The sequence below is a fragment of the Serratia sp. 1D1416 genome (assembly GCF_003641105.1).
Classification (GTDB): Bacteria; Pseudomonadota; Gammaproteobacteria; order Enterobacterales; family Enterobacteriaceae; genus Serratia; species Serratia ficaria.
In genome coordinates this window covers 282,668-1,199,038 of sequence record NZ_CP032738.1, presented here as the reverse complement: position 1 = coordinate 1,199,038, position 916,371 = coordinate 282,668, and the positions used below count along the sequence as shown (strand labels likewise).

The 916,371-nt window shown below is 60.1% G+C and carries 835 protein-coding genes, 11 tRNA genes, 7 rRNA genes, 2 other RNA genes, 20 pseudogenes and 2 riboswitches (1 of these 877 running past the window's edge); of the genes and pseudogenes, 519 read left to right on the top strand and 356 right to left on the bottom strand.

Features of this window, described 5'->3' with window-relative positions; translation table 11 throughout:
* Positions 1-480 precede the first annotated feature (480 nt).
* The 5 genes from glgB (at position 481) to glgP (ending at position 10,104) form a co-directional block, all read left to right on the top strand.
* Complete coding sequence (glgB, locus tag D7I37_RS05805) at positions 481-2,667, top strand: 1,4-alpha-glucan branching enzyme (protein ID WP_129543438.1); 2,187 nt, start codon at positions 481-483, stop codon at positions 2,665-2,667.
* On the top strand, positions 2,664-4,646 hold the full coding sequence (gene glgX, locus D7I37_RS05800; RefSeq protein ID WP_095099701.1) for a glycogen debranching protein GlgX: 1,983 nt from the start codon (positions 2,664-2,666) through the stop codon (positions 4,644-4,646). Before glgB ends, glgX begins: the two co-directional genes overlap by 4 nt.
* A 15-nt stretch (positions 4,647-4,661) precedes the next feature.
* Positions 4,662-5,939, top strand: a complete 1,278-nt coding sequence (glgC, locus tag D7I37_RS05795) for a glucose-1-phosphate adenylyltransferase (RefSeq protein ID WP_061800620.1) — start codon at positions 4,662-4,664, stop codon at positions 5,937-5,939.
* A 134-nt stretch (positions 5,940-6,073) separates the two neighbouring features.
* The gene (gene glgA, locus D7I37_RS05790) at positions 6,074-7,507 is read left to right on the top strand and encodes a glycogen synthase GlgA (protein ID WP_061800622.1); all 1,434 of its coding nucleotides are present in this window, start codon (positions 6,074-6,076) and stop codon (positions 7,505-7,507) included.
* 149 nt (positions 7,508-7,656) lie between these two features.
* Entirely contained in the window at positions 7,657-10,104 is a 2,448-nt protein-coding gene (gene glgP / locus D7I37_RS05785) for a glycogen phosphorylase (protein ID WP_095099699.1), read from the top strand.
* Positions 10,105-10,936: 832 nt separating this feature from the next.
* Here the strand turns inward: glgP and glpD are convergent.
* The 5 genes from glpD to malT form a co-directional block, all read right to left on the bottom strand.
* Positions 10,937-12,445 (bottom strand): glycerol-3-phosphate dehydrogenase, encoded by a 1,509-nt coding sequence (gene glpD / locus D7I37_RS05775; RefSeq protein ID WP_061799011.1) that lies wholly within the window; start codon positions 12,443-12,445, stop codon positions 10,937-10,939.
* Between the two features lie 267 nt (positions 12,446-12,712).
* Complete coding sequence (locus D7I37_RS05770) at positions 12,713-13,471, bottom strand: DeoR/GlpR family transcriptional regulator (protein ID WP_004930797.1); 759 nt, start codon at positions 13,469-13,471, stop codon at positions 12,713-12,715.
* Between the two features lie 53 nt (positions 13,472-13,524).
* Complete coding sequence (gene glpG, locus D7I37_RS05765) at positions 13,525-14,361, bottom strand: rhomboid family intramembrane serine protease GlpG (RefSeq protein ID WP_061799009.1); 837 nt, start codon at positions 14,359-14,361, stop codon at positions 13,525-13,527.
* 167 nt (positions 14,362-14,528) lie between these two features.
* Positions 14,529-14,855, bottom strand: coding sequence for a thiosulfate sulfurtransferase GlpE (gene glpE, locus D7I37_RS05760; RefSeq protein ID WP_061799007.1), 327 nt, complete (start codon positions 14,853-14,855; stop codon positions 14,529-14,531).
* 83 nt (positions 14,856-14,938) lie between these two features.
* On the bottom strand, positions 14,939-17,653 hold the full coding sequence (gene malT, locus D7I37_RS05755) for an HTH-type transcriptional regulator MalT (RefSeq protein WP_129543436.1): 2,715 nt from the start codon (positions 17,651-17,653) through the stop codon (positions 14,939-14,941).
* A 507-nt stretch (positions 17,654-18,160) separates the two neighbouring features.
* Here malT and malP point away from each other — a divergent pair.
* Both malP and malQ read left to right on the top strand, forming a co-directional pair.
* Positions 18,161-20,566: a maltodextrin phosphorylase gene (malP, locus tag D7I37_RS05745; RefSeq protein ID WP_129543435.1), complete on the top strand. Its 2,406-nt coding sequence runs from the start codon at positions 18,161-18,163 to the stop codon at positions 20,564-20,566.
* Between the two features lie 9 nt (positions 20,567-20,575).
* Positions 20,576-22,666, top strand: coding sequence for a 4-alpha-glucanotransferase (gene malQ, locus D7I37_RS05740; protein ID WP_129543434.1), 2,091 nt, complete (start codon positions 20,576-20,578; stop codon positions 22,664-22,666).
* 113 nt (positions 22,667-22,779) lie between these two features.
* Here malQ and nfuA read toward each other — a convergent pair whose 3' ends face one another.
* A complete protein-coding gene (gene nfuA, locus D7I37_RS05735; RefSeq protein ID WP_061798998.1) occupies positions 22,780-23,355 on the bottom strand; it encodes a Fe-S biogenesis protein NfuA in 576 nt (191 codons plus the stop codon).
* Positions 23,356-23,413: 58 nt separating this feature from the next.
* Positions 23,414-24,097: a DNA utilization protein GntX gene (gntX, locus tag D7I37_RS05730; protein WP_061798996.1), complete on the bottom strand. Its 684-nt coding sequence runs from the start codon at positions 24,095-24,097 to the stop codon at positions 23,414-23,416.
* 40 nt (positions 24,098-24,137) lie between these two features.
* On the opposite strand from gntX, the gene bioH reads away from it, so the two are divergent.
* Both bioH and D7I37_RS05720 read left to right on the top strand, forming a co-directional pair.
* Positions 24,138-24,908 (top strand): pimeloyl-ACP methyl ester esterase BioH, encoded by a 771-nt coding sequence (bioH, locus tag D7I37_RS05725; protein WP_061798994.1) that lies wholly within the window; start codon positions 24,138-24,140, stop codon positions 24,906-24,908.
* A 268-nt stretch (positions 24,909-25,176) separates the two neighbouring features.
* A complete protein-coding gene (locus D7I37_RS05720; protein WP_061798992.1) occupies positions 25,177-25,461 on the top strand; it encodes a YdgH/BhsA/McbA-like domain containing protein in 285 nt (94 codons plus the stop codon).
* 43 nt (positions 25,462-25,504) lie between these two features.
* On the opposite strand, the gene D7I37_RS05715 is transcribed toward D7I37_RS05720, so the two are convergent.
* The 5 genes from D7I37_RS05715 to greB form a co-directional block, all read right to left on the bottom strand.
* Positions 25,505-25,744 carry a FeoC-like transcriptional regulator gene (locus D7I37_RS05715; protein WP_061798990.1) on the bottom strand — a complete coding sequence of 80 codons (240 nt, stop codon included), beginning with the start codon at positions 25,742-25,744 and terminating at the stop codon, positions 25,505-25,507.
* On the bottom strand, positions 25,744-28,059 hold the full coding sequence (gene feoB / locus D7I37_RS05710) for a Fe(2+) transporter permease subunit FeoB (protein WP_129543433.1): 2,316 nt from the start codon (positions 28,057-28,059) through the stop codon (positions 25,744-25,746). The genes D7I37_RS05715 and feoB overlap by 1 nt, the downstream gene beginning before the upstream one ends.
* A 66-nt stretch (positions 28,060-28,125) precedes the next feature.
* Positions 28,126-28,350: a ferrous iron transporter A gene (gene feoA / locus D7I37_RS05705; protein WP_061798985.1), complete on the bottom strand. Its 225-nt coding sequence runs from the start codon at positions 28,348-28,350 to the stop codon at positions 28,126-28,128.
* A gap of 608 nt (positions 28,351-28,958) precedes the next feature.
* On the bottom strand, positions 28,959-31,289 hold the full coding sequence (locus tag D7I37_RS05700; RefSeq protein ID WP_095099683.1) for a Tex family protein: 2,331 nt from the start codon (positions 31,287-31,289) through the stop codon (positions 28,959-28,961).
* Between the two features lie 102 nt (positions 31,290-31,391).
* The gene (gene greB, locus D7I37_RS05695; protein ID WP_061798982.1) at positions 31,392-31,865 is read right to left on the bottom strand and encodes a transcription elongation factor GreB; all 474 of its coding nucleotides are present in this window, start codon (positions 31,863-31,865) and stop codon (positions 31,392-31,394) included.
* 230 nt (positions 31,866-32,095) lie between these two features.
* On the opposite strand from greB, the gene cbpA reads away from it, so the two are divergent.
* From cbpA to envZ, 4 genes are all read left to right on the top strand, one after another.
* Positions 32,096-33,046 carry a curved DNA-binding protein gene (gene cbpA / locus D7I37_RS05690; protein ID WP_061798979.1) on the top strand — a complete coding sequence of 317 codons (951 nt, stop codon included), beginning with the start codon at positions 32,096-32,098 and terminating at the stop codon, positions 33,044-33,046.
* A 2-nt stretch (positions 33,047-33,048) separates the two neighbouring features.
* The gene (locus D7I37_RS05685) at positions 33,049-33,363 is read left to right on the top strand and encodes a chaperone modulator CbpM (RefSeq protein WP_061798977.1); all 315 of its coding nucleotides are present in this window, start codon (positions 33,049-33,051) and stop codon (positions 33,361-33,363) included.
* Between the two features lie 310 nt (positions 33,364-33,673).
* On the top strand, positions 33,674-34,393 hold the full coding sequence (gene ompR, locus D7I37_RS05680) for a two-component system response regulator OmpR (protein ID WP_004709363.1): 720 nt from the start codon (positions 33,674-33,676) through the stop codon (positions 34,391-34,393).
* Positions 34,390-35,760, top strand: coding sequence for a two-component system sensor histidine kinase EnvZ (gene envZ / locus D7I37_RS05675; protein WP_061798975.1), 1,371 nt, complete (start codon positions 34,390-34,392; stop codon positions 35,758-35,760). The genes ompR and envZ overlap by 4 nt, the downstream gene beginning before the upstream one ends.
* Before the next feature lie 22 nt (positions 35,761-35,782).
* Here envZ and D7I37_RS05670 read toward each other — a convergent pair whose 3' ends face one another.
* The 7 genes from D7I37_RS05670 to D7I37_RS05640 all read right to left on the bottom strand — a co-directional run bounded on the left by D7I37_RS05670 (position 35,783) and on the right by D7I37_RS05640 (position 42,680).
* The gene (locus D7I37_RS05670; RefSeq protein WP_061798973.1) at positions 35,783-36,262 is read right to left on the bottom strand and encodes a type II toxin-antitoxin system VapC family toxin; all 480 of its coding nucleotides are present in this window, start codon (positions 36,260-36,262) and stop codon (positions 35,783-35,785) included.
* Entirely contained in the window at positions 36,259-36,522 is a 264-nt protein-coding gene (locus D7I37_RS05665) for a hypothetical protein (protein ID WP_061798971.1), read from the bottom strand. The genes D7I37_RS05670 and D7I37_RS05665 overlap by 4 nt, the downstream gene beginning before the upstream one ends.
* A gap of 125 nt (positions 36,523-36,647) precedes the next feature.
* On the bottom strand, positions 36,648-38,267 hold the full coding sequence (pckA, locus tag D7I37_RS05660) for a phosphoenolpyruvate carboxykinase (ATP) (protein ID WP_095099672.1): 1,620 nt from the start codon (positions 38,265-38,267) through the stop codon (positions 36,648-36,650).
* 196 nt (positions 38,268-38,463) lie between these two features.
* Positions 38,464-39,342, bottom strand: coding sequence for an Hsp33 family molecular chaperone HslO (hslO, locus tag D7I37_RS05655; protein ID WP_061798966.1), 879 nt, complete (start codon positions 39,340-39,342; stop codon positions 38,464-38,466).
* 25 nt (positions 39,343-39,367) lie between these two features.
* Positions 39,368-39,775: a ribosome-associated heat shock protein Hsp15 gene (gene hslR / locus D7I37_RS05650; protein WP_061798964.1), complete on the bottom strand. Its 408-nt coding sequence runs from the start codon at positions 39,773-39,775 to the stop codon at positions 39,368-39,370.
* On the bottom strand, positions 39,772-40,452 hold the full coding sequence (gene yrfG / locus D7I37_RS05645; protein ID WP_129543432.1) for a GMP/IMP nucleotidase: 681 nt from the start codon (positions 40,450-40,452) through the stop codon (positions 39,772-39,774). Before yrfG ends, hslR begins: the two co-directional genes overlap by 4 nt.
* Positions 40,453-40,547: 95 nt before the next feature.
* Positions 40,548-42,680 carry an intracellular growth attenuator family protein gene (locus D7I37_RS05640; protein WP_061798959.1) on the bottom strand — a complete coding sequence of 711 codons (2,133 nt, stop codon included), beginning with the start codon at positions 42,678-42,680 and terminating at the stop codon, positions 40,548-40,550.
* 457 nt (positions 42,681-43,137) lie between these two features.
* On the opposite strand from D7I37_RS05640, the gene nudE reads away from it, so the two are divergent.
* Positions 43,138-43,692, top strand: coding sequence for an ADP compounds hydrolase NudE (gene nudE, locus D7I37_RS05635; protein ID WP_095099664.1), 555 nt, complete (start codon positions 43,138-43,140; stop codon positions 43,690-43,692).
* A 53-nt stretch (positions 43,693-43,745) separates the two neighbouring features.
* Here the strand turns inward: nudE and mrcA are convergent, their stop codons facing one another.
* The gene (gene mrcA, locus D7I37_RS05630; protein ID WP_095099660.1) at positions 43,746-46,304 is read right to left on the bottom strand and encodes a peptidoglycan glycosyltransferase/peptidoglycan DD-transpeptidase MrcA; all 2,559 of its coding nucleotides are present in this window, start codon (positions 46,302-46,304) and stop codon (positions 43,746-43,748) included.
* Between the two features lie 122 nt (positions 46,305-46,426).
* Between mrcA and pilM the strand changes: the two genes are divergently transcribed.
* From pilM to trpS, 12 genes are all read left to right on the top strand, one after another.
* Positions 46,427-47,269 carry a pilus assembly protein PilM gene (pilM, locus tag D7I37_RS05625; protein WP_129543431.1) on the top strand — a complete coding sequence of 281 codons (843 nt, stop codon included), beginning with the start codon at positions 46,427-46,429 and terminating at the stop codon, positions 47,267-47,269.
* Positions 47,269-47,805 carry a PilN domain-containing protein gene (locus tag D7I37_RS05620; protein WP_129543430.1) on the top strand — a complete coding sequence of 179 codons (537 nt, stop codon included), beginning with the start codon at positions 47,269-47,271 and terminating at the stop codon, positions 47,803-47,805. Before pilM ends, D7I37_RS05620 begins: the two co-directional genes overlap by 1 nt.
* Positions 47,798-48,307: a hypothetical protein gene (locus tag D7I37_RS05615; protein WP_129543429.1), complete on the top strand. Its 510-nt coding sequence runs from the start codon at positions 47,798-47,800 to the stop codon at positions 48,305-48,307. Before D7I37_RS05620 ends, D7I37_RS05615 begins: the two co-directional genes overlap by 8 nt.
* Positions 48,300-48,647, top strand: a complete 348-nt coding sequence (locus D7I37_RS05610) for a DNA utilization family protein (RefSeq protein WP_129543428.1) — start codon at positions 48,300-48,302, stop codon at positions 48,645-48,647. Before D7I37_RS05615 ends, D7I37_RS05610 begins: the two co-directional genes overlap by 8 nt.
* Positions 48,648-48,656: 9 nt before the next feature.
* Complete coding sequence (gene hofQ / locus D7I37_RS05605; protein ID WP_129543427.1) at positions 48,657-49,901, top strand: DNA uptake porin HofQ; 1,245 nt, start codon at positions 48,657-48,659, stop codon at positions 49,899-49,901.
* Positions 49,902-50,251: 350 nt separating this feature from the next.
* Positions 50,252-50,773, top strand: a complete 522-nt coding sequence (gene aroK / locus D7I37_RS05600) for a shikimate kinase AroK (protein WP_004391482.1) — start codon at positions 50,252-50,254, stop codon at positions 50,771-50,773.
* Positions 50,774-50,870: 97 nt separating this feature from the next.
* On the top strand, positions 50,871-51,968 hold the full coding sequence (aroB, locus tag D7I37_RS05595; RefSeq protein ID WP_061798949.1) for a 3-dehydroquinate synthase: 1,098 nt from the start codon (positions 50,871-50,873) through the stop codon (positions 51,966-51,968).
* 158 nt (positions 51,969-52,126) lie between these two features.
* On the top strand, positions 52,127-53,128 hold the full coding sequence (locus D7I37_RS05590; protein ID WP_061798948.1) for an SPOR domain-containing protein: 1,002 nt from the start codon (positions 52,127-52,129) through the stop codon (positions 53,126-53,128).
* A gap of 84 nt (positions 53,129-53,212) precedes the next feature.
* Positions 53,213-54,025: an adenine-specific DNA-methyltransferase gene (dam, locus tag D7I37_RS05585; protein ID WP_061798947.1), complete on the top strand. Its 813-nt coding sequence runs from the start codon at positions 53,213-53,215 to the stop codon at positions 54,023-54,025.
* A gap of 45 nt (positions 54,026-54,070) precedes the next feature.
* Positions 54,071-54,748, top strand: a complete 678-nt coding sequence (gene rpe, locus D7I37_RS05580; protein WP_095099638.1) for a ribulose-phosphate 3-epimerase — start codon at positions 54,071-54,073, stop codon at positions 54,746-54,748.
* Positions 54,741-55,439, top strand: coding sequence for a phosphoglycolate phosphatase (locus D7I37_RS05575; protein ID WP_061798944.1), 699 nt, complete (start codon positions 54,741-54,743; stop codon positions 55,437-55,439). Before rpe ends, D7I37_RS05575 begins: the two co-directional genes overlap by 8 nt.
* Before the next feature lie 2 nt (positions 55,440-55,441).
* Positions 55,442-56,449 carry a tryptophan--tRNA ligase gene (trpS, locus tag D7I37_RS05570; RefSeq protein WP_129543426.1) on the top strand — a complete coding sequence of 336 codons (1,008 nt, stop codon included), beginning with the start codon at positions 55,442-55,444 and terminating at the stop codon, positions 56,447-56,449.
* A gap of 51 nt (positions 56,450-56,500) precedes the next feature.
* On the opposite strand, the gene cysG is transcribed toward trpS, so the two are convergent.
* From cysG to nirB, 3 genes are read right to left on the bottom strand one after another with little or no spacing between them, the layout of a single operon-like run.
* Positions 56,501-57,904, bottom strand: coding sequence for a siroheme synthase CysG (gene cysG, locus D7I37_RS05565; RefSeq protein ID WP_095099633.1), 1,404 nt, complete (start codon positions 57,902-57,904; stop codon positions 56,501-56,503).
* 26 nt (positions 57,905-57,930) lie between these two features.
* A complete protein-coding gene (gene nirD / locus D7I37_RS05560) occupies positions 57,931-58,257 on the bottom strand; it encodes a nitrite reductase small subunit NirD (protein WP_061798940.1) in 327 nt (108 codons plus the stop codon).
* A complete protein-coding gene (gene nirB / locus D7I37_RS05555) occupies positions 58,254-60,803 on the bottom strand; it encodes a nitrite reductase large subunit NirB (RefSeq protein WP_129543425.1) in 2,550 nt (849 codons plus the stop codon). The genes nirD and nirB overlap by 4 nt, the downstream gene beginning before the upstream one ends.
* Positions 60,804-61,106: 303 nt before the next feature.
* Here nirB and D7I37_RS05550 point away from each other — a divergent pair, with 303 nt between their 5' ends.
* Positions 61,107-62,375 (top strand): cytosine deaminase, encoded by a 1,269-nt coding sequence (locus D7I37_RS05550; protein ID WP_272914397.1) that lies wholly within the window; start codon positions 61,107-61,109, stop codon positions 62,373-62,375.
* A gap of 59 nt (positions 62,376-62,434) precedes the next feature.
* Here D7I37_RS05550 and tsgA read toward each other — a convergent pair whose 3' ends face one another.
* The 4 genes from tsgA to D7I37_RS05530 form a co-directional block, all read right to left on the bottom strand.
* The gene (tsgA, locus tag D7I37_RS05545; RefSeq protein WP_061798935.1) at positions 62,435-63,619 is read right to left on the bottom strand and encodes an MFS transporter TsgA; all 1,185 of its coding nucleotides are present in this window, start codon (positions 63,617-63,619) and stop codon (positions 62,435-62,437) included.
* 190 nt (positions 63,620-63,809) lie between these two features.
* Positions 63,810-64,790 (bottom strand): LacI family DNA-binding transcriptional regulator, encoded by a 981-nt coding sequence (locus tag D7I37_RS05540; RefSeq protein WP_095100304.1) that lies wholly within the window; start codon positions 64,788-64,790, stop codon positions 63,810-63,812.
* Between the two features lie 67 nt (positions 64,791-64,857).
* On the bottom strand, positions 64,858-66,168 hold the full coding sequence (locus D7I37_RS05535) for a 6-phospho-beta-glucosidase (protein WP_061798934.1): 1,311 nt from the start codon (positions 66,166-66,168) through the stop codon (positions 64,858-64,860).
* Positions 66,165-66,503 carry a PTS lactose/cellobiose transporter subunit IIA gene (locus tag D7I37_RS05530; RefSeq protein WP_061798932.1) on the bottom strand — a complete coding sequence of 113 codons (339 nt, stop codon included), beginning with the start codon at positions 66,501-66,503 and terminating at the stop codon, positions 66,165-66,167. Before D7I37_RS05530 ends, D7I37_RS05535 begins: the two co-directional genes overlap by 4 nt.
* Before the next feature lie 352 nt (positions 66,504-66,855).
* On the opposite strand from D7I37_RS05530, the gene ppiA reads away from it, so the two are divergent.
* From ppiA to D7I37_RS05500, 6 genes are all read left to right on the top strand, one after another.
* Positions 66,856-67,425 (top strand): peptidylprolyl isomerase A, encoded by a 570-nt coding sequence (gene ppiA, locus D7I37_RS05525; protein WP_061798930.1) that lies wholly within the window; start codon positions 66,856-66,858, stop codon positions 67,423-67,425.
* Positions 67,426-67,584: 159 nt separating this feature from the next.
* Positions 67,585-69,270, top strand: coding sequence for a sensor histidine kinase (locus D7I37_RS05520; protein ID WP_095099611.1), 1,686 nt, complete (start codon positions 67,585-67,587; stop codon positions 69,268-69,270).
* On the top strand, positions 69,270-69,995 hold the full coding sequence (gene btsR, locus D7I37_RS05515) for a two-component system response regulator BtsR (protein ID WP_061798925.1): 726 nt from the start codon (positions 69,270-69,272) through the stop codon (positions 69,993-69,995). The genes D7I37_RS05520 and btsR overlap by 1 nt, the downstream gene beginning before the upstream one ends.
* Positions 69,996-70,147: 152 nt before the next feature.
* Complete coding sequence (locus D7I37_RS05510; protein WP_061798923.1) at positions 70,148-71,674, top strand: helicase HerA-like domain-containing protein; 1,527 nt, start codon at positions 70,148-70,150, stop codon at positions 71,672-71,674.
* 72 nt (positions 71,675-71,746) lie between these two features.
* Entirely contained in the window at positions 71,747-72,322 is a 576-nt protein-coding gene (locus tag D7I37_RS05505) for an aminodeoxychorismate synthase component II (RefSeq protein WP_095099604.1), read from the top strand.
* A gap of 131 nt (positions 72,323-72,453) precedes the next feature.
* Entirely contained in the window at positions 72,454-73,671 is a 1,218-nt protein-coding gene (locus D7I37_RS05500) for an aspartate aminotransferase family protein (RefSeq protein ID WP_061798920.1), read from the top strand.
* A 40-nt stretch (positions 73,672-73,711) separates the two neighbouring features.
* Here D7I37_RS05500 and D7I37_RS05495 read toward each other — a convergent pair whose 3' ends face one another.
* Together D7I37_RS05495 and crp are read right to left on the bottom strand one after the other, a co-directional pair.
* Positions 73,712-75,790 (bottom strand): YccS/YhfK family putative transporter, encoded by a 2,079-nt coding sequence (locus tag D7I37_RS05495; RefSeq protein WP_129543423.1) that lies wholly within the window; start codon positions 75,788-75,790, stop codon positions 73,712-73,714.
* 51 nt (positions 75,791-75,841) lie between these two features.
* Positions 75,842-76,474: a cAMP-activated global transcriptional regulator CRP gene (gene crp / locus D7I37_RS05490; protein ID WP_004090925.1), complete on the bottom strand. Its 633-nt coding sequence runs from the start codon at positions 76,472-76,474 to the stop codon at positions 75,842-75,844.
* A gap of 380 nt (positions 76,475-76,854) precedes the next feature.
* On the opposite strand from crp, the gene D7I37_RS05485 reads away from it, so the two are divergent.
* Positions 76,855-77,262, top strand: coding sequence for an OsmC family protein (locus D7I37_RS05485; RefSeq protein WP_061798916.1), 408 nt, complete (start codon positions 76,855-76,857; stop codon positions 77,260-77,262).
* Between the two features lie 39 nt (positions 77,263-77,301).
* Here D7I37_RS05485 and D7I37_RS05480 read toward each other — a convergent pair whose 3' ends face one another.
* The 3 genes from D7I37_RS05480 to D7I37_RS05470 form a co-directional block, all read right to left on the bottom strand.
* Positions 77,302-78,171 (bottom strand): phosphoribulokinase, encoded by an 870-nt coding sequence (locus tag D7I37_RS05480; RefSeq protein WP_061798915.1) that lies wholly within the window; start codon positions 78,169-78,171, stop codon positions 77,302-77,304.
* 157 nt (positions 78,172-78,328) lie between these two features.
* The gene (locus tag D7I37_RS05475; RefSeq protein WP_129543422.1) at positions 78,329-78,562 is read right to left on the bottom strand and encodes a YheU family protein; all 234 of its coding nucleotides are present in this window, start codon (positions 78,560-78,562) and stop codon (positions 78,329-78,331) included.
* Positions 78,559-79,539: a hydrolase gene (locus tag D7I37_RS05470; RefSeq protein WP_061798903.1), complete on the bottom strand. Its 981-nt coding sequence runs from the start codon at positions 79,537-79,539 to the stop codon at positions 78,559-78,561. Before D7I37_RS05470 ends, D7I37_RS05475 begins: the two co-directional genes overlap by 4 nt.
* A gap of 119 nt (positions 79,540-79,658) precedes the next feature.
* On the opposite strand from D7I37_RS05470, the gene D7I37_RS05465 reads away from it, so the two are divergent.
* Together D7I37_RS05465 and D7I37_RS05460 are read left to right on the top strand one after the other, a co-directional pair.
* Positions 79,659-80,261 (top strand): LysE family translocator, encoded by a 603-nt coding sequence (locus D7I37_RS05465; RefSeq protein WP_061798901.1) that lies wholly within the window; start codon positions 79,659-79,661, stop codon positions 80,259-80,261.
* Between the two features lie 9 nt (positions 80,262-80,270).
* Positions 80,271-81,053: a PhzF family phenazine biosynthesis protein gene (locus D7I37_RS05460; RefSeq protein ID WP_061798899.1), complete on the top strand. Its 783-nt coding sequence runs from the start codon at positions 80,271-80,273 to the stop codon at positions 81,051-81,053.
* Here D7I37_RS05460 and D7I37_RS05455 read toward each other — a convergent pair whose 3' ends face one another.
* Entirely contained in the window at positions 81,054-82,034 is a 981-nt protein-coding gene (locus tag D7I37_RS05455) for a LacI family DNA-binding transcriptional regulator (RefSeq protein ID WP_061798897.1), read from the bottom strand.
* A 243-nt stretch (positions 82,035-82,277) separates the two neighbouring features.
* On the opposite strand from D7I37_RS05455, the gene D7I37_RS05450 reads away from it, so the two are divergent.
* The 9 genes from D7I37_RS05450 to tauD all read left to right on the top strand — a co-directional run bounded on the left by D7I37_RS05450 (position 82,278) and on the right by tauD (position 91,293).
* Positions 82,278-83,189 (top strand): GNAT family N-acetyltransferase, encoded by a 912-nt coding sequence (locus tag D7I37_RS05450; RefSeq protein WP_129543421.1) that lies wholly within the window; start codon positions 82,278-82,280, stop codon positions 83,187-83,189.
* A 31-nt stretch (positions 83,190-83,220) separates the two neighbouring features.
* On the top strand, positions 83,221-84,480 hold the full coding sequence (locus tag D7I37_RS05445) for an MFS transporter (RefSeq protein ID WP_061798893.1): 1,260 nt from the start codon (positions 83,221-83,223) through the stop codon (positions 84,478-84,480).
* Positions 84,473-85,552, top strand: a complete 1,080-nt coding sequence (locus D7I37_RS05440) for a Gfo/Idh/MocA family protein (RefSeq protein WP_129543420.1) — start codon at positions 84,473-84,475, stop codon at positions 85,550-85,552. Before D7I37_RS05445 ends, D7I37_RS05440 begins: the two co-directional genes overlap by 8 nt.
* The gene (locus D7I37_RS05435; protein ID WP_129543419.1) at positions 85,549-86,613 is read left to right on the top strand and encodes a sugar phosphate isomerase/epimerase; all 1,065 of its coding nucleotides are present in this window, start codon (positions 85,549-85,551) and stop codon (positions 86,611-86,613) included. Before D7I37_RS05440 ends, D7I37_RS05435 begins: the two co-directional genes overlap by 4 nt.
* The gene (locus D7I37_RS05430) at positions 86,610-87,746 is read left to right on the top strand and encodes a Gfo/Idh/MocA family protein (RefSeq protein WP_095099594.1); all 1,137 of its coding nucleotides are present in this window, start codon (positions 86,610-86,612) and stop codon (positions 87,744-87,746) included. The genes D7I37_RS05435 and D7I37_RS05430 overlap by 4 nt, the downstream gene beginning before the upstream one ends.
* A gap of 93 nt (positions 87,747-87,839) precedes the next feature.
* A complete protein-coding gene (gene tauA / locus D7I37_RS05425; protein WP_061798885.1) occupies positions 87,840-88,835 on the top strand; it encodes a taurine ABC transporter substrate-binding protein in 996 nt (331 codons plus the stop codon).
* A gap of 9 nt (positions 88,836-88,844) precedes the next feature.
* The gene (gene tauB, locus D7I37_RS05420; RefSeq protein WP_061798883.1) at positions 88,845-89,612 is read left to right on the top strand and encodes a taurine ABC transporter ATP-binding subunit; all 768 of its coding nucleotides are present in this window, start codon (positions 88,845-88,847) and stop codon (positions 89,610-89,612) included.
* Positions 89,609-90,448: a taurine ABC transporter permease TauC gene (gene tauC, locus D7I37_RS05415; RefSeq protein ID WP_061798881.1), complete on the top strand. Its 840-nt coding sequence runs from the start codon at positions 89,609-89,611 to the stop codon at positions 90,446-90,448. Before tauB ends, tauC begins: the two co-directional genes overlap by 4 nt.
* Positions 90,445-91,293 carry a taurine dioxygenase gene (gene tauD / locus D7I37_RS05410; RefSeq protein ID WP_061798879.1) on the top strand — a complete coding sequence of 283 codons (849 nt, stop codon included), beginning with the start codon at positions 90,445-90,447 and terminating at the stop codon, positions 91,291-91,293. Before tauC ends, tauD begins: the two co-directional genes overlap by 4 nt.
* Positions 91,294-91,296: 3 nt before the next feature.
* Here the strand turns inward: tauD and D7I37_RS05405 are convergent, their stop codons facing one another.
* Complete coding sequence (locus D7I37_RS05405; RefSeq protein ID WP_095099581.1) at positions 91,297-93,210, bottom strand: ABC transporter ATP-binding protein; 1,914 nt, start codon at positions 93,208-93,210, stop codon at positions 91,297-91,299.
* A gap of 129 nt (positions 93,211-93,339) precedes the next feature.
* Here D7I37_RS05405 and kefG point away from each other — a divergent pair, with 129 nt between their 5' ends.
* The 4 genes from kefG to slyD all read left to right on the top strand — a co-directional run bounded on the left by kefG (position 93,340) and on the right by slyD (position 96,618).
* Entirely contained in the window at positions 93,340-93,891 is a 552-nt protein-coding gene (gene kefG / locus D7I37_RS05400; RefSeq protein WP_061799013.1) for a glutathione-regulated potassium-efflux system ancillary protein KefG, read from the top strand.
* Positions 93,892-93,893: 2 nt separating this feature from the next.
* Positions 93,894-95,702: a glutathione-regulated potassium-efflux system protein KefB gene (kefB, locus tag D7I37_RS05395; RefSeq protein WP_061798875.1), complete on the top strand. Its 1,809-nt coding sequence runs from the start codon at positions 93,894-93,896 to the stop codon at positions 95,700-95,702.
* A 14-nt stretch (positions 95,703-95,716) separates the two neighbouring features.
* Positions 95,717-95,920, top strand: coding sequence for a YheV family putative zinc ribbon protein (locus D7I37_RS05390; protein WP_061798873.1), 204 nt, complete (start codon positions 95,717-95,719; stop codon positions 95,918-95,920).
* Positions 95,921-96,045: 125 nt separating this feature from the next.
* Entirely contained in the window at positions 96,046-96,618 is a 573-nt protein-coding gene (gene slyD, locus D7I37_RS05385; protein WP_129543418.1) for a peptidylprolyl isomerase, read from the top strand.
* 57 nt (positions 96,619-96,675) lie between these two features.
* Here slyD and D7I37_RS05380 read toward each other — a convergent pair whose 3' ends face one another.
* Entirely contained in the window at positions 96,676-96,903 is a 228-nt protein-coding gene (locus tag D7I37_RS05380; protein WP_061798869.1) for a SlyX family protein, read from the bottom strand.
* A gap of 357 nt (positions 96,904-97,260) precedes the next feature.
* On the opposite strand from D7I37_RS05380, the gene fkpA reads away from it, so the two are divergent.
* The 42 genes from fkpA to D7I37_RS05170 all read left to right on the top strand — a co-directional run bounded on the left by fkpA (position 97,261) and on the right by D7I37_RS05170 (position 120,977).
* Positions 97,261-98,085, top strand: coding sequence for an FKBP-type peptidyl-prolyl cis-trans isomerase (gene fkpA / locus D7I37_RS05375; RefSeq protein ID WP_061798867.1), 825 nt, complete (start codon positions 97,261-97,263; stop codon positions 98,083-98,085).
* 387 nt (positions 98,086-98,472) lie between these two features.
* On the top strand, positions 98,473-99,195 hold the full coding sequence (locus D7I37_RS05370) for a transcriptional regulator (protein ID WP_061798865.1): 723 nt from the start codon (positions 98,473-98,475) through the stop codon (positions 99,193-99,195).
* Complete coding sequence (tusD, locus tag D7I37_RS05365; protein WP_129543417.1) at positions 99,195-99,584, top strand: sulfurtransferase complex subunit TusD; 390 nt, start codon at positions 99,195-99,197, stop codon at positions 99,582-99,584. The genes D7I37_RS05370 and tusD overlap by 1 nt, the downstream gene beginning before the upstream one ends.
* Positions 99,585-99,591: 7 nt before the next feature.
* Entirely contained in the window at positions 99,592-99,951 is a 360-nt protein-coding gene (gene tusC, locus D7I37_RS05360) for a sulfurtransferase complex subunit TusC (protein WP_061798860.1), read from the top strand.
* Between the two features lie 9 nt (positions 99,952-99,960).
* The gene (gene tusB / locus D7I37_RS05355) at positions 99,961-100,248 is read left to right on the top strand and encodes a sulfurtransferase complex subunit TusB (RefSeq protein ID WP_061798859.1); all 288 of its coding nucleotides are present in this window, start codon (positions 99,961-99,963) and stop codon (positions 100,246-100,248) included.
* Between the two features lie 143 nt (positions 100,249-100,391).
* Positions 100,392-100,766: a 30S ribosomal protein S12 gene (gene rpsL, locus D7I37_RS05350; protein WP_004930426.1), complete on the top strand. Its 375-nt coding sequence runs from the start codon at positions 100,392-100,394 to the stop codon at positions 100,764-100,766.
* Between the two features lie 96 nt (positions 100,767-100,862).
* A complete protein-coding gene (rpsG, locus tag D7I37_RS05345; protein WP_061798857.1) occupies positions 100,863-101,333 on the top strand; it encodes a 30S ribosomal protein S7 in 471 nt (156 codons plus the stop codon).
* 93 nt (positions 101,334-101,426) lie between these two features.
* A complete protein-coding gene (gene fusA, locus D7I37_RS05340; protein ID WP_061798855.1) occupies positions 101,427-103,541 on the top strand; it encodes an elongation factor G in 2,115 nt (704 codons plus the stop codon).
* Positions 103,542-103,611: 70 nt separating this feature from the next.
* Positions 103,612-104,796, top strand: a complete 1,185-nt coding sequence (gene tuf / locus D7I37_RS05335) for an elongation factor Tu (RefSeq protein WP_095099556.1) — start codon at positions 103,612-103,614, stop codon at positions 104,794-104,796.
* 133 nt (positions 104,797-104,929) lie between these two features.
* Complete coding sequence (bfd, locus tag D7I37_RS05330; protein WP_071919937.1) at positions 104,930-105,124, top strand: bacterioferritin-associated ferredoxin; 195 nt, start codon at positions 104,930-104,932, stop codon at positions 105,122-105,124.
* 74 nt (positions 105,125-105,198) lie between these two features.
* Positions 105,199-105,678 carry a bacterioferritin gene (bfr, locus tag D7I37_RS05325; RefSeq protein WP_061800456.1) on the top strand — a complete coding sequence of 160 codons (480 nt, stop codon included), beginning with the start codon at positions 105,199-105,201 and terminating at the stop codon, positions 105,676-105,678.
* A gap of 395 nt (positions 105,679-106,073) precedes the next feature.
* Positions 106,074-106,385, top strand: a complete 312-nt coding sequence (gene rpsJ, locus D7I37_RS05320; protein WP_001181005.1) for a 30S ribosomal protein S10 — start codon at positions 106,074-106,076, stop codon at positions 106,383-106,385.
* A gap of 32 nt (positions 106,386-106,417) precedes the next feature.
* Positions 106,418-107,047 (top strand): 50S ribosomal protein L3, encoded by a 630-nt coding sequence (rplC, locus tag D7I37_RS05315; protein WP_095099548.1) that lies wholly within the window; start codon positions 106,418-106,420, stop codon positions 107,045-107,047.
* 10 nt (positions 107,048-107,057) lie between these two features.
* Positions 107,058-107,663: a 50S ribosomal protein L4 gene (gene rplD, locus D7I37_RS05310; protein ID WP_004929779.1), complete on the top strand. Its 606-nt coding sequence runs from the start codon at positions 107,058-107,060 to the stop codon at positions 107,661-107,663.
* Positions 107,660-107,962 (top strand): 50S ribosomal protein L23, encoded by a 303-nt coding sequence (gene rplW, locus D7I37_RS05305; protein ID WP_004951179.1) that lies wholly within the window; start codon positions 107,660-107,662, stop codon positions 107,960-107,962. The genes rplD and rplW overlap by 4 nt, the downstream gene beginning before the upstream one ends.
* A gap of 18 nt (positions 107,963-107,980) precedes the next feature.
* Positions 107,981-108,805 carry a 50S ribosomal protein L2 gene (rplB, locus tag D7I37_RS05300; protein WP_073970394.1) on the top strand — a complete coding sequence of 275 codons (825 nt, stop codon included), beginning with the start codon at positions 107,981-107,983 and terminating at the stop codon, positions 108,803-108,805.
* Between the two features lie 14 nt (positions 108,806-108,819).
* Positions 108,820-109,098 carry a 30S ribosomal protein S19 gene (gene rpsS, locus D7I37_RS05295; RefSeq protein ID WP_004929772.1) on the top strand — a complete coding sequence of 93 codons (279 nt, stop codon included), beginning with the start codon at positions 108,820-108,822 and terminating at the stop codon, positions 109,096-109,098.
* Between the two features lie 14 nt (positions 109,099-109,112).
* Complete coding sequence (gene rplV, locus D7I37_RS05290) at positions 109,113-109,445, top strand: 50S ribosomal protein L22 (protein ID WP_002223844.1); 333 nt, start codon at positions 109,113-109,115, stop codon at positions 109,443-109,445.
* A 17-nt stretch (positions 109,446-109,462) separates the two neighbouring features.
* On the top strand, positions 109,463-110,161 hold the full coding sequence (rpsC, locus tag D7I37_RS05285; RefSeq protein ID WP_004956187.1) for a 30S ribosomal protein S3: 699 nt from the start codon (positions 109,463-109,465) through the stop codon (positions 110,159-110,161).
* 12 nt (positions 110,162-110,173) lie between these two features.
* Positions 110,174-110,584 (top strand): 50S ribosomal protein L16, encoded by a 411-nt coding sequence (gene rplP, locus D7I37_RS05280; RefSeq protein WP_004951171.1) that lies wholly within the window; start codon positions 110,174-110,176, stop codon positions 110,582-110,584.
* Positions 110,584-110,775, top strand: a complete 192-nt coding sequence (rpmC, locus tag D7I37_RS05275) for a 50S ribosomal protein L29 (protein ID WP_004956182.1) — start codon at positions 110,584-110,586, stop codon at positions 110,773-110,775. The genes rplP and rpmC overlap by 1 nt, the downstream gene beginning before the upstream one ends.
* A complete protein-coding gene (gene rpsQ / locus D7I37_RS05270) occupies positions 110,776-111,030 on the top strand; it encodes a 30S ribosomal protein S17 (protein ID WP_061800460.1) in 255 nt (84 codons plus the stop codon).
* A 171-nt stretch (positions 111,031-111,201) separates the two neighbouring features.
* The gene (gene rplN / locus D7I37_RS05265; RefSeq protein ID WP_000613954.1) at positions 111,202-111,573 is read left to right on the top strand and encodes a 50S ribosomal protein L14; all 372 of its coding nucleotides are present in this window, start codon (positions 111,202-111,204) and stop codon (positions 111,571-111,573) included.
* A gap of 10 nt (positions 111,574-111,583) precedes the next feature.
* Positions 111,584-111,898 (top strand): 50S ribosomal protein L24, encoded by a 315-nt coding sequence (rplX, locus tag D7I37_RS05260; RefSeq protein WP_061800463.1) that lies wholly within the window; start codon positions 111,584-111,586, stop codon positions 111,896-111,898.
* Between the two features lie 14 nt (positions 111,899-111,912).
* Positions 111,913-112,452, top strand: coding sequence for a 50S ribosomal protein L5 (gene rplE / locus D7I37_RS05255; RefSeq protein WP_061800465.1), 540 nt, complete (start codon positions 111,913-111,915; stop codon positions 112,450-112,452).
* A 13-nt stretch (positions 112,453-112,465) separates the two neighbouring features.
* On the top strand, positions 112,466-112,771 hold the full coding sequence (gene rpsN / locus D7I37_RS05250; protein ID WP_037425862.1) for a 30S ribosomal protein S14: 306 nt from the start codon (positions 112,466-112,468) through the stop codon (positions 112,769-112,771).
* A gap of 30 nt (positions 112,772-112,801) precedes the next feature.
* A complete protein-coding gene (rpsH, locus tag D7I37_RS05245) occupies positions 112,802-113,194 on the top strand; it encodes a 30S ribosomal protein S8 (RefSeq protein WP_061800468.1) in 393 nt (130 codons plus the stop codon).
* A 14-nt stretch (positions 113,195-113,208) separates the two neighbouring features.
* Positions 113,209-113,742, top strand: a complete 534-nt coding sequence (rplF, locus tag D7I37_RS05240; RefSeq protein WP_020837235.1) for a 50S ribosomal protein L6 — start codon at positions 113,209-113,211, stop codon at positions 113,740-113,742.
* A gap of 9 nt (positions 113,743-113,751) precedes the next feature.
* The gene (gene rplR, locus D7I37_RS05235) at positions 113,752-114,105 is read left to right on the top strand and encodes a 50S ribosomal protein L18 (RefSeq protein ID WP_021182221.1); all 354 of its coding nucleotides are present in this window, start codon (positions 113,752-113,754) and stop codon (positions 114,103-114,105) included.
* A 14-nt stretch (positions 114,106-114,119) separates the two neighbouring features.
* The gene (gene rpsE, locus D7I37_RS05230) at positions 114,120-114,620 is read left to right on the top strand and encodes a 30S ribosomal protein S5 (RefSeq protein WP_004956164.1); all 501 of its coding nucleotides are present in this window, start codon (positions 114,120-114,122) and stop codon (positions 114,618-114,620) included.
* Between the two features lie 6 nt (positions 114,621-114,626).
* Positions 114,627-114,806, top strand: a complete 180-nt coding sequence (rpmD, locus tag D7I37_RS05225) for a 50S ribosomal protein L30 (protein ID WP_073970395.1) — start codon at positions 114,627-114,629, stop codon at positions 114,804-114,806.
* 3 nt (positions 114,807-114,809) lie between these two features.
* Positions 114,810-115,244, top strand: a complete 435-nt coding sequence (gene rplO / locus D7I37_RS05220; protein ID WP_061800470.1) for a 50S ribosomal protein L15 — start codon at positions 114,810-114,812, stop codon at positions 115,242-115,244.
* A gap of 7 nt (positions 115,245-115,251) precedes the next feature.
* Complete coding sequence (gene secY / locus D7I37_RS05215) at positions 115,252-116,583, top strand: preprotein translocase subunit SecY (protein ID WP_004929740.1); 1,332 nt, start codon at positions 115,252-115,254, stop codon at positions 116,581-116,583.
* Between the two features lie 33 nt (positions 116,584-116,616).
* A complete protein-coding gene (gene rpmJ / locus D7I37_RS05210; protein WP_002227352.1) occupies positions 116,617-116,733 on the top strand; it encodes a 50S ribosomal protein L36 in 117 nt (38 codons plus the stop codon).
* A 146-nt stretch (positions 116,734-116,879) separates the two neighbouring features.
* The gene (gene rpsM / locus D7I37_RS05205) at positions 116,880-117,236 is read left to right on the top strand and encodes a 30S ribosomal protein S13 (protein WP_061800472.1); all 357 of its coding nucleotides are present in this window, start codon (positions 116,880-116,882) and stop codon (positions 117,234-117,236) included.
* 16 nt (positions 117,237-117,252) lie between these two features.
* Positions 117,253-117,642, top strand: a complete 390-nt coding sequence (gene rpsK / locus D7I37_RS05200; RefSeq protein ID WP_004956154.1) for a 30S ribosomal protein S11 — start codon at positions 117,253-117,255, stop codon at positions 117,640-117,642.
* Between the two features lie 33 nt (positions 117,643-117,675).
* A complete protein-coding gene (rpsD, locus tag D7I37_RS05195; protein ID WP_061800475.1) occupies positions 117,676-118,296 on the top strand; it encodes a 30S ribosomal protein S4 in 621 nt (206 codons plus the stop codon).
* A gap of 25 nt (positions 118,297-118,321) precedes the next feature.
* Entirely contained in the window at positions 118,322-119,311 is a 990-nt protein-coding gene (gene rpoA, locus D7I37_RS05190) for a DNA-directed RNA polymerase subunit alpha (protein ID WP_002919219.1), read from the top strand.
* 40 nt (positions 119,312-119,351) lie between these two features.
* Positions 119,352-119,741: a 50S ribosomal protein L17 gene (rplQ, locus tag D7I37_RS05185; protein WP_004929726.1), complete on the top strand. Its 390-nt coding sequence runs from the start codon at positions 119,352-119,354 to the stop codon at positions 119,739-119,741.
* A gap of 148 nt (positions 119,742-119,889) precedes the next feature.
* Entirely contained in the window at positions 119,890-120,264 is a 375-nt protein-coding gene (locus tag D7I37_RS05180; RefSeq protein WP_061800476.1) for a DUF1992 domain-containing protein, read from the top strand.
* The gene (gene zntR, locus D7I37_RS05175; protein WP_061800478.1) at positions 120,264-120,695 is read left to right on the top strand and encodes a Zn(2+)-responsive transcriptional regulator; all 432 of its coding nucleotides are present in this window, start codon (positions 120,264-120,266) and stop codon (positions 120,693-120,695) included. Before D7I37_RS05180 ends, zntR begins: the two co-directional genes overlap by 1 nt.
* 75 nt (positions 120,696-120,770) lie before the next feature.
* Positions 120,771-120,977, top strand: a complete 207-nt coding sequence (locus tag D7I37_RS05170; RefSeq protein WP_061800480.1) for an alternative ribosome-rescue factor A — start codon at positions 120,771-120,773, stop codon at positions 120,975-120,977.
* Between the two features lie 57 nt (positions 120,978-121,034).
* Here the strand turns inward: D7I37_RS05170 and mscL are convergent, their stop codons facing one another.
* The 5 genes from mscL to def all read right to left on the bottom strand — a co-directional run bounded on the left by mscL (position 121,035) and on the right by def (position 125,838).
* Entirely contained in the window at positions 121,035-121,451 is a 417-nt protein-coding gene (mscL, locus tag D7I37_RS05165; protein WP_061800483.1) for a large-conductance mechanosensitive channel protein MscL, read from the bottom strand.
* A 139-nt stretch (positions 121,452-121,590) separates the two neighbouring features.
* Positions 121,591-122,967, bottom strand: coding sequence for a Trk system potassium transporter TrkA (gene trkA / locus D7I37_RS05160; protein WP_061800485.1), 1,377 nt, complete (start codon positions 122,965-122,967; stop codon positions 121,591-121,593).
* A 55-nt stretch (positions 122,968-123,022) separates the two neighbouring features.
* Entirely contained in the window at positions 123,023-124,294 is a 1,272-nt protein-coding gene (gene rsmB / locus D7I37_RS05155; RefSeq protein ID WP_129543416.1) for a 16S rRNA (cytosine(967)-C(5))-methyltransferase RsmB, read from the bottom strand.
* Between the two features lie 72 nt (positions 124,295-124,366).
* Positions 124,367-125,311 (bottom strand): methionyl-tRNA formyltransferase, encoded by a 945-nt coding sequence (gene fmt, locus D7I37_RS05150; RefSeq protein WP_061800487.1) that lies wholly within the window; start codon positions 125,309-125,311, stop codon positions 124,367-124,369.
* Between the two features lie 17 nt (positions 125,312-125,328).
* Positions 125,329-125,838 carry a peptide deformylase gene (gene def, locus D7I37_RS05145; protein WP_061800488.1) on the bottom strand — a complete coding sequence of 170 codons (510 nt, stop codon included), beginning with the start codon at positions 125,836-125,838 and terminating at the stop codon, positions 125,329-125,331.
* Positions 125,839-125,971: 133 nt separating this feature from the next.
* Here def and dprA point away from each other — a divergent pair, with 133 nt between their 5' ends.
* The 5 genes from dprA to aroE are packed head-to-tail and all read left to right on the top strand — an operon-like array spanning position 125,972 to position 129,515.
* A complete protein-coding gene (dprA, locus tag D7I37_RS05140) occupies positions 125,972-127,093 on the top strand; it encodes a DNA-protecting protein DprA (protein ID WP_129543415.1) in 1,122 nt (373 codons plus the stop codon).
* Positions 127,065-127,538: a DUF494 family protein Smg gene (gene smg, locus D7I37_RS05135; RefSeq protein ID WP_061800491.1), complete on the top strand. Its 474-nt coding sequence runs from the start codon at positions 127,065-127,067 to the stop codon at positions 127,536-127,538. Before dprA ends, smg begins: the two co-directional genes overlap by 29 nt.
* 25 nt (positions 127,539-127,563) lie before the next feature.
* A complete protein-coding gene (locus D7I37_RS05130) occupies positions 127,564-128,109 on the top strand; it encodes a type I DNA topoisomerase (protein ID WP_061800492.1) in 546 nt (181 codons plus the stop codon).
* A gap of 7 nt (positions 128,110-128,116) precedes the next feature.
* On the top strand, positions 128,117-128,686 hold the full coding sequence (gene tsaC / locus D7I37_RS05125; RefSeq protein WP_061800493.1) for an L-threonylcarbamoyladenylate synthase type 1 TsaC: 570 nt from the start codon (positions 128,117-128,119) through the stop codon (positions 128,684-128,686).
* 10 nt (positions 128,687-128,696) lie between these two features.
* Positions 128,697-129,515, top strand: a complete 819-nt coding sequence (aroE, locus tag D7I37_RS05120) for a shikimate dehydrogenase (RefSeq protein WP_061800494.1) — start codon at positions 128,697-128,699, stop codon at positions 129,513-129,515.
* Between the two features lie 34 nt (positions 129,516-129,549).
* Here aroE and D7I37_RS05115 read toward each other — a convergent pair whose 3' ends face one another.
* Positions 129,550-130,092 carry a gamma carbonic anhydrase family protein gene (locus D7I37_RS05115; RefSeq protein ID WP_129543414.1) on the bottom strand — a complete coding sequence of 181 codons (543 nt, stop codon included), beginning with the start codon at positions 130,090-130,092 and terminating at the stop codon, positions 129,550-129,552.
* A 519-nt stretch (positions 130,093-130,611) separates the two neighbouring features.
* Between D7I37_RS05115 and D7I37_RS05110 the strand changes: the two genes are divergently transcribed.
* The 10 genes from D7I37_RS05110 (at position 130,612) to aceK (ending at position 142,458) form a co-directional block, all read left to right on the top strand.
* A 16S ribosomal RNA gene (locus tag D7I37_RS05110) occupies positions 130,612-132,153 on the top strand.
* 143 nt (positions 132,154-132,296) lie between these two features.
* A tRNA-Glu gene (locus D7I37_RS05105) sits at positions 132,297-132,372 on the top strand.
* A gap of 248 nt (positions 132,373-132,620) precedes the next feature.
* Positions 132,621-135,528 (top strand): 23S ribosomal RNA (locus D7I37_RS05100).
* Between the two features lie 102 nt (positions 135,529-135,630).
* Positions 135,631-135,746: ribosomal RNA gene (gene rrf / locus D7I37_RS05095) — 5S ribosomal RNA — on the top strand.
* Positions 135,747-135,759: 13 nt separating this feature from the next.
* Positions 135,760-135,835: transfer RNA gene (locus D7I37_RS05090), tRNA-Thr, on the top strand.
* A gap of 51 nt (positions 135,836-135,886) precedes the next feature.
* Positions 135,887-136,002: ribosomal RNA gene (rrf, locus tag D7I37_RS05085) — 5S ribosomal RNA — on the top strand.
* Together the 16S, 23S and 5S rRNA genes with 2 tRNA genes alongside form the textbook arrangement of a ribosomal RNA operon.
* A gap of 363 nt (positions 136,003-136,365) precedes the next feature.
* Positions 136,366-137,295 carry a homoserine O-succinyltransferase gene (metA, locus tag D7I37_RS05080; protein WP_095099539.1) on the top strand — a complete coding sequence of 310 codons (930 nt, stop codon included), beginning with the start codon at positions 136,366-136,368 and terminating at the stop codon, positions 137,293-137,295.
* 385 nt (positions 137,296-137,680) lie between these two features.
* A complete protein-coding gene (aceB, locus tag D7I37_RS05075) occupies positions 137,681-139,279 on the top strand; it encodes a malate synthase A (RefSeq protein WP_095099534.1) in 1,599 nt (532 codons plus the stop codon).
* 47 nt (positions 139,280-139,326) lie between these two features.
* Positions 139,327-140,634, top strand: coding sequence for an isocitrate lyase (gene aceA / locus D7I37_RS05070; protein WP_061799231.1), 1,308 nt, complete (start codon positions 139,327-139,329; stop codon positions 140,632-140,634).
* Positions 140,635-140,703: 69 nt separating this feature from the next.
* Positions 140,704-142,458 (top strand): bifunctional isocitrate dehydrogenase kinase/phosphatase, encoded by a 1,755-nt coding sequence (gene aceK / locus D7I37_RS05065; RefSeq protein WP_061799229.1) that lies wholly within the window; start codon positions 140,704-140,706, stop codon positions 142,456-142,458.
* A 10-nt stretch (positions 142,459-142,468) separates the two neighbouring features.
* On the opposite strand, the gene D7I37_RS05060 is transcribed toward aceK, so the two are convergent.
* The 5 genes from D7I37_RS05060 to iclR all read right to left on the bottom strand — a co-directional run bounded on the left by D7I37_RS05060 (position 142,469) and on the right by iclR (position 148,037).
* Positions 142,469-143,110, bottom strand: coding sequence for a bifunctional 4-hydroxy-2-oxoglutarate aldolase/2-dehydro-3-deoxy-phosphogluconate aldolase (locus D7I37_RS05060; RefSeq protein WP_061799228.1), 642 nt, complete (start codon positions 143,108-143,110; stop codon positions 142,469-142,471).
* A gap of 54 nt (positions 143,111-143,164) precedes the next feature.
* Complete coding sequence (gene edd, locus D7I37_RS05055; RefSeq protein ID WP_129543413.1) at positions 143,165-144,979, bottom strand: phosphogluconate dehydratase; 1,815 nt, start codon at positions 144,977-144,979, stop codon at positions 143,165-143,167.
* 107 nt (positions 144,980-145,086) lie between these two features.
* Positions 145,087-146,424 (bottom strand): gluconate transporter, encoded by a 1,338-nt coding sequence (gntU, locus tag D7I37_RS05050; protein WP_129543412.1) that lies wholly within the window; start codon positions 146,422-146,424, stop codon positions 145,087-145,089.
* Positions 146,421-146,960, bottom strand: coding sequence for a gluconokinase (gntK, locus tag D7I37_RS05045; RefSeq protein WP_061799225.1), 540 nt, complete (start codon positions 146,958-146,960; stop codon positions 146,421-146,423). Before gntK ends, gntU begins: the two co-directional genes overlap by 4 nt.
* A gap of 246 nt (positions 146,961-147,206) precedes the next feature.
* Positions 147,207-148,037, bottom strand: coding sequence for a glyoxylate bypass operon transcriptional repressor IclR (iclR, locus tag D7I37_RS05040; RefSeq protein ID WP_061799224.1), 831 nt, complete (start codon positions 148,035-148,037; stop codon positions 147,207-147,209).
* A 338-nt stretch (positions 148,038-148,375) separates the two neighbouring features.
* On the opposite strand from iclR, the gene metH reads away from it, so the two are divergent.
* Positions 148,376-152,056, top strand: a complete 3,681-nt coding sequence (gene metH / locus D7I37_RS05035; RefSeq protein WP_129543411.1) for a methionine synthase — start codon at positions 148,376-148,378, stop codon at positions 152,054-152,056.
* 38 nt (positions 152,057-152,094) lie between these two features.
* On the opposite strand, the gene D7I37_RS05030 is transcribed toward metH, so the two are convergent.
* The gene (locus tag D7I37_RS05030; RefSeq protein ID WP_061799222.1) at positions 152,095-152,805 is read right to left on the bottom strand and encodes a UTRA domain-containing protein; all 711 of its coding nucleotides are present in this window, start codon (positions 152,803-152,805) and stop codon (positions 152,095-152,097) included.
* Positions 152,806-152,999: 194 nt separating this feature from the next.
* Here D7I37_RS05030 and D7I37_RS05025 point away from each other — a divergent pair, with 194 nt between their 5' ends.
* From D7I37_RS05025 to D7I37_RS05005, 5 genes are read left to right on the top strand one after another with little or no spacing between them, the layout of a single operon-like run.
* The gene (locus tag D7I37_RS05025; protein WP_061799220.1) at positions 153,000-154,061 is read left to right on the top strand and encodes an ABC transporter substrate-binding protein; all 1,062 of its coding nucleotides are present in this window, start codon (positions 153,000-153,002) and stop codon (positions 154,059-154,061) included.
* Positions 154,062-154,072: 11 nt separating this feature from the next.
* Entirely contained in the window at positions 154,073-154,882 is an 810-nt protein-coding gene (locus D7I37_RS05020; RefSeq protein ID WP_129543410.1) for an alkaline phosphatase family protein, read from the top strand.
* Positions 154,879-155,718 (top strand): ABC transporter permease subunit, encoded by an 840-nt coding sequence (locus D7I37_RS05015; protein WP_061799217.1) that lies wholly within the window; start codon positions 154,879-154,881, stop codon positions 155,716-155,718. The genes D7I37_RS05020 and D7I37_RS05015 overlap by 4 nt, the downstream gene beginning before the upstream one ends.
* Positions 155,719-155,735: 17 nt before the next feature.
* Entirely contained in the window at positions 155,736-156,521 is a 786-nt protein-coding gene (locus tag D7I37_RS05010; RefSeq protein ID WP_061799216.1) for an ABC transporter permease, read from the top strand.
* Between the two features lie 4 nt (positions 156,522-156,525).
* Positions 156,526-157,518 carry an ABC transporter ATP-binding protein gene (locus D7I37_RS05005; RefSeq protein ID WP_061799215.1) on the top strand — a complete coding sequence of 331 codons (993 nt, stop codon included), beginning with the start codon at positions 156,526-156,528 and terminating at the stop codon, positions 157,516-157,518.
* Here D7I37_RS05005 and D7I37_RS26965 read toward each other — a convergent pair.
* On the bottom strand, positions 157,496-157,666 hold the full coding sequence (locus tag D7I37_RS26965; protein ID WP_157079242.1) for a hypothetical protein: 171 nt from the start codon (positions 157,664-157,666) through the stop codon (positions 157,496-157,498). The two genes, D7I37_RS05005 and D7I37_RS26965, sit on opposite strands and share 23 nt — an antisense overlap.
* Between D7I37_RS26965 and D7I37_RS05000 the strand changes: the two genes are divergently transcribed.
* Entirely contained in the window at positions 157,649-159,298 is a 1,650-nt protein-coding gene (locus tag D7I37_RS05000; RefSeq protein WP_061799214.1) for a Na/Pi cotransporter family protein, read from the top strand. The genes D7I37_RS26965 and D7I37_RS05000 overlap by 18 nt on opposite strands.
* Before the next feature lie 36 nt (positions 159,299-159,334).
* Here the strand turns inward: D7I37_RS05000 and panS are convergent, their stop codons facing one another.
* The 3 genes from panS to D7I37_RS04985 form a co-directional block, all read right to left on the bottom strand.
* The gene (gene panS, locus D7I37_RS04995) at positions 159,335-160,252 is read right to left on the bottom strand and encodes a ketopantoate/pantoate/pantothenate transporter PanS (protein ID WP_061799213.1); all 918 of its coding nucleotides are present in this window, start codon (positions 160,250-160,252) and stop codon (positions 159,335-159,337) included.
* A 158-nt stretch (positions 160,253-160,410) separates the two neighbouring features.
* Complete coding sequence (gene lysC, locus D7I37_RS04990; protein ID WP_061799211.1) at positions 160,411-161,778, bottom strand: lysine-sensitive aspartokinase 3; 1,368 nt, start codon at positions 161,776-161,778, stop codon at positions 160,411-160,413.
* A gap of 109 nt (positions 161,779-161,887) precedes the next feature.
* A riboswitch (Lysine riboswitch) is annotated at positions 161,888-162,080 on the bottom strand.
* A 52-nt stretch (positions 162,081-162,132) separates the two neighbouring features.
* Complete coding sequence (locus D7I37_RS04985) at positions 162,133-163,941, bottom strand: sodium:proton antiporter (protein WP_129543409.1); 1,809 nt, start codon at positions 163,939-163,941, stop codon at positions 162,133-162,135.
* A 229-nt stretch (positions 163,942-164,170) separates the two neighbouring features.
* Between D7I37_RS04985 and pgi the strand changes: the two genes are divergently transcribed.
* On the top strand, positions 164,171-165,817 hold the full coding sequence (gene pgi / locus D7I37_RS04980) for a glucose-6-phosphate isomerase (RefSeq protein ID WP_095099511.1): 1,647 nt from the start codon (positions 164,171-164,173) through the stop codon (positions 165,815-165,817).
* A gap of 63 nt (positions 165,818-165,880) precedes the next feature.
* Here the strand turns inward: pgi and D7I37_RS04975 are convergent, their stop codons facing one another.
* Positions 165,881-167,317 carry a capsule assembly Wzi family protein gene (locus D7I37_RS04975; RefSeq protein ID WP_061799206.1) on the bottom strand — a complete coding sequence of 479 codons (1,437 nt, stop codon included), beginning with the start codon at positions 167,315-167,317 and terminating at the stop codon, positions 165,881-165,883.
* Positions 167,318-167,540: 223 nt separating this feature from the next.
* Between D7I37_RS04975 and psiE the strand changes: the two genes are divergently transcribed.
* Complete coding sequence (gene psiE / locus D7I37_RS04970; protein ID WP_061799205.1) at positions 167,541-167,948, top strand: phosphate-starvation-inducible protein PsiE; 408 nt, start codon at positions 167,541-167,543, stop codon at positions 167,946-167,948.
* A 99-nt stretch (positions 167,949-168,047) separates the two neighbouring features.
* Here the strand turns inward: psiE and malG are convergent, their stop codons facing one another.
* From malG to malE, 3 genes are read right to left on the bottom strand one after another with little or no spacing between them, the layout of a single operon-like run.
* Positions 168,048-168,938, bottom strand: a complete 891-nt coding sequence (gene malG / locus D7I37_RS04965) for a maltose ABC transporter permease MalG (RefSeq protein ID WP_061799204.1) — start codon at positions 168,936-168,938, stop codon at positions 168,048-168,050.
* Between the two features lie 11 nt (positions 168,939-168,949).
* Positions 168,950-170,527 (bottom strand): maltose ABC transporter permease MalF, encoded by a 1,578-nt coding sequence (malF, locus tag D7I37_RS04960; protein WP_129543408.1) that lies wholly within the window; start codon positions 170,525-170,527, stop codon positions 168,950-168,952.
* A gap of 57 nt (positions 170,528-170,584) precedes the next feature.
* Complete coding sequence (gene malE / locus D7I37_RS04955) at positions 170,585-171,778, bottom strand: maltose/maltodextrin ABC transporter substrate-binding protein MalE (RefSeq protein ID WP_061799201.1); 1,194 nt, start codon at positions 171,776-171,778, stop codon at positions 170,585-170,587.
* 358 nt (positions 171,779-172,136) lie between these two features.
* Between malE and D7I37_RS27665 the strand changes: the two genes are divergently transcribed.
* From D7I37_RS27665 to malM, 4 genes are all read left to right on the top strand, one after another.
* Positions 172,137-173,108, top strand: a complete 972-nt coding sequence (locus tag D7I37_RS27665) for an alpha-amylase family glycosyl hydrolase (RefSeq protein WP_095099504.1) — start codon at positions 172,137-172,139, stop codon at positions 173,106-173,108.
* Positions 173,101-174,210 carry a maltose/maltodextrin ABC transporter ATP-binding protein MalK gene (gene malK, locus D7I37_RS04945; protein WP_061799198.1) on the top strand — a complete coding sequence of 370 codons (1,110 nt, stop codon included), beginning with the start codon at positions 173,101-173,103 and terminating at the stop codon, positions 174,208-174,210. The genes D7I37_RS27665 and malK overlap by 8 nt, the downstream gene beginning before the upstream one ends.
* 29 nt (positions 174,211-174,239) lie before the next feature.
* Entirely contained in the window at positions 174,240-175,532 is a 1,293-nt protein-coding gene (locus D7I37_RS04940; RefSeq protein ID WP_145957259.1) for a maltoporin, read from the top strand.
* 97 nt (positions 175,533-175,629) lie between these two features.
* Positions 175,630-176,541: a maltose operon protein MalM gene (gene malM / locus D7I37_RS04935; RefSeq protein ID WP_061799195.1), complete on the top strand. Its 912-nt coding sequence runs from the start codon at positions 175,630-175,632 to the stop codon at positions 176,539-176,541.
* 55 nt (positions 176,542-176,596) lie between these two features.
* Here malM and D7I37_RS04930 read toward each other — a convergent pair whose 3' ends face one another.
* Entirely contained in the window at positions 176,597-176,767 is a 171-nt protein-coding gene (locus D7I37_RS04930) for a hypothetical protein (RefSeq protein WP_237648783.1), read from the bottom strand.
* 209 nt (positions 176,768-176,976) lie between these two features.
* On the opposite strand from D7I37_RS04930, the gene ubiC reads away from it, so the two are divergent.
* Entirely contained in the window at positions 176,977-177,492 is a 516-nt protein-coding gene (gene ubiC / locus D7I37_RS04925; RefSeq protein ID WP_129543407.1) for a chorismate lyase, read from the top strand.
* 17 nt (positions 177,493-177,509) lie between these two features.
* On the top strand, positions 177,510-178,382 hold the full coding sequence (gene ubiA, locus D7I37_RS04920; protein ID WP_061799192.1) for a 4-hydroxybenzoate octaprenyltransferase: 873 nt from the start codon (positions 177,510-177,512) through the stop codon (positions 178,380-178,382).
* Between the two features lie 60 nt (positions 178,383-178,442).
* On the opposite strand, the gene plsB is transcribed toward ubiA, so the two are convergent.
* Entirely contained in the window at positions 178,443-180,908 is a 2,466-nt protein-coding gene (plsB, locus tag D7I37_RS04915; protein ID WP_061799191.1) for a glycerol-3-phosphate 1-O-acyltransferase PlsB, read from the bottom strand.
* A 149-nt stretch (positions 180,909-181,057) separates the two neighbouring features.
* Here plsB and D7I37_RS04910 point away from each other — a divergent pair, with 149 nt between their 5' ends.
* From D7I37_RS04910 to D7I37_RS04895, 4 genes are all read left to right on the top strand, one after another.
* Complete coding sequence (locus tag D7I37_RS04910; protein WP_061799189.1) at positions 181,058-181,426, top strand: diacylglycerol kinase; 369 nt, start codon at positions 181,058-181,060, stop codon at positions 181,424-181,426.
* Between the two features lie 100 nt (positions 181,427-181,526).
* A complete protein-coding gene (gene lexA / locus D7I37_RS04905; protein ID WP_061799187.1) occupies positions 181,527-182,135 on the top strand; it encodes a transcriptional repressor LexA in 609 nt (202 codons plus the stop codon).
* Positions 182,136-182,288: 153 nt separating this feature from the next.
* Positions 182,289-183,635 (top strand): MATE family efflux transporter DinF, encoded by a 1,347-nt coding sequence (dinF, locus tag D7I37_RS04900; protein WP_061799185.1) that lies wholly within the window; start codon positions 182,289-182,291, stop codon positions 183,633-183,635.
* Positions 183,636-183,951: 316 nt separating this feature from the next.
* Positions 183,952-184,161 carry a CsbD family protein gene (locus tag D7I37_RS04895; RefSeq protein WP_061799184.1) on the top strand — a complete coding sequence of 70 codons (210 nt, stop codon included), beginning with the start codon at positions 183,952-183,954 and terminating at the stop codon, positions 184,159-184,161.
* A 103-nt stretch (positions 184,162-184,264) separates the two neighbouring features.
* Here the strand turns inward: D7I37_RS04895 and zur are convergent, their stop codons facing one another.
* From zur to D7I37_RS04805, 18 genes are all read right to left on the bottom strand, one after another.
* On the bottom strand, positions 184,265-184,777 hold the full coding sequence (zur, locus tag D7I37_RS04890) for a zinc uptake transcriptional repressor Zur (protein WP_061799183.1): 513 nt from the start codon (positions 184,775-184,777) through the stop codon (positions 184,265-184,267).
* Between the two features lie 417 nt (positions 184,778-185,194).
* The gene (locus tag D7I37_RS04885) at positions 185,195-185,440 is read right to left on the bottom strand and encodes a pyocin activator PrtN family protein (protein WP_004957876.1); all 246 of its coding nucleotides are present in this window, start codon (positions 185,438-185,440) and stop codon (positions 185,195-185,197) included.
* Positions 185,441-185,445: 5 nt separating this feature from the next.
* The gene (locus tag D7I37_RS04880) at positions 185,446-185,766 is read right to left on the bottom strand and encodes a hypothetical protein (RefSeq protein WP_207205554.1); all 321 of its coding nucleotides are present in this window, start codon (positions 185,764-185,766) and stop codon (positions 185,446-185,448) included.
* The gene (locus tag D7I37_RS04875; RefSeq protein ID WP_129543406.1) at positions 185,763-185,984 is read right to left on the bottom strand and encodes a hypothetical protein; all 222 of its coding nucleotides are present in this window, start codon (positions 185,982-185,984) and stop codon (positions 185,763-185,765) included. Before D7I37_RS04875 ends, D7I37_RS04880 begins: the two co-directional genes overlap by 4 nt.
* 402 nt (positions 185,985-186,386) lie before the next feature.
* Positions 186,387-186,737: a hypothetical protein gene (locus D7I37_RS04870; RefSeq protein ID WP_129543405.1), complete on the bottom strand. Its 351-nt coding sequence runs from the start codon at positions 186,735-186,737 to the stop codon at positions 186,387-186,389.
* Positions 186,737-187,489: an ORF6N domain-containing protein gene (locus D7I37_RS04865; protein ID WP_129543404.1), complete on the bottom strand. Its 753-nt coding sequence runs from the start codon at positions 187,487-187,489 to the stop codon at positions 186,737-186,739. The genes D7I37_RS04870 and D7I37_RS04865 overlap by 1 nt, the downstream gene beginning before the upstream one ends.
* Entirely contained in the window at positions 187,486-187,770 is a 285-nt protein-coding gene (locus tag D7I37_RS04860) for a hypothetical protein (RefSeq protein ID WP_129543403.1), read from the bottom strand. The genes D7I37_RS04865 and D7I37_RS04860 overlap by 4 nt, the downstream gene beginning before the upstream one ends.
* Before the next feature lie 2 nt (positions 187,771-187,772).
* On the bottom strand, positions 187,773-188,078 hold the full coding sequence (locus tag D7I37_RS04855) for an ANR family transcriptional regulator (RefSeq protein WP_129543402.1): 306 nt from the start codon (positions 188,076-188,078) through the stop codon (positions 187,773-187,775).
* A 74-nt stretch (positions 188,079-188,152) separates the two neighbouring features.
* Entirely contained in the window at positions 188,153-188,980 is an 828-nt protein-coding gene (locus D7I37_RS04850) for an SPFH domain-containing protein (RefSeq protein ID WP_129543401.1), read from the bottom strand.
* Positions 188,977-189,165, bottom strand: coding sequence for a hypothetical protein (locus D7I37_RS04845; protein WP_129543400.1), 189 nt, complete (start codon positions 189,163-189,165; stop codon positions 188,977-188,979). Before D7I37_RS04845 ends, D7I37_RS04850 begins: the two co-directional genes overlap by 4 nt.
* Positions 189,162-189,530, bottom strand: a complete 369-nt coding sequence (locus D7I37_RS04840) for a hypothetical protein (protein WP_129543399.1) — start codon at positions 189,528-189,530, stop codon at positions 189,162-189,164. Before D7I37_RS04840 ends, D7I37_RS04845 begins: the two co-directional genes overlap by 4 nt.
* A gap of 15 nt (positions 189,531-189,545) precedes the next feature.
* Positions 189,546-189,902 (bottom strand): S24 family peptidase, encoded by a 357-nt coding sequence (locus D7I37_RS04835; RefSeq protein ID WP_129543398.1) that lies wholly within the window; start codon positions 189,900-189,902, stop codon positions 189,546-189,548.
* Between the two features lie 83 nt (positions 189,903-189,985).
* Complete coding sequence (locus D7I37_RS04830; protein ID WP_129543397.1) at positions 189,986-190,360, bottom strand: hypothetical protein; 375 nt, start codon at positions 190,358-190,360, stop codon at positions 189,986-189,988.
* A complete protein-coding gene (locus tag D7I37_RS04825; protein WP_129543396.1) occupies positions 190,338-190,526 on the bottom strand; it encodes an ogr/Delta-like zinc finger family protein in 189 nt (62 codons plus the stop codon). The genes D7I37_RS04830 and D7I37_RS04825 overlap by 23 nt, the downstream gene beginning before the upstream one ends.
* Positions 190,523-190,735, bottom strand: coding sequence for a hypothetical protein (locus D7I37_RS04820; RefSeq protein ID WP_129543395.1), 213 nt, complete (start codon positions 190,733-190,735; stop codon positions 190,523-190,525). Before D7I37_RS04820 ends, D7I37_RS04825 begins: the two co-directional genes overlap by 4 nt.
* The gene (locus tag D7I37_RS04815) at positions 190,725-191,045 is read right to left on the bottom strand and encodes a hypothetical protein (RefSeq protein ID WP_129543394.1); all 321 of its coding nucleotides are present in this window, start codon (positions 191,043-191,045) and stop codon (positions 190,725-190,727) included. The genes D7I37_RS04820 and D7I37_RS04815 overlap by 11 nt, the downstream gene beginning before the upstream one ends.
* 73 nt (positions 191,046-191,118) lie before the next feature.
* On the bottom strand, positions 191,119-191,436 hold the full coding sequence (locus D7I37_RS04810; RefSeq protein WP_129543393.1) for a hypothetical protein: 318 nt from the start codon (positions 191,434-191,436) through the stop codon (positions 191,119-191,121).
* A 294-nt stretch (positions 191,437-191,730) separates the two neighbouring features.
* Positions 191,731-192,339, bottom strand: coding sequence for a helix-turn-helix domain-containing protein (locus D7I37_RS04805; RefSeq protein WP_129543392.1), 609 nt, complete (start codon positions 192,337-192,339; stop codon positions 191,731-191,733).
* Positions 192,340-192,468: 129 nt separating this feature from the next.
* On the opposite strand from D7I37_RS04805, the gene D7I37_RS04800 reads away from it, so the two are divergent.
* The 8 genes and pseudogenes from D7I37_RS04800 to D7I37_RS04765 all read left to right on the top strand — a co-directional run bounded on the left by D7I37_RS04800 (position 192,469) and on the right by D7I37_RS04765 (position 198,353).
* Positions 192,469-192,717, top strand: a complete 249-nt coding sequence (locus D7I37_RS04800) for a helix-turn-helix domain-containing protein (protein WP_129543391.1) — start codon at positions 192,469-192,471, stop codon at positions 192,715-192,717.
* Positions 192,704-193,069 (top strand): hypothetical protein, encoded by a 366-nt coding sequence (locus D7I37_RS04795; RefSeq protein WP_242502860.1) that lies wholly within the window; start codon positions 192,704-192,706, stop codon positions 193,067-193,069. Before D7I37_RS04800 ends, D7I37_RS04795 begins: the two co-directional genes overlap by 14 nt.
* Before the next feature lie 247 nt (positions 193,070-193,316).
* The gene (locus D7I37_RS04790) at positions 193,317-193,862 is read left to right on the top strand and encodes a replication/maintenance protein RepL (RefSeq protein ID WP_129543390.1); all 546 of its coding nucleotides are present in this window, start codon (positions 193,317-193,319) and stop codon (positions 193,860-193,862) included.
* 37 nt (positions 193,863-193,899) lie between these two features.
* Positions 193,900-195,359, top strand: a pseudogene (locus tag D7I37_RS04785) (DEAD/DEAH box helicase family protein).
* A complete protein-coding gene (locus tag D7I37_RS04780) occupies positions 195,356-196,321 on the top strand; it encodes a toprim domain-containing protein (protein ID WP_129543389.1) in 966 nt (321 codons plus the stop codon). The pseudogene D7I37_RS04785 and the gene D7I37_RS04780 overlap by 4 nt, the downstream one beginning before the upstream one ends.
* Positions 196,321-197,103 carry an antitermination protein gene (locus D7I37_RS04775; RefSeq protein ID WP_129543388.1) on the top strand — a complete coding sequence of 261 codons (783 nt, stop codon included), beginning with the start codon at positions 196,321-196,323 and terminating at the stop codon, positions 197,101-197,103. The genes D7I37_RS04780 and D7I37_RS04775 overlap by 1 nt, the downstream gene beginning before the upstream one ends.
* A 360-nt stretch (positions 197,104-197,463) precedes the next feature.
* Positions 197,464-197,538: transfer RNA gene (locus D7I37_RS04770), tRNA-Gly, on the top strand.
* Between the two features lie 101 nt (positions 197,539-197,639).
* Positions 197,640-198,353 (top strand): protein mom, encoded by a 714-nt coding sequence (locus D7I37_RS04765; protein ID WP_129543387.1) that lies wholly within the window; start codon positions 197,640-197,642, stop codon positions 198,351-198,353.
* Positions 198,354-198,379: 26 nt separating this feature from the next.
* Here D7I37_RS04765 and D7I37_RS04760 read toward each other — a convergent pair whose 3' ends face one another.
* Positions 198,380-198,739, bottom strand: a complete 360-nt coding sequence (locus D7I37_RS04760) for a helix-turn-helix transcriptional regulator (protein WP_105230658.1) — start codon at positions 198,737-198,739, stop codon at positions 198,380-198,382.
* A 64-nt stretch (positions 198,740-198,803) separates the two neighbouring features.
* Positions 198,804-199,064: a type II toxin-antitoxin system RelE/ParE family toxin gene (locus D7I37_RS04755; RefSeq protein WP_129543386.1), complete on the bottom strand. Its 261-nt coding sequence runs from the start codon at positions 199,062-199,064 to the stop codon at positions 198,804-198,806.
* A 166-nt stretch (positions 199,065-199,230) separates the two neighbouring features.
* On the opposite strand from D7I37_RS04755, the gene D7I37_RS04750 reads away from it, so the two are divergent.
* The 30 genes from D7I37_RS04750 (at position 199,231) to D7I37_RS04610 (ending at position 222,940) form a co-directional block, all read left to right on the top strand.
* On the top strand, positions 199,231-199,578 hold the full coding sequence (locus D7I37_RS04750; RefSeq protein ID WP_129543385.1) for a phage holin, lambda family: 348 nt from the start codon (positions 199,231-199,233) through the stop codon (positions 199,576-199,578).
* A complete protein-coding gene (locus D7I37_RS04745; protein WP_129543384.1) occupies positions 199,565-199,999 on the top strand; it encodes a lysozyme in 435 nt (144 codons plus the stop codon). The genes D7I37_RS04750 and D7I37_RS04745 overlap by 14 nt, the downstream gene beginning before the upstream one ends.
* Positions 199,996-200,442 (top strand): lysis protein, encoded by a 447-nt coding sequence (locus D7I37_RS04740; RefSeq protein WP_129543383.1) that lies wholly within the window; start codon positions 199,996-199,998, stop codon positions 200,440-200,442. Before D7I37_RS04745 ends, D7I37_RS04740 begins: the two co-directional genes overlap by 4 nt.
* 107 nt (positions 200,443-200,549) lie before the next feature.
* Positions 200,550-200,903 carry a DUF6694 family lipoprotein gene (locus D7I37_RS04735; protein ID WP_054306641.1) on the top strand — a complete coding sequence of 118 codons (354 nt, stop codon included), beginning with the start codon at positions 200,550-200,552 and terminating at the stop codon, positions 200,901-200,903.
* Positions 200,904-200,975: 72 nt separating this feature from the next.
* Entirely contained in the window at positions 200,976-201,257 is a 282-nt protein-coding gene (locus D7I37_RS04730; RefSeq protein ID WP_129543382.1) for a hypothetical protein, read from the top strand.
* A gap of 196 nt (positions 201,258-201,453) precedes the next feature.
* Complete coding sequence (locus D7I37_RS04725) at positions 201,454-201,948, top strand: DUF1441 family protein (RefSeq protein ID WP_129543381.1); 495 nt, start codon at positions 201,454-201,456, stop codon at positions 201,946-201,948.
* Entirely contained in the window at positions 201,948-204,065 is a 2,118-nt protein-coding gene (locus D7I37_RS04720) for a phage terminase large subunit family protein (protein WP_129543380.1), read from the top strand. Before D7I37_RS04725 ends, D7I37_RS04720 begins: the two co-directional genes overlap by 1 nt.
* Positions 204,062-204,277, top strand: a complete 216-nt coding sequence (locus D7I37_RS04715) for a hypothetical protein (protein WP_054306639.1) — start codon at positions 204,062-204,064, stop codon at positions 204,275-204,277. Before D7I37_RS04720 ends, D7I37_RS04715 begins: the two co-directional genes overlap by 4 nt.
* 7 nt (positions 204,278-204,284) lie before the next feature.
* Positions 204,285-205,796 carry a phage portal protein gene (locus tag D7I37_RS04710; protein WP_129543379.1) on the top strand — a complete coding sequence of 504 codons (1,512 nt, stop codon included), beginning with the start codon at positions 204,285-204,287 and terminating at the stop codon, positions 205,794-205,796.
* Positions 205,750-207,837 carry a ClpP-like prohead protease/major capsid protein fusion protein gene (locus D7I37_RS04705; protein ID WP_129543378.1) on the top strand — a complete coding sequence of 696 codons (2,088 nt, stop codon included), beginning with the start codon at positions 205,750-205,752 and terminating at the stop codon, positions 207,835-207,837. The genes D7I37_RS04710 and D7I37_RS04705 overlap by 47 nt, the downstream gene beginning before the upstream one ends.
* A 78-nt stretch (positions 207,838-207,915) precedes the next feature.
* Positions 207,916-208,266: a DUF2190 family protein gene (locus D7I37_RS04700; protein WP_054306636.1), complete on the top strand. Its 351-nt coding sequence runs from the start codon at positions 207,916-207,918 to the stop codon at positions 208,264-208,266.
* Complete coding sequence (locus D7I37_RS04695; RefSeq protein ID WP_054306635.1) at positions 208,267-208,626, top strand: head-tail joining protein; 360 nt, start codon at positions 208,267-208,269, stop codon at positions 208,624-208,626.
* Between the two features lie 2 nt (positions 208,627-208,628).
* A complete protein-coding gene (locus D7I37_RS04690; RefSeq protein WP_054306634.1) occupies positions 208,629-209,300 on the top strand; it encodes a hypothetical protein in 672 nt (223 codons plus the stop codon).
* Positions 209,301-209,840 carry a hypothetical protein gene (locus D7I37_RS04685; RefSeq protein WP_232238924.1) on the top strand — a complete coding sequence of 180 codons (540 nt, stop codon included), beginning with the start codon at positions 209,301-209,303 and terminating at the stop codon, positions 209,838-209,840.
* Positions 209,840-210,457, top strand: a complete 618-nt coding sequence (locus D7I37_RS04680) for a phage baseplate assembly protein V (protein WP_129544747.1) — start codon at positions 209,840-209,842, stop codon at positions 210,455-210,457. Before D7I37_RS04685 ends, D7I37_RS04680 begins: the two co-directional genes overlap by 1 nt.
* A gap of 37 nt (positions 210,458-210,494) precedes the next feature.
* Positions 210,495-210,854 carry a GPW/gp25 family protein gene (locus D7I37_RS04675; protein WP_033638731.1) on the top strand — a complete coding sequence of 120 codons (360 nt, stop codon included), beginning with the start codon at positions 210,495-210,497 and terminating at the stop codon, positions 210,852-210,854.
* Positions 210,829-211,746, top strand: coding sequence for a baseplate J/gp47 family protein (locus D7I37_RS04670; protein WP_054306632.1), 918 nt, complete (start codon positions 210,829-210,831; stop codon positions 211,744-211,746). The genes D7I37_RS04675 and D7I37_RS04670 overlap by 26 nt, the downstream gene beginning before the upstream one ends.
* Positions 211,733-212,269 carry a phage tail protein I gene (locus tag D7I37_RS04665; protein WP_082394670.1) on the top strand — a complete coding sequence of 179 codons (537 nt, stop codon included), beginning with the start codon at positions 211,733-211,735 and terminating at the stop codon, positions 212,267-212,269. Before D7I37_RS04670 ends, D7I37_RS04665 begins: the two co-directional genes overlap by 14 nt.
* Before the next feature lie 4 nt (positions 212,270-212,273).
* Complete coding sequence (locus tag D7I37_RS04660; RefSeq protein ID WP_129543377.1) at positions 212,274-213,419, top strand: phage tail protein; 1,146 nt, start codon at positions 212,274-212,276, stop codon at positions 213,417-213,419.
* A complete protein-coding gene (locus tag D7I37_RS04655) occupies positions 213,419-214,000 on the top strand; it encodes a tail fiber assembly protein (RefSeq protein WP_129543376.1) in 582 nt (193 codons plus the stop codon). Before D7I37_RS04660 ends, D7I37_RS04655 begins: the two co-directional genes overlap by 1 nt.
* A gap of 39 nt (positions 214,001-214,039) precedes the next feature.
* Entirely contained in the window at positions 214,040-215,566 is a 1,527-nt protein-coding gene (locus tag D7I37_RS04650; protein WP_129543375.1) for a phage tail sheath C-terminal domain-containing protein, read from the top strand.
* Entirely contained in the window at positions 215,563-216,069 is a 507-nt protein-coding gene (locus D7I37_RS04645; protein WP_129543374.1) for a phage major tail tube protein, read from the top strand. Before D7I37_RS04650 ends, D7I37_RS04645 begins: the two co-directional genes overlap by 4 nt.
* 57 nt (positions 216,070-216,126) lie before the next feature.
* On the top strand, positions 216,127-216,426 hold the full coding sequence (locus tag D7I37_RS04640) for a phage tail assembly protein (protein WP_054306626.1): 300 nt from the start codon (positions 216,127-216,129) through the stop codon (positions 216,424-216,426).
* Positions 216,427-216,529: 103 nt separating this feature from the next.
* Positions 216,530-218,155, top strand: coding sequence for a hypothetical protein (locus tag D7I37_RS04635; protein ID WP_129543373.1), 1,626 nt, complete (start codon positions 216,530-216,532; stop codon positions 218,153-218,155).
* Positions 218,152-218,628, top strand: coding sequence for a phage tail protein (locus tag D7I37_RS04630; RefSeq protein ID WP_033637992.1), 477 nt, complete (start codon positions 218,152-218,154; stop codon positions 218,626-218,628). The genes D7I37_RS04635 and D7I37_RS04630 overlap by 4 nt, the downstream gene beginning before the upstream one ends.
* The gene (locus tag D7I37_RS04625) at positions 218,603-218,818 is read left to right on the top strand and encodes a tail protein X (protein WP_054306623.1); all 216 of its coding nucleotides are present in this window, start codon (positions 218,603-218,605) and stop codon (positions 218,816-218,818) included. The genes D7I37_RS04630 and D7I37_RS04625 overlap by 26 nt, the downstream gene beginning before the upstream one ends.
* Position 218,819: 1 nt before the next feature.
* Positions 218,820-219,947, top strand: a complete 1,128-nt coding sequence (locus D7I37_RS04620) for a contractile injection system protein, VgrG/Pvc8 family (protein ID WP_129543372.1) — start codon at positions 218,820-218,822, stop codon at positions 219,945-219,947.
* A 14-nt stretch (positions 219,948-219,961) separates the two neighbouring features.
* Positions 219,962-221,050: a hypothetical protein gene (locus D7I37_RS26960; protein WP_165283068.1), complete on the top strand. Its 1,089-nt coding sequence runs from the start codon at positions 219,962-219,964 to the stop codon at positions 221,048-221,050.
* Complete coding sequence (locus D7I37_RS04615) at positions 220,948-222,129, top strand: sialate O-acetylesterase (RefSeq protein ID WP_165283087.1); 1,182 nt, start codon at positions 220,948-220,950, stop codon at positions 222,127-222,129. The genes D7I37_RS26960 and D7I37_RS04615 overlap by 103 nt, the downstream gene beginning before the upstream one ends.
* A gap of 13 nt (positions 222,130-222,142) precedes the next feature.
* Positions 222,143-222,940, top strand: coding sequence for a hypothetical protein (locus tag D7I37_RS04610; RefSeq protein ID WP_129543370.1), 798 nt, complete (start codon positions 222,143-222,145; stop codon positions 222,938-222,940).
* Positions 222,941-222,974: 34 nt separating this feature from the next.
* On the opposite strand, the gene D7I37_RS26955 is transcribed toward D7I37_RS04610, so the two are convergent.
* The 4 genes from D7I37_RS26955 to D7I37_RS04595 all read right to left on the bottom strand — a co-directional run bounded on the left by D7I37_RS26955 (position 222,975) and on the right by D7I37_RS04595 (position 225,755).
* Positions 222,975-223,133, bottom strand: a complete 159-nt coding sequence (locus D7I37_RS26955; RefSeq protein WP_165283086.1) for a hypothetical protein — start codon at positions 223,131-223,133, stop codon at positions 222,975-222,977.
* Between the two features lie 435 nt (positions 223,134-223,568).
* Complete coding sequence (locus D7I37_RS04605) at positions 223,569-223,958, bottom strand: hypothetical protein (RefSeq protein ID WP_129543369.1); 390 nt, start codon at positions 223,956-223,958, stop codon at positions 223,569-223,571.
* Between the two features lie 10 nt (positions 223,959-223,968).
* The gene (locus D7I37_RS04600; RefSeq protein WP_129543368.1) at positions 223,969-224,436 is read right to left on the bottom strand and encodes a Panacea domain-containing protein; all 468 of its coding nucleotides are present in this window, start codon (positions 224,434-224,436) and stop codon (positions 223,969-223,971) included.
* A gap of 227 nt (positions 224,437-224,663) precedes the next feature.
* The gene (locus tag D7I37_RS04595) at positions 224,664-225,755 is read right to left on the bottom strand and encodes a site-specific integrase (RefSeq protein WP_129543367.1); all 1,092 of its coding nucleotides are present in this window, start codon (positions 225,753-225,755) and stop codon (positions 224,664-224,666) included.
* 89 nt (positions 225,756-225,844) lie between these two features.
* Here D7I37_RS04595 and dusA point away from each other — a divergent pair, with 89 nt between their 5' ends.
* Together dusA and pspG are read left to right on the top strand one after the other, a co-directional pair.
* Positions 225,845-226,894 (top strand): tRNA dihydrouridine(20/20a) synthase DusA, encoded by a 1,050-nt coding sequence (gene dusA / locus D7I37_RS04590; protein ID WP_256369327.1) that lies wholly within the window; start codon positions 225,845-225,847, stop codon positions 226,892-226,894.
* Between the two features lie 156 nt (positions 226,895-227,050).
* Complete coding sequence (gene pspG, locus D7I37_RS04585) at positions 227,051-227,269, top strand: envelope stress response protein PspG (protein ID WP_061799180.1); 219 nt, start codon at positions 227,051-227,053, stop codon at positions 227,267-227,269.
* 300 nt (positions 227,270-227,569) lie between these two features.
* On the opposite strand, the gene D7I37_RS04580 is transcribed toward pspG, so the two are convergent.
* Positions 227,570-228,553: a quinone oxidoreductase gene (locus D7I37_RS04580; RefSeq protein WP_061799179.1), complete on the bottom strand. Its 984-nt coding sequence runs from the start codon at positions 228,551-228,553 to the stop codon at positions 227,570-227,572.
* A gap of 180 nt (positions 228,554-228,733) precedes the next feature.
* Between D7I37_RS04580 and dnaB the strand changes: the two genes are divergently transcribed.
* Together dnaB and alr are read left to right on the top strand one after the other, a co-directional pair.
* On the top strand, positions 228,734-230,158 hold the full coding sequence (dnaB, locus tag D7I37_RS04575) for a replicative DNA helicase (protein WP_061799178.1): 1,425 nt from the start codon (positions 228,734-228,736) through the stop codon (positions 230,156-230,158).
* Between the two features lie 17 nt (positions 230,159-230,175).
* Positions 230,176-231,255, top strand: a complete 1,080-nt coding sequence (gene alr, locus D7I37_RS04570; RefSeq protein WP_095099495.1) for an alanine racemase — start codon at positions 230,176-230,178, stop codon at positions 231,253-231,255.
* A gap of 44 nt (positions 231,256-231,299) precedes the next feature.
* On the opposite strand, the gene D7I37_RS04565 is transcribed toward alr, so the two are convergent.
* Complete coding sequence (locus D7I37_RS04565) at positions 231,300-232,067, bottom strand: transporter substrate-binding domain-containing protein (protein ID WP_061799176.1); 768 nt, start codon at positions 232,065-232,067, stop codon at positions 231,300-231,302.
* Between the two features lie 215 nt (positions 232,068-232,282).
* On the opposite strand from D7I37_RS04565, the gene D7I37_RS04560 reads away from it, so the two are divergent.
* The 5 genes from D7I37_RS04560 to maa all read left to right on the top strand — a co-directional run bounded on the left by D7I37_RS04560 (position 232,283) and on the right by maa (position 235,613).
* Complete coding sequence (locus tag D7I37_RS04560) at positions 232,283-232,750, top strand: Lrp/AsnC family transcriptional regulator (RefSeq protein ID WP_061799174.1); 468 nt, start codon at positions 232,283-232,285, stop codon at positions 232,748-232,750.
* Between the two features lie 82 nt (positions 232,751-232,832).
* The gene (locus D7I37_RS04555; RefSeq protein ID WP_129543365.1) at positions 232,833-234,026 is read left to right on the top strand and encodes an amino acid aminotransferase; all 1,194 of its coding nucleotides are present in this window, start codon (positions 232,833-232,835) and stop codon (positions 234,024-234,026) included.
* A gap of 126 nt (positions 234,027-234,152) precedes the next feature.
* Entirely contained in the window at positions 234,153-234,569 is a 417-nt protein-coding gene (locus D7I37_RS04550; RefSeq protein ID WP_061799172.1) for a secondary thiamine-phosphate synthase enzyme YjbQ, read from the top strand.
* A gap of 4 nt (positions 234,570-234,573) precedes the next feature.
* Entirely contained in the window at positions 234,574-234,927 is a 354-nt protein-coding gene (locus tag D7I37_RS04545; protein ID WP_061799170.1) for an MmcQ/YjbR family DNA-binding protein, read from the top strand.
* 128 nt (positions 234,928-235,055) lie between these two features.
* On the top strand, positions 235,056-235,613 hold the full coding sequence (gene maa, locus D7I37_RS04540) for a maltose O-acetyltransferase (protein WP_129543364.1): 558 nt from the start codon (positions 235,056-235,058) through the stop codon (positions 235,611-235,613).
* 33 nt (positions 235,614-235,646) lie between these two features.
* Here maa and D7I37_RS04535 read toward each other — a convergent pair whose 3' ends face one another.
* Entirely contained in the window at positions 235,647-236,699 is a 1,053-nt protein-coding gene (locus D7I37_RS04535; RefSeq protein WP_095099489.1) for an NAD(P)-dependent alcohol dehydrogenase, read from the bottom strand.
* Between the two features lie 227 nt (positions 236,700-236,926).
* The gene (uvrA, locus tag D7I37_RS04530) at positions 236,927-239,755 is read right to left on the bottom strand and encodes an excinuclease ABC subunit UvrA (protein WP_129543363.1); all 2,829 of its coding nucleotides are present in this window, start codon (positions 239,753-239,755) and stop codon (positions 236,927-236,929) included.
* Positions 239,756-240,033: 278 nt separating this feature from the next.
* Between uvrA and ssb1 the strand changes: the two genes are divergently transcribed.
* Positions 240,034-240,570: a single-stranded DNA-binding protein SSB1 gene (gene ssb1, locus D7I37_RS04525; RefSeq protein ID WP_061799165.1), complete on the top strand. Its 537-nt coding sequence runs from the start codon at positions 240,034-240,036 to the stop codon at positions 240,568-240,570.
* Positions 240,571-240,617: 47 nt separating this feature from the next.
* On the opposite strand, the gene D7I37_RS04520 is transcribed toward ssb1, so the two are convergent.
* The gene (locus D7I37_RS04520; protein ID WP_129543362.1) at positions 240,618-241,313 is read right to left on the bottom strand and encodes a class I SAM-dependent methyltransferase; all 696 of its coding nucleotides are present in this window, start codon (positions 241,311-241,313) and stop codon (positions 240,618-240,620) included.
* Positions 241,294-241,704, bottom strand: coding sequence for a DUF1360 domain-containing protein (locus D7I37_RS04515; RefSeq protein WP_174524369.1), 411 nt, complete (start codon positions 241,702-241,704; stop codon positions 241,294-241,296). The genes D7I37_RS04520 and D7I37_RS04515 overlap by 20 nt, the downstream gene beginning before the upstream one ends.
* 155 nt (positions 241,705-241,859) lie before the next feature.
* Between D7I37_RS04515 and D7I37_RS04510 the strand changes: the two genes are divergently transcribed.
* Positions 241,860-242,330, top strand: coding sequence for an Rrf2 family transcriptional regulator (locus D7I37_RS04510; RefSeq protein ID WP_095099484.1), 471 nt, complete (start codon positions 241,860-241,862; stop codon positions 242,328-242,330).
* A gap of 48 nt (positions 242,331-242,378) precedes the next feature.
* On the opposite strand, the gene D7I37_RS04505 is transcribed toward D7I37_RS04510, so the two are convergent.
* Positions 242,379-243,128 (bottom strand): 3-oxoacyl-ACP reductase family protein, encoded by a 750-nt coding sequence (locus D7I37_RS04505; protein WP_129543361.1) that lies wholly within the window; start codon positions 243,126-243,128, stop codon positions 242,379-242,381.
* 128 nt (positions 243,129-243,256) lie between these two features.
* Here D7I37_RS04505 and D7I37_RS04500 point away from each other — a divergent pair, with 128 nt between their 5' ends.
* Positions 243,257-244,174, top strand: coding sequence for a LysR family transcriptional regulator (locus D7I37_RS04500; RefSeq protein ID WP_129543360.1), 918 nt, complete (start codon positions 243,257-243,259; stop codon positions 244,172-244,174).
* A gap of 55 nt (positions 244,175-244,229) precedes the next feature.
* On the opposite strand, the gene D7I37_RS04495 is transcribed toward D7I37_RS04500, so the two are convergent.
* Positions 244,230-244,490 carry a YdgH/BhsA/McbA-like domain containing protein gene (locus tag D7I37_RS04495; protein ID WP_061799158.1) on the bottom strand — a complete coding sequence of 87 codons (261 nt, stop codon included), beginning with the start codon at positions 244,488-244,490 and terminating at the stop codon, positions 244,230-244,232.
* A gap of 197 nt (positions 244,491-244,687) precedes the next feature.
* On the opposite strand from D7I37_RS04495, the gene D7I37_RS04490 reads away from it, so the two are divergent.
* The 5 genes from D7I37_RS04490 (at position 244,688) to D7I37_RS04470 (ending at position 249,802) form a co-directional block, all read left to right on the top strand.
* Positions 244,688-245,131: a lipocalin-like domain-containing protein gene (locus tag D7I37_RS04490; RefSeq protein ID WP_061799157.1), complete on the top strand. Its 444-nt coding sequence runs from the start codon at positions 244,688-244,690 to the stop codon at positions 245,129-245,131.
* Positions 245,128-245,796, top strand: coding sequence for a glutathione S-transferase family protein (locus D7I37_RS04485; protein WP_129543359.1), 669 nt, complete (start codon positions 245,128-245,130; stop codon positions 245,794-245,796). Before D7I37_RS04490 ends, D7I37_RS04485 begins: the two co-directional genes overlap by 4 nt.
* Before the next feature lie 47 nt (positions 245,797-245,843).
* Complete coding sequence (locus D7I37_RS04480) at positions 245,844-246,251, top strand: VOC family protein (protein WP_061799155.1); 408 nt, start codon at positions 245,844-245,846, stop codon at positions 246,249-246,251.
* A gap of 350 nt (positions 246,252-246,601) precedes the next feature.
* Positions 246,602-247,963, top strand: a complete 1,362-nt coding sequence (locus tag D7I37_RS04475) for an NCS2 family permease (protein ID WP_095099471.1) — start codon at positions 246,602-246,604, stop codon at positions 247,961-247,963.
* Between the two features lie 189 nt (positions 247,964-248,152).
* The gene (locus D7I37_RS04470; protein WP_061799152.1) at positions 248,153-249,802 is read left to right on the top strand and encodes a Na+/H+ antiporter; all 1,650 of its coding nucleotides are present in this window, start codon (positions 248,153-248,155) and stop codon (positions 249,800-249,802) included.
* Positions 249,803-249,832: 30 nt separating this feature from the next.
* On the opposite strand, the pseudogene D7I37_RS04465 reads toward D7I37_RS04470, so the two are convergent.
* Positions 249,833-250,719 (bottom strand): annotated as a pseudogene (locus tag D7I37_RS04465) (LysR substrate-binding domain-containing protein).
* A 139-nt stretch (positions 250,720-250,858) separates the two neighbouring features.
* On the opposite strand from D7I37_RS04465, the gene D7I37_RS04460 reads away from it, so the two are divergent.
* From D7I37_RS04460 to D7I37_RS04445, 4 genes are all read left to right on the top strand, one after another.
* Positions 250,859-251,281 (top strand): CidA/LrgA family protein, encoded by a 423-nt coding sequence (locus tag D7I37_RS04460; RefSeq protein ID WP_129543358.1) that lies wholly within the window; start codon positions 250,859-250,861, stop codon positions 251,279-251,281.
* Entirely contained in the window at positions 251,274-251,963 is a 690-nt protein-coding gene (locus D7I37_RS04455; protein WP_061799148.1) for an LrgB family protein, read from the top strand. Before D7I37_RS04460 ends, D7I37_RS04455 begins: the two co-directional genes overlap by 8 nt.
* Positions 251,964-252,560: 597 nt before the next feature.
* A complete protein-coding gene (locus D7I37_RS27620; RefSeq protein WP_129543357.1) occupies positions 252,561-259,883 on the top strand; it encodes a non-ribosomal peptide synthetase in 7,323 nt (2,440 codons plus the stop codon).
* Positions 259,829-270,415, top strand: a complete 10,587-nt coding sequence (locus tag D7I37_RS04445; RefSeq protein WP_129543356.1) for a non-ribosomal peptide synthetase — start codon at positions 259,829-259,831, stop codon at positions 270,413-270,415. The genes D7I37_RS27620 and D7I37_RS04445 overlap by 55 nt, the downstream gene beginning before the upstream one ends.
* 45 nt (positions 270,416-270,460) lie before the next feature.
* On the opposite strand, the gene D7I37_RS04440 is transcribed toward D7I37_RS04445, so the two are convergent.
* Both D7I37_RS04440 and lpxP read right to left on the bottom strand, forming a co-directional pair.
* Positions 270,461-271,156, bottom strand: coding sequence for a CTP synthase (locus D7I37_RS04440; RefSeq protein WP_129544746.1), 696 nt, complete (start codon positions 271,154-271,156; stop codon positions 270,461-270,463).
* A 121-nt stretch (positions 271,157-271,277) separates the two neighbouring features.
* A complete protein-coding gene (lpxP, locus tag D7I37_RS04435; protein WP_061800682.1) occupies positions 271,278-272,198 on the bottom strand; it encodes a kdo(2)-lipid IV(A) palmitoleoyltransferase in 921 nt (306 codons plus the stop codon).
* 481 nt (positions 272,199-272,679) lie between these two features.
* Here lpxP and D7I37_RS04430 point away from each other — a divergent pair, with 481 nt between their 5' ends.
* On the top strand, positions 272,680-273,009 hold the full coding sequence (locus tag D7I37_RS04430; RefSeq protein ID WP_061800684.1) for a hypothetical protein: 330 nt from the start codon (positions 272,680-272,682) through the stop codon (positions 273,007-273,009).
* Positions 273,010-273,135: 126 nt separating this feature from the next.
* Here the strand turns inward: D7I37_RS04430 and fis are convergent, their stop codons facing one another.
* The 11 genes from fis to D7I37_RS04375 form a co-directional block, all read right to left on the bottom strand.
* The gene (gene fis, locus D7I37_RS04425; RefSeq protein WP_000462905.1) at positions 273,136-273,432 is read right to left on the bottom strand and encodes a DNA-binding transcriptional regulator Fis; all 297 of its coding nucleotides are present in this window, start codon (positions 273,430-273,432) and stop codon (positions 273,136-273,138) included.
* A gap of 21 nt (positions 273,433-273,453) precedes the next feature.
* Entirely contained in the window at positions 273,454-274,419 is a 966-nt protein-coding gene (dusB, locus tag D7I37_RS04420) for a tRNA dihydrouridine synthase DusB (RefSeq protein WP_061800686.1), read from the bottom strand.
* A gap of 384 nt (positions 274,420-274,803) precedes the next feature.
* The gene (gene prmA, locus D7I37_RS04415; protein ID WP_061800687.1) at positions 274,804-275,685 is read right to left on the bottom strand and encodes a 50S ribosomal protein L11 methyltransferase; all 882 of its coding nucleotides are present in this window, start codon (positions 275,683-275,685) and stop codon (positions 274,804-274,806) included.
* 11 nt (positions 275,686-275,696) lie between these two features.
* The gene (gene panF / locus D7I37_RS04410) at positions 275,697-277,142 is read right to left on the bottom strand and encodes a sodium/pantothenate symporter (RefSeq protein ID WP_061800689.1); all 1,446 of its coding nucleotides are present in this window, start codon (positions 277,140-277,142) and stop codon (positions 275,697-275,699) included.
* The gene (locus tag D7I37_RS04405) at positions 277,132-277,374 is read right to left on the bottom strand and encodes a YhdT family protein (protein WP_073970405.1); all 243 of its coding nucleotides are present in this window, start codon (positions 277,372-277,374) and stop codon (positions 277,132-277,134) included. Before D7I37_RS04405 ends, panF begins: the two co-directional genes overlap by 11 nt.
* Positions 277,375-277,614: 240 nt before the next feature.
* Positions 277,615-278,964 (bottom strand): acetyl-CoA carboxylase biotin carboxylase subunit, encoded by a 1,350-nt coding sequence (accC, locus tag D7I37_RS04400; RefSeq protein ID WP_061797032.1) that lies wholly within the window; start codon positions 278,962-278,964, stop codon positions 277,615-277,617.
* 11 nt (positions 278,965-278,975) lie between these two features.
* The gene (gene accB / locus D7I37_RS04395; RefSeq protein ID WP_061797033.1) at positions 278,976-279,443 is read right to left on the bottom strand and encodes an acetyl-CoA carboxylase biotin carboxyl carrier protein; all 468 of its coding nucleotides are present in this window, start codon (positions 279,441-279,443) and stop codon (positions 278,976-278,978) included.
* Between the two features lie 32 nt (positions 279,444-279,475).
* A complete protein-coding gene (gene aroQ / locus D7I37_RS04390) occupies positions 279,476-279,928 on the bottom strand; it encodes a type II 3-dehydroquinate dehydratase (RefSeq protein WP_061797034.1) in 453 nt (150 codons plus the stop codon).
* A 286-nt stretch (positions 279,929-280,214) separates the two neighbouring features.
* On the bottom strand, positions 280,215-280,814 hold the full coding sequence (gene msrQ / locus D7I37_RS04385; RefSeq protein WP_061797035.1) for a protein-methionine-sulfoxide reductase heme-binding subunit MsrQ: 600 nt from the start codon (positions 280,812-280,814) through the stop codon (positions 280,215-280,217).
* Positions 280,815-281,816, bottom strand: a complete 1,002-nt coding sequence (gene msrP, locus D7I37_RS04380) for a protein-methionine-sulfoxide reductase catalytic subunit MsrP (RefSeq protein WP_061797098.1) — start codon at positions 281,814-281,816, stop codon at positions 280,815-280,817.
* A 124-nt stretch (positions 281,817-281,940) separates the two neighbouring features.
* Positions 281,941-282,918, bottom strand: coding sequence for an MDR family oxidoreductase (locus tag D7I37_RS04375; RefSeq protein ID WP_129543355.1), 978 nt, complete (start codon positions 282,916-282,918; stop codon positions 281,941-281,943).
* Between the two features lie 289 nt (positions 282,919-283,207).
* On the opposite strand from D7I37_RS04375, the gene csrD reads away from it, so the two are divergent.
* The 13 genes from csrD (at position 283,208) to D7I37_RS04305 (ending at position 308,387) form a co-directional block, all read left to right on the top strand.
* Positions 283,208-285,139 carry an RNase E specificity factor CsrD gene (gene csrD / locus D7I37_RS04370; RefSeq protein WP_129543354.1) on the top strand — a complete coding sequence of 644 codons (1,932 nt, stop codon included), beginning with the start codon at positions 283,208-283,210 and terminating at the stop codon, positions 285,137-285,139.
* Between the two features lie 414 nt (positions 285,140-285,553).
* Positions 285,554-286,597 (top strand): rod shape-determining protein MreB, encoded by a 1,044-nt coding sequence (gene mreB, locus D7I37_RS04365; protein ID WP_003855260.1) that lies wholly within the window; start codon positions 285,554-285,556, stop codon positions 286,595-286,597.
* Between the two features lie 94 nt (positions 286,598-286,691).
* On the top strand, positions 286,692-287,705 hold the full coding sequence (gene mreC / locus D7I37_RS04360) for a rod shape-determining protein MreC (RefSeq protein WP_061797039.1): 1,014 nt from the start codon (positions 286,692-286,694) through the stop codon (positions 287,703-287,705).
* Entirely contained in the window at positions 287,702-288,190 is a 489-nt protein-coding gene (mreD, locus tag D7I37_RS04355) for a rod shape-determining protein MreD (protein ID WP_061797040.1), read from the top strand. Before mreC ends, mreD begins: the two co-directional genes overlap by 4 nt.
* A gap of 10 nt (positions 288,191-288,200) precedes the next feature.
* Positions 288,201-288,791: a nucleoside triphosphate pyrophosphatase gene (locus D7I37_RS04350; protein WP_095099451.1), complete on the top strand. Its 591-nt coding sequence runs from the start codon at positions 288,201-288,203 to the stop codon at positions 288,789-288,791.
* A gap of 38 nt (positions 288,792-288,829) precedes the next feature.
* Positions 288,830-290,299 (top strand): ribonuclease G, encoded by a 1,470-nt coding sequence (rng, locus tag D7I37_RS04345; RefSeq protein ID WP_061797043.1) that lies wholly within the window; start codon positions 288,830-288,832, stop codon positions 290,297-290,299.
* Positions 290,300-290,388: 89 nt separating this feature from the next.
* Positions 290,389-294,201: an AsmA2 domain-containing protein YhdP gene (yhdP, locus tag D7I37_RS04340; protein ID WP_095099448.1), complete on the top strand. Its 3,813-nt coding sequence runs from the start codon at positions 290,389-290,391 to the stop codon at positions 294,199-294,201.
* Positions 294,198-295,058: a deaminated glutathione amidase gene (nit1, locus tag D7I37_RS04335; RefSeq protein ID WP_061797045.1), complete on the top strand. Its 861-nt coding sequence runs from the start codon at positions 294,198-294,200 to the stop codon at positions 295,056-295,058. The genes yhdP and nit1 overlap by 4 nt, the downstream gene beginning before the upstream one ends.
* A gap of 7 nt (positions 295,059-295,065) precedes the next feature.
* The gene (tldD, locus tag D7I37_RS04330) at positions 295,066-296,511 is read left to right on the top strand and encodes a metalloprotease TldD (protein WP_061797047.1); all 1,446 of its coding nucleotides are present in this window, start codon (positions 295,066-295,068) and stop codon (positions 296,509-296,511) included.
* 269 nt (positions 296,512-296,780) lie between these two features.
* Positions 296,781-298,454: a ShlB/FhaC/HecB family hemolysin secretion/activation protein gene (locus D7I37_RS04325; RefSeq protein WP_129543353.1), complete on the top strand. Its 1,674-nt coding sequence runs from the start codon at positions 296,781-296,783 to the stop codon at positions 298,452-298,454.
* 26 nt (positions 298,455-298,480) lie between these two features.
* Entirely contained in the window at positions 298,481-304,846 is a 6,366-nt protein-coding gene (locus tag D7I37_RS04320; protein ID WP_242502857.1) for a filamentous hemagglutinin N-terminal domain-containing protein, read from the top strand.
* Positions 304,843-308,124: a hemagglutinin repeat-containing protein gene (locus D7I37_RS04315; protein WP_242502855.1), complete on the top strand. Its 3,282-nt coding sequence runs from the start codon at positions 304,843-304,845 to the stop codon at positions 308,122-308,124. Before D7I37_RS04320 ends, D7I37_RS04315 begins: the two co-directional genes overlap by 4 nt.
* Positions 308,121-308,387 (top strand): hypothetical protein, encoded by a 267-nt coding sequence (locus D7I37_RS04305; protein WP_129543352.1) that lies wholly within the window; start codon positions 308,121-308,123, stop codon positions 308,385-308,387. Before D7I37_RS04315 ends, D7I37_RS04305 begins: the two co-directional genes overlap by 4 nt.
* 462 nt (positions 308,388-308,849) lie before the next feature.
* On the opposite strand, the gene aaeR is transcribed toward D7I37_RS04305, so the two are convergent.
* Positions 308,850-309,761, bottom strand: a complete 912-nt coding sequence (gene aaeR / locus D7I37_RS04295) for an HTH-type transcriptional activator AaeR (protein ID WP_061797051.1) — start codon at positions 309,759-309,761, stop codon at positions 308,850-308,852.
* Between the two features lie 307 nt (positions 309,762-310,068).
* Here aaeR and aaeX point away from each other — a divergent pair, with 307 nt between their 5' ends.
* The 5 genes from aaeX (at position 310,069) to D7I37_RS04270 (ending at position 314,244) form a co-directional block, all read left to right on the top strand.
* Positions 310,069-310,272 (top strand): p-hydroxybenzoic acid efflux pump operon protein AaeX, encoded by a 204-nt coding sequence (aaeX, locus tag D7I37_RS04290; protein WP_004948617.1) that lies wholly within the window; start codon positions 310,069-310,071, stop codon positions 310,270-310,272.
* A 7-nt stretch (positions 310,273-310,279) separates the two neighbouring features.
* The gene (gene aaeA / locus D7I37_RS04285; RefSeq protein ID WP_061797052.1) at positions 310,280-311,215 is read left to right on the top strand and encodes a p-hydroxybenzoic acid efflux pump subunit AaeA; all 936 of its coding nucleotides are present in this window, start codon (positions 310,280-310,282) and stop codon (positions 311,213-311,215) included.
* A complete protein-coding gene (gene aaeB / locus D7I37_RS04280) occupies positions 311,215-313,182 on the top strand; it encodes a p-hydroxybenzoic acid efflux pump subunit AaeB (RefSeq protein ID WP_061797053.1) in 1,968 nt (655 codons plus the stop codon). The genes aaeA and aaeB overlap by 1 nt, the downstream gene beginning before the upstream one ends.
* Positions 313,183-313,474: 292 nt before the next feature.
* Positions 313,475-313,939: a ribonuclease domain-containing protein gene (locus D7I37_RS04275; RefSeq protein WP_095099442.1), complete on the top strand. Its 465-nt coding sequence runs from the start codon at positions 313,475-313,477 to the stop codon at positions 313,937-313,939.
* Between the two features lie 5 nt (positions 313,940-313,944).
* Entirely contained in the window at positions 313,945-314,244 is a 300-nt protein-coding gene (locus D7I37_RS04270; RefSeq protein ID WP_061797099.1) for a barstar family protein, read from the top strand.
* A gap of 30 nt (positions 314,245-314,274) precedes the next feature.
* Here the strand turns inward: D7I37_RS04270 and yjgA are convergent, their stop codons facing one another.
* On the bottom strand, positions 314,275-314,823 hold the full coding sequence (gene yjgA, locus D7I37_RS04265) for a ribosome biogenesis factor YjgA (protein ID WP_061797057.1): 549 nt from the start codon (positions 314,821-314,823) through the stop codon (positions 314,275-314,277).
* A 177-nt stretch (positions 314,824-315,000) separates the two neighbouring features.
* Between yjgA and pmbA the strand changes: the two genes are divergently transcribed.
* Both pmbA and cybC read left to right on the top strand, forming a co-directional pair.
* A complete protein-coding gene (gene pmbA, locus D7I37_RS04260) occupies positions 315,001-316,341 on the top strand; it encodes a metalloprotease PmbA (RefSeq protein ID WP_061797059.1) in 1,341 nt (446 codons plus the stop codon).
* Positions 316,342-316,478: 137 nt separating this feature from the next.
* Positions 316,479-316,865, top strand: coding sequence for a cytochrome b562 (gene cybC, locus D7I37_RS04255; protein WP_095099436.1), 387 nt, complete (start codon positions 316,479-316,481; stop codon positions 316,863-316,865).
* 14 nt (positions 316,866-316,879) lie between these two features.
* Here cybC and D7I37_RS04250 read toward each other — a convergent pair whose 3' ends face one another.
* A complete protein-coding gene (locus D7I37_RS04250) occupies positions 316,880-317,662 on the bottom strand; it encodes a helix-turn-helix domain-containing protein (protein WP_061797063.1) in 783 nt (260 codons plus the stop codon).
* 116 nt (positions 317,663-317,778) lie between these two features.
* On the opposite strand from D7I37_RS04250, the gene D7I37_RS04245 reads away from it, so the two are divergent.
* Complete coding sequence (locus D7I37_RS04245) at positions 317,779-318,567, top strand: sulfite exporter TauE/SafE family protein (RefSeq protein WP_129543351.1); 789 nt, start codon at positions 317,779-317,781, stop codon at positions 318,565-318,567.
* 38 nt (positions 318,568-318,605) lie between these two features.
* On the opposite strand, the gene rnk is transcribed toward D7I37_RS04245, so the two are convergent.
* Positions 318,606-319,016, bottom strand: coding sequence for a nucleoside diphosphate kinase regulator (rnk, locus tag D7I37_RS04240; RefSeq protein ID WP_061797065.1), 411 nt, complete (start codon positions 319,014-319,016; stop codon positions 318,606-318,608).
* Between the two features lie 424 nt (positions 319,017-319,440).
* Here rnk and D7I37_RS04235 point away from each other — a divergent pair, with 424 nt between their 5' ends.
* The 12 genes from D7I37_RS04235 to D7I37_RS04180 all read left to right on the top strand — a co-directional run bounded on the left by D7I37_RS04235 (position 319,441) and on the right by D7I37_RS04180 (position 329,826).
* Entirely contained in the window at positions 319,441-319,794 is a 354-nt protein-coding gene (locus D7I37_RS04235; RefSeq protein ID WP_061797066.1) for a glycine dehydrogenase, read from the top strand.
* Between the two features lie 29 nt (positions 319,795-319,823).
* Complete coding sequence (locus D7I37_RS04230) at positions 319,824-320,189, top strand: glycine-rich SFCGS family protein (protein WP_095099433.1); 366 nt, start codon at positions 319,824-319,826, stop codon at positions 320,187-320,189.
* Entirely contained in the window at positions 320,189-320,485 is a 297-nt protein-coding gene (locus D7I37_RS04225) for a DUF4312 family protein (protein ID WP_061797070.1), read from the top strand. The genes D7I37_RS04230 and D7I37_RS04225 overlap by 1 nt, the downstream gene beginning before the upstream one ends.
* Positions 320,486-320,515: 30 nt before the next feature.
* The gene (locus D7I37_RS04220) at positions 320,516-321,292 is read left to right on the top strand and encodes a DUF4311 domain-containing protein (protein WP_061797072.1); all 777 of its coding nucleotides are present in this window, start codon (positions 320,516-320,518) and stop codon (positions 321,290-321,292) included.
* An 11-nt stretch (positions 321,293-321,303) separates the two neighbouring features.
* Positions 321,304-321,954, top strand: coding sequence for a DUF4310 family protein (locus D7I37_RS04215; RefSeq protein ID WP_061797102.1), 651 nt, complete (start codon positions 321,304-321,306; stop codon positions 321,952-321,954).
* A 65-nt stretch (positions 321,955-322,019) separates the two neighbouring features.
* Positions 322,020-323,159, top strand: a complete 1,140-nt coding sequence (locus D7I37_RS04210) for an amidohydrolase/deacetylase family metallohydrolase (protein ID WP_061797074.1) — start codon at positions 322,020-322,022, stop codon at positions 323,157-323,159.
* The gene (locus tag D7I37_RS04205; protein ID WP_129543350.1) at positions 323,143-324,261 is read left to right on the top strand and encodes a DgaE family pyridoxal phosphate-dependent ammonia lyase; all 1,119 of its coding nucleotides are present in this window, start codon (positions 323,143-323,145) and stop codon (positions 324,259-324,261) included. The genes D7I37_RS04210 and D7I37_RS04205 overlap by 17 nt, the downstream gene beginning before the upstream one ends.
* Complete coding sequence (locus tag D7I37_RS04200; protein ID WP_061797078.1) at positions 324,258-324,998, top strand: KDGP aldolase family protein; 741 nt, start codon at positions 324,258-324,260, stop codon at positions 324,996-324,998. Before D7I37_RS04205 ends, D7I37_RS04200 begins: the two co-directional genes overlap by 4 nt.
* A gap of 92 nt (positions 324,999-325,090) precedes the next feature.
* Entirely contained in the window at positions 325,091-326,305 is a 1,215-nt protein-coding gene (locus D7I37_RS04195) for a lactonase family protein (RefSeq protein ID WP_129543349.1), read from the top strand.
* A gap of 51 nt (positions 326,306-326,356) precedes the next feature.
* Positions 326,357-328,273, top strand: a complete 1,917-nt coding sequence (locus D7I37_RS04190; RefSeq protein WP_061797080.1) for a transcription antiterminator — start codon at positions 326,357-326,359, stop codon at positions 328,271-328,273.
* Between the two features lie 62 nt (positions 328,274-328,335).
* Positions 328,336-329,409, top strand: a complete 1,074-nt coding sequence (locus tag D7I37_RS04185; protein WP_242502802.1) for a hypothetical protein — start codon at positions 328,336-328,338, stop codon at positions 329,407-329,409.
* A gap of 21 nt (positions 329,410-329,430) precedes the next feature.
* Positions 329,431-329,826 carry a hypothetical protein gene (locus D7I37_RS04180; RefSeq protein ID WP_095099419.1) on the top strand — a complete coding sequence of 132 codons (396 nt, stop codon included), beginning with the start codon at positions 329,431-329,433 and terminating at the stop codon, positions 329,824-329,826.
* Between the two features lie 82 nt (positions 329,827-329,908).
* On the opposite strand, the pseudogene D7I37_RS04175 reads toward D7I37_RS04180, so the two are convergent.
* The 14 genes and pseudogenes from D7I37_RS04175 to D7I37_RS26950 all read right to left on the bottom strand — a co-directional run bounded on the left by D7I37_RS04175 (position 329,909) and on the right by D7I37_RS26950 (position 339,112).
* Positions 329,909-330,336, bottom strand: a pseudogene (locus tag D7I37_RS04175) (type II toxin-antitoxin system HigA family antitoxin).
* Positions 330,333-330,560 (bottom strand): annotated as a pseudogene (locus D7I37_RS04170) (type II toxin-antitoxin system HigB family toxin); the annotation flags it as partial. The pseudogenes D7I37_RS04170 and D7I37_RS04175, both read right to left, overlap by 4 nt.
* A 206-nt stretch (positions 330,561-330,766) precedes the next feature.
* The gene (gene npr / locus D7I37_RS04165; protein WP_061797082.1) at positions 330,767-331,039 is read right to left on the bottom strand and encodes a PTS phosphocarrier protein NPr; all 273 of its coding nucleotides are present in this window, start codon (positions 331,037-331,039) and stop codon (positions 330,767-330,769) included.
* Positions 331,036-331,890, bottom strand: coding sequence for an RNase adapter RapZ (gene rapZ, locus D7I37_RS04160; RefSeq protein WP_061797083.1), 855 nt, complete (start codon positions 331,888-331,890; stop codon positions 331,036-331,038). The genes npr and rapZ overlap by 4 nt, the downstream gene beginning before the upstream one ends.
* A 131-nt stretch (positions 331,891-332,021) precedes the next feature.
* Positions 332,022-332,483 carry a PTS IIA-like nitrogen regulatory protein PtsN gene (gene ptsN, locus D7I37_RS04155; RefSeq protein ID WP_095099411.1) on the bottom strand — a complete coding sequence of 154 codons (462 nt, stop codon included), beginning with the start codon at positions 332,481-332,483 and terminating at the stop codon, positions 332,022-332,024.
* A gap of 159 nt (positions 332,484-332,642) precedes the next feature.
* Positions 332,643-332,930: a ribosome hibernation promoting factor gene (gene hpf, locus D7I37_RS04150; protein WP_129543348.1), complete on the bottom strand. Its 288-nt coding sequence runs from the start codon at positions 332,928-332,930 to the stop codon at positions 332,643-332,645.
* Positions 332,931-332,953: 23 nt separating this feature from the next.
* Positions 332,954-334,387, bottom strand: coding sequence for an RNA polymerase factor sigma-54 (rpoN, locus tag D7I37_RS04145; RefSeq protein WP_061797084.1), 1,434 nt, complete (start codon positions 334,385-334,387; stop codon positions 332,954-332,956).
* A gap of 50 nt (positions 334,388-334,437) precedes the next feature.
* Entirely contained in the window at positions 334,438-335,163 is a 726-nt protein-coding gene (gene lptB / locus D7I37_RS04140) for an LPS export ABC transporter ATP-binding protein (RefSeq protein ID WP_129543347.1), read from the bottom strand.
* 6 nt (positions 335,164-335,169) lie between these two features.
* The gene (gene lptA / locus D7I37_RS04135) at positions 335,170-335,709 is read right to left on the bottom strand and encodes a lipopolysaccharide ABC transporter substrate-binding protein LptA (protein ID WP_129543346.1); all 540 of its coding nucleotides are present in this window, start codon (positions 335,707-335,709) and stop codon (positions 335,170-335,172) included.
* Positions 335,678-336,256, bottom strand: a complete 579-nt coding sequence (lptC, locus tag D7I37_RS04130; RefSeq protein WP_061797089.1) for an LPS export ABC transporter periplasmic protein LptC — start codon at positions 336,254-336,256, stop codon at positions 335,678-335,680. The genes lptA and lptC overlap by 32 nt, the downstream gene beginning before the upstream one ends.
* Entirely contained in the window at positions 336,253-336,807 is a 555-nt protein-coding gene (kdsC, locus tag D7I37_RS04125; RefSeq protein WP_129543345.1) for a 3-deoxy-manno-octulosonate-8-phosphatase KdsC, read from the bottom strand. The genes lptC and kdsC overlap by 4 nt, the downstream gene beginning before the upstream one ends.
* A gap of 17 nt (positions 336,808-336,824) precedes the next feature.
* Positions 336,825-337,811, bottom strand: coding sequence for an arabinose-5-phosphate isomerase KdsD (gene kdsD / locus D7I37_RS04120; protein ID WP_061797105.1), 987 nt, complete (start codon positions 337,809-337,811; stop codon positions 336,825-336,827).
* Positions 337,812-337,827: 16 nt separating this feature from the next.
* The gene (locus tag D7I37_RS04115; protein WP_061797091.1) at positions 337,828-338,805 is read right to left on the bottom strand and encodes a calcium/sodium antiporter; all 978 of its coding nucleotides are present in this window, start codon (positions 338,803-338,805) and stop codon (positions 337,828-337,830) included.
* A gap of 19 nt (positions 338,806-338,824) precedes the next feature.
* Positions 338,825-339,112: a hypothetical protein gene (locus D7I37_RS26950; RefSeq protein WP_165283085.1), complete on the bottom strand. Its 288-nt coding sequence runs from the start codon at positions 339,110-339,112 to the stop codon at positions 338,825-338,827.
* A 42-nt stretch (positions 339,113-339,154) separates the two neighbouring features.
* Between D7I37_RS26950 and mlaF the strand changes: the two genes are divergently transcribed.
* From mlaF to murA, 7 genes are all read left to right on the top strand, one after another.
* Positions 339,155-339,970 (top strand): phospholipid ABC transporter ATP-binding protein MlaF, encoded by an 816-nt coding sequence (gene mlaF / locus D7I37_RS04105; protein WP_061797092.1) that lies wholly within the window; start codon positions 339,155-339,157, stop codon positions 339,968-339,970.
* Positions 339,971-339,974: 4 nt separating this feature from the next.
* Positions 339,975-340,757: a lipid asymmetry maintenance ABC transporter permease subunit MlaE gene (gene mlaE, locus D7I37_RS04100; protein WP_061797094.1), complete on the top strand. Its 783-nt coding sequence runs from the start codon at positions 339,975-339,977 to the stop codon at positions 340,755-340,757.
* 4 nt (positions 340,758-340,761) lie between these two features.
* Entirely contained in the window at positions 340,762-341,313 is a 552-nt protein-coding gene (gene mlaD / locus D7I37_RS04095) for an outer membrane lipid asymmetry maintenance protein MlaD (RefSeq protein ID WP_061797095.1), read from the top strand.
* A 14-nt stretch (positions 341,314-341,327) separates the two neighbouring features.
* A complete protein-coding gene (mlaC, locus tag D7I37_RS04090; protein WP_129543344.1) occupies positions 341,328-341,957 on the top strand; it encodes a phospholipid-binding protein MlaC in 630 nt (209 codons plus the stop codon).
* Complete coding sequence (gene mlaB, locus D7I37_RS04085; RefSeq protein ID WP_061797106.1) at positions 341,957-342,259, top strand: lipid asymmetry maintenance protein MlaB; 303 nt, start codon at positions 341,957-341,959, stop codon at positions 342,257-342,259. The genes mlaC and mlaB overlap by 1 nt, the downstream gene beginning before the upstream one ends.
* 140 nt (positions 342,260-342,399) lie before the next feature.
* Complete coding sequence (ibaG, locus tag D7I37_RS04080; RefSeq protein ID WP_061797107.1) at positions 342,400-342,654, top strand: BolA family iron metabolism protein IbaG; 255 nt, start codon at positions 342,400-342,402, stop codon at positions 342,652-342,654.
* Between the two features lie 55 nt (positions 342,655-342,709).
* A complete protein-coding gene (gene murA, locus D7I37_RS04075) occupies positions 342,710-343,969 on the top strand; it encodes a UDP-N-acetylglucosamine 1-carboxyvinyltransferase (protein WP_061797108.1) in 1,260 nt (419 codons plus the stop codon).
* Positions 343,970-344,044: 75 nt separating this feature from the next.
* Here the strand turns inward: murA and D7I37_RS04070 are convergent, their stop codons facing one another.
* From D7I37_RS04070 to zapG, 5 genes are all read right to left on the bottom strand, one after another.
* Positions 344,045-347,365 (bottom strand): GLUG motif-containing protein, encoded by a 3,321-nt coding sequence (locus D7I37_RS04070; protein WP_129543343.1) that lies wholly within the window; start codon positions 347,363-347,365, stop codon positions 344,045-344,047.
* A 63-nt stretch (positions 347,366-347,428) separates the two neighbouring features.
* Positions 347,429-348,883: a ShlB/FhaC/HecB family hemolysin secretion/activation protein gene (locus D7I37_RS04065; RefSeq protein ID WP_242502800.1), complete on the bottom strand. Its 1,455-nt coding sequence runs from the start codon at positions 348,881-348,883 to the stop codon at positions 347,429-347,431.
* 678 nt (positions 348,884-349,561) lie between these two features.
* Entirely contained in the window at positions 349,562-350,620 is a 1,059-nt protein-coding gene (degS, locus tag D7I37_RS04060; protein WP_061797110.1) for an outer membrane-stress sensor serine endopeptidase DegS, read from the bottom strand.
* 89 nt (positions 350,621-350,709) lie between these two features.
* Positions 350,710-352,080, bottom strand: a complete 1,371-nt coding sequence (gene degQ / locus D7I37_RS04055) for a serine endoprotease DegQ (protein WP_129543342.1) — start codon at positions 352,078-352,080, stop codon at positions 350,710-350,712.
* A gap of 175 nt (positions 352,081-352,255) precedes the next feature.
* A complete protein-coding gene (gene zapG, locus D7I37_RS04050; RefSeq protein WP_061797112.1) occupies positions 352,256-352,657 on the bottom strand; it encodes a Z-ring associated protein ZapG in 402 nt (133 codons plus the stop codon).
* Positions 352,658-352,952: 295 nt separating this feature from the next.
* On the opposite strand from zapG, the gene zapE reads away from it, so the two are divergent.
* The 5 genes from zapE to sspB all read left to right on the top strand — a co-directional run bounded on the left by zapE (position 352,953) and on the right by sspB (position 356,658).
* On the top strand, positions 352,953-354,080 hold the full coding sequence (gene zapE, locus D7I37_RS04045; RefSeq protein ID WP_061797113.1) for a cell division protein ZapE: 1,128 nt from the start codon (positions 352,953-352,955) through the stop codon (positions 354,078-354,080).
* A 264-nt stretch (positions 354,081-354,344) separates the two neighbouring features.
* The gene (gene rplM, locus D7I37_RS04040) at positions 354,345-354,773 is read left to right on the top strand and encodes a 50S ribosomal protein L13 (protein WP_061797115.1); all 429 of its coding nucleotides are present in this window, start codon (positions 354,345-354,347) and stop codon (positions 354,771-354,773) included.
* A 15-nt stretch (positions 354,774-354,788) separates the two neighbouring features.
* Positions 354,789-355,181 (top strand): 30S ribosomal protein S9, encoded by a 393-nt coding sequence (gene rpsI, locus D7I37_RS04035; protein ID WP_004937080.1) that lies wholly within the window; start codon positions 354,789-354,791, stop codon positions 355,179-355,181.
* A gap of 332 nt (positions 355,182-355,513) precedes the next feature.
* Entirely contained in the window at positions 355,514-356,155 is a 642-nt protein-coding gene (sspA, locus tag D7I37_RS04030) for a stringent starvation protein SspA (RefSeq protein ID WP_061797116.1), read from the top strand.
* 5 nt (positions 356,156-356,160) lie between these two features.
* Positions 356,161-356,658 carry a ClpXP protease specificity-enhancing factor gene (sspB, locus tag D7I37_RS04025; RefSeq protein ID WP_061797118.1) on the top strand — a complete coding sequence of 166 codons (498 nt, stop codon included), beginning with the start codon at positions 356,161-356,163 and terminating at the stop codon, positions 356,656-356,658.
* Positions 356,659-356,723: 65 nt separating this feature from the next.
* Here sspB and D7I37_RS04020 read toward each other — a convergent pair whose 3' ends face one another.
* The 3 genes from D7I37_RS04020 to gltB form a co-directional block, all read right to left on the bottom strand.
* A complete protein-coding gene (locus D7I37_RS04020; protein WP_061797120.1) occupies positions 356,724-357,203 on the bottom strand; it encodes a hypothetical protein in 480 nt (159 codons plus the stop codon).
* Between the two features lie 168 nt (positions 357,204-357,371).
* The gene (locus D7I37_RS04015; RefSeq protein ID WP_061797123.1) at positions 357,372-358,790 is read right to left on the bottom strand and encodes a glutamate synthase small subunit; all 1,419 of its coding nucleotides are present in this window, start codon (positions 358,788-358,790) and stop codon (positions 357,372-357,374) included.
* 14 nt (positions 358,791-358,804) lie between these two features.
* Entirely contained in the window at positions 358,805-363,265 is a 4,461-nt protein-coding gene (gene gltB, locus D7I37_RS04010; RefSeq protein ID WP_061797125.1) for a glutamate synthase large subunit, read from the bottom strand.
* Between the two features lie 779 nt (positions 363,266-364,044).
* Between gltB and D7I37_RS04005 the strand changes: the two are divergent.
* The 4 genes and pseudogenes from D7I37_RS04005 to mtgA form a co-directional block, all read left to right on the top strand.
* Positions 364,045-364,287: pseudogene (locus tag D7I37_RS04005) on the top strand (hypothetical protein); the annotation flags it as partial.
* A 104-nt stretch (positions 364,288-364,391) separates the two neighbouring features.
* Complete coding sequence (gene arcB, locus D7I37_RS04000; protein ID WP_129543341.1) at positions 364,392-366,731, top strand: aerobic respiration two-component sensor histidine kinase ArcB; 2,340 nt, start codon at positions 364,392-364,394, stop codon at positions 366,729-366,731.
* A gap of 237 nt (positions 366,732-366,968) precedes the next feature.
* A complete protein-coding gene (gene elbB / locus D7I37_RS03995; protein ID WP_061797132.1) occupies positions 366,969-367,622 on the top strand; it encodes an isoprenoid biosynthesis glyoxalase ElbB in 654 nt (217 codons plus the stop codon).
* Positions 367,619-368,350 (top strand): monofunctional biosynthetic peptidoglycan transglycosylase, encoded by a 732-nt coding sequence (mtgA, locus tag D7I37_RS03990; protein ID WP_061797134.1) that lies wholly within the window; start codon positions 367,619-367,621, stop codon positions 368,348-368,350. Before elbB ends, mtgA begins: the two co-directional genes overlap by 4 nt.
* 39 nt (positions 368,351-368,389) lie before the next feature.
* On the opposite strand, the gene dolP is transcribed toward mtgA, so the two are convergent.
* Genes dolP through D7I37_RS03970 form a run of 4 tightly spaced genes read right to left on the bottom strand, consistent with a single transcriptional unit; the run spans position 368,390 to position 372,018 of the window.
* On the bottom strand, positions 368,390-368,965 hold the full coding sequence (dolP, locus tag D7I37_RS03985; RefSeq protein ID WP_061797136.1) for a division/outer membrane stress-associated lipid-binding lipoprotein: 576 nt from the start codon (positions 368,963-368,965) through the stop codon (positions 368,390-368,392).
* A 9-nt stretch (positions 368,966-368,974) separates the two neighbouring features.
* Entirely contained in the window at positions 368,975-369,565 is a 591-nt protein-coding gene (gene diaA, locus D7I37_RS03980; protein WP_061797139.1) for a DnaA initiator-associating protein DiaA, read from the bottom strand.
* Between the two features lie 51 nt (positions 369,566-369,616).
* Complete coding sequence (locus D7I37_RS03975) at positions 369,617-369,970, bottom strand: YraN family protein (protein ID WP_095099380.1); 354 nt, start codon at positions 369,968-369,970, stop codon at positions 369,617-369,619.
* Positions 369,967-372,018 carry a penicillin-binding protein activator gene (locus D7I37_RS03970; RefSeq protein ID WP_095099377.1) on the bottom strand — a complete coding sequence of 684 codons (2,052 nt, stop codon included), beginning with the start codon at positions 372,016-372,018 and terminating at the stop codon, positions 369,967-369,969. Before D7I37_RS03970 ends, D7I37_RS03975 begins: the two co-directional genes overlap by 4 nt.
* 62 nt (positions 372,019-372,080) lie before the next feature.
* Between D7I37_RS03970 and rsmI the strand changes: the two genes are divergently transcribed.
* From rsmI to D7I37_RS03950, 4 genes are all read left to right on the top strand, one after another.
* Entirely contained in the window at positions 372,081-372,944 is an 864-nt protein-coding gene (gene rsmI / locus D7I37_RS03965) for a 16S rRNA (cytidine(1402)-2'-O)-methyltransferase (protein WP_061797145.1), read from the top strand.
* A 41-nt stretch (positions 372,945-372,985) separates the two neighbouring features.
* Positions 372,986-373,363, top strand: an RNA gene (rnpB, locus tag D7I37_RS03960) — RNase P RNA component class A.
* A gap of 346 nt (positions 373,364-373,709) precedes the next feature.
* Positions 373,710-374,270, top strand: a complete 561-nt coding sequence (locus D7I37_RS03955) for a recombinase family protein (RefSeq protein WP_129543340.1) — start codon at positions 373,710-373,712, stop codon at positions 374,268-374,270.
* A gap of 489 nt (positions 374,271-374,759) precedes the next feature.
* Complete coding sequence (locus D7I37_RS03950) at positions 374,760-375,929, top strand: DUF6602 domain-containing protein (protein ID WP_129543339.1); 1,170 nt, start codon at positions 374,760-374,762, stop codon at positions 375,927-375,929.
* A gap of 170 nt (positions 375,930-376,099) precedes the next feature.
* On the opposite strand, the gene D7I37_RS03945 is transcribed toward D7I37_RS03950, so the two are convergent.
* From D7I37_RS03945 to D7I37_RS03930, 4 genes are all read right to left on the bottom strand, one after another.
* A complete protein-coding gene (locus D7I37_RS03945; RefSeq protein ID WP_129543338.1) occupies positions 376,100-377,128 on the bottom strand; it encodes a hypothetical protein in 1,029 nt (342 codons plus the stop codon).
* Between the two features lie 128 nt (positions 377,129-377,256).
* Positions 377,257-377,697 (bottom strand): hypothetical protein, encoded by a 441-nt coding sequence (locus D7I37_RS03940; protein WP_242502797.1) that lies wholly within the window; start codon positions 377,695-377,697, stop codon positions 377,257-377,259.
* A 33-nt stretch (positions 377,698-377,730) separates the two neighbouring features.
* A complete protein-coding gene (locus D7I37_RS03935; RefSeq protein ID WP_129543337.1) occupies positions 377,731-378,561 on the bottom strand; it encodes an abortive infection family protein in 831 nt (276 codons plus the stop codon).
* 353 nt (positions 378,562-378,914) lie between these two features.
* Positions 378,915-379,616: a pirin family protein gene (locus D7I37_RS03930; RefSeq protein ID WP_129543336.1), complete on the bottom strand. Its 702-nt coding sequence runs from the start codon at positions 379,614-379,616 to the stop codon at positions 378,915-378,917.
* Positions 379,617-379,800: 184 nt separating this feature from the next.
* Here D7I37_RS03930 and D7I37_RS03925 point away from each other — a divergent pair, with 184 nt between their 5' ends.
* Complete coding sequence (locus D7I37_RS03925; protein ID WP_061797148.1) at positions 379,801-380,706, top strand: LysR family transcriptional regulator; 906 nt, start codon at positions 379,801-379,803, stop codon at positions 380,704-380,706.
* 39 nt (positions 380,707-380,745) lie between these two features.
* On the opposite strand, the gene D7I37_RS03920 is transcribed toward D7I37_RS03925, so the two are convergent.
* The 11 genes from D7I37_RS03920 to D7I37_RS03870 all read right to left on the bottom strand — a co-directional run bounded on the left by D7I37_RS03920 (position 380,746) and on the right by D7I37_RS03870 (position 388,269).
* Positions 380,746-381,732: a glutathione S-transferase family protein gene (locus D7I37_RS03920; protein WP_095099371.1), complete on the bottom strand. Its 987-nt coding sequence runs from the start codon at positions 381,730-381,732 to the stop codon at positions 380,746-380,748.
* An 83-nt stretch (positions 381,733-381,815) separates the two neighbouring features.
* Positions 381,816-382,211, bottom strand: coding sequence for a DoxX family protein (locus tag D7I37_RS03915; protein WP_061797151.1), 396 nt, complete (start codon positions 382,209-382,211; stop codon positions 381,816-381,818).
* Between the two features lie 294 nt (positions 382,212-382,505).
* A complete protein-coding gene (locus D7I37_RS03910; RefSeq protein WP_129543335.1) occupies positions 382,506-382,793 on the bottom strand; it encodes a YqjK-like family protein in 288 nt (95 codons plus the stop codon).
* Positions 382,790-383,191, bottom strand: a complete 402-nt coding sequence (locus tag D7I37_RS03905; protein WP_129543334.1) for a phage holin family protein — start codon at positions 383,189-383,191, stop codon at positions 382,790-382,792. The genes D7I37_RS03910 and D7I37_RS03905 overlap by 4 nt, the downstream gene beginning before the upstream one ends.
* Positions 383,192-383,193: 2 nt before the next feature.
* Positions 383,194-383,499: a YqjD family protein gene (locus D7I37_RS03900; protein ID WP_061797155.1), complete on the bottom strand. Its 306-nt coding sequence runs from the start codon at positions 383,497-383,499 to the stop codon at positions 383,194-383,196.
* Positions 383,500-383,664: 165 nt separating this feature from the next.
* Complete coding sequence (locus D7I37_RS03895) at positions 383,665-384,036, bottom strand: DUF1090 domain-containing protein (RefSeq protein ID WP_061797157.1); 372 nt, start codon at positions 384,034-384,036, stop codon at positions 383,665-383,667.
* A 220-nt stretch (positions 384,037-384,256) separates the two neighbouring features.
* The gene (gene mzrA, locus D7I37_RS03890) at positions 384,257-384,628 is read right to left on the bottom strand and encodes an EnvZ/OmpR regulon moderator MzrA (RefSeq protein ID WP_061797159.1); all 372 of its coding nucleotides are present in this window, start codon (positions 384,626-384,628) and stop codon (positions 384,257-384,259) included.
* The gene (locus D7I37_RS03885; protein ID WP_061797160.1) at positions 384,628-385,308 is read right to left on the bottom strand and encodes a DedA family protein; all 681 of its coding nucleotides are present in this window, start codon (positions 385,306-385,308) and stop codon (positions 384,628-384,630) included. Before D7I37_RS03885 ends, mzrA begins: the two co-directional genes overlap by 1 nt.
* A gap of 134 nt (positions 385,309-385,442) precedes the next feature.
* Positions 385,443-385,889, bottom strand: coding sequence for a hypothetical protein (locus D7I37_RS03880; RefSeq protein ID WP_073970291.1), 447 nt, complete (start codon positions 385,887-385,889; stop codon positions 385,443-385,445).
* Between the two features lie 186 nt (positions 385,890-386,075).
* Positions 386,076-386,852, bottom strand: a complete 777-nt coding sequence (gene exuR, locus D7I37_RS03875) for a transcriptional regulator ExuR (RefSeq protein ID WP_095099359.1) — start codon at positions 386,850-386,852, stop codon at positions 386,076-386,078.
* Positions 386,853-386,970: 118 nt separating this feature from the next.
* The gene (locus D7I37_RS03870) at positions 386,971-388,269 is read right to left on the bottom strand and encodes an MFS transporter (RefSeq protein WP_061797163.1); all 1,299 of its coding nucleotides are present in this window, start codon (positions 388,267-388,269) and stop codon (positions 386,971-386,973) included.
* 307 nt (positions 388,270-388,576) lie between these two features.
* Between D7I37_RS03870 and uxaC the strand changes: the two genes are divergently transcribed.
* The 3 genes from uxaC to D7I37_RS03855 all read left to right on the top strand — a co-directional run bounded on the left by uxaC (position 388,577) and on the right by D7I37_RS03855 (position 392,134).
* Positions 388,577-389,989 carry a glucuronate isomerase gene (gene uxaC, locus D7I37_RS03865; protein WP_061797164.1) on the top strand — a complete coding sequence of 471 codons (1,413 nt, stop codon included), beginning with the start codon at positions 388,577-388,579 and terminating at the stop codon, positions 389,987-389,989.
* Between the two features lie 20 nt (positions 389,990-390,009).
* Positions 390,010-391,500 (top strand): UxaA family hydrolase, encoded by a 1,491-nt coding sequence (locus tag D7I37_RS03860; RefSeq protein ID WP_095099356.1) that lies wholly within the window; start codon positions 390,010-390,012, stop codon positions 391,498-391,500.
* A 73-nt stretch (positions 391,501-391,573) separates the two neighbouring features.
* On the top strand, positions 391,574-392,134 hold the full coding sequence (locus tag D7I37_RS03855; RefSeq protein WP_061797166.1) for a YgjV family protein: 561 nt from the start codon (positions 391,574-391,576) through the stop codon (positions 392,132-392,134).
* Positions 392,135-392,137: 3 nt separating this feature from the next.
* Here the strand turns inward: D7I37_RS03855 and sstT are convergent, their stop codons facing one another.
* The 7 genes from sstT to D7I37_RS03820 all read right to left on the bottom strand — a co-directional run bounded on the left by sstT (position 392,138) and on the right by D7I37_RS03820 (position 397,898).
* Positions 392,138-393,373, bottom strand: a complete 1,236-nt coding sequence (sstT, locus tag D7I37_RS03850) for a serine/threonine transporter SstT (protein ID WP_061797168.1) — start codon at positions 393,371-393,373, stop codon at positions 392,138-392,140.
* Positions 393,374-393,642: 269 nt separating this feature from the next.
* Positions 393,643-394,614 (bottom strand): TerC family protein, encoded by a 972-nt coding sequence (locus D7I37_RS03845; RefSeq protein WP_115939816.1) that lies wholly within the window; start codon positions 394,612-394,614, stop codon positions 393,643-393,645.
* 384 nt (positions 394,615-394,998) lie between these two features.
* Positions 394,999-395,730 (bottom strand): glutamine amidotransferase, encoded by a 732-nt coding sequence (locus D7I37_RS03840; protein WP_129543333.1) that lies wholly within the window; start codon positions 395,728-395,730, stop codon positions 394,999-395,001.
* A gap of 1 nt (position 395,731) precedes the next feature.
* Complete coding sequence (locus tag D7I37_RS03835; RefSeq protein WP_061797171.1) at positions 395,732-396,712, bottom strand: Gfo/Idh/MocA family protein; 981 nt, start codon at positions 396,710-396,712, stop codon at positions 395,732-395,734.
* A 52-nt stretch (positions 396,713-396,764) separates the two neighbouring features.
* Positions 396,765-397,277 carry a M48 family metallopeptidase gene (locus D7I37_RS03830; protein ID WP_061797173.1) on the bottom strand — a complete coding sequence of 171 codons (513 nt, stop codon included), beginning with the start codon at positions 397,275-397,277 and terminating at the stop codon, positions 396,765-396,767.
* On the bottom strand, positions 397,270-397,593 hold the full coding sequence (locus D7I37_RS03825; RefSeq protein WP_015379150.1) for a HigA family addiction module antitoxin: 324 nt from the start codon (positions 397,591-397,593) through the stop codon (positions 397,270-397,272). Before D7I37_RS03825 ends, D7I37_RS03830 begins: the two co-directional genes overlap by 8 nt.
* A gap of 14 nt (positions 397,594-397,607) precedes the next feature.
* The gene (locus D7I37_RS03820; protein WP_061797174.1) at positions 397,608-397,898 is read right to left on the bottom strand and encodes a type II toxin-antitoxin system RelE/ParE family toxin; all 291 of its coding nucleotides are present in this window, start codon (positions 397,896-397,898) and stop codon (positions 397,608-397,610) included.
* A 230-nt stretch (positions 397,899-398,128) separates the two neighbouring features.
* Here D7I37_RS03820 and rlmG point away from each other — a divergent pair, with 230 nt between their 5' ends.
* Positions 398,129-399,268, top strand: a complete 1,140-nt coding sequence (gene rlmG / locus D7I37_RS03815; protein WP_095099344.1) for a 23S rRNA (guanine(1835)-N(2))-methyltransferase RlmG — start codon at positions 398,129-398,131, stop codon at positions 399,266-399,268.
* 30 nt (positions 399,269-399,298) lie between these two features.
* Here the strand turns inward: rlmG and D7I37_RS03810 are convergent, their stop codons facing one another.
* Together D7I37_RS03810 and D7I37_RS03805 are read right to left on the bottom strand one after the other, a co-directional pair.
* Positions 399,299-401,320 carry an NADPH-dependent 2,4-dienoyl-CoA reductase gene (locus D7I37_RS03810; protein WP_129543332.1) on the bottom strand — a complete coding sequence of 674 codons (2,022 nt, stop codon included), beginning with the start codon at positions 401,318-401,320 and terminating at the stop codon, positions 399,299-399,301.
* 296 nt (positions 401,321-401,616) lie between these two features.
* Positions 401,617-403,098 (bottom strand): PLP-dependent aminotransferase family protein, encoded by a 1,482-nt coding sequence (locus D7I37_RS03805; protein ID WP_061797178.1) that lies wholly within the window; start codon positions 403,096-403,098, stop codon positions 401,617-401,619.
* 122 nt (positions 403,099-403,220) lie between these two features.
* On the opposite strand from D7I37_RS03805, the gene D7I37_RS03800 reads away from it, so the two are divergent.
* From D7I37_RS03800 to D7I37_RS03790, 3 genes are read left to right on the top strand one after another with little or no spacing between them, the layout of a single operon-like run.
* Positions 403,221-404,483, top strand: coding sequence for a 4-aminobutyrate--2-oxoglutarate transaminase (locus D7I37_RS03800; RefSeq protein ID WP_095099337.1), 1,263 nt, complete (start codon positions 403,221-403,223; stop codon positions 404,481-404,483).
* Positions 404,484-404,495: 12 nt separating this feature from the next.
* A complete protein-coding gene (locus tag D7I37_RS03795) occupies positions 404,496-405,950 on the top strand; it encodes an NAD-dependent succinate-semialdehyde dehydrogenase (protein ID WP_061797181.1) in 1,455 nt (484 codons plus the stop codon).
* A 58-nt stretch (positions 405,951-406,008) separates the two neighbouring features.
* The gene (locus tag D7I37_RS03790; RefSeq protein ID WP_061797182.1) at positions 406,009-407,253 is read left to right on the top strand and encodes an amino acid permease; all 1,245 of its coding nucleotides are present in this window, start codon (positions 406,009-406,011) and stop codon (positions 407,251-407,253) included.
* A 73-nt stretch (positions 407,254-407,326) separates the two neighbouring features.
* Here the strand turns inward: D7I37_RS03790 and yfcF are convergent, their stop codons facing one another.
* Positions 407,327-407,962, bottom strand: coding sequence for a glutathione transferase (gene yfcF / locus D7I37_RS03785; protein ID WP_061797184.1), 636 nt, complete (start codon positions 407,960-407,962; stop codon positions 407,327-407,329).
* A 169-nt stretch (positions 407,963-408,131) separates the two neighbouring features.
* Between yfcF and D7I37_RS03780 the strand changes: the two genes are divergently transcribed.
* From D7I37_RS03780 to D7I37_RS03755, 6 genes are all read left to right on the top strand, one after another.
* Positions 408,132-408,848, top strand: a complete 717-nt coding sequence (locus D7I37_RS03780) for an HPP family protein (RefSeq protein ID WP_129543331.1) — start codon at positions 408,132-408,134, stop codon at positions 408,846-408,848.
* Positions 408,849-409,056: 208 nt separating this feature from the next.
* Positions 409,057-409,500, top strand: a complete 444-nt coding sequence (locus D7I37_RS27230; protein ID WP_242502795.1) for a hypothetical protein — start codon at positions 409,057-409,059, stop codon at positions 409,498-409,500.
* A complete protein-coding gene (locus tag D7I37_RS03770; RefSeq protein WP_129543330.1) occupies positions 409,463-409,684 on the top strand; it encodes a hypothetical protein in 222 nt (73 codons plus the stop codon). Before D7I37_RS27230 ends, D7I37_RS03770 begins: the two co-directional genes overlap by 38 nt.
* A 348-nt stretch (positions 409,685-410,032) precedes the next feature.
* Entirely contained in the window at positions 410,033-410,371 is a 339-nt protein-coding gene (locus D7I37_RS03765) for a TonB family protein (RefSeq protein WP_165283084.1), read from the top strand.
* 438 nt (positions 410,372-410,809) lie between these two features.
* Entirely contained in the window at positions 410,810-411,445 is a 636-nt protein-coding gene (locus tag D7I37_RS03760) for a hypothetical protein (protein ID WP_129543328.1), read from the top strand.
* Complete coding sequence (locus tag D7I37_RS03755) at positions 411,417-411,626, top strand: hypothetical protein (protein WP_129543327.1); 210 nt, start codon at positions 411,417-411,419, stop codon at positions 411,624-411,626. The genes D7I37_RS03760 and D7I37_RS03755 overlap by 29 nt, the downstream gene beginning before the upstream one ends.
* 361 nt (positions 411,627-411,987) lie before the next feature.
* Here the strand turns inward: D7I37_RS03755 and D7I37_RS03745 are convergent.
* A tRNA-Ile gene (locus D7I37_RS03745) sits at positions 411,988-412,063 on the bottom strand.
* Between the two features lie 148 nt (positions 412,064-412,211).
* On the opposite strand from D7I37_RS03745, the gene mug reads away from it, so the two are divergent.
* Entirely contained in the window at positions 412,212-412,700 is a 489-nt protein-coding gene (gene mug / locus D7I37_RS03740) for a G/U mismatch-specific DNA glycosylase (protein WP_095099329.1), read from the top strand.
* Positions 412,701-412,773: 73 nt separating this feature from the next.
* Here the strand turns inward: mug and rpoD are convergent, their stop codons facing one another.
* From rpoD to rpsU, 3 genes are all read right to left on the bottom strand, one after another.
* Positions 412,774-414,612, bottom strand: a complete 1,839-nt coding sequence (rpoD, locus tag D7I37_RS03735) for an RNA polymerase sigma factor RpoD (RefSeq protein WP_061797192.1) — start codon at positions 414,610-414,612, stop codon at positions 412,774-412,776.
* 157 nt (positions 414,613-414,769) lie between these two features.
* Positions 414,770-416,518 (bottom strand): DNA primase, encoded by a 1,749-nt coding sequence (dnaG, locus tag D7I37_RS03730; protein ID WP_061797193.1) that lies wholly within the window; start codon positions 416,516-416,518, stop codon positions 414,770-414,772.
* 136 nt (positions 416,519-416,654) lie between these two features.
* Positions 416,655-416,870 (bottom strand): 30S ribosomal protein S21, encoded by a 216-nt coding sequence (gene rpsU, locus D7I37_RS03725; protein WP_001144069.1) that lies wholly within the window; start codon positions 416,868-416,870, stop codon positions 416,655-416,657.
* Between the two features lie 325 nt (positions 416,871-417,195).
* Here rpsU and tsaD point away from each other — a divergent pair, with 325 nt between their 5' ends.
* Positions 417,196-418,209 (top strand): tRNA (adenosine(37)-N6)-threonylcarbamoyltransferase complex transferase subunit TsaD, encoded by a 1,014-nt coding sequence (tsaD, locus tag D7I37_RS03720; RefSeq protein WP_061797195.1) that lies wholly within the window; start codon positions 417,196-417,198, stop codon positions 418,207-418,209.
* An 88-nt stretch (positions 418,210-418,297) separates the two neighbouring features.
* Here tsaD and plsY read toward each other — a convergent pair whose 3' ends face one another.
* Positions 418,298-418,936, bottom strand: a complete 639-nt coding sequence (gene plsY, locus D7I37_RS03715; protein ID WP_061797197.1) for a glycerol-3-phosphate 1-O-acyltransferase PlsY — start codon at positions 418,934-418,936, stop codon at positions 418,298-418,300.
* A 107-nt stretch (positions 418,937-419,043) separates the two neighbouring features.
* Between plsY and folB the strand changes: the two genes are divergently transcribed.
* Together folB and bacA are read left to right on the top strand one after the other, a co-directional pair.
* Positions 419,044-419,403: a bifunctional dihydroneopterin aldolase/7,8-dihydroneopterin epimerase gene (folB, locus tag D7I37_RS03710; RefSeq protein ID WP_061797199.1), complete on the top strand. Its 360-nt coding sequence runs from the start codon at positions 419,044-419,046 to the stop codon at positions 419,401-419,403.
* A gap of 132 nt (positions 419,404-419,535) precedes the next feature.
* Positions 419,536-420,360, top strand: coding sequence for an undecaprenyl-diphosphate phosphatase (gene bacA / locus D7I37_RS03705; RefSeq protein WP_061797201.1), 825 nt, complete (start codon positions 419,536-419,538; stop codon positions 420,358-420,360).
* A gap of 40 nt (positions 420,361-420,400) precedes the next feature.
* On the opposite strand, the gene D7I37_RS03700 is transcribed toward bacA, so the two are convergent.
* Complete coding sequence (locus tag D7I37_RS03700; RefSeq protein ID WP_061797203.1) at positions 420,401-421,645, bottom strand: multifunctional CCA addition/repair protein; 1,245 nt, start codon at positions 421,643-421,645, stop codon at positions 420,401-420,403.
* Between the two features lie 122 nt (positions 421,646-421,767).
* Positions 421,768-422,388: a TIGR04211 family SH3 domain-containing protein gene (locus tag D7I37_RS03695; RefSeq protein WP_061797205.1), complete on the bottom strand. Its 621-nt coding sequence runs from the start codon at positions 422,386-422,388 to the stop codon at positions 421,768-421,770.
* Between the two features lie 278 nt (positions 422,389-422,666).
* Between D7I37_RS03695 and D7I37_RS03690 the strand changes: the two genes are divergently transcribed.
* From D7I37_RS03690 to yjeH, 4 genes are all read left to right on the top strand, one after another.
* Complete coding sequence (locus D7I37_RS03690; RefSeq protein ID WP_129543326.1) at positions 422,667-423,974, top strand: inorganic triphosphatase; 1,308 nt, start codon at positions 422,667-422,669, stop codon at positions 423,972-423,974.
* Positions 423,975-424,020: 46 nt separating this feature from the next.
* Positions 424,021-426,858, top strand: a complete 2,838-nt coding sequence (glnE, locus tag D7I37_RS03685) for a bifunctional [glutamate--ammonia ligase]-adenylyl-L-tyrosine phosphorylase/[glutamate--ammonia-ligase] adenylyltransferase (protein WP_129543325.1) — start codon at positions 424,021-424,023, stop codon at positions 426,856-426,858.
* A gap of 76 nt (positions 426,859-426,934) precedes the next feature.
* Positions 426,935-428,365: a bifunctional D-glycero-beta-D-manno-heptose-7-phosphate kinase/D-glycero-beta-D-manno-heptose 1-phosphate adenylyltransferase HldE gene (hldE, locus tag D7I37_RS03680; protein ID WP_061797212.1), complete on the top strand. Its 1,431-nt coding sequence runs from the start codon at positions 426,935-426,937 to the stop codon at positions 428,363-428,365.
* A gap of 25 nt (positions 428,366-428,390) precedes the next feature.
* Positions 428,391-429,644, top strand: coding sequence for an L-methionine/branched-chain amino acid transporter (gene yjeH, locus D7I37_RS03675; protein WP_061797213.1), 1,254 nt, complete (start codon positions 428,391-428,393; stop codon positions 429,642-429,644).
* Positions 429,645-429,670: 26 nt separating this feature from the next.
* On the opposite strand, the gene D7I37_RS03670 is transcribed toward yjeH, so the two are convergent.
* Complete coding sequence (locus D7I37_RS03670) at positions 429,671-429,946, bottom strand: accessory factor UbiK family protein (RefSeq protein WP_061797214.1); 276 nt, start codon at positions 429,944-429,946, stop codon at positions 429,671-429,673.
* Between the two features lie 147 nt (positions 429,947-430,093).
* Positions 430,094-430,255: riboswitch (FMN riboswitch) on the top strand.
* Between the two features lie 109 nt (positions 430,256-430,364).
* Between D7I37_RS03670 and ribB the strand changes: the two genes are divergently transcribed.
* A complete protein-coding gene (ribB, locus tag D7I37_RS03665; RefSeq protein WP_061797216.1) occupies positions 430,365-431,018 on the top strand; it encodes a 3,4-dihydroxy-2-butanone-4-phosphate synthase in 654 nt (217 codons plus the stop codon).
* A gap of 114 nt (positions 431,019-431,132) precedes the next feature.
* Here the strand turns inward: ribB and zupT are convergent, their stop codons facing one another.
* Positions 431,133-431,900, bottom strand: coding sequence for a zinc transporter ZupT (gene zupT / locus D7I37_RS03660; protein ID WP_061797217.1), 768 nt, complete (start codon positions 431,898-431,900; stop codon positions 431,133-431,135).
* Positions 431,901-432,107: 207 nt separating this feature from the next.
* On the opposite strand from zupT, the gene ygiD reads away from it, so the two are divergent.
* Positions 432,108-432,890, top strand: a complete 783-nt coding sequence (gene ygiD, locus D7I37_RS03655) for a 4,5-DOPA dioxygenase extradiol (protein WP_129543324.1) — start codon at positions 432,108-432,110, stop codon at positions 432,888-432,890.
* A gap of 48 nt (positions 432,891-432,938) precedes the next feature.
* On the opposite strand, the gene D7I37_RS03650 is transcribed toward ygiD, so the two are convergent.
* On the bottom strand, positions 432,939-434,099 hold the full coding sequence (locus D7I37_RS03650) for a glutathionylspermidine synthase family protein (protein ID WP_061797219.1): 1,161 nt from the start codon (positions 434,097-434,099) through the stop codon (positions 432,939-432,941).
* Between the two features lie 3 nt (positions 434,100-434,102).
* Positions 434,103-434,765, bottom strand: a complete 663-nt coding sequence (locus D7I37_RS03645) for a DUF1190 family protein (protein WP_061797221.1) — start codon at positions 434,763-434,765, stop codon at positions 434,103-434,105.
* Between the two features lie 326 nt (positions 434,766-435,091).
* Here D7I37_RS03645 and dhaK point away from each other — a divergent pair, with 326 nt between their 5' ends.
* From dhaK to dhaM, 3 genes are read left to right on the top strand one after another with little or no spacing between them, the layout of a single operon-like run.
* A complete protein-coding gene (gene dhaK / locus D7I37_RS03640; RefSeq protein ID WP_129543323.1) occupies positions 435,092-436,162 on the top strand; it encodes a dihydroxyacetone kinase subunit DhaK in 1,071 nt (356 codons plus the stop codon).
* 9 nt (positions 436,163-436,171) lie between these two features.
* Positions 436,172-436,804 (top strand): dihydroxyacetone kinase subunit DhaL, encoded by a 633-nt coding sequence (gene dhaL / locus D7I37_RS03635; protein WP_061797223.1) that lies wholly within the window; start codon positions 436,172-436,174, stop codon positions 436,802-436,804.
* 11 nt (positions 436,805-436,815) lie between these two features.
* Positions 436,816-438,249, top strand: a complete 1,434-nt coding sequence (gene dhaM, locus D7I37_RS03630) for a dihydroxyacetone kinase phosphoryl donor subunit DhaM (RefSeq protein ID WP_129543322.1) — start codon at positions 436,816-436,818, stop codon at positions 438,247-438,249.
* Between the two features lie 4 nt (positions 438,250-438,253).
* Here dhaM and dhaR read toward each other — a convergent pair whose 3' ends face one another.
* Both dhaR and tolC read right to left on the bottom strand, forming a co-directional pair.
* The gene (gene dhaR / locus D7I37_RS03625) at positions 438,254-440,203 is read right to left on the bottom strand and encodes a dihydroxyacetone kinase operon transcriptional regulator DhaR (protein ID WP_129543321.1); all 1,950 of its coding nucleotides are present in this window, start codon (positions 440,201-440,203) and stop codon (positions 438,254-438,256) included.
* Between the two features lie 153 nt (positions 440,204-440,356).
* Positions 440,357-441,874: an outer membrane channel protein TolC gene (gene tolC / locus D7I37_RS03620; RefSeq protein WP_129543320.1), complete on the bottom strand. Its 1,518-nt coding sequence runs from the start codon at positions 441,872-441,874 to the stop codon at positions 440,357-440,359.
* 283 nt (positions 441,875-442,157) lie between these two features.
* Here tolC and nudF point away from each other — a divergent pair, with 283 nt between their 5' ends.
* The 6 genes from nudF to D7I37_RS03590 all read left to right on the top strand — a co-directional run bounded on the left by nudF (position 442,158) and on the right by D7I37_RS03590 (position 447,574).
* Positions 442,158-442,790, top strand: coding sequence for an ADP-ribose diphosphatase (gene nudF, locus D7I37_RS03615; RefSeq protein WP_061797228.1), 633 nt, complete (start codon positions 442,158-442,160; stop codon positions 442,788-442,790).
* A complete protein-coding gene (locus D7I37_RS03610) occupies positions 442,790-443,215 on the top strand; it encodes a DUF1249 family protein (RefSeq protein ID WP_061797230.1) in 426 nt (141 codons plus the stop codon). Before nudF ends, D7I37_RS03610 begins: the two co-directional genes overlap by 1 nt.
* 27 nt (positions 443,216-443,242) lie before the next feature.
* The gene (cpdA, locus tag D7I37_RS03605) at positions 443,243-444,070 is read left to right on the top strand and encodes a 3',5'-cyclic-AMP phosphodiesterase (RefSeq protein ID WP_061797233.1); all 828 of its coding nucleotides are present in this window, start codon (positions 443,243-443,245) and stop codon (positions 444,068-444,070) included.
* On the top strand, positions 444,070-444,651 hold the full coding sequence (yqiA, locus tag D7I37_RS03600) for an esterase YqiA (RefSeq protein ID WP_061797235.1): 582 nt from the start codon (positions 444,070-444,072) through the stop codon (positions 444,649-444,651). Before cpdA ends, yqiA begins: the two co-directional genes overlap by 1 nt.
* A 47-nt stretch (positions 444,652-444,698) precedes the next feature.
* Positions 444,699-446,594, top strand: a complete 1,896-nt coding sequence (gene parE, locus D7I37_RS03595) for a DNA topoisomerase IV subunit B (protein WP_095099286.1) — start codon at positions 444,699-444,701, stop codon at positions 446,592-446,594.
* 83 nt (positions 446,595-446,677) lie between these two features.
* Positions 446,678-447,574 (top strand): LysR substrate-binding domain-containing protein, encoded by an 897-nt coding sequence (locus tag D7I37_RS03590; RefSeq protein ID WP_129543319.1) that lies wholly within the window; start codon positions 446,678-446,680, stop codon positions 447,572-447,574.
* A gap of 5 nt (positions 447,575-447,579) precedes the next feature.
* Here D7I37_RS03590 and D7I37_RS03585 read toward each other — a convergent pair whose 3' ends face one another.
* Entirely contained in the window at positions 447,580-447,888 is a 309-nt protein-coding gene (locus D7I37_RS03585; RefSeq protein ID WP_061797241.1) for a putative quinol monooxygenase, read from the bottom strand.
* A gap of 33 nt (positions 447,889-447,921) precedes the next feature.
* Positions 447,922-448,503: an NAD(P)H-dependent oxidoreductase gene (locus D7I37_RS03580; RefSeq protein ID WP_061797243.1), complete on the bottom strand. Its 582-nt coding sequence runs from the start codon at positions 448,501-448,503 to the stop codon at positions 447,922-447,924.
* A 325-nt stretch (positions 448,504-448,828) separates the two neighbouring features.
* On the opposite strand from D7I37_RS03580, the gene parC reads away from it, so the two are divergent.
* The 3 genes from parC to ftsP all read left to right on the top strand — a co-directional run bounded on the left by parC (position 448,829) and on the right by ftsP (position 453,634).
* Positions 448,829-451,105, top strand: a complete 2,277-nt coding sequence (gene parC / locus D7I37_RS03575) for a DNA topoisomerase IV subunit A (protein WP_061797246.1) — start codon at positions 448,829-448,831, stop codon at positions 451,103-451,105.
* A 244-nt stretch (positions 451,106-451,349) separates the two neighbouring features.
* Positions 451,350-452,084 (top strand): 1-acylglycerol-3-phosphate O-acyltransferase, encoded by a 735-nt coding sequence (locus tag D7I37_RS03570; protein ID WP_095099283.1) that lies wholly within the window; start codon positions 451,350-451,352, stop codon positions 452,082-452,084.
* A gap of 134 nt (positions 452,085-452,218) precedes the next feature.
* On the top strand, positions 452,219-453,634 hold the full coding sequence (gene ftsP, locus D7I37_RS03565; protein ID WP_129543318.1) for a cell division protein FtsP: 1,416 nt from the start codon (positions 452,219-452,221) through the stop codon (positions 453,632-453,634).
* 29 nt (positions 453,635-453,663) lie between these two features.
* Here the strand turns inward: ftsP and D7I37_RS03560 are convergent, their stop codons facing one another.
* Positions 453,664-454,530 (bottom strand): PfkB family carbohydrate kinase, encoded by an 867-nt coding sequence (locus tag D7I37_RS03560; protein ID WP_129543317.1) that lies wholly within the window; start codon positions 454,528-454,530, stop codon positions 453,664-453,666.
* Positions 454,531-454,800: 270 nt separating this feature from the next.
* Between D7I37_RS03560 and D7I37_RS03555 the strand changes: the two genes are divergently transcribed.
* Positions 454,801-455,535, top strand: a complete 735-nt coding sequence (locus D7I37_RS03555; RefSeq protein WP_129543316.1) for a GntR family transcriptional regulator — start codon at positions 454,801-454,803, stop codon at positions 455,533-455,535.
* A gap of 80 nt (positions 455,536-455,615) precedes the next feature.
* Positions 455,616-457,781, top strand: coding sequence for a YgiQ family radical SAM protein (locus tag D7I37_RS03550; protein WP_061797256.1), 2,166 nt, complete (start codon positions 455,616-455,618; stop codon positions 457,779-457,781).
* A 43-nt stretch (positions 457,782-457,824) separates the two neighbouring features.
* Here D7I37_RS03550 and D7I37_RS03545 read toward each other — a convergent pair whose 3' ends face one another.
* Positions 457,825-458,430, bottom strand: a complete 606-nt coding sequence (locus tag D7I37_RS03545) for a transglycosylase SLT domain-containing protein (protein ID WP_061797257.1) — start codon at positions 458,428-458,430, stop codon at positions 457,825-457,827.
* Between the two features lie 280 nt (positions 458,431-458,710).
* On the opposite strand from D7I37_RS03545, the gene D7I37_RS03540 reads away from it, so the two are divergent.
* The 4 genes from D7I37_RS03540 (at position 458,711) to D7I37_RS03525 (ending at position 462,153) form a co-directional block, all read left to right on the top strand.
* The gene (locus D7I37_RS03540) at positions 458,711-459,022 is read left to right on the top strand and encodes a PTS sugar transporter subunit IIB (RefSeq protein ID WP_061797258.1); all 312 of its coding nucleotides are present in this window, start codon (positions 458,711-458,713) and stop codon (positions 459,020-459,022) included.
* An 85-nt stretch (positions 459,023-459,107) separates the two neighbouring features.
* Positions 459,108-460,427, top strand: coding sequence for a PTS sugar transporter subunit IIC (locus D7I37_RS03535; RefSeq protein ID WP_061797259.1), 1,320 nt, complete (start codon positions 459,108-459,110; stop codon positions 460,425-460,427).
* On the top strand, positions 460,424-460,753 hold the full coding sequence (locus D7I37_RS03530; protein ID WP_061797260.1) for a PTS lactose/cellobiose transporter subunit IIA: 330 nt from the start codon (positions 460,424-460,426) through the stop codon (positions 460,751-460,753). Before D7I37_RS03535 ends, D7I37_RS03530 begins: the two co-directional genes overlap by 4 nt.
* The gene (locus tag D7I37_RS03525; RefSeq protein WP_061797262.1) at positions 460,750-462,153 is read left to right on the top strand and encodes a GH1 family beta-glucosidase; all 1,404 of its coding nucleotides are present in this window, start codon (positions 460,750-460,752) and stop codon (positions 462,151-462,153) included. The genes D7I37_RS03530 and D7I37_RS03525 overlap by 4 nt, the downstream gene beginning before the upstream one ends.
* Before the next feature lie 45 nt (positions 462,154-462,198).
* Here the strand turns inward: D7I37_RS03525 and dkgA are convergent, their stop codons facing one another.
* Complete coding sequence (dkgA, locus tag D7I37_RS03520; protein WP_061797263.1) at positions 462,199-463,023, bottom strand: 2,5-didehydrogluconate reductase DkgA; 825 nt, start codon at positions 463,021-463,023, stop codon at positions 462,199-462,201.
* Positions 463,024-463,309: 286 nt separating this feature from the next.
* Positions 463,310-464,473, bottom strand: a complete 1,164-nt coding sequence (yqhD, locus tag D7I37_RS03515) for an alcohol dehydrogenase (protein WP_129543315.1) — start codon at positions 464,471-464,473, stop codon at positions 463,310-463,312.
* A gap of 224 nt (positions 464,474-464,697) precedes the next feature.
* Between yqhD and D7I37_RS03510 the strand changes: the two genes are divergently transcribed.
* Complete coding sequence (locus D7I37_RS03510) at positions 464,698-465,585, top strand: AraC family transcriptional regulator (protein WP_242502914.1); 888 nt, start codon at positions 464,698-464,700, stop codon at positions 465,583-465,585.
* 4 nt (positions 465,586-465,589) lie between these two features.
* Here the strand turns inward: D7I37_RS03510 and D7I37_RS03505 are convergent, their stop codons facing one another.
* On the bottom strand, positions 465,590-466,618 hold the full coding sequence (locus tag D7I37_RS03505) for an NAD(P)-dependent alcohol dehydrogenase (protein ID WP_061797266.1): 1,029 nt from the start codon (positions 466,616-466,618) through the stop codon (positions 465,590-465,592).
* Positions 466,619-466,726: 108 nt separating this feature from the next.
* On the opposite strand from D7I37_RS03505, the gene D7I37_RS03500 reads away from it, so the two are divergent.
* Complete coding sequence (locus tag D7I37_RS03500) at positions 466,727-467,647, top strand: LysR family transcriptional regulator (RefSeq protein WP_061797268.1); 921 nt, start codon at positions 466,727-466,729, stop codon at positions 467,645-467,647.
* A 9-nt stretch (positions 467,648-467,656) separates the two neighbouring features.
* Here the strand turns inward: D7I37_RS03500 and D7I37_RS03495 are convergent, their stop codons facing one another.
* The 5 genes from D7I37_RS03495 to D7I37_RS03475 form a co-directional block, all read right to left on the bottom strand.
* Positions 467,657-468,319 carry a DedA family protein gene (locus tag D7I37_RS03495; RefSeq protein WP_061797269.1) on the bottom strand — a complete coding sequence of 221 codons (663 nt, stop codon included), beginning with the start codon at positions 468,317-468,319 and terminating at the stop codon, positions 467,657-467,659.
* 145 nt (positions 468,320-468,464) lie between these two features.
* Positions 468,465-469,661 carry a cystathionine beta-lyase gene (metC, locus tag D7I37_RS03490; protein WP_061797272.1) on the bottom strand — a complete coding sequence of 399 codons (1,197 nt, stop codon included), beginning with the start codon at positions 469,659-469,661 and terminating at the stop codon, positions 468,465-468,467.
* A 209-nt stretch (positions 469,662-469,870) separates the two neighbouring features.
* Complete coding sequence (locus D7I37_RS03485) at positions 469,871-471,160, bottom strand: TRAP transporter large permease (RefSeq protein ID WP_061797275.1); 1,290 nt, start codon at positions 471,158-471,160, stop codon at positions 469,871-469,873.
* Positions 471,161-471,173: 13 nt separating this feature from the next.
* Positions 471,174-471,683: a TRAP transporter small permease gene (locus D7I37_RS03480; RefSeq protein WP_095099263.1), complete on the bottom strand. Its 510-nt coding sequence runs from the start codon at positions 471,681-471,683 to the stop codon at positions 471,174-471,176.
* A 60-nt stretch (positions 471,684-471,743) separates the two neighbouring features.
* On the bottom strand, positions 471,744-472,721 hold the full coding sequence (locus D7I37_RS03475) for a TRAP transporter substrate-binding protein (protein WP_129543313.1): 978 nt from the start codon (positions 472,719-472,721) through the stop codon (positions 471,744-471,746).
* A gap of 367 nt (positions 472,722-473,088) precedes the next feature.
* Here D7I37_RS03475 and exbB point away from each other — a divergent pair, with 367 nt between their 5' ends.
* Both exbB and exbD read left to right on the top strand, forming a co-directional pair.
* Entirely contained in the window at positions 473,089-474,060 is a 972-nt protein-coding gene (exbB, locus tag D7I37_RS03470; RefSeq protein ID WP_073970292.1) for a tol-pal system-associated acyl-CoA thioesterase, read from the top strand.
* A 3-nt stretch (positions 474,061-474,063) separates the two neighbouring features.
* Positions 474,064-474,486: a TonB system transport protein ExbD gene (gene exbD / locus D7I37_RS03465; RefSeq protein WP_061797282.1), complete on the top strand. Its 423-nt coding sequence runs from the start codon at positions 474,064-474,066 to the stop codon at positions 474,484-474,486.
* A gap of 54 nt (positions 474,487-474,540) precedes the next feature.
* Here exbD and D7I37_RS03460 read toward each other — a convergent pair whose 3' ends face one another.
* The 8 genes from D7I37_RS03460 to D7I37_RS03425 form a co-directional block, all read right to left on the bottom strand.
* Positions 474,541-475,584, bottom strand: coding sequence for a LacI family DNA-binding transcriptional regulator (locus tag D7I37_RS03460; protein WP_061797283.1), 1,044 nt, complete (start codon positions 475,582-475,584; stop codon positions 474,541-474,543).
* 21 nt (positions 475,585-475,605) lie between these two features.
* Positions 475,606-477,015 carry a sucrose-6-phosphate hydrolase gene (locus tag D7I37_RS03455; RefSeq protein WP_129544740.1) on the bottom strand — a complete coding sequence of 470 codons (1,410 nt, stop codon included), beginning with the start codon at positions 477,013-477,015 and terminating at the stop codon, positions 475,606-475,608.
* Complete coding sequence (locus D7I37_RS03450) at positions 477,015-478,385, bottom strand: sucrose-specific PTS transporter subunit IIBC (RefSeq protein WP_061797285.1); 1,371 nt, start codon at positions 478,383-478,385, stop codon at positions 477,015-477,017. Before D7I37_RS03450 ends, D7I37_RS03455 begins: the two co-directional genes overlap by 1 nt.
* A gap of 64 nt (positions 478,386-478,449) precedes the next feature.
* Positions 478,450-479,859 (bottom strand): carbohydrate porin, encoded by a 1,410-nt coding sequence (locus D7I37_RS03445; RefSeq protein ID WP_061797287.1) that lies wholly within the window; start codon positions 479,857-479,859, stop codon positions 478,450-478,452.
* Between the two features lie 194 nt (positions 479,860-480,053).
* Entirely contained in the window at positions 480,054-480,980 is a 927-nt protein-coding gene (locus D7I37_RS03440) for an aminoimidazole riboside kinase (RefSeq protein ID WP_129543312.1), read from the bottom strand.
* A 180-nt stretch (positions 480,981-481,160) separates the two neighbouring features.
* Complete coding sequence (gene abgT / locus D7I37_RS03435; RefSeq protein WP_129543311.1) at positions 481,161-482,687, bottom strand: p-aminobenzoyl-glutamate transporter; 1,527 nt, start codon at positions 482,685-482,687, stop codon at positions 481,161-481,163.
* Positions 482,688-482,780: 93 nt separating this feature from the next.
* Positions 482,781-484,232, bottom strand: a complete 1,452-nt coding sequence (locus D7I37_RS03430) for a M20 family metallopeptidase (RefSeq protein WP_129543310.1) — start codon at positions 484,230-484,232, stop codon at positions 482,781-482,783.
* On the bottom strand, positions 484,229-485,545 hold the full coding sequence (locus tag D7I37_RS03425) for a M20 family metallo-hydrolase (protein WP_061797291.1): 1,317 nt from the start codon (positions 485,543-485,545) through the stop codon (positions 484,229-484,231). Before D7I37_RS03425 ends, D7I37_RS03430 begins: the two co-directional genes overlap by 4 nt.
* A gap of 271 nt (positions 485,546-485,816) precedes the next feature.
* On the opposite strand from D7I37_RS03425, the gene D7I37_RS03420 reads away from it, so the two are divergent.
* A complete protein-coding gene (locus tag D7I37_RS03420) occupies positions 485,817-486,713 on the top strand; it encodes a LysR family transcriptional regulator (RefSeq protein ID WP_095100286.1) in 897 nt (298 codons plus the stop codon).
* 28 nt (positions 486,714-486,741) lie between these two features.
* Here D7I37_RS03420 and D7I37_RS03415 read toward each other — a convergent pair whose 3' ends face one another.
* The 9 genes from D7I37_RS03415 to D7I37_RS03375 form a co-directional block, all read right to left on the bottom strand.
* Entirely contained in the window at positions 486,742-488,871 is a 2,130-nt protein-coding gene (locus tag D7I37_RS03415; protein ID WP_129543309.1) for a TonB-dependent siderophore receptor, read from the bottom strand.
* A gap of 161 nt (positions 488,872-489,032) precedes the next feature.
* A complete protein-coding gene (locus tag D7I37_RS03410) occupies positions 489,033-490,169 on the bottom strand; it encodes an ABC transporter substrate-binding protein (protein WP_061797295.1) in 1,137 nt (378 codons plus the stop codon).
* A gap of 86 nt (positions 490,170-490,255) precedes the next feature.
* Positions 490,256-492,403: a phosphocholine-specific phospholipase C gene (locus tag D7I37_RS03405; RefSeq protein ID WP_061797297.1), complete on the bottom strand. Its 2,148-nt coding sequence runs from the start codon at positions 492,401-492,403 to the stop codon at positions 490,256-490,258.
* 121 nt (positions 492,404-492,524) lie between these two features.
* Positions 492,525-493,367 carry an NADPH-dependent 7-cyano-7-deazaguanine reductase QueF gene (gene queF / locus D7I37_RS03400; RefSeq protein WP_061797298.1) on the bottom strand — a complete coding sequence of 281 codons (843 nt, stop codon included), beginning with the start codon at positions 493,365-493,367 and terminating at the stop codon, positions 492,525-492,527.
* The gene (locus D7I37_RS03395; RefSeq protein ID WP_061797299.1) at positions 493,345-494,241 is read right to left on the bottom strand and encodes a queuosine precursor transporter; all 897 of its coding nucleotides are present in this window, start codon (positions 494,239-494,241) and stop codon (positions 493,345-493,347) included. The genes queF (D7I37_RS03400) and D7I37_RS03395 overlap by 23 nt, the downstream gene beginning before the upstream one ends.
* Complete coding sequence (locus D7I37_RS03390; protein WP_061797300.1) at positions 494,242-494,856, bottom strand: helix-turn-helix transcriptional regulator; 615 nt, start codon at positions 494,854-494,856, stop codon at positions 494,242-494,244. It lies immediately after the preceding gene.
* A 503-nt stretch (positions 494,857-495,359) separates the two neighbouring features.
* Entirely contained in the window at positions 495,360-496,652 is a 1,293-nt protein-coding gene (locus D7I37_RS03385) for a cytosine permease (RefSeq protein ID WP_061797301.1), read from the bottom strand.
* A 20-nt stretch (positions 496,653-496,672) separates the two neighbouring features.
* Complete coding sequence (locus tag D7I37_RS03380) at positions 496,673-497,362, bottom strand: PAS and helix-turn-helix domain-containing protein (protein ID WP_129543308.1); 690 nt, start codon at positions 497,360-497,362, stop codon at positions 496,673-496,675.
* Positions 497,363-497,389: 27 nt separating this feature from the next.
* Entirely contained in the window at positions 497,390-497,800 is a 411-nt protein-coding gene (locus tag D7I37_RS03375; RefSeq protein ID WP_061797306.1) for a GNAT family N-acetyltransferase, read from the bottom strand.
* Between the two features lie 656 nt (positions 497,801-498,456).
* Here D7I37_RS03375 and D7I37_RS03370 point away from each other — a divergent pair.
* Positions 498,457-498,939 (top strand): type VI secretion system tube protein Hcp, encoded by a 483-nt coding sequence (locus D7I37_RS03370; RefSeq protein ID WP_061797307.1) that lies wholly within the window; start codon positions 498,457-498,459, stop codon positions 498,937-498,939.
* A gap of 61 nt (positions 498,940-499,000) precedes the next feature.
* Positions 499,001-499,891 carry a hypothetical protein gene (locus D7I37_RS03365; protein ID WP_129543307.1) on the top strand — a complete coding sequence of 297 codons (891 nt, stop codon included), beginning with the start codon at positions 499,001-499,003 and terminating at the stop codon, positions 499,889-499,891.
* Positions 499,892-499,981: 90 nt separating this feature from the next.
* On the opposite strand, the gene D7I37_RS03360 is transcribed toward D7I37_RS03365, so the two are convergent.
* Positions 499,982-500,905 carry an alpha/beta hydrolase gene (locus D7I37_RS03360; RefSeq protein WP_242502793.1) on the bottom strand — a complete coding sequence of 308 codons (924 nt, stop codon included), beginning with the start codon at positions 500,903-500,905 and terminating at the stop codon, positions 499,982-499,984.
* Positions 500,906-501,084: 179 nt separating this feature from the next.
* On the opposite strand from D7I37_RS03360, the gene D7I37_RS03355 reads away from it, so the two are divergent.
* The 8 genes and pseudogenes from D7I37_RS03355 (at position 501,085) to D7I37_RS03325 (ending at position 506,292) form a co-directional block, all read left to right on the top strand.
* Positions 501,085-502,869: a glycoside hydrolase family 3 protein gene (locus D7I37_RS03355; protein WP_129543306.1), complete on the top strand. Its 1,785-nt coding sequence runs from the start codon at positions 501,085-501,087 to the stop codon at positions 502,867-502,869.
* A 65-nt stretch (positions 502,870-502,934) separates the two neighbouring features.
* Positions 502,935-503,165, top strand: coding sequence for a hypothetical protein (locus D7I37_RS03350; protein WP_129543305.1), 231 nt, complete (start codon positions 502,935-502,937; stop codon positions 503,163-503,165).
* 410 nt (positions 503,166-503,575) lie between these two features.
* Complete coding sequence (locus tag D7I37_RS03345; protein WP_095099239.1) at positions 503,576-503,905, top strand: hypothetical protein; 330 nt, start codon at positions 503,576-503,578, stop codon at positions 503,903-503,905.
* Between the two features lie 27 nt (positions 503,906-503,932).
* Positions 503,933-504,103 carry a hypothetical protein gene (locus D7I37_RS26945; protein ID WP_165283083.1) on the top strand — a complete coding sequence of 57 codons (171 nt, stop codon included), beginning with the start codon at positions 503,933-503,935 and terminating at the stop codon, positions 504,101-504,103.
* Between the two features lie 50 nt (positions 504,104-504,153).
* Positions 504,154-504,309 (top strand): hypothetical protein, encoded by a 156-nt coding sequence (locus D7I37_RS26940; protein ID WP_165283082.1) that lies wholly within the window; start codon positions 504,154-504,156, stop codon positions 504,307-504,309.
* 161 nt (positions 504,310-504,470) lie between these two features.
* Positions 504,471-504,581, top strand: a pseudogene (locus D7I37_RS03340) (IS6 family transposase); the annotation flags it as partial.
* Positions 504,582-504,641: 60 nt separating this feature from the next.
* Positions 504,642-504,905 (top strand): annotated as a pseudogene (locus D7I37_RS27225) (transposase); the annotation flags it as partial.
* A gap of 595 nt (positions 504,906-505,500) precedes the next feature.
* A complete protein-coding gene (locus tag D7I37_RS03325; protein WP_129543304.1) occupies positions 505,501-506,292 on the top strand; it encodes an ATP-binding cassette domain-containing protein in 792 nt (263 codons plus the stop codon).
* A 110-nt stretch (positions 506,293-506,402) separates the two neighbouring features.
* Here D7I37_RS03325 and D7I37_RS03320 read toward each other — a convergent pair.
* Positions 506,403-506,478, bottom strand: a tRNA-Phe gene (locus D7I37_RS03320).
* 700 nt (positions 506,479-507,178) lie between these two features.
* On the opposite strand from D7I37_RS03320, the gene speF reads away from it, so the two are divergent.
* Both speF and D7I37_RS03310 read left to right on the top strand, forming a co-directional pair.
* A complete protein-coding gene (gene speF / locus D7I37_RS03315) occupies positions 507,179-509,344 on the top strand; it encodes an ornithine decarboxylase SpeF (protein WP_061798549.1) in 2,166 nt (721 codons plus the stop codon).
* Between the two features lie 106 nt (positions 509,345-509,450).
* Positions 509,451-510,566 (top strand): GGDEF domain-containing protein, encoded by a 1,116-nt coding sequence (locus D7I37_RS03310; RefSeq protein WP_129543303.1) that lies wholly within the window; start codon positions 509,451-509,453, stop codon positions 510,564-510,566.
* 45 nt (positions 510,567-510,611) lie between these two features.
* Here the strand turns inward: D7I37_RS03310 and mltC are convergent, their stop codons facing one another.
* The 3 genes from mltC to mutY all read right to left on the bottom strand — a co-directional run bounded on the left by mltC (position 510,612) and on the right by mutY (position 513,121).
* A complete protein-coding gene (mltC, locus tag D7I37_RS03305) occupies positions 510,612-511,688 on the bottom strand; it encodes a membrane-bound lytic murein transglycosylase MltC (RefSeq protein ID WP_129543302.1) in 1,077 nt (358 codons plus the stop codon).
* A gap of 63 nt (positions 511,689-511,751) precedes the next feature.
* Positions 511,752-512,024, bottom strand: a complete 273-nt coding sequence (locus D7I37_RS03300; protein ID WP_061798555.1) for an oxidative damage protection protein — start codon at positions 512,022-512,024, stop codon at positions 511,752-511,754.
* Positions 512,021-513,121 carry an A/G-specific adenine glycosylase gene (gene mutY, locus D7I37_RS03295; protein ID WP_370671122.1) on the bottom strand — a complete coding sequence of 367 codons (1,101 nt, stop codon included), beginning with the start codon at positions 513,119-513,121 and terminating at the stop codon, positions 512,021-512,023. The genes D7I37_RS03300 and mutY overlap by 4 nt, the downstream gene beginning before the upstream one ends.
* 176 nt (positions 513,122-513,297) lie before the next feature.
* Between mutY and trmB the strand changes: the two genes are divergently transcribed.
* The 6 genes from trmB to D7I37_RS03265 all read left to right on the top strand — a co-directional run bounded on the left by trmB (position 513,298) and on the right by D7I37_RS03265 (position 516,755).
* On the top strand, positions 513,298-514,017 hold the full coding sequence (trmB, locus tag D7I37_RS03290) for a tRNA (guanosine(46)-N7)-methyltransferase TrmB (protein WP_061798558.1): 720 nt from the start codon (positions 513,298-513,300) through the stop codon (positions 514,015-514,017).
* Positions 514,017-514,343, top strand: coding sequence for a YggL family protein (locus tag D7I37_RS03285; RefSeq protein WP_061798560.1), 327 nt, complete (start codon positions 514,017-514,019; stop codon positions 514,341-514,343). Before trmB ends, D7I37_RS03285 begins: the two co-directional genes overlap by 1 nt.
* Before the next feature lie 170 nt (positions 514,344-514,513).
* A complete protein-coding gene (gene glsB / locus D7I37_RS03280; protein WP_061798696.1) occupies positions 514,514-515,437 on the top strand; it encodes a glutaminase B in 924 nt (307 codons plus the stop codon).
* A 30-nt stretch (positions 515,438-515,467) separates the two neighbouring features.
* Entirely contained in the window at positions 515,468-516,184 is a 717-nt protein-coding gene (locus D7I37_RS03275; RefSeq protein WP_061798562.1) for a DUF2884 domain-containing protein, read from the top strand.
* Positions 516,185-516,280: 96 nt separating this feature from the next.
* Positions 516,281-516,523, top strand: a complete 243-nt coding sequence (locus D7I37_RS03270; RefSeq protein ID WP_061798564.1) for a DUF4160 domain-containing protein — start codon at positions 516,281-516,283, stop codon at positions 516,521-516,523.
* Positions 516,507-516,755, top strand: coding sequence for a DUF2442 domain-containing protein (locus tag D7I37_RS03265; protein ID WP_061798567.1), 249 nt, complete (start codon positions 516,507-516,509; stop codon positions 516,753-516,755). The genes D7I37_RS03270 and D7I37_RS03265 overlap by 17 nt, the downstream gene beginning before the upstream one ends.
* Positions 516,756-516,795: 40 nt before the next feature.
* On the opposite strand, the gene hemW is transcribed toward D7I37_RS03265, so the two are convergent.
* From hemW to D7I37_RS03235, 6 genes are read right to left on the bottom strand one after another with little or no spacing between them, the layout of a single operon-like run.
* Positions 516,796-517,935 (bottom strand): radical SAM family heme chaperone HemW, encoded by a 1,140-nt coding sequence (gene hemW / locus D7I37_RS03260; RefSeq protein WP_129543301.1) that lies wholly within the window; start codon positions 517,933-517,935, stop codon positions 516,796-516,798.
* Complete coding sequence (locus D7I37_RS03255; protein ID WP_061798571.1) at positions 517,928-518,521, bottom strand: XTP/dITP diphosphatase; 594 nt, start codon at positions 518,519-518,521, stop codon at positions 517,928-517,930. The genes hemW and D7I37_RS03255 overlap by 8 nt, the downstream gene beginning before the upstream one ends.
* A 17-nt stretch (positions 518,522-518,538) precedes the next feature.
* Entirely contained in the window at positions 518,539-518,829 is a 291-nt protein-coding gene (gene yggU, locus D7I37_RS03250) for a DUF167 family protein YggU (RefSeq protein ID WP_061798572.1), read from the bottom strand.
* Entirely contained in the window at positions 518,826-519,380 is a 555-nt protein-coding gene (locus tag D7I37_RS03245) for a YggT family protein (RefSeq protein WP_033635944.1), read from the bottom strand. The genes yggU and D7I37_RS03245 overlap by 4 nt, the downstream gene beginning before the upstream one ends.
* Positions 519,381-519,411: 31 nt before the next feature.
* The gene (gene proC, locus D7I37_RS03240; RefSeq protein ID WP_061798574.1) at positions 519,412-520,233 is read right to left on the bottom strand and encodes a pyrroline-5-carboxylate reductase; all 822 of its coding nucleotides are present in this window, start codon (positions 520,231-520,233) and stop codon (positions 519,412-519,414) included.
* Positions 520,234-520,251: 18 nt separating this feature from the next.
* Positions 520,252-520,959 carry a YggS family pyridoxal phosphate-dependent enzyme gene (locus D7I37_RS03235; protein WP_061798576.1) on the bottom strand — a complete coding sequence of 236 codons (708 nt, stop codon included), beginning with the start codon at positions 520,957-520,959 and terminating at the stop codon, positions 520,252-520,254.
* Between the two features lie 20 nt (positions 520,960-520,979).
* On the opposite strand from D7I37_RS03235, the gene D7I37_RS03230 reads away from it, so the two are divergent.
* Positions 520,980-522,035, top strand: coding sequence for a type IV pilus twitching motility protein PilT (locus tag D7I37_RS03230; protein WP_129543300.1), 1,056 nt, complete (start codon positions 520,980-520,982; stop codon positions 522,033-522,035).
* On the opposite strand, the gene ruvX is transcribed toward D7I37_RS03230, so the two are convergent.
* The 6 genes from ruvX to D7I37_RS03200 form a co-directional block, all read right to left on the bottom strand.
* Positions 521,998-522,420, bottom strand: coding sequence for a Holliday junction resolvase RuvX (gene ruvX, locus D7I37_RS03225; RefSeq protein ID WP_061798578.1), 423 nt, complete (start codon positions 522,418-522,420; stop codon positions 521,998-522,000). The two genes, D7I37_RS03230 and ruvX, sit on opposite strands and share 38 nt — an antisense overlap.
* On the bottom strand, positions 522,420-522,983 hold the full coding sequence (locus D7I37_RS03220; RefSeq protein ID WP_061798700.1) for a YqgE/AlgH family protein: 564 nt from the start codon (positions 522,981-522,983) through the stop codon (positions 522,420-522,422). The genes ruvX and D7I37_RS03220 overlap by 1 nt, the downstream gene beginning before the upstream one ends.
* Positions 522,984-523,138: 155 nt before the next feature.
* On the bottom strand, positions 523,139-524,089 hold the full coding sequence (gene gshB, locus D7I37_RS03215) for a glutathione synthase (protein WP_061798580.1): 951 nt from the start codon (positions 524,087-524,089) through the stop codon (positions 523,139-523,141).
* A 10-nt stretch (positions 524,090-524,099) separates the two neighbouring features.
* On the bottom strand, positions 524,100-524,831 hold the full coding sequence (rsmE, locus tag D7I37_RS03210; protein ID WP_129543299.1) for a 16S rRNA (uracil(1498)-N(3))-methyltransferase: 732 nt from the start codon (positions 524,829-524,831) through the stop codon (positions 524,100-524,102).
* Between the two features lie 73 nt (positions 524,832-524,904).
* Positions 524,905-525,600, bottom strand: coding sequence for a deoxyribonuclease I (gene endA, locus D7I37_RS03205; RefSeq protein WP_129543298.1), 696 nt, complete (start codon positions 525,598-525,600; stop codon positions 524,905-524,907).
* A 101-nt stretch (positions 525,601-525,701) separates the two neighbouring features.
* Positions 525,702-526,214 carry a SprT family zinc-dependent metalloprotease gene (locus tag D7I37_RS03200; RefSeq protein ID WP_061798585.1) on the bottom strand — a complete coding sequence of 171 codons (513 nt, stop codon included), beginning with the start codon at positions 526,212-526,214 and terminating at the stop codon, positions 525,702-525,704.
* Positions 526,215-526,574: 360 nt separating this feature from the next.
* Between D7I37_RS03200 and fumA the strand changes: the two genes are divergently transcribed.
* Together fumA and D7I37_RS03190 are read left to right on the top strand one after the other, a co-directional pair.
* Positions 526,575-528,221: a class I fumarate hydratase FumA gene (gene fumA / locus D7I37_RS03195; protein ID WP_061798586.1), complete on the top strand. Its 1,647-nt coding sequence runs from the start codon at positions 526,575-526,577 to the stop codon at positions 528,219-528,221.
* 158 nt (positions 528,222-528,379) lie between these two features.
* The gene (locus D7I37_RS03190; RefSeq protein ID WP_061798588.1) at positions 528,380-529,246 is read left to right on the top strand and encodes a helix-turn-helix domain-containing protein; all 867 of its coding nucleotides are present in this window, start codon (positions 528,380-528,382) and stop codon (positions 529,244-529,246) included.
* Here D7I37_RS03190 and D7I37_RS03185 read toward each other — a convergent pair.
* Both D7I37_RS03185 and D7I37_RS03180 read right to left on the bottom strand, forming a co-directional pair.
* The gene (locus tag D7I37_RS03185) at positions 529,170-530,222 is read right to left on the bottom strand and encodes an XdhC family protein (RefSeq protein WP_061798590.1); all 1,053 of its coding nucleotides are present in this window, start codon (positions 530,220-530,222) and stop codon (positions 529,170-529,172) included. The genes D7I37_RS03190 and D7I37_RS03185 overlap by 77 nt on opposite strands.
* Positions 530,223-530,230: 8 nt before the next feature.
* A complete protein-coding gene (locus D7I37_RS03180) occupies positions 530,231-530,815 on the bottom strand; it encodes an NTP transferase domain-containing protein (protein WP_061798592.1) in 585 nt (194 codons plus the stop codon).
* A 200-nt stretch (positions 530,816-531,015) separates the two neighbouring features.
* On the opposite strand from D7I37_RS03180, the gene D7I37_RS03175 reads away from it, so the two are divergent.
* Genes D7I37_RS03175 through D7I37_RS03165 form a run of 3 tightly spaced genes read left to right on the top strand, consistent with a single transcriptional unit; the run spans position 531,016 to position 535,588 of the window.
* Complete coding sequence (locus D7I37_RS03175) at positions 531,016-533,805, top strand: xanthine dehydrogenase family protein molybdopterin-binding subunit (protein ID WP_129543297.1); 2,790 nt, start codon at positions 531,016-531,018, stop codon at positions 533,803-533,805.
* The gene (locus D7I37_RS03170) at positions 533,802-534,356 is read left to right on the top strand and encodes a (2Fe-2S)-binding protein (RefSeq protein ID WP_061798595.1); all 555 of its coding nucleotides are present in this window, start codon (positions 533,802-533,804) and stop codon (positions 534,354-534,356) included. The genes D7I37_RS03175 and D7I37_RS03170 overlap by 4 nt, the downstream gene beginning before the upstream one ends.
* Entirely contained in the window at positions 534,353-535,588 is a 1,236-nt protein-coding gene (locus tag D7I37_RS03165; RefSeq protein WP_095099179.1) for a cytochrome c, read from the top strand. Before D7I37_RS03170 ends, D7I37_RS03165 begins: the two co-directional genes overlap by 4 nt.
* Positions 535,589-535,632: 44 nt before the next feature.
* On the opposite strand, the gene D7I37_RS03160 is transcribed toward D7I37_RS03165, so the two are convergent.
* The 3 genes from D7I37_RS03160 to D7I37_RS03150 all read right to left on the bottom strand — a co-directional run bounded on the left by D7I37_RS03160 (position 535,633) and on the right by D7I37_RS03150 (position 539,568).
* Positions 535,633-536,583, bottom strand: coding sequence for a family 43 glycosylhydrolase (locus D7I37_RS03160; protein ID WP_129543296.1), 951 nt, complete (start codon positions 536,581-536,583; stop codon positions 535,633-535,635).
* Between the two features lie 10 nt (positions 536,584-536,593).
* Positions 536,594-537,994, bottom strand: a complete 1,401-nt coding sequence (locus D7I37_RS03155) for a glycoside-pentoside-hexuronide (GPH):cation symporter (RefSeq protein WP_061798601.1) — start codon at positions 537,992-537,994, stop codon at positions 536,594-536,596.
* 197 nt (positions 537,995-538,191) lie between these two features.
* Positions 538,192-539,568 carry an amino acid permease gene (locus tag D7I37_RS03150; protein WP_061798602.1) on the bottom strand — a complete coding sequence of 459 codons (1,377 nt, stop codon included), beginning with the start codon at positions 539,566-539,568 and terminating at the stop codon, positions 538,192-538,194.
* A 632-nt stretch (positions 539,569-540,200) separates the two neighbouring features.
* On the opposite strand from D7I37_RS03150, the gene pdhR reads away from it, so the two are divergent.
* The 6 genes from pdhR (at position 540,201) to yacL (ending at position 551,093) form a co-directional block, all read left to right on the top strand.
* Positions 540,201-540,965 carry a pyruvate dehydrogenase complex transcriptional repressor PdhR gene (pdhR, locus tag D7I37_RS03145; RefSeq protein ID WP_004937490.1) on the top strand — a complete coding sequence of 255 codons (765 nt, stop codon included), beginning with the start codon at positions 540,201-540,203 and terminating at the stop codon, positions 540,963-540,965.
* A gap of 165 nt (positions 540,966-541,130) precedes the next feature.
* Positions 541,131-543,794, top strand: a complete 2,664-nt coding sequence (gene aceE, locus D7I37_RS03140; protein ID WP_061798604.1) for a pyruvate dehydrogenase (acetyl-transferring), homodimeric type — start codon at positions 541,131-541,133, stop codon at positions 543,792-543,794.
* A gap of 13 nt (positions 543,795-543,807) precedes the next feature.
* A complete protein-coding gene (gene aceF, locus D7I37_RS03135; RefSeq protein ID WP_061798606.1) occupies positions 543,808-545,685 on the top strand; it encodes a pyruvate dehydrogenase complex dihydrolipoyllysine-residue acetyltransferase in 1,878 nt (625 codons plus the stop codon).
* 234 nt (positions 545,686-545,919) lie between these two features.
* Positions 545,920-547,344: a dihydrolipoyl dehydrogenase gene (gene lpdA / locus D7I37_RS03130; protein WP_061798702.1), complete on the top strand. Its 1,425-nt coding sequence runs from the start codon at positions 545,920-545,922 to the stop codon at positions 547,342-547,344.
* A gap of 584 nt (positions 547,345-547,928) precedes the next feature.
* Positions 547,929-550,526: a bifunctional aconitate hydratase 2/2-methylisocitrate dehydratase gene (gene acnB, locus D7I37_RS03125; protein ID WP_061798608.1), complete on the top strand. Its 2,598-nt coding sequence runs from the start codon at positions 547,929-547,931 to the stop codon at positions 550,524-550,526.
* Positions 550,527-550,730: 204 nt separating this feature from the next.
* Positions 550,731-551,093 carry a protein YacL gene (gene yacL, locus D7I37_RS03120; RefSeq protein ID WP_061798610.1) on the top strand — a complete coding sequence of 121 codons (363 nt, stop codon included), beginning with the start codon at positions 550,731-550,733 and terminating at the stop codon, positions 551,091-551,093.
* Between the two features lie 34 nt (positions 551,094-551,127).
* Here the strand turns inward: yacL and speD are convergent, their stop codons facing one another.
* The 3 genes from speD to D7I37_RS03105 form a co-directional block, all read right to left on the bottom strand.
* Positions 551,128-551,922 carry an adenosylmethionine decarboxylase gene (gene speD / locus D7I37_RS03115; protein WP_061798612.1) on the bottom strand — a complete coding sequence of 265 codons (795 nt, stop codon included), beginning with the start codon at positions 551,920-551,922 and terminating at the stop codon, positions 551,128-551,130.
* Positions 551,923-552,030: 108 nt separating this feature from the next.
* Entirely contained in the window at positions 552,031-552,891 is an 861-nt protein-coding gene (speE, locus tag D7I37_RS03110; RefSeq protein ID WP_061798614.1) for a polyamine aminopropyltransferase, read from the bottom strand.
* A gap of 125 nt (positions 552,892-553,016) precedes the next feature.
* Entirely contained in the window at positions 553,017-553,364 is a 348-nt protein-coding gene (locus D7I37_RS03105; protein WP_061798704.1) for a YacC family pilotin-like protein, read from the bottom strand.
* 171 nt (positions 553,365-553,535) lie between these two features.
* Between D7I37_RS03105 and cueO the strand changes: the two genes are divergently transcribed.
* On the top strand, positions 553,536-555,164 hold the full coding sequence (cueO, locus tag D7I37_RS03100; RefSeq protein WP_061798616.1) for a multicopper oxidase CueO: 1,629 nt from the start codon (positions 553,536-553,538) through the stop codon (positions 555,162-555,164).
* A gap of 99 nt (positions 555,165-555,263) precedes the next feature.
* Positions 555,264-555,800, top strand: coding sequence for a hypoxanthine phosphoribosyltransferase (gene hpt / locus D7I37_RS03095; protein ID WP_071827054.1), 537 nt, complete (start codon positions 555,264-555,266; stop codon positions 555,798-555,800).
* Between the two features lie 37 nt (positions 555,801-555,837).
* Here hpt and can read toward each other — a convergent pair whose 3' ends face one another.
* Positions 555,838-556,494, bottom strand: a complete 657-nt coding sequence (gene can, locus D7I37_RS03090; RefSeq protein WP_061798618.1) for a carbonate dehydratase — start codon at positions 556,492-556,494, stop codon at positions 555,838-555,840.
* Between the two features lie 190 nt (positions 556,495-556,684).
* Between can and D7I37_RS03085 the strand changes: the two genes are divergently transcribed.
* The 3 genes from D7I37_RS03085 (at position 556,685) to D7I37_RS03075 (ending at position 559,844) form a co-directional block, all read left to right on the top strand.
* Entirely contained in the window at positions 556,685-557,608 is a 924-nt protein-coding gene (locus D7I37_RS03085) for an ABC transporter ATP-binding protein (RefSeq protein ID WP_129543295.1), read from the top strand.
* Entirely contained in the window at positions 557,605-558,375 is a 771-nt protein-coding gene (locus D7I37_RS03080) for an ABC transporter permease (RefSeq protein WP_061798622.1), read from the top strand. Before D7I37_RS03085 ends, D7I37_RS03080 begins: the two co-directional genes overlap by 4 nt.
* Positions 558,376-558,563: 188 nt before the next feature.
* Positions 558,564-559,844 carry a polysaccharide deacetylase family protein gene (locus D7I37_RS03075; protein ID WP_061798624.1) on the top strand — a complete coding sequence of 427 codons (1,281 nt, stop codon included), beginning with the start codon at positions 558,564-558,566 and terminating at the stop codon, positions 559,842-559,844.
* Between the two features lie 150 nt (positions 559,845-559,994).
* On the opposite strand, the gene panD is transcribed toward D7I37_RS03075, so the two are convergent.
* From panD to panB, 3 genes are all read right to left on the bottom strand, one after another.
* Complete coding sequence (panD, locus tag D7I37_RS03070) at positions 559,995-560,375, bottom strand: aspartate 1-decarboxylase (protein WP_004937544.1); 381 nt, start codon at positions 560,373-560,375, stop codon at positions 559,995-559,997.
* A 194-nt stretch (positions 560,376-560,569) separates the two neighbouring features.
* A complete protein-coding gene (gene panC, locus D7I37_RS03065; protein WP_061798626.1) occupies positions 560,570-561,424 on the bottom strand; it encodes a pantoate--beta-alanine ligase in 855 nt (284 codons plus the stop codon).
* A 23-nt stretch (positions 561,425-561,447) separates the two neighbouring features.
* A complete protein-coding gene (gene panB / locus D7I37_RS03060) occupies positions 561,448-562,242 on the bottom strand; it encodes a 3-methyl-2-oxobutanoate hydroxymethyltransferase (RefSeq protein ID WP_165283080.1) in 795 nt (264 codons plus the stop codon).
* Between the two features lie 169 nt (positions 562,243-562,411).
* On the opposite strand from panB, the gene qseB reads away from it, so the two are divergent.
* Both qseB and qseC read left to right on the top strand, forming a co-directional pair.
* A complete protein-coding gene (gene qseB, locus D7I37_RS03055; protein WP_061798629.1) occupies positions 562,412-563,074 on the top strand; it encodes a quorum sensing response regulator transcription factor QseB in 663 nt (220 codons plus the stop codon).
* Positions 563,071-564,429, top strand: coding sequence for a quorum sensing histidine kinase QseC (qseC, locus tag D7I37_RS03050; protein WP_061798631.1), 1,359 nt, complete (start codon positions 563,071-563,073; stop codon positions 564,427-564,429). The genes qseB and qseC overlap by 4 nt, the downstream gene beginning before the upstream one ends.
* Before the next feature lie 15 nt (positions 564,430-564,444).
* On the opposite strand, the gene folK is transcribed toward qseC, so the two are convergent.
* From folK to thpR, 6 genes are all read right to left on the bottom strand, one after another.
* Positions 564,445-564,939 (bottom strand): 2-amino-4-hydroxy-6-hydroxymethyldihydropteridine diphosphokinase, encoded by a 495-nt coding sequence (gene folK / locus D7I37_RS03045; protein WP_061798633.1) that lies wholly within the window; start codon positions 564,937-564,939, stop codon positions 564,445-564,447.
* The gene (pcnB, locus tag D7I37_RS03040; protein WP_370671123.1) at positions 564,939-566,378 is read right to left on the bottom strand and encodes a PcnB family polynucleotide adenylyltransferase; all 1,440 of its coding nucleotides are present in this window, start codon (positions 566,376-566,378) and stop codon (positions 564,939-564,941) included. Before pcnB ends, folK begins: the two co-directional genes overlap by 1 nt.
* 169 nt (positions 566,379-566,547) lie before the next feature.
* Positions 566,548-567,459: a tRNA glutamyl-Q(34) synthetase GluQRS gene (gene gluQRS, locus D7I37_RS03035; protein WP_061798638.1), complete on the bottom strand. Its 912-nt coding sequence runs from the start codon at positions 567,457-567,459 to the stop codon at positions 566,548-566,550.
* Between the two features lie 263 nt (positions 567,460-567,722).
* Positions 567,723-568,178, bottom strand: a complete 456-nt coding sequence (dksA, locus tag D7I37_RS03030) for an RNA polymerase-binding protein DksA (RefSeq protein WP_061798640.1) — start codon at positions 568,176-568,178, stop codon at positions 567,723-567,725.
* A 182-nt stretch (positions 568,179-568,360) separates the two neighbouring features.
* Positions 568,361-569,068 (bottom strand): DNA/RNA nuclease SfsA, encoded by a 708-nt coding sequence (sfsA, locus tag D7I37_RS03020; protein ID WP_061798641.1) that lies wholly within the window; start codon positions 569,066-569,068, stop codon positions 568,361-568,363.
* A complete protein-coding gene (gene thpR / locus D7I37_RS03015; RefSeq protein WP_061798642.1) occupies positions 569,065-569,607 on the bottom strand; it encodes an RNA 2',3'-cyclic phosphodiesterase in 543 nt (180 codons plus the stop codon). Before thpR ends, sfsA begins: the two co-directional genes overlap by 4 nt.
* A 180-nt stretch (positions 569,608-569,787) precedes the next feature.
* Here thpR and hrpB point away from each other — a divergent pair, with 180 nt between their 5' ends.
* The 7 genes from hrpB to D7I37_RS02980 all read left to right on the top strand — a co-directional run bounded on the left by hrpB (position 569,788) and on the right by D7I37_RS02980 (position 581,482).
* Positions 569,788-572,226: an ATP-dependent helicase HrpB gene (gene hrpB / locus D7I37_RS03010; protein WP_207205552.1), complete on the top strand. Its 2,439-nt coding sequence runs from the start codon at positions 569,788-569,790 to the stop codon at positions 572,224-572,226.
* A gap of 106 nt (positions 572,227-572,332) precedes the next feature.
* Positions 572,333-574,834, top strand: a complete 2,502-nt coding sequence (mrcB, locus tag D7I37_RS03005; RefSeq protein ID WP_095099171.1) for a bifunctional glycosyl transferase/transpeptidase — start codon at positions 572,333-572,335, stop codon at positions 574,832-574,834.
* 250 nt (positions 574,835-575,084) lie between these two features.
* Complete coding sequence (gene fhuA / locus D7I37_RS03000; protein ID WP_129543293.1) at positions 575,085-577,286, top strand: ferrichrome porin FhuA; 2,202 nt, start codon at positions 575,085-575,087, stop codon at positions 577,284-577,286.
* 47 nt (positions 577,287-577,333) lie between these two features.
* The gene (gene fhuC, locus D7I37_RS02995; RefSeq protein ID WP_129543292.1) at positions 577,334-578,131 is read left to right on the top strand and encodes a Fe3+-hydroxamate ABC transporter ATP-binding protein FhuC; all 798 of its coding nucleotides are present in this window, start codon (positions 577,334-577,336) and stop codon (positions 578,129-578,131) included.
* The gene (gene fhuD, locus D7I37_RS02990) at positions 578,131-579,039 is read left to right on the top strand and encodes a Fe(3+)-hydroxamate ABC transporter substrate-binding protein FhuD (protein ID WP_061798649.1); all 909 of its coding nucleotides are present in this window, start codon (positions 578,131-578,133) and stop codon (positions 579,037-579,039) included. Before fhuC ends, fhuD begins: the two co-directional genes overlap by 1 nt.
* Positions 579,036-581,024, top strand: a complete 1,989-nt coding sequence (gene fhuB, locus D7I37_RS02985) for a Fe(3+)-hydroxamate ABC transporter permease FhuB (protein WP_061798651.1) — start codon at positions 579,036-579,038, stop codon at positions 581,022-581,024. Before fhuD ends, fhuB begins: the two co-directional genes overlap by 4 nt.
* Positions 581,025-581,329: 305 nt before the next feature.
* Entirely contained in the window at positions 581,330-581,482 is a 153-nt protein-coding gene (locus tag D7I37_RS02980; protein WP_165283131.1) for a Hok/Gef family protein, read from the top strand.
* A 120-nt stretch (positions 581,483-581,602) separates the two neighbouring features.
* Here D7I37_RS02980 and metK read toward each other — a convergent pair whose 3' ends face one another.
* Positions 581,603-582,757, bottom strand: coding sequence for a methionine adenosyltransferase (gene metK, locus D7I37_RS02975; RefSeq protein WP_061798653.1), 1,155 nt, complete (start codon positions 582,755-582,757; stop codon positions 581,603-581,605).
* 876 nt (positions 582,758-583,633) lie between these two features.
* On the opposite strand from metK, the gene speA reads away from it, so the two are divergent.
* From speA to rluF, 3 genes are all read left to right on the top strand, one after another.
* Positions 583,634-585,622, top strand: a complete 1,989-nt coding sequence (speA, locus tag D7I37_RS02960; RefSeq protein ID WP_371415247.1) for a biosynthetic arginine decarboxylase — start codon at positions 583,634-583,636, stop codon at positions 585,620-585,622.
* Between the two features lie 250 nt (positions 585,623-585,872).
* Entirely contained in the window at positions 585,873-586,793 is a 921-nt protein-coding gene (gene speB, locus D7I37_RS02950; RefSeq protein WP_061798667.1) for an agmatinase, read from the top strand.
* 220 nt (positions 586,794-587,013) lie between these two features.
* The gene (gene rluF / locus D7I37_RS02945) at positions 587,014-587,880 is read left to right on the top strand and encodes a 23S rRNA pseudouridine(2604) synthase RluF (protein WP_061798669.1); all 867 of its coding nucleotides are present in this window, start codon (positions 587,014-587,016) and stop codon (positions 587,878-587,880) included.
* A gap of 33 nt (positions 587,881-587,913) precedes the next feature.
* Here the strand turns inward: rluF and D7I37_RS02940 are convergent, their stop codons facing one another.
* The gene (locus D7I37_RS02940) at positions 587,914-589,149 is read right to left on the bottom strand and encodes an MFS transporter (RefSeq protein WP_129543289.1); all 1,236 of its coding nucleotides are present in this window, start codon (positions 589,147-589,149) and stop codon (positions 587,914-587,916) included.
* 396 nt (positions 589,150-589,545) lie between these two features.
* Between D7I37_RS02940 and D7I37_RS02935 the strand changes: the two genes are divergently transcribed.
* The 14 genes from D7I37_RS02935 (at position 589,546) to D7I37_RS02870 (ending at position 602,506) form a co-directional block, all read left to right on the top strand.
* On the top strand, positions 589,546-589,863 hold the full coding sequence (locus tag D7I37_RS02935; protein WP_061798670.1) for a non-heme iron oxygenase ferredoxin subunit: 318 nt from the start codon (positions 589,546-589,548) through the stop codon (positions 589,861-589,863).
* Positions 589,864-589,865: 2 nt separating this feature from the next.
* Positions 589,866-590,174: a recombinase-like helix-turn-helix domain-containing protein gene (locus D7I37_RS02930; RefSeq protein ID WP_061798671.1), complete on the top strand. Its 309-nt coding sequence runs from the start codon at positions 589,866-589,868 to the stop codon at positions 590,172-590,174.
* A gap of 19 nt (positions 590,175-590,193) precedes the next feature.
* Entirely contained in the window at positions 590,194-591,237 is a 1,044-nt protein-coding gene (locus D7I37_RS02925) for an aromatic ring-hydroxylating dioxygenase subunit alpha (RefSeq protein ID WP_095099160.1), read from the top strand.
* Positions 591,234-591,989, top strand: coding sequence for an SDR family oxidoreductase (locus tag D7I37_RS02920; protein WP_061798675.1), 756 nt, complete (start codon positions 591,234-591,236; stop codon positions 591,987-591,989). Before D7I37_RS02925 ends, D7I37_RS02920 begins: the two co-directional genes overlap by 4 nt.
* Positions 591,990-592,015: 26 nt before the next feature.
* The gene (locus D7I37_RS02915) at positions 592,016-592,810 is read left to right on the top strand and encodes an IclR family transcriptional regulator (protein WP_061798677.1); all 795 of its coding nucleotides are present in this window, start codon (positions 592,016-592,018) and stop codon (positions 592,808-592,810) included.
* A gap of 110 nt (positions 592,811-592,920) precedes the next feature.
* Positions 592,921-593,862, top strand: coding sequence for a VOC family protein (locus D7I37_RS02910; RefSeq protein WP_061798679.1), 942 nt, complete (start codon positions 592,921-592,923; stop codon positions 593,860-593,862).
* The gene (locus D7I37_RS02905) at positions 593,859-595,070 is read left to right on the top strand and encodes an NAD(P)/FAD-dependent oxidoreductase (RefSeq protein ID WP_061798681.1); all 1,212 of its coding nucleotides are present in this window, start codon (positions 593,859-593,861) and stop codon (positions 595,068-595,070) included. Before D7I37_RS02910 ends, D7I37_RS02905 begins: the two co-directional genes overlap by 4 nt.
* 22 nt (positions 595,071-595,092) lie before the next feature.
* On the top strand, positions 595,093-596,355 hold the full coding sequence (locus tag D7I37_RS02900; RefSeq protein ID WP_061798683.1) for an MFS transporter: 1,263 nt from the start codon (positions 595,093-595,095) through the stop codon (positions 596,353-596,355).
* A gap of 30 nt (positions 596,356-596,385) precedes the next feature.
* Positions 596,386-596,910, top strand: a complete 525-nt coding sequence (locus tag D7I37_RS02895; RefSeq protein ID WP_061798684.1) for a cupin domain-containing protein — start codon at positions 596,386-596,388, stop codon at positions 596,908-596,910.
* A complete protein-coding gene (locus tag D7I37_RS02890; protein ID WP_095099157.1) occupies positions 596,910-597,728 on the top strand; it encodes an alpha/beta fold hydrolase in 819 nt (272 codons plus the stop codon). The genes D7I37_RS02895 and D7I37_RS02890 overlap by 1 nt, the downstream gene beginning before the upstream one ends.
* Positions 597,725-598,519 (top strand): SDR family oxidoreductase, encoded by a 795-nt coding sequence (locus D7I37_RS02885; protein WP_061798687.1) that lies wholly within the window; start codon positions 597,725-597,727, stop codon positions 598,517-598,519. Before D7I37_RS02890 ends, D7I37_RS02885 begins: the two co-directional genes overlap by 4 nt.
* 15 nt (positions 598,520-598,534) lie before the next feature.
* Positions 598,535-599,329, top strand: a complete 795-nt coding sequence (locus tag D7I37_RS02880) for an aspartate dehydrogenase (protein ID WP_061798689.1) — start codon at positions 598,535-598,537, stop codon at positions 599,327-599,329.
* A gap of 16 nt (positions 599,330-599,345) precedes the next feature.
* On the top strand, positions 599,346-600,815 hold the full coding sequence (locus D7I37_RS02875; RefSeq protein ID WP_061798690.1) for an aldehyde dehydrogenase: 1,470 nt from the start codon (positions 599,346-599,348) through the stop codon (positions 600,813-600,815).
* 50 nt (positions 600,816-600,865) lie between these two features.
* Complete coding sequence (locus D7I37_RS02870; protein WP_061798692.1) at positions 600,866-602,506, top strand: thiamine pyrophosphate-binding protein; 1,641 nt, start codon at positions 600,866-600,868, stop codon at positions 602,504-602,506.
* Positions 602,507-602,547: 41 nt separating this feature from the next.
* Here D7I37_RS02870 and D7I37_RS02865 read toward each other — a convergent pair whose 3' ends face one another.
* Positions 602,548-603,300 (bottom strand): M48 family metallopeptidase, encoded by a 753-nt coding sequence (locus D7I37_RS02865; RefSeq protein WP_061798694.1) that lies wholly within the window; start codon positions 603,298-603,300, stop codon positions 602,548-602,550.
* Between the two features lie 238 nt (positions 603,301-603,538).
* Here D7I37_RS02865 and tkt point away from each other — a divergent pair, with 238 nt between their 5' ends.
* Complete coding sequence (tkt, locus tag D7I37_RS02860) at positions 603,539-605,533, top strand: transketolase (protein WP_129543288.1); 1,995 nt, start codon at positions 603,539-603,541, stop codon at positions 605,531-605,533.
* A 50-nt stretch (positions 605,534-605,583) separates the two neighbouring features.
* Here the strand turns inward: tkt and brnQ are convergent, their stop codons facing one another.
* Complete coding sequence (gene brnQ / locus D7I37_RS02855; RefSeq protein ID WP_129543287.1) at positions 605,584-606,903, bottom strand: branched-chain amino acid transport system II carrier protein; 1,320 nt, start codon at positions 606,901-606,903, stop codon at positions 605,584-605,586.
* 299 nt (positions 606,904-607,202) lie between these two features.
* On the opposite strand from brnQ, the gene D7I37_RS02850 reads away from it, so the two are divergent.
* The 6 genes and pseudogenes from D7I37_RS02850 to fbaA all read left to right on the top strand — a co-directional run bounded on the left by D7I37_RS02850 (position 607,203) and on the right by fbaA (position 615,011).
* Positions 607,203-608,291 (top strand): ABC transporter substrate-binding protein, encoded by a 1,089-nt coding sequence (locus tag D7I37_RS02850; RefSeq protein ID WP_061797009.1) that lies wholly within the window; start codon positions 607,203-607,205, stop codon positions 608,289-608,291.
* Between the two features lie 81 nt (positions 608,292-608,372).
* Positions 608,373-610,141 (top strand): annotated as a pseudogene (locus D7I37_RS02845) (ABC transporter permease).
* Positions 610,134-611,204, top strand: coding sequence for an ABC transporter ATP-binding protein (locus D7I37_RS02840; protein WP_061797007.1), 1,071 nt, complete (start codon positions 610,134-610,136; stop codon positions 611,202-611,204). Before D7I37_RS02845 ends, D7I37_RS02840 begins: the two are co-directional and overlap by 8 nt.
* Before the next feature lie 400 nt (positions 611,205-611,604).
* A complete protein-coding gene (epd, locus tag D7I37_RS02835) occupies positions 611,605-612,621 on the top strand; it encodes an erythrose-4-phosphate dehydrogenase (RefSeq protein WP_061797005.1) in 1,017 nt (338 codons plus the stop codon).
* A gap of 31 nt (positions 612,622-612,652) precedes the next feature.
* A complete protein-coding gene (gene pgk, locus D7I37_RS02830; RefSeq protein ID WP_061797004.1) occupies positions 612,653-613,816 on the top strand; it encodes a phosphoglycerate kinase in 1,164 nt (387 codons plus the stop codon).
* 115 nt (positions 613,817-613,931) lie between these two features.
* On the top strand, positions 613,932-615,011 hold the full coding sequence (gene fbaA, locus D7I37_RS02825) for a class II fructose-bisphosphate aldolase (protein WP_061797003.1): 1,080 nt from the start codon (positions 613,932-613,934) through the stop codon (positions 615,009-615,011).
* A gap of 56 nt (positions 615,012-615,067) precedes the next feature.
* Here the strand turns inward: fbaA and D7I37_RS02820 are convergent, their stop codons facing one another.
* Positions 615,068-615,736, bottom strand: a complete 669-nt coding sequence (locus D7I37_RS02820; protein ID WP_061797002.1) for a DUF1345 domain-containing protein — start codon at positions 615,734-615,736, stop codon at positions 615,068-615,070.
* A gap of 203 nt (positions 615,737-615,939) precedes the next feature.
* On the opposite strand from D7I37_RS02820, the gene mscS reads away from it, so the two are divergent.
* Positions 615,940-616,806: a small-conductance mechanosensitive channel MscS gene (gene mscS / locus D7I37_RS02815; RefSeq protein WP_061797001.1), complete on the top strand. Its 867-nt coding sequence runs from the start codon at positions 615,940-615,942 to the stop codon at positions 616,804-616,806.
* 26 nt (positions 616,807-616,832) lie between these two features.
* Here mscS and D7I37_RS02810 read toward each other — a convergent pair whose 3' ends face one another.
* Complete coding sequence (locus tag D7I37_RS02810; RefSeq protein WP_061796999.1) at positions 616,833-618,212, bottom strand: aromatic acid/H+ symport family MFS transporter; 1,380 nt, start codon at positions 618,210-618,212, stop codon at positions 616,833-616,835.
* A 293-nt stretch (positions 618,213-618,505) separates the two neighbouring features.
* On the opposite strand from D7I37_RS02810, the gene argO reads away from it, so the two are divergent.
* Both argO and D7I37_RS02800 read left to right on the top strand, forming a co-directional pair.
* The gene (gene argO, locus D7I37_RS02805) at positions 618,506-619,123 is read left to right on the top strand and encodes an arginine exporter ArgO (protein ID WP_095099138.1); all 618 of its coding nucleotides are present in this window, start codon (positions 618,506-618,508) and stop codon (positions 619,121-619,123) included.
* Between the two features lie 120 nt (positions 619,124-619,243).
* Positions 619,244-619,975 (top strand): oxidative stress defense protein, encoded by a 732-nt coding sequence (locus D7I37_RS02800; protein WP_073970286.1) that lies wholly within the window; start codon positions 619,244-619,246, stop codon positions 619,973-619,975.
* Between the two features lie 49 nt (positions 619,976-620,024).
* Here D7I37_RS02800 and D7I37_RS02795 read toward each other — a convergent pair whose 3' ends face one another.
* Positions 620,025-620,918 carry a LysR family transcriptional regulator ArgP gene (locus D7I37_RS02795; protein ID WP_061796995.1) on the bottom strand — a complete coding sequence of 298 codons (894 nt, stop codon included), beginning with the start codon at positions 620,916-620,918 and terminating at the stop codon, positions 620,025-620,027.
* Positions 620,919-621,123: 205 nt separating this feature from the next.
* Here D7I37_RS02795 and rpiA point away from each other — a divergent pair, with 205 nt between their 5' ends.
* Both rpiA and serA read left to right on the top strand, forming a co-directional pair.
* Entirely contained in the window at positions 621,124-621,780 is a 657-nt protein-coding gene (gene rpiA, locus D7I37_RS02790) for a ribose-5-phosphate isomerase RpiA (protein ID WP_129543286.1), read from the top strand.
* A 303-nt stretch (positions 621,781-622,083) separates the two neighbouring features.
* Positions 622,084-623,322: a phosphoglycerate dehydrogenase gene (serA, locus tag D7I37_RS02785; RefSeq protein WP_061796993.1), complete on the top strand. Its 1,239-nt coding sequence runs from the start codon at positions 622,084-622,086 to the stop codon at positions 623,320-623,322.
* Between the two features lie 52 nt (positions 623,323-623,374).
* On the opposite strand, the gene D7I37_RS02780 is transcribed toward serA, so the two are convergent.
* From D7I37_RS02780 to zapA, 3 genes are all read right to left on the bottom strand, one after another.
* Positions 623,375-623,983, bottom strand: a complete 609-nt coding sequence (locus D7I37_RS02780; RefSeq protein WP_095099135.1) for a 5-formyltetrahydrofolate cyclo-ligase — start codon at positions 623,981-623,983, stop codon at positions 623,375-623,377.
* 54 nt (positions 623,984-624,037) lie between these two features.
* A non-coding RNA gene (gene ssrS, locus D7I37_RS02775) (6S RNA) lies at positions 624,038-624,220 on the bottom strand.
* Positions 624,221-624,262: 42 nt separating this feature from the next.
* On the bottom strand, positions 624,263-624,592 hold the full coding sequence (zapA, locus tag D7I37_RS02770; RefSeq protein WP_061797030.1) for a cell division protein ZapA: 330 nt from the start codon (positions 624,590-624,592) through the stop codon (positions 624,263-624,265).
* A gap of 320 nt (positions 624,593-624,912) precedes the next feature.
* Here zapA and D7I37_RS02765 point away from each other — a divergent pair, with 320 nt between their 5' ends.
* The 9 genes from D7I37_RS02765 to D7I37_RS02725 all read left to right on the top strand — a co-directional run bounded on the left by D7I37_RS02765 (position 624,913) and on the right by D7I37_RS02725 (position 636,803).
* Positions 624,913-625,491 (top strand): YecA family protein, encoded by a 579-nt coding sequence (locus D7I37_RS02765; RefSeq protein ID WP_061797028.1) that lies wholly within the window; start codon positions 624,913-624,915, stop codon positions 625,489-625,491.
* A gap of 58 nt (positions 625,492-625,549) precedes the next feature.
* Positions 625,550-626,863 carry a Xaa-Pro aminopeptidase gene (gene pepP, locus D7I37_RS02760; protein WP_129543285.1) on the top strand — a complete coding sequence of 438 codons (1,314 nt, stop codon included), beginning with the start codon at positions 625,550-625,552 and terminating at the stop codon, positions 626,861-626,863.
* 4 nt (positions 626,864-626,867) lie between these two features.
* Positions 626,868-628,046: a 2-octaprenyl-6-methoxyphenyl hydroxylase gene (gene ubiH, locus D7I37_RS02755; protein ID WP_061796989.1), complete on the top strand. Its 1,179-nt coding sequence runs from the start codon at positions 626,868-626,870 to the stop codon at positions 628,044-628,046.
* 80 nt (positions 628,047-628,126) lie between these two features.
* A complete protein-coding gene (ubiI, locus tag D7I37_RS02750; RefSeq protein WP_095099129.1) occupies positions 628,127-629,329 on the top strand; it encodes an FAD-dependent 2-octaprenylphenol hydroxylase in 1,203 nt (400 codons plus the stop codon).
* Between the two features lie 493 nt (positions 629,330-629,822).
* Positions 629,823-630,920, top strand: coding sequence for a glycine cleavage system aminomethyltransferase GcvT (gene gcvT, locus D7I37_RS02745; protein WP_061796986.1), 1,098 nt, complete (start codon positions 629,823-629,825; stop codon positions 630,918-630,920).
* Positions 630,921-631,014: 94 nt separating this feature from the next.
* A complete protein-coding gene (gcvH, locus tag D7I37_RS02740; protein WP_061796985.1) occupies positions 631,015-631,401 on the top strand; it encodes a glycine cleavage system protein GcvH in 387 nt (128 codons plus the stop codon).
* A gap of 100 nt (positions 631,402-631,501) precedes the next feature.
* Positions 631,502-634,381: an aminomethyl-transferring glycine dehydrogenase gene (gcvP, locus tag D7I37_RS02735; protein ID WP_061796984.1), complete on the top strand. Its 2,880-nt coding sequence runs from the start codon at positions 631,502-631,504 to the stop codon at positions 634,379-634,381.
* A gap of 121 nt (positions 634,382-634,502) precedes the next feature.
* A complete protein-coding gene (locus tag D7I37_RS02730; RefSeq protein WP_061800785.1) occupies positions 634,503-635,507 on the top strand; it encodes an IS110 family transposase in 1,005 nt (334 codons plus the stop codon).
* 330 nt (positions 635,508-635,837) lie between these two features.
* Complete coding sequence (locus tag D7I37_RS02725) at positions 635,838-636,803, top strand: zinc-binding alcohol dehydrogenase family protein (protein WP_095099126.1); 966 nt, start codon at positions 635,838-635,840, stop codon at positions 636,801-636,803.
* Here the strand turns inward: D7I37_RS02725 and D7I37_RS02720 are convergent.
* On the bottom strand, positions 636,800-637,330 hold the full coding sequence (locus tag D7I37_RS02720; protein WP_129543284.1) for a GNAT family N-acetyltransferase: 531 nt from the start codon (positions 637,328-637,330) through the stop codon (positions 636,800-636,802). The two genes, D7I37_RS02725 and D7I37_RS02720, sit on opposite strands and share 4 nt — an antisense overlap.
* A gap of 104 nt (positions 637,331-637,434) precedes the next feature.
* On the opposite strand from D7I37_RS02720, the gene D7I37_RS02715 reads away from it, so the two are divergent.
* The 3 genes from D7I37_RS02715 to D7I37_RS02705 all read left to right on the top strand — a co-directional run bounded on the left by D7I37_RS02715 (position 637,435) and on the right by D7I37_RS02705 (position 638,862).
* A complete protein-coding gene (locus tag D7I37_RS02715; protein ID WP_095099121.1) occupies positions 637,435-638,181 on the top strand; it encodes an SDR family oxidoreductase in 747 nt (248 codons plus the stop codon).
* 77 nt (positions 638,182-638,258) lie between these two features.
* Entirely contained in the window at positions 638,259-638,582 is a 324-nt protein-coding gene (locus D7I37_RS02710) for a BrnT family toxin (protein WP_073970285.1), read from the top strand.
* Positions 638,545-638,862, top strand: coding sequence for a BrnA antitoxin family protein (locus D7I37_RS02705; protein ID WP_129543283.1), 318 nt, complete (start codon positions 638,545-638,547; stop codon positions 638,860-638,862). Before D7I37_RS02710 ends, D7I37_RS02705 begins: the two co-directional genes overlap by 38 nt.
* Before the next feature lie 75 nt (positions 638,863-638,937).
* Here D7I37_RS02705 and D7I37_RS02700 read toward each other — a convergent pair whose 3' ends face one another.
* Positions 638,938-639,672 (bottom strand): GntR family transcriptional regulator, encoded by a 735-nt coding sequence (locus D7I37_RS02700; protein ID WP_174524351.1) that lies wholly within the window; start codon positions 639,670-639,672, stop codon positions 638,938-638,940.
* 72 nt (positions 639,673-639,744) lie between these two features.
* On the opposite strand from D7I37_RS02700, the gene D7I37_RS02695 reads away from it, so the two are divergent.
* The 4 genes and pseudogenes from D7I37_RS02695 to D7I37_RS02680 all read left to right on the top strand — a co-directional run bounded on the left by D7I37_RS02695 (position 639,745) and on the right by D7I37_RS02680 (position 643,829).
* On the top strand, positions 639,745-640,458 hold the full coding sequence (locus tag D7I37_RS02695; protein WP_061796973.1) for a DUF2848 domain-containing protein: 714 nt from the start codon (positions 639,745-639,747) through the stop codon (positions 640,456-640,458).
* On the top strand, positions 640,458-641,807 hold the full coding sequence (locus D7I37_RS02690) for an amidase (protein ID WP_129543282.1): 1,350 nt from the start codon (positions 640,458-640,460) through the stop codon (positions 641,805-641,807). The genes D7I37_RS02695 and D7I37_RS02690 overlap by 1 nt, the downstream gene beginning before the upstream one ends.
* A gap of 50 nt (positions 641,808-641,857) precedes the next feature.
* Complete coding sequence (locus D7I37_RS02685) at positions 641,858-642,511, top strand: DUF4286 family protein (RefSeq protein WP_061796970.1); 654 nt, start codon at positions 641,858-641,860, stop codon at positions 642,509-642,511.
* Positions 642,508-643,829 (top strand): annotated as a pseudogene (locus D7I37_RS02680) (MFS transporter). Before D7I37_RS02685 ends, D7I37_RS02680 begins: the two are co-directional and overlap by 4 nt.
* A gap of 39 nt (positions 643,830-643,868) precedes the next feature.
* Here D7I37_RS02680 and D7I37_RS02675 read toward each other — a convergent pair.
* Entirely contained in the window at positions 643,869-644,477 is a 609-nt protein-coding gene (locus D7I37_RS02675) for an HD family hydrolase (RefSeq protein ID WP_061796951.1), read from the bottom strand.
* A 183-nt stretch (positions 644,478-644,660) separates the two neighbouring features.
* On the opposite strand from D7I37_RS02675, the gene D7I37_RS02670 reads away from it, so the two are divergent.
* Both D7I37_RS02670 and D7I37_RS02665 read left to right on the top strand, forming a co-directional pair.
* A complete protein-coding gene (locus D7I37_RS02670) occupies positions 644,661-645,335 on the top strand; it encodes a hemolysin III family protein (protein WP_061796950.1) in 675 nt (224 codons plus the stop codon).
* A gap of 25 nt (positions 645,336-645,360) precedes the next feature.
* A pseudogene (locus D7I37_RS02665) lies at positions 645,361-645,528 on the top strand (DUF2165 family protein); the annotation flags it as partial.
* A 35-nt stretch (positions 645,529-645,563) separates the two neighbouring features.
* On the opposite strand, the gene ygfZ reads toward D7I37_RS02665, so the two are convergent.
* Entirely contained in the window at positions 645,564-646,556 is a 993-nt protein-coding gene (gene ygfZ, locus D7I37_RS02660; protein WP_061796947.1) for a tRNA-modifying protein YgfZ, read from the bottom strand.
* Between the two features lie 323 nt (positions 646,557-646,879).
* On the opposite strand from ygfZ, the gene sdhE reads away from it, so the two are divergent.
* The 5 genes and pseudogenes from sdhE to creD all read left to right on the top strand — a co-directional run bounded on the left by sdhE (position 646,880) and on the right by creD (position 651,097).
* Entirely contained in the window at positions 646,880-647,146 is a 267-nt protein-coding gene (sdhE, locus tag D7I37_RS02655; RefSeq protein WP_061796946.1) for an FAD assembly factor SdhE, read from the top strand.
* Positions 647,127-647,549 (top strand): protein YgfX, encoded by a 423-nt coding sequence (locus D7I37_RS02650; protein WP_061796944.1) that lies wholly within the window; start codon positions 647,127-647,129, stop codon positions 647,547-647,549. The genes sdhE and D7I37_RS02650 overlap by 20 nt, the downstream gene beginning before the upstream one ends.
* On the top strand, positions 647,549-648,244 hold the full coding sequence (gene creB / locus D7I37_RS02645) for a two-component system response regulator CreB (protein ID WP_061796942.1): 696 nt from the start codon (positions 647,549-647,551) through the stop codon (positions 648,242-648,244). The genes D7I37_RS02650 and creB overlap by 1 nt, the downstream gene beginning before the upstream one ends.
* Positions 648,241-649,659 carry a two-component system sensor histidine kinase CreC gene (gene creC / locus D7I37_RS02640; RefSeq protein WP_095099103.1) on the top strand — a complete coding sequence of 473 codons (1,419 nt, stop codon included), beginning with the start codon at positions 648,241-648,243 and terminating at the stop codon, positions 649,657-649,659. The genes creB and creC overlap by 4 nt, the downstream gene beginning before the upstream one ends.
* Before the next feature lie 80 nt (positions 649,660-649,739).
* Positions 649,740-651,097, top strand: a pseudogene (gene creD / locus D7I37_RS02635) (cell envelope integrity protein CreD).
* A gap of 37 nt (positions 651,098-651,134) precedes the next feature.
* On the opposite strand, the gene fldB reads toward creD, so the two are convergent.
* Positions 651,135-651,653 (bottom strand): flavodoxin FldB, encoded by a 519-nt coding sequence (gene fldB / locus D7I37_RS02630; RefSeq protein WP_061796935.1) that lies wholly within the window; start codon positions 651,651-651,653, stop codon positions 651,135-651,137.
* A 106-nt stretch (positions 651,654-651,759) separates the two neighbouring features.
* Between fldB and xerD the strand changes: the two genes are divergently transcribed.
* The 7 genes from xerD to D7I37_RS02595 all read left to right on the top strand — a co-directional run bounded on the left by xerD (position 651,760) and on the right by D7I37_RS02595 (position 658,670).
* Positions 651,760-652,659 (top strand): site-specific tyrosine recombinase XerD, encoded by a 900-nt coding sequence (xerD, locus tag D7I37_RS02625; RefSeq protein WP_095100284.1) that lies wholly within the window; start codon positions 651,760-651,762, stop codon positions 652,657-652,659.
* Positions 652,660-652,687: 28 nt separating this feature from the next.
* Entirely contained in the window at positions 652,688-653,404 is a 717-nt protein-coding gene (gene dsbC, locus D7I37_RS02620) for a bifunctional protein-disulfide isomerase/oxidoreductase DsbC (protein ID WP_061796933.1), read from the top strand.
* Between the two features lie 6 nt (positions 653,405-653,410).
* Positions 653,411-655,144, top strand: a complete 1,734-nt coding sequence (recJ, locus tag D7I37_RS02615) for a single-stranded-DNA-specific exonuclease RecJ (protein ID WP_095099097.1) — start codon at positions 653,411-653,413, stop codon at positions 655,142-655,144.
* Between the two features lie 167 nt (positions 655,145-655,311).
* Positions 655,312-656,410 (top strand): peptide chain release factor 2 gene (gene prfB, locus D7I37_RS02610; RefSeq protein ID WP_115939790.1). Its coding sequence is split into 2 segments (ribosomal slippage): positions 655,312-655,386 and positions 655,388-656,410, totalling 1,098 coding nucleotides; the frame shifts between segments, so codons are not numbered across the junction.
* A gap of 9 nt (positions 656,411-656,419) precedes the next feature.
* Positions 656,420-657,937 (top strand): lysine--tRNA ligase, encoded by a 1,518-nt coding sequence (lysS, locus tag D7I37_RS02605; RefSeq protein ID WP_061796927.1) that lies wholly within the window; start codon positions 656,420-656,422, stop codon positions 657,935-657,937.
* Positions 657,938-658,095: 158 nt separating this feature from the next.
* Positions 658,096-658,169: transfer RNA gene (locus D7I37_RS02600), tRNA-Gly, on the top strand.
* Positions 658,170-658,472: 303 nt separating this feature from the next.
* Positions 658,473-658,670, top strand: a complete 198-nt coding sequence (locus tag D7I37_RS02595; RefSeq protein WP_129543281.1) for a transposase — start codon at positions 658,473-658,475, stop codon at positions 658,668-658,670.
* Between the two features lie 90 nt (positions 658,671-658,760).
* On the opposite strand, the gene D7I37_RS02590 is transcribed toward D7I37_RS02595, so the two are convergent.
* Entirely contained in the window at positions 658,761-659,534 is a 774-nt protein-coding gene (locus D7I37_RS02590) for a GntR family transcriptional regulator (RefSeq protein ID WP_129543280.1), read from the bottom strand.
* Between the two features lie 77 nt (positions 659,535-659,611).
* Between D7I37_RS02590 and D7I37_RS02585 the strand changes: the two genes are divergently transcribed.
* The 14 genes and pseudogenes from D7I37_RS02585 (at position 659,612) to D7I37_RS02525 (ending at position 675,561) form a co-directional block, all read left to right on the top strand.
* Complete coding sequence (locus tag D7I37_RS02585) at positions 659,612-660,928, top strand: M20 family metallopeptidase (RefSeq protein ID WP_129543279.1); 1,317 nt, start codon at positions 659,612-659,614, stop codon at positions 660,926-660,928.
* Between the two features lie 2 nt (positions 660,929-660,930).
* Positions 660,931-662,526: an ABC transporter substrate-binding protein gene (locus D7I37_RS02580; protein ID WP_129543278.1), complete on the top strand. Its 1,596-nt coding sequence runs from the start codon at positions 660,931-660,933 to the stop codon at positions 662,524-662,526.
* Between the two features lie 15 nt (positions 662,527-662,541).
* Entirely contained in the window at positions 662,542-663,489 is a 948-nt protein-coding gene (locus D7I37_RS02575; protein WP_129543277.1) for an ABC transporter permease, read from the top strand.
* A complete protein-coding gene (locus D7I37_RS02570) occupies positions 663,482-664,309 on the top strand; it encodes an ABC transporter permease (RefSeq protein ID WP_129543276.1) in 828 nt (275 codons plus the stop codon). The genes D7I37_RS02575 and D7I37_RS02570 overlap by 8 nt, the downstream gene beginning before the upstream one ends.
* The gene (nikE, locus tag D7I37_RS02565; protein ID WP_129543275.1) at positions 664,309-665,943 is read left to right on the top strand and encodes an ABC transporter ATP-binding protein; all 1,635 of its coding nucleotides are present in this window, start codon (positions 664,309-664,311) and stop codon (positions 665,941-665,943) included. Before D7I37_RS02570 ends, nikE begins: the two co-directional genes overlap by 1 nt.
* A 17-nt stretch (positions 665,944-665,960) precedes the next feature.
* Positions 665,961-667,184, top strand: a complete 1,224-nt coding sequence (locus tag D7I37_RS02560; RefSeq protein WP_129543274.1) for a M20 family metallopeptidase — start codon at positions 665,961-665,963, stop codon at positions 667,182-667,184.
* Positions 667,185-667,198: 14 nt separating this feature from the next.
* Positions 667,199-668,314 carry a Xaa-Pro peptidase family protein gene (locus D7I37_RS02555; RefSeq protein ID WP_129543273.1) on the top strand — a complete coding sequence of 372 codons (1,116 nt, stop codon included), beginning with the start codon at positions 667,199-667,201 and terminating at the stop codon, positions 668,312-668,314.
* 828 nt (positions 668,315-669,142) lie between these two features.
* Positions 669,143-669,617 (top strand): annotated as a pseudogene (locus D7I37_RS02550) (aldehyde dehydrogenase family protein); the annotation flags it as partial.
* Positions 669,618-670,037: 420 nt separating this feature from the next.
* Positions 670,038-671,531: a cytosine permease gene (locus tag D7I37_RS02545; RefSeq protein ID WP_129543272.1), complete on the top strand. Its 1,494-nt coding sequence runs from the start codon at positions 670,038-670,040 to the stop codon at positions 671,529-671,531.
* Positions 671,531-672,673 carry a nitrilase-related carbon-nitrogen hydrolase gene (locus D7I37_RS02540; RefSeq protein WP_371415246.1) on the top strand — a complete coding sequence of 381 codons (1,143 nt, stop codon included), beginning with the start codon at positions 671,531-671,533 and terminating at the stop codon, positions 672,671-672,673. The genes D7I37_RS02545 and D7I37_RS02540 overlap by 1 nt, the downstream gene beginning before the upstream one ends.
* Positions 672,580-673,236 carry a nitrilase-related carbon-nitrogen hydrolase gene (locus D7I37_RS27660; protein ID WP_371415245.1) on the top strand — a complete coding sequence of 219 codons (657 nt, stop codon included), beginning with the start codon at positions 672,580-672,582 and terminating at the stop codon, positions 673,234-673,236. The genes D7I37_RS02540 and D7I37_RS27660 overlap by 94 nt, the downstream gene beginning before the upstream one ends.
* A 42-nt stretch (positions 673,237-673,278) precedes the next feature.
* On the top strand, positions 673,279-674,439 hold the full coding sequence (locus D7I37_RS02535; RefSeq protein ID WP_129543271.1) for a transporter substrate-binding domain-containing protein: 1,161 nt from the start codon (positions 673,279-673,281) through the stop codon (positions 674,437-674,439).
* Positions 674,436-675,044, top strand: coding sequence for an ANTAR domain-containing response regulator (locus tag D7I37_RS02530; RefSeq protein ID WP_129543270.1), 609 nt, complete (start codon positions 674,436-674,438; stop codon positions 675,042-675,044). The genes D7I37_RS02535 and D7I37_RS02530 overlap by 4 nt, the downstream gene beginning before the upstream one ends.
* Before the next feature lie 256 nt (positions 675,045-675,300).
* Positions 675,301-675,561 (top strand): helix-turn-helix domain-containing protein, encoded by a 261-nt coding sequence (locus D7I37_RS02525; protein ID WP_129543269.1) that lies wholly within the window; start codon positions 675,301-675,303, stop codon positions 675,559-675,561.
* 85 nt (positions 675,562-675,646) lie between these two features.
* Here D7I37_RS02525 and D7I37_RS02520 read toward each other — a convergent pair.
* Together D7I37_RS02520 and D7I37_RS27655 are read right to left on the bottom strand one after the other, a co-directional pair.
* A pseudogene (locus tag D7I37_RS02520) lies at positions 675,647-676,019 on the bottom strand (DUF1989 domain-containing protein); the annotation flags it as partial.
* Between the two features lie 7 nt (positions 676,020-676,026).
* A pseudogene (locus D7I37_RS27655) lies at positions 676,027-676,152 on the bottom strand (MurR/RpiR family transcriptional regulator); the annotation flags it as partial.
* A 55-nt stretch (positions 676,153-676,207) separates the two neighbouring features.
* Here D7I37_RS27655 and D7I37_RS02510 point away from each other — a divergent pair.
* Complete coding sequence (locus tag D7I37_RS02510; RefSeq protein ID WP_129543268.1) at positions 676,208-676,531, top strand: hypothetical protein; 324 nt, start codon at positions 676,208-676,210, stop codon at positions 676,529-676,531.
* 204 nt (positions 676,532-676,735) lie between these two features.
* Here D7I37_RS02510 and D7I37_RS27650 read toward each other — a convergent pair whose 3' ends face one another.
* The 12 genes and pseudogenes from D7I37_RS27650 to D7I37_RS02450 all read right to left on the bottom strand — a co-directional run bounded on the left by D7I37_RS27650 (position 676,736) and on the right by D7I37_RS02450 (position 684,380).
* Entirely contained in the window at positions 676,736-676,960 is a 225-nt protein-coding gene (locus tag D7I37_RS27650; protein ID WP_129543267.1) for a biofilm development regulator YmgB/AriR family protein, read from the bottom strand.
* Positions 676,961-677,090: 130 nt separating this feature from the next.
* Complete coding sequence (locus D7I37_RS02500; RefSeq protein WP_129543266.1) at positions 677,091-678,008, bottom strand: LysR family transcriptional regulator; 918 nt, start codon at positions 678,006-678,008, stop codon at positions 677,091-677,093.
* Positions 678,009-678,144: 136 nt separating this feature from the next.
* A complete protein-coding gene (locus tag D7I37_RS02495; protein WP_129543265.1) occupies positions 678,145-678,726 on the bottom strand; it encodes a DUF924 family protein in 582 nt (193 codons plus the stop codon).
* Between the two features lie 5 nt (positions 678,727-678,731).
* On the bottom strand, positions 678,732-680,501 hold the full coding sequence (locus D7I37_RS02490; protein ID WP_129543264.1) for a monovalent cation:proton antiporter-2 (CPA2) family protein: 1,770 nt from the start codon (positions 680,499-680,501) through the stop codon (positions 678,732-678,734).
* Positions 680,494-680,763, bottom strand: a complete 270-nt coding sequence (locus D7I37_RS02485; protein ID WP_129543263.1) for a hypothetical protein — start codon at positions 680,761-680,763, stop codon at positions 680,494-680,496. Before D7I37_RS02485 ends, D7I37_RS02490 begins: the two co-directional genes overlap by 8 nt.
* 67 nt (positions 680,764-680,830) lie before the next feature.
* Positions 680,831-681,589 carry a type 1 glutamine amidotransferase domain-containing protein gene (locus D7I37_RS02480; protein WP_129543262.1) on the bottom strand — a complete coding sequence of 253 codons (759 nt, stop codon included), beginning with the start codon at positions 681,587-681,589 and terminating at the stop codon, positions 680,831-680,833.
* 111 nt (positions 681,590-681,700) lie between these two features.
* Positions 681,701-682,474 (bottom strand): SDR family oxidoreductase, encoded by a 774-nt coding sequence (locus tag D7I37_RS02475; RefSeq protein WP_129543261.1) that lies wholly within the window; start codon positions 682,472-682,474, stop codon positions 681,701-681,703.
* Positions 682,475-682,955: 481 nt separating this feature from the next.
* Positions 682,956-683,188 (bottom strand): annotated as a pseudogene (locus D7I37_RS02470) (DUF2895 family protein); the annotation flags it as partial.
* Between the two features lie 71 nt (positions 683,189-683,259).
* Positions 683,260-683,400: pseudogene (locus D7I37_RS02465) on the bottom strand (DUF3487 family protein); the annotation flags it as partial.
* 10 nt (positions 683,401-683,410) lie between these two features.
* Positions 683,411-683,707: a TIGR03745 family integrating conjugative element membrane protein gene (locus D7I37_RS02460; protein WP_242502913.1), complete on the bottom strand. Its 297-nt coding sequence runs from the start codon at positions 683,705-683,707 to the stop codon at positions 683,411-683,413.
* Between the two features lie 86 nt (positions 683,708-683,793).
* Positions 683,794-684,027 carry a TIGR03758 family integrating conjugative element protein gene (locus D7I37_RS02455; RefSeq protein WP_129543258.1) on the bottom strand — a complete coding sequence of 78 codons (234 nt, stop codon included), beginning with the start codon at positions 684,025-684,027 and terminating at the stop codon, positions 683,794-683,796.
* Complete coding sequence (locus D7I37_RS02450; protein ID WP_129543257.1) at positions 684,024-684,380, bottom strand: RAQPRD family integrative conjugative element protein; 357 nt, start codon at positions 684,378-684,380, stop codon at positions 684,024-684,026. The genes D7I37_RS02455 and D7I37_RS02450 overlap by 4 nt, the downstream gene beginning before the upstream one ends.
* Positions 684,381-684,656: 276 nt before the next feature.
* On the opposite strand from D7I37_RS02450, the gene D7I37_RS02445 reads away from it, so the two are divergent.
* Both D7I37_RS02445 and D7I37_RS02440 read left to right on the top strand, forming a co-directional pair.
* Positions 684,657-685,025, top strand: a complete 369-nt coding sequence (locus tag D7I37_RS02445; protein ID WP_129543256.1) for a helix-turn-helix transcriptional regulator — start codon at positions 684,657-684,659, stop codon at positions 685,023-685,025.
* Positions 685,022-686,311 carry a type II toxin-antitoxin system HipA family toxin gene (locus D7I37_RS02440; RefSeq protein WP_129543255.1) on the top strand — a complete coding sequence of 430 codons (1,290 nt, stop codon included), beginning with the start codon at positions 685,022-685,024 and terminating at the stop codon, positions 686,309-686,311. Before D7I37_RS02445 ends, D7I37_RS02440 begins: the two co-directional genes overlap by 4 nt.
* A gap of 59 nt (positions 686,312-686,370) precedes the next feature.
* Here the strand turns inward: D7I37_RS02440 and csrA are convergent.
* Both csrA and murR read right to left on the bottom strand, forming a co-directional pair.
* Positions 686,371-686,567 (bottom strand): annotated as a pseudogene (csrA, locus tag D7I37_RS02435) (carbon storage regulator CsrA).
* A 436-nt stretch (positions 686,568-687,003) separates the two neighbouring features.
* Entirely contained in the window at positions 687,004-687,861 is an 858-nt protein-coding gene (gene murR, locus D7I37_RS02425) for an HTH-type transcriptional regulator MurR (RefSeq protein WP_129543253.1), read from the bottom strand.
* A 203-nt stretch (positions 687,862-688,064) separates the two neighbouring features.
* Between murR and D7I37_RS02420 the strand changes: the two genes are divergently transcribed.
* The 6 genes from D7I37_RS02420 (at position 688,065) to D7I37_RS02395 (ending at position 696,464) form a co-directional block, all read left to right on the top strand.
* On the top strand, positions 688,065-689,150 hold the full coding sequence (locus D7I37_RS02420) for a porin (RefSeq protein WP_129543252.1): 1,086 nt from the start codon (positions 688,065-688,067) through the stop codon (positions 689,148-689,150).
* Between the two features lie 24 nt (positions 689,151-689,174).
* Positions 689,175-689,765: a DUF2057 family protein gene (locus D7I37_RS02415; RefSeq protein WP_129543251.1), complete on the top strand. Its 591-nt coding sequence runs from the start codon at positions 689,175-689,177 to the stop codon at positions 689,763-689,765.
* A 13-nt stretch (positions 689,766-689,778) separates the two neighbouring features.
* Complete coding sequence (gene murQ, locus D7I37_RS02410; RefSeq protein WP_129543250.1) at positions 689,779-690,681, top strand: N-acetylmuramic acid 6-phosphate etherase; 903 nt, start codon at positions 689,779-689,781, stop codon at positions 690,679-690,681.
* Positions 690,681-692,111, top strand: a complete 1,431-nt coding sequence (gene murP / locus D7I37_RS02405) for a PTS N-acetylmuramic acid transporter subunit IIBC (RefSeq protein ID WP_129543249.1) — start codon at positions 690,681-690,683, stop codon at positions 692,109-692,111. The genes murQ and murP overlap by 1 nt, the downstream gene beginning before the upstream one ends.
* A gap of 1,385 nt (positions 692,112-693,496) precedes the next feature.
* Positions 693,497-694,912, top strand: a complete 1,416-nt coding sequence (tnaA, locus tag D7I37_RS02400; RefSeq protein WP_129543248.1) for a tryptophanase — start codon at positions 693,497-693,499, stop codon at positions 694,910-694,912.
* Positions 694,913-695,024: 112 nt separating this feature from the next.
* Positions 695,025-696,464: a radical SAM protein gene (locus tag D7I37_RS02395; RefSeq protein WP_129543247.1), complete on the top strand. Its 1,440-nt coding sequence runs from the start codon at positions 695,025-695,027 to the stop codon at positions 696,462-696,464.
* 241 nt (positions 696,465-696,705) lie between these two features.
* On the opposite strand, the gene D7I37_RS02390 is transcribed toward D7I37_RS02395, so the two are convergent.
* From D7I37_RS02390 to D7I37_RS02375, 4 genes are all read right to left on the bottom strand, one after another.
* Positions 696,706-698,697: a carbohydrate-binding protein gene (locus D7I37_RS02390; protein WP_129543246.1), complete on the bottom strand. Its 1,992-nt coding sequence runs from the start codon at positions 698,695-698,697 to the stop codon at positions 696,706-696,708.
* A 630-nt stretch (positions 698,698-699,327) separates the two neighbouring features.
* Positions 699,328-700,584 carry a cysteine desulfurase-like protein gene (locus D7I37_RS02385; protein WP_129543245.1) on the bottom strand — a complete coding sequence of 419 codons (1,257 nt, stop codon included), beginning with the start codon at positions 700,582-700,584 and terminating at the stop codon, positions 699,328-699,330.
* On the bottom strand, positions 700,581-701,195 hold the full coding sequence (locus tag D7I37_RS02380) for a 2OG-Fe dioxygenase family protein (protein ID WP_231922093.1): 615 nt from the start codon (positions 701,193-701,195) through the stop codon (positions 700,581-700,583). The genes D7I37_RS02385 and D7I37_RS02380 overlap by 4 nt, the downstream gene beginning before the upstream one ends.
* 272 nt (positions 701,196-701,467) lie before the next feature.
* Entirely contained in the window at positions 701,468-701,872 is a 405-nt protein-coding gene (locus D7I37_RS02375; protein ID WP_061796912.1) for a helix-turn-helix domain-containing protein, read from the bottom strand.
* An 86-nt stretch (positions 701,873-701,958) separates the two neighbouring features.
* On the opposite strand from D7I37_RS02375, the gene D7I37_RS02370 reads away from it, so the two are divergent.
* From D7I37_RS02370 to D7I37_RS02360, 3 genes are all read left to right on the top strand, one after another.
* Positions 701,959-702,900 (top strand): aromatic alcohol reductase, encoded by a 942-nt coding sequence (locus D7I37_RS02370; protein WP_129543244.1) that lies wholly within the window; start codon positions 701,959-701,961, stop codon positions 702,898-702,900.
* A gap of 174 nt (positions 702,901-703,074) precedes the next feature.
* Positions 703,075-703,545: a hypothetical protein gene (locus tag D7I37_RS02365; RefSeq protein ID WP_061796907.1), complete on the top strand. Its 471-nt coding sequence runs from the start codon at positions 703,075-703,077 to the stop codon at positions 703,543-703,545.
* Between the two features lie 3 nt (positions 703,546-703,548).
* Entirely contained in the window at positions 703,549-704,157 is a 609-nt protein-coding gene (locus D7I37_RS02360) for an OmpA family protein (protein WP_095099082.1), read from the top strand.
* 24 nt (positions 704,158-704,181) lie between these two features.
* On the opposite strand, the gene D7I37_RS02355 is transcribed toward D7I37_RS02360, so the two are convergent.
* Positions 704,182-704,751 (bottom strand): HdeD family acid-resistance protein, encoded by a 570-nt coding sequence (locus D7I37_RS02355; RefSeq protein WP_129543243.1) that lies wholly within the window; start codon positions 704,749-704,751, stop codon positions 704,182-704,184.
* Positions 704,752-704,902: 151 nt separating this feature from the next.
* Here D7I37_RS02355 and actS point away from each other — a divergent pair, with 151 nt between their 5' ends.
* Positions 704,903-705,658, top strand: coding sequence for an amidase activator ActS (gene actS / locus D7I37_RS02350; protein WP_095099080.1), 756 nt, complete (start codon positions 704,903-704,905; stop codon positions 705,656-705,658).
* 51 nt (positions 705,659-705,709) lie between these two features.
* On the opposite strand, the gene D7I37_RS02345 is transcribed toward actS, so the two are convergent.
* Genes D7I37_RS02345 through D7I37_RS02335 form a run of 3 tightly spaced genes read right to left on the bottom strand, consistent with a single transcriptional unit; the run spans position 705,710 to position 709,324 of the window.
* Positions 705,710-707,098, bottom strand: coding sequence for a c-type cytochrome (locus D7I37_RS02345; protein ID WP_061796899.1), 1,389 nt, complete (start codon positions 707,096-707,098; stop codon positions 705,710-705,712).
* On the bottom strand, positions 707,095-708,750 hold the full coding sequence (locus D7I37_RS02340; protein ID WP_129543242.1) for a GMC family oxidoreductase: 1,656 nt from the start codon (positions 708,748-708,750) through the stop codon (positions 707,095-707,097). Before D7I37_RS02340 ends, D7I37_RS02345 begins: the two co-directional genes overlap by 4 nt.
* 10 nt (positions 708,751-708,760) lie before the next feature.
* Complete coding sequence (locus tag D7I37_RS02335; protein WP_061796895.1) at positions 708,761-709,324, bottom strand: sorbitol dehydrogenase family protein; 564 nt, start codon at positions 709,322-709,324, stop codon at positions 708,761-708,763.
* Positions 709,325-709,689: 365 nt separating this feature from the next.
* Between D7I37_RS02335 and D7I37_RS02330 the strand changes: the two genes are divergently transcribed.
* Entirely contained in the window at positions 709,690-711,450 is a 1,761-nt protein-coding gene (locus tag D7I37_RS02330; RefSeq protein WP_061796892.1) for an ABC transporter ATP-binding protein/permease, read from the top strand.
* A 37-nt stretch (positions 711,451-711,487) separates the two neighbouring features.
* Here D7I37_RS02330 and D7I37_RS02325 read toward each other — a convergent pair whose 3' ends face one another.
* Complete coding sequence (locus D7I37_RS02325) at positions 711,488-711,877, bottom strand: tautomerase family protein (RefSeq protein ID WP_061796890.1); 390 nt, start codon at positions 711,875-711,877, stop codon at positions 711,488-711,490.
* 127 nt (positions 711,878-712,004) lie between these two features.
* Between D7I37_RS02325 and D7I37_RS02320 the strand changes: the two genes are divergently transcribed.
* Complete coding sequence (locus tag D7I37_RS02320; RefSeq protein ID WP_129543241.1) at positions 712,005-712,943, top strand: LysR family transcriptional regulator; 939 nt, start codon at positions 712,005-712,007, stop codon at positions 712,941-712,943.
* Here D7I37_RS02320 and betI read toward each other — a convergent pair.
* Entirely contained in the window at positions 712,901-713,524 is a 624-nt protein-coding gene (gene betI, locus D7I37_RS02315; protein ID WP_061796887.1) for a transcriptional regulator BetI, read from the bottom strand. The two genes, D7I37_RS02320 and betI, sit on opposite strands and share 43 nt — an antisense overlap.
* Before the next feature lie 158 nt (positions 713,525-713,682).
* Between betI and D7I37_RS02310 the strand changes: the two genes are divergently transcribed.
* Entirely contained in the window at positions 713,683-715,227 is a 1,545-nt protein-coding gene (locus tag D7I37_RS02310; RefSeq protein WP_129543240.1) for a BCCT family transporter, read from the top strand.
* A 6-nt stretch (positions 715,228-715,233) separates the two neighbouring features.
* On the opposite strand, the gene D7I37_RS02305 is transcribed toward D7I37_RS02310, so the two are convergent.
* Positions 715,234-715,665, bottom strand: a complete 432-nt coding sequence (locus D7I37_RS02305; RefSeq protein WP_061796883.1) for a VOC family protein — start codon at positions 715,663-715,665, stop codon at positions 715,234-715,236.
* A 603-nt stretch (positions 715,666-716,268) separates the two neighbouring features.
* On the opposite strand from D7I37_RS02305, the gene D7I37_RS02300 reads away from it, so the two are divergent.
* A complete protein-coding gene (locus D7I37_RS02300) occupies positions 716,269-717,534 on the top strand; it encodes an MFS transporter (protein WP_242502752.1) in 1,266 nt (421 codons plus the stop codon).
* Positions 717,535-717,571: 37 nt separating this feature from the next.
* Positions 717,572-718,381 carry a MoaF C-terminal domain-containing protein gene (locus D7I37_RS02295; RefSeq protein ID WP_095099065.1) on the top strand — a complete coding sequence of 270 codons (810 nt, stop codon included), beginning with the start codon at positions 717,572-717,574 and terminating at the stop codon, positions 718,379-718,381.
* Here D7I37_RS02295 and lldD read toward each other — a convergent pair whose 3' ends face one another.
* The 3 genes from lldD to D7I37_RS02280 form a co-directional block, all read right to left on the bottom strand.
* Positions 718,382-719,521: an FMN-dependent L-lactate dehydrogenase LldD gene (gene lldD, locus D7I37_RS02290; RefSeq protein ID WP_061796875.1), complete on the bottom strand. Its 1,140-nt coding sequence runs from the start codon at positions 719,519-719,521 to the stop codon at positions 718,382-718,384. It lies immediately after the preceding gene.
* A 33-nt stretch (positions 719,522-719,554) separates the two neighbouring features.
* A complete protein-coding gene (locus D7I37_RS02285) occupies positions 719,555-721,138 on the bottom strand; it encodes an L-lactate permease (RefSeq protein WP_095099062.1) in 1,584 nt (527 codons plus the stop codon).
* A 332-nt stretch (positions 721,139-721,470) separates the two neighbouring features.
* The gene (locus D7I37_RS02280) at positions 721,471-722,391 is read right to left on the bottom strand and encodes a LysR family transcriptional regulator (RefSeq protein ID WP_061797022.1); all 921 of its coding nucleotides are present in this window, start codon (positions 722,389-722,391) and stop codon (positions 721,471-721,473) included.
* A gap of 437 nt (positions 722,392-722,828) precedes the next feature.
* Between D7I37_RS02280 and D7I37_RS02275 the strand changes: the two genes are divergently transcribed.
* The 17 genes from D7I37_RS02275 (at position 722,829) to D7I37_RS02195 (ending at position 741,638) form a co-directional block, all read left to right on the top strand.
* On the top strand, positions 722,829-723,035 hold the full coding sequence (locus tag D7I37_RS02275; protein ID WP_061796871.1) for a DUF4762 family protein: 207 nt from the start codon (positions 722,829-722,831) through the stop codon (positions 723,033-723,035).
* Positions 723,036-723,195: 160 nt separating this feature from the next.
* Positions 723,196-723,861: a DsbA family protein gene (locus D7I37_RS02270; RefSeq protein WP_129543239.1), complete on the top strand. Its 666-nt coding sequence runs from the start codon at positions 723,196-723,198 to the stop codon at positions 723,859-723,861.
* Positions 723,861-724,817 carry an ABC transporter gene (locus D7I37_RS02265; protein ID WP_129543238.1) on the top strand — a complete coding sequence of 319 codons (957 nt, stop codon included), beginning with the start codon at positions 723,861-723,863 and terminating at the stop codon, positions 724,815-724,817. The genes D7I37_RS02270 and D7I37_RS02265 overlap by 1 nt, the downstream gene beginning before the upstream one ends.
* A gap of 19 nt (positions 724,818-724,836) precedes the next feature.
* Positions 724,837-726,969 carry an ATP-binding cassette domain-containing protein gene (locus D7I37_RS02260; protein ID WP_129543237.1) on the top strand — a complete coding sequence of 711 codons (2,133 nt, stop codon included), beginning with the start codon at positions 724,837-724,839 and terminating at the stop codon, positions 726,967-726,969.
* Positions 726,970-727,044: 75 nt separating this feature from the next.
* A complete protein-coding gene (locus tag D7I37_RS02255; protein ID WP_165283078.1) occupies positions 727,045-728,136 on the top strand; it encodes an efflux RND transporter periplasmic adaptor subunit in 1,092 nt (363 codons plus the stop codon).
* Positions 728,126-730,081 (top strand): ABC transporter permease, encoded by a 1,956-nt coding sequence (locus tag D7I37_RS02250; protein WP_061796864.1) that lies wholly within the window; start codon positions 728,126-728,128, stop codon positions 730,079-730,081. The genes D7I37_RS02255 and D7I37_RS02250 overlap by 11 nt, the downstream gene beginning before the upstream one ends.
* Entirely contained in the window at positions 730,078-731,472 is a 1,395-nt protein-coding gene (locus D7I37_RS02245) for an efflux transporter outer membrane subunit (protein WP_129543236.1), read from the top strand. Before D7I37_RS02250 ends, D7I37_RS02245 begins: the two co-directional genes overlap by 4 nt.
* Entirely contained in the window at positions 731,465-732,739 is a 1,275-nt protein-coding gene (locus D7I37_RS02240) for a beta-ketoacyl synthase (RefSeq protein WP_129543235.1), read from the top strand. The genes D7I37_RS02245 and D7I37_RS02240 overlap by 8 nt, the downstream gene beginning before the upstream one ends.
* A 2-nt stretch (positions 732,740-732,741) precedes the next feature.
* Positions 732,742-732,984 carry an acyl carrier protein gene (locus tag D7I37_RS02235; RefSeq protein ID WP_061796858.1) on the top strand — a complete coding sequence of 81 codons (243 nt, stop codon included), beginning with the start codon at positions 732,742-732,744 and terminating at the stop codon, positions 732,982-732,984.
* Between the two features lie 470 nt (positions 732,985-733,454).
* Complete coding sequence (locus D7I37_RS02230; RefSeq protein WP_061796856.1) at positions 733,455-734,003, top strand: tyrosine-type DNA invertase; 549 nt, start codon at positions 733,455-733,457, stop codon at positions 734,001-734,003.
* 483 nt (positions 734,004-734,486) lie between these two features.
* On the top strand, positions 734,487-735,002 hold the full coding sequence (locus D7I37_RS02225) for a fimbrial protein (protein WP_061796854.1): 516 nt from the start codon (positions 734,487-734,489) through the stop codon (positions 735,000-735,002).
* Between the two features lie 94 nt (positions 735,003-735,096).
* Positions 735,097-735,774, top strand: a complete 678-nt coding sequence (locus D7I37_RS02220) for a molecular chaperone (RefSeq protein WP_061796852.1) — start codon at positions 735,097-735,099, stop codon at positions 735,772-735,774.
* Positions 735,775-735,876: 102 nt separating this feature from the next.
* A complete protein-coding gene (locus D7I37_RS02215; RefSeq protein WP_061796850.1) occupies positions 735,877-738,426 on the top strand; it encodes a fimbria/pilus outer membrane usher protein in 2,550 nt (849 codons plus the stop codon).
* A gap of 10 nt (positions 738,427-738,436) precedes the next feature.
* Positions 738,437-739,489, top strand: coding sequence for a fimbrial protein (locus tag D7I37_RS02210; RefSeq protein ID WP_083950359.1), 1,053 nt, complete (start codon positions 738,437-738,439; stop codon positions 739,487-739,489).
* Between the two features lie 51 nt (positions 739,490-739,540).
* Positions 739,541-740,062, top strand: coding sequence for a fimbrial protein (locus tag D7I37_RS02205; protein WP_061796848.1), 522 nt, complete (start codon positions 739,541-739,543; stop codon positions 740,060-740,062).
* 120 nt (positions 740,063-740,182) lie between these two features.
* Positions 740,183-740,887 (top strand): response regulator transcription factor, encoded by a 705-nt coding sequence (locus tag D7I37_RS02200; RefSeq protein ID WP_061796846.1) that lies wholly within the window; start codon positions 740,183-740,185, stop codon positions 740,885-740,887.
* A 55-nt stretch (positions 740,888-740,942) separates the two neighbouring features.
* Entirely contained in the window at positions 740,943-741,638 is a 696-nt protein-coding gene (locus D7I37_RS02195; protein WP_061796844.1) for a LuxR C-terminal-related transcriptional regulator, read from the top strand.
* A gap of 79 nt (positions 741,639-741,717) precedes the next feature.
* Here D7I37_RS02195 and D7I37_RS02190 read toward each other — a convergent pair whose 3' ends face one another.
* Complete coding sequence (locus D7I37_RS02190; RefSeq protein WP_129543234.1) at positions 741,718-742,269, bottom strand: tyrosine-type DNA invertase; 552 nt, start codon at positions 742,267-742,269, stop codon at positions 741,718-741,720.
* Between the two features lie 381 nt (positions 742,270-742,650).
* Here D7I37_RS02190 and D7I37_RS02185 point away from each other — a divergent pair, with 381 nt between their 5' ends.
* From D7I37_RS02185 to D7I37_RS26935, 3 genes are all read left to right on the top strand, one after another.
* The gene (locus D7I37_RS02185) at positions 742,651-744,303 is read left to right on the top strand and encodes a multidrug ABC transporter permease/ATP-binding protein (RefSeq protein WP_129543233.1); all 1,653 of its coding nucleotides are present in this window, start codon (positions 742,651-742,653) and stop codon (positions 744,301-744,303) included.
* A gap of 395 nt (positions 744,304-744,698) precedes the next feature.
* Positions 744,699-744,815, top strand: coding sequence for a YmiA family putative membrane protein (locus tag D7I37_RS02180; protein ID WP_073970288.1), 117 nt, complete (start codon positions 744,699-744,701; stop codon positions 744,813-744,815).
* An 11-nt stretch (positions 744,816-744,826) separates the two neighbouring features.
* Entirely contained in the window at positions 744,827-744,982 is a 156-nt protein-coding gene (locus D7I37_RS26935; protein ID WP_165283077.1) for a hypothetical protein, read from the top strand.
* Here the strand turns inward: D7I37_RS26935 and D7I37_RS02175 are convergent.
* On the bottom strand, positions 744,979-746,199 hold the full coding sequence (locus D7I37_RS02175; RefSeq protein WP_061796840.1) for an MFS transporter: 1,221 nt from the start codon (positions 746,197-746,199) through the stop codon (positions 744,979-744,981). The genes D7I37_RS26935 and D7I37_RS02175 overlap by 4 nt on opposite strands.
* Positions 746,200-746,475: 276 nt before the next feature.
* On the bottom strand, positions 746,476-748,209 hold the full coding sequence (locus D7I37_RS02170) for an ABC transporter ATP-binding protein/permease (RefSeq protein WP_061796837.1): 1,734 nt from the start codon (positions 748,207-748,209) through the stop codon (positions 746,476-746,478).
* 172 nt (positions 748,210-748,381) lie between these two features.
* Here D7I37_RS02170 and D7I37_RS02165 point away from each other — a divergent pair, with 172 nt between their 5' ends.
* On the top strand, positions 748,382-749,089 hold the full coding sequence (locus tag D7I37_RS02165; RefSeq protein ID WP_061796835.1) for a hypothetical protein: 708 nt from the start codon (positions 748,382-748,384) through the stop codon (positions 749,087-749,089).
* A 37-nt stretch (positions 749,090-749,126) separates the two neighbouring features.
* Here D7I37_RS02165 and D7I37_RS02160 read toward each other — a convergent pair whose 3' ends face one another.
* Together D7I37_RS02160 and D7I37_RS02155 are read right to left on the bottom strand one after the other, a co-directional pair.
* On the bottom strand, positions 749,127-749,777 hold the full coding sequence (locus D7I37_RS02160) for a DsbA family protein (protein WP_129543232.1): 651 nt from the start codon (positions 749,775-749,777) through the stop codon (positions 749,127-749,129).
* 77 nt (positions 749,778-749,854) lie between these two features.
* Positions 749,855-750,739: an MBL fold metallo-hydrolase gene (locus D7I37_RS02155; RefSeq protein ID WP_129543231.1), complete on the bottom strand. Its 885-nt coding sequence runs from the start codon at positions 750,737-750,739 to the stop codon at positions 749,855-749,857.
* A 109-nt stretch (positions 750,740-750,848) separates the two neighbouring features.
* Between D7I37_RS02155 and D7I37_RS02150 the strand changes: the two genes are divergently transcribed.
* Complete coding sequence (locus D7I37_RS02150) at positions 750,849-751,757, top strand: LysR family transcriptional regulator (RefSeq protein WP_061796832.1); 909 nt, start codon at positions 750,849-750,851, stop codon at positions 751,755-751,757.
* Positions 751,758-752,075: 318 nt separating this feature from the next.
* Positions 752,076-753,230 carry an MFS transporter gene (locus D7I37_RS02145; RefSeq protein ID WP_061796830.1) on the top strand — a complete coding sequence of 385 codons (1,155 nt, stop codon included), beginning with the start codon at positions 752,076-752,078 and terminating at the stop codon, positions 753,228-753,230.
* Here the strand turns inward: D7I37_RS02145 and D7I37_RS02140 are convergent.
* On the bottom strand, positions 753,220-754,143 hold the full coding sequence (locus D7I37_RS02140) for a LysR family transcriptional regulator (RefSeq protein ID WP_061796828.1): 924 nt from the start codon (positions 754,141-754,143) through the stop codon (positions 753,220-753,222). The two genes, D7I37_RS02145 and D7I37_RS02140, sit on opposite strands and share 11 nt — an antisense overlap.
* A 133-nt stretch (positions 754,144-754,276) precedes the next feature.
* Between D7I37_RS02140 and lysA the strand changes: the two genes are divergently transcribed.
* Positions 754,277-755,539 (top strand): diaminopimelate decarboxylase, encoded by a 1,263-nt coding sequence (gene lysA, locus D7I37_RS02135; RefSeq protein ID WP_129543230.1) that lies wholly within the window; start codon positions 754,277-754,279, stop codon positions 755,537-755,539.
* Positions 755,540-755,567: 28 nt separating this feature from the next.
* Here lysA and D7I37_RS02130 read toward each other — a convergent pair whose 3' ends face one another.
* The 4 genes from D7I37_RS02130 to galR all read right to left on the bottom strand — a co-directional run bounded on the left by D7I37_RS02130 (position 755,568) and on the right by galR (position 758,528).
* Complete coding sequence (locus tag D7I37_RS02130; protein WP_061796825.1) at positions 755,568-755,870, bottom strand: helix-turn-helix domain-containing protein; 303 nt, start codon at positions 755,868-755,870, stop codon at positions 755,568-755,570.
* A gap of 5 nt (positions 755,871-755,875) precedes the next feature.
* Positions 755,876-756,220: a type II toxin-antitoxin system RelE/ParE family toxin gene (locus tag D7I37_RS02125; RefSeq protein ID WP_095099029.1), complete on the bottom strand. Its 345-nt coding sequence runs from the start codon at positions 756,218-756,220 to the stop codon at positions 755,876-755,878.
* A gap of 139 nt (positions 756,221-756,359) precedes the next feature.
* Complete coding sequence (locus D7I37_RS02120) at positions 756,360-757,370, bottom strand: LacI family DNA-binding transcriptional regulator (RefSeq protein WP_129543229.1); 1,011 nt, start codon at positions 757,368-757,370, stop codon at positions 756,360-756,362.
* 138 nt (positions 757,371-757,508) lie between these two features.
* Complete coding sequence (gene galR / locus D7I37_RS02115; protein WP_061796819.1) at positions 757,509-758,528, bottom strand: HTH-type transcriptional regulator GalR; 1,020 nt, start codon at positions 758,526-758,528, stop codon at positions 757,509-757,511.
* A 221-nt stretch (positions 758,529-758,749) separates the two neighbouring features.
* On the opposite strand from galR, the gene D7I37_RS02110 reads away from it, so the two are divergent.
* Positions 758,750-761,017, top strand: a complete 2,268-nt coding sequence (locus D7I37_RS02110; RefSeq protein WP_129543228.1) for a molybdopterin guanine dinucleotide-containing S/N-oxide reductase — start codon at positions 758,750-758,752, stop codon at positions 761,015-761,017.
* Here the strand turns inward: D7I37_RS02110 and D7I37_RS02105 are convergent.
* The 4 genes from D7I37_RS02105 to D7I37_RS02090 all read right to left on the bottom strand — a co-directional run bounded on the left by D7I37_RS02105 (position 761,002) and on the right by D7I37_RS02090 (position 765,562).
* Positions 761,002-761,553 (bottom strand): hypothetical protein, encoded by a 552-nt coding sequence (locus D7I37_RS02105; protein WP_129543227.1) that lies wholly within the window; start codon positions 761,551-761,553, stop codon positions 761,002-761,004. The two genes, D7I37_RS02110 and D7I37_RS02105, sit on opposite strands and share 16 nt — an antisense overlap.
* A complete protein-coding gene (locus D7I37_RS02100; RefSeq protein WP_129543226.1) occupies positions 761,550-764,003 on the bottom strand; it encodes a fimbria/pilus outer membrane usher protein in 2,454 nt (817 codons plus the stop codon). The genes D7I37_RS02105 and D7I37_RS02100 overlap by 4 nt, the downstream gene beginning before the upstream one ends.
* Positions 764,004-764,017: 14 nt before the next feature.
* Positions 764,018-764,728 (bottom strand): fimbria/pilus periplasmic chaperone, encoded by a 711-nt coding sequence (locus D7I37_RS02095; RefSeq protein WP_061796814.1) that lies wholly within the window; start codon positions 764,726-764,728, stop codon positions 764,018-764,020.
* A 144-nt stretch (positions 764,729-764,872) separates the two neighbouring features.
* On the bottom strand, positions 764,873-765,562 hold the full coding sequence (locus D7I37_RS02090) for a hypothetical protein (RefSeq protein ID WP_129543225.1): 690 nt from the start codon (positions 765,560-765,562) through the stop codon (positions 764,873-764,875).
* Between the two features lie 698 nt (positions 765,563-766,260).
* Here D7I37_RS02090 and aas point away from each other — a divergent pair.
* Both aas and lplT read left to right on the top strand, forming a co-directional pair.
* Positions 766,261-768,414 (top strand): bifunctional acyl-ACP--phospholipid O-acyltransferase/long-chain-fatty-acid--ACP ligase, encoded by a 2,154-nt coding sequence (gene aas / locus D7I37_RS02085; RefSeq protein WP_129543224.1) that lies wholly within the window; start codon positions 766,261-766,263, stop codon positions 768,412-768,414.
* Positions 768,414-769,597: pseudogene (gene lplT, locus D7I37_RS02080) on the top strand (lysophospholipid transporter LplT). The gene aas and the pseudogene lplT overlap by 1 nt, the downstream one beginning before the upstream one ends.
* A 33-nt stretch (positions 769,598-769,630) precedes the next feature.
* Here lplT and D7I37_RS02075 read toward each other — a convergent pair.
* The 4 genes from D7I37_RS02075 to mutH all read right to left on the bottom strand — a co-directional run bounded on the left by D7I37_RS02075 (position 769,631) and on the right by mutH (position 772,754).
* Positions 769,631-770,671, bottom strand: a complete 1,041-nt coding sequence (locus tag D7I37_RS02075) for an NADP(H)-dependent aldo-keto reductase (protein ID WP_061796807.1) — start codon at positions 770,669-770,671, stop codon at positions 769,631-769,633.
* A gap of 207 nt (positions 770,672-770,878) precedes the next feature.
* Entirely contained in the window at positions 770,879-771,097 is a 219-nt protein-coding gene (locus D7I37_RS02070; protein WP_061796804.1) for a YgdI/YgdR family lipoprotein, read from the bottom strand.
* A 159-nt stretch (positions 771,098-771,256) separates the two neighbouring features.
* On the bottom strand, positions 771,257-771,973 hold the full coding sequence (locus D7I37_RS02065; RefSeq protein ID WP_061796802.1) for a TerC family protein: 717 nt from the start codon (positions 771,971-771,973) through the stop codon (positions 771,257-771,259).
* A gap of 94 nt (positions 771,974-772,067) precedes the next feature.
* Complete coding sequence (gene mutH / locus D7I37_RS02060; RefSeq protein WP_061796800.1) at positions 772,068-772,754, bottom strand: DNA mismatch repair endonuclease MutH; 687 nt, start codon at positions 772,752-772,754, stop codon at positions 772,068-772,070.
* Positions 772,755-773,450: 696 nt separating this feature from the next.
* On the opposite strand from mutH, the gene rppH reads away from it, so the two are divergent.
* From rppH to recD, 12 genes and pseudogenes are all read left to right on the top strand, one after another.
* Positions 773,451-773,978, top strand: a complete 528-nt coding sequence (gene rppH / locus D7I37_RS02050; protein WP_061796798.1) for an RNA pyrophosphohydrolase — start codon at positions 773,451-773,453, stop codon at positions 773,976-773,978.
* Positions 773,979-773,990: 12 nt separating this feature from the next.
* Positions 773,991-776,237: a phosphoenolpyruvate--protein phosphotransferase gene (gene ptsP / locus D7I37_RS02045; protein WP_061796796.1), complete on the top strand. Its 2,247-nt coding sequence runs from the start codon at positions 773,991-773,993 to the stop codon at positions 776,235-776,237.
* 165 nt (positions 776,238-776,402) lie between these two features.
* Entirely contained in the window at positions 776,403-777,275 is an 873-nt protein-coding gene (lgt, locus tag D7I37_RS02040) for a prolipoprotein diacylglyceryl transferase (protein WP_129543222.1), read from the top strand.
* Positions 777,276-777,282: 7 nt separating this feature from the next.
* Positions 777,283-778,077, top strand: coding sequence for a thymidylate synthase (gene thyA / locus D7I37_RS02035; RefSeq protein WP_061796792.1), 795 nt, complete (start codon positions 777,283-777,285; stop codon positions 778,075-778,077).
* Between the two features lie 178 nt (positions 778,078-778,255).
* Positions 778,256-778,765 carry a prepilin peptidase-dependent protein gene (locus tag D7I37_RS02030; protein ID WP_061796790.1) on the top strand — a complete coding sequence of 170 codons (510 nt, stop codon included), beginning with the start codon at positions 778,256-778,258 and terminating at the stop codon, positions 778,763-778,765.
* Positions 778,753-779,331 (top strand): prepilin peptidase-dependent protein, encoded by a 579-nt coding sequence (locus tag D7I37_RS02025; RefSeq protein ID WP_061796788.1) that lies wholly within the window; start codon positions 778,753-778,755, stop codon positions 779,329-779,331. The genes D7I37_RS02030 and D7I37_RS02025 overlap by 13 nt, the downstream gene beginning before the upstream one ends.
* A complete protein-coding gene (locus tag D7I37_RS02020) occupies positions 779,328-779,774 on the top strand; it encodes a YgdB family protein (protein ID WP_095099011.1) in 447 nt (148 codons plus the stop codon). The genes D7I37_RS02025 and D7I37_RS02020 overlap by 4 nt, the downstream gene beginning before the upstream one ends.
* Positions 779,764-780,120 carry a prepilin-type N-terminal cleavage/methylation domain-containing protein gene (locus tag D7I37_RS02015; protein WP_061796784.1) on the top strand — a complete coding sequence of 119 codons (357 nt, stop codon included), beginning with the start codon at positions 779,764-779,766 and terminating at the stop codon, positions 780,118-780,120. Before D7I37_RS02020 ends, D7I37_RS02015 begins: the two co-directional genes overlap by 11 nt.
* 32 nt (positions 780,121-780,152) lie before the next feature.
* Positions 780,153-783,523 (top strand): annotated as a pseudogene (recC, locus tag D7I37_RS02010) (exodeoxyribonuclease V subunit gamma).
* Positions 783,524-783,853: 330 nt separating this feature from the next.
* Entirely contained in the window at positions 783,854-786,742 is a 2,889-nt protein-coding gene (gene ptrA / locus D7I37_RS02005; RefSeq protein ID WP_129543221.1) for a pitrilysin, read from the top strand.
* Positions 786,739-790,287 (top strand): exodeoxyribonuclease V subunit beta, encoded by a 3,549-nt coding sequence (recB, locus tag D7I37_RS02000; RefSeq protein ID WP_129543220.1) that lies wholly within the window; start codon positions 786,739-786,741, stop codon positions 790,285-790,287. Before ptrA ends, recB begins: the two co-directional genes overlap by 4 nt.
* A complete protein-coding gene (gene recD, locus D7I37_RS01995) occupies positions 790,284-792,134 on the top strand; it encodes an exodeoxyribonuclease V subunit alpha (RefSeq protein WP_129543219.1) in 1,851 nt (616 codons plus the stop codon). Before recB ends, recD begins: the two co-directional genes overlap by 4 nt.
* Before the next feature lie 37 nt (positions 792,135-792,171).
* On the opposite strand, the gene argA is transcribed toward recD, so the two are convergent.
* Positions 792,172-793,497 carry an amino-acid N-acetyltransferase gene (gene argA, locus D7I37_RS01990; protein ID WP_061796773.1) on the bottom strand — a complete coding sequence of 442 codons (1,326 nt, stop codon included), beginning with the start codon at positions 793,495-793,497 and terminating at the stop codon, positions 792,172-792,174.
* 240 nt (positions 793,498-793,737) lie between these two features.
* Here argA and amiC point away from each other — a divergent pair, with 240 nt between their 5' ends.
* Entirely contained in the window at positions 793,738-794,991 is a 1,254-nt protein-coding gene (gene amiC / locus D7I37_RS01985; RefSeq protein WP_129543218.1) for an N-acetylmuramoyl-L-alanine amidase AmiC, read from the top strand.
* 90 nt (positions 794,992-795,081) lie between these two features.
* Here the strand turns inward: amiC and D7I37_RS01980 are convergent.
* The 3 genes from D7I37_RS01980 to D7I37_RS01970 form a co-directional block, all read right to left on the bottom strand.
* Positions 795,082-795,158 (bottom strand) — tRNA-Met (locus D7I37_RS01980).
* A gap of 63 nt (positions 795,159-795,221) precedes the next feature.
* Positions 795,222-795,298 (bottom strand) — tRNA-Met (locus D7I37_RS01975).
* 62 nt (positions 795,299-795,360) lie between these two features.
* Positions 795,361-795,437, bottom strand: a tRNA-Met gene (locus tag D7I37_RS01970).
* Positions 795,438-795,653: 216 nt separating this feature from the next.
* Between D7I37_RS01970 and mltA the strand changes: the two genes are divergently transcribed.
* Both mltA and tcdA read left to right on the top strand, forming a co-directional pair.
* The gene (gene mltA / locus D7I37_RS01965; protein ID WP_061796767.1) at positions 795,654-796,790 is read left to right on the top strand and encodes a murein transglycosylase A; all 1,137 of its coding nucleotides are present in this window, start codon (positions 795,654-795,656) and stop codon (positions 796,788-796,790) included.
* A gap of 86 nt (positions 796,791-796,876) precedes the next feature.
* Positions 796,877-797,683, top strand: coding sequence for a tRNA cyclic N6-threonylcarbamoyladenosine(37) synthase TcdA (gene tcdA, locus D7I37_RS01960; protein ID WP_129543217.1), 807 nt, complete (start codon positions 796,877-796,879; stop codon positions 797,681-797,683).
* Here tcdA and csdE read toward each other — a convergent pair.
* Entirely contained in the window at positions 797,674-798,108 is a 435-nt protein-coding gene (gene csdE, locus D7I37_RS01955; protein ID WP_061796763.1) for a cysteine desulfurase sulfur acceptor subunit CsdE, read from the bottom strand. The genes tcdA and csdE overlap by 10 nt on opposite strands.
* 19 nt (positions 798,109-798,127) lie before the next feature.
* Positions 798,128-799,333 carry a cysteine desulfurase CsdA gene (gene csdA, locus D7I37_RS01950; protein WP_129543216.1) on the bottom strand — a complete coding sequence of 402 codons (1,206 nt, stop codon included), beginning with the start codon at positions 799,331-799,333 and terminating at the stop codon, positions 798,128-798,130.
* A gap of 195 nt (positions 799,334-799,528) precedes the next feature.
* Between csdA and D7I37_RS01945 the strand changes: the two genes are divergently transcribed.
* The 4 genes from D7I37_RS01945 (at position 799,529) to rlmM (ending at position 802,597) form a co-directional block, all read left to right on the top strand.
* Complete coding sequence (locus D7I37_RS01945) at positions 799,529-799,753, top strand: YgdI/YgdR family lipoprotein (protein WP_061796759.1); 225 nt, start codon at positions 799,529-799,531, stop codon at positions 799,751-799,753.
* Positions 799,754-800,136: 383 nt separating this feature from the next.
* Complete coding sequence (locus tag D7I37_RS01940) at positions 800,137-801,054, top strand: transcriptional regulator GcvA (protein ID WP_061796757.1); 918 nt, start codon at positions 800,137-800,139, stop codon at positions 801,052-801,054.
* 51 nt (positions 801,055-801,105) lie between these two features.
* Positions 801,106-801,501 carry a DUF423 domain-containing protein gene (locus D7I37_RS01935; RefSeq protein WP_095098996.1) on the top strand — a complete coding sequence of 132 codons (396 nt, stop codon included), beginning with the start codon at positions 801,106-801,108 and terminating at the stop codon, positions 801,499-801,501.
* Complete coding sequence (gene rlmM / locus D7I37_RS01930) at positions 801,494-802,597, top strand: 23S rRNA (cytidine(2498)-2'-O)-methyltransferase RlmM (protein ID WP_095098993.1); 1,104 nt, start codon at positions 801,494-801,496, stop codon at positions 802,595-802,597. Before D7I37_RS01935 ends, rlmM begins: the two co-directional genes overlap by 8 nt.
* Before the next feature lie 32 nt (positions 802,598-802,629).
* Here rlmM and xni read toward each other — a convergent pair whose 3' ends face one another.
* The 3 genes from xni to queF (D7I37_RS01915) form a co-directional block, all read right to left on the bottom strand.
* A complete protein-coding gene (gene xni, locus D7I37_RS01925; protein WP_061796752.1) occupies positions 802,630-803,388 on the bottom strand; it encodes a flap endonuclease Xni in 759 nt (252 codons plus the stop codon).
* Positions 803,389-803,443: 55 nt separating this feature from the next.
* On the bottom strand, positions 803,444-804,808 hold the full coding sequence (gene ppnN / locus D7I37_RS01920) for a nucleotide 5'-monophosphate nucleosidase PpnN (RefSeq protein WP_061796751.1): 1,365 nt from the start codon (positions 804,806-804,808) through the stop codon (positions 803,444-803,446).
* A 172-nt stretch (positions 804,809-804,980) separates the two neighbouring features.
* Positions 804,981-805,826, bottom strand: a complete 846-nt coding sequence (gene queF / locus D7I37_RS01915) for an NADPH-dependent 7-cyano-7-deazaguanine reductase QueF (RefSeq protein WP_061796749.1) — start codon at positions 805,824-805,826, stop codon at positions 804,981-804,983.
* A 63-nt stretch (positions 805,827-805,889) separates the two neighbouring features.
* Between queF (D7I37_RS01915) and syd the strand changes: the two genes are divergently transcribed.
* On the top strand, positions 805,890-806,441 hold the full coding sequence (syd, locus tag D7I37_RS01910; protein WP_061796746.1) for a SecY-interacting protein: 552 nt from the start codon (positions 805,890-805,892) through the stop codon (positions 806,439-806,441).
* 595 nt (positions 806,442-807,036) lie between these two features.
* On the opposite strand, the gene D7I37_RS01905 is transcribed toward syd, so the two are convergent.
* Entirely contained in the window at positions 807,037-808,275 is a 1,239-nt protein-coding gene (locus D7I37_RS01905; RefSeq protein WP_129543215.1) for an MFS transporter, read from the bottom strand.
* A 177-nt stretch (positions 808,276-808,452) separates the two neighbouring features.
* On the opposite strand from D7I37_RS01905, the gene D7I37_RS01900 reads away from it, so the two are divergent.
* The 6 genes from D7I37_RS01900 (at position 808,453) to D7I37_RS01880 (ending at position 818,580) form a co-directional block, all read left to right on the top strand.
* The gene (locus D7I37_RS01900) at positions 808,453-808,779 is read left to right on the top strand and encodes a YqcC family protein (protein ID WP_061797016.1); all 327 of its coding nucleotides are present in this window, start codon (positions 808,453-808,455) and stop codon (positions 808,777-808,779) included.
* 132 nt (positions 808,780-808,911) lie between these two features.
* Positions 808,912-814,866: an alpha-2-macroglobulin gene (locus D7I37_RS01895; protein ID WP_129543214.1), complete on the top strand. Its 5,955-nt coding sequence runs from the start codon at positions 808,912-808,914 to the stop codon at positions 814,864-814,866.
* A gap of 49 nt (positions 814,867-814,915) precedes the next feature.
* On the top strand, positions 814,916-817,087 hold the full coding sequence (gene pbpC, locus D7I37_RS01890; protein WP_242502751.1) for a penicillin-binding protein 1C: 2,172 nt from the start codon (positions 814,916-814,918) through the stop codon (positions 817,085-817,087).
* Positions 816,979-817,263: a hypothetical protein gene (locus D7I37_RS27220; RefSeq protein WP_242502912.1), complete on the top strand. Its 285-nt coding sequence runs from the start codon at positions 816,979-816,981 to the stop codon at positions 817,261-817,263. Before pbpC ends, D7I37_RS27220 begins: the two co-directional genes overlap by 109 nt.
* Before the next feature lie 60 nt (positions 817,264-817,323).
* Positions 817,324-818,097, top strand: a complete 774-nt coding sequence (gene truC / locus D7I37_RS01885; RefSeq protein WP_370671114.1) for a tRNA pseudouridine(65) synthase TruC — start codon at positions 817,324-817,326, stop codon at positions 818,095-818,097.
* A 33-nt stretch (positions 818,098-818,130) separates the two neighbouring features.
* Positions 818,131-818,580, top strand: coding sequence for a flavodoxin (locus D7I37_RS01880; RefSeq protein ID WP_061796738.1), 450 nt, complete (start codon positions 818,131-818,133; stop codon positions 818,578-818,580).
* 27 nt (positions 818,581-818,607) lie between these two features.
* On the opposite strand, the gene D7I37_RS01875 is transcribed toward D7I37_RS01880, so the two are convergent.
* From D7I37_RS01875 to map, 4 genes are all read right to left on the bottom strand, one after another.
* Positions 818,608-818,997, bottom strand: coding sequence for a DUF3461 family protein (locus D7I37_RS01875; RefSeq protein WP_006318690.1), 390 nt, complete (start codon positions 818,995-818,997; stop codon positions 818,608-818,610).
* Between the two features lie 165 nt (positions 818,998-819,162).
* Positions 819,163-819,987, bottom strand: coding sequence for a 2,3,4,5-tetrahydropyridine-2,6-dicarboxylate N-succinyltransferase (dapD, locus tag D7I37_RS01870; protein ID WP_129543213.1), 825 nt, complete (start codon positions 819,985-819,987; stop codon positions 819,163-819,165).
* Positions 819,988-820,029: 42 nt separating this feature from the next.
* A complete protein-coding gene (gene glnD, locus D7I37_RS01865; protein ID WP_061797013.1) occupies positions 820,030-822,696 on the bottom strand; it encodes a bifunctional uridylyltransferase/uridylyl-removing protein GlnD in 2,667 nt (888 codons plus the stop codon).
* A 75-nt stretch (positions 822,697-822,771) separates the two neighbouring features.
* A complete protein-coding gene (map, locus tag D7I37_RS01860) occupies positions 822,772-823,566 on the bottom strand; it encodes a type I methionyl aminopeptidase (RefSeq protein ID WP_061796735.1) in 795 nt (264 codons plus the stop codon).
* A gap of 345 nt (positions 823,567-823,911) precedes the next feature.
* Between map and rpsB the strand changes: the two genes are divergently transcribed.
* The 22 genes from rpsB to D7I37_RS01755 all read left to right on the top strand — a co-directional run bounded on the left by rpsB (position 823,912) and on the right by D7I37_RS01755 (position 848,049).
* Positions 823,912-824,637 carry a 30S ribosomal protein S2 gene (rpsB, locus tag D7I37_RS01855; protein ID WP_061796733.1) on the top strand — a complete coding sequence of 242 codons (726 nt, stop codon included), beginning with the start codon at positions 823,912-823,914 and terminating at the stop codon, positions 824,635-824,637.
* Between the two features lie 128 nt (positions 824,638-824,765).
* Entirely contained in the window at positions 824,766-825,617 is an 852-nt protein-coding gene (tsf, locus tag D7I37_RS01850; protein ID WP_061796731.1) for a translation elongation factor Ts, read from the top strand.
* Between the two features lie 148 nt (positions 825,618-825,765).
* Positions 825,766-826,491, top strand: a complete 726-nt coding sequence (pyrH, locus tag D7I37_RS01845) for a UMP kinase (protein ID WP_004931940.1) — start codon at positions 825,766-825,768, stop codon at positions 826,489-826,491.
* A gap of 109 nt (positions 826,492-826,600) precedes the next feature.
* Positions 826,601-827,158, top strand: a complete 558-nt coding sequence (gene frr / locus D7I37_RS01840; protein WP_061796730.1) for a ribosome recycling factor — start codon at positions 826,601-826,603, stop codon at positions 827,156-827,158.
* 156 nt (positions 827,159-827,314) lie between these two features.
* A complete protein-coding gene (gene ispC / locus D7I37_RS01835) occupies positions 827,315-828,511 on the top strand; it encodes a 1-deoxy-D-xylulose-5-phosphate reductoisomerase (protein WP_061796728.1) in 1,197 nt (398 codons plus the stop codon).
* A gap of 110 nt (positions 828,512-828,621) precedes the next feature.
* Positions 828,622-828,819, top strand: coding sequence for a hypothetical protein (locus D7I37_RS26930; RefSeq protein ID WP_165283076.1), 198 nt, complete (start codon positions 828,622-828,624; stop codon positions 828,817-828,819).
* On the top strand, positions 828,791-829,549 hold the full coding sequence (ispU, locus tag D7I37_RS01830; RefSeq protein WP_061796727.1) for a (2E,6E)-farnesyl-diphosphate-specific ditrans,polycis-undecaprenyl-diphosphate synthase: 759 nt from the start codon (positions 828,791-828,793) through the stop codon (positions 829,547-829,549). Before D7I37_RS26930 ends, ispU begins: the two co-directional genes overlap by 29 nt.
* Positions 829,550-829,558: 9 nt before the next feature.
* Positions 829,559-830,407, top strand: a complete 849-nt coding sequence (gene cdsA / locus D7I37_RS01825; RefSeq protein ID WP_061796725.1) for a phosphatidate cytidylyltransferase — start codon at positions 829,559-829,561, stop codon at positions 830,405-830,407.
* Positions 830,408-830,435: 28 nt separating this feature from the next.
* Positions 830,436-831,791 carry a sigma E protease regulator RseP gene (rseP, locus tag D7I37_RS01820; RefSeq protein WP_095098976.1) on the top strand — a complete coding sequence of 452 codons (1,356 nt, stop codon included), beginning with the start codon at positions 830,436-830,438 and terminating at the stop codon, positions 831,789-831,791.
* A 35-nt stretch (positions 831,792-831,826) separates the two neighbouring features.
* On the top strand, positions 831,827-834,253 hold the full coding sequence (bamA, locus tag D7I37_RS01815; RefSeq protein ID WP_061796721.1) for an outer membrane protein assembly factor BamA: 2,427 nt from the start codon (positions 831,827-831,829) through the stop codon (positions 834,251-834,253).
* A 157-nt stretch (positions 834,254-834,410) separates the two neighbouring features.
* Positions 834,411-834,908: a molecular chaperone Skp gene (gene skp / locus D7I37_RS01810; protein ID WP_061797012.1), complete on the top strand. Its 498-nt coding sequence runs from the start codon at positions 834,411-834,413 to the stop codon at positions 834,906-834,908.
* Between the two features lie 3 nt (positions 834,909-834,911).
* Complete coding sequence (gene lpxD / locus D7I37_RS01805) at positions 834,912-835,934, top strand: UDP-3-O-(3-hydroxymyristoyl)glucosamine N-acyltransferase (protein ID WP_129543212.1); 1,023 nt, start codon at positions 834,912-834,914, stop codon at positions 835,932-835,934.
* 160 nt (positions 835,935-836,094) lie between these two features.
* On the top strand, positions 836,095-836,550 hold the full coding sequence (gene fabZ, locus D7I37_RS01800; RefSeq protein ID WP_021179919.1) for a 3-hydroxyacyl-ACP dehydratase FabZ: 456 nt from the start codon (positions 836,095-836,097) through the stop codon (positions 836,548-836,550).
* Between the two features lie 3 nt (positions 836,551-836,553).
* Positions 836,554-837,342, top strand: coding sequence for an acyl-ACP--UDP-N-acetylglucosamine O-acyltransferase (gene lpxA / locus D7I37_RS01795; RefSeq protein ID WP_061796717.1), 789 nt, complete (start codon positions 836,554-836,556; stop codon positions 837,340-837,342).
* A gap of 3 nt (positions 837,343-837,345) precedes the next feature.
* Positions 837,346-838,494 (top strand): lipid-A-disaccharide synthase, encoded by a 1,149-nt coding sequence (lpxB, locus tag D7I37_RS01790; protein WP_129543211.1) that lies wholly within the window; start codon positions 837,346-837,348, stop codon positions 838,492-838,494.
* The gene (gene rnhB, locus D7I37_RS01785) at positions 838,491-839,084 is read left to right on the top strand and encodes a ribonuclease HII (protein ID WP_061796713.1); all 594 of its coding nucleotides are present in this window, start codon (positions 838,491-838,493) and stop codon (positions 839,082-839,084) included. Before lpxB ends, rnhB begins: the two co-directional genes overlap by 4 nt.
* An 87-nt stretch (positions 839,085-839,171) precedes the next feature.
* Positions 839,172-842,660, top strand: a complete 3,489-nt coding sequence (dnaE, locus tag D7I37_RS01780) for a DNA polymerase III subunit alpha (protein WP_129543210.1) — start codon at positions 839,172-839,174, stop codon at positions 842,658-842,660.
* A gap of 12 nt (positions 842,661-842,672) precedes the next feature.
* Positions 842,673-843,632 carry an acetyl-CoA carboxylase carboxyl transferase subunit alpha gene (accA, locus tag D7I37_RS01775; RefSeq protein WP_061796709.1) on the top strand — a complete coding sequence of 320 codons (960 nt, stop codon included), beginning with the start codon at positions 842,673-842,675 and terminating at the stop codon, positions 843,630-843,632.
* 111 nt (positions 843,633-843,743) lie between these two features.
* Positions 843,744-845,888: a lysine decarboxylase LdcC gene (locus D7I37_RS01770; protein ID WP_061796707.1), complete on the top strand. Its 2,145-nt coding sequence runs from the start codon at positions 843,744-843,746 to the stop codon at positions 845,886-845,888.
* 97 nt (positions 845,889-845,985) lie between these two features.
* Positions 845,986-846,375 carry a VOC family protein gene (locus D7I37_RS01765; protein WP_061796705.1) on the top strand — a complete coding sequence of 130 codons (390 nt, stop codon included), beginning with the start codon at positions 845,986-845,988 and terminating at the stop codon, positions 846,373-846,375.
* 40 nt (positions 846,376-846,415) lie between these two features.
* Positions 846,416-847,735 carry a tRNA lysidine(34) synthetase TilS gene (gene tilS, locus D7I37_RS01760; RefSeq protein ID WP_061796704.1) on the top strand — a complete coding sequence of 440 codons (1,320 nt, stop codon included), beginning with the start codon at positions 846,416-846,418 and terminating at the stop codon, positions 847,733-847,735.
* Positions 847,735-848,049 (top strand): cytochrome c, encoded by a 315-nt coding sequence (locus D7I37_RS01755; RefSeq protein WP_129544733.1) that lies wholly within the window; start codon positions 847,735-847,737, stop codon positions 848,047-848,049. Before tilS ends, D7I37_RS01755 begins: the two co-directional genes overlap by 1 nt.
* Positions 848,050-848,100: 51 nt before the next feature.
* Here D7I37_RS01755 and rof read toward each other — a convergent pair whose 3' ends face one another.
* Both rof and D7I37_RS01745 read right to left on the bottom strand, forming a co-directional pair.
* Complete coding sequence (gene rof / locus D7I37_RS01750) at positions 848,101-848,364, bottom strand: Rho-binding antiterminator (protein ID WP_061796701.1); 264 nt, start codon at positions 848,362-848,364, stop codon at positions 848,101-848,103.
* Positions 848,351-848,551: a YaeP family protein gene (locus D7I37_RS01745; protein ID WP_073970287.1), complete on the bottom strand. Its 201-nt coding sequence runs from the start codon at positions 848,549-848,551 to the stop codon at positions 848,351-848,353. The genes rof and D7I37_RS01745 overlap by 14 nt, the downstream gene beginning before the upstream one ends.
* A 215-nt stretch (positions 848,552-848,766) precedes the next feature.
* Here D7I37_RS01745 and D7I37_RS01740 point away from each other — a divergent pair, with 215 nt between their 5' ends.
* From D7I37_RS01740 to nlpE, 3 genes are read left to right on the top strand one after another with little or no spacing between them, the layout of a single operon-like run.
* Positions 848,767-849,315 (top strand): YaeQ family protein, encoded by a 549-nt coding sequence (locus D7I37_RS01740; RefSeq protein ID WP_061796699.1) that lies wholly within the window; start codon positions 848,767-848,769, stop codon positions 849,313-849,315.
* Positions 849,316-849,318: 3 nt separating this feature from the next.
* On the top strand, positions 849,319-849,732 hold the full coding sequence (arfB, locus tag D7I37_RS01735; RefSeq protein WP_061796698.1) for an alternative ribosome rescue aminoacyl-tRNA hydrolase ArfB: 414 nt from the start codon (positions 849,319-849,321) through the stop codon (positions 849,730-849,732).
* Positions 849,733-849,762: 30 nt separating this feature from the next.
* Entirely contained in the window at positions 849,763-850,446 is a 684-nt protein-coding gene (gene nlpE / locus D7I37_RS01730) for an envelope stress response activation lipoprotein NlpE (protein ID WP_061796697.1), read from the top strand.
* Between the two features lie 46 nt (positions 850,447-850,492).
* Here nlpE and proS read toward each other — a convergent pair whose 3' ends face one another.
* The 6 genes from proS to metN all read right to left on the bottom strand — a co-directional run bounded on the left by proS (position 850,493) and on the right by metN (position 856,166).
* Positions 850,493-852,211: a proline--tRNA ligase gene (gene proS / locus D7I37_RS01725; RefSeq protein WP_129543209.1), complete on the bottom strand. Its 1,719-nt coding sequence runs from the start codon at positions 852,209-852,211 to the stop codon at positions 850,493-850,495.
* A 120-nt stretch (positions 852,212-852,331) separates the two neighbouring features.
* On the bottom strand, positions 852,332-853,039 hold the full coding sequence (gene tsaA, locus D7I37_RS01720) for a tRNA (N6-threonylcarbamoyladenosine(37)-N6)-methyltransferase TrmO (RefSeq protein ID WP_129543208.1): 708 nt from the start codon (positions 853,037-853,039) through the stop codon (positions 852,332-852,334).
* The gene (rcsF, locus tag D7I37_RS01715) at positions 853,036-853,440 is read right to left on the bottom strand and encodes an Rcs stress response system protein RcsF (protein ID WP_061796693.1); all 405 of its coding nucleotides are present in this window, start codon (positions 853,438-853,440) and stop codon (positions 853,036-853,038) included. The genes tsaA and rcsF overlap by 4 nt, the downstream gene beginning before the upstream one ends.
* Positions 853,441-853,554: 114 nt before the next feature.
* A complete protein-coding gene (locus tag D7I37_RS01710) occupies positions 853,555-854,370 on the bottom strand; it encodes a MetQ/NlpA family lipoprotein (RefSeq protein ID WP_095098956.1) in 816 nt (271 codons plus the stop codon).
* Positions 854,371-854,488: 118 nt separating this feature from the next.
* On the bottom strand, positions 854,489-855,142 hold the full coding sequence (locus D7I37_RS01705; RefSeq protein ID WP_049198242.1) for a methionine ABC transporter permease MetI: 654 nt from the start codon (positions 855,140-855,142) through the stop codon (positions 854,489-854,491).
* The gene (gene metN, locus D7I37_RS01700) at positions 855,135-856,166 is read right to left on the bottom strand and encodes a methionine ABC transporter ATP-binding protein MetN (RefSeq protein ID WP_061796691.1); all 1,032 of its coding nucleotides are present in this window, start codon (positions 856,164-856,166) and stop codon (positions 855,135-855,137) included. Before metN ends, D7I37_RS01705 begins: the two co-directional genes overlap by 8 nt.
* Positions 856,167-856,353: 187 nt before the next feature.
* On the opposite strand from metN, the gene gmhB reads away from it, so the two are divergent.
* The 7 genes from gmhB to D7I37_RS01660 all read left to right on the top strand — a co-directional run bounded on the left by gmhB (position 856,354) and on the right by D7I37_RS01660 (position 864,076).
* Complete coding sequence (gene gmhB / locus D7I37_RS01695; protein WP_129543207.1) at positions 856,354-856,917, top strand: D-glycero-beta-D-manno-heptose 1,7-bisphosphate 7-phosphatase; 564 nt, start codon at positions 856,354-856,356, stop codon at positions 856,915-856,917.
* Between the two features lie 391 nt (positions 856,918-857,308).
* A 16S ribosomal RNA gene (locus D7I37_RS01685) occupies positions 857,309-858,850 on the top strand.
* A gap of 75 nt (positions 858,851-858,925) precedes the next feature.
* Positions 858,926-859,002 (top strand) — tRNA-Ile (locus D7I37_RS01680).
* Positions 859,003-859,113: 111 nt separating this feature from the next.
* Positions 859,114-859,189 (top strand) — tRNA-Ala (locus D7I37_RS01675).
* 207 nt (positions 859,190-859,396) lie between these two features.
* A 23S ribosomal RNA gene (locus tag D7I37_RS01670) occupies positions 859,397-862,301 on the top strand.
* A 103-nt stretch (positions 862,302-862,404) separates the two neighbouring features.
* Positions 862,405-862,520, top strand: a 5S ribosomal RNA gene (rrf, locus tag D7I37_RS01665).
* A 251-nt stretch (positions 862,521-862,771) separates the two neighbouring features.
* The gene (locus D7I37_RS01660) at positions 862,772-864,076 is read left to right on the top strand and encodes an MFS family transporter (RefSeq protein ID WP_061800377.1); all 1,305 of its coding nucleotides are present in this window, start codon (positions 862,772-862,774) and stop codon (positions 864,074-864,076) included.
* Between the two features lie 137 nt (positions 864,077-864,213).
* On the opposite strand, the gene pssA is transcribed toward D7I37_RS01660, so the two are convergent.
* From pssA to trxC, 4 genes are all read right to left on the bottom strand, one after another.
* Positions 864,214-865,569: a CDP-diacylglycerol--serine O-phosphatidyltransferase gene (pssA, locus tag D7I37_RS01655; protein WP_061800379.1), complete on the bottom strand. Its 1,356-nt coding sequence runs from the start codon at positions 865,567-865,569 to the stop codon at positions 864,214-864,216.
* A 153-nt stretch (positions 865,570-865,722) separates the two neighbouring features.
* Positions 865,723-868,371 carry a bifunctional acetate--CoA ligase family protein/GNAT family N-acetyltransferase gene (locus D7I37_RS01650; RefSeq protein WP_129543205.1) on the bottom strand — a complete coding sequence of 883 codons (2,649 nt, stop codon included), beginning with the start codon at positions 868,369-868,371 and terminating at the stop codon, positions 865,723-865,725.
* Between the two features lie 43 nt (positions 868,372-868,414).
* Positions 868,415-869,110, bottom strand: coding sequence for a tRNA-uridine aminocarboxypropyltransferase (locus tag D7I37_RS01645; RefSeq protein ID WP_061800381.1), 696 nt, complete (start codon positions 869,108-869,110; stop codon positions 868,415-868,417).
* A gap of 74 nt (positions 869,111-869,184) precedes the next feature.
* Complete coding sequence (gene trxC / locus D7I37_RS01640) at positions 869,185-869,604, bottom strand: thioredoxin TrxC (protein WP_061800382.1); 420 nt, start codon at positions 869,602-869,604, stop codon at positions 869,185-869,187.
* 205 nt (positions 869,605-869,809) lie between these two features.
* Here trxC and D7I37_RS01635 point away from each other — a divergent pair, with 205 nt between their 5' ends.
* Positions 869,810-870,898, top strand: a complete 1,089-nt coding sequence (locus D7I37_RS01635) for a tRNA/rRNA methyltransferase (RefSeq protein WP_061800384.1) — start codon at positions 869,810-869,812, stop codon at positions 870,896-870,898.
* Between the two features lie 53 nt (positions 870,899-870,951).
* On the opposite strand, the gene emrB is transcribed toward D7I37_RS01635, so the two are convergent.
* The 7 genes from emrB to D7I37_RS01600 form a co-directional block, all read right to left on the bottom strand.
* Positions 870,952-872,487 carry a multidrug efflux MFS transporter permease subunit EmrB gene (gene emrB, locus D7I37_RS01630; RefSeq protein ID WP_061800386.1) on the bottom strand — a complete coding sequence of 512 codons (1,536 nt, stop codon included), beginning with the start codon at positions 872,485-872,487 and terminating at the stop codon, positions 870,952-870,954.
* A 17-nt stretch (positions 872,488-872,504) separates the two neighbouring features.
* Entirely contained in the window at positions 872,505-873,677 is a 1,173-nt protein-coding gene (gene emrA / locus D7I37_RS01625; RefSeq protein WP_061800388.1) for a multidrug efflux MFS transporter periplasmic adaptor subunit EmrA, read from the bottom strand.
* Between the two features lie 25 nt (positions 873,678-873,702).
* Positions 873,703-875,154, bottom strand: a complete 1,452-nt coding sequence (locus D7I37_RS01620; RefSeq protein ID WP_061800390.1) for an efflux transporter outer membrane subunit — start codon at positions 875,152-875,154, stop codon at positions 873,703-873,705.
* 28 nt (positions 875,155-875,182) lie between these two features.
* Positions 875,183-875,701 (bottom strand): transcriptional repressor MprA, encoded by a 519-nt coding sequence (mprA, locus tag D7I37_RS01615; protein ID WP_061800392.1) that lies wholly within the window; start codon positions 875,699-875,701, stop codon positions 875,183-875,185.
* 174 nt (positions 875,702-875,875) lie between these two features.
* Positions 875,876-876,217 carry an L-valine transporter subunit YgaH gene (gene ygaH / locus D7I37_RS01610; protein ID WP_129543204.1) on the bottom strand — a complete coding sequence of 114 codons (342 nt, stop codon included), beginning with the start codon at positions 876,215-876,217 and terminating at the stop codon, positions 875,876-875,878.
* On the bottom strand, positions 876,207-876,953 hold the full coding sequence (locus D7I37_RS01605) for an AzlC family ABC transporter permease (RefSeq protein WP_061800396.1): 747 nt from the start codon (positions 876,951-876,953) through the stop codon (positions 876,207-876,209). Before D7I37_RS01605 ends, ygaH begins: the two co-directional genes overlap by 11 nt.
* 123 nt (positions 876,954-877,076) lie before the next feature.
* Complete coding sequence (locus tag D7I37_RS01600) at positions 877,077-878,276, bottom strand: MFS transporter (protein WP_129543203.1); 1,200 nt, start codon at positions 878,274-878,276, stop codon at positions 877,077-877,079.
* A gap of 103 nt (positions 878,277-878,379) precedes the next feature.
* Here D7I37_RS01600 and D7I37_RS01595 point away from each other — a divergent pair, with 103 nt between their 5' ends.
* Complete coding sequence (locus D7I37_RS01595) at positions 878,380-879,258, top strand: LysR family transcriptional regulator (protein WP_061800400.1); 879 nt, start codon at positions 878,380-878,382, stop codon at positions 879,256-879,258.
* A gap of 31 nt (positions 879,259-879,289) precedes the next feature.
* Here the strand turns inward: D7I37_RS01595 and proX (D7I37_RS01590) are convergent, their stop codons facing one another.
* The 6 genes from proX (D7I37_RS01590) to D7I37_RS01565 all read right to left on the bottom strand — a co-directional run bounded on the left by proX (D7I37_RS01590) (position 879,290) and on the right by D7I37_RS01565 (position 886,397).
* Positions 879,290-880,291, bottom strand: coding sequence for a glycine betaine/L-proline ABC transporter substrate-binding protein ProX (gene proX, locus D7I37_RS01590; protein ID WP_061800401.1), 1,002 nt, complete (start codon positions 880,289-880,291; stop codon positions 879,290-879,292).
* A 33-nt stretch (positions 880,292-880,324) separates the two neighbouring features.
* On the bottom strand, positions 880,325-881,320 hold the full coding sequence (proX, locus tag D7I37_RS01585; RefSeq protein ID WP_129543202.1) for a glycine betaine/L-proline ABC transporter substrate-binding protein ProX: 996 nt from the start codon (positions 881,318-881,320) through the stop codon (positions 880,325-880,327).
* 63 nt (positions 881,321-881,383) lie between these two features.
* Positions 881,384-882,493: a glycine betaine/L-proline ABC transporter permease ProW gene (gene proW / locus D7I37_RS01580; protein ID WP_061800404.1), complete on the bottom strand. Its 1,110-nt coding sequence runs from the start codon at positions 882,491-882,493 to the stop codon at positions 881,384-881,386.
* Complete coding sequence (gene proV, locus D7I37_RS01575; RefSeq protein WP_061800406.1) at positions 882,486-883,688, bottom strand: glycine betaine/L-proline ABC transporter ATP-binding protein ProV; 1,203 nt, start codon at positions 883,686-883,688, stop codon at positions 882,486-882,488. Before proV ends, proW begins: the two co-directional genes overlap by 8 nt.
* A gap of 406 nt (positions 883,689-884,094) precedes the next feature.
* The gene (locus D7I37_RS01570; protein WP_061800408.1) at positions 884,095-884,781 is read right to left on the bottom strand and encodes a response regulator; all 687 of its coding nucleotides are present in this window, start codon (positions 884,779-884,781) and stop codon (positions 884,095-884,097) included.
* A 17-nt stretch (positions 884,782-884,798) separates the two neighbouring features.
* Positions 884,799-886,397 carry a sensor histidine kinase gene (locus tag D7I37_RS01565; RefSeq protein ID WP_061800410.1) on the bottom strand — a complete coding sequence of 533 codons (1,599 nt, stop codon included), beginning with the start codon at positions 886,395-886,397 and terminating at the stop codon, positions 884,799-884,801.
* A gap of 326 nt (positions 886,398-886,723) precedes the next feature.
* Here D7I37_RS01565 and D7I37_RS01560 point away from each other — a divergent pair, with 326 nt between their 5' ends.
* On the top strand, positions 886,724-888,079 hold the full coding sequence (locus D7I37_RS01560) for a 2-hydroxycarboxylate transporter family protein (RefSeq protein WP_061800412.1): 1,356 nt from the start codon (positions 886,724-886,726) through the stop codon (positions 888,077-888,079).
* 79 nt (positions 888,080-888,158) lie between these two features.
* On the opposite strand, the gene D7I37_RS01555 is transcribed toward D7I37_RS01560, so the two are convergent.
* Positions 888,159-889,130 (bottom strand): patatin-like phospholipase family protein, encoded by a 972-nt coding sequence (locus D7I37_RS01555; RefSeq protein WP_129543201.1) that lies wholly within the window; start codon positions 889,128-889,130, stop codon positions 888,159-888,161.
* Positions 889,131-889,341: 211 nt separating this feature from the next.
* Between D7I37_RS01555 and D7I37_RS01550 the strand changes: the two genes are divergently transcribed.
* Entirely contained in the window at positions 889,342-890,286 is a 945-nt protein-coding gene (locus D7I37_RS01550) for an MBL fold metallo-hydrolase (RefSeq protein WP_129543200.1), read from the top strand.
* A 27-nt stretch (positions 890,287-890,313) separates the two neighbouring features.
* On the opposite strand, the gene D7I37_RS01545 is transcribed toward D7I37_RS01550, so the two are convergent.
* Positions 890,314-891,207: a LysR family transcriptional regulator gene (locus D7I37_RS01545; RefSeq protein ID WP_129543199.1), complete on the bottom strand. Its 894-nt coding sequence runs from the start codon at positions 891,205-891,207 to the stop codon at positions 890,314-890,316.
* Positions 891,208-891,312: 105 nt separating this feature from the next.
* Between D7I37_RS01545 and D7I37_RS01540 the strand changes: the two genes are divergently transcribed.
* Both D7I37_RS01540 and D7I37_RS01535 read left to right on the top strand, forming a co-directional pair.
* A complete protein-coding gene (locus D7I37_RS01540) occupies positions 891,313-892,053 on the top strand; it encodes an SDR family oxidoreductase (protein ID WP_061800188.1) in 741 nt (246 codons plus the stop codon).
* 59 nt (positions 892,054-892,112) lie between these two features.
* Positions 892,113-892,322: a DUF1289 domain-containing protein gene (locus D7I37_RS01535; RefSeq protein ID WP_073970383.1), complete on the top strand. Its 210-nt coding sequence runs from the start codon at positions 892,113-892,115 to the stop codon at positions 892,320-892,322.
* Between the two features lie 70 nt (positions 892,323-892,392).
* On the opposite strand, the gene nrdF is transcribed toward D7I37_RS01535, so the two are convergent.
* The 5 genes from nrdF to D7I37_RS01510 form a co-directional block, all read right to left on the bottom strand.
* Complete coding sequence (nrdF, locus tag D7I37_RS01530) at positions 892,393-893,364, bottom strand: class 1b ribonucleoside-diphosphate reductase subunit beta (protein WP_129543198.1); 972 nt, start codon at positions 893,362-893,364, stop codon at positions 892,393-892,395.
* 8 nt (positions 893,365-893,372) lie between these two features.
* Positions 893,373-895,517 (bottom strand): class 1b ribonucleoside-diphosphate reductase subunit alpha, encoded by a 2,145-nt coding sequence (gene nrdE, locus D7I37_RS01525; protein ID WP_073970380.1) that lies wholly within the window; start codon positions 895,515-895,517, stop codon positions 893,373-893,375.
* The gene (gene nrdI / locus D7I37_RS01520; RefSeq protein WP_061800191.1) at positions 895,499-895,903 is read right to left on the bottom strand and encodes a class Ib ribonucleoside-diphosphate reductase assembly flavoprotein NrdI; all 405 of its coding nucleotides are present in this window, start codon (positions 895,901-895,903) and stop codon (positions 895,499-895,501) included. Before nrdI ends, nrdE begins: the two co-directional genes overlap by 19 nt.
* Before the next feature lie 8 nt (positions 895,904-895,911).
* On the bottom strand, positions 895,912-896,142 hold the full coding sequence (nrdH, locus tag D7I37_RS01515; RefSeq protein WP_061800192.1) for a glutaredoxin-like protein NrdH: 231 nt from the start codon (positions 896,140-896,142) through the stop codon (positions 895,912-895,914).
* A 283-nt stretch (positions 896,143-896,425) separates the two neighbouring features.
* On the bottom strand, positions 896,426-896,857 hold the full coding sequence (locus D7I37_RS01510; RefSeq protein WP_061800193.1) for a carboxymuconolactone decarboxylase family protein: 432 nt from the start codon (positions 896,855-896,857) through the stop codon (positions 896,426-896,428).
* Between the two features lie 96 nt (positions 896,858-896,953).
* Here D7I37_RS01510 and D7I37_RS01505 point away from each other — a divergent pair.
* Positions 896,954-898,386: pseudogene (locus D7I37_RS01505) on the top strand (PLP-dependent aminotransferase family protein).
* A gap of 63 nt (positions 898,387-898,449) precedes the next feature.
* Here the strand turns inward: D7I37_RS01505 and D7I37_RS01500 are convergent.
* Positions 898,450-898,758: a YqjD family protein gene (locus D7I37_RS01500; protein WP_095098923.1), complete on the bottom strand. Its 309-nt coding sequence runs from the start codon at positions 898,756-898,758 to the stop codon at positions 898,450-898,452.
* Positions 898,759-898,986: 228 nt separating this feature from the next.
* On the opposite strand from D7I37_RS01500, the gene asr reads away from it, so the two are divergent.
* Positions 898,987-899,295 (top strand): acid resistance repetitive basic protein Asr, encoded by a 309-nt coding sequence (gene asr, locus D7I37_RS01495; protein ID WP_061800197.1) that lies wholly within the window; start codon positions 898,987-898,989, stop codon positions 899,293-899,295.
* A gap of 194 nt (positions 899,296-899,489) precedes the next feature.
* Here the strand turns inward: asr and D7I37_RS01490 are convergent, their stop codons facing one another.
* On the bottom strand, positions 899,490-899,870 hold the full coding sequence (locus tag D7I37_RS01490; protein ID WP_061800198.1) for a DUF4440 domain-containing protein: 381 nt from the start codon (positions 899,868-899,870) through the stop codon (positions 899,490-899,492).
* Positions 899,870-901,249, bottom strand: a complete 1,380-nt coding sequence (locus D7I37_RS01485) for an MFS transporter (protein WP_061800199.1) — start codon at positions 901,247-901,249, stop codon at positions 899,870-899,872. Before D7I37_RS01485 ends, D7I37_RS01490 begins: the two co-directional genes overlap by 1 nt.
* A 106-nt stretch (positions 901,250-901,355) precedes the next feature.
* Here D7I37_RS01485 and D7I37_RS01480 point away from each other — a divergent pair, with 106 nt between their 5' ends.
* The 3 genes from D7I37_RS01480 to D7I37_RS01470 all read left to right on the top strand — a co-directional run bounded on the left by D7I37_RS01480 (position 901,356) and on the right by D7I37_RS01470 (position 904,013).
* Positions 901,356-902,252: a LysR family transcriptional regulator gene (locus tag D7I37_RS01480; RefSeq protein WP_061800200.1), complete on the top strand. Its 897-nt coding sequence runs from the start codon at positions 901,356-901,358 to the stop codon at positions 902,250-902,252.
* Between the two features lie 135 nt (positions 902,253-902,387).
* Positions 902,388-903,572, top strand: a complete 1,185-nt coding sequence (locus D7I37_RS01475; protein ID WP_129543196.1) for an MFS transporter — start codon at positions 902,388-902,390, stop codon at positions 903,570-903,572.
* Between the two features lie 102 nt (positions 903,573-903,674).
* Positions 903,675-904,013 (top strand): DUF2002 family protein, encoded by a 339-nt coding sequence (locus D7I37_RS01470; protein WP_061800203.1) that lies wholly within the window; start codon positions 903,675-903,677, stop codon positions 904,011-904,013.
* Between the two features lie 27 nt (positions 904,014-904,040).
* Here the strand turns inward: D7I37_RS01470 and D7I37_RS01465 are convergent, their stop codons facing one another.
* Positions 904,041-904,487 carry a DUF1198 family protein gene (locus D7I37_RS01465; protein ID WP_061800204.1) on the bottom strand — a complete coding sequence of 149 codons (447 nt, stop codon included), beginning with the start codon at positions 904,485-904,487 and terminating at the stop codon, positions 904,041-904,043.
* Positions 904,488-904,553: 66 nt separating this feature from the next.
* Positions 904,554-904,925: an MbeD/MobD family mobilization/exclusion protein gene (locus tag D7I37_RS01460; protein ID WP_129543195.1), complete on the bottom strand. Its 372-nt coding sequence runs from the start codon at positions 904,923-904,925 to the stop codon at positions 904,554-904,556.
* A 188-nt stretch (positions 904,926-905,113) separates the two neighbouring features.
* Here D7I37_RS01460 and smrA point away from each other — a divergent pair, with 188 nt between their 5' ends.
* Positions 905,114-905,686, top strand: a complete 573-nt coding sequence (gene smrA, locus D7I37_RS01455) for a DNA endonuclease SmrA (RefSeq protein ID WP_129543194.1) — start codon at positions 905,114-905,116, stop codon at positions 905,684-905,686.
* Here smrA and D7I37_RS01450 read toward each other — a convergent pair.
* Together D7I37_RS01450 and D7I37_RS01445 are read right to left on the bottom strand one after the other, a co-directional pair.
* Positions 905,683-906,069, bottom strand: coding sequence for a VOC family protein (locus D7I37_RS01450; protein ID WP_061800208.1), 387 nt, complete (start codon positions 906,067-906,069; stop codon positions 905,683-905,685). The two genes, smrA and D7I37_RS01450, sit on opposite strands and share 4 nt — an antisense overlap.
* 108 nt (positions 906,070-906,177) lie before the next feature.
* Complete coding sequence (locus tag D7I37_RS01445) at positions 906,178-906,591, bottom strand: DoxX family protein (protein ID WP_061800209.1); 414 nt, start codon at positions 906,589-906,591, stop codon at positions 906,178-906,180.
* 315 nt (positions 906,592-906,906) lie between these two features.
* On the opposite strand from D7I37_RS01445, the gene D7I37_RS01440 reads away from it, so the two are divergent.
* Positions 906,907-907,185: a GNAT family N-acetyltransferase gene (locus D7I37_RS01440; RefSeq protein WP_061800238.1), complete on the top strand. Its 279-nt coding sequence runs from the start codon at positions 906,907-906,909 to the stop codon at positions 907,183-907,185.
* A gap of 64 nt (positions 907,186-907,249) precedes the next feature.
* Here D7I37_RS01440 and D7I37_RS01435 read toward each other — a convergent pair whose 3' ends face one another.
* On the bottom strand, positions 907,250-907,984 hold the full coding sequence (locus D7I37_RS01435; protein WP_061800210.1) for a bifunctional 2-polyprenyl-6-hydroxyphenol methylase/3-demethylubiquinol 3-O-methyltransferase UbiG: 735 nt from the start codon (positions 907,982-907,984) through the stop codon (positions 907,250-907,252).
* 261 nt (positions 907,985-908,245) lie between these two features.
* Entirely contained in the window at positions 908,246-910,870 is a 2,625-nt protein-coding gene (locus D7I37_RS01430) for a DUF4214 domain-containing protein (RefSeq protein WP_129543193.1), read from the bottom strand.
* A 954-nt stretch (positions 910,871-911,824) separates the two neighbouring features.
* Here D7I37_RS01430 and D7I37_RS01425 point away from each other — a divergent pair.
* Complete coding sequence (locus D7I37_RS01425) at positions 911,825-912,277, top strand: GNAT family N-acetyltransferase (RefSeq protein WP_095098909.1); 453 nt, start codon at positions 911,825-911,827, stop codon at positions 912,275-912,277.
* Between the two features lie 47 nt (positions 912,278-912,324).
* Here the strand turns inward: D7I37_RS01425 and D7I37_RS01420 are convergent, their stop codons facing one another.
* Complete coding sequence (locus tag D7I37_RS01420) at positions 912,325-913,521, bottom strand: DUF3300 domain-containing protein (RefSeq protein ID WP_129543192.1); 1,197 nt, start codon at positions 913,519-913,521, stop codon at positions 912,325-912,327.
* Between the two features lie 228 nt (positions 913,522-913,749).
* Positions 913,750-916,371, bottom strand: the 3' portion of a protein-coding gene (locus D7I37_RS01415) for an efflux RND transporter permease subunit (protein WP_129543191.1). It continues 489 nt past the right edge of the window; only the last 2,622 of its 3,111 coding nucleotides appear in the window; the start codon falls outside the window, past its right edge — the gene reads right to left on this strand; the stop codon is at positions 913,750-913,752.

The window sequence follows — 916,371 nt, the reverse complement described above, 5'->3', positions numbered from 1 at the left end:
GGCATAGACATTCACTATTTTTGCACTCTGCTGTAATCTAAATTTACTTGGGCTGGCCTCTTTCAGCCCCCTAAAGCCCTATTTTTCACCTTTTTGTCGCTCATGCCGCGCTATGGACAAAGTGGCTGAAAGCAGGGCTTCGCCTACCGGTAACCCGCATTTTTCCCCGTCGGCGACAGCGCAAAGACGCCGTCAGGCTGGCAGTTTTCTTAATGAAGAATTTTCCTTGGCAATGCTGCGCTGCTTTTAACGGACATTGGCTATGCTTAAAGCACTGGCGGATAAATTTTCACCAGCGCTGATAGCCCCTTAAAAATAAGCATAAAGAGCGAAATTCAGGTCGGGAAGTCAAAGATTGGTCAATAACCGACCGCAATCACGCTTTAGATACCGAATGAATTGCATGATAACCAAAACGGCCATGGATCAATCAACCGGCCGATTCTTATAGATCATGCTGTTAATCTAAGGAAGAAGACTATGCCTGTACTTCCCGATCGTGACGTGATTGATCAGCTTATCTCCGGCCATTACGCCGACCCCTTCGCTCTGCTTGGCATGCATGCGGCCGATAACGGCCTGCAGGTGCGCGCGCTGCTGCCGGACGCCACCGAGGTGTGGCTGGTGGATCAACAGACCGGCCGCCGGCTGGTGCAGCTACGCTGCGATGACCCGCGCGGCTTCTTCAGCGCCGCGGTGCCGCGCCGCAAAACGCCTTTCCGCTATCAGCTGCAGGTCAGCTGGCGCGATCACCAACAGATCGTCGAAGATCCCTACCGTTTTGGCCCCTTATTGCAGGATATCGACAGCTGGCTGCTGGCGGAGGGCACCCATTTGCGCCCCTATGAGCGGCTGGGCGCCCATCTGGCGACGCTGGACGGCGTCGACGGCGTCAGCTTTGCGGTCTGGGCGCCCAACGCCCAACGCGTTTCGGTGGTGGGGGAGTTCAATTTCTGGGACGGCCGCCGCCATCCGATGCGCCGCCGCCGTGAAAACGGCATCTGGGAGCTGTTCTTGCCCGGCGTGCAGGCCGGCCAGCTGTACAAGTATGAAATCATCGACTGCTACGGCAACACCCAGCTGAAGGCCGACCCTTACGCTTTCGAGGCGCAGATGCGCCCGGATACCGCCTCGTTGGTGGCGCCGTTGCCGGAGGTGGTCGAACAGACGCCGGAACGTCGGCGCGCCAATGATTTCGATCGGCCGATTTCCATCTACGAGGTGCATCTCGGCTCGTGGCGGCGCCATACCGACGATCACTTCTGGCTCAGCTACGGCGAGCTGGCGGCGCAGCTGATCGCCTACGTCAAGGACATGGGCTTCACCCATATCGAGCTGCTGCCGATCAACGAACACCCGTTCGACGGCAGCTGGGGCTACCAGCCGCTGGGGCTGTATGCGCCGACCCGGCGCTTCGGCACCCCGGCCGACTTCAAAGCCTTCGTGGCGGCGGCGCACCAGGCCGGCATCAACGTGATCCTCGACTGGGTGCCGGGGCATTTTCCCAGCGACGCCTATGGGCTGGCGAACTTCGACGGCACCGCGCTGTACGAGTACGCCGATCCGCGCGAGGGTTTCCACCAGGACTGGAACACGCTGATCTACAACTATGGCCGCCATGAGGTGCGCAACTACCTGGCGGGCAATGCGCTGTATTGGCTGGAGCGCTTTGGCATCGATGCGCTGCGGGTCGATGCGGTGGCCTCGATGATCTACCGCGACTACAGCCGCGCCGACGGCGAATGGGTGCCGAACTACTACGGCGGCAACGAGAATCTGGAGGCCATCTCCTTCCTGCGCTACACCAATCAGACCCTCGGCAAAGAGCGGCCCGGCGCGGTGACGCTGGCGGAGGAATCCACCGATTATCCCGGCGTGACGCTGCCGCCGGACGCCAACGGACTGGGTTTCCACTACAAATGGAACCTGGGCTGGATGCACGACACCCTCAACTACATGAAATGCGATCCGGTGCACCGCAAATATCACCATAACCAGATGACCTTCGGCATGCTGTACGCCTACACCGAGAACTTTGTGCTGCCGATCTCGCACGATGAAGTGGTGCACGGCAAGAAGTCGATTCTCGATCGCATGCCCGGCGACGCCTGGCAAAAGTTCGCCAACCTGCGCGCCTACTACGGCTTTATGTGGGCGCACCCCGGCAAGAAGCTGCTGTTTATGGGCTGCGAGTTCGCCCAGGGGCGCGAGTGGAATTTCGATACCAGCCTCGACTGGCACCTGCTGGAAGGGCTGGACAACTGGCATAACGGCGTGCAAAGGCTGGTGCGCGATCTGAACCGCTGCTATCAGCAGCAGGCGCCGCTGTATGAGCGGGATTACCGCCCCGACGGCTTCGAGTGGCTGGTGGTCGACGATCACGACAATTCGGTGTTCGCCTTCGCCCGCTACGACTCGCAGGGCAATGAGCTGATCGCCGTCAGCAACTTTACGCCGGTGCCGCGTCATCACTATCGCATCGGCATCTCCCGTTCCGGCGGCTATCGGGAGATCCTCAACACCGATTCGCATCACTATCACGGCAGCAACGCCGGCAATCAGGGGAGGGTCGAGTCCGAGCAGGTCGGCAGCCACGGCCGCGAATACTCCATCAGCGTGACGGTGCCGCCGCTGGCGACCATCTACCTGCTGCGGGAGGCGCAATGACGGAGCTGAAGCCCGGCCTCGCCGCGCCGCTGGGGGCGCATTACGACGGCAACGGCGTCAACTTTAGCCTGTATTCCGCCTGCGCGGAGCGGGTGGAGCTGTGCCTGTTCGACGGCCAACGGCGCGAAGTGCGGCTGCCGCTGCCGGCGCGCAGCGGCGACGTTTGGCACGGCTACCTGCCGGGAGGCAAACCGGGCCAGCGCTACGGTTATCGGGTTCATGGCCCGTTTGATCCGGCGCGGGGCCTGCGCTGCAACCCCGAAAAACTGCTGCTGGATCCCGCCGCGCGCGCGGTCGAAGGGCCGGTGGCGGACCATCCGCAGCTGCACGGCGGTTACGACCGGCCGGACGCGCACGACAGCGCGGAGCTGATGCCGAAGTGCGTGGTGGTCGACGAGCGCTATGACTGGCAGGACGATCGCCCGCCCGCGACCCCCTGGGGGCAAACGGTGATCTACGAGGCGCACGTGCGCGGCCTGACGCTGCTGCATCCGGACATCCCGCCGGCGCTGCGCGGCAGCTTCGCCGCCCTCGGCCATCCGGTGATGATCGCCTATTTCAAACGCCTCGGCATCACCGCGCTGGAGCTGTTGCCGGTGCAGCAGCACACCTCTGAACCGCGCCTGCAGCGGCTCGGGCTGATCAACTACTGGGGCTATAACGTGCTGGCGCCCTATGCGCCGGATAACCGCTACGCCAGCCTGCGCACCGGGAGCACGCCGCTGGGTGAGTTTCGCGACGCGGTCAAGGCGCTGCATAAGGCCGGCATCGAGGTGATCCTCGACGTGGTGTTCAACCACAGCGCCGAGCTGGATCTCGATGGGCCGACGCTGTCGCTGCGCGGCATCGACAACCCGGGCTATTACTGGCTGACGCCCGACGGGGACTACGTCAACGATACCGGCTGCGGCAATACGCTGCGGCTGGATAGCCCGCAGGGCGTTGCCTGGGTGATGGACTGCCTGCGCTTCTGGGTAAAAGAGTGCCACGTCGACGGCTTCCGCTTCGATTTGGGCAGCGTGCTCGGCCGCACGCCGGCGTTCGATCGCGAGGCGCCGCTGTTCCAGGCGATGCTGGCGGACGACCTGCTGTCGCGCTGCAAGCTGATCGCCGAGCCCTGGGACATCGGCCCCGGCGGCTATCAGGTGGGGGCGTTTCCCGGCCGCTTCGCCGAATGGAACGACCGTTATCGGGACGATATGCGCGGCTTCTGGCTGCAGGGGGAAGTCTCGCTCGGCCAGTTCGCCCGGCGTTTCGCCGCCTCCAGCGACCTGTTCAACCAACGCGGGCGGGCGCCTTACGCCGCCATCAACATGCTGACCGCGCACGACGGCTTCACCCTGCAGGACCTGGTCAGTTTCAATCAAAAACACAACCAGCCGAACGGCGAAGGCAACCGCGACGGCAGCGAACGCAATTTCAGCAACAACCACGGCGTTGAAGGCCCGACGGCCGACGACGCCATCGTGCAACGCCGCAGGGCCAGCCAGCGGGCGCTGCTCGCCACGCTGTTACTGTCCCAGGGAACGCCGATGCTGCTGGCCGGCGACGAACATGGACATAGCCAGCAGGGGAACAACAATGCCTATTGTCAGGACAACGCCACCACCTGGCTCGACTGGGCCACGGCGGACGACTCCCTTACCGCTTACGCCGCCGCGCTGATTCGCCTGCGCCGGCAGATCCCCGCGCTGCGGCAGGACCGCTGGTGGCAGGACGGCGACGGCAGCGTGCGGTGGCTGAATGCGCAGGGGCAGCCGCCCGATGCGCAGCAGTGGGAGCAGGGCGATCTGCAGCTGCAGATCCTTCTTTCGCAACGCTGGCTGCTGGTGATTAACGCCACGCCGCAGGCGGCGGAGATGAGGTTGCCCGACGGCGACTGGCAGGTTGTCGCCCCCTTTATTCAGGAAGACTCGCGGGCGGTTTTACCCGCCTGGCACCAGGCCGCGCACTCGCTTTGCGTGCTGGTACGGAAATAATAAAAGGAGTCAGCTATGGTTAGGTTTGAAAATAACGACCCCCTGATGTTGGCGCGCCAACTGCCGATCAAGTCCGTTGCCCTGATCCTGGCCGGCGGCCGCGGTTCGCGCCTGAAAGATTTAACCTCAACCCGCGCCAAGCCTGCCGTACACTTTGGCGGCAAGTTCCGCATCATCGATTTCGCCCTGTCCAACTGCCTGAACTCGGGTATCCGCCGCATCGGCGTGATCACGCAATACCAGTCGCACACCCTGGTGCAGCACATCCAACGCGGCTGGTCGTTCCTCAACGAAGAAATGAATGAGTTCGTCGACCTGCTGCCGGCCCAGCAGCGCCTCAGCACCGAGCATTGGTACAAGGGCACGGCGGATGCGGTGTACCAGAACCTGGACATCATCCGCCGCTACGAGGCCGAGTACGTGGTGATCCTGGCGGGCGACCACATCTACAAGATGGATTACTCGCGCATGCTGATCGACCACGTCGAAAAGGGCGCGCAGTGCACCGTCGCCTGCCTGCCGGTGCCGCGCAACGAGGCCAGCGAATTCGGCGTGATGAACGTGGACGAAAACGACCTGATCCTCGAGTTCCTGGAAAAGCCCGCCAATCCGCCGGCGATGCCGGGCAACCCGGACATGTCGCTGGCCAGCATGGGCATCTACATTTTCAACGCCGATTACCTGTTCAGGCTGTTGGAAGAGGATATGTCGACCCCCGGCTCCACCCACGACTTCGGCAAGGATCTGCTGCCGAAAATCACCGCCCAGAAGGCGGCGTGGGCGCACCCGTTCACCCTGTCCTGCGTCACGTCCAACCCCGACCTGCCGCCGTACTGGCGCGACGTGGGCACGCTGGAAGCCTATTGGCGCGCCAACCTCGATCTGGCCTCGGTGACGCCGGAGCTGGACATGTATGACCGCGCCTGGCCGATCCGCACCCATATGGAGCCGCTGCCGCCGGCCAAGTTCGTGCAGGACCGTTCCGGCAGCCACGGCATGACCATGAACTCGCTGGTGTCCGGCGGCTGCATCGTCTCCGGTTCGGTGGTGGTGCATTCGGTGCTGTTCCCGCGGGTGCGGGTGAACTCGTTCTGCACCATCGACTCTACCGTATTGCTGCCGGACGTGAACGTCGGCCGCTCTTGCCGCCTGCGGCGCTGCATCATCGACCGCGCCTGCCATATCCCCGAGGGCATGGTGATCGGTGAAAACGCCGACGAAGACAGCAAGCGTTTTTATCGTTCGGAAGGCGGCATTGTGCTGGTGACGCGCGAAATGTTGTCAAAGTTGTGAGTTAACCTGGGCGGCAGAACGATAACCTGCCGCCGGATGAACGTTTCGCTGGCTTGCGCAACGCGGGATTAACACGGCGGCAAGCCTGCCTTATTTCTTATCCAGAGGCCTTTGGCCGACTTTCAGGAGTGATAATGCAGGTTTTACACGTATGTTCTGAAATGTTCCCCCTGCTGAAAACGGGTGGGCTCGCAGACGTGGTGGGTGCCTTGCCGGCGGCGCAAATTGCCGAAGGCGCCGACGTTCGGGTGTTATTGCCCGCTTTTCCTGACGTACGCAACGGCATACCCGACACCGTGCCGGTGGCGGAAATCGATTCGTTCGCCGGCCGGGTCGGCCTGCGCTACGGCAGCTATCACGGCGTGGGGGTGTATCTGATCGACGCCCCCTGGCTGTATGACCGGCCGGGCAGCCCGTACCACGATCAATCGATGTACGCCTACGCCGACAACCACCGCCGCTTTGCGCTGCTGGGCTGGATGGCCTGCGAGCTGGCCAAGGGGCTGGATCGTTACTGGCGGCCGCAGGTGGTGCACGCCCACGACTGGCACGCCGGGCTGGCCTGCGCCTACCTGGCGGCCAACGGCCACCCGGCGCGTTCGGTGTTCACCGTGCACAACCTGGCCTATCAGGGGCTGTTCTCGGCCCATCACGTCGCCGAGCTGTGGCTGCCGCCGTCGTTCTACAACCTCTACGGGCTGGAGTTTTACGGCCAGATGTCGTTCCTCAAGGCGGGGCTGTTCTATGCCGATCACGTCACCGCCGTCAGCCCGACCTATGCCCGCGAGATCACCCGGCCGGAGTTCGGTTACGGCATGGAGGGGCTGTTGCAGGAACGCCAGCGCCAGGGGCGGCTGAGCGGCATTCTCAACGGCGTGGACGACAAGATTTGGGACCCGGCCCAGGATCCGCGGCTGACCGCGCGCTACGACGCCGACGATTTGAAAAACAAGGTGAAAAACAAGCTGCACCTGCAGAAAGCGATGGGGCTGAAGGTGGACGAATCGCTGCCGGTGTTTGCGGTAGTGAGCCGCCTGACCAGCCAAAAAGGATTGGATCTGGTGCTGGAGGCGCTGCCGGCGCTGCTGGAGCAGGGCGGCCAACTGGCGTTGCTGGGGGCCGGCGACGCGGTGCTGCAGCAGGCGTTTCTGGCCGCCGCCGCCGACTATCCGGAGCAGGTCGGGGTGCAGATCGGTTACCACGAAGCGTTCTCGCACCGCATCATCGGCGGCGCCGACGTGATCCTGGTGCCGAGCCGCTTTGAGCCCTGCGGCCTGACCCAGCTCTACGGTTTGAAATACGGCACGCTGCCGCTGGTGCGGCGCACCGGCGGGCTGGCGGATACGGTGGTGGACTGCGCGCTGGAGAACCTGGCCGACGGCACCGCCAGCGGATTTGTGTTTGACGATTGTGACGCCACCGCCCTGGGTAACGCTATCCGGCGCGCGATGGTGCTGTGGAGCAGGCCTAAACACTGGCGTCACGTCCAGCGCCACGCCATGGGCGTGGACTTTGGCTGGCAGATAGCGGCAAAGGCTTATCTGTCACTTTATTCCCGTCATATTTGACGCTGCCTCGGTGTTGGCTGCACTCACTTACCCGAATCACTTACTGAAGTAAGTTCATCGGGATAAGTTCCCTTGCCGCCTTGATGCAGCGCCAATTATTTTGGGTATATCAACGCTTGTTGTAACCACGCACTTGGGATCGAAAAGCTATGACTTCACCGATTAGTTACACCTCACCCACGGTCAGTGTTGAAGCGCTGAAACACTCCATCGCCTACAAGCTGATGTTCATCGTCGGCAAGGACCCGGCCATCGCCAATCAGCATGACTGGCTGAACGCCGTGCTGTTCGCGGTGCGCGACCGCATGGTGGAGCGCTGGCTGCGTTCCAACCGCGCCCAGCTGTCACAGGATGTGCGGCAGGTGTATTACCTGTCGATGGAATTTCTGATTGGCCGCACCCTGTCGAACGCGCTGTTGTCGATGGGCATTTATCAGGATATCGACGACGCGCTGAACGAGATGGGGCTGAGCCTGGCCGAGCTGCTGGAAGAGGAGAACGATCCCGGCCTCGGCAACGGCGGCCTGGGCCGATTGGCCGCCTGCTTCCTCGATTCGCTGGCCACGCTGGCGCTGCCGGGGCGCGGTTATGGCATTCGCTACGAATACGGCATGTTCAAGCAGAACATCGTCAACGGCCAGCAGATGGAATCGCCGGATTATTGGCTGGAGTACGGCAACCCCTGGGAGTTTCCGCGCCATAACACCCGCTACAAGGTGCGCTTCGGCGGCCGGGTGCAGCTGGAGGGCGCCAAGGCGCGCTGGCTGGAAACCGAGGAGGTGGTGGCCATCGCTTACGATCAGGTGATCCCCGGCTTCGACACCGACGCGACCAATACCCTGCGGCTGTGGAGCGCGCAGGCCAGTAACGAAATCAACCTGGGCAAATTCAATCAGGGCGACTACTTTGCGGCGGTTGAGGATAAAAACCACTCGGAAAACGTATCGCGCGTGCTGTACCCGGACGACTCGACCTATTCCGGGCGCGAGCTGCGGCTGCGGCAGGAGTATTTCCTGGTGTCGGCCACGGTGCAGGATATCCTCAACCGCCACTGGACGATGCACAAGACCTTCGACAACCTGGCGGACAAGATCGCCATTCACCTCAATGACACGCACCCGGTGCTGTCGATTCCGGAGCTGATGCACCGGCTGATCGACGAACACAAGTTCAGCTGGCTCGACGCCTGGGCGGTGGTGGAGCAGGTGTTCTCTTACACCAACCACACGCTGATGAGCGAGGCGCTGGAGACCTGGCCGCTGGACATGATCGGCCGCATTTTGCCGCGTCACCTGCAGCTGATTTTCGAGATCAACGACCACTTCCTCAAGCAGGTGCAGGAGGTGGCGCCGGGCGACAACGATCTGCTGGCGCGGGTGTCGATCATCGACGAAACCAACGGCCGGCGGGTGCGCATGGCGTGGCTGGCGGTAGTGGCCAGCCACAAGGTCAACGGTGTGTCCGCCCTGCATTCCGAGCTGATGGTGCAGTCGCTGTTCGCCGACTTCGCCCGGCTGTTCCCCAATCGTTTCTGCAATAAAACCAACGGCGTAACGCCGCGCCGCTGGCTGGGGCTGGCCAACCGGCCGCTGGCGGCGGTGCTGGACGACAGCATCGGCCAGACCTGGCGCACCGATCTCAGCCAGCTGAGCGAAATCAAGGCCAACGTCGACTACCCGAGCTTCCTGCAGGCGGTGCAGGCCGCCAAGCGGCAGAACAAGGAGCGGCTGGCGGCCTATATCGCCAAGACGCTCAACGTGGTGGTCAATCCGGACGCGCTGTTCGACGTGCAGATCAAGCGCATCCACGAGTACAAGCGACAGCTGCTCAACGTGCTGCACGTGATCACGCTGTACAACCGCCTGCTGCAGGAGCCGGAAATCGAACGGGTGCCGCGGGTGGTGATCTTCGCCGGCAAGGCGGCCTCGGCATACTACGCCGCCAAGCAGATCATTCGGTTGATCAACGACGTGGCCAAGGTGATCAATAACGATCCGCGGGTGCATACCCAGCTGAAGGTGGTGTTTATTCCCAACTACGGCGTCAGCCTGGCGCAGATCATCATTCCGGCGGCGGATCTCTCCGAACAGATCTCGCTGGCGGGCACCGAGGCTTCCGGCACCAGCAATATGAAGTTCGCCCTGAACGGCGCGCTGACCATCGGCACGCTGGACGGCGCCAACGTCGAGATGCTGGAACACGTGGGGGAGGAGAACATCTTTATCTTCGGCAACACCGCCGAACAGGTGGAGGCGCTGCGCCGCAACGGTTACAACCCGCATCTTTACTATGAGCAGGATCCGGAGCTGCATCAGGCGCTGACCCAAATCGCCACCGGGGCGTTCAGCCCGGAAGAACCGAAGCGCTACAGCAACCTGTTCGACTCGCTGGTGAACCTGGGCGATCACTACCAGCTGCTGGCGGACTACCGCAGCTATGTGGACACGCAGGACAAGGTGGATGAGGTGTACCGCAATCAGGATGACTGGACGCGGCGGGCGGTGCTGAACATCGCCAACATGGGCTACTTCTCTTCCGACCGCACCATTCAGGAATACGCGGACGAAATCTGGCACATCAAGCCGATCAAGCTGTAATAAAAAAGGCCGCGCAAGCGGTAATGCTTGTCAGTTAGCGTTTTCTGCAGGCGTCCGTGAAATTTTCGGTCGATAAAGGGGAGATGCGCCATGAGGATCACGCGCCTCGACCGAGCAAGGGACCGTGGGCGCGGTCCCTTGCAACCCGCGCCTTCGGCCTATCAGACGGTTGGCTGTGCCAACGTTACTCGGCCCATCCTTGGGCCTCGCCCCTTCGGGGCCGCTGCAAGCAGCGTTCAAATCTGTTCCTGACAGATTTGTCCTCCCTCCGTCCCGTCGCATCACGGCCGGCTACGACAGGCGTCCCTGCCTGTCTCGCCTGAAACCGCCGTCCTTGGCGGTTTCGCCTATGCGCCGCTCCTGCGTTCGGCGTCTTCAAGGGCGCCTAACATCGTGCTCATCCCATCATTTTCACTGTCTTCCATAACGCAATATCAAACGGAGGGGACAAGTTGCCCGGTGGCTGCAGATTCGGGTGTTGACCTTGGGCGCGCATCGCCGGCTGCCGAGCAAGACGGCGTTGTCAGGGGCAACCGGCCAGGGAAGGCCGGTTGAGGCGAGACTAACAGGGACGTTTGTCGTAGCCGACCCGCCCGACAACGCAGGCGCGGCGAGGGTATCCGCGCAGCGGACAGACGGTGTTAAGCGAAGGCGCGGGTGGAGGGGCCGCGCCTTCGGCCCCTCCAATTGCCGTACATTGCGGTAGCAGAGAAATGCAGGGTATTTACGGCAATTCCGCCTGCACGGAGCGTACAGAAATTGGATAAAAAAATGCCAGTCAGGCTTAACTGACTGGCATTACGCGCAAGCGGCCTTTTCCTTATGCGTTGGCTCAGGAAGCCAGCGACAGCGCTTTCGCTTTCGCGTGTTGCGCCAGCCAGGCCTTCACCCGCGCCTGCTGCGCGTCGTCCAGCCACATGCCCAGCTTGGTGCGGCGCCAGATGGCGTCGTCCAGCTCCACCACCCACTCTTTCTCGATCAGGTAGCGCAGCTCGGCTTCGTACAGGCCGTGGCCGAACTCTTCACCCAAATCGCTGAGGGCGTTGGCGCCGGCCAGGATCAGCTCGCTGTGGCTGCCGTAGGTGCGGGCATAGCGGCGCGCCAGGGATTCCGGCAACCAGCCGTGCTCGCGGCGCAGCCTGGCGGCGTAGGCGTCGCGATCGCCACCGATGTCGCCGCCGGGCAGCGAACCGTTTTTGGTCCACGCCGGGCCGCAGCCAGGGTAGTAGTGCGCCAGCTTCTCCATCGCGTGCTCAGCCAGCTTGCGGTAGGTGGTCAGCTTGCCGCCGAACACCGACAGCAGCGGCGCCTTGCCCTGCTCGTCGTGCACGTCCAGGGTGTAATCGCGGGTCACCGCCTGCGGCGAATCGGACTCGTCGTCACACAGCGGACGCACGCCGGAGTAGGTCCAGACGATATCGTCGCGGCCCAGCTGCTTCTTGAAGTGATCGTTGTACACCTTCAGCAGGTAGTTGATTTCGTTCTCGTCGATCTTCACATCTTTCGGATCGCCGTGGTATTCCACGTCGGTGGTGCCGATGATGGAGAACTCGTCGTTCCACGGGATCACGAACACGATGCGGTGGTCTTCGTTCTGCAGAATGTAGGACTGCGGCTGGTCATGCACGCGCGGCACCACGATGTGGCTGCCTTTGATCAGGCGGATGCCGTAAGGCGATTTCAGCTTCAGGCCGTCGTCGAAGAAATTCTTCACCCATGGGCCGGTGGCGTTCACCAGGCCCTTGGCGCGCCAGGTGAAGGTTTTGCCGCTGTCGATATCGACCGCTTCCACCATCCACAGGCCGTTTTCACGCCATGCGCGGGTGACTTTGGTGCGGGTGCGCACTTCGCCGCCGCGTTTTTCCACTTCCTGCGCGTTCAGCACCACCAGGCGAGCGTCGTCGACCCAGCAGTCAGAATATTCGAAACCGCGCTTCAGTTCAGGCTTCAGCACCGATTCTGGTCCAAAGCGCAAACTCTTGCTGCCCGGCAGGCTGGTGCGTTTGCCCAGGTGATCGTACAGGAACAGGCCGATGCGGATCATCCAGGCCGGACGCAGGTGCGGCTGATGCGGCAGGCGGAAACGCATCGGGAACGCGATGTGCGGCGCCAACTTCAGCAGCACTTCGCGTTCGGCCAGCGCTTCGCTCACCAGACGGAATTCATAGTGTTCCAGGTAGCGCAGGCCGCCGTGGATCAGTTTGGAACTGGCGGAAGACGTAGCACAGGCCAAGTCTTGCGCTTCCAGTAGCAGTACCGATAGCCCGCGCCCGGCAGCATCCGCCGCGATGCCGGCACCGTTGATGCCGCCACCGATAACGATCAAGTCTTTGGTTTCCACGTCATCTTCCTCCAGATGTTCGAAATAGCTCTTTCATGTTCGTTTTCGCTCATGATTGTAATCAAAAACCAACAAACAAGCCAAGACTTAACCAAACAAAAACATTTAGGCGTGATAGAGCTAACAGTTTGCCGGTAGTAGTTATACAAAAAGGAGGGATATGGACGCGGGCGAGTGCGGGTTCAGCAGGCTGAACCCAGCGAAAAAGCAGGCGTTAAACGGGCGCGGCGGGCGGCGCCCCGGGGGAGTGAACGCGTTGGGGCCGGCTCAGCACAGCTCCAGCTGCACGTCGTACTGTTCGATGATTTTCATCACGCTGGGCGGCGGCAGTTGGTCGGTGAACAGGTAGTCGATCAGGTTCATGTTGCCCAGGTTGACCATGGCGTTGCGGCCGAATTTGGAGTGGTCGGTCACCAGCATGACGCAGCGGGAATTTTCGATAATTGCGCGTTTGGTGCGCACTTCGTGATAGTCGAATTCGAGCAGCGAGCCGTCCATGTCGATGCCGCTGATGCCGAGAATGCCGTAATCGAGCCGGAACTGGGAGATGAAATCCAGCGTGGCTTCACCCATGATGCCGCCGTCGCGGGTGCGCACTTCACCGCCGGCCAGGATCAGACGGAAGTCTTCCTTGGCGGTCAGCAGGGTGGCGACGTTCAGGTTGTTGGTCACCACGCGCAGATTCTTGTGGTTCATCAATGCGTGGGCCACCGCTTCCGGCGTGGTACCGATATCGATAAACAGCGTGGCGCCGTCCGGGATCTGGCTGGCGACGCGCTGGGCGATGCGGGCTTTCTCTTCCGACCACATTACCTTGCGATCGTTATAGGCGGCGTTGACCGAGCTGGAGGGCAGCGCGGCGCCGCCGTGGTGGCGCTGGATCTTGTTCTGATCGGCCAGGTCATTCAAATCGCGGCGAATGGTTTGCGGGCTGACGTCAAAATGTTCCACCAGCTCTTCGGTACTGACATAACCCTGCAGGCGCACCAGCTCGATAATTGCGTCATGACGCTGTGTTTGCTTCACGATAATCCCCTAAAACGCCCGGTATACCCTGCGGTGGGCATAGGTCCTGGCTGTTATTGTTCGTTGTGCGCGCGATGACGCGTGTCCCAAAATGCCATCAATAACCCTAACACTAAACCGGCCACGTGTGCCGCGTTGGCGATCGACATTCCTAAAATATCGAAATATCCGGCCACCAGCCACAGCACCGAAAACACCATCAGGCCGCGCGGCAGCATCAGGCCGCGCTCCGGCGCGCGTTCGCCCGAGAGCCACGCGTAGCCCATCAGCGCGTAGACCACGCCGGACAGGCCGCCGAACAGCGCGCCGCTGAACAGCGATTGCGCCCAGCCGCTGAAAAACGCCGACACCACCGCCAGCACGAACAGCTTGCCGGCGCCGAGGCGTTTTTCCATCGGGCCGCCGAGGTACCACCACCACAGCAGGTTGAAGACGATGTGCAGCAGCGAGAAGTGCAGAAACGCATGGCTGACCCAGCGCCACAGCTGCAGGTATTGGCTGCTGTCCTGCGGCCATGACAGCCAGTACATCACCACGTCGTCGCCGAGCAGCTGCATCAGGATATACACCGCAATGCACAGCGCCATCACGCTCAGCGTCAGCGGCCCGGCCTTGCTGCGCAAGGTGTGCAGATAGGATTCGCTCTGGTAGTGCAGGCCGGCGTCGGTATGGCCGGTCTGCCAGCTGGCGGCCTGGTAGCGGCGGTTAAGCGGATCGACCAAAAACTGCTGCAGCTCATGTTGCACCTGCTCCAGCCGGCTGTCGTCCGCCAGCCAGATTTCGGCCGCCTCGCCGCTGTTGCGCAGCTCAAGCCGGATGCCCTGGGTCGCCATATAGTCGACAAAGGCCAGCGCCAGGCGCGGGTTGGATACGGCGATTACTCTAACCATTGCTCTTCCGTCTAAGTGAATGATTTTAGCCGCCGCTTTGGCGTCGACGGCCCAGACGGCCGATTATAGCGTCGAAATCCTGAGCGCAAACAAGGGATCGGTGAAAAACAGTAAAAACGCCGGCCGACGGCGAAGAAAAGCAACCCGCCGGCGATCGGCGGGCCAAATTAGGCGGAGGTTTCAACGTCCTGCGGGTACTGGCGCGCCCAGGCCTCGAAGCCGCCGTCGATGCTGTATACCGCGTCAAACCCTTGATGCAACAGGTATTGCGCCGCGCTGCGGCTGCTGTTGCCGTGGTAGCACATCACCATCACCGGGCGATCGAAATCGTTCTGCTGCATGAACGCCGGCAGGCTGGCGTTGGTGAGGTGGAAGGCGCCCGGCGTATGCCCGGCTTCAAAACTTTGCGGATCGCGGATGTCGACCAGGGCGGCGCTGCCGTCTTGCCAACGGCTGTGCGCCTGCTCAACGTTGATCGCTTCAAACTGTTCCATACTGCTGACTGCCTCGTAGATTGGGGGACGCCGGTATTGTAACCAACTCTGCGGCAATTAAGACCAGAGCAAGGTTGTGGTTTTTAGGCGCCGTACCCCATCATTTTCAGCAATTGCTGCGCCTGCTGCACCGCTTCCTGTCGATGGGCGACCCCCAGCTTCTGGTACAGATTGCGGATATGGGTTTTGATGGTGGTGGCCGCCACGTCCAGCTCGCCGGCGATCTGGTCATTGCTGTAGCCGGAATAGATCAGCCCCAGCACCTGCCATTCGCGCTGGGTCAGCGGGCTGGTGCGAATAAGCTCCGGCACCTGCGGGTGAGTCAGCAGCTTATCGACGAAGTTCTCGTCAAAATGGGCGAATTTATGCCGGTGATGCTGGTTGATGTCGCGCAGAATGCGCTGGGCGCGATGCTGCTCCAGCTCCGGCAGCGTATTGAGCTGGATCAGCTGGCGCAGCTGCTGCGCCATCGCCTCGCCCTCGATAACGAAGTGGCTGATAAAACCGGTGCGATTCGCCAGCGACAGCGCCTCGATCAGCGCCTGCTGCGCTTCGCCTTTGCGATCCTGTTGCCAGTACAGCTGGTTGCTGAGCAGCAGGTTGCGGTTGAGATCGCTCATCAACCGCAGCCGGCGGGCGTTGTCGTTCAGTTCGTCCAGCACCACTCCGGCCTCGTCATGCTGGCCGAGCAGGATTTGCACCCGGGCGATATTGCGCCATTGGCCCTGGGTAAAATGGTTGTCCGCCATGCCGGGCTTTTCGGTCTGCCGCAGCCATTGGGCGGCGGCGGCGGCGTCGCCGGTCATCTGCCAGTGGATCACCCGCGATTTGTCGGTATTGGTCAGCCAGTCGCGGTGGTATTGCGCGCCGTGCAACAGCGCTTCGCAGCGCTGCAGATGGGCGTTGGCGTTGTCCAGATCGCCGCGCGCCAGCGAACACTTGGCCAGCATGGCGATGCACTGCAGCTGCTGCTGCGGCTGGTAGTTGGCGAGGATCTTCAGGCCGGCGCGCGCGGCGTCTTCGGCTTCGTCCAGCCGCGACCACGACCACAGGATCTGCGCGCGGATGCGCAGCAGGAACTCGTGCATCGGCAGCTGCTCCAGGTGCTGCTCGCGCACCAGCTCGAACGCCTTGTCCTGGGTTTCGTAGGCCGCCTGCAGAAAGCCCTGGGCGATCAGGATCTCGCTCTGCTGCAGCAGCGCCCACAGCCCGTAGTGGTAAGTCTGGTGGCGGCGCGCCATCTGTTCGGTCTGCTGCATCATCGGCAGCGCGCGCGCCAGCTCGCCTTTGCAGTGATGCACTTCGCCGGTCACCGAGGTGGCGACGATGCGGCTGTAATAGCTGGACAGCGGCAGGAACTTCAGCGCTTCGGTCGCCAGACGCTCGGCTTCTTCCGGCTTGCCGGCGTTGATCGCCACCTGGGCGCGCAGGGCGTCGAATTCGGCGTGCAGCGTCTGATCGACTTCAACCTTCTGCTCGCGCATCGTTCGTTCGGCGCGCTCGAGCAGGGTATTCACTTCGCCGTAGCGGTGCTGGCTCTGCGCCAGCCAGGCCTGCAGCAGCGCCAGCTTGGGATTTAGGATCAGGCACTCATACGGCAGGGCGTTGAGGCACTCTTCCAGCAGGGCCAGCTCGCTGTGGTGGAACAGCGACCAGGCGTGCTGTTGCAGGATGTCGCGCAGCATGCTGACGTCGCTGGCCGCCAGCGCATGGTGGATGGCCTCGGTCGGATAGCCCAGCGCCAGCCAGCCTTCGGCGGCGGCGCGATGCAGCCCCGGCAGCTCCAGCGCCAGCTCCCACTGGCAGCGTTGGCGCAGGAAGGTGGCGAACAGCGGGTGGAAACAGAACCATTCGCCGGTGTCGTCCATGCGGTGGATAAACAGCCCCTGGCGCTCCAGCTCTTCCAGCCGCTGCTGGCCGTTGTCTTCGCCGGTCAGGCGGACGATCAGCGCGTCGTTCATCGAACGCAGCACCGAGCAGCGCAGCAGGAAGGCGCGCGCCTCGGCGTCGACGCGATCCAGCACCTCGTCCACCAGGTAGTCCGACAGATGGCTGGCGTTCAGCCCCGCCAGCCGCTTGGCCGACAGCTGGGCGGAAGAGGCGGACTGACGGGCCGACAGCGCAATCAGCTGCAGGGCGGTGGCCCAGCCTTCGACCTCATCGCACAGGCGGCTGCTGTCGTGCTGCTCCAGCGGCGCGGCCAGCCGGCAATCGAAGAACTGCTTGGCTTCCTGGTGATTGAACGCCAACTGCTGCGTGCCCATTTCCAGCAGCTGATCGCGCACCCGCAGGTTGGCGATGCCGAGCGGCGGTAGGGTGCGCGACAGCAGGAGCAGCGTCAGGTTTTCCGGCTGATGGCGCAGGAAAAATCGCATCGCTTCGTGGATGGCGTCGTTGGTGATCAGATGGTAGTCGTCAATCACCAGGTACAGCGGCTGGTGCCAGTCGGACAGTTCGATAAACAGCTGGGCGAACAGCGCCGACAGGCTGGCGTACTGATGCTTCTGGCTCAGCGCCTCGCTCTTCACGCAGTGGCCGCCGCTGGCCTGCTGCAGCGCGGCGATCAGATAGCTGGCGAAGCGTTCCGGCTGGTTGTCGCTTTCGTCCAGCGAATACCAGCCGAGGTCGGTTTTCCCGGCCGCCCACTGGGCGACCAGCGTGGTTTTTCCGTATCCCGCCGGGCAATTGACCAGTGTCAGGCGATAGTTGCCCGCGCTGGCCAGCTTGGCCAACAGGCGATCGCGGATCACGGTATTTTGCAGCCGTACCGGGCGGCTCAGTTTTGATGGGATCAGCATAGTATTCCAGGGTAAAAATCGCGGTTCCCGCCGCCTAAGGCCAGCCCGAAGGAGTTCATATCATCGCGACTCCCGCCGGGATCGGAGTGGAGCTAATTATTTTATGGCTCGTAATTAATAGCCCTCCTAACTTCTGACAACGTTAAACGTATTGCAACAAGCTTCCGCATTGGCTTGGAGTTAAATTGCTATCGATCACACTTTTTTACGTTTAGCGCCGGCTCGCCGCGCTATCGCCCGGGATCGCATTTCCCGCCATGGACAAAACTTCAGCAGTGCGAATAACTGTGCTAACGTCAGGAACAGCGTTCTCAGTGCTCGCCGCGCCCGGCGGTGGGCTTTTTTGCATCGGTGCAAGGGAGTCAAAAAGTGCCTGAGATCACAATTCCAGCTACGCCCCAATCCTCCTCCCCAGCTAATCCTCAGGCGGGATGATGCCGTCCGGGTTTCTCCCCGGCACGATAACGGCAATTTGACGACCCACTTACTGGATAGAGAGTTTTTCTTATGTCACAGCCTACGCTCAAGAAGGATGCTTTTCTGGCGGCACTGACCCGTCAGTGGCAACGGTTCGGCCTCAGTTCCGCACAACAGATGACCCGGCACCAATGGTGGGAAGCGGTAAGCCGCGCGCTGGCCGAACAGCTGGCCGCGCAGCCGGCGCCGCGCAACGACGCCAGGCCGCTGCGCCATGTGAACTACATCTCGATGGAGTTTCTGATCGGCCGCCTGACGGCGAACAACCTGATCAACCTGGGCTGGTACGACACCGTTGAACAGGCGCTGGCGGAGCAGGACGTCAAGCTGGCGGACCTGCTGGAGCAGGAAACCGACCCGGCGTTGGGCAACGGCGGGCTGGGGCGTTTGGCGGCCTGTTTCCTCGATTCGATGGCGACGGTGGAGCAGCCGGCCACCGGCTACGGGCTGAACTATCAGTATGGGCTGTTCCGCCAATCGTTCAGCGGCGGCCAGCAGCAGGAGGCGCCGGACAACTGGCAGCGCGAAAGCTACCCCTGGTTCCGTCACAACGCCGCGCTGGCGGTGGACGTGGGCATCGGCGGCAAGCTGGAAAAACAGGCCGACGGCCGCGAGCTGTGGCGCCCGGCGTTCACCCTGCGCGGCGAAGCCTGGGATCTGCCGGTGCTGGGCTTTCGCAACGGCGTGACCCAGCCGCTGCGCCTGTGGCAGGCGACTCACCGGCAGCCGTTTGATCTCGGCGATTTCAACGACGGCAAGTTCCTGCAGGCTGAGAAGCAGGGCGTCGAGGCCGCCAGGTTGACCAAGGTGCTGTATCCGAACGATAACCATCAGGCCGGCAAACGCCTGCGCCTGATGCAGCAGTATTTCCAGTGCGCCTGCTCGGTGGCGGATATCCTGCGCAAGCATCATCAGGCCGGGCGCAGGATTGAAGACCTGCCGAAGTACGAAGTGATCCAGCTGAACGACACCCACCCGACCATCGCCATTCCGGAAATGCTGCGCATCCTGCTGGATGAGCATCAGCTGGACTGGGACGCGGCCTGGGCTGTCACCAGCAACACCTTCGCCTACACCAACCATACCCTGATGCCGGAAGCGCTGGAGTGCTGGGACGAGAAGCTGGTGCGCAGCCTGTTGCCGCGCCATTTCTCGATCATCAAACAGATTAACGCCAACTTCAAAAAGTTGGTGGAGCGGCACTGGCCGGGCGACGAGGCGGTATGGGCCAAGCTGGCGGTGCACTACGACAAGCAGGTGCGCATGGCCAACCTGTGCGTGGTCAGCGGTTTCGCGGTCAACGGCGTGGCGCAGCTGCACTCGGATCTGGTGGTGAAGGATCTGTTCCCGGAATATCACCGGCTGTGGCCGAACAAATTCCATAACGTCACCAACGGCATCACGCCGCGCCGCTGGCTTAAGCAGTGCAACTCGGCGCTGTCCGGCCTGATCGACCAAACCCTGAAGGTGGAGTGGGCCAACGATCTCGACGCGCTGAAAGGGCTGGAGAAATACGCCGACGACGCGGCTTTCCGCCAGCGCTACCGGCAGATCAAGCGCGACAACAAGGTGGCGCTGGCCAACTACGTGCACGGCGTAATGGGGCTGACGCTCAACCCGGACGCCATCTTCGACGTGCAGATCAAACGCCTGCACGAATACAAACGCCAGCACCTGAACCTGCTGCATATTCTGTCGCTGTATCGCCAACTGCGCGACAACCCGAACCTCGACATCGTGCCGCGCGTATTCCTGTTCGGCGCCAAGGCGGCGCCGGGCTACTACCTGGCGAAGAACATCATTTACGCCATCAATCAGGCGGCGGAGAAAATCAATAACGATCCGCTGGTGAGGGATCGGCTGAAGGTGGCGTTTATCCCCGACTACCGGGTGTCCGTGGCCGAATTGATGATCCCGGCGGCGGATATTTCCGAGCAGATCTCCACCGCAGGCAAAGAGGCCTCCGGCACCGGCAACATGAAGCTGGCGCTGAACGGCGCGCTGACCGTCGGCACGCTGGACGGCGCCAACGTCGAGATTGCCGAACAGGTGGGCGAAGACAACATCTTCATCTTCGGCAACACCGTCGAACAGGTGAAGGCGCTGCTGGCGCAGGGGTATGACCCGCTCAGCTACCGCAAGAAAGACAAGCACCTGAAAGCGATCCTGGACGAGCTGGCGAGCGGCGCTTTCAGCCACGGCGACAAGCACGCGTTCGACATGATGCTGCACAGCCTGCTGGAAGGCGGCGACCCGTACCTGGTGCTGGCCGACTTCGCTTCGTACTGCCAGGCGCAACGCCGGGTAGACGAGCTGTATCGCAACCAGGACGAATGGACGCGCCGCACCATCCTCAACACCGCGCGCGTCGGCATGTTCAGTTCGGATCGTTCGATTCGCGACTACCAGCAGCGCATTTGGCAAGCCAAACGTTAAGGAGAGCGAATGGATCGCAAGCGTATCGATCAGGCGGCCGCGCAGGCGGGTATCGCTGCCGACTACATCAATGCCCACGGCAAGCCGCAGGCGAGCCCGCTGGACACCAAGCGCAAGCTGCTGGCGGCGATGGGCCGCGACGGCGCGACGGCGGCAATGCCGTCGACGCCGTTGCCGCCGGTAAAGGTGTTTTATCAGGGGGCGCCGATGGCGCTGCCGCTGGGCGGTGAGGGCGAATATTTGTGGACGCTGCAGCAGGAAGACGGCGGGCGCCGGCAGGGGAAAGCCCACGCGCGCAAAACCCTGACGCTGCCCGGTGACCTGCCGGCGGGCTATCACCAGTTGACGCTAAGCCAGGGGCAGCGGCAGTGGCCGTGCCGGCTGATCGTCGCGCCCAAACGCTGCTTTGAACCGGACGCGCTGCTGACCGGCAAAAAGCTGTGGGGCGCCTGCGTCCAGCTCTATACGCTGCGTTCCGACCGCAACTGGGGCATCGGCGATTTCGGCGACCTGCGGCTGATGGTGGAGCAGGTCGGCGAACGCGGCGGCGCCTTTGTCGGCCTGAACCCGATCCATGCGCTGTATCCGGCTAACCCGGAAAGCGCCAGCCCGTACAGCCCGTCATCGCGCCGCTGGCTGAACCTGGTGTATATCGACGTCGACGCGGTGGAGGATTTCCGGCATAGCCAGGCCGCCCAGCAGTGGTGGCGCAAGCCGGCGACGCAAAAGCGGCTGGCCAAGGCGCGCGCCGCCGATTGGGTGGACTACGGCGCGGTAACGCAGCTGAAGCTGGCGGCGCTGACGCTGGCGTTCCCGGTTTTCCAGGCGCGCAAAGCGGGCGACCCGCAGCGCCAGGCGTTTGAGCAATTCGTTGCCGAAGGCGGCGACAGCCTGTACCGGCAGGCGGTCTTCGATGCGCTGCATGCCCATCTGGCGGCGCAGGACAGCAGCCTGTGGGGCTGGCCGGCCTGGCCGGAACGGTACCGTCAGGGCGATGGGGCCGCGGTGCAGCAGTTTTGCCGGGAGCATCGGGATCAGGTGCGCTTCTACCTGTGGCTGCAGTGGCTGGCGGCCAGCCAGTTCGCCGAGTGTTTCAGCCAAAGCCGGCAGCAGCAGATGCCGATTGGCCTGTACCGCGATTTGGCGGTCGGGGTGGCGGAAGGCGGCGCGGAAACCTGGTGCGATCGCGAGCTGTACTGCCTGAAGGCCTCGGTCGGCGCGCCGCCGGACATCTTGGGGCCGCTGGGACAAAACTGGGGGCTGCCGCCGATGGATCCGCACGTGATGGCGGCGCGCGGCTACCAGCCGTTTATCGACCTGCTGCGCGCCAACATGACCAGCTGCGGCGCGCTGCGCATCGATCACGTGATGGCGTTGCTGCGCCTGTGGTGGATCCCCTACGGTGAAACGGCGGACCACGGCGCCTACGTCAAATATCCGGTGGATGACCTGCTGGCGGTGCTGGCGCTGGAAAGCCAGCGGCACCGTTGCATGGTGATCGGCGAGGATCTCGGCACCGTGCCGGTGGAGATCGTCGGCAAGCTGCGCGACAGCGGCGTTTATTCTTACAAGGTGTTGTATTTCGAGCGCGACGCGGAGAACCGTTTCCGTGCGCCGCAGGCTTACCCGGTGCAGGCGATGGCGACCATTACCACCCATGACCTGCCGACGCTGCGCGGCTATTGGCAAAGCGGCGATCTGACGCTCGGCAACCAGCTGGGGCTGTACCCGGATGCCGAGATCCTGCAGGCGCTGTTCGCCGATCGCGAGCGCGCCAAGCAGGGGCTGCTGGACGGGCTGCATCATTACGGCTGCGTGCCGCAAAAGGTGGGCAAGAAGGCGGCGCTGCTCGGCATGAGCCCGCTGCTCAACCGGGGGCTGCAACGCTACGTCGCCGACAGCGCCAGCGCCTTGCTCGGCCTGCAGCCGGAAGACTGGCTGGACATGGCCGGCCCGGTCAACATTCCCGGCACCAGCGATCAGTACCCGAACTGGCGGCGCAAGCTGACCCATACGCTGGAGGAGATGTTCGCCGATCCGCGGATCAATCGCCTGCTGAAGGATTTGGACAAGCGGCGACGCAAGGTGTCGGTGGGGTGACGACGAGGTGTCGCGGTATCAAGGCGCAGGATAACAACCCGGGCCCTATCCAAACGATGGGGCCCGAATTCATTGGAGTTGCCGCCTAGCTGCAACTTCAAGTAAGAAGGGGATCAGTAGTAAGAGTGCTCGCCGCGCTGGTGCTCGGTCAGATCGCGCACGCCTTTCAGCTCCGGGAACTTCTGCAGCAGCTCTTTCTCGATCCCTTCTTTCAGCGTCACGTCGACCATGGAGCAGCCGTTGCAACCGCCGCCGAACTGCAGAATAGCCAGGTTGTCGTCGGTGATCTCCATCAGCGTCACGCGGCCGCCGTGGCCGGCCAGCTGCGGGTTGATCTGCGATTGCAGCACGTATTCGACACGCTCCATCAGCGGCGCGTTGTCGTCTACCTTGCGCATTTTGGCGTTAGGCGCCTTCAGCGTCAGTTGCGAACCCAGCTGATCGGTCACGAAGTCGATTTCGGCGTCGTCCAGATACGGCGCGCTCAGCTCATCGACATAGGCGGACAGCTTTTCGAACTTCAGCTCGGTGTCTGTCGCTTCTACCGCATCCGGCGGGCAATAAGAGACACCGCATTCGGCCGTCGGCGTGCCCGGGTTGATCACGAACACGCGGATTTGGGTGCCTTCTTCTTGATTTGCCAGCAGTTTGGCAAAGTGTTCCTGTGCAGCATCTGTTATACGAATCATAGCATTAGCTCAATAATTGACTTCTATAGTCGGTTATAATACGCCCATTGCCGTGGCACTACAACGTGCGGCAGACGCACCATATCTGTAGCGACGCGGCGCCTTGCCGATGCAACAGCGCAGCGATTTCCGCCACGGTGCTGCCGGTCGTCACCACATCATCCAGCAGCGCGATATGTCGGCCGGCGACGGCTTCGTCACAGGCAAACGCATTGCGCAGATTGCGCCGCCGCGCGCCGGCGCTCAGCCGCTGCTGCAGGGCGGTTTTGCGCACCCGCCGCAGCGCCGCCGGGCGGTAGGCGCAGCCCAGCCAGCGCGCCAGCGGCCTGGCCAACAGATCGCTCTGATTATAGCCGCGCCGCCAGCAGCGTTTAGCCTGTAAGGGTACCGCTAAAATCAGGTCGGGTCTGTTCAGATACTGCTCTCTGCGCGCCTGCAGCCAGCTCAGCAGGATCAGGCGCGCCAGCGTCGGCGCCAGTTCGGGCGCCTGCTGGAATTTGAACCTTTTCACCAGTTGGCTGAGCGGGGCAATATAGTCGCCGGCGGACACCAGGCGTTGCCAGAGCGGCGGCCGTTGCAGGCAGCGGCCGCAGGGCAGCAGGGTGCTGCCGGCGGGCAGACCGCAGCGCGGGCAGCAGCGGGGTCTGGCCGGCAAATGGCGCAGGCAGCAGCTGCAGATGCCGTGGCGGATAAACACTAAGGGTTGTCGGCATAGCCAACAGCGGCTGCGGATTGCTAGCATAGGGGCCCGGTAACGGATGAATTTCAAAGGACATTAACCGATGACAGCGTTGTACTGGCAAACAGTGGGCGAAGGCGAGCGCGATCTTGTGCTGCTGCACGGCTGGGGTTTGAATGCCGAAGTGTGGGGTTGCATGCTGGAGCGGCTGACGCCGCATTTTCGCCTGCACCTGGTCGATCTGCCGGGCTATGGGCGCAGCCAGGGGTTTGGCGCCATGTCGCTCGAACAGATGGCGGAGACGGTGCTCGCCGCCGCGCCGCCGCAGGCCTGGTGGCTTGGCTGGTCGCTCGGCGGGCTGGTGGCCAGCCAGATTGCGCTGACGCGGCCGCAGCGGGCGAGCGGGTTAATCACCGTCGCCTCTTCACCGTGCTTTGCCGCCCGCGACGACTGGCCGGGGATCCGCCCTGAGGTGTTGAGCGGCTTTCAGCATCAGCTGAGTCAGGATTTCCAGCGCACCGTCGAGCGCTTTTTGGCCCTGCAGACGCTGGGCACCGAAAGCGCCCGTCAGGATGCCCGCCAGCTGAAAGCGGTGGTGCTCAACCAGCCCACGCCGACGGTCGAGGTATTGAACGGCGGCCTGGAGATCTTGCGCACCGCCGATCTGCGCCGGCCGATGGCGGATCTGAACCTGCCGCTGTTGCGCGTTTACGGCTATCTGGACGGGCTGGTGCCGCGCAAGGTCGCCGGGCTGCTCGACGCCGCCTGGCCGCGTTCAACCGCAGAAATCCTCGCCAAAGCCGCCCATGCGCCTTTCATTTCTCACCCTGACGCGTTTGCGTCGATTATCGAAACGTTCATCACAGCGCATTGAATATTGATGAGAAAAGCACGATAGGGCGCTAAAAAAAGCGCCCCCCGGGTGGATAAAAGACAAAGCTGTTCGATACTTAGTGAGTCAATGCGTTGGCTGCAAAGTGAAAAAGCCGCGTGCGCTTTTTTCACTTTGGCGTTTCGTCTCTGGGCAAGGGGTCTCGTCAGGGAAAGCAACGAGACCTGAGGATGTCACGGCAGCCTGCTTTAGCGCACATTATTCTTGACGGCTTTCATAACGTATAAATTATCCATTGAGAGGTAGAGTCATGAAATCATTGAAGATGATAGTTGCAGCGTTGGTGGTGGGTACCTTGTCTTTCAGTTCCATGGCGGCAACCCTGCTGACCAAGGAAGATCTGGATAAGAATCCGGGTAAATACGAGAAAATCGGCACGGTCACCACGACCGCGGAAACCACGTCGCCGATGGACGCCAAAGAAGAGCTGTCCAAGCTGGCGGATGAAAAGGGCGGGCAATACTACGTGATCCTGGCCGGCCGTGAGCACGGCAAGTTCAGCGCCATCGCCGAAGTGTACAAAGACAAGCAATAATTATTGATTGGCGAGGGGCGCTCAACGCGCAGCGCCCCTGATTTCAGGCTTTCAGCCGATAGGTTACCGTACCGCATCCCCGGCCCTGCGGGCAGCTTTTGCAACTGCCGCTCAGGCAGGCGCCGTCCTCCTGTTCGATACGCTCCACTTTTCCCATCGCCGTTAAACGCTCCAGCATCGCCTGCACCAGCGGCAGAGGCGTCGCCAGCAGGCGGCTGAGCTGCTGCGGCTGCGCGCTGCCGTGCAGCGCCAGCGCGTCGCGCACCTGCAGCAGGCCGGCCATCAGTGGCAGCTTCCTTGCGGGCCCTGGCAGCAGGCGGCCGGCGTGGCGTTGCCCAGCCGCACTCTCACCCGGCTGCGCGCCCGGCGCAGGCCGAACAGGATCAGCAGGTTGATCAGCACCACCGTCAGGATCGCCGCCAGGCTGTACCGCGGGTGTTGGCTGAAGGTGGCCGTCTGGTAGAACAGCGTCGCCAGCGAATAGGCGATGTTCAGCCCCCAGAGAATGGAGAAGGTCATCCAGCCGCGGCTCGACTCACGGGCGATGGCGCCCATCACCGAGACGCAGGGCACATACAGCAGCACAAAAATCAGGTAGCTGTAGGCGGAGATCCCGGAGCCGAATTTGCTGCTCATCACGCCCATGGAGCTGGCGCCCATTTCGCCGTCGCCCTTGCTGGCCTCGATCGGGTTGGAGAGCACGCTCAGGCTGAAGGTGTCTTTCAGCCCCTGCCAGGTGTCATGCAGCGCGCCGCCCAGCTGGCCCAGCAGGTTAAAGCCGGCGGCGTCGAACGGCTGATTGTTGATCTGTTCTGCGGTGTACAGGGTGTTCAGGGTGCCGACCACCACCTCTTTGGCCATGGCGCCGGTCACCAGGCCGACGGTGGCCTGCCAGTTATCGCCGTGCACGCCCATCGGCTGCAGCAGCGGGGTCAGCACCTTCGAGACCGAGGCCAGCGCGGAGTCGTTGATGTTGTCGACCGGCTGGCCGCTGAACGAGAAGCTGTTCAGGCCGCCGATGAAGATGCTGGCGATCACGATCACCTTGCCGGCGCGCAGCACGAAGCCTTTCAGCCGCTGCCAGGTTTGCAGCAGCAGGCTTTTCAGGTGCGGCACGTGGTAGACCGGCAGCTCCATGACGAACGGCGAGGCTTCGCCGCGCATAATGGTGTATTTCAGCACCAGGCCGGTGAGGATCGCCACCACGATGCCGAGCATGTACAGCGAGAACACCACGCCCGCGCCGTCCTGGCCGAAGAAGGCGGCGGCGAAGACCGCGAAGATCGCCAGGCGAGCGCCGCACGACATGAAGGGCGCCATCATGATGGTGATCAGCCGCTCGCGCTGGGCATCCAGGGTGCGGGCGCCCATGATCGACGGCACGTTGCAGCCGAAGCCGACAATCAGGGGCACGAAGGATTTGCCCGGCAGGCCGAGCGCCTGCATCAGCCGGTCCATGACGAACGCCGCGCGCGCCATATAGCCCGAGTCTTCCAGAAACGACAGGAACAAATACATCATGCCGATCTGCGGCACCAGCGGCAGCACGGTGTTGATGCCGCCGCCGACCCCCTGCGCCAGGAAGATGGTCAGCCATTCGGGGAAATGCAAGGTATAGCCCAGCCACTGAATGCCCTGAATGAATATCGCCGCCGAGCCGATGTCGAAGATCGGCTGCAGCGCGCCGCCGATGTTGATCGCCAGCAGGAACATCAGGTACATCACCAGCAAAAAGATCGGCACCCCCAGCCAGCGATTGAGGATCACCTTATCCAGCAGTTCGGTCAGGCGGTTCGGCAGCGCCTGCTGCGAGTTGCTGACGGCGTCGCACAGGAGGGCGATCGACTGATAACGCGCATCGGCGATCACCAGCGCCGGATCTTCCTGCCGCTGCCGTTGCAGCGCCTGCCGGGCCGCCGGCAGCAGCGCGGTGGCGGGGCCGGCCAGGCTGTGGCTGTAGATATCGCCCTCCAGCATCTGCAGCGCCAGCCAGCGGCGTTGCTCCGTCGGCAGGCGCTGCGGCATGGCGTCGCTCAGCGTGGCGACCTCTTCCAGCAGCAGCGGCGGGTAGTTCACCAGCGCCTTCAGCTCATTGAAACCGTGGTTGTCGATCATCTGCTTCAGCACGCCGATGCCGTCGGCCTTGGTGGAAACCATCGGCACCACCGGGCAGCCGAGGCGCGCCGACAGCGCGGCGATGTCGATCTCGATGCGCTGGCTCCTGGCGATATCCAGCATGTTCAGCGCGACGATGCAGGGAATGCCCAGCTCCAGCAGCTGCAGCGTCAGATAAAGATTGCGCTCCAGGTTGGCGGCGTCGACCACGTTGATCAGCAGATCGGCGTCGCCGCTGAGGATGTAGTGGCAGGCGATCTGTTCGTCGAGCGAGGTTTGCTCCGAGATGGTGGTCAGGGAATAGGTGCCCGGCAGATCGACCAGCCGCACCTCAGACTGCGGCGTGGTGAAGTGGCCTTCCTTGCGCTCCACCGTGACGCCCGCCCAGTTGCCGACCCGTTGGCGCGCCCCGGTCAGCTGGTTGAACAGCGTGGTTTTGCCGGAGTTCGGATTGCCTATTAAGCCGATGGTGAGTTTTTTCATAATCCCACGTGATAGTAGTCAATGGAAACAGCGCCGACGCAGCGGTGCGCCGGCAAAGGGTCGGGCTCAGGCCTGGCCGTCGAGCAGCAGCAGGGCCAGATCTTTCCGGCGCAGCACCAGGCTGACGCGGCGAGTTTTTATTTCTATCGGGTCGCCGAGCGGGGCGACGCGCACCACCTCGAATGAGGAGCCGGGCAGCATGCCGAGCGATAACAGTTTCTGGCGATAGGCCGGGCCAATTTCGCTGGAGAAGCCGGCAATCTTATAAGCGTGTTTAGGCAGAAGATGCATATTGTTAACCTTCCGGGAGCCGATGAGAGTCGGGCTGATGATTATTGAGCGTGGCCGGTGAGCGCGCTGGGCCCGCGGCGTCATTCATCCATTAAGGTTATGCGGTAAATAAAGAAGGCAATAGTAGTGAGAATCATTATCGCATTCAATATAAAAAGTAAGGGTATTGGTAACCAATTATTATGACAATCACATGTGGGCGTGGCGTTGTCTTGTTGAGCACCGTTTTACCACCGGCGCTGGCGCGCTACAAATGAGAATGGCGAGTTAAATCAGTTACGTGATTGTAATTAATTTTTCCCATTTGAAAACGCCGGCGACAGTTTCATCGCTTTTTTATCAGCGCCAAGGGCAATTCAATAACATTCCACTCTTTGAATGCGAGCGGTAACCATTTGTGTTTCGCCCATAAATCACCAAATGAAAACGGCGTGTTAATGGCGGTGTTAATAAGTGGCTGGCGCGAAGCGTTTATCGGTTGGCAACAGGAGAGGTTTATCGCCCCGAGCGCGGTAATAAAAAAATGCCGGTTTATTGAGATGGGTCAAAAAAAGCCGCCGGATAATTATCCGGCAAGGGCGGAGCAGGCTCCGCCCTGAATAACCCGGTTAGCGTTTTTTACCGAACGCCGCCGCCAGAGCGTCGCCCATGGCGCTGTTGCCGGCCGGCGCGCTGGCGCGCGGCTTGGCCTTGTTGGCCGGCGACCGGTTGGCGTTATCGCGCGCCGGCGCCGATGCGTTGCCGCCGCGGCGCGGCGAGCCTTCGCCCGGCTGCTCATCCAGACGCATGCTCAGCGCGATGCGCTTACGCTGCAGGTCGACTTCCATCACCTTCACTTTGACGATGTCGCCGGCTTTCACCACGCTGTGCGGATCTTCGACAAACTTGTCCGCCAGCGAAGAAATGTGCACCAGGCCGTCCTGATGCACGCCGATATCCACAAAGGCGCCGAAGTTGGTGACGTTGGTGACCGACCCCTCCAGGATCATCCCCGGCTGCAGATCGTTAAGCGTTTCAACGCCTTCGGCAAAGGTGGCGGTCTTGAATTCCGGGCGCGGATCGCGGCCCGGTTTCTCCAGCTCTTTCAGGATGTCGGTGACCGTCGGCATACCGAACTTTTCGTCGATAAAATCGCTGGCCTTCAGGCTGCGCACCGCCGCCGAATTGCCCATTAAATCCTGCAGCGCCTGCTGGGTGGCGGCCAGAATGCGTTCCACCACCGGGTAGGTTTCCGGGTGAACGGTGGAGGCGTCCAGCGGGTTGTCGCCGTGGTTGATGCGCAGGAAGCCGGCGCACTGTTCGAAGGCTTTCGGCCCCAGGCGGCTGACTTTCAGCAGCTGCTCGCGGTTGCTGAAGCGGCCGTTTTCATCGCGCCAGTTGACGATGTTCTGCGCCATCATGCGCGTCAGGCCGGCCACGCGGGTCAGCAGCGGCACCGAGGCGGTATTCAGATCGACGCCGACGGCGTTCACGCAGTCTTCCACCACCGAATCCAGCTTCTTGGCCAGCTGGCTTTGGCTGACGTCGTGCTGGTATTGGCCGACGCCGATGGATTTCGGCTCGATCTTCACCAGCTCAGCCAGCGGATCCTGCAGGCGGCGGGCGATGGATACCGCGCCGCGCAGCGAGACGTCGAGATTGGGGAATTCCAGCGCCGCCAGTTCGGAGGCGGAATACACCGAGGCGCCCGCTTCGCTGACGATCACTTTCTGCGCCTTGACCTCGCTGAACTGTTTTTGCAGATCGAGGTAGAAACGCTCGGTCTCGCGTGAGGCGGTGCCGTTGCCGATGGCGACCAGCTCTACCTGATGTTTGATGCACAGCGCCGCGACGATGGCGGCGGCTTTGGCCGCCTGGCCGGTATGCGGGTAGACGGTGTCGGTAGCCACCAGCTTGCCGGTGGCGTCCACCACGGCGACCTTCACCCCGGTGCGCAGGCCCGGGTCCAGGCCCATGGTGGCGCGCATGCCGGCCGGCGCGGCCATCAGCAGATCCTGCATGTTGCGGGCGAAGACGTTGATCGCTTCGTCTTCCGCGCGCTCACGCACCGTGCCCATCAGCTCGGTTTCCAGGTGCAGCAGCACCTTGATGCGCCAGGTCCAGTTGACCACCGCTTTGCGCCAGGCGTCGGCCGGGGCGTTGTTCAGGCGCAGGTCGAGGTGGTTGATGATGATCTGTTCCGCCTGGCTTTCGCGCGGCGCTTCTTCAAACTGCGGATCGGCATTCAGCGCCAGCTGCAGTACGCCCTCGTTGCGGCCGCGGAACATCGCCAGCGCGCGGTGCGAAGGCACCTGGGCGATAGGTTCGTGATGATCGAAATAGTCGCGGAATTTGGCGCCTTCCTGTTCTTTGCCTTCCACCACCTTGGACACCAGATGGGCGTTTTTCCACAGGTAGTTGCGCACCTTGGCCAGCAGGGCGGCGTCTTCGGCAAAGCGTTCCATCAGGATATAGCGCGCGCCGTCGAGGGCGGCTTTCACGTCCGCCACGCCGTTATCGGCGTTAACGTAGCTTTCGGCCAGCAGCTCCGGCTGCTGCTGAGGATCCTGCCACAGGGTATCCGCCAACGGCTCCAGGCCGGCTTCGATGGCAGCCTGCCCGCGGGTGCGGCGCTTCGGTTTGTACGGCAGGTAAAGATCTTCGAGCTCGGTTTTGCTCAGCGTGGCGTTGATCGCCCCCGCCAGCGGCTCGGTCAGCTTGCCCTGTTCGTCGATCGATTTCAGGATGGTCTGACGGCGGTCTTCGAGTTCACGCAGATAGCCCAGGCGGGTTTCCAGCTGGCGCAGTTGGGTGTCGTCCAGGCCCCCGGTGACTTCCTTACGATAGCGTGCAATAAAGGGCACGGTATTACCTTCATCCAGCAGACGGATGGCGGAGTCAACTTGCTCCGGCCGGGCCTGCAGTTCTGTTGCGATAATGCGGCTCAGTGGGTCATTCATAAGTCTGGTATCTGTGTTGGGAACGGTGAATAAACAGGGGACAGTTATACGGATTGCGCGCGGAAAATGCCAGTGGAGCGGCCGTTCGGAAAAAACCGAATCTTACTTCGGGTATTCGATCGCGTTGACGTACCACAGCGCCTCGCCCAGCGGGGTGTTGACGGTGGCGGTGTCGCCCACCTGTTTTTTCAGCAGGGCCCGGGCCATCGGCGCATCGATGGAGATGTAGTCCCGCCGGCCAAAAATCTCGTCATAGCCGACGATGCGGAAACGTTTGATATCGCCGTCGTCGTTTTCCACCTCGACCCAGGCGCCGAAGAACACCTTGCCTTCCTGCTGGGGGGAGTAGTCGACGATCTTCAACTGCTCCAGACATTTGGTCAGATAGCGCACGCGGCGGTCGATCTCGCGCAGCCGCTTCTTGTTGTACTGGTAGTCGGCGTTTTCGCTTCTGTCGCCCAGGCTGGCGGCCCAGGTCACTTTCTTGGTCACCTCGGGGCGCTCTTCGCGCCAGAGGTAATCCAGCTCCTGCTTGAGCTTGTCGTACCCTTCGCGGGTTATCAGTTGAGTTCTCATCGTGGCTTATCTTTATTGGGTCACCGGCACAGTGTACGTGAATGGAGAAGGCTTTAAAAATGGCGCGCGGGCCTGCGCCTTGCCGCACGGTTTTTATTCAGTTTGCGCAGCTTTTAACGATCGGGAGTATGCTTAGCGATAGCGGAAAAGGAATGTGACGAAAGGAGGATATCTGGCGAGAGAGACAAGAAATTTTGGCGCACAACCCATCAAATTGAAGGTATTACCGCATGGAATTTAAAGATTATTACGCGACGATGGGCGTCGAACCCACCGCCGATCTGAAAACCATCAAAACCGCCTACCGTCGGCTGGCGCGCAAGTACCACCCCGACGTGAGCACCGAAGACGATGCCGAGAGCAAGTTCAAGCAGCTTGCCGAAGCGTACGAGGTGCTGAAGGACGAGGAGCGCCGCGCCGAGTACGATCAGATCCGGCTGCATCGCAACGATCCGAACTTTGGCCGCCAGGCGCACGGCGATCGCGGCGGCTATCAGCAAAGCGCCGCTTGGCAGGGCGACGGCGGGCAGGACTTCTCCGACTTCTTCGAGAGCATGTTCGGCGGCCGCTCCGCGGCGGGGCATCGCGCCTCTTCGCACGGCGGGCATGGCTTCCGCGGCCAGGACCTCGAGATGGAAGTGCCGGTGTTCCTCGAAGAGACGCTGCATGGCCAAAGCCGCGAGATCTCCTATCAACTGCCGGTTTACGACGAACTGGGCCGCCAGGTCAGCGAAGCGGGCAAGACGCTGAATGTGAAAATCCCGGCGGGCGTGGTCGATGGCGAACGCATTCGCCTCAAGGGCCAGGGCGTCGCCGGCGTCGGCGGCGGCCAGAACGGCGATCTGTATCTGATTATCCGCATCGCGCCGCATCCGCTGTTTGAGGTCGACGGCCATAATCTGCATATCGTGGTGCCGCTGGCGCCGTGGGAAGCGGCGTTGGGCGCCAGCATCGAAGTGCCGACGCTGAGCGGCAAGATTGCGCTGACCATTCCTCCCGGCAGCCAGAGCGGCAAGCGGCTGCGGGCCAAGGGCAAGGGGCTGGTCGGCAAGAAAGAGACGGGCGATTTGTACGCCATTCTCAAGGTGGTGATGCCGCCGAAGCCGGACGAAAAAACCAGCGCCCTGTGGCGCGAGCTGGCGGGCCAGGCCGCATTCAATCCGCGGACGGAATGGGAGTGAACATGATGAACAAAGAGATCACTTTTACCCTGGTGGAGCTGTGCCAGCGGGTGGACCTGTCGCAGGACGAACTGATCGAGATAGTCGAGCTGGGCGTGATTGTGCCATTGCAGCCGGAACAGCCGAGCTGGGAATTTGACTACCCGGCGCTGAGCCACCTGCGACGCGCGCGCCGGCTGCGCGCCGAGCTGGACCTGGATTGGCCGGGGATCGCCATGGCGCTGACGCTGCTCGATCGGGTCGATGACCTGCAGAAAGAGAACCGGCAGCTGCGCCGCCAACTCGAGCGTTTTCTGCAGACGCCTGAGGCCCGGTAATCCTTCCCCGAGCGCCACCGCGCAAAATTGCCTGCCGGTGGCGTTTTTATTTATTGCGGCTGGGGTACACTGCGCAACCGGCCGCGAAGGGCGAATTGGCGAGAATTGGGCGGTTATCCCACATTTGGCCGATAAACGGCGGAATTTTGACGAACCCGCGTCGACATTTGCTCAAAATTGTTGATAAATGGGCAAAAGAATAAGCTTTGTAACAATTTCGTCTAGAATATATACCATTAAACGCTGTCCGAATTGACAGGGTTTTTTAACAATATTCGAGTCAGGCAATAAAGCCTTTGGGAGTAAGACAATGCAAGAGAATCATAAGATTCTGGTCGTCGATGACGATATGCGCCTGCGCGCGCTTTTAGAGCGTTATTTAACCGAACAGGGCTTTCAGGTTCGCAGCGTCGCCAACGCTGAGCAAATGGATCGCTTGCTGACCCGTGAATCCTTCCACCTGATGGTGCTGGACCTGATGCTGCCGGGCGAAGACGGCCTGTCGATCTGCCGCCGTCTGCGCAGCCAGAGCAACCCTATGCCGATCATTATGGTGACGGCCAAAGGCGAAGAAGTTGACCGTATCGTCGGCCTGGAAATCGGCGCCGACGACTACATCCCAAAACCGTTCAACCCGCGTGAACTGCTGGCCCGCATCCGCGCGGTGCTGCGCCGGCAGGCCAACGAGCTGCCGGGCGCCCCTTCGCAGGAAGAGGCGGTGATTGCCTTCGGCAAATTCAAACTGAACCTCGGCACCCGCGAAATGTTCCGTGAAGACGAACCGATGCCGTTGACCAGCGGTGAGTTTGCGGTGCTGAAAGCGCTGGTCAGCCACCCGCGCGAGCCGCTGTCCCGCGATAAGCTGATGAACCTGGCGCGCGGCCGCGAATACAGCGCGATGGAGCGCTCCATCGACGTGCAGATTTCCCGCCTGCGCCGCATGGTTGAAGAAGATCCCGCGCATCCGCGCTACATCCAGACCGTCTGGGGTCTCGGCTACGTCTTCGTCCCGGACGGCAGCAAGGCATGAGGCGATTGCGCTTTTCACCGCGTAGCTCGTTTGCCCGAACCCTGTTGTTGATCGTCACCCTGCTGTTTGTCAGCCTGGTGACGACCTATCTGGTGGTGCTGAACTTCGCCATCCTGCCCAGCCTGCAGCAGTTCAACAAGGTATTGGCTTACGAAGTGCGTATGCTGATGACCGACCGGCTGCAGCTGGAGGATGGCACGCTGCTGGAGGTGCCGCCGGCGTTCCGCCGCGAAATCTACCGCGAGTTGGGGATATCCCTTTACACCAACTCGGCGGCGGAGGAGAGCGGCCTGCGCTGGGCGCAGCATTATCAGTTCCTCAGCCAGCAGATGGCGCAGCAGCTCGGCGGGCCGACCGACGTGCGGGTGGAAGTGAACAAGAACTCCCCGGTGGTGTGGCTGAAAACCTGGCTGCAGCCCGATATCTGGGTGCGCGTGCCGCTGACCGAAATCCATCAGGGCGATTTCTCGCCGCTGTTCCGCTATACCCTGGCGATTATGCTGCTGGCGATAGGCGGCGCCTGGCTGTTTATCCGCATTCAAAACCGGCCGCTGGTGGAGCTGGAGCATGCCGCCCTGCAGGTGGGCAAGGGCATTATTCCGCCGCCGCTGCGCGAATACGGCGCCTCCGAGGTGCGTTCGGTCACCCGGGCGTTCAACCAGATGGCGTCGGGCGTCAAGCAGTTGGCCGATGACCGCACGCTGTTGATGGCCGGGGTCAGCCACGATCTGCGCACCCCGCTGACGCGCATCCGCCTGGCGACCGAAATGATGAGCGCCGAAGACGGCTATCTGGCCGAGTCGATCAATAAAGATATTGAAGAGTGCAACGCCATCATCGAGCAGTTTATCGACTATTTGCGCACTGGCCAGGAAATGCCGACCGAAATCAGCGACCTCAACGCCATTCTCGGCGAAGTGGTGGCGGCCGAAAGCGGCTATGAGCGAGTGATTGAAACCGCCATGTCGCCGGGCGAGCTGATGATGAACGTGCACCCGCTGTCGATCAAGCGCGCGGCGGTGAACATGGTGGTCAATGCGGCGCGCTACGGCAATGGCTGGATCAAGGTCAGCAGCGGGCGCGAACTGCAGCGCGGTTGGTTCCAGGTTGAAGACGACGGCCCGGGCATCAAGCCGGAAGAGCTGAAACACCTGCTGCAGCCCTTCGTGCGCGGCGACAGCGCGCGCAGCACCAGCGGCACCGGGCTGGGCCTGGCGATCGTGCAGCGTATTATCGACGCGCACGACGGCGCGCTGGACATCGGCACCAGCGAACGCGGCGGGTTGCTGATCCGCGCCTATATCCCGTTGCCGATGGAGAAAAAAGAGTCGACCAACGGGCAGCCGCCGCTGAAGGACAACGCGTAATCTTGCCGTATCGGGGCCGCGGTCAGGACTTCCTGCTCATCACGTAGTATTCCGCCGCATCCTCATGCAGCCGACGGCCGGCCGGCGCCTGCCAGGGATCGATTAACTCGATGCCGCAGTGGAGAAAGTTTTTGCTGTTGCGGGTGGCCAGGGCGGCGCCGTAGTGCAGGCAGGTGGCGGCGATTTGGGCATCCGGTACGCTCATCAGCTTGCCCTGCAGCCGGTTTCTTGCCGTCAACTCCGCGTATTGCATCGCGCACAGCCCGTCAAACGGCAGAATTTGCCCTTCGAACTTCAGCTGGATGGCGTCCGCCAATTTGAGCTTCAGATCCCGCTGACGCTTGCCGTCAGGCATGCAGGCGGCGCCGTTGAACAGCTCGGCAATGACAATGGCGCTCAGGTAGAGCTCGTCATTGTCCTTTTCGTTTAACCAGTTTATGACGTTGTAGTGTGGGCTGGGGCGCAGCGTTTCTGACATGACGTTGGTGTCGAGAATAATCATGCGTTGTCATCTTCATCATCAAAGCTGACTATGCGAGGCGGCACGGCGTCTCGCGGCGGAATGTCCAGCTCGACGCCGCCAAATTCGGCGAAGTGCTGATGCATCCAGGTACCCAACCCGTAGCGCGGTGGCTTTTTCACCAGCGCCTGTTTCAGGATCGTGCGCGCTTCCTCTTCCATCGAATGGCCATTTTTCGCTGCCGAAATGCGCAGCAGCTCTTTTATCTCATCGTCCAGATTCCTGACGGTTATAGTAGCCATTGAAACCTCCTTTGCTAGCAATGATTGCATTGCTTTATTTTCTCGCTTTGCTGGTTGCAAAGCAATCAGTGAAAATAAAAAAGGCGCGGGATCCGCGCCTTGGCTGAAGGGGTAACGCTAGCGAATCACAGCTTCGGGCCGGCGCTGACCAGCGCGGCGCCCGCAGGGGTATCGGTGTATTTGTCGAAGTTGGTGATGAAGCGCTCGGCCAGATCCTGCGCTTTTTCCTGCCACAGCTCGGCGCTGGCGTAGGTGGCGCGCGGGTCGAGAATATCCGGGTTTACGCCCGGCAGGGCGGTCGGCATCGCCAAATCGAAAATCGGCAGGGTGACGGTTTCCGCTTTATCGATTTCACCGCTCAGGATGGCGTCGATGATGCCGCGGGTATCCTTGATCGAGATGCGCTTGCCGGTGCCGTTCCAGCCGGTGTTCACCAGGTAAGCCTGGGCGCCGGCGGCCTGCATGCGTTTCACCAGCACTTCGGCGTACTGCGTCGGGTGCAGCGACAGGAAGGCGGCGCCGAAGCAGGCGGAGAAGGTTGGCGTCGGTTCGGTTACGCCGCGTTCGGTGCCGGCCAGCTTGGCGGTGAAGCCGGACAGGAAGTGGTACTGGGTCTGATTGGCGGTCAGGCGCGACACCGGCGGCAGCACGCCGAAGGCGTCGGCGGTCAGGAAGATCACCTTGGTGGCGTGACCCGCCTTGGAAACCGGCTTGACGATATTCTGGATGTGGTAGATCGGGTAGGAAACCCGGGTGTTCTCGGTTTTCGAACCGTCGTTGAAATCGATGCTGCCGTCGGCCAAGACGGTGACGTTTTCCAGCAGCGCATCGCGTTTGATGGCGTGATAGATATCCGGTTCGGCTTCTTCAGACAGCTTGATGGTCTTGGCGTAGCAGCCGCCTTCGAAGTTGAACACGCCGTCGTCGTCCCAGCCGTGTTCGTCGTCGCCGATCAGCTGGCGTTTCGGATCGGTGGACAGGGTGGTCTTGCCGGTGCCGGACAGGCCGAAGAACACCGCCACGTCGCCTTTCTCGCCGACGTTGGCCGAGCAGTGCATCGAGGCGATGCCCTGCAGCGGCAGCAGGTAGTTCATGATGGAGAACATGCCCTTTTTCATCTCGCCGCCGTACCAGGTGCCGCCGATCAGCTGCATGCGCTCGCTCAGGTTGAAGGCGACGAAGTTTTCCGAGTTCAGGCCCTGCTGCTGCCAGTTCGGGTTGGTGCATTTGGCGCCGTTCATCACCACGAAGTCCGGTTCGAAGTCCTGCAGCTCTTCGTCGCTTGGGCGGATGAACATGTTTTTCACGAAGTGCGCCTGCCAGGCCACCTCGGTGATGAAGCGCACCTTCAGGCGGGAGTCGGCGTTGGCGCCGCAGAAGGTATCCACGACGAACAGGCGCTTGCCGGAGAGCTGCTCGGTGACCAGGTGTTTCAGATCGGCCCACACTTCCGGGCTGAGGGGTTTGTTGTCGTTTTTGCCTTTGCCCTGATCGGCCCACCACAGGGTGTTGCGGGTGACGTCGTCGCGGACGATGTATTTATCTTTCGGAGAACGGCCGGTAAAGATGCCGGTATCGACGGAGACTGCACCCAGCTTGGTGACGACCCCACGCTCAAAACCTTCCAGAGATGGGTCTGTTTCTTCCTTAAACAGCAGTTCATAGCTCGGGTTGTGAACGATTTCGCTTACGTCGTGAATGCCGTAGGCGGCCAGATCCTGAGGGGTTATACCTTTAACGCGCATGTTACTACTCCTTGGTCACAGAATTTCTGGCGGCAATTGTAGGGATTCAGTGGGGCGTAACCGCGATGGGTATCAAATATTTAACGTTTTAAGCGGTATTTCGTTACGATCTGAGAGATAGCACACGGAAAAAAGCAAACGTGCAAACGGCGGACGCTGGCGGACGCAGGGCGCGTCCGCCAATAGAGGGTGCTACTTAGTGCAACTGGTCGCTTTCGCCGGTGTTACCCGTGTACAGCGCGGCGACGTCCATCGGGTCAAAGACATAGTGATTGCCGCAGTAGTCGCAGTGCATGTCGATATTGCCGTCCTGCTCCAGCATTTCCGCCACTTCTTCGGCCGGCAGCGTCAGCAGCGCATCGGCGCAGCGCTGGCGCGAACAGGTGCAGCGGAACAGCACGTCCTGCGGTTCGTACAGGGTGACTTCTTCCTGATGGTACAGGCGATACAGCACCTCGTTGGCCGGCAGGCCGAACAGCTCTTCGCTCTTCACCGTGTTGGTCAGTTGCACCAGATGGTCGAAATCGTCGGCGTTGCCGTCCTGCGCCGGCAGAACCTGCAGCAGCATGCCGGCCGCGGCCGCTTTGCCCTCCGCTTCGCCGGTGCGGATGAACAGGCGGGTCGGCAGCTGTTCCGACTGACGGAAGTAGGCTTCCAGGCAGGCGGCCAGGGTTTCCCCTTCCAGGCCGACCACGCCCTGATAGCGTTCGCCTTCCGCCGGCGCAATGGTGATGACCATCACGCCGTTGCCGATCATCTGGTGCAGGGTGCTGTCGTCGGCGATGGGCGCCTGGACGCGCGCCACGCCGCGCATTTCCTGGCGGTTGTTGCCGTTGACCACCGCCAGCTTCAGCGGGCCGTCGCCCTGCAGCTGCACGGTGATGTCGCCTTCGAACTTCAGGGTCGCGGTCAGCAGGCTGGTGGCCACCAGCAGTTCGCCCAGCAGCTTTTGCACCGGCGCCGGGTAGTCGTGGTTGTTCAGTACCTGCTGATAGGTTTCGCTGACGGTAACCAGCTCACCGCGCACCGCGTAGTTTTCGAACAGGTAACGGTGCAATTGGTCATGGTTGGACATAATTTTCTCTCTTTACGGCGAGGGGTTATTCCGACTCGCCAAATTTAAATTTTATCAGGTCGCGCCGCTCTTTCTTATCCGGACGGCGGTCCGGATGCGGCATGGTCAGCGCATTCATCTTGCGCGCCAGCGCCAGCCTTTCGCGGTTGGCGATGCTGGCCTCGGTTTCCTGGTACAGCTGCTGCGCCTCGCCGGCGCCGCGCCGCTGGCTGGTGAGCGCCAGCACCTTCACCGTGCGCTCTTCGTTGCCCTGGCGCAGTTTGATCTCGGCGTTGAGCTCGACGAGTTTGCTCGGCTTGCCGCGCTGTCCGTTGTAGTGCACCTTGCCGCCGTCAATCATCTCCCGCGCCAGCGCGCGGGTCTTGTAAAACCGCGCCGCCCACAGCCACTTGTCCAGCCGGACTGCATCGTCGCGCGCTTCTTTCTCTTTCATGCTGCCCCCCTGGCCAGCGCCGGTATCAACAGGCGGTAATCGCGCATCGACGGATGGTGCCGGAAGGTTTTCTCCGCCGTGCTGGAGTCCGGATTCTGCACGCCCAGGCAATAACGAATGCCGAAGGTGCGGGCGGCGTCGAGGATCGGCTCGCCGTCGTCGACAAACAGCGTGCGCTGCGGATCAAAGCCGGTGCGTTGCTGTACCGCCTGCCACAGGCGCTGATCTTCTTTCGGATAACCAAATGTGTGGGTGGAAAGCAATAAATCAAGGTGCCGATCCAAACCGGTGTGCTCAATTTTTACCGCCAGGCTGTGCGGATGGGCGTTGGTCAGCAAAATGGTCTGCAGGCCGGCGTCGCGCAGCGCCTGTAAAAACGGCCCGGTATCCTCACGCAGCCGTGCGCGGCTGCCCACTTCGCTGGTCATGCGGTAAATATCCAGATCCAGCCGCTCGCTCCAGTAATCGAAGCAGTACCAGTTCATGGTGTGCTGCACCGCCAGATATTCCCGCTGAATGATATCACGCGCGTGTTCGAACGGGATGGCGCGCCTTTCGCTCAGCGCCTGCGGCACCAGACGGAGCCAGAAATGGCTGTCGAACTCCAGGTCCAGCAGGGTGCCGTCCATATCCAGCAGGACGGTATCAATTTGCTGCCAGTCAAACTCGGGAACCATAAAAACTCCATGGGCGGACCGGCGGCGGTCCGCAGATGAGAATAATAGCGTTAGCGTAGCACAAGCGGGGGGCGGGCCGGAGGGCGAAGCGCGGCTCAGGCCATCGGCCGCAGCGACATGGTATCGAGCTGCGGGTTGAAGCAGCTTTCGTAATAGCGCTGGATATCGGCGATGCGATGCCGGTTGATGCGCCGGCGCTGCACCAGCCGCCAGACGTTGTAACCGAGGCTGACGACCACCGCCAGCAGCAGCAGGCTGGTGCCGAGATAGCGCCACAGGGTGATCATGTCCGGCTCGCTGTGCAGCGCCACGTGGCGGGTGCCGTTGGCGTCGACGCTGATGCCGGTGATCACGCCCTGCGCCTGGAACGGGGTGTGCAGCAGCATGCTGGCAAGGCGCTGCAGCTCGTTCCACTGGTCGAGCGCGTTGTATTCATTCAACGGCACCGACGGCTGCGGATGGCTCACCAACTGCCGGCCCTCGTCGCTGCTGATCAGGAAACCGCCGGGCGGCGGGCTGTTGAGCGCCGCTGCGGCCTGACGGGTTTCGTTGTAAACGAATGAAGAGGCGGCGACCTTGGTCAGGCTTTCCAGCGATTCGGCGCTTACCGGGCGCAGCAACACGTTCACCCCCTGCAGCGCACCGGATTTGGCGCGCTTCACCAGGCTACCCCAGTTTTTGGCGTTGCCCAGATTCACCAGGGCATTTTTCAGCCGTACGCAGTCGTTGTCTTTCTGGCACAGATCCTGGGTTTTCAGCACGATATCCGCGAAGTCATCCAGCAGTATCATGCCGGATTTTTCAATCGCGCTGGCCAACTGCGGGTTGATTTTCTGATCCGCGCCGTCCGGGTGCAGCTGGGTGTTTACCGTCGCCAGCAGCGCGGTGGCCTTGTCGATGACCTCAGACTCCGGCTGCGGCAGCGGGGTGGCGTTGTTCCAGTAGATGCCCGAGCAATCGAACGGCATAAAGCCGGAAGCGCCGCCGCCGCCGGCCTGCGGCGGCACGTAGCACATGCCGTTGCCGCGCACGTTCAGCGTATCGCCGATGCGCAGCGGCATGGCTTCCAGCGCCTGCACGCTGGTCACTTCCACCTTTTGCGCGCCTTGCAGCCACGCCACGCTCAGCGTTAACGGCAGGCTGAGCGGGATGTAGGTCAGCAGCAACAGCAGCACCAGCGTCGAACTGGCCGCCAGCACCGCATTGCGCCCCCATTGCTGCAGCGGGAAGTTTTTCACCTCATCGTGCAGCGAGAGGAAACGTCCCTGCCGCACCACCTGGCGGTTCAGATAGATGTCCACATCGGTGGACTTGCCCAGGTCCCGAGTCAGGTAGGGCTGCCAGTGCGGCGGGTAGATCAGGTCGATGATGCCGAGCGAAATATTGCTGATTTGCCCCTGGTTGGATTCGCCGAACAGCCCCCAGCGTTTTGGCGTGCCGCGCAGGCAATGCACCTCTTTCAGCTCGCGAGCCGCCGGCCGGCGGAACAGGCTCCAGCTGCCCCAGGCGATCATCAGCACCGCGACGAAGATCATCCAGGGAATGACCAGCACCGGGCTGATCAGGCTGAAGAACAGCAGCAGCAGGGCGGTGGAGATGATGGCGGCTTCACGGATGCCGTTGGGGCGCGTCAAAGCGTGTTCTTCCGGCGTTTCCTTGCGGATGTTCACCAGCTCGACGTGCTCGCTTTCCTCTTTGCGAATGGAGGCGTTTTTGGTTGGCGCCGCCGTCACCACCGGCGGCTGCGGCCGATCGTGGATGTGATCTTTCAGCGAATGTCCGTTGAGGGAGATAACCAGCGGCAGCGTCTGGGTTCTGATCACTTCCACATGGTTGTCGGCCGTGATGTACTGCTCCCAAAACGGCGGCAGATGCACCTCTTCGGCGTCGAGATAATAACGCCATTTGTTGGGTTCATCGCTGGCCAGCCCGTAACGGGTGATGGCGTGGGTAACGGGATAGACGTTGTCGCTTTGCGGGGTCAGCGCCAGCTTGGCCGACGGCAGCGCAGGGTTGCCGGGCAACAGCTTGTTGCCGAGTTTATTCTGCTGTTTGAGGTAGTACTCGACGGCCGCGCGCTCTTCAGCGGTCAACTTGCGGTGGGTGGGTTTAATAAACGGCAGCGTGCGCGCCAGCAATGGCTGGCTGCGGGCTTTGAACCAGAGATACAGGCCGGCGGCAATCAGGCAGGCAAGCACTAAGGCCAATATCAACACTATTGTGCTCATGCTATCCCCATCATATAACCGTGAATCTCGCCAACCCGATGAAAAACTGCATATTATACGGAGTAACCCGCCAGGAGGCACCCAGAACTCGTGAGGGAAGAACAGATACTCGCTCTGGATCTCATTCTTTCGCAACGCCACGCGATTTTATCACCAGCCCTTGCCTGCGCGATAGTAGCAACCGGCATCGGATGTCGATATCGGCATTATCCTATTTTATTCGGCTCTGTTTGCTGAATTGGTACGGAAAATCGGCGGGCGCTGGCTACGCTTGTTAAAAAAAAGTAAATTACTGCTTGTGCTCGTTGCGGCTAAGGTTCTCATTAACGCACAATGTGATCAAGATCGAATTTGGTCAGCGTTTGAGCGCCGACGCGCTGCGCCAATCATTATTCCGGCTATCCCTCTCCGTGCCTGATATTGCCGCCGGCCGACGGGTAACCCATTTGAGGCAATCATGGATAAACACCTGCAAAAACCTAAAATTCTGAAAGTGGAAACGGTCGCGCGTTCGCGTTTATTTAACGTAGAGTCGGTCGATCTGGAATTCAGTAACGGTGTACGGCGGGTGTATGAGCGCATGCGGCCTTCGGAGCGGGAAGCGGTGATGATCGTGCCGGTGATTGGCGACGACCTGCTGTTGATCCGCGAGTACGCGGTCGGCACCGAATCCTATGAGCTGGGCTTTCCCAAAGGGTTGATCGATCCCGGCGAAGGGGTGCTGGAAGCGGCCAACCGCGAGCTGATGGAAGAAGTGGGATACGGCGCCAAACGCTTTGATTTCCTCAGCAAGCTGACCATGGCGCCGTCGTATTTTTCCAGCAAGATGAATATTGTGCTGGCGCACGATCTCTATCCGCAGAGCCTGGAAGGGGATGAGCCGGAGCCGCTGCCGCAGGTGCGCTGGCCGATTGCCGACATGATGGCGCTGCTGGCGGAGCCGGATTTCCGCGAGGCGCGCAACGTGAGCGCGCTGTTCCTCACCGAGGCGTTTTTACGCGGCTCGCGCTGAGCGGCAGCGCTTGCCGAATAAAACAAGGGCCAGATTTCTCTGGCCCTTGTTGATCAGAACAGCTCGTGGCTTTCGCCGCCGGGGTCCGTCAGCGTGGTGCCGGTATCGCGCGACGGGTAGTCCTTCGGTTGAGTGCCTTCGATGAAGTACTCGGAGCGGCTGCCGCCGCCGCCGCCGGAGAGCTTGCCGCTGCTCTTGTCGATGGTGACGCTGACGATGCCCGGAGGCGGGGTGACTTTCTGCTCCGGAATGCCTTCCAGCGCGCTTTTCATGAAATCATCCCATGCCGGCTGCGCACTCTTGGCGCCGCCTTCACCGCCGGAAATTTGATCCGGAATGGCCCCTGACACCGTAGAACGGCCCAGATCGCGGCGATGGTCATCGAAACCAATCCACACCGAGGTGACGGTATCCGGACCATAGCCGGAGAACCAGGCGTCTTTCGAACTGTTGGTGGTGCCGGTTTTGCCGCCGATATCGCGGCGCTTCAGATCGCGGCCCGCACGCCAGGCGGTGCCCATCCAGCCCGGTTCGCCGTAAATGTTGCTGTTCAGCGCATCGTGGATCAGGAACGCCAGCGGCGTGCTGATGACGTGCGGCGCATACTGCTGATCGCCGTCCTGCTGCACCTGAGCCGGGGTCACTTGCTGCAGTTGCGGCATCGGCACGTTGCCGTTATTGCCTTCCTGCGAGGTGGCGACGTTCTCGACGTTATCGTCGGAAAGCTCCGCCGCACGGTGGGTATCGCCGTAAATCACCGGCAGGTTGCAGCTGCTGCAGACGATCTTCGGCTTGGTTTCAAATACCGTATTGCCGTTATCGTCTTCGATTTTAGAGATGAAGTACGGATCCACCAGGTAGCCGCCGTTGGCCAACACCGCGTAACCGCGCACCAGCTGCATCGGCGTGAAGGAGGCGGAGCCCAGCGCCAGCGACTCGGTATGCACGATATTCTGCGCCGGGAAGCCGAAGCGCTGCAGGTACTCCGCCGCGTAGTCGACGCCCATTGCACGCATGGCGCGCACCATCACCACGTTCTTCGACTGGCCCAGCCCCTGACGCAGGCGAATCGGCCCGTCATAGGTCGGCGGCGAGTTTTTCGGCCGCCAGTCGGTGCCGGCGCCGGCGTCCCAGCGGGTGATCGGCAGGTCGTTCAGAATGGTGGCCAGCGTCAGGCCCTTGTCCATGGCGGCGGTGTACAGGAAGGGCTTGATGTTCGAACCGACCTGACGCAGCGCCTGGGTGACGCGGTTGAATTTGCTCTGGTTGAAGTCAAAACCGCCGACCAGCGCTTTGACCGCGCCGTCGTTCGGGTTGATCGACACCAGCGCGGAGTTGACGTCCGGCACCTGCGACAGCCCCCAGGCGTCGTTGACCTTACGCACCCACACCTGCTGGCCGGCCTGCACCACGTCGGTGACGCGCTTCGGCGTCGGCCCTTGCTGGGTGTCTGACTTGTAAGGACGGGCCCAGCGCATGCTGGCCATCGGCAGCGCGATATTGCTGCCGTCCGCCAACATCGCCGTGGCCTCTTCGGCATTGGCGGCGGTGATCACCGCCGGTGCCAACGGGCCGTAGTTCGGCAGGTTTTTCAGCGAGTCGACAATCTGTTTTTGATCCCAGGCCGCTTCACCGACTTTCCACAGCACGTTGGACGGGCCGCGGTAGCCGTGGCGCATGTCGTAGGCCAGCACGTTGTTGCGCACCGATTCCTGCGCCGCCTGCTGCAGCCGCTTGGTGACGGTGGTATAGACCTTGTAACCGTCGGTATAGGCGTTGTCGCCGTAGCGCTTGATCATCTCCTGACGCACCATCTCGGAGAGATAAGGGGCGGAGAAGCTGATTTCCGGCGCATGGTAGTTGGCCACCAGATCTTCGGCGCGCGCCTGATCGTACTGTGCCTGGGTGATGTAGTGTTCATCCAGCATGCGCGACAGCACCACGTTGCGACGGGCGACGGCGCGATCGTGCGAGTAGAGCGGGTTGAAGGTGGACGGCGCCTTCGGCAGACCGGCGATGGTCGCCATTTCGCTCAGGGTGAGCTGGCTGACGTCTTTGCCGAAGTAAACCTGCGCGGCGGCGCCCACGCCGTAGGCGCGGTAACCCAGATAGATCTTGTTCAGATACAGTTCAAGGATCTCGTCCTTGGACAGCATCTGCTCGATGCGCACCGCCAGGAAAGCTTCCTTGATTTTGCGCATCAGGGTGCGTTCCGGGCTCAAGAAGAAGTTTCGCGCCAGCTGTTGGGTAATGGTACTCGCCCCCTGGGACGCGTGGCCGGAGACCAGCGCGATAGAGGCGGCGCGGAAGATGCCGACCGGATCGACGCCGTGATGCTCATAGAAGCGGCTGTCTTCGGTGGCGATAAACGCATGCACCATCACCGGCGGGATCTGATTGAGCTTCAGCGGAATGCGGCGCTTCTCGCCGTATTGGGCGATCAGCTCGCCATCGGCGCTGTAAACCTGCATCGGTATCTGCAGCCGCACGTCTTTCAGCGTTGCGACGTCAGGCAGCTGTGGCTCGACATACTTGTACAAGCCAAAAATCGAGGCTGCTCCCAGCACGATGCAACATACTGCAAGGATTAGTAAATACTTTACGAACTTCACCTGAGATTTCCCATTTTCATGTCATTTGGGCAGTTTATAAACAACCGCGCGGTAGTATAAAGGCAAGCCTGCAACATGGATATGTTCTTTTATCATCTGATGTTATGGAGGCTTGGCGAAATATGTTCTCTCAATCATGGCAGGTGGGGCTGGATATACAAAACAACGGCGTGCGCGCCCTGGCGGCTCAGCGCCGCCGCAATGGGTGGCAGCTGCGCCACTGGTGGCAACATCGGCTGCCGCAGGCGGTGCTGCGCGACGGCTGCCTGGAACCTTCCGAATCCCTCATTCAGGCGCTGCGGCAATGGCGCGTCCAGTTACCAAGACATATTTCCTTACGCATTGCCCTGCCCGCGCAACGGGTTTTGCAGCAGCGCATGCCGCAGCCGGACGCGCGGCTGAAAGAGCCGGAGCGCGACGATTATATCAGCCGTCACGGGCTGAAGCAGTTCCCGCTCGCCGGGCAAACGCTGGTGCTCGATTACCGCGCCGCGCCGCCGGATGCGGCGGCATTGCTGCTGACCGCCGCGCGCAGGCTGGAATTGCAACAGTGGCTGCACTGCCTGCGCCAGGCCGATCTGCAGCCGCAGGCGGTCGACATTACGCCCTGCGCGCTGCGGGTGATGGCCACCGCCGCCGGATTGCCCGCCGCCGCGGGATTGTTGCACCGTCTGGAGCACGAATGGCTGTGGGTGGCGCCCGGCGGTGGCGCGTTCGCTTATGGCGTGCTGTCGGCCGGCGAGCCCGATGGCCTGATGCAGGCGCTGCGGGCGCTGCAAGCAGCAGGGGCGCCCCGCGCCGATCTGCCGGTCTGCTACAGTAGCGTGCTGGATGATGCGCCTCCGCCCGGCTGCCTTGCCTGGTCGCCGCTCAGCGCCTTTCGCCAGCTGCGGCCGCCGCTGCCCGCGCAGCCGGCGGCGTTTGTGCTGGCCGGCGGTTTGGCGCTGCGGCAGGAGGATACGTGATGTATCAGGTCAATCTGCTGCCCTGGCGGGGCCAGCGTCAGCGCCGACGCGGTTTTTTTTGGCTGCGCATGTTGGCGCTGCAGCTGGCGTTGGTGCTGCTGACCGTGGCGCTGGTCTTCAGCTTGCTGCACGGCCGCCAGGCGCAGCGGCAAACTCGCCTCGAAGCGCGCGCCGATCGGTTGGCGGCGCTGACGCAACGCTACCAGCAGGGGCAGCGCCAGCTGGCGCAGCTGGAGCGGCAAAGCGCCAGAGCGGAGCAGCGGGCGCGCAATCGGCAGCATAACCGGCGCTATCTGCAGCTGTTGCAGCAGCTTTCCGCCGCCGTGCCGCCGCCGCTGTGGCTGATCTCGCTGGACGGCAACCTGCAGGAAGGGCTCCAGCTGCGCGGCCTGAGCCGGCATCACGCGGCGATCGCCCAATTTGAGCAGCGGCTGGCGGCGCTGCCGCTGTTGCGCCAGCATCGGCTGGCGGAGGTGGCGCAGCGCCAGGATGGTCTGTTCACCTTCACGCTGACGGCGTGGGGGCGCGATGGATAGCGCCTTTTCTCTCTGGCTGTGGCGCTGGCTGAGTCTGCCGGGCTGGCAGGTTTTGGCGACGCAGTGGCTCGCGCTGAGCCTGCTGGCGCTGGTTGCCGCCGGTTGGCTGCTGCGGGATGAAGGGCAACAGCGGGAACGCGCCTCCGCACAGCGGCAACGCCTTGAACAGCAAATTGAACAGCGCGAGCGGCAGCTGGCGCAGATGCCAACGCAGGAAGCGATGCGTGTGCGCTTGCGGCAGGCGATACACCCGTCTGTCGGGCAGGCGGGGCTGACGGAGGCGCTGCGGCCGACCGACGCCACGCTGCTGCGCTGGCAGCGGCTGGAAAAACCGCCGCGACAGCTCCTGAGTGTGCGCATCGGCTATGCCGGGTTATTGACGCTGTTGACGGCATTGCCCGCCGGCTTGCGCATTGAGCGGCTAAGCATTGAAACGCCGCCGCAGGGCATGAGAGTACGCCTCACGCTGCAAGACGACGCCGAAGAGTACGCCGATGAATAAACGGCGATGGCTGGGGATATGGCTGCTGCTGCCGTGGGTACTGGCGGCGCAGCCGCGCAATCCCTTTATCCCGCTGCCGTTGCCTGACTGCCCGATGGCGGCGGAGTCCCCGGGCGACTGGCGGTTGCTGGGCATTATCGGGCAGCCGGCCTTGCGCTATGGCTGGGTCGTCACGCCGGCGGGGCAATGGTTGCGCCTGCGGCCGCAGCAGACGTTGCTGGCCGGGCGCTGGCGGGTAGCGTGGATAGCGGCTGATGCGCTGACGCTGGCGGCGCTGCCGACGGATCCGGATTGCCCGGCCGCCGGCGACGACGTGCGGCTGATGCTGAACACACCATAGGGAAACAGAATGAAAGGATGCCACTGGCTGGGAATGTCGCTGTGGAGCCTGGCGGCAGCCGCGGCTCCCGCGCAGGATAACCCGCCCATTTCACTGGCGTTTCAGGAGGCGCCGGTCGCGGTGATCCTGCAGGCGTTGGCCGATTACCGTCAGCTGAATGTGATCGTCGCCGCGGGAGTGAGCGGCACTCTGACGCTGCGGTTAGATAACGTCCCCTGGCCGCAGGCGCTGGCGCTGGTATTGCGCATGGGCAAACTGTCGATGACGCGGGAGGGCAATGTGCTGCTGGTCTCTCCCGAGCCTGACGCGCAGGAACAACAGCAGCGCCAGCAGGCTCTGGCGTTGCGGCAGCCGCTGCACAGCCTGACGCTGGCGCTGAAAAACGCCGACGCCGCCGAGGTTGCCGAAACCCTGAACGCGCAGCGCGGCGCGTTGCCCGACGAACGCGGCAGCGTGGTGGCCGACAGGCGCACCAACGCGTTATTGATCCGCGATACCGCGTCGGGATTGGCGTTGCTCAAAAAGCGGGTGGCGGAGATGGACAGGCCGCTGGCGCAGGTGCAGCTGGCGGCGCATATCGTGACCATCAACAGCGAAAGCCTGCGCGATCTTGGCGTGCGCTGGGGGCTGGCGCCGGAGGGGCGGCCGGCGCAGCCGCTGCGGCTGGATAACTTCAGCGTCGATTTGCCGCTGGAGCGCAGCGCGGTGAACGCCGGCTTTCACCTGGCGCGCCTTGGCGGGCGCCTGTTGAGCCTGGAACTGAGCGCGCTGGAGCAGGAAAATCAGGTGGAAATCATCGCCAGCCCGCGCCTGCTGACGGCGCATTTGCAAACCGCGAGCATCAAGCAGGGAACGGAAATTCCTTACGAAGTCTCGAGCGGCGCCAGCGGCGCTACCTCGGTGGAGTTCAGGGAAGCGGTGCTGGGCATGGAGGTGACGCCGAAGGTGTTGCCCGACGGCCGCATTACCCTGACGCTGCACATCAGCCAAAATATGCCGGGGCGCTCGGTCAGTCGGGGGGCGGGAGAAGCGCTGACCATCGATAAGCAGGAGATAAAGACCCAGATCACGGTAAAAGACGGTGAAACCATCGTGTTGGGGGGGATTTTTCAACGGCATAGCGGGCGGGGCGCCGACAAGGTGCCCGGCATCGGCGACGTGCCGCTGCTGGGATCGTTGTTCAAACAGAGCAGCAAACAGCATAAAAGACGCGAGCTGGTGATATTCATCACTCCGACATTGATTAAGGCATGAACAGCCGGCTGTCGCCTTTGCCGTAAATCGCCTAAAGTTGATGTGCAGATACACTTTTTTGTCTCCTTGGGGGCATCTGCGTTTGACGCTGCGGCCGAATTAGCTTACAAGGGTTACCGAATTGAGCACCGAGGTTTTTTTGTTAGCGCCAAGACGCCGTTAAAAACGTATGGTTTCCCTCCTGCGGCGTGGATTGCGATTTATTCGGTTGCCAAACTACCAAGAGTGTTGAGATAATTTTTCGTCTGATCTCGCACTATCGTTCATGAGGTTTCAGTTTAGGTCCCGCCGCTGATTTGATTGGCGGGGCGGGTTAACATTAACGAATTGTCTTAGTAATACCGAAAAACATGGCAGAGAAACGCAATATCTTTCTGGTTGGGCCTATGGGTGCCGGCAAAAGCACTATTGGCCGTCAGTTAGCTCAGCAACTCAATATGGAGTTCTTCGACTCCGATCAAGAAATTGAGCGACGTACCGGAGCTGACGTGGGCTGGGTATTCGACGTGGAAGGTGAAGAAGGTTTCCGCGATCGTGAAGAAAAAGTCATTAATGAACTGACGGAAAAGCAAGGGATTGTGCTGGCTACCGGTGGCGGTTCGGTGAAGTCGCGCGAAACGCGCAACCGTCTGTCGGCGCGTGGCGTCGTGGTCTATCTGGAAACCACTATCGAGAAGCAATTGGCCCGTACCCAGCGCGACAAAAAGCGTCCGCTGCTGCAGGTTGATTCTCCTCCGCGTGAGGTCCTGGAAGCCCTGGCGAAAGAACGCAATCCGTTGTACGAAGAAATTGCAGATGTGACTATCCGCACCGACGATCAAAGCGCTAAAGTGGTTGCCAACCAGATCATCAACATGCTGGAAAGCAACTGATTGCGGTTTCCGTGTTGGCCACGGGCAAATGCGGAAAGACTGATTGTGTTCCCCGCAGCAGCGGGGATAAACCGCCACATTGAGAACTGAGCGCGACATGGAGAGAATTACCGTAACGCTTGGGGAGCGCAGCTACCCGATTACCATAGCCGCCGGATTGTTTAACGATCCGGCTTCTTTTATGCCGCTGAAAGCCGGTGAGCAGGTGATGCTGGTCACTAACCAGACGCTGGCGCCGATCTATCTGGACCGCGTCCGGAAGGTGCTGGAGCAGGGCGGCGTGATGGTGGATCAGGTGATACTGCCTGATGGCGAACAGTACAAATCCCTTGCCGTACTCGAGCAGGTGTTCTCAGCGCTGCTGGAAAAGCCTCACGGCCGCGATACGACCCTGATCGCGCTCGGCGGCGGCGTTGTCGGTGATCTTACCGGCTTTGCCGCGGCCTGCTATCAGCGCGGCGTGCGCTTCATTCAGGTTCCCACCACGCTGCTGTCGCAGGTGGACTCCTCCGTTGGCGGCAAAACCGCCGTCAATCACCCGCTCGGCAAAAACATGATCGGCGCGTTCTATCAGCCCGCCTCGGTGGTGGTCGATCTGGACTGTCTGCAGACCCTGCCGGCGCGTGAACTCTCCTCTGGCCTGGCTGAAGTGATCAAGTACGGGATCATTCTCGACCGCGACTTCTTCGTCTGGCTGGAAAACAATATCGATGCGTTGGTGGCGCTGGATATGCAGGCTCTGGCCTACTGCATCCGCCGCTGCTGCGAGCTGAAGGCCGAGGTGGTGGCCGCCGACGAACGCGAAAGCGGTCTGCGCGCGTTGCTTAACCTGGGTCATACATACGGCCATGCGATCGAAGCTGAAATGGGCTATGGTGTATGGCTGCACGGCGAAGCCGTGGCGGCCGGCATGGTGATGGCGGCGGAAACCGCGCGCCGTCTCGGCCAGTTCTCGGCCGACGACATCGCGCGCATCAAAGCGCTGCTGCTGCGCGCCGGCCTGCCGGTCTGCGGGCCGCAGGAAATGACGCCGGAGTCCTATCTGCCGCACATGATGCGCGACAAGAAAGTGCTGGCGGGCGAGCTGCGGTTGGTGCTGCCGACCGCCATCGGTCAGGCGGAAGTCCGCGGCGGCGTGGGGCATGAGCTGGTGTTGGCGTCGATCGCCGCCTGCCTGCCCGTGCAGAACGCCTAACCAAATCGGACGAAGTAACAGTGGCTTAGCCGCCGTTTACATCTATATTAATAATGAGCAAAGCATGACGGGTGTCGCTTTGCCATCATCGGGTTAATCTGCCCGTGCCACGGTAGGTCTACGGTGGTGGGCTTTTGCCTCTAGTTGGAGGGTTTCAGATGGATGAGTTTAAACCGGAAGACGATCTCAGACCTGATAGCAGCGATCGTCGTCCTGCGCGCTCGCGCAAGCCGGCTGCGGCGCCGCGTTTTGCCGTGTCGCGTCAGCATTTGATGATTGGCATCGGCATTTTGGTGCTGCTGCTGCTGATTATCGGCATCGGCTCGGCGCTGAAGGCGCCTACCAAGCATGAAGCGGCGCAGGAAGGCGCGCAAAACGGCGCGGCCAGAGACATCAACCTGTCCGGCTCTTCGTCGCTGACCACCAATAACAACGGTGTGGCGGGCGGCACTACGGATACCAACGACAATAACGGCGTGAGCACCGCGCCTCAGCCGCAACAGCCGCAAAACGTCAGCGTTCCGCCGATCTCCGGCACGCCGACGCAGGCGCAGCCACAGCCTCAGCAGGGCGGCGCGCAGCAGCGTGTCGATCTGCCGGGCAACATGGCGGATGCGCTGTCTTCGCAGCAGGGTCAGGTTGACGCGGCGACTCAGGGCATGACCGGCGCGGCCTCGACATTGCCGACCGCACCGGCCACGGTGATGAACGGCGCAGCGGCGAAAGAAGCCACGCGTCCGATTCAGGGCACCGCGCCGCAGCAGCACAAGACGCCGGCCAAAAAACCGGCGGCGACGCAGCACAAGGCGCCGACCACGGTGTATACGCCGCCGTCTACGCCGTCCTCTTCCGCCAAGGCGGGAGCGGTCAGCAGCAGCGGCAGCGCCGTGCAGTCCGCACCGGCCAGCCACTATACCCTGCAGCTGAGCAGCGCTTCGCGTTCCGATACGCTGAACGCCTACGCCAAACAGCAGAAGCTGCAGAACTACCTGGTGTACGCCACCAAGCGCGACGGCAAACCCTGGTATGTGCTGGTAAGCGGCAACTACGCCTCCTCTGCGGAAGCGAAGCGCGCCATTGCTACGCTGCCGGCGGATGTTCAGGCGAAAAAACCATGGGTCCGACCTGTACGTCAAGTGCAGCAAGATCTTAAAAAATAAATCATTTAAATTTGTGCGCTGATGTGCTGTCTGAAACAGAGTACAATCCGCCGCTCTGAATTGTATAAGTAGCTAACTGACGGCATGAAGAAAAACCGCGCTTTTTTAAAATGGGCTGGTGGAAAATACCCGCTGGTGGACGAGATTCGTCGTCATCTGCCAGCGGGCGACTGCTTAATCGAGCCCTTCGTGGGTGCGGGTTCAGTCTTCCTGAACACGGAATACGACGCCTATATTCTCGCCGACATCAACAGCGATCTTATCAACCTGTATAACATCGTTAAGCTGCGCACGGACGACTTCGTGCGCGATGCCCGCATTCTTTTCACCGATGAATTCAATAACTCAGACCAGTTTTACCTGCTGCGCGAAGAGTTCAATACTAGCGCCGACGCCTATCGCCGCGCGCTGCTGTTTCTGTACCTGAACCGCCACTGCTACAACGGCCTGTGCCGCTACAACCTGCGCGGCGAGTTCAACGTGCCCTTCGGCCGTTACAAGAAACCGTATTTCCCGGAAGAAGAGCTGTACTGGTTTGCTGAAAAATCCCGCAACGCCACTTTCGTCTGCGAGCATTACCGCGATACCATGGCCAAGGCGACGCGCGGCACGGTGGTGTATTGCGATCCGCCTTATGCGCCGCTGTCGGCGACGGCGAATTTTACCGCCTACCACACCAACAGCTTCAGCATTGCCGACCAGCAGAGCCTGGCGCTGATGGCGCACCAGCTTTCGGTGGAAAGCCAGGTGCCGGTGTTGATTTCCAACCACGACACCGAGCTGACGCGCGATTGGTATCAGCACGCTTCGCTGTACGTGGTGAAGGCGCGTCGCACCATCAGCCGCAACATTCTTGGCCGCAGCAAAGTGAACGAGCTTTTGGCGCTGTATCGCTGAGCCGGGATTGCCCCGGCGTATTTACCCTACGTTTGGAGATAGCGGATGAAAAAGTTTTTGATTGCCCCGTCCATTCTGTCGGCAGATTTTGCCCGGTTAGGTGAAGACACCGCCAACGTGTTGGCCGCCGGCGGCGACGTGGTGCACTTCGACGTGATGGACAACCACTACGTTCCCAACCTGACCATCGGCCCGATGGTGTGCGAAGCGCTGCGCAACTATGGCATTACCGCGCCGATCGACGTGCATCTGATGGTGAAACCGGTGGACCGCATCGTGCCGGACTTCGCCAAGGCCGGTGCGAACTACATCTCTTTCCATCCCGAAGCCTCCGAACACGTAGACCGCACCATACAACTGATCAAAGAGCACGGCTGCAAGGCCGGCCTGGTGTTCAACCCGGCTACGCCGCTGAGCTACCTCGATTACGTGATGGATAAAATCGACGTGATCCTGCTGATGTCGGTTAACCCGGGCTTCGGCGGCCAGTCGTTTATCCACGGCACGCTGGACAAGCTGCGTCAGGTGCGCAAGCTGATCGATGAAAGCGGCCGCGACATCCGGCTGGAAGTCGACGGCGGGGTGAAGGTGGATAACATCGCCGAGATCGCCGCCGCGGGCGCCGATATGTTCGTCGCCGGCTCGGCCATCTTCGGCAAACCGGACTACCGCAAGGTGATCGATGAAATGCGCGGCGAGCTGGCGAAGGTGACCCATGGCTGATTTCGGCGCGATCCGCGGCCTGGCTTTCGATCTGGACGGCACGCTGGTGGACAGCGCGCCGGGTCTGGCGGCCGCCATCGACCTGGCGCTGGCTGAAATGGGCCTGCCGCAGGCGGGCGAAGCCCGAGTCGGCACCTGGATCGGCAACGGCGCCGACGTGCTGGTGCAGCGCGCGCTGCGCTGGGCCGAGGTGGACGCCGCGCCGGAACACTGCAGCCGACTGCGTGCGCGTTTCGATCATTTCTATGCGCAAACCGTCGACGGCGGCAGCCGCCTGTTCCCGCAGGTGCAAGAGACGCTGGCTCGCCTGGCCGCGCAGGGCTATCCGATGGCGCTGGTGACCAACAAGCCGACGCCGTTTGTCGCGCCGTTGCTGGCCGCGCTCGGCATCGGCCGGCATTTCTCGCTGGTGATCGGCGGCGATGACGTGACGGAAAAGAAACCGCATCCGGCGCCGCTGTATCTGGTGCTCGGCAAGCTTGGCCTGCGCGCCAATGAGCTGCTGTTCATTGGCGATTCGCGCAATGATATTCAGGCCGCGCAGGCGGCCGGCTGCCCCAGCGTCGGCTTTACCTACGGTTATAACTACGGCGAGTCGATCGCCCTGAGCCACCCCGACCGCGTGTTGGAGCGCTTCGCCGATTTGTTGCCCGCTCTTGGGCTGTCATCTTTAGAGAATCAGGAAATTTAAACATGAGTAAGCCCATCGTATTTAGCGGCGCGCAGCCGTCCGGCGAACTGACCATCGGCAACTACATGGGTGCGCTGCGTCAGTGGGTTCAGATGCAGGACGACTACGACTGCATCTATTGCATCGTCGATCTGCACGCCATCACCGTGCGTCAGGACGCGGAAAAGCTGCGCAAGGCCACGCTGGATACGCTGGCGCTGTACCTGGCCTGCGGCATCGATCCGGAAAAAAGCACCATCTTCGTGCAGTCGCACGTGCCGGAACATACCCAACTGAGCTGGGTGCTGAACTGCTATACCTACTTCGGCGAGCTGAGCCGCATGACCCAGTTCAAGGATAAATCCGCGCGCTACGCGGAGAACATCAACGCCGGCCTGTTCAGCTACCCGGTGCTGATGGCGGCGGACATCCTGCTGTATCAGACCAACCAGGTGCCGGTCGGCGAAGACCAAAAGCAGCATCTGGAGCTGAGCCGCGACGTGGGCCAGCGTTTCAATGCGCTGTACGGCGAGGTGTTCAAGGTGCCTGAGCCGTTCATTCCCAAGTCCGGCGCGCGCGTGATGTCGTTGCAGGAACCGACCAAGAAGATGTCCAAGTCGGACGACAACCGCAACAACGTGATTGGCCTGCTGGAAGATCCGAAAGCGGTCACCAAGAAGATCAAGCGTGCGATGACCGACTCCGAAGAGCCGCCGGTGGTGCGCTACGACGTGGTCAACAAGGCGGGCGTCTCCAACCTGCTGGATATCCTCGCCGGCGTGACCGGCAAGAGCATCGCGCAGCTGGAAGCCGAGTTTGCAGGCCAGATGTACGGCCACCTGAAGGGCGCGGTGGCCGAAGCCGTGTCCGGCATGCTGGGCGAGCTGCAGGAGCGTTACCATCGCTTCCGCAACGACGAAGCCTACCTGCAGCAGGTGATGCGCGACGGCGCCGCCAAGGCGCGCGCGCGCGCGCAGGAAACCCTGGCGAAGGTCTATCAGGCCGTCGGTTTTGTGTCGCCGCCGCAATAATGGCGGACAAGCGAAAAAAGCGGCCAATGGCCGCTTTTTTTTAACTCTGCCTCAGGCTTGCCGGGCGAGATTTTCCGCCGTTTCCTCGCCGGAAAACCAGTTGAGCTTGCGCCGCAGGCCGACCACGCTGCCGACGATGATTAAACTCGGGCTGGCGGCCCGCTGCGCCAGAGCGGCCAACTGACGCAGTTCCCCCTCGATCACCCTCTGGCGGCATGACGTGCCGTTTTCCACCAGCGCCACCGGCGTGGTGGCCGCCAGACCGTGGGCGATCAGCTGGCGCTGGATTTCCGCCGCCTGCGACAGCCCCATATAGAACACCAGCGTTTGCTGCCCGGCGGCCAGCGGCGCCCAGTCCAGCCCGCCGTCGGCCCGGGCGTGGCCGGTGACCAGCCGCACGCTTTGCGCGTGGTCGCGGTGGGTGAGCGGGATGCCGCCGTAGGCCGCACAGCCGGAGGCGGCGGTGATGCCCGGCACCACCGAGAACGGAACACCGGCGTCCGCCAGCGTTTCCAGCTCTTCGCCGCCGCGGCCGAAGATAAAGGGATCGCCGCCTTTCAGCCGCACCACGCGCCTGCCTTGCAGCGCCTGCTGCAGCAGGATTTGGTTGATCTGCTCCTGCGGCACGCAGTGGTGGCCGGCGCGTTTGCCGACGAAGATGCGTTCGGCGTCGCGGCGCACCAGCGCCATGACGTCGTCCGACACCAGCCTGTCGTAAACCACCACGTCGGCCTGCTGGATCTGCTGCAGGCCCTTCAGCGTCAACAGGCCGGCGTCGCCGGGGCCGGCGCCGACCAGCACCACTTCGCCCCGATCTGCCGGCTGCTCGCTGAACAGCCGTTCCAACTGGCGTTCGGCCTGCGCATCGTCGTTGTTGGCCAGCGACTGCGCCAGGCGATGGTGGGCGAACAGCCGCTCCCAGAAGCGCCGACGCGCACCGGCGCCGGCAAAGCGCCGTTTTACCCGCTGGCGCAGCGCGCCGCCCAGCTGCGCCAGCTTGCCGAGGTGCTGCGGCAACGCCGCTTCCAGCTTCTCGCGCAGCAGGCGGGCCAGCACCGGCGCTTTACCGCCGGACGAGACCGCCACCATGATCGGCGAGCGGTCGATGATCGACGGCATGATAAAGCTGGCGCGCTTCGGATCATCCACCACGTTGCAGAACACCCGCTGCCGGTTGGCGCACTGATACACCCGCGCGTTGACCTCCAGCCGATCGGTCGCGGCGATCGCCAGCCATTTTTCCGCCAGCAACGCCGGGGTGAATTCGCCCTCGACCAGCGTCAGTCGGCCCTCATCGGCCCACCGCCGGAACTGCGGGCTGAACTCGCAGGCATTGACGGTCAGCGCCGCCCCGGCGTCGAGCAGCAGGCGCGCCTTGCGTTCGGCGACTTCGCCGCCGCCGACCAACAGGCAGGCCTTGTGTTGCAACCGGCAAAAAATCGGCAGGTAATCCATCGGCGATCCTCGGAACGTTGTGGGGGTCAGGCGGCTATCTGCACCAGGCCGTCGACCACCCGGCTGGTGAAACTCGCGATGGAATGCGCGCCGTCTTCCAGGCAGTGACCGTCGTTCAGGCGAAAATGCTGTTTCTTCAGCGGGCTGGCGATCCACAGCTCGCCCTGATGTTCGGCGATCAGGCCGCGAGACAAGACGCTGGCCTGGGCGAAGGGGTCGATATTGCTGATGGCGAACACCCGCTCATCGGCATAGGGGCGGAACACCGCCACCTGGCGATCGCCAATCAGGGCGCACACGCCGGTGCCGGGCAGGATATCGGCGACGGGACAAACGGTAATCCACTGGCTCATGCGGGGTTCTCCTCGGTGTCGAGCAGGGTAACGGGAATGCGCTCGTCAGGGCGCGCCGGGCGATGCTGCTCGCGCTCGGTCACCACCTGGACGTTCGGGTCGCGCAGCGGGCTGTTGATAAAGTGGGCGAAACGCCGCTGCGTTTCCGGGTGTTCGAGGGTCTCTCGCCACTCGCAGACCACCGCGTCGCGCAGGCGGGCGATCTCGGTCTCCAGCTGGTCGTTGATGCCGAGCTTGTCGTCGACGATCACCTTGCGCAGGTAATCGATGCCGCCTTCCAGGCTTTCCAGCCACACCGAGGTGCGCTGCAGCTTATCGGCGGTGCGGATATAGAACATCATAAAGCGGTCGAGGTAGCGCACCAGCGTGTCGCCGTCGAGGTCGGCGGCCAGCAGATCGGCGTGGCGCGGTTTCATGCCACCGTTGCCGCAGACGTACAGGTTCCAGCCGTTCTCGGTGGCGATGATGCCGACGTCCTTGCCCTGCGCCTCGGCGCATTCGCGGGTGCAGCCCGAGACGCCGAACTTCATTTTGTGCGGGGTGCGGATGCCTTTGTAGCGGTGCTCCAGCGTGACGCCGAAGCCGACGCTGTCGCCGACGCCGTAGCGGCACCAGGTGCTGCCCACGCAGGTTTTCGCCATGCGCAGCGCCTTGGCGTAGGCGTGGCCGGTTTCGAAGCCGGCGGCCAGCAGCCTGCTCCAGATGGCCGGCAGGTCGTCTTTTTGCGCGCCGAACATGCCGATGCGCTGCGAGCCGGTCATCTTGGTGTAGAGGTTGTACTCTTTGGCGATGCGGCCGATGGCCAGCAACCCGTCCGGGGTGATTTCGCCGCCGGCCGAACGCGGGATCACCGAGTAGGTGCCGTCTTTCTGGATGTTGCCGAGGAAGTTGTCGTTGGTGTCCTGCAGCGGAGTATGCTGCGGCTTCAGGATATACTCGTTCCAACATGAGGCCAGCAGCGAGCCGACGGTCGGCTTGCACACTTCGCAGCCGTAGCCCTGGCCGTATTTGGCCAGCAGTTGGTCGAAGGACTTGATGCCCTCGACGCGGATCAGGTGATACAGCTCCTGGCGCGAGTAGGCGAAGTGTTCGCACAGGTGGTGGTTGACCTCGATGCCCTGTTTGCTCAATTCGGCGTTCAGCACCTGGGTGATCAGCGGAATGCAGCCGCCGCAGCCGGTGCCGGCCTTGGTTTCGGCCTTGAGCGCCGCCACCGTGTGGCAGCCCATGTTGACCGCCTTGATGATGTCGCCTTTGCTGACGTCGAAGCAGGAGCAAATCTGCGCGCTTTCCGGCAGCGAGTCCACGCCGATCGCCGGCTTGCTGCCGGCGTGCGCCGGCAGGATCAGCCCATCCGGGTTCTCCGGCAGCGCGATGCCGTTCAACGCCAGCTGCAGCAGGTTGCCGTAGTCGCTGGTATCGCCCACCAGCACCGCGCCGAGCAGGGTTTTGCTGTCGGCGCTGACCCAGATGCGTTTATAGACTTCTTTGCTTTCATCCAGATACACGTAGCTGCGCGCGCCTTCGGTGCGGCCGTGGGCATCGCCGATGCCGCCTACGTCAACGCCCAGCAGCTTCAGCTTGGCGCTCATGTCCGCGCCCCGGAAAGCGTTTTCTCGGCCCAGCAGATGGTCGGCCGCCACCTGCGCCATTTTGTAGCCGGGCGCCACCAGGCCGAAGGTGCGCTCGCGCCAGGAGGCGCATTCGCCGATGGCGTAAACGTCCGGATCCGAGGTCTGGCAGCTGTCGTTGATGACAATGCCGCCGCGGCGAGCGGTGGCCAGCCCGCACTGGTGCGCCAGTTTGTCCTGGGCGCGGATGCCGGTGGAGAACACGATGAAGTCGACTTCCAGCGCGCTGCCGTCGGCGAACTGCATGGTTTTGCGCGCGGTGGTGCCGCCGTTGACGATCTCTTGGGTATTTTTACCGGTATGCACCTTAACGCCCATGCGCTCGATCTTGCGGCGCAGCTGGTCGCCGCCCATCGGATCGAGCTGCTCGGCCATCAGCACCGGGGCGAATTCGATCACGTGGGTTTCCACCCCCAGGCTTTTCAGCGCGCCGGCGGCTTCCAACCCCAGCAGACCGCCGCCGACCACCGCGCCGCGTTTGCTGCGGCGCGCGCAGGCTTCGATGGCGTTCAGATCTTCGATGGTGCGGTAAACGAAGCAGTCCTGGCTGTCCGAGCCTTTAATCGGCGGGATCCACGGATAGGAACCGGTGGCCATGATCATCTTGTCGTAGTAGAGAGTGCGCCCGGTGTTGGAATGAATGACTTTCTCACCGCGGTTGATGGTAATGGCGCGTTCGCCGACCAGCACCTTCACGCCCTGTTTTTCGTAAAAGCCTTCGCGCACCAGCGACAGCTCTTCGGCGGTGTGGTGGGAGAAGTACGAAGACAGGTGAACGCGGTCGTAGGCGATGCGCGGCTCTTCACAGAACACCGTGATCTCGAACTGGTCCCGGTCTGCTTTCTCCAGCAGATTTTCGATAAACCGGTGGCCGACCATGCCGTTGCCGATGACGGCAAGTTTGACTCTGCTCATTATTGCCTCAAAATTCTGATTTCCTGGGCTTACCTTATTCCTCCCGGCGGGCAATTTATTGATGCAAATCAAGCCGACCCCCATATACCCCTTATGTGGTATGCCAATGATTTTTCTATCTATTTGTTAAGTTGCGGATTTTATTCACCTTTAGCTGAAACGTGACAGTGACCGGATCATTTGCCTCTCGGGGAGTAGGGCGCGGGCGCACTCTCGCAATCGGCTTTTGTCAGCCCAATCCGCTGGCAGTATGATGAAGAAAACCAGCCGCAACAGCAGAGGTGAAGGGTGGCCAAGAGTCCATTGAAGTTTATCGACAACCTGCGTTTGAGCGGGCATGAAGGGCTGTGGCAGCTTGCCATCGAACAGGGGCGCATCGCTCATATCGTGCCGCAGCCGGAAGGGCAGGAATGGCGCACTGACGCGCTGGACGCGCAGGGCGGGCTGGCGCTGCCGGCCTTTGTCGAGCCGCATATCCACCTGGACACCACCCAGACCGCCGGTCAGCCGGCCTGGAATCAGTCCGGCACGCTGTTTGAAGGCATCGAACGCTGGGCCGAGCGCAAGGCGTCGCTGACCCACGAGGACGTCAAGCAGCGCGCCTGGCAGACGCTGAAGTGGCAGATAGCCAACGGCGTGCAATACGTGCGCACCCACGTGGACGTTTCCGATCCCACCCTGACCGCGCTGCGCGCCATGCTGGAGGTGAAGCGGGAGGCGGCGCCCTGGGTGACGCTGCAGATCGTCGCCTTCCCGCAGGAGGGCATTTTGTCCTATCCCGACGGTGAAGCGCTGCTGGAAGAGGCGTTGCGGCTCGGCGCCGACGTGGTGGGGGCCATTCCGCACTTCGAGTTTACCCGCGAGTATGGCGTGGAATCGCTGCACAAGGCGTTCGCGCTGGCGCAGAAGTACGATCGGCTGGTGGACGTGCACTGCGACGAGATTGACGACGAACAGTCGCGCTTTGTCGAAACGGTGGCGGCGCTGGCGCTGAAGCTGGAGATGGGGGCCAAAGTGACCGCCAGCCACACCACGGCGATGCACTCTTACAACGGCGCCTACGCTTCGCGGCTGTTCCGCCTGCTGAAGATGTCCGGCATCAACTTTGTCGCCAACCCGCTGGTGAACATTCACCTGCAGGGGCGCTTCGACAGCTATCCGAAACGGCGCGGCATCACGCGGGTGAAGGAGATGCTGGAGGCGGAGATCAACGTCTGCTTCGGCCACGACGACGTGTTCGATCCCTGGTACCCGTTGGGCACCGCCAACATGCTGCAGGTGCTGCATATGGGGCTGCACGTCTGCCAGCTGATGGGCTATGGCCAAATCGACGACGGGCTGAAGCTGATCACCAGCCACAGCGCGCGCACCCTGCACCTGAGCGATTACGGTCTGGCGGCGGGCAACAGCGCCAACCTGGTGATCCTGCCGGCGGAAAGCGGTTTTGATGCGGTGCGGCGGCAAACGCCGGTGCGCTATTCGATCCGGCAGGGGGCGATCATCGCCGAAACCCAACCGGCGGAAACCACGCTGTATCTGCAGCAGGATGAGAAAGTGGATTTCAGGCGCTAAGCGCCGCGACATAAAAAAGGGCGCCTCAGGGGCGCCCTTGTTGCATCACAGTCGGCCGATCAATGCGTAACGTGGCCGTGGCTGCGGTGCTTGGTCACGAAGCCCAGCAGCAAGCACATCACGAACACCGCCAGGTACAGGCCGTTGGCGGTGGTCAGCGCGGCGTGCGCGCCGCCTTTAGCGACGATCGGGCCGGTGACCACGAAGGTCAGCATGGTGCCGATGGTACCGCAGGTCAGGATGAAGTTGACCAGCTTCGGCGAAGACACCTTGGTCTGCAGCGAGCCCAGGGTGATCAGGGTGGTGTAGATGGCGCTGGAGACGAAGCCCAGCGCCATGATGTAGTAGCCCAGATGCTGCGGGTTATCGGTGCTGACGAACAGGTACATCGCGCCGGTAGCCAACGCGGCCAGCACGGTGACGATGCGCTGCAGGTCGAAGAAGCGCAGGATAAAGCTGAACACCCACATGCCGACCATGTACGAGGTCCAGAAGTCGCTCACCAGCTTGCCGGCCTGGCTGATGTCCATGCCGAACGACTTGGTGGCGTATTCCGGCACCCACTGAATGAAGCCCAGCTGGCCGAGGATGTAGCACAGCGCGGCGACCGACAGGAACAGCACGCCGATGCCCCATTTTTCTTTGGCGACGGGCTGGCCGGCATCGGCGCCTTTTTTGCCCAGCACCGGGAACTCGGAGCACAGGGTCAGTACGAAGATGCCGACGTACAGCAGGCCGATGCAGGCGTAGACCCAGTACCAGCCGATGTGGCGCGCCAGCAGCATGGCGGCGACGATCGGGAAGATCATGCCGGCCATGCTGAAGAAGGAGTCGGTGAACAACAGGCGCGAACCGCGCTGGCGGCCGGCATACATATGGGTGATCAGGAAGGTGCCGATCGACATGGTGATGCCGCTGACCACGCCGAGAATAAACATGCACAGCGAGAACATGGTCAGGCTTTTGCCGAGCATCAGTCCGGCCACCGCCAGCACCATCAGCACAAAGCCGAAGATCAGCTGGCGCTTCAGCGGGATGATTTCCATCAGCCAGGCGTTGAGGAAAATCGAAATCAAAATGCCGGCGTTGAGAAAGGTAAAGGTATTGCTCATGCTGGAAACCGGCAGATTAAAGTACTCTGCAATGTTTCCCATCACCATCCCTGTGACGATCACTAAAGCACCGGTCAGCGCATAAGAAAAGAAGCTGATCCAGGTAAGCCGTATGCGGTTACTGTCATTCATTGTATAGGCCTGATTATGTCTGTTAGAAGTGTTAAAACTGGCATAAGGCCGCTGGCTTTTCCTGGCAAAGCAGAAAAAAGTCCCGATCAGGCCACCAGGGAGCGGATCCTAGCACAGACCACGGGAGTTTTTGTGATGGCTGTCGATTTTTTGATGCAATCAATGAATAGTTGTGAATTGTTTTTGTGATCTATTTGCGCACCGTCACGATCGAATCGCGGCTGACGATCGCCGGCTCGAAGCGATGCGCCGGGGTGGCCGGGTCGATCAGGCGCCGCGCCGCGTACTGCGCCATTTCGCCGATCGGAAAGTGCACGCTGGTCAGCGCCGGGCGGACAAAGGGCGCGCGCTCGCCGCTGTCGTAGCAGATCAGCGAGATGTCCTGCGGCACCCGCAGCTGATGCTCATTGATCGCCAGCAGCGCGCCGATGGCCATTTCTTCGTTGCAGCAATAAATGGCGGTCGGGGCGGTTTCCTGCAGCAGCAGCCGATCGGCGCAGCGATAGCCGCTCTCCAGATCGTAAACGCCTTCCAGGCAGGCCAGCGGCTTGATGCGCGCCGCCTGCATCGCCTCCTCAAAACCCTGCAGCCGCAGCCGGCTGGAAGGGCGTTCGCGCGGGCCGCTGATGCAGGCGATGCGCCGGTGGCCGGCGTCGAGCAGCCGTTGCGTCGCCATGCGGCTGGCGTGCGGATGGTCGAAAGTCACGCAGCGATCTTCCAGGCCGGGCACCAGACGATCGAGCAACACAAAGTGACGTTGCTCGGCGGCCAGTTGGCGCAATTGGTTGTCGCTGAGAAAACGCACGTGCAGGATCACGCCGTCGCAGCGCAGGCTGAACAGCCGCTGGATAGCCTGCCATTCGTTCTCGGCGCTGTTGCGGCCCTGGGTGACCAGCAGCTGTTTGCCGTGGGATTCGGCTTCGGTTTGCACAAAGTCCATCAGCGCGCCGAAGAAGCCGCCGCGGTAGGAGGTGGTGACCAGGCCCAGCGTATTGCTGTGGCTGGAGGCCAGCGCCCGGGCGGCCGGATTCGGGGTATAACCGAGCTGGGCGACCGCGCGTTCAACCTTCTCGCGGGTCGGCGCCTTGACGTTGCTGTCGCCATTCACCACGCGTGACACGGTGGCGCGGGATACGCCCGCCAATGCTGCGACATCTTCCAGTGTCACCATCATCCGACTCCTGATTACGACAAAAATGGGTTCGGCGAACCGAACCCCGGCATGCTGCCCCTAACGGCTATCGGTTAAACTGCGGTAGGTAAGGCTGGTTTACCGTCAGCACCTCCTCCAGCAGCGGCTGCGCCACGTTGGCGTTGGCCACCAGCGGATTGGTGATCAGCGCCAGCAGGCCGCTGCGGCGATCGCCGTGCACCGCGGCCTCGATGGTCAGACGCTCGTAGGCTTTCACCTGTTGGGTCAGCGCATGCATCGCATCCGGCAGTTGGCCGAAGGTCAGCGGGTGCGCGCCCTGCGCGTCGACGATACAGTTGATTTCTATCACAGCGTCGTCCGGCAAACCACGAATAGCGCCACGATTTGCGGTATTGACCACCAACTGCGCGCCGAGATTATTATGGATGGCGCGGATAAGCTCCAGCGCCACTTCCGAATAATACGAGCCGCCGCGGAAGCCGAGCTGCTCCGGCTTGCTGTCCAGATGCGGATCGGCGTACAGCTCGAACAGTTCCTTTTCCACCCGCATCACCTGCTCGGCGCGGGTGCCGCGCTCGGCGGCGGCGGCCACTTCTTCGGCCAGCATCTCTTTCGTCTGGTAGAAATAGCGGTGATACGGGCAAGGAATGGCGCCGACCGCCCGCAGGAAGTCCGGTTGCCACGGCTCTTCCTTGATGTTGTTCATGGTCAGGGCCGCGCCGTCGCACAGCATGTCGATCACCTCGCCGGTGACGTCGCGGCCGTGTTGCGTCACCCGATGCACCCATACCATATGGTTCAGGCCGGCGAACTGCAGCTGCACGTCCTCATAGGGGGTTTGCAGCATGTTGGCGATCATGTGATGCATGCTGATCGGCACGTTGCACAGGCCGATGATCTTCGCCTTGGTGTAGCGAGAAACCGCTTCGGTCACGATGCCGGCCGGGTTGGTGAAGTTGATGATCCAGGCGTCCGGCGCCAGTTTTTCCACCCGGCGGGCGATGTCCAGCATCACCGGGATGGTGCGCAGCGCCTTGGCGAAGCCGCCGACGCCGGTGGTCTCCTGGCCGATCAGATGGTATTTCAGCCCCAGCCGTTCGTCGGCGGCGCGCGCCGGCAGCTGCCCGACGCGAAATTGCGTCAGCACGAAGCCGGCGTCGCGGATCGCTTCGTCCAGCGCGAAGTGCACGCTGACCTTCACCTGCTCCAGGCCGTGGCGCGCCAGCATGCGGCGGGTCAGGGCGGCGATGATCTCCACCTTGCCGCGGCCCGGCTCTACGTCCACCAGCGCCAGTTCGGTCACCGGCAGCTCTTCGATACGCTGGATCAGGCCGTCGACCAGTTCGGGGGTATAGCTGCTGCCGCCGCCGATTACGGCGATTTTCAATGAGCTCATGCGCGGGTCTCCATCTGTGCCTGGCGGCGGTAAAGTTCGATCATGTCGCCGGCCAGATCCTGGATCACCATGGCGTTCATCAGGTGGTCTTGCGCATGTACGGTGATCAGCGTGATCGCCAGCTTGCCGCAGCCCTCATCCAGGCCGATCAGTTCGGTCTGGATCAGGTGCGCCTTTTTCACCCAGGCCTTGGACTCGGCCATCTGTTCGGCCGCGGCGGAAAAATCTCCGGCGCGCGCCTGCTGCAGCGCCATCAGCGCACTGCTGCGCGCGCTGCCGGAGAACACCAGCAGTTCCATGATGGTGCTTTCAAAATCGGCGCTGATTTCAGTCATCAATTCACTCACATTATTTCTCCAGTCATTGCGCGGCGAAGCCGCCGGCGGATGGTCTTCGCATCGGCGCTCAAAAATGAGAGCGCTCTCATTTATCTAGAATAACCGCAATGGCGCAGCAAAACGGGAGTTGCGTCGCAAAACGCGTCGAAGGAGGGAAAAGGGCAAAAAATGCGTGATGCAGTTGGCAAAAAGGCCACCGGCGATCATACTTTCGGCAGTAAAATTCAGGGCCAGCTAAGATATGTCCCACAATTGCGTAAATATAGGTAAATGGCTGGTACTTGCCGATGCAGCTCTTTAGAATCAAAGCGCTTTTCCGTAGTTTGTCTCTCAGAGAAAGGACCCGTTAATGTTCAAACGTACTTTAGTGACCTTCGTTGCGCTGTGTTCCCTGACAGCAATGGCGCCCGCAGCCTTAGCCGCCGGCGAAACCCATGTCATGCTGACCACCTCGGCAGGGAATATCGAATTGGCGCTCGACGGTCAGAAGGCGCCGGTATCCAGCCAGAACTTCGTCGACTACGTGAACAGCGGCTACTACAACAACACCATTTTCCATCGCGTGATCCCGGGCTTTATGGTGCAGGGCGGCGGCTTTACCGCCGACATGCAGCAAAAGTCCACCAAGGCGCCGATCAAGAACGAAGCCGATAACGGCCTGCGCAACCTGCGCGGCACCATCTCCATGGCGCGCACCGCCGACAAAGACAGCGCCACCAGCCAGTTCTTCCTGAACGTGGCGGACAACGCCTTCCTGGATCACGGCCAGCGCGACTTCGGTTACGCGGTGTTCGGCAAAGTGGTGAAGGGCATGGATGTGGTAGACAAAATTTCTCAGGTGCCGACCGGCAACGTCGGCCCGTATCAGAATGTGCCGACCAAACCGGTGGTCATTCTGTCCGCCAAGGTACTGCCGTAAGATTGACGGCCGATCCCGCCGGGATCGGCCGTTCGCTCCCGGCCCCGAACCTTCCGAAGCCTTGCCTGCATCACTGTTTTCTTCCCCTTCGCATGTTCTAATCGGCAGACTATAACCAGACCGGAAATCCGGCGTTGTTTCTCTGGATGAGTTGCTGCCATGTATGAATTTAACCAGGTGTTGCTGCTGTTGCAGCAGACGTGCGTCTATCTTGTCATCGCTTATTTGCTGAGCAAGACGCCGCTGTTCATTCCGCTGATGCAGGTGACCATTCGCCTGCCGCACAAGCTGCTGTGCTACGTGATCTTCTCGGTGTTTTGCATCATGGGCACCTATTTCGGCCTGCATATTCAGGATTCGATCGCCAACACCCGGGCGATAGGCGCGGTGCTGGGCGGCCTGCTGGGCGGGCCGTCGGTGGGCTTTTTGGTGGGGCTGACCGGCGGCTTGCACCGCTATACCCTGGGCGGCATGACCGACGTGGCCTGCGCGATTTCGACGGTATCGGAAGGGTTGGTCGGCGGCATCGTGCACAGCATCGCCATGCGCCGCGGCCGCATCGAACTGTTGTTTAATCCGCTGTTCGTCGCCGGGGTGGCGCTGGTGGCCGAAGTGCTGCAGATGGCGATTATCCTGACGGTGGCGCGCCCTTACCAGGAAGCGCTGCGGCTGGTGGAGCACATCGCGCTGCCGATGATGATCGCCAACACCGTCGGCGCGGCGATGTTTATGCAGATCCTGCTGGACCGGCGCGCGATGTTCGAGAAATACACCAGCGCCTTCTCCTCCAAGGCGCTCAAGATAGCAGAACGCACCGAGGGCATTTTGCGCCAGGGGTTCGACCAGGAAAACAGCATGAAGGTCGCCCGGGTTATCTATCAGGAGCTGGGCATCGGCGCGGTGGCGATCACCGATCGCGACAAGCTGCTGGCGTTTATCGGCATCGGCGACGACCATCACCTGCCGGGCACGCCGATCGCCTCGGTGCATTCGCATCGCGCCATCGACAACAACGAAGTGGTGTACGCCGACGGCAACCAGCTTTCCTACTGCTGCTCGATCAATCCCGGCTGCAAGCTGGGATCGACGCTGGTGATCCCGCTGCGCGGCGAAAACCAGCGGGTGATCGGCACCATCAAGCTGTACGAACCCAAGAGCCGGCTGTTCAGCACCATCAACCGCACGCTGGGCGAAGGCATCGCCAGCCTGCTGTCGGCGCAGATCATGGCCGGGCAGTACGAGCGCCACAAACAGCTGCTGGCGCAGTCGGAAATCAAGCTGCTGCACGCCCAGGTCAATCCGCATTTCCTGTTCAACGCGCTGAATACCCTGGTGGCGGTGATCCGCCGCGACGGCGACCGTGCCTGCGAGCTGGTGCAGTATCTGTCGACCTTCTTCCGCAAAAACCTGAAGCGTTCGGACGATGAGGTCAGCCTGGCGGACGAGCTCGAACATGTGAACGCCTACCTGCAGATCGAGAAGGCGCGCTTTGCCGATCGTCTGGAGATTGCGGTGTCGCTGCCGGAAGAGCTGCTGGCGGTGCGTCTGCCGGCGTTTTCGCTGCAGCCGATCGTCGAGAACGCCATCAAGCACGGCACCTCGCACCTGTTGGGCGTCGGGCGGATCGATATCGGCGCGCGGCGCGAAGGTGACCGCTTGCTGCTGCAGGTGACCGACAACGCCGGGTTGTTCCAGGCGAAGCCCAACCGCAGCGGGCTGGGCATGAACCTGGTGGACAAGCGCATTCGGGTACGCTACGGCGAAGGCTACGGCGTGCGGGTGGATTGCCGGCCGGACGCCTTTACGCGCATTACGCTCAACGTACCCATGGCGAGGGCCGCCTGATGTTAAACGCACTGATTGTCGACGACGAACCCTCCGCGCGCGATAACCTGCGGCACCTGCTGGAGGCCGAGGAAGAAATCAGCATCATCGGCGAGTGCGCCAATGCGATAGAGGCCATCAGCCAAATCCATCGTCTGCAGCCGGACGTGGTGTTCCTGGATATCCAGATGCCGCGCATCAGCGGGCTGGAGATGGTCGGCATGCTGGATCCCAACCGCATGCCGCACATCGTATTTCTGACCGCCTATGACGAATATGCGGTGCAGGCGTTTGAAGAGCACGCGTTTGATTATCTGCTGAAGCCGGCGGAGCCCAAACGGCTGAGCAAAACCTTGCAGCGCCTGCGGCAGCGCAGCGCGCCGCAGGATATCGCGACGCTGGAACAGAGCGCCGGCTACTTGAAATACATTCCCTGCACCGGTCACAGCCGCATCTACCTGCTGCGTTTCGACGAAGTGCTGGCGATCCGTTCCCGCACCAGCGGGGTGTTCGTGGTGCGTAACGACGGCATGGAGTGCTTTACCGAACTGACGCTGCGTACGCTGGAAAGCCGCACGCCGCTGGTGCGTTGCCACCGGCAGTATTTGGTCAATCTGGAGCAGGTACGCGAGATCCGCTTCGAAGAGGGCGGCGCGGCGGAGATGATCATGCCGGCCGGCGACCCGGTGCCGGTCAGCCGGCGCTACCTGAAGGCGCTGAAGGAGCAGCTGGGGCTACGCGGGTGAGCGTGATCTTAGGGCGATTCTGAAAATATTGGCTTAATGGGGCGTCCTGATGGCGCCCTTTTTGTTTGTTCTTGACGGGGTTACGCCGCGCTTATAGCTTTATTGCATCAACAGGCGCTTTTCGCGCCGCGGCAGCGTCAAAGGAAAAGAAAATGAGTGAAGCACGGATTATCGCCAAGGCGATGAAGGACGGGAAACCGGTACAGGATCTGGTCATCTTGCCGGCTTTGGCGAACCGCCATGGCTTGATTACCGGGGCGACCGGCACCGGCAAGACGGTGACGCTGCAGAAAATGGCCGAGCAGTTCTCGCGTATCGGCGTGCCGGTGTTTCTGTCTGACGTGAAGGGCGACCTGTCCGGCATCGGCACCGAGGGCGTGCCTTCCGAGAAGCTGCAGGCGCGGCTGACGGCGATTGGCGTCAGCGACTGGCAACCGCAGGCCTGCACCCTCATCCCCTGGGATATTTACGGCGAGAAAGGCCACCCGATCCGCGCCACCGTGTCCGATTTGGGGCCGCTGCTGCTGGGCCGTCTGCTGGACCTGAACGAAGTGCAAAGCGGCGTGCTGCAGCTGGTGTTCAAAATCGCCGACGACAACGCGCTGCTGCTGCTGGACATGAAAGATCTGCGCGCCATGGTGCAGTACGTCGGCGACAACGCCAAACGGTTCCAGACCCAGTACGGCAACATCTCTTCGGCCTCGGTCGGCGCTATCCAGCGCGGGCTGCTGACGCTGGAAGAGCAGGGCGCCAACCAGTTCTTCGGCGAACCGATGCTGGACATCAACGACCTGATGAAAACCGACGCCAACGGCCACGGCGTCATCAACCTGCTGGCGGCGGACAAGCTGATTAACCAACCGAAGCTGTATTCGGTATTCCTGCTGTGGTTGCTGGCCGAACTGTTCGAGCATCTGCCGGAAGTGGGCGATCCGGAGCAGCCGAAGCTGGTGTTCTTCTTCGACGAGGCCCACCTGCTGTTCAACGACGCGCCGCCGGCGCTGCTGACCAAGATCGAGCAGGTGGTGCGCCTGATCCGCTCCAAGGGCGTGGGCATCTACTTTGTCACCCAGAACCCGCTGGATATCCCGGACAGCGTGCTGGGCCAGCTGGGCAACCGCGTGCAGCACGCGCTGCGCGCCTTCACGCCGCGCGACCAGAAAGCGGTGAAGGCGGCGGCGCAAACCATGCGCGCCAACCCGGCTTTCGACGCCGAAACGGCGATCACCGAGCTGGGCGTGGGCGAAGCGCTGGTGTCGTTCCTGGACGAAAAGGGCCGGCCCAACGTGGTGGAGCGGGCGATGGTGATCGCGCCGGAGTCCAAGATGGGCATGCTGGGCGCCGACGGCCTGAACAGCGCGATCAACAAATCGCCGCTGTATGGCCGCTATGAGGCTATGGTCGACCGCGAATCGGCCTACGAGAAGCTGTCTTCGGAGGGTTTCGCCACCGTCGGCGCGCCGCAGCCGGGCCAGCCGGCTCAGCAACCGCAGGCGCAGCAGCAGGCGGGCGGCGGCCTGATGGGCGGCCTGAACGAAATCCTGTTCGGCTCCACCGGCCCGCGCGGCGGCAAGCGCGACGGCATCGTCCAGACCGCGGCCAAGAGCATGGCGCGCGACCTCGGCCGGCAGATCCTGCGCGGCGTGCTGGGCTCCATCATGGGCGGCCGTAAAAAGTAAGCCGAAATTATCGTCGGCAGCAGCAGGCTAAACCAGTAAACTGTCGCAGCGCTTTTTTCTGCTGGACCTAACATGCTGCTGTTGATCGATAACTACGACTCCTTTACCTATAACCTTTACCAGTACTTCTGCGAATTGGGCGCCGAGGTGTTGGTGAAGCGCAACGATGCGCTGCAGCTGGCCGATATCGAGCGGCTGGCGCCGCAGCGCCTGGTGATTTCACCCGGTCCCTGCACCCCGAACGAAGCCGGCATCTCGCTGGACGCCATCCGTCACTTTGCCGGCAAGTTGCCGATCCTCGGCGTTTGTCTGGGGCATCAGGCGCTGGGCCAGGCGTTTGGCGCCGAAGTGGTGCGCGCCCGCGAGGTGATGCACGGCAAGACCTCGGCGATCCGCCACTGCGATGGCGGGGTGTTTCGCGGGCTGAACAATCCGCTCACCGTGACCCGCTACCATTCGCTGGTGCTGAAGGCCGATACGCTGCCGGACTGCTTCGAGGTGACCGCCTGGAGCGAACGCGACGGCGAGCGCGATGAGATCATGGGCATCCGCCATCGCCGGCTGGCGCTGGAGGGGGTGCAGTTCCATCCGGAGAGTATCCTCAGCGAACAGGGGCATCGGCTGCTGGATAATTTCCTTAAAAGTTAATCCATTGACATTTTTTTTGCCCCAAAGGCGATTTGCGTTTGCCCTTTATTGGTTTTTTATGCATATTTTGTGATTATATTTTCACTCAATCATCAAAATAACGCTGAAAGACCTTCAGGGTGGGCCCGATAATGACCGAAAAATCCGCAGTAAGCCGCAGTACGTTTGATCAGGTTATCCTGCCTGTTTATGCACCCGCGCAGTTTGTTCCGGTGCGCGGCAAGGGCAGCCGGGTGTGGGATCAGCAGGGGAAAGAGTACATCGATTTCTCCGGCGGCATCGCGGTGACGGCGTTGGGCCATTGCCACCCGGCGCTGGTGGCGGCGCTGAAACAGCAGGGCGAAACCCTGTGGCATACCAGCAACGTTTTCACCAACGAACCGGCGCTGCGCCTGGCGAGCAAGCTGATCGCCGCCACCTTCGCCGATCGGGTGTTTTTCGCCAACTCCGGCGCCGAGGCCAACGAAGCGGCCTTCAAGCTGGCGCGCCACTACGCCATCACCCGCCACAGCCCGTACAAAACCAAAATCATCGCTTTCCATAACGCGTTCCACGGCCGCACGCTGTTCACCGTTTCGGTGGGCGGGCAGGCCAAGTATTCCGACGGTTTCGGGCCAAAGCCCGCCGATATCGTGCATGTGCCGTTCAACGATCTGGCGGCGGTGAAAGCGGTGATGGACGACCATACCTGCGCGGTGGTGATGGAGCCGATTCAGGGCGAAGGCGGCATCACGCCGGTGAACGCCGAATTCCTTAACGGGGTGCGCGCGCTGTGCGACCAGCATCAGGCGCTGCTGGTGTTTGACGAGGTGCAAAGCGGCATGGGCCGCAGCGGCAAGCTGTTCGCCTATATGCATTATGGCGTGACGCCGGACATTCTCACCACCGCCAAAGCGCTGGGCGGCGGCTTCCCGGTCAGCGCCATGCTGACCACCGAAGAGATCGCCTCGGTGATGCAGGTGGGCACCCACGGCACCACCTACGGCGGCAACCCGCTGGCCTGCGCGGTGGCGGAAGCGGCGCTGGACGTGATCAATACGCCGGAGGTGCTGAGCGGCGTTGAACAACGCCATGGCCTGTATGTCGACGCCTTGCGGAAGATTGGCGAAAAATACCGAATTTTCACCGACATTCGCGGCATGGGGCTGCTGATCGGCGCGGAGCTGACGCCGCAGTATCAGGGGCGGGCGCGGGATTTCCTCACCGCCGCCGCCGCGCGCGGGCTGATGATCCTCAACGCCGGGCCGAACGTGATCCGTTTTGCGCCGTCGCTGGTGGTGGAGCCGCAGGATATCGAGGCGGGCATGGCGCTGTTTGAACAGGCGGTGCAGGACGTGATCAACGCCTGAACCCGGCGTGCGACGATTGGGGCGCGGCCATGCCGCGCCCTTATTGATCGCGCAGCTTGCGTTTCAGCCAGATGCCGTGGTGCGGGCGCTGGCTCCAGGCCAGCGACGAAATGGTGTGCATCACGCTCAGGTGCGACAGGATGCGCCGCAGGTGGCGTTCCATCTCGGTGACCGGCATGTCGGGATGCAGATCCGGCGGCTGCATGATGCCGCTGTTGCTGCTGCTCGGCCCGTCGTATTCCAGCCGCTGCTGGCAGCTTTGCAGCGCGATTTCACAGGTTTGCAGGTACTCTCCCGCCAGCGTTGGCGTCAGCATGTAGTGCTCGCGCGCCAGGATGGTCATGGCGTTGAGGTGTTCGACGATAAACTGGCTGTGGGTGACCCACAGCCGCATATCCGCCAGATAATCCGAAGCGAATCCCGGTTCCTGCATCGCCTGATTCAGCGAGGTGAACAGCGCATTATGCGCCTGATTGACCTGCATGCGCGCATAGGCCAGCGCGGCGGGATCCGGCTCCCGTTCTTCCAGCATCAGCCGCAGCGCGCGCTGATCGTTTTCCAGCGCCTGGTGCGCGTTTTTGCGCAGCAGGCCGCTTTGCCACTGCGGCCACAGCCAGATGGTGCCGCCGAAGACCAGCACGCAGCCAATCAGCGTATCGACCAGGCGCGGCACCAGGAAATGGGAGCCGTTCAGCGCCAGCAGCTGTAGGGTGTACACCGCGGTAACCGTGAAGCCGATGACCGCCAGCCCGTAGTTTTTCCGCGAAACCAGGTAGGCCAGCAGCGTGATCGCCAACATGATGCTCAGGGTTTCGGCCTCCGGCAGCTGCAGCCGCAGCAGGCCGGCGGCGATCATCAGCCCGGCCAGGGTGCCGAGCGCACGGTGCTGGATCCGCACCCGGGTGGCATTGTAGCCGTTCTGGCTCACCAGCATGATGGTCAACAGGATCCAGTAAGGCTTGGGCAGGTTGAACATCATCCCCAGGCTGCTGCCGAGCGCCAGCGTGACGCCCAGCCGCGCGGCGTTGCGCAGGGCGTTGGACCTGAACGACAGGTAGCTGGCCAGCGCCGGCCAGAACGGCAGGCGGCTCTGATTGGCCATCAGATCGCGACGGTACAGCGGGCGCTGGGTGCGCAGCAGGCGGGCGATGCGGCTGAAATGGTAATAGCAGAACTGGCCGACCGGGTTGTCGGCATGCTGCGCCGCCACCTTCTCCAACGCCGCCAGTTCATGGGTCATATTGAAGCGCTGCGAATGCTGATGATAGAGGATATCGTGCGCCACCACGCGCAGCCGGCCGGCGATCACCTGGGCGTTGCGGCGGATAATCGCTTCGGCCTGGCTTTGCTCCACCAGTTTTTGCACCTCTTCCGGCTGATGCAGGCTGACGGTAATGTGCTCCTGCAGATCCAGCGCCACCTGGAAGGTGCGCAGCAGGCGTTTTTGCTCCAGATTGCTGGCGTGCGGCAGGAAGTTGAGCTGCTGATACAGCAGGCCGATCAGATCCATCACCTTTTGCTGGCGCACCAGCAGCGGCGGCAGCGCGGTTTGCGGATCGGTGTGCTGGGTCAGCAGCGAATATTTGGCCTCGCAGTAGTCCGCCAGCTCCAGATACAGCTGGCTCAAAGACTCGCGCATCGGCTGCTCTTTCCACAGCTTGAACCAGAACCAGGTGAACAGGCCGTACCAGGCGGTGCCGATGACGTACAGCAGCGGCGCCTGCCAGATCGGCACCGTACCGGCCATGCTGAGGGAAAAAATGGCGGCCACCAGCGCCGCCGGCAGCAGCCGGGCGTGCAGCGGGCTGATTTCCCCGCTGACGCCGAGCAGCAGCGCCAGGCCGAGCATCAGCGCCGGCAGCGGCACCTGCCACAGCAGCGCCTGTTGCAACAGCAGGCTGCTGAGCGCGAACAGCGAACCGCCGACGATCAGACGTTTAAAGAAGCGTTTATGGGGCGTGTCCAGCCCGGCGATGTTGCAGCAGGCGGGAACCAGCGAAAACAGCAGGCCGAGCTGCAGCTGGCCAATCAGCAGGCCGAGCAGTACCGGCAGGCACAGCACCAGCGTTTGCCGCAGTGCGTAGTTGACTTCGGGGTGGTAGATCAGGCGGCGCCACATCGCAGGCTGCAGATAAAAAAACGGCGCATCGCTGCGCCGTTTTTTCAGTGATTAACGCGTGCCGTAGACGACAATGGTTTTGCCGTGGGCGGAGATCAGGTTTTGGTCTTCCAGCATTTTCAGAATACGGCCAACGGTTTCGCGTGAGCAGCCGACGATCTGGCCGATTTCTTGACGGGTGATCTTGATCTGCATGCCGTCCGGGTGGGTCATGGCATCAGGCTGTTTCGCCAGGTTCAGCAGGGTTTGCGCGATGCGGCCGGTAACGTCCAGGAAGGCGAGGTTGCCCACTTTCTCGGAGGTGACCTGCAGGCGGCTTGCCATCTGGGCGGACAGGCGCATCAGGATGTCTGGGTTAACCTGGATCAGCTGACGGAATTTCTTATAGGAAATTTCAGCCACTTCACAGGCGGTCTTCGCCCGAACCCAGGCGCTGCGCTCCTGACCTTCTTCAAACAATCCGAGCTCGCCGATGAAATCCCCCTGGTTGAGGTAGGACAGGATCATCTCTTTACCTTCTTCATCCTTGATCAGCACCGCTACGGAGCCTTTCACGATGTAGTAAAGCGTTTCGGCCTTTTCACCTTGGTGAATCAGCGTACTCTTCGATGGATATTTGTGGATATGGCAATGAGACAGGAACCATTCGAGAGTAGGGTCTGTTTGCGGTTTGCCGAGAACCATTCGCTGTTATCCTCTGTTGTTATCGCTGCCTTGTGTCACAGGGGTCAGAGTTCCCTGTAAAACGTGCCTGTAGCCGTTGTCTGAGCGAGGGCTATCGGCAGGTTTTGAGGCGTGTCATAAATATACGCTGTCGCTCTAGCATATTAACTTGCCGGGAGAGCTGCAAGCTACATTCTATTAACATACCGGTAAAGGAGCCTTTCCCTGGGCGTTTCCCTGAAATCAGTGTCCCGGAAAGATTTATTGCGGCTCTGTTTGTAGCACAGAGTAAGGCGGGTGTCTTGTGTTGTCTCGCTTCAGCATGATTAGCATCAGGTTCCGTTGCCTGTTTCTATGCGAAAGCGTACCCTGATTTTAAGAAATCAACCGGAGTGACCAGTATGCAGGCAAGAGTCAAGTGGGTGGAAGGGTTAACGTTTCTGGGTGAATCGGCGTCAGGCCATCAGGTGCTGATGGACGGCAACGCCGGCGACAAGGCGCCCAGCCCGATGGAAATGGTGCTGATGTCGGTGGGCGGCTGCAGCGCGATCGACGTGGTGTCGATCCTGCAAAAAGGCCGCAACGACGTGCGCGACTGCGAAGTCAAACTGACCTCCGAACGCCGCGAAGAAGCGCCGCGCCTGTTTACCCGTATCAACCTGCATTTCATCGTGACCGGCCAGCATCTGACCGACAAGATCGTTGAGCGGGCGGTCAACCTGTCGGCCGAGAAGTATTGTTCGGTCGCGCTGATGCTGAACAAGGCCGCCAGCGTGACCCACAGCTTCGAGATCCGCAGCCCGGAATAACCGGTTAACGGGCGCGGCCAGCGCTGCGCCCGTGCGCTATCATTCGATCTTCTTGCCTTCCAGCAGCCGTTGCACCAGCGGCGCCATAATCAGCTCCATCGCCAGCCCCATTTTGCCGCCCGGCACCACCAGCGTGTTGATGTGCGAGATGAACGAGCCCTGCAGCATCGCCAGCAGGTAGGGGAAATCAATCTGATCCAGCCCGCGGAAGTGGATCACCACGAAGCTTTCATCCAGCGAGGGGATCGCCTTGGCGGCGAACGGGTTGGAGGTGTCCACCGTCGGCACGCGCTGGAAGTTGATGTGGGTGCGCGAGAACTGCGGCGTAATGTAGTTGATGTAGTCTTCCATCGAACGCACGACAGAGTCCATCACCGCCTCGCGGGAATGGCCGCGCTCGCCGGTATCGCGGATCAGCTTCTGGATCCATTCCAGGTTGACTATCGGCACCACCCCGACCAGCAGGTCGACATGGTTGGCCACGTCGTTGTGTTCGGTGACCACGCCGCCGTGCAGGCCCTCGTAAAACAGCACGTCGGTCGGCGCCGGCAGCGGCTCCCAGGGGGTGAAGGTGCCGGGCACCTGATTGTAGGGCACCGCCTCGTCATAGGTGTGCAGGTACTTGCGCGAGCGGCCGGTGCCGTTTTTGCCGTACTCGATAAAGCTCTGCTGCAGCAGGCCGAAATCGTTGGCCTCGGGGCCGAAGTAGCTGATATGCCGCCCCAGGTCGCGCGCCTTGCGGATCGCCGCGTCCATTTCCGGCCGGGTATAGCGGTGGAAGCTGTCGCCTTCGAGCTCCGCGGCGCGAATGTTGAGCTGCTGGAAAATCTTGCGGAACGCCACGCTGGTGGTGGTGGTGCCGGCGCCGCTGGAGCCGGTCACCGCGATAACGGGATGTTTGGCAGACATGATGGTTGTCACTCCGTGTTAAATGCGCCGGCGTCAGATTCAGATAATGGTTATGGGTTTGTTTGACGCCCTTTCGCCGGGGGCAAAATCTCGCGCGCTGGTTTGCAATGGCCCATTGTTACCTGATTTTTTCCGTCAGTCATAGAACCGATAACCACTAAATTTCTTCCTGCCCGGCGCGTAGCTGCCCGCGCGGCATGATGTTGACGGTTTCATGCAGCTCCGACCACATCAGCACCACTTCGCCGCTTTTCAGCTGGCGGCGCACGTCTTCCACCTTCTGTTCCAGCGAGCGTTCATATTCGCCGTAGTCGGTGCCTTCCCGCAGCACAAAGGATTCGATCAGGCTGTTCAGGGTGTCGGTTGCCAATTCTTTCCAGGGGATAATCACGTCGGGATGTCCAGATAAGGGGATAGCCAGGATGGAATGCGATATTCCAGCCACATTTGCGGTTTTTTCAGCGTGCCGCCAACGAAGCCGACGTGGCCGCCAAACTCGGTCAGCTGGTATTCGATGTTGCGCGGCAGGTTGGCGACTTCGGGGATCACTTCATCGGTCATGAAGGGATCGTCCTTCGCATGGATGATCAGCAGCGGCGTTTGGATCGCCGGCAGCAACGGCAGCGCGCTGCAGCGCCGGTAATAATCGGTGGCGTCGCTGAAGCCGTGGATGCGCGAGGTGATGGCGTCGTCGAACTCGCGGATGCGCCGCAGGCGATTGAGCTGCGGCAGCCTGAGCGGCAGGGTGTCCGGATAGTGCAGCAGCTTGCGGGTGGCGTTTTGCTTCAGCTGCCCCAGCAGATAGCGCTGATAAACGCGGGAAAATCCCTGATCCATGCGGAACGAACAGGGTTCCAGCATCAGCGGCGCCGATACCACCACCGCCGCCTGCAGCAGGCTGTCGGCGCCCTGCTGGGCCAGATAACAGGCCAGCATGTTGCCGCCGAGCGAGACGCCCACCGCGGCGGTCGGCGCCGTACCGTAAGTGGCGCGCAGCCACTGCAGGAAGAAGCGGGCGTCTTCGGTTTCACCGGAATGGTAGATGCGCTGCTTGCGATTGGGCACGCCGCTGCAGCCGCGAAAATGCATCACCACGCCGAGCCAGCCTTTTTCGCGCCAGGCGTTGAGCAGGCCGTGTGCGTACGGGCTGTAGAAGTTGCCTTCCAGGCCGTGGAACAGCACCACGCGCGGTTTGTCGCCGGCCAGCGCGGGGTCCTCGCTCCAGGCGAGATCGACAAAATCGCCGTCGGGCAATTCCAGCCGCTGCCAGTGCGGTTTCAACAACACGCGGCGGCGCACCAGCCGCGGCAATAGCGTTTGCAGGTGCGGATTGCTGGCCCCGCTCAGGGGGCGAAAAGATTCATGCATAACCTGAATAAAAATCTTGTTGGCGGCTATTGTGAGATCAATAGCGCACTGTTAGCTTCAATACCATGAATTGACAATAATACTGCAAAAAAGCGACCTGGGTGAGGAGCACCCGCCTCATGGAACTGAGTTTATTTCTTTCGATGTTAGGCTTCCTGTGGGTAGCCGCCATCACGCCTGGCCCCAATAATATGTTACTGACCACCTCCGGCGCCAATTTCGGCTTTATGCGCTCGCTGTGGCTGATGATCGGCATCATGCTCGGCATGCAAAGCATCCTGCTGCTGGTGGCGTTCGGCGTCGGCAGCCTGATCCTGGTTTACCCGTCGCTGCACCTGATCCTGAAAATTCTCGGTAGCCTGTATCTGCTGTGGCTGGCGTGGAAAGTCGCCACCGCCGCCTATGAAAAGCTGGAGACCGACGTGGCGCCGCCCAAACCGGTGCGTTTGTATCAGGGCTGGCTGCTGCAGTTCCTCAACCCCAAGGCCTGGCTGATGGCGCTGGGCGCGGTGGCGAGCTTCAGCCTGGCGGGCGACGAGTATAACCATTCCATCGCGGCGATTGCGTTGGGCATTCTGGTGGTGAATATTATCGCCGGCATTATCTGGCTGGGATTCGGCACGGTGATCGGCCGCCTGCTGCGCAGCAAGAAAGCCTGGATTATCTTCAACGTTTCCATGGGGTTGTTGACCGCAGCCTGCGTGTTGCTGATCTGGCACTGAGGACATGTTATGACGGAAAACTATTTCCACGTCGTCGCCTTTACCGGTGACGGCCTGCGCGGCAATCCGGCCGGCGTTTGCCTGTTGCCGCAGCCGCTGCCGGCGGCGCGGATGCAGGCCATCGCCAACGAAATCGGCCTGCCGGAAACCAGTTTCGTCTGGGATGACGGCGACATGACGGCGATCCGCTGGTTCACCCCCGAGCGTGAAGTGGACCTGTGCGGGCACGGCACGCTGGCGGCCGCGCACGTGATGTTCAGCGCGGTCAATCCGGCGCTGCAGGATATCCGTTTCCGCTCGGCCGGCGGCGAGCTGTACGTCAAGCGCGACGCGCAGGACGGCGAGCGCCTGGTGCTCGATTTCCCGTCGCGGCCGCCGCAGAAGGTCGCGGAGCCCGCCGGGCTGGCGGCGCTGCTGGGCGCCAGGCCGCAGGAAGTGTGGCAGGCCAACGCGCTGCTGGCGGTGTTGGGGAATGAGGCGCAGCTGCGGGCGTTGCAGCCGGATATCCCGGCGTTGATCGCGTTGGCCGGCCGCGCGGTGATCGTCAGCGCGCCGGGCGAGGACGTGGACTTCGTCTCGCGCTATTTCACCCTGGACGGCGGCGAAGATCCGGTAACCGGCTCAGCGCACTGCACGCTGCTGCCTTACTGGACGGCGCGTCTTGGCCGCCACCGGCTGCACGCGCGGCAGATCTCGGCGCGCGGCGGCGAGTTGTTCTGCGAGCAGAAGGGCGATCGCACGCTGATCGGCGGCTATGCGCAGACATTTTTACGCGGTGAAATCAGCCTGTAATCAGGCCGAACCGCGTCGCACCAGCCGCCAGTCGAGCACGTCATTGCTCGGCGGCTGCTGCGGGTTTTTAATTTTCTCCAGCAGCAACTGCACGCTGCGCACGCCAAACTGGTGCATCGGCTGTTCGACGGTGGTCAGCGGCGGGGTGGTGACGGCGCCGAACGGCACGCCGTCGAAGCCCATTACCGCCACCTCAGCCGGGATCGCCAACCCCTGCCGGTGCAGGGTGCTCATCGCGCCGCCGGCGATCACGTCGGAGATGGCGAACACCGCATCCGGCCGCGGTTGCGCGTCCAGCAGCCGGCTCATCGCCAGCGCGCCGGCGGCATATTCCAGCCCTTCAACGTATTCCACCCGGCAATAGTCCAGCCCCAGTTCGGCCAGCGCCTGTCGGTAACCCTGTTCCCGCTGCTGTGAATAGAGGTAACGCATATCGCTGTTGATCAGCGCAATGCGCCGTCGGCCCTGCGCCGCCAGATAGCGCACGCCGGCCATCGCCGCCTGGTGGTTGTCGATGGTGACCGACGAGGCGCGAAAGTGGGGATCGCCTTCGCCGCACTGCACCCAGGGGAAATCGCCGATCATGGCGGTCAGGCCGGGCAGGCAGCTGACGGCGTCCATGGTGATCACGCCGTCCACCACTTTGCCGCTCAGCAGGCTGAGGTAGGCGGATTCGCGCGTCGGGTTGGATTCGGAGTTGCACAGCAGAATGTGGTAGCCGTGGCGTTCGGCTTCTTCTTCGATGCCGCGCACCACCAGCGAACAAAAGGGGTTGGTGATGCTGGAGACCAGCACCAGCAGCATGCGGCTGCGTGCGGTGCGCAGCTGGCGCGCCAGCAGGTTGGGCTGATAGTCGCATTCGCGGATCGCCGCCAGCACCCTGTCGCGGGTGGCCGGTTTGACGATTTGCTGGCCGTTCAACACCCTCGAGACGGTTGCGGCGGAGACGCCGGCGAGTTTCGCCACCTTTTCTATCGACATGGTTTGCTGTTCCTTCTGCCCATTTGCCCCGCACAATATGCCGAAGTGCGGGAGCCTGTCCGCGCCCGGCCACCGGATTGTGACGGCGGTTACAAATTCATCTTATCAATGCCTTTCTCTACATTAATCAGGTTGCCGAAAAAAAGAAATCGATTACATTTTGCTCATGGTGAAAATGAAATCGATTACATTTCATGATTTCGCGTTATTTCGCCGGCTTCCTAAACGAAAAAGAGGTGGCGGATGCAACTTTCATTAGCGCAACAGGGCGATCGCCAGGAGATTGCACGGCTGATTCAGCAATCGACCAACGCCTGGTATCGGCGTCACGGCATGGGCGACATTTTCCCCGCCGAGCCGGACGGCTGCGGGCTGTTCGTCGACGTATATCGCCGGCTGGATCCCGACCGGCACTGGATAGTGCGCGATGAACAGGGGGTGCTGTGCGGCTCCTGCTTTTTCCACCCGCGCGCTACGCATCTCGGGCTGGGCATCATGAATGTGCATCCCGATTATTTCGGCCGCGGCATCGCCGCGCAGTTGATTGTCAAGGCCGACGAGCTGGCGGGCGATTTGCCTATCCGGCTGTTGTCCAGCGCGCTGAACCTCGACTCCTACGCGCTGTATCACCGCGCCGGCTTTACCCCTTATGCGATGTATCAGGATATGGCGATCCCGGTGCCGGCCGAGGGATTTCCCGCTCTGCGGCTGACGCGCGGCCGGGTGCGCGCCGCCCGGCCGGACGATCTGGCCGGCATCCTGCAGTTGGAACGAGAGCTGTTGGGCATCGAACGGCGGCGAGACATCGACGACTTCCTCAATGACGCCGGCGGACTGTGGCGCACTGCGGTGTGGGAGCTGGACGGCGGCATCGGCGGTTACCTGGCCTCGGTGGCGCACCCGGCTTTGCGCATGCTGGGGCCGGGCTGCAGCCACAGCGAAGAGATCGCGCTGGAGCTGATCGGCTGGATGCTGGATCGGCATCACCGCGGCGAAACGCCGGTGGTGCTGGTGCCGGCCCGGCGTTCCGCCCTCAGCCAGGTGCTGCTGCAGTGGGGCGGGCGGATTTGCGAATTGCATGTGGCGCAGGTGAAAGGCCATGCGCAGCAACCCGGCGGTGTGGTTATGCCGTCCTTCCTGCCGGAAAGCGGTTAGACAACATTACAACAATACCGAGGGGGGAATTATGCAAACTGACAGCGCGGCCCTGGGGGCCAAAAGCGTCGAATTCAAATGGGTAGTGCCGCGGTTGGCGCTGATGATGTTCCTGCAGTTCTTTGTCTGGGGCGCCTGGTACGTCACGCTCGGCGTGGTGATGGGCAAGTACGGGCTGGCGGCGATCATCGGCGACGCCTATTCCACCGGCCCGATCGCCTCGATCCTGTCGCCGTTCGTGCTGGGCATGGTGGTGGACCGCTTCTTCGCCTCGCAGAAGGTGCTGGGCGTCCTGCACTTGATTGGCGCCGGGCTGCTGTGGCTGATGCCGGGTTTCTTCAGCAGCGGGCAGAGCGGCCTGCTGTGGGTCATCTTCGGCTACATGCTGTGCTATATGCCGACCATCGCCCTCAGCAACAACGTGGCGTTTTACAGCCTGAGCAACAGCGAGAAGGCCTTCCCGGTGGTGCGGGCGTTCGGCACCTTCGGCTGGATCGTCGCCGGCCTGATCGTCGGCGCCGGCGGGCTGTCCGACAGCACCGGCATTTTCACGCTGGCGGCGGCGGCTTCGCTGGTGCTGGCCATTTACAGCTTTACCCTGCCGCATACCCCGGCGCCGGAGCGCGGCAAGCCGGTAAAAATGCGCGACCTGCTGTGCGCCGATGCGTTCGCCATGCTGAAACAGCGGCATTTCCTGGTGTTCATCATCTGCGCCACGCTGATTTCCATTCCGCTGGCGGCCTATTACGCCTATGCCGCGCCCTTCGTGGCGGCCACCGGCTTCAGCAACGTCGGCGGCGTGATGTCGCTGGGGCAGATGTCCGAGCTGTTCTTTATGCTGCTGATCCCCTTCCTGTTCGCCCGGCTGGGCATCAAGGCGATGTTGCTGATCGGCATGCTGTCCTGGTTCCTGCGCTACGTGATGTTCGCGTTGGGCATCACCGAGGAGCTGCGCTGGATGATTTACCTCGGCATCATCCTGCACGGCATGTGTTACGACTTCTTCTTTGTGATCGGTTTTATCTACACCGACAAGGTGGCGGGCGATAAGGTCAAGGGACAGGCGCAGAGCCTGCTGGTGCTGTTCACCTACGGACTGGGCATGCTGATCGGCTCGCAGATCAGCGGCGCGCTGTTCAACCGCCTGGTGACGGCGGAAGGGGCGGCGGCGTTGCCGCAGTGGCAGAGCTTCTGGTGGTATCCGGCGGTCGGCGCGCTGGTTATCGCCGCGCTGTTCTTCTTTACCTTCAACTACCGGGAAACCCCGCAGGGGGAGAAGCGAGATGGCTGATTTACGCGTACTGGTGGTGGGCTGCGGCAATATGGGGGCTTCGCACGCCGAAGCTTACCACGGCATGGCGGGCGTCGAGATTTGCGGGCTGGTGGCGCGCGGCGATACCCGGCGCCGGCTCAATGCCCGGCTGGGCGGCGGCTACCCGGAGTTCAGCGACTTCGCGCAGGCGCTGGCGGTTACGCGCCCGGATGCGGTCTGTCTGACCACCTGGCCTGACACCCACGAACCCTATGCGCTGGCGGCGCTGGCCGCCGGCTGCCATCTGTTTATTGAAAAGCCGCTCGCCACCACCGTGGCCGGGGCGGAGCGGGTGATCGCCGCCGCGCGCGCCGCCGGCAGGCAGGTGGTGGTCGGGTATATCCTGCGGCATCACCCGTCGTGGCGGCAGTTTGTCGAGCTGGCGCGCGGCCTGGGCAAGCCGCTGGTGATGCGCATGAACCTCAACCAGCAGAGCCACGGCGCGATGTGGGACGTGCATCGCAACCTGATGCAGTCGCTGTCGCCGATCGTCGACTGCGGCGTGCATTACCTCGACGTCATGTGCCAGATGACCGAGTCGGAACCGATCGGCGTCAGCGCCATCGGCGCGCGGCTGAGCGATGCGCTGCCGCCGGAGATGTACAACTACGGCCAGCTGCAGGTGCGCTTCGCCGACGGCTCGGTCGGTTGGTACGAAGCGGGCTGGGGGCCGATGATCAGCGAAACCGCTTTTTTTGTGAAAGACGTCATCGGCCCGCTGGGGGCGGTTTCGATCGTGGCGCGGCAGGCGGCGGGAGCGTCGGATAACGTCGACGCCCATACCCGCACCGAATCGCTGCGCATCCATTACGCGCAGCTCGACGGCGCCAATAGGTTCGTTCGCCCGGACCGCTGGATCGACTGTCAGGACGAACCGGATCATCTGGCGCTGTGCCTGAGCGAGCAACGTTACTTTTTGCAGGCGATACGCGAAGGGCTGGATCTTGGCCGCCACTGGCAGGATGCGGTGAACAGCCTGCGGGTGGTATTGGCGGCGGATGAAGCGGTGCGCGGCCAGAAAACGGTAACCTTAGGGAGAAAAGGATCATGAAGACCATTCAGGGGCCGGGACTGTTTCTGGCGCAGTTTATCGGCGCGCAGGCGCCGTTTGATACGTTGGACGGGCTGGCCGACTGGGCCGCCGGGCTGGGGTTCAAAAGCCTGCAGATCCCGACCGGCACGCCGTCCATTTTTGACCTGGAGCGGGCGGCGCATTGCCAGGAATATTGCGACGAGGTGCGCGAACGGCTGGCGCGGCGCGGCCTGGCGATTTCCGAACTGTCCACGCATCTGCAGGGGCAGCTGGTGGCGGTGCATCCGGCTTACGATGCGGCCTTCGACGGCTTCGCTCCGCCGCCGCTGCGCGGCAACCCGCAGGCGCGGCAGGCATGGGCGACCGAGCAGTTGCTGATGGCGGCGCAGGCGTCGCGGCGGCTCGGACTGACGGCGCACGTGACCTTTTCCGGCGCGCTGGCCTGGCCTTACTTCTATCCCTGGCCGCCGCACAACGCCCTGTTGCTGGAGGAGGCCTTCAGCCAGCTGGCGCAGCGCTGGCGGCCGATCCTCGACGCCTTCGACGATGCCGGCGTCGATCTCTGCTATGAGCTGCATCCGGGGGAAGACCTGCACGACGGCGTGACCTTCGAGCGCTTCCTGCGCCAGGTCGGCAATCACCCGCGCTGCCACATTTTGTACGACCCCAGCCATCTGCATTTGCAACAGATGGACTACCTCGGGTTTATCGATCTGTATCACTCGCGCATCCGGGCGTTTCACGTTAAAGACGCCGAGTATCGGCTCAGCGCCCGCAGCGGCGTCTATGGCGGCTATCAGCCATGGCTGGAAAGGCCGGGACGTTTTCGTTCGCTCGGCGACGGGCAGATAGACTTCCCGGCGATTTTCAGCAAGCTGGCGCAGTACGACTTCCCCGGCTGGGCCACGCTGGAATGGGAGTGCTGCCTGAAGTCGCCGGAGGTTGGCGCGCGGGAAGGGGCCGAGTTCATCGCCCGCCATATCATTCCGGTCGCCGGCCGGGCGTTTGATGATTTCGCCGCCGGCGGCGGCGAAGCCAGACAGATTAAAAAGATGCTGGGCATCGGAGAGCAGCCATGAGATTACGCTTGGGCATGGTCGGGGGCGGCGAAGGGGCGTTTATCGGCGCGGTGCATCGGTTGGCGGCGCGGATGGACGACGAGTTTGAGCTGGTGGCCGGGGCCTTCTCCTCCGACGCCGAAAACTGCCGCCGCACCGGCGAACGGCTGCACCTCGATCCGCAGCGCTGTTACCGCGACTTCAGCCGGATGGCGCAGGCGGAAGCGGCCCGCGCCGACGGCATCGATGCGGTGGCGATCGTGACCCCTAACTACCTGCATGCGCCGGTGGCGAGCGCCTTCCTCAACGCCGGCATCGACGTCATCTGCGACAAACCGTTGTGCAACAGCTACGCCGAGGCGCTGCAGCTGGCCGAGACGGTGCGGCGCAGTGGGCGGCAGCTCATTCTGACCCATAACTACAGCGCCTATCCGCTGGTGCGCGAGGCGCGCAGCCGGGTGCTGGCCGGTGAGCTGGGAGAGCTGCGCTTTATCGAGGTGGAGTATCTGCAGGAGTGGCTGGCGCAGCCGCTGGAGCTGACCGACAACAAGCAGGCCGGTTGGCGCGCTCAGCCGGAGAAGGCCGGCGCCGGCTGCATCGGCGACGTGGGTACCCACGCCTGGCAGCTGGCGCAGTTTGTCAGCGGCCTGCTGCCGCAGGCGATCAGCGCCGAACTCAGCACCTTTATTGCGGGCCGCCGGTTGGATGACGACGTGCGGGTGCAAATGCGTTACGCCAACGGCGCCAAAGGCCGCCTGTGGGCCAGCCAGGTGGCCTGCGGGCACGAAAATGGCCTGCGGCTGCGGGTATACGGCAGCGAGGGCAGCCTGGCGTTTTGCCAGGAGCAGCCGAACCAGCTGTGGGTGCGCCCGCGGGACGCGCCGGCCTACTGCATTACCCGCGCGTCGTCTTTCCAGTATGCGGAGAACCGCCAGCTGGCGCGGGTGCCTGCGGGCCACCCCGAAGGGTATCTGGAGGGCTTCGGCCAGATCTACCGCGAGGCCGCGCGCCGGCTGCGTGAAGGGCCGCAGGCTGCGCCGCTGCTGCCGGGGATTGAAGCCGGGGTGCAGGGCATGGCGTTTATCGACGCGGCCCAGCGCAGCAGCCTCGCCGGTGGAGAGTGGATCGATATAGAAGAATTCATATTTCATTAAGTAATAAAGAAGACTTTTTTATTCTTTTATCGCCCGCCACCGCTCGGATAAAACTGTCAGCAACTGAACAGACTTTTATCAACGGAGCGGAACATGGCGGGCAAACTCTTTTCCTTACGCAGCGCGGCGCTGCTGGTGTTGTCGCTCAGCGCGGCCAGCGCCTACGCGGTGGACGTGACCGTGGCGTACCAGACCTCGGCGGAGCCCGCCAAGGTGGCGCAGGCGGAAAACAGCTTCGCCAAAAGATCCGGCGCCACCGTCGACTGGCGCAAATTCGACAGCGGCTCCAGCGTGCTGCGCGCGCTGGCTTCCGGTGACGTGCAGATCGGCAACATCGGCTCCAGCCCGTTGGCGGTCGCCGCCAGCCAGAAGCTCCCCATCGAAGTGTTTCTCATCGCCTCGCAGCTCGGCAGCTCCGAGGCGCTGGTGGTGAAGAACGACATCAAGAGCCCGAAAGATCTGATCGGCAAGCGCATCGCGGTGCCGTTCATCTCCACCACCCATTACAGCCTGCTGGCCTCGCTCAAGCACTGGGGCATCAAACCCGAACAGGTGAAAATCCTTAACCTGCAGCCGCCGGCCATCGCCGCCGCCTGGCAGCGCGGCGATATCGACGGCGCGTACGTCTGGGCGCCGGTCGTTAACGAGCTGGCCAAGCAGGGCAAGGTGCTGACCGACTCCGAACAGGTGGGGCAATGGGGTTCGCCGACGCTGGACGTGTGGGTGGTGCGCAAAGACTTCGCCGATAAGCATCCCGAAGTGGTGACCGCCTTCGCCGCCAGCGCCCTGCAGGCGCAAAAAGCCTATCTGGCGGAGCCGGAAAAATGGTTGAAGGATCAGGGCAACCTCAGCACCCTGGCGCGCCTGAGCGGCGTGCCCGAGGCGCAGGTGCCGGAACTGGTGAAGGGCAACCGCTATCTGCCGGTGGCGGATCAGATAACCCAGCTTGGCCAGCCGGTGGACAAGGCCATTCGCGACACCGCCGAATTCCTTAAACAGCAGGGCAAAATCCCGCAGGTCGACGGCGATTACAGCGCCTATGTGACCGACCGCTTTGTGAAACAGGTGCAGGCTGCGCCGCAGTCGTAAGGAAGCCGGATGCTAAACGTTAACCATCTTTCGGCAGAGTATCAGGGGCGTCCCGCGCTGCGCGACGTCTCGTTCCAGATAGCCCCCGGGCAGCTGGTGGTGGTGCTCGGCCCGTCGGGCTGCGGCAAAACCACGCTGCTGAATTTGATCGCCGGGTTTATTGAGCCATCAGCCGGCAGCATCCGGCTGGATGGAACGCCGGTTAACGGCCCGGGGGCCGAACGGGGCGTGGTGTTCCAGCATGAGGGTTTACTGCCGTGGCGCAACGTGGCGGATAACGTCGAATTCGGCTTGCAGCTGGCCGGCGTGGGCAAAGCGCAGCGCCGCCAGGTAGCGCAGCAGATGCTGCAGCGCGTGGGGCTGGCCGGCTACGAACAACACTTTATCTGGCAGCTCTCCGGCGGCATGCGCCAGCGCGTCGGCATCGCCCGCGCGCTGGCGGCCGATCCGCGCCTGCTGCTGCTGGACGAACCCTTCGGCGCGCTGGACGCCTTCACCCGCGAACAGATGCAGGAGCTGTTGCTGACCATCTGGCGCGACACCGGCAAGCAGGTGTTGCTGATCACCCACGACATCGAAGAGGCGGTATTCCTCGCCAGCGAGCTGCTGCTGCTTTCGCCGGGGCCGGGGCAGGTAGTGGAGCGGTTGGCGCTGAACTTCGGCCGGCGCTACGCCGACGGCGAACCCTGCCGTGCGATCAAGTCCGATCCTGAATTTATCGCGCAGCGCGAATACGTGCTGGGCAAAGTCTTCCAACAGCGCGAGGCATTGCCATGAGCCTGCATTCTACCCTGAAGCGCGCGGCGCAGCAGCCGCAGGCCGGGACCGCGCGCCGTTTCAGCCTGCCGCGCAACGTTTGGCTGAGCGGTGCCACCCTGCTGACGGTGCTGGCCATCTGGTGGGGCGTGACCGCGCTGAACCTGATCAGCCCGCTGTTTTTACCGGCGCCGCAGCAGGTGTTGCATCAATTAATCACTATCGCCAGCCCGCAGGGCTTTATGGACGCCACCCTGTGGCAGCATTTGGCGGCCAGCCTGGGGCGCATTCTGGTGGCGCTGCTGGCGGCGGTGATCGTCGGCGTTCCGGTGGGCATCGCCATGGGGCTGAACGACAGGGTGCGCGGCATTCTCGACCCGCTGATTGAAATTTACCGCCCGGTGCCGCCGCTGGCCTATCTGCCGTTGATGGTGATCTGGTTCGGCATTGGCGAAACATCGAAAATACTGTTGATTTATCTGGCCATTTTCGCGCCGGTGACGCTTTCCGCGGTAGCGGGGGTGCGCAGCGTGGCGCAGGTGCGAGTGCGCGCGGCGCGCGCGCTGGGCGCCAACCGCTGGCAGCTGTTGCGTTTCGTGGTGCTGCCGAGCGCGCTGCCGGAGATCCTGACCGGCATCCGTATCGGGCTGGGCGTCGGCTGGTCGACGCTGGTGGCCGCCGAACTGATCGCCGCCACGCGCGGCCTGGGATTTATGGTGCAATCCGCCGGTGAGTTTCTGGCGACCGACGTGGTGCTGGCCGGCATCGGCGTGATTGCGATTATTGCATTTGGGCTGGAGCTGGGGCTGCGCGCCCTGCAGCGCCGATTGACCCCCTGGCATGGAGTACAGCAATGAACGAACGTCTGAGTATCACCCCGCTGGGGCCTTATATCGGCGCGCTGGTGGATAATGTGGCGCTGGCGCGGCCATTGGGCGACGGCCAGTTCGAGCAGCTGTACCATGCGCTGCTGAAGCACCAGGTGCTGTTCTTCCGCAATCAGCCGATCACGCCGCTGCAGCAGCGCGATCTGGCCGGCCGCTTCGGCGATCTGCATATTCACCCGGTTTACCCGCACGCCACCGACGTGGAAGAGATCATCGTGCTGGACACCCACGACGACAACCCGCCGGATAACGACAACTGGCACACCGACGTGACCTTTATCGAAAATCCGCCGCAGGGGGCGATCCTGGCGGCCAAAACGCTGCCCGCCACCGGCGGCGACACGCTGTGGGCCAGCGGCATCGCCGCGTACGAGGCGCTGTCCGCCCCCTTCAGAACGCTGTTGGCCGGATTGCGGGCCGAGCACGACTTCACCAAGTCGTTCCCGGAACACAAGCACCGCGGCAGTGAAGAAGAGCTTCAGCGCTGGCGGCTGGCGGTGCAGAAGAACCCGCCGCTGCTGCATCCGGTGGTGCGTACCCATCCGGTCAGCGGGCGGCAGGCGCTGTTCGTCAACGAAGGTTTCACCACGCGGATTGTCGATCTGGCGCCGAAGGAGAGCGATGCGCTGCTCAATTTCCTGTTCGCCCATATCACCAAACCGGAGTTTCAGGTGCGCTGGCGCTGGCAGGAGAATGACGTGGCGATCTGGGATAACCGCGTGACGCAGCATTACGCCAACGCGGATTACCTGCCGCAGCGGCGCATTATGCACCGTGCGACTATCTTGGGGGACAAACCTTTTTACAAGGCGTAACGCTTAGGACTCAAACGCCTGCGTTAACTGTTCCAGCTGTTCCTGCGCGTCCAGCCAGGTCATTTCCGTCTCTTCCAGCGCGGATTTGGCCTGGCTTTGTTGTTGCAGGCATTCGGTCAGCTCGGCCTTGCGGCCGATGTCGTACAGCGCCGAATCCGCCAGCTTCTCCTCTATCGCCGCCAGTTCGGCGCCCAGTTTTTCCATCTGCTGTTCCAGCTTGGCGATCTGCTTGCGCAGCGGCTGGGTCTGGGTGCGGAATTCGGCCTCGCGCCGTTTCTGATCTTTGCGCGCCTGCGCGCTGTTGCCGTTGTTTTCCTTCTCCGGCGCATCCTGCTGGCTCTCCTGACGTTGCAGCTCGATCAGCCATTGCTGGTAGTCGTCCAGGTCACCCTCGAACGCCTCCACCTGGCCGTCGTGCACCAGGTACAGATCGTCGGTGGTGGAACGCAGCAGGTGACGGTCGTGCGAGACCACCACCAGCGCGCCTTCGAAGTCGATCAGCGCTTCGGTCAGCGCCTGGCGCATATCGAGATCCAGGTGGTTGGTCGGTTCGTCGAGCAGCAGCAGGTTAGGGCGCTGCCAGACGATCAACGCCAGCACCAGCCGGGCTTTTTCGCCGCCGGAAAAGCGTTCGGTCTGCTCGGTGACCTTGTCGCCCTGGAAGCCGAAGCCGCCCAGGTAATCGCGCAGCTGCTGTTCCAGCACCCGGGGGGCGATGCGGCTCAGGTGCTGCAGCGGCGACTCGTCTGCGCGCAGGAACTCCAGCTGATGCTGGGCGAAGTAGCCCAGCTTGATGCCCTTCGCCAGGCCAATCTCGCCGCTCAGCGGTTCCAGCGTGCCGGCCAGCAGCTTGATCAGCGTCGACTTGCCAGCGCCGTTGCGGCCGAGCAGGCCGATGCGCGAGCCGGGCACCAGGTTGAGCTTGATCGACTTCAGGATCACCTTGTCGCCATAGCCGGCGCTGACCTTCTCCATGCGCAGCAGCGGATTCGGCAGGCTCTCCGGCGCGCGGAAGCTGAAGGTGAACGGGTTGTCGACGTGGGCCGGGGCGATCAGCTCCATGCGCTCCAGCATCTTGATGCGGCTCTGCGCCTGTTTGGCCTTGGTGGCCTGGGCGCGGAAGCGGTCGATGTAGCTCTGCAGATGCGCCACTTTCTCCTGCTGGTGCTGATACAGCGACTGTTGCTGCGCCAGCTTGGTGGCGCGCTGGCGCTCGAACGAGGAGTAGTTGCCGGTGTATTCGTTCATCGCCTGCTGCTCGATATGCAGGATCTTGTCGACGATCGGATCGAGGAAGTCGCGGTCGTGCGAGATCAGCACCAGCGTGCCCGGGTAGTTTTTCAGCCAGCGTTCCAGCCAGATCACAGCATCGAGATCCAGGTGGTTGGTCGGTTCGTCGAGCAGCAGCAGGTCCGAGCGGCACACCAGCGCCTGCGCCAGGTTGAGACGCATGCGCCAGCCGCCCGAGAAGGCGCGCACCGGGCTTTGCAGCTGCTCATTGGAGAAGCCGAGGCCGTGCAGCAGGCTGGCGGCGCGGGCGCGGATGGTCCAGGCGTCGATGGCGTCCAGCTTGCCGTGCAGCGTGGCGATGGCGTGGCCGTCGTTTTGCTCGTTCGCCAGCTGCAACTCGGCTTCCAGCTGGCGGAACTCGCGGTCGCCGTCGATAACATACTCGATCGCCGGCACCTCCAGCGCCGGCGTCTCCTGGTTGACCCAGGCCAGCGCCCAGTTGCCGGGGAAGGTATAGCTGCCGCCGTCCGCGGCGATTTCGCCCTTCAGCAGCGCCAGCAGCGTCGATTTGCCGCAGCCGTTCTTGCCCACCAGGCCGACCTTCTGACCTGGATTAACCGTCGCCGTGGCGTTGTCCAGCAGGACGCGGGTGCCGCGTCGGATTTGTAGCGAGGAGAATACAATCATAAAGCGCCGTATGTTCAGAGTATGTTAAATTATCATTAAGGTAACAGCGCCGATTGAGCGCGCTGTTTTTGTCTTTGCGCTGCATGGTAACGGAAAACCGCTACCCTGACGACGCTTTGGAGGGGAATGATGTCGCAGCCGCCCAAGGTCCTGCTGCTGTATGCCCATCCGGAATCCCATGACTCGGTGGCTAACCGGGTTTTGCTTCGACCGGCGCAGCAGTTGGAACATGTCACCGTGCACGATTTATACGCGCACTATCCTGACTTTTTTATCGATATTCACCACGAACAACAGCTGCTGCGTGACCATCAGGTCATTGTTTTTCAACATCCTCTTTATACTTACAGCTGCCCGGCGCTGCTGAAAGAGTGGCTGGATCGCGTGCTGTCGCGCGGCTTCGCCAGCGGCGTGGGCGGCAATGCGCTGGCGGGCAAGTATTGGCGCTCGGTGATCACCACCGGCGAACCGGAGGGCGCCTACCGCACCGGCGGTTATAACCGTTATCCGATGGAGGATATCCTGCGCCCGTTCGAACTGACCGCTGCCATGTGCCACATGCACTGGCTGACGCCGATCCTGGTGTACTGGGCGCGCCGGCAAAAGCCGGAGGTGCTGAAAAGCCATGCCGACGCCTATGGCGACTGGCTGCGTAACCCGCTGCCGCACGGAGGGCGCTAATCATGGAAGGCTCGACCTTACTCACCGCCATTCTGTTGTTTCTGTTCGCCGCCGTGGTGACGGTGCCGATCGCCCGGCGGCTGGGTATCGGCGCGGTGCTGGGCTACCTGATCGCCGGTATCGCCATCGGCCCCTGGGGATTGGGTTTCATTCGCGACGTCGATGAAATTCTGCACTTCTCCGAACTCGGGGTGGTATTCCTGATGTTCATCATCGGGCTGGAGCTGAACCCCAGCAAGCTGTGGGAACTGCGCCGCTCGATCTTCGGCGTCGGCGCCGGCCAGGTGTTGCTCAGCGCAGCGGTGCTGGGCGGGTTGCTGTATCTGACGCAGTTCGCCTGGCAGGCGGCGGTGATCGGCGGTATCGGCCTGGCGATGTCTTCCACCGCCATGGCGCTGCAGCTGATGCGCGAGAAGGGCATGAACCGCAACGAAGGCGGCCAGCTGGGCTTCTCGGTATTGCTGTTCCAGGATATGGCGGTGATCCCGGCCCTGGCGCTGATCCCTATTCTGGCGGGCGCCGGCGGCAGCAGCGACGACTGGGCGAAGATAGCGCTCAAGGTGGCGGCGTTCGGCGGCATGTTGATCGGCGGCCGCTTCCTGCTGCGGCCGCTGTTTCGCTATATCGCCGCTTCCGGCGTGCGCGAGATCTTCACCGCCGCCGCACTGCTGGTGGTATTGGGCGCGGCGCTGTTTATGGACGCGCTCGGCCTGTCGATGGCGCTTGGCACCTTCATTGCCGGCGTATTGCTGGCGGAGAGCGAGTATCGCCACGAGCTGGAGATTTCGATTGAGCCGTTCAAAGGCCTGCTGCTGGGGCTGTTCTTTATCTCGGTGGGCATGGCGCTGAATATCGGCGTACTCTATACCCATCTGGCCGAAGTGCTGATTGGCGTGCTGCTGCTGGTGGCCATCAAGTCCGGGGTGCTCTATACGCTGTCGCGCATTTTCGGCCTGCGCAGCTCGGTGCGTTTGCAGTTTGCCGGCGTGCTCAGCCAGGGCGGCGAGTTCGCTTTCGTGCTGTTCTCGGCGGCGGGTGCGCAGAAGGTGCTGCAGCCTGACCAGCTTTCCCTGCTGTTGGTGGTGGTGACGCTGTCGATGATGACCACGCCGCTGCTGATGCAGATTATCGACCGCATTCTGGCGCGCCGTTACAACGCCAAAGACGAAGACGAAGAAACGCCTTACGTCGAAGATGACGATCCGCAGGTGATCATCGTCGGTTTCGGGCGCTTTGGCCAGGTGATAGGCCGCCTGCTGATGGCCAACAAAATGCGCATTACCGTGCTGGAGCGCGACGTTAGCGCCGTCGGCGTGCTGCGGCGCTATGGCTACAAGGTGTACTACGGCGACGCCACCGAGCTGGAGCTGCTGCGCGCGGCGGGGGCCGAGAAGGCCAGGTCGATCGTGATCACCTGCAACGAGCCGGAAGATACCCTGGAGATCGTGCGTTTGTGCCAGCAGCACTTCCCGAATCTGAGCATTCTGGCGCGCGCGCGCGGTCGCGTTGAGGCGCATGAGCTGCTGCAGGCCGGGGTGAAGCAGTTCAGCCGCGAAACCTTCTCCAGCGCGCTGGAGCTGGGGCGCAAGGCGCTGATGGAGCTGGGCATGCATCCGCATCAGGCCTATCGCGCCCAGCAGCATTTCCGCCGGCTGGACATGCGCATGCTGCGCGAACTGATGCCCCCGCATCAGGGCGACGTGGCGCAAATTTCCCGCGTGAAAGAGGCGCGGCGCGAACTGGAAGAACTTTTCCATCGCGAAATGCAAAAAGAGAGTCGCCAGTTCGACGGCTGGGACGAATACGAATAAGCGGGAGCACAGAGATGTCTGTAACACGTAAAAGGTTTATCGCCGGCGCGGTATGCCCGAGCTGTAACGCTATGGATACGTTGGCGGTTTGGCGCGAAGATCAGGTCGAAGTGGTGGAGTGCGTCAAGTGCGGTCACCATCAGCGGCAGACCGAAAAGCAGGTGGAAAAACACGTTCGGCCGCAGGAACAGGTGATCGGTATTTTCCATCCGGAGTAGCGTTATCCGGCGCGTTTTTTTATGCTGAAGGGTACAGCGGGGCAGATTTCCGATACAATCTGTCCGGAAAAGGCGCGGCTCTGGTTTGCAGGCTCGCGTCCAAGTATCCAACGGTAGGAGATATCATGAAAGTAGCAAAAGACTTGGTGGTCAGCCTGGCTTACCAAGTACGTACAGAAGACGGTGTTTTGGTTGATGAGTCTCCGGTGAGTGCACCGCTGGACTATCTGCACGGGCATGGTTCTCTGATCGCAGGTCTGGAAAAAGCGCTCGAAGGCCACGAAGCCGGCGATCGCTTTGACGTGAACGTTGGCGCTAACGATGCGTACGGCAACTACGACGAAAACCTGGTGCAGCGCGTTCCTAAAGACGTCTTCATGGGCGTTGACGAACTGCAGGTTGGCATGCGTTTCCTGGCTGATACCGATCAGGGCCCGGTTCCGGTTGAAATCACCGAAGTTGACGGCGACCACGTGGTGGTCGATGGCAACCACATGCTGGCCGGCCAGAACCTGAACTTCAACGTGGAAGTTGTCGCGATCCGCGAAGCGACCGCAGAAGAGCTGGCGCACGGTCACGTACACGGCGAGCACGATCATCACCACGAACACGGCGACGGCTGCTGCGGCGGCCACGATCATGACCACGACCACGGCCAGAAAGGCGGTTGCGGTAACGGCGGTTGCGGCTGCCACTAAGCGCGGCGCAGTAACTGCAAAAAAGGGCGGCCATCGGCTGCCCTTTTTTATCGGCGCTCAGTAGTGCGGCGGCGGCGTTTCTTCCGACTGCGAGGCGATCATCGAGGTTTGGGTCGAACGCAGCTTGTCGGTCAGCATGCGCAGGTGTTCGCGCATCTTCAACATCTCCATTTGATGCTGAACTACGGTCTGGTTGAGCTCTTCGATGGTGAGCTCCTGAAAAGCCTGACGGCTCTCCAGCTCTTCAAGCCGCTGTAGCAGGCTTTGGGTGTCGGCGTTGTGCATGAGGCTACCTCTGACGCGGTTAAATCCTGATTCCGGCGCTATGTTAACAGCTGCCGCCGGGTTTGCCTGCGCTATTTGATCGAGCGGGGAACAAGGCGCGGATAAACTGTGTAAAGCGCTGAAAAGTCACGCGCCGGGCGCGGCGGTTTTTGCTGGCGTTGTCGGATGAGCGGCAAGAAAAATCTGATTTATCATACGGGTAGCACGTTTAAGGAAACTTCTCCGTAAAGCAGGAGTCACACTTTGACTCGATTGGTTACCTGTGCGACTGTTTTGTTTGCTTTCAGGCAGCTATAGTAGCCCGGTTATCTTACTTAATGATTGTTTGGGGCACCGCTTCAGACACTGGAGAAATGGATGAAATCTTTGTTTAAAGTCACGCTTCTGGCAACCACCATGGCTTTTGCTCTGAATGCGACCCAGGTCATGGCCGCCGATGCCGCCAAGCCAGCTGACGCTGCAGCCGCTGCGCCAAGCACCGGAAAATTCAAGAACGATGACGAGCAAGCGGCTTACGCGCTGGGCGCTTCTCTGGGCCGTTACATGGACAACTCTCTGAAAGAGCAAGAGAAGTTGGGCATCAAACTGGACAAGGATCAGCTGATTTCCGGCGTTCAGGATGCGTTCGCCAACAAGAGCAAGCTGAACGACGCGGACATCGAAAAGACCCTGCAGGGTTTCGAAGCGCGCGTGAAGGCTTCCGCTCAGGCGAAGATGGAGCAGGACGCCAAAGACAACGAAGCCAAAGGCGCCAAGTATCGTGACACCTTCGCCAAAGAAAAAGGCGTGAAGAAAACCGAATCCGGCCTGCTGTATCAGGTAGAGAAACCTGGTGCCGGTGAAGCGCCGAAAGACAGTGATACCGTGGTGGTCAACTACAAAGGCACCCTGACCGACGGCACCGAGTTCGACAACTCGTACACCCGCGGCGAGCCGCTGTCATTCCGTCTGGACGGCGTGATCCCGGGCTGGACCGAAGGCCTGAAACACATCAAGAAAGGCGGCAAGATCAAGCTGGTCATCCCACCGGCGCTGGCCTACGGTAAAACCGGCGTTCCGGGCATCCCGGCTAACTCTACCCTGGTGTTCGACGTTGAACTGCTGGACGTGAAAGCGGCGCCGAAAGCCGACGCCAAGGCTGAGAAGCCCGCTGCCGCTGCGGCAGACGCCAAAGCGAAATAAGGCCGAGCTTTTGCCTGCCACCGCCGCGAATGCCCTTCGCGGCGGTTTTCATTTCCGCCCACCGCAGCCCCCTTCCCATTGATCGCTTGACGCCTGCCGGGCATCGGGCTTAACGTCAATACCACGCGCAAACGCAAGGACTTTACTCTGGCAGTTTTGCTAGACTAATAATCCGGACTTATGAGTCATGCGCCTGCCCCTTAGGGCGTGTACCTAAAACTGCTCCCGGCCATCTTGGCCCGCGGAGGCTCGCCGTGCCGTTTCATGCTGATAACCGCCTGTTATCCTGCGGGATGCCTGACGGCGTGCCGCCTGCGGAAAAAAGCCTGCCCGAGCTGTTTTAGCTGCGCCCCCTGGCACAGGCGATCTATGAGGGTGGTATTTTCGATGTCTAATTCGCTTTTATCCAGCGAAGCCAGCGAACTTGATTTGCTGAATGAACGTCCGTTTAGCCAGACGGATCATGAAATCCTGAAGTCGTATGAAGCGGTGGTCGACGGCCTGGCGATGCTGATTGGCGGCCACTGCGAGATAGTGCTGCACGCGCTGGAAGATTTGAACTGCTCGGCGGTGCGCATCGCCAACGGCGAACATACCGGGCGCAAGATAGGCTCGCCGATCACCGACCTGGCGTTGCGCATGCTGCACGACATGGCCGGCGACGACAGCAGCGTGTCGAAGGCCTATTTCACTCGCGCCAAAAGCGGCGTGCTGATGAAGTCGGTGACCATCGCCATCCGCAACCGCGAGCAGCGGGTGATCGGCCTGCTGTGCATCAACATGAACCTCGATGTGCCGTTCTCCCAAATCATGCAGACCTTTATGCCGCCGGAAACGCAGGAGGTGCCTTCTTCGGTGAATTTCGCCTCCTCCGTAGACGATCTGGTGGCGCAAACGCTGGAGTTCACCATCGAAGAGGTGAATGCCGATCGCAACGTTTCCAACAACGCCAAAAATCGGCAGGTGGTGCTCAATCTCTATGAGAAGGGCATCTTCGATATCAAGGATGCGATCAACCAGGTGGCCGATCGTCTGAACATCTCCAAGCACACCGTCTATCTGTACATTCGCCAGTTCAAAAGCGGCGATCTGCTGGGAAGCGACCGTTGATGCTCGATTACTGTTTGCTGGTCACCGGGCCGGCCTACGGCACCCAGCAGGCCAGCAGCGCCTATCAGTTCGCGCAGGCGCTGTTGACCAGGGGGCACCGGCTCTCCAGCGTATTTTTCTATCGCGAAGGGGTGCTGAACGCCAACCGGTTGACCGCCCCCGCCGGCGACGAGTTCGACTTGGTGCGCGGCTGGGTGCAACTGGCGCAGCAGCATGGCGTTGCGCTCAATGTCTGCGTGGCCGCGGCGCTGCGACGCGGCGTGACCGACGAGCAGGAGGCGGCCCAGCTGGGGCTGGCCGGTGCCAACCTGCAGCCCGGTTTCACCCTGAGCGGGCTGGGCTCGTTGGCCGAGGCCTCGCTGCGCTGCGATCGCCTGATGCAGTTCTGAGGACATGATGAAACGAGTCGCTTTTGTGTTTACCCACGGGCCGCACGGCAACGCCGGCGGCAGGGAAGGGCTGGACGCCTTGCTCGCCACCTCGGCGTTAAGTGAAGATCTGGGCGTGTTTTTTATCGGCGACGGCGTGTTGCAGCTGCTGCCCGGCCAGCAGCCGGAAAAAATTCTGGCGCGCAATTACATCGCCACCTTTGGCGTGCTGCCGCTGTATGACGTCGAGCAATGCTATCTGTGCCAGGCTTCGCTGCAGGAGCGCGGCCTGAGCCAGGTGAAGGATTGGGTGCTGGACGCCGAGGTGCTGGCGCCGGACGAATTGCGCCGCGCGCTGGCCGGTTTTGATGCGGTGATGACCTTTTAGGAATTTTTGATGCTGTATACCCTGAGCCATGCTCCCTCGCAATGCGATTTACCCGCGCTGCTGCGCCTGACGGCGGAAGGCGACGCCCTGCTGTTGCTGCAGGACGGCGTGCTGGCAGGCCTGGCCGGCGGCGCGCATCTTGAATTGCTGCTCAGCGCCCCCATATCCCTGTATGCGCTGCAGGACGACCTGGAAGCCAGAGGGCTGGCTGGTCATTTTTCACACAAGATAGCCGTCGTCGGCTATAATCACTTCGTTGAATTAACCGAAAAACATCGCAGCCAAATGGCCTGGTGATGAGAGTGATGTTGTATATTTCTTGACACCTCTACTGGTCAGCCATAAAATTCTGCGTCCTCGTACTTTGCCAGTAGTGCATACGAGGGGATTTATCACATGTTTACGAAGCTAGTACGAAGCAAAAACCAGGAGCTTTTTTAATGGCAACAATTAATCAGCTGGTTCGCAAACCACGCTCTGTGAAGGCTGCTAAAAGCAACGTTCCAGCGCTGGAAGCTTGCCCGCAGAAACGTGGCGTATGTACCCGCGTATATACCACCACCCCGAAAAAACCAAACTCCGCACTGCGTAAAGTTTGCCGTGTGCGTTTGACCAACGGTTTCGAAGTGACTTCCTACATCGGTGGTGAAGGTCACAACCTGCAGGAACACTCCGTGATCCTGATCCGTGGCGGTCGTGTTAAAGACCTGCCAGGTGTGCGTTACCACACCGTCCGTGGTGCACTTGACTGCTCCGGTGTTAAAGACCGTAAGCAAGCTCGTTCCAAGTACGGCGTGAAGAAGCCAAAGGCTTAATGGTTCTCCGTTAAGTAAGGCCAAACATTTTCACTTTAATGTCAAAATAAACTCGTAGAGTTTTGGACAATCCTGAATTAACAACGGAGTATTTCCATGCCACGTCGTCGCGTAATCGGCCAACGTAAAATCCTGCCAGATCCTAAGTTCGGATCCGAGCTGTTGGCCAAATTTGTAAATATCCTGATGGTAGACGGTAAAAAATCTACTGCAGAAGCAATCGTCTATACCGCGCTGGAGACCCTGGCTCAGCGTTCTGGTAAAGAGCACCTGGAAGCTTTCGAAGTAGCTCTCGACAACGTTCGCCCGACTGTAGAAGTTAAGTCTCGCCGCGTTGGTGGTTCTACTTATCAGGTACCAGTTGAAGTCCGCCCGGTCCGTCGTAATGCTCTGGCAATGCGTTGGATCGTTGATGCTGCACGTAAACGCGGTGATAAATCCATGGCTCTGCGCCTGGCGAACGAGCTGTCTGACGCAGCAGAGAACAAAGGTTCTGCTGTTAAGAAGCGTGAAGACGTTCACCGTATGGCCGAAGCCAACAAGGCGTTCGCCCACTACCGCTGGTAATTGCCACGCAGTAGTTATGCTAACCAAGCGGGCGCGTCAAGCCAACCCGCTTGGGTTAACCGAACTTGAACGCCCTAGGAATAGAGGAATCAAATGGCTCGTACAACACCCATTGAGCGCTATCGTAACATCGGTATCAGTGCTCACATCGACGCCGGTAAAACCACCACTACCGAACGTATTCTGTTCTACACCGGTGTAAACCACAAAATCGGTGAAGTTCATGACGGCGCTGCCACCATGGACTGGATGGAACAGGAGCAGGAGCGTGGTATTACCATCACTTCTGCAGCGACTACTGCCTTCTGGTCTGGTATGGCCAAGCAGTTTGAACCGCACCGCGTAAACATCATCGACACCCCGGGACACGTTGACTTCACCATCGAAGTAGAACGTTCCATGCGTGTTCTTGATGGTGCGGTAATGGTTTACTGTGCTGTTGGTGGTGTTCAGCCACAGTCTGAAACTGTATGGCGTCAGGCTAACAAATACAAAGTTCCACGCATCGCGTTCGTTAACAAAATGGACCGCATGGGTGCCAACTTCCTGAAAGTTGTTGGTCAGATCAAATCTCGTCTGGGCGCTAACCCGGTTCCACTGCAGCTGGCTATCGGCGCAGAAGAGAAATTCACCGGCGTTATCGACCTGGTGAAAATGAAAGCCATCAACTGGAACGAAGCTGATGCAGGCGTGACCTTCGAATACGAAGAGATCCCGGCTGACATGCAAGAGCTGGCCGCAGAATGGCGCCAGAACCTGGTTGAATCGGCAGCTGAAGCTTCTGATGAACTGATGGACAAGTACTTGGGCGGCGAAGAGCTGACCGAGGAAGAAATCAAGACCTCTCTGCGTCAGCGCGTGCTGAACAACGAAATCATCTTGGTTACCTGTGGTTCCGCCTTTAAAAACAAAGGCGTGCAGGCAATGCTGGATGCGGTAATTGATTACCTGCCATCCCCGGTTGACGTACCTGCGATCAACGGCATCCTGGACGACGGTAAAGATACCCCGGCTGAGCGTCACGCTAGCGATGATGAGCCATTTGCTGCACTGGCCTTCAAAATTGCTACCGACCCGTTCGTGGGTAACCTGACCTTCTTCCGCGTGTACTCCGGTATCGTTAACTCCGGCGACACCGTGCTGAACTCCGTTAAGGCGGCGCGTGAGCGTCTGGGCCGTATCGTTCAGATGCACGCTAACAAGCGTGAAGAGATCAAAGAAGTTCGCGCAGGCGACATCGCTGCGGCTATCGGTCTGAAAGACGTGACTACCGGTGACACCCTGTGTGATCCAAACCACGTGATCATTCTGGAGCGCATGGAATTCCCTGAGCCGGTGATCTCCGTTGCAGTTGAACCAAAAACCAAAGCTGACCAGGAAAAAATGGGTCTGGCTCTGGGCCGTCTGGCGAAGGAAGACCCATCATTCCGCGTATGGACTGACGAAGAATCAGGTCAGACCATCATCGCAGGTATGGGTGAGCTTCACCTGGACATCCTGGTTGACCGCATGAAGCGTGAATTCAACGTAGAAGCTAACGTGGGTAAACCTCAGGTTGCTTACCGTGAAGCGATTCGCGCCAAAGTTACCGATATCGAAGGTAAACACGCCAAGCAGTCTGGTGGTCGTGGTCAGTATGGTCATGTTGTTATCGACATGTACCCACTGGAGCCGGGCTCAAATGCGAAAGGCTACGAGTTCGTCAATGACATCAAAGGCGGTGTGATCCCAACGGAATACATCCCTGCCATTGATAAAGGCCTCCAGGAGCAGATGAAGTCTGGTCCACTGGCCGGTTACCCGGTAGTTGATCTCGGTGTGCGTCTGCATTTCGGTTCTTTCCACGATGTTGACTCCTCCGAATTGGCGTTTAAACTGGCCGCGTCTATCGCCTTTAAAGATGGCTTTAAGAAAGCGAAACCTGTTTTGCTTGAGCCGATCATGAAGGTTGAAGTTGAAACGCCGGAAGAGAACACTGGTGACGTCATCGGTGACCTTAGCCGTCGTCGTGGTCAACTGAAAGGTCAGGAATCCAACGCTACCGGCGTTCAGATTCACGCTGAAGTTCCGTTGTCCGAGATGTTCGGCTACGCAACTCAACTGCGTTCTCTGACCAAAGGCCGTGCTTCTTACTCCATGGAGTTCCTGAAGTACGATGATGCGCCGAACAACGTCGCTCAGGCCGTTATTGAAGCCCGTGGTAAATAAGCTTTCGGGTTTAACACATTGATCAGTGCTCTCTCCATGAGGGGGGAGCATAAGAGTAAGGAATATAGCCGTGTCTAAAGAAAAATTTGAACGTTCCAAACCGCACGTTAACGTTGGTACTATCGGCCACGTTGACCACGGTAAAACTACCCTGACTGCAGCGATCACCACCGTTCTGGCTAAAACCTACGGCGGTTCTGCACGTGCTTTCGACCAGATCGATAACGCGCCAGAAGAAAAAGCTCGTGGTATCACCATCAACACTTCCCACGTTGAGTATGACACCCCGACTCGCCACTACGCGCACGTTGACTGCCCAGGGCACGCCGACTACGTTAAAAACATGATCACCGGTGCTGCTCAGATGGACGGCGCTATCCTGGTTGTTGCTGCGACTGACGGCCCAATGCCTCAGACCCGTGAGCACATCCTGCTGGGTCGTCAGGTTGGCGTTCCTTTCATCATCGTATTCATGAACAAATGCGACATGGTTGATGATGAAGAGCTGCTGGAACTGGTAGAAATGGAAGTTCGCGAACTGCTGTCCGCTTACGACTTCCCTGGCGATGACCTGCCGGTAGTTCGCGGTTCCGCGCTGAAAGCGCTGGAAGGCGAAGCCGAGTGGGAAGCTAAAATCATCGAGCTGGCTGGCCACCTGGATACTTACATCCCAGAACCAGAGCGCGCTATCGACAAGCCGTTCCTGCTGCCAATCGAAGACGTATTCTCCATCTCCGGTCGTGGTACCGTGGTTACCGGTCGTGTTGAGCGCGGTATCATCAAAGTTGGCGAAGAAGTTGAAATCGTTGGTATCAAAGACACCGTTAAGTCTACTTGTACCGGCGTTGAAATGTTCCGCAAACTGCTGGACGAAGGCCGTGCCGGTGAGAACGTAGGTGTTCTGCTGCGTGGTATCAAGCGTGAAGACATCGAACGTGGTCAGGTTCTGGCTAAACCAGGTTCCATCAAGCCACACACCAAATTCGACTCAGAAGTTTACATCCTGAGCAAAGAAGAAGGTGGTCGTCACACTCCATTCTTCAAAGGCTACCGTCCACAGTTCTACTTCCGTACTACTGACGTGACCGGTACCATCGAACTGCCAGAAGGCGTTGAGATGGTAATGCCTGGCGACAACGTGAACATGGTTGTTACCCTGATTCACCCAATCGCGATGGACGACGGTCTGCGTTTCGCAATCCGTGAAGGCGGCCGTACTGTAGGCGCTGGTGTTGTTGCTAAAGTTATCGCTTAATCGCGTATAATTTTTCGACACAATAAAGAGGGCACTTCGGTGCCCTTTTTTTATGCAATTCGTATAAATCTTAATTGAAATAAAAAGCATTCTTATTTAGACTCAGAATATTGGTTAAGAAGTGAGTCTCTCTATGTATGTATGTCTGTGTAATGCCGTGACTGACAAAGCGATCCGCAAGGCCGTGCGTCAGCACAATCCTCATACCATGAAGCAGCTGCGTGAATTAGTGCCGATTGGTACCGACTGTGGAAAATGCATTCGTCAGGCAAGACAAATTATGGTGGAGGAACGCGGAACCATTATTCCGATGCACGAAGTTGCCTAACAAAAGGTAGGGTTATTTTTTGACTCTTGGCCTACAGGTTCTACACTTTTAGAACCGGTCAGGAGGATTTACCTATGAAAGGCGATAAAAAGATCATTGCTCACCTCAACAAGCTGCTTGGAAACGAGCTGGTTGCCATCAATCAATATTTCCTGCACGCCCGCATGTTCAAGAATTGGGGTTTAATGCGCCTCAACGACAAGGAATATCACGAGTCGATCGACGAAATGAAACATGCCGATCGCTACATCGAGCGCATTCTGTTTCTGGAAGGTCTGCCTAATCTGCAGGACCTCGGCAAGCTGAACATCGGCGAGGACATCGAAGAGATGCTGCGCTCCGATCTGGCTTTGGAGCTCGACGGCGCCAAGAACCTGCGCGAAGGTATCGCCTATGCTGATTCCATTCACGATTACGTCAGCCGCGACCTGATGATAGAAATCCTGGCCGATGAGGAAGAGCACATCGACTGGCTGGAAACCGAACTGGATCTGATTGCGCGGCTGGGTATCCAAAATTACGCCCAGGCCCAGATCCTGGAACGCAAAGACTGACATTATCGCTTTTACCTACGCCGATGACTCTTCTGCCGGCGGCCGCATGGCATGTGCGGCGGGGCAGGGGAGCCCCGCCCGCATCGCTCCGTGCATAAACCATTCCTTTTCGCGCGTTCTGCCGCGTTGAATTCCCCTCTTCATTAAAAGTGGCGATATCCTGAGCATATTTCCAACTGCGGCTTGCTTCCTGGCTCATTTTGCGTATAATGCGCGGGCTTACCTAATCTTGGTAAGCCTGATTTTAGCGAATCAGTCGATTGGCAGGCCGTTTTTGCCTTTCGAACAATACTCCCGATATGGGGGTTATATGTTGACGATTACACTCCCCCATCAATCGAAATGGGTGTGAGGAGTAATTATTTACGTTTATAAATAATTGGAGCTCTGGTCTCATGCAGAACCAAAGAATCCGTATCCGCCTGAAAGCGTTTGATCATCGTCTGATCGATCAATCAACCGCGGAAATCGTCGAGACTGCTAAGCGCACTGGTGCGCAAGTCCGTGGTCCGATCCCGCTGCCAACTCGCAAAGAGCGCTTTACCGTTCTGATCTCTCCGCACGTTAACAAAGACGCGCGCGATCAGTACGAGATTCGCACTCACAAGCGTCTGGTTGACATCGTTGAGCCAACCGAGAAAACCGTTGATGCTCTGATGCGTCTGGATCTGGCTGCCGGTGTAGACGTGCAGATCAGCCTGGGTTAATCAGGTCATTGAGCGATTGAGAGGTTGAAACAATGATTGGTTTAGTCGGTAAAAAAGTGGGCATGACTCGTATCTTCACTGAAGATGGCGTTTCTATCCCAGTAACCGTGATTGAAATTGAAGCGAACCGCGTGACTCAGGTTAAAGACCTGGCGAACGACGGATACCGTGCCATTCAGGTCACTACCGGTAGCAAAAAAGCTAACCGTGTGACCAAACCGGAAGCGGGTCATTTCGCTAAAGCTGGCGTTGAAGCTGGCCGTGGTCTGTGGGAATTCCGCCTTGAAGAAGGTCAAGAGTTCGCTGCAGGTCAAGAAATCAGCGTAGAAATCTTCGCTGACGTTAAAAAAGTCGATGTTACCGGTACTTCTAAAGGTAAAGGTTTTGCTGGCACTGTAAAGCGCTGGAACTTCCGTACCCAAGACGCTACCCACGGTAACTCCTTGTCTCACCGCGTTCCGGGTTCTATCGGTCAGAACCAGACTCCGGGCAAAGTGTTCAAAGGCAAGAAAATGGCTGGCCACCTGGGTGACGAGCGTGTAACCGTTCAAAGCCTGGACGTAGTACGTGTTGACGCTGAGCGCAACCTGCTGCTGGTTAAGGGTGCTGTACCGGGCGCAACCGGTGGCAACCTGATCGTTAAACCAGCTGTGAAGGCGTAAGGGGATAGCAATGGAATTAGTATTGAAAGACGCGCAAAGCGCGCTGACTGTTTCCGAAACTACCTTCGGTCGTGATTTCAACGAAGCGCTGGTACACCAGGTTGTTGTTGCTTATGCAGCAGGTGCCCGTCAAGGTACCCGTGCTCAGAAGACCCGTGCTGAAGTGACTGGTTCCGGCAAAAAGCCATGGCGTCAGAAAGGTACCGGCCGTGCGCGTTCAGGTTCTGTAAAGAGCCCGATCTGGCGTTCCGGTGGTGTGACCTTCGCTGCCAAGCCACAGGACCACAGTCAGAAAGTAAACAAAAAGATGTACCGCGGCGCGCTGAAAAGCATCCTGTCCGAACTGGTACGTCAAGATCGTCTGATCGTTGTCGAGAAGTTCTCTGTAGAAGCGCCTAAAACTAAGCTGCTGGCACAGAAACTGAAAGATATGGCTCTGGAAGACGTGCTGATCGTGACCGGTGAACTGGATGAGAATCTGTTCCTGGCAGCTCGCAACCTGTACAAGGTTGACGTGCGCGATGTAGCAGGTATCGATCCGGTTAGCCTGATCGCCTTCGACAAAGTGGTTATGACTGCTGATGCTGTGAAGCAAGTTGAGGAGATGCTGGCATGATCCGTGAAGAACGTTTGCTGAAAGTGCTGCGTGCACCGCACGTATCTGAAAAAGCATCCGCTGCGATGGAAAAAAGCAACACCATCGTACTCAAAGTTGCCAAAGACGCGACCAAAGCAGAAATCAAAGCTGCAGTGCAGAAACTGTTTGAAGTCGAAGTCGAAGACGTGAACACCCTGGTAGTTAAAGGGAAAGTGAAACGTCACGGTCAGCGTGTTGGTCGTCGTAGCGACTGGAAAAAAGCTTACGTCACCCTGAAAGAAGGCCAGAATCTGGACTTCATCGGCGGCGCAGAGTAAGTCGGAGGAGTAAGAACAATGGCAATTGTTAAATGTAAACCTACATCTCCGGGTCGTCGCCACGTTGTTAAAGTGGTTAACCCTGAGCTGCACAAGGGTAAACCTTATGCCCCGCTGCTGGAAAAACTGAGCAAAAGCGGTGGTCGTAACAACAATGGCCGTATCACCACCCGTCATATCGGTGGTGGCCACAAGCAACATTATCGTCTGGTTGACTTCAAGCGCAACAAAGACGGTATCCCTGCTGTGGTTGAGCGTCTGGAGTACGATCCGAACCGTTCCGCGAACATCGCGCTGGTTCTGTACAAAGACGGCGAACGCCGTTACATCCTGGCGCCGAAAGGCCTGAAAGCTGGTGACCAGATTCAATCTGGCGTTGATGCTGCAATCAAAACGGGTAACACCCTGCCGATGCGTAACATCCCAGTTGGTTCAACGGTTCACAACGTAGAAATGAAACCAGGTAAAGGCGGCCAGATGGCTCGTTCAGCCGGTGCCTACGTTCAGATCGTTGCTCGTGATGGTTCCTACGTAACTCTGCGTCTGCGCTCAGGCGAAATGCGTAAAGTTCCAGTTGATTGCCGCGCCACCCTGGGTGAAGTCGGTAACGCTGAACATATGCTTCGCGTTCTGGGTAAAGCAGGTGCTGCACGTTGGCGTGGTGTTCGTCCTACCGTTCGCGGTACGGCGATGAACCCGGTAGATCACCCGCACGGTGGTGGTGAAGGTCGTAACTTTGGTAAGCACCCGGTAACTCCGTGGGGCGTTCAGACCAAAGGTAAGAAGACCCGTAGCAACAAGCGTACTGATAAGTTCATCGTACGTCGCCGTAGCAAAAAATAATTAGAGGATAAGCCATGCCACGTTCTCTCAAGAAAGGTCCTTTTATTGACCTGCACTTGCTGAAGAAGGTAGAGAAAGCGGTGGAAAGCGGTGACAAGAAGCCTTTGCGCACTTGGTCCCGTCGTTCAACGATCTTTCCTAACATGATCGGTTTGACCATCGCTGTCCATAATGGTCGTCAGCACGTACCAGTGTTCGTTTCCGATGAAATGGTCGGTCACAAACTGGGTGAATTCGCGCCGACTCGTACTTATCGCGGCCATGCGGCTGATAAAAAAGCTAAAAAGCGCTAAGGTAGGAGGAAGAGATGGAAACTATCGCTAAACATCGCCACGCTCGTTCTTCTGCTCAGAAGGTTCGCCTTGTTGCAGACCTGATCCGCGGTAAGAAAGTGTCGCAAGCTCTGGAAACTCTGACCTACACCAACAAGAAAGCTGCTGGTCTGGTTAAGAAAGTGCTGGAGTCTGCCATTGCTAACGCAGAACACAACGATGGCGCTGACATCGATGATCTGAAAGTCACGAAAATCTTCGTAGACGAAGGCCCAAGCATGAAGCGCATTATGCCGCGTGCGAAAGGTCGTGCAGATCGCATCCTGAAGCGCACCAGCCACATTACTGTGGTTGTGTCCGATCGCTGAGACTCTGGAGACTAGCAATGGGTCAGAAAGTACATCCTAATGGTATTCGCCTGGGTATTGTCAAACCTTGGAACTCTACTTGGTATGCGAATACCAAAGAATTCGCTGACAACCTGGACAGCGACTTTAAAGTTCGTCAATTCCTGACTAAGGAACTGGCGAAAGCTTCCGTTTCTCGCATCGTTATCGAGCGTCCTGCGAAGAGCATCCGTGTGACTATTCACACTGCTCGTCCAGGCATCGTTATCGGCAAGAAAGGTGAAGATGTCGAAAAACTGCGTAAGGTCGTAGCGGATATCGCTGGCGTTCCTGCACAGATTAACATCGCCGAAGTCCGTAAACCGGAACTCGACGCTAAATTGGTTGCTGACAGCATCACTTCCCAGCTGGAACGTCGCGTTATGTTCCGTCGTGCTATGAAGCGTGCTGTACAGAACGCAATGCGTCTTGGCGCTAAAGGTATCAAAGTTGAAGTAAGCGGCCGTCTTGGCGGTGCTGAAATCGCGCGTACCGAATGGTACCGTGAAGGTCGTGTTCCGTTGCACACACTGCGTGCGGACATCGATTACAACACATCTGAAGCGCACACCACTTATGGTGTAATCGGCGTTAAGGTATGGATCTTCAAAGGTGAGATCCTGGGTGGTATGGCTGCAGTTGAACAACCGGAACCGGCTGCTCAACCTAAAAAGCAGCAGCGTAAAGGCCGCAAGTAAGGAGAGTCGCTGATGTTACAACCAAAGCGTACAAAATTCCGTAAGATGCACAAGGGCCGCAACCGTGGTCTGGCGCAGGGTACGGATGTTAGCTTCGGCACTTTCGGTCTGAAAGCTGTTGGCCGTGGCCGTCTGACTGCTCGTCAAATCGAAGCAGCTCGTCGTGCAATGACTCGTGCAGTTAAGCGTCAAGGTAAGATCTGGATCCGTGTATTCCCGGACAAACCGATCACCGAGAAGCCGCTGGAAGTGCGTATGGGTAAAGGTAAGGGTAACGTGGAGTATTGGGTTGCCCTGATCCAGCCTGGTAAGGTCCTGTACGAAATGGACGGCGTGCCAGAAGAGGTTGCCCGCGAGGCATTCAAACTGGCAGCAGCGAAACTGCCGATCAAAACCACCTTTGTAACTAAGACGGTGATGTAATGAAAGCACAAGAGCTGCGTGAAAAAAGCGTTGAAGAGCTGAACACTGAGCTGCTCAACCTGCTGCGTGAGCAATTCAACTTGCGCATGCAGGCGGCCAGTGGCCAACTGCAACAAACTCACCTGTTGAAACAAGTGCGTCGTGACGTCGCACGCGTTAAGACTTTACTGACTGAAAAGGCGGGTGTGTAAATGACTGATATTATCCGTACTCTGCAGGGTCGTGTTATTAGTGACAAAATGGAGAAATCCCTGGTTGTCGCTATCGAGCGCACGGTGAAGCACCCGATCTACGGGAAATTCATCAAGCGTACGACCAAGCTGCACGTACATGACGAGAACAACGAATGTGGTATCGGCGACGTGGTGGAAATCCGCGAATGCCGCCCACTGTCCAAGACTAAGTCCTGGACGTTGGTTCGCGTTGTAGAGAAAGCGATTCTGTAATAGAGTAGCTGGCTCTCACCTAATAAACGGCTCAGAAAATGAGCCGTTTATTTTTTCTACCCATACTCTGGAAGCGGTGTTATAATGCTGCGCCCTCGGTTATGGGGCTTTTCAACGACCTGAAAATTACTTAGGTCTTAAAGTAGTAGTTGACATTAGCGGAGCACTAAAATGATCCAAGAACAGACTATGCTGAACGTCGCCGACAACTCCGGTGCACGTCGCGTAATGTGTATCAAGGTTCTAGGTGGCTCGCACCGTCGCTACGCAGGCGTCGGCGACATCATCAAAATTACCATCAAGGAAGCAATTCCTCGCGGTAAGGTGAAGAAAGGCGATGTGCTGAAGGCGGTAGTGGTGCGCACCAAGAAGGGTGTACGTCGCCCGGACGGTTCTGTCATTCGCTTCGATGGTAATGCATGCGTTATTTTAAACAATAACAGCGAGCAGCCTATCGGTACGCGTATTTTTGGGCCGGTAACTCGTGAACTGCGTAATGAGAAGTTCATGAAAATTATCTCTCTGGCACCAGAAGTACTCTAAGGAGCGAACCATGGCAGCGAAAATCCGTCGTGATGACGAAGTTATCGTGCTTACCGGGAAAGACAAAGGTAAACGCGGTAAAGTAAAAAATGTCCTGTCTGCTGGCAAGGTCATTGTTGAAGGTATCAACCTGGTTAAGAAACATCAGAAGCCGGTTCCGGCCCTGAACCAACCAGGCGGCATTGTTGAAAAAGAAGCTGCAATTCAGGTTTCTAACATTGCTCTCTTCAACGCGGCTACCGGTAAGGCTGACCGTGTAGGCTTTAGATTCGAAGACGGCAAAAAAGTCCGTTTCTTCAAGTCTAACAGCGAAACTATCAAGTAATTTGGAGTAATACGATGGCGAAACTGCATGATTACTACAAAGACGAGGTAGTCAAACAACTGATGTCTCAGTTTGATTACAACTCTGTCATGCAAGTCCCTCGGGTCGAGAAGATCACCCTGAACATGGGTGTTGGTGAAGCGATCGCTGACAAGAAACTGCTGGATAACGCAGCAGCTGACCTGACAGCAATCTCCGGTCAAAAACCGCTGATCACCAAAGCCCGCAAATCTGTTGCAGGCTTCAAAATCCGCCAGGGCTATCCGATCGGCTGTAAAGTAACTCTGCGTGGCGAACGCATGTGGGAGTTCTTTGAGCGTCTGATTTCCATTGCTGTTCCACGTATCCGTGACTTCCGTGGCCTGTCCGCCAAGTCATTCGATGGCCGTGGTAACTACAGCATGGGTGTGCGCGAGCAAATCATCTTCCCAGAAATCGACTACGACAAAGTCGATCGCGTTCGTGGTTTGGATATTACCATTACCACTACTGCGAAATCTGATGATGAAGGCCGCGCGCTGTTGGCTGCTTTTAACTTCCCGTTCCGCAAGTAAGGCAGGGTTACTGATGGCTAAGCAATCAATGAAAGCACGCGAAGTCGTTCGCGTGAAACTGGCTGACAAGTACCGCGCTAAACGCGAGGAATTGAAAGCTATCATTTCTGGTGTGAACTCTTCCGACGAAGATCGTTGGGATGCTGTTCTCAAGCTGCAAACTCTGCCGCGTGATTCCAGCCCGTCTCGTCAGCGTAAACGCTGCCGCCAAACTGGCCGTCCACATGGTTATGTGGGCAAATTCGGGTTGAGCCGTATCAAGCTACGTGAAGCCGCTATGCGCGGTGAAGTACCAGGCTTGAAAAAGGCTAGCTGGTAATTACCAATTGAATCACGGGAGTAAAGACAGATGAGCATGCAAGATCCGATCGCGGATATGCTGACCCGTATCCGTAACGGTCAAGCCGCGAACAAAGTTGCGGTCACCATGCCTTCCTCCAAGCTGAAATTGGCAATCGCCAACGTGCTGAAGGAAGAAGGTTTTATTGAAGATTTCAAAATCGAAGGCGACGCCAAGCCTGTTCTGGAACTGGTACTGAAGTACTTCCAGGGCAAGGCAGTGGTAGAAAGCATTCAGCGTATCAGCCGTCCAGGTCTGCGAATCTATAAGAAAAAAGATGAGCTGCCAAAAGTTATGGCCGGTTTGGGTATCGCTGTTATTTCTACCTCTAAAGGTGTTATGACCGATCGTGCAGCTCGCCAGGCTGGTCTTGGTGGCGAGATTATCTGCTACGTAGCTTAATTCGGGAGGAAAGAATGTCTCGTGTTGCAAAAGCACCCGTCGTCATTCCTGCCGGCGTAGAGGTAAAACTCAACGGTCAGGTTATTTCGATTAAGGGTAAGAACGGCGAGCTGACTCGTACTGTCCACGACGCCGTTGAAGTGAAGCAAGAAGCTAACGCACTGACTTTCGCCCCGCGCGAAGGTTTTGCTAACGCCTGGGCCCAAGCGGGTACTACGCGCGCTCTGCTGAACGCAATGGTAGTTGGTGTTACCGAAGGCTTCACCAAGAAGCTTCAACTGGTAGGTGTTGGTTATCGTGCTGCCGTAAAAGGCAACGTGGTGAATTTAGCCCTGGGCTTCTCTCACCCTGTCGATCACCAGCTGCCAGCAGGTATTACTGCTGAATGCCCAAGCCAAACTGAAATCGTGCTGAAAGGCGCTGATAAGCAGGTTATTGGCCAGGTTGCTGCAGATCTGCGTGCCTACCGCCGTCCTGAGCCTTACAAAGGCAAGGGTGTCCGTTACGCCGACGAAGTCGTGCGTACCAAAGAGGCTAAGAAGAAGTAAGGTAACACTATGGATAAGAAATCTGCTCGTATCCGTCGTGCGACCCGCGCACGCCGTAAGCTCAAAGAACTGGGTGCAACCCGCCTGGTGGTACATCGTACCCCGCGTCACATTTACGCACAGGTAATTGCTCCAAACGGTTCTGAAGTTCTGGTAGCCGCTTCTACTTTAGAAAAAGCTATCACTGAGCAACTGAAGTATTCCGGTAACAAAGACGCAGCAGCAGCAGTGGGCAAAGCCCTGGCTGAGCGCGCGTTGGAAAAAGGGATTGCGAAAGTATCCTTTGACCGTTCCGGTTTCCAATATCATGGTCGAGTCCAGGCACTGGCAGATGCTGCCCGTGAAGCTGGCCTTCAGTTCTAAGGAAGAGGTTTAAGATGGCTCACATCGAAAAACAAGCTGGCGAACTGCAGGAAAAGCTGATCGCGGTAAACCGCGTATCCAAAACCGTAAAAGGTGGCCGTATTTTCAGCTTTACCGCACTGACTGTAGTTGGTGATGGTAACGGTCGCGTAGGTTTTGGCTACGGCAAAGCTCGCGAAGTTCCAGCAGCGATCCAGAAAGCGATGGAAAAAGCCCGTCGCAACATGATGAACGTCGCGCTGAACAGCGGCACCCTGCAGCACCCTGTTAAAGGTGCTCATACGGGTTCCCGTGTGTTCATGCAGCCGGCTTCCGAAGGTACCGGTATTATCGCCGGTGGTGCAATGCGCGCCGTCCTGGAAGTCGCTGGGGTGCACAACGTATTGGCTAAAGCTTATGGTTCCACCAACCCGATCAACGTGGTTCGTGCAACTATCGATGCTTTGGCAAATATGAAGTCCCCTGAAATGGTCGCTGCCAAGCGTGGTAAATCCGTTGCAGACATTCTGGGGTAATTGACCATGGCTAAGACTATCAAAGTAACACAAGTTCGCAGCTCCATTGGCCGTCTGCCGAAGCATAAAGCTACACTGCTCGGTCTGGGTCTGCGTCGTATTGGTCACACCGTAGAGCGCGAGGATACTCCTGCTGTTCGCGGTATGGTCAACCTGGTTTCCTACATGGTTAAAGTTGAGGAGTAACAGATGCGTTTAAATACTCTGTCTCCGGCTGAAGGTGCCAAGCATGCGCCGAAGCGTGTAGGTCGTGGTATTGGTTCTGGCCTGGGTAAAACCGGCGGCCGTGGTCACAAAGGTCAGAACTCACGTTCTGGCGGTGGCGTACGTCGCGGGTTTGAAGGTGGTCAGATGCCTTTATATCGTCGTTTGCCGAAATTCGGCTTCACCTCTCGCAAAGCTATGATCACGGCAGAAGTTCGTCTGTCTGAGCTGGCTCTGATCGAAGGCGACGTAATCGACCTGAACGCGCTGAAAGCCGCTAACGTAGTTGGTATCCAGATCGAATTCGTGAAAGTTATGCTTTCTGGCGAAATCGCTCGTCCGGTTACCCTGCGTGGTCTGCGTGTCACCAAAGGCGCTCGTGCTGCTATCGAGGCTGCTGGCGGTAAAATTGAGGAATAAGTAGCAGATGGCTAAGCAACCAGGATTAGATTTTCAAAGTGCTAAAGGCGGGCTCGGCGAGCTGAAGCGCAGACTTTTGTTTGTCATCGGCGCGCTGATTGTCTTCCGTATCGGCTCTTTTATTCCGATTCCTGGTATCGATGCCACTGTGCTTGCCAAATTGCTTGAGCAGCAGAGAGGCACTATCATTGAAATGTTTAACATGTTCTCTGGTGGTGCCCTCAGCCGTGCTTCTATCTTTGCCCTGGGGATCATGCCGTATATTTCGGCGTCGATCATCATCCAGCTGTTAACGGTGGTTCATCCGGCGTTGGCAGAAATCAAGAAAGAAGGGGAGGCTGGCCGTCGCAAGATTAGCCAGTACACCCGTTACGGTACGCTGGTATTGGCCATATTCCAGTCGATCGGTATTGCTACCGGTCTGCCGAATATGCCTGGTATGCAGGGCCTGGTGTTAAACCCAGGCTTTGCATTCTACTTTACTGCGGTTGTGAGCCTGGTGACCGGGACGATGTTCCTGATGTGGCTGGGCGAGCAGATTACTGAGCGTGGTATCGGCAACGGTATCTCAATCATTATCTTCGCGGGTATCGTAGCGGGACTTCCGCCGGCAGTGGCCCATACTATCGAGCAAGCCCGGCAAGGCGACCTGCACTTCCTCCTGTTGCTGTTGGTTGCAGTATTGGTGTTTGCAGTAACCTTCTTCGTTGTTTTCATCGAACGTGGTCAACGTCGTATCGTCGTTAACTATGCGAAACGTCAACAAGGTCGTCGTGTTTACGCAGCACAGAGCACACACTTACCGTTGAAAGTGAACATGGCAGGGGTTATCCCGGCAATCTTCGCTTCCAGCATTATTCTGTTCCCGGCCACGATCGCATCATGGTTTGGGGGCGGTACCGGTTGGAACTGGCTGACAACGATTTCGCTGTATTTGCAGCCAGGGCAACCGCTTTATGTGTTACTCTATGCGTCTGCAATCATCTTCTTCTGTTTCTTCTACACGGCGTTGGTTTTCAACCCGCGTGAGACAGCAGATAACCTGAAGAAGTCCGGTGCCTTCGTACCAGGAATTCGTCCGGGAGAGCAAACGGCGAAGTACATCGATAAAGTAATGACGCGTTTAACCCTGGTGGGCGCGATGTACATTACTTTCATCTGCCTGATCCCGGAGTTCATGCGTGATGCAATGAAAGTACCATTCTACTTTGGTGGTACCTCGCTACTGATCGTGGTTGTCGTCATCATGGACTTTATGGCTCAAGTGCAAACTCTGATGATGTCAAGTCAGTACGAGTCTGCATTGAAGAAAGCAAATCTGAAAGGCTATAACCGCTAGTCAGATTCGTTTGAGAAGTTACGGAGAGTAAAAATGAAAGTTCGTGCTTCCGTCAAGAAATTATGTCGTAACTGCAAAATCGTTAAGCGTAACGGTGTCGTTCGTGTGATTTGCAGCGCCGAGCCGAAGCATAAACAGCGTCAAGGCTGATTATCTCGCATATTTTTCTTGCAAAGTTGGGTTGAGCTGGCTAGATTAGCCAGCCAATCTTTTGTATGTAGCTGCAACATTATTTGAGTATCCTGAAAACGGGCTTTTCAGAATGGTGTTGCCGTATAAAATAGTAGGAGTGCATAGTGGCCCGTATAGCAGGCATTAACATTCCTGATCATAAACATACCGTTATCGCCTTAACCGCGATCTTCGGCATCGGTAAAACCCGTTCACAGTCTATCTGTGCATCTACGGGCATTGCTGAAAATGTTAAGATCAGTGAGCTGTCTGAAGAGCAAATTGAACAGCTGCGTGAAGCAGTCGCCAAATTCACCGTAGAAGGTGATTTGCGTCGTGAAGTTACCCTGAGCATCAAGCGTCTGATGGATCTTGGTACATATCGTGGTTTGCGCCATCGTCGTGGTCTGCCAGTTCGCGGTCAGCGTACTAAGACCAACGCACGTACCCGTAAGGGTCCGCGTAAACCGATCAAGAAATAATCGGGGTGATTGAATAATGGCAAAGGCACCTGTTCGTACACGCAAGCGTGTAAGAAAGCAAGTCTCTGACGGCGTGGCTCATATCCATGCTTCTTTCAACAACACCATTGTTACTATTACCGATCGTCAGGGTAATGCTTTGGGTTGGGCAACTGCCGGTGGTTCCGGTTTCCGTGGTTCTCGTAAGTCAACTCCGTTTGCAGCTCAGGTTGCAGCCGAACGTTGTGCTGAAGCAGTAAAAGAATACGGTATCAAGAACCTGGAAGTTATGGTTAAAGGACCTGGTCCTGGTCGTGAGTCTACTATCCGCGCTCTGAACGCGGCTGGTTTCCGCATCACTAATATTACTGATGTGACTCCGATCCCTCATAACGGTTGTCGTCCGCCGAAAAAGCGCCGCGTATAACGCCGCCGCTTTTCGGATTGTTGGAGAAAGAAAATGGCAAGATATTTGGGTCCTAAGCTCAAGCTTAGCCGCCGTGAGGGCACAGACCTGTTCCTGAAGTCTGGCGTTCGCGCGATCGATTCAAAATGCAAAATTGAGCAACCGCCTGGTCAACACGGTGCGCGTAAACCGCGTCTGTCTGACTATGGTGTACAGTTACGTGAGAAGCAGAAAGTTCGCCGTATGTACGGTGTTCTGGAGCGTCAATTCCGTAACTATTACAAAGAAGCAGCACGCCTGAAGGGCAACACCGGTGCAAACCTGTTGCAACTGCTGGAAGGTCGTCTGGACAACGTTGTTTACCGTATGGGCTTCGGCGCTACTCGTGCAGAGTCACGTCAGCTGGTTAGCCACAAAGCAATTATGGTAAACGGTCGCGTTGTTAACATCGCTTCTTATCAGGTATCTCCGAATGACGTAGTCAGCATCCGCGAGAAGGCTAAAAAGCAGTCTCGTGTTAAAGCTTCTCTGGAGCTGGCTGAGCAGCGTGAAAAGCCGACTTGGCTGGAAGTTGATGCTGCTAAGATGGAAGGCGTGTTCAAGCGTATGCCTGAACGTACCGATCTGTCTGCGGACATTAACGAACACCTGATCGTCGAGCTTTACTCCAAGTAAAGCTTAGTACCAAAGAGAGGACACAATGCAGGGTTCTGTGACAGAGTTTCTAAAACCGCGCCTGGTAGATATCGAGCAAGTCAGTTCGACGCACGCCAAGGTGACCCTTGAGCCTTTAGAGCGTGGCTTTGGCCATACTCTTGGCAACGCACTGCGCCGTATTCTGCTTTCATCTATGCCGGGTTGCGCGGTGACCGAGGTTGAGATTGATGGTGTACTGCATGAGTACAGCACCAAAGAAGGCGTACAGGAAGATATCCTGGAGATCCTGCTCAACCTGAAAGGGCTGGCGGTGAGAGTTCAAGGCAAAGACGAAGTTATTCTTACCCTGAATAAATCTGGCATTGGCCCTGTGACCGCTGCCGACATCACCCATGATGGTGATGTCGAAATCGTCAAGCCTCAGCATGTGATCTGCCACCTGACCGATGAGAACGCTGCTATCAGCATGCGTATCAAAGTTCAGCGCGGTCGTGGTTATGTGCCGGCTTCTGCCCGAATTCATTCGGAAGAAGATGAGCGCCCGATCGGTCGTCTGTTGGTTGACGCCTGCTATAGCCCTGTAGAGCGTATTGCCTACAATGTTGAAGCAGCGCGTGTAGAACAGCGTACTGACCTGGACAAGCTGGTAATCGAGATGGAAACCAATGGCACGATCGATCCTGAAGAGGCGATCCGCCGTGCGGCTACCATTCTGGCTGAACAACTTGAAGCTTTCGTTGACCTGCGTGACGTGCGTCAACCGGAAGTTAAAGAAGAGAAACCAGAGTTCGATCCGATCCTGCTGCGCCCTGTTGACGATCTGGAATTGACTGTCCGCTCTGCTAACTGCCTCAAGGCAGAAGCTATCCACTACATCGGTGATCTGGTACAGCGTACCGAGGTTGAGTTGCTGAAAACGCCGAACCTGGGTAAAAAATCTCTTACCGAGATTAAAGACGTGCTGGCCTCACGTGGTCTGTCTCTGGGCATGCGCCTGGAAAACTGGCCGCCGGCAAGCATTGCTGACGAGTAACCGGATCACAGGTTAAGGTTTTACTGAGAAGGATAAGGTCATGCGCCATCGTAAGAGTGGTCGTCAACTGAACCGTAACAGCAGCCATCGCCAGGCTATGTTCCGTAACATGGCCGGCTCTTTGGTTCGTCATGAGATCATCAAGACGACCCTGCCAAAAGCGAAAGAGCTGCGTCGCGTTGTTGAGCCGCTGATTACTCTTGCCAAGACCGACAGCGTAGCTAATCGTCGTCTGGCATTCGCCCGTACTCGTGATAACGAGATCGTGGCAAAACTGTTTAACGAGCTGGGCCCGCGTTTCGCGAGCCGTGCCGGTGGTTACACTCGCATTCTGAAGTGTGGCTTCCGCGCAGGCGACAACGCGCCGATGGCATACATCGAGCTGGTTGATCGTGCTGAGTCTCAAGCAGAAGTGGCAACTGCAGAGTAATCTGTAGACGCGTAAAAAAACCGGGCTTGCCCGGTTTTTTTACGTCCAAAGCCAGCCAAACGTGCTGTCTTTTCCCCGCCAGTCTTAAGATCCCCATCCCTATCCGCTATGCTATGGCTATTAATCAGGCTAACTGGGGCGGCATGCCATGTGGTTACTCGATCAATGGGCGGAACGTCATATTCACCAAGCCCAGGAAAAGGGCGAGTTTGATAATTTGCCGGGTCAGGGCCAGCCGCTGGCGCTGGATGATGACAGTGCGGTGCCCGCCGAGCTGCGCGCCGGCTTTCGCCTGCTGAAGAATGCCGGCTATGTGCCGCCGGAGTTGCAGGCTCGCAAAGAGGCGTTAACCTTGGCCAAATTGCTGCAAGAGATCGGCAGTGAGCATCCGGACTATGCCGAGCTCGGTAAGCGCATGGCGCTCCTCGAATACCGTTTGCATCAGGCGGGAATGAGCACCGACTTCCTGCATGGAGAATATCAGCGTGCGTTGGATGGCAAATTTACCCGGGAGGAAAAGTGATGTTCAAAATCGGCCAATTGGCCAAGCTGGCTGATGTGACGCCGGATACCGTGCGCTACTACGAGAAGCAGGGCATGATGGATCATAACGTCCGTACCGAAGGCGGCTATCGGCTCTATAGCGATCAGGATCTGCAGCGCCTGCGGTTTATCCGCTATGCTAAACAGCTGGGCTTTACGCTGGAAACGATCGCCGAGCTGCTGTCGATCCGCGTCGATCCTGAACATCATACCTGCCAGGAGTCGAAGTCGATTGTCGACGCGCGCCTCAGTGAAGTGCAAAGCAAGCTGGCTGAATTGAGCCGGATGCGGGACTCATTGCAAAGATTGAGCGATGCCTGCTGCGGCACGGCCCACACCAGCAACTATTGCTCTATTCTGGAAGCGCTGGAACAGGGCGCCAGTGACGAAAAATGTAAAAAAGGCGGCTGATGCCGCTTTAATTTTTATGCGGCCGGCAGTATTATCGCCAGGCGTTATAACCATACCTTTAACAGGAGCATTACCATGACAAAGTATCGTCATACCAAAGGCCAGATTCAGGATAACGCCATTGAGGCGCTGTTGCATGACCCGTTATTCCGCCAGCGGGTAGAAAAGAACGTCAAAGGGAAAGGCAGCTACCGGCGTAAAGACAAACACGCTAAAGGCGGCAGCTGGGAGGCCAGTGGTAAACGATCAGGCGATAATTTACCACTGGCCTTCTGGTTTTAAGACATTAAAAAAGCCATCTTGATAAGATGGCTTTTTATTTGAATGGCCTAATCCGTTTTACAGTTTTGGCTGTTGCTGTTGGCTCAGCAAATCACGAATTTCAGTCAGCAGCTTCTCTTCTGCAGTCGGTGCCGGAGGGGCTGCCGGCTCTTCCGCCTGTTTGCGACGCATTTTGTTCATCAGCTTAATTGCCAGGAAAATAGCGAAGGCAACAATAACGAAATCAAAAACGGTCTGGATGAACGAACCGTAGTTCATTACCACTGCCGGTACGGTGCCCTGAGCTTCACGTAATACCAGGTGGAACTGTTTGAAATCAACGCCGCCGATCAATAAACCCAGCGGCGGCATGATGATATCGGCAACGAATGACGATACGATCTTACCGAATGCCGCACCGATAATCACACCCACCGCCAGATCGACCACGTTGCCACGCATGGCAAATTCGCGGAACTCTTTTAACATACTCATAGAACGCACCCCTTGCAGAATTAATAACTCAAGTTTAACAAAGCAATTTCCCTTTGCCATAAAAGGAGAGAAAAGTTTTATCTCTTTCCACGGCAGAGAACAACCTCGCAATTATAGACTATCCATGCCGGCATTTGTTCTACAGGAAGAATGGGCTCGGCTGGAACAGCCGCTCAACGTCCGGTACGAATTTTTTGTCGGTAATAAACATGATGACGTGATCGCCCTGTTCAATTTTGCTGTTGCCGTTGGCGATGATAACGTCGTCGCCGCGCACGATCGCACCGATGGTGGTACCCGGCGGCAGTTTGATATCTTCGACGATGCGGCCGACCACTTTCGAGGTGCTTTCATCACCGTGAGCAATGGCCTCAATCGCTTCGGCCACGCCGCGGCGCAGTGAAGAAACGCTGACGATATCCGCCTTGCGCACGTGGCCCAATAAAGCCGAAATCGTCGCCTGCTGCGGTGAAATGGCAATATCGATCACGCTGCCCTGCACCAGGTCGACATAGGCGCGGCGCTGGATCAGCACCATCACTTTCTTGGCGCCCATGCGCTTGGCCAGCATCGCCGACATGATGTTGGCTTCATCGTCGTTGGTGATGGCGATAAACACGTCCACCTGTTCGACGTGCTCTTCCGCCAGCAGTTCCTGATCGGAAGCGTCGCCATAGAATACGATGGTATCGTGCAGCTGCTCGGCCAGTTCGGCGGCGCGCTGCTGATTACGCTCAATCAGCTTCACGTTGTAAGATTTTTCCAACCGCTGGGCCAGGCCGGCGCCGACGTTGCCGCCGCCGACGATCATGATGCGCTTATAGGGTTTTTCCAGCCGCTGCAGTTCGCTCATTACCGCGCGGATATGCTGCGAAGCGGCGACGAAGAACACTTCGTCACCGGCCTCGATAATGGTTGAACCCTGCGGGCGAATCGGCCGATCCTGGCGGAAAATAGCGGCGACGCGGGTATCGATGTGCGGCATATGCTCGCGCATGGAGGACAGCGCATTGCCGACCAGCGGGCCGCCGTAATAGGCCTTGACCGCCGCGATGCTGACCTTGCCTTCGGCAAAGTTCACCACCTGCAGCGCCCCCGGGTATTCGATCAGCTTGTAGATGTAATCGATAACCAGCTGTTCCGGCGAGATCAGGTGATCAATCGGCACCGCTTCGGGCTGGAACAGCTTTTCCGACTCGCGAATATATTCCGGCGCGCGAATGCGGGCGATGCGGTTGGGGGTATTAAACAGAGAATAGGCGATCTGGCAGGCGACCATATTGGTTTCGTCAGAGTTGGTGACGGCAACCAGCATGTCGGCGTCTTCTGCGCCGGCTTCGCGCAGTACGCGCGGGTGAGAGCCGTGTCCCTGAACCACCCGCAGGTCAAATTTGTCCTGCAGCTGCCGCAGGCGGCCGGAGTCGGTATCCACCACGGTGATATCGTTATTTTCGCCCACCAGGTTTTCCGCCAGCGTGCCGCCAACCTGACCTGCACCAAGAATAATTATTTTCATTTGGTTCTCTGCTTCACACCGAAAGACTCAGGGCGCGGGAGCACGCCCTGAAGCATTACATTTTAATCAGCTTAGCGTAAAAGAAGCCATCGCCATCCTCAGGATGAGGAAGGTTCTGCCGGGCCGGCTCAACCAGCCTGGCATCGGCATGGCTTTGCAGGAAGGCGGCAATCTGCTCGCTGTTCTCTTCAGGCAGTATGGAACAGGTCGCATAAACCATCACGCCGCCGGATTTCAGATGCGGCCACACCGCCTGCAGAATTTCCGCCTGCAGGGCGGCCAGTTCGGCGATGTCGCGATCGCGGCGCAGCCACTTGATGTCGGGGTGGCGGCGGATCACGCCGGTGGCAGAGCAGGGAGCGTCCAGCAGAATGCGATCGAACTGCTTATCGCCGCACCACTGTTGCGGCGTGCGGCCATCGCCCAGTCTGACTTCGGCATGCAGACGCAGGCGCTGCAGGTTTTCGTTGACCCGCGCCAATCGCTGTTCGTCGATATCGACGGCCATCACGTGCGCCTTGGGCGCGGCTTCCAGAATATGGGTGGTTTTACCTCCCGGCGCCGCGCACAAATCGAGGATCTGTTCGCCATCCTGCGGATCCAGCAGGGGGATACAGCCCTGCGCCGAAGCATCCTGCACGGTAACCCAACCTTCGGCAAAGCCCGGCAGACTGGTTACGGCGCACGGCGCCAGCAGGCGCAGCGCGTCAATATACTCGGGGTGCGGTTCGGCGGCGATACCGGCCTGGGCCATCAGCTGCAGGTAGCCCTCGCGGGTATGATGCAGACGGTTGACGCGCAGCCACATCGGCGGCTTTTGGTTATTGGCGTCGACCAGCTGTTCCCACTGCGCAGGGTAAGCTTGCTGAATGCGTTTCAACAGCCAGCTCGGGTGCAGATAGCGGCTGTCGTTATTGGCGGCACGCTGCAGCAGCTCTTCCTGCTGGCGTTGGAATTGGCGCAATACGCCATTGATCAGCCCTTTTAGCTGCGGCCGCTTCAGCGCGACGGCGCCTTCTACGGTTTCCGCCAGCACTGCGTGCGGCGGAATACGGGTATACAGCAGCTGGTACAGCCCGACCATCAGCAAATAGTGCAGGGTGCGCTGTTTGCCGGTCATCGGCTTGGCCATCAGCTGTTGAATGCACCACTCAAGCTGGGGCAGCACGCGCAGGGTGCCGAAGCACAGCTCCTGCAGCAGCGCGCGATCCTTTTCGCTGATAGCGTTTTGCAGTGCCGGCAGGACAGTGCTGAGCGACTGACCCTGATCCAGCACCTGGCCGATGGCTTTGGCAGCGAGGCTTCGGAGATTGTAATTGTTTTTCATAGGCTAAAGCTGACCACTATCGGCATTAAGAAAGAAACGGCCCGGCGTTTAACGGCCGGGCAGTGGAGGGGGTTACAGCCGATTGCCCGGGGTAAACCATTCTCGACGTGAATTCAGTAAATCCTGCGCCGACATCGGTTTTTTGCCCGCCGGCTGCAGCTGGGTCAGGTTAAGAACGCCGTCGGCGGTCGCCACCTGAATGCCCTGCCTGTCGGCGTGCACCACGGTGCCCGGCTCGGCATCGGTGGTTACCGCCAACACCTTGGCCTGCCACACCTTCACCGGCTGATCGTCGATGACGAAGTAGCTGACCGGCCAGGGGTTGAAGGCGCGAATGCAGCGCTCCAGTTGGGCGGCGGACAGGCTCCAGTCCAGGCGCGCCTCTTCCTTGCTCAGCTTCTCGGCGTAGGTCACCAGCGATTCATCCTGCACTTCGCGCTTGGCGCTGCCGTCCGCCATCTGCCGCAGCGTGGTCAACATGCCCTGCGGGCCGAGCTGCGCCAGTTTGTCGTACAGGCTGGCGCTGGTATCGTCGGCTTCAATCGGGCAGGCGACCTTGTGCATCATGTCGCCGGTATCCAGCCCCACATCCATCTGCATGATGGTGACGCCGGTTTCACCGTCGCCGGCCCAAAGCGAACGCTGGATCGGCGCCGCGCCGCGCCAGCGCGGCAGCAGAGAACCGTGCACGTTAATGCAGCCCAGGCGCGGCATGTCCAACACCGCTTTCGGCAGGATCAGGCCGTAGGCCACCACCACCATCACGTCGGCGTTAAGATCGGCAACCAACCGCTGGTTCTCTTCCGGCCGCAATGACTTGGGCTGAAATACCGGCAGTTGATGCTGCTCCGCCAATAGTTTGACCGGGCTTGGCGTCAGCTTGTTGCCGCGGCCGGCCGGCCGATCGGGCTGGGTGAATACGCCGACAATCTGGTGCCCGGATGACAACAGCGCGTCAAGATGACGCGCTGCGAAGTCTGGCGTTCCGGCGAAAATAATCCGTAAAGAGTCAGACACGTTGATTTCCTGATCGGTTAGGCGCGGGCGTTAAGCTTGGCCATTTTTTCCAGTTTCTGACGGATACGCTGACGCTTGAGCGGCGACAGGTAATCGACGAACAGCTTGCCTACCAGGTGGTCCATCTCGTGCTGGATGCAGATCGCCAACAGATCGTCCGCTTCCAGCTCGAAAGGTTTGCCGTCGCGATCCAGCGCGCGGATCTTCACGTTGGCGGCGCGCGGAACCAGAGCGCGCTGTTCGGGAATGGAAAGGCAGCCTTCTTCGATGCCGGTTTCGCCGCTTTTTTCCAGCAGCTCCGGGTTGATCAGCACCAGGCGCTGATCGCGGTTCTCGGAAACGTCAATCACGATAATGCGCTGATGGATGTCCACCTGAGTCGCAGCCAGGCCAATGCCTTCCTCTGCGTACATGGTTTCAAACATATCATCCACGATGCGCTGGATATCTGCATTGACTTCTTTTACCGGCGCAGCAACTTTGCGCAGCCGGTCGTCTGGGAAATGTAATACCTGCAAGACTGACATATATCTTTAGATCTGTATCCGAGTGATAAACGAGGTTTAGCTTCTATTCTAGACATTTCTCGGCCTGATTGACAGCATTGCGCACCAATTGCTCGAATGGGTCATACCACCGCTTTTTGCGAGGGAACAGGCGATGCGGCCAGAAGAAATCAGCTTACGGATGCGCGGAGTGGCGGGGCTTGGCGCCGCATCGGCCAGCCGAATGATACGGCAATTAGCGGCGGCCGGCGGCCAGCCCCGCAGGCTGCTGCGCGAGCTGGGCCTGAATGACCGGCAGCGGGCGCAGTTTCTGCAGGCGGATCCCCAGTATCTGGCCGCTACGCTGCGTTGGCTGGAACAGACGGGCTGTCGGATGCTGAGCTATGGCGAGGCCGGCTATCCTGAACGGCTGAGCCATATCGACGATGCGCCGTTATGGTTATTGGTGCAGGGCAACCCCCAGGCGCTGCTGCAGCCGCAAATCGCCATGGTCGGCAGCCGCCGGTTCAGCCACTACGGCGAGCGCTGGGCCCGTTACTTCGCCGGCGAGCTGACGCACTGCGGCTTTACGGTCACCAGCGGGTTGGCCATCGGTATTGACGGTATTTGCCATCGCGCCGCCCTGGAGGCCGAAGGCTGCACGGTGGCGGTATTGGGCAGCGGGCTGGCCAACGTCTATCCGCGCCGGCATCGGCGGCTCGCCGAACAGATTGTCGATCAGGGCGGGGCGGTGATTTCCGAGCATTTGGTTACCGATTTGCCGCTGGCCGATCATTTTCCGCGCCGTAACCGCATTATCAGCGGGCTGAGCCTGGGCGTACTGGTGGTTGAGGCCTCGTTGCGCAGCGGCACCCTGATCACCGCCCGCTATGCCCTGGAGCAGGGGCGGGAGGTTTTCGCTTTGCCCGGTGCGCTGGGCAACCCGATGAGCGAAGGCACGCACTGGCTGATTCAGCAGGGGGCTTATCTGGTCACCGGCCCGAAAGACATCGCTGAACAGCTGGGAAGCGGTCTGAATTGGCTGCCACTGGACGAAAATACAACTATTTGTGCGTCTGAGGCCGAAGTTGAATTGCCATTTGCCGATGTGTTGGCTAACGTAGGAGATGAGGTGACACCTGTTGACGTCGTCGCTGAACGTGCCGGCCAACCTGTGCCAGAGGTGGTAATCAAGTTACTCGATCTGGAGTTAGCAGGGTGGATCGCAGCTGTACCCGGCGGCTATGTCCGTATAAGGAGGGCAGGCCATGTTCGACGTACTCATGTACTTGTTTGAAACTTATATCCACAATGAACCAGAGATGCGCGTCGATCAGGATCAGCTGACCGATGATCTCGCTGAGGCGGGGTTTCATCGGGATGATATCTACAACGCGTTGAATTGGCTTGAAAAACTTGCTGACCTGCAGGAAGGCGAAAATGCGCCTTACTTTATGGATGCCGATCCGCTGGCGATGCGGATCTACACCGAAGAGGAAGGCATGCGTTTGGATGCCGGTTGCCGTGGTTTCCTCCTGTTCCTGGAACAGATTCAGGTATTGAACCTCGAAACCCGTGAAATGGTTATCGATCGTGTTATGGCTTTGGATAACACGGAATTCGATCTCGAAGATCTGAAATGGGTGGTGTTGATGGTGCTGTTTAATATCCCCGGATATGAAAGCGCTTATCAACAAATGGAAGAACTGTTGTTTGAAGTAAACGAAGGTTATCTGCACTGAGCCGGTAACACGCATAGAAGAAGTTATGACAAAAACAGCGATTTTTGCCGCGAGGCAAAATGAACCCTGTCCAGAATGCGGGGCCGAGCTGGTGATCCGCAGCGGTCGCCACGGCCCCTTTCTTGGCTGTTCCCGTTACCCCGAATGCCAGCATATTCGGCCGCTTAAAGCGCAGGCCGATGGCCACATCGTCAAGGTGCTGGAGGGGCAGCAATGCCCGAAGTGTCAGGCGACGCTGGCGCTGCGCCAGGGGCGTTACGGCATGTTCATCGGCTGCAGCAATTACCCGGAATGCGATCATACCGAAGCGATTGATAAACCGGATGAAACCACCATCACCTGTCCGCAATGCGGCCAGGGCAAGCTGTTGCAGCGCAAGTCGCGCTACGGCAAGGTATTTCATTCCTGCGATCGCTACCCGGAATGTCAGTTCGCCCTTAATTTCAAACCTGTCGCCGGCGAGTGCGCCTACTGCCACTATCCGCTGCTGATGGAGAAGCGTACGGCAAAAGGCCCGACCCTTTGCTGTGCCAGTAAACTGTGCGGAAAACCCGTCGCAACCACAGAATAATCACACCATGAGCTCAGAACTTACCTCCGCCCTCGCGTCTATTATCGACGCTCTGAATAATCAACAGGTGATCGCTTATCCTACCGAGGCCGTATTCGGCCTGGGATGCGATCCCGACAGCGAGCAGGCGGTCAATGCGCTGCTGGCCTTGAAGCAACGGCCGTGGGAGAAGGGGTTGATCCTGATCGCCGCAGACTATGCGCAGCTAGCGCCTTATATAGATGACAGTGCGCTGAATGAACGGCAACGCGCCGCGATATTCTCCAGCTGGCCAGGCCCGGTGACCTGGGTAATCCCTGCACGGCCGGAAACGCCGCGGCTGCTGACCGGGCGTTTCAGCTCGCTGGCGGTGCGCGTCAGCGACCATCCGCTGGTGCAGCAGCTGTGCCGGCAGTACGGCAAGCCACTGGTGTCGACCAGCGCCAATCTCAGTGGGCAGGAACCTTGCCGCAACGCGGATGAAGTGACGCAGCAGTTTGGCGCCGCGTTCCCGGTATTGGCCGGCAGCGTTGGCGGCCGCCTTAACCCTTCAGAAATCAGAGATGCCCTGACCGGCGAACAGATCCGCCAGGGCTAGAGGTATGTGTATGGAGAAGTTTGCGGTATTCGGCAACCCTATCGGCCACAGCAAGTCGCCGCGAATTCATGCGCTGTTCGCTGCGCAGACCGGGATTGATCATCCGTATGGTGCGGTGTTGGCGCCGTTGGAGGGGTTCGAAACCAGCCTGCAGGCGTTTATCGCTGCCGGCGGTCAGGGCGCGAACGTAACCGTGCCCTTTAAAGAACAGGCCTATGCAGCGGCAACGGAGCTGAGCGAACGCGCCTCGTCTGCCGGGGCGGTGAACACGCTTAAACGGTTGCCGAACGGGGGGCTGTTGGGGGATAACACCGACGGTATCGGCTTGCTGACCGATCTGGAACGTCAGCAGTTGATCCGGCCCAAGGATCGTATTTTGCTGGTGGGCGCCGGCGGCGCGGCGCGCGGCGTGATTTTGCCGCTGCTGTCCTTTGGCTGTGAGTTGACGATCGCCAACCGGACGTTCAGCCGGGCGCAAGATCTGGCGCAGGCGTTCAGCCATCTTGGCGGGATCTCGGCATTGCCGTTGGATCAGCTTGGGCAACGGTCCTTCGATCTGGTGATCAACGCCACGGCTTCCGGCATCAACGGCGAGGTCCCCGCGTTGCCGAACGGCGTGGTTAACCGCCATACCCGTTGCTACGACATGTTCTATCAACGGGGGCCAACGCCCTTCCTGGCCTGGGCGCAACAGCAGGGGGCAACCGACTATGCCGATGGTTTGGGGATGCTGGTGGGGCAGGCGGCCCATGCGTTTCTGCTTTGGCATGGCGTAATGCCGGAGATCGAACCGGTGCTGCGTCAGCTGCGCAGCGAACTGGCGGCATAAACGGGGCCCGTTCCCGTCAGGGAACGGGAGCTTGTCAGATATCTTCCGACAGGTATTCGTCTTTCCAGCGCACATAGTTAGTTGAAGAGTAGACAAGCCCTTCCAGCTCGGCGGCGGTTAACGGGCGAACCTGGCGTGCCGGGCTGCCCATATAGAGATAGCCGCTGACCAGTCGTTTACCCGGCGCCACCAGGCTACCGGCGCCAATCATCACATCGTCTTCTATTACCGCACCGTCCAGCAGGATCGATCCCATACCTACCAGTACCCGGTTGCCGATGGCGCAGCCGTGCAGCATGGCCTTGTGGCCCACGGTCACGTCTTCTCCAATCAGCAAGGGGTAGCCTTCGGGATTATGTTCGGATTTGTGGGTCACGTGCAGCACGCTGCCGTCCTGGATATTGCTGCGCGCGCCGATCTTTACCGCATTCACGTCGCCACGAATGGCGACCAGCGGCCAAACGCTGACGTCATCGGCCAGCTCAATGTTGCCGATCACCACGCTGGAGGGATCGATCATGACGCGTTGACCGAGTTTGGGAGAGTAATGAAGATAAGAGCGTACTGCATCGGACATGGTGATAGCCTCACGTCGGGATCATATTTACCGGCAATACTAGACGCTGCTGATGGAATTACAACCAGTCACAGCGGCGGATCCTGTGAAAAACGGCCCCGATCGCGCAAGATCCACCCGAAAGGACTGAAAAGTGTGCAAACGGAAAGAAAAGATCAAAAAAGGGGTTGTGCAAAAAACTCGGATCCCTATAATGCGCCTCCATCGACCGGGCACAACGGCAAGTGATTCGCTTCACGAGGCGGCCAGGAAGAAAGAGAAAAAATCCTGAAAATTAGGGTTGACTCTGAAAGAGGAAAGCGTAATATACGCCACCTCGAGTTAGCAAGCCAACGCGGCTAACTCACTGCTCTTTAACAATTTATCAGACAATCTGTGTGGGCACTCCACAAGACGATATCCAGTACCTTCGGGTACGAAAAAATATCAAGTCTTGAAGAGTGACTAGCTTGTAAAAAAGCAATTTTTGAAGCAGTAACCTTTGAGCATCGCTTCACGAGTTGAAGCAAATCAAGCTTTTAATTGAAGAGTTTGATCATGGCTCAGATTGAACGCTGGCGGCAGGCCTAACACATGCAAGTCGAGCGGTAGCACAGGAGAGCTTGCTCTCTGGGTGACGAGCGGCGGACGGGTGAGTAATGTCTGGGAAACTGCCTGATGGAGGGGGATAACTACTGGAAACGGTAGCTAATACCGCATAACGTCTACGGACCAAAGTGGGGGACCTTCGGGCCTCACGCCATCAGATGTGCCCAGATGGGATTAGCTAGTAGGTGGGGTAATGGCTCACCTAGGCGACGATCCCTAGCTGGTCTGAGAGGATGACCAGCCACACTGGAACTGAGACACGGTCCAGACTCCTACGGGAGGCAGCAGTGGGGAATATTGCACAATGGGCGCAAGCCTGATGCAGCCATGCCGCGTGTGTGAAGAAGGCCTTCGGGTTGTAAAGCACTTTCAGCGAGGAGGAAGGGCGATGTCTTAATACGGCATCGCATTGACGTTACTCGCAGAAGAAGCACCGGCTAACTCCGTGCCAGCAGCCGCGGTAATACGGAGGGTGCAAGCGTTAATCGGAATTACTGGGCGTAAAGCGCACGCAGGCGGTTTGTTAAGTCAGATGTGAAATCCCCGCGCTTAACGTGGGAACTGCATTTGAAACTGGCAAGCTAGAGTCTCGTAGAGGGGGGTAGAATTCCAGGTGTAGCGGTGAAATGCGTAGAGATCTGGAGGAATACCGGTGGCGAAGGCGGCCCCCTGGACGAAGACTGACGCTCAGGTGCGAAAGCGTGGGGAGCAAACAGGATTAGATACCCTGGTAGTCCACGCTGTAAACGATGTCGATTTGGAGGTTGTGCCCTTGAGGCGTGGCTTCCGGAGCTAACGCGTTAAATCGACCGCCTGGGGAGTACGGCCGCAAGGTTAAAACTCAAATGAATTGACGGGGGCCCGCACAAGCGGTGGAGCATGTGGTTTAATTCGATGCAACGCGAAGAACCTTACCTACTCTTGACATCCAGAGAACTTTCCAGAGATGGATTGGTGCCTTCGGGAACTCTGAGACAGGTGCTGCATGGCTGTCGTCAGCTCGTGTTGTGAAATGTTGGGTTAAGTCCCGCAACGAGCGCAACCCTTATCCTTTGTTGCCAGCGATTCGGTCGGGAACTCAAAGGAGACTGCCGGTGATAAACCGGAGGAAGGTGGGGATGACGTCAAGTCATCATGGCCCTTACGAGTAGGGCTACACACGTGCTACAATGGCGTATACAAAGAGAAGCGAACTCGCGAGAGCAAGCGGACCTCATAAAGTACGTCGTAGTCCGGATTGGAGTCTGCAACTCGACTCCATGAAGTCGGAATCGCTAGTAATCGTAGATCAGAATGCTACGGTGAATACGTTCCCGGGCCTTGTACACACCGCCCGTCACACCATGGGAGTGGGTTGCAAAAGAAGTAGGTAGCTTAACCTTCGGGAGGGCGCTTACCACTTTGTGATTCATGACTGGGGTGAAGTCGTAACAAGGTAACCGTAGGGGAACCTGCGGTTGGATCACCTCCTTACCTAATGATATCGATTCGCGTGAAGTGCTCACACAGATTGTCTGATGAAAAAGTAACGAGCAATGCGCACCTGTTGATGTAATGAGTCTCTGACTCATGCTGATGCGAACCGATTAAAACGTTCAGTTTAATCGGATTTTCGTGTCCCCATCGTCTAGAGGCCTAGGACACTGCCCTTTCACGGCTGTAACAGGGGTTCGAATCCCCTTGGGGACGCCATTCCGATAATGAGTGAAAGACATTATCACCGGTTATTCGTAACCGAAAAAATCTTAAAGATGACTCTTGCGAGTCGTGTTTAAGATATTGCTCTTTAACAATCTGGAACAAGCTGAAAATTGAAACATGACGGCTGAAACTTGTCCCTCCGTAGAAATATTGGGATGAGGAGTAACCTGTCATAGAGTCTCTCAAATGTTTGCAATGCGAAGTGTCGATTATTCATAAAAGACGCCTTCGGGTTGTGAGGTTAAGTGACTAAGCGTACACGGTGGATGCCTAGGCAGTCAGAGGCGATGAAGGGCGTGCTAATCTGCGAAAAGCGTCGGTAAGGTGATATGAACCGTTATAACCGGCGATACCCGAATGGGGAAACCCAGTGCAATTCGTTGCACTATCGTTAAGTGAATACATAGCTTAACGAGGCGAACCGGGGGAACTGAAACATCTAAGTACCCCGAGGAAAAGAAATCAACCGAGATTCCCCCAGTAGCGGCGAGCGAACGGGGAACAGCCCAGAACCTGAATCAGTTCTTGCGTTAGTGGAAGCGTCTGGAAAGTCGCGCAGCAAAGGGTGATAGCCCCGTACACTAAAACGCATTAACTGTGAGTTCGATGAGTAGGGCGGGACACGTGACATCCTGTCTGAATATGGGGGGACCATCCTCCAAGGCTAAATACTCCTGACTGACCGATAGTGAACCAGTACCGTGAGGGAAAGGCGAAAAGAACCCCGGCGAGGGGAGTGAAATAGAACCTGAAACCGTGTACGTACAAGCAGTGGGAGCACCTTCGTGGTGTGACTGCGTACCTTTTGTATAATGGGTCAGCGACTTATATTTTGTAGCAAGGTTAACCGTATAGGGGAGCCGTAGGGAAACCGAGTCTTAACTGGGCGAATAGTTGCAAGGTATAGACCCGAAACCCGGTGATCTAGCCATGGGCAGGTTGAAGGTTGGGTAACACTAACTGGAGGACCGAACCGACTAATGTTGAAAAATTAGCGGATGACTTGTGGCTGGGGGTGAAAGGCCAATCAAACCGGGAGATAGCTGGTTCTCCCCGAAAGCTATTTAGGTAGCGCCTCGTGAACTCATCTTCGGGGGTAGAGCACTGTTTCGGCTAGGGGGCCATCCCGGCTTACCAAACCGATGCAAACTCCGAATACCGAAGAATGTTATCACGGGAGACACACGGCGGGTGCTAACGTCCGTCGTGAAGAGGGAAACAACCCAGACCGCCAGCTAAGGTCCCAAAGTCATGGTTAAGTGGGAAACGATGTGGGAAGGCATAGACAGCCAGGATGTTGGCTTAGAAGCAGCCATCATTTAAAGAAAGCGTAATAGCTCACTGGTCGAGTCGGCCTGCGCGGAAGATGTAACGGGGCTAAACCATGCACCGAAGCTGCGGCAGCGACGCTTAGGCGTTGTTGGGTAGGGGAGCGTTCTGTAAGCCGTTGAAGGTGGCCTGTGAGGGTTGCTGGAGGTATCAGAAGTGCGAATGCTGACATAAGTAACGATAAAGCGGGTGAAAAGCCCGCTCGCCGGAAGACCAAGGGTTCCTGTCCAACGTTAATCGGGGCAGGGTGAGTCGACCCCTAAGGCGAGGCTGAAAAGCGTAGTCGATGGGAAACAGGTTAATATTCCTGTACTCGGTGTTACTGCGAAGGGGGGACGGAGAAGGCTAGGCTAGCCGGGCGACGGTTGTCCCGGTTTAAGCGTGTAGGGGGGTGTTCCCGGTAAATCCGGAACGCTGTCAACCCTGAGGCGTGATGACGATGCACTACGGTGCAGAAGTAGTTGATGCCAAGCTTCCAGGAAAAGCCTCTAAGCATCAGGTAACACAGAATCGTACCCCAAACCGACACAGGTGGTCAGGTAGAGAATACCAAGGCGCTTGAGAGAACTCGGGTGAAGGAACTAGGCAAAATGGTGCCGTAACTTCGGGAGAAGGCACGCTGGCGCGTAGGTGAAGTCCCTTGCGGATGGAGCTGAAGCCAGTCGCAGATACCAGCTGGCTGCAACTGTTTAATAAAAACACAGCACTGTGCAAACACGAAAGTGGACGTATACGGTGTGACGCCTGCCCGGTGCTGGAAGGTTAATTGATGGGGTCAGCCGCAAGGCGAAGCTCTTGATCGAAGCCCCAGTAAACGGCGGCCGTAACTATAACGGTCCTAAGGTAGCGAAATTCCTTGTCGGGTAAGTTCCGACCTGCACGAATGGCGTAATGATGGCCAGGCTGTCTCCACCCGAGACTCAGTGAAATTGAACTCGCTGTGAAGATGCAGTGTACCCGCGGCAAGACGGAAAGACCCCGTGAACCTTTACTATAGCTTGACACTGAACATTGAGCCTTGATGTGTAGGATAGGTGGGAGGCTTTGAAGCGTGGACGCCAGTCTGCGTGGAGCCAACCTTGAAATACCACCCTTTAATGTTTGATGTTCTAACTCGGCCCCATAATCTGGGGTGAGGACAGTGTCTGGTGGGTAGTTTGACTGGGGCGGTCTCCTCCCAAAGAGTAACGGAGGAGCACGAAGGTTAGCTAATCACGGTCGGACATCGTGAGGTTAGTGCAAAGGCATAAGCTAGCTTGACTGCGAGAGTGACGGCTCGAGCAGGTACGAAAGTAGGTCTTAGTGATCCGGTGGTTCTGAATGGAAGGGCCATCGCTCAACGGATAAAAGGTACTCCGGGGATAACAGGCTGATACCGCCCAAGAGTTCATATCGACGGCGGTGTTTGGCACCTCGATGTCGGCTCATCACATCCTGGGGCTGAAGTAGGTCCCAAGGGTATGGCTGTTCGCCATTTAAAGTGGTACGCGAGCTGGGTTTAGAACGTCGTGAGACAGTTCGGTCCCTATCTGCCGTGGGCGTTGGAAGATTGAGAGGGGTTGCTCCTAGTACGAGAGGACCGGAGTGAACGCACCACTGGTGTTCGGGTTGTCATGCCAATGGCACTGCCCGGTAGCTAAGTGCGGAAAAGATAAGCGCTGAAAGCATCTAAGCGCGAAACTTGCCTCGAGATGAGTCTTCCCTGGGCCTTTAAGGCCCCTGAAGGAACGTTTAAGACTAAGACGTTGATAGGCTGGGTGTGTAAGTGCAGCGATGCATTGAGCTAACCAGTACTAATGATCCGTGAGGCTTAACCTTACAACACCGAAGGTGTTTTAGAGAGACGAATAATTTTCAGCGAAGTTCTTAGATTGGTTCTGGTGGTTACGCGAGTAACGGCCAAGAATGAAACAGAATTTGCCTGGCGGCAATAGCGCGGTGGTCCCACCTGACCCCATGCCGAACTCAGAAGTGAAACGCCGTAGCGCCGATGGTAGTGTGGGGTCTCCCCATGCGAGAGTAGGACACTGCCAGGCATCAAATTAGTGTGCTGATATGGCTCAGTTGGTAGAGCGCACCCTTGGTAAGGGTGAGGTCCCCAGTTCGACTCTGGGTATCAGCACCACTTTATTTAAAGTGGGTTTAGAAGTTCGGCAAAAAGAATCAAAAGAATTTGCTTGGCGGCAATAGCGCGGTGGTCCCACCTGACCCCATGCCGAACTCAGAAGTGAAACGCCGTAGCGCCGATGGTAGTGTGGGGTCTCCCCATGCGAGAGTAGGACACTGCCAAGCATCAAACAAAGTACAAAGCCTCATGCGAAAGCATGGGGCTTTTTACTTTGTCTGTTATTCAGTGCGCTGCTCGAGCATGGGCATGCGACCCATCCGTCGGGAACGGATGGGAACGCCGCTGGCGGCGGCCCTGCAGGGGTGAGTCTCAGGATGAGACGAATATTGCAGGACACTGCCAAGCATCAATTAAGCCAAGAGGCCACCCGCAAGGGTGGCCTTTTTGCTTTGCGCCTGCCAACCGCGCGCTCTGGTGCAATGAAACATTTTCACCTTCCCGTTGAAGACTCGACATCCGGTTAAAAAAACGCTATCTTCGGGCATCTAGAAGTCTAAACGTATAAACGGATGTGTGAGGATTAAGCAATGCCGATTCGTGTGCCTGATGAGTTACCTGCAGTCAGTTTCTTGCGCAATGAGAATGTCTTTGTCATGACATCCTCTCGGGCAAAAACACAGGAAATCAGGCCGTTGAAAGTGCTGATCCTCAACCTGATGCCAAAGAAGATCGAGACGGAAAATCAGTTTCTGCGTCTGCTCTCCAATTCCCCGCTGCAGATTGATATCCAGCTGCTGCGCATCGACAGCCGCGAGTCGAAGAACACGCCGGCCGAGCATCTGAACAACTTCTACTGCGATTTTGAAGACATTCAGGAGGAGAACTTCGACGGCCTGATCGTTACCGGCGCCCCTCTGGGGCTGGTCGATTTCTGCGACGTCGCCTATTGGCCGCAGATTGAACGCGTCATCGACTGGGCCAAAAACCACGTCACCTCCACGCTGTTCGTTTGTTGGGCGGTACAGGCGGCGCTGAACATCCTGTACGGCATTCCCAAGATGACGCGCGAAGAGAAGCTGTCCGGCGTTTATCAGCATCAGACGCTGCAGCAGCATGCGTTGCTGACGCGCGGTTTTGATGAAACCTTTCTGGCGCCGCATTCGCGCTATGCGGATTTCCCGACCGAAATTATCCGCCGCTATACCGACCTGGATATTCTGGCCGAGTCCGAGCAAACCGGCGCTTACCTGTTCGCCAGCAAGGACAAGCGCCTGGCGTTTGTAACCGGTCACCCGGAGTACGACGCACTGACCCTGGCGGGCGAGTATTGTCGCGATTACGCTGCCGGCCTTAACCCCGGTGTACCGCTCAACTACTTCCCCGACGACAACCCCGAACTCCCCCCGAAAGCTTCCTGGCGCAGCCATGGCCACCTGTTGTTTTCCAACTGGCTCAACTATTACGTCTACCAGATCACGCCATTCGATCTGCGCCGCATGAACCCCACTCTCGAGTAACCTTGTTCCCTGGCCGGCGGCTGAATCGAGGCCGCCGCGCCGCTATGCCCTCTTCAGGATCCTTCCCGCGCTTTCGATCTTTTGCCAAAACTCGTTTCACAACAACGCATTAACTACCTCCTCCTTGGTTATTGGAACCGGTTTCCTTACCGTTTTTTCATGTTATTAAAGCTAACAAATTGATAAATATAGGTTAATAAAATATTTTCCAATAAAATGGAAATCGTTTTTGATTTTTGTTTTTAGTTGAGTATTCTAGATCTATCGGGATGTGATCTGACCAGTTGAGGATCGTTTCATTCGCCCTGATCCACAGTGATTTCTGATGAAAAGGCGCCGGTCGCGGCGGTAATCGCGGCGCGCAACGAGAGGAAGGAGCAAGGCCATGACGCAACAGACAGTAGGCACGGAGTTAACGTTTACGCAGGGTTTCACCGCTGCAGAGCGGCAGGTGTTAACGGATGACGCGGTCGAATTCCTGGCGGAGCTGGTAGGGAAGTTTACGCCACGCCGCAACGAACTCTTGGCGGCGCGCGCCAGCGCGCAGCACAAGATCGACCAGGGTGCACTGCCTGATTTCATTTCGGAAACGGCTTCCATTCGTGATTCAGAGTGGAAGATCCGCGGCATACCGCAAGACCTGCGTGACCGCCGGGTGGAGATCACCGGGCCGGTAGAACGCAAGATGGTGATCAACGCCCTGAACGCCAATGTGAAGGTGTTTATGGCGGACTTCGAAGATTCTCTGGCGCCAAGCTGGGACAAAGTGATCGAGGGTCAAATCAACCTGCATGATGCGGTCAACGGCACTATCTCCTACACCAATGAAGCCGGCAAAATTTACCAGCTGAAGCCGAACCCGGCGGTGTTGATCGCCCGGGTGCGCGGCCTGCACCTGCCGGAAAAGCACGTGCTGTGGCGGGGCGAAGCCATCCCCGGCGGCCTGTTCGACTTCGCGCTGTACTTCTTCCACAACTACCGTCAATTGCTGGCCAACGGCAGCGGCCCTTACTTCTACCTGCCGAAGACCCAATCCTGGCAAGAGGCGGCCTGGTGGGGTGACGTGTTCAGCTTTACCGAAGATCGTTTCGATCTGCCGCGCGGCACCATCAAGGCCACGGTGCTGATCGAAACGCTGCCCGCGGTATTCCAGATGGACGAGATCCTTTATCACCTGCGCGATCATATCGTCGGGCTGAACTGCGGCCGCTGGGATTACATCTTCAGCTATATCAAGACGCTGAAAAACCACGGCGATCGGGTATTGCCGGATCGTCAGTCGGTGACCATGGAAAAATCTTTCCTCAGCGCCTATTCACGCCTGCTGATCAGGACCTGCCACAAACGCGGCGCCTTCGCCATGGGCGGCATGGCGGCGTTTATTCCGAGCAAAGACGCAGAGAAAAACGCCTGGGTGCTGAACAAGGTGCGGGCCGACAAAGAGCTGGAGGCCAATAACGGCCACGACGGCACCTGGGTGGCGCATCCGGGGCTGGCGGATACCGTGATGGAGGTGTTCAGCGGCGTGTTGGGCAACCGCCAGAACCAGCTGGAAGTGCTGCGCGAAAGCGACGCGCCGATCAGCGCCGCCCAGCTGCTGGAGCCCTGCGAAGGCGAACGCAGCGAAGCGGGCATGCGCGCCAATATCCGCGTGGCGGTGCAATACATCGAAGCCTGGATCTCCGGCAACGGCTGCGTGCCGATTTACGGCCTGATGGAGGATGCGGCGACGGCGGAAATTTCCCGCACCTCAATCTGGCAGTGGATCCACCACGAGAAAAGCCTGAGCGACGGCCGCCCGGTAACCAAGGCGCTGTTCCGCCAGATGCTGCAAGAAGAGATGTTGGTGGTGCGTGAAGAAGTGGGGGAAGCGCGCTTTAACGCCGGCCGGTTTGAAGAGGCGGCGCGCCTGATGGAGCGCATCACCACGCAAGACGAATTAATCGATTTCCTGACCTTACCCGGCTATGAACTGCTGGCCTGAACCCTTTCCTGACCTTTAACCCTACATGACTGAAAAGGATAAAAATTATGTCTACCTCTCGCAGCCAACAGATTCAGCAGCTGGAACAGGAATGGAAATCGGCCCGCTGGGAAGGCATCACCCGCCCTTACAGCGCCGAAGAGGTGATCAACCTGCGCGGCTCGGTGAACCCGGTTTGCACGCTGGCGCAGAACGGCGCCGCCAAACTGTGGGCATTGCTGAACGGCAAGGCGCGCAAAGGCTACGTCAACTGTCTGGGCGCCCTGACCGGCGGCCAGGCGCTGCAGCAGGCCAAGGCCGGCGTCGAGGCTATCTACCTCTCCGGGTGGCAGGTGGCGGCGGACGCCAACAGCGCGGCCGCGATGTATCCGGATCAGTCGCTGTATCCGGTAGACTCGGTGCCAAAGGTGGTGGAGCGCATCAACAATACCTTCCGCCGCGCCGATCAGATCCAGTGGGCCAACAAGATTGAGCCGGGCAGCAAAGGCTACACCGATTTCTTCCTGCCGATCGTGGCGGATGCCGAAGCCGGCTTCGGCGGCGTGTTGAACGCCTTCGAACTGATGAAGGCGATGATTGAAGCGGGCGCCGCCGGGGTGCACTTCGAAGACCAACTGGCGGCGGTGAAAAAGTGCGGCCACATGGGCGGCAAGGTGCTGGTGCCGACGCAGGAAGCGGTGCAGAAGCTGGTTGCCGCCCGCCTGGCGGCCGACGTGCTCGGCGTGCCGACGCTGGTGATCGCCCGCACCGACGCCGATGCGGCTGACCTGCTGACGTCCGACTGCGACCCGTACGACAGCGCCTTCGTGACCGGCGATCGCACCGCCGAAGGTTTCTTCCGCACCCATGCCGGCATCGAGCAGGCGATCAGCCGCGGTCTGGCCTACGCCCCTTACGCCGACATGGTGTGGTGCGAAACCTCTACGCCGGATCTGGCGGCGGCCCAGCGCTTTGCCGACGCCATCCACGCCGAATTCCCGGGCAAGCTGCTGGCTTACAACTGCTCGCCGTCGTTCAACTGGAAGAAGAACCTGGACGACCAGACCATCGCCCGCTTCCAGCAGGCGCTGTCGGATATGGGCTACAAATACCAGTTCATTACCCTGGCGGGCATCCACAGCATGTGGTTCAACATGTTCGACCTGGCGCACGCCTACGCGCAGGGCGAGGGCATGAAGCACTACGTCGAGAAAGTCCAGCAGCCGGAATTCGCCGCCGTCGAGCGCGGTTACACCTTCGCCTCGCACCAGCAGGAAGTGGGCACCGGCTACTTCGATAAGGTCACCACCGTCATCCAGGGCGGCGCCTCCTCGGTCACCGCGCTGACCGGTTCGACGGAAGAGCAGCAGTTCTGAAGCGGCAACGCTGACAAGGTCTAACCCGGAGCCTGCGTTTGCAGGCTCTGTTTTCTGGCGAGGGTAAAGATGGCGGCAAAACTGGAGTTATTGATCGCACAGACGATCCTGCAGGGCTTCGATGCGCAGTACGGCCGCTTTCTCGAGGTGACCGCCGGCGCGCAGCAGCGCTTCGAGCAGGCGGACTGGCCGGCGGTGCAGCAGGCGATGAAAAAGCGCATCCATCTGTACGACCATCACGTCGGCCTGGTGGTGGAACAGCTGAAGTGCATCACCGGGCAGCAGGTTTTCGACGCCGGCTTTCCCAGCCGGGTGAAGGCGGTCTATACCGACCTGCTGCCGGACTACCCGCGTTTCGAGATTGCCGAAAGCTTCTTCAATTCGGTTTACTGCCGGCTGTTCCGCCATCGCGAGCTGACGCCGGAAAAGCTGTTCGTGTTCAGTTCGCAGCCTGAGCGGCGCTTTCGCGACATTCCGCGCCCGCTGGCGCGCGATTTCACCGCCGAGGGCGACCTGCCCGCCATGCTGCGCAGCCTGCTGACCGATCTGCCCTTGCGCCTGCCGTGGGAGGATCTGGCGCGCGATATCCGTTACATCACGCAGGCGCTGCAGCAAACCTTCAGCGCCCGGCAGCTGGCCGGGGCGACCTTCCAAATCGCCAACGAACTGTTTTACCGCAACAAGGCCGCCTGGCTGGTCGGCAAGCTGCGGTTGACGGACGGCGTCTACCCGTTTCTGTTGCCGATCCACCACAGCGATTCGGGCGCGCTGTTTATCGATACCTGCCTGACCAGCAAGGCCGAGGCCAGCATCGTGTTCGGCTTCGCCCGCTCCTATTTTATGGTTTACGCCCCGCTGCCGGCGGCGATGGTCGAATGGCTGCGCGAGATCCTGCCGGGCAAGACCACCGCCGAGCTGTATATGGCGATCGGCTGCCAGAAGCACGGCAAAACCGAGTGTTACCGCGAATATCTGACGTTTATGGCCCGGTCGCAGGAGCAGTTCATCATCGCGCCGGGGGTCAAGGGCATGGTGATGCTGGTGTTTACCCTGCCGTCGTTCGATCGGGTGTTCAAGGTGATCAAAGACGAGTTCGCGCCGCAAAAAGAGGTCACCCAGGCGCAGGTGATGGCCTGCTATCAGCTGGTCAAGGAGCACGACCGCGTCGGCCGCATGGCGGATACTCAGGAATACGAAAATTTCGTGGTCGACAAGGCGCGCATCAGCCCGGAGCTGTTGGCCGAGCTGCAGCGCGAGGTGCCGGGCAAGCTGGAAGATCTCGGCGACCGTATCCTGATCAGGCACCTGTATATGGAACGGCGCATGACGCCGCTGAACCTGTACCTGGAGCAGGCCAACGAACAACAGCTGCACGACGCGATCGAAGAGTACGGCAACGCCATCAAGCAGCTGGCGGCCGCCAATATCTTCCCCGGCGACATGCTGTTCAAGAACTTTGGCGTCACCCGCCATGGGCGGGTGGTGTTCTACGATTACGACGAAATTTGCTATATGACCGAGGTGAATTTCCGCGATATTCCGCCGCCGCGTTACCCGGAAGATGAGCTGGCCAGCGAGCCCTGGTACAGCATTTCACCGAACGACGTGTTCCCGGAGGAGTTTCGCCATTTCCTGTGCGGCGACCGGCGCATTCGCCAGGTATTTGAAGAGATGCACAGCGATCTGTTCGAGGCGGACTACTGGCGCGGCCTGCAGCAGCGCATCCGCGAAGGGCATGTGGAGGACGTATTCGCCTACCGCAAGAAACGGCGGTTCAGCCAGCGCAGCGGGGCGGCATTGCCGGCCACCTCCGCCGCGCTGTAACCCGGGGCTGTCAGGCGACGGCACCCGCCACGGCGGCGCGCGCCAGTTCGGTGATGCGCGCGTAGTCGCCGCTTTCCAACGCATCCGCCGGCACCAGCCAGGAACCGCCGATGCACAGCACGCTGTTCAGCGCCAGGTAGCTGCGGTAGTTGTCAGGGGAAATGCCGCCGGTCGGGCAGAAGCGCACCTGCGGGAACGGGCCGCCAATCGCCTGCAGCGCCTTCACGCCGCCGTTGGCCTCCGCCGGGAAGAACTTGAACTCGCGTAACCCATGGTCCATGCCGAGCATCAGTTCGGAAACGGTGCTGATGCCCGGAATCAAAGGAATTGAACCGGCGGTCGCCGCCTGCAGCAGATCGGCGGTCAGGCCCGGGCTGATGGCGAACTGCGCACCGGCCTCGGTCACTGCCTGCAGCTGCTGCGGGTTGATCACCGTACCGGCGCCGATGATGGCGTCAGGCACCTCTTTGGCGATGGCGCGGATGGCCTCCATGGCGCAGGCGGTGCGCAGCGTCACTTCCAGCACCCGCACGCCGCCGGCGACCAGGGCTTTCGCCAACGGCACGGCGTGTTCCAGCTTGTTGATCACGATGACCGGCACCACAGGGCCCGCGGTCATGATTTGCTCAGCGCTTGTCTTCCAATTGTTCATTATGACGTTCTCCGGTTATGGCCGCCGCCACCGGGCTGCGCGGCCATGCTGTCGTTAGAATTTGATGCAGCAGGCGCCCTGTTCGGCGCCGGAAAGCTGGCTGCGCAAGGCGCCGAACAGCTCGCGGCCGCAGCCGATGTGTTCGGCGCTCAGGTCCGGCTGGCACGGCGCGCGCTGCGCCAGCGTCTCGGCATCGACCAGCAGCTCCAGTTCGCCGCTGCGGCCGTTGACGCGGATCGGGTCGCCGTTTTGCACCTTCGCCAGCACGCCGCCGGTATAGGCCTCCGGCGTCACGTGGATGGCGGAAGGCACCTTGCCGGAGGCGCCGGACAGGCGGCCGTCGGTCACCAGCGCCACCTTGAAGCCGCGGTCCATCAGTACCCCCAGCGGCGGCATCAGCTTGTGCAGTTCCGGCATGCCGTTGGCCTGCGGCCCCTGGAAGCGCACCACCACCACGCAGTCGCGATCCAGCTTGCCGGCTTCGAAGGCCGGCACGATGTCGTGCTGGCTTTCGAATACCACCGCCGGCGCTTCGATAATCTGGTTATCGGCGGGCACCGCCGAGGTTTTCATCACCGCACGGCCCAAATTGCCGGCCAGCACCTTGGTGCCGCCGTGGTGTTCGAACGGCCGCTCGACGCTGGCGATAACCCCGGCGTCGAGCGAGGTTGCCACGCCTTCGCGCCAGGCCAGCCGGCCGTTATCCAGCCAGGGCTCCTGGGTGTAGCGCTGCAGGCCGAAACCGGCCACGGTGTGCACGTCTTCATGCAGCAGGCCGTGCTGGAGCAGTTCGCGCACCACCAACGCCACGCCGCCGGCGGCCTGGAACTGGTTGATGTCGGCCGGGCCGTTGGGGTAGATGCGGCACAGCAGCGGCACCGCGTCCGACAGCTCGGAGAAGTCGTCCCAGTTGATGATGATGCCGGCCGCGCGCGCCATCGCCACCATATGCATGGTCAGGTTGGTGGAGCCGCCGGTGGCCAGCAGCGAAACGATGCCGTTGACCACCACTTTCTCGTCCACCAGTTGGCCGATCGGCAGATAGTTGCCGGCGGTTTCGGTCAGGCGGGTCACCTGACGGGCGGCGGCGTCGGTCAGCGCATCGCGCAGCGGGGTATCCGGGTGCACGAAGGAGGCGCCCGGCAGATGCAGGCCCATCACTTCCATCACCATCTGGTTGGTGTTGGCGGTGCCGTAGAAGGTGCAGGTGCCGATGCCGTGATAGGAGGCGGCTTCGGCCTCCAGCAGCGCCAGGCGGTCGGCCTTGCCTTCGGCGTACAGCTGGCGCACGCGCACTTTTTCCTTGTTCGGCAGGCCGCTGCTCATCGGGCCGGCCGGCACAAACAGCGAAGGCAGATGGCCGAAGGACAGGGCGGACATCACCAATCCCGGCACGATTTTGTCGCAGATGCCGAGGAACAGCGCGCCGTCGAACATATTGTGCGACAGGCCGACCGCGGCCGACATGGCGATGACATCGCGGCTCATCAGCGACAGCTCCATGCCGTCCTGGCCCTGGGTCACGCCGTCGCACATCGCCGGCACTCCGCCGGCCACCTGGCCGACCGCGCCGACGGCCTTCAGCGCCTGTTTCAGCCGCTGCGGATAGTGCTCGTAAGGCTGGTGGGCCGACAGCATGTCGTTATAGGCGGTAATGATGGCGATATCGCTGCGCACCATGTTTTTCAGCGCGGCCTTGTCATCCGGCTGGCAGGCGGCGAAGCCGTGCGCCAGGTTGCCGCAGGCCAGCTGCGCGCGGTGCACGGTCTGGGAACGCGCCGCGTCGATGCGCGCCAGATAAGCGGCGCGGTGGGGTTTGGAGCGGTCGATGATGCGCTGTGTGACACGGGCCAGGGTTGAATTAATCATGCCTTCCTCACATTGCTGTTGTTATAGACGCCGCCTGTGGCGGTGCCCCCGGTGGTGAAATGCAGCCCTGGTGAGCCATGGCCGGGGGCGGATTATGTCGTTATGGTTTAGAACATCGTGAACGCAATCATGCCGATAATGCCGCCTACGCTGCCCAGCAGGGTTTCCATCACCGTCCAGGTTTTCAGCGTTTGCAGTTCGTTGGCGCCGGTGAATTTGCCGAACAGCCAGAAGCCGGCGTCGTTGACGTGGCTCAACACGATCGAACCGCCGGCGATGCAGATGGCCAGCGCGGCCAGCTGCCCGCCGCCGAGTCCGAGCTGGCTGGTCACCGGCAGCACCAGGCCGACGGTGGTCAGGCAGGCGACGGTGGCCGAGCCCTGAATGACCCGCACCATGGCGGAGAGGGCAAACGCGGCCACGGCGATCGGCAGGCCGGTGCCTATCATGGCGTCACCCAGCGCCGGGCCGACGCCCGAGTCCACCAGGATCTGCTTGAACACGCCGCCTGCGCCGGTCATCAGCAGGATGATGCCGGCCGGTTGCACCGCGGCGGAACAGATGGCCAGCGTTTGTTCGTTGGTCATGCCGCGCGGTTTCGCCAGGCCGTAAATCACGATCAGGCAGGCCAGCAGAATGGCGGTGAACGGGTGGCCGATAAACTCCAGCCACTGCTGCAGCTGCGAGCCGGGCGTCACCAGGCGCGCGCCGATGGTCTTCATGCCGACCAGCACCAGCGGGCACAGCACCAGCGCCAGGCTGAAGCCGAACGACGGCAGGTTGCCCTTGCCGAGCGTCGGCTCGTTTTCATCGGCCGGCATTGGCCAGTTGACGTAGCGGCTGATGAAGCTGCCGTACAATGGGCCGGCAATCAGCATGCCGACCACCGCGGCCACCAGGCCGATGGCGATCATCCAGCCGAAGTCGGCCTTCATTTGCGACGCCAGCAGCATCGGCACCGGCCCCGGCAGCAGGAAGGAGGCGGCCGCCGCCACGCCGGCGAACAGCGGAATGGCCAGCTTGACGATATTGCCGTCGGTGCGGCGCGCCACGGCGAATACGATGCCGATCAGCAGCACCACCGCCACGTCGAAGAACAGCGGCAGGGCGCAGATCAGGCCGGCGATGCCGAGCGCATAGTGCGCCTTGCTTTGCCCGAATCGTTTCAGCAATTGCGCCGCAATTTGATCGAGCGCACCGACCTCATGCAGTATCTTGCCGAACATCGCCCCCAGCGCCACCACGATGGCCAGGAAGCCCAGCGTGTCGCCCATGCCTTTCTGCATGGTGTCGGCGATGCGATCCAGCGGCATGCCGGAGAAGATGCCGGCGGCGATGGACACCAGCATCAGCGCGACGAAGGCGTGCATGCGCGCCTTCATCACCAGGAATAACAGCAGTAAAACCGAGCCGACTGCGGTACCGACCAGTGTGAGCGTACTCACGCGCACACGTCCTGCGGCAGGAAGCTCTGGATATGCTGCACGGTATCGGCAATCACGCCTGCCAGCGGCTGGTTGATGTCGATGGCCATCACGTCGCTTTCGTCAATGCCCGGCTGCTCCAGGGCGGCAAACTGGGTGACCAGCATCTGCGGCTTGAAGAAGTGGCCGTTGCGCGCCGCCAGGCGGGCCTCGATCACCGGGAAATCACCGTGCAGGTAGATGAACGACAGGTTGCCGTTGCCGGCGCGCAGGCGGTCGCGGTAATGCTTTTTCAGCGCCGAGCAGACGATGATCGACACGCCGTGGGTGCGCTGCATGGCGAAGGCGGCGTCGTTGAGCGCGGCCAGCCACGGGGCGCGGTCATCGTCGTTCAGCGGTTCGCCGGCGGCCATTTTCAGGATGTTGCTGCGCGGGTGCAGGAAGTCGCCGTCGAGGAATCCGGCGGAGAGTTGGCGGGCCGCCGCGGCGGCCACGGCGGATTTGCCGCTGCCGGAAACGCCCATGATGACGTAGATTCGGTTTTGATTATTGGTCATGGCTTAGCTCCAAAACGACAGATGGCGTTACCTTGCGTAGGTTGTTACCGGTAACATGTTATCGGTAACATTGTCGAAGGAAGTTTCGCCGGTTGCAATGGGCTTTAGCGATGAGGATCGTTAACTGTGATCGGCTTCAAGTTTTTATCCGATGGAGGAAACAGGAACCCGATGGTCTGTTACATGCTGACAACAGCGAGGGAAAACCGGCGGGGCGCGGCGACGGCGCCCCGAAGGCGGGGAATGTCAGCGTACGCCGCCGTATTCCAGGCTGATTTCTTTCGCCGCGTGGATCACCAGCGCACCCAGTTCAATCACGCGGTTATCGGTAATGCGCGACACCGGGCCGGAGATGGAGATGGCGGCGAAGGCTTCGCGGTGTTCGTCGAAGATGCAGGCCGCTACGCAGCGCAGGCCGAGCGCGTGCTCTTCATCGTCAAAGGAAAAGCCCTGTTTGCGGATCTGCGACAGACCCTCTTTCAGGTTGTGCGGCGTCAGGGTGTGCTGGGTATAAGTTTGCATGCCCTTTTTGTGCAGCAGCTTGGTCACCAGGTCGTCCGGCAGGGTGGCGAGAAACGCCTTGCCGGCGCCCGAGGCGTGCATCGGCAGCTTGCCGCCGATCGGTGCCGACATGCGCATCAGCGCGGTGCACTGCACCTGATCGATGATGATCGCCTGGTGTTCGGCCTGATCCAGCACCGCCAGGTTGACCGTTTCGCCGGACTCTTCCATCAGGCGGCGCAGCGTCGGGTGCACCATCGCCAGCAGGTTGCGGCTCTGCAGGAAACTGCTGCCGACCACAAAGGCGTGCGAGCCGATGGTCCACAGGCCGAGATCGCCGACCTGGCGCACGAATCCCTGCTGTTGCATGGTGGTGAGCAGCCGGTGGGTGGTGGAGTTGGGCAGCCCGGCCTGCTGGGCCAGATCGGTCAGCGCCACGTTGCCCTGGGCCTCGGCGATGTATTCCAGCAGCTTCAGGCCGCGGGTCAGCGACTGTACCTGACCGGTCGCCGCGCTGGCGGCCGGGGCGGCGGCGCGGGGCTTCTTGCCGCGTTTGGCGGGAGCGGGGGTGGCCATGGTGTGCTTCCTCTTTCCGTATGATGGAATTCATTTTCGTTTTTTACCGATGAATTGCAAGCCGTCCGTCATCTCATCGGAGGTGTTGCCGGGCAACCTGAAAAACTCTCAATCGCCGTGCGCCACTTTGCCCCTGCAAGCTGTGCTAGGATGACCGATACCCGTCGTCTTTCAAGCCGCAGCGTTGTTGCCTGCGCTGGTTCACCCCAGTCACTTACCTTGAGTAAGCTCCGGGGGATGAACAAGCTGGGCGCCTAGCTGCAACTTGAAATCCACAGGGTATGCAACATTTTAGCGATGGTGAAAGAGTGTGGCTTAAAAGATAAAGGGGATCATGGGTGACAAATCGAGTAGAACAACTGCGCCGGCAGTTAGCGCAGCGCATTTTGGTGCTGGACGGCGGCATGGGCACCATGATCCAGAGCTACCGGCTGGAAGAAAGCGACTTTCGCGGTGAACGTTTTGCCGACTGGCAGAGCGATCTGAAGGGCAATAACGACCTGTTGGTGCTGACCAAGCCGGAGGTGATCACCGCCATTCACTATGGCTACCTGGAAGCCGGCGCCGATATTCTCGAAACCAACACCTTCAACTCCACCACCATCGCCATGGCCGACTACCATATGGAGTCGCTGTCCGCCGAGATAAACTATCAGGCCGCCTGCCTGGCGCGCGCCTGCGCCGACGAATGGACCGCGCGCACGCCCGAAAAACCGCGCTACGTCGCCGGGGTGCTGGGGCCGACCAACCGCACCGCTTCAATCTCGCCGAACGTCAACGACCCGGCGTTCCGCAACGTTTCGTTCGATGAGCTGGTGGCGGCCTACCGCGAATCGACGCGCGCGCTGGTGGAGGGCGGGGTCGATCTGATCATGATCGAAACCATCTTCGACACCCTGAACGCCAAGGCCGCCGCCTTTGCGGTGGAAACCGAATTCGAAGCGCTGGGGGTGGCGCTGCCGATCATGATTTCCGGCACCATCACCGACGCTTCCGGCCGCACCCTGTCCGGCCAGACCACCGAAGCCTTCTACAACTCGCTGCGCCACGTGAAGCCGCTGACCTTCGGCCTGAACTGCGCGCTGGGGCCGGACGAGCTGCGCCAGTACGTCGCCGAGCTGTCGCGCATCTCGGAAAGTTACGTTACCGCTCACCCCAACGCCGGTTTGCCGAACGCCTTCGGCGAATACGATCTGGATGCGCAAGAGATGGCGAAGCAGGTCGGCGAATGGGCGCACGCCGGCTTCCTCAACATCATCGGCGGCTGCTGCGGCACCACGCCGGAACACATCGCCGCGATGGCTAAAGCGGTCGAGGGCGTGCCGCCGCGCCAGCTGCCGGAGATCCCGGTAGCCTGTCGGCTGGCGGGCCTGGAACCGTTGAACATCGACGCCAAGACCCTGTTCGTCAACGTCGGCGAGCGCACCAACGTCACCGGCTCGGCGCGTTTCAAGCGGCTGATCAAAGAAGAAAAATACAACGAAGCGCTCGACGTGGCGCGCCAGCAGGTAGAGAGCGGCGCGCAGATCATCGATATCAACATGGATGAGGGGATGCTCGACGCCGAAGCGGCGATGGTGCGTTTCCTCAACCTGATCGCCGGCGAGCCGGACATCGCCCGGGTGCCGATCATGATCGACTCCTCCAAATGGTCGGTGATCGAAAAGGGGCTGAAGTGCATTCAGGGCAAGGGCATCGTCAACTCGATCTCGATGAAAGAGGGTGAAGAGGCCTTTATCCACCACGCCAGACTGGTGCGCCGCTATGGCGCCGCGGTGGTGGTGATGGCGTTTGACGAAGTCGGCCAGGCGGATACCCGCGAGCGCAAGTTCGAGATCTGCCGCCGCGCCTATAAAATCTTGACCGAGCGCGTCGGCTTCCCGCCGGAAGACATTATTTTCGACCCGAACATTTTCGCCGTCGCCACCGGTATCGAAGAGCACAACAACTACGCCGTCGACTTTATCGAAGCCTGCGCCGACATCAAGACCCATCTGCCGCACGCGATGATTTCCGGCGGCGTGTCCAACGTGTCGTTCTCGTTCCGCGGCAACGATCCGGTGCGCGAGGCGATCCATGCGGTATTCCTGTATCACGCGATCCGCAACGGCATGGACATGGGCATCGTCAACGCCGGGCAGCTGGCTATCTACGACGACCTGTCCGCCGAACTGCGCGACGCGGTGGAGGACGTGATCCTCAACCGCCGCGACGACGGCACCGAGCGCCTGCTGGAGCTGGCGGAAAAATACCGCGGCAGCAAAGACAACGACGCGGCGGTGCAGCAGGCCGAATGGCGCGGCTGGCCGGTGGAGAAACGGCTGGAATATTCGCTGGTGAAAGGCATCACCGAGTTTATCGAGCTGGATACCGAAGAGGCCCGGCAGAATGCCGATCGCCCGATCGAAGTGATCGAAGGGCCGCTGATGGCCGGCATGAACGTGGTCGGCGATCTGTTCGGCGAGGGCAAGATGTTCCTGCCGCAGGTGGTGAAGTCCGCCCGGGTGATGAAGCAGGCGGTGGCCTATCTGGAGCCGTACATCGAGGCCAGCAAGCAGAAGGGCTCCACCGCCGGCAAAATCCTGCTGGCGACGGTGAAGGGCGACGTGCATGACATCGGCAAGAATATCGTCGGCGTGGTGCTGCAGTGCAACAACTATGAAATCGTCGATCTGGGCGTGATGGTGCCGACGGAGAAAATCCTCAGGACCGCGCGCGAAGAGCAGGTGGACATCATCGGCCTGTCCGGGCTTATCACTCCGTCGCTGGATGAAATGGTCAACGTGGCCAAAGAGATGGAGCGTCAGGGCTTTACCCTGCCGTTGCTGATCGGCGGCGCCACCACCTCCAAGGCGCATACCGCGGTGAAGATCGAGCAGAACTACAGCGGCTCCACCACCTATGTGCAGAACGCCTCGCGCACCGTGGGCGTGGTGTCGGCGCTGCTGTCCGCCACCCAGCGCGACGATTTTGTGGCGCGTACCCGCAAAGAATACGAAACCGTGCGCATTCAGCATGCGCGCAAAAAGCCGCGCACGCCGCCGGTCAGCCTGCAGAAGGCGCGCGACAACGCCATGGCGCTGGACTGGGAAAGCTACCGGCCGCCGGTGCCGCAGCAGCTTGGGGTGCATGCGGTGGAGGCCGATATCGGCACCCTGCGCCGCTACATCGACTGGACGCCGTTCTTCATGACCTGGTCGCTGGCGGGCAAGTACCCGCGCATTCTGGAAGATGAGGTGGTGGGGGAAGAGGCCAAACGGCTGTTCGCCGACGCCAACCAGATGCTGGACATGCTGGCCGCCAACCGCAGCCTCAACCCGCGCGGCGTGTACGGCCTGTTCCCGGCCAACCGGGTCGGCGACGACGTGGAAGTGTATCGCGACGAAAATCGCGACGAGGTGCTGGCGGTCAGCCGCCATTTGCGTCAGCAAACGGAAAAAACCGACTTCCCGAACTACTGCCTGGCGGACTTCGTGGCGCCGAAAAGCAGCGGCAAAGCCGACTACTTCGGCGCCTTCGCCGTCACCGGCGGGCTGGAGGAAGACGAGCTGGCGGCGGCTTACGACGCGCAGCACGATGATTACAACAAGATCATGGTCAAGGCGCTGTCGGACCGCCTGGCCGAAGCCTTCGCCGAGTATCTGCACGAGCGGGTGCGCAAGCTGCACTGGGGGTTCGCCGCCGACGAGAACCTGAGCAACGACGAGCTGATCCGCGAGAATTATCAGGGCATCCGCCCGGCGCCGGGGTATCCGGCCTGCCCGGAGCACACCGAAAAAGCGGAGATCTGGCGCCTGCTGGACGTTAACCGCCATACCGGCATGGTGCTGACCGAGTCCTTCGCCATGTGGCCGGGGGCGGCGGTGTCCGGCTGGTACTTCAGCCATCCGGAGAGCAAGTATTTTGCGGTGGCGCAGATCCAGCGCGATCAGGTGGAGGACTATGCGGCGCGCAAAGGCATGAGCGTCGGCGAGGTCGAACGCTGGCTGGCACCCAACCTCGGCTACGACGCCGACTGACTCTCTCCCTCAAGGGCGCAGCGATGCGCCCTTGTCATTTACCGGGCTTCGACGTCAATGTGCAGCGCGTCGTAGCGCCAGTACTCCAGGTCGCAGTCAATCACCCGATCGTGCTGATCGCGGTTCACCCGGGTAATGAACAGCGCCGGGCTGCCGTAGGTGACCTTCAGCATGGCGGCGGCCTGCTGCGGCAGCAGGGTGGGCAGCATGTCGAAGCGCACCCGGCCATAGCGAATGTCGTAGCGTTCGGCGTACAGCCCGGTCAGCGACTGGGTCAGATCCTCACTCAGGATGCCGGCGAAGTAGGCCGGGTTCAGATAGTGCTCGCAATACAGCACTGCGCGGCCGTCGATGTAGCGCAGCCGGCGGATGCGGTAAATTTTCGCGCCTTCCGGCAGCTCCAGCCGGCGCGCCAGGGCGGCGTTCGCCGTCACGCGGCCGCTGTCGATCACTTCGGTATGAGCGTCGCGCCCCTGCTGCTGCGCCATGGCGTGGAAGTGGCTGCGCTGCAGCGGGTTGTAGATCAGGCGCGGCGGCGAGATAAACCAGCCGCGGCGCATCTGCCGGTAGATCACGCCCTGCGCCTCCAGTTGGCCGAGCGCTTCCTGCAGGGTGATGCGGGTGGTGGAGAACTGTTCGCTCAGGGCGCGCTCGGAGGGCAGCTTGCCGTCGGCGCTGAACTCGCCTCCGGCGATACGGGCGGTCAGCGTCCGGCAGATCGCCGCCACCGTGGTCGGTACATCATTCATGCAACAGGTGCCCCATTTCAGTGCGTTTCGCCTTGGTTAAGGTAGACCAGCAGAACGATTTACGGGACGCAAAATGCGATAAAGCCGCTGCTTTTTTAGGCTGACATATAATTATCACATTCGTCCGTTAGATTGGCTTGGTTCTTGCTGGACTAGTCCAGCGCCCCCATACCCTACCACCCGGAGCATCAGTTATGAAACGTTTGTGCGCTTCTGTGTTAAGCAGTGCCATGCTACTGACCAGCCAGATGAGCTGGGCCGCAGATACCGATCTGGCGGCGCTGGAGCAGGCGGCCAAGAAGGAAGGCGAGGTCAACAGCGTCGGCATGCCGGACAGCTGGGCCAACTGGAAAGGCACCTGGCAGGATCTGCTGAGCAAATATGGCCTGAAGCATGTCGATACCGACATGAGCTCGGCGCAGGAAATCGCCAAGTTCGATGCGGAGAAGGGCAACGCCACCGCGGATATCGGCGACGTGGGCGCGGCCTTCGGCCCCGTCGCGGTGCAGAAGGGGGTGACGCAGCCGTACAAGCCGTCCACCTGGGATCAGGTGCCGGACTGGGCGAAGGACAAAGACGGCCACTGGGCGCTGGCCTACACCGGCACCATCGCCTTCATTATCAATAAGCAGCAGGTCAAAGACATTCCGCGCAGCTGGGCCGACCTGCTGAAAGGCAGCTATCAGGTCACCATCGGCGACGTCGGCACCGCTTCGCAGGCGGCCAGCGGCGTATTGGCGGCCACCTACGCCATGGGCGGCAACGAGAAGGATCTGAAGCCGGGCCTGGCGTTCTTCGGCAAGCTGGCCAAGGCCGGGCGCCTGAGCCTGAGCAACCCGGTGATCGCCTCGCTGGAAAAAGGCGAAGTGCAGGTAGGCGTGGTGTGGGACTTCAACGGCCTCAACTACCGCGACCAGATCGACAAGACCCGTTTCGAGGTGCTGATCCCGTCGGACGGCTCCATCACCTCCGGCTATACCACCCTCATCAACAAATACGCCAAACACCCGAACGCCGCCAAGCTGGCGCGCGAGTACATCTTCTCCGACGCCGGCCAAATCAACCTGGCGCGCGGTTACGCCCGCCCGATCCGCGCCGATCACCTGACCCTGCCGGACGACGTCAAAGCCAGGCTGCTGCCGGCCGAGCAGTACCGGAATGCCCACCCGATCGCCGATCCGGCGGCCTGGGAGCAGAGCGCCAAAACGCTGCCGCGCCAGTGGCAGGAAAACGTCATCATGTATATGCAGCAGTGAGTTGAGCCATCATGAAAACGATCCTCGTGCTGCTGGACGGCCTCAACTATCAGGTGGCGCACGACGTCATGGGGTATCTGCAGGCCGAATGCGCGGCGGGCCGCGGACGGTTGTATCAGCTGGAGTGCGAGCTGCCCTCGCTCTCCCGGCCGCTGTATGAATGCATCCTCACCGGCGTAACGCCGGTGGCGAGCGGCGTGGTGCACAACCAGGTATCGCGCCTGTCGCATCAGCAAAGCGTGTTTCACTACGCGCGCGCCGCCGGACTGACCACCGCCGCCGCCGCCTACCATTGGTTCAGCGAGCTGTATAACCGCACGCCGTTTGACGCCGCGCGCGATCGCCATACCGACGACGCCGAGCTGCCGATCCAGCACGGCCATTTTTATTACCACGACGGCTACCCGGATTCGCACCTGTTCGACGACGCCGAAAGCCTGCGCCGTCGCCATCAGCCGGATTTCCTGCTGATCCACCCGATGAACATCGACGACGCCGGCCACCGTTTCGGCCTGTCGTCACCGCAGTACCGCAACGCGGCGCGCCACGCCGACGGCGCGCTGTCGCGCTATCTGCCCGACTGGTTGGCCGCCGGGTATCAGGTGATGGTCACCGCCGACCACGGCATGAACGACGACCGCAGCCACGGCGGGGTGTTGCCGGAAGAGCGGCGGGTGCCGCTGTTCCTGTTCGGCGCGGCGTTCAGCCAGAACGACGCCGATCCGCAGCAGACCGAGCTGTGCGGTACCCTGTGCGATCTGCTGCAGGTGGCGCACGACAAACCGCGCTGCCGGGCCTTGTTGGCGCAGGGTGAAAGATGAAAGCCAAAGGGATCGCCGCGCTGTGCCTGCTGCCGTTTATCCTGCTGTTCGGCGCCTTCCAAATCGCGCCGCTGGCGTGGATCGCCGTCAGCAGCTTTTTCAGCGAAACTCACGGCTGGGGCTGGGGCAACTACGTTGACGTGCTGACCTCGCCGTTCTATCTGCAGGCGTTTCAGTTCTCGCTGGAGATCTCGATTTGGTCCAGCGTCTACGGCTTGCTGATCGCCCTAGTGGGCAGTTACTCACTTCGCCAGCTGGGCCAGACGCGGTTTCATGATTTCGTGATGTCCTTTACCAACATGACCAGCAACTTTGCCGGCGTGCCGCTGGCGTTCGCCTTCGTCATTCTGCTGGGGCTGAACGGCTGCCTGACGCTGCTGCTGCGCAAATACGGCCTGATGGAGAGCTTCAACCTGTATTCGAAAAGCGGCCTGATCGTGCTCTATACCTATTTCCAAATCCCGCTGGGCGTATTGCTGCTGTACCCGGCGTTCGACGCGCTGCGCGAGGACTGGCGCGAGTCGGCTTCGCTGCTCGGCGCCAGCCCCTGGCGCTACTGGCGGCATATCGGCCTGCCGGTGCTGGCGCCGGCGCTGATGGGCACCTTCGTGATCCTGTTGGCCAATGCGCTGGGCGCTTACGCCACGGTGTATGCCCTGACCACCGGCAATTTCAACGTGATCCCGATACGCATTTCGGCGCTGGTGGCCGGCGACATATCCCTCGATCCGAATTTGGCCAGCGCGCTGGCGATGCTGCTGGTGGTGATGATGGCGTTCATTACCCTGATCCACCAATGGCTGCTGCGCAGGAGTTACCTCAATGCGCGTTCTTGATATGACGGAGGGCGAAGATGTCGCGTGTTGAACGCCTTTACCATCGCTGCGTGACCGGCCTGCTGCTGTTGATCCTGCTGTTGCCGCTGGCGGCGACCCTGATTTACGCGCTGGCCACCCAGTGGGGCGCCACCATTTTGCCGGACGGCTTTACCCTGAAGTGGCTGCTGGCGCTGTGGAGCGACCCGCGTTTCCTGCTGGCGCTGGGGCATTCGCTGTTGGTCTGTTTCGGCACGCTGCTGCTGGCGGTGGCGGTGATTTTGCCGACGATGTTTGTGATTGCTTACTACTTCCCGAGGCTGGACGCGGTGATGAACGTGCTGATCCTGCTGCCGTTCGCCGTGCCGCCGGTGGTCTCGGCGGTCGGGCTGATGCAGCTGTACGCCGCCGACCCGCTGCCGCTGCTGGGCACCCCCTGGATCCTGATGGGCTGCTACTTCACCATCGCGCTGCCGTTTATCTACCGCGCCATCAGCAATAACCTGCAGGCGTTCAACCTGCGCGACCTGATGGACGCCGCGCACCTGCTCGGCGCCAGCACCTGGCAGGCGGCGCTGCTGGTGGTGCTGCCGAACCTGCGCAAGGGCGGGATGATTGCGGTGCTGCTGTCGTTCTCGTTCCTGATCGGCGAGTTCGTGTTCGCCAACCTGCTGGTGGGCAGCCGCTATGAGACGCTGCAGGTTTACCTGTTCAACATGCGCAACGGCAGCGGCCATTTCACCAGCGCGCTGGTCATTTCCTATTTCGCCGTGGTGCTGTTAGTCACCTGGCTGGCGAACCTGCTGAATAAAAACAAGGGCTAACCCGATGGCTTATCTCAACGTTACCCGTTTGAACAAACACTATGGCCAGACCCAGGTGTTCCAGGATATCGATTTCACCGCCGAAGAGGGCGAGTTCGTCACCCTGTTGGGGCCGAGCGGCTGCGGCAAGTCGACGCTGCTGCGCTGTCTGGCGGGCCTGACGCCGGTCGACAGCGGGCAAATTCTGCTGCAGGGCCAGGATCTGGTGCCGTTGGCGCCGCAAAAGCGCGGCATCGGCATGGTGTTCCAAAGCTATGCGCTGTTTCCCAACATGACGGTGGAAGGCAACGTGGCCTTCGGCCTGAAGATGCAGAAGCTGGCGGCGGCGCAGACTCGCCAGCGGGTGCAGGAGGTGCTGGCGCTGGTGGAGCTCACCGAACTGGCCGGGCGCTACCCGCACCAGCTGTCCGGCGGCCAGTGCCAACGGGTGGCGCTGGCGCGATCGCTGGTGACCCGCCCGCGCCTGCTGCTGCTCGACGAGCCGCTGTCGGCGCTGGACGCGCGCATCCGCAAGCACCTGCGCGAACAAATCCGCCGCATCCAGCGCGAGCTGAACCTGACGGCGATCTTCGTCACCCACGATCAGGAAGAGGCGCTGACGCTGTCGGACCGCATCGTGCTGATGAATAAGGGCCAGATCGTGCAGAGCGGCGATGCGGAAACCCTGTATACCCAGCCGGCCGACGCCTTCGCCGCCGGGTTTATCGGCAACCACAACCTGCTCAGCGCCGAACAGGCCGCGCTTTTGACCGGCGGCCGTTACCACGGTAAGGTAGCCGTTCGTCCGGAGTCCATTGGCTTGCTGCCTGCCGGGCAGGGGATCGCCGCGGTGATCCTCAACCACAGCCTGTTGGGCAACGTGGTGCGCTATCGCGTTCAGGCGCAGGGCGTAGAGCTGCTGGTGGACGTGCTGAACCGTTCGGTGGCTGATTTGCGCGCCGACGGCAGCGAAATTGGACTACACTTGGAAACTGTTACATTACGGGAAGTTGCATGACATTTTCAGGCTGATAAACGGTTTTTTCCCGCTTCAGCGCCGCTCTGCCGCCCGTGCCGCTGTCCTGTTCTTTTAACGCCTGGCAGGCAGGATAAGCCACCGTGCCGGGCGTTAATGGAGCGTTCTTTCCGTGTTGACCCTTCTTCACCTGCTTTCGTCCGTTGCGCTGTTGGTGTGGGGCACCCACATCGTGCGCACCGGCATCATGCGGGTCTATGGCGCCAATCTGCGCCGCGTATTGAGCGACAGCGTCGAGAAAAAACCGCTGGCGTTCGTCTCCGGCATCGGCGTGACCGCGCTGGTGCAAAGCAGCAACGCCACCGCGCTGCTGGTGACCTCGTTCGTCGCGCAGGGGCTGGTGGGGCTGGCGCCGGCGCTGGTGATCATGCTCGGCGCCGACGTCGGCACCGCGCTGATGGCGCGGGTGCTGACCTTCGATCTGTCCTGGCTGTCGCCGCTGCTGATTTTGGTCGGCGTATTCCTGTTCCTCAGCCGCAAGCAAACCCGGGTGGGCCAGATGGGGCGCGTGTGCATCGGCCTTGGGCTGATCGTGCTGGCGCTGGAGCTGATCGTCGCCGCCGCCACGCCAATCACCCAGGCGGCCGGCGTTAAGGTTCTATTCTCGTCGCTGACCGGCGACGTGATGCTCGACGCCCTGACCGGCGCGCTGTTCGCCATCGTCAGCTATTCCAGCCTGGCTGCGGTGCTGCTGACCGCCACCCTGACCGCCTCCGGCGTGATCTCGCTGAAGGTGGCGTTGTGCCTGGTGATCGGCGCCAATCTCGGCAGCGGCCTGCTGGCGGTGATCAACACCAGCGGGCAAAACGCCTCAGGCCGCCGGGTGGCGCTCGGCAGCCTGCTGTTCAAACTGATCGGCTGCGTGCTGGTGCTGCCGTTCGTCTCTTATCTGGCGGACGCGATGAGCCGGCTGCCCGGCGGCAACGAAGAGCTGGTGATCTACTTCCACGTGTTCTACAACCTGATCCGCTGTCTGGTGCTGATCCCGCTGGCCGGGCCGATGGCGCGCCTGTGCGAAACGCTGATCGCCGACGTGGCGGCCGACGATCCGCGCCTGCGCCCGCGGCACCTGGACGCCAGCGCGCTGGATACGCCGACGCTGGCGCTGGCCAACGCGGCGCGCGAAACCCTGCGCATGGGCGATGTGGTGGAGCATATGATGATCCTGCATCGCGAAGTGCTGCACGGCAAGCAGGGGCAGGATAAAGAGGTGCGCCGGCTGGACGATGACGTCGACGTGCTGTACACCGCCATCAAGCTGTATCTGGCGCAGATCCAGAAGGAGGATCTGGGCGAGGAAGATTCCCGCCGCTGGGCGGAGATTATCGAGATGGCGCTCAACCTGGAGCAGGCGGGCGACATTATCGAACGCATGGCCGGCGACGTGGGGGCGAAATCGCACGCGGCGCGGCGGGCCTTCTCTGCCGAAGGGCTGGCGGAGCTGGATGCGCTGCATGAGCGTCTGATCGGCAATTTGCGGCTGGGTCTGTCGGTGTTCCTGTCCGGCGACCTCACCAGCGCCAAGCGGCTGCGTCGCTCCAAGCACCGTTTCCGCATCCTGGACCGCCGTTACGCGCATGCGCACGTCGACCGCCTGCATCAGCAGAACGTGCAGAGCATCGAAACCAGCTCGCTGCATCTGGGGTTGTTGGGAGACATGAAACGCCTGAACTCGCTGTTCTGCGCGGTGGCTTACAACGTGCTGGATCAGGATGAGAGGGACGACGATCGCGACTGGGAAGACACCCCGAGCACGCTGTAATGACGGGGCGCAGCCGTTTGCGCCCCGGTGAGAGGGTTATTTCTTCTTGATCGGCCGGCCGGACCAGTAACCCGCCAGCAGCGAGCCGGACAGGTTGTGCCAGACCGAGAACAGGGCGCCCGGCAGCGCGGCCAGCGGCGAGAAGTAAATCTTGCCCAGGGTGGCCGCCAGACCGGAGTTCTGCATGCCGACCTCGATCGCCAACGTGCGGCAGGTGGATTCGTCGAAGCCGAACAGCTTGCCGCCCCAATAGCCGCTCAGCAGCCCGATGGCGTTGTGCAGGATCACCGCGATGATCACCACCAGGCCGACCGAGGCGATATGGCTCTGGCTGCCCGCCACCACCGCGCTGATGATCGCCAGAATGCAGACCATCGACAGCGCCGGCAGCAGCGGTTCAACCCGCTTGACGGCTTTGGTGAAGGCGTGATGGACGATCAGGCCAAGGCCGATCGGGATCACCACGATCTGCAGAATGCTCAGCAGCATGCCCATGATATCGACGCTGATTTTGGCGTCGACGTACAGGCGGGTCAGCAGCGGGGTGGCGAATACGCCCACCAGGGTGGATACCGCCGAGATGGTGACCGACAGCGCCACGTCGCCCTTGGCCAGATAGATCATCACGTTGGAGGCGGTGCCGCTGGCCACGCTGCCGACCAGCACCATGCCGGCGGAAAGATCCGGCGGCATGCGGAACAGCATCGCCAGGATCCAGGCCGCCAGCGGCATGATCAGATAGTGCAGGAAGATCCCGGCGGCCACCGGCCCGGGGCGCGACAGCACCCGTTTGAAGTCATCCAACCGCAGCGTGACGCCCATGGCGAACATGATCAGCATCAGCAGCGGGCTGACGTAGGGGCCGATGCCGGTAAAGGTGGTCGGCGTGTAATAGGCGGCGACGGACAGCAGTATCGCCCACAGAGGGAATAAGCGCGTGAGTTTTGCCAGCATTGACGTGGGATTCCTTAGCCAAATTAAGAACGATGGTTGTGTTTGTGTTTGTGGTTGTGTTTGTGGTTGCGTTTTTGCGGGAAATCCCTGCGCGTTATATACCGTTTATTGTTGGCGCAGGGGCGCGGCAAGCCGCGCCCGCTGGAAAAGATAATAACTTATTCGAACAGGTTGTGGTGCAGGGTGCGCACCACCTGCTCGGCGTCGTCGCCCGGCACCAGGAAGCACAGGTTGTAGCTGCTGGCGCCGTAGCAGATCATGCGGATGTTGAACGGGTCGAGCACGCCGAACACCTCTTTGCCCACGCCGCAGGCCTGGGACAATTTGTTGCCGATGATCGCCACCAGCGCCAGGTTTTCTTCCACTTCCACCCGGCACAGCGACGACAGCTCGGTCAGCAGCGAGGTGGTCAGCAGGCTGCCGCCGGTGGAGGTGGAGCCGGTGGTGTCCATGGTCAGCGCCACGCTGACTTCCGAGGTGGTGATCAGGTCAACGGAGATGTTATGGCGCGCCAGAATGCTGAACACTTCGGCCAGGAAACCGCGCGCATGCAGCATGTTCAGGCTGTGCAGGGTCAGCAGGGTTTGCCTGCGGCGCAGCGCCAGCGCGCGGAACAGCGGCGGGTTTTCGGTGGTGTTGCACACCAGCGTGCCGCCGGCGGCCGGATCCTTGCTGGAGCCGACGAATACCGGAATATCGCTGCGCACCGCCGGCAGCAGGGTGGCCGGGTGCAGCACTTTGGCGCCGAAGGTGGCCATTTCGGCCGCTTCTTCAAAGGTTATCTTGTCGATGCGCTTGGCCGCCGGCACCACGCGCGGGTCGGTGGTGTAAATGCCCGGCACGTCGGTCCAGATATCCACCCGGCCGGCGTGCAGCGCTTCGCCCAGCAGCGCGGCGGTGTAGTCGCTGCCGCCGCGGCCCAGGGTGGTGGTGCGGCCTTTCGGTTCGCAGCCGATAAAGCCCTGGGTGACCACCAGGGCTTCCTGCAGACGCGGCTTCAGCAGCGTCTGGGTCAGCTCGCTCAGCGCGGCGCTGTCCGGCACCGCCCGGCCGAAGTGATCGTCGGTGCGCATCACTTTGCGCACGTCGAACCATTCCGCCGGCACTTGACGCGCGCGCAGCACCTCGACGAACAGCAGGGTGGACATCAGTTCCCCATGGCTGACCAGTTCGTCGGTCAGCGCGGTGGAGTTGGCCAGCGCCGCGGCCTCCGACAGCATGGCGATATTTTCCAGCATGCGGTCGATTTCTTCGCGGATCACCTCCGGCGCGTTCAGGCGCTCGAGGATGGCGTACTGGATGCGGCGGATTTCATCGAGCCGGTAGCTGCGCTTGTCGGCATCGCAGCCTTCGGCCAGCGCCACCAGCAGGTTGGTGACGCCGGCGGAGGCGGACAGCACCACCAGGCGCACCTGCGGGTTGGAGAGCACCACGTCGGCGCTGCGGTTCATGGCTTCAAAATCGGCAACGCTGGTGCCGCCGAACTTGGCCACCAGGGTAGAATGTTGGGGTACTGCTAGGGTCATGTAAAACCTCGTGTCAGGGATGCCGTCTTCAGAGGGCACTTTATTTCATAGCCTTGGCACAAGGGGAGAGCGGTAAACAGGGAGCAGGCGTAGAGGTTAAAGCTACGGTACACCCAGAAGCGCCCCACCTTGCCAACCGCCCCACGGGGCGGTTCTGGTGACAACCCAGGGGATTCAGCCCCTGTAGCCGATACGATGATCGCCGCGCATCATCCTACCTCGGCGTCGCTCCCCCTCCTGTGTCGTCGTCGGAATACGGCTCCTCTGACACTCTACCTGGGCGACGCGCCTCTTCTGGCTTGCGCACCGGGTGCGCAAGTAGGCTGTTAGGAATAGCCGGTTATCGCCTTTCTGTCAACGGGCAGACGCTGAGGGATTTTCATCTTGCACCAATGCGATCAGCGTGCAGGGCATGGCCGGCGCCGATCCGGCGCCGATCGGCTGCAGCGAACCGTCTTCGCGTTGGCAGAACAGCGGGATCACCCCCTGATGCTTTTCCAGATATTCCAGCCAGCCAAAGTTCTCGTTCAGCTTGGTCGCCTTGATGGCGGCGCCTTTGGCGATCAGGCTGCTCAACCGGCCGTAGGTGGCCTCCTGGTTGAACAGGATCTCGTGCCGGCGGAAGCGCGAGCTTTCGCCGCTGTTGCCGCGGCCTTTCAACGGCGCGCCGGAGCGGATGGCGAACACGTGATCCTCACCGAAAATATGCCCGAAGTGATAGACCGCCAGCGCGTTCTGATGGCGGTTGGGCGACAGCGCCAGCACCTGGGCGGTGTCGCTCAGGTCGAGGTAGTTTTCGGCATGTTCGGAGTAGGCGTGGCCGTAATAGGCCGGGATGCCTTCCATGCGCGCCTGCCGGTAGTATTCCCAACTGCTGTCGGTGACGATCACCGGGATATTCATTTTCATCAGCGCCTGCGCCAGCATGCGCGCCACGCCGTTGGCGCCGACGATCAGCACGCCGCGCGGCTTTTGCTGCTGCACCCGCAGCCAGCGGGCCATCATGCCGCTGGTCAGGCTCTGCAGCACCACGGTGCCGATGATGATGGCGAACACCACCGTCACCAGCCGGTCGGCGCCCTGATAGCCGCTGCGCTGCAGCGTCAGCGCGAACAGCGAACTGACCGCGGCGGCGACGATGCCGCGCGGCGCGATCCAGCACAGCAGCAGCCGATCGCGCCAGTGCAGGGAGGAGCGCCAGGTCGACACCGCGATGCACAGCGGACGGGCGATAAACTGCACCGCCAGCAACAGCCCCAGCAGCGGCCAGCCCATGTGCCACAGCGCGTTGATGTCCAGCCGCGCCGCCAAAATGATAAACAGCGCCGAAATGAGGATCGCCGACAGCTCTTCCTTGAACGCCAGAATATCGCTGGTGTCCACGTCGCGCATGTTGGCCAGCCAGATGCCCATCACCGTGACGGTCAGCAGGCCGGATTCATCGGCGATGGCGTTGGAGACGCCGAAGGCGGTCAGCATGATCGCCAATACCGCCAGGTTTTGCAGATAGCGCGGCAGCCAGACGCGGCGCAGCGCCAGCCCCAGCAGATAACCGAACAGCGCGCCGGCGATCAGGCCGACGGCGGCGGTGGTGCCCAGCGTCCAGAACAGGTGGGTATAGGATTCCGCATTCTGTTTGAGCACGATAAATTCGAACACCAGCAGGGTGAAGATGGCGCCGACCGGGTCAATGACGATCTCTTCCCAGCGCAGCACCTGGTTGATGTTGGCGTTTGGCCGCACCACGCGCATCAGCGGGGCGATCACCGTGGGCCCGGTCACCACCGTCACCGCGCCGATCAGCGCCGCCAGCTCCGGCGGGAAATCCAGCAGCCACCAACTGGCGACGCTGATGACCAGAAAGGTCACCAGCATGCCGATGCTCACCAGGTTGCGCACCACGCCGCCGAGGCCGCGTATTTCCTCGACCCGCAGCGTCAGCGCGCCCTCAAACAGAATGATCGCCACCGACAGCGACACCAGCGGAAACAGCAGATCGCCGAACAGCAGGTCCGGCTGCACCAGGTGCGCCGCCGGCCCGAGCACGATGCCGAACAGCAGCAGCGGCAAAATGGCCGGCAGCCGCAGCAGCCAGGCCAGCCACTGCGCCAGCAGCGAACTGAGGCCGATGACCACCAACATTAACGGGGCAGATAATTCCATAGAGGAGATCCCTTTCAAATACGGTATGAACGACAAAATGGCACATTCCAGTGACAATTCTGCAGCCCTGATAACAGGCTGTCAGCCAAAAGTATAGGGGAAAAGCTGAAACGATGCGGCACGCGTTGACAGTTAGCGCCTATCGCAAGAAAAGAGATCATAATCACAGTCGAACAGGCTACAATCGGACAACCACGTCACCTTTATTCTCAAGCCTAAGAGTGTTGCTATGAAAAATATCAATCCTAGTCAAACCGCTGCTTGGCAAGCCCTGCAGCAACATTTTGCACAGATGAAAGACGTCCGCATCGCCGATCTGTTTGCGCAGGACAGTGAGCGTTTCACCAAGTTTTCCGCCACCTTCGACGACCAGATGCTGGTGGATTACTCCAAAAACCGCATCACTGAAGAAACCCTGGAAAAACTGCAGGCGCTGGCGAAAGAGACCGATCTGCAAGGCGCGATCAAGTCGATGTTCGCCGGCGAGAAAATCAACCGCACCGAAGACCGCGCGGTGCTGCACGTTGCCCTGCGCAACCGCAGCAACAGCCCGATCGTCGTCGACGGCAAAGACGTGATGCCGGAAGTGAACGCGGTGCTGGCAAAAATCAAACAGTTCTGCGGCCGGGTGATCGGCGGCGATTGGAAAGGCTACACCGGCAAGCCAATCACCGACGTGGTGAACATCGGCATCGGCGGTTCGGACCTCGGCCCTTATATGGTCACCGAAGCGCTGCGCCCGTATAAAAACCACCTGAACATGCATTTCGTCTCCAACGTCGACGGCACCCATATCGCCGAGACGCTGAAACCGCTGAACCCGGAAACCACGCTGTTCCTGGTGGCGTCCAAGACCTTCACCACCCAGGAAACCATGACCAACGCCCACAGCGCGCGCGACTGGTTCCTGAACAGCGCCGCCGACCCGCAGCACGTGGCGAAACACTTCGCCGCGCTGTCGACCAACGGCAAGGCGGTGGCCGAGTTCGGCATCGATACCGACAACATGTTCGAGTTCTGGGACTGGGTTGGCGGCCGTTACTCCCTGTGGTCGGCGATCGGCCTGTCGATCGCGCTGTCCGTGGGCTACGACAATTTCGAACGGCTGCTGAGCGGCGCGCATGCGATGGATCAGCACTTCGCGAACACCCCGGCGGAGAAAAACCTGCCGGTGCTGCTGGCGTTGATCGGCATCTGGTACAACAACTTCTTCGGCGCCGAAACCGAAGCCATCCTGCCTTACGATCAGTACCTGCACCGCTTTGCCGCTTACTTCCAGCAGGGCAACATGGAATCCAACGGCAAATACGTCGATCGCAACGGCAACCCGGTCGATTACCAGACCGGCCCCATCATCTGGGGCGAACCGGGCACCAACGGCCAGCACGCGTTCTATCAGCTGATTCACCAGGGCACCAAGCTGGTTCCCTGCGACTTTATCGCCCCGGCGGTCAGCCATAATCCGCTGAGCGACCATCACGCCAAGCTGCTGTCGAACTTCTTCGCGCAAACCGAAGCGCTGGCGTTCGGTAAATCGCTGGAGGTGGTGGAGGCCGAATTCGCCGCGCAGGGCAAGACGCCGGAAGAGGTCAAGCACGTGGCGCCGTTCAAGGTGTTCGAAGGCAACCGCCCGACCAACTCCATCCTGCTGCGTGAAATCACCCCGTTCAGCCTGGGCAGCCTGATCGCGCTGTACGAGCACAAAATCTTTACCCAGGGCGCAATCCTGAACATCTTCACCTTCGACCAGTGGGGCGTGGAGCTGGGCAAACAGCTGGCCAACCGCATCCTGCCCGAGCTGGCGGGCGGCGAGAAAGTCAGCAGCCACGACAGCTCAACCAATGCGCTGATCAACCGCTTCAAGGAATGGCGCTAATCGCCGCCTGAATTGAAGCCAATAAAAAACCCGCCGCGGCGGGTTTTTTTAGCTCTGCAGATTTTACAGATCGATCGGCACTTCGAAGCTGACGCCGGCGCCCACGTCGTCCGCCGTGCTGGCGTCGCTGTTGGTGTACCACAGGCTGGTATCGAATTTGACCGCGGAAGGGAAGGTGTAGCCCCAGCCGAGCTGAACGCCTTTCAGCGTGTCGGATTTCGGGAACGCCTGGTTGATGGACTGATTGACCGGGTTCACCTTGGCGTACACCAGACGGGTGCTCCAGCGCTGGCTGTCATCCAGCACCAGCTCTACGCGGCCGGACAACATCTGGCCGTCGCCGCCCATGGCGTGGCCCAGCGGGTAACCCTGCTGGTAGTAACCACCCTTATAGGTGTAGTGGTTATACACGTAATTTTTGCGGTTACGGTCGGCGCGGGTGTCCGCCCCTTCAATCGACCAGTTAATGGTGGATGAACCCCACTCCGGGTGACCTTCCAGGCCCAGAAGATAGGTGTTTTTCGACGGCAGCATACCGGCTTCGTCTTCACCCACCAACTGGCCGTACAGGCTGACCGGCATGCCGATCAGCGGCTGCATTTTCAGCTTGAAATCGAAGCCGGCGAGCTGGTTGCCCGGATCGTTGCCCTGGCCGGAATCATCGTTGTCTTTACCGGTTGCCGCATCCCAGAAAGAACTCCAGGATTGCGGACGGCCTTCACCGCCCCATTGCATGATGCGCGAGGCGCCCAGTTCGAGGAAGTCGGTCGGCATCATGGTAAAGCGGCCGCCGATCAGTTTGGTGTGAGGTACTGCGGTATATTGCGACAGCTGGCCGGCGGTCAGCTGGTACTGCCAGCGGCCAATCCACGACAGCCATGGCGTTTCGAACGGCGACTGGTCGGCGCGCTGCAGCAGGAAGCCGGTGACCGGGCGCGCGGCGTCGGAGCGGATCAGGCTGCCGTCATAGCCAGGGCCCCACCATTGGGAAACTTCACCGAAGGACAGCCACTGGTTCCAGATCTTCACCGCACCGTAGGAACCCTGCATATTGAATTTGGAGCCGTCGCTGACGCGCTGATCGCCTTCGACCGACCCCTGCAGACGCACGTCCCAGAATTCGCCGTTGGCGCCGGCGCCGATGGTCAGGCGATCGTCGGCGTATTCATTCTGACCGAAACCCTGCGGAGTGCCGGGCTTGTCGGTGGAAGCGTAACCGCTGACGCGGATATTGGCTTTTAACGCATCAACGCGGCGTTGCACGCGATCGATGACGTTCTTTTCGGTATTGGTCACCGGTTTGGCCTGGGCGATGACCGAGCTGATTTCTTCCTGGCTCAGCGGCCAGGTGGACAGGCTGACGTTAATCACGCCGCGGTCGGACAGCCACGCGAGATCGTTGCGCAGATCGTTGTCAGGGGTCACCAGACCGGCGGCATGGCCGGTTAATGCACAGGTAAACAGGCCCGCCGCGACCAGTCCGTTAAGTTTAGCGCGCATAAAGAATTCCCTTGTTAATTCGAGGTTATTGGTTTTATGTAAAGATCTATGTCCCATCATAGTTGACATTTCAATTTGCTACAAATATATCCACCAGAAATATCTTAATGTAACCAGTTGAATTGAATTAGGTTTAAAGTGCTTCCGCAGGGCGGGCAAATTTTAAGATAATGCCTATGCCAGGATTTATGGGTAATTTCAGCGCTATTTATGAGGGGGTTTTATGGCGAAAACATCGCGTTCGATAATGATTGCAAAGGGACTGCAGCGGGTGCTGAACGTTGGCCTGCTGCTGTTGGCGGCTATCCTGGTGATTTTTCTGGTTAAGGAAACCATTCACCTGGCGAAAGTATTATTTGTCAACAGCGAGGAGTCATCCTCCTACCTGCTGATTGAAGGCATCGTGATTTACTTCCTGTACTTCGAGTTTATCGCCTTGATCGTAAAGTATTTTGAGTCGGGTTATCATTTCCCGCTGCGCTATTTCATTTATATCGGCATTACCGCGATTATTCGTTTGATCATAGTGGATCATAAAAATCCCTTTGATACCTTAATTTATGCCGGCGCGATATTGTTGCTGGTGGTGACGCTCTACCTGGCCAACACCGACCGACTAAAGCGCGAGTAACTGCCCGTTATCTGCGTGGTTGGATGCCATAAAAATGGCGGCCCCTGGGGCCGCCGAAGACACAGGCAAGTACATCAAGCGCATTGCAGTGGCACAAATTTAGCCTTTCACCCCGCCGGCCGTCAGGCCGCCCACCAGCCAGCGCTGCGCCAGCAGGAACACGGCGGTAATCGGGATGGCCGACAGCACCGCCGCGGCGGCGAAGTCGCCCCACAGATAGTTCTGCGGATTGAGATATTGCTGCATGCCGACCGCCAGCGTGTAGCTGTTCACGTCGCGCAGCAGCAGCGAGGCCACCGGCACTTCGGTGATGGCGGCGATAAACGACAGAATGAACACCACCGCCAGAATCGGCACCGACAGCGGCAGCAGCACCAGGCGGAAGGCCTGCCAGGGGCTGGCGCCATCCAGCGCCGCCGCTTCCTCCAGCGAATTATCGATGGTCTCGAAGTAGCCTTTGATGGTCCAGACGTGCAGCGCAATGCCGCCCATGTAGGCGAAGATCACCCCGCCGTGGGTGTTCAGGCCGATAAACGGCAGGTACTGGCCCAGCCGATCGAACAGGGCGTACAGCGCCACCAGCGACAGCACCGCCGGGAACATCTGGAAAATCAGCATGCTTTTCAGCAGCGTGCTTTTGCCGCGAAAGCGCATGCGGGCAAAGGCGTAGGCGCAGGTGGTGGACAGGGTGACGATGCCGATGGCGGTGATCACCGCGATCTTGATCGAGTTCCACAGCCACAGCAGCACCGGGAACGGCGGCGGCGTCACGCTGCCGTCGGCGTGGGTAACGCTGAGGCCGAGCGCCAGCCGCCAGTGATCCCAGGAAATCTGCTCGGGTATCAGGCTGCCGGTGGCGAAGTTGCCGGAGCGCAGCGAGATGGCCACCACCATCAGCAGCGGGAACATGATCAGGGCGATAAAGCTCAGCATCAGAATATGGGTGATCCACAGGCGCAGGCGCTGGGATTTGGGTTGAACCATGGCCATTATTATTCTCCCTAATCAAAGTTCATCTTGCTGGCTTTCAGATTCAGAATCGCCAGCGCGCCCACCAGCAGGAAAATCAGCGTGGCGATGGCGGCCGCCAGGCCGAAGTCTTGCCCGCCGCCGCCTTCGAAGGCGATGCGGTAGGTGTAGCTGACCAGCAGGTCGGTAGAGCCGGCCGGCGTGGTGGTGCCGATCATGTCCGGGCCGCCGTTGGTCAACAGCTGGATCAGCACGAAGTTGTTAAAGTTGAAGGCGAAGCTGGCGATCATCAGCGGCGTCAACGGCTTGATCAGCAGCGGGAAGGTAATGCGGAAGAAGTTCTGCAGCGGGCTGGCGCCGTCCATCGCCGAAGCCTCGTACAGATCGTCGGGTATCGCTTTCAGCAACCCCATGCACAGGATCATCATGTACGGGTAGCCCAGCCAGGTGTTGACGATCAGAATCATGCTCTTGGCGGTGATCGGATCGCTGAACCAGGCCGGTTTGATGCCGAACAGGTGGCTGAGCATCATGTTGATCTCGCCGAAGCTTTGGTTGAACAACCCCTTGAAGATCAGAATCGAAATAAACGACGGTACCGCATAGGGCAGGATCAACAGCACGCGATACGCCGCCTTGCCTTTCAGCGCTTCCCACTGCACCACGCAGGCCAGCACCATGCCGACCGCCACGGTGAGGATCACGGTCATCACCGAGAACAGGATGGTCCAGATGAAGATTGAAATGAACGGTTTTTTGATGCCCTCATCCTGCAGCACCCGCAGGAAGTTTTTCCAGCCGGTGGTGACGGTATAGCCCGGGCTGAGGGTTTCCTGCCCCCAGTTGCCGTCGGCGTTGACCGCCTGATAGAAGCCGATTTCGGCGTTTGGCCGATACGTCACCCGGGTCTGATTATTGGTCAGCGCGCCATCGTCTTTGTTCAGCGCATACAGCGGGCTGGTGCCGGAGAACTGGCGCAGGGAACTCATGCGCAGCTCGCCGCCGTCGGGCAATTGGGCGACCAGTTGGTTCAGCGCCTGACGATTCTGCGTGATCACCCGCAGCGTGGCGCGTTCGCCCGCCGGCTCGGCGCTTTCCGCCGCCAGCTTCAGGGTCTGCGGCGCCGCGGGGTCGAAGCGGAAAGGTTCGGAGATAAGCCGCTCGCCGCTGTCCGGATGGGTCAGCTGCAGTCGCCACTGTTGGTTGTCCGCCGGATACAGGCCGAAGCTGAAGGTTTTCCCGGTCTGGAACTGGCGCTGCATCAGCACCGACTGCGCGCGTTCGAAGGTCAGCTGGTTGGTGCTGCTGTAGTTGGTAAAGGCGATGGCGATGGTGCAAATCAGCGGGAACAGGACAAACAGCCCCATGCCGGCGACGCCCGGATACACATAGCGCCAGGCGTAGGCGCGGCGGTTGGCGAAGACGTACAGCCCGGCGCTGACCAGGATCAGCGTCATGATGGCGAACAGATATTCACCCTGTGCATACATCAACACAATCAGATAGCAGGTGATCAGGCTTAACAGGCCGATAACCAGCCATTTCAACCCCTCACTCTGCCACCACTTCGACTTTTTTCGCGCAGCCGAGCCGGCGTGAGCTAATTGCATAGGGCGTTCCTTTCTGTGGAGCGACAGCGGGGCACCGTGGCGCCCCGCACGGCGTCGTTACTTGGTGATGCGGGTCTGCACGTCATCCAGCGCGGCTTTCACCGTCTGGCGGCCGCTGACGGCGTTGATCACCGCACTGCGTTCGGCGTACCAGAAGGCGCTCATCTGCGGAATGTTCGGCATGATTTCGCCGTTTTGCGAGTTCTGCATGGTGGCGGCGATCTTCGGATCTTTCGCCAGCACCTCCTGGTAGGACTTCAGCGCCACGGCGCCCAACGGTTTGTCTTTGTTGACGTCCGCCAGGCCTTCGTTGGTCAGCAGATAGTTTTCCAGGAATTCGGTCGCCAGCTCCTTGTTCGGGCTGGCGGCGTTGATGCCGGCGGTCAGCACGCCGACGAAGGGTTTGGACGGCTTGCCTTTAAAGGTCGGCAGCAGGGTCACGCCGTAGTTGATCTTGCTTTGCTCGATGTTGCTCCAGGCCCAGGGACCGTTGATGGTCATGGCGGTCTGGCCCTTGTTGAACGCCGCTTCGGCGATCGAGTAATCGGTGTCGGCGTTGACGTGCTTGTTCTTCACCAGATCGACGATGAACTGCAGGCCGGCCTGCGAGCCGGCATTGGCCACGCCGACGTCCTTGATGTTGTACTTGCCGTTCTCATACTTGAAGGCGTAACCGCCGTCGGCGGCGATGATCGGCCAGGTGAAGTAGGGTTCCTGCAGGTTCCACATGATGGCGCTCTTGCCGCTGGCGCGCAGCTGCTTGTCCAACGCCGGGATCTCTTCCCAGGTCTTCGGCGCCTGCTTGATCAGGTCCTTGTTATAAATCAGCGACAGCGCTTCAACGGCGATCGGGTAGCCGATCAGCTTGCCGTCATAGCGCACCGCGTCCCAGGTGAACGGGAACAGTTTGTCCTGGAAGGCCTTGGACGGGTGGATTTCGGCCAGCAAGCCGGATTGCGCATAGCCGCCGAAGCGGTCATGGGCCCAGAAGATGATGTCCGGGCCGTCGCCGGTGGCGGCCACCTGCGGGTATTTTTCTTCCAGCTTGTCCGGATGCTCGATGGTGACCTTGATGCCGGTGTCTTTCTCGAACTTTTTGCCGACCTCGGCCAGGCCGTTATAGCCCTTGTCGCCGTTGATCCAGATAACCAGTTTGCCTTCCTCGATCTTGGCGAAGGCGGAAGAAGAGAGCACCAGGGTGGTCAGAGCCGAAAGCACCAGCGTGCGGGCGGTGGTAATGCTGCGAGTCATAATCCGGTCCTTTTTATTGTGGGCACATAAATCGAGGAGAGCAGTTTCGCGGTAATAGTGGGTCACAAAGCGACACATTCTCATCCTCCCCCCGTCTACGCCCCATGCCGACGTAGTGTGATCCAGTTAACATTGCGCTCTATTCTGTGGCGTCAGGCACAAAATGGGGGGACGATTTTTGCCAGGTTGATCACAGATTTGCCTTAAGCGGGGAACTTCTCAGCGCCGCGGTCGTTCTCTCATCCTCCCGTCTCCTCCCCCATGAAAAATCCTGTTACGGATGATTACCCTTTCCGGCAACTCCCGCACTATCGGCCACATTGATTTTCAACGCCACGCGCAGCAGGGAACCTGATTTATGTCGCCAACGCCTATCGTCGCTCAGCCCACCCTGTACCGGATCCATCCGGTCAGTTTCCGCGATGGAAACGGCGACGGCGTGGGCGACGTGCACGGCATGCTGGCGGCGTTGCCCTACCTTAACGCGCTGTCGATCGATGGCCTGCTGCTGCCGCAGGCGCTGCCGCCGGAGGCCAGCGCCGCGGTGGCGGCGCAAGGGTTGGCGCTGTGGTATTGCGACGGCGGCAGCTACGTTCGCCACGCCGTCGCGCCGCAGCAGTATGCCCGCAGCCCGCTGGCGCTGGACGTGGTGCCGTTCAGCGTGGAAAAACTGGTGGCGGTGCTGCACGCTCGCCGCGCTACCCTGGCGGACAGCCTGTGGAGCACCGGCGACGCCGATCAGCCGCGGGTGGTCAGCCATTGGGGGCAGGGCGATCTGCGCTCCGCCGACGCTTTTTTGACGCTGCTGGCGATGCTGCCGGCGCCGATCTGCCTGTATCAGGGCGAGGAGCTGGGATTGCCGCACGCCGCCGGGCTGCAGGACCCGCGGGGCGCGCAGACGCGCATGCCGTGGCATGAGGCCCCCGAACAGGTGACCGCCGGTGAAATTGACTGGTATCAGCAGGTGGCTATCGAGCACCGCGCGCTGGCCATCAGCCGCCAGCAGCACGACAGCCACTCCACCTTGCGTTACTGCCAGTCGCTGCTGGCGTTGCGTCGCTCACCGCTGATCCAGCGCGGCGAACTGAACGCGGTCAGCCAGCGAAATGGCGTGGTTCGCTTACTTATTACCCATCAGGATCAATGCCTTGAAGCGCTGATTAACCTGCAGCCTTATACTCAGGCGGCCGCGCCGTCTGAGGCGACCTTGCCATTGGCATGGCAGCACGGCGCGCAGCAAGAGGGTCATCAATGGGTTTTGGCGGGCTTTGCGTCCGCCATTTTTACACGAAATGTTAACTGCGAAAGCAGGGGAGTAACGCATGGCTAGCGTCACACTGCGCGGCGTTTATAAGGCCTTCGGCGAGGCTGTGATTTCCAAAGACGTCAATCTGACCATCGATGACGGCGAGTTTGTGGTGTTTGTCGGGCCCTCGGGCTGCGGCAAATCGACGCTGCTGCGCATGATCGCCGGGCTGGAGGACATCACCTCCGGCGAGCTGCTGATCGGCGAAAAACGCATGAACGACGTGCCGCCTTCCGAGCGCGGCATCGGCATGGTGTTCCAGTCCTACGCGCTGTATCCGCACCTGTCGGTGGCGGACAACATGTCGTTCGGCCTCAAATTGGCCGGCGCGAAGAAGGCCGATATCGCCCAGCGGGTGAACCAGGTGTCGGAGGTGCTGCAGCTGGCGCACCTGCTCGATCGGCGGCCGAAGGCGCTGTCCGGCGGGCAGCGTCAGCGCGTGGCGATCGGCCGCACGCTGGTGGCCGAACCGGACGTGTTCCTGCTCGACGAGCCGTTGTCCAACCTCGACGCCGCGCTGCGGGTGCAGATGCGCATCGAGATCTCCCGCCTGCACAAGCGCCTGCAGCGCACCATGATCTACGTGACCCACGATCAGGTCGAAGCGATGACGCTGGCCGACAAGATCGTGGTGCTTGACGCCGGGCGCGTGGCCCAGGTCGGCAAGCCGCTGGAGCTGTACCACTATCCGGCCAATCGCTTCGTCGCCGGGTTCATCGGCTCGCCGAAAATGAATTTCCTGCCGGTCAAGGTGACCGCCGCAGAGCCACAACGGGTGCAGGTCGAACTGCCGAACCGCCAGCTGGTGTGGCTGCCGGTGGAAGGCGCCGAGGTTCAGCCCGGCACCAATCTGTCTTTGGGCATCCGCCCGGAGCATCTGCTGCCCGGCGACGCTTCCGAAGTTCGTCTGACCGGTGATGTACAGGTGGTCGAGCAGCTCGGCAACGAGACGCAAATCCACATCCAAATCCCGGCAATCCGTCAAAACCTGGTGTACCGCCAGAACGACGTGGTGCTGGTAGAAGAAGGTGCAACATTCGCCATCGGCCTGCCGCCTCACCGCTGCCATCTGTTCCGTGAAGACGGTACGGCATGTAAACGGCTGCACCAGGAGCCGGGCGTTTAAAGCATCACAGTCTGTATAACAGGAGAATAATGATGACTACTCTGCGCAAACTTCCTCTGGCACTGGCAATCGCCGCCGGTGTGCTGACCACCCAGGCCATGGCCGTCGATTTTAAAGGCTATGCCCGTTCCGGCATCGGCTGGACCGGCAGCGGCGGTGAGCAACAGTGCTTCCAGGCCACCGGGGCCTCGAGCAAATACCGTCTCGGCAACGAATGCGAAACCTACGCCGAACTGAAACTGGGGCAGGAAGTGTGGAAGGAGGGCGACAAGAGCTTCTACTTCGATACCAACCTGGCCTACTCCGTTTCGCAGCGTTCCGACTGGGAAGACGTGACGCCGGGCTTCCGCGAAGTGAACGTGCAGGGTAAAAACCTGATCGACTGGCTGCCGGGCTCCACCATGTGGGCCGGTAAGCGCTTCTATCAGCGTCATGACGTCCATATGATCGACTTCTACTACTGGGATATTTCCGGCCCGGGCGCCGGCCTGGAAAACATCGATCTGGGCTTCGGCAAGCTGTCCGCCGCGGTGACCCGCAACTCCGAATCCGGCGGTTCTTACGGTTACCTGGATAACGAGTGGGATCAGCGCCCAACCGTCAACGACACCTTCGACGTGCGTCTGGCCGGCCTGGAGCTGAACCCGGGCGGCACCCTGGAGCTGGGCGTGGACTACGGCCGCGCCAACGTGCAGGACGGTTACAGCCTGGCCGACGGCGCCAGCAAAGACGGCTGGATGTTCACCGCAGAACATACCCAAAGCATCCTGAGCGGCTACAACAAGTTCGTGCTGCAGTACGCCACCGACTCCATGACCTCGCAGAACAACGGCCGCAACCAGGGCGCGACCATCGACAACAACGGCAAGATGATCCGCGTGCTGGATCACGGCGCCATCGACTTCAACGATAAATGGGCGCTGATGTACGTCGGCATGTTCCAGGACATCGATCGCGACAACGACAACGGCACCACCTGGTACACCCTGGGCGTGCGGCCGATGTACAAATGGACGCCGATCATGAGCACCCTGCTGGAAGCCGGCTACGACAACGTCAAGTCCCAGCGCACCGGCGATCGCAACGGCCAGTACAAAGTGACCCTGGCGCAACAATGGCAGGCGGGCAACAGCATCTGGTCGCGTCCGGCCATCCGCGTGTTCGCCACCTACGCCAAGTGGGACGAGAAATGGGGCTACGCCACCAACAGCGATACCGGTTACGCCACCGGCACCGCCTATAACGACACCAGCATGCACACCTTCAGCCGCGGCAATGACGATGAAGTCACCTTCGGCGCCCAGATGGAAATCTGGTGGTAATGACAGGACGGGGAGAGCCGCGTGCTTTCCCCAACATGTATTCGCCGACGCCGGCTCTCTTGCCTGACCTGCGTCGGCGCCGATAGAGGGTATAACAATGAAAAAAAATCTGCTGTCGCTCTGCCTGTCGCTGGCGCTGAGCCTGGGTGCGCCGCTGGCGGCCTATGCCGATACGCCGGCCAACGTCTCCGTCGCGCCGGCCATCAGCGCCGCCACGCTGCAAAGTCTGCCGTGGCAACCGCTGCAACCGCCGGTCACGCAGGAGGTGAAACTCGATAACGTCAGCCCGCAGATCAACCAGGGCGACATTCAGGGGGCCATCGCCGCCTATACGCTGCCGGCCGATCGCGGATCGCTGGAAGTCACGCTGAGCAGCATCAGCAAGAATAATTCGATTTATGCGCCGAGCGTACTGGTGCTGGATGAACACCTGCGGCCGGCGGCCTATTACCCGAGCAGCTACTTCCCGTATCAGCCGCCGGGCGCGATGTCTTCCGATCGGCTGGAGGGCACGCTGAAGCTGACCCCGGCGCTGGGGCAAAAGCAGATTTACCTGTTGGTGTACACCACCCGCCAGGATTTGGCCAAAACCACCCAGCTGACCAACCCGGCCAAGGCCTATGCCGCCGGCGTGGGCAACGCGGTGCCGGATATCCCGGACCCGGTCGCCAGCCACGGCACCGGCGGCACGCTCAGGCTGAAAGTGACCGCCGAGCAGGGCAGCGGCAACGTGATGATCGGCATGCTGCAACCGGCGCCGACCGCGACGCCGGTGGTGGTGGGGTCAACCGCGCCTGTCGCAACGGCGGCTGCGGCTCCGGCGCCCGCGCCGGCCAAACCGGCGGAGCCGATGCTCAACGACACGGAAAGCTATTTCAATAACGGCATCAAACAGGCGGTGAAGGCGGGGGATATCGATAAAGCGCTGAAGCTGATGAATGAGGCCGAGAAACTGGGTTCCACCACAGCGCGTAAAACCTTTATCAGCAGCGTTAAAGGCAAGGGGTAGTACCCGACGCTGCCGATGCTGGCTCTATGACTGGTGCGCTTCGGCGCACCTTTTTTCATCCGCGGGCCAGGGTTTCGCCGCTCGGCGTCAGCAGGCGGGCGTTATCCACCCGCCGCTCCGGCATGCCGCGCGTCATCGCCCCCTCCAGCGCCACATCCGCATAATATTCCCCGCCAGTGACCAGCTGCGGCACCGGCAGCGAAGGCGAAACTTTGCCGAGGATCACGGAATCACCGCCGTAACGGCTCCCGAAGGTAGAGAAAACCGCGGGCAAAAAAGATGACAGCCCGGGCATTTTTTATCGCGGTTCACCCTATTCTGACCCCACGAATCAGCCTGCCGCTTTTGCATTTCTGCGTTACAATGGAGGCCTGTTAACGGTTTGTATCGTCTGGCGCGGCACGCAGCGTGCGGCCTCAGGCGTGGAGTAGAGCAATGTCTGGCAATAGGGATTCGATCCTGCCGCCGCTTGAGTGGTTATCCGATCGGCATTCGCCGCCGCCCGCCGCCGTGAGCGACTGGCTGATGGAATTAGGCTCCATGACCCGTCGTTTTGAACGTCATTGCGCGCGGGTGCACGTTGAACCGCAGCGCGAATGCTTCGTGAGCCGCGACGAGCTGGGGGAAGAGGCGGAGCATCTGCCCGCAAGCCCGCGTTACTGGCTGCGCGAAATCGTGCTGCTGGGCGATAAGCGGCCCTGGCTGCTGGGGCGCACGGTGATCCCGCAGGAAACCCTGACCGGCCCCGACCTGGCGCTGGTGGACCTGGGCACGCTGCCGCTGGGGCGTTATCTGTTCAGCAGCGGCGAACTGACCCGCGATTACATTCACATCGGCCGGCAGGATGCGCTGTGGGCGCGGCGTTCTCGTCTGCGGCTGGCGGGCAAACCGCTGCTGCTGACCGAGCTGTTTTTACCGGCTTCACCGCTGTATGCGGCGGATCCCGCTTAAAGAGGAGAGGAAAGACCTTGGAGGGAAGCGTGACTCAAAGCAAATGGCGGGCTTACAGCCATCTGATGCGCATCGATAAGCCGATCGGCAGCCTGCTGCTACTGTGGCCGACGCTGTGGGCGCTGTGGCTGGCCGGGCAGGGCGTGCCGCCGCTGTCGATCCTGCTGGTGTTCGTGCTCGGCGTGTTCCTGATGCGCGCCGCCGGCTGCGTGGTGAACGACTACGCCGACCGCGCGGTCGACGGCCACGTGAAGCGCACCGCCGGGCGGCCGATGCCGAGCGGCCGGGTGAGCGAGAAAGAGGCCAAGGTGCTGTTCGTGGTGCTGGTGCTGATCTCGTTTGGTCTGGTGCTGACGCTGAATGCCATGGCCATCTGGCTGTCGCTGGCGGCGCTGGCGCTGGCGTGGGTTTATCCGTTTATGAAGCGGGTGACCAACCTGCCGCAGTTCGTGCTGGGCGCCGCCTTCGGCTGGGGCATTCCCATGGCCTACGCCGCGGTCAGCGAAGCGCTGCCGCTGAGCTGCTGGCTGCTGCTGCTGGCCAACATTTGCTGGACGGTGGCTTACGACACGCTGTATGCGATGGTGGACCGCGATGACGACCTGAAAATCGGCGTTAAATCCACCGCCATCCTGTTTGGCCGCTACGACAAGCTGATCGTCGGGTTGCTGCAGTTCGCCACCCTGCTGCTGCTGCTGTGGGTCGGGTATCTGGCGCAGCTGGGCGGGGCGTTTTACTGGTCGCTGCTGCTGGCGGGCGCGCTGTTCATCCATCAGCAAAAGCAGGTCGCCACCCGCGAGCGCGAAGCCTGCTTCAGGGCGTTTCTGCACAATAACTACGTCGGGCTGGTGGTGTTTATCGGCATCGCGCTGAGTTATTTGCCGGCTTAAGCGCCGCGAGCAATAAAAAAGGCACCCGAGGGTGCCTTTTGCATTTCCGGTTCGCGCGGATCAGCCTTCTTTCTCTTCCTCTGCGGTCGCCTCTGGCAGCGCATTGGTTTCCGCCGGCATGCTGACGCTCTCGATGGTCAGCTTGATCTCCGGGGTGATCAGATCGCTCAGCATGCTGTACACCTCGAGGGTGTGCTCGCGGATGGCATCGCCGATGTCGTTGATGTAGCCCTCTTCACGCAGCGTCGCCACCAGGGTGGAGAACACCGCCTTGTCGAAGAACTCCGGCGCGTTGATGCCGTGCAGCACCGACAGGCGCTGCGCCATGATGCGGCTCTCTTTCTCCAGCGCGCCGCGGTTGATGCTCGGGTTGGCGCTGAGGATCGACATGGTGATGGCGTAGCGTTGCAGGGTTTCGCGCACGCCGGCGGCCAGCAGCTGCAGCGGACGGATGCGCGCCGGGTTCAGCACCAGATCCTCGCCTTTGCCGCAGATCAGCTGTTGGCGGATCATTTCGCCGATCAGCGGCTGCAGCACCTGTTCCAGCTGTTCCTTGTCGTTATGCAGGAACAGCTCGGCTTTCAGCATCGGGTAAATCAGACCGATCTGCCGCAGCAGCTCGGCGCGCGACACCTTGCGGTGGTGCATCACGATGGTGGCGATCAGGGAAGGCAGCACCAGCAGGTGATGGATATTGTTGCGGTAATAGGTCATCAGCACCGCCTGCTCGCGCGGCAGGATGATGATATCGCCGATGTTGTCCTTCTCCACCTCGAACTTGTTCATGTTCAACGCGTGATCCAGCAGCTCATCCGGCGTCTGGGTCGGCACCGTGACGTCGTGCGCGTAAGGCACGTTGCGCATCAGTTGCAGGTAGCACTCGAGCTGTTCGAGCAGCTGCTCGCGGGTCAGCGAACGCTGGCGCGAGGCCAGCAGCGCGGTGGAGCACAGATTCATGGCGTTGGCCGCGGCGGCGTTGTTGATGCGCACCATGATTTTGGCCGCCAGATCGTTGACCGTCGGCGTCAGCCAGCTTGGGCGCTGGGCTTCGATCGGGTCGATCGATTCGCGCCACTGCGGCACGTGCTGGTTCAGATAGGCGGTCAGCGGCAGCGGATCGCCGAAGTTGACGTAGCCCTGGCCCAGGTTGCGCAGCTTGCGCAGGCCGCGCAGCATCTGCAGCAGGCTCTCTTTTTCCTTGGTGGCGCCGCGCAGCTCTTTGGCGTAGGTGCCCACTTCCATCACGTGCTCGTAGCCGATGTAGATAGGCACCAGGGTGATGGGACGGGTGCCGCCGCGCAGCATCGCCTGGATGGTCATCGACAGGGTGCCGGTCTTCGGTTCCAGCAGGCGCCCGGTGCGCGAGCGGCCGCCTTCGACGAAGTATTCCACCGAGTAGCCGCGGGTGAACAGTTCGCCGAGGTACTCGCGGAATACCGTGGAGTACAGCTTGTTGCCCTTGAAGGTGCGGCGAATGAAGAACGCGCCCAGGCGGCGGAAGATCGGCCCGGCCGGCCAGAAGTTGAGGTTGATGCCGGCCGCGATGTGCGGCGGCACCAGGCCCTGGTGATACAGCACGTAGGACAGCAGCAGGTAGTCCATGTGGCTGCGGTGGCAGGGCACGTAGACGATTTCGTGGCCGTCCTGCGCCAGCTGGCGCACGCGTTCGGCGTTGGTGACGTTGATGCCCTGATACAGCCGGTTCCAGGTCCAGCTCAGCACGCGGTCGGAGAGGCGCACGGTCTCGTAGGAGAAGTCGGCGGCGATCTCTTCCATCAGCGCGATGGCGTTCTGCTGGGCTTTTTCGTGGGAAATCTTCTTGCTGCGCGCCTCGTCCTCGACCGCTTTTTCGATCGCCTTGGACGCCAGCAGCTTGTTGAACAGATCCTGACGCGCCGGCAGGCTTGGGCCGACCGCGGCCAGGCGCTGGCGCGAGAAGTGCATGCGCGCCACGCGCGCCAGCTTCTGCGCGATGATTTTATCCGTGCCGTGTTCGGAGGCCATGCGGCGCAGCGAGACGGTATTGGAGAAGCGCACGAAGCTGTCGCGGCCGAGCCACAGCACGGCGAAGAATTTCTGCACGCCGTTCAGCAGGCGCAGATGCGGCGTGCCTTGCCCTTCGCGGCCCGGCGAGCGGCCAAACATCACCGAGACCGGCAGCATCTGGATGTCGAGATCCGGATTGTTGCGGTGCAGGTCCAGGTAGTCGTGGAACAGCTTTACCGACTCTTCCTTCGGCGTGTAGTAGCGGAACACGCGCGGGCCGTCGTGAATGAACACGTGGCTCGGCAGCACCGTGCCGTCAATTTCCAGCGGGTTGAGGGGGTCGGGCAGATCCTGCGCCAGGCACTGAGTGCGCAGCGTCAGCAAATCCGCCTTGGAATTATAAGGCAAAACATACAAAATCGGCCGTGAGGGATCCAACCCTAATTCCGTGACCGGATCTGAAGGGATAACCTTACTTCTTACCAACAATTTGAGTGGTAAATTCAATAATTTATAATAAATTTTACGCCAACCTGACATAACAACGTGAAGCCTCTTGTTAGCAATGCGCCGCAAGCATACCAGAAACCGGGTAGCAGATCTGTGGTGTTGGAAAACCGAGAGCCGATAACGCTGGCTGATCTAGACTCTTTTTATTATGACTTACCTCTGAGAAAGGCACCGAAAACATGGCGAACCAAGCAACCGGCCTGACCCGTATTATTAAAGCCGCCGGCTATTCTTATAAAGGACTTTCCGCCGCCTGGCAGCACGAGGCGGCGTTCCGCCAGGAGCTGGTGGCGACCCTGCTGGCCATCATACTGGCGATCTGGCTGGATGTGGGTGCGATAGCGCGCATTTTGTTGATCGGATCGGTGGCGCTGGTGATGATCGTCGAGATCCTGAACAGCGCGATCGAGGCGGTGGTCGACCGCATCGGCAGCGAGCATCATGAGCTCTCCGGCCGGGCGAAGGACATGGGGTCGGCGGCGGTGTCGCTGGCGATCCTGCTGGCGCTGTTCGTCTGGGGCTCGGTGCTGTGGCAACACTTCCTTTGAGCGGGGCGCTAATCCCTGATTTTTATTCATTCTTCGGTTCCCAATCCGCGCTTACCTGTATATACTCACAGCAAGACTGTATAAACAAACAGGGGGCGGAATGAAAGCACTAACTACCAGACAGCAAGAGGTCTATGATCTGATTCGCGATCATATTTCGCAGACGGGCATGCCGCCGACGCGTGCCGAGATCGCTATGCGTCTGGGGTTCCGCTCGCCAAATGCCGCCGAAGAACACCTGAAGGCGCTGGCGCGCAAAGGGGTGATCGAGATCGTCTCCGGCGCGTCACGCGGCATCCGCCTGCTGATGGAAGATGAAGAAGGCCTGCCGCTGATCGGCCGGGTGGCCGCCGGCGAGCCGCTGCTGGCGCAACAGCATATCGAAGGCCACTACAAGGTGGATCCTTCGCTGTTCAAACCGAACGCGGATTTCCTGCTGCGGGTCAACGGCATGTCGATGCGCGACATCGGCATTCTGGACGGCGATCTGCTGGCGGTGCACAAGACTCAGGACGTGCGCAACGGCCAGGTGGTGGTGGCGCGCATTGAGGACGAAGTCACGGTCAAACGCCTGAAAAAACACGGCAACGTGGTTGAACTGCTGCCGGAAAACAGCGAATTCCAACCGATCGTGGTCGATCTGCGTCAGCAGAATTTCACCATCGAAGGCCTGGCGGTCGGCGTGATCCGCAACGGCGACTGGATTTAACCGCCGCGCCCGAACGGTCGTCCCCCGATTTAAATCGCCCCTGCTTTGGGGCGATGTCATTTCTGATTCAATATCGTGCCCAATCGCTTTCAATGCGCAGCCGACACGCCTGCAGCTTGGTAAGATGAAGGGTATCCACGGGAACATTTCACCATGCGCCTGATCTCCGCCTTTTCCGCCTTCACCAGCGACACCGATAAAGCCCTGTGGCGTCTCGCCCTGCCGATGATTTTTTCCAATATTACCGTGCCGCTGCTCGGGCTGGTGGATACCGCGGTGATCGGCCATCTCGATAGCCCGACCTATCTCGGCGGCGTGGCGATCGGCGCCATGGCCACCAGCTTCCTGTTTATGCTGTTGCTGTTCCTGCGCATGAGCACCACCGGCTTGGCCGCACAGGCGCTGGGGGCGCAGAACCCGCAGGCGCTGGCGCGCGCCTTTATGCAGCCGCTGCTGTTGGCGGTGCTGGCCGGGCTGGCCATTGTGCTGTTGCGCCAGCCGCTGATTGATGCGGCGCTGGGGATCGTCGGCGGCGACGCCGAGGTACTGCGGCAGGCGCGGCTGTTTCTTGAGATCCGTTGGCTGAGCGCCCCGGCGGCGCTGGCCAATATGGTGATCCTCGGCTGGCTGCTCGGCGTGCAGTACGTGCGCGCGCCGGTGATCCTGTTGATCGTCGGCAACCTGCTGAACATCGTGCTGGATATCTGGCTGGTGATGGGGCTGGGCTGGAACGTGCAGGGGGCGGCGACGGCGACCGCCATCGCCGAATACGCCACGCTGCTGCTCGGGCTATGGCTGTCGTGGCGCGTGATGCGGCTGCGCGGCATTTCACCGCCGATGCTGCAGCAGGCCTGGCGCGGCAACCTGCGGCGCCTGCTGGCGCTAAACCGCGACATTATGCTGCGCTCGCTGTTGCTGCAGCTGTGCTTCGCCTCTCTGACCATTTTTGGCGCGCGCCTTGGCAGCGAAGTGGTGGCGGTGAATGCGGTGCTGATGAACCTGCTCACCTTTACCGCCTATGCGCTGGACGGTTTCGCTTACGCGGTGGAGGCGCATTCGGGCCACGCCTACGGCGCCCGCGACGACCGCCAGCTGAGGAGGATATGGCGCGCCGCCTGCCGTCAGGCCTGCCTGGTGGCCCTGGCCTTTGGCGCGGCTTACGCCGTTGCCGGCCAGCAGATCGTGGCGGCGCTGACCTCGCTGCCGGAGCTGCGCGCGTTGGCCAATCACTATCTGCCGTGGCAGGTGGCGCTGCCGTTGGTCGGCGTATGGTGCTACCTGCTGGACGGCATGTTTATCGGCGCCACCCGCGGCGCGGAAATGCGCAACAGCATGGCGGTGGCGGCGGCAGGTTATGGGCTCACCTTGTTCAGCGTGCCGCTGCTGGGCAACCATGGGCTGTGGCTGGCACTGGCGGTCTTTCTCTCGCTGCGCGGCCTCTCTCTGGGTTGGATCTGGCATCGCCACCGGGTGCGAGGCAGCTGGTTTTCAGCGACATAGTCGATGCTGAATGACGCAAAATCATTAATTTTATTTATGTTTTAATTCATATTTGGTTACATGTTTTCGTTGCCGAACTTAACCCGTTAGCAGGCTGTTTTTCGGCGTTTTTTACTGTTATACGAAGTTTAAATGGATTTAGATTCTGCTTATTTTTATTTGTCGCTATCTGATTCTATACTTAATCATGTGGCTGGCGACGTGAGCAGGGGAGCGGCGCCCCTTTGATTAGCGCATATAAACCATAAAAATTACTGAGTAATGCGCCCGGCCAGCAGGATCTGAAACTGATTCACCACAGGTTAACGGAGAGACTATGAACAAAGATCAAGCCGACGGTAACTGGAAGCAGTTTAAAGGGAAAGTGAAGGAACAATGGGGCAAGCTGACCGATGACGATCTGGCGGTTATCGAAGGGAAACGCGAACAGCTTGTCGGCAAAATCCAGGAGCGCTATGGCTACCAGAAAGAGGCGGCCGAGAAAGAAGTGAAGTCCTGGGAAGATCACAACAAGTATCGCTGGTAGCGCGACGGGCCGCTGCGGATTGCGGCCGGAAGCTGCCATTGATGGCCTGGCGTTTCCCCCCTTGGCGCCATGGCCGCAGGTACAGGGAGGTACCTGATCCCGCCTATTTCTTCTTGATGGCGATGCTGTGATCGTGTTCGCCGCAATCATGCTTGCTGTCGCAGGCCTCAACCTCAACGCAGCCGGCGCACAGGCCGTGGGCTTCCACCACGCTGTGGCGCAGCGCGAACCCTGACTCTTGCGCCAATTTTTGCAGCGTATCTTCTACGCCTTCGGTGGTGCGTTCGGTCACCTGCCCGCAGCGATCGCAAATAAACAGCGCGGAGGTATGCATCGGCTGTTCAAAATGGTGGCACAACACATAGCTGTTGGCGGATTCCACCCGGTGGATAAACCCTTGCTCGAGCAGGAAATCCAGCGCGCGGTAGACCGTTGGCGGCTTGGCCTGCGGTTCGACGACGCGCAGCAGGTCGAGCAGGTCGTAAGCGCTGATGGCACCGGGCTGCTGCGCCATCAGGCGCAACACTTCCAGCCGTTGCGGCGTCAATCGCACATTGCGTTGCTGGCAGAGCTGTTCAGCCTGCGCCAGCAGCTTTTCCTGGGTGGTTGAGTTCATCGCAAATATCCCGGTACGTAAAAAAGCGATTTTAACATGATTACGGCGAATCGCCGAGAGTTGGCCCCTTTTCCCCTGACTACGGCGCACCAGAAGGCAAATATCGCGGCGTGAACGGTCATAAATGAGAGGCATATCACAACTTTTTTCCGCCTGTGGGCGGCGGCGGCCGGTGCGGGGGTTTTCCCAACGGCGACGATTGTCGTTATAATAGCCGTTTGCGGCACTACGCCGTTCGTTGAACCCAGACAGACTCAGGTAGCCAGTAACCCAGCATGACGAAAGACAACCACGCCCCAACCTACGCCGCCAATCGTTTTTCCATCGCGCCGATGCTCGATGGGATTGATACACTATAAAAATCAATAAAATAAAAGTTTATGGGGTGCTATAGGTGACCCGGCACCCCGCGCCGAATTATGAATTAACCTGCTTGAACTCCTCCCTCGCGGCCGCCGTGCGTTGATCAAGATAGTCTGCTAAATCCTTCACATGCACCAGGCGCGGGGCTTTGTTCGAGTCTGCCGCCCGGAAACTCGGGATAGGCAGCTTGCCAGCGTTCGCACGCTTGTTGGCTAATTCGATTGAGATACCGAGGTATTTCTCCGCGATTTTCTCCAGAGGAATATCTGAGGTCTCAAACTCAGCCATCAGCAAAAACATTCTGTTCACTGGATACCCTCCACTGAAATATGATTCTCACACACACGGATATAAATGGCGTCATAGACAAACGTGATAAACGCCGTGAAGAACTTTCGCCATTCGCTATCTGCATAACCCGTAACCTTGTCAACAATGGCCTCCATCGGGCTTGCTGGCATTCGTGGTCGGCGCACGTCGTACAGACGTTCAAAATTTTCAACAAGCTCTGGCGTTTTCAGGCTTTCTTCAATGCATTGCCCGAACCGTGGATCAGCCGCAAGCGCTATGATGATGTGATGCGGTAGATTTCCACCGGCTGCCGTATAGGTGTTTTCTGTGTTCATCGCGCCATCTCCCGCAGAACAACCTTGTACGCTTTCAGCGCCACCGCCGAACGGCCAGAGAGCACTGTCTTACGGATAAACACACCGCTGTGCCGGGCGCTGACACTGGTCAGGAACAGCGCTGTATCAACGACGCGGTTATGCCGGCGGAACTCAAACACCGTGCTGGTCAGTGTGATGCTGGCGGTAGCTCCGTGGTCTTGATAATCGATTTTCATAAATCACTCCATTCAATATCTTTTCCCGTTCTGCGAAAGTGATCGGCTCGCTTTAGGTAAAGGAGGTGGCGGCACAGCTCGCAACAATCAGCCGAATTTGCTGGGTTCATAATGGCTTTGTACGTTCGCAGCGTATAAACCCCACACTGGCACCTGACAACCCAGCGCCCCTTACGCTCGGCAGATAGGCCGAGGACGGTTAGGCGCCCAAATGTTCTGCCGATGACAGATTCCGCCGCTTTTTGCGCTTGCGGGTTCAGCCTGGCAATGTCGCTACTGGCAGAGGGGTATCGCTATCGGCGGTCTGAATGCGTTTGTTGGGTATCCATGACACACCTTTGCTAACCACTTGCGCGGCCACTCTATCAACTGGGCGCCTTGCAGCTATGTCCTTTGCGTTTTTCATTTTTCTTTTTTTCCTTTAGCCAAAGTTGAACCCATGTCGTTGACCATGCTTTCCCAGAACTCCCAGCCGGATTTCGTCAGCTCCGAACCGTTGAGGCTTTTGGTCAGCAGCAAGATCGCCAACTGTTCCCAATTCGAGTAATTCTTCTGTATCGCTTCAAGGTAATAGGCATCTACCAGGTCACGGACGCCGGCGGCACCGCCCAAGATATTTATGTGAATCTTCTGCGGCCCTGCCTGCACGGTGAAGAATTCCCCGCCGTTCTGTTGCTTTACGCGGTCGTATACGGCAGCGGCGTATTGATTCGCCAGCCCATTTAGACGGAAGTTCTTTGTGATTACTGACATTACTTATCCTCCCAGCCGATCGCCTGGAACAACCCCATGCGCGGGTGATAAAAGCGTGCTCCGCGCGGCTCTGCTTCTGACATCATTTGTCGAAAAGCCCGCATGAATGGTTCAAGAGCGACGATAGCGCGGCGGGACAACAGACCGTCGGGTGTCATGAATTCGTGGGTATCGGTTGGGATACGATACGCATTAACGAGGTTGCGGCATTTCGCGTCAGTCATCCCGCTCTTGGCGACAATCTGGCGGTATCCGACATAGCCGGCGCGCATATTGCCCTTTTTGATGTTTTCCACGGTTTCCGATACTGATTCGATCTTCTCTTCGACGTGGTTCAACCGGCGCTCCTGTTCAACGTTGGCAAGAGCCATGGCCGCAATGATTTCGTTCTGGGTTTTTGGCTGTACTTGGCGTTGACGAAAGTACGAATTAACAAGGTCCCTTTGAACCTGCCATGCCAGATCATCGGTCAACGATTTCGCCAGCATTAAATAGCCGGACTCAGTCAGGAAGGTGACGTTCCCACGAGCCATTGAGGAAAGTGGATAAAATTTGTCCCGACGAATTTCGTCGGTGCTAACGGTGAAGTAATCCTCACCCTCAATGAAGCGTTCGCGATTTTCACGATAAACACGGCTGGCTGTGCCATCTGGGCGACCGTGAGCATCATCGATCATTGAAAAAGTCACTACACGAAGTCCGTGGTATTCGACCACTGGCAACTGAGTGTTTTGGATGGTAATGGTGTTCATAGCCCGTGCTCCTTCATTGCTTTGGTGAGTGCTTTCTTCAACTTTTTTGCCTGGCAGACGTCCAGATACATCAGCGTTAACGGCTTACTCGCCCATACTTCACCGGTATCGGGATCGTGCCGTACGCTATCCGGGTGTTTCTCTAAGTAGGATTTCACCATCGGTAGAGACAGAAACTGCTCAAGCGTCAGTGGCTGCACCTGTCGGCGGTTATGCGTGACACGAGACTCTTTGCTAACCGAGGTAACGCCAAACGAATACGGTGTGTTGTGGCAACCCATAGCTATACCTCCTCGCTGGTGGTGTTCATGTGGGCTTCGAGCTTCGCCGCCAGCTCTTTCTTGGCCGCTTTGGTTTCTGCCGCCATCTTCAGGCGTTGGCTGGTTTCTACGCTCAATTGCTCCAGCCGTTCTTCCAGGCTATGGCGCTTTTCACACAGATCGGAGCGCGTGGCCGCCCACTGCTGGTTAACAGGTTTAACCGCTAATGATTCAGCGATGCGCCAGAACGTGGATGCCTGGGAAAACTCTTCAGCCTTTTCGTGCTGAATGGCTCGCTTGGCTGCTTCGCTGTACGGAATTTTCATCATTTGGACTCTCTCGTTCCTTTACTTGATGGCGCATGCCACGGTTGAGCGACACGCGCCTTTATCGGCTTGGCGGTTTACTTCACCTGGATGAACGGCGTGCCGGCGCCGCTGGTCATGTATTGAGGCAGCGTGCCATTCCACTTGTTGATCGCTTCCAGCTGCATGACTTCCGGGTTTTGGCGCAGTGCGTCGCCACGGATGCGGATCGATTTGGCTTCGGCTTCCGCCAGCTTCAATTTCGCGTCAGCCTGACCATCAGCTTCGGCGCGCAGCATATTTGCCTCGGCCTCGCGCTGCTTCACTTCCTGCTCGCGCTGCAGCGTTTTCTGGTTGGCGGTCACCTTGGCGTTAATGCTGTCGATTACCGTCGGCGGGTATTCTGGTTTTCCCACCCATGACAGGCTGACGACCTGAATGCCGATCGGCCCCATATCGTCCTGCAGTTCCTTGAGTGCGTTGGTGAGCAGGTCGGCCTTGCCGCCGTCGATGAAACGGTCGGTGCTCATGCGGCTAGCCAGGCGGTTTAGCGAATCGGCGATTTTCTGGCGCAGGTCGGTGTCGGTAATGTCGTCAACGCCTTTGCGATAGGTCTGGAAAATGGTTGTCACCTTGGTTGGATCAACCTTGTAGGCGACGCCAATGTGGTAGCCGATTGTCGTGCCATCGCTCATCTGGAAATTGAAGGCGTCTTCGTAGGTCTTCATCTGCTTGAAGGTAGGGAAGATGTAAACCTCGGTATTCCAGCCAGTCCAGTAGCGGCCAACGCCAACAACTTCACCGACACCTTTGTCGTCGCCCAGCTTGTTCACCTTGATGCCAACGTTACCCGGCTCAACGCGATCGCAACCAACGAGGCCAACAGCGGACAGGGCGATGATTGAGGCCATAATTACTTTTTTCATTTTTTATCCTTAATGGAGAACAGACCCTTATAAATGGCGTACAGGCATGGCGGGGTCAGAAATGCCAATGCCAACCCGGAGATAACGGCGACCGTGTCTTTCATGGATATGAGCGCCGGAACAAACAGGCCGTAAACGCTGGCTGCAATCACCAGCGATAGAACGATTCGGAAATAAAGGCTCATTGCGCTACCACCTGCAGCAGCTGGCTGTTCGGGTTCTGCAGCTTGTAGGCCACTGCATCAATCATCATGTCCCCCAGGGCGGTGACACCCAGCGGCGTCAGTTTCCCGGTGTGACTGAGCATCGCGTCATATGACGACGTAATGCTTTGTTCGCCGTTTTCCTTCCCGAACTCGGCGCGGAGCATGGTTTCGATAAACTCTTTCATCAGCATTTCGATGCTCTGCTGAGAAATATCCACGCGCACAGCCTTCTTCTTTTTCTGCCCGACAATCACATCAGCCCACTTACCGCCATAATGGCGACGGCAAAAGTCGATATATGCAAGGGCGATGCGGGTGCGATATAAGTCGATTTTATTTGTCATAATGTTCACCACCGATTAATGCGATTTTATTTGCTGGCTTGCGATAACTCGGCCAATAATGGAGAGGCGATCTGCATCTTTGGCGTCAATCTCAAAATTCATGTAATGTTTGTTGGCCGGCAAAACCAAAACCGCATCGGGCAAAAACTGAAGACGTTTAATCATAAAGGTGCCATTAAGGAAAAAGGCGAAAATTCCATCTTCTAAGTAGTTGCGAATGGATGTGTCAATCATCACTTTTTCGCCAATGCTGATTACCCCATGCATGGTATCGTCAGGCATATCACAAACCACTTTATTGCCGGTGTATTCACGCCACACGCCTGGTATGGTGGTGGCTGCTACATTTTTTTCTTTCGTTACTGAAAGCATGATAATTAACCTTCTGACTTGCTCAGGCCGAGTGTTACCCCAGCCTGAAGGCTGCAATTTAAACTTTGTTTATTGGTGGCTGGTTAATACGGTCGGCGCTTTATTAATTCATCGTGTTTTGCTGTCCACTCGTCATATTCACGCTGCCATTTTTCTTTTTCTCGCTTGCGAGCAATAATTTTTCGAATGCGCCTTTCACAACGATAATGGGCCTGCAAGTAAGCAACCGTTAATTCACCCCGACTGAAGATGATTACGCCGTTCTCTTCTCTTTGATAACCACCCTCATGAGTGGAGATACCAGCTCTGTCAAAAGTTTTTTGCGCCATAAAATGAGCAAGATTGCTAATAGCAGCGCTACGGCTAAATAGTTTTTTTGTACGCCCGTGACGTGTCACAACATAAACGGGGACAGATTTAAGGGCGAATGCTTCGTCAATTTTGCTGACCGGTTTCATCTACTGACTCCTTGCTCGTTATGATCCGATGAACAGACTCATGGGTAGAGAACGTCACAGCGCACACATGGTTTTGGCACTGGTGATAACGCTCTTTAACCGAATTACTCACGTATCTGCTTGTGCGTACATGGGCCACACAGCCGCATTTTGGACAATGCATCATGCTGGTTCACCTCCCGGCTGCGTGATGACAAAACCCGCACGCTTTGCCATCTCGATAAACGTGCTGAAGCTGGCGGTGATTTCATCCGGGTTATATGGACGAGCCGCTTTCAGTTCGCCATCCTCAACATAAACGGTCAGCCGTCCGGTATAGCCAGGGATAACCTGTAGACGAATTTCGTTCATTATTACTTGGTTATTATTCGACATGAACAACCCCTTGCATCATTACGCCACACTCTGGCATACCATGTTTTTCCACTATGCGCTTATGCACAAATGCATAAGACCCTGTTTCCTTGTCTGAATAGCAGCAAATATAATTCCCGTTTTTCTCGCCGATTTCAGGAACTGGTTCTTTACACATAATTCCATAGGCGCGCTTTACTTTATGCATGCAGAGTTTCCACACCCATGAAGTCGGGCTGTCTTTAATCGTTCGTTGCGCATCAACCAGGTCTTCGCGATTGATAAGGGTTAATGATTTTGACGTTTTGTTATTTGTCGTGGTATTGTTCATATCAGCCTCACTAATTTTCATTGTTTGTGTGGTCAGGCTCTGGATACTGATTGGCGTCTACGCCAGAGCCGAACTAATTACTGTTCGTTAAAGATATAATCGAAGCTTTTGCACTAGGGTTTCTATCAACAATCTCTTTTGCCTCGCTATTTAGGGATTCATAGTTGTCTGCAAAGTCAACAAGGAAAAAGTATTTTTCGATCTTTTTATAAATAGCGAACTCAACATCTTCTACATACCTAGTTATCATCTGGTAATTCACGCCATCGTTATGCGCGCCAGCGGGGTATGAATATGACCAGCTTGATCCCTCGGCCTTCAGCTTCTCTTTTATGCAAAAAGATTTTGCTGGTGCGCTCAATTGTTCCGTGGTTAATAAATTTCCGCTCACATCATTTACTCCGTTGCTTGCTGATGATGCAAAGATACGGCAGTAGAAAATAACAGTCAATCGCTAAAGCGATTTTATTTTGTGATTTTATTTTATTCCCTTTTAAATTAGCAAGATATGTGAACGATAAAGTGATTTTAGCAAAATGCTATTGCCATAGCGATAGCGATAAGCCATAATTACTGTGCATTCATACAGTATTTATGGCTGAGTAGGGAGGGGAGGCGATATGGTTGAAATGTTTATCAGGGTTGCGCCCGGCGTGTATCAGAAGTGTGGGGCGCAAGCTGGTGGTCATCGCTGCTTGATTATTCGTGAAAGGAAGACAACAACGCCTAAGACTTCGGTTTCTTTACCAATTTCAAGTAAAGGAACGCGAGGATCATCAACGGATAGGTAGCCGAACTTCCCACCTTGGACAAAGTTATACACGGAGTAAGAGCCATTGGATTTCGCATAAACCAAGTCGCCATCGCTAGCTGTTTCTGCGCTATCTACGACGATGTAGGTGTTTGCTGGAACCATGCTGCATCCAGTATTGCTGGATACGTAGTAGGCTCTGCTTGTGTCTGCTGCAAGTTTTATAGGGATAAACAACTCCTCACCGGTTGGTGATGAACCGTTATAAACCGCAACTCTAAACTGATCCTGGCTTAAGCTTTCGCTCTTTGGTGGTGAGCTTTTTTTACCATCATCTGCGCGCATCTCCCCTTTTCCGGTCGTCAGCCATTCAGGCCTTATACCAAGAACATTGGCTATCTCTACTGTTTTTCTGGAGCTATTGGCCTGCCCTGAGACTAATTTCCATACGCTTGATTGCGCCATTCCTACAGCTTTCGCTAAGGAACCCTGCGTGTGTCCTGCCATTTTCATTGCATAGTTAAGGCGTTCTGAAAAGCTCATAAATCCTCCGTGGCGTTTCGCTGAAGTTTATCGCTTTAGCGATAAAAATACAATAATCGCCAAGGCGATTGACTGAACTCCGTTTGTCTCATAAAATCACTTTAGCGATTAAAAAGGAGGTTGTTTTTGATGAGCAAAGAAGAGAGTCCAAACCAAGGGATTTTAAAGGCCTTGTCGGTGGTGGGGAGCCAGAAGCTATTGGCTTTGAAAATCGGATGTGCGCAATCAACGGTAAGTGATTGGCTGAATGGTAAAAAAAGAGTCTCCCCCCAATATGTCCCGGTAATTGTCAAGGCGGCTAATGGCGAGGTTATGGCTCACCAATTACGTCCAGACCTACCAGATCTTTTCCCGGATCCAACTGATGCCGAAGCCTAATCAGCATGCCAAAACCATCATGCCGGCGGTGTACTGCCAGGCGGATGAGGCGTGGATTCAGGAACAGTTACTGCGGTTTTCTCCGTCGGCAAGGCATCGAATCGTTGCTCTGTATGCGGATGTTTATCAGGAAGCATGGGACAGCGAGCCAGTATCGTTCCGGCAAGAGAACCGGGCACGGAATGAGGCAAACACCCGGCTGCGGCGATTTGTGACTCACCATGCTCAGGCGGCTGCAGGATTGACGGAAAAACCGCCTTTGTCCAGGGCACTAGCCCAGCATGGCGGCGCTGGTGGTCATGGCGGCCACAGCGCGCAGAGAGTCGCGGTAGGGATGCAGGATGAACAGTAATGCCGATCTGGGGAATGTGTTCCTGGCAAGTGAAACGGAGGTGATGTTTGCACAAGGTCAAAACCGGGAAAGGTCAACGGCAGATCGAGTCTACGAGTACTCACGCGTAAGACAACAAAAGGGGCGACATAGGATATGTAGGAAAAACAGTAGGTTAGGTGGCTAAAAAATCCCACTCAATGGGACGCCACGTCCCACCTGAAGGACAGTCTTTAAAATCAATAAGTTAGGTAATGCGAGGTCGTAATTGAAAAATCCAGAGGTAGCGAAGCGAATTGACGAGCTCGAAATCCCGAAGGGGAAGGGGCACGGCTTCCTACAGGCTTATGGCGCTGGCCTTGACCTCATCGCGAATCTGGCTGAGGCGGGGCACACAAGCGCGATTCGATTGTATGTACACCTTGTGAAAATCATGGATCGTAACTCTGGCGCAGCGATGACCGATATCAGTTCGATTATTGCCGACACCGGATTATCACGCAGCGCAGTATATCGCGCAATCGAGATCCTCAAAAAAACAGGGCATTTGCGCAACCGCATCAAGAAGGTCTACGAGATCAACCCTGAAGGGTTTTGGGGCGGTTATGTGCGAGGCAAGAAAAACGCGCTGTTCATGTCAGATGAGGTTGCCCTGACTAAGGGAGTTCGGTTCCGCCTTAACCCTGGCAGCCAAAAAGCGGAGTCATTCACCATTCCGGCAACATTCGAACCGGTGAAAGAGAGCAAAGAACCACAACGGGAGACTTTGGCGAGTGATACCGATGTGGCCTCTGCAGGAGAAAACAATGCTTAACCTGAAACCTAAAGCCAAGCAAGTCACCGGCCTGAAGATGCTGAGCCGAGACTGGAATAACTATCGCACATTCCTGTTATCCGCACCAGTTGGATACGGGAAAACCTTTCTGTCGGCATACCTGGTGGACAAGATGATTCAGCAGGGCAAACGCACAATGTTTGTGGCGCCATACCTCACACTGGTGAAACAGACTGCAGCTCGTTTCGTACAGTACGGTTTGCCGGAAGAAGAGATCAGTTACGTCTGGCGAGATTATCAGCCACACGACCCGCGACGTCTGATCCAGATTGCCAGCGCCGACACGCTGATCCGCCGGGAGTTCCCCGACGGCATCGACCTGCTGATCATCGACGAAGCCCACATGAAGCGTCGCGCACTGCTCGACATCATCCGGGACTCAGGCATCAAGGTTATCGGGCTGTCTGGCACGCCGTTTGCGCCGTGGATGGGTAAATATTTTGAGCGCTTTATCAAGCCCACCACCATGAAGGAGCTGATCAGCATCGGTGACTTGAGCAAGTATGAATTTTTTGCCCCAACAAAGCCTGACATGGCTGGCGTTAAAACTGGAAATCTGTCGGCATTCGGTAACGACTACAACGAAGACCAGGTCGCGGAAATCATGTGCGGCGCTGACCTTGTCGGCGATGTCGTAAAAAACTGGCTGCAGAATGGCGAGGATCGTCCGACCATCTGTTTCTGCGTTAACAAATCACACGCCAATTACATCACGATGGAGTTTCTGCGCGTCGGGGTGAATGCTGAAATCATGGTTGCAGAGACGCCGGCAGAAGAGCGCCAAATGACCATTCACCGCTTCGAGCAGGGGGCCACAAAGATTATCGTCAATGTCGGTGTGCTGGTGGCCGGTTTCGATAGCGACGTACGCTGCATCATCTACGCCCGCCCGACGAAATCAGAAATCCGCTGGCTGCAATGTCTTGGCCGCGGGCTGCGCACTGCGCCCGGGAAAGACCACTGTCTTATTTTCGACCACTCCGGCAGCGTTCACCGCCTGGGTTATCCCGATGACATTGAGTATGACGACCTGATCGGCAAGAACGACGGCATGAAGGCGGCTCCGCAACCCTCCAAGCAGGAAAAGGCCGAGAAGCTGCCGAAGGAATGCCCACAGTGCCACTACATGAAGCGCGCCGGCGTCTACATCTGCCCCAAGTGTGGTTTTAAGCCGTTGATGGGGAGGATGTGGAAACGGACGACAGTCGAGGGTTAAAGCGTCTGGGGCGCAAGACCAAAGTCTACAGCAAAAACGAAAAGCAGGCATGGTGGAGCCAGATCAAATACTACCAGCATCAGCGCGTCCTGAAGGGAAAGCCACTTTCTGATGGCTGGGCCGCACATACCTTCAAAGACAAATTTGGCGAATGGCCGCGTGGGCTGAGTGATTTCCCGATGGAAACCAGCCCCGAGGTGTGGAACTTCATTAAGTCGAAATTCATCGCCTATAGCAAAACGAACGGGAGCACCCAATGAGGACCACAGAGGCGGTGAAAGGCCGCTGGGCTGACGTGTTCGAGTTCTATGGCTTACCGCCGATTACCGGGAAAAACCATTTCAAAGGCGAGTGCCCTGTATGTGGGCGCAAGGGGCGTTATCGTTGTGATGACAAGGATGGTGCCGGAACATGGATATGCGTATGCGGATCGGGGGATGGCTGGAAACTACTCACACTGACCCAACAAAAAGACTTCGCCACGATGGCCGGGGAAATCGATGTGCTGATCGGCAACGAATACCGGCCAGATGGCAACAGCACGGAACAACCAAAACAAAGAGAGAGCCAAAAGGTCAGGGAGAGCGTCGTAGCGAAATTTGGCTCGCTGGTGGCTTTACGTGGCACGAGTGCCGAACTGTATCTGAATGGGAGGGGCATCAATAAACTGCCCGCTGACTGGATCAGGTTCAACGACAAGGAGAAAACACCCTACGGCATCAAGCAAGCTATTTGGGCGCTGGCGACAGATGACAAGGCCAAGCCGTGCTACCTGCACCGCACGTTTCTTGACGGTGCCAATAAGGCGAACATACCGACGCAAAAGCGCATGCTTTCCCTTCAGGATGAAAGTTATCTCGATTATGCAGGGTCAGTGGCGATCCGCATGCATCCGGTAGCGTCAACGCTGGGGATCGCCGAGGGGATAGAGACGGCTCTGTCCTGCCATCAAATTTATAACTGCAACACCTGGGCGGTTCTCAATTCATCGTTGATGAAGCGATTCCGGGCACCTGCTGGGGTGAAGCATCTGATTATCTTTGCAGACTGTGACGACAACGGCGCCGGGCAGGCTGCTGCGTTTGAGTGTGGTCACCGCAATATCTTGTCAAAAAACGACGTTCAGCGCGTCAGTATTCGCTGGCCGGAAAAGGGCGACTTTAATGACATGTTGATGAATGGCGCCAAGGTTTATGAATGGCCGTTGAGGAGGGCAGCATAATGAAACTTGAATCAGCACTGAAGCATTTCAGCGCTCAGGGATTGGTGATAACAGACAGCCCAAACGGCACATCGAAGGATCGCGTCACCGGTACTGATGTGATGGCAGCGCTGGGATTGGCGGAATCAAAAGCCCGTTTTGGCATGGCTGCATTTCTTGGGAAGACTGGTATCAGCCAGGAAGACAAGGAACGGGCGATCATTGAGTTAGCACAATACGCAAAGCAAAAAGCGCCAAAGCACGTCGGTAAGGTTGCTGGGCGCCGGCTTGCCAAGTGTATGGAGATTTTGGCCGTATTCGCCTATGAGGAATACTCACACTCTGCCGGCACTGGCGTGACGTGTCACGATTGCAATGGTAATGGCTTGATAGCTGTCACGCGTGACGTTGTGAAGTATCCGGGATACATCGGTGCAGATGGTGAAGAGAAAATCGCCCCGGTTGTAGAAACGCAAGTTGTCCGGGAATTATGCACGTCATGCAATGGCAAAGGGGTTCGCCATAAGCGCTGCCGCAATTGCAAAGGCACCGGAAAGGCGCTCGACAAAGAGGCGACGAAAGCAAGCGGCGCGCCAGTAGTCAAAGATTGTGAGCGCTGTGGCGGAAAAGGTTTCAGTCGGACGCCGTCATCTACGGCTTACAAGGCGATTACAGCGTTGCTTCCAGAACTGACCCAATCGTCTTGGTCGCGCAACTGGAAGCCATTCTATGAGGTGCTGGTGGACAAATGCCGCAGGGAAGAGGATAGAGCGGCGGCGGAATTTAGCAAAGTAACGAAGTAGGGCGAGATCGGCACGGATGCCGACCACTTTTAGAAAGGTGTTGCATTTTGCATAAACTTGGCGTAAATTCCTTCAATAGTGGGAAGTCGCGTACGTGACACACTAAATAAATTTCAAAGCCCTGCCAGAAATGGTGGGGTTTTTGCGTTTTATGGGGTTAACCCTATAGGCAATGACATTCCATGACGCCGGAACCAGCGAGCGATCATGCCTCGGTAGTGTATGGGATATAGGGGAGTGTCATTGCCTGTGTGGTGAAGAACAAGATGGCAGTGCTGATGAATCGGGGACATCAAAACCTTTGAGCCGGGTCTAATGGGGACGGCAGAAACGCGACTTCAGCCACCGCACAATCATATTGCGTCTGTAGTTCAGTAGGTAGAATAACAGCCTTCCAAGCTGATGACGTCGGTTCGAATCCGGCCAGACGCTCCAAATTTTGCTCAAGAGGGTAGCCCGGCACGCTGTGAACATGCCGGGCAATATGCACCCGGACGGCGGTCACGAGTACACCGGTTTATTGGAGTACCGCGACATTGAAAAATCATGCAAAGGGTGTTGTGTCACGCGCCAGCGGAAAGCCTACGCCCATTACCCACGCTGGCGAAACTGTCGGCTATGGGTGTGACGATCTGCACGTTGCAACAATCCCCGTTTGGCTGGCCCGTCTGGTGATCAGCCACTTTCACTACAGCAAGCGCGTAGTGAACAATTCCTATCTGCATCTTGGCATATATGACGGCCGGGAGCTGGTGGGCGTTATGCAATGGGGCTACGCGATGAACCCGAGCAGCGGGGCGCGCGTCGTGACCGGCACTGGAAACCGCGAATACATGGAACTCAATCGGTTGTGGGTACACGACCGGATGCCGAAAAATACTGAGTCGCGTGCAATTAGTTACGCACTGAAAACTATCAGGCTGTTATATCCTGCGGTTGAGTGGGTGCAGACGTTTGCAGACGAGCGATGTGGCCGGTTCGGTGTCGTGTACCAAGCGAGCAATTTTGATTACATCGGTAGTCATCAAACGACGTTCTACGAACTGGATGGCGAGTGGTATCACAAGATCGCCATGACCACGAAAGGGCGAAAAGCTGGTGGGCGTGGTAGTTACTTGCAGAAGAACGCACACCGCGCTACCGCTCACACGTTTAACCAGTTCAGGTATATCCGCTTTTTAAACAAGCGGGCGCGGCGGCGGCTTAACACGAAGCTGTTTAGCCCGAAGCCTTACCCAAAGCCAGAATAAAGAAAAGGCCCGATGAGGGCCTTTGTTCATTGTGTCATCTGCTCCGGCCGGCAATCGTATAACGCAGCCAGTTTTTCGCGGGTTTTTTTCTGCGGTTTTGAATCAACAGATTCCCACTGCGAAACGGCTGATTGTGTGGTGCCGAGCCGTTCTGCTACCTCATATTGAGATAGCCCGCGGTGAATACGCCAGGCGGCAATCAGGCTGACGTCCTGGTCAACCATGATTGATACGACATCATGAGGGATCACTTCGTCGTCGTTGTCGCCGGCGCGGTATGGAACGTCCGCCCAATCATTACTGATGAGGCGTTCATATTCATCGATTGGCAGTACAACATACTGCGGTTTTCCTGCCACATCGTTAATGTATTGAGGTTTTGACATATTTCATCCGGGTTGCTAAGAGTCGCGGTTAATGTCGCCGAGGAAACTGGCGGGTTTCCCCGCCTTAGTAGGTTGTCGATGTTCTGCGCTTTACTTCCTGAATCGTGCAGATAACCGGTTCGCCATTTTCAATCTGGAAGATAACTCGGTAATCCCCGACCCTCATACGGTACTGGCTGTCGCTGCCTTTAAGCTTTTTGATATCAAGCTCAACCGCTGGGAAGGTGGTTAACTTACCGACCTTTTCCTTAATGGCTTTTCGGTATCTTGTGTCTATCGAAATCAACTGTTTGGTTGCTTTCTTCGTCCACTGAACCGTGACCATGTTTCCTCGCTTGTTAAAGAGCATATCCGCTTGGGATGATTAGATAATAAGTCAATTAACTAATCTTGTCAATAAATAACTAATTATTTATCTAATGGCTGCCGATGGCGGCCTTTTTTGTTTCTATCACCCGGAGACCGGGACAAGCCCCGGCAAGGGGGAGGTTATGAAAATGCCAAACAGTCCCCATAGTTGGGCGGACATCAGTGAAATTCTCGCCGCCTGGTGGCGCGGTGATGTACCGATTGGCGGCGTCATTATGGCTGTCGTCATGGCAGTTCTTCGGATGGCATACGCTGGCAGTAGCTGGAAGGAAACCATATTCGAAGGGCTGATGTGTGGCGCTCTGGCGCTAACGACCTATTCAGCTCTGGATTACTTCGACGTGCCGAAGGCGCTCACCGTTGGTATTGGTGGCTTCATAGGATTCGTCGGTGTGAAAAAACTCAGCTCGTTCCTGTCAGGGTACGTAGGTAATCGCTTTGGTGGAGGCAATCAGAATGCAGACAAGTAATAACGGACGCTCATTCATCAAGGGCTTCGAGTCCCTTGAGTTGAAAGCCTATCCAGACCCGGGCACTGGCGGCTCCCCGTGGACAGTCGGCTGGGGCCATACGCACGGCGTAAAGCCTGACGATGAAATCACCCAGCAGCAGGCCGAGCAGTTTCTCTCTGATGATTTGGCCGTGTTTGAGCTGACGGTCAGCAGCGCGATTAAGTTCCCGATGACGCAGAACCAGTTCGACGCGATGGTATCGCTGGCATTCAACATTGGCGGCTCTGCTTTTGCTGGTTCAACACTGGTGAAGAAATTCAACGCCGGCGATGTGCAAGGTGCAGCGGATGAGTTCCCCAAATGGCGCAACTCGGCAGGTAAAGTCATGCCTGGGCTGGTGAAACGCCGTGCTGCAGAGCGTGAGATGTTTTTGTCATGAACTGGCCGCTACCGCACTGGCAGGCGGCAATCGTCGCTCTGGTGCTCGGCTTGTTAACGTATTTCTCGCTTAACAACATTGCGCTGCGCCACGAGCGGGACAAGCTGCAGTCTGCTAACAGTCAGCTATCCGGCCAACTCGACTGGCAGAACAAAACCCAGCAGGCAGTCGCGGCAATTGACGAGAGCAGAACGAGAGAACTGAACGATGCGAAACGCAAAATTGATGATCTGCAGCGTGCTGTTGACGATGGCAGTAAGCGGTTGCGCATCGCCGCAACGTGCAAACACGCCGCCACCTCCGGCGTGGCTGATGCAACCGCCGCCGAGCTCACTACAGACGCTCGACAAAATTATTTCCGTCTCAGACGTCAACTAGAGACAACTGATAAGCAGATTCTTGGCCTGCAGGACTACATCAGGGATGTTTGTCTGTCGCCGTAGCGGCATTACAGATGGCACTCACCGAGCGCCATCGATAATGCATCTGCTGCATTACAGATAATGGCAAGCCTGTTACATTACGCAATATCGAATGAGCAGGAGGCGAAATGAAACGCTATTTATTACCGATAATCGTCGTACTATCACTTGTAGGTTGTGACCAGGCACCGAAGTTTGATGGTTCCAGCAAGGGAGCGCTGTTGTATTCAGGTGAAAATATTTCCGCTTCATTGTCTGATGAGAAGAAAGCGGAGTTAAAGCAGGCCACGTTGGATATTTCGCGGTACACCGATGTTGTTACTAGCGTGGACATCGGACCAGGGCGCGAAGCGGAAAAAGAAGCGGAGAACATGTACCTAAAGATTATGGACGGTAAAACAGTCGATGAAGTGATTGCTGAGTCCAAAAGGTTGAAAGAGAAAACCGAGCAGAAGATAGCGGAAGCCACTTCAAAGCACTGAGCTAAGCCCACCAATTGGTGGGTTTTTTGTTGCTCAAAATCCATTAACTAAGGCCTCACCATGCATAGACCTATGACGCATGAAATAATTATTGAGAAAGGCATCACAGGGCGAGCACGTGGCCGGCGTCAGTTGCTGACAGGTAAGCCTGTGCTGCAGGTTGAGGTTGTGCTGGAAAAGAAAACCATTACTGCAGGAACGCAGGTTACAGCGCGCCAATATGAAACAGCCTGGCGAGACGCAACACTTTCAGAAGCGTTTCAGGTAGAGCATGGCGTCGGATTCATAGAAAAGCCTGCCGATATCGAAACCCCACTCGTTAAGCCGTCTCCACCTCCGGCGCCACCCCGGTGAAAATGACTTGATAAATGATAATGATTCCCATTTTTGCGGGTCCCTTTCGCGGTTTTGAACACCGAGGGGGCGGCGACACGCGGGAAACGGCTAGTTTTTTGCATTTTATTGACATCATCATCATGTGCTCACGTAATTGTTTTCACTTGAAATTATTTTTTCAAGATGTCGAATCGTATAAAAAGTGTTCATCATCATGGATAAAGAATTGGAGAACGTCAGGCTGAACCTGAATCAGCTGGCGGCAATTACGGGATCACATCGGCAAACCATCGCTGCACGCCTGAAAAACGTCGAACCTGCCCCCGGCAGTAATGCCAAGCTGAAGCTTTACACGCTGCCGGATGTGCTGGCTGAACTGGTGAAGTCTGCGCCGGTGGCTGACGTTGACGAAATGCTACCGCCTGACCGAAAAGCCTGGTTCCAGTCGGAACGCGAGCGGCTCAAGTTTGAACAGGAAACCAATGAACTGATCCCTGCAGAAGACGTTGCCCGTGAATTCTCTGCGATGGCAAAGGCGATGGTTCAGGTGCTGGAAACATTACCGGATATCTTGGAGCGTGATTGCGCGCTGCCGCCGTCTGCCGTTTCTCGTGTGCAGTCTATTATCGATGACCTGCGCGATCAGATAGCGCTGAAGGTTATGAACGCTGATACAGAGATTGAGGAGGAAATGCCCGAGGAGGAGTAATGGTCGCACAGGCATCAGCCGCAGAAACCCGGCGGAATATGGCCGGTATTATTCAGGCTCCGCGCCGCATGCCGGTTGCCGAAGCTGTTGAAAAGTTTATGCGGGTGCCTATGGGCGCGGGCAACTCTGTTAAGTGGGACCCGAGCGTGGCGCCGTATGTGATTGAGCCGATGAACTGCCTGGCGTCACGTGAATACGACGCGGTGGTGTTTGTTGGCCCGGCGCGTACGGGTAAAACGATCGGCCTGATTGATGGCTGGATTGTTTACAACATCGTGTGCGATCCCTCCGATATGCTGGTCGTACAAATTTCGGAAGAGAAAGCGCGGGAACACTCCAAAAAGCGCCTGGCGCGCACGTTCCGCGTGAGTCCAGACGTGGCTGAGCGTCTCAGCCCCCGGCGCAATGATAACAACGTTCACGACCGGACCTTTCTGGCGGGGAACTATCTGAAGCTTGGCTGGCCATCGGTCAATATCATGTCCTCGTCGGACTACAAATGCACCGCGCTGACAGATTATGACCGCATGCCGGAAGATATCGACGGCGAGGGCGACGGGTTCACGCTGGCGTCAAAACGTACCACAACGTTTATGAGTGCCGGCATGACGCTGGTAGAGAGTTCACCAGGTCGCGATATTCTGGATTCAAAATGGCGCCGCCGCTCAGAGCATGAGGCCCCGCCAACCACCGGCATCCTTTCCTTGTTCAACCGCGGCGATCGCCGCAAATGGTATTGGCAGTGTCCGCACTGCGGCGAATATTTCCAGCCGATCATGGAAGTGATGACCGGATACAGGGAAATCCCTGATCCGGTCAAGGCCAGCGAATCTGCGCATATGTGTTGCCCTCACTGCAGCGGCACGATAACGGCAGATATGAAACGCACCTTGAACCAGTCTGGTGTGTGGTTGCGTGAAGGGGAGTCGATTGACGCCGAAGGCAACCGGACAGGCGATCCGCGCCGCTCCCGTATTGCGTCATTCTGGATGGAGGGGCCGGCGGCGGCATATCAGACCTGGTCACAGCTCGTCTACAAGCTGCTGACCGCTGAGCAGGATTACGAAACAACGGGATCAGAGGAAACGCTCAAGGCGGTCATCAATACCGACTGGGGCCGGCCGTATTTGCCGCGTTCTGCCTCTGAACAGCGCCGCAGTGACGAACTGCTGGCGCGCGTGGAGGATTACGGTAAACGCCTGGTGCCACCAAAGGTCAGATTCCTGATCGCGGCGGTTGATGTGCAGGGCGGCAAGAATCGCCGCTTTGTGGTCCAGATTGTCGGCTATGGCGAAAACGGCGAGCGGTGGCTGGTGGACCGGTACAACATCAAGCAGTCGATGCGGTGTGATCCTGATACGGGTGAAGCGTTGCCGATCCATCCGGGGGCATACCCGGAGGACTGGAACTTGCTGATCACTGACGTGCTCGATAAAACGTACCGGCTGCAAAGCAATCAGGACAAGCGTATGCCAATCCTCGCCATGGCCGTAGACAGCGGCGGCGAAGATGGCGTGACCGACAACGCGTATAAATTCTGGCGTCAGTGCCGCCGCGATGGCGTGCATAAGCGGGTGTATCTCATCAAAGGGGACAGCACCCGGCGTCAGAAAACCATTACAAAAATCCACCCGGACAACACAGACCGAAGCGACCGCCGCGCAGCTGCGCGCGGAGACGTCCCTGTCTACCTGTTGCAGACCGACACGCTGAAAGACCAGCTCAGTAACGCGCTGATTCGTGAAGCGCCAGGCGCTGGGTATATTCACTTCCCGAATTGGTTGGGGGAATGGTTTTTTGACGAACTGACCTACGAAGAGCGTGGATCAGATGGCAAGTGGCGTAAGCCAGGGAAGGGCAATAACGAAGCCTTTGACCTGTTTTGCTATGTGCATGCCGTCGTGATGTTGCGCCGTTACGAGCGTATCAAGTGGGATGAGCCGCCAGCCTGGGCTGAATCACAAGATACGAACCCCAATATTTTCAACGAGAACTCATCAAGGGAGGTCGTGTTGACGAAGAAAAAAACCAAGGCGGAACCGAAACAGGCTGCGCCTCAGCATACCTCTAGCGGATGGATGAACGGTGGCGGTACGGGGGGAGGAGGCTGGTTATGACGAAACAGGAAATCCGGGACATGGTGGTGCGTGTCAGGGGGTTCTACACGGACTCGCTCGACGGTAAATCCGTGTCCTTTACCGGCGTCAACGGCCGCACCATCACAAACCACGATCCGGCGGCGATGCGTGCAGAGCTGGAATATTGGGAAGGGCGGCTACGAAAGGCGTCCTGTCGTGGCGGTGGGTATAAGCTCGCTAACTTCGTGTAGGTAACCCATGGGATTTATAGAAAAGACACTCGGCGTTGTGGCGCCAGGGTGGGCCTTGTCTCGCGCCAAAAATCGTTATCAGCTGCGGGCGTATGAAGCGGCCAACGTGTCACGACTGCAAAAAGCCAAGCGCGAGGGGCGTTCTGCTGATTCGGCCGTATTCGCGGCCGGTGTGTCGTTGCGTGAGCAGGCGCGCTGGCTGGACGAAAACCACGACATTGTGATCGGCATCCTCGACAAACTGGAAGAACGAGTCGTCGGGGCGCAGGGTATTCAGGTCGAGCCGCAGCCGTTACGGAAGGATGGCACGCTGCATGAGGAATGCGCGGAGCTGTTGGCTAAGCACTGGTCCGAATGGTCCGTCCGGCCAGAAGTCACCGGCATGTTTACGCGCGCCGAGGTTGAACGGCTAATCCTGCGCTCAGCATTGCGTGACGGCGAAGTGTTCTCGCAACTGGTGCGGGGGCCGGTATCAGGGCTGAAGCATGCCACAAGCATCCAGCTGTCGCTGGAATGTCTGGAGGCGGACTTTGTACCGATGAACTTGGGAAGCCTTGGCAGCGGGAATGTTCAGCAGGGCATTGAGGTTAATGCCTGGGGCCGGCCGGTGGCTTACAACGTGTATAAGGCACATCCAGCCAGCACGCTGCGTATGTCTACGGCGACCAAGCGGGTGCCGGCTGAAAACATGTTGCACCTGGCAATGCGCAAGCGGCTGCACCAGCTGCGCGGGATCAGTCTGCTACACGGCGTGATTACCCGCCTGGCTGATATCAAGGATTACGAAGAGTCGGAACGTGTTGCGGCGCGTATCGCTGCGGCGCTGAGCTTCTATATCAAGCGTGGCGATGGTGCGGCAGGCGACGATGGGGAGTTTTCGGAGCCAGGCACGGCGCGTAACTTTGACATTGCGCCGGGCATGATCTTCGACGAACTGCGCCCCGGTGAGGATTTGGGGATGGTTGAGTCAAACCGGCCCAATGTGCACCTGTCTGAATACCGTAACGGTCAGCTCCGCGCCGTTGCCGGCGGTACGCGCAGCGGTTACTCCAGTATTTCCCGTGACTATAACGGCAGTTATTCCAGCCAGCGCCAGGAGCTGGTGGAAGGGTTCGAGGGCTACAACGTCCTGCAGAACTGGTTTGTCGGTCAATACAGCCGCCCGGTTTACCGTGCCTGGGTAGATATGTTGCGTCTGTCGAAAATCCGCCTTCCCGATGATGTGGATATGTCCTCGCTGTACAACGCGCTCTATCTGGGGCCGGTAATGCCGTGGATTGATCCGGTGAAAGAGGCTGAATCGTGGAAAACCATCGTGCGCGGTGGGGCTGGCACCGAGGCCGAATGGGTACGCGCGCGCGGCAAGTCACCGCAGGAGATTAAACGCCAGCGTGTACGTGAAGTTGAATTTAACCGCGATCACGGTCTGGTGCTGGACTCTGACGCAGCCAACGACTCAGGAGCGAAAGCGAATGAAACAAAAAAATCCGGGGTGGATGACCCCGAAAGCAAGTCTTAGCGGTATCGACGCGGTGAATACCGAAACCTGGTATGAAATCCGTGCCGCGCTGGGCCGTCCGGGGCAGGTAGAAATCTATCTCTATGAAGAGATCGGCCGCTGGGGTATTTCGGCGCAATCATTTATTAACGACTGCCGCGACGCCGGCGTGTTCGAGGCCACAAACGTTGAGCTGCACATCCACAGCCCCGGCGGGGATGTGATGCACGGGTTCGCCATTTACAACACGCTGCAGCGGCTGACCGGGCAGGTCGATATCTATATCGACGGCCTGGCGGCGAGTATGGCTTCGGTTATCGCCTGCCTGCCGAATGCCACGGTACATATGCCCTCCAATGCCTGGATCATGATACACAAACCGTGGGGCGGCATGGCCGGGGATTCTGACGAAATGCGCGATTATGCCAATTTCCTCGATCGTAACGAGGAGATGATGCTGGCGGCGTATATGTCGAAAACCGGTCTGTCGCGGGAAGAAATCGCGGCATTACTGAAGGCCGAAACCTGGATGGATGGTGCGGAGGCGGTTGCTAAAGGCTTCGCTGATGTGCTGGAAGAACCACTCGATGCAGCCGCATCGCTCAATCAAAACAAACTGAAGGATTATCACAATATGCCACAAGCAGCTAATCACCTCTTCGGCGCACGTGCGCAGACCTCGGCACCTAACGCGCAAAATTCACAGAACCCGGCTCCGGTCTCTCAGCCGGCGCCTGCTCCATCCACGCCGGTCGCACAGGCTCCACAAATCGATGTGGCGGCGCTGGCGGCGCAGCTGCAGCAGACGCTGCAGGCCAACAACACCGCACGCATCACGGATGTGAGTGCTGTCTTTGACGGTTTTCCTCAGTTGGCCGCGCTGCGCACCGAGTGCATCAACGACATGAGCTGCGATGCGAACATGGCGAAAGATCGTCTGCTGGCTAAGCTGGCGGAAGGCACCACGCCGAGCATTGGCGCCAGTGCCGCGCATATCCATGCCGGCAACGGTAACCTGGTCGGTGATTCGGTCCGCGCCTCGGTAATGAGCCGTGCCGGTCATGCGCAGGCGGAAAAAGACAACCCATATCAGGGGATGACGCTGCGTGAACTGGCGCGCGCCTCGCTGGCTGATCGCGGCATTGGTGTTGCCGGCATGTCTGGTCAGGGTGTGGTCGGTCTGGCATTCACCCATTCAAGTTCCGACTTTGGCAACATCCTGATGGATGTGGCCCATAAATCTGCGCTGTTAGGGTGGGAAGAGGCGAATGAAACCTTTGACCGCTGGACGCGTAAAGGCACGCTGACCGACTTTAAAACCGCGCACCGCGTTGGCCTGGGCGCGCTGGACAAGTTGCGTGAAGTGAAGCCGGGTGCGGAATACAAATACATTACGGTCGGTGATAAAGGGGAGCCTATCGCCCTGGCAACCTATGGCGAACTGTTCAGCATTGACCGCCAGACCATCATTAACGATGACATGGACATGTTGACGCGTATTCCTGCGATGATGGGCGGCGCTGCGCGTTACACCGTCGGTGAGCTGGTCTGGGCGGTGCTGACCAGCAACCAGAAAATGAGCGACGGGAAAGCCCTGTTCAGTGCGGATCACAATAACCTGGTGAACCAGCCTCTCACTATTGACGGACTGGATAAGGCCCGCCAGGCGATGCTGCTGCAGACCAACGGCAAGCGTAAGCTTAACATTCGTCCGGCTTATATGCTGACGCCGGTGGCGCTGGAGTCGAAAGCCAATCAGCTGATCCGCTCTGCCAGCGTGCCTGGCGCCGATGCCAACAGCGGCATCAACAACCCGATCCAGAACTTTGTGGAAGTTATCTCCGAAGCGCGTCTGGATGATAACAGCGCGGAAGCATGGTATCTGACGGCAGCACAGGGCAAGGACACGATCGAAGTGGCGTATCTGGATGGCATTGATACACCGTATCTGGAGCAGCAGCAGGGCTTCACCATTGACGGTGCGGCATTCAAGGTACGCATTGACGCCGGCGTCGCGCCGATGGATTGGCGCGGTCTGGTGAAGTCTACCGGCAAAGCCTGATAAACCGCCCGATAACGGCGGTTTTTTTATGTCCGTGGGTGGCGTCGCCACCCATTTTACTTTCTGGAGAAAATCATTATGGCAAAGAATTTACAGCAGGATGGCACCACGCTGGATTACGAGAACACGTCGGCAACACTGATTGAGTCCGGTCAGCCGGTGGCTGTTGGTGGCATTGTCGGTGTTGCACATGCCGATATCCCCGCAGGGGCGTGGGGCGTGCTGCATACCGTCGGGGTGTTTGTTCTGCCAAAGGTAGCGGATGAAACCTGGGCGGTGGGTGACAAGGTTTACCTGGATGCCACTGGCGCGCTGACAGCAAAAGCTACCGACGGCGCAGAAGCTGCTGCAGCGTTCCCACTGGCCGGCTCGGCATGGAGCGCCGGCGAGGCCGGACAGGAAGAAGCCCCGGTGCGGCTGGGTTTCTAAATGAACCGGTTCACGGAACGGATGCAGCGTGCTGATCGTCGTGTGGACCGCTATTTCGCCGAAGACCCCTCGGTGGTTTTAGTCATTGAGGGGCAAGCCCGTCCGGTCGTCGCAATTTTTGAAAGCCCGGATGATATGGCCCTGGTGCAGGGCGGCGGTGAAATTCAGGATCATGCGCCAGCTATCAGCGTGTATACGGCTGACATTGTTGGACTTGAAAAAAAATGCCAGGCGTTGATCGGCGGGGCCAGCTATTGGGTGACGCATATTGGTGCTGATGAAGCGGGCAGAACGCGCGTGAAGCTTGCCAGAGGCGTCCCTGGGAAAGAGGTGGACCCCATTAACACATGGAGTAAGTAACGATGGCCAGGACTACGCGGTTACGCCGTGATCTCCCGATCGATATCGACACCATGGTTCTGCGTGACATTGCCCTGGCCGTCGGGGCAACGCACAAGCAGTACATGACCGCGTATTCCCGCGCATTGAAGCGAACCGCCGCCACCATGCGCAAACGGGCCATGGCGGATATCAAGGATGGGCTGGCGCCGCGCAGTATGGCAATGGTGAGAAAGCGCCTGCTTTCCTTTCGTGTTTCTCGCGGCTCGTTGCTGGATGAAGGGCGCTTGTGGTTCGGTCTGAATGCAATCAAGGTCAAGGACCTGAAGGGGCGTATTAACGGACGTATGCGTCCGCATCATACCCGCCGTGACCCGAAAACCGGGCGTTATGCTCCGTCGCGCCGGCGGGCAAACTCCGTGGGCTTTGAACCGCGCGGCAACCTGTTGTCAGCCAAAACGTTTGAGAATGGCGAGGTCGGACGGAGCAAACGAGAAGGACGCCGGACGGTGCTGATCCGCGACCCGGCGACGCGGCGTACCCGCGAAGCCGAAGTCGATATTTATGCGCCGATGCTGGATTACATCGAAGACAACGCGTTTGCGGATGTTGTTGAAATATTTCTGCATCACTTTGAAACCGATATCCGGGGCAGGGTAAAGGCGCGGGTTAATGTGAACAGCTGGAGGAAGTAAGTGGCCAAGCCTATTTTAATGCCGACCTATCACGACGCGGTCATTGAAGCGCTGCGGTCGTTGTCGTGGGTAAACAATGCCGACGACTACCCGGAACAGGCAACGCAGCTCACCACGCCGGCCGTGTTCTTTTCGATCATGGGCTGGGAACAGTCGCCAAGCAGTGACGGGCAGCTCAATGTTGAGTTTGAATGTGATTTGTTTGTGGTGATCGACAAGGCCAGCAACACCATTGATAAACCCCAAATTTTCGCCCGATCGGCGGCGGCGGATATCAGCCAGTGGATCAACGGACAAACCTTCGGGCTTGAAGGGCTGCAGCCGGCTGCGTTTATCAGCGCGGGGCCGGACAGCTTCGATCCTGCAATGGATGATTATATCGTCTGGCGCATCACGTATAGCCAGTCTGCGGCCATGGGGGAAGACCCGTTCGAATCGGTTGCCGGTCCGCTGCGTGAAGTCTGGCTGGGTGCGGCGCCGGAAATTGGTGCTGCGCACATTAATGATTACCGGCTTATCTACAAGCGCAAGGAGGAATGATGTCACAGGATATGGGGGACCTTGCCCGGCGCGTGGCCAACATGATCCGCCGTGGTGTCGTTCAGTCGGTGAAGCACGGCCCGCAGCCGCAATGCCGGGTAGAAATCGGCGACATTACCACGACCTGGTTGCCGGTCTGCCAGCCGTCATCCAGCGCCAACAGGGCTGACTCTAACCCGATTGCCGTAGGGGATGCCGTTACCGTCATCAGCGAAGCCGGCGACCTGAATAACGGCCGGGTGTTCCCCGGCTGGAACACGGGGAAAATGCCGGTCCCGGACGGGAGCGAGAGCGAGCATGTCACCCGATACAGTGACGGCACACAAATCCGTTATGACCGCGATGCCCATGCCCTGAAAATCATTATTGCCGAGGGCGGCACGTATGAGATTGAGGGTAAGGGGACGCTGCGCGGCCCGGTGGAGATCACCGACACTCTGACGGTTCAGGGTGTCACGCAGATCAATGCCAACACCGGCATTAACGGGGACTTGTCCGTCAGCGGCCAGATATCGGATGGCAAGAGCACGCTGGATCGGGTGAGGGAGGTTTATAACAACCACGCTCACCCAGGAGACAGCGGCGGCACGACAGGCGAGCCAAACAGCAAGATGTGACCCGCGATTGTGCGGGTTTTTTATTATGGGGGTAATCATGCACGGTGTTAATGCCGGCAACGGCAAGCGGCTCTCCGGCACTGAGCATTTACGGCAATCCGTCATTGACATACTCACCACGCCGATCGGCTCGCGTGTGCTGCGCCGTGACTACGGGAGCGAGCTGGTTGATCTGGTCGATAACCCGCAGGACGAAAGCAACCGCGTCCGTATTATTGCGGCGACGGCCGGCGCCCTGGCTCGCTGGGAGCCACGCATTCGTGTGTCATCGGTGCAGGTGGCGTTTGTTACCCACGGTCATTTTGACCTCACCATCGTTGGCACGGACATAGAGAGCAGCCAGCCGATCACGTTGACGGAGATAAGCATTAATGGCGACGAATTCAGCAACAATTAACCTTTCCGAGCTGCCGGTGCCGGATGCGGTGAAAGTCCCGGACGCCGGCCTGATTTTTGAAGGATGGTTAAACCGTCTGCGCGGGCTGGACCCGGTCTATGATGCGCTGCTACCTTCCGATCCGGTGTACAAACAGGGCGAAGTTCTGGCCTATCACTCCACGCTGTTACGCGTGGCGATGAATGACTCCATCCGCGCCGTGCTGCTGGCCAGCGCAAAAGGCGCAGACCTTGACCAGATTGGCGCAAACTTTGACGTGGCGCGGCTGCTGATAAATCCGGGCGATCCGAATGCAGTGCCGCCGGTTGAGCCGGTTTATGAAGATGATGACGCGTTCCGCACGCGCATCCAGTTGGCCTGGTCACGACTCAGCACCGCCGGCGCCGAGAACGCCTATACCTTCTTTGCCGCTTCTGCAGACCCCTCTATTCTGGATGTTCGCGCCTATGGGCCGTTGGATCATGGCAGGCGCGGCGAAGTAGATATTTACGTGCTTTCCCGTGATAACGACGGTATCCCCACGGCGGAGGTGTTGGAAAAGGTCAATCAGGCCGTTAATGCGAAGGACGTCCGGCCCATGACCGACTTTGTCACCGTGAAGCCGGCGGCAATGGTGAAGTTCGTGGTAACGGCAGATATTTACATCCCCTCCGGCCCGGATATCGACACGGTGATGAGTGCATCACGGCGGGCGCTGGAAACCTACCTCGAACAGACACACCGGATCGGCAGCCGCGTATCACGTTCGGGGATTGACCGGGCGCTGCATCAGCCGGGTGTGGTCACTGTTAAGCTGGCCTCGCCGGTCGATGATCTGCTGATGGATATCGGTCAGGCGCCGCTTTGCACGGAAATCACGCTGAAAAAGGTGATCGTCAATGTCGATGCATAAAACGTTATTGCCGCCTAATGCGCTGCCCGCCGAACGGGCGCTGGAAGAGGCAACCACGACAGAGGTGCTGTCGATCCCCGACCTCATCCGCGCCGTAAAGAACCCCGACACGTGCCCGGCGGAGCTGCTCCCATGGCTGGCATGGGAATACAGCGTAGATACCTGGTTGCCTGAGTGGAGCGAGGAACAAAAGCGCGCAGCCATACGGAGCGCTACCTATATTCACCGGCACCGGGGGACGCGTGGTGCGATAGAGACGGCGCTGGAAGGTCTGCCCTTCACCTACCAGTTAACCGAGTGGTTTGAACAGACGCCGCGCGGGGAGCCGTACACGTTTTCGCTGGTGGTTGAGCAAGCCGGGAACCCGGTGAACGAGCAGCATATTCAGGATTTTAAGAACGCGGTGATGCGCAGTAAAAACCTGCGTTCGTGGTTCGACATGTCCTTTCAAAATGCCACACAAGGCACCGCATACTCGGCCTCCTACATGGTGACGTCCGAGATAACCAGTTACGGGAGTTAACTTAATGAGTGGTCTTATTCTGACGACTGCCGGCGCGGCGGCGATCGAGGCCGCTTACCAGGCGGGAACCGTCGTAAAAATTACGCTGGCGGCGTTTGGTGACGGTGGCGGTAAACCAATAACCCCGAATCCCGGCGCGACGGCATTGGTGAACAAGTTCGGCGATGCCCCCTTTACCGGTGGGGCATCAACGGAAGGAATGATTAGCGGTCAGACCGTTATCGAAGCGAGGAAGTATCCCGGCAAAGTTCTGCGAGAAGTGGGGCTGCTCAGTGCTGACGGTGTGCTGGTGGCGTACGGCGATTACCCGGACACGGTATTGCCGGCGGACGGTGCGCCGGTGATGAAAGAGATCATCATTAACTTCGTGATGACGCTGACGCATGCTGAGAGTGTGGTGATTGAGGTCGATCCCAATGTCTCCGCGTTAACCATTTCAGAGGCAGATAAGCGATATGTGAAAAAATCCGGTGACGTTATGTCCGGAAAATTACATGTCCAAAATAATATTGCTGTCGATGGCGAAGTGAGTATCGGTGGAGCACTTGGCGCAAACACGCTATCCATTGCCAAAACGGCACAAATTGGATCGTTGACGTTCAGTGATGACGTTTATGTCGGTTCAGCCCCGTTGATGCCAGTAGGGGCGCCAATCTCCTGGCCGTTAAGCTCACCGCCCCCCGGTTATGCATTCCTGTTAGGCCAGGGATTTGATAAGGCCATTTACCCGCGCCTTGCGCAAGCCTATCCGTCCGGCGTGCTGCCGGATATGCGCGGTAATACGATTAAGGGCAAACCGGACGGTCGCGAGCTGCTGACCTTTGAGGCCGACGGCAACAAATATCACGGACATGGACTGGAGATTGACGGCACTGACCTGGGCACCAGGCAGACTACGCCGGGCGGCGCTTATCAGTTGAAATTACGCTCATACCGCTCTAACACCTCTCTGGACGGCGGCGAAAGTTCACGCCACAGCATCGACCAGGAAAGAGGCTTCGCTGACTTTGGCTTGATTGAACCGCTGCCTTCTCATACGCACGATGTTCCGATAGGTTGGCACAGCCACGGCGGCCGCATAAACCCGGACGGCAACCCGGAAACCACCGTCAAAAACATTGCATTTAACTATATCGTGAGGCTTGCATAATGAGCACAGACTTTGAGTTTTCTGCCCAGCCGCGCTGGATGTGGATTTACAATTTCGATGAAAATAACGTTTTTACTGGCACCCTGAATTTTTATGTCGCGCCACACACAGGGCTACCAGCCAACTGCACGACAACGAAGTGCGCGCCGAAAACCGGCCAGGCTGGCGTCTGGAATGATGGGCAATGGCAATATGTTAATGATTACCGAGGCTCACCGTACTGGGATGCGCAGGCGAATAAACACATCATGTTTGAGGTCGGCCCTTTGCCTGACGGTTGTACGTTTACGCCGCCGAACACACCGTATGACACGTGGGACGGTGAGAAATGGGTAACGGACGAAGCCAAGGCGCAGAGCGAGCAGCTTCAAATTGCAAAGAATGAACTGGCGCAACGTAGCGCTGAAGCCGCTGAAGCCATTGCACCGCTACAGGACGCGGTAGAGTTCGGCGACGCGACAGACGCTGAGCAGGAATCACTGACAGAGTGGAAAAAATACCGGTTGGCGCTAAGCCGCATCGATGTTAATCAGGCGCCGGATATCTCCTGGCCAACCCGACCAACCCCAATTAAACAATGACCCGCCATCGAGCGGGTTTTTTTATGCCTGGAGGATACTATGGCCGAATTGCACGGCGTAGAAACAATTGAACTGACAAGCGGGACGGTTGCCGTTACCACGATCCAGACTGCGGTTATCGGCCTGGTCGGTACGGCCCCGGATGCATCACCGGGAACCAAGGCGCAGGCTGTCACCGGGACTGCGCTGCTGGATAATGAACTGACGTTTGCGGCCTCGCAGCCGGGGCGGGCAGGTAACCAGCTCCGCGTTACCGCTGCTGCGGCGCCGGCCGGCGGAAAAACCAGTGCTACCTATGCGCGAGGCGTGCTGGACATTCTGCTGGCCAGCGATGCCGACGGCAAACTCACCGCCACCGCGCAAGAGGTGTCCGACGCTGTTCTGGCACTGACTGACAGCTTGGTCACCGTATTACCGGGCGCCGACACCGGCAAGGTCAGCCCGTTTAGCGTGGTGCTGTCCGGCGGGCAGGATGAACCCTTTCCCCTCAACACACCGGTAGCCGTCGTTGGCGGTACGCAGATGCGGGCGCTGGGCAGTGCAGGGACTATCCCTCCGGCCGTGCAGGAGATTGCCGACCAGACCAACGCGCTGATCGTCATTGTGCGCGTTGAAGATAATGAACAGCCGGTCACTGTCTCTACCGAGGAAAAAGAGCCGCTCACCGCCGAGGATGAACAGCGCCTGCTGTCTGACCAGATTTTCAATATCGATATCCGCGCGAATATCCTGGCGGGGATCAACGCCTGGTCATCCAGTGAATCGGTCAACGGTTATCGCCCTCGCATCTTGATTGCGCCGGGGTTCAGTGAAGATGACGGTATCGGCAAAGGGCTGGAAACGGCAGCCGAAAAACTCCGCGCGGTGGCGTATCTGGACTGCGCCTCGATGGCAACGTTGCCGGAAGTTGTGCAGCGCCGGCAGATGTACGGTGGCCGCGTTGAACTGCTGCGGCCTCGGGTGCAAAAAGTGAATGCCAGCGGCGAGCTGGAGTTCCGGCCGTATTCCGCCTTTGCAGCTGGCCTGCGGGCGCGCATCGATCTGGAGAAAGGCTGGTGGTGGAGCAAGTCCAATCAGGACATCAACAGCATTCTCGGCCTTGAGCAGGTTGACGAGTTTATTCTCGGCGATCCGAACTGTGAAGCGAACCTGCTGAACATGCAGAACGTCAGCACCATCATCCGCCGCACGGGGTACAAGCATTGGGGCAACCGCCTGTGCATCGATCACCCTCAGTGGCGTTTCGAGTCGGTCCGCCGCACTGCAGACGTTATCGAAGACAGTATCCAGAACACGGTCATGATTTATAACGACCGGCCGCTGGATAAAGAGACGGCTGATGACATTCTTGGCACGGTGAACGCATACCTGCGCCAGCTTGTTGGCCTGGGTGCCATCTTTGGCGGTACTGCGTGGCTGGACGAAGAACTGAACACGGCGGAATCCCTGGCCGCTGGTGTGCTGTATATCAACTATGACTTCGGGCCGAAGTCGCCGACCGAGCGCATCACCATGCGTGTGCGCATCAATAATGATTACGCCGTTGAGGAGATGACCGCACAATGAGCGCAAAAAATACGTTACGGGCATGGACCATTTTTGCCGGTGGCTTTCGCGTCGCCGGCGCGCATGAGTTTACGCCGCCGGAGCTGTCCATCGTCACCTCGCAACTGCGCACCGGCGCCCAGGATGCACCGACCCCGCTGGATGATGGCATGGAGGCGCTGACGTGCTCCATCAAGTTCTGGGGTATTGATACCGACGTGCTGAGCCGTTTTGGTTTTATTTCTGGTCAGCGTCCGCGTTTTATGGCGTATCAGGGCTACCTGAGCAACGGCCGGGCGGTCGGCACAATCGAAGAGATTGAAGGGTTTGTCTCAAAGATCACGCCGGATGCGCGGGGCAATGAAAACATGGGGGAAACGGCGATCACGGTTGAGATTGCGATGAGCTATTACAAGCAGACGCGCGACGGTATGGAGCTGTTTGAAATCGACACCGAGCGTTTTATCCGCCGTGTGAACGGCGTGGATCAGCTGGGCGGCCTGCGCAGCAAAATCCGCATCTAATCCCCACTCAACAACCATTAAGCGGCCTTTGTGCCGCTTTTTTATTGGAGCAATACCATGAATTACCCAGGCAGCAACGTAGAAATCAAACTGTACTCCCCGCTGACGCTGGCCGATGGCAGCAAGCTTGAAAAAGTCACGATGCGCGAACCGCTGGTGCGTGACCGCATCGAGTATGTCAAACGTCCGGGGAGCGATGCAGAAAAGGAAATTGGCATGCTGGCCGATCTGTGCGGCATGAATGTTGAGGACGTCTATCAACTGACTGCGGCTGACTATTACCAGCTTGAGGCGGCCTGGAACAATTTTTTGCTGCCTCCTGGGGAGCGTCAGAAGGCGACATCCGACAAGCCTTGAGGCTGGTTGGCCGCACCCTGAATTACAGCATGGGGGACTGGCTCTCCATGCCGTTTTCCGCCTTTTACGACTTTGTTAAAGACGAATATGAGCGGGTGAGTAAATGAGCAGCATAAGTCAAAAATTGAAAGCCGTCATAACGTTTGGCGGCAACATCGACGGCAGCTGGGGCCGCTCGACGGACGGGCTTAACAAAGGGCTGAAAACCGTCGAGAAACAATCTGAACACCTCGCCAAGCAGCAAAAGGCGCTGGCGGATCGGATGAAGCAAACCAAGCTGGCGGGCAAGGATGTCAGCGCCCTGAAGCGCGATTACGACACTGTGACGCGTTCTATCAAACGGACGGAGCAGGAGCAGGAATCGCTGAACCGCAGCCTGCAGCGTGCTGAACGTTTTCGTCGGGCGGGCGCCGTGGGGCGTGGCTTTATTGGCCGGGCAGGCCGGACGCTTGGCGCCGGGTTGGGGATTGCTGCCGCTGGCGGGTTAATCGGGGCGGGGATCGGTGCGGTTATGTCTCCTGTTCGTTCTAATGCGGAAACCGCCGAGTCATACGGCATTGCCCGAAGCTACGGTGTGAACATCGATACGTTCAATGCCTGGCAGAGCCTCGGTAAGCAGATGGGGCTGAACGGGGAGAACTTCGGAGACCTGTTTGAAGAGTACCGCAATAAGGTCTCGGATTTTAAGAAAGACCCGACGAAAGGCGCTATCGCAGAGAACTTCCCGCTGCTGGGGTTCAAGGCCGGCGATATGTACGGCAAAAGCAATGAAGACCAGGTGTCGAGCATTTTTGAACGCCTGCTGAAACTGGATAACGAACAGCTGGCGGCAGGGTACGCGGACTCCATCTTCGGCGGTGAAGCCAACAAAATCCTGACCTACATGCGCCTGACCGGCAAAAGTTATCGCGACCTGATGAACGAACAGAAGCGATACAACCTGGTGACCCGTGACGGCGCGGAAGGGGCGATGCGCAGCAACATCGCGTTCAGCAACTTGCGGACGGTCTGGAGCAGCGCTGTGGACCAGATCGCCGGCAAGCTGGGCGGCGACCTGGCTCCGATGGTCACGAAACTGGCCGATGAGCTGTCCGACTGGTTCAAAAACGGTGGTATTGAGGTGATTGCTACGACCATCCGCAACTCCTGGATACCTGCGCTGATTAAGTTCGGAAACGGATTGATCACTTTTAGCAGAGTGGCCGTAAACATTGCGAAGTGGCTGGGGCAGTTTGTGCCGGACGAGGCCGACAACAAAAAAAGCGTGTTGCGCTCGCTGGCTTATAACGGCTCAACGGAACTAGCCAGGCAGACGGCCGACCGTTATGGGTTGGGGGAGTGGTTTGATCAGCAGGTTGCCGCTAATCCGAACCTGGCTAAACAAGCCATTGCTGCGAACACGGAAACCAAAACATTCGGATTTCGGGACGATAAAGAGTTCGATAAGCGTATTAATACGCTGTATGAGAACACCGTTGGGAATGAAGAGGGTGATCCAGTTGTTGCAGCATTCACCCAGATGATGAAAAAAGCCGGCTTGCTTGACAGTAAGGAGGATAAGCCGACTGTCACCGATAACCGCCGGAATAATATTTATATGACCGTCAACGGTTCACCGGGGCAGGACGCCAAGAGCATCGCCGATAACGCGGTAACGCAGATCGGCAAACTGGACGTATTCAACGGGAACAATGCGATGTATGACGCACCGGGAGGCTGGAGCGGATGAGCGATATAGACATCATCGGAACGATAACCGGTGCGTACAGCTACAACGCGCCGAACGGGCGCCCGGCAGAAAATGCCAAAATCATGATGATGCTGGGCGACTTTGAATTCTCCATCGATACGGCAGCCTATAACCAGCTGACGCGGGAGGCGCGCTGGCGCTGGCAGGAGCAGGAGCGGATCGGCAAACAGGACCTGCTGCAGTACACGGGCAAGGAAGCCCGCAGCGTCAAATTGGACGGTGAGGCCCACGCCTTTTTCCGCAACGGGGTCACGTCCATCGATGCACTGTACGATCTCGCCGACAAGGCGCAGCCCCAGCAGCTGGTCAGTGGCGCCGGGGATGTGCTGGGCTGGTGGGTGATTACGGACTTTACCGATACCACGCCGGCATTCCTGCCTGGTGGTTCTCCGCGAAAGAAAACCTACTCGATCACGATAAAACATTATGCCGACGACATACATAACCCATGAAGGCGATGTGCTGGATGCCATCTGCGCCAGGCATTACGGTCTGGCAAATCTCCCTCAGACGCTGACGGAAGTGCTGGATGCCAACAGGGAACTGGCCGCGCTGGGGGCGATATACCCTTCCGGCTTAATCATTACGCTGCCTGATATCGAAACGCAGGTTGCAGAGTCAACGGTTCAACTGTGGGATTGATATGGAAAACGTGCAGAGAGAAGAATATCGGCCGGAGTTCAGCCTCACGGCGGAAGGGCGGGATATTACTGCGCTGATGCGTGAGAACCTGGTGGAAATCAGGCTGACGGATAATGGTGGCGCCACGGCAAAGGCTGACGAACTGCAGATCACCATTTTGTCGGAAACCATGGCGCTCCCTAACAAGGGCGCTCGCCTGCGGCTAGGGCTGGGGTTTAACGGGGTATTGCAGGACAAGGGATGGTTTGTTGTCAGCGGTATTTCCAGCAGCGGCCCGCCGCGCAAAATCGTTATTTATGCCACGGCAGCGCCGATGAACGCCCAGCGCCAGCCCGGTGACGTGCTGAACCAGAAAAGTCGCAGCTGGGACGACGTGAACCTGGGCGACATTGTGAAGACTGTCGCCAGTGACAACGGGTTGATCCCCAAAGTGGCCGGCTCACTGGCAGATATCGCGGTCGGGCACCTCGATCAGGTCAATGAATCGGATGCAGCGTTAATGACTCGGCTGGCCAGTCGTTTTAATGCGATCAGTAAGCCGTCCGGCGGCTATTGGCTGTTTCTCCAGCAGGGGGAATCGTTAAGCGTCGGCGGGAAGCCGCTGGCCAGCGTAACGATTTTAAAGGAAGAGGTGTCGGAGTGGAGTTATACCGATGGCCAGCAGCGCGGCGCAACGACTGGACCCGGTAAAAAAGGTGAGGGCGGGAAGAAGGGCAAAATCAGTGTTTCGTACTTTGACCCGGAAGACGGGCGAACGAAAACGCAATCACTCGAACATGATGGTCCGTCACAATCCCACCCATTCACCCAGCCGACCAAAACCGCCGCCAACCACAGCGCGCAATCCAGAAAAACGCAGGTAAGCCGCAATGAGCGCCGCATGACGCTCAGCGGGCCGTGCCGGCCGGCACATATTCCACTGACGGCAGAGAGCCGGGTTATTACCCAGGGCTTCGGCACGGTGGAGGATCGGAGCTGGTTAATCGAATCGTTGGTGTTTTCTCTCACCTCCCAGGGAATGTCGTTCGCGTTCAATTTGGCGACGGATATCAAGCCGCCAAAAGGGAAGGGCGGGAAAAAATCGGGGAAAAAGAAAGATGATGGTATTGGCTATTTTGATAAAACATAACGGGAGTCTGCAGCATGGTTAGCAGGTTAAAGCAAAAGGTGGTCAGTGACCCCATCGGTGTCGATAAGGAAATGAAAATATCGGAACTTCCTTCGGCTGAGAATTCGTTAATTGATGACCTTCTTGTTATTTCTCAAAGCGACGGTGATGGTTTGTTGCGAACCAAAAAAATATTAATGTCATTACTTATTAAGTCGCTGGTTTCTGATCGCTCCGGTAATCTCGTCAGTCTTGTAGACGGTTTTAAACTTTTTGCCGACAAGTCTGTTTTGGACGGATTGACGGAAAGGGCTGAGGATGCCGCAGGAAGGGCGGAGAATACTGCTGACGCCAACACGTATTACATCACCCCTGATGATCCTGATGGAACGATTGCCGGCCTTGCCGGTACGCCTTTCGGGAAAAGCTTCCGCGTCGGCCAGGGGGAAGGGAAAGGTTTTAAATATTATATGAACCTGAATGGCACCGCACTGGAGTTTGCAAGTGCAGCCGGTGCCAGTGATGTTGAGAATGCCATTGACTTTGCGAGAAAATCATTATCACAGAGTGGTGAGGTAGATAAGCGCACGCAGGGGTATGGCGTTGAAAAAAAGGTCTATGACACAGAGGGTGTATTAGTCGGGGGCGGTTTTTTTGCTGCGAACGGTGTGTCACCGATTAACTATACAGAAAATGGTGACGTCAATATTACCGGCGTACAGTTTAAAAATCTTGGCAACCATCATGAATATGATTGGGCGCAGACAGATAAAAAGAACGTGCCGTATATCGGCGGTTCGAAAATGGGCGGTGTCATCATTGGCCGGGTTGAGATTGTTGAAATTCCGGGGCCACCAGGCGTTGTGTTTGTCGATAAAGGTTATGTCCCTTATGCCTGTGATCCAGGGTATGAAACCGATCTGGATATTCCCGTGATTGGCTCTACCCCCCGAAGCCTGATATTCCACCGGTGCCGTTCCGGCCGTATGACTACATGGGGGTGCGCAGTGAGGGGCAGTCGTTGTCTCTTGGTGCCGCGAACCCCAACGATGACCCACAGCCTGTCAGCACAGAACAGCGCTATGGGAACAAGGGATTCAGCACCAATAACAACAGCGGGATGACCGACACGGACACACTGGTGCCACTGGTGGAAAAGCGTTACCAACCGTCAGAGGGAACCTGGCCGGCGGCGGAAACCCCTGTTACCGGCGCGACGCATAAGCTGGTGGAAATGATCCAGGCAGAAACAGGGCTACCCTTTGACCATCAGGCCAGCGCCTATATCGGTTCTGCGCCCGGCACTGGCGGTCAGCCTATCAAGAACCTGATTAAAGGCACTGCAGCCTATAGCCGCATGATCGCCCACGTTACCAACAGTCTACGCCTGGCCGCTGACGAAGGAAGAACGTTTGCTGAACTGGCAGTTGTGTGGATGCAGGGCGAATCAGATTATCGCGATCAGACGTCGCGCGCTGACTATCTCGCTATTTACCTGCAGTACATCGCCGATTCGCTGGCGGACAAAAAGGCGATCACCGGCCAGCTGTTTGATCCCATTTTTATCAGCTACCAACTCAGCACGCACCGTGCGTACCGTCGCCGGGACCCGCTGATCGCATTGGCACTGCGTGACGCCGCGATGTTGGGTAAAACGGAAATCGCGTATCCCGGTTACATCGGTGATTACTACGCATCAGACCACATCCACGGCATGCCCGAGACGTACTACATGTTCTCCCAGTATACGGGCCGCATGATTTACAAAAAGCGGCGTGACATGCTGCAGGGCGTTACGCGCATGCATCGTCTGGACGTGATCGATGAAATCCGCCAGGGCATCTTCACTATGCTCTATTTCAACGTACCGACCCCGCCACTGGTTTTCGATACAGACTGGGTGGCGCCGGCGGAAAACATGGGGTTCTACATCCGGGATAAGGGATCGCTTGATGTCATCGACATTATTACTGCTGTCGATATTGCCGGTCATGACCGTGTGCGGATCACGACCTCACGGCCACTGCGCGATAGCGAAATCGTCACTTACGGATGGGGCAAGGCAGGTGATCCGCTGACGAACGGCAGAACGACGGGGCCGCGCGGCAACCTGCGCGATAGCGAAGGGGATTTACCGGGCGAAAGCTACACAGACAGCGCAGGTGTTTTGCGCAAACTGCACAACTGGTGCGTAATTTTTTAAGTAAGGTAACGAAATGACAACGATTATTCGCAATCTGGATATGGAAATTAAGAACCCAACATTACCACCGCTGTTTGAGCCGTTTGCCACGGTGTCGGGCCTGATGGCTGGATGGCGTTTTGGGGATGGTTTCTCCGATCTGTCTGGTAACGGACACACGTTAAAGGCTGTCGGTACGCCAGTATTTAACACGTTCTTTGTGACTGGCGATAAAGACAACGGCTTTATTACCGATGTACCGGACGGACTGCAGCGCACCATGATTGCGGTGTACCGCCAGGCTGCTGATGTGAATACGTTCGGTTACCCCGTAGGGAACATTGTGCAGTCGGCCTCGGCAAACGGGGAAGGCATTGCCATTACGGATGTATCAGTGGACGCACTTCGCCGGCGTTCATTGAGTATTGGCGGTAAAGCTTATAATGAAAAACTGTATGGTACGGCGGCGGGGCCTTCTGAGGCGACTTCAAGCCGTAACAACTTTGTATTTACTGCTGTCACTGTTGATGGCGCAGGTAACCAGGGCGGCTTATATGTACCTTCTGCCAGCGCTGACATTATCCCGGCAACACTCGCCGAAGGCGCGAATCTGGCCGAACGTTCGGTGACGGAAAAGGAGGCGGAAAGCTTCTATCGCATTATCACCTGGCGCAATCCAAACTTACCACCGGTGCCACCTTCAAGTCCCAATACAGGACTGGCTGTTGCTGAAGTGTTGATTTATGACCGGGTGTTATCTTTGGATGAGCTGAAGGTTCAATACGGCCGTTCTCAGCGTTACTTCAAAAACACGTATGGTGTGGTCGTTTAGTGATGGGCGCCGGGAGATATCTCCCGGCTATTAGTCATTTTCGATGCCAGTCCCACTCTGCATGCACCCAGATGGCTAACATCACGAAGTTATAGATGAACATGACCTCGGGCCAGCGGGTGAACCCAGAGATAAGGGAAAGCGCAGACACAGCGGCGCCGAGTCGAACGAATGCTTTTATGAAGGTATTCATGCTGTTCCTGCCGTTAATAAAAAGCCCATGCGGTGCAGGCATGGGCGCAGTGAGGGGATTCCCTGGTGCTGTTGTAGTTGGTATGTGCTCAATGATTACACGATTTGTATGTAAAATAACAATTGGTTGTATAGATCGGTTTTTAGGTATCGATCGTTTAAATCGATCAAGTTGTATAGATGAGTGTATTGCAGGCAAAAAAAAGCCCGGACACGACACCGGGGCTATCAGGTAGGTATATGCGGGCTATAGCTGCCCTTGCTAAAAAGCATAGACGGGTATGATAAACCGTCAATACAGCCATCAACTGATCACTGCGAGGACTTGAAAGTTTAAACGCTGACCCTATCTAGGATCTGCTGCCCCATCGCCGGCCTCGTAGTGTTCGTGTGGGTTGAACATCGGCAGGGGCAGCATCTCAACAAGGAAGTGGAGCTATTCTTTTGGGGTTTTTGAGGCAGGGAAAAGACCTCTAATTACACCAAGGAAAGCAGCAAAAACATTAAGCGTAACTGCAGAAGTAATTGCTATTAGCACGTTATCTGAGAATAGTTCTTTGTCGAACCTAAACTTAAATGCGGCATAAATCGCTAACAGCCAGCACCACCCATAGAGGCTCTTACGAGCAACTTTATAGGCTTTGTCTCCAAATTTAACTCTTAGGGCCCTGTCAGCCTGTCGGTCTAAAACGTCTTCGTTGATAAGCGATGGGTGCTTTTGAGATTTAGGCTCAGGGCTTATCGGGGAAGAAGAGTCGGGAACCCAGTCCGGTATATCCTCTGGCCTGGGTTTTCCCTTTCCAATATCATCTATTGATGCAGACATTAAGCTAGCCCTACTGAATCCGTTCTTTCATTAGGTCATTAGATATCACTGAACCTTCTTCTCTGGTCTCACTCCAAGCCGTTCCTGGCTGATGTGTGAGGTAAGAAAGCTGTGTTGCTCTAAGGGAGCCGTAAACGCTGCAAATTTTATCTAGAAGCTCGTTCGTTCTTTGATCGCTTGCTGGAACAGTTGGAGTTACCACACTCTGTGTCCACCCATTGCTCTCAAGGTTGCTTATTAATGCATTGATACTATTGTATTTATAATGCTTTACTTCATGATAAAGCGATGGGATTACGGGACCATATGGCCACTTCGCAAAGAAGTCATCTACAAGTGGTTCATTGTAAATCTTCAGATGCCAAGATTGGGCATAAAACATGAGCTTCTGTAGTTTCATAGGGTCCAAATCAGGTAGTTGTCCCCTCATCGCCCTCTCAATGAAGGCGTTAGCAACAGCAATGGTTGGGTATGCCATCTGAGCCTCCTTTGGTATTTATTTAGACAAAATAAACCTAATCCAAAAGCTGGTACTCTCGGATAAAGGCTGTATGAATTTACAGTTATTCTTGTTAAGAACAATGATATCACAGTGCGTGCTTAAATGCAGAACTTAAAAATTATTAAAATCACATAGTTACGATAATGATTGTTTTTATTAACATGGATTTTTGATATGTCAACCACTTTGTAAAGAGGTTGCTCTTACTTACCCCTGGCTGCCTGCAGTTGGTCAAATTTCTCATGCAGCGATTTCGGGTATAGCTCTGTGTATACCTGCCAGAGAATGTTCAGGTTCTTATGCCCCGTCACTTGCGCTACTTCTTCTATACTAAACCCCGCCTCAAATAAACGGCTCGCAGCCTCGCGCCGCATATCGTGATATCTCAAATCTTTTATACCCAGCTTATTTCTGACGGCTTGGAAGCCAGAGCTAACTGATTTTGAGTTGTAAGGGAATATCAGGTCACCTTTCTTCGGTTGTGCCTGCAGTATCGTCCATGCGTCGCCGAGCAACGGAACGATCATGTGATTGCCGGTTTTCTTGCGGGGGTCTTTTCTGTCGCGAACCAGAACTGCGCGCTGTTCGTTGTTTACGTCGTCCCAGCGCAGTCGGCAAACCTCGCCGATTCGCATGCACGAAAGGATAGAAAAATTGAGAATGTCAACGTATGGGATAATTGCCTGTCGCTTCTGCGATCGTTTCGCCAGCTCCCCAAGAAGCCTATCCAGCTCATCGGATGCCGGCCGGCGATTGCGTCGCTTTGATTTACCTACTAAGCCCATGTTTAGCGCCAACGGCCTGGCATCAGCAGCAGGGTTACGCGCGTAGTCTATGCCGTATATTGGTTTTGCGCTTGATAGCACTGATGATAGATAGCTGAGGTCGTGTGCCACTGTTGCGGGTCCGGCTCCGGCGGCCGCTCTGTCACGGCAATGTTCAATAATGTGGTGTTCCTGCAGGTCATGCAATTTTACGTTTGCTATATCGCAATCAACCAGCATATTCAGGACGTAAGTTTTTGTTCTCCCTGCGCGGCCACCTAGTGCCGGATCGTTGATGTACTTCCTGAGCAGCTCACCAACCGTAATTTCATCTGATTTTTCTTCCCCCGGCACCCCTTCGGCTTCAATCTTGGCTACCCTTCCGGCACCCCACGTTTTCGCGAGCTGGTGGCGCCCGAATGTCTGGCTCTCCCTGTAGATGTATTTGCCGCCTTGCTTTACGCCAACAGTGCAGCGATAGCGCATTGTCCCGTCGGCGCGCTGTCGCTTTTCTATGCTATAGTATGCCATCGATAATCCTTTGTCTGTTCCGGGTCCCCATTTGAATGGGGTGCTGTATGGGGTGCTGACAAAGTGAAAATATACTATTTGGTTACCGAATGCACCAGAATAAAACAGAATTGAATGTAGGCGCAGCGGGCGCCACACCCGATATAGCGCGTGAACTCCCGCCGCACCGCTTTTCCATCGCGCCGATGCTCGACTGGACCGACCGTCATTGCCGTTACTTCCACCGCCTGCTGACCAAGGAAACGCTGCTGTACACCGAGATGGTGACCACCGGCGCGATTATCCACGGCAAGGGCGACTACCTGGCTTACAGCGAAGAAGAGCATCCGGTGGCGCTGCAGCTGGGCGGCAGCGATCCGGCGGCGCTGGCGCACTGCGCCAAATTGGCTGAACAGCGCGGCTATGACGAGATCAACCTCAACGTCGGCTGCCCGTCCGACCGGGTGCAGAACGGCATGTTCGGCGCCTGCCTGATGGGCCAGGCGACGCTGGTCGCCGACTGCATCAAGGCGATGCGCGATGCGGTGTCGATCCCGGTCACGGTCAAGACGCGCATCGGCATCGACGAGCAGGACAGCTATGAGTTCCTGTGCGATTTCATTGCCACCGTCGCCGGCCGCGGCGAATGCGACATGTTCACCATCCATGCGCGCAAGGCCTGGCTCTCTGGCCTCAGCCCGAAAGAGAACCGCGAAGTGCCGCCGCTGGACTACCCGCGGGTGTACCGGCTGAAGCGCGACTTCCCGGCGCTGACCATCGCCATCAACGGCGGCGTGAAGACGCTGGAAGAGGCGCGGCAGCACCTGCAGCACCTGGACGGCGTGATGATGGGCCGCGAGGCTTACCAGAACCCGGGCATTTTGGCGCGGGTCGACAGCGAACTGTTCGGCGCGCGGAGCGAAGTGCAGGACAGCGTGGCGATTATCGAATCGCTGTACCCGTACATCGAGCGCGAGCTGTCCAACGGCACCTATCTGGGCCATATCACCCGCCATATCCTCGGCCTGTTCCAGGGCGTGCCGGGCGCGCGCCAGTGGCGTCGCCACCTGAGCGAGAACGCCCACAAGCCGGGTGCCGACGTGCGGGTAGTGGAAGCGGCGCTGGATCTGGTGCGCCTGCCGCGTACCGAGGTGGCATAACCCCTAAAGAATTTGACTAACAGTTAGTCTTTCTCGCCAGGCATTCAGCGTCTTGCTGTATGCCTATCCAAATATTTCAATGAGTTATATTTTACGCCGTTCTGGCACGCTTCTTGTAATAACTCAGCAGATACGTTGCGTTGCGAAGGAGCAATCATGTTAGAACTCTTCTTTCTCGTTGGCTTTGTGGTGATGCTGATGGTGACCGGCATTTCGCTGCTGGGCGTGTTGGCCGCGCTGTTGGCGGCGGCGGCCTTCATGCTGCTTGGCGGGCTGTTCGCTATGGTTTTCAAGCTGCTGCCCTGGCTGATCCTGGCGGTGGTGGGCGTGTGGATCTACCGTTCGATGCAGAAGTCCCCGATCAGGCGCTACTGATTTTTGTCTAACAATCAGACAGTCACGATGAAATTCAGGTAACGGCGGCATGACTAATGCGGCGGCGATCACAGCTTGGCAGTTTTAACCGCGCGGGTGGCACATAAAGCGTGTTTTTTGCGTTGGGGGGCTGTTAGGATAATCGCCGATGCAGTGATGCGACCGATTTCATCACCGCGAGAGACAATCCAATAATAGCGTTGCCGAAGCAACCCCCTGTCTCTGGCGGACTCTGCTCTACCCCTACAAAGCGCAGTAACAGAAAGGGCTCCTTACGGAGCCCTTTTCTTTTGGCGGCAATCAGGGGATCAACAGGCTGGAGCCGCTGGTGCTGCGGCTTTCCAGCACCTGGTGCGCGCGTTGCGCGTCGGCCAGCGCGAATTTCTGCTGTTCCTTCACTTCCACCTTGATGGCGCCGCTGCCGATCAGCGAGAACAGCTCATTGCTGGCGTACTGCAGCTCGGCGCGGTTGGTGATATAGCCGTTGAGGGAAGGACGGGTGACGTACAGCGAGCCTTTCTGGTTCAACAGCGCCAGATCGACGCCGGTCACCGGGCCGGAGGCGTTGCCGAAGCTGACCATCAGGCCGCGGCGCTTGAGGCTGTTGAGCGAGGCCTGCCAGGTGCTTTTCCCTACCGAGTCGTACACCACGCCGACTTTCTCGCCCTGCGTCAGCTCGGCCACTCGCTGGGCGATATCTTCCTTATGGTAGTTGATGGTCGCCCAGGCGCCGGCCTGTTTGGCGAGCGCGGCCTTTTCGTCCGAGCCGACGCTGCCGATCAAGCGGGCGCCGAGCGCCTTGGCCCACTGGCAGGCGATCAGCCCGACGCCGCCGGCCGCGGCATGGAACAGGAACACTTCGCCCGGCTGCACTTCGTGAGTCTGGCGCAGCAGATAGTGCACCGTCAGCCCTTTCAGGAAGGCGGCGGCGCCCTGCTCAAAGCTCAGGTTGTGCGGCAAGAGCGCCACTTTTTCCTCCGGCACGTTGTGGATCTCGCTGTAGGCGCCGAGCGCCGACTGGGCGTACACCACCCGGTCGCCCGGTTTTACCGCGCTGACGCCGGCGCCGACCTTGACCACCACGCCGGCGGCCTCGGTGCCCAGCCCGCTCGGCAGGCTGGCGGGGGCGTACAGGCCGCTGCGCACGTAGGTGTCGATGTAGTTGATGCCGATCGCCTTATTCTCGACCTGCACCTCGCCGGCTGCCGGATCGCGCGGCGTGAAATCAACGTATTGCAGCACTTCCGGCCCGCCGGTGGCGGAGAATTGAATGCGCTTTGCCATGTCGTTACCTCGTTGGAGTGTCTGATTTCACCCTATTCTTTTTAGTATCGGAGATCCAGTTCGCCCGCGCCGGGTTCAATACCTTTTTTGCATCGGTTATGCCGCGGGAATCACGAATAAAAATCACGTATACTCTCGCGTCAGGATCCTTCATTCGCAACCGGATAAAGAATACGCTTCATGGCAGGAAAAAAACCAACCAACAGAACCAACGCTGACGAAGCCAGAGAACGGCCACGAGATCGCCAGATGGAAGGGCTGAAGATGCCGCCGCATTCGCTGGAGGCCGAGCAGTCGGTGTTGGGCGGTTTGATGCTGGACAACGAACGCTGGGATAACGTGGCCGAACGCGTGGTCGCCAACGACTTCTTCAGCCGTCCGCACCGCCTGATCTTTACCGAGATGCAGCGGCTGCTGGAAATGAGCAAGCCCATAGATCTGATCACCCTGTCCGAATCGCTGGAGCAGAAGGGCGAGCTGGATTCGGTCGGCGGCTTCGCCTATCTGGCCGAGCTGTCGAAAAACACCCCGAGCGCCGCCAACATCGGCGCCTATGCCGACATCGTGCGCGAACGCGCGGTGGTGCGCGAGATGATCTCGGTGGCCAACGAGATCGCCGACGCCGGTTACGATCCGCAGGGGCGCAGCAGCGAAGACTTGCTCGATCTGGCGGAGTCGCGGGTTTTCCAGATTGCCGAAAACCGCGCCAGCAAGGACGAAGGCCCGAAGGGCATCGAACGCATCCTGGAAGACACCGTTTCGCGCATCGAACAGCTGTATCAGCAGCCGCACGACGGCGTGACGGGGGTGGATACCGGCTATCAGGACCTCAACAAGAAAACCGCCGGCCTGCAAAAATCCGACCTGATCATCGTCGCCGCCCGCCCGTCGATGGGTAAAACCACCTTCGCCATGAACCTGTGCGAACATGCGGCGATGACGCAGGAAAAGCCGGTGCTGATCTTCAGCCTCGAGATGCCCGGCAACCAGATCATGATGCGTATGCTGGCGTCGCTGTCGCGCGTCGATCAGACGCGCATCCGTACCGGCCAGCTCGATGACGAGGACTGGGCGCGTATTTCCAGCACCATGGGCATCCTGCTGGAGAAGCGCAACATGTACATCGACGACTCCTCCGGCCTGACGCCAACCGAAGTGCGTTCCCGCGCGCGCCGCATTTTCCGCGAACACGACGGCCTCAGCCTGATCATGATCGACTACCTGCAGCTGATGCGCGTGCCGGCCTTGTCCGACAACCGTACGCTGGAGATCGCCGAAATTTCCCGTTCGCTGAAGGCGCTGGCGAAAGAGCTGCAGGTGCCGGTGGTGGCGCTGTCGCAGCTGAACCGTAGCCTGGAGCAGCGCGCCGATAAGCGCCCGGTCAACTCCGACCTGCGTGAGTCCGGCTCGATCGAGCAGGACGCCGACCTGATCATGTTCATCTACCGTGACGAGGTTTATCACGAGAACAGCGATCTGAAAGGCATCGCTGAAATTATTTTGGGTAAGCAGCGTAATGGCCCGATCGGCACCGTGCGCCTTACCTTTAACGGCCAGTGGTCGCGCTTCGACAACTACGCGGGGCCGCAATACGATGACGAATAACCCGTTAAGGAACTGAAATGAAAGCGGCAACCGCTGTAATCGACCGCCGCGCTCTGCGACACAATCTGCAACAGGTGCGCCGCCAGGCGCCGCAAAGCCGCCTGATTGCCGTTGTGAAAGCAAACGCTTATGGACACGGCCTGCTGGAAACGGCCCATACCCTGCAAGACGCCGACTGCTACGGCGTGGCGCGCATCGGCGAAGCGCTGATGCTGCGCTCCGGCGGCATCGTCAAACCGATCCTGCTGCTGGAAGGCTTCTTCTCCGCCGAGGACCTGCCGGTGCTGGTGGCGAACAACATCGACACCGCGGTGCACAGCATCGAACAGCTGGAAGCGCTGGAGCGGGCCGAACTGGCGCGCCCGGTGCCGGTGTGGATGAAGCTGGATACCGGCATGCATCGCCTGGGCGTGCGCCCCGAGCAGGCGGAGGCGTTTTACCGGCGCCTGTGCGCCTGCCGCAACGTGGCGCAGCCGGTCAACATCATGAGCCACTTCAGCCGCGCCGACGAGCCGGAGTCTGACGCTACCCTGAAACAAATCGCCTGCTTCGAACAGTTTGCCCGCGGCAAGCCGGGGCAGCGCTCGATCGCCGCTTCCGGCGGCACCCTGCTGTGGCCGGACGCGCATAACGAGTGGGTGCGTCCGGGTATTATTCTGTATGGCGTTTCGCCGCTGGAGAGCGCCAGCGGCAGCCAGTACCGGCTGCAGCCTGCGATGACGCTGAAGTCCAGCCTGATTGCGGTGCGCGAGCACCAGGCCGGCGAGTCGGTCGGTTACGGCGGCACCTGGGTGAGCCAGCGCGACACCCGATTGGGGGTGGTGGCGATGGGCTATGGCGACGGCTATCCGCGCAGCGCGCCAACCGGCACGCCGGTGTGGCTGAACGGGCGCGAAGTGCCGATCGTCGGGCGGGTGTCGATGGACATGATCTCGGTCGATCTCGGGCCGGACGCCGGCGACAAGGTCGGCGATGAGGCGGTGCTGTGGGGCAGAGAGCTGCCGGTCGAGCGCATCGCCGCCTGTACCGGCATCAGCGCCTACGAACTGATCACCAAGCTGACGCAGCGCGTGGCGATGGAATACATCGGCGATTGAGCCGCCGCCGGGGCCGGTTTGCGCCGGCCCCGCTCATCACGGCGTCACTTGTTCGCCGCCAGCCATTTATCGATAATTTTCTGATACTCGCCGGTCGCCTTGGCCAGGTGCAGCCACTGATCCACATACAGTTTCCAGCTCAAATCGTCGCGCGGCAGCATGTAGGCCTTCTCGCCGTATTGCATCGGCTTCTTGGGGTTGACCGCGCACAGCTTCGGATAACGTTTCTGCTGATACAGCGCCTCGGAGGCGTCGGTGATCATCACGTCCGCCTTGCGGTCCACCAGCTGTTGGAAAATACCGACGTTATCGTGGGTCAGCGTCAGCTTGGCTTTCGGCAGATAGGCGTGCACAAAGGCTTCGTTGGTGCCGCCCGCCGGCTCCAGCAGGCGCACCGACGGCCTGTTGATCTGCTCGATAGTGCGGTATTTCTTCACGTCGGTGCAGCGCACCAGCGGGATCTTGCCGTCGGTATCCAGCTTGTCGGCGAAGAACACCTGCTTTTGCCGCTCCAGCGTTACCGAGATGCCGCCCATGGCGATGTCGCACTTGCCGGAGACGAAGTCCGGGGTCAGGGTTTTCCAGCTGGTTTTCACCCACTTCACCTTGGCGCCCAGGCTTTTGGCCAGCGATTCGGCCATGTCGATATCGATGCCCCGGTAGCTGCCGTCCTCCTGCAGGAAGGTGTAGGGCTTGTAGTCGCCGGTGGTGCAGACTTCCAGCGTTTTTTGCTGCACCACCTTGTCCAGATGGGATTGGGCGCTGGCGCTCCCGGCGGCGACCAGCAGAGCGAGAGGGAGTAGCTTTTTCATCAGGCTTCCTTTTTATACATTCGTGGTTTTATGCGTTACTTAGCCGTTAATTGTTGTTTGCTTGCATGAATTACCCGTCTTTTATGCCATTAACCGGCGAAAATGCCCGGCGTTGCTGCTGTACGCGGCGTAAGCGCCACGGTGTGATGCCGGCAACGGCAAAAAAACTGATAGGCTGTAACGTCAACATTTATTAACACAGTTTACAGGTGGCTATGTACAACATTGACGATTTTGATATGAAAATCCTGACGCTGTTACAGGCCAACGGCCGTCTGACCAATCAGGAGCTGAGCGAGCTGGTGGGGTTGTCGGCTTCGCAATGTTCGCGGCGGCGCATCAGCCTGGAGCAGGCGCAGCTGATCCGCGGCTACCATGCGCGCCTGGCGCCGGAAGCGGTCGGGCTGGGCCTGGTGGGGCTGATCGAGGTCAGCCTGATCACCCACGCGCAGGAGCAGATCGACAGTTTTCATCAGATGCTGGAAGAGGTGGACGCGGTCCTTGACGCCTACAAAACCACCGGCGACGCCGACTACCTGCTGAAGGTGGCGGTGGCGGATCTGCCGGCGCTGAGCGATTTCATCAGCCAGACGCTGTCGCAGCACAAAAGCGTGGCGCATATCAAAACGGCGGTGGTGCTGAACAGGATCAAGGAAAACGGTTTGTTGCCGGTGGCGAGATAAAGCTAAAACCGCAGGCGGTTTTGCGTCTATATTAGGAACGTAACGCTGTGCCCAAACCACCCTAATCCAGGAGAATAACCCCGTGTTCCAGAACGTTGACGCCTATGCCGGCGATCCTATTCTGTCGCTGATGGAAAAATTCAAAAAAGACCCGCGTGCGCACAAGGTGAACCTGAGTATCGGTCTGTACTACAACGAGCAGGGCGTCATCCCGCAGATGCGGGCGGTCGCCGCGGCGGAAGCGCAGCTGAACAGCGTCGAGCACGGCGCGTCGGTGTATCTGCCGATGGAAGGCCTGCAGCCTTACCGCACCGCCATCCAGCAGCTGCTGTTCGGCGCGCAGCACCCGATGCTGCAGCAGGGGCGCATCGCCACCATTCAGACCGTCGGCGGCTCCGGCGCGTTGAAAGTGGGCGCCGACTTCCTGAAAAGCTATTTCCCGGATTCGCAGGTGTGGGTCAGCGACCCGACCTGGGAAAACCACGTCGCCATCTTCGGCGGCGCCGGCTTCAAGGTGAACACCTACCCGTACTTCGACGCCGAAAGCCTGGGCGTGAAGTTCGACGCCATGCTGAGCGCCTTGCGGCAGCTGCCGCAGCACAGCATTGCGCTGCTGCACCCGTGCTGCCACAACCCGACCGGCTCCGATCTGACCGCCGCCCAATGGGACGAGGTGGTCAAGGTGATTGCCGATCGCGCGCTGATCCCGTTCCTCGACATCGCCTATCAGGGCTTTGGCGGCGGCATGGATCAGGACGCCTACGCCATTCGCGCCATCGCCGCGGCGGGCCTGCCGTGCCTGGTGAGCAACTCGTTCTCGAAAATCTTCTCGCTGTACGGCGAGCGCGTCGGCGGCCTGTCGGTGGTGTGCGAAAGCGAAGAGGCGGCCGGCCGCGTGCTGGGCCAGCTGAAGGCGACCGTGCGCCGCAACTACTCCAGCCCGCCGAACTTCGGCGCGCAGGTGGTGGCCAAGGTGTTGAACGACGCGCAGCTGAAAGCCCAGTGGCTGGACGAAGTGGAAAACATGCGCACCCGCATCCTCGAAATGCGCAAAACGCTGGTGGAGGCGTTGAAAAGCGCGCTGCCGCAGCGCAACTTCGACTACCTGCTGGAACAGCGCGGCATGTTTAGCTACACCGGCTTCAGCGCGGCGCAGGTCGATCGCCTGCGCGATGAGTTTGGCGTCTATCTGATCCACAGCGGCCGCATGTGCGTCGCCGGCCTGAACCACAACAACGTGCACCAGGTGGCCGAGGCATTTGCCGCAGTGCAGTAAAGCCTGTTAGGGTTAACCGAAGTTCGCAAAGGAGCGATAGCGATATCGCTCCTTTTTTGTTGTCGGTTTGCCGCCGCAGTTGCCGCAAACCGGATAGAGAATATACTGATTGAGGGGCGCTCACTCATGTGGCATCAGCAAACGCTTATCCTCAGCGCTAAAGCGCGTGGTTTTCATCTGGTTACCGAAGAGATAGTCGACCAGTTAACCCACTTACACCGCCTGCAAACCGGCCTGCTGCATCTGTTGTTGCAGCATACCTCGGCCTCGCTGACGCTCAACGAGAACTGCGATCCCACGGTGCGAGCCGATATGGAGCAGCATTTCCTGCGTCAGGTGCCGGAAAACGCACCCTATCAGCATGACTACGAAGGGCCGGACGACATGCCGGCGCACATCAAATCCTCGTTGCTGGGCGCGACCTTGACGCTGCCGGTTAGCCACGGGCGGCTGATGCTGGGCACATGGCAGGGCATTTGGCTGGGGGAGCACCGCATCCACGGCGGATCACGCCGTATTGTGGCCACGTTACAGGGGGAGTAACCCGATGAATAACACAGCATTGCTGGAATACTGCATGGCGAAGCCGGGCGCGCAACAGAGCGACCAGAACCAGTGGCAGGCCAGCCAGATCAAGGTTGGCGACGTGATGTTCGCCATGGTGTGCGAAGTGCAGGGGCGGCCGGCGCTGGCGGTAAAGTCCAGCCCGGAGCTGGCGGAAAGCCTGCGCGAGCATCACCCGGAGATCGTCGCCTGCGCCGGCCTGAACAAAGCGCACTGGAATACGGTGTTTCTCGACGGCAATCTGCCGAATTCGCAGTTTTATACCCTGATAGACAGTTCCTACCAGCTGGTGCTGGCAGGGTTGCCCGAACATGTGCGCCAGGAGCTGCGCGCCTGATCCCATTTCCTCTGTTTGCCGCTGAAATTGTGATCGCCGATCGGTATTGGGAACGTTCCCGTTTTATTGGCTCAGCGAAAAAGTTAGGCTGATGCACGGATAATCGGCCTGAAAAAAGGATGCCGCGAATGAGCATGAGCGAAGAAAAACGCAGGATGATTGCCGGCGAGCTGTATGACGCCGGGGACGAGCTGCTGCGCAGCGAACGCCAGCGGGCGCGCCAGCTGGTGCACCATTACAACCACTCGTCGCCGGAAGAGGGCGAGCAGCGCAAACGCTGGCTGGGGGAGCTGCTGGGCCGGTATCAGGGCGGCACTGTCGAACCGACCTTCCGCTGCGACTACGGCTACAACATTTATCTGGGCAAGAACTTCTACGCCAATTTCGACTGCGTGATCCTCGACGTGTGCGAAGTGCATATCGGCGATAACTGCCTGCTGGCGCCGGGGGTGCATATCTACACCGCCACCCATCCGCTGGACGCCGAGACCCGCGTCGGCGGGGCGGAATTCGGCAAGCCGGTGAGGATTGGCGATAACGTGTGGATCGGCGGCCGGGCGGTGATCAACCCGGGGGTGACGCTGGGGGATAACGTGGTGGTGGCGTCCGGAGCGGTGGTGACCAAAGACGTGCCGGCCAACTGCGTGGTGGGCGGCAACCCGGCGCGGGTCATCAAGCAGCTGTAAAAAAACGGGCGCCGCAGCGGGCGCCCGTTGGCGTTACGCCCGCAGGGAGTCGATATCCACCACGAAGCGGTATTTCACGTCGCTTTTCAGCATGCGTTCATAGGCCTGGTTGATCTGCTGCATCGGGATCAGCTCGATGTCCGAGGTGATGCCGTGCTGGCCGCAGAAGTCCAGCATCTCCTGGGTTTCCGCAATGCCGCCGATCAGCGAGCCGGCGATGCGGCGGCGCTTCATGATCAGGTTGAACACCTGCGGCGACGGATGGTCGTGCTCCGGCGCGCCGACCAGCGTCAGGGTGCCGTCGCGGCGCAGCAGGTTGAGGAACGGATTGAGGTCGTGCTGGGCCGCCACCGTATTGAGGATGAAGTCGAAGCTGTTGGCGTGCTGCGCCATCTCTTCCTGATTGCGGGAAATCACCACCTCATGGGCGCCCAGGCGCTTGGCGTCTTCGATTTTCGACGGCGAAGTGGTGAACAGCACCACGTGCGCGCCCATCGCCCGCGCCAGCTTGACCCCCATGTGCCCCAGCCCGCCCAGGCCGACGATACCGACCTTTTTCCCCGGGCCCGCGCCCCACTGGCGCAGCGGCGAATAGGTGGTGATGCCGGCGCACAGCAGCGGCGCGACGCCGGCCGGATCGAGGTTGGCCGGCACCCGCAGCACGAAGTCCTGGTCCACCACCATATCGGTGGAGTAGCCGCCGTAGGTCACGGCGCCGGTCTGGCGATCCTGGCCGTTATAGGTGCCGGTAAAGCCGTTTTCGCAGTATTGCTCCAGCCCTTCCTCGCAGCTCGGACAGCTGCGGCACGAATCCACCATGCAGCCCACGCCGACCAAATCGCCGACCTGATAAGCCGAGACATGGCTGCCGACGGCGCTGACGCGGCCGACAATTTCATGGCCAGGCACCACCGGGTAGAGGGTATTGCTCCATTCGTTGCGGGCCTGATGCAGGTCCGAGTGGCAGACGCCGCAGAACAACACCTTGATTTGCACATCGTGGTCGCGCAGGGCGCGCGGCTGATAATCGAAAGGCACCAGCGCAGACTTCGCGTCATGCGCGGCATAGGCATGCGTAATGTTCATGGTCACTCCAGTCATCTGTGGATGGGGGATAAGGCATCGCCGGCAGCAGAATGCCGGTGAGACGCGGCCTGAATAATGCCGGCGGCCGCCGAGGGAACATTGATGATAAAAGGAGCGAGCGGGGAGGGAAATGCCTGAAAATGTCGAAATCTTGCCTGTTTCTGTTCAATGTGCGCGAAATCGGCAAGCGGGCGGGCCGCCGGAGAGACGGCCCGCCGCGCAGGGGGTTACTTGTTCAGCAGCGGCTTGAGGAAGCGCGCGGTATGCGAAGCTTCGCAGTCGGCCACGGTTTCCGGCGTGCCGGAGACCAGGATCTCACCGCCGCCGCTGCCGCCTTCCGGCCCCAGATCGACGATCCAGTCCGCGGTTTTGATCACGTCGAGGTTGTGCTCAATCACCACGATGGTGTTGCCCTGGTCGCGCAGCTGATGCAGCACCGCCAGCAGCTGCTGGATATCGGCGAAGTGCAGGCCGGTGGTCGGCTCGTCGAGGATGTACAGCGTCTGGCCGGTACCGCGTTTTGACAGCTCGCGCGCCAGCTTGACGCGCTGCGCCTCGCCGCCGGACAGCGTGGTGGCCGACTGGCCGAGACGAATGTACGACAGCCCGACGTCTATCAGGGTTTGCAGCTTGCGCGCCAGCGCCGGCACCGCGTCGAAGAAGTCGCGCGCCTCTTCGATGGTCATCTCCAGCACTTCGTGGATGCTCTTGCCCTTGTACTTCACTTCCAGCGTTTCGCGGTTATAGCGCTTGCCCTTGCACTGGTCGCACGGCACGTAGATGTCCGGCAGGAAGTGCATTTCCACTTTGATCACCCCGTCGCCCTGGCAGGCTTCGCAGCGGCCGCCCTTGACGTTGAAGCTGAAGCGGCCCGGGTTGTAGCCGCGGCTGCGCGATTCCGGCACGCCGGCGAACAGCTCGCGCACCGGGGTGAAGATGCCGGTGTAGGTGGCCGGGTTGGAGCGCGGCGTACGGCCGATCGGGCTCTGATCGATGTCGATCACCTTGTCGAAGTGTTCCAGGCCGGTGACTTCGCGGAACGGCGCCGGCTCGGCGATGGTGGCGCCGTTGAGCTGGCGCTGGGCGATCGGGAACAGCGTATCGTTGATCAGCGTCGATTTGCCGGAGCCGGATACCCCGGTGATGCAGGTAAACAGGCCGACCGGCAGCGTCAGCGTCACGTCTTTCAGGTTGTTGCCGCGCGCGCCGCTCAGCTTCAGCACCTTGGTCGGATCGGCCGGCACCCGCCGCGCGGGAATGGCGATTTCGCGCTTGCCGCTGAGGAACTGGCCGGTCAGCGAGTCCGGCTGCGCCATGATGTCTTCCACCGTGCCTTCCGCCACCACCTGGCCGCCGTGCACGCCGGCGCCGGGGCCGATGTCGATCACGTGGTCGGCGGCGCGAATGGCGTCTTCGTCATGTTCCACCACGATCACCGTGTTGCCCAGGTTGCGCAGGTGGATCAGGGTTTCCAGCAGGCGTTCGTTGTCGCGCTGGTGCAGGCCGATCGACGGCTCATCCAGCACGTACATCACGCCCACCAGGCCGGCGCCGATCTGGCTGGCCAAACGGATGCGCTGCGCTTCGCCGCCGGACAGGGTTTCCGCCGAACGCGACAGCGACAGGTAGTTCAGGCCGACGTTCACCAGGAACTTCAGGCGATCGCCAATCTCTTTCAGCACTTTTTCGGCAATTTTGGCGCGCTGGCCGCTGAGCTTCATGTTCTGGAAGAAGCTCATTGCGTGGCCGATGCTCAGATCGGAGATTTCCGGCAGCGTGGTGTCTTCGACGAACACGTTGCGCGCCTCTTCGCGCAGGCGGGTGCCGTGGCACGAGGCGCAGGGGCGGTTGCTGATGAACTTGGCCAGCTCTTCGCGCACCGCGCTGGATTCGGTCTCCTTGTAGCGGCGCTCCATGTTGTGCAGCACGCCTTCGAACGGATGGCGGCGCACCGTGGTGTCGCCGCGATCGTTGATGTATTTGAATTCGATCGACTCCTTGCCGGAGCCGCTCAGCACCGCCTTCTGCACGTTGGCGCTCAGGCTGTTGAACGGCGCCTCGACGTCGAACTGGTAGTGCTCCGCCAGCGAGCGCAGCATCTGGAAGTAATAGAAGTTGCGGCGATCCCAGCCGCGGATCGCGCCGCCGGCCAGCGACAGCTCGGGGTTCTGCACCACGCGCTCCGGATCGAAGAACTGCTGCACGCCCAGGCCGTCACAGGTTGGGCAGGCGCCGGCCGGGTTGTTGAACGAAAACAGGCGCGGCTCGAGTTCACGCATGCTGTAGCCGCAGATCGGGCAGGCGAAGTTGGCGGAGAACAGCAGCTCCTCGGCCTTTTCGTCGTCCATATCGGCCACCACGGCGGTGCCGCCGGACAGCTCCAGCGCGGTCTCGAAGGATTCCGCCAGGCGCTGCGCCATGTCTTCGCGCACCTTGAAGCGGTCGACCACCACTTCGATGGTGTGTTTCTTCTGCAGCTCCAGCTTCGGCGGATCGGACAGATCGCACACTTCGCCGTCGATGCGCGCGCGGATATAGCCCTGGGTGGCCAGGTTTTCCAGCGTCTTGGTGTGTTCGCCCTTGCGGTCTTTCACCACCGGCGCCAGCAGCATCAGGCGCTTGCCTTCCGGCTGGCTGAGCACGTTGTCGACCATCTGGCTGACGGTCTGCGCCGCCAGCGGCACGTGGTGATCCGGGCAGCGCGGCTCGCCGACGCGGGCGAACAGCAGGCGCAGGTAGTCGTGGATCTCGGTGATGGTGCCGACCGTGGACCGCGGGTTATGCGAGGTGGATTTCTGCTCGATGGAGATCGCCGGCGACAGACCTTCGATGTGGTCGACGTCCGGTTTTTCCATCAGCGAAAGGAACTGGCGTGCATAGGCGGAGAGCGACTCGACGTAGCGGCGCTGCCCTTCGGCATACAGCGTATCAAAAGCCAGCGAGGACTTGCCTGAACCGGACAGGCCGGTGACGACGATCAGCTTGTCACGCGGGATAATCAGGTTGATGTTTTTGAGATTATGGGTTCGAGCACCACGAACTTCGATATTGTCCATTTACACTTCCCGTCTTGATGATACACCGTGCCTGCCAGGGGATTTTTGCGGGCGATTTTGTGACCGAACGCGCAAAAAACCGGCACAGCCAGGTCGAAACGCATAATTATGACACAAAAAAACCTGAATGAATATCCAGTATACGAATGCAACAAGGTCGATCGAAAGGCCAATTCTGGAATACAATACGCACTAATCAACACGGGTGTGGTTTCGGACTCAGCGTGTTAAACTTACTCGTTTATACTGTGTAAAAATCAATCATCAGGAGAGTGCTCATGGCCAGCAGAGGCGTAAACAAAGTAATTCTGGTCGGGAATCTGGGCCAGGACCCGGAAGTCCGTTACATGCCGAACGGCGGCGCAGTGGCCAACATGACCCTGGCGACCTCCGAAAGCTGGCGTGACAAGGCGACGGGCGAGCAGAAAGAAAAAACCGAGTGGCACCGCGTCGTGCTGTTCGGCAAGCTGGCCGAAGTGGCGGGTGAATATCTGCGTAAAGGTTCTCAGGTGTACATCGAAGGTTCCCTGCAAACCCGCAAATGGACCGATCAGGCCGGCGTAGAAAAATACACCACCGAAGTGGTGGTTAACGTTGGCGGCACCATGCAGATGCTGGGCGGCCGTCAGGGCGGCGGCGCACCTGCGGGCGGCGGCCAGGCTTCCGGCGGCCAGGGCGGTTGGGGCCAGCCTCAGCAGCCGCAGGGCGGCAACCAGTTCAGCGGCGGCCAGCAGGCTCGCCCAGCGCAAAGCAGCGCGCCGGCGGCCAGCAGCAACGAACCGCCAATGGACTTCGACGACGATATTCCGTTCTAAGGTTCGCCTGGAAAATATCGCGAAGACCCCGCTCAGGCGGGGTTTTTTTATGCCGGTTTGCGAGCCGCCCAGGCATGGATCAGCAACGACTGGAAGAAGCGCTGCGGCGCAGAGAAACCGGCCTCGGCGATCAGCCGCTCGGTGTGCGCCGGCGGCAACAGCAGCAAGCGCTGCTGCAGCTGGGTCCTGAGCTCGTCCGCCGTGCGCGGAATTTGGCCGGCGAGAGCCTGCATGGCGGCCCAGCTGGCCAGGTGCTGGTCGAAATCCGCCGCCGCCATATCGCCGGCGATTTCGGCGACCACCATGCGGCCTGCGGGTTTTAACCGCGCCGCCGTCTGGCGATACAGGCCGCCGCGTTCGCCATCAAGAATAAAGTGGGTTACCAGCAGGCACAGCGCGGCGTCGTAATCGGCCGTGCCCGGCAGATCCTGCAGATAGCCCGCCGCCAACGCGCAGCGATCGCCAATCCCCGCCCGTCGCAGCTTACTGGCGCACACCCGCAGCATATCGGCGGAGGGATCGACGCCGGTGAAACGCCAGCCCGGGTACTGGCCGGCCAAATGGACGATCTCGGTGCCGGTTCCCACGCCGATGCACAGGATGTGCGCATCGGCGGGCAAATCCTTCAGCAGCAGCGCAATCAAAAAGTGAAGATTGTCGCTAATCGCACTGAAGCGCGCGTTGCCGGCGTCATACTGGCGGGAAAACTCGCCGTTGAAAATGTCATTGGTGTTCTGGTTCATGTGCGCCTCGTCGCGACTCATGCGGGTTCAACATCTGCTGCGCCTCGTGCTTCATCACATGAGTGCGAACGGCCGCCTGAAACGCTTTAAACAGCAGGCCGTTAATGAAGGTGGTGACGGTGAGCACGATAAAGGCGGTCATCACCCAGTCGACCGCGCCGATGCCGCTGTGCAGCAACGCGGGGCGGTAAACCAGCATCCCGGCTATCACCACCCAGTGGCTCATGCAGTAAAAGCATTTGAACAAATGGCCCAGCAGGGCGTTTTTGCGCGCCGCCCAGGCCCGCAGCGCCGCGAAGAGTTCGGTTTGGGTCAGCGTCATGGAAATGCTGGCCGACGCCAGCGCGATCATCAGGCATACCGAGAGATCTGAAGCCAGTGCGGATGTCATCGTTTATTCCTTATATAAGTCATGGTGCATGCGTTTTCAGCGCGCAAGACAGCGCCGGTTCTCTCATGTAACTTATAAAAGCACGTGATATTCGCCGTTGTCAATCTCTTGTATCATTGTAAGATACGTGATTATGCCTGGAAGAAGGAAGGGGAATGCGTCAGGACAACAAACTTTCGCGCATGCTGCACGTATTGCTGCATATGGCGCGCCACGAGGGGGTCTATACCTCGGAACAGATCGCCGCGATGCTGGGCACCAACAGCGCCGTAGTCAGGCGCACCCTGGCCGGCCTGCGCGACGCCGGTTTCGTTACGTCGGAGAAAGGCCACCACGGCGGCTGGCGCATCGCCGGCGATCTGCGGAATATCAGCCTGCTGGATATCTATCGCGCGGTGGGCGTTAAGCAGCTGTTCGCCATCGGCGACGGGGAGGAGCACCCGGAGTGCGCGGTCGAGGCGGCGGTGAATCAGGCGCTGGGCAACGTGCTGGATGAGGCCGAACGGGCGCTGCTGGCGCGCTTTGCCGACATCAGCCTGGCAGACCTGAAGGATAGGTTCGATCGCCACTTCCCGGCAGGGCCGGATGCCGATACGGCGGCCTGCCTCGACGGCGCCAACGCGTAATCCGCCGCTAAAAAAGCCCCTTGCGGGGCTGTTTGCACTGCAGACCGGTCACGCCGAGAAGCCGCCGTCGATGCTCAGGCTGGCGCCGGTGATGTAGCCCGCCTGCGGTCCCGCCAGGTAGGCGACGAAGCTGGCGATTTCCTCGTCTTTGCCGTAGCGGCCGATGGCCATCAGCTGTTTCAGCTGTTCGGCAAAATCGCCTTCGTCCGGGTTCATCTCGGTATCCACCGGGCCGGGCTGCACGTTGTTGACGGTGATGCCGCGCGGGCCGAGATCGCGCGCCATGCCCTTGGTCAGGCCGACCAGCGCCGACTTGCTCATCGCATACACCGCCGCGCCGCCAAAGGGCACGCGCTCGGCGTTGGTGCTGCCGATGTGGATGATGCGGCCGCCGTCGTTCATATGGCGCGCCGCTTCCTGGCTGGCGACGAACACGCTGCGCACGTTAACCGCCAGCATGCGGTCCAGATCCGCCAACGCCAGTTCCTCGGTGCCGCCCAGCGTGAACACCCCGGCGTTATTTACCAGAATATCCAGCTTGCCGAAGCTGGCCGCCGCCTGGCGCACCGCCTGCTGTAGCGCCGCCGCATCGGCGCTGTCGGCCTTGATGGCGAGCGCTTTACCGCCGGCGGCGGTGATTTCGCTCGCCAGCGCGTTGGCCCGATCGGCGGAGGCGGCGTAGGTAAAGGCGACGGCGGCGCCTTCGCGCGCCAGCCGTTTGACGATGGCGGCGCCGATGCCGCGTGAGCCGCCCTGAACGAATGCGACTTTGCCCTGCAGAGGAAGCGTTGCTGACATGATGTTTCTCCAGAGTGGATGAGGTTAAAAAATCTACCGAACCAGTATCGGAGAAACGGCCGCAGGCCACTAGCCGTAAAGAGCTATAATCAGCTTAAACCAAAGGTTTTAAATCAGGGGAAGAAAACATGCTGGGTCATCTGGAATGCTTCGTCAGCAGCGCGGAAAACGGCAGCTTCTCCGCCGCCGGCCGCAAGCTGGGCATCAGCCCGGCGGCGGTGGGCAAGAATGTCACCAAGCTGGAGACGCTGGTTGGCGTGCGGCTGTTTCAACGCAACACCCGCAAGCTGATCCTCACCGAGGCCGGCGAGCGCTTTTTGCAGGAGGTGAGCGGGGGATTGCAGACCATCCAGTGCGCGCTGAAAGGGCTGAGCAGCGGCGGCGGCGTGGCGGCCGGCACGCTGAAGATCAGCATGGGCACTGCTTTCGGCCTGCATTTCGTGTTGCCGATGCTGCCGGATTTTTTGGCGCGCTACCCGGCGATCGTCCCCGACTGGCATTTCGACAATCGCCAGGTGGATCTGATTGGCGATCATTTCGACGCGGCAATAGGCGGCGGCATCGAGCTGGCGCAGGGCATGATCGCGCGCGAACTGGCGCCGGCCCACGGGGTGCTGGTGGCTTCGGCGCAGTATCTGCGCAACCGACCGCCGCTGCAGCAGCCGGAACAGCTGGCGGAGCATGCGGGCATTTTCATCCGTTCGCCGCAAACCGGCCGCGTGCGCAACCTGCCGCTGCGCAACGCGCAAAACGAACAGCGGGCGCCGGCGATGGCGATGAAGATGACGGTGAACGAGCCGGACGCGGCGGCGCGGGCGGCGGAAATGGGGCTGGGCATCGCGCTGATCGGCATGCCGAACGCGCTGCCTTACCTGGAGAGCGGCCGATTGGTGCGGGTGTTGCCGGGCTGGTATGTCGATCGCGGCAGCGTATACCTCTATTTCCCCACCACCAAATTCCTGCCGACCAAAACCCGGGCGTTTGTCGATCACATCACCGAACAGTTTCGCCTGCAGCGGCTGGCGACGCGCTTCGACGCCCGCTGAAACGAGAAAAGCCCCTGGCGGGGCTTCTTTCTTCCGTCAACTGGCTGGTTGACGATCAGTTGAAGATTTCTGCGGTGCCGTACAGTTTGTTCTGGCCGCCGGCGGCGACGATGCGGTAGGCGTTGGCGCCGGAAGCGGCGGCCTTGCCGGCCAGTTCATTTTCCAGCGCGCTCAGGTTGGCGGCGCCGCTAACGGAGATCACGCCGATTTTCTGGGCGCCGGCGGCAGGCTGGCTGGCTGGGGTGTCCGCGGCGACGCTGGCGAAAGACGCGGTGGTCAGCAGCAGGGCGGTAGCAAAAATTTTGATGTTTTTCATGATTCGTTCCTCAGGGTATTTATTCGGTGAGAGTCCGTTGTCTCTCGATGTATTAAATGATAGTTGCCGATGCCTAAAGAAAAAATCGGAGAGTTTTGAGTATATCGATCAAATAAATTGACTGATATTTGTGCGGCTGGCGTGGTGCAAAAATCGCCGCTACCCTTTAAACAACACCCCCTGCAGGAGGAAGCCTGATGTCAATCAACGCGTTTATCGGCAGCTGGTCGCTGGTGTCTTCCGTGTTTAAAGGCGAAGACGGCAGGATAAATTACCCCTTGGGCGAGCAGGTGCTGGGCCGCATCAACTACGAGGCCAACGGCACCATGGCGGCGCAGCTGTATAGCGCCACCCGGCCGCGCTTCGCCGCCGACGATTTGGCGCTGGGCAGCGAACGGGAAATCCACGCCGCCTTTATCAATATGATTTGTTATTTTGGCCGCTATCAGGTGGACGAGAGCGACCAGCGGGTGGTGCATCAGGTCGAGGGCAGCTCGTTCCCCAACTGGATCGGCAGCCGACAGGTGCGCTTCTACAGTTTCATCGGCGATCGGCTTATGCTGCGCACCGTGCCGCTGCAAATCGGCAACGGCGTGCAGGTTGGCGAGCTGGTGTGGCAACGGCTAGGGACCTCTTCATGATCATCGTTCATCATCTGAATAACTCGCGTTCGCAGCGCATCCTGTGGTTTTTGGAAGAGCTGGGGGTGCCTTACCAGGTACAGCGCTATCAGCGCGATCCGCAAACCATGCTGGCGCCGCCGGCGCTGAAAAACATCCATCCGCTGGGCAAATCGCCGGTGATCGTCGACGGCGATCTGACGCTGGCGGAGTCCGGCGCCATCATCGAGTACCTGCAGGAAGCCTATGATGCGCAGGGGCTGTTCATCCCCACCGACTACCACGCTCGTCAGCAATACCGCTACTGGCTGCACTACGCCGAAGGTTCGCTGATGCCGCTGCTGGTGATGAAGCTGGTGTTCAGCCGGCTGGGCCAGCCGTCGATCCCCTGGCTGCTGCGGCCGGTGGCCGGCGCGATCGGCAAGGGCGTGCAGCGCGAGTACCTCGACAAGCAGATTGCGCCGCATTGCGAATACCTCGAGCAGCACCTGAATAAAGGCACCTGGTTTGTCGGCAACGAATTCAGCGCGGCGGATATTCAGATGAGCTTTCCGCTGGAGGCGATGGCGGCGCGCGGCGCGCTGGACGATTGCCCGAAGCTGCGCGGCTACCTGCAGCGCATTCATGCCCGTCCCGCTTACCAGCGGGCGCTGGAGCAGGGCGGTCCGTACGCGCTGCTGAGCTAGCGCGATGGGCTATACTCGATGAGGTCACCCTTCATTGGAGGTAGCCCATGGCTACGCAAATTTTTGTGAACCTGCCGGTTGGCGATCTGCCCGCGTCCATGGCATTTTTTAGCCGGCTGGGCTTCGGCTTTAACGCGCAGTTTACCGACGACACCGCCGCTTGCATGGTGGTCAGCGACAGCATTTACGTGATGCTGCTAACCCACGACAAGTTCAAAATGTTCACGCCGAACCCGATCGGCGACGCCAGAAAGGCCACCGAGGTATTGGTCTGCCTGTCGCAGCCCAGCAGAGCGGCGGTGGACGAGCTGGTGCGCAAGGCGATCGCCGCCGGCGGCAACACCTACAACCAGCCGCAGGATTACGGTTTCATGTATGGCCACGGCTTCCAGGATCCGGACGGTCACATCTGGGAGCTGATGTATATGGATGAAAACGCCCCGCAGGCGCAGTAACCCGGCCGCCCCCGGCCGCGGGGGCGTTCCCATCGGATTTACCTATGTGACAAACCCCGCTTTTTCGATAATGATTGATCCCGGCGCCTTTCTGCATACTTTGCCGCGATCTTTAGTTGATTCGACGGTAGAGAAGGCCGGATAATCGTTTGCCTTGAATAAACCACCATAAATCACCCGCATCACGCGCTGCGAGTTAAACGTTTGCCTTTTTGCGCGCCGCCGGTTGGCCGCGCCGCTGAAGGGCAGGGAAGCGAACGTGACGGAAACGATTCCGTGGCGACCAGGCGCGGGCGGGATTACAGGCCTGTTGCAACGGGCCGATAATGAAACACAGGGGACAGCAACATATGTCGAATTCTCAAGCGAATAACGCCGTAAAACCAAAAGGCGGGCTTGATGGCTACTTTAATATTTCCGCGCGCGGCAGCACCGTGCGTCAGGAGGTGGTGGCGGGGCTGACCACCTTCCTGGCGATGGTTTACTCGGTGATCGTGGTGCCGAGCATGCTGGGCAAGGCGGGGTTCCCGCCGGCGGCGGTGTTCGTCTCCACTTGCCTGGTGGCCGGGCTGGGGTCGCTGCTGATGGGGCTGTGGGCCAACCTGCCGATGGCCATCGGCTGCGCTATCTCACTGACCGCCTTCACCGCCTTCAGCCTGGTGCTGGGCCAGCACATCAGCATTCCGGTGGCGCTGGGCGCGGTATTCCTGATGGGCGTGCTGTTCACCGTCATTTCGGTCACCGGCATCCGCGCCTGGATCCTGCGTAACCTGCCGATGGGCGTGGCGCACGGCACCGGCATCGGCATCGGCCTGTTCCTGCTGTTGATCGCCGCCAACGGCGTCGGCCTGGTGGTGAAGAACCCGCTGGACGGCCTGCCGGTGGCGCTGGGCGCCTTTACCTCCTTCCCGGTGGTGATGACGCTGCTCGGGCTGGCGGTGATTTTCGGCCTGGAGAAGCTGCGGGTGCCGGGCGGCATCCTGTTGGTGATCATCGCCATTTCGGTGATTGGCCTGATCTTCGATCCGGCGGTGAAATACCAGGGGCTGTTCGCCATGCCAAGCCTGGCGGACGCCAACGGCAACTCGTTGATTTTCAGCCTGGACATCATGGGCGCGCTGCAGCCGGTGGTCTTGCCGAGCGTGCTGGCGCTGGTGATGACCGCGGTCTTTGACGCCACCGGCACCATCCGCGCGGTGGCCGGCCAGGCCAACCTGCTGGATAAAGACGGCCAGATCATCAACGGCGGCAAGGCGCTGACCTCAGACTCCCTGAGCAGCGTCTTTTCCGGCCTGGTGGGCGCCGCGCCCGCCGCGGTGTACATCGAATCCGCCGCCGGCACCGCCGCGGGCGGCAAGACCGGCTTGACCGCCACCGTGGTCGGCCTGCTGTTCCTGTTGATCCTGTTCCTGTCGCCGCTGGCCTACCTGGTGCCGGTCTACGCTACCGCGCCGGCGCTGATGTACGTCGGCCTGCTGATGCTGAGCAACGTCACCAAGCTGGACTTCAACGACTTCGTCGACGCCATGGCCGGCCTGCTGTGCGCGGTGTTTATCGTGCTGACCTGCAACATCGTCACCGGCATCATGCTGGGCTTCAGCTCGCTGGTTATCGGCCGCATCTTCTCCGGCGAATGGCGCAAGCTGAATATCGGCACCGTGCTGATCGCACTGGCTCTGGTGGCGTTTTACGCCGGCGGCTGGGCCATCTAATCGCGCGTTCTCTTCCCCTGCCCGCGCGGGCGGGGGAAGCTCGCCCCGCCGTTCCCCTTCGGATAAGTCTCCTTCTGTTCTGCGTGGCGTTTTGAAAGGCACAACAAGCTTTAACCGCCGTAAAAAAAGTGATCTACTATTCGGTGCATACTCAGAGATGCAGTCTGAACCCGAGAGTCTAAGGAAAGCATGGAAATCTTTTTTACAATCCTCATTTTGATCCTGGTGGTCTCCCTGTCCGGGGTGGTGACACGCATGTTGCCGTTCCAGGTGCCGCTGCCGTTAATGCAAATCGCCATCGGGGCGCTGTTGGCCTGGCCGCATTTCGGGCTGCACGTCGACTTTGATCCCGAACTGTTCCTGGTGCTGTTCATACCGCCGCTGCTGTTCGCCGACGGCTGGAAAACGCCGACGCGCGAGTTTTTGCACCATGGGCGAGAAATTCTCGGCCTGGCGCTGGTGCTGGTGTTGATCACCGTCGTCGGCGTCGGCTACCTGATTTACGCCATGGTGCCGGGCATTCCGCTGGTGGCGGCCTTTGCGCTGGCGGCGGTGCTGTCGCCGACCGACGCCGTGGCGCTGTCCGGCATCGTCGGCAAAGGGCGCATTCCCAAGCAGATTATGGGCGTGCTCGAGGGCGAGGCGCTGATGAACGACGCGTCCGGCCTGGTGTCGTTGAAGTTCGCCATCGCGGTGGCGATGGGCACCATGGTGTTCACCGTCGGCGGCGCCACCCTCGAATTCCTCAAGGTGGCGATCGGCGGCCTGTTGGCCGGCGTGGCGGTTACCTGGCTCTACAGTAAATCGCTGCGGGTGATGAGCCGCTGGAGCGGTGACGACCCGGCCACCCAGATTGTCTTCCTGCTGCTGCTGCCGTTCGCCTCGTATCTGATCGCCGAACATATCGGCGTCTCGGGCATCCTGGCGGCGGTGGCCGCGGGCATGACCATCAGCCAGTCCGGCGTGATCCGCAACGCGCCGCTGGCGATGCGCCTGCGCGCCAACAGCGTCTGGGCGATGCTGGAGTTTGTGTTCAACGGCATGGTGTTCATCATGTTGGGGCTGCAGCTGCCGGGCATTCTGGAGACGTCAATCCTGCAGGCCGAGCTGGACCCGACCATCCAGACCTGGTACCTGTTCGCCGACGTTGCGACCATCTACGCCGCGTTGCTGGTGCTGCGTTTCACCTGGCTGTGGCTGATGAAAAACGCCAGCAAGCGCTTTATGAAAAAGCGTCCGCTGCAGTTTGGCGATTACAGCACCCGCGAACTGTGGGTCGCCTCTTTCGCCGGGGTGCGCGGGGCGATTACCCTGGCCGGCGTGCTGTCGATACCGCTGCTGCTGAGCGACGGCAGCGCCTTCCCGGCGCGTTATCAGCTGGTGTTTATCGCCGCCGGGGTGATACTGCTGTCGCTGATCGTCGGCGTGCTGGCGCTGCCGCTGTTGCTGCGCGGGGTACAGGTGGCGGACAAGAGCGCCAGCAAGAGCGAAGAGCGCATGGCGATCGCCATGGCCGCCGAAGTGGCGATCGAGAGCGTGAACAAGATGGAAGAGCGCCTGGCCGCCGACACCGAGGAAAACCTCGATCCGCAGGTGCTGAAAGAGATCAGTTCCCGGGTGGTGGGCACGCTGCGGCGGCGCATCACCTCCAAGGACGATATCGAGAATGCGCTGGCGCTGGAGAACCTCGAGCGGCGTTTCCGTCTGACGGCGCTGCGCGCCGAACGCGGCGAGCTGTATCACCTGCGCGCCACGCAGAAAATCAGCAACGAGACGCTGCAGAAGCTGCTGCACGATCTCGACCTGCTGGAAGCGTTGCTGATAGAACGCGAAGGGTAATGAAACACGGGGCCGCAGACGCGGCCCCGATTATTTCACCGGCGGCCAGTAGTCGCGGCAGCAAGCGATCCAGGCCTGTGCGCCGTGCGAAAGGTAGCTGCCCTGGCGCCAGATCAGCCCGACCTTCCACTCCATGCGCGGCTCCAGCGGCAGCCAAATCAGGCTTTCCTTGTCCAGCCACTGGCACACCGGCTCCGGCAGGGTGGCGATGCCGACCCCGGCCTGCACCATCGAGGCGAGAAAATCCCACTGCCCGCTGCGCACCGCGATCTGCGGTTCAAAACCGGCCTGGCGAAAAGCCTTCATCAGCATTTTGTACAGCGCGAAATCCTCGTTGTAAATCAGGATCGGCCAGTGGGCCAGCTCGGCGATATCGATGCCGGTGCGGTTGAGCCAGTGCGGCGTGCGCGGCGCCACCACGCACATCGGGTGCCCCAGCAGCGGCAGAAAGGTCAGCGGCTGATCCGAATCGACGGGCAGCACGGTCATCGCCAAATCCAGCTCGCCGGACATCACCGCCTGCTCGACCGACAGCCCGCCCAGCTCGGAAATTTTCAGTTCGATGCCGGGTAGGTCTGGCGGAAGCGGCGGATCAGATCGGCTATCTGGCGGCCGACCATCGGCGGAATGCCCAGCCGCAGCACGCCTTTTTTCACCGAGCTGATGTCTTCCAGCTCGGCCTCCAGCTGGCGGAACTCGTCGAGGATCGCCAGCCCGCGCTGGTACACCGCCTGACCGCTGTCGGTCAGGTGCAGCTTGCGTCCTTCGCGGATCAGCAGCGTGCATTCCAGCTCTTCCTCCAGATGGCGCAGCATCTTGCTGATGGTCGGCTGGGTGACGAACAGTTTCTCCGCCGCGCGGGTAAAGCTTTGCTGGCGCACCACTTCGACGAAGTAGCGCAGGGTGCGAACGTCCACGTTGGGGTTCTCCTCAGGGCGATACCGGCGGGAAACTATTCCCTGACGGCATGATGCCGATAATTTTAATTCATTTCAGGCAGGGTTACCCGGCTGCGTATACTGTAAGCCGTAAATTATTTGCTCGAGGTTATCTTCCATGTCACTGGCGTTACGCCGTGCCGCGCCATCCCTGCTGACCCGCCTGCAGGTGCCGATCCAGGTTGCTTTGTATGCGGTGCTGTTCCTGATTGCCGACCGTCTGGTTCAACAATTTCACCTGCCGCTGCCCGCCAATATTGTCGGCATGCTGATGCTGCTGGCGCTGATCCTGTTGCGCATTCTGCCGCTGAACTGGGTCAAGGCCGGTTCGCGCTGGCTGCTGGCCGAAATGCTGTTGTTTTTCGTGCCGGCGGTGGTGGCGGTGGTCAACTATGCCCAGCTGCTGATGGTCGAGGGCTGGAAGATTTTTCTGGTGATTGGGATCAGTACCACGCTGACGCTGGGCGCCACCGGACTGGTGGTGGATCGGGTCTACCGGCTGGAAGTGTGGCTGCAGCGGCGGAAACAGCGCCATGAATGACTTTATCCTCAGCCTGGCCTGTTTCCTGGCGACGCTGGCGCTGTACTTCGCCAACAAGCGGCTCTATCGCCGCCGCCGCACCCTGCTGCTGATGCCGCTGGTGCTCACGCCGATGATCCTGGTGCTGCTGCTGGTGGTGACCCACATCTCCTATCGGGACTACATCGGCGAAACCCATTGGCTGCTGTGGCTATTGGGGCCGGCGACCATCGCTTTTGCGGTGCCGGTATACGAAAACCTGCATATTATTCGCCGCCACTGGCTGTCGCTGACCGCCGGCGTCGTGACGGCGGTGCTGGTGGCGGTGTACAGCTCGGTGTGGCTGGCGCGGCTGCTGACGTTGCCGGAAGAGGTGCAGCGCAGCCTGGCGGTGCGCTCGATCACCACGCCCTTTGCGCTGGAGGCCGCCAAACAGATGGGCGGACAGCCGGATCTGGTGGCGCTGTTCGTGGTGATCACCGGGGTGTTCGGCATGGCGGTGGGGGATATGCTGTTCCTGCGGCTGGCGGTGCGCAGCCGTCTGGCGAAGGGGGCCGGGTTGGGGGCCTCGTCCCACGGCGCCGGTACCGCGAAGGCCTATGAGCTCGGGCAGCAGGAAGGGGTGGTTTCCAGCCTGGTGATGATGCTGGCGGGGATCATCACGGTGATCGCCGCGCCGCTGATTGGCCAATGGATGTGGTAACGCCGGGCGCGGTTGCATGAAATTTCGCCAATGGGAACGGTGCCGACCGCCGTTGGCGAGAAAAAGCGAAAAAACTTTTCAGCACGATTTTGTCCATCATTAGAACAAAATGCGATAGATAAAACGGCGTTAAACTCTTCTGCGCATTTCTCGTCCAGTCGCGCTTATTTAAATATAAATAATTACCGCGCTAATCATAAAGCGCAACTTATTGATATAAAGAAATTCTCATCGTTAAATTTTCTGCACATTAACTGTGGTAAATAATATCAAATAGTATAAATCCAAATGCAATGATTGTATTGTCATGGATAATGCGCCGGAAAGTCATCTCCAGGTAATATCGGGGAAACAAAACGGTCATTTATTGCTCGCAGCACCTTTCGCCAAAAAAAATATCCTCTCCTATACTTCATTCCTCAGGAAAACGAGGCAGGCAGGGGGTTCTCAAGATTAGCTATTACGTCATTTCTTAGTTGGGGGGCGACCCAACTTTCTCATGTTTTTTATTCTGACTTAACCTGTCGGGCGGCCAGGCTTTGCCTAAAACCGGGCGGTTATTTTCATTAACTTAATGAAGACGTGCTAGAGAATATTATGAACAAACAAACGGGTGTAAAAGGCGAAGAGTCTCAGGCGCAGCATTCTGCTATTGTCGAAAAAAATGAGTTGCATGAAATAACCACCGCCCAGCGCGAGCTTTGGCTGGGGGAAAACATCTCCAAAGACCTGTCGTTCAATATTTGGGGGTATGGGCGGGTCGACGGGCCGCTCGACGTTAGGCTGTTGCGGCAAGCCATCGACGCCATTGTCGAAGAAACGCCGGCCCTGCAGGCGCATTTTGTGGAAAGAGACGGTGAGCTTTACCAATACCGCGCGCCACGCACCCATGAGCCCTTGTTCAGCCTCGATCTCAGCCACGACCCCGACCCCGAACAGGCCGCCAACCGCTGGATGATCGAAGACGCGGCGCTGCCGCGGCGGGCGACAGGCGAAGAACCCTTTAGTTTTTATTTGATTACGCTCGCCCCGCAGCGCTATGTGCTCTATCGTCGCTTCCACCACATGATGACCGACGGCCGCAGCGCCGAGGAGGTGATGCGGCGCATTGCGGCCTACTACAACGCCCTGGCTTCCGGCGGCGACATTCCGGAATTCGCCAACTGCAATTTCTCCCTGCTTTACGAAAATGACCTCAAATACCGCGGCTCTTCGCGCTTCGCCTCGGACCAGGCCTTTTGGCGGGAATACACCGCCGCCGCGCCGCAGAGCCTGTCGCGCCAGGCGATACTGACCCCGGGCGCCGCCATGCAGCACAGCACGCAGCTGCTGGAAAAAGCGGCCTTGGATCGGCTGCAGAGCCGCGCAGAAATTATCGGCGTCCACCGTGCGCATATTTTGGCCGCCGCCGTCGCACTATGTTTCTACAGTTTGACCGGTAGCGAATATCTTAATTTCAGCATGCCGGTGACCGGCACGCGCGAAAGAAACAGTATTGGTATGACCTCCAACGTAGTCCCTTTAATTATTCAGGTTAATCCGCAGCAGGGCCTGACGGAATTTATTCAACAGGTTGCGGCTGAAATAGCAAAAGTGGTGCGCCATCAATTATACCGCGGTGAGGATATTCGCCGTGACAATGGCGCAACGGATCACGCCTGGTTTGGCCCTTCAATTAATATCGTTTCTTTCGACCATGGCGATCCTTTCTGGGGATGCCGCACCCGTTGGTACTACGGCGGGAATATCCCGGCCGGTGATTTACAGATTATGCTGTACGAAGATCGGCAGGCGGACGAGCTGGACGTGACGTTTTCCGACGCCGCCTATGCAAATTCATTAGGCGATCTGAATGTTTTGCAGCGACGTTTCCAGTTTATTTTACGCGCGTTGAGCGCATCAACCGCGGGCACCGTAGCGGCGCTGGATCAACAGGTGGCGGCGCTGGCGGAGGCCGACGCCAGCGGCAGTTTTTACGCCAACCGCCGCCAGCCGCCGGCCGGCGGCATTATTCGCTGGGATCGCCCGGCGCAGGCGTTGCAGCGCATGGTCAGCTCGCTGAGCCATGGCGCGGGCATCGGCTGCCAGGCGAAAATTCTGCTGGCGGACCGCGCACTGGGGCTGGCGGCGCTGCAGGCGCTGAGCGCCGAGTGGGCGGCCGCGCCCGGCACCCTGCTGCGGATCGACGCCGACGGCTGGGACATCGCCGCCGACCCTGGGGTGGTGCGGGCCGGGCCATTCCTGCGCGCCGACGGCACGCGCCTGCCGGGCGATGCGCTGGCTCAGGCCTGCGGTCTGTCTGTCGGCGCGGTTCTGCCGCTGTTGAGCGATGCCGAAGCGCTGCAGCTTGGCGCGGCGTATGGCGCCAGCGCCGGCAACGCGGCATTCTGGCAGCCGCGCCTGACGCGCTTTTATCCGGCGCCGTTCCCGCCGGGGCCTGGGCGCCAGGCGAGTCGGCCGGCGCGCTGGCAGGCGACGGCGTGGCAGCGGCTGGAACAGATATCCGGCGAGCAGGTGCTGGCCGCGGCGACCCTTTATCTGGCGCGCATGTGCAACGAAACCGATTTTCAGCTTGGCTGGATTGTCGCGGACGAACGTGACTGGGGGCGTTGGTCTTCTCTGCGCGCGCGGGCGCTGCCGCTGCAGGTTTCTATCGATAACGGCCACAACTTCCAGCAGGCGCTGGACGCGCTGCAGCAGGAATATACGCAGCTGCGCGCCCACGCGGTTTATCACCCCGCGCTGCTGACGCGCGATGCGGAGCTGCGCGCCCCGATGGCCTGGCCTGCGGCGGTGTCGATCGTCAGCCGGCGGGCGGAGCAGGGGCTGCGGCCTGAAGACGAGGGCGTCGCCGCCATCATGGCGTCCGGTTCGCGCGCGGTGCTGCAGATCTGCAAGACCGACGGCGCTTTCCGCTGGGTGTACGACGCCGCCTCGGTGGCCGATGAACAAATGCTGCGCGCCACCCAGCACCTGCTGATGCTGCTCAATGACGCGGTCAAAGCGGGCGCCCACCGTCGCACCGTCGGCGAGCTCAGCCTGGTCTCCGCCGAAGAGCGCGAACTGCTGCTCAACGGCCTCAATCACCGCGTCGTTCCGCACCCGCCTGCGCTCTGCCTGCATCAGCAGTTCGAAGCCCAGGTGAAGCGCACGCCGAACGCCACGGCGCTGGTGCACGGCGCCGAGCGCCTGAGCTATGCCGAACTGAACGACCGGGCTAATCGCTGGGCGCATCGCCTGATGCGGCAAGGCGTGCAGCCGGACAGCCTGGTGGCGCTGTGCGCCGAACGCGGCCTGCCGATGTTGGTCGGCCTGCTGGGGATCCTTAAGGCCGGCGGCGCTTACGTGCCGCTGGATCCGGCCTACGGCGGGGAGCGCTTGCAGTATATCCTGGCGGACTCCGCGCCGGTGCTGCTGCTGGCGGACGCCGCGGGCCGTCAGGCGCTGGGCGACAGCGCGCTGCCGGTGCTGGCTCTGGAACAGCTGCCCGCGGAGGAAAGCGGCGATCCGCAAACCGCCGGGGTGGGGCCGTCGCATTTGGCGTATGTGATCTACACCTCCGGCTCGACCGGCAAACCCAAAGGGGTGATGGTCGAGCATCGCCAGGTGGCGCGGCTGTTCAGCGCCACGGACAGCTGGTTCAACTTTACCGCCGCCGACAAATGGTGCCTGTTCCACTCGTTCGCCTTTGATTTCTCGGTCTGGGAGATTTGGGGCGCCTTGCTGCACGGCGGGCAGCTGTTCATCGTGCCGCAGGACATCGCCCGCTCGGCGCCGGATTTTTATCGCTTCGTCTGCCGCAGCGGCATTACGGTATTGAACCAAACGCCCAGCGCGTTCAAAGCCTTTATCCAGGCGCAGGCCCACAGCGACGAGCGGCAACGGCTGCGCTACGTCGTGTTTGGCGGCGAAATGCTGAAGCCTTCCGATCTGGCGCCGTGGTTCGCCCGCAATGCGGAGCGGCAGCCGCAGTTGATCAACATGTACGGCATTACCGAGACCACGGTACACGTCACCTATCGCCCGCTGTCGGCGCAGGACGCGGCGATCACCGCCAGCCCGATCGGCCGGCGCATTCCCGATTTGCGGCTCTACCTGCTGGGCGCCGACGGCCAACCGGTGCCGATGGGGGCGATCGGCGAGCTGTACGTCGGCGGTGAAGGCGTGGCGCGCGGCTACCTGAATCGGCCGGAGCTGACGGCGGAACGCTTCCTCGAGGATCCTTTCAACCGGGCCCCGGGCGCGCGCATGTACCGCGCCGGCGATCTGGCGCGCTATCTGCCGGATGGCGACCTCGAGTATCTGGGGCGCAACGATCAGCAGGTGAAGATCCGCGGTTTCCGCATCGAGTGTGGCGAGGTGGAGGCGCAGCTGAGCGCCGATCCGCGGGTACGGAGCGTTGCGGTCGACGCGATTGACGACGGCGACGGCGGCAAGCGGCTGGTGGCCTGGGTGGTGCCGGCTATGGATGCCGATCGCGGCGCGCTGGCGGCCGGGTTGCGCCAGCATCTGCAGGCGCGCCTGCCGGATTATATGGTGCCGGTGGCCTATGTGTGGCTGGAGGCGTTGCCGCTGACCGGCAACGGAAAACTGGACAAACGCGCCCTGCCGGCGCCGCAGATCGGCGCCTGCGCGCGCGAAGCCTACGTTGCGCCACAGGGCGAGACGGAAACGCTGCTGGCGGGGATTTGGCGCGAACTGCTGGGCGTGGAGCGCGTTGGCCGTTACGACAGCTTCTTCGAGCTGGGCGGGCACTCGCTGATGGCGGTGCGGCTGGCCAACCGGGTGCAGCAGGCGGGATGGCTGCTGCCGCTGCGGGCGTTGTTCGCCGAGCCGGTGTTGCACCTGCTGGCGCAGGCGCTGGAGGCGGCGCCCACGCAGGCGCTGCCGCCGATCGAGGCGACGGCCCGCGATGCGGCGCTGCCGCTGTCGTTCGCCCAGCAGCGCCTGTGGTTCCTGACCCAGCTGGAAGGCATGAGCGAAACCTATCACATCCCGCTGGCGCTGCGCCTGCGCGGGCGGCTGGACCGGCAGGCGCTGCAGCAGAGCCTGGACGCGCTCTATGCTCGCCACGAAGCGCTGCGCAGCCGGTTCGTCAGCCAGAACGATCGGCCGCAGGTGCATATCCTGCCGGCCGAGGGGCTGCCGCTGGCATTCCACGATCTGCGCCGTCAGCCCGAGCGCGCCGGGCCGCTGTGCCGGCAGGCGGCCACCGAACCGTTCGATCTGGCGCAGGGCCCGCTGGTGCGCGCCACGCTGATCCGCCTGGCGGAGGAAGAGCATCTGTTCCTGCTCACCTGCCACCACATCGTTTCCGACGGCTGGTCGACCGGCATTCTGCTGCGCGAATTGGGCGCCCTGTACGGCGCCTTCCGCCACGGCGAAGCCGATCCGCTGCCGCCGCTGGCGCTGCAATACCCGGACTACACCGCCTGGCAGCGCCGCCACCTGACGCCGGAACGGCTGTCGGCGCAGGCGCAATACTGGCGCGAAACCCTGAGCGGCGCGCCGGCGCTGTTGACGCTGCCGACCGACCGGCCGCGCCCGACGGTGCAGTCGTTCAGCGGCGCGGAGGTGCCGGTCGTCATCGACGCCGAGCTGACGCAGGCGCTGCGGCAGTTCGGCCGGCAGCACGGCGCCACGCTGTTCATGACGGTGCTGGCGGCCTGGAGCCTGGTGCTGGCGCGCATGGCCGGGCAGCGGGAGCTGGTGATCGGCACGCCGGAGGCCAACCGCAGCCGGCTGGAAACCGAGCCGCTGGTCGGCTTCTTCGTCAGTACGCTGGCGCTGCGCATCGATCTTCAGGACGATCCGAGCCTGCCGACGCTGATCGAACGGATCCGCCGCACGGTGCTGACGGCGCAGGAAAACCGCGACCTGCCGTTCGAGCAGGTGGTGGAGCAGGTGAATCCGCCGCGCCACCTGGGCTATACCCCGCTGTTCCAGGCGATGCTGGCCTGGCAGGACGGTTCGGTGCGCGATATCGCGCTGCCCGGTCTGCAGGCGGAGCCGGCCGGACTGGAATACGGCGCGGCGAAGTTCGATCTGACGCTCGATCTGGCCGATACCGGCGAGCACGTCAGCGGCACGCTGAACTTCGCCACCGCGCTGTTCGATCGCGCCACCGCCGAACGCTACGGCGTTTACCTGCTGCAGGCGCTGCGGGCCATGACGCTGGATAACCAGCAGCCGGTATCCCATATCGATTTGCTGCCGATGGCCGAGCGCGAGCATCTGCTGCACGGCTGGAACGACACCGGCCGGGATTACCCGCTGCACCAGACGCTGCAGGCGCTGTTCGAGCAGCAGGTGCAGCGCACCCCGGAGGCGGTGGCGGTGGTCTGCGGCGGGGAAAGTCTGAGCTACGCCCAGCTGAACGCCCGCGCCAACCGGCTGGCGCATCGGCTTATCGCCTGCGGCGTGGGGCCGGACAGCCGGGTGGCGGTGTGCGCCGAGCGCAGCCTGGCGATGGTCACCGCGCTGTTTGGCATCCTCAAGGCCGGCGGCGCCTACGTGCCGCTGGATCCGTCCTACCCGGGCGAGCGCCTGCAGTACATCCTGCAGGATGCCGAGCCGCTGCTGCTGCTGGCGGACGCCGCCGGGCGGGCGGCGCTGGCGGCGCACGAGGTGCCGCAGCTGGCGCTGGACGAGGCGCTGCCAGGCCAATTGAGCGGCGACAACCCGCAGCCGCGGGCGCAGTCGTCGCACCTGGCGTACGTGATTTACACCTCGGGGTCGACCGGCAAGCCGAAGGGGGCGATGAACGAACACTGCGGGGTGGTCAACCGGCTGCTGTGGATGCAGGAGGCCTACGGCCTGACGGCGCAGGACCGGGTGCTGCAAAAAACGCCGTTCGGCTTCGACGTGTCGGTGTGGGAGTTCTTCTGGCCGCTGATGGTCGGGGCGCAGCTGGTGATGGCGAAGCCGGAGGGGCACAAGGATCCGGACTACCTGAGCCGGGCGATAGCCGAGCACGGCATCACCACGCTGCACTTCGTGCCCTCGATGCTGCAAAGCTTCCTGGCGGACGAGCGGGCGGCGGCGCGCTGCCAACAGGTGCGGCGGGTAATGTGCAGCGGGGAAGCGCTGCCGGCGACGCTGGTGGCGGCGTTCTACCGGCGGCTGCCGCAGGTGGAGCTGCATAACCTGTACGGGCCGACCGAGGCGGCGGTAGACGTCACCGCCTGGCGCTGCGCCCGCGAGCCGGGGCTGGCGTCGGTGCCGATCGGCCGGCCGATCGCCAACACGCGGATTTACCTGCTGGACGAACGCGGGCAACCGGTGCCGCTGGGGGCGGTGGGCGAGCTGCATATCGGCGGGGTGCAGGTGGCGCGCGGCTACCTGAACCGGCCGGAGCTGACGGCGGAGCGCTTCCTGCGCGATCCGTTCAACCCGGGCGGGCGGATGTACCGCACCGGCGACGTGGCGCGCTATCTGGCGGACGGCGCTATCGAGTACCTGGGGCGCAACGATCAGCAGGTGAAAATCCGCGGCTTCCGCATCGAATGCGGCGAGATAGAAGCGGCGCTGGCGGCGCACCCGGCGGTGCGTGAAGCGGTGGTGGATGCGCGCGAGACGGGCGGCGACAAGCGGCTGGTGGCCTGGGTGGTGCCGGCGGCGGGCGTGGCGGAGGAGGGTCTTGCGGGGACGCTGCGTCAGCATCTGAGCGCGGCGCTGCCGGACTACATGGTGCCGGCGGCCTGGGTGGTGGTGGCGGCGTTGCCGCTGTCGCCGAACGGCAAGCTGGACCGGCGGGCGCTGCCGGAGCCGCAGGGAGCGCAGAGCCAGGCGGCCTACGCGGCGCCGCAGGGCGAGCGCGAAATGCTGCTGGCGGAGATCTGGCGCGAGCTGCTGGGGTGGAGCGGGTGGGGCGGCACGACAACTTCTTCGAGCTGGGCGGCCATTCGCTGCTGGCGGTGAAGCTGATGGCGCAGCTGCGCCGCGCCGGCCTGGCCGCCGGGGTGCAGACGCTGTTTACCGCACCGACGCTGTCGGCGCTGGCGCAGGCGGTGGTCGCACAGGGTGAAATCAGCGTGCCGGAAAACCGCATTGATGCAGACACCGCGAACATTACGCCGGAGATGTTGCCGCTGGCGACGCTGAGCCAGCAGGACATCGACGCGGTGGTGGCGCAGGTGCCCGGCGGCGTGGCCAACGTGCAGGATATTTACGCGCTGTCGCCGCTGCAGGAAGGGATCCTGTTCCACCATTTGTTGGCGGAACAGGGCGACCCGTACCAGCTGTCGGCGGTGCTGCGTTTCGACAGCCGCGCGCGGCTGGACGCCTGGCTGGCGGCGATGCGCCAGGTGATCGCGCGGCATGACATTTTGCGCACCGCGTTCATCACGCAGGGCGTTTCCTCACCGGTGCAGGTGGTGTGGCGCCAAGTGGAGCTGGCGCTGAGCGAGCTGAGTTTCGATCCTGCCGCGGGACCGGTCCGCGAGCAGCTGGCGGCCAGCTTTGATCCGCAACGGCAGCGGCCGGATCTGAGCCGCGCGCCGCTGCTGAACTTCAGGGTGGCGCAGGAGGAAGACGGCGGCTGGTGCGCATTGCAGCAGTGGCACCACCTGATTGGCGATCACTCGACCCTGGCCTTTATGGAGCAGGAAGTGAGCGCGATCCTGGCCGGGCGCGGGGCGCAGCTGGCGGCGGCGCAGCCGTTCCGCAATGCGGTGGCGCAGGCGCGGCTGGGCGTCAGCGAAGCCGAGCATGAGCGCTTCTTCCGCGAGATGCTGGCGGATATCAACGAGCCGGTGCTGCCGTTTGGCCTGAGCGACGTGCACGGCGAAGGGCATCAGATGGTCAGCCGTTATCAGGCTCTGCCGTCGGCGTTGAACCTGCGGCTGCGGCGGCAGGCCCGGCGCCTGGGCGTGAGCCTGGCCAGCCTGTGCCATCTGGCCTGGGCGCAGGTGCTGGCGCGCGCCAGCGGACGCGACGCGGTGGTGTTCGGCACCGTGTTGCTGGGGCGTTTGCAGGGGGGCGAAGGCGCCGAGCGGGCGCTGGGGTTGTTTATCAATACCCTGCCGTTGCGTCTGGATATCGATCGGCGCGGCGTCGCGGCGGCGGCGCGCGAGGCGCACGCCCGGTTGAGCGGGTTGCTGGCCCACGAGCATGCGCCGTTGGCGCTGGCGCAGCGCTGCAGCGGCGTCAGCCCGGGCGCGCCGTTGTTCAGCGCCTTGCTTAACTATCGCCATAACAACGGTGAAGCGGCGGTGCTGCCGGAAGGCGTCAGCCTGCTGAGCGCCGAGGAGCGCACCAACTATCCGTTCGTGCTGTCGGTGGAGGACGGCGGCGACTCGCTGGGCATGACCGCGCAGGTCACCGAGGCGGTCAGCGCGGAACGGGTCTGCGGCTATATGACGCAGGCGCTGGCTTCGCTGGCGGAGGCGTTGGAGCAGGCGCCGGACACGCCGGTGTGCAGCCTGGCCGTGATACCGGACGCGGAGCGCGAACTGCTGGTGAATGGCTGGAACGACACCGGCCGGGACTACCCGCTGCACCAGACGCTGCAGGCGCTGTTCGAGCAGCAGGTGCAGCGCACCCCGGAGGCGGTGGCGGTGGTCTGCGGCGGGGAAAGCCTGAGCTACGCCCAGCTGAACGCCCGCGCCAACCGGCTGGCGCATCGGCTTATCGCCTGCGGCGTGGGGCCGGACAGCCGGGTGGCGGTGTGCGCCGAGCGCAGCCTGGCGATGGTCACCGCGCTGTTTGGCATCCTCAAGGCCGGCGGCGCCTACGTGCCGCTGGATCCGTCCTACCCGGGCGAGCGCCTGCAGTACATCCTGCAGGATGCCGAGCCGCTGCTGCTGCTGGCGGACGCCGCCGGGCGGGCGGCGCTGGCGGCGCACGAGGTGCCGCAGCTGGCGCTGGACGAGGCGCTGCCAGGCCAATTGAGCGGCGACAACCCGCAGCCGCGGGCGCAGTCGTCGCACCTGGCGTACGTGATTTACACCTCGGGGTCGACCGGCAAGCCGAAGGGGGCGATGAACGAACACCGCGGGGTGGTCAACCGGCTGCTGTGGATGCAGGAGGCCTACGGCCTGACGGCGCAGGACCGGGTGCTGCAAAAAACGCCGTTCGGCTTCGACGTGTCGGTGTGGGAGTTCTTCTGGCCGCTGATGGTCGGGGCGCAGCTGGTGATGGCGAAGCCGGAGGGGCACAAGGATCCGGACTACCTGAGCCGGGCGATAGCCGAGCACGGCATCACCACGCTGCACTTCGTGCCCTCGATGCTGCAAAGCTTCCTGGCGGACGAGCGGGCGGCGGCGCGCTGCCAACAGGTGCGGCGGGTAATGTGCAGCGGGGAAGCGCTGCCGGCGACGCTGGTGGCGGCGTTCTACCGGCGGCTGCCGCAGGTGGAGCTGCATAACCTGTACGGGCCGACCGAGGCGGCGGTGGACGTCACCGCCTGGCGCTGCGCCCGCGAGCCGGGGCTGGCGTCGGTGCCGATCGGCCGACCGATCGCCAACACGCGGATTTACCTGCTGGACGAACGCGGGCAACCGGTGCCGCTGGGGGCGGTGGGCGAGCTGCATATCGGCGGGGTGCAGGTGGCGCGCGGCTACCTGAACCGGCCGGAGCTGACGGCGGAGCGCTTCCTGCGCGATCCGTTCAACCCGGGCGGGCGGATGTACCGCACCGGCGACGTGGCGCGCTATCTGGCGGACGGCGCTATCGAGTACCTGGGGCGCAACGATCAGCAGGTGAAAATCCGCGGCTTCCGCATCGAATGCGGCGAGATAGAAGCGGCGCTGGCGGCGCACCCGGCGGTGCGTGAAGCGGTGGTGGATGCGCGCGAGACGGGCGGCGACAAGCGGCTGGTGGCCTGGGTGGTGCCGGCGGCGGGCGTGGCGGAGGAGGGTCTTGCGGGGACGCTGCGTCAGCATCTGAGCGCGGCGTTGCCGGACTACATGGTGCCGGCGGCCTGGGTGGTGGTGGCGGCGTTGCCGCTGTCGCCGAACGGCAAGCTGGACCGGCGGGCGCTGCCGGAGCCGCAGGGAGCGCAGAGCCAGGCGGCCTACGCGGCGCCGCAGGGCGAGCGCGAAACGCTGCTGGCGGAGATCTGGCGCGAGCTGCTGGGGGTGGAGCGGGTGGGGCGGCACGACAACTTCTTCGAGCTGGGCGGCCATTCGCTGCTGGCGGTACGCCTGACCAACCGTCTGCAACAGGCGGGGCTGCAGCTGCAACTGCAGGCGCTGTTTGCCGGCCCGACCTTGCACCTGCTGGCGCAGCAGCTGCGATCGGCGGCGGGCGAGACGCTGCCGCCGATCGAGGCGACGGCCCGCGATGCGGCGCTGCCGCTGTCGTTCGCCCAGCAGCGCCTGTGGTTCCTGACCCAGATGGAAGGCATGAGCGAAACCTACCATATCCCGCTGGCGCTGCGCCTGAACGGCGATCTGGACCTGTCCGCCTGGCGCCGCAGCCTGGACGCGCTCTATGCGCGCCATGAGGCATTGCGCAGCCGGTTCGCGACTCTGGACGATCGGCCGCAGGCGCACATTCTGCCGGCCGACGGCCTGCCGCTGACGCTGCACGATCTGCGCGGCCAGCAGGATGCGCAGAGCCGCGCACGGCAGCTGGCGCAACAGCAGGCGGATGCGCCTTTCGATCTGAGCGCCGGCCCGCTGGTGCGCGCCACGCTGATCCGTCTGGCGGAGGAAGAGCATCTGTTCCTGCTCACCTGCCACCACATCGTTTCCGACGGCTGGTCGACCGGCATTCTGCTGCGCGAGCTGGGCGCCCTGTACGGCGCCTTCCGCCACGGCGAAGCCGATCCGCTGCCGCCGCTGGCGCTGCAATACCCGGACTACGCCGCCTGGCAGCGCCGCCACCTGACGCCGGAACGGCTGTCGGCGCAGGCGCAATACTGGCGCGAAACCCTGAGCGGCGCGCCGGCGCTGTTGACGCTGCCGACCGACCGGCCGCGCCCGACGGTGCAGTCGTTCAGCGGCGCGGAGGTGCCGGTCGTCATCGACGCCGAGCTGACGCAGGCGCTGCGGCAGTTCGGCCGGCAGCACGGCGCCACGCTGTTCATGACGGTGCTGGCGGCCTGGAGCCTGGTGCTGGCGCGCATGGCCGGGCAGCGGGAGCTGGTGATCGGCACGCCGGAGGCCAACCGCAGCCGGCTGGAAACCGAGCCGCTGGTCGGCTTCTTCGTCAGTACGCTGGCGCTGCGCATCGATCTTCAGGACGATCCGAGCCTGCCGACGCTGATCGAACGGATCCGCCGTACGGTGCTGGCGGCGCAGGAAAACCGCGACCTGCCGTTCGAGCAGGTGGTGGAGCAGGTGAATCCGCCGCGCCACCTGGGCTATACCCCGCTGTTCCAGGCGATGCTGGCCTGGCAGGACGGTTCGGTGCGCGATATCGCGCTGCCCGGCCTGCGGGCGGAAAGCGCGAATCTGGGTTATCAGACCGCCAAGTACGATTTGACGCTCGATCTGGCGGAGGTCGGCGGGCAGGTCAACGGCACGCTGAACTTCGCCACCGCGCTGTTCGATCGCACCACCGCCGAACGCTATGGCGCTTATCTGCTGCAGGCGCTGCGGGCCATGGCGCAGGGCGGCTCCCTGCCGGTTTCGGAGATCGATCTGCTGCCGGCCGCGGAGCGCGAACTGCTGCTGCATGGCTGGAACCAGACCGCCGAAGCCTATCCGGCGCAGAGCAGCGTGCACGGCCTGTTTGAACGGCAGGTGCGGCAGGATCCGGCTGCCGTCGCGCTGGTGAGCGACGACGGCAGCCTGAGCTACGCCCAGCTCAATGCCCGCGCCAACCGGTTGGCGCATCGGCTGATTGCGCAGGGCGTGCGCCCCGGCGATCGGGTGGCGACCTGCGTGGAACGCAGCGCCGCGCTTATCCTCGCTCAGCTGGCGATCCTCAAGGCGGGGGCGGCGTATGTACCGGTCGATCCGCAGTTGCCTGCCGTGCGGCAGGCGTGGATCCTCGACGACAGCGGCGCGATGTTGATCCTGTGCGATCGCGATCTCGACGGCGCAATCGCCGGCGAGGTGCAGCGCCTGCGTATCGATCGGCCGCTGGAGGGCGCGGCCACCGATCCGGGGTTGCCTGTCGCCAGCGACCGGCCGGCTTATGTCATGTACACCTCGGGGTCTACCGGCACCCCTAAAGGCGTGGTGGTGGCGCACCGGGGCATCGTCCGCCTGGCGGTCAACAATCGCTTCGCCGCCTTCGCGCGCGGCGATCGCCTCGCCTTCGCCGCCAACCCGGCGTTCGACGCCTCTACCCTGGAGACGTGGGGGGCGCTGCTGAACGGCGCCAGCCTGGCGGTGATTACGCCGGAGGTGCTGACGGATGCCGACGCGCTGGCGGCGGCGCTGGTGCGGCAGCAGGTCAACGTGCTGTTCCTCACCACCTCGTTGTTTAACCAATACGCCCACAGCATCGCCGGCACGCTGGCGCAGTTGAAGTACCTGATCAGCGGCGGCGAAGCGGCGGATCCGCATGCCTATGCCCGCCTGCTGAAGGAAGGGGGACCGGTGCAGCTGGTGAATGCCTACGGGCCGACCGAGGGCACCGTCATCGCCACGGCGGCGGCGATTACCCGGGTAGAGCAATGGCAGCGTCTGCCGATCGGCCGGCCTGCCGGCAACACCCGGATCTACCTGTTGGATCCGCATCAACGGCCGGTGCCGCTGGGGGCGACCGGCGAGCTGTATATCGGCGGCGCCGGGGTGGCGCTGGGCTATCTCAACCGCGCCGATCTGACCGCCGAGCGCTTCCTGGCGGATCCGTTCGCCCCGGGCGGACGCATGTATCGCACCGGCGACCTGGCGCGCTATCTGCCGGACGGCAACATCGATTATCTGGGGCGCAACGACCGGCAGGTGAAAATCCGCGGTTTCCGCATCGAATGCGCTGAAATCGAAGCGCGGCTGGCCGGCCATGCTGCGGTGCGCGAGGCGGTGGTCGACGTATGCGGCGAAGGGGACGACAAGCGCCTGGTGGCCTGGCTGGTGCCGGAGGCCGCAGCGGAGCGCACGACATTGGCGACCACGCTGCGGCAGTATCTGGCGGGCATGCTGCCGGAGTTTATGCTGCCTGCGGCCTATGTGCCGCTGGAGGCGCTGCCGCTGACGCCAAACGGCAAGCTGGATCGGCGGGCGTTGCCGGCGCCGGAGGAAGCGGCCTATGCGCGTGAAGCCTACGCCGAGCCTGAAGGCGAGCTGGAGACGCTGCTGGCCGGGATCTGGCGCGAGCTGTTGGGCATTGAGCGCGTTGGCCGTCACGACAACTTCTTCGAGCTGGGCGGCCATTCGCTGCTGGCGGTGAGGCTGATGGCGCAGCTGCGGCGCGCCGGGCTGAGCGCCGGGGTGCAAACGCTGTTCACCGCCCCGACCTTGTCGACGCTGGCGCAGACGTTGGGCGCGCAGCGGGAGGTGAGCGTACCGGCCAACCGCATTGATGCCGACGGCGAACGCATTACCCCGGAAATGCTGCCGCTGGCGACGCTGAGCCAGCAGGACATCGACGCGGTGGTGGCGCAGGTGCCGGGCGGCGTGGCCAACGTACAGGATATTTACGCGCTGTCGCCGCTGCAGGAAGGGATCCTGTTCCACCATTTGTTGGCGGAGCAGGGCGACCCGTACCAGCTGTCGGCGGTGTTGCGTTTCGACAGCCGCGCGCGGCTGGATGCCTGGCTGGCGGCGATGCAACGGGTGATCGACCGCCACGACATCCTGCGCACCGCCTTTATCGGCGAGGGGGTTTCATCGCCGGTGCAGGTGGTGTGGCGCCGCGCGGAGCTGGCGCTGAGCGAACTGCGGCTGAACCCGGCGGCGGGCGAGATTGGCGCGCAGCTGACGGCGTTGTTCGACCCGCGCCGTATCCGGCCGGACCTGACGCGCGCGCCGCTGCTGAACTTCGTGACCTCGCCGCAGGCCGACGGCAGCTGGTGCGTGCTGCAGCAGTGGCACCATCTGATCGGCGATCACTCGACCCTGGCGGTGATGCAGGAGGAGGTCAACCTTATCCTGGCGGGCCGCGGGGATGAACTGGCCGCCGCACCGCCGTTCCGCAATGCGGTGGCGCAGGCGCTGCTGGGGGTCAGCAAGGCCGAGCATGAGCAGTTCTTCCGCGGCATGTTGGTGGATATCGAGGAGCCGGCGCTGCCGTTTGGCCTGAGCGACGTGCACGGCGAAGGGCTGGACGTTTCGACGGCGCAGCTGGCGCTGCCGCCGGCGCTCAACCTGCAGCTGCGGCGGCAGGCGAGGCGGCTGGGCGTGAGCCTGGCCAGCCTGTGCCATCTGGCCTGGGCGCAGGTGCTGGCGCGCACCAGCGGGCGCGATGAGGTGGTGTTCGGCACCGTGCTGCTGGGCCGCCTGCAGGCCGGCGAGGGCGCCGAACGGGCGCTGGGGCTGTTCATCAACACGCTGCCGCTGCGCCTGGACGTCGATGACGCCGGCGTGGAAACGGCGGTGCGGCAGGCGCACATTCGGCTGAGCGGGCTGCTGGCCCACGAACATGCGCCCCTGGCGCTGGCGCAGCGCTGCAGCGGCGTGGCGGCCGGAACGCCGCTGTTCAGCGCCTTGCTGAACTACCGCCATAACGACGGAGAGGACGCGGCATTGCCGGCCGGGGTGACGCTGCTGGACGCGCAGGAACGTACCAACTACCCGTTCGTGCTGTCGGTGGAAGACGGCGGCGATTCGCTGGGGCTGACCGTGCAGGTCAGGCAGCCGATCGCGGCGCAGCGGGTATGCGGCTATATGGCGCAGGCGCTGACCTCGTTGGCGGCCGCGCTGGAGCAATCGCCGCAGACGCCGGTGTGCGAACTTGAGGTGGTGCCGGATGAAGAGTATGCGCTGCAGCTGCACGGCTGGAACGCCACGGCGGAAGACTACCCGGCGCAAGCCTGCGCGCACCAGCTGTTCGAACAGCAGGCGGAGCAGACGCCGCAGGCCGTGGCGCTGATCCACGACCAACGGCAGTTGAGCTACGCGCAACTGAATGCCCGCGCCAACCGGCTGGCGCACCGGCTGATCGAGCGCGGCGTTCTGCCGGGCGACCGGGTGGTGGCGCGGCTGGCGCGCGGTATCGAGCTGGTCTGCGCCCAGCTGGCGATCATGAAGGCCGGCGCGGTGTATGTGCCGGTCGATCCGCAGCTGCCGGCGGCGCGGCAGGCCTGGATCATCAACGACAGCGGCGCGCGCCTGATGGTGGCGGAAACCGCCGGCGATGAGGGCGTTCCGCAGCTGTCGGCCAGGGATGCCGAGGGCAATGCGCACAACCCGTCGCTGCCGCTGTCGAGCACCGCCACGGCGTACATCATGTACACCTCGGGCTCGACCGGCCTGCCGAAAGGCGTCATGACCCCGCATCAGGGGATCACCCGGCTGGTGCGCCATAACCGCTACGCCGCCTTTGACGCCGCAGATCGCGTGGCCTTTGCCGCCAACCCGGCGTTCGACGCCAGCACGCTGGAGGTGTGGGCCGCGCTGTTGAACGGCGGCGCGCTGGTGGTGATGGCGCCGGAGGTGGTGATGGATGCCGAATTGCTGGCCACCGCGCTGCAGCGCCAGCGCATCACTACGCTGTTCCTGACCACGGCGCTGTTCAATCAGTACGTGCAGAGCATCGCCGCAACGCTGGCGCAGCTGAAATACCTGATCAGCGGCGGAGAGAAAGAGGATCCGGGCGCTTACGCGCGGCTGCTGCAGGAGCGCGGGCCGGTGCGGCTGATCCATGCCTATGGGCCGACGGAGACCACCACCTTCGCCACCACGGCACAGATCGAACACGCCGAAGGCTGCGTGCGCCTGCCGATTGGCAAACCGGTCGGCAATACCCGCGCTTATCTGTTGGATGGCCGCGGGCGACCGGTGCCGATTGGCGCGGTCGGCGAGTTGCACATCGGCGGCGTCGGGGTGGCGCTGGGCTACCTGAACCGGCCGGCGCTGACGGCGGAGCGCTTCCTGAGCGATCCCTTTAACCCGATCGGCGGCAGCCGCATGTATCGCACCGGCGATCTGGCGCGCTATCTGCCGGATGGCAATATCGAATACCAGGGGCGCAACGATCAGCAGGTCAAGCTTCGCGGTTTCCGCATTGAGCCGGGCGAAATAGAAGTGCAGCTGGCGGCGAGCCCCTGGGTGCGGGAGGCGGCGGTGCAGGTCTGCTCGGCGGCGCATAACCCGCGGCTGGTGGCCTGGATTGTGCCGGCGGCGGATGCCGACCGCGCGGCGCTGCCCGGGCAACTGCGGTCGCACCTGAGCGATCGGCTGCCGGATTACATGGTGCCTTCGGCCTACGTTTGGCTGGAGGCGATGCCGCTGACCGCCAACGGCAAGCTGGACCGGCGCGCGTTGCCGGAGCCGGAAACCGCGGCCGGCGTCGCGCGGGAATACGCGCCGCCGCAGGGCGCGGGCGAAACGGCGCTGGCGCAGCTGTGGCGCGAGCTGCTTGAGGTGGAGCGGGTAGGGCGGCACGATAACTTCTTCGAGCTTGGCGGCCATTCGCTGCTGGCGGTGCGCCTGTCCAGCCGGATGCGGCAACTGGGCGTCAACGTGCCGGTGCAGGCGGTATTCAACCATCCGATACTGGCCGAGCTGGCCGCGCGGATCGACCGCCGCAGCGAAGATGCCGCGCCGCGCAAGGCGGTGCCGGCCCGCAGCGGCGGCAGCCGACATCCGCTGTTCTTCGTGCCGACCGGGTTTGGCGACCATTCCTACGTGTTTGAACTGGCGAAGGAAATTGACGAAGAGTTCCCGGTGTACGCCGTGCCGTGGCCGGCGGTGGAGGAGAAGCCGGCCACCATGCACGAGATGGCCGCCAGCGCCGTGGCGCTGATCCGCGAGGTGCAGCCGCAGGGGCCGTATCATCTGGCGGGTTACTCTTCCGGCGGCGTATTGGCCTACGCCATCGCCGAGCAGCTGCAATCGGCGGGGGAACCGATCGCCTTCCTGGGGCTGATCGATACCCTGCGGCCGGTGGACGCGATGCACAGCCCGGTACAGCTGTTGCTGAACTGGGTGGAGTCGACGCTGGAAACGCCGGATCCCCGGCTCTGCCGGCAGCTTGCCGAGCTGCCGTTGCCGGAGGCGATAGCGGTGGTGCAACGGGCGGGGATCAAAACGCAGCACCCGAAAGTGGCCGACGAGGCGGCGCTGTGGCAGCAGCGTCATCATTACGCCAAGCTGGTGGAGGCGACCCAGGTGCAGCCGGCGTCTCTGAAGCTGCACCTGTTCAAGGCGAAACAGGAACAGGTTTCCGCTCATTCGCAAAATGAACAGTTCAGAGAATACTGGCAGAAGATCAAACAGGCGGGGTATTGCCGTGAAGACGCGTCCGCGCTGGGTTGGGACATGCTGTTGTCGCCTTCGGCGGTCAGCGTGCGCCAGGTCAGCGGCGACCATGTGTCGATGATGGAGCATCCGGATCACCGGCGCGAGCTGGGCCAGCACTTCAACCTGGTGCTGCACGGCCTCGGGCGGGCGTAACCCGGCGCCGGCAGGATGAAAAAGCCCTCGTTCGAGGGCTTTTTTTTAGCGACTGGCGGCGGTGCGGATCAGCTCGACCACCAGCGGCGACAGCGCATTGCGCAGCGCGGCGCGCTCCGACTGGAACAGCGTGGCGACGTAGAAAGGGTGATCCGGCAGCTCGACGGCGCGCACCTCGCCCTCGAGATCGTGAGCGCTGACGATCAGCGGGTAACGCTGCAAATCGGCGACAAACTCCGGGTTGACGCCGAAGTTGCAATGATAGCCTTCGACCGTGTCCAGGCGCCCGTAGGTGCGGGCGGCGCGGGTGTTCGGCTGGAAAAGGACGCCGCCGGATTTCTCCACCAGCGAGCAGCTCAAGGGCGCAATCACCAGCCGGCCGCCGCTGTCGGTTTCCGCATGGCCGGCGTCGTGCCAGCCCATCACGTTGCGGGCGTATTCGACCACCGCATACTGGAACCCGCCGCAGGAGCCGAGAAACGGCACCCGCTGCTCGCGCGCATGGCGGATCGCCATAAAGGCGCCGGCATCATGGTTATACGGGCTGCCGGGCACCACCCAGATGGCGTCGTAGCCTTGCAGTGCCGACGGCGAGGTGAGGGTTTCTGTGGGCAGCCAGTGGGATTGAATGTCGATGTCGAGATGGGCGGCGGTCAGTTGCAAGGCCACGGGGATGGCCTGATGGGCGATGGCCTGCGGTTTGTAGTCACCGACCAGCGCAATGCGGACTTGATCTTTCATCATTTCCTTTTCCTGTGCGGGTAAAACGGGAGGTTACAGCAAAGCGAAGGAGCGATCCGCAGATTTTTTAAACGCGGCGCACAAAAAAGCCCGGCGTTGGCCGGGCTCGAAAATGCAGGGGTCAGTACAGCGAAGGGGCGCCGACCGGCCGGGTTTTGAAGCGGCGATGCAACCACATGTACTGCTCCGGCGCGCGCATGATCTCTTTCTCCACCACCTTGTTCATGTAGGCGGCGGCGGCCAGCTCATCGGCGATCGGGTAATCTTCCAGCGCCGGCTGGATCAGCAGATCGTAACCGCGGCCTTTTTCGCGGCGGATCAGCACCACCGGCACCAGCGCCGGCTTGGCCATGCGCGCCAGCATAAAGGTGCCGCTGGTGGTGGCGGCCTCATCCACGGCGAACAGCGGGGCGAACACGCTGCCGCGCGGGCCGTAATCCTGATCCGGGGCGAACCATACCGCTTCACCGCGCTTCAGCGCATGCACCATGCCGCGCAGATCCTTGCGATCGAGCATCGCCTTGTTGGAACGCATGCGCCCTTTGGTCTGCGCCCATTCCATCGCCTTGTTGTTGTGCGGGCGATACATCGCCATCATCGGCTGGCACAGGCCCATGGCCCGGCCGCCCAGCTCCAGCGACATGAAGTGCACGCCAATCACCAGCACGCCGCGCTGGTTTTGCTGCGCCATTTTCAGGTGGTTGATGCCGGTCACGTTGAACCAGCGCTTGACGCGTTTATCCGACCAGAACCAGGCCATGCCGGTTTCCAGCAGGCCCATGCCCAGCGATTCGAAGTTGCCCACCACTTTGCGCTCGCGCTGCGCTTCATCCATATCCGGGAAACACAGTTCCAGGTTGCGGCGCGTGATGGAAACCCGGCGCTTCAGAAAGCGCATAGAGGTGCGGCCCATCCATACGCCGAGGCGATGCAACAGCGGATAGGGGAGTTGGACCAGTAAAAACAGAAAGGCCAGGCCGAACCAGGTCAACCAGTAGCGGGGGTGCAGCAGGGCCGATTGAAATTTTTGCGGACGCTTCATATAAACTCATTTATGCATTAGGGGGTAGCAACCTGTAACGCATAAAGGATCCACTCGATAGCGATACAACTACTCAGACACCCGGGTACGACTATGGTTTAGTCAGATTCCGTAATTGACCAAATCTTTACATTCGAAGGGCGGTTTGCGCTGATATCAGGCTTCGGAGGGATAGCTGTTGGCCAGCGAAGGCGGCTCTCGGAATGTCTATTCTATCACAGAATACGGGGTCCGGCGGAAGAGGGGCATACGAATATTCTCATTCGCATCTTGCCGGGGGGAAGAGTGGCGCCGTCTGGTCGGCGGGGCGGGATGGCGGCGAGGCGCGAACCTGACCAGCATAAAGGCGTGGGTTTTAGACAAACAAGCAAGTTTTGTATCGCGCTTTGGCGTTTTAGGCCTATTCTTAAATCGCGCAATGGGAAACTTATGCCATCTTGTTTCATGCTCAATAGCATGTATCTGACAAAAAGAGGGAATTATGAAGAAAGCGATTTTTGCCCTGTCCGCCCTGCTGCTGGCCGCGCCGGCGTTTGCCGCAACCACCGCCGCCCAGGCCGGCAACGAAGTCGTCGCTGAGGCGCACAAGGGCGCAGATACCGCCAAAGAAAAACTGCACCAGACGCAGGATCAGGGCGAGGAGCTGAAGCTCAAGGCCAAGCATGCCGCGGAAGGTAAAAGCGACACCGCAGGCAGCAAGGTGACCGAAGGCTCGCAAAAGGCCTGGCACAGCACCAAGCAAGGCACCGAGAAAGCCTGGGACAAAACCAAGCAGGGGGCGGAAAGCCTCAAGAACAAGGTTAGCGAGTAATGCGTTAACGCCATACCATATCAAGAGGGCCGGGCTTCCGGCTTTTTTTCGGCCGCCGTCCGCAAAAAGAAAAAGGCGCTTATCAAATGAGATAAAGCGCCTTTTCAACACGTTGACTGACTAGTATCAGTTCATGCCGTATTTTTTCAATTTCTTACGCAGCGTACCGCGGTTGATGCCCATCATCAGGGCTGCACGGGTCTGGTTGCCACGGGTGTATTGCATCACCATGTCCAACAGTGGCTGTTCAACTTCAGCCAGTACCAGCTCATACAGGTCATTCACGTCCTGACCGTTCAGTTGAGCAAAATAGTTCTTCAGTGCTTGTTTAACCGAGTCACGCAGAGGCTTTTGGGTCACCTGATCCTGTGAGTTTACGGTAGAAACGGTCAGTACGTCAGAATTTACGCGTTGTTCGAACATAGTTCTGTCAGCTCTTTTTTGTTACGCAAGATTTTCGAAATATGCCTCCAACGCCTCCAGCTGTTCGCTGGCATCCTCTATGGCGTTGAATGTGCGCCGAAACTGGTCATTCGGGGCGTGCTCCTGGAGATACCAGGACACGTGCTTACGTGCAATTCGGAATCCCTTGCCTTGGCCGTAAAAGCCGTGCAATTCCCGAATATGCCCTATCAACAAGCGCTTCACTTCGCCAAGCGGCATCGGTGGCAGCAGCTCCCCAGTGTCCAGATAATGCTGGATTTCCCGGAAGATCCAGGGTCTCCCCTGAGCAGCGCGGCCTATCATCAGGGCATCGGCCCCGGTGTAGTCGAGCACTGCTCTGGCTTTATGCGGGTCAGTAATGTCGCCATTCGCGATAATCGGAATGGAAACATTCTGCTTAACTGCCCGAATGCTGTCGTACTCCGCGTCGCCGTTGAACAGGCAGGCGCGGGTTCGGCCATGAATAGTCAGGGCCTGTATACCACAGTCTTCGGCCAGTTGGGCAATCTCTACACAGTTACGGTGTTCCGGCGCCCAGCCGGTGCGGATCTTAAGCGTTACCGGCACATCCACCGCGTTAACCACCGCGTGGAGGATCTGTTTAACCAGATCCGGGTGCTGCAACAGCGCAGACCCTGCAAGCTTCCGGTTCACTTTCTTGGCCGGGCAACCCATATTGATGTCGATGATCTGTGCGCCGCTGGCCACGTTAATGCGCGCCGCGGCGGCCATATCATCCGGATCGCATCCGGCAATCTGCACGGAACGGATCCCGGGTTCATCGCTATGCACCATACGCAGACGCGACTTATCCGTTCGCCACACCTCCGGGTTGGAGGAGAGCATTTCGGATACAGCCATCCCAGCACCCATTGCATGACATAAGGTTCTGAACGGGCGATCTGTAATACCGGCCATCGGGGCCGCAATCAGGCAATTAGTAAGCTGGTGGTGTCCAATGCGCATAGACAAAGAGTAACCATACTGTGTCCGCAAGGGCGCGTATATTACGCATTTTTGCGTTGAGATGAAAGGCCAAACTTTGACCAATTGACCGTAATCGCACAAGAAAAATGCGCTTTGCGGAGACCCATAAAAATATTATATATATTTAACAATAAGTTGACGAAAAGTGCTTATTTTCTGCGCGCTAAAATATTCGCCGTTGCGCAGGATATTATCTGTATTCGATGGTCATTTTTACCCTGATAGCCTGGATTGTCGGCCTTTTGTCAGGGCAATCCGTCGCTGGAGGGTAAAAAGTTGCATAAAATTTTGTTTCGCCTGCGCGGCAAAAAAAATCCACCGGCCGGCCTGACCGATGGATTTCCCGCTGCCGCGCCGCGCGGATTACTTGCGGCGGCCGGTGATGCGGCACCATTCTTCGCGTTCGGCGACCGGATCGAGCACAAACTTGTCTTCGTAGGCTTCCGCCACGCTCGCCGCCTGGCTGGCCAGCACGCCGGACAGGCCCAAATGGCCGCCGGATTTCGGCAGGCAGCCGATCAGCGGCGCCAGCTCGCGCAGCGGGCCGGCCAGGATATTGGCCACCACCACGTCCGCCAGCAGTTCCGCCGGCTGGTCCTGCGGCAGATACAGCTCCAGACGCTCTGAAACGCCGTTACGCTGCGCGTTGTCGCGGCTGGCCTGAATGGCCTGGGGATCGATGTCGATGCCGATAGCGCGCGCGGCGCCGAGCTTCAGCGCGGCTATCGCCAGGATGCCGGAGCCGCAGCCGAAGTCGATGACGGTTTTGCCGGCCAGGTCGAGGCCGTCCAGCCACTGCAGGCAGAGCGCGGTGGTCGGGTGGGTACCGGTGCCGAACGCCAGGCCCGGATCGAGCATCACGTTGACCGCCTGCGGATCGGGCACGTCGCGCCAGCTCGGGCAGATCCACAGGCGCTCGCCGAAGCGCATCGGGTGGAAGTTGTCCATCCACTCGCGCTCCCAGTCCTTGTCTTCCAGCTGTTCAATCTTGTGGCGGAAACCGGCGCCCAGCAGCGGGTGCTGTTCCAGCATCGCCACCACCCCGGCCATGTCGGTTTCGGCGTCGTACAGGCCGATCACATCGGTGTCGCCCCACAGCAGGGTTTCGCCCGGCAGCGGTTCGAACACCGGGTTATCGTGGGTGTCCTGAAAGGTCACCGACACCGCGCCGCTTTCCACCAGCGCGTCGCTCAGGTCTTCCGCCTGGCTGCCGGTGGCGTTCAGTTTAAGTTGGATCCAAGGCATAGCAATTCTCTTCAAGAGGGTAATGATGACGTCATGCGGCGTTTTTCGCCGACGACGTTACCGATATAAAACGCCAGCAGGCTGAGCAGCAGCGAAGGCACGATAGGGTGCAATCCCGCCGGCTGCAGGCTGAAGCTGGCCAATAGCGTATAGCATACCGCACCCGACACCATCGAGCTAAGCGCTCCCTGCGCGTTGGCGCGTTCCCAATACAGCCCCAGCACCAGCGGCCACAGGAATACCGCCTCCAGCCCGCCGAAGGCCAGCAGGTTCAGCCAGATGATCATTTCCGGCGGCCGCCAGGCCGCCAGCAGCACCAGCAGGCCGAGGATCAGGGTGGTCAGGCTGGAGAAGCGCTTGATCATCCGCTCGTTTTGCATGTGCTGCGGCCGTACGCCCAGGAACAGATCCTTGATGATGGTCGCCGAAGATTGCAGCAGCTGCGCGTTGATGGTCGACATGATCGCCGCCATCGGCGCCGCCAGGAAGATGCCGGCGGCGTAAGGCGGCAGCACGGTGACCATCAGCGTCGGGATCACCTGATCGGGGATCTTCAGGTCCGGCAGCACCGCGCGGCCCAGCGCGCCGGCCAGGTGCATGCCGAACATCAGCACCGCCACCACCGCGGTGCCGAGGATGATGCCGCGGTGCACCGCCTTGCTGTCTTTATAGGAGATGCAGCGCACCGCGGTGTGCGGCAGGCCGATCACCCCGAAGCACACCAGGATCCAGAACGAGGCCATAAACGGCAGGCTGAGGATCTGGTCGCCGCCCTGCGGCGACACCAGCGCCGGGTCGATCTGCTGCAGCTTGTCCACCGCGCTGTGCAACCCGCCGGCGGCGTGGATCACCGCCACCAGCAGCAATAGGGTGCCGACCAGCATCACCAGGCCCTGCATGGCGTCGTTCAGCACGCTGGCGCGGAAGCCGCCGAAGGCGGTGTAGAGCGCGATGCTGATGCCGAAAATCAGCAGGCCGGTGTCGTAGGGGATGCCGGCGGCGGTTTCCAGCAGGCGGGCGCCGCCGATAAACTGCACCGTCATGGCGCCGAGGAACGCCACCAGCAGGCTGAGGCTGGCCAGCCATACCAGCAGGCGGCTCCGGTAGCGGCCGTACAGCATGTCGTTGAGGGTGATGGCGTTATAGCGCCGCGCCAGAATGGCGAACTTCTTGCCCAGTACGCCGAGCGACAGCCACACCGCCGGCAGCTGGATCATCGCCAGCAGCACCCAGCCCAGGCCGTATTTGTAGGCGGCGCCGGGGCCGCCGATAAACGAGCTGGCGCTGATATAGGTGGCGGTCAGGGTCATCGCCAGCACAAAGCCGCCCATCGAACGGTTGCCGAGGAAGTATTCGCTGAGAAAGTTGCCGCTTTGGCGGCGGCTGTAGGCGTAGGCCGACAGGCCGAACACCAGCAGCAGGTAGGCGATCAGCGGGAGGATCACTTCAGTTTGCATCGCCGTCCTCCAGCGAAATGTCGCGGAACACGCCGCGCACCATCAGCCAGCACAGGCCGATAAACAGCAGCGGCACCAGCAGGCAGGCCATTTCGAACCAGTGCGGCAGGCCGGTGACGCCGGATGCGCTGTCCGGCAGATAGGCCGCCAGCGACCAGGCCAGCAGGTAAAGCAGCGTCAGGCCCAGCGCCCAGCGCGCTTCGCGGTGGGCTTGAATAAAACGTGTGTCCATCCGTTTCTCCAATATACCCGTCATACTTGAAGCTGCCTCTGTGTTGGCTGCGCTCACTTACCCGAATCACTTACTCCAGTAAGCTCATCGGGATGCGCTCCCTTGCCGCCTTGATGCAACTCCAATTATTTTGGGTATACAACTATATATGGATTTGATCATCCCTTGAGTGACCCAAAGCAGTAAAGAAAAAGGCCGGTGATTAACCGGCCTTCCGTCAGGCAATGCGCGCAGCCCGCCTTAGGTTTCCTGCAGACCCAACTTCTTCTCCAGATAGTGGATGTTGGTGCCACCGTGCTGGAAGTTTTCGTCGTTCATGATCTTCTGCTGCAGTTCAACGTTGGTTTTGATGCCGTCGATGATCAGCTCAGCCAGGGCGTTCTTCATGCGGGCAATCGCCACGTCGCGGTTTTCGCCGAAGGTGATCAGTTTGCCGATCATGGAGTCATAGTACGGCGGTACGGTATAACCGGCGTAAATATGAGATTCCCAACGCACGCCGAAACCGCCTGGCGCGTGGAAGCGGGTGATCTTGCCCGGGCTCGGCAGGAAGGTATTCGGATCTTCGGCGTTGATGCGGCATTCCACCGCGTGGCCGTGGATCTTCACCTCTTCCTGTTTGATCGACAGCGGCTGACCGGCAGCGATGCGCAGCTGCTCTTTGATCAGATCCACGCCGGTGATCATTTCGGTAACCGGGTGTTCAACCTGAATACGGGTGTTCATTTCGATGAAATAGAACTCGCCGTTTTCATACAGGAACTCGAAGGTGCCTGCGCCGCGGTAGCCGATTTCCACACAGGCTTTCGAACAGCGTTCACCGATGTAACGGCGCATTTCGCTGGTGATGCCCGGTGCCGGCGCCTCTTCGACCACTTTCTGGTGGCGACGCTGCATGGAGCAGTCGCGCTCGGCCAGATAGATGGCGTTGCCCTGGCCGTCGGCCAATACCTGAATTTCGATATGGCGCGGGTTTTCCAGGTATTTTTCCATGTAAACCATGTCGTTGTTGAAAGCCGCTTTGGCTTCCGCTTTCGTCATGTTGATGGACTGTTCGAGGTCTTTGTCGCTGCGCACGACGCGCATGCCGCGGCCGCCGCCGCCGCCGGACGCCTTGATGATCACCGGGTAGCCGATGCGCTTGGCGAAGGCACGGTTTTTATCCATGTCGTCGGTCAGCGGGCCGTCGGAGCCGGGCACGCAAGGTACGCCGGCTTTCTTCATGGCGTTGATCGCGGAAACCTTGTCGCCCATCAGGCGGATGGTTTCGGCGCGCGGGCCGATGAAGATAAAGCCGGAGCGTTCAACCTGCTCGGCGAAGTCGGCGTTCTCGGACAGGAAGCCGTAACCCGGGTGGATCGCCACTGCGCCGGTGATTTCCGCCGCGGAGATGATGGCCGGGATGTTCAGGTAGCTTTTTACCGATGGCGCCGGACCGATGCACACGGTCTCGTCGGCCAGCAGTACGTGTTTCAGATCGCGATCGGCCATAGAGTGGACCGCAACGGTCTTGATGCCCAATTCTTTACAGGCACGCAAAATGCGAAGCGCGATCTCGCCGCGGTTGGCGATAACAATTTTATCAAGCATGGGGCGCCTCGTTATTCGATGACGACCAGTGGCTCGTCATATTCAACCGGCTGGCCGTTTTCCACCAGAATGGCTTTAACAACGCCGGATTTGTCCGCTTCGATCTGGTTCATCATTTTCATTGCTTCAACGATGCACAGAGTGTCGCCGGCGTTCACTTTCTGGCCAACTTCCACGAAGGCTTTCGCATCCGGGCTTGGCGTGCGGTAGAAGGTGCCTACCATTGGGGAACGAACAACGTGGCCACTCATGGCCGCAGGCGCCGCTGGGGCTTCCGCCGCAGGCGCGCTGGCGACTGCGGTGGCCAGGGCTGGCTGCTGTGGTGCCGGCATGGCGTAGGCCTGCTGCATCATTGGGTAAGCCTGCGCCGGTGCGGCACGGCTGATGCGAACCGACTCTTCGCCTTCAGAGATTTCCAGTTCAGAAATGCCTGATTCTTCAACCAGTTCGATCAGTTTCTTGATTTTACGAATATCCATGAGTGTGATTCCGTACTCTTTTTGTGTAGCTATTAGTGGGTTTTTGACAGACGGTTAACCGCTGCCTGCAAAGCAAATGTGTAGCCATCCGCGCCGAGGCCGCAGATCACGCCTACCGCTACGTCCGAGAGGTAAGAGTGATGGCGGAAAGGCTCGCGGGCGTGCACGTTGGACAGGTGGATCTCGATAAACGGGATCTGCACCGCCAACAACGCATCGCGCAGCGCCACGCTGGTGTGCGTGAACGCCGCCGGGTTGATCAGAATGAAGTCCGTGTTGCCGCGCGCCTGATGAATGCGATCGATCAGCCGGTGCTCGGCGTTGGACTGCAGATGGCTCAGGGTAATATCCAGTGCGGACGCCTGGTTTTCCAATCCGTTAACAATCTCTGTCAGCGTCGTGCTGCCGTACTTCTCCGGCTCACGCGTCCCCAGCAGATTCAGATTGGGGCCGTTCAGAAGCAAAATGTGAAACTTATCCGCCATTGTGCTGGTATCTCCGGCAATAAAACCATCATCGTAGAAAATAACCCGATGTCACCGATTTGTCACCTGTTAAGGGGCAAATTCACCCTGAGAACGGTAACAAGGTCGGGCATTATAACGATATCGTAGCAATTCGCAGCTAAATACTGGTCTTATCAGCGAAGATATTCAACCCCAAATCGATGGGCGGGGGAAACCGTTACTGGAATATGAGGGGTAGAACACAGAAAAGTTCCCGCCTGCGGCGCGCGATTGTTACCGTCAATAACCCGCGCCGTGGCGAGGTTTACCGCCACCAGCCGCGGAATTTCTTGTAGCGCAGCGCCAGCAGCGCCACCGCCAGCAGCGCGTAGATGAAAGGCTGCGGCGAAAAGGTCTTTACCGACCACAGATAGTGGATCGGCGCGAGGATCGCCGCCAGATAGACGAAGTTATGCCATGTCTGCCATTTGGCGCCCATTTTGCGCATCGCCCAGCGCGTTGACGTGGCGGCCAGCGCCAGCAGGATAAACCAGCTGACGATGCCCAGCGTCAGATAAGGCCGGGTGACCAGTTCGCGCCCCAGCAGGCCGATATTGCTCAGGCCCAGCTCCAGCGTGGAGTAGCTTATCAGATGCAAGGTTCCCCAGGCAAAGCACCACAGCCCGAGCAACCGGCGGCAGCGGATCAGCAGCGGCTGGCGGGCATAGCGCGCCAACGGGGCGATAGCCAGGGTGGCCAACAGCAGCTTCAGCGTCATCCTGCCGGTAAAATGCTGGATATCCTTGGCCGGATCGGCGCTGAGCCAGCCCTGATCGACCGCCAGCACCAGCCAGAGAAACGGCAGCAACGCCGCCAGGTAAATCGCGGCCTTCAGCCAGGTGATGTGGGTCGGGGTCAAGCGCACTTAAAAATTCTCCCGCAGGTCCATGCCGCGATACAGCGAGGCCACCTGTTCGGCATAGCCGTTGAACAGCAGCGTCGGCTGACGTTTGACGTCCAGAATGCCGCCGGAGCCGATAAACCGCTCGCTGGCCTGCGACCAGCGCGGGTGATCGACGTGCGGATTCACGTTGGCGTAAAAACCGTACTCGTTCGGCGCCGATTGGTTCCAGGTGGTGGGCGGTTGATCGCGCACCAGGCGGATGTGTACGATCGACTTGATGCCCTTGAAACCGTATTTCCACGGCGCGATCAGCCGCAGCGGCGCGCCGTTCTGCGGCGGCAGGGTTTTGCCGTAGACCCCGACGGTCAGCAGCGCCAGCGGGTGCATCGCTTCGTCCAGCCGCAGCCCTTCGACATAGGGATATTTCAGGCCGCCGCCGATGAAGCGGTCCTTCTGGCCCGGCATCTGCTCCGGATCGTACAGCGTCTGGAAGGCGACGTAGCGGGCGTTGCCGTTCGGCTCGGCCAGCCTGATCAGCTTGCCCAGCTCAAAGCCGATCCAGGGCACCACCATCGACCAGGCCTCGACGCAGCGCATGCGGTAGATGCGCTGTTCCAGCGGAAAACGCCGCATTAAATCGTCGATGTCCAGGGTGATGGGTTTGGCCACCTCGCCGTCGATGCGCACCTTCCAGCCTTCGGTCTTCAGCCCGCCGGCGTTGGCGGCCGGATCGGCCTTGTCGAGGCCGAACTCGTAGAAGTTGTTGTAACCGGCCACCTTGTCCTCCGGCGTCAGCGCCAGCGGAGCCTGCCAGGCCGCAGGCCGGCTGAATTCCAGCGCCTTGCCCGGCGGCGCCTTGGGGCGGTCGTTGCCTTTGAACCATGACAACAGGTCCGCCCGGGCGTTGACGGGCAGGGCCAGCGACGCGGCGGTAATGCCCAGCGCCTGCAGCACTTTGCGCCGCTGATGAAACACGCTTTCCGGCGTGACATCGGCTTCGGTCAATTTGGGGGATTTATTCATGGTCATTTTCTCCGCGATTTATCCTGTAAGCATGGCGCGAAAGCGGGCCGGATGCGAGAGGCGGCGGGAAAATATGAAATTTCGCAGAGCGGGGCCGTGTCCCCCCGTCGCCGGGGGGCGGGCATCAGCGGATTTTCACCAGGGTGCGGCCGGTGACCTGGTTGTTCAGCAGCGCGGCGGCGGTGGCCGGCGCCTGTTCCAGCGCGATTTCATGGGTGGCTTGCTGATAGAAGCTGTCCGGCAGGATGCCGGCCAGGCGTTCCCAGGCGGTCTGGCGGCGGTGCAGCGGCGTATGCACCGAGTCCACGCCCTGCAGGCGCACGTTGCGCAGGATAAACGGCATCACGGTGGTGGGCAGCTGATAACCGCCGGCCAGGCCGCAGGCGGCGACGGTGCCGTTGTAGTTCATCTGCGCCAGCACCCGCGCCAGCAGTTTGTCGCCGACGGTATCCACCGCGCCGGCCCACAGCTGCTTCTCCAGCGGGCGCGGCGTTTCGATGTAGCCGTCGCGCGACATCACCTCTTTGGCGCCGAGCGCTTTCAGGTAGTCGGTGTTGCTGTCGCGGCCGCTGATGGCGGTCACCCGGTAGCCCAGCGCCGCCAGCAGCGCGATCGCCGTGCTGCCTACGCCGCCGCTGGCGCCGGTCACCAGGATATCGCCGTCGTCCGGATGCACGCCGCCTTCTTCCAGCGCCATCACGCACAGCATGGCGGTAAACCCGGCGGTGCCGATGATCATCGCCTTGCGCTCATCCAGGCCGTTCGGCAGCGGCACCAGCCATTCGCCGGATACCCGCGCCTGTTCGGCCAGGCCGCCCCAGTGGTGTTCGCCCACGCCCCAGCCGGTCAGCACCACGCTTTGGCCCTCTTTGAAGCGATCGTCCCGGCTGTGGCGCACGGTGCCGGCGAAGTCGATGCCCGGCACCATCGGGAAGTTGCGGACGATTTTTCCCTTGCCGGTGATCGCCAACGCATCCTTGTAGTTAAGGCTGGACCAGTTGACGTCGACGGTGACGTCGCCGTCGGGCAGCTGGTCGCTGCCGATATCCTTTATATGAGCCAGAGTTTGATCGTCTTGTTGTTCCAATAACAGTGCACGCATGTCACTCTTCCTCTCTTTGCATTTTGCTATAAATGGCCGAATCAGATTTATTTGACTATATGCATAATAAGCAAGCCGGGCCCTGATTAAGGACAAAAATGATGCTTTCAGGTTTTCTTCATCGGCAATGCTTGTTAGCTTGTTCTGCACTTGCCGGCGACGGGCCTGAGAAATAACCGCCGTTTCAAATAAAAATCAGGGCATTGCGTTGCGTTCATTTGAGCAGGTTCGGGGCCTTTATTCATCAAAGGGTGAACAGTTACTTAACCATAGCGGACAAGGCACAGGGATGCGATTTACCACCAAACTCTCTGCATTGATCACCCTGCTGGTGGCGTTGGCGATGTTTTTGATGCTGATGGGGTGCTCATATAGCTTCTTCCATGTCACTCAGGAGCGGTTGGATCGCCGCTTCGATTCGCTGGTGGCGTCGCTCGATCAGGCGATGCTGCGCGAGCCGCCGCAGGAGCAGGAGCAGTGGCTGCCGCTGGTGATGCGCCCGCTCGGCATCGTGGCGGTCAGCGTGGACAGCGGCCAAAGCAATGTTCTCAGCTATAAGCTGCCGACGGCGAAGGTGCCCTGGGACGCGCTGAACGGCTATCGCCAGGTGTCGCGGCCGATGCTGCAACACCCGGGCAGCGTCCTTAACATCACCTATCTTGACCCCTTAGCCGGCGACATGCGCACCTTGCGTTCCACCGCCGCCGTAACGCTGTCGATCATCGTGATGGTGGTGATCCTGCTGTTCAGCCTGCGCTGGCTGCGCGAACAGGCCGACGGCGAAGATCGCCTGGAGCGCCGCGCGCGGCGCATTCTCAACGGCGAGCGCGAAAACGTCATGCAGGGCGACGTGCGCGAATGGCCGGCCAACGTCAGCGGCGCGCTCGATCGCCTGCTGGCGGACCTGGCGGAAGCGCGCGAAGAGCGCAGCCGGGTCGATACGCTGATCCGCGCCTTCGCCGCCCAGGACGCCAAAACCGGCCTGAACAATCGATTGTTCTTCGATAACCAATTGACCACCCAGCTGGAAGAAGAAGGCTCGCACGGCATCGTGATGATGGTGCGGCTGCCCGATTTCGACACCCTGCGCGATACCCACGGCAGCGCGGCGGTGCAGGAGCTGATGTATTCGCTGGTCAACCTGCTTTCCACCTTTGTGATGCGCTACCCGGCGGCGCTGCTGGCGCGCTATTTCCACAGCGACTTCACCGTGCTGCTGCCGCATCGCACCCTGAAGGAGGCGGACGGCATCGCCGCGCAGCTGGTTCACGCCATCGATGCGCTGCCCTCCACCGCGCTGATCGACCGCGACGCCTTCCTGCACATCGGCATCGTGGCGTACCGCAGCGGCCAGACCACCGAACAGGTGATCGACCATGCGGAGCAGGCGACGCGCCACGCTTCCTTGCAGGGGGAAAACGGCTGGTATGTTTACGACAGCCAGGTGCCGGAAAAGGGGCGCGGCAGCGTCAAGTGGCGCACCTTGCTGGAACAGGTGCTGGCGCGCGGCGGCCCGCGGCTGTATCAGAAACCGGCGGTCACCGTGGAGGGGGAGGTTCATCACCGCGAAATCATGAGCCGCATTTATGATGGCACTCAGGAGTTGCTGCCTTCGGAATATATGCCGCTGGTGCAGCAGCTTGGGCTGGCGGAGAGTTACGACCGCCAGAAAGTCAGCCGGATCCTGCCTTTGCTGACGCTGTGGCCCGCAGAGACGCTGGCGTTTACGCTGTGCGTGGATTCATTATTGCAGCGCACTTTCCAGCGCTGGCTGCGCGATACGCTGCTGCAGTGCGAAAAAAGTCATCGGCGGCGAATTCTGATTGAACTTGCAGAGGCAGATGTGTGTCAACATATCGACCGTTTGCGCCCGGTGCTGAGATTGCTGTCAGGACTGGGCTGTCGTCTTGCCGTTTCCCAGGCGGGTTTAACCGTGGTCAGTACGTCCTATATCAAATCGCTGCAGGTGGAGATCGTCAAGCTCCATCCGGGGTTGGTGCGGAGTATCGACAAGCGGGACGAGAATCAGCTGTTCGTTCAGAGCCTGGCCGGCGCCTGCGAAGGCACCAGCGCGCAGGTGTTCGCCGCCAGCGTGCGCACGCGCAACGAATGGCAGACGCTGAAAGAACGCGGGATCCGCGGCGGACAGGGCGACTTTTTCGCACCGCCGGAGCCGATAGACCTCGGGCGTAAAAAATATTCACGTCGTTATCGTGTTTAACCTGAATGCCGGGCAAAAATTGACGTAGAATGAGCGCCAATCCATCTGGGCTTTTTTTATCCGTCATTTTGGGATTACCCCCCAAACTGCCTGCGACAACGACGCCTATTTGAGATAGGCTCTTGTCAGCCTCTTCCTGTCGGACGTTGGTAGGTGCTTACCACCAGCGGCAATCAGGGAATATGTTAGATTTTATGAGCTGTGTTACGCCGTTTCGTGCGCTGACAGGGTGGTAAACTGAGCCTTTGTTCAGGGAATTCAGGCCTCATCCAATTTCCGTGCATTCGAGCAGAAACAATACAGACTATTTTTCACCGAAGTAGAACGTTTTTGCGCCTTGTCGCTGCTTCGTGTGGTTGGTAAAGTAGGCGGATTTTATTTTCCGCCCCCAGCTTGCAGGATTATCCTTTAGTTATGTTTAAGAAATTTCGTGGCATGTTTTCCAATGACTTGTCCATCGACTTGGGTACCGCCAATACCCTGATTTATGTTAAAGGGCAAGGCATTGTACTGAATGAACCGTCGGTGGTTGCCATTCGCCAAGATCGTGCCGGTTCTCCGAAGAGCGTTGCGGCCGTGGGCCACGACGCCAAACAGATGCTGGGGCGCACCCCTGGCAATATCGCGGCTATTCGCCCGATGAAAGACGGCGTGATCGCCGACTTCTTCGTGACCGAAAAAATGCTGCAGCACTTTATCAAACAGGTTCACAGCAACAGTTTCATGCGCCCAAGCCCGCGCGTGCTGGTCTGTGTGCCGGTCGGCGCAACCCAGGTTGAACGCCGCGCTATCCGCGAATCCGCCCAAGGGGCAGGCGCGCGCGAAGTGTTTCTGATTGAAGAGCCGATGGCTGCGGCGATCGGCGCGGGCCTGCCGGTGTCTGAAGCGACCGGTTCCATGGTGGTGGATATCGGCGGCGGCACCACTGAAGTGGCGGTGATCTCGCTCAACGGCGTGGTCTACTCCTCTTCCGTGCGCATCGGCGGCGATCGCTTCGATGAAGCCATCATCAATTATGTGCGCCGTAACTACGGTTCACTGATCGGTGAAGCCACCGCCGAGCGCATCAAGCATGAAATCGGCTCGGCTTACCCGGGCGACGAAGTGCGCGAGATCGAAGTCCGCGGCCGTAACCTGGCCGAAGGCGTACCGCGCGGCTTTACCCTGAACTCCAATGAAATCCTCGAAGCCCTGCAGGAGCCGTTGACCGGCATCGTCAGCGCGGTGATGGTGGCGCTGGAGCAGTGCCCGCCGGAGCTGGCTTCCGACATTTCCGAACGCGGCATGGTATTGACCGGCGGCGGCGCGCTGCTGCGCAACCTCGATCGCCTGCTGATGGAAGAAACCGGCATTCCGGTCGTGGTGGCAGAAGATCCGTTGACCTGCGTGGCGCGCGGCGGCGGCAAGGCGTTGGAAATGATCGACATGCATGGCGGCGATTTGTTCAGCGAAGAATAGTCAGCCCCTGGAAGGAGGAATCGTATCGGATGAATGCGCAAAGCGAGAATCGGGTACGGTTCCTCTTTCTGTTGTCGAGGAACTCGCATAATTTATGAAGCCGATTTTTAGCAGGGGGCCTTCCCTGCAACTGCGACTTTTTTTGGCGGTGATCGCGGCCATTGGCCTGATCGTTGCCGACAGCCGGCTCGGTACGTTCGTGAAGATACGCAACTACATGGACACCGCCGTCAGTCCTTTCTATTTTTTGGCCAATGGGCCGCGTAAAGTTTTGGACAGCGTGTCGGATACGCTGGCCACCCGCCAACAGCTGGAGCTGGAAAACCGCGCTCTGCGGCAGGAACTGCTGCTGAAAAACAGCGATGTCCTTCTTCTTGGCCAATTCAAGCAGGAAAACGCCCGCCTGCGCGAACTGCTCGGCTCGCCGCTGCGCCAGGATGAGCACAAGATGGTCACCCAGGTGATCTCCACCGGCTCCGATCCCTACAGCGATCAGGTGGTGATCGACAAAGGCTCGGACAACGGCGTGTACGAAGGCCAGCCGGTGATCAGCGACAAGGGCGTGGTCGGCCAGGTGGTGGCGGTGGCCAAGGTCACCAGCCGGGTGCTGCTGATTTGCGACGCCTCGCACGCGCTGCCGATCCAGGTGCTGCGCAACGATATCCGGGTGATCGCCGCGGGCAGCGGCTGCGCCGACGATTTGCAGCTCGAGCATCTGCCGAACAACACCGATATCCGCGTGGGCGACGTGCTGGTCACCTCCGGCCTGGGCGGCCGCTTCCCGGAGGGTTATCCGGTGGCGGTGGTGTCTTCGGTCAAGGTGGACAACCAGCGCGCTTATACCGTGATCCAGGCGCGGCCGACCGCCGGGCTGCAACGCCTGCGCTATCTGCTGCTGCTGTGGGGCGCGGACCGCAACGGCGATATGCCGCTGCCGCCGGACGAAGTGCATCGGGTGGCCAATGAGCGCCTGATGCAGATGATGCCGCAGGTGCTGCCGCCGGCCGACGCCGTAGGGCCGCAGCTGCCATTGCCGGCGCCGGCGACCGGCGCCGTATCGCCGCAGGCCGCCGCGCCGGCCCAGCCGACTGCGGGAGTCGCCCAATGAATCGCTACCGCAGCCACGGGCGCTGGATCATCTGGCTGTCATTCCTGGTCGCGCTGGTGCTGCAGATCATGCCGTGGCCGGAACAGATCTACATGTTCCGCCCCTCCTGGCTGGCGCTGATCCTGATTTACTGGGTGATGGCGCTGCCGCACCGCGTCAACGTCGGCACCGGCTTCGTGCTCGGGCTGATCATGGACCTGATCCTCGGCTCCACGCTCGGCGTGCGCGCGCTGGGGCTGGGCATCATCGCCTATCTGGTGGCGTTCAAATTCCAGCTGTTCCGCAATATGGCGCTGTGGCAACAGGCGCTGATCGTGGTGCTGCTGTCGCTGGCGATGGACGTGGTGGTGTTCTGGGCTGAGTTTTTAGTGATCAACGTCTCTTTCCGCCCGGAGGTGTTCTGGAGTAGTGTGGTAAACGGCATTCTGTGGCCGTGGTTGTTCCTGCTGATGCGCAAGATTCGCCGTCAGTTCGCCGTACAGTAAGGGTATATCAATGAATTCGACTGCGCTTTATCTGGCCTCCGGCTCTCCGCGTCGACGCGAACTGTTGACCCTGCTGGGCGCGTCGTTTGACATTTTGCTGACGCATACCGAAGAGCAGCGCCAAGAGGGCGAAGCCGCCGAAGCCTACGTGCGCCGCCTGGCGCAGGACAAGGCCAAAGCGGGCGTCGCGCTGGCGCCGCAGGAACGGCCGGTGCTGGGCGCCGATACCATCGTGGTGCTCAACGGGCGGGTGCTGGAGAAGCCGCGCGATGAAGCGCATGCGGCGGAAATGCTGGCGATGCTGTCGGGCAGGCAGCATCAGGTGATGACCGCGGTGGCGATCGCCGATCGCCATGACGTGCTGTGCCAGCTGGTGGTGACCGACGTGACGTTCCGCAACCTGTCCCAACGGGACATTCGCGACTATATTGCAACGGGCGAGCCGATGGATAAAGCGGGCGCCTACGGAATTCAAGGAAAGGGTGGTTGTTTCGTCAGAACGATAACCGGGAGTTATCACGCGGTGATGGGCCTGCCGCTGGTCGAAACACATGAGCTGCTCAGTAATTTTGTCGCATTACGTGATGTAAGAACCGGTTGATGGGCGCTGCCATTATCGACCGGCTCTGAGGAGAAGGCATGACAGCTGAGCTACTGGTTAATATCACACCGTCTGAAACGCGGGTTGCCTATATCGACGGCGGCATCCTGCAAGAGATCCATATCGAACGCGAATCCAAACGCGGCATCGTCGGCAATATATACAAGGGGCGCGTCAGCCGCGTCTTGCCGGGCATGCAGGCGGCGTTCGTCGATATCGGCCTGGACAAGGCCGCCTTCCTGCATGCCTCCGACATCATGCCGCATACCGAATGCGTGGCCGGCGATGAGCAAAAGAACTTCCACGTGCGCGACATCGCCGAACTGGTGCGCCAGGGGCAGGACCTGATGGTGCAGGTGGTGAAGGATCCGCTCGGCACCAAGGGCGCGCGCCTGACCACCGACATCACCCTGCCTTCGCGTTACCTGGTGTTTATGCCGGGCGCGGCGCACGTCGGGGTATCGCAGCGCATTGAAAGCGAAGCCGAGCGCGAGCGCCTGAAGAACACCGTCGCCGCTTACTGCGACGAACTGGGCGGGTTCATCATCCGCACCGCGGCGGAAGGCATCGGCGAAGAAGAGCTGGCGCAGGACGCCGCCTTCCTCAAGCGCCTGTGGACCAAGGTGATGGAGCGTAAAAAACGCAACCAAACCAAATATAAGCTGTATGGCGAGCTGGCGCTGGCGCAGCGCATCCTGCGCGACTTCGCCGGCGCGGCGCTGGATCGCATCCGCGTCGATTCGCGGCTGACCCACGATCTGTTGGTGGAGTTCACCGGCGAATACATTCCGGACATCACCAGCAAGCTGGAGCTGTACACCGGCAGCCAGCCGATTTTCGATCTTTACGACGTGGAAAACGAGATCCAGCGTGCGCTGGAGCGCAAGGTGGAGCTGAAATCCGGCGGTTACCTGATCATCGATCAAACCGAAGCGATGACCACCGTCGATATCAATACCGGCGCCTTCGTCGGCCACCGCAACCTCGACGAAACCATTTTCAACACCAATATCGAGGCGACCCAGGCCATCGCCCGCCAGCTGCGGCTGCGCAACCTGGGCGGCATTATCATCATCGACTTTATCGATATGAATAACGAGGAGCATCGCCGCCGGGTGCTGCACTCGCTGGAGCAGGCGCTGAGTAAAGATCGGGTAAAAACCACGATCAACGGCTTCTCTCAGCTAGGCTTAGTGGAAATGACGCGTAAACGGACGCGGGAAAGCATTGAACATGTGCTGTGCCGCGATTGTCCTACCTGCAATGGACGCGGCACCGTGAAAACGGTGGAAACCGTGTGCTACGAAATCCTGCGCGAAATCGTGCGCGTGCATCATGCCTACGATTCCGATCGTTTCCTGGTGTACGCCTCGGCGGCGGTCGGCGAAGCGCTGAAGAGCGAAGAGTCGCATGCGCTGGCGGAAGTGGAGATCTTCGTGGGCAAACAGGTGAAGGTGCAGATCGAACCCTTGTACAGCCAGGAGCAGTTCGACGTCGTCATGATGTAACCCGTCCGACATCGGTAAGGGTCCGGCGTACCGGGCCCGTCAGTGCATAGATATTCCCGTTGCCAGGCAGCGGAAGCAAGGAGAACTGCGTGAGGCGACTGCCTGGGATCCTGTTAGCAACAGGCGCCACTCTGATAGTTATTGTGGCGTTGCTGATCAGCGGGCTGCGCCTGGTGCTGCCTAAACTGAACGATTACCGCCCCCAGCTGCTGGCGAAGGCGGAAAGCCTCTCCGGCGTGCCCGTTCAGGTCGATTTCATGCAGGGCAGTTGGGAAACCTTCGGCCCGCGGCTTGAAATGCGCAACGTGCGCGCCGCGCTGCCGAAGAGCAATCTGCATATCGAACGCGTGACGCTGGCGCTGGACGTGTGGCAATCGCTGCTGCACTGGCGTTGGCAGTTTCGCGATCTCACCTTTTACCAATTCCAACTCGATCTGAACGCTACGCTCGGCGGTGACGACCACCAGGGCAGCGCCATTGAGCCGGGCAGGATCAGCGACCTGCTGCTGCGCCAGCTGGATCATTTCGACCTGCGCGACAGCCGCATCTCGTTCCTGACGCCCGCCGGCGCGCGCGCCGAATTTGAAATCCCGCAGCTGACCTGGCTTAACCGCCGCGATCGCCACCGCGCCGAAGGGCAGCTCGGGCTGTCGACGCTGAACGGCCAGCACGGCGTGGTGCAGCTGCGCATGGATCTGCGCGATAACCGGGGGCTATTGGATACCGGCACGGTCTATCTGCAGGCCGACAACATCGACATGAAACCCTGGTTCACCCGCTGGCTGCGCGCCAATACCGGGCTGGAAAGCGCCGACTTCAGCCTGGCGGCCTGGCTGCAGGTGCAAAACGGCGAGATAGCCGGCGGCCATGCGCTGTTGAAGCAGGGCGCGGCCAACTGGGGCGAAGGGGCCGCGCAGCATCGGCTGGACGTGGATAACCTGGCGCTGTCGGCGCGGCGGCAGGGGACCGGCTGGCAAATAGACGTGCCGCAGCTGCGGTTGAGCACCGATGGGCAAGCCTGGCCGCAGGGCATGCTCTCGGCGCTGTGGCTGCCGGAAAACACCGAATTTATGGGGCCGGGCCAGAATGAAGAGCTGCGGGTGCGCGCCACGGATATTCAGCTCGAACGTCTGTCTGCGCTGCTGCCGACCTTCTCGTTCCTCAGCCCGGCGCTGCTGGAGCGCTGGAACGATCTGCAGCCGCAGGGGAAACTCGAGGCGCTGGCGCTGGACATCCCGCTGAAACAGCCGGAAAAGACCCGCTTCCAGGCCCTGTGGCAAGACGTCAGCTGGCAGCGCTGGCAGTTGCTGCCGGGCGTCGATCGCTTTTCCGGCGCGCTGAGCGGCGGGGTGGAGGATGGCCGGCTGACGCTGGGCCTCGACGGCAGCACGCTGCCCTATGGCGATATGTTCCGTGCGCCGCTGGAAGTCAGCAGCGCGCGCGGCGCGCTGAGCTGGCGTTATAACGACCAGGGCTGGGAACTGGCGAGCAAGGGGCTGGACGTCAAGGCCAAATCGCTGTGGGTCAACGGCGACTTCAGCTACCGTCAGCCGGCCAAGGGCGACCCCTGGCTGAGCATCCTGGCGGGCATCCGCCTGTATGACGGCGCGCAAGCCTGGCGCTACTTCCCGGAACCGCTGATGGGCAAACACCTGGTGGACTACCTCAGCGGCGCCATTCAGGGCGGCCAGGTGGATAACGCCACGTTGATCTACTCCGGCGATCCAAAGCATTTCCCGTACCGCAAAAAAGAGGGCCAGTTTGAGGTGTTCGTTCCGCTGCGCCATGCGACCTTCCAGTTCCAGCCGGGCTGGCCGGCGCTGACCGACCTGGCGATCGACCTCGACTTCGCCAACGAAGGGCTGTGGATGCATGCGCCGCAGACCCGGCTGGGCAAGGTCGACGGCAAAAACGTCAGCGCGGCGATCCCGGACTACCTGAAGGAGCGGCTGCTGATAGACGCCGAGGTGGCGGGCGCCGGTTCCGAGGTTCACGACTACTTCAAACAGACGCCGCTGCATGATTCGCTCGGCGCGGCGCTGGACGAGCTGCAGATCGGCGGCGATGTCAGTGGGCGCTTACATCTCGATATCCCCCTGAACGGCGAGCAGGTGCGCGCCACCGGTGAAGTGGCGTTGAACAACAACTCACTGTTGGTTAAACCGATCGGCAGCGAGCTGCAGAAGCTGAACGGCAAGTTCCGCTTCGACAACGGCAATCTGCAGAGCGATACCCTGTCGGGCAACTGGTTCGGGCAGCCGATCGCGGTGAACTTCAATACTCAGGAAGGCGAGCGCGACTACAAGGTCAACGTGGGCCTGAAAGCCGACTGGCAGCCGGCCAAATTCCCCGGTCTGCCGCAGGCCGTGGCCGACCAGCTCGGCGGCAGCGCCCCCTGGCAGAGCCAGGTCGCCATCGTGCTGCCGCATCAGGGCTCGGCCAGTTATGATATCGGCGTCGATGCGGACCTAAAGAAAGTGAGCAGTCACTTACCACCACCGCTGGATAAACCGGCCGGTGAAGCGCTGCCGCTGAGCGTCAAGGTCAAAGGCGGCCTGAACGGTTTCATGCTGACCGGCAACGCAGGCAAGCAAAATCATTTCAACAGTGAATGGCTGTTTGCCAAAAAGCAGGTGACGCTGGCGCGCGCCGCATGGCAAACCGCCGGCAACGGCACGCCGCCGCTGCCGGCCAGCCAGTCGCTGACCCTCAATCTGCCGCCGCTGGACGGCGAGAAGTGGCTGGCGCTGCTGGCGCCGGCGCTGAAGCAGGGCGGCGGTTCCGGCCAGGTGGGCGGCTTCAGCTTCCCGACCACCGTGGCGCTGAACACGCCGCAGCTGCTGTTGGGCGGCCAGGCCTGGCATAATCTGAAGCTGTCGGCCGAAAAGCAGCTCGGCGGCACGCGGGTGAGCGCCAAGGGCGATGAAGTGGACGGCAGCCTGCGGGTGGCGGACCGCGGCCCGTGGCGCGCCGATATCAACTATCTCTATTACAATCCGCAGTTCGCCGACGGCAAGAGCGCGCCGGCGGCGGCCAGCCCGCAGGGGCCGGCGGACAAGGTCTCTTTCCGCGACTGGCCTTCGCTGATGCTGCGCTGCCGGTCATGCTGGGTGCTGGGGCAAAACCTCGGCAAGGTCGAGGCCGATCTGGCCAACAAGGGCGATACCCTGACGCTGGAACATGGCCTGATCGACACCGGCAAGGGGCGCATGACCGCCAGCGGCCTGTGGAAGCAGAACGCGCAGGAGGAGCGCAGCTCGCTGAAAGGCAAGCTGCTGGGCGGCAAGATTGACGAAACCGCCGCCTTCTTCGGCATCACCACGCCGCTGAAGGGCGCGCCTTATGATGTGGACTTCGATCTGTACTGGCGCGGCGCGCCGTGGCAGCCGCAGATCAACAGCCTCAGCGGCGCGCTGCAGGTGAAAATGGGCAAAGGCGAGATCGACAGCATCGGCGGCGGCCGCGCCGGGCAGTTGCTGCGGCTGGTGAGTTTCGACGCCCTGCTGCGCAAGCTGCAGTTTGATTTCAGCGATACCTTCGGCAAAGGCTTTTACTTTGACTCCATCCGCAGCACCGCATGGCTGAAAGATGGCATAATGCATACCGATAACCTGTTGGTTGACGGATTGGCGGCGGATATCGCCATGAGCGGCCAGATCGATCTGGCGCGCCGGCGGATCGACATGGAAGCGGTGGTGGCGCCGGAAATTTCGGCCACCGTCGGCGTGGCCACGGCGTTTGTCATCAACCCGATCGTCGGCGCGGCGGTGTTTGCCGCCTCGCAGGTGCTGGGGCCGCTGTGGAACAAGATTTCGCTGATTCGTTACCATATCAGCGGCGATCTGGACCAGCCGAAGATCAACGAGGTCCTGCGTAAGCCAAAGGAGGATAAGGCGTCATGAGAAATGCTAACGTTGCGTTGTTACAGCTGTGCAGCGGCGATCGGGTGCGCGATAACCTGGCCCAGATTGAACAGCAGATCAAGCAGCTCAATGCCGGGGTAAAACTGGTCATGACGCCGGAGAACGCGCTGCTGTTCGCCAACTCCGCCGCTTACCGCGAACACGCGGAAACTCAGGGCGACGGCCCGCTGCAGAACGCGGTGCGCGAGATGGCGCGCCGCTATGGCGTGTGGCTGCTGGTCGGCTCGATGCCGTTGGTCAGCCGGGAAAATCCGGCGCTGATCACCACCAGCAGCCTGCTGTTCGACGATCGGGGCGAGATCCGCGCGCGCTACGACAAGCTGCATATGTTCGATGTGGACATTCGCGACAGCCACGGCCATTACCGCGAGTCGGACACTTATCAGCACGGGCAACACCTGACGGTGGTGGACACGCCGGTCGGGCGGTTGGGCATGACGATATGCTACGATCTGCGTTTCCCGGCGCTGTTCCAGGCGCTGCGGGCGCAGGGCGCCGAGCTGATCTCGGTGCCGGCGGCCTTTACCCGGGTCACCGGCGAGGCGCACTGGGAGATCTTGCTGCGCGCCAGAGCGATTGAAAACCAGTGCATGATCCTGGCGCCGGCGCAGGTGGGCCGCCATGGGCCGACGCGCCGCACCTGGGGCCATACGCTGGCCGTCGACGGCTGGGGCAAGGTGCTGGCCGAAAACGCCGACGCGGTGGCGGCGCTGAAGGTGCGCGTGGACAGCGCCGGCCTGCAGACCGTCCGCGAGCAGATGCCGGTGCTGCGGCACAACAGATTCCAGACGTCGCTGATTGCGCCGTCTGACCCGATATCCTCCAATGAAGAGTGAAAAAATTATGAGCCTGACGTTTGTCAGTGAGCAGTTACTCGCTGCGAATAAGCTGAGTCATCAAGACCTGCACAGGGTGTTGGGTCAACTGGCAGAACGCCGCCTCGATTATGCCGACCTCTATTTTCAGTCCAGCTATCACGAAGCCTGGGTGATTGAGGACGGCATCATCAAGGATGGTTCCTACAATATCGATCAGGGGGTTGGGGTGCGCGCGGTCAGCGGCGAGAAGACCGGTTTCGCCTATGCCGATCAGATCACCCTGAACGCGCTGCAGCAAAGCGCCCAGGCGGCGCGCAGCATCGTGCGCGACAGCGGTAACGGCCGGGCGCATACCCTGGGCGAAATCAGCCATCAGGCGCTGTACCCGCTGCTCGACCCGCTGCAGAGCCTGCCGCGCGAAGAGAAAATCGCCCTGCTGCACCGTGTTGACAAGGTTGCCCGTGAGGCCGATAAACGGGTGCAGGAAGTCAGCGCCAGCATCACCGGCGTCTACGAACAGATACTGGTCGCGGCCACCGACGGCACGCTGGCGGCGGACGTGCGCCCGCTGGTGCGCCTGTCCGTCAGCGTGCTGGTGGAGCAGGACGGCAAGCGCGAACGCGGCGCCAGCGGCGGCGGCGGCCGTTTCGGCTATGACTATTTTCTGGAAAGCGTCGACGGCGAAGTGCGCGCCGACGCCTACGCCAAAGAAGCGGTGCGCATGGCGTTGGTCAACCTGAGCGCCGTGGCGGCGCCGGCCGGCAACATGCCGGTGGTGCTGGGCGCGGGCTGGCCGGGCGTGCTGCTGCATGAGGCGGTGGGGCACGGTCTGGAAGGCGACTTCAACCGGCGCGGCACCTCGGTGTTCAGCGGGCAGATGGGTCAGCTGGTGGCCTCCGAGCTGTGCACGGTGGTGGACGACGGCACCCTGCAGGGGCGCCGCGGTTCGCTGGCCATCGACGACGAAGGCGTGCCGGGCCAATACAACGTGCTGATCGAAAACGGCATTTTGAAAGGCTACATGCAGGATAAGCTCAACGCGCGCCTGATGGGCGTGCCGCCGACCGGCAACGGCCGCCGCGAGTCTTACGCGCATCTGCCGATGCCGCGCATGACCAATACCTACCTGCTGGCGGGCAAATCGACGCCGGAAGAGATCATCGCCAGCGTGGAGTACGGCCTGTATGCGCCGAACTTTGGCGGCGGGCAGGTGGACATCACCTCCGGCAAGTTCGTGTTCTCCACCACCGAAGCCTATCTGATCGAGAACGGCCGCATCACCAAACCGGTGAAGGGCGCCACCCTGATCGGCTCCGGCATCGAGGCGATGCAGCAGATTTCCATGGTCGGCAACGATCTGGCGCTGGACAAGGGCGTGGGCGTCTGCGGCAAAGAAGGGCAGAGTCTGCCGGTGGGCGTCGGCCAGCCGACCCTGAAGCTGGACACCCTGACCGTCGGCGGCACGGCGTAAGCCTTTTCTGGGGCCGGTTCACGGCCCCAATAAATCCTTTTTTTGTGGCGCTTATCGCATTAGCAATAATTAAGACGGATTCGCTGATTTTTCCTATTAGAGAAAACCAATAAGTCATTTTTATGTGTAAAAACCGAATTTATGGGGATTTGGTCTAGGAACTTTCTTGTTTGGTTAGTCTGACTAATGTTTAACCGATAATTTATACCTTGTTACCTGTCTCACGTAGCCTTTAGAATGCCGAAAAATCATACGGACGGCCATTCTGAATGGATTCAGTAACTCGGCGGCTTTCAACCGCTTTACTCTGCATTTTCTTTTCCTCTGCTACCGGCGCAAACCTGCTTAGCCCGGCGGATCGCGACAGTATTCAACAACAACAGCGTGAATTGCTCGAGCAAAATCAGCAACAGCGGCAGGAACTGCAACGCAGCCTGACGCCGACCTTGCCCGCACCTGCGGAATCAAACGCCAGCTCTGGCGGCCCCTGCTTCACCATCACCCGCCTTCGGCTGGAAGGTGCGGATCACCTGCCGGCCGGCGCGCGGCAGGAGTTAACCCAAGCCTACCTGCAACGCTGCCTGGATCTGGGCCAAATCCAAACGCTGGTACAGCGGATCTCCGATTGGTATATCAGCCGTGGCTATATCACCAGCCGCGCATTTCTGACCGAGCAGGATTTGTCGCGTGGCGAGCTACGGCTGCTGGTGCTGGAAGGCAAGCTGGAAAAGATCCTGCTGGAACAGCACGACGATAGCATGCTGAAAATGGCCTTCCCCGGCCTGCAGGGCAAGATCCTTAATCTGCGCGATATCGAGCAGGGTATGGAGCAGATCAACCGCCTGCGGCGGCAGCCGGTACAGATTGAAATTCTGCCCGCCAGCAGGCCGGGTTATTCGGTGGTCAATTTGAGCGCCAAACCCGAATTTCCGCTGATGCCGGGACTGGGGTTTGATAATAGCGGCCAGAAGAGCACCGGTACCGGTCAAATCAACGGTTCGTTGACCGGCAATAATTTGTTGGGCGTGGCGGACCAGTGGTCGGTTTCCGGCGCGCGCAGCAGCGACTTTTCCAAGGATCACAATGCACGCAGCGTGCAGGCCGGCGTCAGCCTGCCTTATGGCTATTGGCTGCTGGATTATAATTATGCCTACAGCGACTACCTGACCACTATCAATAATCAGGGTTTTGACTGGCGATCCAGCGGCGACAGCCAGACTCACCGATTGAGCCTGTCGCGGGTGCTGTTTCGTGACGGTGAAATGAAAACCGGCCTGTCTCTGGGGTTGGCGCACCGCATTAACCGTAACGCTCTCAACGATATCCGGCTGGAAAGCAGCAGCCGCAAGCTGACCAGCATCACGCTGGGACTTGGCCATAGCCAGAAATTCCTGGGCGGCTTCGCCACGTTAAACCCGGCTTACAGCCGCGGCGTGCCTTGGCTGGGAGCCGAAGACGACAGCGGTAAAACCAAGCAGGCGCCACGTGCCGAGTTCCACAAGCTTTCGCTTTCCGGCAGTTACTACCTGCCGCTGACGCAGGACTGGACTTACCTCTCTAGCCTGTACGGCCAGTGGACACCCCAGCGTTTGTACGGCAGCGAGCGCCTGACGATTGGCGGCGAGAGCTCGGTGCGCGGCTTCAAAGAGCAGTATCTTTCCGGCGACAAGGGCGGCTACTGGCGCAATGAACTAAACCGGACGCTGGTGACGCTGCCGTACCTGGGCAGTATCAATGCCCTGGCCGCGTTGGACGGCGGCTGGTTGCATCACGACGCGCTGGACGCCAACGCTTCCGGCACGCTGTGGGGCGGTGCCATCGGGCTGAGCAGCCGCCACCGCTATTTCGGCAGCCAGCTGACCGTCGGCTGGCCGCTGGCTTACCCGGATTGGCTGAAGCCGGATCGGGTGTCGGTGCATTACCGGGTCAATATCGTACTTTAACCTTAACGTACAGGAAGGTTTCAGGGATGAAACATAAAAATAATCAACCGCTTAATGCCTGTCAGCGCCTGTTGAGCTACACCCTGTGCGGCCTGTTGGCCGGCCAGCCTCTGCTGCCGGTTTTTGCCGCCGGCGTTAACGTCGCCGAAGGCAATACCCGCGTCGATCAGGCTGCCAACGGCGTACCGGTGGTCGATATCGCCACGCCAAACCAGGCCGGCATTTCTCATAATAAATACAACGATTTCAACGTCGGCAAAGAAGGCGTGATCCTCAATAACGCCACCGGTCGGCTCAACCAGAGCCAACTGGGCGGCCTGATCCAGAATAACCCCAATCTGCAGGCCGGCAAGGCGGCCCAGGGCATCATTAACGAAGTGGTGGCCCCCAATCCTTCACAGTTGCAAGGCTACCTGGAAGTGGCGGGCCAGCAGGCCAGCGTGATGGTGGCCAACCCCTATGGCATCACCTGCGACGGCTGCGGTTTTATCAATACCCCCAACGTGACGCTGACCACCGGCAAACCGGTGCTGGGTGCCGACGGCAAGCTGCAGGCGCTGGAAGTGACCCAGGGGGCGATCACCGTTCAAGGCAAAGGGCTGGACGCCAGCCAGAGCGATAAATTCGCCCTGATCGCTCGCGCCACCGAGATCAACGCAAAGCTGCATGCTAAAGACGCCCGCATCACGCTCGGTGCCAACCGGGTAGACGCGGCAGGCAACGCCACGCCGATCGCCGGTCACGGCGCCGCACCCAGGGTGGCGATTGACACCGGGGCGCTCGGCGGCATGTATGCCAACCGTATCCATCTGGTGTCCAGCGAACAGGGCGTGGGGGTTAACCTCGGCAACCTTAACGCTCGTGAGGGGGATATCAAACTCGACGCCAGTGGCAAGCTGACGTTGCACAATTCGTTGGCGCAGGGCGCGTTGAGCGCGAATGCGGCCGACATGGCGCTGAGCGGCAGCCACCTGGCCGGGCAGGCGATGGCCTTGAGCAGCGGAGGCAATATCGCGCTGGAGCAGGCCACGCTGAGCGCGGCAGGCGATATGACGCTTAACGCTGCCGGCAAACTGCAGGCCGACGGCAGCACGCTGCTGGCCGGTGCCGATCAGCAACAACGGGCCACCGCCGCGCAAACGCTGAAGGTGAGAGCCGGGGAGCAGCAATGGAATAACAGCCGCCTCACGGCCGGGGCGATAACGGCGCAGGCGCAACGTGGCCTGCAACTGGACGGGACATCAACGCTCACCGGGCTGAAGCAGCTGGATCTGCGGGCCGACGCGTTGACGCTGGCGGGTAAGGTTGCCTCAGGCGGCGATCTGAAACTGAACGCCGCCAGCCTCAAAGGTGAAGCGGCCAGCCGGCTAAGCGCCGAAGGCGATATCGGGCTGACGCTCGGCGGCGATGGCGACTGGCAGGGAATATTGACCGCCGGGCGTGACCTGCAACTGCAGGCCAACAACTTGAATAACCAGGGCCAGCTGGCCGCCAATCGCGACAGCCGGGTTCAGGTGCAGCAACTGACCAACGCCGGATTGATGCAGGCGCAGGGGGTGCAGCACCTCACCGGCAGGCGGTTGGATAACAACGGCAAACTGCAGGCGGGCGGCCCGTTGACGATCAACGCCGACGATGTGAACAATCAGGGGTTGATCGGTTCTCAACAACGGCTTGATTTTACGGTGAAAAACGGCCTGAACGTCGACGGTTCGCTGTATGCCGGCGGCCCGCTGACGGTACAGGCGGGCGAGTTTTTACTGGCCGGTAGCGCTACCGGCAAACAGGGCGTAGCAGTTTATGGCGGCACGCTGAAAACCGCGCAGGGTTCTTCGCTGCTCAGTGATGGCGACATCGCGCTCCAGGGGAATGACGTGCGGCTCGGCGGGTTGCTTTCTGCGGAGCGCCAGCTGACGATCGACAGCCAACGGCTGATTGCCGCTGCGAGCGGACAAACCCAGGCCAAACAGGGGATGTCTCTGAAAGCCGCCGAGGGCGCGCAACTTGCCGGAGTGTTCAGCACGCTGGGGGATCTGAAGGTCAGTGGCGCTACGGTGGACAATACCGGGGAAATCGGCGCGCGCAACCTCGATTGGCGCGGGAATTATTTGAACCAACGCGGGCAGTTGCACGCCAGTGAGCAATTGACGCTGGCCGTAAATCGTCTTGACCAGCAGGGTGAATTGCTGGCTGGCAAGCAACTGACTCTGCGCGGCGAACGGCTGGCAAACAGCGGGTCAATAGGTGCTGCGGCGCTGGATCTGGCCTTCACGCAGTCGGTAGACAACCTGGGCGAGCTGGTGGCGGACAACGCGCTGACGCTGGCTACCCCGCGGCTGAATAACGCCGGACGGATTGCGGCCACCGACGTCGCAATCAATACCCGCGCTCTGGGCAACGGTGGGTTGCTGCAGGCCAAAGGCAAGGCGGATGTCACCGCCAATGAGCTGCAGAACCGCCTGTCGGGCAGGATCCTGGCCGGCGGTGCGCTGGCGCTGCAAGCTGGGCAACTGAACAACGCCGGCAAGCTGCAGGGGCAGGCTATCGATATCGCCGCGCAGCGCTGGGACAACGCCGGCAGCGCGCTGGGGATTGACGGGCTGACAGCGCGAGCCGGCCTGCTGGATAACCGGGGGCAGGTATTGAGCCGCGGGGCATTGGCGTTGAACGCCGGCGTGCTGGACAACGGCGGTAAGGTATTGACGGAAGGCGCGCTGAGGCTGAAGGCCGACAGCATCGATAACCGGGGAGAAGTGCAGGGCGACAGCGCGCAGATCGAAGCCGACGCATTGCGCAGCAGCGGCAACCTGATCGGCGTGAAAAAGCTGGCGCTGCAACTGCAACAGGATCTGCATAACCTTGCCGGTGGCCAGTTGCTGAGCGGCGGTGAACTCAAGGTCGCGGCGTCAGGGATCAATAACGCCGGGCTTTGGCAGGGCGATCGCATACTGTTGTCGGCGCGGCAGCTGGATCATACGGGCACCTTGCAGGCGAAACGGTTGATCCGCGCGGATCTGAGCGGCGATCTCAATGCCGGTGCGGGCAGCAAAATCGTTTCTAATGGCGAAGCGGCGCTGACGGCGTTGGCGTTGAACAATCGGGGCAGCTGGCAGGCCGCCGCATTGCGCCTGAAAGGCGACAATCTGAACAACGGCGGCGTGCTGACCGGCGTTAACCGGCTTGATGCCGAGATCGCCGGTGCAGCAGTGCAGCAGGCCTCGGGGCAGATGCTGAGCGACGGCGAACTGCGGCTGAGCGCGGAACGCATCGAGAATCAGGGCCTGATGCAGGCGGGGGAGCTGCGGCTCACTGCGGTGCAATTGGACAACGGCGGCAGGCTGCTGGGGAAAAACAGCCTCAACGCTGAGCTGAGTGGGGCGTTCAATAACCTGGCTGGCGGCAACGTGCGCAGCCAAAATGCGCTGCAACTGACGGCGGCGGAGCTGAACAACGCCGGCGAGATGCAGGGGGATGGCCGCAGCGAGCTGCGGCTGGATCGCCAGTTGATCAATCCGGGCAAACTGATCGTCGGCGGCGCGCTGGATCTGCAGGCGCCAACGCTGAATAACGCCGGCTGGCTGCAGGCGGGTAGCCTGATCCTCAACGGATCGCAGCTTGATAACAGCGGTACACTGCTCGCCGCCGGCGATAACCAACTGACGCTCAACCACCTGAATAATCGGGGAACGCTGCAGGGCGGCAATCTGCAACTGAGGGCGGGCAACCTGGACAATGCCGGTACGCTGCTGGCGACGCGCCAGCTGGCGATCGAAGCGCGGCAGATGGATAACCGAGCGGGTGGCAAGCTGTACAGCGCCGGTGATGCGGTGCTGGCAGCCGGCCTGTTGAATCAGTACGGCCAACTGGTGGCGCTGGGCAACATCGCGCTGACGCTGAAAGAGGCCTTTACCCAGCAAGGTACCCTGGCGGCGGGCAATGCGCTGAGCCTTGAAGCCGACGGCGATATCCTGCTGCAAGGGACCCTTCAGGGGCAAAGCCTGAACGTGCGCAGCCGCGGGCTGCTGACTAACGCCGGCACGGTGCGCGGCGGTGGCGGAGAGGTGCGTCTCGAGGCTGAGAGCATCAAACAAAACGAGGGCGCCAGCCTGCAATCGGGCGGGCGAGTGCAACTGCTCAGCCGCAGCGACATTACCAACAACGGTTTTATCGGTACCGCCGGCGATCTGCTGCTGATTGCCGCCAATCAGCTGTTTAACAGCGGCATGCTATACGGCGGCGGCAATATGCAACTGCTGGCGGATCGCATCGTCAACCAGCGCGGCGATATTTTGGCGGGCAACAGCCTGTGGATGCAGAAAGATGCCGACGGCAATGCCAACCGCGAAATCGTCAATACTTCCGGCACCGTCGAGACCGAAAACGGCGATATCCAGATCAAAACCGCGCACCTGCTTAACCAACGTGATGGCCTCAAGGCCTCGGTTACGCAGGAAGATCTGACGCAGAAGTACGATTGGCTTAACGGCGCTACCGCCAGCATTCCGCTGAGTTTCTTTAACGACGACGAGTACGGCTACTACACCGTCACCACCTGGCATCAGTTGGCGGGGAACGACGCGCGGGAAATCACCAAGGTGTATACCTACGCCTCGCCGTATGCCGCCACCCGTGAGGTAGCGCTGTCGGTCAGCAAAGTGACGGTCAGCAGCGAGGGCGGCGCGGCGCGCATTGCCGCCGGCCGCAATATGGCGGTGAATGCCGCGACCCTGGATAACCTGGCCAGCGATATTCTGGCCACCGGAGATATTGCGCTCTCCGGCGGCACACTGAATAACCAGTCCTGGGCGGCGGGTACGGAAACGCGTTATCAAACTTATACCTATCAAAAACCCGAGCTGCCGGGCTCGGATCGCCCACCTCGGGTATCAGGGGTTTCCCCGATCAACGACTATTCGAAAGGGAAAATCGACGATAAGCATATTCACTACAAGGCCAGCGGCGAGGTGCGAACCGAACGCACCGACGACGGCGTTTACCGTTCGGTGATCCAGGCCGGCGGTGCGGTTAACGCCAGCTTTACCGACACTATCAGCAACACGGCGATAACGCCGAACGCCGGCAGCGTGAGCCATACGATCGTCCGGCCTAAGCTCGACAGCCTGCAACAACCGGACGCCGTCGACGGCATACAACAGCAAGGGCTGGCGGGCGAGCAGGGTATCGCCGTCGGCGGCCCGGCGTGGCGCGACAGCCTGCAGAGTGCATTGGGTTCGCTGGGCAACAACGCCGCCGAACTGGCGGATTACCCGCTGCCGAATGGCGGCAATGGCCGCTTTGTTCCGACCGAGGATCCGAGCAGCCCGTATCTGATCGCCACCAACCCCAAACTGGATGGTCTGGGGCAGCTGGACAGCGGCCTGTTCAACGATTTGTACGCCATGCTGGGCCAGCAACCCGGCGCTGCGCCGCGTGAAAATGACCGCCGCTTCACGAACGAAACGCAGTTTATCGGTTCGGCCTATTTCCTCGATCGTCTCAAACTGAATCCGGACTACGACTACCGCTTCCTGGGCGATGCGGCGTTCGATACCCGTTACATCAGCAACGCCCTGCTGACCCAGACCGGCAAGCGCTATATCAACGGCGTCGGCTCCGATCTGCAGCAGATGCAACGGCTTATCGACAACGCCGCCCAGGCGCGGAGCGGCCTGAATTTGCAGTTCGGGATCGGCCTGACGCCGCAGCAGGTGGCACAGCTGGGCAACAGCATCGTCTGGTGGGAGAAGGTGACGGTCAATGGCCAAACGGTGCTGGCACCGAAGCTGTACCTGGCCAAAAAAGACCTGGCCCCGCTCAGTGGCAGCGTGATTGCAGGCAACCGCGTTAATCTGAACGCCGGCAGCATCGGCAACGCCGGCAGTACGTTGCAGGGCGGCGAGCGGCTGAACGTTACCAGCCAGAGCGGCATCAGCAATATCAATCGCGGGCTGATCGCCGCCGCGGGCGAGCTGAAGCTCAACGCCATCGGTGATATCAACAATATCGGTTCCACCATCAGCGGCCGGCAGGTGGCGCTGGAAAGCCTCGACGGCAGCATCATCAACAAAACCCAGACCCGGCAATGGGATGCCAAAGGTTCGCTGGGCGGCGAGTCCCTGGCCCTGTCGCGCACTGAGATCGGCGATATCGCCGCCATCGGTGCCGAAGACGGGCTGAGCATGCAGGCCGGGCGGAACATCGATATTACCGGCGCGAAAGTGACCTCCGGCGGCGGGATGAACCTGCAAGCGGGTGGCGACGTTAATCTCATCGCCAACAACACCTATACCGCCGATAGCGCGGACGGCGGCCGCTGGGGGGCGGGCTTAAAGAAAGCGAAGCCCGCGGCAGCCAGGCCGGTGAGATCAGCGCAGGCGGGGCGCTGGGCGTGAACGCCGGGCGGGATCTTAACCTGACCGCCAGCCAGATCGGCAGCAAGGGGGATGCCGCATTGAGCGCCGGTCGCGACATCAATCTGCACACCGCCGAACGGAGCCAGCGCCAGAAAACCGACGGCGGCGAGCGCATCGGCAGTGGCGCCACCCGCAGCGCCCTCACCAGCGGTGGCGATGTGCAGTTGCAGGCCGGACGCGACCTGAACTCGCAGGCGGCGGCGATAGTGGCGGATAACCATGTCGGGCTGAACGCCGGGCGTGACCTTAACCTCGACGCGCAGCAAAGTCGGGAGTATCAGGCGAGCCACGGCGGCGGCAAGCGGCAGGTGAACGAATCTTTCCGCCGGCAAGGCACTGAAATCGCCAGCGGCGGCGATACGCACATGCAGGCCGGGCGCGACGCGACCCTCAACGCCGCACAGGTGCAGGCAGGCGGCGACGTTTCGGTCAACGCCGGGCGCGATATCGCGCTCAACAGCGCCACCGAAAGCGACTACAGCTTCTTCGAGGAAAGCAACACCAAGAAAGGCTTGCTGTCCAAAACCACCACCCATACGGTGAAAGAAGACTATGCCACCCGCGAGAAAGGCAGCTTGCTCAGCGGCAATAACGTCTCGCTGAACGCCGGCAATGACCTGAAGGTGCAGGGCTCGACGGTCGTGGGCGACGGCAAGGTCAACCTGCAGGCGGGCCATGACGTCGAGATCGTGGCGGCCACCGAACAGCAGTCCAGCTACCGGCTGAACGAGAAGAAAACCAGCGGCATGTTCAGCGGCGGCGGCATCGGCGTCACCTTCGGCAGCACCTCGTCGCGCCATCAGCTGAACGAAGAGGGCACCACCCAAAGCCAGAGCGTCAGCACCATTGGTTCGACCGGCGGCGACGTGAATATCATTGCGGGCGGCAAGGTGCATATCGGCGGTGCGGATGTGATTGCGGATAAGAATCTGAGCCTGGTGGCGGACAGTGTGCAAATCGATCCGGGTAAGGATATCCGCCGCCGTGATGAAACCTTCGAGCAAAAGCAGAGCGGTTTGAGCCTTGCCTTGTCCGGCACGGTAGGCAGTGCGGTTAACGGCGCGGTGACGACTGCCCAGCAGGCGAAGAAGGAAACCGATGGCCGACTGGCGGCGTTGCAGGGTACCAAAGCGGCCTTGTCCGGCGTACAGGCGCTGCAGGCGGGGCAACTGGCCGAAGCCGGGAACAGCGATACCCAAGAGGGCAGCATGGTGGGCGTCAGCGTTTCGCTTGGCGCGCAGAAATCGTCGTCAAAACAGCATCAGGAGCAAACCAGCGTCACCGGTTCAACGCTCAGTGCGGGCAATAATCTGCGGGTGGTCGCTACCGGGAAAGGGAGCGGCGCCAACAGCGGCGATATCGCGATAGTCGGCAGCCGGCTGAAGGCCGGTGGAGACACAACGCTGAGCGCCGAGCGCGATTTGCTGCTGCTGGGCGCCGCCAACACGCAGAAAACGCAGGGCAGCAACAAGAGCAGCGGGGGGAATGTCGGTATCAGCATCGGTGCCGGCCGGCAAATCGGGCTGAGCGTATTCGCCAATGCCAACAAGAGCCAGGGCAGTGAGCATGGCGACGGCACCTTCTGGAGCGAAACAACGGTCGACAGTGGCGGCACATTATCGATGCGCAGCGGCCGGGATACTGCATTGGCAGGCGCGCAGGCCAGCGGTGAAACGGTGAAGGTGGATGCCGGACGCAATCTGACCTTGCAGAGCCAACAAGACAGCGATCGCTATGATGCGCAACAGAGCGGCGTCAGCGGCGGCGTCAGCGTGGCAATCATTGGCGGCGGCGGCTCCGCCAACCTGAGCATGAGCCGTGACAAACTGCACAGCAATTACGCCAGCGTCCAGGAGCAGAGCGGGCTGTTTGCCGGCCGGGGCGGCTATGATGTTAAGGTAGGCAAGCATACGCAGTTGGACGGCGCGGTGATAGCCAGTACCGCGCCAGCGGATAAAAACCGTCTTGACACCGGCACGCTGGGCTTCAGGGATATCCATAACCAGGCGGACTTCAAGGCCGAACATCAGGGCGGCAGTCTCAGCAGCGGTGGCCCGGTGGGGTCGAACTTGCTGACTCACCTTGCGGGCGCAGCGCTCTCCGGGGCGGGTAACAAGGGGCAGGCGGAAGGCACCACGCAGGCGGCGGTGTCGGGCGGTAGCGTGGTCATTAGGGACAGGGCGAATCAGCAGCAGGATGTTAATCAGCTGAGCCGGGATACCGACAACGCCAACGGCAGCATCGGGCCAATTTTCGACAAGGAGAAAGAGCAGAACCGGTTGAAGCAGGCGCAGCTTATCGGTGAGATAGGCGGGCAGGCGATGGATGTTATCCGCACGCAGGGCGACATCGCTGGGTTGCAGGCGGCGAAAGCGAAGTATCCGGGGCTGGATGCGAAAGCGCTGCGCGACACGCCGGAATACCAAACGGAGATGCAGAAATACGGTACCGGCAGCGACCTGCAGAAGGCGGCGCAGGCGGTGACCGGTGCGCTGCAGGGGCTGGCGGGCAACAATCTGGCGGGTGCGTTGGCGGGCGGTGCGGCGCCGTATCTGGCGACGGCAATCAAGGCGCGGGTCGGAGAAGCGAACCCGGCAGCCAACGCGATGGCGCATGCGGTGCTGGGTGCGATAGCGGCGGAGTTGAACCACCAGTCGGGTATCGCCGGTACGGTGGGGGCCGGCGGCGGCGAACTGGCGGCGCGGGTGATAGCCGGGGAGCTGTTCCCGGGACGCAAGGTCGCCGAGCTGAGTGAAAGCGAGAAACAGCAGGTCAGCATTCTGAGCCAGCTGGCGGCAGGGCTGGCGGGTGGCGTGGCGACAGGGAATACAGCCGGTGCGGTGGCGGGCGCTCAGGCCGGGAAGAATGCGGTGGAGAATAATGCGCTGGGAAAATGCAGCCCGCTAACGTGTAAGTCGATAGTGGATCCGTTAGAAGGTGGCGGCGGCGTTATTGGCGGTGGGGGTAGAGGCGGGGCATATAACCCGACAGGTAAAGGGGGAAGTCCAATGAATACAATTGGATCTAATACCCCAACAGTTATCAATGAGCGCACCTATTCTGCTCATGCGGTTGATCGTATGCAGGGTAGAGGTATTCCGCCATCCGCAGTAGAGAACACAATTAAATCAGGTGTTCAATATCCTACAAAAGCTGGAACAATTGGCTACTATGATTCGGTAAATAATTTACGAGTGATCGTTAATTCAAAATCGGGTGATGTCGTGACAGTAATTCCAGGAGCACCTACAAAATGAGTGATGCGATGAAGTATGAAAAAGTTAGATCCATTTTACTTCATGAATGGGATCCTATTGGTGTAGGTGAGCTAGATGGTGCACAGGATGAATATGATTCTTATGTACAGCCAGTATGTGAAATGATCGAGCAAGGTAAAAGTGAGATAGATATTTATAATTACCTTTGTTGGGTTGTAAATGACTATATGTGCCTTGATATCGATGAAGAAACTAATGTCAGAGTTGCATCTAAGTTATTGAAATTATCAAACCATCATTGATAATCCCCGGCCAACTGGCCGGGGTTATAACTTCTAAGCCCCGAAAACTTCATCTTCCCGCCGCCGCAACCGGATTACACCGGATGCAGCGGTGAGTTCCAGTTGTTCCGAGTTAGTGATCTCAGACTCGGTGAGCCAGCTTCCACCGATGATCGGCTAGCTGTTCTCCCGCACCCAATCAGTCCCCAGACCCGAGCGGTGCTGGCTGGCGTCACACAGCGCTTCCCAGGTAGCAGCATCGGCGACGGGGGGATCCAGACCATCGGGTTGAAGCGTTAGCTGGAAGGGGGCGCAAGAAACGTATGGCGTCGGCAGCGTGGCGCTGGCGGTGCCTGCGTGGCAATCATTGGCGGCGGCGGCTCCACCAGCCTGAGCATGAGCCGTGATAAACTGCACAGCAATTACGCCAGCGTACAGGAACAGAGCGGGTTGGTTGCCGTGGCTGAGACTGCCCTACGGCGCTCAGCGGTAGCCCTGGTACACCGCCGCGACGCGCTCGAAATACTCGGTCAGGTAGTTGATGCACACCTGCACCTTCAGCGGCAGCTTGTCTTTTTCGGTATAGAGCGCGTAGATCGGTCGCGGATCCGAATGGTAGCTTTTGAACAGGATCTCGATCTCGCCGCGCTTGATCTCTTCGATCACCCACATCAGCGGGGCGTAGGCGATGCCGGCGCCGTTCTTCAGCCAGCGGATCATGGTCTGGGAGTCGTTGGTGACGAAGCGCCCCTGCGGTGAAATACGCGTGGTGATGCCCTCCGGCGCGATCAGCTCGAACTCGCTGTCGGGGCGCACGCTGTATTCCAGCCAGGAGAAGTTGACCATGTCGCTCGGCTTTTGCGGCGTGCCGTGCTGGCTGAGGTAACTTTTGGCGGCGCACACCACCATCGGCATCGAGCCTAAGCGGCGCGAGAACAGGCTGGAATCCCGCAGCTCGCCGGTGCGGATCACCAGATCCAGCCCGTCGGCGATCAGATCCGGCGCCGGGATGCCGGTCACCAGGTTCACCGTCAGGCCGGGGTATTCTTTCAGCATTTCGGCGGTCATGTTCGCCAGCACGTTCTGCGCCATGGTGGACGAACTGCCGATGCGCAGCGTGCCGGTGGGCGTATTGTTGAACGCGAACAGCTGCTCGTGCACTTCGCTCACTTCCTGCAGCATGCGGCGGCAGCCCTGGTAGTAAATTTTGCCGGCTTCGGTCAGGCCGATGCTGCGCGTGCTGCGGTTGAGCAGCTTGACCTGCAGTTCATTTTCCAGTTTCGACACCGTTTGGCTGATCGATGAAACGCTCATGTCCAGCTGGCGCGCGGCCGCGGTAAACGACCCGAACTCAACCACTTTGGCGAATACCGACATCCGTTTTAATCTTTCCATTGTTCACTCTGGCTTAAAAGTGATTTAGATCACAGATTGTTGATGAGTTGATAGTAAGCACGCTAATATAACGTGGTCGGGTGGAAAGACCTTACCAACGCGCGCGATCGATCGGCAACGCCATTCTGGCCGATCCCTCCGGCGCCCTCGCAGTCCCTGTCGCGGATATATGCCCCAGAGTTTAACCTTTTTTCAGGTTCCTGGCCTGTCTGGTCAAGATTTGTGGTGCGCGTCCGCTAAAATGTAAAGAGAATGTGAATGGGAAGAAAGGTTGTCGCCCGGTGCAGTGAATAATAAGGAAAAAGTGATGAGTTTGCTTCCGGTTATGGTCATCTTCGGACTGTCGTTTCCGCCGGTGTTTTTCGAGCTGCTGGTTTCGCTGGCGTTGTTCTTTTTGCTGCGACGCCTGCTGCAGCCCACCGGGATATACGATTTTGTCTGGCATCCGGCGCTGTTCAATACCGCGCTGTATTGCTGCTTGTTTTATCTGATTTCACGTCTTTTTGTTTGAGGTCGCTGTGAAAAATTTTTCAATAAAAATAACCCGAATCGCGATCACTTTGATTCTCGTGCTGCTGGCGATCGTCGCCATCTTCAAGGCCTGGGTGTTCTATACCGAATCGCCGTGGACGCGTGACGCCAAATTCACCGCCGACGTGGTGGCGATAGCGCCGGACGTCAGCGGCCTGCTGACCGACGTGCCGGTGGTGGATAACCAGCTGGTGACGAAAGGGCAGATACTGTTCGTGGTCGACCGGCCGCGCTATGAGCAGGCGCTGGCGGAAGCCACCGCCGACGTGGCCTATTACCGGACCCTGGCGGCGGAGAAGAAGCGCGAGGCGGGCCGCCGCGTGCGGCTGGGCGTGCAGGCGATGTCGCAGGAGGAGATAGACCAGGCCAACAACGTGTTGCAGACCGTGCAGCACCAGCTGGCGAAAGCCGTGGCGGCGCGTGAACTGGCGCAGCTGGACCTGCAGCGCACCACGGTGCGCGCGCCGGCCGACGGTTGGGTCACCAACCTGAACGTCCACGCCGGTGAATACATCACCCGCGGCTCCGTTGCCGTGGCGCTGGTGAAGAAAAACACCTTCTACGTGCTGGCCTACCTGGAAGAAACCAAGCTGAACGGTCTGAACAAGGGCGACCGTGCGGAGATCACCCCGCTGGGCAGCAACCGCATCATGCACGGCACCGTCGACAGCGTGGCGGCGGCGGTGAACAACAGCAGCAGCACCGTCAACAGCAAGGGGCTGGCGTCGATCGACAGCAACCTGGAGTGGGTGCGTCTGGCGCAGCGCGTGCCGGTTAAAATTATGCTGGACGACAAGGATCAGCAGCACCCGTACCCGGCCGGCACCACCGCCACCGTGGTGATCACCGGTAAAAACGACCGCAGCGCCGACAGCGGCTCGCCCTTTGTGCGTTTGATGCATCGGTTGCGTGAGTTCGGCTAATGAATAGCCCAACCTTTATCCGGCTGAGGTTCGCCTTCAAACTCAGCTTCGCGATTGTGTTTGCGCTGTTTGTCGGTTTCCACCTGAACCTGGAAACGCCGCGCTGGTCGGCGATGACCGCCGCCATCGTCGCCGCCGGCCCGGCCTTCGCCGCCGGCGGCGAACCTTTCTCCGGCGCGATCCGCCACCGCGGCTGGCTGCGCATCATCGGCACCTTTATCGGCTGCTTCGTCGGCCTGGTGATTATCGTCACCACCGCCCGCGCGCCGGTGGTGATGCTGTTGCTGTGCTGCATCTGGGCCGGTTTCTGCACCTGGCTGTCTTCGCTGATCAAGGTGGAGAACTCCTACGCCTGGGGGTTGGCCGGCTATACCGCGCTGATCATCATCGTCACCGTCGCCACCAGCGAATCCCACCTGCTGGAAGCGCCGCAGTTCGCCATCGAACGCTGCAGCGAAATCGTGCTGGGGATCGTCAGCGCGGTGCTGGCGGACCTGCTGTTCTCGCCGCGGTCGATCAAACAGGATATCGATCGGGCGGTGGACCGGCTGTTGGTGGATCAATACCGGCTGATGCAGATGTGCGTCAGCAACGCCGATAAAGAAGACATCGACCGCGCCTGGAGCAACCTGGTGAAGAGCACCACCGCGCTCAACGGCATGCGCAGCAACCTGATGATGGAGTCCTCGCGCTGGCAGAAGGTCAACCGTCGGGTGCGGGCGCTGCACACCCTGTCGCTGACGCTGATTACCCAGGCCTGCGAAACCTATCTGATCTTGCTGAATCATCCGGATGCATTGAAGGAAAACATCCGCGAGCTGCTGCTGGTGCCGGCGGAAACGCCGCCGGAGATCCACAAGCGCATGAAGCTGCTGCGGCAGGTGCTGACCACCAACCGCACCGACGAAACCTTGCCGACGGTGACCTCCTGGGTCGGTGCGGCGACGCGCTACCTGCTGCTGTCGAAAGGCGTGCGCACCAACGGCAGCATCAGCGCGGTGGAAGAAGACGTGCTGAGCGGCGAAGCGGTGGTCAAGCCGACCTCGGCGGAAGGGCATCACGCGATGATCAACGGTCTGCGCACCTTCGTGGCGACGTCGGTCGGCTGCCTGCTGTGGCTGTGGACCGGCTGGACCTCCGGCAGCGGTTTTATGGTGATCATCGCGGTGATCACCTCGCTGGCGATGCGCACCCCGGCGCCGCGCATGGTGGCGATGGACTTCGTGCTGGGGATGTTGGCGGCGATCCCGGTCGGTTCGCTGTTCTTTATGGTGATCCTGCCGGCGACCCAGCAGAGCATCCTGCTGCTGTGTCTCAGCCTCGGCCTGCTGGCGTTCTTCATCGGCATCGAGGTGCAGAAGCGGCGGCTGGGCTCGCTGGGGCTGCTGGCGGGGACCATCAATATCCTGGTGCTGAGCAACCCGATGGAATTCAACGTCACCCAGTTCCTCGACGGGGCGCTTGGCCAGTTCCTCGGCAGCTGCGTCGGGCTGATGGTGCTGCTGTTGATCCGCGACAACTCGCGCGAACGCACCGGCCGCACCTTGCTCAACCAGTTCGTCAGCAGCGCGGTCTCGGCGCTGACCACCAAGGCGGCGCGCCGTCGGCAGAACCATTTGCCGGCGCTGTATCAGCAGCTTAATCAGTTGCTGATGATGTTCCCCAACGACATCGCCAAATACCGGCTGGCGCTGAACCTGATCATTGCCCACCAGCGCATGCAGCGCGCGGAGATCCCGGCCAGCGAAGAGCTGTCGGCGTTTCACCGGCAGATCCGCAACACCGCCGACCACGTGGTGTCGGCGAAGAACGACGTCAAGCGCGCCTACTATTACGATCGGCTGCTGGGCGAAATGAACGAATATCAGCAGAAGCTGGTGGACAACCAGGCGCCGCTCGCCGTCACCGGGCCGGTCAAACGCCTGGCCGACATGCTGCACCGCTATCGCCACGCCTTGATCGATTGATGCGCTAACCTCCCGTCAGGCGCCGTTCGGCGCCGTCCGCGACTATACTGAGATCGGTATCCGGCGCTGAAAGCCGGCCGCAAGCATTGGGCCGCTTTCAGGGATACTCTGAGTGTCAGAACCGCGGGAAAATGGCATGATTAGCATGAACGGGGGGCAAAGATGCCGGCAGCCGACGACCCTGCAGCGAAAACGTTACGCGCCAGTCATCTTTGTTTCATCCTTTTCATCTATACACCTAACTAGCGCTGGGGGCTGCTGCGCCTCTGGCGGCAATAATTCAGGGAAAGCAATGAACAAGCGGATTCTCGTGGCGATCGTCATCGCCGTTGTGATAGCCGGATTCAGCGCGCTGCGCGGCACCGATCGGGCGATCGGCGTCAACGCGCCGGCGGCGACGCAGGGGCAGCAACAGCAGCAGGGCATCGATCGCCTGACGCAGCAGCAGAGGGTGGTCAGCTACCTGCAGCAACATCAGCGGCTGCCGGATTATTACCTCACCAAAAAGCAGGCGCGTGAGCAGGGCTGGGATCCGCGCGACGGCAATCTGTGCTCGGTGCTGCCGGGCAGGGCGATTGGCGGCGATCGGTTCTCCAACCGTGAAGGGCGATTGCCCGGCGCCCGTAATCGGGTATGGCGCGAGGCGGACATCAATTATCAGTGCGGCCGGCGCGGCGCCGATCGCCTGCTGTATTCCAGCGACGGTCTGATTTTTGTCACGCGTGACCATTATAAAAACTTCATTCGGGTGGAGTGATCTTGATGGCAAAAGTAGAGTTCGATTTTGAGCAGATCCAGGATGTGCCGACCTTCTACCGCGACTTTGCGCGCAAGTTCGCGCTGGGCGAGGAGTTTGGCGCCAATCTGGACGCGCTGTGGGACGTGGTGACCGGCGACATCGGCCTGCCGGTGGAAATAGAATTCACCCACCTCAACGCCCGCAGCAAACGTCGTTTTGGCGCGATTATCCTGCTGTTTGAAGAGGCGGAGGAAGAGCTGGAAGGCAGCCTGCGTTTCAACATTCACGAAAGCAGCGGCGAACCGGCGCATCACCGGGGATGAAGCGGCTTCATCCCCGGGTGACGGCGGCGATCATTCGGCCGTCTCGGCCAGATCGCGCAGGTACTGGAAGATTTGGCGGTAGGCTTTAGGCGGCTTGTTGGCGGCCTTCTCTTTCTGCGCGTTACGCACCAGCGCGCGCAGCTGCTGGCGATCGGCTTCCGGATACAGATCCAGGACAGACGGGATCGCATCATCACCTTCTTCCACCAGGCGGTCGCGCAGCGCTTCCAGCTTGTGGAACAGCGAAACCTGTTGGTTGTGGCGGTTTTTCAGCTTGTCGAGCGCGGTTTGGATCGGCTCTACGTCGCGGGCGCGCAGCATTTTGCCAATCAGCTGCAGCTGACGGCGGCGGCCTTCTTTCTTGATCTTCTGCGCCAGCTCGATGGCGGTGCGCAGATCTTCGTCCAGCGGAATGCGTTCCAACGCGTTTTTGCCCAGATCGACCAGCTCGGCCCCCAGGTCTTTCAGCGCTTCGGCATCACGTTTAATCTCACTTTTACTGACCCAGATAATCTCGTCATCGTCCTCGTTTTCATGCTCCGGGACATCGTCGAGCCAATCTTCAGGCTGTTTGTTCATGGTAGGCTCCGTCAAAAAGAGGCTAATCCTAACAGGTTGCCGGCTTTATGCGAAATTCAACGCGGTTCCTGTTAGACTCAAAGGCATAAATCTCATGATTTTTGCGCGTGACTCCGCGCGCAACCACGCCGCCACGGCACTTTTCTCAACGATTTTCTGATTAATTATGGCAGATTGATGAAAGTAGTCACTCAAGTTGCAGAACAGCGCAAGGCGCTGGAACAGGCCGTTTCACAGGCTTTGGAACTGGCGCGCGCCGGCTCCGATGCGGCAGAAGTCGCCGTCACCAAATCCACCGGCATCAGCGTCAGCACCCGCTTCGGCGAAGTGGAAAACGTCGAATTCAACAGCGACGGCGCGTTGGGCATTACCGTCTATCACCAGCAGCGCAAGGGCAGCGCGTCGTCCACCGATCTCAGCCCGGACGCCATCGCCCGCACCGTGCAGGCGGCGCTGGATATCGCCCGCTATACCTCACCGGATCCCCACGCCGGCCCGGCGGAAAAGGACCTGCTGGCGTTCGAGGCGCCGGATCTGGACCTGTTCCACCCGACCGAGCTGGACGCCGAGCGCGGCATCGAGCTGGCGGCGCGCGCCGAGCAGGCTTCCCTGGCGGCGGATAAACGCATCACCAACACCGAAGGCGGCAGCTTTAACAGCCACTACGGCATCAAGGTGTTCGGCAACAGCCACGGCATGCTGCAAAGCTATTGCTCCAGCCGCCACTCGCTGTCCAGCTGCGTGATCGCCGAGCATGACGGCGACATGGAGCGTGATTACGCCTACACCATCGGCCGCGCGATGGGCGACCTGCAGAGCCCGGAATGGGTAGGTCAGGAGTGCGCCCGCCGCACGCTGGCGCGCCTGGCGCCGCGCAAACTGTCGACCATGAAGGCGCCGGTGCTGTTCGCTTCGGAAGTGGCTACCGGGCTGTTCGGCCATCTGGTGGGCGCCATCAGCGGCAGCAGCGTATACCGCAAGTCGACCTTCCTGCTGGATTCACTCGGCCGGCAGATCCTGCCGGATTGGCTGACCGTCGAAGAGCACCCGCACCTGTTGAAAGGGCTGGCGTCGACGCCGTTCGACAGCGAAGGCGTGCGCACCCAAAGGCGCGACATCGTCAAAGACGGCGTGCTGCAAACCTGGCTGATGACCAGCTATTCGGCGCGCAAGTTGGGCATGCACAGCACCGGCCACGCCGGCGGCATCCATAACTGGCGGATCGCCGGGCAGGGCGCCGACTTCGCCGGCATGCTGAAACAGCTTGGTACCGGCCTGGTGGTGACCGAACTGATGGGCCAGGGCGTCAGCGGCGTGACCGGCGACTACTCGCGCGGCGCCGCCGGTTTTTGGGTAGAGAACGGCGAGATCCAGTATCCGGTCAGCGAGATCACCATCGCCGGCAACCTGAAAGACATGCTGCGCAATATCGTCAGCATCGGCAGCGATATCGAGACCCGCAGCAATATCCAATGCGGCTCGGTGCTGTTGCCGGAAATGAAAATCGCCGGCCAGTAATCGCCAATCCTCCTGTGCGGCCGGCGTTCGCCCGGCCGCTTCTTAACCTTGCTTACAAATCTCCGGTTTCGGTTTTTGCCGCGCTTGCCTATGTTAACCATGAGTTAAATAAAACAATAACTGGAAGGTGAGCGAATATGCAGAACAAACTGAAGGCGCTGGTGGCGTTGGCGTTGCTGGCCGCCAGCTCGTTGGCGGCCGCCGCCGATCTGGCCGACGATATGGACACCATCGCCGCCAATTACAAAACGGCGCTGGGCACCGATTCAACCGATACTCTCAAGCAAAGCCTGCAAAACATGCGCGCCGCTGCGCTGGACGCCAAACGGGGTACCCCGCCGAAGCTGGAAGACAAGGCCGCCGACAGCCCGGAAATGAAAGACTTCCGCCATGGGCTGGATCAGCTGATCGGTCAGATCGACCAGTCGCTGGCTCTAGCCAATCAGGGCAAGCTGGCCGAGGCCAAGCAGGTGGCGCAAGGCTTCAAGCAAACCCGCGACGCCAACCACAAGAAATTCCGCTAAGCCGGACCCGGCCCTCATCCGTCGCGCCGTTCCTCCGCCAGATAGGAGGACGGCGCCCGCCCCAGCACGCGGCGAAACATGGTAGAAAACGCCGCGCTGCTTTCGTAGCCCATTTCCATCGCCACCTGGGTAACGCTTCTGCCCGCCGCCAGCTGCGCCAGCGCCAGCACGACGCGGGCGCGTTGCCGCCATTGCGAGAATGACATGCCGGTTTCGCTGCGGAACAGACGGCTGAAGCTGCGCAGGCTCATGTACAGACGATCCGCCCAGGCCTGCGGGCTGGCCTGGGCTTCCGGCTGTTGCAAAAACTGCTGGCACAGCGCGCTCAGCCGCCGATCGGCGGGCAGGGGGATATGCAACGGCAGCGGTTGCAGCCCTGCCAGTTCGTGCAGCAGCAGCGCGGCCAGGGCGCCGTCTCTGCCCTGCCGCTGATATTCCAGCGGCATCTCCACCGCGGCGATCAGCAGCTGGCGCATCAGCGGGCTGATGCCGACCACCTGGCACAGCGGCGAGGCGGCGGCGGGCAGCGCGTCCGGTTCGATATACAGGCTGCGGGTGCTTACCCCCACCATCTTCACCGCATGCGGCATCTGCGGCGGCAGCCACACCGCATGCTGTGGCGGCACCAGCCAGTTGCCCTGGCGGGTAAACACCTGCATGACGCCGGTAGCGCCGTACAGCAGCTGAGCGCGCCGGTGGCTGTGCAGCGGCAGCTGAAAGCCCGGCGGGTAGTCGGTGCCGATGGCGATCAGCGGGCGTTGAATGTGATCGACGTTATCAATGTGGGCGTTGCGCATGCCGTGGTCCGATCGGATTGGCCGAAACGCAATGATAGTTGGCCTGTCATCGCATGCAAGCCAGCTGCGGTCGTTTTATCCTGCCGTTCGACCTTTCGCTCGGGAGTTTCAATGCCATGACGGATATCTTACTCGTGCTGTTTGCCGGGTTTTTCACCGGCGTTACCACCATTATGTTCGGTTTTGGCGGCGGTTTCGTGGTGGTGCCCTTCGTTTACCACCTGATTTCAGCCTCGGGCGAACAGCCCGGTCAGGCGATGCATATTGCGGTGGCCACCTCGGCGGCGGTGATGATCCTCAATGCGGGATACGCCACGCTCACCCATTGGCGCAGCGGCAACCTGCAGCCGGAGACCGTCACGCCGCTGATCTTTTATATCGGCATCGGCGCGGCGTTTGGCGCCCTGGTTTCCAGCCTGCTGGCGGATGAGGCGATCCGCCTGCTGTTCGTGATCTATATGGCGGCGAGCATCGCCGATTGCCTGCTGCGCCGGGGTTTTCTGGTCAAGCCGGCGCGGGCCGAACTTTCCGCGGCGACGCGCTGGGTCGGCGGGCCGCTGATCGGGATGGTCGCCACCCTGCTGGGCGTGGGCGGCAGCGTGATGACCGTGCCGCTGCTGCGCCGGCATGGCTATGACATGAAGCACTGCGTCAGCGCGGCCAATCCGCTGTCGCTGCCGGTCGCGGTGGTCGGCGCGCTGATGTACGTGGCGCTGGGCTGGCGTGAGATGGCGGGGCCGCAGTATCTCGGCTACGTCAACCTGGGCATTCTTGGGCTGCTGGTGGCGGCGGGCATGGCGGGGATTGTCTTTGCCAGGCGCTGGTTGCCCAGGGTCGATGATGCGTTGCACGCCAAAATTTACGTGCTGTTGCTGATTGCGGTCACCCTCGCCATCAGCCTGTAGAAACAGAAAGGGCGGCCAGACGCCGCCCCGATCGCCGCTTAGCGGTGGTATTCACCGGCCGCTTCCGGCTGGTACAGCAATTCCAGCACTTCAATCTGCGCTTCCTCGCCGTTCGGCAGCTGCCAGGTGATTTGCTTGCCGACGTGCATGCCCAGCAGCGCGGCGCCCAGCGGCGCCATCACCGACAGCTGATCGTGGCTGTCCTTCAGCGAGGCCGGGTAAACCAGGGTGCGCACGTGTTCTTCCGCGGTGTGCAGATCGCGAAAGCGCACGCGGCTGTTCATGGTCACCACGTTGGCCGGGATCTTTTCCGGCGGCAAGATTTCGGCGCGATCCAGTTCGTCGTTCAGCGCGGCGGCGACGTCGGTGTTGGCAAAGGCCGGTTGTTCCAATAGCGCATCCAGGCGTTCCGCATCCAGCTCATTAACAGTAATGGTTGGTTTGGTCATTCCACTCTCCAGTCAAATCAAAGGGCGCCAGCCTGCGCGCCCATAAATTCGGAAAAACAACACAAAAGCAACACCCCCGCGCCAGAGGAGCGGGGGTGTGGGTAATGTCGGTTTGTCTGACTGATAGTAGGCGGTTAGGGCGTGAAAAGAAAGAGATCCCGATCACGAAGCTTTTCACCGCCGCAGGCCCAACTGGAAACAGTTCGTCAGGCTATCTTTTTGTAATCTAATTAACTTATCTGCCGACCCGGCGTTTTGCGAAATGGATCCCTGCGCGTCATTCGATTTCCACTTCGAACTGGAAAAAAACGGAGTACACAGAAAATCTTCCCGGGGTTAGGGTAAAGACATCAAAGAAAGCGGGTTATTCAGGTGATGCGCTTTGCGGCTTACAGATTAATGTTGGATCTAGGGGTACTGAAAAGTGAATGATGGATCTGCTTCGTTAAAACAAACTGAAGGATCGGATATCGGCGCAGCCGGGGCGATCACCGCTCAGGTGTTGGCGGATATTACTGCGATGTTGAACGCGGAAAATATTTATACCAATGAGGTGCAGCAGCAGATGCTGGAGTCGCATATTCGCGCCATGGTGTTGCGTTCAATCACCGGCGAGCCGCTGCCGGAAGTGGATAAATCCCTGTTTGACGAGATCTCTGCCGAGTCGATGCAAATGGCGCAGCGGGTAGTGAATCAGTTTACCACCTTGCCAATCGAAGAAGCCTATTTGCTGTCGGTGCATTTCGAAGTGGCGAAAGATAATAACCAAAGCGTTTAACGAATTAACTTTAATCAGGAGAAAATACCATGGGTCAAATTACCGTAGTGATCGGCGATCGTCTGGGCAAAGGTCAGAAAGTTGGCCAGGGCATTGAAAACGCAGGCGGAAAGGCGATTGTCATCCCCGGCGTCGCGGCGGACATGAAGCTGGGCGACGTGATGAAAGCGGAAAACGCGCAGCTGGGCATCTCCTTCTGCGGCAGCGGTGGCGCCGGTGCAATTACCGCGCAAACCAAACATGGCTACAAGGCGAAATACGGCATGCGTTCTGTTGAAGAGGGCGTAACGGCTATTAACGAAGGCTGTAATGTGCTGGGTTTCGGCTTTATGGATAAAGAAGAGCTGGGCCAGAAACTGGTGGAAGCCTACATCAAAAAACACGGCAATCCGTAATGAAAGAGCAATATACCACATCGGTAAAGGTGGAGGGCAAGGGCGACAGCAAAGCGAAAGCTTTTGCTTCCGCCTTGGCGAATGTGCAGGGCGCGGTATTAAAGTCCACCAACAATATTCTGCTGCGCATAGAACCGCAGGACGTCAGCGTATTGAAAGCCGAAGAGAAAATAACTAAAGAGAAATTTCTTTTCTTCTTTTTGCCGCGTGAAAGAAAAAGCTATGCCGTTTCTCTGGAAATAACCGTGAGCGTGACAATCATCAATACTGAAAAGGTTGTCTTCGTCACGAAATAAAAACGTTAGCATAAATGAAAGGGTATACTGATGTTTTTAATCATCTTATTTAAGTCGCTTATTATCGGCGGCCTGGTGGGGGTCGGCGTAGGGGCCGGCGCCGCGCGCATGTTCCATGCCCCGACCACCCAGGGCATGGGGGCGTTCCGCACCCTGGGCGAGCTGAACTCTTGCGAAGGCGATCCGGCTTCCCACTTCTCGTTCGGTCTGGGCTTCTTCTTCAACGCCTGGGCGTCTTCCGTGGCGGCAGGCTCCTTCACGCAGGACGTTGACCACCGCATCATCCCGCACTGGGGCGCGGCGGCGCTGATGGTCAAAAACCGCAATCTGGCGCAGACGCTGCACGATCCGAAAAAAATGGCTATCGCCTGCGGCATCATCGGCATGCTGGTGGTGGCCTTCCTCAACACCACCGCCTCGGCGGTACCCGCTGCGCTGCAGGTAACGGCGATCAAGGTGCTGGTGCCGGCGGCCAACCTGCTGGTCAATACCGTGATGCCGGTGATCTTCTGGCTGGCGGCGATCGACGCCGGGCGCCGCTCCGGTTTCTGGGGCACCATCTTCGGCGGCCTGGCGCAGCTGATCATGGGCAACGCCGTACCGGGCCTGGTGCTGGGCATCCTGATCGGTAAAGGCGTGGAAGAGAGCGGCTGGAACAAGATCACCAAGATCATGATGGCGGTGATCGTGCTGCTGTTCGTGCTGAGCGGCTTCTTCCGCGGCTTCGACATGAAAGTCCTCGAGTCCTTCAGCCTCGGCGTGCCGGGCTGGCTGGACGCCATTCACAATACCCTGAGCGGTAAATAAGGAGCGGGATGATGGAAGAACAAACCCAAAAAGGCTTCTGGTACGCCGACTGGTCATTCCCGATTTTCGTCGGCCTGCTCTCGTCCGGCGTGTTCGCCGGGACGCACATGTATTACCTGTACGGCATCGGCGCCTTTAACGAAGTGGCCTTCGTTTCCATGCTGCGGGCCGGGATGGACACCGGCGTGTACGGCGCGGTGGCGGCGTTCGGCGCCAGCTTCCTGTTCGCGCGCATCATCGAAGGCTCGCTGGTGGGCATCCTGGACATCGGCGGCGCGATCCAGACCGGCGTCGGGCTGGGCGTGCCGGCGCTGTTGCTGGGCGCGGGGATCATCTTCCCGGTGGCCAACTTCGCCGCTTCGCTGGTGACCGGGCTGGTTATCGGCGTGGCGATCGGTTACGTGATCATCCTGGCGCGCAAGTTCACCATCAATCAAAGCAACTCCACCTATGGGGCGGACGTGATGATGGGTGCCGGCAACTCGTCCGGCCGCTTCCTCGGCCCGTTGATCATCCTGTCGGCGATGACCGCCTCCATTCCGATCGGCATCGGTTCACTGCTCGGCGCGCTGCTGTTCTATATCTGGGGCAAGCCGATCACCGGCGGCGCCATCCTCGGCGCGATGCTGCTGGGCGCGATTTTCCCGGTCGCCATTTCGTAACAACCGGCCCCCTCGGGCGGGTAAACGGCAGAGGGGGCCGGCGTGTAGCAGAAGGAGTAGGCAGTATGTATGACTTAGTAATCAGAGGCGCCAGGCTGGCGGACGATACGCTGATCGATCTGGCGGTCAAGGACGGCAAGATTGCTTCCGTCGGCCGGCTGGCGGCGGACGTCAGCGCCCGGCGCCAGCTGGATCTGGCGGGCAATTGCCGCCTGAGCGCCGGTTGGATCGACTCCCACGTGCACTGTTATCCCTCTTCGCCGATTTACCATGACGAACCGGATTGGGTCGGCGTCGCCGGCGGCGTCACCAGCGTGGTCGATGCCGGCAGCACCGGCGCCGACGATGTCGATGAATTCTATGCCCTGACGCGCAGCGCCAAAACCAACGTTTTCGCCTTCCTGAACATCTCGCGCATCGGCCTGCTGCGGCAGAACGAACTGGCCGACCTGGCGGACATCGATAAGCAGGCGGTGAGCCAGGCCATTAACGGCCACCCCGGCTTTATTATCGGCATCAAGGCGCGCATGAGCAGCAGCGTGGTCGGCCAGAACGGCACCCGGCCGCTGGTGTTGGCCAAGGAGATCCAGCAGGAGAACAACCGGCTGCCGCTGATGGTGCATATCGGCAACAACCCGCCGGATCTGGACGAGATCGCCGATTTGCTGACGCGCGGCGACATCATCACCCATTGCTACAACGGCAAGCCGAACCGCATCCTGACCCCGGCGGGCACGCTGCGCGAGTCCATCCAGCGCGCGCTGCAGCGCGGCGTGCTGCTCGACGTGGGCCATGGCACCGCCAGCTTCAGCTTCGAAGTGGCCCGCCAGGCCATCAGGCTGGGCATTTTGCCGCACACCATCAGCTCCGACATTTACTGCCGCAACCGCATGGCCGGGCCGGTGCACAGCCTGGCGACGGTGATGTCCAAGTTCTTCGGCGTCGGCCTGTCGCTGCCGCAGGTGATCGCCTGCGTGACGGAAAACGCCGCGTCGGCGCTGCGTCTGGCCACCAAGGGCCGCCTCGAGCCGGGTTACGACGCCGATTTCACCCTGTTTGAGCTCCGCGATACGCCGCAGGTGTTCGCCGATTCGGAAGGGCAAACGGCCGACGGCGAACAGTTGCTGGTTCCGCTGGCCGCGGTGGTGGCCGGGGACATCTTATTAACCGAACAAGGGAAAGCCGCTCATGTCTTCAGTCTATGAAAAATATAATTTAAAGCAGGTCATCAACACCTCCGGCCGCATGACCATGCTCGGCGTTTCCACGCCGCGCCAGGAGGTGATCGACGCCGTGGACTACGGCCTGAACCACTACTTTGAAATCAAGGATCTGGTCAACAAGACCGGCGCCTACATCGCCAATCTGCTGAACGTGGAGGATGCGGTGATCGTTTCCTGCGCCTCGGCGGGCATCGCGCAGTCGGTGGCGGCGCTGATCGTCAAAGACGACGCCAACCTGCTGGTAAACCTGCATTCGGCGCCGATCGCCGTGCCGCGTGAGGTCGTGCTGCCGCGCGGCCACAACGTCAACTTCGGCGCGCCGGTCGACACCATGGTGGCGCTGGGCGGCGGCAAGGTGGTAGAGGCGGGCTACGCCAACGAATGTTCGGCGGAACAGATTGAAGCCTGCATCACGCCGCAGACCGCCGCGATCCTGTACATCAAATCTCACCACTGCGTGCAGAAAAGCATTCTCTCGGTCGAACAGGCGGTCGTGGTGGCGCGCAAACACAACCTGCCGCTGATCGTCGACGCCGCGGCGGAAGAAGATTTGCTGTGCTACTACCAGATGGGCGCCGATTTGGTGATCTACAGCGGCGCCAAGGCCATCGAGGGCCCGACCAGCGGCCTGGTTATCGGCAAGAAAGAGTACGTGGAGTGGGTGAAGCTGCAGTCCGGCGGCATCGGCCGGGCGATGAAAGTGGGCAAAGAGGGCATTCTCGGCCTGACGCAGGCGATTGAAAGCTATCTGACGCTTGAAAAAACCACCGGCGAGCAGATGGTGGCGCGCATGCAGGCGTTTATCGACAACCTGAACACCCTGACCGGCGTCAGCGCCAAAACCGTCTGGGACAGCGCCGGCCGCGACATCGCCCGTGCGGAAATCAGCTTTGACGAAGCGGTGCTGGGGCGCTCGACCTACGATATCGTGCAGGCGCTGAAAGCCGGCGATATCGCCATTTACTTCCGCGGCTACAAGGCCAACGAAGGCAAGATCGAAGTCGACGTGCGCAGCGTCGACGAACAACAGCTGATGACCGTCTTTAGCTGTATTAAAAACCTGTTCACGGAGAAACAAGCATGAAGCTGCAGCCTAATTACTATCGCGACCGCGTTTGCCTGAACGTGCTGGCCGGCTCCAAAGCCAATGCGCAGGATATCTACGCCGCGGCGGAAGGGCATGTGCTGGTGGGCGTGCTCTCCAAAAATTACCCGGACGTCGACAGCGCGGTGACGGACATGCTGCGCTACGCGCGACTGATTGAAAACGCGCTGTCGGTCGGCCTGGGCGCCGGCGATCCGCGCCAGTCGGCGATGGTCAGCCTGATTTCCCAACAGGTTCAGCCGCAGCACGTGAATCAGGTGTTCACCGGCGTCGGCGCCAGCCGCGCGCTGCTGGGCCAGAACGACAGCGTGGTCAACGGCCTGGTGTCGCCTACCGGCCGCGTCGGTTGGGTGAAGATCTCCACCGGCCCGCTGAGCGCCGCGGCGCCGGACGGCGTGGTGCCGGTGGAAACCGCCATCGCGCTGCTGAAAGACATGGGCGGCAGCTCAATCAAGTATTTCCCGATGGGCGGGCTGAAGTGCAAAGACGAGTATCAGTATGTGGCCAGGGCCTGCGCCGAACACGACTTTATGCTGGAACCGACCGGCGGCATCGATCTGGAGAATTTCGAACCGATCCTCGAGATCGCGCTGGAGGCCGGCGTGAAGCGGGTGATCCCGCACATCTACAGTTCGATCATCGACGCCGCCAGCGGCGACACCCGCCCGCAGGACGTGAAAACCCTGTTGGCGATGACCAAAAAACTGGTCGGCTAACGTGCGCCAATGGATGGCGTAAGGCAGGGAGGCTAACGGTTTTGTTCCCACGGGCGCGGCTTGCCGCGCCGCTATCTATGATAAGGATAACTATGCGAAACTGGCAGTCTCCTACCTTAAGCACCGCGTTGTCCCTGGCGCTGTCGGCCATGTTCAGCTCGGCGCTGCACGCTGAGGATGCAATGCGCTCCACGTCATCTCATTTTGCCTATATCGGCACCTACAATCCCAACGGCGAAGGCGTTTACCGGGTACGGGTCGACCCGGCCAGCGGCGCGCTGAGCGCGCCTGTGCTGGTCAGCAAAGCGCCGAACCCGGCGCAGCTGACGCTGGACGCCGGCGGCAAAACGCTGTACGTCGCCAGCGAAGTGGCCGATTTCAACGGCGGCAAACACGGCGGCATCACCGCCTATCGCGTCAACCCGAGCGACGGCGGCCTGACGCAGCTCAACCAGGTAGACTCGCAGGGCGCCGGGCCGGTGTATCTATCGCTGACGCCGGACGGCGGCCATTTGCTGGTGGCTAACTACGTCAGCGGCAGCGTGGCGGCGTTTCCGGTGGAACAAGACGGCAGCCTGGGCGGCGCCAGTTCGGTGCAGCAGCAGCAGGGGCCGGCGGGCGCGGGCGAACCGGCTGCGGCGGTGGAAGGCAGCTTCGCCATCAGCGATCACAACGGCCCGCACGCGCATATGATCGCCAGCGATCCGAGCGGCAAGTTTGTCTTCTCTACCGATCTGGGATTGGATCGCATCTACCAGTGGCGGTTTGACGCCGCCAGCGGCAAGTTGACGCCGAACGATCCGCCTTGGATCGCCGCGTCTTCCGCCGGGGCCGGGCCGCGGCATTTCGTGTTCCACCCGGACGGCAAAACCTTGCTGCTGGTGAATGAAGAGGCTTCGACGCTGACCAGCTACCGTTTTGACGGCCAAAAAGGTACTCTGAAACAGCTGCGCGCCGTTTCTACGCTGCCCGCCGATTATAAGGGTACCAGCTTCGCTGCGGGGCTGGCGCTGAGCCAGGACGGCGGCAATCTGTATGTCGCCAATCGGCTGCATAACAGCATTGCTCAGTTCGGCGTCGGCGCGGAAGGCGAACTGACGCCGGTGGCGGAAACCTGGACGCGCGGCGACTACCCGCGTTCACTGACCCTGAGCCCGGACGGGCGTTATCTGTATGCGCTGAATCAGCGCAGCGATAACGTCACCCGTTTCAGCGTAGATCCGGCCAGCGGCAAGCTCAGCTTTGCGGCTGGCTATACGCCGATCGGCAGCCCTTCACAAATGGCGTTCTTGCCGGTGGCGAAGTAACCCGTTGCCCGCCTGACTTTTCGGGCGGGCACCCTGATTAACGGAAACAGAATGGTACGATTCCCTTACCCGCGTTTGGCCTCTTTGTTTGATGCTCTGCAGTCCGAAACCTTGCCGCAGGACGAGCTGGCCAAGCGTTTCGCCGTCTCCACCCGCACGGTGCGGGCGGACATCACCGCGCTGAACGATATTCTGGAAAAATATGGCGCGCGCTTCGTGCACAGCCGCGGAGCCGGTTATCGCCTGCAGGTGGACGACGCCGCGCTGTTCAGCGCCCTGCAGCATCAGGAACGCCGCAAGCACGCCACCCCGCGCAGCGCGCAGGAACGGGTGCATTATCTGTTGGTACGCTTTTTGACCTCAGCCTTTTCCCTGAAGCTGGAAGATCTGGCCGATGAATGGTTTGTCAGCCGCGGGACGCTGCAAAACGACATGGCTGAGGTGAGGGAGCGTTTGGCGCATTATCAGCTGACCATCGAAACCAAACCGCGTTACGGCATGAAGCTGTTCGGTTCTGAGATGGCGATCCGCGCCTGCCTGACCGATCTGCTGTTCCAGCTGCATCTGGCCGACGCCGAAAATCCGCTGCTCAATAACGACATCCTGCTGCAGCCGCAGGTAGCCGCCTTCGCCGGGCTGCTGCACCCGCTGCTGTCGCAGTACGCCATTCGTCTGACCGATGAGGGCGAGCAATATCTGATCTTCTACTGCGCGGTGGCGCTGCGGCGCATCGGCGACGGCTATCCGCTGCCGGACTTCGACGTGGAGGACGGCGACGACGCGGTGCGCAAGGTCTCCACCTGGCTGGCCGGCGAGTTGCGCAAGGCATCCGGCAAGGAAATTTCGATGGCCGAAGAGGCCTATCTGCGGGTGAATATTGCCGCGCGGCGGGTGCAGGAGGTGCAGCCCACCGAGATCAACGCCGATGACGAAGAGGCGCTGGTGGACTACATCCTGTCTTACATCAACGCGCACTATAACTACAACCTGCAGGGCGACAAACAGCTGCGGGCCGACCTGCTCACCCACATCAAAACCATGATTACCCGGGTGAAATACCAAATCAACATACCCAACCCGCTGCTGGCCAACATCAAACAGCATTATCCGATGGCCTACGACGTCACGCTGGCGGCGGTCGCCAGCTGGGGGAAATACACCCCTTATACCCTGAGCGAAAACGAGATCGGCTACCTGGTGCTGCATATCGGCGTGGGCCTGGAGCGGCATTACAATATCGGCTACGAGCGTCATCCGCAGGTGATGCTGGTGTGCGACACCGGCAACTCCACGGTGCGGATGATCCAGGCGCAGATCGCCCGCAAATACCCGCAGCTGGTGATGACGCGCATCGTTTCGCTGCGCGATTACGAGATGCTGAACCACATCGACGAAGACTTCGTCATTTCCAACGCCCGCATCGGCGAAAAGAACAAGCCGGTGGTGGTGATGTCGCCGTTTCCGACCGAGTACCAGCTGGAGCAGCTGGGCAAGCTGGTGCTGGTGGATCGCACCAAGCCCTATATGCTGGAAAAGTTTTTCGACGCCGGCCACTTTATGGTGATCAACCAGCCGCTGACCCAGGCGGAGCTGTTCAGCACGGTGTGCGGCCAGCTGGAGCGGGAAGGCTATGTCGGCGAGGATTTCTATCCTTCGGTGGTCGAACGCGAGGCGATAGTTTCAACCCTGCTGGGCGAGGGCATCGCGCTGCCGCATTCGCTGGGATTGCTGGCGAAGAAGACCGTGGTGGTGACGCTGCTGGCGCCGCAGGGCGTAGCGTGGGGCGAGGGCGAAATCGCCCACGTGATCTTCCTGCTGGCGATCAGCAAAAGCGACTATGAAGAGGCGATGGCGATCTACGAGCTGTTCGTCACCTTCGTGCGCGAACGCTCGATGAGCCGGCTGCTGGGCAGCGACAGCTTCGACAGCTTCAAGGCGGTGGCGCTGGACTGCCTGAGCAGGATTTAGCGGCGATGGTTTGTGGTTCGATGCTGTTTGCAGTAACTTGATGGGCGCATTGACGGACAATAATGGATTTTTATTTTTTAATGACAGGAGTCATTCAGATGATATTCCCCTCTCGCCAACGTATTGAACCTGGGTATTGCGTTGTTGATACTCCGGGTTCTCTGGCTTCCCAAGGAAACATGTTGTTTCGCAATCCACGTAGCGAAGCCGCCCGTTATTTTATGCAGATTAATGCCGATACTCCGTGGGTTAAACCGGGACAAATACTGCTTGTCGCCGATCCCAATAACTCTCAGCAGGAGGCATCGTTACAGCAATTGCGCCTGGCCAAGGGAAAGGTCAATCACGCAATGGACGCTGTCAGCACCGATCAGGCAGATTTTCTTCAGCGTCATTATGCCACCATTGCAACCATACTGAATGGCAGTAGCACTGGGTTGGGCATTGCGAGTGATGCTGGTAAGCAATACTTCACTCGTATCGATGAGATTCTTAAAAAGATCGAAATGAGCTACCAGAACCAGTTCCGTACCCAAGGTACGCTAATCGGCCAACAATTTTTTGTTGAAAGACAGCGGCTGTTTAATGAATTGAAGGTTCTGTTGGATAAACCGATAATTAGCCGGCTGGCGCGTAAGATTCTGAATTTGCATCCGTATGAGAGCATCAAAAGTGCGTTGAATTTGTCGAGTCGCTCAATCGTTCATGAGTGGTCAACGGTGGGGATAGGGGCTATAAAAGGCTACTCGACTTATCTTGACGGTGCCGGTAAGGCGGTAAGGTTTATGAAAGGAGCAGGATGGATAGGATTGGCAGCGGCCGGAGTTAGCACGTCTAACGATATTTATCACGCCTGTACTAGCGGACGCGAAAATGAATGTACTCGAGTCGCATTGAAAGGGTATGGCGGCTTCTTTGGTGGAGCTGGGTTAGGTATTGCCGGTGGGGTTGCCGGGACGGCGGCGGCAGGTGGTCTCTGTGTCGCGTTGGGTATTATTAGTGCTCCGATGGCCGGTAGTGCGGGATTAGCATGTGCTATTGTTGGTTCGACGATTGGCGGCGTTTCTGGCGGTTTGCTAGGTAGCTCTGGAGGGGAGAAATTTGGTGACTCCATGGCTGACTTATTGCTCAAGTAACTGGATTATGAGATTTTTTCTATGCTGATGACCGTAGGCGCAGTGATGTTTTTTATATCGACGTTTATTATTATTTTCAGCGTGATTTATTTTGGCCTAAATAAAAGAAAATACGAAAGCGTTGTTAAGCAGTATCAGTCACAAGGCTGGCCACTGAATCCCTCGTATCAGTTTTTTAGCAATCTTGGGTATTTTGGCAGTTTTTTTATAACCGCTCATTTTAAAAAATTGCTTGCGGGGACACCGATAAAAACTGGCAAACGCGTTTGGCTACCCAAAGCCCATTATGAATTTCTACAATCGTTGCCTGGCGTAGAAACGAGATGGCTAATCCACTACTACTACATCAATTTCGTCTGGATGTTGTTGATAGTCATTTCAATGTTGGTTGGGGGCGTGGCTGAGATCACGGCATAAACCAAGATTGAAATTTTAAACAAAATAACCTCGATAGCGCCTTATGGCTCTGCCTGAGCAGGATTTAGCGGCGATGGTTCGGTCAGCGGGCTTCCGGCAGGAAAATGGCCGGAGGCAGATTAAAGCGCTTGGCCAGCGCCATGATATGGGGAATGGTGAGAGACCGCTTTCCGTTCAGGATTTGGCTGACCAGCGATTTTTGCCTATCTCGTTTTCAAAATCGCGCTGACTCAGTTGGTGTTGCTCCATCAGCACGCTCAACGCGGCGACGCCCTGCGGCAGCTGCCGCTGCCGCTGCCGCAGATTAAATTCGGCAAAGTCGGGGCCGCTCTCTTCAAACTCGGCAATTTTTGCCGCCAACAGGTCAACCAGCGGATTATGTTCGTCGGTTTCAAGCAGGTGCTCAACCAATTCAAGCGCCTGCCGATAGTCCTGTTGCGAGGTGCTGCCCCGCAGCAACGGGACGGCGCGCAGCAGCTCCTGAGTGGCCTTGATGGCATCTGAAATCATTCCTGGTTCCTTCGGTACAGCTGCATCAGCTTGTGGTACCCAGCGTGGCAGACAATGTGTTTAACAAAGATTTTCTGGGTATCGAAACTGGCAAAAAACAGCATCCTCAGATTGTTGCCCCCGATATCAATGACCCACCATTTAGCTCTATATTTCATGCGGTCCAGACTGGGAAAAAGGGCTTTTAAATCGTCCGGCGTGTTGAAGCTGCCTCGCCGCAGCGTTTCTCATTATTTTCTGCGCTGCGGCTGGCGAGATGTCAGATTATTTGTACGGTCTGCTGGGGACTATAACCGGGCGAGTTTTCTGGGGAACAAAACGAGTGAATTTGCACCAGGTTGTTGCAAAATTTGGAAGAGGATGCGCAATTGTGCCGATGAAGCTTTTGAAAGCTGAACGCGCCAGGGCGGCGCGCTCAGGTTTTTTCGGATCAGTCTTCGTCAAAGCCGGAGTTGAACAGCTCGACCACCGCGGCCAGCGCTTTCACTTCGTCGGGGCCGTTGGCTTCGACTTCGATTTGCCGCCCCTGAGCGGAGTCGAGCATCAGCAACGCAATCACGCTGCTGGCTTCGGCCTCGGTGCCGCTGTCGTTGCGCAGCATCACCTCGGCGTCAAAGCTCTGCACCAGTTCAAACAGCTTCATCGCCGGGCGGGCGTGCATGCCCAGCTTGTTTTTGATTTCAACCGTTTGTTTGACCGTCATTGTTTGCGTTTTTCCAGCGTGCGGTGGCGCGATTGCACGTTCTTGCCGCGCGAGCGGAAGTAATCGGCCAGCTGCTCCGCCACGTAGACCGAGCGGTGCTTGCCGCCGGTACAGCCGATCGCCACCGTCAGGTAGCTGCGGTTGTTGGTCTCGAGCATCGGCAGCCACTGTTCCAGGTAGCTGCGCGTCTGGTAGATGAAGTTGTGCACTTCGGTATGGCGATCGAGGAACGAGGCTACCGGCTTGTCCAGGCCGGTCATCGGGCGCAGCTTGGGATCCCAGTGCGGGTTCGGCAGGAAGCGCACGTCAAACACGTAGTCGGCGTCGATCGGGATGCCGTGCTTGAAGCCGAAGGACTCGAACACCATGGTCAGCTCGCGCTCGCGTTTGCCCAGCAGGCGGGTACGCAGCATTTCGGCCAGTTCATGCACCGACATTTCCGAGGTGTCGATGATCAGATCGGCCCGTGAACGCAGCGGTTCGAGCAGATCGCTTTCTTCATCGATCGCGCTTTCCAGCGACAGGTTCTTGCTGGAGAGCGGATGCAGGCGGCGGGTATCACTGTAGCGGCGGATCAGCGTATTGCGGTCGGCGTCGAGGAACAGCAGCTGCGGCGAAAAACTCTCGGGCAGCTGGGTCATCGCGTACTCGAACACTTCCGGCGATTCCGGCATGTTGCGCACGTCGATGCTCACCGCGGCGGAGCTGTTGCGTTCCGCCAGCGTATTGGCAAGCTGCGGCAGCAGCACCACGGGCAGGTTATCAACGCAGTAAAAACCCATGTCTTCCAGCGCCCGCAAGGCGACGGATTTCCCTGAACCGGAACGGCCGCTGACAATCATCAGCACCATGTGGCAACTCCCCCTGGCAACTCGGCGGCGTTGGTCGCCGCCGTTAGACTCTTTATTATCCCGGCCTAAGCCGGGATCCATCATGGTGAAACAGTATCGCTATCCTGGCTGGAAGTCACGTCAGCCGGGCGTTACTCGGTGATGATTTGGTAAAGCTCTTCGTCACTCTGCGCCGCGCGCAGGCGGCGGCATACGGTTTTGTCGGCCAGGCGCTTGGCGACCAGCGACAGGGTATGCAAATGGGTCTTGCACTGATCGGCCGGCACCAGCAGGGCGAACAGCAGATCGACCGGCTGGTTGTCGATGGCGTCGAAGGCGATAGGTTGGTCGAGACGGATAAACACGCCAACGGCCCGCAGTGTGTCCTCTTCCAGTTTTCCATGGGGAATGGCGATACCGTTGCCGATACCGGTGCTGCCCATGCGCTCCCGGGTGAGAACCGCGTCAAACACCACCTGCGAAGGCAGGTTGAGCTGAGTGGCCGCCAGTTCGCTGATAATTTCCAAAGCCCGTTTCTTGCTGGTGCAGTGTACCGAGCTTCTGGTGCACTCGATGTTTAACACCGAGCTGAGTTGCATATATTCGTTGTTCATCTCATCTTCACTTAAAACCGCGCCGCGGGTGAACCCGACAAGGCGGTTTTTCGCCTGTTTTAACCCTGATTACCGTTTCGGCGCGTTACCCATACAGGTAACGCGCCGATAGCTGAGGCTGCGGTTGAGCAGCGCCCTGACGGGAAGAGGGTCAGAGTGTCAGTGTTGCTTCAGTTTGTCTTTATGTTTGTTCAATTGGCGCGCCAGTTTGTCGATCAGCATGTCAATTGCGGCATACATATTCTCGTCTTCCGAGGTGGCGTGCAACTCGCCTCCATTCACGTGCACCGTTGCTTCCGCAATTTGCTGCACTTTTTCCACACTTAAAACAACATACACCTGATTGATGCGATCAAAATACTGTTCGAGTTTGGCGAACTTGTTGTTCACGAACTCGCGCAACGGATCGGTGATTTCGATGTGGTGTCCGGTAATGTTGAGCTGCATAGTGTCTTCCTTCTCAATAGAGGTCAAACCAACTGTTTACGCTGGTTCGACGGCGGGATGGACAAAGACTCTCGGTACTTGGCGACGGTGCGCCGCGCCACGATGATCCCCTGATCGGAAAGCAGGGTGGCCAGCTTGCTGTCGCTGAGCGGTTTGGCGGGGTTTTCCGCCGCAATCAATTTCTTCACCAACGCCCGGATCGCCGTCGAGGAGGCTTCGCCGCCGCTGTCGGTGTTCACATGGCTGGAGAAGAAATATTTTAATTCGAAAATACCGCGCGGGCTGTGCAGAAACTTCTGCGTGGTGACGCGCGAAATTGTCGATTCATGCATCTCCACGGCCTGGGCGATATCCGCCAGCACCATGGGTTTCATAAATTCTTCGCCCTGTTCAAAGAAAGCCTGCTGCTGGCTGACGATGCAGCGGGTGACCTTCAACAGGGTCTCGTTGCGGCTTTCCAGGCTTTTAATCAGCCATTTGGCTTCCTGCAGGTTGCTGCGGATAAACTGGCCGTCGGCTTCGCTGCGCGCGCTGTTGCCCAACGCGGCGTACTGCTGATTGATCTTCAGACGGGGAATGCTGTCGGCGTTGAGCTCAACCGTCCATTTATCCTGCGCCTTGCGCACCAGCACGTCCGGAATGACGTATTCCGACTCGCCGGTGTTGATCGACTGCCCCGGGCGCGGGTCGAGCGACTGAATCAGCAGCATCGCTTCTTTCAGTGTATCTTCTTTTAGCCGGGTTGATCGCATCAGGCTGCGAAAGTCGTGATTGGCCAGCAGATCCAGGTGCTCGCTGATGATCAGCCGCGCCTCGGCCAGATACGGCGTGTCTTTGGCGTATTGGGAAAGCTGCACCAGCAGGCAGTCGCGCAGATCGCGCGCGGCGACGCCGACCGGATCAAAACGCTGCACGCGCTTCAGTACCGCCTCGACCTCGTCCATGGTCACATTCTCGTCACCCATGCTCTCCAGAATGTCTTCCAGCGGCACGGTGAGGTAGCCGGTGTCGTCGACCGCATCGACGATCGAAGTGGCGATGGCGGCGTCGGTATCGGAGAACGGCGTCAGGTCCACCTGCCACATCAGATAATCCTGCAGCGTCTGGGTGGTTTCGCCCTGATACACCGGCAGTTCGTCATCGCTGTAATCGGTGCCGGTGCCCGACGGCGTGCCGGCGGTGTAGATTTCGTCCCAGGTGGCGTCCAGCGGCAGCTCTTCGGGCATGTCCTTCTGTTCCAGCGCCTCGCGGGTATCCAGGCCTTCGGTGTCGGTGGCCTCTTTGGCGTCGATTTCGTCGTGCAGATCGGTTTGCTCAAGCAGGGGGTTGCTCTCTAACGCCAGCTGTATCTCTTGCTGAAGCTCAAGCGTGGACAACTGCAGCAGGCGAATGGCCTGCTGGAGCTGCGGGGTCATGGCCAGCTGTTGGCTGAGCCTGAGTTGCAAACCTTGCTTCATAATCTTCTGTCTACTTCCGTTAACCGTCGTCCTTCAGGACGCGCTGGCACTCAGAGGCGGAATTCTTCGCCCAGATAAACGCGTTTCACCTGCTCATCGGCCAGAATAGCATCCGGCGTGCCGTGGGCAATCAGTTTGCCCTGGCTGACGATGTAGGCGCGTTCACACACGTCCAGCGTTTCGCGCACGTTGTGGTCGGTGATCAGCACGCCCAGGCCGCTGTCACGCAGGTGCTCGATGATTTTCTTGATGTCGATAACGGAAATCGGGTCAACCCCGGCGAAGGGTTCATCCAGCAGGATGAATTTCGGGTTGGCCGCCAGCGCGCGGGCGATCTCGACGCGGCGGCGTTCACCGCCGGACAGCGCCTGGCCCAGGCTGTCGCGCAGGTGGGTGATGTGAAACTCTTCCATCAGCTCTTTGGCGCGGTCTTCGCGCTGTTCGCCGGACAGATCGTCGCGGATCTCCAGCACCGCCATCAGGTTGTCATACACGCTCAGGCGGCGGAAGATCGACGCTTCCTGCGGCAGATAGCCGATACCGCGGCGCGCACGAGCGTGCAGCGGCAACAGGCTGATGTCTTCTTCGTCGATCACGATGCGCCCGGCGTCGCGCTGAACGATGCCGACCACCATGTAAAAGGTGGTGGTTTTGCCGGCGCCGTTCGGCCCCAGCAGGCCGACGATCTCGCCGGATTTCACTTTCAGGCTGACGTCTTCAACGACTTTGCGGCCCTTGTAGGCTTTCGCCAGGTTTTCTGCGATGAGTGTAGCCATAAGTGATTAGTTACTCTTCTTTTGCCCGTTTTTGTCTTGCAACTGCGACGGTACCAGAACCGTAGTCACGCGTTTGCCTTTATCGCTGAACGCCTGCATTTGCTGCTGTTGCACCAGATAGGTGATGCGGTCGCCTTTCACGTTGCTGTCGAGCTGTTCCAGATAGGCGTTGCCCGTCAGGGTCACCAGCTGCGTCGCCACGTCGTAGCGCACTTTCTGCGCGTGGCCTTTCACCGGCTTGCCGCTGTCCTGCATCTGGTAGAAGGTTACCGGGTTGCCGAAGGCTTCAATATAGGTTTTATTCTGATCCCCGCCCGGCCGGGTGACCACCACCTTGTCCGCGCGAATGTCGATGGTGCCCTGCTTGATCACCACGTTGTCGGTAAAGGTGCTGACGTTGCTTTGCATGTCCAGCGATTGCTTCAGCGAGTTGATGCTAACCGGTTGGTTAGAATCGGATTTCAGCGCCAGTGCCGGGGCGCTGGCGGCCAAAACTAAGCTGCCGATCAACAGATTACGGAGTGGTTTTTTGGTTCTGAATTTCATAGTTGGTCTTAACCTTATCAATCAGCTCGGCGGTCTTGGCCCGCAGGTTCCCACGCATTTTCATGCCGTTAGAGGTGAAGTTCGTCCCGTAGAGCGTGACTTCGTCATCGGAGGACACGTCCTGGGTCACCAGGTTCACCTGAGCATTGTCCGTTTTAATTTTTTCCAGCTGCGAGGTGGTGGTCAGGCTGTTCACCTCGACGTGGCCGTAAAGATACAGCATGCGGTCTTTAGTCAGTTTGGCGCGATCGGCGCGCACTGACCAGGTCGCCACCGCATTTTCATCAAACAGCGTCATCACCGGTTGGGTAAACCAGCTCAGCTCGTCTGCGGTGTAATAGTTCACGTCTTCCGCCACCAGCTTGTAGCTCAGCTTGCCGGCCGGATTGTACACCACGGTGACCGTATGCTGGCTCTGATACGTCGGCGACCGATCGTTGATCGGCGCCGGAACGCTGTCATCGCTGAAATCCGTCATGTTCCAACCGATCAACGCCAGCGCGATCACCGCCAGCAGGATGGTGATCCAAAGTTTGGTTTTGCTCATATCGACAGCCCTTTGGCGTCCTCCAGCTTATTCTGAGCCAAAAGAATAATGTCGCACAGTTCGCGCACCGCGCCGCGGCCGCCGGCAATGCGGGTAACGTAATGGGCCCGCGGCGTCAGCAATGGATGCGCGTCCGCCACCGCGACCGCCAGACCCACCTGCGCCATCACCGGCCAGTCGATCAGATCGTCGCCGATGTAGGCCACCTGATCCGCCGTCAGCGACAGTGTATCCAACAGTTCGCGGAAGGCCAAAAGCTTATCGGACTGCCCCTGATACAGATGGGTGATGCCGAGGGTCTTCGCCCGGTCTTCCAGCAGCCTGGCGGAGCGGCCGGTGATGATCGCCACCTCGATGTCCGAGGTCTTCAGGCAGCGGATGCCGTAGCCGTCGCGCACGTTGAAGGCTTTTAACTCTTCGCCGTTGTTGCCCATGAAAATCAGGCCGTCGGACAGCACGCCGTCGACGTCGCAAATCAGCAGGCGGATTTTACCGGCACGCGCCATCACGTCTTGCTCTACCGGCCCGTAGCAGGTTTTTACCGTACTCATTCCGTTCTATTCCTTAATTAAACGACGCCGGCGCGCAGCATGTCATGCATATGTACCACACCCAGCAACTGGTCGCCATCGGCAACCAGCAGCGCGGTGATGTGGCGTTGCTGCATCAGGTTCAGCGCGTCGACCGCCAGCATGCTCGGGCGCACCCGCACGCCGCCGAGCGTCATGACGTCGGCGATCTTGGCGTCGTTGAGATTGATGCCCATATCGAACACCCGGCGCAGGTCGCCGTCGGTGAAGATGCCGGCGATTTTCATCAGATCGTTGCAGATGACCGTCATGCCCAGATTTTTGCGGGTGATTTCCAACAGCGCGTCGCGCAGCGAAGCGTCGGCGCTGACGTGCGGGATTTCATCGCCGCCGTGCATGATGTCGCTCACCCGCAGCAGCAGCCGGCGGCCGAGCGCGCCGCCCGGATGCGACAGCGCGAAATCTTCCGGGGTGAAGCCGCGCGCTTTCAGCAGCGCCACGGCCAGCGCATCGCCCATCACCAGCGTGGCGGTGGTGCTGGTGGTCGGCGCCAGACCCAGCGGGCAGGCCTCCTGCGGCACCTTGATGCACAGGTGGATATCCGCCGCCTTGCCCAGCGAGCTTTCCGGGTTGTTGGTCATGCAGATAAGCGGGATCTGCTGGCGTTTCAGCACCGGGATCAGCGCCTGGATCTCATTGGACTCGCCGGAGTTGGAAATGGCGAGCACGATGTCCTGTGCGGTGACCATGCCGAGATCGCCGTGGCTGGCTTCCGCCGGGTGAACGAAGAATGAGGGGGTACCGGTGCTGGCGAAGGTGGCGGCGATCTTGCAGCCGATGTGGCCGGACTTGCCCATGCCCATCACCACCACTTTGCCGCCGCAGGCGGCGATGGCTTCGCAGGCGCGGGTAAAATTCGCATCGATATGGCCGTCGAGCTGAGCCAGCCCTTCGCGCTCGATCTGGAGCACTTCTTTGCCGGCCTGTTGAAAATCGAAGCCAGGTTGCAACTGTATGTTCGACATGCTCATTCCCGTCGGTTTAGCCGAAAGTATTGAAAGGGTTAAAGAACAGCACCGCAAGATACGCAATAAAGCCACATAATAACAGAGCGCCCGCCAGATGGCCGATGCGATGCTTGCGGCCGATGCACAGGGCGCTGAGCAGAATGCTGACCGCCAGCATCACCCAGTAATCGCGCTGGAACGCGGCGGCGTCAACGCTGCCCGGCGACAGCAGGGCGGGGACGCCCAGCACGATCACCGTGTTGAAAATATTGGAGCCGATGATATTACCAATCGCCATATCATCCTCGCCCTTTAGTGCGCCGGCGATGGTGGTGGCCAGTTCGGGCAGGCTGGTGCCGATGGCGATGACGGTCAGCCCGACCACCAGTTCGCTGATGCCGAAGTAGTGCGCGATCACCGTGGCGTTATCGACCACCATTTTGGACGACAGCGGCAGAATGATGAACGCCAGCACCAGCCACAGCACCGCCACGGTGTTGCTGCTGTCCTGCGGCAGTTCGGCTAGCTGCTCGACGGTCAGGCTGTCGCTGCCTTCGCGCTGCGCCAGCCGGGCGATTTTCAGCATCAGCAGAATGAACCCGGCGGCGGCGGCCAGCAGCAGCACGCCGTCCAGCCGGCTCAGGGTGCCGTCCATCAGCACGAAACCGCACAATACTGTGACCGCCAACATCAGCGGCAGTTCGCGGCGCAGCACTTCCGAACGCGCCGCCAGCGGATGGATCAGCGCGGCGACCCCGAGGATCAATAAAATATTGGCGATGTTGGAACCCAATACGTTCCCCACGGCCATGTCTATTTGCCCGTTCAGCGCGGCGGTGGTCGAGACGATCAGCTCCGGCAGCGAGGTGCCGATGCCGACGATGGTCATGCCGATAATCAGCGGCGGCACGCCGAGCGAGCGGGAAATCACCGCAGCACCGTAAACTAAACGGTCGGCGCCATATACCAGTAAAAATAAACCAACGATTAATAATGCTATAGCGAGAAACATGCAGGGTCCTTTGTGGGTATCATCCCGGTTCGTTGGTTAAAAGCCGCTCTTCGGCTATCTTGCTTTGCCCTCCGTTGCGCAGACTGAAGCCGCAGCAACGGGTTTTCCCGGCTAATATATGAACACTTTCGCTTTTTTTCGTTATGGCGCTAATTTTGAACGGGTGGCGCATAAAAGTAAAACCAATGGCATCATTGGTAGCGAAATGGCGGTAAGTTTTTGTAAAGATGAGACGCATTGCGCCCGTTGCTTTAACATCGCGGGTAAATTTGTACCCAAACGAAGCTGGCGTTGCCGCTTCAAGCAAGCAGGGCCTGGCAAAAAATGAGCCGTAAAGGATCTAGATAACATGCACCAGAAGGCAGAGAATCTGGTCGAAGTGCGCGATATGAGCTTCTCACGCGGCGATCGACTGATATTCGAAGACATCAACCTGACGGTTCCCCGCGGCAAGGTAACGGCGATCATGGGGCCGTCCGGCATCGGCAAGACCACGCTGCTGCGCCTGATCGGCGGCCAGCTGGCGCCGGACCGCGGCGAGATCTGGTTTGATGGCGACAATATTCCCGCGTTGTCCCGCCATCAGCTGTATGACGCGCGCAAGAAAATGAGCATGCTGTTTCAGTCGGGCGCGTTGTTCACCGATTTGACGGTGTTCGAAAACGTGGCGTATCCGCTGCGCGAACACAGCAAGCTGCCGGAACCGATCCTGCGCAGCACGGTGCTGATGAAGCTGGAAGCGGTGGGGTTGCGCGGCGCGGCCGAGCTGATGCCCAACGAACTGTCCGGCGGCATGGCGCGGCGTGCGGCGCTGGCGCGGGCGATCGCGCTGGATCCGGAATTGATCATGTTCGACGAACCCTTCGTCGGCCAGGATCCCATCACCATGGGCGTGCTGGTGAAGCTGATCGACGAGCTGAACCATGCGCTGGGCATTACCTGCATCGTGGTGTCGCATGACGTGCCGGAGGTGCTGAGCATCGCCGACTACGCGTATATCGTCGCCGACCACCGGGTGATCGCCGAGGGCACGGCGCAGCAATTACAGAACAATCCTGATGCGCGGGTGCGCCAGTTTCTGGATGGTATTGCCGATGGGCCGGTGCCGTTCCGTTATCCGGCCGGTGATTATCAGGCCGAACTGCTAGGCTTAGGGAGTAAATAAGCTCATGTTATTACGGGCGTTAGCGTCGATAGGACGCCGTGGCATCAACACCAGCGCCAGCTTCGGCCGGGCCGGGCTGATGCTGTTCAACGCGCTGGTCGGGCGGCCTGAACCGCGCAAGCAGTGGCCGCTGCTGCTGAAACAGCTGCACAGCGTCGGCGTGCAGTCGCTGCTGATTATCATGGTGTCCGGCCTGTTTATCGGCATGGTGCTGGGGCTGCAGGGGTATCTGGTGCTCACCACCTACAGCGCCGAGGCCAGCCTGGGCATGATGGTGGCGCTGTCGCTGCTGCGTGAGCTGGGGCCGGTGGTGACCGCGCTGCTGTTCGCCGGCCGGGCCGGTTCCGCGCTCACCGCCGAAATCGGCCTGATGAAGGCGACCGAACAAATCTCCAGCCTGGAAATGATGGCGGTCGATCCGCTGCGGCGCATCGTGGCGCCGCGCTTCTGGGCCGGTTTGATCAGCATGCCGCTGTTGACGATCATCTTCGTCGCGGTCGGCATTTGGGGCGGTTCGGTGGTCGGCGTGGACTGGAAGGGCATCGACAGCGGCTTCTTCTGGTCGGCGATGCAGGGCGCCGTGGAGTGGAAAAAAGATCTGCTCAACTGCCTGATCAAGAGCGTGGTATTCGCCATTACCGTGACCTGGATTGCTATCTTCAACGGGTATGACGCCGTACCGACCTCCGAGGGGATTAGCCGGGCAACGACCCGTACCGTGGTACATTCGTCACTGGCGGTGTTGGGATTGGATTTCGTGCTGACAGCACTGATGTTTGGGAATTGATTCGATGCAAACGAAGAAGAGTGAAATCTGGGTGGGGGCATTTATGCTGATTGCGCTGTGCGCCATCGTGTTTATCTGCCTGCAAGTGGCGAACATTAAGTCGATCGGCAACGAACCGACCTACCGCATCTATGCGACTTTCGATAACATCGGCGGCCTGAAGGCGCGCTCGCCGGTGAAAATCGGCGGCGTGGTGATTGGCCGCGTGGCCGACATTTCGCTCGATCCGAAAACCTATACGCCGCGCGTGGCGCTGGACATCCAGGATAAATACAACCAGATCCCGGACACCAGCTCGCTGGCGATCCGCACCTCCGGCCTGCTGGGGGAGCAGTATCTGGCGCTCAACGTGGGCTTTGAAGATCCGGATATGGGCACCACCATTCTGAAAGACGGCGGCACCATTCAGGACACCAAGTCTGCCATGGTTCTGGAAGATCTGATCGGCCAGTTCCTGTATAAAAGCGGCGGCCAGGACAACGCCAAACCGGGAGACGCGGCCGCCGAGCCGGCTGCCGGCGCCGCTGCACCGCAACCCGCCGTACCCAGTCATTAAAAGAGGAAACCTGCATGTTTAAACGTTTATTGATGGTGGCCCTGCTGGTGGTCGCGCCGCTGGCGAATGCGGCCGATCAAACTAACCCGTACAGCCTGATGCAAGACGCGGCTCAGAAGACCTTTACCCGTCTGAAAACCGAACAGCCGAAAATCAAGCAGGATCCCAACTACCTGCGCGCCATCGTCCATCAGGAGCTGATGCCGTTCGTACAGGTCAAATACGCCGGTGCGCTGGTGCTGGGCCGCTATTACAAAGAGGCGACCCCGGCGCAGCGCGAAGCCTATTTCACCGCCTTCCAGTCTTACCTGGAGCAGGCCTACGGCCAGGCGCTGGCGATGTACCACGGCCAGACCTACCAGATTGCGCCTGAGCAGCCGCTGGGCGACGCCAACATCGTGGCGATCCGCGTGACCATCATCGACAACGGCGGGCGCCCGCCGGTGCGTCTGGACTTCCAGTGGCGCAAAAACAGCAAAACCGGCTACTGGCAGGCGTATGACATGATCGCCGAAGGCGTCAGCATGATCACCACCAAGCAGAACGAGTGGGCTTCCACCCTGCGTACCCAGGGCATCGACGGCCTGACCAAGCAGCTGCAGTCCGCTGCGGCGCAGCCAATCACCCTGGATCAGAAAAACTGATGTCGGCGGCGCTCAGCTTTGAATCGCAGCAGCAAACGCTGATTTTACGCGGTGAGCTGGATCGGGAAACGCTGCTGCCGCTGTGGCGGCAGCGGGACGCGTTGCTGGCGGATAAAACCGCGATCGACGTGGCGCAGCTGCAGCGCGTCGACTCTTCCGGGCTGGCGCTGCTGCTGCATCTGCGTGAACAACAGCGCCAGCGCGGCGTGGAGCTAAAAATTTCCGGCGCCACCGATCGGCTGAAAACGCTGGTCGCGCTCTATAATCTGCAAGCCATAATGCCTGTCGATACCGCTGGTTAGCCCTGTTTTCCGCTGCCGCAACGCGAAGCCTCGATACAAAGCCCCTGTTGAACAGGGGCTTTTTCTTTAGTTTAAGAAAACGTCGTATTCCACTAAGATACTAGGCTGTTTATGATCCTTTAGCTGCAGAACTGGATACTATGGAAACCAACGAGATTAAAGACGTGCTGATGCAGGCATTGGCACTGGACGAAGCGCACGTGACGGGCGACGGCAGCCACTTCCAGGTGATCGTGGTCGGCGAACTGTTTGCCGCCATGAGCCGCGTCAAAAAGCAACAGACGGTCTATGCGCCGCTGATGGAATACATTGCCGACAACCGCATTCACGCCTTGTCGATCAAAGCGTACACCCCTGAAGAGTGGCAGCGAGACCGCAAACTCAACGGATTTTAAGGCTGTTTGCCCCCTGGGGCGGGCAGCTTCAGATTAGATAACAGAGAGTAGTCAAATGGATAAATTTCGTGTGCAGGGTCGGACCCGCCTGAGCGGTGAAGTGTCTATTTCCGGGGCTAAAAACGCCGCCCTGCCGATCCTGTTCGCCGCGCTGTTGGCGGAAGAGCCGGTCGAGCTGCAGAATGTCCCCAAGCTGAAGGACATCGATACCACCATTAAGCTACTCAGCCAGTTGGGCGCCAAGATCGAACGCAACGGCTCGGTGTTTGTCGACGCCAGCGGCGTGAACGAGTTCTGCGCGCCGTACGACCTGGTGAAAACCATGCGCGCCTCCATCTGGGCGCTGGGGCCGCTGGTGGCGCGTTTCGGCCGCGGCCAGGTTTCTCTGCCGGGCGGCTGCGCGATCGGCGCGCGCCCGGTCGATCTGCACATTACCGGTCTGGAGCAGCTGGGCGCCGAAATCAAACTGGAAGAAGGCTACGTCAAGGCTTCCGTCGAAGGCCGCCTGAAGGGCGCGCATATCGTGATGGACAAGGTGAGCGTCGGCGCTACCGTGACCATCATGAGCGCCGCCACCCTGGCGACCGGCGTGACCGTGATCGAGAACGCCGCGCGTGAGCCGGAGATTGTCGATACCGCCAACTTCCTCAACACGCTGGGCGCTAAAATCACCGGCGCCGGCAGCGACAAAATCACCATCGAAGGCGTCGAACGTCTGGGCGGCGGCGTGTACCGCGTGCTGCCTGACCGTATCGAAACCGGCACCTTCCTGATCGCCGCCGCGGTTTCCGGCGGCAAAGTGCTGTGCCGCGATACCCGTCCGGACACGCTGGATGCGGTGCTGGCCAAGCTGCGCGAGGCCGGGGCGGATATCGAAGTGGGCGAAGACTGGATCAGCCTGGACATGCACGGCAAACGTCCGAAGGCGGTCACCGTGCGCACTGCGCCGCACCCGGGCTTCCCGACCGATATGCAGGCCCAGTTCAGCCTGTTGAACCTGGTGGCGGAAGGCACCGGCGTGATCACCGAAACCATTTTCGAAAACCGCTTTATGCACGTGCCGGAGCTGATCCGCATGGGCGCGCACGCGGAGATCGAGAGCAACACGGTGATTTGCCACGGCGTTGAGCAGCTCTCCGGCGCTCAGGTGATGGCGACCGATCTGCGCGCTTCCGCCAGCCTGGTGATCGCCGGCTGTATCGCCGACGGCGTGACCGTGGTTGATCGCATCTATCATATCGATCGCGGTTATGATCGTATCGAAGACAAGCTGCGCGCCATGGGGGCGAACATCGAGCGAGTGAAGGGCGAGTAAGCGTTGACCGCCGGCGCATCAGCGCCGGCGGTAGATGGAACCGGCTTCCGGAACGGGAAGCCGTTTTAACGCTGATTACTCGATAGCGCCGTCGAAATTTAGCCCCGCCTTCGGCAGGCTCGCCGAGACGCCGGAAACGCTGTTGTTCCGCAGATAACCCATCACGTTTATCCCGACCAGGCTGCCCACCCACTGCCCGTCAAACTGCTTCGGCATCACCGAACCGCTGAACGAAGAGTCGTAGATTTTGCCGGTGTTGAAACCGACTAATCCGCCGCGCATCGAGGCTTCCGCGCTGCTGATTTTGCCCGAGGCGGACGCGTGCCTGATGAGGCCGTCATTTTTGCCTGCGATGCCGCCGACGTTGCTGCCGGCTTTACCGGTGACGTTACCGGAGGCGCTCGCCTGTAGGATATCGCCGGAGGCGCCGTAGGCGTGTATGCCCACCAGGCCGCCAACGCGGCTGACATCCCCGCCTTCAACGTCGCCGGAGGCCTGCACCTGCGAGAGTGCGCCCTGGTTATAGCCCACCAGGCCGCCGACGTCACTGTTGTAGCCGCCTTTGACACGGGCACTGGACTGCGAGTTGCTGATATTGCCGTACTCGTTGTTGCCCACCAGGCCGCCTACCCGGCTGTTGGCCGCGGCGCTGACGCTGCCGGCGGTTTTGGCGTTGCTGATGCGCCCCCCTCGGTGGTTGCCGACCAGGCCGCCGGCCATGGCGTCGTCGCCGGCGGCGACGCGGGTATCCGCGCTGACCCGCTCGAGCGTTCCGCCGTTATTTTCACCGATCAACCCGCCCAACGCCTGGCTGAAGGCGCCGACCACGCTGCCGCGCACGTCGGCGTTGCTGACGACGACGGCGCCGTTGCGGCCAATCAGTCCGCCGGCGCGGCTGGCTTTACCGGCACGCACCTCGGTATCTGCGCTGACGTTGCTCAGGCTGCCGTAGTTATCGCCGATCAGCCCGCCGACCAGGCTGTTGTCTCCCCCGCTGACTTTGCCGCCGGCGGAGGCGTTAGCGATTTTGCCCGCCTTGTTCAGGCCGACCAACCCGCCGACGTTGGCATTGTCGCCGCCGGTGACCGCGTTTTTCGCCTGAACGTTTTTAAGCTCCGAGGCCGTCTCATTGATGCCGATTAAGCCGCCGACGTTGCGGCTGCCGGTGTCCAGCACGTCGCCGTTAGCCTGGACGTCGCGCAGCGCGCCTTCGTTGCGCCCAACCAATCCGCCGATGGCCTTGCTGCCGTTGCCGGTGACGTAACCCACGGCGGCCGAATTGCTGATGTCGCCCTGGTTAAGGCCGACCAGGCCGCCCGTCAGGCTGCCGCGGTTGCCGGCCACGGCGGCGTTCGACAGCGCATGGGTGATGCGGCCGGTATTCAGCCCCGCCAGCCCGCCGATATTCACCGCGTTGCCTGATGCGCCGACCGTGCCCTGGCTGGTTGAGTTGGCGATAACCGCGGCATTTCTGCCGACCAGGCCACCAACGCCGCCGTTGCCGTCGGTGTCGAGCACGTTGCTGAATACGTTGACGTTCGCCTGGCTGTTGTCTATCCGGCCGGCGTTGCCAAAGTTGACGCCCACCAGGCCGCCGACAAAGCGGGAATTGCTGCCGTTGACTCTGCCGCTGACCAGCACGTTGGACAAGGTGCCCATATTGGCCCCGACCAGCCCGCCGAGATCGCCGCTGCCGCTAACGTTGACGTTGGTTGCTTTGACGTTCTGGATGGTCCCCGCGTTGTATCCCGCCAGGGTGCCGGAAAACTGCGAGCGCCCGTTGGTGATGACCGTTATCGAGTCCAGATTCAGGTTGCTGATTTTACCGGTCGAAGCGCCGAACAGGCCAACATAAGGCCCGTTGCCGCCGATGGTCAGCCCTTGCAGCGTATTGCCCAACCCCTCGAAGGTGCCGGAAAACGCGCCATTGCCGCCAATCGCATTGATTCTGCTTCTGTCGTTAATGTTGTTGCCTAATACATAGCGGGCGTTTAAATCCTTGTTGATATCGAGCAACTGGGCCAGATTCTGCACCACTTTGTAACTTTCGCCATTGAGGCTGAACGAGGCTCCGTTGCCGGATAGCTGGACTGACGCGGCGTTATTCAGCGTATAGCCGGTCTTATGATTCAGCGCCAGGCCGGCGCCTGCGCCGGTGGCCTTCAGCGGAGCATTGATGTTGATCCCGGCGCGTTCGGCCGTCAGCGACAGCTTGTTGGCGCTCTGCCAGGCGACCGGCGCGGAAATGGCGACGTTACCCTGGGTGCTGACCAGCTCAACGTTGCTGTTGGTCAGCGCGGTCGACAGGGTGTCGGCCTTGAGGGTGGCGCCATCGCCGACGTTAACGTCGGTGGCGGTCAGTTTCCAATTGCCGGTCTTGCCGGCGGTCGCCCGGGTGGTTATCTGCGTCGCCGTCTGCACCGCCACGCGTGCGCCGCGGGTTTCAATCACGCCGCCATCGCCGGCATTGGCGCTGGCGTCCAGTCGCCCGGCGACGTTCACCACGCCGCGTTCGCCGCCATCCAGCACGATGCGGCCCGCCTGATTGTTCAGCGTGGTCGCTTCGATGGCGCCCCGGTTGTTCACCACGGTTTGCAGCATGTCGCCGGCCGTTCTGGCGGTCATCAGCACCTGGCCGCCATCGGCTTTCAGCAGGCCACCGTTTTGCACCAGCGCCTTGGCGGCGGCGCCGTCAATTTTCAGGTTTAATAAATTATCGCCGTCGAAGTTCAGGGTAATGTCATCACCCGCGCCCAGCGCGATGCTGCCCATCTGCGCCAGGATCACCCCCTGGTTATTGACCTGGGCGCCGAGGAGGGCAATGCTGCCTGCCTGGGCGGCATTCAGAACGCCCTCGTTGCGAACTTCCGCCTGCGATGTGCCGACGAAGCGGTTTTTGCCGGCCAGGAAGTCGACGTTGCTGATGTCGCGCGTAGAAGCCACCAGCCCGCCGACGTTCACCTGGGCGGTCTTGCCGAAAATAACGCCGTTAGGGTTGACGATGAAAACTTTACCGTTGGCGTCTATTTTCCCCTGAATATCGCTGCCGTTAACGCCCATCACGCGGTTCAGCGCCACCGAGCCGCGGCCCGGCTGTTTGAAGGTCAGGCTTTCATCCCGGCCGACATTGAAAGCGTCCCATTGGGTAATCAGCTTGTCGCTCTGCTGATTGACCGTCATGCTCTGGCCGTTGGTGGTGATGCTGCCCTGGCCGGCGACGATATTTTGCCCGGTCGGCAAGGCGTGGGCCGGTTCCAGCGCCGTCAGACCCAGCAGCGACAGCGCCACCGCCAGGCGGCGTTTGGCGCTGCCCTTGCCGCAGCGGCTGCAGTGTTCGCTGACGACGTTCCAGCATTCCTGAGCCGGGTTCCATACCAGTGCGTAAATTTTATTCATGAAATGATTTCCTTTTTATCATGCGTGCTGCTTTCCAGGCAGCGGGTCTTTATCATCAGACGCTCAGAAATATCTGGCAGCCTGAAGCCAAATGCGGGGGGACTTTTCCGTGTTGCCGCCGGGGCCCGATTGGGCCAGCGGCCATGCCGCCGTCAGGGAGAGTTGGTGGTTGGCGCCGCCCCAGGCCAGCGCCGAACCGGCGGCCGACATATGCAGAGTGTTTTTTTCTGGCGTCCAGGGCTGCCGGTTGAGGCGCGCCTGGCCCTGATCGACAAAGGCGCTCAGCTGCCACCCGGGATGCAGGGCATAGCGCAGTTCCAGGCTGGCTTGCCAACCCAGATCGCCGTTGCCGCTGCCTGGCGCATAGGCGCGCACGCCGTAAGGGCCGCCAACGTTGAATTTTTCCGAGGCGTCGAGGTTGCCCGGCGACCACTGCGCGTTCAGCTGACCATAGAGCTGGACGCGGTCGTTTAGAGTTTGCAGGCGCAGCGCGCTGAGCATCAGCTTGCTGAACTGGCCCGCGGTCTCTGCGGTGAGCCTGTCCCATCGGCGAGCGTAGGGGTCGTCAATCCGCAGGTGCCCGAAGGCGTAAGCCAGCGAGGCCGCGCTTTGCCCCCCGCCATGCCAGCGGTCCTGCGCATTGAGGCTGATTTCCGCCGTCCAGAGCGCGATGCGCTTCCGGCTGCGGCTATCGAACAGATCGATGTCGTCCTGCAGCGTTTTATCTTCGAACTGCAGCTGCGCATTGAGATTCAGCGCGCGGCTGCGCAGCAGCGGTTGGGCAACGAAAATGCTGTTGATGGCGGCGTTGCCGTGCGCCTGCAGCTCGCTAAAGTCTTTCCCCAGCCGATAGCGCATCGATGAATGGGCAACGCCCGGCCGGGTGGACCAGGGGCCGACGGGAAGTTGGTACGAAACGCGGTAATAGCGCTGGCGCTTATCGCTGCTCAGCAGGCGCAGATCCAGCCTGTCGCCCAGCCGCAGTGGGCTATTGACGCTGAGCGCGCCGCCGCCGCGATACTCGCCGGTATAGCTGTCGCCGTAGTTGTCGGCCTGCAACGAGCCGTTGACCCACGGCCCGGGCGTCGCGTCTATTTGCCAGTCGGTGGTGCCGGGCCGCTCGCCCGGCAGCAGGGTGCTATTCACTTTCACGCCGGGAGTATCGCTTAATAACAGCAGGCTGCGTTCAAGCCGAGCGCCGGTTACCGGCATGCCGCTTTTCAGTGCGGACAGGGGCTGCAGCAATACGCCGTCGCCCGCGTGCGAACGGTTATTCAGCCGGATTTGCCCATAACGGCCTTCGAGCACGTCAATATGCACCCGGCCATCGACGATTTCCTGCTTGGGCAAATAAGCGGTCGTCAACACGTACCCCCGTTGACGATAATAAGAAGTGACGCGCTGGGCCGCTTGTTTTAGCTGGGGCAGGGTTAATTCCCTGCCATTCAAGTCGCGCAGCAGCGGCAATATCTTTTCGGAAGGAATACTGTGGTTGCCGCTGATAATAAACTTCGTCACCCGAACTCGCGGCGAGCCGTCGTCTAATGGCGCGATCGGCGCCGCATTGGCCGAGGGGGCCGAGAGTTGCACCGGCGGCGGCAGGCTGGGGCGCTCGTTTTCAAGATCCCTGATAGCTTGGCCGGCGCCGGGCAGCGCTGCCTGGCTCAGCGGCGAGAACAGTAAAAGCAGCGCTAGGCCGTGGTAGGTCGAAAGCGGCCGATATCGCCGGGATGAAATGGCAGGCGTGCGGGGAGGGCGATTAATCCATAATATATGGTCGTTGTTATATTTAATTGTATTCACGAAAAGAATTCCATTCTTAGATTAAAGCGTTAATTAATCTATATCCCTGGACGCACCATTAGCCTGGTGCGCTCAATCATTATTGAGGTTATGGCGATGCCGAGTTGATGTCGTGCAGTATACAGAGGAAATAAAAGGAGTGTGTTTTTTTTTGCTGTTAAATAACGCGTTCTTTTAAATAAAATATCACATCATTGTCGTAACTAATTCATTTTTAATATTCTTGGTTTTTTATTTATATATTTTTATTATTCAATCGTAATGAAATTATGAAATAGAACAGTATTATTATTTTTTTATATTGATGACGATCAGGGGCTGCGTCAGCGGGATGGGCGGGGACGAGGGCGGCAGGCACCGCCCAAGCGTGGTCAGCGGCGCCTGAGGCCGCCGCTAATTATTGTCTTCCGGGAACTCACCCACCGTCATCTTCAGCGTGATGCGTTTGCCTTCGCGCAGCACCACCACCGGAATTTCCGTTCCTGGCCGGATTTCCGCCACCTGGTCCATGGTTTCCAGCACCGAGACAGCAGGCTTGTTGTCCACGTTGATGATGATGTCGTTGATCTGGAAGCCGGCGTTGCCCGCCGGGCCATTTGGCGTGATCTCGGTGACGATGATGCCCTGCAGGCGATCGATACCGGAATTGGAGGAGCGCAGCGGGATGATTTCCTTGCCCTGGATGCCGAAGTAACCGCGAATGACGCGGCCGTCGCGGATCAGCTTGTCCATGATCTTGGTGGCCAGCTCGATCGGGATGGCGAAACCGAGGCCTTCCGGCGTTTCGCCGTCGGTGATTTTGTCGTAGGTCAGGGTGTTGATGCCGATCAGTTCGCCCAGCGAGTTGACCAGCGCGCCGCCGGAGTTGCCGCGGTTGATCGAGGCGTCGGTCTGCAGGAAGGTCTGGCGGCCGGTGGTGCTCATACTGATGCGGCCGGTGGCGCTGAGAATGCCCTGGGTGACGGTCTGCCCCAGGTTGTAGGGGTTGCCGATCGCCAGCACGACGTCGCCCACGTGGGCGATGCGGGCGTTGTTGATAGGGATAACCGGCAGGTTGCCGGGATCGATCTTCAGCACCGCCAGATCGGTGAGGCCGTCGGAGCCGACCAGCAGCGCTTCGTAACGGCGGCCATCCTGCAGCACCACGGTGATTTGTTGCGCGTCCTTGATCACGTGGCGGTTGGTGATGATATAGCCGCGTTCGTTCATGATCACGCCGGAACCGAGCGACAGCACGTTGGTGGCGCCGTTCAGGTTGCGATTATAGATGTTCACCACCGCCGGCGCGGCGCGGCGCACCGCTTTGTTGTAGCTCACCGGGGTCTCGTCGCGGGTATTCTCAAGCTTTTCTGTAAACAGACTATTGGAAGAACGCAGCACGGGCAGCACGGCCAGCAGCAGACCGGCAACGATGAGACCAATAATGACAGAACGCAAGAGCTTAGCAAACATGGAGTTTTAGTGGGTGAGGTTAACGATGTTCGGAGGATAGCATGAGTTAACCGGGCGCAGTATGTTACCGGGCCCGGTTTTTAAACAAATTAACGCAACAGCAGATAAATGGTTTCGGAGCCGCGTACCACATTCAGCGCCATGACCGGAGGTTTGGCTTCCAGCACCTTGCGCAGCGCGGTGATGCTGTCGACGCGTTGGCGGTTGACGCCGATGATCACATCGCCTTTCTGCAGGCCGATCTGCGCCGCCGTCGAGCCTTTGTCGACGTTATCCACCTTCACGCCCTTATCGCCGCTCGGCAACGCGCCGTTGCTGAGCGAAACCCCCTGCAGCGCGGGCGACAGCGTTTCCGCGTTGGTTGAGCCGCTGTCGCTGTTGTCCAGCGTCACCGAGACCTCCTGCGGTTTGCCGTCGCGCAGCAGGCCGATCTTGACGGTTTTGCCCGGCGCGGTGGTGCCGATCTTGGCGCGCAGTTCGGCGAAGCTGCTGACCGGCTTGCCGTCGACGGAAACCAGGATGTCGCCGGCCTTGATGCCGGCCTTGGCGGCGGCGGATTTCGGCAGCACTTCGCTGACGAAGGCGCCGCGTTGGGCGTCGGTATTGAAGGCTTTGGCCATGTCAGGCGTCATTTCGCTGCCTTTGATGCCCAACAGGCCGCGCTTCACCTGGCCGAATTCGATCAGTTGCTGGCTGAGGTTTTTCGCCATGTTGCTCGGAATGGCGAAGCCGATGCCGACGTTGCCGCCGCTCGGCGCCAGAATGGCGGTGTTGATGCCGATCAGCTCGCCGTTGAGGTTGACCAGCGCGCCGCCGGAGTTGCCGCGGTTGATCGAGGCGTCGGTCTGGATGAAGTTCTCCAGCCCTTCGAGGTTCAGGCCGCTGCGCCCCAGCGCCGAGACGATGCCGGAGGTGGCGGTCTGGCCGAGGCCGAACGGGTTGCCGACGGCCACCGCGAAGTCGCCGACGCGCAGTTGATCGGAGTCGGCCATTTTGATGGCGGTCAGGTTTTTGACGTCGCTGAGCTGCAGCAGTGCGATGTCGGATTGCTCATCGCGGCCGACCAGCTTGGCGTCCAGCTCGCGGCCGTCGTTCAGCAGCACGCGGATCTTGTCGGCGTTGTTGATGACGTGGTTGTTGGTCAGCACATAGCCCTTGGCGGCGTCGATGATCACGCCGGATCCCAGGCCTTCAAACGGCCGAGACCCCTGTTGCTGCCCGGGGAAATCGGGGCCGAAGAAGCGCTTTAGTTCCTCTGGCAGCTGCTGGCGCTGTACCTGGGTCCCTTCAACGTGCACGCTGACCACGGCGGGCAAGACTTTTTCCAGCATCGGCGCCAGGCTCGGCAGCGGCTGCCCCTGAACGGCGACGGGCAGGGCCGCGCTGGCGACCGGTACGGAGCTGAGCGTCAGACCAATGCTCATTGCCAATGCACTAAGAATTAACGACTTTTTCTTCATTGATAATAACTCTCTCGATACCTGCCGATGAAAATTGGATGATAAGGCAACATCCCTATCATAGTGAAGGGTAAGACCGTGAATTTGCGTGAAAAGTTCAGTAAAGGCCGTGCGGGAGAGGAAAGGGGCCGGGCAAGCCGGGGTACCCGTGGGCGAGCCCACGGGTGGGGGGATATCAGTCGCGGCGCGCCGTCTGGCCGCGCAGCAGGCCGGATGCACCTTCCGAGTAATCGCGCGGCATTTCCACCGGCGCCTGATCGTTGTCCGCTTCCGCTTCGGTCAGGCGATAGCGGAACGGGTTGTCCTGGATAGGCAGGTCCGGCAGCAGGTTATTGGAGCTCTTCGCCATGTGCTGATACAGCTGGCGATAATCGCGCGCCATGTTGTCCAGCAGCTCGGCGCTGCGGGCAAAGTGACCGACCAGTTCCTGACGGTACTCTTCCAGCTCGGTTTTGCTTTTGTCCAACTCGTTCTGCAAAACTTGTTGTTGACGTAATTTACGGTTACCAAATCGCATCGCTACCGCACCAATGACGATACCGACCACCAAACCAATCAGCGCATACTCCCAGGTCATGATGACTCCTATTTTGACTTCGTTGTTCCGCAGGGATTTTTCACTTAATAATATCCACTATAACCGTTAACCTTGTCCGAGTGGAATCCTGATGCGCTTTTACCTAGTGTTTGCAGGGTTTTTCAGCGTTGCCCGGAGCGGGCATTTGTGGCGATAACGGTGCGAAGCAGCATCAACTTGCCGCCAAAATTGGCTAAATAATTTCTTATGCCCAATAGATTTCGAGCTGTAACAAGGCGACGACCGAGCGGCTTGAAAGATGCAGGGGATAGCGTTCTTAGGGAACATCGAACAGATGCAGGCACAATCACCGTTATCACGTTACCAGCGGCTGCTTGCTGCGGGGGAATATCAGGCCGATGAGGTTCAATGCCAGGCCGTCACTCAGCTGGACCGCATTTATCAGGCGCTGCAGCAGGCGCCGGCCGCGAGCGCGCCAACCGGCGGGCTGCGCGGCAAGCTCGGCCGTTTGCTGGGCAAAGGCGCCGAGCCGGCCCGGCAGCGCCCGGTGCAGGGGCTGTACATGTGGGGCGGCGTCGGGCGCGGCAAAACCTGGCTGATGGACATGTTTTTCCACAGCCTGCCGGGCGATCGCAAGCTGCGGCTGCATTTCCACCGCTTCATGCTGCGGGTGCACGAAGAGCTGACCGCCCTGCAGGGCCAGGAAAATCCGCTGGAAACCATTGCCGACGGCTTCAAGGCGCAAACCGACGTACTGTGCTTCGACGAGTTCTTCGTCTCCGACATCACCGACGCCATGCTGCTGGCCACGCTGCTGCAGGCGCTGTTCGCCCGCGGCATTACGCTGGTGGCCACCTCCAATATTCCGCCGGACGATCTGTACCGCAACGGCCTGCAGCGCGCGCGCTTCCTGCCGGCTATCGAGCTGATCAACCAATACTGCGACGTGATGAACGTCGACGCCGGCATCGACTACCGCCTGCGTACCCTGACGCAGGCGCATCTGTACCTGACGCCGCTCAATGAGCAAACGCGGGAAACCCTGGACCGGATGTTCGTCAAGCTGGCGGGCAAGCCGGGCGAAGAGGCGCCGGTGCTGCAGGTCAACCACCGGCCGCTGCAGGCGATCCGCGCGGTGGACGGCGTGCTGGCGGTGGATTTCCACACCCTGTGCGAAGAGGCGCGCAGCCAGCTGGACTATATTGCGCTGTCGCGCCTGTATCACAGCGTGATGCTGTATGATGTGCAGGTGATGGGGCCGCTGAAAGAGAACACCGCGCGCCGCTTCCTGGCGCTGGTGGATGAATTCTACGAACGCCACGTCAAGCTGGTGATCGCCGCCGAGGCGCCGATGTTCGAGATCTACCAGGGCGAGCGGCTGAAGTTTGAGTATCAGCGCTGCCTGTCGCGCCTGCAGGAGATGCAGAGCGAAGAGTACCTCAGGCTGCCGCACTTGCCCTGAGGGGCGCGGCGCGATCGCCGGTGACGCGCTGCCGGCGATAAATTGCTTTTCCATTCAAAAACCGTTCGATCTTTGCGAGCGACTTCTCTATAATCTTGCGACCCCACGTTACAACAAAGTTTTTTTTCCCAAAAACTTTATAGTGCCGGCAATGGCTATTCGAAGGGGTAGGTTTGCTGGACTTGTATGGTCGTGTGAGCCTCAACTGTTTTCGAGCGTTTGGGTGTTCACCAACGTGTAACTAATTATTGGGTAAGCTTTCTAATGAAAACTTTTACAGCTAAACCAGAAACCGTAAAACGCGACTGGTACGTTGTTGATGCAGATGGTAAAACTTTAGGCCGTCTCGCTACTGAACTGGCTCGTCGCCTGCGCGGCAAGCATAAAGCGGAATACACCCCGCACGTGGATACCGGTGATTACATCATCGTTCTGAACGCAGAAAAAGTTGCTGTAACCGGCAACAAGCGTACAGACAAAGTGTACTACCACCACACCGGCCACATCGGTGGTATCAAGCAAGCGACCTTTGAAGAGATGATTGCCCGCCGTCCTGAGCGCGTGATTGAAATCGCGGTTAAAGGCATGCTGCCAAAGGGCCCGCTGGGTCGTGCTATGTTCCGTAAACTGAAAGTTTACGCGGGCACCGAGCACAATCACGCGGCACAGCAACCGCAAGTTCTGGACATTTAATCGGGATTAATGGCAATGGCTGAAAATCAATACTACGGCACTGGTCGCCGCAAAAGCTCCGCCGCTCGCGTCTTCATCAAGCCGGGCAACGGTAACATCGTTATCAACCAGCGCAGCCTGGAACAGTACTTCGGTCGCGAAACTGCCCGCATGGTAGTTCGTCAGCCGCTGGAACTGGTCGACATGGTTGGCAAACTGGATCTGTACATCACCGTTAAAGGTGGTGGTATCTCCGGTCAAGCTGGCGCTATCCGTCACGGTATCACCCGTGCACTGATGGAATACGACGAGACTCTGCGTTCTGAACTGCGTAAAGCCGGCTTCGTCACTCGTGACGCTCGTCAGGTTGAACGTAAGAAAGTCGGCCTGCGTAAAGCACGTCGCCGTCCGCAGTTCTCCAAGCGTTAATTTCTACTGCTTCGGCAGTGCGATTTACGCAAAAAACCCGGTGCTTCACCGGGTTTTTTTATGCCTCAAAATCCGCGCGTCTCCACTAAAATCTGTGGCATATCAGACAATTCAACATGAAATCGCCGCAGGATCCCCACAAAACAAGCAAAATCTGGTAAACTATCATCCACTTTTGCGCCTGTTCGCCGTGCAGTTGTCGTCAGTTTACCTTCCAGGCCGGTTTTTATGACCCAGGTTGATTGCGAGCTGCCGGCCGCGGCAAGATCATTCAGGATAGCAGCCTGTCAGTTGGCTATTCGCAGTATTTTCTAGATAACTTGGAGGTTTTCATGGCTGTCGCTGCCAACAAACGTTCGGTAATGACGCTGTTTTCTGGCCCGACCGACATTTTTAGCCATCAAGTACGCATCGTACTGGCGGAGAAAGGTGTCAGCGTCGAGATTGAGCAGGTCGAGCTGGATAACCTGCCGCAGGATCTGATTGACCTCAATCCTTACCAAACGGTGCCTACGCTGGTCGATCGCGAGCTGACCCTGTATGAATCCCGCATCATCATGGAATACCTTGATGAGCGTTTCCCGCATCCGCCGCTGATGCCGGTTTACCCGGTCGCGCGCGGTGAAAGCCGCCTGATGATGCTGCGTATCGAGAAAAACTGGTACTCGCTGATGTACAAAATCGAGCAGAGCAGCGGCCAGGAAGCGGAATCCGCACGCCGTCAGCTGCGTGAAGAGCTGTTGGCGATCGCGCCGATCTTCGGCCAGACGCCGTACTTCATGAGCGAAGAGTTCAGCCTGGTGGATTGCTACCTGGCGCCGCTGCTGTGGCGTTTGCCGCAGCTGGGCATCGAGCTGAGCGGCGCGGGCTCCAAGGAGCTGAAAGGCTACATGACCCGCGTATTCGAACGCGACGCGTTCCTGGCCTCCCTGACCGAAGCCGAGCGCGAAATGCGCCTGCAGACCCGGGGCTAAGCGTTATGGACATGTCTCAGATGACTCCGCGCCGTCCGTACCTGCTGCGGGCCTTCTATGACTGGCTGCTTGATAACCAGCTGACGCCGCATCTGGTGGTGGACGTCACGCGTCCCGACGTGCAGGTGCCGATGGAGTTCGCCCGCGACGGCCAGATCGTGCTGAACATCGCGCCGCGCGCGGTCGGCAATCTGGAGCTGGGCAACGAAGACGTGCATTTCAACGCGCGCTTCGGCGGCGTGCCGCGTCAGGTTTCGGTGCCGATGGCCGCCGTGCTGGCGATTTACGCGCGCGAGAATGGCGCAGGCACCATGTTCGAACCGGAAGCCGCCTATGAGGCCGAGGGCACCTTCGAGGGGTTGGACAGCGAAACCATCCCTTCCGAAAGCCTGATGTCGGTGATTGACGGCGACCGCCCGGACGTCAGCGACGACCAGGATCCGGATGACGAGCCGCCACAGCCGCCGCGCGGGGGGCGCCCGGCGTTGCGCGTCGTGAAATAACGCTGCCGCAGCAAACGAAAAAGGTACCGCATGCGGTACCTTTTTTATTGCCTGTCATTTGCTAATCAGCCCTTCAACGCCGCCATGCAGGCATCGCGCGGGGCGCCGAGATCGCCGACGCGCACGGTCGAGAGCGCATGCGTGGCGCGTTGCCTGAAGCTGGTGATGGCGGTATCGCCCTGGACTTCGGGCGGCGCGGTGCAAATGTCATTGATCGGCAGGTTGTTGCCCTGGTTGAGCGCGTGCAGCACCGCCGCCGGGTTGTAGACCAGCGCCGAAGACAGGGCCGATTTGATGCCGCTGGTGAAGCCGGCGTTGCCGCCGTTGGCCAGCTTGGGCGCCAGCGCAATCCAGCCGTCGTCGCCCAGCCTGATGCTGTCTTCCACCGCGTGCAGCTGGCCCGCCTTGGCCAATTGCGCCACCACCGGCGCGGCGCCGCGCGCCTCGATGTTGTAGCCGACCTCCTGCGCATCCGGCGCCATGGCCGAGGAACTGAAGCTGACGGCCAGCAAGGTGCCGGCCAGCAAGGAAACGGAGCATTTCATGTTAGCTATCCTTATCAAGATGTCAGGCGCCGCCGCGCCGCCGAATGATGCTAACTGAATACTATAGCGCGTCGAGTGGGTTATGGCGGGAGAGGTTGTTACCAGGCGTGGCGGGGCGGAAAAGGCAGAGGCCCGGCGAACCGGGCCTCTGAGGCAGGAGAGCGGCGATTACACTTCCAGGTAGTTCATGATGCCGTCGGCGGCCTTGCGGCCCTCGGCAATCGCCGTCACCACCAGATCCGAACCGCGCACCGCATCGCCGCCGGCGAAGATTTTCGGGTTGCTGGTCTGGAAGGCGTTGTCGGTGCTTTCCGGGGCCAGAATGCGCCCCTGCTTGTCGAGCTGCACGTCGTGCGCCGCCAGCCAGTCCATCCGGTGCGGACGGAAACCGAAGGCCATCACCACCGCGTCGGCGTCGATCACGTGCTCGGAGCCCGGCACCTGTTCCGCCGCCTGGCGGCCGTTGGCGTCCGGGGCGCCCAGCTGGGTGCGCACCATTCTGACGCCGGCTACGCGGCCGGCGCTGTTCAGCTCGATGCTCAACGGCTGCAGGTTGAACTTGAACTCCACGCCTTCCTCGCGGGCGTTTTTCACCTCGCGTTTGGAACCCGGCATGTTGGCTTCGTCGCGGCGATAGGCGCAGGTAACCTGCGTCGCGCCCTGACGGATCGAAGTGCGCACGCAGTCCATCGCGGTATCGCCGCCGCCCAGCACCACCACGCGTTTGCCTTCCATGCTGACGTACGGCTCGTGCTGCTCGGCTTCATAGCCCATCAGCTGCTTGGTGTTGGCGATCAGGAACGGCAGCGCGTCGTAAACGCCCGGCGCGTCTTCGTTCTCCAGCCCGCCGCGCATCGACTGATAGGTGCCGACGCCCAGGAACACCGCATCGAACTCGTCCAGCAGCGTTTCCATCGCCACGTCCTTGCCCACTTCGGTATTCAGCCGGAACTCGATGCCCATCTCGCTGAAGATGCCGCGGCGCTTGATCATCACCTCTTTTTCCAGCTTGAAGGCCGGAATGCCGAAGGTCAGCAGGCCGCCGATCTCCGGATGACGATCGTACACCACCGCCTTGACGCCGTTGCGGGTCAGCACGTCGGCGCAGGCCAGCCCGGCCGGGCCGGCGCCGACGATCGCCACGCGCTTGCCGGTCGGCTGTACGTGCGACATATCCGGCTTCCAGCCCATTTCGATGGCCTTATCGCTGATATAACGCTCGATGTTGCCGATGGTCACCGCACCGAACTCATCGTTCAGGGTGCAGGAACCCTCGCACAGGCGATCCTGCGGGCAGACGCGGCCGCACACTTCCGGCAGGCTGTTGGTCTGGTGCGCCAGATCCGCCGCCTCCATGATGCGGCCTTCGTTCGCCAGCTTCAGCCAGTTCGGGATGTAGTTGTGAACCGGGCATTTCCATTCGCAATAAGGGTTGCCGCAGGACAGACAGCGGTCTGCCTGCGCTTTCGCCTGGGTTTCCGAAAACGGTTCGTAAATCTCTACAAACTCAATTTTACGGATCTTCAGCGGTTTCTTTGGCGGATCAACACGCTGCAGGTCGATAAATTGATAAACATTCTGACTCATTAATGACCTACCTCTTACTGCGCCTGAACCCGCAGCTCGGCTGCGGAACGACTACGGTGACCCAACAATGCTTTGACATCGCTGGACTTCGGCTTGACCAGAGCGAACTTCGGCGCCCATTCCGGCCAGTTGGCCAGGATCTCTTCCGCGCGGGAAGAACCGGTCGCCTGCACGTGCTCGGTAATCAGGCCGCGCAGGTGCTCTTCGTGAATGGCCAGTTGGTCAACGTCCAGCACTTCCACCAGTTCCGGGTTGACGCGCTTGCGGAACTCGCCGTCTTCGTCCAGCACGTAGGCGAAGCCGCCGGTCATGCCCGCACCGAAGTTGATGCCGGTTTTACCCAACACGCAGACGATGCCGCCGGTCATGTATTCACAGCCGTTGTCGCCAATGCCTTCCACCACGGTGATGGCGCCGGAGTTGCGCACCGCGAAGCGTTCGCCCGCGCGGCCAGCGGCGAACAGCTTGCCGCCGGTGGCGCCGTACAGGCAGGTGTTGCCGATGATGCTGGCTTCGTGGCTGCGGAACGCGGAACCGATCGGCGGACGCACCGCGATGCTGCCGCCGGCCATGCCTTTGCCGACGTAGTCGTTGGCGTCGCCGGTCAGGGTCAGCTCAACGCCGCCGGCGTTCCACACGCCGAAGCTTTGCCCGGCGGTGCCGGAGAAGTGCGCCTTGATCGGATCGGCCGCCATGCCCTGATCGCCATGTGCGGTAGCGATGGCGCCAGACAGCATTGCGCCCACCGAACGATCGGTGTTGCGGATATCGAAGTAGAAGGTTTTGCTGTGCTTCGCTTCGATATGCGGTTCCGCCTGCGCCAGCAGCTCTTTGTTCAGCAGGCCCTTGTCGAACGGCGGGTTGCTGCTTTCGGTGCAGTACAGCGCCTTGCCCGGATGCGGGGTGGCGGTTTTCAGCATCGGCGACAGATCCAGCTTGTTCTGCTTGGCCGAGATGCCGTCCAGTTCGGTCAGGAACTCGGTGCGGCCAATCAAGTCGACCAGTTGACTGACGCCCAGCTGCGCCATGATCTCGCGGGTTTCGCGCGCGATGAACTGGAAGTAGTGGGTCACGCGCTCCGGCAGGCCGTGGTAGTGATCGCGGCGCAGCTTGTCGTCCTGGGTCGCCACACCGGTCGCGCAGTTGTTCAGGTGGCAGATGCGCAGGTATTTGCAGCCCAGCGCCACCATTGGGCCGGTGCCGAAGCCGAAGCTTTCCGCGCCGAGGATCGCCGCCTTGACGATGTCCACGCCGGTTTTCAGGCCGCCGTCCACCTGCAGGCGGATCTTGTGGCGCAGGCCGTTGGCCACCAGCGCCTGCTGGGTTTCCACCAGGCCCAGCTCCCACGGACAGCCGGCGTATTTCACCGAAGACAGCGGGCTGGCGCCGGTGCCGCCGTCGTAGCCGGCGATGGTGATCAGGTCGGCATAGGCTTTCGCCACGCCGGTGGCGATGGTGCCGACGCCCGGTTCGGACACCAGTTTCACCGAGATCACCGCCTTCGGATTGACCTGTTTCAGGTCGAAGATCAGCTGAGCCAGGTCCTCGATCGAATAGATGTCATGATGCGGCGGCGGGGAGATCAGGGTCACGCCCGGCACCGAGTAACGCAGCTTGGCGATATACGGGGTGACTTTATCGCCCGGCAGCTGGCCGCCTTCGCCCGGTTTGGCGCCCTGCGCCACCTTAATCTGGATCACGTCGGCGTTGACCAGGTAGGCCGGCGTCACGCCGAAGCGGCCGGAGGCCACCTGCTTGATGCGCGACACCTTGTTGGTGCCGTAACGCGCCGGGTCTTCGCCGCCTTCGCCGGAGTTGGAGAAGCCGCCGAGGCTGTTCATGGCGATGGCCAGCGACTCGTGCGCTTCCGGGCTCAGCGCGCCGATCGACATCGCCGCGGTGTCGAAGCGTTTGAACAGCGATTCCGCCGGCTCAACCTGATCGACCGGGATCGGCGTGCCCTGCGGCGTGATGGCCAGCAGGTCGCGCAGCATGGCGACCGGACGCTCGTTCACCAGCTTGGCGTAGGCCTGATAGTCGCTGTATTCGCCGCTGTGCACCGCTTTTTGCAGCGTGCTGACCACGTCCGGGTTATAGGCGTGGTATTCGCCGCCGTGGACGAACTTCAGCAGGCCGCCCTGTTCCAGCGGTTTGCGTTTCAGCCAGGCGCGTTTGGACAGGTTCTGCAGATCCTGCTGGAAGTCGCCGAAGCTGGCGCCGCCGATGCGGCTGATCACGCCCTGGAAGCACAGCTCGGACAGGGAGCGGTGCAGGCCGACCGCTTCGAACAGCTTGGAGCAGCGGTACGAGGCGATGGTCGAAATGCCCATTTTGGACATGATCTTGTACAGGCCCTTGTTGATGCCGTTACGGTAGTTCAGCATCACCTCGCGGTACTGTTTGTCGATCGCCTGGCTGTCGACCAGCTTGGCCAGCGTTTCGTAGGCCAGGTACGGGTAGATGGCGGTGGCGCCGAAACCGAGCAGCACGGCGAAGTGGTGCGGGTCGCGGGCGCTGGCGGTTTCAACGATGATGTTGGCGTCGCAGCGCAGGCTTTTTTCCACCAGACGCGTCTGGATGGCGCCGACCGCCATGGGGGCAGGCACCGGCAAACGGTTGGGGGCGATGGCGCGGTCGGAAAGCACCAGCAGCACGGCGCCGTCGCGCACCTTGCGCTCCGCTTCGTCGCACAGCGCGCGAATGGTCTGCTCCAGATCCTGCTCAGCCGGATCGAAGGTCAGATCCAGAGTGTCGGCGCGGTAGTATTCGCCTTCCAGCGTGGTCAGCTGCTTGAAATCGGAGTACAGCAGGATCGGCGATTTGAAACTCAGGCGGTGCGCCTGGCCTTCGGCTTCGCAGAACACGTTCATTTCGCGGCCGATGCTGGTCGCCAGCGACATCACGTGCGCTTCGCGCAGCGGATCGATCGGCGGGTTGGTCACCTGCGCGAACTGCTGGCGGAAGTAGTCATAGACGATGCGCGGGCGGCTGGAGAGCACGGCGAACGGGGTATCGTCACCCATCGAGCCGGTTGCCTCCTGGCCGATCTCGCCCAGCACGCGGATCACCTGATCCAGCTCTTCGCTGCTGTAGCCGAACTGTTTCTGGTAGGTTTCGAGCTGCGCGTCGTCCAGTTCGCGGCTGCCCACCTGATCGGCCGGCAGGTCTTCGAACGGCACCAGACGCTTGACGTTCTTTTCCATCCACTCTTTATACGGGTGGCGGCTTTTCAGATCGTTGTCGGTTTCGGCCGAGTGCAGAATGCGGCCGCTGCGGGTGTCGATCACCATCAGTTCGCCGGGGCCGACGCGGCCCTTTTCCACCACTTCATCCGGCTGGTAATCCCAGATGCCGACCTCAGAGGCGCAGGTGATCAGCTTGTCTTTGGTTATCACATAGCGCGCCGGGCGCAGGCCGTTGCGGTCGAGGTTACAGGCGGCGTAGCGGCCGTCGGACATCACGATGCCGGCCGGGCCGTCCCACGGCTCCATGTGCATCGAGTTGAAGTCGAAGAAGGCGCGCAGGTCGGTGTCCATGTCCGGGTTGTTCTGCCAGGCCGGCGGCACCAGCAGGCGCATGGCGCGGATCAGGTCCATACCGCCCGCCAGCAGCAGCTCCAGCATGTTGTCCAGCGAGCTGGAGTCGGAGCCGGTTTCGTTGACGAACGGCGCGGCGGCCTGCAGGTCAGGGATCAGCGGCGTCTGGAATTTATAGGTGCGGGCGCGAGCCCACTGGCGGTTGCCGGTGATGGTGTTGATTTCGCCGTTGTGCGCCAGGTAGCGGAACGGCTGCGCCAGCGGCCAGCGCGGCACGGTATTGGTGGAAAAACGCTGGTGGAACAGGCAGATGGCCGATTCCAGACGCAGGTCCGCCAGGTCGAGATAAAAGCGCGGCAGATCCGCAGGCATGCACAGGCCTTTATAGATCGTCACCAGGTTGGAGAAGCTGCAGACGTAGAAGCTGTCGTCCTGGACGCGTTTTTCGATGCGGCGGCGCGCCACGAACAGGCGGCGTTCCATATCGCGCGGGCGCCAGCCGGCCGGGGCGTTAACGAAAATCTGTTCGATGCGCGGCAGGGAAGAAAGCGCGATCTCACCCAGCACGTCCGGGTTGGTCGGCACTTCGCGCCAGCCGACGATCGACAGCGTTTCGTTTTGCAGCTCTTCTTCTACAATGCGGCGGCTGGCGCGCGCTTCCTCTTCGTTCTGGCTGAGGAACATCATGCCGACCGCGTAGTTTTTGGCTAAACGCCAGCCGCGCTCTTCCGCCACCATGCGGAAAAAGCGATCGGGCTTTTGCAATAACAGGCCGCAACCGTCGCCCGTCTTGCCGTCAGCAAGAATTGCGCCACGGTGCTGCATGCGGGCCAGCGCGTGAATGGCGGTACGCACCACCTTATGGCTAGGTTCGCCTTCTATGTGGGCGATCAGGCCGAAACCACAGTTGTCCCTCTCATGGGATTTATCGTACAACATATCAGTGAACCTCCCCAGGCTCTGCGTGACTCTCACAACCTACTGCGAGGGGGCTTCCCAACTTCAGGCAGAAGTCCAATCAGCAAGTTAACCCCGCCAATCTGCTTTTCCGCCCTCCGTTAATGGCCTCTCGTGACGGTTCTCACAAGTGGTATATGACTTGTTTTAAGAGGGAGTCTTAAATTACTGCATAAATATGACGAGACGTTTGCCCGTCCAGAAAGCTTCCAGCGGACTTCCAACTTAGCGAGAAAGAATACGCAGGTCAAATATAGGCTTAAGATAGATTTTTATTGAATTAATCCGACTTATTTATTTGATAATTAATGTTTTTTACGCGAATTTACGCTTGCGGCGAGATGCGTCGGGCCCGGAAAAAATGTGAGCTGTCTCACTATAGTGCAACCGTTGAATCTCTGCACCATGCTAGTGCGGGTGGGAATGCCAGAGTTTTATTCTATTAAATATAAGTTTGTTGATGTTTGTAACTATTTTTAATCGTATTGTCATACCGGCGTTAACGGTTGCGCGAGAATTAGAAAAATTCATCGTGGCCTTGGTGATTTTATTTGCATTTATAATGAATAGTTATGCCTGGCGGCGCCTTGCGGGGAAAGCGTTGATCTCCGTCATCGCGGGAAAAGCCGTTTCTTATTAGCATCACGGGCTTTGAACGCAGAGAAACGCCAAGATTATGCCGTTGCCGCAATTAGTCAATATGTTTGGCGCCGATTTCCAGCGCCGCCATGGTGAAAAGATCCATAAGCCCAGCCTGCAGCCGACAGGGATATGAGGCGTGGCTGGGGCTGCAGACGGCGCACGATAAAACGCTGAACCGCATCAATCGCGGCCATAATTTCTCCTGTTACCGGCAGGCCGCCCAGCAGGCCCGCCGGTCGACGCCGTTGGCACCATTATGGTGCGAGAGCCGCTGGAACGGCATGCAGGCGGTGGGCGGCTACCTGCAGCAGCATGGCGGGCAGGGCAGCGCGCTGGATGAAAAGTGGCGTTATCGGCCCTGAACCCCGCGTTGATTTGCAATCTTTGCCACACTTCGACGTTTGCCGCCTTATCTCACCGGTGTTTTACGGTATGATTCAAAAGATTGTGTCTGATGGGAGCCGCTATGAAGCAAATCCGGGTATTGGCCCAGTATTACGTTGATCTAATGGTGAAACTGGGGCTGGTGCGTTTCTCGCTGCTGCTGGCTTCGGCGCTGGTGGTGCTGGCGATGGTGGTGCAGATGGCGGTGACCATGCTGCTGCGCGGCGAAGTGGAAAGCATCGACGTGGTGCGCTCGATCTTCTTCGGCCTGCTGATCACCCCCTGGGCGGTTTACTTTCTGTCGGTGGTGGTCGAACAGCTGGAGGAATCGCGCCAGCGGCTGGCGCGGCTGGTGGACAAGCTGGAAGAGATGCGCCACCGCGACCTGGAATTGAACCAGCAGCTCAAGAACAACATCAGCCAACTGAACCAGGAGATCGCCGACCGCATCAAAGCGGAAGAAGAGCGTCTGCAGGTGATGGAAAAGCTGACGGAAGAAATGGAACAGCGCGAGCTGGCGCAGATTGAGCTGGGCCAACAGTCGGCGCTGCTGCGTTCCTTCCTCGACGCCTCGCCCGACCTGGTGTATTACCGCAACGAAGACAAAGAATTTTCCGGCTGCAACCGGGCGATGGAGCTGCTGACCGGCAAAAGCGAAAAGCAGCTGATCGGCCTGACGCCGTACGACGTCTACGGCCAGGAGATCGCCGAGAAGGTGATCGAGACCGACGAAAAAGTGTTCCGCCACAACGTCTCGCTGACCTACGAGCAATGGCTGGTGTATCCGGACGGCCGCAAGGCCTGTTTCGAACTGCGCAAAGTGCCGTTTTATGATCGGGTGGGCAAGCGTCACGGGCTGATGGGCTTCGGGCGCGATATAACCGAGCGTAAGCGCTACCAGGACGCGCTGGAGAACGCCAGCAGGGACAAGACCACCTTCATCTCAACGATCAGCCACGAGCTGCGTACGCCGCTTAACGGCATCGTTGGCCTCAGCCGCATCCTGCTCGATACCGAACTGAACGACGAACAGCTGAAATACCTGAAAACCATCCACGTCAGCGCCATCACCCTCGGCAACATCTTCAACGACATTATCGAAATGGACAAGCTCGAGCGGCGCAAGGTGCAGCTGGATAACCAGCCGGTGGATTTCACCGGCTTCCTGGCGGACCTGGAAAACCTCTCCGGCCTGCTGGCGCAGCCGAAAGGGCTGCAGTTTGTCATGGAGCCGCAGCCGCCGCTGCCGCAGCAGATCATCACCGACGGCACGCGCCTGCGGCAGATCCTGTGGAATCTGATCGGCAACGCGGTGAAGTTCACCCAGCAGGGGCAGATCCTGGTGCGGGTGCGGCGCGAAGCGCAGGAGAAGCTGGTGTTCGAGGTGGAAGACTCGGGCATGGGCATTCCGCAGGACGAGCAGGACAAGATTTTCGCCATGTATTATCAGGTGAAGGATCAGCACGGCGGCCGCCCGGCGACCGGCACCGGCATCGGGCTGGCGGTGTCCAAACGGCTGGCGCAGAGCATGGGCGGCGACATCAGCGTCCACAGCGTGCAGGGGCAGGGATCCTGCTTCACGCTGACCATCAAGGCGCCGGCGGTGCAGGAGGCCGTCAGCGAGGTGCAGACGGAGGAGGAGCTGCCGTTGCCGGCGCTGCATATCCTGCTGGTGGAAGACATCGAACTGAACGTGATCGTGGCGTGCTCGGTGCTGGAGAAGCTGGGCAACAGCGTGGAGGTGGCGATGAACGGCCACGACGCGCTGGCGATGTTCGATCCGGACGAGTTCGACCTGGTGCTGCTGGACATTCAGCTGCCGGACATGACCGGGCTGGACATCGCCCGGGCGCTGCGCGAACGCTATGCCGGGCAGGCGCTGCCGCCGCTGGTGGCGTTGACCGCCAACGTCCTGAAAGACAAAAAGGAATACCTCGATGCGGGCATGGACGACGTGCTGAGCAAGCCGCTGTCGGTGCCGGCGCTGACCCGGGTTATCAAACACTATTGGGATCATCAACCTTCTCATACTTCAAAGAAAACGGAGCACAAGGCGATGCAGATTAATGAGTCGTTACTCGATACCGCAATGCTGGAACAGTATATGGATTTGGTCGGGCCGCAGCTGATCCACCAGAGCCTGGAGATGTTCGAGCAGATGATGCCGGGTTATTTGGCGGTGCTGGAGTCCAACATGACGGCGCGCGATCAGAAGGGCATCACCGAGGAAGGGCACAAGATCAAGGGCGCCGCCGGCTCGGTCGGCCTGCGCCATCTGCAGCAGTTGGCGCAGCAGATCCAGACGCCGACGTTGCCGGCCTGGTGGGATAACGTGCAGGACTGGGTGGACGAGCTGAAGCAGGAATGGCGTAACGACGTGCAGGTCTTGCGTGCATGGGTGGAGAACGCTGAAAAAAAATGACCCCGACCTAAGCCGGGGTGCGCGAATATTGCGCCAACACCAGGGAAATTGTGAACCTGCGTATTGGTTTCAGTGTTCTGGTCGAGCAGGTTGTAGATAATTCCTAAACATCATACAGCCAACAACATAGCAAATGTAAGCGCTCTTGTTAGAAGATTCATTAAAATGTGTGATGTAGATTAGTGTTTGTCAACTCCGAGCACTAACCGGTTGACAGTAGCAACGGGAGTCAGAACGATGAAAAAGGTAGGTGTGGTGCTCAGCGGCTGCGGGGTTTATGACGGCGCGGAGATCCATGAAGCGGTGCTGACGCTGCTGGCGCTGGATCGCGCCGGCGCCCAGGCGGTGTGTTTTGCGCCGGATAAGCCCCAACTTCATGTTATTAATCACTTATCCGGCGATGAAATGCCGGAGCGACGCAACGTGCTGGTAGAGTCCGCTCGCCTCGCCAGAGGGCAGGTTCAACCGCTTGCGCAGGCCGACGCCGCGCAGCTGGACGCGCTGATCGTTCCCGGCGGCTTTGGCGCGGCCAAGAACCTCAGCAACTTCGCCGCCGCCGGCGCCGAATGTCAGGTTGATGAAGATTTGGCTAGGCTGACGCAGCAAATGCATAAGGCGAATAAACCAATTGGTTTTATGTGCATCGCTCCGGCGCTGCTGCCGAAGCTGCTGGACCGCCAGGTGCGGCTGACCATCGGCAACGATCCGGATCTGGGTGAAGTGATCGACGCGATGGGGGGCGAGCCGGTGATTTGCCCGGTAGACGACATCGTGGTGGATATCGAGCATAAGGTGGTGACTACGCCGGCTTATATGCTGGCGCAGTCGATCGCCGAGGCGGCCGGCGGCATCGATAAACTGGTGTCACGCGTGCTGGATCTGACCGAATGAGAAAATCCGCCGGCAAGTCGCTGCTTTCCCGCCCCTGGTTTTGGCTGAAGCGCGGCGTCATCGCGCTTATCGGCCTGTGGCTGTTGGGCATACTGGCCTTCGCGTTTCTGCCGGTGCCGTTTTCCGCGGTGATGGCGGAGCGGCAGATTGGCGCCTGGCTGAGCGGCGATTTCGGCTATGTCGCGCACTCCGACTGGGTGCCGATGAGCGACATCTCGCCGCAGATGGCGCTGGCGGTGATGGCGGCGGAAGATCAAAAATTCCCCGAACACTGGGGTTTTGACCTGGCGGCGATCGAAAAGGCGTTCAGCCACAACGAGCGGCGGCCGACGCGCATCCGCGGCGCCTCGACGCTGTCGCAGCAAACCGCCAAGAACCTGTTCCTGTGGGACGGCCGCAGCTGGCTGCGCAAAGGGCTGGAGGCCGGGTTGACGTCGGGCATCGAACTGGTGTGGACCAAAAGGCGCATTCTCACGGTGTATCTGAATATCGTCGAGTTAGGCGACGGCGTATTCGGCGTGGAAGAGGCGTCGCAGCGCTATTTCCACAAGCCGGCCAAGCGCCTGACCGCCTCTGAAGCGGCGCTGCTGGCGGCGGTATTGCCGAACCCGCACCGGTTCCGGGCGGATGCGCCGTCCGGCTATGTGATCCAGCGGCAGCAGTGGATTATGCGCCAGATGCGTCAGCTGGGCGGGGAAGGATTTCTGCGCGAGAACAAACTGGATTAACCGGCCGGGGGCGGCATGGCGCAGCCCCCGGCCCGGCGATTACTTCACGTAGGTAAAGGCGGTGGTGACGTGCTTCACGCCGCTGACCTGGCTGGCGATCTGCGCGGCCGACTGGCCTTCCTGTTGGGTCACCAGGCCCAGCAGGAACACCTCGCCGTTCTCGGTAGTGACCTTCACGTTGGACGATTTCACCGTATCGCTGGTGAGCAGCTGCGAACGCACCTTGGTGGTGATCCAGGTATCGGACGAGGCGGTGCTCAGGCTGACCGGCGTTCCCTGACGGATCTCGTTATACACTTCGGTGGCGCCTTCCACGCCCATGGCGATCTGTTTGGCGCGGGCGGTGAGGTCGGCGCTCGGCGACTGGCCGGTCAGCAACACTTTACCCTGATAGGCGGTCGCGACCACCCGGGTGTCTTTCTTCAGCTGTTGATCTTTGCTCAGGGCGTTTTCTACCCGGGCTTCCAATGTGCCGTCGTCCACCTGGGTGCCTACGCTGCGCGGATCGGTGGCGGTTTTAGTGGCGACGGCCGCGCTGCCGACGACGACGCCGGCGATACAGCCTTGTAACAGCAGGGCGCTGCACAGCACTGCAAATGTGGCTTTTAGCTTCATCTCGGTTCCTTAATCGTCCTGGTGGGGAAACAACGTATTATCTATCAAATCGCAAAGGCAGTTTACGGTCAGCATATGCATTTCCTGAATGCGTGCGCTGCGGTGCGATGGAATACGGATCTCGACATCCTGTTGGCCGAGCAAACCGGCCAGCTCCCCGCCGTCGTAGCCGGTGAGCGCAACAATCGTCATGTCACGCGTGACCGCCGCTTCGACCGCCTTCACAATATCACGGCTGTTGCCGCGGGTGGAAATCGCCAGCAATACGTCGCCGGTATGCCCGAGCGCGCGTACCTGCTTGGCGTAGACTTCATCGTGCAGCCGATCGTTGCTGATCGCCGTCAGCACCACGTTGTCGGCGTTGAGGGCAATCGCCGGCAGGCTTGGGCGTTCGGTTTCAAAGCGGTTGATCATGCTCGCGGCGAAATGCTGCGCGTTGGCCGCCGAGGTGCCGTTGCCGCAGCACAGGATCTTGTTGCCGTTGAGTAAGGATTGAACCAGCGTCATCGCTGCGCGGGAGATGGCGTCAGGCAGAGCCTCCGCCGCCGCGATCTGGGTTTGGATGCTTTCGGTAAAACAGGCTTTAATTCTATCCAGCACGTTGTATTAATCCACTAAGTCAAAGGGCCGGTCTGCACCGGTAAACCACGATTAATCCGCATTGAAGGCGTTGGGTATCCATTCTAACTGGCTACCGGTAAAGGCCAAAACATCAAAACGGCAAGATGATGTGTCAAAGCTGGCTCCGCGCCCCGCCAGCCAGACGGCGGCGGCGTGCAGCAGCCGCTGTTGTTTGCGGTAGGTGACGCTGGCGGCCGCGCCGCCGAAGGCGTCATTGCGGCGATAGCGCACCTCGACGAACACCCAGGTTTGGCCATCGCGCATGATGAGATCCAGCTCGCCGCCGCGCAGCGCGACGTTGGCCGCGCAAAAGGTGAGCCCGGCGCGTTCCAGATGGCGGCGGGCCAATGACTCATAGCCCGCCCCCGTGGCGCGTTGACTCAAGAGACGGGAACAACCCGGCCCTGACGGTACTGCAGCCAAGGCAGCTTGCGGTTGATCACGCAGCTTGGGGAGGCGGTGAGCACGCCGGTGGTGCCGGAAACCTGGAAGCCGGGCAGCTGGCGCATTTCAGCAAAGTGATTGGCCAATGTCCAGGCGTCCATCCCCATGGCGTACAGGCGAACCAGCGAATAGTCGCTGCGGAAGCGGGAGCTGGCCTGCTGCAACAGCTGCGGATTGGCGCCGGCCAGCAGCGGGATATCGCTGAACTGCAGGCCTTCCATCTCCAGACGGAAGTCCGGGCCGGCTCCGGCCTGGTAGCTGCGCGAGCTGGCGTACATCGCCGGCTTGCCGCGCGAGTTGGTGGCCATGTCGATCATCGGCTTGATCAGCGTCAGCTGGGATTGGGTGGCGACGATATACACCGCATCGACGCTGCCGCCCGAGGCGGCCGGCGCATCGCTCGGCGGCGCCGGAATGGTCAGCCCGGCGATGGTCACGCTTTGCGGTGCCGGCGCGGTGGAAATTGGCGTGCCGGACATGCGGATGCCGCCGCTGTTCACCATTTGGCGCAGTTCGCCGGCGGAGCCGATATCCTGGCGCAGCACGGTCTGGCCGCCCAGCGACTGCCACTCCTGATTAAAGGCATTGGCGACGCGGGTGCCGAAGGCGCCGCGCGGCACCAGCAGCAGCGGCTGACGCTTTTGCTGCTCCCAGATATGGCGCGCGGCGTCACGCGCTTCGTCTTCCGGCGACAGGGCGAAGTAACAGATATTCGGGTTGTCCTTCGGCGTTTCCGGCTGGTTGAGCGCCAGCACGTTCAGCGTGGTGTTGCTGCCGGCCAGCTGGTCGACGTTTTCTTTCAGCAGCGGGCCGACCACCAGGGTGGCGCCGTCCTGCTGCGCCTGGCTCAGCAGCGCGGCCAGCGGCTGGCTGGAGGTGTCGTACACCTTCACCTGCGCGTTGGCGGCCTGCGGCGGGGTAATCGGCGCGCTGGACGGGGCGGCAGGCTGCGCAGCGGCCACTGCGGGCCGATCGGCCGGCTGTGCCGAGGTGCTGACCGCGCCGTTGGCGTTGATGTCGCCGGCGGTGGCTGCGGTCTGCTCGGCCGGCGCCGCCTGATCCGGACTGTTGGTCGGTTGCTGCGGCTGCGACGGAGCCGGCGCTGGCGCGGAGACGCCGTTTTTCGCGGCTTCAAACCCCTGCTGGATAGCCTCGGCGAACACCTTCGCCTGGCCGTTCAGCGGCAGCAGCAGGGCGATTTTCGAGGTGGAGGCCTGGGTGAAGTTCAGCACCTGGTTCAGCTGGGTCGGCAGGGTTTTGGCCGCCGGGTTCTGCGGGTAGCGGTTTTGCCAGTCCTTGATGCCGGCCTTCAGCAGATCCGGATCCTGCTTGTTGTCCTGATAGACCCGCAGCAGGTCCAGCCAGCCTTGCAGCACGTTCTCGTTGGCGTTGATCACCAGGCTGGTCATGTCCTGCGGCGTCAGCTGCAGCAGCGCCTGCCAGGTTTGGTCCAGGTTGTTCTGGTGCGCTTTATCGTTCAGCAGCGGCTCTTGCGCGATATAGGCGCGGATCAGCGGCAGCGAGGCTTTGCCCTGGTTGGCGGCGATCTGCGCCTGATAGAAGCGCACCAGCTGGTTGGTCGACAGCTCGCCGCTGTCCAAATGGCCCAGGGTGCTGCGGGCGCTGACGTAGCTCTTGTTGGCCACCTGCAGTTCGGCGGTCAACAGCTGGCGTTCCGCCTGTTGCGCGCCGTTGAGGTTTTTCGGCAATTGGTTCAGCTGCTCACCGGCCTGCGGCAGCTTTCCTTCACGCATCAGCGCGCGAATAGCAAGTAATTGCCAGTCAGCCTTGTTATCATCGCTGCTTTGCTGCAGCTGCTGCAGATAGTAATCGGAGCTGGCGCTCGCTTCGTCCTGTATATTGGCGGGCGGCGTTTGCGGGGCCCGACTTGGACAGCCTGCCAGGAAAAGGGCTGCCGCGATAACTGCGGTGAGTCGGACAGGCTTGGAGCGCCCTGCTTTGGTACGAACGAATGTTGAGGAAAGCATACTGTATCCAGTGATGTTTTTTTCAAGATGCTCAATATTAAATCGGCAACCCGGATGAAACAATGAATCAACACCAACAATCAGTCATTTCTGCATCAACGCTGTATGTGGTGCCCACTCCAATCGGCAATTTGGGCGATATTACCCACCGCGCGTTAGAGGTACTGAAAAGCGTTGATCTGATTGCGGCGGAAGATACGCGCCATACCGGGTTGCTGTTGCAACACTTTGCGATTAGCGCGCGGCTGTTTGCGCTGCATGACCATAACGAACAACAAAAGGCCGATCAACTGCTGGCGAAGCTGCAGGAAGGCCAGAGCATCGCGCTGGTTTCCGACGCCGGCACGCCGCTGATCAACGATCCCGGCTATCACCTGGTGCGCCGCTGCCGCGAAGCCGGCATCCGCGTGGTGCCGCTGCCGGGCGCCTGTGCGGCGACTACCGCCCTGTGCGCCGCCGGCGTCGCCTCGGACCGCTTCTGCTACGAAGGGTTCCTGCCGGCCAAAACCAAGGGCCGCAAGGATACGCTGATGGCGCTGGCAGAGGAACCTCGCACGCTGATTTTCTATGAATCCACCCATCGCCTGCTGGAAAGTTTGCAGGACATGGTCACCGTCTGGGGGCCGCAGCGCTACGTGGTGCTGGCGCGCGAACTGACCAAAACCTGGGAATCCATCTACGGCGCGCCGGTGGGCGAACTGTTGGCCTGGGTGCTGGAAGACGAGGTGCGCCGCCGCGGTGAAATGGTGTTGATCGTCGAAGGCCACAAGGCGCAGGAGGATGCGTTGCCGCTCGAGGCGCTGCGCACGCTGGCGCTGCTGCAGAAAGAGCTGCCGTTGAAAAAAGCGGCGGCGCTGGCGGCGGAGATCCACGGCGTGAAGAAAAATGCGCTGTACAAGCACGCATTAGAGCAACAACAGCAGTAAAGCGGTTGACCTGTCGCGACGGCGACGCTACTATCCGCGCCGGAGTTGACCAGACAGTCGCCGCTTCATTGCCGTCCTCTTCGGGGAGACAGATGGAGGGGAGGAAAGTCCGGGCTCCATAGGGCAGGGTGCCAGGTAACGCCTGGGAGGCGCAAGCCTACGACTAGTGCAACAGAGAGCAAACCGCCGATGGCCCGCGCAAGCGGGATCAGGTAAGGGTGAAAGGGTGCGGTAAGAGCGCACCGCGCGGCTGGCAACAGTTCGTGGCACGGTAAACTCCACCCGGAGCAAGGCCAAATAGGGGTTCACATGGTACGGCCCGTACTGAACCCGGGTAGGCTGCTTGAGCCAGTGAGCGATTGCTGGCCTAGAGGAATGACTGTCCACGACAGAACCCGGCTTACCGGTCAACTCCACTCCTCTTTAAAAACAATGGGTTGGTGTGTCCCGTCTGCATTTCACGTAAAAGTGAGATACAAGATGAGACACACCAGCGCTTGTGCCATTCCAAATACTATCCTCCGTGGCAAGAACTACTACCTTCACTTCCGCTTATCCGCGTTGACCCCACACCGACTTTTCCAACTTAAATGGCAAATAATCAAGATGAAGATGGCTTTGATATCTGTAGTCTCAAAACCATCTCCTTTTGATACTGACAAACCAGCATATGAAACAGGGATTTTTAATGTCTCAAAAGGTTGATTTGGTTATTTTGATATAATACAATTATGAGACTTACTTTTAAGACAAGGAATTTCTTATATGTCATCCGTTATCGGTTATGTCCGTGTATCCACTCACGATCAAACTATAGAGAACCAAAAGCAGCAGATTACTGATAGCGGGAAGCTGGTCAATAAATGGTTCATGGATGAAGCAGTCTCAGGATCGATAAAGGCTTCTGAACGTAAAGGCTTTGCTTCACTGCTCAACTACATACGAGAAGGTGACACATTGGTTGTTACTGGTATCGACCGTTTAGGCCGTAATACGATAGATGTTCTGCAAACCGTTGAGATGTTGCAGGCGAAAGGCGTGAAGGTTATCAGCCTGAGGGAGGAGTTTGACCTGTCTACGTCCGTTGGTAAGGCGATGCTAACGATGATGGCTGGGTTAGCATCTCTGGAGAAAGATCTCATAGCAGAACGCCGTACAGCGGGTATTAAGCGTGCTCAGAGTGAAGGTGTCCACTGTGGTAGACCAATCAAGGCCACTAGCGAACAAGTCATGGTACTGCAAGCACAAGGGTTGTCACCTAAGCAGATTATGGCAGAGTTGAACATCAGTAAGGCAACTTACTATCGGCTGAAAGCAACCGCATAACCCCCTATGATATTTCCCAAATATTAGCATCGTTCATGAGGGCTGGGTTAAGACTGCTAAGCAACACTTCTAATGTGCGGGATGATTTTTAGATAATAGGTTCACCGCTTTTTACGTGTATTAGCTCAGACTTTACCTGACATTTCCGTGGACAGAACACAATCTTATCTGACAATCGGCTTTGAGCGAAGAGCAGAGGTTGGATTAGATTGATTACGGGAAACTACAAAATGGCTGCTGGATTCCGGGATAATTACAATACAACCGGTAACGTTCACGCTTTCATTCGTTTATTTAACCTCATGTTTTTAATGGCTAAATTATTTATTTCACCTTTAAACATAGCAACACTAAAAATATTTTTTAGTGGAATTTAAATATAATTAGCAATTAAAATCTCTCGCAAAATATGACTGTTAGCGCTAGAGTATAAACAAAGTACAGTCAACATTCATCACTTTTTTAACTGTCAACCTATAAGGGGTAGATATGGATATACGTAAAATATTTGAAGCTATAAGTTTGGAGTTGTCAGCAAAGTTCCTAAAAACAATGCAAATAAAACATAATGGTGGAAAGGGAGATCACAGAGAGGATGCTTTCGTGGATTTTCTTAAAGAATACCTCCCAAACAAATATGGTATAGGTCGGGGTGAAGTTATTTCACCTGAAAATGAAATTAGTGGTGAATTGGATGTTGTTATTTTTGATAAAGATCATTGCCCTCTTTTTTTAAAATCGGAATCGCACTCTTTATACCCAAGGGAAAGCGTATTTGGGGCTATCAGCATGAAGTCTCACCTTGATAGCGAGGAGTTGAAGGATGCATATAAAAACATTGCCAGTTTAAAACAAATCATGTCTACACAGAGTTTTTCTAACTCACTATCGCCGGGAATGGTTACTGGGTTGAACCCTGTAGTTCCTGTCACTGCAATATTTGCCTATGCGGCAAATAGAAGTCTTGAAGCTATTGCTAAACAAGTTAACGACTTAGATAAAAATCTGGGTAACATCAACTTAAGACCAGATTTTGTTGTTGTTCTCGGGCTAGGTATTGTAGGCCCTAACGGTCGGATAAGGGATGAGTTTAATAAATATAACCTGCCGCACGATCATAATAGCCTATCATTGTTAAGAGCAACTGGTAGACATACACTTCTACGCTTTTATATGCAACTACTTGATGAGTTAAACTCAATAACTCAGCCTAACCTTGATCTTCATTCGTATTTCGATATGCCATCTAGAGTAGGAAAATACAAGGTAAGGAAACATGACAAGTTAATTATTAAATTTAATGATAAGAAGGAAGCTTCTGTTAAACGGCTTACGCTTGCAGCTATTGATAGAATTGTTATGAACTCAAAAATGGTTACACTTGAACAGCACTATATAAACCACTTGGGTGTGCTACCACAAGGCGTAGAGAATATATATAACCTGTCCAGTAATGTATATGAATACAATCCTATGAACAAACCGGCATTAAAATTACTGCTGGATGAAAACGGACGTTATGTTAATGATGTAAATACCTTTCAACCACTTAATATTGAGATAGACGGAAATAATTATGCCATTGATGCAAACAGTATTAATGAAAGTGACTTTGAAGAAAATCCTGATTTCACAGTTAACGAGCTGATGTCACATTGAGGATTTACGATAGTAAGTAATATAATTGCTTACTCACTATACGCCAGATTTTATTATTTCGGACGTTACCAACATCGACTTTTGGCGCAGAGCTGCCTGTCAGATTGGTTTTGGCTCTGTGCCATAGCTGTGTCAGGCCAAGTCTGAGCTAATACATTTTACGCATGTAGTTACTTTTCCTCCTCCTTAGGGGCAGATTTTAATACAGGTGTTGTTGTTTTCCCTTTACGTATGCCAAGACTTAATCCTGATGGCAGTTTCTCGAGAGCAATCAATGTCCCACTGTCTACAATGATCCTTTTGTCATCCAAAACTGTATAAGTGGGATACCATCGAAGAGACTCTTGATCCCATTCATATGTTAGCTGTCGTGGTGGATTACCTCTAGCTCTCAACGTTCCAATTAACTGTTTTGCTTGTGCAGCGGCTTCTGGGAGGGCGTCATGAGCTGCATAGAGAAGCTTCACATTTTTTCCCCTAAACAGGAAAGAAACCTGACAGCCATCTTGATATGAGCTGATGTCGAGCAATGGATTCTTTCTATCAGCTAACTTTGTGAGTAACTTACGAACCCACTCATGAAGTGCTATATAGGTACGTTTGCCAGCTTCAGAAGCAATTGATGTTGTGAATGGATTCCATACTATCGCCAGAAAACCAATGCCAATTCTGATCAGTTCCTGTGTGACTTCCGCTGTGTTATGTGAAAGCTCTACGTATTTTATTTGTATTGGGGCACTGTTGGTAACCTGTTCTAACCACTTCGAATCAACTTCTCTTGGATCAGTTGCAAATTCAATCCAAGCATTATCTGGTATCTCTGGAAGTTCCTCGGGGGATGGCTCGAATTTACGAGTGTCGATACCTAATTGATTGAATTCTAAAACATCTCCACCAGCATAGAACCCTAAAATAGCAACAACGAATTTTGAGCCATTTTCATGTACGAAGTTTGCACTTTCAATAGTTTGCCCTTTTGGTCTCCCCGGATCATGGTTATGCAAGAGGATGAAGGGATTTCTATTGATTTTTGCCACAAGCTCAGTAGGGTCTGCTGGCACTATGAGTTCACCATCATCACCTCTAGCGTCTGTCCAAAGCACTGCAGGTACAAGTTTTCCATAAATACCTTTTGAGTGACGCTCAATGGCGCTGTTTACCCAATCACGAGCACTTTCTGTTTCCAACAGATTAGGCATAAGCAAATTTCCCCGTACATTGCATTTTGATGATTAAGGCGCTAAAGGTTATGGTTGTTTAAATTTCAACAATTAACTAGCAAAATGTATGATATTTCAGTTTTCACACGATTGATAAGCAGCCAGTTCTATCCCACTCTTTTTTCTTCAAAATGGCAGTGAAAACATTGCCAGCAAGTTCTTGATTGTATGCCATATTCAGGTTCAGCTTCGTAAAATTGTGAACGCATATGAACCGCTTTCCCTAAACCTTCGAAACACTTAGGACAAAAGGCAATATCATCACCTGCTTTCCAATAAACACCTGAATTAAAGGAGAAAGCAGCTTTATCTTTTAACTGATCTTCAAGTTGCTTATTCTTTTGCTCTGAAGCAAAGAGCAAAGCTTGCGTTGTTATCACTTCCATTTTGGCGCTAGCTAGTTCACTCATCAACTCGACAAGCTCAAGTTTGAGTGTCGCCTTATCAAGATCCTCGCTATCATTTGCAAGCTTTTTCGCTATCCCTACAGCTTTATCAATGATGCCAACAGCCGCTGCTGTACTAGCTAACACACTAACACCGCTCATTTTTATTCTCCGAAGTATCTAGTCACTAAGCCGCTATTTGTTTTCAAGTTCAAGTTTATCCAGCATATACCCAGCGATGATTCCTGCCATTTCAATTGCAGCTTTTGCTTCTGTCTCGGTTATTGATGGAACCCATGGTCTTCCATGTCCAGTACCTTGCTTATTCCTTAACCGATTTATCCCTATCGCTGAGTGATACAATCCCCGCTCCATGCTTCTTTGAGGAGCCTCAGAAGATTTATACTCTTCTTCCGGGGTTGCTAGACCGAGTGCAATGAATGCTTGTCCCATAAGCGCTTGAAAGTTGGATTGTTGTGGGTAAGAGCCATACTTTTGAGTTAAAACATGGGCTGCGGTTGCTTCTAGAAGGTCTTTGCTAGTCCCTGATAGTAATGCGGCATCTTCAGCCCCCTTTCTTGCTCTGTTCGAATAGGTGCGAAGAGCATCCGTTAACGCTCGCCCGTGTAACGAATCCAAGCTCTGGGTTTGTATGCTCCCATCTATTGCTAAGATTAAACCTTCTACTTTGAAGGCTTCGATAGCGCCTTTGATAGCATCTTGTCCAACATAATTGGGTGAATGTTCACGAAAGCCACCCAAAACTTTGACTTTGGTGAAGATGGTTTCGAAAAGCTTCTCACCGGCCATAAGATCGTGCTCTAAAGCCCAATAAAGTACAGCCCGAACTCGCTTCGCTTTCCCGACTGTTTGCCCTTGAGACTTAGGATCAGCTATTGCAAGCCCTGCTCGAGCTATTGCGAATTCTAAATCCGAATGGCTTGGCTCCCTTCGATTATCTGCCTGTGCATCGTCTATCATTTTGGTAATGGCGGCTATGGTCATTTCAGTCAAAGGTACTTTCATTACTTTTCTTCCTTGCGTAACCATCCTGTAAACCGGGCGGGGGAATATTAGAGGCTGTTAATGATACTAACTTTATCCCCTAGCACTGCGATCAACAACCAGTAGTCCATAACAAATTACTCCCCATAAGTGAGTGTTCCGCGTTATGAGAGAGAAAAAGTTTAGGTATTAATAACACAGCCAAAGCTGATAAAATGGGATACAAACCGAGATACATATGAATGTTTAACCGCATGTAAATGCAGCGGGAATCAGCCTTTTGGATTTGGCTAGTTGCCTTACCGGTCAACTCCCTCTATAAAGAAAACCCCGCGCAACGCACGTTGCGCGGGGTTTTTTGTTTCCGGCGGCGTTTACACCGGCAGGTCGATCAACAGCGCGCGCAGCGGCGTCTCGGCGCGGAGGGTCAGGCGATGTTCCTCGTGGATGAACGCGCCGTCGCCGCAGGTCAGGCGCTGCCCGTCGTGGCGTTCGCCGTTGGCGGCGAGGGTGCCGTGGATCGACTGCAGATAGGCGCGCGGCCCGTTCAGCGTAAAGGTATGCTGCTCGCCCGGCTGCAGGTCCAGATGATGGATCCACACCTGCTGGCGCAGCTGCAGGCTGCCCTGCGCCCCGTCCGGCGAGGCCAGCAGCAGGTTGCCCTCCGCCGGCAGCGTCAGGCGCTGCACCCGTTCGTTGCTGCGTTCCGGGCAGGCGTCCAGCCACAGCTGCAGGCGGATCAACGGCGTATCGCCGCTGACGTTCTGTTCGCTGTAGCTCAGGCCCGGCTGCGTGGCCAGCAGCAGCGCTTCGCCGGCTTTGACGCGCGCCGTGCTGCCGTCGCTGTCGCGGTATTCCGCTTCCCCCTGCAGGATCAGGTTGAGGATATCCACGCTGGGGTAGGTGCGCGGCTGGAACGCGGCGCCCGGCGCCAGCACTTCCTGATTCAGCACCCGCAGCGAGGCGTAGCCCATCAGCTTGGGATCGAAGTAGTGGCCAAAGGAAAAGGTGTAGCGAGCCTGCAGCCAACCAAAGTCAGCTTGCCCGCATTGTTGTGCTGTTCTGCATGTAATCATGGCAATCGGCTCTCTAAATTCATTCTTCCCTGCATCTTTCTGGCCGCGGCGTCGGCCTCTCTCGATTGCCGCTTTGCCGCCGCCCGAAATCTATTGGGTATATTAAGATGGTAAGCATCTGGACGCCGGATTGTTAGCCAGTTAATCTGGTCGGCATATTCAAATTTCCTGACAGAGGGATTCGATGGCCAGAGATCGGGCGTTAACGCTTGAAGCGTTAAGGGTTATGGATGCGATCGACCGACGCGGCAGCTTTGCTGCGGCCGCCGATGAGCTGGGGCGGGTGCCCTCGGCGCTCAGCTACACCATGCAAAAATTGGAAGAAGAATTGGACGTGGTGTTGTTCGACCGTTCCGGCCATCGAACCAAGTTCACCAACGTGGGGCGCATGCTGCTGGAGCGCGGCCGGGTGCTGCTGGAGGCGGCGGATAAGCTGACCACCGACGCCGAGGCGCTGGCGCGCGGCTGGGAAACCCACCTGACCATCGTCAGCGAGGCGCTGTCGCCGCCGAGCAGGCTGTTCCCGCTGATAGACAAACTGGCGCTGAAGGCCAATACCCAGGTGTCGATTTTCACCGAAGTGCTGGCCGGCGCCTGGGAGCGTCTGGAGCAGGGGCGGGCCGACATCGTGATCGCGCCGGACATGCATTTTCGCGCGTCATCGGAGATCAACACCCGCAAGCTGTACAAGGTGATGAGCGTCTACGTGGCCGCGCCGGATCACCCGATCCATCTGGAGCCGGAGCCGTTGTCCGAGGTGACGCGCGTGAAGTACCGCGGCATCGCCGTGGCGGACACCGCCCGCGAGCGGCCGGTGTTGACCGTGCAGCTGCTCGACAAGCAGCAGCGTCTGACGGTCAGCACCATCGAAGACAAACGCCTGGCGCTGCTGGCCGGGTTGGGGGTGGCGACCATGCCGTACCCGATGGTGGAAAAAGACATCGAAGCCGGGCGGCTGCGGGTGGTGGGGCCGGAATACAGCCGCGAGGCCGATATCATCATGGCCTGGCGGCGCGACAGCATGGGGGAAGCCAAAGCCTGGTTCCTGCGTGAAATTCCGCGGCTGTTCGCCCAGCAGGAGCGCCAATAACCGCATGATCCCCTTGCCGTTGCGGCAAGGGGATATCCGCTAGCGGAAGCGCAGATCGCGGCCGTGCGGCTCATCCAGATCCTGCGCCGGCCCGATGGAAATAATGCCGTGCGGGTTGATGGTGGCGTGGCTGCGGTAGTAGTGGTTGCGGATATGCGGCAGGCTGACCGTCTCGGCGATGCCCGGCATCTGGTAGATGTCGCGCAGGAAGCCGTACAGGTTGAGATAGTCGCTGATGCGGTGTTGGTCGCACTTGAAGTGGGTGACGTACACCGGATCGAAGCGCACCAGCGTGGTCCACAGCCGCAGGTCGGCCTCGGTCAGGCGGTCGCCGGTCAGATAACGATGTTGCCCCAGGATCTGCTCCAGCCGCTCCAGCGCGGTGAATACCCCGTTGACCGCCTCGTCGTAGGCCGCCTGACTGGTGGCGAAACCGGCCTTGTACACCCCATTGTTCACCCGATCGTAGATCCAGCCGTTCAGCTCATCTATCTTGCCGCGCAGTTCGGTCGGATAGTAATCGCCGGCGCGGGCGCCCGCGCCGTCGAAGGCGCTGTTGAACATGCGGATGATATCGGCGGACTCGTTGCTGACGATGGTCTGTTGCCGTTTGTCCCACAGCACCGGCACGGTGACGCGCCCGGTGTAATGGCGATCGGCGCGCAGGTAGAGCTGGTAAAGGAAGTCTGAGTTATACAATCGGTCGCCGGTCGCCTCGGGAAAATCTTTGCCGAAGGCCCAGCCGTTTTCCAGCATCAGCGGATGCACCACCGAGACCGGAACGATCTGTTCCAGCCCTTTCAGCTGGCGCAGCAGCAGGGTGCGGTGCGCCCAGGGGCAGGCGAGGGAAACGTACAGGTGATAACGGTCCGGTTCGGCGTTAAAACCGCCGGCGCCGTGTTCGCCCGGCTGGCCGTCGGCGGTCACCCAATTGCGGAACTGGGCGGTTGAGCGTTTGAAACGGCCGCCGGTAGATTGGGTGTCATACCAGATGTCTTGCCAAACGCCATCGACGAGTTGTCCCATGGGAGTCTCCTTGGTGTGCGAGTTGAAAAGCAACAGGGTCCGGCAAGCCGGACCCTGAGCGCTAAACCTGAGTACAGTTTAGATTACCACTTCTTGTTCAGAATGCGGTCGATGCTGAAGCCGCCCGGGCCGGCTACCGCCAGCACGATGAAGCCGCCGGCGATGGTCAAGTTTTTCATGAACATCAAAGGGTTGACTTCGTTGGTAAAGTCGGTGTGGAACAGCAGCGCGGTCAGGATGGTGAAACCGGCGGTGAACAGCGCCACGGTGCGGGTCAGGAAGCCGAACAGGATCGCCAGACCGCCGCCGAACTCCAGCAGGATGGTCAGCGGCAGCAAGAAGCCAGGCACGCCCATCGATTGCATGTATTGTTGGGTGCCGGCATAGGCGTCACCCATTTTGCCGTAACCCGCCACGATAAACAGGATTGGCATCAAAATACGGGCAACCAGCAAACCTGCATCTTCTAATTTTTTCATCATCTACTCCAAAGTGGTGTGGTGCGCCTGTCCGGCGTTTGTCATGTCGAGGGGCGGTGTGCCGGGTATCTGGCCCGGCTTTGCCCGTGTCGTATTGATGGAGTGAATGTTAAGCGGGAAGTGCTCGGTTTGTTAGCAAGTAAAACTGTCGTAATTTTTCAAAAAATCTGAATCTTTAGCCTGCTAACAAATTGCCGATAATCAGCAGGTTGCCCGGCCCCCGTCGGCGGAACCTGTGAATTTGAGAAAAACCGGGGGCATAGCAACGAGAGAATTGAAGGAACTGCGGCGGCGTTACTTGGCGGAAAACGTCTTTTTGAACAAGCGAATAGCGCTCCAGGCGCCAAAGGCGCGGCGCGACCAGCGGATCATCTTGCTGGGGTGGCGAATGCCGTACAGCGCCATGACGCTGGAACCGAGCACCAGATAACGGCGCAGGCCGAACACCGCTTGCCAGCCGCGGTCGATGCGCTCGGTCTTTTCCAGCCACAGGGTTTTATTCTCGGCCAGATCCAGCCGCTGCTGCTGGATCTGCCGAATCAGCCTCGCTTTTTTCCATTCCAGATAGCGGCTGCGGCTCATTGATCGCCCTCCAGCTCGGCGCGGTCGATTTCCAGCTGTTTGCGCGTGGCGCCCAGCAGGGTGGTGCGACGGGCTTTGACCAGCGTCCAGAGGGTGCCGACCGCGGCCAGGAACAGCAGCACGCCGGTGGTGGCGCCCAGCGCCATCAGGCGATAGACCGGATCGATGGCCCAGAAGATCAGGATCAGCAGGCTCATCAGGCCGAAGGCGGTGAACAACAGGGTCATGCCGGCCATGATCAGCAGCTGGATGAGGTTGGCTTTCTCCTCTTCCAGCTCGACCACCGCCAAACGGACCCGGGTTTCGACCATGCCGACCAGCAGGGTGATGATGCGCTGGCCGATATCCAGGACCCCTTTGGCGGGGCCCTGAGCGCGAACTTGCGGTTGGTCAGCCATAATCAGCGGCGCGCGAGCAGAACGCCCAGCACTACGCCCACCGCAGCGCCGATGCCGATGCCGGTCCACGGATTATCACGCACGTAATCATCCGCCTGGCCGGCGATCTGCCTGGTCTGCGAAGCCAGCTTGTCCCCGGCGTCGCTCAGGCGGGCGCGGGTGTCTTTCAACCTGTCTTGTGCCTTTGAGCGCAGCTTTTCCAGCTCGGCTTTCGGCTTGTCGGTGGAAGAGTTCAGCACTTCTTCCAGCGTGTCGGCTAAGGACCTCAGTTCAGCGCGTAAGTTTTCTGCATTTGAATCATGTGCCATGTGATTAATTCCTTAACGTTAATTGCGACAGACTTTCAACATAGCGGATTTTTTCGCCGGAGCAAAGGGCTGATGGCTAGTCGATAAAACCAGTCATCGGTTTTATATATAGCAAAAATCCCGTGTGATGCGGCTCTCGGCGATAAATCCGCTGGTGTAAAAAAATTATTCCGCCTGAGCCTGTTTCAGATCGGCCTGCGCTTCCGCCAGCTTTTGCTGTTTCTTGGCGACCTTTTCCAGGTTGCCGGTTTGCTGGGCGGCTTTCAGCTCTTGCTGACGTTCAGCAACCTTGCTTTGTTTTTCTTCGATTTTTTTCTGGCGATCGGCCTGCAGGCCCGCTTCGGTGCAGTTGCTCCGCACTTCGCTCAGCGCCTTTTTCAGCCCGGCCACGCGGTGGGTGTTGCCGTGCTGGGTGGCGTAGTCGATTTGCTGTTGGATGTCCTGTGCCTTGGCGGCGCAGCCGCCCTCCGCCGCAAACGACAGGGCCGGTAATGCGCATAAGGGGAGAGCCAGTAACAGTGAGTGGCGTAATTTCATGGGTCGGTTCCTTGTTAGTGGGATGCATTGGCACGCATCCGCCTTTCCTGACTGCCGCCGTCGGCAGTGCGACAGGGGACTGCCGGGCCGACTGACGCTAACCTTCAGCATAGTCGTGAAACCTGCAGATCCCCAAAGAATCAGCCGAAATCCGCGATTGACTGATCAATTATCGAACAAAAAGCGCAAGTGAAAGGAAACCCCTTCAGATGAAGGGGTATTATCCCAGATTGAGCGGGGAACGTGCAAATTCGCGTACCCAATGCGAGGGCACGGGGGCCTCGCTCAGCGCGATGCTGTAGCCGGGGGGAAGGATCGTCTGCAGCGCTTCGCGCGCCAGCAGCTGCTGTTCCGGCGAATCCAGGCGGATCACCAGGCCGTCGCCTTCCGGCGTGATGCTCTTGATGCGAATGCCGCGCGCGTCCAGGCGCTGGTAGACGTAAAAACCGTCCGGCAGCGACAGGCCTTGCTGATTGGCGCGGATGCGCAGCTCGCTCTCGGTGCGCACCATGCAGGGCACCAGCAGCGTGGCCAGCGCCAGCAGGGCGAGGGCGATCAACAGAACGTATTGCCAGCGCGGACGCTTCGTCATCACGCCCCTTTCTCCGGATTCTGGCTGTCCGCGCGCTTTTTGCGCCACAGCACAATCAGCGAGCCGACCAGCCCGACCACCAGCAGCACCAACGGCAGCAGCATCAGGCAGAACATCAGCTGGTCTTCATATTTGCGGAACACCGGGGTTTTGCCCAGCGCGAAGCCCAGCGAAGTCAGGATCAGCACCCACAGCAGGCCGCTCATCCAGTTGAAGAACTGGAAGCGCGCGTTGCTCAGGCCGGACAGGCCGGCGATGGTCGGCAACAGGGTGCGCACGAAGGCCAGGAAGCGGCCGACCAACAGCGCGGAAAGCCCGTGGCGGTGGAACAGCTGATGGGCGCGCTGGTGGTAGTGGGCCGGCAGGTGCGACAGCCAACCCTGCACCGTGCGCGTGTTGCCGAGCCACTTGCCCTGTATGTAACTGACCCAGCACCCCAGGCTGGCGGCGACGGTGAGGATCAGGATGGTCAGCGGAAAATTCATGGTGCCTTTGGCGATCAGCACGCCCACCAGGATCAGCAGGCTGTCGCCCGGCAGGAAGGCCGCCGGCAGCAGGCCGTTTTCTAAAAACAGGATCATAAACAGCAGGATATACAGCGTCCACACCAGCGAAGGGTTCGCCAACGTTTCAAAATCCTGCTGCCATAAGGCATGTATCAGTTCTTTAATGATGTCCATCCGGTGTTCCTAAAACGTCATTGTTTGTTTTTTCAGCGGCGGAGCGGACGTGGCCTGGAAGCGCGCGGCGATCCTGAGTGCTGATAACGATGAAACGGCGTTGCTTTTAAGGGTTCTAATCGGTGCGACACCGGTCATATGTGGTAAGTCAGCGTGCCACGGTACTGCATGTTACTTTCTTTCCAGCCGCCCTGCCTGCTCTGTTGAGGTGAGGAGTGCAGCGTCCAGTCGACCTGAGAAAGTCGGTTTGGCGCCGGGGCGTCCTGGCGGGGAGTGCGGATTCGGTGGCCCAGTTCCGCAGCCAGGGTATAGGCCGGAACTAACTGGGCGGAGGCAAGCAGCGAGCCGGGGAAAGAGTGCGCCCTGGGCAGCAGCAGCGGCAATTTGCCGGGAACCTTGCGGCCTGCTTCAGCCGGCGATCGATAAACCTGATCATAGGGGGAAAGCACCGGATCCGCCAGCGAAGGCAGGCTGCTCAGTGCGCTCGGGGTAGGCTTGGGTGACGCCAGACATAGCTTTTGGCCGGAGACCGAACCGGTCCAGCAACAAAGAGCAATAAGCATGGCAAACAACCAGCGCATGTATTCGCGTTCCGCCCCCGCAGCAATGGGTAAAAAAGTGGGCTAACTCTACCAAAATAGCACGATTGGCAACAGGGAAATCTATGTTGCCGGAGGTGAAATATTACACGGCAAACGGCCGTTCCGGCATCGATTCAGCGGATTTTACATTACCTGACATAACCCGACGGTTTTTGACCGCCTGGGTCATTTATGTTCGCCGCCGATCCCGTCCAGATGCACCACCGGATTCTCGGCGAACAGGTAGCGATCGGCATTGTATTCGAAGTCATCGCTGGTGGCGTTGAACAGCATCTGCTTGGTGTTCTCGAGGTGTTGCCACATCGCCAGTTTGGCGGCGTAGGGGTCCTTGCGCATCAGCGCCTTGAGGATCTGATCGTGATCGTCGCACCAGCTGGCGATCGAACGCTCGTCGATATGCTCGTGCAGTTTTATCCAGTAGGGGTTGTTCACCCGCTGCACCCACATTTTCTCCACGATGGTGGCCATGGCGGTATTCTGGGTGGCCAGCGCCACCTGCACGTGGAATTTCAGATCCCACTGCGAGTCGCGGAAGCGGTCTTCCTTGCGGGCGTGCTCCTGGATCTCCATCAGCTGCACGATATCCTGCTTGGTCACCTGGGTGGCGGCGAATTCGGCGATGTTGCTCTCGATCAGCTGGCGCGCCTGCAGCAGCTCGAAGGGCCCGGCGGTCGCGAATTCAATGCTGTCGCCCGGCACCACCAGGTGCTTTTGCTGGTTGGATACCACGTGGATCCCGGAGCCCTTGCGCACGTCGACGTAGCCTTCCACTTCCAGCATGATGATGGCTTCGCGCACCACGGTGCGGCTGACGTTCATCTCCTCGGCGATGTATCGCTCGGCCGGCAGCTTGTCGCCTACCGGGTAGCGGCCGCTTTCGATGCGTTGTTTTAGCTCGGCGGCCAGTTGCTGATACAGGCGTCGGGTTTCAGTGAATTCCATAGTGAATGCTCTATAGGGTGCGGTGGGAAGGGGCACAGGGCCAACAGATTTGTTATACCACTTATTCGGCGGTGCTGCCAGTGGCTGAAGGGGCCCGGCGCGGCGGCCGGGCGGGGGATCAGCTGCGCGCCGGGGCCGGCTGCAGCGCGGCTTCGTCCGGCTGGGCGGCGGGGCGGTTTTGCAGCACCGTCCAGATAACGATCGCGCCGAGAATATCGAACACCGACAGCGCGGCGAACAGCGGGCTGAAGCCCAGGGTGTCGGCCAGCGCGCCGACCACCAGGGCGAACAGGGTGCTCGCCGTCCAGGCCGCCATGCCGGTCAGGCCGTTGGCGGTCGCCACTTCGTTGCGGCCGAACACGTCTGAAGACAGCGTGATCAGCGCGCCGGACAGCGCCTGGTGGGCGAATCCGCCGACGCACAGCAGCGCGATGGCGGCGTAAGGGCTGGTGAACAGGCCAATCATGCCGGGGCCGATCATCAGCACCGCCCCCATCGTCACCACCAGCTTGCGCGAGACGATCAGGTTGACCTTGAAATATTTCTGGAACAGCGGCGGCAGGTAGCCGCCGACGATGCAGCCGAGATCGGCGAACAGCATCGGCATCCAGGCGAACATGGCGATCTCTTTCAGGTTAAAGCCGTAGGCTTTGAACATGAACAGCGGGATCCAGGCGTTGAAGGTACCCCAGGCCGGTTCAGCCAGAAAGCGCGGCAGCGCGATGCCCCAGAACTGGCGGTTGCGCAGGATCTGCCAGGCGGACATTTTTTTGGCATTGCTGGTTTGATGCTGCGCCTCCTGGCCCGCCAGAATGTAATCGCGCTCCTCGTCGCTCAGCTTCTGCTGATCTTTCGGATGCTTGTAGAAAATCAGCCAGCAGATGGCCCAGATCAGGCTCAGCACGCCGGTGATGATGAACGCCATCTCCCAGCTGTGCGCCACTATCGCCCATACCACCAGCGGCGGGGCGATCATGCCGCCGATCGACGAACCGACGTTGAAATACCCCACGGCGATCGACCGTTCCCTGGCGGGGAACCACTCGCTGCTGGCCTTCAGCCCGGCGGGGATCATCGCCGCTTCGGCCATGCCGACCGCGCCGCGCGCCAGCGCCAGCCCGCCCCAGCTGTTGGCCAGCGCGGTGCCCATGCAGAATATCGCCCACAGAATGGCGAACATCGCGTAGCCGACCTTGGTGCCGAGCACGTCCAGCACGTAGCCCGCCACCGGCTGCATCACCGTATAACAGGCTGAGTAGGCGGCGACGATATAGGAATACTGCTGCGTGGTGATATGCAGGGTGCCTTCCAGCGTCGGCGCCGCGACGGCGATGGCGTTGCGCGTCAGGTAGCCCAACACGGTGCCGACGGTCACCAGCCCAATCATGTACCAGCGTAAGCCTTTAATTTTACGCATGCGAAATGTCTCCCAGTCTTGAATATGCGCGGCCGAAGGTACGGCGGAGTGGCGAGACAATAACTTGTCATACAGATTTAAAAGTTGAGTGACATCACAAAAGCCATTTTTCAATTGGGTAATAATATTCACGGCGCGATACTGCGTTATTGGCGTGGCTTTGCCGAAAAAACGACCGTTACTGCGGTTGGAGGCGCCTGTTTATGACGGCGACGGCAAAATTTTGCTGGACGCCCGGTTGAATTGGTGTGATAACTTTTGCGCATTGACCCCGGTACCGAACGGCAAGCAAGGTGAGGAGCCTGATATGGCGACGTTTTTAAGCGAAGACTTTCTGCTGGACAGCGAATTTGCCCGGCGCTTGTATCACGATTACGCGGCGGACCAGCCGATCTTTGACTATCACTGCCATTTGCCGCCGGAACAGATCGCCGAAAACACCCGTTTCAGCAACCTGTACGATATCTGGCTGAAGGGCGATCACTATAAATGGCGCGCGATGCGCACCAACGGCGTGGCCGAACGCCTGTGCACCGGCGATGCCGGCGATCGCGAGAAATTCGACGCCTGGGCCGCCACCGTGCCGCATACCATCGGCAATCCGCTGTACCACTGGACCCATCTGGAGCTGCGCCGGCCGTTCGGCATCACCGGCACGCTGCTTTCTCCGGCGACGGCGGACGACATCTGGCAACGCGGCAACGCGCTGCTGGCGCAGGACGATTTCCGCGCGCGCGGCATCATGCAGCAGATGAAGGTGAAAATGGTCGGCACCACCGACGATCCGATCGACGATCTGCGTCATCACCGGGCGATTGCCGAAGATCGGAGTTTCGACATCAGGGTGCTGCCGAGCTGGCGGCCGGACAAGGCGTTCAATATCGACGCGCCGGGCTTCAACGATTATCTGCAGCGGCTGGAAGCGGCGGCGGACCTCAGCATCGGCCGCTTCGGCGCGCTGTGCGACGCATTGAAAAAACGCATGGACCACTTCGCCGCGCACGGCTGCAAGGTGGCCGACCACGCGCTGGACGTGGTGGTGTATGGCGAAGCCGACGAAGCGGCGCTGGACGCGATCCTCAGCCGCCGCCTGAGCGGCACGCTGCCGACGCCGGCGCAGAGCGCGCAGTTCAAAAGCGCGGTGCTGCTGTTTTTGGCCGGCGAATACCGGCGCCGGGAATGGGTGCAGCAGTACCACATCGGCGCGCTGCGCAACAACAACAGCCGCATGCTGGCCAGCGTAGGGCCGGATATCGGTTTCGATTCGATCAACGACCGGCCGCTGGCGGAGCCGCTGTCGCGTCTGCTGGACGCCCAGGCGCGCCAGGGCGGCCTGCCGAAAACCATCCTCTACTGCCTCAACCCGCGCGACAACGAAGTGATCGGCACCATGGTCGGCAACTTCCAGGGGGAAGGCACGCCGGGCAAGATGCAGTTTGGCTCCGGCTGGTGGTTCAACGATCAGAAAGACGGCATGCAGCGCCAGATGACGCAGCTGGCGCAGCTCGGCCTGCTGAGCCGCTTCGTCGGCATGCTGACCGACAGCCGCAGCTTTTTGTCCTATACGCGCCATGAGTATTTCCGCCGCATTCTCTGCCAGATGATCGGCCGCTGGGTGGCCGACGGCGAAGCGCCGGCCGACATCGCGCTGCTCGGCGAAATGGTGAAAAACATCTGCTTCGACAATGCCAAAAACTATTTCGCCATTGAACTGGCGTAGCCGCTGCCCAAGGTTGGTTTATGCAAAGCATCGTAAAAATTCATTCACAAGATAATGTGGCGGTAGCGCTGCGCGATCTGGCGGCCGGCGAGTCGCTGACGCTGGCCGAGCTGGCGATCCGGCTGCCGCAGCCGGTGGCGCGAGGGCACAAGTTTGCGCTGCGGCCGATCGCCGAAGGCGAGGATATCATCAAGTACGGTCTGCCTATCGGCCATGCGCTGACGGCCATTGCGCCGGGCGAACACATTCATTCGCAGAACGCCAAAACCAACCTGAGCGATCTGGACAACTATCAGTATCAGCCGCAGTTTCCTGCGCTGCCGCCGCAGGCGGCGGATCGCGAGGTGCAGCTGTACCGGCGCGCCAACGGCGAGGTGGGCATCCGCAACGAACTGTGGATTGTGCCGACCGTCGGCTGCGTCAACGGCATCGCCCGCCAGATCCAGCAACGTTTCCTGAAGGAAACGCAGGAAGCGGCGGGGATCGACGGCGTGCATCTGTTCAGCCACCCGTTTGGCTGTTCGCAGCTGGGGCAGGATCATGAAAATACCCGTACCATGCTGCAAAATATGGTGCGCCACCCCAACGCCGGCGCGGTGCTGGTGATTGGCCTGGGCTGTGAGAACAACCAGGTGGACGCCTTCCGCGCTACGCTGGGGATGGAGGACGAGCAGCGGGTGCGCTTTATGGTCTGCCAGCAGCAGGACGACGAGGTCGAGGCCGGGCTGGCGTTGCTGCATGCGCTGTACCGGGAGATGCGCGACGATCGGCGCGTGGCGGGAACGCTGAGCGAGCTGAAGTTCGGCCTGGAATGCGGCGGCTCCGACGGCCTGTCCGGCATCACCGCCAACCCGCTGCTGGGGCGTTTTTCCGACTATGTGATCGCCAACGGCGGCACTACGGTACTGACCGAGGTGCCCGAAATGTTCGGCGCCGAACGCATTTTGATGAGCCGTTGCCGCGATCGGGCGACCTTCGACAAAACCGTCAGCATGGTCAACGACTTCAAGCGGTATTTTATCGCTCACCAGCAGCCGATTTACGAGAACCCTTCGCCGGGCAACAAGGCCGGCGGCATCACCACGCTCGAAGAGAAGTCGCTCGGCTGCACCCAGAAGGCGGGGCAGAGCCAGGTGGTGGACGTGCTGAAATACGGCGAGCGGCTGCGTCGGCCGGGGCTGAATCTGCTTAGCGCACCGGGCAACGATGCGGTGGCGACCAGCGCGCTGGCCGGCGCCGGCTGCCATATGGTGCTGTTCAGCACCGGGCGCGGCACGCCGTATGGCGGCTTCGTGCCGACGGTCAAGCTGGCCACCAACAGCGAACTGGCGGCGAAAAAGCCGCACTGGATCGATTTCGACGCCGGCAGCCTGATCCACGGCACGCCGATGGACAGCCTGCTGACGCAGTTCGTCGACCTGATCGTCGCGATCGCCAACGGCCGGCCGGCCTGCAATGAAGCGAACGATTTCCGTGAGTTGGCGATTTTTAAAAGCGGGGTGACATTGTAAAGCCGCCGCGGCGGGAGTAACATAAAACGGCGTTTCACTTTCTATGTTGCCCTCTCCCGCTGCAGGATCCTTCATGACGTTTTATTGGTTTGCTCAGGCCGTTGGCGTGCTGGCTTTTTTGGTTGGCATCACCAGCTTTTTCAACCGCGATGACCAGCGCTTCAAGCTGCAGCTGTCGGGCTACAGCCTGATCATCGGCATCCATTTCTTCCTGATGGGCGCCAGCGCCGCCGGCAGCAGCGCGTTGCTCAGCGCCTGCCGCAATCTGGTTTCCATGCGCACCCGCAGCCTGTGGGTGATGTGGCTGTTTATCGGCCTGACGCTGACTATCGGCCTGACGCGCTTTCAGCACGCCATCGAACTGCTGCCGATCTTCGGCACCTCAATCAGCACCTACGCGCTGTTCCGCACCCGCGGCCTGACCACCCGCTGCGTGATGTGGTGCTCCACCGCCTGCTGGGTGACGCATAATGTTTGGCTGGGGTCGATCGGCGGCTCGCTGATTGAGGGCAGCTTCCTGCTCATGAACGGCTTCAATATCATTCGCTTCCGCCGCCTGCAGCTGCGCGGCATCGACCCTTTTGCGGTCGAAAAAAAGGCGCCCCCCGAGGAGCGCCTTGCGGAACAGCGTTAGTGATTAACGCACTTTCAGCGGATCTTCATTCGCCAGGCGCTGATCTTCCGCCTGGCAGGCCGCGGCGGTAAACAGCACGTCGGTGGAGGAGTTGAGGGCGGTTTCCGCCGAATCCTGCAGCACGCCGATGATAAAGCCGACCGCCACCACCTGCATCGCCACGTCGTTTGGAATGCCGAACATGTTGCACGCCAGCGGGATCAGCAGCAGCGAACCGCCGGCCACGCCGGAGGCGCCACAGGCGCAGAGCGCGGCCACCACGCTCAACAGCAGGGCGGTCGGCACGTCGACCGCGATGCCCAGGGTGTGCACCGCCGCCAGGGTCAGTACGGTGATGGTGATCGCCGCGCCGGCCATATTGATGGTGGCGCCCAGCGGAATGGATACCGAATAGGTGTCTTCGTTCAGGTTCAGCTTCCTGCACAGCTCCATGTTCACCGGAATGTTGGCGGCCGAGCTGCGGGTGAAGAAGGCGGTCACGCCGCTTTCGCGCAGGCAGGCGAACACCAGCGGATAGGGGTTGCGGCGGATCTTCCAGTAAACGATCAGCGGGTTCAGCACCAGCGCCACCAACAGCATGCAGCCGATCAGTACCATCAGCAGCTGGGCATAGCCCCACAGCGCGCCAAAACCGGTCTCCGCCAGCGTCGAGGCCACCAGGCCGAAAATGCCCAGCGGCGCGCAACGGATCACCGCGCGCACCACCAGGGTGACCGCATTCGACATGTCGTTGATCAGCGCTTTGGTGGTGTCGGAAGCGTGGCGCAGCGCCAGCCCCAACCCGACGGCCCAGGCCAGGATACCGATATAGTTGGCGTTGATCAGCGCGTGGAACGGGTTGGCCACCACGCTCATCAGCAGGCCTTTCAGCACCTCCACGATGCCGCCGGGCGGGTTGACGTCGGCGTTGCCGGTCACCAGCGCCAGATTGGAAGGGAAGATAAAGCTGACGCCGACCGCCACCAGCGCCGCGGCGAAGGTACCCAGCAGGTAGAGGAACAGGATCGGGCGGATATTGGTCTTTTGGCCGTGTTTATGGTTGGCTATCGAGGCCATCACCAAAATCAGCACCAGCACCGGCGCCACCGCTTTCAGCGCGCCGACGAACAGGGCGCCGAGCAGCCCCACCGCCGATGCCGCCGCCGGCGAGATCAGCGCCAGGATAATGCCGGCCACCAGGCCGACCATGATTTGTTTGACCAGGCTGCCCTGTATGATCCTTTGTAGTAATTTTTGCATGATGCGTTGTCTTCCCGATGATGTTGCGTACAGACTTTTTCACCTCGGCGCGAACGTCGCCGGGCGTCTTTATGTGCATCTGTAACCAAGTGTGTTTGCCGAATCAGTATTCAGCAATTGGATGGGTATGGAAAGGGGGCAAGGGGAAATTCTGAGCGCGGATCAACTCTTGATAACACACTGGTTACATTTGTGTGATCGCAATAACATTTGGCGTTTCGGGCGAATTGCCAAACAATCACGGGGCGGCTAGCGCCCCGGATAACAGATTATGGCGATTTCTTCGCCAGTCGATCGTTGCGACGGTTAACCCAGGCGTTGATCGCCAGCGTCAGCGTCAGAATGCCGGCCACTACGCCCAGCGATATGCCGATCGGGATATGGAAGAAGTCGATAATCAGCATCTTGATGCCGATAAACACCAGGATCACCGACAGACCGTACTTCAGCATCGAGAAACGCTCCGCCACGCTGGCCAGCAAGAAGTACATGGCGCGCAGCCCCATGATGGCGAACAGGTTGGAGGTCAGCACGATAAACGGATCGGTGGTGACGGCGAAGATAGCCGGAATGCTGTCGACCGCGAAGATCACGTCGCTCAGCTCCACCAGGATCAGCACCAGCACCAGCGGGGTGGCGAACAGGATGCCGTTGCGGCGCACGAAGAAGCGCTCGCCCTCCAGGTTGTCGGTCATGCGCAGGTGGCTGCGCAGCCATTTCACCAGCGGCTTGTCGCCAATCGCCGAATCATCTTCCTTCGCCAGCGCCATCTTGATGCCGGTAAACAGCAGGAAGGCGCCGAACAGGTACAGCAGCCACTGGAATTGGGACACCAACCAGCTGCCGGCGAAGATCATGATGGTGCGCAGCACGATAGCGCCCAATACGCCGAAGATCAGCACCCGCCGTTGCAGATTGGCCGGTACGGCGAAATAGCTGAACAGCATCAGCCAGACGAATACGTTATCGACCGCCAGCGCTTTTTCGATCAGATAACCGGTCAGGAAGGCCAGCGCCTGGGTGTCGGCGACGGCGCGGCCGGCGGTTTCGTTCAGGTAGTACCAGAAAGCGAAGTTGAACAGCAGGGAGAGGCTGACCCACACCAGCGACCAGCTGGCGGCCTGCTTCAGCGTCATGGTGTGCGCGCCTTTACGGCCCTGCAGCAATAAATCGATTGCGAGCATCACGATTATGACGGCGGCGAAGCTGCCCCATAACCAAGGTGTGCCAACGGTATTCATCATCAGAGATATCCTTCAAAAACAAAAACGGCCAACGTCGGAAGACGCTAGCCGCTCTGTGAACGCTGCAAGCAAACCTCGCCTTCCGGCAAGGTCTCACTTACAACGTTGATGAAGGTTTGGGTAAACCTGTGACATCAGGTTGCCCGGTAACCGGATGCTTGCGCATCGTAATGACGATTGACCGGCAAGATACCCTTCGTCTTTCAAACCGCCGCCGCGTTGGCTGCCCTCTGTCACCCCAGTCACTTAGTCAGTCCAAGCTTCCGGGGACTCCTTCGGTTGCCGCCTTGCCGCACCTTGAAATCCATTGGGTATAAAAGTTACTCCCCTTTGCAGAGCAGAAAGTAATGCAAAATGTGTCGGCGGTCAACGTTTATCGCGCTAGCCGGCGAGGGCTTTTTGCGCCCCCAGGCTGACGACGAAGCCCTGCAGCAGCAGGCGGCTGAACGGGGTATCGCTAACCTGTTGCTGCTGCAGCCGATACGCTTCCCGCTGTTCGGGGTGCAGCTCGCCGAGCCAGTCCAGATACTGATGCATCACCGCGCCGTTGAATTCCGGATGAAACTGAGTGGTCAGCGCGCGATCGCCATAGCGCAGGATCTGACAGGCGTCCTGCCGAGAGCGGGCCAGCGGCTCTGCGCCGGCGGGCGGCGTCAGCACGCTCTGCGCGTGGATCAGATTGGCCTTGAAGTGCGGCGGCAGGAAGGCAAGCCGCCGATCGTTGGCCGCCGCGGGCAGCAGTTCAATTTCCAGCGTGCCGGCCTCCATGCCCTGCGGGTGATAACCGACTTCGCCGCCGAGCGCATAGGCCAGCAGCTGGTGGCCATAGCACACGCCAAACAGCGGCAGCGCGATCGACATCGCCTGCCGCAGCCAGTCGGCGGCCCGTTCGCTCCACGGCAGATGCTCGGTCACCATCGCCGGCGAACCGGTGATCACCACGCCGCAATACTCCGTCGGCGGCAGCGGCAGTTCGCCGGACGGCAGGTGCACGATGTGCACGCGTTCGGCGCTGATATTCCCCTGTTGCAGGAACATGCCTTCAAAATTGGCCTGTTCCCGGCGAATGACGTCCGGCGCATCGCCGGTCTGCATCAACAGTAGCGGCTTCATCTCATTCTCCGTCGGCAGGGAACACCACGCCGGTCTGGCGGCGGATTTCGGTCAGCAGCCGGGCGACGATCAGCGAATTTTCCAGCCCCGGATGCTCCACCTGGTTTTTTTCCACCAGATCGGCGAAAGCCTCCGCCTCATACAGCATGGTGTTGATGTGCTGCGGCTGGGTCAGATCCTGGCGCTGGCCGCCGCGCGGGGTCAGCGCCACGCCCTGGCATTCGGATATCTTGTCGATGGTCAGCGTGCCTTCCTCTCCCTGGATCTCGCTCGGGATGTGCGAATCGCTGACCTTGGAGTGGGAAAGGGTAACGTCGAAATCGCCGTAGTTCAGGCAGACGGTGCCGTGGGCGTCAACGCCGGTGTCGAGCAGCGTCGCGCTGGCGATCGCCGACTGCGGCGCGCCGAACAGCGCCACGGCGCTGGCCAGGCAGTAGTAGCCGATGTCCATGATCGACCCGTTGGAGAACTGCGGGTTGAAGGTATTGGGGTTTTCACCGGCCAGATAGCGCGGGTAACGGGACGAGTACTGGCAATAGTTGATGAAGGCTTTGCGCAGCGGGCCGACTTTCGGCAGCGCCTGCCGCAAGCTCAGGAAATTCGGCAGATAGGCGCTTTTGAACGCCTCAAACAGCACCACCTGGTTTTCACGGGCGCAGGCCACCAGCCGTTCGGCTTCGCGCAGGTTGGACACCAGCGGCTTTTCGCAAATCACGTGCTTTTTATGCTGCAGGAACAGCAGCGATTGCGGGCAGTGCAGGGAATTGGGGCTGGCGATATACACCGCGTCTATGGCGTCGGACTGGGCCATCGCCTCCAGGGAATCAAAAAACAGATCGACGTGGTAGTTGGCGCCAAACGCCTGCGCCTGTTCCAGCCTGCGCGAATAGACCGCGCTCAGCTTCAGTTTGCCGCTTTCATGGGCGGCATCGATAAAACGTTCGGTAATCCAGTTGGTGCCGACGACGGCAAAGCGAATCATGACCAGCTCCGGTGCCCAAGCCTAAAAATTCAGATTATCACGCTCCAACTCGTTATGCATACAGCTTGCCGAACAGCGAGAGGTGGGTCAAATACAGCCGGGTATCGAACTCCAGCTGATGGTAGTTCGGCTCCATGTGGCAGCACAGGCTGTAGAACGCCTTGTTGTGATCTTTTTCCTTCAGGTGCGCCAGCTCGTGCACCACGATCATGCGCAGAAAGGGTTCGGGCGCCACTTTGAACACCGTCGCCACGCGGATTTCCGCCTTGGCCTTCAGCTTGCCGCCCTGCACGCGCGAAATGGCGGTATGCATGCCCAGCGCGTGTTTCATCACCTGGATCTTGCCGTCGTAGGCCACCTTGCTCAGCGGCTGCGCATTGCGCAGGTACTGGTTTTTCAGATCGACGGTAAACTGATACAGCGACTTGTCGGTGGTGCAGTCATGCACCTGCGGGTAGCGCTGCAGCAGCACGTCGCCCAGCCGTTGCTGGTGGATAAGCTGTTGCACCTGGCTTTGCAGATGCGTTGGGTAGCCTTGCAGGTAAGCGAGCTCGATGTCATGCATGAGTGATATTGCGTCCCAGTATTTCTTTGATTGGCCGAAGCCGCACACGCTGCGCATCGGCCTGTCTGGCCTCCCAGCGATCGTGCGCCGCCTGCAGGTTCAGCCAAAAGTCGGCGGTCGTTTCGAACAGATCGGCAAACAGGTTGGCCTCGGCAACGCTCATGCGCCGATGCCCATTGCACAGGCGGTTAACGGTGGCGCGGGTAACGCCCAGTACCTTCGCCAGTTCTTCCTGGCCGATGCCCAACGGCGTTAAATACTCTTCCTGCAGCACTTCCCCCACCGTGGTGGGTTCGCGAGTCGTGGTTTCCAACATGGGGTCCCCCTCGTTCAGGTATCTTGGTGAGGATCGAGGTAAATTCTTTCAGCGGCATCATGCCGCCACTGGAACATCAGCCGCCAGTGCATATTAACGCGCAGACTTGACCATCCCTGAAACGGCCCCGACAGCCGCTTGTAATAGTTGCCCGTGGGGTGATGCAAATCGCGCTCTTGCTGCGCGGCCGCCAACATATCGAGCTTTCTGGCCAACTGCCGTTCGAGCATACCGGGAATCAGACGGCTGCGCATGCCTTCCAGATAGAACTGCTCCAGATAGCGATCGCGGAAAGATTTAATCATGCTTCCCCCTTCCATAGGGATTGGCAGTGTAACATTTAAAGTTACACCCCGTCAGGTTAAAAAAACGTCGACATGGACGTGCGGGCAAGGAAGGTTAATGTTGTTAAAGGGGAAAAGGGGCATGGGTTTTCAGATACGCGGCACAATACGCAATTTATCCGAAAAAACATTTTACTGACGGGCGTTTTTAGGGGATAAACAGCCCAAATTTTTATCAGTCAGGAGGGGCGATGAGCCAACTCGATCTGGGAACACAGCAACTTGAGCTGGAACGTTATCCCCAACAGGAAGAAGCCACCCAGTTGCAGGCGTGGGAAGCGGCGGATGAGTATCTGCTGCAACAGCTTGAAAACGTAGATATCGGCGGCCGCCCGGTGCTGATTTTCAACGACAATTTCGGCACCCTGGCCTGCGCATTGCACGCCCATCGGCCGTACAGCATCAGCGATTCCTACATGAGCCAGCTGGCGACGCGCCACAATCTGAAGCTCAACGAACGGGATCCCGAGCAGGTGCATCTGCTGGACAGCCTGGCCGAGCTGCCTGCGGCGCCGGCGGTGGTGCTGATCCGCATCCCCAAGGCGTTGGCGTTGCTGGAACAGCAACTGCGCGCACTGCGTGACGTGGTGACCCCGGATACGCTGATCGTCGCCGGCGCCAAGGCGCGCGACGTGCATACCTCGACCCTGCAGCTGTTCGAAAAGGTCCTGGGCCCAACCCGCACCAGCCTGGCGTGGAAAAAGGCGCGGCTGATTTACTGCCAGGCGGCGGACATCGTGCCGCCGGCGGCACCGGACACCACCAACTGGACGCTGGACGGCAGCGATTGGCTTATCCACAACCACGCCAACGTATTTTCGCGCGGCAGCCTGGATATCGGCGCTCGGTTGTTTATGGAGCATTTGCCGCACGGCCTGAACGGCCATATTGTCGATCTGGGCTGCGGCAACGGCGTGATTGGCCTGGTCGCGCTGCAGCAGAACCCGGAGGCGCAGGTGACCTTCGTCGATGAATCCTACATGGCGGTGGCTTCCAGCGAGCTGAACGTGGAGCACAACCTGCCGCAGGAGCTGGACCGCTGCCAGTTCGAGGTGAACAACTCGCTGGCGGGCATCGAGCGCGAAAGCGTGCAGGCGGTGCTGTGCAACCCGCCGTTCCACCAGCAGCACGCCATTACCGACCATACCGCCTGGCAGATGTTCTGCGACGCCAAGCGTTGCCTGCAGGTGGGCGGCGAACTGCGCATCGTCGGCAACCGCCATCTGGATTACCACCAGAAGCTGAAGCGTTTGTTCGGCAACTGCACCCTGGTGGCGTCCAACAAGAAGTTCGTGATACTGAAAGCGGTGAAATCCGGCGCGCGGCGCTGAGTGAACGAGGGGCGCAACGCGCCCCTTTTTTTATAGCGCCATCGCCAGCCGCGTGCCCTGATCGATGGCGCGGCGGGCGTCCAGCTCGGCGGCCACGTCTGCGCCGCCGATCAGATGCACGGTTTTCCCCATCGCCAGCAGCGGCTGCTGCAGCTCGCGGCGCGGCTCCTGCCCGGCGCAGATAATCACCGTATCCACCGGCAAGCAGCTTTGCCGATCGGCGCGGGAAATATGCAGGCCCTCATCGTCGATGCGCCGATAGCTTACGGCGTTGAGCATTTTGACGCCGCGCATCGCCAGGCTGGCGCGGTGGATCCACCCGGTGGTTTTCCCCAGGCCTTCGCCGACTTTGCTGGTTTTGCGCTGCAGCAGATAGATCTGGCGCGCCGCCCGTGGCGCCTGCGGCCCCTGAGGCGCCAGCCCGCCGCGCTGCTCCAGGCTGCCGTCGATGCCCCATTCGCGGTTGAATTCCGCCTGATCCAGGCTGCTGGAGACGCCGTGCTGGCTGAGGTATTCGGCGGTGTCGAAGCCGATGCCGCCGGCGCCGATGATCGCCACCCGCAGGCCGACCGGCTTCTTGTCGCGCAGCACGTCGAGGTAGGTCAGCACCTTGGCGTGGCCGATGCCGGGGATGTCCGGGGTGCGCGGCACGATGCCGCAGGCCAGGATCACCTCGTCGAATTCGCTTAACTCCGCCGCTTCGACCCGTTTGCCCAGCCTGACTTCGACCTCGCGCAGTACCAGCTGGCGGCGGAAGTAGCGCAGGGTTTCGTGAAATTCTTCCTTGCCGGGGATCTGTTTGGCGATATTGAACTGGCCGCCGATTTGCTCCGCGGCATCGAACAGCGTCACCCGGTGGCCGCGGCCGGCGGCGGTGGTGGCGAAGGCCAGCCCGGCCGGCCCGGCGCCGATCACCGCCAGCCTTTTCGGCCGCTCCGCCGGCGTCAGCGGCATCTCGGTTTCGCGGCAGGCGCGCGGGTTCACCAGGCAGGAGGTGAGTTTGCCTTCAAAAATCTGGTCGAGGCAGGCCTGATTGCAGCCGATGCAGGTGTTGATCTCGTCGGCGCGCCCCTCGGCGGCTTTCTGCACGAAGGCGGCGTCGGCGAGGAACGGGCGCGCCATCGACACCATATCGGCGCAGCCGTCCGCCAGCACCTGCTCGGCCACCGCCGGGTCGTTGATGCGGTTGGTGGTGATCAGCGGAATGCCGACCTTGCCCATCAGTTTGCGGGTTACCCAGCTGAAGCCGGCGCGCGGCACCATGGTGGCGATGGTCGGGATGCGCGCCTCGTGCCAGCCGATGCCGGTGTTGATAATGGTGGCGCCCGCCCGCTCAATCGCCAGCGCCAGCTGCTCTATCTCTTGCCAGCTGGAGCCGTCTTCCACCAGATCGAGCATCGACAAGCGGTAGATCAGAATAAATTCGCCGCCGGTCGCCTGGCGCACCGCCCGGACTATCTCGACGGCAAAGCGCATGCGGTTGCTGAAGCTGCCGCCCCATGCGTCGTCGCGCTGGTTGGTGCGCGCCGCCAGAAACTGGTTGATCAAATAGCCTTCGGAACCCATCACCTCGACCCCGTCGTAGCCGGCCTGCTGCGCCAGCGCCGCGCAGCGGGCGAAGTCGGCGATGGTTTGCTCAATCTCCGCCTCGCTCAGCGCCGCGGGGGCGAAGGGGTTGATCGGCGCCTGCAGCGCGGAAGGCGCCACCGGCTGCGGCTGATAGCTGTAGCGCCCGGCGTGCAGGATCTGCAGCGCAATCTTGCCGCCGGCCCGATGGACGGCGTCGGTCACCGTGCGATGGTGATCCACCTGCTCCTCGCGACTGAGGGTCGAGCCGCCGCGATACACCACGCCTTTTTCATTGGGGGCGATGCCGCCGGTGACGATCAGGGCCACGCCGGCGGCCGCGCGTTCGGCATAGAAGGCCGCCATGCGCTCGGGGCCATCGGGCAGCTCTTCCAGGCCGGTATGCATCGATCCCATCAGCACCCGGTTTTTCAGGGTGGTGAAGCCGAGATCCAGCGGCGCCAGCAGGTGGGGGTAATTGCTCATTGCACTCTCCATCGGGTGAAATCGGGGCCCGTTGTTATAATTATGTGAACACAAGTGGTCGGATGAGATAAATCTAGCCGTTGTCGTGCCGCTTGGGAATCTGCGTTGCGCCGAATGTGATAGACGTCATGAATCTCTGGTCATGTTTGCATAATGAACAACGGATCGGTCAGCGTTTGTCCGTTGCAAATACCTTCTCTCTGCGGAGCCACTACCGAAAATGAACGCTCACGCCTGCTGATATCATGCCCCACGCTGAGCATACCGCTGCCTGGTCGGGCGCAGCAGCCGGAAAGTCAGGGAGTTGCTTCCGGCGCTTCGATGCACGCCAGCAGCTGGGTAAAGGCGGCGGCCATTTGCTCTTCCGGCACGCAGGCGAAGCCCATCAGCAGGCCGCGCCGTCGGCTGGGCAGCATGTAGTAGCGCGACAGCGGCCGCACCAGAACGCCGCGCGCGCTGGCGGCGGCGGCGATAGCCACGTCGTCGGTTTCGTCCGGCAGATTGAGGATCAGATGCAGCCCGGCGTTGTTGTTGAACTCGCTCAGCGCCTGTTTGCCCAGATGCTGTTCGATGAGATGGGTGAGAAAGGCGCGCCGCCGCGCGTACAGCAGCCGCATGCGGCGGATATGCGCGGTGTAATGGCCTTGCTGAATGAACTCCGCCAGCGCGGTCTGGATCAGCAGATGGCCACCGCGATACAGCTCGGCGTGGGCGGTCTTCAGCGCCTGCGCCAACGGCTGGGGCAGCACCACGTAACCGAGCCGCAGCGCCGGATACAGCGTTTTGCTGAAGGTGCCGATATAGATCACCGGCGCATCGGCTTCCAGCCCCTGCAGCGCCGGGATCGGCTGGCCGGAGAAACGGAACTCGCTGTCGTAGTCGTCCTCGACGATCCAGCCGCCGGCGTTGCGCGCCAGCGCCAGCAGCCGCTGGCGGCGCGCCAGGCTCATCACCGAACCCAGCGGATACTGGTGCGACGGGGTGACGAAAATCAGCCGCGGCGGGTTGGTCGGCTGCTCCGGCGGCACCAGGCCGGCCTCATCCACCGCCAGCGGGCAGATGTTCAGCGCATTCATCCGCAGAATATTGCGGATCCCCCAGTAGCCGGGCTCTTCGATCCAGGCGTCGTCTCCCGGGTTGCACAGCATGCGCGTCACCAGGTCTATCGCCTGATGAATGCCCTCGGTAATCAATATTTGTTCCGGCGAGCAGCGCACCGAGCGCGCCACCCGCAGGTAATCCACCAGCGCGTGCTGCAGCTCGGGGCTGCCGCCCTGGTTGCTGTAGGTCAGCCGCTGGGGCGTCGGCCGGCGGCTGATACGCGCCTGGATCTTGCTGAACAACGGGTGCGGGAAGGCGTTGACGTCCGGCACGCCGGGAATGAATGCCCCCCACTGTTTGGGGCTGGCGCTGGCGTGGTGCAGCAGCGCGGCGCCGCGATCCGACAGCTCGATGCCCCTCTGCTGCCCGTCGCTGCCGACGGGCACGCTGCTGGTGGATAAACAGCTGTCCGGCACGGTTTCGGCGACGAATGTTCCGCTTCCCTGGCGCGCCAAAACATAGCCTTCCGCCAGCAGTTGTTCATAAACGGTTAAAACCGTGTTGCGCGACAGGCTGAGCTCCTGCGCCAAATCGCGCGAGGCCGGCAGGCGGCTGGAGGGCGGCAGGCTGCCGTCGAGAATGCTGGTGCGGATCGCGTTGTAAAGCCGTTTGTGCAGCTTGTCGTCGGGCTGTTCGCCGAGGCGCTGCAGCAGCAGATCACCACTCAGTGAGCGCAATTGGATCCCTCAATTATTCGTAACTGGCACTCGATTATAGGGCCACATCCTGTGTAAATAAACGTCATTGTTTCACGAATGTGAACAAAACGTCTGACAAGCCCCCGATCGGAGATAACAGCATGAACAACGCAGAATTGAACCAACGCCGTCAGGACGCTACTCCGCGCGGAGTCGGCGTGATGTGTGGTTTTTACGCCGAGCGTGCAGAAAACGCCACGCTGTGGGATGTGGAAGGCAATGAAGTTATCGATTTTGCCTCGGGTATCGCGGTACTGAATACCGGGCACCGCCACCCGAAGGTGATCGCGGCGATTGAAAAACAGCTGCAGGCCTTTACCCATACCGCTTACCAGATAGTCCCTTACGAAAGCTATGTCTCGCTGGCGGAGCGCATCAACCAGCGCGCGCCGATCGCCGGCCCGTGTAAAACCGCGTTCTTCACCACCGGTGCGGAAGCGGTGGAGAACGCGGTCAAAATCGCCCGCGCCCATACCGGCCGCCCCGGCCTGATCACCTTCGGCGGCGGTTTCCACGGCCGCACCTACATGACCATGGCGCTGACCGGCAAAGTGGCCCCTTACAAACTGGGCTTCGGGCCGTTCCCGGGCTCGGTGTTCCACGGCCAGTACCCGAACGCGCTGTACGGCGTGAGCACCGAAGACGCGATGAACAGCCTGGAGCGCATCTTTAAAGCGGATATCGATCCCAAACAGGTGGCGGCGATCGTGCTGGAGCCGGTGCAGGGCGAGGGCGGCTTCAACGTGGCCCCGGCCGATTTCATGCAGGCGCTGCGCGCGCTGTGCGATCGGCACGGCATGTTGCTGATTGCCGACGAAGTGCAGACCGGCTTCGCCCGCACCGGCAAGCTGTTCGCCATGGAACATTACGGCGTCAAACCGGATCTGATCACCATGGCTAAAAGCCTGGCGGGCGGCATGCCGCTGTCGGCGGTGGCCGGCCGCGCGGAAGTGATGGACGCCCCGGCGCCGGGCGGGCTGGGCGGCACCTATGCCGGTAACCCGCTGGCGGTGGCCGCGGCGCACGCGGTGCTGGACGTGATTGAAGAAGAGCAGCTGTGCCAGCGTGCGCAGCGTCTGGGCCAGCATCTGGTGGAGGTGCTGCAGCAGGCGCGCAAAACCAGCCCGGCGATCGCCGATATCCGCGCCCAGGGTTCGATGGTGGCGGTCGAATTCAACGATCCCGCCGGCAAACCTTCGGCGGAGATTACCCGCCAGGTTCAGCAGAAGGCGCTGGAAGAAGGGCTGTTGCTGCTGAGCTGCGGGGTGAACGGCAACGTGATCCGCTTCCTGTACCCGCTGACCATTCCTGAAGACCAGTTCACCAAGGCGTTGGGCATTCTGTCCCGCGCGCTGGCTCAATAAGGAGTGCGCGCGATGAAACTGAATAATCCCGAACTGCTGCGCAGCCAGTGCCTGATCAACGGCGAGTGGTGCGACGCGCTGAGCGGCAAACGCGAAGCGGTGATCAACCCGGCCACCGGCGCCGAACTGGCCAGCATTCCGCTGGTGAGCGAAGAAGAAACTCAGCAGGCGATCAACGCGGCGCAGCTGGCGCAGCAGAGTTGGAAGCAGCTGACCGCCAGGCAGCGCGCCGCCTTGCTGTTGGCCTGGGCCGACCAGGTGCTGGCCGCCCAGGAAGACCTGGCACAGCTGATGACCGCCGAGCAGGGTAAATCGCTGGCGGAAGCGCGCGGCGAAGTGGCCTACGCCGCCTCGTTCATCACCTGGTTCGCCGAGGAAGCCAAGCGGGTCGACGGCGCGGTGCTGCAGGCGCCGCAGGCTTCGCAGCGGCTGGTGGTGGTGAAGCAGCCGATCGGCGTGTGCGCGGCCATTACCCCGTGGAACTTCCCGGCGGCGATGATTACCCGCAAGGTGGCGCCGGCGCTGGCGGCAGGCTGCGCCATCATCGTCAAACCGGCCGAGCAAACCCCTTTGACCGCGCTGGCGCTGGCCAGGCTGGCGCAGGACGCCGGCATCCCGCCGGGCGTACTGCAGGTGGTGACCGGCGAAGCGGCGCAGGTAGGCAAGGTGCTGTGCGACAGCCCGGTGGTGCGCAAGCTGAGCTTTACCGGCTCGACCGAGGTTGGCCGCATCCTGATGGCGCAGTGCGCGCCGAGCATCAAGAAGCTGTCGCTGGAGCTGGGCGGCAACGCGCCGGTGATCGTGTTCGACGACGCCAATCTGGACGCGGCGGTGGCGGGCATCATGGCCTCGAAATTCCGCAACAGCGGCCAGACCTGCGTTTGCGCCAACCGCATCTACGTGCAGGACGGCATCTACGACCGCCTGGCGGAGAAGCTGGTGGCGGCGGTCGAACAGCTGAAGGTCGGCGACGGCAGCCACGAGGGCACCACCCAGGGGCCGCTGATCGACGGCGACGCGGTGGAGAAGGTGCAGAGCCACATCGACGATGCCTTGATCAAGGGCGCGCAGATCGCCACCGGCGGTCAACCGCACGCGCTGGGCGGCACGTTCTTCCAGCCGACGGTGGTGACCGGCGTCACCCAGAAGATGCGCTTCGCCAAAGAGGAGACCTTCGGCCCGGTGGCGCCGCTGTTCCGCTTCCATGACGAAGCGGAGGCCATCGCCATGGCCAACGACACCGAATTCGGCCTGGCCGCCTATCTGTTCACGCAAAACGCCTCGCGCCAGTGGCGCGTGCCGGAAGCGCTGGAGTACGGCATGGTCGGCATCAATACCGGACTGATTTCCAACGAAGTCGCGCCGTTCGGCGGCGTGAAACAGTCAGGGCTCGGGCGTGAAGGATCGCGCTACGGGATTGAAGAATATCTGGAGCTGAAATACCTGTGTATCGATGTGAGCTGTTAACCACCGGGAAATTAACCTGCCCCGGTGGCCGCAGCCGCCGGGCGATAAAGGATGATGCATGTCTTCTGATAACACCTATGTTTCTCCGGCGCTTGCCGCCGGGGTGCGAGCACCTGCACCCGCCAAATCGCTGAGTTTTCTCGAAGGGGTGGCGATGATCGTCGGCACCAACATCGGCGCCGGCGTGCTGTCCATCGCCTACGCCTCCAGCAAGGCCGGCTTTTTGCCGCTGTTGTTCTGGCTGGTGCTGGTCGGCGGGCTGACCACCATCACCATGCTGTACGTCGCCGAATCCACGCTGCGCACCCGCGCTCACCTGCAGCTTAGCGGGCTGGCGAAGCGCTACGTCGGCGGCGTGGGCGCCTGGCTGATGTTCGCTTCGGTGTGCGTCAACAGCATCGGCGCGCTGACCGCCTACATGACCGGCAGCGGCAAGCTGCTGCAGTCGCTGTTCGGCATTTCGCCGGCGCTCGGCAGCCTGCTGTTTTTCGTGCCGGCGGCGGGGGTGCTGTATCTCGGGCTGAAGGCGATTGGCCGCGGCGAGAAGTTCATCAGCATCGGCATGGTGGTGATGCTGACCGCGCTGGTGGCGGCGACGCTGCTGAAAGACACCACCCAGATGCGCAACCTGCTGGACGGCGACTGGCGCTTTATGGTGCCGGTGTTCAACGTGGTGGTGTTCTGCTTCTCTGCGCAGTACATCGTGCCGGAAATGGCGCGCGGCTTTTCCGACAAACCGGAGCAGCTGCCGAAGGCGATTATGGTCGGCATGGCGGTGACCTTTGTGCTGCTGGCGGCGGTGCCGATGTCGGTGATCGCGCTCAGCGGGCTGGACGATATCTCCGACGTGGCGACCATCTCCTGGGGCCAGGCGCTGGGGCAGTGGGCGTTCTTCTCCGCCAACATCTTCGCGCTGTGCGCGATGCTGACCTCTTATTGGGGATTGGGCGGCAGCTTCCTGACCAATATCTTCGACAAGTTCCGGTTGGGCAACGACGAGCAGCCGCTGCGCCGCTTCGGCGTGCTGTTGCTGGTGGTGGTGCCGCCGTTCGTATTGGCCTACAGCGGGCTGGTGTCGTTCGTTAACGCGCTGTACTTCGCCGGGGTGTTCAGCGGGGTGATCCTGTCGATCATGCCGATGCTGATCCTGCGCGGCGCGCGCAAGCACGGCGACCAAACCCCGCGCTGGCAGTGCAGTTGGATCACCCACCCGTTGCTGCAGGCCAGTATCGTGCTGCTGTACCTGGCCAGCGCGGTGTACGCCATCGCTTCGTTGTTAGGCTATTTGCCCGCCGGATGGTGAGCCGTCTTCCCTCAAGCAGTGATGTTGTTTCTCAGCGTTGAGAACGGCGGCGTCGTGGCCGCCGGTTTTTTTATCAGCCGCGCATTTTCTCCGGCAGCGCCAACCAGGCCTGCACCGAGGGACGCTGCCACTGCTTTTGCGCATAGTGGCGAATGCGTTCCGGCACCTCGTCGCCGTGCATCACCAGCCGGTTGAGCATCAGCGCCAGATCGGTATCGGCGATGCACCACTCCCTGAACAGATCATCCTGCCCGTGACTCAGCAGCCTCTCGGCGGCGGCGATCAGCTTGCGGGCGGCCTCCTGCGCGGCGGCGGACAGCGGTGGAAATTTAGCGCCGCCGAAGATGGCTTCGGTCGGGCGTTCGGCGCGGATCGCCAGCAGATCGCTGCGCAGCCAGGCCTGGATTTCGCGCGCCTTGGCGCGTTGCTTGACGTCGCGCGGGTAGACCGCATGGGCCGGATGAATGTCCTCCAGGTATTCGGTGATTGCCGAAGATTCGGAAAGCTGAAACTCACCCATCACCAGCGTTGGCACCCGACGTGACAACGACAGCGACGCATAGGCGGCGCTCTGGTTTTCTGCCTGCGCCAAATCTATCGGTTTCACGCTGAAGGGAATGTTCTTTTCCGTCAACGCGACGAACGCGGACATGGCATAAGGGCTGAAAAATTGGCTGTCGGCATACAGCTCGACAATCGGTTGAGACATCGGCTTTTCCTCAAGGCTAGGGTCGGAACATTGATAATTGCCGAGGGGTGGCTAAAGATCAATCTGTTAGGACAAAGTTCATGGCTGCGGCAGCGCCCGCAGCGTTATTCCATCGCTGATGATGTGATATCTTTGTTGCCAACAAGTGAATTTGGCCGTGCCGGGTAATATGAAAACGCAGTGGATAGAAAAGGTAAAAGTGGGATGTGCGCGCCTGTGGCCACACCCGTTGGCGGTGGGTAAAAGAGAGATTGCGCTTTCCAGCATCGGGGCGGGTCTGGGGTTGATGATTGCCGGCTGGATCAGCCATTTTATTCTGGGCGAGGTGAACCTGTGGTTTATCGCCCCGATGGGCGCTTCGGCGGTACTGCTGTTTGGCGTGCCGAACAGCCCGCTGGCGCAGCCCTGGTCGATCGTCGGCGGCAATACGCTGGCGGCGGCGGTGGGGGTCAGCAGCGGCTTGCTGGTCGCCGATCCCGGGTTAGCCTGCGGGCTGGCTGCCTGCCTGGCGATTGGCCTGATGTTCAAGCTGCGCTGCCTGCATCCGCCCGGCGGCGCGGTGGCCCTGACCGCCATCCTCGGCGGGCCGGGCATCCACCAGATGGGCTATCAGTTCGTGCTTTACCCGGTGTTGCTCAACTCGGTGCTGCTGGCGGCGCTGGCGATACTGTTCAACAACCTGGCCGGGCGGCGTTACCCGCACCCGCTGGCGCCGGCGGAGGCCAAGCCGGCCAGCCTGCCGATCGACGCCGTGTCGATCACCCGCGCCGATCTGCATCAGGCGCTGATGCAGGGCGAGCTGTTCGATATCGATGAGGACGATCTGCAGGAAATCCTGCTGCGCGCCGAACAGCTGGCGCACCGGCGGCAAAACCCGGGTGGATGAAATGCCTCTGAGCGCTGCGCTGGGAGGCTCGGCGGCGGCGCCTCATGTTTGAAGTGGATCGCGTGGAAATGTCGTCAGAACGCGACGAGCCAGGCCCGGCAGGGGGGCTGGTAGTAGTCTTAAGGAGCGGAATTTTAGGGAAACTGAACGGTTTGTTTCTTTGAGTCGTTCAGCCGTTGATAAGCAAGAGCCAATGCGGAAGTTGGTCATGATTGTCATCAACGACTTTTATTCAAAACTTGATGAGGGCAGCAAGAGCGCTGTTGCAGGTGAGATTAACCGTGCGGAAGGGTTTATCGCGGGCCGTAGTGTGACGCAATTTTTCATTGCCAATAAAATAGCCTCAACCATCATACGCAAGGCGAGCTACGGCCTCGTCTACAAGCGGTTTATCAAGTACAGCACGACTGCCATTCTGAACGTGGTTATGTTCCAAGGGATGATTGAGGAAGCCGCGCTCGCTTCCAGGCGTATGCAGGTGAAATTCCCCAAAACGTTTTACAAGATAAGGGGGATGAATCTGGATATGGCATATTTTCTCGTTGAGAGCTTTTTAGAGCCATATCTCATCTACATCAATAATTCTCCTAATCAGTTTTGCGCAGGTGTTAACCATGAGCTGGCTAAAATCCTTTCTTGTGAAGTTCGTTAAATTTGTTGGCCGGCAAACTGCTGACCTGGCGGAGTCCATAGTCATTGGCCTGTTCTCTATAGCGGCATTTGTTGCATTGTTTTGGTTTGACGAGTGGTGGAAATCAATCGCTATGGCTATCGCGATCTTCTTTGCCGGCTTCTTGGTTAGCTTGGCGATTGGGTGGTTGCGAGGTGAGAAATGAAAGAAAATGGTGGCAGGCTGCTGCTATTTTTCTGCTACTGACTCCAGAAAGTAAAAGACCACCTCCTGAGTGAACTGACCCCATAAAGTTGGACGGTTTATATTAGGCGGCTAATATCGAAATCCTTCTACGTTTAATAATTGATTGATAAAAAACAATAACTGTACATCCATGCAGTATTCTGTAGTTATACAACTGCGGAATACAACTGTCAATCACCTTATTTATTTGGTTATGTTCTATTTTGTTACGTTATTTCGCAATGATGGTATATTCACTGTTCGTGTATTTTGGTAATTTAAGTGAGGAACTATCTCATTGTGTAACCAATGTATGGAGTAAATGAAAATGACTAAATCCGTAGCAAGGCCAATGTTACTTTTAATGTTGCCGTTAATACTCGCAGCTTGCTCTAACAGTAACGAAACAACCAATTTTTCGTCTAAGACAGGCATCCATCAACTAACTGAGGAGCCCAAGCCAGAAACCGGTTTAGTCAAGGTTAAATTTGATATTGATGTAAACGGACAGGTCCAAAATGCTCGTGTTGTCGAGTCAGAACCAAAGGGTGTTTTTGACAGCGAAGTGCTAAAAGCGATGTCTAAGTGGCGATATGAAAAAAATAGCCCTATGAAGGATCGTGTTGTTAGTGTCCGTTTAAATAGTAACGGTCAGGAAGTGAATTAAACCACATAAGTAGACCGGGCATTGAGTCCTTGGAGATGTCAGCATTCTTAAATTAGTGACTAGTCATTAAGGTTTTGTGCTGTTCGGACCCTATGCATGCATTAGGTGCATGAATTTGCATAATGATCCGGTGTGAGTTTTACCCCCGCAGCGCCAGCACTGGCGCGGATCGCGCCGGATCATGCGCTTGCATGAAAAGCGACACATGAAGCGGGCAGGCGAGGTGGGGAAAGCATTGCGCGCAAGCGGTGTTAACCCCTTTTTATAATCGCAGCCAGCGGCCTATCACGACGATTAACCATGACAGCCAAGGATTCACTCAGTTTTAGAATATGACGGCGTGGCGCTCTTAGGAGCTATATGGGCGCGGTGCTGTTGTGTTGAATTTTTGGGCAAAATTGGTATATGGTACGGGCTTGGAACTGATAAGGGGCTTTTATGGATGCTAAAGCTGTAGCGCAAGGAATTCTTGAGGGCGTTGAGTCCTTACCAAAAGGCATTGGTTATAGCGTTCGCCGTACATGGCAAGGTGCGGGGTTAGGGAGTGGAGAGTTCAAGCGCCGTAATGAACTTGAAACGGAAAGATTCATTAAGGTTATTCGCGCTGGTTATGGCATCGAAGCCCCTTTGCGTGAGCTAATAACCGTCATCATTCGCGACTGTTATCAACGGATGGATGTTCAAACGCAAACAGCATTAGGACAGAAATTAAACCTTGCTGAAGGTTATGCTGCGGGCCGTATGGGGACTCAGTTCATTCTGGTACAACAGATCACGCACCATATTTTGAAAAAAGTTATCAGTAGTACGCTTTTCAGATGGGTTTTTAAAGGTATTACCGTTGCAGGGTTGAACATTATTCTCCTGCAAGGAATTATCGAACAAGCCGCCGTGTCTTCGCGCCGATTATGCGAAAAGTACCCCTCGACGTACCACAAGCTCACCCCGCGAAATTTGGACATGATCTATTTTCTTGCGGAGGAGTATCTTGAACCGTTTGTTGCTTACTCCAGCAAATCGAAAATGTTCTGTGAAGGAGTGAATCATGAGCTATCTAAAGTCTTGGGGCAGTAAGCTCGGTAAAGGATTGTCTCACGTTGTGGAGGCGATTTTTAGCGGGATATTTTCTGTTGCGGCTTTTGGGTCGCTGTTCTGGTTTGATGAGTGGTGGCAGCGAATTTTAAGCGCTGGCATTTTCCTGTTATTGGTGTTTGCAACTATTGCATTATGTGGTCTAGCTCGAGGCGAAAGATAAAATTAAGCCGCCAAATAACTGGTGGCTTTTGTTTATTCGCCTGGTAATTCATACGGCGCGAATCTAATCACCTCCTCCCCGATCCACTCGTTCACCTCTTTCATTCGTTCCTGTAGGTGCAGTGCCGCCGCATCCGGTTGGTGCCAGTGTGGAAGGACAACAACAGGTTATGTGGATGTGACCAGCTCAGAGATACAAGCCCGCGAAATGCGGGTTTTTTCATACCTGAATTATGTCGCGCCAAATAGGATAAAGGGGGTGTGTAGTTTTTTTGGGGGACGAAAAGGGGACATCGAAGCAGTGACAAACAAAAAAGCCACCTTGATAGGTGGCTTAATTATATGATTTTAAAACTAAAATTTGGTGGCCCCTGCTGGGTTTGAACCAGCGACCAAGCGATTATGAGTCGCCTGCTCTAACCACTGAGCTAAGGGGCCAAGCGGCGAGATTATACGGTAATCCCTCGGCGCAGGTCTACTGTTACCCGCCCGTATGTTGCTTTTCTGCGCAGTTCTAGCCTGTTGTAATTGCTGGCGGATTTTGCGATAACCGCTATAAATCCCCTTAAATGGACTCGCGATACTCATGGAACTTCTGGCGCCCCATCTGCGGGTGGTGTTTTGCGGCATCAATCCCGGCCTCTCCTCCGCCCATCAGGGCTATCCCTTCGCCAACGGCAGCAACCGCTTCTGGAAGGTGGTTCATCAGGCCGGCTTTACCCGCAGCCAGCTGGCGCCTGAGCAGTGGCGCCGGCTGCAGGACGACGGCTGCGGCATCACCGCGCTGGTGGCGCGCCCAACGGTGGCCGCCAGCGAGCTGTCGCGCGACGAGCTGCGCGGCGGCGGCGAGGCGTTGAAGGAAAAAATTCTGCGTTACCAGCCGCGGGCGTTGGCCATTCTCGGCAAACAGGCGTTCAGCAGCGCCTTCGGGGTGAAAAATGCGCCCTGGGGCAGGCAGGAGATGATGCTGGGAAAAACCGAGGTCTGGGTATTGCCTAACCCCAGCGGATTGAACCGCGCCACGCTGGAGCAGCTTACCGCCAGCTATCGCGAGCTGTTTCTGGCTCTGGAGTGAGATGCGGCGATTAATAGCAGGCAATAAAAAACCCCGGCGTGCCGGGGTTTTTGTTGTTGGCTGACGGCCGGACTTAGTCGTCCAGGAAGCTGCGCAGCACTTCAGAACGGCTAGGGTGGCGCAATTTACGCAACGCTTTCGCTTCGATCTGACGAATACGCTCGCGGGTAACGTCGAACTGTTTGCCCACTTCTTCCAGCGTGTGGTCGGTGTTCATGTCGATGCCGAAACGCATGCGCAGCACTTTGGCTTCACGCGCGGTCAGCCCGGCCAGCACGTCGTGCGTAGCGGAACGCAGGCTTTCCGAGGTGGCGGAATCCAGCGGCAGCTCGAGGGTGGTGTCCTCGATGAAATCGCCCAGATGCGAATCTTCATCATCACCGATCGGCGTTTCCATGGAGATCGGCTCTTTGGCGATCTTCAGCACTTTGCGGATTTTGTCTTCCGGCATCAGCATGCGCTCAGCCAGTTCTTCCGGCGTCGGCTCGCGGCCCATCTCTTGCAGCATCTGGCGCGAGATACGGTTGAGCTTGTTGATGGTCTCAATCATATGCACCGGAATACGGATGGTGCGCGCCTGGTCGGCGATGGAGCGGGTGATAGCCTGACGGATCCACCAGGTGGCGTAGGTCGAGAACTTATAACCGCGACGGTATTCAAACTTGTCTACCGCTTTCATCAGGCCGATGTTGCCCTCCTGGATCAGATCCAGGAACTGCAGGCCGCGGTTGGTGTATTTCTTGGCGATCGAAATAACCAGACGCAGGTTGGCCTCAACCATTTCTTTCTTCGCGCGGCGGGCTTTCGCTTCACCGATCGACATGCGGCGGTTGATGTCTTTCACCTGCTCGATGGTCAGGCCGGTTTCTTCTTCGATCTGACGCAGTTTCTGCAGGCTGCGCTGCACGTCTTCCGCAACGTCTTTCAGCTTCTCTGACCATGGCTTGGCCATGGCCAGCGCCGCTTCGAACCAGGAATCGCTGGTTTCGTTGCCGGCGAACAGGGTGACGAAGTTTTTCTTCGGCATTTTGCACTGTTCGACGCACAGCTTCATGATGATGCGTTCCTGGGTGCGAACGCGGTCCATCATGGTGCGCATGCTGTTGACCAGGAAGTCGAACTGCTTCGGCACCAGGCGGAACTGCTTGAACACGTCAGACAGCTTCAGGATTTCTTCTGCTGCGCTGGCGTGGCTGCGGCCGTTCTTTTTGATCACCAAACGGGTCGCTTCGTACTGATCGCGCAGGTCGGTGAATTTCTGGCGCGCCAGCTCCGGATCGATGCTGTTGTCGTCTTCAGCGTCGTCGTCGTCGTCGTCTTCTTCTTCGTCGTCGTCCTGTTCTTCGGTCGACAGTTCAGAACCGACGTGGGTGGCGGTAGGGGCGATGTCCTCTTCCGCGTTCGGATCGACGAAACCGGTGATCAGGTCAGACAGGCGCGCTTCGCCCGCTTCAACGCGATCGTACTGCTCCAGCAGGTAGGTAATGGCTTCCGGGTATTCCGCGACGGAGCACTGCACCTGATTGATGCCGTCTTCGATGCGTTTGGCGATGTCGATTTCGCCTTCGCGCGTCAGCAGTTCAACGGTACCCATTTCGCGCATGTACATGCGCACCGGGTCGGTGGTGCGGCCGATTTCAGATTCCACGCTGGACAGCACCTGAGCGGCGGCTTCTTCCGCGTCTTCATCGGTGCTGTTCGAGTTTTCAGCGAGCAACAGGTCATCGGCGTCCGGTGCTTCTTCCATCACCTGGATGCCCATGTCGTTAATCATCTGGATGATGTCTTCGATCTGATCGGAGTCGACGATATCTTCCGGCAGATGGTCATTGACCTCAGCATAGGTCAGATAGCCTTGCTCCTTACCGCGTTGGACAAGAAGTTTAAGCTGTGACTGCGGGTTTTGCTCCATAAGACGGTATCCACACTTCAGAGTATTTGGGTTGGTGTCGGTCGGCGAAACCGCCAACAATAGCATTTGGGGCGTTTTTGTTGTTGCCGCGGCCCACTGTGGCGGCATATTGCAGGGCTCTGCCCTCGCATTTATCGGCACTTAAGCCGTTTGGTATTCAGTTTTTCTTCGCTAAAACCTGGTTGAGCGAACGGACTTCTTCACGTTCTTCCGGGCTTAGGCCGTGCGTCCTGGCCTGCGCGATCAGCGTTTCCAGCCGTTGCTCGAGCACCGAGTCATACAGGCTGGCTAACGTATCCAAAAAGGTCTGTTCGACCATATCCTCAACGATCATATGGTTCCATGTCGCCAAGGTTTCAAGCTGCTGGCTGAATTTGTTGTCGCGGTACAGCTCCAGCAACTGCCCGGTGGTCAGCCCCGGCTGCGCCAAACAGGTCTGCACCAGTTCAACGAACAGCGGCAACCCCGCCTGTTTGGTCTGCTCCAGCCCCTCGAGCGAAGGGATAAGTGTAGCCAACTGCGGGTTTTGCACCAGTAACCCTATCAGTATACGCATGGTTGTGCGTTTTAGCTGGGGCGCCTGATAGGTATTCGCATTTTCAGCCTGCTTGGGCATCAGCTTGTCGAGCTGGCTGTCGTCCAGCAAACCCAGCTTGCTGCCGAGCTGCTGGCGCAGGTACAAGCGCAACGTTTCGCCCGGCACCTGAGTAATCAGCGGCAGCGCCAGCGTGCTCAGCTTGGCGCGCCCGTCCGGGCTGCTCAAATCCACCTGCGGCATCAGCGTTTCGAACAGGAAAGTGGAAAGCGGCTGCGCCTGCTCCATCCGTTGTTCGAAAACCGCTTTGCCCTCTTTGCGCACCAGGGTGTCCGGATCTTCGCCGTCGGGCAAAAACATGAACCGCAGCTGCCGCCCGTCGTTCAGGTAGGGCAGTGCGGTCTCCAGCGCGCGCCAGGCCGCTTCACGGCCGGCGCGGTCGCCGTCGTAACAGCAGATGACGTTATCGGTGGCGCGGAACAGCAGCTGAATATGTTCAGCCGTCGTCGAGGTTCCGAGCGAGGCGACGGCATAATCGATGCCGTATTGCGCCAACGCCACCACGTCCATATAGCCTTCCACCACCAGCAATCGCTGCAGGTTAGGGTGGCTCTGCTGTGCTTCATACAGGCCGTACAATTGGCGGCCCTTGTGGAATACTTCGGTTTCCGGCGAGTTCAGGTACTTCGGCATGCCGTCGCCCAGCACGCGCCCGCCAAAGGCGATCACCCGCCCGCGCTTATCGCGGATAGGGAACATCACGCGCTCGCGGAAACGATCGTAGGTGCGTCCTTGATCGTTAGTCACCAGCATGCCGGCATCGTTCAATGCGCGGCGCGAGTCGGCGTCGCGCCCAAAACGCTTCAGTGCGTTATCCCATCCGGCCGGGGCAAAGCCGATGGCGAAATGGCGGATAACGTCGTCGCTCAACCCGCGCTGCTGCAGGTAGCTGCGCGCCGGCGTGCCGGTGGGCTGATGCAGTGACTGTTGATAGAACGCGCTGAGCTGTTCCATCAGTTGATACAGGCTCTGCCGCTGATGACGTTCGATTTGGGTCGGTCCGGTGCCTGCCTCGTAAGGCACTTCCAGCCCGTGCATGGTCGCCAGCTCTTCGATGGTTTCGACAAACTCGAGCCTGTCGTAATTCATCAGAAAGTCGACGGCGTTGCCGTGCGCACCACAACCAAAACAGTGATAAAACTGCTTGTCGCCATTAACGGTAAATGAAGGCGTCTTTTCGTGGTGGAACGGACAGCACGCGTGATAGTTCTTGCCCTGCTTCTTGAGCTTCACCCGCGCGTCGATCAGATCGACGATGTCGGTGCGAGCCAGCAAGTCATTGATAAATACGCGCGGAATTCGTCCAGCCATAAGCCCTTACTTCACTAGCCTATAAACGAGAACAAGCCGCGCATTCCTTTCGGAAAGCACGGCCTTCGTATGCAACTACTCGGTCTGCGCGATTTTTAAAATCAGAAATTCACGCGGCGGGGTTGCCCCCGAAGAATTAATACAGACGAGTGCGGCGTGCGTTTTCGCGAGCCAGTTTCTTCGCGTGACGTTTCACAGCGGAAGCTTTAGCGCGTTTACGTTCGGTAGTCGGTTTTTCATAGAACTCACGACGACGAACTTCAGCTAAAACGCCTGCTTTCTCGCAAGAGCGTTTGAAACGACGCAGAGCAACGTCAAATGGCTCGTTTTCACGTACTTTAATTACCGGCATGTGCCTCTCACCTCAATAAAATTCGGTTTGCTGCTGGCCAAGCGCCAGCCTTTTCAAAATGGTGCGGAATTTTACTTCAACGGATGCTGCTTTGTAAAGCACCACAGCAAATTGAAACCTGCGCCGCCCTGGTAAAACGTGCGCAATTTTGCATCGGGCGCTGATTATAGACTAATCAGAAAAAAATGCTCGTTTTTAATCAAATCGGCATTTACCGCAGGAATCATCGACATAGCGGCGAGGTGGCGGCAAGATGCGCGGCGCTGGCGGAAAATGATGCCGATTGTGATAAACTGACGGCCGCACGTGAATGATGGGAAATGTAATGCGAGTACTGGGTATAGAAACCTCCTGCGATGAAACCGGAATTGCAGTGTATGACGATCAAGCCGGTTTGTTGGCCAACCAATTATACAGCCAGGTGAAGCTGCATGCCGACTACGGCGGCGTGGTGCCGGAACTGGCCTCCCGCGATCACGTGCGCAAAACCGTGCCGCTGATTCAGGCGGCGCTGAAGGAAGCCAACCTGAGCGCGGCCGATATCGACGGCGTGGCCTATACCGCCGGGCCGGGCCTGGTGGGGGCGTTGCTGGTCGGCGCCACCGTGGGCCGCGCGCTGGCGTTCGCCTGGAACGTGCCCGCCGTGCCGGTGCACCATATGGAAGGCCACCTGCTGGCGCCGATGCTGGAAGACAACCCGCCGGCCTTCCCGTTTGTCGCGCTGCTGGTTTCCGGCGGTCATACCCAGTTGATCAGCGTCACCGGCATCGGTGAGTATGCGCTGCTGGGCGAATCGATCGACGACGCCGCCGGTGAAGCTTTCGACAAAACCGCCAAGCTGCTCGGGCTGGATTACCCCGGCGGGCCGATGCTGTCGAAGATGGCGCAGCAGGGCGTGGCGGGGCGTTTCACCTTCCCGCGGCCGATGACCGATCGGCCGGGGCTGGATTTCAGTTTCTCCGGGCTGAAAACCTTCGCGGCCAACACCATTCGTTCCAACGGCGGCGACGATCAAACCCGCGCCGACATCGCGCGCGCGTTCGAAGATGCGGTGGTGGATACGCTGGCGATCAAGTGCAAGCGCGCACTGGATCAAACCGGCTTCAAACGGCTGGTGATGGCGGGCGGCGTCAGCGCCAACCGCACGCTGCGGGCCAGGCTGGCGGAGATGATGCAAAAACGCGGCGGGGAGGTGTTCTACGCTCGCCCGGAATTCTGTACCGACAACGGCGCGATGATCGCCTACGCCGGCCTGGTGCGGCTGCAAAGCGGCGCCAACCCCGAGCTGAGCGTTTCGGTGCGGCCGCGCTGGCCGCTGGCGGAGCTGCCTGCGGTATAAGCGCAGAGGCGCCTTGCCAGGCTCCCTGCTCGCGCAGCGCACCGATCGATAGATAAAGAAAAGGCCGGAAATTTCCGGCCTTTTACTTCTAGGGTTCTTTCTTTTCTTCCGCTTCGGCCGCATCGGCCTTCTTCTTGCGGAACTTGCCCCAGATTTTCCCTTCCTGGCCGCGCCACAGGCGCTGGATGTTATCGTGATGCCGCATCAGGATCAGGCAGGAGAGCATCGCCACCGGGAAGGTGAACTGCGGTTTGAACCACCAGACGTAGAACGGGGCGATCAGCGCGCTCACGATGGCGCCCAGCGAAGAATAGCCGCTGAGCAACACCGTCAACAGCCAGGTGCCGGTCATCAGGCCGGTCAGATCCCAGCCGATCGGCGCGATGGCGCCAAAGGCCGTCGCCACGCCCTTGCCGCCGCGGAAGTGGAAGAACACCGGGTAGATATGCCCCAGGCAGGCGGCGATCGCCGTCAGGCCCAGATACAGCGGCGGCACCTCCAGCTTATAGGCCAGCCAGACCGGCAGCATTCCTTTCAGGATATCGAAAACCAGCACCGCCGCCGCCGCCAGGCGGCCGCCGATGCGCAGGACGTTGGTCGCTCCTGGATTCCCTGAGCCATGTTCACGCGGATCGGGCAGCCTGGCGATCCGGCAAACCAGGATCGCGCTGGAAATTGAGCCACACAGATACGCGAAGATAATCATGCCAAGCGCGGTAGCACTCATAACGCGGTTCCGTTTAATAATGGTCGTTTTACTCGCAACATCTATGGATAATACGCATATTCCGCTGGAAGTGGTATCCGGCAAGGCCAAAAACAGAGAATGACGTGATGGATATCGTATTTATTGAAGAGCTTACCGTAATTACCACCATTGGCGTTTATGATTGGGAACAAAGCATTCGCCAGAAGCTGGTGTTCGATATCGAAATGGGCTGGGATAACCGTACCGCCGCCGCCAGCGACGACGTCGACGACTGTCTGAGTTACGCCGACATCAGCGAAGCCATCATCCAGCACGTCGAACCGAACCGCTTCGCGCTGGTGGAGCGCGTGGCGGAGGAAATATCCGAAATTTTGCTCCAGCGCTTCAATTCCCCCTGGGTCCGTATTAAGGTCAGCAAACCGGGCGCTGTAGCACATGCCAATCGGGTCGGCGTCATCATTGAGCGTGGCACCCGTCCTGCGTGATTTTTATGTCATCTGCATGCAACGAAAGGCCGTTAACCTGGTCTTAACCTGAGAATTGTTTTAGCGGCACTGTATTTAGCACTGCCGCTTTTTTATGTTTATAGCCGTAAATTTATGGGGTGATCGAAGCACATGGCGGACATGCATTCACTGTTTATCGCGTTTGTTCTTGGGGTGGTCGAAGGGTTAACGGAGTTCTTGCCGGTGTCTTCCACCGGGCACATGATTATCGTCGGCGAGTGGCTGGGCTTCACCGGCGACAAGGCCAAAACCTTTGAAGTCATCATTCAGCTGGGATCGATTCTGGCGGTGGTGGTGATGTTCTGGCGCCGCCTGTTCGGCCTGATCGGCATCCACTTTGGCGGCAAGCCGGTGGAGCACGAAGGCAAGACCGCGGGCCGTTTGAAACTGGGCCATATTCTGCTGGCGATGATCCCGGCGGTGGTGTTGGGCCTGGTGTTCCACGACGTGATCAAGTCGCTGTTCGCACCGAAAAACGTGATGTACGCACTGGTGGTCGGCGGTTTCCTGCTGCTGGCGGCGGAATGGCTGAAGCCGAAAAAACCGAGTGCGGAAGGGTTGGATGACATTACCTACCGCCAGGCGTTCATGATCGGCTGCTTCCAGTGTCTGGCGCTGTGGCCGGGCTTCTCCCGCTCAGGCTCCACCATCGCCGGCGGCATGCTGGTGGGCGTGAACCGTTACGCGGCCTCCGAGTTCTCCTTCATTCTGGCGGTGCCGATGATGATCGGCGCCAGCGGCCTGGATCTGTACAAGAGCCTGCACTTCCTGACGATGGGTGACTTGCCGATGTTCGCCGTCGGTTTCGCCACCGCCTTCGTGGTGGCTCTGATTGCGATCAAGACCTTCCTGACGCTGATCAAACGCATCTCGTTCGTGCCGTTCGCCATCTATCGCTTTATCGTCGCCGCCGTGGTTTACATGGTCTTCATGTAAGCGGCGATGCCAATAAAAAACCCCGCGGCGCGGGGTTTTTTTATGCCTGATCGGGCAGAATATCCTGAGTGCGCTTCCAGTCGCTCAGCGCCTGCTGGCGGCGGCGTTTGAGCTCGTCGCGGATCGCCAGGCCCTGCAGCCCGCTGGCCACCACCTCTTTAATCGACACCGCATTGGCCACCCGATAGGCCTGGCGCAAATAGTCGCCCTGCGGATACGGGTTATTCTCGAAGCCGGTGCGGCCGCGCGCGTCCGCTTCGCTGGTCAGGATCATCTGCTCCAGCCGCTGCGGTTTGCGCCACACGTCCACGGCGTCAAACAGCTTCAGCAGGGTTTCCGGCCGCAGCTTGTTCACCGTATGGATCAGGTCGTGATATTCGGCCACCAGCCTGGCCAGATCGCGCACCGGGTTGGGCACCCGCAGCCGTTGGCACAGGGCTTCGACCAGCCGCACGCCGGCCGGCCCATGGCCGTGATGGTGCGGCCAAAACTCTTTCGGCGTCAATCCCTTGCCCAGATCGTGACACAGCGCGGAGAAGCGCACGTCTACCTCCGGGCTGAGCCGAGCGGCGATCGCCAGCGTCATCAGGGTGTGGACGCCGGTGTCGATCTCCGGGTGCCACTTGGCGGGCGCCGGCACGCCGAACAGGGCATCGATTTCCGGGAACAGCACCGCCAGCGCGCCGCAGTCGCGCAGCACCTGGAAATACACCTGCGGGCTTTGGCTTTGCAGCGCCTTCTCGGTTTCTTTCCACACCCGTTCGGCGGTCAGCGCCGCCAGCTCGCCGCTGTGCGCCATGCGGCGCATCAGCGCCAGGGTTTCCCCGGCGATGCTGAACCCCAGATGGGCGAAGCGGGCGGCGAAGCGCGCCACGCGCAGCACGCGCAAAGGATCTTCGCCAAAGGCGTCGGAGACGTGGCGCAGCACCCGCGCCTGCAGATCGGCCACGCCCTGATACGGGTCGATCAACTCGCCTTCGGCGGAGCGGGCGATGGCGTTGATGGTCAGGTCGCGCCGCAGCAGGTCTTCCTCCAGGGTAACGTCCGGCGCGGCGTAGCAGGTAAAGCCGGTGTAACCCTGGCCGGATTTGCGTTCGGTGCGCGCCAGCGCGTATTCCTCATGGGTTTCAGGATTGAGGAATACCGGGAAGTCTTTACCGACCTGCTGATAACCCATCGCCAGCAGCTCCGCCGGCGTGGCGCCGACCACCACCCAGTCGCGGTCGAACACCGGAATATCGAGCAGGCCGTCGCGGACGGCGCCGCCGACCAGGTAAATCTGCACTGTTAACTCCTGAATTTGTTTTGGGGCTTTGTCTATCAGATTACATGAATTGGCGACGGGATGTCGGCGCCAATAAAAAGGGCGCCCACAGGCGCCCGAATTCAAACTGAACGATACTGAAATCAGTTCATCCAGCGGTTGCTGTTCTTGCGACGCGGGATCAGGTGCGGCAGCAGCAGACCCAGCAGCAGGCCGACGCCGGCCACGCCGCCGCCGTACATGAACCACTGCAGGATAATGGTGCGCTGCTTGTCGTCGAGCTGCAGATTGACCGCGCTAACCTTCTTCTGCGCGACCACCAGCTGGTTTTTCAGCTCCTGATTTTCCTGCTGCAGGCCGCTGATGGTGCTGTCGCTGCCCGCCACTTTTTGCTGCATTTCAGCGGTGCGCTGGTTCCAGCTGTTGTCGATGTTGGCCAGTTTGTCGGTCAGGGTTTTCACCTGCTGTTCCAGCTCCGGCACGCGGGTGCGCAGGCTTGGCGTTTGGCTCAGCTGATCGAGGGGGATCCAGGTGGTGCGGCCTTTCGGATCGCGGATCTGGCCGTAATGGGTCGCGTCATTTACGCTCAACAGGGTGACTTCTTCACCGGCGTTCAGGGTGCCGACAATGCGGTACTGATTGCCCGGGCCGCTATGGACATAAGTGCTCAATTCATCGGAGATATAGCGTTTATCTTCGGCATGTGCGCCCCAAGAGATGCTGAAGCTCAGCACGGCAAGGCAAATCAGGCGTAATTTCTGCATTAGTTCATCGTTTCTGTGTGAATTTATGGAACGATAGTAGAGCGTTCAGTCTGACGACGCAACGCTAAAACCGGAATGAGAACTATCTTACTGTGGCAGATTCCGTGAGTTGCGCAGCGTTTTATAACGTAACAGGTTTTTTCTGCAGTTAGCAGGGTTAAGGGGCCGGGAATCGCGGTAAGATAACGGCAACAGTGCGTCATCGAGCGGCATGCGGCAGGCCAAGGCCGTGCGGCACCGCCAGACGTGAATGCGTAACCTATTGGTGTAAAAGACTTATGACCGTTGAAATAGAACTGAAATTTATTGCCACTTCGGAGGCGGTCGCCGCATTGCCGCAGCAGTTGGCGGCCTGGCCGAACCAGCATTCCGCGCCGCAGAAGCTGACCAACATTTACTTCGAAACCGCCGACAATTTCCTGCGCAGTCAGGATATGGGCCTGCGCATTCGCGGGTTCGACGACAGCTACGAAATGACCATCAAAACCGCCGGCAAGGTGGTGGGCGGCCTGCATCAGCGGCCGGAGTACAACGTCGCCATCGCCGCGCCGGAGCTGGCGCTGGAACGGTTCCCTGCCGACATCTGGCCAGAGGGCTGCGACCTCGCGGCGCTGCAACAGGCGCTGCAGCCGCTGTTCCGTACCGATTTCGCGCGGGAGAAGTGGGTGGTCACTTACGGCGAAAGCGAGATTGAGGTTGGCCTCGATCAGGGGGAGGTGCGCGCGGGTGAATTGAGCGAGGCACTGTGCGAGATTGAGCTCGAGCTCCAGCAGGGCAACACCGGCGATCTGCTGGCGCTGGCCAATGCGCTGGCCGAGCACGGCGGTCTGCGCCAGGGCAGCTTGAGCAAGGCGGCGCGCGGTTACCACCTGGCGCAGGGCGATGCCGCGCGTGAGCGCCGTCCGCTGAGCGTGCTGAAACCGGCGGCCAAATCCAGCGTCGAGCAGGGCATGATCGCCAGCTTCGAACTGGCGCTCAGCCATTGGCAATACCACGAAGAGCTGTGGCTGCGCGGCGACGCCCAGGCGCGCCGTTCGGTGATGGAGGCGATTGCGCTGATCCGTCAGGCGCTGGTTGTCTTCGGCGGCCTGGTGCCGCGCAAGGCCAGCGCCGATCTGCGCGCCCGCCTGACCGCGCTCGAACCGCTGTTGGTGGATAAAACCACCCAACCTCAGGTGCTGTGCTACAGCGCAGAGTACCTGCAGTGTAAGTTGGCGCTCACATCTTGGCTGGTGACCGGCGCCTGGCGCCCATTCATCGATGCCAAGGCGCAGGCCAGGCTCGATGGCTCCTTCAAACGTTTTTGCGACATCATGCTGGGGCGCAGCGCCGCCGAGCTGAAAGAGGCGTTCAACCGCACGCTGAACGACGATGAATACCAGGAACAGCTGCCGCGCCTGACGCGTCAGGTGTCGGCGCTTATCCTGCTGGCCGGGGCCTACCCCGACGAACAGACCGGGCCATATATCGACAGCTGGCGCGAGCTGCAGCTGGCGTTGGCCGAACGCCGCCAGGGCTGGTATGAAGCCAGCCGCAAGCAGGCCTTATCGCATGCGCCATTCTGGTTAAACGGCGCGCTTCGTTAATCGAGCCGGCCTGCCAGGCTGCAGGCCGCAGAACGGGTCATACACTATGTCGCCACTCTCAGCAGCGTTACAGGCTCAGGCACAGCAGGTTGTGCAGCGTTTTCGGGAAGTTCGGGGCGCGGAGTGCGCCTTCAGCGAACAGGAACAATGGGTGCTGGCGTCGAGCGATTTCGTCAGCGACGCGCTGCTCGGCCAGCCGGAGTGGCTGGCGACGCTGCGCAAGCAGCCGCCGACGCCCGGCGAGTGGCAGCACTACGCCGCCTGGCTGCAGGACTCTCTGGAAGAGGTGCGCGACGAAGCCGGGCTGATGCGCGCATTGCGCCTGTTCCGCCGCGAGACGCTGGTGCGCATCGCCTGGGCGCAGGCGCTGGGCCAGTGCACCACCGAAGAAACGTTGCTGCAGCTGAGCGGGCTGGCTGAAACGCTGATCGTCAGCGCGCGCGACTGGCTGTACCAGACCTGCTGCCGCGAGTGGGGCACGCCGTGCAACGCCGAGGGCGCGCCGCAGCCGCTGCTGATCCTCGGCATGGGCAAGCTGGGCGGCGGCGAGCTGAACTTTTCGTCGGACATCGATCTGATCTTCGCCTACCCGGAAAACGGCCAAACCCAGGGCGGGCGGCGCCAGTTGGATAACGCCCAGTTCTTCACCCGGCTTGGCCAGCGGCTGATCAAGGCGCTGGATCAGCAGACCATCGACGGTTTCGTTTACCGGGTGGATATGCGCCTGCGGCCGTTCGGCGACAGCGGGCCGCTGGTGATGAGCTTCGCCGCGCTGGAGGATTATTATCAGGAGCAGGGGCGCGACTGGGAACGCTACGCCATGGTGAAGGCGCGGCTGATGGGCGGTGCGGAAGACGCCTACAGCCAGGAGCTGCGCAAGACCCTGCGGCCGTTCGTGTTCCGCCGCTATATCGACTTCAGCGTGATCCAGTCGCTGCGCAACATGAAGGGCATGATTGCCCGCGAGGTGCGGCGGCGCGGGCTGAAAGACAACATCAAGCTGGGCGCCGGCGGCATCCGCGAAATCGAATTCATCACCCAGGTATTCCAACTGATCCGCGGCGGGCGCGAGCCGGCGCTGCAGGGGCGTTCGCTGTTGCCGACGCTGCAGGCGGTGGGCGAACTGGGGCTGCTGGAAGCCGGGCAGGTGCAGGCGCTGAGCGCCGGCTATCTGTTCCTGCGCCGGCTGGAGAACCTGCTGCAGGCGATCGCCGATCAGCAGACCCAGACGCTGCCGCAGGACGCGCTGGATCAGGCGCGATTGGCCCAGGGCATGGGGATGGCGGATTGGCCAGCGCTGCTGGCGGCGCTGGAGGCGCATATGCAGGCGGTCAGAGCGGTGTTTAACGACCTGATCGGCGACGATACCCCCGACGTGGGCGAAGATCCCGATTACCAGCATTATCACAGCCTGTGGCAGGATGCGCTGGAGGAAAACGAACTGGCGCCGCTGACGCCGCACCTGGACGAAGAGGCGCGGCGGCAAATGTTGCGCACCATCGCCGATTTTCGTCACGACGTCGACAAACGCACCATCGGCCCGCGCGGCCGCGACGTGCTCGATCAGCTGATGCCGCGCCTGCTGGCGGAGGTGTGCCCGCAGCAGGATGCGCCGACGGCGCTGCTGCGGCTGACGCAGCTGCTGCTGAGCATCGTCACCCGCACCACCTACCTCGAGCTGCTGGTGGAGTACCATGCGGCGCTCAGCCATTTGATCCGCCTGTGCGCCGCCTCGCCGATGGTCGCCAACCAGCTGTCGCGCTACCCGCTGCTGCTGGACGAGCTGCTGGATCCGGCCACCCTGTATCAGCCGGTGGCGCCGGACGCCTACCGCAGCGAGCTGCGTCAGTACCTGCTGCGGGTGCCGGAAGACGACGAAGAGCAAAAGCTGGAGGCGCTGCGCCAGTTCAAGCAGGCGCAGCAGTTGCGCATTGCCGCGGCGGATATCGCCGAGGCGCTGCCGGTAATGAAAGTGAGCGATCACCTCACCTATCTGGCGGAGGCGATCATCGACGCGGTGGTGCAGCAGGCCTGGGGCGACATGGTGGCCCGTTACGGCCAGCCGACCCACCTGCAGGAGCGTGAAGGGCGCGGTTTTGCGGTGATCGGCTACGGCAAGCTGGGCGGCTGGGAGCTGGGGTACAGTTCCGATCTCGATCTGGTGTTCCTGCTGGACTGCCCGCCGGAGGTGATGACCGACGGCGAGCGCTGCATCGACGGCCGCCAGTTCTATCTGCGCCTGGCGCAACGGGTGATGCACCTGTTCAGCACCCGCACCTCGTCCGGCATTCTGTACGAAGTGGACGCTCGCCTGCGGCCTTCCGGCGCCGCCGGCATGCTGGTCAGCACCGTGGAGGCGTTTGCCGATTATCAGCAGAACGAAGCCTGGACCTGGGAGCACCAGGCCCTGGTGCGCGCGCGCATCGTACACGGCGACCCGGCGCTGCATCAGCAGTTTGACGCCATTCGCCGCGAGATCCTGTGCAAAGCGCGCGAGCCGGAAACGCTGCGGCGCGAAGTGCGCGAGATGCGCGAGAAGATGCGCAGCCACCTGGGCAGCAAGCAACGCGATCTGTTTGATATCAAAGCCGATGAAGGCGGTATCACCGATATCGAATTTATCGCCCAATATCTGGTCTTAGGCTATGCGAGCGCCGAACCGCGCCTGACGCGCTGGTCGGATAACGTGCGCATCTTCGAGCTGATGGCCAACTACGACATCATGCCGGAAGAAGAAGCGCGCGCGCTGACCCAGGCCTACGTCACCATGCGCGACGCGATCCACCACCTGGCGCTGCAGGAGCATTCCGGCAAGGTCGGCGGCGGGCTGTTCGCCGCCGAACGCGAGCAGGTGCGCGCCAGCTGGAGCAAATGGCTGGGCTAATACGTTTTGCAGGTATTCCGGAGGTCTGTGGTAATATCTGCGCCACTAAAATTTTGTTCTTTTTTGGAGTTATCGGATGAAAGTTACGCTGCCTGATTTTCGCCGCGCCGGTGTACTGGTGGTAGGCGACGTCATGTTGGATCGCTATTGGTATGGGCCGACCAGCCGTATTTCACCGGAAGCCCCGGTGCCGGTGGTCAAGGTCGATACCATCGAAGAGCGTCCCGGCGGCGCGGCTAACGTGGCGATGAACATTGCCGCACTGGGCGCCAATTCCCGCCTGGTGGGTCTGACCGGCATCGACGATGCGGCGCGGGCGCTGAGCGCCAAGCTGAACGAAGTCAACGTGCGCTGCGACTTCGTTTCGGTGCCGACCCATCCGACCATCACCAAGCTGCGCGTGCTGTCGCGCAACCAGCAGCTGATCCGTCTGGACTTCGAAGAAGGTTTCTCCAACGTCGACCCGCAGCCGATGTTTGAGCGCATCCAGCAGGCGCTGCCGCAGATTGGCGCGCTGGTGCTTTCCGACTACGCCAAGGGCGCGCTGAGCCAGGTACAGGGCATGATCCAACTGGCGCGCGCCGCCAAGGTGCCGGTGCTGATCGATCCGAAAGGCTCTGATTTTGAACGCTATCGCGGCGCTACGCTGCTGACGCCGAACCTGTCCGAATTCGAGGCGGTGGTAGGCCACTGCAAGGATGAGGCCGAACTGGTCGAACGCGGCATGAAGCTGGTGGCGGATTTTGAGCTGTCCGCGCTGCTGGTGACCCGTTCCGAGCACGGCATGACGCTGCTGCAGCCGGGCATGGCGCCGCTGCACCTGCCGACGCAGGCGCAGGAAGTGTTTGACGTGACCGGCGCCGGCGATACCGTGATCGGCGTGCTGGCCGCCGCCCTGGCCGCCGGCAACAGCCTGGAAGAGTCCTGTTTCCTGGCCAACGCCGCCGCCGGCGTGGTGGTGGGCAAGCTGGGGACGTCGACCGTTTCGCCGATCGAACTGGAAAACGCGGTGCGCGGCCGCGCCGAAACCGGCTTTGGCGTAATGAACGAAGCCCAGCTGAAAAACGCCGTGGCGCAGGCGCGCCAGCGCGGTGAAAAAGTGGTGATGACCAACGGCATCTTCGACATCCTGCACGCCGGCCACGTGTCCTATCTGGCCAATGCCCGCAAGCTGGGCGATCGGCTGATCGTGGCGGTCAACAGCGATGCCTCCACCAAGCGCCTGAAGGGCGAAACCCGCCCGGTCAACGCGCTGGAAAACCGCATGATCGTGCTGGGCGCGCTGGAAGCGGTGGATTGGGTGGTGCCGTTCGAAGAAGACACGCCGCAGCGCCTGATCGCCGACGTCCTGCCGGACCTGCTGGTGAAGGGCGGTGATTACAAGCCGGAAGACATCGCCGGCAGCAAGGAAGTGTGGGCCAACGGCGGCGAGGTCAAAGTGTTGAACTTTGAAGATGGCCTGTCGACCACCAATATCATCAAGGCAATCAAAGACGGGCGCGGTTAACGCCCGCTAAAAACGGCGGTGGCCAGTGGGCGGACTGAAGCAGGATTTAGGTTTGGCGCAGGGCGTTGGGCTGTTGTCCACCTCGCTGCTGGGTACCGGGGTCTTCGCCGTACCGGCGTTGGCGGCGCAGGTGGCGCAAGGCGATAGCCTGTGGGCCTGGCCGCTGTTGATCGCGCTGGTATTCCCGATCGCCATCGCCTTTGCCGCACTGGGGCGCCGTTTCCCCAGCGCCGGCGGGGCCGCGCATTTCGTCGGTTTGGCCTTTGGCCCAAGGCTGGCGAAGGTGACCGCCTGGCTGTTTTTGTCGGTGATCCCGGTTGGGTTGCCCGCCGCGCTGCAGATTGCCGCCGGTTTCTGGCAGGCGGCGTTCGGCTGGAGCGCCAACGGCCTGCTGGTGGTGCAGGTGGCCACGCTGGTCGCCATCTGGCTGCTGGGCACGCGCAGCGCCGGTTCCAGCGCCAATATTCAAACGCTGATCGCCGTTTTGGTGGTGGCGTTGGTGGCCGCCATCTGGTGGCGGGGCGAAATATCACCCGCGCAGATCCCCTGGCCCGCCCTTGACGATATCTCCCCTCCCAATCTGTTCCATGCGCTGGCGGTGATGTTTTGGTGCTTCGTCGGGCTGGAGGCCTTCGCCCATCTGGCGACCGAGTTCCGTAACCCCGGGCGTGATTTCCCGCGGGCGCTGCTGATCGGCATGCTGGTCGCCGGCGCGGTGTACTGGGGCTGTACCGTGGCGGTATTGCATTTTCACGCCTACGGCGAGCACCGGGCCGCCGCGGCGTCGCTGCCGGGCATTGTGGTGCAGCTGTTTGGCCGGCATGCGCTGTGGATCGCCTGCGTTATCGGCTATCTGGCCTGTTTCGCCAGCGTGAATATTTATACCCAAAGTTTCGCCCGGCTGGTGTGGTCACAGGCGCAGGACAAACCGTCCAGCGCCTTGGCGCGGCTTTCCGCCGGCCAGGTGCCGCTCAACGCGCTAAGCGCGGTGGTGGGGTGCTGCCTGCTGTTCACCCTGGTGATTTACACGCTGAGGCTGCCGCTGGATCTGCTGCTGGTCTACGCCAATGGCATCTTCGTGCTGATTTATCTGCTGTGCATGCTGGCGGGCTGTCGGATATTGCAGGGGCGCGCGCGGCTGATGGCGGCGACGGGGTCGCTGCTGTGTCTGCTGCTGCTGGTGATTATCGGCTGGAAAAGCCTGTATGCGGTGGGCATGTTCACCGGGATTTGGCTGGCGCTGCGTTACTGGCCACGGGCGGCGGCCAACGAGCGGTAAGGGCGCGGCGAGGCGCCCCGACGATATTATTCTTCTTCCTGCTTGGCGGCCGGCGCGGCGTTCAGCTTGCCTTCCAGCTCGGTCATGCGCTGTTCCAGCAGCGCCAGTTTCTCGCGGGTGCGCAGCAGCACCTGGGTCTGCACGTCGAACTCTTCGCGGTTGACCAAATCCAGACGGGTCAGCTGCGATTGCAGCACCTGGCGGATTTTTTTCTCAACGTCTTCCCCGAATTCACGGACGCCTTTAGGCATGGATTCATGAACCTGGCGTGCGATCTGTTCAATTTTTTTCGGGTCAATCATGGCGTATCCCTTTCAGAGTTTTTAATAGCTGCCGCCTAGTGTAATGCGAGTTGCCCGCCGGATAAACTATTAACCGCATTCATCGCGCCTGTCTGAATTGTGCTTTTGCCAATTGCCCCATTTAATCATTAGCGTTATAGTCAATCTGCTTATTCTCAGGGCGGGGTGCAAGTCCCCACCGGCGGTAAATCACCTTCTACGGTGAAAGCCCGCGAGCGCTCAGCCTGTTCGTTACGGACCGGTTAGAGGTCAGCAGATCCGGTGTAATTCCGGGGCCGACGGTTATAGTCCGGATGGGAGAGAGTAACGGTATCTGCCGGGTTTGTGCCCGCTTGCGTTATTTTTTTAGCTACTGCTAGCTACTCCTCAAGATCGCCCTGGTTCTGGTAATCCATAATTTTTAATGAGGTTTTTTACCATGAATCAGACGCTACTTTCAGATTTCGGCACGCCGGTAGAACGCGTTGAACGCGCTCTGGACGCATTGCGCAACGGGCGCGGCGTGATGGTGCTCGATGACGAAAACCGTGAAAACGAAGGTGACATGATCTTCGCCGCAGAAACCATGACCGTTGAGCAGATGGCGCTGACCATTCGCCACGGCAGCGGTATCGTGTGCCTGTGCATCACCGAAGACCGCCGTCAGCAGCTTGAGCTGCCGATGATGGTGACCAACAACTCCAGCCAGTTCCAGACCGCCTTCACCGTGACCATCGAAGCGGCGCAGGGCGTGACCACCGGGGTTTCCGCTTCCGACCGCCTGACCACCATCCGCGCGGCCATTGCCGATAACGCCAAGCCGAGCGATCTGAATCGCCCGGGCCACGTGTTCCCGCTGCGCGCGCAGCCGGGCGGCGTGCTGAGCCGCCGCGGCCACACCGAAGCGACCATCGATCTGGTGGCGATGGCCGGTTTCAAACCCGCCGGCGTACTGTGCGAACTGACCAACGACGATGGCAGCATGGCGCATGCGCCGGAAGTGATCGCGTTCGCCAAACAGCACGAGATGGTGGTGTTGACCATCGAAGACCTGGTGGCTTACCGCCAGTCTCACGAGCAGAAAGCCAGCTGATCCGGCCCGAGCCTTCGATGATGAAAAAGCCGCGCAATGCGGCTTTTTTTATGGTTTTAACGCGGTGGAACCGTGCTTGACAGGCGCACCCCCGGCGGCCGAGCTAGCGGTGGCTCAACCGATACCGCCGCTTTGCAGCAGCGTCAGGCTGAACCCCATGACCGCCATCCCGCACAGCACGCCGTAGCTGGGGTTATTGTGCGGATCTATCTCTTTCGCCAGCGGCATCAGCTCATCCACCGACAGCGCCACCATGATGCCGGCTACCGCCGCCATGATTGAAGCCATCACCACCGGTGAAATCATCGGGCCGAGCAGCAAGAATGCCAGCACGCCGCCCAGGATCTCCGCCATGCCGGAAATGCCGGACCACAGCAGCGCCTTGGTCTTCGAACCGGTGGCGGCATACACCGGGCCGGCGACCGCCAGCCCTTCAGGAATATTATGGATGGCCACCGCCAGCGCAATGCCCATCCCCAGCTCCAGATCGGCGCTGGCGGTGACGAAGGTCGCGATGCCTTCGGGAAAGTTGTGCAGGCTGATGCCCAGCGTCAGCAACAGCGCGGTGCGCTTCAGATTGTGCGGCTGCAGCGGCTGTTGCAGCAGGTCTTGCGGATGCTGGTGCGGCAGCAGGCGATCCAGCGCGAAGTAGCCCAGCAGGCCGAGCATGAACATGCCGTAACCCAGCATCGGCGACATGCCGGCGGTATGCAGCGCCGCAGGCAGCATTTCCATCAGTGAAATCAGCAGCATAATGCCGGCGGCAAAGCCGAGGGCAAAGGCCAGCATTCGGTTGGACGGCTTCTGGCCGATGATGCCGAACAGGGCGCCGACAAAAGTTGCGCCACCGGCCAGCAGGGTCAGGATCAGCGGTACCGACATTGTGGCCTCCTCTATGCTAATGATAATTATTTATTTTCCGATACTAACAGAGTAAGAGCATAAATCGAGTGGATTTGGCTGATTGTTCCCATTGCCCGAACCGTTCAAATTTATTGAAGATCATCATCAGGGTTATCCGGCTGCGTCGGCCTGGCAAAGGGCGTAATGTAATCCTCAGAACCCGTGATGATTAACCAAGGAAATCCCATGAACACCTCTCGCATGCCGGCGCTGTTTCTCGGCCACGGCAGCCCAATGAACGTGCTGGAAGAAAACCGCTATACCCTGGCATGGCGTGCGCTGGGGGAGACATTGCCGCGTCCGAAGGCGATAGTGGCGGTTTCCGCCCACTGGTACACCCGCGGCACTGCGGTGACCGCGATGGAGCAGCCAAAGACCATTCACGATTTCGGCGGTTTCCCGCAGGCGCTGTTCGACACCCGCTATCCGGCGCCGGGTTCGCCCGAGCTGGCGGCGCAGCTGCAGCAGCTGTTGGCGCCGGCCAAGGTCACTGCGGACCTCGGCGAGTGGGGGTTGGATCACGGCACCTGGGGCGTGTTGATCAAGATGTACCCTGAAGCGGACATTCCGGTGGTGCAGCTGAGCATAGACGGTACCCAGCCGGCAGCCTATCACTATGAACTGGGCCGCAAGCTGGCCGCGCTGCGCGAGCAGGGCGTGATGATCGTCGCCAGCGGCAACGTGGTGCATAACCTGCGGATGGTGAAGTGGCAGGGAGACACCAGCCCTTACCCCTGGGCGGAGTCCTTCAACCGCTTTGTGCGCGATAATCTGGCTTACCGGGGCGATAATCATCCGCTGGTGAATTTTATGCAGCACGAAGGCGCGGCGCTGTCCAACCCGACGCCGGAACACTATCTGCCGTTGCTGTATGTGCTCGGCAGCTGGGACGGCCAGGAAACGGTGAGCGTGCCGATCGACGGCATGGAAATGGGAGCCCTCAGCATGCTGTCGGTGCAGGTCGGGTAAATAAAAAACGCCAGTCAGAGACTGGCGTTTTTACTGGCGGAGCGCGGATCAGCCCAGGATGATATGCGGATAAAAACGCGACAGATCCTGGGTGATCAGCTCGCGATCTTCACGCAGGCCAATGCCGCAGGGCTGATCGTTGACCAGCCAGCTGCCGATCAGCGTATAGCTGCCTTCAAACTGCGGCAGCGCGTGGAACTGCTGCACGATCATGCCTTCTTCACCGTAGGGGCCGTCGACGCGCGCCACTTCCTGACCGTTTTCGACGATCTGGATATTGGCGCCTTCGCGTGAGAACAGCGGCTTGGTGACGTAATGATCCAGCGGCGGATGATCGTCTTCGGCGAAGTAGGCCGGCAGCAGGTTGGGATGGTTCGGGAACATCTCCCACAGCAGCGGCAGCAGCGCCTTGTTGGAGACGATGCTTTTCCAGGCCGGTTCCAGCCAGCGTACGCCGGCGTCTTCCAGCTTGGTCGAGAACATCTCGCGCAGCATAAACTCCCAGGGATACAGCTTGAACAGGTTGCCGATCACCTGATCCTGCAGATCGGTGAACTGGCCCTTTTCGCCGAGGCCAATCTCTTCCATAAACAGGAACTCGGTCGGCAGGCCGGCCTCCAGCGCGCAGTCCTGCAGATATTGCACGGTGCCGCGATCTTCTTCGCTGTCCTGGCAGCAGGCCAGATGCAGCAGGCCGAAACCGTGCTGCGCTTTCAGCTCGGCGAAGCGCTCGATCAGCTTCTCCTGCAGGCTGTTGTATTGATCCGATTCGGGATCCAGCTTGCCGGCGTTGATTTGGTCTTCCAGCCACAGCCATTGGAAGAAGGCCGCTTCGTACAGCGAGGTCGGCGTATCGGCGTTGTTTTCCAGCAGCTTTGGCGGGTTGACGCCGTCATAGGCCAGATCGAGACGCGAATACAGCGAAGGCTGGTTGGTGCGCCACGCGCTGCGCACGAACTCCCAGGTGTGTTTCGGAATGCGGAATTTGGCCATCAGTTCGTCGCTGTTGACCACTTTCTCCACGACCTGCAGGCACATCCGGTGCAGTTCGGCGGTGGCGCTTTCGATCTCTTCAATCTGCGCCAGCGTGAACTGGTAATAGGCGTCTTCGCACCAGTAGGGTTCGCCGTACATGGTGTGGAATTTGAAGCCGAATTCAGTGGCTTTTTCGCGCCAGTCCGGGCGCTCGGTAATTGCAACGCGCTTCATGCATCAACCGCCCATGCTGCGAGAGCTGGAGGTGGCGCTGCTGCGCTGCATGCTGGTCTGCTTGGCCACGGTTTCACCGAAGCCGCCGCGGGTTACGGTGTTGGTGACCGCAGGTTTTGGCGCCATGGCGGTTTTCGGCACCGTCATGGTGCGGCCGCCGGCGGTGGCCGGGCCGTAGCTTTTACCGCTGGCGTCGACGAACTTGCCGTTAGCCGGGCTGGCGGCGTTTTTGGAGGTGAACAGCGGCTGCTGGGCAAAGCCGGAACCGCCCATCATGCGGCCCATCATGTAGCCGGCCATCAGCGGCATCCAGAAACTGCCGCTGCTTTGCGATTCCGCCGCCATGCCCGCCTGCGCCGGGGCTGGCGTCTGGGTGCACTGCGCTTCGCCGAACTCGGCGACGCAGTCTTCGCGGGTGGCGTATTTAGGCGCGGTTTTTTCGGCTTCTTTCAGCGCGTTGTTGTAGGCGGTGGTGCACTGCTCGCTCATCGACGGATTCGAGCGCGAACAGTCGTCGGCATTCTGATACATGGAGACGGTTTCGTCGCTCTTCTCGCAGCCGGCCAGCATAAAGACAGCGCTGATCGCCAAAGCCACGGGCGCCACAGGGTAGCTGCGCCAGGATTTGCGGAACGTCTCTTGGTTGATGTTTTTTGTCCGTTTCATCGTTATCAATCCCATCATGCGGGCTGTTTTCGCCCTTTCCCAGTAGTGGCGCTAAGGATAGGGGAAACATGGTCAAAATTAAAGCTGAAACGCCCACAGAATCCACTCTTTACGCAGCTATACGTTAGGGTGTGCGCCAGCTCGCTTTAGCGACGAAAAAACCGGCGCTATAGTTTCATCATGAAACGTCTGCCGTGCGGTTATGTTCCAAAATGAAACGAATATCCTGCCGCTCGCCAGACGGCTTTCAGGGCCTATAGTCAGACCTGATACGACCCGGCCAAAGCCCGGCGGGTTGCGCTCCTTGAGCTACAGAGGAACTAACCGTGAAAAAACTGATTAACCAGGTTGAGTCGGTGCTGGACGAGCAGCTGCAGGGGTTGGCGGAAGCGCACCCCGAGCTGTTGGTGCATCGGGAGCCGGCGTTCGTGACCCGCGCCGATGCGCCGGTGGCGGGCAAGGTGGCGATCCTGTCCGGCGGCGGCAGCGGCCATGAGCCGATGCACTGCGGATTCGTCGGTGAAGGCATGCTCGACGGCGCCTGCCCGGGAGAGATTTTCACCTCGCCGACGCCGGACAAAATGTATGAGTGCGGCCAGGCGATCGACGGCGGCGCCGGCGTGCTGCTGCTGATCAAGAACTACACCGGCGACGTGCTGAATTTCGAAACCGCGACCGAGCTGCTGCACGACAGCGGGGTGCCGGTGGCGACGGTGCTGGTGGACGACGACGTGGCGGTCAAGGACAGCCTGTTCACCGCCGGCCGGCGCGGGGTGGCGAATACCGTGCTGATGGAAAAACTGCTCGGCGCCGCAGCGGCGCGCGGCGACGATTTGGACGCGCTGGTGACGCTGGGCCACAGCATCAACAATCATGGCCATTCGATCGGCATCGCGCTGGGCGCCTGCACCGTGCCGGCCGCCGGCAAGCCGTCGTTTACCCTGGCGGAAAACGAGATGGAGTTCGGCGTCGGCATTCACGGCGAGCCGGGCATTGCGCGGCGTCCGTTCACCACGCTCAACGCGGCGGTGGACGACATGTTCCATACGCTGATCGATCACGGCCATTACCAGCGCGCGATCCGCGTCTGGGACCGCCTGCAGGGCGAATGGCGCGATGAAGCGCAGACCAAGCAGCCGCTGACCCGCGGCGACCGGGCGATCGCGCTGGTGAACAATCTGGGCGCCACGCCGCTGTCCGAGCTGTACGGCGTTTACCACCGTTTGGCGGAGCGCTGCGCCGAGGCGGGCATCATCGTGGAGCGCAATCTGGTGGGGGCCTACTGCACCTCGCTGGACATGCAGGGCATGTCGATAACCCTGCTCAAGGTGGACGACGACCTGTTGTCCTTGTGGGATGCGCCGGTGAAAACGCCCGCGCTGCGTTGGGGTTGCTGAGGAGGGAGCATGGCGTTAACCAAACAACAGGTGGTCGACTGGCTGCTGCGCTGCGGCGAGGTGTTTACCCGGCAGCGGGACTTTCTGACCCAGCTGGACACCGAGATCGGCGACGCCGATCACGGCCTGAACATGAACCGCGGTTTCAACAAGGTGGTGGAAAAGCTGCCGTCGGTGGCGGATAAGGACATAGGTTTTATCCTGAAAAACACCGGCATGACGCTGCTGTCGAGCGTAGGCGGCGCCAGCGGCCCGCTGTTCGGCACTTTCTTCATCCGCGCGGCGCAGGCGGCGAACGCCAAGCAAAGCCTGGACCTGGCGGAGCTGCACCAGCTGATGCAAGAGGGCGTCGAAGGCGTGGTGATGCGCGGCAAGGCGGAGCCGGGCGACAAGACCCTGTGCGACGTCTGGTGGCCGGTGGTGGAGAGCCTCGGCCAGTCCGCCCGGCAGCAGCTGGCGGTGCCGGATGCGCTGCGGCGGGCGGCCGAGCGCGCCGAACAGGCGGTGGAGGGCACCATCACCATGCAGGCGCGCAAGGGCCGGGCCAGTTATCTGGGCGAACGCAGCATCGGTCATCAGGATCCGGGCGCCACTTCGGTGATGCTGATGATCAAAACGCTGGCAGAGGTCGCCGGCCAATAGCAGGAGGCGAGATGATCAATATCGTAGTGGTCTCACACAGCGCGCTGCTGGCGCGCGGGGTTGAACAGCTGGCGCAGCAGATGATGCGCGGCGACGGCTGCCGGCTGGCGCTGGCGGCGGGGGTGGACGATGAGGAACACCCGATCGGCACCGATGCCGTCAAGGTGATGGCGGCGATTGAGTCGGTGGCCGACGGCGCCGCCGGCATCCTGGTGCTGATGGATCTGGGCAGCGCGCTGCTCAGCGCGGAAACCGCGATCGATCTGCTGGATCCCGAACTGGCCGCTCGCGTGCGGCTGTGCGCCGCACCGCTGGTGGAGGGAACGCTGGCGGCGGTGGTCGCCGCCAATTCCGGCGCGGCGCTGGAACAGGTGGCGACGGAGGCGCAGGGCGCGCTGCAGGCCAAGCAGGCCCAGCTTGGCGAAGCTTCACCGGCGGCGAAAAGCGTGATTCTGCCGCTGACGCAGGGCAAAAGCGTCAGTTGGACGGTGCAAAATCCGCATGGGCTGCACGCGCGCCCGGCGGCGCGGTTGGCGGCGGCGCTAGCGCCGTTCGACGCCGAGCTGGTGTTGGAAAAGCAGGGGCAGTGCGTCGATCCGCGCAGCCTCAACCAGCTGGCGCTGCTGCAGGTGCGCCACGGCGACACCGTTCGCCTGATCGCCGCCGGCCCGCAGGCTGATCGGGCGTTGGCGACGTTCAAGACGCTGGCGGAACAGCACTTTGGTGAAACGGTATCCGAAGCGCAGCAGCCTTCGCTGCACGGCATTCCGGTGGCGGAAAGCCTCACCAGCGGCCCGGTGTTTCAGGCGCACAGCTTCTGGCCGACGATCGTCGAACGGCGAATTGGCGCGGACGAAGTGCTGAATGAACAGCAGCGGCTGCGCGAGGCGCTGCAGCATACGCTGAGCGATCTGAACCGGCTGGCGGAGCGCACCGGCACACTGATCGGCAAACCGCAGGCGGCGATCTTCGGCGCGCACAGCATGCTGTTGGACGATCCCGATCTGCAGCAGGCGGCCTATACCCGCATCGCCCAGCGCCAATGCAGCGCCGAGCAGGCGTGGCGCCAGGAGCTGGAGGCGATCGCCGAAGACTATCGCGCCCTGGACGATGACTACATGCGGGCGCGTGAGCTGGACGTGCGCGACATGCTGCGCCGCACCCTGAGCCACTTGCGCGGGCAGCCGCTGCCGCCGATCGCGCTCAGCGAACCCTCGATTCTGGTGATGGATGAGCTGATGCCTTCCGACGTGGTGATGCTCGATCGCCGGCTGGTGCTCGGCATCTGCCTGAGCGGCGGCCATGCGTTATCGCACAGCGCCATTTTGGCCAAGGCGATGGGCATCCCGATGGTGGTCGGCATGCACGATTGCATGAGCAAAACCCGCAGCGGCCAGAAAGCGATGCTGGACGCCGCGTGCGGCGTGCTGCAGCTCAGCCACTGAGGGCTCAGGCGCGCAGCTTGAACTGGCGGATATCAAGCTGATGCCGCTTTATTTTCCGCCACAGCGTGGTGCGGCCGATGCCCAACAGCTGCGCCATTTCATGCAGTTGCCCGCGGCTGACGTTGGCCGCGAGCAGGATCGCCTGCCGCTCCTGCTCCTCCAGGCTCAGCAGCGGCATGGCGGGGGGCGGATCGCTTTCCAGCAGCGGCTGCTGGCCGAGCAGATGCGCCGGCAAATCCGCCAGCTGGATATGGTGGCCGTGACAAATCATCGCCGCGCGCTCCACCACGCCCTTCAGCTCCAGATCGTTGCCCGGCCACAGGTACAGCGCAAGCTGGGCCGTCACTTCGTCATCCACCCTGAAACGGCATTGGAAATGCTGCTCCAGCGCGCGCAGATGATGCTTCACCACTAGCGCGATGTCGCTCAGCCGTTGGCGCAGCGGCGGAATTTGGATTTCGAACGCCTGCAGGCTGTAAAACAGCTGGCGGCGGAAGCGGTTCTGCTGCACCAGCAGCGGCAGGTTGGCGGCGCTGCCGGCGATCACCCGCACATCGACCGGGATCACCCGGCTGGAGTTGAGGCGGATCACCACGCCGGTCTTCAGCACCTGCAGCAGCGCGGACTGCATCTCCGCCGGCAGGTATTCTATCTGTTCCAGATACAGCGTGCCGCCGTTGGCCAGCTCGAACTTGCTGAGCTGGCCGGCCTCTTCTTCGCTGGCGTCGCTGCCCAGCAGTGCGCGCAGCCCCCGGCCCTCCGGCAGCAGCTGGCAGTTGAGGGCGATATAGGGGCCGGCGGCGCGTTCGCTGGCGTTGTGGATCGCCTGGCTGAGCAGCTCTTTGCCGACGCCTTCTTCGCCGCACAGCAGGATCGGATGCTGGCCCTTCGCCGCCTGCTGGCCATAGCGGATCAGCCGGCGCATCTCCAGCGAGGCGGAGGGCATCTGCTCGAAGCTGTGGCTGACGCGCCCCAACTGGCTGCTGACGTACCGGTGCAAAGGCTCCAGCGGGTGCAGCAGGGCGATGAAGCTGCAGCGTTCGCCGTCGAAGACCGGCTTCAGGGTCAGCAGGGCGGCGATAAACTGCCGTTGGCTTTCGAAGGTGACCTCTACGTGCTGCAGCGGCTGGCGTTGGGCAATGGCGCGTTTCAGCAGGGCGGGCAGCGTCAGCAACTGCGTCAGCGGTTTGCCCTGACACTGCTGTTCATCCAGCTTCAGCAGGCCGGCGGCGCGCTGGTTGATGTATTGCAGGTAACCGCGGTGGTCCCAGGCCATTACGCCGTCGTCGACGCCATCCAGCAGGCCGTAAAGCTGATTCAGATGGCGGTTGGATTCCGCCAGCAACCCGTCGGCGTTCAGCGAATTGCCGATCTCGCGGGCGAGCGCCAGCGTCAGCGACAGGTCGCCGGCGGCGCCGTCGGCCAGCAGGCAGCCCAGCGCAATCGCGCCGCGCTGACGCCCGCTGTTGTCGTAGACCGGGGTGGCGCAAAACGCCCAGCCGTGCAGCGCTCGCCGCACGTGTTCGTCACCGCTGACCCGCACCGGGTGGCCCTCCGCCGCGGCCAGCGCCGGCGCATTGGTGCCGATGTGGCCTTCGGCCCAGTAGGCGCCGGGGGCGAACCCCAGCTGCAGCAGCCCTTGCCGCGTTTGGGCATCTCCGCACTCCCACAGCATGCAGCCGCTTTCATCGAGGATCATCAACAGGCAGCGGCGCGGCTCCATATATTCGCAGGCGTCTTCCAGCGCCGCCTGGCCGAGGGTCAGCAGGTCGTTTTTACGCTGGCAGATCGAATCGAAGGTGGCGCCCAGCGCCCGGTGCGGGGGGGACCAGACCGCGGGTTGCATCAGGTTGCGGCAGCGCAGCCAGGAGGCGTAAATCGCCGGCGCGGGGCGTTCCTGCGGCGGCAGCGCGCCGTCGGCAGTCAGTCGCCGCCAGCTTGCAGCATTGTTCATCGGATCTCACCTAAACGGAGAAAAACCATGGGACAGATGATACCACCGCAGGCGGGGAGTCTGGCTGTGAGGTGGCGGGCAGAACCGGTGACGCAGGCAAAAAAAAACGGGGCGCGGCGAAGGCCGAACCCCGTGTTCATCAGGCGGCGGGCATCAGTTGCGGAAAGGGTTGCCGCTGTTGCGCGTTGGCTGAGTGGCAGCGGCGGGCGCCGGCGCCGAGGCGCGGGTGGCGGCCGGCGCGGCGGTTTGCTGCATCGGCGCATTGTCCTGATAACCGTCAGCATAGGCATCCTGCGTGCGGTTCTGCGGCGCTACGGCATCCGGTGAGGTGGAAATCGGTTTGCCCAGCGCGCCGTTCAGCGTCAGCAGATCGTTCTGGTTCAGCGTGCCGAGTGCGGACTTGATGTTCAGCTGGTTGATCAGGTAGGTGTAACGCGCGTCGGACAGCTGACGTTTGGCGTTATACAGCGTGGTGGTGGCGTCCAGCACGTCGACGATGGTGCGGGTGCCGACCTGGTAGCCGGCCTCCATGGCGTCCAGAGAGCTCTGGGCGGAAACCACCGCCTGTTTGTAGGCGTTGATGCTGCTGATCGAGGCGTTGACGTTGTTGAACGACGAACGCACGGTCTGCACGACGCTGCGGTGCGAGCTTTCCAGCTGTTCGCTGGCGCCGACGAAGTTGTACTGCGCCTGTTTTACCTGCGAGTTGGTCGCGCCGCCGCTGTAGATCGGCAGGTTGAAGCTGATGCCAACCTTGTTCTGGCCCGCGTCGGAATCACCGTAACGCTGAGCATTAGCGGGGCCGGTAGTGCCAGAACCGTTGTATCTGGTATTGCTGACGCCGGTGGATGCGCTGACGTCTACCGTTGGCATATAGCCGGTCTGCGCCGAGCGGATCTGCTCACGCGCCAGGTCCTGGCTCAGGCGCGCGGACAGCAGGCTCAGGTTGCGCGCTTCGGCCTCTTTCAGCAGGTTGTTCACCGCTTCCGGCCGCTGGGTGGTGAAGCGATCGGTGTTCAGCGAGGCCAGTTCAGGATAGAACGCGCCGGTCACCTGACGCAGCGATTCCAGGGCGTTGTCCAGATCGTTGCGGGCGGAGACTTCGGCCGCCAGCACGGTATCGTAGTTGGAGCGGGCGTTCTGCACGTCGGTGATCGCCACCAGGCCCACGTTGAAGCGCTGGGTGGTTTGATCCAGGGTGCGGTACACCGCGTCTTTCTGCGCCTGGGTGTAAGACAGCGTGTCAATCGCCTTCAGCACGTTGAAGTAGGCGGTGGCGGTGTTAAGGATCAGCGTCTGTTCCGAGGTCTGGAAGGTGACGTCGGAGATACCGGCGGTCTTCTCCTGCAGCGTCAGCGCGCGCCATTTCGACATGTCGAAAATGGTCTGGGTCAGCGCCAGCGATCCGCTGGTGACGTCGCTGTTAACGCCATTGCTGTCACGATAGCCGTTGGTGTAATCGTAACCGGCGGTCAAACCCAATTGCGGCAGCAGCGGGCTGCGCGCTTCGTTGATTTTTTCGAATGCGGCGTCGCGGTCAGCAGCAGTTTTGCGCAGGTCCGGGTTACTTTCCCTGGCCTGTTTGTAGACCTGCAGCAGGTTCTCTGCCTGGCTCATTGCACTGAAGCCGCCCAGGCTCAGTCCGATAAGAAGGGGGAGCAGTTTCTTCATTTGCATTCCTTGTTGTGCAGCAATATTGCTATGTTAGCGCTGACGATAGACGAAATAGTTGCCGATTCTAGCAGAGTCTGCAGTACGCATCAGGTGGCTGAATGTGCCATCCGGCGTAACTTTTACCTTTCAGGCCGCCCATTTGCCGCCGTTCAACTGGCCGCGCAGACCGCACCTGATATTATGGCTGACAATCTATCATAAAGCTGCGGCAGATCGTCCGGCCGTTTCTGTCATCAAAACTGTTTATTTTATCGGCATACTCATGCAGGAGAATTCGCTTATGAGCCGTTCACAGCCGTCGCCGGTTACTTTCGATAAAAAAGATGTAGAAATTATTGCACGTGAGACGCTGTACCGTGGTTTTTTTTCACTCAATTTATACCGTTTCCGCCATCGCCTGTTCAACGGCGACATGAGCCCCGAGATAAAACGCGAGATTTTCGAGCGCGGGCATGCGGCGGTGCTGTTACCCTATGACCCGGTGCGCGACCAGGTGGTGCTGATTGAACAACTGCGCATCGCCGCGGTCGATACCAGTAATTCCCCCTGGCTGCTGGAAATGGTGGCGGGTATGATCGAAACCGGCGAGAGCGTCGAAGACGTGTGCCGCCGAGAAGCCGAAGAAGAAGCCGGCGTGGCGGTCGGCCGCTGCAAGCCGGTGTTGAGCTATCTGGCCAGCCCGGGGGGCACCAGCGAGCGCCTGTCGATCATGGTCGGCGAGGTCGACGCCGCCACCGCCGAGGGCATCCATGGACTGGAGGAAGAAAATGAAGACATCCGCGTCCACGTGGTCAGCCGCGAACAGGCTTATCGCTGGGTTGAAGAAGGCGCGATCGATAACGCCGCATCGGTGATTGCATTGCAATGGCTGGCGTTGCACCATGAATCGCTAAGAAAAGAGTGGGCCAACTAATGAAACAACGCTATACCCCTGATTTCCCCGAAATGATGCGGTTGTGCGAAACCAACTTCGCGCAATTGCGCCGCTTGCTGCCGCGCAACGACGAAGTGGGTGAAACGGCGACTTATCAGGTGAATGGCGCCCACTATCGTCTGACCCTCGTCGAGTCTACGCGCTATACCTCGCTGGTGGAGATCGAACAGACCTTTCCCGCCGTCAGCTACTGGAGCCTGCCGGCCATGACGGTGCGGCTGTATCATGACGCCATGGTTGCGGAAGTGTGTTCCACTCAGCAGATCTATCGCTTTAAAGCGCGTTATGATTATCCTAATAAAAAGTTGCATCAACGCGACGAAAAGCATCAAATTAACCAGTTTCTTGCTGATTGGTTGCGCTACTGCTTGGCGCATGGAGCGATGGCGGTTCCGGTTTGTTAGACAGACTGAAATAACAAAGGACACCATTTGGAAAGCCTGTTTAGACTGCCCGTGGCGAGTGGGAACACGGTCAGGATCCTACAAATAACAGATACCCACCTTTTTGCCGGCGAAAATGAGACCCTGCTCGGCATCAATACCTATCGCAGCTACCATGCGGTGCTGGACGCCGTCCAGGCGCAGCGGCGCGAGGTCGATCTCATCGTCGCCACCGGCGATTTGGCGCAGGACCATTCACAGGCTGCGTATCGGCACTTTGCCGAGGGTATCGCCAGGTTGCCGGCGCCCTGCGTCTGGCTGCCGGGCAATCACGATTTCCAGCCGGCGATGGTCGACGCGCTGGCCGCCGCCGGCATCGCGCCCTCCAAGCACGTGCTGCTGGGCGATAAATGGCAGGTGCTGCTGCTCGACAGCCAGGTGTTCGGCGTGCCGCACGGCGAACTGAGCGAGTATCAGCTCGAGTGGATGGAGCGCTGCCTGCAGGCCCACCCAGAGCGTTATACTCTGCTGCTGCTGCACCATCACCCGTTGCCTTCCGGCTGTACCTGGCTCGATCAGCACAGCCTGCGCAACCCGCACATGCTGGGGGCGATCCTGCTGCGCTATCCCAAGGTGAATACCCTGGTCTGCGGGCATATTCACCAGGATCTGGACCTCGAATGGCAGGGCCGCCGCCTGTTGGCGACGCCGTCCACCTGCGTGCAATTCAAGCCGCACTGCACTAATTTTACCATCGACGAGGTTTCTCCCGGCTGGCGTTACCTCGACCTGCTGCCGGACGGCCGGGTCGAAACGCAGGTATTCCGGCTGGAGAACGACGATTTCCGCCCCGACATGGATTCGGATGGGTACTGATGTCTACGCTACTTTATCTGCACGGTTTCAACAGTTCGCCGCAGTCGGCCAAGGCGACCGCCTTCAAGGCCTGGCTGGCCGAGCATCATCCGACTATCGAGATGCTGGTGCCGCAGCTGCCGGCATTCCCGGCGGAAGCCGCCGAAATGTTGGAAAATCTGGTGATGGAACGCGCCGGGCAGACGCTGGGCGTGGTCGGCTCTTCGCTGGGCGGCTACTACGCCACCTGGCTTTCGCAGTGTTTTTCACTGCCGGCAGTAGTGGTTAACCCTGCGGTGAAGCCGTTTGAGCTGCTGATTGACTACCTTGGCGAAAACGAGAACCCCTACACCGGCCAGCAATATGTGTTAGAGTCACGTCACGTTTACGATCTGAAAGTGATGCAGATCGATCCCTTGGAGTCGCCGGATTTAATCTGGTTGCTGCAACAAACGGGCGATGAAATTCTCGATTACGGACAGGCGGTGGCCTATTACACCGCGTGCCGGCAAACGGTGGAGTCGGGTGGAAACCACGCCTTCGTCGGTTTCGAGCACTACTTCCCCCAGATTGTGGATTTTTTAGGGCTAAACGCCGTCTGAGCAGACGGTTCCGGCACCTTCCTTTAACCACGAAAAAATAATCAACGATGACTCAATCCAGCTATAACGCTGATGCCATTGAAGTACTCAGCGGTCTAGAACCAGTGCGCCGTCGTCCCGGCATGTATACCGACACGACGCGTCCAAACCACCTCGGACAAGAGGTGATCGATAACAGCGTCGATGAAGCCCTGGCCGGCCACGCCAAGCGCATCGACGTGATTCTGCACGCCGATCAGTCGCTGGAAGTGATCGACGACGGTCGCGGCATGCCGGTGGATATCCACCCGGAAGAGGGCGTGCCTGCGGTTGAGCTGATCCTGTGCCGGCTGCACGCCGGCGGCAAATTCTCGAATAAAAACTACCAGTTCTCCGGCGGCCTGCACGGCGTGGGGATTTCGGTGGTCAACGCCCTGTCGACGCGGGTCGAGGTCAGCGTGCGCCGCGACGGCAACGTCTACGGCATCGCCTTCGAAAACGGCGACAAGGTGCAGGACCTGACGGTGACCGGCACCTGCGGCAAACGCAATACCGGCACCAGCGTCCACTTCTGGCCCGACGGGCAGTTCTTCGACAGCCCGCGCTTCTCGGTTTCGCGCCTGAGCCACCTGCTGAAAGCCAAAGCGGTGCTGTGCCCCGGCGTCGAGATCTACTTTATCGACAAGGTGAACAACACCGAGCAGCGCTGGTGCTATCAGGACGGCCTGACCGATTACCTGATGGAAGCGGTCAACGGCCTGATCACCCTGCCGGAGGCGCCGTTCGTCGGCAACTTCGCCGGCGACACCGAGGCGGTGGACTGGGCGCTGCTGTGGCTGCCGGAAGGCGGCGAGCTGCTGACCGAAAGCTACGTCAACCTGATCCCGACCATGCAGGGCGGCACCCACGTCAACGGCCTGCGCCAGGGGTTGCTGGACGCGATGCGCGAGTTCTGCGAATTCCGCAACATTCTGCCGCGCGGCGTGAAGCTGTCGGCGGAGGATATCTGGGACCGCTGCGCCTACGTGCTGTCGGTGAAGATGCAGGATCCGCAGTTCGCCGGCCAGACCAAAGAACGCCTGTCGTCGCGCCAATGCGCGGCCTTCGTTTCCGGCGTGGTTAAAGACGCCTTCAGCCTGTGGCTGAACCAGAACGTCCAGGCGGCGGAACAGCTGGCCGAGTTGGCGATCTCCAGCGCCCAGCGCCGTCTGCGCGCCGCCAAGAAGGTGGTGCGCAAGAAGCTGACCAGCGGGCCGGCGCTGCCGGGCAAGCTGGCGGACTGCACCTCGCAGGATCTGAGCATGACCGAACTGTTCCTGGTGGAAGGGGACTCGGCGGGCGGCTCGGCCAAGCAGGCGCGCGATCGCGAATATCAGGCGATCATGCCGCTGAAAGGCAAAATCCTGAACACCTGGGAGGTCTCCTCCGACGAAGTGCTGGCCTCGCAGGAGGTGCACGACATTTCCGTGGCGATCGGCATCGATCCGGACAGCGAAGATCTCAGCCAACTGCGCTACGGCAAAATCTGCATCCTGGCGGATGCCGACTCCGACGGTCTGCACATCGCCACGCTGCTGTGCGCGCTGTTCGTGCGTCATTTCCGTTCGCTGGTGAAAGGCGGCCACGTGTATGTGGCGATGCCGCCGCTGTATCGCATCGATCTCGGCAAAGAGGTGTTCTACGCGCTGGATGAAGAAGAAAAAGCCGGCGTGCTGGAACAGCTGAAGCGCAAAAAGGGCAAGCCTAACGTTCAGCGCTTTAAAGGTCTGGGTGAGATGAACCCGCTGCAGCTGCGCGAAACCACGCTGGATCCGAATACTCGCCGTCTGGTGCAGTTGACGGTGAGCGACGACGACGTGGATCAAACGCTGGCGGTGATGGACATGCTGCTGGCCAAGAAGCGTTCGGAAGACCGCCGCAACTGGCTGCAGGATAAGGGCGACATGGCCGAACTGTCGGTCTGAGCCGTTCCCGGGCCCGGTTTCCCGATCGGGCCCGCTTCCCGCAGGGCGTTGCATGCGGCGCCCGATAACCATGGGCGGAATGCATGAAGATCACCCTCGAAGAATTGCTGGCGTTCACCTCGGTGGTCGACAGCGGCTCCATCACCTCCGCAGCCGAGCTGCTCGGCCAAACCACCTCCGGCATCAGCCGCGCGCTCAGCCGTCTGGAAAAGAAGCTCGACACCACGCTGATGCGCCGCACCACGCGCCGGCTCGAGCTGACCGAAGAGGGGCAGAGCTTCCTCAATCACGCCCGCGAGATTATCCGTTCGGTGGAGAACGCCGAAGAGCAGATGGCGTTGCGCCGGCTGATCCCGGCCGGGCGGCTGCGGGTCAACGCCGCCGCGCCTTTTATGGAACACGTGATCGTGCCGCTGGTGGCGGGCTTTCGCCAGAGCTTTCCGCAGATTGAGCTGGAGCTGAATACCGACAATCTGATCATCGATCTGCTGGAGAAACGCACCGATATCGCCATCCGCATCGGCGCGCTGCGCGATTCGACCATCCACGCCCGGCTGCTGGGATCGAGCTGGTTGCGCATTCTCGCCAGCCCGGGCTACCTGGCGCGGCACGGCACGCCGCACAGCGTGGATGAGCTGCATCAGCACAGCCTGCTGGGGTTCACCCAACCGGAATCGCTGAATCAGTGGCCGCTGCGGACCCGGCAGGCGCAGCATTTCACCATCGAACCGACCCTGTCCGCCTCCAGCGGCGAGACGCTGCGGCAGCTGGCGCTGCGAGACGCGGGGATCGTGCAGTTGGCGGATTTCATGACGCGCGACGATCGGCAAAACGGGCGGCTGGTGCCGCTGCTGGAACGGGATACGCTGGACGTGCGCCAGCCGATCAATGCGGTGTATTACCGCAACACCCAGCTGGCGGCGCGTATTACCTGCTTTTTGGACTACGTCAGCGCGCACATCGACGCGCAGACGCTGTAGGCCGATTACAGTGCGTTATCCAGCACGTAGATGGTGGTGTCCAGCACGCTGTCTTTGATGACGTCACGGTGCTTGAGCATGTGATCGATCTGCAGGTGTTTTTCCAGGTGCGCCTGGCTTTGCCATTTTTCCAGCATGAACACCGAATCCGGCGACAGCTTCTGCCACGGCGCCTGGGTATGGCTGTCGACCATCGGCGTGTATTCGCCGCAGCCGTCTTCCGCCAACACCAGCGGCACCAGTTTCTCGATCGCTTTCAGTACCGTTTCACGCTGGCCCGGTTTGGTTTTGATTTCTGCAATTACGGTGATCATCACTACCTCATTGATTAACGTGCCTAATGTGATTTAAGCAAAAATTTCCGTCAGGTGCGCGCGATAACGTGCGATATCGCCGTCGATATCCGGTTGTTTAATCACGTCGTTACAGATAAAGGTCGGCAGCGCTTCCATACCCAGGAACTGATTCGCCTTGTGGAAATGCAGGTAAACGCCGTCGACGCCCACGCCGTGGAAGAACTGGTCGGGGTCGGTAAAGGCTTCCAGCGGGGCGTTCCAGGTCAGGCTCAGCATGTATTTCTTGCCCTGGATCAGGCCGCCCGAGCCGTATTTCTTGCTGGCGTCGGAGCGGGTGCGACCGTCGCTGGCGTACAGGCTGCCGTGCCCGGCGGTGAACACCTCATCGAGGTATTTTTTCAGGATCCACGGCTCACCCATCCACCAGCCCGGCATCTGGTAGACCACCACGTCGGCCCACAGGTATTTCTGCACCTCGGCCTCGATGTCATAGCCGTCGTCGACTACGGTAACCTGCACATCGTGCTGCACGTCGCGCAGGAAGCTTTCCGCCACGTCGCTCAGGGTTTGGTTGAGTTCGCCATTTGAATGGCCGAATTGTTTTTTAGCATTGATAATCAGGATATTGCTCATCTTTCGCGGCTCCTGTCAGAGTTAAGATATGTCATGTTCTCCGCGTTAACGGGCGGAAAACATTGCGCTGAAAGAGAGTGTAATCGTTAGCCAAGCAGGTAAAAATGCGATCCAGCGCACAACAGTGTTGACTGTGAGTCAATAAAAGCGCCGTCAGGCGGCGAAATGTTGCATAAACTTAGCGGCTGAATCGGCTTCAGCCGGCGATCCTTGCGCCAGCTGTGACAGCCACCCCGCAGATGGGTTACTATCGCGGGCAGAATCGACAAGCTATGCCCATTGTCGTCCAGGGATTGCCAAGCCACGGTCTGAGGATAATTGAGTAATGAGTGATCTGACTCATGACGGTGTAGAGCGTTTACCGCTGCACACATTCACTGAAAACGCCTATCTGAACTATTCCATGTACGTCATCATGGATCGGGCGTTGCCGTACATTGGCGACGGTTTGAAGCCGGTACAACGCCGCATCATCTACGCCATGTCTGAGCTGGGGCTGAACAACAGCGCCAAATTCAAAAAATCCGCCCGTACCGTGGGCGACGTGCTGGGTAAATACCACCCGCACGGCGACAGCGCCTGTTACGAAGCCATGGTGCTGATGGCTCAGCCGTTCTCGTATCGCTATCCGCTGGTAGACGGCCAGGGGAACTGGGGGGCGCCGGACGATCCCAAGTCGTTCGCCGCCATGCGTTATACCGAATCGCGCCTGTCGAAATATGCGGAAGTGCTGCTGGCCGAGCTGGGCCAGGGCACCGTCGACTGGGTGCCTAACTTCGACGGCACCCTGCAGGAGCCGAAGATGTTGCCGGCGCGCCTGCCGAACATCCTGCTTAACGGCACCACCGGCATCGCCGTCGGCATGGCCACCGACATTCCGCCGCACAACGTGCGCGAAGTGGCCGCCGCCGCCGTGGCCCTGATCGACAAACCGGGCAGCTCGCTCGACGATCTGCTCGAGTTCGTGCAGGGGCCGGATTTCCCGACCGAAGCCGAAATCATCACCCCGCGCGACGAAATTCGCAAAATTTACCAGAACGGCCGCGGCTCGGTGCGCATGCGCGCCGTGTGGAAGAAGGAAGACGGCAGCGCGGTGATCACCGCCTTGCCGCACCAGGTTTCCGGCGCCAAGGTGCTGGAGCAAATCGCCAGCCAGATGCGCGCCAAGAAGCTGCCGATGGTCGAGGATCTGCGCGATGAATCCGATCACGAGAACCCGACGCGCCTGGTGATCGTGCCGCGCTCCAACCGCATCGATCTGGAGCAGGTGATGAACCACCTGTTCGCCACCACCGATCTGGAGCGCAGCTACCGCGTCAACATGAACATGATCGGCCTGGACAACCGCCCGCAGGTGAAAGGGCTGGTGGAAATCCTCACCGAATGGCTGGCCTACCGCCGCGATACGGTGCGCCGCCGCCTCAACTATCGCCTCGAGAAGGTGCTGAAACGCCTGCACATCCTCGAAGGCTTGCTGGTGGCGTTCCTCAATATCGATGAAGTGATCCACATCATCCGCAGCGAGGACGAGCCCAAGCCGGTGCTGATGCAGCGCTTCGGCATCTCCGATACCCAGGCGGAAGCGATCCTCGAGCTGAAGCTGCGCCATTTGGCCAAGCTGGAAGAGTTCAAAATCCGCGGCGAGCAGGATGAGCTGGCCAAGGAGCGCGATCAGCTGCAGGCGCTGCTGGCGTCCGAACGCAAGCTGAACACGCTGATCAAAAAAGAGATCCAGGCCGATGCGCAGGCCTATGGCGATGACCGCCGCTCGCCGATTACCGAGCGCGAAGAAGCCAAGGCGATGAGCGAGCACGATTTCGTGCCGTCGGAGCCGGTAACCATCGTGCTGTCCGAGATGGGATGGGTGCGCAGCGCCAAGGGGCACGATATCGATCCGAGCGGCCTGAGCTACAAGGCCGGCGACAGCTTCCGCAGCGCGGCGCGCGGCAAGAGCAATCAGCCGGTGGTGTTTATCGACTCCACCGGGCGCAGCTATGCGCTGGATCCGCTGACGCTGCCTTCGGCGCGCGGGCAGGGCGAGCCGCTGACCGGCAAGCTGACGCCGCCGCCGGGCGCCACCATTGAGCAGGTGCTGATGGCGGCGGACGATCAGAAGCTGCTGATGGCCTCCGACGCCGGCTACGGTTTCGTCTGCACCTTTAACGATCTGGTGGCGCGCAACCGCGCCGGCAAGGTGATGATCACCCTGCCGGATAACGCCAGGGCGCTGCCGCCGATGGAAATCCACGGCGAAGACGATATGCTGCTGTCGATCACCGCCGCCGGGCGCATGCTGATGTTCCCGGTCGCCGATCTGCCGCAGCTGTCGAAGGGCAAGGGCAACAAGATTGTCTCCATACCGGCGGCGCAGGCCGCAGCCGGGGAAGACAAGCTGGCCTGGCTGTTCGTGCTGCCGCCGCAGACTTCCGTCACCCTGCACGTCGGCAAACGCAAGCTGACGCTGCGGCCGGAGGACCTGCAAAAGTTCCGCGCCGAGCGGGGCCGCAAAGGGACCCAGCTGCCGCGTGGCCTGCAGCGCATCGATCGCGTCGAAGTGGATGCGCCGCCGCGCGCCGCGGCCGCGGGCGACAGCGAAGAGTAAGCGCTGCGGTAAGATAATCAGACGGGGCGCAGCCATGCTGCGCCCGCTTTATTTCCCGCGTCGGCGGTTATTTTCAAATAATTAACATTTACCCGCATAAAATTATTGTGCGCATCGTCGGCTGGCGGGAAAATAGCGAAAAATGCAGGCGCCATTTCCGCTTTCGCGCCCTGCAGTCAAATAATGAGTAAAGGAATCTGCGCAGCGAATCAGGCTGCGTCGGCAGTGTGCTAATGAGGTTGTTATGTTATTGATTTTACGTGCCGTTCTCGCCACTCTCTATTGTATTCTGGTGTGTATTTTCGGCTCTGTGTACTGCTTGTTCAGCCCGCGCGATCCCCGCCATGTGGCAACTTTCGGTCATCTGTTTGGCCGCCTGTCCGGGTTATTCGGTTTGAAAGTGGAAATCCGGGTGCCGGCCGATGCGGCTAAAAACGGCAACTGCATTTATATCGCTAACCACCAAAATAATTACGATATGGTCACGGCGGCCAAAATAGTGCAGCCGCGCACCGTCACCGTGGGTAAAAAAAGCCTGCTGTGGGTTCCCTTCTTTGGCCCGCTGTATTGGCTGACCGGTAATCTGCTGATTGATCGGGATAATCGCGCCAAGGCGCACGGCACCATCGCCCAGGTGGCGGAGCAATTTAACAAGCGGGACATTTCTATCTGGATGTTCCCGGAAGGCACGCGCAGCCGCGGCCGCGGGCTGATGCCGTTTAAAACCGGCGCCTTCCATGCGGCCATCGCCGCCGGCGTGCCGATTGTGCCGATCTGCGTCTCCACCACCAGCGGTAAAATTAATCTTAACCGTTGGAATAACGGCCATGCGATCGTTGAAATGCTCGAGCCGATCGACGTCAGCCAATACGGCAAAGAAAATGTGCGTGAGCTGGCGGCCCATTGTCATACGTTGATGCTGGCGAAAATCGCCCAACTGGACGAAGAAGTCGCCCGGCGCAACGCGGCCGGAAAATAATATTCCCAACCGGCTTCAAAGAATGAAATTTTAAACGGCGCCTGACGCCGTTAACGCCCGGGCTCCTGCTAATCTTGCTTACCAGGGGCCCGGGTTTTGCACACGGTTTAGTTATTGCTTTTCATGGAGAAAATATGTCACTCAGTCGACGTCAGTTTATACAGGCATCGGGCCTGGCGCTGTGCGCGGGAGCCGTGCCGCTGAGGGCTGAGGCGAGCGGAACGCAGACCCCTTTACCTATCCCGCCGCTGTTGGAATCCCGCCGTGGCCAGCCGCTGTTTTTAACCCTGCAGCGCGCTCATTGGGCGTTTATGGAAAACCGCAAGGCGTCGGTATGGGGCATTAACGGCATGTACCTTGGGCCGACGGTGCGGGTTTACAGCGGCGACGACGTCAAACTGATCTACAGCAACCGCCTGCCGGAGCCGGTGGCGATGACCGTCAGCGGTCTCCAACTGCCGGGCACCCTGATGGGCGGCGCGCCGCGCATGATGTCGCCCAATGTCGACTGGTCGCCGGTGTTGCCGATCCGCCAGGCTGCGGCCACCTGCTGGTATCACGCCAATACGCCGAACCGCATGGCGCCGCACGTCTACAATGGCCTGACCGGGCTGTGGCTGGTGGAGGACGAGGTCAGCAAGGCGTTGCCGCTGCCCAATCACTACGGCGTCGACGATTTCCCGCTGATCATCCAGGACAAACGCTTCGACAACTTCGGCACGCCGGAATACGACCCGCCGTCACAGGGCGGATTCGTCGGCGATACGCTGCTGGTCAACGGCGCGCAAAATCCGTATGTGGAAGTGTCGCGCGGCTGGGTGCGCCTGCGCCTGCTCAACGCCTCCAACTCGCGGCGCTATATCCTGCAGCTCAGCGATGGCCGGCCGTTCAACGTGATCGCCAGCGATCAGGGCTTCCTGCCTGCGCCGGTGGCGGTGCAGCAGCTGTCTCTGGCGCCGGGTGAACGCCGCGAAGTGCTGATCGACATGTCGAAAGGCGACGAGGTGAGCATCACCGCCGGCGAAGCGGCGGGCATCATGGATCGCCTGCGCGGCCTGTTCGAGCCTTCGAGCATTCTGGTCTCTACCCAGGTGCTGACGCTGCGGCCGACCGGATTGCTGCCGCTGGTGACCGACAACCTGCCGATGCGTCTGCTGGCGGACCAGCTGTTGGACGGCAGCGCCAGCCGTACCCGCGATTTCCGCCTGGGCGACAGCGTGGCCGGCATCAACGGCGCCATCTGGGATATGAATCGTATCGATGTGCAGGCTCAGCAGGGCAGCTGGGAACGCTGGAACGTTCACGCGGATACGCCGCAGTCGTTCCATATTCAGGGGGTGCAGTTCCTGATTAAGCGGGTGAACGGCGCGCAGCCGATGGCGGAAGATCGCGGTTGGAAGGATACCGTTTGGATCGATGGCGACGTCGAGCTGCTGGTGTATTTCAATCAGCCGACCTCGGAACACTTCCCGTTCCTCTATTACAGCCAGACGCTGGAAATGGCGGACCGCGGCACCGCCGGTCAGCTGATGGTGCAACCGGCGCCGTAAGGCATGCCTGCGGCGCCGCGCCAGGGCCGTCAGGCCGCGTTGAAGCGCCGCTGCAGCTGTCGCCAGTCCGGCGGATTGGCGGCGCCGGCGCTCGCCACCACGCAGGCGGCTACGCGGTTGGCCAGGTCGACCGCCTGCGGCAGCGGCCAGCCGGCGGACAGCCCGGCCAGCAGGCCGGCGCAGTGGGCATCGCCCGCGCCAACAACGTCAACTTCTTCAACGGCATAGGCCGCGATGTGCTGCGGCCCGCTCTGGCCGTCGCAAATCCATACGCCGTCGCGGCCTAAGCGACAAATCAACGTCAGGTTATGGGCCGCGGCGAAACGCTGCGCGGCGTCAATGGCATCGCCGGCGCCGCACAGCCTGGCCGTTTCATCGCGATTCAGCGTCAGCAGGGTGTGGCTGTCGCTGAGCATGGCGAAAAAGTCCTCGTCGAGCAGGCCGACATGCATGCCGGGATCGAGCAGGCGCCGCTGGTCGAACGGCAGCCGCGTCAGCCATTCACGCAACGCCTCGCCATTTTCCCCCGCCAGCTGCTCGCCGCTGAGGTAAATCAGCGTATCTTCGGTCAGCGGCAGCATGGCCAGCTGGGCCTTGTTCCACCGCGTTTCGCAGCCGGGTTCGCCGGGCTCGCCGTTCGATTGGCGCCAGCCGTTATCCATCAGGCCATGGCGCAGCAGCACCGGCAGGCCCAACCGCGCCATTTCGGCTTCGATCGTCGCGCCCCATTCGCCGTTGCCGACCGGCATGCCGTTGACCACCGGCGCCTCCAGCCGGCGCAGCGCCCGCGCCACGTTAAAGGCGCGGCCGCCGATGCGCCGCTCCTGCGTCGGCGTGACTTCGCCGACGGCGCCGCCCAGCACCAGCACCGGTTTTATCGCTAAAAACTCACTCATCGCTTTCCTCCGCTAGCGGCCATGATGACGGCGCAGCCGCCCGGAGTCGAGCGGCGGAATGCCGTCGGCGCATCGGGCGCTGAATAAAACAGCAACCCAATCCGCGGTTCGCCTGGCGGAAAGTGGTCGAACCAACCAAAATGATCACGGGTCCTGAGAACGGCGAACGGGATGAGGCGGCGTAAAAGTTAGAGGCGCGTCGCTATCGCCGTCAGGCAAATAGGATACAAGCAAAGCTGGCAGAGGAACGCGGCAAAGAGGGGGGACGTCATGCACGAATTTATCACCTGGCTGTGTCGGCAGCTGGCGCAGGAGGCGGCGGCGCCGCGCTATATGCAGCTGGCGGCGGCGATCGAAATGGCCATCAGGCAACGGACGCTGGCGGCGGGGGATTTTCTGCCGCCGGAGCGGCTGATGGCGGAGGGGCTGGCGCTGTCCAGAGTGACCGTCAGCAAGGCGATGAAGATGCTGGAGGGCAAATCGCTTATTTTGCGCCAGCGGGGCGTGGGTACGCGGGTGGCGATGCACATCGGCTATTCGTGCAACCAGGACGGCAGCGCGACCGCCCAGATGCTGCGCAACGGCAGCAGCGTCAGCAACCAGTGGCTGCTGCGCACCCGCATGACGGCCCCGGCCGAGGTGGCGAAAGCGCTGGCGCTGGAGGGCAGCGCCACGGTGGTTAAGCTGCGGCGTCTGCGATTGATGGACGGCAGCCCGGTATCGCTGGAGACCACCTATATTCCCCCGCGTTTTCTGCCCGATCCTGAGCGGCTCGAGCACTCCCTGCACGCGCTGTGGCAAGCGCGCGGCATCGTGCCGGAAGGCAAGCATTTCCTGCTGAAAGCGGTGGCCTGCAACAGCGAAATGGCCAACCTGCTCAATGTGCACAGCGGCACGCCGCTGCTGCGCATTATCCAGACCAGCCGCAATGCCCAGGGCGAGGTGCTGGCGTTCAGCGAAACCCTGTGCCGCAGCGACGTTTACGAATTTGAAGTGAACAGTTAGTTAAATAACCATGCTCTTTTTGCTACTAGTGCGTATAATCGCCGCCCGGCGATTAATTAACCTGTGAAAAGAGCACCAGAATGAGCACCACCAGCCTGATCCAACCTGACCGTGAACTGTTTTCCTACAAGCCCTATTGGGCCGAATGTTTTGGCCCCGCGCCGTTTTTGCCGATGTCGCGCGAAGAGATGGATCAACTGGGCTGGGACAGCTGCGATGTGATCATTATCAGCGGTGACGCCTATGTCGATCACCCGAGCTTCGGCATGGCGATCATCGGCCGCATGCTGGAGGCGCAGGGCTTCCGCGTCGGCATCATCGCGCAGCCGGACTGGAGCAACAAAGAAGACTTCATGCGTTTGGGCAAACCGAACCTGTTCTTCGGCATCACCGCCGGCAATATGGATTCGATGATCAACCGCTACACCGCGGACCGCAAACTGCGCCACGACGACGCCTACACCGCCGGCAACGTCGGCGGCAAGCGCCCGGACCGCGCCACCCTGGTGTACAGCCAGCGCTGCAAGGAAGCCTACAAAGACGTGCCGATCGTGCTGGGCGGCATCGAAGCCAGCCTGCGCCGCATCGCCCACTACGACTACTGGTCGGATACCGTGCGCCGCTCGGTGCTGGTGGATTCCAAAGCCGATATGCTGATTTACGGCAACGGCGAGCGCCCGCTGGTGGAAGTGGCGCATCGCCTGGCCGCCGGCGAGAAAATCACCGACATCCATGATATTCGCAACACCGCGGTGATGCGTAAAGAAGCGCTGCCGGGCTGGAGCGGCGTGGACTCCACCCGTTTGGACAAACCGGGCCGCATCGAGCCGATCCCGAATCCGTACGGTGACGATCTGCCGTGCGCCGACGGCGCCAAGCCGGAGCCGGAAGCCAAGCCGGTGACCGTACGCGCCGCCAAGCCGAAGCCGTGGGAAAAAACCTACGTGCTGCTGCCGTCGTTCGAAAAGGTGAAGGGCGACAAGGTGCTGTATGCGCACACCTCGCGCATCCTGCACCATGAAACCAACCCGGGCTGCGCGCGCGCGCTGATGCAGAAGCACGGCGACCGCTATGTGTGGATCAACCCGCCGGCCATCCCGCTGACCACGCCGGAAATGGACAGCGTGTTCGCCCTGCCGTACCAGCGCATTCCGCACCCGTCCTACGGCAAGGAAACCATTCCGGCCTATGACATGATTCGCTTCTCGGTGAATATCATGCGCGGCTGCTACGGCGGCTGTTCGTTCTGTTCGATCACCGAGCACGAAGGGCGCATTATCCAGAGCCGTTCGGAAGATTCGATCATTCGCGAAATCGAAGAGATCCGCGACAAGGTGCCGGGCTTTACCGGCGTGATCTCCGATCTGGGCGGCCCGACCGCCAATATGTACATGCTGCGCTGCACCAATCCGCGCGCCGAGCAGACCTGCCGCCGCGCATCATGCGTCTACCCGGAAATCTGCACCTACATGGACACCAACCACGAACCGACCATCAAGCTGTACCGCCGGGCGCGTTCGCTGGAAGGCATCAAAAAAATCCTGATCGCCTCCGGGGTGCGTTACGATCTGGCGGTGGAAGATCCGCGTTACATCAAAGAGCTGGCGACCCACCACGTCGGCGGCTACCTGAAGATTGCGCCGGAGCACACCGAAGAAGGCCCACTGTCGAAGATGATGAAGCCGGGCATGGGCAGCTACGATCGTTTCAAGCAGCTGTTTGACCACTATTCGAAGCTGGCGGGCAAAGAGCAGTACCTGATCCCGTACTTCATTTCTTCGCACCCGGGCACCCGCGACGAGGATATGGTCAACCTGGCGCTGTGGCTGAAGAAGAACCGTTTCCGCCTCGATCAGGTGCAGAACTTCTATCCGTCGCCGATGGCCAACTCTACCACCATGTATTACAGCGGCAAAAACCCGCTGAGCCGCGTGGGGTACAAGAGCGAAGACGTGGTGGTGCCGCGCGGCGATCGCCAGCGCCGCCTGCACAAGGCGCTGCTGCGCTATCACGATCCGGCCAACTGGGCGATGATCCGCACCGCGCTGGAAGAGATGGGCATGAAGCACCTGATCGGCAGCCGCCGCGAGTGCCTGGTGCCGGCGCCGAGCATCGACGAGCAGCGCGAAGCGCAACGCCTGCAGCGCCGCACCCGCCCGGCGCTGACCAAGCATACCGACATCACGCGACAGCGCACGCCGTCTAACCGGCCGCCGCGCAAGCCGATTCGCAGCGGCAAGCCGTAAAGCAAAAGGAGAACCCCCGGGTTCTCCTTTTTGTTTCGCCGGATCACAATTGCTCGTAGGCGGTTTCCACTTTCATCAGATGGCGCGGCGCCTGCGGCGCGGGATGATATTTGCGCACGTGCCAGTTGAAGGCGTCCGGCGACAGGGTGTTAATTATCGAAATGGCTTGCTGACGATTGCTGGAGAATGTCCGCAGCAGCGCACCGGTGCCGTTCACGTAGGCGATGATGGTGGCGTAACGCAGAGTGACGGGATCGTCGATCCCTTTAAGCTGCTGTTTTTGCAATACGGCCAGATAGGCGGCGCCGAGATCGATATTGGTATCGGGATCCAGCAGATCGTCCTCGTCCGGACAGCCGCGTTTCCCTTTGTAGCGATAGGCGTCACAGCCGGCGGTATCGGCTTTCAGCTGCATTAAACCGATAGCGTTAGACTGGCTCACCGCGGATGGGTTAAAGCCGGATTCCACCTTGATCATCGCGGTGATGAGCCTGGCGTCGATATCATATTCATCGGCGGCGTCTTCGATCGCCTCGTCGTAGGCATGGGGATCGTAGCTGACGCGCTGCTTCTTGCCGGCGCAACCGGCCAATACCAGCATGGCGCAAAGCATGCCCAGGCGTGACCACTGTGATAGGGAAAATTTCATGGTGCTCCGTGCGTCTATTTTTGACTGAGTTAACCGGCGGTTAGGGTCTTGGATGCCATCATCATAGCGTCAGCGGGCACAAAGATCTTTAGTAAAAAAAGCAGCGGTGTCGGCCCTTTTCGCAGAATGAATTTGCCGACAATAACGATTCTGGATCTTCCTCACAGAACCCATTCAAACTCTGTAACCGGTTACTGAAACCGGTTGCTGTTTTTTCATTTTTGCCATCATACTCATTTCTCAACTTAATCATTTGCATCAATTGGCCACAGGAGATCGGATGAAAAAGATATTTCTTTGCTGTGCCGCCGGCATGTCGACCAGCATGGTAGTGAATAAAATGAAAAAGTCTGCCGAACAGCAGGGGATCGAGGTAGATATTATCGCCGTCGGCATCGAAGAGTTTGAAACCACGCTGGCCAATTACCAATGTTGCCTGCTGGGGCCGCAAATTAAATATAAGTTGGCGGACTTTAAAGCCATCGCCGATCGGGAAAATAAACCCATCGCGGTAATTGACAGCATGGATTACGGCATGATGCGCGGCGACAAAATTCTTGCCGAAGCCCTGGCGATGATCGCGCAGCATTAATTTCTTTCGCAGCCGCCGCGCCTGGCCGCAGGCCGGGGCGAACTGCCTAACGCCCGTTTACTCAGAACGTCCCGGGGGTTGAACCATGAGTATCAGCCAGGCCGCATTCAGCTTTATTGAAAACCGCATCAGCCCGATAGCCGGCAGGTTATCCACCCAACGGCATATTATGGCGATCCGCGACGGTTTTATTTCCGCCATGCCATTTATGATTGTCGGGTCATTCTTGCTGGTATTCGCCTACCCGCCTTTTTCCGCCGACAGCGGCTGGAGAATAGCGCAATGGTGGCTGGGGGCGGCGGAAAAACATCAGGTCGCGATCCTTACTCCGTTTAATATGACCATGGGGATAATGTCGATCTATATTACCGCCGCCATTGCCTATAATCTGGCGCAGAGTTATAAGCTCGAGCCATTTATGGCGGCGATGCTGGCGCTGATGTCCTTTCTGCTGGTCGCCGCGCCGCAGACGGAGAAGGTGTTGCCGACCGCCGCGCTCGGCGGCGTCGGGATCTTCACCGCCATTCTGGTGGCTGTCTACACCACCGAACTGATCCGTTTCCTCAAGGTGCGCAACATCGGCATCTCGCTGCCCGAGCAGGTGCCGGCCAAGATCAAGCAGTCGTTTGACCTGCTGATCCCGATCCTGGCGGTGGTGATCACGCTGTATCCGCTCAGCCTGCTGGTGCAGCATCAATTCGCGCTGCTGCTGCCGCAGGCGATCATGGCGCTGTTTCAGCCGCTGATCTCCGCCGCCGACTCGCTGCCGGCGATCCTGCTGGCGGTGCTGATCGGCCACCTGCTGTGGTTTGCCGGCATTCACGGCGCGGTGATCGTTTCCGGCATGCTGCAGGCCTTCTGGCTGACCAACCTGGGCATCAATCAGGAGGCGCTGGCCGCCGGGCAAACGCTGCCGCACATCTTTATGGAGGCGTTCTGGACCTTCTTCATCGTCATCGGCGGCTCGGGCGCCACCTTCGGGCTGGTGCTGCTGTACCTGCGCAGCCGCTCGGCGCACCTACGTTCGATCGGCAAGCTGAGCCTGGTGCCCAGCTGCTTCAACATCAACGAACCGGTGATCTTCGGCACGCCGATCGTGATGAACCCGACCTTCTTCATTCCCTTTATCACCGCGCCGATCGTCAATTCGATCATCGCCTATGCGGCGGTGAAGCTGGATCTGATCGGCAAGGTGATCTCGGTGGTGCCCTGGACCGCGCCTGCGCCGATCGGCGCCGCCTGGGCCACCGGCTGGGATTTCCGCGCGGCGATCCTGGTGCTGGTGTTGGCCGCGGTATCGGCGCTGATCTACTACCCGTTCTTCAAAGTGTACGAACAGCAGCTGCTGGCGCAGGAAACCGGCGAGACGGAAGACGTCACGCCAACCGAAGGAGCAACCGAATGATGGATATGGAATCGGCGGTGATGGAGCTGATCATCAACGCCGGCGAGGCGCGCAGCTGCGCCATGCAGGCGCTGTACGCGGCGCGAAAATACCAGTGGGAGCAGGTGGACATTCTGCTGGCGGAATCGCAACGGGCCTCGAAGCGCGCGCACGCCACCCAAACCGAGCTGATCGGTTTTGACGAAGGCGAGGGCAAGCTGCCGGTGAACCTGATTATGGTGCACGCGCAGGACCACATCATGAACGCCATGCTGGCGCGCGACCTGGTGGAGGAACTGGTGAGAATTTATCGATTGCTGGAGCAAAATGGGGTGCAGAGCCAATGAGCGTATTTCCGAAAGATTTTCTCTGGGGGGCGGCGACCGCGGCTTACCAGGTCGAGGGCGCGCACGACGCCGACGGCAAGGGGCTGTCCAACTGGGACCTGTTCTCGCACCTGCCCGGCACCACCTATCAGGGCACCAACGGCGACGTGGCGGTCGACCATTATCATCGCTTCAAAGAAGACGTGGCGCTGATGGCGGAGCTGGGCATGCAGACCTACCGCTTTTCCATCTCCTGGCCGCGGGTGCTGCCGCAGGGGCGCGGGGAAGTGAACGAGGCCGGGATCGCTTTTTACAGCGGCCTGATCGACGAGCTGCTGAAGCACAACATCAGGCCGATGATCACCCTGTATCACTGGGATCTGCCGCAGGCGTTGCAGGAAGCGTTCGGCGGCTGGGGATCGCGCGAGATAGTCGAGGCCTTCGACGAATATGCGCGCCTGTGCTATCAGCGCTTCGGCGATCGGGTCGATCTCTGGTCGACCTTCAATGAAACCGTGGTGTTCATCGGCATGGGCTACTTTACCGGCGCGCACCCGCCGAGCCTGACGGATCCGCAACAGGGCATTCAGGCCTGCCATCATGTCTTCCTGGCCAACGCCCGCGCGGTAAAGAGCTTCCGCGAAATGGGGATCCGCGGGCAGATCGGCTTCGTCAACGTGATGCAGCCGCACGATCCGATCAGCGATTCGCCGCAGGATCGCCGCGCCTGCGAGATAGCCGAGGGGATCTTCACCCACTGGCTGTACGATCCGGTGCTGAAGGGCGAGTATCCGGCGGAGCTGCTGGCGATGGCGCAGCAGGCGTTCGGCGTGCCGCAGTTCGCGCCGGGGGACGAGGCGCTGCTGAAGGACAACATCGTCGATTTTATCGGACTGAACTACTACAAGCGCGAGATGGTGGCGCATAACGACGATGTGAACGGTTACGCCATCAATACCAGCGGGCAGAAGGGCAGCGGGCGCGAGCTGGGCTTCAAGGGGCTGTTCAAACTGGTGCGCAATCCGCACGGCGTTTACACCGACTGGGATTGGGAGATTTATCCGCAGGGGCTGACCGACGCCATCGGCCGCATCGTCAAACGTTACGGCAATATCCCCATTTACATCACCGAGAACGGGCTGGGCGCCAAGGATCCGATCGTCGATGGCGAAGTGCGCGATCAACCGCGCATCGATTATTTGCGCGATCACATTCAGGCGATCGGCGCGGCTATCGAGCAGGGCGCCGACGTGCGCGGCTATTATCCGTGGTCGTTTATCGATCTGCTGTCCTGGCTCAACGGTTATCAGAAACAGTACGGTTTCGTGTACGTCGATCACGCCAATAATCTGGCGCGCAGGAAAAAGCAGAGCTTCGGCTGGTATCAGCGGGTGATCGCCAGCAACGGCGAGCGTCTGTAGCGGAGCATGAAATGGCCCTCTCCCGGCGGGAGAGGGCGCGGGGCCTTACAGCGAATCCGGATCCGGCCCCAGACGATTGCCGACGTCCAGTTTGGCGATCTCGCCCAGTTCGTCCTTATCCAGTTTGAAATCAAACACCTCGAAGTTTTCGCGGATGCGCGACGGCGTGACCGATTTCGGGATCACGATCAGGCCGCTGTCCAGATGCCAGCGCACCACGATCTGCGCCGGGGTTTTCTCGTATTTTTCCGCCAGTTCCTTGATCACTTCCTGATCGAAGACCCCTTCGCCGCCCTGCGCCAGCGGGCTCCAGGACTCGGTGGCGATGTGATGGGTGGCGTTCCAGGCCCGCAGCTGGCGCTGCTGCAGCAGCGGATGCAGCTCGATCTGGTTGATCACCGGCGCGACGTTGGTTTCATCCAGCAGGCGCTGCAGGTGCGGGGTATGGAAATTGCACACCCCGATGCTTTTGACCAACCCTTGCTCGCGCAGTTTGATCAGCGCTCGCCAGGCGTCGACGTATTGATCCTGCTGCGGTCTTGGCCAGTGGATCAGATACAGATCGACGTAATCCAGCTTCAGCTTTTCCAGGCTGCTTTCCAGCGCCGCCTGCGGATCGCCCTGATCGTCGTTCCACAGCTTGGTGGTGACGAACAGCTCGTCGCGCGGGATCGCGGTGGACTGCAGCGCGGCGCCGACCCCTTCCTCGTTTTTGTAGATGGCGGCGGTATCGATGGAGCGGTAACCCACTTCCAGCGCCTTGGTCACCGCACGGGTGGTCTCTTCAATACTCGCCTGCCAAACGCCGAGACCCAACTGCGGCATCAGATTACCATCGTGGAGTTTGATGATGGGTTGTTGCGTTGTCATGCGCATCTCCTTGTGAACTGATTGCCGGTGCTACTGGCACCGAAACGGCTATAGATAAATTCTAGTTGGCAAACCGCGCGGTTGCTGAGTTTGCTAACCCGAGTTCCGCGGTCGCGGGAGAGAGAGTCCAGACGGCGCCTCCCATGCATTGATTAACCAGATGATGTTTTGCGGTTCGATCGGCAGCGCAGATAAAGCGCCGAACTGCGCCCGGTGATCGGCCGGACGCAGGATGCAGAAACGGTAAGCAGAAACTAAAGCCTAGCAGGAAATCGCCGGTTTGCGATTAACGCGCCGCTTCATAAATGCGTTGGCTCACTTCCAGGGTGATGTCCTGACGTTCGCCCAGCGCGGTCATGCCGTGCTGATGCAGCTTGTCGAGCAGCGCCGGAATGCTGCTGCCATCGAGCTGATAATCGGCCATGCGGGTCGGCACGCCCATTCGCTCGAAGAACGCGCGGGTGGCGGCGATCGCGCCGTCGATGCGGCTCTCTTCGCCACCGTCGCGCAGGCCCCAGACGCGGTCGGCGTACTGCAGCAGCTTTTCGCGTTTCTGCGCTTTTTTCTCGTTCAACAGCGCCGGCAGCACGATCGCCAGCGTCTGCGCATGATCCAGATCGTGCATGGCGGTCAGCTCATGCCCCAACATGTGGGTCGCCCAGTCCTGCGGCACGCCGGCGCCGATCAGGCCGTTCAACGCCATGGTGGCGCTCCACATCACGTTGGCGCGCACCCCGTAGTTCTCCGGCTCGGCCAGCGCGCGCGGGCCGTCTTCCAGCAGCGTCAGCAGCAGGCCTTCGGCGAAGCGGTCCTGCACCTTGGCGTCGACCGGGTAGGTCAGATACTGCTCCAGCGTGTGCACGAAGGCGTCGACCACGCCGTTGGCGATCTGGCGCGGCGGCAGCGAGTAGGTCACCACCGGATCCAGCACCGCAAACAGCGGCTGCACGTGCGGGGAGAAGAAATGCTGCTTGTCGCCGCTGCTCTTGCGGGTGATCACCGCGCCGCTGTTGGACTCGGAGCCGGTGGCCGGCAGCGTCAGCACGCAGCCCATCGGCACCGCGTCGACGATCTGGCCGCCAACGGTTTTCAGGATATGCCAGGCATCGGCGTCTGCGGTGTAGCGCGCGGCGGCGGCGATGAACTTGGTGCCGTCAACCACCGACCCGCCGCCGACCGCCAGCAGGAAATCGATATTTTCCGCCCGCACCACCTCGACCGCCTTCATCAGCGTTTCGAAGGTCGGGTTCGGTTCGATGCCGGAGAACTCCTGCACATTGCGCCCGGCCAGCGCGCGGTACACCTGATCCAGCACGCCGTTTTTCTTCACGCTGCCGCCGCCGTAGGTAATCAGAATGCGCGCATCCGCCGGGATCTGTTGGGCGACTTCGGCAATCTGATCCTTGCCGAACAGGATTTTGGTTGGGGTATGCAGAATAAAGTTTTGCATGATCGGTTTCTCTCTCGGTGTCAGGGCTGCGCCGGCGGCGCAAAAATAACTGGAGTGTATTGTCAGTAACTTAGGCCGAACTCACAATGCTCATTCCTGTCGGTGTCTTGCCTATTTCTACAAGTGTCTGTAGAAATGGAGGTGTTTAAATTATTATTTATGCCGAATCGTTCTGACTGTAAGAGGGTGTTTCCGTGATTGAAATCGATGAACCGCGCAGCCGCATGGCGCGCCAGGCGATGCGCTTTGCCAGCGGTAACGGCTATGCGCCTTCGCCGGTGCCGCGGGTGAAGATCCTGTACGTCGACCATCACTGTCAGCGGCAGCCGGTGATGTACGAACCGGGGATCGTGATTATTTTCCAGGGGCATAAGGTCGGTTACTGCGGCGAGCGGGTGTTTCAGTACGATCCGCGCAACTACCTGCTGATGACGGTGCCGTTGCCGTTTGAATGCGAGACTTTCGCCAGCCCGGAACTGCCGCTGGTGGGGTTGGCGGTGAACATCGATACCCAGATGCTGCAGGACCTGCTGATCGACATCGGCGACGACGATTACCTGATGAAACCGCGGGCGGACAGCAACGGGGTGAACCTGGCCGAGCTGACGGAAGAGCTGCTGTGCGCCACCGAACGCCTGCTGGACGTGATGGCCAAGCCGCTCGACGCGCGGGTGCTGGGGCCGCAGATCGTGCGTGAAATGCTTTACCATGTGCTGCGCGGCGCCTGCGGCGCGTCGCTGCAGGAACTGGTCAATCGCCATACCCATTTCAGCCAGATAGCCAAAGCGCTGCGGCGGATAGAAAACCAGTACGCCGACAGCCTCAACGTCGAACAGCTGGCCAACGAGGTCAACATGAGCGTGTCGGCGTTTCATCATAACTTCAAGGCGGTGACCAACACCTCGCCGCTGCAGTACGTAAAATCCTACCGCCTGCACAAGGCGCGTTTGCTGATGGTGCACGACGGCCTCAAGGCCAGCACCGCGGCGATCCGCGTCGGCTACGAGAGCGCGTCGCAGTTCAGCCGCGAATTCAAACGCTTCTTCGGCGTGACGCCGAGCGATGAGATTGCCCGGCTGCGCGACGCCAACCCGCTGCTGCTGGAAGGCTAATCCCTCAGGGGGTCAGGACAATCTTGCCGAACGCCCCGCGGTCGAGATGATCGAGCGCCTGCTGCAGCTGGTCGAAGCGGTAAACCCGATCGATGACCGGCTGCAGCCCGATGACGTCCACCGCGCGCACCAGATCCTCCAGCGCGCGGCGGTGGCCGACGCCAATGCCCTGAATGATCGGCGATTTCAGCAGCAGCGGCCCGGCGGGGGCGGAAACTTCGAAGCCCTCCAGCGCGCCGATCACCGAGATGCGGCCATGCACCGCCACGGCGCGCACCGAGTGGCCGAGATTGGGGCCGCCGACGGTGTCGATCACATGGTCGATGCCGCGATCCTGCGTCAGTCGATACACGGCTTCCACCCAGTCGCCATTCAGGCGATTAATGCCGTGATCGGCGCCCAGCGCTTTGGCGCGCGCCAGCTTTTCATCGCTGCCGGAGGTCACGAACACCTCAGCGCCCTGCGCCTTGGCTATCTGCAGCGCAAACAGCGCCACGCCGCCGGTGCCCTGCACCAACACCGAGTCGCCGGCGCTCAGCCGCCCCTGTTCCACCAGGGCGAACCAGGCGGTCAGCCCGGCGCACGGCAGGGTGCTGGCCTGTACCTCGTCCAGCGAGTTCGGCGCCGCCGCCAGCCAGTCTTCATGCACCACCACGTATTCCGCCAGCATGCCCTGATAGAAGCCGCCCAGGGTGCGGTAGGGCGGCGTGCGCGCATCGCCGTAGGGTTTTTGCCGCCCGTCTATCCAGCCGGGGCTGAAGGTTGAAATGACCCGATCGCCGGGCAGGAAACGGCTAACGCCGGCGCCGATCGCATCGATTTCGCCGGCCATATCGGAGGCGGGAGTGAAAGGCTGCGGCAGCGTCAGCCCCATGCCGGTTTCGATCACCAGCTTATCGCGGTAGTTGAGCGCCACCGCCTTCACTTTAACCCTGACCTCGTGCGGCCCAGGCTGCGGGATGGCGCTGGCGGTCAGCTGCAGGTGTTCACGCCCCAGGGCGTCCATTGTCCAGCGTTGCATAGTTTCGGCCATGTTTGACTCCAAAATTGGCGGTTAACAGACCCGTCGATATTATCGTTGATTCCAGTTCGCCAGTGGCGATAAGATTTCTCAAGATTGTTTCTTTAAGGGCTACAAACCATGACCGACCGATTGAACGGCATTTCGGTATTCGTCACCGCGGTGGAGGCGGGCAGCTTTGCGCTGGCCGCCGGCCGGCTGCACCTGTCGCGCTCGGCGGTGGGGAAAACCATCGCCCGGCTGGAACAGCGGTTGGACGTGCGTCTGTTCCACCGCACCACCCGCAGCCAGAGCCTGACCGACGACGGCGCATTGTTTTACGAGCGCTGCCTGCGGGCGCTGGAGGAGATACGCACCGCGGAGACGCTGCTGGAATCGGGCAAGCAGCAGGTCGGCGGCCGGTTGCGGGTCTCGATGCCGGTGCTGTTTGGCCGCATGTGCATCGCGCCGCTGCTGACCGAACTGACGCGCGAACATCCGGGGCTGGAGCTGGAGCTGTCGTTCAGCGATCGCATCGTGGATTTGATTGAAGACGGTTTCGATCTGGCGATCCGCAACGGGGCGTTGGCCAGCAACGGCGGGCTGGTGGCGCGGCGCATCGGCGATCACCGCATGACGCTGTGCGCCTCGCCGGATTATCTGCGGCGCTGCGGCGAGCCCCACAGCCTCGAACAGCTGGCCCGGCACGATGCGGTGACCTACATGCGCGCCGGGGCGGTGCGCCAGTGGTCGATCCTGGAGGCCGACGGCAAGGTGCGGGAGGTGATGCCGAACAAGCGGCTGCAAATGGATGACCTGCAGGCGATAGCCGACGCGGCGGCGGCGGGGTTCGGCATCGCCTGGCTGCCGTGCTGGCTGGTGCGCGACCGGTTGTTGAAAGGAGAACTGGTGCGGCTGATGCGCGATCGGCCGGGGGCGTCTTTCGAGGCGCATGCGGTGTGGCCGCAGACGCCCCACCTGCCGCTGAAGGTGCGGCTGGCGGTGGATACGCTGGTGAGCAAGCTGCCCCCCAGCCTGGCGTTGGTCGAAAAAGCGCTGTAGCGCAGGGACTCAGGACGAGGCGGCGCGCTTTTTACGCCAGATAACCAACATGGCGCCCAGCAGGCCGATAAACAGCAGCAGCAGCGGCAGGATCATCAATCCGGTCATGACCTGGCTCTCGTAGCGTTTCACCAGAGGGATCTGGCTGAAGGCATAGCCCAGGCCAACCAGCGCGCTGACCCACACCACCGCGCTCAGCCAGTTAAACAGCTGGAAGCGGGTGCTGTTCAGGCCGGAGATGCCGGCCATGGTCGGCAGCAGGGTGCGGACGAAGCCGAGGAACCTGCCGATCACCAGCGCCATCAGCCCGTGGCGGTTGAACAGGTTGTGCGCGCGTTGGTGGTATTGTGCGGGCAGCTGCAGCAGCCAGCCTTTGACCAGGCCGGTGTGGCCCAGCCAGCGGCCCTGCAGGTAGCTCAGCCAGCAGCCGAGGCCGGCGGCGGCGGTCAGAATGAGCAGGGTGGGGGCAAAGCCCATCACGCCTTTGGCGATCAGCGCGCCGGACAGCAGCAGCAGGCTGTCGCCGGGCAGGAACGAGGCTGGCAGCAGTCCGTTTTCCAAAAACAGGGTGGTGAAAAGCACCGCATAAACCACCCAAATCACGCTGGGATCGGCGAGGGCAATGAAGTCCTGCTGCCAAAGCGCATGAACAATCTCTCGTAATACATCCATTTTATGTCCTGTTGCATGCCGGTTGCGCCCGGGGTCAAGTTCTCCAGGATGCGGAAGTTACCGTATCTGACAGTTACCGGGTTAGTGTACCGCTAATAGCTTAAGCCGACATTAAACGAGACGAATAAAATTAGCGAACCCGGCGTCAGCGCGCGTTGGCGATGCGGTCGAAACCGGCCGCCAAATCGGCGATCAGATCCTCGACGTTTTCCAGGCCGATATGCAGGCGCACCAGGGTGCCGGAGAAATCGACGCCGCCCGCCGGGCGGATCGCCTCCAGCTCTTCCGGCTGATTGGCGAGGATCAGCGACTCGTAGCCGCCCCAGGAATAGGCCATGCTGAAGTGGCTGAAGTTGTCCAGATAGTCGGCCAGCTGCGCCTCGTTCAGCCGCTCTTTCAGCACGAAGGAGAACAGGCCGTTGCAGCCGCTGAAGTCGCGGCGATAGAACTCATGGCCTTTGCAGCCGGGCAGCGCCGGGTGATTGATCACCGCCACCTCCGGCCGGGTAGCCAGCCAGTTGGCGACCTCGAGGCTGCCGCGCTCATGCTGCTTCAGCCGCACCCCCAGCGTGCGCAGGCCGCGGCTCGCCATATAGGCGGTATCCGCGTCCACCATTTGCCCCATCAGATAGGAATATTCGCGCAGTTGCTCCCAGCAGCGCCGATTGGCGACCGCGGTGCCGAGCATGTAATCGGAATGGCCGATAATGTATTTGGTGCCGGCCTGGATGGAAATGTCGATATCAAAGTCCAGCGCTTTGAACAGCACCCCCGCCGCCCAGGTGTTGTCGATCATGATAACCACCTCGGGGGCCACGGCGCGGATGGCCTGCACCATGGCGGGAATATCCTGCACTTCCATGGTGATCGAGCCGGGAGACTCGAGGAACACCACCCGGGTGTTGGGCTGGATCAGCTCGGCGATGCCGGCGCCGATCAGCGGATCGAAATAGGTGGTGGTCACGTTCATGCGGCCGAGAATATGGCTGCAGAAGTCCTGGGTCGGTTCATAAACCGAGCCGGTCATCAGCAGGTGGTCGCCGGCGCCGACGAACGACAGGATGGCGTTGGATACCGCCGCCGCGCCGCACGGATAAAGCACGCAGCCGGCGCCGCCCTCCAGCTCGACCATCGCGTCCTGCAGGGCGAAGTGGGTCAGGGTGCCGCGGCGGCCATAGAACAGCTCGCCGTGGGCGCGCTGGGCGGTGGCGTGCTTTTTGGCCGCCACGGATTCAAACACCAGCGAAGAAGCGCGTTGGGTCACGGGGTTGACGGAGCCCTGGGTGTAGCGTTTGCCGCGGCCGGCGCCGATCAGCGTGGTTTCGATGTTTTTTGACGTCATGGTACCTGGCTCACCTCTGGTTGCTCTGCACTGCCCGTTTGCGATAGCCCTTACGTTAGCATGACGGCTTATAGCCATCCAGACGTTTTAACCTCCAGATACAGAAACGGCTATAATTATCTGCCACAGCGCCTTTCTTCGCGCCATCCTTCTGCCGCACGGCGATAAAAAAGCCCGTTTGTCGGCACCGGGGCGATATCGACCGCGCGTCAGCCGTATACGCCGGTCACCTTCGGCAGCCACAGCGAAATGGCCGGGATGTAGGTGATCAGCATCAGCACCAGCAACAGCAGGCAGTAAAACGGCACCATCGCCCTCACCACTTGCTCGATCTTCTGTTTGCTGACCGCGCTGGCGACGAACAGCACCGAGCCGACCGGCGGGGTGATCAATCCGATGCCCAGGTTGATCAGCATGATCATGCCGAAATGCACCGGATCTATCCCCAGCGACGTGACGACCGGCAGCAGCACCGGCGTCAGGATCAGAATGATCGGCGCCATGTCCATCAGGGTGCCGATCAGCAACAGCAGCACGTTGATGCACATCAAAATGACGTACTTGTTGTCGGAAATGCCGGTGAAGAAGTCGGTGATGATCTGCGGCAGCTGCATAAAGGTCATTACGGCGCCGAAGCCGGCGGCAAAGGCGATCAGCACCATCACGATGGTGACGGTCTTGATGGTGCGAAACAGCAGGATGTGCAGCTGGCTCCATTTAAAATCGCGATAGATGAACATGGTGACGAAGAACGCCCACAAACAGGCGATGGCGGCGGATTCTGCGGCGGTGAAGACGCCGGACAAAATGCCGCCGAGGATAATGAAAATAGTGAACAGGCCCCAGAACGCGTTAACGAAAATTTTCAGCGCCTGACGAAAGGGCACCCGTTCGCCTTTCGGGTAATGGCGTTGGTGGGCGAAGCCGATGCACAGCACGATCAGGCACAGCCCGAGCAGCAGCCCCGGAAAGATGCCGGCGATAAACATCGAGGAGATGGTCACCGTACCGCCGGTCGCCAGCGAGTAAATCACCGAGTTATGGCTGGGCGGCGTCAATATCGCCTGTACCGAGCCGCTGGCGGTCACCGCCGCGGAGAAATCGCGCGGGTAGCCCTTTTCCTCCATCTCCGGGATCATGACCGAACCGATGGAGGCGGTATCGGCGATGGAGGAGCCGGAAATGGCGCCGAAAAAGGTGGAGGCGACGATATTGACCAGCGACAGCCCGCCGCGGATAAAACCGACGAAGATATAGGCGAAGTTGACCAGCCGCCGGGCGATGCCGCCTTCGGCCATAATGGCGCCGGCCAGGATGAAGAAGGGAATGGTCAGCAGCGAAAACTTGTTGATGCCGTTGGTGACCTGGATGATCACCGCCTCCAGCGGCAGGTCGATCCACCAGGCGCCGATGAAGGCGCTCAGTCCGACGGCGAAGGCCACGGGGAAACCCAGCATCAGCAACAGCAGCATGCTGCCGATCAAAATCAATGCGTCCATGGTGCGGCTCCGGTTAGTGGGTGTTGCCGAGCATCACCAGCGGACGGTGGGTCTGTTCGCCCCACACCATCCGCTCGATGACAAACAGCAGGGTGATGACGGCGCCGATCGGAATGGGCAGGTAGGTTTCCCCATAGGTCACCGCCGGCAGCGAGGCTAACGGCTGTTGCCACATGTCGCGGCACAGGCTGTAGCTGGCGAAGAAAATCAGCAGGCAGGTGGCGCACATCAGCAGATCGCTGAGTAAGCGAAACAGCCGCTGCCCACCCGGCGGCAAGCGATCCGTCACCATCGACACGCAGATATGCGCGCCGGCGCGCAGCCCCACCGAAGCGCCGATAAAGGTAAAAATCACCATGCAAATAATCGCCACCGGCTCCGGCCAGGAGAGGGCGCTGTTCAACGCATAGCGGGCAAAAATGCCGATCGGGATGATGATCACCATGATCAGCAACGCCAGGCCGGCGATCAGCATGGAGAGCAGATACAGCAAGTCCATGGTTCCAGAATAGAGGCGTGACATAAGCGTTTACCTGATGCTGTGTCGCGCAGCGGTGAAAGGCGCCGCCGCGCAAAGGGCCGTTTACTCCACGGCGGCGATGCGTTTAAGCAGGTCCTCATGGCCCTTGCCGTATTGTTCGCGCACCGGCTGGGTGGCCTGAATAAAGTCATTGCGATCGATAGGCTGGAAGTGCACGCCGCTGGTTTTCATCTTGTCCAGCGACTGCTGGTTGTAGCTGGCCCACAGCGTGCGCTCTTCGGCCTGCGCCTCTTTGCCCAACTTCAGCAGCAGCTGTTGATCGGCGGCGGAGAGCTTGTCCCAGCGGGCTTTGGAGAACAGCATCATTTCCGGTTGGATAAAGTGGCCGGTCAGGGTGTAGTACTTGGCGACCGGCAGATAATTATGAGCGACGAAGGTTGGCGGGTTGTTTTCGGTGCCGTCCACCACGCCGGTCTGCATGCCGCTGAACACTTCGCTGACCCCCATCGCCACCGGATTGGCCCCCATGGCTTTCAGGGTCGCCAGCGAGATCGCGCTGTTTTGCACCCGGATCTTCATGCCTTGCAAATCTTCCGGCTTGTTGATCGGCCGCTTGGTGATCATGTTGCGCACCCCGGCGTCGGTCCAGCCGAGGAACACCATGCGCGCCTTGGGATCGGCGGTCAGGCGCGCGGCGATTTCCTGGCCGATGGCGCCGTCCAGCACCTTATGCATATGCTGCTCGTCGCGGAAGATATAGGGCAGGGTCAGCACGCCGGTTTCCGGCGCAATGGTGGTCACCGGCGCCAGAGAGACGCGGATCATGTCGATGGCGCCAATTTGCACCTGCTGCAGCGTTTGGTCCTCATCCCCCAGCACGCCGCCGGCAAAAACCTTGATCTCCAGCCGGCCGTCGGTGGCCTGCTTCAGCTTATCGCCCATATGCTGCAACGCGACCACCGTGGGGTAGCCGGCGGGCTGCACCTCCGCCACCTTAATCACCTGCCCCAGCGCGGCGGCGGAAGCCATCAGCGTGGAACAGGCCAGCGAGAGTGCGAGCAACGGCCGTTTTATTTTCATTTGGGTAACTCCTGCGGGTGAAGGATTGTCGTGCGCCCTTGGCTTGGCGCCAGAGGAGATGTGGAAGCCGTGGCGCGCCCAGAAACGGTTGTCTCAGCATAGATAAAATGGCGGCGCGGCATCGGTCCGCGTGTTGATTGAATGAAGGTCGTCACATTATCAAAACAATGTTTTAATAATTTATAAAACTGCATCACAAAATTAAAACATGGTTTCGTCGTCGGCGCGGCGACGGGCGACGGATCTTGGCGGATTGGCAGTTATTTGGTAAATAATAATGAGAACCACTATCAATCCCTGATTGGTTTGATATGATCGCACGCTGAACTATTCCTTAATTTCGATCGGTAACGGGTGGAGGCACAGCGTGAAAACGGCTGGCAAGAATTTAAATCAAGGATCGTTCGGCCAGGGCCGGGCGCAATGGGGCAAGGCGTTCGGCCGCAGCCTGATCGCTTCAATGGTATTGGTGGTGGGTCTGGCGGGCGGCGCACAGGCGGCGCCGGCGGCCAATCCTGCCGTTACCGAAAGCGTTGCGCCGGGTTCCGCGCCCGCCGCCGCAGCGCCTGAGAACCTCACCCCGCCGAACCCGGCGCCAACCCTCCAGCCGCCGGAAACCCGCGGCATGGATCTGTCCGTCTGGGGCATGTACCAGCACGCCGACATCGTGGTGAAAGCGGTGATGATCGGCCTGGTGCTGGCGTCTATCGTCACCTGGACCATTCTGTTTTCCAAGGGCAGCGAACTGTTTCGCGCCAAGCGCCGTCTGCGCCGCGAACAGCTGGCGCTGGCCGACGCGCGCTCGCTGGATGAGGCGTCCGAACTGGCGCAGAACTTCGCCGAAGAGAGCATCAGCGCAGTGTTGCTGAACGACGCGCAAAACGAGCTGGAGCTGTCGGCGGGATCCAACGACAACAACGGCATCAAGGAACGCACCGGTTTCCGCCTCGAACGCCGCGTGGCGGCCTACAGCCGCAACATGGGCCGCGGCAACGGCTTCCTGGCCACCATCGGCGCCATCTCGCCGTTCGTCGGCCTGTTCGGCACCGTTTGGGGCATCATGAACAGCTTTATCGGCATCGCCCACTCGCAGACCACCAACCTGGCGGTGGTGGCGCCCGGCATCGCGGAAGCGCTGCTGGCGACCGCGCTGGGCCTGGTTGCGGCTATCCCTGCGGTGGTTATCTACAACATCTTCGCTCGCGTCATCGGCGGCCATCGCGCGCAGGTTGGCGACGTGGCGGCGCAGGTGATGCTGCTGCAGGGCCGCGATCTGGACCTGGCGGCGACGGCGGAAGCCAAACGCTCGCAGCACGCACACCAACTGCGGGTGGGGTGATTTATGGCGATGCGCTTAAATGAAGATCTGGACGACAGCGGCGAACTGCATGAAATCAACGTGACGCCGTTTATCGACGTTATGCTGGTGCTGTTGATCATCTTTATGGTGGCCGCGCCGCTGGCAACGGTAGATATTCGCGTCGATCTGCCGGCCTCCTCCGCCAAGCCGCAGCCGCGGCCGGAGAAGCCGGTATTCCTGTCGGTGAAAGCCGACAAGCAGCTGTATGTCGGCGACCAGCCGGTCAATGCCGAGCAGCTGACGTCGGTGCTGGATCAACGCACCCAGGCGAATAAAGAGACCACCATCTTCTTCCAGGCCGACAAGAGCGTGGACTATGAAACGCTGATGAGCGTGATGGACACCCTGCGCAAGGCCGGCTACCTGAAAGTGGGGCTGGTGGGCATGGAAGGCGCCGCCAGATAGCGGGCCGGTCGCATTGAAAAGGGCGCTCAGGCACCCTTTTTTTATTGCCGGGGATCAGCGGCTGTTCAGCAGCGCCTTCGAACCGGCATGGCGCCAGTGAATGCTGCCGGGCAGATAGAGCGCGCTCTGCTCCAGCGGCCGTTCGTCGATCAGGGCGCTGACCATGTCGAAGCTGTGCTGAGCCAGCGCGCGGCAGTCCTGCGCCACAGTGTCGATCTTGAGCGTCATGCAGTCGAACAGGTAGTGGTCGTCGAAGCTGCACAGGTGAATGTCGCTGTCCATCAGCTGATGCTGGTTAAGGTAGCGCAGCACCCCTTCCAGCAGGCCGCAGGCGGCGGTGAACAGCGCCTTTGGCGGCCGCCCCAGCTGCGCGCACAGCTGGGCGAACATCTCGTAGCCCGAGCTGGGGTGGTAGTTGCCGTTGATGATCCACTCCGGCTTGCCGTTCACCCCGGCGCGCTCCAGGCCGAGCTGGTAGCCGGCCAGGCGATCGCGGGTCGGCGAAATGCGCGGCTGGCCGCCGAGAAAATAAAATTCGTCCGGGTGCTGGCGCGCCACGTTTTCCACCAGCGCGGCGGTCGAGCTCAGCGAGTCGGTGATTACCAGCGGCAGCGACGAACCGGCGATCAGGCGGTCCATCTGCACCACCGGCAGCCCGGCGTTGATCTTCTGGTATTCCGCATCGTTGAGCTGGCTGGAGGCGACGATCAGGCCGTCGACCTGGCGCTGCACCAGGCTGTTCACCGCCATCATCTCCTGCGCCGGATTCTCGTCGGTGCAGGCGATCAGCAGCTGCAGCCCGGCCTCGCGGCACAGGGTTTCCAGCTCGCGTGAAATCACCGCAAACCCGTAGTTGGTGACTTCCGGCACCACCAACCCCAGCGTATGGCTGCGATTGGAACGCAGCGAGCGGGCGTGGAAGCTGGGCTGATAATGGTGTTCATTGGCCAGCGCCAGAATGCGATCGCGGGTGTCGTCAGACACCCGGTATTCCTTGCTGCGGCCGTTGAGCACCAGGCTGGCGGTCGATTTCGATACCCCAGCCAGCGCGGCGATATCACTGATGGTTATGCGTTTATTTTTTTTCACTGACGGCATCTGAGTTCATCGGGGGATGCGTCATTCTAGCATGCATGGCGTCAGCGGCCAGTGTTCCAGCGCCAGAGCGCCGTCACCGCTCATGCGCAGCAGCGGCTCGGGCCCCGGGAAATAGCGCGCGCTCATTACCGCCGCGCCGCGGTTGATAAAAATCTCCACGCTGGAACGGTCGAACAGCAACTGCAGATGCGTGACTTCGCCGCGCCAGTAGCGGTGTTCCGGCTGGCCGCTGCGCAGGTTGCGGCGCGTCAGGCGCAGCAGCTCGCCGTCCCAATGCAACGTCATCGCCTCGCCAAAGGCGGCGCTGAAGGCGCCCTGCGGCGTCAGCTGCAGCTCCGCGCTGTCCAGAACGCAGGCGGGGGCGTCATCGGCGCGGCCCCGCCACCGGGTCGCCGCGCCGCGCAGCCGCCGCAGCTCACGCGCCGGCAGCTGGCAGAGTTCGCCGTCGCGCAGCGACAGCTCACGCGGGCAGGTCATGCAGTGGAGCCAGCCGTATTGCCGCGTCGGGTGCGCATCCTCATCTTGCTCCGGCACGCCCAGCCAGCCGAACAGCAGGCGGCGGCCGTCTTCCGCCAGCGCGGTTTGCGGCGCATAGAATTCGAAGCCGGCGTCCAGCTCCCGGAACGCGCCGTGGCTGAAGGCGGCCCGATGATAATCCAGCTCGCCGATCAGGTAACCGGCCTGATAGACGTTGAGGTAACGTTCGGCCTGTTTCGCCAGCCCCTGCGGGCAGCAGATCAGCACCTGCGCACCGTCCAGCGCAAACAGGTCCGGGCATTCCCACATGTAGCCGAACTCACCGATGCCGTTCAGCCCGGAACCGGCGATCTCGCCCAGCAACCGCCAGCTGCGCAGGTCGGCGGAGCTCAGCAGCAATACCTTGCCGCGATCCTGCAAATCGCGGGCGCCGAGCACCATGTACCAGCTATCCTGGTGGCGCCAGACTTTCGGATCGCGCACATGGCCGCTGTAACCGGCCGGCAGCGGCAGCACCGGGCCGAGCTTGGCGAACTCGCCCTGGCCGCTGTCCTGTGCCAGGCACTGGTAGGCGGTGCGCGAACCGTCGGGATATTTCACGTTGCCGGTATACACCAGCGTTAGCTTGCCGTCCGCCACCACCGCCGAACCGGAGTAGCAGCCGTGGCTGTCGTAGCAGGCGCCGGGCGCCAGCGCGACAGGCTGATGCTGCCAGTGCAGCAGATCGGTCGACTGCCAGTGGCCCCAGCATTTGTTGCGGTGATCGCAACCCAGCGGGTTCCACTGATAGAACAGGTGGTAGACGCCGTCATGCTGAATAAATCCGTTGGGGTCGTTCAGCAGGCCGACGCTCGGCGCCAGGTGCCAGGCCGGCCGGTGCGGATCGCGCAGCGCCCGCGGCATGCCGCTCATCAGCGCCCTGGCGGCCTGTTTGATCAAGCTCAGTTCGTCCATCATGCCGCCTCAGTTTTGTATTTCAGCAGCAGCGAGAGAACAAAGGCGCTGCCGAAGGCGATAACCAATCCAATGATATAGCTTAACAGCGAACCGGCCTGCACGATCGCCATGCCGGGGATCGCCGTCAGCCCGACGGCGTTCATGCCGACGTGATTGGCCACCACCCAGGCGCCGCCGAGCGCGCCGCCCGCCAGCGCCGCCAGGAAGGGTTTGACGAAGCGCAGGTTGATGCCGAACAGCGCCGCCTCGGTAATGCCGAGCATGGCCGAGAAAGCCGAGGGCACCGCGATGGCCTTGATTTTGGCGTCGCGGGTTTTGAAGTACACCGCCAGGCAGGCGCCGCCCTGGGCGATGTTGGCCATCGACCAGATCGGCAACAGGAAGTTGACGCCGATGTTCGGATTGCCGAGCAGCCCGGCTTCAACGGCGTGGAAGCTGTGGTGGACGCCGGTAATGACGATGGCGGAGTACAGGCCGCCGAACAACAGCCCGGCGAACCAGCCGGCGTGGGCGATCAGGGTGCTGAGCACCAGCGAGATGCCGTCGCCCAGCGCGCGGCCGGCCGGGCCGATGAACAGCATGGCGACAAAGCCGGAGATCACCACCGTCAGGAACGGCGTCAGGATCAGGTCCAGCGCGTTGGGGATCACCTTGCGCAGCCGTTTCTCCAGCAGGCTCATAAACCACACCGTCAGCAGCACCGGGAACACCGTGCCCTGGTAGCCGATCATGGCGATTTCCAGGCCAAAGAAATCCATGGTGTGGAAGCCGCCGGCGACGCCCCAGGCGTTGGTCAGCGCCGGGTGGGTCAGGATGCCGCCGAGCGTGGCGCCGAGATAAGGATTGCCGCCGAACTCGCGCGCGGCGGTGAAGCCTATCAGGATCGGCAGGATAATGAACGCCGCCGAGCTGAACATATCCAGCATCACGAACAGCGCGCTGTTGGCGTCCGCCCAGCCGTAGGTCTTCACCATGCCGAGCAGGCCCATCAGCAGGCCGGAGGCGACGATGGCCGGGATGATCGGCACAAAGATGTTCGACAGCAGGCGGGCGATGCGCTGCAGCGGGTTGAGCTTTTTCGCCGCGATGTCGGCGGCTTCGGACTTGCTGGATTCGCTGATGCCCGCCGCCTTGATGAATTCCGCATGCACCTTGTTCACCAGCCCGGTGCCGAAGATCACCTGGATCTGCCCGGCATTGCTGAAGCAGCCTTTCACCCCGTCCAGCTTGTCGATCGCCGCCTTGTCCATTTTGCCGTCGTCCATCAGCACCAGGCGCAGGCGCGTGGCGCAGTGGGCGGCGCTGGCGATGTTCTCTTTGCCGCCGAGCAGCGACAGCAGCGCGTTGGCGGTTGCGGTTATGTCCATTTTGTCCCCTTATAAATAAAAAATGCCGCCGCGCTGTTTTGCGGCGGAAATCCGTCAATTGGCGTCAGAAGAAATACTTGAATCTGGCGCGCACGCCGTAGCGCTGATCGTTGTCGCCGTTGGCGATTTTGTTCCCCGCATTGGCTTCCAGCATCGAGACGTAGGCGCCCAGATACAGATTGAAGTTCTTCATATTCATGATGTTAGGTATCTGGTACGACGTATGAACGGTATGGATGTCGTATTTGCCCGGTTCGCTGAGCGGATTGTTGATGTCGGCGGCGATCCCGGCGGTATTGAACTCTTTGATGTTGTTGTGGGCATAGATATAGCCCAGCTCGAAGCGCCGCCACAGCACATTGATGCCGGCGGTGAAATCCTGCTCGCCGGCGGCGTCCAGATAGGCGGTGCTCAGGTTGGCCACCACGCCGTTATCCGGATTGGCGGCGGTGTTGTTCCAGCTCAGCGTCATGCCGTAGCCGTTGCGCTTGGACTGATCGACAAACTGCCCCTGGCTGTCCCGATAGCCGTAAGCGTTGTTGACCACGTTGCTTTCCATCGCCACGGCGGCGCTGAGCCGGTCTTTTTTCCAGGCGATCACCGGGCGCAGGTAGGCGACATTTTTCTTATTGTCCAGGCTGTTGCCGTGGTAGCTGTTGTCTTGGAACAGCGAGGTGCCGTCCTCCACCAGCGTATTCAATTCGAAGTAGAAATCGCCGGCGTATTTGCTCAGCATCAGGTTGCCGCCGCTGCTGCTGCGGCCGCGTCCTTCTTTCATCATGTAGATGTAGCCGAAGCCGTCGGCGTACAAATCGTTGGCGGTATTGCCGGAGTACTGGATGAAGGTGTCCTGATTGAGCGGGAACATGTCGTAGGCTTCGAACCGGCCGATCTTGGTCTGCCAGTTTTTTTCGTTGCCGAAGAAGAAGGCGGCGTCATCGAGGTTCATTTTGCCGGTCATGTCCGCCAGCGGCTGCACGCTGAAGCCGGAAAAATTGCCGTCCTGATTGCGGCGGTAGCCGTCTACGCCCACCAGGATGCGGCCGTTGATGTCCCAGCGCTCTTTGTCGCCGGGCTTCCAGTCCTTATGATCGCTGCCTTTCAGCGAAGTCAGCTGGCCGCTGCGGCTGGCGCCGTCCAGGTTGAATTCGACGTCGCCGTACAGCTTAAGATCGTTGAAACCGTTGAGTTTCAGGCTGCCGGCGGGCGCGGCCTGCGTTTCCAGCGTTGCGGCGCGCTGCGCCACCTGCGCGGTTTGGCGTTCGGTGTTCGCCGTGCGTTGTTCCAGCCGTTGCGCCCGGCTTTCCGCCGCGGTGGCGCGCGTCTCCGCCTGCGCGGCCCGCCGTTCGGCCTGCGCCAACCGCTGCTCCAGCGCGTTGAGGCGCGCTTCGATGCCGTCGCTGCCAGAGGCCGCCGAGGCGGATGCGGAGATGAGAAGCCCTGTCGTTACAGCCAAATAGCTCAGTTTTTTCATGATTATCTATCATCCGGGAAGGGTTGTTATTATTGTTTGCTAAATTGCTAAACCGGTTTTTCATGGCGAAAGATAAGGGAGTTGAACCGCGGCTGGCAATCAAGTTTGCTAACCCGATTCAGCTATTGTGATCGAGCGCGCAAATTGACGGGGAAAAGCAAGGGCGGCGAGCCGCTGGGCCCGCCGTCGGTCGATTACCGAATGAAGGCGGCCAGCTGCTCGGCACGGGGCAGCGCGGTCATGGCGCCTTTAGCGGTGGTGGCCAGCGCGCCGCAGGCCTGCGCCTGGGCGATCACCGCCGGCCACTGCGCCTCCTGCGGCAGGCCGCCGAGGCGCGACAGCGCCGCCAGCAGCCCGGCGACAAAGGCGTCGCCGGCGCCGGTGGTGTCGACCGGCACGATCGAGGGGGCGCGGAAGTGCCGGAGCTGCTGGCGATCGTGTACGCAGACGCCTTCACCGCCCAGGGTGACCAGCAACAGCCGCAACGGATAGCGGTGCATCATCCAGCGAATGGCGCTGTCCAGCTCTTCGATGTTGCTGATAAAGCTCAATTCTTCGCGCGAAATCTTCACCACGTCCGCCAGCAGCAGCGCTTTTTGCAGGCAGGGGCGCAGCGCCTCCGGCTGGCGCCAGACGTCTTCGCGAATGTTCGGATCGAAGCTGACCCAGCCGCCGGCCGCCCTGATATTTTCCATTGCCGCGAAGGCGGCGCTGCGGCTGGGTTCCTGCGCCAGGGCGATGGAGCAAAGGTGCAGCCACTCGCCGCTTCTGAAGACCGGTAAATCCTCCGGCTGCAGGAACAGGTCGGCGCTGGGGGTGACCATGAAGGTGAACGAGCGTTCGCCCTGCCGATCGAGATCCACCACCACGGTGGAGGTGTGATGCTCGGGATCCTGGATCATATGCCGGATGTCGACCCGTTCTTCGCTCAGCACCTGCTGCAGAAAGGCGCCGAAGCTGTCCCGGCCCACCCGGCCGATGAAGGCGCTGTCGCCGCCCAGGCGGGCGATGCCGACCGCCACGTTAGCCGGGGCGCCGCCGGGGCATTTAAGGTAGCCGTTTGAATTTTCTGGAACCAGATCGACCACTGCGTCGCCCAGCACCCATACGCGATTGACCATGTTTAATCCCTGTTTTCACCGATGTCTGATGGGTGGCTAAAATAGAAGAACCGGTTTAGCAAAGCAATGAAATAATGCGTCAGGCAGTGTGGGAAGTGAGGGAGATCAACCTTTCTGCGGGGCATGGCGGGGGGGAAGGAGCCCGCCACGCGGGCTGTTGCGGGGCGGGCTGGCGGGGCGTTAGCCCATCTTCGGGTATACGCCCGGGCCGATCGGCAGGCCAAGCGCGTACCATGCCAGCAGCAGCAAAATCCACACGCTGAAGAACACCAGCGGGTAGGGCAGGATCAGCACGTAGTAAGTACCGAGCTGCGCATCCTTGCGGTAGCGCTGCAGGAAGCCGAGAAACAGCGGCAGGAAAGGCGACATCGGCGCCAGCGGCAGCACGGCGGAGTCGGCGATGCGGAAGATCATCTGGGCGAACGCCGGGTGGAAGCCGAGCAGCATAAACATCGGCACGAAGATCGGCGCCAGAATCGACCAGATCGCCGAACCGCTGGCGATGAACATGCACAGAAAGGCGGAGAGGAACATCAGGCCGAGAAACGCCGGCGCGCCGCTCATGCCGGCCGCCTCCAGCATGTCGGTCAGGCCGACGGCCATAAATTTGCCCATGTTGCTCCAGTTGAAGAACGCCACGAACTGCGACAGCGGAAACACCATCACGATAAAGCCCGCCATGCTTTTCATCGGTTCGATCAGGTGGTTGGGGATATCGTCCGGCCGACGGATCTGCCTGGTGACCACGCCGTAGGTGATGGCGACGGTGAAGAAAAACAGGATGATGATCGGCACGATGCCCTTGATGAACGGCGATGGGATCACCGAGCCGGTTTGCGGATCGCGCAGCGGCGCGGCCTCCGGCACCACCAGGGCGGCGATGACGGCGATAAACACCAGCGCGGCGATGCCGCTCATCATCAGCCCGCGGTTCTGCAGCGGGGTCAGCGCTGCGATTTTGTCCTCGGCTCCGCCCTGCCATTTCGGCAGCCGCGGCTCGATGAACTTGTCGGTCAGCAGTGCGCCGGCGAGGGTCAGCACGATCACCGAGGTGGCCATAAAGTACCAGTTGTCGATCACGCTGACGTGAACCGCGCCGTCCACCGCCTTGGTGGCCTCGGTGCTGATGCCGGACAGCAGCACGTCGGTGGTGACGATCAACAGGTTGGCGGTAAAGCCGGAGGCGACCCCGGCGATGGCCGCCAGCAGCCCGGCGATCGGGTGGCGGCCGACCGCCAGAAACATCAGCGCGCCGAGCGGCGGCATCACCACCAGCGCGGCGTCTGACGAAATATGGCTGAAGAAGGCGATAAACAGCACCATATAGCTGGCGTAGCGGGCGCTGACGCGCGAGGCCATCTTGTACATCAGCGCCTGCAGCAGCCCGACCTTTTCCGCCAAACCGGCGCCGATCACCAGCGCCAGGATGGCGCCCAGCGGGGCAAAGCTGCTGAAGTTATGGATGATGTTGGGAAATATCCACTGCATGCCCGCCACGCTCATCAGGTTGTTCACCTTGATCAGTTCGCCGGTGGCCGGGTTTTTCACCGCCATGTCGAGCCAGGAGAACAGCGCGGTGGCCAGCATCAGCACCGCGATTAAGTAGACGAACAGCAGAAACGGGTTGGGAATTTTATTGCCGATGCGCTCGACCCAGTAAAAAAGGCGTCCGGGGCTTTTATTGGCTGTCGTTGTGACCTCACTCATTGTATTACCCTCTGTGTTTGTTCTGTCGTGTGATTATTATTATTTGATTTATTTATAGTTATATTTAGCGGCCCGGTTGCCCGGGCCTGACCTTCATTTCAACGGAGAGGGTTTCACCCCCTGCGGGATCGGGCAGCTGTACGGCTGTTCGGCGCGCTGGCGTTCGAACTCGCTGCGGCAGCGCGCCAGCAGGGCGCTGTCGCTCAGCAGATCGACGGCGGTGGCCGCCATCACCTTGCCCGCCAGGCACATGCCCTTGTGGGCGATGCCGGTGCGGCCCTGCGCCACCAGCTGCCAGGTGTGCAGCGGGGTGCCGAGGGCGAAGCAGGGGCTGAAGCATTGGGCGGTCGGCGCCACCCAGCTGACGTCGCCGACGTCGGTGGAGCCGTACAGCAGATCGTCCGATTCCACGTAGGGCGCCACCTGGTCCATCAGCACCTTATCCCCCAACTGCTGCACCCATTCGCGCCCGGCCGCGCCGCCGGTGCGGGCGATATTCAGCTTGGCGTTGCGCAGATCGTCGCGGCTCAGCGTTTGACGGATCTCCGCGGCGAAGCGGCGCTCGGCGTCGCTGTACGCAGGCAGCCCGAAATCACGCAGGTTTTGATACATCGCCCGCTCCAGGCTGCGGTTCGGCACGTAGTTGGAGCAGGCCTTGTCGAAGCGCACCGCCATCTGGGTGTCGGTCATCAGCGCCGCGCCTTTGGCGACGTCGATCACCCGGCGGTAAATATCCTGCGCCTGGTCGAGCTGCGGGGCGCGGATCAGGTACAGCACCTCGGCGTCGGCCTGCACCACGTTGGGAGAGCTGCCGCCGGTATGGGTGACCGCATAGTGCAGCCGCGCTTCTTGCACGATGTGCTCGCGCAGGAAGTTGGCGCCGGTGTTCATCAGCGTTACCGCGTCCAGCGCGCTGCGGCCGAGGTGCGGCGAGTTGGCGGCGTGGGCGGCGACGCCCTTGAACTGAAACGCCGCCTGAATGTTGGCCAGCGTGCTGGTATTGAACATGCCGCTGAAGCCTTCCGGGTGCCAGGTGAGCGCGGCGTCGACGTCGTCGAATAGCCCTTCGCGCACCATAAAGGTTTTGCCGGAGCCGCCTTCTTCGCCCGGGCAGCCGTAGAAGCGCAGGGTGCCGGTCAGCCGGTTCTGCTGCATCCAGGCCTTGGCGGCGAAGGCGCCCGCCAGCGCGGCGGTGCCCAGCAGATTGTGGCCGCAGCCGTGGCCGTTGCCGTTTTCCACCAGCGGCTGCGGGGTGGCGCAACCGGCCTGTTGGCTCAGCCCGGCCAGCGCGTCGTACTCACCCAGCAGCGCGATCACCGGGTGGCCGCTGCCGTAGCTGGCGATAAACGCCGTGTCGATATCGCCCACGCCGCGTTCAACCGCGAAGCCTTCCTGTTCCAGCGCATCGGCCAGCAGATGGGCGGAGTAGGTTTCGCTAAAGCGCGTTTCCGGGTGGTCCCAAATATCGTCGCTCAGCGCGCTGAAGCGGGGCTGGTGCCGGTCAATGTAGTCGTTGATAAATGCCTGCGGCTCTGAATGGTTCATGCTTTACTCCCGAATGTCGGCAGGTTCAGCGCCAGCGACGCCAGCGTTTTCACCGCCACCGGCATCACCTGCTCGTTGAAGTCGAACTTCTCGTTATGGTGCCCGGCGCTCAGTTCGGTGCCGAAAATCACGTATGAGGCCTGGCCGCCGCGGGATTTCACCCGCTCCATCATGTAGGTGGCGTCCTCGGAACCGGCGGCCTGTTCGCGGCGATCGACCACCGAGCTCAGTTCGGCTATCTGCTGCGCCTGGCGGCGGATGTAGTCCACCCACGGTTGGGTCGGTTTGCTGCTCTGCGCCGCGCCCATCAGCGCGATGTCGCAGGCGACGCCGTGCATTTTTGCCGCGCCTTCGATGGCGTTCAGCGCCTGCTGATAAACGAACGCATTGATCTCATTGGTGGCGCCGCGCGTTTCCACTTTCATCAACGCCCGATCGGCGATCACGTTGCGGCCGGTGCCGGCCTGCAGCACGCCGACGTTGATGCGCGAGCTGCCCTCGCTGTGGCGGGGGATGGCGTACAGCCCCAGCGTGGCCTGCGCCGCCGCCAGCAGGGCGTTGCGGCCGTCTTCCGGTTTGGCGCCGGCATGGGCGGCGACGCCGCGGAAGGTGACGTCCAGCTTGCTGGTGGCCATAAAGCTGTCGCTGCCGCACACCAGCTCACCGGCCGGCACGCCGGTGCCGATATGCACCGCGGTAAAGAAATCGACGTCGTCCACCACGCCGGCCTCCACCATCGACTTCGCTCCGCGGGTGCCTTCCTCCGCCGGCTGGAAGATCAGTTTGACGGTGCCGCCAAGTTGGGACTCCAGACGTTTGAAGACGTGCGCCAGCCCCAGGCCGATGGTGGTGTGGCCGTCGTGACCGCATGCATGCATCATGCCGCTGTTGCAGGAGGCGAAGCCCTCGCGGAACGGCAGGTGCTCGGGATCCTGCAGCTCGTTGAGGTCGAGCGCGTCCATATCGACGCGATAGGCGATCGTCGGACCGGGGCGGCCGGTATCCAGCGTGGCGACGATGCCGGCGAAGCCGCCGGAAAAGTGCGGCAGCCATTTTTCCAACGCCCCCTGCTCGAGGGCGCGCCGTTCCTGCGCCTGCAGCGCCTCGGCCGGGGGCAGCCCCATGCGCGCCTCGGCCTTGATCACTTCGCGCCCCAGCTGCAGGCGGTAGCCCAGCCGATCCAGCTCTTCCGCCACCAGGGTGGCGGTGCGGAACTCAAACCAGCCTGACTCGGCGTGGCGATGGAAGTCGCGGCGCCAGGCCTGCAGCTGCGGGTACAGGTCGGTTACCAACATCGAAAGCGTAGTCGTCATTGTGATATCTCTTCGGTTATCGCGCGCTGGATGGCTCCAGGCAGCAGTCATGCTCTGAACTGAACTCAGACGGTGAATCTATGGCAAAGAAAAAGGCTTATTTGGTTACTAAATGCCGCGAATGGCGCTTATCGGCGCAGAAGATGCGCTTAATTAAGCGAAATAAGAATTTGGTTATTTATTGTGTTTTTTCGAATGTACACAATGGAATCCGGCTAAATAAGATGCCAATATCTTGCTATTGATAAACAACGGTTATCACCTTTCGCCTATGCCAGCCTCGATAAAATTGCACCAATTGCGTGCGTTCGTGGACGTCAGCCGCCAGGGCAGCATCCGCGCCGCCAGCCGCACCTCGCGCCTTTCCCAGCCTGCGCTGACCAAGGCCATTCAGGAGCTGGAAGAGGTGCTGGGCGCCAAGCTGTTTATTCGCCGCAGCCAGGGCGTGGTGCTGACCGACTGCGGTGATAACTTTTTCCAACACGCCAGCCTGATCCTCGAAGAGCTGCGGGTGGCGCAGGAAGATATTCAGCAGCGGCTGGGGCTGGCGGGCGGCACGGTGAATATCGGCGTCGGCGGCAGCATTGCGCGCACCGTGATGCCGCAGGTGATCACCCAGTTCCACCGCGAATATCCCAACGTGAAGGTGCGCATCGTCGAGGGGCAGCTGGTGTCGATGATCCCGGAGCTGCGCCAGGGCGAGCTGGATTTTACCGTCAATACTTACTATCCCAGCAGCCTGGACAACGAGCTGCAGTACGAACGGCTGATGGAGAAAGAGTATCGGGTGGTGGTGCGCAAAGGGCACCCGATGGAGGGGGCGACGTCGCTGAAACAGCTGCAGCACTGCGACTGGACCATGCCGACGCCGAAAGGCAGTTATTACCGGCTGTTGCACGATCTGTTCGGGGACCTGGGCATGGCGCCGTCGATCAGCGTCACCTGCGAAACCTTCATGGCCTGCACCAGCCTGGTGGCGCAGAGCGATTTTGTCAGCATCCTGTCGGTAGACGTGATCTCGGATCCGATACTGGGCAAGCATCTGGTGCCGCTCGAGCTGGAGGAGAACCTGCCGCAGGCGACGTTTTATCTGATCCAGCGCAAGGACACCACGCTGACGCCGATGGGCGCGCACCTGGCGCGCCTGTTCCGTTTGCACTGTCGGTGACACCGCGGCCCCCGGCGGGGCAGCGGTGTCAGAACGCGACCGATCCCTGCACGAAGAAGGTGCGCGGCTCGCCGACGTATTTGCCGAAGTTGTTGTCGTTGGAACGGGTGAAGTAGCGCTGATCGAACAGGTTTTTCACCCCCGCGCCCAGCGTCAGGTTCGACAGCTGCGGCCCGAAGTTATACTCCCCGCGCATATTCCACACCATATAGCCGGCGATGTCGCCGAACTGGCCGTCGGCGCTTTCCTGGGTGATGTACTCCGGCCCGCTGCCCGGCGAGCGCTGTTTTGACTGCGCGTAGCCGTCCAGATTCCACACCCAGCTGCCGGTGGCGTAGCGGGTGCCGACGGTATACACCTGGCGTGAATAGAACGGCAGGTCCTTGCCGGCGAAGTCGCCCTTGTCGGTGCTGGCCTTGGTGTAGGTGTAGCTGGTGTAGACGCTTACGCCGTCCAGCGCGCGGTTCAGCTCGCTGAGATCGTAACTGAGCGCCAGCTCGAGGCCCTTGTGCTTGGTGGCGCCCAGGTTGGTCCAGCCCACATCGTTGCTGATGTACTGCAGCTGATTGTCGAAGTCGATGTAAAACAGCGTGGCTTCGGCTTTGACGACGGTGTCGTCATAGCGGGTGCCGAACTCGTAGGTATGGGCTTTTTCCGCCGTCAGTCCCGGCGCCGGCTGGTTGCCGTTGCCGCCCTTGGTCAGCTGGAAGTACTGCATGCTGCCGAATGAGGTGTCGGCGTTGGCGAACAGCTTCCAGGCGTCGGACAGGTGGTACATGACGTTCAGCGACGGCAGCGGTTCGCTGTAGCTCTTCTCGCGGCTGATGTTGTTGAACGCGTCGTCGACGTGGGTGCGGATGCTTTCATAGCGCAGGCCCGGGGTCACCGTCCAGTTGCCGACGTTGATGGTGTCGTCGATATAGAAGGCGTTGGCCGCGGTGCCGCCCGAAGTATGCTGATAATAATCCGGCGTGTCGGGCGTGGAGCCGATGTCCGCCGGGTCGTACCAGGCGGAGCGCGAGGCCTTTTCATCCATGGTTTCGTTCAGGTAGCGATAGCCGAGGGTGATTTCGTGCGCCATATCCCAGAAGCGGAACAGCTGCGAATAGCTGGGTTCGATAGCCCAGGTGGAGTAATGGCGCGGATAGGAAACCATGCGCTTCATGCCGGCGTTGTTGCCGGTGCCTTCCGACTCGATGCTGCTGCCGCGGTAGCTGTCGGTGAAGTAGGTCAGCAGCTCAAACTGTTTGTCGTCTTCCTGATGCTTGTATTTGAACGACATGTCCTTGCGGCGCCCTTCGAACTGATCCCAGGGGCGGGTGGACTGGAACGGATCCTGCGCGTATTGCGCCGCGCTGAGGCCGCCCGGCATGCCGGATTTGGCGTCGTAATAGTGGAAGTTGGCCTGCAGCTCATCGCGCTCGGTAAACGCATAGCGCGTTTTCAGCATGAAGTCGTCGATGTCGGTGTTGTCGTTGTTATCGCGGTAGCCCTGGCCGTGCAGGCCGGAGTAAAGCAGCTCGGCGCCGAAGCCGTTGTCTGCGGTGCCGCCCAGCGAGGTGCTGGTGAGGGTCTTCAGGCCGCCGTGGCTGGCGCCCTGGGTCTGTACGCTGGCGGTGCCGCCGAATGCTTGCGGAATGTCGCGGGTGACGAAGTTGATCACGCCGCCGACGTTTTGCGGCCCGTAGCGCACCGCGCCGCCGCCGCGCACCACGTCAACCGACTGCAGGTTGCCGATCGACAGCGGCGCCATCGACAGCTGCGGTTGGCCGTAAGGCGCGACCGCCAGCGGCACGCCGTCCATCAGGATGGTGGAGCGCGGCGACAGGCGCGAAGTCAGGCCGCGTACGCCGACGTTGAGCGAGATGTCGCTGCCGCCGGTGCCGTTGCTGTCGCGCACCTGTACGCCGGGCACGCCGCGCAGGCTGTCGGCGACGGTTTGGTCGCCCTGTTCGTGCATCTGCTGTTGGGTCACGATGGAGCGCGCGCCGGGGTGGTTGAGCAGCACCGAACTGGTATCCGGATTGTCCAACCAGTTGCCGACCACGGTAACGGTGTCGGCGGATGCGTCATTTTGAGATTTGTTATCAGCAGCAAGGACAGGCAACGCGACGGCGACGGAAGCCGCCAGCAGCGAAAGCCGAAAAAGAATTGACATAATAATGCCTTAAAAGTTTCAAACCCGGATGTGTTTTTTGGAAATGACAATCTTAATGATAATTATTGGCAAGTAAATAGCGTTGTCGCGGGATAATTAAACGGGTAACTGCACGGCGGAAAAGGGACTTCAGGGCCCGGCTGGCGAGCCCTGAGGAGACATTACTGCGGGGTGATCCAGAATACGCCGCTGTAATCCAGCGCGGTGAATTTCTGGTGGACCATTTCAATATCCGCTTGCGGATCAACGTCTTTAAATAAGTCCGGGTGCAGGAATTTGGCGATCGCCTCTACCGCAATAAAATTCAGCGGGGTGTCGTAAAACTGATGATAAATCGCCATCACGCGCTTCTCTTTTACCGCTTTCAATACGTTAAGGCCGGTGCGGTTCATCAGCACCGCCAGCTTTCGGTGGCTGGTGGCCAGATCGGTGGCGTAACCCAGCGGCACCGCCAGCGTGCCGCGATGGCCGCGGCTCCAGTCGGCGCCGGTCAGCAGGTAGAAGTCCGGGTTGCTGCCGATCACCTGTTCGACGTTCACTTCGCCGCCCATGTCCGGGAACAGCGTGCTGCCGATATTGTTGCCGCCGGCGGTATCGATAAATTGCCCGAAGCTGCCCTTGCCGAAGGTGTTGCAGCACTGTTCGCCTTTAATGCCGGCGCTGCGCTCGATAAACACGCTGGGGCGTTGCTCCGGCTTCAGCGTGGCCACCCGCTGGCGCACCAGCGCGAGCCGTTGCTGATAAAGCCGGATAAAGGCGTCGGCATTTTGCCGTTCGTCAAATACCTGGCCCAACAGCCGCATGCTGGCGACGGTGTTGGTCAACGGCTGCTGGCGGAAATCGATAATCAGCACCGGGATGCCGATTTTTTCCAGCTGGCTCAGTACGCCGCTGTCTTTCAGCTTGGTCAGCAGCCCGATGTCGAAAATGATCAGGTCCGGCTTGCGCACCACGGCGCTTTCTACGCTGAAATCGCTGGTGTAAGGATTGTCGAAGGTCGGGATCTGCATCACCTGCGGCACCTTCTTCGCGTAGGCCGCCACCAGGTCCGGCGCTTTCACCTTCAGCGAGTTATCCCAGGCGATGATGTTTTTCAGCGGTTCCTGCGGATGCAGGATGTTGAGCGCCAGCAGCGCGCGGGCGTCGGCCAGGATCACCCGTTTGGCCGGTTGCGGCAGGGTGACCTGGCGGCCGGCGACGTCGGTGACGACGATCGGCGCGGCCTGAGCGGCGCAGGCCAGCAGCAGGGCGCAGGCGGCCAGCCAGCGGCGGGCGTGGGCAATGAGAACAGCGGGCATGGGGATCCTTGGCAACGGGGCGTTGAATAAAGTGGCTAATGATAATCCATAACCTTTCGCTTTTTGAACACCCGGATGCGGATATCTTATTCCTTGCCCATCAGCGGATCGCTGATGCTGTGCGCGCCGTTCTCCAGACGGCCCGCCAGCCGGCGCAGCCAACCGCCCGGCGCATGCAGCGAAAGGTCGTACCAACCGCCGCTGCCCCTGGCGTCAAAGGTTTGGCGATGGCTGCCCCCCGCCGGCAGTTCGATTTGCCAGGGGCCTTGCCGGGTGTACGGGCAGCGGTCTACGGTGACCGTTATCGCTTCGGCGGCCGGGTTGCTCAGCAGCAGCTGCAGGCTGGTCGCGGCCGGGCTCAGGCGCACCTCCGGCTGCGGTTGGCTTAGGCTGCCGCGCAGCGTGCGGTGGAAGCCGTTGGGGCCGAGCAGCCACAGATGGTATTTATCCGCCGTCGACCAGTTATCGCTGACCGCCTTGCCGGCCTCGACGGTGTAGCGACGCGGGATCTGCTGCAGGTCCAGCGAGTCGTAGACGTGAAACACCGCGCCCTGTTCGCCGCTATTGAGCAAGTTCAGCGTCAGCCATTGCATCGCCGGGTAGGCGGTAGCCTCGACGTGCAGCCGGTAGGGCAGCGCGCGCGAAGGGCGCGCCAGGCGGGCCTGGTGCGGCAGCCGCCGGCTGTCCGGCGGCGGCAGCGGCACCTGAGGCAGTTTTTCCTGGCGCAGGCGCAGGCCATCGGCGGCGTGACGGCTGGTGAACGGCAAGCCGGGCAAGGGCTCGCCGTTCGGATCGACAAAATTGAACGCCGAGGTGAGATCGCCGCACACCGCGCGCCGCCAGGCGCTGATGTTCGGCTCGTGCACCTGAAAGCGTTTCTCCAGAAATTGCAGCACCGAGGTGTGATCGAACACCTGCGAATTGACCCAGCCGCCGCGGCTCCAGGGCGACAGCACCAGCATCGGCACCCGCGGCCCGGGGCCGTAAATGCGCCCGTCCGGCGGCGGCTGATCCTGCGAGCCCGGCGGCGCCGGGTGCTGGAAGATTTCGCTTTCGAACGGCACCGTCGATTTGCCGGCGAAGCTGCCGTCCTCGCGCAGCGAAGGGGCAGAGGGCGAGGGCATATGGTCGAAGAAACCGTCGTTTTCGTCGTAGTTCACCAGCAACACGGTTTTGCTCCACACCTCGGGCTGTTCGGTCAGCGCATTGAGGATCTCCTGGGTGAACCAACCGCCCTGCACCGGGCTGGAGGGATCGGGGTGCTCGGAGTACGCCGCCGGCGCGATGATCCAGCTGACCTGCGGCAGTTTGCCCTGGCGCACGTCGGCGCGGAATCCGGCCAGCATCGCGTCCGGATCGTTGCCGCTCGCCGCCGGCAGGGTATTGCCGTTGCCCTTGTACAGCGGCGCCGCTTCGTTAAGCGCATCGCTATAGGGCACGAAGGCGGTGAAATCCTTCGGCGGCCACGCCGGGTTGCCGACCTTGATGCTGGCGGCGCGGTACTGGCGAAAGCCCGCCAGCGGGTTGTCGGTGAAGTTGTCCGGCAGAAACTGATAGACCTTCCAGCTGACGCCGCTCGCTTCCAGGCGTTCCGGATAGGTTTTCCACTGATAGCCGATGTCCGCCGGGCCGGCGCTGTCCCATTCGTTGACCACCACCGCGACGTCGGCGGCGGACGGGCCGTTGGTGCCGGTCCAGTGGAACAGGCGGTTGGTGTTGGTGCCGGCGTGAATTGAACAGTGGTAGGCGTCGCACAGGGTGAAGGCGTTGGCCAGAGCGAACTGGAACGGCAGCTCTGGCTGGCGGTAATAGCCCATCGAGGTCGGCGTCTTGTGGGTGGGCCAGGCGCTCATCCGGCCGTGGTCCCAGGCCGCCTGCTCATCCACCCACGAGTGCGGCGTGCCGGTGACGCGCTGTGCGTTGCCGCGTTTGCCGTTCAGATGGTAGGGCAGCACCAGCCGATCGGCCCCCTGCTGCAGCCAGACGGCGCGATCGCCGGGCAACGGGATGGTAAAGCGATCGCTGAAGCCGCGCACGCCGGGCAGCGTGCCGAAGTAGTGATCGAATGAGCGGTTTTCCTGCATCAGGATCACGACGTGCTCAACATCCCTGAGGGTGCCGGTGCGGTTATTGGCGGGAATGGCCAGCGCTTTGCGAATCGAGGCGGGCAGCAATGAAAACGCCGATCCGATGGCGGCAGCCCGCAGTATTTCCCTGCGTGAAAAATCAGGCATGCGTCGTTAAATCTCCGGAAGTATGCTTTGAAGATAGTCGTTAACGACGTTAATGGCGAAAAATAACAAAGAGATGAATCAGCGGAAAATAATGCTCCCTCACGGGAGCATCGCGGGGCATTTACTGTCTGATCAGGCGGCCGAGGGTGGGCGCCGTTTCGAAGTCGCTGCGGAACGGGTTGATGTCCAGGCCGCCGCGGCGGGTGTAGCGTGCGAAGACGCTGAGCTTTTCCGGCCGGCAGCTTTGCTTGAGGTCGTTGAAAATGCGTTCGACGCACTGCTCGTGGAACTCGTTATGCTGGCGGAAAGAGATCAGATAACGCAGCAGGCGCTCGCGATCGATTTTTCTGCCTTCGTAATGAATGACCACGCTGCCCCAGTCCGGCTGATTGGTGACCAGACAGTTGGATTTCAACAGGTTGGAGGACAGGGTTTCCGTGACCCATTCCCCCTGGTCGGCGGCTGCGCCATCCAGATATTCCGGTTTGAAGGCGAAGTCGTCCACGGCGATGTCCAAATCGTCGATATTCACGCCCGGCAGGCGGTCGATCTGCGCTGAGTAGCCGTCCAGCCCGGGATAGAGCTTAACCCCGACCTGGCCGTTGGCCGCCTGCGACAGGTCTTGGCGCATCGCGGCGCTGACCTGCTCCACGCTGTCGAAGCGCGTCTGGTTAAAACTGTTGAGGTACAGCTTGAACGATTTGGATTCGATCAGGTTGGTGGAGGAGTGAGGCAGGGTGAATTCGCCAATGCCCACCACCGGCTTGCCCTTGGCGTTGAGCCAGGAAAGTTCGAAGGCGGTCCACAGATCGAAACCGCCGAACGGCAGGTTATTTTCATCCACGCCGATCAGATCCCGGCCGCGCGCGCGCGGCAAGGCTTCGAGCAACTCGGGAGCATATTGATCCGGATAATCGGAGTTGGCGCCAAGATGGGTGATTTTATCTTGTTTTTTGATATGCATATTCGTTGCTCCTTGCGAGATCGGTATTGATATAGCGGTTAAACAGGCTGCGGGCGGCGTAAATCGGCCCCACGCCCACCAGCGCGTAGACCACTTTGATCATGAACTGCGACAGGATCATGGTTTTGATGATGTCCCAGCTCAGGACGTTGTAGAACGCCAGGGTGCAGAACACCACGCTGTCGATGGCCGAAGCCACCACGGTGCTGGTGATCACCCGCACGAACAGGTAACGGGAATTGGTCAGTTCCTTGATTTTGCACAGCAGGTAGGAATTGACGTTCTCGGAGATCAAATAGGCGGCGGATGACGCCACCAGCACCGCCATGATGCTGTGCACGATGCCGTTATAGGTTTCGCTGTATTCCCACTGCGGAATGGCCGGCACCAGCGTGGTGACCCAGACGCCCAGCACGAAGATCAGGTTGGCCATAAACGAGATGATAATGGTGCGCCTGGCCAGCCGCAGCCCATAAAACTCGTTCAGGATATCCACCAGGATGAACGTGAGCGGGTAAATGAAAATGGCCGGGGGCGTGATGAGGTTCAGCACCGGAATTTGCACCGGTTTGACGCCGCACAGGGTGGAGAAGATATAAATCACGCTGAGCGCCACGGTAATGATCAGGTAAGCGTACCAGGAGCGTTCATGGCGATCGCTCAGCTCATAGGCGGTTTGCTGCTGATTGTTGCCGTAGAGTTTGCGGTACAGCGCCTGCAGCTCATGCCGGCTCAGATCTTCCGATATTTCACTGTCGGCCAGTTCGTTCAGCCCCATGGTGATGGTTTTGCCGGTGGCCAGTACCATGACATTGGCCGCGATGGTGCCATGCCGGGTAAAGCCCAACAGCTTGAACTTTTGATTAGGTTCCATTTATAGCCTTTCTCCAACGATATAACCCAGGAATTGCACGGTATCCTGAGGGAATTTATCCATGCCGCTATATTCTTTGTCGTTAACCACAAAGAAGCCGTTTTTTCCCGAGTGATACAATAAAGGAGAATCGCAAACCAGCACCGGCGGGCGTTTGATAATAATGATCTCGCCAGGAATAAATGAACCTTTAATTTCGGTCTCTATTTTCATTGCCAACATATTCGACTCATCGCCGAAAAAATAAGTCAAAGGAAACTCTGTCACCAGCTGCCCGATCTTGCGCTGCGCCACGGCTAAATAGGCGGACTGCGGGATCACCGGAATGGCGGAGGGATTTTTATTGCCTTCGGTCGACAGCGTTTCGTTGAGCAGCTCCAGCTTTTCCAGATCGTAGTCTTCGATCTCTTCGCAGGAAACGCCGAAGAAGTCTGAAATTCGGTTGACGGTGGCCTGCTGTACGTTGTTGACCCGGCCGTCGAGAATTTTATAAATGGTGGTGCGGGTCAGGCCGCTGCGATTAGAGAAGGAAGCCTTGGTCTCACCCCGGGTGCGCATCAGATATTCGATATTCTTGATGATGTTGATTTTGCGCTGTGCGTTGGTGGTCTTCATTAGCATTCCTTACAATAATTACGCTGGCCTCACTATATCTTACAGGCTGGCATTGTCCAGACCAAACATGCAGGTTTTAAGGGGTAACTGGCTGATTACCCTTTGGAATTAGCTTTTTCCACGGGCGGGAGCCCACCCGCCGGATACCTGATGCCCGATGCCCGGGATACAGTAAAATGATAAATCAATTCAAATCAACCGATTAGCCACCAACCGTAAAAAAGTAAACACAAAAGGGGTTTTTATGTTTACTTTTATGTTGACCGGAGCGGTTTTTGTGAGCTAATGTTCTTCCATACTGAAGTTTTTCTTGATGATCAAAACACTAACAACCGATCATTTACCGGCTTCTATAATAAAAAACCCAGAGGGGGGCGTTTCCATACTCCGGGTATCAAGGATATTTTGCTACTGACACCAGGGAATCCCTTCTTTAATGGCCGTTTGCTTTGGCAAACGGCCCGTTCGTTTCTTACGCCAGCCTGGTCGGCGTAACCGCAAGATCAGAGCGTGGCGGCCGGCTTTTGCGCCCGGCTGAACGCCAGCTTGAACGCCCAGTAGAGCAGGCTGGCGGCCAGCAGCGAGTTGATGGTCGGCACGCCCCATTCGGTCACCAGCCCGACCACGCCGCCGATGATGCTGGCGACGATCGCCGCCCAGCCGATGGTCGGGGTTTGGTCCGGTAGCTGGCCGGCGCGGCGGCTGTCATCCAGGACTTTGCGGTGGCTGCGCAGCAGGTAATAGTCCACCAGCATGATGCCGATAATCGGTGGGAACACGACGCCGAGCACCGTCAGGAAATCCACGAAGCGATCCAGAATGCCCAACACCGACAGCGTGGTGCCCAGAATGCCGATCGCCAGCGTGGTGTAGGTGTATTTCAGCCTCTTGCCGGTGATGCCTTCCACCGCGTTGACGATGCCGAGCGACGAAGAATAGAGGTTGAGATCGTTAACCCGCAGGGTGGAGAACACCACCACCAGCAGGCCGGCGCCGCCGGCGGCCTGTGACATGATGGTCACCACGTCGGCGGTGCCCAGCGTTTTGGCGATCAGGATCGCCAGGCCGTTGACCACGAACTCGCCGGCGACGATGGTGAAGATCGTCACGCCGAGCACGTGCTTGCCGTTTTTCGAATAGCGCGTCAGATCGGGCGTCATCAGGCTGGCGACGATGGCGCCGCCCACCACGATGGTGATGCCGGCGCTGATGGTCAGCGGTTCCCCCGGCGGTGCCAACTGAATGATTTCCTGCAGATTATGGCCGGACAGCGCGGTGACGGAGATAAAGGCCACCAGCATGATGAACATCGGCACCGCGATGCGCGCGGCGATGCGCAGCGCCTTGAAGCCGAACGCCACCAGGATGGTCAACAGGGTGCCGGACAGGCCGGCGGCCAGGCCGAAACCCAGCCGGTTGCCGAGGGCGAAGTCGAGCGATTTGGCGAAGATGGCGTTCTGGATACCGAACCAGCCCAGCAGGCTGACGGCCACCACCACCCCGATCAACACCGACCCCAGGCGACCGAAGCCGCACCAGCGCGCCAGCAGGCTGCCGGAAATCCCCTCGCGCATGCCGGCCAGACCCAGGCCGTAGGTCACCACGCCAAATATCAGGCTGCCGATGAAAATGGCGCTGAAGGCGTCGCCCAGCGTCATGGAGTTGCCGAGCACCGCGCCGAGCATAAACTGATCGAGGGCGGTCAGCATGCCCATATGCACGATGGCCACGCTTAAAAATGACACTCTTTTATCCTGCGGCACCCGGGTGAGCGGATAATCTTCAATCTTAATCACGGTAAGGTATTCCTTGCGGTTTAAATAAACTGGATGCCCTTGGCTATCAGGCGATCGGGAATATAATTGTCCAGGTTGGCGTATTTGCAAAACTCTTCAAATTGCTGCTGCGTGTGGACATTGGCTTTTTGATAGATGTTATATATCCGATTTTCTATGGTCTTATTACTGACGTTATATATCTTTGCGATCTCTTTAACGGTGAATCGTTGCAGCATTAAAAATATAACGTCGAGTTCGGCGCGGGTGAATAATTCATTATTCACTTCGGTGGTCAATACGCTGGGTTTTTGCTGATTGATGTATTTCAGCGGCGACAGGCTGTTCATCGGTTTGGCGTTCCAGATCACGCCGATCACCTGTTTGTCATCGTTGTAGACCGGCAGCTTTTCGCTGATAAACGGCGTCAGGCTGTCTTTGCCGTACCAATAGTGGGTTTCTATCACCGTAACCCGATCGCGCGACGCCTCGGTCATTTTGTCATGTTCGATAAAATCGGCGGCGCATTCTGCCCAGTCGGCGGGAAATTGGTGATCGAACTTGCCGGCAACGTCAAAATTCAGCGGCGTATCGGTATAGAGGTAGGCGGCCCGATTCATGTAGATGTGGCGAGACTGCGGGTCTTTGATGCCCCAGGGTTCGCTCAGGTGCTCCATCATGGTAATGAGGCCCTTAAAATAACATTCATTATTTTTATGGGAGGAATCCATGCCAACCTCTGATTGGTGTAGACTGCTTTACAGGTCTTTAGCCAGATAGTGACGCGTATGCCGGTGCGCATAGCCCCCCAGCTCGCCATATAGCCGGTAACCCAGTTTTTCGTAAAAGCCTCGGGCCTGAAAGTCGAAGGTGTCGACATAGGCCATATGGCAGCCTCGCTTGCGGGCTTCCTCTTCGGCCTGCAGCATCAGCTGGCGGCCATAGCCGCTGTTGCGGTGTGAGTCGCCAACCCAGAGATATTGCACTTCAAGGCCCCCCCACCAGGTGCGGGCGACCAGGCCGGCGACGATGCGCTGCCGGTCATCGGTAACGGTCAAAAATAGCGGATGAATGTCGACGGGCTGGGTTTTATCGTTATGAGCCCAGAGGCTGTCGATAACGAATGCTTCATCTTGCGGGTTGGGTTGGTCGGTCACGTTGATATTCATTTTTTAATATAATACCCTGATTTAATAATTCAATTTCGAATCAAATGGATACGCCCCAATGGGGTTTACTATCATTTTTCTTAATGTATTACAAGGGTGGTTTTCACCCTTTCGCCGACGATGCGCCGCGGCTTATAGTTAAGCTGACAGAGTGGAAATAGCGGAATACTCGGAAATAAATAGCTGTAGATGCCGTTCGCTCAGTCTTTTCCTACTTTGCGCCTCACCAGGGCCCCTCAGGAAAAAAGCAGTATCCAGGCTCCACCGGCCAGAGCAAGCCCACTTGCCGACGGGGAGCCTGATTTTTTTCCGCCTGTAGTGCAATGCCTGCGCCAGGTTGGCCTCTGCCGTTCTGGTTATCATGTATTGCCTCCTTATTCGTTCAGCGCGGTGATTCACGGTCTGCTGACCTGAATGCCGTGCCGCATAGCACCTTGTCGCTGCGAACCATTATTGCCTCAATAAACTTTATCTTCATTTAAATACAATGAGTTAATGACAACGCCATGTCAGTTAATTCGTTGAGTCAGCATGAAGACAGTGATTAAGAATATTCCTAATTATGGTTATTCCAGACGGTGAACGTTGACTGGATAAGCCCATTACCTACTTTTATTAATTGAAGTTTATTAATCATACTGCGAAAGGGAATAACAATGGCAATTGATATGTTTTTGAAAGTAGAGGGAATTAGCGGCGAATCGAAAGACTCAAACCACAAGAGCTGGATCGATGTGCTGTCGTTTTCCTGGGGCGCCAGCCAGCCGGGAAATATGGGCGTCGGCGGTGGTGGCGGTACGGGTAAAGTCAGGTATGAAGATTTGCAAGTTTTTGCTTTTATTGATAAATCAACCCCAGCCATTCTCAAGTATTGTTCCAGCGGTAAACATATCGCCAAAGTCGATCTGTCAATTTGTAAAGCGGGCGGCGGCCAGGTGGAATATGCTCACATTCAGCTGGAAGATGTATTAGTGACATCGGCGCAATTCACCGGCGTAGACAACGGCGGCGAAGTCAACGTGGTTTATACCTTCCAGGCCAGCAAAGTGAAGCTTCAGTATTGGGAGCAAGCCTCACAGGGGAATAAAGGTGCTGAATCCACCGCAGGCTGGGATATTAAACAGAATAAAGAAGTATAACGGACTTACTCATGACTGTGCGTGAAATACGCCGATAGCCGGCAAGATAAAGGGGAGTGATGTGGCAAAGAATCCCGTGACGCCGCTCGATACCATTAGCGGCAAGAGTATCCTGCCGTCCAATGACGTAAAGATACTTATTGAACTGATAAACAACTCGGACGAGGACAATATCAATTCTATTTTCCTGGCCAGCGATAAAGATGAGCAAAATGCCATCTTCTATCTGCAGGAATTGACCCAGCCTCCGAAGGGGGATGAGGAGATGAGGCTGACCGCAAGGCGGGTAAACCTGAAAGACGAGAGCCAGGCCGGGCTGAAAAAAATCGCCAACAACTTCTCGCCCTATCCATTGAACTATAGCTGGATGAATCACAGCTACGTCAATAAGCTCCGCTACAACATTTACGACAGTGACCTGGCCAGAAAGCTTAACATCGGCGCCTCGATGTTTACCGGCGGCTCGGCATTCGGCACGGTAGTCTCCTGGGCTAGCAGCAGCAGCGCGTTGGCGAGGGGCGCCAGCACCGGTAGCCTGGCGCTGGCGATTGCCGCGTTGGGGGCCATCACTTCTATGGGATCGTCGCAGGTCACCAAAAATAAAGATCTGTTGGCAAAAATTCGGCAAATCTCTACCGCCAGAATGGATGGAATCGAATTTATGGTCGATGTGCAAAAAGCGGTGAACAATGATGCGGAAAAAAAAGCCAAGCTGCTGCGCGCGATAGATGACAGGACCGGCAGAGACTTGCAGGCCAATGAGCGGCTGCACAGCGTGGTTAACAAGCTAGCCGCACAGGGCGTGAAGGATTTCACTTACCTGATTTCGCCGGCTGTGGCGGTGAGAAACGAGGCGACCTATTATGTCGGCCTAACCCTGGGGCAGGGCGGTGAAATACGACTGACGAAACAGGACCTCACCATTCTGTACGAGGGGTCGTTATCCGTTTGATCGCCGCCAAAAGGTTCGCGGTATGATGAACAATAAGCCGTCCGCAATCAGGAGGCTTGTTGTTCATCATGCGGTGAATAAACCCGACGTTCACTCGCCTTTCGCCACGCTGTCCAGAGCCGGCGTTATTGCCGCGCCGAACATGGCGCCATGCCCCAGCGCCGGCCATTCACGGTAGTTCACCCGCCAACCGCGCAGCGTCGCCAGCCGATTAGCCAATTGTTGCGTTGCATCCGCAGGCAGCGCGCTGTGGCGCATGGTGGGGGGCGCCGCCGGGGTGCCGCTTTTTCTCTCCGCGCCTCCGGTCCATAAACGCAGACGGACGGGCAACGCCGGGCGTTGCGCAAGGAAGCGCTGCGCCTCCTGCAGAATGAAACCCTGTCCCCACCACAGCGAGGGTTCTACGGCGATATAGCTCTGAAATGCGCCTGGCCGGGTGAAAAGCGCGTGCAAAGCGAAGAGCCCGCCAAACGAGTGCCCCCACAGCGTCTGCCGCCGAGGATCTAGCGCCACCTGCGCGGCAACTGCGGGTTTGATCCGATCTTCTATCAACCCCAAGAATGCGTCCGCTCCTCCGCCTTTGGGCTCTTCGCTGCCTGACGGCGTCGCCGGCGTGTAATCGTAGCTGCGCGCTTTGGCGTCGATGCGCAGATCGTTGTCATAGCCGATCATCACCAATACCGGCGGCTGTTTTTGCCTGGCCAGCCCGGCCAACAAGCCGGCATTCAACTCCATCAGCACCGCATTGCCATCGAGAAAATAGATCACCGGATAGCCGGCCGGCGGCGGCGCGGCCTGGGGTTGCGCGATACGCACCCGGTAGTGGCGCTGTCCGTCGGCGGAGGTGAAGCGCAGATCGCTGAAGCGATAGTCCGGCGACCCGGTGTCGGCGACGGTGGTGCCGACTTTTTGCGCGAGATCGGGCCTGGCCAGCGCGGGTATGGCGGGCGTGAGCGTGATGGCAAGCGCGACAAGCTTGGCGATAAAAGATTGGTAAGACAATGGCATGCGCATTCAGTTATCCGAAAAATGAGCATGCTAGCATCTCATAAGCCGCCGCGCGCAGGGAGAAAATTTTAGCGTTGAACGCGGTCGCGCGTTGTCTGACCCCTGACACCGACAAAATGGCATTGATGGCGGTTGTTTTAGCGGTAGGGTGATTTACCCGTTTTCAACCGTAAAGGAGAGTAGAAATGGACGTTAAACACAAGCTCGGCACCATGACGCTGGAAGAGAAAATCGGTCAAAAGCTCATGCTGGACTTTCGCTACTGGGATCCCCAGGGGCAAAGCAATCAGGATATGGTGAAGCCGGATGACGACATCGGCCGGATCATCAGCGACAACCATATTGGCGGCGTGATCCTGTTCGCCAATAACCTTAAGGACAAGGCGCAGATTAAGGCGCTGACCGCCTGGTACGCCTCAATGCAAACCTGCGGAAATATTCGCTTGTTTATCGGCACGGATAACGAGGGCGGAAACGTTTTCCGCCTGCCGCGTGAAGATTACGCCTCGTTCCCGGGCAATATGGCCCTGGCGGCGGCCATTGAGGGCGGGGCGGACCTGCGGCTCGCCGCGGAGCAAGGGCGCCGGATGGCGCATGACATGCTTTCGGTGCACATCAATACCAATTTTGCGCCGGTGGTCGACGTGAACAGCAATCCGTTCAACCCGGTGATCAACGTGCGCGGTTTCAGCGACGATGCGGGCACGGTGGCCAGATTGGCGGAGCAGGTGACCGCCGGCATGCATCACCAGGGGCTGATTACCGCCTATAAACATTTCCCGGGGCACGGCAGCACGTCGACGGACTCCCACAGCGCGTTGCCGCGCGTCGCTCGTTCGCGGGAAGAGGCTTTCGCTATCGATATCGCCCCTTATCAGCGCGCCATCGCCAGCCACCGCGCGCCGGATATGATCATGACGGCGCATATTCAGTACCCTTCGCTGGATGACAGCCTGGTGCGCACCCGCAGCGGGGAAGAGATTACGGTGCCTGCGACCATGTCCCGGCAGATCCAGACCACCCTGCTGCGCGACCAGTTGCGCTTTACCGGCGTGACCATTTCGGACGCGCTGGACATGGGCGCCATTGCCGACCATTTCAGCCAGGGCGACGCGCTTGAGCGGGTGTTCGCCGCCGGGGTGGATATCGCGCTGATGCCCATCAGCCTTTCAGCCCCCGCGCAAAGCGGACGGTTGGCTGAATTAATCTCCGCCATTGCGGATAAAGTCAGAGCCGGGGTTATTCGTGAAACGGATATCGACAGCTCCGTCGAACGCATCCTGCGCCTGAAGCAGCGTTATCATTTGTGGGGCCACGGCAAAGGCAGGCCGTTTCTTCAGGCGCCTGATTGCGCGCAGCCGGAAAAACAGATCGCGGATAGGGCCATTACCCTGGTGGTGAATCAGCACGCCGCGCTGCCGCTGACGGACAAAACGCAACGTTATTTCATCCTGACGCCGTGGGGGGAGCAGGCCAAGGGCATAGCGGCCGTGATGGCGCAGGCGGGTTACCGCAAGGTGGTGGCGGCCAAGGAAACGGAGCTGACCGAGGCCGAAATCAGGGAGCGTATCGCCAACTGCGACGTCTTCCTGTTCGGCACGCTTTCGACCCGCTTTACCCCGGCGGAAACGGATGGCGTCGCGAGCGGCCCGGCGGGCGACGCCAGCCCGTATCTCGGCTGGCTGGAGCATGCCGCCGGCCTGGGGAAAAAGCGGGTGCACCTGTCGCTGCGTGCGCCTTACGACATCGTCAGCTACCGCGACAAGGTGGATGCCGCCGTAGCCGTCTATTCCTATTACGGGTATGACAACGGCGTCTGGCGCGGGCATGCCATGATCTCTCTGGCTGAGGTGCTGATGGGGAAACGGCTGCCGCGAGGGAAACTGCCGGTCAATGTTTGGCATGACTACGATGTGAGTACCCATACCGGCACCGTCGCTTACCCGCGCGGATTCGGGCTGAGTTGGTAATCGGCTGCCGCGGGGAGTTTGATAAAAGACGCCCCGCGGTTACCCTATGGGCCGACAGGCATGCTGTGGCTAAGGAGAAAGGTACGCGGATTTTGCTGCTGATAGGCGCGGCATGGCTGATGGTTGGCTGTGAGCGCCAACATCAGCCCGTAGCCGAGAAAACGCCGGCGCAGGAGTGGGCGCAGCAGGCGATACAGACGCAGCGCTGGCAGCTGCGGAGCTTTGTTCCGGTCGAAAAGGGCGAGGCGAATTGCGATAGGCTGCGGCGTTTGTTAACGACAGCCCCTCTGCTGTAATCAGCTTCAGAGGGCCGGCATGTTTATCTTGAGGTTTATACATTGGCCACCAGGGGATGGTGGCCTTTTTATTGCTGCTGACAAGTGAAGATACTAAAGACGATTTTATCTATTTTGGTGCTTAGCTTATGCGGTAATACAAAGTAAAAAACCACAGTTATAATAATGTTTTTTTCGGGCGATAATTTAATTCATTATACCAATTAATGAATTTTATCAAGGTGGATATTCAATGTCATTTAAAATCATGACATTGTGATTTTATTTTCTTTTTTCTCGCAATAAAACGCTTACTGTTTATTGACAGTTTTTTAGACTTTGTCCTATACCTTTTCTACCGGCAAGGCGCGATGGGCCGGTGATATTTTGCCGTAACACTTAAATTTAATCTATGACTCTGGAGAAAACATATGGCTAGCGACTTAGGTGGATTCAGCAGTTTATTAGGTGGCCTGGTAAAAGGCGTTGTGGGTGGCGCTCTCGGTGTTATTGAGACCGCAACGGGCGTTATTTCTGGGGTAGCCGGTGCAATTTCCGATATCGCCGGTGGCCTGATTGACAAAATCGGCGGCGTTACTGATACCGTGGACAAAGTGGTTGACGGTACCACATCGGGGCACCTGGATACCGATGGTTTGATCGCGGCACTGCAACATTCAACGGATGCCGCTCAGACGCAGGCCCAGGCCGTTGAAGTCAACGGCGTCAGTCATCATGCCGGCGTTGATATTGTCGGTTGATCTGCACTATCGCCACGGCAGGATGCTGTGGCTTATCTTTTTCCTTCCTTTCCCACTTCGCTTAAAGATTACGCCGGCAGCCGCTATGACGAAACTCAGCAAGGCCATTACAGCATGGCCGCGATGGACGCGTTGGGTATTTTGACTCACGAGAAAAGTAAACTTAAGCCCGGTAACGACCAGCTTCCCGTTGATTAACACACCCCCTGTGTTAGCAATGTCTTTATAAGCAACATGAAGATACCCTCATGAAGAAGCGTTTTTCTGACGAACGGCTCATCAGTATTCTCTGCGAAGCCGAAGCCGAAGCCGAAGCCGAGGAGTCAGGCTTTCAGATGACATGTATTCTGGGCAGCAATGCAATGTTGGCTAACTTGTCTACGCTAGTGCAACAGATTCGATAAATTTCACTCAATCACTTAACGTGACAAGGATTTATTAAATGAATTTGCCTCTGCTGTGCGAGCCGCCAGCCCCCTCAATTATAAGAGAGTCACATCGGGGTACTGTTGCAAATAGTCGGTGATGATAAACTTATCATCACCTTTTGCTGACGGAGCAGCCCATGAATCCATTCAAAGGCCGGCATTTTCAGCGTGACATCATTCTGTGGGCGATACGATGGTACTGTAAATACGGCATCAGTTACCGTGAGCTGCAGGAGATGCTGGCTGATGGATAATGAGCCATAACTGATATCGCTGGCGCAGTGGGGTGAAGAACTGGGTATGTTGCAGAAATTATTAAACCGGATAAGCCGATACAAAATACCTTTATCGAATGTTTTAACCGGACGTACCGGACAGCGATGCTGGATTTTTATCTGTTCGGGACGCTGAGTGAAGTTCGGTAGATTACGGATCGCTGGTTGGCAGAATACAACGGCCAGCGCCCTCATGAATCCCTGAATAACCTGTCGCCGAAAGAATACCGGTGGATGGCAGAAAAATCGAAACTTTCAAAAGTGCGTGGAACTAAAACAGATGTGTTTACAATGTAATTGTATTTTTTGGAAAAAATAAAATTACATTTTGGAAAGATAACCTCACCACGCCCACCCCGCTAAAAACATCATTTGTTTATTCATTGTTTAATATTTGCATGCTTAATTTAAAGTGTTGGTTATTTTTGTTAAAGTCAAGGATTGTGATTGGGTATCAGCTAACTGCCAGTCTGTACAACCGGCGCTGCTGAATGGTCAGTGAATTTGCCAATTAAAAGAGTCAATTGATTGCCAAACCCTGACATTTGACACCAGGAACAGAAACTCAGGAGTAACGCGATTGAATAGGGTTATGCTTGACAAAAAGCTAAAACTTTTCAGATTCTATAAGAGCGAGTGAAAAATGAAAAACATATTGAGTAAGCGAATGCCGTATATGCTGATTTTCACGCTGTGTTCCGTTGCGGGTTGTGTTGGCGTTTATGATGAGCCCCGGATTCCGACTGACTCTCAGATGATTTATAAGATAGATAAAGGTCGTCTAAAGAAAGATCGCAGAATGGAGAAAATTAAGAAACAGGGATGTATCAATAATAGCGTTGACTGCGGGAATATTTCCGGCTAATAACTATTGTTGTTTCCAGGAGATAAAATGGCAAGTTCATCTTATGTTCATATAAGCCAGCACTGGATGAACCTTAATATTGATGCTGTTAATGCAGGAGTACACAAAGCCCGCTATGAAATGCTGTTTACCGGCGGTAGTACGCTAACCGCCAGTCTCGGGCAGATACTCATCTTATGGCTGCAGGGGGGGCTGGCCATCGACGGACAGATGACTCCGGGAATGTTTGTGGCTTTTATGACCTACCGCACCCTGTTTGCCGCACGGGTTGCCAATCTGCTCAATATGGCTTTGCAGTTGCGAATGCTCTCCCTGCATAAGTCTCGCGTGGCGGATGTGGCTCTGACTGAGCCGGAAACCACAGTGAATGGTTCTGTCAGACCACTGGTTCAGAGTGGCACACCGGTAACATTGACTGTGCGGGGGCTAACGTTCCGGTATGATGCATTGTCTCCCCCGCTGTTCAGTGAACTGTCGCTCAGTGTAGCCGCCGGAGAAAGCGTGGCCATCACGGGACTGTCTGGCCAAGGGAAAACCACCCTGTTGAAAATACTCACCGGATTATTGAAACCCTCAGATGGGGAGGTACTGGTGAATGGCATAAGTATTGCCACCTCGCCGGAAAGCTGGCGGGCCAGTATCGCCTGTGTGCTGCAGGATGATACTCTCTTTGCCGGTTCTGTAGCGGAAAATATCTGTGCCTCAGACTCTGTGCAGGATACTCGCCATATGGAGGAATATGCGCAACGAGCCTGTATTCATGATGATATTCTGAAAATGCCGATGGGATACAGACGCTGGTCAGCGAACTGGATTTGAAGATTATGGGACAATCGACGCCGGATTGAACAACGCTTCAGCCTTGGCCCGCAGGGAGAGTCCGCGGCTCAGAAAGCAAAAAACCCGCCATGGGCGGGTTCTTCTAAATATGGTGCCCGGACTCGGAATCGAACCAAGGACACGGGGATTTTCAATCCCCTGCTCTACCGACTGAGCTATCCGGGCAACGGGGCGCATTAAACCGTATTGGCCGGATGGCGTCAATCGCTTTCTGTCACAAAGCGGATCGGTTGCTCTATTTTCATGCAGCAGGGCGAGCGCAAGGCGGTATCCTGCGCGGGCACGGGGCGGTAGACATGCAAAATAAAGGTGTGTTTATAGCGCTTCGCTTTTACCGCTGTTTGTTTTTATTCATTAAATAACAATAGGTTGGGTTTTTCTTTCGCGCTATAAATCAACAAGATTGTCACTTGAACCTCATAAAAAAACGTGCAATCATTGCGCAAATTTTTAGCACCCCATGTCCCCAACGGTGTTTCCGCTCCTTTAAGTCAGAGGGTTACTGGCATGACTGGTTTTGTTGCACAAGCGCTGCCGCGCACCAGACATCTGATGATGCCATTATTCCACCGTTGCCTCTCCCGAACGCAGCCCGAACGCACACGCCTGCCGACCATGCGGTAAGGTCAGCCGATGCTCGCTGTTAGGCATTATTAAAAATAGAGCTGCGGCTCTGATTTTACTGATGTCTATCGGACGCTGCCGATACCAGTTCCCGATAGCCGCCTGATTGCCTTGCGATCATGGGCCGGTCACGCTTGCGCATTAAGCTGCAACCCGGGCATCACTTTGCCGGGATAACGTTGTTATCTCATCACCGTGCCTGTGGCACAGCCTCATCCTTAACAGTTTGAGAGTCAGCATTATGAAAGAATTGAAAATAGCAACAAGCGCCAGCCTGGTCGCCACCATTGAAACCCTGCGTCAGATCGTGCGGGTGGAGCAGACGGACTACACCGACGTGGCGGCGGTAGTGGTGTCGGTAGCCGATGTGAACGCCGGCATTCTGGCGCGGTTGAAGGCCACCGGTTTCGACATCCCGACCTTTGTTGCTGTTGAAGGGGACGACTCTCTCTCCCCGGACTACCTGCCGTTTATCAGCGGCGTGTTCGCGTTGCTGGCCGGCGCCAGCAAGCCGTTTTACATGGCCCAACTGGAGGCCGCCGCAGACGCCTACGAGCAGGCGCTGCTGCCGCCGTTCTTCAAGACGCTGAAAACCTACGTGGAAATGGAAAACGCCACCTTTGCCTGCCCGGGGCACCAGGGCGGCGAATTCTTCCGCAAGCACCCGGCCGGCAGGAAGTTTTTTGAGTTTTACGGCGAAACCGTTTTTCGTTCCGATATGTGCAACGCCGACGTCAAGCTGGGCGACCTGTTGATCCACGAAGGATCGGCCAAGGATGCGCAAAAGCATGCGGCGCGGGTATTCAATGCTGACAAAACCTACTTCGTGCTCAACGGAACGTCCGCTGCCAACAAGGTGGTGACCAACGCGCTGCTGACCCGCGGCGATCTGGTATTGTTCGATCGCAACAACCATAAGTCCAACCACCACGGCGCGCTGATCCAGGCCGGGGCGACGCCGGTCTATCTGGAAACCGCGCGCAACCCGTTCGGCTTTATCGGCGGCGTAGACTCGCGCTGTTTCGATGAGCGCTATCTGCGTGAGCAGATCCGCGAGGTGGCGCCGGAGAAGGCCAACGCCCAGCGGCCGTTCCGTTTGGCGATCATCCAGCTCGGCACTTACGACGGCACTATCTATAACGCGCGTCAGGTGATCGACACCATCGGCCACCTGTGCGATTACATCCTGTTCGACTCCGCCTGGGTGGGTTACGAAGGCTTTATCCCGATGCTGAAAGAGTGCTCGCCGCTGCTGCTGGAGCTGGACGAACACGATCCGGGCATCTTCGTCACCCAGTCGGTGCACAAGCAGCAGGCCGGTTTCTCGCAAACTTCGCAGATCCACAAGAAAGACGACCATATCAAGGGGCAAAAGCGCCACTGCAATCATAAGCACCTGAACAACGCCTTTATGCTGCATGCCTCGACCAGCCCGTTTTATCCGCTGTTCGCCGCGCTGGACGTCAACGCCAAGATGCACGCCGGCGCCGCCGGCCGCCGCATGTGGATGGACTGCGTGAAGCTCGGCATCGAGACGCGCAAGCAACTGCTCAAGCGCTGCTCGCAGCTGAAACCCTTTATTCCGCTGCAGGTGGCGGGGCGGGATTGGCAGGATTACGATACCGATCTGATCGCCGACGACTCCCGTTTCTTCAACTTTGTGCCGGGCGAAAAGTGGCACGGTTTCGAAGGCTATGCGCAGGATCAGTACCTGGTGGATCCCTGCAAGCTGTTGCTGACCACGCCGGGCATCGACGCGGCCACCGGCCAATACACCGAATTCGGCGTGCCGGCGACTATCCTGGCCAACTTCCTGCGCGAGAACGGCATTGTGCCGGAGAAGTGCGATCTGAACTCGATCCTGTTCCTGCTGACCCCGGCGGAAAACCCGGCCAAGCTGGAACAGCTGGTGGAGATGCTGGTGCAGTTCGAGCGTTACGTGGAGGAGGACGCCCCGCTGAGCCTGGTGCTGCCGACGGTCTACCGCAAGAATGAACAGCGCTACCGCGGTTACAGCATTCGTCAGCTGTGCCAGGAGATGCACGACCTGTACGTCAGCTTCGACGTCAAGCAGCTGCAGAAAGAGATGTTCCGCCAGGACCATTTCCCGCCGGTGGAGATGAACCCGCAGGACGCCAACGTCGAGTTTATCCGCGACAACGTCGAGCTGGTGCCTATCGGCCAGGCGGCGGGGCGCATCGCGGCGGAGGGTGCGCTGCCGTACCCGCCGGGCGTGCTGTGCGTGGTGCCGGGGGAAGTGTGGGGCGGCGCGGTGCAGCGCTACTTCCTGGCGCTGGAAGAGGGCATCAACCGCCTGCCGGGCTTTTCGCCGGAGCTGCAGGGGGTGTATATCGAGAAAAAAGATCACGGCTGGAAGCGCATCTTCGGCTATATGATCAAGCAATAACGCCGGGCGGCCCGCAGAGGGCCGCCATGACATTGTGACCGCCCGGGATGACAAAGCGGGAAGGCGCCGCTACCTTTTAGGTAAATCCATCGGTGACAAAAATAATATGATGAAAAAAGAGGGATATATCGAGTGGGTCGACGGGGAGAAAAGACGCGCTACGCTGGGTAATTTCAACTGGTTTCTGTTGGTTAATGCCCTGTTCTCGGTCTACCTGTTTTTTCAGCGGGCTCAGGGCTATGACGCCCACTCGGTTATTCAGCCGCTGCGCGATGCGCCGGCGATAAGCGGAGTGGCGCTGATATCGGCCTTGTCCTATGTGGCGCTGCGTCGGCTGGCCGCCAAAGGGGAGCGATCGGTTTGGCGCGGCGCCGTCGTTTGTCTGCTGCTGCTGGCCCTGTGCTGGTGCGCTATTTTTTACCACCTGATCGTCAACGACATCATTTATCTGGTGTATCCGCTGACTATCGGCCTGCTGTTTTCCTCTCTGGTGGCTTTCTACCTGTCTCCCAGGCTGTTTTTCCTGTTTAGCGTCCCGGTGCTGTTGGCGGCGATTGCCGAAAATATCGTGATCCGCAGCGCTTTCTCGTTGGTGAACCTGATTTCCTATGCGCTGATGCTGTTTGTAATTTATTCCGCGAAGCGCCGCCTGGAGCACTGGTTTCAGCTGGCGCTCGAGCGCGAGCGGGAAAACCAGCGGCTGATTGAGCGGCTGAGCAGGATGGCGCATCGCGATCCCCTGACCGGCATCGCCAACCGGCGCGGTTTCGACAGCTTTTTCGACGCCGTCTTGCAGCGCGAGTCGCTGCTGCAGAGGCCGTTTTCCCTGATCATGCTGGACGTCGATTTCTTCAAAAAATACAACGACCGCTATGGTCATCAGCAGGGGGATGAGTGCCTGATCCGCCTGGCGGCCTGCCTGGAGAGCGCCACCCGCCGTTCGCAGGATCTGGTGGCCCGCTATGGCGGGGAGGAGTTCATCATTCTGCTGCCGAAATCCGACGCGAACGAAGCGGTGCAGGTGGCGAAAAGGATTGAGGCATCGCTGGCGGAGCTGGCGCTGCCGCATGCGGGTTCCGAGGTGGCGAATCGGGTCACGGTGAGCCAGGGCATCGCCCAATGGCGCAAGGGGCTGGGGCGTGAGCAACTGCTGGCGGCGGCCGACGCGGCCTTATATCGCGCCAAGGCGCAGGGGCGCGATGGCTATAGCCTGGCGGATTGAGGATGGCGGCGGGGGCGACGTCGGTGTCCGCCCCCGCCGGGGGGATCAACGGCGGCGATAGCTCTTCTGCGCGTTGTTCACCTTCACCAGGTAGCGGCGCGATTCGGCGGCCGGATGCTTGGTGGTCAGCGTCTGGTACACATCGCCGGGCTGCATGTTGTTGATGATGCCTACCGCGCGGCTTCGGTCGCTGGAGAACACCCGCAGCACGCTGCCTGCGCCGCCGTTATAGGCGGTGATCACCGCATAGCGGCGCGAGGTCGGGTTCTGAATGCCGCCCAGGTAATTGTTCTGCAGGATCGCCAGGTAGGCGGTGCCGGTATCGATGTTGTTTTCCGGATCGAACAGATAGCTGCGGCTCGGTTTGCCCCATTTGCCGCGCATCTGGAACACGTCCTTGCCGGCGGTATGCTGCACCACCTGCATCAGGCCCAGCGCGTCGGAGCCGCTTACCGCATACGGGTTGAAACTCGATTCGGTCTGCATGATAGCCAGGATCAGCGACTCTTCCACACCGTATTTCTCCGACGCCTTGCGCACCATCGGCAGGTATTTATGCGCACGCTTGTCCAGGTGGTTCGGCACCAGCTGAATGGTGACCGAGTAAATCACATGCAGGCCGGAGGTGCGTTTTTGCAGCCTGGTCTGCAGCAGATAGTCGGCGAAGTGCGCCGCGCGCCATTCCCAGCGGATCGGCGCGCCCTTGTTATCCAGCACCTGGCCATACAGGAACGGCTCTTTACTGATCTGGATATCGTTGACGTCGGAATAGAGGTCGATAGACCCCGGATCGTCGCCCATCAGCAGGGTGCTGATGATCGCCCGGCGCAGATGCGCGCTCGGATCGGTGGTGGCGATGGTCTCGATGGTGATGGCGCCCGAATCGAAGTTGATGTGGCTGCGGGTTTGATACTGGTCGGTATATTTGACGTAGTCTTTCGGCCCGGCGATCAGAACTTCGTTCAGACCCCAGATGTTTTCGATGTTGTGGGCGAACTGGCCCATCAGAATGTCGAAGCCGTTGGTGTCTTTCACCCAGGCTTCGTTGACTTCATCACTTTTTTTGCCGGAACAGGAAATCAGCAAAGGCGCTATCACTAGCAAAGCTAAAATTTTCTTCATCTTAAAGCCGTCTTGAAGAATTATAAGAGTATTGAAGCGGGCCAGCGCCTGGCCCCAACAGCGTTATTCGCTTGGCGGCGTATAGCCTTCGATATGCACGTCATGCCCTTCGAACAGGAATTTGATCATCTCTTGTTCCAGCAGCTTGCGGTCATCGACGTTCATCATGTTCAGCTTTTTCTCGTTGATCAGCATGGTTTGCTTCTTCATCCATTCGCCCCAGGCTTCCTTGGAGATCTCGTTGTAGATGCGTTTGCCGACTTCACCCGGGTAAAGCTGGAAATCCTGCCCTTCGGCGTCGCGCTGCAGGAAGGTACAAAAAATGGTGCGGCTCATGCTAATTCCTCGTCAATGGCGTTATCGCCATATAAATTTTGTTGGATCGGAGACTGCTTCGCCAACTGTTGCAACAGGCGATCAACCGGCGCTGCCAGCCCGACCGACGGCGGCTGCGCTAAGTTATACCAGAGACCGGGGCCCTCATCCATGCCGCCGCCCGCCGCGTTGATTTCCAGCCACATCGGCACGATATCGAGGTGGAAATGGCTGAATGTATGGCGAAATGCGGTCAGCTGCTCCAGGCGGTTGCCTTTCAGACCGCGTTGTTGCAGCCAGAGTTCCAAACCGTCGCGTTCGCTGAACTGCGGGAAGCAGAACAGGCCGCCCCACAGGCCGACCGCCGGGCGCTGTTCCAGCCACACGCGTTCGCCATGCTGCAGCAGCAAGAAGTAGGCGGTTTTTTCCGGCAGGGTCTGTTTCGGCTTCTTGCCGGGATAGTTGGCCCAGCTGTGGTTGGCGTAGGCGATGCAGCCGACGTTGAGCGGGCAGAGCTCGCACTTGGGTTTGGAGCGGGTGCACACCATGGCGCCCAGATCCATCATCGCCTGGTTGAATTGGCCGACGCCCTGCGCCGGGGTGACGTCTTCGCTGATCTTCCACAGCCGGTTCTCGACCTCTTTTTTTCCCGGCCAGCCTGCCACCGCATAGCAGCGCGCCAGCACGCGCTTCACGTTGCCGTCGAGGATCGGGTAGTGCTGGCCGAGCGCCAGCGACAGCACCGCGCCGGCGGTGGAGCGGCCGATGCCGGGCAGGGCGGCAATTTCTTCGAAGGTTGTCGGGAACTCGCCGCCGTGCTGTGCGACAATGGTCTGCGCCGCCTTGTGCAGGTTGCGGGCGCGGGCGTAATAGCCCAGGCCGGTCCACAGATGCAGCACCTCGTCCAGCGGGGCTTCCGCCAGCGCGCGCACGTTGGGAAAACGCGCCATAAACCGCTGAAAGTAAGGAATGACGGTGGCAACCTGAGTCTGTTGCAACATCACCTCGGAGAGCCATACTTGATAGGCGGTCTTATCAAGCTGCCACGGCAGGGTTTTACGGCCGTAACGCTGGTACCAGTCAAGCACCACCTGTGCGAACTGTTGTGCTTGCATCATAAGCAGATTCGATATCCGGCAGAAAATGAAGCGAGATTGCAGCATAGAGTCATGATGCTGTAAACCGGAACTTTCCGACGTCGCACGGCAGGTATTAAGATGAACACTTGCTAAACCAATGTATCTTTGCATAATGCGCGTTTCCCTAATTGGCAGCCAAACAGACAGAAAGCACTATGATTAATGACGTCATCTCCCCGGAATTTGATGAGAACGGCCGCGCGATGCGCCGTATCCGCAGTTTTGTCCGCCGCCAGGGGCGGTTGACCAAAGGCCAGCAGCACGCGCTGGACAACTATTGGCCGGTGATGGGCGTGGAGTATCAGGCTGAACCTGTCGACATCGCCGCACTGTTCGGGCGCGACGCGCCAACGGTGCTGGAGATCGGCTTTGGCATGGGCGCCTCGCTGGTGACCATGGCGGGCAACAACCCGCAGCAGAACTTTTTGGGGATAGAAGTGCATTCGCCGGGTGTGGGCGCCTGCCTGGCCGACGCTCACGAAGCCAGGCTGAGCAACCTGCGCGTGATGTGTCACGACGCGGTCGAGGTGCTGGAAAATATGATCCCGGACGGTTCGCTGGACATGGTGCAGCTGTTCTTCCCCGATCCGTGGCACAAAGCGCGGCACAACAAACGCCGCATCGTTCAGACGCCGTTTGTCGAGCTGGTGTTGCGCAAACTGAAGGTGGGCGGCGTGTTCCACATGGCCACCGACTGGCAACCTTATGCAGAACATATGTTAGAGGTTATGAACGGGGTCCCAGGCTACGCTAATCTTTCCAGCGATAATGATTACGTGCCGCGCCCGGACTCGCGTCCGCTGACGAAATTTGAATTACGCGGCCAGCGCCTGGGACATGGCGTTTGGGACTTGATGTTTGAGAGGAAAGAATAATGGCTAAGAACCGCAGTCGTCGTTTACGTAAAAAATTGCACATTGAAGAGTTTCAGGAACTGGGTTTCTCCGTCGCCTGGCGTTTTGCCGAAGGCACCGCCGTTGAAGATATCGACAGCACGCTGGACGCGTTCATCGACGAAGCGATCGAGCCGAACGGCCTGGCGTTTGACGGCAGCGGCTACCTGCAGTGGGAAGGGCTGATCTGCCTGCAGAAGATCGGTCACTGCACCGATGAGCACCGCGAGCTGGTGAAAAACTGGCTGGAAGCGCGCAACCTGACCGAGGTTAAGGTCAGCGATTTGTTCGACATCTGGTGGGACTGATCTCTCTCGCCCGATGAGCGCGGCCCGCGCCGCGCTTATTTATTTTAAGGTGCCTTAACGGCACCTTTGTTTTATGTCCCACAGATTTCAAGCCGCGGCCAGGCGGCGAGCAAACGCAGCCAACCACGCTGCGGCTTGAAAGATGAAGGGAAAGCCGGAGTGTGACCGAGGTGGTAACAACATTGGATAACGCGTTGCTGGACGACATCCTGCAACAGGTTCGCCCGCTGATAGGCCAGGGGAAAGTGGCGGACTACATACCGGCGCTGGCGGAAGTGGCCGCCGACCGGTTGGCGATCGCCGTCTGCACCGTGGACGGTGAAATGTTCCAGGCCGGCGACGCCATGGAGCGTTTCTCCATTCAGTCGATTTCCAAGGTGCTGAGCCTGACGTTGGCGCTGACGCGCTACCAGGAACACGAGATTTGGCGGCGGGTCGGCAAAGAGCCTTCCGGGCTGCCGTTCAACTCGTTGCTGCAGTTGGAAATGGAGCAGGGCAAGCCGCGTAATCCGTTTATCAACCCCGGCGCGCTGGTGGTGTGCGACATGCTGCAAACCCGGCTCAGCGCACCCAAACAGCGGATGCTGGAAGTGGTGCGGCAGCTGACCGGCGAAGACTGTCTGGCCTACGACGCGCGCGTGGCGCGCTCCGAGTTCGAACACTCCGACCGCAATGCGGCCATCGCCTACCTGATGAAGTCGTTCGGCAATTTCGAGAACGACGTGCTCACGGTGCTGAAGACCTATTTCCACTACTGTGCGCTGCGCATGAGCTGCGTGGAATTGGCGCGCGGCTTTGTTTATCTGGCCAATCACGGCCGCGATCTCAGCGGCCAGGAAGTGATCAGCCCGCTGCAGGCCCGCCAGATCAACGCGCTGATGATGACCAGCGGCATGTACGACGGCGCGGGGGAGTTCGCCTATCGGGTGGGGATGCCGGGCAAGTCCGGGGTGGGCGGCGGCATCGTCGCCATCGTGCCGGATGAGCTGTCGATTGCCGTCTGGTCGCCGGAACTGGATGCCTCCGGCAACTCGCTGGCGGGAACTGCGGCATTGGAACTGTTGTCTCAACGTATCAGCCGTTCGATTTTTTAATCCCAATATGGATGGGAGTCAGGAGAAGACATGTTAAAGAAAACCGGGTTAGCCTTACTGCTGTTGACGGCTTCGCAGGCCCACGCCGAGTATCAGTGCAGCGTTAAACCCCAGGACGACGTGATTATCAGCCCGCAGAACGTGCAGGTGACGGGCGCCAGCGGCAACCTGCAGATTTCGCCGGACGGCGACGTCACCCGCGACGGGCAGGCGCTGAGCCTCAACGACAGCCAGCGTCAGAAAGCCTTCAGTTACCAGAGCGCGCTGCGCAAGGAGCTGCCGTGGATCGACAACGGCGCCCAGCAGCACCTGGAGAAAGCCCGCGTGGCGCTGGACAAGGTGATCGTCAAGGAATTGGGCAGCGACAGCAACGTGCGCAACCGCCTGACCACCCTGAACGGCCAGCTCAAGCAGCAGATGAACCGCATTATCGAACACCGCAGCGACGGGCTGGCCTTCCACCACAAGGCGGTCGATCAGGTCGAGCAGGACGGCCGCAACATCGTGCAGCAGAGCATGGGCGGCGTGCTGCAGGACAGCCTGAACGAGATGGGCGTCAAGCAGGCGACCAACAGCGGCGGCAACCCGCTGCAGGCGATTATGGGCAACCTGGGCGGCCTGCAGAAGGCGATCCAGAACGAATGGAACAACCAGGAGCAGGATTTCCAGAACTTTGGCCGCGACGTGTGCAACCGCGTCACCGGGCTGGAAACCCAGCGTAAAGACCTGCTTAATGCGTTGAAGTAACATGAATATATAGCTGGGCGATCGTTTTTTGATCTCTCGACGGCTATCTGACAAACTGGCTAAACTATAATCAATAGCTAAAAGGATTTTGCATTGATGCCAGTGATATTCCGTTATAAAGGCTATAAATTCTTTTTTTACTCGAATGAAGGTGATCCGCTTGAACCGGCGCATATCCATATTCGAGATGCTGACGCAGAAGCCAAGTTTTGGCTGACCCCTTTGGTACAGTTAGCCCGCAACGACGGGTTTAACGCTAAAGCCCTAAAGGAATTAACGGAGATCGTTAGGATTCATAACAGGTTGTTTTTGGAGGCATGGAATGAGTATTTCAGCTAAAAACGTAAGTTTTGACGATGCGACGATGTGGGTCGAGCTGAGCGATGCCAGAATCATTGGCGTGCCGCTGGCGTGGTTCCCCCGCTTGCTGAATGCCACGGATGAGCAGCGCGCCGGATATGAGCTGAGTACCCGCGGTATCCATTGGGATATGTTGGATGAAGATATTTCCGTTGAAGGGCTGCTAAAGGGGCGTGGGGATGTCACACACCGCCCCCATCACGCCGCCTGAAAAACCAATGAAAAAGCGCTGAATTAATCAGCGCTTTTTTTTATTCGTCCGCCAGAAACAGCTCCAGCAACGAGTTGAGGAACAGCTTGCCTTTCTCGGTGATCTGCCAGTATTCCGCCGTCTCTTTCAGATAACCCTTTTCCAGCGCTTCATCCAGCTGCGGGCGGATCGCGCTTTCGGCCAGCCCGGTGTAGTTGACGAAGTCGGCGCGCGGCGCGGCCTCCAGCAGGCGGAAGCGGTTCATGAAGAACTCGAATGGCCGATCCGCGGCCGCTACCTCATGCTGCTTGTCCATATACTTGCCCTGCATGAACCCGCGCGGGTGCTTGGTTTTCGCCGTGCGCAGGATGCGGCCGTCGCTGAAGGTCAGCTTGCCGTGCGCGCCGCAGCCAATCCCCAGGTAATCGCCGAAGCGCCAGTAGTTGAGGTTGTGTTGGCACTGATAACCCGGTTTGGCGTAGGCCGACGTCTCGTACTGCTGGTAGCCGGCGGCGCTCAACAGCTGATGGCCGCGCTCGAAGATGTCCCACAGGGCGTCGTCGTCCGGCAGCACCGGCGGGCGCGAACTGAACAGGGTGTTCGGCTCGATGGTCAGCTGATACCACGACAAATGCGGCGGGTTGAGGGCGATGGCCTGGCGCAGATCGTCCAGCGCCTCTTCCAAAGACTGGTCCGGCAGCCCGTGCATCAGATCGAGGTTAAAGCTGCGCAAGCCCAGCCCGGTGGCCAGGTGCGCCGCGCGTTTGGCCTCTTCCGGGCCGTGAATGCGCCCCAGGCGGGTCAACTTCTCGGCGCTGAAGCTCTGCACCCCAATGGAAATGCGGTTCACGCCGGCCCGCTGGTAGCCGCTGAAGCGATCGGCCTCCACGGTGCCGGGGTTGGCTTCCATGGTGATTTCGGCGTCGTCGGCGACGCGGATGCGTGCGCGCACGCCGTCCAGCAGCGCCTGCATCGCCTCGGCGCTCAGCAGGCTGGGGGTACCGCCGCCGATAAAGACAGTGCTGATTTCCCGGCCGCCGGCCAGCGGCAGGTCGGCATCCAAATCGGCCAACAGGTGATCGACGTACTCCTGATGCGGCACCTCGCCCTTCAACGCATGCGAGTTGAAGTCGCAGTACGGGCATTTCTGCACGCACCACGGGATATGGATGTACAAACTCAGCGGAGGCAGCTTAAGCATTGCGCATGGCTTCCAGCATCAGCTTCAGCGCCTTGCCGCGGTGCGACACCGCGCTCTTCTCGTCGCGACTCAGTTCGGCGGCGCTGCGGCCCAGCTCCGGCAGGTAGAAGATGGGGTCATAGCCGAAGCCGCCTTCGCCGGCGGACTGGAAGGCTATTTCGCCGGCCCAGCTGCCGTGGAACACCAGCGGCGTCGGGTCTTCCGCGTGGCGCATATACACCAGCACGCAGTGGAACTGCGCGCCGCGGCTGCCCTGCGGCACGTCTTTCAGCGCCGCCAGCAGCTTGTCGAGGTTTTCCTGGTCCGAAGCGTCGACGCCGGCGTAGCGCGCGGAGTAAATGCCCGGCGCGCCGCCCAGCGCATCCACCGCCAGGCCGGAGTCGTCGGCGATCGCCGGCAGACCGGTAATTTGCGCCGCGTGGCGCGCCTTGAGGATGGCGTTTTCGATAAACGTCAACCCGGTTTCCTCGGCGGGATCCACGCCCAGTTCGGTTTGTGCGACCACGTCCAGACCGAAATCGGCCAGCAGGCCGGCGAGCTCGCGCACTTTACCCGGGTTACCGGTGGCAAGAACGACTTTTTGCATAGTGACTACCTTGAATTTTATTCTATAAGCGCCGCGACCACGGCGGGGATCTGTTGCGGATTAACGATGCGTAACTGTTTGTGCCGCCCCAGTTCGCCTTTCTCGATGGTGACGTTGCTTTTCGCCACCCTGAACTGCTTGGCGATGAACTTGATCAGATGAGCGTTGGCCTGGCCGTCGACCGGCGGGGCGGTAATGGCGACTTTGAGTTCGTCGCCATGCAAACCGACGATCTGGTCGCGGCTGGCTTTCGGCTGAATATATAGCCTGATCGCCAGCCCGTCCAGCACGGGGGTGACCGCACTCACAGCAGGAACCAGATCTCGCCGAACAGATCCATGCCCAGGTAGTTGATCAGATAGAGGATCAGGATCACCACCATAGCGGAAAAATCGATGCCGCCCATCGCCGGGATGATGCGGCGGATCGGTGCCATCAAGGGTTCGGTCAGCTGATACATGACGTAATCGATCGGGCTGCGGCCCTGGCTGATCCAGCTCATCAGCGCGCGGATAATCATCACCCAGAAGATCAGGTAACCGGCGGACTTGACCAGCGAGATCAGGCCGAACAGCAGATTATACGGGCTGAGCGACATCGCGCCGCCCTGAATCAGCAGCAGCAGCGGATACTTGATGGTCATCAGCAGGAACGCCAGCAGCAGCGAAGCGCTGTCGATCGGCCCCAACGAAGGGATGATGCGGCGCAGCGGCCCGACCACCGGCTGGGTGATCTTCACCACAAACTGTGAGAACGGGTTGTAAAAATCGGTGCGCGTCCACTGCATCCAAATGCGCAGCAACAGCACCATCACGTACAGATCAATAACGGTCTTGACCAAAAAAGTCAGCGTTAGCATGAAGTGGTCCTTCTCCTTAACTCTCGGTTATTTAAAATGATTTTTCCATTTCCTGCGCACGGGAAACCGCCGCCTGCATGGCTTTGGCTACGGTCTCCGGCAGCCGCTGTTCGTTGAACACCCGCAGCGCTTCGGCGGTGGTGCCGCCTTTGGAGGTGACCTGTTCGCGCAGGGTGGATAATGGCGTATCCGGGTTGGCCTCGACCAGTGCGGCGGCGCCGGAGGCGGCCTGCTGCACCAGATCGCGCGCGGTCTGGCTATCGAAGCCCATGCGTTCGGCTTCTTTTTGCATCGCTTCCATAAACAGGAAGAAATAGGCCGGCGCGCTGCCGGCCGCGGCGATCACCCCGTTGATGCCGTTCTCGTCATCCACCCAGCAGATTTTGCCGACCGAACTCATCAGGTCGCCGGTGTAGTCGCGATCCTGTTGGCTGACCTGCGGCGGCGCATACAGGCCGCTCATGCCTTTGCCGACCAGCGACGGGGTATTCGGCATGATGCGCACGATATTCAGCCGGTCGCCCAGCAGCTGGTAAAAGCGGCTGACCTGAATACCGGCGGCGATCGACAGCACCAGCTTGGCGGAAAAGTCGATCTGTTCCCGCAGCGGCTGGCAGACGTCCGCCATCATCTGCGGTTTGACCGCCAGCACCACGACTTCGGCTTCGCGCGCGCAGGCGATGTTGTCGCCGCTGCTGACGATGCCGTAGTCCGCCGCCAGCGCGTCCCGGTTTTTCGTCGAGGGGGCGTAAACGCTGATGGATTTGGCCGGATAACCGCCCGCCACCAGGCCGGCGATGATAGCGCGCGCCATGTTGCCGGCGCCAATAAAGGTAATCTTGCGATGTTGCATCAAATCCCTCGTCATAGGTCAGGCCGGTGAGTAATCACGGGCGCCAAAAATTGCGGTGCCGATACGCACCAGGGTGCTGCCCGCGGCGATGGCCGCCGCCATGTCGTCGGTCATGCCCATCGACAGCGTATCAACCTGCGGGTAGCGCTGCCGCAGCGCCAGGAAAGCGTCGTTCATGCGGCCGAACACCGCCAGCTGCCGCGGGTAATCGTCTTCCGGCGCAGGAATGGCCATCAGCCCGCGCAACCTCAGATTGGGCAGGGCGGCGATCGCCTCGGCCAGCGCCGGCAGCTCATCCAGTACAATGCCAGATTTACTCTGCTCGTCGCTGATATTTATTTGGATCAGCACGTTAAGCGGGGCCATCTCTGCCGGGCGCTGATCGCTCAGGCGCTGGGCGATGCGCAGCCGGTCCAGCGTGTGGCACCAGGCGAAGTGCTCCGCCACCAGCCGGCTCTTATTGGATTGCAGCGGGCCGATAAAGTGCCATTCCAGCCCGGCGGCCTGCGGCGACGCGGCGAAATGCTGAATTTTATCGACCCCTTCCTGCACGTAGTTTTCACCAAACGCCCGTTGGCCGGCGGCGATGGCTTCTGCGATCGCCGCCACAGGTTTGGTTTTGCTGACGGCAAGCAGGGTAATTTCTTCTGGCGCGCGCGCGCAGTCTCGAGCGGCCGACGCAATGCGGTTTCTGACATCCTGCAGGTTCTGTTGAATAGTGCTCATTATTGACCCAGGAGATTGATATGGATATCGATGAATTCGTGGCCCTTAGTGTAAAGCATAATGCTTCCGATCTGCACCTTTGTGCCGGTCATCCGCCGATGTTGCGCATCGACGGTGAATTGCGGCCGCTCGAAGGGGCGGAAAGCCTGAGGCCGGAGCGCATGCTGGCCCTGTGCGACCGGCTGCTGGCGCCTTCGCAGCGCCGCGAACTGCAGCAGCGCGGGCAGCTCGATCTGGCGCTGCAATTGCCGGGCGGTTTGCGGCTGCGCGCCAACGCGTTTTTACAACGCGAGGGTATTTCCCTGGCGCTGCGAAGGATAGCCAGCGAGTGCCCGACGCTGGCGGCCTTGGCGGCGCCGGAGATTATCCCGGCGCTGCTGCGGCGCGAAGACGGCCTGATATTGGTCACCGGCGCCACCGGCAGCGGCAAATCCACCACGCTGGCGGCGATGATCGACGAGATTAACCGCCACCAGCGGCGGCATATTCTCACGTTGGAGGACCCCATCGAGTTTATGCATCACAGCCGACGTTCGCTGATCCAGCAGCGTGAGCTCGGCCGCGACAGCCACAGCTTTGATGATGCGTTGCGCGCCGCGCTGCGGGAGGATCCGGACGTGATCCTGCTGGGGGAACTGCGCGACACCGCCACCATTCGCCTGGCGCTCACCGCGGCGGAAACCGGGCATCTGGTGCTGGCGACGCTGCATACCCGCAACGCGCCGCAGGCGATTGAGCGGCTGGTGGACGTCTTTCCGGCGGAGGAGAAGCCCTACGTACGCGCCCAACTGGCCGGCAGTCTGCAGGCGGTGATCGCACAGAAGCTGATCGAGCGCCCCGGCGGCGGCCGGCTGGCGATTTTTGAAGTGCTGACGGCGACGGCGGCGGTCAGCAGCATGATCCGCGAAGGCAAAAACCACCAGCTTGCCAGCGTGCTGCAAACCGGCGCGCAGTCCGGCATGCAGACCTTTGAACAGGGCCTGCAGCAGCGGATCGACGCCGGTTTGCTGGGGGACAGGGGAGAACGAGAACGGGCGGTTAGCCCAGTTGCTTTTCGAACCAGCTTTCCAGAATGACCACCGCGGAAGCGGAGTCTACGCTGCCTTTGTCCAGCGCGCGGAAACCGCCGCGGTCGAACAGGTTGGCGCGGGCCTCAACGGTGCTCAGGCGTTCGTCGTGCAACGCAATCTGCACGCCAAAGCGGCCGTGCAGGCGGTTGGCGAACTTGCGCGCCTGCTCGGTAACCGGCTGTTCGGTGCCGTCCATATTCAGCGGCAGGCCGACCACCACCAGGTCCGGTTGCCACTCTTTCAGCAGCTTTTCGATTTTTTGCCAGTCCGGCGAACCGTCCTGCGCTTTGAAGGCCGCCAGCGCGCGGGCGCTGCCGGTCAGTTCCTGGCCGATGGCCGCACCGATGCTTTTGGTGCCGAAATCGAAGGCGATAATGGTGCGGTTGCTCATCAGGCGTGTCCTGCGTGGTTGGCGATGCTGCGGATGTCTATGCCCAGGCGGTTGGCGGCCTCGCGCCAGCGGCTGGCGATCGGCGTATGGAACAGAATGTCGGGGTCGGCCTCGATGGTCAGCCAGGCATTCTCCAGCACCTCTTGTTCCAGCTGGCCCTTTTCCCAGCCGGCGTAGCCCAGCGCCACCAGCACGTCGTCCGGCTGCTCCGGGGTGCCCAGCGTCTCCAGCACGTCTTTCGAGGTGGTGATCATGGTGTGCGGCGAAATTTGAATGCTGGAGCCGAAGCCTTTGCGCGGAGTATGCAGGATAAAACCGCGGTCGTCCGCCAGCGGTCCGCCGGCAAACACCGGCTTGTCGAGGCTGATAGCCGGATCGCGCGCCGGCGGCATGATCTTCAGCTTGTTCAGCACCGTCGCCACCGTGAACTGCTCCACCGGCTTATTGATCACCAGCCCCATGGCGCCTTCTTCGTTGTGCTCGCAGACATAAATCACCGAGCGCTTGAAGCGGGGATCCTGAAGTGATGGCATGGCAATCAGAAAATGGTGCTGTAAATTCATGGCGTTATTAAGGTAATCAATGGGTGTGAAGTTAAACAGCCGCCAGTATGCGGCCATATCCCTAACCTTTCAAGCCGCAGCCCGGCCGGCAGAGGCCGACGGCGGCGGCGCGCCCAGGCCAGGATCGCGGGCGGTTTTGCCGCCCGCGTTGCGGATTACTTCGCCGCCAGACGCTTTTCTATGGCGTCCATCAGCATACCGGTGATGGAGATCGGGAAGGCGGCTTCGATCTCGCGCGCGCAGGTTGGGCTGGTGACGTTGATCTCGGTCAGACGATCGCCGATCACGTCCAGGCCAACGAAAATCAGCCCTTTCTCTTTCAGCGTCGGCGCGACGGCCCGGGCGATTTTCCAGTCGCTTTCGCTCAGCGGGCGCGCTTCGCCGCGGCCGCCGGCCGCCAGGTTGCCGCGCGTTTCACCCTGCGCCGGAATGCGCGCCAGGCAGTAAGGCACCGGTTCACCGTCGACCACCAGGATGCGTTTGTCGCCTTCCTTGATCGCCGGCAGGAAGTTCTGCGCCATGCAGAAGCGGCTGCCGTGTTCGGTCAGGGTCTCGATGATCACCGACAGGTTCGGATCGTCCTGCTTCACGCGGAAGATTGACGCGCCGCCCATGCCGTCCAGCGGCTTGAGGATAACGTCGCCGTGCTGCTGGTGGAATTTGCGGATATGCGCGGCGCTGCGGCTGACCAACGTGTCCGGCGTCAGTTCCGGGAACCAGGCGGTGAACAGCTTCTCGTTGCAGTCGCGCAGGCTTTGCGGCTTGTTGACCACCAGCGTGCCTTTCACCTCCGCGCGCTCCAGAATGTAGGTCGCGTAGATGTATTCGGTATCGAACGGCGGGTCCTTGCGCATCAGGATCACGTCCAGATCCTGCAGCGCCAGATCCTGCTCTGCGCCGAAGCTGAACCAGCTCTCCTTGTCTTCCTTGACGCTCAGCAGGCGGGTGCGGGCGCGGCCGTCCCCGGCGTGCAGATAGAGATCGTTCATCTCCATATAGTGCAGTTCCCAGCCACGGCGCTGCGCTTCGAGCAGCATGGCGAAGCTGGTGTCTTTCTTGATGTTGATGGAGGCGATAGGGTCCATCACGATGCCGAGCTTAATCATCTTTTCTCCTTTAACCCAGATCGCCGAAACGTACCTGCAAAGCGGTAATTGCGGTGAGCGCTGTGGTTTCTGTACGCAGAACGCGTGGCCCCAGCAGGATATCAGTAAATCCGTGGCCTGTGGTCATCGCAATTTCGTCGGCGGATAAACCGCCCTCCGGGCCGATCAGCAGGCGGACATGTTCCACCGGCAGCGGCAGGGTGTTGATGCTGTGGCTGGCGCGCGGGTGCAGGTTGAGCTTCAGGCCGTCGGCCCGTTCGGCGCACCAGGCCTCCAGCTGCATCGCCTCGCGGATTTCCGGGAGGCGGTTGCGGCCGCACTGTTCGCAGGCGGCGATGGCGATTTTCTGCCACTGTTGAATTTTTTTCGCCAGGCGCTCGCCGTCCAGTTTTACGCCGCAGCGTTCGGAAAACAGCGGGGTGATGACGTTGACGCCCAGCTCGATGGATTTCTGAATGGTGAACTCCATTTTCTCGCCGCGCGAGATAACCTGGCCCAGATGCAGGTTGAGCGGCGACTCGCGGTCATCCTCCCGGGCGGCGCCTAAACGCACCTGAACGCTTTTTTTGTCCACCCGGACTATCTCGGCGTCGAACGCCTGATTGCTGCCGTCGAACAGTTCCAGCGCCTGGCCGGCGCTCATGCGCAGCACGCGCCCAACGTGGTTGGCGGCGTCTTCGCTCAGGGCGATTTCCGCATGGCCAGTCAACGGCTGCGGATGATAAATGCGGGGTATACGCATGTGATTGTTTGATCCTGACGAACTTGCAGCTATCGGCGCTGCGGCTTGAAAAAAAAGAGTATATACCCAACGGTTAGCTTTTTCGCCGCTGACAAGCCTGTTGAATATAGGGGTTATGGTTGCCCTGAACCTTGGCGATACGTGCTTCGCGCTGACATTCCCACTGGCTGACCGGATACTGGCGGTTCCACACCTCGAACAGCTGGGTTTGCTGGCGCGAAAGGCGCAGCTGGTAGCGGTCGCGCATATAGAAATAGGTGCGCGCGATGGCGCCGCGCGCGCGGGCCGGCGGCTCCGCCTGCTTGTTTTTGAAGTCCACTTTCATCGGGCACTGGCCATACTGGCCTTCACCGCCACGCCACTGGCTGTACATGAAGTTGTTGCGATCGCCGTTCACTTCGCCGATCGCCGGCTGCAGATTATGCAGATCGGTTTCGATTTGGCGGTAGCCGGCGTCCTTATTGCAGTTCTTGCGGCCGCCCTGTTGCCAGCACTGCAGCTGATGGCCGAACTGCCAGGCCGGCACCACGTGTTCCCACTCGATGCGCTGGGCGCGCTGGGCGTTTTTACGCGCCTGATAGCCGCAGCTGGCGAGATCGGGGATGCCCTTTTTGCCCTGCCAGTCGATGCGGCAGCCGCAGTAGAAGCTGCCGGGGGCGTCCCGGTTGATTCTGGCCGCCGCCGCCTTGGCCTGCGAGAAATTATTGATGCCGTGCGCCTGAGCGGCGCCGGCAGCGAAAACCACCATAAACAAAATTTTGCGAAGCATATTCCAAAACAGCTCGAAATTGGAAAAGCAGGCAGGGTAACGGAAGTTATCGGCAGTGGCAAACGGCGATATTCACTTGTTTTAACGGATAAATCGTTAGGCTAAAGGCTTTCGCTAGCGAGAAATTTCAGCTTTTCACCGCACTGGCGGCAGCGGTACTCGCTCTCGCCGCGCAGCACGCGGTTGTGGCGGCGTACGGTAAGCTGGTGCCGCTGGCAGCCGCAGCGGTAGGGAAAGGTTTTGCTCTGCACCGAAGCGATTTCAAACTGGTGAGTGCGGCTGGCGGGCACCCGCAACACGCTTTCCATCATCCAGCGCCATTCGCGGCCGTGTGGCGCCACGCGGCCAAACTGCCGGAACACCAGCAGGTGCGCCAGCTCATGCGGCACCACTTCGTCGATAAACGGCTGTTGGTTTTCCATCAGCAGCACCGGGTTCAGGCGGATTTCCCAGGCCTGCAGCCAGGCGGTGCCCGCGCTGGTGCCGCGTTGCTGGTAGATGATTTTCGGCTCGGGGAACTCGACGGCAAAATGCTGACGGGCCAGCTGCAGCTTGTCCCGCAGGCAACGCATCACCGCCTGTTGCAGCGCTATGGGGATTCTTGGTTTGTTCATTGCGGCTAGCTTAAGCAATGGCGCAGCGGCTGGCAATAAGCCGCCGAGGCAAATGATGCGGGGGGCTGGGCACAGGTTTTTTAGCGCATTGATAACCCGATCGTCGTCGATGGATTGTAATCAATGTGTTAACTGCGGGATAATAAAGCGTGCATGATGAGCCTGTACCCGCAGTTCTCACCGGACCAGGTTGAAACGCCGCCCACGCTTTCCCTTACGATAAGAGCGGTTATTTTGCGATTTGGCGCAATAACCGACTGATTAAAAAACCGTAAGGTGGGGGCAGTTTTTTGACAGAGCGCGCCTGAGCCGCGCCGCAAGTGTGAATTTAACGCAGCTGATGTTGCAAGTGAGAGATCAATGTCGAATAAACCGTTCCATTATCAAGATCCGTTCCCACTGAAGAAAGACGATACCGAATACTATCTGCTGAGCCGCGATCACGTTGCCGTGAGCGAGTTTGAAGGCCAGGAGATCCTCAAGGTCGCCCCCGAAGCGCTGACCCTGCTTGCCCAGCATGCGTTCCACGACGCGTCGTTCATGCTGCGCCCGGCGCACCAGCAGCAGGTTGCCGACATTCTCAAGGATCCGGACGCCAGCGAAAACGACAAGTACGTTGCGCTGCAATTTCTGCGTAACTCAGAAATCGCCGCCAAGGGTATTTTACCGACCTGCCAGGACACCGGCACGGCGATCATCGTCGGCAAAAAGGGCCAGCGCGTCTGGACCGGCGGCGGTGACGAGGCGGCGTTGTCGCGCGGGGTATACAACACCTATATCGAAGACAACCTGCGCTATTCGCAGAACGCCGCGCTCGACATGTATAAAGAGGTCAACACCGGCAGCAATCTGCCGGCGCAGATCGATCTCTACAGCGTGGACGGTGAAGAATACAAATTCCTGTGCATCGCCAAAGGCGGCGGTTCGGCCAACAAAACTTACCTGTATCAGGAAACCAAGGCGCTGCTGTCGCCGGGCAAGCTGAAAAGCTACCTGGTCGACAAAATGCGCACTCTCGGCACGGCGGCCTGCCCGCCGTACCACGTGGCGTTCGTGATCGGCGGCACTTCGGCGGAATCTACGCTGAAAACCGTCAAGCTGGCTTCGACCAAGTACTACGACGGCCTGCCGACCGAAGGCAATGAGCACGGTCAGGCGTTCCGCGACGTGGCGCTGGAAGAAGAGCTGCTGAAAGAGGCGCAGAATCTGGGGCTGGGCGCCCAGTTCGGCGGCAAATACTTCGCGCACGATATCCGCGTGGTGCGCTTGCCGCGCCACGGCGCCTCTTGCCCGGTCGGCATGGGGGTATCCTGCTCCGCCGACCGCAACATCAAGGGCAAGATCAACCGCGACGGCATCTGGCTGGAGAAGCTGGAGCATAATCCGGGCAAGTTTATTCCGCAGGAGCTGCGCCAGGCCGGGGAAGGCGAGGCGATCAAAATCGACCTCAACCGCCCGATGCGCGATATCCTCAAGCAGCTGTCGCAGTATCCGGTATCCACTCGCCTGTCGCTGAGCGGCACCATCATCGTCGGCCGCGATATCGCGCACGCCAAGCTGAAAGAGCGCCTGGACCGTGGTGAAGGCTTGCCGCAGTACGTCAAGGATCACCCGATCTACTACGCCGGCCCGGCTAAAACCCCGGACGGTTACGCGTCGGGTTCTTTGGGCCCGACCACCGCCGGGCGTATGGATTCCTACGTCGATCTGCTGCAGTCGCACGGCGGCAGCATGATCATGCTGGCGAAGGGCAACCGCAGCCAGCAGGTGACCGACGCCTGCAACAAGCACGGCGGCTTCTACCTCGGCAGCATCGGCGGCCCGGCCGCGGTGCTGGCGCAGCAGAGCATCAAAAGCCTGGAGTGCGTGGAATACCCTGAACTGGGCATGGAAGCGATCTGGAAAATCGAAGTGGAAGATTTCCCGGCGTTTATTCTGGTCGATGACAAAGGCAATGACTTCTTCCAGAAGATCCAGGCCGGCCAGTGTTCCAGCTGTTTGAAGTAGCGGCAGAAAATAGTTGCCGCCCGCTGGCGGGCGGCAAATTTATCCCCAGTGTAAAGTCCTGTAGCCTGCTGGACGCCAAGTTTTAACCTGTATACCTTACGTGCAAAGCAGTAAAACGCGCACAAAGGCATATTTGGAAAATAAGGCTCGGCAAGCACATGGGAACGCAGGAAAGTCATATCAGGGAACTGCTGGTCTGGATTGAAGATAACCTGACCAATCCGCTGTCATTGGATATCGTCTCCGCCAAATCCGGCTACACAAAATGGTATCTGCAGCGAATGTTCAAAAAGCAGACCGGCTTGTCGCTGGCTTCGTACATTCGCGCTCGCCGCCTGTATCTCGCCGCCTTCGCCCTGCGTTTCACGCAGAAGAGCATTCTCGATATTTCCATTGATTATCAGTTTGATAATCAGCAAACCTTCTCCCGCTGTTTCAAGAAACACTTTGCCGAATCCCCCAGCGCCTATCGTCATGCCCGCAATCAGGATTACAGCAACCTGGTTCGCTCGCTGTCGGCCAACCAACCCGGCGATATTCAGGTCGATCGCGTCAGCATCGCGCCGGGCCAGTATGTTCTCCGGGGAAAACGTTACGCCTACCATCTGGATATCGAACATCTGGAAAAGTCACATCTGCATATTCGCAGCGGGATCCGGGAGCAGTTCTATGCGCAGCTGGGCGGGCGCCCTGGGCTGACCTATTCGTTTACGCAGCTGATCCCGGACGGAGAGCAGGTCAGAGTGGATTACGCCCTCGGCGTGACGGCGGATTGCCCGCTCAATGAGGATGCGGAACTGGAACGCTTGCCGGATATTCACGGCGATTTTTGCCGCTTCTGCTATGCCGGCAAACCGGTGGCGCTAAACGACCATATCATCCATATCTACACCCAGATTTTGCCCGAGCTCGGCCTGGCGCGCGGCGACGGGCCAGACCTGACGATGTTCAGCTATTCGCTGAACGAGCGGGAGGAGCTGCATCTGGCGTTGCAACATCTGGTGCCGGTGACGCCGCTGCGTTGATCGGTTCGGCGGCCGGCGTGCGGTTTTTCTGCTGCACGATGGCCGCCATTACCGCCAGCGCGATCTCCGCCGGGGTTTTACTGCCCAGCGGCAGCCCGATCGGCGCGTGGATCCGCGCCAAATCCTGCGGGGTAAACTCGGCGATTTGCTGCAGCCGCTGGCGACGCCGCGCGCTGTTTCTCAACGAGCCCATGGCGCCGATATAAAACGCCGGCGTGTGGATCGCCTCCATCAATGTCAGATCGTCCATGCGCGGATCGTGAGTCAGCGCCACAACGGCGGTATTGGCGTGGCAGCCGCCGTCCTCGATGAACTTGGCCGGGAACTGGCGCAGCAGGGTCACGTGGGGTTTAAGCTGAGCGGCGAAGTTATCCAGCGCATCGGGGCGGTTTTCGCATACCAGCACCTCAAAACCCAGCGCCGCGGCGAAATCGGCGCAGTACAAGGCGACGCTGGACAGCCCGGCGATCAGCAGGCGCGGCGCGGCGGCGATATGCAGCGTGATCTGCTGCCGGCGGCGTTCAACCCGGGTGGCGCTGGTGAAATCGCTCGGCTCCAGGCTGCTGCAGGCGGCGGGCGGCGTCAGGCGCTTGACCAACGCATGATGCCCGTCCAGCGCGCCGGCGATGCGGGCCAGGTAAGCGATGCTGGCTTCGCCGGCCGGCAGGTATTCGATCAGCACGTCCAGCACGCCGCCGCAGGGCAGCGCCACGTTCGGCTCCATGCCGCCCTCGCCGTAGCGGATCACCTGGCTGGCCGCCTGATATTCCCCGGCGGCCACGCGCCGCAGAAAGTCTTCCTCAACGCAGCCGCCCGATAGCGAGCCGCTGTAGCGCCCGTCGCGCGTGGCCGCCATCAGGGCGCCCGGCGAACGCGGCGAAGAGCCGTAGGTGGCGAGTACGGTGCACAGCCACACCGGCTGCTGCTGCAGCCAGCTTATCGCCTGGCTGACCACGGTGACATCAAGATGTTGCATAGCTGAATTTACTCGCTGGCCGGTAGCTGTGACGGAAGATCAATATCCTGCACCACGCCTGCCCGATCAAGCGGCAGCAGGTAAACCGCTTCCTCTTGCAGCAGCGCGCGTGCGCCATTATCGCCGCGCAATCGGCAAAGGCTTTTGCGCAATAGAGCGGAAAAACCGACCGGATGGCCGGGCAGTTGCCCCACGCAGGGGCGGACAATCGGGTGGCGCTGCAGGGCGTCGGCGACCAGCAGGAAGATATCCGGCGTGACGAACGGCATATCCGCCAGATGGACCAACCAGCCTCGCCAGTGCGGGGTGGCGGCTACGCCGGCGGCGATGGATTCCCCCAGCCCGGCGCTGGCCAGCAGCGTCACCGGCACCTGATACGCGCCGCAGACTCGCTGCACCTGCAGATTATCCGGCCGGGTCACCACCCGCACCGGCAGGCCGGACGCCAGCGCCTGGCGCAGCGTGTGCTCGAACAGCGGGCGTTGCAGGCCCGCCGCATCGGCAAATTCGGCGTTTAACTTGTTGCCCTGGCCGCCGGCCCGAACGAAGCGTTCACCGCGCCCGGCGGCGGCGATAAGAATACCTGTCGTCATGTCTCATGTTCCGCGTTTGCGCAAACTTTAGCATACAAACTATATGTGTTTTTGAGATGTGTTTTTGTTGAAAACAGGATGTTAATCATCACATAATTTTGGTTATAAGCATATGCTTATGACGTCTACGGCAAGGTCGTCAGCGTTTGCGCAACAACACCGCGAACACAAAACTACAATAAAGATGTGAAGGACTTTTTATGAGCAATTTTAACCCGTCGCGGCGCCGCTTCATCAAAAGCGCCGTGATAGCGGGGGTATCCGTCTACCTCGCTCCCTTGTACAGCCGCGCCTACGCCGCGTTGTTCGAGCAGAAAATTCTCCAGTCGCCCAATTGGGATCCCCAGGCGAAACGCGTGCGTTTCCGCATCGACGGCCGCGCCAAGGTGATGGGGCAGAAGGTGTTCGCCCGAGACATCCGCGCGGTGGATATGCCGCACTGGCCGCAAAAGCAGGCGCACGCCTTTATCCTGCGCGTCACCAGGGCCGATCGGCTGTTTGAGGGCGTCGATCTGTCGCTGCTGTGTGATGATCTGCAGCCCGATCGGCTGGTCACGGCGGAGGATCTGGCGCGCGACGGCCTGGCCTTCCCGGCGTTCTACGGCGACGACATGCTGCTGCCGAGCGGCAAAACCCCGGCCTATCTCGGCCAGGCGGTGGCGATCCTGATATATCACGATTTCGCCCGTTTCCGCTTCGCCAAGGACCGGCTGAAATTCCGTGAGGAAAGCGTCAAATATGGCGCCGTGACCGGTCCGCTCGAGCGTGACCCTTGGGGCAGCTTCCGCTATGTGCGGGTGGGCGGCGACCGGCCGTTCGATGACGATCGCTTTTCCAGCCTGAAAGACACGCCGATCTTCCCGGTATCGATGAAAAAACACCTGCCGGTGTGGCCGGAAGGCCGCGAGGGCGGCAAGCTGGATCAGGAGGGCATGCATTATGCCGGCACGATCGCCGCCGAGCTGGCGACCCCGCCGGATGATTGGCTGGTGATGTCGCGCCGCTACACCACGCAGTCCATCGATACCTCGGCGCTGGAGCCGGACAACGCCAACGGCTGGTTCGACCCCGCGACGCAGACGCTGCACCTGGTGGTGCCGACCCAGTCGCCGCAGGAGGTGGCCGACGAGATGCCGCGCATGCTGGCCAAGCGCAATCCGCCGGTCAAGCAGCTGATCCTGCATCCGTGCTACACCGTGGGCTACGGCTCGAAAGATCACTACAACTTCCCGTATTACGGCGCGGTGGCGGCGATGTACGGCGACGGTCATCCGGTGCGGCTGGCCAACGACCGCTTCGAGCAGTTCCAGACCGCGCTCAAGCGCCACGCCTTCGACATGAGCTACCGCATCGCGGTCAACCGGCAAACCGGCGTGCTGCAGTCGTTCCACGGCGAGATGACCGCCGACGGCGGCGGCCGCAGCAACTTTACCCCTTCGGTGGTGATGGTGGGCGCCACCGCCGCCCAGTCGATTTACTACTTCCCGAAAAGCGACTTGTCATCGGTGGGGCTGGCCTCTCGGGCGATCGACGCCGGTTCGGCGCGCGGCTACGGCACGCTGCAGAGCATGGCCGCCACCGAGATGATGGTCGATGAGCTGGCCGCCGAGCTGAAGATTGATCCGATCGAGTTTCGTCTGCGCAACGTGCTGAAATCCGGCATGAAAAACACCCAGGGCGCCATTCCCGCCGGCGCCATCCGCGCCGACGAGGTGCTGGAGAAGGCGGCGCGGCATGAAATGTGGCTTAAGCGCGCCGAACGCAAGGCCGAGTTTGAAAGCCGGCATCCGGGCAAACGCTACGGCGTCGGTTTCGGCTGCGTGCAGAAAGACTTCGGTACCGGCGCCGAGACCTCTTTCGCCCGCGTCGAGCTGGGCGAAGACGGGCGCATCACGCTGCATCACAGCGGCGCCGAGATGGGCACCGGCATGTCGACCTCTCAGTCGGTGCTGTGCGCCCAGTGGCTGGGCAAGCCGGCGGACGAGGCGCATTTTTCGGTGACCGACTGGTCGGTATTGCCGATGGTCACCAGCGGCGATCCTTACCTGATGTCGCAGGACGAGCAGGACAAGCTGCAGACCAACCCCAACTGGACGCCGAGCTATTGCTCGCCGTCCAGCGCCAGCAACTCGGCCTATTATTTCTCGCACAGCACCCGCGAAGCGGCGCGGCTGATCTTCGATCGCGGCCTGTGGCCGGCGGCGATGGCGCTGTGGCAGGCCGGTATCGGCGGCGGCCAGGCGGCGCCGCTGGTGGTGCGCCGTGAAGACGCGCGCTGGGTGGAAGGCGGGCTGACCGCCGCCGGCATGTCGGTGCTCAGCCTGGAGTTATTGGCGAAGAAAGCCTATCAGATGGGCGGCGTCACCGGCGCGGCGGTACACGTGTTCAACCGCTGGCAGTGGGCGGAGGCCGATTTCACCCTCAACGGCCGGGCGGAGCGCCTGCCGATCGACGGGCTGGCGCTGCGCCACGCCGGCGGCGAGTTCACCGCCCAGGCGCGCGCGCAGGTTTATTATCCGCCGACCCAGCGCAACAACGCGGCGGTGACCTACTACAGCGCCGTCGGCACGCTGGCGGAAGTGGCGGTGGATGTCGCCACCGGCCAGGTGGAATTGCTGAATCATCACTCGATTATGGAATGCGGCAATATGATCGTGCCGGAGCTGGTTTCCGGCCAGCTGCAGGGCGGCCTGGCGATGGGCATCGGCCATGCGTTGCACGAATATTTACCGCTGTACGAAGACGGGCCGGGCAATGGCACCTGGAACTTCAACCGTTATCACCTGCCGCGCGCCAGCGACGTGGCGGTGTGGAAACAGACCGGCGACATCCTGCCGGCGCTGTCGGAAACCGATCCGCCGAAAGGCATGGCCGAGGTGGTGATGATCCCGGTGGTGGCCGCGCTGGTCAACGCCATCGCCGACGCCACCGGCCACCGTTTCCGTGATTTGCCCGTTCGTGCAGAAAATATTCGTGAGGTATTACAATGAGCATTAAAACCCAGCCGATTTCCCTGACCGTCAACGATAAGCAGTATGGCCCTATCGAGGTGCCGGAAGGGCTGATGATGATCGATTTCCTGCACGAATATCTCGACCTGACCGGCTCGCGCCTCGGTTGCGGGCAGGGCATCTGCCACGCCTGCGTGGCGATTGTCGACCACCCGAGCGGCACCAGCGAAGAGGTGCGCACCTGCATTACCGGCGCTCACTTCTTCAGCGGCAAAAAGGTGCGTACCGTCGAAGGCCACGCCAAGGTGGATGAGCAGGGCGAGGTGGTGGCGCTTTCCCCCATCCAGCAGGCTTTTCTGGAGCATTACAGCTTCCAGTGCGGCTACTGCACGCCGGGCTTCGTCAACGCCGCCACGATTTTCGTCGAGAAGCTCAAGCGGGAGCCGATCGCCCGCGAACAGCTGGAAAGCGCCATCGAACAGGCGCTGGACAGCCACATTTGCCGCTGTACCGGCTATGTGCGCTACTACGAAGCGGTGCGCGACGTGGTGCTGAAGACGCCGGGCCTGCTGAAGGAGACGGCGCAATGAAAAAACGTCTCGCACTGTTGATCCTGCTGGTGGCGATTGTGGTCATCGCGCTGCTGTGGTGGCGGGAAAATCGCCGCTATGACGGCCCGGTGCAGCAGGTGACCGCCGACGCCGAACAGATCGCCCGCGGCCGCTATCTGGCGCGGGCCGCCGACTGCGCCGCCTGCCACACCGCCAGCGGCGGCGCGCCTTTGGCGGGGGGCTATCCGCTGGAAACGCCGTTCGGCACCCTTTACGGCAGCAACCTGACGCCTTCGGCCGACCACGGCATCGGCCGCTGGACCAAGGACGATTTCTTCCTGGCGCTGACCCAGGGCGTGGCGCCGGGCGGCCGCCATCTGTACCCGGCGATGCCTTACACTTCGTACAAGGGCATGTCACGCCAGGACGCCGACGACATCTACGCTTACCTGATGACGCGCCCGGCGGTCGATGTCGCCATTCCGGAAAACGCCATGCCGTTCCCGTTCAACCAGCGCATGGCGCTGATCGGTTGGAACCTGCTGTTCCGTAGCCAAGATCCGCTGCCGGCCAGTTCGCAGGGCGATTCGGCGCCGTGGCAGCGCGGGCGCTATCTGGCCGACGTGTTGGGGCACTGTGGCGAATGTCATACGCCGCGCGGCATGCTGGGGCAGATGGATCTCGGCAAGCCGATGCAGGGCGGCGACCTCGGGCGCTTTATGGCGCCGGACATCACGCCGCAGGGGTTGGCGCAGCGCGGCTGGACGCCGCAGGACGTCGGCCGCTTCCTCGGCACCGGCATCGCGCCGCAGGGTTCCGCCTTCAGCGAAATGCATATGGTGGTGGATCTCAGCACTCGTTATCTGACGCCGGAAGACAATCGGGCGCTGGCCACCTATCTGATGGGCGACCAACCGCCGGCGGCGGTGCCGGTGAAAGCGGGGCAGGGCAGCGATGCCGGCCGCCTGAGCTATCTGGACCAGTGTTCCGGCTGCCATGCGCGAGACGGCGAGGGCAAGCCGCACGTGGCGGTGGCGATGCGCGACAACGCGACGCTGCGCCAGCCGGACGGCAAGAACCTGATCGTCTCGGTGCTGGACGGGTTGCCGGCCCAGCAATTCCCCAACGGCGAAAGCATGCAGAGCATGCCGGCCTTTGGCGAGCGGCTGGACGATGCGCAGCTGGCGGAGCTGGTGAACTATCTGCGCGTCACCTGGGGCGGCCTGCCGGCGGATATCACCGCCGAGCAAGTAAAAGCGCTGCGTAAATAAGCGTTGACGCGCAGGGGGCTCGGTGCGCCGGGCCCCCTGCGCCACTAGCGGTTGTCCGCCGGCGGTTCACCCAAAACCGGCATGCCTTCCTCATCCCAGATTATCGGCTTAATCCGCGTATGGCGGTTGGGATCATAAAGCGGGTCGCCCTCGATTTCCCTGTAGTTGCGGGCGTGGTAAACCAGCAGATCCCGGCCCTGTTGATCGACGGTAAAGCTGTTGTGTCCCGGTCCGAATTGACGATTTCTGGCGCAGGTGCGGAATATCGGTTGGCTGGCCTTGTGCCATTGAGCCGCGTCGGTGAGGTCGCCGGCGATATCGGCCCAGAGAAGGCCGATGCAGTAATTCTCATCGGTGGCGCTGGCGGAATAACTGATGAATATTCGTTGGCCATGGACGATCACCGCCGGCCCTTCGTTGACCCAAAAACCCTGGGTTTCCCATGGCAGCTCCGGCTTGCTGAGCATCACGGGCTGGCCCTTCAACGTCCATGGATTCTCCATTTCCGCCAGATACAGGTTGGAATTGCCGCGCAGGGCCGGATCCTTTTGCGCCCAGAGATAGTAGCGTTTTCCGCGATGGGAAAAGTGCGTGGCGTCGAGGGAGAAGCTGTCGATATGACTGTAAATCCGGCCTTTTTCTTGCCATTCCCCGCTCAGCGGATTGGCCGAGTCGCATTCCAGGGCAAACATGCGGTGTTGAAACAACCCGTCGGCGATGTCCGGACTGTGGGCGGCGGCGAAATACAAATACCATTTGCCGTCGATAAAATGCAGCTCCGGCGCCCAGATCAGCGCGCTCATCGGCCCTTGCAGCGGCTTGCGCCATACCACAACTGCCTCGGCCTGCGGCAGATCGGCGAGGTTGCGCGCCCGCCGAAGCTCGAGCCGGTCGTATTCCGGCACCGAAGCGGTGAAGTAGTAGTAACCATCGCTGTGGCGCAAAATGAACGGATCGGCACGCTGTTCGATAAAGGGATTTGGATAGTCTTGCATCGCGGATTCCTTACGGGTGTTTGGTTTCGAGCTGCTGTTCGCGATAGTCGACCAGCTCCTGATAATTAACGCGGCGCTTTTCCAGATCGATTTGAATTTGCCGCATCAATTGGCGATCGACCTTCAGCAGGCGTACCACGCCGGCGGTAATCAGGTAGCCGATGCCGGGGATAACGGTAAACAACAGCACTATGCAGTTGAGCGCGCCGGCGCTTTGGCTGGCGGCCTCCGCCTGGTAGCCGGACATCGACATCAGGAAACCGACCATGGAGCCGGCTACCGCCAAACCGACTTTCAGAAAGAATAAATTGCCGGAGAAGCTGATGCCGGTGACGCGTTTGCCGGTTTTCCACTCGCCATAGTCGTCCACGTCGGCCATCAGCGACCAGTGCAGCGGCGAGGGGATCTGGTGCAGGATATTGAGCAGGAAATAGGCGGCCACGATGAGCGCGGTCAGGTGCGGGTTGAGGAAGTAAAAGCCGCAGGAAAACGCCGCCAGCAGGATGTTGGTCCAAAAGAACACTTTCAGTTTGCAGAAGCGATCGGTGAGCGGTTTCGCCAGCGCGCTGCCGATCATCATGCCGACGACGCCCAGCGCGATAAACAGGCTGGCGAACGAGGCCGACTGTTGCATTACGTAAGTCACGTAATACATGGTCGCCGCCATGCGGATGAAGCCGGGGCATACGTTGCAAAAGGTCAGCAGCAGAATGCGCACCCACTGATCGTTTTTCCACACGTCTCTCAGATCTGACTTGAGCGCATCGTGGCTCGGCACCGCCGGGCGTATGCGCTCTTTGACCGTGGCAAAGCAGAACAGGAACATCAGCAGGGCGATCAGCGCCAGCACGCCCATGGCCATCTGATAGCCGCGCGCCCTGTCGGCGCCGCCGAACCATTCGGCCATCGGCAACAGGGTCAGCGACAGGATCAGCGTAGCGATGCCGACCAGGATAAAGCGGTAGGACTGACAGGATACCCGCTCGTGCGGATCGGCGGTGATGACGCCGCCCAGCGAACAGTAGGGAATGTTGATGGCGGTATAGGTGAGCGACATCAAAAAGTAGGTGGCAAAGGCGTAGACCACCTTGCTGTTATAGCTCCATTCCGGCGTCGTAAACATCAATACGCTGAATAGCACATAGGGCAGCGAAACCCACAGCAGCCAGGGACGGAAGCGCCCCCAACGGCTTTGCGTGCGATCGGCTATCGCGCCCATAATCGGATCGGTAATGGCATCCAACACCCTGACCGACAGCAGCAGGATACCGACCAGCGCCGGGGTCAGCCCAAAGATGTCGGTATAAAAATAATTGAGAAACAGCATGATCGCTCCGCCGATCATGTTGCAGCCGGCATCTCCCATGCCGTAACCAATCTTTTCTTTTATCGATAGGGCATTGCTCTTCATGGACATTTTCTCCGGGCCGGCAGGATTTTACCGAGTGGCAACGATTATTGTTCCGGCTGGCGGCGAGTTATCAGAAATTAATGGTTGTAGAGATGGACAAACCGGCCGTGGCGGAGAAACTGTGAGCCAGTTTGCAAAATAGGCGGGAAATAAAATGGCCCGCATCAGCGGGCCATGAAATGCGAGGGGGCGCAGCCTCAGCGGCTGGTGGCGCCGGCGATGCGTTGGCTGCGCTGCTTGATGGCGTAGCCGATGGCCAGAATCGCCACCCATACCGGGATCAGCAGCACCGAGATTCGAATGCCCGGCGTCAGGTACATGATAACCAGAATGCCGGCCATAAACAGCAGGCACAGATAGTTGCTGAACGGGTACCAGAAGGCTTTGAACTTCGGCTCTACGCCTTCGCGATCCTTGGCGGCGCGGAACTTCAGATGCGCCAGGCTGATCATCGCCCAGTTAATCACCAGCGCCGATACCACCAGCGCCATCAGCAGTTCGAAGGCGCGCCCCGGGATCAGGTAGTTGATCAGCACGCAGAATGCGGTGGCGAGGGCGGAAACGCCGATGGCGATCACCGGCACGCCGCGGCCGTCGACCTTCAGCAGGCTTTTCGGCCCGTTGCCCTGTTGCGCCAGACCGTACAGCATGCGGCTGTTGCAATATACGCAGCTGTTGTACACCGACAGCGCGGCGGTCAGCACCACGATGTTCAGCACGGTCGCCACCAGGTTGCTGTTCAGCGCGTGGAAGATCAGCACGAACGGGCTGCCGCCTTCGACCACTTTGCCCCACGGGTACAGCGAAAGCAGAATGGTCAGCGAGCCGATGTAGAAGATCAGGATGCGGTAGATCACCTGGTTGGTGGCTTTGGGAATGCTTTTCTGCGGGTTGTCGGCTTCCGCGGCGGTGATGCCGACCAGCTCGAGGCCGCCGAACGAGAACATGATCACCGCCATCGCCATCACCAGCCCCATGATGCCGTTCGGGAAGAACCCGCCCTGCGCCCACAGGTTGGTGACGGTGGCTTCCGGGCCGCCCATGCCGCTGAACAGCAGGTAGGCGCCGAAGACGATCATGCCGATGATCGCCACCACCTTGATGATGGCGAACCAGAATTCCATCTCGCCGTAGACCTTCACGTTGGCCAGGTTGATGGCGTTGATCGCCAGGAAGAACACCGCGGCGGACACCCAGGTGGGGATCTCCGGCCACCAGTACTGCACGTAGATGCCGACCGCGGTCAGTTCCGCCATCGCCACCAGCACGTACAGCACCCAGTAGTTCCAACCGGAAGCGAAGCCGGCGAAGTTGCCCCAGTATTTGTAAGCGAAGTGGCTGAACGAACCGGCCACCGGCTCCTCAACCACCATTTCGCCGAGCTGGCGCATGATCAGAAACGCGATGAAACCGCCAATGGCATAGCCGAGAATGACCGACGGGCCGGCCATTTTTATTGTTTGAGCGATACCGAGGAATAGCCCGGTACCTATTGCGCCACCTAAGGCAATAAGCTGAATATGCCGGTTTTTGAGGCCGCGTTTCAGCTGGTCGCCATGCTGTTGACCATCCATCAATCAAACCCTCTGTCGTTGCAGAATTACGCACATGCTGTAAAGCAGTGGTTACGATGTGTGTTTTGTTTTATTTACGGCGTTATAGCTATTAATTCCACGGCGCCGCTACCGTTTGGCAAAGAATAATGTTATGCGCGTCAGTTTGCACCTGCTTTGTCGTGTGAGTGATTAAGATTTCAGCAGTTTAGGAAACAAAATGCGGGTTGTGTGACGGCAGGGGGGATTCAGTGCATGAAATAAGCAACAAATCACATAATGCGCAAAAATAACGTAGATAAGACCTTTTTTCCGCGTTCAAATAGTAAACAGCCGATGGCCGGGCAGTTGGCGAAATAGCCATTCATTAAAGCTTAATAATCATGCAATAAAACTCGGGCAAAAAGTTTGCACTCTGCCTGATGTAAGGTTTGGTAAAAGTTAAAACCAACGCCTGGCGCGTAAAGGGGATTACCGGCCCGGCGCGACCGGCCTGCGGCGGGCTTTTAATCGGGGTGTTAAAATGTGCGGGTAACCTGATTTCGATCAAGGGCCATATGGACAGGAGGTGAATACTTTGTTACTTTACCGTCACGTTTTTGAAATTGGTATTACCAATTGACTCCGCGCCATTCGCAGAGATGAATTCACCCATGGCCTACAGCAAAATCCGCCAACCCAAGTTGTCAGACGTTATCGAGCAGCAGCTCGAATACCTGATCCTCGAGGGAACGCTGCGTCCAGGCGAAAAGCTGCCTCCGGAGCGCGAGCTGGCGAAACAATTTGATGTTTCCCGCCCTTCTCTGAGAGAGGCCATCCAGCGCCTGGAAGCTAAAGGGCTGCTCCTGCGCCGTCAGGGCGGCGGCACCTTTGTACAAACTAATCTGTGGCAGAGCTTCAGCGATCCGCTGGCTGAACTGCTGGCCGACCATCCTGAATCACAATTCGATCTGCTGGAAACCCGTCACGCGCTGGAAGGCATTGCCGCCTATTACGCGGCGCTGCGCGGCACCGATGAAGATCTGGCGCGCATCCGCGATTGCCACATAGTGATTCAGCAGGCCCAGGACAGCGGCGATCTCGACGCCGAAGCCGACGCGGTCATGCAGTACCAAATCGCCGTGACCGAAGCTGCCCACAACGTTGTGTTGCTGCACCTGCTACGCTGCATGGGGCCGATGCTGGAACAGAACGTGCGTCAGAACTTTGAATTGCTCTACTCGCGCCGTGAGATGTTGGCAAAAGTGAGCAGCCACCGCGCCGGGATTTTTGAGGCGATTGTGGCACGCGAGCCGGAAAAGGCCCGTGAAGCCTCGCACCGCCACTTGGCGTTTATCGAGGAAATCTTGCTGGATCTCAGTCGGGAGCATACCCGCCGCGAGAGATCGCTACGGCGTCTCCAGCAACGCAAGGATTAAGAACCCTGCTCTTCAGGGCACACCAGCCTGCGGAGTTTAGGTTCGAGGTACTTAGTTAAGTACTTAAGCGGCAACTAAACTGATGGGCCTGTCTTCGTGTGTTTTGCCACAGAACACAGGAAGACAGGCTCCAAACAAACCATTAGACAGATAAGGAATACCACCATGTCAGAACGTTTAAACAATGACGTGGATCCGATCGAAACCCGCGACTGGCTGCAGGCGATCGAATCGGTCATCCGTGAAGAGGGTGTTGAGCGAGCTCAGTTTCTGATTGATCAGGTATTGGGAGAAGCCCGCAAGGGCGGTGTTAGCGTGGCAGCAGGCGCTGCGGCCAACAACTACATCAACACCATCGCGGTAGAAGACGAACCTGCTTACCCAGGCAACCTGGATCTGGAGCGCCGTATTCGTTCAGCGATCCGCTGGAACGCGATCATGACCGTTCTGCGCGCATCCAAGAAAGACCTGGACCTGGGCGGCCACATGGCTTCCTTCCAGTCTTCCGCGACCTTCTATGAAGTCTGCTTTAACCACTTCTTCCGCGCACGCAACGAGCAAGACGGCGGCGATCTGGTTTACTTCCAGGGCCACATCTCTCCGGGCGTTTACGCGCGCGCCTTCCTTGAAGGCCGTCTCACCGAAGAACAAATGAACAACTTCCGTCAGGAAGTTCACGGCAAAGGTCTGTCCTCTTATCCGCATCCAAAACTGATGCCGGAATTCTGGCAGTTCCCGACCGTATCCATGGGCCTGGGCCCAATCAGCGCCATCTATCAGGCGAAGTTCCTGAAATATCTGGAACACCGCGGCCTGAAAAACACCGCTGAGCAAACCGTTTACGCCTTCCTGGGCGACGGCGAGATGGACGAACCGGAATCCAAGGGCGCCATCACCATCGCGACCCGCGAGAAGCTGGACAACCTGGTGTTCGTCATCAACTGCAACCTGCAGCGCCTGGACGGCCCGGTCACCGGCAACGGCAAGATCATCAACGAACTGGAAGGCATCTTCTCCGGCGCAGGCTGGCAGGTGCTGAAAGTGATCTGGGGCGGCCGTTGGGATGAACTGCTGCGCAAAGACACCAGCGGCAAACTGGTTCAGCTGATGAACGAGACCCTGGACGGCGACTACCAGACCTTCAAATCCAAAGACGGCGCTTACGTGCGCGAGCACTTCTTCGGCCGTTACCCGGAAACCGCGGCGCTGGTCAAAGACATGACCGACGACGAAATCTGGGCGCTGAACCGTGGCGGTCACGATCCGAAGAAAGTCTTTGCCGCACTGAAAAAAGCGCAGGATACCAAAGGCAAACCAACCGTAATCCTGGCCCACACCATCAAAGGTTACGGCATGGGTGAAACTGCGGAAGGTAAAAACATCGCGCACCAGGTGAAGAAAATGAACATGGAAGGGGTTCACCACTTCCGCGATCGTTTCAACGTGCCGGTTGCCGATGCCGACATCGAAAAACTGCCGTACATCACCTTCGAGAAAGATTCCGAAGAGTACAAATACCTGCACGAACGTCGTCAGGCGCTGAAAGGCTACGTGCCTACCCGCTTGCCGGAGTTCACCCAGAAGCTGGAAATGCCGGCGCTGGAAGACTTCAGCTCGCTGCTGGAAGAGCAGAACAAAGAGATCTCCACCACTATCGCCTTCGTGCGTGCCCTGAACGTGATGCTGAAGAACAAGTCGATCAAAGATCGCCTGGTGCCCATCATCGCCGACGAAGCGCGTACCTTCGGTATGGAAGGCCTGTTCCGTCAGATCGGCATCTACAGCCCTAACGGCCAGCAGTACACCCCGCAGGACCGCGAGCAGGTTGCCTACTACAAAGAAGACGAGAAAGGCCAGATCCTGCAGGAAGGCATCAACGAACTGGGCGCAGCCTCTTCATGGTTGGCCGCAGCGACGTCCTACAGCACCAACGATCTGCCGATGATCCCGTTCTACATCTACTACTCGATGTTCGGTTTCCAGCGTATCGGTGACCTGTGCTGGGCGGCGGGCGACCAACAGGCGCGCGGCTTCCTGATCGGCGGTACTTCAGGCCGTACCACCCTGAACGGCGAAGGTCTGCAGCACGAAGACGGCCACAGCCACATTCAGTCCCTGACTATCCCTAACTGCATCTCTTACGATCCCGCTTACGCATACGAAGTGGCGGTGATCATGCACGACGGTCTGGTGCGCATGTACGGCGACAACCCGGAAAACGTGTACTACTACCTGACCACGCTGAACGAAAACTACCACATGCCGGCCATGCCGCAGGGCGCAGAAGAAGGCATCCGCAAGGGTATCTACAAGCTGGAAACTCTGGAAGGCAGCAAAGGCAAGGTGCAGCTGCTGGGCTCGGGCTCCATCCTGCGCCACGTGCGTGAAGCCGCGCAGATCCTGGCGAAAGACTACGGCGTGGGTTCCGACACCTACAGCGTCACCTCGTTCACCGAACTGGCGCGCGACGGCCAGGACTGCGAGCGTTGGAACATGCTGCACCCAACCGAAGCGCCACGCGTGCCTTACATCGCTCAGGTGATGAGCGATGCGCCTGCGGTAGCCTCTACCGACTACATGAAACTGTTCGCAGAGCAGGTTCGTACTTACGTTCCAGCCAGCGATTACCGCGTACTGGGCACTGACGGCTTCGGTCGTTCAGACAGCCGCGAGAATCTGCGTCACCACTTCGAAGTCGATGCGTCTTACGTGGTGGTTGCCGCCCTGGGTGAACTGGCTAAACGCGGTGAAATCGAAGCTTCTGTGGTAGCCGATGCGATTAAGAAATTCGACATCAACCCAGAAAAAGTTAACCCGCGTCTGGCTTAAGAGGTACTGAATAATGTCTATCGAAATCAACGTACCGGACATCGGTGCAGACGAAGTCGAAATCACCGAGATCCTGGTGAAGGTTGGCGATAAGGTTGAAGCTGAACAATCGCTGATCACCGTGGAGGGCGACAAGGCCTCCATGGAAGTGCCATCCCCGCAGGCGGGCGTGGTGAAAGAAATCAAAGTGGCGGTCGGCGATAAAACCGAAACCGGCAAACTGATCATGATCTTCGACGCCGAAGGCGCGGCGCAGGCCGCACCGGCGGCCAAAGCGGAAGAAAAACCGGCGGCGGCTCCCGCTGCGCCGGCTGCCGCTGCAGCCAAAGACGTTGAAGTGCCGGACATCGGCGCCGACGAAGTCGAAGTGACCGAGATCCTGGTGAAAGTGGGCGACAAGGTGGAAGCCGAGCAGTCCCTGATCACCGTTGAAGGCGACAAGGCTTCGATGGAAGTGCCGGCGCCGTTCGCGGGCACCGTTAAAGAGATCAAGATCGCGACCGGCGACAAAGTGAAAACCGGCTCCCTGATCATGGTGTTCGACGTGGCCGGCGCAGCCTCCGCTGCGGCCCCGGCTGCGGCTGAAGCCCCTGCCGCCGCTGCAGCGCCTGCGGCCTCTGCGGCCAAAGACGTCGCCGTGCCGGACATCGGCGGCGACGAAGTCGAAGTGACCGAAGTGATGGTCAAGGTCGGCGACAAGGTTGCCGCCGAGCAGTCGCTGATCACCGTTGAAGGCGACAAGGCTTCGATGGAAGTGCCGGCGCCGTTCGCGGGTACCGTTAAAGAGATCAAGATCAACACCGGCGACAAAGTGAAAACCGGTTCTCTGATCATGGTGTTCGAAGTGGAAGGCGCTGCGCCGGCCGCTGCCCCTGCTGCGCAAGCCGCACCGGCGCCGGCCAGGCAGGAAGCCGCAGCCCCTGCACCGGCCGCGAAAGCCGAGAGCAAAGGCGAGTTCACCGAGAACGCCGCCTATGTGCACGCCACCCCGGTTATCCGCCGTCTGGCGCGCGAGTTCGGCGTAAACCTGGCGAAAGTGAAGGGCACCGGTCGTAAGGGCCGCATCCTGCGCGAAGACGTTCAGGCTTACGTTAAAGACGCGGTGAAACGCGCCGAAGCCGCTCCAGCCGCTGCCGGCGGCGGTCTGCCAGGCATGCTGCCATGGCCGAAAGTGGACTTCAGCAAGTTCGGCGAGATCGAAGAAGTCGAAATGGGCCGCATCCAGAAAATCTCTGGCGCCAACCTGAGCCGCAACTGGGTGATGATCCCGCACGTGACTCACTTCGACAAAACCGACATCACCGATCTGGAAGCTTTCCGCAAGCAGCAGAACGAAGAAGCTGCCAAGCGCAAGCTGGACGTGAAGTTCACCCCGGTGGTGTTCATCATGAAAGCCGTCGCCGCCGCTCTGGAGCAGATGCCGCGTTTCAACAGCTCGCTGTCCGAAGATGGCCAGAAGCTGACGCTGAAAAAATACATCAACGTCGGCGTGGCGGTAGATACGCCGAATGGCCTGGTGGTTCCGGTATTCAAAGATGTGAACAAGAAGAGCATCACCGAACTGTCTCGCGAGCTGATGGCTATCTCCAAGAAAGCCCGCGACGGCAAGCTGACCGCAGGCGAAATGCAGGGCGGTTGCTTCACCATCTCCAGCCTGGGCGGTATCGGGACGACTCACTTCGCGCCTATCGTCAACGCGCCGGAAGTGGCTATCCTGGGCGTCTCCAAGTCTGCGATGGAGCCGGTGTGGAACGGTAAAGAGTTCGTGCCGCGTCTGATGATGCCGATGTCGCTCTCCTTCGACCACCGCGTCATCGACGGTGCAGATGGTGCGCGTTTCATCACCATCATCAACAATATGCTGTCTGACATTCGCCGTCTGGTGATGTAATAGAAAAGGGGCGCAGTTATGCTGCGCCCTTATCGCTTCAGCAGCAGTTTTGTCGGGTTTTGCATGACTCGACAAAATTGTTGAGACACGGGTCACTCGAACACGCTTTGCAGTTTATTAACAATTCTGTAAACTGCTCGCGGTGTAAGCGTCCCGGTGGATGAAGGGCGTTATGAGATCGATTAGCAATAAAAATGACGTCTGACCCGCCGGACAACTAATTAAGAGGTCATGATGAGTACTGAAATTAAAACTCAGGTCGTGGTACTTGGGGCGGGCCCGGCAGGTTACTCTGCTGCCTTTCGTTGCGCTGACTTAGGTCTTGAAACCGTTCTGGTTGAACGTTATTCCACTCTGGGCGGGGTTTGCCTGAACGTGGGATGTATCCCTTCCAAAGCACTGCTGCACGTTGCCAAAGTGATCGAAGAAGCCAAAGCGCTGGCCGAGCACGGCATCGTTTTCGGCGAGCCGAAAACCGACATCGACAAAGTGCGCGTCTGGAAAGAAAAAGTCATCAATCAGCTGACCGGCGGTCTGGCTGGCATGGCCAAAGGCCGTAAAGTGAAAGTGGTCAACGGCCTGGGCAAATTTACCGGCGCTAACACCCTGGTTGTCGAAGGCGAAAATGGCCCGACCACCATCAACTTCGATAACGCCATCATCGCCGCAGGTTCCCGTCCGATCCAACTGCCATTCATTCCTCATGAAGATCCACGCGTGTGGGACTCTACCGATGCGCTGGAGCTGAAAACCGTCCCAGAGCGTCTGTTGGTCATGGGCGGCGGCATCATCGGCCTGGAAATGGGCACCGTATACCATGCGCTGGGTTCGCAGATCGACGTGGTCGAAATGTTCGATCAGGTTATCCCGGCTGCAGATAAAGACGTGGTGAAAGTCTTCACCAAACGCATCAGCAAGCAGTTCAACCTGATGCTGGAAACCAAAGTGACCGCGGTAGAAGCCAAAGAAGACGGCATCTACGTCACGATGGAAGGCAAAAAAGCGCCGGCAGAACCGCAGCGCTACGACGCGGTACTGGTGGCCATCGGCCGCGTGCCGAACGGCAAACTGCTGGATGCCGGCAAAGCCGGTGTTGAAGTCGACGACCGCGGCTTCATCAACGTCGACAAACAGCTGCGCACCAACGTGCCGCACATTTTCGCTATCGGCGACATCGTCGGTCAGCCGATGCTGGCGCACAAAGGCGTGCACGAAGGCCACGTTGCCGCGGAAGTGATCGCCGGCATGAAGCACTACTTCGACCCGAAAGTGATCCCGTCAATCGCTTACACCGAGCCGGAAGTTGCATGGGTGGGTCTGACCGAGAAAGAAGCGAAAGAGAAAGGCATCAGCTACGAAACCTCCACCTTCCCGTGGGCGGCTTCCGGCCGTGCGATCGCTTCCGACTGTGCGGACGGCATGACCAAACTGATCTTCGACAAAGAAACTCACCGCATCATCGGTGGCGCGATTGTCGGCACCAACGGCGGCGAGCTGCTGGGTGAAATCGGTCTGGCCATCGAGATGGGTTGCGACGCGGAAGACATCGCGCTGACCATCCACGCTCACCCGACCCTGCACGAATCCGTAGGCCTGGCGGCAGAGATCTACGAAGGCAGCATCACCGACCTGCCTAACCCGAAAGCCAAGAAGAAGTAATTCTGCTGGTTTGACCGGGTAACAAGCGGCTCCTGAAAAGGGGCCGTTTTTTTATGCGTCGAAGGCGGTAAAAGGCCGCTCAATGAGGCGTCCTTTCCTCTCAAATTTTGATCCCCATACCTATAACCCTTGCAAATGCATGGTTATCGTGTTGTGCTCTTGGCGCTGAGCTTGGTCGTTTCCCATAGTCGGCTCCCGGCGTTGGGCCAGCCTGATATACAGCCGATTACACTGTGCTCAACGATTCAGCAAAGATTTAATGTTGCTTTTATGTGAACGAATTAACAACCGTTTCAAATCCTGATATGCTGGCTGAGCGGAACCGGGCACTGTACCTTACAGTCCAGGACATCGACAGCAGTGCCCCGTCAGGATCAATGGCACCAACACCGTGCGCTAAACCCGGTTTGAAGAGTTACCCTATGGCTTTCAAGTTGCAGTTAGGCGCCCAGCTCGTTCATCCCCAGGCGCTTACTCAGGTAAGTAACTGGGGTGAACGAGCGCAGGTAACAACACTGCGGCTTGAAAGACGACGGGTATAAACGCCAGGCACAATAAATGACAATGAGAGCGAGGAGAACGTCGTGCTAGAAGAATACCGTAAGCACGTAGCCGAGCGTGCTGCTGAGGGCATTGCCCCTAAGCCGTTAGACGCCACCCAAATGGCCGCGCTGGTCGAATTATTAAAGAATCCGCCAAAAGGCGAAGAAGAATTCCTGTTAGACCTGCTGATTAATCGTGTTCCACCGGGCGTCGACGAAGCCGCCTACGTCAAAGCAGGTTTCCTGGCGGCCATCGCCAAAGGTGAAGCGACATCCCCCCTGGTTACCCCCGAGAAAGCCATCGAACTGTTAGGCACCATGCAGGGCGGTTACAACATTCACCCGCTGATTGACGCGCTGGATAACGAAAAGCTGGCGCCGATCGCCGCCAAAGCGCTGTCCCACACGCTGCTGATGTTCGACAACTTCTACGACGTGGAAGAAAAGGCCAAGGCCGGCAATCTGTACGCCAAGCAGATCATGCAATCCTGGGCCGATGCCGACTGGTATCTGTCGCGCCCTGAACTGGCGGAAAAAATCACCGTCACCGTATTCAAAGTCACCGGCGAAACCAATACCGATGACCTGTCGCCGGCGCCGGACGCCTGGTCGCGCCCGGATATCCCGCTGCACGCCCTGGCGATGCTGAAGAACGAACGTGAAGGCATCGTGCCGGATCAACCGGGCAGCGTCGGCCCGATCAAACAGATTGAGCTGCTGAACAAGAAAGGCTTCCCGCTGGCCTACGTCGGCGACGTGGTCGGCACCGGCTCTTCCCGTAAGTCCGCCACCAACTCGGTGCTGTGGTTTATGGGCGACGACATCCCGCACGTGCCGAACAAACGCGGCGGCGGCGTGGTGCTGGGCGGCAAGATTGCGCCAATCTTCTTCAACACCATGGAAGATGCCGGCGCATTGCCGATCGAAGTGGACGTCTCCGAGCTGAATATGGGCGACGTGATCGACGTTTACCCGTACAAGGGCGAAGTGCGCAACCACGAAACCGGCGAGTTGATCGCCAACTTCGAATTGAAAACCGACGTGCTGCTGGATGAAGTGCGCGCCGGCGGCCGTATTCCGCTGATCATCGGCCGCGGCCTGACCACCAAGGCGCGCGAAGCGCTGGGCCTGCCGCACAGCGACGTGTTCCGCATCGCCAAGCCGATCGCCGCCAGCAGCAAGGGCTTCTCGCTGGCGCAAAAAATGGTTGGCCGCGCCTGCGGCGTTGCCGGCATTCGCCCTGGCGAATACTGCGAACCGAAGATGACTTCGGTGGGCTCGCAGGACACCACCGGCCCGATGACCCGCGACGAGCTGAAAGATCTGGCCTGTCTGGGCTTCTCCGCCGATCTGGTGATGCAGTCGTTCTGCCATACCGCCGCTTACCCGAAACCGGTCGACGTGACGACCCACCACACGCTGCCTGACTTCATCATGAACCGCGGCGGCGTTTCGCTGCGCCCCGGCGACGGCGTTATCCACTCCTGGTTGAACCGCATGCTGCTGCCGGACACCGTCGGCACCGGCGGCGATTCCCACACCCGCTTCCCGATCGGCATCTCCTTCCCGGCCGGTTCCGGCCTGGTGGCGTTCGCCGCGGCTACCGGCGTAATGCCGCTGGACATGCCTGAATCGGTGCTGGTGCGTTTCAAAGGCAAAATGCAGCCGGGCATCACCCTGCGCGACCTGGTGCACGCCATCCCTTATTATGCGATCCAGCAAGGTTTGCTGACCGTCGAGAAGAAGGGCAAGAAGAACATCTTCTCCGGCCGCATTCTGGAGATCGAAGGCCTGCCGGATCTGAAGGTCGAGCAGGCGTTCGAGCTGACCGACGCCTCCGCCGAGCGTTCCGCCGCCGGCTGCACCATCAAGCTGGACAAGGCGCCGATCGAAGAGTACCTGAACTCCAACATCGTGCTGCTGAAGTGGATGATTTCCGAAGGCTACGGCGATCGCCGCACGCTGGAGCGCCGCATTCAGGGCATGGAAAAATGGTTGGCGGATCCGCAATTGCTGGAAGGCGACGCGGATGCGGAATATGCCGCGGTGATCGACATCGATCTGGCGGAAATCACCCAGCCAATTCTGTGCGCGCCAAACGATCCGGACGATGCGCGTTTGCTGTCCGACGTGGCCAACAGCAAAATTGATGAGGTATTCATCGGTTCCTGCATGACCAACATCGGTCACTTCCGCGCGGCCGGCAAGCTGCTGGATCAGCACAAGGGCCAGTTGCCGACCCGCCTGTGGGTGGCACCGCCAACCAAGATGGATGCGGCTCAGCTGACCGAAGAGGGCTACTACAGCGTATTCGGCAAGAGCGGCGCGCGCATCGAGATCCCGGGCTGTTCATTGTGCATGGGCAACCAGGCGCGCGTGGCGGACGGCGCGACGGTGGTATCCACCTCCACCCGTAACTTCCCGAACCGCTTGGGCACCGGCGCCAACGTCTACCTGGCTTCGGCCGAGCTGGCGGCGGTCGCTTCGCTGCTGGGCCGTTTGCCGACGCCGGACGAGTACCAGACCTATATGGCGCAGGTCGACAAGACTGCGGCGGACACCTACCGCTATCTGAACTTTGACCAGTTGGGGCAGTACACCGAAAAAGCCGACGGCGTGATCTTCCAAACCGCCGTTTAAGCCGCGTTAACCAAATCATTCGCACTGCGGCAAGGCGGCCAACGCCGTTGCAATTCGAAAAATGATGGGTAATATTGCGCAACTGTTTAACGGGAGGCCTTGGCCTCCCGTTTTATTTTGCTCAGTTGCCAACTTTGCGAGCGCTCACTGAGTTAGTCAGCCAGTAATGTTTACACTAAGAAAAAGGGCTCGGGAGGGCGTGCTATGGATTACGAATTTCTGCGTGACGTCACCGGTCAGGTGATAGTCAGATTTTCGATGGGGCATGAGGCAATCGGCCACTGGATCAACGAGGAAGTCAAAGGCGACTTCAACCTGCTGGATCGCATCGAGGCCGGTGCGGCCGAGGTGAAGGGCAGCGAGCGCCAATGGCAGCTGAATGGGCACGAATACACGCTGCTGATGGACGGCGAAGAAGTGATGATCCGCGCTAACCAGTTGGAGTTCGAAGGCGATGAGATGGAGGAGGGGATGAATTACTACGACGAAGAAAGCCTCTCATTCTGCGGCGTTGAGGATTTCTTGCTGGTCTTGAAGGCCTACCGTTCGTTCATGTTGAAGTACTGAACGTAAGGGCGCGGCAGGCCGCGCCCGTTACCCATCACAGATGCGGAATATTGCGGCCGTAATAGATTTCCTGCATCTCTTTCCACAGCAGATCGGTGATTTCCTGGCGCTCGGCGGCGCCAAGCTCTTCCGGTTTGGCGTTGAACAGGTAATGCTTCAGATCGAAGTCCTTCAGTAACATCTTGGTATGGAAGATGTTTTCCTGATAAACATTCACGTCCATCATGTGGTACAGCGACTTGATATCCTCAGACATAAAGTTCTGGATCGAATTGATCTCATGATCGATGTAATGCTTCACGCCGTTCACGTCGCGGGTAAAGCCGCGCACGCGGTAATCCATGGTGACGATGTCGGATTCCAGCTGGTGGATCAGATAATTCAACGCCTTGAGCGGTGAAATCACGCCGCAGGTCGATACCTCGATATCGGCGCGGAAGGTGCATAACCCGCCTTCCGGATGGCTCTCCGGATAGGTGTGAACGCAAATGTGGCTCTTGTCCAGGTGCGCGACCACCGTGTTCGGCAGCGGGCCGGGATGTTCCGACGTATCTACGTCTTTCGGATCGACCGGCTCTTCGCTGACCAGAATGGTGACGCTGGCGCCCTGCGGCTCGTAGTCCTGACGTGCGATGTTCAGAATGTTGGCGCCAATGATCGAGCAGGTTTCGCTCAGGATCTCGGTCAGTCGATTGGCGTTGTATTGTTCGTCAATGTAGGCGATATAGCCGTCGCGGTCGTCCGCGGTTTTGGCGTAACAAATATCGTAAATACAAAAACTCAGGCTTTTGGTCAGGTTGTTGAAGCCGTGCAGTTTTAGCTTATGCAATTTGGTTCACCTCCTTTATCTTCTCACTTAACGTGTCACGTTCATTCTCGGCATAATCGAAGCCGCCTCTGCGTTGGCGGCGCTTGTTCAAGCGCTGCGCAACGCCAATTATTTCGGGCACAGGGCGTCGAGCAAATACTGCGGCAGAGCAAAGCTGCCCGCATGAATTGCCGGGTTGTAATAACGGCAGTTTAAACCGCGTTGATTAAAGCGTTGTTGCAGCTGGGCCAAATCGAGCTGGCGCAGCGCCGGGTTCTGGCTCGCCCAGGCGAAGGTCATGATGCCGCCGTAGTAGGTCGGGATCGCCGCCTGATAGAAGCTGACGTCGCCAAAATATTGGCTGAGCCTGGTGTGGCTGTTGATCGCTTCGTCCTGCTGCAGGAAGCAAACGCCGTTCTGCGCGACAAAGATGCCGCCCTCGTTCAGGCTGCGCGCGCATCCTTCATAGAACGCCGAGGTGAACAGGCTTTCGCCGGGGCCGATCGGGTCGGTGCAGTCGGAGATAATCACATCGAATTTTTCGGCGGTCTGATTGACGAAGTTGACGCCGTCGTCGATCACCAGCCTGAAGCGCGGATCTTCGTAAGAACCGGCGTTGTGATTAGGCAGATAGCGGCGGCAGAACTCCACCACGCCGGCGTCGATCTCGACCATGGTGATCTGCTCTACGCCCGGGTGGCGACTGACTTCGCGCAGCATGCCGCCGTCGCCGCCGCCGATGATCAGCACTTTTTTCGCCGCGCCGTGCGCCAGCAGCGGCACGTGGGTCATCATTTCGTGATAGATGAACTCGTCGCGCTCGGTGGTTTGCACCACGCCGTCGAGCGCCATCACGCGCCCCAGCACCGGGTTTTCGAAAATCACCAGGTCCTGATGCTCGGTCTTCTCACGATACAGCACCTTCTCCACCGAGAAGTACTGGCCGAAGTTGGCATGCAGCGTTTCATACCAAATTTCTTTCTGGGTCATGTGCGGGAAACTCCGTAATAACAGCCATGAAAAATTGGCGCAACATCATAGCTAACTCTGCCGGGTGATGCACGGTTGAATTTCAGGCAGAGGTAGCGGCAGGCGGGGGAAAGGTGACGGCCAGATTAATTGGCGTAGGCCAGCAGGCTCAGCGAATCGCGCGCCAGCGATTTGCACTTGTTGGGGGTAGGGATAGCGATGCCACTGAGATCGCGATAGCTGTCTTCGCCCAGCGCCTTCATGTTGTAGCTATTATAGTTGCTCAGATCCCAGCGGTTTTGCTGGGCGAAATAAACGATGGCGCGTTTGATCTGCGCATTCGGCAAGTCGTTGTAGCCGCAATTATTTTTCAGATAAATAAATACCGCCGTCAGATCGGCCAGATCTTCCGCCTCGGATTCATTCAGCGCCAGACTGGCGTTGGAGAACCCCAGCATAGCCAGCAACAGCATCAGTAACGTTGTTTTTTTCATCATGAAAATAGACCTGTTTATCGTCAGCAGACGTTACCACACTTGCCTGTAAAGGCACCAAATTTTATTGCTCCGGGCTAACATAACCGTCAGTTAACGCTTGACCTTCCGCTAAGGGGAGGGTTTAGGCTGGCGGCGTTGAGTTATGTCACTGAGAAAAGGGAGTCAGCGATGTTACGCCGTGATTTTATCAAATTGACCGCCGCACTGGGCGCGGCTGGCGCATTACCGTTGTGGAGCCGCTCCGTCTGGGCGGCCGATTTGCCGGCGTTGCCGATCCCGCCGCTGCTGGCGCCGGATGCGCAGGGCAAGATCGCGTTGGCGCTGCAGGCTGGCGAAACCCGCTGGCTGCCCTCCGCCGCGACCAAAACCTGGGGCGTCAATGGGGCGCTGCTCGGGCCGGCGGTGCGTTTGCAACGCGGCGAACCGGTAACGGTCGATATCAAAAACAGCCTGCCCGAGGCCAGCACCGTTCACTGGCACGGCCTGGAAATTCCCGGCGACGTCGACGGCGGCCCACAGGCGCTGATCCAACCCGGCGCTACCCGCAGCGTTAACTTCACCATTAACCAGCCGGCGGCGACCTGTTGGTTCCACCCGCATACCCACGGCAAAACCGGCCATCAGGTGATGATGGGCCTGGCGGGGCTGGTGCTGCTGGAAGACCAAGAGAGCAGCGCGCTGCCGCTGCCCAAGACCTGGGGAAAGGATGATATCCCGGTGATCCTGCAGGACAAACGCCTGGGCAAAGATGCGCAGATCGAATATCAGCTGGACGTGATGAGCGCCGCCGTGGGTTGGTTTGGCGATCGGATGTTCACCAACGGCGCGCAGTACCCACAACATCTGGCGCCGCGCGGCTGGCTGCGGCTGCGCTTCCTCAACGGCTGCAACGCCCGTACGCTGACCCTGGCGGCCAGCGATAACCGGCCGCTGTACGTCATCGCCAGCGACGGCGGCTTCCTGGCCGCGCCGGTGAAGCTGAGCGAATTGCCGATGCTGATGGGCGAACGCTTCGAAGTGCTGGTGGACGCCTCCGACGGCAAGCCGTTCGACATCGTCACGCTGCCGGTGAAGCAAATGGGCATGACGTTGGCGCCGTTTGACCAGCCGCTGCCGGTGCTGCGCATACAGCCGTCGCTGGCGCAGGGGGTTAAAACCATGCCGGACAGCCTGGTGAAGCTGCCCGCATTGCCGCCGATGGCCGGCATTCAGGAACGCTGGCTGCAGCTGATGATGGATCCGCAGCTGGACAAACTGGGGATGCAGGCGCTGATGGACCGCTATGGCCACCAGGCGATGGCCGGCATGAGCATGGACCACGGCGCGAAGGGCGGCGGCGAAATGCAGGGGATGGACCACGGCGCCATGAAAGGAATGGACCACGGCAATATGCAGGGCATGGATCACGGCGCGATGAAAGGCATGGATCATGCGGCCAAGCCGTTCGATTTCAGCCACGGCAATATGATCAACGGCAAGGCGTTTGATATGACCAAGCCGATGTTCGCCGCCAAACGCGGCCAGTATGAAAAATGGACCATCTCCGGCGAAGGCGACATGATGCTGCACCCGTTCCATATTCATGGCACCCAGTTCCGCATTCTGTCGGAAAACGGCAAACCGCCGGCCGCTCATCGCAGCGGCTGGAAAGACACCGTACGCGTGGAAGGTTGGCGCAGCGAAGTGCTGGTGCGTTTCGATCATTCCGCCAGCGCCGAACATGCCTATATGGCGCACTGTCACCTGTTGGAGCATGAAGATACCGGCATGATGCTGGGCTTTACCGTCAGCGATTGATCCTTCCCGCAGGTGATTTGTGGCGGCGCGCTCGCGTCGCCACCGGCGGCAGGCTATGCTAAACTCTGCGCCTTTCTTCCGGCAACTGACCTGAAAACTATGAAACACACTGTAGACGTAATGATTTCCGAGCAGGAAGTTAAGACCCGTATCGCCGAACTTGGCCGCCAGATCACCGAACATTACCGCGACAGCGGCAGTGACATGGTGCTGGTCGGCTTGCTGCGCGGCTCCTTCATGTTCATGGCCGATCTGTGCCGCACTATCGAAGTGCCGCATGAGGTCGACTTTATGACCGCTTCCAGCTACGGCAGCGGCATGTCCACCACCCGCGACGTTAAAATCCTCAAGGATCTGGATGAAGACATCCGCGGCAAAGACGTGCTGATCGTCGAAGACATCATCGATTCCGGCAATACGCTGAATAAAGTGCGCGAAATTCTGGCGCTGCGCGGGCCGAAGTCACTGGCGATCTGCACCCTGTTGGACAAACCCGAGCGCCGTGAAGTGGAGGTGCCGGTGGAGTACGTCGGTTTCTCGATCCCGGACGAATTCGTGGTCGGCTATGGCATTGACTACGCCCAGCGCTATCGCCATCTGCCGTACGTCGGCAAAGTGGTGCTGTTGGACGAGTAATCTGCTGAGGGCGCGGCACGCCGCGCCCATTGCGGGGTTAGAGGCCTTTATCCTGCTGCAGCGTGGCTATCGCCTTGCGGTAGCCCATCTCCAGGCTCTCGCGGCTGGTGGCGGTCACGTCCAGATCGCGCAGGCGGCCGTCCTGAATGCCGTATACCCAACCGTGGATCATCACTTTTTGCCCGCGTTTCCAGGCGGACTGCATGATGGTGGAATGACCCAGGTTATACACCTGTTCAATGACGTTGATTTCGCACAGCACGTCGAGGCGCTGTTCCGGCTCCAGCTCACCCAGCAGCGAACTGTGTTTGTACCACAGGTCGCGGATGTGCAGCAGCCAGTTGTTGATCAGCCCCAGCTCCGGGTTTTCCACCGCGGCTTCCACGCCGCCGCAGCCCAGGTGGCCGCAGATGATGATATGCTCGACTTCCAGCACATCCACCGCATACTGCACTACCGACAGGCAGTTAAGATCGGTATGGATCACCAGGTTGGCCACGTTGCGGTGGACAAACAGCTCACCCGGCTCCAGGCCGGTCAGGCGTTCCGCGGGAACGCGGCTGTCAGAGCATCCTATCCATAAAAAGCGGGGCTTTTGCGCCTGTGATAAACGTTCAAAAAAGTCCGGGTCTTCCTTGCTGATATTGGCCGACCAGGCCTGGTTATTGGCGATAAGCTTTTCGATTTCTTTCATGGAGGTTATTGACCTGTAACGAACAGATTGCGTTGGGGTAATATAGGGCAAGCGTCACAATTTGGAAATCGGAACAGTAACGCTTTTTTTTCCGCACGGATTCGACTCAGTGAAAACGCCGCCGATGATAAAATCATCCTCATTACAAGACACGACGGCATACTCATCGTCATAAGGTACTCTTTTACATATGAATTATGCACTGGAATTAGCGCAGCTGACCAAGACTTACGCCGGTGGCGTAAAGGCGTTGCGCGGAATCGACCTGAACGTCGAAGCGGGGGATTTCTATGCCCTGCTGGGGCCAAACGGCGCCGGAAAATCCACCACCATCGGCATCATCAGTTCGCTGGTCAACAAAACCGCCGGCAGCGTGCGGGTGTTCGGCTATGACATCGATAAAGACATCGTCAACGCCAAGCGCCAGCTGGGGCTGGTGCCGCAGGAGTTCAACTTCAACCCGTTCGAAACCGTGATGCAGATTGTGGTCAACCAGGCGGGTTACTACGGCGTCACGCGGCGTGAAGCGCTGGCGCGCGCGGAAAAATACCTCACCCAGCTGGATCTGTGGGGCAAGCGCAACGAACGCGCCCGCATGCTGTCCGGCGGCATGAAGCGTCGGCTGATGATCGCGCGGGCGCTGATGCATCAGCCGAAGCTGCTGATCCTCGATGAACCCACCGCCGGGGTGGATATCGAGCTGCGTCGCTCGATGTGGGGCTTCCTGAAGGAGCTGAACGCCCAGGGCACCACCATCATTCTCACCACCCACTATCTGGAGGAAGCGGAAATGCTGTGCCGCAATATCGGCATCATCCAGAACGGTGAGCTGGTGGAAAACACCTCGATGAAAGGGTTGTTGTCCAAGCTGAAGTCGGAAACCTTCATCCTCGATCTGGCGGCGAAAAGCCCGCTGCCGCAGCTGGACGGTTACCACAGCCGCCTGACCGACACCGCCACCCTGGAGGTGGAAGTGATGCGCGAGCAGGGGCTGAACGGCCTGTTCGCCCAACTGAGCGCGCAGGGCGTGCAGGTGCTGAGCATGCGCAACAAGGCAAACCGGCTGGAAGAGCTGTTCGTCACCCTGGTTAATGGCAATGGAGAAAAAGCATGACGCGTTTGTATTGGGTGGCTTTGCAGAGCATCTGGGCCAAAGAGGTCAACCGCTTCGCGCGCATCTGGATCCAAACCCTGGTGCCGCCGGTGATCACCATGACGCTGTATTTCATTATCTTCGGCAACCTGATCGGTTCGCGCATCGGGGATATGCACGGCTTCAGCTATATGCAGTTTATCGTGCCCGGTCTGATCATGATGGCGGTGATCACCAACTCGTACGCCAACGTCGCCTCGTCGTTCTTCAGCGCCAAGTTCCAGCGCAATATTGAAGAGCTGCTGGTGGCGCCGGTGCCGACCCACGTGGTGATCGCCGGCTATGTCGGCGGCGGGGTGGCGCGCGGTATCTGCGTCGGCGTGCTGGTCACCGTCATCTCGCTGTTCTTCGTGCCGCTGCAGGTGCACGCCTGGTGGGTGATCGCGCTGACGCTGCTGCTGACGGCGATCCTGTTCTCGCTGGCGGGGCTGATCAACGCGGTGTTCGCCACCACCTTCGACGACATCAGCCTGATCCCGACCTTCGTGCTGACGCCGCTGACCTATCTGGGCGGGGTGTTTTACTCGCTGACGCTGCTGCCGCCGTTCTGGCAGGCGGTCTCCAAGCTGAACCCGATCGTCTATATGATCAGCGGATTCCGCTACGGCTTCCTCGGCATCAGCGACGTGCCGCTGGCGTTCACCATGGCGGTGCTGGTGGCGTTTATCGCGGTGTTCTATCTGCTGTCCTGGTACCTGATTGAGCGTGGCCGCGGCCTGCGCAGCTGATCGTAGCGCGCCCCGCATCGGCAGCGGGGCGCTTTTATTGATTCGGCGCAGACGTCATGTCTGCCCCGGGCATAAATCACTAGAATTGCTCAAATAACCCCTTTCTCCCCGCTGTTCAAATCGTGCTATGCTGGCGCTCCACATTTTCTCCACCTTTGTTATTACGCACTCGTAAGCAGAACATAATCATGCGGCCTCAACACAAGATAGCGGCTGGGCTACTCGGCACCCTAATGGCGCTGGCCTCTCCGGCGAGCCTGGCGAATCTGCTGTCGGAAGACAGCGCTGTTCAATCTGAATACATGGAAGCGCAGCGCGACAGCGAAGTTTATTCGCTGATTGGCGAGCATGTGATCCCGGTCGGGGAAGTGAAGCGCGGGCAACTGATCCAGGTGTTCCCGGCGGATGCGGAATATTTCGAGTTCAAGTTCGGCCACGGCACCGGTTTTATCGATAAAGACGACGTGCGCGAACGGAGAAAATCACGCAAGGTTGAGGACGCCCTCGGCGAGCTGAACAAGCCGCTGACCAATCAGAACCTGATCACTCAAAAGGCGATCAACGTCTACACCGCGGCGGATAACGAGAGCGAGGTGTTCGGCACGCTCGAGGAAAACCTGCGCTATCCGATCATCGGCAAGCTGAAAGATCGGCTGAACAATACCTGGTATGAGATCAACATCGGCGATCGGCTGGGCTACGTCAGCGATCTGGACTGCGAGATAGACAACGGCATCCCGGTGCTGACCTACCATCATCTGCTGAAAAACGAAGAGAACAAGCGCTTCCGCCACACCTCGACCACCACCTCGGACGTGGCGTTCAGCAACCAGATGACCTTTCTGAAGCAGGCGGGTTATGACACCATTTCGCTGTATCAGCTGGAAGCCTATCTAAAGAACCAGATCAACCTGCCGGGCAAGGCGGTGGTGCTGACGTTCGACGACGGCTTGAAATCGGTGTATCGCTACGCTTACCCGGTGTTGAAAGACTACGGCTTCCGCGCCACGGCGTTTATCATCTCGTCGCGCATCAAACGCCATCCGCAGAAGTGGAACCCGGATTCGCTGCAGTTTATGAGCGTGGCGGAGCTCAAGCAGATCCAGGACGTGTTCGACGTGCAGTCGCACACCCATTTCCTGCATCGCACCGACGGCAACCGCCAGCCGATCCTGCTGAGCCGCTCGCTGCACAATATCGAGTTTGATTTCGAGCGTTCGCGCCGCGCGCTGTCGCAGTTCAACCCGCACGTGCTGTATGTGTCCTATCCGTTCGGCGGCTACAACCAGCGCGCGATCCAGGCGGCGCAAGACGCCGGTTTCCATCTGGCGGTGACCACGGTGCAGGGCAAGGTGAAGCCGGGGGATAACCCCTATACGCTGAAGCGGCTGTATATTCTGCGCACCGACTCCATCCAGACCATGGCGGATCGGATCGCCAACAAGCCGGGCACGGTGGTGGTGCAGTAATACTCGTCATATTTCAAGCTGCATCTTTGTCGGCTACGCTTGCTCACCCGAATCACTTGCTTCAGTAAGCTCATCGGGCCTCGCACCCTTACCGCCGCGATGCCACTCGAACTAGGGGATGACGGGCGCGCGATGCGCCCGTTTTGACGATCAGGCCACCTGAACCGGCACGGCTTTCGCCTTGCGCTGCAGGTTGTTGTCGCCTTCGAAGTAGGCGACTTTGGGATGGTGCTGGCGGGCGTCGGCGTCGGTCATCTGCACGTAAGAGCAGATGATCAACTTGTCGCCCACGCAGGCGCAGCGCGCCGCCGCACCGTTGACCGAAATGATGCGCGAACCGCGCTCGGCGGCGATGGCGTAGGTAGAGAAACGCTGACCGTTATCGACGTTATAAATATCGATCGCTTCATATTCCAGAATGCCGGCGGCCTCCAGAAAATCCTGGTCGATGGCGCAGGACCCTTCGTAATGCAAGTCAGCCTGAGTCACTTTCACCCGATGCAGCTTGCCTTGCAGCATAGTACGTATCATAGCTTTACCTAACTGAGTATCGGCCTTTACAGGCTTGAGGTGGCGTTTATCCCCTTCGTCTTTCAAGCTGCAGCCTTGTTGGCTGCTTAGGCTCGCCCTTCGGGCCGGCGCTTGCCGCCTGGCTGCAACTCGAAATCCATTGGGCAGATTTTTTATTACTTTCCCGGTAATAACGGTACCAAATATGCAAAAACCTACGGCGTCAGGTCGACCTGCTGATTGTCGATCAGGCGCGCCTTGCCCAGCCAGGCGGCCATCAACACCACGGCGCGACGGCTCTCGACCGTCAGCGGCTGCAGGCTGTCGGCGTCGCGGATAAACAGTTCGTCCGGGGTAAAGCCGGCGGCGCGCAGCTGCTCGGCGGTTTGCTCCAGCAGCTCATCGGTATGCCGCTCGCCGCCGGCCAGCCGTTGCGCCAGCGCATTCATCATCTTGCTGAGCCGAGGGGCGATTTTACGCTCCTCGGCGGTCAGGTAGCCGTTGCGCGAGCTGAGCGCCAGGCCGTCTTTGGCGCGCACCGTCGGCACGCCGACGATGTCGATATCGTAACCCATGTCCGCCACCATCTTGCGGATCAGCGCCAGCTGCTGATAATCCTTCTCGCCGAAGCAGGCCAGATCCGGCTGCACCAGGTTGAACAGCTTGCTGACGATAGTGGCGACGCCGCGGAAATGGCCCGGGCGGCTGGCGCCCTCCAGCATGGTGGAGATACCCGGCACGTCCACGTAGGTTTGCTGCTCCAGCCCCTGCGGATAGACATCGGCCGGCGCCGGCGCGAACACCAGATCCACCCCGCGGCGGGTCAGCTTCTCGCTGTCCTCCTGCAGGGTGCGCGGATAGCGCGCCAGATCGTCCGGGCGCTCGAACTGCATCGGGTTGACGAAAATGCTCACCACCACGATATCGGCGCGGGCGCGCGCTTCATCGACCAGCGTCATGTGGCCGTCGTGCAGGTTGCCCATGGTCGGCACCAGCGCGATGCGCTTGCCGTCCTGGCGCCAGCGGCGGATTTGCTGGCGCAGCAGCGGCAGGGTTTCGATAATAATCATTAGGTGACTCCTGGAACCATCGCTTAATTAAAAGAGTGTTCTTCCGCCGGATAGAGGCCCTGTTCGACTTCCTGAATGTATTGCTGCACCGCCGTACGGATATCGCCGCTCTGCGCCAGGAAGTTTTTGGCGAATTTCGGCGTATGGCCGCCGGTCACGCCGAAGGCGTCGTGCATCACCAGGATTTGGCCGTCGGTGCCGTTGCCTGCGCCGATGCCGATGACCGGAATGGACAGCGCTTCGGTGATTTGGCGCGCCAGCTCGGTCGGCACGCACTCCAGCACCAGCAGCTGAATGCCGGCCAGTTCCAGATTTTGCGCATCTTCCAACAGCTGCTTGGCGGCCAGCTCATCGCGGCCCTGTACCTTGTAGCCGCCGAACAGGTTGACCGACTGCGGCGTCAGGCCCAGGTGGCCGCATACCGGCACGGCGCGTTCGGCGAGCATTTTCACCGTGTCGCACAGCCAACTGCCGCCTTCCAGCTTCACCATGTTGGCGCCGGCGCGCATCAGCTCGGCGGCGTTGGTGAAGGTCCGTTCCGGGGTGGCGTAACTCATGAACGGCAGGTCGGCCAGCAGCAGGCAGGCCGGCGCGCCGCGGCGCACGGCGCGGGTATGGTAGGCCACGTCGGCGACGGTGACCGGCAGCGTGGAGTCGTGGCCCTGCAGCGTCATGCCCAGCGAATCGCCCACCAACAGGACTTTGATGCCTTGCTCTTCAAACAGTTTGGCAAAGCTGGCATCGTAGGCGGTAAGGGTAGCAAACTTGCGTTGCTCCTGTTTCCACTGGCGCAAATGGGTCACGGTGGTGGGTTTCATCACTACGTCTCCTGAATAGGGCCGCGCGGCGCGCGCAGGGCTCTGGCTGCAAAAAAGTGCTGTCATTCTACTGTAACCCTATCGGGGTGGGTAGCGCAGATCATCATGCTTAAGAGGTTCTTAAGAACCTTATGCTGTAATAGACGGCAATGGCTAAAAAAGGACGCACATGCGAATTCTGCTGATAGAAGATGACAAATTAATTGGCGACGGCATCAAGGCCGGGCTGACCAAGCTGGGCTTCAATCTCGATTGGTTTACCGATGGGCTGGTCGGCAAAAACGCGCTGGAAAGCGCGCCTTATGATGCGGTGATCCTCGATCTCAGCCTGCCGGGCCTCGACGGTCTGGACCTGCTGCGCCAGTGGCGGCAGGCCGGGCACGACGTGCCGGTGCTGATCCTCACCGCCCGCGACGCGCTGGAGCAGCGGGTCAGCGGCCTGCAAAGCGGCGCCGACGACTACCTGTGCAAGCCGTTCGCGCTGGCGGAGGTCGCGGCGCGCCTGCAGGCGCTGATCCGCCGTCGCCACGGCCAACTGCAGCCGCAGCTGGTGCACGGCGGCGTGGTGTTTGACGCCGCCACCCGCAGCGTGAGCCGCAACGGCGAACCGGTGACGCTCACGCCGCGGGAGCTGGCGGTGCTGGAGCTGTTCCTGCATAACAAAGGCCGGGTGCTGGCGCGGCCGCTGATCCAGGAAAAGCTGTACAACTGGGACGACGAGGTGAGCAGCAACGCGGTGGAGGTGCATATTCATCACCTGCGGCGCAAACTGGGCAACGGCTTCATCCGCACCATTCACGGCGTGGGGTATACGCTGGGGGACGCGCCGTGAAGCGTCTCAGCCTGCGTCTGCGCCTGATCCTGATCTTCAGCCTGCTGGCGTTGCTGACCTGGTGTTCCGCCAGCCTGGTGGCGTGGATGATGACGCGCGACAACGTCAATGAAGTGTTCGATACGCAACAGATGCTGTTCGCCAAGCGGCTGGCGACCGCCAATCTCGGCGACCTGCTGGCCGACGAGAACGCGCGCAGCCTGCCGAAAACCAAAAGGTTGGTGCACCACGGCAAGCGCGGCGAGCAGGACGACGACGCGTTGGCCTTCGCCATCTTCGACCGCGCCGGCAGAATGTTGCTGAACGACGGCGAGAACGGCGCCGACTTTCGTTTCGACGGCGCGCGCGAAGGGTTTGCCGACGGCGAGCGCAAAGGCGATGACGACAGCTGGCGGCTGCTGTGGCTGACCAGCCCTGACGGCCGCTACCGCATCGTGGTCGGGCAGGAGTGGGATTACCGGCGCGATATGGCGCTGGGGATGGTGACGGGCCAGCTGGTGCCCTGGCTGGTGACGCTACCGGTGCTGATGCTGCTGATTGCCTTGATGGTCGGCCGCGAGCTGCGGCCGCTGCGCGCGGTGGCGGCGGGGTTGCGCAAGCGCGCGCCGGACGACGCCACGCCGCTGGATGCGCGGCAGGTGCCCGCCGAAGTGCGGCCGCTGGTGGATGCGCTCAACGCGCTGTTCAGCCGCATCAACGCGCTGCTGGTGCGCGAGCGGCGCTTTACCTCCGATGCCGCCCATGAGCTGCGCAGCCCTTTGGCGGCGCTGCGGGTGCAAACCGAGGTGGTGCAGCTGGCCGGCGACGATGCGCAGATGCGCGAACATGCGCTGGATAACCTGACGCTCGGCATCGATCGCGCGACGCGCTTGGTGGATCAACTGCTGACGCTGTCGCGGCTGGATTCGCTGTCGGATCTGGACGCGCTGGAACCGGTAGACTGGAATAGGCTGGTGCCGATGACGCTGGCCGACCTGGACCGGCAGGCCCACGCGGCGGGCGTGACGTTGCGCTATGAGCAGCAGGGCGCGCCCAGGCCGCGCCAGGGGCAGCCGCTGCTGCTGTCGTTGCTGGTGCGCAACCTGGTGGACAACGCGGTGCGTTACGCCGCTGCGGGCGGCACGGTCAGGGTCACGCTTGGCGAAAGGTCGCTGACGGTCGAGGATGATGGGCCGGGGGTCACGGCGGAGCATTTGGCGCGGCTGGGGGAGCGTTTTTATCGGCCGCCGGGCCAGGAACAAACCGGCAGCGGTCTGGGATTATCGATTGTTCAGCGCATCGCCGGGCTGCACGCTCTGCGCGTCAACTTCGCCAATCGTCCTGAAGGGGGATTTATTGCGCGGGTGATGCTGTAGGGGCGACTGGGCCGCTCAGGATTTTGGCTGATGCCACGGCGTCATGCCGTTTTCCGGCACGCGCTTCAGACAGCTGGCCAGCGATTCGCCGTCCGGGAAGCGCAGGTCGGGGGCGATTTCAGCCAGCGGGTAGAGCATGAATTCGCGCTCTTTCAGGCCGTAATGCGGCACCGTCAGGCGATCGCTGTGGATCACCCGATCGCCGTACAGCATGATGTCCAGATCGAGAGTGCGCGGCCCCCAGCGTTCGTCCTTGCGCACGCGGCCCTGATTGCGTTCTATCGCCTGGGTGTGATCGAGCAGCTGTTCGGGCGGCAACAGGGTATCCAGCGCCACCACCGCATTGAGGAAATCCGGCTGGTTTTGCGGCCCCAGCGGTTTGGTGCGGTAAAACGACGAACAGACGATCAGCCGGGTGCGCGGGAGATGCTCCAGCGCCTCCAGCGCGGCGTTAACCTGTTGCAGCGGCTGCGCCAGGTTGCTGCCCAGCGCGATATAAACGCGGATCATTATGCCCCTTCTTTGCGCGGCGCCCGGCGGCGAGGACGGCGTTGGCGCGCGCGACGCGGCGCCGGGTCATCGCCCAGGGTGCTCAGCATGGCCTTCTGACGCGCCGGCGTCGCTTCCTGGAACTCACCCCACCATTCGGTCAGGCGCAGCATTTCCGGATTGTCTTCCACCTCGGCGCGCAGCGCCAGCAAGTCATAGGCGGCGCGGAATTTCGGATGTTCCATCAGCTTGTGCGCGCGCTTGCCCTGGCGGCGCGACAGGCGCAGCTGCAGCTGCCAGATATCGCGCACCAGCGTGGTGATGCGTTTTGGAATGGCCAGTGAACGGCACTGTTCGTCCAGCACATCGTTCATCGCCAGCGCAAAGGCGTCGTAGTAGGCCAGGCCGCTTTCCTGCGCCAGCTTCTGCGCGTGTTCCAGCAGCGGATACCACAGCATGGCGGCGAACAGGAACGCCGGATTGACGCGCATGTCGTTCTGCAGGCGGTGATCGGTATTCTTCAACACCTGCACCAGAATGCGCTCCATCGGCGTATCGTGATTTGGCGTGAAGTTGCGCGAAATCAGCGGGAACAGCGGCTGGAACAGCTGGTATTCGCACAGCTTCAGGTAGGTCGGATAACCGTAGCCCGCCTGCAGCAGCTTGAGGGACTCTTCGAACAGGCGCGCCGGCGGGATCTCGTGCAGCAGCGAGGCCAGGCGCGGGATCGGCTCGGCGGTTTCGTCGCTGATGGTCATGTCCAGCTTGGCGGCGAAGCGCACCGCGCGCAGCATGCGCACCGGATCTTCGCGGTAGCGGGTTTCCGGATCGCCGATCAGGCGGATCACGCCCTGCTTCAGATCGCGCAGGCCGTCGACGTAATCCCGCAGCGTGAAGTCCGCCACGCCGTAATACAGGCTGTTGATGGTGAAATCGCGGCGCTGGGCGTCTTCTTCGATCGAGCCGAAGATGTTGTCGCGCAGCAGCATGCCGTTTTGCGCTTGCTGCGATGAATTCTTGTCGGATTCCGGGCTTTGCTCGTGGTGGCCGCGGAAGGTGGCGACCTCGATGATTTCCGGCCCGAACATCACGTGCGCCAGACGGAAGCGGCGGCCGACCAGGCGGCAGTTGCGGAACAGCTTGCGCACCTGCTCCGGCGTGGCGTTGGTGGTGATGTCGAAATCTTTCGGTTTCTTGCCCAGCAGCAGATCACGCACGCCGCCGCCAACCAGATAGGCTTCGTAGCCGGACTTGTTCAGGCGGTAGAGCACCTTCAGCGCGTTTTCGCTGATGTCTTTGCGGGAGATCGAATGCTGTTCGCGCGGGATGACGGTCATCGGGCCATTTCCTTCAGCGGCGGGAAACGGCGGGCGTTTACGCGGCGCAGGACGGCGGGCAGGGGCGTCTCTGCCGTTGTCGGCGGAACGTTGCGGCGTCGCGGTGCGCGTTTCGGCAGCCACGCTTTCTTCGCGGACTACGTTTTTATCGCTGACCGGCGCTTCATCGCGGGGCAGCTTGTCATCGCGGATTAGTACCTTACGGCAGAAATTGGCTACTCGGGTAAAAATGGTACACCTCGATAGTGACTGATAAAAATGGAGCTAACAAAAAATAGCGGCTAATCATAGCTCACCATGGCTCCTTTGAGAATGCCGACGTGTTTTCATCCAGGGGAATCGTCTCCTGGCGCGGCACGTTTTCCAGCCGCCAGTGCGCGATCGCCCAGCTCAATAATAACGGCAGGTCAAGATCTTGCCAGCTTTCCGGCAGCGGTTGGCGCAGAAATTTCAGCGCGGCGACCAACGCCGGGCGCGGATCGCCGCCGGGCAGCGCGGGCGCATGGTTTTGCTTCGACAGCTTGATGCCGTTGGCGCCCAGCGCCAGCGGCAGATGCACGTAAGACGGCACGGGCGCCTGCAGCCGATGATACAGCGCAATCTGGCGCACCGTCGGCTCGATCAAATCGGCGCCGCGAACGATTTCGGTAACGCCCTGGAAATGATCGTCGATCACCACCGCCAGATTGTAGGCGAACAGCCCGTCGCGGCGGCGAATGATAAAGTCTTCGCCGGCCAGCGCCGGATCGGCGCGCAGCTCGCCCTGCAGACCGTCGTGAAACGCATAAACGGGTGCGGACTGGCGCAAACGGATGGCGGCGCCCTGCGGCCCGAGATGCAAATCGCGGCAGTGGCCGTCATACAGGCCGCCGATGTGCTGAATGCGGCTGCGGGTACAGGCGCAATAATAGCTGAGCCCCCGCTGTTGCAGCAGATCCAGGGCGGCGCGGTAGGCATCGTGACGTTGGGATTGATAGATAACCTGGCCGTCCCAGAGGAGACCATGGCGTTCCAGTGCGGATAAGATGCGATCGGCGGCGCCGGCGACTTCGCGCGGGGGATCGATATCTTCAATGCGAACCAGCCACTGCCCGCGTTGGGCGCGAGCCTGGAGGTAGCTTCCCAGAGCGGCAATCAGCGAACCGAAATGCAGATCTCCGGAAGGCGATGGGGCAAAGCGCCCCACATAATGACTATCTTGCATATCAGAGGGGAAGGGTTCCCTTTTCTCTGTGCGGCGTGCGTATGAACGCACACCGCAGCGGTAACATACTCGTTATGCTTGAAACTGCCTCTGCGTTGGCTGCGCCTGCTTACCCGAATCACTTACCAAAGTAAGCTCATCGGGATGCGCATTCTTGCCGCGTTACTCGGCAAAGCCTCGCCCCGTTGGGGTCAGCGCCAGCGCTGTTCAACAAAACCGTTGGTTTTGTTGTGATGCAGCTCCAATCATTTAGAGTAGCGGTATTAGCCGGCCATCTGCTTTTCGCGGATTTCTGCCAGGGTCTTGCAGTCGATGCACAAATCGGCGGTCGGACGCGCTTCGAGGCGTCGAATGCCAATTTCCACGCCGCAGGATTCGCAGTAGCCGAAATCTTCGTCTTCCACTTTCTTCAGCGTTTTCTCGATCTTTTTGATCAGTTTGCGTTCACGGTCACGGTTACGCAGTTCAAGGCTGAACTCTTCTTCCTGCGCGGCACGGTCGACCGGGTCCGGGAAGTTGGCAGCTTCGTCTTGCATATGCGATACAGTACGGTCCACTTCGTCCCTGAGCTGGTTGCGCCACGCTTCAAGAATGCGCTTGAAATGCGACAGCTGGGCGTCGTTCATGTACTCTTCGCCCGGCTTCTCTTGGTACGGCTCCACCCCAGCGATGGCGAGAATGCTCAAGGACGAGGTTTTACGGTTTTGCCCTTCTTGCATGTTGCTTCTCCTACATACACACGCACTATCGAATCCCCAATGCGGGGGAAAAACAGGCCGCTATAAATAACAGAAGGAAGGTAGGTTGGCAATTATTCCTGTCGCCCGCTTGACAATGGTGTGAAGGAAGGCGTATTTGGCGATGCGCTGAGCGGTTGTCGATTTGTTCGTGTCCGATCGCGCTAATCGATAAAAAACGGTAACTTATCGCGGATAGATATACCGTCAGGTGATAATTTAGCCCCATAACAAACCACTTCTACTCCCAACTGCCGGACCTGCGCTAACAGTGCCGCATAACGCGCATCTATATGATGTGCCGGTGCGACCTGTTCAATACCGCTGTGCAACACGGCAAAGAACAACACCGCCCGCTGCCCGCTTTCAACCACGCCAAGCAACTCACGCAGGTGCTTCTGTCCTCTGAGCGTTACCGCATCAGGAAAGTAACCACGTTGTTGTTGCAGTAATGTGACTGACTTAACCTCAATATAGCAGTTAACCCGGTTTTCTGCCTGTAATAACAAATCGATACGGCTGTTTTCAGCGCCGTATTTTACTTCGCCGCCAATTTTACTGTAACCGGATAATTCATTGATTAGATTCTGTTCGATAGCTTCACGCACCAGGCCGTTGGCGCGCAGGGTATTGACGCAGATCCAGTCGCCCCGTTGGGTATGCGTCAGCTCCCAGCTGTGGGCGTATTTGCGCTTGGGATTATCCGAGGTGGAATACCAGACGGTATCGCCGGGCGTCGCGCAGCCGGTCATGGCGCCGGTATTGGCGCAGTGCAGGGTGAAGGTTTCCCCTTCGGGGGTGACCACGTCCGCCAGAAAGCGTTTGTAACGTTTTATCAGCGTGGCGGATCGCAATGCCGGGGTGAAAATCATCGGGTTTCCTGCTGGGCCAAAGGCCATTGTTCGAGCGGGTGGTAACGGGTACGGCCGTTTTCAAATACCGACTGGTAGAGCGAAAACGCCTCGACGCTGAAGGTCCAGCCCGGCGTTGCTGGCGGTATCGCCACCGGCTGGGTGGCGGCGCGCAGCAGGGTGATGTGCGGATGAAACGGCATCGGGCTCTGATAACAGCCGCTGCGGGCGGCCTGCGAGCGCAGCAGTTCGGCCAGTTGCAGCAGCCCGCGCGGCGCGCGGCGGGTGCCGAGCCACACCACCCCCGGGCGCGGCCAGTGGCCGAGGTCGTCGAGCCGCAGGCTGAACCCCGGCTGAACAATGCGCCCGGCCAGCCGGGTCAGCGCCAGCGCTTTCTGCGGGGTGACGTCACCGAGAAACGCCAGCGTCAGGTGCAAATTGGCCGCCGCCACCGGCCGCCCGGCTTCCGGCGTAAAGGCGTCGGCGCGCCAGCGGATCACCTGCTGCTGCAACGCATCAGGCAAGGGCAAAGCGAAAAACAGGCGACGCGAACTGGACATGGCTACCCGGTAAATGAATGACAAATCCGTCGGGAACGCGGCTTGCCGCGGCCCCGCGAAGGGCGGGGGCTAATGGATTAACCCGCAATATAACTAACGACGCGGCAGTTTGAAAGGTTGCGGGTATAAACCTGATGCTACAATGTACGCCGTTTAACGTTAACCACCACGGAGAGTTCTGTGTCTTCACTGCCCGTCAGCGCGGTACTTGATGAGTTGCTCACTGCGCTGCAGTCCGCCCCGCAGGTACTGCTGCACGCCCCGACCGGCGCCGGCAAGTCCACCTGGCTGCCGTTGCAGATCCTGGCCAACGCCGGCTTGCCCGGCCGCATCATCATGCTGGAGCCGCGGCGGCTGGCGGCGAAAAACGTCGCTTACCGGCTGGCGCAACAGCTGGGTGAAGAGCCCGGCCAGACCGTCGGCTACCGCATGCGCGCCGAAAGCAAAAGCGGCCCGCATACCCGGCTGGAGGTGGTGACCGAAGGCATCCTCACCCGCATGCTGCAGCAGGACGCCGAGCTGCAGGGCGTTTCGCTGGTGATCCTCGACGAATTCCACGAACGCAGCCTGCAGGCCGATCTGGCGCTGGCGCTGCTGCTCGACGTGCAGCAAGGGCTGCGCGACGATTTGAAGCTGTTGATCATGTCGGCGACGCTGGACAACGCCCGGCTGTCGCAGCGGCTGCCGCAGGCCCCGGTGGTGATTTCCGAGGGGCGCAGCTTCCCGGTCGAACGCCGGTATCAGCCGCTGGCCAGCCACCAACGGCTGGAAGACGGCGTAGCGGCGGCGGTGAAACGTCTGCTGGGCGAACAGCCGGGATCGCTGCTGCTGTTTTTACCCGGCGCAGCGGAAATCAACCGGGTGCTGGAGCGCCTGAACGGCGAAGTGCCCGGCGATACCGATCTGTGCCCACTGTATGGCGCCTTGCCGCTGGCGCAGCAGCAGAAAGCGATCCAACCGGCCCCGGCCGGGCGGCGCAAGGTGGTGCTGGCGACCAATATCGCCGAAACCAGCCTGACGATTGAAGGGATCCGCCTGGTGGTCGACAGCGGTTTGGAACGGGTGGCGCGCTATGACGTTCGCAACGGCCTGACGCGGCTGGTGACGCAGCGCATCAGCCAGGCCTCGATGGTGCAGCGCGCCGGCCGCGCCGGGCGTCTGGAGCCGGGCATCTGCTGGCATCTGTTCGCCAGGGAGCAGGCGGAGCGCGCCGCGGAACACGCCGAACCGGAGATCCTGCAGAGCGATCTCGCCGGTTTCTGGCTTGAGCTGCTGCAATGGGGCTGCCACGATGCGGGCCAGCTGAGCTGGCTCGACAGGCCGCCGGTGAGCGCGCTGGCGGCGGCCAAAGGGCTGCTGCGCCGGCTTGGCGCCACGGACGACCACGATAAATTGACCGCCCGGGGCCGGCAGATGGCCGCGCTGGGGTGCGAGCCGCGTCTGGCGGCGATGCTGAGCGCAGGAGCCGCGTTGGGGGCAGACGGGCTGACGACGGCGGCGATGCTGGCCGCGCTGCTGGAAGAGCCGCCGCGCGGCGGGCTGATGGACATCGGCTATTGGCTGACTCGCCCGCAACCGAACTGGCAGCGCCGCGCCGGCCAACTGAGCAGGCGTCTGGCGCAACGGCCCGGGCAGATAGACGTCGATCTGGCGCCGCGCCTGCTGGCGCTGGCGTTTACCGATCGCATCGCCCAGCGGCGCGGGCAGGATGGCCGCTATCTGCTGGCCAACGGCCTGGGCGCGGCGATGAATCAGGATGAGGCGCTGTCGCGTGCGCCCTGGCTGATTATCCCCAGCCTGTTGCAGGGCCATAACAGCCCGGACGCGCGTATTCTGCTGGCGCTGCCGGTGGACATTGAAGGGCTGGCGGCACAGTTGCCCGCCATAGTGTCGCAGCAAACGGCGGTGGAGTGGGATGAAGAAAAGGGCACGCTGCGCGCCTGGCAGCGCCAGCAGATTGGCCGCCTGACGCTGCGCGCCCAGCCGCTGGCCAAGCCGGCGGATGAGGACCTGCAGCAGGCGCTGATCGGCTGGGTGCGGTCCCAGGGGCTGGCGCTGCTCAACTGGGACACCGCCGCCGAACAGCTGCGGGTGCGGCTGCAGTGCGCGCAGCGCTGGCTGCCGGAGGCCGCCTGGCCGCAGGTCGACGACCCGTCCCTGCTGGATGCGCTGGATCGCTGGCTGTTGCCGTCGCTGAGCGGCGTGCGCGATCTGCGCGGCCTGAAGCAGGTCAATATCGCCGACGCCCTGGCGCGCCTGCTGGATTGGCAACAAAAGCAGCGGCTGGATAATGCGTTACCCACTCATTACACTGTGCCGACCGGCAGCCGGCTGCCGATCCGCTACGAGGCCGGCAAACCGCCGGCGCTGGCGGTGCGTTTACAGGAAGTGTTCGGCGAACGGCGCAGCCCGATGTTGGCGGAGGGTCGCATCCCGGTGGTGCTTGAGTTACTCTCTCCGGCGCATCGGCCGCTGCAGATCACCGGCGATCTGGCCGCGTTCTGGCAGGGCGCTTACCGCGAGGTGCAAAAAGAGATGAAGGGGCGCTATCCGAAGCACGTATGGCCCGATGACCCGGCCAATACCGCCCCGACGCGCCGGACGAAAAAGTATCAGTGAACGCGTATCGAATTCAGATGTTTCTTCTGTTCAGCGGCCTGGCGCCGGGACAGATTAAGCGACTAATAATGGCCGGCAGTGCCGCCAAGCTCGGAGAACAACAGCAATGGCTGGGGATGACCGCGAGCCCATCGGGCGCAAAGGAAAACAACCAAAACGCACCGCGTCGCGCAAGCCGCCGCGCCGTCGCCGAGACGACGATTACGATGATTACGAAGAAGACGAATATGACGATGATGAGTACCAAGAGGAGGAGGAACGCATGCCGCGTAAGGTAAAAGCGACTCCGCCGCGCAAAAAACGCCGTTGGCTCGGCCTGATGATCAAACTGATCCTGGTGATCGCCGTGCTGATGGCTATCTACGGCGTTTACCTGGATTCCCAGATCCGCAGCCGCATCGACGGCAAGGTCTGGCAGCTGCCTGCGGCGGTGTATGGCCGCATGGTCAACCTGGAACCGGGCATGCCGTACAGCAAAAAGGAAATGATCGACCTGCTGGAAGGCATGCAGTACCGCCAGGTCAGCCGCATGACCCGCCCGGGCGAGTTTACCGTACAGGCCAACAGCATCGAGATGCTGCGTCGCCCGTTTGATTTCCCCGACGGCAAGGAAGGGCAGATCCACGCCCGCCTGGATTTCCAGAACAACCGCCTGGCGAAGATCGAGAACATGGAGAACCGGCGCAGCTTCGGGTTCTTCCGCCTCGATCCGCGCCTGATCACCATGCTGCAGTCGCCGAACGGCGAACAGCGGCTGTTCGTGCCGCGCGCCGGTTTCCCGGATCTGCTGGTGGATACGCTGATCGCTACCGAAGACCGTCATTTCTACGAGCATGACGGCATCAGCCCGTACTCCATCGGCCGTGCGGTGCTGGCCAACCTGACCGCCGGCCGCGCGGTGCAGGGCGGCAGCACCCTGACGCAGCAGCTGGTGAAAAACCTGTTCCTGACCAACGAGCGTTCGCTGTGGCGCAAGGCCAACGAGGCCTATATGGCGCTGCTGGTGGATTACCGCTACAGCAAGGACCGCATTCTTGAGCTGTACCTGAACGAGGTTTACCTCGGCCAGAGCGGCAACGATCAGATCCGCGGTTTCCCGCTGGCCAGCCTGTATTACTTCGGCCGCCCGGTGGACGAACTGAGCCTCGATCAGCAGGCGCTGTTGGTCGGCATGGTCAAGGGCGCTTCGCTGTACAACCCGTGGCGTAACCCTAAGCTGGCGCTGGAGCGCCGCAATCTGGTGCTCAAGCTGCTGCAGAATCAGGGCGTAATCGACGCCGAGCTGTATAACATGCTGAGCGCGCGTCCGCTGGGCGTGCAGCCGAAAGGCGGGGTGATCACCCCGCAACCGGCGTTTATGCAGATGGTGCGTCAGGAGCTGCAGACCCGGCTGGGCGATAAGGTCAACGATCTGTCCGGCGTGAAAATCTTCACCACCCTGGATCCGGTGTCGCAGGACGCGGCGGAAAAGGCGGTTGAGGACGGCATTCCGGCGCTGCGCGCCGCGCGCCACGTGAAAGATCTGGAAGCGGCGATGGTGATCGTCGACCGGTTCAGCGGTGAAGTGCGCGCCATGGTGGGCGGCGCCAACCCGCAATTCGCCGGCTTTAACCGCGCCATCCAGGCGCGCCGCCTGGTCGGTTCATTGGCCAAGCCGCCGACGTACCTGACCGCGCTCTCCGAGCCGGACAAATACCGGCTCAATACCTGGCTGGCGGATGCGCCGCTGTCGCTGAAGCAGCCGAACGGCACGGTCTGGCAGCCGAACAACTACGATCGCAGATTCCGCGGCCAGGTGATGCTGGTGGATGCGTTGGCCAACTCCTTGAACGTGCCGACGGTCAATCTCGGCCTGTCGGTGGGGCTGGATCAGATCAGCGCCACGCTGCAGCGCCTGGGCATTCCGAAAGCGGAAATCAATCCGGTGCCTTCGATGTTGCTGGGGGCCATTGGCCTGACGCCGATGGAAGTGGCGCAGGAGTATCAGACTATCGCCAGCGGCGGCAACCGTGCGCCGCTGTCGGCGGTGCGTTCGGTGATCGCCGAGGACGGCTCGGTGCTGTACCAGAGCTTCCCGCAGGCGGAGCGCGTGGTGCCGGCCCAGGCCGCTTACCTGACGCTGTATGCCATGCAGCAGGGCGTGGCGCGCGGGACCTCCCGTTCGCTGTCGGTGAAGTTCCCGAACTACCACCTGGCGGCGAAAACCGGTACCACCAACGACCTGCGTGACAGCTGGTTTGCCGGCATCGACGGCAAGGAAGTGGCGATCGCCTGGGTCGGCCGCGACAACAACGGCCCGGCCAAGCTGACCGGCGCCAACGGCGCGCTGACGCTGTACCGCCGCTATCTGGAAAACCAGACGCCGCTGCCGCTGATGCTGCAGCCGCCGGAAGGCATTAACCAGATGGGCATCGATTCGGCGGGCAACTTCACCTGCGGGGGCGGCGGGCGCACCATTCCGGTGTGGACCGACAATCCGCAGGGGCTGTGCCAGTCCAGCCAGGCGGCCATTCAGCAACAGCAGGAACAGCAGCCGCAACAGGCTGCGGGTGAGCAGAAGGATAGCGACGGCGTCGCCGGCTGGATCAAGGACATGTTCGGCCAGTAAAGGCGCCGGGCAACCGGCTTGCGAGCAAAGTTTTTCTTTATTATTAAGCCCGTAACTTTTGTTGCGGGCTTTTTTGTTTTTTCGAATATTTTATTTCCTCGTCGTTAACAAGGCTAAGCGGTTAATCCCTAACCTATTTGCTATGTGAATTCGGCTTGCAGTTTAATTTAGCTTCTGCATAAAATGCCGCGATTATAATAATTATTATCGTTTACATTCGTCATTGAATTATCCATCAGAGAAACCAACTATGCCGACCAAGCGTCTTTCACCTTCCGCGGCCAAGCAGGGCCGTTCACCCGTCAGCGCATTGGCGATGACCATCGCCGCGGCGCTGGGCACGCTGGCGATGCCGGCATTTTCCGCCGACGCCGCGCCGGCCGCCAAGGAAGACACCCTGACCGTGGTGGGCAGCAGCCAATCACAGCAAGAAAGCGCCTGGGGGCCGGTCGGCACCTACGTTGCGAAACAGAGCGCCACCGGCACCAAAACCGATACGCCATTGGTAAAAACGCCGCAGTCGGTATCGGTAGTGACGCGTGAACAGATGGACATCATGCAGTCATCCACCGTCAAAGAGGCTTTGGGCTATACGCCTGGGGTGATGGTGGGAAACCGCGGCGCGTCTACCGCCTATGACGCGGTGAACATTCGCGGCTTCAGCTCTGTCGGCACCAACATGTATCTGGATGGGTTGAAACTGCAGGACGACAACTATTCGATTTATCAGATTGACCCTTACTTCCTCGAGCGCGCTGAAGTGCTGCGCGGCCCCTCGTCGGTGCTGTATGGCAAAAGCAACCCCGGCGGCGTAGTGGCCTTGGTCAGCAAACGCCCGACGACGGAAGATATCAAGGAAGTGCAGTTCAAAATGGGGACGGATAACCTGTTCCAGACCGGGTTCGACTTCGGCGGTGGGCTGGATGACGCGGGCGTCTATTCTTATCGTTTGGTCGGCCTGGCGCGTGACGAAGATCAGCAGCAGGCCGGTGAAAAAAGCAAGCGCTATGCCATTGCGCCTTCATTCAGCTGGCGGCCGGACGATCGCACCTCGTTGACCTTCCTCAGCAGTTTCCAGGATGATCCAAGCGTAGGGTTTTATGGTTGGCTGCCGAAAGAAGGCACGGTGCAAAACGGCATCAACGGCAAGTTGCCGACCAGTTTCAACGACGGCGAACCGGGTTATAACAACATCTCCCGTAAGCAACAGATGGTGGGCTACGCCTTTGAACATGGTTTTGACGACGTCTGGACCCTGCGCCAAAACCTGCGTTACTCCAAGATGGATGTCGACTACCGTTCTATCTACGGCCAAGGGATAAGCGCGACCAATCCGGCGGAATTGACGCGCGGCGTAATGAACTCCAAAGAGCACCTGTCCAGTTTTGCGGTAGATACCCAGGCGCAGGCTAAGTTCGGCACGGGGCAGGTTGACCACACCTTGCTGATGGGGGTGGATTACATGCGTATGCGCAATGACGTGGTTTATCAGTACGGCAGCGCATCCAACCTGAATGTTATCGCACCGCAGTACGGCAATCAGAGCTATACCATCACCGGCGGCGCCAGCCAGGTCAACCGCCAGGAGCAAACGGGCCTTTACGTACAGGATCAGGCCGAGTGGAACAACTGGGTGCTGACTATGGGGGGGCGCTACGACTGGAGCGACACCAACAGCACCAACCGCCTGGCTCAGGATTCGGTTTCCAAGCAGCGGGACAATGAGTTTACCGGTCGCGCGGGGTTGAATTACCTGTTCGAAAACGGTATCGCGCCTTATATCAGCTACAGCGAATCCTTCGAGCCAACCTCAGGTACCGACTTCGCGGGGAATACCTTCGCCGCATCCAAGGGGAAACAGTACGAGGCCGGCGTGAAGTATGCGCCGAAGGATCGCCCCATTACCGCGAGTATGGCGCTCTATCAGTTGACCAAAACCAACAACAAGGTGGCCGATCCCGATCCGGACCACCCCTTCGCCAGCGTACAGGGCGGCGAGATCCGCTCTCGCGGGGTGGAGCTGGAAGCCAAAGCCGCGTTGACGGCGAACGTCAACCTGCTGGGTTCCTATACCTACACCGACGCCGAATACAGCAAAGACACCACGCTGCAGGGCAACACGCCGGCGGCTATTCCCAAGCATATGGCTTCGCTGTGGGCTGATTACACCTTCCACGAGACCGCGCTCAGCGGTTTGACGCTGGGCTCGGGGGTTCGCTATGTGGGTTCTACCTACGGTGACGAAGCCAACACCTTCAAAGTGAAGGATTACACCGTCGTTGACGCCGTGGTGAAATATGATCTGGCCCGTTTCAATTTGCCGGGCTCTTCGATCGGCATTAATGTGAACAACCTGTTTGATAAAGAATACGTTTCCAGCTGCTTCGCGACCTATGGCTGCTACTGGGGCGCAGAACGCCAGGTGGTCGCCACCGCAACCTTCCGCTTCTAATCGGTTAGCCGGGGCGGCGCCGCGCCGCCCCGGACAAAGTAGGATCTATGCAGGATAAACACCTCGACCGCAACGCCACCTTCGCGCTGGATAACGCCAGCTTCGCCGTGCCCGGCCGCGTGCTGCTGCAGCCGCTGTCGCTGACCTTTCCCGAGGGTAAGGTCTGCGGATTGATCGGCCATAACGGCTCGGGTAAATCCACGCTGCTGAAAATTCTCGGCCGCCATCATAATCCCACGGCCGGCCGCGCCTTGCTCAATCAGCAACCGCTGGCGCAGTGGGACGGCAAAGCCTTTGCCCGCCAGGTCGCCTATCTGCCGCAGCAGTTGCCCGCGGCGGAAGGCATGACGGTGCGCGAGCTGGTGGCCGTTGGCCGCTACCCTTGGCACGGCGCGCTGGGCCACTTCGGCGCCAATGATCGTCAGTTGGTGGAAGAAGCCATCGCGCTGGTGGGCCTGAAGCCGTTCGCCAACCGGCTGGTGGACAGCCTGTCCGGCGGCGAGCGCCAACGGGCCTGGCTGGCGATGATGGTGGCGCAGGACAGCCGCTGCCTGCTGCTGGATGAGCCGACCTCTGCGCTGGACATCGCGCATCAGGTCGAGGTGCTGGCGCTGATCCAGCGCCTGAGCCGTGAGCGCGGCCTGACGGTGATCGCGGTGTTGCACGACATCAACATGGCCGCGCGCTACTGCGACCATCTGGTGGCGCTGCGCGGCGGTGAAATGATTGCCCAGGGGGCCCCGCTGGAGCTGATGCAGGGGCCGGTGCTGGAACAAATTTACGGTATTCCTATGGGTACGTTGCCGCATCCGAGCGGCGGCGCGCCGGTGAGCTTTGTCTACTGATGTCCGCTTCTAACCTTTTTTCGCCCGATCCGCTGCGCCGCCGACTGCTGGCGGCGATGGCGCTGTCGCCGTTGCTGTTTTCGCTGCCCGGCAGAGCGGCCGATGCGCCGCCCGATATCGCCCGCATTGCGGCGCTGGAGTGGCTGCCTGTCGAACTGCTGCTGGCGCTGGGCGTCATGCCGCTGGCGGTGGCCGATATCCACAACTACAACCTGTGGGTGGAGGAGCCGAAGCTGCCTGCGTCGGTTGTCGACGTTGGCCAACGCACCGAACCCAATCTGGAGCTGCTGCAACAGTTGAAACCTTCTCTGGTGCTGCTGTCGCAGGGCTATGGCCCGACGCCGCAAAAGCTGCAGCCGATCGCCCCGACCATGAGCTTCGGTTTCAACGACGGCAGCGGCAAGCCGCTGACGGTAGCCAGGCAGTCGCTGCAGGCGCTGGCACAGCGGTTGGGGCTGGAAACCCGCGCGGTGCAGCACCTGGCTCAGTTCGACCGTTTTATTCAGGACGCGCGTCGGCGGCTGCAGGCTTATACCCGCCAGCCACTGCTGATGTTTTCGCTGATCGATAGCCGCCATGCGCTGGTTATCGGCCAGAAAAGCCTGTTCCAGGAGGTGATGGACCGGTTGGGCATCAAGAACGCCTGGGAAGGGGAAACCAACTTTTGGGGCACTGCGGTCGTGGGGATTGAACGCCTGATGTCGGTGAGCCATGCGCGGGCGATTTATCTCGATCACGGCAACCAGGCGATGCTGGACAAGGTCAGCGCGACGCCGCTGTGGCGGGCGCTGCCTTTCGTGCGGCAAAACCAGCTGCGGCAGGTGCCGGCGGTATGGTTCTACGGCGCCACGCTGTCGGCGATGCGATTCTGTCGCGTGCTGGAGCAGGCGCAGGAGCGTAATTCATGAGCGCGCGCAATCGGGCATTACCCCTGGCGCTGATCCTGCTGCTGTTGGCGGCGGCCGGCGGCCTGACTCTCTACAACCTGCTGCAGCAGCTGCCGCTGGCGCAGTGGGGGCAGGCGCTGAGCGCCCCCGGCATCGACGACGTGAACCAAATGCTGTTCCATTACAGCCTGCTGCCGCGGCTGTCGGTGTCTTTGCTGGCCGGCGCCGGGCTGGGGCTGGTCGGCGTGCTGTTCCAACAGGTGTTGCGCAATCCGCTGGCGGAGCCGGCGACGCTGGGCGTATCCGCCGGTGCGCAGCTGGGCCTGACCATCGCCACGCTCTGGATGCTGCCGGGGGGAGAGTTCACCCGCCAATTGGCCGCCATGACCGGCGCCATCGTGGTGGGCGGGTTGGTGTTCGGCGTGGCCTGGGGCAAGCGCATGTCGCCGGTGACGCTGATCCTGGCCGGACTGGTGCTGGGGCTGTATTGCGGTGCGGTCAACAGCCTGCTGGCGCTGTTCAATTACGATCAGCTGCAGGGACTGTTCCTGTGGAGCACCGGCGCGCTGAACCAACAGGACTGGAGCGCCGTGCAGTTTATCCTGCCGCGGTTGCTGGTGGCCGGCGCGCTGGCGGCGCTGCTGTTGCGCCCGCTGACGTTGCTGGGGCTGGATGACGGCGTGGCGCGCAACCTCGGGCTGGGGTTGTCGATGGCGCGCTTTTGCGCGTTGGCGCTGGCGATCGTCTTCAGCGCCATGCTGGTGAACGCGGTGGGGGTGATTGGCTTTATCGGGCTGTTCGCGCCGCTGATGGCGAAAATGCTGGGCGCGCGCCGGCTGGCGCATCGCATGCTGCTGGCGCCGCTGCTGGGCGCATTGCTGCTGTGGCTGACCGACCAGGTGATGATCTGGCTGACGCAGGTGTGGCGCGAGGTCCCGACCGGGGCGGCGACCGCGCTGTTTGGCGCGCCGTTGCTGCTGTGGCTGCTGCCGCGTCTGCGCAGCGCCGCCACGCCGCCGCCGATGAACCTGGGCGATAAGGTGCCGGCGGAACGCGGGCATCTGCCGGGCTGGCTGGCGCTGGCCGGGGCGGTGCTGTTGGCCGGCCTGACGGTGGCGCTGATGTTCGGCAAGAACGCCCACGGCTGGCACTGGAGCCTGGGGCCGGAACTGGAGTCTCTGTTGCCGTGGCGTTGGCCGCGGGTGCTGTCGGCGTTGGCGGCGGGCATGATGCTGGCGGTGGCCGGGACGCTGATCCAAAAGCTGACCGGCAACCCGATGTCCAGCCCGGAAGTGCTGGGCATCAGCTCAGGTGCGGCCTTCGGCGTAGTGGTGATGCTGTTTGTCGTGCCGGGCGATGCGTTCGCCTGGCTGCTGCCGGCGGGCAGCCTCGGGGCGGCCGGCACGCTGTTGGTGATCATGATCGCCGCCGGGCGCGGCGGGTTCTCCACCGAGCGGATGCTGCTGGCGGGCATCGCGCTCAGCACCGCCTTCACCACCACCATTTTCCTGCTGCTGGCCAGCGGCGACCCGCGCATGGGCGGCCTGCTGACCTGGATCTCCGGTTCGACCTACTCGGTGGATGCCGCTCAGGCGGTGCGCACCGCGCTGATCGCCGCCGGGCTGATGGCGTTGGCGCCGCTGTGCCGCCGCTGGCTGACCATTCTGCCGCTTGGCGGCGCTACCGCCCGTTCGGTGGGCATTGCGCTGACGCCGGTGCGGCTGACCATTTTGCTGCTGGCCGCCACCCTGACCGCCATGGCGACGCTGACCGTGGGGCCGCTGAGCTTTATCGGCCTGATGGCGCCGCATATGGCGCGCATGCTGGGGTTCCGCCGCGCGCTGCCGCAGATGCTGATCTCGGCGTTGCTGGGCGGCCTGCTGATGGTGTTCGCCGACTGGTGCGGGCGGATGGTGATGTTCCCGTATCAGATCCCCGCCGGGCTGCTGGCGACCTTTATCGGCGCGCCGTACTTCGTTTACCTGCTGCGCAAGCAAACGTCGTAATCGGGCGCCAGGTTCGCCATCCGGGGCTCAGCATGGCTGGGCCCTGGTCTTTTCTGCTTTCAGGCCGTTGCAAGGCGTTGCGCATCAGTACGCAGAAACGGCATTGAGTGCGAAAAGGGGAACGGGGATATGCGGGGAGATGAATATACTGCGCGCGGGTGCTCTGGATCTTTCGTCCTGAGCATATGCCAGGGACAGAAAGAGAAAAGCCCCGAGTCGATGTACATCAACCCGAGGCCCACTCTAACGCCTGACAACGTTAAGTTAGCCTCTTACCCGCCGCGAGGCAAGGAGAAGAAGGCATGATGCCTGACAAACGGAGCGTATTAAAACAGATCGTTATTTGTGCCACGGTTATATCATTGGCATGGATAACACGCAGCCAGCTTTGCGAGCTGCGCATCCGATCGGGCAACACGGAGGTTGCGGCTATTCTGGCTTACGAATCCGAACGGTAAGGCAACCCGGCGGCGGGGGCTTTGCCTCCGCCCGCTGATTGTCGGCGCGTTGATCCACGAGCACCCACCCAACAAAAACGGCGAGCCCAGGGCTCGCCGTTTTCATGTTGATGCGCAGGCTTATTTCAGGCCGGCGGCCTCGCGCAGCAGCGCTGCCTTGTCGGTCGCTTCCCAAGGGAAGTGCTCGCGGCCGAAGTGGCCGTAGGCGGCGGTTTCGCGGTAGATCGGCTGCAGCAGATCCATCATCTGGATCAGGCCGTATGGGCGCAGGTCGAAGAACTCGCGCACCAGCAGCGTCAGCTGTTCGGTAGGGACTTTCTCGGTGCCGAAGGTTTCCACCATGATGGAGGTCGGTTCCGCCACGCCGATGGCGTAAGAAACCTGGATCTCGCAGCGGTCGGCCAGGCCGGCGGCGACGATGTTTTTCGCCACGTAGCGCGCGGCGTAAGCGGCGGAACGGTCAACCTTGGACGGATCCTTGCCGGAGAACGCGCCGCCGCCGTGGCGGGCCATACCGCCGTAGGTGTCGACGATGATCTTGCGGCCGGTCAGGCCACAGTCGCCCATCGGGCCGCCGATAACGAAGCGGCCGGTCGGGTTGATGTGGTATTTGGTGCTGGCGCTCAGCCATTCCGCCGGCAGCACCGGCTTGATGATCTCTTCCATCACCGCTTCTTGCAGATCTTTCAGCGCGATGTCTTCGGAATGCTGGGTAGACAGCACCACGGCGTCGATGCCGACGATTTTGCCGTCGTCATACTGGAAGGTGACCTGGCTCTTGGCGTCCGGACGCAGCCACGGCAGGGTGCCGTTTTTGCGCACTTCGGACTGACGCTGCACCAGACGGTGCGCGTAGGTCACCGGCGCCGGCATCAGCACGTCGGTTTCGTTGGTGGCATAGCCAAACATCAGGCCCTGGTCGCCCGCACCCTGTTCCAGCGGATCGGTACGGTCGACGCCCTGGTTGATGTCCGGAGACTGCTTGCCGATGGCGCTCAGCACCGCACAGGAGTTGGCGTCAAAACCCATATCCGAATGAACGTAGCCGATTTCGCGCACGGTTTTACGGGTGATCTCTTCGATATCGACCCAGGCGCTGGTGGTGATTTCACCGCCGACCAATACCATGCCGGTTTTCACGTAGGTTTCGCAGGCGACGCGCGCTTTAGGATCTTGCTCCAGGATGGCGTCGAGCACGGCATCGGAAATCTGATCGGCGATTTTGTCAGGATGTCCTTCGGAGACGGATTCGGACGTGAATAGGTGTTTAGCCATTGTATTCTTTACCTTGCATAAGACGGGTTAGAAATTACTGCACAGCGCTGGAGATCCGGCATCGAAGCGAAGGGTCTTCCGCTGATGGCGCGAGATGCATCCTGCAACGCCCCTCAGGCAAAGCCGTTAAGCAGTTTTATCAGTTAACCAGTATAGATGGATTAACATCTGGACGTCTATTTTAGGTCAGGCTTTAGCCGGATTGCCAGTAATTTTTTGCGCTTCCGCTCTTTTGCGCACCTGCGTCGGCGCCATTTTCATCGCTTGAAACAGTTTCCGGCGAATTTTCATTTTGCTTTTTACCTGGGTTACCGGTATAAACTGCGCGCGCGGCTCATTTGCTGCACAGCGCCGGGCCGGGGGGAGCAAACTTCCGGGGATCTGTCGCCGATGCGCTATCATCCGCCGCTTCATCGAACGGTCACGTTCTTACATTACATTTAGCCAAATGGCTATGAGGCTTGGTCGTTCACTCTCTGGACGGCGCGCGTGGAGGTGGTTGGATTAATGATCCGTTGTCTACCGGTTGTTGGTTCTCAACAGCAGTGCCGTTCTGGCGCAGATTCTTCTGCTATTTCCCGTCTTGTCTCTACACCACTTTCCCGGTGCGATAAACACCTGGGCGCTACTCAGGATCCTCGGGCCGGCTAACGGTCGCCTGAAGAACTGAACAAGGGTAGCCTGCAGCCTTCCTGTGGGATGTTTCTTGACCCGATTCACGAGGTTTGAACAGGGTGTCTTACAATAATTCTTTTGGGCATAAACCGCTCGCTGACCGCGAACGGCAGTCTTATTCGCTGCCGCAAGGGCGGTTTGCTGGGTTGTTCTCGCGGGTTGTAGCTGCGATAGTGGCTGACTGTGTCGTCAGTACGCGATATGAGGCGAGTAATGTCTGATGATCTGTTGATTCACCGTCCGTCAGCTGCGGGCGAATCTATATCTTTGCGCTCCATGCAGGAGGTTGCCATGAATGATCGTAATGCCAGCAAGATGCTGCGCACCTATAACGTCGCCTACTGGGGCAACAATTATTATGACGTCAACGAGCTGGGCCACATCAGCGTGTGCCCGGATCCGGACGTCCCGCAGGCGCGCGTCGATCTGGCAGAACTGGTCAAAGAGCGCCAGAAAGACGGCCAGCGTCTGCCTGCGCTGTTCTGTTTCCCGCAGATCCTGCAGCACCGCCTGCGTTCGATTAACGCCGCTTTCAAGCGCGCGCGCGAATCCTTCGGCTATGAAGGCGGCTATTTCCTGGTTTACCCGATCAAGGTTAACCAGCATCGCCGGGTGATCGAATCGCTGGTGAACTCCGGCGAACCGCTGGGGCTGGAAGCCGGCTCCAAGGCCGAGCTGATGGCGGTGCTGGCGCATGCCGGCATGACCCGCTCGGTGATCGTCTGCAACGGCTATAAAGACCGTGAATATATCCGCCTGGCGCTGATCGGCGAGAAGCTGGGGCACAAGGTGTACCTGGTGATCGAAAAGATGTCCGAGATCAACATGGTGCTGGAAGAGGCCGAGCGGCTGAACGTGGTGCCGCGCCTGGGCGTGCGTGCGCGTCTGGCGTCGCAGGGCTCCGGTAAGTGGCAGTCGAGCGGCGGCGAGAAGTCCAAGTTCGGCCTGGCCGCGATACAGGTGCTGAAGCTGGTGGAGACCCTGCGCGAAGCGGGCCGCCTCGACAGCCTGCAGCTGCTGCACTTCCACCTGGGTTCCCAGTTGGCCAACATTCGCGACATCGCCACCGGCGTGCGGGAATCGGCGCGTTTCTACGTCGAACTGCACAAACTGGGCGTTAACATCCAGTGCTTCGACGTGGGCGGCGGTTTGGGCGTTGACTATGAAGGCACCCGTTCGCAGTCCGACTGCTCGGTGAACTACGGCCTGAACGAATACGCCAACAACGTGATTTGGGGCATCGGCGACGCCTGTAACGAGCACGGCCTGCCGCACCCGACGGTGATCACCGAATCCGGCCGCGCGGTGACCGCGCACCACACGGTGCTGGTGTCCAACGTGATCGGCGTTGAACGCAACGAATTCAGCGAACCGCTGCCGCCGGCGGAAGACGCGCCGCGCGCGCTGGAAAGCATGTGGGAAACCTGGCTGGAGATGAACGAGCCGGAAAACCGCCGCTCGCTGCGCGAATGGCTGCACGACAGCCAGATGGACCTGCACGACGTGCACACCCAGTACGCGCACGGCATGCTGGACCTGACCAAGCGCGCCTGGGCCGAGCAGCTGTATCTGAACATCTGCAACAAGATCCAGCAGCAGCTCGATCCGAGCAACCGCGCGCACCGTCCGATCATCGACGAGCTGCAGGAACGCATGGCGGACAAGTTCTACGTCAACTTCTCGCTGTTCCAATCCATGCCGGACGCCTGGGGCATCGATCAGCTGTTCCCGGTATTGCCGCTGGAAGGGCTGGATCAACCGCCTGAAGGGCGTGCGGTGCTGCTCGACATCACCTGCGACTCCGACGGCACCATCGATCATTACATCGACGGCGACGGCGTCGCCACCACCATGCCGATGCCGCCGTACGATCCGGAGAACCCGCCGGCGCTGGGCTTCTTCATGGTCGGCGCGTACCAGGAAATCCTCGGCAACATGCACAACCTGTTCGGCGACACCGCGTCGGTCGACGTGTTCGTGTTCCCGGACGGCAGCGTGGAAACCGAACTGTCGGACGAAGGCGACACCGTGGCCGACATGCTGGAATACGTGCAGCTGGATCCGACCGCGTTGCTGGCCAAGTTCCGCGACCAGGTAAAAGAAACCGACCTGGACGACGCGCTGCAGGCGCAGTTCCTGGAAGAGTTCGAAGCCGGCCTGTACGGCTATACATACCTGGAAGACGAGTAATCGGCGAGTTTCAGGGCACGCTGCAGTGCGCCCTGAACAGGCTCTTCTATACTTGCTAACGACGAGCGGCCAGGATCGTTCGCGCGCTTGAAGCGCGAACAAAATGCGGCCATAATCTTCTTCATCGGTAGCACCGAAACAAACATCAGATCAATCCCTTTCTCGTCGGGCTAACGACGCGGGAGGGATTTTTTTTTGTCACTGCCCGGCACCGGAGTCTGGGCAACTTGTTGAACTACGAGGGTTTACTATGAGCACCTTAGGCCATCAGTCCGATAATTCGTTAGTGTCCAACGCCTTTGGTTTCCTGCGCTTTCCGCTGAACTTCATGCCTTACGACAGCGATGCAGAGTGGGTCATCACCGGCATTCCGTTTGATATGGCAACCTCCGGCCGCGCCGGCGGCCGCCATGGCCCTGCGGCGATCCGTCAGGTTTCCACCAACCTGGCCTGGGAAGGCAACCGCTGGCCGTGGAGCTTCGATCTGCGCGATCGCCTGAACGTGGTTGACTGCGGCGATATCGTGTTCAACTTCGGCGACGCCCAGGACATGAGCGACAAGCTGCAGGCGCACGCGGAAAAACTGCTGAAGGCCGGCAAGCGCATGCTCTCTTTCGGCGGCGATCACTTCGTCACGTTGCCGCTGCTGCGCGCCCACGCCAAGCATTTCGGCAAGCTGGCGCTGGTGCACTTCGACGCCCACACCGATACCTACGCCAACGGCAGCAAGTACGACCACGGCACCATGTTCTTCCATGCGCCGAACGAAGGCCTGATCGATCCGCATCACTCGGTGCAGATCGGCATCCGCACCGAATTCGACCATGACAACGGTTTCACCGTACTGGACGCCGCGCAGGTCAACGACCGCAGCGTGGACGACCTGCTGACCCAGATCAAACAGATCGTCGGCGACATGCCGGTCTACCTGACCTTCGACATCGACTGCCTGGATCCGGCGTTCGCGCCGGGCACCGGCACGCCGGTGATCGGCGGCCTGACCTCCGATCGCGCGCTGAAGCTGGTGCGCGGCATGCAGTCGTTGAACATCGTCGGCATGGACGTGGTGGAAGTGGCGCCGGCCTACGACCAGTCGGAAATCACCGCGCTGGCCGCGGCGACCCTAGGCCTGGAAATGCTGTACCTGCAGGCGGCTAAAAAAACCAAATAAGTTCCTAATAGTATTGACAGGCGGTTATGGGCTGTAAACCGAGTCGCTTGTAACGGTACCATAGAGAAACACACACAACCGGTATCTATATACCCTATGGATTTCAAGTCGCAGCTAGGCGCCCAGCTCGCTCATCCCCAGGAACTTACTTTTGTAAGTGACTGGGGTGGGGGGCAGGTAACAACGCTGTGGCTTGAAAGACGACGGGTATGGAGAAAACATGCTGACCAAGCCTTCAACACGTCTTAACAAATATATTAGCGAGAGCGGTATCTGCTCCCGCCGCGATGCCGATCGTTACATCGAACAAGGCAACGTTTTTATCAACGGCAAGCGCGTGGCGCTTGGCGATCGGGTCTTTCCAGGGGACGTCGTCAAGGTCAACGGTCAGCTGATCGAACCCCGCAACGAAGACGATCTGGTCTTTATCGCGTTGAACAAGCCGGTGGGCATCGTCAGCACCACCGAAGACGGCGAGAAAGACAACATCGTCGATTTCGTTAACCACAGCACGCGCATTTTCCCGATCGGCCGGTTGGATAAAGACTCGCAGGGGCTGATTTTCCTGACCAATCACGGCGACCTGGTGAACAAGATCCTGCGTGCGGGCAACGACCACGAGAAAGAATATCGGGTCACGGTCAACAAGCCGGTGACCGACGAGTTTATTCGCGGCCTGGGCGCCGGCGTGCCGATGCTGGGCACCGTGACCAAAAAATGCAAGGTGAAGAAAGAAGCGCCTTTTGTGTTCCGCATCGTGCTGGTTCAGGGCCTCAACCGCCAGATCCGCCGCATGTGCGAGCATTTTGGCTATGAGGTCACCAAGCTGGAGCGCACCCGCATCATGAACGTCAGCCTCACCGGGCTGCCGCCGGGCGAGTGGCGCGATTTAACCGACGACGAGCTTATCGAACTGTTTAAATCGATCGAGGATTCCTCCTCGGAAGCCAAGCCCGCGAAGAAAGCCCAGCCTGCGGCCAGGAAAAAACCTGCCGGCAGCGGGCCGAAAAGCGCCGAGAAGCCCGGCGGCGCCCCCGCGGGCCGCAAGCGTTTCGCGCAGCCTGGCCGCAAAAAGAAAGGGCGTTAAGCCGCCCATCGGCGAGGCTGGCGTTGCGCCAGCCTATGCCCGCCGCGCCGCGCGCGTCATCCGCATCCGGCTGAACAGCACGCCGCCCGCCAACAGCGTCACCAGCTGCGACGCCACCAACACCGCGAACCCCGAAGACACCTTGCCCTGGCTGGCCATTACCATCCCCATGATCATCGGCACGAATGCCGAAAACAGATTGCCGACGCCGTTGATCAGCCCATAGGCGCTGCCCACCGCCTGCGGCTGCGCGTAGTGTTGCAGCAGGGTGGGGATAGCCGCGCCCTGCGCGCCCCAGCAGGCATTGGCCGCCAGCAGGAAGAAGGCTAGCCAGCCGAGTTGCTGGCTGTGCATCAGGCCGTAGATGCACAGCGCCGTCGCCGCGCCGCCGCAGGCGAAAATCAGCGGCGCCTGATAGGGCCGAATGCGGTCGAGCAGCACGCCACCGAGGTATTTCGACCCGATGCTGACGATGAACGGCAGCGCCGCCATCCAGCCCATCTGTTTGATGGAAAACCCTTTTTCGTCGATCAAATAGGCCGGCAGCCAGGAGCTGGAACCCCACAGGTAGCTGAGGGTGGCGATCTCGATCAGCATGATCCAGCCGAGCATCGGCGTGCGCCAGGCCTGCGCGAAGGTCTCCCAGACGCGGCGCAGCACCGGCCGCCGGTCCACGGCGCGCGGCGGCCGCGAAGCCGGATGAATGAACCGCCGTACCAGCGCCAACCCCAGCAGCAGGTTGATCAACGCCAGCAGATAAAACGACATCGCCCAGCCGAAGTGCGCCATCAGGAAACTCACCAGCGGAAAGCCGATCGCCAGCCCCAGCGAAACGCCCAGGGCGCTGACCGCATTGGGTTTGCCGCGCTGGTCGGCGGCGAAATGGTCGCCGATGTACATGGTTTTCAGCGAGAACAGCGGCCCCTCGCTGACGCCCAACAGCGCGCGCACCGCCAGCAGCAGCAGCATCGAGCCCGCCAGCGGCGAGGCGGCGGTGAGCAGCGCCCACAGCAGGATGCTCAGCGTCAGCGCGCGGCGGTAACCCATCAAGGTTTCCAGGAACGGCGTCAGCAGCATGGCGGAAAGTCCGTAACCGAGCAGAAACACCGTCATCAGCACGCCCTGATGTGCGCGGTTGCCGCCGAGCTGGAAGTGCTGCAGGAACTCGGGGTTGACCAGCATCACGGCGATATTGACCCGATCCACGTAGGCGATGACGATCAAAAACAGCAGGGCGACTACCCCGAACCAGCGTTGACGTTGTTGCACGATGCGCTCCTTTTGGCGGGCGATGGTCAAATTCAGGCGACAAGAAACTAACCCGCTGATTTCATGGCGCAGAAAGGCAGGTTCAATCGATTAAATGTAAATTAATTGTTATTTAAAATGATGTTTCGACCCGTGAGGGAAAACTTTTACCCGCATAACACCGGCCAGATCAACGTTTTTTTCGCGATAAATTCCTTATGGAACGCAGAAGGTTCATCAGTTTTTCATATCGGTGCATTTTTTCGTGATCCTCTCCGCATTTGTCATTTTTAAACAACCTTTCATTAACAATTGCCGTCTTGCTCCCTTGACGAAAGATTCACCAGACATATAGTGGCTGTATTAAATAAGAAACTGAGTTTCATATGTGAAACAATCAGATAGAGGACAAAAGCAATGAGCTGGAAGAACGTGTGTGAAGTGTCTCAGGTGAAAGAAGATTTTCCTTTCTCCGCCAAAGTGGAAGGGAAAGAGGTCGGGGTTTACCTGATCGACGGCAACTACTACGCGCTGGAAGACGTTTGCCCACATGCTTATGCCTTGCTCAGCCAGGGGTTTGTTGACGACGGCAAGGTTGAATGCCCGCTGCACGAAGCGCTGTTTGACGTGCGCACCGGGCAATGCCTGCGCGAGCCGGGCGGCCGCGATCTGCAAACCTATGCCACCCGGGTGATCGACAACCAAATTCAGATCACCTTTATCGCGGAGGAGTAACCATGCAGCACATCACCGATTTCAATCCCTGGCTGCCGGACACCCAACAGGTGATCCCGGCGCGTGAAGGCGGCAACGGCCAGATCCATCAGCCGGGCCAGTATCAGAACGTGATTTGGCAAAACCGCGCCCGGCTGCCGGACGGTTTTGAAACCGCGCTGGTTGCGGCGTTGGAAGAGATCTTCGAACAGGGTGCGGAAGAGCTGGAACAGATAGTCAGCGCGTTGAATCAGCGTCGCCTGTTCGATCGCAGCGGCCAGCCGTGGAATGAGGCGACGTTCCGCGAATTCCTTCACGTTAACGGTTTCTGAGCACCTCCGGGAGAAGGCAATGACGGCAAACACAACATCCTCCGCACAGAATTTGCAAGACTATCTCGACCAGGGGCTGCGCGGCCTGTGGTACCCGGTGCTGGCCAGCTGGGAAGTGGGCAACAACCCGGTCGGCATCACCCGTCTGGAGCAGCAGATCGTGGTATGGCGCGACGCTGAAGGCGCCATCCACGCGCTGGAAGATCGCTGCCCGCACCGCGGTGCGCGGCTTTCCATGGGGTGGAACCTCGGCGATCGCATCGCCTGCTGGTATCACGGCGTGGAGGTGGGCGGCGACGGTACGGTCAAAGACGTGCCGGCGGTAGACAAGTGCCCGCTGGTGGGGCAGAAATGCCTGCGATCCTACCCGGCGAAAGAGGCCTACGGCGCGGTGTTCCTTTATTTCGGCGTCACCGCGGAAGAAGAGCCGGCGGAGCTGACCTTCCCGCAGGAGCTGGCGGACGACGTCTCGTACAGCAACTTCCTGTGCACCGCCAGCTGGGACTGCAACTACCAGTACGCGCTGGAAAACGTCATGGATCCCATGCACGGCACCTACCTGCACTCTTCTTCGCACTCGATGGCGGAAGGAGATCGCAAGGCGGATATGGCGCTGGAGCCCACCGACTGCGGCTTTATCTTCAAGAAAAACGGCCAGATCGGCGTCAACTTTGACTGGGTGGAGTTCGGCAGCAGCGGCGCCTACTGGATGCGCCTGTCGATCCCGTACAAAAAGCGCTTCGGGCCGGGCGGCCACTTCTGGATCATCGGCATGGTGGTGCCGGAAGACAAGGATCATTGCCGGGTATTCTTCTGGCGCATCCGCAGGGTGAAAGACTGGCAGCGTGATATCTGGCGCTTTATGTACCGCAACCGTCTCGAGTCGCTGCACTGGGACGTGCTGGAGCAGGATCGCATCGTGTTGGAAAACATGGCGCCTAACGCCCGCGGCCGCGAATATCTTTACCAGCACGACGTCGGCCTTTCCCGCCTGCGCCGCATGATGCAAAAAGAAGCGCAAAAGCAGCTGGCGATGCTCGGCGAGCGGGAGGCGGCGCAGTGAACGGCCTGCTGACCGGCAAGCGCATCCTGGTTACCGGCGCGGCGCGCGGCCTGGGGCGCAGCTTCGCCGCCGCCATCGCCGCCGCCGGCGCCAGGGTGGTGATGTGCGATATTCTGGCGGACGAGCTGGCGGACAGCGCCGCCGGTCTGCGTGAACAGGGCGCTCTGGTGGAAACCCAGACCATCGATCTGGCGTCGCCGGCGTCGATCACCGCCGCGTTCGACGCGATCGCCGCCGGCGGCGCGATCGACGGGCTGGTGAACAACGCGGCGTTGGCCACCGGCGTCGGCGGCAAAACCATGATGGAATACGATATCGATCTGTGGGATCGGGTGATGCAGGTCAACGTGCGCGGCACCTGGCTGGTGAGCCAGGCGGCGGTGCCGCTGCTGGCGCAGAACCCGCACGCCAAGATAGTCAACGTCGCCTCGGATACCGCGCTGTGGGGCGCGCCGCGCCTGATGGCCTACGTGGCCAGCAAAGGGGCGATTATCGCGATGACCCGATCGATGGCGCGCGAGCTGGGCCCGCAGGGAATTTGCGTCAACGCCATCGCGCCGGGCCTGACGCGGGTGGAGGCCACCGAATACGTGCCCGCCGAGCGTCATCAGCTGTATGAACAGGGAAGGGCGCTGGCCGGGGCGCAGCACCCGGACGATGTGAACGGCACGGTGCTTTACCTGCTGTCGCCGCTGGCGGATTTCGTCACCGGTCAACTGTTGCCGGTCAACGGCGGCTTCGTCTTCAACTAACTCAACACTTTAGCCAGGAGCAGCACATGGCGGACGATCACGCATGTAAGTATTTGATCCCGGGACTGGATCGCGGGCTGCAGCTGCTGCTGGCGTTTGGCGAGCAGCACAAGGAAATGACCTTTGCCGAGTTGCATCGCCTGGTCGACATGCCAAAGGCCACCGCCTACCGGGTGGTGCAAACGCTGGAACATCTGGGTTTTTTGGAGCGCAATCCGCGCACCAACACCTTCGCGTTGGGCATCAAGGTGCTGCGCCTCGGCTTCGAATATATCGCCTCGCTGGACGTGGCGCAGGCCGGGCAGCCGGTGATTGAACAGCTGCGCGATCGCAGCCAGTGCAGCAGCCATTTGGCGATCCGCGACGAACGCGACGTGATCTACATCGCCCGCGTCAGCGCCGCCGGTTCGCAAATCAATCAGGTCAGCGTCGGCACCCGTCTGCCGGTGCACCAGACCTCGCTTGGCCGCATGTTGCTGACCAGCGCCACCCGCGACGAGTTCGAACAGCTGTACCCGCAGGCGCAGCTGCCGGGCAATGCGCCGGGCACCCCGGCGGATCGCGAGGCGCTGTGGCAGATGGTGCAGCAGGACAAAGCGCGCGGTTATGTGATCGGCGAGTCCTTCTTCCGCCACGGCATCTCCTCGATCGTGTACCCGATCTTCAACCGCGAACGGCGGGTCGAGGCGGTGGTCAGCATCATGGTGCCGTTCGATGAGATCCCGAAAGCGGATCGCGAACGGCTGCGCATGGAAGTGCGGGACGCCGCGGAAAAAATCTCCGGCTTCCTCGGGGCGCCGCCGCAGGCAAAAGTCGGCTAGCCGACCGGATTTACTCTTTTACTCAGGCAGGGATAAGGCCCATGAAAAACGGGGGCCGGGGTTCGATCATGCCTGAAAACCGCATTCAGCGAGAACGTGAGGCACAACCAATGAGCGTAATCGGAATCGAAAAGCTGGAGTTTGGCGTCGAAGATCTGTCTACCTGCGAGAAATTCATGCAGGATTTCGGCCTGCAGTCTGTGACGCAGCACTGGGGCGAACCCCAGCGCGAATTCGCTACCCTGAGCGGGGCGCGCGTGGTGCTGCATCCGCAGCAAAGCGAAGCGCTGCCGGCGGCGTTCGAGGGCGGCTCCACCCTGCGCCGCATGACCTGGGGCGTGGCTTCCCCGGCCGAACTGGCGGCGCTGCAGCCGCTGTTGGCGCAGATGCCGGGCTTCCGTCAGGTTGGCGAAGAGCTGGAGTGCGTCGATCCCAACGGCATGACGCTGCGGTTTGGCGTCAGCCGTCAGCGGCAAGTTGATGTGCCCGTCACGCCGATCAACCAATGGGGCGACGTGCGCCGCATCGATCAGCCCAGCCCGGTGTATTCGCAGGCGCAGCCGATCAACATCGGCCACGTGGTGTTCTTCGTCGAAGATCTGGCGGCCACCGAACGCTTCTACCGGGAGGTGCTGGGTTTCCAGGTATCGGATCGTTATATCGACCGCGCGGTATTCCTGCGCACCCAGGCGCGCGGCGGCCACCATAACCTGTTCCTGCTGAAGCTGCCCAACCGCCCGCGCGGCCTGAACCACGTGGCGTTCACCGTGCGCGACATCCATGAGGTGATCGGCGGCGGCATCGCCATGAACAAGGAAAAATGGAGCACCTTCATCGGCCCCGGTCGCCACCCGATTTCCTCGGCCTATTTCTGGTACGTCAACAGCCCGACCGGCGGCGCGTTCGAGTACTACACCAACGACGATTTCCTGACGGAGAACTGGCGGCCGCGCGAGCTGGAACATTCGCTGGTGTCGTTCACCGAATGGGCGGTGGAAGGCGGCATCGATCACGACACCCGTCGCCAGCAAAAAAAGGCGGAGGCGCTATGAGCCAGCCAGAACCGGCGGGCATCCTGATCATCGGCGGCGGCCAGGCCGGCGGCTGGGCGGCGAAAACGCTGCGCGACCGCGGCTACGCCGGCCGGCTGACGGTGGTCGGCGACGAGCCCTACGACTTTTATGAGCGTCCGCCGCTGTCCAAGGCGGCGCTGCTGGACGGTGCCGCGCCGCTCAGCCGGCTGTTCAGCGAACAGACGGTGGCGGCGCTGAATATCGACTGGCGCCGCCCGCTGCGCGCCGAAGCGATCGATGCCCAGCGGCAGATAGTCACCCTCAGCGACGGCCAACGGCTGCGGTTCGATCAACTGCTGATCGCCACCGGCGGCCGGCCGCGCTTGCCCGATGCTGCCTGGGCCCGCCACCCGCGGGTGATGACGCTGCGCTCCTGGGACGATGCGGCCCGGCTGCGCCAGGCGCTGCAGGGCTGCCGCCAGCTGGCGATCGTCGGCGGCGGTTGGATCGGGCTGGAGATCGCCGCTTCGGCGCGCCGCCTCGGCGCCGAAGTGACGGTGTTTGAACGCCAGCCTGCGCTGTGCATGCGCAGCGTCGGCGCCGGGGTATCCCAGGCGCTGCTCGAACTGCATCAACAGCAGGGTGTGAAAGTGCTGTGCGGCTGCGGCGAGATCTCGCTGGAAGACCGCGACGGCGTGGCCTGGATCGGCAGCGAAATCAGCGATCCTCAGGCGTTCGATCTGGTGGTGGTGGGGATCGGCGTAGAACTTAACCTCGAGTTGGCGCACAGCGCCGGGCTGAAAGTCGACGCCGGCATCGTGGTCGACGGCCAGGGGCGCACCAGCCACCCGGCGATCTTCGCCGCCGGCGACGTGGCGCGCCACCCGACGCTCGGCCTGTGCCTGCAGTCCTGGGCCTATGCGCAGAACCAGGCCATCAGCACCGCCTGCGCCATGCTCGACGCCTTCGCCGCCCCTTACGACGATGTGGCCTGGCTGTGGTCGGATCAATACGACGTCAATATTCAGATCCTCGGCGTGCCGATCGGCGGGGTGCACCACATCGTGCGGCGCACGCCGCAGTCGCGGGTGTTCTTCACGCTGAACGCCGACCGGCAACTGGTGCAGATGGTGGCCTTCAACGACGCGCGCACCATCAAGCTCGGCAAACGCTGGCTGGCCAGCGGAAGGGTACTGGAACCGCAGCAGTTGGCGGACGTGGAGTTTTCTCTGATGGCGTTGAAATAACGTCCGATTTCGGGAGCGTTTCATGACTACGCAAGACATTGACGCCCGCGCTGGACGGGTGGGGGAAGCCGTTGCCGAAAATCCGCAGCAGCGGGTGCGCTGGTCGGTGCCGATCGCGCTGTTTGCCTGCGTGCTGCTGGCGTTTTTCGACAAGATCAGCATCGCGGCGCTGTTTTCCGACGGCGAATTCCAGCAGGCGCTGGGCATCAGCTTTGATCCGGCGCGGCTGGGGCTGTTGATGAGCGCGTTTCTGTTTTCTTACGGCATCTCCTCGATGCTGCTCAGCGGCATCGGCGACCGGCTGAACCCGGTCAAGGTGTTGATCGGCATGATGGTGGTGTGGGGCGTGCTGATGGTGCTGATGGGCATGGCCCGCTCCTATCACGCCATGATGACGCTGCGCATCCTGCTCGGCATCGCCGAAGGCCCGCTGCTGCCGATGGCCTACGCCATTATCCGCCAGGCTTTTCCGCAGCGGCTGCAGGCGCGCGCCACCATGCTGTGGCTGCTGGGCACGCCGCTGGGCGCCGCGCTCGGTTTCCCGGTCACGCTGTACATCCTCAATACCTTCGACTGGCAGACCACCTTCTTCTTTATGGCGTTTCTGACGCTGCCGGTGATGCTGCTGGTGCTGTTCGGCATGCGGCATCTGAACGTGGCGCGTCCGGCGGCGGCCACGGTTTCCCAACCGGCGATCGCCGAACGCAAACAGCATCGCCGTGAGCTGCTGCGCAGCCCGCACTTTTGGATGATCTGCCTGTTCAACATCGCCTTCCTCACCTACCTGTGGGGGATGAACGGCTGGCTGCCGAGCTACCTGATCAAGGGCAAGGGCATCCACCTGGAGCACGCCGGCTACCTGTCTTCGCTGCCGTTCATCGCCATGCTGCTCGGCGAAGTGCTGGGCGCCTGGCTGTCGGACAAGCTGGATCGCCGCGCGCTGGCCTGCTTCCTATCGCTGTGCGGCGCCGGCGCGGGGCTGGCGCTGGTGCTGCATCTACAGGGCACCTACGGCGTGATCGCCGCCATGGCCTTCAGCACCTTCATGTGGGGCGCCGGGGCGCCGAATATCTTCGCGCTGCTGGCGAAAGCCACCAGCAGCAAGGTCAGCGCCACCGCCGGCGGCATTTTCAACGGACTGGGCAATTTTGCCGGCGCGCTGGCGCCGGTGCTGATGGGGGCGCTGATCGCCGCCACCGGCAACATGGATAACGGCCTGCTGTTCCTGGTGGTGATGGCCTTCATCGGCTGCATCATTCTGCTGCCGTTGCTGAAAAAGTACTGATAATCGTCTGACGTAATGAGGAGTGACAACATGTCTCAGGTTGATAACAAAGCCGGCGTCAAGCCGCAGGAACTGTCGATGGAAAACTGGGTGGAATCGCGCATCGCCCGCTTCGAAGGCCGCAAATACGACTGGAACGCGCTGAAGTTCCAGGCCGACTTCGACCCGAAATACCGCCGCGCGCAGATGCGCTACATCGGCACCGGCGCCACTGGCGTGGCCAGCGACACCAACACCATTCCGGCGGGCAATTTCACCTTCTCCACCATGGTGCTGCCGTCGAAGTGCGAAGGCCCGCTGCATCTGCACGACGACGTGGAAGAGGTGTTCTTCATGCTCAAGGGCAGCATCACGCTGATGATTCAGGACGGCGAAGACTATTACGAGACCAAGCTCAAGGAACGCGACCTGATCTCGGTGCCGGCCGGCGTTTATCGCGGATTGTTCAACCACGGCGAGGAAGAGGCGCTGATGTGCGTAATGCTCGGCACCGCCAAGCCGGAAACCCCGACCTACCCGGCGGATCATCCGTTATCCCAAGTGAAGCGCAACTGATGAACCGCCTGCCGCAACGTCAGCAGGTGCGCCGCGGGGAATATGTCCTCGGCTGGCGCGAGGCCGGGCGCGGGCGACCGGTGGTGCTGTTGCACGGCATCAGCTCGAGCTCCGCTTCGTGGATCAGGCAGTTCAACGACCGCGGCTTGCTCGACGGGCACCGTCTGCTGGCCTGGGATGCGCCGGGCTACGGCGGCAGCCTGCCGCTGGCGGAGCCGAACGCCACTGCGGCGGCCTATGCCGCGGCGCTGGCGGCGCTGGTGGCCGAGCTGCGGCTGGAGCAGCCGTTGATCGTCGGCCATTCGCTCGGCGCGTTGATCGGCAGCGCCTATGCCGCCGGCTACCCCGACGGGCTGTGCGGGCTGGCGCTGGCGAGCCCGGCGCAGGGCTACGCCACCGCGCCGGAAGAAAAGCGGCGGCAGGTGTATGGCCAGCGCAAACAGATGATGGAAACGCTGGGGCCGCAGGGCTATGGCGAGCAACGGGCGGCGGCGCTGCTGCGTGCGGGGGCGGATCCGCAAAATATCGCCTGGGTGCGCAACGGCATGCAGCAGCTCGATCCCGACGGCTTTCTCAGCGCCGCCTGGATGCTGGCCAACGACGACATCGGCGGCTATCTGGCGCGTTATCGCGGCCCGCTGGAGGTGTGGTGCGGCGATGAAGACCGCATTACGCCGCCGGAGGGCGCGGGCCGCCTGGCGCGGGAGCAGGACGCGCCGCTGCGGCTGATCGAAGGCGCCGGCCACGCCAGCTACCTCGACGCGCCGGCCTGTTTTAACCGCTATGTGCAGGATTTTACGGGAGCGATTCAACCATGAATTTTCAGCTTGAAAAACGGGTGGCGGTGGTGACCGGCGGCTCGTCGGGCATCGGTTTTGAAACCCTGCGGCTGCTGCTGGCGGAAGGGGCCAGGGTGGCGTTCTGCGGCCGCGATCGGGAGAAGCTGGCCGGCGCGGAAGCCCGCCTGCGCGATGAATTTCCCCAGGCCGACATATTGGCGCTGCGCTGCGACGTGCTGGACGCGCAGCAGGTGGCGCAGTTCGCCGCCCAGGTGACGGCGCATTTCGGCGGTGCGGATCTGCTGATCAACAACGCCGGCCAGGGCTTTGTCGCCCATTTCGATCAGACGCCGCGCGAGGCCTGGCTGCATGAGGCCGAGCTGAAGCTGTTCGGCGTCATCAACCCGGTGCAGGCGTTCCTGCCGGCGCTGGAGCGTTCGGACATCGCCTCGATCACCTGCGTGAATTCGCTGCTGGCGCTGCAGCCGGAGGAGCACATGATCGCCACCTCGGCGGCGCGTGCGGCGCTGCTCAATATGACGCTGACGCTGTCGAAAGAGCTGGTGGAGAAGGGCATCCGCGTCAACTCGATCCTGCTGGGCATGGTGGAATCCGGCCAGTGGCGCCGCCGTTTCGAGGCGCGCGGCGACAAGGAGCAAACCTGGGAACAGTGGACGGCGGCGATCGCCGAACGGCGGGGCATTCCGATGAAACGCCTCGGCAAGCCGCAGGAACCGGCGCGCGCGCTGCTGTTCCTCGCTTCGCCGCTGGCTTCTTTTACCACCGGTGCGGCGCTGGACGTCTCCGGCGGCTTTAACCGCCATCTGTAATCGCAGGGGATAACGATGAAGAAGATCATGATGATTGGCTACGGCGCGATGGCGAAGGAAGTGCTGGCCCGGCTGCCGGACGGCGTATCGGCAGGCTGGATCCTGGCGCGCGCAGCCCATCATGCGGCGATCGACAGCGCCTTCGGCGGGCGGGTGCAGGCGCTGACCCATCCGGACCAGTGCGCCGAACGGCCGGATTTGGTGTTGGAGTGCGCCAGCCAGCAGGCGGTGGCGGAATTCGGCGAAGCGGTGCTGCAACGCGGTTGGCCGCTGGCGGTGATCTCCACCGGCGCGCTGGCGGACGCGGCGCTGCAGCAGCGGCTGCAACAGGCCTGCCGGCAACACCGGGGGCAGGTGATCGTGCTGTCCGGCGCGGTGGCGGGCATGGATGGGCTGGCGTCGGCGCGCGAGGGCGGGCTGGACAGCGTCACCTACCAGGCCTGCAAAAGCCCGGCCAGTTGGCGCGGCAGCAAGGCGGAGCAGCTGATCGACCTCGATGCGGTGAGCGAGGCGCAGGTGTTTTTTGAAGGTTCGGCGCGTGAGGCGGCGCGGCTGTTCCCGGCCAACGCCAACGTGGCGGCGACCATCGCCCTCAACGGACTGGGGATGGACGCCACCCGGGTGCGGCTGCTGGTCGACCCGACGACCCGACGCAACACCCATCGGCTGCAGGTGTGCGGCGACTTCGGCGAATTTCATATCGAGCTGAGCGGCAATCCGCTGGCGAGCAATCCCAAAACATCAACCCTGGCGGCGCTGAGCGCGGTGCAGGCCTGCCGTCGTCTGGTCGACGGCGGTTTTATTGCCTGAGAGGCAGGAGCGAAGCATGGAACGGTTAACTATTTTTGTCGGCGGGCGCTGGCGCGAAGGCCGCGGCGAAGAGATGGCCTCGGTGTTTCCGGCCGACGGCAGCGTCAATGCGCGGCTGCGCGCCGCCGGCATCGAAGATGTGAACGAGGCGGTGGAGGCGGCGGAGCGCGCCTGGCGCGAGCCGGAGTGGCGCGGTCTGATGCCGCATCAGCGCGCTTCGATCCTTTATCGCGTCAGCAATCTGATCCTGGCGCAGCAGGAGCAATTGGCCGAACTGCAGACCCGCGACAACGGCAAGCCGCTGGCGGAAACCCGTGGCCTGGTGGCCAGCGCGGCGGCTACCGCACGCTATTTCGCCGCCGCCTGCGAGGTGCTGGAAGGGGAACTGCCGACCCAGCGCAGCGCCGAGGTGATGACGCTCAGCCAGTATCAGCCGCTGGGGGTGATCGCCGCCATTACGCCGTGGAACTCGCCGATCGCCAGCGAGATGCAGAAGGTGGCGCCGGCGCTGGCGGCGGGCAATGCGGTGATCCTCAAGCCGGCCGAGGCCACGCCGCTGATGGCGCTGAAGCTGGCGGAGCTGTTCGAACAGGCCGGTCTGCCCGCCGGGCTGCTGAGCGTGCTGCCGGGCAAAGGCTCGGTGATCGGCGAAGCGTTGGCGCGTCACCCGTTAGTGAAAAAGATCTCCTTTACCGGCGGCACCGGCACCGGGCGCCATTTGGCGCACATCGCCGCCGACAAACTGATCCCGACCTCGCTGGAGTTGGGCGGCAAATCGCCGACCATCGTGCTGGAAGACGCCGATCTGGAGCAGGCGGCGCGCGGCATCTGCTACGGCATCTTCAGCTCGGCCGGGCAGGCGTGCATCGCCGGTTCGCGGCTGTTCGTCCATCGCTCTGTTTATCAGCCGCTGCTGGCGCGCCTGACGGCGCTGGCGGGCGGATTGCGCGTCGGCAATCCGCTGGTGCCGGGGGTGCATCTCGGCCCATTGATCAGCGAAAAACACCGCCAGAGCGTGGCGGATTACGTGGCGCTGGCGCGCGAGGAAGGCGGACAGGTGACGATCGGCGGCGAGGCGCCGGCGGATCCGCTGCTGGCGGGCGGCAGCTACTACCTGCCGACCATTATCGAAGGTTTGAACAACGACGCCCGCGTCTGCCAGGAAGAGATTTTCGGCCCGGTGCTGGTGGCGCTGCCGTTCGACGACGAACGCCAGCTGATTGAACAGGCCAACGACTCGGTGTATGGGCTGGCGGCCGGCATTTGGACCCGCGACTTCCCGCGCGCCATGGCGCTGGCGGGCAGCCTGGAAACCGGCACCGTGTGGATCAACACCTACAAGACATTCTCGATTTCCACGCCGTTCGGCGGATTTAAAGAAAGCGGTCTGGGCCGCGAAAAGGGCCTGCACGGCATCAAAGCCTACATGCAGCAGAAAAGCCTGTACCTGGCGCTGAGCCATCAGGTGAATCGCTGGAGCGATTAGGCGCGATCTCCCGTACGTAACCCTACAACGAACATACAAGAAGGCTGATGATGAGCGATAAAATGACGGTTGGCGAGGCGATAGCCCGGACTCTGGAGCAGTATGAGGTGTCGGCGATGTACGGCATCATTTCGATTCATAATCTGCCGATTGCCGATGCGGTGGGGCAACGCGGCCAGATCCGCTTCGTGCCGGCGCGCGGCGAAGCGGGGGCGGTTACCATGGCCGACGCCCACGGACGCTTCTCCGGCCTCGGCGTGGCGTTGACCAGCACCGGCGCCGGCGCGGGCAACGCGGTCGGCGCGATGATTGAGGCGCTGAACGCCAATACGCCGCTGCTGCACATCACCGGTCAGGTGGAAAAGGCTTACCTGGACGCCGACGCCGGCTTCATTCACGAAACCCGCGATCAGCTCGGTTTCCTCGGCGCCTGTTCCAAGCGCGCTTACCGGGTCAATTCCCCGGAGCAGGCGGTGGCGGTGATCCAACGGGCGATCCAGGACGCGCAGACGGTGCCCTGCGGTCCGGTGGCGGTGGAGATCCCGATCGATATTCAAAGCAGCCTGGTGTCCAGCGCGGTGCTGAGCCGGCCGCCGGCGCCGGCTGCGCTGCCGGCGGCGGACCCGCAGGCGGTGGAGCGCCTGTATCAGCGGCTGAAACAGGCCAGGCGGCCGCTGCTGTGGCTGGGCGGCGGCGCGCTGGCCTGCGGCGAAGCGGTGCGCAAGCTGGCGGACGCCGGGGTGGCGGTGATCTCCAGCACCCACGGGCGCGGCATCCTGCCGGATAGCCATCCGCGCAGCCTGCGGGCGTTCCACAACTCGCCGAGCATCGAGGCGATTTTGGCCCAATGCGACCTGACGCTGGTGGCCGGTTCGCGCCTGCGCAGCAACGAAACCCGCACCTGGACGCTGCCGCTGCCGCGCCCGCTGGTGCAGATAGACATCGACCCGGCGGCGGCCAACCGCAATTATCTGGCCGACGAGCAGGTCAACGGCGACTGCGCGGCGCTGCTTAATGCGCTGGCGGCGCGGCTGAGCCCGGCCGAAAAGGTTAACGCCGACTGGGATGCAGACATTGCCCGCGCGGTGCAGCAGGCGGAGAGCGCGCTGCGCCAGCAGTCCGGCGAGTATGTCAGGCTCAACGACGCCATCGACGCCGCGCTGCCGCAGGACGGGTTGCTGGTGCGCGACATCACCGTCTCCGGCAGCGTATGGGGCAGCCGCCTGTTCCGGGCCATTTCTCCGCTGTGCAATATCCACTCGCTGGCGGGCGCCATCGGCATGGGGCTGCCGATGGCGATCGGCACCGCGATCGCCAACCCGCAACGCAAGGTGGTGGGGTTGGTGGGCGACGGCGGATTGGCGCTGGGGCTGGGCGAGCTGGCGACCATGGCGCAGGAGCAGGTCAATATCACGCTCTTGATCATGAACGACGGCGGTTACGGCGTGATGCGCGGCATTCAGGACAAGTATTTCGCCGGCCGTCAGTACTACAACGAGTTGCACACGCCGGCCTTTACCCAGGTCGCCGAGGCGATGGGGCTGAAAGCCTGGAAGGTGGACGATGCGGCGCAGTTCAACGGCGTGCTGGCGGAGGCGATCAACTATCCGGGGCCGTCGGTGGTCGAGGTGGACATGAAGCGCGTCGGGCCGCTGACCTTTGCCGGGCCGCCGCAGAAGACCTTGTACTGATGCAATGAAAAACGCCCGGCGCTTGCCGGGCGTTTTGGTTGTTACTTGCCTGCCGCGATGCGTTCGCGAATGTGCTGCGCGCGCGCTTCGGAAGACGGGTGATCGTCGAACATGCTGCTTTGACGGCCGGCCTCCATTTTCGCCAGTTTTTCAAAGCTGGTGACCAGGCCGTTCGGATCGATGCCGCGTTTTTTCATCAGGTCGAACGAGTAGTCATCCGCTTCGCTTTCCTGCTTCTGGGAGAACTGGGCGCTCACCAGTTTTTCGCCGATGTCCGCCAGCTGCGACTGCGACAGCGAGCCGATGATGCCGCCGGCGGAAGAGGCCGCGGTGCGCAGCGCCACGGTGCCGTAGGCGACCTGCATCGCCTTGCGGGTATGGCCCAGCGCCACGTGGCCCATTTCATGGCCCAGCACGCCTTCCACTTCGTTGTCGGTCATCATGTCCATCAGGCCGCTGTATACGCGGATACAGCCGTTGGCCATCGCCCAAGCGTTGACGTCTTTGGTCACGTAGACCTTATAGTTGGCCGGCGTGCCGTTGATGTTATCCCCGAGCGCCGCGGCGATTTTGTTCAGGCGTTTGGCGTAGGTGCTGTCGGCCGGCGCGATTTGTGCCTTGCTGTCCATCTCTGCGCAGGATTTATCACTCAGGGTTTTCACGTCGTCATTGCTCAGCGTTGCCGCCTGGAACGCCTGCGCTCCGGACTGCATCAGCGTGCTGGTATTCAGGTTTTGACAGCCGCTTACCAAGGTGGCAATGCTTAATGCAATCAAAGAGGTACGAATTTTCATAAGGCCATCTTCCTGTGATAGTAACAAGGGAACGGTGCAATTTTGCTTTTGGGAAATCTTGCCGCATGAGACTAGTGTACGTCAGGCGTAGCGAGAATAGTGTTATTCCGAAAAACCGTCCAATCGTGCTAATAAGTTGTGAACTCGCTCTCATTTGGCATTAGGGATTGCCGTTTTAATGCGGAGTCTGAGAAAATAGAGAACTTGACCGCTTTTTTAATCCGACCTGGAGTAAAACATGTCCTCTCGTAAAGAGCTTGCCAACGCCATCCGCGCACTCAGCATGGACGCCGTACAAAAAGCGAATTCCGGCCACCCGGGCGCACCTATGGGCATGGCGGACATCGCCGAAGTCCTGTGGCGTGACTACCTGAACCACAACCCGACCAACCCGCACTGGGCTGACCGCGACCGTTTCGTGCTCTCCAACGGCCACGGCTCCATGTTGATTTACAGCCTGCTGCACCTCACCGGCTATGACCTGCCGATGAGCGAGCTGGAAAACTTCCGTCAGCTCCACTCCAAAACGCCGGGCCACCCGGAATACGGCTATACCCCAGGCGTGGAAACCACCACCGGCCCGCTCGGCCAGGGCATCGCCAACGCCGTCGGCTTCGCCATCGCCGAACGCACCCTGGCCGCGCAGTTCAACCGCCCGGGCCATGACGTCGTCGACCACCACACCTACGCCTTTATGGGCGACGGCTGCATGATGGAAGGCATCTCTCACGAAGTCTGTTCGCTGGCCGGCACCCTCAAGCTCGGCAAGCTGACCGCCTTCTACGATGACAACGGCATCTCCATCGACGGCCACGTCGACGGCTGGTTCACCGACGACACCGCCGAGCGCTTCGAAGCCTACGGCTGGCACGTGGTGCGCCACGTCGACGGCCACAACCCGGACGCCATCAAGGCGGCGATTGAGGAAGCCCGCAAGGTGACCGACAAGCCGTCCCTGCTGATGTGCAAGACCGTCATCGGTTTCGGCTCACCGAACAAGGCCGGCACCCACGACGTGCACGGCGCCGCGCTGGGCGCCGCCGAAGTGGCCGCCACCCGCGAAGCCCTGGGCTGGAAATACGCCGCCTTCGAAATCCCGCAGGACATCTATGCCCAGTGGGACGCCAAAGAAGCCGGCCAGGCCAAAGAAGCGGCCTGGAACGACAGGTTCGCCGCCTACGCCCAGGCCTTCCCTGAGCTGGCCGCCGAGTTCAAGCGCCGCATGAACGGCGAACTGCCGGCGAACTGGAAAGCCGACGCGCAGAAATTCGTCGAGCAGCTGCAGGCCAACCCGGCCAACATCGCCAGCCGCAAGGCGTCGCAGAACGCGCTGGAAGCGTTCGGCAAGGTACTGCCCGAGTTCCTCGGCGGCTCCGCCGACCTGGCGCCGAGCAACCTGACCCTATGGTCCGGTTCGAAAGCGCTGAACGTCGACCCGGCGGGCAACTACATCCACTACGGCGTGCGCGAGTTCGGCATGACCGCCATCACCAACGGCATCGCGCTGCACGGCGGCTTCCTGCCGTACTCGGCGACCTTCCTGATGTTCGTGGAATACGCCCGCAACGCGGTGCGCATGGCGGCGCTGATGAAGCTGCGCAACGTGTTCGTCTACACCCACGACTCCATCGGTCTGGGCGAAGACGGCCCGACCCACCAGCCGGTGGAGCAGATTGCCAGCCTGCGGGTGACCCCGAACATGAGCACCTGGCGCCCGTGCGACCAGGTGGAATCGGCGATTGCCTGGCAGTACGGCATCGAGCGCAACGACGGCCCGACCACGCTGATTTTCTCGCGTCAGAACCTGACCCAGCAGCCGCGCAGCGCGGAGCAGCTGGCGAACGTGTACCGCGGCGGCTACGTGCTGAAAGACTGCGCCGGCACGCCGGAGGTCATCCTGATTGCCACCGGTTCGGAAGTGGGTATCACGGTGGAAGCGGCGGACCAACTGACTGCTGCGGGCCGTAAGGTACGCGTGGTGTCGATGCCGTCTACCGACGCGTTCGACAAGCAGGATGCGGCGTACCGCGAATCGGTGCTGCCGGCGGCGGTGAGCGCGCGCGTGGCGGTGGAAGCGGGTATCGCGGACTACTGGTACAAGTACGTGGGGCTGAACGGCGCCATCGTGGGCATGACCACCTTTGGCGAATCGGCGCCGGCGGAGCAGCTGTTCAAGGAGTTCGGCTTCACCGTGGACAACGTGGTGGCCAAGGCGCAGGCGCTGCTGAAGTAAGCGGCCCCTGGCGTTAGCCAATAAAAAGCCCGGCAACGCCGGGCTTTTTTTTATGTCGGGACCCTGTCCCGGCGGGGCGCGCGCAGCCGATCGTAAATCGCCGCCAGCAACAGCGCCAGCAGCGTGGGCAGCAGCCATACCAGCCCCTGATCCGCCAGCGGCAGGCGTTCGAACCCGGCGGGCAGCAGGCCGCCGAAGCTGGAGGCCCTGATGCCGTCGGCGAGGCCAAACAGCAGGCTGGTGGCGATCACCGGCGCGAACACGCGGTTGGCGCTGCGCCAGCGGCTCTGGCTGAAGCTGAGCAATACCAGGGCGATGCACGGGGGATAGATGGCCGTCAGCACCGGGATCGACACGCGGATCAGCGTGGCCAGCCCGAGGTTGGACACCAGCATGGCGAATGCGGCGAGAATAGCCACCAGCGTGCGGTAAGACAGCGGCACATGGCGGGAAAAGAAATCGGCGCAGGCGCAGGTCATGCCCACCGCGGTCACCAGACAGGCGATGAACATCAGGATGGCCATAAACAGGCTGCCCCCCTCGCCGAAGGTGTGCTGCACATAGGCATACAGGATCGCCGCGCCGTCTTGCCGTTCGGCGACCAGGCCGCCGCTGCCGGCACCCAGTTTGAACATGCAGATATACACCAGCGTCAGGCCGATGCCGGCAATCAGGCTGGCCCACAGGGTGTAGCGCATCAGCAAACCAGGATCGTCGACGCCGCGCGATCGGGCGGCGGTAACGATAATCGAGCCGAACATCAGCGCCGACAGCGTGTCCATGGTCAGATACCCCTGCACGAACCCGGTGGAGAACGCTGCGTTCTGATAGCCGCCGCTGGCGGGGATCGGCGCGCCGGCGGGCCAAACCAGCGCGGCAATGCCGAGCGCGGCCAGCGCGAGGATCTTCAGCGGCGCCAGAATATGGCCGACGTTATCCAGCAGCCGTCCGGGGTACAGCGAGATAACCATCGCCAGCGTGAAGAACAGCAGGCTGTAGATGAACTGCGGCAGGGCGCCGTCGCCGGTAAAAGGCGCGATGCCCAAAGCGAAAGAGACGTTGGCGGTGCGCGGCGTGGCGAACAGCGGGCCGAGCGCCAGATAACAGACGATAGCCAGCAGCAGGCCGGCCCGGCGGCCGAGCGGGCCGGTCAACAGGCCGATGCTGCCGCCGACGCGCGCCAGCGCGATCACGGCGATCACCGGCAGGGCGACGGCGGTGACCATAAAGCCCGCGGCGGCCGGCCACAGGTGCTCGCCGGACTGCAGGCCCACCATCGGCGGGAAAATGATATTGCCGGCGCCGACAAACAGGGCGAAGGTCATAAAGCCCAGGGCGATGATGTCTTTGGGGGATAAGCGTGTCGTCATAAGGGGATTGCATTGCCTGTGTACGATAAGAACAACCTGGCGCCGGTAAAAATCAGGGGCAGGCGCGATGGGCTATCGGGCGCCCATAAAAATTTCGGCGTGCAGGATATAATATTTTGCCGACAAAAGCCTGAGTTCTGCCGACCATCGCCTTGCCAAGCCCGCTGACGTCGGTTTTATTGGCTGAAAAACGCCCAACCTCACAAAACCGAAAGATAACAAACCAACGCCGTTGCCTCGGCGGTCTCATTAACTATATGTTAATTTTTAGTTTCTTAAATGTAACCAGGGGTTGGACTATGTTGACAAGAATCAGTGCGTCTGTGGTCGCCATGGCCATATTGGGTTCCGTTCCCGCTTATGCCGCCTTCCCGGCGGGCTACCCCGCCGACTACCAGAAGCTGGTCGACGGCGCGAAAAAAGAAGGCAAGGTGGTGATCTATTCCACCACCGACACCAAGGCGGCGGGGCCGCTGATTCAGGGATTCGAAGCGCTGTATCCGGGCGTGAAGGTCGAATACAACGACATGAACAGCACCGAGCTGTACAACCGCTTTATCAGCGAACAGGCGGCGGGCGGCACCAGCGGCGACGTGGTGTGGAGCTCGTCGATGGACACCGCGCTGAAGCTGGCGAGCGATTATGCGCAGGAGTACGCCTCTCCCGAGCTGGGTCAACTGCCGAAATGGGCGGTATGGCAACAAAAAGCCTACGGCACCACCTACGAGCCGGTGGTGTTCATCTATAACAAACGCCTGATCCCGCAAAACGAAGCGCCGGATTCCCATGCCGCGCTGGCCAAGCTGATCGCCGGCCAGACCGACAAGTTCAAGAAGAAAGTCACCACTTACGACATCGAAAAGTCCGGTCTGGGCTTCATGCTGTCGGTGCAGGACTTCAAGGCCGATCCTGATTACTTCAAGACGTTGGCCGACGTGGCCAAGGGCGGGTTGGCGGTGCAGTCCTCCACCGGCACCATGATGGAGCGCGTCTCTTCCGGCGAGAACCTGATCGGTTTCAACATCCTCGGATCTTATGCCGAAGCCCGCGCCAAGAGCGACCCGTCGCTCGGCATCGCCTATCCGAAGGACTATACCCTGGTGCTGTCGCGCGTGAGCTTTATCAGCAAGGAGGCGACCAACGCCAATGCCGCCAGGCTGTGGTTCGACTATGTCCTGTCGGAAAAAGGGCAAAGCATTCTCGCCAACCAGGCGGATATCCCGTCGATTCGCAACGATATTGAAGGCAAGAACGATATCGACGGCATGACCAAGCTGCTGGGGAAAGCGCTGAAGCCGATCCCGGTGGATGAGAGCCTGCTGGAATACCTGCAGCCGGCCAAGCGTCTGGACTATATCAAGCAGTGGCGCACCGCCGCGGCAAAATAACAGGGACAGCATTCGGACGCGCGTCAGCCTGAGGGGCGCGCGCCCTTTGGTCGTCGTCGTTTACAACCATTGGGATAATTTATGAAAGCATGGCGCAGAAAATGGCAGAGCCTGCCGCGCGGCGCGGTGGTGCTGATAACCGCGCTGGTTATCTACGTTCCGCTGTCGTTCATCATCATTCAAAGTTTCCTCTCCGCGCCCTTTTTTTCCCCTTCGAAGGTGTTCAGCCTCGAAGCCTTCGAGTTTATCTTTACCGACCCGGATTTCTACAAAGCGCTGAAAAGCGGTTTTATTCTGGCCTTCGGGCTGGTGGTGATCGCCATTCCGCTGGGCGGCATCCTGGCCTTTCTGATGGTCAGGACCGACTTGCCCGGCCGCCGGCTGATTGAGCCGCTGATCCTGGTGCCGATCTTCGTGTCGCCGATGGTGCTGGGCTTCGGCTATGTGGTGGCCGCCGGGCCGGTCGGTTTCTTTTCGCTGTGGGCGGAGGCGCTGCTGGGCTTTGTGCCGTGGAACATCTACTCGATGGCCAGCATCGTGGCGATCGCCGGGCTGACGCACGTTCCCCACGCCTATCTGTACATTTCCTCGGCGCTGCGCAGCGTGGGTTCCGACGTGGAGGAAGCGGCGCGCACCGCCGGGGCGACGCCGCTGCAGGTGATGACCGCGGTCAGCCTGCCGATGGTGCGACCGTCGATCCTGTACGCCGGCGTGCTGCTGTTCTTCCTCGGGCTGGAGGTGTTCGGCCTGATGCTGGTGCTGGGCGATCCGGAAGGCAACCTGGTGCTGGCGACCTATCTGTATCAGCTGACCAACAAGCTGGGCACGCCGTCTTATCACCTGATGGCGGCGGTGGCGGTGGTGCTTATCTGCATCACCATTCCGCTGGTGATGCTGCAACGCCGGCTGATGCGCACCGCCAACCGTTTCGTTACCGTCAAGGGCAAGGCGTCGCAGGCCCGCGCGCTGCCGCTGGGCAAATGGCGCTGGGTGGCCGGCGCGGTGGTGGTGTTCTGGCTGACCGTCACCATCGGCGTGCCGCTGGTGGGCGTGGTGCTGCGCGCCTTTATCTCCAACTGGGGGTAGGGGTGTCGATTTGGGACGAGCTGTCGCTCAATACCTTCCGCACCATCTGGCAGCAGCCCAACCTGTTGCGCGCCATCGTCAACTCGATGGCCATAGGGGTGATCGGCGGGGCGCTGGCGGTGGTCTGTTATCTGTTTATCGGCATCGCCATGCACCGCAAGCCGGACGGCGCGACCCGCTTTCTCGATTACAGCGTGCTGGTGCCGCGCGCGGTGCCGGGGCTGTTGGCCGGCCTGGCGTTCCTGTGGGTGTTCCTGTTCCTGCCGATGTGGCTGGACAAGTCGCTGAAAGAGGGCTGGCTGTCGGCGCTGCCGGTGGCCGAATGGCTGCGGGAAAACCTGATCGTCTGGCTGCGTTCGCTGCGCAGCACCATCTTCAGCGTTTGGCTGGCGTACACCGTGGTGTGGATGGCCTATGGCCTGCGGCTGATCTCCTCGACGCTGCTGCAGGTGGGGCCCGAACTGGAGGAGGCCGCGCGCAGCACCGGCGCGACCCGCGGCCAGATCACTCGCCACGTGACCATTCCGCTGTCGCGTTACGGCCTGATCGGCTCCTGGCTGCTGATGTTCCTGATCTTCGAACGAGAATATTCCACCGGGGTGTATCTGCTTTCCCCGGGCACGGAGACCATCGGCTCGATGCTGGTTTCCCTGTGGGCGGCGGGGGCGATCGACATCGTCGCCGCGCTGTCGTTCATTAACATCCTGCTGGTGGTGTTGGGGTTGGGGATCGCCCTGCGCTTCGGAGTGAAATTACATGATTGAACTTTCGGTAGAAGACCTGCATTTGACCTACGGCGACAACCCGGTGTTGAAAGGGGTGTCGATGGAGCTGAAACGCGGCGAGGTGGTCTCCCTGCTGGGGCCGTCGGGCAGCGGCAAAACCACCCTGCTGCGCGCGGTGGCCGGGCTGGAAAAACCGAGCCAGGGGCGCATCGTCATCGGCAGCAATGCGGTGTACGACGGCAGCGCGCGCAGCGAAATTCCCGCCGAGGAGCGCAACCTGGGGCTGGTATTCCAGTCCTACGCCCTGTGGCCGCATAAAACGGTGTTTGAAAACGTCGCTTATCCGCTGAAGCTGCGTAAAATCGCCGCGGCGGAAATCACCCGGCGGGTGCAGGCGGTGCTCGAGCAGCTGGGGTTGGGGCACCTGGGCCAGCGCCACCCGCATCAGCTGTCCGGCGGCCAGCAGCAGCGGGTGGCGATAGGGCGCGCGCTGGTGTACAACCCGCCGGTGATCCTGCTGGACGAACCGCTGTCGAACCTGGACGCCAAGCTGCGCGAAGAGGCGCGGGTGTTCCTGCGCGAACTGATCATCAAGCTCGGGCTGTCGGCGCTGATGGTGACCCACGATCAGAACGAAGCGATGGCCATCTCCGATCGCATTCTGCTGCTCAACAACGGCAAAATCGAGCAGCAGGGCACGCCGCAGGAAATGTACGGTTCGCCGTCCACGCTGTTTACCGCCGAGTTTATGGGCAGCAACAACCGCCTGCCCGGCAAGGTTGTGACGCTGGAGGGCGACAGGGCGCGCATCGAAGGCAAGGACTGGGCGCTGTGGGGGCTGGCGGGCGCCGGACTGCAGGTCGGCCAGGAGGGCATTGCGGTGATCCGCGTGGAGCGCGTGCGGCTGGGGGAGGATCCGCAGGGCAACCAGCTCGAACTGCCGCTGCTGACCAGCATGTACCTCGGCGATCGCTGGGAATACCTGTTCCGTACGGTGGCCGAAGACCTCGTGGTGCGCGCCTACGGCGGCGAGGTGCGCGAGCAGGCGCTGTGCCGGCTGTCCCTGCCGGCAGAACAGGTATGGATTTTCCCCAAAGGCTAGCGGCGGCAGAGCCGGGGCCCGAGGCGAGGGGCCCGGCCAGTCGGCGATAATTGCAGCGCTGCGTCGCCCGTCTCTGGCGCAGCCCTCCGGCAAAAGTGTGCGCTAGATCATCTTATTCTCGCAAAACTCCTTCCTGTTGCTCGCCGGTTCGCTGCATCTGTTCCTTTTGCCAAAACTTTGGTTTATGCTCGGCTGAAGCGTTTCAGTTGGTGCGGTATTCAGCAGAAACGCCGGAGTGAGGGCGGCGGCATGGTGCCGGCGCCGAGGAATAATGCAACGCGGCGATTCACAGCGGGCGGTGCGATACACTACTCTATGCGGGTTAGTCAGATAACCAGTCAGCGCCGGTCCGGCGCCGGTGAGTTCGCCCCGGCGGGAAAGGCCCTTTTTCAGGAGCAGCATGACCATCCGCATAGCGATAAACGGCTTTGGCCGCATTGGCCGCAGCGTGTTACGCGCACTGTATGAATCGGGACGACGAGCGGAAATTTCCGTGGTGGCGATCAACGAGCTGGCGAACGCCGAGGGGATGGCCCATCTGCTGAAATACGATTCCAGCCACGGCCGCTTCGCCTGGGACGTGCGCCAGGAGTGCGATACGCTGAGCGTCGGGGACGATGCGATCCGTTTGCTGCACCAACCGGCGGTGGAGCGGCTGCCCTGGGGCGAGCTGGGCGTCGACGTGGTGCTGGATTGCAGCGGCGTGTACGGCAGCCGGGCGGATGGCGAGGCCCATCTGGCGGCGGGGGCGAAGAAGGTGCTGTTCGCTCACCCGGGCGGCAACGATCTGGACGCCACCGTGGTGTTTGGCGTCAACCACCAGACGCTGCGGGCGGAACATCGCATCGTGTCCAACGCCTCATGCACCACCAACTGCATTATTCCGGTGATCAAGCTGCTGGACGATGCCTACAGCATCGAATCCGGCACCGTGACCACCATCCACTCCGCCATGAACGATCAGCCGGTGATAGACGCTTATCACCCGGATTTGCGGCGCACCCGCGCGGCGAGCCAGTCGATTATTCCGGTCGACACCAAGCTGGCCGCGGGCATCACCCGCATCTTCCCGCAGTTTTGCGATCGGTTTGAGGCGATTTCCGTGCGCGTGCCGACCATCAACGTGACGGCCATCGATCTCAGCGTCAGCGTGAGCTCGGCGGTGAAGGTGACAGAGGTCAACCAGCTGTTGCAAAAGGCCGCACGGGGATCATTTCGTGGTATAGTTGACTATACGGAACTACCATTAGTCTCGATTGATTTTAACCACGACCCGCACAGCGCTATCGTCGACGGTACACAGACGCGGGTCAGCGGGCAGCACCTGATTAAGACCTTGGTTTGGTGCGACAATGAATGGGGCTTTGCCAACCGGATGTTGGATACAACACGGGCAATGGCCGCCAGCGGTTTCTAGTTTTATAGAGATTCAACTAAGAGGGTTCACCATGTCTGTAATTAAGATGTCCGATCTGGATCTGGCGGGTAAACGCGTACTGATCCGTTCCGATTTGAACGTGCCAGTGAAAGACGGTAAAGTGACTTCCGATGCGCGTATCCGCGCCTCCCTGCCGACTATCGAAGCTGCGCTGAAACAAGGCGCCCGCGTCATGGTAACCTCCCACCTGGGGCGTCCTACCGAAGGCGAGTACAACGAAGAATTCTCCCTGCTGCCAGTAGTTAACTACCTGAAAGATCATCTGAAATCCCCAGTTCGTCTGGCGAAGGATTATCTGGATGGCGTGGACGTCGCCGAAGGCGAACTGGTGGTGCTGGAAAACGTCCGCTTCAACAAGGGCGAGAAGAAAGACGACGAAACCTTGTCCAAGAAATACGCGGCGCTGTGCGACGTGTACGTGATGGACGCCTTCGGCACCGCGCACCGCGCGCAGGCCTCTACCCACGGCGTAGGCAAATTCGCCCCGGTAGCCTGTGCCGGCCCGCTGCTGTCTGCCGAGCTGGAAGCCCTGGGCAAGGCGCTGGGCAACCCGGCGCGTCCGATGGTCGCCATCGTCGGCGGTTCTAAAGTGTCCACCAAACTGACCGTTCTGGACTCGCTGTCCAAAATCGCCGATCAGCTGATCGTCGGCGGCGGCATCGCCAACACCTTCGTGGCGGCGCAGGGCAACAACGTGGGCCAGTCGCTGTACGAACCGGATCTGATCCCGAACGCGCAGAAACTGTTGGAAACCTGCGACATTCCGGTGCCGACCGACGTGCGCGTAGCGACCGAGTTCTCTGAAGAGGCGGTGGCCACCGTGAAGCAGGCCAACGAGATCCAGGACAACGAGCAAATTCTGGATATGGGCGACGTCTCTGCCGAGCGTCTGGCCGTTATCCTGAAGAACGCCAAAACCATTCTGTGGAATGGCCCGGTTGGCGTATTCGAGTTCCCTAACTTCCGTAAGGGCACCGAAATTGTCGCCCGCGCGATCGCCGATAGCGAAGCTTTCTCCATCGCAGGCGGCGGCGACACTCTGGCAGCAATCGACCTGTTCGGTATCGCTGACAAAATTTCCTACATCTCCACCGGCGGCGGCGCTTTCCTGGAATTCGTTGAAGGGAAACCACTGCCGGCAGTCGTGATGCTGGAAGAGCGCGCTAAGCAGTAATTCAGACAACGGGAGGCGAAAGCCGCCCGTTTGTTTTATACCGCGCGGCAACGGCGGCGCGGCATGAAAAATCGATTTACATCCATCTACGGCCGACGAAACAGGACAAAGTAACATGTCTAAAATTTTTGATTTCGTAAAACCGGGTGTCATCACGGGTGATGACGTTCAGAAAGTATTCGCAGTAGCTAAAGAGAACAACTTTGCGCTGCCGGCAGTAAACTGCGTAGGCACCGACTCCATCAACGCCGTGCTGGAAACAGCGGCGAAGGTGCGTGCTCCGGTGATCGTACAGTTCTCTAACGGCGGCGCGGCGTTTATCGCCGGCAAAGGCGTGAAGACTGACGTTCCGCAGGGCGCAGCGATTCTGGGCGCCATCTCCGGTGCACACCATGTTCACCAGATGGCTGAGCATTACGGCGTGCCGGTTATTCTGCACACCGACCACTGCGCGAAGAAACTGCTGCCATGGCTGGACGGCCTGCTGGACGCCGGCGAGAAACATTTCGCCGCCACTGGCAAACCGCTGTTCTCTTCCCACATGATCGACCTGTCCGAAGAGTCTCTGGAAGAAAACATCGAGATCTGCAGCAAGTATCTGACCCGTATGGCTAAGATCGGCATGACGCTGGAAATCGAACTGGGCTGCACCGGCGGTGAAGAAGATGGCGTAGACAACAGCCATATGGACGCATCCGCGCTGTACACCCAGCCGGAAGACGTGGCTTACGCCTACGAAAAACTGCACGCCATCAGCCCGCGCTTCACCATTGCGGCTTCATTCGGCAACGTGCACGGCGTGTACAAACCGGGCAACGTCAAGCTGACCCCGACCATCCTGCGTGATTCTCAGGACTACGTGTCCAAGAAATACAACCTGCCGCACAACAGCCTGGACTTCGTGTTCCACGGCGGCTCCGGCTCTACCGACGCAGAGATCAAAGAGTCCGTAGGCTACGGCGTGATCAAGATGAACATCGACACCGACACCCAATGGGCGACCTGGGACGGCATCCTGCAGTACTACAAAGCGAACGAAGCTTACCTGCAGGGCCAGCTGGGCAACCCGAAAGGCGCCGATCAGCCGAACAAGAAATACTACGATCCACGCGTATGGCTGCGCGCCGCGCAGACCAGCATGGTGACCCGTCTGGAACAGGCCTTCAAAGATCTGAACGCGGTAGACGTTCTGTAATCTTCGGCATCGGTTGCAAGACAGGCAAGGCTCCCTTCGGGGAGCCTTTTTCGTTTTCAGCCCAGCAGGCTGGCGCCGACGTTGATCGACAAGCCGAGGATCACCATGTTGAACACGAAAGAGATAACCGACTGCAGCAGGGTAATCTTGCGCACCTCGGCCGCGCCGACCGCCACGTCGGCGGTTTGCGACGCCACCGCGATGGTGAACGAGAAGTAAGCGAAATCCAGATAGGTCGGTTCGGCCAGGTTGCCGGGAAACAGCAGCGGCAGCGGATCCCGCTGCGCGCCCTGGCGGTAGAACTGGTGGGCGTAATGCATGGTGAAGGCGGTCGGCAACAGCAACCAGGACACCGCCAGCGTGGCGCCGGTCAGCGCCAGATGCAGGGTCTTCAACGAGTCGCTGGCCTGTTTGGCGCTGCTCAGCTCAAACAGAATGGCCAGAATGCTCACCAGACAACCGATGCTGACCAGCGCCAGCACCGTGCTGGCGCTCTCGTCCTGCGCGCGGGCGATTTGGCGGATATGTTTGGGCGTGCTCACCAGCATCAGCCGCCAAAGAAACAGCAGGTACAGCCAGGCCAACAGGTTCCAGCCGATCATCAGCCGCTGCAGCAGCGAAAGCTGGGCGGGCAGCAGTAAAAAGCACAGCCCCCCGGCACTGACCGAGAACAGCAGCCTGGGCCGGACCTGCCAATAATGCCGGAGTGAGGAGCGAATATGCATGGCGGCCGGATCCCTTGTCGTGAAAAAGTAAAGGCGCTGTTCTCAGCATAGAAGACGCGGGCAGGGTTTCGGCTATTTTTAGCGCTTACGGTTGGCATGCGGCTTTAATGTTGGTTACCCTTAGGCGGTGGTTTCCGACTGGCCGAGACGTCAGTGTATTTTTGCGAGTTTATCCCTTTAGGGGCAAAGTTAGGACGACACGAATGAAAGATTTGAATGTAGTAGACGGCATCAACGGCGCCGGCAACTGGCTGGTGAAGAATCAGGATCTGTTGATCCAGTACGCGGTGAACATCGTCGCCGCCATCGTTATCCTGATCATCGGTTCGATCGTCGCCCGCCTGGTCGGCAATGCGCTGAACCGCGTGATGAAGCTGCGCGGCATCGACGCCACGGTAGCGGACTTCCTGTCGGCGATCGTGCGTTACGGCGTGCTGGCGTTCACCTTTATCGCGGTGCTGGGGCGCGTCGGCGTGCAGACCACCTCGGTGATCGCCGTACTGGGCGCCGCCGGTTTGGCCGTTGGCCTGGCGCTGCAGGGCTCGCTGTCCAACTTTGCCGCCGGCGTGCTGCTGGTGATCTTCCGCCCGCTGCGCGTGGGTGAGTATGTCGATCTGGGCGGCGTGGCCGGTACCGTCGATCAGGTGCAGATTTTCTCCACCACCCTGCGCACCGTCGACAACAAAACCATCGTGGTGCCGAACGGCAAAATTATCGCCGGCAACATCATCAACTACTCCCGCGAGCCGAACCGCCGTGTGGATATCGTGGTAGGCGTGGCCTACAACGCCGATATCGACGTGGTGAAAAAGGTGCTGGGCGATGTGATCGCCGCCGACAAGCGCATCATGCACGCCAAAGGCGTGACCGTACGCCTGAACGAAATGGCGCCGTCCTCGCTGAACTTCGTTACCCGTTCCTGGACCACCAACGCGGAATACTGGAACGTGTACTTCGATCTGATGGAGAACTTCAAGCGCGCGCTGGATGCCAACAATATCGGCATTCCGTTCCCGCAGATGGACGTTCACCTGTATCGTACCGAAGACGCATCCGCCAAGGCGGAATAAGCGAAAGGGGGCCTTGGCCCCCTTTTTTATTGCCGGCCGAGACGTCCTTGATGGCGTCTCGGCCCGTTATTTTCCCCGGCGTCAGGCGCCTGACGGCTTCGGCTGAGCCGGTAGAGCAGGAAGATGGCGGCGGAACCCACCAATACCGGCAGCGCCAGCCAGATGAAGAACACCTCGGCGCTGCCCGCCGCGCTAATCATCCAGGCGCCGAGCATCGCGCCGACGATGGAGCCGAAGCGGCCATTCGCCATGGCCCAGCTCACCCCGGTGACGCGGGCGGCGGTGGGGTAGAGGGTGGTCGAAACCAGGTTCAGGCCGTTTTGCGCGCCCGCCACGCCGAAACCGATAAGAAAGACGGCGGCGGCCAGCGTATAGACGTCGCCCATCAGGTAACCGGTGGCGCCAACCACCAGCGCGGCGCCCAAATAGGACAGCGCCAGCACTTTGTAAGGTCCGACCCTATCCATCAACAGCGCCATGAGGATGGCGCCGAGGGTGCCGCCCAGGGGCACCATCGCCCCAATGCGCGATGCGTGCGCGATATCGTAACCGGCGTCCTTGAGAATGCTCGGCAGCCAGCTGGTGAGCAGGTAGAACACGAACAGCGAACAGAAGAAGGCCAGCCACAGCAGCAGGGTGCGCAGCGCGCGGCCTTCGGTGAACAGGTGCGAAATCGGCGACCTGGCCCGCTCGGAACGTTCGTCATCGACAATCGTCACCCCCGCCCAGCTTTTGCCGGTGATGCGCCCGACCACCCGGCGCAGGCTGTCGGCGTATTTGGGGTGGGACGTCATAAAGCGCGCCGACTCGGGCATTTGCCAGGCCAGCAACGGCAGCAGCAGCAGGGGGACGATGCCGCCGGCCATCAGCACGCCGCGCCAGCCGAAGGCGGGAATGATCTGCCCGGCAAGAATGCCGCCCAGGGCCAGCCCTGCGGTAAAGCCGCTCCAGCTCAGGGTGACCATCAGCATCCGTCGGCGGGCCGGCGAGTACTCTGAACTGAGGGTGATGCAGGTGGGCATGGCGCCCCCCAGGCCGATGCCGGTGATCAAACGCAGCAGGGTCAGCGACGCGATCGAATCCGTATAGGCGCAGGCCAGGGTGCCGCCGCCAAAAATCAGTATCGAAGCGAGCAACACGCGCTTGCGGCCGATGGCATCGGCGACCGGGCCGAAGATCAAACTGCCGAGCAGCAGGCCGAACAAGCCCGCGCCGAAGGCGGGCGACAGCTGTGCGGGCTGCAGGTCCCATTCTTCACGCAGGGCGGGGGCGATATAACCGATGACGGCGGTATCAAAACCGTCCAGCAGGACGATCAGGAAACACAGGCTGAGGATCAGGATCTGGTAGGGAGATATCTTCGCGCGGTCGATGATCTCACTGATACGAGCGGGGTTTTGGCTCATGGCGATTCCACTGTTATTAGACTGGTGCGGTGTGGGGCTGGCTGGAGGGCAGCGCAGGCGTCCAGTTCCTTCTGAAACGGGCCTGATCGAAAGCCGCTTTGGCTGGCATGGCGCAGAAAACCCGAGTATACACCAGAGCCGGGGCGCCGGGAGCCGTTACTCCAGCCTGGTTATTAGCTATTATGATAGTTGATTAGAAATATCAATTTCACCTAATAATCTCTTCCTCGTATGATGCGCGAGTTGACCGACACGCGCCTCTGTACGGCGCCTTTACTGTTTCGAGGAATACCATGCTAGCCGTCTTCTTGCAGGGCTTTGCCCTCAGCGCCGCAATGATCCTGCCGCTGGGGCCCCAGAACGTTTTCGTGATGAACCAGGGCATCCGCCGTCAGTACCATCTGATGATTGCCGCGCTGTGCGCGCTGAGCGATATCCTGCTGATCTGCGCCGGCATCTTTGGCGGCAGCGCGCTGCTGACCCGCTCACCGCTGCTGCTGGCCGTGGTGACCTGGGGCGGCGTGGCGTTTCTGCTGTGGTACGGCTGGGGGGCGTTTCGCACCGCCCTCAGCCCGCAGCCGGCGCTGGCGGTCGCGCAAGAGCTGGCGCAGAGCCGCTGGCGCATCGTGGTCACCATGCTGGCGGTCACCTGGCTGAACCCGCACGTTTATCTGGACACCTTCGTGGTGTTGGGCAGCCTGGGCGGCCAGCTGACGGCGGACGTGCGCTCCTGGTTCGCCCTGGGCGCGGTCAGCGCCTCGGCGGTGTGGTTCTTCGGGCTGGCGCTGCTGGCCTCCTGGCTGGCGCCCTGGCTGAATACCCGGCTGGCGCAGCGCATCATCAATGGCCTGGTGGGGCTGGTGATGTGGGGCATCGCGTTGCAATTGGCCTGGCAGGGGGCAAGTTTATAAGAATTTGTCACTAATCCGAATTTAAAACCCCGCGCGATATGCTACGTTTTATGCCAAGGAACCGGCTGTTCTCACAGGAAAAGGCCGGTAATCAGAGACAGCCTGTCATAAGGAGACACTGTGAAGCTTAAAGCATTGGCTATGGCCGCAATGGTTGGATTAGGGACGTTACCGCTGGCGCTGCAGGCGGCCGAAGTGCCGGAAGGGCCGCACGTGGTTACCTCGGGCACTTCCAGCGTCGACGCTACGCCGGACATCGCCACCCTGGCGATCGAAGTCAGCGTCTCCTCCAAAGACGCCGCGCAGGCGAAGAAGCAGGTGGATGAGCGCGTGGCGCAATACTTCGATTTCCTGCAGAAAAACAACATCGAGAAGAAAGACATCAGCGCCGCCAACCTGCGCACCCAGCCGGAGTACGATTACCTGAAAACCGGCGAGTCGGTGCTGAAGGGTTACCGCGCGGTGCGTCAGGTGCAGGTGACGCTGCGTCAGCTGGACAAGCTGAACGGGTTGCTGGACGGCGCGTTGAAATCCGGCCTGAACGAGATCCGCGCGGTTGAGCTGGGCGTGGCCAAGCCGGACGTCTATCGCGAGCAGGCGCGTCAGAAAGCCATCGAAAACGCCACCCAGCAGGCCGCTTCACTGGCGAAGGGCTTTAACGCCAAGCTGGGCCCGGTTTACAGCATCCGTTACCACGTGGCCAACTACCAGCCGATGCCGGTAGCGCGCATGTACAAGGCCGCGGGCGCGGCGGCGGAGAACGATGCGGCGCAAACCTACGAGCAGCAAAGCATTCACTTCGACGATCAGGTGGATGTGGTGTTTGAACTGCAGCGCAACGCCGCGCAGTAACGCCGGGCTGCGGCGATAAAAAAGGTTCGCTGCGGCGAACCTTTTTCGTTTAATCCTGGCGCAGTACCTGGCGGCCGTAGTCCAGCAGCGCGTCGGTCACCTTGCGCATCATGCGGCTTTCCGGCGCAAAGCGGTGCCAGAACAACATGCGGCGCTGGTAGAGCCCCGGCGTCAGATCGATAAGCTCACCCGACTCCAGCTCTTTCTCAATCTGCAGATGCGGGATCATGCAGCAGGTGGTGCCCTGGCGCGCCAGCTGCACGAAGGCTTCGGACGAGTTCACGATGTGGCAGGGTACGCTGCCCGGCGACAGATCGAAATTCTGCTGCAGGAAGGCCTGATGCATATCGTCGAGGTGGTCGAACGCCACCGCCGGCGCCTTCAGCAGCGCGGAGCGGGTGACGCCGTTCGGGAAGTAGCGCTCGGCGAAGCCCTTGGAGGCGACAAACAGATAGTCCAGCGCGCCGAGTTGGTCCACCAGGCAGCTCGGCAGCGGCTGCGGCTGAATACTCACCGCCCCCACCACTTCGCCGCGGCGCAGGCGTTCCTGGGTGCGGGTTTCATCTTCCACCTGCAGATTCAGGCGCACCGGAGAGTCCGCCAGCACCGGCTTCAGCGCCGGCAGCAGCCAGGTGGCCAGACTGTCGGCGTTGACCGCCAGCGACAGCAGCAGCGGCGTGTCGATGCCGGTGTCGTTGCCCAGCCACTCTTCTTCCAGCAGCTCAACCTGATGCAGCAGCGCCAGCAGTTTCTGCCCCTGTTCGGTCGGGCGCGGCGGCACGGTGCGCACCAGCAGCGGTTGGCCGAACAGGTTTTCCAGCTGTTTAATGCGTTGGGATACCGCCGATTGCGTGATGCAGAGTTTTTGTGCGGCGCGCTCAAAGCCGCGCTCACGGATCACCGCGTCCAGCGCTTGCAGCGTTCGATAGTCTGGGCGTTTCATCGGAAAAGATATCCCTTAAATAAAATTGATATCGGCACTATGCCACATTTTGGCCGTTGCGCAGGTGTAAAAATCACGCGGTCATCTCGCCGCCGCGCGGCTAAAAATGCGGCTCAGGGTGAAGAAGTGTGATCCTGCCTGAGTGAAAAATAACGTTTTACCCTATAATACGCACAGGTTTTCGTACATAGGCAATGGACATATTATGACGCAGGATGAACTGAAAAAAGCGGTGGGTTGGGCGGCGCTGGACTACGTGACGCCGGGTACCATCGTCGGGGTCGGCACCGGTTCGACCGCCGCCCATTTTATTGATGCGCTGGGCTCCATCAAGCACCAGATCGAAGGCGCGGTGTCCAGTTCCGATGCCTCAACCGCCAAGCTGAAAAGCCTCGGCATTCACGTGTTCGACAGCAACGAAGTGGACTCGCTGGATATCTACGTCGACGGTGCGGACGAAATCAACGCCCATATGCAGATGATCAAGGGCGGCGGCGCGGCGCTGACGCGTGAAAAGATCATCGCCGCCATCGCGCGCAAATTCATCTGCATCGTCGACGCCACCAAGCAGGTGGACGTGCTGGGCAAGTTCCCGCTGCCGGTGGAAGTGATCCCGATGGCGCGCTCTTACGTGGCGCGCGAGCTGGTGAAGCTCGGCGGGCTGCCGGAATATCGCCAGAACGTGCTGACCGACAACGGCAACGTGATCCTCGACGTGCATAACCTGAGCATCACCGACGCGGTGGCGTTGGAGAACAAAATCAACGGCATCGCCGGCGTGGTCACCGTCGGCCTGTTCGCCAACCGCGGCGCGGACGTGGCGCTGGTCGGCACGTCGGACGGCGTCAAGGTCGTCGAATAAAACGCTGCGCTCACCGCGGCTATGCGGCCTGGCGATCCCCCGGCCGCATAATTCACTGGTTAAAATATCTTTTCTTAAAATAGCCAAATTTGGTGACTTATGTCACATTTCTGGTGATGGCTCCATAAAGCTTCTGTCTAAATCTTTCCCTATGGCATTTTCTGCCAGAAACCGCCGGCCGGGCTGAGCCTTGTACTGGCGGGCAGGCAATCGTTTGTATTGCCGCCCGCGTTATTTTTGTTATGTTGGATGGGTGCTGTTTCACAACAGCCGCTTCTGAAGTCTGAACATAGGGTCGGGTAAATGGCAAAAGTATCATTGGAGAAAGACAGGATTAAATTCCTGTTGGTAGAAGGGGTTCATCAGAGCACGGTAGATAATCTGCGCGCCGCCGGTTATACCAACATTGAATATCATAAAGGTGCGTTAGACACCGAATCGCTTAAGGCATCCATCCGCGATGCTCACTTCGTCGGCATCCGATCGCGTACGCATCTGACCGAAGAGGTTTTCGCCGCCGCCGAGAAGCTGGTCGCGGTAGGCTGTTTTTGCATCGGCACCAACCAGGTTGAATTGAAAGCGGCGACCAAGCGCGGCATTCCGGTGTTTAACGCGCCATTCTCCAATACCCGATCCGTGGCCGAAATGGTGCTGGGCGAGCTGTTGCTGATGCTGCGCGGCATCCCAGCCGCCAACGCCAAGGCGCACCGCGGCGTATGGCACAAGCTGGCCGTCGGCTCGTATGAAGCGCGCGGCAAGAAGCTGGGCATCATCGGTTACGGCCACATCGGCACCCAGCTGGGCATTCTGGCGGAAGGCCTGGGCATGAAGGTGTTCTTCTACGACATCGAGAACAAGCTGCCGCTGGGCAACGCTCAGCAGGTGCGCCATCTGTCCGATCTGCTCAACATGAGCGACGTGGTGACGCTGCACGTGCCGGAAACCCTGTCGACCAAGAATATGATGGGGGCGGAAGAGCTGGCGCTGATGAAGCCGGGCGCGATCCTGATCAACGCCTCGCGCGGCACCGTGGTGGATATCCCGGCGCTGTGCAACGCGCTGGCCAGCAATCACCTGGCCGGGGCGGCGATCGACGTGTTCCCGGAAGAGCCGGCGACCAACAGCGATCCGTTCAACTCGCCGCTGTGCGAATTCGACAACGTTCTGCTGACGCCGCACATCGGCGGCTCCACGCAGGAAGCGCAGGAGAACATCGGCGACGAAGTGGCGGGCAAGCTGGCGAAATACTCCGACAACGGCTCGACCCTGTCGGCGGTCAACTTCCCGGAAGTCTCGTTGCCGGCGCATGGCCCGAACGCCAGCCGTCTGCTGCACATCCATGAAAACCGCCCGGGCGTGCTGACGCAGATTAACCAGATCTTCGCCGAAGAAGGGGTGAACATCGCCGCGCAGTACCTGCAAACCGGTCCGGAAATCGGCTACGTGGTGATCGACATCGAAGCGGAAACCGCACGCGCCGATGCTGCGCTGCAGCGCATGAAGGCTATCGACGGCACCATTCGCGCCCGTTTGCTGCTCTGATTGCGCCAGCGCGATCGCGATAATGAAAAAGGCCGGGATTATCCGGCCTTTTCTATTTGTCGTCCGGCCACGCCCAGCGGCGCGACGGGGTGATAATTTCCGGCAGCGGAATATCCCAATGTTCGGTCGGCAGCAGCGCCACCCGCTGGCAGTCGTGGGCCAGCCCGATGGGGTAAGGGCCGCCGCGCCGCCAGTTCTGCAAGGTACGGTCGTAAAAGCCGCCGCCCATGCCCAGCCTTTGGCCGGCATCGTCGAATGCCACCAGCGGCGTCAGCACCACCTCCAGCGCGCCTGCCGGCAGCACCGCGCGCACGTCGAGCCGCGGTTCCAGAATATTGAAACGGTTGCGCGCCAGCGGCGTATCAGGCGCATAGCGCAGGAACAGCAGATTGCCCGGGCTGAACGGATGCAGTACCGGCAGATAAACGCGCTTGCCCGACTGCCACAGCCGTTCGATCAGCGGAGCGGTATCGAGCTCGCCGTCGAACGAAAAAAACGCCGCTACGCTTTGCGCCGCCATAATTCGCGGGTGCGTGGCGACGCGCTCGGCTATTTGTTGAGCGGCGAGCTGCTGTTGTTCGGGCGTGAGTTCGCGCCGACGTTGGCGAATTTGCTGGCGAACGTGTTGGCGTTGCCGGGAAAATAGAGGTTGAAAAGGCATGGCGTCAGGCTTGCTCAGTGTGGGTGTTCAGCACACATAAACCGCTGAGAAAGGGGAATCTCCGAGATGCCGTCGCAGGCTGTAACCCTTGAACCCATGGTTCAAGGTGAACGTGCTGTCGCAATCTTAAGGCTTCTCGGCGGGCCGAGCATGCACACCGATCGCGGATCATCACATTCTGTTGGTACTAAATATCGGCTCAGGGGACTGGCCCGCTGGCGAACATCTCAGAGAAATTTTGTACTCGCTGCCGAAAACCTCGGTTTTCAACAGCTTAAGTTATTCGAATTGTGCATCCTGACGTTCAGAGATGCGACCCTGTTCAAGCAGTGCCTGTTCAATGGTCTGTTGCAGCATACGAATGCGTTGTTCCATATTGGACGCATAATCACGGGTTTTCAACCGTTCTTGAGCAAGTTCGTGACAAACGTTCAATGCCGCGATAAAAACCAGTTGCTCAGTATTTGTGACTCTAGTGCGAACTTTAAGATCTTGCAACCGTTGGTTAAGATCGTCCGCCGCCATGTTCAACGCATCTTGTTGTTCTGGCGGGCAATTGACTCTTAACGAGCGGCCAAAAATTTGAATATCTACCGGTTGTGCAGACATGCCACCTTCCTGCCTAAATTTCGCGCCAGCCCCGGTCTGCCCTTGCCGGGCCTCCAAAGCGGGCGCCACTATATATACCTCGGTACCAAGATACAACCCCTTTTTCAGTACCTGGTTGTAATCTACTGTGACAGACATTACCAGTCAAAAAAGGGTTTCAAAATGCGTATTTACCGCCATCTTGCCCCCTGCCGGCGCAGTGTGAAACCTGCCACATCACGATTATAACTAGCCACTGAGGTGTCGCGCTTATCTGGTATAGCGACGGACCTTGGTGGTAGCATAACACGAACTTATCCTGCCAACGATGACGAATGCGCATGTCTATACAGAATACATTTCCAAGTTACCAATCTTTGACCGTTGCCCTCAATCAGCAGGCGGTCGCGCTGACTGCGGCAGAAATGCACGGTTTGATCAGCGGCCTGCTGTGCGGCGGCAGCCGTGACGCCGGCTGGCAGGCGCTGGTGCACGATCTGACCAACGAAGGCGTGGCCTTCCCGCAGACGCTGAGCCAGCCGCTGCAGCAACTGTATGAAATGACAAAAGAAACGCTGGACGATGACGAGTTCATGTTCCAGTTGCTGTTGCCGGAAGGCGAGACGGTCAGCGTGTTTGACCGCGCCGACGCGCTGGCCGGCTGGGTGAACCATTTCCTGCTCGGGCTGGGCATGATGCAGCCGAAGCTGGCCCAGGTGAAAGACGAAGTGGGCGAAGCCATCGACGATCTGCGCAACATCGCCCAGCTGGGCTATGACGAAGACGAAGATCAGGAAGAGCTGGAGCAGTCGCTGGAAGAGGTCGTGGAGTATGTGCGGGTCGCCGCCATTTTGTGCCACGGCGAATTCACGCGCCAGAAACCGACGGCGCCGGAAAACATCAAACCGACGCTGCACTAAACCTATATTGCCGGTCCGCCAACGGTGAGTGCGGATGGATTGATTTCAGGAGAAGGTAATGACTCAGCAGGAATTCAACAACCGCCGTCAGGCGCTGTTGGCGAAAATGGCTCCGGCCAGCGCGGCGGTTATTTTCTCTGCGCCGGAAGCGACGCGCAGTGCAGATTCGGAATATCCTTACCGTCAGAACAGCGACTTTGGGTATCTGACCGGCTTCAACGAGCCGGAGGCGGTGCTGGTGCTGATCAAGAGCGACGAGACGCACAACCACAGCGTATTGTTCAACCGGGTGCGCGACCTGACGGCGGAAATCTGGTTTGGCCGCCGCCTGGGGCAAGAGGCCGCGCCGGCGAAGCTGGGGGTGGATCGCGCGCTGCCGTTCGATGAAATCGACGAGCAGCTGCACCTGCTGCTCAACGGCCTGGACGTGGTCTACCACGCGCAGGGCGAGTATGAGTATGCCGACCGGATCCTGTTCGGCGCGCTGGACAAGCTGCGCAAGGGATCCCGCCAAAGCCTGCAGGCGCCGGCGACGCTGACCGACTGGCGGCCGTGGCTGCACGATATGCGCCTGTTCAAATCGCTGGAAGAGCTGGCGGTCATGCGCCGCGCCGGCGAGATCAGCGCCCTGGCGCATACCCGCGCGATGGAAAAATGCCGTCCCGGCATGTTCGAATACCAGCTGGAGGCGGAGATCCATCACGAATTCACCCGCCTCGGCGCTCGCTATCCGTCTTACAACACCATCGTCGGCGGCGGTGAAAACGCCTGCATCCTGCATTACACCGAGAACGAAAGCGAATTGCGCGACGGCGATCTGGTGCTGATCGACGCCGGTTGCGAATATCAGGGCTATGCCGGCGACATCACCCGCACCTTCCCGGTCAACGGCACCTTCAGCCAGCCGCAGCGCGCGGTGTACGACATCGTGCTGGCGTCGCTGCTGCGCGCGCTGGAGCTGTTCAAACCGGGCACCAGCATTCGCGAGGTCAACGACGAAGTGGTGCGCATCATGGTTACCGGGCTGGTGGAGCTGGGGGTGATGAAGGGTGAAGTGGATCAGTTAATCGCCGAACAGGCGCACCGGCAGTTCTTTATGCATGGGCTGAGCCACTGGCTGGGTCTGGATGTGCACGACGTCGGCCATTACGGCACGCCGAGCCGCGACCGGCTGCTGGAGCCAGGCATGGTGCTGACCGTCGAGCCGGGACTGTATATCGCGCCGGACGCGGACGTGCCGGAAGCCTATCGCGGCATCGGCATCCGCATTGAGGACGATATCGTGATCACCGCCGAGGGCAATGAAAACCTGACCGCCAGCGTAGTGAAAGACGCTGACGCCATCGAAGCCTTGATGGCGGCGGCAAGGTAAGCGGATGAGCGTAATCATTGTCGGCGGCGGCATGGCGGGCGCGACGTTGGCGCTGGCTATCTCGTCGCTCACCCAGGGCCGGATGGCGGTGGATTTGATCGAGGCGACTCGCCCGGACGACCGCCGCCACCCGGGGTTCGACGCCCGCGCCATCGCTTTGGCGCAGGGCACCTGCCAGCAGTTGACGCGCATCGGCGTGTGGCCGGCACTGCGTGACTGCGCCACGCCCATCACCCAGGTGCACGTCAGCGATCGCGGCCATGCCGGTTTTGTTAACCTGCATGCGCAGGATTATCAGGTCGAAGCGCTCGGCCAGGTGATCGAACTGCACGACGCCGGGCAGCGGCTGTTTGCGCTGCTGGCGAAGGCACCCGGCGTAACGCTGCACTGCCCGGCGCGGGTGGTCGACGTGCTGCGCAGCGCCGAACGGGCGGAAGTGCTGCTGGACAACGGGCAACGCATCGGCGGGCAACTGCTGGTGGCGGCCGACGGTTCGCGCTCGGCGCTGGCGCAGGCCTGCAACGTGCAGTGGCAGCAGAGCGACTACCCGCAGTTTGCCACCATCGCCAACGTCACCACCGCGGTAGATCCGCAGGGGCGCGCCTTTGAGCGCTTTACCCGCCACGGGCCGCTGGCGCTGCTGCCGATGTCGCAGGGCCGCAGCTCGCTGGTGTGGTGCCATGCGCGGGAAGATCGCGAGCGGGTAGATGCCTGGGACGATGCGCGCTTTATCAGCGAACTGCAGCAGGCCTTCGGCTGGCGATTGGGGCGCATCCTCAAGGCCGGCAAACGCCACAGCTACCCGCTTGGCCTGCTGACCGCCAACCGGCACGTCAGCCATCGGCTGGCGCTGGTGGGCAATGCCGCGCAGACGCTGCATCCGATCGCCGGCCAGGGGTTCAACCTCGGTTTGCGCGACGTGATGTCGCTGGCGGAAACCCTGGCGGAAGCCGCACACAGCGGGGAAGACGCCGGCGGTTATGCGCTGCTGAGCCGCTATCAACAACGGCGACAGGGCGATCAGCAGGCGACGGTCGGCGTGACCGACGGCCTGATCCGGCTGTTCGCCAACCGCTACGGCCCGCTGGTGGTCGGCCGCAATCTGGGGCTGATGGCGATGGAGCGGCTGCCGCCGGTGCGCGACGCCTTCGCCAAACGCACCTTGGGTTGGGTGGAACGCTAGACTTACATTCGGGTGCAGCTCGCTGCGCCCACGGCGCCGCGCATCCCTGTGCGGCGCGCTATTTAAGGAAATCGAGCAGCATGCAATCATTTGACGTGGTTATCGCCGGTGGCGGTATGGTGGGGCTGGCGTTGGCCTGCGGCCTGCAGGGCAGCGGGCTGCGCGTTGCGGTGCTGGAGCGCCAACCGCCGGACATGACGCCGCCGCAGGAGCAACCGGCGCTGCGCGTCTCCGCCATCAATGCCGCCAGCGAACGTCTGCTGCAGCATATCGGCGTCTGGGAGGATATCCTCCAGCTGCGCGCCAGCGCTTACAACGCGATGGAAGTCTGGGATCGCGACAGCTTCGGCAAAATCGCCTTCCGCGGCGACGAATGCGGCTTCAGCCATCTCGGCCATATCATTGAAAACTCGGTGATCCAGCAGGCGCTATGGAAGCGCGCCGAAAGCCTGTCCGACATTACGCTGCTCGTTCCTGCGGCGCTCAAGCAGGTGGCCTGGGGGGAAAACGACGCCTTCATCACGCTGGAAGACGGCCGTATGCTGACCGCCCGGCTGGTGATCGGCGCCGACGGCGCCCAATCGTGGCTGCGTGAGCACGCCGATATTCCGCTGACCTTCTGGGATTACCGCCACCATGCGCTGGTCGCCACCGTTCGCAGCGAAGAGCCGCACCTGGCGACGGCGCGGCAGGTGTTCCACGGCGACGGCATTCTGGCGTTCCTGCCGTTCAGCGATCCGCATTTGAGTTCGATCGTCTGGTCGGTCACGCCGGAAGAGGCCGAACGGCTGAAACGGCTGGCGCCGGAGCCATTCAACCGCGAGCTGGCGATGACCTTCGACATGCGGCTGGGCAACTGCAGCCTGGAAAGCGAACGGCTGACGTTCCCGCTGACCGGGCGCTATGCGCGCAGCTTCGCCGCGCATCGTCTGGCCCTGGTCGGCGATGCGGCGCACACCGTACACCCGCTGGCCGGGCAAGGGGTCAACCTGGGCTTTATGGACGCCGCCGAGCTTATCTCCGAACTGCGCCGCCTGCAGCGCCAGGGCAAGGATATCGGTCAGCACCTGTATCTGCGCCGCTACGAGCGCCGCCGCAAACATGGCGCGGCGGTGATGCTGGCCAGCATGCAGGGCTTCCGCGAGCTGTTCGACGGCAGTCATCCGGCCAAAAAGCTGCTGCGCGACGTCGGCCTGCGGCTGGCGGACAACCTGCCGGGCGTCAAACCCAAGCTGGTGCGCCAGGCGATGGGCCTGAACTCACTGCCGGATTGGCTGGCTTAATCGGCTCAAACGGGCCCCGACGGCGGGCCCGTAAAACCCCCTTATGCCGATAACTTTTCCTTATATAACCCTTCATTTGAAATAATCTAATTCCAGCCTGTTTTTAGCATTACTTTTTCTAATTCACCGATCGGTTATCAAAAGTCGATATTCCGCGGGCGGCCGCCGTTTTGTTATATAACTTCGGAGTTATGCCGCTTTAATTGTTAATTTTGTGCCTTAAAGCGCATTTTTCCAGTGAAAAACTCTGCACACTAGCCCGGCAATTTGCTGCCCCTGAACGGCGCTGAGCCTATTTTAACTTATGGTTAATGTGGTCGTTCGGTGATAACTTCGGGGGAAAGGTATCGTTTGCGTCACGGCGATTTACGCCGTTTCGGCGCACGTTTCCGTTGAGCAGTCAGTGCGCCATGCAAGCAGGCCGCGAGCCTTTTCCAGACGCATTGCGTGGCAGCACCCTAACTTCTAGCGACCGAGTGGAAAGAGGGAAAAGATGGCAAAGCAAACCCCACTGTACGACCAGCACGTGGCGTGCGGTGCGCGCATGGTAGACTTTCACGGCTGGATGATGCCGCTGCACTATGGCTCGCAGATCGATGAGCACCACGCCGTGCGTCAGGATGCCGGCATGTTCGATGTCTCCCATATGACCATTGTGGATCTGCACGGCGCCCGCACCCGTGAGTTCCTGCGTTACCTGCTGGCGAACGACGTCGCCAAGCTCACTCAACCCGGCAAGGCGCTGTATACCGGCATGCTGAATGCCTCCGGCGGCGTGATCGACGACCTGATCGTTTATTTCCTCACTGAAGACTATTTCCGCCTGGTGGTGAACTCCGCCACGCGCGACAAAGACCTGGCCTGGATCGAAGAACACGCCGCGCCGTACGGCGTCGCGCTGACGGTGCGCGACGATCTGGCGCTGATCGCGGTGCAGGGCCCGCAGGCCAAAGAGCGCGCCGCCACCCTGTTTGCCCCGGAGCAAAAAAGCGCGGTCGAAGGCATGAAGCCGTTCTTCGGCGTACAGGCCGGGGATCTGTTCATCGCCACCACCGGCTACACCGGTGAAGCCGGCTATGAAATCGCCCTGCCGAAAGAGCAGGCGGCTGATTTCTGGCAAAAGCTGCTGGCGGCGGGCGTTAAGCCGGCCGGTCTGGGCGCGCGCGATACCCTGCGCCTGGAAGCGGGCATGAACCTGTACGGTCAGGAGATGGACGAAGGCGTTTCGCCGCTGGCCGCCAACATGGGCTGGACCATCGCCTGGCAGCCGGAAGACCGCCAATTTATCGGCCGCGACGTGCTGGAACAGCAGCGCGAGCAGGGTACCGAACAGCTGGTCGGCTTGATCATGACCGAAAAAGGCGTATTACGTAATGAGCTGCCGGTGCGTTTCACCGACGAAGCGGGGCAGACGCACGAAGGCGTGATCACCAGCGGGTCGTTTTCGCCGACCCTGGGCTTCAGCATCGCGCTGGCGCGGGTGCCGGCCGGTATCGGCGAGCAGGCCATCGTGCAGATCCGCAATCGCGAGATGCCGGTCAAGGTGACCAAACCGGGCTTTGTCCGCGCCGGAAAGCCATTAACAAATTGATTTTTTGATTATTCCCAATGGGATTCGCATGCGGCCAACCCGGCTGCGCTGTGAAAGACACAGGGAAATTATTTCTTCGAAGGAGTAACCGGCTATGAGCAATGTGCCAACAGAATTGAAATACGCATCCTCCCACGAGTGGGTTCGTTCAGAAGGTAACGGCGTTTACACCGTGGGCATCACCGAACACGCGCAGGAACTGCTGGGCGATATGGTGTTTGTCGATCTGCCGGAAGTGGGCCGCACCGTTGCCGCCGGCGAAGATTGCGCCGTGGCGGAGTCCGTCAAGGCGGCCTCAGACATTTACGCGCCAATCAGCGGCGAAATCGTGGCGGTAAACGGCGAGCTGGAAAGCTCTCCGGAGCTGGTGAACAGCGAGCCGTACGGCGAAGGTTTCCTGTTCCGGATTAAAGCCTCAGACGAAGGCGAACTGGCGAACCTGCTGGACGCCGCGGCTTATCAAGCCTCGATCGACGAGTAATGCGTACCGCGCCCCAGGCCCTTCGGCCGGGGCGTTTTAGTGATAGATCACGCTATATCCCGTACTCCCGTACCACGCAAGAATTCAGGAATTTGTAGCAATGACTCAGACACTCAGCCAACTTGAACACAGCGAAGCGTTCATCGAACGCCACATCGGCTCTTCTGCGGAACAACAGCAGGAGTTGCTGGCAGCGGTGGGCGCCCGCTCGCTCAACGCGCTGATCCAACAGATCGTGCCGGCGGACATTCAGCTGCCGGGGCCGCCGCCGGTGGGCGACGCGGCGACGGAACATCAGGCGCTGGCTGAGCTGAAGGCGATTGCCTCGCAGAATCAGCGTTACAAATCCTATATCGGCATGGGCTACAGCGCGGTGCTGACGCCGCCGGTGATCCTGCGCAACATGCTGGAAAACCCGGGCTGGTACACCGCCTATACCCCTTATCAGCCGGAGGTGTCGCAGGGCCGCCTGGAGGCGCTGCTGAACTTCCAGACCGTCACGCTCGATCTGACCGGCCTGGATCTGGCCTCCGCCTCGTTGCTGGATGAAGCCACCGCCGCCGCCGAAGCCATGGCGCTGGCCAAACGCGCCAGCAAGCTGAAGGACGCCAACCGCTTCTTCGTGGCCGACGACGTGCACCCGCAGACGCTGGACGTGGTGCGCACCCGCGCCGAAACCTTCGGCTTCGACGTGATCGTCGATAAAGCGGAAAAGGTGCTGGAGCTGGAAGGCGTGTTCGGCGTGCTGCTGCAGCAGGTGGGCACCACCGGCGAACTGCACGACTACAGCGCGCTGCTGGCCGAGCTGAAATCCCGCAAGATCGTCACCAGCGTGGCCGCCGACATCATGGCGCTGGTGCTGCTGACCGCGCCGGGCAAGCAGGGCGCCGACGTGGTGTTCGGCTCCGCGCAGCGCTTCGGCGTGCCGATGGGCTACGGCGGCCCGCACGCCGCCTTCTTCGCCTGCCGCGACGAGTTCAAGCGCTCGATGCCGGGCCGCATCATCGGCGTATCCCGCGATGCCGCCGGCAACACCGCGCTGCGCATGGCGATGCAAACCCGCGAACAGCACATCCGCCGCGAGAAGGCCAACTCGAATATCTGTACCTCGCAGGTGCTGCTGGCCAACATCGCCAGCCTGTACGCGGTGTACCATGGCCCGCAGGGCCTGCAGCGCATCGCCGGGCGCATCCACCGCCTGACCGACATCCTGGCCGCAGGGCTGCAACAGGCCGGCCTGACGCTGCGTCATAAAACCTGGTTCGACACCCTGACGGTAGAGGTGAAAGACAAGGCCGCGGTGCTGGAACGCGCGCTGAGCTTCGGCGTCAACCTGCGCACCGACATTCACGGCGCCGTGGGCATCACGCTGGACGAAGCCACCTCGCGCGAAGACGTGCAGACGCTGTTCGCGCTGCTGGCGGGCGATAACCACGGGCTGGATATCGACGCGCTGGACGCGGCGGCAAGCAAAGACAGCGTCTCGATCCCGGTCGCCATGCTGCGCAAGGATCCGATCCTGACCCACCCGGTGTTCAACCGCTACCACAGCGAAACCGAGATGATGCGCTATATGCACCGTCTGGAGCGCAAGGATCTGGCGCTGAACCAGGCGATGATCCCATTGGGTTCCTGCACCATGAAGCTGAACGCCGCGGCGGAAATGATCCCGATCACCTGGCCTGAATTCGCCGAGCTGCACCCGTTCTGCCCGCCGGAACAGGCGGCGGGCTATCAGCAAATGATCGGCCAGCTGTCGCAGTGGCTGGTGCAGCTGACCGGCTATGACGCGGTCTGCATGCAGCCGAACTCCGGCGCGCAGGGCGAATACGCCGGCCTGCTGGCGATCCGCCGCTACCACGAAAGCCGCAACGAAGCGGGCCGCCACGTTTGCCTGATCCCAAGCTCCGCGCACGGCACCAACCCGGCTTCCGCCCAGATGGCGGGCATGAGCGTGGTGGTGGTGGCCTGCGACAAGAACGGCAACATCGATTTGCACGATCTGCGCGTCAAGGCGGAGCAGGCGGGCGAAGCGCTGTCGTGCATCATGGTGACCTACCCGTCTACCCACGGCGTGTATGAAGAAACCATCCGTGAAGTGTGCCAGATCGTCCATCAGTTCGGCGGCCAGGTGTATCTGGACGGCGCCAACATGAACGCCCAGGTGGGCATCACCACGCCGGGTTACATCGGCGCGGACGTTTCGCACCTCAATCTGCACAAAACCTTCTGCATTCCGCACGGCGGCGGCGGCCCGGGCATGGGCCCCATCGGCGTGAAAGCGCACCTGGCGCCGTTCGTGCCGGGCCACAGCGTAGTGCAGATCGACGGCGTGACCACCCAGCAGGGCGCGGTATCCGCCGCACCGTTCGGCAGCGCGTCAATCCTGCCGATCAGCTGGATGTACATTCGCATGATGGGCGCGGAAGGCCTGAAGCAGGCCAGCCAGGTGGCGATCCTTAACGCCAACTATATCGCTACCCGCCTGAAGGACGCCTATCCGGTGCTGTACACCGGCCGCGATCACCGCGTGGCGCACGAATGCATTCTCGATATTCGCCCGCTGAAGGAAGAGACCGGCATCAGCGAAATGGACATCGCCAAGCGCCTGATCGACTACGGTTTCCACGCGCCGACCATGTCGTTCCCGGTGGCGGGCACGCTGATGGTCGAGCCGACCGAATCGGAAAGCAAGGTGGAGCTGGATCGGTTTATCGATGCGATGCTGGCCATCCGCAGCGAAATTGACCGCGTCGCCAAGGGCGAATGGCCGCTGGAAGACAACCCGCTGGTGAACGCGCCGCACGTGCAGGCGGAGCTGGTCAGCGACTGGCAGCACGCCTACAGCCGCGAGCTGGCGGTGTTCCCGATCGCCGGCGTGCGCGAGAACAAGTACTGGCCGAGCGTTAAGCGTCTGGATGACGTGTACGGCGATCGCAACCTGTTCTGTTCCTGCGTGCCGATGAGCGAATACGAATAACACGTTCGGCAAAGTTTGCGTTCGGGGGACACCGCATCATGCGGTGTCCCTAATGAGATGGTCACCCCCACCCTGTGAGCGGTACGCTGGCAGGGTGTTTTTCTTTTTGAAGGGGATCATCATGCAAAACATCACACTTATCGGTATCGACCTCGGCAAGCATACCTTCCATGTCCACGCTCAGGATAAAAACGGCCACGCTCTGCTGCGCAAGAAGTTTTCCCGTACCCAGCTCACCGCTTTTCTTTCCACCTGCAGCACAGCCACCGTCGTCATGGAGTCCTGCGCCGGCGCCCACTTTATGGCGCGCCATATCACTCAGCTCGGCCATCAGGTTAAACTCATCTCGCCCCAGTTTGTCCGGCCATTCGTCAAGAGCAACAAGAACGACTTCATCGACGCTGAAGCCATCTGCGAAGCAGCTTCACGCCCCTCTATGCGCTTCGTGACGCCGAGAACCGAAGACCAACAGGCGATGGCGGCGCTGCATCGCGTCCGGGATTCTCTTGTCAGAGAACGGGTCAAAACCACCAATCAGATGCACGCCTTTCTGCTTGAGTTTGGCATCAGCATGCCGCGAGGAACGGCCGTTATCCGACGCCTGGCTGCGGTACTTGAAGAGCATTCACTACCGCCTTATTTAACCCGGCTGCTTATGCGCCTCCAGCAACATTACACCTATCTCAGCGAGCAGGTTGAGGGACTCGAACAAGAGTTAAAAACGCATATGGCGGATGACGAGGCTACGCAGCGTCTGCTGACCATCCCCGGTGTCGGCATGATAACCGCCAGCCTGCTGGCCACAAAGCTGGGCGACGGGAAAAACTATGTCGGCAGCCGGGACTTTGCGGCATCGACGGGATTGGTCCCGCGGCAATACAGCACCGGCGGGAAAAATACGCTGATGGGCATCAGCAAGCGGGGAGATAAAAATCTGCGCCGCCTGCTGGTTCAATGTGCGCGGGCCTTTATGCAGCGACTTGAACATCACCCGGGGCGTCTGGCTGAATGGGTGAAGGTCCAGTTGACACGGCATCACTCGAATGTGGTGGCCTGTGGACTGGCGAACAAGCTGGCACGGATAGCCTGGGCGGTGACGGCGCATCGCACCGTATTTAGCCAATAAAAAGCGCCGACAGTTAGCCGCTGTCAGCGCTTTGGATAACCCAGTTACGACCTGGTTTTGCGACGACTGATGATGATGACATGAACGGCACAGCGACCTGCTGATGAACCTGACATAAAAAATGGCTCTTTGAAGCCGGGACCCTTTTCAGGTTCAGCAGGTGCGGACTTCATCGTGGCGCGGGTAACGCAGTGTTACCCATCAGACGCCGTATAGATTTACGCAAGCCCATCATAAATCAAAATCGGTGTTGCAAAAACGGGGGTGACCATAGATTTTTATTGCCGCTCGCAACCCTGACGAGCCGGCATCCCGATCCGAGGAGTCATTATGCAAGCGGCAATAGTCACAGCGCTGGGGCAAGCCCCGGTTTTCGGCACCTTTGCGGAACCGCAGGTGCAGGCTGGCGAAGTGTTGATTGAAGTGCTGGCGGCGGGCATCAAGCAGTTGGATCGCGCCACCGTGGCGGGCAGCCATTATTCCAGCCCCAAACAGCTGCCGATCGTGCCCGGCACCGACGGCGTCGGGCGCACGCCGGACGGCCGGCGGGTGTACTTCGCTTCCTTCCGCCGCCCCTACGGCGCGATGGCGCAGCGCAGCGTCGCGTCCTGGACGGTGCCGGTGCCCGCGGCGGTAGACGACGCCACCGCCGCGGCGCTGATCAACCCGGCCTTCGCCGCCTGGCTGCCGCTGCGTTGGCGTGCGGATCTTCAGCCCGGTGAAACCGTGCTGATCGTCGGCGCCACCGGCACCTCGGGCAAGCTGGCGGTCGCCGCCGCGCGCCAGGCGGGGGCGGGGCGCATCGTCGCCGCCGGCCGTCGGCAGCCGGTGCTGGACGCGTTGGGCGTTGACGCCACGGTGGATCTGACTCTGGCAGGCGAGGCGCTGGCGCGGGCCTTCGCGGCGGCGGCGGGCCCGAACGGCTATCAGGCGATCGTCGATTATATCTGGGGTGCGCCGACCGAAGCGCTGCTCGCCACGCTGAACAATCACGATCTCTCTTCGTACGCCGGCGGGCGCGGCATTCGGCTGGTCAACGTCGGATCGATGGCCGGGCCGGACATTCGGCTGCCGGCGGCGGTGCTGCGCAGCAATCAGCTGCAGATTATGGGCAGCGGCACCGGCAACTTCCCGCCGGTAGCGGAAATGCAGCGCTACGCGAGCGAGATCCTGGCGCTGGCCGCCGCAGGCGAAATCGCGCTGGAGACGCAGGAGCACGCGCTGGCGGAGATCGCCGAAGTCTGGGATCTGAACAAGAAAAGCGACGTGCGTTCGGTGATGCGCATTTCCCGCTAGCGGCAACAGCAGGCCAGATGGATATCCTCCGGCTCACGGGCGAACAGCTCGGCGTCGGGAACCGCCAACAGCCGGCAGCCCTGCGCCAGATAGAAATCCACGGTGCGCTTATTGGGAATGGACGAAACGTACAGCCCGGCGGCGCCGTCCTGCCGGGCCTGCCGCAGGCAGTGGCCAAACAGTGTTTTCCCCAGCCCCTGGCCGCGCCGGCGGGCGCTGACGTAAAAGAACAGCAGCTGGCGCAGATCCCGATCCGGGCCGCGCAGTTCGGTATCGACAGCCGCCGCCGCCACGATCTCATTGCGTTCGAACAGGGCGAAGAATGTCCCCCCGCGGTCAAAGCACCGTTCGTGGAGCGGCGCGTAGGTGTCCTTATCGTGCGGATCCCAGCCGCGCACGTCGTAATAGTCGGCGTAAGGCTGCAGTTCGCCGCCCTGCAGGCGATACAGGGTATCGATAATCTCGCTGCGGTCGATCTGCCAAAGCAAATCAAGCTGCTGCCGCTGCAGCAGAACGGGGGCGCTCATAGTCATTCGCTCTCAGGTTTTCCTGGCCATAATATAGCAGGCCGGCACGGCTTTTTTGAGCGCCGGCCGCCGATGTCGCTTCGCCAATCAGAGAAAGGAATAACATGACGAAAATTGCACTGGTCACCGGCGCCAGCCGGGGCATTGGCCGCGCGACCGCATTGCTGCTGGCCCGGCAGGGCTATGCGGTGGGCGTTAACTATTTGCAGGATGCCGCCGCCGCGCGCCAGGTGGTGGCGGAGATTGAATCCCTGGGCGGCAGAGCCCTGGCGCTGCAGGCGGATATCGCAGACGAGGCGCAGGTAATGGCGATGTTCAGCGCGCTGGACGCCGGGTTGGGCACGCTCTGCGCGCTGGTCAACAACGCCGGCATCCTGTTCCAACAGGGAAACATCGAACAACTGACCGCCGAGCGCATTAATAAGGTGTTGAGCACCAATGTCACCGGTTACTTCCTGTGCTGCCGCGAGGCGGTGAAGCGCATGGCGCAGCGCCACGGCGGGCGGGGCGGCGCGATCGTGAATGTTTCCTCCGCCGCCTCCCGATTGGGCGCGCCGGGGGAGTACGTGGATTACGCCGCCTCGAAGGGCGCGGTCGACACGCTGACCACCGGCCTGGCGCTGGAGGTGGCGGCGCAGGGCATTCGCGTCAACGCCGTGCGGCCGGGGTTAATCTATACCGAGATGCACGCCAGCGGCGGCGAACCCGGCCGGGTGGATCGCGTGAAGGACAGCCTGCCGATGCGGCGCGGTGGCCAACCGCAGGAGGTGGCGGACATCATCGCCTGGCTGCTGTCCGACGCCGCCTCTTACGTGACCGGCAGTTTTATCGACGCGGCCGGCGGGCGCTGAGGGGGCTCAATTGTTTTGACATCGCCGGCGTTGGGGGGTACTTTTGCTTAAATAACAATCAAATTGTAGTTACAAAAATGTATGTTTATTTTGAATGGAATCAAGATAAAAATCAAAACAACCTGAGGAAGCATCACGTCAGTTTTGAAGTGGCGCGACACGTTTTTTCGGATCCGAACCACCTGGCGGTGCTGGAACGAATCGAAGGAGGGGAAGAACGTTGGCAAACTATCGGCATGGTTGGCGGTTCTTTGCTGCTGTTGGTCGCGCATACCCTGTCCGAAACTGATTCTGCCGGTGACAGCATCGAGATAGTACGTATCATTTCAGCGCGTAAGGCCGATGCAAAAGAGAGAGGGAGATATGAAGCGCAAAAATTCAGTCAAAAATCTGCAACATAGCGTGCTTCCACCGCTGTCGGAAGAACAAAAAGCGCAGATAGCTTCCCTGAGCTCTCTGCCGGACGTGGAGATTGACCATGCTGATGCGCCATCGCTCGGCGATGAAAAGTGGAGTGCGGCGGTTCAGGGGCGGTTTTACAAACCGGTGAAAGTGTCAAAAACGATCAGAATTGATGCGGACGTTTTGGCATGGCTGCAAAGTCCGGGCAAGGGCTATCAGAAACGTTTGAATGCCCTGCTGCGTGAGGCGATGCTGAAAGATTACGAACGCGAAGAATGAAGGGCCGCGCCACGGGGTAAACATCCGCTGACTCAGCGTCGGCGGATTTTTTATGTCTGACATTCCCCTGAAATGCTAACCCTCGTGCAGCAAGGCGCTGCGGAACGACAGGATATGCGCCTGCGCCGCATCGGCCGCCGCGTCGCTGTCCTGTGCGGCCAGCGCGGCGATGATCGCCCGGTGCTCCTCGATCACTTCCCGCATATGCCCTTCGCGCGACAGCGTGCTGGCCCAGAAGCGCTGCGCCCTGGCGTGCAGCACGCTCAGGATGTCCGCCAGCATGTTGTTGCCGGCGATCTGCGCCAGCTCCTGATGGAATTCATGATCCAGCGTCATCATCAGCACCCGATCACGCCGCAGGCTGGCGGCCTCTATTTGCTGATTGAGCGCGCTCAGGGCGGCGATTTGCCGCTCGGTGATCTTCTTGCTCGCCAGCCGCATGCACAGCATTTCGTTGGCCAACCGCACCTCTATCAGCTCCAGCGCATCGTCGATCGACAGCGGCGCCACCATCACTCCCTTGCGTGGGATCACCTGCAGCAGGCCTTCGTTGGCCAGGCGGTGGATCGCCTGATTGATCGGGGTTCTGCCCATTTCCAGCTCCGCCATCACCTGCGCGGTATTGAGATATTCGCCCGGCTTGTAGCTCAGCGTCACCAGCGCCTGTTTGAAGCGGCGGTAGGCCAGTTCGTTCAGTGACAGCCCGGCTTCCTCTGCCGTCGGGAGTTGTGGGCTCTCTGCGTCAACGGTCTTCACGTTCTGCTCCTGCAAGAAGAAAGTTTTTAGACATAGTACACAAAAACATGGCATGGAAATCGCTTATTTGGTAACTAAAGATATAGTGAAATTTCACAGTATTTTAACCAAAGAGGCGATACGGCCATGAGACTGACCTTTACTTTACCCGGATCCCGCGGCGCTGCGGCGCTGAATGTCGAGATCGACCAGCTGGTGATCGCCGGCTGGACCGGGCGCGATCGCGAGGCGATCTTGCACCATATCAGGGAGCTGGCCGAGCTGGGCGTGCCCCAGCCCAGTGCAATTCCGCTGTTCTATCGCGTGGCGGCCAACCAGCTTAGCCAAAGCGACTGCATTGAGGTGATCGGCAGCGCCACCTCCGGCGAAGCGGAACCTTTTATCTTCACTCAGGGCGGCGAGCTGTTCGTTTCGCTGGCGTCGGATCATACCGATCGCCAGCTGGAGGCCCACAGCGTGGCGCTGTCGAAACAGATCTGCGTCAAGCCGGTGGCGCGCGCCGCCTGGCCGCTGCGCGAGGTGCTGGATCATTGGGATTCGCTGGTCCTGCGCTCGTGGATCAAGGAAGACGGCGAGTTTCGGCTGTATCAGCAAGGCACTCTCGCCAGCCTGCGTGCGCCCGGCGATCTGCTGGAGCGTTATCTCGGCGGCTCGCAGCTGCCGGAATGCGGGCTGGCGCTGCCGCAGGCGCCCGATGGCCTGGCGATGACCTGCGGCACGCTGGCGGCGATCGGCGGCATTCGCCCGGCGCTGGAGTTCCGCATGGAGTTGGCGGACGCAGTGCTGGGAAGGACCATCAGCCACAGCTATCGCAGCATTGAGCTGCCGGTGGTGGCCTGATGAATAAACTCACGCTGGAGCAGGCCGCCGCCGCGCTGGCCAAGGGTGAACTGACGGCGGTGCAGTTGACGGCCGCCGCGTTGGCGCAGATTGCCGATGAGCGGGGCGAAGGCGCGCGCGCTTTCACTCAGGTTTATGGCGAGTGGGCGCAGCGCCAGGCGCAGGCGGCCGATCGGCGGCGCGCCGAGGGCAAACCGCTGTCGGCGCTGGACGGCGTACCGGTGTCGGTCAAAGACCTGTTCGACGTCGCCGGGCAAACCACCGCCGCCGGCTCGCGGGTATTGGCCGCCGCGCCGAAGGCGGAGCGCCACGCGGCAATAGTGGAACGGCTGTTGCAAGCGGGAGCGGTGGTGATCGGCAAGACCGGCATGACCGAATTCGCCTATTCCGGGCTGGGCATCAACCCGCATTACGGCACCCCGGCTAATCCCTGGGATCGCGCTGCGCGCCGCATTCCGGGCGGCTCGTCCTCCGGCGCGGCGGTGGCGGTGGCCGACGGCATGTGTTTGGGCGCCATCGGCAGCGATACCGGCGGTTCGGTGCGCATCCCGGCCGCCTTCTGCGGGCTGACCGGCTTCAAACCCACCGCCCGGCGCATCAACGACGGCGGCCTGCTGCCGCTGTCGCCGTCGCTGGATTCGATCGGCGTGATCGCCCACCGCGTCGCCGACTGCATTGCGCTGGACGCGCTGATAGCCGGAGGCCCGCTGCGGCCGCAGCCGAAAACGCTGGAACAGGCGCGCTTTGCGGTGCCGCAGACGCTGGTGCTGGATGAATTGCAGCCGCAGGTCGCCGAGGCATTCCAGCAGGCTTTGCGGCGGCTGGCGCAGGCCGGCGCGCAGATTGAACCGATCCCTTTGGCGGAGCTGGCCGAACTGGCGGCGATCAACGCCGCCGGCGGTTTCACCGCGCTGGAGTCCTGGCGCTGGCATCGGGCGCTGATTGCCGAGCGGGCCGATGACTACGATCCGCGCGTGTTGTCGCGCATTCGCCGCGGCCAGCCGCTGGGTGAACAGGATCTGCAGCAGCTGCGACAGCAGCGCGCCGATTGGCAGCAACGGGTGGCGGCGGCGGTGCAGGGATTCGACGCCCTGCTGATGCCGACAGCGCCGCTTGTTGCGCCGACCGTCGCCGAGCTGGAGGCGAGCGAAGAAGCCTATTTCCGCTGCAACGCGCTGGCGCTGCGCAATCCTTCAATCATTAACTTCCTCGACGGCTGCGCGCTGTCTCTGCCGTGCCAACGGCCGGGCGCGGCGCCGATCGGCCTGATGCTGGCCGGGTTGCCGATGCGGGACGAGGCGTTGCTGGGCTGGGCGCTGGCTGTCGAACGCTGCCTGGCCGGCGCGTAATGATACGGCAGGGCGTTGCCCGCCTTACTTGAGTTAACAGGAGAGTCCCCATGACCGGTTCCCCGAACGGAATGCTGTTTGTCGCAACAGATGTCGCCGCGCAGGACGAGGCGGATTTCAATCAGTGGTACGACCGTGAGCACGTCGAAGAGCGGGTGCGGGTGCCCGGCTTTTTATCCGGTACTCGCTATCAGGCGCTGCAGGGCGGGCGTAAATATCTGGGGCTGTATAAAACCGAATCGCTGGCCAGCTTCACCACCGCAGCCTACCGCGCCGCTTTCCAACACCAGACGCCGTGGTCGGTGGCCAGCCTGGACAAGATGCGCAACCCGATGCGCCGGGTGTGTGCGGTTGAGGCCGTAACCGGCCAGGGCTGCGGCAGCCATCTGGGCGTTATCACCCTGGCGCCGGCGGCGCCGGAGGCATTGCGCGCCAGCGTCGCCGCGCTGGGCGCGCAGTTGGCCGAACAGCCCGGCTTTGTGCGCAGCAGCCTGTTGACGCCGGACGCCGAGCTCAGCTCGCCGCTGCCGAAAGAATCCCGCGAGAACCGCCGGCTGCTGCCGATGCTGCTGATCGAAAGCAGCGGCGCCGAGGCCGGCCAGCGCCTGACCGAGCAGGCCTGCCTCACGTTGAAAATCCCCGCCGGCGACGCCTGGCATTACGCCCTTGGCTGGCAACTGACCGTACAGGAGCTGACATCATGAGCGCATCCACCACAGAAACGCCAATGGCCTCGTCGGCCAAAGCGCAGGCCGCCAACCCGCCGAATACCGGCAAACTGGCGGCGGCCAGCTCGATCGGCACCGCGCTGGAATGGTATGACTTCACCGTTTACAACATCATGGCGGCGTTGATCTTCAACCACGTGTTCTTCCCGTCGTTCGATCCGCTGGTGGGCACCATTCTGGCGTTCTCCACCTATGCTGTCGGCTATGTTTCCCGGCCGATCGGCGGCATCGTGTTCGGCCACCTCGGCGACGTGCTGGGGCGGCGCTTCGTGCTGGTCACCACCCTGGTGATCATGGGGGTGACCACCGCGCTGATGGGGCTGCTGCCGGGTTACGCCAGCTGGGGCATCTGGAGCCCGCTGCTGCTGGTGACGCTGCGCTTTATCCAGGGCATCGCGCTGGGCGGCGAGTGGGCGGGGCGGTGCTGCTGTCGATGGAGCACGGCAAACCGCATCAGCGCGGGCGCAACGCCTCCTTTGCGCAGGTGGGACCTTCCTGCGGCACGCTGATAGGCACCGGTTTGATCACGCTGGTGACGGTGGCGATGTCGGCGGATGATTTCCAGCTGTGGGGCTGGCGCATTCCGTTCCTGCTCAGCCTGGTGCTGGTGATCTTCGGCCTGTGGCTGCGCCGCGGGGTGGGCGAGACGCCGGCGTTTCTGCAGCTGGAGGCGTCGAAAGACGTTACCCAGGCGCCGATCCGCGAGGTGTTCAGCCAGCATATGCGCCCGCTGCTGATCGCCGGCGGCTCGCGCATCGGTTCCGACGTGCTCTATGCGCTGGTGGTGGTATTTACCCTGACCTACGTCACCACCGTACTGAATCTGCCGCGCCCGCTGGCGCTGGCCGCCACCATGCTGGGGGCGATCGGCAACGCCATTACCGTGCCGATGTTCGGCGCGCTGTCGGATCGCTTCGGCCGCCGTCCGGTATACATCGGCGGGGCGCTGGCGGCGATGGCGTGGGCGTTTGTCTTCTTCGTGCTGCTCGACAGCACGCAGCCGGTGCTGATCTGCACGGCGGTGGTGGTCGGCCTGCTGATCCACGCGGCGATGTACGGCCCGCAGGCGGCGTTTATCACCGAGCAGTTCCCGACCCGGGTGCGCTATGCCGGGTCATCGCTGGCCTATACGCTGGCGGGGATCCTGGGCGGCGGTTTCGCCCCGCTGATCATCGCGTCGCTGTTCAAGTCCTATAACAGCACGCTGGCGATCTCGGCCTACGTGGTGGTGGCGCTGCTGATTACGCTGTGGGCGGTGCTGGCCGCGCGGGAAACGGCGCATAAGCCGTTGTAAGCAAGAAGGCTGCAGCCGCGGCGCTGCAGCCCGATGCGCTTACTTCAGCCAGCCTTTGCGCTGCGCATCCTGCAGGTGCTGCAGCAGATGGTGCCACAGTTCGGGATAGATCTCGGCGATCAGGGTGTTGCGCGACAGCACCTGCTCCAGGCTGATGCCGTTTTCTACCCAGCTCTGGCCTTCATTGTGCAGGTTCATCAGCATCGGCATGGTGCGGTCCAGCACCAGCGCAAAGCGCGCATCGGCGCTCTCGCCGTCTTCATATTCCTGCCATAAAGCGGTGAAATACTCGCGTTGAGCGTCCGGCAACATGCCGAACAGCCGCCGCGCCGCCGCCACTTCCTGATCGTGGATCGCCGCGCGGGCCGCCAGATCGTAAACCAGCACGTCGCCGGCGTCGATTTCCACGATGTCGTGCAGCAGCGCCATCTGGATCACCCGCTGAATGTCCACGCCTTCACCGGCATAGGGCGCCAGGCTGAGCGCGGCGACGGCGAAGTGCCAGCTGTGCTCGGCGGAGTTTTCCTGACGCTGGGTGCCCAGCACCTTGGTGCGGCGTTGCACGCTTTTCAACTTGTCGATTTCCATCAGGAACTGAATGACCTGGGTCATGGAGCCGAAATCTAACGCGGGTACAGCGGATGACATGGTGTAAACCTCGTGGTGGGTGGGTTGAAGCCTGACGATTGTAGACCAGTGGGCGGGGGATTTCGATGGTTACACGCGTTCACAGTTTTATTTTAGCGTACACGTGTACACTGGAATTATTCTCAGTTAAGCTGTTTTGCGTTAATTTCGAACAATGCAGGGCGTTTTGAGGGTTTGTGTTTTATGGGAAAAACGGGCGTAGTGAAAGCCGGGAGCGAAAAGAGTGCCGCCGCAGCCTATCCGTGGGCGGAGGAAATAGCCAACAGCATCAGCCACGGCATCGGGCTGGTATTCGGCATCGTCGGGCTGGTATTGCTGCTGGTGCAGGCGGTGGACACCGGTGCCGATATGACGGCCATCACCAGTTACAGCCTGTACGGCGGCAGCATGATCCTGCTGTATCTCGCTTCCACGCTGTACCACGCCATCCCGCATCAGAAAGCCAAGCACTGGCTGAAAAAGTTTGACCACTGCGCCATTTATCTACTGATTGCCGGCACTTACACGCCATTTTTGCTGGTGGGGCTGAACTCGCCGCTGGCCAAGGGCCTGATGGCGGTAATCTGGGGATTGGCGCTGCTGGGGGTGTTGTTCAAGCTGGCTTTTGCCCACCGTTTTGAAGCGCTGTCGCTGGTGACCTATCTGACCATGGGCTGGCTGTCGCTGATCGTGATTTATCAGCTGGCGACGCGGCTGGACATCGGCGGCGTCACCCTGCTGGCGGTTGGCGGGTTGGTTTATACCCTGGGGGTGATTTTCTACGCCTCCAAACGCTTCCGCTTCGGCCACGCCATCTGGCACGGCTTCGTGCTCGGCGGCAGCGTCTGCCACTTCATGGCGATTTATCTGTACGTCTGATCCCGCCGCAATCCCATCTTATACAGGATTCATCAATACCTGGCAGGTCGGGTTTACGTCGATCGGCGGGGAGTGGCTCGGCATGTGGATGTCGCCGCAATGGAACGGCGTGCCCAGCGCGTTTCGCTTCTTTGTCACCATTATTCTGGTGCTGATCTATCTGGTGCAGCGCGACGGAGAATTGGACGAGTAAAAAGCGGCAGCGGGCGGGCGCCTGCTGCCGGGGGATTATTTTTCTTCGGCCAGCGAATAGGGCAGCGGCTTGATCGCCAGCTGGCTGGCGGCGTCATCGCGCACCCGCAGCTTGCTGTCGGCTGCCAGATCGTTGTTCATCACCACCTGTACCCACAGCGTGCCGTCGGCCAGTTGGCTGGCGGCCAGCACGGTGCCGGTGCGGCGCCAATTCTCACCCAGCTGCAGTTCCAGATCTTCCGCCGGCTGCGGCGTGCGCCCGGCCTTGCCTTCCAGCCAGTACAGCGCGCGTTTGTTGGCGCCGCGGAACTTGGCGCGCGCCACCATTTCCTGACCGGTATAGCAACCCTTGCTGAAGCTGATGCCCTGCAGCGCCTGCAGGTTGGTGGCCTGCGGTATCAGCTGCGCGCTGTTGGCGCTGTCGATAATCGGGTAACCGGCTTCGATATCCAGCGCCAACCATTGGCCGCTGTCGTTCAGCTCGGCCTGTTCATGCAGTTTGGCCACCAGCCGTTCGGCAACGGCGGCGGTGGTCGCCAGCAGGAAACGCTCCGCCGGCAGGGCGAAGTGCAGCAGGGTGGTGTCGCCGTCCTGCACTACCTGATGATCGGCATCCGGCAGGGCGTTGAACAGGCCCGCCAGCGCCGCGCGCGCCTGGAAACCGGCCACGCCGAGCAGTACCGCGTCGTTGTCGGCGGCGATGGTGATTTTGGAAAACACCGCGTATTTCTTGATTTCCGCCAGCTGGCTGTCCAGCACGCTGCGGCGCTCCAGATAGGCGAAGCCCTCGCCGCGGTGGAACAGGCGCAGGTTGCTCCACATTTTGCCCTTGGCGTCGCAGTGGCCGCACAGCACGTGCTGGTCCGCCGCCAGCGCGTCGATATCCGCCGTCACCTGGCCCTGAAGGTATTTAACCGTATCTGGCCCATTCAGCGTCACCAGCGCCCAGTCTTCCAGCGAGATCAGGGTCAGGGGCAGATGGGTGGAGGCGGAAGGCTGACGGGGTGGGAATGGAATGTTATACGCCATAGTAAGATCCTGCTTAACGTTTAGCTTACCTGAGGGTGTGTTAAGCCCATGGTAAAAGAGGCGGCGGGCTTTGCAAACTGTTATTCGCGCCGCGGCGCCCGGCAGCGCTTTTTTTGACATTTCACGCTTTATTGCGTTTACGCACAGAACGTCCTTCCCGGCGAGTATGTCAAATTGTTACTCTATAGGCTTGCGGCCAAGGGCGACCCCTTGCAGACAGATCCCTGGCCGATGGAATTATATCGCGACGGCGTTGCCATACAGTGTGTCCTTTGAACCCTGCGCTGGCGAGGCCGCGCTGAAAAGAGGTTAGTCATAACAACATGGATATTAATAACAAAGCACGTATTCACTGGGCCTGCCGCCGCGGCATGCGCGAGTTGGACATCTCCATCATGCCGTTCTTCGAATACGAGTACGACCAGCTGAATGATACCGACAAGGCGCTGTTTATCCGCCTGCTGGAGTGTGACGATCCCGATCTGTTCAACTGGCTGATGAATCATGGCGCGCCGCAGGACAGCGAGCTGCAGAGAATGGTGACCCTGATCCAAACGCGAAATAAAGACCGTGGCCCAGTGGCGATGTGACGTCCGCATTTCCTGGCGCACCCAGTTATTTTCGCTGCTGACGCACGGCATTCTGATACTGCTGATCCTGATTTCGCCATGGCCGGAAGGCTACGGGCCGATCTGGCTGGTGCTGTTGACGCTGGTGGTGTTTCAATGCATCCGCAGCCAGAAGCGCATCGCCGCGGCGCAGGGAGAACTGCGCCTGCTGGCGGACCGGCGTTTCAGCTGGCACGGCCGCGAATGGCGGTTGGCGAAAAAGCCCTGGATGCTCGGCTACGGCATGCTGCTGACGCTGCAGCCGCTGGCGGGCAAAAAGCGCCGCCGGCTGTGGCTGGCCTCGGACAGCATGGGTAAGGAAGAGTGGCGGCATCTGCGCCAGCTGTTGCTGTATCCGCCGGCCGGCGATGACGAGGACGCCTGATGAAACCCCTGCTCTGGCTGGTGGAAGATGAGCCCAGTATCGCCGATACGCTGATTTACACCCTGGAGAGCGAAGGCTTTCAGGTGCGCTGGTTCGAACGCGGAGAACCGGCGCTGCAGGCGTTGGCGCAGGGGGCACCGGCGCTGGCGATCCTCGACGTCGGCTTGCCGGACATCAACGGATTCGAACTGTGCCGCCGCCTGCTGGCTCAAGCGGCGGAGTTGCCGGTGCTGTTCCTGACCGCCCGCAGCGATGAGGTAGACCGGCTGATCGGGCTGGAGATCGGCGCCGACGACTACGTCGCCAAACCCTTTTCCCCGCGCGAAGTCAGCGCCCGGGTGCGCACCATTCTGCGCCGTCTGCACAAGCAGCAGCGCCTGCAGCAGGCCGCGCCGTATCATTTCGGCCCCTTCATGCTCGACGAACAGGCGGCGACCATCAGTTACCATCAGCGGCCGCTGTCGCTGACCCGCTACGAATTTTTACTGCTGAAAACCTTGCTGCTGGCGCCCGGGCGGGTGTTCTCGCGCCAGCAGTTGATGGACTGCGTCTGGGCGCAGGCGGAAGAGAGCCTGGATCGCACCGTCGATACCCACATCAAAACGCTGCGCGCCAAGCTGCGCGCGGTGGATCCCGGCGAACCGCCGATTCATACCCATCGCGGACTGGGCTACAGCGTGAGCCGCCAGCCATGAAAATTGGCCTGCGGCTGCTGCTGGGATACTTCCTGATCGTGGCGGTGGCGGGCTATTTCGTACTGAGCATCTTTGTGCAGGAGGTGAAGCCCGGCGTGCGCCGCGCCACCGAAGGCACCTTGGTCGACACCGCCAACCTGCTGGCGCAGATCGCGCGGCAGGACATGCGGCGGGGCGATGCGTCGCACGGCCAGCTGGCGCAGGCTTTCTCCCAATTGAACCAGCGGCCGATCGGCGCCAATATCGCCGGCATTCGCAAGGATCGCAGCGAATATCACGCGTATCTCACCGATGCGCGCGGCAGGGTGATTTTCGATTCCGCCGGCCGGGCGCAGGGGCAGGACTACTCGCGCTGGAACGACGTTCACCTGACGCTGCGCGGCCAGTACGGCGCCCGCAGCACGCGCAGCGATCCGCAGGACGAGAACAGCTCGGTGATGTACGTGGCCGCGCCGGTGATCGAACAGGGTAAAATCATCGGCGTGCTCAGCGTCGGCAAGCCCAACAGCACCATGGCGCCGGTGATCAAGCGCAGCGAACGGCGCATTCTGTGGGCCGGTGCGCTGCTGTTGGGGATTGCCTTGCTGATAGGCCTGGCCTTCGTCTGGTGGATCAACCGTTCGATTGGCCGGCTGGTGCGCTACGCCGACGGCGTGGCGCAGGGCGAAGACGCGCCGCTGCCCAACATGGGCGGCCGCGAGCTGGCCCAGCTGGCGCAGGCGCTGGAAAGCATGCGGCTGAAGCTGGAGGGCAAAGCCTACATCGAACAATACGTGCATACCCTGACCCACGAACTGAAAAGCCCGCTGGCGGCGATACGCGGCGCGGCGGAACTGCTGCAGGAGCTGCCGCCGCCGGCGACCGCCCGGCGTTTTCTGACCAATATCGAACAGCAGAGCGCGCGCATTCAGCAACTGGTGGACAAGCTGCTGGTGCAGGCGCGGCTGGAGAGCCGGCCGGAGCTGGATCTGGCGCCGGTGGCGATCGCGGCGCTGGTGCGCCAGGCGGCGGCCGGCAAGGAAGCGCAGGCGGCGCAGCGCCAGGTGCGGTTGCAGGTAGAGGCGCTGGCCGAGGCGACGCTGAACGGCGATGCGCTGCTGCTCAGCCAGGCGCTGACCAACCTGCTGGATAACGCGCTCGACTTCACGCCGCCGGGCGGTACGATCCGCGTGCGCGGCGAACGGCGGGAGCAGCGCTATCGAATCATGGTTTGCGACGACGGCAGCGGCATTCCTGACTACGCGATCGGTAAGGTGTTCGAACGCTTCTATTCGCTGGCGCGCGCCGATCGGCCGAAAAGCAGCGGTCTGGGGCTGAATTTCGTGCAGGAAGTGGCGCGCCTGCATCGCGGCGGCATCAGCCTGCATAATCGCCGGCCGCACGGCGTAGAGGCCATCTTCACTTTATCGCTGTGACTTCACCGTCCCTTCACACAACCACATCCTGATTTCACCGGCGGGTTTTATCGTGGCGCTATTACCTACAAGGAGCGCACATGATGAAATCGGTATTGTTTTGGAAAATAGCCACCCTGCTGGGCCTGATGATCCTGATGATTATCCCCATCAGCCAGTTGATGAACGTGATTGAAGAGCGCAGCGGCTATCGCCAAAGCGTGGTCGGCCAGGTGAGCGAAAGCACCAGCCGGGCGCAGCGCATTCTCGGCCCGCTGATCGTCATCCCCTATACCGAACGGGAAGAGAAACAGGACGACCAAGGGCAAAAGGTGGTGCAGCGGGTGCGGCATCATCGCTATTTGCTGCCGGAAACCCTGCAGGTCGCCGGCACGCCGAACGTAGAGGCGCGCAGGCTGGGCATCTATCAGACTCAGGTTTATCAGGGGCCGCTGAACTTCAAGGTGCAGTTCGGTCAGCCCGATCTGGCGGACCTGCAGCGCAGCAACGTCACCGTCGGCCGGCCGTTCCTGCTGGTGGCGCTGAGCGATTCGCGCGGCATCAAGAGCATTTCCCCGCTGGGCGGGCCGCAGCCGGTGGCGTTTGAGCCCGGTACCGGCGTCAACGGCTTGCCGCAGGGCATTCATGCGCCCTTGACGCTGGCGATGCTGCAAAAAGAGGGCTGAGCGCCGACTTCACCCTGACGCTGGCGGGCACCAGCAGCCTGTCGCTGGTGCCGCTGGGCCGCAGCAGCGAGCTGCGGCTGCAGAGCAACTGGCCGCACCCGAACTTCCTCGGCAATTTCCTGCCGGATGAGCGCAAGATCACGGAGCGGGGCTTCAGCGCCCGCTGGCGCAGCACCTGGTTCGCCAACAATATCAACAGCGCTTTCCATTACGACGATGGCATCCTCGATGAGGACAAACTGCCGGCGTTCAGCGCCAGCCTGATCGAACCGGTCGATCATTACCAACTGACCGAGCGCGCGGTGAAGTACGCGGTGCTGTTCATCGGCCTGACGTTTATGGCGTTCTTCCTGTTCGAAACCCTGACCGGCCTGCGGGTGCACCCGATCCAGTATCTGCTGGTCGGTGCGGCGCTGGTGCTGTTTTACCTGATCTTGCTGGCTTTTTCCGAGCATCTCGGCTTTGCCGTCGCCTATCTGTTGGCCGGCATCGCCTGCAGCGGACTGATCGCCTTCTATCTGAGCGCGGTGTTGCGCGGCAAGCTGCGCGGCGCGCTGTTCGCCGCCAGCCTGTTGCTGTTGTATGGCGTGCTGTATCTGCTGCTGCAGTCGGAAGATAACGCGCTGGCGCTGGGGGCCGGGCTGTTGTTCGCTATTCTGGCGGGGATCATGCTGTTGACGCGCAAGCTGGACTGGTATCGGGTGGCCGATCCGGCGCGCCTGGCGGGGGACGCGGCGACCGGCGGCGAACAGCGTTTCCGGCTGTGGAAGTAAGCCGGGGGGTCGGGCGCGCCGAACGCGCCCGGGGCCGCTACAGCAGCGGCTCCATCTCCAGCAGGATCTGTTCGCACCATTGCTGCAGGCGGTCTTCGCTCATGTCGTACTGATTGACCTCGTCGAGCGCCAGGCCGACAAAGTGTTTGCCGTCGGCGCTCAGCGGTTTGGGGCTGGTGAACTCAAAGCCGTCGATTGGCCAGAAGCCGATAAACTGTACGCCCAGCGGCGCGATCTGATCGTGCAGCATGCCCAGCGCATCCAGGAACCATTCCCCGTAGCCCAGCTGATCGCCCATGCCGTACATGGCGACGATCTTGCCTTTCAGATCCAGCGCCGCCAGCTGCGGCCAAATCGCCTCCCAGTCTTCCTGCAGCTCGCCGAAATCCCAGGTCGGGATACCGAGGATCAGGATGGAATAGTCTTCCATCAACTGGGGGGAGACGTCTTTCAGGTTGTGCAGGTCGACCAGGTCTTCACCCAGAATCTCACGGATTTTTTCTGCCGCCATCTCGGTGTAGCAGGTGCTGGAGCCGTAAAACAGACCAATCTTCATGTTTAAACCGTTATGTTGCCGTTCATAGAATTACCGCGAGTGTACCAGATTTGCGCCGGCTTAAGGCATAATGGCGCGGGTGGAAACGCAACAAAGAGAGGACCGCGTGCAACAGCAAGACCATACGCTGATTGAACAATTCCTGGATGCGCTGTGGCTCGAGCGCAATCTGGCGGAAAATACGCTGGCCTCTTATCGGCTGGATTTGCAGGCGCTGGTCGCCTGGCTTAACCATCACCAGACCCCGCTGCTGCAGGCGGAAGCGCTGGATCTGCAGGCGTTCCTCGCCGAACGGGTGGACGGCGGCTACAAGGCCACCAGCTCCGCGCGCCTGCTGAGCGCCATGCGCCGCCTGTTCCAGTATCTGTACCGCGAGAAGCTGCGCGAAGACGACCCGACCGCGCTGCTGGCTTCGCCGAAGCTGCCGCAGCGGTTGCCGAAGGATCTGAGCGAAGCGCAGGTCGACGCCCTGCTGCAGGCTCCCTGCGTCGATCAGCCGCTGGAGCTGCGCGACAAGGCGATGCTCGAAGTGCTCTACGCCACCGGCCTGCGGGTTTCCGAACTGGTCGGGCTGACCCTCAGCGACGTCAGCCTGCGGCAGGGCGTGGTGCGGGTGATCGGCAAGGGCAACAAAGAGCGGCTGGTGCCGCTGGGCGAAGAGGCGGTGTACTGGATCGAAAACTATCTGGAACACGGCCGCCCCTGGCTGGTCAACGGGCAGACGCTGGACGTGCTGTTCCCCAGCAACCGCTGCCAGCAAATGACCCGACAGACGTTCTGGCATCGCATCAAACACTATGCGATCCTTGCCGGCATCGACAGCGAACGTTTGTCGCCGCACGTGTTGCGCCACGCGTTCGCCACCCATTTGCTGAACCATGGGGCCGATCTCCGTGTCGTACAGATGTTATTGGGGCACAGCGATCTCTCCACTACGCAAATTTATACTCATGTAGCGACCGAACGACTGAAACAGCTACATCAACAGCATCACCCGCGCGCCTAGACGCGCCGGGTTCGAAAGGATTGGAACAATGAAAAAAGGTTTAATGCTGCTCTCCCTGCTGGTGGCTTCGGTATCCGGCGCGGCACACGCCGATGACGCGGCCATCAAAAAAGCCCTCGGCAGCCTGGGCATTCAGCAGGCGGACGTGCAGCCTTCACCGGTCAGCGGCCTGAAAACCGTGCTGACCGACAGCGGCGTGCTGTACGTATCCGAAGACGGCAAACATATTCTGCAGGGCCCGCTGTACGACGTCAGCGGCAAAGAGCCGGTGAACGTGACCAATCAGCTGCTGGGCACCAAGCTGGATGCGCTGAAAGATCAGATGATCGTCTACAAGGCGCCGAAGGAAAAACACGTGATCACCGTGTTTACCGACATTACCTGCGGCTATTGCCACAAGCTGCATCAGCAGATGAAAGAGTATAACGATCTGGGCATTACCGTGCGTTATCTGGCGTTCCCGCGCCAGGGGCTGGAGTCTCAGGCCGAGAAAGACATGCAGTCGATCTGGTGCACCGCCGACAAGGCCAAGGCGTTTGACGCCGCCATGAAGGGCGACGCGGTGTCTCCGGCGACCTGCAAAACCGACATCGGCAAACACTACGCGCTGGGCGTGCAGTTCGGCATTCAGGGCACTCCGGCGATCATTCTGGAGAACGGCATGATGATCCCCGGCTATCAGGGGCCGAAAGAGCTGGCCGCCATGCTGGATGCGCATCAGGCCGCCACCAAAGCCGGTGGTTAATCGCCGGTGAGCATGAAAACGCAACTACGCCGCCGACCGGCGGCGGACGAAAGCCACCTGCCAGCCAGCCTGCCTCCGCTGCTGCGCCGTTTATACGCGCTGCGCGGCGTGCAGGGCGAACAGGAACTGGAGCGCAGCGTCAAGGGCATGCTGCCCTGGCAGCAGCTGGACGGCATCGACGACGCCGTCGGCATTCTGCAGCAGGCGCTGGCCGACCGGCGGCGCATCATGGTGGTGGGCGACTTCGACGCCGACGGCGCCACCAGCACCGCGCTGACGGTGCTGGCGCTGCGCAGCATGGGCGGCGGCGACGTCGATTATCTGGTGCCGAACCGCTTCGAAGACGGCTACGGCCTGAGCCCCGAAGTGGTGGAACAGGCGGCGGCGCGCGGCGCGCAACTGATCCTGACCGTCGATAACGGCATCTCTTCGCACGCCGGGGTCGACGTGGCGCACGCCAAGGGCATGCAGGTGCTGGTGACCGATCACCACCTGCCGGGCGACACCCTGCCGGCGGCCGAGGCGATCGTGAACCCCAACCTGCGCGGCTGTGAGTTCCCGTCCAAATCGCTGGCCGGGGTGGGCGTCGCCTTTTATCTGATGCTGGCGCTGCGCGCCCGGCTGCGCGACGGCGGTTGGTTCGAGCAGCGCGCCCTGGCGATGCCCAATCTGGCTGAACTGCTGGATCTGGTGGCGCTGGGTACGGTTGCCGACGTGGTGCCGCTGGACGCCAACAACCGCATTCTGGTGTATCAGGGGCTAAACCGCATCCGCGCCGGCAAATGCCGGCCGGGCATCCGCGCGCTGCTGGAGGTCGCCAACCGCGACGCGCGCCAGCTGGCGGCCAACGATCTCGGCTTTGCGCTCGGCCCGCGGCTCAACGCCGCCGGACGGCTGGACGACATGTCGGTGGGGGTGGCGCTGCTGCTGAGCGACGACATCGCGCAGGCGCGCATGCTGGCCAACGATCTTGACGCGTTGAATCAAACGCGGCGCGAGATTGAGCAGGGCATGCAGGTGGAAGCGCTGCAGCTGTGCGACCAGCTGGAGCGCACCAGCACCGAACTGCCTTACGGCCTGGCGATGTACCATCCGGAATGGCATCAGGGCGTGGTGGGCATTCTGGCTTCGCGCATCAAAGAACGTTTTCACCGCCCGGTGATCGCCTTCGCTCCGGCGGGGGACGGCATTTTGAAGGGCTCCGGCCGTTCGGTGGCCGGCCTGCACATGCGCGACGCGCTGGAGCGGCTGGATACGCTGAATCCCGGCCTGATGATGAAATTCGGCGGCCATGCGATGGCGGCCGGGCTATCGCTGGAAGAGGCCAAATTCGACGAGTTTCGCCAGCGCTTCGGCGAGCTGGTGGGCGAGTGGCTCGATCCGGCGATGCTGGAAGGGGTGATTTGGTCCGACGGCGAGCTGGCGATGCAGGAGCTGTCGTTGACCACGGCGGAGCTGCTGCGCGAGGGCGGCCCCTGGGGCCAGGCGTTCCCGGAGCCGACCTTCGACGGCAGGTTCCGCATCCTGCAGCAGCGGCTGGTGGGCGAGAAGCACCTGAAGCTGATGGTGGAGCCGCTCGGCGGCGGCCCGCTGCTCGACGGCATCGCCTTCAACGTGGACACCGCGCTGTGGCCGGACAGCAGCGTGCGCGAGGTGGAGTTGGCCTACAAGCTCGACGTCAACGAGTTCCGCGGCAACCGCAACGTGCAATTGCTGATCCAGCATCTTTGGCCGCGCTGACACTTGTCCTCTATCATCCGGGGTTTGGCAAAGCCAGCCCCGGCTTCCTTTCCGATCGCCACAAAAACTGAGCAACTCGCTATAAACTGCCGCCCGGATCCGTTAGAATTACCGGTTCCAATGGCATTTCGCCATCGACGACATCAACGTAAAAGAACGCAAAAACCATGTTTGAAATTAATCCGGTAAAAAACCGAATTCAGGACCTGTCCGAGCGGACTGCCGTTCTTAGGGGGTATCTTTGACTATGATGCCAAGAAAGAACGCCTAGAAGAAGTCAACGCCGAGCTGGAACAGCCTGACGTCTGGAACGAACCCGAGCGCGCACAGGCGCTGGGCAAAGAGCGCGCGGCGCTGGAAGCCATCGTTGAAACCATCGACCAACTGGAGCAGGGCGGCGAAGACGTCAGCGGCCTGCTGGAATTGGCGGTGGAAGCCGACGATGAAGAAACCTTCAACGAAGCGGGCGCCGAGCTCGATCTGCTGATGGCCAAGCTGGATCAGCTGGAATTCCGCCGCATGTTCTCCGGCGAATACGACAGCGCCGACTGCTACCTGGATATCCAGGCCGGTTCCGGCGGCACCGAAGCGCAGGACTGGGCCAGCATGCTGCTGCGCATGTATCTGCGCTGGGCCGAGGCCAAAGGCTTCAAGACCGAAGTGATCGAAGAGTCCGACGGCGACGTGGCGGGCCTGAAATCCGCCACCATCAAGATTATCGGCGACTACGCGTTCGGCTGGTTGCGCACTGAAACCGGCGTGCACCGCCTGGTGCGCAAGAGCCCGTTCGATTCCGGCGGCCGTCGTCATACCTCGTTCAGCTCGGTGTTCATCTACCCGGAAGTGGACGACGATATCGATATCGAAATCAACCCGGCGGACCTGCGTATCGACGTTTACCGCGCCTCCGGTGCTGGCGGCCAGCACGTAAACAAAACCGAATCCGCGGTGCGTATTACCCACCTGCCAACCAATATCGTGGTGCAGTGCCAGAACGACCGTTCTCAGCATAAGAACAAGGATCAAGCGTTTAAACAGCTGCGAGCCAAGCTGTACGAGTTTGAGATGCAAAAGAAAAATGCTGATAAACAGACGATGGAAGACAACAAGTCCGACATCGGTTGGGGCAGCCAGATCCGCTCTTACGTGCTGGACGACTCCCGCATCAAGGATTTGCGCACCAACGTTGAAACGCGTAACACGCAGGCCGTACTGGATGGCGACCTGGACAAATTCATTGAGGCAAGTTTGAAAGCCGGGTTATGAGGAACAGAAATGTCTGAGCAACAACCACAGGGCGCCGATCAGGCGCTGGATCTCAATAACGAGCTGCAGTCCCGCCGCGAGAAGCTGGCCGGCCTGCGCGACAACGGCATTGCGTTCCCGAACGATTTCCGTCGCGACGCCACGTCTGACAAGCTGCACGCCGCTTATGACGACAAAGAAAACGAAGAGCTGGAAGCGCTGGGCGTAGAAGTCACCGTGGCGGGCCGCATGATGACCCGCCGCATCATGGGCAAGGCATCGTTCGTCACCCTGCAGGACGTGGGCGGCCGCATTCAGCTGTATGTGGCGCGCGACGATCTGGCCGAAGGCGTCTACAACGAGCAGTTCAAGAAGTGGGACCTGGGCGATATCCTCGGCGCGCGCGGCAAGCTGTTCAAAACCAAGACCGGCGAACTGTCGATCCATTGTACCGAACTGCGCCTGCTGACCAAGGCCCTGCGCCCGCTGCCGGACAAGTTTCACGGCCTGGCCGATCAGGAAACCCGTTATCGCCAGCGTTACCTGGACCTGATCGCCAACGAAGAATCGCGCAACACCTTCAAGGTGCGTTCTCAGGTGATGGCGGCGATCCGCAACTTCATGGTGGAACGCGGCTTCATGGAGGTCGAAACCCCCATGATGCAGGTGATCCCGGGTGGCGCCTCCGCGCGTCCGTTCATCACCCACCACAATGCGCTGGACATCGACATGTACCTGCGCATCGCGCCGGAACTGTATCTGAAGCGCCTGGTGGTCGGCGGCTTTGAGCGGGTGTTCGAAATCAACCGCAACTTCCGCAACGAAGGCGTTTCCCCGCGCCATAACCCAGAGTTCACCATGATGGAACTCTATATGGCCTACGCGGATTACAAAGACCTGATCGAGCTGACCGAATCGCTGTTCCGCACCCTGACCGAGAAAGTGCTGGGCAACAGCCAGGTGCAGTACGGCGACGAAGTGTTCGATTTCGGCAAGCCGTTTGAAAAGCTGACCATGACCGAGGCCATCAAGAAATACCGTCCGGAAACCGATCTGGCAGACCTGGCCGACATGGGTAAAGCGGTGGCCATCGCCGAATCCATCGGCATCAAGGTTGAGAAGAGCTGGGGTCTGGGCCGCGTAGTGACCGAGATCTTCGAAGAGGTGGCGGAAAGCCATCTGATTCAGCCGACCTTCATCACCGAGTACCCGGCGGAAGTGTCTCCGCTGGCGCGCCGTAACGACGTGAACCCGGAAATCACCGACCGCTTCGAGTTCTTCATCGGCGGCCGTGAAATCGGCAACGGCTTCTCCGAGCTGAACGACGCCGAAGATCAGGCGCAGCGCTTCGCCGACCAGGTGAACGCCAAAGACGCCGGCGACGACGAAGCGATGTTCTACGACGAAGACTACGTGACCGCGCTGGAGCACGGCCTGCCGCCGACCGCAGGTCTGGGCATCGGTATCGACCGCATGGTGATGCTGTTCACCAACAGCCACACCATCCGCGACGTGATTCTGTTCCCGGCGATGCGCCCGCAGAAGTAACCTCGCTTAGCGTGAAAAAACCGGCACGGGCGACTGTGCCGGTTTTTTTTCGCTGCGATAACGGGCCGGCACGCTAACTGCTTAAAACATCGGCAGTTACGCGCCATCTTCGCTTGCCCGGTGCCGATAACCGGTTATAATGCCAGTCGCACACCGATGCGGGTGTAGTTCAATGGTAGAACGGCAGCTTCCCAAGCTGCATACGAGGGTTCGATTCCCTTCACCCGCTCCAAGTTCTCTTTTAGCTACACTATCCAGCTAAAATAGCCCTCTACAGAGGCGTTGCCTCTCTGATTGTTACCATTGAACTACACGCTCACCTGTCGCGACAGGTGTGTTGATTGGTTAGAGATCATACCCTCTTGCTGGCAGTAGCTCCACCTCTCAAACTGCGATAATCCAACTTGATAGACGATGCCGCCAATCACGGCTTAAAACCTCTCTAAAGCTCATAGTGTAAGTATCCCGCATAATCGAACCATTCACTTTTAGAGATCTTCCGGCATACTCAATCTGCCAAACGAAGGAGATCGCTATGCGTAAAGCCCATTTTACTGAGTATCAGCTCATCGCCGTGATTAAGTCCGTTGAAGCCGGACGAACTGTTAAGGATGTTTGCCGCGAGGTCGGTATCTCTGAGGCGACTTACTACAACTGGAAATCTAAATCCTGGCTTATAGACGTGCAGGATTCGAAGGCAGAGAATTTCGCCTTAAGTTACTCCTCCATATAGACTTCCTGGGCCAAGTCCGTGCATGCCAGGGTCTTGACCTTGCCCTTGAAGTTGGTTTTAAAGCGGCCCCTTTGTAGCCGCACCCTGCCACTACCGAATCTCATTCACATACATAAAGTGATCCGTGCTAAACCTGTGGTGCGCCATGATCACCGGCACGGCGCTTTGATCAAACGACACTTCGTCGATCACCATCACCGCATGCGGGGCTTCGAGTTCCAGCCATTTCAGATCGTCGGCATCGGCCATTTCTGCGATCAGCTGCTCGCGCACGGCCGCCACGCGGACGCCGTACTTTTCCAGCAGAAAACGGTACAGCAGCGAAGGCAAATCACCGGCGGCAGGGAAGTCCGGCAGGCGTTCAGCCGGTAACACCAGCCGTTCGTGCATGGCGGGAATGCCTTTAACCCGACGTAAACGACGGATGCGGATAACCGGTGCACCGTCGTCAATTTGCAGCTTTTCGGCTTCACGGGCGCTGGCCTGACCTGTCTGATGATCGAGCAAAATAGTCTCGGAATTCAGCAGCGCCCCATCGCGGCCATGCAGGCGGAAATACTGGAAAAAATAACTGAGATTGTGCAGCGGTGCCCAACCGGTGACGACGGTGCCGGTCTTGCGACGCCGCATCAGCATGCCTTCCGTTGTCAGCGCCGAGAGCGCTTTTCGTACCGTACCCACCGAAACCCCGAAGTCCGTTGCCAGCGCGTTTTCGCTCGGCAAAACCGTGCCCGGCGGCAGCTCGCCAATCAGGATGGATTCGCTGATGTGACGTTTCACCACTTCATATAACGGCGCGGATTCCCTTTCGCTTAACCGGCCAAAAGGAGAAGCGTCCTGCTCTGCTTTATTTTGTTGTGTCATACCTGATTACCTATTGACCTGAATGGGTATCTGTTTTATCTATAAACTATATAGAAATATAGTGAGGCGAGTATAGCATGTCGTGCGAAGGAAGTTTGCAAATTGCGCTGGACTCCATCCGGCAGGACGAAGCCGCCATTTTACAGGATCTCAGCCAGATGCTGGCAGTCGATACCTGCTTCCCGCCGGGTACCGGTTATCCGGCATTTGCCAGCCTGATGGAGTCTTTGCTCGAACCCATGGGGTTTTCCTGCCAGCGCGTCAGTGTGCCGGAAAATTTATGGCAAACACCGGACGGCGGCGCGCAGGGCGAGCGGGTCAATGTGATTGCTACATTGCCGGGCAGTGCGGCGGAAGCCTGTAATCTCTATTTCCACGTCGATACCGTACCCGCTGGCGATGGCTGGAATCACCCGCCGCTGGCGCTGACCTGTGCGGACGGCAAACTGATCGGTCGCGGTGCCGCTGATATGAAAGGCACGATTGTGGCAACGCTCGCGGCCATTCGCGCCGCGCAACGCCACGCACTGGCACTGAAATTTAATCCGGTTTTGCTGTTGTGTACCGATGAGGAAGGCGGCTTGTATCCCGGCGTGCGGTATCTGGCGGAACAAAAATTATTTTCCGGCCACATGCTCAGCTTTAACGGCGGGGCGGTGCCGCGTATCTGGGGCGGCTGTTTCGGCAGCATCGACCTCAAAATTTGTATCACCGGCCGTTCTGCGCATTCCGGCGACCCGGTCGGTGGCATTAATGCTATTGAAGAAAGCCTGCCGCTGATGAATGCGCTGCACGCGCTGAAACTCGATGTCGAACAACGTGCCTCCGCCATGCCTGCGCCGCCACATTTCGAAGGGCGTCCGCTTACGTCACGTCTCACGCTGGCTGCCGCGCAGGGGGGGAGCAAAGGTTCAACCCTACCCGCACGCTTTGAACTGCTGGTTAACCGCCGCTATTCGCCGGAAGAACCGTTTGAAATCGTCCTTAAAGAGCTCACGGATTGTATCGGGCAGGCAATGAAAGGCTCCGCGGCGCTGGCGGTGGAATATCACCTGATCGGCCATCTGGCACCGGTCAGTGATCCAACCGGTCCGCATTGGCCACGCTGGCTCGCGGCACTTAGCCGGGGTTTCGGCTTTCGCGCAAACGATTTCGCTGTCTGGGGTTCTTCCACCAGTTCCGATATGGGCTGGGTTCAGCAGGCAGGCATTCAGGAAATTCTACTCGGCGGACTCGCCCGGCCGGAAAACCGTATCCATGCATCGGACGAATACACAACGATGCAGGACGTCGTCGCGTTATCGCAATCAATTCTTGCTTATTTAGCGGCCGATTTTACTCCCACGGAAAATTCGCCAATCCAGGGCTTTTCGAATCCCGCAGAGAGGGTTTAATAATGTGTGCAATGAAAGGCGTTAACCGCCGTCAGTTTATCGCAGGAACCACCATTCTCGCCGGCGCGGCGATGTTGCCGTGGTCGGGTCATGTTTCCGCTGCCGTGTCCAGCGCCACCGGTTCCAGCGGTTCACCGCGCAAAGGCGGCGTACTGCGCATCAGTGTTGACCAGGCGGCAGGCATGCTTAATCCGCAGCAGGCGCGCGTCAATCCGGAATATCTGATAGCAGAATTGCTGTACAGCGGCCTGACCCGCCTGACGCAGGACATGAAAGCCGAAGCGGATTTAGCCGAGTCCTGGAAAGTCAACGATGACCTGACGCAGTGGACCTTTATCCTGCGCAAAAACCTCAGTTTCCACGACGGTTCTGCCTGCACCTCTGCTGACGTTGTGGCCAGCCTGAATGCCATTCTCGACCCGAACAATGCCTCACCCGGCCAGCACAATATCGGCCCGATCAAAACCGTGACCGCACCGGATGCCGGCACCGTAGTGATTGGCACCGACGGCCCTTATGCCGATCTGCCGGTAATGCTGGCGTATCCCGATGCGAAGATTATTCCTGCGGCGATTGCGGGCGGACAGCTTGAGCGCCTGAGCAAAGAGGCCATCGGCACGGGGCCATTCAGACTGGTGTCGTTTGACCCTGAGCGCCTGATTGTGGTTGAGCGCAATCCGCATTATTACGATCCGTCGCGCCCGCATCTGGACCGCGTTGAAGTGGTGGTCTATCCGGATGCCATTGCTGAAGGCTCGGCGCTGATTGCCGGTGACACCGATCTGATGCTTTCCGCCGCCTCTACCGAATTTGCACGGCTGTCCAAATCCTCCGGCATAGTGCCGCTGCGCGTGCCGTCCGGTCAGTTCCTCAACGTGAACATGGGGTGTGACACCAAACCATTCAATGATGTGCGCGTGCGTCAGGCGCTGGCGCTGTGTGTGGATCGCAAAGCCACGGTGGATTTTGTTGCCGAAGGCTACGGCACGGCAGGTAACGATACCCCGCTCAACACGGCCTATCCGTATTACCTGAATGAGCCGCTGAAAGAGCCGGATTACGCCAAAGCCAAAGCGTTGCTGAAAGACGCCGGTTATCCCGACGGATTAGATCTGACGCTGATCGCTTCTGATAAACCGTCCACCCGCACCCAGCTTGGGATTGCGTTGCGTGAAATGGCCAAACCGGGCGGTTTTCGCATTAACGTGCAGACGATGGCACACAGCACGTATCTCGATCAGGTGTGGAAAAAAGGCAATTTTTATGTCGGTTTCTACAACATGCAGCCAACGCCTGACGCCGTTTTTTCCCTGCTTTACACCTCGACGGCCTCCTGGAACGAAACCCGCTGGAACAACGCCGAATTCGATGCCGCGGTGAAAGCGGCGCGTGAAACCGCCGATCCGGCAAAACGTACCGAACTGTACGGCAGGGCGCAAAAACTGATGCACGACGATGTGCCGTCGCTGATCCCGGTGTTCTTCGATTTGCTGGCAGCAGGGCGCGATTACGTCGCCGGTTATCGGCTGCATCCGCGTGGTGCGGTGTTCCGTCTTGATCATGTGTGGCTGACGGCGAAAGCCCCGACCCGAAAATAGCAGGGGGCATTGATAGTGACGGCGAGTTATCTGTTCAAACGTTTCATGCTGGTGATTTACACCCTGCTGGTGGTGTCGCTGCTGGTTTTTGGCATTACGCAGTTATTGCCGGCGGATGCAGCCGTAACCCTGCTGGGGCAAAACGCCACGCCGCAAGCGCTGGCCGCCGTGCGTGCGCGTCTCGGGCTCGATGACCCGGCGTGGCTGCAATACTGGCACTGGCTGCGCGGCGTGCTGCACGGCGATTTCGGCGTGTCGATGCGTAACGGTTTGCCGGTGGCACCCACCATTATGGCTGCACTGGGGCGCTCCCTGCTGCTGGCGGTGTGTGCGCTGTTGCTGATGTTGGTGGTAGCGATTCCGCTGGGGATCTGGGCGGCAGTCCGGCGCGGGAAACTGGCCGATATGCTGGTCAGCGTGCTGTCGTATGTCGGCATTTCTTTTCCGGAATTTGTTACCGCCACATTGCTATTGCTGCTGTTTGCCGATGTCTGGCAAATCCTGCCTGCGACCGGTTATGTGCCGCTGACGGAGGATTTCCTGAGTGGCGTCAGCCATCTGATCCTGCCGTCGGTGACGGTAGCCATGATTCTGGTGGCGCACGTTTCACGCATGGTGCGCTCGGAGATGGTCGATGTGTTGCAGACCGATTATATCCGCGCCGCACATCTCAAAGGCTTGTCGCGCCGCAGGATTTTGTGGCGTCACGCGCTGCGTAACGGCCTGCTGCCGACCATCACCATTGTGGCGCTCGACGTCGGTTATCTGCTTGGCGGTATCGTGGTGGTGGAAGAGATTTTCGCTATTCCGGGGATTGGTCGCGAGCTGATCGTGGCCGTTCAGGCACGGGATTTACCGACCATTCAGGCCGGGGTGTTAATCCTTGCCGCGACCTATTCCGTCGTCAATTTCCTGGCCGATCTGGCCTATGTTTTCCTCGATAAACGGATCAGTTATGCGTGATGTGATGAAGCATTTAATCCGTTCGCCGCAGGGCGCTGTCGGGTTGTTTATTCTCGTGGTGGCTGCGCTGATGGTGTGCGGCGGGGCGCATATCGCGCCTTATGATCCGGAATCGATTTCGATTTTGGCGCGTTACAAAGCACCTTCGGCAGAACACTGGTTCGGTACCGATCAGCTCGGGCGCGATATTTTCAGCCGTGTGATGGTCGGTGCCCGCGCCACCATTGTGCTTTCACTGCTGGCGACTCTGATGTCAATGGTGATCGGGGCGGTGATCGGCACCGCCAGCGCCTACCTGGGCGGCAAAACGGACGAAGCCATTATGCGCACCATGGACGCGGTGATGTCGATCCCGAGCCTGTTGTTCGCGCTGCTGATTGTCAGCACCTTGGGGCAAAGCAGTTTCAATGCGGTGCTGGCGATCACTATCGCGTTTGTGCCCGGCATGGTGCGTATCGCCCGCAGCGTCTCGCTGGCAGCGCGTCAGCAGGATTACGTCAGCGCGGCGATTGCCCGCGGTGAAGCCACGTACTACATCATTTTGCGTGAAATGCTGCCCAATATTGTCGCGCCAATCATCGTGGAAGCCACTATCCGCGTGGCCTTCGCCATCATGCTGTTTGCCACACTGAGTTTTCTCGGCCTCGGCGCACAACCGCCTGAGCCGGAATGGGGATTGATGGTCTCGGAAGCCCGGGCCTATTTCTTTAATGCGCCGTGGATGATGCTGATCCCAGGTGTGGCGATCGCGCTGGTGGCGATTGGTTTTAACCTGCTGGGCGATGGCCTGCGCGATGCGCTTAACCCGAGGAGCCACTGATGAGCGATGCCGTATTAGCGATAGAAAATTACAGCCTCGATTATCTGTTGCCTCACGCTGCGCCGTTGCAGGTTTTGCAGGACATTTCACTCAGCGTGCAGCGCGGCGAAGTGGTCGGGCTGGTCGGGGAATCCGGTTCGGGTAAAACCACGTTGGGCTGGTCGGTTATGCGTTACATGGCGACGAATGCGCGGGAACGCAGCGGGCGCATTCTGCTGGCGGGTGAGGATTTATGCCAGATGTCCGCGCCAAAACTGGAAAACCTGCGCGGTGGCAAGCTGGGCATGATTTTTCAGGATCCGGGCGCTTCGCTGAATCCTACGCTGACGCTGGGTGAGCAGGTCACAGAAGTGCTGATCCGCCATCGCGGGCTTGACGCCAAACAGGCGCTGGAGCTGGGTATTGAGTTGCTTGGCAACGTCGAGCTGAAAAATCCGGCGGCGATGATGAAGCGTTATCCGCATCAGGTTTCCGGCGGTGAAAAACAGCGCGTACTGATCGCCACGGCCTTTGCCTGCGAGCCGCAATGTCTGATTTTTGATGAACCGACGACCGCGCTAGACGTCATCAGTTCGGCTCAAATTCTGGCGTTGTTTGCTCGTCTGCGTGAAGAAACCGGCGTCGCCTCGCTGTACATCTCGCATGATCTGGCGCTGGTGTCGGCGGTGGCAGACCGTGTCTGCGTGCTGGAAAAAGGCCATATCGTTGAACAGGCCACCGCGCGTTCGCTGTTTCTCTCGCCGCAGCATGCTTACACGCAAAAGCTGGTGGCGGCTGTTCCTGATCCCGCGCATCGTCTGACGGACGCCGCACCAGTTTCAGCTCAGCCGTTACTCAGCCTGCAAAACATCAACATCGATTACGGACGCCACGGTTTGCTGGACCGGCTGTTCCGTCGTGAAAACGGCAAAACCCGGGCCGCATCGGATATCAGCCTGACGGTGCATTGCGGGGAAATCGTCGGCGTGGTGGGCGAGTCCGGCTCCGGTAAATCGTCGCTGGCGAAAGCGCTGACCGGCCTGGTGCCGTTCAGCGGCAAAGTGGATTTTAACGGTTACAACCTGTCCGGCCGTGCGGAAATGAACGAAGACTACCGCCGCCGCGTGCAGATGATTTTCCAGCATCCGGATGCCTCGCTCAATCCACGTCAGCGTATCGGCGAGATCATCGCCCGTCCGTTGCGGCTCTACGGTTTGCCGGAAGGTGAAACCGAAGTGCAGGCGGTAACGCGTTTGCTGGAAGATGTGCGTCTTCCTGCCGGCTTCGCCCGACGTTTTCCGCATGAACTTTCCGGTGGCCAGAAGCAGCGCGTAGCGATTGCCAGGGCGTTCGCGCATCCGCCCGAGCTGGTGATTTGCGATGAAATTACCGCCGCACTTGATGTCTCGGTGCAGGCAACGGTCATCGAATTATTGTTGGAACTGCGCCGTCGCTACGGCACCGCTTATCTGTTTATTACCCACGATTTGAACCTGATCCGCCAGATTGCACACCGCGTGGCGGTGATGTATCGCGGGGATTTGCTGGAAGTGCTGCCGGGCGATGCCATGACGCAACACGCCAGTCATGATTATACGAAGGCGTTGCTGGCGGCGGTGCATACGCCTGAAACGGCCCTCACAGAACATCTTTGAAACTGAAAGGGTTACACATGAATTCTCAACAATTACTGGCCACCATTGACGATGAATATTGCCTGAACTTTCTGGCGCGTATGGTGCAGCACAAGAGTTACAGCCAGACAGACGGCGAGCGCAAGCTGGCGGAATATATGGCCAACCAGATGCAGATGCTCGGGCTCGAGACGCAGTTGCAACCGGTGCCGGGCGAGCGCCTGAATGCCATCGGTACGCTGCGCGGCGAGGGCGGCGGCCACAGTCTGCTGTTCAACGGCCATCTCGACACCAACCCGGTGACCGAAGGCTGGACGGTGGATCCTTGGGAAGGAAAAATCGATGACGAGTTCATTTACGGCATCGGCGTTTCCAACATGAAAGCCGGTGATGCGGCCTATTTCTGCGCGCTGAAAACGCTGATCGACAACGGCGTAAAACTCAAAGGCGATGTGATCCTGACGTATGTGGTCGGTGAATTGCAGGGCGGGATCGGCACCATTGCGGCCATAGAGCAGGGCATCAAAGCCGATTATTTTATTAACTCAGAACCGACCGATGTGCAGGCGATGACCATGCACGCCGGATCGCTGATGTTCACCATCGAACTGACCGGCGACACGCGGCATCTTTCAAAACGTGAAGAAGCGGTTGATGCGATTCAGGCGGCCATCAGGTTGATCCCGCAAATCAACAACATCACCTTTACCGGCGCGGAAACGGACGATCACCGCAAAATTAACCGCGGCCATATCGGCACCATTCACGGTGCGTTGGGACGTGATTTAGAAGAATGGCGTCCGCCGCAGGTCGCTGATTTTGTGCGTCTCAGCGGGTCTGCGCGTTTTTCACCGGGGCAAACGGTCGACACCGTATTGGCCGATTTGCAGGCGTTGCTCGATAACCTGTGCAGCGAATTTCCCGGCCTGCAGGCGGAACTGTTTGATGACGGTAAACGTCATCGCCCGACCATGCTGCCGTTCGAAGTGTCGCCGGGATCCCCGATCGTTAAAGCGGTAAACCGTGCGTATCAGACAGTGCGCGGTGAACAACAACCAACCGGTGTCATTACGCCGCCGGCGTTTTATGGCACTGACGCCGCGCATTTCTACCAGATGCTGGGCATGGAAGGCGTGGTGTGCGGGCCCGGTGGTAAGTTCAACACCATGCCGGACGAACGGGTCCACATTAAAGATTTCCTTGATACCGTGCGGGTTTACCTGCTGGCAATCCTCGAAATTTGTCAGCCGGCTGAAGCCTGAAAGAGGATAAACGGATGTCGATGCCCGTGAATCTGGCGGCACTGGGCCGCCTGCGTGACGCCATGCGCATGGCGGACGCACAAGTGATGCTGGTCGACAGCGGTGAGCTGCTGGCGTGGCTGAGCGGTTTTACCGTATCGGAAACGATGTACCGCGCCTGTCTGGTGCCACTGAGCGGCGAGCCGTGGATGGTATTGCGCGATCTCGATGAAGCGCCTTGCCGCCAGGGGAGCTGTTTCCATGATATTGTCACTTATGCTGACCATCAGGACCCATGGAAGAGTGTGGCGCAAAGCCTGATTTCACGCGGCTATCGCGACTGTCGTCTTGGCGCGGATACTCGTTCGTACGGTATGACGGTGGATAGCTGGCAGCGGCTTTCCGAATGCTTACCCGATGCCGTCTGGCGACCGATGCCGGGTGTCAGCGACCGTTTGCGGCAGGTGAAATTTCCGTATGAGCTGGACCTTCTTCAGCAGGCAGCAGACATTGCGGATACCGCGTTTCTGGCGCTGAAAGCGCAGGTGAAAGCGGGCTGGCGCGTGCGGGATGTTGCCGCACTGGCGGCTCAGATTTTTCTTTCTGAAGGTGCTGATACCGGCGAAACCGGTCCGATCGTCCGTTCCGCCGGAGACAGCGGTTTTCTGCATGCGCAGACGCATGAGGACATTATTCAGGACGGCGACATCCTGCATGTGGAACTGATCCCGAAGGTAAAACATTACAGCGCCCGCCTGATGCGCCCGTTTATCCCCGGCGGTATCAGCCCGGAGCAACAACGCATCGCCCGCCAGCTGATTGCCCTGCAGGATGCGCAGATCGCCGCCATGAAACCGGGCGCAAACGCCCGTGGCGTCGATGCGATTTTACGCAACGCCGTGCTCGCCGCCGGGTTACGCGCCGACTACGGCAACGTCACCGGCTACGCGCTCGGGCTTTACACCCGTACGCCACGTCCGAGCGATTTCTCACGCTGCTTCACCCCGGCGGCAGACTGGAGGCTTGAAGAAAATATGGTATTTCATATGTATACCTCGGCGGCCGGACTGGCATTTAGTGAGACTGTCGTGGTGAGGCCGGAAGGCGGAATGAGGATGAGCCGGTTACCGAGGGAAGTGATGGGGATTTGAAAAGGGGGCCTTTTTGAGCTCCTGGCGCAGACGCTGGATATTCCCCTGCGCACCGCCGCCTGGGCCCTGGCCAGCGAACGGGGTCTGTTGGCGAGTAAAGACCGCGGTCTGTACCAGCCCTGCGCTGCCTGCGCGAGGCCACAGGTACCGCCAGAAAGCGTCAGGAAGTATTCCTTTTAAATTCAGCAACATTATTCTGGCATATTGGGGCATTGTTTCCTGCGGAAAACATTCTTAATTCATAGATGAAAAAGTGTTTTTCATCCTTACTTGTTGTGGATGTCTTCTATAGGTGTTGGGAAAATTAATTATGTCGGGGGGCTGAATAGCGGTAAATAAAGATGAAGCTCGGCAGGATTAAGGTTGTAACGATAGCGAGAGACAGAACTGTAGCAGATATTAATAAGGGTGTTAACCCTAAGATATCAGCCTGACTGCTTTCTTGATGCTTTTTGGATATGTTTCTTTTAACTCTCTGTTGCGTTATTATTTATGGCAAATCCATTTAGATATTACACGTATTGTTAATAACTAACAATCGCATGCCAGGCAACGAAAATAAAGTTAAGCTATCTTGCTCGGGGGCGTGGGGGTACGCTCTTGGGCAAAATTTAGTTTTCCAGATCCTTTGATATTACCCGGCAATACCGTTGAGCGGCTGCCAGGTTTAAACCTGAAGAGCGTTCTGTCGATGCGCTTCATCCCGCACGGCATAAAATTTCTTTTCGCGGTTAAAAATTCCCATCCAAATCTTTCTGGCTCCGCACAACAATATCCTGCGCTGACCCACCGCGTTAAAGTGGAATCAGCCGATCACAAGGGGATGTTATGTCACGACTACAGCTGAAAGATAGCGATTTACTGCGCCAGCAGGCGCTGTTTGCCGGACACTGGCGGGGCGCACAACAGGGTGCCACACTGCCGGTAACCGATCCTGCCACTGGCGAAACCATTGCGACCATTCCGGCGCTGGAAAGGCGGAGACGGAGCGGGCAATAGCGTATGCCGAAACGGTGCGCGTTGCCTGGGGAAAAACACCCAATGCGACTCGAGCTGAGCTGCTGGAAAAATGGCACCAATTGATTATTGCCCATGCCGACGATCTCGCGATCATCATGTCGGGGAGACGTTAACCTCGAGCCGAACGGTGCGGAAAATCTCCTTTACCGGCTCTACCCGGGTTGGTCAACTACTGATGCAGCAAAGTGCCGACAGCATTAAACGTCTCAGTCTCGAGCTGGGCGGCAACGCCCCGTTGATCGTGTTTGATGATGCTGACATTGAAATTGCAGTGGCGGGGGTACCTATACCCGACGGAGTGCGGAAAACAACGTCAACTGCACGGTGGTAGCCGAAGTTCACCACGGCATCGGCCGGGAACTGCAGGATGTTGCTTGCGTGCAGATAGGCGAACGCATCCGTTGCAGCATCTTGAGGCGCCGCACAGCGCAAACTGTTGGGTCGGTCTGTATCGTGGTGGTGCGTTTTGCACTGCCATAATGCATGTTCAACTTTCCAGCTTTTCTGTTTCCTGCTGAAAATGCCGTTTTAAAAAACTGGCGCATTTATTGCTTTTCATCTGTACCGCATCCTGCATTGCAGGAACAGGCACCGTAGCTTGGCAAGCGGCTTGTGGCCAATAGCCACTCCAGTACATCGATTTCAGGCGAAGAAGCCCTGCCGGCAATGCTGTCGGCGGGGCTTTTTTTTGGGGAAAAAATCTATGAGCAAGTTAAAAGAATGGTTTCAGGGGCCACAAGATATCACCGAAGCAGAAGCTGTTGAGGATTATGCGGTTGGCCGCGTACCCTCGCATTATCGCTGGCCCATTCCGGCCATCATTCTGGTGTTGTTGGGTAATTCTACGGCCATGTTCTGGTTCAGCCTTGGCGCCGATATGAGTTACCAGGTCGGCTGGCCAATGCTGCTGTTACCTATGGGTTATATGGTGGTGTTCGCCACCTTAATTGGCTCCTGCATTATGAAGATGGCGAGTAACGAGGGGCTTTCACTCAACCTGATGACGCGCGGACTGGGGTTCGGCTATATGGGGTCAGCATTCACCTCGCTGATTTACGCCGTTAATTTCATTTTCTATTTCCTGTTCGAAGGCACCATCGTTTCTCACGCCATCGCCAACTACGCCGGCGTTCCGGTCAACTCTTTCACGGGGATCGCCATCTTTGCGTTGATGGGGCTGGCGGCAATCTGGTTTGTCTGGAAAGGCATGTCGTCGATGCAGTTTCTGCAAACCTGGGGAGTACCCATCTTCATCCTGATGTTTGGATTCTGTATCTGGCAATTAACGCACCACTACCCGGCGGTGAGTTTCAGCGGTTGGCAGCCAAAAGCGGAGAACGACAGTAACGCGCTGTGGCTGGTGATGAACATGGCTAACGGACAGATTGTATTTCAGGGATTGATGGCCACCGATTATGGCCGCTTTGCCCGTCCTGGCATCAGCCATAAAGGGACGGCTGCCATCATGCTGGGTATGCTGCTCCCGATTGTGGTGGTCATGCTGTTCGGCGCGTTTATGGCCTACACATTAATGCCGCACATCCAGGGGGACAATGTCTGGTCGCTGGCGCTCGACCCAGGCTTCGTGTTCCCGCTGATTATTGGCCTGACCGGGGTGTTGTTTGCGGTAATCACCCAGATCCGTATCAACGTACTCAACCTCTACTCGGGGTCGATTGCGCTGTCGAATACGATGGACATGGCGTTTAACTGTCGTCCGGGGCGCCAATGGTGGATGGTTCTGGTCTGGCTGCTCGGAGTGGTGTTCTATATCTGCAACATTCTCCAGTATACCGGCACCTTCCTGTCAATCACCGGTATCCTCACCAACACCTGGGTGTTTATCATCCTGGCTGATTATTTTATCTGCCGCAAAGTATTGCACCTTGCGCCATCAGATTTTGTGGAGTTCCGCAAAGAGTATCTTCGCATGTGGAACCCGTCCGGCGTAATTGCGTTGTGTGCCGCTGTCGCGATAGGTGCGGCTGGCGTGCTTGGCCTTTATCCGATGGTTTACGCCTCGTTTATCGCCATGCTGGTGGGACCGGTGCTGCACGTTGCTATCAGCGTCGCCACCCGCGGCAGCTACTACTTCAAAACCTTCCCCGACGATATGCAAACCAACTGGAAGCCTTCCGATGCCTATCGGGGGCCGAAACCGGTATTTAACCCGTTGCTGAGCAAGGAGGCAGAATAATGAGCATCACCGTCGCTACCATCCAGTTTGAACCAACGCAATTCCGGAAAGATGAAAACGTCGCTCGCCTGCTGGCATTGGCAACGGACGCGGCGCGCGATGGCGCGCGCTTGATCGTCATGCCTGAAATGGCGACCACCGGCTACTGTTGGCAGGATCGGGCGGAAGTCGCGCCTTATGTTGAAACCGCTGACGGCGCGACCAGCCAGGCTTTTGCCGCTGTCGCACGCGAATTTAACTGTTTCTTGGTGTTTGGCATGCCGGAACGGGATCCGGTTACCGATCTTTACTATAACAGCGCCGTACTGGTTGGGCCGCAGGGCCTGATTGGCGTCCATCGTAAAACTCACCCCTATATTTCTGAACCGAAATGGGCGGCCAACGGCGATTGCGGGCATCAGGTATTCCATACCGATATCGGCAATATTGCACTGTTGATCTGCATGGATATCCATTTTATTGAAACCGCCCGGCTGGCGGCGCTGGGCGGCGCGCAAGTCATCTGCCACATCAGCAACTGGCTGGCTGAACGCACGCCTGCGCCTTACTGGCTGACGCGCGCCTGGGAGAACGGCTGCGCACTGATCGAAAGTAACCGCTGGGGATGGGAGCGGGGAGTACAGTTCAGTGGCGGCAGTTGCATCGTTGATAGCAACGGAAATCTCCTGGCCAGCTGCGATAGCGGCGATCGGGTACTCAATGCTGAACTGTGGCTACCGGAGGAAAATCCCCGGCTGCGCCAACGTCGACCTGAGTTGTATCAGCGTTTAATGACCAACACCTGGTTATGGAATCCTCAGGATTTCTTTGGCTTATACGGACGCAATTCACTGCCCGATGGCAAAGATTCTCGTATTGCCGTGGCGCAGTTTCGCCCGGAAAACGATGTTGACGCCAATCTGTCGCGGATTCGGCACTGGGCCGAACGGGCGAAATCAGGCGGCGCGGAACTGCTGATTTTGCCGGAGCGTGCGTTGACCGGGGGGAACGTAACGGCAATGCGTTGTCGCTTGATGATGCGCCGGTACAGGCGCTTATCGACCTGGCGATGGAACTGGATATTGCGCTGCTCACGGGCTTCGCCGAACGGGAAGGCAGCCAGTTCTATAATAGTGCTCTGCTGGTGGACAATGGCGGGCTGAGTGCACACTATCGGCAGATTCATCTTAGCGAACAGGATCGGCAATGGGCCTGCGCAGGCCACGAGTGGGTGACTTGCGATCTGCCCTGCGGCCGGGTAGGTATTTTGCTCGGTGAAGATCTGCTGGTACCGGAAGCGGCACGAATCATGGCGCTGGAAGGCTGCGATATCATCGCCTGTCCGGCTCGGCTCAATGCGCCGGCACCGATGGGGCATGCCGGCACGGCTATCCCACATGTCTGGCCGATTCCTCGTGGCGCAGATCCTTATCACTGGTTGTTGCCGCGCGTTCGTGCGGGTGAGAACAATGTCTGGCTGGCCTTTGCCAATTGGCCGGCCGCTGAAGGAGAAAGCTTTGGTCTGAGCGGCGTATTTGGACCGGATACCTTTGCCTTTCCGCGTAAAGAAATTAAAGCGATTGGCGCACAAGGGCTGGCAGTACTGGACATCTCCACGGGTTCAGCCGACACCACATACCCTGATCATGTGGTAAGGCGTAAAGACCTGGTGTTAATGCGTCAGCCGCACTACTACACTCGGTTGGTTGTTCGTCAACCGCTATGACCACGGACGCGGCCTGCGGGCCGCGTTGATTCGGGAGCCATTATGTCTGCAACTCAGCCGCTGCCTTCAAAGAACATTATTCCGGTCGGTATTCTCTATTCTGTATCAGGCGATTATGCGGTTATCGGGCGAGAAATGCTCAACGGCATTCTGCTGGCGATAGAGGAGATAAACGCCGACCCCACACACGGATTTACCCTTGCCCCGGTGGTACGCGATCCCCAAGGGTCGCTGGATCTCTATTACGAGTATTGCCATGACTTACTTTATCGTCACGGCGTGCGCCATGTGATCGGCTGCTACACGTCTGCGGCGCGTAAAACCATTCTACCGCTGATAGAAGGCGCAAACGCGCTGCTATGGCACTCCGCTCGCTATGAGGGTTTTGAAAGCAGCAACAGCGTTATTTACCTAGGCGCAACACCCAATCAGCACATATTGCCGATGTTGAGCTGGCTGTTACGGCAGCATGAGGCGGAGATTTATCACATTGGCTCTAACTACGTCTGGTCCTGGGAAATGGATCGCATCACGCGTGAAGCCGTTATCCCTGCCGGCGGCAGCATGGTGCAGAGTAAATTGCTCTCTCTGGGAGATGAGAACGTGGATGCGTTAATTGCGGATATTATCGCGCGCCGTCCCAAAATGATTCTGAATACGATGGTCGGCAAAAGCGCCTACAGTTTTTACCGTGCCTGGCACCGTGCCAGCCAGCAGCAACCGTGGCTAAACGAGGTACTGAAACTGAGTCTGACGCTGTGCGAACCGGAAGTCCAACTGATTGGCGCGGAAGCTTTGGAAGGGTATCTGGTTTCTGCAAGCTGGTTTCAGTCCATCGACAGCGCCGCCAATCGTGATTTTCTAGGCAGCTATCGTCAGCGTTTTGGGGAAAGTGTCTCGCCGTCAGTCGACAGTGAAAGTGCCTGGCTGGCCGGACATTTGCTGGCGAGAGCCATTGCTCGTCACGGCAATGACGACGTTGAAGGCATTCGCAATGCCGTGTTGCGGGATGAAATGGACTCGCCAGCCGGGAAGATCCGTCTCGACGCCGACAATAATCATTGTTGGTTGACCCCGCATCTGGCCCGCTGTCACCACGGCAAGCTGGAGAGTTTCTGGCAGGCTGATGAGCCGGTGAAACCCGATCCCTGGCTGGCATGGGTGGATCTGGGGAGGCTCAGTCATCGGGGAGGCAGCGCATGAGCCGGAAAAACGCGCAACTGCGTGGATTAAAAGTATGCGTGATCGGTTGTTCCGAGCGCGATAATCACCATTTGGCGCAGCAGTTCAGCCGCATGGGGATTCGGGGGATATTCTGTGCCGCGTTTCCTGACGATGCACAACTGGCCGATCAGCAGTTACTGCTGTTTGATGGCGATAATCCCACCCTGTTTCATCCCACGAATCAGCTACCCTGGCCCGCGCTGCCAAAGATTGCGCTTACCGCCATTGAAACGCCATCGCGTTTACAATGGATTACCGAGCAGAAGATCGACAGCTATATGCGCAAACCGGTGCGTTTTGATGGCGTGATGACCGCCTTTACGCTGGCGCTCAATAATGCCGTTCGCATCGGCCAGCTGAAAGCGCAACTCCGGCGACAGGAAGAGCGACTGCGTGCGCGCAAGTTCCTGTTTTCCGCGCAACTGCGGGTAATGCATGAGTTGCAGCTGGGGGAGGACGATGCCTACAACCTGTTGCGGCGCGCTTCCATGGCGCAGCACATGACGATTGAAAACCTCAGCTGCGAGCTGCTGAACGACACAGTGCCCTGGTTGAACCGATTGAAATCACTGTATGCGGAATAGTATCGGGTACCGAGGCGTTTCTGTTGGCTCCGGGTATGCCACTGGGGGCTGAAAAAAGCCCTGCTGATGATGTACAGGGCTAAAGTTATGATATGGATTATTTATTATTATGCTTCCCTGGTGTTGCTCAGTAGCAGGCCGTTTAGCCTAGAGTAGAAACTTGCCATTTTTCTGCACGTCGAGACGATACCCTTGACTCGACACAAGTATCGTACCTTTTTTGGGTACAATGGTAAAGTACCTGTAAAAGGTACGAGTGACAAAAAGCATCCACTCCCCAGAAATGCAGGCACTCCTTAGCTGGCTTCGAGAAACTCGCGAAAGCCAGGGATTATCCATGCGCGAAATGGGAGAGCGTATAGGCCGTCCCCATAGCTTCATACAAAAAGTTGAAGTGGGAGAAAGGCGCTTGGATGTCGTTGAGTTTATTTGGTATTGTGAAGCATTAGGCGTCCAGCCTCAGACCGGTATGAGTATTGTTCAAAACCACCGCGCTCGTTTAAAAAGCACTTTTTAATATCTTGGTTAAGCCTGTAAATGTATTGCGTTGCTTTCACCCATTAATATTTCTCCCAAAGCCCTGTCATTTTCCGCTTTTTATCTTATGGATCCCATGGCCCCCGTAATTTTATCTGTGTGGGAAGCCTGCTGTCAGAATGCGCAGCTCGGCATCGCGTGGGGTAATGAATGCTCACGATGCCTTGCGGGCAGGCGGAGAAGGCGACATAGCAGTCCATTTCGGCACGCGGGATGATGTAATCACCCGGTGACGAGCGGCAGCGTTTTCAGGGGGCGCCTGTCCGGTTGAACCTGAATGTTCATGAAGATGTTGAACGAGGCCAGATCGCTGTGCGGCAGTTCGGCCATAGCTTCGAACGGAGTGTCGTGGCAGTTGCGGTGCGGTTCGGCGCAGCCGAGCAATTCATAACGACGCGCATCGCATGCGGCCATAAAGGTGTCATGCACGCTCGCGCTTTGTGTTCGCGGTATTCATCGCTACCTGACCCGGTGCGGCTAACAACACGTCGGCTAAACGCTGTTCGTGTAATGAAAGCCGCTCCCAATGTTGCCGGAGACGGCCTTCTAACGATGCCGTTTTTGCGTTCATGAATGTACCCCGGAAATAAAAAGTCATCCTGCACAGAAGGTGCCCGAAACCACTAGTGCAACAGCCAGCCTTGTTACGGCTGACACAGGCGATTGAACGGCTCAAGTCACTAGGTTGGGTCAACGCAGTGGTGAGTGATGAGGAATGGTTGCCTGGTGAGCTGTGGGCGGAATATGCTGAAACCATGGCTTTCTTGGTGAAAAAGTCTGCATTGATACAACAGTTTGCTGAAGATGGGCGACAGATCGGGCAGGTAGATTTTATGGTTGTGGGTGACTGCCGCGTTGTGGAGGAGGCATTAGAGCGCTGTGAGCTGCAGTATGTTCGTAAAGAGGACCATGACGGATGGTGCATTATTATCCTGCTGTCCCAAATCTAGGTGAGCGTTTAAATGCTTCATAGGATACCTCCACTCGGTGCAACCCATAATGGCGAGTGCCTTTACGAAAAAACGCAGTACGACCGAAGGTGTTCAGAACCATAAATGTCCGCTTGTGAGATTTTTTCTTTGTCAGGTGATTGCAATCTAATTTGTTAGATGCCGATGATGTGGCTGCCACCCTTGTAACGCGTGCAATAGTTATTAGCGGTTTTTTGCATTGGTACCCAGGAACTCCAATGCGGTTCGATAAAGCTTGAACTTGCTTTCATCTGGTGTGCTCTCCATCTCTATGACTATTTGAGAGAGAATGTTTTCTGTGGTAATCCTCATCTTTTTGATAAGTAAAGTTACGACGCAGTGGCCTATTACGAGCTCGACGTTTTTCAGAGTATGCAATTCATTTTCGTCAAGATAATCTACGCGCATATCATCTCCAACAGTGAGGTTTTTTAGGTCTGCTTGCCAAAATATAACCTATGTGGTTTCGTCAGGGACGATGGATATTAATGTATTGAATAAGTTAAATTTAAAGTGTTTCTTTGATGAAAAATTCATTTCAGCTGGATTGCCTATCCAAATGTGGCTGCATTAGTGCTTCGAACCACGAATGAAAAACCACCATGCGTCGGGAGCGTTGGCGACGATGCGGATAAATAAGAGATATCGGCATTGGAGCGGCACGATAGTCTGACATGACCTCAATCAGTTCCCCTGAATTCAGAAGGTGTTGCACATCGAAGCGGGGGATCTGTATCAACCCAAGGCCAGCCAGGCAGCAGGCGATATAACTTTCAGCATTGTTTACTGCAACCTGGCTGGGTACATGAAGATTATGTGTGTGACCATCATCTGACTCATATTCCCATGGTAACTCTTTACCGGTTTTGGATGAGGTGTAACCGATAGCCCAGTGTCCCTGGATGAGATCGCTCGGTTGGGATGGTAGCCCGTTTTCACTGAGATAAGCAGGACTGGCGCAATTGATCAGGGCTATATGGCCGAGAGCGCGGACGACCAAACTGCTGTCATGCAATGCGCCTACACGGATGGCGCAATCCACACCTTCCTGCACCAGATCGATAGCCCTGTCCGCCGATCCGAGAACCAGCTGCAATTGCGGGTGGCGACGCAATAACCCTGGCAGCGCCGGGGCAATCAGTCGGCGAGCGATGCGGCTTGGGACATCAATAGTAAGCTTGCCGGAAACCTGGCGTTGACTGAGCTGAAATGACAGGTCGATGTCCTCCACTTCGGCCAGCAAGGGGCGCACGCGTTCGAGCAATTGTTCGCCGTCGGCAGTCAGTCGCACCTGACGAGTCGTACGGTGTAGTAGCCTTACGCCCAGCTGCGATTCTAATTGCTGGATGGCGGCGGAAACCGAGGCGCGCGGTATATCGAGTGCATTGGCGGCTCGGACAAAGCTTCCCATTTCTGCTACCTGCACGAATACGCGATATTGGTTGAACCTGTCCATCTTTATATCTCGTTGTTATTTTTTTGAAAAATGCAAATTCGCTATTTTCTATCAGTCTCTGGGTGAGGTGGGATATTGCAGAATATAACCCATCCTTTTTTCAGTATAAAATACAGCTGGTGCGGGTGCGGTGCAGCTAACCTGCGAATCCGCCCGTATCCAGAAAGGCCTGCTCTTGTGCCGTAGTTTCGCGTAGTAGCAGTCGGTTACGATGCGGAAAACGCCCAAAACGTCGAATAATATCGCGGTGTCCTTCAGCATGTGAGCGTTCAACCGCGCCCAACTGAGCGTTTAGCGTGACAGAAAGATCCTGATCAGCCAGCGTTTCAGAGTGGGCAAACGGAAGACAAAAAAACAGGCGCAGAGCAGGTTCGACGGTGTTCATATAACCCTTCTTGATGGCTATGAGTGCAAAGTGCCGTGCCAGTCCATCAGTCGCATACATGTGGCCGGTGTTACGGAAGGCGTTTCGAGGAAACTGGTCGAGTAAGATCACCAGTGCCAGCGCGCCTTCCGGTGTGTTTACCCAATCGTCATATTCACGTCTGGCCGCCGCCAAATGCAGAGCCAAAAAGCGTTCGCGGAAATTTCCGTCAAAAGCCGGGTCTTTGCTAAACCATTGGCTGGGGCCGACTTGCCGCCAAAAGGTCACGACATCACTCGCTTGTTGCACCACTTTGGCGGGGACATTGTTGTGCTGACATAACGTTGTTGGCATGGGGACTACTCCTTCTTGGCTTTTATTGCCGCATTGCCCTGAATCATCGATTTACCGGCATAAATGCCGCCAGAGACTTCCATGGCCAGGCGCTCGGTATCTTTGCGGCGTAACTCAGCCATCAAATCGGCGGCATCTTCAGGCGAAGAACCGAGTGTCAGCAATGCCTCGTGCCCAAAAGCCATGGCGGACTCGAAAGTAACCCGAACCTGGTAATCCACATTCGCCTTGATTAATTCGATCGCATGTTCTCGATCATGGGCACGCGCCAATACCCGGGCGTGAGGGAAATGCGTTTTGGCGCGCTCGACAATCACCGTGGTTGCCCGAGGGTCATCGATGCATACCAGAATGGCTCGGGCGTGATGGGCCCCGGCGGCATGCAGGACATCCGCGCGCTCGCCGTCACCGTAGTACACTTTGAAACCGAACTCCTCTGCGTCGCGCGCCACCTGCGGTTGGCGATCAATGATGGCAATATCTGCGCCGATGGCCAGCACATGTTGGCTCACTATCTGTCCAAAACGGCCGAACCCGATGATGAGGACCGAGTTGGATAATGACTTCGGCCGTTGGGTTCCTGCCAATGAGTCGCCGGGAACGGCGCGCCAACGTCGATGCAGAAGCACTGCCAGCGGTGTCAGGGCCATCGACAGTACGACGATGGCGGTCATGTTGGCATTGACCTCTGTGGGTAATGCGCGGTTGGCCAATGCAGCGGCGAAGAGCACAAAGGCGAATTCTCCTCCCTGAGCCATCAGCACGGCGCGCTCCAGCGCGTCGGCATGTGAACTCTTCGTCAGCCGCGCCACGCCATAAATGCACAGACCTTTAATCAACACCATCGCCAGAACGCCTGAGATAATGAGGGGCCAATTACGCGCGACGACCGCCAGATCCAATGACATACCGACACCGAGGAAGAACAGCCCCAACAGCAGACCCCGGAAGGGATCAATATCGGCCTCTAACTGGTGACGAAAAGTGGATTCAGACAGCAGTACACCGGCCAGAAATGCGCCCATGGCCATGGACAAACCGCCTGATTGCATAAGCAGCGCTGCGCCGAGCACAACCAATAATGCGGCTGCAGTCATCACCTCCCGTGCTTTGGCATTGGCCAATATACGAAACAGCGGATTCAACAGCCAGATGCCGGCGGCGACCAGAGTGGCCAGCGCGCCTGCAGCGATAGCGATGTTCATCCAGATTGTGTTAGGCGCCGATGAGGATGAAGCGGCCGGCGAGAGGAAAGCGACCAATGCCAGCAGGGGCACGATCAGCAGGTCCTCGAACAGCAACACAGCGACAATTTTTTGTCCGCGAGGCGTAGCGCTATCACCGCGTTCCGCCAAAAGCTGCATAACGATCGCGGTAGACGTGAGGACGAAGCCCATCCCGCAGATGAAGGAGACCGCTAATGAAAAACCGAAGATGAGTCCTATACCGCTAAGCAGCAGGCCGCAAATAAGTACTTGCAGGCTACCCAGGCCAAAAATGTCACGTCGCATGTTCCATAAATGGGACGGACGCATTTCCAGGCCAATGATAAAGAGAAACATCACGACGCCAAGTTCTGCCGTATGCAGGATCGTTTGCGGATCATTAAAAAGGCCCAGACCGAAGGGGCCGATAACCAGGCCTGCCGCGAGGTAGCCGAGCACGGAACCCAGGCCCAGACGTTTGAATAAGGGTACGGCCACTACGGCTGCACCAAGCAATGTCACGACCTTGAGCAGATCGCCGGCGCTGCCGTTTGCTAACGCTTCAGACACGGGAATACTGCCAGAATGCAATGCCGGCCACGATAGCGGGCACGGCAAAAACCAGCAACAAGATGGGCAACTCCGCGCGCAGGCTGTAGCCTGCGTGCACAACCCCCACCCACATATTGATCACCGATATTGCCAACCAGGCTGGCACGAAGCATTTGGCTGCCAGCGCCATACCTGCGGCGCTGGCTCCCCAAAGCCAGCCGAACAGGACAAATATGCCTAAAAGAACCAGGCCACCACCAATAACCATGAGTACATGCATTCCATTTCCTCCTTTCCCATTAACGGGGGGCAAACCCAGCGGACCGATCGTTGTGCATATTCATGATTTAACGTTCGTCGAGTGCTTCCAGTACCAATTCGGCGGTGATTGCGCTGCTGTATTGTTGCTGGCCCGTGATTAGCCGGCCGTCGCGAATAGCGAAGGGTTCGTTGGCCGCGCGGCGCAGGAATTGGGTATTCGGTATCGCGGCGGCTTCGCTCTCGATCGTATATTCGTTGAGCGTCATGCCGAAGGTCCGGTTGATTTGCTCTTCTTCCTCATTGGTAAAACCCGTCCACTTTTTGCCCTCGGCCAGCAGCCGTCCATTGGACAGGCGTGTCCACAGCAGTAGCGCAGAACCGTGGCAGATCAGCGTGACGATCTTGTCCTTCTCGTAGAAATCGGCTATCAGCTTGTGTAACGCCTTGTCATCCTTGAAAGTCAGCAGCGGGCCGCCGCCGCCGGCGACCCAGACCGCATCGTAATCGGCTACGTTCAGGGTACTGATGGGCAGTGTGTTCTTCAGCATCTCCCCGAACATGGCGTGGTGCACGAACCCCAGGCTGATGAGATCGTTGGCATAGGCGCCGTCTGGCGTACGTGGGTCGCTGTGTATATCGAACATCACCTCGCCGCCTTTTGGAGAGGCAAGATCCACGCGATGCCCGGCTTCGATGAACATAAGGAAGGCGCGGGTCATTTCTTCAGCGAAGAAACCGACCGGGAAGCCTTTGAGTTGAGCGGTGTTGGAGACGATGGAAAGAATGCGGCGCGGTGTGTGCTTCTTGCCCGAGCGGGTTTCGACTTTCAGATCGGATATCGACATGTGCTGATCCCTCCAGGCGGGTTTAACGGCGGTGGCGGTCATTATCTCAATAAACGGTCATCCGCAACGTTAATGCGCTGACCGTCGGTATACCTGCCGAATATCGACAGATTATTTAGTCGTGTAACCACCGTTGATGAGAATGGTTTGGCCAGTGATCCACCACCCGTCGCTCACCAGATGGCGAATGAAAGGCACCACGTCTTCGATATCGGTCAGGCCGGTTTTGCTGAAAGGCGAAAGCGCTGCTGCGGTTTTGTGATACGCCACCGCGTCGGCACCTTCTGCAGGGTAAAAGAAGGGTGTATCCATTGGACCTGGCCCCACAGCAGTCACCGAAATACCGCGTTCGCCGAACTCCTTGGAGGCCGCCCGGGTGAAATGCTCTACCGGGGCTTTGGTGCCTGCATAGGCGGCGTAAAAGGGGGTATAAGCGCCAAGGAGCGAGGTGACTACGGTACAGATTTTACCGTTGTCGTTGAGGTTTTTGCCCGCTTCTTTGAGGAAAAAGAAAGCGGTTTTTGAGTTGACCGATGTCATCTCGTCGTATTCAGTTTCGCTGATCTCCGCCATCGGCTTTTTGAGCACTTTGCCGACGGTGTTGATAGCGATATCCGGTTTACCCATGGCGGCGATGGCATCGGCAAAGAGTTTCTCGACGGCATCCGCGGTCGTCAGATCGGCCTGCAATGCCACCGCCTGCGCGCCAGCGGCTTCGATAGCGGCCAGGGTTTCATCGGCATCTGCTTTTGAGGATGCGCTGTTATAGTGAATGGCAATGGCCTTTGCGCCTTGTGCGGCCAAATCGCGGGCGATCAAACCGCCGAGGTTTTTGGCACCGCCAGCAATGAGGACGGTTTTGCCTTTGATAGAATGGTCTGCCATGAAACACTCCTTGGATAGGTATGAGAAAGTTGAGTCTAGACTTTCCTGTTGCAAAGATAAGTAGTGATAATTCGAATAAACAATCCAGAAAATCGAACCAATCCTTAAGGAATTAATTTCACTTCATTGTTCTTTATGGCAGTTTTTATTTTTATAACGTGACGCCGGCTTGTTATATGAGTGAGGTGCAATGATAGAAGTGATTTTATTAAGTGTTTTTATGGGGTGGTTAATGATTAAAATTGGTTTTATTTTCGGTTTTTATTAGGAATCTGGATTGTTTCCAAAACAGGTTTTACTGACGCGGGTAATGATCATTTGAGCGAAAATGGCAAAACGCTTTCGCCAGGTCGCGTGCCTTGCAGCATCCTCCATTTAACACCGAGCCTGCGGGCACGTTCGACACCTTGCTCCCCTAGGCACCGGCGTATAGTCCCCATCGCCATTGACGGGCTAGCGCTGGAGTTGCTGCCAGATATAGGAGTTGCTGCCAGATATAAAAGGAGAAGGAATAAACCGACTCTGGCGGCACCTTCCACCACTTTCTGGTGCTGCCCGAACGCAGGTCCGGTGGCACGTGGATGGTCAGGTCGCGCGGCGAGTTCCACCAGCCGATCCCATCACCAGGCCGACCAGGAGCAAAGCGCCTGCACCCAGACGCAATGTCCTGATATGCGCCTGCAGGTGGGTGATCTCGTTTTTGAACCGGCTCACAAGGTGATCCTCCGTCGCGTGGTCCAGTAACCCGAACGGATCACCAGTTCCCGACCACCGACGAACTGAGGCAGGCCCGCCGCACCCGACAGGCCTGCACACACCCATAACTCATCCGCAGTGAGACCGCGCACGACAACGGGATGGCGGTTGAGGCGATGCGGCAGAAAGGCCACTGTTCCGTCGGGCCGGACGTCCTGATGCTCAGGCATGCTTGTCCCCTCACAGTACGCCGGTGGCTTCGGTGAGCAGCCAGATGCCGACGACCAGGAGGACCGTACCAACCGCCACGGTCAGGCCAAACTGGCCCCAGGTCTTATGGCCCGTGTGGATTTCGGCATAGGTGCCGTAGGCGTGGTAGCACACGCCCACGAACATCGATGCGATCACCAGCAAGGCAACCAGCATCACGATGTCGTAGCCGTAATTGCGCAACGTATCCATGATGCCCGAGCCCGTACCCCGCGACGGGTCTTCAAGCGTGGGCTGGTCCTCTGCCTGGGCAAGCGAACTCAGCATGGAAAGTACAGGTACGCAGGCCAGTGCGGCAATGCGTGCGGAGCGAAAGGGATGTGAAATCGGATTCATGGTGGCAAGCCTTTGCGTTACGAGAGGAGAAAAAAGGTCAGCACGACGTACATCGCGACAAATCGCACCGCGACACCGAAGAACTGACGCTGGGAAATCCGTTGCTCCGACCAGCCGACATAAGCAGTACGCAGCGCCCACACGCCCCACAGAAGCAGGACAGCGAACATTGCGCCGACCAGTACGGTGGAGACGGCGGAGGGGGGGAAGCCACCGTTGGCCTGGAAGGCGGTAAGCTGGCTGGCATTCATTTCGGTGACACCTGTCCGGAGTCCTGACGGTAGTCGCCCAGCAACGCAGCGGGGTCCCGCGGCTGGGCGCGCTGCGGCGTCAGGTAATCATTGATGCCCGCCCGCATGCGCTGAAGGTCAGCCGTGAGACGCGTGTAGTCGAAGTGATAACGGGCGCGCTCCTGCGATGCGGTCGCAGCGGACCGCTTCGCGAGACGATCGAACAGGTCCAGCTGGCGAACGACTGCTGCCAGGTGTTCCTTCTCATTGCTGTCGTCGGCCGCGACCGCCGGCAGAGCGGTCCACAGGCCGGCAAGCAGCAGTGCTGCGAGCGCGCTGCGCCTTGCAAGTGCCGGGCAGTAAGACTGTGCCATCGTACATTCCCCGTTGATGCGTAATGGCCTGATGCTGCGACGGGGAGCGTGTGAAAGCCGCAAACAATGGGAACTGATGCTTCTCCATATTCTTGGGATGACGCGATCCGCCTTCTGTCCGGGCACCGGATCACGTAAGGGCTCACGTGCCTTTACGGAATGGGACGAAATACCGTATCGTCAGATAAGCATTCCTGTTGGAGCGCTAAAGTCTGATTTCCGGTCTGTCGGGAGTGATTATTGCAATTCCATCGGAGGGGTGAAATAATCAGTCTCATGAAAACGAATAAGCCAGTTAATCACTCCACTGAGAGTGGTAAAGTAAACATACCACTGCCGCTGCCTGTCGAGCGTGCAATCCGTAAGCTGGGCAGCGATGTCGCACTTGCGCGCAGGCGTCGCCGGATTTCGCAGGCTTCGCTGGCCGAGCGGATAGGCGCGTCCGTGTCTACCGTCCGACGCATGGAGAAAGGTGACGCGCGCGTGCCTATCCATTTCTTCGCCCGTGCCCTGCATGTGTTCGGCGAGATACAGGCTCTGGCCGGACTGCTGGATACGGCGCGTGACGACATCGGCCTGACGTTGATGGACGAGAACCTGCCCAAGCGCGTACGCAGCAAGGCGGGGAGATCGGGGGCACTATGAAATCCGCTGTTTCGATACGTCAGCAGATCCAGGTCTGCATCGGCAAGGCGGGCACGCCTGTCGGCACCCTCGTCTACGTCAAGCAGGGCCGCCGCGAAAACACCACCTTTGCCTACGACCAGAACTGGCTGGCGGATGCGCAAGGGTTCAATGTGTCGGCCGACCTCGGTCTCCATTCCGGTTATCAACCGCGCAGGGCACCGTCAGCGCACGATTCGGTCTTTCACTTCGCCCTTGCCGATACGGCTCCGGACGCCTGGGGGCGCAGAGTCATCGCCCGGGACCACGCCAAGCGCCGCAAGAACAACGCAGCGCTCGCCCCGTTGACCGAACTGGACTACCTGCTGGCGGTTGACGACTTCAGCCGGGTTGGTGCCTTGCGTTTGCGCGATGGGGATGGCCGCTATTGCAGGACTGTGGAGGACGGTCGGCGTAGCACGCCGCCGCTTCTGGAATTACAGCGCATCTACAGTGCCAGCCGTGCGGTCGAGCAAGGCCAGGAAAGCACCGAGGATCTGCGTTACCTGCAGGGCAAAGGCACATCCCTTGGCGGCATGCGGCCCAAGAGCACGGTGGTCGATGAAGATGGCGCGTTGGCCATCGGAAAATTCCCGAGCGTGGGGGATACGCGCAGCGTGACTCGTGGAGAGGTGCTGGCCTTGAGCCTGGCGCAACGGGCCGGCATCGACGCTGCGCCTGCCCGAATCGTGGAGCTTGACGACATACCGGTCGCGATCATCCGCCGCTTCGATCGCGATGGTGCTGATGGACGCATTCCGTATCAGTCGGCCGCATCCTTGCTCCAGACTTCGCGCGAAGAAGATCGAAGCTACACCGAGATCGCGGACGTTATCCGCTCCCTGGGACATTCACCGACTGCGGACGTGCAGCAATTGTGGCGGCGGCTGGTCTTTAACCTGTTGATCACCAATGTGGATGATCACCTACAGAATCACGGTTTTCTTCATGTCGAACAGGGTTTGTGGCGACTGGCGCCAGCCTTTGACGTCAATCCGTTCCCCGACAAGGATCGGGAATCCAAGACCTGGCTGTCCGAACAGGATGGGCCGATCACCGATCTGGAGATGCTGCTGGCCCGAAGCACCTATTTTTCATTGAGCAGGACCGATGCGCTGGCCGTGCTGGCCGAGGTGCATGCAGCCGTTCTGGACTGGCGGAAGGTTGCGCTCAGTGCGGCGGTGGGGTTGCGCTCGAACGAACTGGACGATTTCGCGCCAGCGTTCGAACATGAACAGATGTCACTTGCGAAGACGTTGTTGGATTGACCGAACACTGAAATGAAAGCGAGAAATCGGCGCCATAAGGGCGCCTGGCCCCGGGGCTTCTAATAGAGGTTCTTTCCGGAAAACGCTGAAACACTTCCATTGTGAATTCGTTCATAGATTTCCTCTCTAAGAACCTTCACCTCCTTCGGCGCAGCGGTGCCGAATTTCACTTGTTGACCGTTGCCCCCAAGAACGCTGATGGTGATGTCATTTCCATTCTGATGATTTCACCAATGCGGCGCGTGACAATGAACATATTGCCCTCCTTACTGGCGATTTGTGCTGTTTTCGGAAAGCTGCCTGCGAGCATAAGAAAAGGCCCGCCGATGGGAACGCGGGCGAATTATCCCTGATGTTGGTTTGCATGTGTCACGCGGATATCCACGGTTTGCAACTATCCTGTCCAGCACCCGGACGACCCGCTGTGCAGGGATATTTAGGTCAATTTCGATATGGATATATAGGGTCAAATCCAGCGAATCGCCACAGGTGATAAGCCGAACGTTAGGTTCAATAAGGCGGGTGGGCACAACGGTCAGCTCGGCTGACGCTCAACCCCTTCCACAGAAAAGTGCGGAGGCAATATGCCTAAATTACCCCTAACTCCCGAACAACGTATCAAAGAGCTGGAGCAGCCGAAGTTAAAGCCCAGTTTTTTGAAGCCGTCGTGAAGCTGCCCCCTGTTTTAAGGGTCAGCTTAGCTGATTCACCAGTTGGCTGCTGCGCTCAATCATTCTGAGGGCTTCAACATCATTGAGCTGCACCAGTCGGACGAACAGCAGGTCTGTAACTGAATTTTGTGCTGTACGGGTGGACATGGATGAGCTGCGCCATTCTGTTTCATTGGCTACGGTGTCGAGCGTGTAATGCGCCAGGCGTCGCAGGGGCGAATCGGCCAGCGATGTGATCGTAATGACCGTAGCTCCCTGCGCTTTGGCTGTTTCTGCGCACAGGATGATTTCTTTTTTTGCCCCGCTGTTTGAAATGGCTATCTGTACATCACCTTCCCGCAGAGTCTGAGCGACCGTCGCTTGTACGTGGGTGTCAGGATCACAGGTTACCCGGAAACCGATTTTCATCAGTTTGAACGACAGATCTCTGGCGACCACCCCGGAGCCTCCCAGACCGGTTATCTGGATGAACCGGGCCTTACTTATCACGTCTGTCACCTGTTTCAACCGGTCAAAATTCATCAAAGAAAAGGTCTGCTCGAGAGCCAGTATTTTTTCTCGGTTGAGCTTGCGGGCCATCACTTCCAGTGAATCCTCACTGGTAATGGAACTGTGCAGGTGCAGCGCCGTATTATGCTGCTTTTCACAACTGATACTGTTTTCTTCGATCAAAGCCATTCTGAGCTCAGTAAACCCCTGAGCCCCGAGTTTCTGGGCAAATTTTACGATGCTGGATTGACTGATGTGGAGACGCTTTGCCAGCCCTCTCGAGGAAATGCTTTTCAGCGCGTCGATATGCTCCAGCAGGAATCCGGCAATTTTCTGTTCATTCTCCGTCATTCCCCTTTCTGTCGCTTTTATTTTCGCCAGATAGTGCATTGTTTTTCCTGCCTTTATCATTAAGGAATCATTGATTCCAGTCTGTTTTGAGCAGCATAGCATACTCAGGAGCAGAATTTGACCGCCTTCACAGTATTTGTATTATGATTCAATGATTCGTTTATTTTATCAATACTGGAATATATGATTCTTTTGTTTTCTGTGGAACATGATATTTACACATAAACAAAAGGGATTTAATAATGAAAAGCATGCCAAAAACGCTCGCAGCTCTGACGTTACTGGCCACCTGTGCCAGCCAGGCCGCCGTGATTTATCAGTCTAACGATGGTTCCAATATCGATCTTTACGGCCGCCTGGGCTTCAACGTCTCTGATAAAAAATCCGGGGATACCTCCGGTGATTTCGACGCCAGAATCGGGTTCTCCGCCCGCCAGACCATCAACGATAAAATGGCCGTGATCGGTTTCACTCAGTACCAGGTAAATGCGGCGGAATACGCCAACAACATCAGTGCGGAAGATACGAATGACTTCACCGCTCGTTATGTCTGGGCAGGGCTTGATTTTTCGGAGTACGGCAAACTGACCGGCGGGCGTGTGTCATCCGGTCTGATTATGTTCACCGATATCGGCGATGTGTTTGCCAGTTCAGATGTGGCAATGGCGCGCCAGGCTAACTTTGTGGATCCGACTGCGGCGCAGGTTTTCCGTCAGGACGGTACGCTCCAGTACCAGAATACCTTCGGCAACGTTGATTTCGCCACCGCCTATATTCTGGGTAACAACACCTCTGATCTCGATTACGGCTATAACGCCACTCTGCGTTACACCCTCGACATGGGCAATTTTGGCCGCCTGCAGCCGGTGATTGCCGGACAGACAGAACAGGCCAGCCACGATAAAACTTCGTCACTGTCCGATGGCAATGCCGATAAATACAGATTCTATGGTGTGGGCGCCCGCTACTATCTCGGCGATTTTATGCTGGGGGTGTTATACGCCCGGGACAAGGTGACCTATCTCGATGGCTCACAGGACAGCACAGATAACGATATTGAAACCACGCTGGTATGGAACCTCAGCCCGGACTGGGCGTTGCGGACCGGCTACCGCCACCTGAAAAACGAAGACGGTGATGGCCTGCAGTTACGTGATGCCACTTTCGAAGCACAGTACAAACTGACTGCCCGCAGCTCGGTCTTTACCTCTTACTCCTGGCGCAACGGCCAGAAGGGCACCAAACGCACAGACGGCAGCGATGTGTCGTTCGGAGGCAGTAGCCCGGCAGACGATTACTACCATGCAGGTCTGCGCTACGAGTTCTAAGCCCCTCTTCCGGGAGAGTAAAATATGAAAAAGACATTATTAGCCGCCGCAGCCTTGCTGCTATGCAGCCAGGTATCCGCTGCCCCACATTTGTTTATTGGCGACAATGTCAGTGTGTTGGCCGCCCGTTCCACCAGGGTCAGTATTTTCAGCCGGGATGTGATCCTGCCTGAGGGTGCACAGAAAATGATTGTGAAATTCGACAGTCCGGTGAATCCGGAGTCGGTAAACAACAACCGGGGACGGATTACATCAAATCCGTACATCATTTCATTCACGGCATCCGGTAACGAGGACATTCATCTGTCCGCCGGTAACCCGCTGGATGAAAAGGAAGCAAAACGGATGGCACAGCACCCGGTGTTCACGGTGATGGCTGGGGGTAAACCCGTTCCATTTAATATCCGTGTCCTGGATCGGAACAGCATTACGGTGTTTACCGACCTGTCCGCGATGGTGAATGAAAACAGTTCTGCCGTCCCGTCAGCGTCAAAAACGCCGGTACCGGCCACAGGCACTGCGCCGGAAGGTCGGCTGTCGACACTGCAACAGCTGTACCTCAAAGCCGATGACTCCCAGAAAAAAGCATTCCTGAAATGGGCCCTAAACCTATAAGGCAGCAAGCATCATGCAACTTGAAAATATGGTAACCGAAGGTGTTAACCGCACCTCGTTTGAAATTGACCGCGTGTCTACCCTGGAAATGTGCCGCATCATCAATGATGAGGATAAAAAAGTACCTCAGGCCGTGGAGCTTGTTCTGCCGCAGATAGCCGCCGCTGTGGACATCATTTATGAGCAGATCGGTGCAGGGGGACGTCTGATTTACACCGGCGCCGGCACTTCCGGGCGGCTGGGTATTTTGGATGCCAGCGAATGCCCCCCCACGTATGGTGTCGCACCGGATCTGGTGATTGGTCTGATTGCCGGCGGTGAGCGTGCCATTCAGCACGCAATCGAAGGGGCAGAAGACAGCCTCGAGCTGGGGGTCAGTGACCTGAAGGCGCTTAATCTGACGGAAAAAGACGTGGTGGTGGGGATTGCAGCCAGCGGGCGTACTCCTTACGTCATTGCCGCGCTGAACTATGCCCGCCAGACAGGCTGCCATACGATCGGGATTTCCTGCAATCCGGGCAGTGCGGTTTCCACGGCGGCGGAGCTGGCCATTACACCGGTCGTGGGGCCGGAAGTGGTGAGCGGATCTTCCCGGATGAAGGCGGGGACGGCCCAGAAACTGATACTGAATATGCTTTCATCGGGGCTGATGATTAAATCCGGCAAGGTGTTCGGTAACCTGATGGTGGATGTGGTTGCCACCAATGAGAAGCTGTACGTTCGCCAGGTGAATATTGTCAGAAATGCCACCGGCTGTACGGATGTGCAAGCAGAAAGCACGTTGCGGGCCTGCGATCACCACTGTAAAACCGCCATCGTGATGCTGCTTAAAAAGGTGGATGTCACCACGGCCAGGCGGTGTCTTGAGCAGCATGGCGGCTACATCCGCCGGGTTCTGGAAGAGGAGCCACGCTGATGGGAAAAGATATCAGTAGCGAGCTGTTGCATAAAATCATTGTTCTGATCGGTGGACGGGACAATATTGCCAACTGCGGGAATTGTATGACTCGTCTGCGGCTGGCAGTGCATGACAGCAGCCTGGTTGACCGGGCAATTAAAACACTCGATGGTGTGAAAGGGGTGGTGCTGTCCGATAACCAGGTCCAGGTTATTTTTGGTCCTGGCAAAGCACAGCGGGCCGCCGACGCCATGAATAGCCTGTTGAATGACGGGAGCGGTTCTGCGGCATCGGCCGCGGATATTGCTGCCCGCACAAAAGGGCAGATGAAAGCAAAACAGACGTCGGGTATTCAGCAGTTTCTGTCGAAGTTTGCCACTATCTTCACCCCATTGATACCGGGATTTATTGCCGCCGGGCTGCTGCTGGGGATCGCCACCCTGATCGGAACCATAATGCATGTTCCGGTTGACGCGCAGGGTACGCTGGCTGATGCACTGAATTTTATGAAGGTGTTCAGTAAAGGGCTCTTTACCTTCCTCGTCATTCTCATTGGCTACAACGCGGCGCAGGCCTTCGGCGGAACCGGTGTGAATGGGGCTATTATCGCATCCCTGTTTCTGCTGGGATACAGTCCGGCCGCTACGGTAGGTTATTACGCCGGGATCCAGGACTTTTTCGGGCACCCCATTGATCCACGAGGAAACATCATAGGCGTGCTGATTGCGGCCTGGGCCTGTGCGCGTATCGAAGGGCTGGTCCGTCGCGTGATGCCGGATGAGCTGGATATGCTGCTGACATCCATGCTGACCCTGCTGGCCACGGCTGCGCTGGCTTACCTGGTCATTATGCCTCTGGGTGGGTGGTTGTTTGAAGGGATGTCCTGGCTCTTTATTCACTTAAACAGTAACCCGCTGGGATGTGCCGTACTGGCCGGTGTGTTCCTGATTTCCGTGGTGTTCGGCGTGCATCAGGGATTTATTCCCGTGTATCTGGCGTTGATGAGCAGTCAGGGATTCAACAGTCTGTTTCCCATTTTGTCGATGGCTGGAGCCGGTCAGGTTGGTGCCGCCCTGGCGCTGTACTGGCGGGCCGATAAACGCAGTGTGCTGCGCAGTCAGGTCCGGGGGGCTATTGTTCCAGGTTTGCTGGGTGTCGCTGAGCCACTTATCTATGGGGTGACGCTGCCCCGCATGAAGCCGTTCATCACGGCCTGCCTGGGGGGAGCGGCGGGCGGGTTGTTTATTGGCGTTGTTGCCTGGTCGGGTCTGCCAATGGGCCTTAACAGCGCCTTCGGGCCTTCCGGCCTGGTAGCGCTGCCGCTGATGACCTCTGCCCAGGGTATTCTGCCGGCAATGGCCGTTTACGCCGGCGGTATGCTGATCTCTTATCTTGCTGGGTTTGCTTTTACTGTTCTCTTTGGTTGTCGTAACGTCAATCTGGATTAAACACCATGAAACTGAAATGACAGGTAACGTCTCTTTTTGCGCTGGCCTTTACCGCCGGCGCCGCACAATGCCTGGTTCTGACAGAAACCGCATCGGACAAGGCGGGAGTTGATCTCCCCGGTAGGAAAGGGATGCCTCAGTGGATAAGTCAGCTGGTGGCCGCAGGCTATTCCGGCGTTGACATTCCGGGATAGCCATTATAATACAATAAGTTCCGTTCTCCAGGCTGCCCCTATGCCAACGGAGGGGGGATCCCCGTTTGAGATAAAAAGGATTGCCTGATAACCAGGGTGGTAAACGTATAAAATACGTACAGGGAAGTTTTAGCTCCCTGTACGCAGAATGTTATCTATTGATTTATGGGGAAGTAATTCCTTTCGGAGAGAGAAAGTATTTCATTTCCTTATTGTGATTTTCACATTTAATTCATAATATTTAGCATTGTTCCACCTATAAGCTTTTAGCGGAATGCTTCCCTGATTAAATCTATTTAAAAAACAGGTTGTGCGTCTTTTGCTGACCCCACTCTGTAAATGCGACAGCGCCGATGCTGCTTACCGGCGGCGGGGGGGCAACAGCATTCGTTTTTTTCGATCTTTCACTGCTCTATAAAAGGCATAGCCAATCAGTATAAGCAGGATTAACAGCCCCAAAATGATCAATGAAAAACTGGATACCACAGATGAGTTCCTCCCAGATGGTTGGATATAAAAAAGTAAATGTGCCCAGGATAATCGACTGGACTGCCTTACAATGGCAGTCTGCATTTCCTCAACCAATTCGTTAGCAAAGCCACACATTAGCTGACGTTGGCATCAAACTGTGTGCAGATGTACGGCTATCATAATCTCTTTTACACCCGTGTAAACCGCTACAGATGATTACCTATCTCACCATACGCAACGATAGGTAAATAGGCATCAAATCCAATGTTTGGAATATTATCAACATAGCCACGCTAAAAATCAAACATATTTTACCATATAACAAAAAACAAGAGGGATAACCATCATCTCGTATTTACCCCCCTTGATATTTATAGGCTTTTACTATCATTATGGGACTGGGAACTTGTATTTATATTTTCATTTTGGAAATTTATTCTTTGCAAGAAATAATGAAACATGCCTAAATCGTGAATTCGATCGTGGTTTTCCTCCAGGGTTTATTGTTAACTCTATTGTAAGAAAGTAATGACATGTTTTTACTATTCAATTATCTCACAATCTGCAGGAGACGGTCATATGTTTATAAAGCAGAGCAATATCTCCCTTGGAAATACATCTCTAAACTGCATCTGCACTACCTTAAATTAATAAGCAAAGCGTCATGCTATGAGGACGATATCCTCAGGAATGATTAGTTATACGACAAAAGGAAATCTTATGGACTTTTTTAGTCACTTACCGGAACCATACCGAGTTAGAGTCATTGAACCTGTAAAGCGTACAACACGAGAATATCGAGAAAAGGTAATAGCGGAGTCAGGCATGAATCCTTTTTTACTTAGTAGTGAAGACGTATTTATTGATTTACTTTCAGATAGTGGAACCGGAGCAGTAACCCAGAACATGCAGGCTGCAATGATGAAGGGTGATGAGGCCTATAGCGGAAGTAGAAGTTATTATATCCTTAAGGATACGGTGCAAGAAATATTTGGATATCAATATACCATCCCAACCCATCAGGGACGCGGTGCAGAACAAATTTATATCCCTGTTTTAATTAGGAAACGCGAGAAAGAAAAGGGACTGGACAGAAAGAAAATGGTAGTATTTTCAAACTATTTCTTCGATACAACCCAGGGACTCAGTCAGATAAATGGCTGCACCATTTGTAATGTATATGAAAAATATGCTTTTGATATTTCAGTTAATTCTGATTTTAAAGGTAATTTTGATCTCGATGTGTTGGAAGAAAAAATTAATGAGGTAGGTGCTGAAAATGTTCCTTTCATTGTTGCTACAATAACAAGTAACTCTACGGGAGGGCAACCCGTATCGATTGGCAATTTGAAAGGAATGTATCAGATTGCCCAAAAATATGATATTCCGGTAGTAATGGACTCTGCTCGTTTTGCTGAGAATGCTTATTTTATACAACAAAGGGAGTCTGGATATCAAAATGTAAGTATAGAGAATATAACTCTCGAGGCTTACAAATATGCAGATATATTGGCGATGTCTGCCAAAAAAGATGCGATGGTGCCGATCGGCGGACTATTGTGCATTAAGGACGACAGCTATCTTGATGTCTTTACAGAGTGCCAAACCCTTTGCGTAGCTTTGGAAGGTTTCCCAACCTATGGAGGTCTGGAAGGTGGGGCCATGGAACGTATCGCCGCAGGACTTCATGATGGAATGAATCAGGACTGGCTGGCTTATCGCATTGCGCAAATTCAGTATTTAGTGAATGGCCTTGAAGCTATAGGCGTATCCTGCCAACAGGCTGGAGGGCATGCAGCTTATGTTGATGCAGGAGCGCTGCTTCCACATATTCCTGCTGAACAATTCCCGGCACTGGCTCTTGCCTGTGAGCTTTATAAAGTTGCCGGTATTCGCGCTATGGGAATTGATTCGTTTTTACAGGGAAGGGATCCCAGGACAGGAAAACAGTTACCCTGTCCAGCAGAACTGCTTCGGTTAGCGATTCCCAGGGCAACTTATACACAGTCACATATGGATTATGTTATTGATTCCTTTCTGCATGTTAAGAATAATTCTAAAAATATCAGAGGATTAACTTTTACATATGAACCTGAAGTTTTACGACATTTTACTGCAAAATTGAGGGAAATTTAGTCACACTGTATTATTTTGATTTTTCGCGTAATTTATTTATAGCTAGGTATGTCATTATATTTATTTTACACATGTAATTGATTGAGCGGTATTAATATCGATAGGAATTTCAATGTTACTTGGAACTAAATTCAACACTCTTGCTGATAACACAGTTGATTACTGGATGAAACCTAATTCTAATTTATCCTACAGTGATATTGATGAAAAGATGGCGACATTGAGATGGAGCGAAAAATCAACTCTTCAGCTGTATGTTCACATTCCTTTTTGTACACAAAAATGCAGTTTTTGTGCGTTTTCTGGGGGTAACTCATTAGAGTTTAACGAGGTGGAAAGATACGTTGCCAACTTAAAAAAACATCTTGACTTCGTTCTTGATAAAACTAAGGTGAAAGAAAGGGAAATTGACTCAATTCATATTGGCGGAGGAAGTCCAGATATATTAGGTGGGAATGCCAGGTCTCTTTTGGATTATTTAACATCGCTTCCTGGGTTTACTGAGCGAACTGAGTTATCTATAGAGATTTCACTATTCAGTGTCCGTAACGAATTTATCACTCAATTGAGTCGTTATCCAATAACCAAAATCTCATTTGGTGTGCAGTCGCTTAACCCCAGAATCAGGCAATATCTAAAAATGCCTGCAAAATTGCGTAAACTTGATGAGATTTGTGCTAGGTTAAGAAAAACGATACCAGTAATAAATGTCGATCTTATGACCGGTTTTCCTACTCAGACATTAGATGATGTATTTTATGACTTGGAATATTTCATTAATCATCCTCATGTTAATTCTATAAGCACATATTTGTTTAGTAAAGGATCCGCCCCGGCGTTTATTGCAGATGTTATCTCAGGTAAGATACCAACATCGCCCACAGATATATATCATGCTAACCTACGGTTTCACTCATATCTGACGCTTCAGTCTTATGGATGGAAGCGTTTTGGAACAAACACATATCTAGATACATCAGATATCGACCCTGATATTTTATCTATAATTAAAGGGAATGAATGTTTAGGTGCCCATTCTTATGATGATTTTCTTATCGGAGTGGGGGCGTCAGCCGTTTCCTACTTTCCTGGTCTTCGTATAGAAAACAAATCCAGCCTGACAGAATGGATGGCGGACATCAAAAGTGGAATATTACCTTATGATTTGAAAAAATGCTCAATTGAAAAGCAAAAGGATATGGCATTATGGGGGCTTCCTTTAAATTTTCGTGGTATACATAAAGATGAGTTGAAAAAACTGATTAATAACGGCATTCTCGATAATAATCAGGTGGCTACATTTGAGGATTATATCAGGCAGGGGCTTATCAAACTGAATGCCGATGATGTTTACAACCTGACAGTTTTGGGTGAGGTTTTTCAAGGAAAAATGGTTAAGGAATTAAAGAAGAAAAAAGATCAACAAGTGTTAACCAATTATATTGATGAAGGACATGAATTGGCTTTGTTGGTATCTGAAGGAAGAATAATGGATATTAATACATTAAATAACCGGCAGAAAGGAATAAGGGATAAGCTAACAAAAATCTAACCACTGCGCAGTACTCTGAACTGGCTGACCCCGTGTACGAAATCGATCGGTTTCGTACACGGGGGGCAGTTTGGATCTCTGAAATTATTAGGCACTGTTGCAACGATTGAGTTTCCCCAAAGGCGTCGGGTTACGCACCTGCAGACGTTGCTTGCCATTACGTCGAAAACTCAATTTCAACAGGCAGTATGCACCTTGTTCAACAGCAGAAAATATTATTCTGGTTGATAATACTCAGGATTTATTTCATCGCCCATACGTCACTGGTGCCGGGTTTATCTCCTTTTGTCCACCATTTAGCGATCCAATGTTTCCCCTGGTATGCGACTTCATCACCTCCAGTGTAGACGTTGTTAGCATTCCAGTCCCCACCCGTTTCTTTATTCAGCGATTCCCAGACGTCACTTTTTCCCGGTTCGTTGTTTTGAGTCCACCATTTAGCTTTATATTGTTTCCCCTGGAAAATGACAACATCACCGGCAACATAAATTTTGTCATTTTTCCACGATGTCTTAACATCATCATGTTTTTCTGCTTTATGTTTGATAGTAAATTCAGAAGGATCTGAATCAAGCTTGCCATCATTTACAGTCAGACGGAATGTCAGGTCAACATCCTGTGCCGTTTCTCCCAGCGTGAAACGAGCCTTTGGCTGGTCAGAATTTTCCAAGACTACTAATGGCCCGGCAATTTGCTCCCATTTATAACGGAGGGAATCACCGTCAGGATCTGTTGATGCTGAACCGTCCAAAGTAACAGTTTTAGCTCCAGTGACTTCCTTCGGGAAATCCACTTTTGCTGTTGGTTTATGATTTTCAACAACTGTACTTTCTTTTTTGTGTTTAATAATGAATTCGAAAGGCTCTGACGTCAGTTCACCGTCATTTACTGTCAGACGGAAGGCCAGTTCAACATCCTTGTCGGTGGTGTTTAGCATGAATCGGGTTTGCGGCTGATCGGTGTTGTCCAGGGTAACCATCGGTCCGTTAATCTGTTCCCAGTGATAACTCAGCGTTTCGCCTTCCGGATCGCTTGAACGAGAACCATCCAGGATAACTTCTTTTGCCCCTGTCACTTCACTCGGATATTGTACTTTCGCTATCGGCTTCTGATTACCTTCTGTCGCTTTGGCATCTTTTGCTGCCTGATGCATTTCGTTAATGTAGCTTACCTGATCCGCCAGACTCATTTGCGAAGTGGATGCCCCAAGAGTCCAGACGAAGAAGCCGCCATAGTTGTTTTTTGCCTGCCAGGCAGCCCGTGCGATATTGGTTGTTCTTTCCTCAGTAAACCGGCCTTCTGGTCCCCACTGGCTGTTAATCGTGTTACCCAACAAAATTTTCGATTTATCACCGACAGCGTTGGCATAGTTTGCAAGTGCCACATCGTATTTAAAACGTTTCCCGGCGTCGTAGGTCATCACATTAAAGAAATCGAATACATCCTTTCCCTTAACCAATAGAGGTAAAACCTCACCATGGTGTGATGAGCGTTTGTCTTCAATAAAGGAGCAGCCCTCAGTGACACTGGCGTTAACACACTCCTTCGGATCGGCACCGACATGATAAGTTGTCAGACTGAGTAATTTTTTGCTCTGTGGCCCCAGTAATTCACGTACACGTTTAGCCAGCTCCAGCAGATTATCATTCTCCTCTGGCGTAAGGCGTGCCTGTTTTTCATAATCGAAATCAATACCGTCAAGGTAAACGCTTCCTGCTTTCTGATAAAGATTCATATCGCAGGTCGTGTTATCCCAGTTGAACTTCAGGCATTTGCCATCCATTTCGTCTGGCTTCAGACCTTTTTTGTATACCGAGAACCCCGTGTTGAGGAGCTTTACAAGACCTTTTGCAATGTTCTCGCGGTTTTCAGGATTAGCCAGGTGGGCCCACATGCCTTCATAGGTTTCACCACCAAAGGCAACCATCATTTTCTTTTCAGGGTGGGCAAATTTTACTTGAGTCCATGTCGCATACGCCGGAGGTAACCAGTATCCATCGTAAGTCGGAGCGGCGATGATGTTATCCGATGAAGAAATGTTGCCTGCGCTGTCCCATCCACCAAATGAGAGCAGGAAGGTATCCACTTTTGACTGTTTTAAATCCTCTACAGGATTTGCGCCATAGTTTCCCCAGGAGGTCAGGTAGCTGAGGGTTCGACTGGATTCGGTTGCAAATGCTGACTGCGCCAGAAATGCAGACCCAATCAGTAGAGCTAATGGTAATTTATTCAAAACATTTCCTTTTATTGACAGTGGTATAAAATATTTCTGAAATACATTGTAACAAAAGGCTTTGATGGATGTGTCTCGATTAATATAAGAATCGACTTATGCTTGATATATAAAATGATAACTAAACTAAGTTAGGGGGTTATATTTCTATATGGATTTTAGCGCAAGGCAGTGTCGGGTTTTTATTGGGGGCTGGATATATGCTTTATATGGCTGCAAACTCCAATCAACCACAACCTGTTCACGGCGCGTACGTTAACGAGCAAGATATTGATGCTGTAGTTCGGAATTATGGGGCGGTTATGAAGAGCTAAAGAGAAGCAACTTGAAATTGCCTTTACATACAAACCTGGCTGAAGGGGAGTTTTCACCTACGGCATGGGGGACTCTGTACGAGCTTTCCTCGAAAAAATCATCCAAACATTGAGTGAAATACATGGGTGACTTCCCGCGCGCGCCTGATACATATTTATTTCGAGCAGGATTACTACTAAGTTAAGCCCACCTTGCAAGTGGGCCTTTGGTTAACGTGGGTTCAAAAATCATCACTATGGAAATTGCTGGTTAACTGGTCTCATCACGATTTGTTCGATTCCCTTCACCCGCTCCATTACCGTTTTTCCCCACTATCTATCCCAATCCGATCGCGGTTTGTTTCCCCGTTACCGCCAGTTCGTCGGCAAGCACCTCGAACAGCACGTCGATTTCCTGCTGGGTGTTGTAATGCATCATGCCGATGCGCAATACGCCACCGTCTTGCAAACCCAACTGCTGAATCAATCCCAGCGCATAGAAATGTCCGCTGCCGACGCAGATATTGTGCTGGCCTAGCCGACGGGCGATCGCTTCAGGCGCATGGCCGCTAAAGGTCAGGGCAAAGGTCGGCGTGCGGCTATCCGCCTGCGGGCAGCCGTAGAGCCGCACGCCGCCGAGTTGCCGCAGGCGCTGTAAAAAATGGCGGCACAGCCGTTCTTCATGCCGGTGATAGTCGGCGAAGCTTTCCTGCAACCGCTGCCTTAGCGGTGCACCCGGCGTGCCCCACTGCGCCAGATAGTCGATGGCGGCGGTGACGCCGGCGAGCCCTTCAAAGCTCTGGGTGCCGGTTTCAAAACGCCCGGGGCCAAGGTCGGTGGCCGGCTCCACTTTGTAGGGCTGCAATCGCTGCAGCCACTGCGGGGCGATATAGGCCATGCCGATATGCGGGCCGAAGAATTTATACGCGGAACACACCAGGAAATCGCAACCCAGCGCCTGCACGTCGATCAGGTTGTGCGGGGCGTAGTGCACCGCATCGACATAAACCTGCGCGCCCACCCGGTGGGCCGCTTCGGTGATGGCTTTGATATCGACGATGCTGCCGGTGACGTTAGAGGCGTAGCTGACCGCCACCAGCCGGGTTTTGGCGGTGATCCTGGCGCACAGCCGGGCTGCGTCCAAAGAGCAGTCCGCGGGCTCCAGCGGTATTTGGTGCACGGTGACCTGCTTATCGGCGGCGGCCTGCTGCCAGCTGGAAACGTTGGCGTAGTGATCCAGCGCGGTAACGATGATTTCATCGCCGGCCTGCCAGCTGCGGCTGATGATGCGGCTGAGGTGGAACGTCAACGAGGTCATGTTCATGCCAAAAACGATGTTATCGGGCGTTGGCGCATTTAATAAGGCGCGCACCGATTCCCGCGCATGGTCCATCACCTCGGTCGTCCTGTGGCTGGAAAAATAGTGTCCGCCCAGGTTGGCGTTATATTTCCCCAGATAATCGGTCATTTTTTCCAGTACGCCTTGTGAAACCTGAGAGCCGCCCGGGCCATCGAAAAAGATAACGGGTCGATCGTCATGGCGTTGGCGCAGCGCGCTGAACTGGGCTCGGGCGAGTTCGGGAGTGAAGGTCATGCTTTCGCTCCCCGCGCGGTCAGGACAAAGAGATCCAGATAGCCTGCTTCTTCCGGCTCGACGGCGCTGATCGGCGTGGCGTTATGCCAGAGTTTGCTGTCCGCCAGCAGCACGGCCTCGCCGTCCGCCAGCGCTTTTTTAAAGAAGGGATCATGGTGGCTGTCGTCGTACAGCATGATTTCGCCGCCGACGATATTGTGCCGGTGAATGGCGATCATCGCGATATGGTCGAAGCCGTCCTGATGAATGCCTTCCGGCGCTACCTGAGTGTCTTTCTGTACGGCGACGACGCGCATCTGGTGAATTTCTATCTCCGCCCCGTCAGGCAGATCGTTGCTTTCGGCGAACAGGCTGCACATTTCCTCCATGCCGACGCTTTGCAGCACCGCGCTGTCAATCGGCTCGAAGCGGCGCACCACGTTGCCCTGAAAGTGATTGATCTCGTCAGATTGCACGAAATTGCGCGGCCCCGCTTCGACGACGCGGCCGCCGAGGTGTTTGACTACCGAATAGCGGCGCAGGCGGTATTTGCCGTCGGCGTGCTGCGTATGGGGCAGTGAGGAAAACGAGGGCATTAGTTGTTGGGTGGCCTGATGGCTAAGTACAGTCATACTTATTACGTTTTCGTGTTTCTGTAACATAATAACCTCTGGTTTTAATAAATTATGATGTTGTAGGGAGGTATTTCGATTGAATTGTAGTCGACACTATAATCGGCGCAATTTTTAGCCGGCGTTGGCCGTCGCCACGCCAGCGCCGCTGTAAACGAGGATGAACGCAGCGGGGGGAAATGACGGGGGATGCGGCGGCGCGCCGTAATGACTGAAAATGGCGGAGTTAACGCTTTTTATGGCTTAACTTCGCGAAAAATGGAGTAAATTCGTCAATCGTTGCCAAATCGCTCGCGGGAATCGCGGATAGCGGCGGCATTCGACAAAATCCACTCCCACATCGGCAGCATGTTGAGCAGAATGCCTTCCCCAATGGGCGTTAATTGATACTCCACATGGGGATGCGGATATTTTTGCTGGTAATCATGCCGGCTGATCAAGCCGTCGCGTTCCAAATGGCGCAGCGTTCTCGTCAGCATGCGCTGCGTCACGCCGGCCAATGCCCGCCCAAGTTCCGCATGGCGCAGCGGGCCGCGCGTACCCAGGGCGTAAATGATGCTCAGGGACCAACGGTTGCCGGTATGCGTCAGCACTTCACGCTTTAGGCCGTCATCTTCATCGCTGAGCGCGCTGCATATCGCGGCGAATTTTTCTTTCTGTTCATCGCTGAGTTCCATTTCTTCCTCCGGTATCAACGCTGTACCTGATTGCCGCCCGATGGGCAGGCTGACAGGATAGGCCGACCAATACAGCAGGAGAGAGTATGAGCATCTCAAATCATCGTCAAACATCAGACATCCTCATTTTGGGGGCCGGTGAGCTCGGCATGGCCATGCTGCGGGGATTTGTCGGGGAGCGCCTACGGCAGCCAGGCGTGCGGCTGAGCGTGCTGCTGCGGCCCGCGTCGCCCGGCAACGCCGCGCCGGAAAATCAGGCGCGGCTGCAGCAGCTTGCCGCATGGGGCATCGCGGTGATTACCGCCGATTTCAGCCGCCAATCGGCGGCGGAGTTGGCGGCAATCTTCTCCCGCTATGATGCGGTGATAAACTGCAGCGGATTCGTGGGCGGCAAAGGCACGCAGCTTAAAATTACCCGCGCGGTGCTGATGGCCGGGGTCGCCCGTTATGTTCCCTGGCAGTTCGGCGTGGATTACGATCGGATCGGCGGCGGCAGCGGCCAACCGGTGTGGGATGAGCAGCTTGCGGTGCGGGCATTGTTGCGCGAGCAGAGTGAAACGCAGTGGCTCATCGTCTCTACCGGCATGTTCACCAGTTACCTCTTCGAGCCGGGCTTCGGCGTGGTGGACTTCGAAAACCGCCGCGTTAACGCCCCCGGCAGCGCGGATTTCGCCGTCAGCCTGACCACGCCCGAAGATATCGGCCGTTTGACGGCGAGGATTTTTTTCCACCGGCCGGCTTTCGGTAACGACGTCGTTTTTATCGCCGGCGACACGCTCACCTACCGCCGGCTGGCGGATTTGCTGAGTGAACATGAGCGGCGGCCTTATCAGCTGGCGGTTGAAGAGATGCCGCAGCTGCGCGCCGCGGCGCAGGCGGATCCCGCCAGCCTGACGGCGGCCTATCGGTTGGCCTTTGCCCGCGCCGAGGGCGTCGCCTGGGATAAAGCCATCACCTACAACGCCCGCCACGGCATCGCGGTGACGGATGTCAGGGGATGGCTGCGGGACCATCGGCCCGCGGGGTGAGGCTTATTGTCGGCCTGGGCGCATAACGTGACCCAGGTTAGGTTTTGGGGGATAACCCTTATGGATGTTGCGCGTTTTACTATAATTCCGAAGCGTAGCTATCCCGAGGCCTTGTGATGTTGTTGAAAATAAACGCAACAAAAACAATCCTCTTCCCCAATAAGGATACTCATCATGAAGCATGTCAGAAATTTCGCCGCCGCCTGCCTGTTTGCCGCGTGGATAGTGCCGGGGGCCGCTGCGGCCGCCGATGCGGCCCCGCTGGCGACCGGCATTGTCAGCAGCGGCGTGGCCGAGGCGCAGGTGACCGAGGCGCTGCGCCACGGCGAAATCCTGACTATCAAGGTGCGCTTTAAAGGCCTGAAGGACAACCTCAACGGCCAGGCCCTGTATAGCAGCCTGGATAAAGACGCGCTGGAAAAGTCGTTCTATATTCTGGTCGGCAACAAAAAGTATCTGCTGCTGACCGACAGCAATAATGTCCCGCTGGCCTCACCCAGCGTGCCATACCGTTCGAGCCAGGGCGTTCCCTATGTCGCCACCTGGTTCGGCAGCTTCCCCGCGCCGCCGGCGGACGTGAAAGAAGTTTACCTGACCCTGGAAGGGGTCGAGCCGCTTGGCCCGATCGCCATCACGGATCGCTGAGCGATGAACGGCTTAGGGAAACTAACCCGTGCGGGGTGGCTGGCCGCCTTCGGGCTGGCCGCCTTCGGCGCAGGCGCAGCGGATGGGGAGGGCGTCTCGGTGGGGAAACCGGTGATCCTGGATCTCAAGGCGACCCGGCTGGATTTGCAAGGCCTGCCCTCGGGGCTGAATGCCGGCGTGCTCGATCTGCAGAGCAAGGCGGAGGATCTGGCCAGGAAGTCCGCCGACATCTCGGTCCGCAACAGCAAGACCGCCGTGACGCTGTCGATACGCAGCGACGTGCTGTTCGCCTTCGACAGCGATGCGATAGCCGATAAAGCGGAGCCGGCGCTACGGCAGGTGGCCGAATTTATCGCCGCCGATCCGGCCGCCAGGGTGAAGATCGAAGGGCATACCGATGCGGTGGGCAGCGAAAAGTACAATCAGGATCTGTCGCGACGTCGCGCCCGGTCAGTGGCGGCCTGGCTGACTGCACATGGCGTTGAGCCGTCTCGCCTGAGCGAACGGGGCAAAGGTGAAAGCCAACCGGTTGCCGGCAATGACACCGAAGAGGGGCGGGCTAAAAATCGCCGGGTCGATTTTATATTGCCGAAACCCGCCGGCGGCGGCTGAGCCGCACCGCCGGCGGTCTTCTGCTTAGCTGCGCTTAAACAGCTGCGCCGCCTGGAACAGCCCGAAGGAGCTGACCAGCATCTCAATCCCGACAATCGCCGTCACCAGCGTGACCGAAGCCTCCGGCCCCGAACCGATCAGCATCCAGGCGATGATCAGATCCAGCACCCCGATAACGAACTGCAGCCCGTTGCCCGGCTGCCCGCGGCGCATATAGCCCGCCGCCAGCCGCGCAATGCCGCCGAGCGCGAACAGCACCGCCAGATACACCGCCAGCGCCAACACGCCGACCATCGGGCTGGTAACGAAGACGTAGCCGATAATCAGATAGGCCACCCCCAACAGGATGCCGCCGATCATCGGCCAGGTGTTTTGCGCCCGGTTGGCCAGCATGCCGACGATCAGCGCCGCGCCGCTCAGCAACAGCAATATGCCGACCACCATGCTCAGCGCCGCGCCGGAGGCGAAGGGGTTAATCAGGCACAGGATGCCGCCCGCCAGTAGCAGGAAAGCGATGATCAGCAGGGTGGTTCGTTGCTTTTTGAGCAGTTCCTGGCTCAGCGGGGGCAGGTTGTTGCGGTCGAGATTTAACATGACAGTACTCCATTTCGTCGTGTGGTAATCAATCAGTCATCCTTACCTGTTCAGCATAGACCTTTTAGGGGTTTTTGACTGGTCTGACGCAGATGTTACTATGGGCGGCTGACGCGTATCGGAACCCCGGAAAGCATACAGAGGACTGGATTTGAGCACAGGAAGCAAATTTGCATGGTGGCGCCGCGCCGCGGTGTGTCTGGCATTGGGCCTGCTGTTGGCCGGTTGTTCGGGCAAAAACAGCTACCACCGCGACTACGACAAACTGCCGAAGGGCAGCTACAGCGGCAAATCCTACACCGTCAAACGGGGCGATACGCTGTATTACATCGCCTGGATCACCGACAGCGAAGTCAGCGATCTGGCCAGAATCAACAAGATACGCCCGCCATACAGTTTGGAAGTGGGGCAAAAGCTGCGCCTGAGCGGCAGCGCGCCGACCCGAACCGCCTCAAACCGTCGCAAAAACGCCGCCTCCGCCAAGGTGCTGGCCAAGCAGACGCCGCCGCCGGGCGCTTCCCGCTGTTGGCGCTGGCCCGCCAGCGGGCGGATCGTGCAGGCCTATTCCACCGCCGACGGCGGCAATAAGGGCATCGATATCGCCGGCAAGCGCGGCCAGCCGATTTACGCCTCCGCCAAGGGCAAGGTGGTGTACGTCGGCAACCAGCTGCGCGGCTACGGCAACCTGATCATGATTAAGCACGGCGAAGACTTCATCACCGCCTATGCGCACAACGACAGCACGCTGGTGCGCAACGGCCAGGACGTGAAGGCCGGGCAGAAGATCGGCACCATGGGCAGCACCGGCACCGATTCGGTGTTCCTGCACTTCCAGATCCGCTACCGCGCTACCGCGCTGGATCCGCAGCGCTATCTGCCGCCGCAGGGCTCGTCACCGTCCTGCTAATCTTGACACCCAGGCCCGCTCCCCTTCAGGAGGCGCGGGCCTGAGGGCGGATTATCTCCGCTTCCTGCCGCACAGCCAGATCAACGCCAGCAACAGCACTGCCGCCGCGCCGATGCCCGGCGCCATATAGGGCTGCAGCCTGGCCAGCAGCGGCACCGGGCCGCCGTTGCGCAGTTCCGCCACGTCCGCCTCGCTCACCTTCACCGCCGGATTGCCGTAATGCTGCAGCACGTAGTTGCTGACGGCGGCGATTTGCTTATCGCTCAGCGGGTTCACGTAAGACTGCGGGCCGAAGTTCGGCATCAGCACGTCCTCGCCGCCGGCCTTGCGCTGCACGCCGAACAGAATGGCGGAGATCAGGTTGGCCGGGTTGCCTGAGCCGGTGGCGGTGTTGTTGAACAGCGAAGGATAAGCCTGATTTTTGCTGCCGCTGCCGTCCGGCTGATGGCAGCTGGCGCAGTTGCCGCTGAACAGGGCCGCGCCGTCGGCGACGGTATTGTTGGCGTTGGCGGCGTGCAGGCCGCGCAATGCCGGCTCGACGTTGAACGCCTGGCCAAAGCCGTCGGCGGCTCGCGTATCCTGCGGGTCGCGCACCGGCGCGGTGCTTTTCAGGTAGACGGCGATGGCCTGCAGATCTTGCTCCGGCAAGTATTGCAGGCTGTTCTCCACCGCTTCGGCCATGCCGCCCGCCGCCTGGTTTTTACCGGCGACGCGGCCGGTTTTAAGGTACTGCACCAGCTGTTCATTGCTCCAGCCGCCGATGCCGCTGACGGCGTCCGAGGTGATGTTCGGCGCATACCAGCTGCCCACCATGCCGCCCGCCAGCGGCCGGCCGGCGTCTTCCGCCATCAACAGGTTGCGTGGCGTATGGCAGGTATCGCAATGCCCCGGGCCGTTGACCAGGTAAGCGCCGCGGTTCCATTGCTCGCTTTGGCCTGCGTCGGGCTGGAAGCGGCCCTTGTCCATGAACAGCAGGTTCCAGCCGGCCATGCTGAAGCGCAGGTTGAACGGGAAGGGCAGTTCGGTCGGCGTGTTTTTCTGCTCCGCCGGTTTCACCGCATGCATAAAGTAGGCGTAGAGCGCGTGGATGTCTTCATCGCTCAATTTGGTGTAGGAGGTGTAAGGCATCGCCGGGTAGAGGTAGCTGCCGTCGGCGCGCACCCCTTCGCGCACCGCGCGGGCGAACTGCCGTTCGCTATAGCCGCCGATGCCGTCCTTCGTCGACGGCGTGATGTTGGTGGAGTAGATGACCCCCATCGGCGAGTCGATGCCATAGCCGCCGGCGAAGGGAGTACCGCCCCCCGGCTGGGTATGGCAGGCCTGGCAGTCCGAGGCGATGGCGAGCCGTTCACCCTGTTTGATCAACGCGCCCTGGTCGGCGGCGCAGGCGCCGCCGCTGAGGCCGAGCAGCGTCAGGGCCAGTCCAAGCTGTTTCTTCATGATTTCACCGCCAGCGCCCGGGCGATATCGTCGGCGGCCTTGATGCCCAGCGCCGCCATGGTCAGCGTGCTGTTGACCACGCTGGCGGAAGGAATGGCGCCGCCGCCCGGCAGCCACAGATTGGCGTGATCGTGGGTGCGGCAGTTGCCGTCAACCACCGAGTCCTGCGGATCTTTGCCCATGATGGTGCCGCCCATGATGTGGTTGTTGGCGTTCAGGCTGGTGGTGATCTTGAATTCATCGGCATCGAACAGCTGCCCGATGTGCGCCAGCTGCTTATGCGCGGCTTCCGCGCCTTTGCGCACATAGTCGCCGACGTCGTAATGGATATCCGGGCACGGCAGGCCGTGGGCGTCCTTGCGGGTGGCGCTGAGCGTCAGTCGGTTGTTCGGGTCTGGTAACGGTTCCAGACTGATCGACAAATCGACCCCGTAGGCCGCGCGCCGGCGGATTTCTTCGTCCAGCACCTGCCCCACCAGGCCCTGCTCCAGCGCTTTTTGCGTGGCGGGGACTATCTGGTTGATATTGTTGAGTATCATCTTATTGGCGGAATAGTCTTTACGGAACTCGCCGTCGCGCGGCCCCACCAGGCAGCTGCTCTGCGCCGGTCCGCGGCCGAGCCACAGCGGTTCCTTCGCCAGGAAGGTACAGTGGAAACCGGAATGGTCCATCATATTGCGCCCGACCTGATCGGACGAGTTGGCGATGCCGTTGGGGTTTTGCTTATTGGCGGCGATCAGCAGCAGACGCGGCGTTTCTATGCCGTTGCAGGCCAGCGCGAAGGCGTTGGCGGTGGCTTTGTGCGAGCGCTTTTGGTTGTCCAGCCAGTGCACCGCGGTGATGCGGTTCCGAGCGTCGGTATCGATTTTATAGACCACCGATTCCGCCAGCACCACCGCGCCTTTCATCTCTGCGCGTTCGACATGATGGATGCCGTTGTACATGGCGCCGATCGGGCAAATGGGTTGGCAGTTGTTGTTGCCGCAGCAGGTTGGGCGGCCTTTCCACGGGCGAATGCTGCGCCCCTGCGGGATGGGTACCGAGCGATAGCCGTGCGGGTTGACCACCTCGGCGAAGCGGGTGTCGCCATAGGCCCAGGGCACCATGTCCATCGGGTAAGGTTTGCTGCGCTCGACCGGCGACTGTTGGGCCGGGTCGTTGGGGCCGGCGACGCCGATTTCTTCTTCCGCGCGGCAGTAGTAGGGTTCGAGATCGTCATACGAAATAGGCCAGTCGCGGCCGACGCCGTACAGGGTTTTCATCTGGAAATCGCTCGGCAGGTGGCGCCAGCAGGAGGCCGCCCAGTGCCAGGTGGTGCCGCCGACGGTGCGCAGATAGCCTTGTTTGAAGCTGCCGGCGCTGGGGCCGCTCAGGGCCACGTAGTTGTTTTCCGGGAAGTAGAGCGGGGCGGTGGCGTATTCCGACTGCGGGTACAGCCCCTGGAAATCCGAACCGGCCCGGTTATCGAACGGCATGTTGCGCCAGTTTTCCACCGCCTGGGCGCGATCGATGCGCAGGCCCGCTTCCAGCACCAGTACGGAATAGCCCTGGCTGACCAGTTGATCGGCCATGATGCCGCCGACGATGCCGGAGCCGACGATCACGATATCGGCCGATACGTCGCCATCGGCGGTAAATTCAGGTTTTTTCATCAGTTTAATCTCAGCGTGCGGGAGTCATGGTCATCGGCGGCGCGGCGGTCCACCACAGCGGGCCGTTGCCGCAATAGGTCGGCACGATCAGCGCATCGCTGGCGGGGCGATACATCAACGCATCTTTGTAGGCGATCAGCACCGCCTGCTGGCCGTGGCCGACGGTGCCGGTGTACCAGGCGCTGACGATGGCGGTGATCACCTCCTGCAGGCCGGCCTGCACCGCGAGCGTTTGCAGCTGAGCGGCGCTTTGTTCCGGCCGCAGCAGGGCGCTCAGGCGCTCAATGCGCGCGGAGAAATCCGGCGTGGCGTTGCTCAGGGCGGTGAAAATGCGCGCCGACATGCCCTGGTCGATATCGCGGTGTTCGGTAAGGGTTTGGGACAGAGTGAAGAAACGCGCGAAGATCAACGGGTTACCCGCTGCGGTTTGCTGCTCTGCCTGGGTCAGGAACGGGTAGCCGAGCAGGGAGGTGGCGACAAGGGCGGAAGCCATGCCGATCAACAGGTCCCTTCTGCTGAAACCGGTTCCATTTTTGGATGAACTGACGTCATCGCTGGGTAACGCTGTGCTCATGGTGAGTTTCTCGCAACTGGTGTTAAAGCCTTGGTAGGCGAAAAGCGGATGGGCTTCGGGTACAAAGTAATGAAATAGAGCAACTTTATGGTTATTGATTAACCAATAATTATTTAGTGTCTAATAATTTTCGTGGATATTAACTTGCTGATAACTTCTCAACAACAAAATTCACGGCGGCGCCGGGGAAGATCGCACTTTAAGGATAAATAGCGGCGGCGGGCGGGCGCTGAAGATCAAAAACTCGCCGTTTCACGCCCCCGGTCGGCGCGCGGCGGCGGATTGCCAAGGCTTTTGTCGCCATACATGCCAGAATGGAGTAAAGCCGATGCCGCAATTCTGACTGAGAAGATAATTATTACATTATGGATCGTTCCCGTTTATTGAAGTTCCTGCTGCCCTATCTGTGGCCGAAAGACAACCCCAGACTGCGTTGGTATCTGCTGGTGGCCTTTATCTTCATGGTGATCGCCAAGGTCAGCACCACTCTGGTACCGCTGGCTTACAAAGCGATGGTCGATGCGCTGAGCGGCGACACCGCCAAAATGCTGGCCATTCCGCTGGGGCTGATCGTCGCCTATGGCGCGGCGCGGGTGGGCGGCGCGCTGTTTGAAGAGCTGCGCAACGTGATGTTTATCCACGTCAGCCAAAACGCCACCCGGCTGCTGGGGCTGCGGGTGTTCAGGCAGCTGCATGCGCTGAGTCTGCGCTTTCATCTGGAACGGCAAACCGGCGGGCTGTCGCTGTCGATTGAGCGCGGCACTCAGGCGGTGGCCACCGTGCTGTCGCGGCTGCTGTTTTCCATCGTGCCGATCCTGTTCGAACTGACGCTGGTGTCGGTGATCATGTGGCATATGCTGAACGGCTGGTTCGCGCTGGCGATCCTGGCCACGGTCTGCTGCTATATCCTGTTTACCGTGACGGCGGTCAGCTGGCGCACCCGTTTCCGGCGCGAGCTCAACAAGGCCAACGCCGACGCCAACAGCAAATCCATCGACAGCCTGCTGAATTACGAAACCGTGAAGTATTTCGGCAACGAGGAGTTTGAGGCCGAGCGCTTCAATATGTCGCGCCGGCTGTATGAATACGCCGCCATCAAGAATCAGTTCAGCTTTACCGCCTTGAACCTCGGCCAGACGGCGGTGATCTCGGTCGGCCTGATCGTCATGATGAGCATGGCGGCGCAGGGCATCGTGCAGGGGCGAATGAGCATCGGTGATTTTGTGCTGGTGAATGCCTATTTGCTGCAGCTCTACCAGCCGCTGAACTTCTTCGGCTTTATTTACGCCGAAGTGCGGCAGGCGCTGATCGACATGGAGAACATGTTCGATCTGCTGCAGGAAGAGCAGGAGATTGTCGACGGCCCGAATGCGCAGGATCTGCGTCTCGGCCAGGGCGAGGTGCGTTTTGATGCGGTCAGCTTCGGTTACGATCCGCGGCGGCCGATCCTCAAGCAGGTGAGCTTCACCATCCCGGCGGGAAAAACCGTGGCGGTGGTGGGCGCTTCCGGCGCCGGCAAATCGACGCTTTCACGCCTGCTGTTCCGCTTCTATGACGTGAACGGCGGCGCGGTTGCCATCGACGGCCAGGATATTCGCCAACTGACCCAGACCAGCCTGCGACGGGCTATCGGCATCGTGCCGCAGGATACCGTGCTGTTTAACGATACGCTGCGCTACAACATCGGCTACGGCAAAACCGGCTCCAGCGATGAAGAGATCGAACGGGCGGCCCGGCTGGCGCATATCCATGATTTCATCGTCAGCCTGCCCGACGGCTATGACACCCGGGTGGGGGAGCGCGGCCTCAAGCTGTCCGGCGGCGAGAAGCAGCGGGTGGCGATCGCCCGTACCATCCTGAAAAACCCGGCGATTTTGGTGTTCGACGAAGCGACCAGCGCGCTGGATACCCAAACCGAACGCGAGATCCAGGGGCACCTGCGCGAAGTCAGCCGCAACCACACCACGCTGGTGATCGCCCATCGCCTCTCTACGGTGGTGGATGCCGATGAAATCATCGTGCTGGAGGCGGGCGAGATCGTTGAGCGCGGCGGCCATGAAGCGTTGTTGCAACGCAATGGCCGCTATGCGGCGATGTGGCAAAACCAGTACAGCGAAGAACCCTGACCCAGCGGCAGGGCGGCCGGCGCGCCGCCTTTGCCCGTCAGAGCTCGCCGGTCAGATACTGCGCCACGCCATTGCCGAAGCTCCAGTCCCCTTTCGCGTTGGTGACTATCGACACCATCAGATCGCCGCCTTCGATGCCGCAGCTTTCTTTCAACTCGCGCTGCAGCTCGGCGTAAAACCGCTGCTTCTGCTGCTCGCTGCGCGGGCTGGTGAACACCCTCACCACCACCAGATTGCGACTGCGCGTCAGGCCCAGGCCGGTATCCTCGATCACCATCTGATGAGCCTTGTTTTCATGAACAATCTGGTAGCGATCGCGCTCGGGCACCGCAAAGGCGCTCAGCACCGCGCGGTGGGCGGCGTCGAGCAGGGTTTGCAGTTCAGCTGGGCTGCGGCCCTCGATGACGTCAAAGGTAAGCAATGGCATTTTATAATCCTGTCAGTGGGTTGGCTTGTTTGCGGCAGGCGGGCTGCCGGGGCCATAGTAAGGCGATTTTTTACGCGGAAGAAGCGCTATACTTGAACTCATTGTTTACTTAAATGAACAGTCGGCGATGAAAAATCCGAAGATTGAAACCCTGTGGACCCATTTGCATTGGCTTACCGTGCTGGCGGAGCAGGGCAGTTTCACCCGCGCGGCCGAGCGGCTGGCGGTCAGCAAGGCGGCGATGAGCCAAAAGATCAAAGAGATTGAAACCCTGGCCGGGGTGCCCCTGGTGCAACGCACCACGCGCAGCGTCCGGCTGACCGAGGCCGGGCTGCGGCTGGTGGAGGAGCTGCGGCAGCCGTTTGCCCAGATCAAACAGAGTTTTTCCGGCGTGTGCGATTCGGTCGGGCCGCTGCGCGGAGCGATACGGGTGACTGCGCCGGTGGCGTTTGCCCGCCAGCAGCTGGTGCCGCGCATCACCGGTTTTCTGCGCGCCAATCCGCAGGTGCGGGTGCAGTTGGAGGTGTCCGATCGGCTGGTGTCGTTAACCCGCGAAGGCTTCGATCTGGCGATCCGTCACAGCGACAGCCTGCCGGACACGCACGTCGCCTGGCGGCTGTGCCCGACGAAAACGCTGGCGGTGGCGGCCGTCGATTATATCCGCCGGCACGGCATGCCGGCGTCTCCCGCCGAGCTTGAACAGCATCAGTGTCTGTACTATCCGCGCGGCGGCGAACAGCCGAGCTGGCGTTTTGTCGCCGACAACCCGGCGATGGGCGGGGAGGTGCGGGTGCCGGTCAGCGGTCCTTTCGCCACCAACAATAGCGAATCGATACGCGACGCCGCACTGGACGGGCTGGGGATTGCGCTGCTGCCCGATTTCAGCGCGCAGCAGGCGCTGGCGAGCGGCCGATTGATCGAGGTGCTGCCGGGGTGGCGCCCGGCAGGCGCCTTCGCCGATGCGCTTTACGTGGTGCGCCCTTACGCATCGCCGGTGCCGCGAACGGTTGCGGCGTTCGGCAGTTATCTGCGCGGCGCTTTCGCCGACGGATTCGCCGCCGATTGAGCGGCGCCTAAAATCTGTACCACATAGTCGCAGGCGATGCGGCAGTCCAGCTTCAGATCCGTTTCGCTGCCCGCCAGGCTGCCGCGTAGCCACAGGCCATCGATCATCGCCGCCAGCCCGCGCGCCGCGACGCGCGCCTGCCGCTGCGGCAGTTCACGGCGAAACTGGCTGCAGATATTGGAATAGAGACGGCGATCGTTGGCGCGCTGCAGGCGGCGCAGCGCCGGTTGATGCATGCTGGCGGCCCAGAAGTCGAGCCAGGCGCGCATGGAAGCGGCGTTGGTCTGGCTGGGGTGAAAGTTGCCCTGAATGATGGCAAACAGCTGTGACTGGCTGTCGCCCGCCGCGCGGGCGCGGCACTCGGCGACCGCGTCGCGCAGATCGCGCAAGATCCTGCGCATGGTGGCGTTCATCAATCCTTCCTTGTCGCCAAAGTAATGGCTGACGATGCCGGTCGAAAGACCGGCCTCTTTCGCCACCTGCGACAGGGTGACGCCGGCCAGTCCGACCACGTTGATGGCCTCGAAGGCGGCGTTAATCAGCTGCTCCTTGCGCTGCTCCGGAATGTCTCTGCGGTACATATTTTCCCCGATTGATAGGCAAATCACAGTTTGAGTTTGATTGATTGAACGTTCAATCAATACGCTATATGCTGCAAAAATGTCAAATAAATGGCGATACAATGTTAACAGTAAGTTGCATTCAAATCGTCTGCCGTTCGCACCCTGGAATCCTGCCCATGACAGCAAAAAGTCCCTCATCGCTCGGTGAAGAACCGATTAGGTTAAATGCTCCGGTGTTTTTCGGTTCGGCGGCGGTGATCCTGCTGCTGGGCCTGTTGATCGTGCTGTTCCCCGCCGGCAGCAAGCAGTGGCTGAATCAGGCCCAGAGCTGGGTCGCCGACGTGTTCGGCTGGTACTACATGCTGCTGATGGTGGTCTGCATGGCGTTCGTCTTCTGGCTGGCGCTGTCGCGCTTCGGCCATATCCGCCTCGGGCAGGATGACGAACTGCCGCAGTTCAGCTACCCCTCGTGGGTGGCGATGCTGTTTTCCTCGGGCATCGGCATTGCGTTGGTTTACTACGGCGCCTACGAGCCGCTGGATCACTTCCTGTCGCCGCCGGAAGGCAACGGCGGCAGCGTGCAGGCGGCGCGCCAGGCGATGGCGCTGACCTTCCTGCACTGGGGGCTGCACGGCTGGGCGCTGTACGCGCTGATCGCCACCGCGCTGGCCTATTTCGCCTACTGCCGCGGCCTGCCGCTGGCGCTGCGTTCGGCGCTGTATCCGATCTTCGGCGAACGCACCCACGGCTGCGTCGGCCACCTGGTGGACAGCTTCGGCATACTGGTCACGGTGATCTCCATGGTGACCAACCTGGGGATCGGTGCGCTGCTGGTCAACTCCGGTCTGTTCTACCTGTTCGATATCCCGCAAAGCACCGGCGTGCTGCTGGCGCTGATCGTGGTGATGATGGCGGTGGCCACGCTGGCGGCGGTGACCGGCGTCGAAAAAGGCATCGCGATGCTGTCCAACGTCAACGTCGGCTTCCTGTGCCTGCTGCTGCTGTTCGTGTTTCTGGCCGGGCCGACGCTGAACCTGGTCAACGGCATGCTGCAAAACGTCGGGGATTACCTGACCTCGATCGTCAGCAGAAGCTTCGACATGTATCTGTACGGCAAGGCGCGCCAGTGGCAGGGCGCCTGGACGCTGTTCTACTGGGCCTGGTGGGTGGCGTGGGCGCCGTTTGTCGGCCTGTTTATCGCGCGCATTTCAAAAGGGCGCACCATCCGCGAGCTGATCTTCGGCGTGTTGTTGATTCCGCTGGGGTTCACGCTGGCGTGGCTGTCGATCTTCGGCAACACCGCCATCAGCCTGGTGCTGGAAGGCGGTCAGGCGATCCTCGGCCAGGTGGCGGTGGCCGATCCGCCGATGGCGGTGTTCAAGCTGTTCGAATACCTGCCTTACACCCAGCTGACCGCCGGCTTTACCGTGGTGATCAGTTTCGTGCTGTTCCTGACGCCGGTCGATTCCGGCACGCTGATGATTGCCAATCTCTCGTGCCAGGGCGGCTCCGCCCAGGACGATGCGCCGGCCTGGCTGCGCATCTTCTGGGCTGCGGTAACCACCGTGGTGTGCGTCGGCCTGCTGTACGCCGGCAGCTTCAGCGCGATGCAAACCGCCGTGGTGCTGTGCGGGCTGCCGTTCTCCGCGGTGATCGTGCTGTATATGGTCAGCCTGCATAGGGATCTGCACCGTTACGCCCTGCGGCCGGTGGCGTCCTGAACCGGCTTACTCCCCGTCGCGCGGCCGGTGATGAACGTATTCGATCTGGGTGCCGTCCGGCAGGCGGGCGTTGAAACAGGCGCCGGTGGGTACCTCCACCGGGCCGAAAAATATCTCGGCGCCGGCTGCCAGCAGGCGCTGGTGATAGGGGTAGATATCATCCACCAGCAGCGTGCCCAGGGTGCTGCGGAAGGGGCGAAGGTTTTCTTCCGAACCCTCCAGGATCAGAAACGGCCCGACGGCCGCCAGCACCAGCCGGTGCTCGGGAAAGTCAAAGCGCATGTCCGCGGTGACGCCGTGCAGCTGTTGGTAGAAAGCGATGGCGCGGTCAATTTCCCCTTCGCCGACATATACCCGGATCAGCACGCGCGGCTCGCGCAGCGCCGAAGAGTCGGCGGTCTTGCGCCAGAAACCCGCCTTGGTCAGTGTTGCCGTCATGATGGTTCTCCTGAGTCACTCTTGCCAACCAGCATAATGCGGCCATTTTACCGGCGCGATTAGAACGAATTGGCATGAGCTAGCGGCGGCGGCCATAACGGCCCGGGGTCAGTGCGCGGTTCAGCGGAAAAGTGACGTTTGCTGTGATTCGCATCACGCTCTGCAGCTTTGCCATCGTTAAGCTAATTTCGCGTTAGCCAGCGGCGCGGCTTTCCCTCATTAGAGTTAGCTCGGTGCGCGGAGAATAAATAAGTCGCAATAATTCAAATAATAAACCTGCTGCTGCGGCCAGCGGAACAGGGCTAGCCGAAGAGATATCAATAACAGCCGCTTAAGTTTGATTGGTTAATTTATTCATGAATTTCCGGTTGGCCTGCGGTTTATTGTTTTGAAAAGTACCTGGAAATAAATCTTAGCCGATTAAAAACAAGTAACTATAAATTAATTGGGTGATTTTTATGGCGTTTTAATATGCCGATGGCGGCGTGTGTTTTATCCCAGGGCGGCCGGCTTGACAGCGCCGTTAGCTGGGATAAGTTTATCTCATTAACATGTTAATAATTTAGCGTCGTATTTATAAGTTAATCAGGGATAAATGACTCTATGAATAAATCGTCTGGGCAGCGTTCGACATTGCGCGAAGAAAACCGTTTGCTGGTGATCCTGTTTTTCGTATTTGGCTGCGTGTTTGTCGATCGTCTCACCATTTCATTTCTGTTTCCGATGATTGCCGCCGATCTGCAGCTGAGCAACGTGCACCTGGGCACCCTGTCGGCGGTACTGGCGTTGACCTGGGCGCTGTCCGGCGCCGGCCTGGGGGCGATTGCCGATCGCTTCGATATTCGCAAGCCGATGCTGATCGTCTCGATCCTGGTGTTTTCCCTGTTCTCCGCGCTGTCGGGGCTGGTGAGCGGTTTCGCCATGTTGCTGATCTTCCGCGCCCTGATGGGGATCGCCGAAGGGCCGGTCCTGCCGATCGCGCAATCGCTGATGGTGGAGAAATCGCAACCGCAGCGGCGCGGTTTCAATATGGGCATGATCCAGGGCGCGGCGCCGGGATTATTAGGCGGAATTATCGCGCCGCCGCTGATTATTTATCTGGCGCAGACCTGGGGTTGGAGCATGGCGTTTCATTTGACCGCCGTGCCGGGCGTTATTTTAGCCTGGCTGATTTATAAAAATGTTAACGGCAAAAAAGATCCCGCTTTTATCGCCGTGCCGGCCGCCAAGGCCCCGGCGGAAAAGGGCGCTTATCGCCAGCTGTTCAACATTAAGAATGTGGTGTTGTGCATTCTGATTTCCTGCGTTTTCGTCACCTGGTTTATGGTGATCATTACCTTTACCCCCAGTTTGCTAGTGACGGATCGCGGCTTCGGCGAGGGCGCCATGGGCGGGGTCATGAGCGCCATCGGCGCCGCCTGGGTGTTCTGGGGCGTCGCGGTGCCGGCCATCTCCGATCGCCTCGGGCGCAAGCCGACGCTGATTTTCTTTTCGCTGCTGGCGATCTGTTGCCCGCTGTTTCTGAGCTACGTCGACAACCTGTGGCTGCTGGGCGGGCTGGTGTTCCTGTCTTATACCGGCCTCGGCTGCTTTACCCTGTTTATGGCCACCATCCCGTCCGAAACGGTATCGCCGGCCCGCATCGCCACCGCGCTGGGGTTGGTGATGGGCATTGGCGAAGTGATCGGCGGCTGTTTGGCGCCCTTTATCGCCGGCCTGCTCGCCGACCGCTACGGCCTGGTCAGCGTGATGTGGCTGGCGGCCATCGGCGCCGCCTGCGCCGGCGTATTGAGCTGTTTTCTCGATGAAACCGCCCCTGCGGTGCTAAGCCGCAGAGCGTTGAAAACCGAAGGCGTCGCCGATGCCTGAGCCGGTTTTTCCCCCTAATCAATCAAGGAGAGCGAACATGTCTGCAGAACAATCAGTATTGAATCAGAATGCCGAGCCGGATTGGAAAAACTACGACGACTTCGCCCGCGGCATCGATACTAACCGTCTGCCGGCCAGCCACGACTGGCGGGGGAAAACCTTGAGGATGGTCTTCGAAGGGGGGGAAGAGATGACGCTGCGTTTCAGCGCCGATCGGCAACGGCTGCTTTGGGCGCTGCAGGGCGAAAGCGGCGAAGAGGTGTATGAAGAGGTGCGCACCTCGCCCGCGCGCTATTTCTTCAATATTCCGCTGCAGTCGCCGGGCAACGCATGCCTGACGCTGGTGCTCAATGCCGAAAGCGGCAGGGTGCTGATGGTGCGCAGCACCCTGTTGCCGGAGCAGGAGGTGGAGAAAGGCTCGCGGCTGAGCCAGGCGTTTAGGGTTGGCCAGATCGCGGAGGTCGCGCCGGGCGGGATCGTCCCTCATCTCACCCGCGAGCTGCTCGGTTACCGCACGCTGAACATTTACAGCCCTAACCATTATTACGAGCATTTTTACGTCAATACCGAACGCTACGCCTGGCAAAATCTGCGCGGTGAGCAGTTCGGCCACGGCGATATGGACTACGCCACCTACTACAAGTTTGAAGATGACATGTACCTGTTCACCTTCCGGGAGAAGATCATCCCGGTGTGCTCGGTGTTCTTTTTCGACTTTATTTCGGGGCGCTGCACCGGCACCTTCCTTGGGCTGGACGCCGCCGGCCAGGTGCGGGTAACGCCGGCCGGCGCCTTTATCCACAAAATGAGTTACAACGCCTATCCCGACGGGGTGCAGCCGCTGTAATCAGCGCGGGGCCACCAGCGATCCGGCGCCGATCTCCGCAATGGTTTTCGCGCCGGTGAGCGTCATGGCGACGCGCATTTCCTTGTCGATCAGCTCCAGCAGGTTGCTGACGCCGGCGCCGCCGGCCGCGGCCAGCGCATAGACGAAGGCGCGCCCCAGCAGCACGCTGTCGGCGCCCAGGGCTATCATGCGCACTACGTCCAAACCGCTGCGGATGCCGGAGTCGGCCAGCAGGGTAATATCCCCCTTCACCGCGTCGGCGATCGCCGGCAGAGCGCGGGCGGTCGACAGCACGCCGTCGAGCTGGCGGCCGCCGTGGTTGGAAACGATGATGCCGTCGGCGCCGAAGCGCACCGCATCCCGGGCGTCTTCAGGATCCAGAATGCCCTTGATGATCATCGGCCCGTCCCAGAACTCGCGGATCCATTCCAGATCTTTCCAGCAGATGGACGGATCGAAGTTGGCCCCCAGCCAGCCGATGTAATCCTCCAGGCTGGTAGGTTTGCCGCGATAGGCCGAAACGTTGCCCAGATCGTGCGGCTTGCCGAGCAGGCCGACGTCCCAGGCCCATTGCGGGTGGGTAAATGCCTGCAGCATGCGGCGCATGGCGGCGTGTGGGCCGCTCATGCCGGAGTGGGCGTCGCGATAGCGGGCGCCGGGCACCGGCATGTCGACGGTGAACACCAGCGTTTTCACCCCGGCGGCCCTGGCGCGCTCGAGGGCATTGCGCATAAATCCGCGATCTTTTAGTACGTACAGCTGGAACCACATCGGGCGATCGATCGCCGGCGCCACCTCTTCAATCGGGCAGACCGATACGGTGGAAAGGGTGAAAGGAATGCCTTTCTGCGCCGCGGCGCGCGCGGCCTGCACTTCGCCGCGGCGCGCATACATGCCGGTCAGCCCGACCGGCCCCAGCGCCACCGGCATCGCCAGCGTCTCGCCAAACAGCGTGGTTTCCAGGCTCAGCTCGGACATATTGCGCAGCACGCGCTGGCGCAGGGCGATATCGGCCAGGTCTGCGGTATTGCGCTTCAGCGTGTGTTCCGCGTAGGCTCCGCCGTCAATGTAGTGGAACAGAAAGGGCGGAAGCTTGGCCTGCGCGGCGGCCCGATAGTCGGTCGAGGCGGAGATAATCATGTTTTTTCCTTCTTTCGATAACGTGCATTTCGGTCAGAAAGCCAGGATTTGCGCCATGACGGCGGCGATCCCGCCGTACGCCAGCATCGGCAGCACGGTTTTTCTGATGATTTTGCCTTCGGCGTTGCCGATCCCGAGGATCGAGCACACGGCGATGATATTGTTCAGGCACACCATGTTGCCCATGGCGCCGCCAACCGACTGCAGCGCCAGCGTCAGGTTGACGTTCAGGCCGCCGCTCAGGGCGATCGACTGCTGGATGCCGCCGAACGTCAGGTTGGAGACGGTGTTGGAGCCGGAGAAGAACGAGCCCAGCGCGCCAAGGAAGGAAGAGAACAGCAGCCAGCTCTCTCCGGTCAGCGCGGCCAGCGCCTTGCCGATCAGGATCACCGGCGCGCTGTCTCCTCCCTGCATCATCAGGTTGACCATCACCAGCGCGCCGAACAGGGCGACAAAGGGCTTGCCGATGCGTCCGCCGGTTTCGCTGAACAGCTGTTTGACCTGGCCGCGGTTCAGCCGGAACAGCGGGATGCACAGCAGCACCACCAGCAGGAACGGGATCAGCGCCGGAACGTACAGCGTTTTGTAGCTGGCGGCGGCGGAGGTGCCCAACACCTGCTGCAGCTCAACGATCAGGGCGTCGCTGACGCGCAGTTCGCCCAGCCAGCCGAGCTTTCCCTGCCACAGCGGCGCGGTGCTGTTGAGCAGCGCCTTGATGCCCAGTTGGTGGATGCGGGTCACTATCAGGATAGCAATCAGCAGCAGGGTGGGGGTCATCGCCTTGACCACCTGCAGCAGAGGCACCGGCTGGCCGCGCGCTGCGCCGTTCTCGCCGCGCGCCAGGCCAATTCGGGCGCGGGCCAGCAATACCGACAGCGTCAGGCCGATGGCGCCGCCGACCAGCGCCGGGAACTCATAGTTGACCTGCGCCAGCAGCAGATAAGGGGCGGTGCAGCTCAGCACGCTGAGCAGAATAAACGCCAGATTGCGGCGAATATCCTGCCAGGAAACGATAAAGCGCAGCGCCAGCAGCGGAATGATAAACCCGGCGACGAAGTGGATCAGCGCGGTCTGGCGGCCAATCTCCAGCAGGCTGGCGTCCGGCAGGCCGAGGTTGGCGAAGCCGAACCAGGTGGGGGTGCCCACCGCGCCGAAGGAGACGGGAACCGAATTCATCACCAGCGTCAGCAGGGCGACGCGCAGCGGGTTAAAGCCCAGCCCGACCAAAATAGGCGCGGCGATGGCGGCCGGGGTGCCGAAGCCGCTGGCGCCCTCGATCATAAAGGCGAAGGCCCAGCCGATAATCATCAGCTGGGCCACAGGATTGGGGCTGATATTCTCCAGCCAGCGGCGCACCACGTTTTCCGCCCCGCTGATCTGCATCAGCTTGTTCAGCAAGATGGCGCCGGCGATGATGGTGATCGGCGTAAACACCGACACCAGCGCGGTGATGATATTGGCGTGCAGCAGGCGCGGCAGGCTGTCGAACCACAGCAGCTGTACGGCGTACACCGCCGCGGCCGTCAGCGGCAGGGCGAGGTAAGAGGGAACGCCGTTCCTTTTGGTCATCATCCAAATCAGCAGGACAATGGGCGCAATACTGAAGAACAGGGACATAAGAGCCTCAGGTTATTATTGTTTTTTGCAGGGATATGTAGCCGAAAGGTTAATTGCCGCAACATTTTCATTCTAATCACAACCCTGCGGGTTATTCCATGAGGTAATTTTTCAATGTCGGCAAACGGGGACGGGATTATTACTTTACGTAATTATTCACAAGTTGGCGGTGCGGTTAATCTTTTTAAAAATCAACTGGATGAAATGCGTTATTGTATGACGAATGCGCGACGTCACATTAATTAGGCGTTAATGCCCAATAGATTATGTCCAAAAGTGCAGTAATCCCCACGGCTATCATGCTCGCCGCGGGAATAAACTTGTGATCTGCTTCAAAAATAATGGCTGATGCTTTGGTAGGAGCGGATGATATGTTCGATCAGCAGACGGGTTTTCAGCGGTAAATTGCGGGTATAGGGATAAACGGCGTAAATGCCCAAGACCTTGCCGCAGTGGCCGGACAGAATTTCCGTCAGTTTGCCGTCCTGCAAATCCTCATACACCATGCAGCGCGGCACCATGGCGATGCCGTGGCCGCCGATCACCGCTTTGCGGATCGCCCTGGCGTTGTTGGCGGACAGGTTGCCGTTCACCTGCAGCTCGTAGATCTCGTTGCCGCCCGGCGCTTTCATCAGCCAGTTGGCGGTGCCGCTTTCCTGATAGGTATAGGTCAGGCAGTTATGGCCGAGCAGGTGATCGGCGCTGCGGGGTTCCGGATGGCTTTCAAGGTAGCCGGGCGAGCAGACGATCACCCAGCGGGAATCGAGGATCGGGCGGGCGATCAGGCTGGAATCGGGCATGGTGCCGGTGCGTATCGCCAGATCTATGCCTTCCTCGACCAGATCGACAAAGCGGTTCTCCAGCCGCATTTCTACCTTCAGGCTGGGGTGAAGCGCGCAAAACTCCGCCACGCTTTCGCTCAACAGCAGCTCGCCGGAAATGGTCGGCACCGACATGCGAATGGTGCCGGTCAACTGTTCGCTTTTTTCACTGACGGCGTAGAGCGCGTCCTGCACCTTTGCGCTGATGTCCTTGGCCTGCTGATACAGCGCCTGGCCGCTTTCCGTCAGCCTCAGGCTGCGGGTAGTGCGGTACAACAGGCGCGCGCCGAGGGATTTCTCCAGGCGGCCGATGCGCTTGCTGACCACGGAACTGGTGACGCCGGCGGTTTCGGCGGCTTTGCTGAATGAGCCGCAGTCAACAATCAGGGCAAACAGAATCAGGTCGTTGGCATATTCATGTGTGGCGAGCATGGGCATCCTGTCGTTGCGGCGGCCGGGTTGGTTCACCAGTGTAAATCCGGCGGGCCAGGAAGCAATCTTTTCATTGCCGAACGGCGGTCATCAAGACTGGTCAGATCTGATTGTTTCTCATTTTAAATGCTCATTTTTTGAGAAATATCCGTTGGCATAAATTGCGGCTATGAGTTGATGTTTATTTTTATTCTTAATTTACACCCTTATTTTAATGGAAATATCCGAGTTTTATTTATGCCAGGGTCAACTGACGTTATGCGTTGATGTAAATAATTGTATTGATCTGCCCTGGTGAGCTGGTTATTCTTTTTCAGGTATTTTCGTTGTTATTGATTCCTCGCTGTCATCCCTCTGGATTAGCGTTTTAGAATTGCTCCGCCTTTAATCGGGAGCATGTGGTGTGTTTTTTAATTTTAATATATAAGGACATTGTAATGAAAAAGATCAACCTCTCCGAAGCGGAAAAAATCGTTGGCGGTACCTATGTTAAAACCCGCGAGTATGAGTGGGTCGGCACCGGCGCGGCGAAAAGCTGCATGCTGGTGACAACCTGCTCAGACAAATACGGCTGGGTGAAGAAAACCTATCGCCCGGTCGCCGCTTCCAACTGCCCGGGCGGGCCGGTTACGCCTAACCGATAAGCGTTGAACGCCTGCGCTTAGGCCGGCTTTCATCGGTGGGGCGAGGTTATTCGCCCCACTTTTTATCCCGAGCGCGAGAACCCGGGCACAGTACCGAGCCGCCCCGGCAACCCGTTGCCGGAAGGGATGAATATTAATCTGTTCGCAGGATGCGCGCGCTATGTATCAACGTTATTTGTTATTCTTTGGCTATACCATTTTCATTATTTTCGCTTCCTCTTTTATCACTTCGGCCTATTTCCATCACTACGTGATAAATCAACCCGCGCCGGAAAGTCTGATTTTCGTTTCCGCAGATAAAGTAAAAAACAGCCCGATAAAAGACGACGACGCGATTATCGAGCTGTTCTCCTATGCCTGCCATTATTGCGAGGCGAACGAGGATCAGGTTGCTGAACTGGAAAAAAACTTGCCCGTCGGCGCCAGGCTGGTACGGCTGCATGTCAACGGCGACGAAAAATCCCCCATGACGGCATTTGCACCGCTGTTCGCCACCCTGACCGTCATGGGCATCGAAGCGCAGCATCGTTCCGCCGCCTACCAGGCGGCCATCAAAGACAACCTGGATCTGACGGATGAAAGGCGCCTCCGCGGTTGGCTGAAGGCCAACGGCATCGACGAGGCGGAATATGCGCAAGCCCGCGGTTCGGCGGCGGTGCAACAGCTATTGGCATATATGACCGCCGTGAGCCGTCATTACCCGATCGGCGCGACGCCGAGCTTTATCGTCAACAAAAAGTGGCTGGCGGTGCAGGACCGTGAGTTCCCGGCCTTCAGCGAGCAGCTGCTGTCTTTGCTGCAGCACGATAAACCGCTGGAGCCCTGATGCGACTGTTTACGGTGTGGGTTTTTCTGGCGTGGAAAAACGTTCTCGACCACCTGGCTCGCGTGGCCGGGGCCATTCGCCGGCTGGGCGACAGGCTCAGCGGCAGCCTGTTGCGGCATGTCGATTTCCGCCTCTGGCTGGGCGTGCGGCGGCGGCTGCACGCGGCTTGGCCGCTGTCGCGCCGCGCGCGCAACCGCCGTGCGGTGGCCGCGGCGAATCGCCATAGCCTGTTAGGGGAAGAGGATAGCCGCCCGGTAGACTTCGCCTGGCTGATGCAGCGGCGGCGGCTGCTGGATCTGGCGGCGGTTTATGCGCACAACGGCCCGCTGTTGGAGCAGCTCGCACGGTGTTCCGCACGGCTCAACCGGGTGGTGGAGCCGCTGCATCGGGCGGGCGTTCCGGTGATCCTGGCGCCGATGCATACGGTGTCCGACGTGCTGGCCGCGCTGGTGGGGGCCGACGTGTATCCGGGGCGGGCCACGGTGATCGTCTCGGGCGATGTGCAGCAGCACTTCCAGCGGGCGCCGGCCCACGGGTGGCGGCAGCGCCTCGACTGTTGCTCGATTCATGACGACCAACGGCGGGTTGCCGGCAAGCTGGCGCAGGCCGTGCTGGAGGCGGCGGATCATCGGCGCAACATCATCCTGTTTCCGGACATCACGCCGGATTACACCCTGCACGGCAATAGCGGGCCGACGGCCAAGCTGGCGTGTCGCCTGTTTCACCGTCCGGCGCAGTTGCACAGCGGCATCGTTCGCCTGTCGCGCGCGCTGCGCGCCCAGATGGTGTGCTACTCGCTTTATTACGATCGCGGGATCCATATTCGCATCGATGAACCGGGCGCGGCGGAAAATATCCGTCTCGCGCTGCCGGGGTTGGTCGAACAGGCCATGGTTCGGCACGCGGACGACTGGCTGTTATGGCACTCGCACTCATTGTTTTTTATTAATGAATAAGTCAGGAACCTGGAAACACATGGGAAATATCATTCCAACGCCGGTCTTTCAGAGTGAAATCAACGAGTGCGGCCTGGCCTGCGTTGCGATGCTGGCGGAAACGCAAGGGATCGCCACCTCGCTCCTGGCGCTGCGCGACCGTTATCCGGCTTCGCAGCACGGCACTTCGCTGGCCACGCTGTGTGAAATTCTGACTGAGCTGGCGGTGCCGGCCTACCCGGTGGCGTTCGAACATCAGGATCTGGCCGCGCTGCCTTTGCCGGCGATCCTGCATTACGGCGCCGGCCATTATGTTCTGCTGGCTTACCGAAAGGGCGACCACGTCTGCGTAATGAACCCGGCGCTGGGCCAGCAGCTGTTGCCGATCGGCGCCTTGAAAGCGGAAATCAGCGGCTATGCGCTGGTGCTGGATCGCGATAGCGCGCCGGCGGCAAATAGCGCCGCCCGGGCTGAGCGCGCCGGGCGCGGGAGGAGGTTCGCCGGCCTGAGCATGAAGGACACCGCCGCCATCGCCGGCGTTTATCGGCTGGCGGCGATGACGTTTGTTATCTCGCTGACGTTGTTCATCATGCCGTTGATGGTGGGGAATGCGATCAATCAGGTGTTTTCCACCGCCGGGGAAGTGGACTTCCCTTATTTCTACTATTTGTTGGCGTTCGTGATCTCCACCGCACTGGCGTTGGTCGCCCGCACGATTACCGAACGTTTCATCAAGCGTTTCGTGCTGCTGCACAGCGCCGCCGGCTTTGCCCGGCTGCTGGATAATTCGCTGAATTTCTTTAATAAACGCGCGCCCGGCGAGATCTTCAGCCGCTTTACCAGCTGGCAAATGGCCGCCGCACAAAAGATAGAGCTGGATAATGGCCTGCGTACCGACTGGATTATCGGCGCGATCGCGCTGGTGGCGATGTGCTGCCTGAGCCCGATATTGGCGCTGGTGCCGGTGATCGGCATGCTGTTCATGGGGGCGGTCAGCCTGTGGGCCATTTACCGCGACCGTTACTTTACCCAGCAGCTGCAGGTGAAGGGCGCCGCGCAAAACGACTTTATCCTGGAAACCATTCAGGGGTTTTCGACCATCAAATCCGCCGGGCTGGCCAGCCAGCGGCAGGCGGGGTTTGCCGCTCAGGCCCTTGCGCTGTTCACCTGTTTGCAGCAGCAAAAAGTCTATGAACAGGTGAAAGGCAGCGTTTACCAGCTGATCGGCAGCCTGGAAATGGTGCTTTTCATGTTGCTGGCGTTGCCGCTGCTGAAAAGCGGCGCGCTTAGCCTGGGGGCGTTCTTCGCTTACAGTTTCCTGCGCGAAATTTTCGCCGCCAACACCAGCAAGATTTTTTTCGCCATTTTGCATAAGAACCAACTGCATGTAATCGATGAACGCGCTCGCGATCTGTTTCCCGCCGTTCCCGTCGGCGGCTCGCCCGGCGCCCCGCGGGTGAGCGGTTTCGCCACCCGGCTGGATTACCGCGCGGTGACGTTTGCCTATGATGCCGGCCTGCCGGTGCTGCGCGATATGTCGCTGACGCTGGCGCGCGGGGAGTGTCTCGCCATTACCGGCGGCTCCGGCGCCGGCAAGAGCACGCTGCTAAAGGTGATCGCCTGTCTGTTGACGCCCCAGCGGGGGGCGCTGGAGCGGGATGGCCGGCCGATTGAGGGCGCAGCGGCGCAGCGGCTATTTTTCCTGCAGAGTCAGGAAGACATCTTGTTCAACGCCTCGGTGCTGCAGAACATTACGCTGTTTGCTCCCCCGGCGCCGGGGCAGGTGGCGCAGGTGGAAAGGATCCTGCTCGGCCTGGATTTGGCCGAGGCGGTGGCCAAGCTGCCCGGCGGGGTGAATGCGCCGGTGCGCGAAAGCCACGCCGGCCTGTCGTTGGGGCAACGGCAGCGGCTGTTGCTGGCGCGCGCGATGTACAGCAACAGCCCGGTGCTGGTGCTGGACGAACCTACGGCCAATCTGGACGAGCAGACAGCCGGTCGGGTGGTGGCGACGCTGCTGGCCCACTGCCGGGAACGGCGCAAGACGCTGATCGCCGTGACCCACAATCAGCGTCTGTTGCCGCTGTTTGACCGCGCCCTGCACATGGCGGATGGCCGCCTGAAAACCCTGGCCCTTGCCGCGGCAGGGGTGAAGCCTGATGCGACGGTGGCGTGACATGCCGGGAAAAAAAACGGCCAGGCTGCTGCTGCCGGCACTCGCCATTTTGGCGGCGATTGCCGGGGGGCGGCGTTGCTGAACCGGCCGGCGGCGGTCGCGGCGCCTGCCGTGGCGCGCATCGATCGCGGCGACATCGAGAGAAACGTGCTGGCCACCGGCATTCTGAAACCGGCCCAGCAGGTTAACGTGGGGGCGCAGGTTAACGGGCAGTTGAAGAAACTGTATGTCAAACAGGGCGACCGGGTGGTTCAGGGGCAGCTGCTGGCCGAGATAGATCCGACCTTGCAGCACAACGAACTGCGCAAATCGCAGGCCGAGCTGAAGAGTGCACAGGCGCAGAAACTGGCGAGTGAGGCGCAGCTGACGCAGTACCGGCTGGAGCTGAAACGCCAGCTTGCGCTGCAGCGCGATCGCGCCGGCGTGCCCAGCGATCTGGAGAAAGCCCGGGCGCAGCGGGATGCGCAACGGGCTCTGCTGAAGATGAATGAAGCGCAGATTGTCCAGGCTGAAATGGCGCTGGAAACCGCCCGGGCCAACCTGGCTTTCACCCGCATCGTGGCGCCGATCGACGGTGAAGTTCTGGGCATCGTCACTCAGGAAGGGCAAACCATCGTGTCCTCGCAGAGCGCGCCGACCATTATGGTGCTGGCTAACCTGGATACCATGATGGTGCATACCCGCATATCGGAAACCGACATTCTCAGGGTGCGGACAGGGCAGCCGCTGTGGTTTTACGCCGCGGCCGATCCCCGGCGGCGCTATGACAGCGCCATGGGCGCCATACAGCAGGCGCCGGCCGAGGCGCTGGAGGCGGATCCGCTCGGCAGAAGCCTCAACCAGCAGGCGTCGGCGGTGTATTACAACGGCGTTTTTGCCATCGCCAACGGCGAGCGTCGGTTGCGCACCGCCATGACGGCGCAGGTGTTCATCACTACCGATCGCGCTACCGGCGCGGTGCGCGTGCCGATGGCCGCGTTAGGCGCATCGCCGGCAGCCGACCGGTATGAAGTGCAGGTGCGGCAGGGGGAGCGGATCGTCCCGCGCCGGGTCCGCATCGGCATTAGCGATCGCCGCTATGCCGAAGTGCTGCAGGGGTTGAGCGAAGGAGAGTGGGTGCTGCTGGCGCCGCAGCCGGATGATAAGGAGCAGGAAGATGACCGTTAACGCCGCGGCGATGATTGCTCTGGATAACGTCTCCCGCGACTTTATCGCCGGTGAGCAAAAAGTGCGGGTATTGAAGCAGGTTTCTCTGCGCATCGGCCGGGGGGAAATGGTGGCGATCGTCGGCGCGTCCGGTTCCGGCAAGTCGACGCTGATGAATATCATCGGCTGCCTGGACCAGCCGAGCGAGGGGAGCGTGCACATCAACGATGTGGCGATTCATCGCGCCGACGGCGATCGGCTGGCGCGGTTGCGCAGCCGCCATATCGGTTTTATTTTTCAGCGTTATCAGCTGGTGCCGTATCTGACCGCCAGCGAGAACGTGGCCATCCCGGCGCGGTATACCGCCATGCCGGCCGCTGAGCGCCGGCGGCGAGCGCAGTATCTGCTGACCCGTCTGGGGCTGTCTTCGCGAACGGAGCACCGCCCGGCGCAGCTCTCCGGCGGGCAGCAGCAACGCGTGAGCATTGCGCGCGCGCTGATGAACGGCGCCGAAATCATATTGGCTGATGAACCCACCGGCGCATTGGACAGCGCCAGCGGCCAGGATCTGATGAGCATTTTGCATGCGCTGCACGCCGCCGGGCATACCATTGTGGTGGTGACCCACGATCGGCGGATTGCCGAACAGGCGCAGCGGATCATTGAGATCGGCGACGGGCGGATCGTCGCCGATCGCCGCAGGCAGGCCCGGCCGGCTCCGCCGGGCGAATCGCCGCCGCCGCTGTCCAGCTCGCCCGACAGGGCGCATTTTTGGCCGGCGCTGAACGCGGCCCTCGGCATGGCGTGGCGTTCCCTGCTGGGGCACCGGGTTCGGGCCCTGCTGTCGATGCTCGGCATTATCATCGGCATCGCCGCGGTGGTTTCGTCGATCGCGATCGGTGAGGGGGCCAGGCAAAATATTATCAATGAAATCAGCCAACTTGGGACCAGCACGCTGGAAATACGCCCGGGGCTGGGTTGGGATAAATCCCGCCCGGATTTTGCCCGCTCGCTGAGCCTGCGGGACGTTTCGCTGTTATCGGCCCTGCCCGACGTCGACAGCGTATCTCCGGTCGCCAGCGCGCAGGTGCTGGCCGTGCGGGCGGGGAAGCAGGTACCGCTGCCGGTGATGGGCGTCGGCGGCGATTATTTCCGCACGCAAGGCATCCGTCTGCTCGCCGGCAGCGGCTTTACCCGGCAGGATCTGGACGATCGCGAGCCGGTGGCGGTGATCGACACCCGGCTCAGGCAGGCGCTGTTTGCCGCCCGGCAGGATCCCATCGGGGAGATCCTGCAGCTGGCGGGCGTCCCGCATCGGGTGATCGGCGTGGCGCAGCGCCGCGGGGCCGGCTATGCCGGCGCTCAGCCGCTGGCCTGGCTGCCTTATGGCTCGCTAAGCGCCCGCATCGCGGGCGACGCGCCGCTGGAGTCGATCGTGCTGCGGGTAAGCGCAGGGGCTTCCCTGGCCGATGCCCAACGCGCCGCAACGCAACGGCTGATGCTGGAACACGGCCGGCGGGATTTCTTCATCCTGACCGACGACCAGATGACCCAGGCGATACAACGCGCTTCAGATTCCATGACCTGGCTGATCACCGCGATTGCAGGCATTTCCCTGCTGGTCGGCGGGGTCGGCGTCATGAACATCATGCTGGTTTCGGTGACCGAACGCACCCATGAGATAGGCATCCGGCTGGCGGCCGGCGCCAGAGAACGCGACATCATGCGCCAGTTTCTGATCGAAGCGGTGGTGATCTGCTGCCTGGGCGGCGCGCTGGGCATTGCCTGTTCCGCCTTGGTCAGCCTGGCATTGGCCTGGCTGGCGCCGCAAATGGTGATGGTGTTCACCTGGCCGCCCCTGCTGCTGGCCTGCGGTTTCTCGGCGCTGATTGGCATCGGGTTTGGTTTTTTTCCGGCGCGCACCGCAGCGCGCCTGCAGCCGGTGGAGGCGCTGGCGCGCGAATGAACAGAGGCTTAATTTTGCTGCTGGCCATAGTGATGCTCGGCGGCTGCGGCGGGCGCTCGCATCCAGGGGCGGCGCAATCGCAGGCGGCGTTGCCGCAGCATTGGCGACTCGCCGACCAGGCCGGCGGCGTGCCGCGCAGCGGGGCCGCATGGTGGGACAATTTCAACGATCCTCAGCTGTCGGCCTTGATTGGCGGCGTGCTGGCGAACAATCAGGATCTGGCGCTGGCCGGGCTGCAGCTGCGCATGGCCCTGCTGGATGCCGGATTAGTAAACGGCAACGTGACGCCGGACGCCACGGCGAGCCTGAGCGGCAGCAACAGCCGGACGTTACGCCGCGCCGGGCGCTCGCAGGAGAGCTATCGGGGCTCGCTGTCACTGAGCTATGAGCTGGATCTGTGGGGCAAGCTGGCGCGCGCCCGTGAACAGGTCGAATGGCTGGCCGCGGCGTCGGCACTGGATCGGCAAAACACCGCGCTGGTGTTGATCGGCACCGGCGCCCGGCTTTATTGGCAGCTGGCGGACTTCAATCAGCGAATCGACAATCTGCAGGCGGCGCTGACGATCGCGCAAGGCACGTTGCAATTGGCGAGCGCGCGCCATGCCGCCGGCGATGTCGGCCAGTTTGAGCTGCTGCAGGCCCGGCAGCGGCTGCTGGAGCGAGAAAATCAGCTGTCCGATCTGCGGCAGCAGCGGGAGGCCGCGCGCAACGCTTTGGCGCTGCTATTCGGGCAGTCGCCGTTGGCGCGGCGTTGGGAGCGCCGTTCATTGGTTATCGAAAGCGTGGCGATCGTTCAACGTCAACCGGTGGCGGTGATTGCGCAGCGGCCGGACGTGCAGGCGGCAGAGCGCCGATTGCGCGCCGCGCTGGCGGGCGCCGAGCTGGCCAGCCTGAGTTTTTATCCGACGCTGAGTTTGAATGCCGTTCTTGATGCCGGCAGCCAGGCGTTCCGGCAATGGTTCGGCGACCCGACGCGCTCGCTGGGGGTGGCGCTGGCGCTGCCGTTTATCGAGTGGCGCAAGGCGCAGCTGACCGGTGAAAAAGCGTTGCTGCAGGCGCAGCAGGCGGAAATCCAGTTTCGCGATGCGGTCTATCGCGCCCTGGCGGACGTGGATAACGCCATGGCGCAGCGCCTGGACGCACAGCGGCAAATCGGCAATCAGCGGCAGCTGCTGGCGATGAGTCGGCAGGCGGTGTTTTTAGCCCAGCGCCAGTATCGCGCCGGCGCCGTGTCGCTGCAGACGCTGCTGGATGCCCAGGACAGCCTGCTGCTGAGCGAAAACGCGCTGTCGCAGCTGCAGTACCGCTATCTGAACGCCACCATGCAGCTTTGGCTGGCGCTGGGCGGCGCTGCCCCGGGCGATCGAGAAACAAGGGAGGATCATGAATAAGCAAATGCAGCCGAAACGGGTGGTGGTGACCGGCTACGGCGCGGTCACGGCCCTGGGCATGAATGTGCAGCAAAACTGGCAGGCGATGATGGAATATCGTCTGGCGTACCGTTATCACGATAAATCGGCGGCGGGGATCCGCGCGCGTTTTTTTGCGCTGATGGATCAGGAACCGCCCCTGGAGGGGGTTGCGCAATCCCTCCGCCGCCGGCTGCCGCGCTTTGCCCGATTGGCGTTGGCCGCGTCGAGCGAGGCAGTCGAGATGGCGTTTCCCCCGACGGCGGTTGGGCCGACCGAGGTTTACCCTGCGCTGGAGTGCGGCGTCATTATCGGCAGCGGGTGGGGGGGGCAGGACGAAGCGTCGCTCAATAATGCGGATTACCTGCAATCCGGATTGGGTCGCCTGTTTGGCGCTTTCCACTCGATGCCCAATATTGCGACGGCGATCTGCAGCCAGCGCTGGTGTTTACGCGGATACCAGAATTCGCCGGCGGCGGCCTGCGCGAGCGGCAGTATCGCCATTGGCGACGCGTTCGAGATTATCCGCTGGGGGCGGGCCTCGATGATGCTGGCCGGCGGCGCAGAGTCGCTGAGCGGTAATGGCGCCATCTGGAATATTGACGTGTTGCGCATGCTGACCCATGAGCAACAGGACATCACGAAAGCCAGCTGCCCGTTCAGCCGCGATCGCAATGGCTTCGTGCTGGCGGAAGGCGCAGCGGTGCTGTGCCTGGAAGAACGTGAGGCCGCTGTGGCGCGCGGCGCGACAATACTGGGCGAAATCAAAGGCTACGGCAGCTGTTCGGATGCCTTTGATCTTACCGCGCCGGCGGAGGATAAACAGGCCAGGGTGCACAGCATACGGCGGGCGCTGAGACAGGCCGGGCTGCGCAGCCACCAGATTGACTATATCAATGCGCACGGCACTTCAACGCCGCTCAATGACCTGAACGAAACCGAAGCCATCAAGCTGGCGCTGGGCCGGGATGCCTACCGCACGCCGCTCTCCAGCACCAAATCCTTTACCGGCCATCTGATCGGCGCCTCCGGCAGCTTTGAGTCCATCATCTGCCTGTTGGCGCTGCAGCAGCAAATAATGCCGGCCACCTGCCATCTGCATGAGGCCGATCCGGCCTGCGATCTCGACTATATCAGCCAGGGGCACCGCCCCGGCCGCCTGCGGAACGTCATGAACCTCAGCTTTGGTTTTGGCGGGGCGAACGCGGCGCTGGTCTTCGGCAAACATGAGATTGATAACCAGGAGTGATAATGGAAAAGTATCGAATGCTGTATGAAAAAGTTTGCGCGCTGCTGTATGAGGCCAGAGAACTGGAGCCGGCCTCGCTGTCGGCGGATATATCGCTGCTGCAGCTGGGTCTGGATAGCCTGGATTATGTGGAGCTGATGTTATTGGCCAAACGAGAGTTTGGCATTGCGTTAAACGCCGAGCTGTTTCTCGAGCAGCCGGATATGACATTGGGCGAACTGTGCCGTTACATGGCCCTGCAATAATGTATTGATGCCAGGCTCCGGGCGTTTTATCCCGGCGCCGGCAAACGCGATGTGAAATCCCTTCCTGAAATGGCCCCTTCATTTTATCTAAACGCGTTAATGCCAAAGGCTGCCTGCGGCCTTATAGCATGGGCACAGCGATTAAGATTATTCTTTTTTTTGTGGTTTAAATGGCCGCGGTGAGGGCGAATAACCCGTCAGGCGGAGCGCTGATATTAACTTTTTCGAAGCGATTACCCGCGCGTTCATTTTGAAAACGTTAGCGTTGCGCCATTTTCATTACCGGCAAACGGCTTGATTTCAGGCGGGGAATAGCGCCGCAGCCGGGCTGTTCACCTCCGGCAATTCCGCTATACTCCGCGCAGGATGCAGGAACCCGTCCGTAAACCGGAGCGCGCTCCGGGTATCCATTGTGGTGATGTAAAAGGAAAATGACAGCCACATTTTTCTGATCAAGTTATCGAGGTAGCATGTCCAATCGTAAACATCTGACGCCTTCCGAAGTGGAGCGGCTGCTTGAGGTTACGCTGCAAGGAAAGAATCCAGAACGCGATTATTGTTTGATTTACATGTGTTTTATTCATGGCTGCCGCGCGAGTGAGATCGGCGGATGGCGTTTGTCGGATATCGATCTTGAAGGCGGCAATATTTATGTTCACCGCTTGAAAAACGGTTTTTCCACCGTGCATCCGTTATATCTGCGCGAAAGGCAGTGCCTGCGGCGTTGGCTGGATAAACGTAAACAGCATCGTGGGGCCGATGGGGAATGGTTATTCCTCTCAAACCGCGGCGGACGTTTGTCGCGGCAGCGCATTTACTGGCTGATTCGCAATTACAGCAAGGAAGCCGGGCTGGAGGTCAATGCGCATCCGCATATGCTGCGCCACGGCTGTGGGTTCGCCCTGGCGGACAAAGGCATTGATACGCGGTTGATTCAGGATTATCTGGGGCATAGGAATATTCAGAATACCGTTATTTATACCGCCAGCAACGCTCAGAGGTTTAAGGAAATCTGGTAAGTAAACTTTAAGTTAATAACCTGAAGGAGTCACTTTGAGCTAAACTGAAACATACTCTAAGGATGAGTAAAACCAATGTCAATAGTCGTATCGGCGCTTTCTTAATCATTCATTATTTTTCATTTAAATCAAGTGGGTAGCGGTGTTTTTTTCAATGACAGCCCCGTTGGCTCTAAGTATTATCTTATTCCATTTCCGTCCGCCAATAACTCCCGCGCCGAAACTCCGGTTTTTTTAAACGCTAATCAAGCTTAATAATTGCCATCCTGAGAATTAAATTCTAAAAACTAGCTGTGCGTTGGTTTAAAAAACCAAAGGAGTCACTTTAGCTCAAAATGAATCGTTTGGATGAATGAACTCACGGCAATTAATAATTATTGTCGAAGAGGGTGTCCTGACTGTCGAGCTAAATAAAAGGAGTGACATAGGGTTATGTCGGAAATAAACCAATGCATATTTGCATACCTTTTAAAGGAAAGTAGGATGAAAAAGAATTTATTGGCCCTGGCCGTATTGAGCGCATCTGCATTTACCCCTGCCGTATTCGCCGCCGATGGCGCCCTGAATATTACGGGTTCTATTACTGAAGAATCTTGTACCGTAGACGCCGATTCGCAGAACAAGCAGATTGTGCTGGGCAAAATCGCCAAAGATGCCTTTACCGCGTCCAAAACCGCGGGCGCCAAAGCCTTCAACCTGGTGCTGAAAAACTGCCCTAACACCGTTTCCGGCGCCATCGTCCGTTTTGACGGCACCCAGATCCAGGGGCAATCAGGGCTGCTGGCCTTGACCGCCGACGCGGATAAAGCAAAAGGCATCGGCGTACAGCTTCTGGACGATGCCAGCAACGTGATCAACATCGGTAACGATTCCCGTCAGTATTCACTGGCAGAAAATCAAGACAACGTCCTGGGCTTCGTTGCCCGCTACTACGCCTATGACACCGTCAGCGCCGGTAGCGCCAACGCCACCGCCAACTTCACGATCGTTTATCAGTAAGGCCGTCAGGTCATCGTAACAAGGTAATTGGCTAACGGAGCCAGAGAGGCATGTCTCTGGCTCTTTACGCATAGACGATGGGGCAGAAAACAAAATGAAAGCAGGATATTTCACGCTGGCCGCAGCGTTGATGATGATGTGCTGGAGCCAGGTACAGGCTGGCGTGGTGGTGGGGGGAACTCGCCTGATTTATGACGGCGCCAAGAAAGAGTCGGCGCTGAGCATCAATAACCCGGACGCCGTGCCTTATCTGATTCAGTCCTGGGTGGATGCGCAAGAGGGCGACAGCGCCAAGGCGCCTTTCATCATCACCCCGCCGCTGTTTAGATTGGATGGCGGGCAAAACAATCTGCTGCGGGTAGTGCGTGCGGGCGGCAATTTGCCGGCGGACAAAGAATCGCTGTATTGGCTGAACGTGAAGGCCATTCCTTCCGTGGAGAAAAAAGACAATACGCTGCAGATCGCCATCAAGACGCGCATCAAACTGATTTATCGCCCTCAGGGGCTGTCCGGCAATCTGGAAGAGGCGGTCGGCAAGCTGGCCTGGCGGCGCAGCGGCAATCGCCTGCAGGTGAGCAATCCGTCACCTTATTATCTCACCTTCTTTAATTTGAAACTCAACGGCAGCGCCGTTGCCGGCAGCACCATGGTCGCGCCGCAGGCCACCGCCAGCTTTCCCCTGCCGGCCGGCAGCGGCGCGGGCGGAAGCCTGAGCTGGCAAATCATCAACGATTACGGCGGTACCGGCCAAACCTTTACCAGCACTCTATAAGCGGGCGTTGCCAGGATGTTGTAGCTCCGTTTGATGGCGGAGCAGGGATACGGCTTGCCGACGTTTAGGCGGGCGACACGATCGGGACAGGGAGTTAAAAGGATGAATAACCCGGATTGTATTGGTCTGCGGAAACCGAGGCCGTTTTTGCTATACCTGATATCTTGCCAGGCGTTGTTGCTGCTGAATGTCGTCAGTACGGCGCATGCGAGCGATTATTTTAACCCGGCGCTGCTGGAAATTGACAACCCGGCATTGCGCGGCGCCGATCTTTCCGTTTTTGAAGGGAACAGCAGCCAGGCTCCGGGCACCTACCGGGTCGATCTTTATCTCAACGGTCAGCCGATAGACACCCTGGACATTGATTTCAGGCTGTTGCGGGACGCGGCAGGAAAACAGACGCTGCAACCTTGCCTGAGCGCCGCGAAGCTGGCCGAGCTGGGGGTAAGGATCGCGTCATTCCCCGCCATCGACGGCGCGGATACCTGCGTCAATCTGGCGCAGAGCATCCCGCAGGCATCCGCCATCTTTCAGTTCAACCAGCTGCGGCTCAACCTGAGCATTCCCCAGGCCGCGCTGAAAACCAATGCGCGCGACTATGTCCCGCCCGAGCAGTGGGACGCCGGCGTGCCGGCGTTGCTGGTCAACTATAACTTCACCGGCGCCAACAGCCAGGTGCGCGAAAGCAAAGGGCAGGACAATAACAACTATTACCTTAACCTGCGTTCGGGCATTAACTGGGGCGCCTGGCGTCTGCGCAATTATTCGGTATGGAATCAATATAGTGGCGGTAATTCATCATGGCGTTCGATTAATACCTACCTGCAGCGCGATATCGTTGCGTTGCAAAGCCGCCTGACCCTGGGCGACAGCGCCACCGCCAGCGACGTATTCGACAGCGTGCAGTTCCGCGGCGGCCAGCTGGCTTCGGAAGATGAGATCCTGCCGGACAGCATGAAAGGATATTCGCCGGTGGTGCGCGGGATCGCGCGCAGCAACGCCCAGATCGTCATTCGCCAGAACGGCTACGTTATCTATCAAAGCTATGTGCCGCCAGGGGCGTTTGAAATCACCGACCTTTACCCCACCGGCGGCAGCGGCGACCTGAACGTTAGCGTGCGCGAAGCCGACGGCCAGGAGCAAAACTTTGTGGTGCCTTACGCCGTGGTGCCGGTATTGCAGCGCGAGGGCCGTTTCAAATACAGCCTGACCAGCGGGAAATACCGTTCCTACGGCGGAGGCGTCGACGAGCATCCCTTTAGCCAGGCCACGGGCATCTATGGCCTGCCGTGGGGCGCGACGGTATATGGCGGCGTACAGGCCGCCAGCAAATATCAGGCCTTGGCGCTGGGCTGGGGGCAAAACCTGGGTGCGTTCGGGGCGATGTCCAGCGACGTTACCCAGGCCTGGACCAAACCGGAAACCCAGCCCAAGGAGCAGGGGCAGTCATGGCGACTGCGTTACGGCAAAAACTTTATCGAAACCGGCACTAACTTCAGCCTGGCGAGCTACCGCTATTCCACGCGCGGCTTCTATACCCTGCAAGAGGCGCTGGAAAGCTACGGCGGCAACGCCGTCTATAACGATCACAAGAAAAGCCGCGCCGAACTTACCCTGAGCCAGGGCCTGTGGGAGGCCGGCGGCACGCTGTCGCTCAGCCTGTTTAACGAAGACTACTGGAATGACAACCGCCGTTCCCAGTCGGCGAGCGTCAGCTACAACAACAATTGGGAAAGCATCAGCTACGGCCTGAATTACACCTTCAGCCAAAACGGCTATGACAACAACGGCGATCGCAACCACGTCCGCGACCATATTGTGGCGTTCAACGTCAGCGTGCCGCTGAGCAAATGGCTGCCGGGCAGTTACGCCACCTACAACATGAACAGCAGCCGCAACGGCGCCACCAGCAATAACCTCGGTTTGAGCGGCAGCGCGCTGGCAGGCAACAACCTGAACTACAGCATCAGCCAGGGCTATACCGGCAAAGGGCAGGGGGCCAACGGCAGCATTCAGACCGATTACAAGGGGCCCCTGGCTGAGCTGAACCTGGGTTACGGCTACGACCGCCATCGCCAGCAGGTGAACTACGGCATTCAGGGCGGGGTGCTGGTGCATGAAAACGGCGTCACGCTGTCGCAGTCGCTGGGCGATACGGTGGCGCTGGTTCAGGCGCCGGGCGCCGCCGGGGTCAGCGTGTTGAACCAGACCGGCGTGAGTACCGACTGGCGCGGTTATGCGGTGGTGCCTTATCTGACGCCTTACCGCCGCAACGTCGTAGGGCTGGACGGAGAATCCTTCGCCGACGATGTGGATATGACGCTCAGCAGCCAAACGGTGATCCCCACCCGCGGGGCGGTGGTGCGCGCCAGTTTCAACCCTAACGTCGGCCAGCGCGTATTGATGACGCTGCTGACGCGCAGCGGCAGCCCGGTGCCTTTTGGCGCCACGGTCAGCGTTCTCAATGCCTCTGGCGACAGTGCGGGCATCGTCGGCGACGGCGGGCAGGTTTACCTGTCGGGAATGGCCGAAAGCGGTCAGCTGCAGGTTAAGTGGGGCAATGACGCGGCTCGGCAGTGTCAGGTCGGCTATCAATTGGCCAATCAGCCCGAGAGCGGCGGCATTCGCCTGCTCAACGGACAGTGTTTATAAGGGGCATGTGATGACAATAGGGAAATTAACTCAACGGGCCGCGCTGGCCAGCGGCGTGCTGTTCACCGCAATCCTGAGCGCTCCGCAGGTGCAGGCGGCGCCTGGCCAATGCTGGCCGACGGCGGGGACGCATCCGTTTTCATTCGTGTTCGCCCCGAGGCTGGAAGATCCGGCGCAGAACGTGACCGGCATAGTGATCCCCGACGCCGCCGGCAATAACTGGAACATGACCGAAAACTATGATGTGCAGTGTGAATGCCGCAGCCGCACGGCCTCCTACGTTTCCGCCAAGCCAAGCCTGGGAGGGGGCGGCCTGCCGATCGGGCCGCTGACGTACTATGCGTTGAACGAGTATCTGGCGGTGGCCAGCGAGGTTTATGTTGGCGGCAACCTGCGGCAATACATCCCGACCCCGTTCAGCAACGTGTCAAACCGGAAAACAGAACTGCAGCCCGGCGAGAGCTGTGCCAGCGCGCCCTATAGCAGCGGCGCCAGGGGGCGGATCCATCTGTATTTCCGCAAGCCTTTCGTCGGCCAGACCATCATTCCCAACACCAGGCTGGTGGAGAGCTACGTCTCGGTCATCAATGGGGTCAGCAGCACGATCCCGGTTTCCGTGGTCACCATGAGCGGCATAGTGACGGTGCCGCAAAGCTGTGAAATCAGCCCGCAGACGGTGGTGGTGGACTTTGGCGATATTCTCGCCACCGGCTTCAAGACCAAGGGGCAGATGCCGCCTGGATTCACACCGCATCAAAAAGAATTGACCCTGGCCTGCCGCAACATTTCCGCCGGCGTCAGGGTGAGCCTGTCCTTCCGCGGCGAGGCCGACGCCAACATGCCGGTGGCGTTAAAGACCAGCAACGGCAGCATCGGGGTGATGATTGAAGATCGGCTTGGCAAGGCCGTTTCGCCGCAAAGCGGGCGCCTGCCGGTCGATTTTAACTACCCGGGCCAAACCGGCAGCACGCGCATCAGCCTGTACCCCATCAACACCACCGGCCAGGCGCCGGCCGTGGGCACATTCAATGCCACGGCGACTATTCAGGCGGAAATCGAATAACCGGGTTTTGATGGCGACGAGTCAATTTATCCTCATGGAAAGGAGAGCGATATGTTTAATGGATTTAGCGGAATAAGCCGGGTGCTGGTGCTGGCCGGGCTATTGCAGGCGGGGTTGCCGGCGTTGGCGGCAAAGCTGCAGATAAGCGGCAACATCAAAGCGGGAGCCTGCGAGGTGGATGCGGCAAACAGCAATATACAGGTCAACCTGGGCGACAATATTTCCGCCGCCACTTTGGCGACCTCCGGCTCCGCCAGCGGCTGGATTGAGTTTCCGCTGACGCTGAAAAACTGCCCGGCCACCACCACCTCGGCGAAGGCGACCTTTAGCGGCACGGCTGCCGATGAAAACGCCGGCTTATATAAAAGCGTCGGCACCTCGGTCAGGGTGCAGATCGAATTGCAAAACCAAAATGGGGACAATCTGGGCAACGGCAAGAGCATGGTTCAATCCGTCGATCGCCCGTCGCACGAGGCCAAATTCAACCTGCGGGCCCGCGCATACAGCACTCACGGCGGCGCTACGCCCGGCACGATAGAGGGCGCGATGCAAATTACCTTCGTCTATGAATAGCGAGCTTTGACGCTTTGTTCTCTCAACGGCCGGCGCTGAAAGCCGGCATGCCCCGATCATGCTTTTTCTGGCGTCGATACTTTTCCTGAGGAGGCATGCTGGCGGCATCAAGGTGATGATATGAACATCAATGATCAACACGGCACTATCACAGATTCAGTCCCTGTATATGAAAAGAAAAATAGAACCGCAATTATTATGGAACCCTGCCCAATCACGGCGTTGGGGATAAACAATCGGTTGGTAGAATCCTGCGGCTATCGCCGGGATGGCATCCAGCAGGCAGGAAGTCTTGCCGAGCTGAGGCTGGCGTTAGCCAAATATCAGCCTCAGCTGCTGATCATGGAGCTGTGCGGCAAGTCGGAGTCGGTGCTGGATGGCTTGCGCCTGATCGCTGAGGTGCAGGCGGGGTCGCCCCATACCGCATTGCTGGTTTGCACGGCGCTGGATGAACCCAGAGTGCTGAGGCAGCTCATCGCCTCCGGCATTCGCGGGCTGATGCTAAAACAAGAGCCGGCTATCGCTCTGGTGCACTGCGTGCAGCAGGTATTGACCGGAAAGCGCAGCTTTAGCCACCGGATCCGCCAGCGTCACCTGCACGACGCCGCCGCAAGCAAGCCCCTGACGGCGCGGGAGCTGGACGTGTTGACCCAGCTGTTTTCCGGCAAGAGCGTGACCAACGTGGCCCTGACGCTGTGTCGCGATATCCGCACCGTCAGCACGCATAAGCGTAACGCCATGTTGAAACTGGGTTTTCGCAATGATGGCGAGCTGTATCTTCAGGGAAAATGGATGGCCATGAATGGCCCGTCCTTTGTTCGTTAAGCACGCCTGCGGGCGTGCCTAAGGTATCGGGAGAGAAGGAATACAGGAGCAGCACATGCATTTTTTACGTCATCAGCGGTTAAATATAGCATTGATGGATCGTTGCCCATTAACGCTGGATGGGTTGGCGAGCTTTATGGGGACGCTCTCTACCCCGGGCCGGATCGTGGTGCAGGAAACCAGCATGGGGGAGGTCGCTGAAGGGATCATTTACCAACGGGCCGAGGTGCTGATAGCCGAGCTGTGCGGCGTGGATGAGACCGCCGCCCAGGGGCGAGACATTTTGCTTAACCTGTGCGCTCAGTTGCCGGCGCTCAGCGCGGTGGTTTATACCCGCAGCCAAAGCGCCGAAACGCTGGGGCCGCTATTGAGCCAGCCCAGGATCAGCATTGTCGCGCGAGATGATCCCTTGCCGCTGGTGGCCGAGTTTTTCAATCGGGTATTGAGCGGTGAACGGGTATTGAGCCCACAAATCGGCGCCTGTCTCGCCCGCACCGCCGGCGGTGAAACCGCCTTTATGCGCGAGCTGACCCGTTGTGAAAGCGATGTCCTGGTTTCCCTGTTCAACGGCATGAGCCTGCGGCAAATCGCCGAGCTGCAGCGCCGCAGCATCAAAACGATCAGCGCGCATAAATGCAGCGCCATGCGCAAACTTCAAGTGACCAACGATAGCGAACTGTTTTCTCTGCACGGCAAGATTGCCCGGCAGTTTGCCGGGGAGTGGCCGCAAGGCTCCCGGCGCCATGAATAACGCATAAAATAGGCCGGATCTGAAGGCGGTTAATTCGCCTTCAGCCGTATTTAATCGATATGAATTAATTTGAAGGCGATTAAATATTGATAATGCGGAAACGTTCCACGTTGGCGGCGGTATAAATAACCGTATTCTGAATGTTTTTGTGCCCCAGATAATCCTGAATCAAACGGGTATCGATGCCCCCGTCCGCGAGGGCATAACCGCAAGAGTGGCGTAACATATGAGGATGCACCTGAACGCTGATACCGGCCATTTCTCCATACATTCTCATTAACCGATACAGCTGCTGCCGTGATATTTTCCCGCCGTGGCGGGATAGAAACAGCCATTGGCTGTCGGCTTCCCGATAACCGGGGCGTTGGCCGAGCCACTGCTGCAGCGCCTGGCGCTCCCGGGGTTGTATCGGATGTTGAACGGAGAAACCATTTTTCAGGCGGGATATATGCACCCGATTGGTGGTCAGATCAATATCCTGCAAACGCAATGAGCGCAGCTCGCTGACCCGCAGGCCATGAATAAAACACATCAGTAACAGGCAGCGGTCGCGAATACTGTTTTTACCCTCATGAACCGCTGAGATAAGCTGTTCAATTTCAATCGGGCTGAGAAATTTCCTTTTCTTCATGTTAAACACCTGGATATTGAAGGCGGGCTGGTTGCACGGGTGGGGTTTATTAAAGCATTGAATGATTAGGCGCGGCAAAGAAAATGAAACCGCTCCGTTTTTAAATCACTGAGGTATTTATATACTTTGTGATTTTTCATTTTCATAGTGAATACTTTATGATTGATTTTGGGATCTTTAATTAATTCATTATTCCCCTGTATTATTTGGCTGTGACCTATTTAAATTAACCTTAATACCAGCCGGCCGGCCGCGGTTTCCGTGGCGTGCCGTTCTGGCCTGCGCGCTTCCCGCAGAGCGGCGGCAAAATGAGAATTACTGTTGATATCGATCTCGCGCCGCTTACAATGCCAGCCATCTCAAGATTTCAGGGGGGTTTTCATGGAGCTGTTACGGGTGGTGTATCGCCAGTATCGCTGGCCGTTTTTGGCGGTAATGGCGTTGACCATGGTCAGTGCCGCGCTGGGCATCGGCATCATCGCGTTTATCAATCTGCGGTTGATGGCGGTGGCCGGCAACCCGCTCACCGTGCTGCCTGAGTTTCTGGCGCTGCTGGCGCTGTTGATGGCGGTGACGCTGGGATCACAGCTGGCGTTAACCACGCTGGGCCACCATTTTGTCTTTCGCCTGCGCGGGCAATTGGTGAAGCAGATCCTGGATACCGACATCGAGCGCATCGAGCGGTTGGGCAGCGCTTCGCTGCTGGCCAGCCTGTCCAGCGATATTCGCAATATCACCATCGCCTTCGTGCGCCTGCCTGAGCTGGTGCAGGGCGTGATACTGACGCTGGGCTCGGCGATGTATCTGGGCTGGCTGTCACCGCAAATGCTGGCGGTGACGGCGGTTTGGGTGGCGGTGACGATTTTTGGCAGCGGGTTTCTGGTGGCGCGGGTCTATCGCCACCTGACCAGCGTGCGCGAGGCGGAAGAGCGTCTGTACCAGCACTATGAATCGGCGATCGACGGCCGCAAAGAGCTGGCGTTGAACCGCAGCCGCGCCCAGGCGCTGTATCAGCGGGCCTATCGACCCGATGCCGAAGACTATCGCTACCACATCATTCGCGCCGACACTTTCCATCTCAGCGCGGTGAACTGGTCAAATATCATGATGCTGGGCGCCATTGGCCTGGTTTTCTACATGGCCAACAGCCTGGGGTGGGCAGATACCGCGGTGGCCGCCACCTACTCGCTGACGTTGCTGTTCCTGCGCACGCCGCTGCTGCAGGCGGTGGGCGCATTCCCGACGCTGGTCAGCGCCGAGGTGGCTTTCAATAAGGTCAAGGCTCTGCGGCTGGCCGACTATCAACCGGAATTTCCCGTGGCGGTCGCCAAACCCTGGCAAACGCTGGAGCTGCGGGAGGTTTCCTTCCGCTATGGCGAGACGGAGCGGCAGCCGGGGTTTGCCGTGGGGCCGATTAACCTGCGGCTGCAGCGTGGGGAACTGGTCTTTCTGATCGGCGGCAACGGCAGTGGGAAGTCGACGCTGGCGATGCTGTTGACCGGTTTGTATCAGCCGGTCGGCGGCCAGATTTTGCTGGATGACGTGCCGCAGGCGCCGGCCGACATGCATGATTATCGCCGCCTTTTCTCCGCAATATTTACCGATTTCCATCAGTTTCATCATGTATTGGGCCCGGAGGGCGAAGCGCCGGATGCCGCGTTGGTCTCTCTTTGGCTCGAGCGGCTCAAGATGAAAAGCAAACTGGAATTTGCGGGCGATCGGGTTACCAACCCGCAGCTTTCGCAGGGGCAGCGCAAGCGTCTGGCGCTGCTGCTGGCGGTAGCGGAACAGCGCGACATTTTGCTGTTGGATGAATGGGCCGCGGATCAGGACCCGCAGTTCCGGCGTATTTTCTATCGCGAATTATTGCCGCTGCTGCGCGAGCTGGGCAAAACGGTATTGGCCATCAGCCACGACGATCACTACTTCGAGCATGCCGATCGGTTGCTGGAGATGCGCGCCGGCCACCTGAGCGAGTTGACCGGCAGTGACCGCGAACGCGCCAGCCGGGACTCCATTAAGCAAATCGATTAATTCGCGGCCTGCGGGCGGCATCAGCGGCCCGCAAATCGCGGGCTGGTTTCGCCGTTCCCGTTACCGGAATATAACGCTGAAATAACTGAGAGAATAGGATCGGGGCTCTGCCGATTTGCCTTAACGCTGGTAAACTTGTTGAATTTTTTATTATTTACCAATGGTTCAATTTTATCCCCTCCAGCTGTGGCACACTGCTCATCTGTCCATCAATTCACGCATCATTCCGGCTAATAACATCACCTTTCTTGACGTTTTTACCCTTGCGCATTCGATAGCAGGCGCATGAGTAGCATGATCTTTTTTAAATGCCATAGGAATAAACCACTTTATTGATCGTTTAAATAGATCAATAATCATATTTCAATCAGTTTAATCTATTGGTGGTGGGCGACGTGGTAAGCAAGGATCAGGCAAACATCAAGCGTAAGGCGTGGTTGTGCGTCTTCATCGGCTGTGGGGTGTTCTGGCTTATGGTCGCCGCGGTGATTTATTGGATGCTGACTGGGTAGGTAATTGACGTATGGATAAAAAACAGGTTAAGGATCGCGAAGAGGTACCGCGCTGTACCCCGCCGAAAATCCCGCCGTCCTGGCAATTGAGCAGCGCGCAGCGCGCCTTCATTGAGGATCTCTGGCAGGATGAGAGATCGCCGCTGCCGGAAGACCCGCAACCTTAACGGATAACGCGGTTGCGTCCGGCGAGCACGCCGAACAGCATTTGCAATAGTGTCAGACACAGCAGCACCGCCAGCGGCAAGCGCCAGCCTTGGGTAAGGTCGTGCAGCAGGCCGAACAGCGTCGGCCCCAGCGCCGCCAGCAGATAACCGACCGACTGCGCCATGCCCGACAGCAGGGTAGCCTGCTGATGATGTTGGCTGCGCAGGCCAAAGAACGACAGCGCGAGCACCAGCGAGCTTCCCGCACCCAAACCGGCGAAAATCAGCCACGCCAGCGAATGGCCAGGAAACAGCAACAATCCCCCGACGCCGATAAAAATCAGCAGCGAGCTGCACAAGGCTATCGCGCGCTGATCGCGTGCGCGCGGCAGAAGAAATACCATCACGAAGTTGGCGGCGATGGCGACCACCTGATAGACAAACAGCTCGAACCCCGCCTGCTGCGGCGAGGTGCCGTGGCTGGCGGCAAAGGCGCTGAACCAGCCGATGATGGTGTAAAAGGTGATCGACTGCAGCCCCATAAACATCGCCACCTGCCAGCCCAGCGCGCTGCCCCAAGGGGAGCGAAGGCGTATCGGCCGATCGGTTTGCGCGTCATTGGCGACGGGGACCGCTGGCCGGCGCAGCTGCGGCAGCCAGGCAGCCAGCGCCAGAAGCGCCGGCAGGCCCCAGCACAGCAGTGAAAATCGCCACCCCAGATCCTGCAGCGTCGCCAGCGGCACCGCCAGCCCGGAGGCGGTCGCGGCGACCAGTGACATCACCGCCGCATAGGCGGCGATCATCGCCGCGGCGCGCTGCGGAAAATCCCGCTTCACCAGGGTGGGCAGCACGACGTTGGCAAAGGCTATCGCGGCGCCGATCAGCACGGTGCCAAGCCACAGCATGACGCTTTGCGGCAAAGAACGCAGCAGGATACCGGCCACCAACAGCGCCAGGGCGATGCCGAGGGTGCGTTCGATGCCCACGCGTTTCGCCAGGCTGGGCGTCAGCGGGGACAGCACGGCGAACAGGATCAGCGGCAGCGAATTGAGCAGGCCGGCGGCGGTGGCCGACAGCGCAAGTTGGCGTTGAATTTGTTCCAGCAGCGGGCCGACGCTGGTCAATGCGGCGCGCAGATTGGCGGCTATCAACATGATGCCGACGATCGGCAACCAAGGGTGCCGTAAACGGCTGCGTTTTTGGGCCGCGGAAATAGGGGGCAAAGCGGATTGGGGCATGAGTTCCTCGCACCAGGGCATGCAGTCAATCAGTGCTGCATGGCGTGATGCGTTGATTGACGTTAACGCTTACGTAGCGGCAGAGATACCGATATCTGCGCGCAAGTGTAGGGAAGAAGCCGATGACTGGCAAGAGCGGGCCCGGTCGGCGGGCGGGGCATCGCGGCGTGTCTGAGGAAGAATTCGCATTATGTGATCCTGGTCGCTTTATGAACTAAAAGTCACCGCGCCCGGCGGCATCTGGGGCGCATCGGGCGCGGAGCGCGCCCGATAAGATCAGGACAGGGCGGGCAGCGGGCTCTGCGCCAGGCGCGCCGGTTGATCCTCGCCGCGGCTGAAACGCCAACAGGTCTGGTGGTATTTGGCGACGCTGTTGCGGTGCGCTACGCTGATCAGCGTCACCTGCGGCAGCTCGTCCACCAACAGGCAGTACATCAGCTGTTCGGTTTCATCGTCCAGCGCGCTGGTGGCTTCGTCGAGGAACAGCATGTCCGGGCGGATCAGCAGCGCGCGGGCAAACGCCAGCCGCTGCTGTTCGCCCGGCGACAGGCGGTGGCTCCAGTTGGCGTGCGTATCCAGCCAGGGCTGCAGATGCTTCAGCCGGCAATTTTCCAGAACTTTCATCAGCTGCGCGTCGGGGTATTCCGCCGCCAGATGCGGGTAGCTCAGCGCCTCGCGCAGCGTGCCGATCGGAATATAGCTGCGCTGCGGCAGGAACAGCGCGGTGACGCCATCGTCCAGCCCGATGGCGCCGGAACCGTAGGGCCAGATGCCGGCGATGGCGCGCAGCAACGTCGACTTTCCGCAGCCGGAAGGGCCGACAATCAGCAGGCGATCGCCGCGCTGCAGCTCGATGCTGGCGGCGGCCAGCAAGGGTTGGCCGTCGGGCAGGCGCAGGCTGAGATTATCCAGCACCAGGGCGTGCTCCGTCTCCGGCTGCAGTTGAATGCCGCGCTCCTGATGGTGTACCCGGTCGACGGCGGCGTTGAACCCCGCCAGACGGTTGACGCAGGCTTTCCAGGTCGCCAGATCGTTGAATGCGTCGATAAACCACGACAGCGCGCCCTGCACCTGGCCAAAGGCCGAGGCGATCTGCATCAGCCCGCCCATCTGAATGGCGCCGGAAAAATAACGCGGAGCCGCCACCAGCAAAGGGAACACGATGGCGAACTGGCTGTAGAAGTTGCTGGCGATGTTCAGCCTTCGGGTAATGCGCATGATAGCCCACCAGTTGCTGCGGATGGCTTCAAAGCGGCCGCCGAGCTGCTGGGCCTCGCTCGGTTCGCCGTGATACAGCGCGATGGCGTCGTTGTTTTCGCGGATGCGGATCAGGCCGAAACGGAAGTTCGCCTCATAACGCTCCTGATTGAACCCCAGCATGACCAGCGGTTTGCCGACCCACCAAATCAGCAGCGAGCCGAGCGCCGCGTACAGCAAGGCGAACCACACCATATAGCCGGGCAGGGTGACGGCGTGCCGGCTGATGACGAAGGTCATCGGGCCGCTGACGTGCCATAAAATATCGACGAAGGAAAACAGCGTCACCAGGCTGGAAAGCAGGCCAAGCGACAGCGACAGCGTGTATTGGGTCAGCACGTTGAGGTCTTCGGCGATGCGTTGGTCGGGGTTATCGACGATTTGCTGCTGCTCGGTATGGTAATAAGCCTGGTGCGCCAGCCACTTGCCCATGAACCTTTCGGTCATCCAGCGCCGCCAGTGCATTTGCAGCCCCTGCGTCAGGTAAACCTTGTAGACCGCCAGCACGATGAAGATCAGCGCCAGATAGGTAAAGCGCCACAGCTGCGCCTTGAACACCGGGTAGTTCTTGTTCTGCAGCGCATCATAGAACACCTGGTTCCATTGGTTGATCAGCACGCTGATATACACCAGCCCGAGCGACAGCGCGACGATGGCGATGAGCATCGTCCAGGCGCGTTTTTTCTCTTCCGACACCCAAAAGGGTTTAATCAGTTGCCAGACGGCATGTTTTTGCAGCGGGGTCGCGTTCATAAGGTTCCAGGAAAGCGCAATATTCTCTTCAGCATGGGCCGCGGGCCAGTAACAAACAAACCGCGTCTGTAAGCAGTTTTAACCTCGCTAACCGTTTGAAATATCGCTGAGGGATGAAGCCGGAGGGCTTGGCGGTTATACTGGCGCCGAATTTTTGCGGAAAGGACAAGTGATGAAGGCTTTGGTTTCCCTGTTGCTGACCTGCGGCGCACTCGCCAGCGCCCAGGCCAGCGCGCACATCGATGAGCCGGACATCGCCGCCGACTGCCAAAAAGTGGCGGGCTACGCCGCGCTGGGAAAAAGCGCCTATCAGCGGCAGGACTATGCCAAAGCCGCGGACATCTTTCGCGATCAGGCCGCCTGGAGCGAGTTTTGCGGCCTGAGCGCACAGGCGACCGCCACCGCCTACAACAACGTGGCGCTGGCGCTGATGCACGCCGGCGAGCTGCTCAAGGCGCAGGCTTATCTGGGGCTGGCGCCGCAGGACAGCAAATCGCGACATAATCTGGGGCCGCTGCGGCAGCGCCTGGCGCAGCGGCCCCAGCCCGCCGGCCCGGCGGGGATTTACTGGCAATACGCCGGGCGCGGCGTATGGAGTGAGGTGGCGGTTAAGCCCTTGGGCAGGCGTTGGCAGATCGACTTTTCCGGCTACTTCATGCCGAAGATGGGGCTGTATTACGGCCCGAACATGGGGGATTTCAGCGCTGCGCTGCCGATCGAGCGCGGCAGAGCGGTCTACCGCCGGCGCGAACCGGCCGAGGCGATGGTCTGCGATGTCACCATGAGGTTCAGCGAAGCGGCGCTAGACCTGCACACCGAGGGCGATTGCGGGTTCGGGTTCAACGTGCGCGCGGAAGGGCGGTTCGTGCGGGTGGAATAACCGGCTCCGGGGCTAGCGCTCCGGAGCCGATGCGCGCTCAGGCCCAGGCGACCGCGCCGCCCAGCAGCTCCTTCCAGGCGGCGACGTTGCCCAGATAGTTGCCGGCCGGGAGCTGGCGCAGCTGCCCGTCGCTGCCCTGCAGGGCAAAGGTCGGGAATCCCTGGCCCTGCACTCTGGCGAGCAACGCCCGGCTTTCCGCGATGTGTTGCGCCGTCGGTGCGCCGCTGTTGAAGCGCATTTCGGCGATGAACGGCGCGGAGGGCAGGTCCAGCTCTTTGGCCAGCGATTCCAGCACCGGGGTGTCGGCAATGCGCCGCCCTTCCTGATAATGCGCCTGCTGAATGCGGTGCAGCATGTCCAGCCCGCGCCCCGCCAGCTTTTCCGCCGCCAGAATGGCGGTGATCGGCGGCTCGGAGTCCATCACTGCGGTGGTATCGCGCAGCAAACCGTTGAAATAGGCTTCGCCAAAGGATTGACCGGTCAGCTCGGCAATACGTTTATCGTGCGGGATCACGTAGTTGCGCCATTCGTCGGTGATTTGACGGCGGTTGTTGCCGGTCATCATGCCGCCGGCGTGCAGGGCCAGGGTCAGCCCGGGAATGGTTTGGGCCGCTTTCACCAGCGGCGCCGCGCCGTAACACCAGCCGCACAGCGGATCGAAAATGTAATGCAGAGTGGTTTCGGTCATCTTTATACCTCTTGATGCGCCGCCGCCATCAGGCCGCGGCGCATGTACATCGTTTATTCGATAAGGTCAGGGCGCGCTTATTGCGGCCACTTCATTTCGCCTTTCAGCACTTTCGCGCTCAGCTCCAGGCTCGACTCATCCTTGAGGTTCGGGTAGTGTTTTTTCATCGCGGCGATCAGCGCGGCGGAATCCTTGGCTTTCGGCAGCTCGCCTTCCAGCGCGGTCAGGTATTGCTGCGTGAAGCTGACCGATTCCAGCGTCTGGGCTGCGCCCGGCAGGAAGTGGCCAGGCACGACGACCTGCGGCTTCAGCGCCTGGATGCTTGCCAGCGTTTGTTGCCAGTGCAGACGTGACTCAGCGGTTTGGTTGTCTGCGACCCAAGGGTGAATGTTGTCGCCGGCCACCGCCACGCCGCCCACCACCGCTTTCAGCGACGGGATCCACACGAAGGTGCGATCCGGCGTCGGGCCGGTCAGGCCTTTCACTTCCACTTTCTGGCCGTCGATGCTGAAGCTGTCGCCCTGCAGCGGCTGCGGCACCACCACCGCCGTTGGCGCGTTGTTTTTCAGGATCGGGCCCCAGTAGGCGACTTTGCCGTCTTTGGTGGCGTTGATGTCCTTGATGGTGCCTGGGGAGGCGATGATTTTCGCGTCCGGGAAGGCGGCCTTAATCACGTCCAGCCCGAAGTAGAAATCCGGATCTGAATGGCTGATGTAGACCGTGGTCAGTTTTTTGCCGGCGGCCCTGATTTTTTTCACCAGTTCTTCGGCGTCGTTGCGCTGGAACTGGGCGTCGATCAGCGCCACTTCGTGTTTGCCGCTGATGATTTCGGAAGAGACCGGGAAGACGCTTTTCTCGCCCGGGTTATAAACTTCCAGGGTCAGGGCGTCGGCCGCGGTGGCGTAAGCGCTCAGGGTGGCGAAGCCGGTGAAGGCCAGGGTCAGTAATGATTTCTTAAACATGGGCAGGGGTCCTTTGGCGGTCAATTGATGTTGTAGAGATGTTAGGTTGCATAAAGCGATAGAAAAACCGGATAATGAGCAATTATTCATTGCGTAAATCGGACGAATCATGGATCGCATTACCGCAGCTGAGGTTTTTATCACCATCGTCGATCGCGGCAGCATGATTGCCGCCGCCGAGACGCTGGAGATGTCGCGCGCGATGGTGACCCGCTATCTGGCGCAGATGGAACAATGGGCCGGGGCGCGTTTATTGCACCGCACTACCCGTAAGCTTAGCCTGACCGACGCCGGGGAGCGCACGCTGGAGCGCTGCCGCCAGATGTTGGCGCTGGCGGGCGAGATTGACCTGGTGGAGGGGGAACCGAGCGACGAACTGCGCGGTCTGCTGCGCATCACCTGTTCGCAGTCGCTGGGCCAGACGGCATTGGTCGGGGCGGTCACCCAGTATCTGAAGCTGCACCCGCAGGTGGCGGTCGATTTGCAAATGAATAACCGGGCGGTAAACCTGGTGGAGGAACGTATCGATCTGGCGCTGCGTATCACCAACGAACTGGATCCGAATCTGATCGCCCGGCCATTATCCACCTGCGCTTCGGTGGTTTGCGCCTCTCCGGCTTACCTGGCGGCGCACGGCACCCCGCGGCATCCGCAGGATTTGGCGCTGCACAATTGCCTGACCTACTCGTACTTCGGCAAAAGCCTGTGGCACTTCGATTCCCAGGGCGTCAAGTCGGCGGTGGCGGTCAGCGGCAACCTGAGCGCCAATGAGTCGGTGGTGCTGATGGCCGGCACGGTGCAGGGGGCGGGCATTTCCCTGCAGCCTTACTATTCGGCGGCCCCGTTGCTGGCCAGCGGTGAGCTGATCGAACTGCTGCCGGATTATCGGCCGCAGTCGATGGGCATTTACGGCATCTATACCTCGCGCCGCCAGATGCCGGCCACGCTGCGCACCATGCTGGACTTTTTGGTGGCGTGGTTCGCCGACAATCCGGGCTGGCGGGCGACGCTGCGCTGATAGCGTTAACACCGCGGCAACATTTTCACACATTTATCATCGTTAACGCATTCAAGCGCTTAGCGCGCCAACCTGAATTTTTTGTGCGCTATCACAGATTTGTCACTGGTTTTCATTCCTGCCACCATGCTATTTCTGTAGCGTGAAAAGCGCGAATAAGACTTAATAATTATAGGGTTAACCGGATGCCCCGCCGCTTGAAACACCCAATCTGACCCTTCTTTTTCGGGTAGCCCTGGCGGCTGCCCGGGATTACCTTTGTTTATTATCGGCCCCGCGCGCCTGACGCCGGGGCCTTGTTGACTGGGAGCGTTACGCATGCCTGTTTCTCTGCTCGCACTGGCATTAAGTGCATTTGCCATCGGCACCACCGAATTCGTCATCATGGGGTTGTTGCCCGAGGTGGCGGGAGATCTGCAGGTGTCCATCCCCTCGGCCGGCTGGCTGATCAGCGGCTATGCGCTGGGCGTGGCGATCGGCGCGCCGATCATGGCGCTGCTGACCGCCAGGCTGCCGCGCAAAAATACGCTGCTGCTGCTGATGGGGATCTTCATCATCGGCAACATCATGTGCGCGCTGGGTTACAGCTATGACTTCCTGATGCTGGCCCGCATCATCACCGCGCTCTGCCACGGGGCGTTCTTCGGCATCGGCGCGGTGGTGGCCGCCAATCTGGTGGCGCCAAATCGCCGCGCCTCCGCCGTGGCGTTGATGTTTACCGGCCTGACGCTGGCCAACGTGCTGGGGGTGCCGCTCGGCACCGCGCTGGGCCAGGCGCTGGGCTGGCGTTCCACCTTCTGGGCGGTGGCGGTGATTGGCGTGCTGTCGCTGCTGGCGCTCTACAGCAAGCTGCCTTCGCTGAAGGATGAGGCCCCGACCGATCTGAAAAAAGAGCTGGCGGCGCTGCGCGGCGGCGGCATCTGGCTGTCGCTGCTGATGACGGTGGCGTTCGCCGCCTCGATGTTTACGCTGTTCACCTACATTGCGCCGCTGCTGACCGACGTGACCGGCGTGTCGGCGCACGGCGTGAGCTGGACGCTGCTGCTGATGGGCGTTGGGCTGACGCTGGGCAATATTGTCGGCGGGCGCCTGGCGGACTGGCGGCTGGCGCTGACGCTCAGCTGCACTTTCCTGACGATCGCGCTGTTCGCCGCGCTGTTCAGCTGGACCAGCCACTCGCTGGTGCCGGCGGAAATGACCCTGTTCCTGTGGGCCGCCGCCGCGTTTGCCGCGGTGCCGGCGCTGCAGATCAACGTAGTGACCTATGGCAAGAAAGCGCCGAATCTGGTCTCGACGCTGAACATTGCGGCGTTTAACGTCGGCAACGCCATCGGTGCCTGGGTGGGCGGCGTGGTGATCGCCCAGGGGCTGGGGCTGACCAGCGTACCGCTGGCGGCCGCGGGCATCGCTCTGCTGGGGCTGCTGCTGTGTCTGGTGACCTTCAGCCGCGCCAAGCGCCCGGTCAGCGTGTGATGACCGCCGCCAGGCGGGCGGGGAGCGTCTCCGCCTGGCGGCGCAAATGTTCGATAAAGGCCGTGACCAGCGCCGACGAAGGGCGATGCAGCGGCCGGATCAGGCTGACGGTGAACGGCACCTCGACGCTGAACGGCCGCACGTGTACGCCGTTGCCGGCGTAGTCGAGCGCCGTCAGCGGGTTGACGATCGACAGCCCGACCCCTTCTCTCACCATCGCGCAGACTGACGCCGCGCTGTGGGTTTCCATCACCAGGCGGCGATCGACCCTCTGCTCATTGAACAAGGCATCGAACAGCTGCCGGTAGCTGTCGGTGCTGGACAGGCTGATAAAGTTCTGGCCGGCGAAGTCCTGCGGCGTCAGCCTGGCTTTCGCCAGCAGCGGGTGGCCGGCCGGCAAGACGCACACTTCGTTCAACGTCATTAACGTCATCCGTTCGGTGCCCGCCGGCGTCAGGGTATTTTCGGTCATCCCCAGATCGTGGCGCTGCGCCGACAGCCACTCTTCCAGCAGCGGCGATTCCTGCGGGATCACGCTAAAGCTGACCTCCGGATAGCGCTCGATAAAGGGTTTGCACACCGCCGGCAGCAGCGATTGGGAGAAAACCGGCAGGCAGGCGATAGACAGCTGCGCCTGCTGAAACTGGCGGATGCCGGCGGCGGCGTTGACGATGCGATCGAGGCCGTAATAGGAGCGCTGCACCTCTTCAAACAGCCGCAGTCCCTGCACCGTGGGGGATAAACGGCCGCGCACCCGATCGAACAGCTGCAGCTGGATTAGTTTTTCGAAGCGCGCCAGTTCGCGGCTGACGGTCGGCTGCGAGGTTTGCAACAGCGCGGCCGCCTCGGTCAGGTTGCCGGTGGTCATGACCGCCTGGAAAATTTCAATCTGGCGCAGGGTTATCGCATGCATGGGACGGCTCGATAAAAGGAGAATGCTATATCATAAATGAATAGACTTCGGCTAAATAGATATTTTTCAACCGACCAAGAGTGCGGCACTATGACGGCATATCAACCGCCACTTTCGCTTTGGGAACACCATCATGCCTCGCCCGTTGAACGACAGCTCCACCGCCCTGAACGCCGCTAACCTGCTGGCTTTGCCGCAGCGCTTTGGCTGCCCGGTTTGGGCCTATGACGCGGATATCATCAGCCGGCGCATCGCTCAGCTGCGCCGTTTCGACGTGATCCGCTTTGCCCAGAAGGCCTGTTCGAACATTCATATTCTGCGCCTGATGCGCGAGCAGGGCGTGAAGGTGGACTCGGTATCGCTGGGGGAGATTGAACGCGCGCTGCAGGCCGGTTTCCAGCCCGGCGGCGAGCCGAGCGAGATCGTGTTTACCGCCGACGTGCTGGATCAGGCTACGCTGGCGCGCGTCAGCGAGCTGAAGATCCCGGTTAACGCCGGGTCCATCGACATGCTGGAGCAGCTTGGCCAGGCATCTGCGGGGCATCCGGTGTGGCTGCGCATCAACCCGGGTTTCGGCCATGGGCACAGCCAGAAAACCAATACCGGCGGCGAAAACAGCAAGCACGGCATTTGGCATGCCGATTTGCCGCAGGCGGTGGAAAAAATTCAACGGTATGGGCTGAAGCTGATCGGCGTGCATATGCATATAGGTTCCGGCGTCGACTACCAGCATCTGGAGCGCGTCTGCGATGCGATGGTGCAGCAGGTGATCGCGCTCGGTCAGGACATCAGCGCCATTTCCGCCGGCGGCGGTTTGTCGATCCCTTATCTGTCTGGCGAAGAGGCGATTGATACCGAACACTATTTTGGCCTGTGGAACAGCGCGCGCGAACGCATCGCCGCCCATCTGGGCCATCCGGTGCACCTGGAGATCGAACCGGGGCGCTTCCTGATGGCGGAGGCCGGGGTGCTGGTGGCCGAAGTGCGCGCGGTGAAAGACATGGGCAGCCGCCATTTCGTGCTGGTGGACGCCGGTTTCAACGACTTGATGCGGCCGGCGATGTACGGCAGCTATCACCATATTTCGCTGCTGCCGGCGGATGGCCGCGATACGGCGCAGCAGCCGCTGCGAGAGACGGTGATCGCCGGGCCGCTGTGCGAATCCGGTGACGTCTTTACCCAACAGGCGGGCGGCGGGGTGGAAACTCGCGAGCTGCCGCCGGTGAAGGTCGGCGATTATCTGGTGTTCCACGACACCGGCGCTTACGGTTCGTCGATGTCTTCCAACTACAACAGCCGCCCGCTGCTGCCGGAAGTGCTGTTCGAAAACGGCGAGCCGCGCTTGATCCGCCGCCGCCAGACCATCGAAGAGCTGATCGCGCTGGAACTGATCTGACGGCTTATCGGGCGGCCCGCTCGCCCTGTCACAGCGTCATGCGGCGGTGCTGGCCGTTGGGCAGTCGGACATCCAGCGACAGCGTACCGCCCATGGCTTCTATATAGCGTTTAAGCGAAGACAGTTTTATCTCGCTGCCGCGTTTTTCCAGGTTGGCGACTGAGGGTTGGCTGATGCCAAGCCGCTTCGCCAGCTCAACCTGCGAAACCGCCAACTCTTCCCGCAGCATCGCCAGCCGCAGTTCAAAAATTTCTTGGTCCGCTTTTTGCCTGGCCGCCGCAACGACGGCGGGATCGAGCTTATCGATCAGATGGGATAAAGGTTTGGCCATTTGCGTTACCTCTGGGTTGCCAGATAATGTGAGAACTCCCTGGCGGCGATGGGCAACAGGCGCTGGCAGAAACGCTTGTCGCCGGTTTTGTCGCCACCGCACAACAGCACCGCCTGCCGTTGTGGATCGAAGGCGAAAAAAAACCGAAACGGGTGGCCGCGGTGTTGAATGCGCAGCTCTTTCATGCGGTGTATTGAACCGGGAAAATGCAGCGTGTCGGCATATGGCCTTGCCAGCTGGGGGCCGAATTCCTGCAGTTTGAAAATCCCCGCCAGGATGCTTTTTTGCTGGTCGCCACTCAGCGATAAAAACCAGGCGTCGAATATTTCGACGGTCGCGACCTGCCACATGACGCGCTCCGAATATAGTCTATATGCTATATAGTGTAAAGGTTATTGTTTGTACAATATGCACCAAGACAGCGGAGGGATAACATCACAGTGAGGGAAATGCGGCGCACTACGCAATCAGCGTCCGCGCCAGCGGCAATTAACCGGCGTAGGGGCCGGGCGCTACCGAGTCGCGCAGTTTCAGTTCGCCGGTGAACGGCGCCAACGGCTGCACTTTGTCACCGTTGATCAAGCGGAACGCCTGGCTGATGGCGGCTTCAATCATGCTGTCGATCGGCAGGTAAACGGTGGAGAGGGCGGGTTGCAGGTAGGCGGCGCTGGGTTCGTCGTCGAAGCCGAACAGCGAAACGTCCTGCGGCAGGCGTTTGCCGCCCTCATGCAGCGCCTTCATCGCGCCGACCGCCATGTCGTCATTGCAGGCGAACAGCGCGCTGAAGGCGGTTCCGCCGGCCAGCAAGCGGTGGGCGCCCTGATAACCGCTCTCCACGCGATTGTCGCCATAAGCGACGCGGGCGTCGTCGAAAGCGATGCGATGGTGCGCCAGTGCCTGTTGATAACCCGCCAGCCGCGCCTGCGCGGTCGGCGTGGCGATCGGGCCGGTAATGCAGGCGATATCGCGATGCCCCTGGCGAACCAGATAATCCACCGCATGGAAGGCCGCCTGTTGCTGCTCGAAGAACACGCAGCGCGCGCGCGCCTGCGGCAGATCGCGATTGATCACCATCACCGGTACCGGCAGCTTTTCCAGCAGGTTCATCAGCGCGTCTTCGGACATGAAGCGGGTATAGAGCACGATGGCGTCGCAGCGGCGATCGGCCAACAGCTGCACCGCCTGCAGTTCATCTTCCGGCGTATCGTGGCCGTCGGTGACGATCAGGTGTTTGCCGCTGGCTTCAATTTGCTTGGCGGCCTGGCGCAGCAGGCGGCCAAAGTAGGGGCCGTCGAAATTGGAGACCACCAGGCCGATGCTGTTGGAGCTCCTGTTCGCCAGCGACTGCGCCAAAAAATTCGGCCGATAGCCCAGCTCATCCATCGCCCTGAACACCGCCTCGCGGGTGCTTTTTTTCACCTGGCCGGTGCCATTCAGCACGCGCGAAACCGTGGCTTTGGACACCCCCGCGCGAATGGAAACATCCAGCATGGTGATCATCAGCGGCTAACCCCTTTCAACGTCCGATGTGGCGAATAATGCTCAGTCTAGCATAGGGTTAGCCCAAGGCTGCGCGGCTTTTTCACCCGGGATTTTCGCCGGCGCGGCGGCTATGCGGAGCCGTATCCTTACGCCGAATTAACTCTGTTCGTAAACGTTGTTGATGCTGGCGACCGAATGGCGCCGCACCAGCGTAGGGCTGAACATGTTGGTGATTTCCGGCAGCGGCTGGCGGTTGGCCAGCGCCAGCGCCAGCTCCGCCGCCTGGGTCGCCATCGCCACGATCGGGTAGCGGATGGTGGTCAGGCGCGGCCGCAGGTAGCGTGAAATCAGCACGTCATCAAAACCAATCAGTGAAATTTGCCCCGGCACGTCAACGCTGTTGTCGCTCAGCACCGAGAGTGCGCCGGCGGCCATCGGGTCGTTGTAACAGGTGACGGCGGTGAAGTTTTTTCCGCGGCCAAGCAGTTCGGTCATCGCCTGCTCGCCGCCGACTTCATCCGGCTCGCCATAGGCAATCAGCTTCTCGTCCACCGCGATGCCGTGCTCCTGCAGCGCGTCGAGATACCCCTGCAGACGATCGGTGGCGTCGGAAATCTGGTGGGTGGAACAGATAATGGCGATGCGCTGATGGCCCTGCTGGATCAGGTGGCGGGTCGCCAGCCAGGCGCCATAGCGGTCGTCCAGCGCTACGCAGCGCGTCTCGAAGCCCGGCAGCGTGCGGTTGATCAGCACCATGCCCGGGATCTGCTGCATCCAACCGCTGAGCTCCTGATCGGTCAACCGCTTGGCGTGCACCACCAGCGCGGCGCAGCGGTGCCGCACCAGCTGTTCGATCGCCTGGCGCTCTTTCTCGGCCTCATGGTAACCGTTGCCAATCAGCAGGAAATTGTGGGTGGCGTAGGCCACCTGTTCGACCGCTTTCACCATCGCGCCGAAGAAGGGGTCGGAAACGTCGGAGACGATCAGGCCGAGCGTCTCGGTCGATTGCTGCGCCAGCGCGCGGGCGTTGGCGTTGGGGTGATACTGCAGCTGCGCCATGGCGGCCTGCACCGCAGCGCGCGAGCCTTCGCTGGCCTTGGGGGAATTGTTTATCACGCGGGATACCGTGGCCACGGAAACACCCGCCAGCCTGGCAACATCCTTTATCGTAGCCATATCTGTCAACACATCCTGGGTAATCGCTTACATTCCTCAGTCTTGCGGAAAAAACCGGGGGCTGCAAGCGCTGTCGTGCGTAACTTGTGGCCGCCGTTGCAGATATGGGCTTTTTGTCGTGGCGGGAAGCGCAGGCGACGCGTCGTTAGCGCATTTTGTGCTTGGGATCCGCCCGCCGGCTGAGGTAACTTTTGCACTCTCTGTCGTTGCCCGAGATCGCCATGTCCATAAAACGTTATCCGCAGCTCGCTCATTGGGGAGCCTATACCGCCGTCGTGGAAGACGGCAGGCTCATCCGCTGTGAACCCTTCGCCGCAGATCCCGATCCTTCCCCGCTGCTCGGCTCCATCGCGCCGATGGTCTATTCCGACAAGCGCATCCGCAAGCCGGCGGTGCGCCGTTCCTGGCTGCAAAAGCGCGAGGGCAGCGATCGCACGCTGCGCGGCCGGGAAGACTTCGTCGAAGTGGACTGGGAGCTGGCGCTCGATCTGGTGGCCGAGGAAAACCGCCGGGTGCGCGACCGTTACGGCCCTTCGGGCCTGTTCACCGGCTCTTACGGCTGGTCGTCCGCCGGGCGTTTGCACCATGCGCGCTCGCTGGTGCGGCGCTTTTACTTCAGCGGCGGCGGCGGCGTAGATCAGCTGGGCAACTACAGCTGGGGGGCCGCGCAGTTCTTTTTGCCGTACGTCATCGGCACGTTTTCGCCGCTGACCGGGCGCGTCACCAGTTGGCCGAGCGTGGTGGAGCATTGCGAGCTGTTTATCGCCTTCGGCGGGCTGGCGCTGAAGAATGCCCAGGTTTCGTCCGGCGGCGCGGCGGAACATGCGCTCAAACCCTGGCTGCAGAAGCTGGTGGCCAAGGGCACGCCGGTGATCAACATCAGCCCGCTGCGCGACGACTGCCCCGACTTCGTCAACGCCGAGTGGATCCCCATTCGGCCCAATACCGACGTGGCGCTGATGCTGGCGCTGGCGTATGAAATCCAGCGCCGGGGCGCACAGGACGAGGGCTTCCTGAACAGCCACTGCGCCGGCTACCCGCAGTTGGCGGCTTACCTTAACGGCGCAACCGACGGCGTGGCGAAAACCCCCGCCTGGGCCGCCGCCATCACCGGCATTCCGGCGGCGCGCATCGCGCGGCTGGCGCAGCAGCTGATCGGCGTGCGCAGCTTTATCACCTGCGCCTATTCGGTGCAGCGGGCTCACCGCGGCGAGCAGCCGTACTGGATGATGATCGCGCTGTCGGCGATGCTCGGCCAGGTCGGGCTGCCGGGCGGCGGCTTCTCGTTTGGCCACGGTTCGATGAACGGCGTCGGCAACCCGCGGGTAGATACGCCCGCGCCGACCCTGCCGGTGGGCGACAATCCCGCCGGGCTGGCGATCCCGGTGGCGCGCATCTGCGACATGCTGCTGCAGCCGGGTGAAAGCTATCAGTTCCGCGGTGAGACGCTGCGCTATCCGGATATTCACCTGGTGCACTGGGCCGGCGGCAACCCTTTCCATCATCATCAGCAATTGAACCGGCTGGTGGAGGGCTGGCAAAAGCCGGACACGGTGATAGTGCAGGATATTTGGTGGACGCCGGCGGCCAAAATGGCGGACATCGTGCTGCCGGTCACCAGTTCGCTGGAGCGCAACGATATCGGCGGATCCTCGCGCGATCGCTACGTGCTGGCGATGCACCGGGCGATCGCCCCCCGGCATCAGGCGCGCAACGATTTTGACATTTTCGCCGATCTGGCGGAGCGGCTGGGTTATCGCCAACGTTTTACCGAGGATCGCGACGAGCGCGCCTGGATCGAGCATATCTATCGCCAGTGCGGCAAAGCCCAGCAGAGCGCCGGCGTCGCCTGGCCGGAGTTCGAGGAATTTTGGCGCAGGGGGTATGTCGAGCTGCCGGCGCCGGCGAAAGAATTCGTGTTCTTCGATGCGTTCCGCCAGGATCCGCAGGCTAACCCGCTGCAGACCCCGAGCGGCAAGATAGAGCTGTTCAGCGAACGGATCGCCGGCTACCGCTATGCGGATTTTGCGCCGCATCCGCAGTGGCAGCCGCCGGTGGAGTGGCTGGGCGCGCCGCAGGCCAAAACCTGGCCGCTGCATCTGATCACCATCCAGCCGGCCGATCGTTTGCACAGCCAGCTGGATCCGGCGCCGCTGGCGCAGGGCAACAAGACCGCCGGGCGCGAGACGCTGTACATGCATCCGGACGATGCGGCATCGCGCGGCATTGAGCAGGGCGCGGAAGTTCAGGTCAGCAATGCGCGCGGCCGCTGCCTGGCGGGGGTGTCGATTACCGACGGCGTGACCCGCGGGGTAGTGCTGATGGCCACCGGCGCCTGGTTCGATCCCGGCTTTGGCGCGCAGCGCCTGCCGGTCGAACAGTCCGGCAACCCGAACGTGCTGACGCTGGATATCGGCACCTCGCCCCTGACCCAGGGGCCGAACGCCATGAGCTGCCTGGTGGAAGTGAGCCTTTATGGCTCGGCATAATTTGCCGTGGCCCGCAATTGCCCCGACAGCGAAATGTGGTCCTGCTGCAGCCGCCGCAGCTGCGTGGCGGAAGCGGCATAGCTGGACAGGGTTAACGACAGGGTGAAGGTGTGCCCTGTCGCTTCGCCGGCAATGACGAGCGGCAAACTGCCCGCGTTATCCGGCAGGCGCTGCGCCTGAGAGCGGGTTTGCGCCGGGCCGTCGGCGCCGAGGAAAAACGGGATAGCTTCGCCGGCCTCGTCGCGCAATTCATGGATGGTGACGCTTTGATAACCCAGCGGCCCCCGATCCGGGGCCTGGCCTGTGGCGAAGCCCAGCCAGTCGGCCCGCAGGCTAAACCCCTGCAGCTGCACCCGGCTGTCGCAGCTCAGCTGATATTGCAGCGGAACGGCGTGCAGCAGCGTGTTCTGCCGTGACAGCATGCCCACGTCGTGTTCGCCCAGCGCCACGCTATGCTGCGAGGACGTCAGGGAGCAGTCTGCGCCGGCTGCTGCGCTGAACAGCATGGCGAATAATCCGCAGTATAAGGTTTTCATTCTTGTCTCCTGTGGGTTCCGGCGGCCATTTCGCGGCACACCGCGCTGCGCTGGGCAATCCCGGCCCGGTTGACGGGACCTGTGGCCGACGACAGCTCGAAATGGCACTGCCGGCCTGATGGCGCGGTCATGCTGAAACGCTGTGAGGCCGTCTGGTCATTGGCGTGATGCGCCTGCTGCCGTTCGATAAGGGCGTTGCCTTGCCCGTCGGTAAAGGCGGCCACGCGCTGCTGCTCGTCGCGCACCGCGCTCCCTAAGGCAGGCAGGCTGCCATCGGCGTAGGTGATCCGCGCCATGACTCTCAGCGTATTGATGGCGTTGACCTTGATGTGATTGACGCTGCCGCGCGCCAGGGTCATTTTGTGCGCGCCGTTATCGATATCCGCGCCTGCGGGCAGGGTGCCGGTGTCGATCTTGACCAGGCTGGGTTGATATTGGCGCAGCTGCGGGATCACCGCCTTGCCTTGTTTGCCGTAGGTTTTTACCGTTCCGCCCGGCGTGGATACCCGGGTGCCGGAGAGGCCTGGCGCCGAGAGCACGCCGAAGGTATCGCCGACCTGCTGCGGCGAGAGGGTCAAACCGCTGCGGTCTGCGACCAACGAACCGCTGGCGCCATAGTAAAAGGCGTGCTGGCTGTCTGGCATCTGGCTATAGCCGCCGGCAAGGGTGGTGAATGGGCTCAGGTAGCGCAGGTTGCCGGAGTAGGTATTGCCGCTGGCCGCGCCGGCCTGGGTGGCGTTCAGCCCGTAGGACAGGTCGTTATCCAGCGCCTGGCCGGAAAGCGTATGGCCGATGCTGCGGTACTTGCCGTTATTCGAGGCATTGGCGGTATAGCGCAGGGTTTTGCCCAGCGGCAACGACAGGGTGGCGTAGACCCGGGTATCGTGGTCGCGCGAAAGGTTATTGCGCTCTCTTTCCACCCCGATCCCGAGTGACCACCGGTCGAATTGCCTGTTCCAATAACCGTACAGGCGCTGGCTGGAGCCGGCCTGAGCGTAATCCGCGCGAGTGACGCCCAGAGAAAGGTTGCCGGCCAATGCGTGGTGCAATCCGAGCCCCGCGCTGTAGCTTTGTCGCTGACGTTGCGGTTTGTCGTCGGCATGAAACCTTTCGCCCGGCCCCTGGCCGAATGAATCAACCTTACGATGGCGCAACGCCTCCGCCGGGTCGCGGTAGCGCGCGGATTGCACGCTGTACCCGCCGTTGAGCGTCACGCTCTTCGCCAGCGGCAAGGCGCCGTTGAGCTGCAGCTTCACGCCGTTTTTCGCCTGCCGGGTATGAGAGACCTGGCTTTGCGCGGCAAGCCGATAACGCCGGTCGCTCAGGCTATAGCCGGCCGCCGCGCCCTGATAATGCCGGCTGAGAAAGCTGCCGCCGCGCAGCTGTTTGTTTTTATGCCACGGCAGGAAGAGCGAGCCGGTGACAAAAGGCGTTTCCAGAGCCTTGTCGTCATGCCGCGTGCGCCCGATCGCCAATGAATAAGCGCTTCGAGCCGCGTTCTGACTCATGGCTGCGTTCAGATAAGGGACGGTAAATCTTTTGCGGTTACCGTTGCTTTCCGTTACGGAAACGTCCAGATCGACGGCGTCGAATTGTAGCGGAATATCGGTCAGTCGAAACGGACCGGGTTGCACCACGGTGGCGTAGACCAGCCGGCCATGCTGGAAAACCTCTACTTTTGCCTGGCTTTCGGCGATGCCTTCGATCGGCGGAACATCGCTGTTCCGGCTGGCCGACAGCGCGGAATCGGGCAGCCATTGCAGGCCGTCGAGGGTGAAACCGCTGTAGAGCGAGTCCGTCAGCGTGCTTCGCCCCAGGCGCAGCATGGCCTCTTTGTCGGTAAAGGTTTTTTGCAGATAGCTGTTATAGGGGGTGTAGCTTTTTCGCTCACCGTATTTGCTGTAGGTGCCGTTGTGGCGAAATAGCCAGTTATGGCTATTAAAACCGGTTTCCAAGGCGGCGTAGTCGCTGCTGTAGCGCTGATTGTCGAAGCGGTTGGCGGTGTAATTCAGCATCAGGGCCTGCCCGCCAAATTGATATTCATCCGGTTGCCGCAGGATATAGCGCTGCGGCATTAACAGTTCCAGCTGATTGTTGCCGGTATCCGCCTCGATGCGCCCTTCGGGGTAGCAGTGTTTAAACAGCAGGCTGTGCGGCTGTTTGATGGCGCAGGCCCGCAGCCCCAGCGTTTCCGCCAGGTCCGCGTCGTACAGCCAATCGCCGCCGCCGTCGATACCGACCTCATGCAGCCCGCGGCTTTGTCCATTGATAACCACCTCCAGGCGGTGTTTGCCCGCGGGGAATTTTACGCCCGCGGCGAAATATTCGGCCAATTCGCCGGGCAGGCCGAGGGCGCGCATCATGTCTGTGTCGTAGTCAGCCTGGCTGGGCATGGCGTAAGCTAAAACCAGGCCGCTCGCCAGCAGGTTCAGGGGGGCATGCAGTTTCACGGGGCCTCACTCGTTCAGCGTGGGGAGAGCGGGGCGACGACGGCCGGCACCGCGCGGCCGGTGCTGCTGATGGGCGTGAATTGAATTTGTGTCGTGCCGCGGGCCAGGCGCTCGCCTTGACGCGTGGTGATGGTTTGCCCAGGCAGCAGGTAAGGTTGCTCAAGGATGAGCGGCTGATTGCCGGGCAATTGCCTGATGCTGGGGACCAACCGCACCACGTAGGGGCCGGTATTTTTGAGCTGCAGCCGGTCTTGCTGCGGCTGCCAGACCAGATCCCGCCAGGGGGTTTTGTTTTCCTTCAGCGCCTCGGGGCTGGCGACGGCGACCACCCGATGGCGGGCGTTAACCTTGAGCAGGTTATCGCCTTTGCCCATATCCGGAATTTCCTGGAAATAAAGATGGCGCATTTGTTGGCGCGTGGGGTCGAGCTGCGCGGGATCGTTGAGCATGATACGCACTAACTGAGATTTACCGGGATCGATGCGCGCGACGGGGGGCGACAAAATAAACAGGGGATCCTTGCCGCGTTGGCTCAGCGCATTGTCGGCGACGGAAGAGAACAGCAGCACGGAATAATTGCCGATATTATCGACCCTCAGCGTGCTTTCGCCCTTTTTCTGATCCACCAGAATGCTGATTTTTTCCAGTTTGATCGTCGCATGGGCGCTGACGGCGGTAATCAGCAGGGTGGCGGTGACGCCAAAGGACTGAAGAAATCTTTTCATCGGTATTTCCTGAACGGCAAATGACGATTACCGATCCTCCAGGCGTGAGACAGCGGCCCAACGGATCGTGACCATTGCGGTATTGCAGCGTTTTCGCTGATTTAAGAAGGGTGGGGGCAGGAACCCTGTCCCCACATGAACGGCTTACAGGTAGTGGACTGAGAAGTTCACCGAGGCTTGCAGCGGGATGCTGTCCTGCATTTGAATGCTTTTATCGCCGATGTAGCTCAGCGGGGTCAGGAACGAGCGGTAGTTGAAGGTGCCGTTGAGGTTTTGCCCGACGGCCAGCTGGTCATATTTGGCATCTGTGGTTACGGCGAAGCGGTTGCCGGCGGCCTGGGTGAAGATGGCCTGCCCTTTATCCGCGCCCTGGGTAGCATTATTCAGATCATGAATATCATTGCCCTCGGGGATCATGACCGCGCTGACGGCTTCGCCATCCATGGCGACGTCATTCAACACCAGGCCCAGTACGGCGATGTCCTTGCCTTCGGCGCTTTTAGCCAGTGAAGCGGTAAAGTTGCCGTCCATCATCTGGAAGTCGGAATCGCCGCTCGCGCTGACGACTTCAATGCCCATGTTGGTTGGCGCGCTGCAGTTTACCGCGAAAGGAATGCTGCCCGCGCCGCCGCCTTCAAGCTCCGTTGGCATTTCTTTTTGGAAGATCTCGCTGGAGTGGCGGCCGAGTTCCACGCTGTTGGCGGTGGTGGTAATGCTGCAGCTGGTATTGTTATATATTTCCCCGGAAAAATTAACGTCGGTGCTCGCGGTCTTCGCCGCCAGAGCCGTTGAACATGCCAGCGGCAATAAGGACAACAGTAAATATTTTTTCATCTAAATTTCCTTATAGGAATGGAGTCTTCCCATTTAAATTAAAACGTCGGTTTCTTAAGCCGAAAATGAATGCCCGCGATAGTGCTTTTTCCAGGCGATTATCTGGAGAGCCTGAGACGCAGCGCGGCTGTTCCAGATGACGCTATTTTATGTGCCTGGCGCCTTTTCCGCATTATTATGCTTTGTTTTAATATAAAAATAGGTTTTATGTCTGCCGTTGGTTTGTTTGTGGCGTGATTGCTCTGATGGCGGGAGGGTTTATATAAAGAGATAGGTTTTGCGTTTTCGCTAAGTAGCGCGCTTTTGGGTTATTAATAGAATTTAGCTCGCCCGCCATAAGGAAATCACGAGGTTATTCTGCTTTTTTTGCCCGCCGGGCCGCTTTTCATCGCCGTTATTTTTCTTTTCGCCGCCACTATCGTTGAAGTTTCATTGAGTTATTTCAGAAGAACGCGGGAAATTTACAGCTGGTTGCATTTAGAGCAGAACTCTTGCGATTCGCCGGTAGTTTCCTGAGCGCCATCTCTCTAGAGTAGGTGATCCCAGAGGTATTGATTGGTGAGAAATCAGCATACTCTGTATGTTGAAGCCATTTTCAATTGCACCAACCTACGCGGATGCGTAGGTTTTTTTTTGCCCGCCATATAGTATTCTTTTCCCTACAACGATTTACGCCTCCATGGCCAAGGGAGAAGGGCATGATCTTTTCACTGCTGCGCGCGCTGTTTCGCCTGTTGTTTCGGGTACGGGTCGAAGGGGACGTCCAGCACTTCGAACGGCAAAAATTACTGATTACGCCGAACCACGTCTCTTTCCTCGACGGCGTACTGCTGGCGCTGTTCCTGCCGATAAAACCGGTGTTTGCGGTCTATGCCAGCATCGGCGAGAGCTGGTTTATGCGCTGGCTGCGGCCTTACATCGATTTTGTCTCGCTCGATCCCACCAAGCCGATGGCCATCAAGCAACTGGTGCGCATGGTCGAGCAGGGACGGCCGATCGTGGTGTTCCCTGAAGGGCGCATCACCGTGACCGGCGCGCTGATGAAAATTTACGACGGAGCGGCGTTTATCGCCGCCAAATCGGGCGCCACCGTGGTGCCGGTGCGGATCGACGGCCCGGAGTTCAGCCCGTTTGGCCGCATGGCCGGGGTGTTCAAGATCCGCTGGTTCCCGCAAATCATCATCCGCATCTTGCCGCCGACCACGCTGCCGATGCCGGAAGCGCCGCGCGCGCGTGAACGCCGGGCGCTGGCGGGCGATCGGCTGATGCAGATCATGATGAAAGCGCGAATGGACACCCGCGAACCGCAGACCCTGTTCAGCGCCCTGTTGGCGGCCGGGCATCGTTACGGGCGCCGCAAACCCTGCATTGAAGACATTTCGTTCAAGGAAGACAGCTATCAGACGCTGCTTAAAAAGTGTCTGGGCGTCAGCCGCATCCTGCAGCGCTTTACCGCCGAGGGGGAGCATGTTGGGCTGCTGTTGCCCAACGCCACCATTACCGCGGCGGCGATCTTCGGCGCATCGCTGCGCAACCGCATTCCGGCGATGCTCAACTACACCGCCGGCGCCAACGGCCTGAACAGCGCGATGACGGCCGCCGGCATCAAGACCATCGTCACCTCGCGCCAGTTTCTGGAGAAGGGCAAGCTGACCCACCTGCCGGAACAGGTGCCGCAGGCTAACTGGGTGTATCTGGAAGATCTGAAAGATACGGTCACGCTGGCGGATAAGCTGTGGATCCTGCGTCACTTGCTGCAGCCGCAGCGCGCGGCGTTGCCGCAACGTCCGGAGGACCCGGCGCTGATCCTGTTCACGTCCGGATCCGAAGGCCATCCCAAGGGCGTGGTGCATTCGCACGCCAGCCTGCTGGCCAACGTAGAACAAATCCGCACCATCGCCGATTTCACCCCGCGCGACCGCTTCATGTCGTCGCTGCCGCTGTTCCACTCGTTCGGCCTGACGGTGGGGCTGCTCACGCCGCTGATCACCGGCAGCCGCATTTTCCTCTACCCCAGCCCGCTGCACTATCGCGTAGTGCCGGAGCTGGTGTATGACCGTAACTGCACGGTGCTGTTCGGCACGGCGACCTTCCTTAACAACTATGCGCGCTTCGCGCATCCGTATGATTTTGCCCGCTTGCGCTATGTCGTGGCCGGCGCGGAGAAACTGGCGGACAGCACCAAACAGATCTATCAGGACAAATACGGCATCCGCATTCTGGAAGGCTATGGCGTGACCGAGTGCGCGCCGGTGGTGTCGATCAACGTGCCGCTGGCGACCAAGGTGGGCACCGTCGGCCGCATCATGCCGCAGATGGAGGCGCGCCTGATCGCGGTGCCGGGTATTGATAACGGCGGCCGTCTGCAGCTGAAGGGGCCGAATATCATGAAAGGCTATCTGCGCGTCGAGCGCCCCGGGGAACTGGAGCCGCCGGCGGCGGAAGATGCGAACGGCGTGCTGCAGCCGGGCTGGTATGACACCGGCGATATCGTCAGCCTGGATGAGCAGGGTTACTGCACCATTCGCGGGCGCGTGAAGCGCTTCGCCAAGCTGGCGGGCGAGATGGTGTCGCTGGAGAGCGTCGAATTGCTGGCGCAACGGCTGTCGCCGGAAAAACTGCATGCCGCCACTGTCAAAAGCGACAGCAGCAAAGGGGAGGCGTTGGTGCTGTTCACCACCGATCCCGCCATTACCCGCGAGGCATTGCTGCGGGTGGCGCGCGAACTGGGCAGCCCGGAGCTGGCGGTGCCGCGCGATATTCGCCTGTTGAAAACGCTGCCGGTGCTCGGCAGCGGCAAACCCGATTTCGTCACCCTGCGTCATATGGCCGAACAGCCGGAGAGTGCCTGATGAATCCTTCGACCGAATCCCCTTTGTTGTCACGCGGCATGATCGCGGTGATCGGCGCGCAGTTCCTCTCGGCGTTCGGCGACAATGCGTTGCTGTTCGCCACGCTGGCGCTGATCAAGCAGCAGCTGTATCCGGACTGGAGCCAGCCGATCCTGCAGATGGCCTTTGTCGCCACCTACATCATTCTGGCTCCGTTCGTTGGCCAGATCGCCGACAGCTTTGCCAAAGGGCGGGTGATGATGTTCGCCAACGCCCTGAAATTGGCGGGGGCATTGGTGATCTGTTTTGGGGGTAACCCGTTTTTGGGTTACAGCCTGGTCGGCGTGGGAGCCGCTGCGTATTCACCGGCCAAATACGGCATTCTGGGCGAGATCACCAGCGGCGAGAAACTGGTCAAGGCTAACGGCCTGATCGAGGCTTCGACCATTGCGGCCATTCTGACCGGTTCGGTGGCCGGCGGTATTCTGGCGGACTGGCACGTGGCGGTGGCGCTGGCTGCCTGTGCGTTGGTTTACGCGGGGGCGGTGGTCGCCAACCTGTATATTCCGCGTTTGGCGGCGGCGCGTCCTGGCGCTTCGTGGCGTCCTCAGGCCATGACGCACAGCTTCTTTGCTGCCTGCGTTATGCTGTGGCGCGATGGACAGACGCGTTTCTCATTGATTGGCACCAGCCTGTTTTGGGGGGCCGGCGTGACGCTGCGTTTTCTGCTGGTGCTGTGGGTGCCGGTGGCGCTCGGCATCGCCGATAACGCCACGCCGACGCTGCTGAACGCCATGGTGGCCGTCGGCATCGTGGTGGGCGCGGGGGCCGCCGCGCGTTTCGTCACGCTTAAAACGGTGAAACGCTGTATGCCGGCCGGCATGCTGATCGGCGTCGCGGTCGCGGTGTTTGCGCTGCAAACGACCATGCTCAATGCCTACGTCTTGCTGGCGCTTATCGGCATGCTGGGGGCTTCTTCGTCGTGCCGCTCAATGCGTTGCTGCAGGAGCGGGGCAAACATTCGGTCGGCGCCGGCAATGCGATCGCAGTGCAAAACCTGGGTGAAAACGCCGCCATGTTGCTGATGCTCGGCCTGTATTCTTTGGTGGTGAAGCTGGGCGTGCCGGTGGTGGGCGTCGGCGTAGGGTTTGGCGTGGTGTTTGCGCTGGCGATTAGCGCGTTGTGGTGGTCGCAGCGGCGGTGAAACGGGGCGCAGCCAGGCTGCGCCCTCAGGCTATCAAGGCGCCGGAATGGTATAACGGCTGTGAATTTCTTCGAGCGCCTGCAGCACCTCTTCATCCAACACCACATCGAAGCTGTCGATGTTGGTTTTCAACTGCTCCAGCGTGGTGGCGCCCAACAGGGTGCTGGCGACGAACGGCTGCTGGCGCACAAAGGCCAACGCCATCTGCGAAGGATCCAACCCCTGTTTCCTGGCTAACGCCACGTATTCGGCAATCGCCAGCTGGGTTTGCTGCCCGGAGTAGCGGTTGAAGCGGGTGAACAGCGTATTGCGCGCGCCGGCCGGCTTGGCGCCGTTGAGGTATTTGCCGCTCAGGGTGCCGAACGCCAGGCTGGAATAGGCCAGCAGCTCCACGCCTTCGTGCTGGCTGATTTCCGCCAGGCCAATCTCAAAGCTGCGGTTCAGCAGGCTGTACGGGTTCTGGATCGACACGATGCGCGGCAGCTCGTGTTTCTCGGCCAATTGCAGATAGCGCATCACGCCCCATGGCGTTTCGTTGGATACCCCGATATAGCGGATTTTACCGGCGCGCACCTGCTCGGTCAGCGCTTCCAGCGTTTCCAGCAGCGTTACCGTGGCCATTTCGTCGGTGTACTGGTAGTTGAGCTTGCCGAAGCAGTTGGTGGCGCGCTGCGGCCAGTGCAGCTGGTAGAGATCGAGGTAATCGGTGTTCAGGCGTTTCAGGCTGGCGTCCAGCGCGGCGCGGATATTTTTGCGATCCAGCGCCTGCTGTGGGCGGATGCTGCTGTCGTTGCCGCGCACCGGCCCGGAGACTTTGCTCGCCAGCACGATTTTCTCGCGGCTGCCGCGCGCCTTGATCCAGCTGCCGATATATTGCTCGGTCAGCCCCTGGGTTTCCGGGCGGGGCGGCACTGGGTACAGCTCGGCGGTGTCTATCAGGTTGATGCCTGCGGCTAATGCATAGTCCAGCTGTGCGTGGGCATCGGCTTCAGTATTTTGCTCGCCAAAGGTCATGGTGCCCAGTCCCAGCACGCTCACTTCTAAAGAACTGTGGGGAATACGGTGGTATTGCATTAACGGCCTTCCTTTCTTGTTAGCGCTTACGGGCGGCGGAGCCCGGTGAAACAGGAGCCAGGTATCAGGTTACGGCAGATAACCCGTCAGGCGTTGATATCGCCTTTTCCGACTATAACCAAGCCGCGAAGATGGGGGAAGTGGATTCCGTGCGGAGGAGGGGCTGAGGCTATCGCGCCGGGGATGTGCGATAGCCGGCTGGGCGGATCAGCGTTCGATAACCTGCGAAACCTGATCGCCATTGATTTGGCGCGAGTTGCCTTTTTCATCCTTGTAGCTGATCAGACCGGTATCCTGGTCGATCTCAGGTTTGCCCTGGGTCAGGATCATGTTGCCGTCTTTGGTCGCCATCACGTAATCACTGGAGCAACCCGCCAGCCCGGCGGCCATTACCAGTGCAGAAACTGCCATTACCCACTTTTTCATCCTGCGGATCCTCAGTTATGCAGAAAAGAACGTTCTTTCAAGATTAGCAAACTATCGATAGCCGATGCCTCAGATAAGTCTTTATCTTGGTCATTAAACGTGACAAATGTGAACAAAGAAGGGTAACGGGAACCGCAGAACGCGGCTCCCGCCGGAGCATTATTCGGAGACGCTGCTCTTTTTGCCGCGCATCAGGTTGAGCGCTTCGACCGACATCGAGAAGAACATGGCGAAGTAGATATAGCCTTTTGGCACATGCACCTGGAAACTTTCCAGCATCAGGGTGAAGCCCACCAGAATCAAGAACGCCAGCGCCAGCATTTTCACCGACGGGTGACGGTTGACGAACTCGCCGATCGGCCGGGCGGCGAACATCATCACGCCGACGGCGATCACCACCGCGGCCATCATGATGAACAGGTGATCGGACAGGCCGACGGCGGTAATCACCGAATCCAGGCTGAAGATGATGTCCAGCAGCATGATCTGCACGATGGCGCCGAAGAAGCTGTGCACCTTGGTATGGTGTTCTTCTTCCGATCCTTCGATGGTTTCGTGGATCTCCTTGCTGGCTTTCCAAATCAGGAACAAGCCGCCCAGCAGCAGGATCAGATCGCGAGCGGAGATGCTGTGGTCCATCACGGTGAACAGCGGATGGGTCAGGCGGATCACCCAGGCGATGGAGGCCAGCAGCGCCAGCCGCATCAGCATGGCGGCGGCCAGGCCTATGCGGCGCGCCTTGTTCTGCTGCGCTTTAGGCAGCTTGGCCACCACCAGCGACAGGAAAATAATGTTATCAATACCCAGTACGATCTCAAGAATGGTCAGCGTACCTAACGCTAACCAGGCATTGGGATCCATAATCCATTCGAACATTGCCCAGCACACCTTAATAAAATGCAAAGCGTGAATTATACGCGTTTATCGTGGCACTGACAGGGTTACCTAAACGCGAACTAAACAAAGTGCTTTAGATTAAGAAATGTCTTGCCAACAGAGCGCCGGTAAAACTCTTTTTCAGGTAGAAACCGCGCGGCAGCGTCATGATCGGCTGCCCCTGTTCGCCGATGGCCTCGGTCAGCGCCTTGCTGTTGGCCGCCTTGGGCCGCAGCTGCAGCACTTCGCCGTGGCGGGCGGTGATGCGTTCGACGTGGCCGAGCACGATCAGATCCATCAGCTCCTCCCAGTCGCGCCGCAGCATCTCTTCCTCTGCGGCGTTCGGGCTCCACAGCAGCGGCGAGCCGATGCGCCGCTGCGCCAGCGGGATGTGCCGTTCGCCCTCAACCGGGATCCACAGCACCCGCGCCAGCTTGTGGCGCACATGGCTGCTGGCCCAAGTGACGCCGCTGTTGCCGCTCAGCGGCGCGACGCAGACGAAGGTGGTTTCCAGCGGTTTGCCGGCGGCGTCGATCGGGATGGTTTTCAACTCAATGCCCAGCTCCGGGAAATCCTGTTCGGGCTTGCTGCCCGCCATGGCGCCGAGATATTGCTCCAGCAGCATGCCGACCCAGCCTTTATCGCGCTTCAGGTCTTTGGGGATCGGCAGCTGCGCGCGTGCGGCCAGCTCGCCCAGGCTGAAACCGGCCAGCGCCTGCGCGCGCTCGAACAGCTGTCGTTCGTTTTCCGGCGGAGGGGGCAATGGGGATAAAAACGCCATAAATCATGCCTGTCAGATTTGGTTGAAAAACGTACTGCATTTACGCACAGCCGATAGCGGCCGCATCTGCCTGGGGAAAAGAATAATAGTAGCATGATTTTTCATGACTTTTTTTCCTCCTCCCGGCAAGAGGGAAATTCCTGCCGGCGCTTGTGCACCTGAAGCCACCGACAATAAACAGGATCTTACACCTATTTATCCACAGATTTATGGGATAACCCAAATTTTTAGCGATCACTGGTTCGATTTACAGCCTTGACGCGGGCGGTTTTTTACGAATTTGTCCGTTTTGTGCGTAACTTACCCGGATAATCTGTGGATAAAAACGACGTTGGTGGATCTTTCGCCAGCACAGGATCCCGACCGTGCACAGATCACATTTTTACCCTGTTCATAACTGGTTTTTGTTATTTAATTTATTGTATTTAAAGTAATAATACAAAATTGGTTTTTGCCGGTTTTCTTGCGGCCCGAGAGTTTTACCGGCTTATCCCTCGAGTTCTTCACACACCTATCCACAGAAAAAGTGAATAAAACCGGCCGAAAAGGCGGGGGTATGTTTATAACTTTGCCATTATCTGTGAGTTATCCCAATGTTATCCGGCCCACGACGCTGCAAAGCAGTGGTTTACCGCCTGTAGCTTGTGTGAAACAATCAGGACATCTATGCGAATTTAAGCTTATCGAGGTAGTCCGGTGATCGATGATGATGGCTACCGCCCGAATGTTGGTATCGTAATCTGTAATCGTCAGGGGCAGGTCCTGTGGGCCCGCCGTTACGGTCAGCACTCCTGGCAGTTTCCCCAAGGTGGGATTAACCCTGGCGAAACCGCGGAACAGGCGATGTACCGTGAGCTGTTCGAAGAAGTGGGGCTGAGCAAGAAGGATGTGCGTATCCTGGCCTCAACCCGCAACTGGTTGCGCTATAAATTGCCAAAACGTTTGGTGCGTTGGGACACAAAGCCGGTATGTATCGGCCAGAAGCAGAAATGGTTTTTGTTGCAGTTAATGTGCAACGACGCCGATATCAACATGCAGCGCAGCAGCACGCCGGAGTTCGACGGCTGGCGCTGGGTCAGCTTTTGGTATCCGGTGCGCCAGGTGGTGTCGTTCAAGCGTGACGTCTATCGCCGGGTGATGAAAGAATTCGCCGTGACCGTGATGCCCATGCAGGAGCAGGCAACGCAGCGGCAGGCCCCCGCTTACCGCCGAAAGAGAGGTTAAGTTAAGCAGACTATGCTCACGCGCTTGCGAGAAATTGTTGAGAAGGTGGCCGCGGCGGCCAGTCTGACGGATGCGCTGGATCTTTTGGTCAACGAAACCTGCCTGGCGATGGATACGGAAGTCTGTTCCATTTATCTGGCAGACAACGACCGCCGCTGTTATTACCTGATGGCGACACGCGGGTTGAAAAAACCGCGTGGGCGCACCATCGCGCTGGCCTTCGACGAAGGCGTCGTGGGCCTGGTCGGGCGGCGGGCGGAGCCGATTAACCTGGCGGATGCGCAAAGCCACCCCAGCTTTAAATACGTTCCTCAGGTGAAGGAGGATCGCTTCCGATCCTTCCTCGGCGTGCCGATCATCCACCGTCGCCAACTGCTGGGCGTGCTGGTGGTGCAGCAGCGTGAGCTGCGCCAGTTCGATGAAAGCGAAGAATCCTTCATGGTGACCCTGGCCACGCAGATGGCCGGGATCCTCTCGCAGTCGCAGCTCAACGCCATTTTCGGTCAGTATCGGCAGACGCGCATTCGCGCGCTGGCGGCGTCGCCCGGCGTGGCGGTGGCGGAAGGCTGGCAAGACAGCAGCCAGCCTTCGCTCGATCAGGTGTACCGCGCCTCGACGCTGGACACCGCCAGCGAGCGCGAACGCCTGACCCAGGCGCTGGAAGAGGCCGGCGCGGAGTTCCGCCGCTTCAGCAAGCGTTTTGCCGCCAGCTCGCAAAAAGAGAGCGCGGCGATCTTCGATCTCTATTCCCACCTGTTGAACGACGCCCGCCTCAAGCGCGAGCTGTTCGCCGAAATCGACAGCGGTTCGGTGGCCGAATGGGCGGTAAAGCAGGTGATAGAAGCCTTCGCCGAACAGTTCGCCAGCCTGCAGGACACCTACATGCGCGAGCGCGCCAGCGACCTGCGCGCGCTCGGCCAACGCCTGCTGTTCCACCTCGATGACACCACCCAGGGCGCCACCCAATGGCCGGCGCGCTTCGTGCTGGTGGCCGACGAACTGACCGCCACCCTGCTGGCCGAGGTGCCGCAGGATCGCCTGGTCGGCGTAGTGGTGCGCGACGGCGCGGCCAACTCGCACGCGGCTATTTTGGTGCGGGCGATGGGCGTGCCGACGGTGATGGGCGCCGATATCCAGCCTTCGCTGCTCAGCCAGCGGCTGCTGATTGTCGACGGTTACCGCGGCGAACTGCTGGTCGACCCGGAACCGGTGCTGGTGCAGGAGTACCAGCGGCTGATCAGCGAAGAGCTGGAGCTGAGCAAGCTGGCGGAAGACGACGTTGAGCAGCCGGCGCAGCTGAAAAGCGGCGAGCGCATACAGGTGATGCTGAACGCCGGCCTCAGCCCGGAACACGAGCAGCTGCTGGGCGGCCGGGTGGATGGCGTCGGCCTGTACCGCACCGAAATCCCCTTCATGCTGCAGAGCGGTTTCCCCTCGGAAGAGGAGCAGGTTGGGCAATATCAGGGCATGCTGCAGCTCTACCCAACCAAGCCGGTCACCCTGCGCACGCTGGACATCGGCGCCGACAAACAGCTGCCCTACATGCCGATCAGCGAGGAAAACCCTTGCCTCGGCTGGCGCGGCATTCGCATCACGCTGGACCAGCCGGAAATTTTCCTGATCCAGGTGCGCGCCATGCTGCGCGCCAATGCCGGCACCGGCAACCTGGGCATCTTGCTGCCGATGATCACCAGCCTCGAAGAGATCGACGAGGCCAGGCGCCTGATCGATCGCGCCGGTCGGGAGGTGGAAGAGGTGCTGGGCTATGCGATCCCGAAACCGAAGATCGGCGCGATGCTCGAAGTGCCGTCGATGATTTTCCTGATCCCGTATCTGGCCGGACGCGTTGATTTCATCTCGGTCGGCACCAACGATCTGACCCAATATTTGCTGGCGGTGGATCGCAACAACACCCGGGTGGCGTCGCTGTACGACAGCCTGCATCCGGCCATGCTGCAGGTGCTTAAACTGATCGTCGAGCAGGGCAAGGCGGCCGGGCTGCAGGTCAGCCTGTGCGGCGAACTGGCGGGCGATCCCATGGGGGCGCTGCTGCTGGTGGGCATGGGCTACCGCAATCTGAGCATGAACGGCCGCAGCGTGGCGCGCATCAAATACCTGCTGCGGCACATTGAGTTATCCGACGCCGAAGTGCTGGCGCAGAGGGTGCTTGGCGCCCAGATGACCACGGAAGTGCGCCACCTGGTGGCGGCGTTTATGGAGCGGCGCGGCATGGGCGGGTTGATCCGCGGCGGCAGATAAACGCGGCGGCGGACCGATTTTTTTACAGAACTTTTCCCTGCCCGCCACCCCGGACGCCGTTAAGCCTATGTTATGATGCGCAACCTCAGCGCGGCGTAACCTCGTCGCCGCTTGGCACCTGCCGCCCCCGGATGGGGAAGAATAACAGACATGTTGTGGTGATAGATGAGCAATAGCTATCTGGCGTTTCCTAAATTTGATCCGGTCATTTTCTCTGTCGGCCCGGTTTCCCTGCACTGGTATGGTCTGATGTACCTGGTCGGCTTCGTTTTTGCCATGTGGCTGGCGGTGCGTCGCGCCAACAAGCCGGGCAGCGGCTGGACCAGGGATGAGGTGGAGAACCTGCTGTACGCCGGTTTCCTGGGGGTGTTCATCGGCGGCCGCGTAGGTTACGTGCTGTTCTACAACCTGCCGCTGTTCCTGGATAACCCGCTGTACCTGTTCAAAGTGTGGGATGGCGGCATGTCGTTCCACGGCGGCCTGATGGGCGTGATCCTGGTGATGTTCTGGTTTGCCCGTCGCACCAAGCGCACCTTCTTCCAGGTCTCTGATTTTATTGCCCCGTTGATCCCGTTTGGCCTCGGCGCCGGCCGCCTCGGCAACTTTATCAACGGCGAACTCTGGGGCCGCGTAACCACCGACACCCCCTGGGCGATGCTGTTTCCGGGCTCGCGCAGCGAAGACGTGGCCATCGCCGCCGCCGATCCTTCGCTGCTGCCGCTGCTGAATCAGTATGGCGTGCTGCCGCGCCACCCGTCGCAGCTGTATGAACTGCTGCTGGAAGGCGTGGTGCTGTTTATCATTCTGAACCTGTTTATTCGCAAGCCGCGCCCAATGGGGGCGGTATCCGGCCTGTTCCTGATCGGTTATGGCGCTTTCCGCATTATCGTTGAGGCTTTCCGCCAGCCGGATGCCCAGCTCGGCCTGTTCGACGGCGTGATCAGCATGGGGCAGATCCTGTCCGTTCCTATGGTCGTGGCCGGTATTATTATGATGATTTGGGCGTACCGTCGTCGCCCGCAGCAACAACTGTCGTGAGGAACAAATGAAACAGTATCTGGATTTGATGAACAAGGTGCTCGCCGAGGGCACCCCCAAAGCCGACCGCACCGGCACTGGCACGCTGTCGATTTTCGGCCACCAGATGCGTTTCAACCTGCAGGAAGGCTTCCCGCTGGTGACCACCAAAAAATGTCACCTGCGGTCGATCATCCACGAGCTGTTGTGGTTCCTGAACGGCGACACCAACGTCGCCTACCTGCGTGAAAACAACGTCACCATCTGGGACGAATGGGCCGATGAAAACGGCGATCTCGGCCCGGTTTACGGCAAGCAATGGCGCGCCTGGGGCGCGGCGGACGGCCGCCAGATCGATCAACTGAGCAACGTGCTCGAACAGCTGAAACAGGATCCGGACTCGCGCCGCATCATCGTTTCCGCTTGGAACGTCGGCGAACTGGAGCAGATGGCGCTGGCGCCGTGCCATGCGTTCTTCCAGTTCTACGTGGCGGACGGCAAGCTCTCTTGTCAGCTGTATCAGCGTTCGTGCGACGTGTTCCTCGGCCTGCCGTTCAATATCGCCAGCTATGCGCTGCTGGTGCATATGATGGCGCAGCAGTGCGATCTGGAAGTGGGCGATTTCGTCTGGACCGGCGGCGATACGCACCTGTACAGCAACCATATGGAACAGACGCGGCTGCAGCTAACCCGGGAGCCGCGCCCGCTGCCGAAGCTGGTGATCAAGCGCAAGCCGGATTCGCTGTTCGACTACCGTTTCGAAGACTTCGAAATCGAAGGTTACGATCCGCACCCGCCAATCAAGGCGCCGGTCGCTATCTGACACTCGCGGCATAGCACTCAGGGGCGCACCGGTTGCGCTCCTTTTTTTTGCCTGAAATTGCGCGCTGCGCCGCATTTTATTGCTTTCATCTGTATCGACAGGGAAAAGATTGCGCAGCGCGCTTCAACCCCGTCGATCACCGCTTTATCCCTGCATTGCCGCCATTACACTGGCCGCCATGAACGCTAATTCCGATTTTTTCTTCGATGCCCGCCAACGCGGCATGACGCTGATCGAGCTGCTGGCGGTGATCCTGATCGCCGGCATGCTTACCGGTTGGGGCGTCAGCCACTGGCGCCATTATCAACAGGCGCTGCGGCTTGAGCATACCGCTCAGCAGCTGTTGGCGTTTCTGGTCCGGCTGCAGGCGGACGCCAACTGGCGCAACCGCCCAGCGCTGCTGTGGTTCAAAGCCGGAGAACCCTGGTGCATCGGCAGCGGCGAACCGCCGCCGGACTGCGTTTCGCCGCCCGGCGAGTTTTATCTTCCGCACTACCGCGACGTGCTGTTGAGTGCCCATACCGGCAAGGATTTTGGTTTTTACGGCCTGCGCAACAATGCGCAGGGCGGGCATATCGTCCTCAGCAACGGCGCGGGTAGCCTGCGGCTGGTGTTGTCCGCAAGAGGGCGGCTGAGGCTGTGCAGCGAGCGGCTGAGCGTGCGGGGGATAGCCCTATGCCAACCTTAGCGCGCGGATTTACCCTGCCGGAGGTGCTGCTGGCGCTATCGTTTGGCAGCCTGATTGCGCTGGCTGCGGCCAAAACTTACCCGCTGTTGCGCCAGCAAAGCGTGGCGCTCGGCCAGCACTATCGCCTGGAGCTGGCGCTGCGGCAGCTGGCGTTCGGCATAGAAAAAGATCTGCGCCGCGCGGGATTCTGCGCCGGGCGCTGTCCGGGGAGGGCGCTACTGCTCGACCGCGCGCCGGGCGAAGCCGCGGGCAGCTGCGTGATCGTCGCCTATGACATCACCCGCAGCGGCCAATGGGCCGGTACGGGCGAGGACGCCGGCTATTTCGGCTATCGGCTGCGGCTGGGGGCCATCGAGGCGCAGCGCGGCGTCAGCGACTGCCGCGGCACCGGTTGGGAAAGGCTGCTGGATCAGGATGAGGTGCGCATAGAGTCGTTCAGCGTGGCGCTCACCCCGGGCGATGGCGGCAAAACGCTGGCCCGCCTGACGCTGGCGGGGCGTTCGGCCCGCGACGGCGGCATCAGGCGCAGCCTCAGCTGGGCCATCGGCCTGGCCGCGTTGCCATGAGCGCGCCTGCCCAGCGGGGCGGCAGCACGCTGGCGGCGGTGATGCTGCTGTTGGTCATGGGGCTGATGCTGCTGAATGCCCAGCATCGCCAATTAGACCAGGCGCTGCTGTTGGCGAGCGATCAGCGGCGCTACCTGCTGGCCTATAATCAGGCCGCTTCGGCGCTGAGCTGGGGCATGGCCCAGCGCTGGCCGCTCGAACGGCTGAGCGGCCAGCGCTGGCTGTGCCGCCCAGGCTTCGGCTTTAGCGCCTGCGTCAGGCTTTCCGCCCGGCAGGGCGTCGTGCTGGTACGCGGCGAGGGGGAAATGCGCGGCGGCGAGCCGCTGAGGCTGTATCAGCTGGCCAGGGCCGGGGGGGATGCCGCGGATGTGGAACTGATGGCCGAACCGGGCGGCTGGCTGGATTTCTGCCCGGAGAAGGGGCCGGCCGGCTGTGCGGACTAACCGGCGGCGGGGCGGCGGAGGCCGGAACGGCTTCAGCCTGCCGGAGGTGCTGGTGGCCGCGTTGCTGTTCGCGGTGTCGCTGCTGGGATTGTTACAGTATCATCAGGTGCTGTTGCAGTCGTTCCAGCGCCAGTGGCAGTATCGCCAGGCCTGGTCGCTGGCGCATCAGCAGTTGGAGGTCTTCGCCGCGACCGGGCGAACCGATGCCGAACCGCCGCCCTCCGGCTGGCGGCGCGAGCTGCAGCTCGACAGCGCAGACGCCGGTTGCCGGCGGCTAGTGGTGAAGATACAGACTCCGCAGCGGCAATGGGCGGAACTGAGCCGTTGGTATTGCACCCGCCGCTAATCTGGCGCGTATTTTGTTTTAAAGGAGCCCCAATGTTTACGGTTTATCATTCCAATCAGTTGGATTTATTGAAAACGCTGACCAGTGCGTTGATAGCCAGAGATCCGTTGGCCGATCCTTTTCAACAGGAAGTGGTGCTGGTGCAAAGCCCTGGCATGGCGCAGTGGCTGCAAATGCAGCTGGCGGAGCAATTCGGCATCGCCGCCAACATCGCCTTTCCCCTGCCGGCGACTTTTATCTGGGACATGTTTACCCGGGTGCTGCCGGATATTCCGAAGGAAAGCGCCTTCAGCAAGGACGCCATGACCTGGAAGCTGATGTGGCTGCTGCCGGAACTGCTGACCCAGCCGGCGTTTGCCGCGCTGCAGCACTACCTCACCGACGACGGCGACAAACGTAAAATTCATCAGCTGGCCGGCAGGGTGGCCGACCTGTTTGACCAATATCTGGTGTATCGCCCGCAGTGGCTGGAAAGCTGGCAGCGCGGCGAGCGCATCGACGGCCTGGCGGAAGCCCAGCAGTGGCAGGCCCCGCTGTGGGCCCGTTTGGTGGAATACACGCGTGAGTTGGGGCAGCCGGAATGGCACCGCGCCAACTTGTACAGCCGCTTTATCAACGCGCTGGATAACGCGGAGCACTGCCCGCCGGGTCTGCCGCCGCGGGTGTTTATCTGCGGCATTTCGGCGCTGCCGCCGGTGTATCTGGAAGCGCTGCAGGCGCTGGGCCGCCATATCGACATTCATCTGATGTTCACCAACCCCTGCCGCTATTACTGGGGCGATATTCAGGACTACGCGTTTCTCGCCCGCCTGCAAAGCCGCAAGCGCCGCCACTATCATCAGGCGCGGGAGCAGGGGTTATTCCGCGAACCCGGCGCGGCGGCGCAGCTGTTTGACGCCGAAGGGCAACAGCAGCTCAGCAACCCGCTGCTGGCCTCCTGGGGCAAGCTGGGGCGCGATCATCTCTACCTGCTGTCGCAGATGGACAGGGTGCAGGAGGTCGATGCCTTCGTTGATATTCCCGCCGACAATATGCTGCACGCCATTCAGCGCGACATGCTGGAGCTGGAGGATCACGCGGTGATCGGCAGCACGCCGGAAACGCTGGAGAGCAGCGCGGCCAAACGCCGGCTGGAGCGGGAGGACCGTTCACTCAGCCTGCACGCCTGCCACAGCCCGCAGCGCGAAGTGGAGGTGCTGCACGATCAACTGCTGACCATGCTGGCGGAAGATCCGGCGCTGACGCCGCGCGATATTATCGTGATGGTGGCGGACATCGACAGCTATACCCCTACATTCAGGCGGTGTTCGGTAATGCCTCCGCCGAGCGATACCTGCCGTTTGCGATCTCCGACCGCAAAGCGCGCCAGGCGCATCCGGCGCTGCAGGCGTTTATTTCGCTGCTCGATCTGCCGCAGAGCCGCTTTACCTCGGAACAGGTGCTGGCGCTATTGGAGGTGCCGGCGTTGGCGGCGCGTTTCGCCATCCGCGAGGAAGGGCTGCGCCTGCTGCGCCATTGGGTTGGCGAATCAGGCGTGCGCTGGGGGCTGGACGACGACAACGTGCGCGAGCTGGATTTGCCGGCGACCGGCCAGCATACCTGGCGGTTTGGCATCACGCGCATGCTGCTTGGCTATGCGATGGACAGCAAAGCCGGCGATTGGCAGGGCATTCTGCCCTATGACGAATCGAGCGGGCTGGTGGCCGAACTGGCCGGGCAGCTGGCGGAGCTGTTGGCCAGCCTGAGCCGCTGGCGGCAACTGCTGAGCGAAGCGCGCCCGCTGGAGGCGTGGCTGCCGCTGTGCCGCCAGCTGCTGGACACCTTCTTCGAACCGGATGGCGAAACCGAAGTGGTGCTGGCGCTGATCGAGCAGCAGTGGCAGCAGGCCATCGGCTTCGGGCTGGCGGCTCGTTATCCGGATGCGGTGCCGTTGAGCATCCTGCGCGACGATCTGGCGGCGCGTCTCGATCAGGAACGCATCAGCCAGCGTTTCCTCGCCGGGCAAATCAACTTCTGCACCCTGATGCCGATGCGTTCGATCCCGTTCAAGGTGGTTTGCCTGCTGGGCATGAACGACGGGGTGTATCCGCGCACGCTGCCGCCGCTCGGCTTTGACCTGATGGCGCAGCAGGTCAAACGCGGCGACCGCAGCCGCCGCGACGACGACCGCTACCTGTTCCTCGAGGCGATCCTGTCGGCGCAGCAGCGGCTGTATATCAGCTTTATCGGCCGCTCCATACAGGATAACGGCCTGCGCTATCCTTCGGTGCTGGTTACCGAGCTGCTGGAGTATCTGGAGCAGAGCTATTGCCTGCCGGGGGATGAAACGCTGGACGCCGACGGCAGCGCCCAGCGCGTCGGCGAACACCTGCTGAAGTGGCATGCGCGCATGCCGTTCGCCGCCGAGAATTTCCTGCCCGGCAGCGAGGAGCAAAGCTACGCGGCCGAATGGCTGCCCGCCGCCGACCGGCGCGGCGCGGCGCACCCGGCCTTCAATCAGCCGTTGCTCCCTGACGGCGAACAGCAAATCTCACTGGACGACCTGCTGCGGTTCTATCGTCACCCGGTCCGCGCCTTCTTCCAGCTGCGCCTCGGCGTCAGTTTTATCCTGGAGGAGACCGAGCTGCCGGACGAAGAACCCTTCACGCTGGATAACCTCAGCCGCTACCAGTTCAACAGCCAGCTGTTAAACACCCTGATAGACGGTGAAGATCCGACCCGCCTGTTCCAACGGGTGCGCGCCGCCGGCGGTTTGCCGTTTGGCGCCTTCGGCGAGATTTACTGGCAGAAACAGCAGGAGGAGATGATCGAGTTGGCCGAACTGGTGCGCGCGGAACGCCGCGAGGGCCACAGCCTGGAGCTGGATATCGACATCGACGGCGTGCGTATCAGCGGCTGGCTGCATCAGGTGCAGGACGATGGCCTGCTGCGCTGGCGGCCCGCCACCCTGTCGGCGGTGGACGGCATCCTGCTATGGCTGGAGCACCTGGCGTACTGCTGTGCCGGCGGCGCGGGTGAGAGCCGTATGTATGGGCGCAAAAATTCCGCCTGGCGCTTTGCGGCGCTGGCGCCGGAAGAGGCGCGCAAACAGCTGGCGACGTTGCTGGCGGGGTACCGGCGCGGCCTGTGCCAACCGCTGCTGCTGTTGAACAAAAGCGGGTGGGCCTGGTTGAGCCAATGCTACCAGCCGGAAACGCAGCAGATTGACTGGGAAGAAGAGGCGCAGGTCAAAGCGCGCGCCAAGCTGCTGCAGGCCTGGCAGGGCGATCAGCGCATCCCGGGCGAGGGCGAGGATCCTTATGTCCAACGGGTGTTCCGTCAGTTGGACAACGACTGCCTGGCGCAAATTCTGGCCGAAACAGAACGTTACCTGTTGCCGGTGGCGCGACATAATTTAGGGTAACTCCGTGGCCTTACCCAAGGTAACCATCCCCCGGTGGTACTGCGTGTCGGGAGGTGGTAAAAATAACACAGGTTATATTCAACCATTGGGGTAATTCCCGGTCTTACATAACGTACAGGCATATAGATTTATTCCCAAAATGCCGGGGGCCGCATCAAACGGCAAGTAAACCCATCCCGCAGGGCCAACATGGGCCCATAAGCCGGGTGAGTGAGCGTAGCCAATACGAAGGCGGCTTTATGCATGAGGGAAAAAGTTGCGTGATTTTTATGAACACCGTCGCGTCAGGGAATGGGCGGGACGGTGTCAGAATAGGGGTTCATTTTGGATATGCGCAGACAGTTGGCCCGCCTCACCGGGTTGGTATTATTGGCAATGTGTTGGGCGCCGTTAAGCTGGGCCGCACAGGGATGGCAACCGCTGGCGGAAAAGATCAATAAAAGCGAACAGGATCCGCGGCATTATCAGGCGATCAAGCTGGCGAACGGCATGACGGTGCTGCTGGTGTCCGACGCCCTGGCGCCGAAATCGCTGGCGGCACTGGCGCTGCCGGTCGGTTCGCTGGAGGATCCGAACAGCCAGCTTGGGCTGGCTCACTATCTGGAACACATGGTGCTGATGGGTTCCAAGCGCTATCCGCAGCCGGAAAATCTGTCGGAATTCCTGAAAAAGCACGGCGGCAGCCACAACGCCAGCACCGCTTCCTACCGCACCGCTTTCTATCTGGAAGTGGAAAACGACGCGCTGGAACCGGCGGTCGATCGCATGGCGGATGCCATTGCGGAACCGCTGCTGGAGCCGGGCAATGCCGATCGTGAACGCAATGCGGTCAATGCCGAACTGACGATGGCGCGTTCGCGCGATGGCATGCGCATGGCGCAGGTCGGGGCGGAAACGCTGAACCCGGCGCACCCGAGCGCGCGCTTCTCCGGCGGCAACCTCGATACCCTGAAGGACAAACCGGGCAGCAAGCTGCACGACGAACTGACCGATTTCTACAAGCGCTATTACTCGGCCAATCTGATGATGGGCGTGCTGTACGGCAACCAGTCGTTGCCGCAGCTGGCGGAAATTGCAGCCAAAACCTTTGGCCGGGTGGCGAATCATGACGCCAGCGTGCCGCCGATCACCGTGCCGGCCGTAACGCCGGAGCAGCAGGGCATCATTATTCACTACGTGCCGGCTCAGCCGCGCAAACAGCTGAAGGTCGAGTTCCGCATCGACAACAACAGCGCGGCATTCCGCAGTAAAACGGATACCTACATCGGCTACCTGATTGGCAACCGCAGTAAAAACACGCTGTCCGACTGGCTGCAGCAGCAGGGCCTGGCGGATGCGATCAACGCCGGCGCCGATCCCATGGTCGACCGCAACGGCGGCGTGTTCTCGATCAGCGTGTCGCTGACCGACAAAGGCCTGGCCAGGCGTGACGACGTGGTAGCCGCCATTTTCAACTACCTGAAAATGCTGCGCAGCGAAGGCATCAAACAAAGCTACTTTGACGAGATCTCGCACGTCCTGAACCTGGATTTCCGCTATCCGTCGATCACGCGCGACATGGATTACATCGAATGGCTGGTGGACACCATGCTGCGCGTGCCGGTCGAGCACACGCTGGACGCACCTTATCTGGCGGATCGCTATGACGCCAAGGCGATCGCCGAGCGTCTTGACGCCATGACGCCGCAAAATGCGCGCGTCTGGTTTGTCAGCCCGAATGAGCCGCACAACAAGATGGCCTACTTCGTCAACGCGCCTTATCAGGTGGATAAAATCACGCCGCAGCGCTTTGAGCAGTGGCAGCAGTTGGGCAAGGGCATTTCCCTGTCGTTGCCGACGCTGAATCCGTATATTCCGGATGATTTTACCCTGACCAAGCCGTCTCACGCGTTCAAGAAGCCGGAAATGGTGGTGGATCAGCCGGGCCTGCGCGTGCTGTACATGCCGAGCCGATACTTTGCCGATGAGCCTAAGGCGGACGTTACCGTCGCCTTCCGCAACGCCAAAACCATGGACTCCGCCCGCAATCAGGTGCTGTTCTCTTTGACCGACTATCTGGCCGGCATTGCGCTCGATCAGCTGAGCTATCAGGCATCGGTAGGCGGTTTAAGCTTCTCCACCTCGCCGAACAACGGCCTGATGTTTAACGCCAACGGTTTTACCCAGCGCCTGCCGCAGCTGCTGACCTCGCTGATTGAAGGCTACTCCAGCTTCACCCCGACCGAAGAGCAGCTGGCGCAGGCCAAGTCCTGGTATCTGGAGCAGCTGGATGCGGCCGAGAAGGGCAAGGCGTTTGAACTGGCGATCCAGCCGGTGCAGATGATTTCGCGCGTGCCTTATTCGGAGCGCAGTGAGCGCCGCGAGGTGCTGAAAACCCTGACGCTGAAAGACGTGCTGGCTTACCGCGACAGCCTGCTGGCCGAAGCGACGCCGGAGCTGCTGGTGGTGGGCAACATGAGCAAGCAGCAGGTTGACACCCTGGCCTCGACGCTGAAGCATCGCCTGGGCTGCACCGGCGTTGAGTGGTGGCACGGCGAAGACGTGGTGGTGGACAAAAAACGGCTGGCCAACCTGCAGCGCGCGGGCAGCAGCACCGACTCGGCGCTGGCGGCGGTCTATGTGCCGACCGGCTACGATGAAGTGGCCGGCATGGCCTACAGCTCGCTGCTGGGGCAGATTATCCAGCCGTGGTTCTACAGCCAGCTGCGCACCGAAGAACAGCTGGGCTATGCGGTATTCGCCTTCCCGATGTCGGTAGGCCGCCAGTGGGGCGTAGGCTTCCTGCTGCAGAGCAACAGCAAGCAGCCGGGCTATCTGTACCAGCGCTATCAGGACTTCTACCCGAAAACGGAGCAACGCCTGCGCGCGATGAGCGAGGCGGACTTTGAGCAATACAAACAGGCGCTGATCAACGAACTGAAGCAGCGGCCGCAAACCCTGAGCGAAGAAGCCAGCCGCTTCGCCAACGACTTCGACCGCGGCAATTTCGCCTTTGATACCCGCCAGAAGCTGATCGCGCAGGTCAAGCAGCTGACGCCGGCCAAACTGGCGGACTTCTTCCATCAGGCGGTGATCGCGCCGCAGGGGCTGGCGGTGCTGTCGCAGGTTAGCGGCAGCGGCCAGGACAAGGCGGACTATGCCGAGCAGAAGGGCTGGGTCACTTATCCTGACGCCTCCGCATTGCAGCACGTTCTGCCGCGCAAGGTGGCGACGCCATGACAGACACGGCCCCGCAGAGGCTTGATCCGCAGACGCTGCCGCTGTTTGGCGAGCGGCTGATAGAAGCGTCGGCGGGGACCGGCAAAACCTTCACCATCGGCGCGCTGTATCTGCGCCTGTTATTGGGGTTGGGGCGGGAGGCGGCATTCCCCCGGCCGCTGACGGTCGAAGAGATCCTGGTGGTGACCTTTACCGAGGCCGCCACCGAGGAGCTGCGCGGGCGCATACGCGCCAATATCCACGGGCTGCGCATCGCCTGCGTGCGCGGTAAAAGCGATAACCCCTTGTTTACCGCGCTGATGGCTGAAATCGACGATCGGGCCGACGCCGCCGCGCAGCTGCTGGCGGCCGAACGGCAGATGGACGAAGCGGCGATTTACACCATTCACGGCTTCTGCCAGCGTATGCTGACCCACAACGCCTTCGAATCCGGCATGCTGTTTGAGCAAACTCTGGTGCAGGATGAGTTGCCGCTGCGTCGGCAGGCCTGCGCGGACTTCTGGCGCCGCCACTGCTACCCGCTGCCGCTGGGCGTCGCCCGTGCGGTCAGTCAGGAGTGGAGCGGCCCGGAAGCGCTGCTGGCCGATCTTTCCGGCTACCTGCACGGTGAGGCGCCCCGGCTGCGCCAGCCGCCGAAAGACGGCGAAACGGTGCTGATGCGCCACGAACAAATCGTGGCGCGCATCGACGCCATCAAGGCGCAGTGGCGGGCGGCGGGCTCCCTGGAGGCGTTGATCGGCCAGTCCGGCGTCGACAAGCGCAGCTACAGCAGCAAGCACCTGCCGAACTGGCTGACCAAGGTCGGCGAGTGGGCCGCACAGGAAACCCAGGACTACCAGCTGCCGAAGGAGCTGGATAAATTCCGCCAGTCGGTGCTGCTGGAAAAAACCAAAAAGGGCGAACCGCCGCGTCACCCGCTGTTCAGCGCGATCGATGAACTGTTTGCCGAGCCCCTGACGCTGCGTGACCTGATCATGGCGCGCGCGCTCAGTGAAATTCGCACCTCCATTCAGCAGGAAAAGCGCCAGCGCGCCGAGCTGGGCTTTGACGACCTGCTGAGCCGGCTGGACAGCGCCTTGCAGAGCGGCGGCGGCGAGCAACTGGCGCAGGCGATCCGTCAACGTTATCCGGTGGCGATGATCGACGAATTTCAGGATACCGACCCGCAGCAATATCGCATCTTCCAAAAGATTTATGTCGGCCGGCCGGACTGCGGCCTGCTGCTGATCGGCGATCCGAAGCAGGCGATATACGCCTTCCGCGGCGCCGACATCTTCACCTATATGCGCGCCCGTTCCGATGTGAACGCCCACTACACGCTTGACACCAACTGGCGCTCGTCTCCGATGATGATCGCCAGCGTCAACCAGCTGTTTTCTCAGGTGGATAAGCCGTTCCTGTTCGACCAAATTCCCTTTATCGAGGTCAGTGCGGCGGAAAAGAACCAAGGGCTGGCGTTTGAACTGCATGACAAGCCGCAGCCGGCGATGCAGTTTTGGCTGCAGCAGGGCGAGGGCGTGGGGGTAAGTGATTACCAACAAATGATGGCGCGCCTGTGCGCCGCGCAAATCCGCGACTGGCTCGGCGCCGGGCAGCGGGAACAAGCCTGGCTGAACGACGGTAAAAACCGGCGACCGGTGCAGGCCTCGGACATCACGGTGCTGGTGCGCAGCCGCAACGAGGCGGCGCTGGTGCGCGATGCGCTCAGCGCGCTGTCCATTCCGTCTGTCTATCTCTCCAACCGCGACAGCGTTTTCGACACGCCGGAAGCCAAGGACCTGCTGTGGCTGTTGCAGGCGGTGCTGGCGCCGGAGCAGGAGCGCACGCTGCGCAGCGCCATGGCCACCGGCCTGATGGGGCTGGATGCGCCTACGCTGGACGGCCTGAGCCGCGACGAACGGGCCTGGGACGCGCTGGTGGTCGAGTTTGACCAATACCGTACCCAGTGGCTGCGCCGCGGCGTGTTGCCGATGCTGAGCGAGGTGATGAAGCGCCGCCAGCTGGCGGAGAACCTGTTGGCCAGCCCCGGCGGCGAACGGCGCCTGACCGACGTGCTGCATCTGGGCGAGCTGTTGCAGGAGGCCGCCGCGCAGCTCGACAGCGAACACGCGCTGGTGCGCTGGCTGGCGCAGCAAATTGCCCAGCCCAACCGCCAGTCCGATAACCAGCAACTGCGGCTGGAAAGCGATCGCCATCTGGTGCAGGTGATCACCATCCACAAATCCAAAGGCCTGGAGTTCGATCTGGTGTGGCTGCCGTTCGTCGGCAATTTCCGCCAGCAGCAGCAGGCGCTGTATCACGATCGCCACAGCTTCCAGGCGCTGCTGGACCTCAACGCCAACGAAGAGAGCCAGGCCTGGGCGGAAGAAGAACGGCTGGCGGAAGATTTGCGCTTGCTGTACGTGGCGCTGACCCGCTCGGTGTACCACTGCAGCATCGGCATTGCGCCGCTGATCCAGGGCACCCGCAAGAAGCAGGGCGACACCGATCTGCACCGCAGCGCGCTGGGTTATCTGGTGCAGGCCGGGCAAGCCGGCGATGCGCTTTATCTGCATGAGCGCCTGCAGCGGCTGGCTGGCGACGGCGTGGCGCTGGCGGTGGTCGAGACGCCGGATGAACACCCCTGGCAGCCGAACACGGCAGCCGCTGAAACGCTGGCGGCAAAACATTTCACCCGTCAAATCCAGGATTTCTGGCGGGTGACCAGCTATACCGGGCTGCAGCAGCACGGCGCCGGCCTGATGCAGGACCTGCTGCCGCGGCTGGATATCGATGCCGCGGGCGAGCAGGCCGAAGACAGTGAGCCAGCGCTCACACCGCATACCTTCCCGCGCGGCGCGGCGCCCGGCACTTTCCTGCACAGCCTGTTTGAAACCCTGGACTTCACCCAGCCGCTGGACGCAGAGTGGCTGTTGGCGCAGCTGCAGCAACAGGGCTTCGCCGACCATTGGCAGCCGGTGCTGCTGGCGTGGATGCAGGTCTTGCTCACCACGCCGCTGAACGACAGCGGCGTGACGCTGTCTGCGCTGACGCCGCAGCACAAGCAGGCCGAGCTGCAGTTTTATCTGCCGATCAACCGACCGTTGCAGGCCCCCGCGCTGGATGCGCTGGTGAAGCGTCACGATCCGCTGTCGGCCCGTTGTCCGGCGCTGGATTTCCACAAGGTGCAGGGCATGCTCAAAGGTTTTATCGATTTGGTGTTCTGCTGGCAGGGCAAATACTATCTGCTGGATTACAAATCCAACTGGCTGGGGGAGGACAGCAGCGCCTACACCCGGCCGGCGATGGAGCAGGCGATGGCGGAGCATCGCTATGACCTGCAGTACCAGCTGTATACCCTGGCGCTGCACCGTTATTTGCGCCACCGGCTGCCGGACTACGATTATCAGCGCCACTTTGGCGGCGTGATTTATCTGTTCCTGCGCGGGGTGGATGCACAACACCCGGGCAACGGCATCTTCGCCTGCCGCCCGGAACAGTCCCTGGTGGAAGGCATGGATCGGTTGTTCAGCGGCGAGACCGCCGCGTCGGAGGAGGGATCATGATCGCGCTGCTGGAGCAGGCGGTGGCGCTCGGCGTACTGCGGCCGCTGGATGTGCAATTCGCCCGCGTGGTGGCGACCGAAGACCAACCCGATATTCTGCTGGCCGCCGCCTGCCTGAGCGCCGAGGCGGGGGCCGGGCATGTCTGCTTGATGCTGGAGCAGCTGCAGGCGGACCAGCTGTTTGAAGGGCGGCAGCCGGAACTGGCGCAGGCCGCCTGGCTGGCGGCCGGGCAACCGGACACCGCCCGCTGGCGGCAGCGCCTGACGGAAAGCGCGGCGGTGGGCGACGGCAGCGGCGCCACGCCGATGGTGCTGCAGAATCAGCGTTTGTATCTGCAGCGCATGTGGCAGAACGAAGGCGAGGTGGCGGCGTTTATCAGCGGCGACAGCGAGCATCAGGCGGTGGAGGAAGCGCAGCTGCGCGCCATTCTCGACCGGCTGTTCGGCGCCGCAGCCGATGAGCCGGACTGGCAGAAAATCGCCGCCGCGGTGGCCGCGACCCGGCGCATTGCGGTGATCTCCGGCGGGCCGGGCACCGGCAAGACCACCACCGTCGCCAAACTGCTGGCGGCGCTGGTGCAGCTTGGCGAAGGCGAACGGCTGCGCATTCAGTTGGCGGCGCCGACCGGCAAGGCGGCGGCGCGGTTGACCGAATCACTGGGCAGCGCCAGCCGAAAACTGGCGTTGACGCCGGCGCAGCAGGCGCTGTTCCCGACGGAGGCGGCGACGCTGCACCGGCTGCTGGGCGCACAGGCGAACAGCCAGCGCATGCGCTACCATCGCGGCAATCCGCTGCATCTGGACGTGCTGGTGGTGGATGAGGCCTCGATGGTCGATCTGCCGATGATGGCGCGCCTGATCGCCGCCTTGCCGGAGCAGGCGCGGGTGATTTTCCTCGGCGACCGCGATCAGCTGGCCTCGGTGGAGGCCGGTGCGGTGCTGGGCGATATTTGCCGTTTCGCCGAGCAAGGGTACAGCGACGCACGCGCGGCGGAGCTTACCCGGTTGACCGGCTATCGGTTACAGGGGCGGCCGGCGCAGGCGGAAGCGGCGGTGCGCGACAGCCTGTGCCTGCTGCGCAGGAGCTATCGTTTTGACGCCAATTCCGGCATCGGCCAGCTGGCGCAGGCGGTTAACGCCGGCGATGGCGAGCGGGCACGGGCGGCGATCGGCGGGCGTTTCAGCGACGTCGCCGGTTATCCGCTGGCGACCACCGAAGAATATCAGGCGCTGCTGGATATGTGCGTGGCGGGCTATCGCGATTACCTGAAGCGGGTGGCCGGGGGGGCCGATGCCGTGGAGGTGCTGGCGGCGTTTGGTCATTTCCAGGTGCTGTGCGCGCTGCGCGAGGGGCCGTTCGGCGTCGCCGGGCTGAACGAACGCATCGAGGTCGGGCTGCAGCGCGCCGGGTTAATCCAGCGCCCGCCGGCGGCGTTAGGGCGCTGGTATCCGGGGCGGCCGGTGATGATCGGGCGCAACGACAGCGCGCTGGGATTATTCAACGGCGATATCGGCATCGCATTGCGCGATGAGAGCGGCGATCTGCGCGTGCATTTTCAATTGCCCGACGGCAGCATCAAGTCGGTGCAGCCCAGCCGCCTGCCGGCGCATGAAACAGCCTATGCGATGACGGTGCACAAGTCTCAGGGCTCGGAGTTCGATCATACGGTGCTGGTGCTGCCCAATCATTTCCTGCCGGTATTGACCCGTGAGCTGGTGTATACCGCGATCACCCGGGCGCGCAGGCAGCTTTCGCTGTACGCCGCCGATGGGGTGCTGATGAAAGCGATCCGCACGCCAACCCAGCGGCGCAGCGGGTTGGCCGAGCGTTTGCAGCGCGCCGACTAAACGGCGGAAGGGCGCAGCGCCGCCGCGCCCGCAGAAATTACAGGTCCGCCAGCAGAATTTTGGAGCGGCGCTGGTAGTTGTACAGCGCTTGTTTTTGCATCGGCAGCACGTCGACCTCCGCCGGCGTGAAGCCGCGCTCCTGGAACCAGTGGATGCTGCGGGTCGTCAGTACGAACAGCTTCTGCAGGCCCATTTGCCGCGCCTGATTTTCCACCCGCTGCAGCAGCATTTCACCGCGCGATGAGCTGCGGTAGTCCGGGTGCACCGCCACGCAGGCCATCTCGCCGATTTTTTCTTCCGGGAACGGGTACAGCGCCGCGCAGGCGATGGTCAGGTTGTCGCGCTCGATAATGGTGAACTTGTCGATTTCCATCTCCAGCTGCTCACGCGAGCGGCGCACCAGTATGCCTTGTTGCTCGAGCGGACGAATAAGCTCGAGGATGCCGCCGATGTCGTTAATCGTCGCCCGGCGCACCTGTTCGGCGCTCTCCATCACGATTTGGGTGCCGATACCGTCGCGCGAGAACAGTTCCTGCACCAGCGCGCCGTCTTCCTGATAGCTGATCAGGTGGCTGCGGCGCACGCCGCTGCGGCAGGCCTTAACCGCGCCGCGCAGGAAGCGCACGGTGCCGGAGTGATAGTCGCCGCTCTCTTCCAGCGCTTCGATGCGTTTTTGCGCGTCGTTGGGGAACAGTTCGGAAATGATATCGCCTGCCTGATCGGTGACCCCCTGCGACGAACAGAAGCCGATCATTTTTTCCGCCTTCAGCTTGATCGCCAGCTGGGTGGCGACCTCTTCCGAGGTGAGGTTAAAGCTTTCACCGGTCACCGACACCGCTACCGGGCCGATCAGCACGATGGCGTTGCTGTCGAGCTGGCGGTGGATGGCTTCTTCGTCGATGCGGCGAATGCGCCCGCTGTGGCAGTAATCCACGCCGTCATCGATGCCCAGCGGTTGGGCGATGATAAAGTTGCCGCTGACCACGTTGATGTGCGCGCCCTGCAGCGGGGTATTGTTGAGGCTCATCGACAGCCGGGCGGTGATGTCCAGCTGCAGCAGCCCGGCGGCCTGCTTGACCAGCTCGAGCGTCGGGGCGTCGGTAACCCGGGTATGCTTGTGATAAATCGGTTCGAGGTTATGCTGCGCCAGATTGCTGTCGATCTGCGGCCGCGCGCCATAAACCACCACCAGACGAATGCCCAGGCTATGCAGCAGCCCGATATCGTTGACGATGTTGGAGAAATTCTCATGTTCGATGGCTTCCCCGCCGAGCATGACGACGAACGTCTTGCCGCGGTGGGCGTTGATATAGGGAACTGAGTGACGGAATCCTTGAACCAGCTCTGTACTACGTTCCTTCACGGCCAAACCTCTTTTGCATATTTATACGATATTTTTGTATTTTTATTCTTTTCTTGGCCCAATGGCAAGCGGGAAATTATCTCAATTCTCTCGCTAAGGGCGCTGAATCGTTAATAAATTGAAAAACCATAAAAAGATTTTCTGGTGACAGGGCTGGCATGATTGGTTAAAGTTTTCGGCATTCCCGTTTGACCGGTGTTTTTTTCATCTGTTGTAATCTGTTATCACTGCCGGAGTCGCATGCCAAACTCAAATCACAATCTGGGCCGCCGTCGTTTATTGCAGGGGGTTGCCGCCAGCTGGTTGCTGAGTGTGAGTCGCGTAGGCTTCGCCGCATCGTCACACGTGATCGCCGTGCGCGTCTGGCCTTCTTCTACCTATACCCGCGTCACGCTCGAATCTAACGTTGAACTGAAATACAAACAGTTTGCGTTGACCAATCCCGACCGCGTGGTGGTGGATATCGAAGGCGTGCACCTCAACAGCGTGCTCAAGGGCATTGTCGGCCAGGTTCGCGCCGACGATCCCTATCTCAAACAGGCGCGGGTTGGCCAGTTCGATCAAAACACCGTGCGGCTGGTGCTGGAGCTTAAGCAAAGCGTCAGTCCGCATATGTTCTCGCTGGCGCCGGTACCGGAGTATCGCAACCGCCTGGTGATGGACCTCTATCCCACCAAGGGCGGCGGCGGCGGCGAGGAGTATGATCCGCTATTGGCGTTACTGGAAGATTACAACAAGGGCGATCTGGAGCGCACGCTGCCGGCGGAAGCGCCGCAGGCCGGCAAGGCGGGGCGCGACCGGCCGATCGTCATCATGCTGGATCCCGGCCACGGCGGTGAAGATCCCGGCGCCATCGGCAAGTTTAAAACGCGCGAGAAGGACATCGTGCTGCAGATTGCCCGCAAGCTGAGCGCGTTGATCAAGCGCGAACCGAATATGAAGGTATTCATGACCCGCAACGACGACGTGTTCATTCCGCTCAAGGTGCGCGTCGCCAAGGCGCGCAAGCAGCGCGCCGACCTGTTCGTTTCCATTCACGCCGACGCCTTCACCAGCCGGGCGGCGCGCGGCTCCTCGGTGTTTGCGCTGTCGACCAAGGGCGCCACCAGCTCGGCGGCCAAGTTCCTGGCGCAGACCCAGAACGCCTCGGACCAGATCGGCGGCGTCAGCAAGAGCGGCGATCGCTATCTCGATCACACCATGTTCGATCTGATCCAGACCGCCACCATTAACGACAGCCTGAAATTCGGCAAGGAAGTGCTGAACCGGATGGGCAAAATTAACCGTTTGCATAAGAATCGCGTCGATCAGGCCGGTTTTGCGGTGTTGAAAGCGCCGGACATCCCGTCGATTCTGGTCGAGACGGCGTTCATCAGCAACATAGAAGAAGAGCGCAAGCTGCGCACCAGCCATTTTCAGCAGCAGGTGGCGGAGTCGATTCTGGCGGGGATCAAGGCGTATTTCGCCAACGGCGGCGCGCTGGCGGGCAGATAACCTTGGGGCCGGGTGCAGGCCTGGCCGGCTTCGGCGGATTTCAGATACAAAAAAACACCCTTGAGGGTGCTTATCTGTTGTTATCAAGATTGGTTGCGGAGGCCGGATTTGAACCGACGACCTTCGGGTTATGAGCCCGACGAGCTACCAGGCTGCTCCACCCCGCGTCCGTCTTGATACCGTATTATCGAAACCCACCTTTCATGTGATACCGCTGGTACGGTATCGGTTGGTTGCGGGGGCCGGATTTGAACCGACGACCTTCGGGTTATGAGCCCGACGAGCTACCAGGCTGCTCCACCCCGCGTCCGTATAATACTTTTTCATCGAATCCAACCTGTTATCTGATACCGCCGTTGCAGTATCGGTTGGTTGCGGAGGCCGGATTTGAACCGACGACCTTCGGGTTATGAGCCCGACGAGCTACCAGGCTGCTCCACCCCGCGTCCGATGGATGCGCACTATACTCTCCGTGCATTTTGTTGCAAACCCTTTTTGCTATTTATTGGGTTAAACCCGTTTTTCTGCTGAAATTGCCCGCAATTTGCGTTCTTTTTCATCATTATTCTCTGGGCGGTTTTTTTTATTTGCAGCGATTCCTTTATCAAGGAGCCTTTGTTATCGTTCAGCCGGTTGATCATATTAGTTTGAGAGCGTGCGCGATGAAAGGACGTTGGGGCAAATACCTGCTGGGCGGGTTAATGGTGGCGGTGCTGGCGGGGTGTTCGTCCAAGCCGACCGATCGTGGGCAGCAATATAAGGACGGCCGGCTGGAGCAGTCGCTGGAGTTGGTCAATCAGCCCAACGCCAAAGGCGTGCCGGTTAACGCCAGGGATTACTCGAGTCAGCTGATGGAGATCAAGTACGCCTCTCCTTCGCTCTTCAACCGCAATACCACCACCTTCCAGGCGGTGCAAAACTGGATGGCCGCGGGCGCTGATACCCGGCAACTGAGCCAGTACGGCCTCAGCGCTTACCAGATGGAAGGGGTGGACAACTACGGCAACGTGCAGTTTACCGGCTACTACACGCCGGTGGTGCAGGCGCGCTACACCCAACAGGGCGAGTTCCGTTATCCGCTGTACCGCATGCCGCCGAAGGGCCGGGGCCGCCTGCCGGATCGCGCGGGCATTTATTCCGGCGCGCTGGACGACCGCTATATCATCGCTTACACCAACTCGCTGATGGACAACTTTATGATGGAAGTCCAGGGCAGCGGCTACGTGGACTACGGCAACGGTCAGCCGTTGGTGTTCTTCGGCTACGGCGGCAAGAACGGCCACGCTTACCGCAGCATCGGCAAGGTGTTGATCGACCGCGGCGAAGTGGCCAAGGCGGATATGTCGATGCAGGCGATCCGCCAGTGGGCCGATAGCCACAGCGCGGCGGAAGTGCGCGAGCTGCTGGAGCAGAATCCGTCCTTCGTGTTCTTCAGGCCGGAATCTTTCGCGCCGGTGAAAGGCGCCAGCGCGGTGCCATTGATCGCCAAGGCCTCGGTGGCCTCCGACCGTTCGCTGATCCCGGCGGGCACCACGCTGCTGGCCGAAGTGCCGCTGCTGGACAACAAGGGCAAATTCACGGGAAAATATGAAATGCGCCTGATGGTCGCGCTGGACGTCGGCGGCGCCATCAAGGGCCAGCACTTTGACATGTACCAGGGCATCGGGCCGGACGCCGGCCACTCGGCGGGTTACTATAACCACTATGGCCGCGTCTGGGTGCTGAAAGGCTCCGGTGGCGCGCAGCTGTTCAGCGCCAAGCCGCAGAACAACGGCGGTTCGTTGCTGGTTACCCGCTAACGGTGAAGTCGCCGCAACGATATTGACCCGCAAGGGCCGGATCTTCCGGCCCTTATCATTTGCACTACGAAGGTAATTAACGCGTTATGAGCACAGCTTATTCAGAAGCCTATCTGCAGCGGTTTGGCGGCACGGCACGGTTGTACGGTCAGCAGGCGTTGGCGCTGTTCGTCCAGGCTCACGTCTGCGTGATCGGCATCGGCGGCGTGGGCTCCTGGGCGGCCGAGGCGTTGGCGCGCACCGGCATCGGCGCCATTACCCTGATCGACATGGATGACGTCTGCGTCACCAACACCAACCGCCAGATCCATGCGCTGCGCCAGCACGTAGGCCAGTCGAAAACCGAGGTGATGGCCGAGCGCATTCTGACGATAAATCCGGAATGCCGCGTGACCTGCGTCGACGATTTCATCACCCCGGACAACGTCGCCGAGCTGCTGGACCATAACTTCAGCTATGTCATCGACGCGATCGACAGCGTACGGCCGAAGGCGGCGCTGCTGTCTTATTGCCGGCGCTACAAGATACCGGTGGTGACCACCGGCGGCGCCGGCGGGCAGATTGACCCGACCAAAATCGAGGTGGCCGATCTGGCGAAAACCGTCCAGGATCCGCTGGCGGCCAAGCTGCGCGAGCGGTTGAAGCATGACTTCAACGTGGTGAAAAACGGCAAGGGCAAACTGGGCATCGACTGCGTATTTTCCAGCGAACCGCTGGTTTATCCGCAGCCGGACGGTTCGGTGTGCGCCTCGCGCAGCACGGCGGAGGGGCCGAAACGCATGGACTGCAGCGCGGGATTTGGCGCGGCGACCATGGTCACCGCCACCTTTGGCTTTGTCGCGGTGTCCCATGCGTTGAAGAAGATGGTGGCCAAGGCGGCGCGTCAGGCGTAGCGGGCGGCGATCGTCTGCACGCCGGCGGCCAGCGCCGCCAGCCCGCTGGCGCGGGTGGCGCTGAGCTGGTTGCGCAAGTTCAATTGCTCGAACAGCGCCAGCGGATCCAGCGCCGTAATCTGCTGCGGCGTTTTGCCTTCCACCGCGGTCAGCAATACCGCCAGCAGGCCGCGCACGATGCGGCCTTCGCTGTCGCCGTAGAAGTGCAGCGTGCCGTCGGCCAGCCGCTGATGCCCCAGCCACACCCGGTTCTCACAGCCGCTCAGCTCTATTTCCGTATCCCGCAGCGCCTCCGGCAGCGGCGGCAGCCGCTTCGCCAGCATAATCAGTTGGCGATAGCGATCTTCCCACTGCTTTTGCGCGGTAAAGGCGGCGATCAGCGCCTCGGCGGTGATTTCACGGCCAAAGGGGTGGGGGGCTATCATGGCGTCTCCGGTCATCGGTTTAGTCGGCCAGCAGGTCGATGGCGTTGACCAGTGCGGCCACCAGCGCGTCGACGTCCTGCCGAGAATTATAGGGCGCAAAGGAGGCGCGCAGGGTGCCGCTGACGCCCAACGCGGTCATCAGCGGCTGGGCGCAGTGCTGGCCCGCGCGCAGCGCGATGCCCTGTTCCGCCAGCAGCGTGACGATATCGCTGTGGTGGACGCCGGCGATATCGAACGCCAGCAGGCTGGAGCCTGAACAGCGGAAGCTGCGAAAGCCAGGCAGCCGCGTCAGCCGCTGTTCGGCCTGGTCCGCCAGGCCGCGGCTGTAGGCCTCGGCAGCCGCCAGATCCTGGCCGCCCAACCAGCTCAGCGCGGCGGCCAACCCCAGCACGCCGGCGATGTTCGGCGTGCCGGCTTCGAAGCGGTGCGGGGTTTTTTGCGGCGTAAAGCCGTCAAACGACGCCTGGAGCAGCATTTTGCCGCCGCCCTGCCAGGGCGCCATCTGCGCCAGCAGGTCACTTTTGCCATACAGCGCGCCGATGCCGGTCGGGCCATAGAGTTTGTGGCCGGAGAAGGCGTAGAAATCGATATCGAGCCGCTGAACGTCGGCCGGGCAGTGCACGATGCCCTGGGCGCCGTCGATCATCACGCGCGCGCCTGCGTCGTGGGCCAGAGAGATGGCCTGCGCCAGCGCCGGGCAGCCGCCGGTGACGTTGGACATCTGCCCCAGCGCCAGCAGGCGCGTGTTGTCGGTGAGCAAGGCGGGCAGCAGGCTCAGGTCCGGCAGGCGATCGGCGCCGATCGGCAGCTTCACCACCCGGGCGCCGGTTTGTTCCGCCACCATCAGCCAGGGGATCAGGTTGGCGTGGTGCTCGGCTTCGCTCACCAGAATTTCGTCGCCCGGCTGCAGACGCGGGCGCGCATAGCTCTGCGCCACCAGGTTGATCGCCTCGGTGGTGCCGCGCGTCCAGACAATGTCATCGGCCGAAGGCGCATTGATCAGTGCGGCCACCTGGCTGCGCGCGTGCTCAAAACGGGCGGTCAGATCCTGCGCCGCCCGGTGCTGGCTGCGGTGCACGGTCGCGGCGTCGTCGCGGTAAAATTGCTGCGTGGCGTCGATCACCGCCTGCGGTTTTAACGCGGTGGCGGCGCTGTCCAGGTAGATCCCGTCCTGCGCGAGGGCGGGAAACTGCTGGCGAAAAATGCTGGGGTTAAAAGGCGTCATACCCTGATTGTCACTGGCTTGAGTCGATGGCTGATCCTGTCCTATTTTGCCGCCGGAGACAAGTTATCCCGCTCATTAGGACTTATCGCCTGGCAATCTCCGTAAGGTTTGTTATGCTGTTGATTGCGCGCTAAATGATAGCGTTGAATAACATAAAGGGTTTTTCACAGCATTTAAAACTACAAGGAGTCCACAATGAAGAAAACAGCCGCAGTTATCTCTGCCCTGATGCTTACGTTCACTCTGGCAGCCTGCTCCAGCAACTACGTGATGCATACCAATGACGGCCGCACCATTGTCGCTGACGGCAAACCTAAAGTGGACAACGACACCGGCATGATCAGCTATCAGGACGCCAACGGCGTTGAGCAGCAGATCAACCGTGCCGACGTGAAAGAAATGGTCGAAAGCGACCAGTAAACGTCAGGCAAAAAAAAGCACCGCAAATCTTGCGGTGCTGCATAAAATCACTATGGACAGACAGGGTAAATGTACAGGAAGTGAAAAAACAGTAGCTTAGCTACCACGTCCGGATTGCCGGACAATTTGCAAACACAACATCACAACCACAAGCCAAAAGTTCATCGGCGTCCTCGACACCCAATCCCTTTTCGTTCCGGCCCGGGAAGTGCCGCCACTATAGGTATTTGCTGGCGCATCCTCAACGGACAAATTATAATGGCTCGGATTAAAAAAACTAATGGCAATAGTTTGTTATACTCAACCCATGGCGTGCCACACAACGCCGCCTGATTTTTGACGCCGAATCATTCGGATTATTGTTACACAAAAGTAGCTAATTAATGTCTAAACGCTTACCCCCCCTTAATGCGCTGCGCGTTTTCGATGCGGCCGCCCGTCATCTGAGCTTTACCAAAGCGGCTGAGGAGCTGTTTGTGACCCAGGCCGCGGTGAGCCACCAGATCAAGTCGCTGGAGGATTTTCTCGGCCTGAAGCTGTTCCGGCGCCGCAACCGTTCGCTGTTGCTGACGGAGGAAGGGCAAAGCTACTACCTCGACATCAAGGAAATCTTTTCCTCGATCAACGAGGCGACGCGCAAGCTGCAGGCGCGCAGCGCCAAAGGGGCGCTGACCGTCAGTTTGCCGCCCAGTTTCGCCATTCAGTGGCTGGTGCCGAGGCTCTCCGGCTTTAACTCAGCTTATCCGGGCATCGACGTGCGCATCCAGGCGGTGGACCGCGAAGAAGACAAGCTGGCGGACGACGTCGACGTGGCGATTTTCTATGGCCGCGGCAACTGGCCGGGGTTGCGCGCCGAGCGTCTGTATGCGGAATATCTGCTGCCGGTGTGTTCGCCGAGCCTGTTGGCCGGCGATCATCCGTTAAAAGTGACGGACGATCTGGCTTATCATACGCTGCTGCATGATACTTCCCGCCGCGACTGGCTGGCCTATACCCGCCAACTGGGGCTGCAGCACATCAACGTGCAGCAGGGGCCGATCTTCAGCCACAGCGCCATGGTGGTGCAGGCGGCGGTGCATGGCCAGGGCGTGGCGCTGGTGAATAACGTGATGGCGCAAACCGAAATCGAGGCCGGGCGCCTGGTGTGTCCCTTCAATGATGTGCTGGTCAGTAAAAATGCTTTTTATCTGGTATGTCATGACAGCCAGGCAGAACTGGGTAAAATAGCCGCCTTCCGCCAGTGGATCCTGGCGCGGGCAGCCAGCGAGCAGGAGAAATTCCGCTTTCGCTACGAACAATAAGGCAGGTTGCCGGCAGGCAGCCGCCGATTTTCTTTTATAGGGTAAATAACGATGAGCAGCCGTTCCATGCTGATTTTTGCCGCCATCAGCGGCTTTGTGTTTGTCGCGCTGGGCGCGTTCGGCGCGCACGTATTAAGCGGTACGCTCGGCGCCAATGAAATGGCCTGGATCCGCACCGGCCTGGAATATCAGGGCTTTCATACCCTGACCATCCTGGCGTTGGCGGTGGCGATGCAGCGCCGCGTGAGCCTGTGGTTCTACTGGAGCGGGGCGCTGTTGGCGCTCGGCACCGTTTTGTTCAGCGGCAGTCTGTACTGTCTGGCGCTGTCGCACCTGAAGGTCTGGGTCTATATCACGCCGGTTGGCGGCGTATGTTTCCTGATTGGCTGGGTATTGATGTTGATTGGCGCTTTGCGTCTGAGGAAAAAGGCCGAGCGCCATGAATAAGATTGCGTTGTACTGCCGCCCCGGCTTTGAGAAAGAGTGCGCGGCGGAAATTACCGACAAGGCAGCCCAGCTGGAAGTTTTCGGCTTTGCCCGAGTGAAAGACAACAGCGGCTACGTGCTGTTTGAATGTTATCAGCCGGATGACGCCGACCGTCTGGCGCGGGAAATCCCGTTCCGCGAGCTGATTTTCGCCCGCCAGATGCTGGTGGTGGGGGAGCTGCTGCGTGACCTGCCGCCGGAAGATCGGGTATCGCCGATCGTCGGCATGCTGATCGGCGTGGTCGATCGCGGCGGCGAGCTGCGGGTGGAAGTGCCGGACACCAACGAAAGCAAAGAGCTGATGAAGTTCTGCCGCAAGCTGACGGTGCCGCTGCGCGCCGCTATGCGCGAACAGAAAGTGCTGATGGCGCGTGAGAACCCGACGCGCCCGGTGGTGCACGTGTTCTTTATCGCCCCGGGGTGCTGCTACGTCGGCTATTCCTTCAGCAACAACAACTCGCCGTTCTATATGGGCATTCCGCGCCTGCGCTTCCCGTCGGATGCGCCGAGCCGCTCCACCCTGAAGCTGGAAGAGGCGTTTCACGTCTTCATTCCCGCCGACGAGTGGGACGAACGCCTGGCCAGCGGCATGCACGCGGTCGATCTGGGCGCCTGCCCGGGCGGCTGGACCTATCAGCTGGTGAAGCGCAGCATGATGGTGCACTCGGTGGATAACGGCCCGATGGCGCCGAGCCTGATGGAGACCGGACAGGTCACCCACCACCGCGCCGACGGTTTTAAATTCGAACCGACCAGCAGCAAAATTTACTGGCTGGTGTGCGACATGGTGGAAAAACCGGCCAAGGTGACCAGCCTGATGATCCAGTGGCTGGTGAAAGGCTGGTGCCGTGAAGCCATCTTCAACCTGAAGCTGCCGATGAAAAAGCGTTACGAGGAAGTGTCGCAGAACCTGCAGAGCATCCGCGAAGCGCTGGCGGCGGCGGGCATCAGCGCCGAGGTGCATGCCAAGCAGCTGTATCACGATCGCGAAGAGATCACCGTGCACGTGCGCCGCATGTGGTCGGCCGTTCCCGGCCGGCGCGACGAGCGCGACTGATTTATCGCCAAGGGGCGCTGCGTGCAGCGCCCTTAGTTTATCGGCAAACGCAGCTGCTGCAGGTTGCCGTCCAGCGTCAGGTCGGTACGCAACGTGGCGACCCGTTTGCTGATATAAGCCAGCTCGCGGTGTTTTTGCAGTTTGCCGCGCCACTTCTCCGGCACCTGCTCCAGTTCCTGGTACAGCCCATCCAGACTTCCCCGCTGTTGCAACAACAACACCGCCGTTTTGGGGCCGATGCCGGCTACGCCGGGGATCTTGCTGCTGCCGATACCCGCCAGCCCCCAATAATCCGGCAGCTGCTGCGGTGAAACGCCGAATTCCTGTTGGACAAACGGCAGGTCCAGCCAGCGTTTCTGAAAGTAATCGCGGATCTGCACCTGCGGCGCCAGCAGTTGGCAGTAGCCTTTGTCGGTGGAAACGATGGTGACCTGATGGCCGCCGCCGGCGATTTTCGCCGTCAGCGTGGCCGCCAGATCGTCCGCTTCGTTGCCCGGCGAATGCCAGCTGGCGACGCCCAGTTCGGCGAACGCCCGGCGCAGCTGCGGCATTTCCTGCTGCAGGTTCTCCGGCATCGGCGAGCGGCCGGCCTTGTAGTCGGGCAGGATTTGGTGGCGCCAGCTCTCGCTGCGGTCGTCTTCGTCGAACACCGCCACCGCGTGCGTCGGCCGGCTGTGCTGAATCAGCTGCGCGAGCGCATGCCGGCAGGCGTTCACGCAGGGGGAACCCTGCACCGCGTGGATGCGGCGGATGAGGTTCAGGGCGTCGACAATCAGTAGATGTATCATCATGGGCTGCAAGGTCAGAAAAAAGAAGGGCGGCCGTCGCGCCGCCCGGGATTGAGAGTCAGGCTACGATTTCATAGCAGGGCACGTAGGCGCTGCCCGGCAGCTTCATGCGGTGCTGGGCGACGAAGCCCTGCAGCAGGCTGTCCATTTGCTTCATCATCTGCGGTTCGCCGTGCAGCTTGTAAGGGCCGAACTGCTCGATGGCGTGAATGCCGTTTTCCTTCACGTTGCCGGCCACGATGCCGGAGAACGCGCGCCGCAGCGCAGCGGCCAGCTGCTCCGCCGGTTGATCCGGGTACAGGTTGAGATTGGCCATGTTTTCATGGGTCGGCTCGAATGGCAGCTGCAGATCCGGCGCGATGCGGATCGACCAGTTGAAGCTGTAGGCGTCGCCGGTGTTGCGGCGGTTTTCCTTCACCAGCGGCATGGCTTTTTTCATCTGACGCGCCACCTCCGCCGGGTCATCGATGATGATGCTGTAGTGGCGGCGTGCCTCGTCGCCCAGCGTATTCATGATGAACTCATCCAGCACGCGGAAGTAATCGGCGCTCTCTTTCGGCCCGGTCAGGATCAGCGGCAGCACCTGCTCGCTGTTCTCCGGATTCATCAGGATGCCCAGCAGGTACAGCAACTCTTCCGCCGTGCCGACGCCGCCCGGGAAGATGATGATGCCGTGGGCGATGCGCACGAAGGCCTCCAGGCGCTTTTCGATGTCCGGCATGATCACCAGCTCGTTGACCAGCGGGTTAGGCGGCTCGGCGGCGATGATCGAAGGTTCGGTCATGCCGATAAAGCGGCTGTTGTGGTAGCGCTGCTGCGCATGGCCGACCGCCGCGCCCTTCATCGGCGCTTCCATCGCGCCCGGCCCGCAGCCGGTGCAGATGTTCAGCTCGCGCAGGCCCAGCTGGCTGCCGACCTTGCGCGCATAGAGGTATTCGTTTTCGTTGATCGAGTGGCCGCCCCAGCACACCACCATGTTGGGATCTTCGTCCAGATGCAGCGCGCGGGCATTGCGCAGGATGGAGAACACCAGGTTGGTGATATGGGCCGAGTTTTCCAGGTTCAGGTGCTGGAAACGGCCGGCGCTGTCGATCTGGCCGTGCACGAACAGGATGTCGCGCAGCACGGCGAACAGGTTGGCCTGCAGCGAGCGGATAATGCGGCCGTCGACGAAAGCGTCTTCCGGCGGGTTGACCAGCTCCAGCTTCACCCCGCGCTCGCGGCGCAGCACGTTGATATCAAAGGTTTCATAGCGGGACAACAGCTGTTTGCTGTTGTCGGTCTGGCTGCCGGAGTTCAACACGGCCAGCGAACAGTTGCGGAACAGGCGGTACAGGTCGCTGCTGGCGGTGCGCTTCAGCATGTCTACTTCCAGCTGCGACAACAAATCCATAGAGCCAAGCGGGCTGATGTGTGTAATCAAGGTAACTCCTTCGCTCCCGATGCGGGGCAGTAGTAATCCATACGCAGCAAAACAGCATCTCGTTATGGGCGGCGCGCGCCTGATGGCGCACCTGATTTAACCTTACCGCCGTCACCTGACTTTTACCAATACAAACCGCTCGTTAGCTCAGTTGTTGAGCAGCGTTGCGCACTTATTGGCGCGCCAGGCGGCCGTGCGCGGGCGAGAAGTCGACGTTGCTGCGCCACGGATTGATGTCCAGCCCGCCGCGGCGGGTGTAGCGGGCGTACACCGTCAGGCTCTGCGGGCGGCAATAGCGCATCAGATCGTTGAAGATGCGTTCGACGCACTGTTCGTGGAATTCATTGTGATGGCGGAAGGACACCAGATAGCGCAGCAGCGCCTCGCGGTCGAGTTTCCCGCCGCGATAATGGATTTGCACCGAACCCCAGTCCGGCTGATGGGTGATCAGGCAGTTGGATTTCAGCAGATGGCTGACCAGCCGTTCTTCCACCACCTCGGCGCCCGCGGCGTTCTGCAGGTAGTCGGCGTTGAACTCATAGTTATCGATGCGAATGTCCTGGTGGTCGATGCATTCTCCCTCCAGGCGGGCGATAGCGCTGCCTTCGAGCTGTTCGACGCTGAACAGGGTGACGCTCACCTCTCCCTGGGCGCAGGCGGACAAATCGCGCTGCAGCGTGGCGCGCACGCTTTCCCGGTCGGCAAACGGCGTTTGGTTGAAGCTGTTGAGATACAGCTTGAAGCTCTTGGATTCGATCAGGTTGAGGCTGTCGGCGTTGAGGCTGATTTCGCCCACCGCCACCTGCGGCAGCCCGTTGGCGTTCAGCCAGGAGAGCTCATACAGCGTCCAGATGTCCGCGCCGTGGAACGGCAGGCTGTCGGCGGACAAACCCAGCGGCTCGCGGTTCATGCTGCGCGGCACCGCCTGCAGCAGAGCGGCGTCGTAGCTGTCGCGATAGGCGGTGGGTTTGCCCAGCGTCAGTTCCGACAGGGCCTGGTGGTCTTGATATGAGGACATCTGCTGTCACCTTGGTAATAGATAGGTACAATGGCCCCCAGTTTAACGTATGCGAGAATAAATATGGATCACGATGTCACCCACGCCCTGCGTGAATTCACCCAGCGCTATGTCGAGCTGTGGCGGCAGGAACGCGGCCATGCGCCGGCCAGCCAGGCGCTGTATGGCGTGCCGTCGCCCTGCATCGTGGAAAATCGCGCTGACGAGGTGTGGTGGCTGCCGCAGCCTTTCACCCCCGCCGCGACGCTGGAAAAGGTGGAGACCGCGCTGGAACTGAGGCTGCAGCCGGATGCGCACCTTTTTTACACCCGGCAGTATGCGGGCGACATGGACGCCCGGTTCGGCGAGCACCGCCTGAGCCTGCTGCAGGTTTGGAGCGAGGACGACTTCATTCGCCTGCAGGAAAACCTGATCGGCCATCTGGTGACCCAGAAACGCCTGAAGCTGTCGCCGACCCTGTTCCTGGCCACCACCGAATCCGAAATGACCATGGTGTCGCTGTGCAACGTCAGCGGCAACGTGGTGCTGGAGCAGTTCGGCAGCGATAAGCGCACGCTGCTGGCGGCGACGCTGGGGAATTTTCTCGACGCATTGCGCCCGACGCTGGCGGCCTGAGGCCGAAATCGGTCGTTTCCTTGTGAGAGATCTCTCACACGGGCTGTGAGAGATCGCTTTTAATTTTCCCTGCCCGCCGCGGCCGGTTGGGCTTATTGTTATCCAGATCAATTGGTTAGAAATTCTTTAGGATAACTCTTAGGGGAAAATTAACCTGCGCTACCGGCCAAGCCCTTGTGATCGCGGGGGAATTGGGCGATCTTATGCCTACCGGAAGGGAACCGGCGGAGCGGGAAAGCATCAGGACGATGCAGCTTCAGGATGAAGAAAGGGATGCGCTCAACGAAGAGCGAAGGATGGCGTCAGGAGATGCCCAGGATGTTTCAGGATTGAAACCAGGGACACCTCCAGGACGGAGATTGAGAGCCGGCACAGGACCGTCGGCGGGTCAGGAAGACTGAGGAACCGCGTCAGGACGGCGCTGCAGGATGATGCATGGAGCTTTTGGTCCGGATGACCGCAGGAAAAGTTTTCAAGGATTGAGCAGGGAGCACACTGTGTAGCGGGACAGCTATAAAACGAACCGGGGGCACTGTTAACGCAGTGCCCCCAACTTTTTTGTCGCCGGCCGTTCCCGTCCGACCTATCGCCATCGTTAACCAATCGCGCCCAGCGTATCGCCGGAGACCTGCTTTTTCGGCAGCAGGAACAGCGTGGCGTAAATATCCAGCAGATAGATAGCCGCCAGCAGGCTGATTGCCGCCGTGAAAGAAACCTGCGTCACCAGCGCGCCGATCACCAATGGCCCCAAGCCGCCAACGCCGCGCCCCAGGTTGAACAGGATGTTTTGCGCGGTGGCGCGGGCCTGTACCGGGTAGGTATCGGAAATCAGCGCGCCATAGCCGCCGATCATGCCGTTGACGAACATCCCCATCAGCGCGCCGGCGAACAGCATCAGCGTCGGATCACTCAGCTGCGCATAGCCGATCACCATCACCACGGCGCCAACCTGATAAACGATAAAAATCTTCCAGCGGGCGAAGCGATCGGCCAACAGGCCGAACAGCCAGATGCCGAAGGTCATGCCAATCACCGTCACCGCCGTCCACAGGCCGGATTTAGTCAGCGAGAAACCGAAGTTTTTCGCCAGGTAGGTCGGCATCCAGATCATCAATCCGTAATAACCGAAGTTCTGCACCGAGCACAAAATGAAGATGCCGACGCTGGCCTTGCTGGTGGCGCGATCCTTAAACAGCAGGCGCAGGCGTTGGCCGAACGACAGCGACGACCCGAGATCTTTCTGCCGCGTGAAGGCTTCCGGCTCCCCCATGGTGCGGCGGATCAGGAACGACACCAGCGCCGGCAGCAGCCCGACCAGGAACATGCCGCGCCAGCCGATATGGGGCAGCAGCAGCGGCGTGAAGAAGGCGGCGGCCAGCACGCCCAGCTGCCAGCCCATGCCGACGTAGGCCGAGGCGCGGTTGCGCTTCTCCGCCGGCCAGGCTTCGGCGATCAGGGCCATGCCGATGCCGAATTCGCCGCCCAGCCCGATGCCGGCCAGCGTGCGGTAAGCCAGCAGATCCCAGTAGCCCTGCGCCACGGCGCACAAGCCGGTAAACAGCGAGAACATCAGGATGGTGATGGTGAGCACCCGGATGCGGCCGAAACGGTCGCTGAGGTGGCCGAAAATCACGCCGCCCAGCACCGCGCCGATCAGCGTCCAGGTGACCAGCGAACCGGCGGCCGATGAGGTTAACCCCAGCTCAATGCTGATGGCCGGCAGCATAAAGCCGAGGATCAGCAGGTCGAAACCGTCCATGGCGTAGCCGGTGACCGAGGCCAGCATGGCCTTGCCGGGCGTGGCGTGATTTGTTGTCTGTGTGGTGGCTGACATCTGTCTAATCTGTATGGAGTATTCGGTGGGCTTATTGTGCCGTGGGTCGGCGGGCGCCACCAGATAAAAACCGCCGCGAGCGTCACGTCAGCCGAATTTAGGCTATAAAAATGCTATGCTTTGCCGCCTTTCAGCCATGCGGCTGAACATCATGATGAAAATAGATCGGGAATGCAGATGAGTATACATAATCAGGTTCGCCACAGTTTGCAGGCGATTGAACAATCCATGCGTGATTTGGGCCTGTGGCAGGCCGCGCCGCCTGAGCCTGAGGCGCTCGCCAGCCCCGAACCCTTCTGCGTCGACACCATGCCGGCCGAAGCCTGGCTGCAGTGGGTGTTTTTGCCGCGCATGCACGCGCTGCTGGATGCCGAGGCGCCGTTGCCGACGCGTTTCGCCCTCACGCCGTATTTTGAACTGGCGCTGAAGGACAACGATCCGAACTGCCTGCCGCTGTTGGTGCTGCTGCAGCGGCTGGACCTGATGTTGAATAAAGACGCCTGATCCGGCGGGCAGTCGCGTTTTTTCACCAGCCGGCATAGTAATGTAGTACGCAGACGCCAGGACAGGCATTCGGCGGCGTCTTTCGGACCCGATGGCTCGGGGATCTGCAAAGGATGATAAGGTGCTGCAATAATGGATTTATTAAGGTTTGTCCTTCGTCTGCCTTTTACTCTGGTAAAAGCCGCGTTTCGCCTGTTGGCGCTGGCGTTGGCGCTGCTGGGGCGGCTGTTGCGGCCCTTGGTCGGCAATATCGACTGGCGCGCGCCGGCCTGGTGGGGGGCGCTGCCGCGGGCCTTTGCGCGGCTGGAAAGCGGGGTGGACCAACACCCGAAGGCCATCAGCCTGGCGTTGCTGCTGTTGCTGTGCGCCGCGGGCGGCGCCTTTTACGGCTGGCACTGGTGGCAGAATCGGCCGCAGCCGATCGAGCCGGCGCCGCTGGCGTATCAGCAAACCAGCGTGCAGGTTGCCAATCCCGAGCCGGTTGATTACGCCGCGCAGACGCTGTCGCCGCAGGCGATGAGCCTGGCGTTCAGCAACTCGGCGGCGCCGCTGACCGGGGTGGGCAAGGCGGTCAGCCAGGGGATCCGGCTCAAGCCGGCCGCTGAAGGCCAGTGGCGCTGGATCAACGGCTGGACCCTGGTCTTCACGCCGAAAAAACCGTTGCCGATGGGCGCGCAATACGAAGTCAACCTCGATCCCGCCACGTTGCTGGCGCCGCAGATCAAACTCGCCACGACCCGTTATACCTTCAAGGTGCCGGCCTTCGACTACCGCCTGGGGCAGGCCGAGTATTACCGTGATCCGCAGGATCCGCAAAAGCGCAGCGCCATCTTCAACCTGAAGTTCAATGCGCCGGTGGATGTCGCCAGCTTTGAAAAACAGGTCTCGCTGGGGCTGAAAGAAGGCAACGCCGCGTCGGAGAAAAAGCTCAATTTCTCGCTGGTTTACGATGAGAAAAAATTGAATGCCTGGGTCCACTCCGAACCGCTGCAGGCGCTGGATCAGGGCGGGGCGGTGCATCTGACCGTCGGCCAGGGCGTCAAAGCGACGCTGCCCGCCAACGCCGTCGGCGAAGCGAAGAGCAACTGGGTGGCGGTGCCGAACCTGTACAGCCTGGCGCTGAACGACGTCAGCGCTCAGGTGGTGGATGCCGATGGCGCCAAAGGGCAACGCGCCCTGATCCTCGTTTTCAGCGATGCGGTGAAGGATAAGGCGCTGGCGCGCGGCGTCAAAGCCTGGCTGCTGCCGCAGCACGATCCCAACGATCCCGCGGCGGCCGGGGATGCGGATGATTTCCATCAGTGGGATACCGACAGCTTCGCCAAAAACGTGCTGGCGCAGTCGACGCCGCTGTCCCTGACGCTTAACGAGGCGGAAGAGGCCTATCAGCCGCAGTTCAGCTTCAGGTTCGACGCGCCGGCGCACCGCTTTATGCTGATCGAGATCGACAATCAGCTGGTCTCTTCGGGCGGCTACAAAATGCCGAAAAAGGCCTATCGCGTGGTCGAGGTGCCGGAATTCCCGAAATCGCTGCGGTTCATGTCGCAGGGCTCGCTGCTGTCGGTTAACGGCGACAAGCAAATCAGCGTGGCGGCGCGCAACGTGGCCGGGCTGCGGCTGGACATCAAGCGGGTGATCCCGAGCCAGCTGCAGCACATCGTTTCCTTGAAAAGCCGCGAATACTCCTCCGCGGAATTTAACCGGCTCAATGACCAATACTTCACCGAGCATTTCAAATACCAGACGGCGCTCAATAACGATCGCCCGGGCGAGGCGAATTACCGGGGCATCGACCTCTCGCGCTATCTGTCCACCAACCCGGATTCCCACCGCGGCGTGTTCCTGCTGACGCTGTCCGAATGGCAGCCGAACCAGAAGCCGGAGGCGGAAGAAGACGCCGAACGGCAGGAAGAGGGCGACGACGCGGCCCCGGTGGGCGATTCGCGTTTTGTGGTGGTGACCGATTTGGGCATCGTCGCCAAACGTTCGCAGGATAAAACGCACGATGTATTCGTACAGTCGATCCACAGCGGCGCGCCGGTCGGCAACGCGAAGGTGTCGGTGATCGCCAAAAACGGCGTCGCTTTGCTCAACCGGACGACCGACGCCAATGGCCACGTGCGTTTCCCGGCGCTGGATGTCTATACCCATGAGCGCCAGCCGGTGATGTTCCTGGTGGAGAAAGAGGGGGATGTCTCCTTCCTGCCGACCGGCGGTTATCACGATCGCGGGCTGGACTTCTCGCGTTTCGACGTTGCCGGCGAAGAAACGCCGACCGATCCGCGCGCGCTCGGCAGCTACCTGTTCTCCGATCGGGGCGTTTACCGCCCGGGCGATACCTTCAATATCGGTTTGATCACCCGCGCCGCCGACTGGAGCCTGGGGCTGGCCGGCGTGCCGGTGCGCGCCGAGGTGCGCGATCCGCGCGACAAGCTGATGGCCACGCTGCCGTTGACCCTCGGCGCCAGCGGGTTCAATGAGCTGAGCTATGCCACCGATGAAAATTCGCCGACCGGCGAGTGGAACGTCTATCTGTACCTGATCGGCAAGAACAACGACACCTCGACGCTGCTGGGCCATACCTCAGTCAACGTGAAAGAGTTCGAACCGGATCAACTGAAGGTGAAGCTGGAACTGACGCCGGATCGCCGGCAGGGCTGGGTGAAACCTTCGGAGCTGCAGGCCGGCATCGACGTGCAGAACCTGTTCGGCACCCCGGCGCAGGATCGTCGGGTGACCTCGAAGCTGACGCTGCGGCCGACGTACCCGAGCTTCGATCGCTACCCTGATTACGCCTTCTACGAAAACCGCCGCAACAACGACGGCTTCGAAACCGAGCTGGAAGACCGCACCACCGATGAGCGGGGAGCGGCCAATATTCCGCTGGACCTGAAGTCCTATGGCGACGCCACTTACCAGCTGCAGCTGCTGTCGGAAGCCTTTGTCGCCGGCGGCGGGCGCTCGGTGGCGGCCACCGCCCGGACGCTGGTCTCCCCTTATGATTATCTGGTGGGCGTGAAGGCCGACGGCGATTTGGGCTACATCAACCGCGATGCGGTGCGCCACCTGAACGTGATCGCCATAGATCCGACGCTGAAACAGATCGCCTTGCCGGGCCTGAAGCGGGTGCTGATCGAACAGAAGTACATTTCCGTGCTGACCAGGCAGGATTCGGGCGTTTACAAATACCAGTCGAAGATGAAGGAAATTCCGCTGTCGGAGCAGCCGCTGGCGCTGAGCGAACGGGGCAACGACCTGCGGCTCGCCACCGATAAGCCGGGCGATTTCGTGTTGGCGGTCGAGGATGCGCAGGGCAAGACGCTGAACCGCGTCGCCTACAGCGTGGCCGGCAACGCCAACCTCAGCCGCTCGCTGGACCGCAACGCCGAACTGAAGCTGAAGCTGAACCGGGCGGAATACCAGCCCGGTGACGAGATAGAGGTGGCGATCACCGCCCCTTATACCGGCAGCGGCCTGATCACCATCGAAAAGGATCGGGTTTACGCCTGGCAGTGGTTCCACACCGACACCACCAGCTCGGTGCAGAAAATTCGCCTGCCGGCCGGCATGGAGGGCAACGGTTACGTTAACGTGCAGTTCGTGCGCGACGTCAACTCCAGCGAGATCTTCATGAGCCCGCTGAGCTACGGCGTCATGCCGTTCAAAATCAGCACCCGCGCGCGGCAGAACGGGCTGGAGATAACGGCGCCGGCGGTGATCAAACCGGGTGAAAACCTGACGATGACGGTGAAAACCGACGGCCCGCAGCAGGTGGCGCTGTTCGCCGTCGACGAGGGCATCCTGCAGGTTGCCCGCTACCGGCTGAAAGATCCGCTGGAGTTCTTCTTCAGCAAACGCGAACTGAGCGTGAGCAGCTCGCAGATCCTCGACCTGATCCTGCCGGAGTTCAGCAAGCTGATGGCGCTGACGGCGGCGCCGGGCGGCGATGGCGGCGAAGGGCTGGATCTCAACCTGAACCCGTTCAAACGCAAGCGCGACAAGCCGGTGGCCTATTGGTCCGGCATCGGCGAAGTGAACGGCGAGAAACAGTTCGTGTATCCGGTGCCGGATTACTTCAACGGTAAAATCCGCGTGATGGCGATCTCGGCGACGCCGGACAAAATCGGCAAGGCGCAAACCGCGGCGACGGTGCGCGATAATTTCATCATGACGCCAAACGTGCCGGCGATGGTCGCGCCCGGCGATGAGTTCGACGTCAGCGTGGGCGTCAGCAACAACCTTGAAGGGCTGAATGGCCAATCGGTCGCGGTGAACCTTCAGCTGACGCCGCCGCCGCAGCTGGAGGTGGTGGGCAACGCCGCGCAAAGCCTGACGCTGGCGGAAAAACGCGAGGGGGTGGTCAACTTCCGCCTGCGCGCCAGGGCCGCACTGGGGGACGCGCCCCTGGTGTTCGACGCGCGCTACGGCGACAAAGCCAGCCGCCGCACCATCAGCACCTCGGTGCGCCCGGCGATGCCGTATCGCACCCAGTCGGTGATGGGACGGATGAGCGGCGCCAGCCAGAAGGTCGACGGCCTGCGCCAGATGTTCGACGCCTATGCGCAGCGCCGGGCGGCGGTATCCCATTCGCCGCTGGTGCTGACCCGCGGGCTGGCGCAGTACCTGGCGGATTACCCCTATTATTGCTCGGAACAGATCGTCAGCCGCGCCATCCCGCTGATGCTGCAGAGTCGCCATCCGGAAATGCAGAGCGGGCTGAGCCAGGCGGAGGTCGGCAAACAGCTGAATACTCTGCTTGGCGTGCTGCGCTCGCGCCAGAATGACAGCGGGGCGATCGGCGCCTGGCGGTCATCGCCGGACGCCGATCCTTTCGTCACGCCTTATGTGGTGCAGTACCTGCTGGAGGCGAAAGAGGCCGGCTATGCGCTGCCGGAGGGCATGCTCGACGAAGCCAACGGCGCGCTGCGCGAGCTGGCGGCCAGCGGCTTTGACGATCTGTACCTGCTGCGTCTGCGCAGCTGGGCTGTCTATCTGCTGACGCGCCAGGGGGAAGTGACCACCAACTCGCTGGCCGCGGTGCAGGATACGCTGCAAAAACGCTATCCGGACCACTGGAAAACCGACCTGAGCGCGCTGTATCTGGCGTCATCCTATCGGTTGCTGAAGATGGATGACGAGGCGGCCGCGTTGCTGCAGCCGAGCTGGCAGCAGCTGAGCAAGGCCTATGACCAGGCCTGGTGGACGCAGAACTATTTCGATCCGCTGGTGCAGGATGCGACGCGGCTCTATTTGATTACCCGCCACTTCCCGGAGAAGGTGGCGTCGATCCCGCCTCAGGTGTTGGAGAACATGGTGCGGGCGTTGAAAGAAGAGCGCTACACCACCTATTCCTCGGCGATGAGCATCCTGGCGCTGGAGAGCTATTCGGCCCAGGTGACGGCGCAGCCTGCCGCCGGAGGCGCGCTGGGCATCGCCCAACTCGATCGGGGCGGCCAGCCGCGGGGCATTGCGGCGCTGCAGGGGCTGTTCGCTCAGGGGCGGTTTACCGCTGACGCCGCCGCGCTGCGCTTCAGCAACGAGGGCGGTGCGCCGGCCTGGTACGTGGTGACGCAGTCGGGTTATGACCTGGCGGCACCGCAGAAGGCGCTGTCGCGCGGCCTGGAGATCACCCGAGATTACACCGATGAGCAGGGCAAACCCTTGGCGCAGGTCCGGCTGGGGCAGAAGGTCAACGTGCATCTGAAAATCCGCGCCAATACCAAAGAGGGGCAGAGCAATCTGGCGATCGTGGATCTGCTGCCGGGCGGGTTCGAAGTGGTGCAGCAAACGCCGCCGGAGGCGGGCGGCGAAGAGGGCGAAGGCGACGCGGCCGGCGGCTGGCGGTCGCCGTTGGCCGCCGCGGGCTCCAGCTGGGCGCCGGACTACAGCGATATCCGCGAAGACCGGGTGATCATTTACGGCAGCGCCGGCACCGCGGTGCAGGAGTTCGTTTATCAGATCAAGGCCACCAATACCGGCAGCTTTGTTATTCCGCCGGCCTACGGCGAAGCCATGTACGATCGTGAAGTGCAGGCCATGTCGGTCGGCAGCGGTAAGCTGGTGGTGGTGCCGGCTGACAACCCCTAGGCGGCGATCGGCGCCAGGCAAGCGTCTGGCGCCGGGGCAGTGAGAACGCATGAAAATCCTGAAAACACCCTGGCTGCAAAACGGCCTGATGGCGGTATTTTTGTTGGCGCTGACGCTGGCCGCCATTCGGCTATGGCCGCATCCGCCGCTGTCTCGGGGCCTGCCCCTGTCATCCGTTTATTACGATCGTCACGGCGCCCTGCTGCGCATCACCCTGGCCAACGACGAACGCTATCGTCTGTGGACGCCGCTCGACGCGGTGTCACCGCTGGCGGTGCGCGGGCTGTTGCTGCACGAAGACCGCTGGTTCTACTACAACCCCGGATTCAACCCGATCGGCCTGATGCGCGGCTTTTGGCGCAGCTACGTCGCCGGCGGCAAGATGCAGGGCGGTTCGACCATCAGCATGCAGCTGGCGCGCATGCGCTGGCATCTCAACACCCGCACGCCGGGGGGCAAACTGCTGCAGGTGCTGCGCGCCCTACAGCTGGAGCTGAGCTATTCCAAACGCGACATTCTGGAAGCCTATCTGAATTACGCCCCCTACGGCCGCAATATCGAAAGCATCGGCGCCGCCAGCCTGATCTATTTCGGCAAGGCGCCGCGGGATCTGACCCTGCCCGAGGCGCTGACGCTGGCCGTCCTGCCGCAGTCGCCAAGCTACCGCCTGGCGCCGAAAACCGGCGTGCTGGGGATTGCGCTGACGCAGGCGCGCAGCCGCCTGTTCCAGCGCTGGCAGAACGTCTACGCCACCGACGGCAGCCAGCGGGCGCTGTTTCGGCTGCCGTTGGCGCTGCGCCAGCCCGAGCAGATGCCTTATATCGCGCCGCATTTTATCGAACAGCTGCGGCGGCAGACCCAGCAGCTGGTCCGGCGGGATACCCGCGTCGACACCCAGCTGGATGCGCGGCTTCAACGCTTGGTCGAACGGCAGGTGGACGCCTTCATCGCCCGCAACCAAAGCCGGGGGATTCACAACGCCGCGGTGTTGCTGGTAGACAGCCGCGACATGGGGGTGAGGGCGCTGGTGGGATCGGCCGATTATTACAACCGCCCGATCCAGGGGCAGGTGAACGGCACCAACGCCAAGCGGTCTCCCGGTTCGACGCTGAAGCCCTTTATCTATGCGCTGGGCATGGAGCAGGGCGTGCTGCATCCGATGACCATCCTGAAAGACGTGCCCTCGTCATTCGGCGCCTACGCGCCGGAAAATTTTGACCGGCGCTTCCTCGGGCCGGTAACCGCCACCGACGCGTTGAACTTCAGCCGCAATATTCCCGCGGTTTACGTGGCGTCGCAGCTGCGGCAGCCGACCTTTTATCAGTTTCTGCGCCTGGCCGGCGTCGCCAATATGGCCAGCGAGAATCACTATGGGCTCTCGCTGGTGCTGGGCGGCGGCGAAGTGACGGCGCAGGAGCTGGCGAAGCTGTACGCGCTGCTGGCCAACCGCGGCGAGCTGCGCCCGTTACGCATGCTGCGCGGCGAGGCGCAGACGCCGCCGGTGCGCCTGCTCAGCGAAGAGGCCAGCTTCATTACGCTGGACATGCTGCGTCAGCATCGGCGGCCGGGCGATACCCTGGCGCAGCGCTCGTCGTCGCTGCCGGTGTATTGGAAAACCGGCACCTCCTGGGGATTTCGCGATGCCTGGAGCGTGGGGATTTTCGGACCCTATGTGCTGGTGGTGTGGGAGGGCAACTTCGATAGCCGGGGCAACAACGCGCTGGTCGGCGCCGAGGCGGCCGCTCCGCTGTTTTTCAACATCGTCGACAGCGTGAACGCCAGCGATCCGGCCCTGCAGGAGCCGAAGCACGCCTGGCCGAAGCGGCTGCGGCGGGTGGATATCTGCCTGGCCAGCGGCGATCTGCCTACCCCTGGTGCCGGCAGAAGGGCAAAACCTGGTTCATTCCCGGCAAGTCGCCGATCAAGGTCGACAGCGTTTATCGCCCGGTGGTGCTGGATATTCACAGCGGCGAAGTCGCCTGCCCGCCCTATGATCCGGCCGAAACCCGCACCGAGGTGTTTGAGTTCTGGCCTTCCGATCTGGCCAACGTTTTCGCCCAGGCCGGCTTGCCGAAGCGCGCGCCGCCGCTCAATCGCTGCAGGGATAACGGCATCGCCGTCGGCGGCAACCCGCCGCGCATCACCTCGCCGCTCAAGAACACCACCTATACCCTGCGCCAGTCGCAGCAGGGGCGCGACAAGATCGCCTTCAATGCGGTGACCGACGCCGACAGCAAAACGCTGTACTGGTTTGTCGACGATATCTATCTCGGCAGCAGCGCCAGCAAAAAGGCCATCGACTGGCGGCCGGTCAACAACGGGCAGTACCGCATCCGGGCGGTGGACGATCGCGGCCGGGCCGACAGCCGGCTGGTGACCATCGAGTGGGTTAACTAGCGCCGCGCCGCACGCCTGTTATACTCGCGCCGGAATTTGGGCTTTTACGTAGGAACAGAGATGGTGATTGAGGTTTTGTACCGGGATGAGCACCTGGTGGCGGTGAACAAACCGTCCGGCTGGCTGGTGCACCGCAGCTGGCTGGATCGCCACGAAACGCGGTTTATGATGCAGACGGTGCGTGACCAGATCGGTCAACACGTGTTCACCGTGCATCGCCTCGACCGCCCGACCTCCGGCGTGCTGTTGATGGCGCTGTCCAGCGAGGTGGCGCGCCTGCTGTCGCAGCAGTTCGAGCAACACCGGGTGCAGAAAACCTATCATGCGGTGGTGCGCGGCTACGTGCAGGAAGGGGCCACCCTCGATTACCCGCTGACGGAAGAGCGGGACAAGATCGCCGATAAACATGCGACGGCCGACAAAGGCCCGCAGCCGGCGGTGACCCACTACCGGCCGTTGGCGCAGGTGGAGATGCCGGTCGCCATCGGCCGCTACGACAGCGCGCGCTACAGCCTGCTGGAGCTGAAGCCGGAAAACGGCCGCAAGCACCAGCTGCGCCGCCATATGGTGCATCTTCGCCATCCGATCATCGGCGACAGCAAGCACGGCGATCTGCGCCAGAACCGCGGCATGGCGCAGCACTTCGGCTGCGCGCGGCTGATGCTGCACGCCAGCCATCTGCAGCTGAACCACCCGGTGACCGGCGAACCGCTGCAGATTTCCGCCCGTTGGGATGAACCCTGGCAGGGCGTAATGGCGCAGTTCGGCTGGGCGGGGGTTTTCCCCGAGCTTGCCGGGGTTGAGTTTAGTGCGGCTAACGGTCAGGATAGCTGACAATTTTCAAAGGTAATGAAGGGAGTTGGAGCCATGGCTCAGGTTGGTATCTTCGTGGGAACCGTCTACGGCAATTCGCTGCTGGTGGCGGAAGAGGCGGAAAACATTCTCAGCGAACAGGGCCATGAGGTCAAACTGTTCGAAGAGGGCACGCTGGAGGCCTGGCAGTTTTATCGCCAGCACTACGCGCTGGTGGTCACCTCGACCACCGGGCAGGGCGATCTGCCGGACAGCATCGCGCCGTTGTTCCACGCCATCCGCGATCAGGTCGGCTATCAGCCGGAGTTGCGCTATGGTCTGATCGCGTTGGGTGACAGCAGCTATGACGATTTCTGCGGCGCCGGGCGCGCGTTCGACGCGCTGCTGCAGGAGCAGGGCGCGACCCGTATCGGTGAAGTGCTGGAGATAGACGCGATGGAGCAGCCGGAGCCGGAGGTGGCGTCTTGCCCCTGGGTGGAGCGGTGGGGCAGCTTGCTGAAATAAAAAAGGGCCGGGCGAACCGGCCCTGAATTATTTGCCGCGGGTCAGTTTTTCCAGATCGGATTCGATCTCGGCGATTTTGTGTGACACCACGCCTTCGAGATGGCGCAGGTCGTCGAGAATTTTACGCTTCAGATCCACTTCCACCTGGTCGCGCTGGCACAGCTGATCCAGTTCGTCGATCACGTAGCGCAGGTTCGGGTTGATCTCGTGGATTTCCTTGTACCCCTGCCCGGCGTTATCCGCCACCACGGTTTTGCGCTGGCGCGGATACTTGAACTTCACGCTTTTGGCGAAAAACTCGCCCTTGTCCTTGCGGAAATAAATCTTGAGGATGTCGTTATTGGCCTCTTGACGCAGGCTATAGCGATCGACGTCTTCCGGTTGATTGATGCCCAAGCTTTTCAGGTTATCGTACATACTGCGCCCTCTGTTATGTGATCGTTATATCCCGTCATACCTCGAACCGCCTCGCATTATTCAGGGGTCCACGACTGCGATTATGGCGGAAAGCGGGGTCTGCGACTGTGACTGCCGACGAAACGCAGACAAAAAAATAGCGGGTGAATCACCCGCTATCTTAATTTAGTCGATGGTGCGCAATAACTCGTTAATGCCGACTTTACCGCGGGTCTTGGCGTCGACCTTCTTGACGATCACCGCGCAGTACAGGCTGTAAGAACCGTCTTTGGACGGCAGGTTGCCGGACACCACCACCGAGCCGGCCGGTACGCGGCCGTAGTGCACTTCGCCGGTTTCGCGGTCGTAGATGCGGGTGCTTTGGCCCAGGTAAACGCCCATGGAAATCACCGAGCCTTCTTCCACGATCACCCCTTCAACCACTTCGGAGCGCGCGCCGATGAAGCAGTTGTCTTCGATGATGGTCGGGTTGGCCTGCAGCGGCTCCAGCACGCCGCCGATGCCGACGCCGCCGGACAGGTGGACGTTCTTGCCGATCTGCGCGCAGGAGCCGACGGTGGCCCAGGTATCGACCATGGTGCCTTCGTCGACGTAGGCGCCGATGTTGACGTAAGACGGCATCAGCACGGTGTTGCGCGCGATAAATGCGCCCTGGCGCACGGTCGCCGGCGGCACCACGCGGAAGCCCTCTTTCTGGAAGCGCGCTTCGTCGTAGTCGGCGAACTTCATCGGCACCTTGTCGTAATAGCGCGTTTCCGCGCCGTCCATCACCTTGTTGTCGTTGATGCGGAAAGAGAGCAGTACGGCTTTTTTCAGCCACTGATGCGTTACCCACTGATCGTCGATCTTCTCGGCAACGCGCAGGGCGCCGCTGTCCAACAGGCCGATCACCTGGTTTACCGCTTCACGCGTTACGCGGTCCACGTTCGCCGGAGTGATGTCCGCACGGCGTTCGAAGGCGCTTTCAATAACGTTCTGTAATTGCTGCATTCTGTTCTCTGTCCTGATGTTGTCGGTAAAAAGTTACTTGTATCACATTTTATCGTTTGGATTGAGGGCCTCTGTCAACCGTTGTTCCAACTTTCTGCGCGTTTCCTGGTCGAGGGCGCGGCGATCGCCGTCGGCGAGAATAAACAAATCCTCGACCCGCTCGCCGATGGTGGAAATGCGCGCGCCGTGCAGCGACAGGCCGAGATCGGCGAAGACTTCGCCCACTCTGGCCAGCAGGCCCGGCTGATCGAGCGCGGTCAGCTCCAGATAGCTGCGGCGGTCGGTGTGGGTCGGCAGGAAGTTGACCTCGGTCGGCACGCTGAAATGACGCAGCTTGGACGACGGCCGGCGCACCCGCGGCGGCTGGTATTCGCGCTGGGTGATGGCCTGCAGCAGCGCGTGGCGGATCGCCGCGTGGCGATCCTGCGCCAGCGGGCTGCCGTCCGGCTCCAGCACGATAAAGGTGTCCATCGCCATGCCGTCGCGGTTGGTGAAAATCTGGGCGTCATGCACGCTGAGGTTGCGGCGGTCCATTTCGCCGGCCACGGCGGCGAACAGATAAGGGCGGTCCGGGCTCCAGATGAAAATCTCGGTGCCGCCGCGCGTCGCCTGCCGGCTGACCAGCACCAGCGGCTGGGTCGAGTCGTGGGCCAGCAGGTGGCGCGCGTGCCAGGCCAGCTGGTTCGGCGAGTGGCGCAGGAAGTAGTCGGCGCGGCAGCGGCTCCAGATGCGGTGCAGCGCCTCTTCGTCGATATTGTCCATGCGCAGCAGCGCCAGCGCCTGCAGCCGGTGATGCCGCACGCGCTCGCGCAGGTCCGGGCTGTTTTGCATGCCGCGGCGCAGCTGTTTTTCGGTGGCGAAGTACAGCTCGCGCAACAGGCTCTGCTTCCAGCTGTTCCACAGGGTTTCGTTGGTGGCGCAGATGTCCGCCACCGTCAGGCACACCAGATAGCGCAGGCGGGTTTCGCTCTGCACTTCGGCGCTGAACTGCTGGATCACCGTGGGGTCCTGGATGTCGCGGCGCTGGGCGGTCACCGACATCAGCAGGTGGCAGCGCACCAGCCAGGCCACCAGCTGCGTCTCGCGTGAATTGAGGCCGTGCAGCTCGGCGAACTCCTGCACGTCTTCCGCGCCGAGGATCGAGTGATCGCCGCCGCGGCCTTTGGCGATGTCGTGGAACAGCGCCGCCAGCAGCAGCAGCTCCGGGTGCGGCAGGCGCGGATACAGCTCGACGCACAGCGGGTGGCGCGGGCGGGTTTCCGCATCGGCGAAGCTTTCCAGCTTCTGCAGCACCCGGATGGTGTGTTCGTCCACGGTATAGGCGTGGAACAGGTCGAACTGCATCTGGCCGACAATCTTGCCCCACTGCGGCATATAGGCCCACAGCACGCTGTGGCGGTGCATCGGCACCAGCGCGCGCGACACCGCGCCCGGATGGCGCAGGATCGCCATGAACAGATCGCGCGCCTCGGGAATGGTGCACAGCGGCTGTTTCAGATGGCGGCGCGCATGGCGCAGCTGGCGCACCGTCGTGGAGTAGATGCCCTTGATCTCGCGGTTGCGCACCATCAGATAGAACATCCGCATGATGGCCTCCGGCTGACGAATAAACAGCGTTTCGTCGCGCAGGTCGATCAGATTGCCGCGCAGCTGGAAGTCGTCGTTCAGCGGCCGCGGTTTTTCGGTGGCGTCCAGCGCCAGGATCGCTTCGTCGAACAGCTGCAGCAGCATGTGGTTCAGTTCGCTGACGCGGCGCGTCATGCGGTAGAAGTCTTTCATCATGCGCTCGACCGGCTCGTTGCCTTCGCCCTGGTAACGCAGCAGCTGCGCGACGTTGAGTTGGCGGTCGAACAGCAGGCGGTTGTCATAGCGCGACAGCACCAGGTGCAGCGCAAAACGGATGCGCCACAGGAAGCTCTGGCACTCGTTCAGTTCGTTGCGCTCCGCCTGGGTGAGGAAGCCGAAGCCGACCATTTCGTCCAGCGAGGTGGCGCCGAAGTGGCGGCGCGCCACCCACAGCAGGGTGTGGATATCGCGCAGGCCGCCCGGGCTGCTCTTGATGTCCGGCTCCAGGTTGTAGCTGGTGCCGTGATAGCGCTGATGGCGCTCCTGCTGCTCGTCCAGCTTGGCGTGGAAAAACTGCGGCGAAGGCCAGAAGCCGTCGCTGAAGATGTGCTTTTGCATCTGCAGGAACAGCGCCACGTCGCCGCAGATCATCCGCGATTCGATCAGGTTGGTGGCGACGGTCAGATCCGCCAACCCCTCCAGCAGGCACTCTTCGAGCGTGCGCACGCTGTGGCCGACTTCCAGCTTCAGGTCCCACAGCAGCGTGATGAATTCGCCGACCCGCTGGGATTGTTGTTCGTTGAGCCGGCGCTGGCTGAGCACCAGCACGTCGATGTCCGACAGCGGATGCAGCTCGCCGCGGCCATAGCCGCCGACCGCCACCAGCGCGGTTTCCGGAATATCCTCAAAGCCGTAGAAGGTCCACAGGCGGCGCAGCAGCCGGTCGATGAAATCGCTGCGCGCCGCCACCAGGCTCTCGGCGCTGGATCCGGCGTCGAACGCCGCCGCCAGCCAAAGCTGGAACTGCTCCAGCCGCTGCTTCAGCGCCAGGCAGTTGATCTCCTCGTCGCCGTAAGCGTTGGGATACTCAGGCTGCCGCGGCGCGACGGCCGGAGTGTCCTGTTGACGAAAGTTTTCAGACATAAATACGCAGCCCATAAAAAAGGCCGGCAAAAGCCGGCCTGTGACATCATGCAGCGCGGCCATGGGCCGCGGCGCTTACATCTCGTGCGTAATGATGTTGGGGATGGTGTCATCCTTGCGCAACGTCATTATCTCGCAGCCGTTATCAGTGACCACAATAGTATGCTCATACTGCGCCGACAAGCTGCGATCCTTGGTTTTTACCGTCCAGCCGTCTTTCATGGTGCGGATGCGGTAATCGCCGGCGTTGACCATCGGCTCGATGGTGAACGCCATGCCGGCCTGCAGCACCACGCCGCCGTCGTCGGCGTCATAGTGCAGCACCTGCGGCTCTTCGTGGAACACCTCGCCGATGCCGTGGCCGCAGTACTCGCGCACCACGGAGAAGCGCTCGGCTTCGACGAATTTCTGGATCTCTTTGCCCAGGGTGCGCAGGCGAATGCCCGGCTTCACCATTTTCAGCGCCAGATACAGACTTTCCTGAGTGACGCGGCACAGGCGCTCGCCCAGAATGGTCGGCTTGCCGACGATGAACATTTTGGAGGTGTCGCCGTGGAAGCCGTCTTTAATCACGGTCACGTCGATATTGACGATGTCGCCGTCCTTCAGCACTTTGTCATCGCTCGGGATGCCGTGGCACACCACTTCGTTCACCGAGATGCACACGGACTTCGGGAAGCCGTGATAACCGAGGCAGGCGGAGATGGCCTGCTGCTCGTTGGTGATGTACTCGTGACAGATACGGTCCAGTTCGCCGGTGGTCACGCCAGGTTTGACGTGCGGCTCGATGATCTCCAGCACTTCGGCGGCCAGGCGGCCGGCCACGCGCATTTTTTGGATGTCATCAGGTGTTTTAATTGAGATTGCCATGAAATTCGTCCGCAGGTGTCGTTATCGTCGACAATAAGAAGCAGTGACTCATGGTATCAGCCCGGCCGGGGGGCTGCCAAATTTCATTTCCCGGCGGCCGGCCAAACGCAACAAAAGTTGGTGTCGGTGGCGGGTTTATGGTATAAAGCGCGCCGGCGATCCGCTCTGCGTCCTTGTGGCAACGACGGAAATGGCCGAAAATACTTTAACTGCACTCACATTGTGTAAATAACACACACGTATCGGCACATCCGCCGGGGTGCCTCGAGGTGATTTATCACCGCCGGGGTCGGCGTTATGGGATACGTGGAGGCATAACCCCAACTAATCTATAGAGGTTTAATCATGGCAACTGTTTCCATGCGCGACATGCTCAAGGCCGGTGTTCACTTCGGTCACCAGACCCGTTACTGGAACCCGAAAATGAAGCCTTTCATCTTCGGCGCTCGTAACAAGGTTCACATCATCAACCTTGAGCAGACCGTACCAATGTTCAACGCCGCTCTGGCTGAACTGACCAAGATCTCTTCCCGTAAAGGCAAGATCCTGTTCGTTGGTACCAAGCGCGCAGCAAGCGAAGCGGTAAAAGAAGCTGCACACAACTGCGACCAGTTCTTCGTGAACCATCGCTGGTTGGGCGGCATGCTGACTAACTGGAAAACCGTTCGTCAGTCCATCAAGCGTTTGAAAGATCTGGAAATCCAGTCCCAAGACGGCACCTTCGACAAGCTGACCAAGAAAGAGGCGCTGATGCGTACTCGCGAACTGGCCAAGCTGGAAAACTCCCTGGGTGGTATCAAGGACATGGGTGGTCTGCCTGACGCTCTGTTCGTAATCGATGCAGATCACGAGCACATCGCGATTAAAGAAGCCAACAACCTGGGTATCCCGGTATTCTCTATCGTTGATACCAACTCCGATCCAGACGGCGTTGACTTCATTATCCCTGGTAACGACGATGCAATCCGTGCAGTAAACCTGTACCTGACTGCCGTTGCTACCGCCGTCCGTGAAGGTCGTTCTCAAGATCTGGCCGTTCAGGCGGAAGAAAGCTTCGTAGAAGCTGAATAATAAGGCAAGCTCGTCACTGAGCCCTTATTAACCAGGTATTGACATATGTTGGTTAGGGGGGCCTTAAAGGCCCCCTTTGCTTATCTGAATGAGAACTGTCTCCGTGCGAGATAACCGAGGAAAAAGAAATGGCTGATATTACCGCTGCTCTGGTAAAAGAACTGCGTGAGCGTACCGGCGCTGGCATGATGGATTGTAAGAAAGCACTGGTCGAAGCCAACGGCGACATCGAGCTGGCAATCGAAAACATGCGTAAATCTGGCGCGATCAAAGCGGCGAAAAAAGCAGGCAACGTAGCTGCTGACGGCGTGATCAAAACCAAGATCGCAGGCAACTACGGCATGATCCTGGAAGTTAACTGCCAGACTGACTTCGTTGCTAAAGACGCGGGCTTCCAGGCATTCGCCGACAAAGTGCTGGACGCCGCCGTTGCCGGCAAAATCACCGACGTTGACGTGCTGAAAGCGCAATTCGAAGAAGAGCGTGTTGCTCTGGTGGCAAAAATCGGTGAGAACATCAACATTCGCCGCATCGCAGCCCTGGAAGGCGACGTGCTGGGCAGCTACCTGCACGGCGCGCGCATCGGCGTTCTGATCGCGGCTAAAGGCGCTGACGAAGAGCTGGTTAAGCAAATCGCCATGCACGTTGCGGCGAGCAAGCCAGAATTCGTTAAGCCTGAAGATGTGTCTGCAGAAGTGGTTGAGAAAGAGTACCAGGTTCAGCTGGACATCGCCATGCAGTCTGGCAAGCCGAAAGAAATCGCAGAGAAAATGGTTGAAGGCCGCATGAAGAAATTCACCGGCGAAGTTTCTCTGACCGGTCAGCCTTTCGTTATCGAACCGAGCAAGTCCGTTGGCCAGGTGCTGAAAGAGCACAACGCTGACGTGATCAACTTCATCCGCTTCGAAGTGGGCGAAGGCATCGTTAAAGTCGAAACCGACTTTGCTGCCGAAGTTGCGGCAATGAGCAAACAGTCTTAATGACTGCCAATGGAACCGCCGTTTGGCGGTTCCATACTATCCAGCCAGAATTACACCGGTGGCAGGCTCTGTGGCGTTATACTCACCTCAGACGCGTTTCATCGGCTGAAATCCCCAACACTAATACTGCTTCTTAGGACAGAACACCATGGCAACCAATGCAAAACCCGTATATCAGCGTATCTTGCTCAAACTGAGTGGCGAAGCCCTGCAAGGTGCAGAAGGTTTTGGTATCGACGCAAGCGTTTTGGATCGCATGGCTCAGGAAGTGAAAGAGCTGGTCGAACTGGGAATTCAGGTCGGTGTAGTTATTGGCGGCGGGAACTTGTTCCGCGGCGCGGGGCTGGCTCAGGCCGGCATGAACCGCGTAGTGGGCGACCACATGGGAATGCTGGCTACCGTGATGAACGGCCTGGCTATGCGTGATGCACTGCACCGTGCCTATGTGAACGCCCGCCTGATGTCGGCAATCCCGTTGAACGGCGTGTGCGACAACTACAGCTGGGCCGAGGCGATCAGCCTGCTGCGCAACAACCGCGTGGTGATCTTCTCCGCCGGTACCGGCAACCCGTTCTTCACCACCGACTCCGCCGCCTGCCTGCGCGGCATCGAGATCGAAGCGGACGTGGTGTTGAAAGCCACCAAAGTGGATGGCGTATACTCCGCCGATCCGGTTAAAAACCCGGATGCGACGCTGTACGAACAGTTAACCTATCAGGACGTGCTGGAGCGCGAGCTGAAAGTGATGGACCTGGCGGCGTTTACGCTGGCGCGCGATCACGGTCTGCCGATCCGCGTGTTCAACATGAACAAGCCTGGCGCGCTGCGCCGCGTGGTGATGGGTGAGAACGAAGGTACGCTGATCAGCAAATAAGGATTTAGCGGAGCGGATGACGCCTGGCGCCGTGCGCTCTCCGAGTACAATTCACGGGCTATACTTGAGGTATCGCCTGCCAAGTAACCAGCTTCCAAGGGTTCGCAACGTGATTAATGAAATCAGAAAAGATGCCGATGCACGCATGGAAAAAAGCGTCGAAGCATTCAAAAACCAAATCAGCAAAGTTCGTACCGGCCGTGCTTCCCCAAGCATTCTGGACGGCATCATGGTGGAATATTACGGCGCCGCTACCCCGCTGCGCCAGCTGGCCAACGTGACCGTTGAAGATTCCCGCACCCTGGCGATCAACCTGTTTGACCGCTCGTTGGGGTCGGCGGTTGAGAAGGCCATCATGTCTTCCGATCTCGGTCTGAACCCGAGCTCCGCCGGCAGCGTGATCCGCGTTCCGCTTCCTCCGCTGACCGAAGAGCGCCGCAAGGATCTGATCAAAGTGGTGCGCGGCGAAGCCGAGCAGGGCCGCGTAGCCGTGCGTAACGTGCGCCGCGACGCCAACGACAAGGTGAAAGCGCTGCTGAAAGACAAAGAAATCAGCGAAGACGAAGATCGTCGTTCTCAGGACGATATTCAGAAAATGACCGACGCCTACATCAAGCTGCTTGATGCCGCGCTGGCGGACAAAGAAAAAGAGCTGATGGACTTCTAATCAGCATCGCGCATAAAAAAGCGTCGCCTGGGCGGCGCTTTGTTTTTTGTGGCGCAGATCCCGTTTCAACGTACTGAAAGATCATGGACAAGCGGTGTCCAAGGTTAGACACTGGATCCCCTTCGATCTCATCAGACAGTTATTCAGAGTGAACTCATGAAGCAACTGACTATTCTAGGCTCGACCGGCTCGGTAGGGACCAGCACCCTGGCCGTGGTCAGGGAAAATCCCGCGCGTTTCGCGATTAAAGCGCTGGTTGCCGGCCGCAACGTGGCGGTGATGGCGCAGCAGTGCATGGAGTTCCGCCCGGCCTATGCGGCGATGGCGGATGAAAACGCGGCGCGCGAGCTGCGCGCTATCCTGGCGGAAAACGGCGTCGCCACCGAAGTCATGGCGGGTGAACAAGCTGCCTGCGAGCTGGCCGCGCTGAGCGACGTCGACCAGGTGACGGCGGCGATCGTCGGCGCCGCCGGCCTGCTGCCGACGCTGGCGGCGATCCGCGCCGGCAAGCAGGTGCTGCTGGCGAACAAAGAGTCGCTGGTGACCTGCGGGCGCCTGTTTATGGACGCGGTGCAAAAGAGCCAGGCGCAGTTGCTGCCGCTGGATAGCGAGCATAACGCGATTTTTCAGAGTTTGCCTGAGAGCATTCAGCGTCAGTTGGGATACTCTTCACTGGACGATCATGGTGTTTCGCGCATCGTGCTTACCGGTTCCGGCGGCCCGTTCCGCACCACGCCGCTGGAACAGTTCGCCGCGATGACGCCGGATCAGGCCTGCGCCCACCCTAACTGGTCGATGGGCCGCAAGATCTCGGTGGACTCGGCCACCATGATGAACAAAGGTCTGGAATATATTGAGGCCCGCTGGCTGTTTAACGCCTCGGCCGAACAAATGGAAGTGATCCTGCATCCGCAGTCGGTGATCCACTCGATGGTGCGCTATGCCGACGGCAGCGTGCTGGCCCAACTGGGCACGCCGGACATGCGCACGCCGATCGCCCACGCCATGGCTTACCCGCAGCGGGTCAGTTCCGGCGTGGCCGCGCTGGATTTCTGCCGCATCGGGTCGTTGACCTTTGCCGAGCCGGAACGCGAGCGTTACCCCTGCCTGTATCTGGCGATAGAAGCCTTTGACGCAGGCCAGGCGGCGACCACCGCGCTTAACGCGGCCAACGAAGTGGCGGTGGCGGCGTTCCTGCAGGCGCAGATTCGCTTCACCGACATCGCCGACGTCAACCGCCGGGTGGTGGAGCGTCTGTCGCTGCAGGAACCGTCCTGCATCGATGCGGTCTTAGAAATAGATCGTCAGGCGCGCGCGGCGGCCAACGAGGCTGTCAGCTCGCTGCGCGGTTGATAACGGTTATTATCCGATTTTGTTCGTAATTCGCGCGTGCCGCAGTGGGGCCGTTTGTTCATGCCCTGCTGAGGTGGTATAGTCTGCGCCACTTGTCAGCGGTTATACCGTTGAATAATGGCCTGATTGGCATCCTGAATGCCGATGGCGAGCCGGCGTTGGCCGGCTATCGCTGGGGCAGACTGCAAAGCCGTGTCGGGCACACGGCTTTTTTTGCGCGTAAGGGCCTGATGTTCCGGAAAGGCAGTTATATTTCTATTGAGGAAATAAGTACGAGTTATGTCGTCCGCAAATCAACAAGAGGCTAATCCATCCCTTTCTGGGCCACGCCACGTCGCCATCATCATGGACGGCAACGGACGCTGGGCCAAACGTCAGGGCAAGTTACGTGTCTTCGGTCATAAAGCAGGGGTGAAATCGGTGCGCCGCGCGGTCAGCTTTGCCGCCAGCAACCATTTGGATGCACTCACGCTTTATGCCTTCAGCAGCGAAAACTGGAACCGCCCGGTACAGGAAGTCTCCGCGTTGATGGAGCTTTTTGTCCGCGCCCTGGATAGCGAAGTAAAAAGCCTGCATAAACATAACGTCAGGCTGCGCGTGATCGGTGATATCAGCCGTTTCAGCGCGCGTTTGCAAGAGCGCATCCATCGCTCGGAGCAGCTGACGGAAAATAACGATGGCCTGACGCTCAACATCGCCGCCAACTACGGTGGCCGTTGGGATATCATTCAGGGAGTAAGGGAACTGGCTGAGCAGGTGCAGGACGGCGTGCTGCGTCCGGACCAGATCAGCGAAGAGTTATTGAGCGAGCGGGTTTGCATGAGCGATTTAGCGCCGGTGGACCTGGTTATTCGCACCGGCGGCGAACACCGCATCAGTAACTTCCTGCTGTGGCAAATTGCCTATGCCGAACTTTACTTCACTGATGTACTCTGGCCTGATTTTGATGAACTTGTCTTTGAAGGTGCGCTGAATGCATTTGCACAACGTGAGCGTCGCTTCGGGGGAACAACACCTATCGGCGCCAATGCGTCCTAGGGGGAACTTTTGCTGAAGTATCGCCTCATAACTGCTCTGATTTTAATTCCGATCGTTATCGCAGCGCTGTTTTTGCTGCCGCCGGTGGCTTTTGCCCTGGTAACGCTCGTGGTGTGCATGTTAGCTGCCTGGGAGTGGGGCCAACTGGCCGGTTTTACCTCCCGCCCGCAGCGCATCTGGTTGGCGATACTGTGCGGTTTTCTGCTGGCGCTGATGATGCTCAGCGTCCCCGCCTACCATCATTCCGTCGATCTGCCTCAGGTGGGCGGCCCGCTGTGGCTGTCGCTGGCCTGGTGGCTGGCCGCGCTGCTGCTGGTGCTGTTTTATCCCGGTTCGGCGGCCATCTGGCGTAATTCGCGCCCGCTGCGCCTGCTGTTCGGCCTGCTGACCATAGTGCCGTTCTTCTGGGGCATGTTGGCGCTGCGCCAGTTCGGCTACGAAGAAAATCATTTTACCGGCGCCTGGTGGCTGCTGTACGTGATGCTGCTGGTGTGGGGCGCGGATTCCGGCGCCTACATGTTCGGCAAACTGTTCGGCAAGCATAAGCTGGCGCCGAAGGTCTCGCCGGGCAAGACCTGGGAAGGGCTGATTGGCGGGCTGGTGACGTCGGCGGTGATCTCCTGGCTGTTCGGCCGCTACGCACCGCTGAACGTGGTGCCGGCCACCCTGTTGGCCTGTTCGGTGATCGCCGCGCTGGCTTCGGTGCTGGGCGATCTGACCGAGAGCATGTTCAAACGCGAAGCGGGCATCAAGGACAGCGGTCATCTGATACCGGGTCATGGCGGCATACTGGATCGTATCGACAGCCTGACCGCGGCAGTTCCGGTATTTGCCTGCCTGATGCTGTTAGTGTTTTAATCCGTCAATGGCGGGGAGTGAAGGGATAATGTTCAGCGTGCTCTGGAACCTGGTGGCGTTTTTGGTGGCGCTCGGTGTGTTAATCACCGTGCACGAGTTCGGGCACTTTTGGGTCGCTCGCCGCTGCGGCGTGCGCGTTGAACGTTTTTCTATCGGCTTCGGCCGCGCCCTGTGGCGCCGCACCGACCGCCAGGGCACCGAGTACGTCATCGCGCTCATCCCGCTGGGCGGCTACGTGAAGATGCTGGATGAGCGGGTCGACGCCGTCGCGCCGGAATTCCGTCATCAGGCCTTCAACAACAAAAGCGTCTGGCAGCGCGCGGCGATCGTCAGCGCCGGCCCCATCGCCAACTTCCTGTTTGCTATCCTTGCGTACTGGCTGGTGTTCATCATCGGCGTTCCCAGCTTCCGTCCGGTCATCGGTGAAATCTCGCCGCAGTCCATCGCCGCACAGGCCGAAATTTCGCCGGGAATGGAACTAAAGTCGGTTGACGGTATCGAAACGCCTGATTGGGAATCAGTTCGTCTGGCGCTGGTGGCGAAGATTGGCGACGCGCAAACCGAAGTGGGCGTTGCGCCGTTCGGCTCTTCGCAGCAGGTGACCAAAACCCTGGATTTACGCCAGTGGAACTTTGAGCCGGACAAACAGGATCCCGTGGTCGCGCTGGGTATTATTCCGCGCGGTCCGCAGATAGAATCAGTGCTGGCCGAAGTGCAGCCGAATTCGGCGGCGCAAAAGGCGGGTTTGCAAGCGGGGGACAGGATCGTTAAAGTCGATGGTCAACTGCTGGGTCGTTGGCAAACGCTGGTCAAGCGTATTCACGACGGCCCGGGTCAGCCGCTGGCTTTGGAGATCGAAAGAAACGGCGCCCCCTTGTCTTTGACGCTGATACCGGATACAAAGCCGGTGGGAAAAGACAAATCGGTGGGGTTTGCGGGCATCATTCCGAAAGTGCTGCCGCTGCCGGACGAGTATAAGACGATTCGTCAGTATGGACCGTTCCCGGCGCTGTATCAGGCCGGAGACAAGACCTGGCAGCTGATGCGGCTGACGGTCAGCATGCTGGGTAAATTAATAACCGGTGATGTAAAGCTGAACAACCTGAGTGGCCCGATTTCGATTGCACAGGGAGCAGGGGCGTCAGCCGGGGTCGGGTTCGTGTATTATCTGATGTTCCTGGCGTTGATTAGCGTCAACCTGGGGATCATCAACCTGTTCCCATTACCGGTGTTAGATGGTGGGCATCTCCTCTTCCTGGCGATAGAAAAGCTGAAGGGTGGGCCGGTTTCCGAGCGAGTACAGGACTACAGCTACCGCATAGGTTCGATCGTGCTGGTACTGCTGATGGGTCTTGCACTTTTCAATGATTTTTCTCGCCTTTAGGGGCGGGGATAGGTTAGGAAGAACGCATAACAACGATGGCGATGAAAAAGTTGCTCATAGCGTCGCTGCTGTTTGGCAGCGCCACCGTATACGGTGCAGACGGGTTCGTAGTGAAAGACATTCATTTCGAAGGCCTGCAGCGGGTCGCCGTCGGTGCGGCGTTACTCAACATGCCGGTTCGCGTAGGCGATACCGTCACTGATGATGATATCAGTAATACCATCCGTGCCTTGTTTGCCACCGGCAACTTCGAGGACGTTCGCGTGCTGCGCGATGGTAATACGCTGATTGTTCAGGTTAAGGAACGTCCCACCATCGCCAGCATCACTTTCTCCGGCAACAAGTCGGTGAAGGATGACATGCTCAAGCAGAACCTGGAAGCCTCCGGCGTCCGGGTTGGCGAGGCGCTCGACCGCACCACCATTTCCAGCATCGAAAAAGGGTTGGAAGACTTCTACTACAGCGTCGGCAAATACAGCGCCTCGGTGAAAGCCGTAGTGACGCCGCTGCCGCGCAACCGTGTCGACCTGAAACTGGTGTTCACGGAAGGGGTCTCCGCCAAGATTCAGCAAATCAACATCGTCGGCAACCATGCCTTCACCAACGACGAACTGATCTCGCGCTTCCAGCTGCGTGACGAAGTGCCGTGGTGGAACCTGGTCGGCGATCGCAAATATCAGAAACAGAAACTGGCGGGCGATCTCGAAACCCTGCGCAGCTTCTATCTGGATCGCGGTTACGCGCGCTTCAATATCGATTCTACCCAGGTCAGCCTGACGCCGGATAAAAAAGGCATCTACATCACCATCAACATTACCGAAGGCGAGCAGTACAAGCTTTCCGACGTGGTGGTGAACGGCAATCTGGCGGGCCACTCGGCGGAGGTCGCCCAGTTGACCAAGATCGAGCCGGGCGAACTGTACAACGGCAGCAAAGTGACCAAAATGGAAGACAACATCAAGACGATGTTGGGCCGTTATGGTTACGCCTACCCGCGTGTCGGCACCCAGCCTGAAATCAACGACGCGGATAAAACCGTCAAGCTGCACGTCAACGTCGATGCGGGCAACCGTTTCTACGTGCGCCGCATCAAGTTCGAAGGCAACGACACCAGCAAAGATTCCGTACTGCGCCGCGAAATGCGCCAGATGGAAGGCGCCTGGCTGGGCAACGCCCAGGTCGAGCAGGGTAAAGAGCGTCTGAACCGTTTGGGTTACTTCGAAACGGTCGATGTCGAAACCCAGCGCGTGCCGGGCACCGCCGATCAGGTTGACGTCACCTACAAGGTGAAGGAGCGCAACACCGGTACCTTCAACTTCGGCGTCGGTTACGGCACCGAGAGCGGCGTCAGCTTCCAGGCGGGCGTGCAGCAGGACAACTGGCTGGGTACCGGCTACTCTGTCGGCATCAGCGGCACCAAGAACGACTACCAGACCTATACCGAATTGTCGGTCACCAACCCGTACTTCACCGTTGACGGTGTGAGCCTGGGCGGCCGTATCTTCTACAACGATTTTAAAGCGGATGACGCGGACCTGTCCGACTATACCAACAAGAGTTACGGTATCGACGGCACACTGGGCTTCCCGATCAACGAAAACAACTCGTTGCGTACCGGTCTGGGCTATGTGCATAACGGCCTGTCGAACATGCAGCCGCAGATCGCCATGTGGCGTTATCTGGACTCTATGGGTCTGGATCCGAACACCACCGATCGCGCCAGCTATTCCGCAGACGACTTTACGCTGAACCTGGGTTGGACCTACAACAACCTGGACCGCGGTTACTTCCCTACTTCGGGCAACCGCACCACGTTGAACGGCAAGGTCACCATTCCAGGCTCGGACAACGAATACTACAAGGTGACGCTGGACAGCGTGCAGTACGTGCCAATCAACGACGACCGCACCTGGGTGCTGTTGGGCCGTGGCCGTCTGGGTTACGCCGATGGTCTGGGCGGCAAGGAAATGCCGTTCTACGAGAACTTCTACGCCGGCGGCTCGAGCACCGTGCGCGGCTTCCAGTCCAACACCATCGGTCCGAAGGCGGTGTACTACAATTCCAACTCGTATAACTGCCAGTACAATGCCGGCAGCACGACGACGCGTCAGAGCATCTGTAATTCCGACGACGCGGTGGGCGGTAACGCCATGGCGGTCGCCAGCCTGGAGCTGATTACCCCGACGCCGTTCATCAGCGAGAAATACGCCAACTCGGTGCGGACTTCCCTGTTCGTGGATGCGGGCACCGTGTGGGACACCAACTGGCAGAATACCGACCAGACCCGTATGTACGACGTGCCTGACTACAGCAAGGCGAGCAACATTCGCGTTTCCGCCGGTATCGCGCTGCAGTGGATGTCGCCGCTGGGGCCGTTGGTGTTCTCTTACGCCAACCCGCTCAAAGATTACGAGGGCGACAAGTCCGAACAGTTCCAGTTTAACATTGGTAAGACCTGGTAACGGGTCTCGCCTCTGGGCAGAGCAGTTATTAAGAATCGCAAATGCCAGGCGCCCGTTTGCAGAGAGAGACGATTCTCATTGTTTGGCGGGATAAGTCTGGCAGATTGTGTACTTCAAGTGTCATATGACACAAATGGGTGATGGTAAGGAGTTTATAGTGAAAAAGTGGTTGTGTGCCGCAGGCCTCGGTTTAGCAATGGCTGCTTCAGCTGGCGTTCAGGCAGCAGATAACATCGCTGTCGTTAACGTCTCCAGCATTTTCCAACAGCTGCCAGCACGTGAAACCGTGGCTAAACAGCTGGAAAACGAGTTTAAAGGCCGTGCGGGCGAACTCCAGAACATGGAGCGTAGCCTTCAGACCAAAATGCAGCGTCTGCAGCGTGATGGCGCTACCATGAAAGCCAGCGAACGCAGCAAGTTGGAAAAAGACGTGATGGCGCAGCGCGAGCAGTTCTCTCAGAAAGCGCAGGCTTTCGAGCAGGACAACCGTCGCCGTCAGATGGAAGAGCGCAACAAAATCCTGAGCCGCATTCAGGACGCTGTGAAATCTGTCGCCAGCAAAGAAGGCTATGACGTAGTGATCGACGCTAACGCCGTTGCCTACGCCGGTTCTTCCAAAGACATTACTGCCGACGTGCTGAAACAGGTTAAATAAAACATGCTTTCAATTCGACTGGCTGATTTAGCGCAGCAGTTGGATGCACAATTGCACGGTGATGGCGATCTCGTCATCACCGGCATTGCTTCTATGCATTCGGCACAGGCTGGCCAAATCACGTTTTTGTCAAACAGCCGCTATCAAGAGCAGCTGTCTTCCTGCCAGGCAAGCGCCGTGGTGCTTACCGAGGCGGATCTACCACACTGCCGATCTGCGGCGCTGGTGGTTAAAAACCCTTACCTGACCTATGCGCGCATGGCGCAACTGATGGACACCACGCCGGCTCCCGCACAGGATATCGCGCCTAGCGCGGCTATCTCTCCTGAAGCGCGGCTTGGGCAAAATGTCGCCGTCGGGGCGAATGCGGTGATCGAGTCGGGCGCGCTGCTCGGCGATAACGTGGTTATCGGCCCGGGCTGCTTTATCGGCAAACACGCACGCATCGGCGCGGGTACGCGTCTGTGGGCGAACGTCACTATTTATCATGAGGTCGAGATCGGCCAACGCTGCCTGATCCAGTCCGGTACGGTGATCGGCGCGGACGGTTTCGGCTATGCCAACGAACGCGGCGAGTGGATCAAAATCCCACAGCTGGGCACGGTGATTATCGGCGATCGCGTCGAGATCGGCGCCTGCACCACCATCGACCGCGGCGCGTTGGATAACACCCTGATCGGGAATGGTGTTATCATCGACAACCAATGCCAGATTGCACATAACGTCGTGATTGGCGACAATACTGCCGTCGCCGGCGGTGTTATCATGGCGGGCAGCCTGAAGATCGGCCGCTACTGCCAGATCGGCGGAGCCAGTGTGATCAACGGTCACATGGAGATTGCCGACAAGGTTGTTGTCACCGGAATGGGAATGGTTATGCGACCAATCACCGAACCTGGGGTATACTCTTCGGGCATTCCGTTACAACCCAACAAGGTTTGGCGTAAAACCGCTGCGTTGGTGATGAATATCGATGAGATCAGCAAGCGCTTAAAAGCTGTCGAACGAAAAGTCGGAAAAGACTAATCATTGCCGCCCGCCACGCTGGGTACAAAACGAAACGCGTTGGTCGTGAGACCAAAAGCGCAAAGAGTTGTTAATTTGCGGCCTGCATGATGATCTCCTTTTGGGGTCAGCGCAGGCCGTGTTGTTGATGCCATCAGTTTTTAGAGACAGGAAGAGTATTTTGACTACTGACACTCATACTCTGGATATTGCAGAAATTTTGGAGCTGCTTCCTCACCGTTATCCGTTCTTGCTGGTCGACCGCGTGCTCGACTTCGAAGAGCACAAATATCTGCGTGCGGTGAAGAACGTATCTGTGAATGAGCCGTTTTTCCAGGGGCATTTCCCTGGTAAACCGATTTTCCCAGGCGTATTGATTCTGGAAGCCATGGCGCAAGCCACCGGTATCCTGGCGTTTAAAAGCGTCGGCAAACTGGAGCCGGGCGAGCTGTATTACTTCGCCGGCATTGACGAAGCCCGTTTCAAGCGTCCGGTAGTGCCGGGTGATCAGATGATCATGGAAGTCACCTTTGAGAAAACCCGCCGTGGTCTGACGCGCTTCAAAGGCGTGGCGACCGTTGACGGTAAAATTGTCTGCGAAGCAACCATGATGTGTGCCCGCAGCCGGGAGGCTTAATCCGTGATTGACGAAACCGCCTTTATCCATCCTAGCGCGATTGTTGAAGAAGGCGCCGTTATCGGCGCTGGTGCGCATATCGGTCCCTTCTGCTACGTCGGCTCCCAGGTGGAAATCGGCGCTGGCACGGTACTGAAATCCCACGTAGTGGTGAACGGCATTACCAAAATCGGCCGCGATAACGAGATCTACCAGTTCGCTTCCATTGGTGAAGTGAATCAGGATCTGAAGTACGCGGGCGAGCCGACGCGCGTTGAAGTGGGCGATCGCAATCGCATTCGCGAAAGCGTCACCATTCACCGCGGTACCGCACAGGGCACCGGCCTGACCAAAGTGGGCGATGACAACCTGCTGATGGTCAACGTGCACGTCGCGCATGACTGCGTGGTGGGCAACGCCTGCGTGCTGGCGAACAACGCCACGCTGGCGGGCCATGTGGAAGTGGACGATCACGCCATCATCGGCGGCATGACGGCGATCCACCAGTTCTGCATTATCGGCGCGCACGTGATGGTCGGCGGTTGCTCCGGGGTTGCTCAGGACGTGCCTCCTTTCGTCATCGCGCAGGGCAACCACGCGACGCCGTTCGGCGTCAACGCCGTTGGCCTGAAGCGCCGCGGCTTCGATAAGGATGAAATGCAGGCGATCCGCAATGCCTACAAAATCCTGTATCGCAGCGAAAAAACGCTGGATGAGGCGAAAGCGGAAATCGAAGCGCTGGCTAAAGAACAGCCGGTGGTGCAGCAGTACCTCGATTTCTTCGGCCGTTCAACCCGCGGTATCATTCGCTGACCTATGCCAAATCGCCCATTGACTATCGGATTGGTCGCCGGAGAAACCTCCGGTGATATTCTCGGCGCCGGTTTAATCCGCGCGCTCAAGGCGCAGATTCCCGACGCGCGTTTTGTTGGCGTCGCCGGCCCGCTGATGCAGGCCGAAGGGTGTGAAGCCTGGTACGAAATGGAAGAGCTGGCGGTGATGGGCGTGGTGGAAGTGCTGGAACGTTTGCCGCGCCTGTTGAAGATCCGCAAGGATCTGACCCGGCGCTTCAGCGAATTGCGACCGGACGTGTTTGTCGGCATCGACGCGCCGGACTTCAACATCACGCTGGAAGGCCGCCTAAAGCAGCGCGGCATTCGCACCATTCACTATGTCAGCCCGTCAGTTTGGGCCTGGCGCCAAAAGCGCGTTTTCAAAATTGGCAAAGCCACCGATCTGGTGCTGGCTTTTCTCCCTTTCGAAAAAGCGTTTTACGATCGCTTCAACGTTCCCTGTCGGTTTATCGGCCACACCATGGCGGACGCCATGCCGCTGCAGCCGGATAGGCTGGCGGCGCGCGCCGAGCTGGGCATCGACCCGCAGGCCCGCTGCCTGGCATTGCTGCCCGGCAGCCGCGGTGCCGAAGTCGAGATGCTGAGCGCCGATTTCCTGAAAACCGCGCAGCTGCTGCGCACCCGCTATCCTGGTCTGGAAGTGGTGGTGCCGCTGGTCAACGCCAAGCGGCGCGAGCAGTTCGAACGCATCAAGGCCGAGGTGGCGCCGGAGCTGACCGTGCACCTGCTGAACGGGCAGGGGCGCGAGGCGATGGTGGCCAGCGACGCAGCCTTGCTGGCGTCGGGCACCGCCGCGCTGGAGTGCATGCTGGCCAAATGTCCGATGGTCGTCGGCTACCGGATGAAGCCGTTTACCTTCTGGCTGGCGCAGCGGCTGGTGAAGACCCCTTACGTCTCGCTGCCCAACCTGCTCGCCGGCCGAGAAATCGTCACCGAACTGCTGCAGCACGACTGCGTGCCGGACAAGCTGGCCGCCGCGCTGATGCCGCTGCTGGAAGACAGCCCGCAGACCGAAACGCTGAAGCAGACCTTCCTTACCTTGCACCAAAGCATCCGTTGCGGTGCCGATGAACAGGCCGCTCAGGCTGTGTTGGAGCTGGCGAAAGCATGATTGAACCCTTTATCTATCCCGCCGCAACGCTGATTGCCGGCGTGGATGAAGTGGGCCGCGGCCCGTTGGTGGGCGCCGTGGTAACCGCCGCGGTGATCCTCGATCCGGCGCAGCCGATCCAGGGCCTGGCGGACTCGAAAAAGCTCAGTGAAAAACGCCGGCTGGCGCTGTATGACGAAATCGTCGCCAAGTCGCTCTGCTGGAGCCTGGGGCGCGCCGAGCCGGACGAGATTGACCAATTGAACATCCTGCACGCCACCATGCTGGCGATGCAGCGTGCGGTCGCCGGGTTGCATATCGCGCCGGACATGGTTTTAATCGACGGTAACCGCTGCCCGAAGCTGCCGATGCGCTCGCAGGCGGTGGTGAAAGGCGACAGCCGCGTGGCGGAAATCAGCGCGGCGTCGATTCTGGCGAAGGTGACGCGCGATCGCGAAATGACCGAGCTGGATCGCGCGTTCCCGGATTACGGCTTCGCGCAGCATAAAGGCTACCCGACGCCTTTCCATCTGGAGCGGCTGGCCGCACTGGGTGCCACCGAGCACCATCGCCGCAGCTTTGCCCCGGTAAGAAGGGCGCTGGCGCCGTAATCTGCGGGTCTGGCCGCCCAGGCCAGACAATGCGATAGAGTTAACCCGGGTTCGGTGCGCCGAGCCCCTTCATTCAGGTATCTGGATATGGCCGAACCTCGTTTTATTCACCTGCGCGTCCACAGTGACTACTCCATGATTGATGGATTGGCCAAGATCGGACCCTTGGTGAAAAGAGCCGCTGCCTTAGCCATGCCCGCTTTGGCCATTACCGACTTCACCAACCTGTGCGGCCTGGTCAAGTTCTACGGCAGCGCGCACGGCGCCGGGATCAAACCGATCATCGGCGCGGACTTCCATGTGCAAAGCGACGTGCTGGGCGACGAGCTGGCGCAGCTTACGGTGTTGGCCACCAACAACGAAGGCTACCAGAACCTGACGCTGCTGATTTCCCGCGCCTACCAGCGCGGCTACGGCGCCGCCGGGCCGATCATCGATCGCGACTGGCTGATAGAACACCGCGAAGGGTTGCTGCTGCTGTCCGGCGCGCGCCACGGCGACGTCGGCAAGTTCCTGCTGCGCGGCAACCAGCCGCAGGTTGAGCAGTGCCTGGATTTCTACCGGCAGTATTTCCCCGACAGTTACTATCTGGAACTGATCCGCACCGGTCGCCCGGACGAGGAAAACTACCTGCACGCCGCCGTGGCGCTGGCCACCGAGCGCGGTTTACCGGTGGTGGCCACCAACGACGTGCGTTTTCTGGTGGAAGACGACTTCGACGCCCATGAGATCCGCGTCGCCATCCACGATGGCTTCACGCTGGACGATCCCAAGCGCCCGCGCAACTACAGTCCGCAGCAATATATGCGCAGCGAAGACGAAATGTGCGAACTGTTCGCCGACATTCCCGAAGCGCTGCTGAACAGCGTCGAAATCGCCAAACGCTGCAACGTGACCATCCGCCTGGGTGAATACTTCCTGCCGCAATTCCCGACCGGCGATATGACCACCGAAGATTTCCTGGTGCTCAAGTCGAAGGAAGGGCTGGAAGAGCGCCTCGAGTTCCTGTTCCCCGATCCTGAAGTGCGCGCCCAGCGCCGCCCGGAATACGACGAGCGTCTGGACATTGAGCTGAAGGTGATCAACCAGATGGGGTTCCCCGGCTACTTCCTGATCGTGATGGAGTTCATCCAGTGGTCGAAGGACAACAACGTGCCGGTCGGCCCGGGCCGCGGCTCCGGCGCCGGTTCGCTGGTGGCCTACGCGCTGAAAATCACCGACCTGGATCCGCTGGAGTTTGACCTGCTGTTCGAACGCTTCCTGAACCCGGAACGCGTATCCATGCCCGATTTCGACGTCGACTTCTGCATGGAGAAGCGCGATCTGGTGATCGAGCACGTAGCGGAGATGTACGGCCGGGAAGCGGTTTCGCAGATCATCACCTTCGGTACCATGGCGGCGAAAGCGGTTATCCGCGACGTGGGCCGCGTGCTGGGCCACCCTTACGGCTTCGTCGATCGCATCTCCAAGCTGGTGCCGCCCGATCCGGGCATGACGCTGGAAAAGGCCTTTGCCGCCGAACCGCAGCTGCCGGAAATTTACGAGGCCGACGAAGAGGTCAAGGCGCTGATCGACATGGCGCGCAAGCTGGAAGGGGTGACGCGCAACGCCGGCAAACACGCCGGGGGCGTGGTGATCGCGCCGACCAAGATAACCGACTTTGCGCCGCTGTACTGCGACGCCGAAGGGCATCATCCGGTCACCCAGTTCGACAAGAACGACGTGGAATACGCCGGGCTGGTGAAGTTCGACTTCCTCGGTTTGCGCACCCTGACCATCATCGACTGGGCGCTGGAGATGATCAACGCCCGTCGCGCCAAGAGCGGCGAACCGCCGATCGACATCGCCGCCATCCCGCTCGATGACAAGAAAAGTTTCGACATGCTGCAACGCTCGGAAACCACCGCGGTGTTCCAGCTTGAATCGCGCGGCATGAAAGACCTGATCAAACGTCTGAAGCCCGACTGCTTCGAAGACATGATCGCACTGGTGGCGCTGTTCCGCCCCGGCCCGCTGCAGTCCGGCATGGTGGATAACTTCATCGACCGCAAGCACGGGCGCGAAGAGATTTCCTACCCGGATATCCAATGGCAGCACGAATCGCTCAAGCCGGTGCTGGAACCGACCTACGGCATCATCCTGTATCAGGAACAGGTGATGCAGATAGCCCAGGTGCTGGCCGGCTATACGCTGGGCGGCGCGGACATGCTGCGCCGCGCCATGGGCAAGAAGAACCCGGTCGAGATGGCCAAGCAGCGCGGCGGCTTTGAAGACGGCGCGAAATCGCGCGGCATCGACGGCGAGCTGTCGGTAAAAATCTTCGACCTGGTGGAGAAATTCGCCGGTTACGGCTTCAACAAATCGCACTCCGCCGCCTATGCGCTGGTGTCGTACCAGACGCTGTGGCTGAAGGCGCACTACCCGGCCGAGTTTATGGCGGCGGTAATGACCGCCGATATGGACAACACCGACAAGGTGGTGGGGCTGGTGGACGAATGCTGGCGCATGGGGCTGAAAATCCTGCCGCCGGACATCAACAGCGGGCAGTATCACTTCCACGTCAACGACGAAGGTGAAATCGTCTACGGCATCGGCGCCATCAAGGGCGTGGGCGAGGGGCCGATCGAAGCCATCATCGAAGCGCGCAACAGCGGCGAACAGGGCTATTTCAAAGACCTGTTCGACCTGTGCGCGCGTTCCGACATCAAGAAACTGAACCGCCGCATTCTGGAAAAGCTGATCATGTCCGGGGCGTTCGACCGCCTGGGGCCGCACCGCGCCGCGCTGATGAACTCATTGGGCGACGCGCTGAAGGCGGCCGATCAGCATGCCAAAGCCGAAGCTATCGGCCAGGTGGATATGTTTGGCGTGCTGGCGGAAGCGCCGGAGCAGGTGGAGCAATCCTACGCCAACGTGCCGCTGTGGCAGGAGCAGGTGGTGCTGGACGGCGAACGGGAGACGCTGGGGCTGTACCTCACCGGCCACCCGATCACCCAGTACCTGAAGGAAATCGAACGCTATGCCGGTGGCCAGCGTTTGAAAGACATGCACCCGACGGACCGGGGCAAGATGACTACCGCCGTCGGGCTGGTGGTCGCCGCGCGGGTGATGGTGACCAAGCGCGGCAACCGCATCGGCATTTGTACGCTGGACGACCGTTCGGGCCGTCTGGAGGTGATGTTATTCACCGAGGCGCTAGAAAAATACCAGCATTTGTTGGAAAAAGACCGTATCCTGATCGCCAGTGGACAGGTCAGCTTTGATGACTTTAGCGGCGGGCTTAAAATGATGGCCCGCGAGGTAATGGACATCAGTGAAGCCCGTGAAAAATACGCTCGCGGGCTTGCTATCTCGCTGACGGACAGGCAAATTGATGACCAGCTTTTGAACCGTCTCCGCCAGTCGTTGGAACCCCATCGATCGGGGACGATTCCAGTGCATCTCTACTATCAACGGGAAGATGCGCGGGCCAAGCTGCGTTTTGGCGCAACCTGGCGCGTAACGCCCACCGACCGCTTGTTGATAGACTTGCGGACGTTGGTAGGCAATGAGCAGGTGGAACTGGAATTTGACTAAAATAGGAATGTTATGAGTCTGAATTTTCTTGATTTTGAACAGCCGATTGCAGAGCTGGAAGCGAAAATTGACTCGCTGACCGCAGTCAGCCGTCAAGACGAAAAATTAGATATTAATCTGGACGAAGAGGTTCAGCGCCTGCGTGAAAAGAGCGTTGAGCTGACGCGCAAGATTTTTGCCGATCTTGGGGCCTGGCAGATTGCCCAACTGGCACGCCACCCGCGCCGTCCTTATACCCTGGATTATATCAAACACATCTTTACCGACTTCGAAGAGTTGGCCGGCGATCGCGCCTACGCCGACGACAAAGCGATTGTCGGCGGCATTGCGCGCCTGGATGGTCGCCCGGTGATGATCATTGGTCATCAGAAAGGCCGCGAGACCAAAGAGAAAATCCGCCGCAACTTCGGCATGCCGGCGCCGGAAGGCTACCGCAAGGCGCTGCGCCTGATGGAACTGGCCTCCCGCTTCAAGCTGCCGATCATCACCTTCATCGACACCCCGGGCGCTTATCCGGGCGTGGGCGCGGAAGAACGCGGCCAGTCTGAAGCCATCGCGCGCAACCTGCGCGAGATGTCGCGTCTGAACGTGCCGGTCATCTGCACCGTCATCGGCGAGGGCGGCTCCGGCGGCGCGCTGGCGATCGGCGTGGGCGACAAGGTGAACATGCTGCAGTACAGCACCTACTCGGTGATTTCACCGGAAGGCTGCGCATCGATCCTGTGGAAAAGCGCCGACAAGGCGCCGCTGGCGGCGGAAGCGATGGGCATCACCGCGCCGCGTCTGAAAGAGCTGAAGCTGATCGACTCGGTGATCCCGGAGCCGTTGGGTTCCGCCCACCGCGACGTGCCGGCGATGGCCGCTTCACTGAAAGCGCAGCTGTTGGCCGACCTGAAAGATCTCGACGGCCTGAACAACGAAGAGTTGCTCAACCGCCGCTATCAGCGCCTGATGAACTACGGCTACTGCTGAGTTCCGCCACGCGCTGCATGAAACCGCCTTCGGGCGGTTTTTTTTTGGCTACACACCGCAGTATTTTCATGTTGTCATAGCGGTTTGGCGGTTAACTGACTGGAGCAGCCGATGAACATCATCGCGATCATGAGCCCGACCGGCGTTTATTACAAAGATGAGCCCATTCGCGAGCTCCACGCCGCGCTGGCCGCAATGGGGTTTCAACTGGTCTATCCAAAGGACAGCGGCGACCTGCTGAAGCTGATCGAGGCCAATGCGCGCATCTGCGGGGTGATTTTCGACTGGGACGACTACAGCCTGGAGCTGTGCAGCGAAATCAACGAGCTGAACGAATATCTGCCGCTGTACGCCTTTATCAATACCCATTCCACCTTCGACGTCAGCCTGCATGAAATGCGCATGGTGCTGTATTTCTTCGAGTACGGCCTGAATGCGGCGGCCGATATCGCGCAGCGCATCCAACAATACACCGCAGAATACATAGATACCATCACGCCGCCGCTGACCAAGGCGCTGTTCAACTACGTGCGCGAAGGCAAATACACCTTCTGCACCCCGGGCCACATGGCCGGCACCGCCTTTCAGAAAAGCCCGGTGGGCTGTCTGTTCTACGACTTTTTCGGCGCCAACACCCTGAAGGCCGACGTGTCGATCTCGGTAACCGAACTGGGATCGTTGCTGGATCATACCGGGCCGCATCTGGAGGCGGAAGAGTACATCGCCCGCACCTTCAACGCCGAGCAGAGTTATCTGGTGACCAACGGCACCTCCACCGCCAACAAGATTGTCGGCATGTACTCGGCGCCGGCCGGCAGCACGGTGCTGATTGACCGTAACTGCCACAAGTCGCTGTGTCACCTGTTGATGATGAGCGACATCGTGCCCGTCTATCTGCGCCCGCTGCGCAACGCCTACGGCATCCTCGGCGGCATCCCGCAGCGCGAGTTCGGCTCAGCCAGCATCGCCGCCCGGGTGGCCGCCACCGCCAACGCCAGCTGGCCGGTGCATGCGGTGATCACCAACTCCACCTACGACGGCCTGCTGTACAACACCGATTACATCAAGCAGACGCTGGATGTGCCGTCGATCCATTTCGATTCCGCCTGGGTGCCCTATACCCATTTCCACCCGATCTACGACGGCAAGAGCGGCATGAGCGGCGATCGCGTGCCCGGCAAGGTTTTCTACGAAACCCAGTCGACCCACAAGCTGCTGGCGGCTTTCTCGCAGGCCTCGATGATCCACATCAAAGGGGATTACGATGAAAGCACCTTTAACGAAGCCTATATGATGCACACTACCACCTCGCCGAATTACGGCATCGTGGCGTCGATGGAAACCGCCGCCGCCATGCTGCGCGGCAATCCGGGGCGGCGGTTGATCAACCGTTCGGTGGAGCGCGCGCTGCATTTTCGCCGCGAGGTGCGGCGGCTGCGCGCAGAGAGCGACAGCTGGTTCTTCGACATCTGGCAGCCGGAAGAGATCGATCAGGCGCAGTGCTGGCCGTTGGATCCTGATGACAACTGGCACGGCTTCGGCCAAACCGACAGCGATCATATGTATCTCGATCCGATCAAGGTGACGATCCTGACGCCCGGCATGAACCCGTTGGGCGCGCTGGAGGAGAGCGGCATTCCGGCGGCGCTGGTGGCGAAATACCTCGACGAACGCGGCATCGTGGTGGAGAAAACCGGCCCCTACAACCTGCTGTTCCTGTTCAGCATCGGCATCGATAAAACCAAGGCGATGAGCCTGCTGCGCGGCCTGACCGATTTCAAACGCGCCTACGATCTCAACCTGCGGGTGAAGAACATGCTGCCGGATCTGTACGCCGAGGATCCCGATTTTTACCGCAATATGCGCATTCAGGATCTGGCGGCCGGCATCCATCGGCTGATTTGCCGACACGATCTTCCGCGCCTGATGCAGCGGGCGTTCGACGTGTTGCCGGAGATGAAGCTGACGCCGCACCAGATGTTCCAACAGCAGGTGCGCGGCAACGTGGAAACCTGCGAGCTGGACCAGTTGGTGGGCAAGGTGGCGGCCAACATGATCCTGCCGTATCCGCCGGGCGTGCCGCTGGTGATGCCGGGAGAAATGATCACCGAGGAGAGCAGGGCGGTGCTCGATTTCCTGCTGATGCTGTGCGCGATCGGCGAGCGTTATCCGGGGTTCGAAACCGACATTCACGGCGCCCGGTTGACCGAGGATGGCCGCTATCTGGTGAAGGTGCTGAAAGACCCGCGGGAATAGCCCGGTTGGCGCTCGCCTGTTCGCGGCCGTTTTTGCCGTTGACCTCGCCCGCGTCGCCAGCTACCGTGCCTCATCAGATAAAACGTGGGGACTCATTATGCTGGCATTACGTCAGGTGCATCATATCGCTATCATCGGCTCGGATTACGCGGCCAGTAAGCATTTCTACTGCGATATTCTCGGTTTTACCCTGCTGGACGAGTTTTATCGCGCAGAGCGCGATTCGTGGAAGGCGGATCTGGCGCTCAACGGCCAATACAGCATCGAGCTGTTCTCCTTCCCTTCGCCGCCGGCTCGGGTCAGCCGGCCGGAGGCCTGCGGCCTGCGCCACCTGGCGTTCAGCGTCGACGACATCGAGCAAGCCATCGCCCATTTGCAGGCGGCCGGGGTGGCGTGCGAGCCGGTGCGCGTCGATCCCTACACCCAGTCCCGTTTCACCTTCTTCAGCGATCCCGATGGGCTGCCGCTGGAATTGTATGAGCTATAAGGGTTAACGTGCAGCAATGTGGAAGTGACAAAGCCTATCAATGGATACCAATCAATTAGCGACTCAGGTCGCGGACCAACTGGGCGATTGCCGAAAGCTGCTGGTGGCGTTCAGCGGCGGTCTGGATTCCAGCGTGCTGTTGCACCTGCTGGCGCAGCAGCGCCCGGCGCTGCAGCTGCGGGCGCTGCACGTGCATCACGGCCTGAGCGCCTTTGCCGACGACTGGGCCGAACACTGCGAGCGGCAATGCGCCGCCTGGGGCGTGGCGCTGAAGGTGCAGCGGGTGCGGGTGGATGCCCGCGAAGGCGGCATCGAAGCGGCGGCGCGCGCGGCGCGTTACGCGGCTTTCGGCGCCATGCTGCAGGCCGACGAAGCCCTGATTACCGCTCAGCACCTCGACGACCAAAGCGAAACCTTTCTGCTGGCGCTCAAACGCGGCAGCGGCCCGGCCGGTTTGTCGTCGATGGCGGCGCGCGGCGCGCTGGGTGACCATGCACTGTTGCGGCCGTTGCTGGGCTGTTCGCGCCGGCAGCTGGAAGCCTATGCGCAGCAGCACCGATTATCCTGGATAGACGACGACAGCAATCGGGACCCGCGTTTCGATCGCAACTTTTTGCGGCTGCAGGTGCTGCCGCTGCTCAATCGGCGCTGGCCGCACTTTGCTTCCGCGGTGGCCCGCAGCGCCAGCCTGTGCGCCGAACAGGAGCAGCTGCTGGACGAGCTGCTGGCGGAACAGCTGCGCTCCCTGCTGGCGGATGATGGCTCGCTGGCGATCGACGGTCTGCTGAGCTGTTCGCCGGCGCGGCGCTTCGCCCTGCTGCGCCGCTGGATAGCGCGGTTTAACGTCAGCATGCCTTCGCGCGAGCAGCTGCAGCGCCTGTGGGAGGAGGTGGCGCTCAGCCGGGCGGACGCCGAGCCGCAGCTGCAGCCGGGGCAGTATCAGATCCGGCGTTTCCGCGGCCGGCTGTATTTGCTGCCGCCGCTGGCGGCGCTGCGCGATATCCGCCTGGACTGGCGCGGCGACGCGCCTTTGACGCTGCCGGACGGGCTGGGCCGTTTAATCAGCGGTGAAGGCGAGGTGCAACTGCGTGCGCCGCTGGCGTCGCAGCGGGTCAGCGTGCGTTTCGGCGCTCGGGGCGCGGTGCGCATCGTCGGCCGCGCTCATTCGCGCCCGATCAAAAAGCTGTGGCAGGAACTGGGCATTGCCCCCTGGCTGCGTGACCGCATTCCGTTGATCTACTATGACGAGCAGCTGATCGCCGCGCTGGGCGCGTTCGTTTGCGAAGCCGGCCTGGTGCCGCCGGACGCGCAGCCGTGGCGGCTGCGCTGGGATAAAAATAATAATCGAGAGGAGCAATGATGAGGTTTGTCCGTGTGATGCTGTTGGCCGCCGGTCTGTTCAGCCTGCCCGCGATGGCGGCGGGCGACGCGGCCGCCGGCAAGGAGAAGTCCGCCGGCTGCATGGCCTGCCATGGCGCGGAAGGCAAGGTCAAGGTGCCGATGTACCCCAATTTGGCCGGCCAGAACGCCCTGTATCTGCAGCACGCGCTGCAGGCCTATAAGAAAGGGGAGCGCAACGGCGGCCAGGCCGAGGTGATGAAAGCCTATGTGTCCGGGCTGTCGGACGCGGATATTGCCGATCTGGCGGCCTATTACGCCGGCCTGAAGTCCTAAATGACGAGGGCAGCCGTTGGCTGCCCTGTTGGGATGGGGCTACCGCGGTTATCAGTCGGAAAGGCTGACGACGACGGTACCGATTTCCGGATGACTAAAACTGCCGATGTGGTCCAGGCGCAGATCGCGCTGATTACCGTTCTGCTCGATGGTCAGATACTCAACGCGCTTTTTTTGCAGCAGATCGATGGCCTTGGCTTCGATCACTTCTCCGTCGCGTAACTCCAGCTTCAGAATAAGTTTATGCTGACAGGCGAGTTCCAGGTTGTCGTAGTCATCGCAATTGATGGGTTGATACTCATCATTCATCAACATAGTCGCTCACCAATAAGTTAGCGGCGGCAAAGGCCGCCTGTTCCCTAACGGAGGACGGTAGCGCGTTATCCGCAGCGACAGCGTCCAATGCCTTTAACACACATGCTAGCGCATCAGGCACGTAGCCGAGATCTCCACTGCCAATCTCGGCGTAAAAACGGCGTACTAACTCACAGTATTGTTGCACAGTTTCCTCCCTTGAGAACCTCTGCGTCATCGAAGACCGATATAGCGATGAGGCGCAGGCTCTCGGAGTTTTACCCTATCCTAGACGACTATAGCACAGCTGTTGTGGAGTTATTAGCACCTCAGCGCGCCTTTCGCACCGCGCTTTGCCCGGCCGCGCTGGCTGCGGACCGGCCAAATCAAGTACAATGTGGCCTGATAATTATGAGGTCACCCATGGCGTTGAAAGCAACCATTTATAAAGCCGCGGTCAATATCGCTGATATGGATCGTCATTTCTACCACGACGCCACCCTGACGCTGGCACAGCATCCTTCCGAAACCGAACAGCGCATGATGCTGCGCCTGCTGGCCTGGATCTGCCACGCCGACGAACGGCTGGTGTTCACCAAGGGCCTGAGCGCCGAAGACGAGCCGGAGATCTGGCGGCGCAACGATCACAACGGGCTGGAAATGTGGATCGAAATGGGGCTGCCGGATGAGAAACGCATCAAAAAGGCCTGCAACCAGTCGCCGCGCGTGGTGCTGTACGCCTATGGCGAGCGCGCCGGGCACGTCTGGTGGCAGGGCATGCAAAGCAAGGTAGCCGGCTACAAGAATCTCAGCGTGCGTTTTCTCGATGATGAACAGCTGGGGCGGCTCGCGGCGCTGGCCAGCCGCAATATGCAGCTGCAAGCCACGCTGCAGGAGGGAACTATTTGGCTGTCCGATGCTCAGAATAGTCTGGAAATCCAGTTTGCCGAGTGGCAACAGGCGCAGGTGTGACCGGTGCTGGAACTGTCAAGAAACGTAGCCATACCGGACAATGAACTGGAATTGACCGCCATCCGCGCGCAGGGCGCGGGCGGGCAGCACGTGAACAAAACCTCAACGGCGATCCATTTGCGCTTTGACATCCGGGCCTCCAGCCTGCCAGAGTATTATAAAGAAAGGCTGCTGGCCTTTAATCACCATTTAATTACCGCTGACGGCGTGGTGATTATCAAAGCGCAGGAATATCGCAGCCAGGAATTAAACCGTGAAGCGGCGTTGGCCAGGCTGGCGGCGCTGATTCAACAGGCGATGGTGGTGGAAAAAGCGCGCAAGGCGACCAAGCCCAGCAAAGGGGCCAAATTACGCCGGTTGGAAGGCAAGGTACGTAAAGGCGCCACCAAGGCGCTGCGCGGCAAGATCCGCACTTAGGAAATACATGAACACAGTAGGAGAATAACTGTGAAGAAAATTACGATAGCCCTGTTTTTGGCGGCAGGGGCGCTCTCGTTGTTGGGATGCAACAATCATTATCAGCCGAAGGAACAACCGCTGCAGCCGATGCAGCAAAGCTATCAGGGCCTGTTGCCCTGCGCCGATTGCGAAGGCATCGACACCGCGCTGTTCCTGGATGAAGACGGCACCTTCGTGCTGCAGGAAACCTACCGCGGCAGCAGAGACGGCGACCAGGCCTTTGCCGATTACGGCAAATGGGCGCGCACCGCGGACAAGCTGGTGCTGACCGACAGCAAGGGCGAAAAGCGTTACTTCCGCCCGGCGGGCAAAAGCCTGGAGATGCTGGATCAAAGCGGGGCGCCTATCGAATCGACGCTGAACTACCGTTTGGATCCGGTCGAGAAGCCGTTGCCTAAAACGCCGATGCAGCTGAAGGGCAGCTATACCTATATGGCGGATGCGGCGGTGTTCAAAGACTGCGCCACCGGCAAGACCTTCCAGATAGACAACAACATCGCGCTGGAGCAGGGTTACGCCAAAGCGTATAAAACGCCGGGCGAGCCGGTGTTCCTGACCTTCAACGCGCACTTCAGCGTGCAGCCTTCGATGGAAGAGGGGCAGATCGAGAAGGCGCTGGTGCCGGACGGCAAGATTGTCTTCGACCGCAGCAAAAACTGCGACAGCAAATAACAGACATAAAAAAACCCGCCGAGGCGGGTTTTTTATTGCCTGACGATCAGCGCTTGATCTGCCCCAGCAGGAAATCAACGATTTCACCGGTTTTGATCATTTGTTTCTCGCCGATGCGGCGGTTTTTATACTCGATCTCTTCGCTGTCGAGGTTGCGATCGCCGATGACGATAGAGTGCGGCACGCCAATCAGTTCCATATCGGCGAACATCACGCCCGGACGTTCTTTACGGTCGTCGAGGATCACGTCGATGCCGTGGGAACGCAGGGTGTTGTACAGCTCTTCGGCCAGCGCCTGCACGCGGAAGGACTTGTGCATGTTCATCGGCAGGATAGCGACCTGGAAAGGCGCGATCGCGTCTGGCCAGATGATGCCGCGGTCGTCGTGGTTCTGCTCGATGGCGGCAGCCACCACGCGGGTCACCCCGATGCCGTAGCAACCCATGGTCAGCAGCTGGTTGCGGCCGTCTTCACCCTGAACCGTGGCTTTCAGCGCTTCCGAGTACTTGGTGCCGAGCTGGAAGATATGGCCCACTTCGATACCGCGTTTGATCAGCAGCGTACCCTGGCCGTCCGGGCTGGCGTCGCCTTCCACTACGTTACGGATATCGGCCACCTGCGGCAGCGGCAGATCGCGCTCCCAGTTGATGCCGAAGTAGTGTTTGCCGTCGACGTTGGCGCCGGCGCCGAAATCGCTCATCGCCGCCACGCTGCGGTCGATAACCACCGGCACCTGCAGGTTGACCGGGCCCAGCGAGCCCGGGCCGGCGCCGACGACGGCGCGGATTTCTTCTTCGGTGGCGAAGGTCAGCGGTGTGGCAACCTGTGGCAGCTTCTCGGCTTTGACTTCGTTCAGTTCGTGATCGCCGCGCACCAGCAGGGCGACCAACGGGTGGCCGCTCTCTTCGGCGGCGCGCACCAGCAGCGTCTTGACGGTTTTTTCCACCGGCAGCTGGAATTGCTCGACCAGCTCGGCGATGGTTTTGGCGTTTGGCGTGTCGACGATGCGCAGCGCTTCACTGGCGGCCGCACGCGGCTGAGCGGGCGCCACCGCTTCGGCCAGCTCGATGTTGGCGGCGAAGTCGGAGCCGGTGGAGAATACGATGTCGTCTTCACCGCTGTCGGCCAGTACCTGGAATTCATGCGAGGCGCTGCCGCCGATCGAACCGGTATCGGCCTGCACCGGACGGAAATCCAGACCCATGCGGCTGAAGATTTTGCTGTAGGCTTCGTACATCGCGTCGTAGGTGGCCTGCAGCGATTCCTGCGTGGTATGGAAGGAGTAGGCATCCTTCATCAGGAATTCGCGGGAGCGCATTACGCCGAAACGCGGGCGCACTTCGTCGCGGAACTTGGTCTGGATCTGGAAGAAGTTCAGCGGCAGCTGCTTGTACGAGCTGATTTCGTTGCGGATCAGATCGGTGATCACTTCTTCATGCGTCGGGCCCAGCACGAACGGACGGTCGCCGCGATCGACAAAGCGCAGCAGCTCGGGGCCATACTGCTCCCAACGGCCGCTTTCCTGCCACAGGTCGGCAGGCTGAACCACCGGCATGGAAACTTCGATCGCGTTAGCATTGTTCATTTCTTCGCGAACGATGTTTTCAACCTTTTTCAGAACGCGCAGGCCGGTCGGCAACCAGGTGTAAAGACCGGAGGCCAGCTTGCGGATCATCCCGGCGCGCAGCATCAGCTGGTGGCTGATCACTTCGGCATCGGCAGGTGTCTCCTTCAGGGTGGAGAGCAGATATTGGCTAGTACGCATGGTGTTTTGGTTCCGTTAGAACTGCAAATTGCATCGGGCTGCCAGAGTGGCGGCCAAAAGCGACAAAAGTGGTTTAGTTTACCAGCGCGAGCGGGTCGTCAAAAGAGAGACGGCGGAATTTTAACGCAGGTCGAGTGACAACACTTCGGTTTGCCGATCCACCACTCGCCAGCGCACGTTGAAATCCAGCAGCCAGACGGCGTACTCCCGTTCGGCCTCCTCCCCTTTACGATAGGCGGGGCGAGGGTCCTGCGCCAGCACCTGGCTGATAAAACGCCGCAGCTGCGGATATTGCGCCTGGTGCCGCTTCAGCTGGCGCTCGGCCTGCGGCGTGAAATGCACCGGCATATCGCCGACGGGAGCGGCCTGGGCAAACCCGGCGCGGGCCTGCGGCTGGCTCTCGGCAAACGGCAGATAAGGCTTGATGTCCACCACCGGCGTGCCGTCGACCAGATCGAGACTGCCCAGCTCGAGTACCACTTCACCGCCCCGGGCGCGCACGCCTTTCAGCGCGATCAGCGACATGCCGAGCGGGTTGGGGCGAAAGGTCGAGCGGGTGGCGAACACGCCCATCCGGGCATTGCCGCCCAAGCGCGGCGGGCGCACCGTCGGCCGCCAGCCGCCATCCAGGGTTTGATGAAAAATAAACATCACCCACAGATGGCTGAAATCGCTGAGTCCGCGCACCGCTTCCGCCTGATTATAAGGCGGCAGCAGCACCAGCTCTCCGCCACCGTCTTCGACTAACCCCGGTTGGCGGGGAACGGCGAATTTTTCTTTATACGGTGAACGGATAGTACCGATCTGATTGAAGACAAATTCGGTCATTTGGACGAGACGTTAAGCGCCGAGCCCTGACATACGGCCTGCTGATAGCAGCCGGCGACGCCGCTGACAATCTGGCAATCGTGCAGCAACACCGCGTTGGCCTTCATGTAAGAGGCGCGGATCTGCATGCGTTTGCGGGCGGTATTCAGATTTGGCGGCGAGTCCTGCACGGTGGTCTGGCAAGATTCGCCGGAGACTTCGCCCAGATCGCGGAAAGGCTTGCCCACGAGTTCTTCTGCACTTTTGTACAGTTTTACCGGAGCCGGACGCGCCGCTGGCGTGGTCTTGGCCGGTGCGGTTGCCGCCGGTTTGCTGGTGCTGTTTGTTGAGGATGGCGCGATACGTTGCGATGAGCATCCGGCCAGCGCGAGCGCTAACAAACAGAGAGGTAAAACACGCATTGAGATTCCTCTGCCTTAATGAAAGTGGCGCTATTGAAGCAATCTATGGTGGAAATAACAAGACGGGCCGTAGCCCGTCTTGCAATTATAGGAACAAATTTGGCGCTTAAGCGCTTACCAGCCTTTAACCGCGCCGCCGTTAAAGATTTTGTTGGCCGCTTCGTTCACTTCGTCAGACTGGTAGGCCTGAACGAATTTCTTCACGTTTTCCGCATCCTTGTTGTCTTCGCGGGCAACCAGCAGGTTGACGTAAGGCGAGTCTTTGTCTTCAACAAACAGACCGTCTTTCGCCGGCGTCAGGCCAATCTGGCTGGCGTAGGTGGTGTTGATCACCGCCAGGGCGATTTGCTGATCGTCCAGGGAACGCGGCAGCTGCGGCGCTTCCAGCTCTACCAGCTTCAGGTTTTTCGGGTTCTCGGTCACGTCCAGCACGGTTGGCAGCAGGCCGACACCGTCTTTCAGTTTGATCAGGCCCACTTTCTGCAGCAGCAGCAGCGAGCGGCCCAGGTTGGTCGGATCGTTGGGCAGGGCGATCTGGGAGCCTTCTTTCAGTTCGTCCAGCGATTTGATTTTCTTGGAATAACCGGCGATCGGGTAAACAAAGGTGCTGCCGACCGGCACCAGCTTGTAGCCGCGATCCTTGATTTGCTGATCCAGGTACGGCTTGTGCTGGAAGGCGTTCAGGTCGATATCGCCTTTGCTCAGCGCTTCGTTAGGCAGCACGTAGTCGTTGAAGGTCACCAACTCGACGTTCAGACCGTATTTTTCTTTCGCTACTTTCTGCGCCACCTCAGCGACCTGCTGTTCGGCGCCGACGATAACGCCGACTTTGATATGGTTCGGATCTTTTTCATCCTGACCGCAGCCTGCCAGAGCCAGAGTGCCGATCAGTGCGCCGATTGCCGCGATGGATTTAAATTTTAACGACATATCCCTTCCTCATTAGACTCGCATTATAAATACGCTTTACCCTATATCTTTCAAACCGCAGCCTTGTTGGCCAGGCTCTGAAATCTATGAACAGATAGCAGCGCAGTTGCTGTGAAAACTATTTATGGGTGACGGCCTTGACGATGCGATCGCCGCAGAACTGAATCAAATAGACCAGCACTACCAGTAATACTAATACGGTATTCATTACTGTGGCGTTATAACCGATATAACCGTACTGATAGCCGATCTGCCCCAGACCGCCGGCGCCCACCGCGCCGCCCATGGCCGAATAGCCGACCAGGGTAATCAGGGTAATGGTGGCGGCGTTGACCAGGCCCGGCAGGGCTTCGGGCAACAGCACCTTCTTGATGATCTGCATCGGCGTGGCGCCCATGGCGCGCGCGGCTTCCACCAGGCCCGACGGGATCTCCAGCAGGGCGTTTTCCACCATGCGGGCGATGAAGGGCGCAGCGCCGACGGTCAGCGGCACGATCGCCGCCTGCAGGCCGATCGAGGTGCCGACGATCATGCGGGTAAACGGAATCATCCATACCAGCAGGATAATGAACGGGATGGAACGGAAAATGTTCACCAGCCCGGACAGGATTTTGTACAGCGTATTGTTGGCGATGATCTGCCCCGGGCGAGTCACGTACAGCAGCACGCCAACCGGCAGGCCGAGCACGAAACCGAAGAAGCCGGAGACAAAGGTCATCATGACGGTTTCCCACACGCCACGCGCCATTAACCACATCATTGCCTCAGACATAACCCAGAACCTCTACTTTTACCTGATTTTCCTGCAGGAATTTAATCGTCGCCAGCGCGTCTTCGTCGCTGCCGTGCAGCTCCGCCAGCATCACGCCGAATTTCACGCCGCCGGCATAATCCATCTGGGCGCTGATAATGTTGTTGTTGACGTTGAAGCGGCGGGCGGCTTCGGACAGCAGCGGCGCATCGACCGACTGGCCGGTGAACTCCAGGCGCAGCAGCGGTTGACGATCGCCCTGGCGTTCCGGCGCCAGGCGCTTGGCATAGTCTTCCGGGATATCCAGATGCAGGGTGGACTGAATGAACTGTTGAGCCAGCGGGGTTTTCGGGTGCGAGAACACTTCGCTGACGCTGTCTTTTTCAATCAGCTGCCCCTGGCTTATCACCGCGACCTGGTCGCAGATGCGTTTCACCACGTCCATTTCATGGGTGATCAGCAGAATGGTCAGGCCCAGACGGCGGTTAATGTCTTTCAGCAGTTCGAGGATGGAGCGGGTGGTGGCCGGATCCAGCGCGCTGGTGGCTTCATCGCACAGCAGCACCTTCGGATTGCTGGCCAGCGCACGGGCGATCGCCACGCGCTGCTTCTGGCCGCCGGACAGGTTGGCCGGGTAGGCGTCGTGTTTGTCCGCCAGCCCCACCAGTTCGAGCAGTTCGGTGACGCGCTTCTTGATATCGGCGCGCGAAGCGTTGTCCAGCTCGAGCGGCAGCGCGACGTTGCCGAATACCGTGCGGGAAGACAGCAGGTTAAAGTGCTGGAAAATCATGCCAATCTGGCGGCGTGCGCGCGTCAGTTCGCTTTCCGACAGAGAGGTCAGATCCTGCCCGTCGACCAGCACCTGGCCGGAAGTCGGTCGCTCAAGCATGTTGGCGCAGCGGATCAGCGTGCTCTTACCGGCGCCGGAAGAGCCGATAACGCCGTAGATTTGCCCGGCAGGGACGTGAAGAGTCACGTCAGAGAGCGCGGTAATGGTGCGCGAACCCTGCTGGAACACTTTGGTGATGTTAGAAAGTTTAATCATATTCTTCTTATTTTAGCGTGGTTGCCCGTGGCTAGATAAAAGTAAACCTTGGCGTGGAACCAAGGTATGCTCAGATGTTAAGGCGTCTAGACGTCTAAGTCAACGATCAACACCGCTCTACGGCGTTCTCAGTACCCGGTAAAACATGCGATACTGTCGGCGTATTCAGGCCCTCAGGAGCAAACCGGTGACACAAAGCGTTCCAGCAATTTTTCTCGATCGTGACGGCACGATTAACGTGGACCATGGCTATGTCCATGAAATCGACGACTTCCAATTTATCGATGGCGTGATTGACGCCTGTCGCGAACTCAAAAAAATGGGCTTTGCGCTGGTCCTGGTGACCAACCAGTCCGGCATTGCACGCGGCATGTTCAGCGAAGACCAGTTTATGTATCTGACCGAATGGATGGACTGGTCGCTGGCCGATCGCGACGTCGACCTCGACGGCATCTATTTCTGCCCGCATCACCCGGAGGCGAGCCAGGAAGAGTACCGCCAGGTGTGCGACTGCCGTAAACCGCAGCCGGGCATGCTGCTGCAGGCGCAGCAGGAATTGAACATCGATATGGCCGCTTCCTATATGGTAGGTGACAAACCGGAAGATATGCAGGCGGCGATCGCGGCCGGCGTCGGCACTATGGTGCTGGTGCGCACCGGCAAGCCGGTGACGGAACAAGGCGAGAAACTGGCCGATTGGGTGTTAAACAGCCTGGCCGACCTGCCGGAAGCCATCAAAAAGCGGGTTTAATAGGCGTTACGAATGAATAGTGAGCGGTCAGATAAAAAATGCATATTAACCCTTGTCATTCTGAACCGGCTCCCTATAATGCGCCTCCATCGACACGGAACATGTGAACAACTTCACAGAGTATCCGGGGGTCGCAGAGAAAAAATCCTGAAAATTAGGGTTGACTCTGAAAGAGGAAGGCGTAATATACGCCACCTCGAGTTAGCAAGCCAACGCGGCTAACTCACTGCTCTTTAACAATTTATCAGACAATCTGTGTGGGCACTCCACAAGACGATATCCAGCATCTTCGGATGCGAAAAAATATCAAGTCTTGAAGAGTGACTACTGAAGTAAAATTCATGCAGTAACCTTTGAGCATCGCTTCACGAGTTGAAGCAAATCAAGCTTTTAATTGAAGAGTTTGATCATGGCTCAGATTGAACGCTGGCGGCAGGCCTAACACATGCAAGTCGAGCGGTAGCACAAGAGAGCTTGCTCTCTGGGTGACGAGCGGCGGACGGGTGAGTAATGTCTGGGAAACTGCCTGATGGAGGGGGATAACTACTGGAAACGGTAGCTAATACCGCATAACGTCTACGGACCAAAGTGGGGGACCTTCGGGCCTCACGCCATCAGATGTGCCCAGATGGGATTAGCTAGTAGGTGGGGTAATGGCTCACCTAGGCGACGATCCCTAGCTGGTCTGAGAGGATGACCAGCCACACTGGAACTGAGACACGGTCCAGACTCCTACGGGAGGCAGCAGTGGGGAATATTGCACAATGGGCGCAAGCCTGATGCAGCCATGCCGCGTGTGTGAAGAAGGCCTTCGGGTTGTAAAGCACTTTCAGCGAGGAGGAAGGGCGATGTCTTAATACGGCAGCGCATTGACGTTACTCGCAGAAGAAGCACCGGCTAACTCCGTGCCAGCAGCCGCGGTAATACGGAGGGTGCAAGCGTTAATCGGAATTACTGGGCGTAAAGCGCACGCAGGCGGTTTGTTAAGTCAGATGTGAAATCCCCGCGCTTAACGTGGGAACTGCATTTGAAACTGGCAAGCTAGAGTCTCGTAGAGGGGGGTAGAATTCCAGGTGTAGCGGTGAAATGCGTAGAGATCTGGAGGAATACCGGTGGCGAAGGCGGCCCCCTGGACGAAGACTGACGCTCAGGTGCGAAAGCGTGGGGAGCAAACAGGATTAGATACCCTGGTAGTCCACGCTGTAAACGATGTCGATTTGGAGGTTGTGCCCTTGAGGCGTGGCTTCCGGAGCTAACGCGTTAAATCGACCGCCTGGGGAGTACGGCCGCAAGGTTAAAACTCAAATGAATTGACGGGGGCCCGCACAAGCGGTGGAGCATGTGGTTTAATTCGATGCAACGCGAAGAACCTTACCTACTCTTGACATCCAGAGAACTTAGCAGAGATGCTTTGGTGCCTTCGGGAACTCTGAGACAGGTGCTGCATGGCTGTCGTCAGCTCGTGTTGTGAAATGTTGGGTTAAGTCCCGCAACGAGCGCAACCCTTATCCTTTGTTGCCAGCGATTCGGTCGGGAACTCAAAGGAGACTGCCGGTGATAAACCGGAGGAAGGTGGGGATGACGTCAAGTCATCATGGCCCTTACGAGTAGGGCTACACACGTGCTACAATGGCGTATACAAAGAGAAGCGAACTCGCGAGAGCAAGCGGACCTCATAAAGTACGTCGTAGTCCGGATTGGAGTCTGCAACTCGACTCCATGAAGTCGGAATCGCTAGTAATCGTAGATCAGAATGCTACGGTGAATACGTTCCCGGGCCTTGTACACACCGCCCGTCACACCATGGGAGTGGGTTGCAAAAGAAGTAGGTAGCTTAACCTTCGGGAGGGCGCTTACCACTTTGTGATTCATGACTGGGGTGAAGTCGTAACAAGGTAACCGTAGGGGAACCTGCGGTTGGATCACCTCCTTACCTAATGATATCGATTCGCGTGAAGTGCTCACACAGATTGTCTGATGAAAAAGTAACGAGCAGAAATACCTTTATAGGCTTGTAGCTCAGGTGGTTAGAGCGCACCCCTGATAAGGGTGAGGTCGGTGGTTCAAGTCCACTCAGGCCTACCACTTCTTCCCTATGCTGCGTTATGCGCGCGGTCGTTTACCCAGGTAAACTTCCCTCCGCATGCCTTGCCTAAGAAAGAAGTTGTATATCAAAGGTACTGCACGTGACTGTATGGGGCTATAGCTCAGCTGGGAGAGCGCCTGCCTTGCACGCAGGAGGTCAGCGGTTCGATCCCGCTTAGCTCCACCATATAGTCCGGTATTTCAATACTTCAGAGTATATTGGCGACAGTATGCTGCGAAGTATTTTGCTCTTTAACAATCTGGAACAAGCTGAAAATTGAAACATGACGGCTGAAACTTGTCCCTCCGTAGAAATATTGGGATGAGGAGTAACCTGTCATAGAGTCTCTCAAATGTTTACAGCGCGAACGATGGAAACATCTTCGGGTTGTGAGGTTAAGTGACTAAGCGTACACGGTGGATGCCTAGGCAGTCAGAGGCGATGAAGGGCGTGCTAATCTGCGAAAAGCGTCGGTAAGGTGATATGAACCGTTATAACCGGCGATACCCGAATGGGGAAACCCAGTGCAATTCGTTGCACTATCGTTAAGTGAATACATAGCTTAACGAGGCGAACCGGGGGAACTGAAACATCTAAGTACCCCGAGGAAAAGAAATCAACCGAGATTCCCCCAGTAGCGGCGAGCGAACGGGGAACAGCCCAGAACCTGAATCAGTTCTTGCGTTAGTGGAAGCGTCTGGAAAGTCGCGCAGTAAAGGGTGATAGCCCCGTACACTAAAACGCATTGACTGTGAGTTCGATGAGTAGGGCGGGACACGTGACATCCTGTCTGAATATGGGGGACCATCCTCCAAGGCTAAATACTCCTGACTGACCGATAGTGAACCAGTACCGTGAGGGAAAGGCGAAAAGAACCCCGGCGAGGGGAGTGAAATAGAACCTGAAACCGTGTACGTACAAGCAGTGGGAGCACCTTCGTGGTGTGACTGCGTACCTTTTGTATAATGGGTCAGCGACTTATATTTTGTAGCAAGGTTAACCGTATAGGGGAGCCGTAGGGAAACCGAGTCTTAACTGGGCGACTAGTTGCAAGGTATAGACCCGAAACCCGGTGATCTAGCCATGGGCAGGTTGAAGGTTGGGTAACACTAACTGGAGGACCGAACCGACTAATGTTGAAAAATTAGCGGATGACTTGTGGCTGGGGGTGAAAGGCCAATCAAACCGGGAGATAGCTGGTTCTCCCCGAAAGCTATTTAGGTAGCGCCTCGTGAACTCATCTTCGGGGGTAGAGCACTGTTTCGGCTAGGGGGCCATCCCGGCTTACCAAACCGATGCAAACTCCGAATACCGAAGAATGTTATCACGGGAGACACACGGCGGGTGCTAACGTCCGTCGTGAAGAGGGAAACAACCCAGACCGCCAGCTAAGGTCCCAAAGTCATGGTTAAGTGGGAAACGATGTGGGAAGGCATAGACAGCCAGGATGTTGGCTTAGAAGCAGCCATCATTTAAAGAAAGCGTAATAGCTCACTGGTCGAGTCGGCCTGCGCGGAAGATGTAACGGGGCTAAACCATGCACCGAAGCTGCGGCAGCGACGCTTAGGCGTTGTTGGGTAGGGGAGCGTTCTGTAAGCCGTTGAAGGTGGCCTGTGAGGGTTGCTGGAGGTATCAGAAGTGCGAATGCTGACATAAGTAACGATAAAGCGGGTGAAAAGCCCGCTCGCCGGAAGACCAAGGGTTCCTGTCCAACGTTAATCGGGGCAGGGTGAGTCGACCCCTAAGGCGAGGCTGAAAAGCGTAGTCGATGGGAAACAGGTTAATATTCCTGTACTCGGTGTTACTGCGAAGGGGGACGGAGAAGGCTAGGCTAGCCGGGCGACGGTTGTCCCGGTTTAAGCGTGTAGGGGGTGTTCCCGGTAAATCCGGAACGCTGTCAACCCTGAGGCGTGATGACGATGCACTACGGTGCAGAAGTAGTTGATGCCAAGCTTCCAGGAAAAGCCTCTAAGCATCAGGTAACACAGAATCGTACCCCAAACCGACACAGGTGGTCAGGTAGAGAATACCAAGGCGCTTGAGAGAACTCGGGTGAAGGAACTAGGCAAAATGGTGCCGTAACTTCGGGAGAAGGCACGCTGGCGCGTAGGTGAAGTCCCTCGCGGATGGAGCTGAAGCCAGTCGCAGATACCAGCTGGCTGCAACTGTTTAATAAAAACACAGCACTGTGCAAACACGAAAGTGGACGTATACGGTGTGACGCCTGCCCGGTGCTGGAAGGTTAATTGATGGGGTCAGCCGCAAGGCGAAGCTCTTGATCGAAGCCCCAGTAAACGGCGGCCGTAACTATAACGGTCCTAAGGTAGCGAAATTCCTTGTCGGGTAAGTTCCGACCTGCACGAATGGCGTAATGATGGCCAGGCTGTCTCCACCCGAGACTCAGTGAAATTGAACTCGCTGTGAAGATGCAGTGTACCCGCGGCAAGACGGAAAGACCCCGTGAACCTTTACTATAGCTTGACACTGAACATTGAGCCTTGATGTGTAGGATAGGTGGGAGGCTTTGAAGCGTGGACGCCAGTCTGCGTGGAGCCAACCTTGAAATACCACCCTTTAATGTTTGATGTTCTAACTCGGCCCCATAATCTGGGGTGAGGACAGTGTCTGGTGGGTAGTTTGACTGGGGCGGTCTCCTCCCAAAGAGTAACGGAGGAGCACGAAGGTTAGCTAATCACGGTCGGACATCGTGAGGTTAGTGCAAAGGCATAAGCTAGCTTGACTGCGAGAGTGACGGCTCGAGCAGGTACGAAAGTAGGTCTTAGTGATCCGGTGGTTCTGAATGGAAGGGCCATCGCTCAACGGATAAAAGGTACTCCGGGGATAACAGGCTGATACCGCCCAAGAGTTCATATCGACGGCGGTGTTTGGCACCTCGATGTCGGCTCATCACATCCTGGGGCTGAAGTAGGTCCCAAGGGTATGGCTGTTCGCCATTTAAAGTGGTACGCGAGCTGGGTTTAGAACGTCGTGAGACAGTTCGGTCCCTATCTGCCGTGGGCGTTGGAAGATTGAGAGGGGTTGCTCCTAGTACGAGAGGACCGGAGTGAACGCACCACTGGTGTTCGGGTTGTCATGCCAATGGCACTGCCCGGTAGCTAAGTGCGGAAAAGATAAGCGCTGAAAGCATCTAAGCGCGAAACTTGCCTCGAGATGAGTCTTCCCTGGGCCTTTAAGGTCCCTGAAGGAACGTTTAAGACTAAGACGTTGATAGGCTGGGTGTGTAAGTGCAGCGATGCATTGAGCTAACCAGTACTAATGATCCGTGAGGCTTAACCTTACAACACCGAAGGTGTTTTTAGAGAGACGAATAATTTTCAGCGAAGTTCTTAGATTGGTTCTGGTGGTTACGCGAGTAACGGCCAAGAATGAAACAGAATTTGCCTGGCGGCAATAGCGCGGTGGTCCCACCTGACCCCATGCCGAACTCAGAAGTGAAACGCCGTAGCGCCGATGGTAGTGTGGGGTCTCCCCATGCGAGAGTAGGACACTGCCAGGCATCAAATAAAACGACAAGCCCCATGCGAAAGCATGGGGCTTTTTGTTTTGGAAAAATAAAACCGCTGCAATTTCGCCTAACTTTCATCGCACTGTTTAATATTCATCACAAAAATCACGTATTTCACTTCACGTGATGCGATATTCTTCGCCTGCTATCAGGTTTAATTGTTAACTTATAGGCAACAACAAAGAAACAATTAAACGGCAGGACGCCGGCTTCCTTATTTTGTCTGGCTCGGAGAATAGATAATGACAGAAACAACTTCACCGCTTGGGGATGCCTCTACGCTGGCGGCTCAGGATAAAAAGCAGCGCATCTTTGCCATCGTCGGCGCTTCATCAGGCAACCTGGTGGAGTGGTTCGATTTTTACGTTTACTCCTTCTGCTCTATCTACTTTGCCGCCTCCTTCTTCCCGGCGGGCAACAGCACCACTCAGCTGCTGCAAACCGCCGGCGTTTTCGCCGCCGGCTTCTTCATGCGGCCGATCGGCGGCTGGCTGTTCGGTTACATTGCCGATAAGCACGGGCGCAAGAACTCGATGTTGATCTCGGTTTGCATGATGTGCGCAGGATCGCTGGTGATCGCCTGTTTACCCACCTATGAATCGATCGGCAGCTGGGCGCCGGCGCTGCTGCTGATTGCGCGTCTGTTCCAGGGGCTGTCGGTCGGCGGTGAATACGGCACCAGCGCCACCTACATGAGTGAGGTGGCGGTGAAAGGGCGGCGCGGATTTTATGCTTCGTTCCAGTACGTGACGTTGATCGGCGGACAGTTGCTGGCGCTGTTGGTTCTGGTGGCGTTGCAGCAGATCCTGTCCAACGAAGAGCTGAAGGCCTGGGGCTGGCGCATCCCCTTCGCGCTGGGGGCGGTGCTGGCGGTGGTGGCGCTGTATTTGCGCCGCTCGTTGAATGAGACATCCGATGCGAAAACCCGCAACCATAAGGATGCCGGATCGCTGAAAGGCCTGTGGAAGAATCGCCGCGCCTTCCTGATGGTGCTGGGATTCACCGCCGCCGGTTCACTGACCTTCTATACCTTCACCACCTATATGCAGAAATACCTGGTGAATACCGCTGGCATGGACGCCAGGCTCGCCAGCGGCATCATGACCGCCGCCCTGTTCATTTATATGCTGCTGCAGCCGGCAGTGGGGGCGTTTTCCGACAAGATCGGCCGCCGCAACTCGATGCTGATCTTCTCTACGTTGGCCACCTTGCTGACGGTGCCGATCCTTTTCACCCTGAAAAGCGTGACTAACCCCTATGCGGCCTTCGGCCTGATTATTTTGGCGCTGTTTATCATTAGCTTCTACACCTCGATCAGCGGGTTGCTGAAGGCCGAGATGTTCCCGCCGGAAGTGCGGGCGCTGGGCGTAGGGCTGTCTTATGCGGTGGCGAATGCCATGTTTGGCGGATCGGCTGAATATGTCGCGCTGTCGCTGAAGTCATTCGGCATAGAGAACGCCTTCTTCTGGTATGTCTCCGGCATGTGTCTGCTGGCGCTGATTGTTTCGCTCAGGCTGCATCGCAAGGGGCAAGAAATTCAGCTGTAAATCAGCCGCCGGTGAGCGGCAATAACAGGGAAACGGCCAATAAGCGAAGCGGGCGCATAATGAAAACATCCTGTTGTCATCGCGTATAAAAAACCCCAGCATGGGCCGGGGTCTGCGACGTTTGAATTATAGCCGGATTACAGTATACGGCTAATCAACCGATCGATACGAATGCGGCGCAGACGGCGGATCAGTTTGCGCACCTTGATGGGGTACTGCTGGATGCTCTGCAGCTCCAGATAGTTGCCCACCACGGTGGTGTGAGTGCGGATGCACTCCAGCTCTTTATGCCGCTGTTCGCGCATCTCCTGCTTGGGATCGTGGATCAGGATGGCGTTCTCCAGATCCAGCCGCCAGGCGCGCGGATTGAGGTTATTGCCGGTGATCAGCTGCCACTCGTCATCCACCCACATGCCTTTCAGGTGATAGCTGTTATCGCCGTCTTTCCACAGGCGTACGATCAGTTGGCCGGTATCGATATAGCGCTGCAGGCGGCTGAGGAAACGACGCAGGTTGATTTCATACAGGTAAGGCAGCGCGCCGATGATTTTAAACGGCTGATCTTCCGGAATATAGAAGTCGTTGGCGGTCTTGTCGCCGACGATAATTTCCACCTGTTTGCCCTGACGCAGCAGATAGATGATATTGCGCACCAGCAGCGCCGGCAGGTTGAAATAGGGGGTGCACAGCGTCAGCTTCTGATCGGCGCACGACATCAGGTGATGAATGGTTTTATTCAGCACGCTTTGCTTGCCGAGCCCGACCAGCGGCGTGACCGCCAGCTCATCATTGCCTGCCTTGCCGCGGAATTGATAACCGGCGCGTCGCAAACCGAAGCGGAACAGACGGGTTTCGTTCTTGATCTCCGGGCTTTTCGGGCGATCGTCACGATCCAGGCGCTGTACGGCGCCGGCGGTCAGCAACTGTTGCTTGATGTAATCGATCAGGGTGTCGGCCAGCACGGCATTGGTGATCAGCTGGTAACGGTCGTAACGGTATTTCTCATGCTGATGCAGATAGACGTCGTTGATGCTGGCGCCGCTGTAAATCACGGTGTCATCGACAACAAAGCCCTTCAGGTGCAGCACTCCCAGCGCTTCGCGAGTATTGACCGGCACGCCGTACACCGGCACCGACTGGTCCGGATGCCGGCTCGCCATGGCGCAATACCAGTCGGCATTGGTATTGGCGGCGGCGGCGCCGATGCGCCCGCGCTGCGCGCGATGCCAGTCGACCAGGATGCAAATCTCCAGCTCCGGGCGCCGCTGTTTGGCCTGATAAAGCGCGTTGAGGATCTCGCGCCCGGCGTCGTCATGCTCCAGATACAGGGCAACCAGATAGATGCGTTGAGTGGCGTTAGCGATGGATTCCAACAGCGTGGTGCGGAAGTCAGCCGGTGTGTACAGAGTACGAACATCAGCCACCGTCTGGGGGAGTTTGGGCAGTTGTGCAAGGTGTTGTTGATGTTTGCTACGTTTAAATTTTGACAACATCACAGTGCGCTTCTTCTCTCATGATTGAATGGCCGGAACGCCACATGCATAAAAACAATAAATCGAATAATCGGGCGATAATACCACTAGTTGCCTCGATTGTGCGTATGTTTTGGCGTTAAGTGATGGATTCGTAGCGCATTGCGACACAGCTCACTGCCCGTCGACGGCCCGCAGCGGCAGGGTCAGATTGACGATGCCGTCCTCCAGCTGCACGTCGATGCCAAAGCCCAACCGCTGCGCCAGCGCTATCATCCCGCGGTTGTTCGGCATGGTGATGCCGGTCAGGCGAGTCAGCCCATGGGCGCGCGCATAGGCGATCATTTTTTCCAGCAGCTGGCGCCCCAATCCCAGGCCTTTCAGGTCGGAACGCACCAGCACGGCAAATTCGGCGTCGGTATTGTCCGGATCGGACATCGCGCGCGTCACGCCGATGATTTCCTCTGCGCGGACCGCCACAAATGCCATCTCCCGATCGTAGTCGATTTGCGTCATGTTAGCCAAATCGTCATGGGTAAACTCGTTGATCTCGCTGAAGTAGCGGTAGTAGAGATCTTCCTTGGTCACCCGGTCGATAAAGTGCTTCAGCGCCGGTTCGTCCTCCGGCAGGATCGGCCGGAACAGGCATTGGCTGCCGTCTTTCAGCGCGATGGTCTCTTCCAGCTCGTGCGGGTAGGGGCGTATCGCCAGGCGCGCCTGCGGGTCGCCGCTGAACGGGTCAAGCTGCATGGCTACGTCCAGCAGGGTGAATTCGCTGCCGGAGGCCAGCACCGGGTGAATATCCAGCCGGGTGATCTCCGGGCAATCGAGGATCAGGTTGGAGACCTGCACCAGCAGCCGGCTCAGCCCGGCGATGTCCAGCGGGCGCAGCGCGCTGCGCCCGCGGATTTTCCCGCCTTTCACCGCCTGCAGCACCAGATAGCGCGCCAGCGCCATGTTCAACGGCGGCAGCGCCACCGCCACCTGGTTTTCCTGGCGCCACTCCACGCCGCCTTCGCCCAGCATGATCAGCGGGCCGAAGATGGCGTCCTGCTCCACCGCGATGCGCAACTCCTGCGCGCCGGCGCGGTTGGCCATGCTTTGCACCAGCAGGCCCTGTATGCGCGCCTGCGGATAAGTGCGTTTGACGCGGTCGAGGATCGCTTCCGCGGCGCGCTGCACCTCGGTGGCGGTGCGCAGGTACAGCATGACGCCCTGAACCTCGGATTTATGCGGAATGTCCGGCGAGCGCAGCTTCAGCGCCACCGGGTAGCCGATCTGCTCGGCGATGTGCACCGCTTCGGCGCTGTCTTCGGCAATCCAGGTCGGCAGGGTGCTCAGATCATAAGCCTGCAGGATGGATTGCACCTCGTGGGTGTCGAGCTGGGTGGCGCCTTCGGCCAGCGCCTGCTGGATCAGCCGGTGGGCATCGGCGGTGTTGGCGGTCAGGCCAACCGGCAGCGCCGGCGTTTCCTTCAGCTGTTTTTGGTTGCGGCGATATTCCACCATATGCATGAAGGCGGTCACCGCGCCTTCCGGCGTGCGGTAGGTCGGAATGCCGGCCTCGGTAAACAGCCGCCGCGCCTCCTGCGAAGAGTATTCGCCGCACCAGTTGGTGAGCAGTGTAATGCGTTTGCCGCGCGGATGCTGGCGCAGGGCTTCGATCAGGCGTTCGGCGGTGGCGGTGCCCGGCGCTGCGGCGCTCGGCGCGTGGATCAGCAGCAGGGCATCGTAGTCATGGCTGTCGAGCAGCGCGTTTACCGCCGCCAGATAACGCTGCGGCGTGGCGTCGTCACGCAAATCGAGCGGGTTGCCGGCGCGGATAAACTCCGGCAGGGCGTCGCCCAGCTGCGCCTGGCTCTCTTCTCCCAGCGTCGCCAGCTTGCCGTTGCGGCCCAGCAGTTCATCCAGCGCCATCGCCGCCGGCGCCGCGCCGTTGCTGACGAGCATCAGGCGTTCGCCGCGCAGCGGGTGCATGTGGCTGAGGGTTTCCACCGCCGAGAACAGCTCGTGGGTGTCCTGCACGCGCAGCAGGCCGGCACGCTGGATCGCGGCGTCATAGGCGGCGTCCAGCCCCAGCTGGCTGTTGAGCAGCAGCTGAGCCTGCTGGCTGCGGCCGCTCTTGATCACCAGAATCGGTTTGTTGCGCGAGGCGCTGCGCGAGGCCGAGAGGAAGCGCCGCGCGTCGCTGACGTTTTCCAGATACAGCAGAATGGCGCTGGTTTTCGCGTCGCGCGCCAGAAAGTCCAGCAGATCGTCGACGTCGATATCCAGGCTGTCGCCCAGCGCGATAAAATAGGAGAAGCCGACTTCACGCTGCTGCGCCCAGTCGAGAATGGTATTGGCCACGGCGGCGGACTGGGAAATAAACGCCAGCTTGCCCTTTTGAATCGGCACCGGCGAGAAGCTGGCGTTGATGCCCTGCCACGGCGCCAGCAGCCCCAGGCTGTTGGGCCCCAGCAGGCGCATGGCGTAACGCTGCGCGCAGGCTTTCAGCTCGGCGAACTGTTCCGGCGGCGAAGAGAGCACGATGGCGGTTTTACAGCCGCGTTGGCCCAATGCCTCCAGCAGCGCCAGATTGCGAGTGGCGTGGGTGCACAGAACCGCCAGATCGGGCGTCAGCGGCAGGCTGGCGACGTCGGGATAGGCCATCACGCCGCACACCGCCTTGTAACGCGGCGTCACCGGCAGGATCGGCCCGCCGAAGCCGCCCGCCAGCAGGTTGCTCATCATCAGGTTGCCGGCGCGGCCGGGCTGCTGCGAAGCGCCGAGAACGGCAATGGATTTGGGACGTAGTAGCGCTTCTAACCCTCGTTGGCTCATGCACGACCTCCTTATGGCAACGTTACGCCTGATTCTAGGCGCTTTACTGCGCTTTTGCTGTGACCGGTGCCTCCGGGCGGGTTGGTTTCCCCGCCAGGTATTGTTGACGGAAATAGCTGAAATGTTGCCGCAACCCCTCGGCGGCTTGGGCGTCCCCGGCCTGCAGCAGCAGGGCGGCGGCCACCTCGGCGGTACAGTGTTGCTCGGCGCGGCTGGCTTCGCGCAGCTGATAGTCGGAGGCGGCGATCACGTTGAGCGAAAACACCGGGAACCGATTCAGGTAAGGGCTTTTGCGGAACATCTTGCGCGCTTCCGCCCAGGTGCCGTCGAGCATGATAAACAGCGGCGGCTTGCCGCCGGCGGGCAGCTCGCTGAACACCGGGCGATCGGCATCGGCATAGGATGCCGGGAACACCACGTAAGGCTGGCGTTCAGGATCGGCGATGGCCAGCAGCAGTTCGGGGTCGACCTCGGTGCGCGACCAGAGGAACGCCTGGGTGTCCGGCAAGATATCGGCGATCAGCCGGCCGGTGTTGCTGGGCTTCAGCGGCTCGGCGCCGAACATGATCAGGCAGAAGCGGCTGGCGGCCGGCTGCGGGCGAATGGTGTCGCACAGGCAGTTTTTATGCGGCAGCAGGCACCCCTGACAACGCGCCACCCGGCAGCCGCGCGCCAGAAAGGGGCGGGTAGAGCGGTCCAGGCGGAGTTGGCGCAGGCGAAGTACGGCGTTGTCGGTCATAACGGTCCTGGGGAAAAACCGCCATTGTAGCGCAGAAAAAAGCCCGGCGGGAGCGCGCGGGCCCGGCGTTTGCGTTAAACTACTTCGTTGAGCCAGCTGTCGAAGGGCGCCTTCGGCATCGCGCCGTTGAGCATGTCGACCATTTTGCCCTCGCGGAACACCATGATGGTCGGGATGCTGCGGATGCGGAAACGGGCGCTCAGCTCCGGCTCGGCTTCGGTGTTCACCTTCACGAAGCGCACTTTGCCGGCGCGTTCTTCGGCCACGTCTTCAAAGATCGGCGCAAAGTTGACGCACGGGCCGCACCACGGCGCCCAGAAATCGACCACCACCGGCAGGTCGTCCTGCAGCAGCTGGTCCAGGGTGGCGGCGGTGGCATTGATCACTTCACCGTCGAAGAGCTCATGGCCGCAGCGGCCGCATTTCGCACCGTCCGCCAGGCGTTCTTCCGGCACGCGGTTGGTGGCATTGCAAGCTGCACAAACTGTATTCATGTTGACCTCGGGTACTGAGAAAGCGTGATACGCCGCACGGGGGCGGAGATGTTTCTTTGCTGCCGTCCATTATCGGTAAAACCCGGCGGCCGAACAACGAGGTTTGTTCAATGGATGTGATAGTTGGGAGCTTTTAGCGCAAGTTGGTGGCTTCGTGCACCAACATCAGGTAATCTTCGCGCCCTGCGCGTTGGTGGAGAAGACAATGAACGATTCATTTAGTGGCAAAAACGGTAAAGTCAAAGTGATGTACGTCCGCAGCGACGACGACAACGGCGACGACCGTAACAAGAACAAACGTCCGGCCGGCAAAGGCCGTCCGGCAGACAACGCACGCTCTGGCCGTGCGGGTCAGGACAAGGCGCGCGGCGGCAACGACCGTCGCGGCGCCGACAGCCGCCGCAGTGAAAGCGATCGTCCTCGCCGTCCGGCGCGCAGCGAAGACCGTGGCGGTTACGATTCGCCGTGGAAAACCGTGTCACGCGGCCCGGATGAAGAACCGGCGTTCGATCACGGCGGCATCAGCGGCAAAAGCTTTATCGATCCGGAGCAGCTGCGCCGCCAGCGTGCGGAAGAAACCCGCGTTTACGGTGAGAACGCCTGCCAGGCGCTGTTCGCCAGCCGCCCGGACGCTATCGTCCGCGCCTGGTTCGTGCAGTCGGTTACGCCGCGTTTCCGCGAAGCGCTGCGCTGGATGGCGGCGAATCGCAAAGCCTACCACGTGGTGGACGAGGAAGAGCTGGCCAAGGCTTCCGGCACCGAACACCACGGCGGCGTCTGCTTCCTGATCAAAAAACGTCAGGGTCTGGATGCGCAAACCTACCTGAAAAATGCCCCGGCGACCGACTGCGTGCTGGCGCTGGAAGAGGTGGGCAACCCGCATAACCTGGGCGCCATCGTCCGTTCGTGCGCCCACTTTGGCGTCAACGGCGTGCTGCTGCAGGATCCGGCGGTGCTGGAGTCCGGTGCGGCGGTGCGTACCGCAGAAGGCGGCGCGGAGCACATCAAGGCGATCAACGCCGATGACTTCCTGTCGGTGCTGGATACCTTCCGCAAAGCGGGTTACACCATCGTCACCACCTCGAGCCACAAGGGCACCACGCTGGCGCAGGCCAAACTGCCGGCCAAAATGGTGCTGGTGTTGGGGCAAGAGCGCGACGGCCTGAGCGACAGCGCCTGGCAGCAGGGCGACATGAGCGTTTCCATCGGCGGTACCGGCAAGGTGGAAAGCCTGAACGTCTCGGTGGCCACCGGCATTTTGCTGGCCGATTGGTGGCGCCAAAACCAGGCGTGATATGCCGCATAAAAAAACGGGCGCCCCAGGGCGCCCGTTTTGTTTGGTGAGGCTTAGTGAGCGCCGCCGCCCCCGCCGCCGGAGCTGAACGGCGGTTTCGCCACCCACACCAGCGCCAGCAGGATCAGGAACACCCCGGCAGACAGCCAGAATATCTCGTTGGCGGAGATAATCAGCCCCTGTGCGGTGATCTCGTTGGCGATATAGGCCGAAGCCTGCTGCTTGCTCATGCCGACCTGTTCCAGCTGTCGGTACATCTCTTGCGACTGCGGGTTGTAAGGGTTCACAAACTCCGCTAACTGCGAGTGATGCTGCGATTCGCGCTGGGTCCACAGCGTGGTGGTGATCGAAGTGCCGATCGACCCCGCCAGCGTACGGGTAAAGTTCGACAGGCTCGACGCCGCCGCCATGCGTTCCGGCGGCAGGCCGGACAGCGTAATGGTGGTCAACGGCATAAAGAAGCAGGCGATGGCGAAGCCCTGAACAAACTGCGGCCAGGCCGAGGCGCCAAAGTCCATTCCCGGTTCAAACGTATAGGCGCGCCAGTAGAAGCACACGGCATACATAATGAAGCTGAAGGTGACCAGCCGGCGCATGTCCAGTCGGTTGCCGAACTTGCCGATGATCGGCGACAGCAATACCGGTATCAGCCCGATCGGCGCCGAAGCCAGCCCCGCCCAGGTGGCGGTATAGCCATAGACCTCCTGCAGCAGCTGCGGCAGCAGCACGATGGCGCCGAAGTACAGCAGGTAAGCCAGACTGATGCACAGACAGCCGATGGTAAAGTTGCGCGACTTGAACAGCGACAGATCCACCACCGGGTGGTCGTCCGTCAGCTCCCACACCACCAGGAACAGCAGCGCCACCACCGCGACCACCGTGAGGGTGATGATCTCGGTCGAGTTGAACCAGTCCAGCTCCTTGCCCTGATCGAGCATCACCTGCAGCGAACCGATGCCGACGATCAACAGCACCAGGCCGACGGTATCGATAGGCTTGATCTCGGTTTTGGTTTCCCGTCCTTTCAAGGTCGCCATCGCCGCCATGATCACGAAGCCGCCGATCGGGATGTTGATGAAGAAGATCCAACCCCAGTGATAGTTGTCGCTGATGTAGCCGCCGAGGATTGGCCCGAAGATCGGCGCGACGATCACCGTCATCGACCATAGCGCCAGGGCCATCGCGCGTTTGGCGGGCGGATAGTTGTTCAGCAACAGGCTTTGCGACAGCGGGATCAGCGGCCCGGCCACCACGCCCTGGATCACGCGGAAGAAGATCAGCATGCCCAGGCTGTTGGAGATGCCGCACAGCCAGGAGGCGAGCACGAACAGCGCGGTTGACCAAAGGAACAGCCGCACTTCGCCGACGCGCTTCGCCAGCCAGCCGGTGATGGGGATCGAGATGGCGTTCGCCACGCCGAACGAGGTGATCACCCAGGTGCCCTGCGAGTTGGAAGACCCGAGGTTACCGGCGATGGTGGGGATCGCCACGTTGGCGATGGTGGAGTCCAGCACCTGCATGAAGGTCGCCATGGCGAGCGCGACCGTCATCCAGGCAAGCTGGGCGCCTTCAAGCGGTTTCTGTGGCAAGATGGCCTCCCGCGCGCTTAGCCGGCATTCGCATGGATCACGTCGGCGATCGTCTGGTTAACCGGCGCCAGATCCAACGCCAGCGCGTTGCTCTGGTACAGCGGCTTGTCGCGCACCACGTCGGCCAGCATGCGGCCGTCCAGATCGGTGGTGTCAACTTTCACCAGCGTCGACAGACCGATGCGCAGCGGGTGATCGGCGACCTGCTTGGCGTCCAGCTCGATACGCACCGGCAGGCGCTGAACCACCTTGATCCAGTTGCCGGTTGCGTTTTGCGCAGGCAGCAGCGAGAAGGCGCTGCCGGTGCCCATGTCGATACCGACCACCTTGCCGCGGTACACCACGTCGTCGCCGTAGACATCACTGACCACGGTGGCCGACTGGCCGATGCGCATATTGGCGATCTGGGTTTCCTTGAAGTTGGCGTCCACCCAGATATGGTCGGCGGGCACCACCGCCATCAGCGGGGAGCCGGCGGCGATTTGCGCGCCGACCTGCACGCTGCGGCGCGAGACGTAACCGGTGATCGGGCTGATCACTTTGGTGCGCTGCAGCGCCAGCCAGGCGTCACGCATTTGCGCGGCGGACTGTTGGATCGCCGGCTGTTGCTCCAGCGGGGTGTTCAGCACCATCGCCTGGTTGGCGTTATATTGCTGAACCGCCACTTCCAGCGCGGCCCTGGCGCTGTCGACCGCATCGCGGGCGTGTTGCAGCTCTTCGCGGCCGATGGCGTCGACGCTGCCCAGCACCACGCGGCGTTTCAGGTCGTTCTCCGCCTTGCTCAGATCAGACTTGCGCAGGGCGATGTTGGCCTGATACTGCTTGCTGTTGATGATCAGCTGGTGGGTCTGACGCACGCTGTTGGCCAGGCCGGTTTTGGCGCGCTCAAACGCCTGCTCGGCATCGGTCGGATCGAGCGTCAGCAGGACATCGCCCTGTTTGACGTAGTCGGTATTATCGAAATTGACGCTGTTCACGCTGCCGGACACCTGGGCCATGATCTGCACCTGGTTGCCGGACACGTAGGCATCATCGGTTTCCTGATGATGACGCAGCACCAGGAACCAATACACTAAATAAGCCACCCCAATAACAATGAAAATAACCGTCAGCAACAGCAGCCAAAATTTGCGCTGCTTCTTTTTGCCGTTCGGCTGCTGCGGGTTTTGAGTCTCCGCGCTTGCGCTCATGGTGTTCTCCAAGCTCTCTATTTTATTATGCTTTTGAATCCGCTGCGGCCGGGGCCTGGTAGCCACCGCCCAGCGCGCGGATCAGTCCTATCTTCGCCTGCAGCAAGTTGCTGCTGGCATTCAACTCCGCCTGTTGCTGCTGCAATAGCTGCGTCTGGCTGGTCAACAACTCGTCGCGCCCGATAATCCCTGCCTGGTATCGGGCGTTAGCGACTCGGTACACCTGCTGCATCGATTGGGACGCGGATGCCGCCTGCAGCTGCTGTTGCGCAGTGCTCTGCTGGACGGTGATGGCATCGGCGGTCTCTTGTACGGCATTCAGGATGGTTTGGTTATAGGATTCCACCGCCTGGTCATACAGCGCGGACTCCTCGCCCAGCTTGCTGCGCAGCGCCCCGGCGTGGAAGATCGGCAGCGAGATCGCCGGCATCACGTTCCAGGCCTGGCTGGCCGCTTCAAACAGGTTCGGGCTGGTGCCACTGGTGTTGGTGGTCATCAGGCCGGCGAAGGCTGAAATGGTCAGGCTGGGGTAAAACTCTTTGCGTGCGGCGCTGACGCGCTGGCTGTAGGACTCCACCAGCTGTCGCTGCGCGGCGATGTCCGGGCGTTTGCCCAGCAGATCGGCCGTCAGTTCGCCTTGCGGCGCCATCAGGTTATCGGCGGGCAGGGCGACCGCCCGCAGGTGCTGCATGGCGTTCGGCCCCTGGCCCGCCAGCGCGGCGAGCTGGTGCCTGAGCTGTTCGATCTGCGACTGCAGCTGCAGGATCTGCTGTTTGGCCACGTCGGCCTGCGCCTGCGTTTGTTGCGGCACGTCAACGCCGGTAATGCCGGCCTGGTACTGCCGTTGGCGCAGGGAGGTCAGGCGCTGGTTGTTGTCCACCTCCTGCTGCAGCAGTTTCTCCAGCGCCAGGTTGCTTTGCAGCTGGTAGTAGGCGGACGCCACCGAACTGGTCAGCGTCAACGCCGCCTGTTCCTGATCGGCGCGCGCGGCATCGACCTGCGCTTTGGCGGCGTTCACCTGGTTGCGGTATTTGCCCCACCAGTCGAATTCGTAGGCCAGGTTCAGGCCCAGCGAGTTCGAGCTTTCGTAGATGGGCTTATGCGGATACCCCAGCCCCATATTGACGTTCTGCGGCACGCGCTGACGCTGGGTGCTGGCGTTCAGGTCCAGATTCGGCCCGTTGGCGGCATTGGCTTCGCCCACCACGCTTTGCGCTTCGCGCACCCGGGCGGCGGCCTGGCGCAGCGTCGGCGAGTTTTGCAGCGTTTGCGTCATCAGGGCGTCCAGTTGCGGATCCTTGAGTGAGCGCCACCACTGCGGGCTGACGGCCAGCGAACTTACGCGCGGCTGCGCCAGCTGCAGACTCTGCGAGTCCATCAGCGTGGATTGCGGAGCAATATTATCGGTAGAGGCACACCCGGCCAGCAGCAATACGGCGAACAGCGGGGTGAATCTCCGGTTAAATGGGGATCGCATAAGTAAGTACCTGAACAGAAATTGTGAATTAGGATAACTGTTCTGTGATTTCCATTTGATCCAGACGTGCCAACAGTTTGCGCGTCAGCTGCTCCAGCTGTTTTTGCTCATCGTCGTTCAGTGTGGACCACAGGAAATGCAGACATTTGTGCTGCGGCGGCAGCAGTTGACTGAGAAACTCTTCTCCCAGCGGCGTCAGGTGGAGATGCAGGCAGCGGCGATCGTTGTCGCTTTCCCGGCGTTCAATCCAGCCGCGTTTTTCCAGCTCGTCGGCGATGCGGGTGGCATTGGTGCGCGAAGAACCGAGGGCAGAGCTGAGCTCAGAAGGCTGGATGCTGTGACTTTCCTGCGCATCCAGGGTAATCAGCGCCATAAACAGTGTTTCGTTAATTCCCTGTGCTTTAAGCATTTTATTGCGATTTTCCAGCAGTTTGCCCTGCATGTGCATGCAAAGCCGGGTCAGCAGGATTTCCTGGTAAGGGAAGTCTTTCTGCCGCTTGGCGCGGAAATTCAGCATGTGTTCTATGGGAGTAAACGAGCTTTCCATAATTTAGGGCCTCATTAATTTCGTTCGAGATAGTAACGATAGTGACTAATAATGTAAATCTTCAGCCGTGCGAATAATTTAGCAATTCGTGTCATTTGTCAGTTGATTGTAAAGAGCCGGAGGCGGCTCCGGTTGGCGCGCCGCGGCGGCGAAACCGGTGGAAATCGCCCGCTCTCAGCCAAAAAATATTAATATTTTTAATGTGATGCCGAACGCGGTCGCACCGATCAGCGTGGACAAGATGATGCTTTTGCTGCGATAAAAACACAGCCCCAGCGCCGCGAAGCCGACCAGGGTCGGCAGCAGCTTGTCGGGCTCGCGCATCACCACCGGCGTGCTGGAGACCACCAGCAGGGCGCAGATTGAGGCGATGCCGATGCTGTCGAGCAGCAGGGCGGTTTTGCCGTGCTTGATGCCGGGCTGGGCGCGAGAGGGCGCCAGGCGCAGCGGCAGATAACGGAACAGATAATTCGCGCAGCCGACCACCAGGCCAATGATCACCACATCAGCGTTCATCGCGGGCCTCCGCGGCGGCGGGCTGGAACAGCGAGGCGATACAGCCTGCGCCGATACCGGCCAGGATGGCGACCGGAATGGAGAACAGCACCAGGCCGAGCAGCGCGCCGGCCAGGGCGGCGGCGATGGTCAGGCTCTGCGGGCGTCGGAACGCCGACAGCAGGAAGCTGAGAAACAGCGCCGGCAGCATAAAGGACAGCGACGCCTCGACAACCGGGAATTGCTCCAGCGGCCCGTTGCCGAACAGCGCGCCCAGGGCGGTGCCGGCCACCCAGGACAGCCAGGCGCACAGCGCGATGCCGAGCATCCAGTTTTCGCTCCAGCTGCGGTTATTGCGCATCAGCTTGGCGGTGGCGGCGGCGAACACTTCGTCGGTCAGGCCAAACGCCCAGATCGCCGTTTTGCCGGGCGACATGCGCGATACGATGCGGTGGCGCAGCGCCGGGCCGTACAACAGATGGCGCACGTCCATCGCCATCACCGTCAGCGCGGAGACCCACAGCGACATGCCGGCGCTCAGCAGGGCGGTAATCACGAACTGGCTGGCGCCCGCATAGATGATGCAGGAGAAGAAAATGCTCTCGATCGGGCTGAACCCCAGCTTGACTGCGCTGAGGCCGAAGGCGAACGCCACCGGCACATAGCCGATGACGATGGGTAAACTGTCGACGATGCCGTTGGCGAAAGTAGAACGGACGGCAGGGGGGTTGAGGCTATCTGCAGCTTGGCTTTGCATTTTTATTTGGGTCGCAGGGTAGATAGGACATCAATAGTTCATGGCCAGAACATTACCAGAGAGTGAGTAATGATTATACCCTGCGCGGCTAATAAATTTCTTAAGTTACTATTTGCACGATAATCAGATTGTCGCCGGTCCCTGCGGATCGTGGCGCTTGCCGAGCCACCAGGTCAGCAGGTTCAGCAGGCACAAAACGCCCCCCGCCGCGGCCACGCCGTACCATCCCGCATGCTGATAGGCAGAGGCGGAAAGCAGCGAACCGAGCGCGCCGCCGATAAAATAGCTGGTCATGTAACCGGCGGTCAGGCGGTTGCGCGCTTCCGGCATGATGCGGTAGATCACGCTCTGGTTGGTGACGTGCACCGCCTGCACCGCCAGATCGAGGATCAGAATGCCGACGATCAGCGCCCACAGCGACTGTTTAGCCAGCGCGATGGGCACCCACGACAGCAGCAGCACCACCAGGCCGACGCTGGTGGTCAAACCGGCCTTGCCCTGGTCCGCCAGGTGGCCGGCGGGCGAGGCGGCCAGCGCCCCGGCGGCGCCCACCAGCCCGAACAGCCCGATCACCCCTTCGGAATAGTTGAACGGCGGGGCGGCCAGCAGGAAAGCCATTGAAGTCCAGAGCACGCTGAAGTTGGCGAACGACAGCGCGCCGAGCATGGCGCGGGTGCGCAGCAGCGGCGTGCCGCAGAACAGGGTGAAAATCGACTTCAGCAGTTGCGGATAATTCAGCCCGGAATGCTGCTTATAACGCGGCAGCGCGCGCCACAGGATCAGCGCCATCAGGATCATCAGCGCGCTGGCGACCCAGTAAATGGTGCGCCAGCCGCCGATCGACGCCAGCGCGCCGGCGACGGTGCGCGCCAGCAGGATGCCGAGCAGCAGGCCGCTCATGATGACGCCGACGGTTTTGCCGCGTTTCTCCGGATGCGCCAGGGTGGCGGCCAGCGGCACCAGGATCTGCGCCACCACCGAGAACAGCCCGGTGAGGGCGGTGCCGAGGATCATCATCGGCAGGGTGGATGAACTGGCGGTGATCAGCATGCCGCCGGCGGCCAGCAGCGTCATGAAAACGATCAGCCCGCGGCGTTCGAACATATCGCCGAGCGGCACCAGCAGCAGCAGGCCCACGGCATAGCCCAGCTGTGCGGCGGTAACGATAAAGCCGGCCTGGTTGACCGACAGCGAGAAGCTGTTGGCGATGGTCTCCAGCAAGGGCTGGGCATAGTAGTTGCTGGCGACCGCCAGGCCGGTGGCGATGGCGATCAGGACAATCAGCGCCGGGCTGAGCCCAGGAGGCGAGTTTTGTTGGTTCATGGTTTTTCATCACGGAAAGAAGTGATGCAAAGTATCCGGCAACGCCGGGCGTTAAACCAATGTATAATTTTCATTTGATCAATCTCATTTCGCGATTAATTCCATGAACCTGAAACAGATCCGTTATGCGCTGGCGGTGGCCGAAGAGCAGAGCTTTACCCGGGCGGCGCAGCGTTGCCATACGGTGCAGTCGGCGCTCAGCCACCAAATCGCCAAGCTGGAAGAGGCGCTGGGCTGCACGCTGTTCGAACGCACCTCGCGGCGGGTCAGGCTGACGCCCGCCGGGCAGGCGTTCATTCCCCCGGCCCAGCGCCTGTTGGCGGCGCAGCAGGCGCTGGTGGAGGAGGTGACCGCGGCCGGCGGCACGGTGTCGGGCACGCTGACCATCGGCACCATATCAACCATAAACGCGATTGATCTGACCGAAAAACTCGACAAGTTCCACCGGCATTACCCGGCGGTGAATATCCGGCTGTACGTCGGCATGAGCGAGGCGCTGCTGGAGGATGTGCGCCAGCAGCAGTGCGATATGGCGTTTGTCGGCATCTGGCCCGGCGACATCGGCCTGCTGCCGGTCTCGCATCGCCAACTGACCGACGAGCCGCTGGTGGCGCTGGTGGCGCCGCAGCACCCGTTGGCCAGCCGCGAGCGGGTGAACCTGCAGGCGCTGTCGGCCGTGCCGCTGGTGGATTTCTACAGCGGCACCGGCGCGCGGCGCCAAACCGACCGCGCTTTTCAGGCGGCGGGCATCAAACGGCACGTCAGTTTTGAAATCGATCACATCGAATGGCTGGAGAATCTGGTGCGGCGGGGATTGGCGGCGGGCATCGTGCCGGTGTCGACCGCGCAGCGGCTGAGCGCGCTGGTGTCGATTCCGATTGAAGACGGTCCGCGGCGCCAGGTGTTTTGCGTCTGGCCGGAGACGCTGTCGAGAACCGCCGAGCGCTTTTTACAGTTCAGCGGCATCGAGAGGGGGCAATAGGGGGCGCAGCAGGCGCTGCGCCCCGGTCGGTTTACTTCTTCGCGGCGTCGGCGGCGGTTTTCACCCAGCCGTCGAAGGTCGCCTGGTGGGCTTTGATCCAGCCGTTGACGTGATTCTGGATATCCGCTTCCGAAGCCTGGCCTTCATGCATGCGCAGGTTCTGCGCATTCACGTCGGCGATCGGCAGCTTCATGATGGCAAACAGCTTGGCGGCCGCCGGATTGGCTTCGGCCCACTGCTTGTTGGCGGCGATGCGCATGGTATTGACCGGGAAACCATAGTTGGCGCCGTTAGGCAGCTTGGTGTCGACATTCTTTTGCTCGCCCGGCAGGGATGAGAACGGCACCTGCAGCCAGACCACATCGCGGCCAGGCACCAACACGTCGCTCACCCAGTACGGCGTCCAGGTATAGTACAGCACCGGTTTGCCTTCTTTATAGCGGGTGATGGTGTCGGCGATCATCGCCGCGTAGTTCCCCTGGTTGTGCTCAACGGTTTTACCCAGGCCGTAGGCGCCGATATGGTGGTTGATGACCGCTTCGCAGCCCCAACCCGGGGTGCAGCCGGTCAAATCGGCCTTGCCGTCGCCGTTGGTGTCGAACAGCTTGGCGATTTTGGGATCTTTCAATTGCTCAACGTTGGTGATGTGGTACTTGTCGGCGGTTTTCTTGTCGATCAGGTAGCCCTGCGCGGCGCCGTTGACGTACACGCCTTCGCGATAGAATTTGGCGTCGCCGCCGGCGGCTTTGTACTGGTCGGCGTGCAGCGGATCCCAGTTAACCGCGATAAAGGTGGCGTCGCCCGAGGCGATGGAGGTATAGGCGACGTTGTAATCCACTTCACGCGGGGCCTTGACGTCGTAACCCAGCTTCTCCAGCGCCTTGCTGACCAGCAGCGTCTGGAAGGTTTCTTCAGAAATGGTGCTTTGTACCGGTTGTACCGAGATGCCTTTTCCTGGCAAATCGGCCGCTGAAGCAACCTGTGAGCCAATCAGTGTCGTAAGGGCGAGAGCCCAGATTCCGGTGGTACGCATAGTGAAATACCTTTTTATGTTGTGAAGTCGGGGTTATTTCGCTGCCGCAGCAGCGGTGTTTACCCAGCCGTCAAAAGTGGCCTGATGGGCCTTTATCCAGCCGTCTACATGGCGCTGTATATCTTCCGCGCTGTTCTCGCCGCGGTGCATGCGCAAGTTCTGCGCGCTCACATCCGCCAACGGCAATTTCATGATGGCGAACAATTTTGCGGCGGCCGGATTGGCCTGAGCCCATGGCTTGTTGGCGACGATATGTTCGTTATTGACGGCGAAACCGTAGTTTTTGCCGTTCGGCAGCGCCGTATCCTGGCCTTTCAGCGAGCCGGGGCTGGCGGAGAACGGAACGGTCAGCCAGACCACGTCGCGGCCGGGCACCAGCACGTCGCTGACCCAGTAGGGCGTCCAGGTAAAGTACAGCACCGGTTTACCCTGTTTATAGCGGGCCAGAGTGTCAGCGATGATGGCCGAGTAGTTGCCTTGGTTTTGGGTAACGGTGTTGCTCAACCCATAGGCATCGATATGGGTAGCGATCAGGTTGCCGCATCCCCAGCCAGGTTCACAGCCGGCCAGGTCGGCCTTGCCGTCGCCGTCAGCGTCAAACAGCTTCGCCAGCTTGGGATCTTTCAACTGGGAAATGTCGCTGATGTGGTATTTGTCGGCGGTTTTTTTATCGATCAAATACCCCTGCGCCGCATTAGTGATATAGGCGCCCTGGCGATAAAACTTGCTGTCGCCGCCAGCGCTGTTGTACATATCGGTTTGCAGCGGATCCCAGTTTACCGCCATATAGGTGGCGTCGCCGGAAGCGATGGAGGTATAGGCGACATTGTAATCCACTTCATCGGTGGGCTGGACGTTGTAGCCCAGCTTTACCAACGCGCGGTTGACCAATTCAGTCTGAAAACTTTCTTCTGCGAGGGTGCTTTGCAGCGGTTTAACGGTGACGCCCTTGCCGGGAAGCTCGGCGGCGAACGTTTGTGTGCTTAGCAATGAAGTCAGGGCGAAAGCCCAAATTCCTGTCGAGCGCATAATGTTTCCTTCGGTTCTAGCAGGCTATCGGCGCCCCCGGCGGTTCCGCCGGGGGCTGCGCGATTAAGGCTTTTTGATGAAAGGGCGGGTGAGCAGCCCGATCGGGCCGTGGGCATACCAGCGGCCGATGCCCTTGCTGCGGCGATCGCGCCCCAGCGACTGGGTAAGGCGGTCGAGAATGATCGCCAGGATTACGATACCGACGCCGCCGACGGCGGCCAGGCCCATATCCAGCCGGCCAATGCCGCGCAGCACCATCTGCCCCAGGCCGCCGACGGCGATCATCGAGGCGATCACCACCATCGACAGCGCCAGCATCAGCGTTTGGTTAACGCCGGCCATAATGGTCGGCATCGCCAGCGGCAGCTGCACTTTGAACAGCAGCTGACGTGGGCTGGCGCCGAAGGATTCGGCGGCCTCGATCAGGTCTTCCGGCACCTGTTTGATGCCCAGAATGGTCAGACGCACGATCGGCGGCAGCGCAAAGATAATGGTGACCACCACGCCCGGCACGTTGCCGATGCCGAACAGCATGACGATCGGCACCAGATAGACGAAGGCCGGGGTGGTCTGCATGGCGTCGAGCAGCGGCCTGATCACCTTGGCGGCGTGCTTGCTGCGCGCCAGCCAGATGCCGAGCGGCAGCCCGATGACGATGCAGAAAAACAGCGCGGTCAACACCAGCGCCAGCGTCACCATCGCCTGTGACCAGGCGCCGATGGCGCCGATGGCGATCAACGACACCAGCGTGGCGGCGCCCATGCCGAGGCTGGCTACCTGCCAGGCGATCAGCGAGAACAGCAGAATGGCGATCGGCGCCGGCATGCCCAGCAGCAATTGCTGAAAACCGCTGAGGATAAAGTCTACCGGCACGCGGATGCCCTGGAACAGCGGGCGGAAGTGCAACACCAGCCAGTCGATGCCCTGCGTCACCCAGGAGTCGAACGGCACCCAGGCTTTGTGGAACGGATCGAGCAGGCTGAAGTGTTCCGGCTGCGCCGGCGCGCTGTTGAGCCAGTCGGAGCCCTGTGCGGCCGCGTCATGGGCGGCAGGCGGCGGCGCGCTGGACCAGGCGTCGCCGGCGTTGGCTGCTGCGTCGGGAGCGGGCGCAGCGGCAGCGCTATCGGCGGGCGCGGTGGCCCAGGGATCTTGTGTTTGCGTCGTGTCACTCATGTGCAGGTGCCTCCTTGTCCAGGGCCTGCAGCAGCATGGCCTTGGAGATGATTCCGAGATAGTTATGTTCTTCGCAGACTACCGGCACCGCGCAGGGCGCCTGAGCCACCAGGGAAATCAGCTCGCTCAGCGGCATGTCGGCCGGCACCGGGGCGGGCGCCTCAAGCAGGGCGTCGTCCAGCGTCAGGTTGGCGGACAGCGCCTTCTTCAGCGAATCTATCGACACCACGCCGATAAATTTCTTTCCGCGTTCAATAACATAACCATAATCACGGTCCTCATCGCGCAGCAGCTGCAGCGCGGAGCGGGGGCCAAAGCCGGGGGTTTTGCGGATCAGCGTGACCGGACGGCGCTGGGCGATATCCTTGGCGCTGAATACGTGGCTGATATCCACGCCGCGGAAGAAGGTGCGCACATAATCGTTGGCCGGATTATTCAGTATTTCGTCCGGCGTGCCGACCTGGATCACCTCGCCGCCCTGCATGATCGCAATGCGATCGCCAATGCGCATCGCCTCGTCCAAATCGTGGGAAATAAAGACGATGGTGCGTTGATGCTGGGCCTGCAATTTAACCAGTTCATCCTGCATTTCGGTGCGGATTAATGGATCGAGCGCCGAGAAGGCTTCGTCCATCAATAATATGTCCGGATTATTGGCCATCGCCCGGGCTAATCCCACGCGCTGACGCATGCCGCCGGACAATTCATCCGGATAAGAATGGGCATAATTCTCCAGGCCGACCTGACGCAGCGCCTCCAGGGCTTTTTCCTGGCGCTCCTGCGGCGCAATGCCGGCTAATTCCATGCCGAAAGCGGTGTTGTTCAGCACGTTCATGTGCGGCATCAGAGCGAATGACTGGAATACCATGCTGATCTTATTGCGCCGCACTGTGCGCAACGCGGTGTCGGATATTTTCGAGATATCCTCGCCGTCGATCAGCACCTGGCCGCGGGTGGGTTCTATCAGACGATTGAGAAGGCGTACCAGGGTGGATTTTCCGGAACCGGAGAGCCCCATGATGACAAAAATCTCGCCTTCTTCAATGGCCAGAGTGGCGTCTTTTACGCCAAGCGATAATCCGGTTTTTTCAAACAGCTGATCTTTTGTCAGACCTTTGTCTATCAGTTTAAAAGCGCGTTCCGGATGCTCGCCAAATATCTTATACAGATTCTTCACTTCGAGTTTAATTGCCATGCAATTTGTTGTTTCCTTTGGTGTAATTAAAACGATATGAAACTTCCTAATCGAAAATAATAGTGCTCTATACCCTAACACAGTGAATATCTGAGACAACCCTCAATGTCCGCCGATGCGGATATTAGTGGTTTACATCAAGTTTTTAATTGGTTATGGTAATTTGGCCGATGTTCAATTATCACCGCTGATTATTTGCCGTAATTGACTGGTTTTTAGTGGAAATATCGGCGATTGCGCATCGCTATTATTCCCCCCCGCCGGGCGGATCGCCGGCAATAAAAAACCCGACCATAGGCCGGGCAAAAGTCATCAGTATTTCATCAGTTTTAACGACAGGTGCCGATATCGAGGGGACATCGCCAGCGGCATTTTATCCGGCCAATGTGACAGCCAGATGTCAGCCTCAGGCTTTGCGATACAGCCGCCGCGGATGGCCGATGTTGCCGTACAGCATCTCCACCTTGACGAATTGCGTCGCCACGCAGTATTCCAGGTAACGGCGGGCGGTGGTTTTGCTGACGCCGACCTGTTCGACCACCTCCTCCACCGCGTGCGCCTCCTCCGGCCGATTGACGAACAGCGCCTGCACCAGCTCCAGGGTATTGGTCTCGATACCCTTGGCGCTCGGCTCGCTGGAGAACTGCTTGGACTGCAGGTTATACAGCGCATCGACGCTGTTCTGGTCGATGACCTTGAAGGTGCGCTGGGTCTGCACGAACTGCATGAAACGCTCGAGCGAATTGCGCAGCCGCTTGTAGGACACCGGTTTGATGATGTAGTCGAAGGCGCCGTTGCGGATCGCCTGGCTGCAGGTATTCATGTCGCTGGCGGCGGTGATGAAGATCACCGAACAGGCCGGGTTCTTCACCGCCGGCTCTTCCATCAGCGCAATGCCCTGGCCGTCCGGCAGAAAGTTGTCCAGCAGGATCAGACGCGGCTGGTGCGCGTTGACCTTCGTCCGCGCTTCGGCCAGCGTGGCGGCGTAGGCCACCACCCGCAGGTTGAAGTTTTTCTCGATGAATTCCGCGTGCAGCGTGGCCAGCTGCGGCTCATCTTCCACGATCAGAACGTCCAGTGCTTCGTGTGACATTATTCGGGTGCTCAAAACTATAGGGTTTTAGGGATAAACAGGGAAAATATCGCACCGTGCGGCTCGTTGTCCGACACTTCTATGCTGCCATGCGCTTGCGCCACGTGGCTGGCGACCAGATGCAGGCCGATGCCGTGATCGCTTTTATCGTCTTTGGTGGTGATGCCCTGTTCGAACAGCGTATCACGAATTTCCTCCGCGATGCCGGTGCCGCGGTCCGCGACCTCGATCACCAGCTCGTTGCTGCCGTCACTGATGTAAAGTTCCACCGCCTGGTGCGGCGCCGGGCAACGCAGCGTCGCGTCTACCGCATTGTCCAACAGGTTGCCGACGATCGACATCAGTTCGGTTTCGTTCAGCGCCGCCGGAATTTGCCGCAGCTGGCAAGCCGGATCGAAGCGCAGCTCTACGCCTTTTTCCCTGGCGCTGGAATATTTGCCCAGCAGCAGCCCGCACAGCGCGGCCGAGCCGAAGCGCTGCGAAATGAAATCGAGGATCTCCTGCGCGCCTTCCGACTGCGCTTCCACGTAGCGAATGGCCTCGTCGTAGCGCTGCATGTGCAGCAGCCCGGCCAGCGTCGCGGTCCAGTTCAGCTGCTCATGGCGCATGATGCGCAGGGTATCGGCGTAACGTTTCACCTGACTGAGCTGGCTGCTCAGGGTGTTGATGTCGTTTTTATCGCGGAAGCTGATCACCCAGCCCTGCAGCTCATCTTCCTGCATGATGCGCACCCGGCTGGCGATCACCCGCACGTGATTGAAACGGCACACCTCATCGTGGGTGTCCTGCCCCAGCTGAGCGGTGCCGAAGAAGTCCGGCTGCGCCTGGATCACCTCGCCGATCTCTCGGCCCATCAGCCCGCTGGCGGGCTGCCGCAGGTCGAGCAGCTCGCGCGCCGCATGGTTGATGGTGATGATGCGCAGCTGCGGGTCGACGGCGATCACCCCTTCATAAATGGCTTCGAGCAGGGCCTTTTGTTGCCGCACCAGCAGGGCGATTTCCTTGGGCTCCAGCCAGAACATCTGGCGCTTGAGGTTTTTTGACAGCAGCCACGAGAAAATAAACAGCGCCACCAGCAACAGAATAATGGATCCGATAATTTGCGTCAGGGTTCTGGCGTTTAAATTGTCAATATGCGATTTCAGATAACCGACCGAAACAATGCCGATAACCTGATTATTTTCATCCAGGATCGGCGCCTTGCTGCGTAATGAAACGCCGATGCCGCCCTTGCGGATGGAAATAATGCTTTTGCCTTCCAGAACGTCTTTATTATCTCCGCCGACCATCGGCGAGCCGAGGCGCACGTCGTATTCTGAATGATAAAGGTGTCTGGCGCGATTATCGCCAATGACGATATAGCTGGCATCGCTGCTGGCGCGGATCTTTTTCATCAGGGCGGCGATCTGGCCGGCGTCGTTTTTTTCAACCGCGGCGGCCAGCGAGGGGATCAGGGCGATTTCCCGCGCCTGCACCTGCGCCCGGGCGCCGAGATCGCGGTGTAGCTGGGCATCCAGCTGATAGTAAGTGTAAGCGCCGATCGCGGTCAGCAGCAGGCAGGAGAAGGCGACCAGGCACAAGAACAGCTTGATTTGGAATGAGAGTTTTATGCGCATCGCCGAGCTTCACCTGAAGAAATCCTGAGGGCTTACCCTACCATGAGAACGGGTTAGTGTAATATTGCGCCCGATCAACTTGTGATCGGCAACACGGGATTATATTTAAGCGGGCTGGCTATTGGGCTGCTGCGATAAAGTTGATAAGCTTTAAAATAAAAACGCTATTAACACCATTAACGCCACGCCGTATTTTACATAATTTCCATTAACACCATAAAAACCATAACCACCATTAAAAACCCTTTTTAACTTTGAACAAAATCACAGCGGTTTATCCGTGCGTTTCTCTATTATGGCTGAACAAACTAATAAGAGGCCAGATTATGAGCACAACAGATGATTCTTACCTCGTCGCCAAAGACAAAGCCGCCGAAGTTCCCCTGCGGGAAAAATGGTGGCACATACTGGACAATTATAAAGTAGGGATTATTCCGTTACCGTTCTTTATTCTGGCCGGCGTACTTATTTTACTCGACTGCCTCGAAGGGAAATTGCCCAGCGATATCGTGGTGATGGTGGCCACGCTGGCGTTCTTCGGTTTTGCCTGCGGCGAATTCGGCAAACGTCTGCCGCTGATCGGTAAAATGGGCGCGGCGGCGATCTGCGCCACCTTTATTCCTTCCGCGCTGGTGCATTACGGCCTGCTGCCGGACGTGGTGGTGGAATCGACCACCAGGTTCTACAAGTCGACCAACATTCTGTACCTGTATATCTGCTGCATCATCGTCGGCAGCATCATGAGCATGAACCGTCAGGTGTTGGTCCAGGGCTTCCTGCGCATCTTCGTGCCGATGCTGTGCGGCGAGATCGCCGGCATGGTGGCGGGGATGGCGGTCGGCATGGCGTTGGGGCTGGAGCCGTTCCAAATCTTCTTCTTCCTGATCCTGCCGATCATGGCCGGCGGCGTGGGGGAAGGCGCAATACCGCTGTCGATGGGCTATGCGGCGATCCTGCATATGGAGCAGGGCGTGGCGCTGGGGCGCATCCTGCCGATCGTGATGCTGGGCAGCCTGACCGCCATCGTCATCGCCGGCTTGCTCAACCAGCTGGGTAAACGCTATCCGCACCTGACCGGCGAGGGCAGCCTGATGCCGAGCAAGCAGGGCGACAGCGATATGGCCGCGGTGGAAAAAACCAGCGGCAAGGTGGACGTCAGCACCCTCGCCTGCGGCGCGCTGTTGGCCATCCTGTTGTATATGGTCGGCATGCTGCTGCATCGCCTGGTGGGGCTGCCGGCGCCGGTGGGCATGCTGTTCGCCGCCGTGGCGGTGAAGCTGGCGCACGGGGTGTCTCCGCGCATTCAGGAAGGTTCCCAGGTGGTGTACAAGTTCTTCCGCACCGCGGTGACCTACCCGATCCTGTTCGCCGTCGGCGTGGCCATCACCCCATGGCAGGAGCTGGTGGACGCGTTCACCATTCAGAACCTGATCGTGATTGTCACCACCGTCTGCACGCTGGTGGCGACCGGTTTCTTCGTCGGCAAGAAAATCGGCATGCACCCGATCGACGTCGCCATCGTCTCCTGCTGTCAGAGCGGGCAGGGCGGCACCGGCGACGTGGCGATCCTCACCGCCGGCAACCGCATGTCGCTGATGCCGTTCGCCCAGATAGCGACCCGCATCGGCGGCGCGATTAACGTTTCGCTTTCGCTGCTGGTGCTGGCCAAGTTCTTCGTATAACTAAAAAATCCTTAGCATCACTTTGCCTTTCCCCGCCCCCGCGGGGATTTTTTTGCCTGCGGGAGCGGGTTAGCGCCGGTCAGGCCGCCCGTTTGGCCGCTGCATCGTACCAGGCGAAGTAACGCTCCACGCCCCGGCGGCCGGATTCGATCAGCGCGCGTTTTTTGGCTGCGCTGATGCCGAACTCCAGCGTGCTGACGTCGAGGGTGTCGACATACACGGTGCGCTTCCAGTCATCGCTGTCCAGATGCACTTTCGTCTGTATATCCAGCATCACGTTGGCCAGCGCCATGGAGAAGTCGAACAGGTTGTTGAGCGCGGTTTTATTGGCCGGCTGGCCCGCCGCCTGGGCGATTTCGCCGGCGGAGTCCAGCCGGATGCCGAGGGTGCGGGGGTTGATCCGTTGGCTGGCGGTGTCGATGTAAGGCGGGGTGGCGGAGAAGTCATAGTCAAACAGCCGCACCGGGTAGTTATCGATCATCCCGCCATCGATACAGAGTTCGCCCAGGTCGTTATTCTTCGCCACGAAGGCGAAGGGGAACGACATCGAGATGCGCAGCCCGTCCGCCACCTTCATGCGCGGCGTGGTTTGGTGGGAATACACCTCGCGCAGCCCGCTATTCAGGTTGGCGCCGATAAAATAGAGGGATTTGAAGCCTTTTTTCGTCTTCATCGCCTCAAAATTTTCAAAGGTGATATCCGCATTGCCGGTATATTTTTTGATGATGCCGCGCGACCAGGAATAAAAATAATCGCCGGGGGCGATGCCATACTGATTAAACAGGCGATAGGCATCGTGCAGGGAACCCAAAAAGCCGCCGTTATAATCGAGGAATTTTTTAAAATCCATCTTCGAGAGGATGTTGGTCACCTCGGCGGCGTTGCAGCCCAGCCCCACCAGCAGCGCGGCGATGGCGCCAGCGGATGCGCCGGAGGCCCGTTTGATCCGCGGCATGACGCCTTTGGTTTCCAGCAGTTCCAATACGCCGCCATAGGCAATGCCTTTTACGCCGCCGCCTTCAAATACCAGATTTTCGAATGGATAGTTCATGGTGTTTCCTTACTCCTCGTTTGGTGGAGTAAGGAAAGTAACGGATTAAAACCCCGTTCAATATTGATTGGCGTTGTGCGATTGCGCAAACAAAACTATTCAGAGTAAATATATTTTTTAAATTTATATAATTTAAATTTATCCCAACGGCAGGCGCATTGACCCTTTTGCGCTAATACTTAGCGCTGTCTTATTATCGCAAGGAGTGATCATGTTCTGGAAACTCTATCTGTTGGCGGCAACCCTGGCCGTAACCGCATTGCAGGCCACGGCGGCCGCGCCGCAGGTGAAGACGCCGACCCCGGGTTTTTACCGCATCATGCTGGGCCATTATGAAGTGACCGCGCTGTCAGACGGCATTATCCGCCTGCCGGCGGACAAGCTGTTGTTGAACAGCACGCCGCAGCAGATTGGCGCCGGGCTGGCTGAGCATCATCAGAGCCTGCCGGTCGTCACCTCGGTCAATAGCTATCTGATCAACACCGGCGACAAGCTGATCATGATCGATACCGGTGCCGGAACGCTGCTGGGAGACGGCCTGGGCAAGCTGACGGCCAATCTCAACGCCGCCGGCTACCGGCCCGAGCAGGTGGATGAAATCTATCTGACCCACATGCATCCGGATCACCTGGGCGGCCTGACCCAAAATGGCCGGGCGCTGTTCCCCAATGCGCTGGTGCGCGCCTCGCAGCAGGACGCCGATTTTTGGCTAAGCGAAAGTCGGCTGAACCAGGCGAAGCCGGGCGAGCAAGCCAACTTCAAGCATGCGATGGCGGCGATCAAGCCCTATCAGGCCGCCGGCCATTTCAAGCCTTTCGCCAATGACGGCGAGCTTTCGCCGGGCATTACCGCCTTTGCGGCCCACGGCCATACGCCGGGCCACAGCGTTTATCAGGTGGAAAGCCAGGGCAAGAAGCTGCTGCTGATTGGCGATCTGATCCACGTGGCGGCGGTGCAGCTTGCCCATCCGCAGGTGGCGATACGCTTCGACAGCGACGCCAAGGCCGCCGTGGCGCAACGGCTGCGGGTGTTCGGCGACAGCGCCCGGCAGGCGGAGCTGGTGGGGGCCGCGCACCTGTCGTTCCCGGGGTTGGGTTACCTGAACCGGCAAGGGGAGGGCTATGGCTGGGTGCCGCTGAACTACGGCGCCTTATAAGGCCGCAGGTTGCCCAATGGGCGGCTTTTACTGATTGTGCGCGGCGAACACCTTGCTGAACCAGTCGATAAACACCCGCACCCGCGGCGAAAGTTGGCGGTTGCGCGGGTACAGCAGCGAGACCGGCATCGGCGTGGAAGGGTACTGTGGCAGCAGCGGCAGCAGGCTGCCGTTCGCCAGATCCTCACGCAAATGATAGCGCGGCACCTGAATGATCCCCAGGCCGATGCGCGCGGCGGCGACCAGGCTTTCGGCCGCGCTGACCGACACCGTGGCGGGCAGCGCGATTGGCTGCGGCCGGCCGTTGACGTTGAACTCCAGCGGCATCAGCGCGCCGGTAACCGAGGAACGAAAGCCCACCATGCGGTGAACCTGCAGATCCTCCAGGCAGTGCGGCGTGCCGAAACGCTGCAGATAGGCCGGCGCGGCGCAGGTCACCTCTTCCAACTCGCCCAGCCGTCGCGCCACCATGTCGCTGTCGCGCAGTTTGCCGACGCGCACCACGCAGTCGATGCCTTCCCGCAGCGCGTCAACCAACCGATCGCCTTCGCTCATATAAAGTTCGATATCCGGATATTGCGCCAAAAAGTCGGGCAGGCCCGGCAGCAGAAAATGGCGCGCCAGCGTGCCGTGCACCTCGATGCGCAACAGCCCGCGCGGTTTGGCGCCGGCAAACGCCATTTCGGCGTCCTCAATTTCCGCCAAAATGGCCAGACAACGTTGGTAATAGGCTTCGCCGTCCAGCGTCGGGCTGACGTGGCGGGTGGTGCGCTGCAACAGCCTGGCCTGCAGGCGGGCTTCGAGCTGTTTGATGGCGTCGGTGACGGTCGAGCGCGGCAGGTCCAGCGCCTGCGCCGCCCGAGTAAAGCTGCGCTGCTCCACCACGCGGGTGAACAGACGCATGGCGTCGATTCGGTCCATGGGTATTGTTCGCTAATTTCGGATGGTGATGACGAATAATAGGGGATTATTCGCAACGGCGAAAGGCGCATGATGTCAGCACATAAACCCGATGAGGACAGACCCATGAACCACAAAACTCGGCAAGTCGCTATTGTCACCGGCGCATCGCGCGGCATCGGCGCCGCCATCGCCGAACGCCTGGCGGCTGACGGCTTCACCGTGATTATCAACTATGCCGGCAATCAGGCGCTGGCCGATGAGCTGGTGCGTAAAATTGAGCAACGCGGCGGCCGCGCGTTGAGCGCCAGAGCCGACGTCAGCGATCCTGCCGCCGTCGCTCAGCTGTTTGAACGCGCCGAGCAGGCGTTCGGCGGCGTCGACGTGCTGGTCAACAACGCCGGGGTGATTGCCCTGGCGCCGGTAGCGGAAATGAGCGACGCCGAGGCGGATCGCCTGATCGACATCAACCTGAAGGGCAGCTTCAACACCCTGCGCGAGGCGGCTAAGCGCCTGCGCGCCAACGGCCGCATCATTAACTTCTCCTCCAGCGTGGTGGGGCTGCTGCAGCCGGGTTACGGCATGTACGCCGCCAGCAAGGCGGCGGTGGAGGCGCTGACCAGCGTGTTGGCGAAAGAGCTGCGCGGGCGCAATATCACGGTAAACGCCATCGCGCCGGGGCCGACCGCCACCAGCCTGTTCCTCGACGGCAAAACCCCGGAGCTGATCGAGCGCCTGGCGAAGATGGCGCCGCTGGAACGGCTGGGCGAACCTGAGGATATCGCCGCGGCGGTGTCATTCCTGGCCGGTGCGGACGGCGCCTGGATCAACGGGCAAACCCTGCGCGCCAACGGCGGCATCGTCTGATCCGCATTCGCCGCAGGATCGGGTATCCTGCGGCGAATGACATCATGCGGGAGCGTTTTATGGCGGGCGACAATCAGCAACCACATCACGGCGTGAGATCGCCCTGCGTCAGCCTGTGCCGGATTGACGGTGAGACGCAGCAGTGCCGGGGATGCCGACGCACGCTGGCGGAGATCGCCGCCTGGTCAGGCGCAAGCGACGAAGAAAAGCGCGCGATTTGGCGACGCATTCGGCAGCGGGCGGAACAGGGTGATAAGAGAATATTGTAGAGCGCGGCGAGCCGCGCTCCCGATGATCGGCTAAATCACGGAGGTGAACGAATCAGCCTCGATGCCTTCCTCAGAAATCCCAGTCTTCATCCTCGGTATTGACCGCTTTGCCAATCACGTAAGACGAGCCGGAACCGGAGAAGAAGTCGTGGTTTTCGTCGGCGTTCGGCGACAGCGCCGACAGGATCGCCGGGTTGACCTCGGCCATCGCCGGCGGGAACAACGCCTCGTAGCCCAGATTCATCAGCGCCTTGTTGGCGTTGTAGTGCAGGAAAGTTTTCACGTCCTCGGTCCAGCCCACGCCGTCGTACAGTTCCTCGGTATAGCGCACCTCGTTGTCGTACAGATCCTGCAGCAGATCGAAGGCGAAGTTTTTCACCTGCTGGCGGCGCGCGGCGTCCACTTGCTCCAGCCCTTTCTGGAACTTATAGCCGATGTAATAACCGTGCACCGCTTCGTCGCGGATGATCAGACGGATCAGATCGGCGGTGTTGGTCAGCTTGGCGCGGCTCGACCAGTACATCGGCAGATAGAAGCCCGAGTAGAACAGGAAAGACTCCAGGAATACGCTGGCGACCTTCTTCAGCAGCGGGTCGTCGCTGTGGTAGTGCGCCAGAATGATGCTGGCCTTCTTCTGCAGCGCGCGGTTTTCCTCGCTCCAGCGGTAGGCGTCGTCCACGTCCGGCGTTTGGCACAGCGTGGAGAAGATAGAGCTGTAGGAGCGGGCGTGCACCGCCTCCATAAAGCTGATGTTGGAGTACACCGCCTCCTCGTGCGGCGTCAGCGCATCGGCGATCAACGCCGGCGCGCCCACGGTGTTTTGAATGGTGTCCAGCAGCGTCAGCCCGGTGAACACGCGGATGGTCAGCTGCTGCTCCTTCGGCGTCAGCGTGGCCCAGGAAGGGATATCGTTCGACAGCGGCACCTTCTCCGGCAGCCAGAAGTTGGAGGTCAGGCGGTTCCATACCTCCAGATCCTTGTCGTCTTCGATGATGTTCCAGTTGATGGCGCGCACCAGCGGCGCCGATTTAACGATGGTCATAATTTGCCTCACAGCGCGCAGGACACGCAGCCCTGCACCTCGGTGCCTTCCAGCGCCATCTGGCGCAGGCGGATGTAGTAGATGGTCTTGATGCCCTTGCGCCAGGCGTAGATCTGCGCGCGGTTGATATCGCGGGTGGTGGCGGTGTCGCGGAAGAACAGCGTCAGCGACAACCCCTGATCGACGTGCTGCGTAGCGGCGGCGTAGGTGTCGATGATCTTTTCCGGCCCGATGTCGTAGGCATCCTGGTAATACTCCAGGTTGTCGTTGGTCATGTAGGGCGCGGGGTAGTATACCCGGCCAATCTTGCCCTCCTTGCGGATCTCGATGCGCGAAACGATCGGGTGGATGCTGGAGGTGGAGTTGTTGATGTAGGAAATCGAACCGGTCGGCGGCACCGCCTGCAGGTTCTGATTATACAGGCCGTGCATCATCACCGACTGGCGCAGCGCCAGCCACTCTTCGCGGCCCGGAATGGCGATGTTGGCGGCGGCGAACAGCTCACGCACGCGTGCGGTCTGCGGCTGCCACTCCCGCTCGGTATACTTGCTGAAATATTCGCCGCTGGCGTAGCGGGAATCCTCGAAGCCGCCAAAGCAGGCCCCGCGTTCGATCGCCAGCTGATTGGACGCGCGCAGCGCGTGGTAGGCCAGGGTATAGAAATAGATATTGGTAAAATCGACGCCTTCTTCCGAGCCGTAGAAGATGCGTTCGCGCGCCAGGTAGCCGTGCAGGTTCATCTGCCCCAGGCCGATGGCGTGCGAGCTGCGGTTGCCTTCGGCGATCGACGGCACCGAGCGAATGTCGCTCATGTCGGCCACCGCGGTCAGCGCGCGGATCGCGGTCTCCACCGCTTTGCCGAAGTCCGGCGCATCCATGGTTTTGGCGATGTTCAGCGAACCGAGGTTGCAGGAGATATCCTTGCCGATGCGATGGTAATTGAGATCTTCATGGTAGGTGCTGGCGCGGTTGACCTGCAGGATCTCCGAACACAGATTGCTCATGTTGATGCGCCCGGCGATCGGGTTTTCGCGGTTGACCGTATCCTCGAACATCATGTACGGGTAGCCGGACTCGAACTGGATCTCCGCCAGCACCTGGAAGAACTCGCGGGCGTTGATGCGCGATTTGCGGATGCGCTTGTCGTCCACCATCTCGCGGTATTTTTCGCTGACGCTAATCTCCGAGAACGGCACGCCGTAGACCTGTTCCACGTCGTAAGGCGAGAACAGATACATCTCCTCGTTATTTTTCGCCAGTTCAAAGGTGATGTCCGGGATCACCACCCCCAGCGACAGCGTCTTGATGCGGATTTTCTCGTCGGCGTTTTCGCGCTTGGTGTCGAGGAAGCGCAGAATGTCCGGGTGGTGGGCGTTGAGATACACCGCGCCGGCGCCTTGGCGCGCGCCCAGCTGGTTGGCGTAGGAGAAGGCGTCCTCAAGCATTTTCATGATCGGAATAACCCCGGAGGACTGATTCTCGATGCGTTTGATCGGCGCGCCCACTTCGCGGATGTTGGTCAGCAGGAAGGCCACGCCGCCGCCGCGTTTCGACAGCTGCAGCGCGGAGTTCACCGCCCGGCCGATCGACTCCATATTGTCTTCGATGCGCAGCAGGAAACAGGACACCAGCTCGCCGCGCTGCTGCTTGCCGCAGTTGAGGAAGGTCGGCGTCGCCGGCTGGAAGCGGCCGGAAATCATCTCTTCCACCAGATCCTGCGCAAGCCGGGTATCGCCCGCCGCCAGCGTCAGCGCCACCATGCACACCCGGTCTTCGTAGCGTTCGAGATAACGCTTGCCGTCGAAGGTTTTCAGCGTGTAGCTGGTGTAATACTTGAAGGCGCCGAGGAAGGTCTCGAAGCGGAATTTTTTGGCGTAGGCCTGCTGGAACAGCTGCTTGATAAACGGGAAGTCATACTGCGCCAGCACCTGCGGCTCGTAATAGCCTTCCTCCACCAGATAGCGCAGCTTTTCCTCCAGGTTGTGGAAGAACACGGTGTTCTGATTGACGTGCTGCAGGAAATAATGCCGCGCCGCCAGCCGATCCTTGTCGAACTGGATCCGGCCTTCGGCATCGTAAAGATTGAGCATCGCGTTGAGCGAATGGTAGTCCAGCGCGCCGGCGGCGGGCCTGGTCAGTTCTGTCGTTGCCAAAATGCGGTTACTCCCTGTCTAACGTTTTCAACGTCTTGCACGGTGCCGAGCAGCTCGAAGCGGTAGAGAAAAGGCACCTGGCATTTTTTGGCGATGATATCGCCGGCAATGCCGTACGCTGCGCCGAAGTTGGTGTTCCCGGCGGCGATAACGCCGCGCAGGTATGAACGGTTCTGCGGATCGTTGAGAAAGCGGATCACCTGGATCGGCACGGCTCCCACGGCGCTGCCGCCGCCGTAGCTGGGCACGATCAATATGTAGGGGCGTTCCATCAGCAGCTTGCTGCGGGCGCCGGCGATCGGAATGCGCATCGCCGGCAATCCCAGCTTTTCAACGAACCTGTGGGTGTTCTCCGAACTGCTGGAGAAGTAAACCAGCGGATTCATGGCCGGCCTCAGGAAACGAGGGCCAGAGCGCCGATCTTGTCCGGCCGGAAGCCGGACCAATGGTCGTCACCGGCGATAATGACCGGAACCTGCTGATAACCTAACGATTTAACATGGTTCAGCGCCTGCTGATCCTGGGTGAGGTCGATCACCCGATAATCAATCCCCTGTTTATCGAATGCGCGATAGGTGGCGTTGCACTGGACACAGTCCGGCTTACTGTAAATAATAATGCTCATGATTCGCATTTACCTTTTAAGCTGAAGGAAAGGCGGACAAGTCAGATAACGGAGCATTGTTCGGCGTTTCTGACGGCGTTATCAGCCGCGCTGCTGTCCCTGCGGCCGATACAATGAATACTATATGTTGATATTTATTTTATCAACCACGCTATATATGGTGTTTTGGCGGTTTTTGCGCGCAGGCCGCGGCGGGGCTGGATAAAGCATGAGGAAAATTTTTTTGCGGGCGGTTTTCGGGGGAAAAACCCCTCTCGCGGCGAGAGGGGGAAAGCGCGGTCGATCATTGGCGCATGCTGACCGCCAGCCGGTTGAAGGCGTTCATGATGCTGATGGCGAAGGTCAGATCGGCGATCTCGGCATCGCTAAAATGCGTTTTCAGCGCGTCGAATGCGCTGTCCGGCGCGCCGGTGGCGGCGATCAGCGTGACCGACTCCGCCCATGCCAGCGCGGCGCGCTCGCGCTCGCTGAACTCATGACTGACGCGCCAGCCCGCCAGCGTATCCAGCCTGGCGTTGCTGAAGCCGCTTTCGCGCAGCGCCTTGCCGTGCATGTCCAGGCAGTAGGCGCAGCCGTTGATCTGCGAAACGCGCATGAACATCAGCTCGACGGTCGCCTTGTCCAGCGCCCCTTTTTCCAGCGCCATCAGCGCGTTTACCAGGCCTTTGTAGGGCGCGGGAGAGAGTTCGGCGTACTGCAAGCGTTGCTTAATCATGGTCAACCTCAGTCGGTGGATAACGAAATCATGCGGCTACTTTAGCGTTGATATGGTCTATGCTATAGGGCCATAAAATGATTATTTGACCGGGCCATGATGCGCCAATTCCTTTCCTCTCTGCGGCTGGACAGTCGGCTGGCCGAACCGCTGTACCGGCAGATTTATCTGCGGATAAAAGACGGCATCGAACGGGGCGCGCTGGCGGCGGGCAGCCGCCTGCCGTCGGTGCGCGGGTTGGCCAGCGATCTGGGCGTGGCGCGCGCCACGGTGGAAAGCGCTTACGGTCAGCTGATCGCCGAAGGTTTTTTGCAAAGCCGCGGGCAGGCGGGCACCTATGTCTCGCCGCAGCTGCGGCCTTTGCCGCAGGGCGGCGCGACGCCGGCGCAGCCATTGCCGATGCCGGCGGCCGATCCGCTGCATCCCCAGGGTATGCTGCAGCCGTTCCAGCTGGGCCTGCCGGCGCTGGACGCCTTTCCGCGCGCGCAGTGGCAGCGTATCGTCTCCCGCCTGCTGCGCAGCGCCACCGCCGCCTCGCTGGCGCTGCCGCCGGCCAATGGCCAGCCGGAACTGCGCGAGGCGATCGCCAATTACCTGCACCTGTCGCGCGGCATTCGCTGTCAGCCGGAACAAATCTTCATCTGCGCCGGTTACCCGGCCATGTTGGATCTGGTGCTCGACACCTTGCTGCAGCCGGGGGATGAGGCGTGGCTGGAGGATCCCGGCTACCCGGTGACGTTGCCGCTGTTGCGCGCCGCCGGCATGCGGGCGGTGGCGGTGCCGGTCGATGGGCAGGGGATGGCGGTTGCCGCCGGCATCGCCGCGGCGCCGCGGGCGCGCCTGGCGATAGTGACGCCGACTCACCAAAGCCCGCTCGGGGTGTCGCTCAGCCTGGCGCGGAGAATGGCGCTGCTGGACTGGGCGCAGCGGCGTTCGGCATGGATTTTCGAGGATGACTACGACAGCGAGTTCCGCTATCACGGGCGGCCGCTGCCGCCGCTGAAAAGCCTCGATCGCCAGGGGCGAGTGCTGTATGCCGGCACCTTCAGCAAAACCTTGTTCCCGGCGCTGCGCATGGCTTACCTGGTGGTGCCGGCCGGGCTGACGGAGGCGTTCGCCCGCACCAGCCGGCTGCGCGGCTGCGGCTGTTCGCCGCTGCTGCAGGCCGGCGTGGCGGATTTCATCAATCAGGGGCACTTCTACCGCCACCTCAAGCGCATGCGGCCGCTGTATCGGGAACGGCGTGAATGGCTGGCGCAGGCGCTGGAGCGGCAACTGGGCGCGCATTTGACGGTGGCGCCGCAACCCGGCGGCATTCAGCTGCTGGTGCGCCTGCGCGACGAGGGGCAGGATGCGCGGCTGGCGGCGCGGGCCTGGCGGCAGGGGTTGGCGGTGCAGGCGCTGTCGGACTGGCGGATAACCCCGGGGCGGGGCAGGGGTTGTTGCTGGGGTTCGCCAATTTTACCCGGCGCGAAGAGGCCGAGCGGGCGGTGGCGCGTTTGCAAGCCCTGTTCGACGGCGCAAATTAAACGGCCCGCGGTTTCCCGCGGGCCAGACGCACATCTGTTTTATCTTTATGACTGCAAGGGGTGTTAACGCCGGGCCAGCAGCACGCCGAGCACGATGCCGACGGCGGCACCGATCCCCACGCCCTGCCAAGGTTTGTCGCGCACATAGCTGTCGGCATGTTCGACGGCATCTCGCGCGTGCTGTGTCAGGCTGCTGGAACCGTTGAAGCGCGCTCTGGCGTCACGCAGTACGCCTTTTGCCTTGTTATGCAGCTCCTTCAATTCCTCTTTGGTCTTGTCGCCGGACTCGCGCAGCACTTCATCCAGCGTATCAGCCAGCAGGGTAACGTCCTGATCGATATCGCGTTCTGTCTTTTCCGTTTTCTTAAACATTCGGCTCTCCATTTCGACACATGTCTGTTAAGCATAGACCAGTTTCCAAACTGTGTTGCCGATCACGGAAAAAACCGCACGTTCGGCATCGTTCGCGACGCCGGCCCCCGTTGTACATTTGGTTACTCGGCGAAACCAATCACTCACGGAAGGGCGTCGGCGATTCCTCTATTCTCTGTTCAACGGCTCCACCGGGGCTTACCGAAACAACACTCTGAGGAATTAAAAATGAAAAAAGTATTAGCGCTGATCGTCGCCGCCACTATGGGCCTGTCTTCCGTTGCTTTCGCTGCCGATACCGCGGCTTCCGCGCCGGCAACCACGGCGCCGGCTGCGACCACCACTGCCGCCGCGCCGGCTGCCGCCGCTGAGAAAGCGCCTGCCAAAGCGACTCACCACAAGAAAGCGCACAAGAAAGCCAGCAAAAAAGCCCCGGCTCAGAAAGCCCAGGCCGCTAAAAAGCACCACAAAAAAGCGCCGGTGCAGAAAGCCCAGGCCGCTAAGAAACACCACAAAAAAGCCGCTAAAAAAGCGTAATCAGCTGAAGCGTGCGGGCCAGCCGGCTCCGCATGGTCTAGCCAGTGCTCAAACACCCGGTCCCCCCGGGTGTTTTCTTTTGAGGCCACGTCGGGATGATCAATCGCTATCTGTTCGAAGTGATTTTCAGCGCTGTCACCCTGTGCGGGCTGATCGTCGGCTGGGAACTGTTTTTGGCCGACGGCTTCCGGTGATTATGGTGCAATGGCGGTCTCATGCAGATGCCGCCAGCCCAGGCCGCCTGGCCGCTGTTCAAATACCACCGTGGAATGGCGCAGCGTCGGCGCCTGCCCGGGCAGGCTCTGCCTTTCCCGGTAGCTGACCACCGCCCCCGTCGGCCATTCGGCCACCAGCACCATCTCTTCAATGGCAATGGCCAATCCCGGTTTGGCGGCGCGATGCGCGCGGAAAAAGGCGCTCAGCGCGGCGAAGTTCAGCCTGCCGCCGTTCAGCGCAATCATGCTGAAGTCCGGTTCGAAGCGCGCCAGCAGCGCGTGTTCATCTCCCTGGCCCTTTTCCAGCCAGTTTTCAATCGCGACATGGGCGTCGATCACTTCGGTAAAATAACGGTTCATCACTTTTCCTGTTGAGCATGAAGGTGGCGCACGATGGCGCGGTTGGCGATGCGCAGGCACAGCAGCATCGGGATCAGCGTGCTGGCGGCGGCGAGGTAAAAACAGTATCGATAGGCGGCGGCCGGCGGCAAGCCGCCCAGCAGCAGGTTCAGCAGCAGGCTGAGCAGCGCGACGCCCAGGCAAAAGCTCAGCTGACGGTTGATATTCCACAGCGCGCTGGCGTCGGCCAGCTGGCCGTCGGGGATGTGCAGAAAGGCGCTGCTTTGCGCGGTGCTGCTGCACAGGCTGCCGCCCAACCCCATCAGCGCGAAGGCGGCCAGCTGCAGCGCCCGTTGGTCGGCCGCGGTGATTTGCGCCAGCGCCAGGATGCCCAGCCCCTGCAGCAGGCAGCCGATCAGCAATAGCGGGCGCGGGCCGAGGCGGTTGAAGGTTTTGCCGGTCAGGGCGATGGCCAGAAACGACGCCAGCGACCAGGGCAACATCAGGGCGCCGACCTGGGCGGCAGGCATGCCGAGCTGGTTTTGCAGGTACAGCATCGCCACCAGGCTGACGCCGATAAACAACCCGGGAATGCACTGATAAATCATCATGGCGCTGCGTAGCAGCGGATCGCCCATCAGGCGCAGGTTCAGCAGCGGCTGCGGGATGCGCAGGCTGCGGCGCAGATAATAGCCGAACGTCAGCGCGCCGATCGCCAGCAGCAAGGCGCCGGAGCCCTGATGGCCGGATTCGCTCAGCCGGGTCAGGCCGAGCAGCAGCAGCGTCAGGGCGATGCAGGCGCTGAACAACCCGCCGGCGTCGAGCGGCTTGCGCTCCGCGGCCGGGGCGTCGGCGCGCAGCCACAGCGCGGCCAGCAGCAGCGCCAGCGCCGCCAGCGGCAGGTTGGCGAAGAACACCCAGCGCCAGTCCAGCCGATCGACGATCCAGCCGCCCAGCGCCGGCGACAGCGCCGGTGCCAGCAGGCCGACCAGCATAATGGCGGCCGAGAGCCCGGCGCGCTCATGGCTGCGGTACAGCCGGTAGGTCAGCGTCTGGCCGATGGGGATCAGCAAGCCGCCGCCCATGCCCTGCAATACCCGCCAGCCAATCAGCGCGCCGAGGGAGCCGGCGTTGCCCGCCGCCGCAGTAGCCAGCATAAAGAGGGCCAGCGACAGCAGGAACACCCGGCGTCCGCCGATGCGCTGCGCCAGCCAGGCGCTGAGCGGGATCACCAGCGTCAGGCCGAGGATATAGCCGTTGCTGACCCAGGCCAGTTGGCTGACCGACGCGCGCAGGGCCTGGCCGATGGCCGGGTAGGCGACGTTGGCGATAAACATGTTGATCAGATCGACAAAAAAGCCGAGCAGATAGACGATTGCCACTTTGCTGCGATAGGACATGAAGCCTCCGGTTGAAGGCGTGCAGTGTAGCGGCGGAAAAAGTGCGGATAAATCGGTTGCCGGCGATTACACTGTCAAAATAATTTTGACAATCAGGGCGAATGATATGCTGAATCTGCAGCGTCTGGCGATCTTTGTGGCGGTGGTGGACGCCGGGAGCTTTACCGCGGCGGCGGTGACGCTGGGGCAAACCAAGGCGGTGGTGAGCTTCAACGTCAAACAGCTGGAGAACGAGCTGGGGGTATCATTGCTGGCGCGCAGTACCCGGCGGCTGTCGCTGACCGACGCCGGCGCGCGTTTCTATCAGCGCAGCCTGCAGCTGCTGCAGGAGGCGGAAAATGCGCTGGACGACGTGCGACGCGATCACCGGGGCTTGAGCGGCGTGCTGCGCATCACCAGCACCCCCGAATACGGCGCGCGAACGGTGGTGCCGGCGCTGGCGGCATTCTCTCAGCTGCATCCGCGCCTGCGCATTCAGCATGTTTCTTCTTCTTATCATGCCGATTTGATCGCGGAGCGTTTCGACGTCGCCATTCGTTTGGGGCAGCTGGCGGACTCCAGCCATCGGGCGGCGCTGCTCGACAGCTTCGCTATTTTGCCGGTGGCTTCGCCGGCCTATCTGGCCCGACGGCCGATCGATTCTTTGCCGCAGCTGGCGCTGGCGCAATGGATCGCCCACAGCCGCCTCAGTTCGCCGCTCAGTTGGCAGGTGATTACCCCGCAGCGGCAGGCGGTACTGTTCAAGGTGGAGGGCGCCGCCATGCTGATGGGCGACAGCGCGGCGGCGCTGCTGGCGTTCGCCCTGCACGGCGCCGGCGTGGCGCTGCTGCCGGAGTGGCTGGTGCGGGCGGACATCGCCGCAGGCAGGCTGTGCCTGCTGTTGCCGGATCACCAGTTCCCCGCGCAGAGCATTTACGCGCTGTATCCGAATACCCGCCACGTGCCGGAAAAGGTGCGGGCGTTCATTGACTTTCTGCGCGAGCGGGCCGCCAGGGGCGAATAAACGCCGCCGTTTGCCGGCGCCGGCAACAAACTCTTAGTTAAATAATAATTCGTTATAATTCTCACGTTTATCATCGAATCTCCTCGGGGTATGCTGAACGCTGTTGCCTACCCCGTTCGATGCGAGCCCTCTGTAATGACCGCCATCGGTGCCAAAGAAAACCCCTTTCAGCTGAATAAACGCATTCTGTCGGTGGTGATGTTCACCTTCGTTTGCTATCTGACCATTGGCCTGCCGCTGGCGGTGCTGCCGGGATTTGTGCATAACCACCTGGGCTATAACTCGGTGCTGGCCGGGCTGATCATCAGCGCGCAGTACTTCGCCACGCTGTTCAGCCGCCCGCATGCCGGGCGCTACGCCGATCAGCTGGGGCCGAAAAAGGTGGTGTTGTTCGGGCTGGCCTGCTGTGGCGCCAGCGGCGTGTTTTACGCCCTGGCGTTCTGGTTCGACGCGTTGCCCTGGTTGAGTTTGCTGCTGCTGTGCCTCGGCCGGGTATTGCTCGGCATCGGGGAAAGCTTCGCCAGCACCGGCTCCACCCTATGGGGCATTGGGCTGGTAGGGCCGCTGCACACCGCGCGAGTGATTTCGTGGAACGGCGTGGCTACCTATGGCGCGATGGCCGCCGGCGCGCCGCTCGGCGTTTATCTGAACCAACATTGGGGATTGGCGGGCGTGGCGGCCCTGATCGCGCTGGCGGTGGCGCTTTCGCTGCTGCTGGCCAGCGGCAAGCCGAGCGTGTCGATCTCCGCCGGCCGGCGCATCGCCTTCAGCGCGGTGTTCGGCCGCATCTGGGCCTACGGCCTGGGGCTGGCGCTGGGTACCGTCGGCTTTGGCGTCATCGCCACGTTCATTACGCTTTACTATGCTGATAAAGGCTGGAACGGGGCGGCGTTTTCGCTGACGCTGTTCAGCTGCGCTTTCGTCGGCATCCGTTTGATTTTCAGCAATAGCATCAACCGCCACGGCGGGCTGAAGGTGACGCTGGCGTCGTTTTTGGTCGAGATCCTCGGGCTGTTGCTGATCTGGCAGGCCGGCGATCCGCTGCTGGCGCAGGCCGGGGCGCTGCTGGCCGGCGCCGGTTTCTCGTTGGTGTTCCCGGCGCTCGGCGTGGAGGCGGTGAAACAGGTGCCGCAGCAGAATCAGGGCACTGCCCTCGGCACCTATTCGGCGTTTCTCGATCTGGCGTTGGGGATCACCGGGCCGTTGGCCGGCCTGCTGATGAGCCACATGGGCGTGCCGTCGATCTATCTGGCCGCGGCGTTGTGGGTGGCGATGGGCGCATTGCTGACCCTGCGGCTGCTGCAGCGCGGCCGGGCATAGCCCCGGAATATTCCGAAACCCAGAGGCTTACCCAGAAAATTATTGTTTCGGCGAATGATTACGGTAAGGTCGCTCAGCGGTCCAGAATGAGAGGAGGAATCGATGTATTTACGGCCGGATGAAGTGGCTAGAGTGTTGGAGAATACCGGCTTTGAACGTGATTATGTCACCGACCAGGCCTATGGTTACCGCAAGGGTGAACACTATGTGTATGTGAACCGCGAAGCGCGAATGGGCAGAACCGCGCTGGTGATCCACCCGGCGTTGAAAGAGCGGAGCGTGCATTTCGCCACGCCGACTTCGCCGATACGCGTCAGCGAGCAGTATCTTGAGTTTCCCCTGGATTTGAGCGGCGATGCCGCCAGCGCCCGTTACGGCATTCCGCACGGCTTCAGCTCGCGCGAAGCGCTGTCGCGCTACCTCTACAGCATGTTCCTGTAATCGGTCCCCCGTCTGAGGGGGACGTCTTCAGCCGTGGGCGATCGCCTCGCGGTTAAAACGCTCGTTGTATGCGCGGCGGAATTGCGCCAGCTCGAACGCATCGATATCCAATTCGGCAAAATAGAACAGCGCCGCCTCGGTGTGTTCGGCGTGCAGCTCTGGCGACAAGCCGGCGCGCAGCAGCACGGTGCGCCATTGGCCAATACGTTCGTCGTCCGCCTGTTTGATGAAGGTGAGGTAGATGAACAACAGGTAGGCCGCCTGATGCATCTCTTCGGTGTAGCCGTTGTTCAGCATGCGGATGAAGGTCTGGCTATGGCGGCCGCCCATTTCCTGGATCATCGACTCGATCAGCATAGGTTTGACTTTCAGCAGCTGCGCCAGCGAGTCGATGGCTTTGCGGGTGTCTGAGGTCAGAATGCGGTAACCAACAATAAATACGACGATCAGGGCGGCGATGATGATCCAGGTCATTTAGGCTTTATTACACTCTCATATCGCCAGGCTTCGGCGGGAGGCGCTGTGCGGCAGCGCCCGCTATCAATGCTGTTCGCCGCTGAAATTATCGGCTGCCCGCTGCTGATGACGCAGGTGGTGGTTGAAGGTCGCGGCGTCTTTGGCCAGCGCATCCAAATGGGCGCCGAGCATTTTGATCTGCTTCACCAGCGCATGCTGTTCCGGTACGGAACTTGCGGTGCTCAGCTTGCGCGCCAGCTGTTCGTTTTGCGCCCGCAGCGCGGCCTCGCGCTGTTTGGCCTCTGCCAGAAGAGCGGCTTCACGCTGTTTGGCCTCTTCCAGCCGCTGTTGCAGAGCCTGATAGCTGTGCTGCCATTCGCGGTGTTGCCGTTCGAAGCTGGCCTGCAACTCATTCATTGCATTTTGAAACTGGATTTCCAGCTCGCGCATTGTCATGGGATCGATCCTCTGCGGCACTCAATAATGGCTAAGCAGTATAGCGAAAACTGTGCGGAAGCTCACCCGTTGACGACGATTGCAGACAAACTCCACTGACAATTCCAGGCTTGCAACCGCGCCGGGGCGTCTTACAATCATCGGCATCCCCAGTCATATCAGGCTCCCGGTTCAAGAGTGGCGGTGAAATGAACAATCAGGAAAAAGACTTTTTTGAACGGGCGATGGCGGATGTCACCCCGTTGGCGAGTGGGCGGCAGACGCTGTATCTCAAGCCGCAGGAGAGCGTCGACAAAAGCGCGCGCCGCGAAGCGCAGCGGCTGCGGCAGGAAAACTTTCTCAGCACCGGCTTTCTTGAGGTGATCCCCTGCGAACAGCCGCTGGAGTTCAAGGGCGAAGGCATTCAGCAGGGCGTGCTGGATAAGCTGCGTCATGGCCGCTATCCGCCGCAGGCCTCGTTGAACCTGCTGAAGCAGTCGGTCGAGGCCAGCCGGCAGGCGCTGTTTCGTTTTATTCTGCAGGCCGAAGCGCAAAACCTGCGTTCGCTGCTGATCGTACACGGCCGCGGGCGCGGCAACGAGAGCCACCCGAATATCGTGCGCAGCTACGTCGCCAAGTGGCTGGCGCAGTTCGAACAGGTGCAGGCGTTTTGCCGCGCCTTGCCGCGCGACGGCGGCGAGGGGGCTTGCTATGTCACGCTGCGCAAATCGGCGCAGGCCAAAGCTGACAACTTCGAGCGCCACGCCAAGCGCAGCCGCTAATCCGGCAGCGAATTGGCAATCTCGATCAGGTTGTTGTCCGGATCGCGCAGATACACCGAGACGATCGGCCCGCCGGCGCCGGTGCGCTCAACCGGGCCTTCTTCGATGATCACCCCGAGATCGTTCAGTTCCTCGATCACCTCCGCCAGCGGCGTGGCGGCGAGAAAGCAGAGATCGGCGGAGCCGGGCGTAGGCTGGTGGGCTTTGGGTTCAAATTCGTGTCCGGCCTGATGCAGGTTGATCTTCTGGTGGCCGAACGCCAGCGCTTTGCGATCGTCGCGAAAGGTGACGACGTCGAAACCCAGCACCTGCTGGTAAAACCGGCAGCTGCGTTCGATATCCGTCACGGTCAGCACCAGATGATCCAATCGCTCTATGTTCATTATTCCCCCTGTGCGGTCTGAAAGGCAGATTGCCACAAGGCGGCGGGACATGTCGATGCGGGAATGCGCGGGGAAAGCGGCCGGCGATGCCCCGCCGGCTGCAAGGCATTATTTATTGAAGAATTTATAATCCAGCGAGTAGCGCCCGGCGCCGGTGACCGCCAGCAGCAGCAGCCCGCCAATGATGCTGATGTTTTTGAAGAAGTTGATTTCGTTGCCCATCATTTCCATGCCGGTCATTTTCCAGAACTGATGGCCGATAAATGCGGTGCCCAGAACGTAGAGGGCGAAAATAACCGCGATAGGGCGAGTAAATATCCCGAGAATAAGTGCGATGCCAAAAAAGAACTCGACAACCACGGCGATAATTGCCGCTAAATAAGGCATCGGCGTGCCATAGCCTTCCATTGCCGTTACGGTCGCGCCAAAGTTTGCCAATTTCATCCAGCCGAAAATGATAAACAGAATCATCAGCAATATTCTGGACAGCAGAATAACGCCGTCTTTTGAGCTATCACCCATTTTAAACTCCTTAGCCACTGCCGGGATCGGATTGCATTACTGATTAAAGATTAGAACAACCTCAGGTTTTTTCTAGCACTGGCAGGCGGTTGCGCATCTTTTGCCGGAGAATGGCTATCTTCAGCAGGTTACCTATACTGGAGAGTGGAACAAAAACAACACAATAGGCGGCAATGGACAATGAATTGAGCCGGGCCGGCTAGCGTTGTTATTCCGGCGAAAGAATTGATGTTTATTTTAATGGTGCGATTTGCCAAGGTAAAACGCGTGATTGATACCTGCCCCAGCGGGCGCTTAAATATCGGGATAAATAACATGGATCTTAAAATTTTGGCGGATGAAAAGCGTTTCTATATAAACGACGAACAGGGCAAGTTGATCGCCGAGATCTCTTTCGTGCCGAGCGGCGACCAGTTGACCATTATCGATCACACCTGGGTGGATGAGGTGCTGAAAGGCCAGGGCGTGGGCAAAAAGCTGGTGGCGTTGGTGGTGGAAAAAATGCGCGCGGAAAACCGCAAAATCATTCCGCTGTGCCCGTTCGCCAAGCATGAATTCGACACCACGCCGGCGTATCAGGACATCCGCGCCTGAAGGCATCGCGGGGGAGGCGGCCTCCCCATTCATTTGGCGGTTAAGGTTTTGCTGCGGGTAATGGTCAGGCCGGCTTATGGGCGGCGAGAATAAAGATCATCGGGCGCTCTTTTTCTTCGTCCAACGCCGGGATGGCCGCAATTTGCTGCGGGGTGGGGCCCCATTCGTTCAGGTGGGTGATGATAAAACCCTGCTGCACCAGCAGATTGATGTAGGTGCCGAGCATGCGGTGCTGCTTGATTACCCCTTCCGCCAGCCAGTTGGAAACGCGCTCGCCTTCCCGCTGATAGCCGTTTACCGGCCAGGATTTTTGCCCGTTGCCGTCGACCAGCCAGCCCTGTTGCTGCGGCGCGGTGTAGATCGGGTGTTCGGCGGTGAAGATAAACTGCCCGCCGCTAACCAGCGCGCGATGCACCGTGGCGAACAGCCCGGCCAGATCCTCGATATAGTGCAGGGTCAGCGAGCTGTAGGCCAGATCGTAGCCGGCGGCCGGCAACTGCAGCCGGGCCAAATCCTGCTGCCGATACTCGATGCCCGCATCCTGCGTCATTTCCCGCGCCCGATTGAGCATCTTCTCTGAGAGATCTACCCCCAGCACGCTGGCGGCGCCCTGTTCGCGCGCGCTGCGGCAGAACCACCCGTAGCCGCAGCCGAGATCGAGCACTTTTTTACCCCGCAGCTCGGGCAGAATGCGGCGAATGGCGGGCCATTCCGGCGCGCCGTCGAGCCCGTTCACCGAACGGCCGAGCTGTGCATAGCCGTCGAAAAAGGCCTGGTTGTCATAGATATTTTGCGACATGAATGCTCCTGATTTTTGCGTTGGCCGCTCACTTTCGGCGAGAAAGCTGAGCTGGGATCATCATAGGCAAGCCATGCGCCGCTTTCTATAGCTATAGCAGCCTTTTCTGAAGGGGGCAGGTAAACCGGCGCGGTGGCCGTTGGGACGGGGGCGATGACGGGCATCAATTCCCGGCGATGGGGCGGATAAGAAAAGCCCGCAATGCGAATTGCGGGCTTTGAGCAGTATCCATTCGAACGATGTTATGCCAGATGCTGACCGTTAGGCGACAGCCAGGTCTGCAGATGAGGTATTGGCAACGCCGTTCACGCTGACTTCGGTATAGTGCAGGGTATCAATCAGGTTCTGGTGATTCTGATTGGTCAGGTAGATGACGCTGTCAGCGCTATCGAGAGCGCCGTTGTCGTTGTTATCGATAATGACATAGCTGGCGTCAGTGCCGTTATCGAATGCCACCGAGGCGACACCGACTTTCGAGGTCAACGAGTTGCTGTTGCTCAGGCCCAGAATGCCGCCCAGCAGGCCGACAACGCCGTTGGTTAATCCGCCCACCAGTGAACCCAGCAGACCGTCCATGATATCGGCTGAACGCAGGCCGTAGTTAGCGACAGAGCTGCTGGCGTCGCCGGCGATGGTCACGCCGGATACGCTATCAACGATGCTGTCTTTGGCGCTGCTAAAGTCGGTGATGGTAACGCCGGCCTGGCTGGTGCTGCCTTTCAACTCATAGGTATTGCTGCCCGCGCCACCGGTAATGGTGGAGTTGGCCGCCACGTTGAAGGTGTCGTCAGCCGCGGTACCGGTGATGTTCAGCTGGTAGCCGTTCAGGCCGAGGGTATTCAGCAACGGCGTCAGCAGCGTGGTGGTTACTGCGCTCAGCGGCAGAATATTCAGCAGCTGCACCAGGATGCCGTCGCCGGTACCGGCATGCGCAGAATCCAAATCGATGCCGGCGGTGTTGCTGGAGGCGTCGATGGTGCGAACGTTGCTGTAACCGCTGCCCAGCGTCAGATCCATCTTGTTGTCGCCAGTTACGTTGAGGGTGGTGATCTGAGCATTGGTGCCAATGAGGTTCAGAATGTTGGTGAAGTCACCGTTGCCGTCAGAAGCGATATTGACGTTGGCCAACGCTGTCCCGGCCAGCACGCTGCTGCTGCTGATCAGGCTCAGAGAGCCCGCATCGATATTGCCGGTGCTGGTGGCATCGAAGTGAATATCGAATTTGTTGGTGGCATTCTGGCGGAACGTGATTTCCAGGTTGCTGTCGGCGGTGGCATTGCCGGTGACGGTGAGCGCTGCGGCATCGCCGCCGGCGGCGTTGATCACTTTCACGTTATCGGCTTTGCTGGACAGCGCGAAACCGAGCGAACCCAGCCCGCTCTGAGCGGTCTGAGTGATGGTGCCGCCGGTCGTGCCTTCAACGGTAGAAGTGCCGTTCAGCACGCCGAAGTCAAAGGTGTGCGCGCCGGTAGTGACTGCCTGACCATTCAGCGTGCCGACGGATTTCCCGACATATCCCCCCAGATCGATTTTTTCAAAACCGCTGAACTGGCTGGCGTTGGTGGTGACGGTGCTGCTGCGCACGCCCAGCAGGTTGCTGGTTGTTGCGACGTTCTTGGTGATGAAGTTGGCTGAAATGCTGTCGGTGCCATCTCCGCCGTTGGCGGTGAAGGTGCTGGCGATGCTGTTGGCGCCGGTCGTGGCGTTACCCGCCCAAATCAGTGCGTCATCGCCTTTGCCCAGGTTAAACGTCCCGGTAGCGGTGGCGATATCGGCAGCGGAAGTGATCGTAGTGACATCGTCGCCTGAACCGCCGTTTAATACGATGTTGGCGTTGTTTGTGGTGATGTTCACACCGCTGTTCGCGCCGTTGTCGGACAGGTTAATCGTCGCGGCGGCGCTGCCGTTGATCGTCAACGCACTCAGGCTGTCGGCAAATTTCAGGTCCACGTTGCCGGCGCTGCTGGCGTCGAGCTGGACATTTTTCAGCACGGCGGTTTCAGCATTGCTCAGTTGGTGGCTGCTTTGCGTATTCACCGTGCCGGTTGCGTTGCCGCCACCTTCAGTAACGCTCAGCTTGGCGGCGGTTTTGTACAGCAGGTTTTCACCGACGCGGGCTTCAAAGGCGTGTTGCTGAGTGACTGATGTATCGTCAGTGCCGGTCGAGGTGCGCAGATCGTTGATAATGGCTTCAATGATGCTCTGCTTGTTTGGCAGCGCGCTGTAGGTGGCCAATTGCTCGGCGGTAGCGGCCGTGCCGTGCACGGTGGTAAAGACTTGTTGGATCAGCGCATCGCCTTCCAGTTGCCCAACGGTGCGCTGGAACTCAGGGTATGCAAGCAGCTTTTGGGTCAGGTAATTAAGGCTGCTCCCTTCGGATAACGATTTGCTCCAGGCTTCCAGCGAAATGGAGTAAACGCCGCGATCCGCAATACCCAGCGCCAGGGAAACCGCCTGTTCGCGGAGCTCTTGGGACGCCAGATTTTCAGGGTCCAGATACAGCAATTTATTGACGTTGCTTTCAAAAGCAACTTGCTGGGTCAGAGTGGCGTCGTCAAAACCCTGATAGTTCAGAAGGTTGCTGCTGATGGATGCCAGCGCTTGAGCAAGGGTGCCTGTGCCAATAAGCTGGGTGATTTGTTCTGCTGACGGGGTTTCACCATAGACGCGTTCATAAACCTGAGAGACGATTTGCTCATTACTCTGGCCGGCATACAGCTGCTGCCCTTTCGCCGAGTTCAAAAACTCCGCGGCCAGACTTTCCACCGTTTTCGCGCCGCTTTCCAGCTGTGTCGCATAAGAATTAAATGCGCTGTATGTCGTAACCGGTCCCAGGAGTGAGTAGTAAATAGACGCAGCTTGCTGCTGTGATGGTAAAGAAGCCATAATAAAATTACCTCATGTCAGTCAAATGGATACAAACTATCGTTACTTCAGTCACGCTGTTACATTTGCAACTTCCCGACGAGTTGCTCACCCCGAGATAGTGAAATTCTCAGAGCAACGAGTGGCAAAGGCGCACAAATGGCGTTATGGCCACTATGTAAAAGAAAGTTCAACTAATACGAACTGTCAATGTCAGTGTTAAAACTTATTTTTTCTATTGACGATATTGCACTGATGATGCAGGGGGTAGTGAAAAATTCCTTTTTATAAATAAGATAAGAGCCATTAGGAATAATGTTATTAAAATAGTTTCTGCTATGGGGTTGAAGGAGGAGAGTAGCCGGAAGGCACTAATCGACTGGGTTGTTGTTTTATTATGTGGTTGTTTCTTAATGGAAAAATTTATTTTTACCAAGATGGTAAATCAAGTTGATAGTTGCAATTAAAATGGTTCGCATGTTTACCATTTCGCTGGTGTAATAAAACGCCGGTTATTACCATTTATTTAATGTGGTTAATGCGCTGTGTTGCCGTTTATAAATAATCCCATCGGTGGTAAAGACACATTTTGAACGGTGTTTTTATCCTGAAGGCGTCTTTCGCTAATTTCCCTTGTGATTTCAAGCTAAATAATAATTAATCTGATGGTTTGTAAAAATGCAATATAAGGTTTTTCTGATTCTGGCATTTCGCTGAAAGAGAAACGCGCCGGCTTAGAAAAATAACATCCTCATTGTTCAGACGGCGGTTTTCGCCCGGAAGCGGCGAAATGGAAGCGCATGAGACATGCCATAGCCGGCCTCTTTCATCCTGTTCCGCTCTCTATGCTGCGGCGTCGTTGAACCCGCGGGGGTCAGGGGCCTGGCTGCAACCGCCAGGCGTTTTTCCACCTAAAGGTGGCGAGATGCGGCATAATTTCACGCTGGCGGAAAACGAAAATAAACAGGAACGAATATGGACATTATTTCAGTGCGTCAGTCACCCGAGCTCGCCTCGCGAGCCATTGGCTACTTCCAGCAGCAGTGGGCTTCGCCGGAGTCCCTGATGGTGTATCAAGATGCCATCACCCGCTGTATCGATGCGGCTAATCCGCTGCCGCAGTGGTACCTGCTGATGGCCGGCGACCACATTCTCGGCTGCGCGGGCCTGATCACCAACGACTTTATCAGCCGCGGCGAGCTGTATCCCTGGTTGTGCGCATTGTACGTGGAGGAAGCGCACCGCGGCCGCGGCTATGGTGCGCTGCTGATCGAGCATGTGGCGCAAGCCACGCGGCAAATGGGCTTCCCGCAGTTGCATTTATGTACCGATCTGGAAGGTTACTACGAGCGGCGGGGCTTTGCCTTTAACGGGCTGGGCTATCATCCCTGGGGCGAGGCTTCGCGAGTGTATACGCGCACGCTGTAACCGCCCGATGCAGATTGAGCGTGGCGCATTCGTCCGCCCTGGCGGCGCTACAGCCGGCGGCGAGGGTAGCCGCCGCCGAGGGCGTGCCCCGCGCCCCAGGCATGATTCAGCGCGGTGGAAAAGCTCGCGTGAGAGGCGGCGAATGGCCGCGCATCGCGCTCCGTCTGGAACCGCGGCTGACGTACGGACGGCAACCGCGCCGGGCCGGGGGCCAGATGGCGTTCTCGCGGCGGCAGCGCATGCGCGACGCGGCGCTCCGGCCGTTTTGATGCGGTGCGGGTTGGCCCGGCGTAACGTGCGGCGTTGCGCTGCGGGCTGAAGGCCGGCGTCGCCGCGGCCCGCGGGGTAAAGTTGCTGCGCGCCGGGGCGAAGTGCGGTTCGCTGAAAGGGGCGCGCGGCGCATAGGCGGTGTGGCGCCAGTCGTGGCGCTGAATCTGAACGTTGCCGACGAAGGTGCGGTTGTTGTACACCACCGCCGGGCTGCCGCCCCAGCGCACCCCCCAGCTGTTATCGAACAGCGATCCCACCATCACGCCGGCGGTAAAGCCGATTAACCCGGTCGCCAGCCTGTCGCCGGAGCCGTAGGCCGGCGGCGGCGTATAGCCGGGATAGTAGGCCACCGGCGGGTTGCCGTAAACGGCGGCGCCGTAGCTGGGAACGTACACCACGTTGGGCTGCGCGGGTTTGATGACGATGGTCTGCGCCGGCGCCGCGCCGCTAACGATCACCTGCTGCTGCGCGTTGCTTTTCAGCGCGCCGCTGTTGCCGGCGCGTTGGCGCAGCAGCTGCACGGCGTTCATTACCTCACCCGGCGCTCGCGTGTAGGCGGCGCCAAGCGCCTGAGTCCAGCCTGGGTTCTGCGCCATTTGCTGCAGCACATCGGGGAAGCGGGTCAGGGATTTTACCGCCGGCGCCCAGGGCTGAGCGTTCGCCGCCTGCGCCAGCGCATCGCCGGTCAGGGTTCGGTGTTGCAACAGCCAGGCGTTGGCGGCGCTGACCTGTTCGGGCGCAGTACTGGCGGCCAGCACCTGCGCCAGCAGGCCGTCCGGGAACAGGGCGATCGGGCCGAGCAGCTGATCCAAGGGTTGCGCGTTGCCCCCGTCCGGCTGGCGGCCGCCAAACGGCGCCGTCGGCGTTTGCGCGGCGGAGGATGCCGGCGGCGCAGGGTTCTCCTGCGCGCGATCGCAGCCGCTCAACGCTAACAGCATCATCAAAACCCAGGGTAATTTCTTCATGTTGAACATGCTATTTTCCTCTCGTTGAACCGAGGAACGCCTGAGGCTGACAGGGGAGCCGCGCCGATGGGGGAAATAACGCCGCTCCCGCGCTCAGTTTTCTCGGATGCGTTCAGGATCCCATGTTCACCGCAGCGATAACACGCAAACCGGGTCCGGAATCGGACCGCGGTGATTCAGAAGCGATAAAGTTGGATAATGCCTTTTTGATGGCGGGGCCCGAACGGCCCGCCAGGGTTAATCGGGCCGCTTGCCGCCGAAGCGGCGCAGCACCACGACAAAGAACACCGGCACCAGGAAAATGGCCAGCAGGGTGGCGCTGATCATGCCGCACATCACGCCGGTGCCGACCGCATTCTGCGCGCCGGAACCGGCGCCGCTGCCGATCACCAGCGGCAGCACGCCGAGAATAAACGCCAGCGAGGTCATCAGGATCGGCCGCAGGCGCATGCGCGTTGCCTCCAGCGTGGCGGCCAACAGGGGCTTGCCTTCTTTCTCCATCAGCGCCTTGGCGAACTCGACGATCAAAATGGCGTTTTTGGCCGACAGGCCGATGGTGGTCAGCAGGCCCACCTGGAAGTAAACGTCGTTGTCGAGGCCGCGCAGGGTGGTGCCCAGCAGCGCTCCGACCACGCCGAGCGGCACCACCAGCATCACGGCGAACGGGATCGACCAGCTTTCATACAGCGCCGCCAGGCACAGGAACACCACCGCCAGCGAGATGGCATACAGCGCCGGCGCCTGATTGCCGGCAAGCCGTTCCTGATAGGACATGCCGGTCCAGTCGTAGCCGATACCCTTCGGCAGCCTGGCCGCCAGCTTCTCCATCAGCATCATCGCCTGGCCCGAGCTGCGCCCCGGCGCCGGCTCCCCGAGGATTTCCATCGAAGGCAGGCCGTTATAACGCTCCAGCCGCGGCGAGCCGTATTGCCAGTGGGCGCTGGCGAAGGCGGAGAACGGCACCATTTGGCCGCGGTTGCCCTTCACGTACCACTGGTTGAGATCGTCGGGCAGCATGCGGTAGCGGGCGTCGGCCTGCACATACACCTTCTTCACCCGGCCGCGGTCGATAAAGTCGTTGACGTAGGTGCCGCCCCAGGCAGTGGACAGCGTCTGGTTGATGTCGTTGACTGAAACCCCCAGCGCTTCGGCCTTGGCCTGATCGACGTCCACCTTGAACTGCGGGGTATCCTCCAGGCCGTTGGGGCGGATCCTGGTCACCACGTTGGGGAATTTGCCGGCCATGAACAGCAGCTGGTTGCGCGCCTTGGTCAGTGCCGCATGGCCGAGGCCGCCGTTGTCGATCAGTTCGAAGTCGAAGCCGGTGGCGGTGCCGAGATCGGTAATGGCCGGCAGGTTAAAGGCGAAGGCGACGCCCTCCCTGATGGTATGGGCAAAGGCCATGTTGGCGCGTTTAATGATTGCCTCGACCTTGTTTTTCTCCCCTGGGCGGCGGCTCCAGTCCTTGAGGCTGACGAACGCCAGCCCGTTGTTTTGGCCGTTGCCGTTGAAGCCGAATCCGGCGACGGTAAAGACCGAGTTGACGTTGGCCTTTTCACCGTTCAGGTAGTAATGGGTCACCTTGTCCAGTACCGCTTCGGTGCGCTGCTGGGTGGCGCCGGCCGGCAGCTGGATCATGTTCATGAACACGCCCTGATCCTCGTCGGGCAGAAAGGCGCTGGGCAAGCGGATGAACAGCAGCGCCATGCCGATGACAATCAACAGGTAAATCAGCAACATGCGGCCGGTATGGTTGAGAATGTTGCCGACGCTGTTTTGATAATGCCGGGTGCTGCGGTCGAACAGGCGATTAAACCAGGCGAAAAAGCCGGTTTTAGGCGCGTGCACGCCGGGTTTCAGCAGGGTGACGCACAGCGCCGGCGTCAGGATCATCGCCACCAGCACCGACAGCACCATGGCGGAAACGATGGTGACCGAGAACTGGCGATAGATGGCGCCGGTGGCGCCGCCGAAAAACGCCATCGGGATAAATACCGCCGACAGCACCATGGCGATGCCGACCAGCGCGCCCTGTATCTGCCCCATCGATTTGCGGGTGGCCTCTTTCGGCGGCAGCCCCTCTGCGGACATGACCCGTTCGACGTTCTCCACCACCACGATGGCGTCGTCCACCAGCAGGCCGATCGCCAGCACCATGCCGAACATCGTCAGGGTGTTGATCGAAAAGCCGCAGGCCGCCAACACCGCAAAAGTGCCGAGCAGCACCACCGGCACCGCGATGGTGGGGATCAGCGTGGCGCGGAAGTTTTGCAGGAACAGATACATCACCAGGAACACCAGGATGATGGCCTCGAACAGCGTTTTCACCACTTCACTGATGGAGATTTTGACGAACGGCGTGGTGTCGTATGGGTACACCACCCGCATGCCGGCGGGGAAGTAGGGCTCCAGCCGCGAGATTTCGGCCTTCACCGCGTTGGCGGTATCCAGCGCGTTGGCGCCGGTCGCCAGCTTGATGCCCAGGCCGGCGGCGGGTTTGCCGTTGTATTCCGCGCCGGTGGTGTAGTTTTCGCTGCCGAGCGCAATGCGCGCGACGTCGCGCAGGCGCACCTGCGAACCATCCTGATTGACGCGCAGCAAAATATTGCCGAACTGCTGCGGCGAACCGAGGCGGGTTTGGGCGATGATCGAGGCGTTGAGCTGCTGCCCGGGCACCGCGGGCAGGGCGCCGAGCTGGCCGCCGGCGATCTGGTTGTTCTGCGCCTTGATGGCGCGCACCACGTCTTCGCTGGTCAGCCGATAATTATCGAGCTTGGTGGGATCCAGCCACACGCGCATGGCGTACTGGGCGCCGAACAGCTGCACCTGGCCGACGCCGCTGGTGCGGCCGATCGGATC

Coding starts and splice junctions, on each gene's coding strand:
- ppiA (WP_061798930.1), top strand. CDS start 66,856: ATGTTCAAACGTACTTTAGTGACCTTCGTTGCGCTGTGTTCCCTGACA.
- D7I37_RS04885 (WP_004957876.1), bottom strand. CDS start 185,440: ATGTTTTTGCTGATGGCTGAGTTTGAGACCTCAGATATTCCTCTGGAG.
- murQ (WP_129543250.1), top strand. CDS start 689,779: ATGCAACTTGAAAATATGGTAACCGAAGGTGTTAACCGCACCTCGTTT.
- D7I37_RS04895 (WP_061799184.1), top strand. CDS start 183,952: ATGAACAAAGATCAAGCCGACGGTAACTGGAAGCAGTTTAAAGGGAAA.
- rnk (WP_061797065.1), bottom strand. CDS start 319,016: ATGACCAAACCAACCATTACTGTTAATGAGCTGGATGCGGAACGCCTG.
- D7I37_RS01435 (WP_061800210.1), bottom strand. CDS start 907,984: ATGTCGCAAAATATCTATGACAACCAGGCCTTTTTCGACGGCTATGCA.
- cueO (WP_061798616.1), top strand. CDS start 553,536: ATGTTACGCCGTGATTTTATCAAATTGACCGCCGCACTGGGCGCGGCT.
- syd (WP_061796746.1), top strand. CDS start 805,890: ATGGATCACGATGTCACCCACGCCCTGCGTGAATTCACCCAGCGCTAT.
- pdhR (WP_004937490.1), top strand. CDS start 540,201: ATGGCCTACAGCAAAATCCGCCAACCCAAGTTGTCAGACGTTATCGAG.
- D7I37_RS04880 (WP_207205554.1), bottom strand. CDS start 185,766: ATGAACACAGAAAACACCTATACGGCAGCCGGTGGAAATCTACCGCAT.
- D7I37_RS04710 (WP_129543379.1), top strand. CDS start 204,285: ATGGGATTTATAGAAAAGACACTCGGCGTTGTGGCGCCAGGGTGGGCC.
- D7I37_RS02195 (WP_061796844.1), top strand. CDS start 740,943: ATGCATTTTTTACGTCATCAGCGGTTAAATATAGCATTGATGGATCGT.
- D7I37_RS04650 (WP_129543375.1), top strand. CDS start 214,040: ATGGCCGAATTGCACGGCGTAGAAACAATTGAACTGACAAGCGGGACG.
- D7I37_RS01480 (WP_061800200.1), top strand. CDS start 901,356: ATGCTGAATCTGCAGCGTCTGGCGATCTTTGTGGCGGTGGTGGACGCC.
- creB (WP_061796942.1), top strand. CDS start 647,549: ATGAAACCCCTGCTCTGGCTGGTGGAAGATGAGCCCAGTATCGCCGAT.
- degS (WP_061797110.1), bottom strand. CDS start 350,620: ATGTTTGCTAAGCTCTTGCGTTCTGTCATTATTGGTCTCATCGTTGCC.
- fhuC (WP_129543292.1), top strand. CDS start 577,334: ATGCAGGATAAACACCTCGACCGCAACGCCACCTTCGCGCTGGATAAC.
- D7I37_RS04845 (WP_129543400.1), bottom strand. CDS start 189,165: ATGAGCCTTTATTTCCGAATCGTTCTATCGCTGGTGATTGCAGCCAGC.
- glnD (WP_061797013.1), bottom strand. CDS start 822,696: ATGTCTGAAAACTTTCGTCAACAGGACACTCCGGCCGTCGCGCCGCGG.
- panB (WP_165283080.1), bottom strand. CDS start 562,242: ATGAAACCCACCACCGTGACCCATTTGCGCCAGTGGAAACAGGAGCAA.
- parC (WP_061797246.1), top strand. CDS start 448,829: ATGAGTGATCTGACTCATGACGGTGTAGAGCGTTTACCGCTGCACACA.
- D7I37_RS02150 (WP_061796832.1), top strand. CDS start 750,849: ATGGATCGCATTACCGCAGCTGAGGTTTTTATCACCATCGTCGATCGC.
- D7I37_RS05115 (WP_129543414.1), bottom strand. CDS start 130,092: ATGTCCGATGCAGTACGCTCTTATCTTCATTACTCTCCCAAACTCGGT.
- D7I37_RS02730 (WP_061800785.1), top strand. CDS start 634,503: ATGCAAAACATCACACTTATCGGTATCGACCTCGGCAAGCATACCTTC.
- D7I37_RS05640 (WP_061798959.1), bottom strand. CDS start 42,680: ATGAGCACAATAGTGTTGATATTGGCCTTAGTGCTTGCCTGCCTGATT.
- D7I37_RS04855 (WP_129543402.1), bottom strand. CDS start 188,078: ATGATGAAAATTCCGTACAGCGAAGCAGCCAAGCGAGCCATTCAGCAC.
- pgk (WP_061797004.1), top strand. CDS start 612,653: ATGTCTGTAATTAAGATGTCCGATCTGGATCTGGCGGGTAAACGCGTA.
- D7I37_RS02930 (WP_061798671.1), top strand. CDS start 589,866: ATGCAGCACATCACCGATTTCAATCCCTGGCTGCCGGACACCCAACAG.
- rsmB (WP_129543416.1), bottom strand. CDS start 124,294: ATGAAAAACAATTACAATCTCCGAAGCCTCGCTGCCAAAGCCATCGGC.
- D7I37_RS04815 (WP_129543394.1), bottom strand. CDS start 191,045: ATGAACAATACCACGACAAATAACAAAACGTCAAAATCATTAACCCTT.
- D7I37_RS02545 (WP_129543272.1), top strand. CDS start 670,038: ATGAGCAAGTTAAAAGAATGGTTTCAGGGGCCACAAGATATCACCGAA.
- D7I37_RS02765 (WP_061797028.1), top strand. CDS start 624,913: ATGTCTATACAGAATACATTTCCAAGTTACCAATCTTTGACCGTTGCC.
- D7I37_RS03415 (WP_129543309.1), bottom strand. CDS start 488,871: ATGTCAATTCTTTTTCGGCTTTCGCTGCTGGCGGCTTCCGTCGCCGTC.
- D7I37_RS03545 (WP_061797257.1), bottom strand. CDS start 458,430: ATGAAATTTTCCCTATCACAGTGGTCACGCCTGGGCATGCTTTGCGCC.
- panD (WP_004937544.1), bottom strand. CDS start 560,375: ATGATACGTACTATGCTGCAAGGCAAGCTGCATCGGGTGAAAGTGACT.
- D7I37_RS04455 (WP_061799148.1), top strand. CDS start 251,274: ATGAATGACTTTATCCTCAGCCTGGCCTGTTTCCTGGCGACGCTGGCG.
- lysA (WP_129543230.1), top strand. CDS start 754,277: ATGCCTCGCCCGTTGAACGACAGCTCCACCGCCCTGAACGCCGCTAAC.
- pbpC (WP_242502751.1), top strand. CDS start 814,916: ATGAAAATCCTGAAAACACCCTGGCTGCAAAACGGCCTGATGGCGGTA.
- malQ (WP_129543434.1), top strand. CDS start 20,576: ATGGATCGCAAGCGTATCGATCAGGCGGCCGCGCAGGCGGGTATCGCT.
- D7I37_RS01770 (WP_061796707.1), top strand. CDS start 843,744: ATGAACATCATCGCGATCATGAGCCCGACCGGCGTTTATTACAAAGAT.
- D7I37_RS03555 (WP_129543316.1), top strand. CDS start 454,801: ATGCACGAATTTATCACCTGGCTGTGTCGGCAGCTGGCGCAGGAGGCG.
- rpmD (WP_073970395.1), top strand. CDS start 114,627: ATGGCTAAGACTATCAAAGTAACACAAGTTCGCAGCTCCATTGGCCGT.
- D7I37_RS05010 (WP_061799216.1), top strand. CDS start 155,736: ATGTCGCGTGTTGAACGCCTTTACCATCGCTGCGTGACCGGCCTGCTG.
- D7I37_RS04665 (WP_082394670.1), top strand. CDS start 211,733: ATGTCGATGCATAAAACGTTATTGCCGCCTAATGCGCTGCCCGCCGAA.
- D7I37_RS01650 (WP_129543205.1), bottom strand. CDS start 868,371: ATGAGCCAACGAGGGTTAGAAGCGCTACTACGTCCCAAATCCATTGCC.
- D7I37_RS04700 (WP_054306636.1), top strand. CDS start 207,916: ATGGCAAAGAATTTACAGCAGGATGGCACCACGCTGGATTACGAGAAC.
- D7I37_RS02540 (WP_371415246.1), top strand. CDS start 671,531: ATGAGCATCACCGTCGCTACCATCCAGTTTGAACCAACGCAATTCCGG.
- nrdI (WP_061800191.1), bottom strand. CDS start 895,903: ATGAATCCGCTGGTTTACTTCTCCAGCAGTTCGGAGAACACCCACAGG.
- D7I37_RS02895 (WP_061798684.1), top strand. CDS start 596,386: ATGTCTCAGGTTGATAACAAAGCCGGCGTCAAGCCGCAGGAACTGTCG.
- D7I37_RS02725 (WP_095099126.1), top strand. CDS start 635,838: ATGCAAGCGGCAATAGTCACAGCGCTGGGGCAAGCCCCGGTTTTCGGC.
- mlaC (WP_129543344.1), top strand. CDS start 341,328: ATGTTTAAACGTTTATTGATGGTGGCCCTGCTGGTGGTCGCGCCGCTG.
- D7I37_RS03925 (WP_061797148.1), top strand. CDS start 379,801: ATGGCCAGAGATCGGGCGTTAACGCTTGAAGCGTTAAGGGTTATGGAT.
- dolP (WP_061797136.1), bottom strand. CDS start 368,965: ATGAAGCTAAAAGCCACATTTGCAGTGCTGTGCAGCGCCCTGCTGTTA.
- dkgA (WP_061797263.1), bottom strand. CDS start 463,023: ATGACAACGCAACAACCCATCATCAAACTCCACGATGGTAATCTGATG.
- D7I37_RS01635 (WP_061800384.1), top strand. CDS start 869,810: ATGAACGATTCATTTAGTGGCAAAAACGGTAAAGTCAAAGTGATGTAC.
- crp (WP_004090925.1), bottom strand. CDS start 76,474: ATGGTTCTCGGCAAACCGCAAACAGACCCTACTCTCGAATGGTTCCTG.
- D7I37_RS05450 (WP_129543421.1), top strand. CDS start 82,278: ATGCAACTTTCATTAGCGCAACAGGGCGATCGCCAGGAGATTGCACGG.
- D7I37_RS04180 (WP_095099419.1), top strand. CDS start 329,431: ATGCTGATGACCGTAGGCGCAGTGATGTTTTTTATATCGACGTTTATT.
- kdsC (WP_129543345.1), bottom strand. CDS start 336,807: ATGAGTACGGTAAAAACCTGCTACGGGCCGGTAGAGCAAGACGTGATG.
- ibaG (WP_061797107.1), top strand. CDS start 342,400: ATGGAAACCAACGAGATTAAAGACGTGCTGATGCAGGCATTGGCACTG.
- D7I37_RS03840 (WP_129543333.1), bottom strand. CDS start 395,730: ATGAAGCCGCTACTGTTGATGCAGACCGGCGATGCGCCGGACGTCATT.
- D7I37_RS04825 (WP_129543396.1), bottom strand. CDS start 190,526: ATGATGCATTGTCCAAAATGCGGCTGTGTGGCCCATGTACGCACAAGC.
- ispU (WP_061796727.1), top strand. CDS start 828,791: ATGTCGTCCGCAAATCAACAAGAGGCTAATCCATCCCTTTCTGGGCCA.
- D7I37_RS04195 (WP_129543349.1), top strand. CDS start 325,091: ATGCGAAACTGGCAGTCTCCTACCTTAAGCACCGCGTTGTCCCTGGCG.
- D7I37_RS03770 (WP_129543330.1), top strand. CDS start 409,463: ATGAGCTGGCTAAAATCCTTTCTTGTGAAGTTCGTTAAATTTGTTGGC.
- D7I37_RS04725 (WP_129543381.1), top strand. CDS start 201,454: ATGGATAAAGAATTGGAGAACGTCAGGCTGAACCTGAATCAGCTGGCG.
- D7I37_RS04830 (WP_129543397.1), bottom strand. CDS start 190,360: ATGAAACCGGTCAGCAAAATTGACGAAGCATTCGCCCTTAAATCTGTC.
- D7I37_RS03510 (WP_242502914.1), top strand. CDS start 464,698: ATGGCGCGCCAGGCGATGCGCTTTGCCAGCGGTAACGGCTATGCGCCT.
- rseP (WP_095098976.1), top strand. CDS start 830,436: ATGTTCAGCGTGCTCTGGAACCTGGTGGCGTTTTTGGTGGCGCTCGGT.
- D7I37_RS03500 (WP_061797268.1), top strand. CDS start 466,727: ATGACCGACCGATTGAACGGCATTTCGGTATTCGTCACCGCGGTGGAG.
- D7I37_RS02285 (WP_095099062.1), bottom strand. CDS start 721,138: ATGTCCCTGTTCTTCAGTATTGCGCCCATTGTCCTGCTGATTTGGATG.
- rplW (WP_004951179.1), top strand. CDS start 107,660: ATGATCCGTGAAGAACGTTTGCTGAAAGTGCTGCGTGCACCGCACGTA.
- D7I37_RS04630 (WP_033637992.1), top strand. CDS start 218,152: ATGAGCGATATAGACATCATCGGAACGATAACCGGTGCGTACAGCTAC.
- D7I37_RS03540 (WP_061797258.1), top strand. CDS start 458,711: ATGAAAAAGATATTTCTTTGCTGTGCCGCCGGCATGTCGACCAGCATG.
- folK (WP_061798633.1), bottom strand. CDS start 564,939: ATGATCCGCGTTTATATCGCGCTGGGCAGCAACCTGGCGCAGCCGCTG.
- rpsU (WP_001144069.1), bottom strand. CDS start 416,870: ATGCCGGTAATTAAAGTACGTGAAAACGAGCCATTTGACGTTGCTCTG.
- D7I37_RS02485 (WP_129543263.1), bottom strand. CDS start 680,763: ATGCATGTACTCATGGTTATTGGTGGTGGCCTGGTTCTTTTAGGCATA.
- D7I37_RS03650 (WP_061797219.1), bottom strand. CDS start 434,099: ATGAAGCGCGTTGCAATTACCGAGCGCCCGGACTGGCGCGAAAAAGCC.
- plsB (WP_061799191.1), bottom strand. CDS start 180,908: ATGTCAGGTTGGCGTAAAATTTATTATAAATTATTGAATTTACCACTC.
- ribB (WP_061797216.1), top strand. CDS start 430,365: ATGAATCAGACGCTACTTTCAGATTTCGGCACGCCGGTAGAACGCGTT.
- D7I37_RS05025 (WP_061799220.1), top strand. CDS start 153,000: ATGAAACGTTTGTGCGCTTCTGTGTTAAGCAGTGCCATGCTACTGACC.
- D7I37_RS01940 (WP_061796757.1), top strand. CDS start 800,137: ATGTCTAAACGCTTACCCCCCCTTAATGCGCTGCGCGTTTTCGATGCG.
- rplN (WP_000613954.1), top strand. CDS start 111,202: ATGATCCAAGAACAGACTATGCTGAACGTCGCCGACAACTCCGGTGCA.
- pyrH (WP_004931940.1), top strand. CDS start 825,766: ATGGCAACCAATGCAAAACCCGTATATCAGCGTATCTTGCTCAAACTG.
- D7I37_RS04760 (WP_105230658.1), bottom strand. CDS start 198,739: ATGTCAAAACCTCAATACATTAACGATGTGGCAGGAAAACCGCAGTAT.
- sspA (WP_061797116.1), top strand. CDS start 355,514: ATGGCTGTCGCTGCCAACAAACGTTCGGTAATGACGCTGTTTTCTGGC.
- D7I37_RS03455 (WP_129544740.1), bottom strand. CDS start 477,015: ATGGACGAACTGAGCTTGATCAAACAGGCCGCCAGGGCGCTGATGAGC.
- D7I37_RS03955 (WP_129543340.1), top strand. CDS start 373,710: ATGTCATCCGTTATCGGTTATGTCCGTGTATCCACTCACGATCAAACT.
- D7I37_RS04230 (WP_095099433.1), top strand. CDS start 319,824: ATGGGTCAAATTACCGTAGTGATCGGCGATCGTCTGGGCAAAGGTCAG.
- dhaM (WP_129543322.1), top strand. CDS start 436,816: ATGATCAATATCGTAGTGGTCTCACACAGCGCGCTGCTGGCGCGCGGG.
- D7I37_RS03245 (WP_033635944.1), bottom strand. CDS start 519,380: ATGCTAACGCTGACTTTTTTGGTCAAGACCGTTATTGATCTGTACGTG.
- D7I37_RS03445 (WP_061797287.1), bottom strand. CDS start 479,859: ATGAAAAAACTGAGCTATTTGGCTGTAACGACAGGGCTTCTCATCTCC.
- D7I37_RS03430 (WP_129543310.1), bottom strand. CDS start 484,232: ATGAACCATTCAGAGCCGCAGGCATTTATCAACGACTACATTGACCGG.
- D7I37_RS05405 (WP_095099581.1), bottom strand. CDS start 93,210: ATGATTGTATTCTCCTCGCTACAAATCCGACGCGGCACCCGCGTCCTG.
- zupT (WP_061797217.1), bottom strand. CDS start 431,900: ATGTCGGTACCGCTGATCCTGACCCTGCTGGCCGGTGGCGCAACTTTT.
- D7I37_RS01535 (WP_073970383.1), top strand. CDS start 892,113: ATGGCGGGCGACAATCAGCAACCACATCACGGCGTGAGATCGCCCTGC.
- D7I37_RS04475 (WP_095099471.1), top strand. CDS start 246,602: ATGTCGAATTCTCAAGCGAATAACGCCGTAAAACCAAAAGGCGGGCTT.
- ftsP (WP_129543318.1), top strand. CDS start 452,219: ATGTCACTCAGTCGACGTCAGTTTATACAGGCATCGGGCCTGGCGCTG.
- D7I37_RS04820 (WP_129543395.1), bottom strand. CDS start 190,735: ATGTCGAATAATAACCAAGTAATAATGAACGAAATTCGTCTACAGGTT.
- D7I37_RS03325 (WP_129543304.1), top strand. CDS start 505,501: ATGGCAAGTTCATCTTATGTTCATATAAGCCAGCACTGGATGAACCTT.
- D7I37_RS04405 (WP_073970405.1), bottom strand. CDS start 277,374: ATGGACACACGTTTTATTCAAGCCCACCGCGAAGCGCGCTGGGCGCTG.
- D7I37_RS03300 (WP_061798555.1), bottom strand. CDS start 512,024: ATGAGCCGCACCATTTTTTGTACCTTCCTGCAGCGCGACGCCGAAGGG.
- D7I37_RS02500 (WP_129543266.1), bottom strand. CDS start 678,008: ATGGACAGGTTCAACCAATATCGCGTATTCGTGCAGGTAGCAGAAATG.
- ispC (WP_061796728.1), top strand. CDS start 827,315: ATGAAGCAACTGACTATTCTAGGCTCGACCGGCTCGGTAGGGACCAGC.
- D7I37_RS04580 (WP_061799179.1), bottom strand. CDS start 228,553: ATGGCAAAGCGCATTCAATTCTCCGCCACCGGCGGGCCGGAAGTGCTG.
- gshB (WP_061798580.1), bottom strand. CDS start 524,089: ATGATTAAGCTCGGCATCGTGATGGACCCTATCGCCTCCATCAACATC.
- D7I37_RS01645 (WP_061800381.1), bottom strand. CDS start 869,110: ATGACCGACAACGCCGTACTTCGCCTGCGCCAACTCCGCCTGGACCGC.
- dnaG (WP_061797193.1), bottom strand. CDS start 416,518: ATGGCTGGACGAATTCCGCGCGTATTTATCAATGACTTGCTGGCTCGC.
- D7I37_RS26960 (WP_165283068.1), top strand. CDS start 219,962: ATGGTTAGCAGGTTAAAGCAAAAGGTGGTCAGTGACCCCATCGGTGTC.
- D7I37_RS02385 (WP_129543245.1), bottom strand. CDS start 700,584: ATGACCTTCACTCCCGAACTCGCCCGAGCCCAGTTCAGCGCGCTGCGC.
- aceB (WP_095099534.1), top strand. CDS start 137,681: ATGACGCAACAGACAGTAGGCACGGAGTTAACGTTTACGCAGGGTTTC.
- D7I37_RS05380 (WP_061798869.1), bottom strand. CDS start 96,903: ATGCACAACGCCGACACCCAAAGCCTGCTACAGCGGCTTGAAGAGCTG.
- endA (WP_129543298.1), bottom strand. CDS start 525,600: ATGCTTCGCAAAATTTTGTTTATGGTGGTTTTCGCTGCCGGCGCCGCT.
- lysC (WP_061799211.1), bottom strand. CDS start 161,778: ATGACCCTAGCAGTACCCCAACATTCTACCCTGGTGGCCAAGTTCGGC.
- D7I37_RS02710 (WP_073970285.1), top strand. CDS start 638,259: ATGTATGTTTATTTTGAATGGAATCAAGATAAAAATCAAAACAACCTG.
- fhuA (WP_129543293.1), top strand. CDS start 575,085: ATGCCGACCAAGCGTCTTTCACCTTCCGCGGCCAAGCAGGGCCGTTCA.
- D7I37_RS03835 (WP_061797171.1), bottom strand. CDS start 396,712: ATGATTCGCTTTGCCGTCGTCGGCACCAACTGGATTACCGAACGTTTT.
- mreB (WP_003855260.1), top strand. CDS start 285,554: ATGTTTAAGAAATTTCGTGGCATGTTTTCCAATGACTTGTCCATCGAC.
- D7I37_RS03255 (WP_061798571.1), bottom strand. CDS start 518,521: ATGCAAAAAGTCGTTCTTGCCACCGGTAACCCGGGTAAAGTGCGCGAG.
- tsgA (WP_061798935.1), bottom strand. CDS start 63,619: ATGAATGACAGTAACCGCATACGGCTTACCTGGATCAGCTTCTTTTCT.
- ubiI (WP_095099129.1), top strand. CDS start 628,127: ATGCAATCATTTGACGTGGTTATCGCCGGTGGCGGTATGGTGGGGCTG.
- D7I37_RS02585 (WP_129543279.1), top strand. CDS start 659,612: ATGTCGTGCGAAGGAAGTTTGCAAATTGCGCTGGACTCCATCCGGCAG.
- galR (WP_061796819.1), bottom strand. CDS start 758,528: ATGGCTACGATAAAGGATGTTGCCAGGCTGGCGGGTGTTTCCGTGGCC.
- zapG (WP_061797112.1), bottom strand. CDS start 352,657: ATGACCTGGGAGTATGCGCTGATTGGTTTGGTGGTCGGTATCGTCATT.
- D7I37_RS01605 (WP_061800396.1), bottom strand. CDS start 876,953: ATGCAAAGCCAAGCTGCAGATAGCCTCAACCCCCCTGCCGTCCGTTCT.
- proC (WP_061798574.1), bottom strand. CDS start 520,233: ATGCAACATCGCAAGATTACCTTTATTGGCGCCGGCAACATGGCGCGC.
- pckA (WP_095099672.1), bottom strand. CDS start 38,267: ATGCGCGTTAAAGGTATAACCCCTCAGGATCTGGCCGCCTACGGCATT.
- gcvT (WP_061796986.1), top strand. CDS start 629,823: ATGGCAAAGCAAACCCCACTGTACGACCAGCACGTGGCGTGCGGTGCG.
- gcvH (WP_061796985.1), top strand. CDS start 631,015: ATGAGCAATGTGCCAACAGAATTGAAATACGCATCCTCCCACGAGTGG.
- murR (WP_129543253.1), bottom strand. CDS start 687,861: ATGCACTATCTGGCGAAAATAAAAGCGACAGAAAGGGGAATGACGGAG.
- D7I37_RS27660 (WP_371415245.1), top strand. CDS start 672,580: ATGGAACTGGATATTGCGCTGCTCACGGGCTTCGCCGAACGGGAAGGC.
- ptrA (WP_129543221.1), top strand. CDS start 783,854: ATGCGCAGACAGTTGGCCCGCCTCACCGGGTTGGTATTATTGGCAATG.
- D7I37_RS27620 (WP_129543357.1), top strand. CDS start 252,561: ATGAACAAACAAACGGGTGTAAAAGGCGAAGAGTCTCAGGCGCAGCAT.
- msrP (WP_061797098.1), bottom strand. CDS start 281,816: ATGAATAAATCCCCCAAATTGACCGAAGCCGATGTCACGCCGGAAAGC.
- zntR (WP_061800478.1), top strand. CDS start 120,264: ATGTTCAAAATCGGCCAATTGGCCAAGCTGGCTGATGTGACGCCGGAT.
- D7I37_RS02570 (WP_129543276.1), top strand. CDS start 663,482: ATGCGTGATGTGATGAAGCATTTAATCCGTTCGCCGCAGGGCGCTGTC.
- D7I37_RS02215 (WP_061796850.1), top strand. CDS start 735,877: ATGAATAACCCGGATTGTATTGGTCTGCGGAAACCGAGGCCGTTTTTG.
- D7I37_RS05685 (WP_061798977.1), top strand. CDS start 33,049: ATGATGAACAAAGAGATCACTTTTACCCTGGTGGAGCTGTGCCAGCGG.
- D7I37_RS03475 (WP_129543313.1), bottom strand. CDS start 472,721: ATGAAAATAAAACGGCCGTTGCTCGCACTCTCGCTGGCCTGTTCCACG.
- pgi (WP_095099511.1), top strand. CDS start 164,171: ATGAAAAATATCAATCCTAGTCAAACCGCTGCTTGGCAAGCCCTGCAG.
- D7I37_RS02560 (WP_129543274.1), top strand. CDS start 665,961: ATGAATTCTCAACAATTACTGGCCACCATTGACGATGAATATTGCCTG.
- D7I37_RS05470 (WP_061798903.1), bottom strand. CDS start 79,539: ATGCATGAATCTTTTCGCCCCCTGAGCGGGGCCAGCAATCCGCACCTG.
- D7I37_RS01755 (WP_129544733.1), top strand. CDS start 847,735: ATGAGGTTTGTCCGTGTGATGCTGTTGGCCGCCGGTCTGTTCAGCCTG.
- rpsK (WP_004956154.1), top strand. CDS start 117,253: ATGGCAAAGGCACCTGTTCGTACACGCAAGCGTGTAAGAAAGCAAGTC.
- D7I37_RS04730 (WP_129543382.1), top strand. CDS start 200,976: ATGACGCATGAAATAATTATTGAGAAAGGCATCACAGGGCGAGCACGT.
- bioH (WP_061798994.1), top strand. CDS start 24,138: ATGACAGCGTTGTACTGGCAAACAGTGGGCGAAGGCGAGCGCGATCTT.
- mltA (WP_061796767.1), top strand. CDS start 795,654: ATGAAAGGACGTTGGGGCAAATACCTGCTGGGCGGGTTAATGGTGGCG.
- glgP (WP_095099699.1), top strand. CDS start 7,657: ATGACTTCACCGATTAGTTACACCTCACCCACGGTCAGTGTTGAAGCG.
- dusA (WP_256369327.1), top strand. CDS start 225,845: ATGCACCAGAATAAAACAGAATTGAATGTAGGCGCAGCGGGCGCCACA.
- rpmC (WP_004956182.1), top strand. CDS start 110,584: ATGAAAGCACAAGAGCTGCGTGAAAAAAGCGTTGAAGAGCTGAACACT.
- D7I37_RS04560 (WP_061799174.1), top strand. CDS start 232,283: ATGTACAACATTGACGATTTTGATATGAAAATCCTGACGCTGTTACAG.
- folB (WP_061797199.1), top strand. CDS start 419,044: ATGGATATCGTATTTATTGAAGAGCTTACCGTAATTACCACCATTGGC.
- hslO (WP_061798966.1), bottom strand. CDS start 39,342: ATGTCCAACCATGACCAATTGCACCGTTACCTGTTCGAAAACTACGCG.
- cybC (WP_095099436.1), top strand. CDS start 316,479: ATGCAGAACAAACTGAAGGCGCTGGTGGCGTTGGCGTTGCTGGCCGCC.
- D7I37_RS26955 (WP_165283086.1), bottom strand. CDS start 223,133: ATGAATACCTTCATAAAAGCATTCGTTCGACTCGGCGCCGCTGTGTCT.
- aceE (WP_061798604.1), top strand. CDS start 541,131: ATGTCAGAACGTTTAAACAATGACGTGGATCCGATCGAAACCCGCGAC.
- malP (WP_129543435.1), top strand. CDS start 18,161: ATGTCACAGCCTACGCTCAAGAAGGATGCTTTTCTGGCGGCACTGACC.
- exbD (WP_061797282.1), top strand. CDS start 474,064: ATGGCGATGCGCTTAAATGAAGATCTGGACGACAGCGGCGAACTGCAT.
- D7I37_RS01570 (WP_061800408.1), bottom strand. CDS start 884,781: ATGTCACACGAAGCACTGGACGTTCTGATCGTGGAAGATGAGCCGCAG.
- D7I37_RS05465 (WP_061798901.1), top strand. CDS start 79,659: ATGGAACTGAGTTTATTTCTTTCGATGTTAGGCTTCCTGTGGGTAGCC.
- D7I37_RS04860 (WP_129543403.1), bottom strand. CDS start 187,770: ATGGGTTGCCACAACACACCGTATTCGTTTGGCGTTACCTCGGTTAGC.
- csdA (WP_129543216.1), bottom strand. CDS start 799,333: ATGACGCCTTTTAACCCCAGCATTTTTCGCCAGCAGTTTCCCGCCCTC.
- D7I37_RS04715 (WP_054306639.1), top strand. CDS start 204,062: ATGACGAAACAGGAAATCCGGGACATGGTGGTGCGTGTCAGGGGGTTC.
- D7I37_RS04325 (WP_129543353.1), top strand. CDS start 296,781: ATGGATTCAGTAACTCGGCGGCTTTCAACCGCTTTACTCTGCATTTTC.
- D7I37_RS03190 (WP_061798588.1), top strand. CDS start 528,380: ATGGGAACGCAGGAAAGTCATATCAGGGAACTGCTGGTCTGGATTGAA.
- epd (WP_061797005.1), top strand. CDS start 611,605: ATGACCATCCGCATAGCGATAAACGGCTTTGGCCGCATTGGCCGCAGC.
- D7I37_RS02165 (WP_061796835.1), top strand. CDS start 748,382: ATGAAGGCTTTGGTTTCCCTGTTGCTGACCTGCGGCGCACTCGCCAGC.
- D7I37_RS03920 (WP_095099371.1), bottom strand. CDS start 381,732: ATGGGACAACTCGTCGATGGCGTTTGGCAAGACATCTGGTATGACACC.
- ompR (WP_004709363.1), top strand. CDS start 33,674: ATGCAAGAGAATCATAAGATTCTGGTCGTCGATGACGATATGCGCCTG.
- gntX (WP_061798996.1), bottom strand. CDS start 24,097: ATGCTAGCAATCCGCAGCCGCTGTTGGCTATGCCGACAACCCTTAGTG.
- truC (WP_370671114.1), top strand. CDS start 817,324: ATGGTGATTGAGGTTTTGTACCGGGATGAGCACCTGGTGGCGGTGAAC.
- D7I37_RS02440 (WP_129543255.1), top strand. CDS start 685,022: ATGAAATCCGCTGTTTCGATACGTCAGCAGATCCAGGTCTGCATCGGC.
- yjgA (WP_061797057.1), bottom strand. CDS start 314,823: ATGAACAAACAGCCTGAAGATTGGCTCGACGATGTCCCGGAGCATGAA.
- proX (WP_129543202.1), bottom strand. CDS start 881,320: ATGCGCTCGACAGGAATTTGGGCTTTCGCCCTGACTTCATTGCTAAGC.
- malM (WP_061799195.1), top strand. CDS start 175,630: ATGAAAAAAAATCTGCTGTCGCTCTGCCTGTCGCTGGCGCTGAGCCTG.
- speE (WP_061798614.1), bottom strand. CDS start 552,891: ATGACCCAGAAAGAAATTTGGTATGAAACGCTGCATGCCAACTTCGGC.
- D7I37_RS02075 (WP_061796807.1), bottom strand. CDS start 770,671: ATGCAATACCACCGTATTCCCCACAGTTCTTTAGAAGTGAGCGTGCTG.
- abgT (WP_129543311.1), bottom strand. CDS start 482,687: ATGAGTGAGGTCACAACGACAGCCAATAAAAGCCCCGGACGCCTTTTT.
- D7I37_RS02120 (WP_129543229.1), bottom strand. CDS start 757,370: ATGATCACCATGCTGGATGTTTCCATTCGCGCGGGGGTGTCCAAAGCC.
- mlaF (WP_061797092.1), top strand. CDS start 339,155: ATGCACCAGAAGGCAGAGAATCTGGTCGAAGTGCGCGATATGAGCTTC.
- D7I37_RS02190 (WP_129543234.1), bottom strand. CDS start 742,269: ATGAAGAAAAGGAAATTTCTCAGCCCGATTGAAATTGAACAGCTTATC.
- rplM (WP_061797115.1), top strand. CDS start 354,345: ATGAAAACTTTTACAGCTAAACCAGAAACCGTAAAACGCGACTGGTAC.
- D7I37_RS02475 (WP_129543261.1), bottom strand. CDS start 682,474: ATGGCAGACCATTCTATCAAAGGCAAAACCGTCCTCATTGCTGGCGGT.
- D7I37_RS05590 (WP_061798948.1), top strand. CDS start 52,127: ATGGATGAGTTTAAACCGGAAGACGATCTCAGACCTGATAGCAGCGAT.
- D7I37_RS03200 (WP_061798585.1), bottom strand. CDS start 526,214: ATGAACAAACCAAGAATCCCCATAGCGCTGCAACAGGCGGTGATGCGT.
- lpxD (WP_129543212.1), top strand. CDS start 834,912: ATGCTTTCAATTCGACTGGCTGATTTAGCGCAGCAGTTGGATGCACAA.
- D7I37_RS03945 (WP_129543338.1), bottom strand. CDS start 377,128: ATGCCTAATCTGTTGGAAACAGAAAGTGCTCGTGATTGGGTAAACAGC.
- D7I37_RS03905 (WP_129543334.1), bottom strand. CDS start 383,191: ATGGCTGACCAACCGCAAGTTCGCGCTCAGGGCCCCGCCAAAGGGGTC.
- dhaL (WP_061797223.1), top strand. CDS start 436,172: ATGGCGTTAACCAAACAACAGGTGGTCGACTGGCTGCTGCGCTGCGGC.
- D7I37_RS04565 (WP_061799176.1), bottom strand. CDS start 232,067: ATGAAAAAGCTACTCCCTCTCGCTCTGCTGGTCGCCGCCGGGAGCGCC.
- bamA (WP_061796721.1), top strand. CDS start 831,827: ATGGCGATGAAAAAGTTGCTCATAGCGTCGCTGCTGTTTGGCAGCGCC.
- D7I37_RS02320 (WP_129543241.1), top strand. CDS start 712,005: ATGAAAAATCCGAAGATTGAAACCCTGTGGACCCATTTGCATTGGCTT.
- D7I37_RS03580 (WP_061797243.1), bottom strand. CDS start 448,503: ATGAGCAATATCCTGATTATCAATGCTAAAAAACAATTCGGCCATTCA.
- D7I37_RS05180 (WP_061800476.1), top strand. CDS start 119,890: ATGTGGTTACTCGATCAATGGGCGGAACGTCATATTCACCAAGCCCAG.
- fhuB (WP_061798651.1), top strand. CDS start 579,036: ATGAGCGCGCGCAATCGGGCATTACCCCTGGCGCTGATCCTGCTGCTG.
- D7I37_RS01430 (WP_129543193.1), bottom strand. CDS start 910,870: ATGGCTTCTTTACCATCACAGCAGCAAGCTGCGTCTATTTACTACTCA.
- D7I37_RS02795 (WP_061796995.1), bottom strand. CDS start 620,918: ATGAAACGCCCAGACTATCGAACGCTGCAAGCGCTGGACGCGGTGATC.
- sfsA (WP_061798641.1), bottom strand. CDS start 569,068: ATGATTTTCACCCCGGCATTGCGATCCGCCACGCTGATAAAACGTTAC.
- D7I37_RS03590 (WP_129543319.1), top strand. CDS start 446,678: ATGAAGATCACCCTCGAAGAATTGCTGGCGTTCACCTCGGTGGTCGAC.
- rplQ (WP_004929726.1), top strand. CDS start 119,352: ATGCGCCATCGTAAGAGTGGTCGTCAACTGAACCGTAACAGCAGCCAT.
- can (WP_061798618.1), bottom strand. CDS start 556,494: ATGAAAGAAATCGAAAAGCTTATCGCCAATAACCAGGCCTGGTCGGCC.
- D7I37_RS02480 (WP_129543262.1), bottom strand. CDS start 681,589: ATGTCGATATCCGATCTGAAAGTCGAAACCCGCTCGGGCAAGAAGCAC.
- glpG (WP_061799009.1), bottom strand. CDS start 14,361: ATGGTTAGAGTAATCGCCGTATCCAACCCGCGCCTGGCGCTGGCCTTT.
- D7I37_RS02720 (WP_129543284.1), bottom strand. CDS start 637,330: ATGAGCGCCCCCGTTCTGCTGCAGCGGCAGCAGCTTGATTTGCTTTGG.
- accA (WP_061796709.1), top strand. CDS start 842,673: ATGAGTCTGAATTTTCTTGATTTTGAACAGCCGATTGCAGAGCTGGAA.
- metC (WP_061797272.1), bottom strand. CDS start 469,661: ATGACGTCAAAAAACATCGAAACCACGCTGATCGGCGCCGGCCGCGGC.
- D7I37_RS03265 (WP_061798567.1), top strand. CDS start 516,507: ATGAGTATTTCAGCTAAAAACGTAAGTTTTGACGATGCGACGATGTGG.
- D7I37_RS02125 (WP_095099029.1), bottom strand. CDS start 756,220: ATGTGGCAGGTCGCGACCGTCGAAATATTCGACGCCTGGTTTTTATCG.
- mscL (WP_061800483.1), bottom strand. CDS start 121,451: ATGAGTATGTTAAAAGAGTTCCGCGAATTTGCCATGCGTGGCAACGTG.
- zur (WP_061799183.1), bottom strand. CDS start 184,777: ATGAACTCAACCACCCAGGAAAAGCTGCTGGCGCAGGCTGAACAGCTC.
- D7I37_RS02900 (WP_061798683.1), top strand. CDS start 595,093: ATGACTACGCAAGACATTGACGCCCGCGCTGGACGGGTGGGGGAAGCC.
- D7I37_RS03170 (WP_061798595.1), top strand. CDS start 533,802: ATGAGCATTAAAACCCAGCCGATTTCCCTGACCGTCAACGATAAGCAG.
- sspB (WP_061797118.1), top strand. CDS start 356,161: ATGGACATGTCTCAGATGACTCCGCGCCGTCCGTACCTGCTGCGGGCC.
- gntK (WP_061799225.1), bottom strand. CDS start 146,960: ATGACCAATAATCAAAACCGAATCTACGTCATCATGGGCGTTTCCGGC.
- aceA (WP_061799231.1), top strand. CDS start 139,327: ATGTCTACCTCTCGCAGCCAACAGATTCAGCAGCTGGAACAGGAATGG.
- D7I37_RS02145 (WP_061796830.1), top strand. CDS start 752,076: ATGCCTGTTTCTCTGCTCGCACTGGCATTAAGTGCATTTGCCATCGGC.
- D7I37_RS26940 (WP_165283082.1), top strand. CDS start 504,154: ATGAAGAAGCGTTTTTCTGACGAACGGCTCATCAGTATTCTCTGCGAA.
- gcvP (WP_061796984.1), top strand. CDS start 631,502: ATGACTCAGACACTCAGCCAACTTGAACACAGCGAAGCGTTCATCGAA.
- ptsP (WP_061796796.1), top strand. CDS start 773,991: ATGCTCACGCGCTTGCGAGAAATTGTTGAGAAGGTGGCCGCGGCGGCC.
- D7I37_RS04840 (WP_129543399.1), bottom strand. CDS start 189,530: ATGACAAATAAAATCGACTTATATCGCACCCGCATCGCCCTTGCATAT.
- alr (WP_095099495.1), top strand. CDS start 230,176: ATGAAAGCGGCAACCGCTGTAATCGACCGCCGCGCTCTGCGACACAAT.
- D7I37_RS04545 (WP_061799170.1), top strand. CDS start 234,574: ATGAATAACACAGCATTGCTGGAATACTGCATGGCGAAGCCGGGCGCG.
- glgC (WP_061800620.1), top strand. CDS start 4,662: ATGGTTAGGTTTGAAAATAACGACCCCCTGATGTTGGCGCGCCAACTG.
- D7I37_RS02580 (WP_129543278.1), top strand. CDS start 660,931: ATGTGTGCAATGAAAGGCGTTAACCGCCGTCAGTTTATCGCAGGAACC.
- tsaA (WP_129543208.1), bottom strand. CDS start 853,039: ATGACCGAATTTGTCTTCAATCAGATCGGTACTATCCGTTCACCGTAT.
- D7I37_RS02905 (WP_061798681.1), top strand. CDS start 593,859: ATGAGCCAGCCAGAACCGGCGGGCATCCTGATCATCGGCGGCGGCCAG.
- D7I37_RS03560 (WP_129543317.1), bottom strand. CDS start 454,530: ATGAGTGAGTTTTTAGCGATAAAACCGGTGCTGGTGCTGGGCGGCGCC.
- glnE (WP_129543325.1), top strand. CDS start 424,021: ATGTCGCCACTCTCAGCAGCGTTACAGGCTCAGGCACAGCAGGTTGTG.
- D7I37_RS05440 (WP_129543420.1), top strand. CDS start 84,473: ATGGCTGATTTACGCGTACTGGTGGTGGGCTGCGGCAATATGGGGGCT.
- kdsD (WP_061797105.1), bottom strand. CDS start 337,811: ATGTCGAACATACAGTTGCAACCTGGCTTCGATTTTCAACAGGCCGGC.
- greB (WP_061798982.1), bottom strand. CDS start 31,865: ATGAGAACTCAACTGATAACCCGCGAAGGGTACGACAAGCTCAAGCAG.
- D7I37_RS03105 (WP_061798704.1), bottom strand. CDS start 553,364: ATGAAAAAAACAACGTTACTGATGCTGTTGCTGGCTATGCTGGGGTTC.
- D7I37_RS02910 (WP_061798679.1), top strand. CDS start 592,921: ATGAGCGTAATCGGAATCGAAAAGCTGGAGTTTGGCGTCGAAGATCTG.
- fldB (WP_061796935.1), bottom strand. CDS start 651,653: ATGAAGATTGGTCTGTTTTACGGCTCCAGCACCTGCTACACCGAGATG.
- D7I37_RS02885 (WP_061798687.1), top strand. CDS start 597,725: ATGAATTTTCAGCTTGAAAAACGGGTGGCGGTGGTGACCGGCGGCTCG.
- D7I37_RS04875 (WP_129543406.1), bottom strand. CDS start 185,984: ATGAAAATCGATTATCAAGACCACGGAGCTACCGCCAGCATCACACTG.
- slyD (WP_129543418.1), top strand. CDS start 96,046: ATGAAAGTAGCAAAAGACTTGGTGGTCAGCCTGGCTTACCAAGTACGT.
- amiC (WP_129543218.1), top strand. CDS start 793,738: ATGCCAAACTCAAATCACAATCTGGGCCGCCGTCGTTTATTGCAGGGG.
- D7I37_RS02025 (WP_061796788.1), top strand. CDS start 778,753: ATGCCAACCTTAGCGCGCGGATTTACCCTGCCGGAGGTGCTGCTGGCG.
- D7I37_RS02090 (WP_129543225.1), bottom strand. CDS start 765,562: ATGAAAAAATATTTACTGTTGTCCTTATTGCCGCTGGCATGTTCAACG.
- D7I37_RS01880 (WP_061796738.1), top strand. CDS start 818,131: ATGGCTCAGGTTGGTATCTTCGTGGGAACCGTCTACGGCAATTCGCTG.
- D7I37_RS02850 (WP_061797009.1), top strand. CDS start 607,203: ATGTTGACAAGAATCAGTGCGTCTGTGGTCGCCATGGCCATATTGGGT.
- elbB (WP_061797132.1), top strand. CDS start 366,969: ATGAAAAAGGTAGGTGTGGTGCTCAGCGGCTGCGGGGTTTATGACGGC.
- proV (WP_061800406.1), bottom strand. CDS start 883,688: ATGGCAATTAAACTCGAAGTGAAGAATCTGTATAAGATATTTGGCGAG.
- prmA (WP_061800687.1), bottom strand. CDS start 275,685: ATGCCTTGGATCCAACTTAAACTGAACGCCACCGGCAGCCAGGCGGAA.
- tusC (WP_061798860.1), top strand. CDS start 99,592: ATGAAACGAGTCGCTTTTGTGTTTACCCACGGGCCGCACGGCAACGCC.
- D7I37_RS04470 (WP_061799152.1), top strand. CDS start 248,153: ATGGAAATCTTTTTTACAATCCTCATTTTGATCCTGGTGGTCTCCCTG.
- metK (WP_061798653.1), bottom strand. CDS start 582,757: ATGGCTAAACACCTATTCACGTCCGAATCCGTCTCCGAAGGACATCCT.
- D7I37_RS01475 (WP_129543196.1), top strand. CDS start 902,388: ATGACCGCCATCGGTGCCAAAGAAAACCCCTTTCAGCTGAATAAACGC.
- rpsN (WP_037425862.1), top strand. CDS start 112,466: ATGGCTAAGCAATCAATGAAAGCACGCGAAGTCGTTCGCGTGAAACTG.
- btsR (WP_061798925.1), top strand. CDS start 69,270: ATGTTAAACGCACTGATTGTCGACGACGAACCCTCCGCGCGCGATAAC.
- D7I37_RS03450 (WP_061797285.1), bottom strand. CDS start 478,385: ATGGACATAACCGCAACCGCCAACGCGCTGCTGTCGCTGCTCGGCGGC.
- kefB (WP_061798875.1), top strand. CDS start 93,894: ATGGAAGGCTCGACCTTACTCACCGCCATTCTGTTGTTTCTGTTCGCC.
- tcdA (WP_129543217.1), top strand. CDS start 796,877: ATGAGCACAGCTTATTCAGAAGCCTATCTGCAGCGGTTTGGCGGCACG.
- glgA (WP_061800622.1), top strand. CDS start 6,074: ATGCAGGTTTTACACGTATGTTCTGAAATGTTCCCCCTGCTGAAAACG.
- D7I37_RS04740 (WP_129543383.1), top strand. CDS start 199,996: ATGAACTGGCCGCTACCGCACTGGCAGGCGGCAATCGTCGCTCTGGTG.
- rplB (WP_073970394.1), top strand. CDS start 107,981: ATGGCAATTGTTAAATGTAAACCTACATCTCCGGGTCGTCGCCACGTT.
- proX (WP_061800401.1), bottom strand. CDS start 880,291: ATGCGTACCACCGGAATCTGGGCTCTCGCCCTTACGACACTGATTGGC.
- hemW (WP_129543301.1), bottom strand. CDS start 517,935: ATGCTTAAGCTGCCTCCGCTGAGTTTGTACATCCATATCCCGTGGTGC.
- sdhE (WP_061796946.1), top strand. CDS start 646,880: ATGGATATTAATAACAAAGCACGTATTCACTGGGCCTGCCGCCGCGGC.
- D7I37_RS27650 (WP_129543267.1), bottom strand. CDS start 676,960: ATGCGCGTAGATTATCTTGACGAAAATGAATTGCATACTCTGAAAAAC.
- D7I37_RS04745 (WP_129543384.1), top strand. CDS start 199,565: ATGCAGACAAGTAATAACGGACGCTCATTCATCAAGGGCTTCGAGTCC.
- speF (WP_061798549.1), top strand. CDS start 507,179: ATGAAAGAATTGAAAATAGCAACAAGCGCCAGCCTGGTCGCCACCATT.
- creC (WP_095099103.1), top strand. CDS start 648,241: ATGAAAATTGGCCTGCGGCTGCTGCTGGGATACTTCCTGATCGTGGCG.
- D7I37_RS01945 (WP_061796759.1), top strand. CDS start 799,529: ATGAAGAAAACAGCCGCAGTTATCTCTGCCCTGATGCTTACGTTCACT.
- D7I37_RS04595 (WP_129543367.1), bottom strand. CDS start 225,755: ATGGCATACTATAGCATAGAAAAGCGACAGCGCGCCGACGGGACAATG.
- rpoD (WP_061797192.1), bottom strand. CDS start 414,612: ATGGAGCAAAACCCGCAGTCACAGCTTAAACTTCTTGTCCAACGCGGT.
- D7I37_RS01895 (WP_129543214.1), top strand. CDS start 808,912: ATGGATTTATTAAGGTTTGTCCTTCGTCTGCCTTTTACTCTGGTAAAA.
- accB (WP_061797033.1), bottom strand. CDS start 279,443: ATGGATATTCGTAAAATCAAGAAACTGATCGAACTGGTTGAAGAATCA.
- D7I37_RS03235 (WP_061798576.1), bottom strand. CDS start 520,959: ATGAGCACTATTCAACAGAACCTGCAGGATGTCAGAAACCGCATTGCG.
- D7I37_RS03155 (WP_061798601.1), bottom strand. CDS start 537,994: ATGAAGAGCAATGCCCTATCGATAAAAGAAAAGATTGGTTACGGCATG.
- D7I37_RS03220 (WP_061798700.1), bottom strand. CDS start 522,983: ATGAATTTACAGCACCATTTTCTGATTGCCATGCCATCACTTCAGGAT.
- pepP (WP_129543285.1), top strand. CDS start 625,550: ATGACTCAGCAGGAATTCAACAACCGCCGTCAGGCGCTGTTGGCGAAA.
- D7I37_RS03175 (WP_129543297.1), top strand. CDS start 531,016: ATGAGCAATTTTAACCCGTCGCGGCGCCGCTTCATCAAAAGCGCCGTG.
- arcB (WP_129543341.1), top strand. CDS start 364,392: ATGAAGCAAATCCGGGTATTGGCCCAGTATTACGTTGATCTAATGGTG.
- rplD (WP_004929779.1), top strand. CDS start 107,058: ATGGAATTAGTATTGAAAGACGCGCAAAGCGCGCTGACTGTTTCCGAA.
- panF (WP_061800689.1), bottom strand. CDS start 277,142: ATGCAAACTGAAGTGATCCTCCCGCTGATCGCCTACCTGCTGCTGGTG.
- D7I37_RS04655 (WP_129543376.1), top strand. CDS start 213,419: ATGAGCACAGACTTTGAGTTTTCTGCCCAGCCGCGCTGGATGTGGATT.
- D7I37_RS02110 (WP_129543228.1), top strand. CDS start 758,750: ATGTCCATAAAACGTTATCCGCAGCTCGCTCATTGGGGAGCCTATACC.
- D7I37_RS05030 (WP_061799222.1), bottom strand. CDS start 152,805: ATGAATGATGTACCGACCACGGTGGCGGCGATCTGCCGGACGCTGACC.
- rnhB (WP_061796713.1), top strand. CDS start 838,491: ATGATTGAACCCTTTATCTATCCCGCCGCAACGCTGATTGCCGGCGTG.
- D7I37_RS02235 (WP_061796858.1), top strand. CDS start 732,742: ATGGAAAAGTATCGAATGCTGTATGAAAAAGTTTGCGCGCTGCTGTAT.
- D7I37_RS03480 (WP_095099263.1), bottom strand. CDS start 471,683: ATGTCACGCCTCTATTCTGGAACCATGGACTTGCTGTATCTGCTCTCC.
- D7I37_RS02130 (WP_061796825.1), bottom strand. CDS start 755,870: ATGGCCAAACCTTTATCCCATCTGATCGATAAGCTCGATCCCGCCGTC.
- D7I37_RS04795 (WP_242502860.1), top strand. CDS start 192,704: ATGCCGAAGCCTAATCAGCATGCCAAAACCATCATGCCGGCGGTGTAC.
- D7I37_RS04495 (WP_061799158.1), bottom strand. CDS start 244,490: ATGAAAAACATCAAAATTTTTGCTACCGCCCTGCTGCTGACCACCGCG.
- lpxP (WP_061800682.1), bottom strand. CDS start 272,198: ATGAAGCGTCCGCAAAAATTTCAATCGGCCCTGCTGCACCCCCGCTAC.
- D7I37_RS02230 (WP_061796856.1), top strand. CDS start 733,455: ATGTCCAATCGTAAACATCTGACGCCTTCCGAAGTGGAGCGGCTGCTT.
- D7I37_RS05370 (WP_061798865.1), top strand. CDS start 98,473: ATGTCTAATTCGCTTTTATCCAGCGAAGCCAGCGAACTTGATTTGCTG.
- D7I37_RS02455 (WP_129543258.1), bottom strand. CDS start 684,027: ATGAATGCCAGCCAGCTTACCGCCTTCCAGGCCAACGGTGGCTTCCCC.
- rpsS (WP_004929772.1), top strand. CDS start 108,820: ATGCCACGTTCTCTCAAGAAAGGTCCTTTTATTGACCTGCACTTGCTG.
- D7I37_RS02175 (WP_061796840.1), bottom strand. CDS start 746,199: ATGCCCCAATCCGCTTTGCCCCCTATTTCCGCGGCCCAAAAACGCAGC.
- D7I37_RS02445 (WP_129543256.1), top strand. CDS start 684,657: ATGAAAACGAATAAGCCAGTTAATCACTCCACTGAGAGTGGTAAAGTA.
- ptsN (WP_095099411.1), bottom strand. CDS start 332,483: ATGAACAACGAATATATGCAACTCAGCTCGGTGTTAAACATCGAGTGC.
- D7I37_RS03080 (WP_061798622.1), top strand. CDS start 557,605: ATGACGCGTTTGTATTGGGTGGCTTTGCAGAGCATCTGGGCCAAAGAG.
- D7I37_RS02420 (WP_129543252.1), top strand. CDS start 688,065: ATGAAAAGCATGCCAAAAACGCTCGCAGCTCTGACGTTACTGGCCACC.
- D7I37_RS01710 (WP_095098956.1), bottom strand. CDS start 854,370: ATGTCGTTAAAATTTAAATCCATCGCGGCAATCGGCGCACTGATCGGC.
- malE (WP_061799201.1), bottom strand. CDS start 171,778: ATGACTCGCAGCATTACCACCGCCCGCACGCTGGTGCTTTCGGCTCTG.
- fbaA (WP_061797003.1), top strand. CDS start 613,932: ATGTCTAAAATTTTTGATTTCGTAAAACCGGGTGTCATCACGGGTGAT.
- nrdH (WP_061800192.1), bottom strand. CDS start 896,142: ATGAGCATTATTATTTACAGTAAGCCGGACTGTGTCCAGTGCAACGCC.
- D7I37_RS02265 (WP_129543238.1), top strand. CDS start 723,861: ATGCGACTGTTTACGGTGTGGGTTTTTCTGGCGTGGAAAAACGTTCTC.
- lgt (WP_129543222.1), top strand. CDS start 776,403: ATGAGCAATAGCTATCTGGCGTTTCCTAAATTTGATCCGGTCATTTTC.
- D7I37_RS04640 (WP_054306626.1), top strand. CDS start 216,127: ATGAATTACCCAGGCAGCAACGTAGAAATCAAACTGTACTCCCCGCTG.
- zapE (WP_061797113.1), top strand. CDS start 352,953: ATGCAGGCACAATCACCGTTATCACGTTACCAGCGGCTGCTTGCTGCG.
- D7I37_RS01440 (WP_061800238.1), top strand. CDS start 906,907: ATGGATCTTAAAATTTTGGCGGATGAAAAGCGTTTCTATATAAACGAC.
- D7I37_RS02095 (WP_061796814.1), bottom strand. CDS start 764,728: ATGAAAAGATTTCTTCAGTCCTTTGGCGTCACCGCCACCCTGCTGATT.
- D7I37_RS04750 (WP_129543385.1), top strand. CDS start 199,231: ATGAAAATGCCAAACAGTCCCCATAGTTGGGCGGACATCAGTGAAATT.
- D7I37_RS03285 (WP_061798560.1), top strand. CDS start 514,017: ATGGCTAAGAACCGCAGTCGTCGTTTACGTAAAAAATTGCACATTGAA.
- D7I37_RS03755 (WP_129543327.1), top strand. CDS start 411,417: ATGAGCTATCTAAAGTCTTGGGGCAGTAAGCTCGGTAAAGGATTGTCT.
- D7I37_RS02245 (WP_129543236.1), top strand. CDS start 730,078: ATGAACAGAGGCTTAATTTTGCTGCTGGCCATAGTGATGCTCGGCGGC.
- D7I37_RS03690 (WP_129543326.1), top strand. CDS start 422,667: ATGACCGTTGAAATAGAACTGAAATTTATTGCCACTTCGGAGGCGGTC.
- D7I37_RS02200 (WP_061796846.1), top strand. CDS start 740,183: ATGAACATCAATGATCAACACGGCACTATCACAGATTCAGTCCCTGTA.
- D7I37_RS04850 (WP_129543401.1), bottom strand. CDS start 188,980: ATGAAAAAAGTAATTATGGCCTCAATCATCGCCCTGTCCGCTGTTGGC.
- mlaD (WP_061797095.1), top strand. CDS start 340,762: ATGCAAACGAAGAAGAGTGAAATCTGGGTGGGGGCATTTATGCTGATT.
- D7I37_RS02275 (WP_061796871.1), top strand. CDS start 722,829: ATGAAAAAGATCAACCTCTCCGAAGCGGAAAAAATCGTTGGCGGTACC.
- D7I37_RS03830 (WP_061797173.1), bottom strand. CDS start 397,277: ATGCATGACATCGAGCTCGCTTACCTGCAAGGCTACCCAACGCATCTG.
- mzrA (WP_061797159.1), bottom strand. CDS start 384,628: ATGACGAAGCGTCCGCGCTGGCAATACGTTCTGTTGATCGCCCTCGCC.
- rpsG (WP_061798857.1), top strand. CDS start 100,863: ATGCCACGTCGTCGCGTAATCGGCCAACGTAAAATCCTGCCAGATCCT.
- D7I37_RS04610 (WP_129543370.1), top strand. CDS start 222,143: ATGACAACGATTATTCGCAATCTGGATATGGAAATTAAGAACCCAACA.
- D7I37_RS01490 (WP_061800198.1), bottom strand. CDS start 899,870: ATGAACCGTTATTTTACCGAAGTGATCGACGCCCATGTCGCGATTGAA.
- pspG (WP_061799180.1), top strand. CDS start 227,051: ATGTTAGAACTCTTCTTTCTCGTTGGCTTTGTGGTGATGCTGATGGTG.
- D7I37_RS01500 (WP_095098923.1), bottom strand. CDS start 898,758: ATGTTTAAGAAAACGGAAAAGACAGAACGCGATATCGATCAGGACGTT.
- D7I37_RS02030 (WP_061796790.1), top strand. CDS start 778,256: ATGAACGCTAATTCCGATTTTTTCTTCGATGCCCGCCAACGCGGCATG.
- D7I37_RS02530 (WP_129543270.1), top strand. CDS start 674,436: ATGAGCCGGAAAAACGCGCAACTGCGTGGATTAAAAGTATGCGTGATC.
- D7I37_RS04115 (WP_061797091.1), bottom strand. CDS start 338,805: ATGTTTCTCGCTATAGCATTATTAATCGTTGGTTTATTTTTACTGGTA.
- yfcF (WP_061797184.1), bottom strand. CDS start 407,962: ATGTCTCAACCGATTGTCGAGCTGTATGCCGACAGCCAATTTTTCAGC.
- D7I37_RS01600 (WP_129543203.1), bottom strand. CDS start 878,276: ATGAACCAACAAAACTCGCCTCCTGGGCTCAGCCCGGCGCTGATTGTC.
- mtgA (WP_061797134.1), top strand. CDS start 367,619: ATGAGAAAATCCGCCGGCAAGTCGCTGCTTTCCCGCCCCTGGTTTTGG.
- mrcB (WP_095099171.1), top strand. CDS start 572,333: ATGGCTGGGGATGACCGCGAGCCCATCGGGCGCAAAGGAAAACAACCA.
- rng (WP_061797043.1), top strand. CDS start 288,830: ATGACAGCTGAGCTACTGGTTAATATCACACCGTCTGAAACGCGGGTT.
- trmB (WP_061798558.1), top strand. CDS start 513,298: ATGATTAATGACGTCATCTCCCCGGAATTTGATGAGAACGGCCGCGCG.
- D7I37_RS03075 (WP_061798624.1), top strand. CDS start 558,564: ATGCGGCCTCAACACAAGATAGCGGCTGGGCTACTCGGCACCCTAATG.
- D7I37_RS05615 (WP_129543429.1), top strand. CDS start 47,798: ATGGATAGCGCCTTTTCTCTCTGGCTGTGGCGCTGGCTGAGTCTGCCG.
- xni (WP_061796752.1), bottom strand. CDS start 803,388: ATGATGATACATCTACTGATTGTCGACGCCCTGAACCTCATCCGCCGC.
- mltC (WP_129543302.1), bottom strand. CDS start 511,688: ATGAAGAAAATTTTAGCTTTGCTAGTGATAGCGCCTTTGCTGATTTCC.
- D7I37_RS03525 (WP_061797262.1), top strand. CDS start 460,750: ATGAGCGTATTTCCGAAAGATTTTCTCTGGGGGGCGGCGACCGCGGCT.
- D7I37_RS03855 (WP_061797166.1), top strand. CDS start 391,574: ATGACGTTTTATTGGTTTGCTCAGGCCGTTGGCGTGCTGGCTTTTTTG.
- ygaH (WP_129543204.1), bottom strand. CDS start 876,217: ATGAACGCTGATGTGGTGATCATTGGCCTGGTGGTCGGCTGCGCGAAT.
- iclR (WP_061799224.1), bottom strand. CDS start 148,037: ATGGCCACCCCCGCTCCCGCCAAACGCGGCAAGAAGCCCCGCGCCGCC.
- aroK (WP_004391482.1), top strand. CDS start 50,252: ATGGCAGAGAAACGCAATATCTTTCTGGTTGGGCCTATGGGTGCCGGC.
- bfr (WP_061800456.1), top strand. CDS start 105,199: ATGAAAGGCGATAAAAAGATCATTGCTCACCTCAACAAGCTGCTTGGA.
- hofQ (WP_129543427.1), top strand. CDS start 48,657: ATGAAAGGATGCCACTGGCTGGGAATGTCGCTGTGGAGCCTGGCGGCA.
- aceF (WP_061798606.1), top strand. CDS start 543,808: ATGTCTATCGAAATCAACGTACCGGACATCGGTGCAGACGAAGTCGAA.
- dinF (WP_061799185.1), top strand. CDS start 182,289: ATGCGCCTGATCTCCGCCTTTTCCGCCTTCACCAGCGACACCGATAAA.
- D7I37_RS04675 (WP_033638731.1), top strand. CDS start 210,495: ATGCACGGTGTTAATGCCGGCAACGGCAAGCGGCTCTCCGGCACTGAG.
- D7I37_RS01485 (WP_061800199.1), bottom strand. CDS start 901,249: ATGTCCTATCGCAGCAAAGTGGCAATCGTCTATCTGCTCGGCTTTTTT.
- D7I37_RS03820 (WP_061797174.1), bottom strand. CDS start 397,898: ATGATTAAATCTTTCCGCGATCGCTATCTGGAGCAGTTCTATCTGGAA.
- D7I37_RS03530 (WP_061797260.1), top strand. CDS start 460,424: ATGATGGATATGGAATCGGCGGTGATGGAGCTGATCATCAACGCCGGC.
- nfuA (WP_061798998.1), bottom strand. CDS start 23,355: ATGATTCGTATAACAGATGCTGCACAGGAACACTTTGCCAAACTGCTG.
- maa (WP_129543364.1), top strand. CDS start 235,056: ATGAGCATGAGCGAAGAAAAACGCAGGATGATTGCCGGCGAGCTGTAT.
- tsaC (WP_061800493.1), top strand. CDS start 128,117: ATGAGCTCAGAACTTACCTCCGCCCTCGCGTCTATTATCGACGCTCTG.
- thyA (WP_061796792.1), top strand. CDS start 777,283: ATGAAACAGTATCTGGATTTGATGAACAAGGTGCTCGCCGAGGGCACC.
- D7I37_RS02870 (WP_061798692.1), top strand. CDS start 600,866: ATGAGCGATAAAATGACGGTTGGCGAGGCGATAGCCCGGACTCTGGAG.
- D7I37_RS02780 (WP_095099135.1), bottom strand. CDS start 623,983: ATGCCTTTTCAACCTCTATTTTCCCGGCAACGCCAACACGTTCGCCAG.
- D7I37_RS05540 (WP_095100304.1), bottom strand. CDS start 64,790: ATGGTGACACTGGAAGATGTCGCAGCATTGGCGGGCGTATCCCGCGCC.
- D7I37_RS03845 (WP_115939816.1), bottom strand. CDS start 394,614: ATGAATACCGTTGGCACACCTTGGTTATGGGGCAGCTTCGCCGCCGTC.
- aroE (WP_061800494.1), top strand. CDS start 128,697: ATGGAGAAGTTTGCGGTATTCGGCAACCCTATCGGCCACAGCAAGTCG.
- bacA (WP_061797201.1), top strand. CDS start 419,536: ATGGCGGACATGCATTCACTGTTTATCGCGTTTGTTCTTGGGGTGGTC.
- D7I37_RS02295 (WP_095099065.1), top strand. CDS start 717,572: ATGTCTGCAGAACAATCAGTATTGAATCAGAATGCCGAGCCGGATTGG.
- D7I37_RS03425 (WP_061797291.1), bottom strand. CDS start 485,545: ATGACGACTACGCTTTCGATGTTGGTAACCGACCTGTACCCGCAGCTG.
- D7I37_RS02395 (WP_129543247.1), top strand. CDS start 695,025: ATGTTACTTGGAACTAAATTCAACACTCTTGCTGATAACACAGTTGAT.
- D7I37_RS01545 (WP_129543199.1), bottom strand. CDS start 891,207: ATGGACCGAATCGACGCCATGCGTCTGTTCACCCGCGTGGTGGAGCAG.
- D7I37_RS05500 (WP_061798920.1), top strand. CDS start 72,454: ATGACCGAAAAATCCGCAGTAAGCCGCAGTACGTTTGATCAGGTTATC.
- D7I37_RS03180 (WP_061798592.1), bottom strand. CDS start 530,815: ATGACGACAGGTATTCTTATCGCCGCCGCCGGGCGCGGTGAACGCTTC.
- D7I37_RS02300 (WP_242502752.1), top strand. CDS start 716,269: ATGAATAAATCGTCTGGGCAGCGTTCGACATTGCGCGAAGAAAACCGT.
- pilM (WP_129543431.1), top strand. CDS start 46,427: ATGTTCTCTCAATCATGGCAGGTGGGGCTGGATATACAAAACAACGGC.
- D7I37_RS03880 (WP_073970291.1), bottom strand. CDS start 385,889: ATGCGCTGGTTGTTTGCCATGCTTATTGCTCTTTGTTGCTGGACCGGT.
- D7I37_RS03900 (WP_061797155.1), bottom strand. CDS start 383,499: ATGGCACATGATTCAAATGCAGAAAACTTACGCGCTGAACTGAGGTCC.
- mutH (WP_061796800.1), bottom strand. CDS start 772,754: ATGGCGTTTTTATCCCCATTGCCCCCTCCGCCGGAAAACGAACGACAG.
- hpt (WP_071827054.1), top strand. CDS start 555,264: ATGAAACACACTGTAGACGTAATGATTTCCGAGCAGGAAGTTAAGACC.
- D7I37_RS03390 (WP_061797300.1), bottom strand. CDS start 494,856: ATGAAGACCACCAACGCACAGCGCAAAATCAACATCATCAAGAATATC.
- D7I37_RS02700 (WP_174524351.1), bottom strand. CDS start 639,672: ATGCCATGTTTTTGTGTACTATGTCTAAAAACTTTCTTCTTGCAGGAG.
- rluF (WP_061798669.1), top strand. CDS start 587,014: ATGCTGACCAAGCCTTCAACACGTCTTAACAAATATATTAGCGAGAGC.
- D7I37_RS05460 (WP_061798899.1), top strand. CDS start 80,271: ATGACGGAAAACTATTTCCACGTCGTCGCCTTTACCGGTGACGGCCTG.
- D7I37_RS03440 (WP_129543312.1), bottom strand. CDS start 480,980: ATGGTCAATCGCGTATGGGTGCTGGGCGACGCAGTGGTCGATCTGGTT.
- yrfG (WP_129543432.1), bottom strand. CDS start 40,452: ATGGTTCCCGAGTTTGACTGGCAGCAAATTGATACCGTCCTGCTGGAT.
- dsbC (WP_061796933.1), top strand. CDS start 652,688: ATGAAAAAAGGTTTAATGCTGCTCTCCCTGCTGGTGGCTTCGGTATCC.
- D7I37_RS01935 (WP_095098996.1), top strand. CDS start 801,106: ATGAGCAGCCGTTCCATGCTGATTTTTGCCGCCATCAGCGGCTTTGTG.
- D7I37_RS04520 (WP_129543362.1), bottom strand. CDS start 241,313: ATGAACCAGAACACCAATGACATTTTCAACGGCGAGTTTTCCCGCCAG.
- cbpA (WP_061798979.1), top strand. CDS start 32,096: ATGGAATTTAAAGATTATTACGCGACGATGGGCGTCGAACCCACCGCC.
- proW (WP_061800404.1), bottom strand. CDS start 882,493: ATGAGTGACACGACGCAAACACAAGATCCCTGGGCCACCGCGCCCGCC.
- panC (WP_061798626.1), bottom strand. CDS start 561,424: ATGATTATTATCGAAACCCTGCCGCTGCTGCGCCAGCAAATCCGCCGC.
- panS (WP_061799213.1), bottom strand. CDS start 160,252: ATGCTGGCAAAACTCACGCGCTTATTCCCTCTGTGGGCGATACTGCTG.
- D7I37_RS05670 (WP_061798973.1), bottom strand. CDS start 36,262: ATGATTATTCTCGACACCAACGTCATGTCAGAAACGCTGCGCCCCAGC.
- D7I37_RS03810 (WP_129543332.1), bottom strand. CDS start 401,320: ATGAGCAATTACCCCCACCTGCTGGCGCCGCTGGATCTCGGCTTCACC.
- D7I37_RS04440 (WP_129544746.1), bottom strand. CDS start 271,156: ATGAAAGATCAAGTCCGCATTGCGCTGGTCGGTGACTACAAACCGCAG.
- nit1 (WP_061797045.1), top strand. CDS start 294,198: ATGAGAAATGCTAACGTTGCGTTGTTACAGCTGTGCAGCGGCGATCGG.
- dnaB (WP_061799178.1), top strand. CDS start 228,734: ATGGCAGGAAAAAAACCAACCAACAGAACCAACGCTGACGAAGCCAGA.
- rpsB (WP_061796733.1), top strand. CDS start 823,912: ATGGCAACTGTTTCCATGCGCGACATGCTCAAGGCCGGTGTTCACTTC.
- D7I37_RS04835 (WP_129543398.1), bottom strand. CDS start 189,902: ATGCTTTCAGTAACGAAAGAAAAAAATGTAGCAGCCACCACCATACCA.
- secY (WP_004929740.1), top strand. CDS start 115,252: ATGGCTAAGCAACCAGGATTAGATTTTCAAAGTGCTAAAGGCGGGCTC.
- D7I37_RS02670 (WP_061796950.1), top strand. CDS start 644,661: ATGGGAAAAACGGGCGTAGTGAAAGCCGGGAGCGAAAAGAGTGCCGCC.
- D7I37_RS02185 (WP_129543233.1), top strand. CDS start 742,651: ATGGAGCTGTTACGGGTGGTGTATCGCCAGTATCGCTGGCCGTTTTTG.
- D7I37_RS01540 (WP_061800188.1), top strand. CDS start 891,313: ATGAACCACAAAACTCGGCAAGTCGCTATTGTCACCGGCGCATCGCGC.
- pssA (WP_061800379.1), bottom strand. CDS start 865,569: ATGTTGTCAAAATTTAAACGTAGCAAACATCAACAACACCTTGCACAA.
- rpsQ (WP_061800460.1), top strand. CDS start 110,776: ATGACTGATATTATCCGTACTCTGCAGGGTCGTGTTATTAGTGACAAA.
- D7I37_RS02925 (WP_095099160.1), top strand. CDS start 590,194: ATGACGGCAAACACAACATCCTCCGCACAGAATTTGCAAGACTATCTC.
- D7I37_RS03395 (WP_061797299.1), bottom strand. CDS start 494,241: ATGGAACCTAATCAAAAGTTCAAGCTGTTGGGCTTTACCCGGCATGGC.
- sstT (WP_061797168.1), bottom strand. CDS start 393,373: ATGCAAAAATTACTACAAAGGATCATACAGGGCAGCCTGGTCAAACAA.
- tauB (WP_061798883.1), top strand. CDS start 88,845: ATGCTAAACGTTAACCATCTTTCGGCAGAGTATCAGGGGCGTCCCGCG.
- D7I37_RS04250 (WP_061797063.1), bottom strand. CDS start 317,662: ATGCGCAACGCCCACATTGATAACGTCGATCACATTCAACGCCCGCTG.
- trxC (WP_061800382.1), bottom strand. CDS start 869,604: ATGAATACAGTTTGTGCAGCTTGCAATGCCACCAACCGCGTGCCGGAA.
- D7I37_RS02240 (WP_129543235.1), top strand. CDS start 731,465: ATGAATAAGCAAATGCAGCCGAAACGGGTGGTGGTGACCGGCTACGGC.
- D7I37_RS03485 (WP_061797275.1), bottom strand. CDS start 471,160: ATGGACGCATTGATTTTGATCGGCAGCATGCTGCTGTTGCTGATGCTG.
- D7I37_RS04225 (WP_061797070.1), top strand. CDS start 320,189: ATGAAAGAGCAATATACCACATCGGTAAAGGTGGAGGGCAAGGGCGAC.
- accC (WP_061797032.1), bottom strand. CDS start 278,964: ATGCTTGATAAAATTGTTATCGCCAACCGCGGCGAGATCGCGCTTCGC.
- D7I37_RS03885 (WP_061797160.1), bottom strand. CDS start 385,308: ATGGACATCATTAAAGAACTGATACATGCCTTATGGCAGCAGGATTTT.
- D7I37_RS05480 (WP_061798915.1), bottom strand. CDS start 78,171: ATGTCTGCCAAACATCCCGTTATCGCGGTGACCGGCTCCAGCGGCGCC.
- D7I37_RS03495 (WP_061797269.1), bottom strand. CDS start 468,319: ATGGATGTATTACGAGAGATTGTTCATGCGCTTTGGCAGCAGGACTTC.
- smg (WP_061800491.1), top strand. CDS start 127,065: ATGTTCGACGTACTCATGTACTTGTTTGAAACTTATATCCACAATGAA.
- D7I37_RS04375 (WP_129543355.1), bottom strand. CDS start 282,918: ATGCGTGCACTGTTATTGGAACAACAAGACGATCAAACTCTGGCTCAT.
- D7I37_RS05435 (WP_129543419.1), top strand. CDS start 85,549: ATGAAGACCATTCAGGGGCCGGGACTGTTTCTGGCGCAGTTTATCGGC.
- D7I37_RS04515 (WP_174524369.1), bottom strand. CDS start 241,704: ATGACATCCGCACTGGCTTCAGATCTCTCGGTATGCCTGATGATCGCG.
- D7I37_RS04975 (WP_061799206.1), bottom strand. CDS start 167,317: ATGCGCGCTAAACTTAACGGACTGGTCGCGGCGGGCCTGTTTACCTGT.
- D7I37_RS04200 (WP_061797078.1), top strand. CDS start 324,258: ATGAAGCTGCAGCCTAATTACTATCGCGACCGCGTTTGCCTGAACGTG.
- D7I37_RS03950 (WP_129543339.1), top strand. CDS start 374,760: ATGGATATACGTAAAATATTTGAAGCTATAAGTTTGGAGTTGTCAGCA.
- D7I37_RS04625 (WP_054306623.1), top strand. CDS start 218,603: ATGCCGACGACATACATAACCCATGAAGGCGATGTGCTGGATGCCATC.
- D7I37_RS02330 (WP_061796892.1), top strand. CDS start 709,690: ATGGATCGTTCCCGTTTATTGAAGTTCCTGCTGCCCTATCTGTGGCCG.
- mreC (WP_061797039.1), top strand. CDS start 286,692: ATGAAGCCGATTTTTAGCAGGGGGCCTTCCCTGCAACTGCGACTTTTT.
- D7I37_RS02105 (WP_129543227.1), bottom strand. CDS start 761,553: ATGAAAACCTTATACTGCGGATTATTCGCCATGCTGTTCAGCGCAGCA.
- D7I37_RS01765 (WP_061796705.1), top strand. CDS start 845,986: ATGCTGGCATTACGTCAGGTGCATCATATCGCTATCATCGGCTCGGAT.
- D7I37_RS04870 (WP_129543405.1), bottom strand. CDS start 186,737: ATGTCAGTAATCACAAAGAACTTCCGTCTAAATGGGCTGGCGAATCAA.
- D7I37_RS05495 (WP_129543423.1), bottom strand. CDS start 75,790: ATGTGGCGCCGCCTGATCTACCACCCCGAAGTCAACTACGCACTGCGG.
- recD (WP_129543219.1), top strand. CDS start 790,284: ATGATCGCGCTGCTGGAGCAGGCGGTGGCGCTCGGCGTACTGCGGCCG.
- nikE (WP_129543275.1), top strand. CDS start 664,309: ATGAGCGATGCCGTATTAGCGATAGAAAATTACAGCCTCGATTATCTG.
- D7I37_RS02370 (WP_129543244.1), top strand. CDS start 701,959: ATGAGCATCTCAAATCATCGTCAAACATCAGACATCCTCATTTTGGGG.
- D7I37_RS04910 (WP_061799189.1), top strand. CDS start 181,058: ATGGCGAACCAAGCAACCGGCCTGACCCGTATTATTAAAGCCGCCGGC.
- rsmE (WP_129543299.1), bottom strand. CDS start 524,831: ATGCGTATACCCCGCATTTATCATCCGCAGCCGTTGACTGGCCATGCG.
- D7I37_RS04865 (WP_129543404.1), bottom strand. CDS start 187,489: ATGAACACCATTACCATCCAAAACACTCAGTTGCCAGTGGTCGAATAC.
- D7I37_RS04070 (WP_129543343.1), bottom strand. CDS start 347,365: ATGAATAAAATTTACGCACTGGTATGGAACCCGGCTCAGGAATGCTGG.
- D7I37_RS03970 (WP_095099377.1), bottom strand. CDS start 372,018: ATGCTTTCCTCAACATTCGTTCGTACCAAAGCAGGGCGCTCCAAGCCT.
- D7I37_RS04695 (WP_054306635.1), top strand. CDS start 208,267: ATGAACCGGTTCACGGAACGGATGCAGCGTGCTGATCGTCGTGTGGAC.
- tauC (WP_061798881.1), top strand. CDS start 89,609: ATGAGCCTGCATTCTACCCTGAAGCGCGCGGCGCAGCAGCCGCAGGCC.
- D7I37_RS03355 (WP_129543306.1), top strand. CDS start 501,085: ATGGACGTTAAACACAAGCTCGGCACCATGACGCTGGAAGAGAAAATC.
- hldE (WP_061797212.1), top strand. CDS start 426,935: ATGAAAGTTACGCTGCCTGATTTTCGCCGCGCCGGTGTACTGGTGGTA.
- aaeX (WP_004948617.1), top strand. CDS start 310,069: ATGAGTTTGCTTCCGGTTATGGTCATCTTCGGACTGTCGTTTCCGCCG.
- D7I37_RS02155 (WP_129543231.1), bottom strand. CDS start 750,739: ATGTTTAAGAAATCATTACTGACCCTGGCCTTCACCGGCTTCGCCACC.
- D7I37_RS02225 (WP_061796854.1), top strand. CDS start 734,487: ATGAAAAAGAATTTATTGGCCCTGGCCGTATTGAGCGCATCTGCATTT.
- D7I37_RS03345 (WP_095099239.1), top strand. CDS start 503,576: ATGGCTAGCGACTTAGGTGGATTCAGCAGTTTATTAGGTGGCCTGGTA.
- aas (WP_129543224.1), top strand. CDS start 766,261: ATGATCTTTTCACTGCTGCGCGCGCTGTTTCGCCTGTTGTTTCGGGTA.
- D7I37_RS03915 (WP_061797151.1), bottom strand. CDS start 382,211: ATGAAAAAATTAGAAGATGCAGGTTTGCTGGTTGCCCGTATTTTGATG.
- tusD (WP_129543417.1), top strand. CDS start 99,195: ATGCTCGATTACTGTTTGCTGGTCACCGGGCCGGCCTACGGCACCCAG.
- glgB (WP_129543438.1), top strand. CDS start 481: ATGCCTGTACTTCCCGATCGTGACGTGATTGATCAGCTTATCTCCGGC.
- yqhD (WP_129543315.1), bottom strand. CDS start 464,473: ATGCAAAACTTTATTCTGCATACCCCAACCAAAATCCTGTTCGGCAAG.
- mlaB (WP_061797106.1), top strand. CDS start 341,957: ATGTCGGCGGCGCTCAGCTTTGAATCGCAGCAGCAAACGCTGATTTTA.
- D7I37_RS03410 (WP_061797295.1), bottom strand. CDS start 490,169: ATGCCCGCTGTTCTCATTGCCCACGCCCGCCGCTGGCTGGCCGCCTGC.
- D7I37_RS03585 (WP_061797241.1), bottom strand. CDS start 447,888: ATGATCACCGTAATTGCAGAAATCAAAACCAAACCGGGCCAGCGTGAA.
- D7I37_RS05020 (WP_129543410.1), top strand. CDS start 154,073: ATGAAAACGATCCTCGTGCTGCTGGACGGCCTCAACTATCAGGTGGCG.
- uvrA (WP_129543363.1), bottom strand. CDS start 239,755: ATGGACAATATCGAAGTTCGTGGTGCTCGAACCCATAATCTCAAAAAC.
- D7I37_RS03795 (WP_061797181.1), top strand. CDS start 404,496: ATGAAACTGAATAATCCCGAACTGCTGCGCAGCCAGTGCCTGATCAAC.
- D7I37_RS03165 (WP_095099179.1), top strand. CDS start 534,353: ATGAAAAAACGTCTCGCACTGTTGATCCTGCTGGTGGCGATTGTGGTC.
- serA (WP_061796993.1), top strand. CDS start 622,084: ATGGCAAAAGTATCATTGGAGAAAGACAGGATTAAATTCCTGTTGGTA.
- D7I37_RS03420 (WP_095100286.1), top strand. CDS start 485,817: ATGCCAGCCTCGATAAAATTGCACCAATTGCGTGCGTTCGTGGACGTC.
- D7I37_RS05485 (WP_061798916.1), top strand. CDS start 76,855: ATGCAGGCAAGAGTCAAGTGGGTGGAAGGGTTAACGTTTCTGGGTGAA.
- fumA (WP_061798586.1), top strand. CDS start 526,575: ATGTCGAATAAACCGTTCCATTATCAAGATCCGTTCCCACTGAAGAAA.
- mlaE (WP_061797094.1), top strand. CDS start 339,975: ATGTTATTACGGGCGTTAGCGTCGATAGGACGCCGTGGCATCAACACC.
- tauD (WP_061798879.1), top strand. CDS start 90,445: ATGAACGAACGTCTGAGTATCACCCCGCTGGGGCCTTATATCGGCGCG.
- qseB (WP_061798629.1), top strand. CDS start 562,412: ATGCGAATTCTGCTGATAGAAGATGACAAATTAATTGGCGACGGCATC.
- D7I37_RS04480 (WP_061799155.1), top strand. CDS start 245,844: ATGGCTACGCAAATTTTTGTGAACCTGCCGGTTGGCGATCTGCCCGCG.
- rplC (WP_095099548.1), top strand. CDS start 106,418: ATGATTGGTTTAGTCGGTAAAAAAGTGGGCATGACTCGTATCTTCACT.
- D7I37_RS04620 (WP_129543372.1), top strand. CDS start 218,820: ATGGAAAACGTGCAGAGAGAAGAATATCGGCCGGAGTTCAGCCTCACG.
- D7I37_RS04215 (WP_061797102.1), top strand. CDS start 321,304: ATGGAAGAACAAACCCAAAAAGGCTTCTGGTACGCCGACTGGTCATTC.
- lpdA (WP_061798702.1), top strand. CDS start 545,920: ATGAGTACTGAAATTAAAACTCAGGTCGTGGTACTTGGGGCGGGCCCG.
- aroQ (WP_061797034.1), bottom strand. CDS start 279,928: ATGGCGGATAAGTTTCACATTTTGCTTCTGAACGGCCCCAATCTGAAT.
- aceK (WP_061799229.1), top strand. CDS start 140,704: ATGGCGGCAAAACTGGAGTTATTGATCGCACAGACGATCCTGCAGGGC.
- D7I37_RS03270 (WP_061798564.1), top strand. CDS start 516,281: ATGCCAGTGATATTCCGTTATAAAGGCTATAAATTCTTTTTTTACTCG.
- D7I37_RS02160 (WP_129543232.1), bottom strand. CDS start 749,777: ATGACCGAAACCACTCTGCATTACATTTTCGATCCGCTGTGCGGCTGG.
- yacL (WP_061798610.1), top strand. CDS start 550,731: ATGGATTACGAATTTCTGCGTGACGTCACCGGTCAGGTGATAGTCAGA.
- envZ (WP_061798975.1), top strand. CDS start 34,390: ATGAGGCGATTGCGCTTTTCACCGCGTAGCTCGTTTGCCCGAACCCTG.
- tolC (WP_129543320.1), bottom strand. CDS start 441,874: ATGAAGAAACTGCTCCCCCTTCTTATCGGACTGAGCCTGGGCGGCTTC.
- recB (WP_129543220.1), top strand. CDS start 786,739: ATGACAGACACGGCCCCGCAGAGGCTTGATCCGCAGACGCTGCCGCTG.
- murA (WP_061797108.1), top strand. CDS start 342,710: ATGGATAAATTTCGTGTGCAGGGTCGGACCCGCCTGAGCGGTGAAGTG.
- D7I37_RS04755 (WP_129543386.1), bottom strand. CDS start 199,064: ATGGTCACGGTTCAGTGGACGAAGAAAGCAACCAAACAGTTGATTTCG.
- D7I37_RS02935 (WP_061798670.1), top strand. CDS start 589,546: ATGAGCTGGAAGAACGTGTGTGAAGTGTCTCAGGTGAAAGAAGATTTT.
- D7I37_RS04490 (WP_061799157.1), top strand. CDS start 244,688: ATGTCAATCAACGCGTTTATCGGCAGCTGGTCGCTGGTGTCTTCCGTG.
- rpsD (WP_061800475.1), top strand. CDS start 117,676: ATGGCAAGATATTTGGGTCCTAAGCTCAAGCTTAGCCGCCGTGAGGGC.
- D7I37_RS03185 (WP_061798590.1), bottom strand. CDS start 530,222: ATGCAACATCTTGATGTCACCGTGGTCAGCCAGGCGATAAGCTGGCTG.
- D7I37_RS05005 (WP_061799215.1), top strand. CDS start 156,526: ATGGCTTATCTCAACGTTACCCGTTTGAACAAACACTATGGCCAGACC.
- feoB (WP_129543433.1), bottom strand. CDS start 28,059: ATGAAAAAACTCACCATCGGCTTAATAGGCAATCCGAACTCCGGCAAA.
- ubiH (WP_061796989.1), top strand. CDS start 626,868: ATGAGCGTAATCATTGTCGGCGGCGGCATGGCGGGCGCGACGTTGGCG.
- D7I37_RS03765 (WP_165283084.1), top strand. CDS start 410,033: ATGACTAAATCCGTAGCAAGGCCAATGTTACTTTTAATGTTGCCGTTA.
- D7I37_RS26935 (WP_165283077.1), top strand. CDS start 744,827: ATGGATAAAAAACAGGTTAAGGATCGCGAAGAGGTACCGCGCTGTACC.
- ssb1 (WP_061799165.1), top strand. CDS start 240,034: ATGGCCAGCAGAGGCGTAAACAAAGTAATTCTGGTCGGGAATCTGGGC.
- D7I37_RS03790 (WP_061797182.1), top strand. CDS start 406,009: ATGTCTTCTGATAACACCTATGTTTCTCCGGCGCTTGCCGCCGGGGTG.
- D7I37_RS05535 (WP_061798934.1), bottom strand. CDS start 66,168: ATGAGCTCATTGAAAATCGCCGTAATCGGCGGCGGCAGCAGCTATACC.
- D7I37_RS03505 (WP_061797266.1), bottom strand. CDS start 466,618: ATGGCCGAAACTATGCAACGCTGGACAATGGACGCCCTGGGGCGTGAA.
- D7I37_RS05170 (WP_061800480.1), top strand. CDS start 120,771: ATGACAAAGTATCGTCATACCAAAGGCCAGATTCAGGATAACGCCATT.
- tilS (WP_061796704.1), top strand. CDS start 846,416: ATGGATACCAATCAATTAGCGACTCAGGTCGCGGACCAACTGGGCGAT.
- D7I37_RS04220 (WP_061797072.1), top strand. CDS start 320,516: ATGTTTTTAATCATCTTATTTAAGTCGCTTATTATCGGCGGCCTGGTG.
- D7I37_RS01595 (WP_061800400.1), top strand. CDS start 878,380: ATGAACCTGAAACAGATCCGTTATGCGCTGGCGGTGGCCGAAGAGCAG.
- D7I37_RS05520 (WP_095099611.1), top strand. CDS start 67,585: ATGTATGAATTTAACCAGGTGTTGCTGCTGTTGCAGCAGACGTGCGTC.
- D7I37_RS02675 (WP_061796951.1), bottom strand. CDS start 644,477: ATGTCATCCGCTGTACCCGCGTTAGATTTCGGCTCCATGACCCAGGTC.
- D7I37_RS04680 (WP_129544747.1), top strand. CDS start 209,840: ATGTCACAGGATATGGGGGACCTTGCCCGGCGCGTGGCCAACATGATC.
- D7I37_RS05715 (WP_061798990.1), bottom strand. CDS start 25,744: ATGGCCGGCCTGCTGCAGGTGCGCGACGCGCTGGCGCTGCACGGCAGC.
- rlmM (WP_095098993.1), top strand. CDS start 801,494: ATGAATAAGATTGCGTTGTACTGCCGCCCCGGCTTTGAGAAAGAGTGC.
- dapD (WP_129543213.1), bottom strand. CDS start 819,987: ATGCAGCAATTACAGAACGTTATTGAAAGCGCCTTCGAACGCCGTGCG.
- def (WP_061800488.1), bottom strand. CDS start 125,838: ATGTCAGTCTTGCAGGTATTACATTTCCCAGACGACCGGCTGCGCAAA.
- edd (WP_129543413.1), bottom strand. CDS start 144,979: ATGATTAATTCAACCCTGGCCCGTGTCACACAGCGCATCATCGACCGC.
- D7I37_RS03230 (WP_129543300.1), top strand. CDS start 520,980: ATGGATATCGATGAATTCGTGGCCCTTAGTGTAAAGCATAATGCTTCC.
- D7I37_RS02260 (WP_129543237.1), top strand. CDS start 724,837: ATGGGAAATATCATTCCAACGCCGGTCTTTCAGAGTGAAATCAACGAG.
- D7I37_RS01445 (WP_061800209.1), bottom strand. CDS start 906,591: ATGGGTGATAGCTCAAAAGACGGCGTTATTCTGCTGTCCAGAATATTG.
- D7I37_RS01560 (WP_061800412.1), top strand. CDS start 886,724: ATGAGCACAACAGATGATTCTTACCTCGTCGCCAAAGACAAAGCCGCC.
- D7I37_RS04485 (WP_129543359.1), top strand. CDS start 245,128: ATGATCATCGTTCATCATCTGAATAACTCGCGTTCGCAGCGCATCCTG.
- D7I37_RS02555 (WP_129543273.1), top strand. CDS start 667,199: ATGTCGATGCCCGTGAATCTGGCGGCACTGGGCCGCCTGCGTGACGCC.
- D7I37_RS02685 (WP_061796970.1), top strand. CDS start 641,858: ATGACCGGTTCCCCGAACGGAATGCTGTTTGTCGCAACAGATGTCGCC.
- D7I37_RS01425 (WP_095098909.1), top strand. CDS start 911,825: ATGGACATTATTTCAGTGCGTCAGTCACCCGAGCTCGCCTCGCGAGCC.
- D7I37_RS05620 (WP_129543430.1), top strand. CDS start 47,269: ATGTATCAGGTCAATCTGCTGCCCTGGCGGGGCCAGCGTCAGCGCCGA.
- D7I37_RS04020 (WP_061797120.1), bottom strand. CDS start 357,203: ATGAAATGCTCCGTTTCCTTGCTGGCCGGCACCTTGCTGGCCGTCAGC.
- queF (WP_061797298.1), bottom strand. CDS start 493,367: ATGCATATCAAAAAACAAGATAAAATCACCCATCTTGGCGCCAACTCC.
- rsmI (WP_061797145.1), top strand. CDS start 372,081: ATGAATCAACACCAACAATCAGTCATTTCTGCATCAACGCTGTATGTG.
- betI (WP_061796887.1), bottom strand. CDS start 713,524: ATGTACCGCAGAGACATTCCGGAGCAGCGCAAGGAGCAGCTGATTAAC.
- tauA (WP_061798885.1), top strand. CDS start 87,840: ATGGCGGGCAAACTCTTTTCCTTACGCAGCGCGGCGCTGCTGGTGTTG.
- rpsH (WP_061800468.1), top strand. CDS start 112,802: ATGAGCATGCAAGATCCGATCGCGGATATGCTGACCCGTATCCGTAAC.
- gltB (WP_061797125.1), bottom strand. CDS start 363,265: ATGTTGTACGATAAATCCCATGAGAGGGACAACTGTGGTTTCGGCCTG.
- mreD (WP_061797040.1), top strand. CDS start 287,702: ATGAATCGCTACCGCAGCCACGGGCGCTGGATCATCTGGCTGTCATTC.
- D7I37_RS03825 (WP_015379150.1), bottom strand. CDS start 397,593: ATGTTGGAAACCACGACTCGCGAACCCACCACGGTGGGGGAAGTGCTG.
- D7I37_RS05445 (WP_061798893.1), top strand. CDS start 83,221: ATGCAAACTGACAGCGCGGCCCTGGGGGCCAAAAGCGTCGAATTCAAA.
- ygiD (WP_129543324.1), top strand. CDS start 432,108: ATGAACACCTCTCGCATGCCGGCGCTGTTTCTCGGCCACGGCAGCCCA.
- D7I37_RS02280 (WP_061797022.1), bottom strand. CDS start 722,391: ATGCTCGCCACACATGAATATGCCAACGACCTGATTCTGTTTGCCCTG.
- D7I37_RS02220 (WP_061796852.1), top strand. CDS start 735,097: ATGAAAGCAGGATATTTCACGCTGGCCGCAGCGTTGATGATGATGTGC.
- D7I37_RS04510 (WP_095099484.1), top strand. CDS start 241,860: ATGCGTCAGGACAACAAACTTTCGCGCATGCTGCACGTATTGCTGCAT.
- degQ (WP_129543342.1), bottom strand. CDS start 352,080: ATGAAGAAAAAGTCGTTAATTCTTAGTGCATTGGCAATGAGCATTGGT.
- gluQRS (WP_061798638.1), bottom strand. CDS start 567,459: ATGCAAGATAGTCATTATGTGGGGCGCTTTGCCCCATCGCCTTCCGGA.
- trkA (WP_061800485.1), bottom strand. CDS start 122,967: ATGAAAATAATTATTCTTGGTGCAGGTCAGGTTGGCGGCACGCTGGCG.
- rpiA (WP_129543286.1), top strand. CDS start 621,124: ATGACGCAGGATGAACTGAAAAAAGCGGTGGGTTGGGCGGCGCTGGAC.
- D7I37_RS02690 (WP_129543282.1), top strand. CDS start 640,458: ATGAATAAACTCACGCTGGAGCAGGCCGCCGCCGCGCTGGCCAAGGGT.
- D7I37_RS27230 (WP_242502795.1), top strand. CDS start 409,057: ATGATTGTCATCAACGACTTTTATTCAAAACTTGATGAGGGCAGCAAG.
- D7I37_RS02070 (WP_061796804.1), bottom strand. CDS start 771,097: ATGAAAAAGTGGGTAATGGCAGTTTCTGCACTGGTAATGGCCGCCGGG.
- dnaE (WP_129543210.1), top strand. CDS start 839,172: ATGGCCGAACCTCGTTTTATTCACCTGCGCGTCCACAGTGACTACTCC.
- D7I37_RS05390 (WP_061798873.1), top strand. CDS start 95,717: ATGTCTGTAACACGTAAAAGGTTTATCGCCGGCGCGGTATGCCCGAGC.
- D7I37_RS01620 (WP_061800390.1), bottom strand. CDS start 875,154: ATGCGATCCCCATTTAACCGGAGATTCACCCCGCTGTTCGCCGTATTG.
- D7I37_RS02865 (WP_061798694.1), bottom strand. CDS start 603,300: ATGAAAATTCGTACCTCTTTGATTGCATTAAGCATTGCCACCTTGGTA.
- D7I37_RS03380 (WP_129543308.1), bottom strand. CDS start 497,362: ATGGATTCCTCCCATAAAAATAATGAATGTTATTTTAAGGGCCTCATT.
- proS (WP_129543209.1), bottom strand. CDS start 852,211: ATGCGTACTAGCCAATATCTGCTCTCCACCCTGAAGGAGACACCTGCC.
- D7I37_RS03800 (WP_095099337.1), top strand. CDS start 403,221: ATGAACAACGCAGAATTGAACCAACGCCGTCAGGACGCTACTCCGCGC.
- D7I37_RS02020 (WP_095099011.1), top strand. CDS start 779,328: ATGAGCGCGCCTGCCCAGCGGGGCGGCAGCACGCTGGCGGCGGTGATG.
- D7I37_RS02695 (WP_061796973.1), top strand. CDS start 639,745: ATGAGACTGACCTTTACTTTACCCGGATCCCGCGGCGCTGCGGCGCTG.
- rpsC (WP_004956187.1), top strand. CDS start 109,463: ATGGGTCAGAAAGTACATCCTAATGGTATTCGCCTGGGTATTGTCAAA.
- D7I37_RS01550 (WP_129543200.1), top strand. CDS start 889,342: ATGTTCTGGAAACTCTATCTGTTGGCGGCAACCCTGGCCGTAACCGCA.
- D7I37_RS02170 (WP_061796837.1), bottom strand. CDS start 748,209: ATGAACGCGACCCCGCTGCAAAAACATGCCGTCTGGCAACTGATTAAA.
- speB (WP_061798667.1), top strand. CDS start 585,873: ATGAGCACCTTAGGCCATCAGTCCGATAATTCGTTAGTGTCCAACGCC.
- D7I37_RS03275 (WP_061798562.1), top strand. CDS start 515,468: ATGTTAAAGAAAACCGGGTTAGCCTTACTGCTGTTGACGGCTTCGCAG.
- fusA (WP_061798855.1), top strand. CDS start 101,427: ATGGCTCGTACAACACCCATTGAGCGCTATCGTAACATCGGTATCAGT.
- pmbA (WP_061797059.1), top strand. CDS start 315,001: ATGAAAGTAGTCACTCAAGTTGCAGAACAGCGCAAGGCGCTGGAACAG.
- mscS (WP_061797001.1), top strand. CDS start 615,940: ATGAAAGATTTGAATGTAGTAGACGGCATCAACGGCGCCGGCAACTGG.
- queF (WP_061796749.1), bottom strand. CDS start 805,826: ATGTCCTCATATCAAGACCACCAGGCCCTGTCGGAACTGACGCTGGGC.
- fhuD (WP_061798649.1), top strand. CDS start 578,131: ATGTCCGCTTCTAACCTTTTTTCGCCCGATCCGCTGCGCCGCCGACTG.
- D7I37_RS05665 (WP_061798971.1), bottom strand. CDS start 36,522: ATGGCTACTATAACCGTCAGGAATCTGGACGATGAGATAAAAGAGCTG.
- D7I37_RS05510 (WP_061798923.1), top strand. CDS start 70,148: ATGAGTGAAGCACGGATTATCGCCAAGGCGATGAAGGACGGGAAACCG.
- plsY (WP_061797197.1), bottom strand. CDS start 418,936: ATGAGTGCTACCGCGCTTGGCATGATTATCTTCGCGTATCTGTGTGGC.
- D7I37_RS02840 (WP_061797007.1), top strand. CDS start 610,134: ATGATTGAACTTTCGGTAGAAGACCTGCATTTGACCTACGGCGACAAC.
- uxaC (WP_061797164.1), top strand. CDS start 388,577: ATGGCGACGTTTTTAAGCGAAGACTTTCTGCTGGACAGCGAATTTGCC.
- D7I37_RS02880 (WP_061798689.1), top strand. CDS start 598,535: ATGAAGAAGATCATGATGATTGGCTACGGCGCGATGGCGAAGGAAGTG.
- D7I37_RS04500 (WP_129543360.1), top strand. CDS start 243,257: ATGCTGGGTCATCTGGAATGCTTCGTCAGCAGCGCGGAAAACGGCAGC.
- rpoN (WP_061797084.1), bottom strand. CDS start 334,387: ATGAAGCAAGGTTTGCAACTCAGGCTCAGCCAACAGCTGGCCATGACC.
- D7I37_RS02820 (WP_061797002.1), bottom strand. CDS start 615,736: ATGCATATTCGCTCCTCACTCCGGCATTATTGGCAGGTCCGGCCCAGG.
- D7I37_RS03610 (WP_061797230.1), top strand. CDS start 442,790: ATGAAACAACGCTATACCCCTGATTTCCCCGAAATGATGCGGTTGTGC.
- D7I37_RS03370 (WP_061797307.1), top strand. CDS start 498,457: ATGGCAATTGATATGTTTTTGAAAGTAGAGGGAATTAGCGGCGAATCG.
- nirB (WP_129543425.1), bottom strand. CDS start 60,803: ATGAGCAGAGTCAAACTTGCCGTCATCGGCAACGGCATGGTCGGCCAC.
- lpxB (WP_129543211.1), top strand. CDS start 837,346: ATGCCAAATCGCCCATTGACTATCGGATTGGTCGCCGGAGAAACCTCC.
- D7I37_RS04320 (WP_242502857.1), top strand. CDS start 298,481: ATGAAACATAAAAATAATCAACCGCTTAATGCCTGTCAGCGCCTGTTG.
- D7I37_RS03405 (WP_061797297.1), bottom strand. CDS start 492,403: ATGCCTGATTTTTCACGCAGGGAAATACTGCGGGCTGCCGCCATCGGA.
- rcsF (WP_061796693.1), bottom strand. CDS start 853,440: ATGCGTGTTTTACCTCTCTGTTTGTTAGCGCTCGCGCTGGCCGGATGC.
- fis (WP_000462905.1), bottom strand. CDS start 273,432: ATGTTCGAACAACGCGTAAATTCTGACGTACTGACCGTTTCTACCGTA.
- D7I37_RS05575 (WP_061798944.1), top strand. CDS start 54,741: ATGGCTGATTTCGGCGCGATCCGCGGCCTGGCTTTCGATCTGGACGGC.
- dprA (WP_129543415.1), top strand. CDS start 125,972: ATGCGGCCAGAAGAAATCAGCTTACGGATGCGCGGAGTGGCGGGGCTT.
- rplR (WP_021182221.1), top strand. CDS start 113,752: ATGGATAAGAAATCTGCTCGTATCCGTCGTGCGACCCGCGCACGCCGT.
- lptA (WP_129543346.1), bottom strand. CDS start 335,709: ATGAAATTCAGAACCAAAAAACCACTCCGTAATCTGTTGATCGGCAGC.
- D7I37_RS02595 (WP_129543281.1), top strand. CDS start 658,473: ATGCGTAAAGCCCATTTTACTGAGTATCAGCTCATCGCCGTGATTAAG.
- D7I37_RS04800 (WP_129543391.1), top strand. CDS start 192,469: ATGAGCAAAGAAGAGAGTCCAAACCAAGGGATTTTAAAGGCCTTGTCG.
- D7I37_RS04505 (WP_129543361.1), bottom strand. CDS start 243,128: ATGTCAGCAACGCTTCCTCTGCAGGGCAAAGTCGCATTCGTTCAGGGC.
- D7I37_RS02335 (WP_061796895.1), bottom strand. CDS start 709,324: ATGAGCACAGCGTTACCCAGCGATGACGTCAGTTCATCCAAAAATGGA.
- trpS (WP_129543426.1), top strand. CDS start 55,442: ATGAGTAAGCCCATCGTATTTAGCGGCGCGCAGCCGTCCGGCGAACTG.
- D7I37_RS02270 (WP_129543239.1), top strand. CDS start 723,196: ATGTATCAACGTTATTTGTTATTCTTTGGCTATACCATTTTCATTATT.
- D7I37_RS02705 (WP_129543283.1), top strand. CDS start 638,545: ATGAAGCGCAAAAATTCAGTCAAAAATCTGCAACATAGCGTGCTTCCA.
- D7I37_RS01420 (WP_129543192.1), bottom strand. CDS start 913,521: ATGTTCAACATGAAGAAATTACCCTGGGTTTTGATGATGCTGTTAGCG.
- rpsL (WP_004930426.1), top strand. CDS start 100,392: ATGGCAACAATTAATCAGCTGGTTCGCAAACCACGCTCTGTGAAGGCT.
- npr (WP_061797082.1), bottom strand. CDS start 331,039: ATGACGGTCAAACAAACGGTTGAAATCAAAAACAAGCTGGGCATGCAC.
- D7I37_RS02980 (WP_165283131.1), top strand. CDS start 581,330: ATGCCTGACAAACGGAGCGTATTAAAACAGATCGTTATTTGTGCCACG.
- tsf (WP_061796731.1), top strand. CDS start 824,766: ATGGCTGATATTACCGCTGCTCTGGTAAAAGAACTGCGTGAGCGTACC.
- bfd (WP_071919937.1), top strand. CDS start 104,930: ATGTATGTATGTCTGTGTAATGCCGTGACTGACAAAGCGATCCGCAAG.
- yqiA (WP_061797235.1), top strand. CDS start 444,070: ATGTCTACGCTACTTTATCTGCACGGTTTCAACAGTTCGCCGCAGTCG.
- D7I37_RS03375 (WP_061797306.1), bottom strand. CDS start 497,800: ATGAATATCAACGTGACCGACCAACCCAACCCGCAAGATGAAGCATTC.
- mutY (WP_370671122.1), bottom strand. CDS start 513,121: ATGATGCAAGCACAACAGTTCGCACAGGTGGTGCTTGACTGGTACCAG.
- D7I37_RS03460 (WP_061797283.1), bottom strand. CDS start 475,584: ATGCCGTCAGTGAAAAAAAATAAACGCATAACCATCAGTGATATCGCC.
- D7I37_RS04275 (WP_095099442.1), top strand. CDS start 313,475: ATGAACAAGCGGATTCTCGTGGCGATCGTCATCGCCGTTGTGATAGCC.
- D7I37_RS02140 (WP_061796828.1), bottom strand. CDS start 754,143: ATGCATGCGATAACCCTGCGCCAGATTGAAATTTTCCAGGCGGTCATG.
- D7I37_RS04245 (WP_129543351.1), top strand. CDS start 317,779: ATGACGGATATCTTACTCGTGCTGTTTGCCGGGTTTTTCACCGGCGTT.
- D7I37_RS02875 (WP_061798690.1), top strand. CDS start 599,346: ATGGAACGGTTAACTATTTTTGTCGGCGGGCGCTGGCGCGAAGGCCGC.
- D7I37_RS01565 (WP_061800410.1), bottom strand. CDS start 886,397: ATGCGCATAAAACTCTCATTCCAAATCAAGCTGTTCTTGTGCCTGGTC.
- D7I37_RS03870 (WP_061797163.1), bottom strand. CDS start 388,269: ATGCGTAAAATTAAAGGCTTACGCTGGTACATGATTGGGCTGGTGACC.
- glpE (WP_061799007.1), bottom strand. CDS start 14,855: ATGGAACAGTTTGAAGCGATCAACGTTGAGCAGGCGCACAGCCGTTGG.
- mprA (WP_061800392.1), bottom strand. CDS start 875,701: ATGGAAAGCTCGTTTACTCCCATAGAACACATGCTGAATTTCCGCGCC.
- D7I37_RS04205 (WP_129543350.1), top strand. CDS start 323,143: ATGTCTTCAGTCTATGAAAAATATAATTTAAAGCAGGTCATCAACACC.
- dam (WP_061798947.1), top strand. CDS start 53,213: ATGAAGAAAAACCGCGCTTTTTTAAAATGGGCTGGTGGAAAATACCCG.
- rplF (WP_020837235.1), top strand. CDS start 113,209: ATGTCTCGTGTTGCAAAAGCACCCGTCGTCATTCCTGCCGGCGTAGAG.
- D7I37_RS02450 (WP_129543257.1), bottom strand. CDS start 684,380: ATGGCACAGTCTTACTGCCCGGCACTTGCAAGGCGCAGCGCGCTCGCA.
- parE (WP_095099286.1), top strand. CDS start 444,699: ATGACTCAATCCAGCTATAACGCTGATGCCATTGAAGTACTCAGCGGT.
- metN (WP_061796691.1), bottom strand. CDS start 856,166: ATGATTAAACTTTCTAACATCACCAAAGTGTTCCAGCAGGGTTCGCGC.
- rpmJ (WP_002227352.1), top strand. CDS start 116,617: ATGAAAGTTCGTGCTTCCGTCAAGAAATTATGTCGTAACTGCAAAATC.
- rpsE (WP_004956164.1), top strand. CDS start 114,120: ATGGCTCACATCGAAAAACAAGCTGGCGAACTGCAGGAAAAGCTGATC.
- nrdF (WP_129543198.1), bottom strand. CDS start 893,364: ATGACCATCGTTAAATCGGCGCCGCTGGTGCGCGCCATCAACTGGAAC.
- D7I37_RS01705 (WP_049198242.1), bottom strand. CDS start 855,142: ATGTCTGAGGCAATGATGTGGTTAATGGCGCGTGGCGTGTGGGAAACC.
- tnaA (WP_129543248.1), top strand. CDS start 693,497: ATGGACTTTTTTAGTCACTTACCGGAACCATACCGAGTTAGAGTCATT.
- D7I37_RS04600 (WP_129543368.1), bottom strand. CDS start 224,436: ATGGCATACCCAACCATTGCTGTTGCTAACGCCTTCATTGAGAGGGCG.
- D7I37_RS04940 (WP_145957259.1), top strand. CDS start 174,240: ATGATGACTACTCTGCGCAAACTTCCTCTGGCACTGGCAATCGCCGCC.
- D7I37_RS02915 (WP_061798677.1), top strand. CDS start 592,016: ATGGCGGACGATCACGCATGTAAGTATTTGATCCCGGGACTGGATCGC.
- rplX (WP_061800463.1), top strand. CDS start 111,584: ATGGCAGCGAAAATCCGTCGTGATGACGAAGTTATCGTGCTTACCGGG.
- D7I37_RS02380 (WP_231922093.1), bottom strand. CDS start 701,195: ATGACTGTACTTAGCCATCAGGCCACCCAACAACTAATGCCCTCGTTT.
- D7I37_RS04015 (WP_061797123.1), bottom strand. CDS start 358,790: ATGAGTCAGAATGTTTATCAATTTATCGACCTGCAGCGTGTTGATCCG.
- zapA (WP_061797030.1), bottom strand. CDS start 624,592: ATGTCTGCACAACCGGTAGATATTCAAATTTTTGGCCGCTCGTTAAGA.
- D7I37_RS01510 (WP_061800193.1), bottom strand. CDS start 896,857: ATGATTAAGCAACGCTTGCAGTACGCCGAACTCTCTCCCGCGCCCTAC.
- D7I37_RS03670 (WP_061797214.1), bottom strand. CDS start 429,946: ATGATTGACCCGAAAAAAATTGAACAGATCGCACGCCAGGTTCATGAA.
- D7I37_RS02310 (WP_129543240.1), top strand. CDS start 713,683: ATGACAGCAAAAAGTCCCTCATCGCTCGGTGAAGAACCGATTAGGTTA.
- csrD (WP_129543354.1), top strand. CDS start 283,208: ATGCGATTTACCACCAAACTCTCTGCATTGATCACCCTGCTGGTGGCG.
- lptB (WP_129543347.1), bottom strand. CDS start 335,163: ATGGCTACACTCATCGCAGAAAACCTGGCGAAAGCCTACAAGGGCCGC.
- D7I37_RS04460 (WP_129543358.1), top strand. CDS start 250,859: ATGTCACTGGCGTTACGCCGTGCCGCGCCATCCCTGCTGACCCGCCTG.
- rpoA (WP_002919219.1), top strand. CDS start 118,322: ATGCAGGGTTCTGTGACAGAGTTTCTAAAACCGCGCCTGGTAGATATC.
- D7I37_RS03085 (WP_129543295.1), top strand. CDS start 556,685: ATGAATTATGCACTGGAATTAGCGCAGCTGACCAAGACTTACGCCGGT.
- D7I37_RS02355 (WP_129543243.1), bottom strand. CDS start 704,751: ATGTTAAATCTCGACCGCAACAACCTGCCCCCGCTGAGCCAGGAACTG.
- D7I37_RS02305 (WP_061796883.1), bottom strand. CDS start 715,665: ATGACGGCAACACTGACCAAGGCGGGTTTCTGGCGCAAGACCGCCGAC.
- metA (WP_095099539.1), top strand. CDS start 136,366: ATGCCGATTCGTGTGCCTGATGAGTTACCTGCAGTCAGTTTCTTGCGC.
- D7I37_RS01660 (WP_061800377.1), top strand. CDS start 862,772: ATGACAGAAACAACTTCACCGCTTGGGGATGCCTCTACGCTGGCGGCT.
- D7I37_RS04645 (WP_129543374.1), top strand. CDS start 215,563: ATGAGCGCAAAAAATACGTTACGGGCATGGACCATTTTTGCCGGTGGC.
- D7I37_RS01740 (WP_061796699.1), top strand. CDS start 848,767: ATGGCGTTGAAAGCAACCATTTATAAAGCCGCGGTCAATATCGCTGAT.
- ubiC (WP_129543407.1), top strand. CDS start 176,977: ATGTCTGGCAATAGGGATTCGATCCTGCCGCCGCTTGAGTGGTTATCC.
- D7I37_RS04535 (WP_095099489.1), bottom strand. CDS start 236,699: ATGAACATTACGCATGCCTATGCCGCGCATGACGCGAAGTCTGCGCTG.
- malT (WP_129543436.1), bottom strand. CDS start 17,653: ATGCTGATCCCATCAAAACTGAGCCGCCCGGTACGGCTGCAAAATACC.
- D7I37_RS02345 (WP_061796899.1), bottom strand. CDS start 707,098: ATGAAGAAACAGCTTGGACTGGCCCTGACGCTGCTCGGCCTCAGCGGC.
- D7I37_RS03860 (WP_095099356.1), top strand. CDS start 390,010: ATGCAAAGCATCGTAAAAATTCATTCACAAGATAATGTGGCGGTAGCG.
- fkpA (WP_061798867.1), top strand. CDS start 97,261: ATGAAATCTTTGTTTAAAGTCACGCTTCTGGCAACCACCATGGCTTTT.
- malG (WP_061799204.1), bottom strand. CDS start 168,938: ATGGCCATGGTTCAACCCAAATCCCAGCGCCTGCGCCTGTGGATCACC.
- D7I37_RS04305 (WP_129543352.1), top strand. CDS start 308,121: ATGAGTGATGCGATGAAGTATGAAAAAGTTAGATCCATTTTACTTCAT.
- D7I37_RS01450 (WP_061800208.1), bottom strand. CDS start 906,069: ATGAACATAGAGCGATTGGATCATCTGGTGCTGACCGTGACGGATATC.
- D7I37_RS03760 (WP_129543328.1), top strand. CDS start 410,810: ATGGATGCTAAAGCTGTAGCGCAAGGAATTCTTGAGGGCGTTGAGTCC.
- D7I37_RS01905 (WP_129543215.1), bottom strand. CDS start 808,275: ATGTCAGCCACCACACAGACAACAAATCACGCCACGCCCGGCAAGGCC.
- D7I37_RS02250 (WP_061796864.1), top strand. CDS start 728,126: ATGACCGTTAACGCCGCGGCGATGATTGCTCTGGATAACGTCTCCCGC.
- map (WP_061796735.1), bottom strand. CDS start 823,566: ATGGCAATCTCAATTAAAACACCTGATGACATCCAAAAAATGCGCGTG.
- tldD (WP_061797047.1), top strand. CDS start 295,066: ATGAGCCTGACGTTTGTCAGTGAGCAGTTACTCGCTGCGAATAAGCTG.
- D7I37_RS04550 (WP_061799172.1), top strand. CDS start 234,153: ATGTGGCATCAGCAAACGCTTATCCTCAGCGCTAAAGCGCGTGGTTTT.
- D7I37_RS04985 (WP_129543409.1), bottom strand. CDS start 163,941: ATGGAATTATCTGCCCCGTTAATGTTGGTGGTCATCGGCCTCAGTTCG.
- brnQ (WP_129543287.1), bottom strand. CDS start 606,903: ATGACGACACGCTTATCCCCCAAAGACATCATCGCCCTGGGCTTTATG.
- ruvX (WP_061798578.1), bottom strand. CDS start 522,420: ATGAGCAACCGCACCATTATCGCCTTCGATTTCGGCACCAAAAGCATC.
- D7I37_RS05015 (WP_061799217.1), top strand. CDS start 154,879: ATGAAAGCCAAAGGGATCGCCGCGCTGTGCCTGCTGCCGTTTATCCTG.
- D7I37_RS03780 (WP_129543331.1), top strand. CDS start 408,132: ATGAAAACGCAGTGGATAGAAAAGGTAAAAGTGGGATGTGCGCGCCTG.
- tkt (WP_129543288.1), top strand. CDS start 603,539: ATGTCCTCTCGTAAAGAGCTTGCCAACGCCATCCGCGCACTCAGCATG.
- smrA (WP_129543194.1), top strand. CDS start 905,114: ATGAACAATCAGGAAAAAGACTTTTTTGAACGGGCGATGGCGGATGTC.
- D7I37_RS04775 (WP_129543388.1), top strand. CDS start 196,321: ATGAAACTTGAATCAGCACTGAAGCATTTCAGCGCTCAGGGATTGGTG.
- D7I37_RS01460 (WP_129543195.1), bottom strand. CDS start 904,925: ATGACAATGCGCGAGCTGGAAATCCAGTTTCAAAATGCAATGAATGAG.
- D7I37_RS05700 (WP_095099683.1), bottom strand. CDS start 31,289: ATGAATGACCCACTGAGCCGCATTATCGCAACAGAACTGCAGGCCCGG.
- D7I37_RS02535 (WP_129543271.1), top strand. CDS start 673,279: ATGTCTGCAACTCAGCCGCTGCCTTCAAAGAACATTATTCCGGTCGGT.
- malF (WP_129543408.1), bottom strand. CDS start 170,527: ATGCAATTAGCTCACGCCGGCTCGGCTGCGCGAAAAAAGTCGAAGTGG.
- rplO (WP_061800470.1), top strand. CDS start 114,810: ATGCGTTTAAATACTCTGTCTCCGGCTGAAGGTGCCAAGCATGCGCCG.
- D7I37_RS03910 (WP_129543335.1), bottom strand. CDS start 382,793: ATGAGCCGCAGCCGCTATCTGGAATGGAAAAAAGCGAGGCTGATTCGG.
- D7I37_RS02890 (WP_095099157.1), top strand. CDS start 596,910: ATGAACCGCCTGCCGCAACGTCAGCAGGTGCGCCGCGGGGAATATGTC.
- murP (WP_129543249.1), top strand. CDS start 690,681: ATGGGAAAAGATATCAGTAGCGAGCTGTTGCATAAAATCATTGTTCTG.
- D7I37_RS03160 (WP_129543296.1), bottom strand. CDS start 536,583: ATGCAAGACTATCCAAATCCCTTTATCGAACAGCGTGCCGATCCGTTC.
- nudE (WP_095099664.1), top strand. CDS start 43,138: ATGGATAAACACCTGCAAAAACCTAAAATTCTGAAAGTGGAAACGGTC.
- lptC (WP_061797089.1), bottom strand. CDS start 336,256: ATGAGCAAAACCAAACTTTGGATCACCATCCTGCTGGCGGTGATCGCG.
- D7I37_RS03930 (WP_129543336.1), bottom strand. CDS start 379,616: ATGATTACATGCAGAACAGCACAACAATGCGGGCAAGCTGACTTTGGT.
- feoA (WP_061798985.1), bottom strand. CDS start 28,350: ATGCATCTTCTGCCTAAACACGCTTATAAGATTGCCGGCTTCTCCAGC.
- D7I37_RS03150 (WP_061798602.1), bottom strand. CDS start 539,568: ATGGATGGTCAACAGCATGGCGACCAGCTGAAACGCGGCCTCAAAAAC.
- D7I37_RS04805 (WP_129543392.1), bottom strand. CDS start 192,339: ATGAGCTTTTCAGAACGCCTTAACTATGCAATGAAAATGGCAGGACAC.
- D7I37_RS04185 (WP_242502802.1), top strand. CDS start 328,336: ATGGATTTTTATTTTTTAATGACAGGAGTCATTCAGATGATATTCCCC.
- rplP (WP_004951171.1), top strand. CDS start 110,174: ATGTTACAACCAAAGCGTACAAAATTCCGTAAGATGCACAAGGGCCGC.
- D7I37_RS02360 (WP_095099082.1), top strand. CDS start 703,549: ATGAACGGCTTAGGGAAACTAACCCGTGCGGGGTGGCTGGCCGCCTTC.
- rpsJ (WP_001181005.1), top strand. CDS start 106,074: ATGCAGAACCAAAGAATCCGTATCCGCCTGAAAGCGTTTGATCATCGT.
- csdE (WP_061796763.1), bottom strand. CDS start 798,108: ATGATAGCCCCCCACCCCTTTGGCCGTGAAATCACCGCCGAGGCGCTG.
- D7I37_RS04350 (WP_095099451.1), top strand. CDS start 288,201: ATGAATTCGACTGCGCTTTATCTGGCCTCCGGCTCTCCGCGTCGACGC.
- D7I37_RS01900 (WP_061797016.1), top strand. CDS start 808,453: ATGAGTATACATAATCAGGTTCGCCACAGTTTGCAGGCGATTGAACAA.
- D7I37_RS01470 (WP_061800203.1), top strand. CDS start 903,675: ATGTATTTACGGCCGGATGAAGTGGCTAGAGTGTTGGAGAATACCGGC.
- aaeB (WP_061797053.1), top strand. CDS start 311,215: ATGAATAGCCCAACCTTTATCCGGCTGAGGTTCGCCTTCAAACTCAGC.
- thpR (WP_061798642.1), bottom strand. CDS start 569,607: ATGTCCAGTTCGCGTCGCCTGTTTTTCGCTTTGCCCTTGCCTGATGCG.
- D7I37_RS03550 (WP_061797256.1), top strand. CDS start 455,616: ATGAGCACCACCAGCCTGATCCAACCTGACCGTGAACTGTTTTCCTAC.
- D7I37_RS02810 (WP_061796999.1), bottom strand. CDS start 618,212: ATGAGCCAAAACCCCGCTCGTATCAGTGAGATCATCGACCGCGCGAAG.
- D7I37_RS03645 (WP_061797221.1), bottom strand. CDS start 434,765: ATGAAACGGACAAAAAACATCAACCAAGAGACGTTCCGCAAATCCTGG.
- D7I37_RS05430 (WP_095099594.1), top strand. CDS start 86,610: ATGAGATTACGCTTGGGCATGGTCGGGGGCGGCGAAGGGGCGTTTATC.
- D7I37_RS02210 (WP_083950359.1), top strand. CDS start 738,437: ATGACAATAGGGAAATTAACTCAACGGGCCGCGCTGGCCAGCGGCGTG.
- hpf (WP_129543348.1), bottom strand. CDS start 332,930: ATGCAGCTCAACATTACCGGACACCACATCGAAATCACCGATCCGTTG.
- D7I37_RS04635 (WP_129543373.1), top strand. CDS start 216,530: ATGAGCAGCATAAGTCAAAAATTGAAAGCCGTCATAACGTTTGGCGGC.
- rplE (WP_061800465.1), top strand. CDS start 111,913: ATGGCGAAACTGCATGATTACTACAAAGACGAGGTAGTCAAACAACTG.
- rof (WP_061796701.1), bottom strand. CDS start 848,364: ATGTTGATGAATGATGAGTATCAACCCATCAATTGCGATGACTACGAC.
- D7I37_RS27665 (WP_095099504.1), top strand. CDS start 172,137: ATGTCGCCAACGCCTATCGTCGCTCAGCCCACCCTGTACCGGATCCAT.
- rlmG (WP_095099344.1), top strand. CDS start 398,129: ATGAGCCAACTCGATCTGGGAACACAGCAACTTGAGCTGGAACGTTAT.
- aroB (WP_061798949.1), top strand. CDS start 50,871: ATGGAGAGAATTACCGTAACGCTTGGGGAGCGCAGCTACCCGATTACC.
- D7I37_RS01875 (WP_006318690.1), bottom strand. CDS start 818,997: ATGTACGATAACCTGAAAAGCTTGGGCATCAATCAACCGGAAGACGTC.
- hslR (WP_061798964.1), bottom strand. CDS start 39,775: ATGAAAGAGAAAGAAGCGCGCGACGATGCAGTCCGGCTGGACAAGTGG.
- emrA (WP_061800388.1), bottom strand. CDS start 873,677: ATGAGCGCAAGCGCGGAGACTCAAAACCCGCAGCAGCCGAACGGCAAA.
- D7I37_RS02495 (WP_129543265.1), bottom strand. CDS start 678,726: ATGCCAACAACGTTATGTCAGCACAACAATGTCCCCGCCAAAGTGGTG.
- lldD (WP_061796875.1), bottom strand. CDS start 719,521: ATGATTATCTCCGCCTCGACCGACTATCGGGCCGCCGCGCAGGCCAAG.
- lexA (WP_061799187.1), top strand. CDS start 181,527: ATGAAAGCACTAACTACCAGACAGCAAGAGGTCTATGATCTGATTCGC.
- D7I37_RS03695 (WP_061797205.1), bottom strand. CDS start 422,388: ATGCAGAAATTACGCCTGATTTGCCTTGCCGTGCTGAGCTTCAGCATC.
- dusB (WP_061800686.1), bottom strand. CDS start 274,419: ATGCGCATTGGACACCACCAGCTTACTAATTGCCTGATTGCGGCCCCG.
- D7I37_RS02325 (WP_061796890.1), bottom strand. CDS start 711,877: ATGCCATTGCTTACCTTTGACGTCATCGAGGGCCGCAGCCCAGCTGAA.
- D7I37_RS04190 (WP_061797080.1), top strand. CDS start 326,357: ATGGTACGATTCCCTTACCCGCGTTTGGCCTCTTTGTTTGATGCTCTG.
- argO (WP_095099138.1), top strand. CDS start 618,506: ATGCTAGCCGTCTTCTTGCAGGGCTTTGCCCTCAGCGCCGCAATGATC.
- D7I37_RS02460 (WP_242502913.1), bottom strand. CDS start 683,707: ATGCTGAGTTCGCTTGCCCAGGCAGAGGACCAGCCCACGCTTGAAGAC.
- D7I37_RS05130 (WP_061800492.1), top strand. CDS start 127,564: ATGACAAAAACAGCGATTTTTGCCGCGAGGCAAAATGAACCCTGTCCA.
- D7I37_RS04780 (WP_129543389.1), top strand. CDS start 195,356: ATGAGGACCACAGAGGCGGTGAAAGGCCGCTGGGCTGACGTGTTCGAG.
- D7I37_RS02340 (WP_129543242.1), bottom strand. CDS start 708,750: ATGAAAAAACCTGAATTTACCGCCGATGGCGACGTATCGGCCGATATC.
- D7I37_RS05720 (WP_061798992.1), top strand. CDS start 25,177: ATGAAATCATTGAAGATGATAGTTGCAGCGTTGGTGGTGGGTACCTTG.
- dksA (WP_061798640.1), bottom strand. CDS start 568,178: ATGCAAGAAGGGCAAAACCGTAAAACCTCGTCCTTGAGCATTCTCGCC.
- lysS (WP_061796927.1), top strand. CDS start 656,420: ATGTCTGAGCAACAACCACAGGGCGCCGATCAGGCGCTGGATCTCAAT.
- D7I37_RS04210 (WP_061797074.1), top strand. CDS start 322,020: ATGTATGACTTAGTAATCAGAGGCGCCAGGCTGGCGGACGATACGCTG.
- D7I37_RS02065 (WP_061796802.1), bottom strand. CDS start 771,973: ATGTTCGAATGGATTATGGATCCCAATGCCTGGTTAGCGTTAGGTACG.
- D7I37_RS04430 (WP_061800684.1), top strand. CDS start 272,680: ATGAAGAAAGCGATTTTTGCCCTGTCCGCCCTGCTGCTGGCCGCGCCG.
- ygfZ (WP_061796947.1), bottom strand. CDS start 646,556: ATGGCGTATAACATTCCATTCCCACCCCGTCAGCCTTCCGCCTCCACC.
- dhaR (WP_129543321.1), bottom strand. CDS start 440,203: ATGAACAATGCTGCAAGCTGGCGGCGACTGACTGCCGACGGCGCGCTG.
- tusB (WP_061798859.1), top strand. CDS start 99,961: ATGCTGTATACCCTGAGCCATGCTCCCTCGCAATGCGATTTACCCGCG.
- D7I37_RS04735 (WP_054306641.1), top strand. CDS start 200,550: ATGAAACGCTATTTATTACCGATAATCGTCGTACTATCACTTGTAGGT.
- kefG (WP_061799013.1), top strand. CDS start 93,340: ATGTCGCAGCCGCCCAAGGTCCTGCTGCTGTATGCCCATCCGGAATCC.
- malK (WP_061799198.1), top strand. CDS start 173,101: ATGGCTAGCGTCACACTGCGCGGCGTTTATAAGGCCTTCGGCGAGGCT.
- D7I37_RS04605 (WP_129543369.1), bottom strand. CDS start 223,958: ATGTCTGCATCAATAGATGATATTGGAAAGGGAAAACCCAGGCCAGAG.
- glgX (WP_095099701.1), top strand. CDS start 2,664: ATGACGGAGCTGAAGCCCGGCCTCGCCGCGCCGCTGGGGGCGCATTAC.
- rpsI (WP_004937080.1), top strand. CDS start 354,789: ATGGCTGAAAATCAATACTACGGCACTGGTCGCCGCAAAAGCTCCGCC.
- D7I37_RS02205 (WP_061796848.1), top strand. CDS start 739,541: ATGTTTAATGGATTTAGCGGAATAAGCCGGGTGCTGGTGCTGGCCGGG.
- D7I37_RS03535 (WP_061797259.1), top strand. CDS start 459,108: ATGAGTATCAGCCAGGCCGCATTCAGCTTTATTGAAAACCGCATCAGC.
- D7I37_RS02590 (WP_129543280.1), bottom strand. CDS start 659,534: ATGACACAACAAAATAAAGCAGAGCAGGACGCTTCTCCTTTTGGCCGG.
- nudF (WP_061797228.1), top strand. CDS start 442,158: ATGAGCCGTTCACAGCCGTCGCCGGTTACTTTCGATAAAAAAGATGTA.
- D7I37_RS05505 (WP_095099604.1), top strand. CDS start 71,747: ATGCTGCTGTTGATCGATAACTACGACTCCTTTACCTATAACCTTTAC.
- rapZ (WP_061797083.1), bottom strand. CDS start 331,890: ATGGTGCTGATGATTGTCAGCGGCCGTTCCGGTTCAGGGAAATCCGTC.
- D7I37_RS05455 (WP_061798897.1), bottom strand. CDS start 82,034: ATGTCGATAGAAAAGGTGGCGAAACTCGCCGGCGTCTCCGCCGCAACC.
- D7I37_RS03935 (WP_129543337.1), bottom strand. CDS start 378,561: ATGAAAGTACCTTTGACTGAAATGACCATAGCCGCCATTACCAAAATG.
- D7I37_RS04690 (WP_054306634.1), top strand. CDS start 208,629: ATGGCCAGGACTACGCGGTTACGCCGTGATCTCCCGATCGATATCGAC.
- D7I37_RS04705 (WP_129543378.1), top strand. CDS start 205,750: ATGAAACAAAAAAATCCGGGGTGGATGACCCCGAAAGCAAGTCTTAGC.
- D7I37_RS03570 (WP_095099283.1), top strand. CDS start 451,350: ATGTTATTGATTTTACGTGCCGTTCTCGCCACTCTCTATTGTATTCTG.
- D7I37_RS04720 (WP_129543380.1), top strand. CDS start 201,948: ATGGTCGCACAGGCATCAGCCGCAGAAACCCGGCGGAATATGGCCGGT.
- cysG (WP_095099633.1), bottom strand. CDS start 57,904: ATGGATTACCTGCCGATTTTTTGCCGGTTGCAACACAAGGCCTGCCTG.
- nirD (WP_061798940.1), bottom strand. CDS start 58,257: ATGAGCCAGTGGATTACCGTTTGTCCCGTCGCCGATATCCTGCCCGGC.
- D7I37_RS03895 (WP_061797157.1), bottom strand. CDS start 384,036: ATGAAATTACGCCACTCACTGTTACTGGCTCTCCCCTTATGCGCATTA.
- D7I37_RS05610 (WP_129543428.1), top strand. CDS start 48,300: ATGAATAAACGGCGATGGCTGGGGATATGGCTGCTGCTGCCGTGGGTA.
- D7I37_RS02715 (WP_095099121.1), top strand. CDS start 637,435: ATGACGAAAATTGCACTGGTCACCGGCGCCAGCCGGGGCATTGGCCGC.
- D7I37_RS02365 (WP_061796907.1), top strand. CDS start 703,075: ATGAAGCATGTCAGAAATTTCGCCGCCGCCTGCCTGTTTGCCGCGTGG.
- tsaD (WP_061797195.1), top strand. CDS start 417,196: ATGCGAGTACTGGGTATAGAAACCTCCTGCGATGAAACCGGAATTGCA.
- psiE (WP_061799205.1), top strand. CDS start 167,541: ATGGCGAAAACATCGCGTTCGATAATGATTGCAAAGGGACTGCAGCGG.
- D7I37_RS03360 (WP_242502793.1), bottom strand. CDS start 500,905: ATGCGCATGCCATTGTCTTACCAATCTTTTATCGCCAAGCTTGTCGCG.
- asr (WP_061800197.1), top strand. CDS start 898,987: ATGAAAAAAGTATTAGCGCTGATCGTCGCCGCCACTATGGGCCTGTCT.
- D7I37_RS03940 (WP_242502797.1), bottom strand. CDS start 377,697: ATGAGCGGTGTTAGTGTGTTAGCTAGTACAGCAGCGGCTGTTGGCATC.
- D7I37_RS02415 (WP_129543251.1), top strand. CDS start 689,175: ATGAAAAAGACATTATTAGCCGCCGCAGCCTTGCTGCTATGCAGCCAG.
- aaeR (WP_061797051.1), bottom strand. CDS start 309,761: ATGGAAAGATTAAAACGGATGTCGGTATTCGCCAAAGTGGTTGAGTTC.
- mug (WP_095099329.1), top strand. CDS start 412,212: ATGGAACTTCTGGCGCCCCATCTGCGGGTGGTGTTTTGCGGCATCAAT.
- D7I37_RS04270 (WP_061797099.1), top strand. CDS start 313,945: ATGGCAAAAGTAGAGTTCGATTTTGAGCAGATCCAGGATGTGCCGACC.
- D7I37_RS01465 (WP_061800204.1), bottom strand. CDS start 904,487: ATGACCTGGATCATCATCGCCGCCCTGATCGTCGTATTTATTGTTGGT.
- rpe (WP_095099638.1), top strand. CDS start 54,071: ATGAAAAAGTTTTTGATTGCCCCGTCCATTCTGTCGGCAGATTTTGCC.
- D7I37_RS01555 (WP_129543201.1), bottom strand. CDS start 889,130: ATGAACTATCCATTCGAAAATCTGGTATTTGAAGGCGGCGGCGTAAAA.
- D7I37_RS03310 (WP_129543303.1), top strand. CDS start 509,451: ATGATGAAAAAAGAGGGATATATCGAGTGGGTCGACGGGGAGAAAAGA.
- D7I37_RS04660 (WP_129543377.1), top strand. CDS start 212,274: ATGAGTGGTCTTATTCTGACGACTGCCGGCGCGGCGGCGATCGAGGCC.
- exuR (WP_095099359.1), bottom strand. CDS start 386,852: ATGGAATTCACTGAAACCCGACGCCTGTATCAGCAACTGGCCGCCGAG.
- D7I37_RS05530 (WP_061798932.1), bottom strand. CDS start 66,503: ATGACTGAAATCAGCGCCGATTTTGAAAGCACCATCATGGAACTGCTG.
- D7I37_RS02375 (WP_061796912.1), bottom strand. CDS start 701,872: ATGGAACTCAGCGATGAACAGAAAGAAAAATTCGCCGCGATATGCAGC.
- D7I37_RS04670 (WP_054306632.1), top strand. CDS start 210,829: ATGGCGACGAATTCAGCAACAATTAACCTTTCCGAGCTGCCGGTGCCG.
- speA (WP_371415247.1), top strand. CDS start 583,634: ATGAGGCGAGTAATGTCTGATGATCTGTTGATTCACCGTCCGTCAGCT.
- rplV (WP_002223844.1), top strand. CDS start 109,113: ATGGAAACTATCGCTAAACATCGCCACGCTCGTTCTTCTGCTCAGAAG.
- D7I37_RS05060 (WP_061799228.1), bottom strand. CDS start 143,110: ATGAACAATTGGAAGACAAGCGCTGAGCAAATCATGACCGCGGGCCCT.